The 898,361-nt window shown below is 74.3% G+C and carries 876 protein-coding genes, 6 tRNA genes, 1 other RNA gene, 8 pseudogenes, 6 riboswitches and 1 other annotated feature (2 of these 898 cut by a window edge); of the genes and pseudogenes, 406 read left to right on the top strand and 485 right to left on the bottom strand.

From position 1 onward, the window contains the following. On the top strand, nucleotides 1–1,247 hold the 3' portion of the coding sequence (locus tag MODMU_RS29475; protein WP_014740531.1) for a DNA/RNA non-specific endonuclease. The gene continues 634 nt to the left of window position 1, outside the view; only the last 1,247 of its 1,881 coding nucleotides appear in the window; its start codon lies off the left edge, out of view; it ends in the stop codon at nucleotides 1,245–1,247. 10 nt (nucleotides 1,248–1,257) lie between these two features. Here MODMU_RS29475 and MODMU_RS12070 read toward each other — a convergent pair whose 3' ends face one another. The 3 genes from MODMU_RS12070 to MODMU_RS12060 form a co-directional block, all read right to left on the bottom strand. After that, nucleotides 1,258–2,109, bottom strand: coding sequence for an AfsR/SARP family transcriptional regulator (locus tag MODMU_RS12070; protein WP_014740530.1), 852 nt, complete (start codon nucleotides 2,107–2,109; stop codon nucleotides 1,258–1,260). A gap of 139 nt (nucleotides 2,110–2,248) precedes the next feature. Next, on the bottom strand, nucleotides 2,249–3,985 hold the full coding sequence (locus MODMU_RS27030; protein WP_014740529.1) for a M20/M25/M40 family metallo-hydrolase: 1,737 nt from the start codon (nucleotides 3,983–3,985) through the stop codon (nucleotides 2,249–2,251). Between the two features lie 19 nt (nucleotides 3,986–4,004). Beyond that, complete coding sequence (locus tag MODMU_RS12060; protein WP_014740528.1) at nucleotides 4,005–6,104, bottom strand: M36 family metallopeptidase; 2,100 nt, start codon at nucleotides 6,102–6,104, stop codon at nucleotides 4,005–4,007. Between the two features lie 324 nt (nucleotides 6,105–6,428). Here MODMU_RS12060 and MODMU_RS12055 point away from each other — a divergent pair, with 324 nt between their 5' ends. Beyond that, entirely contained in the window at nucleotides 6,429–6,620 is a 192-nt protein-coding gene (locus tag MODMU_RS12055) for a hypothetical protein (RefSeq protein WP_014740527.1), read from the top strand. Nucleotides 6,621–6,672: 52 nt separating this feature from the next. Here MODMU_RS12055 and MODMU_RS12050 read toward each other — a convergent pair whose 3' ends face one another. Further along, nucleotides 6,673–9,357 carry a CHAT domain-containing protein gene (locus MODMU_RS12050; protein ID WP_014740526.1) on the bottom strand — a complete coding sequence of 895 codons (2,685 nt, stop codon included), beginning with the start codon at nucleotides 9,355–9,357 and terminating at the stop codon, nucleotides 6,673–6,675. A 119-nt stretch (nucleotides 9,358–9,476) separates the two neighbouring features. Here MODMU_RS12050 and MODMU_RS27025 point away from each other — a divergent pair, with 119 nt between their 5' ends. After that, nucleotides 9,477–10,826 (top strand): S8 family peptidase, encoded by a 1,350-nt coding sequence (locus MODMU_RS27025; protein WP_014740525.1) that lies wholly within the window; start codon nucleotides 9,477–9,479, stop codon nucleotides 10,824–10,826. Nucleotides 10,827–11,206: 380 nt separating this feature from the next. Next, nucleotides 11,207–12,862, top strand: a complete 1,656-nt coding sequence (locus MODMU_RS12040) for a peroxidase family protein (protein WP_166503471.1) — start codon at nucleotides 11,207–11,209, stop codon at nucleotides 12,860–12,862. A gap of 100 nt (nucleotides 12,863–12,962) precedes the next feature. On the opposite strand, the gene MODMU_RS12035 is transcribed toward MODMU_RS12040, so the two are convergent. Together MODMU_RS12035 and MODMU_RS12030 are read right to left on the bottom strand one after the other, a co-directional pair. Beyond that, on the bottom strand, nucleotides 12,963–13,592 hold the full coding sequence (locus MODMU_RS12035; RefSeq protein ID WP_014740523.1) for a LysE family translocator: 630 nt from the start codon (nucleotides 13,590–13,592) through the stop codon (nucleotides 12,963–12,965). Nucleotides 13,593–13,598: 6 nt separating this feature from the next. Further along, nucleotides 13,599–15,593: a cytochrome b5 domain-containing protein gene (locus MODMU_RS12030; protein WP_014740522.1), complete on the bottom strand. Its 1,995-nt coding sequence runs from the start codon at nucleotides 15,591–15,593 to the stop codon at nucleotides 13,599–13,601. Nucleotides 15,594–15,784: 191 nt separating this feature from the next. Here MODMU_RS12030 and MODMU_RS12025 point away from each other — a divergent pair, with 191 nt between their 5' ends. Next, nucleotides 15,785–16,360, top strand: coding sequence for an RNA polymerase sigma factor (locus tag MODMU_RS12025; protein WP_014740521.1), 576 nt, complete (start codon nucleotides 15,785–15,787; stop codon nucleotides 16,358–16,360). A 21-nt stretch (nucleotides 16,361–16,381) separates the two neighbouring features. Here the strand turns inward: MODMU_RS12025 and MODMU_RS27020 are convergent, their stop codons facing one another. Further along, nucleotides 16,382–16,834: a hypothetical protein gene (locus MODMU_RS27020; protein ID WP_014740520.1), complete on the bottom strand. Its 453-nt coding sequence runs from the start codon at nucleotides 16,832–16,834 to the stop codon at nucleotides 16,382–16,384. A 326-nt stretch (nucleotides 16,835–17,160) separates the two neighbouring features. On the opposite strand from MODMU_RS27020, the gene MODMU_RS12015 reads away from it, so the two are divergent. The 3 genes from MODMU_RS12015 to MODMU_RS12005 all read left to right on the top strand — a co-directional run bounded on the left by MODMU_RS12015 (nucleotide 17,161) and on the right by MODMU_RS12005 (nucleotide 19,565). After that, the gene (locus MODMU_RS12015; RefSeq protein ID WP_014740519.1) at nucleotides 17,161–17,355 is read left to right on the top strand and encodes a hypothetical protein; all 195 of its coding nucleotides are present in this window, start codon (nucleotides 17,161–17,163) and stop codon (nucleotides 17,353–17,355) included. A 150-nt stretch (nucleotides 17,356–17,505) separates the two neighbouring features. Then, nucleotides 17,506–17,982 carry a DoxX family protein gene (locus MODMU_RS12010; RefSeq protein ID WP_041795215.1) on the top strand — a complete coding sequence of 159 codons (477 nt, stop codon included), beginning with the start codon at nucleotides 17,506–17,508 and terminating at the stop codon, nucleotides 17,980–17,982. Nucleotides 17,983–18,152: 170 nt separating this feature from the next. After that, nucleotides 18,153–19,565 (top strand): sigma 54-interacting transcriptional regulator, encoded by a 1,413-nt coding sequence (locus tag MODMU_RS12005; RefSeq protein WP_014740517.1) that lies wholly within the window; start codon nucleotides 18,153–18,155, stop codon nucleotides 19,563–19,565. Here MODMU_RS12005 and MODMU_RS12000 read toward each other — a convergent pair. From MODMU_RS12000 to MODMU_RS29470, 9 genes are all read right to left on the bottom strand, one after another. Continuing rightward, a complete protein-coding gene (locus tag MODMU_RS12000; RefSeq protein ID WP_014740516.1) occupies nucleotides 19,529–20,152 on the bottom strand; it encodes a hypothetical protein in 624 nt (207 codons plus the stop codon). The two genes, MODMU_RS12005 and MODMU_RS12000, sit on opposite strands and share 37 nt — an antisense overlap. Next, nucleotides 20,149–21,714, bottom strand: a complete 1,566-nt coding sequence (locus MODMU_RS27015; protein WP_014740515.1) for a hypothetical protein — start codon at nucleotides 21,712–21,714, stop codon at nucleotides 20,149–20,151. The genes MODMU_RS12000 and MODMU_RS27015 overlap by 4 nt, the downstream gene beginning before the upstream one ends. A 30-nt stretch (nucleotides 21,715–21,744) precedes the next feature. Next, nucleotides 21,745–23,046: a hypothetical protein gene (locus MODMU_RS11990; RefSeq protein WP_166503470.1), complete on the bottom strand. Its 1,302-nt coding sequence runs from the start codon at nucleotides 23,044–23,046 to the stop codon at nucleotides 21,745–21,747. 8 nt (nucleotides 23,047–23,054) lie between these two features. Continuing rightward, nucleotides 23,055–24,074, bottom strand: a complete 1,020-nt coding sequence (locus tag MODMU_RS27010; RefSeq protein ID WP_014740513.1) for a hypothetical protein — start codon at nucleotides 24,072–24,074, stop codon at nucleotides 23,055–23,057. Nucleotides 24,075–24,082: 8 nt separating this feature from the next. Beyond that, entirely contained in the window at nucleotides 24,083–24,718 is a 636-nt protein-coding gene (locus MODMU_RS11980; protein ID WP_014740512.1) for a hypothetical protein, read from the bottom strand. Between the two features lie 108 nt (nucleotides 24,719–24,826). After that, the gene (locus MODMU_RS11975) at nucleotides 24,827–25,882 is read right to left on the bottom strand and encodes an RNA polymerase factor sigma-54 (RefSeq protein WP_166503469.1); all 1,056 of its coding nucleotides are present in this window, start codon (nucleotides 25,880–25,882) and stop codon (nucleotides 24,827–24,829) included. Nucleotides 25,883–26,242: 360 nt separating this feature from the next. Beyond that, complete coding sequence (locus MODMU_RS11970) at nucleotides 26,243–26,995, bottom strand: AfsR/SARP family transcriptional regulator (protein WP_014740510.1); 753 nt, start codon at nucleotides 26,993–26,995, stop codon at nucleotides 26,243–26,245. A 190-nt stretch (nucleotides 26,996–27,185) separates the two neighbouring features. Beyond that, nucleotides 27,186–27,389, bottom strand: coding sequence for a hypothetical protein (locus MODMU_RS11965; protein WP_166503468.1), 204 nt, complete (start codon nucleotides 27,387–27,389; stop codon nucleotides 27,186–27,188). A gap of 172 nt (nucleotides 27,390–27,561) precedes the next feature. Beyond that, on the bottom strand, nucleotides 27,562–28,059 hold the full coding sequence (locus tag MODMU_RS29470; RefSeq protein WP_231851838.1) for an AfsR/SARP family transcriptional regulator: 498 nt from the start codon (nucleotides 28,057–28,059) through the stop codon (nucleotides 27,562–27,564). Nucleotides 28,060–28,815: 756 nt separating this feature from the next. On the opposite strand from MODMU_RS29470, the gene MODMU_RS27680 reads away from it, so the two are divergent. Beyond that, a complete protein-coding gene (locus MODMU_RS27680) occupies nucleotides 28,816–29,676 on the top strand; it encodes a response regulator transcription factor (protein WP_231851837.1) in 861 nt (286 codons plus the stop codon). On the opposite strand, the gene MODMU_RS28490 is transcribed toward MODMU_RS27680, so the two are convergent. Then, nucleotides 29,559–30,719 carry a hypothetical protein gene (locus MODMU_RS28490; RefSeq protein ID WP_014740505.1) on the bottom strand — a complete coding sequence of 387 codons (1,161 nt, stop codon included), beginning with the start codon at nucleotides 30,717–30,719 and terminating at the stop codon, nucleotides 29,559–29,561. The two genes, MODMU_RS27680 and MODMU_RS28490, sit on opposite strands and share 118 nt — an antisense overlap. Nucleotides 30,720–30,805: 86 nt before the next feature. Further along, entirely contained in the window at nucleotides 30,806–31,498 is a 693-nt protein-coding gene (locus MODMU_RS11940) for a peptidoglycan-binding domain-containing protein (RefSeq protein WP_041795209.1), read from the bottom strand. A 314-nt stretch (nucleotides 31,499–31,812) separates the two neighbouring features. Here MODMU_RS11940 and MODMU_RS11935 point away from each other — a divergent pair, with 314 nt between their 5' ends. The 4 genes from MODMU_RS11935 to MODMU_RS11920 all read left to right on the top strand — a co-directional run bounded on the left by MODMU_RS11935 (nucleotide 31,813) and on the right by MODMU_RS11920 (nucleotide 34,710). Continuing rightward, complete coding sequence (locus MODMU_RS11935; RefSeq protein WP_014740502.1) at nucleotides 31,813–32,157, top strand: hypothetical protein; 345 nt, start codon at nucleotides 31,813–31,815, stop codon at nucleotides 32,155–32,157. Between the two features lie 153 nt (nucleotides 32,158–32,310). After that, nucleotides 32,311–33,252, top strand: coding sequence for a PAS domain S-box protein (locus tag MODMU_RS11930; RefSeq protein WP_014740501.1), 942 nt, complete (start codon nucleotides 32,311–32,313; stop codon nucleotides 33,250–33,252). A 151-nt stretch (nucleotides 33,253–33,403) separates the two neighbouring features. Beyond that, nucleotides 33,404–33,676 (top strand): hypothetical protein, encoded by a 273-nt coding sequence (locus MODMU_RS11925; protein ID WP_014740500.1) that lies wholly within the window; start codon nucleotides 33,404–33,406, stop codon nucleotides 33,674–33,676. A gap of 152 nt (nucleotides 33,677–33,828) precedes the next feature. Next, nucleotides 33,829–34,710: an alpha/beta fold hydrolase gene (locus MODMU_RS11920; RefSeq protein WP_014740499.1), complete on the top strand. Its 882-nt coding sequence runs from the start codon at nucleotides 33,829–33,831 to the stop codon at nucleotides 34,708–34,710. A gap of 13 nt (nucleotides 34,711–34,723) precedes the next feature. On the opposite strand, the gene MODMU_RS11915 is transcribed toward MODMU_RS11920, so the two are convergent. Continuing rightward, complete coding sequence (locus MODMU_RS11915) at nucleotides 34,724–35,524, bottom strand: alpha/beta fold hydrolase (RefSeq protein WP_014740498.1); 801 nt, start codon at nucleotides 35,522–35,524, stop codon at nucleotides 34,724–34,726. Between the two features lie 128 nt (nucleotides 35,525–35,652). Here MODMU_RS11915 and MODMU_RS11910 point away from each other — a divergent pair, with 128 nt between their 5' ends. Next, nucleotides 35,653–36,036: a VOC family protein gene (locus MODMU_RS11910; RefSeq protein WP_014740497.1), complete on the top strand. Its 384-nt coding sequence runs from the start codon at nucleotides 35,653–35,655 to the stop codon at nucleotides 36,034–36,036. 125 nt (nucleotides 36,037–36,161) lie between these two features. Then, on the top strand, nucleotides 36,162–37,589 hold the full coding sequence (locus tag MODMU_RS11905; RefSeq protein ID WP_051143976.1) for a DUF2252 domain-containing protein: 1,428 nt from the start codon (nucleotides 36,162–36,164) through the stop codon (nucleotides 37,587–37,589). A gap of 12 nt (nucleotides 37,590–37,601) precedes the next feature. Here MODMU_RS11905 and glgC read toward each other — a convergent pair whose 3' ends face one another. The 4 genes from glgC to MODMU_RS11885 form a co-directional block, all read right to left on the bottom strand. After that, nucleotides 37,602–38,834, bottom strand: coding sequence for a glucose-1-phosphate adenylyltransferase (glgC, locus tag MODMU_RS11900; protein WP_014740495.1), 1,233 nt, complete (start codon nucleotides 38,832–38,834; stop codon nucleotides 37,602–37,604). Nucleotides 38,835–38,897: 63 nt separating this feature from the next. Continuing rightward, nucleotides 38,898–39,854, bottom strand: coding sequence for a carbohydrate kinase family protein (locus MODMU_RS11895; RefSeq protein ID WP_014740494.1), 957 nt, complete (start codon nucleotides 39,852–39,854; stop codon nucleotides 38,898–38,900). A 60-nt stretch (nucleotides 39,855–39,914) separates the two neighbouring features. After that, complete coding sequence (gene fucP, locus MODMU_RS11890) at nucleotides 39,915–41,252, bottom strand: L-fucose:H+ symporter permease (RefSeq protein WP_014740493.1); 1,338 nt, start codon at nucleotides 41,250–41,252, stop codon at nucleotides 39,915–39,917. Between the two features lie 130 nt (nucleotides 41,253–41,382). Then, entirely contained in the window at nucleotides 41,383–41,685 is a 303-nt protein-coding gene (locus MODMU_RS11885; protein WP_014740492.1) for a putative quinol monooxygenase, read from the bottom strand. A gap of 163 nt (nucleotides 41,686–41,848) precedes the next feature. Between MODMU_RS11885 and MODMU_RS11880 the strand changes: the two genes are divergently transcribed. The 11 genes from MODMU_RS11880 (at nucleotide 41,849) to MODMU_RS11835 (ending at nucleotide 53,358) form a co-directional block, all read left to right on the top strand. Further along, on the top strand, nucleotides 41,849–42,310 hold the full coding sequence (locus tag MODMU_RS11880) for a hypothetical protein (protein ID WP_014740491.1): 462 nt from the start codon (nucleotides 41,849–41,851) through the stop codon (nucleotides 42,308–42,310). 150 nt (nucleotides 42,311–42,460) lie between these two features. Then, a complete protein-coding gene (locus MODMU_RS28895) occupies nucleotides 42,461–42,625 on the top strand; it encodes a hypothetical protein (protein WP_193375767.1) in 165 nt (54 codons plus the stop codon). A gap of 135 nt (nucleotides 42,626–42,760) precedes the next feature. Then, nucleotides 42,761–43,519: an alpha/beta fold hydrolase gene (locus MODMU_RS11875; protein WP_041795207.1), complete on the top strand. Its 759-nt coding sequence runs from the start codon at nucleotides 42,761–42,763 to the stop codon at nucleotides 43,517–43,519. Then, nucleotides 43,516–44,850, top strand: coding sequence for a cytochrome P450 (locus MODMU_RS11870; protein ID WP_014740489.1), 1,335 nt, complete (start codon nucleotides 43,516–43,518; stop codon nucleotides 44,848–44,850). Before MODMU_RS11875 ends, MODMU_RS11870 begins: the two co-directional genes overlap by 4 nt. A gap of 107 nt (nucleotides 44,851–44,957) precedes the next feature. Then, the gene (locus MODMU_RS11865; protein WP_014740488.1) at nucleotides 44,958–45,920 is read left to right on the top strand and encodes an MBL fold metallo-hydrolase; all 963 of its coding nucleotides are present in this window, start codon (nucleotides 44,958–44,960) and stop codon (nucleotides 45,918–45,920) included. A 7-nt stretch (nucleotides 45,921–45,927) separates the two neighbouring features. Continuing rightward, entirely contained in the window at nucleotides 45,928–47,517 is a 1,590-nt protein-coding gene (locus MODMU_RS11860) for an FAD-dependent monooxygenase (RefSeq protein WP_014740487.1), read from the top strand. A 57-nt stretch (nucleotides 47,518–47,574) separates the two neighbouring features. Beyond that, the gene (locus MODMU_RS11855; protein WP_014740486.1) at nucleotides 47,575–48,780 is read left to right on the top strand and encodes a homogentisate 1,2-dioxygenase; all 1,206 of its coding nucleotides are present in this window, start codon (nucleotides 47,575–47,577) and stop codon (nucleotides 48,778–48,780) included. 514 nt (nucleotides 48,781–49,294) lie between these two features. Then, nucleotides 49,295–49,615, top strand: a complete 321-nt coding sequence (locus tag MODMU_RS29070; RefSeq protein WP_014740485.1) for a hypothetical protein — start codon at nucleotides 49,295–49,297, stop codon at nucleotides 49,613–49,615. Beyond that, nucleotides 49,612–50,838, top strand: a complete 1,227-nt coding sequence (fahA, locus tag MODMU_RS11845; protein ID WP_014740484.1) for a fumarylacetoacetase — start codon at nucleotides 49,612–49,614, stop codon at nucleotides 50,836–50,838. The genes MODMU_RS29070 and fahA overlap by 4 nt, the downstream gene beginning before the upstream one ends. Next, nucleotides 50,835–51,524 (top strand): IclR family transcriptional regulator, encoded by a 690-nt coding sequence (locus MODMU_RS11840; protein WP_014740483.1) that lies wholly within the window; start codon nucleotides 50,835–50,837, stop codon nucleotides 51,522–51,524. Before fahA ends, MODMU_RS11840 begins: the two co-directional genes overlap by 4 nt. A 91-nt stretch (nucleotides 51,525–51,615) precedes the next feature. Beyond that, nucleotides 51,616–53,358, top strand: coding sequence for a PHA/PHB synthase family protein (locus tag MODMU_RS11835; RefSeq protein ID WP_197537405.1), 1,743 nt, complete (start codon nucleotides 51,616–51,618; stop codon nucleotides 53,356–53,358). A 4-nt stretch (nucleotides 53,359–53,362) separates the two neighbouring features. On the opposite strand, the gene MODMU_RS11830 is transcribed toward MODMU_RS11835, so the two are convergent. The 4 genes from MODMU_RS11830 to fabG (MODMU_RS11815) all read right to left on the bottom strand — a co-directional run bounded on the left by MODMU_RS11830 (nucleotide 53,363) and on the right by fabG (MODMU_RS11815) (nucleotide 62,617). Beyond that, nucleotides 53,363–54,208 carry an alpha/beta fold hydrolase gene (locus MODMU_RS11830; RefSeq protein ID WP_014740481.1) on the bottom strand — a complete coding sequence of 282 codons (846 nt, stop codon included), beginning with the start codon at nucleotides 54,206–54,208 and terminating at the stop codon, nucleotides 53,363–53,365. A gap of 11 nt (nucleotides 54,209–54,219) precedes the next feature. Next, the gene (locus MODMU_RS11825; RefSeq protein ID WP_014740480.1) at nucleotides 54,220–56,175 is read right to left on the bottom strand and encodes a 3-oxoacyl-ACP synthase III family protein; all 1,956 of its coding nucleotides are present in this window, start codon (nucleotides 56,173–56,175) and stop codon (nucleotides 54,220–54,222) included. A gap of 41 nt (nucleotides 56,176–56,216) precedes the next feature. Then, nucleotides 56,217–61,739 (bottom strand): ATP-binding protein, encoded by a 5,523-nt coding sequence (locus tag MODMU_RS11820; protein WP_014740479.1) that lies wholly within the window; start codon nucleotides 61,737–61,739, stop codon nucleotides 56,217–56,219. A gap of 62 nt (nucleotides 61,740–61,801) precedes the next feature. Beyond that, complete coding sequence (gene fabG, locus MODMU_RS11815) at nucleotides 61,802–62,617, bottom strand: 3-oxoacyl-ACP reductase FabG (protein ID WP_014740478.1); 816 nt, start codon at nucleotides 62,615–62,617, stop codon at nucleotides 61,802–61,804. A 264-nt stretch (nucleotides 62,618–62,881) separates the two neighbouring features. Between fabG (MODMU_RS11815) and MODMU_RS28475 the strand changes: the two genes are divergently transcribed. Both MODMU_RS28475 and MODMU_RS11810 read left to right on the top strand, forming a co-directional pair. After that, nucleotides 62,882–63,025 carry a hypothetical protein gene (locus MODMU_RS28475; RefSeq protein WP_014740477.1) on the top strand — a complete coding sequence of 48 codons (144 nt, stop codon included), beginning with the start codon at nucleotides 62,882–62,884 and terminating at the stop codon, nucleotides 63,023–63,025. 482 nt (nucleotides 63,026–63,507) lie between these two features. Further along, nucleotides 63,508–65,106: an MFS transporter gene (locus tag MODMU_RS11810; protein ID WP_014740476.1), complete on the top strand. Its 1,599-nt coding sequence runs from the start codon at nucleotides 63,508–63,510 to the stop codon at nucleotides 65,104–65,106. Nucleotides 65,107–65,175: 69 nt separating this feature from the next. On the opposite strand, the gene MODMU_RS11805 is transcribed toward MODMU_RS11810, so the two are convergent. Further along, nucleotides 65,176–65,538, bottom strand: a complete 363-nt coding sequence (locus MODMU_RS11805; protein WP_166503466.1) for a SpoIIAA family protein — start codon at nucleotides 65,536–65,538, stop codon at nucleotides 65,176–65,178. A 311-nt stretch (nucleotides 65,539–65,849) separates the two neighbouring features. Between MODMU_RS11805 and MODMU_RS11800 the strand changes: the two genes are divergently transcribed. Together MODMU_RS11800 and MODMU_RS11795 are read left to right on the top strand one after the other, a co-directional pair. Further along, complete coding sequence (locus tag MODMU_RS11800; protein WP_231851871.1) at nucleotides 65,850–67,034, top strand: LLM class flavin-dependent oxidoreductase; 1,185 nt, start codon at nucleotides 65,850–65,852, stop codon at nucleotides 67,032–67,034. Nucleotides 67,035–67,197: 163 nt separating this feature from the next. Next, on the top strand, nucleotides 67,198–67,548 hold the full coding sequence (locus tag MODMU_RS11795; protein ID WP_014740473.1) for a nuclear transport factor 2 family protein: 351 nt from the start codon (nucleotides 67,198–67,200) through the stop codon (nucleotides 67,546–67,548). 12 nt (nucleotides 67,549–67,560) lie between these two features. Here the strand turns inward: MODMU_RS11795 and MODMU_RS27670 are convergent. The 4 genes and pseudogenes from MODMU_RS27670 to MODMU_RS11780 all read right to left on the bottom strand — a co-directional run. After that, nucleotides 67,561–67,758 (bottom strand): annotated as a pseudogene (locus MODMU_RS27670) (ATP-binding protein); the annotation flags it as partial. Between the two features lie 141 nt (nucleotides 67,759–67,899). Then, entirely contained in the window at nucleotides 67,900–68,322 is a 423-nt protein-coding gene (locus MODMU_RS11790; protein WP_014740472.1) for a Fur family transcriptional regulator, read from the bottom strand. After that, a complete protein-coding gene (locus MODMU_RS11785) occupies nucleotides 68,319–68,723 on the bottom strand; it encodes an ArsR/SmtB family transcription factor (protein WP_014740471.1) in 405 nt (134 codons plus the stop codon). The genes MODMU_RS11790 and MODMU_RS11785 overlap by 4 nt, the downstream gene beginning before the upstream one ends. Nucleotides 68,724–68,768: 45 nt before the next feature. After that, complete coding sequence (locus tag MODMU_RS11780) at nucleotides 68,769–69,680, bottom strand: metal ABC transporter solute-binding protein, Zn/Mn family (RefSeq protein ID WP_014740470.1); 912 nt, start codon at nucleotides 69,678–69,680, stop codon at nucleotides 68,769–68,771. Between the two features lie 171 nt (nucleotides 69,681–69,851). Between MODMU_RS11780 and MODMU_RS11775 the strand changes: the two genes are divergently transcribed. Next, the gene (locus MODMU_RS11775; RefSeq protein WP_014740469.1) at nucleotides 69,852–70,571 is read left to right on the top strand and encodes a DUF2652 domain-containing protein; all 720 of its coding nucleotides are present in this window, start codon (nucleotides 69,852–69,854) and stop codon (nucleotides 70,569–70,571) included. A 52-nt stretch (nucleotides 70,572–70,623) separates the two neighbouring features. Next, nucleotides 70,624–72,309 (top strand): MFS transporter, encoded by a 1,686-nt coding sequence (locus MODMU_RS11770; RefSeq protein ID WP_166503465.1) that lies wholly within the window; start codon nucleotides 70,624–70,626, stop codon nucleotides 72,307–72,309. 6 nt (nucleotides 72,310–72,315) lie between these two features. Here MODMU_RS11770 and MODMU_RS11765 read toward each other — a convergent pair whose 3' ends face one another. Both MODMU_RS11765 and MODMU_RS11760 read right to left on the bottom strand, forming a co-directional pair. Next, a complete protein-coding gene (locus tag MODMU_RS11765; RefSeq protein ID WP_014740467.1) occupies nucleotides 72,316–72,906 on the bottom strand; it encodes a hypothetical protein in 591 nt (196 codons plus the stop codon). 331 nt (nucleotides 72,907–73,237) lie between these two features. Next, on the bottom strand, nucleotides 73,238–74,125 hold the full coding sequence (locus tag MODMU_RS11760) for a helix-turn-helix transcriptional regulator (protein WP_014740466.1): 888 nt from the start codon (nucleotides 74,123–74,125) through the stop codon (nucleotides 73,238–73,240). Between the two features lie 155 nt (nucleotides 74,126–74,280). Here MODMU_RS11760 and MODMU_RS11755 point away from each other — a divergent pair, with 155 nt between their 5' ends. Both MODMU_RS11755 and MODMU_RS11750 read left to right on the top strand, forming a co-directional pair. Further along, nucleotides 74,281–75,321, top strand: a complete 1,041-nt coding sequence (locus MODMU_RS11755; protein WP_014740465.1) for an NAD(P)-dependent alcohol dehydrogenase — start codon at nucleotides 74,281–74,283, stop codon at nucleotides 75,319–75,321. Continuing rightward, complete coding sequence (locus tag MODMU_RS11750) at nucleotides 75,318–76,556, top strand: MFS transporter (RefSeq protein ID WP_014740464.1); 1,239 nt, start codon at nucleotides 75,318–75,320, stop codon at nucleotides 76,554–76,556. Before MODMU_RS11755 ends, MODMU_RS11750 begins: the two co-directional genes overlap by 4 nt. On the opposite strand, the gene MODMU_RS11745 is transcribed toward MODMU_RS11750, so the two are convergent. Continuing rightward, nucleotides 76,531–77,418 (bottom strand): DUF4349 domain-containing protein, encoded by an 888-nt coding sequence (locus tag MODMU_RS11745; protein ID WP_014740463.1) that lies wholly within the window; start codon nucleotides 77,416–77,418, stop codon nucleotides 76,531–76,533. The two genes, MODMU_RS11750 and MODMU_RS11745, sit on opposite strands and share 26 nt — an antisense overlap. Nucleotides 77,419–77,683: 265 nt before the next feature. Here MODMU_RS11745 and MODMU_RS11740 point away from each other — a divergent pair, with 265 nt between their 5' ends. Together MODMU_RS11740 and MODMU_RS11735 are read left to right on the top strand one after the other, a co-directional pair. Continuing rightward, entirely contained in the window at nucleotides 77,684–79,813 is a 2,130-nt protein-coding gene (locus tag MODMU_RS11740) for an MMPL family transporter (RefSeq protein ID WP_014740462.1), read from the top strand. A 185-nt stretch (nucleotides 79,814–79,998) separates the two neighbouring features. Beyond that, entirely contained in the window at nucleotides 79,999–81,000 is a 1,002-nt protein-coding gene (locus MODMU_RS11735; RefSeq protein WP_166503464.1) for a biosynthetic peptidoglycan transglycosylase, read from the top strand. Nucleotides 81,001–81,016: 16 nt separating this feature from the next. On the opposite strand, the gene MODMU_RS11730 is transcribed toward MODMU_RS11735, so the two are convergent. Beyond that, on the bottom strand, nucleotides 81,017–81,850 hold the full coding sequence (locus MODMU_RS11730) for an ABC transporter permease (RefSeq protein WP_014740460.1): 834 nt from the start codon (nucleotides 81,848–81,850) through the stop codon (nucleotides 81,017–81,019). Further along, a complete protein-coding gene (locus MODMU_RS11725) occupies nucleotides 81,847–82,836 on the bottom strand; it encodes a daunorubicin resistance protein DrrA family ABC transporter ATP-binding protein (protein ID WP_014740459.1) in 990 nt (329 codons plus the stop codon). Before MODMU_RS11725 ends, MODMU_RS11730 begins: the two co-directional genes overlap by 4 nt. Nucleotides 82,837–83,079: 243 nt before the next feature. Between MODMU_RS11725 and MODMU_RS11720 the strand changes: the two genes are divergently transcribed. Beyond that, nucleotides 83,080–83,997 carry an NmrA family NAD(P)-binding protein gene (locus tag MODMU_RS11720; protein ID WP_014740458.1) on the top strand — a complete coding sequence of 306 codons (918 nt, stop codon included), beginning with the start codon at nucleotides 83,080–83,082 and terminating at the stop codon, nucleotides 83,995–83,997. Between the two features lie 3 nt (nucleotides 83,998–84,000). Beyond that, nucleotides 84,001–84,999: a YihY/virulence factor BrkB family protein gene (locus tag MODMU_RS11715; RefSeq protein WP_041795206.1), complete on the top strand. Its 999-nt coding sequence runs from the start codon at nucleotides 84,001–84,003 to the stop codon at nucleotides 84,997–84,999. Nucleotides 85,000–85,011: 12 nt separating this feature from the next. Here the strand turns inward: MODMU_RS11715 and MODMU_RS11710 are convergent, their stop codons facing one another. After that, nucleotides 85,012–86,040, bottom strand: coding sequence for a site-specific integrase (locus MODMU_RS11710; RefSeq protein ID WP_014740456.1), 1,029 nt, complete (start codon nucleotides 86,038–86,040; stop codon nucleotides 85,012–85,014). A 114-nt stretch (nucleotides 86,041–86,154) separates the two neighbouring features. Here MODMU_RS11710 and MODMU_RS27000 point away from each other — a divergent pair, with 114 nt between their 5' ends. The 11 genes from MODMU_RS27000 (at nucleotide 86,155) to MODMU_RS11660 (ending at nucleotide 95,022) form a co-directional block, all read left to right on the top strand. Further along, nucleotides 86,155–87,372, top strand: a complete 1,218-nt coding sequence (locus MODMU_RS27000) for a coiled-coil domain-containing protein (protein ID WP_014740455.1) — start codon at nucleotides 86,155–86,157, stop codon at nucleotides 87,370–87,372. A 64-nt stretch (nucleotides 87,373–87,436) separates the two neighbouring features. Further along, complete coding sequence (locus MODMU_RS11700) at nucleotides 87,437–87,928, top strand: hypothetical protein (RefSeq protein WP_014740454.1); 492 nt, start codon at nucleotides 87,437–87,439, stop codon at nucleotides 87,926–87,928. A gap of 213 nt (nucleotides 87,929–88,141) precedes the next feature. Further along, entirely contained in the window at nucleotides 88,142–89,269 is a 1,128-nt protein-coding gene (locus MODMU_RS11695; RefSeq protein WP_014740453.1) for an inorganic phosphate transporter, read from the top strand. A gap of 16 nt (nucleotides 89,270–89,285) precedes the next feature. Next, on the top strand, nucleotides 89,286–89,522 hold the full coding sequence (locus MODMU_RS11690) for a hypothetical protein (protein ID WP_014740452.1): 237 nt from the start codon (nucleotides 89,286–89,288) through the stop codon (nucleotides 89,520–89,522). A gap of 163 nt (nucleotides 89,523–89,685) precedes the next feature. After that, nucleotides 89,686–90,303, top strand: a complete 618-nt coding sequence (locus MODMU_RS26995) for a hypothetical protein (protein WP_014740450.1) — start codon at nucleotides 89,686–89,688, stop codon at nucleotides 90,301–90,303. 57 nt (nucleotides 90,304–90,360) lie between these two features. Then, nucleotides 90,361–90,981, top strand: coding sequence for an Rv1733c family protein (locus MODMU_RS11680; protein ID WP_014740449.1), 621 nt, complete (start codon nucleotides 90,361–90,363; stop codon nucleotides 90,979–90,981). Between the two features lie 91 nt (nucleotides 90,982–91,072). After that, nucleotides 91,073–91,270 (top strand): hypothetical protein, encoded by a 198-nt coding sequence (locus MODMU_RS11675; protein WP_014740448.1) that lies wholly within the window; start codon nucleotides 91,073–91,075, stop codon nucleotides 91,268–91,270. Nucleotides 91,271–91,378: 108 nt separating this feature from the next. Then, the gene (locus MODMU_RS11670; protein WP_014740447.1) at nucleotides 91,379–91,630 is read left to right on the top strand and encodes a hypothetical protein; all 252 of its coding nucleotides are present in this window, start codon (nucleotides 91,379–91,381) and stop codon (nucleotides 91,628–91,630) included. A gap of 53 nt (nucleotides 91,631–91,683) precedes the next feature. Next, nucleotides 91,684–92,457, top strand: a complete 774-nt coding sequence (locus MODMU_RS11665) for a hypothetical protein (RefSeq protein WP_051144168.1) — start codon at nucleotides 91,684–91,686, stop codon at nucleotides 92,455–92,457. Further along, nucleotides 92,457–94,253 (top strand): fumarate reductase/succinate dehydrogenase flavoprotein subunit, encoded by a 1,797-nt coding sequence (locus tag MODMU_RS26990; RefSeq protein ID WP_014740445.1) that lies wholly within the window; start codon nucleotides 92,457–92,459, stop codon nucleotides 94,251–94,253. Before MODMU_RS11665 ends, MODMU_RS26990 begins: the two co-directional genes overlap by 1 nt. 13 nt (nucleotides 94,254–94,266) lie before the next feature. Next, on the top strand, nucleotides 94,267–95,022 hold the full coding sequence (locus MODMU_RS11660) for a succinate dehydrogenase/fumarate reductase iron-sulfur subunit (RefSeq protein WP_014740444.1): 756 nt from the start codon (nucleotides 94,267–94,269) through the stop codon (nucleotides 95,020–95,022). 24 nt (nucleotides 95,023–95,046) lie between these two features. Here the strand turns inward: MODMU_RS11660 and sigE are convergent, their stop codons facing one another. Next, entirely contained in the window at nucleotides 95,047–95,628 is a 582-nt protein-coding gene (gene sigE, locus MODMU_RS11655) for an RNA polymerase sigma factor SigE (protein WP_041795205.1), read from the bottom strand. A 288-nt stretch (nucleotides 95,629–95,916) separates the two neighbouring features. On the opposite strand from sigE, the gene MODMU_RS11650 reads away from it, so the two are divergent. Both MODMU_RS11650 and MODMU_RS11645 read left to right on the top strand, forming a co-directional pair. Beyond that, nucleotides 95,917–97,260, top strand: a complete 1,344-nt coding sequence (locus MODMU_RS11650) for a diacylglycerol/lipid kinase family protein (RefSeq protein ID WP_014740442.1) — start codon at nucleotides 95,917–95,919, stop codon at nucleotides 97,258–97,260. A gap of 95 nt (nucleotides 97,261–97,355) precedes the next feature. Further along, nucleotides 97,356–97,874 carry a DUF6653 family protein gene (locus tag MODMU_RS11645; RefSeq protein WP_014740441.1) on the top strand — a complete coding sequence of 173 codons (519 nt, stop codon included), beginning with the start codon at nucleotides 97,356–97,358 and terminating at the stop codon, nucleotides 97,872–97,874. On the opposite strand, the gene MODMU_RS11640 is transcribed toward MODMU_RS11645, so the two are convergent. After that, a complete protein-coding gene (locus MODMU_RS11640; protein ID WP_014740440.1) occupies nucleotides 97,838–99,364 on the bottom strand; it encodes an APC family permease in 1,527 nt (508 codons plus the stop codon). The two genes, MODMU_RS11645 and MODMU_RS11640, sit on opposite strands and share 37 nt — an antisense overlap. A 224-nt stretch (nucleotides 99,365–99,588) precedes the next feature. Here MODMU_RS11640 and MODMU_RS11635 point away from each other — a divergent pair, with 224 nt between their 5' ends. Together MODMU_RS11635 and MODMU_RS11630 are read left to right on the top strand one after the other, a co-directional pair. After that, the gene (locus tag MODMU_RS11635) at nucleotides 99,589–100,323 is read left to right on the top strand and encodes a CDP-alcohol phosphatidyltransferase family protein (RefSeq protein ID WP_014740439.1); all 735 of its coding nucleotides are present in this window, start codon (nucleotides 99,589–99,591) and stop codon (nucleotides 100,321–100,323) included. Nucleotides 100,324–100,487: 164 nt separating this feature from the next. Beyond that, entirely contained in the window at nucleotides 100,488–103,253 is a 2,766-nt protein-coding gene (locus tag MODMU_RS11630) for an ATP-binding protein (RefSeq protein WP_014740438.1), read from the top strand. Between the two features lie 6 nt (nucleotides 103,254–103,259). On the opposite strand, the gene MODMU_RS11625 is transcribed toward MODMU_RS11630, so the two are convergent. From MODMU_RS11625 to MODMU_RS11605, 5 genes are all read right to left on the bottom strand, one after another. Next, complete coding sequence (locus MODMU_RS11625) at nucleotides 103,260–104,504, bottom strand: epoxide hydrolase family protein (RefSeq protein ID WP_014740437.1); 1,245 nt, start codon at nucleotides 104,502–104,504, stop codon at nucleotides 103,260–103,262. 45 nt (nucleotides 104,505–104,549) lie between these two features. Further along, nucleotides 104,550–105,464, bottom strand: coding sequence for a redoxin family protein (locus MODMU_RS11620; protein ID WP_014740436.1), 915 nt, complete (start codon nucleotides 105,462–105,464; stop codon nucleotides 104,550–104,552). A gap of 119 nt (nucleotides 105,465–105,583) precedes the next feature. Further along, nucleotides 105,584–106,528 carry a quinone oxidoreductase family protein gene (locus MODMU_RS11615; protein ID WP_014740435.1) on the bottom strand — a complete coding sequence of 315 codons (945 nt, stop codon included), beginning with the start codon at nucleotides 106,526–106,528 and terminating at the stop codon, nucleotides 105,584–105,586. A gap of 91 nt (nucleotides 106,529–106,619) precedes the next feature. Beyond that, nucleotides 106,620–107,420: a DUF899 family protein gene (locus tag MODMU_RS11610; protein WP_014740434.1), complete on the bottom strand. Its 801-nt coding sequence runs from the start codon at nucleotides 107,418–107,420 to the stop codon at nucleotides 106,620–106,622. Between the two features lie 77 nt (nucleotides 107,421–107,497). Beyond that, on the bottom strand, nucleotides 107,498–108,874 hold the full coding sequence (locus MODMU_RS11605; RefSeq protein WP_014740433.1) for an FAD-dependent oxidoreductase: 1,377 nt from the start codon (nucleotides 108,872–108,874) through the stop codon (nucleotides 107,498–107,500). A gap of 91 nt (nucleotides 108,875–108,965) precedes the next feature. Here MODMU_RS11605 and ppk2 point away from each other — a divergent pair, with 91 nt between their 5' ends. Then, nucleotides 108,966–109,802, top strand: coding sequence for a polyphosphate kinase 2 (gene ppk2, locus MODMU_RS11600; RefSeq protein WP_014740432.1), 837 nt, complete (start codon nucleotides 108,966–108,968; stop codon nucleotides 109,800–109,802). A gap of 9 nt (nucleotides 109,803–109,811) precedes the next feature. Here ppk2 and MODMU_RS11595 read toward each other — a convergent pair whose 3' ends face one another. After that, nucleotides 109,812–110,417 (bottom strand): adenylate kinase, encoded by a 606-nt coding sequence (locus tag MODMU_RS11595; RefSeq protein WP_014740431.1) that lies wholly within the window; start codon nucleotides 110,415–110,417, stop codon nucleotides 109,812–109,814. 247 nt (nucleotides 110,418–110,664) lie between these two features. On the opposite strand from MODMU_RS11595, the gene MODMU_RS11590 reads away from it, so the two are divergent. Beyond that, nucleotides 110,665–111,498, top strand: coding sequence for a class II glutamine amidotransferase (locus MODMU_RS11590; protein ID WP_014740430.1), 834 nt, complete (start codon nucleotides 110,665–110,667; stop codon nucleotides 111,496–111,498). A gap of 20 nt (nucleotides 111,499–111,518) precedes the next feature. Here the strand turns inward: MODMU_RS11590 and MODMU_RS11585 are convergent, their stop codons facing one another. The 3 genes from MODMU_RS11585 to MODMU_RS11575 form a co-directional block, all read right to left on the bottom strand. Beyond that, nucleotides 111,519–112,793, bottom strand: coding sequence for a tannase/feruloyl esterase family alpha/beta hydrolase (locus MODMU_RS11585; RefSeq protein ID WP_197537404.1), 1,275 nt, complete (start codon nucleotides 112,791–112,793; stop codon nucleotides 111,519–111,521). Between the two features lie 313 nt (nucleotides 112,794–113,106). Next, on the bottom strand, nucleotides 113,107–114,975 hold the full coding sequence (gene ggt, locus MODMU_RS11580) for a gamma-glutamyltransferase (RefSeq protein ID WP_014740428.1): 1,869 nt from the start codon (nucleotides 114,973–114,975) through the stop codon (nucleotides 113,107–113,109). A 103-nt stretch (nucleotides 114,976–115,078) separates the two neighbouring features. Then, nucleotides 115,079–115,894, bottom strand: coding sequence for a sulfite exporter TauE/SafE family protein (locus tag MODMU_RS11575; RefSeq protein WP_014740427.1), 816 nt, complete (start codon nucleotides 115,892–115,894; stop codon nucleotides 115,079–115,081). A gap of 133 nt (nucleotides 115,895–116,027) precedes the next feature. Here MODMU_RS11575 and MODMU_RS11570 point away from each other — a divergent pair, with 133 nt between their 5' ends. From MODMU_RS11570 to MODMU_RS11555, 4 genes are all read left to right on the top strand, one after another. Beyond that, the gene (locus tag MODMU_RS11570) at nucleotides 116,028–117,638 is read left to right on the top strand and encodes an alpha-amylase family glycosyl hydrolase (RefSeq protein WP_014740426.1); all 1,611 of its coding nucleotides are present in this window, start codon (nucleotides 116,028–116,030) and stop codon (nucleotides 117,636–117,638) included. 9 nt (nucleotides 117,639–117,647) lie between these two features. After that, nucleotides 117,648–119,117, top strand: a complete 1,470-nt coding sequence (locus MODMU_RS11565; RefSeq protein WP_041795201.1) for an MFS transporter — start codon at nucleotides 117,648–117,650, stop codon at nucleotides 119,115–119,117. Between the two features lie 51 nt (nucleotides 119,118–119,168). Beyond that, complete coding sequence (locus MODMU_RS11560; protein ID WP_014740424.1) at nucleotides 119,169–119,687, top strand: MarR family winged helix-turn-helix transcriptional regulator; 519 nt, start codon at nucleotides 119,169–119,171, stop codon at nucleotides 119,685–119,687. Between the two features lie 62 nt (nucleotides 119,688–119,749). Further along, a complete protein-coding gene (locus MODMU_RS11555) occupies nucleotides 119,750–120,241 on the top strand; it encodes a DUF5313 family protein (RefSeq protein ID WP_231851836.1) in 492 nt (163 codons plus the stop codon). 54 nt (nucleotides 120,242–120,295) lie between these two features. Here MODMU_RS11555 and MODMU_RS11550 read toward each other — a convergent pair whose 3' ends face one another. From MODMU_RS11550 to MODMU_RS11540, 3 genes are all read right to left on the bottom strand, one after another. Beyond that, a complete protein-coding gene (locus tag MODMU_RS11550; RefSeq protein ID WP_041795200.1) occupies nucleotides 120,296–121,519 on the bottom strand; it encodes a right-handed parallel beta-helix repeat-containing protein in 1,224 nt (407 codons plus the stop codon). 256 nt (nucleotides 121,520–121,775) lie between these two features. After that, nucleotides 121,776–126,308 (bottom strand): cation-translocating P-type ATPase, encoded by a 4,533-nt coding sequence (locus MODMU_RS11545; RefSeq protein WP_014740421.1) that lies wholly within the window; start codon nucleotides 126,306–126,308, stop codon nucleotides 121,776–121,778. Between the two features lie 97 nt (nucleotides 126,309–126,405). After that, a complete protein-coding gene (locus MODMU_RS11540; RefSeq protein WP_014740420.1) occupies nucleotides 126,406–127,323 on the bottom strand; it encodes a cyclase family protein in 918 nt (305 codons plus the stop codon). A 120-nt stretch (nucleotides 127,324–127,443) separates the two neighbouring features. Between MODMU_RS11540 and kce the strand changes: the two genes are divergently transcribed. From kce to MODMU_RS11455, 16 genes and pseudogenes are all read left to right on the top strand, one after another. Next, nucleotides 127,444–128,370, top strand: a complete 927-nt coding sequence (gene kce, locus MODMU_RS11535; protein ID WP_014740419.1) for a 3,5-dioxohexanoate:acetyl-CoA acetone transferase — start codon at nucleotides 127,444–127,446, stop codon at nucleotides 128,368–128,370. After that, entirely contained in the window at nucleotides 128,367–129,095 is a 729-nt protein-coding gene (locus MODMU_RS11530) for a GntR family transcriptional regulator (RefSeq protein ID WP_014740418.1), read from the top strand. Before kce ends, MODMU_RS11530 begins: the two co-directional genes overlap by 4 nt. 143 nt (nucleotides 129,096–129,238) lie before the next feature. Continuing rightward, entirely contained in the window at nucleotides 129,239–130,294 is a 1,056-nt protein-coding gene (locus MODMU_RS11525; RefSeq protein WP_014740417.1) for a zinc-dependent alcohol dehydrogenase, read from the top strand. A gap of 28 nt (nucleotides 130,295–130,322) precedes the next feature. Next, entirely contained in the window at nucleotides 130,323–131,177 is an 855-nt protein-coding gene (locus MODMU_RS11520) for an FAD binding domain-containing protein (RefSeq protein ID WP_014740416.1), read from the top strand. Continuing rightward, complete coding sequence (locus tag MODMU_RS11515; RefSeq protein ID WP_014740415.1) at nucleotides 131,174–131,686, top strand: (2Fe-2S)-binding protein; 513 nt, start codon at nucleotides 131,174–131,176, stop codon at nucleotides 131,684–131,686. Before MODMU_RS11520 ends, MODMU_RS11515 begins: the two co-directional genes overlap by 4 nt. Further along, nucleotides 131,683–134,010, top strand: a complete 2,328-nt coding sequence (locus MODMU_RS11510; protein ID WP_014740414.1) for a xanthine dehydrogenase family protein molybdopterin-binding subunit — start codon at nucleotides 131,683–131,685, stop codon at nucleotides 134,008–134,010. The genes MODMU_RS11515 and MODMU_RS11510 overlap by 4 nt, the downstream gene beginning before the upstream one ends. A gap of 65 nt (nucleotides 134,011–134,075) precedes the next feature. Next, entirely contained in the window at nucleotides 134,076–135,362 is a 1,287-nt protein-coding gene (locus MODMU_RS11505) for a Tm-1-like ATP-binding domain-containing protein (RefSeq protein WP_014740413.1), read from the top strand. A gap of 81 nt (nucleotides 135,363–135,443) precedes the next feature. After that, a complete protein-coding gene (locus tag MODMU_RS11500) occupies nucleotides 135,444–136,100 on the top strand; it encodes a histidine phosphatase family protein (protein ID WP_014740412.1) in 657 nt (218 codons plus the stop codon). 155 nt (nucleotides 136,101–136,255) lie between these two features. Beyond that, the gene (locus MODMU_RS11495; RefSeq protein WP_014740411.1) at nucleotides 136,256–137,128 is read left to right on the top strand and encodes an MBL fold metallo-hydrolase; all 873 of its coding nucleotides are present in this window, start codon (nucleotides 136,256–136,258) and stop codon (nucleotides 137,126–137,128) included. Between the two features lie 38 nt (nucleotides 137,129–137,166). Then, nucleotides 137,167–137,967: an SDR family NAD(P)-dependent oxidoreductase gene (locus MODMU_RS11490; protein WP_014740410.1), complete on the top strand. Its 801-nt coding sequence runs from the start codon at nucleotides 137,167–137,169 to the stop codon at nucleotides 137,965–137,967. Then, nucleotides 137,964–139,076 carry an NAD(P)-dependent alcohol dehydrogenase gene (locus MODMU_RS11485; RefSeq protein WP_014740409.1) on the top strand — a complete coding sequence of 371 codons (1,113 nt, stop codon included), beginning with the start codon at nucleotides 137,964–137,966 and terminating at the stop codon, nucleotides 139,074–139,076. The genes MODMU_RS11490 and MODMU_RS11485 overlap by 4 nt, the downstream gene beginning before the upstream one ends. Before the next feature lie 168 nt (nucleotides 139,077–139,244). Further along, entirely contained in the window at nucleotides 139,245–139,457 is a 213-nt protein-coding gene (locus tag MODMU_RS11480) for a hypothetical protein (protein ID WP_014740408.1), read from the top strand. Nucleotides 139,458–139,568: 111 nt separating this feature from the next. Continuing rightward, nucleotides 139,569–139,976: a hypothetical protein gene (locus MODMU_RS11475; RefSeq protein WP_014740407.1), complete on the top strand. Its 408-nt coding sequence runs from the start codon at nucleotides 139,569–139,571 to the stop codon at nucleotides 139,974–139,976. 215 nt (nucleotides 139,977–140,191) lie between these two features. Beyond that, a complete protein-coding gene (locus MODMU_RS11470; RefSeq protein ID WP_014740406.1) occupies nucleotides 140,192–140,416 on the top strand; it encodes a hypothetical protein in 225 nt (74 codons plus the stop codon). An 84-nt stretch (nucleotides 140,417–140,500) separates the two neighbouring features. Further along, nucleotides 140,501–141,707 (top strand): annotated as a pseudogene (locus MODMU_RS11465) (IS30 family transposase). Between the two features lie 1,283 nt (nucleotides 141,708–142,990). Further along, a complete protein-coding gene (locus MODMU_RS11455) occupies nucleotides 142,991–143,686 on the top strand; it encodes an alpha/beta fold hydrolase (protein ID WP_014740400.1) in 696 nt (231 codons plus the stop codon). A gap of 139 nt (nucleotides 143,687–143,825) precedes the next feature. Here the strand turns inward: MODMU_RS11455 and MODMU_RS26985 are convergent, their stop codons facing one another. The 9 genes from MODMU_RS26985 to MODMU_RS11405 all read right to left on the bottom strand — a co-directional run bounded on the left by MODMU_RS26985 (nucleotide 143,826) and on the right by MODMU_RS11405 (nucleotide 153,032). Beyond that, nucleotides 143,826–144,185: a hypothetical protein gene (locus MODMU_RS26985; RefSeq protein ID WP_014740399.1), complete on the bottom strand. Its 360-nt coding sequence runs from the start codon at nucleotides 144,183–144,185 to the stop codon at nucleotides 143,826–143,828. Nucleotides 144,186–145,586: 1,401 nt separating this feature from the next. Next, on the bottom strand, nucleotides 145,587–146,093 hold the full coding sequence (locus tag MODMU_RS11445) for a hypothetical protein (RefSeq protein WP_166503461.1): 507 nt from the start codon (nucleotides 146,091–146,093) through the stop codon (nucleotides 145,587–145,589). A 1,370-nt stretch (nucleotides 146,094–147,463) separates the two neighbouring features. Beyond that, a complete protein-coding gene (locus MODMU_RS11435) occupies nucleotides 147,464–148,072 on the bottom strand; it encodes a hypothetical protein (protein WP_041795195.1) in 609 nt (202 codons plus the stop codon). Beyond that, on the bottom strand, nucleotides 148,069–149,028 hold the full coding sequence (locus MODMU_RS11430; protein ID WP_014740394.1) for a hypothetical protein: 960 nt from the start codon (nucleotides 149,026–149,028) through the stop codon (nucleotides 148,069–148,071). Before MODMU_RS11430 ends, MODMU_RS11435 begins: the two co-directional genes overlap by 4 nt. Further along, the gene (locus MODMU_RS11425) at nucleotides 149,025–149,885 is read right to left on the bottom strand and encodes an ATP-binding cassette domain-containing protein (protein ID WP_014740393.1); all 861 of its coding nucleotides are present in this window, start codon (nucleotides 149,883–149,885) and stop codon (nucleotides 149,025–149,027) included. Before MODMU_RS11425 ends, MODMU_RS11430 begins: the two co-directional genes overlap by 4 nt. Then, on the bottom strand, nucleotides 149,882–150,733 hold the full coding sequence (locus MODMU_RS11420) for an anti-sigma factor family protein (protein ID WP_014740392.1): 852 nt from the start codon (nucleotides 150,731–150,733) through the stop codon (nucleotides 149,882–149,884). The genes MODMU_RS11425 and MODMU_RS11420 overlap by 4 nt, the downstream gene beginning before the upstream one ends. Beyond that, the gene (locus MODMU_RS11415) at nucleotides 150,730–151,275 is read right to left on the bottom strand and encodes an RNA polymerase sigma factor (protein ID WP_014740391.1); all 546 of its coding nucleotides are present in this window, start codon (nucleotides 151,273–151,275) and stop codon (nucleotides 150,730–150,732) included. The genes MODMU_RS11420 and MODMU_RS11415 overlap by 4 nt, the downstream gene beginning before the upstream one ends. A gap of 182 nt (nucleotides 151,276–151,457) precedes the next feature. After that, nucleotides 151,458–152,417 carry a response regulator gene (locus tag MODMU_RS26980; protein WP_083869720.1) on the bottom strand — a complete coding sequence of 320 codons (960 nt, stop codon included), beginning with the start codon at nucleotides 152,415–152,417 and terminating at the stop codon, nucleotides 151,458–151,460. A gap of 33 nt (nucleotides 152,418–152,450) precedes the next feature. Continuing rightward, on the bottom strand, nucleotides 152,451–153,032 hold the full coding sequence (locus tag MODMU_RS11405; protein WP_014740389.1) for a dihydrofolate reductase family protein: 582 nt from the start codon (nucleotides 153,030–153,032) through the stop codon (nucleotides 152,451–152,453). Nucleotides 153,033–153,145: 113 nt separating this feature from the next. Between MODMU_RS11405 and MODMU_RS11400 the strand changes: the two genes are divergently transcribed. Together MODMU_RS11400 and MODMU_RS11395 are read left to right on the top strand one after the other, a co-directional pair. Further along, on the top strand, nucleotides 153,146–153,769 hold the full coding sequence (locus MODMU_RS11400; protein ID WP_166503460.1) for a GrpB family protein: 624 nt from the start codon (nucleotides 153,146–153,148) through the stop codon (nucleotides 153,767–153,769). Between the two features lie 69 nt (nucleotides 153,770–153,838). Next, nucleotides 153,839–154,306, top strand: a complete 468-nt coding sequence (locus MODMU_RS11395) for a hypothetical protein (RefSeq protein ID WP_014740387.1) — start codon at nucleotides 153,839–153,841, stop codon at nucleotides 154,304–154,306. Between the two features lie 18 nt (nucleotides 154,307–154,324). On the opposite strand, the gene MODMU_RS11390 is transcribed toward MODMU_RS11395, so the two are convergent. From MODMU_RS11390 to MODMU_RS11365, 6 genes are all read right to left on the bottom strand, one after another. Further along, the gene (locus tag MODMU_RS11390) at nucleotides 154,325–155,440 is read right to left on the bottom strand and encodes a transaldolase family protein (RefSeq protein ID WP_014740386.1); all 1,116 of its coding nucleotides are present in this window, start codon (nucleotides 155,438–155,440) and stop codon (nucleotides 154,325–154,327) included. A gap of 78 nt (nucleotides 155,441–155,518) precedes the next feature. Continuing rightward, nucleotides 155,519–156,904: an ABC transporter substrate-binding protein gene (locus MODMU_RS11385; RefSeq protein ID WP_014740385.1), complete on the bottom strand. Its 1,386-nt coding sequence runs from the start codon at nucleotides 156,902–156,904 to the stop codon at nucleotides 155,519–155,521. A gap of 267 nt (nucleotides 156,905–157,171) precedes the next feature. Beyond that, a complete protein-coding gene (locus tag MODMU_RS11380) occupies nucleotides 157,172–158,662 on the bottom strand; it encodes a CoA-acylating methylmalonate-semialdehyde dehydrogenase (protein WP_014740384.1) in 1,491 nt (496 codons plus the stop codon). A gap of 65 nt (nucleotides 158,663–158,727) precedes the next feature. Next, complete coding sequence (locus tag MODMU_RS11375) at nucleotides 158,728–159,432, bottom strand: GntR family transcriptional regulator (protein WP_014740383.1); 705 nt, start codon at nucleotides 159,430–159,432, stop codon at nucleotides 158,728–158,730. 159 nt (nucleotides 159,433–159,591) lie between these two features. Then, a complete protein-coding gene (locus tag MODMU_RS11370) occupies nucleotides 159,592–160,419 on the bottom strand; it encodes a phosphoenolpyruvate hydrolase family protein (protein ID WP_014740382.1) in 828 nt (275 codons plus the stop codon). Next, the gene (locus MODMU_RS11365; protein ID WP_041795194.1) at nucleotides 160,416–161,627 is read right to left on the bottom strand and encodes a Tm-1-like ATP-binding domain-containing protein; all 1,212 of its coding nucleotides are present in this window, start codon (nucleotides 161,625–161,627) and stop codon (nucleotides 160,416–160,418) included. The genes MODMU_RS11370 and MODMU_RS11365 overlap by 4 nt, the downstream gene beginning before the upstream one ends. A 91-nt stretch (nucleotides 161,628–161,718) precedes the next feature. On the opposite strand from MODMU_RS11365, the gene MODMU_RS11360 reads away from it, so the two are divergent. Genes MODMU_RS11360 through MODMU_RS11345 form a run of 4 tightly spaced genes read left to right on the top strand, consistent with a single transcriptional unit; the run spans nucleotide 161,719 to nucleotide 165,260 of the window. Next, nucleotides 161,719–162,744, top strand: a complete 1,026-nt coding sequence (locus MODMU_RS11360; protein WP_166503459.1) for a branched-chain amino acid ABC transporter permease — start codon at nucleotides 161,719–161,721, stop codon at nucleotides 162,742–162,744. Nucleotides 162,745–162,752: 8 nt separating this feature from the next. After that, nucleotides 162,753–163,781 (top strand): branched-chain amino acid ABC transporter permease, encoded by a 1,029-nt coding sequence (locus MODMU_RS11355; protein WP_051143972.1) that lies wholly within the window; start codon nucleotides 162,753–162,755, stop codon nucleotides 163,779–163,781. After that, entirely contained in the window at nucleotides 163,778–164,542 is a 765-nt protein-coding gene (locus MODMU_RS11350; protein WP_014740379.1) for an ABC transporter ATP-binding protein, read from the top strand. The genes MODMU_RS11355 and MODMU_RS11350 overlap by 4 nt, the downstream gene beginning before the upstream one ends. Beyond that, complete coding sequence (locus MODMU_RS11345) at nucleotides 164,535–165,260, top strand: ABC transporter ATP-binding protein (RefSeq protein ID WP_041795192.1); 726 nt, start codon at nucleotides 164,535–164,537, stop codon at nucleotides 165,258–165,260. The genes MODMU_RS11350 and MODMU_RS11345 overlap by 8 nt, the downstream gene beginning before the upstream one ends. Here the strand turns inward: MODMU_RS11345 and MODMU_RS11340 are convergent. Next, a complete protein-coding gene (locus MODMU_RS11340; RefSeq protein WP_014740378.1) occupies nucleotides 165,230–165,928 on the bottom strand; it encodes a GntR family transcriptional regulator in 699 nt (232 codons plus the stop codon). The genes MODMU_RS11345 and MODMU_RS11340 overlap by 31 nt on opposite strands. Nucleotides 165,929–166,183: 255 nt before the next feature. Between MODMU_RS11340 and MODMU_RS11335 the strand changes: the two genes are divergently transcribed. The 5 genes from MODMU_RS11335 to MODMU_RS11315 are packed head-to-tail and all read left to right on the top strand — an operon-like array spanning nucleotide 166,184 to nucleotide 171,399. Beyond that, nucleotides 166,184–167,962, top strand: a complete 1,779-nt coding sequence (locus tag MODMU_RS11335; protein WP_014740377.1) for a PEP-utilizing enzyme — start codon at nucleotides 166,184–166,186, stop codon at nucleotides 167,960–167,962. Continuing rightward, nucleotides 167,962–168,831 carry a PEP/pyruvate-binding domain-containing protein gene (locus tag MODMU_RS11330; protein WP_014740376.1) on the top strand — a complete coding sequence of 290 codons (870 nt, stop codon included), beginning with the start codon at nucleotides 167,962–167,964 and terminating at the stop codon, nucleotides 168,829–168,831. The genes MODMU_RS11335 and MODMU_RS11330 overlap by 1 nt, the downstream gene beginning before the upstream one ends. Before the next feature lie 4 nt (nucleotides 168,832–168,835). Further along, complete coding sequence (locus MODMU_RS11325) at nucleotides 168,836–169,699, top strand: fumarylacetoacetate hydrolase family protein (RefSeq protein ID WP_014740375.1); 864 nt, start codon at nucleotides 168,836–168,838, stop codon at nucleotides 169,697–169,699. Nucleotide 169,700: 1 nt separating this feature from the next. After that, on the top strand, nucleotides 169,701–169,994 hold the full coding sequence (locus MODMU_RS11320) for a putative quinol monooxygenase (RefSeq protein ID WP_014740374.1): 294 nt from the start codon (nucleotides 169,701–169,703) through the stop codon (nucleotides 169,992–169,994). Further along, a complete protein-coding gene (locus MODMU_RS11315) occupies nucleotides 169,987–171,399 on the top strand; it encodes an NAD-dependent succinate-semialdehyde dehydrogenase (protein ID WP_014740373.1) in 1,413 nt (470 codons plus the stop codon). The genes MODMU_RS11320 and MODMU_RS11315 overlap by 8 nt, the downstream gene beginning before the upstream one ends. Here the strand turns inward: MODMU_RS11315 and MODMU_RS11310 are convergent. Continuing rightward, nucleotides 171,354–172,565 carry a cation:proton antiporter gene (locus tag MODMU_RS11310; protein WP_014740372.1) on the bottom strand — a complete coding sequence of 404 codons (1,212 nt, stop codon included), beginning with the start codon at nucleotides 172,563–172,565 and terminating at the stop codon, nucleotides 171,354–171,356. The genes MODMU_RS11315 and MODMU_RS11310 overlap by 46 nt on opposite strands. Nucleotides 172,566–172,716: 151 nt before the next feature. On the opposite strand from MODMU_RS11310, the gene MODMU_RS11305 reads away from it, so the two are divergent. Further along, nucleotides 172,717–173,358 carry a transmembrane-type terpene cyclase gene (locus MODMU_RS11305; RefSeq protein ID WP_014740371.1) on the top strand — a complete coding sequence of 214 codons (642 nt, stop codon included), beginning with the start codon at nucleotides 172,717–172,719 and terminating at the stop codon, nucleotides 173,356–173,358. Between the two features lie 16 nt (nucleotides 173,359–173,374). On the opposite strand, the gene MODMU_RS11300 is transcribed toward MODMU_RS11305, so the two are convergent. Continuing rightward, on the bottom strand, nucleotides 173,375–173,983 hold the full coding sequence (locus tag MODMU_RS11300; protein WP_014740370.1) for a TetR/AcrR family transcriptional regulator: 609 nt from the start codon (nucleotides 173,981–173,983) through the stop codon (nucleotides 173,375–173,377). 62 nt (nucleotides 173,984–174,045) lie between these two features. Here MODMU_RS11300 and MODMU_RS30030 point away from each other — a divergent pair, with 62 nt between their 5' ends. Continuing rightward, nucleotides 174,046–176,445 carry an MFS transporter gene (locus MODMU_RS30030; RefSeq protein ID WP_014740369.1) on the top strand — a complete coding sequence of 800 codons (2,400 nt, stop codon included), beginning with the start codon at nucleotides 174,046–174,048 and terminating at the stop codon, nucleotides 176,443–176,445. A gap of 19 nt (nucleotides 176,446–176,464) precedes the next feature. Here the strand turns inward: MODMU_RS30030 and MODMU_RS11290 are convergent, their stop codons facing one another. Then, nucleotides 176,465–177,058, bottom strand: coding sequence for a hypothetical protein (locus tag MODMU_RS11290; protein WP_014740368.1), 594 nt, complete (start codon nucleotides 177,056–177,058; stop codon nucleotides 176,465–176,467). 229 nt (nucleotides 177,059–177,287) lie between these two features. On the opposite strand from MODMU_RS11290, the gene MODMU_RS11285 reads away from it, so the two are divergent. From MODMU_RS11285 to MODMU_RS11260, 6 genes are read left to right on the top strand one after another with little or no spacing between them, the layout of a single operon-like run. Continuing rightward, nucleotides 177,288–177,815, top strand: coding sequence for a sigma-70 family RNA polymerase sigma factor (locus tag MODMU_RS11285; protein WP_014740367.1), 528 nt, complete (start codon nucleotides 177,288–177,290; stop codon nucleotides 177,813–177,815). Further along, nucleotides 177,799–178,893 (top strand): hypothetical protein, encoded by a 1,095-nt coding sequence (locus MODMU_RS11280; RefSeq protein ID WP_014740366.1) that lies wholly within the window; start codon nucleotides 177,799–177,801, stop codon nucleotides 178,891–178,893. Before MODMU_RS11285 ends, MODMU_RS11280 begins: the two co-directional genes overlap by 17 nt. Nucleotides 178,894–178,895: 2 nt before the next feature. Beyond that, nucleotides 178,896–179,897 (top strand): ABC transporter ATP-binding protein, encoded by a 1,002-nt coding sequence (locus tag MODMU_RS11275; RefSeq protein ID WP_014740365.1) that lies wholly within the window; start codon nucleotides 178,896–178,898, stop codon nucleotides 179,895–179,897. Next, nucleotides 179,894–180,748 (top strand): ABC transporter permease, encoded by an 855-nt coding sequence (locus MODMU_RS11270; protein WP_014740364.1) that lies wholly within the window; start codon nucleotides 179,894–179,896, stop codon nucleotides 180,746–180,748. The genes MODMU_RS11275 and MODMU_RS11270 overlap by 4 nt, the downstream gene beginning before the upstream one ends. A gap of 48 nt (nucleotides 180,749–180,796) precedes the next feature. Continuing rightward, nucleotides 180,797–181,381 (top strand): hypothetical protein, encoded by a 585-nt coding sequence (locus MODMU_RS11265; RefSeq protein WP_014740363.1) that lies wholly within the window; start codon nucleotides 180,797–180,799, stop codon nucleotides 181,379–181,381. Nucleotides 181,382–181,419: 38 nt separating this feature from the next. Further along, on the top strand, nucleotides 181,420–182,241 hold the full coding sequence (locus tag MODMU_RS11260; RefSeq protein ID WP_014740362.1) for an enoyl-CoA hydratase/isomerase family protein: 822 nt from the start codon (nucleotides 181,420–181,422) through the stop codon (nucleotides 182,239–182,241). A gap of 4 nt (nucleotides 182,242–182,245) precedes the next feature. Here MODMU_RS11260 and MODMU_RS11255 read toward each other — a convergent pair whose 3' ends face one another. The 3 genes from MODMU_RS11255 to MODMU_RS11245 are packed head-to-tail and all read right to left on the bottom strand — an operon-like array spanning nucleotide 182,246 to nucleotide 183,837. After that, nucleotides 182,246–182,623, bottom strand: a complete 378-nt coding sequence (locus MODMU_RS11255) for a DUF4267 domain-containing protein (RefSeq protein WP_014740361.1) — start codon at nucleotides 182,621–182,623, stop codon at nucleotides 182,246–182,248. A gap of 6 nt (nucleotides 182,624–182,629) precedes the next feature. Further along, on the bottom strand, nucleotides 182,630–183,202 hold the full coding sequence (locus MODMU_RS11250; protein ID WP_014740360.1) for a hypothetical protein: 573 nt from the start codon (nucleotides 183,200–183,202) through the stop codon (nucleotides 182,630–182,632). Further along, nucleotides 183,199–183,837, bottom strand: coding sequence for a class I SAM-dependent methyltransferase (locus MODMU_RS11245; RefSeq protein WP_014740359.1), 639 nt, complete (start codon nucleotides 183,835–183,837; stop codon nucleotides 183,199–183,201). The genes MODMU_RS11250 and MODMU_RS11245 overlap by 4 nt, the downstream gene beginning before the upstream one ends. A 90-nt stretch (nucleotides 183,838–183,927) precedes the next feature. Here MODMU_RS11245 and MODMU_RS26970 point away from each other — a divergent pair, with 90 nt between their 5' ends. Continuing rightward, nucleotides 183,928–184,896: a DUF6625 family protein gene (locus tag MODMU_RS26970; protein WP_051143971.1), complete on the top strand. Its 969-nt coding sequence runs from the start codon at nucleotides 183,928–183,930 to the stop codon at nucleotides 184,894–184,896. Further along, nucleotides 184,893–186,356: a protein adenylyltransferase SelO gene (locus MODMU_RS11235; RefSeq protein WP_014740357.1), complete on the top strand. Its 1,464-nt coding sequence runs from the start codon at nucleotides 184,893–184,895 to the stop codon at nucleotides 186,354–186,356. The genes MODMU_RS26970 and MODMU_RS11235 overlap by 4 nt, the downstream gene beginning before the upstream one ends. A gap of 3 nt (nucleotides 186,357–186,359) precedes the next feature. Here MODMU_RS11235 and MODMU_RS11230 read toward each other — a convergent pair whose 3' ends face one another. The 3 genes from MODMU_RS11230 to MODMU_RS11220 form a co-directional block, all read right to left on the bottom strand. Then, nucleotides 186,360–187,178 carry an alpha/beta hydrolase gene (locus tag MODMU_RS11230; protein ID WP_014740356.1) on the bottom strand — a complete coding sequence of 273 codons (819 nt, stop codon included), beginning with the start codon at nucleotides 187,176–187,178 and terminating at the stop codon, nucleotides 186,360–186,362. 25 nt (nucleotides 187,179–187,203) lie between these two features. After that, nucleotides 187,204–188,082 (bottom strand): LLM class flavin-dependent oxidoreductase, encoded by an 879-nt coding sequence (locus MODMU_RS11225; RefSeq protein WP_014740355.1) that lies wholly within the window; start codon nucleotides 188,080–188,082, stop codon nucleotides 187,204–187,206. Between the two features lie 81 nt (nucleotides 188,083–188,163). Beyond that, the gene (locus tag MODMU_RS11220) at nucleotides 188,164–189,432 is read right to left on the bottom strand and encodes an aldose epimerase family protein (RefSeq protein WP_014740354.1); all 1,269 of its coding nucleotides are present in this window, start codon (nucleotides 189,430–189,432) and stop codon (nucleotides 188,164–188,166) included. Between the two features lie 264 nt (nucleotides 189,433–189,696). Between MODMU_RS11220 and MODMU_RS11215 the strand changes: the two genes are divergently transcribed. Next, complete coding sequence (locus MODMU_RS11215) at nucleotides 189,697–190,584, top strand: sensor domain-containing diguanylate cyclase (RefSeq protein WP_014740353.1); 888 nt, start codon at nucleotides 189,697–189,699, stop codon at nucleotides 190,582–190,584. Between the two features lie 3 nt (nucleotides 190,585–190,587). On the opposite strand, the gene MODMU_RS11210 is transcribed toward MODMU_RS11215, so the two are convergent. Further along, nucleotides 190,588–191,415: an alpha/beta hydrolase gene (locus MODMU_RS11210; protein WP_014740352.1), complete on the bottom strand. Its 828-nt coding sequence runs from the start codon at nucleotides 191,413–191,415 to the stop codon at nucleotides 190,588–190,590. Between the two features lie 120 nt (nucleotides 191,416–191,535). On the opposite strand from MODMU_RS11210, the gene MODMU_RS11205 reads away from it, so the two are divergent. Genes MODMU_RS11205 through MODMU_RS11195 form a run of 3 tightly spaced genes read left to right on the top strand, consistent with a single transcriptional unit; the run spans nucleotide 191,536 to nucleotide 194,696 of the window. Next, complete coding sequence (locus tag MODMU_RS11205) at nucleotides 191,536–192,132, top strand: TetR/AcrR family transcriptional regulator (RefSeq protein WP_014740351.1); 597 nt, start codon at nucleotides 191,536–191,538, stop codon at nucleotides 192,130–192,132. A gap of 3 nt (nucleotides 192,133–192,135) precedes the next feature. Continuing rightward, the gene (locus tag MODMU_RS11200) at nucleotides 192,136–194,316 is read left to right on the top strand and encodes an MMPL family transporter (RefSeq protein WP_014740350.1); all 2,181 of its coding nucleotides are present in this window, start codon (nucleotides 192,136–192,138) and stop codon (nucleotides 194,314–194,316) included. Nucleotides 194,317–194,354: 38 nt separating this feature from the next. Further along, a complete protein-coding gene (locus MODMU_RS11195; RefSeq protein WP_014740349.1) occupies nucleotides 194,355–194,696 on the top strand; it encodes a hypothetical protein in 342 nt (113 codons plus the stop codon). Here MODMU_RS11195 and MODMU_RS11190 read toward each other — a convergent pair. Further along, nucleotides 194,660–195,901, bottom strand: a complete 1,242-nt coding sequence (locus MODMU_RS11190; protein WP_014740348.1) for an MFS transporter — start codon at nucleotides 195,899–195,901, stop codon at nucleotides 194,660–194,662. The genes MODMU_RS11195 and MODMU_RS11190 overlap by 37 nt on opposite strands. 84 nt (nucleotides 195,902–195,985) lie before the next feature. Beyond that, entirely contained in the window at nucleotides 195,986–196,948 is a 963-nt protein-coding gene (locus MODMU_RS11185) for a LysR family transcriptional regulator (RefSeq protein ID WP_014740347.1), read from the bottom strand. A gap of 106 nt (nucleotides 196,949–197,054) precedes the next feature. Here MODMU_RS11185 and MODMU_RS11180 point away from each other — a divergent pair, with 106 nt between their 5' ends. Genes MODMU_RS11180 through MODMU_RS11155 form a run of 6 tightly spaced genes read left to right on the top strand, consistent with a single transcriptional unit; the run spans nucleotide 197,055 to nucleotide 202,731 of the window. Beyond that, the gene (locus MODMU_RS11180) at nucleotides 197,055–198,050 is read left to right on the top strand and encodes a cyclase family protein (RefSeq protein ID WP_014740346.1); all 996 of its coding nucleotides are present in this window, start codon (nucleotides 197,055–197,057) and stop codon (nucleotides 198,048–198,050) included. Nucleotides 198,051–198,058: 8 nt separating this feature from the next. Continuing rightward, entirely contained in the window at nucleotides 198,059–199,189 is a 1,131-nt protein-coding gene (locus tag MODMU_RS11175) for an FAD-dependent oxidoreductase (RefSeq protein WP_014740345.1), read from the top strand. Between the two features lie 16 nt (nucleotides 199,190–199,205). Then, nucleotides 199,206–200,147: a VOC family protein gene (locus tag MODMU_RS11170; RefSeq protein ID WP_014740344.1), complete on the top strand. Its 942-nt coding sequence runs from the start codon at nucleotides 199,206–199,208 to the stop codon at nucleotides 200,145–200,147. Next, the gene (locus tag MODMU_RS11165) at nucleotides 200,147–201,121 is read left to right on the top strand and encodes a fumarylacetoacetate hydrolase family protein (RefSeq protein WP_014740343.1); all 975 of its coding nucleotides are present in this window, start codon (nucleotides 200,147–200,149) and stop codon (nucleotides 201,119–201,121) included. The genes MODMU_RS11170 and MODMU_RS11165 overlap by 1 nt, the downstream gene beginning before the upstream one ends. 27 nt (nucleotides 201,122–201,148) lie before the next feature. Next, nucleotides 201,149–202,327 (top strand): alpha/beta hydrolase family protein, encoded by a 1,179-nt coding sequence (locus tag MODMU_RS11160; RefSeq protein ID WP_014740342.1) that lies wholly within the window; start codon nucleotides 201,149–201,151, stop codon nucleotides 202,325–202,327. 8 nt (nucleotides 202,328–202,335) lie between these two features. Further along, nucleotides 202,336–202,731, top strand: a complete 396-nt coding sequence (locus tag MODMU_RS11155; protein ID WP_231851870.1) for a VOC family protein — start codon at nucleotides 202,336–202,338, stop codon at nucleotides 202,729–202,731. A 70-nt stretch (nucleotides 202,732–202,801) separates the two neighbouring features. On the opposite strand, the gene MODMU_RS26965 is transcribed toward MODMU_RS11155, so the two are convergent. The 3 genes from MODMU_RS26965 to ctaD form a co-directional block, all read right to left on the bottom strand. After that, nucleotides 202,802–205,048 (bottom strand): HNH endonuclease signature motif containing protein, encoded by a 2,247-nt coding sequence (locus tag MODMU_RS26965; protein ID WP_014740340.1) that lies wholly within the window; start codon nucleotides 205,046–205,048, stop codon nucleotides 202,802–202,804. A 75-nt stretch (nucleotides 205,049–205,123) separates the two neighbouring features. Then, nucleotides 205,124–205,381, bottom strand: a complete 258-nt coding sequence (locus MODMU_RS11145) for a hypothetical protein (RefSeq protein WP_014740339.1) — start codon at nucleotides 205,379–205,381, stop codon at nucleotides 205,124–205,126. Between the two features lie 61 nt (nucleotides 205,382–205,442). Beyond that, nucleotides 205,443–207,194, bottom strand: coding sequence for an aa3-type cytochrome oxidase subunit I (gene ctaD / locus MODMU_RS11140; RefSeq protein ID WP_014740338.1), 1,752 nt, complete (start codon nucleotides 207,192–207,194; stop codon nucleotides 205,443–205,445). A gap of 126 nt (nucleotides 207,195–207,320) precedes the next feature. Here ctaD and MODMU_RS11135 point away from each other — a divergent pair, with 126 nt between their 5' ends. The 3 genes from MODMU_RS11135 to MODMU_RS11125 all read left to right on the top strand — a co-directional run bounded on the left by MODMU_RS11135 (nucleotide 207,321) and on the right by MODMU_RS11125 (nucleotide 208,962). Then, entirely contained in the window at nucleotides 207,321–207,917 is a 597-nt protein-coding gene (locus MODMU_RS11135) for an O-methyltransferase (protein WP_014740337.1), read from the top strand. A 60-nt stretch (nucleotides 207,918–207,977) separates the two neighbouring features. Further along, nucleotides 207,978–208,415, top strand: coding sequence for a hypothetical protein (locus MODMU_RS11130; RefSeq protein WP_014740336.1), 438 nt, complete (start codon nucleotides 207,978–207,980; stop codon nucleotides 208,413–208,415). Between the two features lie 106 nt (nucleotides 208,416–208,521). Beyond that, on the top strand, nucleotides 208,522–208,962 hold the full coding sequence (locus MODMU_RS11125; RefSeq protein ID WP_014740335.1) for an ATP-binding protein: 441 nt from the start codon (nucleotides 208,522–208,524) through the stop codon (nucleotides 208,960–208,962). A 20-nt stretch (nucleotides 208,963–208,982) separates the two neighbouring features. Here the strand turns inward: MODMU_RS11125 and MODMU_RS11120 are convergent, their stop codons facing one another. Genes MODMU_RS11120 through MODMU_RS11100 form a run of 5 tightly spaced genes read right to left on the bottom strand, consistent with a single transcriptional unit; the run spans nucleotide 208,983 to nucleotide 213,694 of the window. Continuing rightward, nucleotides 208,983–209,681, bottom strand: coding sequence for a phosphatase PAP2 family protein (locus MODMU_RS11120; protein ID WP_014740334.1), 699 nt, complete (start codon nucleotides 209,679–209,681; stop codon nucleotides 208,983–208,985). Beyond that, complete coding sequence (locus tag MODMU_RS26960; protein WP_014740333.1) at nucleotides 209,681–210,307, bottom strand: phosphatase PAP2 family protein; 627 nt, start codon at nucleotides 210,305–210,307, stop codon at nucleotides 209,681–209,683. The genes MODMU_RS11120 and MODMU_RS26960 overlap by 1 nt, the downstream gene beginning before the upstream one ends. Next, nucleotides 210,304–211,401 carry a lysylphosphatidylglycerol synthase transmembrane domain-containing protein gene (locus tag MODMU_RS11110; protein ID WP_014740332.1) on the bottom strand — a complete coding sequence of 366 codons (1,098 nt, stop codon included), beginning with the start codon at nucleotides 211,399–211,401 and terminating at the stop codon, nucleotides 210,304–210,306. Before MODMU_RS11110 ends, MODMU_RS26960 begins: the two co-directional genes overlap by 4 nt. Next, nucleotides 211,398–212,000, bottom strand: coding sequence for a hypothetical protein (locus tag MODMU_RS11105; RefSeq protein WP_014740331.1), 603 nt, complete (start codon nucleotides 211,998–212,000; stop codon nucleotides 211,398–211,400). Before MODMU_RS11105 ends, MODMU_RS11110 begins: the two co-directional genes overlap by 4 nt. Continuing rightward, on the bottom strand, nucleotides 211,997–213,694 hold the full coding sequence (locus MODMU_RS11100; RefSeq protein ID WP_014740330.1) for a phosphatase PAP2 family protein: 1,698 nt from the start codon (nucleotides 213,692–213,694) through the stop codon (nucleotides 211,997–211,999). The genes MODMU_RS11105 and MODMU_RS11100 overlap by 4 nt, the downstream gene beginning before the upstream one ends. 136 nt (nucleotides 213,695–213,830) lie before the next feature. On the opposite strand from MODMU_RS11100, the gene MODMU_RS11095 reads away from it, so the two are divergent. Continuing rightward, on the top strand, nucleotides 213,831–214,745 hold the full coding sequence (locus tag MODMU_RS11095) for an ABC transporter substrate-binding protein (RefSeq protein WP_014740329.1): 915 nt from the start codon (nucleotides 213,831–213,833) through the stop codon (nucleotides 214,743–214,745). Nucleotides 214,746–214,754: 9 nt separating this feature from the next. Here MODMU_RS11095 and MODMU_RS11090 read toward each other — a convergent pair whose 3' ends face one another. Further along, nucleotides 214,755–215,219, bottom strand: coding sequence for a DNA-directed RNA polymerase subunit alpha C-terminal domain-containing protein (locus MODMU_RS11090; protein WP_014740328.1), 465 nt, complete (start codon nucleotides 215,217–215,219; stop codon nucleotides 214,755–214,757). Nucleotides 215,220–215,376: 157 nt separating this feature from the next. Here MODMU_RS11090 and MODMU_RS30025 point away from each other — a divergent pair, with 157 nt between their 5' ends. Further along, nucleotides 215,377–216,759: an ATP-binding protein gene (locus MODMU_RS30025; protein WP_014740327.1), complete on the top strand. Its 1,383-nt coding sequence runs from the start codon at nucleotides 215,377–215,379 to the stop codon at nucleotides 216,757–216,759. Nucleotides 216,760–216,771: 12 nt separating this feature from the next. Here the strand turns inward: MODMU_RS30025 and MODMU_RS11080 are convergent, their stop codons facing one another. Further along, complete coding sequence (locus MODMU_RS11080; RefSeq protein WP_014740326.1) at nucleotides 216,772–217,209, bottom strand: ester cyclase; 438 nt, start codon at nucleotides 217,207–217,209, stop codon at nucleotides 216,772–216,774. A 74-nt stretch (nucleotides 217,210–217,283) separates the two neighbouring features. Here MODMU_RS11080 and MODMU_RS11075 point away from each other — a divergent pair, with 74 nt between their 5' ends. Next, nucleotides 217,284–217,991 (top strand): class I SAM-dependent methyltransferase, encoded by a 708-nt coding sequence (locus MODMU_RS11075; RefSeq protein ID WP_014740325.1) that lies wholly within the window; start codon nucleotides 217,284–217,286, stop codon nucleotides 217,989–217,991. A gap of 77 nt (nucleotides 217,992–218,068) precedes the next feature. Next, nucleotides 218,069–218,464, top strand: a complete 396-nt coding sequence (locus tag MODMU_RS11070; protein ID WP_014740324.1) for a VOC family protein — start codon at nucleotides 218,069–218,071, stop codon at nucleotides 218,462–218,464. Nucleotides 218,465–218,473: 9 nt separating this feature from the next. Here the strand turns inward: MODMU_RS11070 and paaZ are convergent, their stop codons facing one another. Genes paaZ through paaK form a run of 3 tightly spaced genes read right to left on the bottom strand, consistent with a single transcriptional unit; the run spans nucleotide 218,474 to nucleotide 222,479 of the window. After that, nucleotides 218,474–220,522 (bottom strand): phenylacetic acid degradation bifunctional protein PaaZ, encoded by a 2,049-nt coding sequence (gene paaZ, locus MODMU_RS11065; protein WP_014740323.1) that lies wholly within the window; start codon nucleotides 220,520–220,522, stop codon nucleotides 218,474–218,476. Continuing rightward, nucleotides 220,519–221,145 carry a TetR/AcrR family transcriptional regulator gene (locus tag MODMU_RS11060; RefSeq protein WP_014740322.1) on the bottom strand — a complete coding sequence of 209 codons (627 nt, stop codon included), beginning with the start codon at nucleotides 221,143–221,145 and terminating at the stop codon, nucleotides 220,519–220,521. The genes paaZ and MODMU_RS11060 overlap by 4 nt, the downstream gene beginning before the upstream one ends. Then, the gene (gene paaK / locus MODMU_RS11055) at nucleotides 221,142–222,479 is read right to left on the bottom strand and encodes a phenylacetate--CoA ligase PaaK (RefSeq protein WP_014740321.1); all 1,338 of its coding nucleotides are present in this window, start codon (nucleotides 222,477–222,479) and stop codon (nucleotides 221,142–221,144) included. The genes MODMU_RS11060 and paaK overlap by 4 nt, the downstream gene beginning before the upstream one ends. Before the next feature lie 131 nt (nucleotides 222,480–222,610). Here paaK and paaA point away from each other — a divergent pair, with 131 nt between their 5' ends. The 7 genes from paaA (at nucleotide 222,611) to MODMU_RS11020 (ending at nucleotide 227,726) form a co-directional block, all read left to right on the top strand. After that, nucleotides 222,611–223,576, top strand: coding sequence for a 1,2-phenylacetyl-CoA epoxidase subunit PaaA (gene paaA, locus MODMU_RS11050; RefSeq protein WP_014740320.1), 966 nt, complete (start codon nucleotides 222,611–222,613; stop codon nucleotides 223,574–223,576). Further along, a complete protein-coding gene (paaB, locus tag MODMU_RS11045; protein ID WP_014740319.1) occupies nucleotides 223,573–223,938 on the top strand; it encodes a 1,2-phenylacetyl-CoA epoxidase subunit PaaB in 366 nt (121 codons plus the stop codon). Before paaA ends, paaB begins: the two co-directional genes overlap by 4 nt. Nucleotides 223,939–224,019: 81 nt before the next feature. After that, nucleotides 224,020–224,928 carry a 1,2-phenylacetyl-CoA epoxidase subunit PaaC gene (paaC, locus tag MODMU_RS11040; RefSeq protein WP_041795187.1) on the top strand — a complete coding sequence of 303 codons (909 nt, stop codon included), beginning with the start codon at nucleotides 224,020–224,022 and terminating at the stop codon, nucleotides 224,926–224,928. Nucleotides 224,929–224,933: 5 nt separating this feature from the next. After that, entirely contained in the window at nucleotides 224,934–225,428 is a 495-nt protein-coding gene (gene paaD, locus MODMU_RS11035; protein ID WP_231851835.1) for a 1,2-phenylacetyl-CoA epoxidase subunit PaaD, read from the top strand. Beyond that, the gene (gene paaE, locus MODMU_RS11030) at nucleotides 225,428–226,504 is read left to right on the top strand and encodes a 1,2-phenylacetyl-CoA epoxidase subunit PaaE (protein ID WP_014740316.1); all 1,077 of its coding nucleotides are present in this window, start codon (nucleotides 225,428–225,430) and stop codon (nucleotides 226,502–226,504) included. Before paaD ends, paaE begins: the two co-directional genes overlap by 1 nt. After that, nucleotides 226,501–226,893 (top strand): thioesterase family protein, encoded by a 393-nt coding sequence (locus MODMU_RS11025; protein WP_014740315.1) that lies wholly within the window; start codon nucleotides 226,501–226,503, stop codon nucleotides 226,891–226,893. The genes paaE and MODMU_RS11025 overlap by 4 nt, the downstream gene beginning before the upstream one ends. Further along, nucleotides 226,890–227,726 carry a helix-turn-helix domain-containing protein gene (locus tag MODMU_RS11020; RefSeq protein WP_014740314.1) on the top strand — a complete coding sequence of 279 codons (837 nt, stop codon included), beginning with the start codon at nucleotides 226,890–226,892 and terminating at the stop codon, nucleotides 227,724–227,726. Before MODMU_RS11025 ends, MODMU_RS11020 begins: the two co-directional genes overlap by 4 nt. A gap of 5 nt (nucleotides 227,727–227,731) precedes the next feature. On the opposite strand, the gene MODMU_RS28890 is transcribed toward MODMU_RS11020, so the two are convergent. Both MODMU_RS28890 and MODMU_RS11010 read right to left on the bottom strand, forming a co-directional pair. Then, a complete protein-coding gene (locus MODMU_RS28890; RefSeq protein ID WP_014740313.1) occupies nucleotides 227,732–228,181 on the bottom strand; it encodes a hypothetical protein in 450 nt (149 codons plus the stop codon). 125 nt (nucleotides 228,182–228,306) lie between these two features. Next, nucleotides 228,307–228,750, bottom strand: coding sequence for a cupin domain-containing protein (locus MODMU_RS11010; RefSeq protein WP_014740312.1), 444 nt, complete (start codon nucleotides 228,748–228,750; stop codon nucleotides 228,307–228,309). A gap of 216 nt (nucleotides 228,751–228,966) precedes the next feature. Between MODMU_RS11010 and MODMU_RS28465 the strand changes: the two genes are divergently transcribed. The 5 genes from MODMU_RS28465 to MODMU_RS10990 all read left to right on the top strand — a co-directional run bounded on the left by MODMU_RS28465 (nucleotide 228,967) and on the right by MODMU_RS10990 (nucleotide 235,556). Further along, nucleotides 228,967–229,110, top strand: coding sequence for a hypothetical protein (locus tag MODMU_RS28465; protein WP_166503454.1), 144 nt, complete (start codon nucleotides 228,967–228,969; stop codon nucleotides 229,108–229,110). Nucleotides 229,111–229,198: 88 nt separating this feature from the next. Beyond that, entirely contained in the window at nucleotides 229,199–230,500 is a 1,302-nt protein-coding gene (locus MODMU_RS11005) for a hydroxyacid-oxoacid transhydrogenase (protein ID WP_014740311.1), read from the top strand. Beyond that, nucleotides 230,497–233,316: an FAD-binding and (Fe-S)-binding domain-containing protein gene (locus MODMU_RS11000; RefSeq protein WP_014740310.1), complete on the top strand. Its 2,820-nt coding sequence runs from the start codon at nucleotides 230,497–230,499 to the stop codon at nucleotides 233,314–233,316. The genes MODMU_RS11005 and MODMU_RS11000 overlap by 4 nt, the downstream gene beginning before the upstream one ends. A 30-nt stretch (nucleotides 233,317–233,346) precedes the next feature. Beyond that, nucleotides 233,347–234,879: an ATP-dependent DNA ligase gene (locus tag MODMU_RS10995; RefSeq protein WP_014740309.1), complete on the top strand. Its 1,533-nt coding sequence runs from the start codon at nucleotides 233,347–233,349 to the stop codon at nucleotides 234,877–234,879. Between the two features lie 98 nt (nucleotides 234,880–234,977). Then, the gene (locus tag MODMU_RS10990; protein ID WP_231851834.1) at nucleotides 234,978–235,556 is read left to right on the top strand and encodes a dihydrofolate reductase family protein; all 579 of its coding nucleotides are present in this window, start codon (nucleotides 234,978–234,980) and stop codon (nucleotides 235,554–235,556) included. A 158-nt stretch (nucleotides 235,557–235,714) separates the two neighbouring features. On the opposite strand, the gene MODMU_RS26955 is transcribed toward MODMU_RS10990, so the two are convergent. From MODMU_RS26955 to MODMU_RS10970, 5 genes are all read right to left on the bottom strand, one after another. Next, nucleotides 235,715–236,455, bottom strand: coding sequence for an HNH endonuclease signature motif containing protein (locus tag MODMU_RS26955; RefSeq protein ID WP_014740307.1), 741 nt, complete (start codon nucleotides 236,453–236,455; stop codon nucleotides 235,715–235,717). Continuing rightward, a complete protein-coding gene (locus MODMU_RS26950) occupies nucleotides 236,452–237,342 on the bottom strand; it encodes a hypothetical protein (RefSeq protein WP_014740306.1) in 891 nt (296 codons plus the stop codon). Before MODMU_RS26950 ends, MODMU_RS26955 begins: the two co-directional genes overlap by 4 nt. 74 nt (nucleotides 237,343–237,416) lie before the next feature. Then, nucleotides 237,417–238,514 (bottom strand): lysylphosphatidylglycerol synthase transmembrane domain-containing protein, encoded by a 1,098-nt coding sequence (locus MODMU_RS10980; protein ID WP_014740305.1) that lies wholly within the window; start codon nucleotides 238,512–238,514, stop codon nucleotides 237,417–237,419. A gap of 44 nt (nucleotides 238,515–238,558) precedes the next feature. Next, nucleotides 238,559–239,587: an Atu2307/SP_0267 family LLM class monooxygenase gene (locus MODMU_RS10975; protein WP_014740304.1), complete on the bottom strand. Its 1,029-nt coding sequence runs from the start codon at nucleotides 239,585–239,587 to the stop codon at nucleotides 238,559–238,561. A 90-nt stretch (nucleotides 239,588–239,677) separates the two neighbouring features. Beyond that, nucleotides 239,678–240,256, bottom strand: a complete 579-nt coding sequence (locus MODMU_RS10970) for an acyl-CoA-like ligand-binding transcription factor (RefSeq protein ID WP_014740303.1) — start codon at nucleotides 240,254–240,256, stop codon at nucleotides 239,678–239,680. Between the two features lie 139 nt (nucleotides 240,257–240,395). Between MODMU_RS10970 and MODMU_RS10965 the strand changes: the two genes are divergently transcribed. Both MODMU_RS10965 and MODMU_RS10960 read left to right on the top strand, forming a co-directional pair. Beyond that, entirely contained in the window at nucleotides 240,396–241,223 is an 828-nt protein-coding gene (locus MODMU_RS10965) for a mycofactocin-coupled SDR family oxidoreductase (protein WP_014740302.1), read from the top strand. Between the two features lie 34 nt (nucleotides 241,224–241,257). After that, on the top strand, nucleotides 241,258–242,112 hold the full coding sequence (locus MODMU_RS10960) for a mycofactocin-coupled SDR family oxidoreductase (protein ID WP_014740301.1): 855 nt from the start codon (nucleotides 241,258–241,260) through the stop codon (nucleotides 242,110–242,112). Here MODMU_RS10960 and MODMU_RS10955 read toward each other — a convergent pair. Both MODMU_RS10955 and MODMU_RS10950 read right to left on the bottom strand, forming a co-directional pair. Then, on the bottom strand, nucleotides 242,090–242,722 hold the full coding sequence (locus MODMU_RS10955) for an SRPBCC family protein (protein ID WP_014740300.1): 633 nt from the start codon (nucleotides 242,720–242,722) through the stop codon (nucleotides 242,090–242,092). The two genes, MODMU_RS10960 and MODMU_RS10955, sit on opposite strands and share 23 nt — an antisense overlap. Continuing rightward, entirely contained in the window at nucleotides 242,719–243,096 is a 378-nt protein-coding gene (locus MODMU_RS10950) for an ArsR/SmtB family transcription factor (RefSeq protein WP_014740299.1), read from the bottom strand. Before MODMU_RS10950 ends, MODMU_RS10955 begins: the two co-directional genes overlap by 4 nt. Nucleotides 243,097–243,171: 75 nt before the next feature. Between MODMU_RS10950 and MODMU_RS10945 the strand changes: the two genes are divergently transcribed. Then, the gene (locus MODMU_RS10945) at nucleotides 243,172–244,443 is read left to right on the top strand and encodes a D-arabinono-1,4-lactone oxidase (protein ID WP_014740298.1); all 1,272 of its coding nucleotides are present in this window, start codon (nucleotides 243,172–243,174) and stop codon (nucleotides 244,441–244,443) included. Between the two features lie 6 nt (nucleotides 244,444–244,449). Here MODMU_RS10945 and MODMU_RS10940 read toward each other — a convergent pair whose 3' ends face one another. The 8 genes and pseudogenes from MODMU_RS10940 to MODMU_RS10905 form a co-directional block, all read right to left on the bottom strand. Continuing rightward, the gene (locus tag MODMU_RS10940) at nucleotides 244,450–246,105 is read right to left on the bottom strand and encodes a helix-turn-helix domain-containing protein (protein ID WP_014740297.1); all 1,656 of its coding nucleotides are present in this window, start codon (nucleotides 246,103–246,105) and stop codon (nucleotides 244,450–244,452) included. 47 nt (nucleotides 246,106–246,152) lie between these two features. Continuing rightward, complete coding sequence (locus MODMU_RS10935; protein ID WP_014740296.1) at nucleotides 246,153–246,977, bottom strand: class I SAM-dependent methyltransferase; 825 nt, start codon at nucleotides 246,975–246,977, stop codon at nucleotides 246,153–246,155. A gap of 113 nt (nucleotides 246,978–247,090) precedes the next feature. Then, complete coding sequence (locus MODMU_RS10930) at nucleotides 247,091–248,098, bottom strand: sugar phosphate isomerase/epimerase family protein (protein ID WP_014740295.1); 1,008 nt, start codon at nucleotides 248,096–248,098, stop codon at nucleotides 247,091–247,093. Further along, complete coding sequence (locus MODMU_RS10925) at nucleotides 248,098–249,282, bottom strand: Gfo/Idh/MocA family protein (RefSeq protein ID WP_014740294.1); 1,185 nt, start codon at nucleotides 249,280–249,282, stop codon at nucleotides 248,098–248,100. Before MODMU_RS10925 ends, MODMU_RS10930 begins: the two co-directional genes overlap by 1 nt. 59 nt (nucleotides 249,283–249,341) lie before the next feature. After that, nucleotides 249,342–250,403, bottom strand: coding sequence for a substrate-binding domain-containing protein (locus MODMU_RS10920; protein WP_014740293.1), 1,062 nt, complete (start codon nucleotides 250,401–250,403; stop codon nucleotides 249,342–249,344). 385 nt (nucleotides 250,404–250,788) lie between these two features. Beyond that, nucleotides 250,789–251,478, bottom strand: a pseudogene (locus MODMU_RS29450) (ABC transporter permease); the annotation flags it as partial. Nucleotides 251,479–251,723: 245 nt separating this feature from the next. Beyond that, entirely contained in the window at nucleotides 251,724–253,304 is a 1,581-nt protein-coding gene (locus MODMU_RS10910; protein WP_014740291.1) for a sugar ABC transporter ATP-binding protein, read from the bottom strand. Nucleotides 253,305–253,434: 130 nt separating this feature from the next. Then, complete coding sequence (locus MODMU_RS10905) at nucleotides 253,435–254,637, bottom strand: ROK family protein (protein WP_014740290.1); 1,203 nt, start codon at nucleotides 254,635–254,637, stop codon at nucleotides 253,435–253,437. A 132-nt stretch (nucleotides 254,638–254,769) separates the two neighbouring features. Between MODMU_RS10905 and pnuC the strand changes: the two genes are divergently transcribed. Together pnuC and MODMU_RS10895 are read left to right on the top strand one after the other, a co-directional pair. Then, nucleotides 254,770–255,444 carry a nicotinamide riboside transporter PnuC gene (gene pnuC / locus MODMU_RS10900; RefSeq protein ID WP_014740289.1) on the top strand — a complete coding sequence of 225 codons (675 nt, stop codon included), beginning with the start codon at nucleotides 254,770–254,772 and terminating at the stop codon, nucleotides 255,442–255,444. Nucleotides 255,445–255,481: 37 nt separating this feature from the next. Continuing rightward, nucleotides 255,482–256,576 (top strand): SDR family oxidoreductase, encoded by a 1,095-nt coding sequence (locus MODMU_RS10895; RefSeq protein ID WP_014740288.1) that lies wholly within the window; start codon nucleotides 255,482–255,484, stop codon nucleotides 256,574–256,576. A 27-nt stretch (nucleotides 256,577–256,603) separates the two neighbouring features. Here the strand turns inward: MODMU_RS10895 and MODMU_RS28885 are convergent, their stop codons facing one another. After that, on the bottom strand, nucleotides 256,604–257,194 hold the full coding sequence (locus tag MODMU_RS28885) for a TetR/AcrR family transcriptional regulator (RefSeq protein ID WP_041795179.1): 591 nt from the start codon (nucleotides 257,192–257,194) through the stop codon (nucleotides 256,604–256,606). Between the two features lie 171 nt (nucleotides 257,195–257,365). On the opposite strand from MODMU_RS28885, the gene MODMU_RS29065 reads away from it, so the two are divergent. From MODMU_RS29065 to ftsH, 4 genes are all read left to right on the top strand, one after another. Beyond that, entirely contained in the window at nucleotides 257,366–258,274 is a 909-nt protein-coding gene (locus MODMU_RS29065) for an MFS transporter (protein WP_014740286.1), read from the top strand. Continuing rightward, nucleotides 258,275–258,820, top strand: a complete 546-nt coding sequence (locus MODMU_RS29060) for an MFS transporter (RefSeq protein WP_014740285.1) — start codon at nucleotides 258,275–258,277, stop codon at nucleotides 258,818–258,820. A 62-nt stretch (nucleotides 258,821–258,882) separates the two neighbouring features. Continuing rightward, nucleotides 258,883–260,028, top strand: coding sequence for a CaiB/BaiF CoA transferase family protein (locus MODMU_RS10880; protein ID WP_014740284.1), 1,146 nt, complete (start codon nucleotides 258,883–258,885; stop codon nucleotides 260,026–260,028). 36 nt (nucleotides 260,029–260,064) lie between these two features. After that, nucleotides 260,065–261,972 (top strand): ATP-dependent zinc metalloprotease FtsH, encoded by a 1,908-nt coding sequence (ftsH, locus tag MODMU_RS10875; protein WP_014740283.1) that lies wholly within the window; start codon nucleotides 260,065–260,067, stop codon nucleotides 261,970–261,972. A 31-nt stretch (nucleotides 261,973–262,003) separates the two neighbouring features. Here the strand turns inward: ftsH and MODMU_RS10870 are convergent, their stop codons facing one another. From MODMU_RS10870 to MODMU_RS10860, 3 genes are all read right to left on the bottom strand, one after another. Continuing rightward, nucleotides 262,004–262,933, bottom strand: coding sequence for a hypothetical protein (locus MODMU_RS10870; RefSeq protein WP_014740282.1), 930 nt, complete (start codon nucleotides 262,931–262,933; stop codon nucleotides 262,004–262,006). A 131-nt stretch (nucleotides 262,934–263,064) separates the two neighbouring features. Then, a complete protein-coding gene (locus MODMU_RS10865) occupies nucleotides 263,065–264,876 on the bottom strand; it encodes a potassium channel family protein (protein ID WP_014740281.1) in 1,812 nt (603 codons plus the stop codon). Nucleotides 264,877–264,888: 12 nt separating this feature from the next. After that, nucleotides 264,889–265,275: a DUF6394 family protein gene (locus MODMU_RS10860; RefSeq protein ID WP_014740280.1), complete on the bottom strand. Its 387-nt coding sequence runs from the start codon at nucleotides 265,273–265,275 to the stop codon at nucleotides 264,889–264,891. Nucleotides 265,276–265,374: 99 nt separating this feature from the next. Between MODMU_RS10860 and MODMU_RS10855 the strand changes: the two genes are divergently transcribed. Beyond that, nucleotides 265,375–266,721 (top strand): M20 family metallopeptidase, encoded by a 1,347-nt coding sequence (locus tag MODMU_RS10855; protein WP_014740279.1) that lies wholly within the window; start codon nucleotides 265,375–265,377, stop codon nucleotides 266,719–266,721. Continuing rightward, a complete protein-coding gene (locus MODMU_RS10850) occupies nucleotides 266,718–268,022 on the top strand; it encodes a glucose-6-phosphate dehydrogenase (RefSeq protein WP_014740278.1) in 1,305 nt (434 codons plus the stop codon). The genes MODMU_RS10855 and MODMU_RS10850 overlap by 4 nt, the downstream gene beginning before the upstream one ends. A gap of 47 nt (nucleotides 268,023–268,069) precedes the next feature. On the opposite strand, the pseudogene mug reads toward MODMU_RS10850, so the two are convergent. Beyond that, nucleotides 268,070–268,489 (bottom strand): annotated as a pseudogene (gene mug, locus MODMU_RS29055) (G/U mismatch-specific DNA glycosylase); the annotation flags it as partial. A 90-nt stretch (nucleotides 268,490–268,579) separates the two neighbouring features. On the opposite strand from mug, the gene MODMU_RS10845 reads away from it, so the two are divergent. Continuing rightward, nucleotides 268,580–269,440, top strand: a complete 861-nt coding sequence (locus tag MODMU_RS10845) for an NAD-dependent epimerase/dehydratase family protein (RefSeq protein WP_014740276.1) — start codon at nucleotides 268,580–268,582, stop codon at nucleotides 269,438–269,440. Here MODMU_RS10845 and MODMU_RS10840 read toward each other — a convergent pair. Beyond that, entirely contained in the window at nucleotides 269,437–270,915 is a 1,479-nt protein-coding gene (locus MODMU_RS10840; RefSeq protein ID WP_014740275.1) for an AAA-type ATPase lid domain-containing protein, read from the bottom strand. The genes MODMU_RS10845 and MODMU_RS10840 overlap by 4 nt on opposite strands. Before the next feature lie 210 nt (nucleotides 270,916–271,125). Between MODMU_RS10840 and MODMU_RS10835 the strand changes: the two genes are divergently transcribed. Genes MODMU_RS10835 through MODMU_RS10825 form a run of 3 tightly spaced genes read left to right on the top strand, consistent with a single transcriptional unit; the run spans nucleotide 271,126 to nucleotide 273,955 of the window. Continuing rightward, nucleotides 271,126–272,172: an amidohydrolase family protein gene (locus MODMU_RS10835; RefSeq protein WP_014740274.1), complete on the top strand. Its 1,047-nt coding sequence runs from the start codon at nucleotides 271,126–271,128 to the stop codon at nucleotides 272,170–272,172. Continuing rightward, a complete protein-coding gene (locus MODMU_RS10830) occupies nucleotides 272,169–272,930 on the top strand; it encodes an iron-sulfur cluster assembly protein (RefSeq protein ID WP_014740273.1) in 762 nt (253 codons plus the stop codon). The genes MODMU_RS10835 and MODMU_RS10830 overlap by 4 nt, the downstream gene beginning before the upstream one ends. After that, nucleotides 272,927–273,955 carry an NAD(P)-dependent alcohol dehydrogenase gene (locus MODMU_RS10825; protein ID WP_014740272.1) on the top strand — a complete coding sequence of 343 codons (1,029 nt, stop codon included), beginning with the start codon at nucleotides 272,927–272,929 and terminating at the stop codon, nucleotides 273,953–273,955. The genes MODMU_RS10830 and MODMU_RS10825 overlap by 4 nt, the downstream gene beginning before the upstream one ends. A gap of 16 nt (nucleotides 273,956–273,971) precedes the next feature. Here MODMU_RS10825 and MODMU_RS10820 read toward each other — a convergent pair whose 3' ends face one another. Then, nucleotides 273,972–274,931 carry a Gfo/Idh/MocA family protein gene (locus MODMU_RS10820; protein ID WP_014740271.1) on the bottom strand — a complete coding sequence of 320 codons (960 nt, stop codon included), beginning with the start codon at nucleotides 274,929–274,931 and terminating at the stop codon, nucleotides 273,972–273,974. 200 nt (nucleotides 274,932–275,131) lie between these two features. Here MODMU_RS10820 and MODMU_RS10815 point away from each other — a divergent pair, with 200 nt between their 5' ends. Then, the gene (locus MODMU_RS10815; RefSeq protein WP_014740270.1) at nucleotides 275,132–276,391 is read left to right on the top strand and encodes a glycosyltransferase; all 1,260 of its coding nucleotides are present in this window, start codon (nucleotides 275,132–275,134) and stop codon (nucleotides 276,389–276,391) included. A gap of 12 nt (nucleotides 276,392–276,403) precedes the next feature. On the opposite strand, the gene MODMU_RS10810 is transcribed toward MODMU_RS10815, so the two are convergent. The 7 genes from MODMU_RS10810 to MODMU_RS10785 all read right to left on the bottom strand — a co-directional run bounded on the left by MODMU_RS10810 (nucleotide 276,404) and on the right by MODMU_RS10785 (nucleotide 280,939). Next, nucleotides 276,404–276,721 (bottom strand): hypothetical protein, encoded by a 318-nt coding sequence (locus MODMU_RS10810; protein ID WP_014740269.1) that lies wholly within the window; start codon nucleotides 276,719–276,721, stop codon nucleotides 276,404–276,406. A gap of 19 nt (nucleotides 276,722–276,740) precedes the next feature. Further along, nucleotides 276,741–276,917 carry a hypothetical protein gene (locus MODMU_RS28455; protein ID WP_166503451.1) on the bottom strand — a complete coding sequence of 59 codons (177 nt, stop codon included), beginning with the start codon at nucleotides 276,915–276,917 and terminating at the stop codon, nucleotides 276,741–276,743. A gap of 85 nt (nucleotides 276,918–277,002) precedes the next feature. Beyond that, complete coding sequence (locus MODMU_RS10805; protein ID WP_014740268.1) at nucleotides 277,003–277,239, bottom strand: hypothetical protein; 237 nt, start codon at nucleotides 277,237–277,239, stop codon at nucleotides 277,003–277,005. Between the two features lie 44 nt (nucleotides 277,240–277,283). Beyond that, nucleotides 277,284–278,480, bottom strand: a complete 1,197-nt coding sequence (locus MODMU_RS10800) for an AI-2E family transporter (protein WP_014740267.1) — start codon at nucleotides 278,478–278,480, stop codon at nucleotides 277,284–277,286. Between the two features lie 45 nt (nucleotides 278,481–278,525). Further along, nucleotides 278,526–279,110 carry a hypothetical protein gene (locus MODMU_RS10795; RefSeq protein ID WP_014740266.1) on the bottom strand — a complete coding sequence of 195 codons (585 nt, stop codon included), beginning with the start codon at nucleotides 279,108–279,110 and terminating at the stop codon, nucleotides 278,526–278,528. Nucleotides 279,111–279,121: 11 nt separating this feature from the next. Next, nucleotides 279,122–280,270 (bottom strand): zinc-dependent alcohol dehydrogenase, encoded by a 1,149-nt coding sequence (locus MODMU_RS10790; RefSeq protein WP_014740265.1) that lies wholly within the window; start codon nucleotides 280,268–280,270, stop codon nucleotides 279,122–279,124. Nucleotides 280,271–280,336: 66 nt separating this feature from the next. After that, a complete protein-coding gene (locus MODMU_RS10785; RefSeq protein ID WP_014740264.1) occupies nucleotides 280,337–280,939 on the bottom strand; it encodes a hypothetical protein in 603 nt (200 codons plus the stop codon). A gap of 166 nt (nucleotides 280,940–281,105) precedes the next feature. On the opposite strand from MODMU_RS10785, the gene MODMU_RS10780 reads away from it, so the two are divergent. After that, complete coding sequence (locus MODMU_RS10780) at nucleotides 281,106–282,485, top strand: cytochrome P450 (RefSeq protein WP_014740263.1); 1,380 nt, start codon at nucleotides 281,106–281,108, stop codon at nucleotides 282,483–282,485. Here MODMU_RS10780 and MODMU_RS10775 read toward each other — a convergent pair. The 4 genes from MODMU_RS10775 to MODMU_RS10760 form a co-directional block, all read right to left on the bottom strand. Next, nucleotides 282,431–282,826 carry a DUF6197 family protein gene (locus MODMU_RS10775; RefSeq protein WP_014740262.1) on the bottom strand — a complete coding sequence of 132 codons (396 nt, stop codon included), beginning with the start codon at nucleotides 282,824–282,826 and terminating at the stop codon, nucleotides 282,431–282,433. The two genes, MODMU_RS10780 and MODMU_RS10775, sit on opposite strands and share 55 nt — an antisense overlap. A 264-nt stretch (nucleotides 282,827–283,090) precedes the next feature. Further along, nucleotides 283,091–285,184, bottom strand: a complete 2,094-nt coding sequence (locus MODMU_RS10770) for a xanthine dehydrogenase family protein molybdopterin-binding subunit (RefSeq protein ID WP_014740261.1) — start codon at nucleotides 285,182–285,184, stop codon at nucleotides 283,091–283,093. Beyond that, nucleotides 285,181–286,194: an FAD binding domain-containing protein gene (locus MODMU_RS10765; RefSeq protein WP_014740260.1), complete on the bottom strand. Its 1,014-nt coding sequence runs from the start codon at nucleotides 286,192–286,194 to the stop codon at nucleotides 285,181–285,183. The genes MODMU_RS10770 and MODMU_RS10765 overlap by 4 nt, the downstream gene beginning before the upstream one ends. After that, nucleotides 286,191–286,700 carry a 2Fe-2S iron-sulfur cluster-binding protein gene (locus MODMU_RS10760; RefSeq protein WP_014740259.1) on the bottom strand — a complete coding sequence of 170 codons (510 nt, stop codon included), beginning with the start codon at nucleotides 286,698–286,700 and terminating at the stop codon, nucleotides 286,191–286,193. The genes MODMU_RS10765 and MODMU_RS10760 overlap by 4 nt, the downstream gene beginning before the upstream one ends. Before the next feature lie 182 nt (nucleotides 286,701–286,882). On the opposite strand from MODMU_RS10760, the gene MODMU_RS10755 reads away from it, so the two are divergent. From MODMU_RS10755 to MODMU_RS10745, 3 genes are read left to right on the top strand one after another with little or no spacing between them, the layout of a single operon-like run. Then, complete coding sequence (locus tag MODMU_RS10755; RefSeq protein ID WP_014740258.1) at nucleotides 286,883–287,908, top strand: 3-oxoacyl-ACP synthase III; 1,026 nt, start codon at nucleotides 286,883–286,885, stop codon at nucleotides 287,906–287,908. Continuing rightward, nucleotides 287,902–290,421: an alpha/beta fold hydrolase gene (locus MODMU_RS10750; RefSeq protein ID WP_014740257.1), complete on the top strand. Its 2,520-nt coding sequence runs from the start codon at nucleotides 287,902–287,904 to the stop codon at nucleotides 290,419–290,421. The genes MODMU_RS10755 and MODMU_RS10750 overlap by 7 nt, the downstream gene beginning before the upstream one ends. Continuing rightward, nucleotides 290,418–291,371, top strand: coding sequence for an NAD-dependent epimerase/dehydratase family protein (locus MODMU_RS10745; RefSeq protein ID WP_014740256.1), 954 nt, complete (start codon nucleotides 290,418–290,420; stop codon nucleotides 291,369–291,371). The genes MODMU_RS10750 and MODMU_RS10745 overlap by 4 nt, the downstream gene beginning before the upstream one ends. Nucleotides 291,372–291,374: 3 nt before the next feature. Here MODMU_RS10745 and MODMU_RS10740 read toward each other — a convergent pair whose 3' ends face one another. Then, a complete protein-coding gene (locus tag MODMU_RS10740; RefSeq protein ID WP_014740255.1) occupies nucleotides 291,375–292,136 on the bottom strand; it encodes a group II truncated hemoglobin in 762 nt (253 codons plus the stop codon). A 50-nt stretch (nucleotides 292,137–292,186) separates the two neighbouring features. Continuing rightward, on the bottom strand, nucleotides 292,187–293,182 hold the full coding sequence (locus MODMU_RS28450; RefSeq protein ID WP_041795175.1) for a hypothetical protein: 996 nt from the start codon (nucleotides 293,180–293,182) through the stop codon (nucleotides 292,187–292,189). Nucleotides 293,183–293,331: 149 nt separating this feature from the next. On the opposite strand from MODMU_RS28450, the gene MODMU_RS10730 reads away from it, so the two are divergent. Further along, the gene (locus tag MODMU_RS10730; protein WP_166503450.1) at nucleotides 293,332–294,144 is read left to right on the top strand and encodes a hypothetical protein; all 813 of its coding nucleotides are present in this window, start codon (nucleotides 293,332–293,334) and stop codon (nucleotides 294,142–294,144) included. Nucleotides 294,145–294,148: 4 nt separating this feature from the next. Here MODMU_RS10730 and MODMU_RS10725 read toward each other — a convergent pair whose 3' ends face one another. Next, nucleotides 294,149–294,535, bottom strand: coding sequence for a VOC family protein (locus tag MODMU_RS10725; protein WP_193375784.1), 387 nt, complete (start codon nucleotides 294,533–294,535; stop codon nucleotides 294,149–294,151). 77 nt (nucleotides 294,536–294,612) lie between these two features. On the opposite strand from MODMU_RS10725, the gene MODMU_RS10720 reads away from it, so the two are divergent. The 5 genes from MODMU_RS10720 to hutI all read left to right on the top strand — a co-directional run bounded on the left by MODMU_RS10720 (nucleotide 294,613) and on the right by hutI (nucleotide 302,327). Further along, entirely contained in the window at nucleotides 294,613–295,416 is an 804-nt protein-coding gene (locus tag MODMU_RS10720) for an IclR family transcriptional regulator (protein WP_014740251.1), read from the top strand. Between the two features lie 74 nt (nucleotides 295,417–295,490). Further along, a complete protein-coding gene (gene hutH, locus MODMU_RS10715) occupies nucleotides 295,491–297,029 on the top strand; it encodes a histidine ammonia-lyase (protein ID WP_014740250.1) in 1,539 nt (512 codons plus the stop codon). An 11-nt stretch (nucleotides 297,030–297,040) separates the two neighbouring features. Next, on the top strand, nucleotides 297,041–298,699 hold the full coding sequence (hutU, locus tag MODMU_RS10710; RefSeq protein WP_014740249.1) for a urocanate hydratase: 1,659 nt from the start codon (nucleotides 297,041–297,043) through the stop codon (nucleotides 298,697–298,699). Further along, entirely contained in the window at nucleotides 298,696–301,170 is a 2,475-nt protein-coding gene (locus MODMU_RS29050; protein ID WP_014740248.1) for a formimidoylglutamate deiminase, read from the top strand. Before hutU ends, MODMU_RS29050 begins: the two co-directional genes overlap by 4 nt. Beyond that, nucleotides 301,167–302,327, top strand: coding sequence for an imidazolonepropionase (hutI, locus tag MODMU_RS10700; protein WP_041795171.1), 1,161 nt, complete (start codon nucleotides 301,167–301,169; stop codon nucleotides 302,325–302,327). The genes MODMU_RS29050 and hutI overlap by 4 nt, the downstream gene beginning before the upstream one ends. 46 nt (nucleotides 302,328–302,373) lie before the next feature. On the opposite strand, the gene MODMU_RS10695 is transcribed toward hutI, so the two are convergent. The 5 genes and pseudogenes from MODMU_RS10695 to MODMU_RS10680 all read right to left on the bottom strand — a co-directional run bounded on the left by MODMU_RS10695 (nucleotide 302,374) and on the right by MODMU_RS10680 (nucleotide 304,536). Further along, complete coding sequence (locus MODMU_RS10695) at nucleotides 302,374–303,108, bottom strand: DUF72 domain-containing protein (RefSeq protein ID WP_014740246.1); 735 nt, start codon at nucleotides 303,106–303,108, stop codon at nucleotides 302,374–302,376. A gap of 7 nt (nucleotides 303,109–303,115) precedes the next feature. Continuing rightward, nucleotides 303,116–303,424 (bottom strand): cold-shock protein, encoded by a 309-nt coding sequence (locus MODMU_RS30305; RefSeq protein WP_166503449.1) that lies wholly within the window; start codon nucleotides 303,422–303,424, stop codon nucleotides 303,116–303,118. 25 nt (nucleotides 303,425–303,449) lie between these two features. After that, a pseudogene (locus MODMU_RS27630) lies at nucleotides 303,450–303,560 on the bottom strand (cold-shock protein); the annotation flags it as partial. Nucleotides 303,561–303,735: 175 nt separating this feature from the next. Then, nucleotides 303,736–303,924, bottom strand: a pseudogene (locus MODMU_RS27625) (cold-shock protein); the annotation flags it as partial. A 99-nt stretch (nucleotides 303,925–304,023) separates the two neighbouring features. After that, a complete protein-coding gene (locus MODMU_RS10680; protein WP_041796440.1) occupies nucleotides 304,024–304,536 on the bottom strand; it encodes an Lrp/AsnC family transcriptional regulator in 513 nt (170 codons plus the stop codon). Nucleotides 304,537–304,698: 162 nt separating this feature from the next. Between MODMU_RS10680 and hppD the strand changes: the two genes are divergently transcribed. Beyond that, entirely contained in the window at nucleotides 304,699–305,904 is a 1,206-nt protein-coding gene (gene hppD, locus MODMU_RS10675) for a 4-hydroxyphenylpyruvate dioxygenase (RefSeq protein WP_014740244.1), read from the top strand. 93 nt (nucleotides 305,905–305,997) lie between these two features. After that, the gene (locus tag MODMU_RS10670; protein ID WP_014740243.1) at nucleotides 305,998–306,162 is read left to right on the top strand and encodes a hypothetical protein; all 165 of its coding nucleotides are present in this window, start codon (nucleotides 305,998–306,000) and stop codon (nucleotides 306,160–306,162) included. Here the strand turns inward: MODMU_RS10670 and MODMU_RS10665 are convergent, their stop codons facing one another. The 3 genes from MODMU_RS10665 to MODMU_RS10655 are packed head-to-tail and all read right to left on the bottom strand — an operon-like array spanning nucleotide 306,163 to nucleotide 308,991. Then, entirely contained in the window at nucleotides 306,163–306,918 is a 756-nt protein-coding gene (locus MODMU_RS10665) for a nitrilase-related carbon-nitrogen hydrolase (RefSeq protein ID WP_014740242.1), read from the bottom strand. It lies immediately after the preceding gene. Next, nucleotides 306,915–308,126: a pyridoxal phosphate-dependent aminotransferase gene (locus MODMU_RS10660; protein ID WP_041795167.1), complete on the bottom strand. Its 1,212-nt coding sequence runs from the start codon at nucleotides 308,124–308,126 to the stop codon at nucleotides 306,915–306,917. The genes MODMU_RS10665 and MODMU_RS10660 overlap by 4 nt, the downstream gene beginning before the upstream one ends. Nucleotides 308,127–308,136: 10 nt before the next feature. Then, on the bottom strand, nucleotides 308,137–308,991 hold the full coding sequence (locus MODMU_RS10655; protein WP_014740240.1) for an SDR family oxidoreductase: 855 nt from the start codon (nucleotides 308,989–308,991) through the stop codon (nucleotides 308,137–308,139). Between the two features lie 57 nt (nucleotides 308,992–309,048). On the opposite strand from MODMU_RS10655, the gene MODMU_RS10650 reads away from it, so the two are divergent. After that, a complete protein-coding gene (locus MODMU_RS10650; RefSeq protein ID WP_014740239.1) occupies nucleotides 309,049–310,065 on the top strand; it encodes a PfkB family carbohydrate kinase in 1,017 nt (338 codons plus the stop codon). 5 nt (nucleotides 310,066–310,070) lie between these two features. On the opposite strand, the gene MODMU_RS10645 is transcribed toward MODMU_RS10650, so the two are convergent. Both MODMU_RS10645 and MODMU_RS10640 read right to left on the bottom strand, forming a co-directional pair. Next, nucleotides 310,071–310,976: an alpha/beta fold hydrolase gene (locus MODMU_RS10645; protein WP_051143969.1), complete on the bottom strand. Its 906-nt coding sequence runs from the start codon at nucleotides 310,974–310,976 to the stop codon at nucleotides 310,071–310,073. A 64-nt stretch (nucleotides 310,977–311,040) separates the two neighbouring features. Further along, nucleotides 311,041–311,811 carry an SDR family NAD(P)-dependent oxidoreductase gene (locus tag MODMU_RS10640; RefSeq protein WP_197537403.1) on the bottom strand — a complete coding sequence of 257 codons (771 nt, stop codon included), beginning with the start codon at nucleotides 311,809–311,811 and terminating at the stop codon, nucleotides 311,041–311,043. Nucleotides 311,812–311,941: 130 nt separating this feature from the next. Here MODMU_RS10640 and MODMU_RS10635 point away from each other — a divergent pair, with 130 nt between their 5' ends. From MODMU_RS10635 to MODMU_RS10610, 6 genes are all read left to right on the top strand, one after another. Next, complete coding sequence (locus tag MODMU_RS10635) at nucleotides 311,942–313,447, top strand: long-chain-fatty-acid--CoA ligase (protein ID WP_014740236.1); 1,506 nt, start codon at nucleotides 311,942–311,944, stop codon at nucleotides 313,445–313,447. Further along, on the top strand, nucleotides 313,444–313,794 hold the full coding sequence (locus tag MODMU_RS10630; protein ID WP_014740235.1) for a hypothetical protein: 351 nt from the start codon (nucleotides 313,444–313,446) through the stop codon (nucleotides 313,792–313,794). The genes MODMU_RS10635 and MODMU_RS10630 overlap by 4 nt, the downstream gene beginning before the upstream one ends. Further along, complete coding sequence (locus tag MODMU_RS10625) at nucleotides 313,787–314,872, top strand: alpha/beta fold hydrolase (RefSeq protein ID WP_014740234.1); 1,086 nt, start codon at nucleotides 313,787–313,789, stop codon at nucleotides 314,870–314,872. The genes MODMU_RS10630 and MODMU_RS10625 overlap by 8 nt, the downstream gene beginning before the upstream one ends. Continuing rightward, a complete protein-coding gene (locus MODMU_RS10620; protein ID WP_014740233.1) occupies nucleotides 314,869–315,414 on the top strand; it encodes a GNAT family N-acetyltransferase in 546 nt (181 codons plus the stop codon). Before MODMU_RS10625 ends, MODMU_RS10620 begins: the two co-directional genes overlap by 4 nt. Before the next feature lie 63 nt (nucleotides 315,415–315,477). Beyond that, on the top strand, nucleotides 315,478–316,068 hold the full coding sequence (locus tag MODMU_RS10615; protein ID WP_014740232.1) for a TetR/AcrR family transcriptional regulator: 591 nt from the start codon (nucleotides 315,478–315,480) through the stop codon (nucleotides 316,066–316,068). 71 nt (nucleotides 316,069–316,139) lie between these two features. Further along, entirely contained in the window at nucleotides 316,140–317,813 is a 1,674-nt protein-coding gene (locus MODMU_RS10610) for an MDR family MFS transporter (protein ID WP_014740231.1), read from the top strand. A gap of 2 nt (nucleotides 317,814–317,815) precedes the next feature. Here MODMU_RS10610 and MODMU_RS10605 read toward each other — a convergent pair whose 3' ends face one another. The 4 genes from MODMU_RS10605 to uidA form a co-directional block, all read right to left on the bottom strand. After that, nucleotides 317,816–318,592, bottom strand: coding sequence for an SGNH/GDSL hydrolase family protein (locus tag MODMU_RS10605; RefSeq protein ID WP_014740230.1), 777 nt, complete (start codon nucleotides 318,590–318,592; stop codon nucleotides 317,816–317,818). After that, nucleotides 318,589–320,817, bottom strand: a complete 2,229-nt coding sequence (locus tag MODMU_RS10600; protein ID WP_014740229.1) for a glycoside hydrolase family 3 C-terminal domain-containing protein — start codon at nucleotides 320,815–320,817, stop codon at nucleotides 318,589–318,591. The genes MODMU_RS10605 and MODMU_RS10600 overlap by 4 nt, the downstream gene beginning before the upstream one ends. 67 nt (nucleotides 320,818–320,884) lie before the next feature. Next, complete coding sequence (locus tag MODMU_RS10595) at nucleotides 320,885–321,466, bottom strand: DUF1349 domain-containing protein (RefSeq protein WP_014740228.1); 582 nt, start codon at nucleotides 321,464–321,466, stop codon at nucleotides 320,885–320,887. Further along, nucleotides 321,463–323,256, bottom strand: a complete 1,794-nt coding sequence (uidA, locus tag MODMU_RS10590) for a beta-glucuronidase (protein WP_014740227.1) — start codon at nucleotides 323,254–323,256, stop codon at nucleotides 321,463–321,465. The genes MODMU_RS10595 and uidA overlap by 4 nt, the downstream gene beginning before the upstream one ends. Nucleotides 323,257–323,333: 77 nt before the next feature. Here uidA and MODMU_RS10585 point away from each other — a divergent pair, with 77 nt between their 5' ends. Continuing rightward, a complete protein-coding gene (locus tag MODMU_RS10585) occupies nucleotides 323,334–324,422 on the top strand; it encodes a LacI family DNA-binding transcriptional regulator (protein ID WP_014740226.1) in 1,089 nt (362 codons plus the stop codon). Here MODMU_RS10585 and MODMU_RS10580 read toward each other — a convergent pair. Beyond that, nucleotides 324,323–325,588, bottom strand: coding sequence for a lactate racemase domain-containing protein (locus MODMU_RS10580; protein ID WP_014740225.1), 1,266 nt, complete (start codon nucleotides 325,586–325,588; stop codon nucleotides 324,323–324,325). The two genes, MODMU_RS10585 and MODMU_RS10580, sit on opposite strands and share 100 nt — an antisense overlap. A gap of 98 nt (nucleotides 325,589–325,686) precedes the next feature. On the opposite strand from MODMU_RS10580, the gene uxaC reads away from it, so the two are divergent. Both uxaC and MODMU_RS10570 read left to right on the top strand, forming a co-directional pair. Further along, nucleotides 325,687–327,099, top strand: coding sequence for a glucuronate isomerase (gene uxaC / locus MODMU_RS10575; RefSeq protein WP_014740224.1), 1,413 nt, complete (start codon nucleotides 325,687–325,689; stop codon nucleotides 327,097–327,099). Beyond that, nucleotides 327,096–328,334: a mannitol dehydrogenase family protein gene (locus MODMU_RS10570; RefSeq protein ID WP_014740223.1), complete on the top strand. Its 1,239-nt coding sequence runs from the start codon at nucleotides 327,096–327,098 to the stop codon at nucleotides 328,332–328,334. Before uxaC ends, MODMU_RS10570 begins: the two co-directional genes overlap by 4 nt. A gap of 14 nt (nucleotides 328,335–328,348) precedes the next feature. Here the strand turns inward: MODMU_RS10570 and MODMU_RS10565 are convergent, their stop codons facing one another. The 10 genes from MODMU_RS10565 to MODMU_RS10520 form a co-directional block, all read right to left on the bottom strand. Continuing rightward, entirely contained in the window at nucleotides 328,349–330,739 is a 2,391-nt protein-coding gene (locus MODMU_RS10565; RefSeq protein WP_014740221.1) for a glycoside hydrolase family 2 TIM barrel-domain containing protein, read from the bottom strand. A 191-nt stretch (nucleotides 330,740–330,930) separates the two neighbouring features. Next, complete coding sequence (locus tag MODMU_RS10560; RefSeq protein WP_014740220.1) at nucleotides 330,931–331,767, bottom strand: nucleoside hydrolase; 837 nt, start codon at nucleotides 331,765–331,767, stop codon at nucleotides 330,931–330,933. Further along, nucleotides 331,764–333,236: a glycoside hydrolase family 43 protein gene (locus MODMU_RS10555; protein WP_014740219.1), complete on the bottom strand. Its 1,473-nt coding sequence runs from the start codon at nucleotides 333,234–333,236 to the stop codon at nucleotides 331,764–331,766. Before MODMU_RS10555 ends, MODMU_RS10560 begins: the two co-directional genes overlap by 4 nt. Beyond that, complete coding sequence (locus tag MODMU_RS10550) at nucleotides 333,233–335,848, bottom strand: glycoside hydrolase family 78 protein (RefSeq protein ID WP_014740218.1); 2,616 nt, start codon at nucleotides 335,846–335,848, stop codon at nucleotides 333,233–333,235. Before MODMU_RS10550 ends, MODMU_RS10555 begins: the two co-directional genes overlap by 4 nt. Next, a complete protein-coding gene (locus tag MODMU_RS10545) occupies nucleotides 335,845–336,756 on the bottom strand; it encodes an alpha/beta hydrolase (RefSeq protein ID WP_014740217.1) in 912 nt (303 codons plus the stop codon). Before MODMU_RS10545 ends, MODMU_RS10550 begins: the two co-directional genes overlap by 4 nt. Beyond that, nucleotides 336,753–339,398, bottom strand: coding sequence for a family 78 glycoside hydrolase catalytic domain (locus tag MODMU_RS10540; RefSeq protein ID WP_014740216.1), 2,646 nt, complete (start codon nucleotides 339,396–339,398; stop codon nucleotides 336,753–336,755). Before MODMU_RS10540 ends, MODMU_RS10545 begins: the two co-directional genes overlap by 4 nt. Further along, complete coding sequence (locus MODMU_RS10535; protein WP_014740215.1) at nucleotides 339,395–340,414, bottom strand: ABC transporter ATP-binding protein; 1,020 nt, start codon at nucleotides 340,412–340,414, stop codon at nucleotides 339,395–339,397. Before MODMU_RS10535 ends, MODMU_RS10540 begins: the two co-directional genes overlap by 4 nt. Next, nucleotides 340,411–342,414 (bottom strand): dipeptide/oligopeptide/nickel ABC transporter permease/ATP-binding protein, encoded by a 2,004-nt coding sequence (locus MODMU_RS10530; RefSeq protein WP_014740214.1) that lies wholly within the window; start codon nucleotides 342,412–342,414, stop codon nucleotides 340,411–340,413. Before MODMU_RS10530 ends, MODMU_RS10535 begins: the two co-directional genes overlap by 4 nt. Beyond that, nucleotides 342,411–343,352 (bottom strand): ABC transporter permease, encoded by a 942-nt coding sequence (locus MODMU_RS10525; RefSeq protein WP_014740213.1) that lies wholly within the window; start codon nucleotides 343,350–343,352, stop codon nucleotides 342,411–342,413. Before MODMU_RS10525 ends, MODMU_RS10530 begins: the two co-directional genes overlap by 4 nt. An 88-nt stretch (nucleotides 343,353–343,440) precedes the next feature. Further along, nucleotides 343,441–345,024, bottom strand: coding sequence for an ABC transporter substrate-binding protein (locus MODMU_RS10520; RefSeq protein WP_014740212.1), 1,584 nt, complete (start codon nucleotides 345,022–345,024; stop codon nucleotides 343,441–343,443). A gap of 182 nt (nucleotides 345,025–345,206) precedes the next feature. On the opposite strand from MODMU_RS10520, the gene MODMU_RS10515 reads away from it, so the two are divergent. The 3 genes from MODMU_RS10515 (at nucleotide 345,207) to MODMU_RS10505 (ending at nucleotide 348,261) form a co-directional block, all read left to right on the top strand. Further along, nucleotides 345,207–346,010, top strand: a complete 804-nt coding sequence (locus MODMU_RS10515) for an IclR family transcriptional regulator (RefSeq protein WP_231851832.1) — start codon at nucleotides 345,207–345,209, stop codon at nucleotides 346,008–346,010. A gap of 101 nt (nucleotides 346,011–346,111) precedes the next feature. Beyond that, a complete protein-coding gene (locus MODMU_RS10510; RefSeq protein WP_014740210.1) occupies nucleotides 346,112–347,092 on the top strand; it encodes an alpha/beta hydrolase in 981 nt (326 codons plus the stop codon). Next, nucleotides 347,089–348,261, top strand: coding sequence for a glycoside hydrolase family 1 protein (locus MODMU_RS10505; RefSeq protein WP_014740209.1), 1,173 nt, complete (start codon nucleotides 347,089–347,091; stop codon nucleotides 348,259–348,261). Before MODMU_RS10510 ends, MODMU_RS10505 begins: the two co-directional genes overlap by 4 nt. A 13-nt stretch (nucleotides 348,262–348,274) precedes the next feature. Here MODMU_RS10505 and MODMU_RS10500 read toward each other — a convergent pair whose 3' ends face one another. Together MODMU_RS10500 and MODMU_RS10495 are read right to left on the bottom strand one after the other, a co-directional pair. Further along, nucleotides 348,275–349,627, bottom strand: a complete 1,353-nt coding sequence (locus MODMU_RS10500; RefSeq protein ID WP_014738960.1) for a transposase — start codon at nucleotides 349,625–349,627, stop codon at nucleotides 348,275–348,277. 80 nt (nucleotides 349,628–349,707) lie between these two features. Further along, nucleotides 349,708–350,718 (bottom strand): zinc-dependent alcohol dehydrogenase, encoded by a 1,011-nt coding sequence (locus MODMU_RS10495; protein ID WP_014740208.1) that lies wholly within the window; start codon nucleotides 350,716–350,718, stop codon nucleotides 349,708–349,710. Here MODMU_RS10495 and MODMU_RS10490 point away from each other — a divergent pair. Next, nucleotides 350,717–352,447, top strand: coding sequence for a dihydroxy-acid dehydratase (locus MODMU_RS10490; protein WP_231851831.1), 1,731 nt, complete (start codon nucleotides 350,717–350,719; stop codon nucleotides 352,445–352,447). The genes MODMU_RS10495 and MODMU_RS10490 overlap by 2 nt on opposite strands. A 1-nt stretch (nucleotide 352,448) precedes the next feature. Here MODMU_RS10490 and MODMU_RS26935 read toward each other — a convergent pair whose 3' ends face one another. Then, on the bottom strand, nucleotides 352,449–353,210 hold the full coding sequence (locus MODMU_RS26935; protein WP_014740206.1) for a dihydrodipicolinate synthase family protein: 762 nt from the start codon (nucleotides 353,208–353,210) through the stop codon (nucleotides 352,449–352,451). A gap of 133 nt (nucleotides 353,211–353,343) precedes the next feature. Here MODMU_RS26935 and MODMU_RS10480 point away from each other — a divergent pair, with 133 nt between their 5' ends. The 6 genes from MODMU_RS10480 to MODMU_RS10455 all read left to right on the top strand — a co-directional run bounded on the left by MODMU_RS10480 (nucleotide 353,344) and on the right by MODMU_RS10455 (nucleotide 360,001). Next, on the top strand, nucleotides 353,344–353,904 hold the full coding sequence (locus MODMU_RS10480) for a quercetin 2,3-dioxygenase (protein ID WP_014740205.1): 561 nt from the start codon (nucleotides 353,344–353,346) through the stop codon (nucleotides 353,902–353,904). A gap of 85 nt (nucleotides 353,905–353,989) precedes the next feature. Further along, nucleotides 353,990–354,901, top strand: a complete 912-nt coding sequence (locus MODMU_RS10475; protein ID WP_014740204.1) for an alpha/beta hydrolase — start codon at nucleotides 353,990–353,992, stop codon at nucleotides 354,899–354,901. Next, nucleotides 354,898–355,749: a fumarylacetoacetate hydrolase family protein gene (locus MODMU_RS10470; RefSeq protein ID WP_014740203.1), complete on the top strand. Its 852-nt coding sequence runs from the start codon at nucleotides 354,898–354,900 to the stop codon at nucleotides 355,747–355,749. Before MODMU_RS10475 ends, MODMU_RS10470 begins: the two co-directional genes overlap by 4 nt. Next, nucleotides 355,739–356,986 carry a DUF3500 domain-containing protein gene (locus MODMU_RS10465; RefSeq protein WP_041795164.1) on the top strand — a complete coding sequence of 416 codons (1,248 nt, stop codon included), beginning with the start codon at nucleotides 355,739–355,741 and terminating at the stop codon, nucleotides 356,984–356,986. The genes MODMU_RS10470 and MODMU_RS10465 overlap by 11 nt, the downstream gene beginning before the upstream one ends. 154 nt (nucleotides 356,987–357,140) lie before the next feature. After that, nucleotides 357,141–358,769 (top strand): FAD-dependent monooxygenase, encoded by a 1,629-nt coding sequence (locus tag MODMU_RS10460; RefSeq protein ID WP_014740201.1) that lies wholly within the window; start codon nucleotides 357,141–357,143, stop codon nucleotides 358,767–358,769. 161 nt (nucleotides 358,770–358,930) lie between these two features. Beyond that, complete coding sequence (locus MODMU_RS10455) at nucleotides 358,931–360,001, top strand: Gfo/Idh/MocA family protein (RefSeq protein ID WP_041795162.1); 1,071 nt, start codon at nucleotides 358,931–358,933, stop codon at nucleotides 359,999–360,001. Between the two features lie 3 nt (nucleotides 360,002–360,004). Here MODMU_RS10455 and MODMU_RS10450 read toward each other — a convergent pair whose 3' ends face one another. The 4 genes from MODMU_RS10450 to MODMU_RS10435 all read right to left on the bottom strand — a co-directional run bounded on the left by MODMU_RS10450 (nucleotide 360,005) and on the right by MODMU_RS10435 (nucleotide 363,590). Beyond that, on the bottom strand, nucleotides 360,005–360,355 hold the full coding sequence (locus tag MODMU_RS10450) for a VOC family protein (RefSeq protein ID WP_014740199.1): 351 nt from the start codon (nucleotides 360,353–360,355) through the stop codon (nucleotides 360,005–360,007). A gap of 93 nt (nucleotides 360,356–360,448) precedes the next feature. Further along, on the bottom strand, nucleotides 360,449–362,206 hold the full coding sequence (locus MODMU_RS10445; protein WP_014740198.1) for a carbohydrate-binding domain-containing protein: 1,758 nt from the start codon (nucleotides 362,204–362,206) through the stop codon (nucleotides 360,449–360,451). Beyond that, complete coding sequence (locus MODMU_RS10440) at nucleotides 362,203–362,997, bottom strand: polyphosphate polymerase domain-containing protein (protein WP_014740197.1); 795 nt, start codon at nucleotides 362,995–362,997, stop codon at nucleotides 362,203–362,205. The genes MODMU_RS10445 and MODMU_RS10440 overlap by 4 nt, the downstream gene beginning before the upstream one ends. Then, nucleotides 362,994–363,590 (bottom strand): DUF4956 domain-containing protein, encoded by a 597-nt coding sequence (locus MODMU_RS10435; RefSeq protein ID WP_014740196.1) that lies wholly within the window; start codon nucleotides 363,588–363,590, stop codon nucleotides 362,994–362,996. The genes MODMU_RS10440 and MODMU_RS10435 overlap by 4 nt, the downstream gene beginning before the upstream one ends. Nucleotides 363,591–363,759: 169 nt before the next feature. Between MODMU_RS10435 and MODMU_RS10430 the strand changes: the two genes are divergently transcribed. From MODMU_RS10430 to MODMU_RS10420, 3 genes are all read left to right on the top strand, one after another. Beyond that, nucleotides 363,760–364,191 (top strand): VOC family protein, encoded by a 432-nt coding sequence (locus MODMU_RS10430; RefSeq protein WP_014740195.1) that lies wholly within the window; start codon nucleotides 363,760–363,762, stop codon nucleotides 364,189–364,191. A 52-nt stretch (nucleotides 364,192–364,243) separates the two neighbouring features. Beyond that, nucleotides 364,244–365,884, top strand: a complete 1,641-nt coding sequence (locus MODMU_RS10425; RefSeq protein ID WP_014740194.1) for a Na+/H+ antiporter — start codon at nucleotides 364,244–364,246, stop codon at nucleotides 365,882–365,884. An 88-nt stretch (nucleotides 365,885–365,972) separates the two neighbouring features. Continuing rightward, a complete protein-coding gene (locus MODMU_RS10420) occupies nucleotides 365,973–366,185 on the top strand; it encodes a DUF1918 domain-containing protein (protein ID WP_193375766.1) in 213 nt (70 codons plus the stop codon). A 6-nt stretch (nucleotides 366,186–366,191) separates the two neighbouring features. On the opposite strand, the gene MODMU_RS10415 is transcribed toward MODMU_RS10420, so the two are convergent. Genes MODMU_RS10415 through MODMU_RS30020 form a run of 4 tightly spaced genes read right to left on the bottom strand, consistent with a single transcriptional unit; the run spans nucleotide 366,192 to nucleotide 371,078 of the window. Continuing rightward, nucleotides 366,192–366,671 carry a flavin reductase family protein gene (locus MODMU_RS10415; protein WP_014740192.1) on the bottom strand — a complete coding sequence of 160 codons (480 nt, stop codon included), beginning with the start codon at nucleotides 366,669–366,671 and terminating at the stop codon, nucleotides 366,192–366,194. After that, on the bottom strand, nucleotides 366,668–368,014 hold the full coding sequence (locus MODMU_RS10410) for an NtaA/DmoA family FMN-dependent monooxygenase (protein ID WP_014740191.1): 1,347 nt from the start codon (nucleotides 368,012–368,014) through the stop codon (nucleotides 366,668–366,670). Before MODMU_RS10410 ends, MODMU_RS10415 begins: the two co-directional genes overlap by 4 nt. 10 nt (nucleotides 368,015–368,024) lie before the next feature. Next, complete coding sequence (locus MODMU_RS10405) at nucleotides 368,025–369,179, bottom strand: LLM class flavin-dependent oxidoreductase (protein WP_014740190.1); 1,155 nt, start codon at nucleotides 369,177–369,179, stop codon at nucleotides 368,025–368,027. Nucleotides 369,180–369,197: 18 nt separating this feature from the next. Next, on the bottom strand, nucleotides 369,198–371,078 hold the full coding sequence (locus tag MODMU_RS30020) for an FAD/NAD(P)-binding protein (protein WP_014740189.1): 1,881 nt from the start codon (nucleotides 371,076–371,078) through the stop codon (nucleotides 369,198–369,200). 264 nt (nucleotides 371,079–371,342) lie between these two features. Continuing rightward, nucleotides 371,343–371,454: riboswitch (SAM riboswitch) on the top strand. A gap of 198 nt (nucleotides 371,455–371,652) precedes the next feature. On the opposite strand from MODMU_RS30020, the gene MODMU_RS10395 reads away from it, so the two are divergent. The 6 genes from MODMU_RS10395 (at nucleotide 371,653) to MODMU_RS10370 (ending at nucleotide 377,826) form a co-directional block, all read left to right on the top strand. Then, nucleotides 371,653–372,183, top strand: a complete 531-nt coding sequence (locus MODMU_RS10395) for a GNAT family N-acetyltransferase (protein ID WP_014740188.1) — start codon at nucleotides 371,653–371,655, stop codon at nucleotides 372,181–372,183. Next, on the top strand, nucleotides 372,180–373,139 hold the full coding sequence (locus MODMU_RS10390) for an amino acid ABC transporter permease (RefSeq protein ID WP_014740187.1): 960 nt from the start codon (nucleotides 372,180–372,182) through the stop codon (nucleotides 373,137–373,139). The genes MODMU_RS10395 and MODMU_RS10390 overlap by 4 nt, the downstream gene beginning before the upstream one ends. Further along, nucleotides 373,136–373,915 carry an amino acid ABC transporter ATP-binding protein gene (locus MODMU_RS10385; protein WP_014740186.1) on the top strand — a complete coding sequence of 260 codons (780 nt, stop codon included), beginning with the start codon at nucleotides 373,136–373,138 and terminating at the stop codon, nucleotides 373,913–373,915. Before MODMU_RS10390 ends, MODMU_RS10385 begins: the two co-directional genes overlap by 4 nt. 90 nt (nucleotides 373,916–374,005) lie before the next feature. Next, nucleotides 374,006–374,974 carry an ABC transporter substrate-binding protein gene (locus tag MODMU_RS10380; protein WP_014740185.1) on the top strand — a complete coding sequence of 323 codons (969 nt, stop codon included), beginning with the start codon at nucleotides 374,006–374,008 and terminating at the stop codon, nucleotides 374,972–374,974. Nucleotides 374,975–375,004: 30 nt separating this feature from the next. Next, entirely contained in the window at nucleotides 375,005–375,976 is a 972-nt protein-coding gene (locus MODMU_RS10375) for an ABC transporter substrate-binding protein (RefSeq protein ID WP_014740184.1), read from the top strand. A 152-nt stretch (nucleotides 375,977–376,128) separates the two neighbouring features. Next, entirely contained in the window at nucleotides 376,129–377,826 is a 1,698-nt protein-coding gene (locus tag MODMU_RS10370) for an HNH endonuclease signature motif containing protein (RefSeq protein ID WP_014740183.1), read from the top strand. 11 nt (nucleotides 377,827–377,837) lie between these two features. Here MODMU_RS10370 and MODMU_RS10365 read toward each other — a convergent pair whose 3' ends face one another. The 3 genes from MODMU_RS10365 to MODMU_RS10355 are packed head-to-tail and all read right to left on the bottom strand — an operon-like array spanning nucleotide 377,838 to nucleotide 380,123. Further along, the gene (locus tag MODMU_RS10365) at nucleotides 377,838–378,638 is read right to left on the bottom strand and encodes a DUF1684 domain-containing protein (protein ID WP_014740182.1); all 801 of its coding nucleotides are present in this window, start codon (nucleotides 378,636–378,638) and stop codon (nucleotides 377,838–377,840) included. 3 nt (nucleotides 378,639–378,641) lie between these two features. Beyond that, on the bottom strand, nucleotides 378,642–379,130 hold the full coding sequence (locus MODMU_RS10360; RefSeq protein WP_014740181.1) for a beta-class carbonic anhydrase: 489 nt from the start codon (nucleotides 379,128–379,130) through the stop codon (nucleotides 378,642–378,644). Nucleotides 379,131–379,160: 30 nt separating this feature from the next. Then, nucleotides 379,161–380,123, bottom strand: coding sequence for a sulfotransferase (locus MODMU_RS10355; protein WP_014740180.1), 963 nt, complete (start codon nucleotides 380,121–380,123; stop codon nucleotides 379,161–379,163). A gap of 44 nt (nucleotides 380,124–380,167) precedes the next feature. Here MODMU_RS10355 and MODMU_RS10350 point away from each other — a divergent pair, with 44 nt between their 5' ends. Next, entirely contained in the window at nucleotides 380,168–381,073 is a 906-nt protein-coding gene (locus MODMU_RS10350) for a glycoside hydrolase family protein (protein ID WP_166503446.1), read from the top strand. 5 nt (nucleotides 381,074–381,078) lie between these two features. Here MODMU_RS10350 and MODMU_RS10345 read toward each other — a convergent pair whose 3' ends face one another. Further along, the gene (locus MODMU_RS10345; protein ID WP_014740178.1) at nucleotides 381,079–382,440 is read right to left on the bottom strand and encodes an aminotransferase class V-fold PLP-dependent enzyme; all 1,362 of its coding nucleotides are present in this window, start codon (nucleotides 382,438–382,440) and stop codon (nucleotides 381,079–381,081) included. A gap of 34 nt (nucleotides 382,441–382,474) precedes the next feature. Further along, nucleotides 382,475–382,588: riboswitch (SAM riboswitch) on the bottom strand. A gap of 65 nt (nucleotides 382,589–382,653) precedes the next feature. Here MODMU_RS10345 and MODMU_RS10335 point away from each other — a divergent pair. Genes MODMU_RS10335 through MODMU_RS10320 form a run of 4 tightly spaced genes read left to right on the top strand, consistent with a single transcriptional unit; the run spans nucleotide 382,654 to nucleotide 384,854 of the window. Then, nucleotides 382,654–383,154 (top strand): NAD(P)H-dependent oxidoreductase, encoded by a 501-nt coding sequence (locus MODMU_RS10335; protein WP_014740177.1) that lies wholly within the window; start codon nucleotides 382,654–382,656, stop codon nucleotides 383,152–383,154. Between the two features lie 9 nt (nucleotides 383,155–383,163). After that, nucleotides 383,164–383,493 carry a putative quinol monooxygenase gene (locus MODMU_RS10330; protein ID WP_014740176.1) on the top strand — a complete coding sequence of 110 codons (330 nt, stop codon included), beginning with the start codon at nucleotides 383,164–383,166 and terminating at the stop codon, nucleotides 383,491–383,493. Nucleotides 383,494–383,526: 33 nt separating this feature from the next. After that, nucleotides 383,527–384,378, top strand: a complete 852-nt coding sequence (gene pdxY, locus MODMU_RS10325) for a pyridoxal kinase PdxY (protein ID WP_014740175.1) — start codon at nucleotides 383,527–383,529, stop codon at nucleotides 384,376–384,378. Between the two features lie 2 nt (nucleotides 384,379–384,380). Further along, complete coding sequence (locus tag MODMU_RS10320; RefSeq protein ID WP_014740174.1) at nucleotides 384,381–384,854, top strand: heme-degrading domain-containing protein; 474 nt, start codon at nucleotides 384,381–384,383, stop codon at nucleotides 384,852–384,854. A gap of 33 nt (nucleotides 384,855–384,887) precedes the next feature. On the opposite strand, the gene MODMU_RS30015 is transcribed toward MODMU_RS10320, so the two are convergent. Next, nucleotides 384,888–385,010 carry a hypothetical protein gene (locus MODMU_RS30015; RefSeq protein ID WP_014740173.1) on the bottom strand — a complete coding sequence of 41 codons (123 nt, stop codon included), beginning with the start codon at nucleotides 385,008–385,010 and terminating at the stop codon, nucleotides 384,888–384,890. 168 nt (nucleotides 385,011–385,178) lie between these two features. Here MODMU_RS30015 and MODMU_RS10315 point away from each other — a divergent pair, with 168 nt between their 5' ends. Genes MODMU_RS10315 through mgrA form a run of 4 tightly spaced genes read left to right on the top strand, consistent with a single transcriptional unit; the run spans nucleotide 385,179 to nucleotide 388,815 of the window. Then, on the top strand, nucleotides 385,179–385,367 hold the full coding sequence (locus MODMU_RS10315) for an RGCVC family protein (RefSeq protein WP_014740172.1): 189 nt from the start codon (nucleotides 385,179–385,181) through the stop codon (nucleotides 385,365–385,367). Nucleotides 385,368–385,395: 28 nt separating this feature from the next. Then, nucleotides 385,396–386,244, top strand: a complete 849-nt coding sequence (locus MODMU_RS10310; RefSeq protein ID WP_014740171.1) for a pentapeptide repeat-containing protein — start codon at nucleotides 385,396–385,398, stop codon at nucleotides 386,242–386,244. Nucleotides 386,245–386,264: 20 nt separating this feature from the next. Next, nucleotides 386,265–387,755 carry an amino acid permease gene (locus MODMU_RS10305; RefSeq protein ID WP_014740170.1) on the top strand — a complete coding sequence of 497 codons (1,491 nt, stop codon included), beginning with the start codon at nucleotides 386,265–386,267 and terminating at the stop codon, nucleotides 387,753–387,755. Between the two features lie 22 nt (nucleotides 387,756–387,777). After that, nucleotides 387,778–388,815, top strand: coding sequence for an L-glyceraldehyde 3-phosphate reductase (gene mgrA, locus MODMU_RS10300; RefSeq protein WP_014740169.1), 1,038 nt, complete (start codon nucleotides 387,778–387,780; stop codon nucleotides 388,813–388,815). 45 nt (nucleotides 388,816–388,860) lie between these two features. Here mgrA and MODMU_RS10295 read toward each other — a convergent pair whose 3' ends face one another. Further along, nucleotides 388,861–390,285, bottom strand: a complete 1,425-nt coding sequence (locus tag MODMU_RS10295; RefSeq protein WP_014740168.1) for an NADP-dependent succinic semialdehyde dehydrogenase — start codon at nucleotides 390,283–390,285, stop codon at nucleotides 388,861–388,863. A gap of 197 nt (nucleotides 390,286–390,482) precedes the next feature. On the opposite strand from MODMU_RS10295, the gene MODMU_RS10290 reads away from it, so the two are divergent. Further along, nucleotides 390,483–392,234 (top strand): alkaline phosphatase D family protein, encoded by a 1,752-nt coding sequence (locus MODMU_RS10290; RefSeq protein WP_041796414.1) that lies wholly within the window; start codon nucleotides 390,483–390,485, stop codon nucleotides 392,232–392,234. 7 nt (nucleotides 392,235–392,241) lie between these two features. Here MODMU_RS10290 and MODMU_RS10285 read toward each other — a convergent pair whose 3' ends face one another. Together MODMU_RS10285 and MODMU_RS10280 are read right to left on the bottom strand one after the other, a co-directional pair. After that, nucleotides 392,242–392,592, bottom strand: a complete 351-nt coding sequence (locus tag MODMU_RS10285) for a hypothetical protein (protein ID WP_014740166.1) — start codon at nucleotides 392,590–392,592, stop codon at nucleotides 392,242–392,244. A 62-nt stretch (nucleotides 392,593–392,654) separates the two neighbouring features. After that, complete coding sequence (locus MODMU_RS10280; RefSeq protein WP_014740165.1) at nucleotides 392,655–393,599, bottom strand: helix-turn-helix transcriptional regulator; 945 nt, start codon at nucleotides 393,597–393,599, stop codon at nucleotides 392,655–392,657. 106 nt (nucleotides 393,600–393,705) lie between these two features. Between MODMU_RS10280 and MODMU_RS10275 the strand changes: the two genes are divergently transcribed. Then, entirely contained in the window at nucleotides 393,706–394,122 is a 417-nt protein-coding gene (locus MODMU_RS10275; protein WP_014740164.1) for a VOC family protein, read from the top strand. Nucleotides 394,123–394,141: 19 nt separating this feature from the next. Here MODMU_RS10275 and MODMU_RS10270 read toward each other — a convergent pair whose 3' ends face one another. After that, nucleotides 394,142–394,456 carry a TFIIB-type zinc ribbon-containing protein gene (locus MODMU_RS10270; RefSeq protein ID WP_014740163.1) on the bottom strand — a complete coding sequence of 105 codons (315 nt, stop codon included), beginning with the start codon at nucleotides 394,454–394,456 and terminating at the stop codon, nucleotides 394,142–394,144. Nucleotides 394,457–394,534: 78 nt separating this feature from the next. Then, nucleotides 394,535–394,870 (bottom strand): hypothetical protein, encoded by a 336-nt coding sequence (locus tag MODMU_RS10265; protein ID WP_014740162.1) that lies wholly within the window; start codon nucleotides 394,868–394,870, stop codon nucleotides 394,535–394,537. A 102-nt stretch (nucleotides 394,871–394,972) separates the two neighbouring features. On the opposite strand from MODMU_RS10265, the gene MODMU_RS10260 reads away from it, so the two are divergent. Continuing rightward, on the top strand, nucleotides 394,973–396,082 hold the full coding sequence (locus MODMU_RS10260; RefSeq protein WP_014740161.1) for a DUF3616 domain-containing protein: 1,110 nt from the start codon (nucleotides 394,973–394,975) through the stop codon (nucleotides 396,080–396,082). Here the strand turns inward: MODMU_RS10260 and MODMU_RS10255 are convergent. Continuing rightward, nucleotides 396,065–396,979, bottom strand: coding sequence for a hypothetical protein (locus MODMU_RS10255; protein WP_231851830.1), 915 nt, complete (start codon nucleotides 396,977–396,979; stop codon nucleotides 396,065–396,067). The genes MODMU_RS10260 and MODMU_RS10255 overlap by 18 nt on opposite strands. Before the next feature lie 105 nt (nucleotides 396,980–397,084). Here MODMU_RS10255 and MODMU_RS10250 point away from each other — a divergent pair, with 105 nt between their 5' ends. After that, nucleotides 397,085–398,803 (top strand): amidase, encoded by a 1,719-nt coding sequence (locus MODMU_RS10250; RefSeq protein WP_051143966.1) that lies wholly within the window; start codon nucleotides 397,085–397,087, stop codon nucleotides 398,801–398,803. Nucleotides 398,804–398,840: 37 nt separating this feature from the next. On the opposite strand, the gene MODMU_RS10245 is transcribed toward MODMU_RS10250, so the two are convergent. Beyond that, nucleotides 398,841–399,674, bottom strand: a complete 834-nt coding sequence (locus MODMU_RS10245) for an HDOD domain-containing protein (protein ID WP_014740158.1) — start codon at nucleotides 399,672–399,674, stop codon at nucleotides 398,841–398,843. A 31-nt stretch (nucleotides 399,675–399,705) separates the two neighbouring features. Next, nucleotides 399,706–401,781 (bottom strand): putative bifunctional diguanylate cyclase/phosphodiesterase, encoded by a 2,076-nt coding sequence (locus tag MODMU_RS10240; RefSeq protein ID WP_231851829.1) that lies wholly within the window; start codon nucleotides 401,779–401,781, stop codon nucleotides 399,706–399,708. Between the two features lie 253 nt (nucleotides 401,782–402,034). Here MODMU_RS10240 and MODMU_RS10235 point away from each other — a divergent pair, with 253 nt between their 5' ends. Together MODMU_RS10235 and MODMU_RS10230 are read left to right on the top strand one after the other, a co-directional pair. Next, nucleotides 402,035–403,210 (top strand): acyl-CoA dehydrogenase family protein, encoded by a 1,176-nt coding sequence (locus MODMU_RS10235; RefSeq protein ID WP_014740156.1) that lies wholly within the window; start codon nucleotides 402,035–402,037, stop codon nucleotides 403,208–403,210. 7 nt (nucleotides 403,211–403,217) lie between these two features. After that, nucleotides 403,218–404,354, top strand: coding sequence for an acyl-CoA dehydrogenase family protein (locus MODMU_RS10230; RefSeq protein WP_014740155.1), 1,137 nt, complete (start codon nucleotides 403,218–403,220; stop codon nucleotides 404,352–404,354). A 22-nt stretch (nucleotides 404,355–404,376) separates the two neighbouring features. Here MODMU_RS10230 and MODMU_RS29045 read toward each other — a convergent pair whose 3' ends face one another. Then, nucleotides 404,377–405,024: a TIGR04222 domain-containing membrane protein gene (locus MODMU_RS29045; protein ID WP_014740154.1), complete on the bottom strand. Its 648-nt coding sequence runs from the start codon at nucleotides 405,022–405,024 to the stop codon at nucleotides 404,377–404,379. 120 nt (nucleotides 405,025–405,144) lie between these two features. On the opposite strand from MODMU_RS29045, the gene MODMU_RS10220 reads away from it, so the two are divergent. From MODMU_RS10220 to MODMU_RS10200, 5 genes are read left to right on the top strand one after another with little or no spacing between them, the layout of a single operon-like run. Then, the gene (locus MODMU_RS10220) at nucleotides 405,145–406,065 is read left to right on the top strand and encodes a helix-turn-helix domain-containing protein (RefSeq protein WP_014740153.1); all 921 of its coding nucleotides are present in this window, start codon (nucleotides 405,145–405,147) and stop codon (nucleotides 406,063–406,065) included. A gap of 43 nt (nucleotides 406,066–406,108) precedes the next feature. Next, nucleotides 406,109–407,251 carry an LLM class flavin-dependent oxidoreductase gene (locus MODMU_RS10215; protein WP_014740152.1) on the top strand — a complete coding sequence of 381 codons (1,143 nt, stop codon included), beginning with the start codon at nucleotides 406,109–406,111 and terminating at the stop codon, nucleotides 407,249–407,251. Then, nucleotides 407,248–407,874 (top strand): FMN reductase, encoded by a 627-nt coding sequence (locus MODMU_RS10210; RefSeq protein WP_014740151.1) that lies wholly within the window; start codon nucleotides 407,248–407,250, stop codon nucleotides 407,872–407,874. The genes MODMU_RS10215 and MODMU_RS10210 overlap by 4 nt, the downstream gene beginning before the upstream one ends. A gap of 22 nt (nucleotides 407,875–407,896) precedes the next feature. Beyond that, the gene (locus MODMU_RS10205) at nucleotides 407,897–408,745 is read left to right on the top strand and encodes an alpha/beta fold hydrolase (RefSeq protein ID WP_014740150.1); all 849 of its coding nucleotides are present in this window, start codon (nucleotides 407,897–407,899) and stop codon (nucleotides 408,743–408,745) included. Continuing rightward, on the top strand, nucleotides 408,742–409,641 hold the full coding sequence (locus tag MODMU_RS10200) for a maleylpyruvate isomerase N-terminal domain-containing protein (RefSeq protein ID WP_014740149.1): 900 nt from the start codon (nucleotides 408,742–408,744) through the stop codon (nucleotides 409,639–409,641). The genes MODMU_RS10205 and MODMU_RS10200 overlap by 4 nt, the downstream gene beginning before the upstream one ends. An 18-nt stretch (nucleotides 409,642–409,659) precedes the next feature. On the opposite strand, the gene MODMU_RS10195 is transcribed toward MODMU_RS10200, so the two are convergent. The 6 genes from MODMU_RS10195 to MODMU_RS10170 all read right to left on the bottom strand — a co-directional run bounded on the left by MODMU_RS10195 (nucleotide 409,660) and on the right by MODMU_RS10170 (nucleotide 414,651). Continuing rightward, nucleotides 409,660–410,799, bottom strand: coding sequence for a serine hydrolase domain-containing protein (locus tag MODMU_RS10195; RefSeq protein WP_014740148.1), 1,140 nt, complete (start codon nucleotides 410,797–410,799; stop codon nucleotides 409,660–409,662). Between the two features lie 68 nt (nucleotides 410,800–410,867). Further along, entirely contained in the window at nucleotides 410,868–411,467 is a 600-nt protein-coding gene (locus MODMU_RS10190) for a YceI family protein (protein ID WP_014740147.1), read from the bottom strand. Nucleotides 411,468–411,646: 179 nt separating this feature from the next. Next, nucleotides 411,647–412,384: an aggregation-promoting factor C-terminal-like domain-containing protein gene (locus MODMU_RS10185; RefSeq protein ID WP_014740146.1), complete on the bottom strand. Its 738-nt coding sequence runs from the start codon at nucleotides 412,382–412,384 to the stop codon at nucleotides 411,647–411,649. A gap of 189 nt (nucleotides 412,385–412,573) precedes the next feature. Then, nucleotides 412,574–412,724: riboswitch (cyclic di-AMP (ydaO/yuaA leader) on the bottom strand. Between the two features lie 209 nt (nucleotides 412,725–412,933). Beyond that, nucleotides 412,934–413,572 carry a class I SAM-dependent methyltransferase gene (locus MODMU_RS10180; protein ID WP_014740145.1) on the bottom strand — a complete coding sequence of 213 codons (639 nt, stop codon included), beginning with the start codon at nucleotides 413,570–413,572 and terminating at the stop codon, nucleotides 412,934–412,936. A gap of 1 nt (nucleotide 413,573) precedes the next feature. Beyond that, nucleotides 413,574–414,113, bottom strand: coding sequence for a universal stress protein (locus MODMU_RS10175; protein ID WP_014740144.1), 540 nt, complete (start codon nucleotides 414,111–414,113; stop codon nucleotides 413,574–413,576). A gap of 124 nt (nucleotides 414,114–414,237) precedes the next feature. Next, on the bottom strand, nucleotides 414,238–414,651 hold the full coding sequence (locus MODMU_RS10170; RefSeq protein WP_014740143.1) for a DUF5709 domain-containing protein: 414 nt from the start codon (nucleotides 414,649–414,651) through the stop codon (nucleotides 414,238–414,240). A 162-nt stretch (nucleotides 414,652–414,813) separates the two neighbouring features. Here MODMU_RS10170 and MODMU_RS10165 point away from each other — a divergent pair, with 162 nt between their 5' ends. The 4 genes from MODMU_RS10165 to MODMU_RS10155 all read left to right on the top strand — a co-directional run bounded on the left by MODMU_RS10165 (nucleotide 414,814) and on the right by MODMU_RS10155 (nucleotide 418,098). Beyond that, on the top strand, nucleotides 414,814–415,203 hold the full coding sequence (locus tag MODMU_RS10165) for a cupin domain-containing protein (protein ID WP_014740142.1): 390 nt from the start codon (nucleotides 414,814–414,816) through the stop codon (nucleotides 415,201–415,203). A 29-nt stretch (nucleotides 415,204–415,232) separates the two neighbouring features. Beyond that, nucleotides 415,233–416,144: a Dyp-type peroxidase gene (locus MODMU_RS10160; protein WP_014740141.1), complete on the top strand. Its 912-nt coding sequence runs from the start codon at nucleotides 415,233–415,235 to the stop codon at nucleotides 416,142–416,144. A gap of 3 nt (nucleotides 416,145–416,147) precedes the next feature. Next, nucleotides 416,148–416,297, top strand: coding sequence for a hypothetical protein (locus MODMU_RS28430; RefSeq protein ID WP_166503343.1), 150 nt, complete (start codon nucleotides 416,148–416,150; stop codon nucleotides 416,295–416,297). A gap of 64 nt (nucleotides 416,298–416,361) precedes the next feature. Further along, nucleotides 416,362–418,098, top strand: coding sequence for a pyruvate dehydrogenase (locus tag MODMU_RS10155; protein ID WP_014740140.1), 1,737 nt, complete (start codon nucleotides 416,362–416,364; stop codon nucleotides 418,096–418,098). 9 nt (nucleotides 418,099–418,107) lie between these two features. Here the strand turns inward: MODMU_RS10155 and MODMU_RS10150 are convergent, their stop codons facing one another. Together MODMU_RS10150 and MODMU_RS10145 are read right to left on the bottom strand one after the other, a co-directional pair. Beyond that, nucleotides 418,108–418,401: a hypothetical protein gene (locus tag MODMU_RS10150; protein ID WP_014740139.1), complete on the bottom strand. Its 294-nt coding sequence runs from the start codon at nucleotides 418,399–418,401 to the stop codon at nucleotides 418,108–418,110. A 51-nt stretch (nucleotides 418,402–418,452) separates the two neighbouring features. After that, nucleotides 418,453–419,196, bottom strand: coding sequence for an SDR family NAD(P)-dependent oxidoreductase (locus tag MODMU_RS10145; RefSeq protein ID WP_014740138.1), 744 nt, complete (start codon nucleotides 419,194–419,196; stop codon nucleotides 418,453–418,455). A 59-nt stretch (nucleotides 419,197–419,255) separates the two neighbouring features. On the opposite strand from MODMU_RS10145, the gene MODMU_RS10140 reads away from it, so the two are divergent. Further along, nucleotides 419,256–419,855, top strand: coding sequence for a hypothetical protein (locus tag MODMU_RS10140; protein WP_014740137.1), 600 nt, complete (start codon nucleotides 419,256–419,258; stop codon nucleotides 419,853–419,855). Nucleotides 419,856–419,912: 57 nt separating this feature from the next. Next, nucleotides 419,913–420,752 carry an HpcH/HpaI aldolase/citrate lyase family protein gene (locus MODMU_RS10135; RefSeq protein WP_014740136.1) on the top strand — a complete coding sequence of 280 codons (840 nt, stop codon included), beginning with the start codon at nucleotides 419,913–419,915 and terminating at the stop codon, nucleotides 420,750–420,752. Here the strand turns inward: MODMU_RS10135 and MODMU_RS10130 are convergent. Both MODMU_RS10130 and MODMU_RS10125 read right to left on the bottom strand, forming a co-directional pair. Next, the gene (locus MODMU_RS10130; RefSeq protein ID WP_014740135.1) at nucleotides 420,749–421,501 is read right to left on the bottom strand and encodes a putative protein N(5)-glutamine methyltransferase; all 753 of its coding nucleotides are present in this window, start codon (nucleotides 421,499–421,501) and stop codon (nucleotides 420,749–420,751) included. The genes MODMU_RS10135 and MODMU_RS10130 overlap by 4 nt on opposite strands. After that, nucleotides 421,498–422,310, bottom strand: coding sequence for a putative hydro-lyase (locus tag MODMU_RS10125; RefSeq protein ID WP_014740134.1), 813 nt, complete (start codon nucleotides 422,308–422,310; stop codon nucleotides 421,498–421,500). Before MODMU_RS10125 ends, MODMU_RS10130 begins: the two co-directional genes overlap by 4 nt. A 123-nt stretch (nucleotides 422,311–422,433) precedes the next feature. Between MODMU_RS10125 and MODMU_RS10120 the strand changes: the two genes are divergently transcribed. Genes MODMU_RS10120 through MODMU_RS10105 form a run of 4 tightly spaced genes read left to right on the top strand, consistent with a single transcriptional unit; the run spans nucleotide 422,434 to nucleotide 425,895 of the window. Next, the gene (locus MODMU_RS10120) at nucleotides 422,434–423,684 is read left to right on the top strand and encodes an NRAMP family divalent metal transporter (RefSeq protein WP_014740133.1); all 1,251 of its coding nucleotides are present in this window, start codon (nucleotides 422,434–422,436) and stop codon (nucleotides 423,682–423,684) included. Nucleotides 423,685–423,698: 14 nt separating this feature from the next. Further along, nucleotides 423,699–424,451, top strand: a complete 753-nt coding sequence (locus tag MODMU_RS10115) for a LamB/YcsF family protein (protein WP_166503445.1) — start codon at nucleotides 423,699–423,701, stop codon at nucleotides 424,449–424,451. Then, entirely contained in the window at nucleotides 424,451–425,059 is a 609-nt protein-coding gene (locus MODMU_RS10110; protein WP_014740131.1) for a 5-oxoprolinase subunit B family protein, read from the top strand. Before MODMU_RS10115 ends, MODMU_RS10110 begins: the two co-directional genes overlap by 1 nt. Then, nucleotides 425,056–425,895 carry a 5-oxoprolinase subunit C family protein gene (locus MODMU_RS10105; protein ID WP_014740130.1) on the top strand — a complete coding sequence of 280 codons (840 nt, stop codon included), beginning with the start codon at nucleotides 425,056–425,058 and terminating at the stop codon, nucleotides 425,893–425,895. The genes MODMU_RS10110 and MODMU_RS10105 overlap by 4 nt, the downstream gene beginning before the upstream one ends. Before the next feature lie 13 nt (nucleotides 425,896–425,908). Here the strand turns inward: MODMU_RS10105 and MODMU_RS10100 are convergent, their stop codons facing one another. From MODMU_RS10100 to MODMU_RS10090, 3 genes are read right to left on the bottom strand one after another with little or no spacing between them, the layout of a single operon-like run. Further along, nucleotides 425,909–426,346 carry a hypothetical protein gene (locus MODMU_RS10100; protein WP_014740129.1) on the bottom strand — a complete coding sequence of 146 codons (438 nt, stop codon included), beginning with the start codon at nucleotides 426,344–426,346 and terminating at the stop codon, nucleotides 425,909–425,911. After that, nucleotides 426,343–427,860 carry an APC family permease gene (locus MODMU_RS10095; RefSeq protein ID WP_014740128.1) on the bottom strand — a complete coding sequence of 506 codons (1,518 nt, stop codon included), beginning with the start codon at nucleotides 427,858–427,860 and terminating at the stop codon, nucleotides 426,343–426,345. Before MODMU_RS10095 ends, MODMU_RS10100 begins: the two co-directional genes overlap by 4 nt. Further along, nucleotides 427,857–429,893, bottom strand: a complete 2,037-nt coding sequence (locus MODMU_RS10090; protein WP_014740127.1) for a primary-amine oxidase — start codon at nucleotides 429,891–429,893, stop codon at nucleotides 427,857–427,859. The genes MODMU_RS10095 and MODMU_RS10090 overlap by 4 nt, the downstream gene beginning before the upstream one ends. A 112-nt stretch (nucleotides 429,894–430,005) precedes the next feature. Between MODMU_RS10090 and MODMU_RS10085 the strand changes: the two genes are divergently transcribed. Beyond that, nucleotides 430,006–430,689 carry a GntR family transcriptional regulator gene (locus MODMU_RS10085; RefSeq protein ID WP_014740126.1) on the top strand — a complete coding sequence of 228 codons (684 nt, stop codon included), beginning with the start codon at nucleotides 430,006–430,008 and terminating at the stop codon, nucleotides 430,687–430,689. 694 nt (nucleotides 430,690–431,383) lie between these two features. On the opposite strand, the gene MODMU_RS10080 is transcribed toward MODMU_RS10085, so the two are convergent. Further along, the gene (locus tag MODMU_RS10080) at nucleotides 431,384–432,733 is read right to left on the bottom strand and encodes an MFS transporter (RefSeq protein ID WP_051144160.1); all 1,350 of its coding nucleotides are present in this window, start codon (nucleotides 432,731–432,733) and stop codon (nucleotides 431,384–431,386) included. A gap of 58 nt (nucleotides 432,734–432,791) precedes the next feature. Then, on the bottom strand, nucleotides 432,792–434,099 hold the full coding sequence (locus MODMU_RS10075) for an alpha-amylase family protein (RefSeq protein WP_014740123.1): 1,308 nt from the start codon (nucleotides 434,097–434,099) through the stop codon (nucleotides 432,792–432,794). A gap of 110 nt (nucleotides 434,100–434,209) precedes the next feature. Here MODMU_RS10075 and MODMU_RS10070 point away from each other — a divergent pair, with 110 nt between their 5' ends. Continuing rightward, entirely contained in the window at nucleotides 434,210–435,643 is a 1,434-nt protein-coding gene (locus MODMU_RS10070; protein WP_231851828.1) for an MFS transporter, read from the top strand. Here the strand turns inward: MODMU_RS10070 and MODMU_RS10065 are convergent. The 4 genes from MODMU_RS10065 to MODMU_RS10050 all read right to left on the bottom strand — a co-directional run bounded on the left by MODMU_RS10065 (nucleotide 435,633) and on the right by MODMU_RS10050 (nucleotide 437,697). Then, a complete protein-coding gene (locus MODMU_RS10065) occupies nucleotides 435,633–436,022 on the bottom strand; it encodes an ankyrin repeat domain-containing protein (protein WP_014740121.1) in 390 nt (129 codons plus the stop codon). The genes MODMU_RS10070 and MODMU_RS10065 overlap by 11 nt on opposite strands. Before the next feature lie 44 nt (nucleotides 436,023–436,066). Next, nucleotides 436,067–436,819, bottom strand: coding sequence for a dienelactone hydrolase family protein (locus MODMU_RS10060; protein ID WP_014740120.1), 753 nt, complete (start codon nucleotides 436,817–436,819; stop codon nucleotides 436,067–436,069). A gap of 38 nt (nucleotides 436,820–436,857) precedes the next feature. Continuing rightward, complete coding sequence (locus MODMU_RS10055; protein ID WP_014740119.1) at nucleotides 436,858–437,406, bottom strand: hypothetical protein; 549 nt, start codon at nucleotides 437,404–437,406, stop codon at nucleotides 436,858–436,860. Between the two features lie 75 nt (nucleotides 437,407–437,481). Next, complete coding sequence (locus MODMU_RS10050) at nucleotides 437,482–437,697, bottom strand: hypothetical protein (RefSeq protein ID WP_014740118.1); 216 nt, start codon at nucleotides 437,695–437,697, stop codon at nucleotides 437,482–437,484. Nucleotides 437,698–437,771: 74 nt separating this feature from the next. Between MODMU_RS10050 and MODMU_RS10045 the strand changes: the two genes are divergently transcribed. Continuing rightward, nucleotides 437,772–439,316, top strand: coding sequence for a helix-turn-helix domain-containing protein (locus MODMU_RS10045; RefSeq protein ID WP_014740117.1), 1,545 nt, complete (start codon nucleotides 437,772–437,774; stop codon nucleotides 439,314–439,316). A 13-nt stretch (nucleotides 439,317–439,329) separates the two neighbouring features. Here the strand turns inward: MODMU_RS10045 and MODMU_RS10040 are convergent, their stop codons facing one another. The 3 genes from MODMU_RS10040 to MODMU_RS10030 form a co-directional block, all read right to left on the bottom strand. Continuing rightward, nucleotides 439,330–439,851, bottom strand: a complete 522-nt coding sequence (locus MODMU_RS10040; RefSeq protein ID WP_014740116.1) for a hypothetical protein — start codon at nucleotides 439,849–439,851, stop codon at nucleotides 439,330–439,332. Next, nucleotides 439,848–440,432 (bottom strand): RNA polymerase sigma factor, encoded by a 585-nt coding sequence (locus MODMU_RS10035; RefSeq protein ID WP_014740115.1) that lies wholly within the window; start codon nucleotides 440,430–440,432, stop codon nucleotides 439,848–439,850. The genes MODMU_RS10040 and MODMU_RS10035 overlap by 4 nt, the downstream gene beginning before the upstream one ends. Nucleotides 440,433–440,496: 64 nt before the next feature. Further along, entirely contained in the window at nucleotides 440,497–440,961 is a 465-nt protein-coding gene (locus MODMU_RS10030) for a PPOX class F420-dependent oxidoreductase (RefSeq protein ID WP_014740114.1), read from the bottom strand. Nucleotides 440,962–441,061: 100 nt separating this feature from the next. On the opposite strand from MODMU_RS10030, the gene MODMU_RS10025 reads away from it, so the two are divergent. Then, on the top strand, nucleotides 441,062–442,504 hold the full coding sequence (locus MODMU_RS10025) for an AI-2E family transporter (RefSeq protein WP_014740113.1): 1,443 nt from the start codon (nucleotides 441,062–441,064) through the stop codon (nucleotides 442,502–442,504). A gap of 31 nt (nucleotides 442,505–442,535) precedes the next feature. Then, a complete protein-coding gene (locus MODMU_RS10020) occupies nucleotides 442,536–443,486 on the top strand; it encodes a proteasome assembly chaperone family protein (protein WP_041796399.1) in 951 nt (316 codons plus the stop codon). 7 nt (nucleotides 443,487–443,493) lie between these two features. On the opposite strand, the gene MODMU_RS10015 is transcribed toward MODMU_RS10020, so the two are convergent. Further along, nucleotides 443,494–443,841, bottom strand: a complete 348-nt coding sequence (locus MODMU_RS10015; RefSeq protein ID WP_014740111.1) for a nuclear transport factor 2 family protein — start codon at nucleotides 443,839–443,841, stop codon at nucleotides 443,494–443,496. A 33-nt stretch (nucleotides 443,842–443,874) separates the two neighbouring features. Further along, nucleotides 443,875–444,171 carry a hypothetical protein gene (locus tag MODMU_RS10010; protein ID WP_014740110.1) on the bottom strand — a complete coding sequence of 99 codons (297 nt, stop codon included), beginning with the start codon at nucleotides 444,169–444,171 and terminating at the stop codon, nucleotides 443,875–443,877. 130 nt (nucleotides 444,172–444,301) lie between these two features. Here MODMU_RS10010 and MODMU_RS10005 point away from each other — a divergent pair, with 130 nt between their 5' ends. Next, nucleotides 444,302–445,549: a globin domain-containing protein gene (locus MODMU_RS10005; RefSeq protein WP_014740109.1), complete on the top strand. Its 1,248-nt coding sequence runs from the start codon at nucleotides 444,302–444,304 to the stop codon at nucleotides 445,547–445,549. An 84-nt stretch (nucleotides 445,550–445,633) separates the two neighbouring features. Here MODMU_RS10005 and MODMU_RS10000 read toward each other — a convergent pair whose 3' ends face one another. The 6 genes from MODMU_RS10000 to MODMU_RS09975 all read right to left on the bottom strand — a co-directional run bounded on the left by MODMU_RS10000 (nucleotide 445,634) and on the right by MODMU_RS09975 (nucleotide 452,009). Beyond that, a complete protein-coding gene (locus tag MODMU_RS10000) occupies nucleotides 445,634–447,298 on the bottom strand; it encodes a catalase (protein ID WP_014740108.1) in 1,665 nt (554 codons plus the stop codon). Beyond that, complete coding sequence (locus tag MODMU_RS09995; protein ID WP_014740107.1) at nucleotides 447,295–447,786, bottom strand: Fur family transcriptional regulator; 492 nt, start codon at nucleotides 447,784–447,786, stop codon at nucleotides 447,295–447,297. The genes MODMU_RS10000 and MODMU_RS09995 overlap by 4 nt, the downstream gene beginning before the upstream one ends. A 105-nt stretch (nucleotides 447,787–447,891) precedes the next feature. Beyond that, complete coding sequence (ligD, locus tag MODMU_RS09990) at nucleotides 447,892–448,806, bottom strand: non-homologous end-joining DNA ligase (protein WP_014740106.1); 915 nt, start codon at nucleotides 448,804–448,806, stop codon at nucleotides 447,892–447,894. After that, nucleotides 448,803–450,272, bottom strand: coding sequence for a non-homologous end-joining DNA ligase (gene ligD, locus MODMU_RS09985; protein WP_014740105.1), 1,470 nt, complete (start codon nucleotides 450,270–450,272; stop codon nucleotides 448,803–448,805). Before ligD (MODMU_RS09985) ends, ligD (MODMU_RS09990) begins: the two co-directional genes overlap by 4 nt. A 4-nt stretch (nucleotides 450,273–450,276) precedes the next feature. Next, nucleotides 450,277–451,272 (bottom strand): non-homologous end joining protein Ku, encoded by a 996-nt coding sequence (gene ku / locus MODMU_RS09980; protein ID WP_014740104.1) that lies wholly within the window; start codon nucleotides 451,270–451,272, stop codon nucleotides 450,277–450,279. A 173-nt stretch (nucleotides 451,273–451,445) separates the two neighbouring features. Next, a complete protein-coding gene (locus MODMU_RS09975; RefSeq protein ID WP_014740103.1) occupies nucleotides 451,446–452,009 on the bottom strand; it encodes a DUF1360 domain-containing protein in 564 nt (187 codons plus the stop codon). Nucleotides 452,010–452,188: 179 nt separating this feature from the next. Between MODMU_RS09975 and MODMU_RS09970 the strand changes: the two genes are divergently transcribed. Together MODMU_RS09970 and MODMU_RS09965 are read left to right on the top strand one after the other, a co-directional pair. Further along, nucleotides 452,189–452,713 (top strand): hypothetical protein, encoded by a 525-nt coding sequence (locus MODMU_RS09970; protein WP_014740102.1) that lies wholly within the window; start codon nucleotides 452,189–452,191, stop codon nucleotides 452,711–452,713. A gap of 211 nt (nucleotides 452,714–452,924) precedes the next feature. Next, nucleotides 452,925–453,323, top strand: coding sequence for an STAS domain-containing protein (locus MODMU_RS09965; protein WP_014740101.1), 399 nt, complete (start codon nucleotides 452,925–452,927; stop codon nucleotides 453,321–453,323). Between the two features lie 60 nt (nucleotides 453,324–453,383). Here MODMU_RS09965 and MODMU_RS09960 read toward each other — a convergent pair whose 3' ends face one another. Continuing rightward, nucleotides 453,384–454,391 (bottom strand): DNA topoisomerase IB, encoded by a 1,008-nt coding sequence (locus MODMU_RS09960; protein ID WP_041795154.1) that lies wholly within the window; start codon nucleotides 454,389–454,391, stop codon nucleotides 453,384–453,386. 251 nt (nucleotides 454,392–454,642) lie between these two features. Between MODMU_RS09960 and MODMU_RS09955 the strand changes: the two genes are divergently transcribed. Together MODMU_RS09955 and MODMU_RS09950 are read left to right on the top strand one after the other, a co-directional pair. After that, the gene (locus MODMU_RS09955) at nucleotides 454,643–455,143 is read left to right on the top strand and encodes an ATP-binding protein (protein ID WP_014740099.1); all 501 of its coding nucleotides are present in this window, start codon (nucleotides 454,643–454,645) and stop codon (nucleotides 455,141–455,143) included. Next, nucleotides 455,140–456,075: an RNA polymerase sigma factor SigF gene (locus MODMU_RS09950; RefSeq protein ID WP_014740098.1), complete on the top strand. Its 936-nt coding sequence runs from the start codon at nucleotides 455,140–455,142 to the stop codon at nucleotides 456,073–456,075. Before MODMU_RS09955 ends, MODMU_RS09950 begins: the two co-directional genes overlap by 4 nt. Nucleotides 456,076–456,125: 50 nt before the next feature. Here MODMU_RS09950 and MODMU_RS09945 read toward each other — a convergent pair whose 3' ends face one another. Then, the gene (locus MODMU_RS09945; protein ID WP_014740097.1) at nucleotides 456,126–457,361 is read right to left on the bottom strand and encodes an SPFH domain-containing protein; all 1,236 of its coding nucleotides are present in this window, start codon (nucleotides 457,359–457,361) and stop codon (nucleotides 456,126–456,128) included. Nucleotides 457,362–457,458: 97 nt separating this feature from the next. Next, on the bottom strand, nucleotides 457,459–457,890 hold the full coding sequence (locus tag MODMU_RS09940) for an NfeD family protein (RefSeq protein WP_014740096.1): 432 nt from the start codon (nucleotides 457,888–457,890) through the stop codon (nucleotides 457,459–457,461). Between the two features lie 79 nt (nucleotides 457,891–457,969). Between MODMU_RS09940 and MODMU_RS09935 the strand changes: the two genes are divergently transcribed. Further along, on the top strand, nucleotides 457,970–458,707 hold the full coding sequence (locus MODMU_RS09935) for a hypothetical protein (RefSeq protein WP_014740095.1): 738 nt from the start codon (nucleotides 457,970–457,972) through the stop codon (nucleotides 458,705–458,707). Here MODMU_RS09935 and MODMU_RS26925 read toward each other — a convergent pair. From MODMU_RS26925 to fabG (MODMU_RS09915), 4 genes are all read right to left on the bottom strand, one after another. Next, entirely contained in the window at nucleotides 458,704–459,177 is a 474-nt protein-coding gene (locus tag MODMU_RS26925; RefSeq protein WP_014740094.1) for a VOC family protein, read from the bottom strand. The genes MODMU_RS09935 and MODMU_RS26925 overlap by 4 nt on opposite strands. Before the next feature lie 168 nt (nucleotides 459,178–459,345). Then, nucleotides 459,346–460,509 carry a ferrochelatase gene (locus MODMU_RS09925; RefSeq protein ID WP_014740093.1) on the bottom strand — a complete coding sequence of 388 codons (1,164 nt, stop codon included), beginning with the start codon at nucleotides 460,507–460,509 and terminating at the stop codon, nucleotides 459,346–459,348. 7 nt (nucleotides 460,510–460,516) lie between these two features. Further along, entirely contained in the window at nucleotides 460,517–461,284 is a 768-nt protein-coding gene (fabI, locus tag MODMU_RS09920) for an enoyl-ACP reductase FabI (protein ID WP_014740092.1), read from the bottom strand. Between the two features lie 2 nt (nucleotides 461,285–461,286). Further along, entirely contained in the window at nucleotides 461,287–461,991 is a 705-nt protein-coding gene (fabG, locus tag MODMU_RS09915; protein ID WP_014740091.1) for a beta-ketoacyl-ACP reductase, read from the bottom strand. Between the two features lie 151 nt (nucleotides 461,992–462,142). Between fabG (MODMU_RS09915) and MODMU_RS09910 the strand changes: the two genes are divergently transcribed. The 5 genes from MODMU_RS09910 to MODMU_RS09890 all read left to right on the top strand — a co-directional run bounded on the left by MODMU_RS09910 (nucleotide 462,143) and on the right by MODMU_RS09890 (nucleotide 465,471). Next, entirely contained in the window at nucleotides 462,143–462,883 is a 741-nt protein-coding gene (locus tag MODMU_RS09910; protein WP_014740090.1) for a hypothetical protein, read from the top strand. A 157-nt stretch (nucleotides 462,884–463,040) separates the two neighbouring features. Then, nucleotides 463,041–463,553, top strand: coding sequence for an ATP-binding protein (locus MODMU_RS27615; protein ID WP_231851868.1), 513 nt, complete (start codon nucleotides 463,041–463,043; stop codon nucleotides 463,551–463,553). Between the two features lie 37 nt (nucleotides 463,554–463,590). Further along, on the top strand, nucleotides 463,591–464,031 hold the full coding sequence (locus MODMU_RS09900; RefSeq protein ID WP_014740088.1) for a fluoride efflux transporter FluC: 441 nt from the start codon (nucleotides 463,591–463,593) through the stop codon (nucleotides 464,029–464,031). Further along, on the top strand, nucleotides 464,028–464,396 hold the full coding sequence (locus MODMU_RS09895) for a fluoride efflux transporter FluC (RefSeq protein WP_014740087.1): 369 nt from the start codon (nucleotides 464,028–464,030) through the stop codon (nucleotides 464,394–464,396). The genes MODMU_RS09900 and MODMU_RS09895 overlap by 4 nt, the downstream gene beginning before the upstream one ends. A 73-nt stretch (nucleotides 464,397–464,469) precedes the next feature. Then, on the top strand, nucleotides 464,470–465,471 hold the full coding sequence (locus MODMU_RS09890; protein ID WP_014740086.1) for an SDR family oxidoreductase: 1,002 nt from the start codon (nucleotides 464,470–464,472) through the stop codon (nucleotides 465,469–465,471). Between the two features lie 5 nt (nucleotides 465,472–465,476). On the opposite strand, the gene MODMU_RS09885 is transcribed toward MODMU_RS09890, so the two are convergent. Next, nucleotides 465,477–465,800 carry a hypothetical protein gene (locus MODMU_RS09885; protein WP_014740085.1) on the bottom strand — a complete coding sequence of 108 codons (324 nt, stop codon included), beginning with the start codon at nucleotides 465,798–465,800 and terminating at the stop codon, nucleotides 465,477–465,479. A 779-nt stretch (nucleotides 465,801–466,579) separates the two neighbouring features. On the opposite strand from MODMU_RS09885, the gene MODMU_RS09875 reads away from it, so the two are divergent. Then, nucleotides 466,580–469,837 carry an ATP-binding protein gene (locus MODMU_RS09875; protein ID WP_014740084.1) on the top strand — a complete coding sequence of 1,086 codons (3,258 nt, stop codon included), beginning with the start codon at nucleotides 466,580–466,582 and terminating at the stop codon, nucleotides 469,835–469,837. Nucleotide 469,838: 1 nt separating this feature from the next. Here MODMU_RS09875 and MODMU_RS09870 read toward each other — a convergent pair whose 3' ends face one another. The 5 genes from MODMU_RS09870 to MODMU_RS09850 form a co-directional block, all read right to left on the bottom strand. Next, a complete protein-coding gene (locus tag MODMU_RS09870) occupies nucleotides 469,839–471,185 on the bottom strand; it encodes a sensor histidine kinase (protein ID WP_014740083.1) in 1,347 nt (448 codons plus the stop codon). After that, nucleotides 471,182–472,834 (bottom strand): FAD-dependent oxidoreductase, encoded by a 1,653-nt coding sequence (locus tag MODMU_RS09865; RefSeq protein WP_041795150.1) that lies wholly within the window; start codon nucleotides 472,832–472,834, stop codon nucleotides 471,182–471,184. The genes MODMU_RS09870 and MODMU_RS09865 overlap by 4 nt, the downstream gene beginning before the upstream one ends. Further along, complete coding sequence (locus tag MODMU_RS26920; protein WP_014740081.1) at nucleotides 472,803–475,502, bottom strand: ATP-binding protein; 2,700 nt, start codon at nucleotides 475,500–475,502, stop codon at nucleotides 472,803–472,805. Before MODMU_RS26920 ends, MODMU_RS09865 begins: the two co-directional genes overlap by 32 nt. Nucleotides 475,503–475,577: 75 nt before the next feature. Next, the gene (locus MODMU_RS09855) at nucleotides 475,578–476,321 is read right to left on the bottom strand and encodes a DUF5995 family protein (protein ID WP_014740080.1); all 744 of its coding nucleotides are present in this window, start codon (nucleotides 476,319–476,321) and stop codon (nucleotides 475,578–475,580) included. A 73-nt stretch (nucleotides 476,322–476,394) separates the two neighbouring features. Then, nucleotides 476,395–477,627, bottom strand: coding sequence for a PucR family transcriptional regulator (locus MODMU_RS09850; protein ID WP_041796385.1), 1,233 nt, complete (start codon nucleotides 477,625–477,627; stop codon nucleotides 476,395–476,397). A 108-nt stretch (nucleotides 477,628–477,735) separates the two neighbouring features. Here MODMU_RS09850 and MODMU_RS09845 point away from each other — a divergent pair, with 108 nt between their 5' ends. The 3 genes from MODMU_RS09845 to MODMU_RS09835 are packed head-to-tail and all read left to right on the top strand — an operon-like array spanning nucleotide 477,736 to nucleotide 481,021. Next, a complete protein-coding gene (locus tag MODMU_RS09845) occupies nucleotides 477,736–479,229 on the top strand; it encodes a flavin-containing monooxygenase (protein ID WP_014740078.1) in 1,494 nt (497 codons plus the stop codon). Then, a complete protein-coding gene (locus MODMU_RS09840; protein ID WP_014740077.1) occupies nucleotides 479,226–480,182 on the top strand; it encodes an alpha/beta fold hydrolase in 957 nt (318 codons plus the stop codon). The genes MODMU_RS09845 and MODMU_RS09840 overlap by 4 nt, the downstream gene beginning before the upstream one ends. Further along, on the top strand, nucleotides 480,179–481,021 hold the full coding sequence (locus MODMU_RS09835) for an SDR family NAD(P)-dependent oxidoreductase (RefSeq protein WP_014740076.1): 843 nt from the start codon (nucleotides 480,179–480,181) through the stop codon (nucleotides 481,019–481,021). Before MODMU_RS09840 ends, MODMU_RS09835 begins: the two co-directional genes overlap by 4 nt. Nucleotides 481,022–481,034: 13 nt before the next feature. Here MODMU_RS09835 and MODMU_RS30010 read toward each other — a convergent pair whose 3' ends face one another. The 3 genes from MODMU_RS30010 to MODMU_RS09815 form a co-directional block, all read right to left on the bottom strand. Then, nucleotides 481,035–482,195: a transglycosylase family protein gene (locus MODMU_RS30010; RefSeq protein WP_269454063.1), complete on the bottom strand. Its 1,161-nt coding sequence runs from the start codon at nucleotides 482,193–482,195 to the stop codon at nucleotides 481,035–481,037. Between the two features lie 208 nt (nucleotides 482,196–482,403). Then, nucleotides 482,404–483,636, bottom strand: coding sequence for a 3-deoxy-7-phosphoheptulonate synthase (locus MODMU_RS09820; RefSeq protein WP_083869711.1), 1,233 nt, complete (start codon nucleotides 483,634–483,636; stop codon nucleotides 482,404–482,406). 124 nt (nucleotides 483,637–483,760) lie between these two features. Beyond that, entirely contained in the window at nucleotides 483,761–484,531 is a 771-nt protein-coding gene (locus MODMU_RS09815; protein ID WP_014740073.1) for a DeoR/GlpR family DNA-binding transcription regulator, read from the bottom strand. A 60-nt stretch (nucleotides 484,532–484,591) separates the two neighbouring features. Here MODMU_RS09815 and MODMU_RS09810 point away from each other — a divergent pair, with 60 nt between their 5' ends. The 4 genes from MODMU_RS09810 (at nucleotide 484,592) to MODMU_RS26915 (ending at nucleotide 486,793) form a co-directional block, all read left to right on the top strand. After that, complete coding sequence (locus MODMU_RS09810) at nucleotides 484,592–484,984, top strand: hypothetical protein (protein WP_014740072.1); 393 nt, start codon at nucleotides 484,592–484,594, stop codon at nucleotides 484,982–484,984. Beyond that, nucleotides 484,981–485,676 (top strand): NUDIX domain-containing protein, encoded by a 696-nt coding sequence (locus MODMU_RS09805; RefSeq protein ID WP_014740071.1) that lies wholly within the window; start codon nucleotides 484,981–484,983, stop codon nucleotides 485,674–485,676. The genes MODMU_RS09810 and MODMU_RS09805 overlap by 4 nt, the downstream gene beginning before the upstream one ends. A 151-nt stretch (nucleotides 485,677–485,827) precedes the next feature. Continuing rightward, nucleotides 485,828–486,058: a hypothetical protein gene (locus MODMU_RS09800; protein ID WP_014740070.1), complete on the top strand. Its 231-nt coding sequence runs from the start codon at nucleotides 485,828–485,830 to the stop codon at nucleotides 486,056–486,058. 81 nt (nucleotides 486,059–486,139) lie between these two features. After that, entirely contained in the window at nucleotides 486,140–486,793 is a 654-nt protein-coding gene (locus MODMU_RS26915; protein ID WP_014740069.1) for an NRDE family protein, read from the top strand. A gap of 15 nt (nucleotides 486,794–486,808) precedes the next feature. On the opposite strand, the gene MODMU_RS09790 is transcribed toward MODMU_RS26915, so the two are convergent. Then, a complete protein-coding gene (locus MODMU_RS09790; RefSeq protein ID WP_041796372.1) occupies nucleotides 486,809–487,537 on the bottom strand; it encodes an ANTAR domain-containing protein in 729 nt (242 codons plus the stop codon). A gap of 312 nt (nucleotides 487,538–487,849) precedes the next feature. On the opposite strand from MODMU_RS09790, the gene MODMU_RS30300 reads away from it, so the two are divergent. From MODMU_RS30300 to MODMU_RS09740, 10 genes are all read left to right on the top strand, one after another. Next, nucleotides 487,850–488,197, top strand: a complete 348-nt coding sequence (locus MODMU_RS30300; protein WP_014740067.1) for a helix-turn-helix domain-containing protein — start codon at nucleotides 487,850–487,852, stop codon at nucleotides 488,195–488,197. 162 nt (nucleotides 488,198–488,359) lie between these two features. Then, nucleotides 488,360–488,767, top strand: coding sequence for a YciI family protein (locus MODMU_RS09780; RefSeq protein WP_014740066.1), 408 nt, complete (start codon nucleotides 488,360–488,362; stop codon nucleotides 488,765–488,767). After that, nucleotides 488,764–489,924, top strand: coding sequence for an RNA polymerase sigma factor (locus MODMU_RS09775; protein ID WP_014740065.1), 1,161 nt, complete (start codon nucleotides 488,764–488,766; stop codon nucleotides 489,922–489,924). Before MODMU_RS09780 ends, MODMU_RS09775 begins: the two co-directional genes overlap by 4 nt. Then, entirely contained in the window at nucleotides 489,917–490,978 is a 1,062-nt protein-coding gene (locus MODMU_RS09770; protein WP_014740064.1) for a DUF2332 domain-containing protein, read from the top strand. The genes MODMU_RS09775 and MODMU_RS09770 overlap by 8 nt, the downstream gene beginning before the upstream one ends. Nucleotides 490,979–491,029: 51 nt before the next feature. Beyond that, nucleotides 491,030–492,214, top strand: a complete 1,185-nt coding sequence (locus MODMU_RS26910; RefSeq protein WP_014740063.1) for an amidohydrolase family protein — start codon at nucleotides 491,030–491,032, stop codon at nucleotides 492,212–492,214. A gap of 52 nt (nucleotides 492,215–492,266) precedes the next feature. Next, entirely contained in the window at nucleotides 492,267–493,598 is a 1,332-nt protein-coding gene (locus MODMU_RS09760) for an amidase family protein (RefSeq protein ID WP_014740062.1), read from the top strand. A 25-nt stretch (nucleotides 493,599–493,623) separates the two neighbouring features. Next, nucleotides 493,624–494,652: an aldo/keto reductase gene (locus MODMU_RS09755; protein ID WP_014740061.1), complete on the top strand. Its 1,029-nt coding sequence runs from the start codon at nucleotides 493,624–493,626 to the stop codon at nucleotides 494,650–494,652. A gap of 297 nt (nucleotides 494,653–494,949) precedes the next feature. Continuing rightward, nucleotides 494,950–495,219 carry a hypothetical protein gene (locus MODMU_RS09750; RefSeq protein WP_014740060.1) on the top strand — a complete coding sequence of 90 codons (270 nt, stop codon included), beginning with the start codon at nucleotides 494,950–494,952 and terminating at the stop codon, nucleotides 495,217–495,219. A 98-nt stretch (nucleotides 495,220–495,317) separates the two neighbouring features. After that, nucleotides 495,318–495,827, top strand: a complete 510-nt coding sequence (locus MODMU_RS09745; protein WP_014740059.1) for a Rossmann-fold NAD(P)-binding domain-containing protein — start codon at nucleotides 495,318–495,320, stop codon at nucleotides 495,825–495,827. Nucleotides 495,828–495,889: 62 nt separating this feature from the next. Then, nucleotides 495,890–496,363, top strand: a complete 474-nt coding sequence (locus tag MODMU_RS09740) for a GNAT family N-acetyltransferase (RefSeq protein WP_014740058.1) — start codon at nucleotides 495,890–495,892, stop codon at nucleotides 496,361–496,363. A gap of 16 nt (nucleotides 496,364–496,379) precedes the next feature. On the opposite strand, the gene MODMU_RS09735 is transcribed toward MODMU_RS09740, so the two are convergent. Beyond that, on the bottom strand, nucleotides 496,380–496,742 hold the full coding sequence (locus MODMU_RS09735; RefSeq protein ID WP_014740057.1) for a DUF4267 domain-containing protein: 363 nt from the start codon (nucleotides 496,740–496,742) through the stop codon (nucleotides 496,380–496,382). Nucleotides 496,743–496,800: 58 nt separating this feature from the next. Here MODMU_RS09735 and MODMU_RS09730 point away from each other — a divergent pair, with 58 nt between their 5' ends. Further along, the gene (locus MODMU_RS09730; protein ID WP_041795147.1) at nucleotides 496,801–497,343 is read left to right on the top strand and encodes a TetR/AcrR family transcriptional regulator; all 543 of its coding nucleotides are present in this window, start codon (nucleotides 496,801–496,803) and stop codon (nucleotides 497,341–497,343) included. After that, nucleotides 497,340–497,816 carry a DUF1772 domain-containing protein gene (locus MODMU_RS09725; protein WP_014740055.1) on the top strand — a complete coding sequence of 159 codons (477 nt, stop codon included), beginning with the start codon at nucleotides 497,340–497,342 and terminating at the stop codon, nucleotides 497,814–497,816. The genes MODMU_RS09730 and MODMU_RS09725 overlap by 4 nt, the downstream gene beginning before the upstream one ends. A 45-nt stretch (nucleotides 497,817–497,861) precedes the next feature. Here MODMU_RS09725 and MODMU_RS09720 read toward each other — a convergent pair whose 3' ends face one another. After that, nucleotides 497,862–498,707, bottom strand: coding sequence for an SDR family oxidoreductase (locus MODMU_RS09720; protein ID WP_014740054.1), 846 nt, complete (start codon nucleotides 498,705–498,707; stop codon nucleotides 497,862–497,864). A gap of 158 nt (nucleotides 498,708–498,865) precedes the next feature. On the opposite strand from MODMU_RS09720, the gene MODMU_RS09715 reads away from it, so the two are divergent. Then, complete coding sequence (locus tag MODMU_RS09715) at nucleotides 498,866–499,741, top strand: helix-turn-helix domain-containing protein (RefSeq protein ID WP_014740053.1); 876 nt, start codon at nucleotides 498,866–498,868, stop codon at nucleotides 499,739–499,741. Between the two features lie 35 nt (nucleotides 499,742–499,776). Here the strand turns inward: MODMU_RS09715 and MODMU_RS09710 are convergent, their stop codons facing one another. After that, nucleotides 499,777–500,910: an ROK family protein gene (locus MODMU_RS09710; protein WP_014740052.1), complete on the bottom strand. Its 1,134-nt coding sequence runs from the start codon at nucleotides 500,908–500,910 to the stop codon at nucleotides 499,777–499,779. A gap of 46 nt (nucleotides 500,911–500,956) precedes the next feature. Here MODMU_RS09710 and MODMU_RS09705 point away from each other — a divergent pair, with 46 nt between their 5' ends. Both MODMU_RS09705 and MODMU_RS09700 read left to right on the top strand, forming a co-directional pair. Next, complete coding sequence (locus tag MODMU_RS09705; protein ID WP_014740051.1) at nucleotides 500,957–502,147, top strand: MFS transporter; 1,191 nt, start codon at nucleotides 500,957–500,959, stop codon at nucleotides 502,145–502,147. Nucleotides 502,148–502,268: 121 nt separating this feature from the next. Further along, complete coding sequence (locus MODMU_RS09700; protein WP_014740050.1) at nucleotides 502,269–505,016, top strand: AAA family ATPase; 2,748 nt, start codon at nucleotides 502,269–502,271, stop codon at nucleotides 505,014–505,016. A 12-nt stretch (nucleotides 505,017–505,028) separates the two neighbouring features. On the opposite strand, the gene MODMU_RS09695 is transcribed toward MODMU_RS09700, so the two are convergent. The 5 genes from MODMU_RS09695 to MODMU_RS09675 all read right to left on the bottom strand — a co-directional run bounded on the left by MODMU_RS09695 (nucleotide 505,029) and on the right by MODMU_RS09675 (nucleotide 509,103). Continuing rightward, nucleotides 505,029–505,400, bottom strand: coding sequence for a cupin domain-containing protein (locus MODMU_RS09695; RefSeq protein WP_014740049.1), 372 nt, complete (start codon nucleotides 505,398–505,400; stop codon nucleotides 505,029–505,031). 18 nt (nucleotides 505,401–505,418) lie between these two features. Next, nucleotides 505,419–506,192 carry an alpha/beta fold hydrolase gene (locus MODMU_RS09690; protein ID WP_014740048.1) on the bottom strand — a complete coding sequence of 258 codons (774 nt, stop codon included), beginning with the start codon at nucleotides 506,190–506,192 and terminating at the stop codon, nucleotides 505,419–505,421. Nucleotides 506,193–506,340: 148 nt separating this feature from the next. After that, nucleotides 506,341–507,222: an alpha/beta fold hydrolase gene (locus MODMU_RS09685; protein ID WP_014740047.1), complete on the bottom strand. Its 882-nt coding sequence runs from the start codon at nucleotides 507,220–507,222 to the stop codon at nucleotides 506,341–506,343. Between the two features lie 149 nt (nucleotides 507,223–507,371). Then, complete coding sequence (locus MODMU_RS09680) at nucleotides 507,372–507,944, bottom strand: hypothetical protein (protein WP_014740046.1); 573 nt, start codon at nucleotides 507,942–507,944, stop codon at nucleotides 507,372–507,374. Between the two features lie 19 nt (nucleotides 507,945–507,963). Beyond that, nucleotides 507,964–509,103, bottom strand: a complete 1,140-nt coding sequence (locus MODMU_RS09675; RefSeq protein WP_014740045.1) for a zinc-dependent alcohol dehydrogenase — start codon at nucleotides 509,101–509,103, stop codon at nucleotides 507,964–507,966. 317 nt (nucleotides 509,104–509,420) lie between these two features. Here MODMU_RS09675 and MODMU_RS09670 point away from each other — a divergent pair, with 317 nt between their 5' ends. The 3 genes from MODMU_RS09670 to MODMU_RS09660 all read left to right on the top strand — a co-directional run bounded on the left by MODMU_RS09670 (nucleotide 509,421) and on the right by MODMU_RS09660 (nucleotide 512,244). Then, nucleotides 509,421–509,639, top strand: coding sequence for a hypothetical protein (locus tag MODMU_RS09670; protein ID WP_014740044.1), 219 nt, complete (start codon nucleotides 509,421–509,423; stop codon nucleotides 509,637–509,639). A gap of 91 nt (nucleotides 509,640–509,730) precedes the next feature. Further along, a complete protein-coding gene (locus MODMU_RS09665) occupies nucleotides 509,731–511,083 on the top strand; it encodes a DUF2254 domain-containing protein (protein ID WP_014740043.1) in 1,353 nt (450 codons plus the stop codon). A 117-nt stretch (nucleotides 511,084–511,200) separates the two neighbouring features. Further along, a complete protein-coding gene (locus MODMU_RS09660) occupies nucleotides 511,201–512,244 on the top strand; it encodes a GAF domain-containing protein (protein WP_014740042.1) in 1,044 nt (347 codons plus the stop codon). A gap of 11 nt (nucleotides 512,245–512,255) precedes the next feature. Here MODMU_RS09660 and MODMU_RS09655 read toward each other — a convergent pair whose 3' ends face one another. The 6 genes from MODMU_RS09655 to MODMU_RS09630 all read right to left on the bottom strand — a co-directional run bounded on the left by MODMU_RS09655 (nucleotide 512,256) and on the right by MODMU_RS09630 (nucleotide 516,774). Beyond that, nucleotides 512,256–513,008, bottom strand: coding sequence for a DUF1345 domain-containing protein (locus tag MODMU_RS09655; RefSeq protein WP_197537402.1), 753 nt, complete (start codon nucleotides 513,006–513,008; stop codon nucleotides 512,256–512,258). After that, on the bottom strand, nucleotides 512,983–514,158 hold the full coding sequence (locus MODMU_RS09650) for a zinc-dependent alcohol dehydrogenase (protein WP_041795144.1): 1,176 nt from the start codon (nucleotides 514,156–514,158) through the stop codon (nucleotides 512,983–512,985). Before MODMU_RS09650 ends, MODMU_RS09655 begins: the two co-directional genes overlap by 26 nt. Continuing rightward, nucleotides 514,155–514,643 carry a hypothetical protein gene (locus tag MODMU_RS09645; RefSeq protein WP_014740039.1) on the bottom strand — a complete coding sequence of 163 codons (489 nt, stop codon included), beginning with the start codon at nucleotides 514,641–514,643 and terminating at the stop codon, nucleotides 514,155–514,157. Before MODMU_RS09645 ends, MODMU_RS09650 begins: the two co-directional genes overlap by 4 nt. Next, nucleotides 514,640–515,215, bottom strand: coding sequence for a type 1 glutamine amidotransferase domain-containing protein (locus MODMU_RS09640; protein WP_014740038.1), 576 nt, complete (start codon nucleotides 515,213–515,215; stop codon nucleotides 514,640–514,642). The genes MODMU_RS09645 and MODMU_RS09640 overlap by 4 nt, the downstream gene beginning before the upstream one ends. A gap of 1 nt (nucleotide 515,216) precedes the next feature. Beyond that, nucleotides 515,217–516,371, bottom strand: a complete 1,155-nt coding sequence (locus MODMU_RS09635; RefSeq protein WP_014740037.1) for a glutathione-independent formaldehyde dehydrogenase — start codon at nucleotides 516,369–516,371, stop codon at nucleotides 515,217–515,219. Between the two features lie 163 nt (nucleotides 516,372–516,534). After that, nucleotides 516,535–516,774 (bottom strand): hypothetical protein, encoded by a 240-nt coding sequence (locus MODMU_RS09630; RefSeq protein WP_014740036.1) that lies wholly within the window; start codon nucleotides 516,772–516,774, stop codon nucleotides 516,535–516,537. Nucleotides 516,775–516,930: 156 nt separating this feature from the next. On the opposite strand from MODMU_RS09630, the gene MODMU_RS09625 reads away from it, so the two are divergent. Continuing rightward, nucleotides 516,931–517,305, top strand: coding sequence for a DUF2267 domain-containing protein (locus tag MODMU_RS09625; RefSeq protein ID WP_014740035.1), 375 nt, complete (start codon nucleotides 516,931–516,933; stop codon nucleotides 517,303–517,305). Between the two features lie 319 nt (nucleotides 517,306–517,624). On the opposite strand, the gene MODMU_RS09620 is transcribed toward MODMU_RS09625, so the two are convergent. Next, nucleotides 517,625–518,239, bottom strand: coding sequence for a TetR/AcrR family transcriptional regulator (locus MODMU_RS09620; RefSeq protein ID WP_014740033.1), 615 nt, complete (start codon nucleotides 518,237–518,239; stop codon nucleotides 517,625–517,627). A 173-nt stretch (nucleotides 518,240–518,412) separates the two neighbouring features. Between MODMU_RS09620 and MODMU_RS09615 the strand changes: the two genes are divergently transcribed. Beyond that, the gene (locus MODMU_RS09615; RefSeq protein ID WP_014740032.1) at nucleotides 518,413–519,309 is read left to right on the top strand and encodes a LysR family transcriptional regulator; all 897 of its coding nucleotides are present in this window, start codon (nucleotides 518,413–518,415) and stop codon (nucleotides 519,307–519,309) included. Here the strand turns inward: MODMU_RS09615 and MODMU_RS26905 are convergent. Both MODMU_RS26905 and MODMU_RS26900 read right to left on the bottom strand, forming a co-directional pair. Further along, nucleotides 519,293–520,627 carry a sensor domain-containing phosphodiesterase gene (locus MODMU_RS26905; RefSeq protein ID WP_014740031.1) on the bottom strand — a complete coding sequence of 445 codons (1,335 nt, stop codon included), beginning with the start codon at nucleotides 520,625–520,627 and terminating at the stop codon, nucleotides 519,293–519,295. The two genes, MODMU_RS09615 and MODMU_RS26905, sit on opposite strands and share 17 nt — an antisense overlap. A gap of 133 nt (nucleotides 520,628–520,760) precedes the next feature. Then, nucleotides 520,761–521,711, bottom strand: a complete 951-nt coding sequence (locus MODMU_RS26900) for a LysR family transcriptional regulator (RefSeq protein WP_014740030.1) — start codon at nucleotides 521,709–521,711, stop codon at nucleotides 520,761–520,763. 237 nt (nucleotides 521,712–521,948) lie between these two features. On the opposite strand from MODMU_RS26900, the gene MODMU_RS09600 reads away from it, so the two are divergent. The 6 genes from MODMU_RS09600 to MODMU_RS09575 all read left to right on the top strand — a co-directional run bounded on the left by MODMU_RS09600 (nucleotide 521,949) and on the right by MODMU_RS09575 (nucleotide 526,999). Then, nucleotides 521,949–522,974 (top strand): helix-turn-helix transcriptional regulator, encoded by a 1,026-nt coding sequence (locus MODMU_RS09600; RefSeq protein ID WP_231851827.1) that lies wholly within the window; start codon nucleotides 521,949–521,951, stop codon nucleotides 522,972–522,974. Between the two features lie 79 nt (nucleotides 522,975–523,053). Next, a complete protein-coding gene (locus tag MODMU_RS09595; RefSeq protein WP_014740028.1) occupies nucleotides 523,054–523,815 on the top strand; it encodes a type 1 glutamine amidotransferase domain-containing protein in 762 nt (253 codons plus the stop codon). A gap of 108 nt (nucleotides 523,816–523,923) precedes the next feature. Continuing rightward, the gene (locus MODMU_RS09590; RefSeq protein WP_014740027.1) at nucleotides 523,924–524,757 is read left to right on the top strand and encodes an alpha/beta fold hydrolase; all 834 of its coding nucleotides are present in this window, start codon (nucleotides 523,924–523,926) and stop codon (nucleotides 524,755–524,757) included. Further along, on the top strand, nucleotides 524,750–525,382 hold the full coding sequence (locus MODMU_RS09585) for a TetR/AcrR family transcriptional regulator (RefSeq protein ID WP_083869706.1): 633 nt from the start codon (nucleotides 524,750–524,752) through the stop codon (nucleotides 525,380–525,382). Before MODMU_RS09590 ends, MODMU_RS09585 begins: the two co-directional genes overlap by 8 nt. After that, nucleotides 525,372–525,887, top strand: a complete 516-nt coding sequence (gene msrA, locus MODMU_RS09580; RefSeq protein ID WP_041795141.1) for a peptide-methionine (S)-S-oxide reductase MsrA — start codon at nucleotides 525,372–525,374, stop codon at nucleotides 525,885–525,887. The genes MODMU_RS09585 and msrA overlap by 11 nt, the downstream gene beginning before the upstream one ends. A gap of 194 nt (nucleotides 525,888–526,081) precedes the next feature. After that, nucleotides 526,082–526,999 (top strand): excinuclease ABC subunit UvrC, encoded by a 918-nt coding sequence (locus MODMU_RS09575; protein ID WP_014740024.1) that lies wholly within the window; start codon nucleotides 526,082–526,084, stop codon nucleotides 526,997–526,999. Here the strand turns inward: MODMU_RS09575 and MODMU_RS09570 are convergent. Continuing rightward, a complete protein-coding gene (locus tag MODMU_RS09570; RefSeq protein WP_014740023.1) occupies nucleotides 526,992–527,861 on the bottom strand; it encodes a helix-turn-helix domain-containing protein in 870 nt (289 codons plus the stop codon). The two genes, MODMU_RS09575 and MODMU_RS09570, sit on opposite strands and share 8 nt — an antisense overlap. A 135-nt stretch (nucleotides 527,862–527,996) precedes the next feature. On the opposite strand from MODMU_RS09570, the gene MODMU_RS09565 reads away from it, so the two are divergent. Then, nucleotides 527,997–528,977 (top strand): aldo/keto reductase, encoded by a 981-nt coding sequence (locus MODMU_RS09565; RefSeq protein ID WP_014740022.1) that lies wholly within the window; start codon nucleotides 527,997–527,999, stop codon nucleotides 528,975–528,977. A gap of 26 nt (nucleotides 528,978–529,003) precedes the next feature. On the opposite strand, the gene MODMU_RS09560 is transcribed toward MODMU_RS09565, so the two are convergent. Both MODMU_RS09560 and MODMU_RS09555 read right to left on the bottom strand, forming a co-directional pair. Next, nucleotides 529,004–529,660 (bottom strand): TetR/AcrR family transcriptional regulator, encoded by a 657-nt coding sequence (locus MODMU_RS09560; RefSeq protein WP_014740021.1) that lies wholly within the window; start codon nucleotides 529,658–529,660, stop codon nucleotides 529,004–529,006. A 29-nt stretch (nucleotides 529,661–529,689) separates the two neighbouring features. After that, on the bottom strand, nucleotides 529,690–530,745 hold the full coding sequence (locus tag MODMU_RS09555; protein ID WP_014740020.1) for a medium chain dehydrogenase/reductase family protein: 1,056 nt from the start codon (nucleotides 530,743–530,745) through the stop codon (nucleotides 529,690–529,692). A 216-nt stretch (nucleotides 530,746–530,961) separates the two neighbouring features. Between MODMU_RS09555 and MODMU_RS09550 the strand changes: the two genes are divergently transcribed. After that, entirely contained in the window at nucleotides 530,962–531,648 is a 687-nt protein-coding gene (locus tag MODMU_RS09550) for a DNA alkylation repair protein (RefSeq protein ID WP_014740019.1), read from the top strand. A gap of 226 nt (nucleotides 531,649–531,874) precedes the next feature. On the opposite strand, the gene MODMU_RS09545 is transcribed toward MODMU_RS09550, so the two are convergent. The 3 genes from MODMU_RS09545 to MODMU_RS09535 are packed head-to-tail and all read right to left on the bottom strand — an operon-like array spanning nucleotide 531,875 to nucleotide 534,244. After that, entirely contained in the window at nucleotides 531,875–532,282 is a 408-nt protein-coding gene (locus tag MODMU_RS09545; protein WP_014740018.1) for a (R)-mandelonitrile lyase, read from the bottom strand. Nucleotides 532,283–532,297: 15 nt separating this feature from the next. After that, nucleotides 532,298–533,320, bottom strand: coding sequence for a zinc-binding dehydrogenase (locus tag MODMU_RS09540; RefSeq protein ID WP_166503443.1), 1,023 nt, complete (start codon nucleotides 533,318–533,320; stop codon nucleotides 532,298–532,300). Nucleotides 533,321–533,359: 39 nt separating this feature from the next. After that, nucleotides 533,360–534,244, bottom strand: coding sequence for an aldo/keto reductase (locus MODMU_RS09535; protein WP_041795139.1), 885 nt, complete (start codon nucleotides 534,242–534,244; stop codon nucleotides 533,360–533,362). 230 nt (nucleotides 534,245–534,474) lie between these two features. Between MODMU_RS09535 and MODMU_RS09530 the strand changes: the two genes are divergently transcribed. After that, nucleotides 534,475–535,365 carry a helix-turn-helix transcriptional regulator gene (locus MODMU_RS09530; RefSeq protein WP_014740015.1) on the top strand — a complete coding sequence of 297 codons (891 nt, stop codon included), beginning with the start codon at nucleotides 534,475–534,477 and terminating at the stop codon, nucleotides 535,363–535,365. Nucleotides 535,366–535,396: 31 nt separating this feature from the next. Here MODMU_RS09530 and MODMU_RS09525 read toward each other — a convergent pair whose 3' ends face one another. The 4 genes from MODMU_RS09525 to MODMU_RS09510 form a co-directional block, all read right to left on the bottom strand. After that, a complete protein-coding gene (locus MODMU_RS09525) occupies nucleotides 535,397–536,152 on the bottom strand; it encodes an amino acid ABC transporter ATP-binding protein (protein ID WP_014740014.1) in 756 nt (251 codons plus the stop codon). Then, nucleotides 536,149–536,817 carry an amino acid ABC transporter permease gene (locus MODMU_RS09520; RefSeq protein WP_014740013.1) on the bottom strand — a complete coding sequence of 223 codons (669 nt, stop codon included), beginning with the start codon at nucleotides 536,815–536,817 and terminating at the stop codon, nucleotides 536,149–536,151. The genes MODMU_RS09525 and MODMU_RS09520 overlap by 4 nt, the downstream gene beginning before the upstream one ends. Continuing rightward, complete coding sequence (locus MODMU_RS09515) at nucleotides 536,814–537,581, bottom strand: amino acid ABC transporter substrate-binding protein (protein ID WP_197537400.1); 768 nt, start codon at nucleotides 537,579–537,581, stop codon at nucleotides 536,814–536,816. The genes MODMU_RS09520 and MODMU_RS09515 overlap by 4 nt, the downstream gene beginning before the upstream one ends. A gap of 194 nt (nucleotides 537,582–537,775) precedes the next feature. Then, nucleotides 537,776–538,588, bottom strand: a complete 813-nt coding sequence (locus MODMU_RS09510) for an alpha/beta fold hydrolase (RefSeq protein WP_014740011.1) — start codon at nucleotides 538,586–538,588, stop codon at nucleotides 537,776–537,778. A gap of 110 nt (nucleotides 538,589–538,698) precedes the next feature. On the opposite strand from MODMU_RS09510, the gene MODMU_RS09505 reads away from it, so the two are divergent. Both MODMU_RS09505 and MODMU_RS09500 read left to right on the top strand, forming a co-directional pair. Continuing rightward, complete coding sequence (locus MODMU_RS09505) at nucleotides 538,699–539,130, top strand: MarR family winged helix-turn-helix transcriptional regulator (RefSeq protein ID WP_014740010.1); 432 nt, start codon at nucleotides 538,699–538,701, stop codon at nucleotides 539,128–539,130. Between the two features lie 419 nt (nucleotides 539,131–539,549). Beyond that, nucleotides 539,550–540,302: a DinB family protein gene (locus MODMU_RS09500; protein WP_014740009.1), complete on the top strand. Its 753-nt coding sequence runs from the start codon at nucleotides 539,550–539,552 to the stop codon at nucleotides 540,300–540,302. A gap of 74 nt (nucleotides 540,303–540,376) precedes the next feature. Here MODMU_RS09500 and MODMU_RS09495 read toward each other — a convergent pair whose 3' ends face one another. Then, complete coding sequence (locus tag MODMU_RS09495; RefSeq protein WP_014740008.1) at nucleotides 540,377–540,925, bottom strand: hypothetical protein; 549 nt, start codon at nucleotides 540,923–540,925, stop codon at nucleotides 540,377–540,379. 104 nt (nucleotides 540,926–541,029) lie between these two features. After that, on the bottom strand, nucleotides 541,030–541,437 hold the full coding sequence (locus MODMU_RS09490; protein WP_014740007.1) for a RidA family protein: 408 nt from the start codon (nucleotides 541,435–541,437) through the stop codon (nucleotides 541,030–541,032). A 237-nt stretch (nucleotides 541,438–541,674) separates the two neighbouring features. Between MODMU_RS09490 and MODMU_RS09485 the strand changes: the two genes are divergently transcribed. Continuing rightward, nucleotides 541,675–544,413, top strand: a complete 2,739-nt coding sequence (locus tag MODMU_RS09485; RefSeq protein ID WP_014740006.1) for an ATP-binding protein — start codon at nucleotides 541,675–541,677, stop codon at nucleotides 544,411–544,413. 45 nt (nucleotides 544,414–544,458) lie between these two features. Here the strand turns inward: MODMU_RS09485 and MODMU_RS09480 are convergent, their stop codons facing one another. The 3 genes from MODMU_RS09480 to MODMU_RS09465 all read right to left on the bottom strand — a co-directional run bounded on the left by MODMU_RS09480 (nucleotide 544,459) and on the right by MODMU_RS09465 (nucleotide 546,290). Then, nucleotides 544,459–545,109 (bottom strand): NAD(P)H-binding protein, encoded by a 651-nt coding sequence (locus MODMU_RS09480; protein ID WP_014740005.1) that lies wholly within the window; start codon nucleotides 545,107–545,109, stop codon nucleotides 544,459–544,461. 666 nt (nucleotides 545,110–545,775) lie between these two features. Continuing rightward, nucleotides 545,776–546,018 carry a hypothetical protein gene (locus MODMU_RS09470; RefSeq protein WP_014740003.1) on the bottom strand — a complete coding sequence of 81 codons (243 nt, stop codon included), beginning with the start codon at nucleotides 546,016–546,018 and terminating at the stop codon, nucleotides 545,776–545,778. Then, on the bottom strand, nucleotides 546,015–546,290 hold the full coding sequence (locus MODMU_RS09465; RefSeq protein ID WP_041795134.1) for a hypothetical protein: 276 nt from the start codon (nucleotides 546,288–546,290) through the stop codon (nucleotides 546,015–546,017). The genes MODMU_RS09470 and MODMU_RS09465 overlap by 4 nt, the downstream gene beginning before the upstream one ends. 188 nt (nucleotides 546,291–546,478) lie before the next feature. Here MODMU_RS09465 and MODMU_RS09460 point away from each other — a divergent pair, with 188 nt between their 5' ends. Further along, nucleotides 546,479–547,609 carry a CDP-glycerol--glycerophosphate glycerophosphotransferase gene (locus MODMU_RS09460; protein ID WP_041795133.1) on the top strand — a complete coding sequence of 377 codons (1,131 nt, stop codon included), beginning with the start codon at nucleotides 546,479–546,481 and terminating at the stop codon, nucleotides 547,607–547,609. Beyond that, nucleotides 547,596–548,408 carry a phosphocholine cytidylyltransferase family protein gene (locus MODMU_RS09455; RefSeq protein ID WP_083869704.1) on the top strand — a complete coding sequence of 271 codons (813 nt, stop codon included), beginning with the start codon at nucleotides 547,596–547,598 and terminating at the stop codon, nucleotides 548,406–548,408. Before MODMU_RS09460 ends, MODMU_RS09455 begins: the two co-directional genes overlap by 14 nt. A gap of 45 nt (nucleotides 548,409–548,453) precedes the next feature. Here MODMU_RS09455 and MODMU_RS09450 read toward each other — a convergent pair whose 3' ends face one another. Beyond that, nucleotides 548,454–549,383, bottom strand: coding sequence for an LLM class F420-dependent oxidoreductase (locus tag MODMU_RS09450; protein ID WP_014740001.1), 930 nt, complete (start codon nucleotides 549,381–549,383; stop codon nucleotides 548,454–548,456). A 115-nt stretch (nucleotides 549,384–549,498) separates the two neighbouring features. Here MODMU_RS09450 and MODMU_RS26895 point away from each other — a divergent pair, with 115 nt between their 5' ends. From MODMU_RS26895 to MODMU_RS09435, 3 genes are all read left to right on the top strand, one after another. Then, complete coding sequence (locus tag MODMU_RS26895) at nucleotides 549,499–550,935, top strand: hypothetical protein (RefSeq protein ID WP_014740000.1); 1,437 nt, start codon at nucleotides 549,499–549,501, stop codon at nucleotides 550,933–550,935. A 100-nt stretch (nucleotides 550,936–551,035) separates the two neighbouring features. Then, nucleotides 551,036–552,025: a lipoyl synthase gene (lipA, locus tag MODMU_RS09440; protein WP_014739999.1), complete on the top strand. Its 990-nt coding sequence runs from the start codon at nucleotides 551,036–551,038 to the stop codon at nucleotides 552,023–552,025. 80 nt (nucleotides 552,026–552,105) lie between these two features. Beyond that, nucleotides 552,106–552,969, top strand: coding sequence for a DUF4191 domain-containing protein (locus MODMU_RS09435; RefSeq protein WP_041795132.1), 864 nt, complete (start codon nucleotides 552,106–552,108; stop codon nucleotides 552,967–552,969). A 25-nt stretch (nucleotides 552,970–552,994) separates the two neighbouring features. Here the strand turns inward: MODMU_RS09435 and MODMU_RS09430 are convergent, their stop codons facing one another. After that, complete coding sequence (locus MODMU_RS09430) at nucleotides 552,995–553,843, bottom strand: ABC-2 transporter permease (RefSeq protein WP_014739997.1); 849 nt, start codon at nucleotides 553,841–553,843, stop codon at nucleotides 552,995–552,997. Further along, nucleotides 553,840–554,772 carry an ABC transporter ATP-binding protein gene (locus tag MODMU_RS09425; RefSeq protein ID WP_014739996.1) on the bottom strand — a complete coding sequence of 311 codons (933 nt, stop codon included), beginning with the start codon at nucleotides 554,770–554,772 and terminating at the stop codon, nucleotides 553,840–553,842. Before MODMU_RS09425 ends, MODMU_RS09430 begins: the two co-directional genes overlap by 4 nt. A 134-nt stretch (nucleotides 554,773–554,906) precedes the next feature. Here MODMU_RS09425 and MODMU_RS09420 point away from each other — a divergent pair, with 134 nt between their 5' ends. Together MODMU_RS09420 and MODMU_RS09415 are read left to right on the top strand one after the other, a co-directional pair. Further along, a complete protein-coding gene (locus MODMU_RS09420; RefSeq protein ID WP_014739995.1) occupies nucleotides 554,907–556,061 on the top strand; it encodes a sensor histidine kinase in 1,155 nt (384 codons plus the stop codon). Continuing rightward, nucleotides 556,058–556,714, top strand: coding sequence for a response regulator transcription factor (locus tag MODMU_RS09415; protein ID WP_014739994.1), 657 nt, complete (start codon nucleotides 556,058–556,060; stop codon nucleotides 556,712–556,714). Before MODMU_RS09420 ends, MODMU_RS09415 begins: the two co-directional genes overlap by 4 nt. Here the strand turns inward: MODMU_RS09415 and MODMU_RS09410 are convergent. Further along, the gene (locus MODMU_RS09410) at nucleotides 556,711–557,133 is read right to left on the bottom strand and encodes an RDD family protein (protein ID WP_014739993.1); all 423 of its coding nucleotides are present in this window, start codon (nucleotides 557,131–557,133) and stop codon (nucleotides 556,711–556,713) included. The two genes, MODMU_RS09415 and MODMU_RS09410, sit on opposite strands and share 4 nt — an antisense overlap. A gap of 175 nt (nucleotides 557,134–557,308) precedes the next feature. Here MODMU_RS09410 and glnA (MODMU_RS09405) point away from each other — a divergent pair, with 175 nt between their 5' ends. After that, nucleotides 557,309–558,742 (top strand): type I glutamate--ammonia ligase, encoded by a 1,434-nt coding sequence (gene glnA, locus MODMU_RS09405; RefSeq protein ID WP_014739992.1) that lies wholly within the window; start codon nucleotides 557,309–557,311, stop codon nucleotides 558,740–558,742. Nucleotides 558,743–558,933: 191 nt separating this feature from the next. Here the strand turns inward: glnA (MODMU_RS09405) and MODMU_RS09400 are convergent, their stop codons facing one another. The 8 genes from MODMU_RS09400 to MODMU_RS09365 form a co-directional block, all read right to left on the bottom strand. Further along, nucleotides 558,934–559,590 carry a cation diffusion facilitator family transporter gene (locus MODMU_RS09400; RefSeq protein WP_014739991.1) on the bottom strand — a complete coding sequence of 219 codons (657 nt, stop codon included), beginning with the start codon at nucleotides 559,588–559,590 and terminating at the stop codon, nucleotides 558,934–558,936. Next, the gene (locus MODMU_RS09395) at nucleotides 559,587–559,976 is read right to left on the bottom strand and encodes an ArsR/SmtB family transcription factor (protein WP_014739990.1); all 390 of its coding nucleotides are present in this window, start codon (nucleotides 559,974–559,976) and stop codon (nucleotides 559,587–559,589) included. Before MODMU_RS09395 ends, MODMU_RS09400 begins: the two co-directional genes overlap by 4 nt. A 61-nt stretch (nucleotides 559,977–560,037) precedes the next feature. Then, nucleotides 560,038–561,813 (bottom strand): copper resistance CopC/CopD family protein, encoded by a 1,776-nt coding sequence (locus tag MODMU_RS09390; protein WP_014739989.1) that lies wholly within the window; start codon nucleotides 561,811–561,813, stop codon nucleotides 560,038–560,040. Next, nucleotides 561,810–562,553, bottom strand: a complete 744-nt coding sequence (locus tag MODMU_RS09385; protein ID WP_231851826.1) for a zf-HC2 domain-containing protein — start codon at nucleotides 562,551–562,553, stop codon at nucleotides 561,810–561,812. Before MODMU_RS09385 ends, MODMU_RS09390 begins: the two co-directional genes overlap by 4 nt. Further along, on the bottom strand, nucleotides 562,520–563,227 hold the full coding sequence (locus MODMU_RS09380; protein WP_166503442.1) for a DUF1775 domain-containing protein: 708 nt from the start codon (nucleotides 563,225–563,227) through the stop codon (nucleotides 562,520–562,522). The genes MODMU_RS09385 and MODMU_RS09380 overlap by 34 nt, the downstream gene beginning before the upstream one ends. Before the next feature lie 131 nt (nucleotides 563,228–563,358). Continuing rightward, nucleotides 563,359–563,694: a YnfA family protein gene (locus MODMU_RS09375; protein ID WP_014739986.1), complete on the bottom strand. Its 336-nt coding sequence runs from the start codon at nucleotides 563,692–563,694 to the stop codon at nucleotides 563,359–563,361. A 34-nt stretch (nucleotides 563,695–563,728) separates the two neighbouring features. Beyond that, nucleotides 563,729–564,454 (bottom strand): MerR family transcriptional regulator, encoded by a 726-nt coding sequence (locus tag MODMU_RS09370; RefSeq protein WP_166503441.1) that lies wholly within the window; start codon nucleotides 564,452–564,454, stop codon nucleotides 563,729–563,731. A 63-nt stretch (nucleotides 564,455–564,517) separates the two neighbouring features. Next, nucleotides 564,518–564,976, bottom strand: a complete 459-nt coding sequence (locus MODMU_RS09365; protein WP_231851825.1) for a PH domain-containing protein — start codon at nucleotides 564,974–564,976, stop codon at nucleotides 564,518–564,520. A 240-nt stretch (nucleotides 564,977–565,216) separates the two neighbouring features. Between MODMU_RS09365 and MODMU_RS09360 the strand changes: the two genes are divergently transcribed. From MODMU_RS09360 to MODMU_RS09330, 7 genes are all read left to right on the top strand, one after another. After that, nucleotides 565,217–565,861: a DsbA family protein gene (locus MODMU_RS09360; protein ID WP_014739983.1), complete on the top strand. Its 645-nt coding sequence runs from the start codon at nucleotides 565,217–565,219 to the stop codon at nucleotides 565,859–565,861. Next, entirely contained in the window at nucleotides 565,842–566,516 is a 675-nt protein-coding gene (locus tag MODMU_RS09355; protein WP_014739982.1) for a vitamin K epoxide reductase family protein, read from the top strand. The genes MODMU_RS09360 and MODMU_RS09355 overlap by 20 nt, the downstream gene beginning before the upstream one ends. A gap of 48 nt (nucleotides 566,517–566,564) precedes the next feature. Beyond that, a complete protein-coding gene (locus MODMU_RS09350) occupies nucleotides 566,565–567,395 on the top strand; it encodes a cytochrome c biogenesis CcdA family protein (protein ID WP_014739981.1) in 831 nt (276 codons plus the stop codon). Nucleotides 567,396–567,471: 76 nt separating this feature from the next. Beyond that, nucleotides 567,472–568,125 (top strand): SCO family protein, encoded by a 654-nt coding sequence (locus tag MODMU_RS09345; RefSeq protein ID WP_014739980.1) that lies wholly within the window; start codon nucleotides 567,472–567,474, stop codon nucleotides 568,123–568,125. A gap of 49 nt (nucleotides 568,126–568,174) precedes the next feature. Next, nucleotides 568,175–568,501 (top strand): ArsR/SmtB family transcription factor, encoded by a 327-nt coding sequence (locus MODMU_RS09340; RefSeq protein ID WP_041796329.1) that lies wholly within the window; start codon nucleotides 568,175–568,177, stop codon nucleotides 568,499–568,501. After that, complete coding sequence (locus MODMU_RS09335) at nucleotides 568,501–569,244, top strand: cation efflux transmembrane domain-containing protein (RefSeq protein ID WP_014739978.1); 744 nt, start codon at nucleotides 568,501–568,503, stop codon at nucleotides 569,242–569,244. Before MODMU_RS09340 ends, MODMU_RS09335 begins: the two co-directional genes overlap by 1 nt. Before the next feature lie 25 nt (nucleotides 569,245–569,269). Continuing rightward, nucleotides 569,270–570,199, top strand: coding sequence for a cation diffusion facilitator family transporter (locus MODMU_RS09330; RefSeq protein WP_014739977.1), 930 nt, complete (start codon nucleotides 569,270–569,272; stop codon nucleotides 570,197–570,199). A 15-nt stretch (nucleotides 570,200–570,214) separates the two neighbouring features. On the opposite strand, the gene MODMU_RS09325 is transcribed toward MODMU_RS09330, so the two are convergent. The 12 genes from MODMU_RS09325 to MODMU_RS09270 all read right to left on the bottom strand — a co-directional run bounded on the left by MODMU_RS09325 (nucleotide 570,215) and on the right by MODMU_RS09270 (nucleotide 580,692). Next, on the bottom strand, nucleotides 570,215–570,667 hold the full coding sequence (locus MODMU_RS09325) for a plastocyanin/azurin family copper-binding protein (protein WP_014739976.1): 453 nt from the start codon (nucleotides 570,665–570,667) through the stop codon (nucleotides 570,215–570,217). 63 nt (nucleotides 570,668–570,730) lie between these two features. After that, the gene (locus MODMU_RS09320; protein WP_014739975.1) at nucleotides 570,731–571,672 is read right to left on the bottom strand and encodes a M56 family metallopeptidase; all 942 of its coding nucleotides are present in this window, start codon (nucleotides 571,670–571,672) and stop codon (nucleotides 570,731–570,733) included. Next, entirely contained in the window at nucleotides 571,669–572,055 is a 387-nt protein-coding gene (locus MODMU_RS09315; RefSeq protein ID WP_014739974.1) for a BlaI/MecI/CopY family transcriptional regulator, read from the bottom strand. The genes MODMU_RS09320 and MODMU_RS09315 overlap by 4 nt, the downstream gene beginning before the upstream one ends. Before the next feature lie 153 nt (nucleotides 572,056–572,208). Next, entirely contained in the window at nucleotides 572,209–573,345 is a 1,137-nt protein-coding gene (locus tag MODMU_RS09310; protein ID WP_014739973.1) for a M23 family metallopeptidase, read from the bottom strand. Between the two features lie 99 nt (nucleotides 573,346–573,444). Further along, nucleotides 573,445–573,585: riboswitch (cyclic di-AMP (ydaO/yuaA leader) on the bottom strand. 93 nt (nucleotides 573,586–573,678) lie between these two features. Beyond that, entirely contained in the window at nucleotides 573,679–574,647 is a 969-nt protein-coding gene (ccsB, locus tag MODMU_RS09305; RefSeq protein WP_014739972.1) for a c-type cytochrome biogenesis protein CcsB, read from the bottom strand. After that, on the bottom strand, nucleotides 574,637–576,307 hold the full coding sequence (gene lnt / locus MODMU_RS09300; protein ID WP_014739971.1) for an apolipoprotein N-acyltransferase: 1,671 nt from the start codon (nucleotides 576,305–576,307) through the stop codon (nucleotides 574,637–574,639). The genes ccsB and lnt (MODMU_RS09300) overlap by 11 nt, the downstream gene beginning before the upstream one ends. Before the next feature lie 5 nt (nucleotides 576,308–576,312). After that, complete coding sequence (locus MODMU_RS09295) at nucleotides 576,313–577,233, bottom strand: cytochrome c oxidase assembly protein (RefSeq protein WP_231851824.1); 921 nt, start codon at nucleotides 577,231–577,233, stop codon at nucleotides 576,313–576,315. 193 nt (nucleotides 577,234–577,426) lie between these two features. Beyond that, nucleotides 577,427–578,134 (bottom strand): M23 family metallopeptidase, encoded by a 708-nt coding sequence (locus MODMU_RS09290; protein ID WP_014739969.1) that lies wholly within the window; start codon nucleotides 578,132–578,134, stop codon nucleotides 577,427–577,429. Between the two features lie 112 nt (nucleotides 578,135–578,246). Beyond that, entirely contained in the window at nucleotides 578,247–578,531 is a 285-nt protein-coding gene (locus MODMU_RS29430) for a hypothetical protein (protein ID WP_231851823.1), read from the bottom strand. 278 nt (nucleotides 578,532–578,809) lie between these two features. Next, the gene (locus tag MODMU_RS09280; RefSeq protein ID WP_014739967.1) at nucleotides 578,810–579,406 is read right to left on the bottom strand and encodes a TlpA family protein disulfide reductase; all 597 of its coding nucleotides are present in this window, start codon (nucleotides 579,404–579,406) and stop codon (nucleotides 578,810–578,812) included. 427 nt (nucleotides 579,407–579,833) lie between these two features. Further along, complete coding sequence (locus MODMU_RS09275) at nucleotides 579,834–580,277, bottom strand: MerR family transcriptional regulator (protein WP_014739966.1); 444 nt, start codon at nucleotides 580,275–580,277, stop codon at nucleotides 579,834–579,836. Between the two features lie 55 nt (nucleotides 580,278–580,332). Further along, nucleotides 580,333–580,692 carry an ArsR/SmtB family transcription factor gene (locus tag MODMU_RS09270; RefSeq protein ID WP_014739965.1) on the bottom strand — a complete coding sequence of 120 codons (360 nt, stop codon included), beginning with the start codon at nucleotides 580,690–580,692 and terminating at the stop codon, nucleotides 580,333–580,335. Between the two features lie 99 nt (nucleotides 580,693–580,791). Between MODMU_RS09270 and MODMU_RS09265 the strand changes: the two genes are divergently transcribed. The 3 genes from MODMU_RS09265 (at nucleotide 580,792) to MODMU_RS09255 (ending at nucleotide 583,871) form a co-directional block, all read left to right on the top strand. Then, nucleotides 580,792–582,210, top strand: a complete 1,419-nt coding sequence (locus MODMU_RS09265) for an FAD-dependent oxidoreductase (protein WP_014739964.1) — start codon at nucleotides 580,792–580,794, stop codon at nucleotides 582,208–582,210. Between the two features lie 74 nt (nucleotides 582,211–582,284). Continuing rightward, nucleotides 582,285–583,436 carry an MFS transporter gene (locus MODMU_RS09260; protein ID WP_014739963.1) on the top strand — a complete coding sequence of 384 codons (1,152 nt, stop codon included), beginning with the start codon at nucleotides 582,285–582,287 and terminating at the stop codon, nucleotides 583,434–583,436. A gap of 75 nt (nucleotides 583,437–583,511) precedes the next feature. Next, complete coding sequence (locus MODMU_RS09255) at nucleotides 583,512–583,871, top strand: DUF2703 domain-containing protein (protein ID WP_231851822.1); 360 nt, start codon at nucleotides 583,512–583,514, stop codon at nucleotides 583,869–583,871. A gap of 157 nt (nucleotides 583,872–584,028) precedes the next feature. Here MODMU_RS09255 and MODMU_RS09250 read toward each other — a convergent pair whose 3' ends face one another. Genes MODMU_RS09250 through arsB form a run of 5 tightly spaced genes read right to left on the bottom strand, consistent with a single transcriptional unit; the run spans nucleotide 584,029 to nucleotide 588,116 of the window. Continuing rightward, a complete protein-coding gene (locus MODMU_RS09250; protein ID WP_014739961.1) occupies nucleotides 584,029–584,484 on the bottom strand; it encodes an arsenate-mycothiol transferase ArsC in 456 nt (151 codons plus the stop codon). After that, on the bottom strand, nucleotides 584,481–584,903 hold the full coding sequence (locus tag MODMU_RS09245; protein WP_014739960.1) for an arsenate reductase ArsC: 423 nt from the start codon (nucleotides 584,901–584,903) through the stop codon (nucleotides 584,481–584,483). The genes MODMU_RS09250 and MODMU_RS09245 overlap by 4 nt, the downstream gene beginning before the upstream one ends. Beyond that, entirely contained in the window at nucleotides 584,900–586,342 is a 1,443-nt protein-coding gene (locus tag MODMU_RS09240) for an FAD-dependent oxidoreductase (RefSeq protein WP_014739959.1), read from the bottom strand. The genes MODMU_RS09245 and MODMU_RS09240 overlap by 4 nt, the downstream gene beginning before the upstream one ends. Beyond that, nucleotides 586,339–586,989, bottom strand: coding sequence for an arsenate-mycothiol transferase ArsC (locus MODMU_RS09235; protein ID WP_014739958.1), 651 nt, complete (start codon nucleotides 586,987–586,989; stop codon nucleotides 586,339–586,341). The genes MODMU_RS09240 and MODMU_RS09235 overlap by 4 nt, the downstream gene beginning before the upstream one ends. Continuing rightward, nucleotides 586,986–588,116 carry an ACR3 family arsenite efflux transporter gene (gene arsB / locus MODMU_RS09230; RefSeq protein WP_014739957.1) on the bottom strand — a complete coding sequence of 377 codons (1,131 nt, stop codon included), beginning with the start codon at nucleotides 588,114–588,116 and terminating at the stop codon, nucleotides 586,986–586,988. The genes MODMU_RS09235 and arsB overlap by 4 nt, the downstream gene beginning before the upstream one ends. Before the next feature lie 97 nt (nucleotides 588,117–588,213). On the opposite strand from arsB, the gene MODMU_RS09225 reads away from it, so the two are divergent. Next, on the top strand, nucleotides 588,214–588,609 hold the full coding sequence (locus MODMU_RS09225) for an ArsR/SmtB family transcription factor (protein WP_014739956.1): 396 nt from the start codon (nucleotides 588,214–588,216) through the stop codon (nucleotides 588,607–588,609). 372 nt (nucleotides 588,610–588,981) lie between these two features. Here MODMU_RS09225 and MODMU_RS09220 read toward each other — a convergent pair whose 3' ends face one another. From MODMU_RS09220 to MODMU_RS30000, 12 genes are all read right to left on the bottom strand, one after another. Next, complete coding sequence (locus tag MODMU_RS09220) at nucleotides 588,982–589,272, bottom strand: hypothetical protein (protein WP_014739954.1); 291 nt, start codon at nucleotides 589,270–589,272, stop codon at nucleotides 588,982–588,984. A 73-nt stretch (nucleotides 589,273–589,345) separates the two neighbouring features. Further along, a complete protein-coding gene (locus tag MODMU_RS09215) occupies nucleotides 589,346–590,593 on the bottom strand; it encodes an EAL domain-containing protein (RefSeq protein ID WP_014739953.1) in 1,248 nt (415 codons plus the stop codon). A 344-nt stretch (nucleotides 590,594–590,937) separates the two neighbouring features. Next, nucleotides 590,938–591,225: a phosphatase RsbU N-terminal domain-containing protein gene (locus MODMU_RS09210; protein ID WP_014739952.1), complete on the bottom strand. Its 288-nt coding sequence runs from the start codon at nucleotides 591,223–591,225 to the stop codon at nucleotides 590,938–590,940. Then, on the bottom strand, nucleotides 591,222–591,611 hold the full coding sequence (locus MODMU_RS09205; RefSeq protein ID WP_014739951.1) for an STAS domain-containing protein: 390 nt from the start codon (nucleotides 591,609–591,611) through the stop codon (nucleotides 591,222–591,224). Before MODMU_RS09205 ends, MODMU_RS09210 begins: the two co-directional genes overlap by 4 nt. Beyond that, nucleotides 591,608–592,507 carry an STAS domain-containing protein gene (locus MODMU_RS09200; protein ID WP_014739950.1) on the bottom strand — a complete coding sequence of 300 codons (900 nt, stop codon included), beginning with the start codon at nucleotides 592,505–592,507 and terminating at the stop codon, nucleotides 591,608–591,610. Before MODMU_RS09200 ends, MODMU_RS09205 begins: the two co-directional genes overlap by 4 nt. Beyond that, nucleotides 592,504–593,583, bottom strand: coding sequence for a sigma-70 family RNA polymerase sigma factor (locus MODMU_RS27605; protein WP_014739949.1), 1,080 nt, complete (start codon nucleotides 593,581–593,583; stop codon nucleotides 592,504–592,506). Before MODMU_RS27605 ends, MODMU_RS09200 begins: the two co-directional genes overlap by 4 nt. A gap of 63 nt (nucleotides 593,584–593,646) precedes the next feature. After that, nucleotides 593,647–593,901 carry a hypothetical protein gene (locus tag MODMU_RS09190; RefSeq protein WP_014739948.1) on the bottom strand — a complete coding sequence of 85 codons (255 nt, stop codon included), beginning with the start codon at nucleotides 593,899–593,901 and terminating at the stop codon, nucleotides 593,647–593,649. 107 nt (nucleotides 593,902–594,008) lie between these two features. After that, nucleotides 594,009–596,186 carry a glutamine synthetase III family protein gene (locus MODMU_RS09185; protein WP_014739947.1) on the bottom strand — a complete coding sequence of 726 codons (2,178 nt, stop codon included), beginning with the start codon at nucleotides 596,184–596,186 and terminating at the stop codon, nucleotides 594,009–594,011. A 127-nt stretch (nucleotides 596,187–596,313) separates the two neighbouring features. Then, nucleotides 596,314–596,664, bottom strand: coding sequence for a hypothetical protein (locus tag MODMU_RS09180; protein WP_014739946.1), 351 nt, complete (start codon nucleotides 596,662–596,664; stop codon nucleotides 596,314–596,316). Nucleotides 596,665–596,845: 181 nt separating this feature from the next. Then, nucleotides 596,846–597,733, bottom strand: coding sequence for a hypothetical protein (locus tag MODMU_RS09175; RefSeq protein WP_014739945.1), 888 nt, complete (start codon nucleotides 597,731–597,733; stop codon nucleotides 596,846–596,848). 236 nt (nucleotides 597,734–597,969) lie between these two features. After that, nucleotides 597,970–599,343, bottom strand: a complete 1,374-nt coding sequence (locus MODMU_RS09170; RefSeq protein WP_331437110.1) for an MFS transporter — start codon at nucleotides 599,341–599,343, stop codon at nucleotides 597,970–597,972. Nucleotides 599,344–599,361: 18 nt separating this feature from the next. Further along, nucleotides 599,362–599,484, bottom strand: a complete 123-nt coding sequence (locus tag MODMU_RS30000) for a hypothetical protein (RefSeq protein ID WP_014739943.1) — start codon at nucleotides 599,482–599,484, stop codon at nucleotides 599,362–599,364. Between the two features lie 163 nt (nucleotides 599,485–599,647). On the opposite strand from MODMU_RS30000, the gene MODMU_RS29995 reads away from it, so the two are divergent. Together MODMU_RS29995 and MODMU_RS09160 are read left to right on the top strand one after the other, a co-directional pair. Next, complete coding sequence (locus tag MODMU_RS29995; protein WP_014739942.1) at nucleotides 599,648–601,204, top strand: methyl-accepting chemotaxis protein; 1,557 nt, start codon at nucleotides 599,648–599,650, stop codon at nucleotides 601,202–601,204. A 119-nt stretch (nucleotides 601,205–601,323) separates the two neighbouring features. Next, nucleotides 601,324–602,343: an iron-containing redox enzyme family protein gene (locus MODMU_RS09160; protein ID WP_014739941.1), complete on the top strand. Its 1,020-nt coding sequence runs from the start codon at nucleotides 601,324–601,326 to the stop codon at nucleotides 602,341–602,343. Nucleotides 602,344–602,404: 61 nt separating this feature from the next. Here the strand turns inward: MODMU_RS09160 and MODMU_RS09155 are convergent, their stop codons facing one another. The 6 genes and pseudogenes from MODMU_RS09155 to glnA (MODMU_RS09130) form a co-directional block, all read right to left on the bottom strand. Further along, entirely contained in the window at nucleotides 602,405–603,676 is a 1,272-nt protein-coding gene (locus MODMU_RS09155; protein ID WP_014739940.1) for a choice-of-anchor I domain-containing protein, read from the bottom strand. 108 nt (nucleotides 603,677–603,784) lie between these two features. Next, nucleotides 603,785–604,108, bottom strand: coding sequence for a CDGSH iron-sulfur domain-containing protein (locus MODMU_RS09150; protein ID WP_014739939.1), 324 nt, complete (start codon nucleotides 604,106–604,108; stop codon nucleotides 603,785–603,787). A gap of 27 nt (nucleotides 604,109–604,135) precedes the next feature. Next, nucleotides 604,136–604,747, bottom strand: coding sequence for an FMN-binding negative transcriptional regulator (locus MODMU_RS09145; protein ID WP_014739938.1), 612 nt, complete (start codon nucleotides 604,745–604,747; stop codon nucleotides 604,136–604,138). A 3-nt stretch (nucleotides 604,748–604,750) separates the two neighbouring features. Further along, complete coding sequence (locus tag MODMU_RS09140; protein WP_014739937.1) at nucleotides 604,751–607,864, bottom strand: bifunctional [glutamine synthetase] adenylyltransferase/[glutamine synthetase]-adenylyl-L-tyrosine phosphorylase; 3,114 nt, start codon at nucleotides 607,862–607,864, stop codon at nucleotides 604,751–604,753. 262 nt (nucleotides 607,865–608,126) lie between these two features. Then, nucleotides 608,127–608,459, bottom strand: a pseudogene (locus tag MODMU_RS29415) (type 1 glutamine amidotransferase); the annotation flags it as partial. 209 nt (nucleotides 608,460–608,668) lie between these two features. Beyond that, nucleotides 608,669–610,018, bottom strand: a complete 1,350-nt coding sequence (glnA, locus tag MODMU_RS09130) for a type I glutamate--ammonia ligase (protein ID WP_231851821.1) — start codon at nucleotides 610,016–610,018, stop codon at nucleotides 608,669–608,671. 149 nt (nucleotides 610,019–610,167) lie between these two features. Here glnA (MODMU_RS09130) and MODMU_RS09125 point away from each other — a divergent pair, with 149 nt between their 5' ends. Further along, on the top strand, nucleotides 610,168–611,097 hold the full coding sequence (locus MODMU_RS09125) for a slipin family protein (RefSeq protein ID WP_014739934.1): 930 nt from the start codon (nucleotides 610,168–610,170) through the stop codon (nucleotides 611,095–611,097). A 61-nt stretch (nucleotides 611,098–611,158) separates the two neighbouring features. On the opposite strand, the gene MODMU_RS09120 is transcribed toward MODMU_RS09125, so the two are convergent. After that, a complete protein-coding gene (locus MODMU_RS09120) occupies nucleotides 611,159–612,358 on the bottom strand; it encodes a L,D-transpeptidase (protein WP_014739933.1) in 1,200 nt (399 codons plus the stop codon). A 131-nt stretch (nucleotides 612,359–612,489) separates the two neighbouring features. Between MODMU_RS09120 and MODMU_RS09115 the strand changes: the two genes are divergently transcribed. Both MODMU_RS09115 and panB read left to right on the top strand, forming a co-directional pair. After that, nucleotides 612,490–614,322 carry an NAD+ synthase gene (locus MODMU_RS09115; protein WP_014739932.1) on the top strand — a complete coding sequence of 611 codons (1,833 nt, stop codon included), beginning with the start codon at nucleotides 612,490–612,492 and terminating at the stop codon, nucleotides 614,320–614,322. Further along, complete coding sequence (panB, locus tag MODMU_RS09110) at nucleotides 614,319–615,149, top strand: 3-methyl-2-oxobutanoate hydroxymethyltransferase (protein WP_014739931.1); 831 nt, start codon at nucleotides 614,319–614,321, stop codon at nucleotides 615,147–615,149. The genes MODMU_RS09115 and panB overlap by 4 nt, the downstream gene beginning before the upstream one ends. A gap of 133 nt (nucleotides 615,150–615,282) precedes the next feature. On the opposite strand, the gene npdG is transcribed toward panB, so the two are convergent. Both npdG and MODMU_RS09100 read right to left on the bottom strand, forming a co-directional pair. Then, nucleotides 615,283–615,978, bottom strand: a complete 696-nt coding sequence (npdG, locus tag MODMU_RS09105; protein ID WP_041795124.1) for an NADPH-dependent F420 reductase — start codon at nucleotides 615,976–615,978, stop codon at nucleotides 615,283–615,285. Nucleotides 615,979–616,066: 88 nt separating this feature from the next. Further along, the gene (locus tag MODMU_RS09100; RefSeq protein ID WP_014739929.1) at nucleotides 616,067–616,255 is read right to left on the bottom strand and encodes a hypothetical protein; all 189 of its coding nucleotides are present in this window, start codon (nucleotides 616,253–616,255) and stop codon (nucleotides 616,067–616,069) included. 228 nt (nucleotides 616,256–616,483) lie between these two features. On the opposite strand from MODMU_RS09100, the gene MODMU_RS09095 reads away from it, so the two are divergent. Next, the gene (locus tag MODMU_RS09095) at nucleotides 616,484–617,599 is read left to right on the top strand and encodes a GGDEF domain-containing protein (RefSeq protein ID WP_014739928.1); all 1,116 of its coding nucleotides are present in this window, start codon (nucleotides 616,484–616,486) and stop codon (nucleotides 617,597–617,599) included. Nucleotides 617,600–617,644: 45 nt separating this feature from the next. Then, a complete protein-coding gene (locus tag MODMU_RS09090) occupies nucleotides 617,645–618,967 on the top strand; it encodes a M24 family metallopeptidase (RefSeq protein ID WP_014739927.1) in 1,323 nt (440 codons plus the stop codon). On the opposite strand, the gene MODMU_RS09085 is transcribed toward MODMU_RS09090, so the two are convergent. Genes MODMU_RS09085 through MODMU_RS09065 form a run of 5 tightly spaced genes read right to left on the bottom strand, consistent with a single transcriptional unit; the run spans nucleotide 618,945 to nucleotide 621,896 of the window. Further along, on the bottom strand, nucleotides 618,945–619,718 hold the full coding sequence (locus tag MODMU_RS09085; protein WP_014739926.1) for a potassium channel family protein: 774 nt from the start codon (nucleotides 619,716–619,718) through the stop codon (nucleotides 618,945–618,947). The genes MODMU_RS09090 and MODMU_RS09085 overlap by 23 nt on opposite strands. Before the next feature lie 18 nt (nucleotides 619,719–619,736). Then, entirely contained in the window at nucleotides 619,737–620,159 is a 423-nt protein-coding gene (locus tag MODMU_RS09080) for a ChaB family protein (protein ID WP_014739925.1), read from the bottom strand. A gap of 14 nt (nucleotides 620,160–620,173) precedes the next feature. Next, nucleotides 620,174–620,425, bottom strand: coding sequence for a hypothetical protein (locus MODMU_RS09075; protein WP_014739924.1), 252 nt, complete (start codon nucleotides 620,423–620,425; stop codon nucleotides 620,174–620,176). A gap of 38 nt (nucleotides 620,426–620,463) precedes the next feature. Beyond that, a complete protein-coding gene (locus tag MODMU_RS09070) occupies nucleotides 620,464–620,721 on the bottom strand; it encodes a DUF2795 domain-containing protein (RefSeq protein WP_014739923.1) in 258 nt (85 codons plus the stop codon). Nucleotides 620,722–620,768: 47 nt separating this feature from the next. Continuing rightward, nucleotides 620,769–621,896, bottom strand: coding sequence for a baeRF2 domain-containing protein (locus tag MODMU_RS09065; RefSeq protein WP_014739922.1), 1,128 nt, complete (start codon nucleotides 621,894–621,896; stop codon nucleotides 620,769–620,771). Nucleotides 621,897–622,060: 164 nt separating this feature from the next. Here MODMU_RS09065 and MODMU_RS09060 point away from each other — a divergent pair, with 164 nt between their 5' ends. Continuing rightward, a complete protein-coding gene (locus MODMU_RS09060) occupies nucleotides 622,061–622,405 on the top strand; it encodes a DUF8129 domain-containing protein (RefSeq protein WP_014739921.1) in 345 nt (114 codons plus the stop codon). Nucleotides 622,406–622,415: 10 nt separating this feature from the next. Here MODMU_RS09060 and MODMU_RS09055 read toward each other — a convergent pair whose 3' ends face one another. Beyond that, on the bottom strand, nucleotides 622,416–622,844 hold the full coding sequence (locus MODMU_RS09055; protein ID WP_014739920.1) for a YkvA family protein: 429 nt from the start codon (nucleotides 622,842–622,844) through the stop codon (nucleotides 622,416–622,418). 93 nt (nucleotides 622,845–622,937) lie between these two features. Here MODMU_RS09055 and MODMU_RS26885 point away from each other — a divergent pair, with 93 nt between their 5' ends. After that, nucleotides 622,938–625,232, top strand: coding sequence for a putative bifunctional diguanylate cyclase/phosphodiesterase (locus tag MODMU_RS26885; RefSeq protein WP_014739919.1), 2,295 nt, complete (start codon nucleotides 622,938–622,940; stop codon nucleotides 625,230–625,232). Between the two features lie 2 nt (nucleotides 625,233–625,234). On the opposite strand, the gene MODMU_RS09045 is transcribed toward MODMU_RS26885, so the two are convergent. Further along, nucleotides 625,235–626,410 carry an AI-2E family transporter gene (locus MODMU_RS09045; protein WP_014739918.1) on the bottom strand — a complete coding sequence of 392 codons (1,176 nt, stop codon included), beginning with the start codon at nucleotides 626,408–626,410 and terminating at the stop codon, nucleotides 625,235–625,237. Nucleotides 626,411–626,601: 191 nt separating this feature from the next. On the opposite strand from MODMU_RS09045, the gene MODMU_RS09040 reads away from it, so the two are divergent. Beyond that, nucleotides 626,602–626,808, top strand: coding sequence for a hypothetical protein (locus MODMU_RS09040; RefSeq protein WP_014739917.1), 207 nt, complete (start codon nucleotides 626,602–626,604; stop codon nucleotides 626,806–626,808). 28 nt (nucleotides 626,809–626,836) lie between these two features. Here the strand turns inward: MODMU_RS09040 and MODMU_RS09035 are convergent, their stop codons facing one another. Then, complete coding sequence (locus MODMU_RS09035) at nucleotides 626,837–628,978, bottom strand: molybdopterin-containing oxidoreductase family protein (RefSeq protein ID WP_014739916.1); 2,142 nt, start codon at nucleotides 628,976–628,978, stop codon at nucleotides 626,837–626,839. A 148-nt stretch (nucleotides 628,979–629,126) separates the two neighbouring features. Here MODMU_RS09035 and MODMU_RS09030 point away from each other — a divergent pair, with 148 nt between their 5' ends. After that, nucleotides 629,127–630,083: an AraC-like ligand-binding domain-containing protein gene (locus MODMU_RS09030; protein ID WP_014739915.1), complete on the top strand. Its 957-nt coding sequence runs from the start codon at nucleotides 629,127–629,129 to the stop codon at nucleotides 630,081–630,083. A 22-nt stretch (nucleotides 630,084–630,105) separates the two neighbouring features. On the opposite strand, the gene MODMU_RS09025 is transcribed toward MODMU_RS09030, so the two are convergent. Beyond that, a complete protein-coding gene (locus MODMU_RS09025) occupies nucleotides 630,106–631,026 on the bottom strand; it encodes an alpha/beta hydrolase (RefSeq protein ID WP_014739914.1) in 921 nt (306 codons plus the stop codon). Nucleotides 631,027–631,090: 64 nt separating this feature from the next. On the opposite strand from MODMU_RS09025, the gene MODMU_RS09020 reads away from it, so the two are divergent. After that, nucleotides 631,091–632,044 carry a proline iminopeptidase-family hydrolase gene (locus MODMU_RS09020; RefSeq protein WP_014739913.1) on the top strand — a complete coding sequence of 318 codons (954 nt, stop codon included), beginning with the start codon at nucleotides 631,091–631,093 and terminating at the stop codon, nucleotides 632,042–632,044. Nucleotides 632,045–632,055: 11 nt separating this feature from the next. Here MODMU_RS09020 and rnpB read toward each other — a convergent pair. From rnpB to MODMU_RS09010, 3 genes are all read right to left on the bottom strand, one after another. Further along, nucleotides 632,056–632,455, bottom strand: an RNA gene (gene rnpB / locus MODMU_RS27425) — RNase P RNA component class A. A gap of 24 nt (nucleotides 632,456–632,479) precedes the next feature. Beyond that, a complete protein-coding gene (locus MODMU_RS09015; RefSeq protein ID WP_014739912.1) occupies nucleotides 632,480–633,199 on the bottom strand; it encodes a PIG-L deacetylase family protein in 720 nt (239 codons plus the stop codon). Nucleotides 633,200–633,219: 20 nt separating this feature from the next. Next, nucleotides 633,220–634,752 (bottom strand): MFS transporter, encoded by a 1,533-nt coding sequence (locus MODMU_RS09010; RefSeq protein ID WP_014739911.1) that lies wholly within the window; start codon nucleotides 634,750–634,752, stop codon nucleotides 633,220–633,222. 89 nt (nucleotides 634,753–634,841) lie between these two features. Between MODMU_RS09010 and MODMU_RS09005 the strand changes: the two genes are divergently transcribed. Further along, nucleotides 634,842–635,849, top strand: a complete 1,008-nt coding sequence (locus MODMU_RS09005) for an Lrp/AsnC family transcriptional regulator (RefSeq protein WP_014739910.1) — start codon at nucleotides 634,842–634,844, stop codon at nucleotides 635,847–635,849. Nucleotides 635,850–635,851: 2 nt separating this feature from the next. On the opposite strand, the gene MODMU_RS09000 is transcribed toward MODMU_RS09005, so the two are convergent. Continuing rightward, a complete protein-coding gene (locus MODMU_RS09000; protein WP_231851820.1) occupies nucleotides 635,852–636,211 on the bottom strand; it encodes a DoxX family protein in 360 nt (119 codons plus the stop codon). Nucleotides 636,212–636,235: 24 nt separating this feature from the next. Here MODMU_RS09000 and MODMU_RS08995 point away from each other — a divergent pair, with 24 nt between their 5' ends. After that, nucleotides 636,236–636,991, top strand: a complete 756-nt coding sequence (locus tag MODMU_RS08995; protein WP_014739908.1) for a sulfite exporter TauE/SafE family protein — start codon at nucleotides 636,236–636,238, stop codon at nucleotides 636,989–636,991. Nucleotides 636,992–637,004: 13 nt separating this feature from the next. Then, on the top strand, nucleotides 637,005–638,243 hold the full coding sequence (locus tag MODMU_RS08990) for an SLC13 family permease (RefSeq protein ID WP_014739907.1): 1,239 nt from the start codon (nucleotides 637,005–637,007) through the stop codon (nucleotides 638,241–638,243). On the opposite strand, the gene nadA is transcribed toward MODMU_RS08990, so the two are convergent. The 10 genes from nadA to MODMU_RS08940 all read right to left on the bottom strand — a co-directional run bounded on the left by nadA (nucleotide 638,244) and on the right by MODMU_RS08940 (nucleotide 650,752). Beyond that, complete coding sequence (gene nadA / locus MODMU_RS08985; RefSeq protein ID WP_014739906.1) at nucleotides 638,244–639,254, bottom strand: quinolinate synthase NadA; 1,011 nt, start codon at nucleotides 639,252–639,254, stop codon at nucleotides 638,244–638,246. It lies immediately after the preceding gene. Nucleotides 639,255–639,321: 67 nt separating this feature from the next. Further along, nucleotides 639,322–640,431 (bottom strand): bifunctional RNase H/acid phosphatase, encoded by a 1,110-nt coding sequence (locus tag MODMU_RS08980; protein WP_014739905.1) that lies wholly within the window; start codon nucleotides 640,429–640,431, stop codon nucleotides 639,322–639,324. Further along, nucleotides 640,428–641,168, bottom strand: coding sequence for a zinc ribbon domain-containing protein (locus MODMU_RS08975; protein ID WP_014739904.1), 741 nt, complete (start codon nucleotides 641,166–641,168; stop codon nucleotides 640,428–640,430). Before MODMU_RS08975 ends, MODMU_RS08980 begins: the two co-directional genes overlap by 4 nt. Before the next feature lie 81 nt (nucleotides 641,169–641,249). Then, nucleotides 641,250–641,597 (bottom strand): hypothetical protein, encoded by a 348-nt coding sequence (locus MODMU_RS29410; RefSeq protein ID WP_014739903.1) that lies wholly within the window; start codon nucleotides 641,595–641,597, stop codon nucleotides 641,250–641,252. A 9-nt stretch (nucleotides 641,598–641,606) separates the two neighbouring features. Next, a complete protein-coding gene (gene mctP / locus MODMU_RS08965; RefSeq protein ID WP_014739902.1) occupies nucleotides 641,607–642,887 on the bottom strand; it encodes a monocarboxylate uptake permease MctP in 1,281 nt (426 codons plus the stop codon). Further along, on the bottom strand, nucleotides 642,884–643,186 hold the full coding sequence (locus MODMU_RS08960; protein ID WP_083869702.1) for a DUF3311 domain-containing protein: 303 nt from the start codon (nucleotides 643,184–643,186) through the stop codon (nucleotides 642,884–642,886). The genes mctP and MODMU_RS08960 overlap by 4 nt, the downstream gene beginning before the upstream one ends. 32 nt (nucleotides 643,187–643,218) lie before the next feature. Then, nucleotides 643,219–644,454 carry a Nif3-like dinuclear metal center hexameric protein gene (locus MODMU_RS08955; protein WP_231851819.1) on the bottom strand — a complete coding sequence of 412 codons (1,236 nt, stop codon included), beginning with the start codon at nucleotides 644,452–644,454 and terminating at the stop codon, nucleotides 643,219–643,221. A 217-nt stretch (nucleotides 644,455–644,671) separates the two neighbouring features. Beyond that, nucleotides 644,672–645,199 (bottom strand): GNAT family N-acetyltransferase, encoded by a 528-nt coding sequence (locus tag MODMU_RS08950; RefSeq protein WP_014739899.1) that lies wholly within the window; start codon nucleotides 645,197–645,199, stop codon nucleotides 644,672–644,674. Between the two features lie 195 nt (nucleotides 645,200–645,394). Beyond that, nucleotides 645,395–646,906, bottom strand: coding sequence for an HNH endonuclease signature motif containing protein (locus MODMU_RS08945; RefSeq protein WP_014739898.1), 1,512 nt, complete (start codon nucleotides 646,904–646,906; stop codon nucleotides 645,395–645,397). 81 nt (nucleotides 646,907–646,987) lie between these two features. Beyond that, entirely contained in the window at nucleotides 646,988–650,752 is a 3,765-nt protein-coding gene (locus tag MODMU_RS08940; RefSeq protein WP_014739897.1) for an ABC transporter ATP-binding protein, read from the bottom strand. A 104-nt stretch (nucleotides 650,753–650,856) separates the two neighbouring features. Here MODMU_RS08940 and MODMU_RS08935 point away from each other — a divergent pair, with 104 nt between their 5' ends. Both MODMU_RS08935 and MODMU_RS08930 read left to right on the top strand, forming a co-directional pair. Then, nucleotides 650,857–652,815, top strand: coding sequence for an FUSC family protein (locus MODMU_RS08935; protein WP_014739896.1), 1,959 nt, complete (start codon nucleotides 650,857–650,859; stop codon nucleotides 652,813–652,815). A 307-nt stretch (nucleotides 652,816–653,122) separates the two neighbouring features. Continuing rightward, nucleotides 653,123–653,800 carry an SPFH domain-containing protein gene (locus MODMU_RS08930; protein WP_014739895.1) on the top strand — a complete coding sequence of 226 codons (678 nt, stop codon included), beginning with the start codon at nucleotides 653,123–653,125 and terminating at the stop codon, nucleotides 653,798–653,800. A gap of 46 nt (nucleotides 653,801–653,846) precedes the next feature. On the opposite strand, the gene MODMU_RS08925 is transcribed toward MODMU_RS08930, so the two are convergent. Together MODMU_RS08925 and MODMU_RS26880 are read right to left on the bottom strand one after the other, a co-directional pair. After that, nucleotides 653,847–654,242, bottom strand: coding sequence for a rhodanese-like domain-containing protein (locus tag MODMU_RS08925; RefSeq protein WP_014739894.1), 396 nt, complete (start codon nucleotides 654,240–654,242; stop codon nucleotides 653,847–653,849). Nucleotides 654,243–654,300: 58 nt separating this feature from the next. After that, nucleotides 654,301–654,750, bottom strand: a complete 450-nt coding sequence (locus MODMU_RS26880; protein ID WP_014739893.1) for an aggregation-promoting factor C-terminal-like domain-containing protein — start codon at nucleotides 654,748–654,750, stop codon at nucleotides 654,301–654,303. A 318-nt stretch (nucleotides 654,751–655,068) separates the two neighbouring features. Next, nucleotides 655,069–655,214: riboswitch (cyclic di-AMP (ydaO/yuaA leader) on the bottom strand. 333 nt (nucleotides 655,215–655,547) lie between these two features. Here MODMU_RS26880 and MODMU_RS08915 point away from each other — a divergent pair. From MODMU_RS08915 to MODMU_RS08905, 4 genes are all read left to right on the top strand, one after another. Further along, nucleotides 655,548–655,937, top strand: a complete 390-nt coding sequence (locus MODMU_RS08915) for a hypothetical protein (protein ID WP_041795121.1) — start codon at nucleotides 655,548–655,550, stop codon at nucleotides 655,935–655,937. 111 nt (nucleotides 655,938–656,048) lie between these two features. Next, nucleotides 656,049–657,128 carry an NAD-dependent epimerase/dehydratase family protein gene (locus MODMU_RS08910; protein ID WP_014739891.1) on the top strand — a complete coding sequence of 360 codons (1,080 nt, stop codon included), beginning with the start codon at nucleotides 656,049–656,051 and terminating at the stop codon, nucleotides 657,126–657,128. A gap of 117 nt (nucleotides 657,129–657,245) precedes the next feature. Then, nucleotides 657,246–657,404, top strand: coding sequence for a hypothetical protein (locus tag MODMU_RS28425; protein ID WP_166503438.1), 159 nt, complete (start codon nucleotides 657,246–657,248; stop codon nucleotides 657,402–657,404). A gap of 209 nt (nucleotides 657,405–657,613) precedes the next feature. Beyond that, nucleotides 657,614–658,078, top strand: coding sequence for a DUF1579 family protein (locus MODMU_RS08905; RefSeq protein ID WP_041795120.1), 465 nt, complete (start codon nucleotides 657,614–657,616; stop codon nucleotides 658,076–658,078). 18 nt (nucleotides 658,079–658,096) lie between these two features. Here the strand turns inward: MODMU_RS08905 and MODMU_RS08900 are convergent. From MODMU_RS08900 to MODMU_RS08890, 3 genes are all read right to left on the bottom strand, one after another. Next, nucleotides 658,097–658,168: transfer RNA gene (locus MODMU_RS08900), tRNA-Val, on the bottom strand. 35 nt (nucleotides 658,169–658,203) lie between these two features. Beyond that, nucleotides 658,204–658,668 (bottom strand): peroxiredoxin, encoded by a 465-nt coding sequence (locus MODMU_RS08895; RefSeq protein ID WP_014739889.1) that lies wholly within the window; start codon nucleotides 658,666–658,668, stop codon nucleotides 658,204–658,206. Nucleotides 658,669–658,726: 58 nt separating this feature from the next. Continuing rightward, nucleotides 658,727–659,152 (bottom strand): DUF3052 domain-containing protein, encoded by a 426-nt coding sequence (locus MODMU_RS08890; protein WP_014739888.1) that lies wholly within the window; start codon nucleotides 659,150–659,152, stop codon nucleotides 658,727–658,729. A gap of 377 nt (nucleotides 659,153–659,529) precedes the next feature. Between MODMU_RS08890 and aceE the strand changes: the two genes are divergently transcribed. The 3 genes from aceE to MODMU_RS26875 all read left to right on the top strand — a co-directional run bounded on the left by aceE (nucleotide 659,530) and on the right by MODMU_RS26875 (nucleotide 663,576). Beyond that, nucleotides 659,530–662,343 carry a pyruvate dehydrogenase (acetyl-transferring), homodimeric type gene (gene aceE, locus MODMU_RS08885; RefSeq protein WP_014739887.1) on the top strand — a complete coding sequence of 938 codons (2,814 nt, stop codon included), beginning with the start codon at nucleotides 659,530–659,532 and terminating at the stop codon, nucleotides 662,341–662,343. Between the two features lie 220 nt (nucleotides 662,344–662,563). Beyond that, nucleotides 662,564–662,860 (top strand): type IV toxin-antitoxin system AbiEi family antitoxin domain-containing protein, encoded by a 297-nt coding sequence (locus tag MODMU_RS08880; protein ID WP_166503437.1) that lies wholly within the window; start codon nucleotides 662,564–662,566, stop codon nucleotides 662,858–662,860. Between the two features lie 173 nt (nucleotides 662,861–663,033). Next, entirely contained in the window at nucleotides 663,034–663,576 is a 543-nt protein-coding gene (locus MODMU_RS26875; RefSeq protein WP_051143960.1) for a hypothetical protein, read from the top strand. 117 nt (nucleotides 663,577–663,693) lie between these two features. On the opposite strand, the gene MODMU_RS08870 is transcribed toward MODMU_RS26875, so the two are convergent. Beyond that, nucleotides 663,694–664,905 carry a M20 metallopeptidase family protein gene (locus tag MODMU_RS08870; RefSeq protein WP_014739886.1) on the bottom strand — a complete coding sequence of 404 codons (1,212 nt, stop codon included), beginning with the start codon at nucleotides 664,903–664,905 and terminating at the stop codon, nucleotides 663,694–663,696. A gap of 59 nt (nucleotides 664,906–664,964) precedes the next feature. On the opposite strand from MODMU_RS08870, the gene MODMU_RS08865 reads away from it, so the two are divergent. Then, complete coding sequence (locus MODMU_RS08865) at nucleotides 664,965–665,579, top strand: maleylpyruvate isomerase N-terminal domain-containing protein (RefSeq protein WP_014739885.1); 615 nt, start codon at nucleotides 664,965–664,967, stop codon at nucleotides 665,577–665,579. Nucleotides 665,580–665,585: 6 nt separating this feature from the next. Here the strand turns inward: MODMU_RS08865 and MODMU_RS08860 are convergent, their stop codons facing one another. Together MODMU_RS08860 and MODMU_RS08855 are read right to left on the bottom strand one after the other, a co-directional pair. After that, nucleotides 665,586–666,110, bottom strand: a complete 525-nt coding sequence (locus MODMU_RS08860) for a pirin family protein (protein ID WP_014739884.1) — start codon at nucleotides 666,108–666,110, stop codon at nucleotides 665,586–665,588. Nucleotides 666,111–666,112: 2 nt separating this feature from the next. Continuing rightward, nucleotides 666,113–666,808: a phosphatase PAP2 family protein gene (locus tag MODMU_RS08855; RefSeq protein ID WP_014739883.1), complete on the bottom strand. Its 696-nt coding sequence runs from the start codon at nucleotides 666,806–666,808 to the stop codon at nucleotides 666,113–666,115. A gap of 44 nt (nucleotides 666,809–666,852) precedes the next feature. Here MODMU_RS08855 and MODMU_RS08850 point away from each other — a divergent pair, with 44 nt between their 5' ends. The 6 genes from MODMU_RS08850 to MODMU_RS08825 all read left to right on the top strand — a co-directional run bounded on the left by MODMU_RS08850 (nucleotide 666,853) and on the right by MODMU_RS08825 (nucleotide 673,462). Next, nucleotides 666,853–668,037: a PucR family transcriptional regulator gene (locus tag MODMU_RS08850; RefSeq protein ID WP_014739882.1), complete on the top strand. Its 1,185-nt coding sequence runs from the start codon at nucleotides 666,853–666,855 to the stop codon at nucleotides 668,035–668,037. A gap of 108 nt (nucleotides 668,038–668,145) precedes the next feature. Then, on the top strand, nucleotides 668,146–669,390 hold the full coding sequence (locus MODMU_RS08845; protein WP_331437107.1) for an acyltransferase domain-containing protein: 1,245 nt from the start codon (nucleotides 668,146–668,148) through the stop codon (nucleotides 669,388–669,390). Continuing rightward, entirely contained in the window at nucleotides 669,387–670,355 is a 969-nt protein-coding gene (locus MODMU_RS08840; protein WP_014739880.1) for a beta-ketoacyl-ACP synthase III, read from the top strand. The genes MODMU_RS08845 and MODMU_RS08840 overlap by 4 nt, the downstream gene beginning before the upstream one ends. A gap of 103 nt (nucleotides 670,356–670,458) precedes the next feature. Next, a complete protein-coding gene (locus MODMU_RS08835; RefSeq protein WP_014739879.1) occupies nucleotides 670,459–670,704 on the top strand; it encodes an acyl carrier protein in 246 nt (81 codons plus the stop codon). Between the two features lie 58 nt (nucleotides 670,705–670,762). Further along, nucleotides 670,763–672,001, top strand: a complete 1,239-nt coding sequence (locus MODMU_RS08830; protein WP_014739878.1) for a beta-ketoacyl-[acyl-carrier-protein] synthase family protein — start codon at nucleotides 670,763–670,765, stop codon at nucleotides 671,999–672,001. A 45-nt stretch (nucleotides 672,002–672,046) separates the two neighbouring features. Next, complete coding sequence (locus tag MODMU_RS08825; protein WP_014739877.1) at nucleotides 672,047–673,462, top strand: acyl-CoA carboxylase subunit beta; 1,416 nt, start codon at nucleotides 672,047–672,049, stop codon at nucleotides 673,460–673,462. Between the two features lie 143 nt (nucleotides 673,463–673,605). Here MODMU_RS08825 and MODMU_RS08820 read toward each other — a convergent pair whose 3' ends face one another. Continuing rightward, on the bottom strand, nucleotides 673,606–674,073 hold the full coding sequence (locus MODMU_RS08820; protein WP_231851861.1) for a DUF3145 domain-containing protein: 468 nt from the start codon (nucleotides 674,071–674,073) through the stop codon (nucleotides 673,606–673,608). A 342-nt stretch (nucleotides 674,074–674,415) separates the two neighbouring features. Between MODMU_RS08820 and MODMU_RS08815 the strand changes: the two genes are divergently transcribed. Beyond that, nucleotides 674,416–674,489: transfer RNA gene (locus tag MODMU_RS08815), tRNA-Ile, on the top strand. Between the two features lie 184 nt (nucleotides 674,490–674,673). After that, the gene (locus MODMU_RS08810) at nucleotides 674,674–675,474 is read left to right on the top strand and encodes a bestrophin-like domain (protein ID WP_014739875.1); all 801 of its coding nucleotides are present in this window, start codon (nucleotides 674,674–674,676) and stop codon (nucleotides 675,472–675,474) included. Nucleotides 675,475–675,553: 79 nt separating this feature from the next. On the opposite strand, the gene MODMU_RS08805 is transcribed toward MODMU_RS08810, so the two are convergent. The 5 genes from MODMU_RS08805 to MODMU_RS08785 form a co-directional block, all read right to left on the bottom strand. After that, on the bottom strand, nucleotides 675,554–675,817 hold the full coding sequence (locus tag MODMU_RS08805; protein WP_166503436.1) for an amphi-Trp domain-containing protein: 264 nt from the start codon (nucleotides 675,815–675,817) through the stop codon (nucleotides 675,554–675,556). A gap of 194 nt (nucleotides 675,818–676,011) precedes the next feature. Continuing rightward, nucleotides 676,012–676,764: a ParA family protein gene (locus tag MODMU_RS08800; protein ID WP_014739873.1), complete on the bottom strand. Its 753-nt coding sequence runs from the start codon at nucleotides 676,762–676,764 to the stop codon at nucleotides 676,012–676,014. Then, nucleotides 676,761–678,263: a CHAD domain-containing protein gene (locus MODMU_RS08795; RefSeq protein WP_014739872.1), complete on the bottom strand. Its 1,503-nt coding sequence runs from the start codon at nucleotides 678,261–678,263 to the stop codon at nucleotides 676,761–676,763. Before MODMU_RS08795 ends, MODMU_RS08800 begins: the two co-directional genes overlap by 4 nt. A gap of 89 nt (nucleotides 678,264–678,352) precedes the next feature. Continuing rightward, nucleotides 678,353–679,657 carry an MFS transporter gene (locus MODMU_RS08790; RefSeq protein WP_014739871.1) on the bottom strand — a complete coding sequence of 435 codons (1,305 nt, stop codon included), beginning with the start codon at nucleotides 679,655–679,657 and terminating at the stop codon, nucleotides 678,353–678,355. After that, complete coding sequence (locus MODMU_RS08785; protein WP_014739870.1) at nucleotides 679,654–680,223, bottom strand: winged helix-turn-helix domain-containing protein; 570 nt, start codon at nucleotides 680,221–680,223, stop codon at nucleotides 679,654–679,656. The genes MODMU_RS08790 and MODMU_RS08785 overlap by 4 nt, the downstream gene beginning before the upstream one ends. Nucleotides 680,224–680,362: 139 nt before the next feature. On the opposite strand from MODMU_RS08785, the gene MODMU_RS08780 reads away from it, so the two are divergent. From MODMU_RS08780 to chrA, 5 genes are read left to right on the top strand one after another with little or no spacing between them, the layout of a single operon-like run. Next, a complete protein-coding gene (locus tag MODMU_RS08780; RefSeq protein ID WP_014739869.1) occupies nucleotides 680,363–681,754 on the top strand; it encodes an RNB domain-containing ribonuclease in 1,392 nt (463 codons plus the stop codon). A 60-nt stretch (nucleotides 681,755–681,814) separates the two neighbouring features. Continuing rightward, nucleotides 681,815–682,324 (top strand): Chromate resistance protein ChrB, encoded by a 510-nt coding sequence (locus MODMU_RS08775; protein WP_014739868.1) that lies wholly within the window; start codon nucleotides 681,815–681,817, stop codon nucleotides 682,322–682,324. Beyond that, nucleotides 682,321–682,752 (top strand): chromate resistance protein ChrB domain-containing protein, encoded by a 432-nt coding sequence (locus MODMU_RS08770; protein WP_041795110.1) that lies wholly within the window; start codon nucleotides 682,321–682,323, stop codon nucleotides 682,750–682,752. The genes MODMU_RS08775 and MODMU_RS08770 overlap by 4 nt, the downstream gene beginning before the upstream one ends. Nucleotides 682,753–682,774: 22 nt before the next feature. Continuing rightward, complete coding sequence (locus tag MODMU_RS08765) at nucleotides 682,775–683,011, top strand: hypothetical protein (RefSeq protein ID WP_014739866.1); 237 nt, start codon at nucleotides 682,775–682,777, stop codon at nucleotides 683,009–683,011. After that, entirely contained in the window at nucleotides 683,008–684,381 is a 1,374-nt protein-coding gene (gene chrA / locus MODMU_RS08760; RefSeq protein ID WP_014739865.1) for a chromate efflux transporter, read from the top strand. The genes MODMU_RS08765 and chrA overlap by 4 nt, the downstream gene beginning before the upstream one ends. Before the next feature lie 10 nt (nucleotides 684,382–684,391). Here the strand turns inward: chrA and MODMU_RS08755 are convergent, their stop codons facing one another. Beyond that, entirely contained in the window at nucleotides 684,392–684,838 is a 447-nt protein-coding gene (locus tag MODMU_RS08755) for an iron chaperone (protein WP_014739864.1), read from the bottom strand. A gap of 299 nt (nucleotides 684,839–685,137) precedes the next feature. After that, nucleotides 685,138–685,297: riboswitch (cyclic di-AMP (ydaO/yuaA leader) on the top strand. 297 nt (nucleotides 685,298–685,594) lie between these two features. On the opposite strand from MODMU_RS08755, the gene MODMU_RS28875 reads away from it, so the two are divergent. The 5 genes from MODMU_RS28875 to MODMU_RS08735 all read left to right on the top strand — a co-directional run bounded on the left by MODMU_RS28875 (nucleotide 685,595) and on the right by MODMU_RS08735 (nucleotide 687,854). Then, entirely contained in the window at nucleotides 685,595–686,221 is a 627-nt protein-coding gene (locus tag MODMU_RS28875) for a VldE C-terminal domain-containing protein (RefSeq protein WP_014739862.1), read from the top strand. A gap of 82 nt (nucleotides 686,222–686,303) precedes the next feature. Beyond that, nucleotides 686,304–686,780, top strand: a complete 477-nt coding sequence (locus MODMU_RS08745; protein ID WP_014739861.1) for a DUF2505 domain-containing protein — start codon at nucleotides 686,304–686,306, stop codon at nucleotides 686,778–686,780. Between the two features lie 29 nt (nucleotides 686,781–686,809). Further along, nucleotides 686,810–687,001, top strand: a complete 192-nt coding sequence (locus tag MODMU_RS08740; RefSeq protein WP_014739860.1) for a hypothetical protein — start codon at nucleotides 686,810–686,812, stop codon at nucleotides 686,999–687,001. Between the two features lie 33 nt (nucleotides 687,002–687,034). Further along, complete coding sequence (locus MODMU_RS28415) at nucleotides 687,035–687,190, top strand: hypothetical protein (protein WP_014739859.1); 156 nt, start codon at nucleotides 687,035–687,037, stop codon at nucleotides 687,188–687,190. Nucleotides 687,191–687,335: 145 nt separating this feature from the next. Continuing rightward, nucleotides 687,336–687,854 (top strand): GAF domain-containing protein, encoded by a 519-nt coding sequence (locus tag MODMU_RS08735; RefSeq protein ID WP_014739858.1) that lies wholly within the window; start codon nucleotides 687,336–687,338, stop codon nucleotides 687,852–687,854. Here MODMU_RS08735 and MODMU_RS08730 read toward each other — a convergent pair. Further along, nucleotides 687,803–688,834: an ion channel gene (locus tag MODMU_RS08730; RefSeq protein WP_014739857.1), complete on the bottom strand. Its 1,032-nt coding sequence runs from the start codon at nucleotides 688,832–688,834 to the stop codon at nucleotides 687,803–687,805. The genes MODMU_RS08735 and MODMU_RS08730 overlap by 52 nt on opposite strands. A 119-nt stretch (nucleotides 688,835–688,953) precedes the next feature. Here MODMU_RS08730 and MODMU_RS08725 point away from each other — a divergent pair, with 119 nt between their 5' ends. Continuing rightward, nucleotides 688,954–690,126 (top strand): serine/threonine-protein kinase, encoded by a 1,173-nt coding sequence (locus MODMU_RS08725; RefSeq protein ID WP_231851818.1) that lies wholly within the window; start codon nucleotides 688,954–688,956, stop codon nucleotides 690,124–690,126. Nucleotides 690,127–690,272: 146 nt separating this feature from the next. Here the strand turns inward: MODMU_RS08725 and MODMU_RS08720 are convergent, their stop codons facing one another. Further along, entirely contained in the window at nucleotides 690,273–692,216 is a 1,944-nt protein-coding gene (locus tag MODMU_RS08720; RefSeq protein ID WP_166503435.1) for an AMP-binding protein, read from the bottom strand. Nucleotides 692,217–692,382: 166 nt separating this feature from the next. Here MODMU_RS08720 and MODMU_RS08715 point away from each other — a divergent pair, with 166 nt between their 5' ends. Together MODMU_RS08715 and MODMU_RS08710 are read left to right on the top strand one after the other, a co-directional pair. Continuing rightward, on the top strand, nucleotides 692,383–692,892 hold the full coding sequence (locus tag MODMU_RS08715; RefSeq protein ID WP_014739854.1) for a mycothiol transferase: 510 nt from the start codon (nucleotides 692,383–692,385) through the stop codon (nucleotides 692,890–692,892). Between the two features lie 41 nt (nucleotides 692,893–692,933). Beyond that, nucleotides 692,934–694,160 (top strand): acyl-CoA dehydrogenase family protein, encoded by a 1,227-nt coding sequence (locus tag MODMU_RS08710; protein WP_014739853.1) that lies wholly within the window; start codon nucleotides 692,934–692,936, stop codon nucleotides 694,158–694,160. Here MODMU_RS08710 and MODMU_RS26865 read toward each other — a convergent pair. Together MODMU_RS26865 and MODMU_RS26860 are read right to left on the bottom strand one after the other, a co-directional pair. Continuing rightward, nucleotides 694,096–694,941, bottom strand: coding sequence for a helix-turn-helix transcriptional regulator (locus tag MODMU_RS26865; protein WP_014739852.1), 846 nt, complete (start codon nucleotides 694,939–694,941; stop codon nucleotides 694,096–694,098). The genes MODMU_RS08710 and MODMU_RS26865 overlap by 65 nt on opposite strands. A 90-nt stretch (nucleotides 694,942–695,031) precedes the next feature. Further along, complete coding sequence (locus MODMU_RS26860) at nucleotides 695,032–695,826, bottom strand: helix-turn-helix transcriptional regulator (protein WP_166503434.1); 795 nt, start codon at nucleotides 695,824–695,826, stop codon at nucleotides 695,032–695,034. Nucleotides 695,827–695,995: 169 nt separating this feature from the next. Here MODMU_RS26860 and MODMU_RS08695 point away from each other — a divergent pair, with 169 nt between their 5' ends. Further along, a complete protein-coding gene (locus MODMU_RS08695) occupies nucleotides 695,996–696,205 on the top strand; it encodes a hypothetical protein (protein ID WP_014739850.1) in 210 nt (69 codons plus the stop codon). 9 nt (nucleotides 696,206–696,214) lie between these two features. On the opposite strand, the gene MODMU_RS08690 is transcribed toward MODMU_RS08695, so the two are convergent. Together MODMU_RS08690 and MODMU_RS08685 are read right to left on the bottom strand one after the other, a co-directional pair. Then, a complete protein-coding gene (locus MODMU_RS08690; RefSeq protein WP_014739849.1) occupies nucleotides 696,215–696,469 on the bottom strand; it encodes a hypothetical protein in 255 nt (84 codons plus the stop codon). 55 nt (nucleotides 696,470–696,524) lie between these two features. Beyond that, nucleotides 696,525–696,983 (bottom strand): MarR family winged helix-turn-helix transcriptional regulator, encoded by a 459-nt coding sequence (locus tag MODMU_RS08685; RefSeq protein ID WP_014739848.1) that lies wholly within the window; start codon nucleotides 696,981–696,983, stop codon nucleotides 696,525–696,527. Between MODMU_RS08685 and MODMU_RS08680 the strand changes: the two genes are divergently transcribed. The 3 genes from MODMU_RS08680 to MODMU_RS08670 all read left to right on the top strand — a co-directional run bounded on the left by MODMU_RS08680 (nucleotide 696,982) and on the right by MODMU_RS08670 (nucleotide 700,584). Then, complete coding sequence (locus MODMU_RS08680; protein ID WP_051144152.1) at nucleotides 696,982–698,049, top strand: ABC transporter substrate-binding protein; 1,068 nt, start codon at nucleotides 696,982–696,984, stop codon at nucleotides 698,047–698,049. The genes MODMU_RS08685 and MODMU_RS08680 overlap by 2 nt on opposite strands. 91 nt (nucleotides 698,050–698,140) lie before the next feature. Further along, nucleotides 698,141–699,565: an APC family permease gene (locus MODMU_RS08675; RefSeq protein WP_166503342.1), complete on the top strand. Its 1,425-nt coding sequence runs from the start codon at nucleotides 698,141–698,143 to the stop codon at nucleotides 699,563–699,565. After that, nucleotides 699,562–700,584, top strand: coding sequence for an acetamidase/formamidase family protein (locus MODMU_RS08670; RefSeq protein WP_014739845.1), 1,023 nt, complete (start codon nucleotides 699,562–699,564; stop codon nucleotides 700,582–700,584). The genes MODMU_RS08675 and MODMU_RS08670 overlap by 4 nt, the downstream gene beginning before the upstream one ends. Before the next feature lie 59 nt (nucleotides 700,585–700,643). On the opposite strand, the gene MODMU_RS08665 is transcribed toward MODMU_RS08670, so the two are convergent. Then, nucleotides 700,644–701,105, bottom strand: a complete 462-nt coding sequence (locus tag MODMU_RS08665) for a DUF4396 domain-containing protein (protein WP_014739844.1) — start codon at nucleotides 701,103–701,105, stop codon at nucleotides 700,644–700,646. A gap of 157 nt (nucleotides 701,106–701,262) precedes the next feature. Between MODMU_RS08665 and MODMU_RS08660 the strand changes: the two genes are divergently transcribed. Next, complete coding sequence (locus tag MODMU_RS08660) at nucleotides 701,263–702,894, top strand: glycoside hydrolase family 13 protein (RefSeq protein ID WP_041795108.1); 1,632 nt, start codon at nucleotides 701,263–701,265, stop codon at nucleotides 702,892–702,894. Between the two features lie 3 nt (nucleotides 702,895–702,897). Here the strand turns inward: MODMU_RS08660 and MODMU_RS08655 are convergent, their stop codons facing one another. After that, a complete protein-coding gene (locus MODMU_RS08655; protein WP_014739842.1) occupies nucleotides 702,898–703,497 on the bottom strand; it encodes a dihydrofolate reductase family protein in 600 nt (199 codons plus the stop codon). 168 nt (nucleotides 703,498–703,665) lie between these two features. On the opposite strand from MODMU_RS08655, the gene MODMU_RS08650 reads away from it, so the two are divergent. The 3 genes from MODMU_RS08650 (at nucleotide 703,666) to MODMU_RS08640 (ending at nucleotide 705,225) form a co-directional block, all read left to right on the top strand. Beyond that, nucleotides 703,666–703,869: a hypothetical protein gene (locus MODMU_RS08650; RefSeq protein WP_014739841.1), complete on the top strand. Its 204-nt coding sequence runs from the start codon at nucleotides 703,666–703,668 to the stop codon at nucleotides 703,867–703,869. Nucleotides 703,870–703,951: 82 nt separating this feature from the next. Then, nucleotides 703,952–704,548, top strand: a complete 597-nt coding sequence (locus MODMU_RS08645) for a maleylpyruvate isomerase family mycothiol-dependent enzyme (protein ID WP_014739840.1) — start codon at nucleotides 703,952–703,954, stop codon at nucleotides 704,546–704,548. Between the two features lie 110 nt (nucleotides 704,549–704,658). Then, on the top strand, nucleotides 704,659–705,225 hold the full coding sequence (locus tag MODMU_RS08640; RefSeq protein WP_014739839.1) for a methyltransferase family protein: 567 nt from the start codon (nucleotides 704,659–704,661) through the stop codon (nucleotides 705,223–705,225). Here the strand turns inward: MODMU_RS08640 and MODMU_RS08635 are convergent. Continuing rightward, entirely contained in the window at nucleotides 705,161–706,012 is an 852-nt protein-coding gene (locus tag MODMU_RS08635; protein ID WP_014739838.1) for a helix-turn-helix transcriptional regulator, read from the bottom strand. The two genes, MODMU_RS08640 and MODMU_RS08635, sit on opposite strands and share 65 nt — an antisense overlap. Before the next feature lie 101 nt (nucleotides 706,013–706,113). Between MODMU_RS08635 and MODMU_RS08630 the strand changes: the two genes are divergently transcribed. Further along, nucleotides 706,114–707,526: an MFS transporter gene (locus MODMU_RS08630; protein ID WP_014739837.1), complete on the top strand. Its 1,413-nt coding sequence runs from the start codon at nucleotides 706,114–706,116 to the stop codon at nucleotides 707,524–707,526. Nucleotides 707,527–707,541: 15 nt separating this feature from the next. Here the strand turns inward: MODMU_RS08630 and MODMU_RS08625 are convergent, their stop codons facing one another. The 4 genes from MODMU_RS08625 to MODMU_RS08610 all read right to left on the bottom strand — a co-directional run bounded on the left by MODMU_RS08625 (nucleotide 707,542) and on the right by MODMU_RS08610 (nucleotide 711,081). After that, nucleotides 707,542–708,273: a YoaK family protein gene (locus MODMU_RS08625; protein WP_014739836.1), complete on the bottom strand. Its 732-nt coding sequence runs from the start codon at nucleotides 708,271–708,273 to the stop codon at nucleotides 707,542–707,544. A 55-nt stretch (nucleotides 708,274–708,328) separates the two neighbouring features. Next, on the bottom strand, nucleotides 708,329–709,315 hold the full coding sequence (locus MODMU_RS08620) for an AAA family ATPase (RefSeq protein WP_014739835.1): 987 nt from the start codon (nucleotides 709,313–709,315) through the stop codon (nucleotides 708,329–708,331). Nucleotides 709,316–709,420: 105 nt separating this feature from the next. Next, nucleotides 709,421–710,176, bottom strand: coding sequence for an ABC transporter permease subunit (locus MODMU_RS08615; protein ID WP_014739834.1), 756 nt, complete (start codon nucleotides 710,174–710,176; stop codon nucleotides 709,421–709,423). Nucleotides 710,177–710,208: 32 nt separating this feature from the next. Continuing rightward, on the bottom strand, nucleotides 710,209–711,081 hold the full coding sequence (locus MODMU_RS08610) for an ABC transporter ATP-binding protein (protein ID WP_014739833.1): 873 nt from the start codon (nucleotides 711,079–711,081) through the stop codon (nucleotides 710,209–710,211). 190 nt (nucleotides 711,082–711,271) lie between these two features. Here MODMU_RS08610 and MODMU_RS08605 point away from each other — a divergent pair, with 190 nt between their 5' ends. From MODMU_RS08605 to MODMU_RS08575, 7 genes are all read left to right on the top strand, one after another. Then, the gene (locus tag MODMU_RS08605; protein WP_014739832.1) at nucleotides 711,272–712,417 is read left to right on the top strand and encodes a sensor histidine kinase; all 1,146 of its coding nucleotides are present in this window, start codon (nucleotides 711,272–711,274) and stop codon (nucleotides 712,415–712,417) included. Continuing rightward, nucleotides 712,414–713,076 (top strand): response regulator transcription factor, encoded by a 663-nt coding sequence (locus tag MODMU_RS08600; protein ID WP_014739831.1) that lies wholly within the window; start codon nucleotides 712,414–712,416, stop codon nucleotides 713,074–713,076. The genes MODMU_RS08605 and MODMU_RS08600 overlap by 4 nt, the downstream gene beginning before the upstream one ends. A gap of 48 nt (nucleotides 713,077–713,124) precedes the next feature. Next, nucleotides 713,125–714,453 (top strand): adenylate/guanylate cyclase domain-containing protein, encoded by a 1,329-nt coding sequence (locus MODMU_RS08595; protein ID WP_041796260.1) that lies wholly within the window; start codon nucleotides 713,125–713,127, stop codon nucleotides 714,451–714,453. A 58-nt stretch (nucleotides 714,454–714,511) separates the two neighbouring features. Beyond that, nucleotides 714,512–715,348, top strand: coding sequence for a class I SAM-dependent methyltransferase (locus MODMU_RS08590; protein ID WP_014739829.1), 837 nt, complete (start codon nucleotides 714,512–714,514; stop codon nucleotides 715,346–715,348). 105 nt (nucleotides 715,349–715,453) lie between these two features. Continuing rightward, nucleotides 715,454–716,068, top strand: coding sequence for an MBL fold metallo-hydrolase (locus MODMU_RS08585; protein WP_014739828.1), 615 nt, complete (start codon nucleotides 715,454–715,456; stop codon nucleotides 716,066–716,068). Between the two features lie 67 nt (nucleotides 716,069–716,135). Then, on the top strand, nucleotides 716,136–717,020 hold the full coding sequence (locus tag MODMU_RS08580; RefSeq protein WP_014739827.1) for an aldo/keto reductase: 885 nt from the start codon (nucleotides 716,136–716,138) through the stop codon (nucleotides 717,018–717,020). A gap of 263 nt (nucleotides 717,021–717,283) precedes the next feature. Then, the gene (locus MODMU_RS08575) at nucleotides 717,284–717,850 is read left to right on the top strand and encodes a hemerythrin domain-containing protein (protein WP_166503433.1); all 567 of its coding nucleotides are present in this window, start codon (nucleotides 717,284–717,286) and stop codon (nucleotides 717,848–717,850) included. Between the two features lie 107 nt (nucleotides 717,851–717,957). Here the strand turns inward: MODMU_RS08575 and MODMU_RS08570 are convergent. Further along, nucleotides 717,958–718,033, bottom strand: a tRNA-Asn gene (locus MODMU_RS08570). A gap of 133 nt (nucleotides 718,034–718,166) precedes the next feature. Between MODMU_RS08570 and MODMU_RS08565 the strand changes: the two genes are divergently transcribed. Then, a complete protein-coding gene (locus tag MODMU_RS08565) occupies nucleotides 718,167–718,379 on the top strand; it encodes a hypothetical protein (protein WP_014739825.1) in 213 nt (70 codons plus the stop codon). Nucleotides 718,380–718,396: 17 nt separating this feature from the next. Here MODMU_RS08565 and MODMU_RS08560 read toward each other — a convergent pair whose 3' ends face one another. From MODMU_RS08560 to era, 12 genes are all read right to left on the bottom strand, one after another. Continuing rightward, on the bottom strand, nucleotides 718,397–718,969 hold the full coding sequence (locus tag MODMU_RS08560) for a hypothetical protein (RefSeq protein WP_014739824.1): 573 nt from the start codon (nucleotides 718,967–718,969) through the stop codon (nucleotides 718,397–718,399). Beyond that, nucleotides 718,966–721,344, bottom strand: coding sequence for a DNA primase (gene dnaG / locus MODMU_RS08555; RefSeq protein WP_014739823.1), 2,379 nt, complete (start codon nucleotides 721,342–721,344; stop codon nucleotides 718,966–718,968). The genes MODMU_RS08560 and dnaG overlap by 4 nt, the downstream gene beginning before the upstream one ends. Further along, nucleotides 721,344–721,823: a hypothetical protein gene (locus MODMU_RS08550; RefSeq protein WP_014739822.1), complete on the bottom strand. Its 480-nt coding sequence runs from the start codon at nucleotides 721,821–721,823 to the stop codon at nucleotides 721,344–721,346. The genes dnaG and MODMU_RS08550 overlap by 1 nt, the downstream gene beginning before the upstream one ends. Nucleotides 721,824–721,840: 17 nt before the next feature. Continuing rightward, nucleotides 721,841–722,470, bottom strand: coding sequence for a YdcF family protein (locus MODMU_RS08545; RefSeq protein ID WP_231851817.1), 630 nt, complete (start codon nucleotides 722,468–722,470; stop codon nucleotides 721,841–721,843). A 57-nt stretch (nucleotides 722,471–722,527) separates the two neighbouring features. Continuing rightward, nucleotides 722,528–722,986: an Rv0361 family membrane protein gene (locus MODMU_RS08540; protein WP_014739820.1), complete on the bottom strand. Its 459-nt coding sequence runs from the start codon at nucleotides 722,984–722,986 to the stop codon at nucleotides 722,528–722,530. Next, nucleotides 722,983–724,140, bottom strand: a complete 1,158-nt coding sequence (dusB, locus tag MODMU_RS08535) for a tRNA dihydrouridine synthase DusB (protein WP_014739819.1) — start codon at nucleotides 724,138–724,140, stop codon at nucleotides 722,983–722,985. Before dusB ends, MODMU_RS08540 begins: the two co-directional genes overlap by 4 nt. Nucleotides 724,141–724,492: 352 nt before the next feature. Continuing rightward, on the bottom strand, nucleotides 724,493–725,908 hold the full coding sequence (locus MODMU_RS08530; protein ID WP_014739818.1) for a glycine--tRNA ligase: 1,416 nt from the start codon (nucleotides 725,906–725,908) through the stop codon (nucleotides 724,493–724,495). Nucleotides 725,909–725,951: 43 nt separating this feature from the next. Beyond that, nucleotides 725,952–726,215: a hypothetical protein gene (locus MODMU_RS08525; protein WP_014739817.1), complete on the bottom strand. Its 264-nt coding sequence runs from the start codon at nucleotides 726,213–726,215 to the stop codon at nucleotides 725,952–725,954. A 115-nt stretch (nucleotides 726,216–726,330) separates the two neighbouring features. Continuing rightward, a complete protein-coding gene (locus tag MODMU_RS08520; RefSeq protein WP_014739816.1) occupies nucleotides 726,331–726,606 on the bottom strand; it encodes an antibiotic biosynthesis monooxygenase family protein in 276 nt (91 codons plus the stop codon). Further along, nucleotides 726,606–727,370, bottom strand: coding sequence for an isoprenyl transferase (locus MODMU_RS08515; protein ID WP_014739815.1), 765 nt, complete (start codon nucleotides 727,368–727,370; stop codon nucleotides 726,606–726,608). The genes MODMU_RS08520 and MODMU_RS08515 overlap by 1 nt, the downstream gene beginning before the upstream one ends. Then, nucleotides 727,367–728,113 (bottom strand): DNA repair protein RecO, encoded by a 747-nt coding sequence (gene recO, locus MODMU_RS08510; RefSeq protein ID WP_014739814.1) that lies wholly within the window; start codon nucleotides 728,111–728,113, stop codon nucleotides 727,367–727,369. Before recO ends, MODMU_RS08515 begins: the two co-directional genes overlap by 4 nt. Before the next feature lie 4 nt (nucleotides 728,114–728,117). Next, nucleotides 728,118–729,035: a GTPase Era gene (era, locus tag MODMU_RS08505; protein ID WP_014739813.1), complete on the bottom strand. Its 918-nt coding sequence runs from the start codon at nucleotides 729,033–729,035 to the stop codon at nucleotides 728,118–728,120. An 85-nt stretch (nucleotides 729,036–729,120) separates the two neighbouring features. On the opposite strand from era, the gene MODMU_RS08500 reads away from it, so the two are divergent. Next, entirely contained in the window at nucleotides 729,121–729,411 is a 291-nt protein-coding gene (locus tag MODMU_RS08500; protein WP_014739812.1) for a DUF1540 domain-containing protein, read from the top strand. Nucleotides 729,412–729,424: 13 nt separating this feature from the next. Here MODMU_RS08500 and MODMU_RS08495 read toward each other — a convergent pair whose 3' ends face one another. After that, nucleotides 729,425–729,853 (bottom strand): hypothetical protein, encoded by a 429-nt coding sequence (locus tag MODMU_RS08495; RefSeq protein ID WP_014739811.1) that lies wholly within the window; start codon nucleotides 729,851–729,853, stop codon nucleotides 729,425–729,427. A gap of 68 nt (nucleotides 729,854–729,921) precedes the next feature. Between MODMU_RS08495 and MODMU_RS08490 the strand changes: the two genes are divergently transcribed. After that, nucleotides 729,922–730,521 carry a hypothetical protein gene (locus MODMU_RS08490; protein ID WP_014739810.1) on the top strand — a complete coding sequence of 200 codons (600 nt, stop codon included), beginning with the start codon at nucleotides 729,922–729,924 and terminating at the stop codon, nucleotides 730,519–730,521. On the opposite strand, the gene MODMU_RS08485 is transcribed toward MODMU_RS08490, so the two are convergent. The 7 genes from MODMU_RS08485 to MODMU_RS08455 form a co-directional block, all read right to left on the bottom strand. Further along, on the bottom strand, nucleotides 730,518–731,177 hold the full coding sequence (locus MODMU_RS08485; RefSeq protein WP_014739809.1) for a response regulator: 660 nt from the start codon (nucleotides 731,175–731,177) through the stop codon (nucleotides 730,518–730,520). The two genes, MODMU_RS08490 and MODMU_RS08485, sit on opposite strands and share 4 nt — an antisense overlap. After that, nucleotides 731,174–732,193 (bottom strand): sensor histidine kinase, encoded by a 1,020-nt coding sequence (locus MODMU_RS08480; RefSeq protein WP_014739808.1) that lies wholly within the window; start codon nucleotides 732,191–732,193, stop codon nucleotides 731,174–731,176. Before MODMU_RS08480 ends, MODMU_RS08485 begins: the two co-directional genes overlap by 4 nt. Before the next feature lie 139 nt (nucleotides 732,194–732,332). Further along, nucleotides 732,333–732,671 carry a hypothetical protein gene (locus tag MODMU_RS08475; RefSeq protein ID WP_014739807.1) on the bottom strand — a complete coding sequence of 113 codons (339 nt, stop codon included), beginning with the start codon at nucleotides 732,669–732,671 and terminating at the stop codon, nucleotides 732,333–732,335. 86 nt (nucleotides 732,672–732,757) lie between these two features. Beyond that, nucleotides 732,758–734,104 carry a hemolysin family protein gene (locus tag MODMU_RS08470; RefSeq protein ID WP_014739806.1) on the bottom strand — a complete coding sequence of 449 codons (1,347 nt, stop codon included), beginning with the start codon at nucleotides 734,102–734,104 and terminating at the stop codon, nucleotides 732,758–732,760. Further along, a complete protein-coding gene (gene ybeY / locus MODMU_RS08465) occupies nucleotides 734,101–734,598 on the bottom strand; it encodes an rRNA maturation RNase YbeY (protein WP_014739805.1) in 498 nt (165 codons plus the stop codon). The genes MODMU_RS08470 and ybeY overlap by 4 nt, the downstream gene beginning before the upstream one ends. Before the next feature lie 5 nt (nucleotides 734,599–734,603). Next, nucleotides 734,604–735,728, bottom strand: a complete 1,125-nt coding sequence (locus MODMU_RS08460) for a PhoH family protein (RefSeq protein ID WP_014739804.1) — start codon at nucleotides 735,726–735,728, stop codon at nucleotides 734,604–734,606. Nucleotides 735,729–735,823: 95 nt separating this feature from the next. Continuing rightward, nucleotides 735,824–736,195, bottom strand: coding sequence for a histidine triad nucleotide-binding protein (locus MODMU_RS08455; RefSeq protein ID WP_014739803.1), 372 nt, complete (start codon nucleotides 736,193–736,195; stop codon nucleotides 735,824–735,826). 154 nt (nucleotides 736,196–736,349) lie between these two features. On the opposite strand from MODMU_RS08455, the gene MODMU_RS29990 reads away from it, so the two are divergent. Next, nucleotides 736,350–737,909 carry a GAF domain-containing protein gene (locus MODMU_RS29990; protein ID WP_014739802.1) on the top strand — a complete coding sequence of 520 codons (1,560 nt, stop codon included), beginning with the start codon at nucleotides 736,350–736,352 and terminating at the stop codon, nucleotides 737,907–737,909. Between the two features lie 19 nt (nucleotides 737,910–737,928). On the opposite strand, the gene MODMU_RS08445 is transcribed toward MODMU_RS29990, so the two are convergent. Then, nucleotides 737,929–738,708: an SDR family NAD(P)-dependent oxidoreductase gene (locus MODMU_RS08445; RefSeq protein ID WP_014739801.1), complete on the bottom strand. Its 780-nt coding sequence runs from the start codon at nucleotides 738,706–738,708 to the stop codon at nucleotides 737,929–737,931. Between the two features lie 102 nt (nucleotides 738,709–738,810). On the opposite strand from MODMU_RS08445, the gene MODMU_RS08440 reads away from it, so the two are divergent. Next, on the top strand, nucleotides 738,811–739,653 hold the full coding sequence (locus MODMU_RS08440; protein WP_014739800.1) for a helix-turn-helix domain-containing protein: 843 nt from the start codon (nucleotides 738,811–738,813) through the stop codon (nucleotides 739,651–739,653). A gap of 114 nt (nucleotides 739,654–739,767) precedes the next feature. Here the strand turns inward: MODMU_RS08440 and MODMU_RS08435 are convergent, their stop codons facing one another. The 3 genes from MODMU_RS08435 to hrcA are packed head-to-tail and all read right to left on the bottom strand — an operon-like array spanning nucleotide 739,768 to nucleotide 742,703. Then, on the bottom strand, nucleotides 739,768–740,529 hold the full coding sequence (locus MODMU_RS08435) for a 16S rRNA (uracil(1498)-N(3))-methyltransferase (RefSeq protein WP_014739799.1): 762 nt from the start codon (nucleotides 740,527–740,529) through the stop codon (nucleotides 739,768–739,770). Next, a complete protein-coding gene (gene dnaJ / locus MODMU_RS08430) occupies nucleotides 740,526–741,665 on the bottom strand; it encodes a molecular chaperone DnaJ (protein WP_014739798.1) in 1,140 nt (379 codons plus the stop codon). The genes MODMU_RS08435 and dnaJ overlap by 4 nt, the downstream gene beginning before the upstream one ends. 15 nt (nucleotides 741,666–741,680) lie before the next feature. Next, nucleotides 741,681–742,703, bottom strand: coding sequence for a heat-inducible transcriptional repressor HrcA (hrcA, locus tag MODMU_RS08425; protein ID WP_014739797.1), 1,023 nt, complete (start codon nucleotides 742,701–742,703; stop codon nucleotides 741,681–741,683). A gap of 160 nt (nucleotides 742,704–742,863) precedes the next feature. On the opposite strand from hrcA, the gene MODMU_RS08420 reads away from it, so the two are divergent. Beyond that, complete coding sequence (locus MODMU_RS08420) at nucleotides 742,864–743,301, top strand: type II toxin-antitoxin system VapB family antitoxin (RefSeq protein ID WP_430699189.1); 438 nt, start codon at nucleotides 742,864–742,866, stop codon at nucleotides 743,299–743,301. A gap of 98 nt (nucleotides 743,302–743,399) precedes the next feature. Here the strand turns inward: MODMU_RS08420 and MODMU_RS08415 are convergent, their stop codons facing one another. The 4 genes from MODMU_RS08415 to MODMU_RS08400 form a co-directional block, all read right to left on the bottom strand. Further along, a complete protein-coding gene (locus MODMU_RS08415; protein ID WP_014739795.1) occupies nucleotides 743,400–744,008 on the bottom strand; it encodes a response regulator transcription factor in 609 nt (202 codons plus the stop codon). Next, a complete protein-coding gene (locus tag MODMU_RS08410; protein WP_014739794.1) occupies nucleotides 744,005–745,111 on the bottom strand; it encodes a sensor histidine kinase in 1,107 nt (368 codons plus the stop codon). The genes MODMU_RS08415 and MODMU_RS08410 overlap by 4 nt, the downstream gene beginning before the upstream one ends. An 83-nt stretch (nucleotides 745,112–745,194) precedes the next feature. Beyond that, nucleotides 745,195–745,941 (bottom strand): ABC transporter permease, encoded by a 747-nt coding sequence (locus MODMU_RS08405; RefSeq protein WP_014739793.1) that lies wholly within the window; start codon nucleotides 745,939–745,941, stop codon nucleotides 745,195–745,197. Then, nucleotides 745,938–746,840 (bottom strand): ABC transporter ATP-binding protein, encoded by a 903-nt coding sequence (locus MODMU_RS08400; protein ID WP_014739792.1) that lies wholly within the window; start codon nucleotides 746,838–746,840, stop codon nucleotides 745,938–745,940. The genes MODMU_RS08405 and MODMU_RS08400 overlap by 4 nt, the downstream gene beginning before the upstream one ends. Before the next feature lie 105 nt (nucleotides 746,841–746,945). On the opposite strand from MODMU_RS08400, the gene recQ reads away from it, so the two are divergent. Next, the gene (recQ, locus tag MODMU_RS08395) at nucleotides 746,946–748,784 is read left to right on the top strand and encodes a DNA helicase RecQ (protein WP_014739791.1); all 1,839 of its coding nucleotides are present in this window, start codon (nucleotides 746,946–746,948) and stop codon (nucleotides 748,782–748,784) included. A gap of 3 nt (nucleotides 748,785–748,787) precedes the next feature. Here recQ and hemW read toward each other — a convergent pair whose 3' ends face one another. Beyond that, nucleotides 748,788–750,032 (bottom strand): radical SAM family heme chaperone HemW, encoded by a 1,245-nt coding sequence (gene hemW / locus MODMU_RS08390; RefSeq protein WP_014739790.1) that lies wholly within the window; start codon nucleotides 750,030–750,032, stop codon nucleotides 748,788–748,790. Between the two features lie 50 nt (nucleotides 750,033–750,082). Here hemW and MODMU_RS08385 point away from each other — a divergent pair, with 50 nt between their 5' ends. Both MODMU_RS08385 and MODMU_RS28410 read left to right on the top strand, forming a co-directional pair. Continuing rightward, the gene (locus MODMU_RS08385; protein ID WP_014739789.1) at nucleotides 750,083–750,868 is read left to right on the top strand and encodes an enoyl-CoA hydratase-related protein; all 786 of its coding nucleotides are present in this window, start codon (nucleotides 750,083–750,085) and stop codon (nucleotides 750,866–750,868) included. 93 nt (nucleotides 750,869–750,961) lie between these two features. Further along, nucleotides 750,962–751,126 carry a hypothetical protein gene (locus MODMU_RS28410; RefSeq protein ID WP_014739788.1) on the top strand — a complete coding sequence of 55 codons (165 nt, stop codon included), beginning with the start codon at nucleotides 750,962–750,964 and terminating at the stop codon, nucleotides 751,124–751,126. A 3-nt stretch (nucleotides 751,127–751,129) separates the two neighbouring features. Here MODMU_RS28410 and selB read toward each other — a convergent pair whose 3' ends face one another. The 3 genes from selB to MODMU_RS28405 form a co-directional block, all read right to left on the bottom strand. After that, a complete protein-coding gene (selB, locus tag MODMU_RS08380; protein WP_041795107.1) occupies nucleotides 751,130–752,875 on the bottom strand; it encodes a selenocysteine-specific translation elongation factor in 1,746 nt (581 codons plus the stop codon). Next, complete coding sequence (selA, locus tag MODMU_RS08375; RefSeq protein WP_014739786.1) at nucleotides 752,866–754,176, bottom strand: L-seryl-tRNA(Sec) selenium transferase; 1,311 nt, start codon at nucleotides 754,174–754,176, stop codon at nucleotides 752,866–752,868. The genes selB and selA overlap by 10 nt, the downstream gene beginning before the upstream one ends. 65 nt (nucleotides 754,177–754,241) lie before the next feature. Beyond that, nucleotides 754,242–754,334: transfer RNA gene (locus tag MODMU_RS28405), tRNA-OTHER, on the bottom strand. 59 nt (nucleotides 754,335–754,393) lie between these two features. Between MODMU_RS28405 and selD the strand changes: the two genes are divergently transcribed. The 3 genes from selD to MODMU_RS08360 are packed head-to-tail and all read left to right on the top strand — an operon-like array spanning nucleotide 754,394 to nucleotide 756,739. Further along, nucleotides 754,394–755,401, top strand: a complete 1,008-nt coding sequence (gene selD / locus MODMU_RS08370) for a selenide, water dikinase SelD (RefSeq protein ID WP_014739785.1) — start codon at nucleotides 754,394–754,396, stop codon at nucleotides 755,399–755,401. A 47-nt stretch (nucleotides 755,402–755,448) separates the two neighbouring features. Then, nucleotides 755,449–756,414, top strand: coding sequence for a zinc-binding dehydrogenase (locus MODMU_RS08365; RefSeq protein ID WP_014739784.1), 966 nt, complete (start codon nucleotides 755,449–755,451; stop codon nucleotides 756,412–756,414). Nucleotides 756,415–756,430: 16 nt separating this feature from the next. Continuing rightward, nucleotides 756,431–756,739 (top strand): antibiotic biosynthesis monooxygenase family protein, encoded by a 309-nt coding sequence (locus MODMU_RS08360; protein ID WP_014739783.1) that lies wholly within the window; start codon nucleotides 756,431–756,433, stop codon nucleotides 756,737–756,739. A gap of 2 nt (nucleotides 756,740–756,741) precedes the next feature. On the opposite strand, the gene MODMU_RS08355 is transcribed toward MODMU_RS08360, so the two are convergent. Together MODMU_RS08355 and lepA are read right to left on the bottom strand one after the other, a co-directional pair. Next, nucleotides 756,742–757,395 (bottom strand): MOSC domain-containing protein, encoded by a 654-nt coding sequence (locus MODMU_RS08355; protein ID WP_014739782.1) that lies wholly within the window; start codon nucleotides 757,393–757,395, stop codon nucleotides 756,742–756,744. Further along, nucleotides 757,392–759,221 carry a translation elongation factor 4 gene (gene lepA / locus MODMU_RS08350; RefSeq protein WP_014739781.1) on the bottom strand — a complete coding sequence of 610 codons (1,830 nt, stop codon included), beginning with the start codon at nucleotides 759,219–759,221 and terminating at the stop codon, nucleotides 757,392–757,394. Before lepA ends, MODMU_RS08355 begins: the two co-directional genes overlap by 4 nt. Nucleotides 759,222–759,415: 194 nt before the next feature. Between lepA and rpsT the strand changes: the two genes are divergently transcribed. Continuing rightward, on the top strand, nucleotides 759,416–759,676 hold the full coding sequence (rpsT, locus tag MODMU_RS08345) for a 30S ribosomal protein S20 (protein WP_014739780.1): 261 nt from the start codon (nucleotides 759,416–759,418) through the stop codon (nucleotides 759,674–759,676). A 90-nt stretch (nucleotides 759,677–759,766) separates the two neighbouring features. After that, entirely contained in the window at nucleotides 759,767–760,360 is a 594-nt protein-coding gene (locus MODMU_RS08340; RefSeq protein ID WP_014739779.1) for an RBBP9/YdeN family alpha/beta hydrolase, read from the top strand. Between the two features lie 10 nt (nucleotides 760,361–760,370). Here the strand turns inward: MODMU_RS08340 and holA are convergent, their stop codons facing one another. The 21 genes from holA to ndk form a co-directional block, all read right to left on the bottom strand. Further along, a complete protein-coding gene (gene holA, locus MODMU_RS29395) occupies nucleotides 760,371–761,282 on the bottom strand; it encodes a DNA polymerase III subunit delta (protein WP_231851858.1) in 912 nt (303 codons plus the stop codon). Beyond that, complete coding sequence (locus MODMU_RS27595; protein WP_014739777.1) at nucleotides 761,218–763,854, bottom strand: ComEC/Rec2 family competence protein; 2,637 nt, start codon at nucleotides 763,852–763,854, stop codon at nucleotides 761,218–761,220. Before MODMU_RS27595 ends, holA begins: the two co-directional genes overlap by 65 nt. Nucleotide 763,855: 1 nt before the next feature. Next, nucleotides 763,856–764,719, bottom strand: coding sequence for a ComEA family DNA-binding protein (locus MODMU_RS08325; protein WP_231851816.1), 864 nt, complete (start codon nucleotides 764,717–764,719; stop codon nucleotides 763,856–763,858). Between the two features lie 174 nt (nucleotides 764,720–764,893). Beyond that, complete coding sequence (locus tag MODMU_RS08320) at nucleotides 764,894–765,823, bottom strand: DegV family protein (protein ID WP_014739775.1); 930 nt, start codon at nucleotides 765,821–765,823, stop codon at nucleotides 764,894–764,896. Beyond that, a complete protein-coding gene (locus MODMU_RS08315) occupies nucleotides 765,810–766,589 on the bottom strand; it encodes a histidine phosphatase family protein (RefSeq protein ID WP_014739774.1) in 780 nt (259 codons plus the stop codon). Before MODMU_RS08315 ends, MODMU_RS08320 begins: the two co-directional genes overlap by 14 nt. Continuing rightward, nucleotides 766,586–767,053 (bottom strand): ribosome silencing factor, encoded by a 468-nt coding sequence (gene rsfS / locus MODMU_RS08310; RefSeq protein WP_014739773.1) that lies wholly within the window; start codon nucleotides 767,051–767,053, stop codon nucleotides 766,586–766,588. Before rsfS ends, MODMU_RS08315 begins: the two co-directional genes overlap by 4 nt. Beyond that, on the bottom strand, nucleotides 767,050–767,817 hold the full coding sequence (nadD, locus tag MODMU_RS08305) for a nicotinate-nucleotide adenylyltransferase (protein WP_231851815.1): 768 nt from the start codon (nucleotides 767,815–767,817) through the stop codon (nucleotides 767,050–767,052). Before nadD ends, rsfS begins: the two co-directional genes overlap by 4 nt. A 305-nt stretch (nucleotides 767,818–768,122) precedes the next feature. Beyond that, nucleotides 768,123–769,562: a vWA domain-containing protein gene (locus MODMU_RS08300; RefSeq protein WP_014739769.1), complete on the bottom strand. Its 1,440-nt coding sequence runs from the start codon at nucleotides 769,560–769,562 to the stop codon at nucleotides 768,123–768,125. Then, complete coding sequence (locus MODMU_RS08295; RefSeq protein WP_014739768.1) at nucleotides 769,562–770,446, bottom strand: AAA family ATPase; 885 nt, start codon at nucleotides 770,444–770,446, stop codon at nucleotides 769,562–769,564. Before MODMU_RS08295 ends, MODMU_RS08300 begins: the two co-directional genes overlap by 1 nt. A gap of 29 nt (nucleotides 770,447–770,475) precedes the next feature. After that, entirely contained in the window at nucleotides 770,476–771,726 is a 1,251-nt protein-coding gene (locus MODMU_RS08290) for a glutamate-5-semialdehyde dehydrogenase (RefSeq protein WP_014739767.1), read from the bottom strand. A gap of 80 nt (nucleotides 771,727–771,806) precedes the next feature. After that, nucleotides 771,807–772,400 carry a GNAT family N-acetyltransferase gene (locus tag MODMU_RS08285; RefSeq protein ID WP_014739766.1) on the bottom strand — a complete coding sequence of 198 codons (594 nt, stop codon included), beginning with the start codon at nucleotides 772,398–772,400 and terminating at the stop codon, nucleotides 771,807–771,809. Next, the gene (gene def / locus MODMU_RS08280; RefSeq protein ID WP_014739765.1) at nucleotides 772,400–772,879 is read right to left on the bottom strand and encodes a peptide deformylase; all 480 of its coding nucleotides are present in this window, start codon (nucleotides 772,877–772,879) and stop codon (nucleotides 772,400–772,402) included. Before def ends, MODMU_RS08285 begins: the two co-directional genes overlap by 1 nt. A gap of 12 nt (nucleotides 772,880–772,891) precedes the next feature. After that, complete coding sequence (proB, locus tag MODMU_RS08275) at nucleotides 772,892–773,965, bottom strand: glutamate 5-kinase (protein WP_231851814.1); 1,074 nt, start codon at nucleotides 773,963–773,965, stop codon at nucleotides 772,892–772,894. Nucleotides 773,966–774,008: 43 nt separating this feature from the next. Next, complete coding sequence (gene obgE / locus MODMU_RS08270; protein ID WP_014739763.1) at nucleotides 774,009–775,499, bottom strand: GTPase ObgE; 1,491 nt, start codon at nucleotides 775,497–775,499, stop codon at nucleotides 774,009–774,011. A gap of 97 nt (nucleotides 775,500–775,596) precedes the next feature. Beyond that, nucleotides 775,597–775,872: a 50S ribosomal protein L27 gene (gene rpmA / locus MODMU_RS08265; protein ID WP_014739762.1), complete on the bottom strand. Its 276-nt coding sequence runs from the start codon at nucleotides 775,870–775,872 to the stop codon at nucleotides 775,597–775,599. Nucleotides 775,873–775,879: 7 nt separating this feature from the next. Continuing rightward, nucleotides 775,880–776,191 carry a 50S ribosomal protein L21 gene (gene rplU / locus MODMU_RS08260; RefSeq protein WP_041795104.1) on the bottom strand — a complete coding sequence of 104 codons (312 nt, stop codon included), beginning with the start codon at nucleotides 776,189–776,191 and terminating at the stop codon, nucleotides 775,880–775,882. A 178-nt stretch (nucleotides 776,192–776,369) separates the two neighbouring features. Next, nucleotides 776,370–776,627 carry a hypothetical protein gene (locus MODMU_RS29390; protein ID WP_231851812.1) on the bottom strand — a complete coding sequence of 86 codons (258 nt, stop codon included), beginning with the start codon at nucleotides 776,625–776,627 and terminating at the stop codon, nucleotides 776,370–776,372. Continuing rightward, nucleotides 776,624–779,482 carry an Rne/Rng family ribonuclease gene (locus MODMU_RS08255; RefSeq protein WP_051143956.1) on the bottom strand — a complete coding sequence of 953 codons (2,859 nt, stop codon included), beginning with the start codon at nucleotides 779,480–779,482 and terminating at the stop codon, nucleotides 776,624–776,626. The genes MODMU_RS29390 and MODMU_RS08255 overlap by 4 nt, the downstream gene beginning before the upstream one ends. 269 nt (nucleotides 779,483–779,751) lie before the next feature. Next, nucleotides 779,752–780,519, bottom strand: a complete 768-nt coding sequence (locus tag MODMU_RS26855; RefSeq protein ID WP_014739760.1) for a TIGR03936 family radical SAM-associated protein — start codon at nucleotides 780,517–780,519, stop codon at nucleotides 779,752–779,754. After that, nucleotides 780,519–782,444 (bottom strand): TIGR03960 family B12-binding radical SAM protein, encoded by a 1,926-nt coding sequence (locus MODMU_RS08250; protein ID WP_014739759.1) that lies wholly within the window; start codon nucleotides 782,442–782,444, stop codon nucleotides 780,519–780,521. The genes MODMU_RS26855 and MODMU_RS08250 overlap by 1 nt, the downstream gene beginning before the upstream one ends. A 51-nt stretch (nucleotides 782,445–782,495) precedes the next feature. Beyond that, nucleotides 782,496–782,918, bottom strand: coding sequence for a nucleoside-diphosphate kinase (gene ndk, locus MODMU_RS08245; RefSeq protein WP_014739758.1), 423 nt, complete (start codon nucleotides 782,916–782,918; stop codon nucleotides 782,496–782,498). Between the two features lie 72 nt (nucleotides 782,919–782,990). Between ndk and MODMU_RS08240 the strand changes: the two genes are divergently transcribed. After that, nucleotides 782,991–783,212, top strand: coding sequence for a helix-turn-helix domain-containing protein (locus MODMU_RS08240; RefSeq protein WP_014739757.1), 222 nt, complete (start codon nucleotides 782,991–782,993; stop codon nucleotides 783,210–783,212). Between the two features lies 1 nt (nucleotide 783,213). Next, complete coding sequence (locus tag MODMU_RS08235) at nucleotides 783,214–783,741, top strand: Clp protease N-terminal domain-containing protein (protein WP_014739756.1); 528 nt, start codon at nucleotides 783,214–783,216, stop codon at nucleotides 783,739–783,741. On the opposite strand, the gene MODMU_RS08230 is transcribed toward MODMU_RS08235, so the two are convergent. The 3 genes from MODMU_RS08230 to MODMU_RS08220 all read right to left on the bottom strand — a co-directional run bounded on the left by MODMU_RS08230 (nucleotide 783,738) and on the right by MODMU_RS08220 (nucleotide 785,884). Then, nucleotides 783,738–784,007, bottom strand: coding sequence for a hypothetical protein (locus tag MODMU_RS08230; protein WP_014739755.1), 270 nt, complete (start codon nucleotides 784,005–784,007; stop codon nucleotides 783,738–783,740). The two genes, MODMU_RS08235 and MODMU_RS08230, sit on opposite strands and share 4 nt — an antisense overlap. Nucleotides 784,008–784,121: 114 nt before the next feature. Further along, nucleotides 784,122–784,499 (bottom strand): DUF4233 domain-containing protein, encoded by a 378-nt coding sequence (locus MODMU_RS08225; RefSeq protein ID WP_014739754.1) that lies wholly within the window; start codon nucleotides 784,497–784,499, stop codon nucleotides 784,122–784,124. Then, nucleotides 784,496–785,884 (bottom strand): bifunctional folylpolyglutamate synthase/dihydrofolate synthase, encoded by a 1,389-nt coding sequence (locus MODMU_RS08220; RefSeq protein WP_014739753.1) that lies wholly within the window; start codon nucleotides 785,882–785,884, stop codon nucleotides 784,496–784,498. The genes MODMU_RS08225 and MODMU_RS08220 overlap by 4 nt, the downstream gene beginning before the upstream one ends. 19 nt (nucleotides 785,885–785,903) lie before the next feature. Here MODMU_RS08220 and valS point away from each other — a divergent pair, with 19 nt between their 5' ends. Beyond that, nucleotides 785,904–788,489: a valine--tRNA ligase gene (gene valS, locus MODMU_RS08215; protein WP_014739752.1), complete on the top strand. Its 2,586-nt coding sequence runs from the start codon at nucleotides 785,904–785,906 to the stop codon at nucleotides 788,487–788,489. Between the two features lie 113 nt (nucleotides 788,490–788,602). Further along, nucleotides 788,603–789,667, top strand: coding sequence for a DUF559 domain-containing protein (locus MODMU_RS08210; RefSeq protein WP_014739751.1), 1,065 nt, complete (start codon nucleotides 788,603–788,605; stop codon nucleotides 789,665–789,667). On the opposite strand, the gene clpX is transcribed toward MODMU_RS08210, so the two are convergent. The 6 genes from clpX to MODMU_RS08180 all read right to left on the bottom strand — a co-directional run bounded on the left by clpX (nucleotide 789,582) and on the right by MODMU_RS08180 (nucleotide 795,824). After that, nucleotides 789,582–790,856, bottom strand: a complete 1,275-nt coding sequence (gene clpX, locus MODMU_RS08205) for an ATP-dependent Clp protease ATP-binding subunit ClpX (protein WP_014739750.1) — start codon at nucleotides 790,854–790,856, stop codon at nucleotides 789,582–789,584. The genes MODMU_RS08210 and clpX overlap by 86 nt on opposite strands. Nucleotides 790,857–791,170: 314 nt before the next feature. Then, complete coding sequence (locus MODMU_RS08200) at nucleotides 791,171–791,803, bottom strand: ATP-dependent Clp protease proteolytic subunit (RefSeq protein ID WP_014739749.1); 633 nt, start codon at nucleotides 791,801–791,803, stop codon at nucleotides 791,171–791,173. Nucleotides 791,804–791,805: 2 nt separating this feature from the next. Then, nucleotides 791,806–792,453: an ATP-dependent Clp protease proteolytic subunit gene (locus MODMU_RS08195; RefSeq protein ID WP_014739748.1), complete on the bottom strand. Its 648-nt coding sequence runs from the start codon at nucleotides 792,451–792,453 to the stop codon at nucleotides 791,806–791,808. 285 nt (nucleotides 792,454–792,738) lie between these two features. After that, the gene (gene tig, locus MODMU_RS08190) at nucleotides 792,739–794,223 is read right to left on the bottom strand and encodes a trigger factor (protein WP_014739747.1); all 1,485 of its coding nucleotides are present in this window, start codon (nucleotides 794,221–794,223) and stop codon (nucleotides 792,739–792,741) included. Between the two features lie 91 nt (nucleotides 794,224–794,314). After that, a tRNA-Pro gene (locus MODMU_RS08185) sits at nucleotides 794,315–794,388 on the bottom strand. 14 nt (nucleotides 794,389–794,402) lie between these two features. Next, nucleotides 794,403–795,824: a pyridoxal phosphate-dependent decarboxylase family protein gene (locus tag MODMU_RS08180; RefSeq protein WP_014739746.1), complete on the bottom strand. Its 1,422-nt coding sequence runs from the start codon at nucleotides 795,822–795,824 to the stop codon at nucleotides 794,403–794,405. A 123-nt stretch (nucleotides 795,825–795,947) separates the two neighbouring features. On the opposite strand from MODMU_RS08180, the gene MODMU_RS08175 reads away from it, so the two are divergent. Further along, a tRNA-Gly gene (locus MODMU_RS08175) sits at nucleotides 795,948–796,021 on the top strand. A gap of 309 nt (nucleotides 796,022–796,330) precedes the next feature. On the opposite strand, the gene MODMU_RS08170 is transcribed toward MODMU_RS08175, so the two are convergent. From MODMU_RS08170 to MODMU_RS08160, 4 genes are all read right to left on the bottom strand, one after another. Further along, the gene (locus tag MODMU_RS08170; protein WP_041796231.1) at nucleotides 796,331–801,109 is read right to left on the bottom strand and encodes a DEAD/DEAH box helicase; all 4,779 of its coding nucleotides are present in this window, start codon (nucleotides 801,107–801,109) and stop codon (nucleotides 796,331–796,333) included. 621 nt (nucleotides 801,110–801,730) lie between these two features. Then, the gene (locus MODMU_RS08165) at nucleotides 801,731–802,231 is read right to left on the bottom strand and encodes a toll/interleukin-1 receptor domain-containing protein (RefSeq protein ID WP_014739744.1); all 501 of its coding nucleotides are present in this window, start codon (nucleotides 802,229–802,231) and stop codon (nucleotides 801,731–801,733) included. Between the two features lie 625 nt (nucleotides 802,232–802,856). Next, nucleotides 802,857–804,287, bottom strand: a complete 1,431-nt coding sequence (locus tag MODMU_RS28395; protein ID WP_014739743.1) for an argonaute/piwi family protein — start codon at nucleotides 804,285–804,287, stop codon at nucleotides 802,857–802,859. Further along, nucleotides 804,287–805,750 (bottom strand): DUF4365 domain-containing protein, encoded by a 1,464-nt coding sequence (locus tag MODMU_RS08160; RefSeq protein ID WP_014739742.1) that lies wholly within the window; start codon nucleotides 805,748–805,750, stop codon nucleotides 804,287–804,289. The genes MODMU_RS28395 and MODMU_RS08160 overlap by 1 nt, the downstream gene beginning before the upstream one ends. Before the next feature lie 529 nt (nucleotides 805,751–806,279). Between MODMU_RS08160 and mobF the strand changes: the two genes are divergently transcribed. Both mobF and MODMU_RS08150 read left to right on the top strand, forming a co-directional pair. Then, nucleotides 806,280–811,775 (top strand): MobF family relaxase, encoded by a 5,496-nt coding sequence (mobF, locus tag MODMU_RS08155; protein WP_041795102.1) that lies wholly within the window; start codon nucleotides 806,280–806,282, stop codon nucleotides 811,773–811,775. A gap of 610 nt (nucleotides 811,776–812,385) precedes the next feature. Continuing rightward, nucleotides 812,386–813,135, top strand: coding sequence for a GAF and ANTAR domain-containing protein (locus tag MODMU_RS08150; protein WP_014739739.1), 750 nt, complete (start codon nucleotides 812,386–812,388; stop codon nucleotides 813,133–813,135). Between the two features lie 203 nt (nucleotides 813,136–813,338). Here the strand turns inward: MODMU_RS08150 and MODMU_RS08145 are convergent, their stop codons facing one another. From MODMU_RS08145 to MODMU_RS08090, 12 genes are all read right to left on the bottom strand, one after another. Beyond that, entirely contained in the window at nucleotides 813,339–814,655 is a 1,317-nt protein-coding gene (locus tag MODMU_RS08145; RefSeq protein ID WP_014739738.1) for a hypothetical protein, read from the bottom strand. Between the two features lie 3 nt (nucleotides 814,656–814,658). Next, nucleotides 814,659–814,955, bottom strand: a complete 297-nt coding sequence (locus MODMU_RS08140; RefSeq protein ID WP_014739737.1) for a hypothetical protein — start codon at nucleotides 814,953–814,955, stop codon at nucleotides 814,659–814,661. Nucleotides 814,956–814,970: 15 nt separating this feature from the next. After that, complete coding sequence (locus MODMU_RS08135; protein WP_014739736.1) at nucleotides 814,971–815,528, bottom strand: hypothetical protein; 558 nt, start codon at nucleotides 815,526–815,528, stop codon at nucleotides 814,971–814,973. Continuing rightward, a complete protein-coding gene (locus MODMU_RS08130) occupies nucleotides 815,528–816,085 on the bottom strand; it encodes a hypothetical protein (RefSeq protein ID WP_041795099.1) in 558 nt (185 codons plus the stop codon). The genes MODMU_RS08135 and MODMU_RS08130 overlap by 1 nt, the downstream gene beginning before the upstream one ends. Further along, the gene (locus MODMU_RS08125; RefSeq protein ID WP_014739734.1) at nucleotides 816,082–817,992 is read right to left on the bottom strand and encodes a type IV secretory system conjugative DNA transfer family protein; all 1,911 of its coding nucleotides are present in this window, start codon (nucleotides 817,990–817,992) and stop codon (nucleotides 816,082–816,084) included. The genes MODMU_RS08130 and MODMU_RS08125 overlap by 4 nt, the downstream gene beginning before the upstream one ends. A 58-nt stretch (nucleotides 817,993–818,050) precedes the next feature. After that, on the bottom strand, nucleotides 818,051–819,136 hold the full coding sequence (locus MODMU_RS08120; RefSeq protein ID WP_231851811.1) for a M23 family metallopeptidase: 1,086 nt from the start codon (nucleotides 819,134–819,136) through the stop codon (nucleotides 818,051–818,053). Nucleotides 819,137–819,213: 77 nt separating this feature from the next. Continuing rightward, the gene (locus MODMU_RS08115; RefSeq protein ID WP_041795097.1) at nucleotides 819,214–820,722 is read right to left on the bottom strand and encodes an ATP-binding protein; all 1,509 of its coding nucleotides are present in this window, start codon (nucleotides 820,720–820,722) and stop codon (nucleotides 819,214–819,216) included. Further along, on the bottom strand, nucleotides 820,719–822,233 hold the full coding sequence (locus MODMU_RS08110) for an SCO6880 family protein (protein ID WP_041795096.1): 1,515 nt from the start codon (nucleotides 822,231–822,233) through the stop codon (nucleotides 820,719–820,721). The genes MODMU_RS08115 and MODMU_RS08110 overlap by 4 nt, the downstream gene beginning before the upstream one ends. After that, nucleotides 822,230–823,813, bottom strand: coding sequence for a hypothetical protein (locus MODMU_RS08105; RefSeq protein ID WP_014739730.1), 1,584 nt, complete (start codon nucleotides 823,811–823,813; stop codon nucleotides 822,230–822,232). The genes MODMU_RS08110 and MODMU_RS08105 overlap by 4 nt, the downstream gene beginning before the upstream one ends. Nucleotides 823,814–823,853: 40 nt before the next feature. Next, the gene (locus tag MODMU_RS08100) at nucleotides 823,854–824,591 is read right to left on the bottom strand and encodes a hypothetical protein (RefSeq protein WP_231851810.1); all 738 of its coding nucleotides are present in this window, start codon (nucleotides 824,589–824,591) and stop codon (nucleotides 823,854–823,856) included. Between the two features lie 71 nt (nucleotides 824,592–824,662). After that, nucleotides 824,663–825,010 carry a hypothetical protein gene (locus tag MODMU_RS08095; protein ID WP_014739728.1) on the bottom strand — a complete coding sequence of 116 codons (348 nt, stop codon included), beginning with the start codon at nucleotides 825,008–825,010 and terminating at the stop codon, nucleotides 824,663–824,665. A gap of 23 nt (nucleotides 825,011–825,033) precedes the next feature. Beyond that, a complete protein-coding gene (locus MODMU_RS08090) occupies nucleotides 825,034–825,660 on the bottom strand; it encodes a hypothetical protein (RefSeq protein WP_231851809.1) in 627 nt (208 codons plus the stop codon). A 27-nt stretch (nucleotides 825,661–825,687) separates the two neighbouring features. On the opposite strand from MODMU_RS08090, the gene MODMU_RS29385 reads away from it, so the two are divergent. Then, nucleotides 825,688–825,891, top strand: a complete 204-nt coding sequence (locus MODMU_RS29385) for a hypothetical protein (protein WP_231851808.1) — start codon at nucleotides 825,688–825,690, stop codon at nucleotides 825,889–825,891. A gap of 365 nt (nucleotides 825,892–826,256) precedes the next feature. Here MODMU_RS29385 and MODMU_RS08085 read toward each other — a convergent pair whose 3' ends face one another. From MODMU_RS08085 to MODMU_RS08020, 14 genes are all read right to left on the bottom strand, one after another. After that, on the bottom strand, nucleotides 826,257–826,517 hold the full coding sequence (locus tag MODMU_RS08085; protein WP_014739726.1) for a helix-turn-helix domain-containing protein: 261 nt from the start codon (nucleotides 826,515–826,517) through the stop codon (nucleotides 826,257–826,259). Between the two features lie 176 nt (nucleotides 826,518–826,693). Next, nucleotides 826,694–829,942 carry an AfsR/SARP family transcriptional regulator gene (locus MODMU_RS08080; protein ID WP_041795093.1) on the bottom strand — a complete coding sequence of 1,083 codons (3,249 nt, stop codon included), beginning with the start codon at nucleotides 829,940–829,942 and terminating at the stop codon, nucleotides 826,694–826,696. After that, nucleotides 829,939–830,256, bottom strand: coding sequence for a hypothetical protein (locus MODMU_RS08075; RefSeq protein ID WP_231851807.1), 318 nt, complete (start codon nucleotides 830,254–830,256; stop codon nucleotides 829,939–829,941). The genes MODMU_RS08080 and MODMU_RS08075 overlap by 4 nt, the downstream gene beginning before the upstream one ends. Before the next feature lie 119 nt (nucleotides 830,257–830,375). Then, nucleotides 830,376–830,771 (bottom strand): TadE/TadG family type IV pilus assembly protein, encoded by a 396-nt coding sequence (locus MODMU_RS08070; RefSeq protein ID WP_014739723.1) that lies wholly within the window; start codon nucleotides 830,769–830,771, stop codon nucleotides 830,376–830,378. 26 nt (nucleotides 830,772–830,797) lie between these two features. Then, entirely contained in the window at nucleotides 830,798–831,142 is a 345-nt protein-coding gene (locus tag MODMU_RS08065) for a TadE family protein (RefSeq protein ID WP_014739722.1), read from the bottom strand. A 127-nt stretch (nucleotides 831,143–831,269) separates the two neighbouring features. Then, entirely contained in the window at nucleotides 831,270–831,467 is a 198-nt protein-coding gene (locus MODMU_RS08060; protein WP_014739721.1) for a hypothetical protein, read from the bottom strand. A gap of 28 nt (nucleotides 831,468–831,495) precedes the next feature. Next, nucleotides 831,496–832,410 carry a type II secretion system F family protein gene (locus MODMU_RS08055; protein WP_014739720.1) on the bottom strand — a complete coding sequence of 305 codons (915 nt, stop codon included), beginning with the start codon at nucleotides 832,408–832,410 and terminating at the stop codon, nucleotides 831,496–831,498. Beyond that, the gene (locus MODMU_RS08050; protein WP_014739719.1) at nucleotides 832,407–833,306 is read right to left on the bottom strand and encodes a type II secretion system F family protein; all 900 of its coding nucleotides are present in this window, start codon (nucleotides 833,304–833,306) and stop codon (nucleotides 832,407–832,409) included. The genes MODMU_RS08055 and MODMU_RS08050 overlap by 4 nt, the downstream gene beginning before the upstream one ends. A gap of 5 nt (nucleotides 833,307–833,311) precedes the next feature. Then, entirely contained in the window at nucleotides 833,312–834,658 is a 1,347-nt protein-coding gene (locus tag MODMU_RS08045) for a TadA family conjugal transfer-associated ATPase (protein WP_231851806.1), read from the bottom strand. A gap of 64 nt (nucleotides 834,659–834,722) precedes the next feature. Continuing rightward, nucleotides 834,723–835,532, bottom strand: a complete 810-nt coding sequence (locus MODMU_RS08040; RefSeq protein ID WP_014739717.1) for a CpaE/TadZ family protein — start codon at nucleotides 835,530–835,532, stop codon at nucleotides 834,723–834,725. Between the two features lie 9 nt (nucleotides 835,533–835,541). Further along, nucleotides 835,542–836,096 (bottom strand): SAF domain-containing protein, encoded by a 555-nt coding sequence (locus tag MODMU_RS08035; protein WP_231851857.1) that lies wholly within the window; start codon nucleotides 836,094–836,096, stop codon nucleotides 835,542–835,544. Nucleotides 836,097–836,224: 128 nt separating this feature from the next. Next, nucleotides 836,225–836,770: a hypothetical protein gene (locus MODMU_RS29380; protein WP_231851805.1), complete on the bottom strand. Its 546-nt coding sequence runs from the start codon at nucleotides 836,768–836,770 to the stop codon at nucleotides 836,225–836,227. Between the two features lie 365 nt (nucleotides 836,771–837,135). Further along, nucleotides 837,136–837,543: a hypothetical protein gene (locus MODMU_RS08025; protein WP_231851804.1), complete on the bottom strand. Its 408-nt coding sequence runs from the start codon at nucleotides 837,541–837,543 to the stop codon at nucleotides 837,136–837,138. Between the two features lie 392 nt (nucleotides 837,544–837,935). Further along, a complete protein-coding gene (locus tag MODMU_RS08020) occupies nucleotides 837,936–838,388 on the bottom strand; it encodes a helix-turn-helix domain-containing protein (protein ID WP_014739713.1) in 453 nt (150 codons plus the stop codon). A gap of 419 nt (nucleotides 838,389–838,807) precedes the next feature. On the opposite strand from MODMU_RS08020, the gene MODMU_RS08015 reads away from it, so the two are divergent. The 3 genes and pseudogenes from MODMU_RS08015 to MODMU_RS26850 form a co-directional block, all read left to right on the top strand. After that, entirely contained in the window at nucleotides 838,808–839,029 is a 222-nt protein-coding gene (locus tag MODMU_RS08015; RefSeq protein ID WP_014739711.1) for an excisionase family DNA-binding protein, read from the top strand. Between the two features lie 337 nt (nucleotides 839,030–839,366). Continuing rightward, on the top strand, nucleotides 839,367–840,500 hold the full coding sequence (locus MODMU_RS08010) for a site-specific integrase (protein WP_014739710.1): 1,134 nt from the start codon (nucleotides 839,367–839,369) through the stop codon (nucleotides 840,498–840,500). A 1,258-nt stretch (nucleotides 840,501–841,758) separates the two neighbouring features. Then, nucleotides 841,759–841,962 (top strand): annotated as a pseudogene (locus MODMU_RS26850) (ATP-binding cassette domain-containing protein); the annotation flags it as partial. Nucleotides 841,963–841,996: 34 nt separating this feature from the next. Here the strand turns inward: MODMU_RS26850 and MODMU_RS26845 are convergent. After that, entirely contained in the window at nucleotides 841,997–842,290 is a 294-nt protein-coding gene (locus MODMU_RS26845) for a hypothetical protein (RefSeq protein ID WP_193375764.1), read from the bottom strand. A gap of 171 nt (nucleotides 842,291–842,461) precedes the next feature. On the opposite strand from MODMU_RS26845, the gene MODMU_RS08000 reads away from it, so the two are divergent. Both MODMU_RS08000 and efeU read left to right on the top strand, forming a co-directional pair. Beyond that, nucleotides 842,462–843,196, top strand: a complete 735-nt coding sequence (locus tag MODMU_RS08000; protein ID WP_231851802.1) for an ABC transporter permease subunit — start codon at nucleotides 842,462–842,464, stop codon at nucleotides 843,194–843,196. Nucleotides 843,197–843,788: 592 nt separating this feature from the next. Beyond that, a complete protein-coding gene (gene efeU, locus MODMU_RS07995; protein ID WP_014739704.1) occupies nucleotides 843,789–844,637 on the top strand; it encodes an iron uptake transporter permease EfeU in 849 nt (282 codons plus the stop codon). Nucleotides 844,638–844,961: 324 nt separating this feature from the next. Here the strand turns inward: efeU and lpdA are convergent, their stop codons facing one another. After that, nucleotides 844,962–846,329 carry a dihydrolipoyl dehydrogenase gene (lpdA, locus tag MODMU_RS07990; protein ID WP_014739702.1) on the bottom strand — a complete coding sequence of 456 codons (1,368 nt, stop codon included), beginning with the start codon at nucleotides 846,327–846,329 and terminating at the stop codon, nucleotides 844,962–844,964. 58 nt (nucleotides 846,330–846,387) lie between these two features. Beyond that, nucleotides 846,388–846,993 (bottom strand): cadmium resistance transporter, encoded by a 606-nt coding sequence (locus MODMU_RS07985; RefSeq protein WP_041796222.1) that lies wholly within the window; start codon nucleotides 846,991–846,993, stop codon nucleotides 846,388–846,390. Nucleotides 846,994–847,305: 312 nt separating this feature from the next. Between MODMU_RS07985 and MODMU_RS07980 the strand changes: the two genes are divergently transcribed. From MODMU_RS07980 to nadE, 6 genes are all read left to right on the top strand, one after another. Next, a complete protein-coding gene (locus tag MODMU_RS07980; protein WP_014739700.1) occupies nucleotides 847,306–847,923 on the top strand; it encodes a class I SAM-dependent methyltransferase in 618 nt (205 codons plus the stop codon). A 10-nt stretch (nucleotides 847,924–847,933) separates the two neighbouring features. Continuing rightward, nucleotides 847,934–849,367 carry a phenylacetate--CoA ligase family protein gene (locus MODMU_RS07975; protein ID WP_197537398.1) on the top strand — a complete coding sequence of 478 codons (1,434 nt, stop codon included), beginning with the start codon at nucleotides 847,934–847,936 and terminating at the stop codon, nucleotides 849,365–849,367. Nucleotides 849,368–849,424: 57 nt separating this feature from the next. Further along, entirely contained in the window at nucleotides 849,425–849,820 is a 396-nt protein-coding gene (locus tag MODMU_RS07970) for an ArsR/SmtB family transcription factor (RefSeq protein WP_041796216.1), read from the top strand. A gap of 104 nt (nucleotides 849,821–849,924) precedes the next feature. Further along, nucleotides 849,925–850,707, top strand: a complete 783-nt coding sequence (locus tag MODMU_RS07965) for an alpha/beta fold hydrolase (RefSeq protein WP_014739697.1) — start codon at nucleotides 849,925–849,927, stop codon at nucleotides 850,705–850,707. Nucleotides 850,708–850,765: 58 nt separating this feature from the next. After that, nucleotides 850,766–852,127, top strand: coding sequence for a hypothetical protein (locus MODMU_RS07960; protein ID WP_014739696.1), 1,362 nt, complete (start codon nucleotides 850,766–850,768; stop codon nucleotides 852,125–852,127). A 79-nt stretch (nucleotides 852,128–852,206) separates the two neighbouring features. Then, nucleotides 852,207–853,034 carry an NAD(+) synthase gene (nadE, locus tag MODMU_RS07955; RefSeq protein ID WP_014739695.1) on the top strand — a complete coding sequence of 276 codons (828 nt, stop codon included), beginning with the start codon at nucleotides 852,207–852,209 and terminating at the stop codon, nucleotides 853,032–853,034. A 20-nt stretch (nucleotides 853,035–853,054) separates the two neighbouring features. Here the strand turns inward: nadE and MODMU_RS07950 are convergent, their stop codons facing one another. The 3 genes from MODMU_RS07950 to MODMU_RS29375 form a co-directional block, all read right to left on the bottom strand. Next, a complete protein-coding gene (locus MODMU_RS07950) occupies nucleotides 853,055–853,534 on the bottom strand; it encodes a signal peptidase II (protein ID WP_231851800.1) in 480 nt (159 codons plus the stop codon). Between the two features lie 86 nt (nucleotides 853,535–853,620). Then, nucleotides 853,621–855,585: a heavy metal translocating P-type ATPase gene (locus MODMU_RS07945; protein WP_041795078.1), complete on the bottom strand. Its 1,965-nt coding sequence runs from the start codon at nucleotides 855,583–855,585 to the stop codon at nucleotides 853,621–853,623. Then, a complete protein-coding gene (locus MODMU_RS29375) occupies nucleotides 855,582–855,995 on the bottom strand; it encodes an ArsR/SmtB family transcription factor (protein ID WP_014739692.1) in 414 nt (137 codons plus the stop codon). The genes MODMU_RS07945 and MODMU_RS29375 overlap by 4 nt, the downstream gene beginning before the upstream one ends. A gap of 467 nt (nucleotides 855,996–856,462) precedes the next feature. On the opposite strand from MODMU_RS29375, the gene MODMU_RS07935 reads away from it, so the two are divergent. Next, nucleotides 856,463–856,864 carry a response regulator gene (locus MODMU_RS07935; protein ID WP_014739691.1) on the top strand — a complete coding sequence of 134 codons (402 nt, stop codon included), beginning with the start codon at nucleotides 856,463–856,465 and terminating at the stop codon, nucleotides 856,862–856,864. A 135-nt stretch (nucleotides 856,865–856,999) separates the two neighbouring features. Here MODMU_RS07935 and MODMU_RS07930 read toward each other — a convergent pair whose 3' ends face one another. Both MODMU_RS07930 and MODMU_RS07925 read right to left on the bottom strand, forming a co-directional pair. Further along, nucleotides 857,000–857,638, bottom strand: a complete 639-nt coding sequence (locus tag MODMU_RS07930) for a DUF305 domain-containing protein (protein ID WP_231851799.1) — start codon at nucleotides 857,636–857,638, stop codon at nucleotides 857,000–857,002. Between the two features lie 107 nt (nucleotides 857,639–857,745). Further along, nucleotides 857,746–858,273: a thioredoxin-like domain-containing protein gene (locus MODMU_RS07925; RefSeq protein ID WP_231851798.1), complete on the bottom strand. Its 528-nt coding sequence runs from the start codon at nucleotides 858,271–858,273 to the stop codon at nucleotides 857,746–857,748. A 736-nt stretch (nucleotides 858,274–859,009) separates the two neighbouring features. Between MODMU_RS07925 and resB the strand changes: the two genes are divergently transcribed. From resB to MODMU_RS07905, 4 genes are all read left to right on the top strand, one after another. Next, nucleotides 859,010–860,467, top strand: coding sequence for a cytochrome c biogenesis protein ResB (gene resB, locus MODMU_RS07920; RefSeq protein ID WP_231851797.1), 1,458 nt, complete (start codon nucleotides 859,010–859,012; stop codon nucleotides 860,465–860,467). Between the two features lie 446 nt (nucleotides 860,468–860,913). Then, nucleotides 860,914–861,405 (top strand): TlpA family protein disulfide reductase, encoded by a 492-nt coding sequence (locus MODMU_RS07915; protein ID WP_014739687.1) that lies wholly within the window; start codon nucleotides 860,914–860,916, stop codon nucleotides 861,403–861,405. Nucleotides 861,406–861,454: 49 nt separating this feature from the next. Beyond that, nucleotides 861,455–862,975: an apolipoprotein N-acyltransferase gene (gene lnt / locus MODMU_RS07910; RefSeq protein WP_231851796.1), complete on the top strand. Its 1,521-nt coding sequence runs from the start codon at nucleotides 861,455–861,457 to the stop codon at nucleotides 862,973–862,975. A gap of 404 nt (nucleotides 862,976–863,379) precedes the next feature. Further along, nucleotides 863,380–863,700, top strand: coding sequence for an ArsR/SmtB family transcription factor (locus tag MODMU_RS07905; protein ID WP_014739685.1), 321 nt, complete (start codon nucleotides 863,380–863,382; stop codon nucleotides 863,698–863,700). A 51-nt stretch (nucleotides 863,701–863,751) separates the two neighbouring features. Here MODMU_RS07905 and MODMU_RS07900 read toward each other — a convergent pair whose 3' ends face one another. Together MODMU_RS07900 and MODMU_RS29985 are read right to left on the bottom strand one after the other, a co-directional pair. Further along, nucleotides 863,752–864,717: a cation diffusion facilitator family transporter gene (locus MODMU_RS07900; protein WP_051143952.1), complete on the bottom strand. Its 966-nt coding sequence runs from the start codon at nucleotides 864,715–864,717 to the stop codon at nucleotides 863,752–863,754. Then, entirely contained in the window at nucleotides 864,714–865,148 is a 435-nt protein-coding gene (locus MODMU_RS29985) for an ArsR/SmtB family transcription factor (protein WP_014739683.1), read from the bottom strand. The genes MODMU_RS07900 and MODMU_RS29985 overlap by 4 nt, the downstream gene beginning before the upstream one ends. 191 nt (nucleotides 865,149–865,339) lie before the next feature. On the opposite strand from MODMU_RS29985, the gene MODMU_RS07890 reads away from it, so the two are divergent. From MODMU_RS07890 to MODMU_RS07880, 3 genes are all read left to right on the top strand, one after another. Continuing rightward, nucleotides 865,340–866,041, top strand: a complete 702-nt coding sequence (locus MODMU_RS07890; RefSeq protein ID WP_231851795.1) for a ZIP family metal transporter — start codon at nucleotides 865,340–865,342, stop codon at nucleotides 866,039–866,041. An 83-nt stretch (nucleotides 866,042–866,124) separates the two neighbouring features. Then, nucleotides 866,125–866,547: an ArsR/SmtB family transcription factor gene (locus MODMU_RS07885; RefSeq protein ID WP_014739681.1), complete on the top strand. Its 423-nt coding sequence runs from the start codon at nucleotides 866,125–866,127 to the stop codon at nucleotides 866,545–866,547. A gap of 1 nt (nucleotide 866,548) precedes the next feature. Beyond that, nucleotides 866,549–868,777 (top strand): heavy metal translocating P-type ATPase, encoded by a 2,229-nt coding sequence (locus MODMU_RS07880; protein WP_014739680.1) that lies wholly within the window; start codon nucleotides 866,549–866,551, stop codon nucleotides 868,775–868,777. Between the two features lie 170 nt (nucleotides 868,778–868,947). Here the strand turns inward: MODMU_RS07880 and MODMU_RS26840 are convergent, their stop codons facing one another. Further along, nucleotides 868,948–869,166, bottom strand: a complete 219-nt coding sequence (locus MODMU_RS26840; RefSeq protein ID WP_014739679.1) for a hypothetical protein — start codon at nucleotides 869,164–869,166, stop codon at nucleotides 868,948–868,950. A 41-nt stretch (nucleotides 869,167–869,207) separates the two neighbouring features. Between MODMU_RS26840 and MODMU_RS26835 the strand changes: the two genes are divergently transcribed. Together MODMU_RS26835 and MODMU_RS07870 are read left to right on the top strand one after the other, a co-directional pair. Next, a complete protein-coding gene (locus tag MODMU_RS26835; RefSeq protein ID WP_051143951.1) occupies nucleotides 869,208–869,438 on the top strand; it encodes a hypothetical protein in 231 nt (76 codons plus the stop codon). A 185-nt stretch (nucleotides 869,439–869,623) separates the two neighbouring features. Next, entirely contained in the window at nucleotides 869,624–870,325 is a 702-nt protein-coding gene (locus MODMU_RS07870) for a coiled-coil domain-containing protein (RefSeq protein ID WP_014739677.1), read from the top strand. Here MODMU_RS07870 and MODMU_RS07865 read toward each other — a convergent pair. Beyond that, nucleotides 870,268–871,517 (bottom strand): IS3 family transposase gene (locus MODMU_RS07865; protein ID WP_231851682.1). Its coding sequence is split into 2 segments (ribosomal slippage): nucleotides 870,268–871,238 and nucleotides 871,238–871,517, totalling 1,251 coding nucleotides; the frame shifts between segments, so codons are not numbered across the junction. The two genes, MODMU_RS07870 and MODMU_RS07865, sit on opposite strands and share 58 nt — an antisense overlap. Further along, nucleotides 871,111–871,239: a sequence feature (AL1L pseudoknot), on the bottom strand. Its footprint overlaps the gene before it by 129 nt. 167 nt (nucleotides 871,518–871,684) lie before the next feature. Between MODMU_RS07865 and MODMU_RS29365 the strand changes: the two genes are divergently transcribed. Further along, nucleotides 871,685–872,392, top strand: coding sequence for a M23 family metallopeptidase (locus MODMU_RS29365; RefSeq protein ID WP_014739675.1), 708 nt, complete (start codon nucleotides 871,685–871,687; stop codon nucleotides 872,390–872,392). Between the two features lie 444 nt (nucleotides 872,393–872,836). Here MODMU_RS29365 and MODMU_RS07850 read toward each other — a convergent pair whose 3' ends face one another. The 12 genes from MODMU_RS07850 to MODMU_RS07795 form a co-directional block, all read right to left on the bottom strand. After that, nucleotides 872,837–874,306, bottom strand: coding sequence for an NADH-quinone oxidoreductase subunit N (locus MODMU_RS07850; protein WP_231851794.1), 1,470 nt, complete (start codon nucleotides 874,304–874,306; stop codon nucleotides 872,837–872,839). Continuing rightward, nucleotides 874,303–875,925, bottom strand: a complete 1,623-nt coding sequence (locus MODMU_RS07845; protein WP_231851793.1) for a complex I subunit 4 family protein — start codon at nucleotides 875,923–875,925, stop codon at nucleotides 874,303–874,305. The genes MODMU_RS07850 and MODMU_RS07845 overlap by 4 nt, the downstream gene beginning before the upstream one ends. Beyond that, nucleotides 875,922–877,793: a proton-conducting transporter transmembrane domain-containing protein gene (locus tag MODMU_RS07840; protein WP_041795076.1), complete on the bottom strand. Its 1,872-nt coding sequence runs from the start codon at nucleotides 877,791–877,793 to the stop codon at nucleotides 875,922–875,924. Before MODMU_RS07840 ends, MODMU_RS07845 begins: the two co-directional genes overlap by 4 nt. Beyond that, nucleotides 877,790–878,107 carry an NADH-quinone oxidoreductase subunit NuoK gene (locus tag MODMU_RS07835; RefSeq protein WP_083869692.1) on the bottom strand — a complete coding sequence of 106 codons (318 nt, stop codon included), beginning with the start codon at nucleotides 878,105–878,107 and terminating at the stop codon, nucleotides 877,790–877,792. The genes MODMU_RS07840 and MODMU_RS07835 overlap by 4 nt, the downstream gene beginning before the upstream one ends. Beyond that, the gene (locus tag MODMU_RS07830) at nucleotides 878,104–878,685 is read right to left on the bottom strand and encodes an NADH-quinone oxidoreductase subunit J (protein WP_014739669.1); all 582 of its coding nucleotides are present in this window, start codon (nucleotides 878,683–878,685) and stop codon (nucleotides 878,104–878,106) included. Before MODMU_RS07830 ends, MODMU_RS07835 begins: the two co-directional genes overlap by 4 nt. A gap of 17 nt (nucleotides 878,686–878,702) precedes the next feature. Next, nucleotides 878,703–879,650 (bottom strand): NADH-quinone oxidoreductase subunit H, encoded by a 948-nt coding sequence (locus MODMU_RS07825; protein ID WP_041795075.1) that lies wholly within the window; start codon nucleotides 879,648–879,650, stop codon nucleotides 878,703–878,705. After that, nucleotides 879,643–880,809, bottom strand: a complete 1,167-nt coding sequence (locus MODMU_RS26825; protein ID WP_166503428.1) for a hypothetical protein — start codon at nucleotides 880,807–880,809, stop codon at nucleotides 879,643–879,645. The genes MODMU_RS07825 and MODMU_RS26825 overlap by 8 nt, the downstream gene beginning before the upstream one ends. Before the next feature lie 83 nt (nucleotides 880,810–880,892). Next, on the bottom strand, nucleotides 880,893–881,234 hold the full coding sequence (locus MODMU_RS07815) for an NADH-quinone oxidoreductase subunit A (RefSeq protein WP_014739666.1): 342 nt from the start codon (nucleotides 881,232–881,234) through the stop codon (nucleotides 880,893–880,895). Nucleotides 881,235–881,367: 133 nt separating this feature from the next. Further along, a complete protein-coding gene (locus tag MODMU_RS07810; RefSeq protein ID WP_014739665.1) occupies nucleotides 881,368–883,737 on the bottom strand; it encodes a heavy metal translocating P-type ATPase in 2,370 nt (789 codons plus the stop codon). A 49-nt stretch (nucleotides 883,738–883,786) separates the two neighbouring features. Further along, on the bottom strand, nucleotides 883,787–883,972 hold the full coding sequence (locus tag MODMU_RS07805; protein ID WP_014739664.1) for a hypothetical protein: 186 nt from the start codon (nucleotides 883,970–883,972) through the stop codon (nucleotides 883,787–883,789). Nucleotides 883,973–884,034: 62 nt separating this feature from the next. Next, a complete protein-coding gene (locus tag MODMU_RS07800; protein WP_014739663.1) occupies nucleotides 884,035–884,295 on the bottom strand; it encodes a heavy-metal-associated domain-containing protein in 261 nt (86 codons plus the stop codon). Nucleotides 884,296–884,384: 89 nt separating this feature from the next. Beyond that, nucleotides 884,385–884,690, bottom strand: coding sequence for a metal-sensitive transcriptional regulator (locus MODMU_RS07795; RefSeq protein WP_014739662.1), 306 nt, complete (start codon nucleotides 884,688–884,690; stop codon nucleotides 884,385–884,387). Nucleotides 884,691–884,950: 260 nt separating this feature from the next. On the opposite strand from MODMU_RS07795, the gene MODMU_RS07790 reads away from it, so the two are divergent. Further along, nucleotides 884,951–885,358 carry a four-helix bundle copper-binding protein gene (locus MODMU_RS07790; RefSeq protein ID WP_014739661.1) on the top strand — a complete coding sequence of 136 codons (408 nt, stop codon included), beginning with the start codon at nucleotides 884,951–884,953 and terminating at the stop codon, nucleotides 885,356–885,358. 71 nt (nucleotides 885,359–885,429) lie between these two features. Here MODMU_RS07790 and MODMU_RS07785 read toward each other — a convergent pair whose 3' ends face one another. From MODMU_RS07785 to MODMU_RS07775, 3 genes are all read right to left on the bottom strand, one after another. Beyond that, a complete protein-coding gene (locus MODMU_RS07785) occupies nucleotides 885,430–886,311 on the bottom strand; it encodes a F510_1955 family glycosylhydrolase (protein WP_231851792.1) in 882 nt (293 codons plus the stop codon). Nucleotides 886,312–886,491: 180 nt separating this feature from the next. Beyond that, nucleotides 886,492–887,115, bottom strand: a complete 624-nt coding sequence (locus MODMU_RS07780) for a DUF305 domain-containing protein (RefSeq protein WP_014739659.1) — start codon at nucleotides 887,113–887,115, stop codon at nucleotides 886,492–886,494. Between the two features lie 86 nt (nucleotides 887,116–887,201). Then, entirely contained in the window at nucleotides 887,202–887,669 is a 468-nt protein-coding gene (locus MODMU_RS07775) for a DUF6153 family protein (RefSeq protein WP_166503427.1), read from the bottom strand. Nucleotides 887,670–887,861: 192 nt separating this feature from the next. On the opposite strand from MODMU_RS07775, the gene MODMU_RS07770 reads away from it, so the two are divergent. The 3 genes from MODMU_RS07770 (at nucleotide 887,862) to MODMU_RS07760 (ending at nucleotide 889,970) form a co-directional block, all read left to right on the top strand. Continuing rightward, entirely contained in the window at nucleotides 887,862–888,272 is a 411-nt protein-coding gene (locus MODMU_RS07770; RefSeq protein WP_430699191.1) for a BlaI/MecI/CopY family transcriptional regulator, read from the top strand. Then, a complete protein-coding gene (locus tag MODMU_RS07765) occupies nucleotides 888,269–889,207 on the top strand; it encodes a M56 family metallopeptidase (RefSeq protein WP_041795072.1) in 939 nt (312 codons plus the stop codon). Before MODMU_RS07770 ends, MODMU_RS07765 begins: the two co-directional genes overlap by 4 nt. 223 nt (nucleotides 889,208–889,430) lie before the next feature. Beyond that, nucleotides 889,431–889,970 (top strand): hypothetical protein, encoded by a 540-nt coding sequence (locus MODMU_RS07760; protein ID WP_193375763.1) that lies wholly within the window; start codon nucleotides 889,431–889,433, stop codon nucleotides 889,968–889,970. 13 nt (nucleotides 889,971–889,983) lie between these two features. Here MODMU_RS07760 and MODMU_RS07755 read toward each other — a convergent pair whose 3' ends face one another. Next, the gene (locus MODMU_RS07755; RefSeq protein ID WP_014739654.1) at nucleotides 889,984–890,736 is read right to left on the bottom strand and encodes a cytochrome c biogenesis CcdA family protein; all 753 of its coding nucleotides are present in this window, start codon (nucleotides 890,734–890,736) and stop codon (nucleotides 889,984–889,986) included. 243 nt (nucleotides 890,737–890,979) lie between these two features. On the opposite strand from MODMU_RS07755, the gene MODMU_RS07750 reads away from it, so the two are divergent. Genes MODMU_RS07750 through MODMU_RS07715 form a run of 9 tightly spaced genes read left to right on the top strand, consistent with a single transcriptional unit; the run spans nucleotide 890,980 to nucleotide 897,464 of the window. Beyond that, nucleotides 890,980–891,603, top strand: a complete 624-nt coding sequence (locus MODMU_RS07750; protein WP_231851791.1) for an ABC transporter ATP-binding protein — start codon at nucleotides 890,980–890,982, stop codon at nucleotides 891,601–891,603. Further along, a complete protein-coding gene (locus tag MODMU_RS07745) occupies nucleotides 891,600–892,289 on the top strand; it encodes a heme exporter protein CcmB (RefSeq protein WP_014739652.1) in 690 nt (229 codons plus the stop codon). Before MODMU_RS07750 ends, MODMU_RS07745 begins: the two co-directional genes overlap by 4 nt. After that, nucleotides 892,286–893,020 (top strand): cytochrome c biogenesis protein CcsA, encoded by a 735-nt coding sequence (ccsA, locus tag MODMU_RS07740; RefSeq protein WP_014739651.1) that lies wholly within the window; start codon nucleotides 892,286–892,288, stop codon nucleotides 893,018–893,020. The genes MODMU_RS07745 and ccsA overlap by 4 nt, the downstream gene beginning before the upstream one ends. Then, nucleotides 893,013–893,135, top strand: coding sequence for a hypothetical protein (locus MODMU_RS29980; protein WP_269454062.1), 123 nt, complete (start codon nucleotides 893,013–893,015; stop codon nucleotides 893,133–893,135). The genes ccsA and MODMU_RS29980 overlap by 8 nt, the downstream gene beginning before the upstream one ends. Next, the gene (locus tag MODMU_RS07735; RefSeq protein ID WP_014739650.1) at nucleotides 893,132–893,563 is read left to right on the top strand and encodes a cytochrome c maturation protein CcmE; all 432 of its coding nucleotides are present in this window, start codon (nucleotides 893,132–893,134) and stop codon (nucleotides 893,561–893,563) included. Before MODMU_RS29980 ends, MODMU_RS07735 begins: the two co-directional genes overlap by 4 nt. Further along, nucleotides 893,560–895,545 (top strand): heme lyase CcmF/NrfE family subunit, encoded by a 1,986-nt coding sequence (locus MODMU_RS07730; RefSeq protein ID WP_041795070.1) that lies wholly within the window; start codon nucleotides 893,560–893,562, stop codon nucleotides 895,543–895,545. The genes MODMU_RS07735 and MODMU_RS07730 overlap by 4 nt, the downstream gene beginning before the upstream one ends. Beyond that, the gene (locus tag MODMU_RS07725; RefSeq protein ID WP_166503426.1) at nucleotides 895,538–896,017 is read left to right on the top strand and encodes a cytochrome c-type biogenesis protein; all 480 of its coding nucleotides are present in this window, start codon (nucleotides 895,538–895,540) and stop codon (nucleotides 896,015–896,017) included. Before MODMU_RS07730 ends, MODMU_RS07725 begins: the two co-directional genes overlap by 8 nt. Continuing rightward, on the top strand, nucleotides 896,014–896,832 hold the full coding sequence (locus MODMU_RS07720) for a tetratricopeptide repeat protein (RefSeq protein ID WP_041795068.1): 819 nt from the start codon (nucleotides 896,014–896,016) through the stop codon (nucleotides 896,830–896,832). The genes MODMU_RS07725 and MODMU_RS07720 overlap by 4 nt, the downstream gene beginning before the upstream one ends. 41 nt (nucleotides 896,833–896,873) lie before the next feature. Next, complete coding sequence (locus MODMU_RS07715) at nucleotides 896,874–897,464, top strand: TlpA family protein disulfide reductase (RefSeq protein WP_014739646.1); 591 nt, start codon at nucleotides 896,874–896,876, stop codon at nucleotides 897,462–897,464. Between the two features lie 7 nt (nucleotides 897,465–897,471). Here the strand turns inward: MODMU_RS07715 and MODMU_RS07710 are convergent, their stop codons facing one another. Continuing rightward, nucleotides 897,472–898,361: the 3' portion of a copper resistance D family protein gene (locus tag MODMU_RS07710; RefSeq protein WP_014739645.1), read on the bottom strand. The gene runs 187 nt beyond the window's last position; 890 of the gene's 1,077 nt are visible here — the last part of the coding sequence; its start codon lies beyond the right edge, outside the window — the gene reads right to left on this strand; the stop codon is at nucleotides 897,472–897,474.

Below are 898,361 nucleotides of genomic sequence, written 5' to 3'. Positions count from 1 at the left end.
GCATCGAGGACCGCGAGTTCGACCCCGCCACCATCGAGCTGGACGTGGTGCCGGACCAGTTGGGCGAACCCGAGCTGGGCGACACCGTCGTCAAGTCCGGGCGCACGACGGGTGTCACCCACGGCGTCGTGCGGCGGGTCGACACCATCGTCGAGCTCGACTACGGCGGCACCGTGGGCGTCCGGGCCATCGGCTGCTTCGAGATCGGGCCCGATCCCGATCAACCGGCGGCCGCCCTCCAGATCAGCCGCGGCGGCGATTCCGGTTCACTGTGGATGTTCACCCGGGCCGGCCGGACCCAGACGGTCGTGGCCGGTCTGCACTTCGGCGGGGAGAGCGACACCAGCCCCGACGACCACGCGCTGGCGTGTCTCCCGGCCTCGGTCTTCGAGAAGCTCGCGATCTCGCTCCGCCCCCCTACCGTGCAGGAGATCGAGGAGCCCGGCGGCTACGACAGGGACTTCCTCGGCGTGCGGATCGACGTCCCGGTGCCCGGCGCCTCCCTGCGCGACGACGTGGCCGCCACCGTCGACGGTCAGCAGGTCGTCCGGCACACCCACTTCTCCCTGCAGGTGCGGGCCTCACGGCGGTTCGCGTCCTGGGTGGCGTGGAACGTCGACGGGGGTGCCCTGAAGGAGCTGAGCCGCAAGGGCATCAAGTTCGTCAAGGACCCCCGGATACCCGAGGACCTCCAGGTCGGTGACGAGCTCTACTCGGACAACGACCTCGACCGGGGACACCTGGCCCGGCGCGCGGACCTGCTCTGGGGCAGCCTCCCGGTCGCGAAGAAGGCCAACACCGACTCCTTCTTCTTCACCAACATCACGCCGCAGATGGACGACTTCAACCAGAGCGCCCGCGCCGGTGTGTGGGGTCGGTTGGAGGACGCCGTCTTCGCCGACGTCGACGTGGAGGACCTGCGGATCAGCGTGTTCGGTGGGCCGGTCTTCCAGGACGACGACCGCGTCTACCGCGGGGTGCAGCTGCCGCGCGAGTACTGGAAGGTGCTCGTCTTCCGCGAGGGCGGGACGCTCCGCGCCCGCGCGTTCCTGCTGACCCAGGGCCTCGACCAGCTCGAGGCCCTGGAGCTCGACGAGTTCCGGGTCTTCCAGACCGCGGTACGCGAGCTCGAGGAGCGCACCGGACTGCGGTTCCCGGACGTCCTCAGGGACGCCGACACACTCACCGTGCCGGAGGCGCTGGATCGCCGGGCGCCGCTGGAGGGGACCGACGACATCCGCTGGTGATCGCGACCGCTCACTGCCGTCCCCGGGCGACGTGCCCGGACCTACCGCTGCCTGACGACACGTCCTGGGACCCGACGGTCCAGCCGGTGCGGTGGGCCGCCGACGCACCGCCGCTGGGCACCGACACCAGCGCGGGGACCCGCCGTGGACGGCGGATGCCCGCGACCAGGTCGTCCATCTGCGACGACGGGGCGACGCCCAGCTCGTCGAAGAGGTACCGACGGAAGGACTCGTAGGTGCGAAGGGCCTCCGCGACGTTGCCCTGCGCGAGCTGGATGCGCATGAGCGCTCGGCGGGCGGTCTCCCTGAGCGGTTCGGCCCGGACGGCGGCGTGCGCCGCCTGCAGCGCCTCCCCATGGCGCCCGACCGCGGTCAGCTTGTCGGCCAGGGCCTCCAGGGCGTGCAGGCGCAGCTGGCGCAGCCGGTCGCGCTCCAGCAGCACCCAGTCGTCGTACCAGCCCGGCAGGAGCTCCCCGGACAGGCCGACCTCGGCCAGCACGGACCGGTCGACGTCGACCCGCGGGTCGATCGAGGCGTGCGCCCACACGTCGAACTCCCGGACGTCGACCCGGACGGCGGGCGCCAGCGCGAGCACCCCGCCGGACACCTCGATGACCCCCGGCGCCATCTTCTGCAGCCGCCAGAGGGCCGAACGCAGACTGCCCTGGGCCTGGGACTCGGGGACCTCGGGCCACAGGAGGCCGGCGACGGCGGAGCGCGCCGGACGGTGGGACAGACCCAGGTGCGCGACCAGCCGCTGCACTCCCCTGGGCAGGTCGTCCGCCGCAGCGCGCGGGTGCGCACCGCTGACCTGGAGCCTGAACCCGCCCAGCAGGTCCAGTCGCGCCGTGGTGGAACCCATGTCACGCCCCCTCGACACCCTGGTCCGGAGCTGCACCCCGGGCCCTGCTCGTAGGAGCCCCGCTCGGGGACGGTGATACGTGCGGTGTCGACCGACGCCGGGACGTCCGGTCGGCCCGGGCGGTGGAGGGCGGGTGGACTCAGCGCTCGTCGAGGACCTGCGCGACGAAGGCGACGTTCATCCGCAGGATCTCCAGTGCCAGGTCGACGTCGCACGACTCCACGGTGTCGAGCTCGGTGTGCACCCTGGCATTGGCTCCGTCTGCCCCCTCGATGGTCAGGACGGTCGGGACACCCCGGTCGAGGAACGGCACGTGGTCGCTGTTGAACGGGGTGAGGCTCGTCTGGACGACGAGCGACGTGTGTGCAGCAGCCACCGCGGCCAGGGCGTCGATGACCTCCTGCGACACGGCCGCTCCCTCGAGCAGGACCGTCGGTGTGTCGGTGTTGCGCCCGGCGATCATGTCCATGTTCACCACGGCCCGGATGCGGGCGCGCTCGGCCGGGGAGAGCCCGGCGACGTAGTGACGGCTGCCGATCAGCCCCTGCTCCTCGCCGCCGAACAGGATCAGCCGCAGGTCGTGCCCGCCCGTGTGCCCGGCCAGTGCCCGCCCGATCGCCAGCACGCCGGCGGCACCGGAGGCGTTGTCGTCGGCGCCGGGCGCGGCCGCCGCCGGGCCGCCCCGCAGGTTCACCGAGTCGAGGTGGGCGGTGACGATCACGACGCCGCGCCCGTCCGCACCTCCTGGGCGGTCGGCGATGAGGTTCTGCGTCGTCCCGGCGCCCACCGGCAGCGTCTGCACCTGGGTGGCGTAACCGTGCGCCGCCAACTCGGTCCGCGCCCAGTCGACGGCGGCGAGGAACCCATCCCCCGTCGAGTGCCGGGTGCGGGAGCCGGCCAGGGTGCCCAGGTCGGCCGCGAAGGTCGCCCGCGAGAGAGCCGCGACCGGACCTCGGCGATCGACCGCGGGAGCCGCCCCCTGCCGCGGCCCGGCGGCGCGCTGCGCGAAGACCACGGCGTCGGTGGGCAGCGGACGGACGGCGTAGTGACCGTCCTCGGGTCGGTCGAGGAGCGCGCCGGCACCCGGTTCGAGAGCGACGACGAGGTAGCGCCCCTTGTCGACGACCACCGGCACCTCGGGGTGCTCCTCCTGGAACAGCCGACCGATCTGGATGACCAGCCGCAGGTGCTGCCGGTCCACGGTGCAGGGCACCGGTGGCGCCGCGCCGGCCGTGGCGACGAACTGCTGGACGCGAGCAGCGGGGCCAGTGACCACCAGGACCTCGCCGAGCATCGTCCACGCCAGGCCGGCGGCCGCGGCCGCCGCTCCTGCGTCACCGTCCGCGGCGACCACGACGACGGTCGCCACCTGGGCGCCCGCATCGCTGACGAACTCCCGCACCACCGGGACGAGGTCCGCGAGCGAGTCCACCTCGCCGTCCGTCTGACCCGGCCCGCGCAGGTGCGCGGCCGCCAGGCCGAGACGCCGGGCGGCCAGGACGTGACCGCGGTTCTCGGTCACGAAGAGCACGTCGGAGAACGCCAGCGCCGGATCGGCCTTCGTGACCGCCGCGCGGAACACCGCCTCGTCGGGCTTGAACGCGCCCACCTCGGTGGACAACGTCACCCGCTCGGCGACCGGCTCGAAGAACGGCCGGATGCCGAGGTGGTCGAGCAGCGCGTGGTACCGCTGCTGGATCTCCGGGACCTCCGACGGCTCGGTCGGCATGTCGAAGTCGGAGACCAGCCCGAGCAGCGCGGCCGCTCCGTTCCCGTCGCGGAGTGCGGAGATCGCCTCGAGCACCTCCCGGGCGCCCGGGAGGAGCACGTCCCCGTCCTCGAGGGTCTGGCCGAGGTCGAACAGGATCAGCTTCACGGCGTGCCTCTCCGATGGCTCAGGGGGTGGTGAAGTCCTCGACCACGCCGGCGAGGGACGTCGACGTCGAGGGCGGGGACACCGCGCCGACGCCCATGCCGCGCTTGGCGAACCCCTGCCAGACGACGGGCAGGTCACCGGGGTCGAGTGCGCTGACGGCGCTGAGGACCCCGTCGCGGGCCTGCGTGAAGGTCGGCATAGACGGCGTCAGCTTGAGGCCGCCGATGACGTACTCGAGCACGCGCCGCTCCGCCTCCGCGTGACCGTGCGCGACGACGAGGTCGACGAACACCTCCCACAGGGCTGCACACCAGACCTCGCCGGCGTTGTGCACCTCGCTGTTCGCGCCACCGGCGTCGGGGTTGCGCGACGGGCCGATCGGGAGGACGACGCCGTTGCTGATGTGCCGGAACGTCAGCGGGTTCTTGGACAGGTCGACCGAGTACGGGTACCGGCGGATCGAGAAGTAGTAGTTGTCGTCGAACGTGGGCGTCAGATCGGTCCAGCCGCCGACCGGGAAGACCCCGGACGTGAAGGGGTCGCTGGGCTGGGAGGTCATGCAGATGGCGAAGAAGTCGCCCCAGCCCTCCCCCATCGCCCCGCCCTGACGGTTGAGGAGCCCGGCGGCGTTCCCGACGAGGCGGTTGGTCACGTAGTGACCCATCTCGTGGAAGGTGATCAGGGCCTCGAAGTTGCTGGTGCGGGAGGGCCGCGGGGCGACGCCGCGGAACTCGAACATCTGCATGCGGGGGCTGGCGCCGTCCGCCGGTGTCTGCATGTTCGCGTTGTCGGTGCCGCTGAAGTCGTTGCCCTCGGCCAGGACCGGGTCCCCGCCGATCCCGCCCCGTCCGAGGTCGTCCCGCTGGGCGTTCCCGGCGGCCTCGTCGAACCCGGCCTCGTACCAGCGGTCGTGCAGCCAGTTCACGTGGAAGAACATGCCGACCACGCTCGACTGCAGGTTCGTCGGGTCGCTCGCCGGCTTCGTGTGGTCGTAGACGTGGTCGAAGGTGCGCGGCCCCGTCACGGTACCGAGGACGTCGCCGGGGCCGAGGCCGTCGGGCCCGGCCAGGTCCGCGTACGCCACGCAGTTGTTGCCGGCGGTGGTCGTCGCGTCCGCGGGGAGCCACGGGTCGCGGCCGTCGAGGCTCTCCACCGTGACCAGCCGCTGGTCGATGGTCGGGGCCTGGAACCCGTCGGGGATGCCGGTCGGGTGCGGCGAGCCGGGCGCCGGCCCGTCCTCCGGCCGGCAGACGGCATCACCGGTGTTGTGCACCCGGTACGTGAACGCCGCGTCCGCGCGGAGGTTCCGCCGGAACAGCACGTCGGGGGCGCCGACCGCGTCGACGACGTAGCTGAAGGCCGGGAGGGTCCTGATCCACAGCTCCAGGTAGAAGGCAGGGACGAACTGCCCCTGCCCGAGCGGGAACAGCACCTCCTTGACCCGCACGGGACGGTCGAACGGCGGCCGGGAGCCCGGTGCGGGCTCTTCGAACCGGTAGGTCCGGTAGCCCCCTGCCCTGTCCGCCTCCCCGTCCTCCTCGACGGCGAAGGACGCCGCGGGGTACTGCTGTCCCGTCAGGTCGAAGGCCGCGACGGCGACCGCCTCCTCGGCGGTGGTCCCGGCGGTCCGACGGGCACGGCCTGCCGTTGCCGCACCGGGGAAGAACTGGCCCGCCACGGAGACGACCTCGTTGGCGGGGGTGAGCGCGGCCGTGACGTCGGAGTTGAAGACCTCCACGCCGTCGACCCGTTGCACCAGGTGGGCGGTGCGCAGCCGGGACCCGCTCACCGACGCGATCTCGATGCCGGCCGCGTCCTGCGGCGAGAGGCCCCACAGATCGGCGCGCCCGGCGATGAACCGCTCGACCGCCTCTTCGGCCGATCCCTCCGCGCTCGGTGAGAGACGTGCGGACGGCGACAGGCCGGTGACCCGGTTGGGCAGACCGGTGGCCTCGTCGTAGTCGACCTGGAGGCCGCCGACGTCGGCGGCCAGCCGGCTCTGGCCGGCGGTCTCGGCGGTCTCGGCCGCCTCGCTCGCCGGCAGCGAGACACCGCGTGCGCGGCGAGCGCCGGTGTCGTAGAGCGCATGGAAGTCCTGCGGTACGTCGCGAGTGGTCATGCCGACTCCTGTCCGTGGTGTGGCGCGTGCGGGGCGATGGGCGACCTGGTGCGCTGCTGCGGACCGCCGTCCGGTCCCGGTACGTCGCACGGAGGCGCGACGGGTCCGGCCGTGTCCCGTTCCCCTCCGAAAGGTCGTCGACCGGCGTCACGGCGGCGTCACAGCTCGGCGGGACACAGGACGGAGACGGGGAACGCTGCAGCGTGGTCCTCGCCCGCGGTGTATCTGCCGGAGCGCGACCGCTCTCCTCCACAGGTCCGGCACGCACCGGGTCGTCCTGCGTCCCACCGGACGCACCGCCCCGCACACCCGATCGAGGCTGCCATGCACCACCAGCTCATCAGTGCCGATGCGGTCCTCCGCACGCTCAGCAGCCAGGAGAAGCGCCGCCACCTGACACTCCTGTCCGAGAGCATCTGGGACATCGAGGACCAGCTGGCACGGGCACGCGCAGCGCGGGCAGAACTGATGACGAGCCTGCAGTCCGACATCCGCTCCGGATCGACGGCCGGCTGACGAGCTCCCCGCACTGGTCTCGACGACCGCGGGTGGCCGGACGTCGACGGTCCTAACCCGCGCCGACGCAGATGAACGCCGCGGCGGCCGCCCACGACACGGTGTCCGCTGGGTCGAGCCCGCACTGGGCGGCCGCCAGCGCCTGGGCCGGCGGGTGCCCCGCCCGCAGCCCCTCGTGGTAGGCCCGCATGAGGGGCACGGTGGCGGCGTCGGGCACGGGCACGACCGGCGCGACCAGGGTGGCCGTGCCGCCTCCGAGCAGCGCGGCCGCGAAGCCGAGGGTCTCCTCACCGGCGACCACGGACGGCCGGCCGGTGTCGCACGCGGCGAGGACGACGTGGTGGGGGGCGCGGGTCAGGCGCTCGAGCTCGTAGACGGTCAACGGACCGTCGGCGAGCGTCACGGACGAGAACAGGGGGTTGTCCGACCGCACGTTCCCGTGCGCCGCCAGGTGCAGGAGGGCGGCACCGTCCACGCGGGCGGTCACCTCCGGGACGGTCGCGGCCCGCCCCGACAGCAGCGTGGAGCCCGGGTGGAGCTGCGCGACCGTGGCCGCCTCGGCCGCTGCCCCGGGGAGGCCGGGCCCGGCGACCACGACCACGGACGCCGGAGCAGCGGGCGGCGGGCGGGTGACCGCCTGGTGCCAGATCGTGGCCGAGGGGCTCACCGTGGTGGACCGGCCCCGGCACGACGGCAGCAGGGACCACGGGAGCGACTGCAGGGCTCCGATCGGCACCACGACCAACGGGCGATCACCCACCTCGCGCTGCAACGGGCGGAGCAGCAGGTCGTCGACGGCAGTGGCCGCGCGCCGCAGGACGGCCCCGGCGGCCGCCTCCCGACCGACCCGGTCCACCCGGCGCTCGGCCAGCCGGTGGAGCGCGAACGGCACGTGCGTCAGTGCCTGGGGGATGGCGTCCGCCGACCCCAGTGCGTGGAGGCGGACGCGCCCACCGGCCACCGTCACGGCGTGGACCTGCCCGTCCACCTCGACGTACTCGACCAGTGCCGCGTCGCCCAGGGGCGCGATCACCTCGGCCACGGACTGCCGCAGCCTCTGGGGCTGGTCGCCGGCCGCCGCGTTCAACGTCCGGCAGCGGTCCCGGACGCGGCGCTCCAGCAGGACCTGGCGCGCGACCAGGGCCTCGTCGGAGCCGCCCGCCGCACGGGTCTCCTCGATCTCGGCCATCGTCGAACGCAGGTCCGCCAGGTCACCGGCCAGCTCCTGGTTCTCCGGTGGCTGGGCGGGGCGGGTCAGCAACGCACTGGCGCGTCCCCGTTCCGCCCACCAGAGCACCCGCCGGGGATCCTGGTCCTCCAGCGCCATGCGCAGTCCCCACCGGGCCAGTGCGCCCCGCAGCAGGCTCACGTGCGCTCTCAGTTCGGTGGCTCCCAGGGTCGCCTGGTGGTCCTCGACGACCCGCAGCCCGGCCCGCAGGGCGGCGAGCGCGGCGCTCCGCCGCCCGTCGGCCCGGCGGAGGAGCGCCTCGGCCAGCCAGGCCCGGGCGCGGGCGTCCGCCCGGCCGGCGAGCCGCGCGCGGCTCGCCATCGACAGGTGCCGCGCCGCCGTCGCGCGCCGCCCCTGGTCGAGCGCGACCCGGCCCGCCAGGACCCGGGCCTCTAGGGCGGGGATCCTCCAGCCGACTGCCGCCAGCTCGTCGGCGACGTGCGCCGCACGGGTCGGGTCCACCCGGGTCAGGTCGGTCGCCACCTCGGCCTGCAGGCAGGCATACCGAGCCAGCGCCACCGAGCTCGTGCGGCGCAGTCGGCGGAAGCCCCGGACGGCCGCCGCGGCGCTCTCCCCCGCGGTGACGGTGTCTCCCTGGACCAGGGCGACCGTCGACAACAGCAGCTGCGCCTCGGGGAGGTGGACGTCGCGCTTCTGCTGCCGGTAGGCGTCCACGGCCGCCTGCGCGGTGGCCCGCGCCTCGGTCAGGAGCCGCACGGACAGCAACACCTCCGCGCGATCGACCAGCAACGACGGCTCGACCAGCCCGAGCCTCCGGTAGCGCGCGTCCGCGGCGTCGTAGTGCCGCAGCGAGGAGGGCACGTCGCCGCGGCAGGCCCTGACCCAGCCGAGGTTCTGCTCGGCGAAGGCGGCCAGGAGGTCCAGGTCGTGGTCGAGGCACAACCGGCGTGCGTCCAGCAGGTCCGCCTCGGCGGCGGCGAAGGCCCGGCGGCCGGTGTGGATCAGGCTGCGGTTGGACAGCGCGCGGGCGGCCCACTCCACCTCCCCGGCCTGCCGGAGGGCCGGCAGGACGCGGCGCAGCTCGTCGAGCGCGGCGTCGTCCCGGCCGAGCTCCTGCAGGATCGCGGCCGCCTGGACCCGCGCCCGGATCGCCTCCACCCCCTCCAGGTCCGGCAGCGCCGCCTCCATCTCGCGCAGCGCTCGGCCGGACTGCCCGCGCAGGACCAGCGCGGCGGCCAGGCTCATCCGCGCCTGGCCGACCGCAGACCGGGAGCCGGCCCGGCGGCCGGCCGCGACGGCGGCGCGGAGATGGGTGAGCGCGGCCTCGATCTCGCTGAGGTTCATCGCCGCGACGCCCAGGGCCCGCTCGACCTTGCTCACCACGTCCCACGCACCGCTGCGCCGGGCCGGTCCGAGGACCGACTCCCCCATCGCCCGCGCCTGCGTGGGCCGGAGCCGGGCCCACTGGAGCGCCTGGTCCGCCGCGGCCGCCAGGTCCGGCTCGAGGACGGGCGTGTGGTCCGTGGGGAGCTCACGGACGGGAGTCACACGACGACGGTCCGCCCCCGGCTTTCGGGAGTCAACGGGTCGGGGACCGCGGCCGGTCCGCCGGGCACCCACGGACCGCGACACTCACCGCACCCAGCGACCCATCGGATGGGGGACCCATGGACCCGGACGATCGCCAGGCGACGCCTGGCTCGGTGGAGAAGGGCAACCTCGTCGTCGCCTCCGAGCATGTCGGGTCCGTGCTCACTGCGCTGCACGAACTCGGCGTCTACTTCGCCCCCGTGGCGGACAGCGTGGACCTCGGCCTCACGCTCCTGGACGTCCCCGACGAGGTCCTGGCGGCGGAGAAGGTGGTCTCGCATCTCCGGGAGAAGGAGAGGCAGACCGACGCAGGAGGTCGGGCCGCGAAGGCCGCCGTGCAGCAGATCGAAGCCGCCGGCGCGACCGGCCTGGACGCTTTCCTGCGGGGGCTGCGCGCCGTCTTCGCCGGGCGCTACCAGGGGTGGACGCCCACGCTGGGCAAGAACCGGCTCCTCGGGAACGTGGAGGGCGGTGGTGGGCACATCTCGCACGCCGTGGCCGACCCCGCGGTGTCCGGCTGGAAGCCGGACCCGGAACTCCGCGGGACGGAGCCCGGTCTGGGCGTACGGGTCGGGGTGCTGGACACGTCGATCGGCCCTCAGTCCTGGCTCACCGGTGGCTGGGTCGGCCCGGCCGCGGACCGCCTGCAGCTGCAGCCCCCGTATCCGGCTCTGGCCGGGCACGGCACCTTCGTCACGGGGTTGGTGCTGCGCCAGGCACCCGGCTGCGTCGTCGAGTTCCGCCGGGTCCTGAGCGACCGCGACGGGACGGCCTCGTCGTGGGCGGTCGCCACGAAGATCGTGGAACTCGGTCGCGCCGGGGTGGACGTGCTCAACCTGTCGCTCGGCTGCTTCACCGAGGACGGCCAGCCGCCGCTGGTGCTCGCCACCGCGATCGACCGCCTGGACCCCGACATCGTCGTCGTGGCCGCCGCCGGCAACCACGGCAACGTCAACCACACTCGGATCGGCCCGCCTCCCGAGGACCATCCCGGCCCCCACCTGACCGTCGACGACGAACGCAGACCGAACTGGCCGGCGGCACTGGACGACGTCATCGCGGTCGGCGCCGCCCGGGACGACGGATCCCTCGCCCCGTTCACGCCGAGGGACGTCCCGTGGATGGACGTCGTGTCGAACGGAGTGGAGGTGTCGAGCACCTATCCGGAGAACGCCGTCGTGCCTCCGCCGGAGGGACAGCCGGACGCACGGTTCCAGGGCTTCGTCAGCTGGTCCGGCAGCTCCTTCGCCGCCGCGCTCGTCAGCGGGGCCATCGCCGCCCGGACGAAGCCGGGATCGGTGTCCGCGCGGCGCGCCTGGCAGCAGCTCCTCGAGGAGCATGCCCCCGCGACGGCCACGAAGGCGTCGGCGCCCGACCCGCCGTTCCTCCCACTCCTCGACGCTCCCGGTGGGCAGGTCGGGACGTAGACCGGGCCGATCCGGTAGGCGCCGTCAGAGACCCACCCGACCGGTGACCAGGACGACCGAACAGGTCCACCGGCGCAGCCTCTGCCGGTGGTCGGCCGGCGGTGATGGCGTGGGCAGTCCCCGCCCTCCCCCGCCATCGAGCGGGCGAGACCGGTGGCGGCCACGGCCCGGATCGGCCGCGCCACGGTGACGCGGCGGTGACGGCGGGTCCACACGATGTCTGTCACCAGGCACCACGCCACTGGGTGTGCGTCCCGCTCGCCCGTGAACACGGAGGTCCCTCAGTGACTCGGACATCGCAAGGCACGGAGGTCGGCGACCTGCCCGTCCCGCGCTCCGGAGAGGCGGAGGTGCCCCCGACCGCCTCGGAGCTGCCCCGCGTGCTGACCAACTTGCGGCACGGTGACCACGTCGCCGGGGACGACGTGAGCAGCGTCGATCCCACGAGCCGCGCCGAGGACAGCATCGAATGGGCGAGGGTCAAGCGGACCTCCACGCCGTTCCGGTACATGTTCGACGACCTGCAGGACATCTACCCCGAGGCGCACCTGCCGATCGAGCCCGCCGCGGCCGTCGTCGCGTCGCTGAAGGCGCTCGGCACGGCCATGGTCGAGCAGCCCGGGGACGCGGCCACCGCGGACTCGACCATCCCGCCGATCCTCACGTACTGGGGCCAGTTCGTCGACCACGACCTGACGGCCAACACCGACCGCAACGACGACGTCAGCATCACCGACCTGCCACTGGAACCGCTGCAGCCCGAGAAGGTGGAGCGCGACCTGCGCAACCTGCGCGAGCCCCGCCTCAACCTGGACTCGGTCTACGGCAACGGGCCTCAGTTCTCTGGGCAGCCCGACCAGGTCCCCTATGACGGGGACCGCCTGCGGATCGGCAGGACCACGGCCGCGCACCCGCCGGGCAACGTGGCCATCAAGGCCGACGACGCCCACGACCTGTACCGGGTCGCGCAGAAGGCGCAGATCGGTGACGGCCGCAACGACGAGAACCTCGTCATCGCCCAGCTGCACCTCAGCTTCCTGAAGTTCCACAACGCCGTCCTGGACTGGTTCGCCGCCAACCCGGACCACAAGGTCACCGGCGACGGGAGCTTCGCGCGGGCGCGGCAGCTGGTCGAGTGGCACTACCAGTGGATCACCGTCCACGACTTCCTCGAGCGGATCGCGGACAGCACCGTCGTGGACGACGTGCTCAACTCCGACGAGCACCTCTTCAAGGTGGACAAGGACACCCCGACCGACGAGGTGTTCATGCCGCTGGAGTTCTCGATCGCCGCCTACCGGTTCGGGCACAGCATGGTCCGCGGCGCGTACGACTGGAACGAGAACTTCGGCTTCCCGGGTGACCGGTCGCCCTCGTCGTCGTTCGCCCTGCTCTTCCGGTTCACCGGCAACGGCGGCTTCTTCGGCAACCCCACCCTGCCGGACAACTGGCCGGCGCAGTTCGAACGGCTCACCGGGTCAGCGGCGACGCCCCCCGGCGCGGTGGAGCCCACGCCGCCGCGATTCGCCCGCAAGATCGACACCCATCTCGCGCCGCCGCTGGCGGACCTGTCCAACGAGGGCAGCACCGAGACGGCCGACCGGATCAAGCGGATCCTCCGGCGGCTCGCCGTCCGCAACCTGCTCCGCGGATACCGCCTCGCGATCCCGACCGGCCAGGCGGTGGCCCGCTCGCTCGGCATCCCGCCGCTGACCAGGGCGCAGCTGCTCTCCGCGCAGGACGGCCAGGCACCGAGCCCGGTCGACGACGCCCTGGTCGACGGTGCGTTCCTCGAGTCCACGCCGCTGTGGTTCTACGTGCTCCGGGAGGCGGAGGTGATCGGCGACGGCGAACGCCTCGGCCCGGTCGGCAGCCGGATCGTGGCCGAGACGATCATCGGCCAGCTGCGCGCGGACCCGACGTCGTTCCTCAACCAGGGCTGGAACCCGACTCTGGGCGTCAGCACCGGCCCGGGCAGCGACGACGTCGTGGACTCCATCATCACGTTCCTCCGGTTCGCCGGCATGCACCCCTGATCGACCAGCGGTCGGACCGGCGCACCGCCGGGAGCAACCCATGCTCCCGGCGGTGCGCTGTCGCGCCGACTGCTCGTGCTGCTCCACAGGCTGACCGCGCCTACAGCGGCAGGGCGACCGAGGTGCCGACGCCGATCAGGGCGGCGCCCATGAGCCGCTGGCTCCACAGGACGACGGCCGGTCGGCGACACCAGCCGACCGCGGCCTGCGCGAGCCCGGTGAGGGCGGCGAACCAGACCATCGCCACCGCGACGTCGACGGAGCACAGCAGCATCGTGTACCCGAGGACGGGCTCACCGGCCGGGATGAACTGGGGCAGGACGGCCAGGTAGAAGACGCCGATCTTCGGGTTCAGCACGTCGCTGGCCAGCCCGGCGGCGAACGCCGCACCCGCTCCCCCGGACCGCCGGTGGGGCACCTCGCCACGGTCACCCGATGGCCGCCGTCCGGACGCCTGCGCGCGCAGGATCGCACCGCCCAGGACGACCAGGTACGCCGCACCGGCGATCCGCAGGCAGCCGTACACGCCCGGGGACCGCGAGACGACGGCGGCCAGGCCGACCGCGGCCGCGGCTCCCCACAACAGCGATCCGGCCGCGACTCCCAGGGCCGTCGCCGCCGCCAGCCTGGGGCCGCCACGCAGGCAGCTGCTCAGCACCAGCGCGTCATCGGGACCGGGGGTCACCGACAGGACCAGCGCCAACGCCGCGAACGCCCACAGCTGGTCCACGGGCCCTCACCGCCTGCATCGGGGCGTGGAGCACGTCGACTCCTCGAGGCACACGGCCACCGCACGACCGGCGACCCGGGACAGCTCCCGCGCGACGCGGTCTGCGTCCCCACCGGCCTCGCACCGGCGCACCCCGACGCAGAGCAGCCGTTTCACCGTGGCGACCCGGCGATCGAGGTCGTCCATGCGGTCGCGATAGCAGGTGGCGACGGGTGTGCCGGTCGGGCGTCGACCGGCCGGGGCCGCCGCCGCGCCGGTCAGCGGGAGGAGGAGCTCGACCGCCAGCTGGGGCAGGTACCCGTCCACGAACCGGTCGTGGGTGTCGGCCACCCGGTCGGTCTGGAAGGCGGACGCGCGCCGGCCGTCGGGGACGCACAGGTCGGTCCCGCGGCCCAGGCTCCGGTCCAGCCGGTAGGTGTTCTGCAGCTCGACGACCGCTCCGAGAGCCCGGACCCAGGCCGGGTACGCGCCACACGTCGTCGCCGGCCGGGTCAGGCGGCCGATCTCGGTGGACCGCAGCAGCCGTTCGACCCCCGGGCGGCCGACGTGCGCCCGCAGGAACGCATCGGACGCCTCGAGGCCGGCGTGCGCCTGCAGGACGGCCCGTCCACCGGGATGGTGCTGGAGCAGCCCGGTGACGTCGTGCACGCGCCCACCGATCGCCGTCCACCACCCGTGCCGGTCGTCGTTGTGCAGGGCCAGGTCGGCGACCGAGAGCTGCCGGCACCGGGCCGGCGCTGCTGGGCATGCCGGCCCCGCGGCGGGTGCGCGCGGCGGGACCGGCGGCCCGCCCCGGACGTCGGCCCGGCGCTCGGCCTGCGACTGCCTCAGCGCCGCGTCGACCTCGTCCCACGCGTGCTCGCGGGGGGAGCCGGCGAAGCCGCCGATCGTCACCGAACGGCCGACCGTGAACGCCACCGACAGGTAGCCGTACACCTTGCGGCGGTGCCGGCCCAGGAAGCCGTCGTCCCCCGCGTAGGCGGCGCGGACGGCCTCCCACGACGCGGTCAGGTCCGGTCGGCCGTGCGCCGCCACGTGGTCGGCGACGGACACCCGGTCGACCGCGTCGAGCAGGCTCCGCCAGTGCCGCGGGTAGCTCCGCCGGTGGAGCTCGATCTCGCGCCCCAGCTGGCTGGCGTGCGACGACCTGCCGAGGAACGAGTCCAGCAGGTTGACGACGGGCGAGGCGGTACCGCTCGGACCGAGGACACCGGGCCGCCACGGCACGGCGAACGGCGCGACGGTCTTGGCCCACACGACCGGGTCGACGTGCGTGGCGCTGTGCGGACGCGGGTCGATCGAGGACAACGACCTGCGGGTCGTCCTGAGGACGTCGGCGATGCCGTCCAGCGCTGCCCGCAACGCCTGCGGCTCGTCGGCCAGCACCGCGTCCTGGGCATCCGCGACCAGCGGGACGATCGGGGCGCAGCCGGCGAGGATCTCGAGCTGGCTCAGGTAGAAGACCTGCTCCTCCTGGTTGTCGACTGCCGGGACCAGCAGTCGGAGGTGGGGCAGCCGGAGAGGCGCAGCCGCACCGTCGCCCACGAGGCGCCAGTTGTGCACGATCAGGTCGAGGTAGGACAGGACCGGTTCCGGCGACCGCCCCAGCCGGTGTCGCACCTGTGCCCAGGGCCGGGCGACGCTGTCCGGCAGGTCGGTCCGCCCGTCCGGGGTGCCGTGCACCCAGGCGTGGCCGAGGACCCCCAGGACCGTGGCGGCTCGCTGCAGGTCCGCATCCGGCAGCGCGGCCGGACCGGCCGGGAGCACGGGCATCGCGTCGAGTGCGGCGCGCACCGCCAGGTCACGGTAGAGGGCCGGCAGCTGGGCGGTCAGCTCGTCCCAGGCCGCGTGGGGAGGAGCGAAGGACAGCCGTGGCGGCTGCAGCGGGACGAAGCCCCGGCTGGTCGACAGCGACCCCAGGTTGTCGTGCCCGAGTCGTGCGTTGGTCCGCTCCGCCTCGGCGATCACCTGCCGGGGCGTCGGGCCGCACAGCGGTGCCATCGCCGTCCCCTGTCCGGACCACGGGGTCCTGGAGTCCGCTGGGCCAGCAGGCGCACCTGCTGGGACCGTGGCCCGGGCGGACCGGTCGGTGGGGAGAGGCCGCGATCGGCTCGGTGATACGAGACCTGGCCGGGCCGGCGGCACTAGGCTGACCGGGCCGAGCACCGCCCGGTGGCCGAGGGGGTGACCGCTTGGACGGCGACGGGGACGACAGTCCGGTCGGGGAACTGGTCGCTGCCGCGCTGGCCGGTGACGTCCGGTGCTGGAACAGCCTCGTCCAGCGGTACACGCCCCTGCTGCTGTCCGTCGTCCGCCGGTTCCGGCTCGACGGCAGCGACGCCGAGGACGTCGTCCAGACGGTCTGGCTGAGGCTGGTCGAGCAGCTCGGCCGCATCCGCGAGGCCCAGGCGCTGCCCGGCTGGATCGTCACCACGGCCCGGCACGAGTGCCTGCACGTGCTCGACGGACGGCGTCGGGTCGCGCCCACGGACCTCGCCGACCAGGGCTGGCCGGACGGTGCCGGGGACCCGCCGGTCGACACCGACCTGCTGGCCGCCGAGCGGCACGAGGCACTGCTCGCGGCCCTGGCCGAGCTCCCCGAGCGGCAGCGGGCGCTGCTGCTGGTGCTGCTGCACGACCCCCCGCTGCCCTACGAGGAGGTCAGCCAGCGGCTCGGCATCCCGGTGGGGAGCATCGGCCCCACGCGCGCCCGTGCACTCGATCGCATCCGGTCCAACCCGACGATGCAGGCGCTGCTCCGGGCGTGAGCGATCCGCCCGGCCACCCGGCTACAGCCGGAACCACTCCGTGACCAGGGCCCCGGACGCCGTGTCGCAGCGCACCCGGACGAGGTCCCCGGGGGTGTGCTGGAGGGTGAAGCAGCCGAGCTCGTCGGCGTCCGTCCGCGCGAGCTCTCCCCCGCGCCCGACGAGGAGGATCAGCCCCGGCGTGGGCGGGACCAGCTGACCGACCAGGCCGCTCTCGGTCTGTTCCAGCTCGACCGACAGCTGCGCGGTGTGGAACTCGAGGATGCGGGGTGCCGTCGAGGTCCCCCGGACCAGGGTCGCCTCCGAGGTCGCAGCCTCCTCGGAGAGGACGGCGAGCTCCGCGTCGACGGTGCGCCACGAGAACGCGGCCTCCGCGGCAGCCGTCATGCCGGGGGTCGGTGTCCCGGCCTGCTGCACCGCCGCCCGCAGCTCGCCCAGCAACCGCTCGTCGTCGTCCCACGCTGCTGTCGTCATCGGGATCGCTCCTCCACCGGGCCGGCTGTCGTCCGCATCGTCCCCCTCCAGCTACCGCGGTGGCCAGGCGATGCCGCGGACCCACTTCCCGCTCGACGGACTCCGTGCACGGCGACCCGTCGCGCGCCCCACTGGGAGGAGGTGGCTGCGCGGCCGCAGATACCGGATCGGCGGGACTCCCTGTCCGCCGGGCGCTGCGCGCCCTCCCGGTGCTCCGGCCGCGGTACGGCTCGACCTCCCCGGTATCACCGGGGAGGTCGAGGACCTCCTGCCCACAGCACGCCCATGTCCCGCACCACGGTGCAGAACCGGCAGGAAAGACGGCGATGGACACCATGCACGACACGCTCGCCGAGGAGATCAACGTCGTCTTCTCCCAGGCCTGCATCGACCTCGCCCGCGCCCGGGTGCGGCACTCGGAGAAGGACACTGCGGAGAACCGGGCCGCCGTTGCACGCTGCCGCGCCGAGATCGACGAGGTGCTGGACTGGTACACCGCCTCCGGCGACCACCGGCCGTGACGAGCGCATCGCCGCGGAGCCCGTATCACGAGCTCCTCGAGGACCTCCTCCCTGGCACGACGCCGCTCCGGCGACGACCCGCGCGAACAGGAGATGGTCATGCCACCCACTCAGGAACTCCCGGCCGTCCGGACCCGGCCGTGGTCGCCGATGACACCGGACGGAGAGCCGGCCGGGCTGCGGTCGCGGGTCGACGACGTCCTGACGGGCATCTCGGCCGGGTGCGGGCGCTGCGGTCCGACCGCTCTGCGCCTCTCCCTGGCACTGGTGTTCGTGTGGTTCGGCGCCCTGAAGGTCACCGGTGACACGCCCGTCGAAGGGCTCATCGGCGCGACGCTGCCGTTCCTCAGCTCGGACGTCACCGTGCCCGTCCTCGGCCTGGTGGAGATCGGCCTCGGCCTCGCCGTGGCGGTCGGCAGGGCGCTCCCGGTCGTGCTCCTCGTCCTGGCGGGGCACCTCGCCGGGACGTTCCTGACCTTCGTGACCGCGCCCGGGCTCATGGTCACCGACGGCAACCCGCTGCTGCTGACCGCCGACGGCGAGTTCGTCCTGAAGAACCTGGTCCTGATCAGCGCGGCCCTCGTGCTCGTCGGGCGGGAGGCCCGCGGACCGCGGACCGTCGCCTGACCGACCGGCTCACGTCCCCGGAGGTGACGCTGTCGTGACGGGCTCCGGGCACGCTGGGTGTCGCGCACGGAGCAGTGGACGACAACGCCGTCCTCCGGGTTCGGCGACCGGCCGCGCTGCTGAGTGTCCCCGGGCGCCCGGCTCGTCCAGTCCAGGATCGGGGCTGACCGATGGCGTGGTTCACGGTCAGCGGCAGCCGCACCGGTGAGAGCGCGGTCCAGGACGTCGCCGCCGGTCTCCGCGACCGGGGTCTGCACGAGGGTCGACCCGTGTCCGCCGGCGAGCCGGGCGTCGTCCTCGTCGCCGGTGACCCCGCGCGCGCCGAGGACGTGGTGCACGCTGCCGCGTCCGGCGGCCGGGTCCTCGTCGCCCTGGGCGCCGGCGCCCGGGCCGATCCGTGGCGGCTGCTCGAGTGCGGTGCCGAGGACGTCGTCCCCCTTTCTTCCGAGGACGACGCCGACCACCTGCTCGCCCGGCTCGAGCGCTGGGCGGCCGTGGACGCGATCGTGGAGTCCGACGCGGTCCGGTCCGTGGCGCTGGGGTCCGCGCACCGCTGGAAGGCGGTGCTCCGCGAGGTCGTCGAGATGGCCCGGTTCACCACCTCCTCGATGCTGCTCACCGGCGAGACGGGGACCGGCAAGGAGGTGGTGGCCCGCCTGGTCCACGACCTCGACCCGCGCCCCCGGCGCCGTGAGCTCGTGCTCCTCGACTGCACCACCATCGTCCCGTCGCTGTCGGGCAGTGAGTTCTTCGGGCACGAGAAGGGGGCGTTCACCGGCGCCAGCGGCGCCCGGTCCGGTGCCTTCGGGATGGCCGACCACGGCACGCTGTTCCTCGACGAGGTCGGCGAGCTGCCCGCCGAGCTGCAGGCCGCGCTGCTGCGCGTCGTCCAGGAGGGCACCTACAAGCCGGTCGGCGGCAGCCAGTGGCAGCACACCTCCTTCCGTCTGCTGGCCGCGACGAACCGGGACCTGCGCGCCGAGTCCGACGCCGGGCGCTTCCGCCGCGACCTCTACTTCCGGCTGGCCGCCGTCACGGTCCGCCTCCCACCGCTGCGCGAGCGCCGGGAGGACGTCGTCCCGCTGTTCCACCACTTCCTGTCCCAGGCGCGACCGGGGCAGCAGCCGCTCGCGCTCGACCCCGCCGTGGTCGACCTGCTCCAGCGACGGCCCTACCCCGGGAACGTGCGCGACCTCAGCCAGCTGGCAGTGCGGGTGGGCACCCGGCACGTCGGTGACGGGCCGGTGAGCCCCGGGGACATCTCGCCCGACGACCGCCCTGGGCTTTCGGACGGCGCTGGGGCCCCCACGCAGGAAGCAGTGGCCGGTGGCCGAGACCCGGACACCTGGGACGAGCGACTGGAGCAGGCGATCCGGCTGTCGCTGCGAGCGGGCATCGGGATCAAGCAGCTGAAGTCGCTGGTGCCGGAGATCGCCACCGACATCGCGATGGCGGAGACCGACGGCCCGGCCGCCGCAGCCCGCATGCTCGGCATCAGCCGCCGCGCACTGGACTACCGGACGGCCGGGGGCGCGGCCGAGCCGGATCAGGCCGCGCGACCCGACGCGGCGTCCAACTCGTAGAAGAACTCCGCCAGTTCGTTGAAGTCGATGTCGGCGCCCCTCGCGCTGGCCGTCTTGACCTTCCCCTGACGGCCGGCGGGTACCTGGTGCTTCTTCAGGAACTCCTTCCGCAGCTGGTCCTCCAGCATCAACCCTGCTGCCGACGGCCCGGCGTGGCTCACCCACTGCCCGAAGGACTGCTCCTCGATGGGCTGTCGGTGGGCCAGCAGCCACCAGGTACCCAGGTCGTCCAGCCACTGCTTGCGGCCCCCCGGAGGGATCGACCCTCTGCGTTGTCCGGCAACCGGGATGTTGTCGTCCAGCGCCTTGTCGGTGGGCGCCAGGAGGTGAGCCGTGAGCCTGCTCGTCCCCGGTGCCGACGACGGCTCGTAGATGTAGGTCAGCAGGTAGACCGTGACGGCGGGGTGCCTCGTCTTCTTCTTCCGCCAGGTCTGGGTGAAGCCCTTCTTGTTCTTGTAGAGCTGTTCCAGACCGTCCCGGATGCCGTCCACGTCGTGCGGCTTGATCTCGACGTATCCCGGCCCCTTGTGCTTCGGGAAGGCGAGGGGGGAGATCGTCGGTGGCTCCAGCGGAGCGGTGACCGTCATCGCCGCCGGCTCCGTTCCGCCACCCGCCGGGCGAGCAGGTGACCGGGCTGCCGGGCGTCCGCTGCGACCGTGAGGTCCACCCCGGTCGCGGCCCGGTAGGCGTGGACGTAGCGCTGGATCTGGTTGCGCCACGTCCGCGCCCAGTTCCGGGCGCTGTCGGCGGTCACCGCGGTGCTGTTCCAGTTGCCCCAGCGGATCGTCAGGAGCAGCTGCTCACCCCGCACCGCGAGTTCGTGGAAGTGGGTCACGCTGGTCGGCGTCCATCCGGCGAGCGACTTCATCGTGTCGATGCGGTCCATCCACGGCTCCTCGTACGGGACCATCGGCTTGCCGCCCAGGAAGTCACGCACCTCGGGCTGGCTGGCCAGCCACTGCATGACGAGCATCTCCATGCGGGCCTGGGTGGGCAGGTCACCGAAGGAGTTGCTGGCGCCCTCGGCGAGGACCAGGTGCGTGTCGCGGAGCGCGTTGTACACCGGGAAGGCATCGGCGTTCACCGTCGTGTCGTCGTCCAGGGTGAAGAACACCAACGCCTCGTGCAGCAACGTGTGGAAGGACTCCAGGAACCGGCTGTTCGCCTCCACGAAGTAGCCGGGATCCGGGACCGCACGGCCCACCAGGACCAGTCCGTACTCGTACCGGTACTCGGCCGCGCGATGGCGCACGGTGAGCCGCGACGACTCGTCCTCCGCCCACGACCAGAGGAAGTGCCGCAGCGGCCGCAGCGGACTGAGGTCCAGACGAGCGAGCGGGTCCGGTCCGCTCGTCACGCGTCGGTTCTGGAACCGGGCGAGGATGTGGTTGAGCGTCTGGACCAGGCCGGCCTGCTCCTCCCAGTAGCTCCAGATCAGCTCGAGCGGGAACGGTTCGGCGAGCAGGTCGGGGTCGAGGTCCGAGCAGGGGTCGCCGCGCAGCGCATCGGGGAAGCGCTGCACGATGGTGTCCACGTAGGGCAGGAGCCCGTCCGCGGTCAGGTAGGCGCCGGCGACCCCACCCGGGTCGACGACCGGGCCGCGCACCTGCTCGAGGAACTCCCGGGTCGCCCGTACGAGCCGCTCGTAGGCATCGGCACCGAAGGGGCTGCCGGTCCTGGGACGGCAGACGATCGGGTCGACGAACGCCTTGTAGGCGGCGAAGGACCGGGCGGTCGTGGCCGTCAGCACCAGGGTTGACAGCACCTCGTCGGTGGTTGGGGTGGAGGCGGCGCGGTCCAGCCGGACCACCGTCGGCGGCACCGCCGGGGTGATCGGTGCCGGAGCGCTCGGGATGAACTGGAACCGCAGACTGGCCAGCACCGCATCGGCTCGAGCCGCCGAGGTCTCGGGGTCGCTGCCGGCCGCCTCGTGGACCCGGAACTCGTACATGCCCGCCGGCTTGCCCTCGAGGACGTCCAGGATGTCGACGTAGCGGTCCGGGCCCCTCCCCTTGAGGTTCCCGTGACCGATCTGCCTGCCGGCGTTGTCGTTGACCGTGTAGCGGAAGCCGCCGTCGCCCTCCAGGCCTCGCACCGAGACCTGGACCAGCGCGGACGTGACACTGCTGATTTCGATGGTGATGGGCATGGGAGTACCTCTCTCAGGACTGGTGGGCGGTCATGGGCGCGGGGACGGCGTCGGCAGCGCGTCTCGTTCGAGGACGTCGAGGCTGCCGCGCACCGCCCAGGCCGTGAGGACGTCGGAGAGCACCCGGCTCTCGTGGACCGGGTCGATCCGGCCCGTGGCCCTGGCCTGACCGAGGACGGCGAAGACGAGCGTGGGCGACTGCCGAGCCAGCACGCCGACGTCGTCCCCCCACGACGTGTGCAGTGCGATCAGCTGTTCCGGCCGCCGTTCCCCCACCGGCATCAGATCGGCGAGGCGGCGACCCCGCAGCGCCGCCGACCGGTGCGAGGCCATCAGCTCGGCCATCGCGGGCAGGCTCTCCTCCAGCCGGTCGATCTCCCGCCGGCGCTCCACCGGGAGGTCGCGCATCGGGTAGCAGGCACGCCACGCGTCGGCCAGCGCCGCCCACTGCGGATGCGGGTAGAGGGTGTCCCCGACACTGGCGCTCAGCAGGACCCGGACGTAGGGCATGGGGTGCGGGTCCTCGCCGGGGGGACGGAACACGAAGAAGCGCGGCAGGCTGACGACGGCCAGGAGGCCCAGCGTCGAGGCGATGCCGAGCTTGCCGACCGACCAGAAGTCGGCGACGCACTCCGAGACGGTGCGCTCCCAGCTGGCCCAGGGGGTGGCGCTCCGGTCCCGTCGGCCGCGCTCACGGATCTCCGCACGCAGCGACTCCACGAGCCCGAGCAGCGCCGCGCCCTGATGGCCGACCTCGTGGACGAGGGACGAGGCGATCCCGTGACCCACCATGCGCTCCCGCGGCACCCGCACGATGGCCACCGGATTCGGTCGGCCGCCGGGTAGTCGGGTACGGGCCCGCCGGATGGCAGCACCCGGCCCTCGCGTCAGGTAGCAGACGACCGGAGGCGGGTCGAACCAGCTCCCGGGCAGTTCCAGCGCCTCGGCAGCCAGGCGGTCGAGCCCCGACAACCACACCCCGGTCCCGCTCTCGCTGCGCTGGGTGATCACCTCGGCGAAGAGGTCGACCTGGGAGAGCACGTCGTTGAAGTGGATGCGGATCGCGACGAACCTGCGCTGCTGCTCGGCAGGGGGGACGTGCCGGCCCGGGCCGTGGAGCCAGCGGAGGAAGCCCTCCACCTCGTCGCGGAGGGTGGTCCGGCTCTCGTGGAGGAACCGTTCGATGCGCCGGTGCGCGCTGTAGGGCAGAGCGGCCGCGAGCACCATCGTCTCGGTGAGGACGAACGGCCGGTGCTGGCCCAGTCGGGTCAGCAGGGCGAGGGCCTCCTGGTCGATCAACCCCGTCGCCCACCGCGTGCCGTCCTCACCCACGACGTCCACTAGAACTCGAACCCGCTGAACTCGTCGGCTCCACCGTCGTCAGCGGGACCGGGCTCGGGACCGGGGTCGTCGTCCGCGGGACCGGGACCCCGGCCGGCGGCGTCCTCGGGCGGGGCACCGGCGCTCCGTGCGCCGGGCTCCCCGGCCCACCCCGCCCACGCGTCGCTGGGCTGCCACTGTCCCGGCGGCCACGGCGCCGGCGGCCACGGTGCGGGCAGCCACGGTGCGGGCTGCCACGGCGGTCGGGGCCGACGGCGCGGCTGATCGTCGTCCCCGGGTGCGGGACGACGTCGCGGTCGGCCGCCGTCGGACCCTGCGGGACGACGTCGCGGCTGACCGCGGTCCGATCCCGAGGGGCGGCGCCGTCCGGTGCCCGCCTGCGGTCCGGGACGCCCTGGTTGGCGTCGGTCACGGGACGACTGGGGACGTGGGCGCACGAGGCCAGGGGCGTGCTTGCGGGCCGCGGCGACGGCGGCCGCGCGGGCGACGGTCTTCGGCGGCACCTTCGGTGATGCCAGGCCGGCGGTGCGGCTGGTCGCCCTGCCGAACTGCACGAAGCGGTGGGCGGCTTCGAACTCGGCCTCGTCCTCGCTCATCATCTCGGCCTCCTCCACCTCCAGGAGCCCGCCGGCGAGCGAACCCAGCTTGCCGCCGAGCGCGGTGCCCACCCCGGGCAGCAGAGCGCTCCCGAGCGCCGCGCCCGCGACCGGGAGGACCGTCTTCGCGACGTTCTTCAGGACGCCGCCGACGGCCTTGCCGACGCCGGAGTTGAGGAACGTCCCGGCGCTCTTCATGAGCTTGCCGAGGAAGCGGTCGAGCTCGGCCTCGTTTCGGACGGCCAGCAGCTCGTTGGTGAGCTCGTACTCGAGCGCCTCCTCCTCGCCCTCCGTCTCGTACTCACCCTCCGTCTCGTACTCGGCCTCCTCCTCGTACTGCTCCGCCTCCCCCGCCAGCTCCCATTCCTGCAGCGGCGTCTCGCCGTTCTCGTACTCCGTCTCGTACGACCCGTACCTGGACATCTGGGCTCCTAGACGTTGTGCAGGACGATGGTGGAACCGCGCCGCACCCAGCGGCCGGTCGCGGCGCCGGGGCGGGGCCCGCCGCCGGAGCCGGGAGGCCGCAGGGCGCGGACCACCGGCGCGAGGCCGGGCAGCTGGTGCTGCGCGGCCACCGTGGCCGCATGGGCGGCGGCGGTCGTCGGGGGCACGGACGGCGGCGCGGCCTCGGCGATCTGGGCGGTCTCGTCGGCGAACCGGACGAAGGCCCGCGCGGCTTCGAGCTCGCGGTCCTCGGCGGACAGACCCTCGAGTTCCAGCCCCAGCTTGGCGCCGACCGAGGAGGCCAGCTGACCGCCGATCTGACCGCCGGTGCCCGGAGCGATGAAGTCGCCCACCGCACGCCCGATCTGGGGCAGCACCTGCTTGGCGGCACCCTTCAACAGGCCACCGACCGCCTTGCCGGCGTCCGAGCCGAGGAACGCCTTCCCGGCGCCGACGGCGGACGACAGCAGCTTGCCCAGGAAACGATCGAGTTCCTGCTCGCCGGCCAGTTCCAGGAACTCGCCGGCCAGCTCCATCTCCGTGGACTCGTACATCCCTCCCTCCGCCTCTCCCCACTCGTCCTCGCCGTCCATCTCGAAGAGCGCCCGGTCGATGTCGTGCATGACTCGTCCTCCCGCCAGTGGCTGTGCACTTCTCCATGCACGGAACGTGCCAGTCACGCGGTGGGCAGGACGGCCACGGGACGGAAGCGGCCTTCGTCGGGGTAGGGGTCAGGGAGAAGATCGCTTCGCACGGCCGGCAGCGGCGGTGTCGAGCAGGTGGCGGTACTTCGTCACCGTCCGCCGGGCGACGACGTGCCCGGCGACGCCCAACCGGGCCACGGCGTCGGCATCGCTGCGGGGCGGGTCCGGCGACGCGAGCATCCGGGCCAGGCAGTCGACGACCGCCACGGCCTTGCCGAAGAACGCGGCGAGCGGCAGGACGCCGCCGTCCGGCAGCGCGACGACGGCGCCCTGCACGGCGCGGCTCACCGTCGACGGGTGCACTCCCAGGGCGGCCGCGACGGCCGCGCGGGTCAACGGCCGGTGCGCGGCGCGGCCGTGCAGGACGAAGTCCCGCTGGGCGTGCACCACCGCAGTGGCCACCCTGCGCAGCGCACCGGCGCGTCGGTCGACGACGTCCAGCAGGGCCCGGGCGTCAGCGCACCGGTCGGCCAGCCACTCACCGCTGTCGCCTGCCAGCCGGAGCGCATCGAGCTCCGGATCGAGGCCCAGTCCGAGGTCGGCGCCGTCGAGCACGACCACCTCCAGGCCGTCTCCCCGGCGCCGGACGATGACGTCCGGAGGAGCCCCTACCGGGGCGGCCACTGCCCCGGTGGTCAGGACCGAGGGCCGCAGTCTCGCCCGCAGGAACGCCACCGCGTCGTCGACCGCCGAGGTGCTCACACCGAGGTCCCCGGCGATCTCGGCGTGGTCGCCCACGGCGACCCGGCCGAGGTGCCCGGCGACGATCGGGACGAGGAGAGCCGGTCCCCCGTTCGACGCGTGCCACCGGGCCTGGTCGAGGAGGCAGCTCCGGACGTCCGGAGCCGCGACTCCGGGCGGACCCGCGGCCCGCACCGCCCGGACCGCCTCCGCCCACTCGTCGGACGCCCGTGCGCCGGCCTCGACGGACGACGACGGTCCAGGCAGCAGGCCTCGCTCGTCCAACTGCGCCACCACGAGGTCGACCATCGGGGCGAGGGCCGGGCGGACCATCAGCCGCGCCTCCCGCCGCAGCTCCTCGATCTCGTCCTCGACCGCGACGGGTTCGTGTACCAGCGTCACCTGTCCCGCGCACCGCGGGCACCGGCCGAGCTGCAGGGTGCACGCACACCACCGGCATCGACGCGGTGTCCCCGCGACGAGCACCGGGTTCGCCGCCAGACGTGCGGCCACCAGGGAGTCGAGCTCAGCCTGGGTCAGGGTCAGGCTCGCCAACACCTGGACGGCCAGCGGGGACAGGAGCTGCCGGTGGGCGAACCCCTGTGCCATCTGGAGGCCCGGCGCGAGAGCGGCGGATGGTCCCACCACGACCGGAGTGTCCCGCCGCGACTCCGCGACGGACAACCCCGACCGCCACCATCCCGAGACCCGAGGGGGGCGCCGGCGTCGTGCTGCCGGGCCCCTGTACGGCGGGAGGCTCGATCAGTGGGGTGCGGCGCGTCCCGCCCACCGACCGCTGAGGCACACCTCGGACATCAACACCTCCATGTGCTCGGTCGGGGCGACTCCCAGTTCGTGGGCGACCAGGTCCCGGAAGCACCGGTACGCGCGTACCGCTTCGGCGAGGTTGCCCTCGGCGAGGTGCACCCGGACGAGCGCGCGGTGGGCGCTCTCCCGCAGCGGCTCGGCGCGCACCGCGGCACAGGCCGCCTGGACCGCTTCACCGTGGCGTCCTGCGCTCGCCAGCTTGTCCGCCAGCACCTCCAGGGCGTGCAGCCGCAACTGGCGGAGCCGCTCGCGTTCCAGCACCACCCAGTCGTCGTACCAACCGGGCAGCAGCTCGCCGGCGAGCGCCGACTCGGGTGCCGTCGCGCCATCGACGTCGGCGGTCGGGTCCAGGGTCCGCTGGGCCCACTCCGCGAACTCCCAGACGTCCACCCGTACGCCGGTGGCGAGCGCAAGAGCCCCGCCGGAGGCGTCCACCAGCCCGGGGGCGACCTTCTGCACGCGCCACAACGCCGACCTCAGGCTGCCGTGTGCGTGGTCCTCCGGCACCTCCGGCCACAGCTCACCCGCCACGGCCGCCCGGGTGGACCGGCCGCGCAGGCTCAGATGGGCGATCAGGCGCTGCGCGTGCCTCGGGAGGCCCTCGACGACCCGGTACGCGCCGCCACGACCGCGCTCGAGCGCGAAGCCATCGAGCAGTCCGACGCGGACTCCAGCGGAACCGTCCACGAGATGTCCCCCCGAGGGGCGCCCGACTGGTCGGCGACGAGACGCCGCAGGATGGGTCGCCAGTTCCGATACTGGCGAGTTCCGATCGCGGCGTCAATCACCTCCCGCACCGGCCGGACACGTCGGCTCCGACTCCACCCGCGCACGAGAGGCACCACGCCGGACAGCGACGACGGCGTCGGACCCGGGGTCAGTCCGTCGGGGTCCCGCGCCGGAGGTACTCGCCGAGCCAGTGACCGACCGCCTCCAGCACCTCGTCCGGCGTCGAGGCCACCGCGACCGTCCGCTCGCTCTCCGCGCCCGGGCCGACCGCCATCACGCGGGCCCGGAACTGGTCGGACCCCTCCTCGATCCACACGCGGAGGAGCAGTGCTGCGCTTCGGTCGTCGGCCACGGCCACCCTTCACTCCAGTCATCACGCAGCGTAGGGGCTGCGCAGGGGTCGACGTCCGTGTGCAGGGCATCGATCGTGGAGCTCATGGTCCCCGTGACAGTGCGTGAGCGCACTCCCTCGAACGGATGAGGGTCGACGTCGTCTGCCGGGTACGGGATCGGCTCGTCCGCGGTCAGGGCACGCGCACTGCGGACACCGTCGACCCCCACGGGACGGCGCCCGTGGGCACGGCCGCCACGGCCGAGGAGCAGCAGCGCGGTGGGATCCCCTGGACGAGCCGGGTCATCCGCGGAGTGGGGAGCACGCCCAGTTCGCTCTCCACCAGGCTCCGGAACAGCTCGTAGGCCCGGGCGGCCTCGGCCAGGTTCCCCTCGGCCAGGTGGACCCGCACGATGGTGCGGTGAGCGCTCTCCCGGAGCGGCTCGGCACGAACTGCTGCATAGGCGGCCTGGAGCGCCTCCCAGTGGCGGCCGTGGACGGCGAGCCTGGCTGCGGTCGCCTCCAGGGCGTGCAGCCGGAGCTGGTGCAACCGCTCACGTTCGACGAGCACCCAGTCGTCGTACCAGCCGGGGAGCAGGTCACCCCCGAGCGCGGCGGCCGGCACCGCGATCTCGGCGTCGTCTCCTGGCGGGGCGATCGCCCGCCGCGCCCAGGCGCTCAGCTCTCGCACGTCGACCCGCACGTCCTGGGACAGCCGGAGGACCTCGCCGCAGACCTCGATGACGCCCGGCGCAGCCTTGTGCAGTCGCCAGAGGGCCGACCGCAGGCTCCCGTGCGCACGGCACTCGGAGACGTCAGGCCACAGCCGGCCGGCTGTGGCCGTCCGGCCCGCTCTCCCGGACAGACACAGGTGTGCGACCAGCCGCTGCACGCCAGGTGGGAGGCCTCCGGTCGAACACCGGTCGACCCCCTGGACGTCGAGTCGGAAGCCGTCCAGCAGGGTGACCTGGGTGGGCGGTGCAGCATCCACGGAACTCGCCCTTCCCCTCTGGAAGGAGCAATGGCGGTGGGACGGCGACCGGGCGGACATCCCGGCCCGTGGCCGTCGGGGTCTCGGGACGACCGGCCGCGCTCGGTCGGCGGACGACCGACGTCCCGCGGAGGCCCGGCGATGCCCTGTACACCTGATCCGCCGGTGGTGCGTCAGCGTCTGTGCACGCAGGAGTTCGGCATGATCCCCCCAGACGTCGCGTGAGCTGCGAGAACACCAACCGTAGGCAGACCCGAGCCGCCGCGGAAGTACGCAGGAGTGCGTACCCGCGCCACGTCCTCCCAGGGCTCGACGACGCCCGTACGGAGCTCGGGTGTGCTGGGATCGGGACTCCCGGTGCCCTCAGCCGCGAACGCCTTCACCGCGGCGCAGCGGATGGTTACCGTGAGGTGGGTGGCGCGCGCTGTCACCTGTTCGACAGCCTGGTTGGAGCTCGTGGGGGACATCCTGACGAGCCCCGCCGGCACGCAGCCCTTCCCCCACGAGCGGGTGGCCGACCTCCTGCGCGAGTCCGTCCACGCCGCCTGCTGCTCGCGCCACGTCGTCGACCGGACGTGGGTCGACCACATCGCCGGCTGCTGGCCCGTCGCCCACCTGCCGGCAGCACCGCCGTCCGGACGCCACGTCGACGCGACGACGCACCCACTGCTGCGCTGGTACGCGACCACCCGCAGCTCAGCACCGCAGGTCCTCGGCCGGGTGCCCAGCGCCATCGCCCCGCCGCAGATGGTCGAGGAGTGGACGGCCTTCGCCCGTCCGTTCGGGATCACGCACCAGCTGGCCCTGCCGCTGGCGATGCGTGGTGGCATCGAGGCCTACGTCCTCAGCCGCCCCGACGACGACTACGCCGACGCCGACCTGGAGCTGGCCGGCCTGGTCCTCCCGGCGCTCGGTGCGCTCTTCCGCCAGCGGGCCGTGCTCGACGGCATCTCCGCGGCGCGGTACGACCCCGTGCGCAGCCTCGGCCTGACCGAGCGCGAGCTGGCCGTGCTCACGTTGCTCGGGGAAGGTCTCACTGCTGATGCGATGGCGCGCCGACTGCGGACCTCTCCCCGGACGGTGCACAAGCACCTCGAGCACCTCTACCGCAAGCTCGGCGTGCGCGACCGCCTCGTGGCGGTCCAGCGAGCTCGTGAGGCGGGCCTCCTGGCACCGCCTCCCGAGGGTGAGGAGCCACGTCACGGTCCCGCCCTCCAGGCGGTGAACAGTCTGCCGTCGTGCTCGAAGGTGAGGTCGGCCAGGTCCAGCGTGGGCGCGCCTCGGCGCGTGTCTCCGACGGCCAGGACGCCGACCTGACTGCCGTCCGGGAGAACGGCCCAGCCGATCCGGGCCTGGCTGCCGTCGACCGGGATCCTCGCCTCGTACACCCCGGCGGGTTCGGCGGCCACCGTGGCCGTGAACGGTGTGCTCGACGTGGGGGTCCGGAGTTCGCCGGAGATGGCGCCGTTCCCGAAGGCGCCCGTCAGGCTGGCCCCGCTCGGCGAGCTCAGCTGCAACCGGCCGTCGACGACGGAACCCGTCAACCAGGCCTCGAACTGCCGCCCGTCGCAGACGTAGGCCATGGCCCGGTCCGCGTCGATGACGATGGCCAGGCTGGCACCACCGTCCCGCGTCTCACCTCCGAAGACGCCCTGCGTCGCCGCTGCGGGTGGCGAGGGCGTGGCGGAGGTCGGGCCGGGCGACGGTGCCGGTGTGGGCGCCGGCACCTCCGACGCCGTCGGCGCAGCACCCGTGTCCTCGCCGCCCGGCTCGGCAGCCGCGCCCCGGAAGAGTCCCACGAAGGTGACAGCCAGCAGCAGCGCTGCCAGGACGACGACCGTCAGCTGCACCGCGGGCCCGTGCTCGCGGCGTCCGGCGGGCGACGTCGTCCCACCCTGCGCCTCGGGGACGAAGGGGATGCCGGCCAGGACGTCCCGGTACTCCTGGGCAGCCTCCTGCACGGGGAGCCCGCCGTACTCCAGCCGCGCCTGCAACCCGGCGAGCATCACCCCTGCCGCCTCAGCGGCGCCCACCCGCGCTCTCAGGTCACTCGTCTTCTCCAGGTGGGCCGACACGGCCGCCGTCATCGACACCACCAGCGCGGCGGAGCACAGCACCTGCCACACCGGCTGCGAGGCGTCGAGCGACAGCCCGTCCTGGACCCTCTCCGCGAAGGTGGGGCCGCCCAGGGCAGGGCCTGCCATCAGCGCGACGATGACGGCACTGCTGAGGATGCTCACGGTCGACAGCCGCCTGCTCACCGGGGCCTTCCTCCGGACGTAGGCCTCGATGCCGACCCGTCTGGCCCGGATGGTGTCGAGCAGTCCTGCTCGCGGGTCGGGTGTCTCCGTGGGTGCCACGGGTGGTCACCTGCCCTCGGTCACTCGTGGCCGGGGGTGGCCAGGCGTCACCGGCGCCACGGCCTGCGTCCCTCGTCGCAGCCGTCTCACAGGCCCAGGGCGCGCACCATCGCCGCGCGGGTGTCCGGACCGACGATGCCGTCGACGGCCACTCCCCGGGCGGACTGGAAGTCACGCGTGGCCTGCTCGGTCGCGGGTCCGAAGGCCTCGTCGACGGTGAGGGGCCTGCCCAGCGCCTGGACCAGCCGCCACTGCCAGGTGGCCACCGCCGCACCGCTGTCCCCCCGGCGCAGCAGCTGGGTGCCCGTTCCCGGTTCGGCGTGCACCACGTCGACGGCCACGCGGCTGGGTCCGGTGAGGATGAGGCTGCGCAGGCCGGTCCGGGCCGCCACACCGATCCCCCAGGTGAGCACGGCCTCGAAGTCCCCGGCATCCGCCACCTGGCGGAAGGCCGCGAAGCCGGTCAGGTCAGGCAGCGGACCGGTGAGGGTCGACGTCCCGTCGTCCCGGTGTGCCACGGCCGGACGGATGACGATCTCGACGACGGCGCGGCCGCGGAGCGGGACGGGATCGCCCGAGCCGTCCTGCAGCAGCTGGTCCACGTACTGGACCCGGACGCCCGGAGCGGGCCCCTCGAAGTCGAACACCAGACGGTCGAAGTCCTTGTTGCGGCCCGCCCGGACGCGGACGAGCCGGGCCTGGCCGATCGCCTCCTGCACGTCGATGACCGGGCCCGGCGTCAGGCTGGCCGACATCGCTTCCCCCACGAGTTGTGTCATGACCGGAGCCAACTCCAGGGACCGTCACAGGGCCGTCACCCCGAGGTCACCGTCGCCGCCACCGCCTCACCCACCGGTCCGCGGCAGGCCGGCGAGTACGGGCTCGGGATGCTGTCGGTGGGTGCGACCACGGAGATGGGCTTCGACGCGCTGGCCCTGCACCGGGACGGGGGTGGACCCTCGTGTCGGCACGAATGGTGGACCACCGTCATCACATCGGGAGCCGGGCGCAGTCGGGCAGCTCACCGGGGCTCGTGAACCGGCCGTCTCCCGACCTGTGCGGCACGTTCGACATGAGCTGAGAGGGGAGACCGATGGCGACCAACGGGCCTGATCCGGCCGAGTTCCTGGAGCGGGCGCAGCGGATGCTGCACGAGCTGTTCACCGATCTGCGGAGCAGTGACGACCCGTGGGGGGAGGTGACGCGTCGACTGGGCGAACGCCCCCAGACCCCGCAGGGTCACCGCGAGCCCAGCGCCGAGGAGCAGCGGGAGAACCTCACGTTCGCGCTGGCGACGCGGGCCGTCGAGGCACTCGAGGACCTCGCGCTCAACGTCGCGGCGATCCGCCAGCGCCTCGAGCGCGTGGACGCGCAGGCCTCCGACCGGCGGCCCGAGGGCGAGGGACGAGGCCCGGACGGAGCCGACACGGGGCACTGACTCCGGACCGCGGTGACATGGACGGCTCCTCTGCTGCCCGCAGGGCGCGGAGGTGCGGCGGGGAACGGGGTTGCGATTGCCTCAGACGGACGGCGGCGTCACGATCGTCTCGGGGAGGATCCCCGGCCCACTGATCCGGTCGGGTGGTGACGCGTGGCTCCGGACGAGGACCTCGCCTCCGGCGCGGTGCCGAGCAACTGGGCGGATGCCGACCGACTGCTCGACTCCCTGGGCCACGCGGTCATCGCCACGGACCTGGGCGGCTCCATCGTCCGGTGGAACGCCGCGGCCGAGCGGCTGTACGGCTGGACCGCCGAGGAGATCCTGGGCCGACACATCGCGGACGTGACCGTCTCCGAGGCCGGGAAGGAACACGGCGACGAGATCATGCGGGCGCTGCGCGAGGGCAGGCCGTGGTCCGGGAGCTTCAGCGTCGTCCGCAAGGACGGCTCGACCTTCTCCGCGCTCGTGACCGACGTCGGGGTGCGGACCGACGACGGTCGCCTGGCCGGCATCGTGGGGGTCTCCACGGACCTCGGCGATGCGCTCCGCCCACTGCTCGCCCGCTCGTCGGACGCGGTCCTGGTCACGTCGGGCAGCGGCACCGTCTCCTACGCCAGCCCCGCGTTCACCCGGTTGTTCGACTGGCCCGAGGAGAGGGTCCTCGGGATGCGCCTGTGGGACCTCGTGCACCCCGACGACCGGTCGGTCGTCATGCCACCGGCCGCCCGGGAGGGACGCCACGACTCCCCCGCTCTCGAGTGCCGCCTCCGCTGCTCGGACGACTCCTGGCGTTGGGTCGAGATGGTCGTCTCCGACCTGCTCGACGACCCCGCGGTCCGGGGCCGGATCTGCAACATCCGGGACGTCACCGAGCGACGGAGCGCGCAGGAGCGGCTGGCCGAGCTGAACGAGCAGCTGGAGACGGCCCTCACCTCGCGGGTCGTCATCGAGCAGGCCAAGGGCATGCTGGCCGAACGCCGCGGGATCTCCGTCGAGGAGGCGTTCCAGTCGCTCCGCAAGCACGCCCGGCACCACAACGCATCCCTGCAGGACGTGGCGACCGCGGTGGTCACGCTCGGTCTGTCCCCCTGAGCTCGAACTCACCCGGCGGGCTGGTCCGGCCCCGGCGGGGCAACTAGCCTTGTGTTCGGCCGCCCCGCGGCCCTCCGCTCCGGTCCCTGGCGGAACCCGGTCGCTCCGGTCCACGGCGACGCCACGCAGCACGTGCGAAGTGGATCGACCCATGCCGAGTCCCACCATCGTCCCGACCGCGGTCATCGACTCGCGGGTCCCCGCAGGAGTCGGCTCCCGCGCCGCTCCCTTCCCGGTCGCCCGGTCGATCGGCAGGAGGACCGGGGACCGTCGCTTCCACCTCGTCGACGGGGACGGCGCCTCGCTGTGCGAGGCGTTCACCCAGCAGCAGCTCGAACGGCTGGCCCTGAGCTGGGCCGAGGTCATGGCCGTCGCTCGATGCCGGGCGTGCGAGATGCTGGGCTCCCCGTCTGGACGACCCTGAACACCGGGGGCTGGAGTGCCCGGCCCCCTGGAGTGGCGGCCGGGGTCGACGGCCCCTGAGATGGACGGGTGCGCATCCCCCGTCGCTCTGCTCGCTCCGCACCCGCCGGGTCACCCGCGCCCGGGTCGCGGAGGGTACGCACCGACGACGGCGTGGACCTGCACGTCGAGGTCGACGGCACCTCGGACGCACCGCTGACCGTGCTGCTGACCCACGGCTTCACCGCGCGCCTGGGCGAGTGGGACGGCCAGCGGGCGGCGCTGCACGGACGGGCGCGGCTGGTCCTGTGGGACCACCGCGGCCACGGGCGGTCGGCCTGGGACCGCCGGCACAACGCGACGATCGACCGGACCGGCCGGGATCTCGGTGAGGTCCTGGACGCCACCACGCCGTCGGGCCCCGTCGTCCTGGCGGGGCACTCCCTGGGCGGCATGAGCGTGCTGGCGCTGGCCCGCCAGCGGCCGGAGCTGTTCGGCACCCGGGTCGTCGGCGCCTTCCTCCTCGCCACCTCCGCCGATGGGCTGGTCCCGGACGGCGTGGTCGGCCGGGCGTTCGAGCTGGCGCGGCGGCTCGGGCTGGTGGCTCTCTACCTCCGTTGGCTGCGGCTGATCGCCCCGCTCCTGGAGCGGTTCCGCCGGCGGGGCACCGCACTGGGCCGGTGGTACACCCGGCAGTACCTCTTCGGCCGTGACGACGCCGACCCGGCCACGGTGCGCTTGGTCCAGGACATGCTCGAGGAGACGCCGCTGCCGGTCACCACGGCCTTCTATGCGAGCATCCTCGACCACGACGAGACGGCGGCGCTCGAGGTGCTGAGGCGCGTGCCGGTCACGGTGGTGGTCGGCACCCACGACCGGCTCACCCCCGCCGTGCACAGCCGGCGGATCGCCGAGGTCCTCGGGTCCGGCGCCGAGCTGGTCGTCGTGCCCGGCGCGGGGCACAGCGTCAACCTCAGCCGACCCGAGGTCGTCGACAGCGCCTTCGAGACCCTGCTGGACCGGGTAGAGCAGCGGCTGCCGCGAGCCACGGGCTGAGCGGGGTCGACGGTCAGCGGTTCCGGTCCAGCCAGTCGACGAGCACCTCCGACACGTGGCCGGGCTGGTCGGTCATCAGCACGTGGTTTGCGTCCGGGACCACCACGAGCTCGGCGCCGGGGATGCGGCGGGCGATGATGCGGCCGTTCTCCGGCGGGACGAGCGCATCCAGCTCCCCGTGCACGACCAGCGTCGGTGCGGTGATGCCCGGCAGGCGGTCGTGGCCGTCCCACTGCGACGTCCCCATCACCTGCGCCAGGTTACCCCGGTTCGTGGCGGCGAGCGGCAACCGCACCGCCCAGTCCTCCTCGATGCGCTCGCGCGGCGTCCTCGGCGCGTAGTTGAACGGGATGGAGGCCTCCGCTGCCTCCTGGGGCGTCATCGGCCCGCGCTGCGTCAGCATCGCCATCGCCTGCGGGTTCAGAACGGCGTGCGGGATGCCCGGGTGGGTGGCGATCAGGCACAGCGAGCGCACCCGCTCCGGGGCGGTGTGCACGATCTCCTGCGCGATCAGGCCGCCCATCGAGATGCCGACGACGTGGGCGGTGTCCACGCCCGCCGCGTCCAGCACGGCCAGGCAGTCCGCCGCCATGGTCCCGACCGTGTACGGCGCCCCGGGGACGTCCCCGGTGCGGCCGGCACCCCGGTTGTCGACGCGGATGACCCGGTGGCCCTCGGCCAGCGCGGGCACCAGCCGGAACCACATCGCGGCCGGGTAGGCGAGCCCCATCACCAGCAGGACGGCGGGTGCGTCCTCCGGCCCGTCGGACTCCCATGCGATGCGGGCGGTGTCAGGACGCTCGATGACCGGCACGGGTCGCTCCCTCCGTCCTGACGGCCGATCCCCGGCGTCAGCCGTCGAGCAGCAGCGTCGCACGGGTGTGCCGCCTTCGCAGCGGTGATCAGCGACCACGGACGGCCGGCGGGTGGAAGATGCCGCGGATGGACGTGCTGAGCAGCCGCATCCTGCTGCGCCCGACGGACCCGGCCCGGTCACACGCGTTCTACGGCGACGTCCTCGGCCTGGCCGTCTCCCGGGAGTTCGGCCCGCCGGAGCACCGCGGCGTCGTCTACTTCCTCGGCAACGGCCTGCTCGAGGTCTCCGGTCGCGCCGAGCGGCCACCGGGCGGCCTCGCGCTCTGGCTCCAGGTGCGGGACGTCGCCCGGGAGCACGAGCGGCTGGCCGGCGCCGGGGTCACCGTGACCCGACCGCCCCGACGGGAGCCCTGGGGGCTGGTCGAGATGTGGATCGAGGACCCCGACGGCGTGCGGATCGCCGTGGTGCAGGTCCCCGAGGACCACCCGCTCCGCCGCGATCAGCGGTGATCCCGGCCGGGTTCCGATCACCGGCACGGCAGGAGCCCGCGCAGCGTCCGTTCCCGTCCTCCCCCGGCTCCGCGCCGACCGTGCCAGGATCGACGGCGAGCACACCGGGCTGCCGGGAGGTCACGATGACAGGCGTCCGCCCGCACGGCCCCGCCCCGACGGTGCTGGCCACCGTCGACGGCCAGGCCTACGGCTCCCTGCGCACGCCGGGCACCCCGCGCGCGGAGCGCTACGCCCTCGGCCGCAGCCTGCGCAAGCAGGTGCCCCGGTCGTCGCTGTCGGAGTGGAGCCCGCCGGACGACCGACGGGACGTGCTCGACCTGCTCGCGGAGTCGCACGAGGGCCGGATCAGCTGGCTGGTGCCGGTGCGGATCGGGCGGATGACCGCCTCGCCGTACGGGTTCCTGCGCGGCGCCGCCGTGGTGATGGCCGAGGACTTCGCCCGGTTGCCGGCCACCGGCATCACCCCGGTCATCTGCGGCGACGCCCACGTGGGCAACATCGGCTTCTACGGCTCCCCGGAGCAGGAGCTCGTGCTCGACCTCAACGACTTCGACGAGGCCCACCCGGGCAGCTGGGAGTGGGACCTGCGCCGCCTCGTCGCGAGCGTCTGGGTCGCCGGGCGGCAGAACTCCATGAGCGAGGACACCTGCGCCGACGCGGTGACCTCGTGCGTGGCCTCCTACCGCGAGCAGCTGTGGGAGCTGTCGGCTCAACCGCTGCTCTGGCGCTCGTTCCAGCGGCTCGACCTCGACCGGCTGCAGACGGCGGCGTCCGACGACGCGCTGCGCCAGGAGCTGGACCGGGCGGCGAGGAAGGCGCGGTCCCGGACGAGCGACCGGGCGCTCCCCCGCTTCACCGAGCAGCACCGGGGACGACGGCGCATCGTCGAGGAGCCGCCGCTGATCACCCGGGTGGGCGCCGCCGAGGCGGACGAGCTGGCCGAGGCCCTCGACGGCTACCTGGCGACGCTGGCCCCGCACTGGCGCCGGATCCTCGGCGGCTACACGATCATCGACATCGCCCACAAGGTGGTCGGCGTGGGCAGCGTGGGGCTGCGGGCCTACGTCGTCCTGTGCGAGGGGTCCGACCCCGAGGACGTGCTGTTCCTCCAGCTCAAGCAGGCCCGGCGTTCCGTCGTCGCCCCGTTCGTCCACGGCGACTCCGCCTGGCACGCCCACCAGGGCGAACGCGTGGTGGAGTACCAGCAGGCGCTGCAGACCGTGAGCGACCCGCTGCTCGGCTGGGCCACGGTGGGTGAGCGGCAGTACTACGTGCGCCAGTTCCGCAACATGAAGGGCAGCGTCGCGCTGGACGCCATCGACCCCCGGGCGCTGGCCGACTACGCGGGGATCTGCGGCCAGCTGCTGGCCAAGGGGCACGCGCGCACCAGCGGCGCCTCGATGATCGCCGGCTACCTGGGCAGGTCGGACAAGGTGGACCAGGCGCTCTGCGCCTTCGCCAGGGTGTACGCCGACCAGACCGAGCGGGACCACCAGCGCCTCGTCGACGCGGTGGCGCGGGGCGCCGTCCCGTGCGAACCCGGTGTGTGAGGGAGCCTGAGCTCAGGGCCGGACCTGGTGGCCCTTGCCGATGACCACGACCCCGTTGTCGGTGACGGTGTACCGCTCCCGGTCCCGGTCCAGGTCGACCCCGACCTTCGCGCCCTCGTGCACCACGACGTCCTTGTCCAGGATCGCGTTGCGCACGATGGCGTTCCGCCCGATCTGGACGCCGTGCATGAGCACCGAGGCGTCCACCTGCGCCCAGGAGTGCACGTGCGCGCCCGGGGACAGGACGGACCGGCTCACGGTGGCGCCCGACACGACCGAGCCGGGCGCCAGCAGGCACTCCATCGCGGTGCCCACGCGGCCGTGCGAGCCGTGCACGGTGCGGGCCGGGGGGAAGGTCTGGGGATCGGTGAAGATCGGCCAGTCCGGGTTGGCCAGGCTGAACTCGGGGTCGACGGAGATCAGGTCCATGTGCGCGTCGTAGAAGCTGTCCAGCGTCCCGACGTCGCGCCAGTACCCGCGCTCGGACTCACGCTGCCCCGGGACGTCGTTGTCCCGGAAGTCGTACACGGCCGCCTCGCCGCGTCCGACCAGCATCGGGACGATGCTGCCGCCCATGTCGTGCTTGCTGTCGGGGTCCTGGGCGTCCCGGGTCACCGCGTCGACGAGGACGCTGGTGGTGAACACGTAGTTGCCCATCGAGGCGAAGACCTCGTGCGGCGCGTCCGGCAGGCCCTGCGCGTCGGCCGGCTTCTCGCGGAACGCCGCGATCCTCCGACCGCCCGCGTCGACGTCGATCACCCCGAACTGGTCCGCCATGGCCAGCGGCTGGCGGATGGCCGCGACCGTCACCCCCGCGCCGGACTCGATGTGCTGGTCGAGCATCTGCTGCGGGTCCATCCGGTAGATGTTGTCCGCCCCGAACACCACGACGTACCCGGGCTGCTCGTCGTTGATGAGGTTCATGCTCTGGTGGACGGCGTCGGCGGACCCGGCGAACCACCGGGGGCCGAGCCGCTGCTGCGCGGGCACCGGCGCGACGTAGCCGCCCAGCAGCGTCGACAGCCGCCACGTCTTGCTGATGTGCCGGTCCAGCGAGTGGCTCTTGTACTGGGTCAGCACCACCAGCTTGCGGTGGCCGCCGTTGACCAGGTTGGACAGGACGAAGTCGATCATGCGGTACATGCCGCCGAACGGGACGGCCGGCTTGGCCCGGTCCTCGGTCAGCGGCATCAGCCGCTTGCCCTCGCCACCGGCCAGCACCATCGCGAGCACGTCAGTCGCCACGCGCGGGACCTCACCCTCCTGTGTGCGGCCGACCTCGGTGACCCGCCGGCCGGCGCTGCGCGGTCAGCCCGGGGTGGACTGCCGCGTCGACGGCCGGGCTGACCGGGCGGTCTCCACCTCCGCCCGGGTCGGCGGGTCGGCACCCGGACGCGAGCAGGTGATCGACGCGATCAGGCTGGCGTCGTCCAGGACGCTGATCAGGCTCGCCTCGTCGATGGCCGCGAGCGCGTCCCGCCGGGCGCCGCCGATGAGGTCGGCACGCCCCAGCCCGTCCAGCAGTCCCGCGGTGAAGGAGTCACCCGCACCGACGGTGTCGACGAGGTCGATCGGCGTGGCGGGGCGGTCCAGCTCCAGGCCGGCGGTGAGCGCGAGGACACCGTCGCCACCGCGGGTCACCACCACGAGCGGGGCGCCCAGGGCCAGCCAGTCCCTGGCCACGTCGACGTCCCGGCGGTCGGGGTGGAGCCAGCGCAGGTCCTCGTCGCTCACCTTGACCACGTCGGACAGGGACACCAGGTGCTCGATCCCGGGCCTGGCGTCCTCCGGCTGCCCCAGCAGGCCGGGGCGCACGTTGGGGTCGTAGGAGATGGTGACCCTGCCCCGCTCGCGCTCCCGTTCGAGCAGGTCCCGCACGTGGGCCGCGCCGGGCGCCAGGGCGGTGGCCAGCGAGCCGGTGTGCAGGCACCGCGTCTCGACCGGGAGGGGCGCCAGGTCACCGATGTCCCACTCGATGCGGAAGTCGTAGGCGGCGACCCCCGCGGCCAGGCTGGCCACGGCCAGGCTGGTCTTCGTGCCCGCGTCGGGCCCCCGGTCGACCCGGACGCCGCTCGCCGTCAGGTGCCCGGCGACCATCTCCCCGAGGGAGTCCCGCCCGAGGCTCGTGATCAGCGAGACCGGGTCACCGAGCCGGGCCAGACCCAGCGCGACGTTGGCCGGGCTCCCGCCCGGGTGCGCGACCAGCGTCCGGCTGCCGCGCTGCCCCACGAGGTCCACGAGCGCTTCCCCGACCACCACGAACATCCGCCTGCTCCTGTCGACGAGAAGGGTGTCGCCGGTACCCGGCGCCGGCGGGTGCGCCGGTCAGTGCGCCCCCTCGGCGACCAGCGGACCGCCGTGACGTGCGGACCGGAGGTCGAACAGGGCGTACGCCGCCACGACCGCGAGGCAGACCGCCGGCACCACGAAGCCGACGTTCGTGTCGGCCCGGTCCATCACCAGGCCCATGACCGGGGTCACCAGCGCGCCTCCCAGGATCGCCATGACCAGACCGGCGGCGCCGAACTTGGTGTCCGGACCCAGCCCCTGCAGCGCCACCCCGTAGATCGTCGGGAACATCAGCGACAGGCTCAGCGAGATGCCGACGACCGCGATGAGACCGAGCATGTTGGGCACGAACACGGCCACCAGGCAGAGCGCCACCCCCAGCCCCGCCATGGCCAGGAGCAGCTTCGTCGGCCGGAAGATCCCGAGCAGGTAGGTCATGAGGAAGCGGGCGACCAGGAAGAGGATCAGGCTCGCCTGCAGGTACCACCCCGAGTCGTCGGTGGAGACACCCGCGACGTCCTGGGCGTACTGGATGGTGAACGACCACGCGCAGACCTGGGCACCGACGTTGGCGAACTGCGCGAGCACCCCGAAGCGGTAGTGCCGGTTGTGCCAGAGGCGGCTCATCGCCCCGCCGGACGCCTGCTCCAACCCGAAGTGGGCGTGCTCGTCGGGTGTGTCGATCTTCCGGAAGGCGATGAGCAGCCAGATGAGGGCGAGCGCGGCGGCGATGCCGAGGTAGGGCCCGAGCACCAGGGACAGGTCCTGCTCCTGGGCACGTTCGAGCTCGGCCGCCGTCATGGAGGCCTTCTCGGTCTCCGTCGTGATGTTGGGCAGGATGAGCACGGCGCCCAGCAGGACGCCGATGTTCGCCCCCACCGGGTTGAACGCCTGGGCGAGGTTCAGCCGCTGGGTGGCGCTGATCTCGGGCCCCATCGCGATCACGAAGGGGTTGGCCGAGGTCTCCAGGATGGACAGCCCCGCAGCGAGCACGAACAGCGCGACGAGGAAGAACCCGTAGACGAGCAGTTGGCTCGCCGGGATGAACAGCAGACCGCCGAGCGTGGCCAGCCCCAGGCCGGTGAGCACCCCGGTCTTGTACCCGAACCGCCGGTTGATCAGGGCTGCGGGGATGGCCAGCGCGAAGTAGGCCCCGTAGTAGGCGAACTGCACCAGCGCTGACTGGAAGTTCGACATGGTGAAGATGTGCCGGAACACGCCCACGAGGACGTCGGTGAGGTTCGCGGCCGATCCCCAGGCGGCGAAGCAGGCCACCAGCAGGACGAACGGGACGGCGAAGCCCGGGTAGACCAGCCCCGCCTTGGCCGGGCCTCCGACGTTCGGTTGCTCCTGGAGCTGGGACGGTCGGGCCATGCGGTCCACCCCTCACCGAGGCGGTCGGGACGCGACTTGTGACGTGCGTCACAGTCGGTACCGGGAGACTAGCCCCCGCCGGGCCCCGATCCACCCGACCCGCACCCCGGCGCGGGGATCCGGGGAGCCGCTACCTCTCGTCCATCAGCCGCAGGTCCGACGGTTCGCGGAGCAGGTCCTCGAGGATGCGGTTGCCCTCGGTGTTGTAAGGCTGCTGCATGTGCTCGTCCCACGCAGCCTGCGACCGGAACATCTCCAGCATGACCCAGTTGTCCGGGTCGTCCCGCGGCTGCACCAGGTGCATGAAGACGCACCCCGGCTCGGTGAGCGTCTGCCGACGCATGGACTGCAGCTGCGCCTCGGCCTCGGCGAGCCGGTCCTTGCGCGGCTTGATGGTGACGACGAGGAAGAGCCCGCTCTCCGGTTCGGTCATGGGCGCGTTCCTACACCCGCGCCGGGGCCTGCGGCGGGGTGCCGGACGTCGTCGGGTCCGGCCGGGACCGACGGCTGCCGGCCCGGGCCGCAGCCCCGCTCACGGCCCCGGATCAGCGGTACGGTTCCGTCTCGCACGTCCGACCGTCGGTCCGGAGGACACCATGCACCGGTACCTCGTGGTGGCGAACCAGTCGCTCGACAGCGACGAGCTCATGGGCCTCGTCCGTGAGCGCGTGGCCGCCGGCCCCGCCGAGTTCCGGCTCGTCGTGCCGGCGACGCCGGTGAAGGACCTCGTGTCGAACGCCATGCCGGTCCCGATGCCGGTCATGGGTGGCTCGCCCACCCTGCCGGGCCCGCCGAAGGAGGCGCGGCGGCTGGCCCAGGCCAAGCTGGACAGCGCCCTGGCGAAGCTGACCGCTGCGGGGGTGCGCGCCGACGGCGTGGTGGGCGACCCCGATCCGCTGCGGGCCGTCGGGGACGCCGTGGCCGCCGGCGAGTTCGACGAGATCATCGTGTCGACGCTCCCGGCGCGGGTGTCCCGCTGGCTGCACCAGGACCTGCCCGGTCGCCTGGAGCACGAGTTCCACCTGCCGGTCACCCACGTGCTCGCCCGGGACGTGTGAGCCCGAACCGGTCCACGACCTCGGCTCCTGCCTGAGCTCTGCGGATCCGCCGCGGCGTGCGCGACCTCACGGCGGCGACCGGAACACCCCTCGCGCCTCCGTCGCTGCCCTCGGTGTCACTGATCGACCACACGGAGAAGAGGTGCCAGCATGCTGTCCCGTCTGACCACCCACCTCGTCGAGGCCACCCGCCGGAACCTCGACGCGTACCTGCCGAGCAGCCCCCTCACCGGGCTCGGCCAGGCCAGCGAACTGGCCGCGCAGCACCCGGCCTTCGCCACCGAGCGTGCCGCCCGGGAGCGCGTCGGAGCCTGAGCCACCGGCCCGCCCACCGGGCCGAGCGCCAGCGCAGCCAGCTCCCCCGACGACGCCGTCGCGGGGAGCTGTTCCGTCTGTGGCTGCGGTCGGCAGCAGCCTTGTCGGCTCCCCGGCGCCGCGCCAGACTGCGGCATGGTCAGCGCTCCCGTGGTGGTCGGTTCCGGCCCGGTCAAGGTCCTCGCCCTGCACGGCTGGTTCGGCTCCGCCACGGGCTGGGGGTCGTTGCCCGAGCTCGTGCACGAGGACCGGTACAGCTACCTGTTCCTGGACTACCGGGGCTACGGCGCACGGCGCGGTGAGACCGGTGAGTTCTCCCTCGCCGAGATCTCCGCCGACGCCCTGGCTGCCGTCGACTCCCTCGGCTGGTCGAGCTTCGCCGTGCTCGGGCACTCGATGGGCGGCAGCGCGATGCAGCGGGTGCTGCTCGACGCCGGGGACCGGGTGACCGGGCTGATCGGGGTCAGCCCCGTGCCGTCCACCGGCGTCCCCTTCGACGAGCAGGCGGGGCAGCTCTTCGGCGGCGCCGCGGCCGACCGCGGCAAGCGGTACGCGATCATCGACCTCACCACCGGCAACCGGCTCAGCCGCACGTGGGTGGACCGGATGGTGCAGTTCTCCCTCGACCAGTCCGACGAGACCGCCTTCGGCGCCTACCTGGACGCCTGGGCGGGGACGGACTTCTCCGCCGAGGTGCAGGGCCACCCCGTCCCGGTGCGGGTGGTCGTGGGCGAGCACGACCCGGCCCTGGGCGCTGCGGTGATGGAGCAGACGTTCCTGGCGCAGTACCCGAACGCCTCGCTGGAGGTGCTGCACAACGCCGGGCACTACGCCATGTACGAGACACCGGTCGCGCTGCTGACGACCGTCGAGAGCTTCCTCGACCAGCTGTGACCGCCACCGGGGCCCGCGCGGCCGACACCCTCGCCGTGGTGGACCCGGCGACCTACGAGAGCGGCCCCCCGCTGGCGGCCCTGCGCCGGCTGCGCGCCGAGGGTCCCGTCGTCTGGGTCGACGAGCCCGCGCTGCACGGCTTCCCCGCCGGCCCCGGCTTCTGGCTGGTGCTGCGGCACGCGGAGGTCGAGCACGTGCTCCGCGACCCGGCCACCTTCTCCTCGTGGCTGGGCGCCACCCAGGTCCGCGACGCGGCCGACCTGGACTGGGTGCGCCGGATGATGCTCAACATGGACCCGCCGGACCACTCCCGGCTGCGCCGGCTGCTGTCCCGGTCCTTCACCCCCCGCGCGGTGGCCGCCCTGACCGCCGCGATCGAGACGACGGCGACCGGCCTGGTGGACCGGATGCTCGACGGGGACGCCGAGGGGCGGTGCGACTTCGCCAAGGACGTCGCCGCGGACCTGCCGCTGGTCACCCTCGCTGACGTCCTGGGCGTGCCCGCGGAGGACCGCTGGCTGATGTTCGACTGGTCGAACCGGGTGATCGGCTGGCAGGACCCGGACTACGCGTCGTCGGCCGCCTTCGACGGCGGCGGCGGCACCGCGCTGGCCCACCGGGCGGTCGCGCTGCGCCCGGTGCCGGACGCCGCCGGCCGGATGCCCGACCCGCGCACCCGCGCCGGGATGCCCGACCTCTACAGCTACGCGCGCCTGCTGGCCGAGGAGAAGCGCCGGGCGCCGGGGCGGGACGTCATGTCGGTGCTGCTGGCCCAGACCGACGAGGACGGCGGCCGGGTCAGCGACGCGGAGTTCGAGAACATGTTCTGGCTCTTCGCGGTCGCCGGCAACGAGACGCTGCGCAACGGCCTGCCCGGCGGGCTGATCGCCCTGCTCACCCATCCGGCGGAGCTGGCCGCGGTCCGGGCCGACCCCGACCTGCTGCCCGGCGCGGTGGAGGAGATGCTGCGCTGGTGGACACCGGTCATGGTGTTCCGCCGGACGGCGACCCGGGACGTCGACCTGGCCGGTGCCCCGGTGCGGGCCGGGGACAAGGTGGTCGTCTCCTTCACCTCGGCCAACCGGGACGAGCGGGTGTTCCGCGATCCGGACCGCTTCGACGTGCGGCGGGAACCGAACCCGCAGCTCTCCTTCGGGCACGGCCCGCACTTCTGCCTCGGCGCCCAGCTGGCCCGGGTGCAGATGCGGGCGCTGTTCGGCGCCCTGCTCCGCCGCACCGGCACCCTCGAGCTCGACGGCCCACCGGCCCTGCTCCGGTCGAACTTCCAGCGCGGGGTGAAGCGGCTGCCGCTGCGCTGGACCGCCGCGTGAGGGCCACCGCTCGGCCGCTTGTGACGCACGCCACTCACCTCGTAGGCTCCATCGGTAAGTGAGCGAGGCGTTCGATATCCGAGCGCGCCATCGAGCCGGGAGCCCCCATGGCAGCCAAGCCCTTCGCCTCCTCCGCTGACCTCGGCGTCAAGGAGCAGACCCTCGAGGTCCTCGCCGACGGCGTGTACGCGCTCACCGCGGAGGGCGACCCGAACCTCGGCGCCATCGAGGGCGAGGACTTCCTCGTCTGCTTCGAGGCGCTGGCCACCCCGGTCGCCGCCCGGCGCTGGCTCGCGAAGCTGCGCGAGCACACCGACAAGCCGGTCCGCTACCTGGTGCTCAGCCACTACCACGCCGTCCGCGTGCTCGGCGCCAGCGCCTTCGACGCCGACGTCATCGTGAGCTCGGAGCAGACCAGGCACCTCATCGCCGAGCGCGGTCAGCAGGACTGGGAGAGCGAGTACGGCCGCATGCCGCGGCTGTTCGAGGAGCCCGAGTCCATCCCCGGGCTGACCTGGCCCACGCTGACCTTCCGCGACAGGCTGACCATCTCACTCGGCGGGGACCGGGGTGAGCTGGTCCTGGAGTTCCTCGGCCGCGGGCACACCGAGGGCGACATCGTCGCGTGGCTGCCGAAGCAGGAGATCCTGTTCGCCGGCGACCTGGTGGAGTCCCAGGCGGCCCTCTACACCGGCGACGCGTTCCACTTCGACTGGGCCGCCGGCACCCTGGACCGGGTCAAGGCCCTCGGCGCCCAGCAGCTCATCGGCGGCCGCGGGAAGATCGCCCGCGGGCGCGCGGAGGTGGACGCCGCGGTCGAGCAGACCCGCGACTTCCTGCTCACCATGCAGCGCACGGTCGGCGAGGCCCACCGCTCCGGCGGCACGCTGAAGGACGCCTTCACCGCCACCCACGCGGCCCTGGCCCCGCAGTACGGCTCGTGGCCGATCTTCGAGCACTGCCTGCCCTTCGACGTCCAGCGCATCTGGGACGAGCTCGACGGCATCGAGCGCCCGGTGATCTGGACCGCGGAGCGGGACCGCCAGGTCTGGGACGAGCTGCAGGGCTGACCCGGCGATGACCAGCACCGAGAGCCCGCCGCCGGTCGTCGTCATCGGCTGCGGCCCGGTCGGGCAGACCACCGCCCTGCTGCTGGCCCGGTGGGGCCTGCGGGTCGTCGTCCTCGACGGCCGGCCCGAGCGGGACCTGGTCGGCAGCAGGGCGATCTGCCAGCAGCGCGACGTCCTCGACGTCTGGGACTCCGTCGGCGTCGGCGCCGAGATCGCCCGCCGCGGCGTCACCTGGACCACCGCCCGCACCTTCCACCGCGACCACGAGCTGTTCAGCTTCGAATTCACCGACCGCGGCCGGTCCCCCTTCCCGCCGTTCGTCAACGTCTCCCAGTGCCTGACCGAGGAGCTGCTGGACGACGCGATCGCGGCCCAGCCGCTGATCGAGGTCCGCTGGGGCCACCAGGTCACCGGCATCGACCAGGACGAGGCAGGTGTCTCCGTCACCTGCGCCGACGGGACGACGGTCGACGGCAGCTGCGCGGTGGCCTGCGCCGGCCCGCGGGCCGACGTCGTCCGCAGCGCGCTGGGCCTGACCTTCGCGGGGCAGACCTTCGGCGACCAGTTCCTCATCTGCGACATCCGCACCGACCTGCCTGGCTGGGAGACCGAACGGCGGTTCTACTTCGACCCGGGGTGGAACCCCGGCCGGCAGGTGCTCATCCACCCCTGCCCCGACTCCACGTTCCGGATCGACTGGCAGGTCCCGCCGGACTTCGACCTGGCCGCCGAGGAGACCTCCGGCGGGCTGGACCGGCGGATCCGGCAGGTCATCGGCGAGCGGCCCTACGCGATCGTGTGGAAGTCGGTCTACCGGTTCCACTCCCGGGTCGTGGACCGGATGCGGGTCGGCCGGGTGCTCGTCGCCGGGGACGCCGCCCACCTGGTCGCGCCGTTCGGTGCCCGCGGGCTGAACTCCGGGGTGCTGGACGCGGAGAACGCCGCCTGGAAGCTCGCCTTCGTGCTCCGCGGCTGGGCACCGGAGGCGCTGCTGGACAGCTACTCCGACGAGCGGCACGCCGCGGCCGTGGAGAACCTCGACGTCACCGGCGCCACCATGCGCTTCCTGGTCCCGGGCACGCCGGAGGAGGCGCGGCACCGCCGTGAGGTGCTGGAACGGGCGGCGACCGACCCGGCCGCCCGGGCGCAGGTCGACTCCGGCCGGCTGGCCGAGCCCTTCTGGTACGTCGACTCCCCGCTCACCACCCCGGACGAGCGGCGCCCCTTCCCCGGCCGGCCCGCGCGCGGCGACGTCCCGGTGCCCGCCCCCGGCGTGCTGGTCCCGGACGTGCCGGTCACCGTGCCCGGCCGGCCGGACGTCGTCCGGCTCCGCCAGCTCGCCCGGCAGGGCGTGACCGTCCTCGTCGGGGACGACGCCGCACCGCCCGCGCCCCTGCCCGGCGATCTGCCGCTGGCAGTCCACCGGATCAGCGACCTGGACCCGTCGCCGACCCTGCGCGAGGCGCTCGGCGCCCGCCCCGACGAGATCTGGGTGCTCCGCCCCGACGCGCACGTCGCCGCCGTGCTCACCCGCCCCACCGACGTCGCCGCCGCAGTGGCCCGACTGCTCGCCCGACCTGTCCCCGTCCCTGCCTGACCCCCCTCCCCAGGTTTCGGCGCCGAGACCCGGAGATCACGAGAGGAAGGAACTCCGATGGCGTTCTACCGGCAGGTGGGCAGCGTCCCGCCCAAGCGGCACACCCAGCACCGCCGTCCCGACGGCGGGCTGTACGCCGAGGAGCTGATGGGCGAGGAGGGCTTCACCTCCGACTCCGCGCTGCTCTACCACCGCGGCATCCCCTCCGCGCTGGTCGACGCCCGGCCCTGGGAGCTCCCCGACCAGACGCTCACGCCCAACGCGCCGCTGGTGCCGCGGCACCTCAAGCTGCACGACCTGTTCCCGGGCGAGGAGCACAAGGCCGTCGACGCGGTGACCGGCCGCCGGCTGGTGCTGGGCAACGCCGACGTCCGGATCTCCTACGCCGTCTCGTCCCTGACCAGCCCCTACTACCGCAACGCCACCGGCGACGAGTGCGTCTACGTCGAGCGCGGCAGCGCGACCGTCGAGACGGTCTTCGGTGCCCTGGACGTCGGCCGGGGCGACTACGTGGTCATCCCGCGGGCCACCACGCACCGCTGGGTGCCCACCGGTGGCGAGCCGCTGCGCACCTACGCGATCGAGGCCAACTCGCACATCGCGCCGCCGAAGCGGTACCTGTCCCGGTACGGGCAGTTCCTGGAGCACGCGCCCTACTGCGAGCGGGACCTGCGCGCCCCCGCCGAACCGCTGACCGCCGAGGGCACCGACGTGGAGGTCTACGTCAAGCACCGCGGCAGCGGCCCGGGCGGGCTCACCGGCACGGTCCACGTGACCCCGGAGCACCCCTTCGACGTCGTCGGCTGGGACGGCTGCCTCTACCCCTACGCCTTCAACGTCGCCGACTACGAGCCGATCACCGGCCGGGTCCACCAACCCCCGCCGGTGCACCAGGTCTTCGAGGGCAGCGGCTTCGTCATCTGCAACTTCGTGCCCCGCAAGGTCGACTACCACCCCCTCGCCGTGCCGGTGCCCTACTACCACTCCAACGTCGACTCCGACGAGATCATGTTCTACGTCGACGGCGACTACGAGGCCCGCAAGGGCTCCGGCATCGGCAAGGGCTCGATCTCCGTCCACCCCGGCGGGCACTCCCACGGCCCGCAGCCCGGCGCGGTGGAGCGGTCCCTGGGGGCGGAGTCCTTCGACGAGCTGGCCGTCATGGTCGACACCTTCCGGCCGCTCGACCTCGGCGAGGGCGGTGTCGCGGTCGACGACGGCAGGTACGCCTGGTCCTGGTCGGGCCGGGGACCGTCGGCATGAGCGCGCTGTTCGAGGGGTGGTTCGACGACGCCGCGCTGTTCCCACCCGGCGACGCGCCGATGGCGGCTGCGGTGCCCGCCCACCGGGAGCTGCGGTCGCGGCTGGGCGGGCTGGTCGGCCCCTTCGTCGTCCCGGCCGCCCGGCTGGCGGAGCTGGCCGGGCACCTGGCCGACGGGGCCCCGCTCGGGATCTCGGTGATCGCCGGCGCCGCGGAGCTGCCGGCGGCGGTCGACCGGGTGACCGCCGACCCGCGGCTGACCCTCGCCGCGGTGGAGGTGCCGGTCGTGGCCGACGCCGCGGCGGCCCGGCAGCTGACCGGCGTGCTGGCCGGGGTCCTCCCTGCCGGCGTCCCGGCGGCCGTGGAGCTGCCCCGGACCCGCGCCCGGGACGACGTCCTGGACGTGCTCGCGGCCGCCGGGCTCCGCGCCAAGCTCCGCACCGGGGGCCTGCGCGCCGAGCTGTTCCCGGACCCCGCCGAGCTGGCCGGGCCCTGTCGGCGTGCGTCCGCCGGGCGGTGCCCGTCAAGTGCACCGCCGGGCTGCACTCCGCCGTCCGGCACACCGACCCGGCCACCGGCTTCCGGCACCACGGCTTCCTCAACCTGCTCGCCGCCTGCGACGCGCTCGCCGCCGGGGAGCCCGCCGCGTCGGCCGAGCGGTGGCTGGCCGAGGACGACGGCGCCGCGCTGGCCACCGCCGTCCGGACCTGGTCCCCGGACCGCGGCGCGCGGGCGCGGGCCGTGTTCCGCTCCTTCGGCACCTGCAGCGTCCTCGAGCCGGTCGAGGACCTGGTCGCGCTCGGCCTGCTCCCCGCCCCGGATCGGACCCCCGCGTGAGCTGGCCGGACCTCCCCGCCGGTACCGGCTTCGGGCTGGCCAACCTGCCCTACGGCGTCTTCTCCACGCCCGGGACGGCACCCCGCACCGGGGTCGCGGTCGGCGACTCCGTGCTCGACCTGGCCGCAGCGACCGGGGACCCGGTGCACGCCACCGGGTCGCTCAACGCGTTCATGGCCCAGGGCCCGGAGGCCTGGGCCGCGCTCCGGCAGCGGCTCCGGGCGTGGCTCACCGACGAGGCGCACCGCAGCGCGGTCGAGCCGCACCTGCTCCCCCGCCGCGACGTCTCGCTGCACCTGCCCGTCGAGGTCGCCGACTACGTGGACTTCTACAGCTCCCGGCACCACGCGGAGAACCTCGGCCGGATGTTCCGGCCGGACTCGCCACCGCTGACGCCGAACTGGCAGCACCTGCCGATCGGGTACCACGGTCGCGCCGGCACGGTGGCCGTCTCCGGCACCCCCGTCGTCCGCCCGTGCGGCCAGCGCAAGGCCCCGGCCGACGAGGCGCCCACCCTCGGGCCGTCGCAGCGGCTGGACATCGAGGCCGAGGTCGGTTTCCTGGTCGGGGTCGGCTCGGTGCTCGGCGCCAGGGTCCCGCTGGCCGACTTCAGCCAGCACGTGTTCGGCGTGTGCCTGGTCAACGACTGGTCCGCCCGGGACCTGCAGGCCTGGGAGTACGTCCCCCTGGGCCCCTTCCTCGGCAAGTCGTTCCTCACCTCGGTCTCCCCCTGGGTGGTGCCGCTCGCCGCGCTGGAGCACGCCCGGGTCCCCCCGCCGGCCCGCGACGTCCCGCTGCTGCCCTACCTGGACGACGCCGACGCCGGGCCCTGGGGACTGGACATCGCCCTCGAGGTGCGGCTCAACGGCGAGCTGCTCAGCTGCCCGCCGTTCCGGGAGATGTACTGGACGGCGGCCCAGCAGCTGGCGCACCTGACGGTCAACGGGGCCTCGCTGCGCACCGGCGACCTGTTCGCCTCCGGCACCGTCTCCGGACCGGGCGAGGACCAGCGCGGCTCCCTCATCGAGCTGTCCTGGGGCGGTCGAGAACCGATCACCCTCGCCGACGGCAGCACCCGCACCTTCCTGGAGGACGGCGACGTCGTCACGCTCACCGCCAGCGCTCCCGGCCCGGACGGCAGCCGGATCGCCCTCGGCGAGGTGACCGGCCGCGTCCAGCCGGCCCGCTGGACGGCGACCGACCGGCAGGAGGGACGGCGGTGACGGAGGAGGCCGCGGGAGCTCCGCAGTCGCAGACGCTGGACCGCGGGGTCCGCGTCCTCGAGCACCTCGCGTCGGCGGGCGTGCCGCAGCCGGTGGCCGAGATCGGCAGGGCCCTGGGACTGCACCGCTCCATCACCTACCGCCTGCTGCGCACGCTGGAGGACCACCAGCTGGTCGAGCGGGACCCGCTGGGCCACTACGGCCTGGGCCTCGGCATCGCGGTGCTGTCCCGGGGCGTGCGCACCGACCTCAACGCCGCCGCCCTCCCGCGGCTGACCGGACTGGCGACCGAGCTCGGCATGACCGCCTTCCTCGTGGTGCGCGCCGGGGACGAGGCCGTGACGATCACCAGCATCGAGCCGCAGGACACCCCGGCGCACGTCACCTACCGGCCGGGCACCCGGCACCCGGTCGACCGCGGGGCACCCGGTCTGGCCCTGCTCATGCCCGGGCCCCCGACCGCGGAGGACCGCGCGGCCCTCCGCGAGGCCCGGCGGACCGGCTGGGCCAGCTCGCACGGCGAGGTCATCCCGGGGATCCGGTCGATCGCCGCGCCGGTGCTCGGCCCGGACGGCGGCGCCCGCGCCGCCCTCGCCGTGGTCTTCGTCGACCAGCACGCCGACGCCGACCACATCGGGCAGGCCGTGACCTCGGCTGCCGGGAAGGTCGCCGCCGCCCTGCGGTGACGGGCGCGGCCACTCCCGGGGGGCCGTGACCTCGGCCTCCGGAGCGGCTACCGTCGGACCATCGAGTGACCCAGGTCACAAGGAGGCCGCCGTGACGAGCACGACGTCGACACCACGCGACACCCGGTCCGGGACGCCACGGCCCGCGGCCGGGCCGCCGGTGCCCGCGGACGAGTCCGAGGCGCTGGCCTCGGTCGAGAACGCCGAACCGGTCGGCGTCCCGTCCTCGCGCGGCATGGCCCGGGCGGTCCTCTCCACCCTCGCCCAGCCGGGCCCCCTCGCCCGGGAGGCCGGCCGCCTCGGGTGGAACGCGGTCCGCATCCTGCGCGGCACCGACGAGATCGCGCCCTCCCCCCGGGACAAGCGCTTCGCCGATCCGGCGTGGTCGACCAACCCCGCCTACCGCCGGCTGGCCCAGTCCTACCTCGCGATGACCGGGTCGGTGAACGCCCTCGTCGAGGCCTACGAGGCCCGGGGTGCCGACTGGCGCGAGGTGGAGCAGGCCCGCTTCGTCATCACCGCGTTCACCAGCGCGCTCGCGCCGACCAACACCCTGCTCGGCAACCCGGCCGCCGTGAAGCGGGCCTTCGACACCGGCGGGCGCAGCGTCCTGCGCGGCATGGGCCACCTGCTCTCCGACCTGCGGCACAACGGCGGCCTGCCCACCCAGACCGACCGCAGCGCCTTCACCGTCGGCACCGACCTGGGCATCTCCCCGGGCGCGGTCGTGCACCGCGACGAGGTCATCGAGCTGATCCAGTACACGCCGAGCACGGCGCACGTCCGGCAGCGGCCGGTGGTGATCGTCCCGCCCCCGATCGGCCGCTTCTACTTCCTGGACCTGCGTCCCGGGCGCAGCCTCGTGGAGTACGCGGTGAGCCGCGGCCTGCAGGTGTTCATGATCAGCTGGCGCAACCCGACCGAGGAGCAGGCGGACTGGGGCCTGGACACCTACGCCCAGCGCGTCGTCGACGCGGTCGGGGTGGCGTCGGAGATCACCGGCTCGCCGGACGTCACGACCCTCGGGCTGTGCGCCGGTGGTCAGGTGATGACGACGGCGCTGAACCACATGGCCGCGACCGGCGACGACCGGGTGCACGCCGCCGGCTACGCGGTCACGCTGCTGGACTTCGCCAACCGGGCGCCGCTCGGCGCCTTCTCCGGCCCCCGGCTGCTGGAGCTCGCCCGCCGCAACTCGCGCCGGCGCGGGGTCATCAGCGCCCGCGAGATGGGCGCGGTGTTCAGCTGGATGCGCCCCGACGACCTGATCTTCAACTACCTGGTCAACCAGTGGCTGATGGGCGAGGACCCGCCGGCGTTCGACATCCTGGCCTGGAACGCCGACGGCACCAACCTGCCGGCCCGGCTGCACGAGCAGTTCCTGGAGATCTTCGGGACCAACGCGCTGGTCCGGGCCGGGGCGATGCGCGTGCTGGGCAGCCCGGTGCACCTGAGCCGGATCACCGTGCCCACCTTCGTGACCGGGGCCCTGACCGACCACCTCACCCCCTGGGACGGCTGCTACCGGACGACCCAGCTGCTGTCCGGGCCGAGCACCTTCGTGCTCAGCTACAGCGGCCACATCCAGAGCCTGGTCAACCCGCCGGGCAACCCGAAGGCCCACTACTGGACCGGCGGCGAGCCGGGTCCGGACCCCCACGCGTGGCGCGCGTCCGCCGAGCGGCACACCGGCAGCTGGTGGGAGCCCTGGGCGGAGTGGATGCTCGAGCGGTCCGGTGACGAGGTCCCCGCACCGGCGGCCCGGGGCAGCGCGGACCACCCGCCGCTGGAGCCGGCCCCCGGCTCCTACGTCCGCGACCGCCGGCCGGCCTGACCGGTCACGAGGCGGGCACCATCCGTCGCAGCTCCGCGAGCAGCACCCCGGGGTGCTGCAGCGGCAGGAAGTGCGTGCCCGGCAGCTCCCGCAGCCGCGCCCCCGGCAGGCTCCCTGCCGCGCGGCGGACGTCGGCGACGTCGACCAGCGAGTCGTAGCGGCCCGCCACGAAGGTGACCGGGCCGCGCACCCGCGAGATGTCCAGCGGTGCGTGCTCGGCGATCGCCAGCGCCAGGTGGCGGAACCAGCGCCAGTCGTGGCGGGAGAACTCCTGCAGCACCGCACGCAGCGCGCCCGGGTGCGCCATCTCGCTGGCCGGCCCCCGCAGCGCGCCGGGCGACAGCAGCTCCGGCCACGGCGGCAGGCTCGCCGCGATCGGCGGCAGCATCGGGCCGATCGCGAGCAGGAGGGCACTGCTCCACCGGCCGACCGGGGCACGCAGCCGGCGGGGCACCCCGTAGGGGGCGAACATCGAGGAGAAGGAGCCGCCCGGCACGCCGGCGACCGCCAGCACGCCGAGCACCCGCGCCGGGTCCTCCAGGGCCAGCTCGAAGGCCACGTTGACCCCCAGCGACCAGCCGATGACGGTCGCGGCCGGCACGTCGAAGGCGTCGAGCACCGCGCGGGCGTCGTCGGCGTGGTCCTCGACGCGGACCCGCGCCGGGTCGGCCGGGCGCGCCGACCCGGTCAGGCCGCGGTAGGACCAGCTGAGCACCCGGTAGCCGCTGGACCGGCCGACGAGCCCCGGCCAGGCCGCCTCCGGGGCGCCCAGCCCGTTGCACAGCAGCACCGGCGGCCCGGTGCCGTCGTTGCACCAGGCGCGCAGCGCGGTGCCGTCCGCACCGCGCACCGTCCGGGTGCTCAGGTGAACGCCTCCCGCAGCTGCTCCGACGCCGGCCGGGGCTCGTCCGCCGCCGTGGCCGGCGCCTCCGCCGCGACGCCCGCGGCACGGGCGTCCCGGACGTCGACGACCGCCGGGTCGACCCGCATCACCGCGTAGCCGGCCACTGCCCCGGCACCGAAGCCCGGCGCGAACACCCGGACCGGGGTGGTGATCACGCCGTCCCGGACGGCGTCGTGGATGGCCAGCGGGATGCTCGCCGACGACGCGTTCCCCGTCGTCTCGATGTTGAAGTAGAGCTGGTCGGCGCGCAGCCCGGCCCGCTCGGCGAGCTGCAGCACCATCGTCTTGTTCGCCTGGTGCGGGACGATCAGGTCGATGCTGTCCAGCAGCGAGCCGGCCGCGCCGTCGGGGGCGGGCAGCGCCCCGATCTCCTCGATCATCTGCGCGAGGTAGCGGCCGGCCAGCGCCTTCACCTGCGGGCCGAAGACGGTGATGTTGTTGTCGAACTCGGGGTTGGGCCAGATGATCGAGTTCACCTCGCTCGCCGGGCCGCTGGCGTAGGTCTGCAGGTAGTCGAAGTCGCCGCCCTGTCCCTCGCCGGCCACGCCCACGATCATCGCGGCCGCGCCGTCGGCGAACAGCATCCGCGACGGGCGGACGTTGCCGATCTTGTCCGAGAACTTCTCGGCGCACACGACCAGGACCGGCCGCTCCACCTCCTGCAGCAGCCGCGCCGCCTCGGCCAGCCCGTAGGGCATCCCGGCGCAGGCGGCGACCAGGTCGTAGGCGGCGTGGGTCTGGTGGATGCCGAGCTGCCCGCAGATGTAGGTGGCCAGCGACGGGATCAGCCGGGAGCTGGTGCAGGTGCACACCACCACGCCGCCGATCTCCTCCGGCCCGCGCCCGGCCTTCTCCAGCGCCGCCTCCGCCGCCTGCAGCGCCAGCTCCTCCAGGCTCAGCGAGGTGTACCGGCGCTCCTCCACCCCGGTCTTCTCCTGGATCTCCGCGGCGCTCATCGGGGACCAGTTGTAGGCGGAGTTGCGCACCACGTCGTCGTTGGTGCACACCTGGTCGCCGTGCACGGCGACCAGGCACTCCAGCCGCGGCAGCACGGTGAACGCGCGGCGCACGTCCACCGGCGGGAACGGCCGGACCGGTGGCCGCGACTCCCGCGGGGCCGGCGCCTGCCGGGGCACGGCGCCGGTGGCCAGGCGGCGCAGGAACTCCCGCACCTCCCGGTCCCGGGGGTGGAAGGCGACCACGTAGTCGTCGTCGGAGATCTGGTCGGCCCGGGCCAGCTCCACCGCCGACCGGTCCCACGGGTACTGGTTGTGCAGCACCATCGCCCAGCGGTGCAGCGCCTCGAGCTCGGGCACGTCCTCCCGGCAGTCGAGGACGTCGTCGTACTCGTAGACCGGGTAGTCCGGGTCGTAGTGCGGCAGCCGGAAGGTGAGATTGGCCGGCTCCGCGAGGAACTCCGCCACCGTCGGCTTGACGGCCGGCAGCGTCGTCGCGTGGTTCCTGCGGTTGCCGAAGACGTCGAACAGGACGCCGAAGACCTGGTCCTCGACCTCGCCGTCCCACCGGGCCGGCAGCGTCGGGTAGGCCTGCTCGACGGCGGCGACCTTGGTCTCGCCGTCCTCCCAGGGCTCCAGCACGGGCAGGAAGACGTCGGAGCGGGTCCGCGGCAGGTCCGCCCACCGGGTCGGCCGCTTGTCGTACATGGTGATCGAGAAGCGGTTGGCCCAGAACAGGTTGAGCGCGATGTCCCGCATCAGGGCGTACCGGTCGTCGTAGCCCCCGGTGCGGATCCGCTCCAGGATGTCGGTCCCGCTCGGCGCCTTGGTCTCGAAGTCGCGGCGGATGACGGTGTCGAGCTGGTCCAGCGACTCCATCGTCGAGAAGTCCAGCTGCGGCATGACGCTCGAGGGGAAGACCAACCGACCGTGTCGGTTCAGCACGAAGGCGTTCACGGGGTTCCTCTCTGACGGTGCTGTCGTCGCGCAGACCCGGGTCAGCCTGCGCGCTGCATCCCCCGCTCGACGGCCGCGATGAGCCGCGGGCGCAGCTCGGCGGCGGGGACGATGTCGTGGACCGAGCCCATCCGGCGGGCCCGTCCGATGTCGTGGACCGCCTCGAACTCCGCGGCCACCTCGCCCAGCTTCTCCGACCGGACGCTGCCGCGGAGGGTCGCCAGCTCGACCCGCAGGGAGGCCGCCCCGGTGCCGTCGGCGGCGGCGACCGCGGCCTCCAGCTCGCGCACCCGCGGATCGGCGGCGGTGCGCTTGTCGACCTCGCGGGTGAAGACGACGGCGGCGGCAGGAGCGCCGCCCAGGACCGAGGCGTAGGAGCCCTCGACGGCGAGGACCTCCATGCCCTCGTTGAGCACGCCGGAGAACACCACGAACGCACCGCCGTGGTACCGGGAGACGACGCAGAACACGATCGGGCCGTCGAAGTTCGTGATCGCCCGGCCGATCTCCGCGCCGTACTCCAGCTGCAGCGCGCGCAGCGACTCCGGTGACCCGTCGAAGCCGGAGAGGTTGGCCAGCACGACCAGCGGCCGGTTCCCGCTGGCCGCGTTGATCGCCCGCGCGGTCTTCTTCGACGACCGCGGGAAGAGCGTGCCCGCCGTCCACTGGTCCGGGCCGTCGGCCGGACGGCTGCCGCGGCGCGCGACCGGCCGGGACTCGATCCCGATCAGCGCGACCGGGTGCCCACCCAGGTGGGCGTCGACGACGACGGACGTGTCGGCGTCGGCCATGCCGGCCCACCGCTCCAGGACGGCGTGGTCCTGGTCGGTGACCGCGCGCATCAGCGTGCGGATGTCGAACGGCTTCTTCCGCTCGGGGTTCGCGGTCGCCGAGAAGATGTCCCCGACCGTGGTGAAGTCGCTGGCCGGGTGCTCGTGCGGGAACGACCGGACGTCCCGGTCCCGCGGGTCACCGGTCCCCGCCGGCCGGGCCCAGCGCTCCCCCGGTGCCACGTAGGTGTGCTCGTAGTGCTGGAAGAGCAGCTCGCAGGCGGCGGTGAGGTTCGGCGCCCAGTACTGGGCCTGCCCGTTGGGGCCCATCACCCGGTCGTAGCCGCCGATGCCGAAGTTGTCCTCCGCCGACACCCCACCGGAGTAGTCCAGGGAGTGCTTGCCGGTGAGCACCATCGCGCTGTCCGGGGTCATGACCAGGATGCCCTTGGTGTGCATGAGCATGGTGGCCTCGGCGTTCCAGTACGGCTGCGCGCCCACGTTGATCCCGGCGACGACGACGTTGACCTCCCCGCCGGCCTGGGTGAACGTGATGATGCGGCGCAGCGCCCGGGAGACCCAGTCCATGTTCTCGGTGCCGCTGTCCATCGAGATGCGCGCCCCGGAGGACAGCGCGAACCACTCCACCGGGATGCCGCGCTGCTCGGCGAGGTCGAGGGCGGCGACGACCCGCGCGCACTCCGGCTCGGCGACGGTGCCCAGCGCCTTGGTCGGGTCACCGAATAGCACGACCCGGGTCATCCCCTCCGGGTGGCGTTCGGTGGGCGTGCTGACGACGCCGGCGATGATGCCGGCCGTGTTGCGCCCGGCCGGCCGGTCGACGGGTGCCAGCCGGCCCTGCTCGTCGAGGTCGTGCTCCACGAACGTGCCCCCGGGACCAGCCAGCAGCGGGGCGAGCTCGTAGGGGTAGATCGCGCCGCGGGCGCGCGAGCTCAGCACCTTCTCGGCGTAGTCGTCCAGGGTGCGCAGCGGCTCGGTCGGCCGGTCGGTCACCTCCATCCGGACACCGGTGCCCGGCCGGTAGGAGAAGCGCAGCGCCACCTCGCGCGGCGGACCACCCGCCTCGTCCTGCAGCCGGGCCAGCAGCACGATCTGGTCGACGCCGGAACCGACCGTCAGCGGCGCGGCCATCCGGGCGAACGTGGCCACCTCCGACAGCGGCACCTCGATCGACGGCCACGCGTACAGGTGGATCCGGTTGTGCTCCAGCGGGCGGCGCGCGCGTCGCTGCGCCTGCCCGCGGCGGAGCCCGTCGAGGCAGGAGGTCAGCAGCCGCTCGATGGTCGGGAAGCCCACGATCTCCCCGGCCTCGTCGCGGAGCGGGGTCAGGTCCCGCACCTCGGCCATGGCGATGAGGCGCTCGTCGTTCGGGTTGTCCCGGGCGACGACGTGCAGGAGGTAGGTGTCCTCGGCCGAGGGCAGGCGGCGCCCGTCGAAGTCCTTGAGCCGCCACAGGTGGAGCCGCTGCGCGGTCAGCGGGTGCATCCCGCGGATGATGCGCTCCTCGGCCAGGCCGTCGGGGGTCGGCCGGAAGGTGACCGCGTCGACGTCGCCGTCCGGCGTGGTCACGGTGACCGTCACCCGGCGGAGCGCCGGCAGCGGCGCCAGCTCGGCGACCAGCTGCTGCAGCTGCGCGGCCATCTCGTCGGGGTCGGCCGGGCGGTCCGGCCAGGACAGGTAGAGGTCCACCAGCAGGGTGTGCGGGTCGGCCACGCCGTCGGCCAGCCGGCGCACCTCGGCCAGCGCGGCGGGGAGGTCGGGCATCCGCACCATCAGGGCGAGCAGGTGCAGCCGGGTGCCCTGCAGGTCGTAGTCGGCGGTGACCGCGGAGTTCCCGCCGAGCACCGACGGCCGGACGTCCTGCAGGCTGCGGCTGCGGTAGTAGCGGCGGGTGAGGACCTCCACGATCGGGTCCGGCCTGCTCGTCGGACGGTCGAAGCGCTGGGCCAGCAGCCGGACCAGCGGCTCGGGGCTGGCGACCAGGGCCTCGATCCGGGCCACGTCGTCGCTGGCACGGTCGTCGCCGGCACGGCCGTCGCTGGTGCTCCCGGGCGCGTCGGCGGCGTCGAGCTCGGCCAGCAGCCGCTCCGCCTGGTCGAGCACCTCCTGCCGGGCCTGCAGGACCACCGGCTCCTCGAAGTGGCGGTACCGCACGGCCCGGGCCAGGTCACCGGCCGACGGGTAGCGCAGCTGCGTCGCCCCGACCAGCCGGTCGAGCACCTCGGCCACCTCCGACCGCGCGGCGTCCGACGCCGGGAGGACGGTGGTCAGCCAGCGGTCCAGCAGGGCCAGCACGGCGGGCAGCTGGTCGCCGGTGCGCTGCTGGGCCAGGAAGACCCGGTACACCGCGTCCTCGAGGACCGGTCCCGGCTCCAGGTCGTCGCCGACGCCGTAGTGCGCGAGCGCCCGGCACAGCCGCACCCGGAAGCTGTCCGGCAGGCCCTCGCGGTCGACGTCGAGCGAGTGCAGGTAGGCGTGGAAGTACTCGCGCGGGCTGTGGACCTGCTGGTCGGCCTCCTCCTCCTCGCTGGCGGGGCGGTTGCGGGACAGCTCGCACAGGTCGGCGAAGGTGGTGAGCACCGCGAGCTCGGCCTGCAGCAGCTCCGGGTCGTCGCCCGGGAGCTCGGACCGTGCGCTGCGGTAGCCCGCCACCAGGTCACCGGCGTGGCCCGCGCCGATGTCGTACCCGGTGATCAGCGACCGGAGCGCCGCCAGCAGCGACAGCGCCCGCTCCCGGGGCTCGCCCGCGGCCGGGCCGGCGCCCGCGGGGAGCTCGACCCGCTCGCCGGACACCTCCTCGACGTCGCCGCCGGCCCGGTCGACGGTGAGCAGCGGCGCGCCGGCGTCGACCTGGGCGTTGGCGGCGGCGCGCACCTCCCGCACCCGGCCGGCGAACGGCGCCCGGACCGCCGTCTCCATCTTCATGCTCTCCAGGACCAGCAGCGTCTGACCGGCCTGGACCTCCTGCCCGGCGGTGGCCCGCACCGCCACGACCACCGCGGGTGCCGGCGCCCGCACCACCCCGCCGACGTCGGTCGCGACCCGGTGGGTGACGCCGTCGACCTCGACGAGGGAGGACCCGGTGCCCTCGACCGCGACGACCGCGAACCGGTCCTCCCCCACCGACAGCCGGCTCTCCAGCCCGCTCAGCCGGTCCACGTCGACGTCGGCGGACCGGCCGTCGAGCTCGACCCGGTAGCGGTCGTGCCCCACCCTCGCCACACCCAGCCGGTAGGCCTGGCCCCGGTACCCCAGCTCCACGACCCGGCCCACCTCGTGCGGGGCCCGTGGCCGCCCGCCCCGCGCGGAGGCCAGGAAGGCGCTCCGCTCCCGGGCCTCCTCCGCGTCCGCGACGTCGATGGCCACCCGGACCAGGGCCACCCAGGCGTTGCCGGCGGTCTCGGCGCGGCTGCCCGCCCCCGTGCGGTCCAGCCAGCCGGTGTCGGCGGTCCCGCTCGCCACCTCGGGCCGGTCCAGCAGGTCGAGCAGGAAGGACTTGGTGGTCGTGCCCCCGCGCAGCACGACGGTGGTCTCCCGCAGCGCGCACCTGAGCCGGGCGAGCGCCTCGGGCCGGTCGCGGCCCCAGGCGATGACCTTGGCGATCATCGAGTCGTAGAGCGGCGGGATGACGTCGCCGACGCCGATCCCGGTGTCCACGCGGACCCCCGGGCCGGTCGGCAGCCGCATGAGCACGACCTGGCCGGGAGCCGGGGCGAAGCCCTGCTCGGCGTCCTCCGCGTTCAGCCGGGCCTCGATCGCGTGGCCGGACCGGGGGGGTGGGTCGCCCTCGAGCCGGCCGCCGGCCGCCACGTGCAGCTGCAGCTTGACGATGTCCAGGCCGGTGGTCTCCTCGGTGACGGGGTGCTCCACCTGCAGCCGGGTGTTCACCTCCAGGAAGGTGAACAGCTCCTCCTCCGGCTGGTAGAGGAACTCGACGGTGCCCGCACCGACGTAGCCGGCCGCCTTCACCAGGGCGACGGAGGACTCGCGCAGCGACCGGTCCTGCTCCGGACTCAGCGCGGGCGAGCTGGACTCCTCCAGGACCTTTTGGTTGCGCCGCTGCACCGAGCAGTCGCGGACCCCGGGCGCCCACACCGCGCCGTGCTGGTCGGCGATGATCTGCACCTCGACGTGCCGGCCGCCCTCCACCAGCCGCTCCATGAAGACGGTCGGGTCGCCGAAGGTGCGCCCGGCCTCCGCCTGGGTGCGGGTGAGCGCCTCCTCCAGCTCGCCCTCGGACCGGACGACCCGGATGCCCCGGCCGCCGCCGCCGCTCCGGGACTTGACGATGAGCGGGTAGCCGATGGCCGCCGCGTGCCGCCGCCCGTCCTCGAGGCCGGCCACCGGACCGCCGCTCCACGGCGCGACCGGCACCCCGGCCTGCTCCGCGAGCACCTTGGCCTCGATCTTGGCGCCGAGCAGCCGCATGGCCTCGGGCGGCGGCCCGATGAAGACGACGCCGAGCGAGGCGCACAGCTCGGCGAACGCCGGGTCCTCGGCGACGAAGCCCCAGCCCACCCAGGCAGCGTCGGCGCGGCTGGCGCGCAGGGCCCGGGCGAGCTCGTCGTGGTCGAGGTAGGGGTTGCCGGCCCCGGTCTCGCGCAGCAGCACGCCCTCGTCGGCGGCGCGGACGAACGTCGCCCGGCGTTCGGACTCGGTGTGCAGGGCGATGACGCGGGTGCGCGTGCCGTGCTCGGCGTTGAGCTCGCGGACGGCACGGGTCAGGCGCATGGCCGGCTCGCCCCGGTTGATCACGGCGATGCGGTCGAACACCCGGCACCCCTCCCTCTCGGTGGTCCCCCGTCCGTCGTCGACCGGGGGGCGTGCGGCCGGGCCTACATGTCCAGGCCGCCGTTGACCCCCCACACCTGGCCGGTGATGTAGGACGAGGCGTCGGCGGCCAGGAAGTGCACGACCCGGGCGACCTCGTCGGGCTGCCCGAGCCGGCCGAGCGGGATCTTCGCCCGCAACCCGGCGAGCACCTTGTCCGGTACGGCGTCCAGCATCTCGGTGGCGGTGTAGCCCGGCGTCACGGCGTTGACGGTGATGCCGATCCCGTCGCCGGCGCCCGAGCGCTGCAGCTGCATGGCCGCTTCCCGGGCGAGGGTCTTGGTGAGCCCGAACAGCCCCGACTTGGCCGAGGCGTAGTTGACCTGCCCGATCCCACCGGTCTCGCCGATGACCGACGAGATCATCACGATCCGCCCGCTGCCGCGTTCCAGCATGTGCACCAACGCGGCCTGCGACAGGTAGAAGGCCCCGGACAGGTTGACGTCGATCACCCGGCGCCAGTCGTCGTCGCCCATCTTGGCCACCGTCCGGTCGACGGTGATCCCGGCGTTGTTGACCAGGATGTCCAGCCGGCCGTGCTGGTCGATCACCTCGGCGACGCACCGGCGGCAGTCGTCCGCCGAGCCGATGTCCCCGCGGTGCAGCGACACCTTGCTGTCCGGGAAGGTGGCGGTGGTGTCCTGGGCGAACTTCTCGGCCGCCTCCTGGTTCCCGCTGTAGCCGGCTGCGACCTCCGCGCCCTGCGCGGCGAGGCTGCGGCAGATGGCCGCGCCGATCCCCCGGGTGCCCCCGGTCACGAAGGCCACCCGACCGAGCAGCTTGTCGCCGGTCCTGGCCGTTCTCTCGTGCGTCTGTGTCACCGGGTCCTCCTCGGCAGAGGGGCGCGCACGCCTCTCCAGGACCGGAGCCGGTGTCGTTCCGGACGCCGCCTGCTCCGGCATCGGGTAGCGGAAGCATCCTGCGGGACCGCCCGGCCTGCAACCGAGACGGCGCCGGATGCGAAGGGCTCGGACCCGCGGTCCGCGTTCGGAGTCCCGGGTCGAGCGGCCGTGGCCGACCCCCTGGTGCGGCCTGGCACGGGGGTGTAGTGAGGAGATCTGGCCTTTCGACGAGGGAGCGCTCCGATGTCCGACAAGTCGCCCCACGACAACCACTCCCCGAAGAAGTCGGGCAAGGCCGTCAAGGCCAAGCGCAGCGAACGCAAGGACGAGCAGCGAGCCGCCACGGAGATGGACCGGCTGATGCACCCCCGGCGGGCCACGCGCTGACCGACCGGCGCAGGGCCGGGTTCACCGCCGGTCGTTGCGGCGTCGGATGGTGATGATCCCGGCGACCACCAGCAGCAACGGGAGGACCAGGCCCCACATCAGCCAGCCGTTCATGGCCCGCCTCTCTCGGTCGTGTCGGAGAACGACGCCCCGACGCGCCTGTTCGTGACCGTCAGGCTGCACCGGACCTCCGCGCGCGGCGTCACCCGCAGAGGACGAGGACCGGGTGGGATGCGGAGTCCCGCTGCCCGGCGGTCCGGTGGGGAGCCGGCTGTGCCGCCGGTCGGCTGCACGTCGCACGGGCCCCGGTCGACGAGCGACGGGAGCGGGGCGCCGCCCGCTCAGCTCGGCGCCGGCCGTCCGGAACGGCGCGGCGACGGGCCCGCTGCCCATCCGCGCGGGGTGAGGCACGGCGGTGCCGCACCGACGAGGGTGCGGGGAGCAGCACGAGCACCTGCTCCGACGCCGCTGCGGGAGGTCCGGTGACCGACGAGGCGAACGACCCCGTTGCTGAACGGGCACCGCCCAGTTCGCGGCTGGCCCTGCTGCTGGCAGCAGCGATGTTCGTCCTCGTCGTCGACACGTCGCTGATGAACGTCTCGATCTCCGCCGTGGTCGACGATCTCGACACCACGGTCAGCGGCGTCCAGTCCGCGATCGCGCTCGAGGCGCTCGTCTCCGCCGCCTTCATCCTGATCAACAGCAAGGTCGCCGACCTCATCGGCCGCAAGCGGGCCTACGTGCTGGGACTGCTGGCCTACGCGGTCGGGGCGGCGGCGATGACCGTCGCCCAGGGTCTGACGGCGATCATCGTCTTCTGGGCGGTCGTGGGCGGGCTGGGCGCGTCGTTGCTGCTGCCGGCCATGCAGTCCCTGATCCACGGCAACTTCGACGGCGCCGCCCGGAAGAAGGCGTATGCCCTGGTCGGGGCGGCTGCCGCGATCGCCGCCGCCGTCGGGCCACTGCTCGGAGGGTTCGTCACGACGTACCTGTCGTGGCGGGTCGGGTTCCTGCTCGAGGTCGTCATCATCGCGGTGGTGCTCGCCAACATCGGCCTGGTGCGCGACGTCGCCTACACGGGTCCCCGTCAGATCGACCTCGTCGGCGCGGCGCTGTCCGTCGTCGGCATGGGCGGCGTCGTCCTGGGGATCCTGGTCTGGCAGGAGGGCGGCGAGGCGGTCGGGGCGCTCATCGTGGTCGGCGTCGTCGGGCTCGCCGGACTGGCGTACTGGCTGGTGCACCGCAAGCGCCAGGGGAAGCCGACGCTGATCGACCCGGACCTGTTCGGCTTCCCGCACTTCCGGCTCGGGTTCGTCCAGCAGATGCTCCAGCAGGTCACCCTGGGCGGCGCGATGATCGTGCTCCCGATCTTCTTGCAGATGACCCTCGAGTACAACGCGATGCAGGCGGGGCTGTCCCTCGCCCCGCTGTCGTTGAGCATGTTCGCGGTGGCGGTGCTCGCGGGCCGGATGGTGGGCAAGCGGCGCGCCAGCACCGTCGTCGGTGCCGGGTTCACCCTCACCACGGTCGGACTCCTGCTGGTCATCCCGATCGTCCCCCGGGCGGACTTCGGCTGGTGGCTCATCGGCCCGCTGGTGCTGGCGGGGTCCGGGCTGGGCCTGCTGGTGTCCCAGCTGAACAACTACACGCTGGCACCCATCCAGGAGGAGCGGGTCAGCGAGGCCGCCGGGGTCAACTCGGCCGCCGGGTCGTTCGGGTTGTCGTTCGGGCTGGCGGTCGCGGGCGGCATCATGCTGGCCGCGCTCTCCCTGGGCTTCACCTCGAGGACCGAGGCGAGCACCGTGCTCTCCCCCGGCCAGCAGGAGCAGATCGCCGAGGTCCTGGAGACCGACGCCCAGGTGATGAGCGACACCCGGCTGGACGCGGCGCTCGACGGCCAACCGGACGACGTCCGAGCGGAGGTCCTCCGCATCAACAGCGAGGCGCGGGACGTCTCACTCCGGGTCGCGTTGCTCGTGCCCGTCCTCGCCGGCCTGATCGGGGTGCTCAACTCCTTCCGGATGAGCCGCCTGCCGGACATCACCCCGGCCGCCCCGCGCGAGGGGACGACGCTCGGCTGACCGGCCGGCGTCGCCCGCTCGGCGACCGAGGACGGGAGGACGGGCCGGGTCCAGCTCCGCCGGCTACGCCTAGCCGCCGTCGGCTGCGGCCAGCCACTCCTTGGCGCGGGGCAACTGGGCGACCGGGTAACCCCGGAGCTGCCCGGGCACGAGCACGGACAGCACGCGCAGCGCGGGACGGAGCCAGTCCTCGTCGCTGACCACCGCGACCCGCTCGTAGGCGGAGGGATGGCGGACGGCGAACTGCATCTCCTCGGTCAGCGTGTCCCCCTCGTACTCCCCCATCTCGGCGCCGAGCAGGTACAGCAGCCGGATCTTGCGGCCCGCGGCGATCTCGCCGCGCAGCACAGGTTCGACGGCGTGCTCGAAGTCGTCGTCCTCGACCTTCCCGATCGCCTCGAACCCGACCGTGCCCGCGGGCATGTCCCTCATCCGCCTGAGCATCCCGACCCCTTCCGCGCGCGGGGCTCGGCACCCGCGCAGTGACTCGGCCGGCGGCCCGCGCCGAGGCCGTGGACACCCATTCACCCGCGGCGAACCGGCCGCCTCCTCATCTCCCCGGGGTGACCTCTCCGTGCCGCCGTCCCCCGGGTCCAGCGCTGCCGCGGCAGGCAGTCGCCGCGCAGTCGGCACCCCACTGTGATCCAGGTCATACTCTGCACCGACACCAGGACGCCGGACCACCGCGCCGGCTGCGGCGGTCCGGCTCACCGATGCGCCAGGAGGAGTCTCGCGTGGCCAAGATGCGCTTCGGGCTGTTCATGCCCCCGTTCAACAGCCCGCCCACCCAGAACCCCACGACCTCGCTGCAGCGCGACGTGGAGACCATCCAGCTGCTCGACCGGCTCGGCTACGACGAGGTCTGGGTCGGTGAGCACCACTCGGCCGCGACCGAGATCATCGCCGATCCGCTGACCTTCATCGCCCACGTCGGAGCGCTCACCCAGCACATCAAGCTGGGCACGGGTGTGGTGTCCATCCCGTACCACAACCCCCTCTGGATCGCCGATCGCGCGATCCTCGTCGACCACCTCATCCGCGGCCGCCTCATGCTCGGCGTCGGCCCGGGGTCGCTGCCCACCGACGCCGCGATGATCGGGCTCGAGCCCGACCAGCTGCGACCGGCGCTGGCGGAGGACCTCGACGTGCTCCTGCGCCTGCTCACCAGCGACGACCCGGTGTCGGTGACGACCGACCGGTACGAGCTGGTCGAGGCCCGCTGCCAGCTGGCCCCCTACCAGGACCCCTGCTTCGAGGTCGCCGTCGCCGCCACCGCCTCACCCACCGGGCCGCGGCTGGCCGGGAAGTACGGGCTCGGGATGCTGTCGGTGGGTGCGACCACGGAGATGGGCTTCGACGCGCTGGCCCTGCACTGGGACGTGTGGGAGGCGGAGGGAGCCGCGTCCGGACGTCCCGCCGACAGGTCCCGCTGGCGGCTGATGGGCCCGATGCACATCGCCGAGACCCGGGAGCAGGCCGTCGAGGACATCCGGTACGGGTTCGACGCCTTCGTCGAGTACACCCAGAAGACCCTCGCCCTGCCGCCGGTCCGCATCCCTGGCGACACCTTCGAGGAACGCCTCGCCTGGATCGACCAGACCGGATGGGGCGTGGTCGGCACCCCCGACGACGCGATCCGCCAGCTCCAGCGGCTGGTCGACCAGTCCAACGGCGGGTTCGGCTGCTTCATCCTGCTCCAGCACGACTGGGCCAACTGGCAGGCCACCCAGCGCAGCTTCGAGCTGTTCGCCCGCCACGTCGTGCCGGCCTTCCAGCCCTCGCAGAAGCGGCTGCTCGCGTCCGAGGCGTGGGCGCGCAGCAAGCACAGCGAGCTCGACGCCAAGAACGGCGCCGCCATCCAGGCCGCGACCGACCGGTACGCGCAGGAGAAGGCAGATCAGGAGCCCGCGGGCGCTGGCCGGTCCTGACCCGGCGAGCCGCTCGTTCACCGGGCGGGAGGACGACCGGGCACCCGTCCGGTCGCGCTTGTGACGGCCGGGACCGGCGGTCACGGTGGCCCGCAGCCCGCTGACCGACGTCCCTGGACGGCACACTGTCCGCCCACGACGTCGTCCCGGGAGGCACGCCGCCATGACCGCAGACCGCCAGGAGCTGCTGCGCTCGCTCTACGCGGCGTTCAACGCACGCGACATCGACACGGTGGTCGCGGCGATGTCGCCGGACGTCGACTGGCCCAACGGGTGGCAGGGCGGCCGGGTCGTCGGCCACGAGGCCGTCCGCCGGAACTGGGAGCGCCAGTGGGCCGAGATCCGGCCCACCGTCCGACCGACCGCCTTCTCCGAGCGCGAGGACGGGAGCCTCGAGGTGACGGTGCACCAGGTGGTCCGGGATCCGAGCGGCGCCCTCCTCGACAGGACCGACGTCCGCCACGTCTACGCGTTCGACGGGGACCTCGTGGGCCGCATGGACGTCGAGACGTGACGACTCGGCGCCGGTCGTCCGCAGCACCCGCAGTCCCAGCCCGGCCGCCGCGTCGGACACGTGCCGGAGGAGGGCGGACTTGCCGATCCCGGCCTCACCACGGACCAGGACGGCGGCACCGCGACGCCGGACGCCGTGCAGCAGCTGGTCGAGCGCGTCGATCTCCGCGTCCCGGCCGACGAGGCCGCTCCCGCTGAGGTCCGCGCCCATCTGCGCCCACCACCGTCCGCTCCGGCGCGGACGGTGCGGAGGGCGATCCGCGACGCCCGAGGAGACCGCCGCAATGTAGTGGGCCGGGGGCGCACGCGGGAGGACGGGGCGCTCCCGGCGACCGAGGTCAGCGGGTGGGGCTCAGCGCCGCCCGTCGGCCGAGGTGACCTCGGCTGCCTGACCCGACCGGTGGCACTCGGCGCAGGTGCCGAAGATCTCCAGGGTGTGCCGGACGTCGACGAAGCCGTGCTCGCCGGCCACCCGGTCGGCCCACCGCTCGACCGTCGGACCCTCGACCTCCTCGGTGCGACCGCAGCCGCGGCACACCAGGTGGTGGTGGTGGGTCGTGCTGCACCGGCGGTAGATCGCCTCGCCGTTGTCGGTGCGGATGGAGTCGAGCTCGCCGTCGTCGACCAGCGCCTGCACGGCCCGGTACACCGTCGACAGCCCGATCGTGTCCCCCGACGCCCGGAGCTTCGCGTGCACCTCCTGGGCGCTGTGGAAGCCGTCGAGGCCGTCGAACACGGCGTTGACGGCAGCGCGCTGGCGGGTGTTGCGGATCATCTCGTGGTCGTCCCCTCGTCCACTGGGCAGCCTGCGTCGTCCTGGTCGACGGACACCGGACCTGCTCCCTGCACCGAGTGCGCCGCGTGGTCGAGCGCATCGCGGACGATGTGCCCGACGTGCGGGTCGACCAGCGCGTAGTGCACCTCGCGGTGCCGCCGCTCCCCCACCACCAGCCCCGCGCCCCGCAGCACGCGGAGGTGCTGGGAGACCAGCGGCTGGGGCGCCTCCAGGGCGTCGACCAGCTGGTGGACGCACCGGCTGCCGTGCTCGACCAGCAGCGCCACGATCGACAGCCGCATCGGCGCCGCCAGGGCGGCCAGCAGGGAGCTCGCCGCCTGCACCGTCCCCGGGGCGACCCGTGCGGACGGACGCTGCTCCGGGGTCGCTGCGGCGGTCACCACATCAGGATAGGGCCATGTGAGAACCGTTGTCGCCGCACCGGATCAGGCGGACAGCGCCGCGGCGACGTCGTCGATGTTCCCCTGCATCCAGGAGACGTAGTCCGCACCGTCGGGCAGCGTCTCGGTGACCGGCACGACGGCCACGCCGGCGGCCTCCGCCGCGGCCAGGACCTGCTCGGTCTCCGCGCCGGTGGTCTGCCCGTTGTAGACCAGCGCCCGCACCTGACCGGAGCCGAAGAGGTCGAGGGTCTCCCGCAGCACCGCCGGGGCGACGTCGCCGCCCTCCTCGATGGCCTCGGAGAACTCCTCCGGGGTCCGGTTCTCCGCGCCGAGCGCGTCGAGCAGGTAGCCGGGCACCGGCTCGGTGATCGCCACGCCCGCGCCCCGGGTGGACGGCAGGGCCTCCTGCTCCCGGGTGACCAGACCCTGCAGCTGCTCGGCGAAGTCCGCGCCGTTGGCCTCGTAGGTGGCGGCGTTGCCCGGGTCGATGTCGCTGAGCTGCGACACGATCTCGGCGGAGACCTTCCCGACCGTCTCCAGGTCGTACCAGACGTGCTCGTTGAGCTCTTCGCCCGCCGCCTCGGCCTCGGCCTCGCGCCCGGACAGCTCGACGGAGTCCACGACCGGGGCGTCGGAGTCGCCGGAGGAGACCAGCGTGTCGACGAAGTCGTCGTAGCCGCCGCCGTTCTCCACGACCAGGTCGGCCTCGGAGACCGCCAGCTGGGTGCGCGCGCTGGCCTCGTAGGAGTGCGGGTCGGCCGACGGGTCGCTGATGATCGAGGTCACCTGCACGTCGTCCCCACCGATCGCGGAGACGATCGACCCGTAGACGTTGGTCGAGGTGACGACGGAGACGCCGTCCTCCGCTGCGGCGTCCGCGTCCGATCCGCAGGCGGCGAGCAGCAGCAGCGACGAGGCAGCGAGGGCGGCTGCGCCGGTCCGGGCGATGCGCATGCAGGCACTCTCTTCTCTGGAACGGGAACGATTACCAATACCGTAACGCCTGCCCGGCCTCCGGACGCCGGCGGGTCGGCTCGGCTCCCCGGAGCCGCCGGAGTCCGGTGAGTTGGTCCGACGCCGTCGACGACGACGCCACGGCCCTGCACAGCGCGTTACTGTCCGGCCATGGCCACCCAGCGGGCGCTGCTGCTGATCGCCGACATCGGCGGCTACACCGAGTACATGCAGTACCACCGCAGCATGCTCGGGCACGCGGAGGCGGCCACCCGGCGCCTGCTCGACAAGATCGTCGGTGCCGCGCGCGGCTTCGACCTGATTGAGATCGAGGGGGACGCTGCCTTCCTCTCCCGCGACGCCTCCGGGATGGACGGCGCGGCGACGCTCTCCGCCGTCACCGGTGCCGCCGTCGCCATGCACCGGGCGTTCCACACGCAGCGCCGGCTCGTCGAGCTCAACCTGTGCCCCTGCCAGAGCTGCACGCAGACCAGCGCGCTGAAGCTGAAGTTCGTCGCCCACGTCGGGGACGTCGCCACCCAGACCATCCGGCGCCGCAAGAAGCTGGTCGGCGTGGACGTCATCTACGTCCACCGGCTGCTCAAGAACGCGGTCACGGTGCCGGAGTACCTGCTCGTCTCCGACGACCTCTTCCGCAACGGTGGCAGCGCCTCCACCGAGCTGGTGGTGCACGAGATCGGGCAGGACCTCGACGACATCGGCCACGTGCAGACCTTCTACGTCGACGTCGAGGACATGGCCGCACCGCTCGCGCCCGCCCCGGCACCGTCGATGCTCGTGCGGCTCGGCGCCACCTTCGACATGGTCGGCCGGGGCCTCCCGCACGTCCTCCCCCACCGGCGCGCCCGGCCGCTCGCCCAGACCGGCTGAGCCGTGCCCGACGGGACCTCGGCCACGCGTTCCCGCTGTTAGCGTGCGCGCCGTGGGCGGCTCCTACCGCGAGGCGTGGGCGTCGGTCACCGGCAACCGCAACCTCCGGCTCGCCCAGCTGTCGTCGCTGTCGGCCTGGACCGGCGAGTTCCTGTTCCTCTCCGCGGTCACGGTCTACGCCTTCGACCAGGACGGCGCGGCCGGCGTGGGCCTCGTCGGGTTCCTCCGGGTGCTGCCGGCGACGGTCGCGCTGCCCTGGCTCGGCGCGCTGGCCGACCGGGTCTCGCGCCGGCTCCTGCTCGTGGTCGCGTGCGCGCTCCGCGCGGTCACCGCGGCGGGGGCGGCGGTCGCCGCCGACCAGCCCGCCGCGGTGTACACGCTGCTGACCCTCTCGACGGTCTGCCATGCCGCCTACCGGCCGGTCCTCGCCGCCCTCTTCCCGACGCTGTGCACCACCCCCGACGAGCTCACCGGGGTGAACGCCGTCCGGGCGATCCTCGACGGGGCGGCCGCGCTGGTCGGCCCGCTCGCCGCGGCCGTCCTGCTCGCCGCCTACGACCCCGCCGTCGCGTTCGCCGCGGTGGCGCTGCTCGCCGGTGCCGCCGGCGTGCTGGCCGCCGGGCTGCGGTACGAGTCGCCCCGCCCGGCCGCGGGCGACGGGCCGACCGGCCGGCTCGGCGTGGTCGCCGACGTGGTCGAGGGCGTGCGCGAGCTCCGCCGGCGGCCCCGGGCGCTGGAGGTGATCGTGCTGGGCGGCGCCCAGTGCCTGGTCCGCGGCGCGCTCACCGTGCTGGCGGTGGTGGTGGCCGTGGAGGTCACCGACCTGGGGCGCCCCGGCGTCGGCATCCTGTGGGCGGCGTTCGGGGTCGGCGGGTTCGCGGCGGCGATGGCGTCGATCGGCGCCGCCGGGAGCGCTCGGCTGGGCACGCTGTTCGGTGCCGGGGTCGCGCTGTGGGGCGCCCCGGTCGTCCTGGTCGGGCTGCTCACCGGCAGCCCCGTGGCGGTCGGCGCGTTCGTGGTCATCGGCGCGGCCAACGCACTGGTCGACGTCACCGGTTTCACCCTGCTGCAGCGGCTCGTCCCCGACCGGACCCTGGCCCGCGTGCTGGCCCTGACCGAGGCGGTGTTCTCCCTGACGGTGGCGCTGGGCTCGCTGGCGGTCCCGTTCGTCCTCTCCACGCTGGGCGCCACCTGGACGCTGGTCGTCACCGGCGGCATCCTGCCGGTGGCGGTGCTGGCGCGGTGGGCGGGGCTCCGGGCGATCGACGCCGACATCGGGGTGCGCAAGGACCGGATCGTGCTGCTGCGCCGGGTCGGCATGTTCCGCCTGCTGCCCGTCCCGGCCATCGAGAGCCTGGCGCAGCGACTGGGCAGGCGGGACGTGCCGGCGCTGACCGACGTGTTCGCCAAGGGCGACCCCGGTGACGCGTTCTACGTCATCGAGTCCGGTCGCGTCGCCGTCCTCGACGACGCCCGGGAGATCCGCCGGATGGGCCCCGGCGAGGCCTTCGGGGAGATCGCCCTGCTCCGGTCGGTCCCCCGGACGGCCACCGTGCGCGCCGTCGAGGACACCGCGCTCGCCACCCTCAGCGGGCCCGACTTCCTCGCGGCGGTCACCGGCTCCTCCGCCCCCTCCTCGGCCGCCGAGGCGGTGGTCAGCGACTACCTCACCCACGACGAGCAGCGGCACGCCGACCCCTCGCGGCCCGACCCCGACGGGGCGCCGGGTCCGCACTGAGCCCCATCAGCTCCCGGTGCGCACGAACTCGTCGCCGTCGAGGCGCCAGCGCACGGTGAGGGGCACCGAGGGGCCGCTGGCGTGGTTGTCGCCCGGCCCGTACGCCGTCATCGCCGCGACGATCTCGCCGTCGGCGACCGACAGCCCCGCCCGGTCGTACACCGGTGGCAGCAGCACGTTCTCCGGCATGGTGCGCGGGCTGGGGAGGGTGCCCAGCGGGCGGCCGCTCGCGGAGAAGACCTGGACCTCCTGCACGATGCCGTTGGACGGCTGCGGCGAGCAGTCGAGCAGGACGACGGCGTCGGGGGCACCGTCGCCGTCCACGTCGCCGTCGGCGGTGGCGGTGACCCGGACGTCGTAGTGGTCGTAGTGCGGGGGCCGGCTGGCGTCGGCGGGGACCCGGGCGACCCCGTCGACCACGGCCGCGCGGAAGCCGTCGGGGACGATGCCGTCGCAGGTCACCAGGTAGGTCCGGTCCAGCCAGTCGGGCTCGGCGACCGCCGGGGTGGGCGTCCCCGCCGTCTGCGCCGTGCCGGCGCACCCGGTCAGCAGCAGGCAGGCCAGCACGGCGGCCGCGCGGTACCGCGACGTGGACATCGGCGACCACCGCGCTCTCTCCGGACCGGGCGGACCGGGCTCCGCCCCGACCCGAGGGTCCCACCGCCGCCGGGGCTCGCCGTGCGCGTCGTGGGCGGCCCGCCGGCCGTGCCCAGCGAGCCGGTGCGTTGTCCGACGAGGCGACTGCGGACGGTGAGCAGCCGCCGACGGCGAGGTCACCGGTGCGTCCGCGGGTCCTCGGTGGGGTCGCGGTACGCCGGCGGGCAGCCGCCGTCCTCGGCACCCGCGCGCAGCTCCCTCGCCGTCACCGCGCGCCCCGGCGGCGGGCTCCACGTCGCCGTCACGCTGCCGGCCCACGCGGGGTGAGCGGTCAGAGGTGCTCGGTGGCGGTGGCCGTCACCTCGGGGGCGGTCGCCGCCCAGCTGGCCAGCAGCGCGAGCGCGTCCGCCGACGGCGACCCGGGTTCGGCGGTGTAGATGGTCAGCCGCAGGTCGGCCTGGCCCTCGGTGGGCAGGGCGAGGGTGCAGTAGGTCAGCCCCAGCGACCCGACCACGGGGTGGTGGAACTGCTTGACGCCCGCGTGGTGGATCCGGACGTCGTGCGCGGCCCAGCGGGTGCGGAACTCCTCGCTGACCGTCGACAGCTCGCCGACGAGCTCGCGCAGCTGCGTGTCGTGCGGGCGCCGGCCGGCCTCGGTGCGGAGCAGCGCGACGGTGATCTTCGCCGCGCCCTCCCAGTCGGGGTAGTAGTCGCGCGCCCGCGGGTCGAGGAACTGGAACCGGGCGAAGTTGGCCGGGCGCCGGGGGCCGTCGAACATCGGTGAGTGCAGCGCCCGGCCCAGGCTGTTGGCCGCGACGATGTCCAGCCGGCCGTTGGCGACGAACGCGGCGGACCCGGTCATCGAGTCCAGCATCCACTGCACGCGCGGCGGGAGGCCGGCCCTGCCACGCCGCTGCGGCGTGCGGGAGGGCCTCGTGGCCGCGGCGCGGGCCAGGTCGAACAGGTAGGTCCGCTCGGCGTCGTCCAGCTGCAGCGCCCGGGCGACGGCCTGCAGGACGTCCTCGGAGACGCCGCCGATGTGCCCCTTCTCCAGCCGCGTGTACCAGTCGGTGCTCACGCCGGCGAGGACGGCGACCTCCTCGCGGCGCAGCCCGGGGACCCGCCGCCGCCCCCCGCCGGGCAGCAGACCGGCCTGCTCCGGGGTGATCCGGGCACGCCGGGTGGCGAGGAAGTCACGGATGTCGGAGCGGTTGTCCACGCCTCCGAACGTACGGCGGCACCTCCGCGGAGGGAGGTCGAGCTTCTACCCCCCACAGACGCGACCTCCCGCGCTCGCGTCGGCCGGGGTTGTCTCGGGTGGTCAGCGGCCCGGCCGTCTGACCCACCCCCACACCGAGCGAGGAGCACTCCCCCATGCGCGTCCACGCCTACGCCGCCCCCGCGGCCGGCCAGCCCCTGGCCCCCACCACCATCGAGCGCCGGGACGTCGGCCCGACCGACGTCCTCATCGAGGTCGAGTTCGCCGGCATCTGCCACTCCGACATCCACACCGTCAACGGCGACTGGGGCCCGCAGCCCTTCCCGGTCGTGCCCGGCCACGAGATCGTCGGCGTCGTCGCCGAGGTCGGTACGGACGTGACCACCCACCGGGTGGGCGACCGGGTCGGGGTCGGCTGCATGGTCGACTCCTGCGGGCACTGCACGAACTGCCGCAACGGCGACGAGCAGTACTGCCTGAACGGCATGGTCGGCACCTACGCGAGCACCGACCGGGACGGGACGACGACCCAGGGCGGCTACTCCACGCACGTGGTGGTCGACGCCGGCTTCGTCCTCCGGGTGCCCGAGGGCATCGAGCCGGCCGCCGCCGCGCCGCTGCTGTGCGCCGGCATCACGACCTATTCGCCGCTGCGCCGCTGGGGCGCCGGACCGGGCAAGCGCGTCGCCGTCGTCGGCCTCGGCGGGCTCGGGCACATGGCCGTGAAGCTGGCGCACGCCATGGGCGCCGAGGTCACCGTGCTGTCGCAGTCGCTGAAGAAGCAGGAGGACGGCCTGCGGCTGGGAGCCGACGCCTACTTCGCCACCAGCGACCCGGACACGTTCACCGCGCTGGCCGGCCGGTTCGACCTGGTCGTGAACACCGTCAGCGCACCGATCGACGTCGACGCGTACCTGTCGCTGCTGGCCGTGGACGGCGCGCTGGTCAACGTCGGCGCCCCGGCCGAGCCGCTGAGCCTCAACGTGATGTCGCTGATCGGTGGCCGCCGCAGCTACGCCGGCTCGATGATCGGCGGCATCGCCGAGACCCAGGAGATGCTCGACTTCTGCGCCGAGCACAGCCTGGGCGCCGAGGTCGAGGTGATCGCCGCCCAGCAGGTCAACGAGGCCTACGAGCGGGTGCTGGCCTCCGACGTCCGCTACCGGTTCGTGATCGACGCCGCGACCCTGCGGTGACCGCGGGGCAGCTGACCTCGCGGCCGGCGCCGGTGGCGCCCGCGCGGCTCCCGTTCGTCGTCTACGTGCTCGCGGTCGGCACGTTCCTCATGCTGACCACCGAGTTCGTCGTCGCCGGTCTGCTGCCCGAGATCGCCGGCGACCTCGGCGTGGGCGTCGGCCGGGCCGGTCTGCTCATCACGGTGTTCGCGGTCGGCATGATCGTCGGCGCGCCGGCGATGGCGCTGCTGACCCGGCGGGTGCCGCGCCGGGTGACGCTGATGGCCGCCCTCGCGGTCTTCGCGGCCGGCCACGTGGTGGTCGCGCTGGGCTCCAGCTTCCCGCTGCTGCTGGGTGCCCGGTTCGTCACGGCGTGGGCCACCGGGGCCTTCTGGGCGGTGGCGTCGGTCGTCGCGACCCGCGCCGCCGGCCCGGCGGCCAGCTCCCGGGCGCTGGGCCTGGTCGGCGCCGGCGGCATGCTCGCCAACGTCGTCGGGGTGCCGCTGGGCGCCTTCGCCGGTCAGCTGTCGGGCTGGCGCGGTCCGTTCTGGGCACTGGCCGCGCTGGCGCTGGCCGCCATCCCGCTCATCGCCCGGCACGTCCGGCGCGAGCAGGAGGACCAGCAGCCGGTGCCGCTGCGGACGGAGCTGGCCGCGGTGCGGTCCCGGCGGCTCTGGCTGGTGCTGGCCGCCTGCGCCACCACCACCGGCGGCGTGCTGTCGGTCTACTCCTACGTCTCCCCGCTGCTCACCGACCGCGCCGGCATCGCCGCGGGCCTGGTCCCGCTGGTGCTGGTCGGCTTCGGTGCCGGCTCCCTGGTCGGCACCGTCGTCGGCGGGCGGCTGGGTGACGCGCACCCGCACGCGACGACCGTCGTCGTGGCGGCGGTGACCACGCTGGTGCTGCTGGCCCTCTGCCTGCTGTCGGGCCGCGCGGTGCCCGCGGTCGCGCTCGTCGGACTGCTCGGGCTGGTCGGGCTCAGCGCCAACCCGGTGCTGTCCGCGCTGGCCGTCCGCTCGGCCGGCGTCGCCCCCACGCTGGGGGTGGCGATGTCGGTGTCGGCGTACAACCTCGGCACCGCGGTCGGCTCCGGGACCGCCGGGGCGACCCTCGGCACCGGCCTCGGTGCGGTCGGCCCCGTGGTCGTCGGCACCGCCGTCGCGGCGCTCACCCTGGTCCCGACGACCGCTCTCGCCCTCGCCGGGCGACGCCGTTCCCCGGGACCTGCGCTCAGTCCTGCGCGGGCGCCGGGGTGACCGCCGCGGCCCGCCGCCGCACCCAGCCGAGGGGCAGCAGCACCGCGGCGGTCAGCACGGCGGCGAGCACCAGCCACGGCAGCACCACGCCCACGACGACGACCACCGCACCGAGGGCCACGACCAGCGCCCGCCACCCGGTGGCCAGCCCGTCCAGGAAGCCGTCCGGCCCGCCGGCCGGCGCGACCCCGTACGGCTGCAGGTGCACGCTGAGCGTCGACAGCTCCACCTGATCGGCCAGCAGCGCCCGCTGGGACTGCAGCGACTCCAGCTCCTGCTGCCGTTCGGCGAGGGCCGACTCGGCCGCGAGCAGCGCCTCGGTGGTGGCCGCGCCGTCCATCAGCGCCTGGAGACGTGCGACCGAGGTCCGCAGCGCCGAGATCCGCGCGTCCACGTCGACCGCGGTCGCGGTCACGTCGGAGCGGGAGACCGACACGTCCACCACGTCGCCGAGGTCCGCCAGGTCCGCCAGGAGCCCGGTCAGCGCTGCCGCCGGCACCCGCACCACCAGGTCCGCGGCCGGGTCACCGCCGCCGTCGTCCTCGGCGTCCCCGGACCCGGCGCGCTCGGTGCGCTCGTCGACCCGGCCCCCGGCGGCCTGCACCAGCTCGCTGACCCGCTGGGCGCCGTCGGCCGGGTCGTCGACGGTGAGCGACGCGGTCGCCGTCGTCACCACCTGCCGGTCGGGATCGGCGTCGACGGGGTCGGCCGGACCCGTCTCGGGACCTGCCGCGGGCACCGGCTCGGTGGCGACCACACCACCGCTGTCGGCGCCGCTCGACCCGGAGTCCGACGGACCGGAGCAGCCGGCCAGCACCGCGACGGCCAGCACCGCGACCGCTGTCCCTCGGGAGCGCCTCACAGGCGGCACGCTAGGACCAGCGCCGAGCCGCTGACCAGCGTCGATGCGTGATCGTGACGAGGGACGGCCCGGCCGGGAGGCGCTCTGCTCCTTCGTCACGTCCTGCCACCGGCCGTGTACGGGCAGCGGGCCCGCGCGGCGGCGCGTGAGAGCGCTCTACCGGTCCGGCGGTAAAGGCGGTGACGAGACCGCCCGGTCTCGCTAGCGTCGCCGCCGCACCCGCCGCCGTCCGGGTCCGCCGGCCTGGGACTCCTGAGAGGCCACCATGGGCAGATCGTTCGCCTCACGCGTCAGCCACCCCCGCCTGAAGTGGGTGATCCTGGTGTTCTGGCTGGTGGTGGCCGCGCTGTCGGCCCCGCTGGCCGGCGGGCTCACCGACGAGCAGGAGAACGACATCGCGGCGTGGCTGCCGGCGGACGCGGAGTCGACCCAGGCGCTGCAGCTGCAGACCGAGCTCGGCGCCGACCCCGACCTGATCCCGGCGGTCGTGGTCTACGAGCGCACCGGGGGCCTCACCGCTGCCGACGACGCCGCCATCGCCGAGGACGTCCAGGCGTTCGGTGAGCTGCCGGAGCTCGACGGCACCGTGGTCGGCCCCGTCCCCTCCGAGGACGGCGAGGCCGTGCAGCTGGTCGTGCCGCTCAACGTGGGCGCCGACGGCTGGGAGCAGATCGCACCGGTCGTCGACGGGATCCGCGCCGAGGCGTCGGACGGCCCCGACGGCCTGTCCGCGTACGTGACAGGTCCGGCCGGCAGCGCCGCCGACTCCGCGGAGGCCTTCGCGGGCATCGACGGCACCCTGCTGTTCGCCGCCCTCGGCGTGGTCATCGTCATCCTGCTGTTCACCTACCGCAGCCCGGTGCTCTGGGTGCTGCCGATCTTCTCGGCGGTCATCGCCCTGTTCACCTCGCAGGCCGTCATCTACCTGTTGGCCCGCTACGCCGACCTGACGGTCAACGCGCAGAGCGCGAGCATCCTCACGGTGCTGGTCGTCGGGGCCGGCACCGACTACGCGCTGCTCCTGGTCGCCCGCTACCGGGAGGAGCTGCGGCTGCACACCGACCGGCACGAGGCCATGACCGAGGCCGTGCACCGGGCCGGACCGGCGGTGCTGGCCAGCGGCAGCACCGTCGTGCTCGGCATGCTGTGCCTGGTCTTCGCGGAGATGAACTCGACCGCCGGGCTGGGGCCGGTCGCCGCGATCGGCGTCGCGGTCACCCTGGTGGTGCTGATGACCCTGCTGCCGGCGCTGCTGGTGATCTGCGGTCGCTGGGTGTTCTGGCCGGTGCGCCCGACGTTCGGCAGTGCCGAGCCGAGCGCGACCGGCATCTGGGCCCGCATCGGCGCCCGGATCCGGCCCCGGCCGCGGAGCACGTGGATCGTCACCAGCGGGCTGCTGCTGGCCGCCTGCGCGGGGGTGTTCCTGCTCTCCCCCAACGGCCTGACCCAGGCGGAGAGCTTCCGGGGCACGCCGGAGTCGATCGAGGGGGACGCGGTGGCCGCCCAGCACTTCCCGGCCGTCGCGGGCAACGCCGTGAACGTGGTGACCTCCGCCGCCTCGGCGGACGAGGTGGCCGCTGCCGTGGCCTCGACCGAGGGCATCGCCCAGACCGGTCAGCCGCAGGTCGTCGGCGACCAGGCGCTGGTCGAGGCGGCGCTGGCCGACCCGTTCGACAGCCCGGCCGCCTACGCCACCATCGAGCGGCTGCGGACCAACCTGGACGACGCCGGGGACGGCCAGGCGCTCGTCGGCGGGAACACCGCGCTGAACCTCGACGTCCAGGACGCCTCCCAGCGGGACAACCGGGTGGTCATCCCGCTGATCATGCTGGTCGTCCTGGTGGTGCTGGGCCTGCTGCTGCGGGCCGTGGTCGCCCCGGTGATCCTGATCGCCACGGTGGTGCTGTCCTACGGCGCGGCGCTGGGGCTGAGCGCGCTGGTCTTCCAGGCGACGATCGGGGTCACCGACACCGACAGCTCGTTCCCGCTGTTCGTCTTCGTGTTCCTCGTCGCCCTCGGCATCGACTACAACATCTTCCTGATGACCCGGGTGCGGGAGGAGGCGGTCGACCACGGCACCCGGCGGGCCGCGCTGATCGGCCTGGCGGCCACCGGCGGTGTGATCACCTCCGCCGGTCTGGTGCTCGCGGCGACCTTCGCGGTGCTCGGCACGCTGCCGCTGACGTTCCTGACCCAGCTGGGCATCGCCGTCGCCCTGGGGGTGCTGCTGGACACGGTCGTCGTGCGCTCGGTGCTGGTCACCGCCCTCACCCTCGACGTCGGCCGGCACATGTGGTGGCCCAGCGCGCTCGCGCGGCGTCCCGACGAGCCCGGCGTGCCGGCAGAGGAGGCCGCGCCGGTCCCGAGCGGATCCGGGGCGGCGACCCGGCGCTGAGGCCGGCGGGCACCGGACGAACCAGGTTCCGGCGCCGGAACCGGGCCGGGTTTCGGCGCCGAAACCCGAGAGGTGGGTCATCGCGGTCGGGCTGTGCCGTGACGCACGGCGTGGGAACGGCCCTTCCGCCGACCGCCTCGTAGCCTGGGGACCCGGTCCGTCGGTCCTCGGGAGGACAGCTCCGCATGCCCTTCGCGTCGCACCGTCGTCGCTCCCCCGACGACGTCCCGCCCGGGCAGCAGTGGACCGACCGGACGCCCACCCGGCGCATGTCGCGACCGGTGGCCGGCGATCAGGGCCCACCGGACGGCGATCCGGTCGCAGCACCCCCCGCGCCGGGCTCCGGGGCCGGGCCGTCGTCCCCACCCGGGGGCGTGCCGAGGCGGCGGCTGTTCCGCCGGGTCCTCCGGCTGCTGGTCGTCGCCTTCCTCGTGCAGGCCGCGGTCCTGCTGTCGCTGCGCTGGGTCGACCCGCCGACGACGGCGTTCCAGCTGGCCAACAGCGACGGGGCGGTCCAGCAGTCGGTGCCCGTCGAGCACGTGTCCCGCAACTTCCTCGCCGCCGTCATCGCGCACGAGGACCAGCCCCTCCCCTACCGGGACGGCGCCTTCACCTGGGACGAGCTGGTCGGCCGCGCCGAGGCGCACCTGCGCGGCGAGGAGGACCCGTCCGGGTCGACCATCCCGCAGCAGGTGGCCAAGAACCTGTTCCTCAACCAGGGGATGAGCGCCTGGCGCAAGGCGGTCGAGGCCGGTCTGGCGGCGGAGCTGGCGCTGGTGGTCGACGACCGCCGGATGCTCGAGCTGTACGTCAACCACGCGCAGCTCGGTCCGCGGATCTACGGCATCTGCTCGGCCAGCTGGTACTGGTTCGACACCCCGCCGTCCACGCTGACGGTCGACCAGGCCGTCCAGCTGGTCGGGCTGCTGCCCTCCCCGGGGCACGTGCAGCGGGCACCCGGCGGCGGCCTGGACTTCGAGGTGGACGACGGCCTCGGCTGGCTGTCGCGCTCGCACGTCCTCAACGCGCAGGCCCGGGTGCCCCGGCACATCGCCGAGAAGGGCTTCCAACCGGTCGAGGACGCCGGGGTCGAGGGCCTCGCCGAGGGCCAACCGGACACCGACGACGACTGCTCGGAGATGCCGGAGGAGGTCGCCGGGCTGATCGCCGCCGAGGGCGGTCGCTGACCGCCCAGCGCCGTGCTCAGCGGCTGCGGTAGAGCCGCGTGGTCAGCGGCAGGAACACCGCGGCCAGCCCCGCCGCCACCGCGAGGGAGACGACGATCGCGCCGCCGTCGGGCTCGCCGGCCATCAGCGACCGCGACGCGGTGGCCAGGACGGAGATCGGGTTGACGTCGACGAAGGCCTCCAGCGGGCCCGGCAGCGTGGCGGGGTCGACGAAGACGTTGGACAGGAACGTCAGCGGGAAGATCGCCATGAACCCGGCGTTCATCACCGCGTTCGGCGACCGCAGGAGCAGGCCGAGGACGCAGAAGACCCAGGACAACCCGAACGAGAAGACGACGACCAGCGCCAGCGCCGCGACCGCCCCGAGGACGCCGCCGTCGGGCCGGAAGCCCAGGGCGACGCCGACGACGATGATCACCGTGCCGGCGATGACGTAGCGGACGCTGTCGCCGAGCAGCGAGCCCAGCAGCGGCGCCGGCCGCCAGATCGGCAGCGTGCGGAAGCGGTCGACGACGCCCTTCGTCAGGTCGGTGTTGAGGCTGACCCCGGAGTAGACGGTGGTGAACAGCACCGACATGACCAGCAGGCCCGGCAGCGTGTAGTCCAGGTAGGCGCTGGTCGAGCCCGCGATCGCACCGCCGAACAGGTAGGTGAACATGAGCAGGAACATCACCGGCGTGACGGTGACGTCCAGCAGCTGCTCGGGCACGTGCTTGACCTTCAGCATGCCCCGCCAGCCGAAGGTGAGCGCGGCCGACAGCGGGCCGGGCCGGGGCGGGCGCGGGGTGGAGGAGATCGCCCGGCGGACCGCTGCGGTGTCCGCGGTGCCCGGCGCGGTCGTCGTCGTCATGACAGGTGCTCCTGCAGGTCGTCGGAGGGCTGGGACGTCTCCTCGGCCGCGTGGCCGGTGAGGGCGAGGAAGACCTCGTCGAGGCTGGGCTGCTGCAGCGAGAAGTGCGCCAGTGGGAAGCCCGCGCGGGAGAGCTCGGCGACGGCGACCGCCGCCCGTCCGGCGTCCGCGCCGGTGGCGGACAGGGCCGTGGGTTCCGGTTCCAGCACCACCGGGCCCACCGTCCGTTCCAGCAGCTCGGCCGCCTCGGCACGGCGGGCGGGGTCGAGCAGCCGCACGGACAGCGATCCGGTGCCGACCGAGGCCTTGAGGTCGGCGGGGGTGCCCTCGGCGATGACCCGGCCCCGGTCGATCACGGCGATGCCGTCGGCGAGCTGGTCGGCCTCCTCGAGGTACTGGGTGCAGAGCAGGATCGTCGTCCCCTCGGCCACCAGCGCCCGGGCGATCTCCCAGACCTGGTTGCGGGAGCGCGGGTCCAGCCCGGTGGTCGGCTCGTCCAGGAACATCAACTGCGGGGTGACCACGATGCTCGCGGCGATGTCGAGCCGGCGGCGCATGCCGCCCGAGAAGTGCTTGACCAGCCTGCCGGCCGCCTCGGCGATGTCGAAGGCCTCGAGCAGCTCGTCGGCGCGGTCCTTGGCGGCGGCACGGGAGAAGCCGAGGAGCCGGCCGAGCAGCCGGAGGTTCTCCCGGCCGGTGAGCTCCTCGTCGACCGAGGCGAGCTGGCCGGTCAGGCTGACCAGCTCGCGGACCGTCGCCGCCTCGGACACGACGTCGTGCCCCAGCACGCGGGCGCTGCCGGCATCGGGCGGGATGAGCGTGGCCAGCATCCGGATGGTCGTGGTCTTGCCCGCGCCGTTGGGCCCGAGCACCCCGTAGACGGATCCGGCCGGGACGGCGAGGTCCACCCCGGCGACGGCGCGGGTCTCACCGAAGGACTTCTCCAGCCCGCTGGCCTCGATCGCGAGCGTCGTCTGTGCGGTCATCTGCCTGCCACCTCGGGTCCGGGGACGAGTGCGTCTGCAGCTGTGACCCGGCCGCGGCCGGGGACTCATCGGACGCCGGTGATGCTCCTCCCCCCGGACGACGTCGGACCAGCACCAACCAGCCCCTCTTCCGGCGCCACGTCCGGCAGACTCCGGGCTCCGGTGACCGCCCGGCGGCCGGAGCCGGGCCACCCGACCGCACGGAGGGGCCGTCATGAGGCGCACGACCGCAGAGGTACCGGCATGACCCGCGTCCTGGTGACCGGGGTGCGCGCCAAGACCGGCCGCCCGCTGGCCGAGCTGCTCGTCGCCCGGTCGGGCGTCGAGGTGCTCGGCGGCAGCAGCGACCCGGCCACGGTGAGCACCGACGGCGTCCGGCCCACGGCGTTCTCGTGGGACGACACCTCCGGCTGGCCGGCGGCGACCGAGGGCGTCGACGCCGTCTACGTCGTCCGACCGGACCGCCCCGACGCCCCGGAGCTGATCGGTGCGCTGCTCGACGGGCTGCCGGAGCGGACCCACGTCGTCCTGCTGTCCGAGCAGGCCACCGACGCCCTCGCCCCCGACGACTGGGCGGTGCGCGCCGAGCAGGCGGTGCGCCGCAGCGGCCGCAGCTGGACGATGGTGCGGCCGAGCTGGTTCATGCAGGTGTTCACCGACCCGCGGTACTACCTGGACCAGGTCGCCGGCCGCGGCGAGCTGCCGTTCTCCAGCGGTGGCGCGAGCGTGGCCTGGATCGACGCCCGGGACATCGCCGCCGTGGCCGAGCACGCGCTGCTCGACCCGGGGCAGGCCGGTCAGGTGCACGAGCTGTCCGGGCCGGCGGCCCTCTCGCTGCCGCGCACCGCGGAGCTGCTGTCCGCCGCGACCGGGCACCCCGTGGCGCACCGGGAGGTGCCGATCGAGGACGTGCTGGCCGGCAGCGACGGCTTCGCGCGGGCGCTCACCGAGCTGACCTTCCGGCGGGTGCACGCCGGCAGCTTCGCCGTGGTGACCGACACCGTGGAGCGGGTGACCGGACGGCCGCCCCGGACGCTGGAGGCCTTCCTCGCCCCCGACAGGCCGACCCTCCAAGCGCGCCGCCTGACCCGCGCTCGCGCCGGCGGGGCGATCAGCCGACCGGCTGCGTGTTGCGGCTGCTCCCGACCGCGTATGGGATGAGCCATGGCGTGGGCTCGAGAGCACGGGCGCGCGGGGCGGGCAGCGGCGTCGCGACGACGTCCGCCGGCGAGCGAGGCCGACTCGCCGCGGCAGATCTCCGCCGCGGGCTGGCGGCACGTCCTCCGCCGGGTGCTGAGGCACGTGGCCAGCGACCGGCTCATGGTGCAGAGCGCGGGCGTGGCGTTCTTCGCGATCCTGTCCATCGCCCCGGTGCTGGTGACGGCGATCTCGGTCTACGGCGCGGTCACCACCCCCGAGCAGGCGCTCCAGCAGCTGTCCCGGGTGACCGGGATGCTGCCCACCGAGCTCCGGCCGATGGTGGCCGAGCAGCTCACCACGATCACCACCGCCTCCGGCCAGGTGCACACCCTCAGCGGGCTCACCGGGCTGGTGGTCGCGCTCTACACGGCGACGACCGCCATGACCTACCTGATCGACGGGCTGACCCTCGCCTACCACGAGACGGAGAGCCGCGGGTTCCTGCGCCGCACCGGCCTGGCGCTGCTGTTCGTCCTCGGTGGCGCGGTGGTCCTGGGCGCCCTGGTCACCCTCGCCGGCACGCTGTCCCGTGCCCTGTCCGGGGCCTCCGACCCGGTCCGCGCGGTCGCGACCGTCCTCGTGTGGCTCGGTCTCGCCGGCGTCATGACCTCGATGCTCGCCCTGCTGTACCGGTGGGGCCCGGACCGGGAGCAGGCCCGCTGGCGGTGGATCACCGGCGGCTCGGCGGTCGCGACCGTGCTGTGGCTGGCCACCACGGCCGGCTTCTTCGCCTACGTCGAGCGGCTGGGCAGCTACTCCTCGACGTACGGCGGTCTGGCCGGGGTGGCGATCAGCATGTTCTGGCTGTGGGTCACCGTCTTCCTGGTCATCGTGGGCGCCGCGGTCAACGCCGAGGCCGAGCGCGAGACGACCCGCGACTCGACGGTCGGCCCCGAGCAGCCGCTGGGCGAGCGCGGCGCGGTCGTCGCGGACAGCGCGCCGCCCTACCCGGGCGAGGTCTGAGCCCGCCGGGGCTCAGAGACCGAGCCGGCCGGACGCCGGAGCCGCCCAGCGGCTGCTGGCGTCGTAGCCGCGCAGCGTGGTCACCGACGCCCACCGGCCCGTCCGGGCCAGCTCCCGCTCGCTGACCCCGGCCTTGTAGCCCTCGGTCGCGAACGACCGCCGCAGGCTGTGCGGGCTCAGCCCGTCGAGCGGGACACCGGCGTGCTCGGCGGCCCGGCGGAGGACCAGCCGGACCGAGGACCGGGCCATCCGGGTCCGGCCGATCCGCGGCTGCGCGCCCCGCCCGACGCTGCGGAACAGCGGTCCGGTCGCCCCCTGCAGCCCGGCCGCCTCGACCCACGCCTGCAGGGCGCGCACCGGGCAGGTCTGCGCGCGCGTCCCAGGTGCCAGCGCCAGCACCTCGCCGGCGCCCTCCTGGTCGGTCTTCGACCAGCGGACGGTGACGTCGAGGCCGCCGTGCCCGGCCGGGGCCAGGTCGCCCACGTCCAGCCCGCAGGCGTCCGAGGCCCGCAGCCCGAGCGCGAAGGAGGTGAGGATCAGCGCCCGGTCGCGGGTCCCGGCCACGCCGTCCGGGAGGTCCTCGACCAGCGCCCGGACCGTCTGGGTGTCGATCGCCCGGGCCTTCTTCGGCCGGCGACCGCCGCGGGCCGCCGTGCGGCGGATGCCCCGCAGCACCTCGCGGGTGCCGGGGTGCTCGGTCGGGCTGGGGAGCCCGGCCTCCCGGTGCGCGTGCCCGATGCCGGACAGCCGCCGGGCGACGGTCCGCGGGCTGGCCCCGGCGTCGCTGAGCGCCGCGAGGTAGGCCGCCACCGCGGCGTCGGCCGCGGGCAGCGGGTCGAAGCCGCGCTGCCGGGCCCACGCCGACCACGCGCGGAAGTCCGCCTCGTAGGCCTTGCGCGTCGACTCGGCCTTCGCGGCGGTGAGGTAGCGCCCCACCGACTCGACGTCCCCAGGCAGCACGAGACCCCCGTCCCCCGGCCGGACGACCACCTCGCGCGGGACCCGAACGGCTCGCGCGACGTCGGGCTGGAAGGACTCCATAACAGTTGATTATGGAGCGTGCGGCTGGCTCCGCGCCTGCTCATCCCGATCAATGACGTTCGTTCGTTCGTTGTCGGTATGCACGAACGCACGAACGAGCGGAGGATCCCCGGCATGACCGCTGGCACGGCGATGTGCGCCTTCCCGAGCTGCGACCGGCCGGTGGCACCGCCTCCGCCGACCGGCGGCCGGTCCTCGTACTGCACCCGCCCGGACCACAACCGCACGACCGCCTTCGCCGCGCGCCGGGCCGAGGCCGCCGTCCGCTCCCCGACCGCGGCGGCGACGGGCAACGCCCCGGGTCACCGGCCACCGGCCGCCGAGACCCTCACCGAGGCAGCCGACCGGTTCCGTCACACCCTGCTGGCGATCGAGGAGCAGGTGACCCGCGCCCGGGAGGTGCTGACCCGGGCCGCGGACGCCGAGCTGCTGGAGGTCGAGCGGGCGGCGATCCGCACCGACGCCCGCCGCGAGATCGCCGAGGCCGAGCAGCGGGCGTCCCTCGCCGACCGGGTCCGGGCGGTCGCCGAGACGGCGACCCGGGAGGCGCTCGAGGCGGCGGCGCGGGCCGACGCCGACGCGGCCGCGGCCCGGGCGGAGGCCGCCACCGCCCGGGAGCAGCTGACCGCGGCCCGGGACCAGGCCGAGGCCGCCCGGGAGACCGCCGACGCCGCGGAGCGCGCGGCGCAGGAGGCACGCGCGGCCGCGGACGCGGCCGGCGCGGCCGCCCGCGAGGCCGAGGCGGCGCGGCAGGAGGCCGAGCGGCGGCGGGCCGCGGCGGTGGCCGACGCCGGGTCCGCGCGCGGCGAGGCGGCCCGGGCGGAGGAGGCCCGCGACCGCGCGCTGGCCGACGCCGCCACCGCGCAGGAGCGGGCGGCGGCGGCCGAGGCGGCCCGGGACCGGGCGCTGGAGACCGAACGCGCGGCCCGCGCGGAGACCGAGGACGCCCGGGCCGAGGCGGCCCGGGCGGCCGGCCGGGCCGAGCAGGCCGAGGCGGCGGTCCGGTTGGAGACCACGGCCGCGGCGGGCCGGGTCCGGGCAGCGGTGGCCCGGACCGCGGAGGCCACCGAGCGGGCACGGCTGCAGGAGGCCCGCGCCGAACGGGCCGAGCGCCAGGCCGAGGAGAGCCGTCGCGACCGGCTGCGGGCCGAGGAGGCCCGCGACCGCGCTGTCGCCGAGGCGGCAGCGGCCCGGGCCGACCTGGCCGCGGCGGCCCGCGCACGGCCGCGCCGGGACGAGGGCGGAGCGGTCGCGGACCCGCCACCGGTGGAGCACGACCCAGCCGGCCCGCCGCCAGCGGCGACCGACGGGACCGACGCCTCCCCCGGCTGAGGCACCGCGGATCCTCCTGCGCGGAGGATGCCGGACGGCCCGGTGGAGCGGACGGTCGTCGGCTGTGCGTGCCGCTCTCGAGGCCCACCTCGGCTCCCGCGCGGTCAGCCGGGTCGTCTACGGCGCGATCATCGGCCTCAGCCTGGTGGTCGCGCTGGACTCCGACCCGCCGTCCGCGCTGGTCATGGCGGTCTGGTTGCTGCTGTCCGGCGTCACGGTGGCACTGGCCGAGATCTACAGCGACGTCGTGGGCACCGAGACGAGCCAGCGGCACCGGGTCACGCGCGCGCAGCTGGCGCACCTGGTCGGCCAGGCGGGGGCGGTCGCGTTCGGCGTGGGGTTCTCCGCCGTCTTCTTCCTGGCGGCCGCGGTGGGGTGGCTCGAGCTCGCGACGGCGTTCACCCTCGCCACGTGGGGAGGGCTGGGGCTGATCGGCTGGTACGGCTACTGGGCCGCCCGGCTGGCCGGGGCGCCGCGGCCCCGCGCGGTGCTGCAGGCCGTCCTGGTCGCCGCCGTGGGCGGTGCGCTCATCGGGGTGAAGGTCCTGCTCCACTGACGAGCGGCGCGGTGCTGCGAGTGGTGCTCCCCACCTTGACGACCCTCAGCCCGCTCGCGCCCCGCCGACGCCGGTGAGCCGGCCATGGCAGGTGCGGTGGGTGGCGTGCGCCGTCCTCCTCGCAGGGTGAGGCGGCGCCGCCGGGAGGGCCGTCATCCTGCACCGGCGGGACCCGCACGGCGCCGGGTGTCGGCGGGCAGAGAGGCGCAGTCGATGGACGCATCGCTCATCGTCGTCGTGGTGGTCGTGACCGCGCTGGTCTTCGACTTCACGAACGGCTTCCACGACACGGCCAACGCCATGGCCACCTCCATCGCGACCGGTGCGTTCCGGCCCCGGACCGCCGTGACGATCGCCGCCTGCCTGAACGTGGTCGGGGCCTTCCTCTCGGTCCAGGTGGCCAACACCATCTCCGGCGGGCTGGTCGACGAGACGCTCATCGACCCGGTGGTGGTCTTCGCCGGGCTGGTCGGGGCCATCCTGTGGAACCTGGTGACCTGGTACCTCGGGTTGCCGTCCAGCTCGTCGCACGCGCTGTTCGGCGGTCTGATCGGCGCGACCTGGGTGGCCGGCGGCGTCGGCGCGATCGACTTCGACGCGGTGCTCAACAAGATCGTGCTCCCCGCCGTGCTGTCGCCTGTGGTCGCCGCGCTGATCGCCGTCGTCGTCACCTACCTGGCCTTCCGGATCTCCGCGCGGGCCGACCCGGGCACCGTGGACCGCGGGTTCACGGTCGCCCAGCGCGTCTCGGCGTCGATGGTCGCGCTCGCGCACGGCACCAACGACGCGCAGAAGACCATGGGCGTGATCACCTTGACCCTGATCACCTCGGGCATGCTCGCGCCCGGCTCGGGACCACCTTCGTGGGTCGTCCTGGCCGCCGGGCTGGCGATCGGGCTGGGCACCTACATGGGCGGCTGGCGGATCATCCGGACCCTCGGCAACCGGGTCAGCGACATCCACCTGGTGCAGGGCTTCACCGCCGAGACGACCAGCACCGCGGTCATCCTGTCCTCGACCCACCTCGGGCTGCCGCTGTCCACCACGCAGGTGTGCACCGGCTCGATCCTCGGCGCGGGTGCCGGACGGCGGCTGGCCTCGGTGCACTGGGGGATGGCCGGGCGGATCGCGCTGGCCTGGACCTTCACCCTGCCGTCCGCGGCCGTCGTGGGCGCCGGCGCCTCCTGGCTGGCCGCGACCGGCACGGCCGGCGTGGCCGTCGTCGCGCTGACCGGCATCACCCTGGCCGCCGGCCTCTACGCCGCGTCGCGGCGCGACGCGGTCAGCGCCACCAACGTCAACGACCGGCCGCTGCCGGCGGCCGTCGACGTCCCCGCCTGACCGGGAGGAGCCGACCGTGCAGATCGACTGGGGCACGCTGGCCGCCATCGCGGTGGTCGCGGCCGCCGCCGCGGTCACCGTCGTCCTGCTCGTCTCGTTCGCCGTCCTCGGGCTGTCCGACCCGGCCGGGCGGACCACCGGCGAACGGAGCGGGGACGGGCGGCCGCGGTGGGCGGGCACGGCCCTCGCCGTGGTGTGCCTGTCCGCCACCGGTCTCGTCGTCGCCTACGGGCTGTACCTGATCATCGCGTGAGCCCTGCGGTCGGCGGGAGACGACGGCGCCGCGCGGCTCATCCTGCTCGGGCGAGGTGGCAGCCGTCGGGGCAGGCGAGAGTCGGAGGACCGGTCCGGGGACCGCAGCGGGGGCTGCGGGCCGGGCCGGCCACCGTCGTCCACCACCGAGAGGCGGTCCCGCCGTGCAGCGCTCCGATGCCCGACCCGTCCCCGAGGGCCTCCCGCAGCTGCGGGTGGGCGCCCACCTGGCACCGGAGGACGGCGCCTGCCTGATGGAGTACGTCTCCGTCCTCGCCGGGAAGCCGTTCAACGACCACCCCTCCTGCACCGACCCCACGCTCGCCACCGTCGCACGCCTGGTGAACGACGCCTCCACCGAGGCCGGCCGGCCGCTGCTGGCCGCCTTCGCGCCGAGCCTGGCGGAGACGGGGTCCTCCCCCGACGCCCGCCGGACCGCTGCCGTCGTCCGCGCCACCGTGGCCGCCACCCAGGCCGCCACGGACACGGCCCGGGTGCGCCGGCTGCGGCGCGGTGCCGAGCGGAGGTACGACCTGGTGACCAGCGCCGGGACGCTGGCCGGCCTGGCCCGCCGGCTGGACGCACTGCACCGGTACGGGGCGGGCCGCCGTCGGCTGGAGCTGTCGGTCCTGGCGCTGCGCGAACTGCCGCAGGAGCAGCGGGACCCGGCCCTCCGGCACGCCCTGGCCGCGGCGCTCGCCGCTGCGCTGCCGCCTGCCGTGGACCCGGTCCCGGAGGCGGCGCCTCGTCCCGGGGTGCCGCACAGCAGCTCCTCGACGTAGCCGCCGGGACGGTGCCGCGCGACCGGGCAGCCGGTCCCACCCGTCCCAGGAACACCCGTGACCGGTCAGCCGAGCGAGGAGGTCGTCGTGCACCCGGACCACCGCGCCGGCACCGGTCCGGCCATCCGGAGGGCGGCACTGGGCCCCGGCCCGCTCCGGCGGGGGTCGGACCGCCTCGAGTTCCTCGCCCTGGTCCTGCTCGTGTGCGGTCTCCTGGCGGCGGCCCTGGTCGGCGTCGCCGCCGCGAGGGCGGGTCACGCGCAGGCGCGGGACCAGGCGGCGGCGGCCGCGGCCGAGCGGCAGCAGGTGCCCGCCCGGCTCGTGGACGAGGTGGCGGCGCCGGTCGGCGAGTCGTGGGACGGCAGGTTCCGGGAGCAGTGGACCGCCGTGTGGGCCGGCCCGGACGGTACCGAGCACCAGGGCACCGTGACCCTGGCCGCCGGCGCGCGGGCGGGCTCGTCGGTGCCCATCTGGATCGGTCGGGACGGCACCCGCGAGCCACCTCCGCTGAGCGCGGACGACGTCACCGGCCGGGCGGTCGGCCAGGGCCTCGGGGTCTTCGTCGGGCTCTCCGCGCTCCTGTGGGCCGCTCATGCCGGGACAGGGGTGCTGATCGAGCGGAGCCGGTCCCGTCGCTGGGAGGCCGAGTGGGCCAGCGTCGAGCCGTCGTGGAGATGATCGACGTCCTGGTCGCCCCGCCGGGCGGCGGGGGACGAGCACGGTGCGTGCCGCCCGGCACGTGCCCCGTCGACAGAGGGAGGAGGACGGCGTGATGCACCTCCGGGGGCACACCCACCGCTACGAGCGGAGGGAGGGCAGCGACACCCACGGCACCGACGCCTACGTGGCGTCGTGCACGTGCGGTGGGTGGGAGCACCACCGGTCGGTCGACCCGGGCAACCCGCTGGACCGGGCCGAGGTGGAGGACGCCTGGTTCGAGCACGCCAACCCCGGCGTCCAGCTCTAGGTGACGTGGGTCACAACTGCCGCGCCGGAGCCCCTTTCCCCGGCCCGGCGTCCGTGGTCGACTGCCTCCCACCATCTCGGCGGCGTCAGCAGCGACGTGGAGGCAGCGATGTCCCTGGAGCAGGACGTGGCAGCGGCTCGGCAGGCGCTCGACGCCTTCGAGCAGGCCTGTGCACCGGTCGGCAGGCACTTCGGCGACACCGTGGACGCCCGGCGGCTGAGGAGTGACCTCACCCGGGTGCGCGAGGACCTGACCCTGCTGTGCGGCGCCCGGCCGTACACGGCACGGGAGCCCTTCGCGGGCGTCTACGGCGACGGGGACGACGAGGGCTGGGGCGGGACCGGCCGCACGGGGCGGTGACCGCCACCGCCCCACGCGGGACCGGGGCCGTCTCCCCGGGCGCGGGGAACGGGATGGCCGCGCCCCGCCGCGCGGCCATCGCGGCACGCACCCTGCGCACCGACCGCTGGTGGCTGCAGCCCCTGGTCACCGCCGTCGCGCTGCTGCTGTTCATCGTCTACGCCACGTTCCGGGCGTTCCAGGACGCGCACTACTTCGCCGAGCCCTACATCTCGCCGTTCTACTCGCCGTGCCTGACGACGGCGTGCGAGGGCGACACCTTCCCCGAGCTGTTCACCGGGCCGGCCTGGATCTCCCCGGCGCTCTACATCCTGGTCTTCCCGCTGGGGATCCGGCTGACCTGCTACTACTACCGGAAGGCCTACTACCGGTCGTTCTGGTTGTCGCCGCCGGCCTGCGCGGTCGCCGAGCCGCACCGCCGCTACACCGGGGAGACCCGGCTGCCGCTGCTCGGCCAGAACGTCCACCGGTACGCGCTCTACGCCGCGCTGGTCATCAACGTGATCCTGTTCTACGACGTCGTCCTGGCGTTCCGGGACGAGACCGGAGCCTGGGGCCACATGGGCCTGGGCACGGTTGTCCTGCTGGTCAACGCCGTCCTGCTGGCGCTCTACTCGCTGTCCTGCCACTCCTGCCGGCACATCGTCGGCGGCCGGATCAACTCCTTCTCCCGGCACCCGCTGCGCTACCGGGCCTGGACGTCGATCTCGAAGCTGAACGCCCGGCACATGCAGTTCGCCTGGGCGTCGCTGTTCACCGTCGCCTTCGCCGACTTCTACGTCCTCCTGCTGGCCACCGGCACGATCTCCGACCCGAGGTTCTTCTGATGGAGCTCGAGAGGCACGAGTACGACGTCGTCGTCGTCGGCGCGGGGGGTGCCGGCCTGCGGGCGGCCATCGCCGCCTCCGAGAACGGCGCGCGCACCGCCGTCGTCTGCAAGTCGCTGCTCGGCAAGGCGCACACGGTGATGGCCGAGGGCGGCATCGCCGCGGCCATGGGCAACACCTGGCCCGAGGACAACTGGCGGGTGCACTTCCGGGACACCATGCGCGGCGGGAAGATGCTCAACCACTGGCGGATGGCGCAGCTGCACGCGCAGGAGGCGCCGGACCGGGTCCTCGAGCTCGAGGACTGGGGTGCGCTGTTCGACCGGACGCCGGACGGCCTGATCAGCCAGCGCGACTTCGGCGGCCACCGGTACGCCCGCCTGGCCCACGTCGGCGACCGGACCGGGCTGGAGCTGCTGCGCACCCTGCAGCAGCGCACCGTCGCCCTCGGCATCGACGTGTACATGGAGTGCACGGTCACCCGGCTGCTCCGCGACGACGAGACGGTCACCGGCGCGTTCGGGTACTGGCGCGAGTCCGGTCGGTTCGTCGTCTGGCAGGCGCCCTCGGTCGTGCTGGCCACCGGCGGCATCGGCAAGGCCTACAAGGTCACCTCGAACTCCTGGGAGTACACCGGCGACGGGCACTCCCTGGCGCTGCAGGCCGGCGCCTCGCTGGTGAACATGGAGTTCGTCCAGTTCCACCCGACCGGCATGGTGTGGCCGCCGTCGGTGCGCGGGCTGCTGGTCACCGAGAGCGTCCGCGGCGACGGCGGGATCCTGAGGAACTCCGCCGGCAACCGGTTCATGTTCGACTACATCCCCGACTACTTCCGCAAGGAGACCGCGGAGTCCGAGGAGGAGGCCGACCGCTGGTACACCGACAAGACGAACAACCGGCGCCCGCCTGAGCTGCTCCCCCGCGACGAGGTCGCCCGCGCCATCAACAGCGAGGTGAAGGCCGGCCGCGGGACCGAGCACGGCGGGGTGTGGCTGGACATCGCCTCGCGACGACCGGCCGAGTACATCCGGAAGCGGTTGCCCTCGATGTACCACCAGTTCAAGGAGCTGGCCGACGTCGACATCACCCGCGAGGCGATGGAGATCGGGCCCACCTGCCACTACGTGATGGGCGGGGTCGAGGTCGACCCGGACACCCAGGAGTCCCGGCTGCCCGGCCTCTTCGCCGCCGGGGAGGTGGCCGGCGGCATGCACGGCTCCAACCGGCTCGGCGGCAACTCGCTGTCGGACCTGCTGGTGTTCGGCCGCCGTGCCGGGCTCGCCGCCGCCGAGCACGCGGCGAAGCTGGCCGGCGCCCGCGTCGAGGTCGCCGAGGCGGCGCTGGCCGATGCGGCCGCCGCGGCGCTCGCGCCGTTCGACCGGGACGGCGGGGAGAACCCCTACGCCGTGCAGCAGGACCTGCAGTCGACGATGCACGACCTGGTCGGCATCATCCGCACCCGCGCGGAGATGGCGCAGGCGCTGGAGCGGATCGCCGTCCTGAAGGGACGAGTCGCGAACCTGTCCGTCGAGGGGCACCGGCAGTACAACCCCGGCTGGCACCTGGCCCTGGACCTGCCGCACCTGCTGCTGGTCAGCGAGTGCATCGCCCGCGCTGCACTCGAGCGCGAGGAGAGCCGGGGCGGCCACACCCGCGACGACTTCCCCGCTGCGGACGACGCCTGGGCACACCTCAACCTCGTCCTGGACCTGCCGGCCGATGCCGACGCGGTGCGGGTGACCCGGCAACCGCTGCCGCAGATGCCCGGCGACCTCGCCGAGCTCCTCGAGTCCTGACGGGGGCACGCACATGGGCTACGACGCGACGTTCCGGGTGTGGCGCGGCGACGCGTCCGGCGGGGACCTGCAGACGTTCACCGTGGAGGTGAACGAGGGCGAGGTGGTGCTGGACATCGTCCACCGGCTGCAGGCGACCCAGGCCGGCGACCTCGCCGTCCGCTGGAACTGCAAGGCCGGCAAGTGCGGGTCCTGCAGCGCCGAGGTAAACGGGCGGCCCCGGCTGATGTGCCTGACCCGGATGAGCACCTTCGCCGAGGACGAGCCGGTCACCCTCACCCCGCTGCGGACCTTCCCGGTCATCCGCGACCTCGTCACCGACGTGTCCTACAACTACGAGAAGGCCGCGCAGATCCCGGCGCTGGTCCCCCGGCCGCGGGAGGCCGACGGCAGCCACCGCATGCAGCAGGTCGACGTCGAGCGCTCGCAGGAGTTCCGCAAGTGCATCGAGTGCTGGCTCTGCCAGGACACCTGCCACGTCATCCGGGACCACGAGGAGAACAAGCGGAGCTTCGCGGGGCCCGGTTTCCTCATCCGGCTGGCCGAGCTCGACATGCACCCGCTGGACGTCGCCGACCGGCGTGACGCCGCGCAGGAGGAGTTCGGCCTGGGCTTGTGCAACATCACCAAGTGCTGCAGCGAGGTGTGCCCCGAGGGCATCCACCTCACCGACAACGGGATCATCCCGCTGAAGGAGCGGGTGGCCGACCGCCGGTACGACCCGCTGACCTGGCTGGGGTCCAAGATCGGGCGACGGCCGCGGTCCTGAGCTCCCGTCCTCGACCCGCAGCGGTCAGGCGGCTGCCGGCGTGCGGCCGGGGGCCAGGTGGGCCAGCGCCTCGCGCAGCTGCACCCGCCCGCGGTGGATCCGGCTGCGCACCGTGCCCAGCTTGATGCCCAACGTCGCCGAGATCTCCTCGTAGGTCAGACCCTCGATGTCGCACAGCACCACCGCCACCCGGAACTCCGGGGACAACGCGTCCAACGCCGCCTGCACCTGCGGGTCCAGGTGGGTGTCGGCGTACACCTGCTCCGGCGAGGGCGCCGCCCCCGGCAACCGCTCGGTGTCCTCGGGCAGCGCGTCGAACCGGATCCGCTGCCGGCGCCGCACCATGTCCAGGAACAGGTTCGTGGTGATCCGGTGCAACCAGCCCTCGAACGTGCCCGGGGAGAAGTCCGCCAGCGAGCGGAACACCCGCACGAACGTCTCCTGGGTCAGGTCCTCGGCGTCCTGCTGGTTGCCCGAGAGCCGGTAGGCCAGCCGGTAAACCCGCGCCGAGTGGTCCCGCACCACCTGCTCCCAGGTCGGCGCGACCCACGCCTCGTCGACGGCGGGGGTGACGGCGGGGGCGGTGGGACGGGCGGCAGCGGGCATGGCAGAGGCCTCCAACACGAAGTCGGCAGGTCTCCCCCGCCCGGCGAGCTGCCGGACCGGATGCGCCGGACCTGATGACAGGCCGTACTGACGACGCTCCGCGGAGGGGTACTCCCCTACGGCGACGATCATGCCCGACGATCGGTGCGTTGTCCAACGAGGTCCGCCGCGCCGTCCCCCGGTCCGGAGCCCTGTCCTCCCCGGCGGGCCGGGTGGACACTCGACGCTCCACGACGAGTGCGGCGGCACCTGGCCATCCGGTCAGGGCGCTGACCGAGGAGGTCGTCGATGTCCGCTGCACGCCGCCGGTCCCGGGTGCGCTGGCGCCGCACGACAGCCGCCGTCGCGCTCGCCGCCGCGGCGTGGGTGCTCGCGCTGGGGGTCACCGTGGCGGTCGACGACTTCCCGCGCGGCCTGCTCCTGCTGCTCTGCGCCGCCCTCGTCGCGGCCGGCGCGTGGGAGGGGGTCCTGCGCCGGGGCTGGGCGCGCCTGGCCGGCCTCGCCGTCGGCGGCGCCGCCCTGGCGGGCGGGGTCCTGGTGCTGGGCGACGAGGGCTACCGCCGCAGCCTGCTGCTGCTCGGCCTCGGCGCGCTGGTCTGGCACGCGGCCGCCCGGGCCGCCTTCCGGCCCGAGGTCGTCCTCCCCGCCGCGCCACGACCACGGCGACCGGTGCTCGTGGTGAACCCGCGGTCCGGCGGTGGCCGGGCGGGCCGAGCCGGGCTGGCCGCGGCCGCCCGGGAGCGGGGCATCGTCGTGGTCGAGCTGCGTCCTGGGGGCGATCTCGAGGCACTGGTCCGGGCGGCCGTCGACGCCGGCGCGGACGCTCTGGCCATGGCCGGCGGCGACGGGTCCCAGGCCGTGGTGGCCGCCCTCGCCGCCGAGGCCGACCTGCCCTACGCGTGCATCCCCGCCGGCACGCGCAACCACTTCGCCCTCGACCTCGGCGTGGACCGGGACGACGTGGTCGGCGCGCTCGACGCGTTCGTCGACGGCGGCGAGCGGCTGGTGGACCTGGCCGAGGTCAACGACCGGGTCTTCGTCAACAACGTCTCGCTGGGTGTCTACGCGGAGGCGGTGCAGCAGGAGGGCTACCGCGCCGCGAAGCTGCGGACGCTGCTGGACACGGTGGCGGCCTCGCAGGTCCCGGCGCGCGCCTCCCAGGACCTGCGCTGGACCACCCCGGGCGGTCGCACGCTGCGCGGCGCGGCGGTCCTGATGGTCGGCAACGACCAGTACCGGCTCGCCGGTGCCGCCGGCGCCGGCACCCGGCCGGCTGTCGACCAGGGCCTCCTCGGGGTGACCGTGCTCGACCCACCGGTCGGCGGGGCGCGGCGCCGGCGCCGGCCCTGGCGCCAGTGGGAGACCACCGACCTCCGGGTCGAGGCGACCCGTCCGGTGCCGGCGGGCATCGACGGGGAGGCCGCGCTGCTCACTCCTCCGCTGGTCTTCCGGACCCGGCCGGCAGCGTTGCGAGTGCGGATCGCGGCGCACCACCCCGCCGCCTCACCGTCGGCGATCGAGCCGGTCGGGGCGGTACCGGCGCTCCGTGCCCTGCTGCGCATCGCCGGCGGCGGCGATCCCCGGCAGGGGCGACCGCCGGTGCCCACCGCAGTCCGGCAGCCGGCCCGCTGACCCGGCGCGCGCGGACCCGTCGACGGCGTCGGCGGACAGCCGTAGCGTCGGGCTCCCACGGGGGTCAGGGAGTCGACGCCCGCTGGGAGTGCGCCATGACCGTGGACAGCAGGATGGCCAAGGCCTTCGGCCTCGAGGGCGAGAGCTGGCAGCGCCACGCCAACCCGTGGAGCGTGTACACCCGCATCCCGATCCCGGCCCTGCTCACCGGGGCGCTCTGGTCCCGCCACCGGCTCGGCTGGTGGTCGGCCGTGCCGGTGGGGCTGGTCTGCGCGTGGACCGTGGTCAACCCCCGGGCCTTCCCGCCGCCGCGCTCGCTGGACCACTGGGCGTCCCGGGGCGTGCTGGGCGAGACCGCGTGGGCGCGACGGGACGAGGTGCCCGTCCCGAGCAGGCACCGGGTGGCACCGAACGTGCTCGCCGGCCTCAGCGCCCTGGGCGTGCCCTTCATCGCGCGGGGGCTCCTCGTGCGGGACGGCTGGATGGTCCTGTTCGGGCTGGCGGTCGAGACGGCAGGCAAGACCTGGTTCATCGACCGGATGGCCCTCCTGTACGACGACGTCGCACCCGGCGGTCCTCAGGCGGCGTGGTCGGGCAGCACACCGGAGCGGTGACGCTGGCGGAGCAGGTAGTACGCCAGCCCGACCAGCGCGATCGCGCCGATGAAGACGAAGGCACCCCACTGCAGGTACCAGTGGTACGGCGCGGTGGCGTTGTAGACCTCGCGCCGGGGCCAGGCCAGGTTGAGCGCCATGCCGGCGCCCCACAGCACGGCCAGCACGTTGACCGGCAGCCCCCAGCGGCCCAGCGAGAAGTGCCGGGCGCCGTCCGGCTCGGGCTCCAGCGGCCAGCGACCGCGCAGCCGGCTGACCAGCATCGGCACCGTGACCAGCAGGTAGGCGAGGTAGATCATCACCACGGCGATGCTGGTGATGGTGGTGAAGATCTGCGGCTGGCGGATGTTCACCAGCAGGACGCTGATCGACAGCACGCCGATGAGGACGGCGGGGACCACCGGCGTCTTCCGCCGCGGGTCCACCCGGGCCAGCCGGGCCGCGAAGGGCAGGTTGTTGTCCCGGGCCATCGCGAACATCATCCGGATGGTGGCCGTGTGCACCGCCAGGCAGCAGACCGTGATGGCCACGACGATGCACACGAGGAACGCCTTGCCCAACCCGTTCCCGGCCGCCTGGAGCAGCACGTACTGCAGGCCGCCGGTGGCGGAGGAAAGCTGCGGGTCGTCGAGGTCGTCCACCGACATCAGGCCGAACAGCAGGATCAGCCCGCCCAGCACGAAGGACGCGGTCACCGCCCGGAGGACCGCCCGCGGCGCCGTGCGCCGGGCGTCGATCGTCTCCTCCCCCATCGAGCTGGCGGTGTCGAAGCCGTACATGACGTAGCCGGAGGCGAGCGCGGCGACCAGGAAGGCGCCGAGGTAGCCCAGCTGCTGGCCGTCGCCCCGGCCGGCGGTGTCGGTGAGCACCTCCTGCGGGCCGCGGGTGGCGTGCAGGGCGAGGATGACGATGATCAGCACGGCCGCGACCAGCTCGATGAAGACCCCGGTGCTGTTGATCCGGGCCATCAGCCGCACCCCGTAGGCGTTGACCAGGGTGGTGAACAGGATCAGCGCGCTGCCCAGCACGACCGCGTTGACCGCGACGTCGTAGGTGCCGGTGCCGTCCCCGACGACCTGGAAGCCCGACCACAGCTGCGGCAGGGTGATCTGGTAGGCCAGCACGGTCGCCGACAGCGTGACGATCGACGCGGTGAGCATCACCCAGCCGGCCATCCAGGCGGTGGTCCGGCTGCCCAGCCGCTTGGTCCAGTTGTAGAGCGACCCGGCGATCGGGTACCGCGCGGCCAGCTCGGCGAAGCACAGCGCCACCATCAGCTGGCCGGCGAACACCAGCGGCCACGACCAGACGTAGGCGGGGCCGCCCGCGCCGAAGCCGAAGTAGAACAGCTGGAAGGTGCCGGTCAGGATGGAGATGTAGCTGACCCCTGCAGCGAAGCTGGCGAACCTGCCGATCCGGCGGTCCAGCTCCTGCTTGTAGCCGAACTCGGCGAGGTGCTGGTCGCCGTCCTGCTCGATCGATGTGTCCACGGGCCGCCTGCGTCCGGAAGGAGGAGTCGGGTCACTCTGCCCCGCCCGCCCGGTCGCTGCCACTCGCGGGCTCCCGGAGGCCTCCCGACCGACACGTCCGGCCCCGCCATCGGGCCGACCGCACGTGGACGTGGAAAGGTCTGCGGTGCTCGACGCGGCAGCCGACCCGCGTCGGCAGCCCACGATCCCCGACCACAAGAGGCGGTTGGCCGCAGGTGTTCCCCTTGAGCCGGCGCCTGGCCGGCATGGCCGTGCACCTCTACACCGCGAGCGGTTCGGTGCTCGCGCTGCTCATCGTGCTGGCCGCGTTCGACGGGGACGCGATCACCGCGCTCTGGATCGGCCTGGCGGCGCTGGTCGTCGACGGCACCGACGGGATGCTCGCCCGCACCGCGCGGGTGAAGGAGACGATCCCCTGGTTCGACGGCGCCCGGCTCGACGACATCGTCGACTACCTGACCTACGTCTTCGCGCCGGTCGTCCTGCTCTGGACGACGGGTGCGCTGCCCGACGGCGCGCCGGGGTGGGTGCTGGCCGCGCTGCCGCTGCTCGCGTCGAGCTACCAGTTCTGCCGGGTGGACGCCAAGACCGACGACCACACGTTCCTGGGCTTCCCCAGCTACTGGAACGTGGTCGCCTTCTACGTCATCGTGCTCGACCTGGACCGCGTCACCGTCGCGACGATCCTGGTCGTCTGCTCGCTGCTGGTGTTCGTGCCCGTGCGCTACCTCTACCCGTCCCGCACGCAGGCGTTCCGCTCGCTCAGCCTGGTGCTCACCGCGGTGTGGATCGGCACCTACGCGCTGCTGCTGGTCGAGTACCCGTCGGTGAACCCGCTGGTGGTGGCGGTGTCCCTCGCCTACCTCGGCTACTACCTGGCGGTCAGCGGCTATCTCACGGTCGCGGCCAGGCGCCGCCAGACCCGGGCGGGCACCCCCCTGGACGCCAGCACGACCTGACCATCCAGGCCCCGCTCCGCGCGGGCCGCCGCCCCTGGACCCACCGTGCCACCGTCGTCCGGCCCCTTCCTGGCGGGCACCCTCCGGGTGTGCGATGGGCGGGCCGCGGCACGGGGGTCGGCGGCAGCAGCACGACCGCGCCTCCGACCCCAGGCGGTGAGCAGATGCCCCCTCCCGGCTCGTGGCTGGGCCTGGTGGGCCGGCGCGCCGAGTGCGAGGCGCTGCAGGAGCTGCTCGCGGCGGCCCGGTCCGGCCGCAGCCAGGTGCTGGTGCTGCGCGGCGAGCCGGGGATCGGGAAGACGGCCCTGCTGGACTTCCTGGTCGAGCGGGCGGCGGGGTTCCGGGTGACCCGGGCGGCCGGCGTGGAGTCGGAGATGGAGCTCCCCTTCGCCGGGCTGCACCAGCTCTGCGCCCCGCTGCTGGACCGGCTGGGCGCCCTGCCCGCCCCGCAGCAGCAGGCGCTCGGCACGGCGTTCGGTCTCCGGCCGGGGCCACCGCCGGACCGCTTCCTGGTCGGCCTGGCGGTGCTCACGCTGCTGTCGGAGGTGGCCGGCGACCGGCCCCTGGTCTGCGCGGTGGACGACGCCCAGTGGCTGGACCAGGCGTCGGCGCAGGCGCTGGGGTTCGTCGCCCGGCGGCTGGCCGCCGACCCCGTCGTGCTGGTGCTCGCCGCCCGGGACGGCGCGGCGGCCCCGCCGTTCCCCGGCCTGCCGAGCCGCACCCTGCCCGGGCTGCGGAGCGCGGACGCCGCGGTGCTGCTGGAGGCGGCGGTGACCGGCGCCCTCGACCCGCGGGTGCGGGACCGGATCGTGGCCGAGAGCCTGGGCAACCCGCTGGCCCTGCTCGAGCTGCCCCGGGGGCTCACGCCGGCGGAGCTGGCGTTCGGTGGCGACGGTGATGCAGCGGCCACGCTGCAGCACCGCCTGGAGCTGACCTTCCGGCACCGGCTGCAGGCGCTGCCGGCGCCGTCGCGGCAGCTGCTGCTGGTCGCCGCGGCCGAGCCGGTCGGCGACGTCCCGCTGCTCTGGCGCGCCGCCGGGCGGCTCGGCCTCGGGCCGGACGCGGTGTCCGCCGCCGAGGCCGCCGGGCTGGTCGAGCTGCGCGAGCGGGTCCGCTTCCGCCACCCGCTGGTCCGGTCCACGGTCTACCGCTCGGCCACCCCCGACGAGCGGCGGGTGGCCCACCGGGCGCTGGCCGAGGCCACCGACGCGCCCCTGGACCCCGACCGCCGCGCCTGGCACCGCGCGCACGCAGCCGTCGGCCCGGACGAGTCCGTCGCCGCCGAGCTCGAGCACTCGGCCGGCCGGGCCCTGTCCTCCGGCGGGCTGGCCGCGGCGGCCGCCCTGCTCGGCTGGTCGGCCGCGCTCACCCCGGACCCGGCGCAGCGGGTGCGGCGCTCGCTGGACGCGGCCGGCGCCTGCACCGCCGCCGGCGCGTTCGACGACGCCACCCGTGCCCTCGCCACGGCCCGGGTCGGGCCGCTCGGCGAGGCGGACCTGGCCCGGCTGGAGCTGCTCTGCGCGCAGCTGTCCTTCGCCCAGGACCGGGGCGGCGAGGCGCTGCCGCTGCTGCTGGCCGCCGCCCGGCGACTGGAGCCGGTCGACGCGGACCTGGCCCGGGCCACCTACCTGGACGCGCTGACCGCGGCGCTGTTCGCCGGCCGGCTGGCCTCCGGCCCGGGCGCCCGTCAGGTCGCGACGGCGGTGCGGGCGGCGCCGCCCGCGTCCGCGCCGGGCCGGGGCGACGCCCTGCTCGCGGGCCTCGCCGTGCTGTCCACCGACGGGTACGCCCCGGCGGTGCAGCCGTTGCGCCGGGCCGTCGCCGCCTTCGCCGGCGCGGACCTGACCATGGACGAGGCGCTCGGCTCCGCCTGGCTCGCCGCGGCCGCGGCCGCATCGCTGTGGGACGACGCCGAGTGGGACCTGCTGACCCGGCGGCACCTGCAGCTCGCCCGCGAGGCCGGTGCCCTCGCGGCCCTGCCGCTGGCCCTGGACACCCGCACGGTCGTGCACCTGTTCACCGGGGACCTGGCCGCGGCGGCGCAGCTGGTCCAGGAGTGCCGGTGGACCACCGAGGTCACCGGCAGCGGTCTGGTGCGCTACGGCGAGGTGGGCCTGCTCGCCGTCCGTGGCCGGGCGGACGAGGCGGAGCCGGTCATCCGCCGCTGCCTGGACGACGTCGTCGCCCGCGGCGAGGGCGTCGGGGTGGACCTGGCCCAGTGGGCCCGCGCCGTGCTGTGCAACGGCCTGGGCCGTTACGCCGAGGCGCTGCCCGCCGCCCAGGAGGCCGCCGCGGACCCGCTCGAGCTGGGGCCGCCGAAGTGGGCGCTGGCCGAGCTGGTGGAGGCCGGGGTGCGCAGCGGGGAGACCGCGGCCGCGGCCGCCGCCTCCGAGCAGCTCAGCGCGCTGGCGCAGGCCAGCGGCAGCGACTGGGCACTGGGCGTGGCGGCGAGCCGGGCGGCCCTGCTGCGCGAGGGGGCGGCGGCCGACGAGCTGCACCGCGAGGCGGTCGACCGCCTGGGCCGCACCGGGGTGCGGGTGGAGCTGGCCCGGGCCCAGCTGCTGCACGGCGAGTGGCTGCGGCGGGAGGGACGGCGGGTCGAGGCCCGCGCCCAGCTGCGGGCCGCGCACCGGGCGCTGTCGGAGATGGGCCTGGAGGCGTTCGCGGACCGCGCCCGGCACGAGCTGCTGGCCACCGGCGAGACCGTCCGCCGGCGCACGGCGCCGGCCCCGGCGACGCTCACCGCCCAGGAGGCGCACATCGCCAGGCTCGCGGCCCAGGGGCTGACCAACCCCGAGATCGGGGCGGCGCTGTTCGTGAGCCCCCGGACCGTCGAGTGGCACCTGCACAAGACCTTCACCAAGCTCGGGGTGCGCACCCGCCGGGAGCTGCGCGGGTCGCTGCCCGCGCTCCGCGCCGACGCCCCCTGAGGCGGCTCAGCGCAGCGGGGCGAACGCCGCCCGCAGCTCGCGGGCGAAGAGCTCTGGCTCCTCCCAGGCGGCGAAGTGCCCGCCCCGCTCGGCCTCGGAGAAGTAGCTCAGCGTCGGGTACGCCTTCTCCGCCCAGCTGCGCGGGGTCCGCCAGATCTCGCCGGGGAACGTGGTGAAGCCGACCGGGACCGGCACCTCCGCCGGCACCGCACCGGACGCGGCCGCCGCGGCGCGTGCGCCGTAGCTCTCCCAGTACGACCGGGCCGCCGAGGCCCCGGTGCCGGTGAGCCAGTACAGGGTGATGTTGTCCAGGACGTGGTCCCGGGTCAGGTTGCCGACCGGCTCCTCCTCGACGAAGGCGCGGGAGATCTTGAGGTAGGCGTCGGTGTCGTGGTCGAGCATCCAGGCGGCCAGGGCGACCGGGGAGTCCAGCAGCGCGTAGCCGATCGTCTGCGGCCGGGTGGACTGCTCGGTGAAGTAGCCGATGCCGGTCGTGCGGAACGTGGTGATCGCCTCGGCCGCCGCGCGTTCGGCGTCGGTGTCGGTCGGCTGCGGCGAGCCCAGCGCGCTGACCAGCAGGTTGGTGTGGATGCCGAGCAGGCCCTCGGGTGCCTGGCGGCCCATCGCGTCGGTGACGCCGGCCCCCACGTCCCCGCCCTGGGCGACGTAGCGGGTGTAGCCCAGGCGGCGCATCAGCTCCGCCCACGCCCGCCCGGTCCGGCCGACGTCCCAGCCGAGCTCGGTGGGCTCGCTGGAGAAGCCGTAGCCCGGCAGCGACGGGAGCACGAGGTGGAAGGCGTCCTCGGCGCGTCCGCCGTGGGCCGTCGGGTCGGTGAGCGGGCCGACGGAGTCCAGCATCTCGATGACCGAGCCCGGCCAGCCGTGGGTCATGACCAGCGGCAGGGCGTCCTCGTGCCGCGACCGGACGTGGACGACGTGCACGTCCACCCCGTCGATCTCGGTCAGGAACTGCGGCAGCGCGTTCAGCCGTGCCTGCACCCGGCCGAGGTCGTAGTCGTTCGCCCAGTAGCGCGCGAGCGCCTGCATCGTGGCCAGCTGGACCCCCTGGGAGCGGTCGGCCACCAGCTCGCGGGTCGGCCAGCGCGTCGCGGCGATGCGGCGGCGGAGCGCGGCGAGCTCCTCCTCGGGCACCTGGACCTGGAACGGCCGGACCGCGGTCGGGTCGGCCTCCCGGCGGGGCGTGGGCACGGTGCCGGTGCCGGTCGAGGTGGGTCGGGTGGGTGTGGACATCCTCATCCTCCTGGCGGTGTGAGCGGGACGGCCCCGGGACCGGGGTCAGCCGAACGTGAACACGTGGGCCCGTACGCCGGCCCCGGCGAAGGTGACGGTCAGCGTGCGGTCGCGGACCTCACCGTCCTGGCGGACCAGCTGGTACAGCCGGCCGCCGTCCAGGACGCCGTGGCCCTCGGCGTCGACGTCCACCCCGTGCGCGCCGCCGGGGACGTCGCCGTCCAGGAGCAGCTGGAAGGGGACCGGGTCCGGGCCGGCCGGGGAGAGCACGAGGTGGGCGTCGCGGGCGGAGAAGCGGAAGCTGATGCTGCCGCCGGGCTCGTCGAGCCGGACGTCCTCCGGCTCGGTCGTCCAGCGCCCGGTGAGGGACCAGTCGCCTCTGCGCAGCTCGCCCGGCGCGTGCGGCCCGCTGCCGCGCTCGGCGCCGAGGTAGGTCTCCGGTGTGCCCAGCTGGTCCCAGTCGGCGGCCGCCTCCACGCCCTCGCCCTCGACGGCGACCTCCGGGCGGTCGACGCCCAGCAGCTGCTGGAGCCGGCGCTCGACGTGCTCGTAGCGGCCCTCACCGACCTGGGAGTCGCGGACCACGCCGTCGGTGTCGACGAGGTAGAGCGCCGGCCACCAGTGGTTCTCGAAGGCCTGCCAGACCCGGTACCCGTTGTCGACGGCGACCGGGTGCTCGATCCCCCGCTCCTGCACCGCCCGGCGGACGAGGTCCAGGTCGTGCTCGAACGCGAACTCCGGCGTGTGCACGCCGATCACCACGAGCCCGTCGTCCCGGTAGGCCTGCGACCAGGCGCGGACCCACGGCTCGGTGCGCAGCCAGTTGATGCAGGTCAGCGTCCAGAAGTCGACCAGGACGACCTTCCCGCGCAGGCCGTCGGGGTCCAGCGGCCCGGAGTTGAGCCACGCGGTCGCCCCGTCGAGCGGGGGCAGGTGCCGGCGGCGGAACAGGGTGGTCACGGGCGCACCTCCACGGACGTGCTGCGGGTCCCCGCCACCAGCGGGGCAGGTCCCCGACCCTGGCGGTGACCGGCCCGCGATCGCGCCCGTGGAACTCCCTGGTCTCCCGGTGCCCGGGGTCAGGGCAGCAGGAGCAGCTTGCCGGTGGTGCGGCGGGCCTCCAGCTCCTCGTGGCCGCGGCGTGCCTCGGCGAGGGCGAGCCGGGTCCCGATCCGGACGTCGAGCCGGCCGGCGGCCACGGTCTCCAGCACCGCACCGGCCAGCGCGCGCAGCAGCTCCGGCGTGCGGGTGTAGGTGGCCAGTGTCGGCCGCTGCACGAACAGCGACCCGGCACCGGCCAGCCGGTGCAGCTCCAGCGGCGCGGGCTGCCCGCTCGCGGCGCCGTAGACGATCATCCGGCCGCCCGGTCGCAGCGCGGTCAGGCCCTCGTCGAACGTCGTCCGCCCGACGCCGTCGTAGACGACGGCCGCGCCCTCGCCGCCGGACAGCTCGCGGACCCGGCCGGCGAACCCCGTGTAGCCGACCACCACCTCGTCGGCCCCGGCGCCGCGGGCCAGCTCGGCCTTCGCCTCGGTGGAGGTCGTGGCGAGCACGTGGCCGCCGTGTGCCCGGACCAGCTGCGTGAGCAGCAGGCCGACCCCGCCGGCCGCGCTGTGCACCACCGCCCAGTCGCCCTCGGCGACGGGGTACGAATCGGTGACCAGGTACTGCGCGGTGCAGCCCTGCAGCATCGCGGCGGCGGCCACGTCGAGCTCCACACCGTCGGGCACCGGCACGAGCTTCGCCCGCGGCGCGGCCACCCGCTGCGCGTAGCTGCCGCGGACGTCCAGCCAGGCCACCCGCTCGCCGGTGCCGACGACGGTCCCCGCGCCCTCGACGCCGATCACCGCCGGCGGGTCGGCCGTGTAGGGCGGTCGCCCCTCGCGCTCGTAGACGTCCCGGAAGTTGACGCCCACGGCCGCCACGTCGACCAGCACCTCGCCGTCGCCGGGCTCGGGGTCGGGGACCTCGCGGAACGCGAGCACCTCCGGACCACCGGTGCGGTCGTAGACCACTGCCTGCACGTCGCCTCCCCGTCTCGCACCGTCGTCCGGGCAGCGTCTGCGCGCCGTCGCCCGTGGACCGAGCCTGGCACGGGGGCGACGCCGCCGCCCGTCAGTGCCCGCCCTGCCGGCCCAGGTCCGCCACCGGGGTCGCGCCGGGGCGGGTCCACTGCGGCACGGGCCGGGTGGTCGGACCCCACCGGCCGGCGCCGTCGGGGCCCGACCGCCAGTACCAGCAGATGGGCGCGCCGTGCCCGCCCACGGGCGCGCCGACCTCGGGTGCGGCCGGCCAGCCCTCCGGGTCGTCCTGCCACCCCTCGCGGCGGCCGTAGGGCGTCATGTCCAGCAGGCCGAGCGTCCCGTCGGCCGGCTCGTTGCCCCGGCCGGTGGTCTCGTAGGTGAGGAACACCCGATCGCCGTCGCGCAGGTAGCACTCGATGTGCCCCTCCACCGTGCCGATCGACTCCTCGGCGCCGCGCACGGAGAACCAGGGCTGGGTGTAGCCCATGAAGTCCCGGTAGGGCGCCACCTCCGCCCACCGGCCCGAGGTGAGGACGGCGAAGGAGACCCCGCGGGCCTGCAGGTACACGGTGTCCCGCAGGTGCCAGAGGTTGAAGGTGCAGCCCTCGCACTGCCCCTGGGGCGGCGCGCCGTCGAACCACATCGAGTGGTAGGCGACGAGCTCGTCCCGGCCGGCGAAGACCTCCCGGAACGGGACCGGGCCGTCGGCCCCGGTGACCTCCGCCGACCCGTCGACCTCCACCATCGGCAGCCGGCGGCGGGCCGCGGCGAGGGCGTCACCGGCGCGGGTGTGCGCCTTCTCCCGGACCAGCAGCTCGTCGCGGGCGGCCTGCCAGGTGGCGCGGTCGACGACGGGCGGCCGGCCGGTGGCAGGGGGGCTCGGGGTGGTCATGGCGTCCTCCGGGGGTCGGCGTCCTGCGACACCAGGACGGACCCGCGACCGGGCCGGAACTCATCGGCGGCCGCCTCTCACAGCTGCCGGGCGTCGGCCTCCACGGCCTCCAGCGCCTTGCGGGCGGTGATCAGGACCGGGTCCCACACCGGGGAGAAGGGCGGCGCGTAGGACAGGTCGAGGGAGAGGACCTCGTCGACGCCCATCTCGTTCCAGACGCAGATCGCCAGGGCGTCGATGCGCTTCGCGGACCCCTCCCGCCCGACGACCTGCGCGCCGAGCAACTGCCCGCTGCGCCGCTCGGCGATCATCTTGACCCGGATCGGGGCGGCGCCCGGGAAGTAGCCGGCCTTGGTGGTCGAGTCGACCGAGGCGGTGACGAACCGGTAGCCCGCCGCGGTGGCCTCCGCGCTGGACAGGCCGGTGCGGGCGACCTCCAGGTCGCAGACCTTGGTGATGGCGGTGCCGATGACGCCGGGGAAGGTCGCGTACCCGCCGCCGATGTTGATGCCGGCGACCCGGCCCTGCTTGTTGGCGTGGGTGCCCAGGGCCACCACCATCCGCTGGCCGGACAGCCGGTGCCGGGACTCCACGCAGTCCCCGGCGGCCCAGACGCCCGGCACCTGGGTGCGCATGCCGGCGTCCACGGCGACGCCGCCGGACGTGCCCAGCGGGATGCCGGCCTCCCGGGCCAGCCGCACGTCGGGCCGCACGCCCAGGCCGAGGACCACCAGGTCCGCCGGCAGCACCCGGCCGCTCGCCGTCCGCACGGCGCGGGCGCGTCCGTCGTCCCCGACGTCGATGGCCGACACCCCGTCGGAGAGCACCAGCTCGATCCCCTCCGCGCGCACGGCGTCGGCGACGAAGGCGCCGATGTCGGGGTCGAAGGTGCCGACCGGGGTGGCCGACCGGTCGACGACGGTGACGTCGAGACCGCGGACCCGGCACGCCTCGGCGATCTCCAGGCCGATGTAGCCCCCGCCCACCACGACGACCCGCTGCACGCCGCCCCCGTCGAGCTCCGCGCGCAGCGCGACGCCGTCGTCGAGCACCTGGACGCCGTAGACCCCGTCCGCGTCCATCCCCGGCACCGGCGGGCGCATCGGGACGCTGCCGGTCGCGTAGACCAGGTCGTCGTAGGGCTCGGTGCCCTCTCCCCCGCCGTCCAGCTCGCGCCAGGAGACGACCCGGCGGTCCAGGTCGATGCCCACCACCTCGGTGCGCATCCGGACGTCGATGCCCGCGGCGCGGTGCTGCTCCGGCGTCCGGGCGATCAGCGCGGCCTCGTCCTCCACCGTGCCGCTGATCCAGTACGGGATGCCGCAGGCCGAGTAGGACGTCGCCCGGCCGCGCTCGAACACCACCACGTCCAGGTCCGGCCGCCGCTTCTTGGCCTGCGACGCCGCACTGCCCCCTGCGGCGTCCCCGCCGATGACCACCACACGCCTGCCCACCGCCAGCACGCTAGGCCCCCCGGCGTCGCCCCGCGCAGGGACCGGGGCGGCAGGGGTTGTCACCGGACCGCCCCCGGACCACCCTGGCGCCATGACGGCTCCCGGCACCGGCTCCCCCTCGGTCGAAGAGGCCCCGCGGACGACCGGCAAGGTGGACAAGAAGGCCTACGAGCGGGAGATGGCCCGGCTGCAGGTCGAGCTGGTCAAGCAGCAGGAGTTCATCCGCGCCCGCGGGCTGCGGGTGGTGGTCGTCTTCGAGGGCCGCGACGCCGCCGGCAAGGGCGGGGCGATCCAGCGGATCACCGAGTCGCTGAACCCCCGGGCCGCGCGGGTGGTCGCGCTGCCGGCGCCCTCGGAGCGCGAGCGGGGGCAGTGGTACTTCCAGCGCTACGTGGCGCACCTGCCGACGAGCGGCGAGATGGTCCTGCTCGACCGCTCCTGGTACAACCGCGCCGGCGTCGAGCGGGTGATGGGCTTCTGCACCGACGAGGAGTACGCGGAGTTCCTGCGCGCGTGCCCGGAGTTCGAGCGGATGCTGGTGCGCAGTGGGATCACGCTGGTCAAGTACTGGTTCTCGGTCAGCGACACCGAGCAGGAGAAGCGCTTCCAGGCCCGCCTGCAGGACCCGACCAAGCGCTGGAAGCTCAGCCCGATGGACCTCGAGGCGCGCAACCGCTGGGTGGACTTCTCCCGGGCGAAGGACGCCATGTTCGCGGCCACCGACATCCCCGAGGCGCCGTGGTGGGTGGTCGAGGCCGACTCCAAGAAGCGCGCCCGGGTCAACGTCATCTCCCACCTGCTGGGTCAGGTGCCCTACGAGGACCTCACCCCGGAGGCACCCGATCTCCCGCCGCGGCCGCCCGTCGAGAGCGACTACGTCCGCCCGCCGAAGGAGTCCCAGCACGTCGTCCCCGACGTCGCCCCCTGACCTTCGCGGTCAGCCCGCGGCGGGGCCGGTCCCGCTGCCGAGCAGGCCGCGCTCGGCGAGGCGGCCGCGCAGGTCGTCCCGGATCTCGGCCACCGGGCGGTCGGCGTCGACCTCCATGAGCAGCCCGCGCTCGCGGTAGTGGTCGATGAGCGGTGCGGTGGCCTCCGCGTAGACGGTGAGCCGGTGCCGGACCACCTCCGGGGTGTCGTCGGCCCGGCCCTGGTCCGCCGCCCGCGCCAGGAGCCGGCTGACGAGCACCGGCTCCGGCGCGGTCAGGTACACGACCGCGTCGGCGCCGAGGTCCTCCTGCCGGCCGATCTCCTGGGCCCGCAGCGCCTGCGGCAGCGTGCGCGGGAACCCGTCGAGGAGGTACCCACCGGTGTTGCGGGCGGCGGCCACCACCACTGGCACGAGCAGGTCGAAGATCACGTCGTCGGGGACGAGCGCGCCGCGGCTGGTGTACCCGGCGAGGCGCCGGCCCAGGTCGGTGCCCCGGGCGATCTCGGCGCGCAGCAGGTCGCCGGAGGAGATGTGCGCGACCCCGGTCTCCTCGGTCAGCCACGCGCAGTGCGTGCCCTTCCCCGCCCCCGGCGGCGACAGCATGATCAACCTCATGGGCGCACTCCCCGGTGCCGGCACGGACGGGCGGACCTGCCGACCATAGTGAGCCACGCCACGGTCGGCATGCCCGGCCTGGTCTCACCCGCAACGGGTGAGCTCCGGTGGCCGGCGCCGGCGGACGCTGGCTGCACGGTCGTCCCGGTGCCGCCGACCTGGACGGCTGCGCGTCCCGCTGCGGCCGTCTGACCTGCCGGCCTCCCGCTGACGACGGTCAGCGGGCCCACGGCAGGGAGGAGACGTCATGTGTCGGTGGCTGGGGTACGTCGGCGCGCCGATCGAGCCGCGCGAGCTGCTCTACGACCCCGAGCGGTCGCTGATCGAGCAGAGCCGGCAGCACGCGCCGGGCATGCCGGTGCCCAACGGTGACGGCTTCGGGCTGGGCTGGTACGGCCGCCGTGAGGTGCCGGCCCTCTTCCACAGCGACGCCCCCGCGTGGGGCGACCGGAACCTGGCGACCCTGTCGGCCGAGGTCTGCACGCCGATGTTCCTCGCCCACGTGCGGGCGGCCACCGGCACCCCGGTGCAGGAGACGAACTGCCACCCGTTCGCCGCCGGCCGCTGGATGTTCGTGCACAACGGCTACGTCGCCGACCACGCCCGCCTCCGGCGGGACCTCGTGCTGGCCGTCCGCCCGGACCTGTTCGGCTCGATCCTCGGGACGACGGACTCGGAGGTGCTGTTCCTCCTGGCGATCACCTTCGGGCTGCTGGAGGACCCGCTGCCCGCGCTCGAGCGGATGGCCGGCTTCGTGGAGTCGGTCGCGGCCGCCTCCGGGGTGGCCGACCCGCTGCAGATGACCCTCGGCCTGACCGACGGCGCGCGCCTGCACGCCGTCCGCTACGCCAGCGGCGGTGAGCCGAACACGCTGTGGTCCAGCGCCGACGTGGAGACGCTGCGGCTGCTCTACCCGGAGCGGGAGCGGTTCGCGCACTTCTCCCCGGGGGCGCGGGTCGTCGTCTCCGAGCCCCTGGTCGCACTGCCCGGCGCCTGGCAGGAGGTGCCGGCCGGCTCGGCCTTGGTGGTGGCAGAGGACGGGGTCGAGCAGCTCCCGTTCGTGCCCCGTCCCCCCGGCTGAGCCGAGCCGGCCGGCTCCGCTCAGCCCAGCGAGCAGCTGTTCAGCAGCGCCGGGTCGGTCGCCCCGTTGCCGGGCGGCCTCGGCACGGTCGTGCTGGCCGGGGGCTGCTGACCGGTCTCCACCCAGCCGACGAGGGCGTCGAACGCCGTCCGGAAGCAGGGCAGCATCGGGCGCAGCTGCTGCGGGTCGAGGGCCATCAGGCTGTCGACGTGGTTGCCGCCCTCGATCCGGTAGTAGCGGTGCAGCCGGTCGCGGTGCCGCTCGGCGATCATCTGCGCGTAGACGTCGCTGTCGGTGCTGATCGGCAGCAGGGTGTCCAGCGTCCCGTGCAGCGTCAGCAGCGGCCGCTTGATCGCCCCGGTGAGGCTGATCCGGGCCAGGGCGTCGTGCACCGGGCGGTCCGGGTCGGCGAAGGCGCTGTCGTAGGCCGCGTCGCTCGGGCACGGCGCGACCAGCTCCGGCAGGGTCGCGCCGGCGCTCGCCCCCGGGCAGGTCGGGTCGTAGCCGGGGTCGAACTCCGCCCGGTAGACCTTCTGCGTCAGCCCCCAGTAGATGCTCTGGTGGTAGGGCCACAGCGCCTCGGACCCGCGGGCGAACCCGGCGGCGTACATGTCCTCGGCGTCGGCCAGGCCCAGGCTGTAGCGCACCGCCGTGGGCAGGTAGCTGAAGAGGTCCGGCCCGTCCGGGGTGAACAGCGTCCCCTCCCAGTCGACGCCGCCGTCGAAGAGGTCGGGCCGGTTCTCCAGCTGCCAGCGCACCAGGTAGCCGCCGTTGCTGATGCCGGCCATGTAGGTGCGGGTGGGCCGGTGGCCGAACCGCTCGCGGAGCGCGCCCTTCGCGGCCACCGCCAGCTGGGAGACCCGCTGGTGCCACTCGGCGACGGCGTCACCGGGCTGCTCCCCGTCGCGGTAGAAGTCGTTGCTGTTGTTGCCCTTGTCGGTGGCCGCGTAGGCGAAGCCCTGGGCCAGCACGAAGTCGGAGATCAGGAAGTCCGAGGAGTACTGCTTGCGCGTGCCCGGCGCGCCGGCCACCACCAGCCCGCCGTTCCAGTCGTCGGGGATGCGCAGCACGAACTGGCTGTCGTGGGACCAGCCGTGGGTGGTGTTGAACGTCGAGGTGTCCGGGAAGTACCCGTCGACCTGCAGCCCGGGGACGCCGGTCGGGTTCGTCGTGCCCGGCGCGTGCAGCGACACCCAGTCGGGCTGGTCGGTGTACCTGCCCGGCGCGGCGGTGAGCAGCCCGGCGGTGGTGAGGTCCGGCAGGCAGGCCGTCTCCGCGTGCTCGGCCCCGGGCACCCGCACGGTGTCCGACGCGGTGCAGGCCCGCGGCCCCGGCGCGGGCCCCCTCCCGCCGGGCCCGGCCTGCGCCGGTGCCGCCTGCAGCGCGACCGTCGCGGCGGTCAGGTGACGACCAACGTGGTGAGGGGCCTGCGCAACCGCATGGGGACTCCTTCGTCCGGGCAGCCTCGGGTCGGGTGCCCGCGGCGGTCGCCCACCGGCGGGCTCCTCCACCGTCGTCCGCGGCGCCCGGCGCGACAACGTGGCCCGGGCACCGGACGGCGGCGGGTCGTATGTGCCCCCGGCACAGCGACCTGTCCGGGCAGTACGGCTAGCCGCCCGTCCCCAGCCGGGGAACGAGCGCGCCGTCGCCGGCCCCGCCGGCCGCCAACTCGTGCACCACGCCGGCGCTGCCACCGCCCCGGCGCTCGGACTCCGCGGCGGCGAGCAGCAGGCCACCGGGCAGGAACTCGATCCCGGTCGCCGCACCGATCTCCGCGGTCGTGGTGAAGGAGTACCCCAGCGCCGTCAGCTCCGCGCCGTGGGCGTCGACGAAGGCAGGCTCGGCCTCCACCGCCGCGGTGTTCCGCAGCGAGGCGCGCGGGGCGGCGATGGCCTCGGCGAGGTCCAGGTGCCCGTCGACCCGGTTGAGCAGCGTCTGCAGCACCGTGGTGATGATCGTGCTGCCGCCCGGCGACCCCAGCGCCAGCACCGGCTCACCGTCGCGCAGCACGATCGTCGGCGACATGCTGCTGCGCGGACGCTTGCCAGGAGCCGGCAGGTTCGGCTCGGGGACGGTCGCGTCGCTCGGCGCGAAGGTGAAGTCGGTGAGCTCGTTGTTGAGCAGGAACCCGCGGCCGGGGACGGTGATCCCGCTGCCGCCGGTCTGCTCGATGGTCAACGTGTAGCTGGCGACGTTGCCGGCCGCGTCCGCGACGGTCAGGTGGGTCGTGTTCGGCCCCTCGGTCGCAGCGTCCGGGGTCGCGGCGTCCTCCGCGGGGCACGGGCCGTACTCGCCGTCCGGGTCACCGGCGGCGACCGGCGTGGCCAGGGCCCGGTCGGGGTCGATGGCACAGGCGCGCTCCGCGGCGAAGGCCGGGGACAGCAGCTCGGCCAGCGGCACCTGGACGTACGCCGGGTCACCGACGTAGGCGTTCCGGTCGGCGAACGCGAGCGCGCTGGCCGCCAGGTAGCGGTGCAGCGCCGGGACGGCGGGGAGGGTGCTCAGCGGGAACTGCTCCAGGATGCCGAGGGCCTCGCCCACGGTGGAGCCACCGCTGGAGGGCGGGGCCATCCCGTAGACCTCCAGGCCGCGGTAGTCCACCCTGGTCGGCTCGCGCAGCGGCGCGTCGTACCGCGCGAGGTCCTCCGCCGCCAGCAGACCCGGCCGCACCGGGTCGGCGCCCACGGCCATCGGCGGGTGCTGTGCGGTCCGCACCACGTCCGCGCCGATCTCACCGGTGTACAGCGCGCCGACGCCCTCCTCCGCCAGCAGGTCGTAGGTGCGCGCCAGGTCGGGGTTCCGGAACACCGAGCCGACCTCCGGGGGTGCGCCACCGGGCAGGAACAGCTCGGCGGAGGAGGCGAAGCGGGCCAACTTCTCCTGGTTGTCGGCGGTCTGCTGCTGGAACGTCCGGTCGACGACGAACCCCTCCGCGGCGAGCCGGGTCCCGCCCTCCAGCACCTCCGCCAGGGACAGGGTGCCGAACTCCGCCAGGGCACGCGCCCAGGTCAGCGGGGTGCCCGGGGTCCCGACGGACAGGCCGCTCTGGACCGCCTCCTGGAGGGGCAGGGGGTCCCCGGCTGCGTCGAGGAACGCGTCGGCGCCCATCGCCAGCGGTGCGGTCTCCCGGCCGTCGATCGTGGACACCGTGCGGCTGGCGGCGTCGTAGTACACGAAGAAGCCACCACCGCCGACCCCCGCGGAGTAGGGCTCGCTGACGCCGAGCGCGGCGGCTGCCGCCACCGCGGCGTCCGCGGCGTTGCCGCCCCGCGCCAGCACCTCCAGGCCGACCCGGGTGGCATCGGGGTCGACCGTCGCCACCGCGCCTCCCGTGCCGACGGCCAGCGGCTGCCGGTCGGCGACCGGGTCGGCGGCTGGCGGGGAGACGGCGGGTGGGGAGGCGGCTGCCGGGCTGCTGACCAGCAGGCCGGCCGCGAGACCGCCGAGGGCCAGGAGGGTGGACCGGCGACGCGGCATGGCTGCTCCTCGGGTGGTCAGCGGGTCAGCCCAGTGGACACCCTGGGAGTGAGCTGTGCCACCTCGGTGGAGGGGCTCAGCGCCCGTCGCGAGCAGTCCGACCTCAGCTGGCCGGGCGGATGTCCTCCACCCAGACGTCCCACCCCAGCCGCAGCAGCAGGGCGGTGACGACCACCAGGAAGGCGATCCGGACGAACCGGCTGCCCCGGGTGGTCGCCAGCCGTGCGCCGAGGTAGGCGCCGACCGTGTTCGCCGCACCGAGCAGGAGCCCCAGGCCCCAGAAGACGTAGCCGTGCGGGACGAAGAACACCAGCGCGCCGAGGTTGGTGGCGCAGTTGACGATCTTCGCCTTGGCGCTGGCCGCCAGGAAGTCGTAGCCCAGCAGCGAGACCATCGCGAACACGAGGAACGAGCCGGTGCCCGGTCCGAGGACGCCGTCGTAGAAGCCGATGACGGCACCGACCACCGCGGCGACGCCGTGGTGTCGGCGACCCGCGTGCCGCAGCGCCGTCACCTGCCCGATCGACGGACGCAGCAGGGTGAACGCACCGATGGCCACCAACGCCACCACGATCACCGGCTTGAACACCGAGGCCGGCAGGAGCGCCGCGATCGACGCGCCGAGGAAGCTCGTGACCAGCGCCAGGCCCGCCATCGGCAGGGCGGTCCGCAGGTCCGGGTGGACCCTCCGGTGGTACGTGACGGCGCTGGTGGTCGTCCCGAGGATCGACCCGAGCTTGTTGGTGGCCAGGGCCTCCACCGGGCTGAGCCCCGGCACGAGCAGCAGGGCCGGCAGCTGCACCAGACCCCCGCCGCCCACGACGGCGTCGACGAAGCCGGCGACCAGCCCGGCGAGCACGACCAGCAGCAGCGCCGTCGGGCTCAGCCCCTCGGGCAGGACGTCCAGGGACGTGGTCACCGCGGCACCCGCGCCCGCACGCCCGACTGCACCCCGACACCGTAGGAGGCGGCCACCGGCACCGCGCTGACACCTCCGGAGCCCTGTCGGCTCGGCAGCGCGGGAGGGCAGCGTCGTCCCTAGGGTGGGCCGCATGAGCTCGCCCCCGTGGTGGCAACGCGGCGTCGTCTACCAGGTCTACCCGCGGTCCTTCGCCGACGGGAACGGGGACGGCGTCGGCGACCTCCGCGGTCTGCGGGCGCGCCTGGACCACCTCAGCGACCTGCACGTGCAGGCGGTCTGGCTCTCCCCGGTCTTCACCTCCCCGATGGCCGACGCCGGCTACGACGTCGCGGACTTCTGCGACGTCGACCCGCTGTTCGGCACCCTCGCCGACCTGGACCAGGTGATCGCCGACTGCCACGCCCGGGACATCCGGGTGGTCCTCGACTGGGTGCCCAACCACACCTCCGACCAGCACCCGTGGTTCCGCGCCTCGCGGTCGAGCCGGGACGACCCGAGACGCGACTGGTACGTCTGGCGGGACGGCGCTCCGGACGGCGGCCCGCCCAACGACTGGCGGTCGGAGTTCGGCGCCGTCGGTCCGGCCTGGACCCGGGACGACCGGACGGGCCAGTGGTACCTGCACTCCTACACGCCGCAGCAGCCCGACCTGAACTGGGACGACCCGGAGGTCGAGGCCGCGATGCACGACGTCGTCCGGTTCTGGCTGGACCGCGGGGTCGACGGGCTGCGCATCGACGCGCTGCAGCGGCTGGGCAAGGACCCAGAGCTGGCGAGCAACGCGGGCTCCGAGCTGCGTCACGACCAGGACTGGCAGCCCGTCGCGCACGAGCGGCTGCGCGGGATCCGGCGGGTGGTCGACGAGTACCCGGACCGGATGATCGTCGGTGAGGTGTACCTGCTCGACCTGCGGCGAGTCGTCACCTACCTCAGCGGCGGCGACCAGCTCCACCTGGCCCACAACTTCGTCTTCCTGCACCTGCCCTGGGAGGCGGCCGCCTTCCGGTCGGTGATCGCACAGTTCCAGGCCCTCGCGGAGCCCGACACGTGGCCGGCGTGGTTCCTCGGCAACCACGACCACTCGCGGATCGCCACCCGGTACGACGACGGCGCCGGCGCGGGGCCGGTCCGGGCGCGCGCGGTCGCCCTGCTGCTGACCGCCCTGCGCGGCACGCCCTTCCTCTACCAGGGCGACGAGCTGGGCCTGCCGGACGCCGAGGTCCCGCCGGACCGGGTGGTCGACGTCGACGGCCGGGACCCCGAGCGCGCGCCCCTCCCCTGGCGGCCGCCCTCGGACGCCGGCGCCGGCGCCGGCTTCACGACCGGGACGCCGTGGCTGCCGCCGGTCCGGGACGCCGAGGAGCTGTGCGTGGAGCGCCAGGCCGCCGACCCCCGCTCGACGCTGTCCCTCGTCCGCCGGCTCGGCGCGCTGCGCGCCGGTTCGGAGACCCTGCAGAGCGGGGGCCAGCAGCTGCTGGACGCGGGCCCTGACGTCCTGGCGTGGCTGCGCACCCACGGGCCCGAGCGGCTGCTCGCGGCCGTCGACTTCGCCGCCGAGCCCCGCCCCCTGCGGGTGGACGGGCTCACCGACGACCTGTGCACCCTCCTGGTGTCGACGGACCCCGGGCGGGCCGCGCCCCCGGCGGCCGTGCCGCTGTCCTCGATCACCCTGCGGCCCGGTGAAGGCGTCCTGCTGCGCCTGCTCGGTCCGGCCGGGACGGCGGTCGCTGAGCACAACTGACCTCGGGGCGTGAACGGGGAGCAGGTCGCGCGGTCGTCGGGTGTCGGGTTCCGGTCCGAGCGGGGGCCCGTGCTGATCGGGGTGATGCTGTCCACCGCCGTGGTCGCCATCGACGCGACCGTGATCGCCACCGCCGTCCCGTCCGTGGTGGCCGACCTCGGCGGCTTCGCCGAGTTCCCCTGGCTGTTCTCGGTCTACCTGCTGGCCCAGGCGGTCACGGTGCCGGTCTACGGCAAGCTGGCCGACGTCTTCGGGCGCAAGCCGGTGATGCTGTTCGGCCTCGGGCTGTTCCTGCTCGGCTCGGTGCTCTGCGGCCTGGCCTGGGACATGGGCGCGCTGATCGCCTTCCGGGCGGTGCAGGGCCTGGGCGCCGGGGCGGTCCAGCCGATGTCGATGACGATCGTCGGCGACCTGTACTCGCTGGAGGAGCGGGCGAAGGTGCAGGGCTACATCGCCAGCGTCTGGGGCATCTCCTCCGTCGTCGGCCCCACGCTGGGCGGGGTCTTCTCCGAGTACGTCAGCTGGCGGTGGATCTTCTTCGTCAACGTCCCGCTGTGCCTCGTGGCGGCGGCGATGATCGGCCTGCGGTTCGCCGAGCGCGTCGACCGGCGCCGCCCGCAGATCGACTACGCCGGGGCCGGCGTGCTCACCGTCGCCCTCACGCTGCTGGTGCTCGGCCTGCTCGAGGGCGGCCAGGCCTGGGCGTGGGCGTCCCCGGCCGGTGTCGCCGTGCTGGGCGGCGGCGGCGTCCTGCTGGCGGTCTTCGTCGCGATCGAGCGCCGGGCGGCCGACCCGGTGGTCCCGCTGCGGCTGCTGCGGTCGCGGCTGCTGGTCGCGACCAGCCTGGTCTCCGCGTGCGTCGGCGCGGTCCTGCTCGGGCTCACCTCCTACGTGCCGACGTTCGTGCAGGACGTGCTGGGCACCGGCCCGCTGGTCGCCGGCTTCGCGCTGGCGGCGCTGACCCTGGGCTGGCCGCTGTCGGCCTCCCAGGCGGGCCGGCTGTACCTGCGGATCGGCATCCGCTCCACCGCGCTGGTCGGGGTCGTCGTCGTCCTGCTGGGTGCTGCGCTGCTGCTCCTGCTGGACGGGTCCTCCAGCGTGCTGCTGGTCGGCGGGACGACGTTCGTCATCGGCCTGGGCATGGGCTTCACCGCCGCGCCCACGCTGATCGCCGCGCAGTCGGCGGTCGCCTGGACCGAGCGCGGCGTGGTGACCGGGCTGAACATGTTCGCCCGCTCCGCCGGCAGCGCGGTCGGCATCGCCGTGTTCGGCGCGGTGGTCAACGCGACGCTGCGGGGGCAGGACGTGGGCAGCGACGGGGTGTCCCCGGCGGCGCTCACCACCGCGGTGCACCACGTCTTCCAGGGCACGGTGCTGCTGACCGTGGCGCTGCTCGCCGCCGTGCTCCTCATGCCGCGGGACCGGCGCCGCGCCCAGGCCCCAGCGGAGGAGCACTCCGACGAGGTCGCCGCGCGCTGAGCAGGTCCCTGCGGGCAGCTCGTGGCGGAGCCGCCGTCCTACGCTGGGGTGGTGACGACGCGCCGGACGGCTGAGCCGTCGCTCGAGTCCGGGGACCTGCTCGCCCTCGAGCGGCAGGTGTGCTTCGCCCTGTCGGTGGCCGCGCGCAACGTCGTCGCCGTCTACCGGCCGGTGCTGGAACCGCTCGGTCTCACCCACCCCCAGTACCTGGTGATGCTGGCCCTCTGGCAGCACGGCCCGTCGTCGGTCAAGGAGCTGTCGCAGCTCCTGCAGCTGGACCCGGGCACGCTCTCCCCGCTGCTCAAGCGGCTGGAGGCGGCCGGCCTGCTGCGCCGGGAGCGGGACCCGAGGGACCAGCGCAACCTCGCCGTGGCGCTGACCGACGCCGGCCGCGCCCTGCGCGACCGGGCGGAGCGCATCCCGGCCGGCATCGTCGAGCGGCTGGGGATGCCGGTCGAGGAGCTGGCGGCGCTGCAGTCGGCGCTGACCCGGGTCATCGCCGCCTCCCAGCAGGCACTGGCCGGTCCGGCGGACGACGCACCGGCCGGCCTGCCGGCGCGGGAGGCGTGACCTCGCCGACAGTTGGTGCCCCAACCGTTGGTACCCCATCCGTGCAGGCGCACCATGGGGGTGTGACCGCCCCCCGTCAGGAGCACACCGCCACCATGAGCCAGCCCACCGCGGAGCCCGGCACGCCGGCTGAGCCCGTCGTCCGCCCCGCGCCGCACCGCTGGCTCTGGTACGCCTTCGGCGGCCGGCTCCCGGCCCGGCACCGCAGCTGGGTGCTGTTCGACACCACGACCGACACCTGGTGGGCCCGGCACGTCGTGCGCAGCCTGGTCCAGATGGCCGTGCCGATCATCGCGGTGATGACGCTGGTCCCGGCGGACTGGGGGCTGCGGGCCGCCTGCGCCGGCGGCGGCGTGTTCCTGGCGATGATCTACTCGCTGGCCTACATGAACGAGACGGTGGAGCACCGGGTGGTCAAGGCCGGTTACCCCGCCGGCACGGCGCAGGCGATCCGCGACCGGGGCTCCTCCACCAAGCTGCAGGCGGAGACGGAGCGCAAGCGGGCCGCCGCAGCCAAGCGGGCCGCCCGCTACCGGGACCGCACCGGCCGCTGACCGCACGCACCGGCGGCCCGCCCCGGAGAAGGGCGGGCCGCCGGCTCGACGGCGTCAGCCGCCGCAGAGCGACGCTGGGATGCTCGTGGCGCAGGTGTTCCCGCGGATCGAGATGTCCCTGCCCACCGGGGGGAACTGGGCGTCCAGCGGCGGCGGCCAGCCGCGCAGCACGTCCAGCGTGTTGCCGGTGATGCCGTTCTTCCACACCCGCACCGCGGTGACCGGGCCCGGGTCGACGCCCAGCGGGTTGTTGAACGGCGGCAGCGTCAGCAGCGCGACCCCGGCGCTGGGGAACTGCAGGGTCGCCGGGTCCACGGCCGAGTTGTTGTCCCGGATCCGGTTGTCGTAGATGCCCACGTGGTCGGCGTTCACCACGGCCATGCCGGTCCCGGAGACCCGCAGCGCGGCCTGGACCTCACCGATGCCGGCGAGGCAGAACCGGTCGTTGCCCGAGGACTCGTTGGCCCGGATGGTCCAGTCGCCGCCCCGGACGTTGCGCGAGGCGTCCGGGATCTCGGTGGCCGCGTCGTCGAACACCAGGACGCCGACGCAGTTGCCGGACACGTAGTTGTGCCGCATCACGCCGACCCGCGATTCCCGGGCGAAGATGCCGATGTTGTACCCCTGGACGTCGTTGGCGACGATGTCGGCGTAGGCCTTCGCCGAGTCCGTGCTCCCGATGCCCGCCGTCCCGCTGTTCGGCTGGTCGGCGGTGCCGCGGTCGACGCCCTCCTCGATGTTGCGCAGGATCCGGCTGTGCGTCGAGTAGGCCGCGAGGATGCCGTACCGGTCGTGGCCGTACCCCTTCGTCTTCTCCACGCGGAAGCCGTCGGCGCCCCAGGCCGCGATCCCGTTGGCCGGGTGGTTCCAGGTCGACACCCCCGTCACCTCCACCGGGCCGGCGGGCTCGAGGAAGAACAGCCCGGAGACGTCGTCGGCGAAGGTGTCCGGGTCGCCCTCCGGGTCGGCGGTGTTCTGCGCCTCCCAGCACGGGGTCGCAGCCACCTCGGGCAGGTCCGCGGGCGTCGTCCAGTCCGGCCAGACGATCTTCGTGACGTCGCGGCCGGCGCCCTTGATCGTCAGGCCCTTCTGGTCGACGCAGACGGCCTCCTGGTAGGTGCCCGCCTGGATCTGGATCGTGTCGCCGGACTCCGCGGCGTCCACGACCTCCTGGATCGACTCCCCCGGGCTCACCACCCAGGTCTGGCCACCTCCCCCGCCGGCCCACGCGGCCGTGGCCGGCAGCGCGGTGAACAGCACGGCGGCGGACGTCGCCACCGCCAGCCGCCGCCCTCCCCTGCGGTGTCGCGTCGCTCTGGTCGTACTGGGCTGGTGCATTCGTCCTCCTCATCGAGGCGTGCTCGGAGACCGCCGGTGATGACGATGGGGAGGGTGTGACGGACCGGTCCAGTGACACGCCAGGGACGGCGCAGAGTCCATGCCGGGGTCGTGCGCCGACGTCCGACCTCGGTCGGGCGTGGATCCCGGTTGGTCGTTCCCGGGCCGGAACGTCCAGTTCCGCGGCCCGGGAGGCTCAGCCGGCCGCGCCCAGCCGGGCGACGAGGGCCGGGCCGACCTCGGCGGTCACCGTGCCGGCGGCGGCCCAGCCGAGCACGGTCAGCCAGGCCAGCGGGTCCAGCGGCGTGCAGCCGAAGAACTGGCTCAGCCCGGGGACCTGGACGACGGCGACCAGCACGGCGAGGGAGCCGGCGGCGGTCGCCAGCACGAGCGGGCTGCGGCGCCCGGACCACGCGGTCTGGCCCAGCTGGGTGCCGATGAGCGCGGCCAGGCCCATCGTGCTGGCCCGCCGGTACGGGCCGGTGAGCCGACCGGTCGCCCATGCCCCGGTCGCCCCGACGGTGGTCGCCGCCCCCCGCACCAGCACGCTGCGCCGGACGGCATCGGTGAACCCCCGCTGCGGGCCGGCCAGCAGGACCGGCGCCAGCGGGTGCCCGGCGAGCGGCCCCTCCGCCACCTCCGGGGTGACCGTCCGCGGCGTCGAGACGGCCACGGCGAGTGCCGGGAACATGTCGGTGAGCAGGTTGACCAGCAGCAGCTGCCGGGTCCCGAGCGGCGACCGGCCGCCGAGGACCGTCCCCAGCACCGTGAACGTGACCTCGCCGGCGTTGCCGCCCACCAGCACCGACACCGCCTCCCGGACCCGCGACCACATCGCCCGGCCCTCGGCGATGGCGTCGACCAGCCGGGTCAGGTCCTGGTCGGTCAGCACCAGGTCCGCGGCGGTGCGGGCGGCCGGGGACTCCGCGCCGGAGACCCCGACCCCGACGTCGGCCAGCCGGATCGCGGCGGCGTCGTTGACGCCGTCCCCCGTCATCGCCAGGGTGGCCCCGGCCCGGCGCAGGGCGGCGACCAGGGTGACCTTCTGCTCCGGGGAGAACCGCGCGAAGACGGCGGCGGTCCGCACCAGCTCGGCGCGCTCGGCCTCCGAGGCCCGGGCCAGCTGGGAACCGGTCACCACCCGGTCGGCGTCCGGGAGGCCGGCCTGCCCGGCGATCGCGGCGGCCGTCTCCGGGTGATCGCCGGTCGCGATGACCACCCGGACACCCGCGGCGCGCAGCTGCTCGACGGCCGCGACGGAGGACGCGCGCAGGGTGTCGGCGAGGCCGATCAGCCCGCGCAGGGTGAGGTCGTGCGCCGCGTCGTCGAGGTCCTCCGGCGCACCGTCCGCCGCACGGTCGGCGACCGCCAGGACCCGCAAGCCGTCGGACGCCAGCTCCTGCACCGCCTCCGGCGCGCCGTGGGGGTCGGCGCACCGGCGGAGGACCACCTCGGGGGCGCCCTTGACCACCAGACGGCCGTTCCGGACGACGGCGGAGAACCCGCGATCGGCGGCGAAGGGCAGGCCCGCCTGCGGGTCGCCGTCGGCAGCGAGCTCCCGCTCGGTCGCCGCGTCGACCACCGCCCGGTCGGTCTCGTGGGCCCGGTCGTCGCCGTCGGCGACCGCAGCGGCGGCCAGCCGGAGGACGTCGTCCTCCCCCGACTCCCCGAACGGGACGAGCCGGACCACGCTCAGCCGGTTCTCGGTCAGCGTCCCGGTCTTGTCGAAGCAGACCGTGTCCACCCGGCCGAGCGCCTCCAGCACCCGCGCGCTGCGCACCACCGCACCGCGCGCGGACAGCCGCCGGGCCGCCGCCTGCTGGGCCACGGTCGCCACCAGCGGCAGCCCCTCCGGCACCGCGGCCACCGCGATGGCCAGCCCGGAGCCGACGGCCTCGCGCAGCGGACGGCCCCACAGCACGCCGAGTGCGGTGACCACCGCGCCGCCGGCGAGGGTCAGCGGCAGCACCGCCCGGGTCAGCTCACCCAGCCGCGCCTGCACGCCGGCCGGCGGCGCCGCTCCACCCGCGGCACGTGAGGCACGGCCGGCCTGCGTCGCGGACCCGACCGCGACGACGACGGCCCGACCTCGGCCGGCGACGACCGTGGTGCCGTCGAAGAGCATGCAGGTGCGGTCCGCCACCTCGGCCCCGGGCGTGGCCCCCACCGACTTGCCCACCGCGAGCGACTCACCGGTCAGGTCGGACTCGTCCACCTCGAGGCCGGCCGCCTCCAGCAGCCGGGCGTCCGCGGCGAGCACGTCACCGGCCTCGACCTGGACCACGTCGCCGATCCGCAGCGCGGTCCCCGGCACGTCCTCCCGACCGCCGTCGGTCTCCCGGTGCACGGGCACGTCCTGCTCGAGCAGCAGCGACTCCAGCACCGTCTCGGCCCGCAGCCGCTGCAGGCCGCTGATGAGCGCGTTGCCGACCGTCACGCTGGCGACCAGCACGGCGTCCGTCGACTGCCCCAGCACCGCCGTCGCCGCCGCGCCGGTGGCGAGAACCGGGGTGAGCGGATCGGCGAGCTCGGCGGCGACCGTCCGGGCGAACCGGACCGGGACCCGGACCACCGGGAGCCCGGTCACCACCCGGACCGGGGCCGGCGCGGCCCGCCGCCGCGGCGGTCCGGAGGGCAGCTCCGACACCCGACGCAGGACGTCGTCGGGGTCGAGGGCGTGCCACGGCGTGTGCACCGACGGCGGAGGCGCCGGACGGCGGGCCACCCGGAACGCCGTCCCGGCGCCGTCGAGCATGCTCCAGAGGCACGCCGTCTTGCCGGGGGTGGTGGCCTTGCGCTGCCCACGGCGGGCGCTGCCGACGGCGGCCAGCAGGCCGCCGAGGACGTTGCCGGTGAGCGCGGTGCCGACCGAGCGCCGGCTGACCGCGCGCGCGGCGGTCGTCGCCGTGACGAGCCGGCAGGCCTCGGCCAGACCGGGCGGGGTGACCAGGTCCGCCCCCCACGCCGGGGACCGCCCGGCCAGGACCGGGGCCACGGCCACGTCACCGGCCAGCAGCGCCGGCCCGTCGGTGGCCGAGACGACGAGCACGCCGCAGCCGTCGGCCTGGAGGCGGCGCACGGTGTCCACGAGCGCCTCGTCCGCCGGTGGCACCTCGTCCGCCGCGCCGGCGATCTCCCGGCTCCCGACGTGGCGGGACAGGACGAGCCGGTGCCCGGCGTCCACGACCGCGCCGAGCAGGGCCTCCGCGTACGGGTCGAGCTCGGCGGCGACCGTGACCTCACCCAGCCGGCGCCGGCCCAGCAGCAGGGTGCGCACCGAGCCGCCGGGCGCGTCCGGCGACTCCCGCGGCGGCCCGAGGCGCGGGGCCGCGCCGTCGCTGGGGGGCGCACCGTCGCCGAGCAGCCGGGTGGCCGCGCTCCAGACCGCGGCGGCGTCCCAGCCCTCGGCCGACGCCCGGGCGTCGAGGACGGCCTGCGGCCCGGTGCACAGCGCCGCGCCGTCGACCACCACCGCGTCGACCCGGTCCAGCCGGCGGTACGCCGAGCCGTCCATCGGCAGCACGCCCCGGCGGCACATCAGGAGGTCGGTGACGGCGGCGAAGGACTCCCGGCCCAGGACCGCGGCCTTCGGCGTCAGCGCCTTGAGCAGGTCCGCGGACCGGCCGGGACGACGGGTCAGCGGGAGCAGTCCGACCGCACCGCCCAGGGCTGCGGGACCGAGCCGCGCGCGGTAGGCCTCGACCGGCCCCTGCGGCAGCCGGCCGGGGCGCTCGCCCGGCGGCTCGAGCGGGGTGGAGCTGTCCTCCTCCGGCTCGGCCCGGCAGAGCTCGGACTCGCGCCGCCGCCAGACCTGCCGCCGGGCGCGGACCTCCAGCGCCCGCTGGAGCGCGGCGGCCGCGTTGATCGCCGGGACCGAGGGGCTCTGCGTGCAGGCGTGCAGCAGCGCGCTGGACCCGGTGAAGACCAGATCCGTGCCGACCGCCCCGAGCCGGGCCTCCAGCGTGGCCTTCAGCCACTGCTGGGTGTCCAGGAACGCGATGACCAGCGTCGCGTGCCGGGTCAGCGGCGGGATCGGCAGCACCTTGCCGGCGAAGGCCACCCCGACCGCCGCGACGTCGACGGCGGCGTCGAGCAGCGCCGCCAGCAGCGGCTCCAGGTCCGCCGGGTGGTCCAGGCGCTGGGGGAACACCCGCGTGCCGCCACGGGACTGCTCGATCGCGGTGACGACGCCGACGACCTGGTCGACCGAGACCTGCCGTTCGTCGAACGCGACCAGCACCCGGCCGACGAGGTCGTTGACCGTCGCCCACTGGACGCCGTCCAGCCGCTCCAGGTGACGGCGCAGCGCCCGGCGGACCTCCGGCTGGTCCTCGGCGGGCGGCGCGGCGACCTCGACGTGCACGTGCCCGTGCTCGGCCCACACCCGCCGGGTGTGCCGGGCCGTCGGCGGTTCGAACATGCCCCGGGCGACGTCGGCGAGGTGCCGGACGTGGCCGTCGGGGATCGGGTCGGCCCCGGTGACGACGGTCCCGACGGCACGGGCCCTTTCGGGCGCGGCCTGCCGGGCGAGCGAGAGCGAGCCGCCCTCGACCGCCGCAGCACCGTCCGCGGCGGCCCGGGCGAGGTCCGTCGCCCGGCGGGCAGGCTCGCCGAGCAGCCCGGCGGTCAAGGCCACGGGCACGACGGCGACGCCCGCACCGGTGACGGCCAGGCGCGCCACGGTGCGGGCCGCGCTGCGCGCGACGCCCATCCGGCGGAGCGTGGCCATCGGCTCTCCCGCGACGACTGTGCTGCCGGACACTACGCCGCCCGGCGGCCCCGCCACACCCGTCCGCCCACGGGTGCGCGGCCGCGTCCCGGAGCGGTCAGATGACCGCGAGGGGGTCGAGCATCGAGCCGGTGGTGCCCTCGATCTTCAGCGGCAGCGCGATGAAGAGGAACTCGTGCACCCCGGCCCGGGAGATCTCCTCCAGGTAGATGGACTCGAACAGGTAGATGCCGTGCTCGATCAGCAGCAGCGTGTGCACCGGCTGCGGGTTGGCCGGGCTGCCGGGGTCGGGTGCCGGCTGCACCTCGAAGGTCTCGGTGTCGCTGCCGACGGCCACCACGCCCTGGTCCAGCAGCCACTGAGCAGCGCTGATGTCGGGGCCGGCCGTCACGTGCCGGGCCAGGCCCTCGGGGTCGGGCCACTGGCTGAGGTAGCCGGAGCGGATCAGCACGACGTCCCCGGCGCGCACCTCGATGCCCTGGGCCGCGGCCACCGCCTGCAGCTCCTCGGCGCCGACCGGCTCGTGCGCCGGCAGCGCCTCGATCCCGCGGTGGGCGGGCACGTCCAGCAGCACGCCGCGGGTGACGAAGTGCGGCAGCTTGGCGCCGTCGCCGCGCTTGGGCCCCCGGTCACCGAGGTGCTCGCGGGCGTTGCCGCCGCCGTACCAGTGGTCGTCCTCGCCGATCGTCATGTGCGCGAGCGCGTCGACGTGCGCGCCGCTGTGCGAGGTGCCGCTGACCACCTCGGCCATGTAGCCCAGGTTGACCTCGTTCCGCGGCCCCCACGGCTCCACGCCGTCACCGCGCAGGCCGTTCGGCGTCCGGGACATCGAGACCTGAAAGGGCGGGTGGGCGCCGAACAGCGGCATCCCGCTGTAGCGCGGGACCGACAGCGAGTAGGCGGTGCCGCGCGTCGGCAGCGCCAGGGCGGCCAGCAGGTCCTCGGGCCGCTGCCGGGCGGCCGGTCCGCGCTCCGGGTCCGCGGGCGCTGCGGTGGGTCCTGTCTCGGGGCTCATGCGGGCTCTCCTCGGTCGGTCAGCACGGTCGGACATCCAGGCCGGGCCACCTCGTGGTGGCCGGCGCCACAGCGGCACGCTACCCTCGATTATCGAGAGGACACACCGAGGGAGGCTCTCATGGCCAGGTCCGCGAAGTCGGCGATCATCACGTGCGCGCCCACCGGGGCGATCCACACCCCCACGATGTCCCCGGCGCTGCCGGTGACGCCGGAGGAGATCGCCGAGGCGGCCCTCGGCGCCGCCGCGGCCGGTGCGGCGATCGTCCACCTGCACGTGCGCGACCCGCAGGACGGCCACCCGGTGCAGGACCCGGGCCTGTTCAAGGAGGTCCTGGCGGTCGTCAAGGACCGCTCCGACGTGGTCATCAACCTGACCACCGGCGGCAGCCCGCACATGACCGTCGACGAGCGGATCGCCCCGGCCGTGCAGCTGGCCCCGGAGCTCGCCTCGCTGAACATGGGCTCGATGAACTTCGGGCTGTTCCCGATGCTCGACCGCTACCCCACCTTCAAGCACGAGTGGGAGCGGGAGCGGCTGGCCGACAAGGACGTCGTCTTCAAGAACACCTACGCCGACATCGAGCGGATCCTCAAGGTCTGCGGCGACCAGGGCACCCGCTTCGAGTTCGAGTGCTACGACACCGCCCACCTGTACAACCTGGCGAACATGCTCGACCGCGGCCTGGTGCGCCCGCCGCTGTTCGTGCAGACCGTCTTCGGCCTGCTCGGCGGCACCGGCGCGGACTTCGAGGACCTGGCGCACATGCACCGGACGGCGCACCGGCTGTTCGGCGAGGACTTCGAGTGGTCGGTGCTGGGCGCCGGCTCCGCGCAGATCCGGCTGGGGGCCATCGCGCTGTCCCTCGGCGGCAACGCCCGGGTCGGGCTGGAGGACTCGCTGTGGGACGGGCCGGGGAAGCTGGCCGAGTCCAACGCCGCCCAGGTCGAGCGGATCACCGCCATCGCCGGCCTGCTGCACCGGGAGATCGCCAGCCCGGCGGAGGCCCGCCGCCGTCTCGACCTGCGGGACTCCGGGTCCCGGTGACGGAGGCACGTGCGGTGCGCGAGGTCTCGGCCGGCGGCGACTTCGGCGGCGAGCTGCTCTCGGCGACGGTGAAGCGGCTGGTGCTCGACCGGATCGTCGGGGGCCACTACCGACCCGGTGAGCGGATCGTGGAGTTCAAGCTCGCCAAGGAGCTCGGGCTCAGCCAGTCCCCGGTGCGTGAGGCGCTGCGCGAGCTGGCCGCCGTCGGCATCGTCACGATCCACCCGCGCCGCGGGGCCCGGGTCCGGCTGCCCAGCGCCAAGGAGCTGGTCGACGTAAGCGTGGTGCGGTCCGAGGTCGACGCCCTCGCCGCCCGCCTGGCGGCCGGGCGGATCGCCGACGACACCCTGGACGCCCTCGAGGGGCTCGTCGCCGAGATGCTCGAGCGGCTGGAGGCCGAGGACTTCCCCGGCGTCACCGAGGCCGACGTCCGCTTCCACCAGCTGATCGCCGAGGCCTCGGAGAACCACGCCCTGCAGCGGGCCTTCGACCAGCTCGCGCCGTTCGCCCGCACCTTCATCACGCTGACCCTGCCCGGGGTCGACGTGCGCGGGATCGTGGCCGAGCACCGACCCATCCTCGACGCGCTGCGGGCCCGGGACGCCGAGCGCGCCGCGACCGCCGCGCGGGAGCACCAGCTGTCGGTCAGCGAACTGCTCCAGATGCACTTCCCCGCCGCCCTCGGCGACCCCGCCACCGGCCAGGACGGCGACACCGACGGCTGATCGTCGATTATCGAGAGGAACTTGACGCCCTCCGTGCACCGTCATAGATTTTCGATGATCGGTGAACCGGGTCACAGTCCTCCTGCGCGGCCGACGCCGCGCTCCCCGTCCACCAGCACTCCGACCCACCGGGAGACCACGACGTGACCGAGACGATGCAGGCCCTGGTGGTCCTGGAGCCCGACAAGCTCGAGATCCAGGAGAAGCCGGTCCCCGAGCCGGGCCCGCACGAGGTGCTCGCCCGGGTGCGGGCCACCTCCATCTGCGGCACCGACGCCCACCTGATCCACGGCCACTACCCCGGCTTCTGGCCGCCGGCCTTCCCGTTCACCCCCGGCCACGAGTGGGCCGGGGAGATCGTCGCCCTCGGGCCGGGCGCCGAGGCGTTCGGCTGGGCGGTCGGCGACCGGGTCGCCGGCACCAGCCACAACGCCTGCGGCGCCTGCCAGAAGTGCGTCGAGGGGCAGTACAACCTCTGCGAGAACTACGGCAAGCCCGGGCTGCACGCCCAGTACGGGCACAACGTGGCCGGCTGCGACGCCACCTACGCCGTGCACGACGTGAAGTGCATCTTCCGGCTCCCCGACGAGGTCTCCTTCGAGGAGGGCGCCGTGGTCGACCCGGCCAGCATCGCCCTGCACGTCGCCCGCCGCGGCAACATCAAGCCCGGCGACACCGTGGTGGTCACCGGTGCCGGCGCGATCGGCCTGCTCGCCGGCGACGCGGCCACCATCTGCGGCGCCGCCCGGGTGGTCGTCGTGGGCCGCGGGCACCGGCTGCAGAAGGCCGCGGCCATGGGGTTCCAGACCGTCGACACCGCCGACGGCGACCCGGTCGTCGCGGTCCGCGAGCTGACCGGCGGGCTCGGTGCGGACGTCGTCCTGGAGTGCGCCGGGGTGCCGGAGACGCTGACCTGGGCGATGGCGATGCTGCGCCGCGGCGGCCGCTGCGCCATGGTCGGCATCCCGACCGAGGACGTCGCCCTCCGCCTGCAGCCGCTCGTCCTCGACGAGCTCGAGCTGGTCGGCTCGCGCGCCTCGGCCGGCGAGATGCGCCGGGTGATGCCGTTCGTCGCCAACGGCCGGATGCGCGTCGGCGAGCTGATCACGCACCACTTCCCGCTGTCGGAGTACGCCGAGGCGCTCGCCGTCTTCGACGACCGCTCCAGCGGCGCCATCAAGATCATCATCAATCCCTGACCGGTCGTCCCCGGAAGGACGGGCAACGATGCCGAAGTACCACCGGCCGACCAACCGCGCCGACGCGCTCACCGCGCTCGTCGAGGGGGGTCCGCGGGCCCGCGCCCTCGTGGGCGGCACCGACCTGCTGGTCGGCCTGCGGCACCACCACGACACCGCCGACGTGCTCGTCGACCTCAAGGGCGTGACCGACCTCCCCGAACCGGTCGTCGTCACCGACGACGCGGTGCTGATCGGCCCCACGTACACGATGGGCGAGCTGGTCACCCACCCCGTCGTCGGCGGGTGGTTCCCGGCGCTGGTCGAGGCCGCGCTCACCGTCGGCTCGGTGGCGATCCGCAACCGGGCCAGCCTGATCGGCAACTCGTGCAACGCCTCCCCGGCCGCGGACACCGCTCCCCCGCTGCTGGTGCACGGCGCCCGGGTGACGATCTCGTCCCTGGACGGCGACCGGACGGCGACGCTGGACGAGTTCTTCCTCGGCCCGCGCCGCACGCTGTGCGGACCCGGCGAGCTGGTGACCCGGCTCGAGCTGCCCCGGCCCGCCCCGGGGTCCGGTTCCGCCTTCCGCCGGCTCACCCGGCGGCGCGGGGTGGACCTGGCGACGGTCAGCGTCGCCGCCGGCGTCGGCCCGGACGGCGCGCTGGTGGCCGCGATGGGCGCGGTCGGCCCCCGGCCGCTGCGCTCCGAGGTCCCCGGTCCGGTGGACCTCACCGACCCGGCCGCCCTCGACCGGGCGCTGGACCAGCTGGTGGCGGTCGCCACCCCGATCTCCGACGTGCGGGGCAGCCGGGAGTACCGGCTGGCCACGCTCCGAGTACTGACCAAGCGTGCGGTCCTCGCTGCGGCGGACCGCCGGGACCCCAGGGAGATGGCGTCGTGACCAGCACCGCCCGCGTGCCCGACCACCTCGACGACGACGCGCTGCAGACGGTCACGCTGACCGTCAACGGCAGCCAGCGCACCGTCGCCGTCCCCACCCACCGCACCCTGCTCGACGGCCTCCGCGAGGAGGTCGGGCTGCCCGGCACCAAGAGCTGTTGCGCCGAGGGCGAGTGCGGGGCGTGCACGGTGCTGCTCGACGGCAAGGCGGTGAACTCCTGCCTGGTGCTGTGCGTCGAGGCCGAGGGGCACGAGGTCACCACCGTCGAGGGGCTCTCCGCCGACGGGCTGACCGACCTGCAGGAGGAGTTCCTCGCCGCCGGGGCCGTGCAGTGCGGCTTCTGCATCCCCGGCCAGGTGGTGTCCGCGGAGTACCTGCTGCGCACCAACCCCTCCCCCGACGAGACGCAGATCCGCGAGGCGCTGTCGGGCAACCTGTGCCGCTGCGCCGGCTACCAGCGCATCGTCCGCGCGGTGCAGGCCACGGCGGCCCGGCGGAGCGAGCGGTGACCACGGCCCCGGAACGCGCCATCGAGCAGCGCGACGCGCTCGGCGAGCCGTCGGACCCCTACCCGCAGGGCCAGGTCGGCCGGCCGGTGCTCCGCTACGGCGGCGGCGACCGGACGTCGGGCGCCCAGCGCTTCGTCGCCGACCTGCGCTTCCCCGGCTCGCTGCAGGTCGCGCTGGTGTCGGTGCCGGTCGGCTGCGCCGAGGTCCTCGGGGTCGACACCACGGCCGCCCGGGCGATCCCGGGTGTCGTCGACGTGCTGACCGCCGCCGACCTGCCCTCCCCGATGCCGCGCTTCGGCGTCTCGCACACCGACCGGCCGGTGCTCGCCGACGGCCGGGTCAACTACCACGGGGAGCCGGTCGCGGCCGTCGTCGCGGAGACCCTGGACGCGGCCCAGGCCGCGGCCCGCGCCGTGCAGGTCGACTACCGGGAGCTGCCCGGGGTCTACACCCTGGACGACGCCCTGGCCCCCGGCGCGCACCTGGTCCAGGAGCCCGCGCTCCGCCCGGGGCACGCCCTCGCCGAGACCAACGTGCTGGAGGACGCGCACTACGCCTGGGGCGACCTGGCGGCCGAGGAGGCGCGCACCGAGGTGGTGGTCGAGGAGACCTACACCTTCCCGATGGTCACGCACTTCCCGATCGAACCGGGCGGCACCGTCGCCGTCCCGACCGACGCCGGCGGCATCGACGTCTACTCCCCCGTCCAGCACCCCTACCTGCTGCAGCGGACGATCGCCTCGGTGCTGGGCATGCCGCTCAACCAGGTGCGGGTGTTCGCCCCGGACCCCGGCGGCGGTTTCGGCGGCAAGCAGAACCCCAAGCTCGAGCCGCTGCTGGCCTTCCTGGCGCTGCGCACCCGGCGGACCTGCCGGCTGGTGCTCTCCCTCGAGGAGACCTTCCAGAGCATGCGCCGGGCCGGCTGCCGGATCGCCGCCCGCACCGGCTTCACCGCCGACGGCGCGCTCACCTTCCACTCCGTCGAGGCCGACTTCCTCATCGGCGCCTACGCCGACGTCGCCCCCCGCGTGATGGGCAAGGGCAGCTACGTCGCGGCCGGGCCGTACCGCATCCCCGGGGTGCGGATCGACGCCCGCGCGGTGATGACCAACACCACGCCCAGCACGGCGTTCCGCGGCTTCGGCAGCCCGCAGGTCTCCTGGGCGCTGGAGTCGCAGCTGGACGCCGGCGCCCGGCGGCTCGGCCTGGACGGGCTGGAGATCCGCCGCCGCAACCTGGTGGGCAAGGGCGAGGCGTTCGTGCGCGGCGAGTCGGCCGCGGCGGCCGACGGTGAGTGGCACCAGAGCCTGGAGAAGGCCGCCGAGCTGATCGGCTGGGGCACGCCGCTGCCGCCGGGCCGGGGCCGGGGCATCGCCGTGGGCATCAAGCCCGGGGCCACCTCCGGGCTCTCGCAGAGCCTGGTCCGGCTGCTGGCCGACGGCAGCGCGATCGTCTACGCCGGCACCTCGGACATGGGCCAGGGCGCCCGCACGCTGTGGCAGCAGATCGTCGCCGACGAGCTGGGTGCGCCGCTGGAGCAGGTCAGCGTGGTCAGCGGGGACACCGGCACCGTGCCGTTCGACCTGCAGACCTCGGCCAGCCGCTCCACGGTGTTCATGGGCTCGGCGGTGCTCGAGGCCTGCAAGGACGTGCGCCAGCGGGTGCTCGCGCTCTACGCCGAGTCCACCGGCGTCGCGGAGGAGGAGCTGGGCGAGCGGCCCGGGGTGCTGGTCACCCCGGACGGCGAGCTCCCGCTGCCCGAGGCGGCGCGGGTGGCCCTCGGGTCGCTGCGCGGTGAGTTCATCGGCCAGGGCACCCGGCGGCTGCGCGGCAAGAGCAAGCACCCGCTGGGTGGCGACGCGGCCTTCTACGAGTTCAACGCCACCGCGATCGAGGTCGAGGTCGACCGGGAGACCGGCGAGCTGCTGCTCACCCGGCACGTGACGGTCAGCGACGTGGGCACCGAGCTCAACCCGCTGCAGGTCGTCTCCCAGGACGAGGGTGCGGCGATCATGGGCCTGGGGCACAGCCAGATGGAGCAGCTGCTGCTCGACGAGCACGGCCGGATCCGCAACCTGGGTGCGCTGGACTACCGGATCCCCACCTTCAAGGACGTCCCGCTGGAGCTGGTCAGCGCCGCCGTGGAGAACCACGACGGCCCGGGCCCGTACGGCTCGAAGGGGATCAGCGAGGGCGCCCTGCTGTGCACCGCCGGCGCGCTCGGCGCGGCGGTCGCCGACGCCGCCGGGGTGGTCATCCGCGAGCTGCCGCTGACCCCCGAGCGGGTGTGGGCGGCGATCCAGGCGGCCGAGGCCGCGCAGTAGGACGCCGGTCCGCCAGGACCCGGCGCCAGCACCACCCTCCCGTTCCCCGTCACGAAGGAGTGACCATGTCCCGCAAGCCCGTCGTCTGCCTCGCCGGCACCCTGGACACCAAGGGCACCGAGTACGAGTACGTCCGCGACGCCCTGCTCGCCCAGGACGTCGACGTCCTGGTGGTCGACTGCGGTGTCCTCGGCGAGCCGTACTTCCCGCCGGACATCCCCGCCGCCGAGGTGGCCGCGCGAGCCGGCGTGCAGCTCGCCGACTTCGCCGCCGGCGTGGAGGGCGGGGCCGGGGGCCGCAACGTGGCCATCACGAAGATGAGCGAGGGGCTGCGGCAGGTCCTCGCCGAGCTGTGCGAGCAGGGCCGGATCGACGCCGTCCTCGGGCTCGGCGGCACCGGCGGCACCGACCTGCTGGGCGGTGCGCTGCAGAACCTCGGCATCGGCGTGCCCAAGCTGATCGTCAGCACCATGGCCTCGAACAACACCCGGCCCTACGTCGGGCACTCGGACATGATGATGATGAACGCCGTCACCGACATCGCCGGGCTCAACCGGATCTCCAAGCAGGTGCTGAGCAACGCCGCGCACGCGGCCGCCGGCCTGGCGCGGGGCTACGAGACCACCAAGTCGCAGGCCGAGGCCAGCAAGCCGCTGATCGCGATCTCGATGTTCGGGGTCACCACGCCGGGCGTCATGCGCATCCGCGAGCAGCTGGAGGAGAACGGCTTCGAGGTCGTCACCTTCCACGCGGTCGGCGAGGGCGCGGGGATGGAGCACCTGATCGACACCGGTGCCATCGACGGGCTCATCGACTACACGCTGCCGGAGATCATCAACCACTGGAACAAGGGCATCTTCGACCCGGGCATCGACCGCATGGAGGCGGCGATCCGCACCGGCATCCCGCTGGTCGTGGCCCCCGGCGCGGCCGAGTGCTTCAACTTCGGTGCCCGCGACACCATCCCGGCGGAGTTCGACACCGACGAGCGCAACATCATCATCCACAACCCCAACATCACCTCGCTGCTGGCCACCCCGGACGAGATGCGCCGGCTGGGCGCCTACATCGCCGACCACGTCAACCGCGCTCCCGGCCCGAAGGCCGTCGCCCTGCCCCTCGGCGGGCTGGACAACTACTTCAAGGCCGGCAGCCAGTGGCACGGCGTCGACGTGTCGCCCCTGCTGGACACGCTGCGGGAGGCGCTCGACCCGGCCGTCGAGGTGGTCGAGATGGACGCCAACATCAACGACACCGCGTTCGCCGACGCCGTCTACCAGCTGTTCGTCAAGCAGTGGGAGCAGCGCAAGGAGGCCGGCATCCCGGTCGCCAGCGTGACGACCGCCGGCTGACGCACCCCCTTCCCACCCGTACGCCGGGACGCCACCGCCGCGGTGGCGTCCCGGCGCGTTCTCCCGACCCGGAGGTCCCGCATGACCCAGCGCCTGTTCCTGCTCCGCCACGGTGAGGTCACCTCGCACCGCGGTGACGTCCCGGTGACCGAGAAGGGGCTGCAGACGGCCGAGCAGGTGGGCCGCCGGCTCGCCGCCCGCGCCGACGGCCCGATCCGGGTGATCAGCGGCGAGACCCGCCGCACCCGGGACACCGCCGCCGCCGTCGCCCGGGGCGCCCGCGAGGCCGGCGCCGAGGTGCTCGAGGACGGCGTGGCCTTCGCGCTCCGCAACCCCGACCTGTACCTCGCCGGCGTCCGCGTCGACATGGTCAGCAGCGAGGCCGCCTTCGCCGCCCAGATCCCGGGGTTCACCGAGGCCGACGTCGCCAAGGTGTCCTTCTTCGCCGAGTGGCTCACCGCCCCCGACCGCGTCGGCTGGTGGGTGCGGCACCCCGAGCCGCCCGGTGACGACGCCACCGCCGTGGCCGACCGGATCCGCACGTTCGCCGCCAGCCTCGCCGACCGGGACGACGCCACGGCCTTCACCGTCGCGGTCACCCACTCCCCCGTGCTGCGCGCCTGCGCCGTCGAGGTGACCGGTGGCGACATCGGGGAGCCGCGGTGGCTCGCCGGACTGGAGGCGGAGGTCTCCGCCGACCGCTCGGTGCGGCTCCAGCTGCTGCCCGAGGCGCCCTGACGCAGATGTGACCCGGGTCGCTCCGGTGGTTGACAGGCGAGGGATCGAGAATCGATTATGTGAGGACCGGTCAGCGCCGACCAGACGGTCCTCGTCGCGCCGGGTCCGTGGCGCCGGGGACGGCCCGGCCGCCGAGGCTCCAGGGAGGTCCCTTCGTGCAGCGCGTGACGCCCCACGTCTTCACGTCCACCGAGATCCGTGGCTGCAACCCCAGCTACGTCGTGACGTCGGCAGGGGTGGTCGTCATCGACACGCCGCAGCTGCCGACCAAGGCCGTGGCGATGCGCCGCCAGGCCGAGGAGCACGGCCCGATCCGGTACGTGGTCAACACCGAGCACCACGTCGACCACATCTTCGGCAACTACTGGTTCAAGGGCGCCGGTGAGGTGGTCCACCACCGCGGCGTCGCGGACAACTTCATGGTGCCGACGCCCGACCTGGACCCGTTCGCCTACGCGCTCGAGGCCATCCCGACCGACGACCCCGACGCGGCCGGCATCGTGCCGGACCGGGACACCTACTACGAGGACCCGAACGCCGGCGACCTGGTGTTCACCGGGGACCTGGAGATGAAGGTCGGCGACACGACCTTCCACCTGATCCACACCCCGGGCCACACCCCCGGGCAGGTCGCCGTCTACGTGCCCGAGCAGCGGGTCGTCTTCACCGGCGACACCGTCTTCTCCGAGTGCCAGACCTGGCTGATGACCAGCGACATCGACCAGTGGATCGGCGCCCTGGACGTGATCAGCAGCCTGGACGTCGACACGGTCGTCCCCGGCCACGGCCCGGTCACGACCCCGGCCTACCTGGCCACCCAGCGGTCGGTGCTGCTGGCGTGGACCAGCGCGGTCGCCGACGCGGTGGCCCAGGGCTGGTCGCGCGAGGAGACCGTCGCGCGGGTCGACTTCCGCGACCGGTTCGGCCCGGTCGACGTCGGCCAGGGCTACATGATGGACCACATCCAGACGCTCAACGCGGCCTCGCTGTGGGACAAGTACACCGCCAAGCGCGCACCCGTCCGCTGACGCACCCACTCCCCCACGGCCCGGAGGTCCCGCACGTCATGACCAGCCCCAGCACCGAGGAACTGCAGCGCTTCACCCTCCGCGACCGGGTCGCCGTCGTCGCCGGCGGCTCCGGCGGCGTCGGCGTCCGCACCTGCGCCGCGCTGGCCGCCGTCGGCGCCAAGGTGGCCGTCATCGGCCGCTCCGAGGAGCGGCTCGCCGAGGCCCGCAAGGCGGTGGAGGACGCCGGCAGCGAGGCCCTGGTGATCCCCGGCGACATGGCCGACAAGGCCGCCGCGGACGACGCGGTGCAGCAGACGCTGGACGCGTTCGGGCGGGTCGACGTCCTGGTCAACGGCATCGGCGGCGGGGCGGGCACGGCGCTGTACCCCGCGGAGGAGTACCCGCAGGCGGAGTGGGACCGGATCCTCGACCTGAACCTGACGACCGCGCTGCTGGTCTCGCAGGCCGCTGCCCGGGCGATGATCTCCGGCGGCCGCGGCGGCTCGGTGCTCAACGTCAGCTCGGTGCGCGGGCAGCTGGGGATCGACGCCGGCTACTCCGCCTACGTCGCCGCCAAGGGCGCGATGGACGCGCTCACCCGGCAGCACGCCACCGAGTGGGCCAAGCACGGCATCCGGGTCAACGCCATCTCCCCCACCTTCGTCCGGACCCCGCAGGCGGCGTCGCTGCTCGCCCAGCCCGGGTTCTACGACAACCTGGTGAGCCGCATCCCGCTGCGCCGGATCGCCGACCCCGACGACCTGGTCGGCGCGCTGCTGTTCTTCTGCTCCGACGCGTCCTCGTTCGTCACGGGCCAGGTGCTCACGCTGGACGGCGGCCTGACGGCGACCCAGTGACCGCCGCGACCTGCGCGGTGGTGCGGGAGCCGGGCGGCCCGTTCCGGCTCGAGCAGGTCGAGCTGTCCGGGCCGCGGCCCGACGAGGTCCTCGTCGAGGTCGTGGCCTCGGGCATGTGCCACACCGACCTCCTGGTGCGCGACTCGCGCCCGGACTCGCTGCCCGCCGTGCTGGGCCACGAGGGCGCCGGCGTCGTGCGTGAGGTCGGCAGCGAGGTCCGCGGCCTGGCCGCCGGGGACAAGGTGGTGCTGAGCTTCCCGTCGTGCGGGGCCTGCGTCCGCTGCCGGACCGGGCGCTCGGCGTACTGCGACAGCATCGCCGCGCTGAAGTTCCGCTGTGCCCGGCCGGACGGGTCGGTCGCCACCACGGACGCGCAGGGCTCGCCGGTCGGTGACCACTTCTTCGGGCAGTCGTCGTTCGGCACCCTCGCGGTCGCCTACGCCCGCAGCGTCGTGAAGCTCCCGGACGACGTCGACCTGACCATCGCCGGTCCGCTCGCCTGCGGGGTGCAGACCGGCGCCGGCACCGTGCTGGACGTGCTGCGGGTGCCGCCGGGGTCGTCCATCGCCGTGTTCGGGGCCGGCTCGGTGGGGCTGTGCGCGGTCATGGCGGCGAAGCTGTGCGGCGCCACGACGATCGTCGCGGTCAACCGGCGGGCCTCGCGGCTGGCGCTGGCCGCCGAGTTCGGCGCGACCCACCTGGTCAGCCCGCTGGACGCCGACCCGGTCGAGGCTGTCCGGGAGGCCACCGGCGGCCGGGGCGTCGACTTCGCGTTCGAGACCACCGGCGTGCCGGCCGTGCTGACCCAGGCGGTGCGGTCGCTGGACTCACTGGGCACCTGCGCCTACGTCGGCACGGCTGCGCCCGGTGAGCTGGGCGGCATCCCGATGCTCGAGGCGATGACGAAGGGGCTGACCGTGCGCGGGGTGCTGCAGGGCGACAGCACACCGAGCCGGACGATCCCGCGGCTGTGGGACCTGCACCAGCGCGGCCTGCTCCCCTACGACCGGCTGATCACCCACTACCGGCTCGACGAGATCAACCAGGCCGCCGCGGACACCGAGACCGGCGACGTCGTCAAGCCCGTCGTGCTCATGCCGACGGCCTGAGCCCACCGTTTCGGCAGCGCGTACTGCGGCTCGTCCCCGGTACTGCTAACGACTCCTCGGAAGGCGCCCTGAAGGCGGCTTCAGGGACGCTTGGGCTGGTGCGATTGCGCCTGTCCGCCGCATGATCACGAGCATGGTCGGGCAGCAAGCCGGAGGTTCTGAGGCAGCATGAGCGAGGACTACCAGTACAACCACCGCGCCCCGGCCATCATCTGTGCCGTCATAGCCGGCGGTCTCTTTGCGTTCTTCATCGTCACGTCGATCCTCTGGCGGGACCAGGGGGCGAACATCGGAGGAGGCGTCGCCGTCCTGGTGGGCATCCCCTTCGCCCTGATGGCGCGTCACTTCTGGACTAAGCCACCCCATGGGCCGCACGGGTAGAAGGGCACCACCGGAGGTGATGCGGTGTCTCCTAGTGGGCCGCTCAGGGCGACGTGGGCGTCAATCTCCGGGCGACTTCACGATCGCGACCGACATGCCGATGAAGCCTGTGTGAGCAACCCTCAGAGTTCAGGTCTCCGCGGCGACTGCGTCGCCGTCCTGGGCATCGGGCTGCTCTCCACGGCCGTGGCTGTGCTGGCACTGACCACCGCACGCGGCGTCGTCCAGGAGAACGCCATCACCTACTCCACTGAGTTCATCAGTGGTTGGTGGTGGCTGGCGTTTTTGCTCGCTCCGCTTCCAGCAGCCCTCGTGCGCCGCCGAATCGCAACAGCCACTGTCGCGGCGGTAGCGCTTGTACTGCCCCAGTTCATCGCAGCTGCGGTCTGCGTAGCCCGATATCGGGCCTCGGGCTGGAGCGACGGCCTTGAGGGCCTTAGTTACCTCCACCCAGTGCTTCTCCTTCTCGCAACTGGGGCCGCCTGCGGCCTCACGGCGGCAGTCAGCCGCCGCACCTGAGCACGGCGCTTCGTTCCAACGCGAGCTCGCACGTGTCCCTAAGTGGGCCGCTACGGGACAGCCGGCAGGCTCGGCGCGAGGGCGGATTCAGAAATACTCCGTGCCGAGGCTGATTTACGGTGGTCGCGTCTGGCCGAATGTCACAGACGCGTTGTGTAGATAACTGACGGCCAGCTTCCGCGACGGCGCACGATCGCCTCCGCTAGCGTCCGCCCATGCCCGCCAGCAAGCCCCTCCAGCGCACCATCGCCGTCACGTTCACCGGTACAACAGAACAGGCAAATCGGCTGATAGCGATCGTCAACGAAGCCGCGAAGCTTATCGATCCGTCTAGGCAGATTGCTTGCGATGGGTTCTGGCCTCACGCTCTCGAGCCGGGCGTGGTGGCCCTTGCAGCCAAGGACCGTCCGAAGGCGGTTGAGGTGACCGGCCTGCAGTAGACGTCCCCCGTCCCGCCGGGAGTCCCATAGTGGGCGGCGGACTCAGGCGGTCGTCGCAACACCCTTTCGGCGTGAGGTGTTGTGGTGGTTTCGGAATGGCGGCGGGTTCTGGATGAGCGGCAGGAGCGGTTCTGGGAGCTGGTGACGGCGGGATCGTCCTCTTCGCAGGCCTGTGAGGCTGTCGGCGTGGATCGGCGGCAGGGATATCGGTGGCGACGCGACTCGAGCGGTCGACCGCCGGCGGCACCGCGGGTGGTGTCGGCGAGATATCTGTCGCTGGAGGAACGGCTGCAGATCGCCGACCTGCACCTGGACGGCGCGTCGATGCGCGCGATCGCTGCCCGGCTCGGCCGCGCCCCGTCGACGATCAGTCGCGAGCTGGGCCGCAACGGGCCCGTGCCGGCGGCCGGACGGGCGAGGCGGGCGAATTACGCGCCGTACGCGGCGCACAAACGCGCCGGGCTGCGGGCGCGACGGCCCAAGCCGTTCAAGCTGGAGGACGCACGGCTGGCCCTGGCGGTCCAGGCCAAGCTGTGCCTGAAGTGGAGCCCGGCCCAGATCAGCGCGCACCTGGCCGGCGAGCACGGCGACGAGGCGGCGATGCGGGTGAGCCACGAGACCATCTATCAGGCGCTGTTCGTGCAGGGCCGCGGCCAGCTGCGCACCGAGCTGCACCGGCATCTGCGCACCGGTCGGGCCTGGCGCCGGCCCCACGGGTTCTCTAGCCCGACCACGGCGAAGATCTCCGGCATGGTGTCGATCAGCGAACGGCCGGCTGAAGCCGCCGACCGGGCGGTGCCCGGCCACTGGGAGGGCGACCTGATCCTGGGCCAGCACTGCCGGTCGGGGATCGCCACCCTGGTCGAACGCCACGACTCGCTTCTGCCTGCTGGTGCACCTGCCCGACGGGCACGGCGCCCAGACCGTCCGCGACCGGTTGGTCGCAGCGATCACGACCCTGCCCGAGCAGCTGCGTCGCTCATTGACCTGGGACCAGGGCACCGAGCTGGCTCAACACCAGGCCATCACGCTGGCTACTGACATGGCGATCTACTTCTGCGATCCGCACTCGCCCTGGCAACGCGGCAGCAACGAGAACACCAACGGCCTGCTGCGCCAATATTTTCCGAAGGGCACCGACCTCTCCGTTCACAGCGCTGAGGACCTCGAGGCCGTCGCTGCTGAACTCAATGGCAGACCCCGCCAGACCCTCGGGTTCATCACCCCAGCGCAAGCCATGCAGCGGCTACTGTCCGACCCCGAAAAGCCAGTCGTTGCGACGACCGCTTGAAACCGCCGGCTGCTCAGGGACAGCAACGCCCGTTCCGCCCAGAGGGTGGCTTTGGGGACATAGCCAGGCCCGCCATGACTGCGGGCGCGCCTGACAGTTGGGCTTATTGCGACCCGCGACGACGAGCGACAGTGATAGATATCGAGAACGCGAGGATGGCAATCACGCCGAGAGTGATGTACCACCATTCGACCCCAACAATCAATCCGGCCACGACCAAGAGCACGCCTACGATCGACCCCAACAAACTCGCGGCCCGACCCATCTTCCCGCCGCCCCCCTTTCCCATGCTCGATCTACCGCCAACCTTTGAGGGCGTCACTGCTGTCTAGCCAACGCCTTCTTGAACAAGCGCCAAGACCAGAAGGCAATGAGAAACACAACCAGGCCAGCAGTCGAATAAATCGCCCGGTCAGCCAAAGGCAGGCCGGTGTCGATCCAAGGTCCTATCGTCACGGCGAGTCCCAGGCATGTGGCCAGCAGGGACGCGCGATATCGTGTCCTGACCGAGGGATAGTTGGGATCTTCTCTCACCAAGTCGCTCTTCATTTTGTCGAACCAAGCGAATGCCACCGCGACCTCATAGCCTCCCTCCTGTCCAGCGCATCTCAGCCTTGCAACGGTCTTCCGGCGACTCGCTGCCCGTGTGCGTCAGTCGCCCGGCGTCTCGCCTCGCCGGACGGCCTCGTGATCTTGGTGGTTCGTCGCGTTGACCGCAAGGTCGCTGGCGCTGCGACGCCTACGTAGCGGGTTGCTTCCGAGTGGGCCGCTCAGGGTCACACGGAGGTCGCAGCGGAACCCCGTCACCAGCCGTCCGGCGGCTCATCTCGCCGGACCAAGAGGACGTACAGCGAAAAGACCGCGACCCAACAGAGCGGCCACATCACGACGAGCCACTCTGGGGTCTGTGATGCACCGATCCTCAGCCAGCCGACTACCCCTAGAGCCAGCACGCAGGTCAGCCAGGCAAGGGACAGACCGCGCTGATCCCGCCTGCTCCGACGAGCGAACTTGAGCCCCGGCCTCATACGCGCAGCTTGCATGCCACAAGAGGCTGGACACCACGCCCGTGTCAGGTCAGCACCTCGAAAGAGGGCCGTCCCTGAGCGGGCCGCTCGGGGACACCGATGCCGGTCTCGCCCGGAAGGCGGCCTATGGGACGGGTCAGCGCAGGTCTTCCTCGTACGGCATCAGCGGCGATCCCTGCGGGCGTCAAGCCGGGCCATCGAGACCAGGGCCCGTCCGCTCTGTTCTGCTGCGAGTGGGGGCATCACACTCGGGCTATGACGACCTTCGTACTCGTGCACGGCGGTTTCGTCGGGGGCTGGTACTGGAGTGAGGTCGCCGACCGGCTGAGGAGGGCCGGACATCGCGTCGAGGTGATAGAGCAGCTGCCAAGCGCGGGGACCGATCCGGCAGCACTAGGCGATCTAGCAGCCGACGCTGAGGCGGTGAAGCAGACCGTGGACCGCGTCGGGGAACCCGTCGTCCTGGTGGGTCATTCCGGTGGCGGGATGGCGATCACCGAGCTCGCCGATCATCCCGCGGTCGCCCACAGCGTCTACCTCGCCGCGTTCTGGCCGCAGCGGGGGCAGTCGGCGATGGAATTGCTCGGGGCGGGGCCGCCGCCGACATGGATGTCACCGCACGACGACGGAACGCTCAGGACCACCGACGATCTGGCGCTGCTCCGGCAGACGCTGTGCGCCGACGTCGACGAGCAGCGCGCCTACGCCAACCTGCGTCGGCTCCTGCCTCAGTCGATCTCCAGCGCAACCGCCCCCAGCACCGCGCCTGACCGTGGCCACCCCACGACCTACATCATCTGCGAGAAGGACCAGGCCATTCCCCCCGCCGCTCAAGAGCAGATGGCCGCTGCCGCCGACCACAAACGCCGGCTCCCGTCATCGCACCAGGCCATGACATCGATGCCCGACGCGCTCGCCGACATACTCGGTCAGATTCACGTACAACCCTAAGGCTGACGCCAGACTGCCGCCCCCGACGTTCGCCAACGCCTAGACAGGGGATGACCCGCCTGGCTGTTGACGGGCTATCCCATAGTGGGCCGCTCAGGGCGACTCGCCGCGGCGTCTCATGGGGCGGCCTAGGAGACAGCTAGGCCCTAGGCGTTCCGTCGAAGGAAGGCATTTTCGAAGGGCCCTCCTCGAAGTACTCGCCGTTATCTTCGCGGTCGGCGACGCTGGCTGCCCGGACCTCACCTGTCCAGCCGTCTCCACTGAGGAGGTAACTGCCGTCCGCCCCGAGGTGAATTCGAAGGCCAACGAACGATGTCGGCAGATTGATGGTCTTCGTGTCGGAGAACAGCACGTCGATCCGAAAGGAGTGCTGGCCGCCTTTCACGCTGCGAAGCAGCAAGAGCCCATGCCCGACGTCGTAGCGCCAAACTTGGAAGGCTCGCTCACTGTGAAAGGGCACCTGGTCGCCGAGGGACTCTGCTGGGACCGACTGAGACATGACCGCATCGTGCCTTGAGCCGCGCGAGCCCTCGGATGTCGACCTGCTGGAGCGTTGGGCAAGGTGACCCAGAGTGGGCCGCTATGGGGCGAGTAGCCGTACGGCCTGCGCATCCGCCGCAGCGGGAGACCACGGGTCACCAAGGTCGTCGACCAAAGTCAGCTCGAACTCACTCCACCCGAGGACGTGCACGACGGCCAGGCGAGCTTCGGCCTCGACTCGCAGCGGGCTAGGCGCTTCGGTCGAGAACGGCCCGTTGGGAGTCTCGATCACCGCGACCCAGCGATCGGGCGCAACAGGGAAAACCCCGACGTCGACTCGTTGCACAGCCGCATAGTGCCTGCTGGGCCGCCGGCACCAAGTGCCCGGTAGAGGGCCGCTCTGGGGCACCGGGCGGCATCAGGGACAGCGACACATCAGGCTCAGGACCAAGGCGGTGCGGCTTGTTTGCCGTCAACAAGACCGGTGGTGGCCTCGACAGGGCTGCTCGGATCACGTCCATGGAAGGTCCTGGCGGTTCGCTGTTGATGTTGATCGGCGCTGTCAGTTCGATCGGCAGGAAGTCGCCGATGAAGACGTTGACCACGCCCTGCGCCTCATAGACATCGATCGCGACGTCTAGAGCGTCGGATGTGCGGGGAGTGACCCGCAGCCGCAGGTAGTCCAAATCGTGTTCGGGTGTCTCCCGGTACTGCCGGAGCCGTTCACGGCTCTCCTCCAGGTGACCCGCTCCAGGCGGAGAGGGTTGCCAAGACCTCCGTGATCAACGCCTTGATGCCCTCGACGTCCACCGGCCCAGTTGATGGGAGTGCTGATCGCGACTGCCGCCACTCCGAAACCACCACAACACCTCGCGCTCACAGGGGTGTTGCGACGACCGCCTGAACGCGCCGGCCGCTTGGGGACACCATGCCCAACCCCTCGAAGCCCTGGCCGCAAAGCCGGGGACTGCCCCTATTCCGAAGACTCGCGTCCGCCTGGAGGAAGCGGAGCTAGCAGGTCGTGGCGCATGTCCAGTCGAGCGTGCTGGGTTTACGCATGCGCAGCGACTCCGCGCCCGTATCCAAGGGGAGTCGCCGCGTACCAAGCAGCTTAGAATTTCGGTGCAGAGGTGGCCCTAGTTCCACCCATCCGCTACATCTCCAGCGTCCCCGCAGCGTTCCTCAAGCTCGGCGTCGCGAAGTAGTTCGAAGGCAGCAAAACCGTCCTCTTTGAGGTCACCGATGGTCTCCCAGTAGTCCGTACAAACCTGCGGGGTCGGCTTGGGTCCTTGGAACGCATCGATCACGGCAGCTGCGCCTGCACCCCCACCCAGCGCAGTGGCAACCACAGCCAGCCCAGCCAGGAACGTCTTCCAGAGAGGAGTCTTCGGTTCCGGTGGTGGTTGCTTGTTCTTCGGGCTCACTGCTTGCGCTCGGCGAGGAAGTCGAGTCCCTCCGCCGATTTCCACACGAGCCACGCCGGGAGTGCAGACAAGGTTGCGCGCAACTGCTCGTCCAACTCTTCAGCTTCTTCCACTGACCCTTGCGCGAGCAGGCGGTCGCGGATCGTCATAAGGCCATGGATATTTGATTTAGCAGCAGCCGTAGGTTCCGCCGGATGCTCCGGGCCATTAACCGTTGCTTCAAATTGCAACAGGGTCAGGATGTCTCGAGCTTGCGCCTTCAACAGGTAGTCACGTCTTGCGTCGCTCTTCAGGCTCTGGCGCTGCGCTTCCCTGCTCTGGCCAACGGACTGCGACAGCGTCAGGGCAGCGGCGATCGCGCCCACCGCTACTGACACGACCGAGACGACTGCCTGCGTCGACCACTCGTCCGCCGCTCCAACAGCGGCCAAAACGACGACAACGATCGCAACCCCGCCCGCGACAGACGCGAGCGCGACTACCCGTAGCACTCGGTCCGTCATGCTCTCAGCCTAGAGCGAGTCTGCCCACCTAACACAGCCGCGAAGCCACGGGTGTCCCCAAGGTGTCCGGAGGCTGGCGGCCGGGCCTGCGGCCGTTTCCCGATCCCGGGGGTTCACCCCGGCGCGCTTCATGACGGCAAGCCTGCCAGGGCCAAGCCCCCACGCCGGGCAGCTGAGGCCGCGCCCTAAGTCTGCGGTTGTACTCAAGCTGCCCCATAGTGGGCCGCTCGGAGACACCGGTGGCTCGCCCGGAGGGCGGCTCCGGGGACGGAGCGAGTGCACGCGGACGCGGGCGACGCCGCGAGCTCCTGTCAGCGAGGGCCTCACGTGAGGCGCGACTGCTGCCAGCCAGGGGATGCTGGCCAGGTGCTCACGACCACGCGCGTCCGCTCCCTGGCCCGGCTCGCGACTGAACCGCCGCGAGCCGCGTTGGACGTCGCCGCCCTCGCGGCGGTGTGGCCGATGCTCACGACAGCGCGCCGCGGTGACGGCCACGCCGTGCTGGTGCTGCCGGGATGGTTGACCGGCGATGCCGCCACGATGCCTCTCCGCACCGCTCTGCGAGCTCTCGGACATGACGTGTCCGCGTGGAGCCTCGGCAGGAACCGCGGTCCCACCGGGCGGGTCGTAGAGGAACTGCGCTCGCGCCTTGACCGGTTGCACCGGAGCTCGGGACGGCGAGTCAGCCTGGTCGGGTGGAGTCTCGGGGGGCTGTACGCCCAGGAGTTGGCCAGGGCCGCGCCGGCCAGCGTCCGCGGAATCGTCACGCTGGGCAGCCCAGTGACGCGGCAGGCCCCGTGGATGCGGAGCGCCTCGGGCATGGTGGACCGCGGCCCTCGCCTACCCCGCGGGGTCGACGCCTTGCCTCGGCCCTGGGCCGAGCGCGGCTCACTTCGCGTGCCTGCGACGTCGGTGTACAGCCGGTCGGACGGCATCGTGCCGTGGTCGTCATGCAGGTACGAGTCCCGGGCTCGTCGGGAGAACGTAGAGGTTCGTGGTAGTCACCTGGGCCTCGGTTACAACCCTGCCGTGCCGTGGTTGCTGGCCGACCGGCTCGGGATGGCTGAGGGGTCCTGGAGAGCCTTCAAGCCGCCAGCCCCTCTCCGCCCGTTCTTCCCCCAAAGTCGATGAACGAGGGGAGATGGGTCGGCGGGTCCCATGGTGGGCCGCTCGAGGACACCAGAGCTGCACAAGCCCTGCTGACCCGCCGTGCCTCGACCGATCGGCCAAGCCGCTCAAGCCTCCGCGCAGCCGGACCCAGAACATGACATGTGGGCAAGGCACCCAGCCTGCGGGCCGACGGGTTCCTCAACCCTTCGGAGGCCGAGGCGGTCTCGGGACGGGCGCGGCAGCCACCCGATCGAAGGGACCTAGGTCCGGCGGGTAGCCGGGTCCCGGGTGACCCGGCTGAGCACGGCGACTGCGACGACCAGGGCCAGCGCGGTCCGCTCGGAAACCGAGTCCCAGGCAGCCACCTCGAGGACCTCCGGAGGCACGGTCGTGACCACGACCAGCCCACCCCCGGCGAGGACCGCAGCCGCAGCCACGGCGGGCAGGTCCGCCACCCTCCGGACAGCAGCACCGGACGCCAGGCCCAGCGCACCCGTGCCGGCCCACAGTCCCGCCAGGCCGGCGCCGGGGGTCGCTCCCGCCCACGCGGACCCGAGCGCGACCCCGACCGCCCCCAGCGCCGACAGCGGCACCACCAGCAGCACCCGCGCCAGCAGTCGGCGGCGCACCGTCACCGGGACGGCCTCGGTGACCGCGGCGGTCGCGTCGTCGGCCGCAGCGGCGCACCCGCAGGCCACCACGACGACAGCGAGCGGTGGCAGCAACCCGTCCGCCGGTGCGGGGAGGACGGGGAGCAGCAGGCTCAGGCCGGCGGCCAGGCCGACCGTCGTCAGCACCGTCGCCCAGGGGACGGTGGGCAGGCCGGCCGCCAGCAGCAACGGCCAGCCCGGGCCGTGCCCACCGCTCACACCGGTCCCAGCCACTGCCTCGCGCCCTCGTGGAGGAGCAGCTGGGTCACGATCCCCGCGACCGCCATTGCCACCCCGCCGAGGAGGATGGCCCGCGATCGGCTGTCCTGACCACTGCGGACCAGAGCGAGCCCGGCGAGGGCGAGCGCGATCCCCCCGACGGCGACCAGGTGCGCGGCGTACAGCCCGAGGTCCCTGTCGATCGCGACGTAGCTGGTGGCGAAGTCCCCTGGCGGGTAGATCGCGCTCCACCGGCCTTCCTCGCCCGGGGAGACCGCGGGGCCCAGGTCGGTCGCGGACGCCGCCGTCCGGGAGACGGCGAAGAACGCGAACGGTGCGCTGACCCAGAGCGCCGGGACGACGAAGGGCAGGGCGTAGCCCAGGAAGCCGACGACCGCGCCGAGCGTCCTGGACCGGACCACACGCGCGAAGGCGACACCGGCGACGAAGACGCAGCCGACCGCCAGCGGCCCACCGAGCGCCTCGACCGGGGTGGGCGCGAGCGTCGCCGTCCACGGGCCGGCCCCGATCGGCACGCCGTCGGTCCGGAGCAGCAGGACGAACCGGACCCCGGTGACCACGGCGGCGAGGAGCGCCGGGACGGCGGCGGCACCGAGCAGGCCGGCCGTCCGCTCCCACCGGCGCGCGGACGTCGTCCCGAAGAGCTCCTCCGTCGTCGTGGGACGTTCCCGCAGGGCTGCCCAGTCGGCCACGACGGACGCGGCCAGGGCGAGCGGGCCGAGGGCCAGGTCCAACCGGAAGCTGGGGTCCTCCGGTGCCGTCGCCGGCTCGGCCGTGCCGTCGAGGAGGGGCTGCCACGACAGCAGGGCGGTGACCACGGCGCCGAGCCACAGGAGCGGGCTGCGGGACGTGTAGCGCATCTCGAGGCGTGCCAGCCCGGCCACGGTGCGGGGCTCGACGGCCGTCGGGCGCGCGGTCGCCCCCGTCGTCGTCACGACCCGACCCCGTCCCGTGCCGAGCCGCCGGTGAGCAGGAGGTACCCGTGCTCGGGTCCCGCGTCGACGAGGGCGGCGCCCGGCGGTGGGTCGCCGACGTTGCGGTAGCGACCCTCCGGCGTCCGCCAGGTGACGGCGGCTCCGACGGCGGGCTCGGCGGCGTCCCAGACCCGGCCGCCGGCGAGCGCGGCGAGCTCGGCGGTCGGCCCGTCGAACCGCACGCGGCCGCGGTCCAGGACGACGACCCGGGGGCACAGTGCGGTGACGTCCTCGGTGAGGTGGGTGGAGAGCAGCACGGTCGTCTCGGGGGCGAGGCCGCCCAGGATCTCCCGGAAGCGCAGCCGCTGCTCGGGGTCCAGGCCGACGGTGGGCTCGTCGAGCACCAGGAGCCGCGGCCGGCCGAGCAGCGCCTGGGCCAGTCCGAGGCGCCGGCGCATGCCACCGGAGAGCGCGCGGATGCGCTGGTGCGCGCGGTCGCCCAGGCCGACCACGTCGAGCACCCGCCGCACCTCCTCGTGGCGGGCCCGGCGGTCGGTCATCTCCTTGAGCACGGCGACGTAGTCGACGAACGCGAACGCGGTGAAGGTGCGGTAGGTCGAGGGGTCCTGCGGCAGGTAGCCCAGGCTCCGGCGGATCTCCAGCCGGCCGGCGGGGTCGCCGGGGTCCTGGCCGAACACCCGGACGGTGCCGGAGTCCTGGCCGAGGGCGGTGCTCACGATCCGCAGCAGGGTGGTCTTCCCTGCCCCGTTGGGCCCCAGCAGACCGGTGACCCCGGGCCCGATGTCCACGGAGACGTCAGCGAGGGCCACGGAGGAGCGGAACCGCTTCCCCACCTCCCGCAGCGAGATCGTGGTCATGCCGTCCTCCTGTCCTCGAACGACGCCCGGCGGATGACGGCGACGGCGAGGGCGAGCGCCGCGACCAGCCCGAACGCCAGCTGACCGGCGGGCCGGAACAGGGCCGACTGGTCGAGGAGCTCCGCCACGGCTGGCGCGGCGCGCGGCGGCCGGAGCGTCAGCCACGAGGCGCTGAGCCACGCCAGCCCGAGGACGGCAGCGACGCGGCGGGTGCTCCAGCGGGCCGACAGCAGCAAGGTCGTGGCGCAGAGCGCGGCGGTGGGGGCCAGCCAGACGGTGGCGAGCCGGGCGTCGACCGGCAACGCTGCCGCCAGCACCGCGATCACCGGGAGCGTCGCCGTCACCACCGCTCCGGTGCGGAGCAGGAGCAGGCGGAACCGTGAGTAGGGCGTGGTCACGGCGACCTCGCCCACCAGGTCGTCGCTGCCGGCGTACGCCAGCGCGACCCCGGCCAGCGGTACCAGCGGCGCGGTGACGACGAACAGCAACGTCCCGTACCCCGTGCCACCCAGCTGGGCGGCGACGAGCGCGGTGACGAGCAGCAGCGCGCCGGCAGACCACCAGGCCCGCCGCATGACGGGTGCGGCGGCGACCAGCCGGACGACGTCGGGCCGCAGCCACCGCCCGAGCGCGCGTTCCACCGCCCCGGCGGGCTCCTCGTCGACGGCCGCGGCCACGGCGGCCCAGCTGCGTTCGTGCACCTGGGCTGGAGTGCGGTCGGCTGCCGCGACCTGCCCACGGCAGTCGGCGCACGTCATCAGGTGGGTCTCCACCGAGCTGGCGCGAGCCTCGTGCAGCCGGCCGCCGAGGTAGTGGTCGATCAGGACGGGTTCCAGGTGCCAGGTCATGTCCACGCCTCCCGGGTGAGGGCCTCGTGCAGTTGGGTGCGTGCGCGCGACATCCGGGTGCGCACCGTGCCGGCCGGCAGGCCGAGCAGCCGCCCCGCCTCGCGGCTGGTCAGGCCGTCGAGCACGCAGGCCCGGACGACGGCGCGCAGCTCCGGGGAGAGCCCGTCGACGGCGGCCGCGAGGTCCCCGTGCTCCACGCCCAGCAGGACGACGTCCTCGGCCGACGGGGCCGGCGGTGCCACCAGCAGCCGGAGGGGCAGCGGACGACGCGGGCGAACGGCGCTCAGGAGGCGACGGATTCCGATGCCCCAGAGCCAGGCCGGCACGTCGCCGGTGCCGCGGTAGCCCTTCGGATCGCGCCAGACGGCGAGGAACGTGTCCTGCAGGACCTCCTCGACCACCTCCCGGTCACTGCACCGCCGGGCCAGCCGCGCCCGGAGCCAGGACGCGTGCCGGTCGTAGAGCTCCCGCAGCGCCCCGCGGTCACGATCAGCCACCGCCCGCAGCAGCTCGCCGTCCGAGCGCGGCTCCGGGGTGCTCATGCTCTCCCTGTAGCTCTGGGTGCCCCGAGGTGTTCGCGGCACTCCCCCGTCCGCGGACGACCCGCCTCAGGAGCGTGGGTCCGGCAGCCGATCGGGCTCTGCCGCCGCTGTCCACCGGTGAGCCGCTCCGGGACCCGGTGTCGCTGTCTGCGGAGAGTTGCGCGTCGCGTCGGGATCGTCGTTCACAGGCAGTAGGGGCATTCCGTGCCCCTGCTGGCGACCGTGCGGAGGCAGCGGAGCAGCGCATGCCGACCGGCGTCCGTCGGCACGAGTGCGTCAGCGCCGGCGAGCGCGACGTCGAGCCGTGCCTCACCGCCGCTGCTCACCAGGACGATCCGTACCCCGGGATCAGCCGCCCGGAGAGCGCGTGTCGCGGCGAGGGCATCCTCAGCCGGCATCGACCGGTCCAGGCACACGATGTGCGGACGCAGGCGGGCAGCGGCCTCGACGACCTGCGAGCCGAGTCCGCACTCGCCGACGACGCTGATGTCGGCTTCACCGGCGAGCATCTCGGTCAGCCTCACCCGGGCCAACGGATGATCGTCGACGACGAGGACGCGGATGTCCGTCGAGGCGTTGCGGGAGTTCCGCGGCCGGACCGAGATCTGTTGACGGTGCAGTCGGGCGCCGACCTCTCGGACAGCAGCGGTGGCCAGCGCGGTGAGCCGGAGTGACCGTCCCTCCTCACGCAGGATGTCCGCCCACGTGTCGGCCACGAGACCGGCGGCCACCCGGAAGTCGCTCAGCCCGTAGGCCTCCGACGCTTCGACGACCGCGTCCTCCAGGAGGGAGGCCATCTGCTCGGCATCACCGAGCACGCCGGCAGGGTCTCGGATGACGGCGGAGATCCGGCCGCGTTCCAGCCGCAATCGGCAGCCACCCACGCAGTCGACCGCGATGGCGTCCCCGTCACGCCAGCTGACGGCCACGAGGCCGCCGCAGTTGGGGCAGTCCGCCCAGCTGACCCGCTCGCTTGCGTCCATCGTCTCGTTCTCCTGTGTGCAGGCTGCCCGACGGCGAAGTGGACGAACGGTAGCCCCACGGTGGACTCCAGAACGCCGGCGCCGAGCGCAGACCTGTTCCTCGACGGGCCGCATGGAGACGGACGGGCCGTTGAGGTCGGCCGTGCCTCGTCCCTCCACGGCTCCTGAGCCGAGCTTTCGAGCCGGCTCAGGTCAACGGCTGACTCGATAGCGCAGGTGGAGCACCCGGTTGCCCTGCAGCACCACGTCGGGGTCCTCCAACAGGTGCTGCGCGTCGACCGACCCGAAGTAGCGCTTGCCGGACCCGAGCACGACCGGCACGACGTCCATGCGCACCTCGTCGACCAGGCCCGCGGCGAGCGCCTGGCCACCGACGTCGCCCGCGGCGACCTCGACCACACGGTCGCCCGCGAGCTCCTGCGCCCTGGCCACGGCCGCCTCCACGCCGGCGACGAAGTGGAACGGCGCCTCGGGGTCCCAGCCCTCGGGCGCCGGCCGGTGCGTCACGACGACCACGTGGTCGATCCCGCTCGGGGGCGTCCCGTCCCAGCCGTCCGTCATGTCGAAGACGTGTCGGCCGGTGACGGTCACCCCGATCGAGTCCCAGTACGGCCGGGTGTGGTCGTAGGACGTCTGGGAGACCTTCAGTGCGCCGCTCCCGTCCAGCGGGACGTCACCGCTGGTCAACCAGTCGAACAGCGGTCCGGGCTGGTCGTCCTCGTCCGCGACGAACCCGTCCACCGACACCGAGCCGTACATGACCACCTTGCCCACGGCGCTCTCCTCCCCTTCGGGTGCGCCGAAGTTAGCGTGCCGTGACGGCATCTGCGGCCGACGAGGTCCTGGTCGGAGCAACCTGCGCGATCCCGCGATGGGACGCTCGACAGGTGGACGAGGAGCGCGCCGCCTACCTGGACAGGGTGCTGATCGGCGGTCGCGAGCCTGCCCAGATCTCGGTGGTGGACTACGACGCGCGGTGGCCCACGCGCTTCCGTGAGATCGCTGAGCGCCTCCGCCGAGCCCTGACGGGGGACGTCGTGGGCGTCGAGCACATCGGGTCCACCTCGGTGCCCGGTCTGGCCGCGAAGCCGATCATCGACGTGCTGCTCACCGTCGCCGACGTGGACGACGAGGCGGCGTACGTACCCGCGCTGGAGTCGGCGGGCTTCCTGCTCCGGGTGCGCGAGCCGGGGCACCGGATGGTGCGGACGCCCACCCGCGACGTCCACGTGCACGTGTACGAGCCCGGCCGGCAGGAGGTGCGGGACTACCTCGACCTGCGGGACTGGCTGCGCGTGGACGCGGCGGACCGCGAGCTCTACGCCGCGACGAAACGGACGCTGGCCGAGCAGCAGTGGGACGACATGAACGACTACGCCGACGCCAAGACCGAGCTCGTCCACGACGTCCTGACCCGAGCCCGGGCCTGGCGTGCAGGTGCCATCGCACCGCGCGCGAGCCGCCAGCCACCGGGAACCGTCGATCCCCCCGATGGCGCTTCGACGGCGTAGCCCGACGAGTTCCGCCGTCCGTGGCCGGCAGCTGACCTTAGAGGGGCCGGGCCTGCGAGCATCCCGGGGATGACGACACCGATCGGCGCGGAGGCGCAGCGACCCAACCCCGCACTCGCACCGCTGGCCCCGTTGCTCGGCGAGTGGCGCACGACCGGGACCCACCCGATGGTCCCGGGCACGACCTTCCACGGCCGCACCTCGTTCGCGTGGCACGAGGGCGGCGCCTTCGTGCTGATGCGCTCGGAGATCGACGAGCCGGAGGTCCCCAGCGCCGTGGCGGTGATCGGCTCGGACGACGCCGCCGGAACCGTCACGATGGTCTACTTCGACGAGCGCGAGGTCTCCCGCCGGTACACCGTCGAGGTCGGCGACGGCGAGGTGTCGTGGCACCGCGACGAGGCGGGGTTCGCCCAGCGCATGGTGCTCACCGTCGCCGGCAACGGCACCCGGCTCGACGCCCGGGGCACCATGTCCCGCGACGGCGGCCCGTGGGAGGACGACCTGCAGCTGACCTACGAGCGCCTGGGCTCGTAGGTCAGCTGATCAGACCCGCTACTTCTCCGGGTCCGGCAGCAGCACGTCGCGGACCAGCGCCTCCAGCTCGGCGTCCGCGGCCAGGAACTGGCGCAGCGTCTTGCGGGTGGCGCCGAAGTCCTGGAACTCGGCCGGCGTCATGCCGTCGGTGTCGTAGGCCCGCCGGAACTCCGGGAACCGCGTGTACAGCGTCTCCAGGACGTCAGCGGCCACCGGCTCGTCGATCCGGGAGAGCGGCTCGATCCCGCTGGCGTTGAGCCGGACCTGCCACTCGAACGGCGGCGAGATGACCACGTCGCCGCCGACGAGCTGGCTCCAGTGCATGTGGTTGCGGAAGGCCGCCGACAGCAGCCGGGTCCGGAAGCCGCGCTCCCCGAACACCTGGTACGCCCGCTTGAACACCGCGACACCGGCCCACTCCAGGACGCCGGGGTCGACGGTCACGACGTCCCGCTTGGCCACCGCCTTCAGCCAGTCGTCGAGGCGGCCGACCATGATCGTGCAGACCGGGCCCATCGCGCTGACGTCGTGACCCTCGGCCTCCCGCCGCTGCAGCCCCCGCTCGATCGCCTCGGCCACCGCGACCGCCTGCGGGACGGTGAAGGAGACGGTCGCGTTGATGCTGACGCCGCGGTAGGTGGCCTCCTCCATCGCCCGGATGCCGGTCTCGGTGGCCGGGATCTTCACGATGACGTTGGGGGCGAGCGCGTCGAAGGCGACCGACTGCGCGACCAGCGCGTCGGCGTCGCGGTAGAGCCGCGGGTCGGTCTGCACCGACAGCCGGCCGTTGCGCCCGCGGTGCTCGGCGAACGCGTCGGCCAGCAGCGCGGCCGCCTCGACCGAGAGCTCCTGCACCATCGCCCAACCGATGTCGGACTCCGACGCGGTCGGGTGCTCCTCGGCGTACGCCCGGATCCGCTGCCGCCAGCGGGGCAGGTCACTGCGCAGGGCGGCCAGGGCGATGACCGGGTTGCAGGTGGCGCCCACCGCCCCCCAGCCGATCGCGGCCGACAGCTCGGCGGGGGTCGCCGAGTCGTTCCACAGCCGGGTCGGGGTCTCCCGGGCCATCCGCAGGAGGGGCGGGACGGAGGCCCCGGTCTCGTCCGTCGTGTGCAGGTCAGCCAGCTCGGTCATCGTTCCTCCTGGGGGTGCACGTGCCCGTCGGCACGGTGCGCTGTGCGCGCACCGTGCCGACGGGGATGGGTCAGCCGGTCAGTCGTTCGCCCACGGCGGCGGGTTGCCGGTGGCCTTCTCCGGCTCGTCGCGGCTCGGGTCCGGCGAGTCCGGGCCGAACAGACCGCCGAAGGTCTGGTCGACGTCGTCGATCGTCGAGATCAGCTTGAACGTCAGCTCCCCGCCGTCCGAGACGATCTGGACGACGTAGTTCGGCTGCACCGAGTTGCGGTTCTCGTCCAGGGTGACCGCACCGCGCGGGAACGTCGGTGCCAGCGCGCCGAGGGCCTGCTGGAACGCGGCCGGGTCGTCGAGCGTGCCGCCGGTCTGCTCCAGCGCCTCGAGGATCGCCTGCATGCCGTCGTAGTAGAGCGCGGTGAACAGGCTCTGCGCGTCGACGTCCGGGAACTCCCCGGCGAACCCGTCGAGGTACTCCTGCCAGGCCGCCTCGTCACTGCCCACCGGCACCGGCGAGGCACCGACGAGCCCGTCGAGCTGGTCACCCACGGTGAAGGACGTCGGGTCCATGACGACCGCGCCGCCGAGCAGGAAGTCGCCGGGCTTCTTGCCGATCTGGATGAACGCCTTCTCCGCCGCGATGGTGTTCGTCCCACCGGTCAGCAGCAGCACGCCGTCGACGTCGCGGGGCAGCTGCGCCACCGGGGACGACCAGTCGGTCTGCGTGAGCGGCACCCAGCTGCGCGCCGTCACCTCACCGCCGAGCGAGGTGAACTCGCTGACGAAGCCGGCCGCCTGGGTGTACGGGAAGGAGTAGTCCTCGCCGAGGATGGCGACCTTGCGCCAGCCCTTCTCCTTGTAGGCGTAGGTGCCCAGACCGGCCAGCCACTGCGCGCCGTCCCCACCGAAGCGGAAGAAGTTGGGTGCCTTCACCTGCAGCGTCGTGGACTGCGCACCGGAGGTGCCGTTGACGAACGTGACGTCGGGCTGGCTCTTGGCGTACTCCGCGACGGCGACGCCCTCGTCACCGGACAGCGGGCCGAGCAGGATCTGCACGCCCACCTGCTCGACGAGGCGGCGCGCCTCGGCCACGGCCTTGTCCGGCGTGGCGTCCGAGCAGCCGTAGCTCACCGCGACCGGGGTGTCCCCGACGGTCGCACCGGTCACCTGGTCCTGCGGGTCGGTGCCGTCGGCCTTGCCGCCGGCCTCCTTGATCAGGGCGTACTTGGCGCCGGACAGCGACTGCGCCTCGAACGTGGCGAACGGACCGCCGCAGGTGGTCAGCACACCGATCTTGATGGCGCCCTCGGGGGCGTCGGCCGGCGCGGCGGCGGTCTCCGACCCGGTGTCGGCCGCATCATTGCCGCCCCCGCTGCTCCCGCCGCATGCGACGAGGCCGAGCACCGCGACGGTCGTGACCGCCGCGAGCCTCCCCGCTCCGCTCAGCCGGCTCCTGGAGTTCCTCATTGACTCTCCTGCTCCCTGGCTGGGGAACGGCAGGAGCCGCTCCCATCAACTCAACCGATAATCGATTGACGATCAACGCGGATGGTAGAGATCACATTTTGCGGCCGTCAAGGGGTCGCGGGCAGGCCGTTGCCGAAACGTCTCCGGAGGCCTGCCGACCCCTCCACGGAGCCCTGACCAGGGGCGGAACGCGCGCACGCCGAGGGACGGCGGGCCCAGGGGCCCGCCGTCGGTCGAACGGCGCAGGAGCGGTCGGGACGACCCGGGTCAGCGCGCCGTCGGCATGTCGAAGGAGGCGTCCCGCTCGAGCTCCGGCCACCGCTGGGTGACCACCTTCGCCCGCGTGTAGAACCGGACGCCGTCGGGCCCGTGCACGTGGTGCTCGCCGAACAGCGAGTTCTTCCAGCCGCCGAAGGAGTGGTAGGCCATCGGCACCGGCACCGGCACGTTGACCCCGATCATCCCAACCTTGACGCCGCGGGCGAACTTCCGCGCCGCGCCGCCGTGCGAGGTGAAGATGGCCGTGCCGTTGCCGTAGGGGTTGGCGTTGATGAGGTCGATGGCGTCGTCGACCGTGCCGGCGCGGAGCACCGCCAGCACCGGGCCGAAGATCTCCTCGCGGTAGACCTCCATGCCCGGGTCCACCTGGTCGACCAGCGTGGGTCCGACGAAGAAGCCCTTCTCGTGCCCGGGGACGACGAGGTCCCGGCCGTCGACGACGACCTTCGCCCCGCTCTCCTCCCCCGAGGTGATCAGGGAGACGATCCGGTCCCGGGAGGCCTGGGTGACCACCGGGCCCATGTCGCTGCCCGGCTCCCGGCCGGGCCCGACGCGGACCGCGCGGCTGCGCCGGTCCAAGACGTCGATGAGCTCGTCCCCCACCGAGCCGACGGCCACGGTCGCCGAGATGGCCATGCACCGCTCCCCCGCCGAGCCGTAGGCGGCGGCGGCCAGGTGGTCGGCGGCGAACTCGAGGTCGGCGTCGGGCAGCACGATGGCGTGGTTCTTCGCCCCGCCCAGGGCCTGCACGCGCTTGCCGGCCCGGGTGCCCCGCTCGTGCACGTACTGGGCGATCGGCGTGGACCCGACGAAGGAGACCGCGGCGACGTCGGGGTGGTCCAGCAGCCCGTCGACGGCGACCTTGTCCCCGTGCAGGACGTTGAAGACGCCGGCGGGCAGGCCGGCCTCGGCCCACATCTGCGCCAGCAGCACCGACGCCGACGGGTCCCGCTCGCTCGGCTTGAGCACGAAGGTGTTCCCGCAGGCGATCGCCACCGGGAACATCCACATCGGCACCATCGCCGGGAAGTTGAACGGCGTGATGCCGGCGACCACGCCCAGCGGCTGGCGGAAGCTGTAGCTGTCCACCCCGGTGGAGACCTGGTCGGAGTACTCGCCCTTGAGCAGCTGGGGGATGCCGCAGGCGAACTCGACGACCTCGAGGCCCCGCTGGACCTCACCGGCCGCGTCGGAGAGCACCTTGCCGTGCTCGTCGGTGATGGCGGCGGCGATCTCGTCCTTGCGCCGGTTCACGATCTCCCGGAAGGCGAACAGGATCCCGGTCCGCCGGGACAGCGAGGACTGCGACCACTCCTCGAACGCGGCCGCCGCGGCGGCCACCACCCGGTCCACGTCGGAGGACTCGGCGAGCAGGACCTCGGCCTGCTGCTCCCCGGTGGACGGGTCGAACACGGCGCCCGCGCGGGTCGAGTCCCCCCTCGTCTCCGCGCCGTCGATCCAGTGCTGGATGGTCCTCACGTGGTCTCCCTCGTCATCGGGGTGGGCCGGGCAGGGGTCTCTGCCCAGGTGGTGGGGCGGCCGGGTCAGGAGGTCCCGGTGGCCGGCTGCGCTGCGGAGTCCTGCTGCTCGGCGACGCCGGCCAGCGAGCCGGCCAGCCGTTCGCGCACCTGGTCGAAGTGGCGCTCGATCGCCGCCACGACCGCGTCGGCGTCCCGGCGGTGGATGCCCTCGAGGATCGGGTCGTGCAGACCGCAGGTCCACTGCGGGTCGGAGTTGGGTCCGACCAGGGTGATGTAGGTGCGCGACATCGGCTCCAGCGAGCGCCAGACGCGCAGCAGGGTGCTGTTGCCCGACAGGGACATGATCTTCTCGTGGAAGCTGGCGTCCACGATGGCCAGCGCGCGGCCGTCGGCGGCGTCGGCCACGCGGCGCATGTCTTCGCCGATCCGGGCGATCGCCGCGACGTCGTCGTCGGTCAGCCGGGCCACCGCCAGCCGCGCGCCCAGGACCTCGATCGCCGAGCGGACGACGTAGGCCTCGAGCAGCTCGGCGACGTCCAGCCGGCGCACCCGCGCCCCGCGGAACGGGGTGATCTCGACGATGCCCAGCGCCTCAAGGCCGCGCAGCGCCTCGCGGACGGGCGCCTGGCTGGTGCCGAGCTCCTTGGCCACGGCGGTCTCGACGATGCGCGAGTCGGGCGGGTACGACCCGTCGAGGATCGCCTCCAGCAGCCGCTCCTTGACCTGGTCGGCGAGCACGCTGCGGGTGAGGGCGTCGGGGCCGGACATGGCCACCTCCAGTTCTGGCGGGTCGAGGGGCGCACGTGCGCGCGCCCCCGCCCATGATCCCGGTGCCCCCGGGGTCACTCCGCCGGACACCGGGAGGTCCGCATCACCGTCTGGATCATCGATGATCGATGAGGAAGCTACGGTGACGCGGACCGCCCGTCAAGGAGCGGTGCGGACCTGCTTGAACCGCCGCATGTTCTCGGTGATCGCCACCTCGGTCGGCAGGCGCTCCATGCTGGAGGCGCCGAAGAAGCCGACCACCCCGCGGGTGCGCTCCAGGACGTACTGCGCGTCGTCCGGCTCGGCGATCGGCCCGCCGTGGCACAGCACGATGACGTCGGGGTTGATCGCCACCGCCGCGTCGTGCATCTCCTGGACCAGCGCCACGCAGTCGTCGAGCGTCCGCGCGGTCTGCGCCCCGATGCTGCCCTTCGTGGTCAGCCCCATGTGCGGGACCAGCACGTCGGCCCCGGCCCGGGTCATGGCCTCGGTGGAGGCGACGTCGAACACGTACGGCGCGGTGAGCAGCCCGCGCTCGGCGGCCAGGCCGATCATCTCGACCTCCTGCGCGTAGCTCATCCCGGTCTCCTCGAGGTTGGCCCGGAAGACCCCGTCGATGAGCCCGACCGTCGGGAAGTTCTGCACCCCGGCGAAGCCGGTGTCCTCGACCTGGCGCAGGAACCGGTCCATCAGCCGGAAGGGGTCGGTGCCGCAGACCCCGGCGAGCACCGGGGTCTCCCGGACCACCGGCAACACCTCCGCGGCCATGTCCAGCACGATCGCGTTGGCGTCGCCGTAGGGCATCAGTCCGGCGAGGGAGCCGCAGCCGGCCATCCGGTAGCGGCCGGAGTTGTAGATGATGATCAGGTCGGCGCCACCGGCCTCCGCGCACTTCGCGGACAGCCCGGTGCCCGCGCCGGCCCCGACGATCGTGCCGCCGGCCGCGCGGGTCTCCCGCAGCCGCTGCCGCGCCTGCTCACCGTTCATCGTGCGCCTCCCAGGAACTCGTCGAGCCGCGCCGCCATGGCCACGGCGAACGCGGGGTCGTTCACGTCCGTGTCGACCTCGTGCACCTCGACCGACGGCGCGAGCGTCTCGCGCAGCCCGGCCAGCAGCGCGGCGTCGGCCTCCGGGTCGGCGAACGGGCCACCCTCGCCGGAGATCGCCGAGACGCCCCGCAGCGGGACGAAGAGCGCGACCGGCCCGGTGGCCGCGCTGAGCTTGGCACCCACCCGGCGGCCGAGCTCGGCGCACTCCTCCAACGTGGTGCGCATCAGCGTGATGCTCGGGTTGTGCACGTAGAGCTGCCGGTCGGCGAACCGGTCGGGCACCGACGCGCGCGGGCCGAAGTTGACCATGTCCAGCGCACCGAGCGAGACGACCTGCGGCACGCCTGCCCGGCCGGCCGCCTCCAGCCGATGCGGCCCGGCCGACAGCACCCCGCCGACCAGGTCGTCGGCGAGCTCCGTCGTCGTCAGGTCCAGCACGCCGGTGACGAACCCGGACTCGACCAGGCTCTCCATGCTGCGCCCGCCGGTGCCGGTCGCGTGGAAGACGAGCACCTCGTAGCCGCGGCGCTCCAGCTCCTGCCGCGCGGTGGTGACCGCCGCGGTGGTGACGCCGAACATCGTCGCCGCGACGACCGGGCGGGACGAGTCCAGCTCGACCGGCGGCGCGCTGACCATGCCGGCCACCGCGGCCGCGGCGTTGGCGAGGATGCGCGCGGAGACCGAGTTGAGCCCGGCGACGTCGGTGACGGCCGGCATCATCGTCACGTCGCTGACGTCGACGTAGGCCGCGGTGTCGCCGGAGGCCATCGTGGAGACCACCAGCTTGGGCACCCCCACCGGCAGCGCCCGCATGGCCGCGGTCGCGATGGCGGTGTTGCCCGACCCGCCGGCGGCCAGCACCCCCTGGCAGCGGCCCTCGTCGAAGAGCCGGCGGACCACCAGCGGCGCGGCCGCGCACATGGCCGCCACGGCGGCCCCCCGGTCGGTCAGGTCGGCGAGGTCGAACCCGCCCGCGGCGGCCACCTCCTCCCGCGGCACGTCGGGCGAGGTGCGCGGCGGCCCCTGCGTGCCGACGTCCACCAGCAGGGTGGCGACGCCGGCCTGGTGCAGCCGTGCGCGCAGGAACGCGTACTCGTCGCCCTTGGTGTCCAGGGTGCCCACGAGGACGACGGTCGGAGGACTCACTTCAGCTCCTTGACGTGATCCAGGTCATGTGGTCACATGCCTAATCGATTATCGGTTCCCCCGCAAGGGCGCGAAGGGCTCGGTGCGTTGCATGGCCACACAGACGACAGCGGTGCGCCGCTCGGCACCCCGACCGCACCTCCCGGTGGCCGCGACCGCCGCGGTGGTGATCGGCGTCCTCGGACTCCTCGGGGTGCTGTGGCAGGCCTTCGAGAAGGGCCTGGGGAGCACGGGCAACGTCCCGACGTTCATCCTCATCACGCTCAACGGGCTCACCCTCGCCGGTCTGTACTTCATCAGCGCCAGCGGGCTGACGCTGATCTTCGGCCTGCTGCGGGTCACCAACCTGGCCCACGGCGCGCTGTTCCTGCTCGGCGGGTACGTGGCGCTGACCCTGGTGCAGGACGCCGGCATGTCCTGGTGGCTGGCCGCGGCGCTGGCGATGCTCGTCAGCGGCGGCGTCGGGCTGGTCATGCACCAGCTCTTCCTGCGCTGGAACCAGGGGCAGGACCTGCGCCAGGCGCTGATCACCATCGCGGTCTCGCTGATCCTGGCCGACCAGATGCTCGCCTACTTCGGGGCGACCCCGACGGCCATCGCGCCGCCGGAGTCCCTGGCCCAGCCGCTGCCCCTCGGTGTCTACGACCTCTCCTACCCGACCTTCCGCATCGCGATGCTGGTGGCCGCCCTGCTCGTGGGCGTGCTGTTCTGGCTGGTCTACACCCGCACCCGGGTGGGGATGGTGGTGCGCGCCGGCGTCGACGACACGCAGATGACCTCGGCGCTCGGGGTGAACGTCCAGCTGGTGTTCGCCGGCGCGTTCTTCGTCGGCTCCGCGCTGGCCGGCCTGGGCGGCGCCTTCGCCGGCACCGCGCTCTCGCTGGCGCCCGGCCAGGACCAGTCGTTCCTGGTCAGCGCCCTCGTCGTGGTCATCGTCGGCGGCATGGGCAGCCTCGGCGGCGCCGCCATCGGCGCCCTGCTGCTGGGCCTGGTCGACCAGTACGCCAGCGCGTACCTGCCGGCCGAGTACGCCAATCTCTCCGCCCTGCTCACCTTCGTGCTGCTCGCCGCGATCCTCGCGGTGCGGCCGACCGGACTCTTCGGGAAGGCGCGATGACCCGCGCGATGGACCGATGGCTGACCCTCGGCACCCGCGGCGTGCTCGCGGCCCTGCTCCTGCTGGTCGCCCTGGTACCGCTGCTGTTCTCCACCTTCGTCACCAGCCAGGTCGGCCTGACCTCGCTGTGGCTCGGGATCGTGGCGGTCAGCCTGACCTTCCTGTCCGGCTACGGCGGCATGGTGTCGCTGGCCCAGACGGCGCTGTTCGGCGTGGCCGGGCTGATCGCCGCCAAGCTCTCCGTCGAGGCGGGGTGGAACCCCTGGGCGGCCGCGCTGGCCGGGATCCTCGCCGCCACCGCCGTCGGCCTGCTCTTCGGCGCCGTGGCCAGCGGCAGCCAGGGCATCTACTTCCTGATCATCACCCTGGCGTTCGCCCAGGTGACGTACTTCTACTTCGCCGCAGTGCCCACCTTCGGGGCGCACGAGGGCATCAACGGCGTCCCGCCGCCGGACCTGATCGGCGACCCGGTGCAGGACCCGGCCCGGATGTACTACTTCCTGCTGGCCGTGTCGGTGCTGGTCTTCCTGGGCCTCCGGCACGTCTCCCGGACGGCGTTCGGGCTGGCGCTGCAGGGCGTCCGCGACGACCCGGTCCGGATGGCCGCGCTGGGCTACAACGTCCGGCTGCACCGCACGCTCGGCTTCACGCTCGCCGCACCGGTCGCCGGCGCCGCCGGGGTCCTCTCGGCGTGGTCGAACACCCGCATGTCGGCCGGCTCGATCTCGCTGGGCATAGCCATCCTGGTGCTCACCACCGCCGTCATCGGCGGGCTCAACCGGCTCGAGGGGGCCTGGGTCGGGGCGTTGCTCTACACGCTCTGCGACACCTACCTGCGCGGGTGGACCGACCGCTTCACCACCTGGCTGGGCGTGGTCTTCCTGGTCATCGTGCTGGTCTCCCCCGGCGGCGTGGTCGGCCTGCTCGGCAGCGCGGGCACCTGGATCCGCCGGCACCTGGCCGGTCCGCCGCCGGCGCCGACCGTCCCGAGCGCGCCCGCCGCCCCCGTCCCGGTGTCCTCGAGGAGCGCCCTGTGACCGACGCCGTCCACCCCGAGCCGGTGCTGCGCGTGCGGGGGGTGACCCGGCGCTTCGGCGGCGTGGTCGCCGTCCGCGACGTCGACCTGGACATCGCCCCCGGCGAGCGCCGGGCGGTGCTGGGCCCCAACGGCGCGGGCAAGTCCACGCTGTTCAACCTGATCGCCGGGGCGGACACCCCCACCTCGGGCAGCATCGAGCTGTTCGGCGCGGAGGCCACCCGGCTGGGTGCCCGGCAGCGCACCCGCGCCGGCCTGTCCCGGACGTTCCAGACCTCGCGGCTGCTCACCGGGCTCACCGTCGAGGACAACCTCTACCTGGCCGCCGTGGGCGTCGACGGCGGCCGGTTCCGGTTGCTGCGCAGCGCACGCGACCGGACGGCGCGGGAGCGCGCCCGCGCGACGGCGGCCAGCGTCGGCATGACCGACCGGCTGGACACCCTCGCCGGCGACCTGTCGCACGGGGAGCAGCGGCAGCTGGAGATCGGCCTGGCGCTGGTCGCCGAGCCGCGGATGCTGCTGCTGGACGAACCGGCGGCGGGGCTCTCCCGGTCCGAGCGGCAGCTGCTGACCGCGCTCCTGCTCTCCCTGGACCGGGACGTGACCCTGCTGCTGATCGAGCACGACATGGACGTGGCCCTGACCGTGGCCGAGCGGGTGACGATGATGCACGACGGGGTCGTGATCGTCGAGGGCACACCGGCCGAGATCCGGGCCGACCAGCGCGTCCACGACCTCTACCTGGGGAAGGCCCATGTCTGAGCAGGTGCTGGAGATCTCCGGCCTCGACGCCCACTACGGCAGCGCGCACGTGCTGCACGCGCTGTCGGCCTCCGTCGGGCAGCGCTCGACCGGCATCGTCGGCCGCAACGGCATGGGGAAGTCGACCCTGTGCAAGGCGATCATGGGCATCACGCCACCGCGCGCCCGCGGGTCGATCCGACTGGACGGCGAGGAGATCCTCGGCCGGCCGTCCTACGACATCTGCCGCCGGGGCATCGCCTACGTCCCGCAGGGCCGGCGGATCTTCCCCTCGCTGACCACCGACGAGCACCTGCGGATGCTCAGCCGCTCGCTCGTCGGCCGCGGGCAGTGGGACGTCGACGCCGTCTACGACCTGTACCCGCGGCTGGCCGAGCGGCGGAAGGTGAGCGCGGCGATGCTGTCCGGTGGCGAGCAGCAGATGCTCGCGATCGGCCGGGCGCTGCTGACCAACCCCAAGCTGCTGCTGATGGACGAGCCGTCGGAGGGGCTGGCGCCGACGATCGTGGAGCAGCTGACCGAGACCTGCCGGACGCTGGTCGCCGAGGGGCTCACCCTGCTGCTGGTCGAGCAGAACCTCGGCATGGCCACGGCGGTGGCCGACCGGCTGCTGGTGATGGTGCACGGCGAGGTCGCGCTGGAGACCACGTCGGCCGAGCTGCTCGCCGACCCCGACGCCCAGCGCCGCTACCTCGGGGTGGAGCCCTCCGTGGCGTGAGGGACCGCGACGGCGTCCCGGCGGAGGTGGGAGATGACCGAGGCGCCGAAGAACTCGATGTGGGCGCGCATCTCCCGGCCGAGGAAGTCGGGGTCGCGGAACTGCACGGCCTGCAGCACCGGCCGGTGCAGCTCCGCGATCGAGTGCAGGTCGGAGTGGCTCTTGAGCGCGCTGACCAGGCTGCGGGCCTCCACCCGCAGGGAGCGCCAGACGTCGAGCAGCACCTGGTTGCCGGCGGCCTCGACGATGACCTCGTGGAAGCGGGTGTCGTGGACCATCAGCGCGTGCAGGTCGCCGGCGTCGGCGGCCCGGCGCATGCCGGCCAGCTCCTCGGCCAGCAGCCCGAGCTGCTCGTCGGTGATCCGCGGCGCCGCCTCCCGGCCGGCGACCTCCTCCAGCGCCGCCCGCACCGGGTAGATCTGCACGAGCTCCTCGGTGCTCACCTCGCGCACCCGCGCGCCGCGGTGCGGCTGGCTCTCGACGAAGCGCATGGCCTCCAGGTCGCGCAGCGCCTCCCGGACCGGCGCCTGGCTCACGCCGAACTCCGCGGCCACCGCGCTCTCCACGATCCGCTCGCCCGGCCCGTACGTGCCGTCGAGGATCCGCTCGACGATGCGCTCCTTGATCTCCTCGCGGAGCAGGACGGGACGCTGCGGCGCCGATGCCATGCGGGCCCCTCTCATCGATCGCCGGCGCTGGGACGGCGCGCTCATCGATAGTGAGCCCTCCGGATCCGGACGCTGTCAAGCCGCTACCCCGCCCGGCCGGGGCCCGGCGAGCGTCCTGCGACCTGCGTCACCACAGAGGGTTGACGCGCGTCACACCCATCTGCTTGATTATCGATTGTTCGCCGCGCGGGCCGGCAACGGCCGCCGGTGACCGCGCCGGCACGGCACCAGACACCGACTCACGACGGAGTGGGCATGAGCGACGACAGCGTCGACGACACAGTCCTGGCGACCTTCCACGGGGACGACGACTTCCCGGTGCAGTGGGAGGAGGGCCAGCGCGAGCTCTTCTGGGTGCACGACGACCTGCACATCCCCAACCCGATCTCGCCCATGTACGCCGACATCGGCGGCTGGTGGCTCAAGTGCGACTACATGTTCCGGCGCTTCGGCACGCCGTTCGCCTCCGACTGGATCTCCAAGGTCGTCAACGGCTACGTGTACACCGCGGCCATCCCGGCGACCCCGGGGCTGTCGGCGGAGGCCTCGGAGTACGGCGCCCGGTACACCCCGCGGGTGCCGCTGGACGCCGGCGACCCGGCCGAGCTCGGCGCCTACATGGGCTGGACGCTGCCGTACTACGCCGAGCACTTCCTCGTCTGGTGGCGCGACCGGCTGCGCCCGGAGATGGAGCGCAACTTCGTCCGCTTCGACACCTACGAACACGACGCCGCCAGCCTGGTCGAGCTCGCGATCCTGCTCGAGGACGCGATCGACATGCACGACCGGCACTGGCAGATCCACTGGGTGCTCAACTTCGCCCAGTTCTCCTCCACCCTCGCGCTCAACGCCGCCGTCGCCGCCGCGAAGGGCGAGGGTGACCACTCCGCGCTGATGGGCCGGCTGCAGAGCTCGACGGAGAACCGCAACTGGGACTCCATCGAGGAGCTCTGGAAGATCAAGGAGCTGGTGGCGAAGGAGCAGGGCGAGGTCGCCCGGGCCTTCGAGAAGGCCACCGCCGGCGACGTGATCCGCGCCCTGGAGGGCACCGACGCCGGCCGAGCGTTCCTCGCCGAGCACATCGAGCCCTACCAGCAGACCTTCGGCTACAAGTCGATGTACGCCCACGAGTTCTCCTTCCGGACCTGGCGGGAGGACCCGGCGCCGATCGTCGAGGCGATCCGCGGCTACCTGGAGAGCGACTACGACTACCCCGCCGAGCTGCAGGCCGTCGCCGACGACCTGGCGAAGGCCAAGGCGGAGGTCTTCGAGGGCGTCGAGGAGGGCCCGGCGCGCGACGAGCTGGCCCGGGCGCTCGAGCTGAGCCTGCGGATGAACCCGCTGACCCCCGACCACCACTTCTACATCGACCAGGGCACCAACGCCCGGGTGCGGCTGGTGCTCGTGGCGATCGGCCGCAAGCTGGTCGAGGAGGGCCGGCTCGACGACGCCGAGGACGTCATGTACCTGAAGTACAACGAGCTGCGCCGGCTGATGGCCGGCAGCAACTCCTTCGACGCCCAGGAGCTCGTCGGCGACCGCCGGGACGCCCGCGAGGACGCCTACGAGGTGCGGCCGCGGGACTGGATCGGCACGGCCACCGAGTCCCAGGTCGGCTTCCCGTACTGGTCGCTGTGGGCGTTCCCGGAGAAGCTGAACCGGCCGGCGCCCTCGCACGACGCCGAGATCCCGGGCCTGCCCGCCTCGGCCGGCATCATCGAGGGCACCGCCCGCGTGGTGCTGTCGGCCGAGCAGTTCGGCGAGGTGCAGCGCGACGAGATCATCGTCTGCCGGATGACCAGCCCGTCCTGGGTCGTGCTGTTCACCAAGATCTCCGGCCTGGTCACCGACGCCGGCGGCATGGCCTCGCACCCCGCCGTCGTCTCCCGCGAGTTCGGCATCCCCGCCGTCGTCGGCACCTCCGACGCGACCCGCCGGATCAAGACCGGCGACCGCGTACGGGTCAACGGCTCCACCGGCCGCGTCGAGATCCTCAGCGACGTCCCGGCGCCGGCCCCGGTCGGTGCCCTCTGATGACCGCCACCCTCCCCACCCCGACCGAGGAGACCACCGTGCCGACGGATGCCCCGCTGGTGCTGCCGTTCGCCGACCCCCGCTGCCAGCAGGTGGAGCTCACCGGCGGCAAGGGCGCCAGCCTCGCCACCATGACCGCCGAGGGGCTGCCCGTCCCACCGGGGTTCGTCATCACCTCGGCGGCGTTCGAGGCCGCGGTCGACTCCGAGGCCCTGCGCGAGGCGATGCGGGCCAAGGACGTCGAGACCGCCCGGGCGCTCGTCGCGGCCGCACAGCCGCCGCGCGAGCTGATCGAGGCCGAGTACGCGAAGCTCACCGGGCTGGTCGCCGTCCGGTCCTCGGCGTGCGCCGAGGACTCGGCGGGTGCCAGCTACGCCGGCCAGCAGGAGACCTTCCTCAACACCGAGGGCCTCGAGGCGGTGCTGCACTACGTCGTCGAGTGCTGGCTGTCCTTCTTCACCGACCGCGCGGTGTTCTACCGGCAGGAGAAGGGCTCGCTGGAGGACGTCGCCATGGCCGTCGTCGTGCAGCAGATGGTGGACAGCCAGAAGTCCGGCGTCATGTTCACCGTCGACCCGGTGCACGGCCGCAAGGACCGGATGGTCGTCGAGGCGGCCCGCGGGCTCGGCGAGGCCGTCGTCTCCGGCGAGACCACCCCGGACAACTACACGCTCTCCCGCGCCGGTGACGTGAAGAGGTCCAAGATCGTCGACGCCGAGCGCGTGCTCAGCGACGCCGAGTGCGTCGCGCTGGCGCAGATGGGCTCCACGCTCGCCGGCCTGCACGGGCAGCCGCAGGACATCGAGTGGGCCTTCGACGCCGCCGGTGACCTGTACCTGCTGCAGTCCCGACCGATCACCACGATCTAGCCCGTTGAGGTTCGTCACCTACGAGCCGCCGGCCGGCCCCCCGCGCGTGGGCCGGCTGGACGGCGACACCGTCCTGGACGTCGGCTTCGACGGCGACATGGTCGCCTTCATCGAGGCCGGCGCCCCGACCGGCACCGAGCGGCCCGTGCCGGGCGCCCGGCTGCTCGCGCCGCTCGTCCCCCGCTCGTTCCGGGACTTCCTCGCCTTCGAGGGGCACCTGCTCAACGCCTACCGCAACCTGGGGCGGGAGGTCCCGGCCGAGTGGTACGAGGTGCCGGTCTTCTACCGCAGCATGGGGACGACGGTCACCGGCCCGGACACGGTGCTGCCGTGGCCCTCCTACAGCGCCCAGCTCGACCACGAGCTGGAGCTGGCCGTGGTGATCGGCCGGGCCGCCCGGGACGTGCCCGCCGAGGACTGGCTGGACGTCGTCTTCGGCTTCACGATCTGGAACGACATGTCCGCCCGCGACGTGCAGCGCCGCGAGCTGCCGGTCGGCATGGGCCCGGCCAAGGCCAAGGAGTGGGACGGGTCCAACGTGCTGGGCCCGTGCATCGTCACCCCCGACGAGGTCGACCTGGACACCCTCGAGCTCGAGGTCCGGGTCAACGGCGAGCGGTGGGGCGGTGACCGCGTCTCCGCCATGCACCACTCGTTCGGCGCGCTGGTCGCCTACGCGTCCCAGGACCAGACCCTGCTCCCCGGCGAGGTGCTCGGCTCGGGCACCGCCACCGGCGGGTCGGGGCTCGAGCTGGACCGCTGGATCCAGCCCGGGGACGTCATCGAGATGGAGGCCGGCCCGATCGGCGTCCTGCGCAACACAGTCGGCATACCCACTGCCCCACCCACGCAACGGAAGGACCACTGACATGGCGTTCGTCGTCGCAGCCACCTGGAAGGCCAAGCCCGGGGAGGCCGAGCGGGTCACCGAGGTGATCAGGAAGATGACCCCGCTGTCCCGCGCGGAGCCGGGCAACGTCTTCTACCAGGCCCAGGTCAACCCCGAGGACCCGGAGACGTTCTTCCTCTACGAGCAGTACACCGACGCGCAGGCCTACGAGGACCACAAGGCCACGCCGCACTTCCAGGAGAACGTGTTCGGTTACATCCTGGCGTACCTGGCCGAGCGCAGCGTGAAGACGTACGAAACGATCGATGCCTGAGGTCAGCACGGTCGACCCGTCGACCGGGCAGGTGCTGGCCACCTACCCGGCGGCGGACGTCGACGCCGTCCGCGCGGTGCTGGCCCCGGGGCAACCCCCCCAACCCGGCTGGGCGGCCCGCCCGGTCAACAAGCGCGACGAGCTGGTGAGCGCGGTCGGAGACCGGCTGCGGGAGGAGGCCGACGAGCTCGCCGCGCTGATGACGGCGGAGATGGGCAAGCCGATCGGCGAGGCCCGCGCCGAGGTGGCGAAGTCGGCCACCGCGTGCGAGTACTACGCCGAGCACGGGCCCGGCTTCCTCGCCCCGCAGCAGGTCGACACCGGCGCCGGTCAGCGCAGCTGGGTGGGTCATGAGCCGCTCGGCGTCGTCCTCGCCGTCATGCCGTGGAACTTCCCGTTCTGGCAGGTGCTGCGGTTCGCCGCGCCGACCCTGCTGGCCGGCAACACCGCCGTGCTCAAGCACTCCCCCAACGTCACCGGCTGCGCGCTGGCCATCGAGCGGGTGCTCCGCGACGCCGGCGTGCCCGAGGACGTGTTCCGCAGCATCGTCGTCGCCGAGGCCGAGGTGCCGGAGGTCAGCCGGGCGCTGATCGAGGACGACCGGGTCGCCGCGGTCAGCCTCACCGGCAGCGAGCGGGCCGGTGCGGCCGTCGCCGCGGCGGCCGGCCGGGCGGTGAAGAAGAGCCTGCTGGAGCTCGGCGGCTCCGACCCGTTCGTCGTGCTGGCCGACGCCGACGTGGAGCTCGCCGTGGCCGGCGCGGTGCGCAGCCGGTTCATCAACTCCGGCCAGAGCTGCCTGGCGGCCAAGCGCTTCGTGGTGCACCGGGACGTCGCCGAGGAGTTCACCGCCCGCTTCGCCGCGGCCGTGACCGCGCTGCGGGTCGGCGACCCGCGCGACGAGGCGACGGCGGTCGGCCCGCTGGCCCGCGCCGACCTGCGCGAGGGCCTGCTGCGGCAGGTGCGCACCTCGGTGGAGGCCGGCGCGACCGTGCTCACCGGCGGTGGCCCGCTGGAGGGCCCCGGCGCCTTCTTCGCACCGACCGTGCTGGCCGGCGTCACCCTGGACATGCCGGTGATGGCCGAGGAGACCTTCGGCCCGGTGGCGGCGGTGCTCGCGGTCGCCGACGACGACGAGGCGGTGCAGGCGGCGAACGCCACCCGGTACGGGCTGGGCGCCAGCGTGTGGAGCGCCGACCCCGAGCACGCGCTCGCGGTCGGCCGGCGGATCACCTCCGGCGCGCTGTTCGTCAACGCCGTGGTCGCCTCCGACCCGCGGCTGCCTTTCGGCGGGACCAAGCGCAGCGGCTACGGCCGTGAGCTGGGCGCGGCCGGGGCGCTGGAGTTCACCAACGCCCGGACCTACGTGGTGGGCGGCGGGGTGCCCACCGGACCGGCGACCGAGTGAGCCGCTGACCGCGGCGGCCGCCGGTCCAGGGCCACGGCCAGCGCGGGGAACAGCAGCACCGTCACCGCGCCGGCACCGACCAGGGCCGCGGCGTTCTCCGGCAGCATCGTGCCGCTGCGCAGACCGATCTCGGCCAGCGCCACCAGGACGGGCAGCGCCGTCGCGCCGACGAGTGCGACCTGGCCCCGCTGGCGCGCGGGGAGCACCCCGCGGTAGACCAGCAGGACCGGGCCGCCCCGGACGAGCAGCATCAGCACGAGGAACAGCAGCAGCCGCAGCGGGGCCTCCCCGATGGAGTGCAGGTCCAGGCCCATCCCCGAGTACACGAAGAACAGCGGGACGAAGAACCCGTAGCCGATGGCGTCGAGCTTCGACTCCAGCACCGGGTCGGCGTCCCCCACCCAACGCCGCAGCACCATGCCGGCGAGGAAGGCGCCGAGCACGGCGTCGAGGTGGAAGCGGTCGGTCACCGCGACCAGGGTGAGGAGCAGCAGGATCGTGCCGCGCAGGGTGATCTGTGCGGTCTCGCCCTGCCCCCTCCCGAGCACGCCGGCCAGCCGGCCGCCCCCGCTGACCCCGCGCCGCAGCCGGGCCAGGACGACGGCGAGCAGCCCCACCGCGGCCAGCGAGGCCAGTGCGGCGAGCCGGCCCTGGGTGCCCAGGAACACCGCGATCGCCAGCACCGGGAACAGCTCGCCGACCGCCCCCGTGGCCAGCAGGTGGCGGCCCAGCGGACCGCGCAGCAGCCCCTTGTCCCGCAGGACCGGGAGCAGGGTGCCCAGCGCCGTGGTGGTCAGCCCCAGGGACACCGGCAGGTACGCCTCGACGACCCCGGCGGCGTCCAGCGCGCCGACCACGCCGGCCGCCAGCAGCAGGGACACCCCCCAGGAGACCACCGCGCGCCGGCCGGCGTCCTCGCGCACCAGTCGCAGGTCGACCTCGTAGCCGGCGAGCAGGAACACGAAGCCCAGACCGACGTCGGCCAGCACCCGCACGTCGTGGGCTGCACCGATGGCCAGCACGTCCGGGCCGATGAGGATCCCGCCGGCCAGCAGCAGCACCACCTGGGGCACCGGGAGCCGCGGGAACAGGCCGACGACGAGGGCGGCGACCAGCGACACCCCGGCCACGGCGGCCAGGGTGTCGAGCGACACGACGTCGTCCACCCGGCCCTCCCGTCGGACTGAGGTGCTCGCGCGGCCGGCGCCGCTGGATTGTCGCGGCCGCTCCAGCCGGTGGGAAGGTGCTCCGCTGCGGGCGGACGGCTGCCACCCTGGGCGCTGTCCTGCAGCTGCGCACCGGCGCCCGGGAGGACCGATGACCACGTTCCTCACCGCACTCAGCGGCATCGCCTGGACCGTCGTCTACGTCGCGGCCATCCGCATCGGGTTCACGCAGCGGACGTACGCGCTGCCCGTGGCCGCCCTCGCGCTGAACCTCGCCTGGGAGTCGATCTACTCGGTCTGGGGGCTGGCCACCGAACCGGGCCTGCAGGCGTCGGTGAACCTGGCGTGGTTGCTGGCCGACCTCCTCATCGTGGCCACCTTCGTCCGGTACGGCCGCAGCGAGTTCCCGGGTCCCCTCCCCCGGAGCTGGTTCGTCGCGGGTTGTATCGGGCTCTTCGCCGCCGCCTACGCGGTGCAGTGGGCCTTCGTCGTCGAGTTCGGCTACGCGCAGGCCGCCCGGTACACCGCGTTCCTGCAGAACCTGCTGATGTCCGGGCTGTTCATCGCGATGTTCCTCGCGCGGCGGGGGCCACGGGGGCAGTCGATGACCATCGCGGTGGCGAAGTGCATCGGCACCGCCGCCCCCACGATCGTCTTCGGCATCGGCGAGCACTCGGCGTTCGTCCTGACGCTCGGTCTGCTCTGCCTCGTCCTCGACGTCGGTTACATCGGCCTCCTGGCGTGGTCGCGACGCCGTCCCGGTGCCCTGGTCACCGGCGCACGCCGTCCGTGACCGGGCCAGGCGCCGGTCAGCTCGCCGCGGCCCGGAGCAGGGCGCTGCCGGGGACGACGAGCCGGCGGACGTGCCGCTCGACGTCGTCCGGGCCGGGGTCGGGCGCACCGAAGTCGAGCGCGCCGATGGCGTAGAAGTCCGTGGTCGCGGTGACCGACTGCCAGCGCCAGGTCAGCTCGGCGGCGTCCAGATGCGGCAGCAGCGGGGCCAGGACGGCGCAGTACCGGCCGGCCATGGCGCGGATCGCGGCCGCGCCGTTGGCCTCCCACCGGGCCGGCGGCTGGTCGAAGATCCGGGTGAACACCCGGGCGGCGTACCGGCCCCGGCCCGCGCACCGGAGGGTCACGATCGGCCGCACCCAGCCGTCCACCAGCCCCTCGACGTCGGGGGCGTCGACCAGCGGCTGCAGGGACCGCTCCCGGTCGGCGACCACCTGGTCGACCACCCGGCGCTCCACCGCGGCGACGAGCGCTGCCTTGCCGCCGAAGTGGTAGCCGACCGCGGCGGCGTTGGCGACCCCGGCCAGCCGCAGCACGTCCCGCACCGAGGTGCCCGCCGGACCGTGCTGGGCCAGCAGCTCCTCCGCGGCGTCCAGCAGCCGGGAAGGGGTAGCGGTCTGCGTCACCGGACCTCCATGCTGGTGCCTGCCCTTGAGACGGGCGTATGAGACGAACGTCTGGAGTCAGCATGCCCCAGCGGACGACGCACCGGAGGCTCGGCGCGCTGCTGGCCGTGATGTGCGCAGCCCTGGCCCTGGTGATCGGCGCCGGCTCGTCGCTGGCGCTGGCCATGCCCGAGCTCGCCCGCTCGACCGGGGCCTCGCAGACCGAGCTGACCTGGGTGGTGAACGTCTACGCCCTGGTCTTCGCCGCGCTGCTGCTGCCGCTGGGCATCGCCGCGGACAAGTACGGCCGCCGCAGCGCGCTGCTGCTCGGGCTCGGCGTCTTCGCCGTGTGCAGCCTCGCCTCGGGGCTGGTCACCGACCCGACCCAGCTGATCGTGCTGCGGGCGCTGGCCGGGGCCGGGGCGGCGGCGGTCATGCCGGCGACCCTGTCGGTGCTGGTCGACGCCTACCCGCTGGAACGCCGGTCCTCGGCGATCGGGGTGTGGGCCGCGGTCTCCGGCGCGGGCGCGCTGCTCGGGCTGCTGATCGCCGGCGTGCTGCTGGAGTTCGCCTGGTGGGGCAGCGTCCAGATCGCCTTCGGGGTGCTGTCGGCCGTCGTCCTGGGGTTGTGCGTCGCGGTCGTCCCGCCGTCGGCGGACCCGCACCTGTCGCTGGACCCGGTCGGCGGCCTGCTGGCGCTGGTCGGCCTCGCCGGCGTGGTCTACGGGGTCATCGAGGGCCCCGAGCGCGGCTGGACCGACGGGCTCACCGTCACCGCGCTGGCCGGCGGGGTCGCGGTGCTGGTGGCGTTCGTGCTGGCCGAGCTGCGCAACCCGCACCCGATGCTGGACGTGCGGCTGTTCCGCTCCCCCGGGCTGTCGGCGGGCAGCGCCGTGGTCTTCCTGCAGTTCTTCGCCGCGTTCGGGCTGTTCTTCCTGGCCCCGCAGTGGCTGCAGTACGTGCACGGCCTCTCCCCGCTGCAGGCGGCGCTGTGGCTGGCACCGATGGCGCTGGGGATCGGCCCGACCGCCCAGGCCGCACCGGCGCTGCAGCGCCGCCTGGGCGCCCGGCCCGTCGCGGCGTGGGGCATGGCGCAGATGGCGGTGGGCCTCGCCCTGCTGGCCTGGCAGGCGGACGGCGGGGCGCCGCTGTGGCAGTTCGGGGTGGCGCTGTTCGTCTTCGGCATCGGCTTCGGGCTGGCGCTGACCCCGGGCACCACGCTCATCATCGACGGGCTCCCGGCCGACCGCCGCACCCTCGCCGCGGCGGTGAACGACGTGACCCGCGAGGTGGGCGGCGCGCTCGGTGGCGCGGTCGCGGCGAGCGTCCTGCTCACCGGCTACGGCGACCAGGTGCTCGGCGCGGTGTCCGGGCTGTCCGCCCCGGACGCCGTCCGGGCGGAGTCCGGCATCGCCCAGGCCCTCGGGGTGTCCGCCCGGCTGGGCCCCGAGGGCGCGGCCGTCGCCGCCGGCGCGCGGGACGCCTTCGCCACCGGCTACGCGACCGCGCTGCTCGTCGGCGCCGCCGTCCTGCTCACCGGCGCCGTGCTCTGCGCAGTGCTCAGCGCCCCGGCGGCCGCCGCCCGCCGCCGTGTCCTGGCGCGGCTGCGGACCGCGGCAGCAGGGCGCCCGGTCCAGGTGCCCTGGACCGTGCGCGTCGCGGTGACCGGCGTCCTGGCCCTCGGCGTCCTCGCCGGTGCGTGGCTGCTGCCGCAGGTGCTCCTCAGCCAGGACGACGACGGCGGCACCGCGACCGCCCTGGCGCAGGACCGGGCCGCCACGCGGACCAGCGACCCGGCGGACCTCCCGGCGCTGCCCGTCGAGGCCCCGGGGATGCTCTCCCGACTGCCCACCTCCCCGAGCCCCGAGGAGACGGTCCTGGCCGCGACCACCCCCGCCACCCCCCGCGACGAGGCCACCCCCCAGCGCCCGCCGACGGCGATCGCGCCCCCCGCGCCGCCCGCGCCCCCCGCGCCGACCACTGCAGCACCGAGCACGAGCGCCGCGCCGAGCACCAGCGCTGCCCCGAGCACCAGCGCCGCACCGAGCACCAGCACCGCGCCGAGCACGAGCGCAGCACCGACCACGAGCGCCGCCCCCAGCACCACCGCCGCGCCCACCACGAGCGCCGCTCCGACGACCAGCGCCGCTCCGACGACCAGCGCAGCCCCGAGCACCACCGCCGCACCCACCACGAGCGCCGCGCCGCCACCGCCGACGACCAGCGCGCCCCCGCCCAGCAGCAGCGCACCGCCCCCCGCGACGACGACCAGCGCTCCCCCACCGCCGCCCACGACGAGCGCACCCCCGACGACCAGCGCACCACCCACCACGACCAGCGCGCCGCCGCCCACCAGCAGCGAGCCCCCGCCGCCCAGCACCGAGCCCCCGCTGCCCAGCACCGAAGTCCCGGCGCCCAGCAGCGAGCCCCCGGCGACCACGACGCCGGCGAGCACGAGCCCGACCAGCGCGTCCCCGAGCTGAGGACGTGGCCGGGCTGCCGTCAGGAGGCGGCGCGTCCCGGCCGGCGGTCGGCCGGCTCCGCGCCCTGCGGCTCCCGGCCCATGAGCTCGGTGTAGGCGGCGGTGTGCAGCCGCAGCCCGAGGGCGGCCTCCTCGGCGTCCCGGGCGAGCAGGTCGTCGACGGCGGGCGCCTCGGCCGCGGCGTCGACGACCTCGGTCAGGTCGGCCAGCGTGGCCAGGTGCCGGTCGGCCCGGTCCAGGAGCTCCCGGGCGGCCGCCGTCGAGCCGACGAGCCGGCCCAGGGCGACGCGGAGCCGGCGCCCCTCGGCCTCCAGCCGGGGCAGCACGGTGGGCACGTCACCGAGGTGCGCGCCGGCCCGCTGCGCGAGGGCGACCCGCTCCCGGAGCAGCCGGTGGGCCCGGGACACCCGCAGCGCCCGGAGCGCGGCGGCCCGGTTCGGCGTGGCCCGCGGGCGGCACGCGCTGACCGCGAGCACGCCGTCGGTGACCAGGTCGGTGGCGGTGAGGACCAGCCGGCTGCGCAGCAGCCGGCGCAGCAGCAGCACCGCGGTGCCGACCAGGACCCCGGTGAGGAGGAGGCCGACGAGCGCGACGACGATCAGGAACTCGAGCATCCGGCGCTCCACGGGGTTCGGGGGTGGACCCCCGACTCTGCGCCCTCCCGGCGGCCGGATCAAGGTCGTCGGGGAGGACGGTGGACGCCGGGTGTCACATCCGGGACGGCGGCGGTGCTCTCTGGACATGGACCTGCAGCACGGACGGCCCGCGGCCGCGGCCGCGATGGAGCTGCCACGGCCCGGGTCGGTGACCGGACGTGCACCGGCGCGGGCGGGGAGGACGGTCGTGGCGGTGCGGGGTCGGGCGACGCAGGACGCCGTGCGGGCCGACCTGGCCGAGGTGTTCCGCCGCGACTACCAGCGGGTCGTCGGGGTGGCCGCCCGGGTGCTCGGCTCCCGGGACGAGGCCGAGGACGTCGCCCAGGAGGTCTTCCTGGCCTTCGGGCGGTCCGCCGTCCCGGCCGGTGAGGCGCCCGGCTGGCTGTCGGTCGCCGCGGCCCACACCGCGCTGAACCTCATCCGCTCGGGGCGCCGGCGCGCGTCCCGGGAGGAGACCGTCGCCGCGACCGCGGAGGTCGTCGCACCCGACGTCGCGGAGACCGTGCTGACCCGTGAGGACCGCAGCCGGGTGCGCGCCGCGCTCGCCGGGCTGCCCCGCACCCAGGCCGTGGCCCTCGTGCTGCGGCACAGCGGCCTGAGCTACGCCGAGGTGGCCGCGGCACTCGACCTGTCCCCCGGCAGCATCGGCACGACCGTCCGTCGTGCCGAGGCCGCCCTGCGCAAGGAGCTGATCCGTCATGCGTCATCCGACTGAGGGCGTGCTGCGCCGGCTGCTCGACGAGCCGGCCGGCGTCTCCGAGCCCGACCGGGCCCACGTCGCCGGCTGCCCGGTCTGCCTGGACGGCCTGGCCGCCGCCCGTCAGGACGCCGCCGTCGTCGACCGCGCCCTGCAGCCGGCCGGCCCGGCGACCGTCGACCTGCCCGCCGCCTGGCAGCGGCTGTCCGCCGCCCTCCCCGCGGCGACCCCCGACCGCTCCCCGGACCGGGCGCCCGCCCGCGCCCGGCGGGCCCGGGCGGTGCTCCGCCGTCCGGTCGTCGCCGCAGTGGCCTTCGCCGTGGTGCTGGCCGGCGCCGGCACCGCGGCCGCCAACGACTGGCTGCAGGTGTTCCGCACCGAGCAGGTGCAGCCGATCGGCCTGGACACCGCGGACCTGGTCGCCCTCCCCGACCTGAGCGCCTACGGCGACCTCGAGGTCACCGGCGGCGACGGCCCGCAGCAGGCCGCCGACGCGGCCGCCGCGGCGGCGCAGAGCGGGCTGGACGTCCCGGCGGTGGACACGCTGCCCCGCGGGGTCACCGGCGACCCCGAGTACCAGGTGGTCGGCGAGCTGAGCGCCACGTTCACCTTCGACGCCGACCGGGCCGCGCAGGCCACCGCCGCGAGCGGGGAGCCGGCGCCGCCGGCACCGGCCGGGCTCGACGGCAGCCAGGTCCGCCTGGTGGCCGGCCCCGGGGTCGCTGCGATCTGGGAGCAGTCCGCCGGGGTCCCGGCGCTCGTCGTGGGCCGGGCCGTGGCGCCGACCGCCTACAGCTCCGCCGGCGTCCCGTTCGAGACGATGCGGGACTACCTGCTCTCCCTGCCCGGGCTGCCGGACGACGTCGCGGCGCAGCTGCGCACCTTCGCCGCCGACGGGTCGACGCTGCCGCTGCCGGTGCCCGAGGACCGGGTCACCACCACCCCCGCCGAGGTCGACGGGGTGCCGGCCACCGTGCTGGAGACCCGGGACCAGGCGCTCGCCGCCGTGCTGTGGGTCTCCGACGGCGTGGTCACCGTCGTCGCCGGGTCGCTCGGACCGGACGAGGTGCTCGCGGTCGCCGAGGACCTCGGCTGACCGTGGCCACCGAACCCACGACCCTCGGCGAGGGCGACGTCCGCGCCGCAGCGGACCTGGTGGCCGGGCTGCCGCCGACGGCGGCGGTCTGGTGCACCGGGCTGCGCAAGCGGTACGGGCGGCACCAGGCCGTCGACGGGGTGTCCTTCCAGGTCGGCCGCGGCGAGGTGCTGGGGCTGCTCGGCCCGAACGGCGCCGGCAAGACGACCGTCATCAAGATGCTGCTGGGCCTGGTCCGCCCCGACGCCGGTGAGGTCATGCTGCTCGGGCGCCCGGCCGGTGACCCCCGCGCGCGGGTCCGGGTCGGCTACCTGCCCGAGCTGTTCCGCTACCAGCCGTGGCTGACCGCCACCGAGGTGCTGGCGCTGCACGTCCGGCTGGCCGGCCTCCGGGTGCCGGTGGCCGAGCAGCGGGAGTGCCTGGCGCTGGTGGGCCTGGCCGCGCACGCGGCCGAGCGCGCCGGTGACCGGGTGGGCGGGTTCTCCAAGGGCATGCAGCAGCGGCTGGGCCTCGCCGTCGCGCTCGTCGCCCGGCCGGAGTTCGTCGTCCTCGACGAGCCGACCAGCGCGCTGGACCCGCTGGGCCGGGTCGACGTCCGGGACCTGGTGCTCGCGCTCAAGGCCCGCGGGGTGGCGGTGCTGCTCAACTCGCACCTGATCGGGGAGGTCGAGCGGGTCTGCGACCGGGTGGTGATCCTGGACCGCGGCCGGGTCGCGGCCGCCGGCAGCCTCGCCGAGCTGCTCGGGCAGCGCGAGGTGCGGCTGGAGCTGACCGCGGTGCCGCCCGCGGCGCAGGACCGGCTGGCCGCCGCGGGGGTCGTCGACGCCGCCGGCGACTGGGTCACCGTCGCGCTGCCCGCCGACGACGACGGGACGGCGGTGCCCGACCTGGTCGCCGACCTGGTCGCGCTCGGCGTCCGGGTGCACGCGGTCGAGCCCGGGCGGATCAGCCTGGAGGAACGGCTGCTCGGCATCCTGCGCACCGGCGCCGAGGAGCCCCGGTGACCGCCCGGGTGGTGCTCACCATCGCCGGGCTCACGCTGCGGGAGGCCGCCCGGCGGCGGGTGCTGCGGGCGCTGGCGGTGCTCACCCTCGCCCTGCTCGGGCTCAGCGCCTGGGGGTTCTCCCGGCTCACCGCGACCAGCGACTTCGGCACGCTGACCAGCGGTGAGGCGCGGCTGGTCGCCTCCCAGCTGCTCAACCTGGTGATGTTCGGGCTCAGCCTGATCGCCGCGCTCGGCACGGCGTTCCTCGCCGGGCCGACGCTGTCCGGCGAGGTCGAGTCCGGCATCGCGCTGTCGGTGCTCGCCCGGCCGGTCCGCCGGTCGACGGTGCTGCTGGGCAAGTGGCTCGGGCTGGTCGCGTTCGGCGCCGGGTTCGTCGTGGTCGCCGGGCTGTCGCTGTGCCTCGTCGTCCGGCTGACCGTCGACTACTGGCCGCCGCAGCCGGCCGGCGCCCTGGCGCTGCTGGCCGCCCAGACGGTCGTGCTGCTCACGCTGGGGCTGCTGCTGTCCACCGTCATCTCGCCGATGGCCTCCGGCGTGGTCGCGGTGGGGCTGTTCGGGGCCACCTGGATCGCCGGCGTGGTCGGCGGCATCGGCGAGGCGCTGGGCAACGACGGGGTGGCCCGGGTGGGCACGATCTCCCGGGTGCTGCTGCCCACCGACGGGCTGTGGCGCGGGGCCATGCACGCCTTCCAGGACCCGTCGGTGCTGACCCAGCTGGGCCCGGCCTTCGACGGCTTCCCGTTCCTGAGCGAGGCCCCGCTCACCCCGGCCTACCTGGCCTGGGCCGCGCTGTGGACCGCCATGGTGTGGGGCCTGGCCGCGGTGGCCTTCCTCCGCCGCGACCTCTAGGGCGCGGCGGGGCGCGTGTGCGGCCGCCGGCGCGGGTAGCGCACCGGCATGAGCGGCAAGACGGCGGCGGACTACGCGGACGACTACACCGACCCGGAGCTGCGCGCCCGGCTCAAGGACGAGATCCGGGCCGGGGACCGGGGCGGCCGGCCCGGTCAGTGGAGCGCCCGGAAGAGCCAGCTGCTGACCCACGAGTACGAGGCGGCCGGCGGCGGTTACCGGCACGAGGGCGAGCGCACCGCGTCCCAGCAGCACCTCGCCGAGTGGACGAAGCAGGACTGGCACACCGCCGACGGCGGCACCGACGCCCGCGGCGACGGCGGCACGGAGCGCTACCTGCCCGACGCGGCCTGGCAGCTGCTGAGCGAGGAGGAGCAGCGGGCCACCGACCGCCAGAAGCGGCAGGGCGACACCCAGCACGTGCCCAACACCGCGGCGGCCCAGGAGGCGCGCCGCGCCGCCGAGCTGGTCGACGCCCCCGCGCCGGAGGCCCGCGAGAAGGTGCGGTCGATGCACGGGGAGGCGCAGCTCGACCGCGCCGAGCGGGCCGAGCGGGAGCTCGGGAAGGGGCGGAAGACCGTGCTGGCGGAGGTCGAGCGGCAGCGCGCGGCCGACGAGCAGGCCGACGGCTGAGGTCCTCGCCCGTCGTCCGGGAGGAGCAGGATGCCCAGATGACCAGTGACCGCTCCCCCGTCCGGCTCGAGCGCGACGGGGACGTCGCCGTGGTCGTGCTGGACCACCCGCCGCTCAACCTCTTCGACGAGGCGGTGTTCGCCGGGCTCGAGGACGTGGTGGCCCAGCTGGGTCGGCTGACCGGCCCGGGTGCGCCCGACCGGGCCCGCGCGGTGCTCGTCGAGGCCCGCGGGAAGGTGGTCTCCGGCGGGGTCGACGTCGCGCTGTTCGCCGACATCGCCGAGGGCGCGGACGCCGCCCAGCACGGCGCGGCGCTCTGGCGGCGGCTGCTGCGGATCACCCAGGCGGTCGAGGACCTGCCGGTCCCGACCGTGTTCGCCGCCCAGGGCCTCACCCTGACCGCGGCGTTCGAGCTCGCGCTGGCCTGCGACCTGCTGCTGGCCACCGAGCGGGCGTCCTTCGGCCTGGTGGAGCGGGTCGTCGGCCTCTCCCCCTCGATGGGCGGCCCGCAGCGGCTGGCCGAGCGCGCCGGCCCGGCGCGGGCCAAGGAGCTGGTCTACACCGGGAAGCGGTACCCGGCGGCCACCCTGGAGCGGTGGGACGTGGTCACCGAGGTGCTGCCCGAGGAGGGCTTCGCCGAGGCCGTCCGGAGCTACGTCCGCGACCTGGCCGCCGGCCCGACGCTGGCCCACGCGGTGACCAAGCGGCTGGTGACCACCGCCGTCCGGGACGGGGTGCGGGCCGCCGACGACCTCACCCCGGCGGTGTCCGGCGCGCTGTTCGCCACCGCCGACCTGCGCGGGGCGGTCGCGAGCTTCCTGCGGGACGGGCCGGGGAGGGCCACCTTCGACGGTCGCTGAGCGGTCAGCGCCGGTGCCAGCGCAGCGTGCCCACCGCCGTCGTGGCCAGCACGGCCAGCGAGAGGCCGGCGCTGCGCGGTGCGACGTCCCCGCCGCGGCGGGCCACCAGCACGGCGGCGGCGTCGAGCAGGGTGAGCAGCAGCGTCACCTCGGTGGTGCGGCGCGCCTGCGGCGTCGGGGTGGCCAGCAGCGCGGCGCCCATCGCGATGTTGCGGGCTGCGATCAGCCGGACCAGCAGCGGCAGCGCGCGGTCGGTCTGCGCCGCGGTGCCGTCGACCCCGAGGACGCCGGTGATCGCGCGGGGCGCGAACAGCGCCCCGGTGCCCAACCAGATCGACAGCGTCCCGATGCTCGTGCGGGTGTAGTCCCATTCGCCGGCCATGGCCGGTCACTGCCCGGCCGGGGCCGCGCTCAACCTGCCGCCGGCGGCGGTGAGGACCAGCACCAGGGCCAGGAACGGCAACGTCACCGCGCTGGCCACCAGGTCGCTGACGGTGGCGACGGTGAACGCCCCGACGCCGGGTGCGTCCAGCGGGCCGAGCACCCGGTGCAGGCCCAGGGCGGCGACCGAGGCCGGCACGGTCAGCAGCGCGGACACCGCCCCGCCGCAGACGACGCCGGCGAGCACCGCCGCCGGGGACGTGCGGACGGCGCGCCAGGCCAGACCCGTACCCCGGCGCAGCGCGCCGGCCGGCGCCGACCGCCCCGTCGCGGGCAGCTCGGCCAGCGCGCCGGTCACCCACAGCTGGGCGACCAGCGCGGTGGCGAACCCCAGCACGTCGACCGCGACGGCGGCCGCCACCCGCGGGTCGTCCCACACCAGCACCTGGCGCAGCACGTCGGGCACCGTGTTGACCAGGGTGGCCGCCAGCGAGGTCAGGAACGCCACCCGCGCGTGCCGGCGCAGCAGCTGCACCGCCGCACGCAGCACGCCGGGGACCGACCGCCCGGCGGCGCTCACGGCTTGGTCGCCACCAGGGCGGTCCAGCACCCCGCGAACCGGGTCTCCTGCCCGGTGACGGTGAGCCCGGCGGCGGAGCAGACGGCCGCGAGCCCGGCCGGGGTGGGCCGGTCGCCGTCGGTCGGGTGCCGGGAGACCGCGCGCAGCGGCCGGCTGTCCACGATCCGTGCGGTCATCTCGCAGGAGTACAGCCGCCCGCCGGGGCGCAGGACGCGCGCCGCCTCCCGGACGACGTCCCGCCAGGCCGGGGCGTGGTGCAGCACGTGGTAGCCGAACACCGCGTCGTAGGAGGCGTCCGCCGCGGTCAGCGCGGTCGCGTCACCGGCCTGCACCCCGACCCGGTCGCCGAGGTCGCGCACCGCCGTCGCGCAGGCCGCCACGCTCGCCGGGTGCAGCTCGACGCCCTCGACCCGGGCGGCGCCGAACAGCTCCACGGCGAGCCGGAGGCCGGTGCCGCGGCGGCCGGTGCCCAGCTCCAGGGCCTGGCCGCCGGCCACCGGGCCGCCCAGCCGGAGCAGCACCGGGGCCTCGAACCGCCGCTGCACCGCCGCGCGCGGGCGGGAGTCCACCCACAGCCGGTTGGCGTCGACGTAGGTCGGGGGCACGGTGGTCGGGCGCAGGGAGGGAGGGGGCACGACCGGGTGGTCCCCCCACCGGGGGCGGGCAAAACGGCCGCGCTGCCGGGCGGGTCCCGCGAGCGGCCGGCGGTCGCTACGGTCCGGCGGGTGGCCGGACCCTCGATCAGACTGGTCGTCCCCTACTTCGGGGCGCGGCCGTCGTACTTCCCGCTCGTCGTGCGCAGCATGGCGGCCAACCCCGACGTCGAGTGGCTGATGCTGACCGACGCGCCGGTGCCGGGGGCCTCGGCCAACCTGACCGTCCAGCGGTGGGAGCTGGCCGACCTGGTGGCGCGCTTCCAGCGGCACGTCGACGTCCCGCTGGCGGTCGAGGGCCCGTACAAGCTGTGCGACCTCCGGCCGGCGTTCGGCGAGGTCCTCGCCGACGAGCTGGCCGGCTGCGACTTCTGGGGGCACTGCGACCTCGACGTCGTGTTCGGCCGGATCCGCGACCACCTCCCACCCGAGGCCTTCTCCGCCGACAAGGTGCTCGTGCAGGGCAACTTCGCGCTCTACCGGAACACCCCCGCCGCCGCCGGCTGGTGGCGCCACGAGATCGACGGGGTCAGCCACCGCGACGTGCTGACCGACCCGGCGGCCCGGCACTTCGACGAGTGGGCGGGCATCTACCTCCTGCTGCGGGACCTGGGCGTGCCGATCTGGCAGGAGCAGACGATCTTCGACCTCTCCTTCGCGCGCTACCGGACCCGGGCGGAGCACCCGCCTGGGCGGGACCCCCGGCGCTACGCCTGGGAGGACGGTGAGGTCTGCGAGTACCGGCTCGAGCACGGGCAGGTCGTCCGGCGCACCGCGCTGCTGGTGCACCTGCAGAAGCGGGTGATGCGGGCGCCCTCGGCCGAGGTGCTCGCCGCGGACCGGTACTGGATCGACGCCAACGGCTTCGCCGTCCAGCGCGGGGTGTCGCCGTGGGCGGTCCGGGCCGCCCGGGTCCCGCGCGGCCCGGAGCTGGTCGGCCTCTACGTGCGCCGCGTGCAGCGGGCCGTCCGCCGCCGCGCGATGCGCCGGGCCCGCGAGCGGGCGCGGGGACGCGCGACGGCTCCTACCCTCGAGGGGTGACCGTCGCCCCGCACCTGAGCGTCCGCCTCGGCAACCGGTTCGCCCGCGAGCTCCCGGAGCTGACCGTCCCCTGGCAGGCCGACGAGGCCCCGGCGCCGCAGCTGCTGGTGCTCAACGAGCCGCTGGCCGGCGAGCTGGGCCTCGACCCGGCGCAGCTGCGCACCCCCGAGGGGGTCCGGCTGCTGCTGGGCAACGACGTCCCGGACGGCGCGACGCCGGTGGCCCAGGCCTACGCCGGGCACCAGTTCGGCGGGTTCGTCCCCCGCCTCGGCGACGGGCGCGCCCTGCTGCTCGGCGAGCTCGTCGACGCCGACGGCCGGCTCCGCGACCTGCACCTCAAGGGCTCCGGTCGCACCCCGTTCGCCCGCGGTGGCGACGGGCTGGCCGCGGTCGGGCCGATGCTGCGGGAGTACGTGGTCAGCGAGGCGATGCACGCCCTGGGCATCCCCACCACCCGCTCGCTCGCCGTGGTGGCGACCGGGCGCCCGGTGCGGCGGGAGACCCTGCTGCCCGGTGCGGTGCTCACCCGGGTCGCCAGCAGCCACCTGCGGGTCGGCAGCTTCCAGTACGCCCGGGCCACCGGGGACGTCGACCTGCTGCGCCGGCTGGCCGACCACGCCATCGCCCGGCACCACCCGGCCGCCGCCGATGCCGAGCGCCCGGCCCTGGCGCTGTTCGAGGCGGTGGTCACCGCCCAGGCCGAGCTGGTCGCCCGCTGGATGCTGGTCGGCTTCGTGCACGGCGTGATGAACACCGACAACATGACCATCTCCGGCGAGACCATCGACTTCGGCCCGTGCGCGTTCATGGAGGCCTACGACCCGGCGACGGTGTACAGCTCCATCGACACCGGCGGCCGCTACGCCTACGGCAACCAGCCGGTCGTGGCCGAGTGGGACCTCGCCCGGCTGGCCGAGGCGCTGCTGCCGCTGCTCGCCGACGAGCAGGAGCAGGCCGTCGAGCTCGCGGTGGCCGCCCTCGACGGGTTCCGCCCGCAGTACGGCGCGGCCTGGACGGCGGGCATGCGGGCCAAGCTCGGCCTGCCGGCGGGGCTGGACGACGGCGTCGTCGGCCCGCTGGTCGACGACCTGCTCACCCTGCTGCAGGCCGACCACGTCGACCTCACCTCGTTCTCCCGCGCCCTGGGCACGGCCGCCCGCGGCGACGCGGAGCCCGCGCGGCTGCTGTTCCTCGACCTCGCCGGCATCGACGGCTGGCTGGCCCGCTGGCGTGCCGTCGGCCCGGACGCCGAGGCGATGGACCGGGTCAACCCGGTCTACGTCCCGCGCAACCTGCTGGTCGAGGAGGCGCTCACCGCCGCGACGGCCGGCGACCTCGACCCGCTGCACCGGCTGCTGGACGCGGTGACCTCCCCGTACACCGAGCGCCCCGGCCTGGCCCGGTACGCCGCCCCCGCGCCGGGCGGCTCCGCCGCCTACCGGACCTTCTGCGGCACCTGAGGGTCAGCGACCCGTCAGCTCCGCCAGCTCGACGACCGCGGCCACGAGCGGGTCGCCGTCGGCCAGCACGGCGTCGTTGTGGTCCGCGCCGGGCACCTCGACCAGCCGGTGCAGCCGGCCGGCGGCGTCGGCGACCCGCCGGCTCTGCGCCGGGGGGACGATCGTGTCGCCGCTGCCGTAGACGACCGTCGTCGGCGCGGTCACCCCGGCGACCTGCTCCGCCACCGGGTACCGGTCCCGGAGCAGCGCCCGGACCGGCAGGAACGGGTAGTGCGCGCTGCCCACCGCCGCGAGGTCGACGAACGGCGAGCGGAGCACCAGGCCGGCCGGTGGGTGCTCGACGGCCAGCTCGGTGACCACGGCGCAGCCCAGGCTCTCGCCGAGGTAGAGCAGCCGGTCGGGGCGCACGCCGGCCTCGACCAGGGCGCTGCGGGCGGCGCGCACGTCGAGGGCGAGGCCCGCCTCGCTCGGGCTGCCCGGGTTGCCGCCGTAGCCGCGGTAGTCGAACAGCAGCACGCCCAGCCCGGCCGCCGACAGCGCCCGGGCCAGCGGTGCCCGCAGGGTGCGGGAGCCGCCGTTGCCGGGGGCGACCAGCACGGTCGCCGCGTCGGCGTGCGGGGCCGGCACCCACCAGGCACCCAGCCGGAGCCCGTCGTCGGTGGTCAGCCGGAGGTCGCGTGCGCCGGGCAGCGCGTCCGCGGCCGCCGGCACGGGACCGTCGTCCGGGAAGTAGACGAGGCGTCGCTGCACCGCCCAGAGCAGGCCCACGAGGACAGCCGACAGGACGAGGAGGACCACCGCCACCCGGGCCAGCTGCCGCACGGCCCCATCGTCCCGGGCGCGGGGCTCAGCCGCCGTGCGCCTGCGCCAGGAAGGGCAGCGCCGCCCGCGGCACCCCGCGGCCGTCGGGCCGCGGCCAGTGCACCCCGACCTCGTCGATGCCGGCCTCCGCCAGCCGGCCGACCGTGTCGGCGTACCGCTCGGCGCTCTCGAACGGCCAGGACGTCTCCAGCCCGAGCTGGGCGCTGCGCCGCAGCGCGGCCGGCTCCCGGCCCTCCTCGGCCAGCGCGTCGGTCAGCCGCGCGGACTGCTGGGCCACGGCGGCGAACCACTCCTCGGGTCCCACCTCCGCGCCGAAGGGGCCGTAGGTGACCCAGCGCTGGCCGTACCGGGCGGCCAGCCGGAGTGCCCGGGGCCCGGTGGCGGCGACGGTGAACGGCAGCCGGGGCTGCTGCACGCAGCCCGGGAGCTGGTGGGCGTCGACCGCGGTGTACCGCTCGCCGTGCACGGTCGTGACCGGCTCGCGGAGCAGCTGGTCCAGCAGGCCCAGCCACTCGGCGAAGCGGTCGGCGCGTTCCCGGCGGGACAGCGGCGGCTCCCCGAGCACCAGGGCGTCCGGGCCCTCGGTGCCCACGCCGACGCCCAGCTCCAGCCGGCCCCCGGTGAGCTGGTCGAGGGTCATCAGCTCCTTGGCGAAGGGGACCGGGTGCCGGAAGTTCGGCGAGGCGACCTGGGTGCCCAGCCGCACCCGGTCGGTCACCCCCGCCGCCGCGGCCAGCAGCGGGACGGCGCCGTACCAGGGCCGGTCGGCCAGCAGCGGCCAGGTGAGGTGGTCGTAGGTGGAGACCAGACGCACCCCGGCCTGCTCGGCCTCCTGCACCTCGGCGAGGAAGAGCGACACCGGGTGGCGGTCGGGCAGCACCAGCGCGGCCAGGGTGGGGGTCACCGGGCCATCCTGGCTCATGACCGAGGGGCCCCGGCCGTCGGGCGACGGTCGGGGCCCCTGGTCAGCAGGTCCTCCGGGAGGTCAGTCGGACAGGTCGAACACCGTGGTGCTGTCGTAGGTCTCCCCCGGGCGCAGCACGGTCGAGGGGAACTGCGGCTGGTTCGGGGAGTCCGGGAAGTGCTGGGTCTCCAGGGCCAGCCCGTCGCTCTGCCGGTACACCTGGCCGCCGGTCCCGACCAGCGTGCCGTCCAGGAAGTTGCCCGAGTAGAACTGGATGCCCGGCTCGGTGGTCTCGATCGACAGCGTCCGGCCGCTGTCCGGGTCGTGCAGCCGGGCCGCGGGCTCGAGCGCGTCCTCGCTGTCCGAGCCCTCCCGCGTCCCGTTGTCCACCCGGTCCAGCGCCCAGTTGTGGTCGTAGCCCTGGCCGTACAGCAGCTGCTGGTCGTCCTCCCGGATGCGCGCCCCGATCGCGGTCGGCTCGCGGAAGTCGAAGGGCGTGCCGGCGACCGGTGCGATCTCCCCGGTCGGGATCAGCTCCGCGTCGACCGGCGTGTAGCCGCTCGCGTTGAGCTGCAGCTCGTGGTCGTAGATGGTCCCCGACCCCTCGCCGGACAGGTTCCAGTAGGTGTGGTTGGTCAGGTTCACCACGGTCGGGGCGTCGGTCGTGGCCTCGTAGTGCACCGAGAGCCGCTCGTCGTCGTCGAGGGAGTAGGTGACGGTCGTGGTGAGCGTGCCGGGGAAGCCCTGGTCGCCGTCCGGGCTGACCAGCGTCAGCTCGAGGGCGGCCACGTCCTTGTCGCCGACCGGGGTGGCCGACCAGACCTTGGTGTCGAAGCCCGCCGTGCCGCCGTGCAGGGTGTTGTCGTTGTTGTTCTGCGGCAGCTGGTAGGTCTGGCCGTCCAGCTCGAACCTGCCGTTCGCGATCCGGTTGCCGTAGCGGCCGATGAGGGCGCCGAAGTAGGGGCCGGGGTTGTTGTTCTCGATGTAGCCGGCCAGGTCGGCGAACCCGAGGACGACGTTGTCCACCTCGCCGCGGGCGTCCGGGACCTCCAGCGACTGCACGATGCCGCCGTAGGTGAGCACCCGGACGGTCATGTCACCGTTGCTGAGCGTCCAGCGCTCCACCGCGGTCCCGTCGGGCGTGGTGCCGAAGGGCTCCACCGTCGTGCTCGCGTGGCCGCCGCCGGGGCCACCGCCCCAGTGGCCGTCGGTGGCCCCGGCGGGGGTGGCGGCGCTGCCGGCCAGCAGGCCGGCGCTGAGCGTGGCGACGAGCGGCCAGCGGCGCCGTCGTCTGCGGGGTGCGGCCGCGGCCGGCGGCAGGGCAGGGGGTGGTGCCAGACGTCCAGGCATGGGGGACTCCGTGTCCGTTGCGGTCCACCGGCGTCGTCGCGCGGTGGTCGGGGGCACGGCCGGTCCAGGGCGCCAGCAGGACCGGCAGGGTGTGCCCCCCGTGCAGTCCTAGAACGGACCCGACCGTAGGGAGGCCGTGAGAGCGGTGTCAATGGTGGTGCACAGCAACCGCACACGCTGCGCACAGAGGGCCAGCGGGACGTCACTCCAGGTGGCAGCCGAGCGCGGGTGATGGCGTCCGGGACCTGCGGTTAGGGTCGGGCGGTGATCCGGGCAGGCCGGGCCGAGCAGGAGCTGGCCGTGGAGGTGGTGCGCTCCACGCGCGCGCTGCTGTGCGTCGTCGACGGGGCGAACCGGCTGGTGCTGGTCAACCCGGCGATGGAGCAGTTCACCGGCCGGTCGGCCGACGAGCTCGTCGGCCGGCCCTTCTACGACGTCTACGTGGCGCCCGAGCACCGCGCGCTGGCCCTGGACGCGGTCGCCCGCTCCATGGCGACGGGCACCGCGTTCCCCCAGGAGGCCGACTGGCTGGCGGCGGGCGGGGTCCGCCGCCGGGTGTCGATGACCATCGACGTGCTGCACGACGACGCCGGCGCGCCGTGGGCGCTGGCCTGCCTGGGGCTCGACGTCACCGAGGAGCGCGAGCGCGAGGCGGCCCTGCGCCGGCGGGCGCACACCGACGTGCTCACCGGCCTGCCCAACCGCAGCGCCCTGTTCGACGCGCTCCACCAGCACCTCGACAGCGAGCGCGGCAGCGGCTGCGGGCTGCTGTTCTGCGACCTCGACGGGTTCAAGGCGGTCAACGACCGGCACGGGCACGCGGTGGGCGACCGGCTGCTGGCCGACGCGGCGGCCCGCCTGCAGTCGCTGGCCGGGCCGTCGGACCTGGTGGCCCGGCTGGGCGGTGACGAGTTCGTGGTCGTCTGCCCCGGCGGGGCGAGCGCGCGGCTGGGCATGCTCGCCGCGGAGGTCACCACCGCCTTCCGGCGCCCGTTCGCCAACCCGGCCGGCGAGCTCACCATCGGGGTGAGCATCGGCCACGCCGTGGGCGAGCCCGGGGAGGCACCGGACCGGCTGGTCGCCCGGGCCGACCACGCCATGTACGGCGCCAAGTCCCGGCGCCGGCGGCGCGACCCGCGCAGCCCCGGCTGACGCTCAGGCCCGGTGGGCGTCCAGCCAGGCGACCACGTCGTCGAACACCTGCTCCTGCTCGGGCTCGTTGTGCGGCTCGTGGAACAGCTCCGGGTAGACCGTGCGGGTGACGTCGGCCGAGCCGGCCGCGGCCGGGACCAGCTCGCTGCTCGCCGTCGGCACCAGCCGGTCGGCGCCGCCGTGGAGCACGAGCAGCGGCAGGGTCAGCGAGCTGAGCCGGGCCGGCATGGCCGTGGCCGCGGCCACCATCTCGGCGCCGGTGCGGGCGCGGACCTTCCCGGTGAAGGTGAGCGGGTCGGCGCGGTAGGCGGCCACCACCGCGGGGTCTCGGCTGATCGTCTCGGCGTCCAGCGTGAGCACGCCGAGGTGCGGCAGCAGCCGGGACAGCACCGGCGCCGCGACCCGGTGCGCCCGGGTGGCCGCGCCGGTGTCCAGCGCCGGGGCGGAGAGCACCGCGCCGCGGATCCGGTCGTCCGGGGTGCCGGTCAGGTACTGCAGGGCGATCAGCCCGCCGAGGCTGTGGCCGTAGACGAACAGCGGTGCGCCCGGGTGCCGCTCCGCCGCCAGCGTGACCAGCTCACCGACCCCCGCGACGGTGGCGGCCATGCTGCCGATGCCGCCGCGCACGCCGGGCGAGCGGCCGTGGCCGGGGTGGTCGACGGCGTAGCTGCTGTACCCGGCACGCTGCAGCCGCTCCGCGACGTGGCCGTAGCGCCCGCCGTGCTCGTGCAGCCCGTGCACCAGCACGACCACCCCGGCCGGGTCGTCGACAGTCCACCCGGCCCAGAACTGGCCCACGGGCAGCGTCCCCTCCGTCGTCGGCTCGCTCACCGCCCCAGTCTGCCGGTGACCTCCGGGACGGCGACCATCGACCGGTTGTGAGCAACGGCACCGACCGATCTGGTCGGGTCGCCGACCGGATCGGTCGGGAGCCGGGCTACCGTCGTCCTCGTGGCCCGCCCGTTCCGTCAGCAGATCGACGCGGGCATCCTCGACCGGGCGGCGGCCCTGTTCGCCCGGCACGGCTTCGAGCAGACCTCCGTGCAGGCGGTCGCCGACGCCGTCGGGCTGTCCAAGGCCGGCCTGCTGCACCACTTCCCCAGCAAGGACGCCCTGCACGAGGCCGTGCGCGCGCAGGTCGACACGCTGGGGGCCGGCGCGCTGGACCAGGTGCGCGACCTCCCGCCCGGCGCCGCGCGCGACCACCGGGCGATCGAGGTGCTCGTGGACACCGCGCTGGCGCACCCGGGCCTGGTCTCGTTCCTGCTCACGCCGGCGACCCAGGGGGTCGCGGTGGGCGAGGTGGACACCGACCCGGCGAGCTCCTGGGCCTTCGCCGCCTTCGACGTCGACCCGCGGACGGCGGAGCGGGAGCGCTGCGTCCGGGTCGCCGGCGCGCTGGTCGCCCTCGCCGTCCTCGCCCTCGGCGCCCGGCAGTCCGGCGAGGCCGCCGCCCTCCGGCCGCACATCATCGCCACCAGCTTCGACGCGCTCGGCCACCGGAGTCCCGGCGCTCCCCCGACCCGTTCCGACCAGGTGGAGGCCTGATCCATGGCTCTGTTGCTGTCCCGACTCGGGGCCTTCTCGGCCCGGCACCGCTGGGCCGTCGTGCTCGTCTGGCTGGCCGTGCTGGTCGGCGGCGGGGTCGGCGCGGCCACCCTGGCCGGCACCACCTCCAGCACCTTCTCCATCCCCGGTCAGGAGTCGACCACCGCGCTGCGGCTGATCGAGCAGGACTTCGGCGCCGGCGGTGACGGGGCCACCGCCCGGGTCGTCGTGCAGTCACCCGACGGCACGCCGCTGACGGGTGGGGAGAACGCGGCCGCCGTGCAGGGCCTGGTCACCGAGCTGGGCGGGCTGCCCGGCGTGGTGTCGGCGAGCGACCCGCTCGACCCGGCCGCCCCGGCGGTCAACGCCGACCAGACCACCGCCTACAGCACCGTCACCTACGACGCCCCGGTCGGCGGCGTCACCGTCGCCGAGCAGGACGCGCTGGTCGCCGCGGTCGACGACGTCCGCGGCAGCAGCGGGCTCACCGTCGAGATCGGCGGCGACGCGCTGAACGAGACCCCGTCGGTCGCCGGCGTCGGTGAGCTGGCCGGCGTCGTCGTCGCGCTGCTGGTGCTGGCCCTGACCTACGGCACGCTGGTCACCGCCGGCATGAACCTCCTGACCGCGGTCGTCGGGGTGGGCATCGGCGTCCTCGGGATCACCATCGCCACCGGCTTCCTGGACCTGTCCTCGACGACCTCCGCGCTGGCCGGGATGCTCGGCCTGGCCGTCGGCATCGACTACGGCCTGTTCATCGTCAGCCGGTTCCGGCAGGAGCTGCGCCGCGGCTCCGACGTGGGCACCGCGGTGTCGACCGCCGTCGGCACCGCCGGCTCGGCCGTGGTCACCGCGGGGCTGACCGTGGTCATCGCGCTGGTCGGGCTGGCCGTCGTCGGCATCCCGTTCCTGACCCAGATGGGCATCGCCGCGGCCGCGACCATCGTGGTGGCCGTGCTGGTCGCGCTCACGCTGGTGCCGGCCGTGCTCGGCCTGCTGGGCCGCCGCACCCTGCCCCGCAAGGAGCGCGCCGTTCGAGGCGTGACCCACCACGCGGCCGCCCGGCGCGGTTTCCTCGCCGGCTGGGTCACCACCGTCACCCGGCACCGGGTGCTCTCGCTGCTGCTGGCGGTCGTCGCCCTCGGCGCCGTCGCGGTGCCGTTCTTCTCGATGCGGACCACGCTGGTGCAGACCCAGCCCGAGGACAGCACCCAGGCCCGGGCCGAGCAGCTGCTCGCCGACGGCTTCGGCGAGGGCTTCAACGGCCCGCTCACCGTGCTGTTCCAGGGCGACGGCGCCGCCGAGGCCGCCACCGCGGCCAGCGGCCCGATCGCCGACCTCGCCGACGTGACCGCCGTCGCGCCGGCCATCCCCAACGCCGACGACAGCGCGGCACTGCTCACCGTCATCCCGGCGTCCGGGCCGACCAGCCAGGCCACCGAGCAGCTGGTGGCCGACCTGCGCGGCCAGCTGGCCGACCTCGACGGCGTGGACGCCTACGTCACCGGCTCCACCGCGGTCAGCGTCGACGTCTCCGAGTCCCTCGACGCGGCGCTGCCGGTGTACCTGGTGCTGGTCGTCGGGCTGGCGCTCGTGCTGCTGGTGCTGGTGTTCCGGTCGCTGCTGGTGCCGCTGGTCGGCGTGCTGGGCTTCCTGCTCACCATCGGCGCCTCGCTGGGGGCGACCGTCGCGGTGTTCCAGTGGGGCTGGCTGTCGGACCTGCTGGGCATCCCGAGCACCGGGCCGCTGATCAGCCTCACCCCGATCCTGGTGATCGGCATCCTGTTCGGGCTGGCGATGGACTACCAGATCTTCCTGGTCTCCCGGATGCACGAGGCGCACAGCCACGGCGCCTCGGCGATGGAGGCGATCCGCACCGGCTTCCGGCAGGCGGCCCCGGTCGTCGTCGCGGCGGCGCTGATCATGTTCGCCGTCTTCGCCGGGTTCTTCACCGGTGACGAGGCGACGATCAAGTCGATCGCGTTCGCCCTGGCCAGCGGCATCCTGTTCGACGCCTTCGTCGTCCGGATGGTGCTGGTGCCCGCCGCGCTCGCGCTGCTCGGCGAGCGGGCCTGGTGGCTGCCCCGCTGGCTGCGGTGGCTCCCCCGGCTCGACGTGGAGGGCGCCGCCCTGGAGCACGGGACCCCCGCCCGGACGACGGAGGACCCGGTCCCGGTCGGCTGACCCCGGCGCCCCGCGCGTGCGGGCGGCAGACTGCAGGCGTGACCTCGCCGCTGTCCGCCGGCTCCGCAGCGCGGGGCGTCGTCCGGCTGCTCAACACCTCGAACGGGCGGGCGCTCTGCCTGGCCGGCCAGGTCGACGAGGCCGTCGTCGCCGCCTTCGTGCAGCGCTACGGCCGCGAGCCGGCCCGGGTCGACCGGATCGAGGCCGGCTCGGTGACCTCGCTGTCCGAGCCGGCCCTCGACCTCGTGCTGGAGCACCTGGCCGCCGCCGAGCTCGCCGGCCGGCCCGTCATGGTGCTCCGCACACCGCTGGTCGAGCGGCTGCTGGCGACCGCCCGGGCGGCTCAGGCGCCGTGGGCGGGCGCCACGGCCCGGGCCTGACGCGAGGCCCGCACGACGCCCGCGGCGACGAGCGCCACGACGCCGAGCACCACGATCGCCGAGCCGAGCCCGCCGATCGCAGCGGAGAGCCCGAGCACCACCAGCGGGCAGACGAACTGGCCGAGGAAGACCGCGGCGGTCCACCAGCCGGTGCCCCGCCCGCGCTGCTCGAAGGTCAGCGACCCCAGCGCCCAGGTCAGCAGCGAGGGCAGCAGCAGGCCGTTGCCCAGACCGGTGACCACGGCGAACAGGACGATCACCGGGACGCTCGGCGCCAGACCCAGGCCGACCAACCCGATGCCGGACACCGCGAAGGCCAGCGGGACGGTGACCGCGGGCCCGCGGGCGGCGAGCCGGCTGAAGGAGGCGCCGCCGACCGCGGTGCCCAGCGAGGCGATCGCGCTCACCGCGCCGATGGCCCCGGTGGACTCCACGCCGACGTCGTCGAGCTTGAAGGAGAGCTCGACGATCAGCACGTAGAACACCAGGCCGCCGACCAGCGAGACCGCTACCGGGGCGGCCAGCCGGTGCCACGGCAGGGCCGGCAGGACGCCGGACGGCCGCTGCACCACCGGCTGCCAGATCAACCGCGCAGCGGCGACGGCCAGCGGCAGGCTGACCAGGTAGAGCCAGAACGGCGTCCGCCAGCTGTGCGAGCCGAGCGCCCCACCGAGGCCGAAGAACAGCGTCGCGGCGACCGTGGTGAACACGACCTGCAGGCCGAAGTAGCGCTCGCGCTGGGAGCCGTGGAAGTAGTCGGCGAGCAGCGTGGTGCAGCACGTCATGATCACGGCCTCGGTGAGGCCGACCAGCACCCGGCTGGCCACGATCAGCTGCAACGAGGGCAGCCACACCGGCGCGGTGCCGACGACGGCGTAGACGACCAGCGCGGCGACCAGCAGGCGCGTGCGGCCCACCCGGTCCAGCACCCGCCCGGCGAACGGCGCGGTCAGGCCGATGACCAGCGCCGGCGCGGTGAGCACGACCGGCGTCAGCGCCTCGACGCCGGCGGTGCCGGCGAAGGCGTCCTCGATGGCGGGGAGCACGGGTGCCAGCAGCACCGCCCCCAGCACCGCGAGGCAGCTGGCCAGCAGCAGCACCGCGGCCTGGGCGCGCCCGGCCGGGCGACCGGTCGCCGGGTCGACCGCGACCTCACCGGCCAGCGGCTCCTCGGCGAGCGGCTGGGGACTCACGACTTCCGACACGGGCGTCTCCGTTGACGAGGGCGCCGGTCCGGTGACCGGCATCACTGGAGCGGAAGTGTCAGCAGCAGGGGGGCGGAGCGGAAATCACTTCTCCTGAGGTGGGTCATCACCGAGGTCGATACCGGCCACCGCGGAGGTGCCCACCGCCAGCTCGGCCGCGCGCACGACGAGGTCGCGCAGCCAGCCGTGCTCCGGGTCGTCGTCGAACACCGGGTGCCACCACATCGCCTCGATCAGCGGGCCGACCTCGAACGGGCACGGCAGCGCCCGGACGCCGCTGTTCAGCGGGAGCAGGTCGATCAGCCGGCGCTGCAGCAGCGCGACCCGGTCGCTGCCGGCGATGAGCGCGGGCACGGTGAGGAAGTGCTCGTTCACCACCTGCACGTGGGGCTCGATGCCGAGCATCCGCATCTGCCGCGCCGCCGCGGTCGACGCCGTCTGCCCGTGGTAGGTCGCCACCCACGGCAGGGTCTCCAGGTGCTCGATGGTCAGGCCCTCGTCGACCAGCGGGTTGTCCGCGGAGAGCACGCAGACCCACTCGTCGCGGTAGAGGTCGCGGTGCGAGAGGTCGGTGATGAAGCCGCGCGGCAGCAGCATCACGTCGGCGGTCAGCAGCACCTGGTCGGCGCGCTCGACCATCGCCGGTGAGTGGGGGGTGAAGCGCAGCCGGGTGTGCGGCGCCTCCTCGGCCACCAGCTCGGCGATGGTGTCGCCGAGGATGGCGACCACGTAGTCGCTCACCAGCAGGGTGAACTCGCGGGTGGAGGAGCCGGGGTCGAACTCCGGCTGGGCGGTGAAGACCCGCTCCACCCCGGCCACCGCGATCCGGGCCAGCTCCTTGAGCTGGACCGCGAGCGGGGTCAGCCGGTACTCGTTGCCGACCCGGGTGAGCAGCTCGTCGCCGAAGTGCCGGCGCAGCCGGGCCAGGGACGCCGACAGCGCCGGCTGGGACAGCCCCATCTGCGCGGCGGCCCGGGTGACGCTGCGCTGCTGCAGCAGGGCGTCCAGGGAGACCAGCAGGTTCAGGTCCAGGCTGGCCAGGTTCACCGGCCCACCGTATCGACGACGGTGATGCCGGTCATCAGCCATTGCCTCTTCCCCCCTCGTCCGGAGTGGCCGACTGTGGTCCACGTCGCTTCGAGGAGGAACTGACGTGCCGCTGCAGGACGAGCTCGACCGCACCGACCCCGAGGGCGCCATCGCCGCCGCGGCGAAGCGCTGCTCCAACTGGGGCCGCTGGGGCGCCGACGACGTCCTCGGCACGCTGAACTTCCTCACCGAGGACAAGCGGGTCGAGGGCGCCCGGCTGGTCCGCCGCGGGGTGAGCTTCTCGCTGTCGCAGGCCTTCGACACCGACGGCCCGCAGAAGGGCTGGCGGCGGCGCACCAACCCGGTGCACACGATGACCGACACCGGCACCGACGCCGAGCGCGGCAACCAGGGCTTCCCGCACGGCATCGGCGGCGCTGATGACGTGATCGCGATGCCGCTGCAGTGCTCCACCCAGTGGGACGGCCTGGGCCACATCTTCGACCACGGCAACGCCTGGAACGGCCGCCGGGCCGGTGACGTCGTCACCAGCGAGGGCGACCTGGTCACCGGCATCCAGACCGCCGCCGCGCACATCACCGGCCGCGGCGTGCTGCTCGACGTCGGCCGGGCGATCGGCACCGACGGCGAGCTCCCCGACGGGTTCGCGATCACCGCCGAGCACCTCGAGGCGACCATCGCCGCGCAGGGCGGCTCGGCCCGGGTCGGCCGCGGCGACCTGCTGTGCGTGCGCACCGGCCGGCTGACCCGCGCCCGCCGCGACATCGCCGAGGGGCGCGGGTGGGGCGACTACGCCGGCGGGGCCTCCCCCGGGCTGTCGTTCACCACCGCCGACTGGCTGCACGGCAGCGAGATCGCCGGCATCGCCACCGACACCTGGGGCTTCGAGGTGCGGCCCAACGAGTTCGACGTCGCCTTCCAGCCGCTGCACCAGGTCGCCATCCCCAACATCGGCCTGTTCCTCGGCGAGATGTGGGACCTCGACGCCCTCGCCGCCGACTGCGCGGCCGACGGCGTCTGGGACTTCTTCCTCACCGCCGCCCCCCTGCCCGTGACCGGCGCCGTCGGCTCCCCGGTCAACCCGATCGCCGTCAAGTAGGAGTCGACATGCCCGCAGCGTCCTCAGTCCTGGTCGTCGGTGGTGGCCTGGCCGGCGCCGCCACCGCCATCCACCTCGCCGCCGGCGGCGTGGCCGTCGACCTGATCGAGATCAAGCCGGACGCCGCCGCGCTCGGCTCTGGCATCACCCTGCAGGGCAACGCCCTGCGGGAGTTGCGCAGCCTCGGCGTCTGGGAGCAGGCGCAGGCGGCCGGCTACCCGTTCGACGTCACCGGCATCCGGGCGCCCGACCCGAACGGGACCGTGGTCGCCGAGGTCCCGGACGCGAAGACCGGCGGCCCGGACCTGCCGGCAGCGATGGGCATGCCGCGGCCCGAGCTGGCCCGGATCCTGCTGGACCGGGCCACCGAGGTCGGTGTCAAGGTCCGGTTCGGCACGACGTTCACCGAGCTCACCCAGGACGACGACGGCGTCGACGTGACCTTCTCCGACGGCTCGACCGGGCGCTACGACGTCGTGGTCGGCGCCGACGGCATCCGGTCCTGGACCCGCCGGGCGCTGGGCATCAACCTGGAGACGCGCTCGGTCGGCATGGGCATCTGGCGCGCCTTCGGCCCCCGCCCGGCCAGCGTCACCCGCACCGACCTGTACTACGGCGGCCCGTCGTTCATCGCCGGCTACTGCCCCACCAGCGAGGACTCGCTCTACGCCTACATCGTCGAGCCGGCGCAGGACCGCAGCGGGCTGGGCCCCGACGAGCAGCTGGCCACCATGAAGCAGCTGTCGCAGGCCTACCACGGCCCGTGGGACGAGATCCGCGAGACGCTCACCGACCCGTCGCGGGTCAACTACACCTGGTTCGAGACCCACGTGCTCGAGGAGCCGTGGAACCGCGGCCGGGTCGTGCTGATCGGCGACGCCGCGCACACCTGCCCGCCGACCATCGCCCAGGGCGGGGCGATGGCCCTCGAGGACGCCGTCGTCCTGGCCGAGCTGCTGACCGAACGGCAGACGCTCGACCAGGAGCTGTGGAACGACTTCACCGCGCGCCGGTACCAGCGCGCGAAGACCGTCGTCGACGCGTCCAACCAGCTCGCCCAGTGGCAGATCGACCACGTCCAAGGCGACATCCCCGGCCTCATGAGGTCGATCGCCATGCTCACCAGCCAGCCCGCGTAGGAGACGAGGAACCACGATGACCCAGCAGCGCCTGATCACCCACCTGCGGCACGTCGACCTGGCCGTGCCCGACTTCGCCAAGCAGCTCGACTTCTACTCCGGCACCTGGGGCCTGAAGGCCGAGCACAGCGACTCGGGGCTGGCCTTCCTGGCCGCCGAGGGCTCGCCGGAGCAGTACGTCGTCCGGCTGCGCGAGGCGACCGACAAGCGGATCGACCTGATCTCCTTCGGTGCCGCCAACGCCGCCGACGTCGACACCCTCGCCGGGCAGCTGGCCGCCGACGGCGTGCAGCTGGTCGGCGAGCCGGACACCCTGCAGACCCCCGGCGGCGGCTACGGCTTCCGGTTCTTCGACAACGAGGGCCGCACCGTCGAGATCAGCTCCGACGTGGCCGTGCGCGAGCACCGGGCCATCGAGGAGGGCGAGTCGATCCCGGTCCGGCTCTCCCACGTCGTCATCAACTCGGCCGACCCCGAGGGCACCCGCGCCTTCTACGAGAAGCACCTGGCCTTCGCCCTGTCCGACACCCTGATGCACCCGCGGATGGGCGACATGATGTGGTTCATGCGGATCAACGCCTGGCACCACAGCATGGCGATCGCCCGCGGCCCGCACCCCTCGCTGCACCACGCGTCGTTCGAGCTGCGCGGCATCGACGAGTACATGCGCGGCACCGGGCGGCTGCTGCGGGCCGGCGTGGAGAAGATCTGGGGCCCGGGCCGCCACATGGCCGGCAACAACACCTTCAGCTACTTCCTGGACCCGCACGGCAACACCGTCGAGTACACGACCGAGCTCGACGTGCTGGACGAGGACACCTGGCACCCGCACGTCTACGACTTCAGCAACCCCGAGGTCTCCGACCAGTGGGGGACGGCGAACGCGATGAACGAGTTCGTCGCGCAGCGGTCCTTCAACGACCCGGACAAGGGCCTGTTCGTGGCCCCGCCGGTCTGATGCGGTTCGCCACCTACCGCCACGACGGGTCGACCCGGGCGGGCGTGGTCGACGGCGACGTCGTCCACGCTCTCCCGGCCGGGACGACGGTGCTGGACCTGGTGCGCGCGGGGTTGCCGGCCGCGGTCGAGGCGGGCACAGCAGCGCTCGCCGAGCCGGAGGTGCCGCTGGCCGACGTCACGCTGCTCCCCCCGCTGCAGGCGCCGACCGTGCGGGACTTCGTCGCCTTCGAGGAGCACGTCGAGGGCGTCCGGAAGGCGATCGACGGGGTCGCCGGGGTGCCACCGGAGTGGTACCAGGCGCCGACGTTCTACTTCACCAACCCGTACGCGCTCGTCGGCGCGCACGACGACGTCGCCGTCCCGCCGAACTCGCAGCGGTTCGACTTCGAGCTGGAGGTCGCGGTCGTCGTCGGGCGGGACGGCGCGTCGCTGAGCCCGGAGCAGGCCCGCGAGCACGTCTTCGGCTACACCGTGCTCAACGACTGGTCGGCGCGCGACCTGCAGGCCCGGGAGATGCGGGTCAGCCTCGGCCCGGCCAAGGGCAAGGACTCGGCCACCACGCTGGGGCCCTGGCTGGTGACCGCCGACGAGCTCGAGCCCTACCGGGACGACGAGGGGTTCCTGGCCCTGGACATGCGGGTGTCGGTCAACGGCACCGAGGTCGGCCAGGACCTGCTGTCGAACATGGGCTGGCCCTTCGAGGAGCTGATCAGCTACGCCTCGCGCGGCACCGAGGTGCGCGCCGGCGACGTGCTGGGCTCGGGGACCTCCGGCAACGGCGGCTGCCTGGCCGAGCTGTGGGGCACCCGCGGCGAGGCCGCTCCCCCGCCGCTGCAGCCGGGCGACGTCGTGGAGATGACCGTCGAGGGCATCGGCACGATCCGCAACCGCGTGGTCGCAGGTGTCGACCTGCCCCCGGTGGCGCCGGCCCGCGCCCGGCCGCGGACCCGCAAGCGCCCCGCCGCTTCCTGAACCACACCCCTGCGAGAGGAACCACCCGTGTTCGAGTACTTCCCCACCGGCCCCTACACCTGGAACCTCAGCGTCGTCGCGACGCTGAACTCCGGGGGGCTGATCGACGAGGTCGACCGCGCATGCCGGCCGATCAAGGAGGCGGCCAACGCCGGGGAGGACGCCGGGACGCCGGACTTCCTGCGGGCGTGGACCGCGCTCACCGACCAGCTGGTCGGCCAGGCCGAGGAGGCCGAGAAGGCCGGGCACGTCCGCACCGCCGGCCAGCTGTACTTCCGGGCCAGCAACTACCTGGCCCAGGCCGAGCGGATGCTGGCGCACTCCGACCCGAACCGGGTGCCGACCTACCGGCGGCTGCTGGAGCTGGCGCAGAAGGCGTTCGACCTGCACAGCCCGCGGGTCTCCCGGGTCGCCGTCCCCTACGAGGGGACCACGCTGCCGGCCTACTTCAGCCAGGCGCCGGCGACCGACGAGGGTCCGGCGCCGGTGGTCGTGCTGGTCAACGGGCTGGACTCCACCAAGGAGCACATGTACGCCTCCAACCACTGGGAGGAGCTCGCCGCCCGCGGCATCTCCTGCCTGATGCTGGACCAGCCCGGCACCGGCGAGGCGCTGCGGCTGCAGGGCCTGACCGCGCGGATCGACACCGAGGCCTGGGCCGGCGCGTGCGTGGACTGGCTGGAGACCCGCGAGGACGTCGACGCCTCTCGCATCGGGATCGTCGGCTGGTCGCTGGGCGGCTACTACGCGCCGCGCGCCGCCGCGTTCGAGAAGCGGTTCGCGCTGGTCGTGGCCTGGGGGGCCAACCACAACTGGGGCGCGGTGCAGCGCCGCCGCAAGGAGCGCGAGGGCGAGCGCCCGGTCCCGCACTACTGGAGCCACGTGCTGTGGGTGTGGGGTCACGAGGGCGACGAGAACGACCTCGACGGGTTCCTCGACTTCGCCGACGGGGTGCACCTGGACGGCGTGGTCGAGCAGATCACCGTGCCGTTCCTCATCGCGCACGGCGCCAACGACCGGCAGATCCCGCTGGAGTACGCGCACCGCTCCTACGACCAGGCGGTCAACAGCCCGAAGCGGCAGCTGCGGGTGTTCACCCCCGAGGAAGGCGCGACCGAGCACATCGGGCTGGACCACCTGCCCCACGTGAGCACGTTCATCGCCGACTGGGTGGCCGACACGTTCACCGAGCTGGCGAGGGGCTGACCGTGCGGATGCTCTTCGTCAACCTGCCGGTGCGCGACGTCGCGGCCGCGCGGTCGTTCTACGAGGCGCTCGGCTTCACCTTCCACCGGCTGGACTCCGACGAGGGGTCGGCGTCGATGGTCGTCGACGAGAGCATCGTCGTGCGCCTGCTCGCCCGCGACCGCTTCGCCGAGCTGGTCACCGGCGAGGTCGGTGACCCCGCGTCGGGTCCCACGGTGCTGCTGAGCCTCACGGCGGACACCCGCGAGGACGTGGACGACCTCGTGGCCCGGGCCCTCGGTTCCGGCGGCGGGCCCTGGCTGCCGCCGCGGGACACCGCCTCCGACCACACCGGCAGCTTCACCGACCCGGACGGTCACGTCTGGGAGATCCGGTGGATCGACCAGCTGCACGTCGTGAACTGACCGTCCTGCCAGCGTGACCGTGCCCTTCTGACCCTGCCCTCCTGACCCGCCGCCGGATCCCGCCGGCGGGTCAGGAGGGCGGTGGGCCTGTGGTCGCGACCAGGCCGGTGGGCGTGGTGACGGTCAGGGTGGCGTCCTCGGCCAGGTGGAAGGTCCAGTCCGGGGCCTGGTGCTTTCCCCGGTGGTCGGTGACGCAGAACCCGGCCAGGTTGCTGATCGAGGTGGGCCCGTCGGGGTACCGGATCCGGTGGTCGAGCTCCCCGGCGGCGACGAGGCGACGGCAGCCGGGGAACCGGCAGCGCCTGTCCCGGGCGCGGACGAACCGGTCGAGTGCCGCCCCGGGCCGGTACCCGTCGGTCGGGCCGGGCGCGCCCAGCCCCGGCCGACCGGTGAGGTCGTGCGCGCAGGCTGCCGGGTCGCGGCGGCAGGCGCTCCGCCCGCACTGCCCGGTGCGACGCAGCTCGGGCAGGTCGGTCAGCGACACCAGCGCACCGGTGAGCGCGTCGACCAGCGCGATCCGCGGCCGGTCGGCGAGCCCGCCACCGGCCGTCCGGGAGAGCAGCCCGGCCAGCGCCTGCCGGTCCGCCCGCGCCGCCGAGGCCAGCGCCTGCAGCGCGTCCCCGGCGGCGTCCACCCGACCCGCCGGGCCGGCCCGCCAGCCGACCTCGTCGGCGGCGTCCGCCCGCGCCGCCGTGCGCACCAGCCGCTCGGCGTGCGCCAGCGCCTGCCGTGCCTGGTACTGGGCCTGGGACGCGTCGTCCACCGCGCGATCGGCCGCCGCCCACCACCCGTCACCCACGCTCGCACCGCTGCTCGCCGGAGGCTCTAGGGGTCGGCTGTCCTCCCACGACGGCGGCGCCCAGGGTGACCCCGGCCGCGCGGACCCGCTCGGCCGACGGTCCTCGACCGGGTCCGGGTCGGTGATCAGGCCGCGCTCGAAGTCTGCCCACCAGCGCTGCTCCACTTCCCGGAGCGCCGCGTCCATGGCGACGAACAGGGCCACCTCGGCGGGGTCGGGAACGGGGTCGCCGTCGCAGAGGAGGACGGCGTCGGGGTCAGGGACGCCGTCGAGGCCAGAGGTGACGTCAGGGTCAGGGGTGCCGCCGGCGTCAGGGGTGCCGTCAGGAACGGGGACGGCGTCGGGGTCAGGGACGCCGCCGTAGTGAGAGATGCAGCCGAGGTCGTCGTGGTCGCCATCGGGGACGAAGTCGCGGACGGCGTCGGGGTCAGGGACGCCGCCAGGGTCGAGGACGACATCAGGGTCAGGGACGGGCTCAGGAGCGCCGCCGTGGTCACGGTGGACGTCCGCCGCCTCGGTGTCAGCGGGGACCGGGTCGGCGGTCGGGGTGCCGGCGAGCAGCCGCAGCAGTTGGCGTACCACCTCCGCCGGCACCACCTGCCCGTTGCACTCCCCCGGGGCGTCGCCGCCGAGCACGGTGCCCACCGCCGCGACCAGGGTCAGCGCGACCTGCACCGGGGGCCGGTCGCCCTCGCCCGGTCGGAGCACCAGGTCCATCAGGCAGTCGGCCATCTTCTGCCCGCGCGTCCGCGGCTCGGCGCCCGGCTCGTCCTGCACCGCGTCGGCGTAGGCACCCAGCGCGGCGTGCAGCGCCTGCCCCTCGGGGCCGGTCAGCAGCGCCGTCACCGCCGCCATCCCGTCCGCGCCGGCCCGCAGCTGCACGCCGCGGTTCTTCACCGCCTTCGCCAGCCGCTGCGCCGCGTCCCGCGCTCCCCGCCGGGCGATCACCCGCCGCGCCTTGTCGCGCAGCTGCGCCGGCGTGGTCAGCGTCCCGCCCGCGGCCCGGGCGGCCACCCAGTCCAGGACCTCCGCCTCGACCTCGGCCCGCAACGAGTCGTCGGCGATGTCGGCGACCAGGTCCAGCATCGGCCACATGTGCCCCACGTGCAGGCCGCCGGCCTCGAGCCCGGCCAGCACCCCCGGCAGCCGGGACACCAGCCGCAGCGAGCGCTCCAGCAGGTCCTCCGCCGACTGCTGCCCCAGCGCCAGCGCCACCTGCAGCTCCGAGGTGGCCCACTCGCTGACCGGCTGCAGCACCTCGGCCCGCGCCGCCCACCGCTCGGCGCTCATCGCCCCGGGCTCGCCCTGCCGGCGGTCCACCGACGCCGGCCGGGAGGCCGCGAACTCCGCCACCGCCCGAGCCCGTACCGCGGTCAACCGAGCGATCTCCCGGTCCGCGGCCTGCACCACCCCCAGCGGCCCGGCCGACACCGCCACCGCCGGGAGCACCGGCGATCCCGTCGACCGCTCGCGCACCGCAGGCGCACTGCGCTGCTGCACGGCGGTCGAGCTCGTCATGCGCTCGATCATACGTTCGAACGCCAGGTCACACAAGCCGAATCCCCAGGTCAACGCCGAGTGCCCAGCCGCCGTTCAGACCACGACCGCCAGCAGGACCGCGACGAACACCAGCCCCACCGCCCACCACAGCGGGTCGGTGGAGGACTCCGACGGCTCCTCGGCCGCCGCCGGGCCAGGAGCGCCCGCACGAACGGCGGGCGGCGGACCGACCGCCACGACCTCCGGCGGCAGGTCGCCCACCAGGTCCTCCTCCCAGAAGCGGAACAGCTCGACCTCGGCCAGGCCGCTGGGCAGGGACCAGTCGTCCCGATGGCGTCGACGGAGTCTCACGGGCTCCTCCTGTCCGTCGTCCCGCCCATCCCGGACGTGCCCGGGACGGTCAGGGGTCTCCTCAGGTGGGATCGGGGTCGTTGGCGCCGGCCCGGGCTCCCCCGGTCAGCCCGGCCTCCTGGGCGTAGGGCTCATGGCGCTTGCCGGCGTGCGCCTCGACCTGCAGCCGGTCCTTCAGGTGCGGGTAGTGCAGCTCGAACGCCGGGCGCTCGGAGCGGATTCGCGGGATCTCCAGGAAGTTGTGCCGCGGTGGCGGGGACGAGGTCGCCCACTCCAGCGAGTTGCCGTGGCCCCAGGGGTCGTCCCGCAGCGCCGGTGCGCCGTGCCGCCACGAGGTCACGGCGTTGTAGGTGAAGGGGATGACCGAGGCCCCGAGGACGAAGGACCCGATCGTGGAGACCGTGTGCATGGTGGTGAACCCGTCGGTGGCCAGGTAGTCGGCGTACCGCCGCGGCATGCCGTCGTTGCCCAGCCAGTGCTGGACGAGGAACGTGAGGTGGAAGCCGATGAAGGTCAGCCAGAAGTGCAGCTTCCCGAGCCGTTCGTCCATCATCCGGCCGCACAGCTTGGGGAACCAGAAGTAGAACCCGGCGAAGACCGAGAAGGTCACCGTGCCGAAGACGACGTAGTGGAAGTGCGCGACGACGAAGTAGCTGTCGTTGAGGTGCCAGTCCAGCGGCGGGCTGGCCAGCAGCACGCCGGTCAGGCCACCGAGCAGGAAGGTGATGAGGAAGCCCATCGAGAACAGCATCGGCGTCTCGAAGGTGATCCGACCGCGCCACATGGTGCCGATCCAGTTGAAGAACTTGATGCCGGTCGGGACGGCGATCAGGTACGTCATGAAGCTGAAGAACGGCAGCAGCACCGCGCCGGTGGCGAACATGTGGTGCGCCCACACCGCCGCGGACAGGGCGGCGATCGCGATCATCGCGAACACCATCCCCTTGTAGCCGAACAGCGGCTTGCGGCTGAACACCGGGATGACCTCGGAGATGATCCCGAAGAACGGCAACGCGATGATGTAGACCTCGGGATGGCCGAAGAACCAGAACAGGTGCTGCCACAGCATCGGCCCGCCGTTGGCCGCGGTGTAGACCTGCGCGCCCAGGTGCCGCTCGCTCAGCAGCGCCATCAGCGCCGCGGTCAGGATGGGGAACGCCAGCAGGACCAGGATGCTCGTGGTCAGGCAGCCCCAGGTGAACAGCGACATCCGGAACATGGTCATGCCCGGCGCCCGCAGGCAGACGATCGTGGTGATGAAGTTGACCGCGCCGAGGATGGTGCCCAGACCGCTGACGGCCAGTCCCGCGATCCACAGGTCACCGCCGGTGCCGGGGCTGTGCGCGCCGGTGGACAGCGGGACGTAGGCGTACCAGCCGAAGTCCGCGGCGCCCGCCGGGGTCGCGAACCCCGACAGGGCCAGCGAGGACCCGAAGAAGAACAGCCAGAACGAGAAGGCGTTCAGCCGCGGGAAGGCGACGTCCGGGGCCCCCAGCTGCAGCGGCATCACCAGGTTGCCGAAGGCGAAGAACATCGGCGTCGCGAAGAACAGCAGCATGATCGTGCCGTGCATGGTGACCAGCTGGTTGTACTGCTCGGGCGAGAGGAACTGCAGCTCCGGCCGGGCCAGCTCGGCGCGCATCAGCAGCGCCATCAGGCCACCGATGAAGAACCAGGCGAACGCCACCGCCGTGTACATCAGCCCGATGGTCTTGTGGTCGGTGGTCCGCAGCAGCGCGAGGAACCGCGAACCCCTCGCCGGTGGGGGGACGGAACCGGGCCGGCTGATGATCGGAGCGGGCGCGATCGTCATCGGGACTCCTGACCGCTGGCCGGCGCGCCGGCCCGGGGACTGGGTGCGACCAGCGTGCGACCCCGATGCCGCGGGCGCAATGCCCATGCGCACCACTCGAGGGGACCCGTGCGGTAGGACGGGGGCGTGCCCGAGAACTTCGACGAGGTCGCCCGCGCGCTGCACGACGACGGCGTCCGCCACGACGCCGACCAGCCGGACCGCCGGCTGCGGCGGCGCAACCTGGGGCCGGACGCCGCGGCGCTGCTCTCCGTCGTGTGCCGGGCCATGGGGGCTCGCTGGGTGGTCGAGGTCGGGACGTCGAACGGCTGCTCCACCCTCTGGCTGGCGCGCGCCGTGCACGACCAGGGCGGCACCGTGCTCAGCGTCGACGTCGACGGCGAGGCGCAGGGCGCGGCGGCGGCCACCCTCGACCGGGTCGGGCTCCGCGACCGGGTGCAGTTCCGCTGCGCCGACGGGGGTGCGGTCCTCCGCGGGCTGCCCGACGCCAGCCAGGACGTCGTCCTGCTGGACGCCGAGCGGTCGCTGTACCCGCGGTGGTGGCCGGACCCGGTCCGGGTCCTCCGGGTGGGCGGCCTGCTGGCCGTCGACAACGTGCTCTCGCACCCCGACGAGGTCGCCGACGTCCGCGACCGGATCGAGGCGGACCCGCAGCTGGAGTCCACCGTCGCCCGCACCGGGGCAGGTCTGCTCCTGGCCGTCCGGCGCGGGCCGGCAGGCTGACGACGCGGCTCATCCGACTCGGGCGATCCGCCGGCGCCCCGCCCGGCGCAGGGTGAGGGCATGCGACCCGCCCGGCTGATCGGCGTCCCGCTCCTGGTCTGCTGCGGCCTCCTCGCGGCCTGCTCCGACGACGACGGCAGCTCCGCCGGCGCGCCGTCCTCGAGCACGGCGGCGCCCGCGGTCTGCGGCTCGGTCGAGGACCTGCAGGCCTCGCTGGCGGCCTTCCCGGAGGTGCCGGTGACGGTCGAGGGGCTCGGCACCCTCCGGGAGGCCCTCGGTCAGGTCGCGTCCGAGGTGACCCAGGTGGTCGACGACGCGCGGTCGCAGTTCGAGACCCAGGCCGACGCCCTGACCGCGAGCCTGTCCGCCGTGCAGACGTCGGTCGAGTCCGCCGTCTCGGCACCGTCGGCGGCCTCGCTGGACGCCGTCGGCACCTCGGTCCGCGCCCTCGCCGACACCACCGCCGGTCTGGCCTCGGACGTGTCGTCGTCCTGCTGACCCCGACCGGACGTGCCGCCCTCCCCCGTCCGGGCGGGACGATGAGTGGCCGGGCGCGGAACGGGCACAGGGGGTGTGACGCCCACCGGACCACCGCAGGGAGCACATGAGCACCGACAGCTGGGCGCAGGACCCCCTCCCCGAGATCCGCGGGCCGGTCAGGACGACGTGGCAGTGGGAGATCTCCCGCCCGGCGGAGCTCACCGCTGCCCGGGTGCGGCTGCGGGCCGACCTCGCCGGTGGGGCGCTGCCCGAGGGAGCCGACCAGGACGACGTCGACCGGCTGCTGCTGGCCTTCGAGGAGCTGGCGTCCAACGGCGTCCGGCACAGCGGCGCCCCGGTCCGGGTCACGGTGACCGGGACGGCGACCGGCTGGCTGATCGACGTCAGCGACGCCCGGCCCGACCAGCCGCCCGTCCCGGCCGTCGACCGCGACCCCTCCCTCGGCGGGCTGGGCCTGCACCTCATCGCCCGGCTCTCCGCCCGGCACGGCTGGGCCGTGGTCGGCCGGCGCAAGCACGTCTGGGCCTGCCTGACCCTCGCCTGACCGGTCGGGTCCCGACCGGCTCAGCCCGGGCGTCCGCGGGCGCGCGGGCGCCGGGTCCGGCGAGCGCTGCCCCGGGCGACGGGCGGGCCGCCCTCGGTGCCGTGCCGGAAAGGGATCAGCAGCGCCGGCCAGCCGAGGGCGAGACCGGCGCCGAGCAGGCCGCCGGCCAGGGTGTCGGTGAGCCAGTGCGCCCGCAGGTACACCCGGGACAGCGCCATCACCACGGCGAACAGCACCGCGCGCACCTCCCAGCGCCAGCGCATCGGCCCCGGCGCGGCCACCACGAGCACCACCCCGACGGCGGTCACCGCACCGGCGATCGCGTGCCCCGACGGGAACGCGGCTCCCGAGGTCGCGATGAGGCCGTCCGGCGGCCGGGGACGGTCGACCCACGCCTTCACCGGGCCGATGAGCGCCTCGCTGCTGACCACCGCCAGGGCGAACGCCGTCAACCGGAGCCAGTGCCGCCGCCAGGCCAGCAGGACCAGCACGGCGATCCGCACCGGCCAGTTGACCCAGACGCTGCCCAACCAGGACATGCCGACCGCGACCACGGTGGTCGGGCGGTTCTCCACCGCGACCGCCCCCCGCCACACCGCGTCGTCCACGGCCTGCACGACCGGTGAGGTGACCGGCCAGACCACCAGGACGGTGACCAGGACGGCGCCGGCCAGCAGCGCACCGCTGACCACCAGGGCCCGCCGGGTGTCGACCAGCATCAGCGCGGGTGCCCGAGCAGCAGCCGGACCGCGCCGGCGACCGCGACCCCCAGGGCAGCGCCGCCGACGACGTCCAGCGGCAGGTGCGCGCCGACGTGCACGCGCGCCAGGCAGACCGCGACGACCAGCACGGTGCAGCCGATCCGGGCCGGGCGGCCCAGCCAGGGCCAGGCGACGACGAGCAGGCTGGTGACCACGGCGGCGTGCCCGGAGACGTAGCCGCGGCCCAGCGCCGCGGTCCCGCGGATGACGACGTCGGTGAGCAGACCGTCGGGCCGGCCGCGCGGCACCTCTCCCTTCACCACCTTGGCCAGCAGGTACACGCCGGCCCCGGCCAGCAGCAGCCCGGCCGCCAGCCGCCAGCGGCGGAACGCCGCCGCCACCGCGGCGGCGCAGGGCACGACGAGGACGTTGCCCAGCTGCATCACCGGCCAGACGAGCACGAACGGCAGGACCGTCGTCGCGTTCAGCGCCCGGAACACCGCCGTCTCGGCGGCGCTGACCGTGCCCGGGAGCACCGGCAGGGAGGCCAGCACCAGCAGCGCCGAGCCGCCGACGAGCAGCAGCACGTCCCGCGGCCGGCGGACGACCGCGGCGACCCGGCCGGTCCGCGCGGTGGTCGTCATGCCTGCTCGGGGACCAGGTCGGTGCGCGGCGCGGTGCCGGGCGCGCGCCGCCACGACTTGTTGCGCTGCCAGAAGACGTAGGTGAGCACCCCGAACGGGATGGGGAGGACGTAGGTCAGCACCCGGAAGACCAGCACCCCGGCGGCGACGGCCGGGCGGTCCCCACCGGCGGCGGCCAGCCCGCCGATCATCGCCACCTCGATCACCCCGAGACCACCGGGCGTGAACGGGACGGCGGTGAGCAGCCGCGCGAAGGCGAACACCGCCAGGGCCTCGGTCCAGGCGACCTGGTCGGCGCCGACCCCGCAGAACCGCAGCGCCAGCAGCAGCACCAGGAACAGCGACAGGTGGCTGACGACCGTGGCCAGGGTCAGCCAGTGCCAGCGGGCGTGCAGCAGCAGCACGGTCCGGTCGCGGAACTTGGTCAGCGCCAGGTCCCAGCCGTGCACCGGCGGCCGGTGCACCAGCCGCAGCAGCGCCGAGACCCAGCGGGCCAGCGCCACGCCCACCCGGGCCGCGCTCGCCCGGCTGCGCAGCACCAGCCACAGCCCGACCACCGCCGCGACGAGGCCGGTGACCCCGAGCAGCCCGGCCAGCACCCGGCCGGGCGTCGGCGGCGTGGTGAAGGCCACCAGCGCCAGCGCCACCACCGGCAGGCCCAGCTTGGCGAAGTTGTTCCACAGGCCCGAGGTCAGCAGCGACACCGACGTCCGGCTGCGCGAGAAGCCCCACGAGGTGTTCATCGCGTAGGTGAGCCCCATCGCCACGGCCGCACCCCCGACCAGCGTGTTCGCCACCGCGGTGGTCGTCTCGGTCGAGACCGTGGCCTGCCGCAGGGTCATCCCCGGCGTGGTGATGACCATCACGAACTGGTAGGTGGCCAGGTTCCACACCGTCGCCAGGAGCAGCAGGCCGATCTGGAGGGCGGTCATGTCCTGCACCGAGGCCCACACGTCGCTGAGGCTGGTGAACTGCGGGAGGAACCAGAAGACCATCGCCGCGACCAGCACGAGGGAGAACGCCGGGGCGAGCCAGCGCCGCCAGGCCGGTCGGCGGGGCCGCGCCGGGGGGCTCGCCTGCTCGAGTGTGGTCATGGCTGTCCGTCCCCTCTGCTGGGGTCGAGGTCGATCCGTCCGCCGCTGTCGGCGTGCACCTGGGTCTGGAGGTCCTCCCGGCTGACCACCCCGACGGCCTGGGAGGCGAGCGCCAGCGCCTCCCCGGGGCTGTCCCCGTCCAGCCGGAAGACGATGCTGAGGCAGCCGCCGCGGAACACGTAGTGCCGCTCTCCCGAGTAGGTCGGGCTGACCTGGCGGACCCGCTCCAGCCGGTGCATGTACTCCCGGTCGCTGGCGATCTCGGTGGCGCCGGCGGTGTCGCAGGACTCCTCGAGCCGGACCTCGATGGCCCGGGTGCCGTCCCGGTCGGAGTCCAGCCAGAACCGGGAGATGCCGTTGCGCACCTCCAGGTGCCGGAACTCCCAGCCGGAGGGCAGCGGCGAGAGGCACGGCGCCCAGGCCGCGGTCGGCACCGACTGGGCCATCAGGATGACGCCGTTGCCCGCACCACCGTCGCCGACCGGGCAGGCCGGTGGGCTGGTGATCGCGGCCGCCGGGTCCGCCGAGTCGCTGCCGCACCCGGTCAGGCAGCCGGCCGCCAGCAGGGCGAGCGCGGCGGCGGTCCCGGGCCGCTTCACAGCGGCGAGCGGAGCAGGTCGGAGGTCACACCGGCGCAGACCAGGGCCGCGAGCAGGGTCGCGAGGGTGAGCACGACCCGCCGCCAGCTCCAGCGCTGGATGCGCACCGAGGGCAGCTGGTACGGCAGCAGCGCCAGGAACGCGGTGTGCAGGTCGCGCCCCTGCTGGCGCAGCATCCGGCGGAGCTGGGAGGGCATGGTGAGCCCGCGGGTGGCCGCGAACGCCTCGGCGAGCTCCTCGTCGGTGAACTGCAGGCGGGCCCGCCGGTAGACCCGCTCGGCGTCGGTGCGCAGCCCCAGGACCAGCATCATGTTGGCCAGGTCGACCGCCTGCCGCCACGGGCTGGGGCGGACCTCCGCGAAGGCGGTGTCGATGACCACGAGCCTGCCGTCGCGGACCAGCAGGTTCGCCGGCTTGATGTCCCGGTGGGCGACGCCGATCTCCCACATCCGGCGGACGAGGGCGAGCCCCTGGTCGATGATCGCGTCGTCCACGTCGGCGTCGCCGACCTCCTGGGCGCCGGCCATGAACTCGGCGACCAGCAGGTACTCCCGCTCCGGGGTGATCTCCACGATGCCCAGCGGGCGCGGGGTGGGCAGCCCGGCATCGGTGAACAGGTGCATCACGTAGTCCTCGTACTGCACGAGCCGACGCACGCTGTGGAACGGCTGCTCGTCCTCCAACCGGCCGTAGAGCAGCGTGCGACCCAGCTTGTACCAGCGGTCGGAGTGCACGTGGGTCGCCGCGTACAGCTTCCCGAACACGCAGCTCTCGCCCTCCCCGGCGGCCTTGACGGTGATCCGCAGCGGTGTGGAGCCGCCGGAACCGGACAGGTTGAACGGCTCCACGGCGGTGGCCAGGAGCCCGAGCTGGTCCTCCAGGGCGCGGACGATCGCCTCACCGCGGGGTCCGGTGACGTCGAGGTGCGCCGGGCGACCGCGCCGGTAGCGCACCGGGTAGACGTCGTTGGGGGTGAGCAGCCGGAAGGCCGCCAGCGGCACGGCCACCCCGAGGATGACCCCGGCGGCGATGTCCGTCGGGTGGTCCTGGGCCAGGTAGAGGCGGGACAGGGCGGTGACCGCCAGCACCACGCAGACGACCCACTTGCCGATGGTGCGGTACCGGCCGGCCGGGACCAGGGAGTAGACGGCGTTGAGCAGCAACGTGGCCAGCACGGTGACCGGCAGCGACGGCATCGAGAAGCCCGTCCACGGACCGATGATCTCGACCTCGAAGGGCCGCGGGCGCTGCAGGGTGCCGGCCATCTCGGCACCCACCTGCACCACGATGATCCCGACGGCGATCACCACGAACAGGTGCCGCCACCGCCGGACGGCGATCAGCACCGCGAGGTTGCCCAGCCACAGGACGTAGATCGCGGTGGCCGAGGCCAGCACGCCGGCGACCTCGGCCACCCGGGTCAGCGCCGGCGAGCGGATCCGCTCGAAGGCCTGCAGGACCCGGGTGTCGGCCACGTCGAACCGGCCGACGCTGTCGGTCGCCCAGACGACCACCCAGGCGACGACGACCAGCCCGGACATGGCCAGCCACCACTTGCCCGAGGCGTTGAGGTGCCGGGGCAGCGGCGGCGGTTCACCCGAGGGACGACGCCGGCGCCGGACGCGGTGGATCGCCGGCGGGGCCTGCCCCGTGGGAGACACCGCGGTCGGCACTGCCTGGGGCAGCGAGGTCACGTCGGCTGATGCTCCACCTCCCGGGCGGCGACGGACATCCCCCTGTGCGCCCCAGGTGCCGCTAGCGTGGCCCCGTGCCGCGCCGCCGCGGCCCCACGCCGACGGTGGTGACGCTCCGGCAGGGAAGGCGGGCACTGTGCCACCTCGCCGCGCGCCGTCCGTCGTCCTCCTCGTCGTGCTGCTGCTCCTCGCAGCGAGCGCGTGCTCCGGCTCCGCGGACGACGGGGAGCGCCCCGGGGACACGGTCCGGTTCGCCTCCTACGACTTCAGCGAGAACGAGATCCTCGCCGCGGTCTACGCGGAGTCCGCCCGGCAGGCGGGCCTGCCGGTGTCGCTGCACCCCGGCGCCGGCACCCGTGAGGTCGTCGAGCCGGCGCTGGAGCAGGGGGTCGTCGACGTGGTCGTCGACTACCTGGGCACCGCGGTGCGCTTCGTCGACCCCAGCGGCGCGGCCGGCACCAGCACCCCCGAGCAGCTGCACGCCACGCTCAGCGCGCTGCTCGCACCGCGCGGCGTCACCGTGCTCGCCGCGGCAGCGGCCGAGGACCAGAACGGCTTCGCGGTCAGCCGGGCGTTCGCCACCGAGCACGGCGTGAGCCGGCTGTCCGAGCTCGAGCCGCTGGCCCCCGGGCTGGCCTTCGGCGGTCCGCCGGAGTGTCCGGAGCGTCCGCTCTGCCTGCCCGGTCTGCGAGAGGTCTACGGCCTCCGGTTCGGCAGCGTCGTGAACATGCCGTCCCGGGCCGCCACGGTCGAGGCCCTGGTCGCCGGGTCGATCCAGGTCGGGCTGCTGGAGACCACGGACGCCCGGCTGGGCGGCGGCGGGGCGCCGGTGGTGCTGCTCGCCGACGACCGGGCGCTGCAGCCGCACGAGAACGTCGTCCCGCTGGTGCGCACCGCCGCGCTCGAGCGGTGGGGAGACCGGCTGGCCGACGCCCTGGACGCGGTGAGCGCCCGGCTGACCACCGCCGACCTCAGCGGCCTGAACCGGGCCGTGGAGGTCGAGGGCCTGACCCCGCGGGCCGCCGCGGCCCGCTGGTGGGACGGCAGCTGACCGCCGGGGTCAGCCGCGGTCGCCGAGCAGCCGGTGCAGAAGGCGACCCGGCTGGCGCAGCGACCAGCAGGCCAGCCGGACGCCCAACCGCAGCAGGTCGCCGTACTCCGCCGGCCGCGGGCCGGTCGCGGGCGCAGCCGGCGGCGGCGTCGGCGGCGGAGTCGGCCCGGCGGTGAGCAGGTCGACGGCGGAGCGGCCGCGCGGGGCGCGCAGCGAGTCGAACGACGGGATCGCCGGCGCGTCCGGCGACTCCTCCTCGACGTCCGGCGCGGGCGCCCCGGGCAGCACGCGCCGGATCGCGGCGATCGTCCCCGGACCCAGGCCGGGGACGGCGGCGAGCTCCTCCCGGCTGAGCCGCGCGAGCCGGTCGACGTCGGTGATCCCCGCCCGGGTCAGCACGGTGACCGCCCGCGCCGGCAGCCCGAGCTCGCGGAGGCTGCGTGCGGGCTCGTCCCCCGGCGACCCGATCGGCATGGCCCCAACCTAGCGGCCGGCGCGCCGGCCGGCGGCACGGCACCACCCCGGACGGGGTGCACCGGAGCCCCCGCTGACCGCGTGCGGCGTGCTTCGATGCGCGCACCGTCGTCCGCGGAGGAGGAGCCATGTCCGTCCACCGTCCCGGGGCGACGTGATGGACCTCGACGAGCTCCGCCCGCTCGGGCTCTTCGCCGGCACCGGCGAGGACCAGCTGGCCGCGCTGGTCGCGGCGGGCACCGAGGTGCACGCCGGGGCCGGTGACGTCGTCTTCGCCGAGAACCGGCCCGCCGAGCACTGGTGGGTGCTCCTCGACGGCCGCATCGACCTGCTGCGGCACGTCGGGCACGAGGAGACCCGGCTCGGGGTCATGGACGTGCCGGGCCGCTGGGCGGGCGGGTTCCGGGCGTGGGACGAGCACGGCGTCTACCTCGCGACCGGCCGGGCCGCGACCGGCGCGCGCGTCCTGCGGGTGCCGGCCGAGGACCTGCACCGGGTCTGGGCCGACCGTTTCCCGCTGGGCCTCCACCTGGTCGAGGGGGTGTCCCGGTCGGCTCGCAACTACGAGTCGATGGCCCGGCAGCGCGAGGCGCTCGCGGCGTTGGGCACGCTGGCGGCCGGGCTCGCCCACGAGCTCAACAACCCGGCCGCCGCCGCGTCCCGGGCCGTCGACGCCCTCGGCGAGGCGCACGAGCAGATGCTGGACTCCCTCCGGTCGCTGGCCGCCGCGCCGGTGACCGCCGCGCAGTTCGCCGCGCTCGACTCGTTGCGGCAGGAGCTGGCCCCGGTCCCGCCCGGCGACCCGCTCAGCGCTGCCGACCGCGAGGACGCCCTGTCGGACTGGCTGACCGGCCACGGCGTGCGGCGGGACTGGGTGCTGGCGCCCGCTCTGGCCGCTGCGGGTGCCGACGAGCTCTGGTGCGAGCGCGCCGCCGAGGTGCTGGGCAGCGCCCGGCTCGAGCCCGGCCTGGAGTGGGTGGTGAGCACCCTCGCCGCGACCGCGTTGCTGGCGGAGGTGAAGGAGTCCACCCGCCGGATCTCCGACCTGGTCGCCGCGGCCCGGTCCTACTCGCAGCTGGACCGGGCGTCGATGCAGCAGACCGACGTGGCCGAGGGGCTGGAGAGCACGCTGGTGGTGCTCGCCCACCGCATCCCCGCCGGCGTCACCGTCGTCCGGGAGCACAGCGCTGCGGTGCCCCGCATCCCGGCGCTGGCCGCCGAGCTGAACCAGGTGTGGACCAACCTCGTCGACAACGCGCTCCACGCCCTGGGCGGCTCCGGCACGCTGCGGGTCTCGAGCCGGGTGGACGGCGGCGACGTGGTCGTGGAGATCGCGGACACCGGGGCCGGGATGTCCCCGGAGACCGCGCGGCACGCCTTCGACCCGTTCTTCACCACCAAGGGCGTCGGCGAGGGCACCGGCCTGGGCCTGGACATCTCCCGCCGGATCGTCGACCGGCACCGCGGTGACATCGGCATCGAGCTCCGGCCGGGCGAGACCGTGCTGCGGGTCCGGCTGCCGGTGGACGGCGCCCGCTGAGCCGGAGCCTGCTCAGCCCCCGCCCGTGGGGGACGCCACCCGGACGGCGCCGGTGCCGGCCAGGGCGCCGAGCTCGTCGGCGACCATCCAGGTGTCGCTGATCCGGCCGTCGGTGAGGGTCAGCACGTCGATCACCCGGAGCTCGACGACCCCGCCGGTGGCCGGCACCGGCCCGGCGGAGGTGGACAGCGTGCCGGTGTGCCGCCCGCGCAACCGGAACGCCACGGCGACCTGGTCACCGGCCTCGACGACGTGGACGACCTCCCGCTCGACCCGGTCGAGGGCGGTCTGCAGCGCCCGGGCGCGGACGACGAGGCCCGCGGCGGGCACCGGGGCGCCGTTGACGGTCACCGGGTCGGTGTAGAGCTCCCGGAACGCGGCCGCGGCGGCTCCGTCGTCCGGGAGCGGGTCGCTCCACAGCCGGAGCAACCGGTCGACGTCGAAGGCCACCGCCCCATGCTGCTCCGACGCGCAGGTGACCACCAGGCCCGTCGGCGCGGGCGGCGGCATGGGAACCTGTGCGGGTGACGCCGACTGTGCGCCCGACCATCCAGCGAACGGCCAGCGCCCGCGCCTACCGCGGCCACTCCGTGCACGCCGCACCGGGCGTCCACGAGTACGCGGTGACCCTGGTGCGGGCGGCGCTCCCGGACGGGGGCCGGGTCCTCGAGGTCGGTGCCGGCTGCGGCGCGCTGGCGCTCCGGCTCGGCGACGCCGGGTTCGACGTCGTCCCGACCGACCTCTTCCCGCCGCACGACTGGATCCACCGGCTCGACCTGGACCACCCCGAGTGGACCGAGGACACCGAGGGCCCGTTCGACCTGGTCGTCTCGGTCGAGACCCTGGAGCACGTGGAGAACCCGCGGCAGGTGCTGCGGTCGGTCCGGGCACTGCTCCGCCCCGGCGGCAGGCTGGTGGTGAGCACCCCCAACGTCACCCACCCGCACTCGCTGCTGAAGACGGTGCTGCGCGGCGCCCCGGTCTTCTTCGGCCCGACGCACTACTACGAGCCCGGGCACATCACCCTGCTGCCGGACTGGATGCTCACCGAGCACGTCCGCCAGGCCGGGTTCGACCAGATCGAGGTCCGGCGGGCGGGGAGCATGGACTACACCGGCCTGCGGCAGCGGGTGCACCGGGTCGAGCTGGCGGTGCTCCGCGCGCTCGGGCTGCGCCAGCGGGCCGACGACGGCGAGGGCGTCTGCACCTTCGTCACCGCCGTGGCCGCCTGACCCTTGCCACCCCTGCTGCCCCGGCCTAGCGTCGGTGCGTCCCATCCGTACGGGGGCATCCCCTTCAGGAGCTGACCATGCTGAGCACCAGCAGGGTCGAGGCCAACATCCCCGCAGCCGACCTCGGCAGGGCGCGGGCGTTCTACGCGGACAAGCTGGGGCTGACCCCCACCCGCGAGCTGGGCGGCGTCAACCTCGTCTACCGCACCGACGGGGGCACGACCTTCAACGTCTACGAGACCGCCTACGCCGGTCAGGCCGGGCACACCATCGCGCAGTGGCACGTCGACGACATCGAGGCCGAGGTCCACGACCTCGAGGCCAAGGGCGTCGAGTTCGAGGTCTACGCGGACATGCCCGGGGTGCGGTGGGACGGCGCGATCGCCTCGATGGAGGGGCTCGGCCGGGCGGCCTGGTTCAAGGACAGCGAGGGCAACATCCTGTGCGTCGACCAGGAGGAGACCGCCGGCTGAGGCCAGGGGTCAGCCGGCGGGGGGCCAGGTCTTCGCGACCATGGTGAGGACGTCGTAGGTGGCCACCGGCCGCCCGTCGCCGTCGACCACCACGGCGTCCCAGCGCACCTCGCCGTGGTCGGCGCCGCCGCGCGGGCTGATCTGCTTGCAGGTGAGCGTCACCGTCAGCTCCGCGCCGGGCTTGACCGGGGTGAGGAACCGCAGGCTGTCCACCCCGTAGTTCGCCAGCACCGGGCCCGGCTCGGGGTCGACGAACAGCCCGGCGGCCCAGGAGACGATGAGGTAGCCGTGCGCGACCCGGCCGCCGAACAGCGGGTTGGCCGCGGCCGCCGCCTCGTCCGTGTGGGCGTAGAAGGTGTCGCCGGTGAACTCGGCGAAGTGCTCGATGTCGGCGAGGGTGACCGCCCGCGGCCCGGCGGTCACCGAGTCCCCGATCCGCAGCTCGGCCAGCGACCTGCGGAACGGGTGCACGCCGTCGTCCCGCCGCTGCGCGCCGGTCACCCAGCGGCCGCCGATCGCGGTCAGCGCGTCCGGCGAGCCCTGCACGGCGGTGCGCTGCATGGCGTGCAGCACGCCGCGGATCCCGCCGAGCTCCTCGCCGCCGCCGGCCCGGCCGGGGCCGCCGTGCACCAGCACCGGCAGCGGTGACCCGTGGCCGGTGCTCTCCGCGGCGTCGTCCCGGTCGAGCACCAGCACCCGGCCGTGCGCGTGCGCGGCGCCGAGCACGAACTCCCGCGCGACGGCCGGGTCGTGGCTGACCAGCGAGGCGACCAGGCTGCCCTGGCCGCGGGCGGCGAGCTCCACCGCCTGCGCCACGCCGTCGTAGGGCAGCACCGTGCTCACCGGCCCGAACGCCTCGACGTCGTGCGGCTCGGCGGCGGACAGGTCGTCGCAGCGCAGCAGCAGCGGCGGCAGGAACGCGCCGCGCTCGGCGTCGGCACCGACGACGTCGACGCGCGCCGGGTCCCCGGACACCAGCGCAGCCACCCCGCGCAGCGCGGCGACCGAGCGCAGCACCTCCTCGCGCTGGCCGAGGCTGGCCAGCGCGCCCATCGTGACGCCGTCCGCGCCGGGTGCGCCGACGACCACCTCGGCCAGCCGGGCGCGGGTGGCCTCGACCACGTCGTCCACCAGCTCGCGGGGCACCAGCGCGCGGCGGACGGCGGTGCACCGCTGCCCGGCCTTGATGGTCATCTCCTCGACGAGCTGGTCGACGAACAGGCCGAACTCGGGGGTGTCCGGGGTGGCGTCCGGGCCGAGCACCGAGCAGTTGAGCGAGTCGGCCTCGGCGTTGAACCGCACCGAGTTCGCCACCACGGCCGGGGTGCTGCGCAGCGTGCGGGCGGTCGACGCCGACCCGGTGAACGCGACGAGGTCCTGGCCGCCCAGGAGGTCGAGCACGCCCGCGGCGCTGCCGGCCAGCAGCTGCACGCTTCCCTCGGGCAGCAGCCCGCTCGCCACGATCGACCGGACGACGGCCTCGGTGACGTAGGCGGTCTGGCTGGCCGGCTTCACGACGGTGGGCACGCCGGCCAGGAAGGTGGGCGCGAGCTTCTCCAGGAAGCCCCAGACCGGGAAGTTGAAGGCGTTGACCTGCACCGCCACCCCGCGCAGCGAGGTGTAGAGGTGCTGGCCGACGAACGTGCCGCCCCGGCCCAGCGGCTCGACGCCGCCGTCGAGCACCACCGTGTCGTCGGGGAGCTCGCGGCGGGCCTTGCTGGCGTAGGAGAGCAGCGTGCCGAAGCCGCCGTCGACGTCCACGGCGCTGTCCCGGTCGGTGGCCCCGGTGCGCCGGGACAGGGCGTCGAAGGCGTCCTTCTCCGCCATCAGCCGCAGGCCGAGCTGCTTGAGCAGGCCGGCGCGCTGGTGGAAGGTCAGCTCGCGCAGCGCCGGGCCGCCGACGGAGCGGGCGTGGTCGAGCATCGCGGCGACGTCCAGCCCGGTGCTGGAGACCCGGACGACGGTCTCGCCGGTGACCGCGTCGGCGATCGGCACGCCCTCGTCCGGGGCGGTGTACCAGCGTCCGGCGACGTAGCTGGGCAGCATCGGTGCGCTCATCGGAGGGCCTCTCGCGGGGAGGGTCGGGCGGCCGTGCGCAGGCCGCGGAAGGTGGTGGTGACGAGGGCGTCGGCCAGCGCGTCGGCGTCCAGCCCGCGGCCGGGCCGGTACCACTCGGTGAGCGAGTTGACGGTGCCGAACAGCAGCCGGCTGGTGACGGCGGGGTCGACGTCCGGGCGGACGTCGCCCTGCTCCTCCGCCGCGCGCACCAGGTCGGTGACGACCCGGTCGAACTCGCGGCGCCGCCGCAGGGCGTCGGTCTCCACCGGCGAGTTGCCGCGCACCCGCAGCAGCAGGGTGACGAACGGCAGCTGGGTGGTGAGCACCCGCACCGACCCGCGGACGACGTGCTCGAGCCGGTCGATCGCCGGGCCGGTGGTCGCGCCGGGCTCGTCCAGGACGGCGAACAGCCCGTCCAGCGCCCGGTCCAGGGCCAGCCGCAGCAGCTCGACCTTGCTCGGCACGTGGTGGTAGATCGCGGACTTGGTGACGCCGAGCCGGGTGGCCAGCTCGTCCATGCTGGTCGCCTCGAAGCCGCGCTCGTTGAACACCGCGACGGCGACGTCGAGCAGCGAGTCCAGCGAGTGCCCGGGGCGCCCCCGGCGCGCCGGGACGGTCGTCACCGCACCCGCCGGTCCGTGAGCCGCTGGAGCTTGCCGACCGAGCGGGCCAGCGTCTCCGGGTCCACGACGCGGACCTCGACGGAGGTGCCGACGGTGTCCTTGACCGCCGTCTCCACCTCGCGCGCGGCGACGTCGCGGCGCTCGGCCGGGCAGTCCGGGCGCGCCTCCACGTGCACCGTCAGGTGGTCCATCCGGCCGCGGCTGGTCAGCTCGAGGGAGAAGTGCGGCGACAGCCCCGGGGTGCGCAGCACGACCTCCTCGATCTGGGTCGGGAACAGGTTCACCCCGCGCAGGATGATCATGTCGTCGGTGCGGCCGGTGACCTTCTCCATCCGGCGCATGCCCGGCCGCGCGGTGCCCGGCAGCAGCCGGGTGAGGTCGCGGGTGCGGTACCGGACGACCGGCATGGCCTCCTTGGTGAGCGAGGTGAACACCAGCTCGCCCTGCTCCCCCTCGGGCAGCACCTCGCCGGTGGCCGGGTCGATCACCTCGGGGAGGAAGTGGTCCTCCCAGACGTGCAGCCCGTCCTTGCTCTCTCCGCACTCCTGCGCGATCCCCGGGCCCATCACCTCGGACAGGCCGTAGATGTCGACCGCCTCGATGTCCAGGCGCTCCTCCATCTCGGTGCGCATCTGCTCGGTCCACGGCTCGGCGCCGAAGATGCCGATCTGCAGGCTGGAGGACCGCGGGTCGATGCCCTGCTTCTCGAACTCGTCGATGACGGTGAGCATGTAGCTGGGCGTCACCATGATCACCCGCGGCTGGAAGTCGGTGATCAGCTGCACCTGACGCGGGGTCATGCCCCCCGACACCGGGATGACCGTGCAGCCCAGCGCCTCCGCGCCGTAGTGCGCACCGAGCCCGCCGGTGAACAAGCCGTAGCCGTAGGCGTTGTGCAGCTTGTCCCCCGCCCGGCCGCCGGCCGCCCGGATGGAGCGGGCCATGACCGCGGCCCAGGTGGCGATGTCGCGCTCGGTGTAGCCGACGACGGTGGGCCGGCCGGTCGTCCCGGACGAGGCGTGCACCCGGCGGACCTGGTCCTGCGGCACGGCGAACATCCCGAACGGGTAGTTCTCGCGCAGGTCGGCCTTGGCCGTGGTCGGGAAGCGGGCCAGGTCGGCCAGCTCGCGGCAGTCGTCGGGGTGGACGCCGGCGGCGTCGAAGGCCGCCCGGTAGTGCGGCACGTTGTCGTAGGCGTGCCGCAGCGTCCACCGCAGGCGCTCCAGCTGCAGGGCCCGCAGCTCGTCGACGCCCATCCGCTCGGCCGGGTCGAGCAGCGCCGGGTCGGGGGCCGCGCCGAGCCGGCGGGTGGTCTCGCTGGTCGCACGGGTCATCGCGGGGTCCCCTCAGGACTGCGCGCCGCGCGGATCGGCACCGGCGCTTGTGGACTGCGTTGTCCCGCGTCACACTATTACTGAACGCCCGGTCGGTAAATGCCCGATCCGAGAGCTCCCGAGGAGATGCGATGTCCGCGCCCGCACTGGACCGCCCGACCGACAGCCGCGACGCCGGCACCGCAGCACTCCAGGCGCAGTTCGACGCCACGATCGCCGCCGACCACCGGATCGAGCCGCGCGACTGGATGCCGGAGGCCTACCGCAAGGGCCTGGTCCGGCAGATCGCGCAGCACGCCCACTCCGAGATCATCGGCATGCAGCCCGAGGGCGACTGGCTGCTCGCCGCGCCCAGCCTGCGGCGCAAGGCGATCCTGCTGGCCAAGGTCCAGGACGAGGCCGGGCACGGCATGTACCTCTACGCCGCGGCGGAGACCCTCGGCGCCGACCGGGCCGACCTCACCGACAAGCTCATCGAGCGCAAGCAGAAGTACAGCTCGATCTTCAACTACCCGACGCTCACCTACGCCGACGTCGGCGTCATCGGCTGGCTCGTCGACGGCGCGGCCATCTGCAACCAGGTGCCGCTGTGCCGGTCCAGCTACGGGCCCTACGCCCGGGCGATGATCCGGGTCTGCAAGGAGGAGTCCTTCCACCAGCGGCAGGGCTACGAGCTGCTGATGACGATGATGCGCGGCACCGAGGCGCAGCGGGCGATGGTGCAGGACGCCGTCGACCGCTGGTGGTGGCCGTCGCTGATGATGTTCGGCCCGCCGGACGACGACAGCCCCAACTCGGCGCAGTCGATGGCGTGGGGCGTCAAGCGGCACAGCAACGACGAGCTGCGCCAGCGGTTCGTCGACATGACCGTGCCGCAGGCCGAGGTGCTCGGCGTGACGCTGCCCGACCCGGAGCTCGCGCTGGACCCGGAGACCGGCCGGTACCGCTTCGGCGCGATCGACTGGACCGAGTTCAAGCAGGTCCTCGCCGGCAACGGCCCGTGCAACGACGAGCGGATCGCCCGCCGGCGCGCCGCCCGCGACGACAACGCCTGGGTGACCGAGGCGGCCAGCGTCTACGCGGAGAAGCACGCGTGAGCGACGTGACCGCGGAGGGCGGGCACGGCGCCGTCCCGACCGGGCCGGAGATCCCGGTCGAGCCGAAGGCGTCGACCGCCCGCCGGGACTGGCCGCTCTACGAGGTGTTCGTCCGCGGCAAGCGCGGGCTCAACCACGTGCACGTCGGCTCGCTGCACGCCCCGGACGACGAGATGGCGGTGCACGCCGCCCGCGACGTCTACACCCGTCGCAACGAGGGCGTGAGCATCTGGGTGGTGAGGGCGGCGGACATCACCGCGTCCAGCCCGGACGAGAAGGACCCGATGTTCGCCCCCAGCGGGGACAAGGTCTACCGGCACCCGACGTTCTACGAGATCCCGGACGACGTCCCCCACATGTGAGCGGCGAAAGGACCCCCTCTCCCCCCACCACCTCGTACCTCGGCGGCGGGCCCCTGAGAGGGGGCCGAGAAAGGCACATCGATGCATGAAGAGACCGTGTACGACGCGCTGGACCACGCCCACGGGGGCGAGGGGCAGTGGGCGTTCGGCACCGGGTTCGACGAGCCGCTGGCCGGGGTGGACACCACCGTGCCCGACGGCCTCGACCCGGCCGACCTGGGCGCCTACTGCCTGATGCTCGGCGACGACGCGCTGGTGCTCTGCCAGCGGCTCACCCAGTGGGTGACCGCCGCCCCCGAGCTGGAGGAGGAGGTGGCGCTGGCCAACTGCGGGCTGGACCTGCTCGGCCAGGCCCGGCTGCTGCTGGCCCGGGCCGGCTCGGTCGGCGTCCTCGGCCGCTCCCGCGCGCTGGCCACCGACTCGATCCCGGACGAGGACGCGCTCGCCTACTTCCGGGACTCCGACGAGTTCCGCAACTGCCTGCTCGTCGAGGCCCCCAACGGCGACTTCGGGCAGACCGTCGTCCGGCTGCTGGCCGCCTCGACCTGGCGGCTGGCCGTGTTCTCCCGGCTGCGGGGGTCCCGGGACCCGGTGCTCGCCGCGATCGCCGCCAAGGGCGTGCCCGAGCTGACCTACCACCGCGACCACGCCGCCCGCTGGGTGCTGCGGCTCGGCGACGGCACCGCGGAGTCGCACCGCCGCGCCCAGGCCGGGGTCGACGCCGTCTGGCCGCTGCTGGCCGACCTGTTCACCGCCACCGACGTCGAGACCCGGCTGACCGCGGCCGGCGTGGCGGTGGACCCGGCCGACGTCCGCGACGAGGTGCGCGACGTGCTCACCCTGGTGCTCGAGCGCGCGACGCTGACCGTCCCCCCGTGGCCCGCCGGGCAGCCCAGCCGCGGCCGCCTCGGTCAGCACGGCCCGGAGCTGACCGCGCTGCTCGCCGACCTGCAGGGCCTGGCCCGCGAGCACCCGGCCGCCACGTGGTGACGGCGGTGCTGGCCGACGCGCGGGCGGTCGCCGCGACGGTCACCGACCCCGAGCTGCCGATGCTCACCCTCGCCGACCTCGGGGTGCTGCGGGACGTCCGCGCCGAGGGCGGCACCGTCGTCGTGGAGATCACCCCGACCTACTCCGGCTGCCCGGCCATGGGCGTCATGCGCGCCGACCTGGTGCACGCCCTGCACCGGGCCGGGTTCGCCGACGTCGACGTCCGCACCGTGCTCTCCCCCGCGTGGAGCACCGACTGGATCAGCGACGAGGGCCGCCGCAAGCTCGCCGCCGGCGGCATCGCGCCACCCGGCCGCGCCCCGGTGCGCACCGCCGGTCCGGTGCCGCTGCAGCTGGGGCCCTCCCGGCGGACGGCGAGCTGCCCGCAGTGCGGGTCGACCGACACCGAGGAGGTCAGCGAGTTCAGCGCCACCGCGTGCAAGGCGATGCGCCGCTGCCGGGCCTGCCTCGAGCCGTTCGAGCACGTGAAGGAGATCTGATGACGTCGGTGCAGCGCCGGAGGCCGCAGTTCCACCCGCTCCGGGTGGCCGAGGTCGAGCGGCTCACCGACGACGCGGTCGCGGTGACCTTCGACGTCCCGGCCGAGCTGGCCGCCGACTACGCCTTCGCACCCGGTCAGGCGCTCACCCTGCGCCGGGTCGACGGTGACCGGGACGAGCGGCGCTCGTACTCGATCTGCGCGCCGGTCGGCGCCGCCCCGCGGGTCGGCGTCCGGGAGGTGCCCGGCGGCTTCTTCTCCTCCTACCTGGTCCACGAGGTGCGGCCCGGCGACGAGATCGACGTGCTGCCGCCGTCGGGCACCTTCACCGCCGACCTGTCCACCCCGGCCGACCACGTGTTCGTCGTCGCCGGCTCCGGGGTCACCCCGGTGCTCTCGCTCGCCGCCACCGTGCTCCGCGACGGCGAGTCGACCGTCACCGTCTTCTACGGCAACCGGCGGACCAACACGGTGATGTTCGCCGACGAGCTCGCCGACCTGAAGGACCGCTACGGCACCCGGCTGCAGCTGGTGCACGTGCTCTCCCGCGAGCCGCGGGACGCCGAGCTGACCAGCGGCCGGCTCGACGGCGAGCGGCTGCGCACCCTGGTCGGCGCGTTCGTCGACGTCCCCGAGGTCGACCACTGGTGGCTGTGCGGGCCGCACGGCATGGTCACCGACGCCCGCGCCCTGCTCACCGAGCTCGGCGTGCCGGTCGAGCGGGTGCACCAGGAGCTGTTCTACGTCGACGACCTGCCGCCGGAGCCGGTGCGCGGCGACGACCAGACGGTCGAGGGCCCCAGCTCGCAGGTGACGATCGTGCTCGACGGCCGCTCCACGACCCTGACGCTGCCCCGCGGCGTGCCGGTGCTCGACTCGGCGCAGCAGGTGCGCAGCGACCTGCCCTTCGCCTGCAAGGGCGGGGTGTGCGGCACCTGCCGGGCCCGGGTCACCGGCGGCGAGGTGGAGATGCGCCGCAACTACGCCCTGGACCCCGGCGAGGTGGCGCGCGGCTACGTGCTCACCTGCCAGACCCTGCCGCTGACCGACGAGGTCACGGTCGACTTCGACGCGTGATCCCCGTGCCCGTCGGTGCGACGGCGGAGCTGGTGGTGGTGGTGACCCCGGAGATGACCGTCCGGTTCGGCGAGCTCGGGCCGGTGCACCCGGTGTACGCGACCTACCGCATGGCCGAGCACTTCGAGGAGGCCGGGCGGAAGCTGCTGCTCCGCTCCCTCGAGCCCGGCGAGGCGGCCATCGGGCGGTCGCTGTCGGTCGAGCACCTCGCGCCCGCCTGGGTCGGTGACATGGTCCAGGTCACCGCAGAGTGCGTGGAGCTGCGCGGCAACCGGCTGACCTGCGCGTGCCGGGCCGTCGCGGCGGACGGCCGCGAGCTGGGGCACGGCAGCACCGTGCAGGTCGTCCTGCCGCAGCAGGCCCTCGACGACCGGCTCCGGCGGCCGTGACCGGCGACGGCGCCACGCGCCGGTCGGACGAGGTCGAGCGCGCCCACCTCAAGGACCCGCGCGACGCCTCGCACACGATGTCCCGCTACCCCGTGGACGACGAGTTCGCCGGGCTGCTGCGGCGGTTCTGGATCCCGGTGTGGTCGGTGCCGCCGGGGCTCGAGGCGCCGCAGAAGGTGCTGCAGTACCCGGTGGCCCTGGTCGTGGTGTCCGCGGAGTACGCCCGCTTCTACGGCGTGGTGCCCGGGCTGTCCACGACCACGCTGACCGGCGAGGGCTGGGCGGTGGGGCTGATGTGCGAGCCGGCCGCCGGCTCCCTGATCGCCGGCGGGTCGATGGCCGCGTACACCGACCGGTTCGTCGACGTCGCCGAGGTGCTGGGCGACGAGGGGAGGCGGATGGTCGCCCGGGTCCGCGGGGCGATGGCGGCCGACCCGCGCTCGCCGGCTGCGCACCGGGCCGCGATGGACGCCGTCGGGGACGCGCTGCACCGGTTCCTGCCGATCGACGCCGAGGGCGAGCAGGTCAACGAGCTCGTCGCGTTCGTCGAGCAGCGGCCGGACGTGACCCGGGTGGCCCAGCTGTGCGCGGAGACCGGGCTGTCCGAGCGGAGCCTGCAGCGGCTCGTGCACCGCCGGCTGGGGCTGACCCCCAAGTGGCTGGTCCAGCGGCGCCGGCTGCAGGAGGCGGCCGAGCGGCTGCGCTCTCGCGGCACCACCCTGGCCGAGGTCGCCGCCGCGCTGGGCTACGCCGACCAGCCGCACTTCAGCCGCGACTTCGCCCGGGTCACCGGGATGACCCCGGGCGAGTTCGCCGCGCTGCACGGCCGCTGAGCCCGCTACGGTTCGACGCCGCGGCGACCGCGCTCCTGCTCGACCGCGTGCTCGCCCTGCCCGCCGACCGGCGGCTCGGGCACCGGGCCGCGGTGGCCGCGGCGGTGCACGACCCGCGCGGCGAGCTGGGCCGGGTGCCGGTGCTCCAGGTGCACGCGCCGGAGGACGGCGGTGACCCGCGGCACCGCGCGCCCGCCGCGCCGGCGGACCGACGCCAGACCGTGCCCCGCGGCCCGCCGGAGCCCCTCCACCCGCGCGGCCGTCGGCCGGGCGGTGGCCACGACCCGGCCGAGCCGGGCCGCGACCCCGGAGGGCACCGGCTCTGCCGGCGGTGGGGGCGGGCGCCGGCGGCGGACCCGCTCGCGTTCCCACCGGGACGTGGTGCTGCGGGCGAGGACGGCGACGCCCACCGACAGCACCACGAAGCAGACGACGACCCACAGCAGCGTCCACATGCGGCTGCACCTCTCGCGACGGCCGCGACCGGTCCCGGCACCCGGAGTTCCGCCCGACGACGTGCCGAAGGTCCCGCCGTCCGGGTCGGCGGACAACCCGACACCCCCGCGCCGCAGCCGAACCGTTATCCGGCCCCGGCGAGCCCAGCGCGACGCGCGGGCAGGACGCCTCCCCCGGTCAGGACGGCCAGCGGCCGGCCGACCTCGACGAGGTAGGTGGAGACGATCCGCCCGGTCCCCGGGCCGAGGTCGCGGGCGTTGTGCGGGGTGCCCGGCGGGATGAGGAACCCCTCGCCGGCGCGCACCGTCCGGGTCGGCTGCCCCTCGATCGACAGCTCCACGGTGCCGCCGACCAGGTACCCCACCTCCTCCCCCGGATGGGTGTGCCAGCCGGACTCCATCCCCCGTGGGAGCTCGGTGAGCACCTGCACGATTTCCCGCCCGGGGACCGACGACGGACCGCGCTGGACCTCGGTGCGGGTGAGCCGTGCGGCGAGGTCGTCGCCGACCCGCATGACCGGGGCGGCGGACACGACGGTGGACGTGCGGAGGCTGTCGGCGACGGCCATGGCGGACTCCTCGGGGGTGCTGGTGCGGGTGCCCCCGTGCGTCCGCGGTGGCAGCCATGGTGACCCTCGGGCGACCCGCCGGGAAGCGGTCGGCGCACCGCTGATCCGTGGCTCACAGCTGCTTGACGGACGCCGCCGCGAGGACGACAGTTTGATATACGAACTGACGGCGCCGGGAGGACGCCGCAGGGATCGTGCAGCAGCAGGGACACCGCCATGACCAGCCTCCGCACCGCCCTCGCCCGCCGGCACCAGCTCCGCTCCCTCCGCCGTGACGGACGCGCACTCGAGCGGGCCGTCGCCGGCGCGCCGACCGTCGAGTCGGCCCACGAGCTCGCCGCACTGGCCGCCCGGCGCTGACCCGGGGGCCGCGGCGCGGCCGGCCTGCGCACCGCGCTCCCCGGGGGAGCAGGATGGGCATCCCCCGTCTGCTCAGCGAGGAGAGGCGATGTCGCAGCCCACGTCCACGTTCCAGCCCGCGAACCCCGAGAGCGTCTTCACCTACGGCGCGCCCCACCTGAAGTTCGGGGTGGGCGCCGCCGACGAGATCGGCTACGACCTCAGCCAGACCGGCGCTCAGCGGGTCCTGGTCGTCACCGACCCCGGGGTGGCCGCCACCGGCTCCCCGCAGCGGGTCGCCGACCAGATGACGACCTTCGGCATCGAGGCGCACGTCTTCGACGGTGCGCACGTCGAGCCGACCGACGAGAGCCTCCAGCACGCCGTCGACTGGGCCCGGGAGAACGGCCCCTGGGACGCGATCGTCGCCGTCGGCGGCGGGTCGAGCATCGACACCGCCAAGGCGGTGAACCTGATGACGACCAACCCCGGCGAGCTGATGGACTACGTCAACAAGCCGGTCGGCGGCGGCCGGGCGCCGGCGAACCCGCTGCACCCGCTGGTCGCCGTCCCCACCACGACCGGCACCGGCGCGGAGAGCACCACCATCTGCGTGCTCGACGTGCTGTCGCTGAAGGTGAAGACGGGCATCAGCCACGCCCGGCTGCGGCCGACGCTGGCGGTCATCGACCCCTCGCTCACCCGCACCCAGCCGGCCGGGGTGACCGCGGCGGCCGGGATGGACATCCTGTGCCACGCGCTGGAGAGCTACACCGCGCGGCCGTACACGACCTACGAGCACAAGCGGCCGGAGGAGCGGGTGCCCTACTGCGGGGCCAACCCGATCGCGGACATGTGGTCGGAGAAGGCGATGAGCCTGCTCGCCAGCTCCTTCCGCCGGGCCGTGCAGCACGGCGAGGACGACGAGGCGCGCGCGGAGATGGCGATGGCGGCCACCTTCGCCGGGATGGGCTTCGGGAACGCCGGCGTGCACATCCCGCACGCCAACGCCTACCCGATCGCCGGCCGGGTGAAGGACTTCTCCCCCAAGGACTACCCCGACGACCACCCGATGATCCCGCACGGCATGTCGGTGGCGCTCACCGCGCCGGAGGCCTTCCGGTTCACCTTCGACGCCAGCCCCGAGCGGCACCGCCGCGCCGCGCAGCTGCTCGACCCGCGCGCGGAGGAGCCGGGCGACGCCGCGGAGTTCCTGCCGGGGGTGCTGATCGCGCTGATGCGGGACATCGACATCCCCGGCGGGATCGGCGCGGTCGGCTACGACGAGGGCGACATCGGCGACCTGGTGCAGGGCACGCTCAAGCAGCAGCGGCTGCTGGCGACCGCACCCAAGGACGTCACCGAGGACGACCTCGAGGGCATCTTCCGCCGGTCGATCCGCCTGTGGTGACCCGGACGGCCGGGCCGGACGCCGCACTGGTCGAGGGCCTGCGCCGCGCCGGGGTCACCGACGTCGACGACTCGGGCCTGGCCCGGGCGCTGTACTCCACCGACGCCTCGCTCTACCGGGTGCTGCCGCGGGCCGTGGTGCGCCCCCGGCACCCCGACGAGATCGTCGCGACGCTGGCGGTCTGCCGGGAGCTCGGGGTGCCGCTGACCGCGCGCGGCGCCGGGACGTCGATCGCGGGTAACGCGGTCGGTCCCGGCGTCGTGTTCGACACCAGCCGGTACCTGTCCCGGGTGCACGCGATCGACCCGGAGGCGCGGACGGCGGTGGTCGACCCGGGCGTGGTCCAGGCGTCGCTGCAGGCCGCCGCCCGGCCGCACGGGCTGCGGTTCGGCCCGGACCCGAGCACGCACAACCGCTGCACGATCGGCGGGATGATCGGCAACAACGCCTGCGGCTCGCGGGCGCTGGGCTACGGCCGGACGTCGGACAACGTGGCCGCCCTCGACGTCGTCACCGGCGCCGGCACCCGGCTGCGGCTGAACGGCAGCGGTGCGCTGCCGGCGGAGCTGCGGGCGCTGGTCGACGCGCACCTGGCGGTGCTCCGCACCGAGCTGGGCCGCTTCGGCCGGCAGGTGTCGGGCTATGCGCTGGAGCACCTGCTGCCCGAGCGCGGCAGCGACCTGGCCCGGGCGCTGGTGGGCAGCGAGGGGACCCTGGCGCTGACCCTGGGCGCCACGGTGCGGCTGGTGCCCGAGCCGGCGGTGCGCGCGCTCGTCGTCCTCGGGTACCCCTCGATGCCGGACGCGGCCGACGCCACGCCGCCGCTGCTGGCCTACTCGCCGACCGCGGTCGAGGGGCTGGACTCGCGGATCGTCCAGCGGCTGCGGGACGTCCCCGCCGCCGTCGTCCCCGACCTGCCGCGGGGCCAGGGCTGGCTGATCGTCGAGCTCACCGGCGACGACGCGGGCGAGGTCGCCGACCGCGCCCGGCGGATGGCCGCGGCGTCCGGCGCGGTCGACACCCTGGTGGTCAGCGACCCGGCGGAGGCGGCGGCGATCTGGCGGATCCGGGAGGACGGCGCCGGGCTGGCCGGCCGGACCAGCGACGGGCGGCCGGCGCACGCCGGCTGGGAGGACGCCGCCGTCCCGGTCGAGCAGCTCGGCGACTACCTGCGCGACTTCGAGGCGCTGCTGGTCGAGCACGGCCTGCAGGGGCTGCCGTACGGGCACTTCGGCGACGGCTGCGTGCACGTCCGGATCGACTTCCCGTTCGGCGCGCAGCACGAGGACGGCGGCCGGCCGCGGTACCGGGCGTTCATCACCGACGCCGCCCGGCTGGTGGCCCGGCACGGCGGGTCGGTGTCCGGCGAGCACGGCGACGGCCGGGCGCGCGGCGAGCTGCTGCCGCACATGTACTCCCCGGAGGTCCTCGCGCTGTTCGCCCGGGTCAAGGGCGTGCTGGACCCCGACGACCTGCTCAACCCCGGCGTGCTGGTGCGCCCGGCGCCGTTCGACGCCGACGTCCGGGTCGCCGAGGTCGCGCCGCGCCGGCAGCACCTCGCGCTGGCCTACCGGCACGACGGCGGGGACCTCACCGCCGCGGTGCACCGGTGCACCGGCGTCGGGAAGTGCCGCGCCGACCTGACCGACGCCGGCGCGGTGATGTGCCCCTCGTACCTGGCCACCCGGGAGGAGAAGGACTCCACCCGCGGCCGCGCCCGGGTGCTGCAGGAGATGCTGGCGCCCGGCGGGCCGGTGCACGACTGGCGCTCGCCCGAGGTGCACGAGTCGCTGGACCTCTGCCTGTCCTGCAAGGGCTGCTCCCGGGACTGCCCGACCGGGGTGGACATGGCCGCCTACAAGTCCGAGGTGCTGCACCAGTCCTACCGGCGCCGGCTGCGGCCGCGGCCGCACTACGCGCTGGGCCAGCTGCCGCGCTGGTCGGACCTGGCGGCCCGGGCGCCCCGGCTGGTCAACGCGGTGCTCGGCTCCCGGCCCGGCGGCGCGCTGGCCAAGTGGGCCGCCGGCGTCGACCAGCGCCGCGACCTGCCCGCCTTCGCGCCGCGCACCTTCTCCGCCGGCTGGACCTCGCGCCCGGACGACGGCCGGCCGGCGGTCGCGCTGTGGGTGGACTCGTTCACCGACCACTTCGCCCCCGAGGCCGCCGCGGCGACGGTGCAGGTGCTGGAGTCCGCGGGCTACCGGGTCGTGCTGCCGCCCGACGACACCTGCTGCGCGCTGACCTGGATCACCACCGGCCAGCTGGACGCAGCGCGGCGGATCCTGCGGCGGACGCTGACCACGCTGGCCGGCTACGCCGACGCGGGCATGCCGATCATCGGGGTGGAGCCGTCGTGCACCGCCGTCCTGCGCGGGGAGGCCGCCGAGCTCGTCGCGGACCCGGTGGCCGAGCGGGTCGCCCGGGCCACCCGCACGCTGGCCGAGCTGCTGACCGGGACCCCGGGCTGGGAGCCGCCGTCGCTGGCCGGGGTGGAGGTGGTGGCGCAGCCGCACTGCCACCACCACTCGGTGCTGGGCTGGAGCACCGACGAGCGACTGCTGCGCCGGGCCGGGGCGACGCTGACCCGGGTGGGCGGCTGCTGCGGGCTGGCCGGCAACTGGGGCGTGGAGCGCGGGCACCACGACGTGTCGGTGGCGATCGCCGAGCACGCGCTGCTGCCCGCCGTCCGGTCGGCCGGCCCGGACGCCGTGGTCCTCGCCGACGGCTTCTCCTGCCGGACCCAGCTCGACCAGCTGGCCGGGCGGCCGGCGCTGCACCTGGCGCAACTGCTGGCCGCGCCACCGCGCAGCGGCTGACCGCTCCGGCGCGGGTGCCACCATGGCGGCGTGCTCCTCGCCGACGTCCTCGCCGTGTCCGCCGCGGTCAGCGCCACCCGCTCCCGGACGGCGAAGGCGCAGGCCATCGCCGACCTGGTCCGCCGGGCCGGGGACGCGGAGGTCGAGCCGGTCACCGCGTGGCTGTCCGGTGAGCTCCGGCAGGGCCGGCTCGGGCTGGGCTGGCGGACGCTGTCCCGGCTGACCGGCGAGCCGGCGGCGGAGCCCTCGCTGACCGTCGGCGCGCTCGACGCGGCACTCGACGAGCTGGCGACCACCTCCGGGGCGGGGTCCGCGGCCCGCCGGGACGCGTTGGTCGGCGCGGTGCTGGCGGCGGCGACCGAGTCGGAGCAGCAGTTCCTCGTCCGGCTGCTCACCGGGGAGCTGCGGCAGGGCGCGCTGGAGGGCGTGGTGCTGGACGCGGTCGCGCTGGCGGCGGACGTGCCGGCGGCCGCGGTACGCCGGGCGTTCATGCTCTCCGGCCGGCTGCCGGAGACCGCGGCCACCGCGCTGACTGGCGGGGTCGCGGCGCTGGACGCCGTGCAGCTGCAGGTCGGCCGTCCGGTGCGGCCGATGCTGGCCAGCCCGGGCTCGTCGCTGGACGCCGCGCTCACCGACCTGGGCAGCGAGGTCACCGTCGAGTTCAAGCTGGACGGCGCCCGCATCCAGGTGCACCGGGACGGCGACGTCGTCCGGGTGTGGACGCGGACGCTGCGCGAGGTGACCGACGGGGTGCCGGAGCTGGTGGACCGCATCCGCGCGCTGCCCTGCGAGACCGCCGTCCTGGACGGCGAGACGCTGGCGCTGGACGACGACGGCCGGCCGCGGCCGTTCCAGGACACGATGAGCCGGTTCGGCAGCGACTCCGCCGACGCGGGTGTGCTGCTGTCACCGTTCCTCTTCGACGTGCTGCACCTGGACGGCCGCGACCTGCTCGACGAGCCGCTGGCCGTGCGGCTGGACGCGCTGGCCGGGCTGCTGGCCGACGACGCGCACGCGGCGCTGCGGATGCCCGGCGTGCGGCGGCCCACCGCCGAGCAGGCGGCCGGCGTGCTGGACGACGCGCTCACCGCCGGCCACGAGGGCGTCGTGGTCAAGGCGCTGGACGCGCCGTACGCGGCCGGGCGGCGGGGCAAGGCGTGGCAGAAGGTCAAGCCGGTGCACACCCTGGACCTGGTCGTGCTCGGCGCGGAGTGGGGGTACGGCCGGCGGTCGGGGAAGCTGTCGAACATCCACCTGGGCGCCCGCGACCCCGACGGCGGCGAGCCGGTGATGGTCGGCAAGACCTTCAAGGGGATGACCGACGAGCTGCTGGACTGGCAGACCGCGACCTTCCCCGACCTGGCCGCCGAGCAGCCGCCGTGGGGTGTGCTGCTGCGGCCGGAGCTGGTCGTGGAGATCGCGCTGGACGGCGCGCAGCGCAGCCCGCGCTACCCCGGCGGCGTGGCGCTGCGGTTCGCCCGGGTGCTGCGCTACCGCCCGGACAAGACCGCGGCCGAGGCGGACACGATCGACGCGGTACGCGCCCTGCTCGCCGGCGGCTGACGGACGGCCGCTGAGTTCCGCCGGCCCGGCGGGTCTCCACCTCGACAGCGGCGGCAGCACCCGCGACCGCCGGGACAGGAGGAGCCGTGGGCCAGGTCGTGTCATCAGCGTCGATGTCGCTGGACGGGTACGTCGCCCTGCCGGACGACACCCCCGGCCCGCTCTTCGACTGGTACGACGCCGGGGAGGTCGAGGTGCGGACCGCCCGCGACGACCTGACCTTCCACCTGACGCCGGAGAGCGCCGCGCACTGGGCGGCGTGGACGGGGTCGCTGGGGGCGATCGTCGTCGGTCGCCGGCTGTTCGACCTCACCGACGGGTGGCAGGGCCGGCACCCGCTGGGCGTGCCGGTCGTCGTGGTCACCCACCGGCCGCCGCAGGGCTGGGCACACGCCGGACCCTCGACCGAGTTCCGCGACGACGTGGTCGCCGGCCTGGCCCGAGCCCAGGAGCTCGCCGGTGCCGCGGTCGTCGGGGTCGCGGCCGGCACGATCGCCAGCCAGTGCCTCGACCTCGGCCTGCTGGACGAGGTGGCCGTCGACCTCGTCCCCGTCGTCCTCGGTGCCGGCCGCCCGTACTTCACCGGCATCGCGCACGGACCGGCGCTGCTCGGCGAGCCGACCACGACGGTGCACGGCGACCGCGTCACGCACCTGGTCTTCCCGGTCCGGCGCTGAGGCGCTGGAGCACGGCGGCTGGACATCCCGACAGGTCGACATGTCGCCACGTCGCCAGCTCGACAGGTCGCCACGTGGACAGGTCGCCTCCTCGACAGGTCGCCACGACGACAGGTCGCCTCCTCGACTGGTCGCCACGACGACAGGTCGCCATGTCGTCAGAACGGTGGTGGGTCGTCCGCCGGGTCCGGGGGTGGGCCGCCGACCGGGACCGGGACGAGTTCGCCGGGCAGCCGGAGGCCCGGTGGTCTCGTGGTGCGGGTGACCCCGGAGGGAGTGGTGACGGACAGGACCCCGTCGTCGGTCATGGTGAACCGCCAGCCCGGTGCGTGGGTCTTCAGCCGGTGGTGCCGGCGGCACAGCGAGCACAGGTTCTCGCAGGCGGTCTGCCCACCCTCGGCGTGCGGGTGGACGTGGTCGGCCTCGGTCCACCGTGCCGGACGGCGGCAGCCGGGGTGCCGGCAGGTGCGGTCCCGGGCCTTGACGAACCGCTGCTGCGCCGGCGTCGGCCGGTACCGGTCCACCGGCGGCGGCCGGTCCAGCACCGCGCAGCCACAGCTGGTCCCGGTGCCGTGCTGCGGGCAGCCGCGGCGGACCAGCGCCTCCAGCTCACCCCGGGTCACCGTCGCCCGCAGCGCCCCGCTCTCCGGGTCGGTCAGCGAGATGCCCAGGCTGCCGCCGGTCGGTGCCTGCAACCCGCCCGGGCAGAGGGCGTCGAGCTGTTCCAGCAGCTCCCGCAGCTGCCCGGCGGTGATCGGCGCGCCGTCCACCGTCGCGGTGTCGGAGTCGGTCAGGGGCGTGAACGGTCGCAGGTCGCCGCCGGTCGGCCGGGTGCCCTCACCGGCCGACCGGGTGCTCAGCCCCGGCAGCGGGGCGATGACCCTGCAGGTGCGCGTCACCGCTCCCGGCTCGTGTCCCAGGGGCGGAGGATCAGGTCGGCCATGATCTGCGCCCGCAGCTGACCGATCGGCCGGGTGTCCCCGTCGGCCTTGGCCATCCGCGCGTAGCCGTCCACCGCGTCCCGGCACGCCGCCGCCACCGGCATCGGCAGGTCCGCCACCAGCTGACCCATCCCGTCCGCGGTTGCCCTGGCCTGCACGTCCATGCACTGCTCGGCCTTGCGCCGCCGCCGGTCCGCCGCCGCGGCGTCCACCGCGATCAACGCCGCCGCCGTCCGCTCCGCCAACCGCACCGGCGTCTCCCCCGCCAGCGCCCACTGCAGCGCCTGCGCCTCCACCTCACCGACCACGGCCGGGTCCACCCGGCCACCGGCAGCGGTCGACTGCCCACCGAGGGCCTTGACGATCGCGTTCGCCCGCGGCGGGTCGATCAACCCATCGGCCAACGCCGCCCACGTCGCCGGCAGCTCCCCCACCAACGCCAGCGACCGCTCCACCAGCTTCGTCGCCGCCTGCGGGGACAGCCCGGCCACCACGGCCAGCTCATCGGCGAAGAACTCCGACACCTGCACGGGCACCATCCCCGGCGTCCAGCCCTCCACCCGGTGCCCCGGCTGGTCCGCATCCCGGTCCTGGGTGGCCGGGCGGCGGCGGGCGAAGTCGGAGACCAACGCCGCCTCGTAGGCCGCCAGCTGCGACCGCAGGTCCCCCACCACCGCCAGCTCCCGCGCCAGCCCGGCATCGTCGAAGCCGCTCGGGTCGAGCACCTCCGACAACCGCGAGCGGCGCCGGCTCACCCCCGCCGGCGCCGGGCCCCAGCGGTCGGGGTCTACCGGGCGGGCAGGCGCCACCGTCACCGCCACCCCGAACCCGCCGGTCTCGAACACACGCTCAAGCTACGGGAGGGGTACGACAGTTCCGGGGGCCATCGCGGCACCGACCTGCAGTTACTCGACGACTCCTAGGCCCTCGCGGCGTCGTCCGGGGTGCGGCGCCGGCCGGCGGGGGTGGCGACCAGGAAGAGCGCGCCGATGCCGACGAGCAGCCAGAGGCTGACCAGCCGGTAGACCAGCACCGCCGGCACGGCCTGGCTCGCGGGCAGCCCGGCGGCGACCAGCGCGGAGGCGAGCGCCGTCTCCACCACGCCGATCCCACCCGGCGTGAGCCGGGCCGAGGAGGCGAGGGCGCCGGCGGCCCAGGCGAGCAGCAGCCCCTGCCAGGGCACCGGCGCGCCGACGGCGACCAGGGCGAGCGCGAGCGTGGCGACGTCCAGCACCCAGTTGGCGAGCGCGTAGAAGCCGGCGGCGCTCCCGGCGAGCGGGCTCAGCCGGAACGAGCCGAGCGAGCTGAGCAGCTCGTCGACCCGCAGGCCGACCCGGTCGCTGCGCAGCGCCGGCACCCACCGGCCGAGCACCGCGGCGGCCCGGCTGACCCAGCGCACGACCACCGCGCGGGTCCGCGCGTGCCGGAGCACCAGCACCAGCCCGGCGACCGGGACGACCCCGGCCACCGTGGCGAGGAACGCGCCGAGCGCCCCGACCAGCGACCCGGTCACCGCGGAGCCGACGGCGAGCACGACCGCCAGCGACGCGGTCGCCGCGATCCCGGAGACCGCCAGCGCCCAGCCCACCAGCCCGGTGCTGTTGCCCAGCGCGTGCAGCCGGCGGTAGGTGTACGCGGCGCTGGCCGCGGCACCGGCCACCGGCACCGTCGCCGAGATCGTGTTGCCCGCGTAGATCGTGCTCGTGGCGCTGCCCAGCGGCGCCGACCCACCGCCGGCGCGCAGCAGCCCGCGCTGCTGCTCCACCAGGCACTGCATCGACAGCAGCTGCACGACCGCCGCCAGGAGCACCCACTTCCAGGCGACCCCGACCAGCCCGTCCCACCACTCGGCGATCCGGTGCCGGAAGACGACGACCAGCACCACGGCCACCAGGACCAGCAGCCCGCGCAGCAGCAGCCCCATGGGCCGCCGCCGTCCGGCGGGCTCGACCACCGGGCCCTCGTCCGGGGCGGACAGCTGCCCGGCCGGCAGCGGCTGTCCTTCCTCCGGGCTCACCGCCCCATGGTCCCTGTCGACCGCGCGCACCTGGTCGGCCGGGGTCAGCCGGCCGCAACCCGGGGCACGACCTCGGTGCCCAGCAGCTCGATGCCGCGCAGCAGGTCGGCGTGCGCCAGCCGCGGGTTGGTCATCTGCAGCGAGATCCGGTCCACCCCGCCGAGCTGCCCCGAGATCCGCACCAGCTTCTCGGCCACGGTGTCCGGGTCGCCCATGAAGAACGCGCCGTCCGGGCCGCTCGTCGCGTCGAACTGCGCGCGGGACGGCGGGGAGAAGCCGCGCTCGCGGGAGACCTTGGTGAACATCTCGTGCCAGCCGGGGTAGATGGTGTCCGCGGCCGCCTGGGTGCTCTCCGCGACGAAGCCGAACACGTGCAGGCCGACCTGGAGCGTCTCCGGGGCGTGCCCCGCCTGCGCGCCGGCCCGGCGGTACAGGTCGATCAGCGGGCCGAACTGGCGCGGCTCCCCACCGATGATGGCGACCATCAGCGGCAGCCCGAGCAGGCCGGCGCGGACGAAGGACTCCGGCGTCCCGCCGACGCCCACCCAGATCGGCAGCGGGTCCTGCAGCGGCCGCGGGTAGATGCCCTGGCCGGTGAGCGCGGGGCGGTGGCGCCCGGACCACGTCACCTCCTCCGAGTCCCGGATCTGCAGCAGCAGGTCGAGCTTCTCGGAGAAGAGCGAGTCGTAGTCGGCCAGCGACAGGCCGAACAGCGGGAACGCCTCGGTGAACGACCCGCGGCCGACGACCAGGTCGACCCGGCCGCGGGAGATCAGGTCGAGGGTGGCGAACTCCTGGAACACCCGCACCGGGTCGGCGGCGCTGAGCACGTTGACCGCGCTGCCCAGCCGGATGCGCGAGGTGCGGGCGGCCGCGGCGGCCAGGATGACCGCCGGTGCCGAGTCGTAGTACTCCGGCCGGTGGTGCTCGCCGATGCCGAAGGAGTACAGGCCCACCTCGTCGGCGAGGGCGATCTCCTCGAGCAGGTGGGCCATCCGCTCCTCGGGCCCGACCACGTGACCCGACGCGGGATCGGTCACCGCCGAGACGAAGCTGTCGACGCCGAGGTGCATGGGGTCCTCCCGGAGAGCTGAGCGGCGCCGACGGACGGTTCCGTCAAACGCTCAACCACCAGTGAACCAGACCGCTCGTGGAGCAGGCGCTCACCGCAGGGTGGGCTCCGGGGGCAGCAGCAGCCGCAGCATGCCGGTGAGCGCGTCTGCCAGGTCACCCCCCGGCTCGGAGATCCAGTGCTCGTGCGCCGCCAGGGTCGCCGCCAGGACCGCGTGCCCGACCGCGAGCGGGAACATCGGGTCGGCCGCCCGCAGCGTCCGCGCGAAGTCCGCCGCCGCCGACCGCCAGGCCGCGAAGACGACGGAGGCGTGCGCCTGCAGCGCCGGCACCGTCAGGATCAGCTGCGCCCGCTGCCGCGCCCACTCCTCCTCCCCGGCCGGCACCCGCAGCGCCGTGGTCACCGACCGGGTCACCACCTCCCGGTAGGTCAGCCCCGGCGCGGGGTCGGCCAGGCACTCCCGCAGCCGGGCCAGCTCCGCCGGGGAGTCGGCGAACAGCACGTCGGCCTTGGTCGCGAAGTAGCGGAAGAAGGTGCGCCGGCTGATCCCGGCCGCCGCGGCGACGTCCTCGATGCTGGTCTGCTCGAAGCCGCCGGCGACGAACAACCGCTGGGCCACCGCGGCCAGCTCGTGCGCGGTCGTGGCGGGCCGGCCGGCCGCCACGCTCACCGGTGCCGTCCCCCGCCGTCCCCATCCCCCGATCCTGCCCGACCGCACCGGCACAGATCCGCCCGCCGGCCCCCTTCCGCTTCTGGCACGGAGTGCCATAACGTGCGACGCACGTCACACCACACCGCTGGGAGGGCTCATGGGCCGGGTCGAGGGCAAGGTCGCGTTCATCACCGGAGCGGCGCGCGGGCAGGGGCGCAGCCACGCCGTCCGGCTGGCACAGGAGGGCGCCGACATCATCGCCGTCGACGTCTGCCGGCAGGTCGAGACGGTGCCCTACCCGACCGCGACGTCCGAGGACCTGGCCGAGACGGTGCGCCAGGTCGAGGCCCTGGATCGGCGGATCATCGCCACCGAGGCCGACGTCCGGGACCTCGCGGCGCTGCAGGCGGCGGTCGACGACGGCGTCGCCCAGCTCGGCAGGCTCGACATCGTGCTGGCCAACGCCGGCATCTCCACCCCCGCCTCCACGCTGGAGATGGACGAGGAGACCTGGTCGACGATGATCGACGTCAACCTGACCGGGCAGTGGAAGACGATCAAGGCGGCCGTGCCGCACGTCGTCGCCGGGGGCCGGGGCGGCTCGGTGGTCATCACCAGCTCGCTCGCGGCGATCTACGCGAACCCCAACACCGCGCACTACTCCGCGGCCAAGGCCGGGCTCGTGATGTTCGCCAAGGTGCTGGCCAAGGAGCTGGCACCGCACAGCATCCGGGTCAACACGATCCACCCGACGACGGTGGCCACGGACATGATCCTCAACGAGCCGACCTACCGGCTGTTCCGGCCGGACCTGGAGAACCCGACGCGCGCGGACTTCGAGGAGGCCGCGCTGACGCTGAACAAGCTGCCGGTACCCGCGATCGAGGCCGTCGACATCTCGAACGCCGTGCTCTACCTCGTCTCCGACGAGGGCCGCTACGTCACCGGGACGACGCACGTCGTCGACGCCGGCGGCCAGCTCTGACCCGTCCGTCCACACCACTGCAGAGGAGAACGTCATGGGACTGCTCGACGGCAAGGTCGCACTGATCACCGGCGGTGCCCGGGGGCAGGGGCGTGCGCACGCGCTGACCTCAGCGCGCGAGGGCGCCGACGTGGTGCTGGTCGACATCGCCGACCAGCTGGAGACCGTGCCCTACGCGATGGCCACGGCCGACGACCTGGCCGAGACCGTGCCCCAGGTCGAGGCGCTGGACCGGCGGGCGCTGGCGGTGACGGCCGACGTCCGCGACCAGGGCCAGCTCGACGAGGCGGTCAGCCGCGGGATCGCCGAGTTCGGGAAGATCGACATCCTCATCGCCAACGCCGGGATCTGGACCCAGGGCCCGTTCTGGGAGCTGTCCGAGCAGTCCTGGGACGAGATGATCGGGGTCAACCTCACCGGCGTCTGGAAGTCGGCGAAGGCGGTGGCGCCGCACATGATCGAGCGGCAGAGCGGGTCCATCGTGATCACCTCCTCGGTCAACGGCCTCGAGCCCGGGGCGAACTACGCCCACTACGTCGCCGCCAAGCACGGCGTCATCGGCCTGATGAAGAACATCGCCCTCGAGCTGGCCCCCCACGGGGTGCGCTGCAACTCGATCAACCCCGGGGCGATCAAGACGCCGATGACCGACCACCAGGGCGCCTGGGACATGTTCGCCGGCCACGAGGGCGGCACGGAGGCCGACCTCATCGAGGGCGGCTACCACTTCCACGCGCTCAAGGGCATGACGTTCATGCCGCCGCAGGTCATCGCGGACACCGCGCTCTACCTCAACTCCGACCTGGCCGCCGCGGTGACCGGCGTGACCATCCCGGTCGACGCCGGTCACATGCTGCTGACCGGGTTCAACCAGGCACCGGTCCGGTGACCTCCGGCCCGGGCGCGAACTGCGCCCGGGCCGCCTGCACGCCGGCGGCGACCTCGTCCGGGGTCGCCGTCGCGCCGATCGCCGCCACCCACGCGTCGATCGAGGCGGCGTTGTAGCGCTGCACCTCCCGCGTCCCCTCCCAGGCGACCGGGTCGCCGACCGGCTCGCCGCGCAGGAACAGCGCCAGCCCGAGGACGGCGACGTCCCAGCCGGGGCCCACGTACAGCGCCCCCGCGCCGCTGCCGGCGAAGGCGACCGGCACCGAGTGCTCCAGGTGCAGCTCGGTGGCCGCGCCGTCCGGGGTCAACCGCAGCCGCACGATGCTCTGCGGACCACCCCAGCTGACCGTGAAGCCGTGCGGCGGGTCGCACTCCTGCACCTCGCCGCCGGCGTTCCCCTCGACCTGGAAGGCCCCACCCACCCGGAGGTCACCGCTCACCGGCGCGAACCACCGGGCCAGCCGGTCGGGCTCGGTGACGGCGGACCAGACGTCGGCGACCGCCGCGTCGTACCGGCGGCGGACGCCCACCGCGATCTCCTCGGCATCGCCGCTCCCCCGCCGCTGCACGTCCCGGTGAGCTGCCACCAGCTCGTCGATGAGGTCCCTCATGTCTCCTCCTCCGTGTCGGCCGCGGGCACGGTGCCCGTGGTCGCTGCTCCCGACCGGGCACGCGCGCCCCGGGCGAGCTCGGTGGCCAGCGCGTCCAGGCGCTGGTCCCAGAACCGGCGGAAGCCGGTGAGCCAGGCGTCGATCTCCTGGAGCCCGGCCGCGTCGACGGCGTAGAGCCGCCGGGCGCCGTCGGCCCGCACCCGGGCGAAGCCGTTCTCCCGCAGCACCTTGAGGTGCTGGGAGGCGGCGGGCTGGGAGATGCCGAACTCGGCGTGCACCACGGCCGCGACCTGCCCCGCGGGCTGCTCGCCCTCGGCGAGCAGCTCCAGGATGCGGCGCCGGACCGGGTCGCCGAGGACGTCGAACGCGTGCACCTGCTCACCATATAAGCTGAGACTTATATGCGCAACCCCGTGCCGCCCTCCACGTGGCCTGAGGGAGACTGGGGCGTGATCGAGGTGCCCGTGGCGCTGTCCACGACGAACTGGGCCGGCAACTACACCTACTGGGCGAGGACGCTGCACCGCCCGCAGTCGCTGGAGCAGCTGCAGGAGGTGGTCTCCGCCGGGGCGCGGGTGAAGGTGCTCGGCTCCCGCCACTCCTTCACCGGCATCGTCGACTCGGCCGAGCTGGTGTCGCTGGAGGCGATGACCTCCCCGGACTCCGTCGTCGTCGCCCCCGACCGGCGGACGGTGACCGTGGACGCCGGCCTCACCTACGGCGAGGTGGCTGCGGCGCTCCAGCCCCACGGTCTGGCACTGCACAACCTCGCCTCGCTCCCGCACATCTCGGTGGCCGGTGCCGTGGCCACCGCCACCCACGGGTCCGGCGTGGGCAACGGGAACCTGGCGACCGCGGTCGCGGCCCTGGAGCTGGTCACCTCCGCCGGCGAGGTGGTGCGCGCCGCCCGCGGGGACGCCGACTTCGACGGCATGGTCGTCGGCCTGGGCGCGCTGGGCGCGGTCACCCGGGTCACCCTCGACGTCGAGCCGGCGTTCGAGGTCCGGCAGCAGGTCTTCGACCACCTGCCGTGGACGGCGCTGTTCGAGCACTTCGACGAGGTCGTGTCCTGCGGCTACAGCGTCAGCCTCTTCACGCTGTTCGGCGGCGACGTGGACATGGTCTGGGTGAAGTCGCGGACCGACGCAGCGGCCCCGCCCGAGGGCGAGCTGTTCGGTGCGGTGGCCGCCGACGGCGAGCGGCACCCCATCCCCGGGATCGACCCGAGCCCGACCACGCCGCAGCTGGGCAGCGCCGGGCCGTGGTCGGACCGGCTGCCGCACTTCCGGATGGGCTTCACGCCCAGCAACGGCGACGAGATCCAGTCCGAGTACCTGCTCCCCCGGGCGCACGCCGTCCCGGCGCTGGAGGCGCTGCGCGCGCTCGCCGACCGGATCCGGCCGCTGCTGCAGACCTGCGAGATCCGCACCGTCGCCGCCGACCGGCTCTGGCTCAGCACGGCGCACGAGCAGGACTCGGTCGCCCTGCACTTCACCTGGGTGCAGGCGCAGTCCGCGGTCGAGGAGCTGCTCGTCGACCTGGAGGCCGCCCTGCTCCCCCTGGGGGCGCGCCCGCACTGGGGCAAGGTCTTCCTGGCCGACGCCGGCACGCTGGCCCCCCGGTACCCCCGGCACGCCGACTTCGCCGACCTGGTGCAGCGGCTGGACCCCCGGCGCGCCTTCGGCAACGCGTGGCTGGAGCGGCACGTCCTCGGCGGCTGACCGCCCTCAACCGGGCAGCAGGCCGCCCGGCTGACGACGACGGACGGCGTGGGCGGCGGCCTCGGCGCGGTTGCGGGCGCCCAGCTTGGCCAGGATGTGGCTCACGTGGTGCCCGGCGGTCTTCTCGCTGATCACCAGGGTCCGGGCGATGCCGGCGTTGGACAGCCCCCGGGCGACCAGCGCGAGCACCTCCTCCTCCCGCGCGGACAGCTCGCCGGCGTCCCGCCGGTGCGCCGGGTCGCCGCACTCCCGGAGCACCGCCGCCGCGGCGTCGGCCGCCCGGCTGGCGCCGAGGTCGCGGAAGGCGGCCAGCGCCGCGGCCGCCTCGTCCCGGGCGGTGTCCCGGTCGTCGGGGGCCACCGCCCGGGCCAGCGCCAGCCGGGCCGCCGCCGCGTCGAACGGCATCTGCAGCCCGGTGAACCCGCGCAGCGCGCGGCGGGCCGGCTCCGCCGCCTCCCGGGGCCGCCCGGCCGCGAGCTCGACGGCCGCGTCGGCCAGCCGGGCGCGGGCGTCGAGCAGCCGGATGCCGGTGTCCGCGCCCAGCGCGGCGAGCTCGGCGGCCGCGGTCCGGGCGCCCGGCAGGTCGGCGAGGGCGAGCCGGGCGTGCACCAGCGGCGAGAGCAGCCCGCCGGTCGCCACCGCGTCGTCCGGCGCGGCGCGGAGCCCGCGCTCGAGCAGCGCGGCCGCCGGGCGGGGCCGTCCCTCGGCCAGCCGCAGCAGCGCCAGCGCGCGCAGCGTCGCCGGGTGCTCCTCCCGGCCGGCGAGCAGCTCCCCCGCCTCGGCCAGCCGCCCCTGCTGGACCCGCAGCTCGGCCAGCGAGGCGACCGTGGGGGCGCCCACCTGCGGCAGGTGCGGCGTGCGCACGGCCAGCGCCTCCTGCAGCGCCTGCTCCGCGTCGGCCCACCGGCCGTGGGCGATGAGCAGCTCGGCGTGGACCGTGCGGCAGGCGCCGAACAGCGGCGTGATCGCCGACGCCCGCGCGAACGCCTCGACGTGCGCGCACCACTCGGCCGCCCGGGTCCACTCCCCGGCCGACGCGCACCCCACGACCAGGTTGCAGTAGGCCTCGCCGAGGGTGTGCACGTCCTGCGCCCGGCCGGCGGTCGCCGCCGCCATGGCCTCCTCGAGCAGCCGCAGCCCGGCCTCCCGGTGGCCGGCCCGGACCTCTGCCCGGCCCAGCAGGCTGATCGCCAGCACCTCGAGGTCGGCGTCCCCGGTCACCCGGGCCACCTCCAGCGCCCGGGACGCCGCCGCGGTCTGGTCCCGCACCGTCGCCGCCTGCCGGGCGCGCTCGACGGCCACCCAGCCGTGACCGGCGCACAGCGGCACGTCGGCCATGACCCGCTCGGCCCGGGCCAGCCAGCCGCGGGCCACCGACCCGTGGCCGCCGAGCAGGTGCTGGTGGGCCACCCACACGGCCGCCCGCGCGGCCTCGCCGCAGCGGCCGGCCTGCACGTGGTCGGCGAAGGCCCGCTCGCGCAGCGCGATCGCCTCGGGGACCCGGCCGAGGAACCACTGGGCCTGGGCGAGCCCGTCCCGGGCGTCGGCGTCCCCGTCCTCGCCGAGGGCAGCGGCGTACGCCGAGCGGGCGGACTCCCAGTCCGCCCGCTCGAGCGCCTGCCTGCCGGTCCGCAGCTGCGCGGCCCCCTCGGGCCCCTGCACCGGCCGAGCCTCCCACGGAGGGGCCGCGCTGAGGACCCCTGGCGCGGTCAGCTCCGGGTGCCGACGGCGAGCAGGTACTCGCTGTCGAACCGGGCCTGCTCCGGCGTGCCGTGGTCGAACTCGTCGCACACGGCGTCCAGCGCGGCGTCGAACTCCGCCTCGCGGCCGTCCTTCACCGCGTTGGCCCGGGCCGCGATCGTCGGACCGTAGTGGGCCTTGAAGTGCTCGGCGTAGCCGTGCACCTGCGGGAACGCGGTGATGTCCAGCGCCTCCCGGCGCATCGTCGTCCACTCGACCCGGCCGCCGAACAGCCCGCGCAGGTGCTCCTCGCTGCCCCACAGCGGCGGCGGCTGGGCGCCGGGCGGAGGCGGCGGCGCGAAGGGCTTCATCGCGCGGAACAGCGCACCGACCATGCCCTCGGGCGTCCAGCAGAGCAGGCCGATCGTGCCGCCGGGCCGGCAGACCCGGACCAGCTCGTCGGCCGCCTCCTGGTGGTGCGGGGCGAACATGACGCCGATCGCGGACATCACGACGTCGAAGGACGCCGCCTCGAACGGCAGGTGCTCGGCGTCGGCCTCGGTCCACTCCAGCTGCAGCCCGGCCGCCTCGGCCCGCCGGCGGCCCTCGGCCAGCAGCTGCGGGGTGAGGTCGCTGGCGGTGACCCGGGCGCCCCGGGCCGCCGCGGGCAGCGACGCGTTCCCGGTGCCGGCGGCGACGTCGAGCACCCGGTCGCCGGCGGAGACGGCGCAGGCCTCCACCAGCCGGGGACCGAGCGGGGTCAGGAAGGTCTCGACCATCCGGGGGTAGTCCCCGGAGGCCCACATGGCGCGGTGGCGTGCCTTGAGCTCGGTGTCGGTGGTGGTGGCGGTCATCGGTTCCTCCTGGTCAGCGGGGTCTCGCTGCCCACGAGCGTGGCCGCCACCGTTCCCGGTGGCATCGGGCGAACTCCCCATCTCCCGCCTCGGCGGGAGACGGGGAGACCGGCTCAGTTGCCGCTGGAGAAGGCGGCGTCGAAGGCGGCCGCGGGCGGGTCGAAGGCCAGCCGGCGGACGAACTCCAGCGCCTCGGGCGCCCCGACCAGCCGGTCCATGCCGGCGTCCTCCCACTCCACCGAGATCGGCCCGGTGTAGCCGATGGTGTTCAGCATCCGGAAGCACGCCTCCCACGGGACGTCGCCGTGGCCGGTGGAGACGAAGTCCCAGCCGCGCCGCGGGTCGGCCCACGGCAGGTGGGAGCCCATCCGGCCGTTGCGGCCGTTGCCCACCTGCTTCTTCGCGTCCTTGCAGTCCACGTGGTAGATCCGGTCCTTGAAGTCCCAGATGAAGGAGACCGGGTCCAGGTCCTGCCAGACGAAGTGCGACGGGTCCCAGTTCAGCCCGAACGCCTCGCGGTGCCCGATCGCCTCCATGGTGCGGACCGTCGTCCAGTAGTCGTAGGCGATCTCGCTCGGGTGCACCTCGTGCGCGAACTTGACCCCGACCTCGTCGAAGACGTCCAGGATCGGGTTCCAGCGGGCGGCGAAGTCGGCGTAGCCGTCCTCGATCATCGAGTCGGGCACCGGCGGGAACATCGCCACGGTCTTCCAGATCTTGCTCCCGGTGAACCCGACGACGACGTCGACGCCCAGCGCGCGGGCGGCCCGGGCGGTGGCCTTCATCTCCTCCGCGGCCCGCTGCCGCACGCCCTCGGGGTCGCCGTCGCCCCAGACCCGGGCGTTGACCATGCCGCGGTGCCGCTCGTCGATCGGGTCGTCGCAGACGGCCTGGCCGTTGAGGTGGTTGGAGATGGCGTACACCGACAGCCCGTGCCGCTCCAGGATCCCCAGCCGCTCCTTGACGTAGGACTCGTCCTCGGCGGCCCGGACGACGTCGAGGTGGTCGCCCCAGCAGGCGATCTCCAGGCCGTCGTAGCCCCAGCCCGAGGCCAGCCGGCACACCTCCTCGAAGGGCAGGTCGGCCCACTGGCCGGTGAACAGGGTGACGGGGCGGGGCATCAGCTCTCTCCTTCGATCGGGGTCCAGGTGGAGCGGTCGGCGGCGCTGCGCTCGACCGCGTCGAGCACGCGCTGCACCTGCAGGCCGTCGGCGAAGGACGGCGTCGGCTGCTCACCGGCCGCCAGCGCCGCCACCAGGTCCACGACCTGGTGGGTGAAGCCGTGCTCGTAGCCCAGCCCGTGGCCGGCCGGCCACCACGCCCCGACGTAGGGGTGCTCGGGCTCGGTGACCACGATCCGCCGGAACCCGGCGGTCTCGGCCGGGTCGGCGCCGTCGTAGAAGTGCAGGACGTTCATGTCCTCGAAGTCGAAGGCCAGGCTGCCGGCCGACCCGTTGACCTCGATCCGGATGGCGTTCTTGCGGCCCAGCGCAAACCGGGTCGCCTCGAAGGTGGCCAGCGCGCCCTCGGTGAACCGGCCGAGGAACACCGCGGCGTCGTCGACGGTGACCTCGCCCATGCCCTCCCCGGCGACCCCGCCCAGCGTGCCGGTGCTCGCCGGCAGCGGGCGCTTCTTCACGAAGGTCTCCAGGAGGGCGCTGACCCCGGTGAGCCGCTGGCCGGTGATGAACTGGGTGAGGTCGACGATGTGCGCGCCGATGTCGCCCAGCGCGCCCGAGCCGGCCTTGTCCTTCTGCAGCCGCCACGACATCGGCGCGGCCGGGTCGGCGATCCAGTCCTGCAGGTACTGCGCGCGGACGTGCCGGATGGTGCCCAGCCGCCCGTCGGCGACCAGCTTGCGGGCCAGGGTGACCGCCGGGACCCGCCGGTAGGTGAAGCCGACCATCGCCCGCACTCCGGACGCCGCGGCCCGCTCGGCGGCCGCGGCCATCGCCTCGGCCTCGGCGACGGAGTTGGCCAGCGGCTTCTCGCACAGCACGTGCTTGCCCGCCTCGAGCGCGGCGATCGCGATCTCGGCGTGGGTGTCACCCGGGGTGCAGATGTCGACCAGGTCGACGTCGGTGCGCTCCAGGACGCGGTGCCAGTCGGTCTCGGTGCCCGCCCAGCCCAGCCGGTCGGCCGCGGCCGACAGGGCAGCGGGGTCCCGGCCGGCCAGCACGGTCAGCTCGGGGGTGAGCGGGAGGTCGAAGAAGCGCGGCGCGGTCCGCCACGCGTGGGAGTGGGCCACGCCCATGAAGGCGTAACCGATCATGCCGACGCGCAACGGCGGCGGGGTGGGGGTCATCGCAGGCTCCAGGAGACGACCGGGGGCGCCGACGGTCGTCGGCGCCCCCGGAGGTGCGGTCAGGACTCGAACGCGCTGTCGATGTACTGGTCGACGTTGTCCTTGGTGACGACCGGTGCGTTGAGCACGATCTGCTTCGGGATCTCCACCTCGACGAGGTCGGACATCGCCTTGTCCTGGGCCAGCAGGCGGGCCATCTTGACCCCGTCGGCGGCCTGGGTCGACGGGTAGATGACCGTGGCCTTCAGCACCGAGTCGTCGGCCTGGATGCTGCGCATGGCGTTGGCCGAACCCGCGCCGCCGACCATGATGAACTCGTCCCGGCCGGCGTTGTTGATCGCGGCCAGCACGCCGACGCCCTGGTCGTCGTCGTGGTTCCAGATGGCGTCGATCTTCGGCGCGGCCTGCAGCAGGTTGGAGGCCGCCTCCTCGCCGGACTCGACGGTGAACTCCGCCGCCACCCGGTTGCTGACCTTCAGCCCGCAGTCACCGAGCGCGTCGGCGAAGCCCTGGCTGCGCTCCTGGGTGAGCGGCAGGGAGTCGATGCCGGCGATCTCGGCGACGACGGCGTTCGGGGTGTCCGACAGCTGCGAGCAGATGTACGTGCCCGCCGAGACGCCCATGCCGTAGTTGTCACCGAGCACCGTGGAGCGGGCGGCGAACGGGCTGTCGAACTGGCGGTCGACGTTGATCACCGGGATGCCGGCGTCCATCGCCTTCAGCGCGACCGGGGTCAGCGCCGCACCGTCGAAGGGCAGCAGCACGATGGCGTCGACCCCGTCGTTGATGAAGGTCTCCACCTGGCTGATCTGGGTGCTGACGTCGTTGGTGCCCTCGGCGACCTGCAGGTCGACGTCGTCGTACTCCTCGGCCGCGGCCTTGGCGGCGTTGGTGATGCCGGCCATCCAGCCGTGGTCGGCCGCCGGCGCGGAGAAGCCGATGGTGACGGTGTCGCCGGAGTCGTCGTTGGAGCTGGCGGCGTTGCTGCTGCCGCCGTCGCCGGAGGAGGAGCTCTCCTCCGGGGAGTTGCTGGTGCAGCCGGCCACCATCGCCGTCGCCCCGACCAGGCAGACGGTGGTGGACAGCAGGCGCCGGAACGGGCGCTGCCGCGTTGCAGTCATCGTTCTCTCCTCGTGTCGAGCCGACCTGGGCAGTCCAGGCGGTGGGGCGGTGCTGGTGCTGCCCAGGCGGTCCGGGGACCGACTGGGGGTCGTGCTGGCCGCGCCGGGGGCACGGCCAGGTCAGAGGGTGGGGTCGCCGGCGCCGGGGCGGTTCCCGGCCGGCCCGCCGGGGACGGACGACCCGCCGGACACGGTGCCGGAGGGACCGCCGGTGGCCAAGGGGGCCCCCACCTGCGGTGCCGTCACCGCCCGGCGCGGCGTCCAGGGACCGGGGCTTCCGCATCCGGAAGCCGCCCGTGGCCAGCCGCTGCTGGAGCAGGACGGCGGCGACGATGATGACGCCGCGGGCCACCGCCTGCGCCGAGCTGGACAGGTTGTTCAGCGTGAAGACGTTGCCGAGCGTGGTGAAGATCAGCACGCCGAGCACGGTGCCGACGATGGTGCCGCGACCGCCGACGAGCAGCGTGCCGCCGATGACCACCGCGGCGATGGCGTCCAGCTCGTAGAGGTTGCCGTGGGTCGAGCTGCCGGTCGTGGTGCGCGCCATGATCATCACCGCGGCGATGCCGCAGGTGAACCCGGAGAGCACGTAGAGCCAGACGGTGTGCCGCTGCACCCGGATGCCGGCCAGCCGGGCCGCCTCCGCGTTGCCGCCGACGGCGAAGGTGCGCCGGCCGAACGTCGTGCGGTTCAGCAGCACCCAGCCGGCCACGGCGACCAGCGCGAACACGATGACCAGCGTCGGGATGCCGAGCACGTCACCGGAGAAGAACCGGATGAAGTCCTGGTCCTGGACGATCTGGGTGCGCCGGTTGGAGATGATCTCGGCCAGCCCGCGGGCCGCGGCCAGCATCGCCAGGGTGGCGATGAAGGCGACCAGCTTGCCGTAGGCGATCACCACGCCGTTGACCAGGCCGGCGATCGACCCCACCAGCAGCGCGGTGACCACCATGACGATCCAGTGCGTGTCCTCGGCCATCTGCTGGGTGGCCAGGGTGCTGGCCCACACCGAGGACAACGCCACCAGCGCGCCGACCGACAGGTCGATGCCGCCGCCGATGATCACGAAGGTCATCCCGACGCTCACCACACCGATGACGGCGGCCAGCCGCAGGATGGTCAGCACGTTGTCGACGTCGGCGAACCGGTCGCCCGCCGACACGACGCCGGCGATGCAGAGCAGCACCAGCGCGACGATCAGCCCGAGGTTGCGGCCCAGCGGCCCGGCGAGCAGGCCGCCGCCACCGCCCCCGCCCCCGCCCGCCCGGGGCGCGTCGGCGCCGGTCGTCGCGCCGGTCGGCGTCGTCGTGGTCGAGTGGCTCACGCTGCGTCTCCTTGTCCGGCGGCGGCGCCGTGCGCCGTGCCCTGCATCACGAGGTCGAGCACCCGGTGCTCGTCGAGCTCGTCGGCCGCGGCGGCCGCCACGACCGCGCCGTCGGCCACCACCAGCACCCGGTCGGCCAGCCCCAGCACCTCCGGGATCTCGCTGGAGACCACGACCACGGCCACGCCGCGGTCGGCCAGCGCCCGCACGAGCGCGTAGATCTCCGACCGCGCGCCGACGTCGACGCCGCGGGTCGGTTCGTCCAGCAGCAGCACCTTGCAGTCGCGGAGCAGCCAGCGCGCCAGCACGACCTTCTGCTGGTTGCCGCCGGACAGCGTGCGGACCTCGCGCTCGACGTCGACCGGCCGCAGGTCCAGCGACTCGGCCTGGTCGCGGGCGGCCTGCTTCTCCGCGCCGCCGGACAGGAACCCGCCGCGGGCGAACCGGCCCAGCGTGGACAGCGTGATGTTGCGGTAGATCGGCTCGCCGAGCAGCAGCCCCTGGCTCTTGCGCTCCTCGGGGGCCAGCCCGACCCCGGCGGAGACCGCGGCGGCCACGTCGCCGCCCCGCAGCTTCCGGCCGGCCACCCGGACCGTGCCGCCGGTGGCCTTGCGGGCGCCGTAGACGGTCTCCAGGATCTCCGACCGCCCGGAGCCCACCAGCCCGGCGAGGCCGAGGACCTCCCCGGGCCGGACGGTGAACGACACCCCGGTGAACTCGCCGGCCAGGTCCAGGTCGGTGACCTCGAGCAGCGGCTCGGCCTGCGGGTCGACCGCCGCGCCGCGGGGCGGGAAGACGTACTCGATCGTCCGGCCGGTCATCAGCGTGATGACCTCCCGGGTCGGGGTGTCGCGGACGGGCAGGCCGGTGGCCACCGTCCGGCCGTCCTTGAGCACGGTGATCCGGTCGCCGACCTGCCGGATCTCCTCCAGCCGGTGCGAGATGTAGACCACGGCGACGCCGCTGGCGGTGAGGTCGCGGATGACCTGGAAGAGGTGGTCGACCTCCTCGCTGTCCAGGACCGCGGACGGCTCGTCCATGACGATCAGCCGGGCGTCCTGGGACAGCGCGCGGGCCATGCTGACCATCTGCTGCGAGGCGGCCGACAGCGAGCCGACCTCGGCGGTGGGCCGGATCTCCGGGTGGCCCAGCCGGGCGAGCAGCTCGGCGGCGGCCCGGTTGGCCTGCGCCGGCCGGGTGATGCCCAGCCGGGAGCGCTCCCGGCCGAGGAAGACGTTGTCGGCGACGGTGAGCCCGGAGACCAGGTCGAGCTCCTGGTAGATGGTGGCGATGCCGCGGCTCATCGCGGCCTGCGGGTCGCCGAGGGTGACCGGTGCGCCGTCCCAGAGGATCTGGCCCTCGTCGGGCTGGTGGGCGCCGGCCAGCACCTTGATCAGCGTGGACTTGCCGGCACCGTTCTGACCGAGCAGGCAGTGCACCTCACCGGCGCGCACCTCGAGGTCGACGCCGTCCAGCGCCCGGACGCCGGGGAACTGCTTGACGATGCCGTGCATCTCCAGCAGCGGCGCGGACGTCGCCGGTGCGGGGTGCGCCCCGGCGGGGGTGCCGAGCGTCATGCCACCAGCTCCAGACTTTTGCTCAACACTGAACACAAGTACGTGCAGGCCGGACACTATGGCCGCGGTCACACGCCGGTCAAGGAGCAGCGCCCGCGTTACCGAACCGCAACCCGCGGACGGGTGAGGGTCAGCGGGCGGGGCGGGGACCCACGGCGGCCTGGGCCGGCAGCCGGGAGGCGGAGCTGACCGAGTCCTCGTCGAGGTAGCCCTCGATCGCCATCAGGGCGGCGCCGAGCCGGCCGGACATCTCCGGGGCCTCGCTCACCGTGATCTCCAGCTTGCGGGCGGCCAGCGGCAGCGAGCGGCCGTAGACCGCCTCGCGGATCCCGGCCAGCAGCGGGGCGCCGGCCTGGGCGACGCCGCCGGTCATCACGATCCGGTGCGGGTTGAAGAAGTTGACCAGGCTGGCCAGCACGGTGCCGATGGTCCGGCCGGCGTCGCGGACCAGCTCCAGCGTGGGCCCGTCGCCCTGCGCGGCGAGCTGGACCAGCTCCCGCGTCGAGGTGACCGGCAGCCCCGCCGCCTGCGCGTCGCGGAGCAGGGCGCCGCCGCCGGCGATGGCCTCCAGGCAGTTCTCGTTGCCGCACCGGCAGAGGACCGACCGCCCCGGCGGCAGCGGGACGGAGATGTGCCCGATGTCCCCGGCGCTGCCCTGGGCGCCGCGGTAGACCTGGCCGTCGACGATGATCCCGCAGCCGATGCCGGTGCCCACCTTGATCACCAGCACGTCCTCGACCGACCCGGCGACGCCCATCTCGCCCAGCGCCATGACGTTGACGTCGTTGTCGGCGAAGACCGGGCAGCCGTACCGGCCGAACGCGTCCGGGATCGGGTGGTCGTGCCAGCCCGGCATGATCGGCGGGTGCACGGGCCGGCCGGTCGACACCTCGACCGGCCCCGGCACGCCGACGCCGATGGCGCACACGTCGGCGGGGGTGAGCCCGGCCTCGGCGAGCACCTGCTGGGCCAGCCGGTCGACCTCGGCGAGCACCGCCCGGGGGCCGTCGGCGATGTCGATCGGGTGACCCACCGTGGCGAGCACCTCCGCGGACAGGTCGGTGACCGCGACGTCGACGCTGGTGACCCCGAGGTCGACGGCGAGCACGCAGCCGGCGCGGCTGTTGAACCGCAGCAGCGTGGGCGGCCGCCCGCCGGTGCTCCAGCCCCGCCCGCCCTCCTCCAGCAGGTTGGCCGCGATCAGCTGGTCGACCCGCGCGCTCACCGTGTTCCGCGAGGCGCCGGTGAGCGCCACGAGCTCCGCCCGGCTGCGCGCGCGGCCGGTGCGCACGTGGTGCAGCAGTGCGCTGGCGGAGGCGGAGGGGTGGACCACGGGGTCATGGTGGCACGCGGAGCGGTGACGGGGTGTCCGCGCGGCACTCCGCCCGGGGACGGCCCGCGGGAAGATCCCGGGCCGCTGCCGCGCTTGCGTCGTGCGTGCACGCCGACCTGCGGAGGAACTGAGATGGGCTGGCTGCTGGACGCGTCCGTGCACGTGCTGGGCGCCGACATCCTGTGGCGGGAGATCATCGGCAACGCGATCGGGCTGGCCAGCGCCGTCCTCGGCATGGGTCGGCGGACCGCGGCCTGGCCGGTCGGGATGGTCGCCAACGTGCTGCTGTTCACGGTGTTCCTGGGCGGGGTCTTCGCCACCCCGCAGGACACCGACCTGTACGGCCAGGCCGGCCGGCAGGTGCTGTTCTTCGCGGTGAGCGCCTACGGCTGGTGGCGTTGGCAGCGCAACCGGCGCACCGGCGCCGGCGCCCCCGCCGTCGTCCCCCGCTGGGCGACCGGCCGGGAACGGCTGGGCCTGCTGCTGGCCGCGGCAGCCGGGCTGCTCGTGGCCTGGTGGGCGCTGGGCCGGCTGGGCAGCTACGGGCCGCTGGCCGACGCCTGGATCTTCGTCGGCAGCGTGCTGGCCACTTACGGCATGGCCCGCGGGTACCTGGAGTTCTGGCTGGTCTGGGTGGCGGTCGACGCCGTCGGCGTGCCGCTGCTGCTGCGGGCCGGCTACTACCCCTCGGCCCTGCTCTACGTCGTCTACGGCGCCTTCTGCGTGTGGGGCTTCGCCACCTGGCTGCGGCTGCGCCGGTCGGTCGTGCCGCCGGTCGACGACCCGGCGCTGGAGTCGATCGGCTGAGCGGAACAGCACGGGCGCCGCGGGTGCTGCCCTCCCCGTGACCGAACAGCCCACCCCACCGCCCTCCCCCGACTCCTCCGCGCTCGTCGTCGGCGCCAGCGGCATCACCGGCACCGCGCTCGTCGACCGGCTCTCCGCCGGCGGGTGGGACGTCGCCGGCCTGTCCCGGCGTCCCGTCCCCGGGTCGCCGGCCCGGCACGTCGCCGCCGACCTGCGCTCGGCCGGTTCGCTGGCCGACGCGCTGCGCGCGGAGCGGCCCACCCACGTCTTCTTCTGCGCGTGGTCGCGGCAGCAGACCGAGGCGGAGAACATCGTGGTCAACCGGGCGATGGTCGCCGACCTGCTGGCCGCCCTGGCACCGGGCCGCAGCGTCGCGCACGTCGCCCTGGTCACCGGCCTGAAGCACTACCTCGGCCCGTTCGAGGCCTACGGGCAGGGCGACCTCCCGGACACCCCGTTCCTCGAGGACGCCGAGCGGCTGCCGGTGCCGAACTTCTACTACGACCAGGAGGACGCGCTGTGGGCCGGCGCCGCCGAGCTGGGCGCCACCTGGAGCGTGCACCGGTCGCACACGGTCATCGGCCACGCCGTCGGGAACGCGATGAACATGGGGCTGACGCTGGCCGTGCAGGCCGCGATCTGCCGGGCCACCGGCCGCCCCTTCGTCTTCCCGGGCTCGGAGACCCAGTGGAACGGGCTGGTGGACATGACCGACGCCGGGCTGCTCGCCGAGCACATGGTCTGGGCGGCCACCACCCCGGCCGCGGCGGACCAGGCGTTCAACGTGGTCAACGGCGACGTCTTCCGCTGGCGCCGGATGTGGCCGCGGCTCGCCGCCGCCCTCGGGGTCGAGCATGAGGGCTTCTCCGGCGCCCCGCGCCCGCTCGAGCAGCAGATGGCCGGGGCCGAGCCGGTGTGGGCGCGGATCGTCGCCGAGCACGGCCTGGCCGAGCCGGACCTGTCCCGGGTCGCCTCCTGGTGGCACACCGACTCCGACCTCGGCCGCGACGTCGAGGTGCTGGCGGACATGTCGCGGAGCCGGCTGGCCGGGTTCACCCGCTACGTGCGCACCGAGGACGCCTTCCTGCGGCTGTTCGACCGCTACCGGGCGGACGGCGTCATCCCCGGCTGAGCCGTCCCCGCGCGCCGGGTCAGCGGGTCAACGGGCGGCGAGGACCTCGTCCAGGTGCGCCAGCGGGTCGGGCGGTCCGCCGTCGACGACGTCGTCGAGCCAGGTGCGGAACGCCGCCACCGCCCGGGCCACCGCCAGCCGGGTCCGCCAGTCGGGCGGCCCGGCCGCGGCCCGGCGGGCGAGGAGCTCCTCGGCGAGCTCCCGCTCCCGTCCGGCCAGGTGCAGGGAGGGGTTCGACCGCACCGCCGCCGACGTCCTCGCCACCTGGAAGAACACCGCCAGCCGCTCGCCCTGCGCGAGCACGTACTCCCCCAGCTCGCGCAGCGAGCGGGTGAGCACCTCGGCGTCGTCCAGGTCGGCGGGGGCGGCGGCGATCGCCGCGGACACCCGCTCGGCCATCCGCCGGGCCGGCTCGGCCAGCAGGTCCTCCTTGGTCGGGAAGTACCGGAAGAACGTGCGGGGTGCGATCTCCGCCGCGGCGCAGACGTCGGCGACCGTCACCGCCTCGTAGCCGCGCTCGGCGAACAGCTGCAGCGCCACGTCGACGGTGGCGGCCCGGCTGTCCGCCCGCTTCCGCTCCCGCAGCCCCTCGGTGCCGCCCCCTGCCCGCTCGGTCACGGACGACCTCCTCAACTGGTTGGCGTGAGCAACGACACACCGGGGAAGTCCTGCTCCTGGCCGTCCACTCCGCCGCTGGTGTGCGACCGTACGACTCGTGGCAGTTTGTGCCACTTTGTCGCACCGCCCGTGCCCCGTCCGGGTAGGCCCTGAGTCTCCACGGGAGTCCCCTTGTCCCAGACCACCCACCCCGCCGCCGGCACAGGGACGCCCCCTGCGGACGCCGGCTGGCAGCCCCGGCAGGTCGCCGCGGTCGCCATCGTCGCCGTCTGCGGTGTCATCGTCGCGCTCACCCAGACCCTCCTGGTGCCGGTGCTCCCGGAGATCCAGCAGTCGCTGGGCAGCTCCACCAGCGGCACCCAGTGGCTGCTCACGGTGACCCTGCTGGTCGCCGCGGTCGCCGTCCCCGTCTTCGGCCGGCTCGGCGACCTGTACGGCAAGCGGCTGATGCTGATGGTCGCGGCCGCCGCCCTGCTGGTCGGCTCGCTGGTCTGCGCCTTCAGCGACTCGCTGGGCTGGCTGATCGTCGGCCGGGCCGTCTCCGGTGCCTCCGCGGCCGCGATCCCGCTGGGCATCAGCCTGATCGGCTCGGTGCTGCCGGCCCGGCGCGCCGGCACCGGCATCGCGCTGGTCAGCGCCACGCTGGGCATCGGCGGCGCCCTGGGACTGCCGCTGGCCGCGCTGGTGGCCGAGCACGCCGACTACCACGCGCTGTTCTGGATCTGCGTGGCCGGCGGCGTCATCGCCCTGGTCGGCATCCGGCTCGCGGTGGTCGAGCCGCCGCGGGTGGCCACCGGCCGGCTCGACCTCGGCGGCACGGCCCTGCTCGCCGCCGCGCTCGTCGCGCTGCTCCTCCCGCTGGCCCAGGCCACCACGTGGGGCTGGGGCGACCCGCGGACCCTTGGCCTGCTCGCCGCAGCGGTGGTCCTGCTCGTCGTCTTCGTGCTCGTCGAGCGCCGGACGGCGTCGCCGCTGGTCGACCTGGTCACCAACGCCCGCCCGGCGCTGCTGCTGACCAACGTCGCGTCGATCTGCGTCGGCTTCGCGCTGTTCGCCAGCCTGATCGGCACCGCCGCCTAAGTGCAGGCACCGCCCGCCTCCGGGTACGGCTTCGGCTCGTCGGTGCTGGCCAGCGGGATGGCGATGGCCCCCAGCGGCATCGCCATGCTGCTGCTGTCCCCGGTCTCGGCGGCGCTGTCCCGGCGCTTCGGGCCCAAGACAGCACTGGCCCTCGGCGCGGCGGTCATCGCGCTCGGGTTCCTCTCCCGGATCGTGTTCACCGGCTCGTACCTGCAGATCGTGATCGGGACGACGATCGCCGGGGCCGGCACCGGGATCGCCTACGCCGCGATGCCCAGCCTGGTGCTGCGCGGCGCCCCGGCGTCGGAGCTGGCCGCGGCCAACGGCCTCAACGCGCTGGCCCGCAGCGTCGGCAGCTCGCTGGCCAGCGCGATCGGCGGCACCATCCTGGCCGCCTCGACGATCACCCTGGGCGCCTACGCGCTGCCGTCGCTGACCGCCTACCGGGTGCTGTTCGCCGCCTGCGCCGGGGCGGCGGTGGTCGGTGCGCTGGTCGCGCTGGTCATCCCGACCGGGCGGCACGCCGAGGAGCCTGCGGCCGGCTGACCCCGTGCCCGCGGCGGGCCGGCGCTTGACGCCCGGCCCGTCGGTGCGGTCAGGTCCTCGGCATGACCACCGGACCCCTCGCCGGGCTGCGCGTCGTCGAGCTGACCGGCCTGGGGCCCGCCCCGTTCGCCGCGATGCTGCTGGCCGACCTCGGCGCCGACGTGCTGCGCATCGACCGCCCGGGTGCCCGGCCGTTCACCGGCTCGACCGAGCACGACCTGCTCGCCCGCGGCCGCCGGTCGGTGGCGGTGGACCTCAAGCACCCCGACGGCCCCGCGCTCGTCCGCACCCTCGCCGAGCGGGCCGACGTGCTGCTCGAGGGCTTCCGCCCCGGGGTGACCGAGCGGCTGGGCATCGGGCCCGAGGAGTGCCTGGCCCGCAACCCGCGGCTGGTCTACGGCCGGATGACCGGCTGGGGCCAGGAGGGCCCGCTGTCGGCGACGGCCGGGCACGACCTCGGGTACATCGCGGTCACCGGCGCGCTGCACGCGATCGGACGGGCCGGCGGCCCGCCGCAGGTCCCGCTCAACCTGGTCGGCGACTTCGGCGGCGGCGCGATGTACCTGGTGGTGGGGGTCCTCGCCGCCCTGCTCGAGGCCCGGGTCAGCGGCCGGGGGCAGGTCGTGGACGCGGCCATCGTCGACGGCACCGCGCACCTGGCCACCATGGTCGTCGGCATGCTCGGCGGCGGGCTGTGGCGGGACGAGCGGGGCGTCAACCTGCTCGACTCCGGCGTCCCCTGGTACGACGTGCACGAGACCGCCGACGGCCGGCACCTCGCGGTGGCCGCCCTCGAACCGCAGTTCTACGCCGAGCTGGTCGACCGGCTGGGGATCGCCGACGTCGCCCCCGACCGGGCCGGCGCCGACCCCGCGGTGCTGCGCGGGCTGATCGGGGACGCGGTCCGCCGGCGCACCCGCGACGAGTGGGTCGAGGTGTTCGCCGGCAGCGACGCCTGCGTCGCCCCGGTGCTGTCGTTCGCCGAGGCCCGCGAGCACCCCCACCTGGCCGCCCGGCAGACCTACGTCGAGCACCACGGCGTCGTCCAGCCGGCACCGGCGCCCCGGTTCTCCCGGACGCCGGCCGCGCTGGACCGCCCGCCCGCCCGCGCCGGCGAGCACACCCGGGAGGCCCTGGCCGACTGGGGCGTCGAGGACGTCGACGCCCTGCTCGCCACAGGGACGGTGGCTACCGTCGGGGAGCACTGATCAACAACGCCACACCCCGATGACGCAGGGACCGCGATGACCCCCACTGCACGCTCCGGCCCGCCCCAGGACCGCCCGGCCGCACCGGCACCGCCGCCCCCGCCGGGCTGGCGCCGCTGGCTGATCCCGATCGGCGTGGTCATCACCGCGGTGCTGCTGCTCCTCCCGCGGATGGGGTCCGCGCCGGAGCAGGTCGACTACGGGCAGCTGTCGCAGCAGGTGGCCGCGAAGCACGTCGACACGCTCGCCCTGACCGCCGACGGCGCCATCACGGGCACCTACCGGTCGGACTACCGCAGCGGGGACGAGTTCACCTCGCACTACCCCACCGGCGTCCAGGGCGTCGACGAGACGTTCCTGACCCAGGTCAAGGACCCGGCGTTCGTGCCGCACTTCTCCGCGACCGGCGCCACCGGGTCGCTGCTGGGCACGCTGCTGTCCTTCCTGCCGATCCTGCTGTTCGTCGGCTACTTCGTCTACATCGGGCGGATGGCCCGCCGCGGTGCGCTCGGCGGCGGGCTCGGTGCGATGGGCGTGGGGAGGTCGCGGGCCAAGGTGGTCGACGCCGACCGCCCGACCACGACCTTCGCCGACGTGGCCGGCTACGAGGGGGTCAAGCGCGACGTCACCGAGGTCGTGGACTTCCTGCGGTCGAACGAGAAGTACGCCGCCGCCGGGGCGATCGCCCCGCGCGGGGTCCTGATGGCCGGCCCGCCCGGCACCGGCAAGACGCTGCTGGCCCGCGCGGTGGCCGGCGAGGCGTCGGTGCCGTTCTTCTCCATCACCGGCTCGGGCTTCGTGGAGCTCTACGTCGGGGTCGGTGCCTCCCGGGTGCGCGACCTGTTCGCGGAGGCCCGCAAGCGCGCCCCGTCGATCATCTTCATCGACGAGATCGACGCGATCGGTCAGCGCCGCGGGGCCGGGCTGTCGGTCAACGACGAGCGCGAGCAGACGCTCAACCAGCTGCTCGCCGAGATGGACGGCTTCGACCCGGCCACCGGGGTCGTGGTGATGGCCGCGACCAACCGGCCGGAGACGCTGGACCCGGCGCTGCTGCGCCCCGGGCGGTTCGACCGCCAGGTCGTGGTGCCGCTGCCCACCCAGCCCGAGCGCGCCGCCATCCTGGCCGTGCACGCCGCCGGCAAGCACCTGCGCCCGGACGTCGACCTGCAGGCGACCGCCCGGGCCACCCCCGGGTTCTCGGGGGCGGACCTGGCGAACCTGATGAACGAGGCGGCGATCGTCGCCGTGCGCGACGACCGCAGCGAGGTCACCGCCGCCGACCTCGCCCAGGCCCGCGACCGGATCCTGCTCGGCCAGCGGCAGGGGTCGAACTTCCTGCCCGAGTCCGAGAAGCGCAACGTGGCCGTGCACGAGTCCGGGCACGCCCTGGTCGCGGCGCTCTCCCCCGCGGCCGACCCGGTCGACCGGGTCACCATCCTGCCCAGCGGCATGGCGCTCGGGGTGACCGAGCAGGTGCCCGAGGAGGAGCGCCACCTCTACTCGGCCGAGCACCTGACCACCAGCCTCGCGGTGCGGCTGGGTGGCCGGGCCGCCGAGCTCGTCGTGTTCGGCCAGGGCTCCACCGGCGCCTCCAACGACCTGGCCGGCGCCACCGACCTGGCGACCCGGATGGTCCGCGAGTTCGGGCTGTCGGCGGCCCTCGGGCCGGTGGGCTACGGCAGCGACTCCCCGCAGTACCTCGGCGGCGGGCCGTCGGGGAACCGGGTCTACAGCGAGGAGACCCAGCGGGTGATCGACACCGAGGTGGCCCGGCTGCTGCGCGAGGCCGAGGAGCAGGCGGTCGCCCTGCTCAGCCGGCACCGCGGTGCGCTGGACGCCCTGACCCGGCAGCTGCTGGACCACGAGACGGTGACCGGGGACGTCGTCCGCGCGATCGCCCGGGCCGGCGAACCGGCCGTCGCAGGCCGGCCGGAGGCCTGAGGCCCCCGGCCGTCCCGAGCCCGCGCGCGGGTCAGCCGGCCGGGGTGCGGTCCCGCGGCTGGGGGGCCACCACGTTGGGCAGGTCGGCCGGCATGCTCGCGGTCAGCGTCTGCAGCGCGTCCCCGATCCGCCCGGTGAGCAGCCGGAGCGACTCGGTGGCCCGGTCCCGCTGGGCGTGCAGCTGGTCGATCTCCCGCCGGGCCGCCGCGACCACCTCCGCCGCCGCCGCCATCTCCTGCTCCCGCTGCCGGCGGGCCTTCTCCTCGGCCGCCGCGCGGCCGGCGGCGGCCTCCTCCTCCAGCCGGTAGCGCTCCTGCACCGCCTCGGCGGCCAGCTGCTCCCGCTCCTCGAGCGCCGCGGCCCGCAGCCCCTCGGCCTCGGCCCGGGCGGCCGCCAGCGCGTCCGCCGCCTCGGCCCGGGCCGCCGCGGCGCGGTCCCGCTCGGCGGCCGCGGCGTCCTCGGCCTCGCGCGCGTGCTGCATCATCGCCGCCGACCAGGTGCGGGCGGCGGTCACCAGCCCGTCGGCCTCGGCGGCACCGGCGGCCCGGATCTCCGCGGCCTCGTCGTCGGCGAGCTGGAGGACCTGCGCCATCCGCTCGGACACCTGACCGGCCGCACGGCTCGCCTCCGAGCGGGACAGCTCCTGCCGGGCCCGGTCGAGCTCGACCGACACGGCGGCGAAGCGGGCCGCCATCTCGTCGGCGGACCGGCGCGCCGCCCGCAGCTCCCGCTCGGCCCAGGTGACGTAGCTGTCGACCTGGGAGCGCTCGTAGCCGCGCACGGCACCGCGGAAGACGGGCAGGAACTCCAGCACGCTGTCCAGGTCGCCCTTGAGGTTGGGCCGGCGCGGTTCGGGGACCGCGGAGGGGAGGTCGGAGCCGGCACCCGGCTCGATGGTCGCGGTGTCGGTCGTCGGGCTCTCGGGGGTCTCGGGGGTCTCGGGTCCAGCGGTCTGGGGCATGGGTCCTCCGCATCCGGTCCTGCCGGTGGGCGCCGTCCGTGGCGTACCGCCATGGTGGGGTCGGGCGGGGGCCGGGCCAACCGTCCACCGGAGCGCCGTGAGCGAAACGTGACCTGCCGGAACCTGCGGGCTCAGCGCGGCGCCGGCCGGTACCCGGTGAGCCGCCGCCACAGCCAGCCCGAGGGCACCCGGCGGCCGGTGACCAGGTAGGCCGGGACCGCGTCGACCATCAGCGTCTTCTCCAGCGCGCGGCGGGAGATCGGGCGCCCGGCGAGCAGCAGCTCGTCGTCGGCGCGCAGTACGAGGTCGTCGGCCGGGGCCAGCACGCTCTGCCCGTCGCGCAGCAGCAGCACCGGCACGGCCGGTAGCCGCTCCTCCCGGTCGTCGGGGCTGCGCAGCAGGTCGCCCAGCACGAGCGAGCCCTCCGCCAGCCACGGGCCCAGGGACGGCGCCTCGGTCGCGTTGAGCCGCACCTTGAACAGCGCACCGAGCCGGTCGCCGCACTCCCCGCGCAGCTGGTCGATCAGGCCGGCGGCCCACGCGTCGTCCTGGCCGGCCAGCTCGCGGACGAAGCGCCACAGCAGCGGTGTGCTCAGCCGGGCGTACACCTCGTGCGCGATGACCTCGGTCGGCACCAGCAGCGCGTCGACGTCCATCGCGGCGAACAGCGCCGCGCTGGTCGGCTGGTTCTGCCGGGCGGCGACGAACAGGTCGGGGTTCACCCGGCGGGCCGCGGCCACCAGCGACAGGTTGGTCGTGTCGTTGTCGGTGCCGGCCACGAAGCCCACGGCGCCCGGGAGGTCCGAGGCGGCCATCACCGCCGGGTCGGACTCGTCGCCGACGACGAGGTGCAGCAGCGGGTCCGGCGGCGGGTCCTCCCCCGGCTGCGGCTCGATGACGGTGACCTCCAGCCCCTCGGCGCGCAGGTCGGCGGCGAAGTGCTGGCCGAACCGGCCGTACCCGGCGACCACCCACCGGCCCGGTGCCGGTGCCGAGCGGCGCGGGGGCAGCTCCGCCCCCGGCCCGCTCTCCAGCCAGGTCATCAGCTGGTAGGCGGCCGGGGAGTGCAGCGCCAGCCGCAGGTGGTCGCCGAACCGGTCGAAGGGGTTGATCACCGTCGGGGAGCCGAACGCGCTCATCCGCTCGGCCACCACGGCCGAGGTGGTGCGGGTGACCACGGTGAGCTCGGGCCGCAGCAGGGCCGCGGTCATCGTGACGGCGAGGTTCGCCTCGTCGTCGTCGGTGAGGGCGAGCACCGCCTCGCAGCACGGGTGGGTCAGCCCCGCCACCTGCAGGTCGTGCGGGTTGCGGGCGTCGCCGGCCAGGCCCGGCACGTCGGCGCGGAGGGTGTCCAACTCGAGGGCGTCGATCCGGGCGTCCTGCAGGTCGACGACGGTGAACCGGCGGCCCAGCTCGTCGAAGGAGCGGCCGAGCAGCTCACCGGTCTGCCCGTAGCCCACGATGAGCAGGAACGGCTCGCGGAGCCGGGAGACCTTGCGGCTGAAGTGCTGCAGCGCCAGGGCCGCCCGGAACGCCCGGTCCTGCAGCAGGGTCAGCAGCGCGCTGATCGCGTACGCCCAGCCGATGACCGACAGGTAGATCGTCCCCGTCACCCACAGCCGCTGCGCTGCGGTGAACGGGTACGGCAGCTCGCCGAAGCCGATCGTCGTGGCGGTGTAGCTCATCACGTAGAACGAGTCGAAGATGCTCATCCGGTAGGGCCGGCCGGCGTCGTCGACCCCGGTGATCAGGCTCAGCCCCAGCACGCTGACCGCGAAGATGAGGACCAGCGTGATCAGCGGCGCGCGCATCCGCCGCAGCACCAGGAAGATCGGCGCCGAGGCCTGCACCCCGGACACCACCCCGGCGGGCACCGGCCGCTTGCCCGGCAGGTGCCGCTCGCCCATGGCCGGCCGGCGCCCGTCGCCGGAGGTGCTGGTCACCGCCGCCCGCCCTCAGGAACGGCGGAACGAGCTGGTCTCGATGACCAGCAGCACCAGCGACACGACGTTGGCGACCAGCGCCCCGCCGGACAGCGACACGATGCTGGCGGTCGCCCCCGCGGTGAGCCCCGCGCTGGAGACGTGCGCGGCGAAGACCCAGAACACCGTGGCGGCGATGAGCTGCAGGTCGGCGACCAGGCTGGTGGCCAGGTGCACCGCGCCGATCTGGGTGCGGTCACCGAACTTGAGCACCGTGGCGATCAGGTTGACCACGACCGCGGCGAACAGCTCGTACTCGTTGTGCAGCTCCGGGTCGGCGATGTCGCCGATGAAGAACCCGAAGTTCAGCGTGGCGGCGAGGGTCACGAAGAAGCCGAAGACGACCTTCTCGAGGTTCACCCGGCACCCCGGAGCCCGCGGTTGATCACCGTCGGACCCTAACGCCGGTGGGCCGGGGCGCGCCGTGCGGGAGACGCGGCGCCCCGGTAGACACGGGGGGTGACCGAGGACGCCGGCGACACCCGGACCCCCCTGCCCGCCGACCGGCACCACCTCGACCAGCTGCGGGCGGCGACCGAGCGGGCGGCGGCCACCGCCGAGCCGCTGTCCTCCCCGCACGCCGGCGCCCCGGCGGCGCTGCTCGACCGGGCCGAGCAGGCGGTGGAGGCGGCCGGGCCCGACCTGCTGGCGCTCAGCGCCGACCTGCACGCCCACCCCGAGGAGGGCTACGCCGAGCACCGGTCGGTGCGGGCGGTGGCCGAGCTGCTGGCCCGGCACGGGATCGACGCCGAGGTCGGCGTGCACGGCCTGGACACCGCGCTGCGGGCGCGTGCCGGCAGCGGGAGCCCGACCGTGGCGGTGCTCGCCGAGTACGACGCGCTGCCGGGCATCGGGCACGGCTGCGGGCACAACGTCATCTGCTCGGCCGCGGTGGGCGCCTTCCTCGGCCTGGCCGCCGTGCTGGCCGACGGCAGCGTCCCGGGCACGGCGCTGCTGCTCGGCACCCCGGCCGAGGAGGGCGGCGGCGGCAAGGAGCTGATGGCCCGGGACGGCGCCTTCGACGGGGTGGACGCGGTGGTGATGCTGCACCCGTTCTCCTACGACGCCGCGGTGCAGCCCTTCCTCGGCCGCCGCCAGCTCCGGGTCACCTACACCGGCATCGCCGCGCACGCCTCCGCCCAGCCGTTCATGGGCCGCAACGCCCTGGACGCGGTGGTGGCGATGTACCAGGGCGTCGCGATGCTGCGCCAGCACGTGCCGGACAGCGACCGGGTGCACGGGGTGATCACCGACGGCGGGCAGCGGCCCAACGTCGTCCCGGAGACCGCGAGCGCGCTGTACTACGTGCGCTCGGCGACGCCGGAGACGCTGGCCGACCTCAGCCGCCGGGTGGAGGCGATCGCGGTGGCCGCGGCGGCGATGACCGGCTGCGGGTACGAGCTGCACTGGGACGAGCTGCCGGCCTACCTGCCGATCCGGGCCAACCTCGAGCTCGCCGCGCGCTGGACCCGGCACCAGGCCCGGCGCGGGCGCACCGCGCTGCCGCCGGGGGTCACGCCGGCGTCGCTGGCCGGGTCGACGGACCTGGGCAACGTGAGCGTCCGGGTGCCCTCGATCCACCCGATGATCGCCATCGCCGGGCCGGACACCTCGATGCACACCACCGGCTTCGCCGCCGCGGCCGCCTCCCCGGCCGGGGACCGGGCGGTGCTCGACGGCGCGGTCGGGCTCGCGCTGACCGCGCTGGACGTGCTGGCCGACCCCGCGGTGCTGGCCGCCGCCCGGGCGGAGTTCGAGGCGGCCGGCGGCGTGCTGGACCTCGGCGCCGTGCTCGAGCACCCGTGATCAGCCGGCTGCTGCTGCTCGGCGCCGCCGGCGACCTGGCCGGCCGGTTCCTGCTCCCGTCGCTGGCCTGGCTGGAGGCGGCCGGTGCGCTGCCGGCGGACCTGCAGGTGGTGGCCGCCGGCGCGCAGGACGGCGACGACGCCGGCTTCCGCGCCTCGGTCGCCGCCCGCTGGGACACCGCGGCCCCCGACCTCCCGGCGGCGGCGCGGGCGGCGGCGCTGGCCCGGCTGCGGTACCGGCGGTTCGACGCCGACGACCCGGCCAGCGTGGCCGCGGCGGCCGGGGCCTTCACCGGGACCGGGCCGGTCGCGGCCTACCTGGCGCTGCCGCCGGCGCTGTTCCCGGCGACCCTGCGGGGGCTGGGGTCGGCCGGCCTGCCGCCGGGGAGCCGGGTCGCGGTGGAGAAGCCCTTCGGCGCCGACCTGGCCGGCGCCGTCGCGCTCAACGGCCTGCTCGCCGAGGTCAGCCGGGGGGACGAGCGGGCGGTGACCCGGGTCGACCACTTCCTGGCGATGCCGGCCGTCACCGGGCTGCTCGACCGGCGGGCGGCCGGCGAGCTGGGGCCGGCGGAGGACGGCCGGACCGTGGCCGGGGTGGAGGTCGTCTGGCAGGAGACGCTGGGGCTGGAGGGCCGGGCGGACTTCTACGACCGGACCGGCGCGGTGCGCGACGTGCTGCAGAACCACCTGCTGCAGGTCCTGGTCGCCCTGGCCCTCGAGCCGCCGGCGGCGGCGGCGGACCTACCCGCGGCGAGGTCGGCCGTGCTGCGGTCGCTGCGGCTGGCGTCCGCCGACCCCGCCGCCTGCACCCGCCGGGCCCGGTACACCGCGGGCACGCTGGCCGACGGCACCGCCGTGCCCGACTACGCCGACGAGGAGGGGGTCGCCCCGGCCCGGTGCACCGAGACCCACGCCGAGGTGGTGCTCGCCCTCGACGTCCCCCGCTGGGCCGGGACGAGGTTCGGGGTGCGCACCGGCAAGGCCGTGGGCACCGCCCGCAAGGGGGTGGCGGTGCGCTTCCGCGACGCCGACCGCGACCCGCTGTGGATCTCCCTGGAGCCCGCCGCCCAGGGCCCCGGCGCCGACGGGGCGCCCGGCGAGCTCGCCGCCTACCGCGCGGTGCTGACCGACGTGCTGACCGGCGGCTCGGCCACGTCGGTCGGGGCGGAGGAGGCCGAGCTGGCCTGGCGGGTGGTGGACCCGGCGCTAAAGGGGTGGGCGGCCGGCGCGGTGCCGCTGCTCGAGAACCGGGCCGGCTCGGCCGGCCCGCCGCCGCTGGACCCGGGCGCCCCGCGGGGCTGACGCAGCTGCCCGTAGAGCCGCGCCAGGTCGGGCAGCTGGTGGTGGGCGTTGAGCCCGCTGGGGTTGGGCGCGACCCAGGTCTCCGCGCCGCCGACCCGCTCCGGCTGCCGGCCCAGCACGGCCCGCGGGCGTCCGAAGGCCACCCGCCAGGCGGTGACGCCCAGGACGGCCAGCACCCGCGGCCGGAACCGGGCGACCAGCTCGGCGAGCTCGGCCGCGCCGGCCCGCAGCTCCTCCGCGGTCAGCTCGGCGGCGGTCCGGGTCGGCCGGGCGACGACGTTGGTGACCCCCAGCCCGAACTCCGGCAGCGTGGCGTCCTCGTCCGGGCGGAGCAGCCGCGGGGTGAGCCCGGCCCGGTGCAGCGCGGGCCAGAACCGGTTGCCCGGCCGGGCGAAGTGGTGGCCGCGCTCGGCCGAGAGCAGCGAGGGGTTGATGCCGCAGAAGAGCACGTCGAGGTCGGGGGCCACGACGTCGCGCAGCGGCTTCACGGGCTCGGCCACGGCACCCAGTGTCCCGGTCGGGGTGTGCGGCCGGCGCCGGCGGGGCAGTGGCCGGGCATGACGACAGTGGCGGTCACCGGCAGCAGCGGCAAGCTCGGCAGGGCGGTGGTCAGCGACCTGGTCGAGCACGGCTACGACGTCGTCGCGCTGGACCGGGCACCCAGCCCGCGCACCGACGTCGTCTCCTCCGTCGTCGACCTCACCGACTTCGGGCAGGCCGTCGAGGCGCTGAGCGGCATCGACGACCGGCACGACGGGGTGGACGCGCTGGTGCACCTGGCCGCCGTCCCGGCCCCCGGGCTGCTGCCCAACGCGGCGACGTTCGCCAACAACGCGACCGCGTCCTACAACGTCTACACCGCCGCGCTGCGGGCCGGCGTCCGGAAGGTCGTGTGGGCCTCCAGCGAGACCGTGCTCGGCCTGCCCTTCGACACCCCGCCGCCCTACGTGCCGGTCGACGAGGAGTACCCGCCGGCGCCGACCACCACGTACTCGCTGGTCAAGACGCTGGAGGAGGAGCTGGCGCGGCAGCTGTGCCGCTGGCACCCGGACCTGTCGATGACCGGGCTGCGGTTCAGCAACGTCATGTACCCCGAGGACTACGCCGCGTTCCCCGGCTACGACGCCGACCCGGCGGTGCGCCGGTGGAACCTGTGGGGCTACATCGACGCCCGGGACGGCGCGCAGGCGGTCCGGCTCGGGCTGGAGCACACCGCCCCGGGCGCGGACGTCTTCATCGTGGCCAACGCCGACACGGTGATGTCCCGGCCCAACGCCGAGCTGCTGGCCGCGGAGTTCCCGGGGGTGCCGCTGGCCCGCGAGGTCGGGCCGAACGAGACGCTGCTGTCGATCGACAAGGCGCGCCGGGTGCTCGGGTTCTCCCCGCAGCACTCGTGGCGCGACGAGGTCGGCGCCTAGGCCTGGTCCCGGCCGGGCACGCGCAGGCCGTACTGGGCGATCTTCCGGTAGAGCGTCGCCCGGGAGACGCCCAGCTCGGTGGCCGCCTGGGTCGCCGTGGTGCCCGGCCGGGTGAGGCAGCGCAGGATCTCGTCCCGCTCCAGCTGCTCGAGCCGGCTCAGCGACCGGGAGCCCGCGCTGAGCACCGCGGGCGGCAGGTGGTGGACGTCGACGACGTCGGTGCGGGCCACCGCCTCCCGGACGACGGCGCGCAGCTCCCGCACGTTCTCCGGCCAGGAGTGCGCGGCCAGCGCGCGCAGCGCCCGCGGGGTGAACGGCACGTCGCGGTGCCGGTGCTCGCGGGCGAAGGCCAGCGCCAGCGGCTCGACGTCCTCGGTGCGGTGCCGCAGCGCGGGCACCTCGACGACCGAGTCGACCAGCGCGGCCAGCGACGCCGGGACGGCGGCCAGCGACGGCGCGGTGAGCACCACCGGCCGCACCGGTCCGGCCGGCGCTGCGCCGAGCACCGCGGCCAGCTCGTCGGCGGCCCAGGCCGGGAGCACGTCGGCGCCGGAGACGACCACGCAGGTGTCGGGGCTGGTCAGCTCCGGTGCCCACAGCGCGAGCCAGGACTCGACGTCGGCGGCCTGCGGCGGGCGGGCGACCAGCACCCGCTCGCGCCGCCGTCCGCCGTGCCGGGCCAGGCTGGCCACCGCGGACTTGCCGGCCCCGGGCTCGCCCACGACCGCCAGCAGCCGACCGGCCGCCACCGCGTCGCGGGCCGCGGCCAGCGCGTCCGGCCACGCCCGGGAGTGGCACGGGTCGGCGCCGGGCAGCCGGTCGGCGAAGACGTGGAAGACCTCGCCGCGGGGCATCGGCCGTTCCGGGTGGCCGCCGGAGCGCACGTGCATGAGCGCGCTGGTGTTGCCCGCCGCCGACTGGGCCAGGGCCAGCAGCAGGTCGGAGGAGGCGTCGGACCAGGTGGTCATGTTGATGCTGCCGACCAGGTCCCCGGTGCGCGGGTCGAGCACCGGCACCGCGGCGCAGGTGTAGCGGCGCAGCGGCGCGACGAAGTGCTCCCCGGCCCGCACCAGCGACGGCACCCGGTCGGCCAGCGCCAGCCCGAGCCCGTTGGTGCCGGCGGTGCGCTCCCCGAAGTAGAACCCCGGCGCCAGGTGCACCCGGTCCAGCGAGGCGTCGATGGCCCGGTCACCGGACCAGCGGGCCAGCACCAGCCCCTCGGCGTCGGTGATCATCAGCCCGACCGGCTCGTCCGCGAGCGTGCCGTGCAGCCGGCCGAGCACCTCGGCGCCGCACTCGTAGAACAGCGAGTCGGTGCTCAGCGTCGGGCTGTAGACAGCCTCGACCGCCTCCGGTGAGACGCCGTACCGCTCGCTGCGCGCCCAGGACGCGCGCACGCGGGGGCGCGCCGCCGGCAGCGGCAGCCCGGCCGCCGGACGGGCCGCCGGGGTGGGCAGGGCAGGACGGTCGGCCACGGGACACCTCCTGACGCGCCGTTGCGTCGCGGCCGACTCTAGGCCCGGGCCGCGCTCCCCGACCATCGTCGGCGCCCTCCCCGCGGGTCCGGGGCCGGCGGGTGTCTCAAAGTGAGACACCCGGGACGGGGTCACCGCGGGCCCGCCGTCCTAGCGTCGGGTGTGACCCAGCTCGCAGCGGTGCGAGCCGGCCCCCCGAGGAGGTCCACTGTGTACAGCAAGGACGGCGAGGACTACTTCGTGGTCGACGCGCACATCGCGCTGTGGGACGCGCGACCGGAGAACCAGCGCAACGTGCACGGCAAGCAGTTCATCGACTGCTTCTACGACTACCACCGCAACCTCAGCCCCGAGGCCGAGGTGTGGCCCTACGAGGAGTACCTCTACCAGGGCGGCGAGCGGCTGATGCGGGACGTCTTCGCCGGCGGCATCGTCGACCACGCCATCTTCCAGCCGGCCGCCCTCGGCGAGTTCTACCACCGCGGCTTCGGGCAGACCGAGGAGGCCTGGGCGCTGACCCAGGCGCACCCGGACAAGCTCACCTACAACCACAACTTCGACCCGCGCAACGGCGAGGCGGGCCTGGACCAGCTGCGCGCCGACGCCGAGCGTTTCGGGCTCAAGGGCGTGAAGCTCTACACCGCCGAGTGGCACGGTGACTCCCGCGGCTACAAGCTCAGCGACCCGTGGACCTACAAGTACCTCGAGGTCTGCCGGGAGCTCGGCATCAAGAACATCCACGTGCACAAGGGCCCGACCATCCGGCCGCTGGACCGGGACGCCTTCGACGTGGCCGACGTCGACCACGCGGCGACCGACTTCACCGACCTGAACTTCGTCGTCGAGCACTGCGGGCTGCCCCGGCTGGAGGACTTCTGCTGGATCGCCACCCAGGAGCCCAACGTGCACGCCGGGCTCGCGGTGGCCATCCCGTTCATCCACACCCGGCCGCGCTACTTCGCCCAGATCATCGGCGAGCTCGTCTACTGGCTCGGCGAGGACCGGATCCAGTTCTCCAGCGACTACGCGCTGTGGACGCCGAAGTGGCTGGTCGAGCGGTTCGTGGACTTCCAGATCCCGGAGGACATGACCGAGTACGCGCCGCTGACCACCGCGGTGAAGAAGAAGGTGCTCGGGCTCAACGCGGCCAAGCTCTACGACATCCCGGTGCCGGAGCGGCTGCAGCTCCCCGACGCCGACGAGACGGCGACCGGCCCCCGCGAGCCGGGCAGCGCCGACCTGGCGATGGCCCGATGACGGCGATCCTCACCCCGCAGCTCACCGAGACCGACGTCCGGCGCGCGCTGGGCACCGTCGTCGACCCCGAGCTCGACGAGCCGATCACCGACCTCGGCTTCGTCCGATCGGTCGGGGTCTCCGCCGACGTGGTCGAGGTGCACCTGCGGCTGCCCACGTCGTTCTGCGCGCCGAACTTCGCCTGGCTGATGGTCTCCGACGCCCGGGACGCCGTCCGCGCGCTGCCCGGCGCCGGGCGGGTGGTCGTCGAGCTCGACGACCACCACGACTCCGACCTGATCAACGCCGGACTGGCGGCCGACGCCGGGTACCGCGGCACGTTCGGGCACGAGGCCGAGGACAGCCTCGACGAACTGCGGGCCACCTTCCAGCGCAAGGCGCACACCGCGGCCATGGAGCGGGCGCTCACCGCGTGGCTGCGGGCCCACCCCGACCGGCCGGAGACCGCCGCCGGCGACCTGCGGCTGGGCGACCTGGCCGACGACGCGACGACCGCGGCGCTGGTCGCCCGGCGGGCCGTCCTCGGACTGCCGGTGGACCCGGCGTCCCCGGTCCTGCTCGCCCCCGACGGCTCGCGGCCGGCGGCCGGCGCCGTCGCGCTCACCCTGCGGAAGGCCCGCTCGGTGCGCATCTCGGTCGACGGCAACGCGCACTTCTGCCGCGGCCTGCTGGGCACCCGCTACCCCGGCGCGGAGGCCGACCAGACCCCGCGCCCCTCCCCCGACCACCCGCTGCTCCCCCTGGAGGTCCTGCCGTGAAGGCCGTCCGCGTGCACGAGTACGGCAAGCCCCCGTCGATCGACGACGTCCCGGACCCGGAGCTGCAGGGCCCGCTCGACGTCCTGGTGCACGTCGACGCCGCCGGGGTGTGCCGGACCGACCTGCACATCATCGAGGGCCAGTGGGCCGAGGCCAGCGGCGTCGGGCTGCCCTACGTGATCGGCCACGAGAACGCCGGCACCGTCGTGGAGGTCGGCGACGCGGTGCGCAACGTGTCGGTCGGCGACAAGGTCATCCTGCACCCGCTGGTGACCTGCGGGCTGTGCCCGCCCTGCCGCCGCGGCGACGACGTGCACTGCGAGAACGGCGAGTTCCCCGGCATCAGCCGGGACGGCGGGATGGCCGAGCTGCTGCGCACCAACGCCCGGTCGGTGGTGAAGCTCGCCGAGGGGCTGCAGCCGGTGGACGTCGCGGCGCTGGCGGACGCCGGGCTCACCGCGCAGCACGCCGTCCGCAAGGCGGTGCCGCTGCTGCCGGCCACCGCCCGGGCGGTGGTGATCGGCGCGGGCGGCCTCGGGCACATCGGGCTGCAGTGCCTGCTGGCGATGACCCCGGCCGAGATCACCGTCGTCGACCGCTCGGCCGAGGCGCTGGCCAAGGCCGCCGAGCTCGGCGCGCACCGGACGGTCCAGGCCGGGGACGGCACGGTGGCGGAGGTGCTCGACGCGCTGGGCGGCACCGGCGCGGAGGTCGTCTTCGACTTCGTCGGCGAGCACGGCACCGAGGCCGAGGGCATCGCGATGACCCGGGACACCGGCTCGTACTACGTCATCGGCTACGGCGGCGCGGTGCAGGTGCCGACGCTGGAGATCATCAACCGGGAGATCAGCATCGTCGGCAACAAGGTCGGCTCCTACACCGACCTGCGCGAGCTGATGGCGCTGGCGGCCCGCGGCCTGGTCACGCTGTCGACGCGGACCTACCCGCTGACGTCGGCGCTGGAGGCGCTCGACGACCTCGACGGCGGCCGCCTCCCGGGCACCCGGGCGATCCTGGTCCCCTGACGGCGCGGGGCCGCGTTCACCCCGAGGCCACCCGGACCGGCGCGCCGGTCCGGGTGGCCTCGGTGACGGCCCAGGCCAGCCGGTGGGTGCGCAGCGCCTCCGCGACGTCCACCAGCCCCGGCGCGGCGGGCGCCCCGGTCAGCAGGTCGACGAAGGCGCGGTCGACGGTGTGGCGGGCGTCGACCGTGGGCTCGGTCCGCTCCTCGCCCCCCGGGGTGCGCACCCGCAGCTCGGTCTCGGTCAGCTGAACGGCCAGCCCGTCCGCCGCCACGTCCAGGCCGGCCGCGGTCAGCGAGGGCAGGACGCACGAGGTGCTCGCGGTGCCGACCGCCCCCGAGGCGAACCGCAGCACGGCGGCGGTCGCGTCGGGCACATCGCGCCCCTCCCGGCCCGACGGCGCCGCGCCGCCGACCACCTCGACCACCTCGCCGGCGAGCAGCCGCACCAGGTCCAGCACGTGGGTGGCCTGCTCGACGACCTGACCGCCGGAGCGGTCGGCGCGGCTCCACCACGCCGGGGGCGGCGTCGTCCCCCACCAGCGGACGTCGACCAGCCGCACCCGCGCGCCGGCCAGAGCCTGCCGGGCCGCGGCGACGGTGTCCAGGTGCCGCCAGTGGTAGCCGGTGGCGGTCGGCACCCCGGCGTCGGCGACGGCCGCCGCCACCCGCTCGGCGGTCGGCAGGTCGGCGGCCAGCGGCTTCTCCACGAAGAACGGCAGCCCCGCGCGCAGCACCGCCAGCTCCGGCTCGCCGTGCGCGAAGGGCGGCACGCACAGCCACACCGCGTCCGGTCGGCGGCCGAGCAGGGTGTCCAGGTCGGCCACCGCCGGCACGTCCAGCTCACCGGCCAGCGCCTCGCGGGGACCGGCCTCCGGGTCGCACACGCCGACCAGCTCGACGTCGTCGAAGCCGGCCAGGGTGCGGGCGTGCCGTGCACCCACGCCACCCGCGCCGACCAGCGCCACCCGCAGGCTCACCGCTGTCCACCTGCCGGCCACCCGGTGGCCGTCGCCTCGACCGTCGCCTCGCGCACGATGCTCCTCCCGGGGTCCTCGTCGGATGGACAGATCCTGCACCGTCGCCGATCCTGCTGCGAAGTCGGCCCGGATCGGTCACTGTGACCTGCACCACGGCCACGGGCAGCGGCGCGCAGCGCCGCACGAGGAGAGGACCTGCCATGCGTTCCACTGCCTCCACCTGGCAGGGCGGTCCCGCTCGGGCGGTCCCCGGCCCGCGCCGGCCCCGGCTGCGCATCCTGATGGACGCCGGCCCGTGGCTGCCGGTGCCACCCCGCGGGTACGGCGGCCTGGAGAACGTGGTCGCCACGCTCACCACCGAGCTGCGCCGGCGGGGCCACCAGGTCGTGCTCGGCACCGTGGGCGAGAGCCGGCTGCCCACCGACGGGCGGGTGCACGCCTTCGACCGGGCGCAGTTCGGCCGGCTGGCGCAGCCGTACGCCGACGCGGCCGGGGTGGCGGCCACGCACGCCCTCGCGGTGGTCGGGGAGGTCGCCCGGCAGGCGGCGCGCGGCACGCCGTTCGACCTGGTGCACAGCCACCTGCAGGTGCTCGGCCCGGCGCTGCTCGCCGCCCTGGGCCCGGGCGGCCCCCCGGCGCTGCACACCCTGCACTGGGACCTGCACCGCAACGAGGAGTTCTACGCCGCCTTCGACGGCGGCGGCCGGGTCTTCTTCGCCGGCGTCTCGGCGTCCCAGGTCGCCCGCGGGCCGGCGGCCCTGCAGCGGCAGACGCTCGGCGCGGTGCCGCTGGCGGTCCCCCTGCCGACGGAGCCGCCGCTGCCCCGGGCGGACCGGTCGCCGTACGTGCTGGTGCTCGCCCGGCTGTGCGCGGCCAAGGGCATCGACACCGCCATCAGCGCCTGCCGCGCCGCCGGGATCCCGCTGGTGCTCGCCGGCCCGGTCGGACCGCACGGGGACCGGGAGTCGCTCGAGGCGGCGCTCGCCGACCCGGCCGACCCCTCGCGCGAGCACCCCGACGTCCGGTGGTTCGCCGAGCACGTCGCCCCCGCGCTGGACGGCGACTCGGTGCGCTGGGTCGGTTCGGTGGCCGGGGCGGACAAGGAGGACCTGCTGCGCCGGGCCCGGGCGGTGCTCTGCCCGATCCGGTGGGCCGAGCCGGGGGGCACCGCGGTCTGCGAGGCGCTGGCCGCCGGGACGCCGGTGGTGGCCATGGCGCTGGGGTGCCTGCCCTCGCTGGTCGACCACGGGGTCACGGGCTTCCTGGCCGACGACGAGGCAGGGTTCACCGCGGCGCTGGCCCGGCTCGACGAGCTGGACCCGGAGACCTGCGCGGCCGAGGCCCGCCGCCGGTTCGCGCCGGCGGTCATGGCCGTCGGCTACGAGCGGCTCTACGCCGAGGTGCTGCGCCGGACGACGAGCGACGAGCGACGGCTGGCCCCGGCGGTGCCGGCCGGCTGAGCGGTCAGGGGGTCAGCCCGCCGGCGGCTGCACCCGGTCGACCCGGCGCTGCACCACCAGGGCGCGCTGCTGCCGGCGGCGGCGCTCGGCGACCGCCCGGCCGAGCCCGCGGGGGCGGCGCGGGTGGTGCGCCGCCTCGTCGGAGAGCTGCTGGGCGGCCAGCAGCACGGCGGACGGGCGGGCCGGGACGGCGGGGAGCGCGACCACCAGGAGGCGGTCGCCGCCACCGTCGGTCAGCGGCTCCGCCTCAAGGGGCAGGGCCGGACCGGCCGTCGTCGTCGGCACCGGCTCGGCGGTGCCGCTCACCACGGCGACGGGGACGCTCAGCACGGGCGGGTCTGCGAGGAGGTCACGGCTGCGGCAGCTCGCCGCCGGCGTCGGCGTCCGGGCCGGACGCGCCGACCGGACGGGCCACCAGCGGCGTGCGCTTGGGCACGTCGCGCGGGGTGGGCCGCCGGGGAGCCGACCCGGGCTCGCCGGGAGCCGCCGCCGGGGGGACGGGAGGACGTGCAGGGGTGGTGGCCATGGAGGACGCGCCGATCTCCCTCCGCCAGCGGAGGGGCTGAACGCCGAGCGGCGCCACGGACGACGCTACCCGGCCGAGTGCCCGTTCATCCCTCGACGGGCTGGTCCGGGTCGTGGGCCTCACCGAGTTCCGTCACAGCCACCACCAGGCTCGTCGGGTACAGCGCGATGGTCCCGCCCGGGTCGGCGACGGTGAGCCAGCCCGGCGGCCCGAACCGCACCACCCGGTCGACCAGCTCCACCACGGCCCCGGGCCGCTCGGGGTCGCGCAGCCGGACGGTGCCGGAGTAGAGGTGCCGGTCGTTGACGGTGGTGATGTCCATCGCGCCAGCCTCCTCCGGGCGACGTCGGCGTGCTGGTCCTCGGCTCAGGCCGACGAGGCGGCCTCCGGCGGGGGCTCCCCGGCCGGCGGCTCGGCGTCGGCGCCCGGTTCCTCCTCGACCAGCTCGTAGCCGTGCCCGTAGGTCTCCAGGACCGCCTGCACGGCGGCGACCACCGGGATGGACACCAGCGCGCCCATCGGCCCGAACAGGGCGGCGCCGGCGATGACCGCGCCGAAGGCCACGGCCGGGTGCACCGCGACGGTCATCGCGGTGATCCGCGGCGCCAGCAGGTAGTTCTCGACCTGCTGGTAGAGGGTGCCGAAGAGCACCACCCACAGGGCGTCGACGGGCTGGTCCGACAGCGCGATCAGCGCCGGCAGCGCGATCGCCAGGTAGGTGCCCACGGTGGGGATGAACTGGGACACGATCCCGGTCCAGATGGCCAGCGGCAGCCAGAAGGGGACGCCGATCGCCCACAGCAGCACCCCGGTCGCCGCGGCGTTGACCACCGCCAGCACCAGCCGGGACAGCAGGTAGCCGCCGGTCTTCTCCACCGCGATCTCCCACACCGTGGCGATGACCCGCTGGTGCTGCGGCGGGAACCAGGAGGAGACGACGGCCCGCATCCGCGGGCCCTCGGCCGACATGTAGAAGGCGAACAGCAGGAACGCCAGGACCTGGAACAGCAGGCCGACGAGCGAGGAGAGGATGCCGACCAGGCCGGGGGCGAGGTCCTGCACCAGCCCCTGGACCCGCTCGGAGGTCAGGTTCAGGGAGTCCACGACGTCCGCGGCCCGGACGTCGGTGTCGAAGGTCCGGTTGACCCACCGCACCACGTCGGTGACCGCGTCGGGCAGGACCGTCACCAGCTGGGCGAGCTGGTCGACCAGCAGCGCGCCGAAGACCGCCAGGAAGGCCACCGCGGCACCGACCAGGCCCAGCATCACCCCGCCGGTCGCCACCCCGCGCCGCAGGCCCCGGCGGACCAGCGCGTCCACGATCGGCTCGATGCCGACAGCGAACAGCCAGGCCAGGAAGAGCAGTCCGAGGAAGCCGCGGAGGTGGCCGAACAGCCACAGCCCGAGCTGGTACGCGGTGACCACGGCGAGCACCAGCAGCACGCCGCGCCGCAGCCACGGCGGTTCCTGCCGCGGCCAGCCCGCCGAGTCGGTGGGCGCCCGCTGCAGCACCTTGGGGACGACGGGGCTGGGCAGCGAGCGCGGGCGGCGCAGACCGGGCACCGTGCCACCGCCTCTCCCCGGCGCCCCCGCAGGGGGGCGGCCGGCTCAGCCGCGCAGTGCGCGCACCACCCGGCGCACGCCCAGCACCATTGCAGCACCGCCGAGCACCCACGGACCGCCCACGACCACCGGGTCGAGCACCTGGTGCCGCCGGTCGGAGCGTCCGCTGCGCGCCGCGCCGCCCGCGGTGAGCTCCGCCCGCACCCCGGTCTCGGTCACCGGGTCGTCCGGGTGCCCCGAGGCGAACGACCGCAGGTGGCTGCCCCAGGCGTCGACCCGGTCACCGGCGATCAGCAGCAGCCAGTGCGCGTTCCGGCCCTCGCTGAACCGCTCGTAGGCCAGCCGGCGGATCGCTCCGGAGAGCCCGTGCAGCGGCTGCGCGGTGCCGAACACCGGGGTGACGAAGGCGTGCTCGATCGAGCGCTCCCGGCCCTCCCCGCCGGGCTGCCGGTCGGGGAACTCCCAGTGGGCGCCGGTGTCGGCGGGGTACTGGAGCTTCGGGTACGAGGGCCGGTCGGTGGGGTCCAGGTCGGCGCCCCAGCCGGGGATCCGCGCCCGGAGCTCCTCCCGGCTCGGTGGCGGGGTGCGCTTGTCGCGGACGTAGGCGCTGGGGACGTCGGGGTGGGTCATGGCTGTCTCCCTCAGGACGCGCTGGGCAGGATCAGCGGCTTGATGCAGCCGTCCAGCTTGGCGGAGAACACGTGGTAGGCCTCGGCGATGTGCTCCAGCGGGAACCGGTGGGTGACCATCTCCCGCGGCGTGAGGTGGCCGTTGCGCACGTGCTCGAACATCCGCGGCCACTGCCGCTTCACCGGCGTCTGGTTCATCCGCAGGGTGAGGCCCTTGTTCATCGCGTCGCCGAACTTCACCGCGTTGGGGATCGGCCCGTAGGCGCCCACGACCGAGACGGTGCCGCCCTTGCGCACGCCGTCGATCGCCCAGTTCAGCGCGACCGGCGAGCCGCCCTGCAGCTTCAGCTTCGTGCCGGTGACGTGCATGAGCGCGTTGCCGTCGGCCTCGGCGCCGACGGCCTCGATGACGACGTCCGCGCCGAGGAAGTCGGTCTGCTTCTTCAGCTCCAGGACGACGTCGTCGAGCTCGTCGTAGTCGAGGGTCTCGGCGTGCGCCATGGTGCGGGCCTTCTCCAGCCGGTGCGGCAGGTGGTCGACGACGATGACCCTCCCGGCGCCCATCAGCCACGACGACTGCGCGGCGATCAGCCCGACCGGGCCGGCCCCGAGGACGACGACCGTGTCGCCCTCCGCGATCTCCCCGAGCTGCGCGCCGAAGTAGCCGGTGGCGGCGGCGTCGGTGAGCAGCACGGCGTCCTCGTCGTGCATCCAGTCCGGGATCTTCACCGGGCCGACGTCGGCGAAGGGCACCCGCACGTACTCGGCCTGCCCGCCGTCGTAGCCCCCGGTGGTGTGCGAGTAGCCGTAGATGCCGCCCACGGCGGTGGCGTTCGGGTTCACGTTGTGGCAGTTGGAGTAGAGCCCCCGGGCGCAGAACCAGCAGCTGCCGCAGAAGACGTTGAACGGCACCATCACCCTGTCACCGACGGCCAGGTTCTGCACCGAGGGCCCGACCTCGTCGACCACCCCGATGAACTCGTGGCCGAAGGTGTGCCCGATCCGGGTGTCCGGCATCATCCCGTGGTAGAGGTGCAGGTCAGAGCCGCAGATGGCGGCCAGCTGCACCTTCACGATCGCGTCGTTGGGGTGCTCGACCCGCGGCCTGTCCTTCTCCTCGACCCGCAGCTTGTACGGGCCGCGGTACGTCATCGCGCGCATGGGGACCTCCTGGGGCTCGCTCCGTCCGCTGGCCAGTTCCCCGGGTGCGGCTCGGGAAACCGCGGGTCAGGGCAGCTGCACGGTCGTGGTCACCCGCACCACCGAGGGCCACGGCGGCACCGAGCCGAAGCCGAAGGTGACCGGTGGCCGCACCGCGGTGAGCGCACCCAGCGGCTCGCCGTCCCAGCGGGCGTCGACGTCGACCAGGGCGTGCAGGTCCTGCACGCCGTACCACTCGGTGCGCCCGTTGCCGGCCGAGCCCTTCGTCCGCAGGCCGGTGACCCGGGCCGGCAGGTCCAGCAGGCCGACCCAGGCCGGGGTGCGGGCCAGCCGGGCCGGCACCGCGTGCAGCAGCCGGCCGAGCACCGGCCGCGGCCCGCTCCGGGTCTCCAGCCGCAGCGGCCCGGCCGCCACCGACCAGGTCCGGTCGTCGGGCCGGGCCACGGTCACCGGCACCACCTGCACCTCGTCGAAGCCGTACGTGGTCCCGACGAAGTCGGCGACCTCGCGGCTGGGCGCGAGCAGCACGCGGTGGCCGCCGGGCCGCTGCACCATCACGTCCGAGAACGGGCCGAGCGGCGACCGCGGCCAGTGCCCCAGCACCACGCGGGTGCCCGAGCGGGTGCCCAGCCCGAGGATCCAGCCGTCGAAGGTCAGCCGTGTGGTCACCGTCGACCTGTATCCGGGGGCCCGGGCGGTGAACCCGGACGGGGCGCTGTCACGGGTGGGGCGGAGGGGGTGCGCCGGGGCGTGGGCTGGGCGTGGCAGCCTTGATCACGGTCGTCGTGCTGGAGTACGAAGACAGCCTCGTCCTCGATCCCCCGGAAGGGGCCACGTGTTCGGCACCCCGGACCGGTCGCACCCCGTGCGCACCGACCCGACGGCCCACGGCCGCCGGCAGGGCCCTCGGGTGGCGCCCGCGGTGCGGGCCCGTGCCCGCGCGTTGGCCGGCCGCCTGATCACCCGGCGCATCCAGCGCAAGGGCATCGACCTGTCGGCGATGACCTTCATCCCGGAGCGCTCCAAGGTGCCGCTGCAGCGCACCGGCACCGACCCGGTGCCCAAACTGGCCCAGCTGCGCGCCACCGACCCGGTGCACCGGCTGAGGTTCCCCTTCGACTTCCGGGTGTACCTGGTCACCGGCCACGAGCAGGTGCGGGCCGTGCTCGCCGACCGGACCAACTACAGCAACGACATCCGGCACCTGCTGCCCGGCACCGGCCCGGGCACCGGGGAGGACGTCGGCGGCCTGGGCTTCACCGACCCGCCGGTGCACACCCGGCTGCGCAAGATCGTCACGCCGGAGTTCACGATGCGCCGGCTGGCCCGGCTCGAGCCGATGATCGAGCGGATCGTGGCCGAGCAGCTCGACGAGCTCGCCGCCGCCGGCCCGACCGCCGACCTCGCCCGGCTGCTGTCGTTCCCGGTGCCCTTCCAGACCATCTGCGCGCTGCTGGGCCTCGACCTCGACGACCGGCAGGCCTTCGCCCGGCTCGGGGTGCAGCGCTTCGACGCCACCGGCGGCGCGGCCGGGGCCTTCGGCGCGGTCTCCGAGCAGCGCGCGTTCCTCTTCGACGCGGTGGCCCGGCAGCGCAAGGAGCCCGGGCCCGGCCTGATCGGCCAGATCATCCGCGACGAGGGCGACCTGATCTCCGACCTCGACCTGGCCGGCCTCGCCGACGGCGTCTTCACCGGCGGCTACGAGACGACCGCCGGGATGATCTCGCTGTCGACGATGGTGCTGCTGCGCGACCCGGCGCACGCCGAGCTGGTGCGCAACGGCACCCGTGCCGACGTCGACCGCGTGGTCGAGGAGCTGCTCCGGTACCTCTCGGTGGTGCAGCTGGCCTTCCCCCGCTTCGTCAAGCACGACATGGAGCTCGCCGGGCAGCCGCTGCGCGCCGGTGACGTCGTCCTCGCCTCGCTCAGCGGGGCCAACCGGGACCCGGCCACCGCGGGCGCCGACCCGGACGCCTTCGACCCGGCCCGGGTGCCCACCAGCGGGCACCTGGCGTTCGGGCACGGCATCCACCGCTGCATCGGCGCCGAGCTGGCCCGGATGGAGCTGCGCATCGTGCTGCCCGCGCTGCTGCGCCGGTTCCCCGACCTGGCCCTGGCCGTCCCGGCCGAGCAGCTCGCCTTCCGGCCGCTGTCGTTCGTCTACGGCCTCGACGAGCTGCCGGTGAGGCTCAGGGCCGCCGACGCGGCGGCCTGACCCCGGCCGCCGAGCTGCAGCTCCCGGGTCAGCCGCCCGATCGCCGCGTCCAGCAACCCCCGGACCTCCTCCGGCGAGCGCCCGGCGGCGTCGTTCCACCGGGTCAGGTCCTGCACCTGGAGCATCCGGAGGGCGGGTCCGGGGCACCACCGGACGGGCCCGGGGTCGGTCGCCTGGTGCAGGGTGTGCCAGAGCAGGTCGAGGCTGCGCTGGGCCGGTTGCCCGCCGACGGCGGCCCGCCCGCCGGCGGCCACCACCACCGCGCCGACGAGGCAGGTCGCCCTCTGGACGCCGGGGTCCTGCCCGGCCCGGCGACGGGACGTGGCTGGAGCGCGGACCACGTGCCCTGCACCCAGCCCCGGGCCAGCAGGGCGCGGGCGGCGACCAGGACGTCGAGGACCCCGTGCAGCTCGGCCCGGGCCGCCGCCGCCCGGCCGGCGTCGGCGGCGGCCCGCCGGCGGTCCCGGGCGGCCCGCCGGTCGGGGCTGTCAAGGCGGACCGGCAGCACCGGGAGGGTGACGGTCATGACGGGTCCTCGTGGTCGCAGGGAGCTCCGTCCGCAACCGTAGGCCCGTGACCGGGCCTGCGGACGTCCCTCTGCCGCGTCAGTCCAGGCCCGGCAGGACCTTGTCCAGGGTGACCGGCAGCGACCTGACCCGGACGCCGGTGGCGTGGCGGACGGCGTTGACGACGGCCGCGGCGGTGCCGGTGATGCCGATCTCGCCGATGCCCTTGCTGCCCATCACGTTCACGTAGGGGTCGTGCTCGTCGAGCCAGTGCGCCTCGATCGAGCCGACGTCGGCGTTGACCGTGATGTGGTACTCGGCCAGGTCGTGGTTGGGGACCTGGCCGATCCGGGTGTCGAAGACGCTGTTCTCGTGCAGCGCCATGGACATGCCCATGGTCATCCCGCCGATCAGCTGCGACCGCGCCGTCCGCGGGTTGATGATCCGGCCGGCGGCGAAGACGCCGAGCAGCCGGGGCAGCCGGATCTCGCCGGTGTCGGCGTTGACCCGCACCTCGGCGAACTGGGCGCCGAACGCGTAGGCGGCGTGGTCCTCGTCGGTCGAGGCCTGGTCGACGTCCCCGGTGGCCTCGTCGCCGTCGTGCGGGTCGGTGCCGAACTTGCTGCGGAACTCCCGCGCGGCCACGGTGATCGCCGAGCCCCAGGTGTTGGTGCCCGACGAGCCGCCGGCCACCGAGGCGACCGGGTACCGGGTGTCGCCGATCCGGACCTCGACGTCGGCGACGTCCACGCCCAGCGCGTCGGCGGCGATCTGCGGCAGGACCGTCCAGGCGCCGGTGCCGAGGTCGGCGGCGCCGATCTCGACCGTGTAGCGACCGTTCGAGTGGCGCACGGCCGCCGTCGACGTCGCCTGCCGCATGGTCGGGTAGACCGACGACGCGACGCCGTACCCGACGTACCAGTCGCCCTCGCGGCGCCGGCCGGGCCCGCGGTCGGACCAGTCGAAGCGCTGCGCGCCCTCGCGCAGGCACTCCACGAGGTGCCGGCTCGACCACGGCTTCCCGGTCTCCGGGTCGACCTCGGGCTCGTTGACGATCCGCAGCTGCACCGGGTCCATGCCCAGCTCCTCGGCCAGCTCGTCGAGAGCCACCTCGGGGCCGAACATGCCGGGGCACTCGCCGGGCGCCCGCATCCAGGAGGGGATCGGCACGTCCAGCGCGGCCAGCCGGTGCGTCGTCCGCCGGTTGGGCGAGGCGTACATCATCCGGGTGGGCACCCCGGTCTGCTCCGCGAACTCCTTGATCCTCGAGGTCTGCTCGACGACGTCGATGGCGATCGCCTGCAGCCGGCCGGAGCGGTCGGCGGCCAGCTGCATCCGCTGGATCGTCGGGGTGCGGTACCCCACCAGGGAGAACATCTGCTGCCGGGTGAGCGCGTACTTCACCGGCCGGCCGGGCAGCGCCCGGGCGGCCATGGTGGCGAGCATGACGTTGGCGTGCGGGTTGCCCTTCGAGCCGAAGCCCCCGCCGACGTAGGGGCAGACGACCCGGACCTGCTCCTCCGCCAGGCCGAACACCTCGCTGACCGCGGCCCGGTCGGGGTGCACGCCCTGGGTGGAGTCCCAGAGGGTGAGCGGCACGTCGGCATCCGGCTCCCACAGCGCCGTGGTGGCGTGCGGCTCGATCGGGTTGTTGTGCAGCATCTGCGTCTCGTAGACGTGGTCGACCGTGACCGCGGCGGACCGCATCGCGGCGTCGACGTCGCCCTCGGCGGTGTCGGTCTCGAAGCCGGGGTTGACCTTCTCCGGCGCGTAGAGGTCGGTCCGGTCGGTGCGCAGCTCGCTGTCGTGCGGCTGCTCCGCGTAGGTCACGGTGATCGCGTCGGCGGCCTGCCGGGCCAGCTCGGACGTCTCGGCGACGACCATGCCGATCAGCTGGCCGCGGAACGCGACGTCCGGCGACTGCAGGACGGCGTACTCCTGGTCCTCGGTCGACGCGAGCCGCTCGGCGTTGAACGGTGTGAGGACGACCAGGACGCCGTCGAGCGCCTCGGCCGCGGCGGTGTCCATCGCCGTCACCCGGCCGCGGGCGATCGTCGCCTGGACGGGGTGGGCGAACGCCGGGTGCTCGACCGGGGTCTCGAAGGCGTAGGTCGCGGTGCCGCGGACCTTCTGCTCGCCGTCGCGGCGGACCAGCGCCTGGCCGATCGCGCGCGGCTCGAGGAGATCGGTCATGGCTGGGCCTCCGTGAGCTCGCGCAGGGTGGCGGCCACCGTGCGGGCGACCAGCGGGATCTTGAAGCCGTTGCCGCCGTCGGTGCCCGGCTGCGGCTGGGCGGCGGCGAGCTCGGCGTCCATCGCGGCGCGGACGGCGTCGGCGGTGAGCGGCCGGCCGCGGAGCAGCTCCTCGGCGCGGGTGGCCCGCCACGGCTTGTGGGCGACCCCGCCGAGGGCGATCCGGACGTCGTCCCCGCGGACCACGGCCGCGACGCTGACCAGCGCGAACGCGTACGAGGCCCGGTCGCGGACCTTGCGGTAGGCGCTCCGGGTGCCGGCCGGCAGCGGCGGCAGGTCGATGGCGGTGACCAGCTCGCCGTGCTCGAGGGTGGTGTCCCGGGACGGGTCGTCGCCGGGCAGCCGGTGCAGCTCGGTGAAGGGGATCGTGCGGGCGCCGGCCGGGCCGAGCACCTGCACCTGCGCGTCGAGCGCGGCCAGCGCCACCGCCATGTCGGAGGGGTGGGCGGCGATACAGGTCTCGGGCGCGGCCGGGTCGGGCAGGGCGGCGTCCACCCCGAGGACGGCGTGGTAGCGGGTGTAGCCGCCGACGGCGGAGCACCCCGAGCCGGGCTCGCGCTTGTTGCACGGCGTCGTGACGTCCTGGAAGTAGACGCAGCGGGTGCGCTGCAGCGGGTTGCCGCCGGTGGTGGCCATGTTGCGCAGCTGGCCGGTGGCGCCGGCGAGCAGCGCCTGGGCGAGCACCCGGTAGCGCTCGCGGACGCGGCGGTCGGCGGCGACCTCGCTGTTGGTCGAGGCGGCCCCCAGCCGCAGGCCGCCGTCGGGCAGGTCGGTGATCTCGCGCGAGGTGAGGGTGCGGACGTCGACGACCAGGTCGGGGGTCGCGATGCCGAGCTTGAGGTGGTCGACCAGGTTGGTGCCGCCGGCCAGGAAGACGGCGTTCGGCTCGGCCGCCACGTCCCGCACGGCCTCGGCGACGTCCCCGGGGTGCCCGTAGGCGAACGGCCTCACCGCGCGCCGCCGGCGTCCTGCACGGCCGGCGTGATGTTCGCGTACGCGCCGCAGCGGCACAGGTTGCCGCTCATCCGCTCGGACACCTCGGCGTCGGAGAGCTCGACGTCGCCGGTGAGGTCCTCGGTGACGTGGCTGGGCCAGCCGCGGTCGACCTCGGCCAGCACGCCCACCGCGGAGCAGACCTGGCCGGGCGTGCAGTAGCCGCACTGGAAGGCGTCCCGGTCGAGGAAGGCGCGCTGGACCGGGTGCAGCTCGCCGGCGGGGGCCAGGCCGTCGGCGGTGGTGACCTCCACGCCGTCATGGGCGACCGCCAGGGCCAGGCAGCTCAGCGAGCGCTCGCCGTCCAGCAGCACCGTGCAGGCCCCGCACTGGCCGTGGTCGCAGCCCTTCTTCGGGCTGGTGTTGCCCAGCCGCTCGCGCATCAGGTCGAGCAGCGTCGTGCGGGTGTCCACGGTCAGCCGGTGGGCCTCCCCGTCGACCCGCAGGGAGATCTCGGCGTCCATGGGCCACCGGGTTCCCGCGGGATCGGTGGTGCCAAACCCACCGTCGGCGCGCCCGGGTGACGTGACGGAGCCAACACGCAGGTGGACGGCGTGCGGCATACCGGTGGCCGAGCCGGGTACTGGCTGGCGGAGCAGGGCGGCGCACGTGGAAGAGTCGGCCCTCCCGACGACTGGACCCGCCCATGAGTGGCAATGCCACGCACCGTTTCCGCAACACCAGCATCCTGACCGTGCAGACGGCCGACGCCTCCCAGGTCGTCACCTCCGACGACCTCGACGACCAGCTGGTCGACACCTACCGCCGGGTCGGGCTGCGCCCGGGCCTGCTCGAGCGGCTGTGCGGCATCCGCGAGCGCCGGTGGTGGGCCGACGGCGTCACCTTCGTCGACGGCGCCGCGATGGCCGGCGCCAAGGCGATCAGCGAGAGCGGCGTCGACCCCACCGGCATCGGCGTCATGATCAACACCTCGGTGAGCCGGAAGTACCTCGAGCCCTCCACCGCCAGCGCCGTGCACGACGCCCTCGGCCTGCCCCGCTCGGCGCAGAACTTCGACGTCACCAACGCCTGCCTGGGCTTCATGAACGGCATGGAGCTCGCCGCGGCGATGATCGACTCCGGGCTGGTCGACCACGCGCTGATCGTCAACGGCGAGGACGCCCGGTCGGTCCAGGAGCGCACCATCGACCGGCTCAACCGCCCGGAGACGGTGGCCCGCGACGTGCTCTCCCAGTTCGCCACGCTCACCCTGGGCTGCGGCGCGGTCGCGATGGTGCTCGGCCGCACCGACCAGCACCCGGAGGGCCACCGGATGGTCGGCTCGGTCAGCCGGGCCGGCACCGAGCACCACGAGCTGTGCGTCGGTGACAACGACATGATGCGCACCGACCTCAAGGGCCTGCTCGACGCCGGGATCGGGCTCGGCGTGGACATGTGGACCGAGGCCGGCCAGGAGTTCGACTGGCACGGCGGCATGTCCCGCTACGTCATGCACCAGGTCTCGAAGGTGCACACCGCCGCGATGTGCGAGAAGTTCGGCATCGACGAGTCCCGGGTGCCCAAGACCTTCCCGACCCGGGGCAACCTGGGTCCGGCGTCGGTGCCGTTCACCCTGGCCACCGAGCAGGACGCGCTGGTCGACGGCGACCGGGTGCTGCTCATGGGCGTCGGCTCGGGCCTGAACACCGCCTGCCTCGAGATCGAATGGTGACCGCACCCCCCACCGTCCCGCCGGGCCTGCCCGGGCTCGACCCCGCCTGGTCGCGGCACCTGACCGTCGCCGACGCCACCGGCACCAAGCACGAGTGGCACCTGCTCGACAACGGGGTCCCCGAACCGGTCGGCACGCTGCTGTGCGTGCACGGCAACCCCACCTGGTCCTACCTGTGGCGCCGGCTGCTGGCCGCCGCACCCCCCGGCTGGCGGGTCATCGCCCCCGACCAGCTCGGCATGGGCTTCTCCGAACGGCTGACCGGCCCGCGCCCGCTGGCCCAGCGGATCGCCGACCTCGGCGACCTCACCGCGGCGCTCGGGGTCACCGGCCCGGTGGTCACCGTCGGGCACGACTGGGGCGGCGTCATCTCCCTGGGCTGGGCGCTGCAGCACCGCGACCAGCTGCGCGGCGTCGTGCTCGGCAACACCGCCGTCGCCATGCCCGAGGGCGACCTGGGCCCCGCCCTGATCCGGCTCGCGCACGCCCCGGGGGTGCGGGCCGCGGTCACCGTCGGCACCCCGGTCTTCGTCGGGGCGACCACGGCGCTGTCCCGGCCGCCGCTGCCCGCCGCCGTCCGCGACGCCTTCGCCGCGCCCTACGGCTCCCCGGCCCGACGGCGCTCGGTCGGCGACTTCGTGGCCGACATCCCCTTCTCCCCCGACCACCCGTCGCGGTCGGCGCAGGAGCAGGTCGCCGAGGGCATCCGCGACCTCGACGTCCCGGCGCTGCTGATGTGGGGGCCGCGCGACCCGGTGTTCGGCGAGCGCTACCTGGCCGACCTCCGGGAGCGGCTGCCGCAGGCCCAGCTGCACCGCTTCGAGGGCGCCTCGCACCTGATGCCCGAGGACGCGCCGCAGTACGCCGACGCGATCGCGCAGTGGGTCACCGACCTGGACGCCCCGGCCCAGCCGGCAGCTCCGGCGGAGCCGCCCACCGGGCACCTCTGGTCGGCGCTGACCGCCCGGGCCGACGACGACTCCCCCGCCGCCGTCGAGGTGGCGGGTGCCACGGTGAGCTGGGCGCAGCTGCACCGCCGGGTCGAGCGCCTGGCCGCCGGGCTGGCCGACGCCGGCGTCCGGCCCGGGCACCGGGTGGCGCTGCTCGTCGAGCCCTCGGCCGACCTCACCGCCTGCGTCTACGCCGTCTGGCGGGCCGGTGGCGTGATCGTCGTCGCGGACAAGGGCCTGGGGCTGGCCGGCATGCGCCGGGCGCTGCGCAGCGCCGGTGTCGACGCCGTCATCGGCAGCGCGCAGGGGCTGGCCGCTGCCCGGGTCATGCGGCTCCCCGGTCTGCGGATCACCACCGGCCGCGGGCTCGGTGCCCAGCACACGCTCGCCGGGCTGGAGGCCCGCGGCGCGACGGCGGCCGCGCCCCCGGTGGCCGCGGCCGACGCCGACTGCGCGGTGCTGTTCACCTCCGGGGCGACCGGGCCGGCCAAGGGCGTCGTCTACACCCACCGGCAGGCCCTCGCCCAGCTGGAGCTGGTGCGCAGCACCTACCGGCTGACCCCCGAGGACCGGCTGGTCGCCGCCTTCGCGCCGTTCGCGATCCTCGGGCCGGCGCTGGGCGTCGGCTCCGCGGTGCCCGACGTCGACGTGACCGCACCCGCGTCGCTCACCGCCGCCAAGCTGGCCGACGCCGCGGCCGCGGTCGGGGGCACGGTCGTGTTCGCCTCCCCGGCCGCGCTCCGCCGGGTGGCCGCCACCGCCACCGGGCTGACCGGGGAGCAGCGGACGGCGCTGGGCCGGGTGCGGCTGCTCATGTCGGCCGGCGCCCCGGTGCCGCTGCGGCTGCTGACCGAGCTGCGGGCGGTGCTGCCGGCCGCCGAGGCGCACACCCCGTACGGGATGACCGAGGCGCTGCCGGTCACCGACGTGACCGCCGAGGAGATCGCGGCCGCCGGGCCGGGCGACGGCGTCTGCGTCGGCCGGCCGCTGGCCGGGGTCGAGGTCCGGGTCAGCCCGCTGACCCCGCTCGGCGTCGCCGACGGCCCGCTGACCGCGGACCCGGGCACCACCGGCGAGGTGTGCGTGCGCGGCCCGCACGTCAAGGACCGCTACGACGCGCTGTGGATCACCGAGCGCGCCTCCTCCCGGGACGCCGGCTGGCACCGCACCGGCGACGTCGGCCACCTCGACGACGCCGGCCGGCTGTGGGTCGAGGGCCGGCTGCCGCACGTGGTCACCACCGCCGCGGGCGTGGTCACCCCGGTGGGCGTCGAGCAGCGGGTCGAGGCGCTGGACGCCGTGTCCGCCGCCGCCGTGGTCGGCGTCGGCCCGGCCGGGGCGCAGGTGGTCGTGGCGGTCGTCGTCCCGGCGACGGGCGGTCCGCGCCGGCTCGGGCTGGCCGGCCCGGAGCTGGCCGACGCGGTGCGCGCGGCCGCCGGCGCCGACGTCGCGGCGGTGCTGGTCACCCGGCGGCTGCCGGTGGACGTCCGGCATCAGTCCAAGGTCGACCGGCGGGCGGTGGCCGGGCAGGCGGCCCGGCTGCTGGCCGGCGCCCGCCGGTGAGGGTGCTGGTCACCGGCGCCAGCGGCATGCTGGGCCGGGCCACCGCGCGGGCGCTGGCCGAGCGCGGCGACGAGGTCACCGTGCTGCAGCGGCCACCCGCCGGGCTGGCCTGCCGCGAGGTGCTCGGCGACGTGGCCGACCCGGCGGTGGTCGGGGCCGCGGTCGCCGGGCAGGACGCCGTCCTGCACCTGGCCGCCAAGGTCGACGTGACCGGCCGCTGGGCCGAGTACGAGCGCGCGAACGTCACCGGCACCCGCACCGTGGTCGCCGCCTGCCAGCAGGCGGGGGTCCGCCGGCTGGTGCACGTCTCCTCCCCCTCGGTCGCGCACGGCGGGTCGGCGCTGGTCGGCGTGGGCGCCGGGCCCGCCGACCCGCAGCGGGCCCGCGGGCACTACGCGCGGTCCAAAGCGGTAGCCGAGACCGCGGCGCTGGCCGCCGACTCACCCGAGCTCGCGGTGCTGGTCGTCCGGCCGCACCTGGTCTGGGGCCCAGGTGACACCCAGCTCGTGGAGCGGGTGGTGGAGCGGGCCCGCGCCGGGCGGCTGCCGGTGATCGGCTCCGGGGCCGCGCTGATCGACACGACCTACGTGGACAACGCCGTCGACGCCCTGGTCGCCGCCGTCGACGTCCCGGCGCACGGCGAGGCGCTGGTGGTCTCCAACGGCGAGCCGCGGCCGGTGGCCGAGGTCATCGCCCGGCTGTGCCGGGCCGCCGGGGTCCCCGCGCCGCGCCGCCGGGTGCCCGTCGGTGTCGCCTGGGCGGCCGGGGCCGCGGTCGAGGCGGTCTGGGCCGCGACGCAGCGGCGGGACACCCCGCCGCTGACCCGCTTCCTCACCGGGCAGCTCTCGACCGCGCACTGGTTCGACCAGCGGCGCACCCGCGCGGTGCTGCGGTGGAGCCCCCGGGTCACGCTTGCCGAGGGCTTCGCCCGGCTGGCCGCGACGTACTGACCCTCAGCCGGTCCAGGGCGGGGCGACGCCCCAGCCCCAGCGCGGCACCGGCGCCGCCCGCACCACCGCGGCGCCGGGCTGGGAGTTGGTCTGCGCCAGCCGGGTGCCCCACTCGACGTAGCCGACGAACGCCGCCCGGAACTCCGGGTCGGCGGGCAGCCCGGCCTCGTCGAGGGAGTCCAGCAGCAGCGAGACCCAGCGACGGCGCTGCGGCTCGGTGATCGCCTTGCCCAGGTGGTGGCCGAGCATCGCCGGGTACCCGCCGCGCTCCCGGGTGTAGCGGTCCGGGCCGCCGAACACCTCGGCCAGCCACATCGCCACGTGCCGCGGGTGCTCGTCGTCCATGTGCGCGAACAGCGGGCCGACGAGGTCGTCGGCGAGGACGCGCCGGTAGAAGACCCGGGTCAGCCGTTCCAGCGCCGCCGTCCCGCCCGCCCAGTCGTGCAGCGTGGGCACCGCGCCGCCCGGGCCGCGCACCGCCGTGGCCTCGTAGTGCCGCATCTCCTCGATGTCGGGCACGTAGGGCCGGACGGCGGCGAGGAACTCGCCGAACAGGTCGCCGCCCCGGAAGCCCTCCAGGTGGTCCGCCGCCGAGGTCCAGGTGATCCGCAGCACCCAGCAGGCGGGTTCGTCGACGCTGCGGCTGAGCTCGTAGTCGACGCACTGCGGCGCCCGGGCCAGCACGCCCGCCGCCCGCGCGTAGTCGGTGGGGAACGCCGCCTGGCGCTCCTCGGGCACCCGGTACCGGATGTACTCGACGATCATGTCGGCTCCCGCCGTCGGTTCCCTGATTACAGCGTTACACGCTCGGGCGGTCAAGGTCCGCCGCCATGACGGACCATGGGGAGCGAACCGGCACCGGTGCCGGATCCGAACACCGCACCACCGAGCCGAGGAGGACGTGTGGACGACGTCCCCCGCCCGTCGGCCGACCGGCGGCCGGAGTTGCTGCGCACCGCGCTGCTGCTCACCGGCGACCGGGCCTCCGCCGAGGAGCTGGTCCAGCGTGCGCTCACCCGGGTCCGCGGCCGCTCCGGTGACCCGGGCTCCGCCGAGCTGGCCGCCCTGGTCCGGCTGGCCACCAGCCGGTGGGCGCGGCTCGGCCGCGCCGAGCAGGTGATCGAGGAGCTGCCCGACCCGTTCCGCCCGTCCGCCGCCCCGGATCCCGGGCCCGACCTGGCGCGGGCGCTGCGCGAGCTGCCCGCGCGCACCCGGGCCGTGGTGGTGCTGCGCTGGCACGGCCACCTGCCCGACGCCCGGATCGCCGAGCTGCTGCGCTGCCCGGTGCCCGAGGTGGCCGCCGAGGCCGCCCGCGGGCTGGCGCTGCTGGCCCCGGCGCTGCAGCCCAGCGCCTTCGAGCGGGCCGCCCCCGACGTCCCGGCGGAGCAGCGGCTGGCCGACCAGCTCGTCCGGCTCGCGCGCGCGCCCGGCTCGTGGCGGCTGGACGCGGACGCCGCCGTCGCCGACGTCCGGGCCCGCCGCGCCGGCGCCCGGCGGCGGCTGGCAGGTGCCGCGGTCGCCGTCCTGGCGGTGGTCGGCGTCGCCGTCCCGCTGGCCCGCTGGGCGCCCGACCCCGTGCCGACCACGGCGACCCCGTCGGCCACCCCCGTCGCCGCCCGGCCGACGCCGCCCGTGCCCGGCGTCCCGGTGCTGGCCGGGCCGACCCGGGGCTCGCTGGCCGGCGACCCGGTCTTCCTCGACGCGCTGCGCTCGGTCGGCTGGGGCGCGCAGGAGGCGCCGCCGCCGGCGGACCGCGAGGTGGTGTTCGCCGCCGACACCCCGCACGGCCGGGTCGCGCTGGTGGTCGGCACCGTCCTGGAGGACTTCCGCGGCGTGTGGCTGACCGGACCGGTCGGCGCGGCCGCCGCGGACCTGGTGCCGCACCTGCCCGTCCAGCTCGGCCGGGAACGGCCGCTGGCCCTGCTGCTCGGCGGCCCGGGCGACGCAGAGGCTCGTGGTCGTGGCCGCGCCCGGCGACGCGGTCGCGGTGTCCGACCGGCTGATGACCGGCCCGCGCGGCACGGTCGGCCGCACCTACACCCCGGTCGACGCCGCGGACGGGGTGGCCGTGGTGCCGGCCCGGACCACCACGGTCGGCTCCGCGGTCAGCGTCCGGGTCGAGCGGGGCGGCCGGGAGGTCTACCGCTCGGCCGCGGACTGGCTGGGCGGCGGCGCGGTGCAGCCCGCACCGGTGGCCGGGCTGGCCCTGCTCCGCCCGGGGACACCGCCGAGCGACGGGCACCTGGTGGACGCCGCGCTCCTCGACCTCGCCGTGCCGCTCGGGATCGAGCCGGCCGGGCTGCAGCCGGACCTGCTCTGGTCGGCCGAGGTGCCCCTGAGCCGCGGCACCGGACGGGTGGCGGTGCTGGTCGCGTACAGCCCCGGCGGGGCGCTGGTGGTGACCACCTGGGCCGGGGTGGACCGCGGCGCGGTCTCCTGCGGCGTGCAGACACCGCCCGGGGTCACCGACGTCGCCACCCTGACCGTCGCCCGGACCTGCGACGTCGCCCTCCCCGGCCTCGGCCAGACCGACGACGGCCGCTGGCTGGTGGTCACCGCTCCCCCGGCCGCCGCCTCGGCGCAGCTGCTGGGCGGCCGCGGTCAGGTGCTCGCGCCGCTCCCGCTGACCGCCGGCGGCACGGTGGTGCCGATGACCGACGGCGCCCGCTCGGTGCGCACCCTGGACGCGGCCGGCCGGCCGCTGGCCGAGACGCCGATCGCCCCGGTGCCCACCGCGCCGTTCGGCGACTTCGGGCCCGGCCCGGCCCGCTGAGGGCTCAGAAGGCCGGACCGGTGCGCCAGGGCATCTGCTGCAGGGTGAGCGTGTTGCCGTCCGGGTCCTCGAGCGCGGCGTACAGCACCCCACCGCCCACGTCGGTGACCTCCCCGACGTCGACCCCCCGGCCGACCAGCTCGGCCCGGGCCGCGGCGATGTCGGCCACGACCAGGTGCAGGCCGCGGACCGACCCGGGCGCCGCCTCGTAGGCGGCCAGGCCGGTGCCCAGGCCGATCGAGCAGGCCGAGCCCGGCGGGGTCAGCTGCACCACGCGCACCCCGTCGGCCGGGCGCACGTCGACGTCCACGACGAACCCCAGCTGCCCGGCGTAGAAGGCCACCGCCCGGTCGACGTCGGTGACCGGGACGGGTACCAGCTCCAGCTTCATCTCCACGGCGTGCTCCCCTGCATCGTGCGGCACCGCTCCGGCCGGGCCCGCGGGGTGCGAACACTAGGCTGCCGGCCGTGCCGGAGCCGGTGACCGACCAGCGCGGACCGCAGCGCGCCGGGGTGCCCGCCGCGGCCCAGGTGCTGGCGCTGCTGCAGGCGCTGGCCCGCCAGCCCGGCGCGGTGCCGGCCGCCGCCCTGGCCCGGGACCTCGGGCTCCCCCGGTCCACGACCTACGCGCTGCTCGCCGAGCTGGTCAACGCAAAATTCGTCGTCCACCTGCCCGAGGAGCGGCGCTACGGGCTGGGCGTGAGCGCCTTCGAGATCGGCAGCGCCTACTCCCGGCAGGAGCCGCTGGCCCGGCTGGCGCGCCCGGTGCTGGCCCGGCTGGTGGACGCGGTCGGCCACTCCGCGCACCTGGCCGTGCTGCACGGCCGGGAGGTGCTGTACGTCGTCGAGCAGCGCGCGCCGGGCCGCCCGCCGCTGGTCACCGACGTCGGGGTCCGGCTGCCCGCCCAGCTCACCGCCAGCGGCCGGGCGATGCTGGCCGACCTGCCGCCGGCCCAGGTCCGGGCGCTGTTCCCGGACGGGACGGCGTTCGTCGACCGGCACGGCTCCGGGCCGCGCCGGCTGTCCGAGCTGCGCCGGCTGCTGGCCGACGTCCGCCGGGCCGGGCACGCCGGCGAGGACGGCGAGGTCACCCCCGGCTTCGCGTCGGTGGCCGCCGCGGTGCACGACCACGCCGCCCGGCCGGCGGCCGCCGTCGCGGTCACCTTCCCGGCCGCGGACGTCGACGAGGGCGGCCGCGCCGAGCTGGCCCGCCGGGTGGGCCGGGCCGCCGCGGAGCTGACCCGGCGGATCAACGGCCACCCACCCGGCTGAAGTGTCCGGTATCCCGGACAGCAGTGGCCGTCCGGCTCTGGTGACCGGGTCCCCCGAGCGTGTGCGATGGGCGCATGGGCACCCCGCAGGTCGTCGTCGGCACCGGTCCGGTCTCCCCGGAGGACGTCGTCCGGGTGGCCCGGGACGGCTGGGGCGTCCGGCTGGCCGACGAGGCGCTGGCCGCGGTCGCCGCCAGCCGGGACGTCGTCGAGCGGCTGGCCGGGGACGACCGGCCGCACTATGGCGTCTCCACCGGCTTCGGCGCGCTGGCCACCCGGCACATCCCGGTCGCCCAGCGGGCGCAGCTGCAGCGCAGCCTGATCCGCTCGCACGCCGCCGGCTCCGGCCCGGAGGTCGAGCGCGAGGTGGTCCGCGCGCTGATGCTGCTGCGGCTGTCCACCCTGGCCACCGGCCGCACCGGCGTGCGGCCGGAGACCGCGTGCACCTACGCCGCGCTGCTGGACGCCGGCATCACCCCGGTCGTGCACGAGTACGGCTCGCTGGGCTGCTCCGGTGACCTGGCCCCGCTGTCGGCGGTCGCCCTGGCGGTGATGGGCGAGGGCACCGTGCGCGACGCGGCCCGGGTGCCGCGCCCGGCCGCCGACGCGCTCGCCGACGCCGGCGTCGTCCCGGTGCAGCTGGCCGAGAAGGAGGGACTGGCGCTGGTCAACGGCACCGACGGGATGCTCGGCATGCTGCTGCTGGCGCTGGCCGACCTGCGCCGGCTGCTGACCACCGCCGACGTCGCCGCCGCGATGAGCGTCGAGGCGCTGCTGGGCACCGACGCGGTGTTCGCCGCCGACCTGCAGGCGCTCCGGCCGCACCCGGGCCAGGCGGCCTCGGCGGCCAACCTGCGCGCGCTGCTGGCCGGCAGCGGGGTGATGGCCAGCCACCGCGGCCCGGAGTGCACCCGGGTGCAGGACGCCTACTCGCTGCGCTGCGCCCCGCAGGTGCACGGCGCCGCGCGGGACACCCTCGGCCACGCGGCCGCCGTCGCCGACCGCGAGCTCGCCGCCGCCGTCGACAACCCGGTGATCACCCTCGACGGCCGGGTGGAGTCCAACGGCAACTTCCACGGCGCCCCGGTCGGCTACGTGCTGGACTTCCTCGCCATCGCCGTCGCCGACGTGGCCGGCATGAGCGAGCGGCGCACCGACCGGTTCCTCGACGCCGCCCGCAGCCACGGCCTGCCGCCGTTCCTGGCGCACGACGCCGGCGTCGACTCCGGGCACATGATCGCCCAGTACACCGCCGCCGGGATCGTCAGCGAGCTCAAGCGGCTGGCGGTGCCGGCCAGCGTCGACTCGATCCCCTCCTCGGCGATGCAGGAGGACCACGTGTCGATGGGCTGGCACGCCGCCCGCAAGCTGCGCCGGGCGGTCGACGGGCTGACCCGGGTGCTCGCCATCGAGGTGCTCACCGCCGCCCGCGCGCTGGACCTGCGCGCGCCGCTCGCCCCGGCTGCGGCCACCGGCGCGGTGCGCGACCTGCTGCGGTCCGCCGGCGTCCCCGGCCCCGGACCCGACCGGCACCTGGCCCCGGAGATCGAGGCGGTGGTGGAGCTGGTCTCCACCGGCGCCGTGCTCACCGCCACCTCCCTGTCCCTCAGCTGAAGGAGCTCCTCATGGACGGCGCACGACCGGTCCGATCCCCCCGCGGGACGACGCTCACCGCCCGCAGCTGGCAGACCGAGGCGCCGCTGCGGATGCTGCAGAACAACCTCGACCCCGAGGTCGCCGAGCGCCCCGACGACCTGGTCGTCTACGGCGGCACCGGGCGGGCGGCGCGGGACTGGCGCAGCTTCGACGCGATGGTGCGCACGCTCACCGACCTGCGCGAGGACGAGACGATGCTCGTGCAGTCCGGGCGCCCGGTGGGCGTGCTGCGCACGCACGAGTGGGCGCCGCGGGTGCTGATCGCCAACTCCAACCTGGTCGGCGACTGGGCGACCTGGCCGGAGTTCCGCCGGCTGGAGCAGCTCGGGCTGACCATGTACGGCCAGATGACCGCCGGGTCGTGGATCTACATCGGCACCCAGGGCATCCTGCAGGGCACCTACGAGACCTTCGCCGCGGTCGCGGACAAGCGGTTCGGCGGCACGCTGGCCGGCACGCTGACGCTCACCGGTGGCTGCGGCGGCATGGGCGGCGCGCAGCCGCTCGCGGTCACCCTCAACGGCGGGGTGTGCCTGGTGGTCGACGTCGACGGGACGCGGCTGCGCCGCCGGGTCGAGCACCGGTACCTCGACGAGGTGGCCGACGACCTGGACGACGCCGTCCGCCGCTGCCTGGCCGCCAAGGCAGACCGGCGGGCGCTGTCGGTCGGGCTGGTCGGCAACGCGGCCACCGTGTTCCCCGAGCTGCTCCGCCGCAGGGTGGAGGTCGACGTCGTCACCGACCAGACGTCTGCGCACGACCCGCTGTCCTACCTGCCGGTCGGGGTCGATCCCGCCGACTGGCACGACTACGCGGCGGCCAAGCCGGAGGAGTTCACCGACCGGGCGCGGGAGTCGATGGCCCGGCACGTCGAGGCGATGGTCGGCTTCCTCGACGCCGGCGCCGAGGTGTTCGACTACGGCAACTCGATCCGCGACGAGGCCCGGCAGGGCGGGTACTCCCGCGCCTTCGCCTTCCCGGGGTTCGTGCCGGCCTACATCCGGCCGCTGTTCTGCGAGGGCAAGGGCCCGTTCCGCTGGGCGGCGCTGTCCGGCGACCCGGCCGACATCGCCGCCACCGACCGGGCGGTGCTCGAGCTGTTCCCGGACAACGACCGGCTGCAGCGCTGGATCCGGGCGGCGCAGGAGAAGGTCGCCTTCCAGGGACTGCCGGCGCGGATCTGCTGGCTCGGGCAGGGTGAGCGGGACGTCGCCGGGCTGCGGTTCAACGAGATGGTCGCCAGCGGCGAGCTCTCCGCGCCGGTGGTCATCGGTCGCGACCACCTGGACACCGGCTCGGTGGCCTCCCCGTACCGGGAGACCGAGGCGATGGCCGACGGCTCCGACGCGATCGCCGACTGGCCGCTGCTCAACGCGCTGGTGAACACCGCGTCGGGCGCCACCTGGGTGTCGATCCACCACGGTGGCGGGGTGGGCATCGGCCGGTCGCTGCACGCCGGGCAGGTGAGCGTCGCCGACGGGACGCCGCTGGCCGCGCAGAAGCTGGCCCGGGTGCTCAGCAACGACCCCGGCACCGGCGTGCTGCGGCACGTGGACGCCGGCTACGACCGCGCCGCCGAGGTCGCCGCCGAGCAGGGCATCCGGGTGCCGATGTCCGAGCTCCCGTGACCTTCACCGGGATGTGGGCGGAGCTGGCCGAGGTGGGGCGCGCGTCCACCGGCGGGTACCGGCGGTTCGCGTGGACCGGCACCGACGCCGTCCTGCGGGAATGGTTCACCGGGCAGGCTGCGGCCCGCGGGATGGACGTCGTCGGCGACCGGGCCGGGAACCTGTGGGCCTGGACGGCGGACCCGGACGCGCACGGGCCCGGGCTGGTGCTCGGCAGCCACCTGGACTCGGTGCCGGACGGCGGCGCGTTCGACGGCCCGCTCGGGGTGGTGTCCGCCTTCGCGGCGCTGGACCTGCTGCGCGCTGCTGGTCAGGCCCCGGCGCGCCCGCTGGGCATCGCGTGCTTCGGCGACGAGGAGGGCGCCCGCTTCGGCGTCGCGTGTGCGGGGTCCAAGCTGCTCACCGGGGCGCTGGACGCCGACCGGGCCCGCGCGCTGACCGACGCCGACGGCACGTCGATGGGCGAGGCGATGCGCGGCTCGCTGGACGTCGACGCCGTCGGCCGGGACGACGAGACGATCGCCCGGATCGGCACCTTCGTCGAGCTGCACGTCGAGCAGGGCCGGGCGCTGGTGGACACCGGCGCGGCGGTCGGGGTGGCCTCGTCGATCTGGTCGCACGGCCGCTGGCGGCTGGACCTGCGGGGCCGGGCCGACCACGCCGGCACCACCCGGATGGCCGACCGCGACGACCCGATGCTCGCCCTGGCCGCCGCCGTGCAGGAGGCGCGGGCGGCGGCCGAGCGGGCCGGCACGGTGGCCACCATCGGCAAGCTCGCCGTCGCCCCCAACGGGGTCAACGCGATCCCCTCGTCGGTGACCGCCTGGCTGGACGCCCGCGGCGACGAGGCCGACGTGCGGGCCGTGGTCGCCGAGGTCGGGGCCGCCGCCGGGTCACCCCGTCGAGGAGTCCTGGACCGGGCCGACCGTCTTCGACGCCGGGCTGCGGGACCGGCTGGCCGGCGCGCTCGGCACGGACGGCGTCCCGGCGCCGGTGCTGCCGACCGGCGCCGGCCACGACGCCGGCATCCTCGCCGCCGCCGGGGTGCCGACCGCGATGCTGTTCGTCCGCAACCCGACCGGGGTCTCGCACTCCCCCGCCGAACACGCCGAGGAGGCCGACTGCCTGGCCGGGGTCGCCGCGCTGGCGCGCGTGGTGCAGGAGCTGGCGTGAGCAGCTTCTGGTGCGCGTCCGCGTGGCTCGACGCACCGACCGACGGCGTGCGGGTGACGACGGCCGGGGGCGTCATCACCTCGGTCGAGGTCGCCGCCGCCCGGCCCGGGGACGAGCGGCTCGGCGGGCTGGTGCTCCCCGGTCTCGCCGACGCGCACTCGCACGCCTTCCACCGCGCGCTGCGCGGGCGCACCGGCGGGGAGGGCGGCAGCTTCTGGACCTGGCGGGAGCAGATGTACGCCGTCGCCGCCCGGCTGGACCCGGACTCGTACCTGGCGCTGGCCCGGGCCACCTACGCCGAGCTGGCGCTGGCCGGGGTGACCTGCGTCGGGGAGTTCTCCTACCTGCACCACCCGGCCGGCGGCGGGCGCTACGCCGACCCGAACGCGATGAGCGAGGCGCTGGTCCAGGCCGCGGCCGACGCCGGGGTGCGGCTCACCCTGCTCGACACCTGCTACCTCGCCGGCGGCCCGGACGGCGCCCCACTGCAGGGCGTGCAGCAGCGCTTCTCCGACGGGGACGCCGACGCCTGGGCCGCCCGGGTGGCCGCCCTGCCGGCGCGCGAGGGGCTGCGGATCGGCGCGGCGGTGCACTCGGCCCGCGCCGTCCCGGCCGACCAGCTGGCCACCGTGGCCGCCGCCGCGCAGGGCCGGCCGCTGCACGTGCACCTGTCCGAGCAGCCCGCGGAGAACGAGGCCGTGCTGGCCGCGACCAGCCGGACGCCGACCGCGCTGCTCGCCGAGCACGGCGTGCTGGGCCCGGACACCATCGCCGTGCACGCCGTCCACCTCACCGACGACGACGTCGCCACGCTGGCCGCCACGGGCACCGGGGTCTGCGCCTGCCCGAGCACGGAGGCCGACCTGGCCGACGGGATCGGCCCGTTCCGCCGGCTGGCCGACGCCGGGGTGCCGCTGTGCCTGGGCAGCGACCAGCACGTCCGCGGCGACCTGCTCGGGGAGGCGCAGGCGCTGGAGGCCGGGCAGCGGCTGGCCGGCGGTGAGCGCGGCTGCTTCCCGCCCGCGGCGCTGGTCACCGCGCTGACCTCGGCCGGTCACCGGGCGCTGGGCTGGCCGGACGCCGGGCGGATCGCCGTCGGGCAGCGGGCCGACCTGGTCGCCGTCCGGCGGGACTCGGTGCGCACCGCCGGCTGCGCGCCGGGCGAGCTGCCGCTGGTCGCCGCCGCCGCGGACGTGACCACCGTCGTCGTCGGCGGCCGGGTCGTGGTCGCCGAGGGCCGGCACGTGCTCGGCGACGTCGGCGCGCTGCTGGCCGCGGCGATCGGGGCGTTGCGGTGAGCACAGTGGTCACCGGGATCGGCGAGCTGGTCACCAACGACCCGGCGCTCGGGCCCGGGCCGCTGGGCACGCTGACCGACGCGGCGCTCGTCGTCGCCGACGGCGCCGTCGCCTGGGTGGGGCCGGCCGTGGCCGCACCGGACGCCGACCGGCGGGTCGACCTGGCCGGCCGCGCGGTGGTGCCCGGGTTCGTCGACAGCCACGCGCACCTTGTCTTCGCCGGCGACCGGGCCGCGGAGTTCTCGGCGCGGATGACCGGCGCCCGGTACGACGGCGGCGGCATCGCCTCCACCGTCGCGGCGACCCGGGCGGCGACCGACGCCCAGCTGCGGGCCCGGCTGCGGTCGCTGGTCGCGGAGATGCGCGCCCAGGGGACGACGACCGTCGAGGTCAAGAGCGGCTACGGGCTCACCGTCGCCGACGAGGCCCGCAGCCTGCGGCTGGCCGCGGAGGTCACCCCGGAGACGACGTTCCTCGGGGCGCACGTCGTCCCGCCGGGGGCCGACCGGGCCGGCTACCTGGCGCTGGTCACCGGCCCGATGCTCGCCGCCTGCACGCCGCACGCCCGGTGGGTCGACGTCTTCTGCGAGCCCGGGTCACCGCACGCCTTCGACGGCGACGAGGCCCGCGCGGTGCTGACCGCCGGCCGGGCCGCCGGGCTGGAGCTGCGGGTGCACGCCAACCAGCTCACCGCCGGGCCCGGCGTGCGGCTGGCGGTGGAGCTCGGCGCGGCCAGCGCCGACCACTGCACGCATTTGACCGCCGCCGACGTCGACGGGCTCGCCGGCGGGCGCACCGTGGCCACGCTGCTGCCCGGCGTCGAGTTCTCCACCCGGTCGCCCTACCCGGACGCCCGGCGGCTGCTGTCCGCCGGGGTGACCGTCGCGCTGGCCACCGACTGCAACCCGGGCAGCTGCTACACCTCGTCGATGGCGTTCTGCCTGGCCCTCGCCGTCCGGGAGATGGCGATGACCCCGGCCGAGGCGCTGTGGTCGGCGACCGCGGGCGGTGCGGCGGCCCTGCGGCGGACCGACGTCGGGCACCTGGGCGTCGGCGCCCGGGCCGACCTCGCCGTCGTCGACGCGCCGTCCTGGCTGCACCTGGCCTACCGCCCCGGCGTCCCGCTGGCGCGCACTCTGGAGCTGCCACAGGCATAGGAACCTTCACCCCCGGTTCCGGCCTCCCGACCGGGTGTATTGGTTCCTATGCCTGGGACGACAGCAGGGCGCGGAGCTCGTCGGCGTTGCGGACGGCGTGGCCGTAGCCGTCGTTGTTGAAGTAGACGTACACGTCCCGGCCGGACGCCGACCACTCGCGGACCCGGTCGGCCCACCAGCGCAGGTCGTCGGTCGGGTAGGAGCCGGCGTAGAGGTGGTCGCGGTCCGGGCCGTGCAGCCGCACGTAGACGAAGGGGGCCGTGGCCCGCAGCACGCACGGCAGGCCGGCGCCGCTCATCACGGTGTAGGCGGCGCCGTGCCGCTCGAGCAGGGCGTACACCGCCTCGGCGTGCCAGCTGGGGTGCCGGAACTCCACCGCCACCCGCATCCAGCCGGGCAGCAGGCCGAGGAACCAGTCCAGCCGGGCGTCGTCCCGGGCGTGCGCGGGGTGCAGCTGGACCAGCAGCACGGCGCGCCGGTCGCCGAGCTCGTGCCAGCAGGCGACCAGCCGGTCGACCCAGACCTCCGGGGCGTACAGCCGCTTGGCATGGGTCAGCCCCCGCGGCGCCTTGACCGACAGGCCGAAGCCCGGGGGCAGCCGGCGCCGCCAGCTCGCGAACGCCGCCGTCCGCGGCCAGCGGTAGAAGCTGGCGTTGAGCTCGACGGTGTCGAAGCGCCGCACGTAGTGCGCCAGCCGGTCCCGGGGCGGCGTGCCCGGGGGGTAGAGCACGCCGTCCCAGTGGTCGTAGCTCCAGCCGGAGGTCCCGACCGCGACCGTCACCCTCGGGTCAGAGCGGGTCGACCGAGTCGGCCTGCAGGCCCTTCTGGCCGGCGCTGGCGGTGTACTCGACCCGCTGGCCCTCGTCGAGGCTGCGGTAGCCGCCGCGGTCGGCGATCGCCGAGTAGTGCACGAACACGTCGTCGCCGCCGTCGTCGGGCTCGATGAACCCGAAGCCCTTCTCGGCGTTGAAGAAGCGCACGGTGCCCTGCCCGCCGCCGCCACCACCGCCGCCACCGCCGCGCGGGGCCCGGGGTGCCCGGTCCCGGTCGCGCGGGGCGCTCTGCCGGCGGTCGTCGCGGGCCGAAGACCGGCCCACCGCCGCCGCCCAGGGGCTGGACGTGGTCGGCCTGCATGCCGCGCTGGCCGGGGCTGGCGGAGTACTCGACCCGCTGGCCCTCGTCGAGGCTGCGGTACCCGCCGTCGTCGGCGATCGCGGAGAAGTGCACGAACACGTCGATGCCCCCCTAGTCGTTCTCGATGAGCAACGAAGCCCTTGGCGCCCTCGGAGACGCCCCCGGCGCCGTCGCAGCCGCCGCCCGGCGGGCGGGCCCGGCGGCGGTCGTCCCGGCGGGCCCGGTCGTCGCGGGCCGGCGCGCGCCCGCCACCGCCGCCCAGCGGCTGGACGGAGTCGGCCTGCAGCCCGCGGTCACCCGGGCTGGCGGTGAACTCGACCCGCTGCCCCTCGTCGAGGCTGCGGTAGCCCCCGTCGTCGGCGATCGCGGAGAAGTGCGCGAACACGTCCTGCCCGCCGTCGTCGGGCTCGATGAACCCGAACCCCTTCTCGGCGTTGAACCACTTGACCGTGCCCTGGGGCATCCTGCGACTCCTGCACATCTCGACGTCCTCGGCCCCGTGCCGGGGCCGATCGCCCCCATCCTCCCAGCCTCCCGCCGGTCCGTGCCGGGCGGCGGCGGATCACCCGCCGCGGTGCCCCGGGGCGCGGGCCGGGGGTGCCTCCTCGGAGGCCAGCAGCGGCAGCGTGCGCAGCGGCACCAGCTCCGACAGCGCGACCACGCTCGTCGACCGGACCACCGAGCCGGACCGGCCCAGCTGCAGCAGGGTCCGCTGCAGGTCGCCGTGCGACCGGGCCGCCACCCGGCACAGCACGTCGCCGGACCCGGTGGTCGCGTGCGCCTCCAGCACACCGGGCATCGCCGCCAGCTCCGCGGTCAGGTCCTCCAGCGCCCCCTGCGCGATCTCCAGCGTGACGAACGCCTGGACGCCGAAGCCGGCGGCGGCCAGGTCGACGTCCGGGCCGTAGCCGGTGACCACGCCGGTGTCCTCCAGCCGCTGCAGCCGGGCCTGCACGGTGCCGCGGGCCACGCCGAGCCGGCGGGACAGCTCCAGCGCCCCGGCCTTCGGGTGCTCGGTCAGCGCCCGGAGCAGCGCCAGGTCCAGGGTGTCCAGCCGCGCCCCGTCGGTCGTCATCGGGGCCTCCTGGGTGATCGCGGTCACAACTGGTCGATCTGCACAGTAATGGGGCGGGCCGACCGTGCGGGGTGTACCGGTTGCCCATCCCCTGCCCGGCTCGTTGCGCAGCAGGGAGCCGGTGCGGTGCGCTCTCCCCACCCCGACCCGAGGAGGCGCGCCGTGAGCATCGAGCAGACCCTCACCGACGACGAGAAGCTGGCCGAGCTGAGCCTGGAGCAGCTCCAGCAGCTGGTCGGACTCGTCGAGCACGACCCGTCGCGGGACCCCTTCCCGGTCAGCGGCTGGGACGCGCTGGTCTGGGTCGTCGGCAACGCCACCCAGGCCGCGCACTTCTTCCAGTCCGCCTACGGCATGCAGCTCGTCGCCTACTCCGGCCCGGAGACCGGCAACCGGGACCACCACGCCTACGTGCTCACCAGCGGCGCCGCGCGGTTCGTCGTCACCGGCGCCTACGACCCGGCCAGCCCGCTGGCCGACCACCACCGCCGGCACGGCGACGGCATCGCCGACATCGCGCTGAGCGTCCCGGACGTCGACGTCTGCATCGCGCACGCCCGGGCCGCCGGCGCGACCGTGCTCACCGAGCCGCACGACCTGACCGACGAGCACGGCACCGTGCGGCTGGCCGCGATCGCCACCTACGGCGACACCCGGCACACCCTGGTCGACCGGTCCCGGTACTCCGGCCCCTACCTGCCCGGCTTCGTCGCCCGGACGTCGTCCTTCGTGCCCCGCCCGGGTGCCCCCAAGCGGCTGTTCCAGGCCATCGACCACGTGGTGGGCAACGTCGAGCTCGGCGCGATGGACCGCTGGGTGGCCTTCTACCACCGGGTCATGGGGTTCACCGACATGGCCGAGTTCGTCGGCGAGGACATCGCCACCGACTACTCCGCGCTGATGAGCAAGGTGGTGTCCAACGGCAACCACCGGGTCAAGTTCCCGCTCAACGAGCCGGCCGTGGGCAAGAAGAAGTCGCAGATCGACGAGTACCTGGAGTACTACGGCGGCCCCGGCGCCCAGCACGTCGCGCTGGCCACCAACGACATCATCGGGACCGTCGACGCGCTGCGCGCCGAGGGCGTCGTCTTCCTCGCCACGCCGGACTCCTACTACTCCGACCCGGCGCTGCGGGCCCGGATCGGCGAGGTCCGGGTGCCGATCGAGGAGCTGCAGCAGCGCGGCATCCTCGTCGACCGGGACGAGGACGGCTACCTGCTGCAGATCTTCACCAAGCCCCTCGGCGACCGGCCGACGGTGTTCTTCGAGCTCATCGAGCGGCACGGCTCCCTGGGCTTCGGGATCGGCAACTTCAAGGCCCTGTTCCAGGCGATCGAGCGCGAGCAGGAGCTCCGCGGCAACTTCTGACGGCTGGCTGCCCGCTGACCCGGCTGGCAGGAAGACGCGGAGGACGCCGCTCCGGCCATGGACGCCGGGCGGCCGGACGGCCAGGCTCGGTGCATGACCGACCGGCTCGCCCGGCTGCTCCGGACGCAGGAGCAGCTCTGGGACCACTACCTGACCAGCTTCGGCACCTCCGGCCGCGGGGCCCGGGCCGCGCTGGGTGAACCGCCGCTGCGCTGGAGCGGCGGCCGGCTGCGCGGCCGGGTGCTGCCCGACCGCTGATCAGCTGCGCCGGTCCGCCAAGAAGCGGAACCGGTCGCGGGTGGCGGCCACCTCGGCGGGGTCGACGTCGGCCAGCACGATCGTCTCCACGCCCGAGGCGGTGGCCAGCAGCTCGCCCATCGGGCTGACGATCCGGCTGTCGCCGGCGTGCTCGGTGCCGTCGCCGGCGGTGCCCACCCGGTTGCCGCCGACCACGTACGCCTGGTTCTCGATGGCCCGGGCCTGCAGCAGCGTCGTCCAGTGGTGCCGGCGCGCGCTGGGCCAGTTCGCCGGCACCAGGAAGACGTCGGTGCCCGGGCCGGCCTGCCAGAACACGTCGGCGAAGCGCAGGTCGTAGCAGATGAACGGGGTGACCCGCAGATCGCCGACCTGCACCGTCACCGGCCCCTCACCGGAGCGGAAGCGGTCCCGCTCCGAGGCGAAGGGGTGCAGCTTGCGGTAGCGGTGGGCGGTGCCGTCGGGCCCGGCGAGGACGAAGGAGTTGTAGGGCAGCTCGCCGTCGGTGTCGATCTCCGGGCAGGTGCCGGCGACCCACACCCCGTGCTCCTCCGCCTGGGCGGCGAGGAACTGCGACGACGGTCCGCCCTCGGGCTCGCCGATGCCCGGGGTCATCGAGAACCCGGTGGAGAAGGTCTCGGTGAGCAGCACCAGCTCCGCGCCGGCGCCCACCGCCCGGGCCACCTGGGGGGCGAGCCGGTCGAAGTTGGCGTCCCGGTCCTCCCAGACGATGTCGTGCTGGACCGCGGCGATCCTCATCGCATCCTCCTCAACCGGGCCACGGCCTCGCCGAGGACCTCTTCCTGCTTGCAGAACGCGAACCGCACCAGGTGCCGGCCGAGCGCCGCGTGCTCCGGGGCGTAGAACACCTCGGTCGGGACGGCGACCACCCCCGCCCGCTCGGGCAGCGACCGGCAGAACGCCCACCCGTCGCCGTCGGGCTGCACCGGCCGGACGTCGACGGTCCCGAAGTAGGTGGCCTGCGGGCTGACCACCGGGAGCCCCGCCTCGGCCAGCCCGGTGACCAGCAGGTCGCGGTGCTGCTCCAGGTCGTGCGCGACGTGCCGGAAGTAGTCGTCGGGCAGCCGCAGCCCGGCCGCGATCGCCGGCTGGAAGGGGCCGCCGTTGACGTAGGTGAGGAACTGCTTGGCGGTGCGGACGGCGGCGACCAGCGGCGCCGGGCCGCAGACCCAGCCGATCTTCCAGCCGGTGGTGCTGAACGTCTTCCCGCCGCTGCTGACCACCAGCGTGCGCTCCCGCATCCCCGGCAGCGTGGCCGGCGAGACGTGCTCGGCGCCGCTGAAGACCAGGTGCTCGTAGACCTCGTCGGTGAGCACCAGCAGGTCGGCGTCCTGCGCGACCTCGGCCAGCAGCGCGAGCTCGGCGGCGGTGAGGACCTTGCCGGTGGGGTTGTGCGGGGTGTTGAGCAGCAGCAGCCGGGCCCGCGGGGTGACCGCCGCGCGCAGGTCGGCCTCGTCGAACGTCCAGGGCTCGCGGCTCACCTCGCCGGCGGCGACCACCGGCGGGCGGAGCCGCACCGGGCGGAGCACGCCGCCGGCCATGGCGACCGCGGCGGCGTAGCTGTCGTACATCGGCTCGAAGAGCACGACCTCGTCACCGGGCTCGAGCAGCGCGAGCAGCGCGGCGGTCAGCGCCTCGGTCGCCCCGGCGGTGACCAGCACCTCGTCGGCCGGGTCGTAGGTCAGCCCGCGGAAGCGCTGCTGGTGCTCGGCGACGGCGGTGCGCAGGTCGAGCTGGCCGGGGCCCGGCGGGTACTGGTCGTGCGCGGTCCCGATCGCCGCGCGGGCGACGTCGAGCACCTCGGGCGGACCGGGTTGGTCGGGGAAGCCCTGGCCCAGGTTGATCGAACCGGTGGCCACCGCCAGCGCGCTCATCTCGGCGAAGACCGTCGTCCCGAAGCCCTGCAGGCGGCTGGCCAGGTGCGGCGCGCGGGTCACGCCGCCCATCCTGCCGTGCTCACCGGGGCGGGGTCCTCAGCACCTCCGCGAGGGTCTGGGCGGGGTGACCGGTGAGGTCGGCGACGGCGGTGCTCACCGTCGCCATCTCGCCCGCGGCGATGGCGGTGTACGTGGAGACCCAGGCGTCCACCTGCCAGCGCGGCTCCCCGTACCCCGCGCGGGAGGCGTAGGCCTCCTCGAGGGTCTCCGCGGTGTAGCTCACCGGCCGCCCGCTGACCGCGGTGATCGTCTCGGCGACCTCGGCCAGGGTGAGCGCCGCCGGGCCGGTGAGGTCGTAGGTCGCCCCGGCGTGCGCGGCCGGGTCGCGGAGCACCGCCACGGCGACGTCGGCGACGTCGTCCTGGGCCACCGCGGCGACCCGGCCGTCCCCGGCCGGTCCGCGGATCACGCCGTCCTCGCCGGTGAGGAAGGGGAAGAAGTCGGCGTAGAGCGAGTCCCGCAGGAAGGTCGCCGGCAGCCCGCGGCTGCGGATGTGCTCCTCGGTGGCCCAGTGGTCGCGGGCCAGCGTGAAGGTCGCGTCCGGCGCGGCGCCGACGAAGGAGACGTAGACCAGGTGCTCGACCCCGGCGTCGGCTGCCGCGTCGACGAAGGTGCGGTGCTGGGCGAGCCGGTCGGGGTGCTCGGCCGCCGACACCATCAGCACGGTCGACAGCCCGGTGAGCGCCGCCCGCACCGCCGGCCCGTCGTCGTAGGACGCCGTCGCGACGCTGCAGCCGGGCAGCTGCGGCGCCCGGGCCGGATCGCGGACGACGAGGCGCTGCGGGACACCGGCCGCGGCGAGCCGACGGGCGATCCGGCCCCCGAGCCGCCCGGTCGACCCGGTGACGGCGAGGGCAGGGGGCGCGGAGGTCATGCACCGATCCTCGCCCATGGCGCGTCGCGCCGGTTGTGTTCCTGGCAGGCTCCCGGTGTGGTCTCCCCGACGTCGCACCGCAGCGCTCCCGCCGTCCTCACCGTGCTGGGCGAGCTGGTCGTCGACCTCATCCCCGACCGGTCGGCCGACGCGGGGCCGGAGGGCACCGCCCCGCGGTACGTCGCCCGGCCCGGCGGCAACGCGCTCAACGTCGCGGTGGCGGCCGGCCGGCTCGGTCAGCCGGTGCGGCTGATGGCGCGGTTCGGTCGCGGGCCGCTGGCGGGCAACCTGCGCCGGCACGCCGAGCTGTCCGGGGTCGACCTCTCCGGCGCGGTGGACTCCGGCGACCCGGTCAGCCTGGCCGTCGTCGGGCTGGCCGCGGACGGCTCCGCCGACTACGGGTTCCACGTCCTCGGCGCGGCCGACTGGCAGTGGACCGACGCCGAGCTCGCGGCCGGCTGGTCACCGGACTCCCGGGCGGTGCACGTCGGGTCGATCTCCAGCTGGACGGCGCCGGGCTGCGAGCCGATCGCGGCGCTGGTCGAGCGGCTGAGGGCCGGCGGCGACGCGCTGGTCAGCGTCGACCCCAACATCCGGCCGATGCTGGCCGAGGGGTTCGGCAACACCGCCGCCGACGTCCGCGCTCGGCTCGACCGGCTGGTCGCCGCCGCCGACGTGGTGAAGGTCAGCTCCGAGGACCTCGCCTGGCTGGAGCCGGGGACCACCGACCTCGACGACGCGGCCCGCCGCTGGGCCGAGCGGGGGCCGGCCGTGGTGCTGCTCACCGACGGCGGCGCGCCGCTGCGGGTGGTACCGTCCGGCGGCCAGGTGTGGAACGTGACCCCGCCGACCGTGCAGGTCGTGGACACCGTGGGCGCCGGCGACTCGCTGGCCGCCGGCTTCCTCTCCGGCCTGCTCCGCTCCGGCGTCACCGACCGCGCGGCGCTGGAGCAGCTCACCGACGACGCGCTCGACCCGATCGTGGCCGACGCCGCGCTGGTCGCCGCGCTGGCCTGCACCCGGGTCGGGGCCGACCCGCCCACCCGCGCCGAGCTGGACGCCGCCCGCGGCTGAGGTCGTCAGCCGGCCGCGGGCACCGGCGGCAGGTCGGCGAGCCAGCCGAGCACGACGCCGGCCAGCTCGTCGGGCACCTGCAGCTGCGGGGTGTGCCCGACGCCGGGCAGCTCGACGTAGCGCCAGCGGGGGTTGCGGGCGGCGACGTCCCGGGCGTTGGCCACCGGCACCAGCCGGTCCCGGTCGCCGTGCACCAGCAGCACCGGCACGCCGACGGCGGCCATCGCCTGCCGGTAGCGGCGCGGGTCGGCGAGCACCCGCAGCAGCGAGCGGGCCGCGGCCAGGAACGCCCGGTCCATGCCGAGGACGTCGCGCCGCTCCTCCAGCAGGGCGACCGAGCGGTCGACCAGCGGCGCGGGGACGGTGGCCGGGTCGACGCCGCAGAGCCGGAGCAGGTCGAGCACCTGGGTGCGCGCCCCGGCCCGCGTCCGCCGCGCCCGCAGGGCGTACTCCCCCAGCCCGGGCACCGCGTACGTGGCGAAGGTCAGCCCGACCAGCGGGTCGGGCCGCCGGAGCGGGCCGGGGACGGCGGGGTCGAGCAGCACCAGGGCGCGGACCAGGTGCGGCGCGGCGGCCGCGGTCAGGACCGAGATCATCCCGCCCATCGAGTTGCCCACCAGGACCACCGGGGTCCCGGCGACCTCGCGCAGGAAGCGGTCCAGCACCGCCACGTTGGCCTCGACGGTGGCCCGCCGGGTGCCGGGCTCGGTGCGGCCGAAGCCGGGCAGGTCCAGCGCCAGCACCCGGGCGTGCGGGGTGAGCAGCGGGGCGAACAGGTCCCAGTTCAGGTGCGAGCCGCCGAGCCCGTGCACCAGGACGACGGTCGGCCCGTCGGCGGCACCGCCGTGGTCGACGACGTGCACCGGCCCATCCAGGTCCACCGTCCGGCTGCTCCCGACCGGTCCCGTCATCGTCCAGCTCCCTCCGCCGCCCCCGCCGACCGGTGGGCTCGCGCGCCCAGTCTGCGGCGGCCGCTCAGCTGGTGAGCAGGCCGCCCTCGACCGGCAGGGTGGTGCCGGTGACGTAGCCGCCGGCGTCGCTGACCAGGAAGACCAGCGCCGCGGCCAGCTCCTCGGGATCGCCGGGCCGGTTCATCAGCACCCGGCCCATCTGCGACTCGAGGTAGCCCTCCGCGTAGGAGTCGGTCATCTCCGAGGCGAAGAACCCGGGGGCGAGGGCGTTGACCCGGATGCCCTTGCGGCCGGTCCACTGCTGGGCCAGGTCGCGGGTCAGGCCGATCAGCCCGGCCTTGCTGGCGGCGTAGGCGGCCTGCGGCAGCCCGGCCGTGGTCAGCCCCAGGATGCTGGAGATGTTGACGATGGAGCTGCCCGGCTGCATCACCCGGCCGCAGGCCTGGGCCATCCAGTAGCAGCCGTTGAGGTTGACGTCGATCACCGAGCGGAACTGCTCGGGCGTCTCCCGGGTGGCCGGGACGGCGGTGCCGACACCGGCGTTGTTCACCAGCACGTCGACCTTGCCGAACTCCGCCATGGCCGTGTCCACCAGCGCCTGGCAGTCCTCGGGCCGGGACACGTCCGTGCGGACGGTGACCGCGCGGCGGCCGGCCCGTTCGACGGCCTCCCGGGTGCCGGCCAGCCGGTCCTCGCGCCGGGCGGCGAGCACGACGTCGGCCCCGGCCTCGGCCAGGGTGCGGGCGAACACCGCCCCCAGCCCCGAGGACGCCCCGGTCACGATCGCCACGCGCCCGTCGAGGGAGAACATGTCCAGGATCCTGCGTTCGGCCACGGGCCAGCTCCTCCGCCGACGCGTCCGGCCCGCTGCCGGACGGCACCTGCGCACCGTATCCGGCCTGTGCGGTAGATCACTGCCCGAGCCGGGTAGGCGGGGGGCTGGTCCACGACGGGAGGGCTCGACGATGAGCAACCTGGCACAGCACCTGCTCGACACAGCGGAGCGGCACGGGGACCACCCCGCGCTGCGGATGGACGACGCGTCCCTGACCTACGCCGAGTTCCGCGACGCCGCCTCCCGGGTGGCCGCGGGGCTGCAGGCCCGCGGCGTCGAGCCCGGCGACCGGGTGGGCATGGTCCTGCCCAACGTGCTGTCGTTCCCGGTGGTGTTCTACGGGGCGCTGCTGGCCGGGGCGGTGGTGGTGCCGATGAACCCGCTGCTCAAGGCCCGGGAGATCGAGTACTACCTGACCGACTCCGGCGCCCGGCTGGTGGTGGCCGTCGAGCCCTCGGCGCAGCCGGCGGCCGAGGCGGCCGGCACCGTCGGCATCGAGGCGGTGACCGTCGGCGCCGCGCTGCCCGAGGAGCTGATGGGCCCGGCCGGCGAGGTCACCGCCCCGGTCGAGCGGGCCGACGGCGACACCGCGGTGATCCTGTACACCTCCGGCACCACCGGGAAGCCCAAGGGCGCGGAGCTGACCCACGCCGGGCTGACCAGCAACGCCCGCACCACCGAGGAGACCCTGCTCGAGGCCGGCCCGGACGACGTCATCATGGGCTGCCTGCCGCTGTTCCACGTCTTCGGGTTGACCTGCTCGCTCAACGCCGGGGTGATGGCGGGCTCCTGCCTGACGCTCATCCCCCGCTTCGACGGCAGCAAGGCGCTGTCGGTGGTCCAGCGCGACCGGGTGACCGTGTTCGAGGGCGTGCCGACGATGTTCTCCGCGATGCTGCACGCGCCCGACCGGGACGACCACGACGTGTCGAGCCTGCGGCTGTGCGTGTCCGGCGGGTCGGCCATGCCGGTGGAGGTGATGCGGTCGTTCGAGGAGACCTTCGGCTGCATCGTGCTGGAGGGCTACGGGCTCTCCGAGACCTCGCCGGTGGCCTCGTTCAACCACCCGCACGCCGAGCGCAAGCCGGGCACCATCGGCACGCCGATCCGCGGTGTGGAGCTGCGCCTGGTCGACGACGAGGGCAGGGACGTCGCCCCCGGGGAGGTCGGCGAGATCGCGATCCGCGGCGAGAACGTGATGAAGGGCTACTGGCAGCGCCCCGAGGACACCGCGCAGGCCATCCCCGACGGCTGGTTCCGCTCCGGTGACCTGGCCCGGGTCGACGAGGACGGCTACTACGCCATCGTCGACCGCAAGAAGGAGATGATCATCCGCGGCGGCTACAACGTCTACCCGCGGGAGATCGAGGAGGCGCTCTACGAGCACCCCGCGGTGGCCGAGGTCGCCTGCATCGGCATCGCCCACCCCGACCTCGGCGAGGAGGTCGCCGTGGCGGTCGCCCTGAAGCCGGGCGCCAGCGCCGACCCCGACGAGCTGCGCGAGTTCGTCAAGGCGCGGGTGGCGGCCTACAAGTACCCGCGGCACGTCTGGCTGGTCGACGCGCTGCCCAAGGGCCCGACCGGCAAGATCCTGCGCCGCGCGGTGGAGGTGCCCGCCGGGGTGGGCGCCCGGTGACGGACCCGCCGCTGTGGCGGCAGGCCTACGACGCCGCCGAGCGCCGGGTCACCCCGCACGCCGACCGGCTGGTCCGCACGCCGTCCTTCGCCGTCGGCGCCGCCGTGCTCCGGCGGGCCCAGGCGCTGGCGCGCAGCTCGGCCGAGGGCGTCACCGCCCGCGCCTGGCACCTGCTGAACCTGCCCGCCGGCAGCGACGTGAGCCGGCTGCGGACCCAGATCGGCGCGCTGGACCGGGAGGTCCGCCGGCTGACCGTGCAGCTGGAGCTCGAACGGCGCCGGCCCGCACCGCCCTCCCCCGCTGCCCCTGGTCCGGACGCCGAGGAGCCCCGTGCCGAGCGTGCCTGACCCCCAGGCGGTGCTGGACCGCGTCCGGCGCGACGTCGAGCGCAACGCCCTGCGGGCGCGCAACGGCATCCGGCTGGTCGCCGGGGACCGCCCGGGCGTCGGGCTGACCCCGAAGGACGTCGTCTGGCAGCGGGGCCGCACGCAGCTGTGGCACTACCGCAACGACGACGTCCGGCACTTCCCGCCGCTGCTGATCGTGTTCAGCCTGATCAGCCGCAGCTACATCCTGGACCTGACCCCGGGCAACAGCTTCGTGGAGCAGCTGCTGGCGGCGGGGTTCGACGTGTACCTGCTCGACTGGGGCGAGCCCGACGAGCGGGACGCGCACAACCAGCTCGAGGACTACGTCGACGACTACCTCCCGGCCGCCGTCGCCCGGCTGCTCGAGCGCTCCGGGACCGACGAGCTCACCGTGGTCGGCTACTGCTTCGGCGGGGACCTCGCGCTGCTGTACGCCGCGCACCACCCCGACGCCCCGGTGCGCAGTCTCACCGTCCTGGCCACCCCGGTCGACTTCCGGCACCTCGGCCCACTCGCCGACGTCTTCGCCTCCGGTGGGCTGGAGGTCGACGACGTGGTCGACAGCGCGGGCAACGTGCCCCCGCAGGTGGTCCGGCAGGGTTTCAAGGCGCTGACCCCCACCGCCGAGGTGACCCGGTACGTGACGCTGTGGGAGCGGCTCTGGAACGACGAGTACGTGGCCGCCTACCAGGCGATGACCGGTTGGTCGGACGACCACGTGCCCCTCCCCGGCGCCGCGGCCCGGCAGGCGGTGCAGATGCTGCTGCGGGACAACGGGATGCTCACCGACCGGCTCGTCGTGGGCGGGGACACCGTGCACCTGCGGGACGTGACACTGCCCTTCCTCACCGTCCGGGCCACCCGCGACCACATCGTGCCCACCGCCGCGACGGCCCCGCTCATCGACCTGGTCGGCTCGGCGGACAAGCACGAGCTGGCGCTGGACGCCGGGCACATGGGGCTGGTCGTCGGCCGGACGGCGGCCCGCACCACCGTGCCCACGATCATCGACTTCCTGCGCCGGCGCAGCGACGACGTCGGCCGGGCGCAGCGGTGACCGTCGTCCCGCTCTCGCCCGAGCACGGCGACGCCCTGGTGGCCTTCGCCCGCGACCTGCCCGAGGGCGACCGCACGTTCATCAAGGAGGACCTCGGCGACCCGGCCACCGTGCGCGGCTGGGCCACCGAGCCGTCCGGCGGCTGGCGCTGGGTGGCCGTCGCGGACGACGGCGCGGTGCGCGGCTACGTCGCGGTGCTGCCGCTGACCGGCTGGTCGGACCACGTCGGCGAGGTGCGCCTGGTGGTGGCGCCGGCGGCGCGAGGCACCGGCCTGGGCCGCGACCTGGCCCGGCACGCGCTGGTGCAGGCGGTCGGGGCGGGGCTGCGGAAGCTGGTCGTCGAGGTGGTGCCCGACCAGGGACCGGCGCTCGCGCTGTTCACCGGGCTGGGCTTCACCGGCGAGGCCCTGCTGCGCGACCAGATCCGCGGCCGGGACGGCGAGCTGCGCGACCTCATGGTGCTGGCCCACCACGTCGGCGACACCTGGTCGAGGATGACCGCGGTCGGGGTCGCCGATGCCCTCGACAGACCGACCGGCTGACCCGACGCGCCGTGCAGCGCGCGCATGTTTGCAGTTCCTGCACGTTTGGCCGACGATGAGCGCATGACGTCCGGGCTGCGCGAGCGCAAGAAGACCGCCACCCGGCTGGCGCTGCACGAGGCGGCGCTGCGGCTGGTGGCCGAGCGCGGGCTGGACCGGGTGTCGGTCGACGACATCGCCGCCCGGGCCGACGTCTCACCGCGCACGTTCTTCAACTACTTCGCCTCCAAGGACGACGCGGTCGTCGGCCTGGACCCGGCCTTCCCGGCGGAACAGGCGGCTGCGTTCACCGCGCGTCCGGCGGAGGAGTCCCCGGTCGAGGCGATGCGGGCGATCGCGCGGGCGGCGGCCACCCGGATGGCCGAGGACCCGCAGCTGTGGCCGCTGCGCCTGCAGGTCGTCGAGACCAACCCGACGCTGGTGGCCAAGCTCGCCGCGGCGTTCAGCGAGTCCGACCGGGCGCTGGCGACCGCCATCGCCGAGCGCACCGGCACCCGGGTGGACGCCGACGCCCTCCCGATGCTGCTGGCCGGCGTGGCGGGCGCGGCGATGCGCACCTCGCTGCACCGCTGGTCGGCCAGCGACTTCACCGCCTCCCTCCCAGGCCTCGTCGACGAGGCCTGGGACGCGGTCGCCGCCGGCCTGCCCGGCTGACGCACCCCCGGCTGACGCACCCCCGGCTCCGCGCACCCGCGGCGCCGTCGTACGACTGAGGAGCACCCCCCATGCAGGGCCCCACCGCCGACACCGGCGCACCCGTCATCGTGCTGACCCGGCGCCGGATCAACCTCATCTTCTCGGCGCTGCTCGCCGGGATGCTCATGGCGGCGCTGGACCAGACGATCGTCTCGACCGCCATGCCGACGATCGTCGGCGACCTCGGCGGCGTCTCGCACATGGCGTGGATGACCACCGCCTACCTGCTGGCGACCACCCTGGTCATGCCGGTCTACGGCAAGTTCGGCGACCTGTGGGGCCGCCGCAACCTGTTCCTGGTCGCGATCGGGCTGTTCACCCTGGCCAGCCTCGGAGCCGCGCTGGCGCCGTCCTTCGGGTGGCTGGTGGTCTGGCGCGGCGTGCAGGGCCTGGGCGGTGGCGGGCTGATGATCCTGTCCCAGGCGATCATCGCCGACATCGTCCCGGCCCGGGAGCGGGCGAAGTACATGGGCCCGATCGGTGCGCTGTTCGGGCTCTCCGCGGTGGCCGGTCCGCTGGTCGGCGGCTTCTTCACCGACTCCGCGGCGCTGGGCTGGCAGTGGTGCTTCTGGGTCAACGTGCCGGTCGGGCTGATCGCGTTCGGCATCGGCTGGACCACCCTCACCCTGCCGCGCAAGCGCAGCAGCACACCGCTGGACTACGCCGGCATCGTCGCGCTGTCGGCGACCACCACCTCGCTCGTCCTGTTCACCGACCTCGGCGGCAGCGACGGCTGGGGCGCGCCGCGGACGCTGCTGTTCGTCGCCGCGTTCGTCGTCTCGGTGGTGGCGTTCGTGCTGGTCGAGCGGCGCGCGGCCGAGCCGATCGTGCCGCTGTCGCTGTTCCGCAACCCGACCTTCGTCGTCGCCACGGCGCTGGGCATGGCGGTGGGCCTGGGCATGTTCGCAGCGATCGCGTTCATGCCGACCTACCTGCAGATGAGCTCCGGGCTGTCGGCGGCGAACTCCGGCCTGCTCATGCTGCCGATGACCGCCGGGATCATCCTCACCATCCAGGGCTCGGCCGGCTTCATCCAGCGGACCGGCCGGTACAAGGTGTTCACCGTCGCCGGGGTCGCGCTGATCCTGGCGGCGGTGCTGTGGCTGACCACGCTGGCCGGCGGCACCTCGCTGTGGACCGTCGGCGCGATGTTCTTCGTGCTCGGCGCGGGCCTGGGGCTGATCATGCAGAACGTCGTGCTGGCCGCCCAGAACGCGGTCCCGGCGGGGCAGATCGGGACCGCGACGTCGACGAACAACTACTTCCGCGAGGTCGGCGCCACCCTCGGCGTCGCGGTGTTCGGCACGCTGTTCACCAGCCGGCTGGCCGACAGCCTGACCTCGGCGCTGTCCGGCAACGCCGAGCAGGCGGTGCAGGCCGGCATCACCTCACCGGACACCCTGGTGCCCTCGGCCGTGCAGGCGGCCGGGGAGCCGCTGCGCACCGCGATCGTCGACGCCTACGCCGACGCCCTGGCACCGGTGTTCTGGTACCTGGTGCCGATCCTGGTGGTGGCGCTGCTGCTGGCGTTCGCGCTGCGCGAGGTCCCGCTGTCCGACGTGGCCGGCATGGTGGCCCGCGGCGAGGCGGTGGAGCGCGAGGAGGACCTGCCCGTCGTCCCGCCGGTCACCCTGGTCGCCGACCAGCCCGCCACCACGCTGGGGACGACGGACCGGGACGACGAGGCGTCGCTGCGGGCCTGACCTCAGCCGAGGTGGGCGACGAGGGCGTCGGCGACGGCGCGCATGCCGGCGGCGTTGGGGTGGTACGGCGCCACGCCGCCGGCCAGCAGGTCGCCGAACTCCCAGCCGGTGGCCCACGGGTCGGCGGAGCCGACGGCGTGGTCCCGGGAGAGCGCGGAGGCGGCCACCAGCTCGGCCCCGGTGTCCCGGGCCGCGGCCGCGGTCGCCTCCTCCAGCCGCCGGCCGATCCCGGCGCAGAGCACCCGGTGCTCCTCGCTCATCGGGAACGCCGGGGTGGCCTGCCCGGGCACCACGGTCAGGTAGTCGACCAGCACGACCCGGGCCTGCGGGGCCCGCTGCCGGACGGCGTCCACCAGCCCGGCCAGCCGGGCGGGCAGCGCGGCCAGCGCCGCGTCGACGGCCGACGGGTCGATCGGTGTCGCGAAGAACGCCCCGGCCGCCTCCGGCGCACCGGCCGGGTCGGCGCGGTAGGAGCAGCGCAGCAGGGTGAGCAGGTACTCGACGTCGTTGCCGCCGACGGTCAGCGTGACCAGGTCGGCGTCCGGCCCGAGCGCCTGCAGCTGGGGCGGCACGGTCCGGCCGGTCAGCAGCGCCTGCGGCCGGTCCAGCACGTCGGCGACGGCCGCGCCCCCGGAGGTGACGTCGACCAGGTCGTACCCCAGCCGCTCGGCGACGAGGGCCGGGTAGTTCCGACCCGACCGGCCGCAGCCGGCGTGCACGATCGGCTCGACCCCGGGGCCGGCAGCGAACGAGCTGCCCAGGGCGACGTAGCGGGTCACCGGGCGGCCCGCGCCGCCGCCATCAGCCGGTCGAGCTCGGCGGCGGGGACAGCCGACCCGAAGTCGGCGGCGAACCGGCGCATCGGCATCGACCCGATCATCTGCAGCATGCCCTCGTGCATCTCGGCGGCCCCGTCGGGCATGGCCGCCACGAAGCCCGCCAGCAGCTGCGGGCCGGCCACCGGGTGCGCGAACCACTCGGCGACCGAGGACTGCAGGGTCAGCTCCGGCACGAGGTCGTCACCGGCCAGCGTCACCGTGCGCTGGTCCAGGACGTCGGCGGCGCTGGCACCGATCTGCACCGAGTACTCCCCCGGCGCGACGACCCAGTCGTGCTCGCGGACGTCCCAGTAGGCGAAGGCCCGCCGGTCCAGCTCGAACGCCACCGTGGCCGACTCCCCGGCCGCCAGCGACACCTTGGTGAACGCCCGCAGCTCCCGGGCCGGGCGGCGGACCGGGCCGGCGGCGGTGGCGACGTAGACCTGGACGACGTGCCGGCCGGCGCGCTCCCCGGTGTTGGTCACCGTCACGGTGGCCGTCGCGCCGTCGGCGCCGCGGGTGCGGACCTGCAGGTCGGTGGTCGCGAACGAGGTGTAGCTCAGCCCGTGCCCGAACGGGTACCGCACCGGCTGCTCGGCGGTCTCGTAGTGCCGGTAGCCCACCATCACGCCCTCGCCGTAGCGGGCGTGCCCCTGCTCGCCGGGGAAGGTCAGGTAGCTGGGGGTGTCCTGCAGCCGGAGCGGGATGGTCTCGGCCAGCCGGCCCGACGGGTCGACCGCGCCGGTGAGCAGGTCGGCGAGCGCGCCGCCGCCGGCCTGGCCGAGCAGGAAGCCGGCCAGCACGGCGTCGACGTCGTCGTGCCAGCCCTCCAGCGAGACGACGCTGCCGGAGGAGAGGACGACGACGGTGCGCAGGCTGACCGCGGCCACCGCGCGGATGAGGTCGACCTGGCCGGCGGGCAGGTCCAGCGTCGTGCGGTCGAAGCCCTCGGACTCGTCGGCCTCGGCCAGCCCGGCGAACACCACGGTGACCTCGGCACCGCGGGCGGCGGCGACCGCCTCCTCGCGCAGCGCCGCCGCGTCCCCGGAGCCGTCGAGGGTGAAGCCCGGCGCGAAGGTCACCTCCACGGCGCCCTGCAGGGCGGTGAGCGCGTCGTCGACCCGGGTGGCGTTGACGTGCGAGCTGCCGCCGCCCTGGAAGCGCGGGGTGCGAGCGAACTCGCCCACCACCGTGATCCGGGTGCCGGCGGTCAGCGGCAGGGTGCCGCCGTCGTTCTTGAGCAGCACGGCGCAGCCGGCGGCGAGCTCCCGCGCCAGCGCGTGGTGGGCCTCGACGTCGAAGCCCGCGGTCGGCTCGGCGACGAGCCCGGCGAGGGCGGCCACCCGGCGGACGCTGCGGTCGACGACCGCCTCGTCGAGCACCCCGGCCCGGACCGCCTCGACGACCAGGGCGTTGCCGGCGCCGGAGTCACCGGGCATCTGCAGGTCCAGCCCCGCCTCGAGCGCGGCCACCCGGTCGTCGACCGCGCCCCAGTCGGAGACGACCGCGCCGCGGAAGCCCCACTCCTCGCGGAGCACCTCGGTCAGCAGCCACCGGTGCTGCGAGGCGTAGACGCCGTTGACCTTGTTGTAGGCGCACATGACCGTGGCCGGCCGCGACTCGGTGACCACCCGTTCGAAGGCGGGCAGGTAGACCTCCCGCAGCGTCCGCTCGTCGACGTCCGCGCTGACCTGCATGCGCTGGGTCTCCTGGTTGTTGGCCGCGAAGTGCTTCACCGACGCGCCGACGCCCTCGCCCTGCTGGCCGCGCACGTGGGCGGCGCCGAGCACCCCGGCCAGCAGCGGGTCCTCGGAGTAGTACTCGAAGTTCCGGCCGCACAGCGGCGACCGCTTGATGTTCACCCCGGGGCCCAGGACGACGGGGACGCCGATCGCCCGGGCCTCGACGCCGACCGCGGCGCCGATCCGCTCGGCCACCTCGGGGTCCCAGCTGGAGCCGACGGCGACCGCGGGCGGGAAGCAGGTGGCCGGGACGCTCTCCAGCAGCCCGATCTGGTCGAACTCGCCCTGCTGGCGGCGGACGCCGTGCGGCCCGTCGGTGAGCACGACCGACGACAGCCCGGCCTCGGCCACCGCGGGGGTCGACCAGAAGTCCTGGCCGGAGAGCAGCCGCACCTTCTGCTCGAGGGGCAGCGCGGTCGGGTCGGACGGGGTGGTCGCGGTCACCCCCCGATCCTGCCGACCGGCCTCCGGCGCCGTCCGGGGGCCTGCCATCCAGCGGGAGGCGGACCGGTCAGTGCAGTGCGGTGTCCGCCGGGCCGGTCGCCCAGCGGGTGAACCGGACGGTGAGACCGGACCGGGTGGGCGCGGCGCAGTACGGCCCGGCGAGCACGGTCGCCCCCGGCGGGAACGGCGCGAGCCGGACCAGGCGGGACGGCTCGTCGTCGACCCGGGCCCGCACGGTGACCGCGTCGCCGTCCCGGCTGGCCCGCACGGTGACCCGCCGGCCGGCCCAGTCCGGCACCGGTGCCACCGACCAGTCCGACCGGCCCAGGGTGACCACGGCGCCCAGCTGCGGGATCCCGTCGGAGAACTCGACGCCGCACTTCAGCCAGGTCTCCGCGTCGACCCGCAGCATCAGCCCGGCCTGGTCGAACTGCTGGTCGAAGCCCGCGTCGAAGGTGACCTCGACCGCGGCGTCGAGCGGGGCGAGCAGCGCGTGCGCGTCGTCGTGCACGAAGCCGTAGCTGGTGTGCCGCCAGGCGTCGCTGCCCTCGACGGCGGTGACCAGCAGGTCGGGCCCGTCCTCGACGGCCTCCGCCGGCGGCGTCGTCCAGCTGCCGGCGGACCAGGGCTGCACCACCGTGTCGGTCATCCCGGCACCGTAGGCCGCCCGGGTGGGTCCTCGCCGCGCCACCGGCGGCGGAGCAGCTGCGCCGCCGCCTTGGGTCGCCGGTCGCGGGTGAAGACCCCCTTGCGGTTGCCGTCGACCCGCCCGGTCCCCGGACCGGTGGCGAAGTCGGCGAAGGCCCACACGTGCTCACCCACGACCGCGTCGATGCGGTCGAAGACCCGGTGGGCCATCTCCAGCAGCTCGACCTGGTACTCCTCGCTCCACGGCATCGGCACCACCTGGTGCAGGCCGGCGACCGCGTCGGCGCCGTACTCGGTCACGATGATCGGCTTGCCCTCGGTCGCCCAGGCCTCCAGCTCGGCCTGCAGCGCGGCCTCGGCGGCGGCCAGGTCACCGGTGTGCCGGTACCAGCCGTAGTAGCGGTTGAGCATGACCACGTCGGCGTAGGCGTGCAGCCGGTCCCTGCCGTGCGGCGAGAACATCATGTTGGCGAACCCGACCGGCCGGCTGGGGTCCAGCTCCCGGGCGAGGGCGAACAGCGGCTCGAAGTGGGCGCAGGCCTCGTCGGTGTCGGACTCCGGCTCGTTGGCGATGCTCCACAGCACGACGCTGGGGTGGTTGCGGTCCCGCTCGACCAGCTCGCGGAGGGCCCGGGCGTGGGTCGCCTGACCGGCCTCCCCGATCGTGGCGGCGGAGAACGTGGGCTGCGCCGGCCGGCCGAGCGCGACCGCGGCCAGCCCCAGGTTCTGCCCGACCGCCGCGGTCTCGCTGATCACCACGATGCCGTGCCGGTCGGCGTGGTCGAGCACCTCCTCGGCGTGGGGGTAGTGCGCGGTGCGGAAGGAGTTGGCCCCGGTCCACGCCATCAGCGCGGCGTCGTGCACCAGGAAGACGTCGTCGTGGCCCTTCCCGCGGACCGGCAGGTCCTCGTGCTTGCCGAACCCGGTGAAGGAGAACGGCTCGCCGTTGATCAGGAACTGCGTGCCCCGCACCTCCACGGTGCGCACCCCGACCGGCAGCCGGTAGCTGTCGACGACGTCCGGGCCGTCGGTGAGCGCCAGCTCCAGCTCGTACAGGTGCCCCTCGCCCGGCCGCCAGGGGTGCACGTCGGCGACGGTGAGCACGCCCGTCGCGCCCTCGGCACGGGCCACCTCGGTGCCGTCGTCGTCGCGCAGCACCGCGCGGGTGCCCAGCCCCTCGGCGCCTCCCGCGCCGGTCCGGTACTCGACGGTGCCGGTCGTCCCGGTCAGGCCGGTGACCACCGTGACGTCGTCCAGGTGGGCGTGCGGGGTGCTGGACAGCCAGACCGAGCGGTGCAGGCCGGCGTAGTTGTAGAAGTCGTGGAAGTACACCTGCTTCCCGTCCTCGACGACGCCCGGCGGCACGGAGTCCCAGCTCAGCCGGTTGTCGACCACCACGGTCACCCGGACGGCCTCCCCCGGCCGGGCGTGCGCGGTGACGTCGGCCTCGAAGGGGGTGTAGCCGCCCTCGTGCCGGGCGACCTCCACGTCGCCCACCCAGACGACCGCCCGGTGCGTCGCCGCGTCGAAGCGGAGGACGACGCGCTGCCCGGCCCAGCCGCGGGGCACCCGCACGGTGGTCTGGTACCAGGCGTCGCCCACGTGGTCGCGCGCCTCGGCGTCGGCGAACACGTCGTCGTAGCTGGCCGGCACCGGCACCTCGCGGGCGTCGGCGAGGCGGCTCCGCCACCAGCCGGCACCCCGGCCCTCCCCGGCGGCGTCGAGCCGGAAGGCCCACAGCCCGTCGAGGCGCTTGGTCTCACGGGTCGGACCGTCCTGGGGGCGCAGCATGCAGGCAGTAGGGCACAGGCGGGGCGGGCGGGACAACCGGTTGCCATCACTTGCCGCGGGGCGGGCACACTGCGGCCGTGGACGGCGAACGGGCACGCGACGTCACCATCTACGACGTCGCGCGGGCGGCCGGGGTGGCGGCGTCGACGGTGTCCCGTACGTTCTCCCGGCCCGGCCGGGTGAACGCGGCCACCGCCGAGCGGGTGCGCCAGGTCGCCGACACCCTGGGCTACCGCACCAACCCGCTGGCCCGCGCGCTGTCGACCGCCCGCACGCACATGCTCGCGGTGCTGGTGTCCGACATCGGCAACCCGGTCTACGGCGAGATGGTCCGCGGCGTCCAGTCGGTGGCGACCCAGGCCGGGTACACGGTGCTGCTCGCCGACTCGCAGGAGTCCGACCGGACGGAGCGGGCGGCACTGGAGCGGGCGCTGCCCTCTGTCGACGGCATCGTGCTGGCCGGCTCACGGATGTCCGACGCCGCGATCCGGGTGATCGCCAAGCAGAAGCCGGTGGTGGTGCTGGGCCGGGCGGTGGTCGACGTGCCCAGCGTCGTCCCGGACAACGCCCGCGGTGCCCGCGAGGTCGCCGCGCACCTCGCCGGTCTCGGCCACTCCGCGCTCACCTACGTCGCCGGCCCGGCGGCGTCCTGGGCCGACGGCGTGCGCTGGCGTGCGCTGCTGGAGGCGGCCGAGGAGCTGCAGCTGCGGCTGCGCCGGACGGGCCCCTCCTCCCCCGACGTCGCCGGTGGGGTCCGCGCGGCCGCGGAGCTCCTGGCGCAGCCGACGTCGGCCGTCGTGGCCTACAACGACCAGCTGGCCATCGGCGTCGTCCGCGGGCTGCGCGGCCGCGGGGTCCGGGTGCCGGCCGACGTCAGCGTGGTCGGCTTCGACAACGTCGGGGCCGCCGAGCTGGTCACGCCGGGGCTCACCACGGTGGCCGCGCCGCTGCAGGCCGGCGGCGCTGCGGCGACCCGGGCACTGCTGGCCATGGTGCAGGGGGCGCCGGGGTCGACCGGCGCGCCGGTGGTGCTGCCGGTCCGGCTGGTGGTGCGCGGCTCGACGGCTCAGCGGAGCCGGAAGAGCACCTCGCCGGCGTCCCGGACGACGACGGTCTCCGCGTCCGCGGCCCAGGCCTCGACGTCGACCGACGCCGGGTCCAGGTAGTCCAGCGCCGCACCGCGGACGACGTCCTCGGGGATGCTGGTGGCCAGGGTGACCCGCACCCGGCAGCGCTCGCCGTGGACCGGGTCGTAGGTGCCCGCGCCGCGCAGGTGGGTGGAGTGCGCGAGCACGCCCCAGTGCAGGTGGCGATAGTCCTCCCACCGGGAGACGAACCAGTCGCGGCAGTGGTAGCCGATCTGCTCGATCTCGGGGTGCATCGCCGAGATCCGGGTGATGTGCGGGGCGTAGAGCACCACCTCGCCGCCGTCGGCGACCACCGGTTCGAGCTTGTAGAAGCCCTTGGCCGCGGTCCACATGTCGTCGTACTTCGCCGGGATGACCGCCAGCACCCGGCGCACCGGCGCGTCCAGGTACCGGACGTGCACCTCGGCCGACACCGCGGCGGCCGCGTCCCAGGCCGCGCGCGGCTCCCCGAGGGCGGCCGCGTGCAGCTGCCCGCTGCCCGAGCGCACCACGACGCACAGCGCGAGGGTCTCCGCGGGGATCAGCGCGGCCGCCTCGTCGATCAGCGCCCGCACCGGGGTGGTGCCGCGGGTGCCGATGATGCCGGCGCTGGTGATGAGCGCCCCCAGCCAGTGCGAGAGGTCGATGATCTCCTGGCCGGCGACCCCGGGGAAGAAGTACTTGTTGCCGCCCGAGAAGCCCACGACCTCGTGCGGGAAGACCGGGCCCACGACGAGCGCGACGTCGTGCTCGACGACGGCGCGGTTGAGCCGGACGTCGACGGCCTCCGCGAGCCGGCCCTCGGACAGCTCGGCCACCCGCTCGGCCGGGAGGACGCCGAGGGAGACGAACGTGCCCGGGTCGGCCCACTCGTGGTTCCGCACGGCCATGCCCGGATAGCGGACCGCCGGGTCGCCGCCCAGGTGCCGGGCCAGCTGTGAGTCGGTCATCGGCGCGTGGGTGCCCAGGGCGACGAGCGCGGTCAGCCGGCTCACCCGGCCGGCCAGCGCGCCGTGCACCGCGTCGAGCAGCAGCGGCAGCGGGCAGCTGCGGGTGGCGTCGGGGATCACCAGGCAGACGCTCCGGCCGTCCAGCGGCCGCGCCGCGAGCTGGTCTCGCACGAAGGCGGCGACCTCGTCGTCGGCGAGCAGCTCCGCCGGTCCGCCGAGGAAGGCGACGTGGTCCACGGTCCCGGGCACGCTCATGCGGCCACCCTCGACCGCGGTCGGCGTGCCCACAAGCGGCCCGGGCAACTCGTGGCAACCGATTGCCAGGCCGGGGTCAGCGCATCGAGCATCCGGCCATGGCAGAAGCGCTCGTCCTGCACCCCGACCGGCTGCTGCCGCCCGACCCGGGGGTCCGGGCGGTCACTCGTCGGCTCTACGACGCCGTCCGAGCGCTGCCGGTCCTCTCCCCGCACGGCCACGTCGACCCGCGGGTCCTCCTCGACGACGCGCCGTTCCCGGACCCGACGGCGCTGCTGATCACCCCCGACCACTACCTCACCCGGCTGCTGCACGCGTCCGGGGTGCCGCTGGCCGACCTGGGGGTGGGGCGCGCCGGCCTGACCGAAGCGGAGTCCCGCGCCGCGTGGCGGCTGCTCTGCGAGCACTGGCCGGCGTTCCGCGGCACGGCCTCGCGGTCCTGGCTGGAGGCCGAACTCAGTGAGGTCTTCGACGTCCGGCTGCGCCCGTCCGCCCGGACGGCCGACGCGGTGTACGACACGATCGCCGCCCGACTCGCCGAGGACGCCTACCGGCCACGGGCACTGTTCGAGCGCTTCGGCATCGAGGTGCTCGCCACCACCGACGACCCGTGCGACGACCTCGCGCCGCACGCTGCCCTGGCCGCGGACCCCACGTTCCCCGGCAGGGTGCTGCCCACCTTCCGCCCCGACCGGTACCTGGAGGCGGGCAGCCCGGACTGGCCGGCGCTGGTCGCCCGGCTCGGGGAGGTGTCCGGCTGCGACACCGGCAGCTACCGGGGCTGGGTCGCCGCCATGGAGCAGCGCCGGGCGCACTTCCGGGCGCACGGCGCCACCTCGGCCGACCACAGCCACGCCGACGTCGGCACCGAGCCGCTGGAGCCGGGCGTCGTCGAGCGCAGCTACGCCCGGGCGCTGGCCGGTACCGCCTCGGCCGCCGAGTGCACCGCCCTGCGCCGGCACATGTTGCTGGAGATGGCGCGGATGTCGGTCGAGGACGGCCTGGTCATGACCCTGCACCCCGGGGTGCGCCGCAACCACCACCGGCCCACGCTGCACGCCTCCGGCCCGGACACCGGGCACGACATCCCGCTGCGCGGGGACTTCACCGACCCGCTCCGGCCGCTGCTGGAGCGGTACGGCACCCACCCCGGACTGCACCTGGTGCTGTTCACGCTCGACGAGAGCGTGTTCTCCCGGGAGATCGCCCCGCTGGCCGGCTTCTACCCGTCGGTGTTCGTCGGCGCGCCCTGGTGGTTCCTCGACGCGCCGGCCGCGGTCCGGCGGTTCCGCGGCGCGGTGACCGAGACGGCCGGCTTCCGCCGCACCTCGGGCTTCGTCGACGACACCCGGGCGTTCTGCTCGATCCCGGCCCGGCACGACATGTCCCGCCGGCTGGACGCCGGGTACCTCGCCGGGCTGGTGGCCGAGCACGTGCTGGACGAGGACGAGGCGGTGGAGACGCTCGTCGACCTCGTCGCCGTCCGCCCCCGCGAGGTGTTCCGGCTGTGAGCTCCCTGCGCCGCGGCACGGCCGCTCCGCCGGTGCGCATGGTCCACCTCGGCCTGGGCAGCTTCTCCCGCGCGCACCAGGCCTGGTACACCGACCGGGCCGGTGACGACTGGGGCATCGCCGCGTTCACCGGCCGCCGACCCGACCTCGCCCGGGCGCTCGCTGCGCAGGACGGGCTGTACACGCTGGTCACCCGGGGCGCCGGCGGCGACGAGTTCTCCGTCGTCCGGTCGCTGGTCCGGGCGCACGCGGCCGACGAGCAGGACGCCTGGCTGCGGTACCTGGGCTCCCCCGACGTCCGGGTGGTCACCGTGACGGTCACCGAGGCCGGCTACGGCACGGCGGCGGACGGCGCCCCGGCGCGGCTGCTGGCCGGGCTGCGCGCCCGGCGGGCCGCCGACGCCGGCCCGGTCACCCTCGTGCCGTGCGACAACCTGCCGGGCAACGGCGCAGTGCTCGGCGCCGCGCTGCAGCACCTGATGGCGGAGACCGACCCCGCGATGGCGGACTGGCTCCGGGAGCAGGTGTCTGTCGCGACGACGGTGGTCGACCGCATCACCCCCGCGCCCACCGACGACGACCGGCGGGCCGTGCTGGCCGGCACCGGCGTCGACGACCGCTGCCCGGTCGCCACCGAGCCGTTCAGCGAGTGGGTGCTGGCCGGCGCGTTCCCCGGTGGCCGGCCCGCGTGGGAGACCGCCGGCGCCGTCCTGACGGCGGACGTGACGCCGTTCGAGGACCGCAAGCTGTGGCTGCTGAACGGCGCCCACTCGCTGCTGGCCTACGCCGGCCCGCTGCGCGGGTGGACGACCGTCGCCGAGGCGGTGACCGACCCGGTCTGCGCCGGCTGGGTGCAGGAGTGGTGGGACACCTGCGCGCCGCACCTGGACCTGCCCGTGGACGACGTCGCCCGCTACCGGGCAGCGCTGCTGGCGCGGTTCGCCGACCCGCGCATCCGGCACTCCCTGGCGCAGATCGCCGCGGACGGCTCGCAGAAGCTCCCGGTGCGCCTGCTCCCGGTGCTCCGCCGGGATGCGGGCGAGCGGCCGGCTGCCGCTGCCCGCCGTCCGGCTCCTCGCGGCCTGGCTGGTGCACCTCGTGTTTGGAGGCAGCACCCCGGTGCGGGACGTGCGGGCCGACGAGCTGCGACCGCTCGCCGGCTCGGTCCCGCGCGTGCTCGCGGCGCTGGACCCGGCCCTCGCCGACGACCGCGACCTGGCCGCCGCGGTCGCTGACTGCGTCGCCGAGCTCAGCGGGCGACCACGGTCAGCGTGACGTCGGCGCAGCCGGGCGCGGACGCCGTGACGGTGATCGTGCCCGCACCGGTCGGCCGGACGACGGCGAGCGCACGGCCGTCGAAGGTGGTGTGCACGTCGTCGAGGTAGGACTCCTCGGTCGCCGGCGCCGCCGAACCGAACCCGGCGAGCACGCCGGGCCCGGCGACGGTCACGGTGACCTCGCGGTCGACGCCCAGCGCCACGGTGCCGGCGGCGTCGGTGAGCGCGAGGTCGACGTACGCCAGGTCGGTGTCGTCGGCCCGCACGGCGTCCCGGTCGACGGCCGCCGTCAGCCGCACCGGCCCGTCGGCGGACCGGAGCGAGCACCGGCCGGTCTCCGCGCCGCCGCTGCGGGCGACCGCGGTCAGCTCGCCGGGTGCCCAGGGCACCGTGAACTCCGCCCGGAACCGGTGCGCCTCACCCGCCTTCGCGGTGCCGAGCGAGCGCCCGTCGAGCAGCAGCTCGACCTCGTCGGCGTCGCTGTAGACCTCGACGGTCACCGGCGTGCCCTCGGCGCCGGCGAACGCCCAGCTGCCCACCGAGTCGCTCCACGCCCACGGCGTCGCGACCGTCTCCCGCCCGGACCGCTCCGGCCGGACGACGGCGAGGTACGGGTCGCTGCGCAGGCCGAAGACGACCTCCCGGTAGAAGGAGGCGGGCCGGCGGTGCCCGGTGACGTCGATGTCCCCGCACCAGGCGAGCAGCCACGGGTAGGGGGCCCCGAACGCGCCGGCCGACGGGTCCTCGGCGTCCGCGGTCCGGCCGATCCCGGCCTCACCCAGGTAGTCCCAGCCGGTCCAGGTGAAGTCGCCGATAACGTGCGGGTGGTCCTGCACGAGCCGCCACAGCCGGTCGATCTCGTTCGCGAAGGTCTCGCTGCCCACCACGACGCGGTTCGGGAACGTCTCCCGGTCGGCCTCGTAGCGGGCGTCCATGTAGTTGAGCCCGGCGACGTCCAGGACGGCGAAGGACTCCGCGGTCCGCCGGCCGACCAGCTCGGAGGCGGCCAGCTCGCGCATGAACCCGCCCATGTCCGCGAGCATCGTGTTGATGCCGCCCTCGGCCTGGGCCGCGGCCTCGCCGATGACCGCCAGCATGCCGTTCACCCCGTTGGTGACCAGCCGGGACGGGTCGAGCCGGCGCACCTCCTCGGCCAGCCGCCGCGACCACAGCGCGCCGTGCGGGGTCGCCACCTCGGGGATCTCGTTGCCGATCGAGTACATCACCACGCTGGGGTGGTTGACGTCCTTGGCGACCATGGCCGCCACGTCGCACTGCCACCACTCCGGGAAGTCGAGCGCGGCGTCGAGGTCGGACTTGCTCTCGGTCCACATGTCGGTGAGCTCGTCCATCACCAGGACGCCGAGCCGGTCGCAGGCCTCGAGCAGCGCCCGGCTCATCGGGTTGTGCGCGCTGCGCAGCGCGTTGATCCCGGCCGCCTGCAGCAGCTCCACCCGGCGCTCGTCGGCGCGGTCGATCGTCGCCGCACCCAGGACGCCGTTGTCGGAGTGCAGGCACGCGCCGCGCAGCAGCACCGGCTCGCCGTTGACGCGCAGGCCGCGCACCGGGTCGACGGCGAGGGTGCGGATCCCGAAGGTCACCGTCTCGGCGTCGCCGTCGGCCAGCGTCACCGTCGCCGTGTGCAGCGCGGGTGCCCCCGGTCCCCACAGCGCCGGGTCGCGGACGACGAGCCGCTGGCGCACCACCGCCGGCTCCCCCGGTCGCACGGTCACCGGTGTCCGGTCGGCGGCGACCACGGCGCCGTCCGGCCCGCGCAGCTCGGTGACCGCCTCGGCGGTGGCCAGCCGCGGCCGGTCGTTGACGACCGTGGTGAGCACCTCCACGACGGCGAGGTCCCGGTCGGCGTCCACGGTGGTCACCCGGACGCCGTCCGGGGCGATGTGCAGCAGCGGGCCGACGACCAGGTGCACCGGCCGGGTGATGCCGCTGCCGGCGTACCAGCGGGAGTCCTGACCGGCGCGGCACACGACCCGCACCTCGTTCTCCTCGCCGTACCGCAGGTGGTCGTCCAGCGGCACGGCGAAGCCGGTGTAGCCCGACGCCCAGTGCGCTGCGAGGCTGCCGTTCACGTAGACCATCGCCCGCCGGTAGACGGCCTCGAACTCCAGCACCCAGCGCTGGTCGGCGGCGTCGGCCGGGACGGCGAAGGCCTTCCGGTACTCGTACACGCCGCCGGGGAAGTACCCCGGGCCGGCGCCGTGCGCGGCGTCCCGGGGCTCGGCGAGCGTGGCGTCGTGCGGCAGTGTGACGTCCTGCCACGGTGCCGCGGCGCCGACCATCTCGGCGAAGGAGTTGGCGTGCCGGCGGGTCTGCCAGCCGGCGGTGAACGGGGTGCGGCGCATGGCTGTCCTGTCATCGGGGTCATGAGGGGCAGCACGCGACGGACGGCGTCCTGGCTGGAGCGCCCCATGCCTCCGCGGGACCGGCCTCAGGGTGGTCGGCCGTCTGCTCGACCACCGCCGCTCCCGCGTGCTGTCGATGCTGGGGAACCGGCGTCACCGGGGCAACGGGCCTCCCATTGACCGGCAGCCGGTCAGCCGGCCGTCCGGCGCTCGTGCAGCCGGAGGCGGGCGAGCAGGTCGGCGACCAGCAGCCGGCCGTCGACGTCGGTGCAGACGCGGCGGGTCGCGGGCCCGGTCCAGGTGCTGGACGCGTCGTCGAGCGCGGTGACCAGCACGGGCGGGCTGTCGCCCAGCGGCCACACCTCGCCGAGCTCGACGAAGTCCGGCAGCGGCAGCGAGGTGAACCGCTGCCACAGCCAGGCGCCGACCCGGCCGGCGCCGCCCAGGTCGTGCTCCAGCTCCGCGACGGAGGCCGCGCAGCGGCGGTAGGTCTCCAGCGGGAACTGCCGCACCGCGAGCTCCGCCCGGCCCAGCACCTCCGCGGCGGCCTGCGGGTCGGTGTCCCGGTTGTACTCGGGCGCGTCCGGGTCCCCCTTCACGGCGACCCAGACCAGGGTGAGCCGGGCCGCGACGTCCGGCGCCTGCCGGAGGGCCTGGGCCACGTTGGTCAGCGGTCCGGCGCAGACCAGGAACAGCGGCAGCGGGTCGTCCCGCCGCGCCTCGGCGACGACGGCGTCCGCCGCCGCGGACGCGGTGTCACCCCCGCCGACCGGGACGTCGCAGCCGGCGGCCACCAGCGGCCGGTGCGGCCCGTCGACCAGGTCGACCAGCTCCTGGGCGAGCCGGGCCCCGGCGGCCGCGGTGCCCGCCGGCGGTCCGAACACCGGGCTGTTCGCCGACCCGGTCACCGCGACCACGCGGTTGGCCCGGCTGAGCAGGTGGTGCGCGAGCGCGACGAGCCCGTCCGGGTCGCCGGCCCAGTCGTTGTCGACCACCACCCGGCAGCGCTCGGCGATCCGCAGGGTCACGCGGCGTCCCCGCCGGAGTAGCGGAACGACCGGACGACGAGCGCGCCGGTCGAGCACCACACACCGGCGAGGCGTCCGGTCATCCCGCCGGCCACCTCGGTGGACACGTACCGGCCGTCGAGCCGGCCGAGCTCGGTGAAGGCGCCGTCCCGGACCACGCCGGCGACCAGCTGGTCGGGGCCGAGCGCCGTGGAGGAGAAGTGCCCCTGGTCCGGCACCGCCCGCAGCTCCAGCGCGACCTCCCCGGCCGGGACCTCGAGCTGACCGAGCACCGACCGCAGCGGGCCGACCTGGGCCACCGCCCGGACGACGCCGTCGGCGACCTCCAGGTCCAGGTGGTGCCGGGCGTCCATCCGCACCGACAGCCCGCCGACCCCCGCGCCCGCGTCGACGACCGCCTGCACCCGGCAGTGCAGGTGCTCCTGGCGCCGTCCGGCGAACGCCAGGTCGTCGCTCGCCGGGTCGCCGTCCACGGCCGTGAGACGCCAGCCGCGCTCCTCCCGCTCCAGCACCTCGCCGGGGAAGCGGCGCGGCGACACCCAGGACACCGGCAGCTCATCGCCGGCCAGCTCGTCCAGGGACACCGCGCCGCCGGGCGGGGTCAGCCAGTCGCCGATCCGCGGCCAGCCGTCCTCCCAGATCACCTCGGCGGCGAAGGTCTCCCGGCCCAGCACGTGGAACTGCGGGCTGGCGCCGCGCGGCCGGACGCCGTGGAAGACGATCGCCCAGCTGCCGTCGGGCCGCTGCACCAGGTCGGCGTGGCCGGTGTTCTGCACCGGCGACTCGACGCCCCGGTGGGTGAGCAGCGGGTTGTGCGGGCACGGCTCGAACGGGCCCTGCGGCGAGCGGCTGCGCGCGATCGTCACGGCGTGCCCGCGCTCGGTGCCGCCCTCGGCGATGAGCAGGTACCACCAGCCGCCGATGCGGTAGAGGTGCGGACCCTCCGGGAAGCGGCCGCCGGTGCCCTGCCAGACGTGCTGCCGCTCGGTGAGCGCCCGGCCGGTCGCCGGGTCGACGGCCTGCTGGACGAGGCCGGCCGGACCGCCCGCGCCGAAGCCGGCGTAGGTGACCAGCAGCGTGCCGTCGTCGTCCCAGGCCAGGTCCGGGTCGATGCCGCGGACCTCGGGCATCCGCACCGGCTCGGACCACTCGCCCAGCGGGTCCTCGGCGGTGGCCAGGGTCTGCCAGCCGCCGTCGGCGAGGTTGGTGGTGACCATCCAGAACCGGCCGTCGTGGTGGCGCAGCGTCGGCGCGGTGATGCCGCCCGAGCCGGGCGCCGCCGACACGTCCAGCTGCGCGGGCCGGGCCAGCACGTGCCCGACCTGCTCCCAGGAGCGCAGGTCGGTCGACCGGAACAGCGGCACGCCGGGGGCGTACTCGAAGCTCGAGACGACCATCCAGTAGGTGTCGCCGACCCGGCAGACGCTGGGGTCCGGGTGGAACCCGGGGACGACGGGCGTCGGCGTCACGAGTGCGCGTCCGGGTCGAAGAACAGCGCCGGCTTCTCCACCGGCGCAGGGACGGTGATCTCGCGGGTGAACGAGTGCCGGCCCGAGCCGACCTCGACCGGCGCGCCGCCGTCGGGCAGCACGACCTCCGCCGTGGTGCTCGGCGGGACCACGACGTCCAGGGCGAAGTCCGACCCGTCGACGGTCCAGGACACCGACGCGGGACCGTACGGCGTGTCGTGCGTCGCCGCCGCCGCGGTGATCCCCGGCCCGGGACGCGGGGCGACCCGCAGCCGCCGGTAGCCCGGCGCGGCCGGCGCCAGCCCGGCGACGGTGCGGTGCAGCCAGTCGGCCACCGCACCCAGCGCGTAGTGGTTGAACGACGTCATCTCGCCGGGGTTGATGGTCCCGTCGGGGAGCATGGAGTCCCAGCGCTCCCAGATGGTGGTCGCGCCCATGGTCACCGGGTAGAGCCACGACGGGTTCTCCCGCTGCAGCAGCAGCTCGTAGGCGGTGGGCAGCTCACCGGCGGAGGTCAGCGCGTCGGTCACCAGCGGCGTGCCGAGGAAGCCCGTGGCGATGTGGAACCCGTCCTTGAGGACCTGTTCGGCCAGCAGCGCGCCGGCGTGCTCCCGCTGCTCCGGGGTCAGCAGGTCGAACTCGAGCGCCAGCGCGTACGCCGTCTGCGAGGGGAAGGTGACCCGGCCGGTGGGCGTCACGTACTCGGCGCGGAACCGCTGCGCCGCCCGCTCGGCCAGGTCGGCGAAGCGGGTGCCGTCCCGGCCGAGGACCTCCGCGGCCTCCGCCACCGTGCGCGCCGAGCGGGCCAGGTAGGCGGTCGCGACGCACTGCCAGGGCGTGCGCGCCGCTGCCGGGTTGTCCGGCGGGGCGGCGGTGTCCAGCCAGTCGCCGAAGGAGAACCCGCCCTCCGGGAAGTCCAGGTCGGCCCCGGCGCGGGCGGCGAAGACGTCGATCCAGGCGGTCATCGACGCCCACTGGTCGGCGAGCAACCCGGCGTCCCCGGTCCGCTGGTACAGCACCCACGGGACGACGACGGCCGCGTCGCCCCACCCGACGTCGGCCTGCAGCGGGAAGGGCAGCAGCGGCAGGAACGGCACGTACATCGGCACGATGCCGTCGTGGTCCTCCAGCTGCTCGACGGCGAGGTCGGCCAGCCAGGACCGCAGCATGCCGGTGGTGTCGTAGAGGAACGAGGCGGTGGGCGCGAAGACCTGCAGGTCACCGGTCCAGCCCAGCCGCTCGTCGCGCTGCGGGCAGTCGGTGGGCAGGTCGAGGAAGTTGCCGCGCATGCCCCAGACGACGTTCTCGTGCAGCCGCTCGACGTCGGGGTCCGAGCAGCTGAACGTGCCGGTGCGGCGCAGGTCGGTGTGCAGCACGACGGCCTCGAGCGCGTCGGCGGTGAGCTCGCCGGGCCAGCCGCTGACCTCCGCGTACCGGAAGCCGTGGGAGGTGAACCGCGGCTCCCAGGTCCGCGGCCCGTTCCCGTCCAGGACGACGACGTCGGTCGCCCGCGCCGCCTTCAGCGGCCGGGTGCCCAGCTCGCCGTGCTCCAGGACCTCGGCGTGCCGGACGGTGATCTCGGTGCCGGCCGGGGCGTCGGGCAGCGCGAACCGGATCCGGCCGACCAGGTTCTGCCCGAAGTCGACCAGCGTCGCGCCCGACGGCGAGGTGCTGATCTCCCGGACGGGCACGGTCCCGGTCCGGCGCACCGGCGGACCGGTCGGCGCGACGAGCGTCCCGACGTCCAGCGACCCGGTCTCGACCGGCGCCCAGTCGCCGTCGTCGAAGGCGGGTGCCGACCAGCCGGGCAGCTCGCGGCGGGAGTCGAACGTCTCGCCGTTGTAGAGCCCGGCCCGGGTCAGCGGGCTCGGCGCCGACCGCCAGGACCCGTCGGTCGTGACGACGGTGCGGCTGCCGTCGGGGTGCTCGACCTCGAGCTGCACGAACGCGCCGGTGCGGTCGCCGTACCAGTCGCGCTTGCCGGTGAACCCGAGGAAGCCGGTGAACCACCCGTCGGCGAGGTGCACGCCGATCGCGTTGGCGCCCTCGCGCAGCAGGCCGGTGACGTCGTGGGTCTGGTACCGCAGCCGGTGCCGGTAGCTGGTCCAGCCGGGTGCCAGCACCTGGTCGCCGACGACGGCGCCGTTCAGCTCGGCCTCGTAGACGCCCTGCGCGGTGGCGTACAGCCGGGCCCGGACGACGGGCCGGTCGAGCACGAACTCCCGGCGCAGCAGCGCGGCCGGCTCACCCTCGCCGACGGGAACCGGCCGGACCAGGGTCGCCGTCCAGTCGGCCGGCTCCAGCAGCCCGGCCTCGACGACGACGTCCTCGCTCCAGGCGGAGGGCTCGGCCGCCCCGGTGCCCCAGACCCGGACCCGGACGCTGCGCCGCTCCCGGCTGGTCAGCGGCGGTGCACCCCACGGCACCAGCACCGACTCGTCGCTCGCGACGCGGCCGGACGACCAGTCGTCGACCTCCAGCTCGTAGGCCGTCTGGTGCCAGTCGGGCAGCTCGGTGCTCGTGACCCAGGACAGCCGGGGCCGGATGTCGCCGATGCCCAGCGGCTCGCGGTGGTGCTCGACGGTGACCGGCGCGACCGTCACGTCGCTCATGCCAGCGCCCGGGTCAGGTACTCGACGGTGAGCCGGACGAGCCCGTCGACGTCGTCGTGACCGTCGAAGATGTGCTCAGCCCCCTCCACCGGCACGAGCGTCGAGGACACACCGGCGGCGGTCAGCGCGGCGTGCAGCTGCTCGCTCTGCGCGTACGGGACCAGCCAGTCGGCGGTGCCGTGCACCAGCAGGAACGGCGGCGCGTCCGGGGTCACGTGGGTGACCGGGCTGGCGTCGGCGCGCGCGGCGCCCTCCAGCCCGCGGGTCAGGTGGTCCTCGGGCGGCGTGGCCATCTCCGGGGGCAGCTTGGCGGCGATGGACGGCGGCAGCGCCACCCGCGGCATGGTCTCCAGGTCGGCCGGGCCGTACCAGTCGACGACGACGTCGACCGTGCTGAACTCGCCGAGCACGCCGTGGGTGCCCTCCAGGTCCGGCCGGTGCGCGGTCAGCCCGACCAGCGCGGCGATGTGCGCCCCGGCGCTCTCGCCGGCGACGCCGATCCGCCCGGTGGAGATGCCGAGCTCGCCGGCGTGGGCCCGCAGGTAGCGGACGGCGGCCTTCGCGTCGTGCAGCTGGGCGGGGAACGGTGCCTCGAGGGCGTGCCGGTAGTCGATGGTGGCGACGGCGAGCCCGGCCTCGAGCAGCGCGTCGAACACCTGGTTCGGCTTCAGCGTCTCGGGCAGGTACCGGCGGTCACCGAACATGAACCCGCCGCCGTGCACCCACACGACCAGCGGCGGCGGGGTGGCGCTGTCGGGCACCCACAGGTCCAGCTGCAGCGGCCGGTACCCGACCGCGACGGCGTAGGTGATGCCCGAGAAGTGCCGGACCCCGTCGTCGCGCAGGATCGGCTCGGTGGGGGCGAGGAAGCGGGCGGGGCCGGCCCACTCGGGGGCTTCGGTGCTCATCGGGCGCTCTCCGTCGTCGTGAGGGTGTGCCGGCCGGGGCCGGCGGTGGTGGTGGTGCCGTCGGGCAGGACGACGGTCGCCTCGGTCCCGGCGGGGACGCGGACGTCGAGCTCGAACCGGTCGCCGTCCAGCCGCCAGGAGGACTCGATCCGGCCGTACGGCGACTCGTGCGCGGCCGCCGCGGAGGTCAGCCCGCCGCCGGGACGCGGCTGCACGCGGAACCGCCGGTACGCCGGGTCGACGAGCTCGATCCCCGCCGTGTACCGGTGCAGGAAGGAGATGACGGCGCCCTTGGAGTAGTGGTTGAGCGACTCGTGCGGCACGCCCTCGGCCGAGACGCCGTCCCAGCGTTCCCACACCGTGGTGGCGCCGCGGTCGACCATGGTCAGCCACGACGGCTCGGAGTCCTGCAGCAGCAGCTCGTAGGCCACGTCGAGGTGCCCGGTGTCGGCGAGCACCGGCAGCAGGTGGGGGGTGGCCAGGAAGCCGGTGCCCAGGTGGGTGTCGGCCTTGCGGACCAGCTCGACCAGCCGCTCGGCGACGGCCGGCCGCAGCTCGTCCGGCACCAGGTCGAAGGCGAGCGCCCGGACGTGGGCGGCCTGGGTGTCCGGGGTGAGGCCGCCGTCGGCGGCCAGGTACTCGGCCTGCCACGCGGCGCGGGCGTGCGCGCTCAGCTCGGCGTACCGCGTCGCGTCGTCGTCCCGGCCGAGGACCGCCGCGATCCGGGCCATCAGCCCGGCGCTGTGCGCCAGGTACGCCGTGGCCACGTCGCCCTTGTCGGCGGCGACGAACGCGCCGAAGTCGCCGATGTCGACGCCCGGCTCCAGCCACTCGCCCCAGTGGAAGCCGGTGTCCCACAGGAACTGCTCGTGCGCCGCCGGCTCGGGACGGGCCGCGGCCCGGCTCGGGTGCCGCTGGTCGCGGGCGGTCCACTCGGCCCGGTCCAGCCAGCCGACCATGGCCGGCCACAGCTCGGCGAGGACGTCGCTGTCGCCGTAGGCCCGGTACAGCTCCCACGGCACGATCACCACCGCGTCGCCCCAGCCGGCCGAGCCGTTGAGGAAGGCGACCGGGCCCTCCCGGCCCTCCGAGCGGGCGCTCGGGCTGATGTTGGCGATCGTCCCGTCCGGCCACTGGTCGGCGGCGACGTCGCGCAGCCACTTGGTGGAGAACCCGGCGACGTCGTACAGGAACGCAGCGGTGGGCACGAACAGCTGCCAGTCGCCGGTCCAGCCCGCCCGCTCGCGGTGCGGGCAGTCGGTCGGGACGTCGCAGGCGTTGTCCCGCAGGCTCCACACCGCGGCCTCGTGCAGCCGGTCGAGCCGCTCGTCGCTGCAGGAGAACCAGCCGGTGCGGGTCAGGTCGGTGTGCACCACCACGCCGCGGACGTCGTCCGGGGTGAGCCGGCCCGGGTGGCCCTCGATCCGCACGTACCGGAAGCCGTGCGTGGTGTGCCGCGGCTCGAAGACGTCGCCGGGCACGCCCGCGGACACCACCCGGTCGACCTGCCCGGCGGGCAGCGGCTCGGGCAGGAACGGCACGGCCGGGCGGAGGTGGTCGGTGGTGACGTCGCCGTCCGGGCCGAGCCACTCGCCGTGGGTGAGGGTCAGCGCGGTGTTCGCCGGGCCCAGGTCGGTCAGCCGCACCCAGCCGTTGACGTTCTGCCCCAGGTCGACCAGCTGCGCGCCGCCGGCCAGCCGGGTGACCGAGACCGGCACGATCTCCTCGACCCGGCGCACCGGCGGCGCGGGCGAGTCGACCAGGCCGGCGTAGCCGTGGTGCACCACCGTCACCGGGGCCCAGGAGCCGTCGTCGAAGCCGGCGGTGTCCCAGCCGCGGGGCAGCCGGCGCAGGTCGACCCGCTGGCCGGCGATCAGGTCGGCGGCCACGACGTGGCCCTCGGTGCTGCGCCAGTCCGGGCCGGTGCCGACGGTCGTGACCGAGCCGTCGTCGTGGGTCAGCTGGAGCTGGCCGAGGAAGGCCAGCCGGTCGCCCCACTGGTCGGCGGCCCGGACGATGCCGATCTGGCCGCGGAACCACCCGTCGGACAGCACGACGGACACGGTGTTGCGGCCGGGCCGGAGGGACCCGGTCACGTCGTGGGTCTGCACCTGCAGCCGGACGTCGTACTGGGTGAACCCGGGCGTGAGCTCGGCGTCCCCGGCCTGCTCGCCGTTGACGGCCGCCTCGTACAGCCCCTGCGCGGTGGCGTGCAGCCGGGCGGCGACGACCGGCCGGTCGACGTCGAACTCGTACCGCAGCAGCGCGGCCGGCCGCTCCCCCGGCGCGCCCGCCGGCATGACGCCCGGCTCGATCCAGGCTGCCTGCCAGTCCTCGGCCCACAGCAGGCCCGTCTCGAACCAGCCCGGCTGGGACGGCGGGCTCTCGCCCAGGTCGGTGCGGACCCGGACCTGCCACTCCACCCGCTGACCCGACGCCAGCGGCGGGCCGGCGTAGGGCACCAGCAGGCTCCGGTCGCCCGCCACCCAGCCGGTGTCCCAGCCGTTGTCCGCGGTCAGCCGGTATGCCTGCTGGGCGCGGGCCCCCTCGGGCAGCCGCCAGGACAGCCGCGGCGCGGTCGTCCGGATGCCGATCGCGGCGTCCAGGTGCTCGACCCGAAGGCCGGACGGTGCGCTGCTCATAGAGCGGGCACTCGCTCCGCGTGGTGGCAGGCGGTGAGGTTGTCGTCGATGAGCCGCAGCGGCGGGCGCTGCTCGGCGCACACGTCGGTGGCCAGCGGGCAGCGCGGCACGAACGGGCAGCCGGTCGCCGAGGCCGCGGCGGCACCGGCGGTGCCCATGCCCAGCGCCTCCCGCGCCGCCCGGCGGGCGGCCTGCTCGGCCGGCCGCGGCACCGGGGCCGCCGAGGTCAGCGCCACCGTGTACGGGTGCCGGGGCGCCTGGCTGACCGCCTCCACCGGGCCGGTCTCCATGATCTGCCCGCGGTAGAGCACCACCGTGCGCTGGGAGAGGAACCGGACCACGCCGAGGTCGTGGGCGATGAACAGGAACGACAGGCCGCGCTGGTCGCGCAGGTCGGCGAGCAGGTTGAGCACCTGCGCCTGGGTGGACAGGTCCAGCGCCGACACCGGCTCGTCGAGGACGACGACCTTGGGGTCGCAGACCAGCGCCCGGGCGATCGCGATCCGCTGCCGCTGACCACCGGAGAACTGCGACGGGTACCGGTCGACGGCCTCGCCGGGCAGCCCGACGGACTCCAGGCCGCGGCGCGCCTTCTGCCACGCGGTGTCGCCCTTGGTGCCCATGAGCGCGAGTGGCTCGACCAGCGTCTGACCGATCGTCCGGGCCGGGTTGAGCGAGGAGTACGGGTCCTGGAACACCACGCGCAGGTCGGCCACCTGCCGGCTGCGCTGCTTGAGCGACATCCGGGTGATGTCCTGGCCGTGCACCCGGACCGTGCCCGAGGTCGGCGGCTGCAGCCCGAGGACCGCCTTGCCGATCGTGGACTTGCCCGACCCGGACTCGCCGACCAGCCCGACGGTCTCGCCGGGGGCGATGTCGAAGCTGACACCGTCGATGGCGGGCGCGGTGCGCCGGGCCTTGCGGCCGGAGCCGTACCGGACGACGAGGTCGCGGACCTGCAGCGCCGGCGTCGGGGACAGGGTGGCGGCGGCGGTCGCGCCGGCGGGGGCGGTCATCGGGACACTCCAGCGGTCGGGGCGGGTGCGACGGCGGCGTCGGCCGGCGTCCCGGCGCCGACGGGCTCGGCGTCCCAGGTCGCCTGGGCGGAGGCGAGCTCGTCGACGCGGATGCAGAGCACCGAGCCGGAGCCGTGCGCGGGCAGGGCCGGGAACGGCGCGGTGCACTTCTCCTGGGCGAACTGGCAGCGGCTGGCGAACCGGCAGCCGGTCGGCCACGAGCCGGGCGGCGGGACGGTGCCGGGGATCGACGCCAGCCGCAGCGGCACCGGCTCCCCCTCGGGCACGTGCGGGTTCGCACCCAGCAGGGCCATCGTGTACGGGTGCGAGGGGTCGTCCAGGACGGCCGCCGCGGTGCCGGACTCGACGACCGCGCCGGCGTACATGACCGCGACGTCGTCGCAGATGTCGGCGACCACGCCCAGGTCGTGGCTGACGATGACCACCGACAGCCCGGTGTCCCGGACCAGCGCCCGCAGCAGGCTGAGGATCTCCGCCTGCACCGTGACGTCGAGGGCGGTGGTCGGCTCGTCGGCGATGAGCAGCTCCGGCTGGCCGGTCAGCGCCAGCGCGATGCACACCCGCTGGGCCATGCCGCCGGACAGCTGGTGCGGGTAGCTCTTCAGGACCCGCTCGGCGTCGACGATGCCGACGTTGCGCAGCAGCTCGGCGGCGATCGTGCGGGCCTCCCCGCGGCCGACGCCGCGGAACCGGCGGATCGGGCCGACCAGCTGGTAGGCGATGGAGAACATCGGGTCCAGCGCGACCATCGGCTCCTGGGAGATCATCGCGATCTCCCGGCCGCGGACGGCGGTGAGCTCCTTCTCCGACAGCCCCACGAGCTCGCGGCCCTGCCAGCGGATCGACCCGCCGGAGACCGAGACGCCGTCGGGCAGCAGGCCCATCAGCGAGCGGGCGGTCATCGTCTTGCCGCAGCCGGACTCACCGACCAGGCCGAGCACCCTGCCGCGGCGCAGCGCGAAGGAGACGCCGGTGACCAGCTGCGGGCCGTCGTCGACGGCGACCGACAGGTCGCGCACCTCCAGGACGGCGCCGGGGTCGGCCGGAGCGGTGTCCGCGGGCGCGACCGGGGTGCGCTTCCTCCGCCGGGCGACCGGCCTCTCTGCCTTGGCCTTGCCGGCGATCGCGTCGGCCAGCTCGTTGGCCGCCACCACGGTGAGCGCCAGCACCAGCCCGCTCGGCACCAGCAGCCACGGCGCGTCGAACAGGTGCCCGGAGGCGTCCTGGATCATGAAGCCCCAGGAGGGGTCCGGCTCGCCGGGGCCGAAGCCCAGGAACGCCAGGCCCGCGACGATGAGCAGGCCGATGCCGAACAGCTGCGCGGCCTGGACGGCGACCACGGTGGCCATCGAGGGCAGCACGTGCAGCAGGTTCACCCGCAGCGAGCCGAGCCCGTTGACCCGGGCGGCGTCGACGTACAGCCGCTGGCGCACCGACTGGGCGACGCCGAGCATCACCCGGTAGACCGCGGCGGAGATCAGCACACCCAGGATCGCCATCACCGGGTAGAGCTTGTTGCCGATGACGCCGATCACCGCGAGCAGCAGGATGGTGGCGGGCAGCGCCATCAGCACCTCGGTCGACCGGCTGGTGATCCGCTCGACCTTCCGGCCGCGCTCGGCGGCGAGCAGCGCGAGCGGCAGGCCGATGCCGAACGCGACCAGCAGCATCAGCGCCGAGGACAGCAGCGGCAGCGAGCCGGCCGTGAAGATCCGGGACAGCAGGTCGCGGCCCAGCGGGTCGGTGCCGAACCAGTGGTCGGCCGACGGCAGGGCCAGCCGGTTGGCCGTGTCCTGCTCGGTGACCTCGTACGGCCGCCACAGCGGGGCGGTGAGCGAGGCGACGACGATGAACACCAGCCAGGCGGCGCCGAAGACCCCGCCGGGACGGCGCAGGAAGCCGGGGACACCGCGCCGGTGGGCGGGCGGGACGGGCTCGGTGGCGACCTCGTCGGCCGCGTCCAGTGGCAAGACGCTCATGCGGTACGCACCTTCGGGTCCAGCGCCGCGACCACCAGGTCGAGCAGCAGGTTGACGACGACGACCACGACGGTCGCGATGATCACGACCCCGATCAGCGCCGGGAAGTCGTGGGAGGCGGCGGACTGCTGGCCGGCCTGGCCGAGGCCGGGCAGGGCGAACAGGTTCTCGATGATCACCGAGCCGCCGAAGAGCGCGATGAACTGGATGCCGAGCACCGAGACCACCGGCACGCTGCTGAAGCGCAGGGCGTGCACGTAGCGGATCCGCCACTCCGGCGTCCCCATGGCCCGCAGCGTGCGGATGTGCTCCTGCCCGAGCGCCTCGCGCATCCCGGCCGCCGCGGTGCGGGCGATGATCGCCGCCCCGCCGACGGCCAGGGTGAGCACCGGCAGGACCAGGCTGGTGGCCCAGGCGGTCGGGTCGGTGGAGAACGGCACGTACCCGGTGGCCGGCAGCAGCTGGAGCTGGATGGCCAGCAGGTAGACGACGATGACGCCCACCCAGAACGCCGGCAGCGAGAGCGCGACGCCGGCCCCGGTGGTGATCAGCTTGCCCAGCCGGCCGCCGCGGACCGCGGCGGTGACGCCGAGCAGGACGCCGACCACGGCGGACAGCAGCGTGGCGAACAGCGCGATCGACGCGGTGACCGGGAGGCGGTCGGCGAGGTCGGCCCCGATCGAGCGGCCGTCGATCAGCGACGTCCCCAGGTCGAGCCGGAACAGCTGGCCCAGGTAGTCGAAGAACTGCACGTAGAGCGGCCGGGTCCAGCCCAGCGCCTCGTTCTGCGCCGCGATCTCGGCGGCGGTGGCACCTGGCCCCGCCTTGACCGCACCGGGGGTGCCGTTCCCCGCGTGGACCAGCAGGAAGGTGATGAGCACGGCGGCGAGCACGGTGCCGACCGCCAGGGCCAGCCGCTTCGCGACGTAGGCGAGCATCTCGGGGTTCCTCGTCTGATGGGGGTTCGAGGGGCCGGGTCCGGCCGGTGGCCGCGGGGGTCACCCCGCGGCCACCGGCCGGCACGGGTCAGCTGGCGGGCTTGATCGACGAGAGCACGAAGTAGTTGTTCGTGCCGGCGAACGAGGGCGCGGCCACCTCGTCGGCGTTGTAGCCGAAGTAGGTGAAGTCCTCGTAGGCCGGGGCGACCCAGGCGTTCGCGGTGAGCGCGGTGTTCAGGTCGGTCAGCGCCTGCTCCTGGGCGTCACCGGTGGCACCGAGCGCCCCACCGAGCGCAGCCTCGATCTCCGGCTCCTTGGCACCCTGCGTGTTCAGGAAGCCGCCGTAGAGGACACCGGCCACGAAGCCGGCCGGCTGCGCGCCCGGGGCGAACGGGTTGAACAGGACCGGGTCGGTCTGCACCGCGGCGAACAGCTGGTCGGTGGAGGTGGCGGTGACGAAGTCCATCGTGATCCCGACCTCGGCCAGCTGGGCCTGGACGGCGACCTGGTCCTCGGTCGGCTGGCCGAGCACCGTGACGCCGAACTCGAAGCCGTCCGGGAGGCCCGCCTCGGCCAGCAGCGCCTTGGCCTTCGCCGGGTCGTAGCCGTACTCCTCGTCGAGGGCCGGGTCGAATCCGGCGGCGTCCTCGGGGAAGAACTGGGCCGTGGCCCGGGAACCCTCGTGCAGGTCGCTCACCAGCTTCTCGCGGTCGATCGCGTAGCCGATGGCCTGCCGGGCCTTCTCGTTGCCGAAGGCCGGGTTCGTCGCCCCGGTCTTGTCGAGGAAGTAGAAGCCCACGATGGTGCCGCCCTGGCTCACCGTCTTCTGCCGCGACTCGACCAGGTCGATCGTGCCCGGGTCGAGGATGCCGGCGACGTCGGCCTGACCGGAGACGACCGCGTTGGCCCGGGCCTGCGGGTCGACGATCACCTTGAAGGTGATCGTGTCGTAGGCCCAGTCGTCGGCGTTGCGGGCGTCGTCGCTCTTCTCGAAGGTGTACGAGCTCGCCCGCGTCGTCTCGTCGGTGTCCAGCGTGTACGGGCCCGAGCCGTCCGGCGTGGTCTCCAGCGAGGTGGGGTCGGCGACGCCGTCGGGGCCGACGATGACGCCGGCGGTGTCGACCAGGTTGTTCTCCGGTGCCGCCTGCGGCTTGGCCCAGGTGATGACGACGGTCTTCGGGTCGGGCGCCGCGACGTCGGTGATCTCCGACGCCTGGCCGGGCGCGAGCGAGCCGTAGGCCTCCAGGTCCGGGTCGCTGCGGCGGTCCAGGTTGGCCTTGACGATCGCGGAGTCCAGCGGCTTCCCGTCGGTGAACGTGACGCCGTCGACGAGGGTCAGCGTGGTCTGGGTGTTGTCGGCGTTGTTGGTGAAGTCGCTGACCAGGCTCGGCGTCACGGTGCCGTCGGGAGCGGTCACGAACAGCGCGTCGTACAGACCGCTGAAGAACTCGAACTGCCCCTGCGCGTACAGCAGCGGGTCGTAGCCGTTGGGCGCCGCGTCCGCGTCGAGGGCGATGGTCACGGTGTCGCTCTCGCTGGCGCTGGCGCCGCCGCTGCTCCCACCGCAGGCGGCGAGGGAGGTGAGCGCACCGGCGGCGAGGACGGCCACACCGGTCCGCATCATCGACGGGCGGCGCACCACGAGGGGCTGGCGAGTCCTGAACGGCTTCATACCGGTCTGGCTCCTTCGCTTCGTTACGGAGGGGTCACATCGGCCGGGGACTCGGCCGCGCCGGAGGTCCCGGCGTTGGCGTCGACCATGCGGGCGGCCCTCCCGTGACGTCAGGCACAATGCCGATCAATGGAAGACAACTGTGGTGTGCGCCTCATCGACGATCACCCGGAGGACCGCCCGTGACCGAGGACGAGCCCGCTGTCCGGGTGCGCGGCCGCCGCCCGCCGCAGGGAGAGCCGGTGGTCGACCGGGCGCTCGCGCTGCTCGGCGCCTTCGACGCCGGCCACCCGTACCTGAGCCTCAGCGAGCTGAGCCGGCGCAGCGGCATCCCGGCCAGCTCCGCGCTGCGCCTCGCCGGGCGGCTGCTGGAGTGGGGCGCCCTGGAGCGCGGCGCCGACGCCCGGTTCTCCATCGGGCTGCGGCTGTGGGAGGTCGCCTCGCTGACCCCGCGCGGGCACGGCCTGCGCCAGGTGGCGCTGCCGTTCATGGGCGACCTGGAGGAGGTCACCCGCCAGCACGTGCTGCTCGCCGTCCGCGAGGGCGAGGAGGCGCTGCTGGTGGAGCGGCTGTCCTCGCACGGCGCCGTCGCCGCGCTGTACCGGCCCGGCGGCCGGATGCCGCTGCACTCCACCGGGGTCGGGCTGGTGCTGCTGGCCTTCGCCGACTCCGCGTTCCAGGAGCAGGTGCTCGCCCAGCCGCTGATCCACCAGCCGGAGAAGGTCCCGGTCTCCCCCGCCGCGCTGCGCCGCACGCTGGCCGAGATCCGCCGGGAGGGCCTGGCCACCTTCCGCCGCGGCGCCCCCGGGCCGATCGTCTCGGTGGCCGCGCCGGTGCACGACGCGCAGGGCGCGGTGGTCGCGGCGCTGTCTGTCGTCGTCCCGGCGGAGAACGCCGAGCCCCGGCTGCTCGGCCCGGCGGTGCGCACGGCCGCCCGGGGCATCTCCCGCGGGCTGGGTGCCCGCCGGGCGCCGGGGTCGGTGTAGTCGACTCCTCTGCCATTGGGCGGCAGCGGTGGTGATCACGGTGAGCGGCGTCACGCATGCTCGCGGCGAGCTGACACCGCTGTCGACCACCGAGGAGCGCCGTGCCGATCCACCCTGCCATCGCGTCGAACTTCCACCTGCTCGAGGGCCTGACCTCCTTCGAGGCGGCGATGGCCGACCCGGACCAGCGCGCCCGGCTGGACGAGTTCATGTCGATCACCGGCGCCCCGCTACCGCCGCAGGTGCGGACCCGGGACGAGACGGTCGACGGCCCGCACGGCCCGGTCCCGGTGCGCGTCTACCTGCCCGACGGCGACGACGCCGACCGGCCGGGCCTGGTGTGGCTGCACGGCGGCGCGTTCCTCGGCGGCGACCTGGATATGCCCGAGGCCGACTGGACCGCCCGGCAGATGGCCGACCGCGCCGGGGCCGTGGTGGTGAGCGTCGACTACCGGCTCTGCCACGGCGGTGTGCACCACCCGGTGCCGCACGACGACGTCGTGGCCGCGTTCCGCTGGACCCGGGACAACGCCGACGCGCTCGGCATCGACCCGGCCCGGCTCTCGATCGGCGGCGCCAGCGCCGGCGGCAACCTCGCCATCGGCGTGGCACTCAAGCTGCGCGACGCCGACGGGCGGCCGCCGGCGGCGCTGCTGCCCATCTACCCGGTGGCGCACGCGGTGCTGCCCCCCGCGTCGGCCTCGCTGGCCGCCAAGATGGCCGAGGTCCCGGCGCTGCTGCGGTTCCTGCCGAAGGACACCGACTTCTTCAACACCAACTACCTGGGCGGGCCGCTGTCGTCGGCCGACGGCTACGCGTTCGGCGCGCTCGCCGTCCTCGACGGTCTCTGCCCGACGCTGGTGATCAACGCCGAGTACGACGACCTGCGCAGCTCCGGGGAGGCGTTCGTCGCGCAGCTCGCGCTTGCCGGCGTCGACGTCCGCCAGGTCACCGCGGTCGGCATGCTGCACGGCTTCCTCAACACCCGCCCGGACATCGGGCCGGTCGACTCTGCCCTGACCCTCATGGCCGACGTCGTCGCGACCGCGCGCATCCCCGAGACCCTGGAGGTCCCCGCATGACCACCTTCCCCGACGGTTTCCTCTGGGGCACGGCCACCGCCGCGCACCAGGTCGAGGGCGGCAACGTCAACAACGACCACTGGGAGATGGAGCACGCCCCGCACTCCCCGTTCGTCGAGTCCAGCGGCGACGCCTGCGACTCCTGGCACCGCTGGGAGGAGGACCTCGACCTGGTGGCCGGGGCCGGGCTGGACACCTACCGGTTCAGCCTGGAGTGGAGCCGGATCGAGCCCGAGGAGAGCGAGGTCTCCCGCGCAGCACTGGACCACTACCGGCGCATCGTCGACGGCTGCCGGGACCGCGGGCTCACCCCGATCGCCACCCTGGTGCACTTCACGATGCCGCGCTGGCTGATGCACGACGGCGGCTGGACGGGCCCGAAGACCGGCGACCGGATCGCCCGGTTCACCGAGCTGGCGCTGCCCGCCGTCCGCGACGCGGCGTACGTCGCCACGCTCAACGAGCCGAACCTGATGGCCGTCCAGCCGGTCATCGGCGGGATGGCCCGCCGCGGCGAGGAGATCAAGGGTCTGCCGGTGCCCGACCAGGCGGTCTCGGAGGCGCTGATCGGCCTGCACGGCCGCAGCATGGAGGTGCTCCGCGGCGCCGGGTCACCCCCGGCCGGGATGACGATCGTCGGGCTGGAGTACATCGACGAGGGCGGCGGCGCGGAGCACCTGGAGTCCGCGCGCACCGCGATGATGGACCAGTTCCTGCACGCCGCGGCGGGCGACGACTTCATCGGGCTGCAGATCTACACCGCGCAGCGGTTCGGTGCCGACGGGCTCATCGCCCCGCCGGCGGACCAGCAGACGCTGGCGCACGGCATGGAGCGCCGTCCCGAGGCGCTGGGCGCGGCTGTCCGGCACGCCGCCTCGGTGCTGCCGGACACCCCGTTGCTGGTCACCGAGAACGGGATCGCCACCGCCGACGACTCCGACCGCATCCGGTTCACCACCGACGCGCTGCGGGGGCTGGCCGCGGCGATCGCCGACGGCGCGGACGTGCGCGGCTACGTGCACTGGAGCCTGCTGGACAACTTCGAGTGGATGCTCGGCTTCGCCCCCACCTTCGGGCTGGTTGCGGTGGACCGCGGGACGTTCGTCCGGACGCCGAAGCCGAGCCTGGCCTGGCTGGGCGAGATCGCGAAGCGCAACGGGCTGGAGTGAGCCGTCGGTAGCGTCAAGCAGCGTTGAAGTTCAGCGTCTTGATGTTGAAGGCGATGGCGTTGGGTGGGCGTAGGGACTGGGTCAGTGTGGTCCACGCCGGGTGGTCGGTCATCTGGGCCAGCTTCACGGTCAGCAGGTCGCGTAGGCCTTCGATGGACCAGCGGCTGCCGCCGATGTCGGTGCGGGCGTTGAGTTCGCGCATGACCCGCTCGAGGACACCGGAGCCGAGTTCGGGTCCGCCGAGGTGGGCCAGGCGGGCGCGGAGTTCGGGGCGCAGGCAGGTGAAGACCTGGTCGCGGGCGCCGGCGAGCAGCTCACCGGCGGCGTGGTGGCCCTCGGCGGTGACACTCGCGGTGAAGGCGTCGTAGGCGGCCAGCGCCTGGGCGTGGGTGAGGCGTTCACGGGCGACCCGGTGCAGAAGGTCGGTCAGCTCGGTGCGCCTGGTGTTGGCCCAGGCTGCTGGTGCCTTGTCGGCGTAGAGGGCCCAGCGCAGTGCGCGGGGCAGGTGCCACCAGCAGCGCTGGATCGGCACGTCGGGCCACAGCGTCTGGGCCAGCGTGGTGATCGCCAGTTCACCGTCGACGACGACCATCGCCGGCGGGCGCAGGTCGCGGAGCTGGTCGGCCATCGCCGACCACGGTTGGCCCACGGTCAGCCCGAGCAGGGTCGTGGTGGCCCGCCGCCGCCGGCGCGGCCCGCCCCTCCCGGTCACGCCCAGGGCGATGTTGCCGTTGACGCCCAACCGGCGCCGCCCCGCACGCATCCCGGTGCCATCGAAGATGACCACCTGGGCACCGGCGGGCGCTCCGGGCACGTCCGGGCGCCCGACGCCATCGAGCAGCGGCGCCAGATCGGCCACCGCGGCATGCGCCCGCCCGGCCGAGCCCGGCAGCCCGAAGGAGGCGGCGACCGCACCGGCCCGGGCGAAGGACATCTGCGTGGCCAGCTCGGCCAGTTCCACCATCAGCCGGTCGGTGCGCCTCTTGCCCGACAGATCCAGCAGCAGGAGCAGTGGGGCGAACACCCGCCGGCAGGACCGGCAGCCGACGTTGGCCAGCCGGATCTCCACCACCCCCGCGGCGGTGCTGAACTTCCGCAGCCGGGTGCGCTTGCCCTTGCGCTCGAAGTCGCTCATCACCCCACACCCCGGGCAGCCGAACGGCGCCGGCAGCTCCCGCACCGGCAGCCACTTCCGGCCACACACCCGATCGATGAGCCTGTCCTGCAGCTCCTCCAACGCCGCAGCCAGGGCTGCCGCCGGCAGTTCCTCGCGCATCGCCACCGCCCATGCCTCCAGCTGCGACCAGCTCAGCGACCCACCGAGCTCAGGCAGCTCCGCGGTCAGGGCGAGAGTAGTGACCGGCATGTGATGACTCCTCGGAACCGAGAGCCATCACCTCAAGTCAAGATCCGAGAACTTCAACGCTGCCCCGTGCTACCGAGCCGTCAGGCCCGCGGGTCGACGTGGACCTTCGGGCCACGGCCCGCGGGCCGCTCCCCGGCGAGCACGGCACCCACCTGCTCGAGGCCCACGGTCGCCGCCACGAGCGGCCGCGGGTCCACCGCGCCGCCGGCGTAGGCGGCGATCGTGGCGTCCAGGCCCGGGGACCCGGACAGGACGCCGACGGCGGTGACGTCCTTGAGCAGCAGGGTCCGGGTGTCGACGGTGCTCGGCGTGCCGGCGATGCCGATGCAGACCACCCGCCCGCCCGGCTCTACGAGGTCCACCGCCAGCGCCGGTGAGCCGGGCGCGGTCGAGGCGTCGACGACGGCGTCGAGGGGCAGCGCCGGCCGGGTCCGGGCGGCGTCGAAGCCGAGCCCGCGGGCGAAGTCCAGGGAGGCGTCGGTGACGCCCAGCAGGTGGACCTCGACCCCGGCCGCGCGCAGGAACATCGCCGTCAGCAGGCCGATCGTCCCGGGGCCGATGACCAGGGCCCGGTCACCGGCCCCGACCTCCGCGGCGTGCGCCGCCCGCCAGGCGTTGCCGCCCGGCTCGACCAGCGCGCCGAGGACCGGGTCGACGGTGTCCGGGAGCTCCTTCACCGACCAGGCGGGCACGGCGAGCCGTTCGGCGAGCGCACCGGCCCGGCCGCCGCGGATGCCCACCTCCTGCCGGTCCTCGCACACGTGCTGCCGCCCCCGGCGGCAGCGCCGGCAGGTGCGGTCGCCCAGCATCGTGTCGCCCGTGACCCGACGGCCCAGCCAGGCCGGGTCGACGCCGGCGCCGACCTCGCGGACCCGGCCGGACCACTCGTGCCCGGGCCGCAGCGGGTACGAGGAGTGGCCGGTCTGCAGGTAGGACAGCTCCCCGGTGAACAGCTCGACGTCGGTGCCGCAGACCCCGGCGCGCTCCACCTCGACGACGACCTCGCCGGGCGTCGCCTCCGGGACGGGCACCTCGCGCACGGAGCACTCCCCCGGACCGGTGAGGACGACGGCTCGCATGGTCCCGGACATGAGGGACAGGATGTCGGCCGTGGCCCTCCGCAGCACGCAGTGGTACTCCGGCGACGTCCGCAACGCCTACATCCACCGGGCGTGGATGCGCCGCGGCGCACCGGACGACGCGTTCGACCGGCCGCAGATCGCCATCGCGAACACCGCCTCGGACCTCGTGCCGTGCAACCGGCACCTGACCGAGGTGGCCGCCGCGGTGCGCGACGGCGTCCACGCCGCCGGCGGTACGCCGCTGGAGCTGCCGGTGATGGGCCTCGGTGAGACGCAGGTCCGGCCGACGGCGATGCTGTGGCGCAACCTCGCCGCGATGCAGATGGAGGAGGCGTTCCGCGCCAACCCGGTCGACGGGCTGGTGCTGCTCGGCGGCTGCGACAAGACGATCCCCTCGCTGCTCATGGCCGCCGCGTCGGTCGACCTCCCCGCTGTCGTCGTCCCCGGCGGCCCGATGCTGACCGGCACCTTCCGCGGGGTGCCCCTGGGCTGCGGCACCGACGTGTTCCGGCTGTCGGAGGAGGTGCGGGCCGGCACGCTCTCGGCGGAGGACTTCACCCGCTCGGAGTCGGCGATGATCCGCAGCCGCGGCCACTGCAACACGATGGGCACCGCCTCGACGATGGCGCTGGTGGCCGAGGCCCTGGGCACCGTCGTCCCGGGGCTGGCCGGCACCCCGGCCGCCGACAGCCGGTTGCTGGAGGCCGCGCACGGCACCGGCCGGCTCGTCGTCGAGATGGTGGCCGCCGACCGCCGCCCGTCGACCTTCCTGACCCGGGCCTCGTTCGCCAACGCGATCGTGGCGCTGGCCGCGATCGGCGGCTCCACCAACGCCGTCGTCCACCTGCTGGCGATCGCCGGGCGGCTGGGCATCGACCTCACCCTCGACGACTTCGACCGGATCGGGTCCGGGGTGCCGGTGCTGGTGGACCTGCTGCCGGCCGGCCGGTTCCTCATGGAGGACCTGCACCGCGCGGGCGGTCTGCTCGCGGTGCTCGGCGAGGTGCGCGACCTGCTCGACCCCTCGGCGCTGACCGTCACCGGCCGGCCGCTCGTCGACCACCTGGACGACGCCCCGGTCTGGGACCCCGAGGTCATCCGGCCGCGCCGGGCGCCGCTGGTCGACCACGGCGGCATCGCCGTCCTCCGGGGCAACCTCGCCCCGGGCGGCGCGGTGGTGAAGCCGGCCGCCGCGTCACCGCACCTGATGCGGCACCGCGGCCGGGCGGTCGTCTTCGACTCGATCGAGGACTTCCACGCCCGCATCGACGACCCGGACCTCGACGTCGACGCCGACTCGGTGCTGGTGCTGCGCGGCTGCGGGCCCAGGGGCTACCCGGGCATGCCCGAAGTGGCCAACATGCCGCTGCCGCGGAAGCTGCTCGAGCAGGGGGTGCGGGACATGGTGCGCGTCTGCGACGGCCGGATGTCCGGCACCGCCTACGGCACCGTCGTCCTGCACGTGGCCCCGGAGGCCGCGGCCGGCGGCCCGCTCGCCCTGGTCCGGACCGGGGACGTGATCAGCCTGGACGTCGCGGCGCGCCGGATCGACGTCGAGGTGGACGACGCCGAGCTGGCCGCCCGCACCCCGAGCGAGGCCACGACCGCCGCCTTCGCCCGGCCCGCGCGGGGCTGGGAGCGGCTCTACGTCGACCACGTGCTGCAGGCCGACACCGGCGCCGACCTGGACTTCCTCCGCGGCTCCAGCGGGTCGCAGGTCAGCCGCGAATCACACTGACTCAGAGACCGACCCGGGTGACGACGGAGGTGCCGAAGCGCTCGGCGGCGGCGCGCTTGTAGCCGGCGGGGAAGTCGACGGCGGCCGCCCGGTCGGCTGCCTGGGCCCGCACCTGGGCGGCACCGTTCCCGGCGAACGCCGCGACGCAGTCCTCGGGGGCCGCGTTGGCCGCCGCCACCAGACCCCCGGCCGCACCGGTCGTCCCGCACAGGCCGAGCAGGCTGGTCGCACCGGTGTACAGGTCGCCGGGGAAGACCTCCCGCTCGTGCAGCATCCGGGCGGCGTCGCCGGAGGAGTCCTTCAGCCCGCTCACCGGCAGCTCGGGCAGCAGGTCGACGGGGATGCCGGGCTGCGACGCGCCCGGGAAGTGGTAGGCCAGCAGCGGACCGGTCGCCGCCTTGGCGATCGCCTCGTAGTACGGCCGCGGGTCGGCGACCCCGGGCGGGGACAGCGCGAGGACGGCGTCGGCGCCGGCGGCGAAGGCGCGCTCGGTCAGCTCCGCGGCCTGCCGCCCGGTCGGTGCACCGGTGCCCGCGAGCACGGGCACGTCGGCGGGCAGGCCGGCACGGACGGCGGTGATGAGCTCGTCGCGCTCGTCCGGGGTGAGCGTGGCCGCCTCCCCCGTCGTCCCGGCGACGAGGACGCAGCGCACGCCGAGCCCGGCCAGCCGCGCCGCGAGGTCGGCGGTGACCGGCGCGTCCAGGGTGCCGTCGGGGCGGAAGAGGGTGACCAGGGCGACGCCGACGCCGGTGAACAGGGGCATGCAGGCATCCTGCCCCTCCCCGGCGGCTCCGCGCCCGAGGATCGTTGCCGCTGAATGGCACAGCCCTGGGTGCTGGTGACCCCGGTCACCGAAGCTCGGACCAGTCAACGCCGACCCTCACCCGGGAGCAGCCATGAGCTTCGAGTACCTGATCGACCCCGCGAAGGGTCCGCAGTGGCAGGGCGTGCTGCCCGGCAAGCCGCAGCCCTACGTCCTCCGCCGCGGCGAGGGCGAGCACGCCAAGCTCTTCGGCGACGTGTTCACCGTGCTCCTCTCCGGCGACGAGACCGAGAACCAGTTCGGCATCATCACCAGCAGCTCCCCCGCCGGCGACGTCATCCCGACGCACTCGCACAACGCGACCCACGAGACGTTCTACGTGCTCGAGGGCAAGGTCCGGCTGTTCTTCGAGGACGGCGAGGGCGCCAAGCAGTCCCAGCTGCTCACGCCCGGCGACTTCGGCTACGTGCCGGCCGGCTTCGCGCACGCCTACCAGATCGTGGAGGACGCCCGGATGATGGGCACCCTCTCCGGCGGGTTCGAGCGGTTCTTCCAGCACATGGGCACGCCCACGGACTCGACGAGCCCTGACCAGCCGCCGTTCATCCCCGACTTCCCGCGCATGCAGGCGGCCGCGCAGCAGCACAACATGCAGTTCATGCGCGACTTCGAGTGGCCCGAGCCCACCGCCTGACCCGCGCTTCCCGCCACCCGTCCCCCGGGTTCGGCGCCGAACCCCGTGCAGGGTTCGGCGCCGAACCCGTGTCCTGAGGAGGACCGTGCCCGCCCCCGCCCTGCCGCTGCCCCCGCCTGCCCACGCCGCGCCGCTGCCGCCCGCCCGGACCGGCGCCGGCGGTGTCCGGGTGCTCACCGGCGTGCCGTACGCGGCGCTGCCCGGCGCGCGGCCGCTGGAGCTGGACCTGTACCTCCCGGCGGACACAGGCCCCGCGCCGGTCGTGGTGTTCCTGCACGGCGGCGGCTGGCGGCTGGGCAGCCGGCACACCGCCGGGCCCGCCTACCGGGACGCCGACCCGACCCCGTTCGAGCGGGTCGCGCAGGCCGGCGTCGCGGTGGCGAGCGTGGACTACCGGCTCTCCGGCGAGGCGATCTGGCCCGCCCAGCTGCACGACGCCAAGGCCGCCGTCCGCTGGCTGCGCTCCCGCGCGGCGGAGCTGGGTCTGGACGCCGACCGGATCGCCTCGTGGGGCGAGTCGGCCGGCGGGCACCTGGCCGAGCTGCTCGGCCTCACCCCGGACGACGCGGCGCTGGAGGGCGAGGTCGGCGTGACCGGCCCGTCGAGCCGGGTGGCCGCCGTCGCCGCCTGGTACGCCCCCAGCGACCTCGTCGGCTTCACCACCGACCTCGGCACCGACCCGACCGACCGCGGGACGCGGGAGGCGCAGCTGCTCGGCGCACCCGCGGCGGAGGTGCCCGACCGGGCAGCGCAGGCCAGCCCGGTCACCCACGCCTCCCCCGCCGCACCCCCCTTCCTGCTGCTGCACGGCCGGGCCGACCGGTTCGTCCCGTGCGTGCAGAGCGAGCGGCTCGCCGAGCGGTTGCCCGACGCCGAGCTGCACACCTACGACGGCGCCGACCACATGTGGCTCGGCGCCCCCGACGCGGCCACCGACGCGCTGGCCCGCACCGTCGCCTTCATGCGGCGGCACCTGATCGATGGGGACCCGGCATGAGGATCGTGGGCATCCGCCGCGAGGGCGGCCCGGTGGAGGTGGCCGCGCTGTCCGCGGACGGCGGACAGGTCACCGTGCTGGCCGGGCTGGCGGACTTCTGGGCGGACGCCGCCGGGCACCTGGCCGGCGAGGCGACCGGCGAGACCGTGGCCGCCGGCGACGTGGAGTTCGTGCCGCCGGTGCTGCCCGGCGCCCGGGTGATCTGCATCGGGCTGAACTACCTCAAGCACGTCGCCGAGGGCTCCTACGCCGCCGAGGGCGTCCCGCCGTACCCGACGCTGTTCGCCCGGTGGACCCAGTCGCTGACCGTGGACGGCGCTCCGGTGCCGGTGCCGGCCAACGAGGACGGGCTGGACTGGGAGGGCGAGGTGATGGTCTACGTCGGGCAGACCCTCCTCGACGCCACTCCGGAGCAGGCGCTGGCCGCCGTCGTCGGCTACTCGACCTTCAACGACCTCACCTCGCGGCGGGCGCAGAAGCTCACCTCGCAGTGGATCCTCGGCAAGAACGGGGACGACTCCGGGCCCCTCGGCCCGCTCGTGCCGGCCGCCGAGGTCGGCGACCTGCGCGACGGACTGCGGGTGCGGACCCGGGTCAACGGGGAGACGGTGCAGGACGGCACGACCGACCAGATGGTCTACACCGTCGGCGACACCCTCGCGCTGATCTCGCAGACGTTCACCCTGCGCCCCGGTGACCTGCTGGCCACCGGCACGCCGTCCGGCGTCGGCTACTCCCGCACCCCGCCGTGGCTGCTGCAGCCCGGCGACGTCGTCGAGGTCGAGGTCGACCGGCTCGGCGTGCTCCGCAACACCGTGGTGCCCAATGAGGCGCGCCATGAGCGGTGAGTTCCGGCAGTACCTCTTCTCGCACGACCACCCCCGGCTGGCCGAGGTCCGCGGCATGGACCCCTACGCGTACCGGGAGCACGCCCGCACCCCCGGCACCTTCACCGGCGGGCTGGTCGAGGGCTGGACTTCGCTGTACCTGTCCGAGTTCCGCGGGGTCACCTCCGACGGCGTGCTGCGCGAGGACCTGTACCCGCTCACCCCGGCCGAGCCCGGCGAGGAGGCGCCGGTGGCCGAGATGGTCGCGGCGGCGGAGGACCTCCTGGCCGCGCTGACCCCGGAGGACCGCGCCCGCGCCTGCTTCCCGGTCGACGCGCCGGAGTGGCAGACCTGGGCCAACCCGGAGTTCATGCAGTTCGACACCGGGCTGCGGTTGGAACTGCAGCCGCAGGAGGTCCGGGACAAGGCGCTCGCCCTGGTCGGGGCGTCGCTGTCGCCGGAGGGCTCCCGGCTGGTCACCGCGATGATGCAGATCAACGGCTTCCTCGGTGAGGTCGTCGACCTCGAGTCGGTCCTCAACGAGTGGTCCTACAACATCGCTGTCTACGGCACCCCCGACGAGCGCGCCCCCTGGGGCTGGCAGCTGTTCGGACACCACGCTGCGGTCAACTGCCTGGTCGTCGAGGGCCGGATGAGCGTGTCCCCGGTCTTCCTCGGCGCCGAGCCCGACGAGATCGACGCCGGCCCCCGCGCCGGGCTGCGCGACGTCTTCGCCGACCGGATCACCCTGGGCACCGACCTGATGGCCGCCCTCACCGACGAGCAACGCGCCGAGGCCACCGTGTACGCGCAGATGGTGGACCCGGCCATGCCCGCCGGCCGGGTGCACCCCGGCGACGAGCGGCACCTGGCCGGCGCATTCCAGGACAACCGGGTCATCCCGCTGGAGGGCGTCCGGGTCGCCGACCTGCCAGAGGCCGCGCAGCGAACGGCGCTGGCCATTGCGGAGGCCTTCGTGCGGCCGCTGCCCGAGGGGCCCCGCCGGGCCCGGCTTCGGGAGGTCGCCGCGCACCTGGACGAGACCTGGTTCTGCTGGATCGGCGGCTGGCAGCCCGGCGACGTCTTCTACTACCGCGTCCAGTCCCCGGTGCTCATCGCCGAGCTGGACCACCACTGCGGCGTCTTCCTCGACTACGACACCCCGCAGCCCTTCCACGTGCACACCGTGCTGCGCACCCCGCACGGCAACGACTACGGCCGGGCCTGGGTCCGGCAGTGGCAGGCCGGCCGGACCTGATCCCGGACGGGCCCGTCTCGCCCTGCCGGTCAATGGCATCGGGCTACGGCGACGTGACGCCCGCCACCGATGCTGGACCGGCGTCGCCGGCCCGGACGCCCGACGCCTCCCCCTCTCAGCCCACTGGGCACCGCAGCTCAGGACAGGAGACCCGATGACCGCCGTGCCTGCCTCCGTGCCGGTGCTGATCGTCGGCGGTGGGCCCAGCGGCCTGGCCGCCGCGATCGAGCTCGGCCGCCGCGGCATCGACGTGCTCGTCGTCGAGCCGCGCACCACGCTCGACCCGCTGCGCCCGCGCGCCAAGACGACCAGCGTGCGCACCATGGAGCACCTGCGCCGCTGGGGGCTTGCCGACCGGCTGCGCACTGCGGCGCCGCTGCCGGTCGCGCACGCGCAGGACGTCGTCTTCTGCACCGGGCTGTTCGGCCACGAGATCACCCGGTTCCCGGAGGCCTTCGGGCTGACGACGTCGCCGCGCGAGCTGTACGCCGAGGCCGGCCAGCAGGCCCCGCAGCCGCTGGTCGAGCAGGTGCTCCGGGACGCCGTCGCCGAGTTGCCCACGGTCACCACCCTGGTCGGCTGGCGGGCGGTGCAGGTCACCGACGGCCCGGACGCCGCGCAGGCCGTGCTGGAGGGTCCGGACGGCGAACGGCACGAGGTGCTGGCCGACTGGCTGCTCGGCTCCGACGGCAGCTCCGGGGTGAGCCGGCGCGCCGTCGGTGCGCGCTACGAGGGTTCCTCGGGCAGCCTGCCGAACCTGAGCGTCACCTTCCGGTCCGCGGACCTGGAGACCCGGGAGCTGTGCGCGCTCGGCGTGCACTACTGGGTCATCGGCGCCGAGCGCGGCGGGCTGATGGGCCGGCTGGACCTCGACGGCACCTGGTGGGCGATCGTCCAGGGCGTCGACGCCACCGCCGGGGACGTCGACCCGGTGGCGCTGGTGCGCGCCCTGGCCGGTGCCGACATCGACGTCGACGTGCTGGCCACCGACCCGTGGTCGGCCCGGATGCTGCTCGTGGACCGGTACCGCGGCCAGCGGGTGCTGCTGGTCGGCGACGCCGCGCACCTGAACCCGCCATGGGGCGGGCACGGGTTCAACACCTGCGTCGGCGACGCGGTCAACCTGGGCTGGAAGCTCGCCGCCGTGCTGCGGGGCTGGGCCCCCGAGGCGCTGCTGGACAGCTACGAGGCGGAGCGGCGGCCGGTCGCCGAGCGCACCATCGCCGCCGCCGGCGCCCAGGAGGCGTTCCTCGCGCCGTCCTTCGCCGCCGGGGACCTGGACGACGACGGGCGGCGCGGCGTGGAGCTGCGATCCGCCGTCGCCGCCGCGCTGGTGGTCAAGGACCCGGAGTTCCACAGCCTCGGCCTGGTGCTGGGCTACGACTACCCGGACTCGCCGCTCGTCGTCCCGTCGGGCGGGCCGCGGCCGGAGCCGATGGTGACCACCTACACCCCCTCGGCGCACCCCGGGGCGCGGCTGCCGCACACCTGGCTGCCCGACGGCCGCTCGGTCTACGACCTGCTGGGCGAGGAGTTCACCGTGCTGCAGCTCGGCCCGGACGCCGACCCCCGGCCGCTGGCCGAGGCCGCGGCCCGCGCCGACGTACCGCTGCAGGTCGTCGACCTCAGCGCGCACCCCCGGCTGCGCGAGCTGTGCGGCGCCGACCTGGTGCTCGTCCGCCCCGACCAGCACGTGGCCTGGCGTGGTGAGCACGTCGAGGACGCCGAGGCGCTGCTCGCCCAGGTCACCGGCGCCGCCCTCGCCACCGCCGTCCCGAACTGACGGCCCCACCGCCGAGAGCGCGCCTTTGGCGGGAGGTCCTGCCACTCGGCGATCGGGCGGCCGTACTTCGCCTCGATGGACGGGAAGTAGCTGGCCGGGCCCTTGGGTGCGTCGGTCACGCGGCGGATGCTGCCATGCCCGGCTCCCATAACGTGGGGCACGTGACCTCGCCGTTCATCGCCCGCCCCGAGCTCCTCGACGCCGACCCGCTGACCGCGACCGGGCGGCCCGTCCGGTGGGGCGTGGTGGCCACCGGCGCCATCGCCGCCACGGTGACCGCCGACCTGGCGCTGCTGCCCGACGCGGTGCTGCACGCGGTCAGCTCCCGGCGGGCCGACCGGGCCGCGGAGTTCGCCGAGCGGTTCGGTTTCGCCACCTCGTACTCCGACACCGACGAGCGGCTGGGCTACCAGGCGCTGTTCGCCGACCCCGACGTCGAGGCGGTCTACGTCGCCACGCCGCACGCCCAGCACGCCGAGGTGGTGGCCGCGGCGCTGCGGGCCGGCAAGGCGGTGCTCTGCGAGAAGCCGCTGACCATCAACGCCCGGGAGACGCAGCAGCTCGTCGACCTGGCCCGCGAGCACGACGTGTTCCTGATGGAGGCGGTCTGGACCCGGTTCCTGCCCTCCTTCCAGCGCGCCCTGGAGATCGCCACGTCCGGGGAGATCGGCACCGTGCAGTGGGTCGGCGCCGAGATCGGCTTCCGCGCCCGGCAGGACCCGGCCAGCCGGCTGTGGGGCCGGGCCGACGGTGGCGGCGCCCTGCTCGACCTCGCCGTGTACCCGCTGCTGTGGGCCTGGGGCACCCTCGGGCTGCCCGAGGCAGTGACGGCGCTGGGCACGCTGAACGCCGAGGGCGTCGACGCGCAGAATGCGCTGACCTTGATCTACGCCTCCGGCGCGCAGGCCCAGATCACCACCTCGCTGCTGGCCCGGTCGCCGAACACCGTGATCGTCGCCGGCAGCGAGGGCTGGGTCCGGGCGCAGGGGCCGGACGCCGTCTACCGGCCGACCCGGCTGGACGTCGAGGTGAGCAAGGGCGAGGTGCGCACCGAGGAGTTCGAGCTGGTCGGCTCCGGCTACGTGCACGAGCTGCGCGAGGTCACCCGCTGCCTGCAGCAGGGGCTCACCGAGAGCCCGGTCATGCCGCTGGAGCACTCGCTGGCCACCATGCGGCTGCTCGACGGCGTCCGCGCGCAGCTCGGCGTCGTCTACCCCAACGACGAGCGCTGACCCTCAGCCGGCGTGCCCGGCGATGTTGACCACCGTTCCGTCGGGGGCGCGGACGAAGAACCGCACGCCCCACGCCTCGGTCGTCAGCGGGTGCACGATCTCGTACCCGAGCTGCTGGGCCTCGGCGTAGGCGGCGTCGACGTCGTCGGTCTGCACCGACATGGCCGAGTCCTCCGGCGCCGTCGCGTCCCGGGTGACCAGCTGGACGCTCGCCCCGGTGTCGGGTGAGGTGAACCGGGCGACCCAGCCCAGCGAGAACTCCTCGGTGCTCAGCCCGAGGAAGCCGGTGTAGAAGCCCTTCGCCTCCTCGACGTCGGGGACGCCGAGGTTGGTCAGGACGCGGATCGGGCGCATGCGGTCTCCCCGGGTGCGGCTCGTGCTCTGCTCACCACGGTGAGCAGAGCACGAGCCACCGGAGGACCACCAGCGGTGCGGTCGCGGGGTGGCTCAGTTGTCGCCGGGGCGTCCGCCGCCCATCGGCCCGCCACCCATGCCGCCCATGCCCGAGCCGGCCGCCGCCTCGCCCGCGGTGGCGGTGCCGGCGTCGGCGCCGTCGACGGTCACCGTGTAGGTCTCCCCCGCGGTGACGTCGGCGGAGGAGAACACGACCGCCTGCGCGTCCTTGGTCACCACGGTGGAGCCGACGACGGTGCCGTCGGCGGCGACGAGCTGCACGGTGTCGCCGGCCGCAGCCGTCGAGGTCAGGACGGCGGAGACCCAGCCCTGCGTCGAGGAGCTGTCCGGGGAGACGAGCATCCCGGAGCTGCCGGTGGCCAGCAGCGTCCCGCCGGAGACCACGAAGGTGCCGTTCACGTCGAGCGCGCCGTTGCCGGCGTCGGTCGGTCCGCTCACCGTGACGGTGCCGCCGGTCATCGTGGCCGACCCGTTGGAGTCCAGCCCGTCGCCCCCGGAGTCGACGGTCAGCGTGCCGCCGCTGATGGTCAGCAGCACGTCCTGCGCGCCCTCGCCGCCGCCCTGCATGGCGCCGGAGCTCGTCGTCCCGTCGGACACGTTGACGCCGTCGTCGGAGGCGGTGACGTCGACGTCCCCACCGGCGACGGTCACCGCCGCGCTCTCCAGGCCCTCGTAGGAGCCGGTGACGGTGAGGGTGCCGCCGGCGATGGTGAGGTCGGTGTCGGCGTGCACGCCGTCGTCGCCGCTGGCCAGGGTCAGCGTGCCGTCGGTGATGCGCACCGCGCCGTCGCTGCCCACGGCGTCGTCGGCGGCGTCCACGTCGACCGTGCCGCCACCGACCACCACGCTGACGTCGCCCTTCAGGCCCTTGGCGGAGGCGTCGTCGGCCACGGTCTGCGCGCTGCCGCCGCCCGCGGTGACGTCGAGCGTGCCACCGCCGACGAGCACGTCGGTGACCGCCTGGACGCCGTCGCCACCGGCGGTGACGGTGACCGTGCCGCCGGCCAGGTACACGTAGCCTGCCGCCGCGTCCTCGGCGTCGTCGGCCTTGAGCCCGTCGCCGCCGGCGGTGACGGTGAGGGTGCCGTCCCGGACGACGAGCAGGTCCTTGCCGCGGATGCCGTCGTCCACCGCGTCGACGGTGATCGTGCCGGACTGGACGACCAGGGCGTCCTTGCCGGCGATGCCGTCGTTCGCGTTGCCGGTGACGGTCAGCGCGCCGGTGCCGGTGATCGTCAGGTCGGCGGCGCTGTACAGCGCGGCGTTGGGCTCCTCGTCGGCGGCGGCGTACTGCGCGGCGTCGGCGAGGGAGTTGCTCGACCCGTCGGCCAGCACGACCACCGCAGACTCCGCGCGCATCACCGCGAGCGCCGCGGTGGTGCCGGAGGTGATGTCGGCGCCGTCCAGGACGAGGGTCACCGCGCCGTCGGTGTCGACGACGACCTGGCCGGCCAGCGTGCCGCTGAGCACGTAGTTCCCGGCCGCGCCGATGGTGACCGTGCCGTCGGCGAGGGTGACACCCGCGGCGTCGGTGGAGTCGGCGGACAGGTCGACCGCGACCGCGTCCGCGGCGTCGTAGGCCGCGGCGTCCGGGTCGTCGGTGGCGGCCGCGTTCGCCGCCAGCGCGTCGGTGACGGTGGTGCCGACACTGCTGGCGACGGCGTCGGAGACGACGGCCGAGCTGTCCGCGGCGGCCGTGCTGGTGCCGGTGCTGCCCGACGCCGAGCACCCGGCGAGGACGGCGGCGAGGGCGACGGCAGAGAGGCCGTGCCGGAGCTTGGTGAGCTTCATGAGGCGGTGCGCTCCTGGGTGGTGTCGGTGGGGTGGAGGTCGAAGTGCCGGCTCAGCACCGGGTGCCACCGGTTGGCCGGGAGGTGCTGGTGCAGGGCGGCCAGCCCGGTGCCGTACTTGGACACCCGGGAGGGGCGGTGGCCGTGCCGCCAGAGCCACCGGTCGGCGGCGGACGGGGTGGAGCTGGACTTGGTCTCGACGACCGCCGTGCCGGCGAGGTCCAGCACCGGCCCACCGGGCACGACCCAGGTCAGGTCGGTGTCGACGGTGAGCCGGCTGGCGGAGGCGGGGAGGAAGAGCGTGGTGCGCTGGTACCGGGTGCCGAGCACCGGCTGCAGCCGCCCGGCGACGGCGTCGATCCCGGACCGGCCGAGGACGTCGTCGACGAACCGGCGGCGCTCGGGGTCCAGGCCGGGGGCGGCGCTGTCCTCGTCCGGCGTCCGCTCCTTCACCGTGCTGCCGCGGCTGCCGCGGGTCTTGACCTCGAGGTAGGCCTGGCCGGTGTCGAGGTAGCTGCGGCGGCGCACCTTGAAGCGCCGCCGCCGGCCCCGGGCGGCGAGGTGGTAGCTGGTCAGCTCGGGGGTGTCGAAGTACAGCGACCCGTAGCCGGAGTCCCGCTGCCCGCCGATCTCCAGCACCCGTGCCGCGCCGCCGAGGCCGGCCAGGACCTCCTCGGCGGTGCCGTGCGGGACCAGGTACTTGCGGTCGACGCGGGTCTGCAGCGCCGCCCGCTCGACCAGCTCGGCCAACCCGATCGGCTTGAGGTCCGCGGCGGTGCGCAGCGCCGTCACCGGACCACCGCGCCGAAGCGCGGGTCAGCGGCCGGAACGGCGGGGGTCGGCCGGTCCGCGGCCTGGTAGCGGACGTCGACCAGCGTCGTGTCGTTGACCAGGTCGACCCGCTGCACCGTCACCTGGTGCACCCGGGCGCCGAGCACACCCTCGAGGTGGGCGGTCAGCGCGGTCTCGTCGGTGAACGCGCGGTCCAGGAGCATCCCGTGCTGGCGGTACCGGCGCAGCAGCCGCGGGTGGCCGGCGACGTAGAGCACCGCGACGACCAGCGCCATCAGCGCCAGCGGCAGGGCCGGTCCTGTGCCGAGCCCGCCGAGCAGGCCGAGCGCGAGCGCGGAGAAGTAGTAGGCCACCTCGTGCTGGTCGAGCTCCGTCGAGCGCAGCCGGATGATCGACAGCACCCCGAACAGGCCCAGCCCGAGCCCCGCGCCGACCGTGCTGCCGGCCAGCACCGTGGCGACGGCGAGCACGCCGACGTTCACCGCCAGGTAGGCGACGACGAGGTCGCGGCGGCGGTGGCGCGGGAAGTAGACCCCGAACGTCAGCAGGCTGATCGCGACGAGGTCGGCGGCGGGCAGGAGGAACGGTGACATCGGCTTCCCAACGGTGGCGGTGAGGTGGACCGGCGACGACCGGGCCGGAGCCGTGCGGTGTCGCGCAGGTGCCACGGAACCGTCCGGCGCTGTCCCGGCACCGGACGTCCGCTGTGCCGTTCCTGTGCGCGATGCCCCTCGGGACGTGTCGCGGGTGTAGGACACCGGGATGACCACCAACCGCTCCGCGCCCTCGGCGACCGTCATCCCGGTGCTGACGTACCCGGACGTGCGGGCGGCCGTCGCCTGGCTGACCGACGCGTTCGGGTTCCGCGAGCGGGTGCGGATCGGCGAGGGGCACCGCGCCCAGCTGGCCGTCGGCGCCGACGGCGCGGTGATCGTCGCCGAGGCGAGCGGGGACCGGCGGCCACCGGTGGCCGGGCAGGTGACCTCCGAGCTCAAGATCCGGGTGGCCGACGTGGACGCCGTCTGCGCCCGCGCCCGCGCTCGGGGAGCCCGCGTGCTGCAGGAGCCGGTGGACCGGGAGTACGGCGAGCGCGAGTGCACGCTGGAGGACCCCGCCGGGCACCGCTGGGAGCTGACGCGCACGGTGCGGGACGTCGACCCCGAGGAGTGGGGTGGCCAGACCGTCGGCGGCTGACTTCACGTCCCGACGTCCCGGGGGCTGCCGGCCGGTCAGGGAGGATGGGGAGGTGAGCGCCGAGACGATGTTGCTGCTGGTCCTCGGCGCGGTGGCGGTGATCGTGGCCGTCCGGTGGGTCGCCGACCGGACCGGGCTGCCGGCCGCGGCGCTGCTCACCCTGGCCGGCATCGGCTACGCGCTGCTGCCCGGCCCCAACGTGACCCTGGACCCGCACCTGGTGCTGACCCTGGTGCTCCCGCCGCTGCTCTACAGCGCGGCGCTGGACTCCTCGCTGACCGCGATCCGCCGGAACCTGCGCACCGTGGTGAGCCTGTCGGTGCTGCTCGTGCTGGTCACCGCCGTGCTCATCGGCGTCGGCTTCGACCTGTTCGTCACCGGCGCCACGCTGGCCGCCGGCATCGCGCTCGGTGCGGCGGTGGCGCCGCCGGACCCGGTGGCCGCGCTGTCGGTCGGCCGCAAGGTGGGGCTCCCCCCGAAGCTGATCACCCTCATCCAGGGCGAGGGGCTGCTCAACGACGCGACCGCGCTGACGCTGCTCACCGTGGCGGTCACCGCGGCGCAGGGCGAGGGGTTCTCCACGCCCGCGGCGATCGGCGAGTTCGTGGTCGCTGCCGCCGGCGGGGTGGCCGCCGGGCTGGCCGTCGCGTTCGGCGTCCGGCCGCTGCGGAGGCTGCGCCGCGACCCGCTGTCGTCGAACGCGATCTCGCTGGCCACCCCGTTCGTCGCCTACCTGCTCGGCGAGGCGCTGCACGTCTCCGGGGTGCTCGCCGTCGTCGTCGCGGGCCTGGTCATCGGGCACAACACCCCGTACTGGACGTCGGGTGCCAGCCGGCTGCAGACCGACGCCGTGTGGCGGCTGGTCGACTTCCTGCTCGAGGGCATCGTCTTCCTGCTGATCGGCCAGCAGCTGCCGACCGTCATCCGCGGGTTGGGCCAGTACGAGACCTCGACCATCCTGACCGCCGCGGGCATCACCGTGGGCTGCGTGCTGCTGGTCCGGCCGCTGTGGATGCTGCTCACCGAGTCCCTCCCCCGGTCGATGCACAGCCGGCTGGGCGGCCAGGACCTCGACGGCGCGCGGTTCAGCGACCGGCTCAGCGTCCGCGAGATCGTCGTCCTCAGCTGGGCCGGGACCCGCGGCGTGATCAGCCTGGCCGCGATCTTCACCCTGCCGCTGGTCACCGACAGCGGGGCGCCCTTCCCCGACCGCGACCTGCTGCTGTTCTGCGCGTTCCTCGCCGTGCTGGTGACCCTGGTCGGGCAGGGCCTGACCTTCGCGCCGCTGGTCCGGGCGCTGGGCTGCCGGGCCGACCAGGCCGACGAGGCCCGGCTGCGCAACCAGGCCCGGATCGCCGCCGCCGAGGCCGGGCTCGCCCGGCTGGAGACCATGCAGTCCGAGGAGCACGACGACGTCGACGACCGCGCCATCGCGACGCTGCGGGCCCAGCTGACCCACCGGCTGGACCGCTACCGGCACCGGCTGGACGTGCTCGAGACCGCGGAGGGCGGCGACATCCCGCTGTCACCGACCTACGAGGCGGCGCTCCGGCTGCGCCGGGCGGTCATCGCCGCCCAGCGCGAGGAGCTGCTGCGCTGGCGGGACGCCGCACGGCTGCCCGACGAGGGGCTGCGGATCCTCGAGCGGGAGCTCGACCACGAGGAGGGCCTGCTGCCCTCCCGAGGTCGCTGAGCCGCCGCGCCCGGACCCCTGGACAGCCCCGGCAGGGGGGCCCAGCATCATCGGTGACCCTCCGTCGACGCTCCGGGGAGTGGTGGTCGTGCAGGCTCGGACCGGTGAGTGGCTGGTGGTGCACGGGCGGGTCACCGACCAGCCCGAACGGGTGGGCGAGATCGTCGAGGTGCCGCACGGCGACGGCTCCCCGCCCTACGTCGTCCGCTGGCTGGGCGAGGACCACACCTGCGTGGTCTTCCCGGGGCCGGACGCCGGTGTGGTGGCCGAGCGGCCGCCGCACGCGCACGTCCCCGGCTGAGCCGGCTCAGGCCACCTGGGCGTGGGTGCCGAAGGTGCGTGCGTGGTAGGTCAGCGGCGCCGCCTCGGTGGTCGCCGCCCGGTGCACCTCGCCGAGCACGATCACGTGGTCCCCGCCCTCGACCAGCCGGCTCACCGTGCAGGCCAGCCAGCCGGGGCTGCCGGTCAGCCGCGGGGCGCCGGCGTCCGCCACCCAGTCGACACCGGTGAACTTGTCGCTGCCCTTGCGGGCGAACGCCAGCGCGAGCGCCGCCTGGTCACTGGCCAGCACGTTGACCCCGAAGACGCTGCCGTGGTCGAGCCGGGCCAGCAGCTCCGACCCGCGGTCCAGGCTGACCAGCACCATCGGCGGGCTCATCGACAGCGAGGCGAACGCGCTCACCGTCGTCCCGTGCGGGTGCCCGTCGGTGAGGGTGGTGACGACCGAGACCGGGGTGGCGACCCCGGCCATCACGGCGCGGAAGTCCTCGGCGAGCGGGGCGGTCACGCGGCACCGCCGAGCGGGGGCAGGCCGAGGTTGTCGCGCAGCGTCGTCCCCGGGTACTCCGTGCGGTAGACCCCGCGTTCCTGCAGCACCGGGACGACGGAGTCCACCACCGGGTCCAGGCCGCCGGGGGTGATGTGCGGGACCAGGATGAAGCCGTCGCTGGCGTCGGACTGCACCAGGTCGATCATCTGCTCGGCGACGGTGGTCGGGCTGCCGATGAACGACTGCCGGCTGCTGGTCTCGATCATCAGCTCGCGGATCGACAGGCCCTTGGCGTCGGCCTGCTCGCGCCAGGCCCTGGCGACCGCCAGCGGGTCGCGGTTCATCCGCACGCTGGCCCGGCCCCGGGCCACGGTGTGCTCGCCGACCAGCGGGTCGACCTCGGGCAGCGGGCCGTCGGGGTCGTAGCCGGAGAGGTCCCGGTTCCAGACCTCCTCGAGCTTGCGCAGCGCCGTCTGCCCGGACACCTGCTGCCGGCGCACCTCGGCGGCGAGCTCGGCGGCCTCCGCGTCGGTCTCACCGATCACGAAGGTGGCGGCCGGGAGGATCAGCAGGTCTGCCGGGGTCCGGCCGTACTTCGCCAGCCGGCCCTTGACGTCGGCGTAGAAGGCCTGGCCGGCCTCCTTGGTGCCGTGCCGGCTGAAGATCGCGTCGGCCGCCGAGGCGGCGAACTCGCGGCCCTCCTCGGAGTCGCCGGCCTGGAAGACGACCGGCCGGCCCTGCGGGCTGCGCGGGACGTCGAAGCGGCCGGAGATGTCGAAGTGCGCGTCGGTGTGCGCGAAGGTGCCCGCGGCCGGGTCGGCGAGGAACACCCCGCTGGCCGGGTCGGCGACGACCTCGTCCCCCCGCCAGCTGTCCAGCAGCTCCTGCACGGTGGCCAGGAAGGTGCGGGCCCGCTCGTAGCGCTGGTCCTGGGCCAGGAAGCCGCCGCGGCGGAAGTTCTCCCCGGTGAACGCGTCCCAGGAGGTGACGACGTTCCAGGCCGCCCGGCCGCCGGACAGGTGGTCCAGCGAGGCGAACTGGCGGGCCACCTCGTAGGGCTCGTTGAACGTCGAGTTGATCGTGCCGGCCAGGCCGAGGTGCTCGGTGACCGCGGCCAGCGCCGCGAGCACGGTGAAGGTGTCCGGGCGGCCGACGACGTCCAGGTCGTAGATCGCGCCGTTCTGCTCGCGCAGCCGCAGCCCCTCGGCGAGGAACAGGAAGTCGAACTTCCCGCGCTCGGCGGCCTGGGCGAAGCGGACGAACGAGGAGAACTCGATGTGGCTGCCGGCGGCCGGGTCGCTCCACACGGTGGTGTTGTTGACGCCGGGGAAGTGCGCGGCGAGGTGGACCTGCTTGGTCATGACGGCGTCCTCAGGCGGTGGCGTAGCGGTTGGCGGGGCGCGGGAGCCCGAGCAGGCCGCGCAGGGTGGACGCCTCGTAGGCCGTCCGGAACAGGCCGCGGCGCTGCAGCTCGGGCACCAGGCCGGTGGTGACCTGCCGCAGGTCGTGCGGCAGGGTCGCCGGCCGGAGCCGGAACCCGGTCAGCCCGGCCTGCGCCCACTCGGTGAGCTGGTCGGCCAGCCCGGCCGGGGTCCCGACGTAGACGGCGGCATCGCTGCGGTACCCGGCCCTGGCGCGCTCGTCGAGCCGGTCGCGGCGGGCGCGGGCGGTCGCGGCGTCGTCGTCCAGGAACACGACCAGGTCGCCGAACACGTGCACGGTCTCCGCGGCCCGGCCGGCGGCGTCCTGGGCGGTGCGCACCAGGCCCAGGATGCGGCCGGCGTCGGCGGCGTCCGTCGGGGTGACGAACCCCAGGTCGGTGCTGCCGGCCACGAACTCGTACGGCAGCTGCTGGTGCGCCAGCGCCGCCACCACCGGCTGGCCCTGCGGCGGCCGGGGCGTGATCGAGGGGCCCTTCACCGAGAAGAACCGGCCCTCGAAGTCGATGTAGTGCAGCTTCTCCCGGTCGACGAACCGGCCGGTGGCGACGTCGCGGACCTCCGCGTCGTCCTCCCAGCTGTCCCAGAGCCGGCGGAGCACCTCGACCCAGTCGGCGGCCTCGGCGAACAGGTCGTCGGTGCCGAGGACCGCGCGGCGGCCGATGTGGGCGGCCTCGGCCGGGCTGCTGCTGACCTTGACCCGGACGCCGGCGCGGCCGGTGCTCACGTAGTCGAGGGTGGCGATCGCCTTGGACAGGTGGAACGGCTCGGTGTGGGTGGCGATCGCGGTCGGCACCAGCCCGATCGCCGACGTCAGCGGCGCGACCCGGGCGGCGACCTGGACGGCGTCCAGCCGGCCGCGCACCTGGTCGGTGCGCTCGTCCGGGCCCTGGCGGTCGGTGGACTGCAGGGACAGGCCGTCCTCGATGGTGACCAGGTCGAGCAGGCCGCGCTCGGCCTCCTGCACCAGGTCGACCCAGTACCGGGGGGTGAGCAGCTCGGTCGGGCGGGCGTCGGGCTCGCGCCACGCGGCGGGGTGCCAGCCGGCGCCGTCGAGGGCGACGGCGAGGTGGAAGGGGGTGCTCATCGGGGGGCTCCGGGGGGATCAGGCCGCGACGGCGACGGCGGCGCGGCCGGTGACGGCCTGCCACAGCCGGCGGGCGAGGGCGTCGTTCTGGCGGAAGAAGGGGGCGTTGGTGCGGGGACGGGCGAAGGCGGCCACCTGGGCGCCGGAGGTCCAGAAGCCGACCGCGAACAGCCGGTCCTGCGGCAGCCCGGTCGCGCTGACCACCCGCTGCTCGGCGTCGACGTGCAGCCGGCCGGTGCCGGTGCCGTCCGGCACGGTCTTCTCCGCGGCGACCCCGCGGGTGACCAGCGAGCTGACCAGCCGGTCCGGGGTCGCTGAGACCGCCGGCGCGGGCAGCCGGGCCTCGACCATCGCCCGGGCGGTGACCACGGAGTCGACCGAGGAGGACCGCGCGGTGAACACCCCGGTGCCCTCGTCGAGGTCGAAGCGGGTGTCCGCGCCCAGGAACCGGACCACGCCGGCCTCCGACAGCGCGAGCAGCTCGGCCAGCCGCGGCGCCGGCGGTCCGCTGGCCAGGTAGCTGAACAGGTTCATCCACCAGCCGGCGACGTCCTCGGCCTCCGACCGCGGCGTCAGCCGCCCGGCGGCGACCAGCCCGGCGATCGTGCCGTGGCAGAACAGCAGGGCGGTGAAGACGGCGGCGTCGGTGCTGTGCGCCGGGTCCGCCGAGCGGGTCAGGTCGGCCCGCACCAGCCCGCGCACCGCCTCCTGCAGCTCGGCGGCGGTACCGAACCGGGCCCCGGCCAGCGGCCGGTCCCGGGCCGCGAGGTCGAACCGGTCGGCCGGGTCGGGGACGGCGGCCGCGACCAGGGCGGTCAGGTCTCCCCCGGCCACGTACGCGTCGGCGAACTCGGCCCAGGGCAGCGCGGTGCGCTCGGGGTGGGCGCGGAACAGCTCGGTGTAGTGCGCCCAGCCGAGCTCGCGGGCGATCACCGGCGCCAGGTCGGCGCGCAGGTCGAGCTCCCGATCGGCGTCCAGCGCCTCGGGGGTGAAGAACCGCAGCGGCACCGGCGGCCCGGGCCAGACGTAGCCCAGCTTGGCCCGGTAGGGCACGCCGCGCCGGGACCCGACGTGCAGCACCGGCTCCTGGCCGGAGGGGAGGTAGCGCAGCCCGTCGCCCGCCGGCTCGAAGCGGCCGCCGCGTCCGCTGGTCAGCAGCACCATGAGGTCGATGAAGGCCAGCCCGGCGCCGCGGACGAGCACGTCCTCCCCCGGCGCGAGCCGGTCGAGGTCGAGGTCGGCGGTGTAGCCGGTCGGGAGGTAGCAGAGCCCCGCGCCGGCCGCGCGCTCGGCGACGGCGCGCTCGGCGGCGGTGGCGTGCGCGTCGAGGTGGCCCTGGGCGAGCACGGCCAGGTCGGCGGGGAGCACCCGACCGTCGGCGAGCTCCACGTCGACGCCCTCGGCGCGCACCCGGACGTCGACCACGGTGTCCTCGTGCAGGTGCACGTCGGCCCACGGGCGGGCCGCCGCGACCACCTCGGCCAGCACCCAGCCCAGGTAGGCGTTCACCAGCGGCCGGGACGGGAAGGACGTCGGCGTCACCGCCCGCGCTTCCTCACCCACCGGGTCGCCCTCGGGCAGGTGCCGGCCCACCGCCTCCACCCACTGCCACAGCGTGGTGCCCTCGCCCACCGGGCCGTCGACGGTCACCGACGCGTCGGGCAGCACCGTGACGTCGGCGGCCAGCGAGTTGGCCCAGAGCAGCGAGGGCTGGGCCGCGCGCCACACCCGGCCGCCGCCCGGCGGGTGCGGGTCGACGAGGTGCACCTGCAGGCGGCCGGGGCCGCTCAGCTCGGGCGCGCTGGCGACCAGCCGCTCGAGCAGGCCGATGGCGGTGGGGCCGGCGCCGACCACGGCGATCGACGGGCCGGCGGGGGTGTGCGGGGGTGCGGCGGGCATGCGGACTCCGGGGAGCGGAGGGTCAGGGACGCGGGGTTCCGACCGTGCGCTGACACTGCGCGCTCGCCGTGCGCAGGAGGTCGACGTGCCGGCGGCAGACCAGCGGGGTGCGGGGCACGTGCGTCTCCTTCCGGTGTCCGGGTGACTGGCGCAACCGCGTCCGGGGGGCGGGCTGTTCCCCTCCGGCGAGTGCAGAGGCTCACAATGTCTATCAAGTCGATCGTAATTGACGCGTCGCCGGGTGTGCCCCTATCGTCCCTGCCAGGTCCTGAGCGCCAGCGACAAGCCCCGGCTCGCTGGCCGGCAACCCTCCCTGCGACGGGGTGCCCCGGGTGACGACCTGGCCGTGCGCGTCCGCGCCCGGCAAGCAGAGGCCTCCCCTCCCGAGGGGACGAACGAGGAGCAGCACCCGTGGGACAGACCGGCATCCGTGCCGCCGCCACCGACCTGGTCGGCCGGCCGACCGTGGACCTGCTGCGCACCGACAGCGCGCTCTGTCGCTGACCCGCAGCCCTCCCGTCCCACCTCCGCGCGCCCTCGTCGGCGCGCGCCTCCGCACAGGAGCTCCTCCCGCATGTCCACGTCCCTGTCCCCGCACGCCCTCCAGGTGGTGCGCGTGCACCTCGACGACCCGCTGGCCGCGCCGCTGTTCGCCGACCTCGCCGTCGAGTACGACACCCGCTACGGCGACCTGTTCGGCGGCGCGTCCGAGGAGCTGACCCGCTACCCGGCCGCGGCGTTCCTGCCGCCGGACGGCGAGTTCCTGCTGCTGGTCGAGGACGGCGTCGCGGTCGCCGGCGGCGCGTTCATGCGGCACCCGTCGGGCGCCGCCGAGGTGAAGCGGATGTGGACCGCCGGGTCGCACCGCCGCCGCGGGCTGGCCCGCCGGGTGCTCGCGCTGCTCGAGCAGGGGGCCGCCGCGGCCGGTTACGCCCGGATGTACCTGACCACCGGACCGCGCCAGCCGGAAGCGCGCGACCTGTACCTCGCCGCCGGCTGGGCACCGCTGTTCGACCCGGCCGTCCCCCGCCCCACCGACACCGACGCGCTGCGCGCGCTGCCGGTCGAGCAGCGCCTCTACGCCTTCGAGAAGGACCTCCCGTGACCACGCTCGACACCCGGCCCGTCACCAGCTCGGGCACCCCCTACGACCAGCTGCGGGTGGTGCCGGCCCGGCACCCCGGCCGCTGGGTCGCGACCGCCGTCGTCGCCGTCCTGCTCGCGATGGTGGTCAACAGCCTGATCACGAACCCGCGGTGGGAGTGGGACGTCGTCGGCGCCTACCTCACCGAGGAGTCGATCGTCCGCGGCGTGCTCACCACGATCGAGCTGACCGCGATCACCGCGGTGCTCGGCTTCGCGCTGGGCACGGTGCTGGCGCTGATGCGGCTGAGCCGCTCGCCGCTGCTGCAGGCGGTGAGCTGGGGCTACACCTGGGTGTTCCGCTCGGTGCCGCTGATCCTCCAGCTGCTGCTCTGGTACAACCTCGCCTACCTCTACCAGCACCTGGACGTCGGCATCCCGTTCGGCCCGTCCTTCGCCAGCGTGCAGACCCTCTCGCTGATCGACAAGTTCGGCGCCGCGGTGCTCGGGCTGGGCCTGCACCAGGCCGCCTACTCGGCGGAGATCGTCCGGGCCGGCATCCTCTCGGTCGACCAGGGCCAGCACGAGGCGGCCGCGTCGCTGGGCATCCCGCGGCGCCGGCAGACCACCCGGATCGTGCTGCCGCAGGCGATGCGCACCATCGTGCCGACGGCGGTCAACGAGGTGATCGGCCTGTTCAAGGGCACCTCGATCGTCTACGTGCTGGCGCTGGGCGAGCTGTTCTACACGGTGAGCGTCATCTACGGCCGGACCCAGCGGGTGCTGCCGATGCTCGTCGTGGCCGCGATCTGGTACGTCGTGCTCACCACGGTGGTCACCGTCGTCCAGTACTACGTGGAACGGCACTACGCCCGGGGCGCGGTGCGCACGCTGCCGCCGACACCCCTGCAGCGGGTCCGCGCGGAGCTGACCGGCGTCCTGGCCCGCTTCGGCGCCGCGCGCGGAGCCACCCGATGACCGCCGTCGGGGTCGGTCCCGGCCGGGTCGAGGTGCACGGCGTGCACAAGTCCTACGCCGGCACCGAGGTGCTGCACGGCGTCGACCTGGTGGTCGAGCCGGGCACGGTGACCGTCGTCCTCGGCCCGTCGGGCTCGGGCAAGTCGACGCTGCTGCGCAGCATCAACCACCTGGAGAAGGTCGACCGCGGCTTCATCGCGCTGGACGGCGAGCTGGTGGGCTACCGCCGCAAGGGCGACAGGCTGCACGAGCTGCACGAGAAGGACGTGCTGCGGCAGCGCACCCGCTTCGGCTTCGTCTTCCAGTCGTTCAACCTGTTCCCGCACCTCACGGCGCTGGAGAACGTGGTCGAGGCGCCGGTGTCCGCCCAGGGCCGCGAGCGCCGCGAGGTGGAGGCCGAGGCCCGCGAGCTGCTGGCCCGGGTCGGGCTCGGCGACCGGGAGAAGGCCTACCCCCGGCAGCTGTCCGGCGGGCAGCAGCAGCGGGTCGCCATCGCCCGGGCGCTGGCCATGCGCCCCGCCGTCCTGCTGTTCGACGAGCCGACGTCGGCGCTGGACCCGGAGCTGGTCGGCGAGGTGCTCTCGGTGATCGAGGGCCTCGCGAGCACCGGCACCACGATGATCGTCGTCACCCACGAGATCGGCTTCGCCCGCCGGGTGGCCGACCAGGTCGTCTTCATGGACGACGGCCGGGTGGTCGAGCAGGGCCCGCCCGAGCAGGTGCTCGACGCCCCGCAGCACGACCGCACCCGCGCCTTCCTCGCGCGAGTCCTCTAGAAGCCCCACCCCCCACCGGTCTCGGACGGCGCACCTGCGCCGCCCGGCGATGGCGCGCGCCCGTGCGCCCCTCACAGGAGAAGGAACCCCATGACCGCACGTACCCGACGAGCCCCGCTCGTCGCCGTCCTGGCCGCTGTGTCCGCGCTGGCCCTCGGGGCGTGCACCAGCTCGACCGAGATCGAGAGCGCCGCGGCCGACGAGCCCGCCGGCGCCCTGGTGGTGGACACCGGCCCCGACCAGGACCGGGTGCACACCGAGCTGAACCAGGACGCCGTCGACCTGCTGCCGGCCGGCGCGTTCCCGGACGGGACGCTGCGGGTCTCGGTCACCCAGGGCGCCGTCCCGCTGGCCTTCTACGCCGACGACAACAGCACGGTGATCGGCAGCGAGACCGACATCGCCACGCTGGTCGCCGACGCCCTCGGGCTCGACCTGGAACTGGTCGTCAACGACTGGTCGAACTGGCCGCTGGCCACCCAGTCCGGCGAGGTCGACGCCACCATCTCCAACGTCACGGTGACCGAGGAGCGCAAGCAGCTGTTCGACTTCTCCTCCTACCGTGTCGACCAGCTCGGCTGGCTGGTCCAGGCCGGCAGCGACCTGGAGATCGACGAGGCGGCCGACATCGCCGGGCTCACCGTCGGGGTCTCCTCGGGCACCAACCAGGAGCAGATCCTGCTGGCCTGGGACCGAGAGAACACCGACGCCGGCCTCGAACCGGTGACGATCGACTACTACGAGTCCTACAACGACGCGGTCCTCGCCCTGCAGTCCGGGCGGCTGGACACCTACGTCGGCCCCAACGCGACCGCCGCCTACAGCGCGGCGACCAGCCCGGACGACGTCGCGGTCGCCGGCACGGTCAACGGCGGCTGGCCGGACACCGCGAACATCGCCGTCGCGACGGCCAAGGGCAACGGGCTGGCGGAGGCCTTCACCGCCGCGATCAACGGCGCCATCGCCGACGGCAGCTACGCCGAGGTCCTCGACCGCTGGGGCCTGGGCGCCGAGGCGGTCGACCAGTCACTGACCAACCCGCCCGGCCTCGGTTCCTGAGCCCCCCCAACCTGATCGAGAGGTACCCCCATGTCGCGCGCCCGCACCACCCTCGCCGTCCTGCCCGTGGCCGCCGCGCTGCTGCTGTCGGCGTGCAGCAGCTCCGCCGACATCGAGGCCGAGCAGCAGGCCGACACCGGTGCCGCCGGCGCCAGCCAGGCACTCGTCGTCGACACGAGCCCCGAGCAGGCCGACCGGGTCAGCACCGACGAGGACCCGGACGCCGCGGCGCTCGTCCCCGCCCCGATCGCCGCGGACGGCAAGCTGACCGTCGGCATCGTCGGCGCCGGCGACCCGCCGCTGGCCTTCCTCGCCGACGACAACAGCACCGTGGTCGGCAGCGAGGTCGACATCGCCTCGCTGGTCGCCGAGTCCCTGGGCCTGGAGCTCGACGTCCGCAACATCTCCTGGGAGCAGTGGCCGCTGTCGGTGCAGAGCGGTGACGTCGAGGCGGTGTTCAGCAACGTCGGCGTCAACGCCGAGCGGCTGCAGCTGTTCGACTTCGCCACCTACCGGCAGGGGATCATGGCGTTCACCGCCGCCCCGGACAGCGACCTGTCCATCGCCGAGGCGAAGGACGTCGCCGGCCTGACGCTCGCCGTCGGCTCGGGCACCAACCAGGAGCGGATCCTGCTCGACTGGAACAAGGCCAACGAGGCGGCCGGCCTGGAGCCCGCGACGCTGGACTACTACGCCAACGCCGCCGACGCGCTGCTGGCCATCAAGTCCGGCCGGGTCGACGCCTACCTGGGGCCGAACCCGAACGCGGTCTACCAGCAGAGCAAGGGCCAGGTGGCGGTCGTCGGCACGGTGAACGCCGGCTGGCCGAACACCACCTACGTCGCCGCCACCACGCTCAAGGGCAACGGGCTGGTCGACGCCGTCGAGGCCGGCCTGCAGCACGCATTCGACGACGGCAGCTACACCGAGACGCTCGAGCACTGGGGGCTCTCGGACGAGGCCGTCGACGCCCCGGTGGTCAACCCGCAGGTGGCGTCCTGACCGTCGGCGCTTGACCACGCACGTCCCGGCCCGTGCTGCCTCCCCTGGCGGCTCGGGCCGGGCGGCCGCCAGGCGTCGTGGGCCGTGACGAGTTGTCCACAGGGACTTATCTTCGCTGGTCAGACGCTTGCGCGACCGCTATCATCGAACACGTGTTCGACTACGTGTACGTCACCGAGCTGGGTCCCGGAGGGGTGTGCGAACCTCCCGAGGAGGGGGTCGAGGACGACGTCGTCCTGGACCAGGATGCCGTCCTCGACCCCGACGCAGCACCCGCCCCCACTGCGGGAGAGGGCTGGCCGGACGAGCTCTTCACCTCGCTGCGGGAGTCGCTGGGGGACGGCGGGCTGCTGCTCGACCTGCTGCGCGAGGAGCAGCGGGCGATCGGAGCGGCGGAGGCCATGCGCGCCCGCTGGCTCGTCGACTTCTGCCGGTCCCGCCCCTCCTCGAACGACCGCCCGGACGCCGAGATCGGCGCCGCAGCGGCTGCCACCCGCGCGGCTCGGCCGTCGATCATGGCCACCGTCAGCGAGTGGGCCGTCGACGAGGTCGCCACCGCCCTGTCCATCACCTCCCACAGGGCTCAGGCGTGGATGGTCCAGTCGCTGCAGCTGGTCGACCGGCTGCCCGCCACCCTCGACGCACTGGCCGCCGGGGAGCTCACCTGGGAGCACGCCGCCGCCCTGTGCCAGGTGGTCGCTCCCCTCGACGACGAGCACCGGGCCGAGGCGGAGGCGCTCGTGCTGGCCCGGCTCGGGCACAAGACCCCCACCCAGCTGCGCGCTGCCGCACACCGGGTGGTGCAACGACTCGACGGTCAGGCCATCAGCCGCCGGGTCGAGACCGCCCTGCGCGAGCGCGGCATCCAGCTGTACCCCACCGGCGACGGGCTGGGCACCCTGTCCCTGACCGACATGCCGCTGCCCGTGCTGCGCGCGGTGCAGGACGCGCTGCGGCAGTACGCCGACGCCGCGAAGGCACCCGGCGACCCCCGCACCCGGCAGCAGCGCATGGCCGACTGCCTCGTCGACCTGGTGCTGCGGCCCGGCGACCACGGGCTGGCCCCGGTGCAGGCGCAGCTGACCATCGTCGCCACGGTCCGCACGCTGCTCGGCGGTGACGACCCCGGTGAGATCGCCGGGGAGGTCGTACCTGCTGAGGCCGTCCGCGCCCTCGCCCGCGCGCTGGGTCTGCTGCCCACTCTGGCCGCAGGACCTGCCGAGGAAGCCGAGGCACCCGCCGACGCGGACGCCGCCGAGCCCGCCGAGCCGAGCGAGCCCACCGAGCCGAGCGAGGCAGCTCAGGCCCCAGAGGCCGTCGCGGCCGGGCTCACCGATCTGCTCGACGTCCGCACGCTCCGCGGCACCGCGTTGGCCCACCGGCCGCACGTCGCCGTGGTCGACGAGCTCACCGGCCAGCTGCTCGCGTTGACCGACGCCGCCGGGCTGCGCGCCGGCCAGGCGCTCGGTCCGCCGCCAGCCACCGACCGCTACACCCCCACCGACGCCCTGCGCCGGCACGTCCGGCTCCGCGATCGCCGCTGCCGGTTCCCCGGCTGCCGTCGTCCCGGGCGGGGCTGCGACCAGCACCACCTCACCCGCTGGCCGCTCGGCGACACCTCGGCGGAGAACCTCTGCTGCCTGTGCCGCCACCACCACCGGCTCGTGCACCAGGCGCCCGGCTGGCAGCTGCACGCTCTGGCCGACGGCGCCCTGCGGTTCACCACCCCCACCGGCCAGGTGCTCGTCACCCGACCGGCCGGCCTCACCGACGACGACCCGTCACCCGGACACGGCGACGGGCCGCCACCCGGGGTGGATCCCCCGGTCGACGACCCGCCGCCGTTCTGATGACTCCGCGGTCAGCCGACCGGCTTCTTCTCCCCCGCCTCGACCGCGACCGGCAGGTGGTTCCCCTCCGGCGGCAGCGGGCAGGTGGCGAACTCGGTGTAGGCGCACGGCAGGTTGGTGGCCCGGTTGAAGTCCAGGACCACGGTGCCGTCGGCCGCCGGGGCGTCGACCTTGAGCGACCGGTTGGCCGCGTAGGTGGTGACACCCGAGGTCTGGTCGGTGAAGAGCACGAACAGGCTGCCCTCGGTGGCACCGTTGAAGGCGGTCAGCGACAGCGCCTGCCCGTCGAGCTCGAACTCGATCCGCCCCGGGGCGTCGTAGACGTGCTGCAGGCCCTCGACGACCGCGCCCACGGTGGTCGGCCGCGGCTCGTCGAACGGGACGTAGGTGCCGGTGAGCTGCCAGCGCGGGTCGGGCTCGTAGGCCGGCGTGCCGGGGTAGGCGGCCAGCACCGGCGAGTCCGGGTGCCGCGGCCGGACGACGTCCGAGCCGCCGCGCCTGGCCACCTCGATCACCGCGTCCCCGGCGACCGGGCTCACCCCGCCGCGCTCGGGCAGCACGCCGAACGAGTGCTCACCGTGCACTGGCTGCCCGTCGACGAGGAGCGACTCGTCCTCGGCGAGCCGCACGACCACGCCGTCCGGGCCGGTCCACCACTCACCCGGCGCCCCGGGCACCCGCTGCGGCTCCGCGGTCAGCCAGTGCAGGCCGGTGATCGCGAGGAAGCCGTGCGGGTCGGCACGCACCGTCTCGTGGTGCTCGTGCCACGCCGCCCACTCCTGGGCGAACGTGTCGATGTCGAGGATCGTCATGGGTCAGGCCACCTCACTGAGCCGGCCGGTGGCGACGTCGAAGACGAAGCCCCGGACGCTGTCCTTGATCGGGATGTACGGGCTGTCCAGGATGCGCCTGCGGGAGGCACGGACGTCGTCCTCGAGGTCGGCGAACGCCTCCGAGTGCCACTCCGGCCGCTGCCCCACCTCGGCCTCGATGCCGGAGCGGAAGTCCTCGTCGCCGAAGGTCAGCATCCCGCAGTCGGTGTGGTGCACCAGCACGATCTCCGTGGTGCCCAGCAGCCGCTGGCTGATCGCCAGCGAGCGGATCTCGTCGGCGGTCACCACCCCGCCGGCGTTGCGGATCACGTGCGCGTCGCCCTCGGCGAGGCCGAGCGCGCGGTACACGTCCAGCCGGGCGTCCATGCAGGCCAGGACGGCGACGTGCCGCGCCGGCGGCAGCGGGAGCGGTCCGTCGAAGGTCTCGGCGTAGCGCGCGTTCGCCTCGAGCAGTTCGTCGGTCACGGTCATGCGGTCCTCTTCTCGGTGGGGTGGTGCGGATCAGGTGCGGGCCGCGCTGCGGGAGCGGAAGTCACCCCGCCCGGTGTCGCCCTTCCAGTCGGCGAAGGACTCACCGGTCAGCTCCTCCAGCAGCTCGATGTCCGGCAGCAGCGGGTCGAGGACCTCCCGCCGCACCTCCACCGGCAAGGTCGGCCGGGGCGCCCGGCCGGCGTGCAGCGCGGCGATCAGCGGCCGGCTGGCCTGCCGCCACACCTGCGGCGGGGCGAACGCGCCGAGCGCCGCTCCTGCGCGGGTGACCCGGGCGATCAGCCGGTACCGCGGAGTGTCGGCGACGAAGGGCTTGACGTTCTCCGGCGCCGCCGTGTGCGCCACCCCGGTCGCCACCCCGAGGAACTCGCCCACCCGGTCCAGCGTCTCCGCCGGGGTGTCCACCAGCTGCCGGTACCGGAGCACGAACACCTGCTCGGCAGGCACCAGGCGGCGCAGGTCGCGCAGCTGGGCGCCGTACGTGCCGAGCCCGCGGTAGTGCCAGAACGGCGCCCACCCCGCCGCGACCCGGCGCTCCTCGGCCCGCACCGCGGTCAGGAAGTCCGCCTCCGGCTCCAGCCCGTCGGCCCGCAGGTGCGCCCAGTTCGAGTACGCCCGGTCGACCGGGTCGCGGACCACCACGACCACCTTGACGTCCGGGACGTCGGCCACCAGCCGCCGCTGCGCCGCACGGTCGTAGAGGTAGAACGGCGTGCTCTCCCCGCGCACGGTGCCGGCAGGGGCGCCGGCGAACAGCGCGAGGTAGTCCGCGCGGCGCCAGACCCACTCCCGGGCGCTGTGCGCGTCGCCGGGGCCCCGCTGACCGCTGCGCGGCGGGGGCCGCCCGTCGGTCAGGTAGTACTTCGGCTCCTTCACCGGCGACAGGTACAGCCCCGGGTGGGTGGCCAGCGCGGCGTGCAGCGCGGTGGTCCCGGCCTTCGGCGCACCGGCGATGACGAACTGGGGCAGGCTCAACGGGGGTCCTCCGGCGGCGTCGGACGGGTGTGCAGACTGACCCGGTGCCCCTCCCCCAGCCGCCGCAGCCCGGTCCCTTCTGGTCCGAGGCGCAGGTGGTGCTCGAGCCGGAGGACCCGCGGCCGGGTTCCTGGGCCGGCGGGCCCTCCGCCCAGCTCGTCGACGGCGTCTTCTGGCTGGCCTACCGGCTGCGCCGTCCGGTCGGCGAGGGCCGCGGCTTCGCCAACGTGGTGGCCCGCTCCGACGACGGGGTCCGCTTCGAGCCGGTCGTCGCCGTGGGCAAGGACGCGTTCGGCGCGGAGTCGCTGGAGCGTCCCGCGCTGGTGCACACCCCCGACGGGCGCTGGCGGCTCTACGTCAGCTGCGCCACCCCGGGCACCAAGCACTGGCGGGTCGACCTGCTGGAGGCCGGCACGGTCGCCGGCCTGGCCACCGCCAGCCCGCGCACCGTCCTGCCCGGCAGCGCCGCGGCCGCGGTCAAGGACCCGGTGCTCCGGCACGACGGCGACCGCTGGCACCTGTGGGCGTCGGTGCACCCCCTCGACGACCCCGACGCCACCGACCGGATGACCACCGAGCACGCCACCAGCCCCGACGGTGTCGACTGGACCTGGCAGGGCACCGCGCTGGCCGGCACCCCGGGCAGCTGGGACGTCCGCGGCGTCCGGTTCGCCACCGTGGTGCTGGACGGCGACCGCAGCTGGGCGCTGTACGACGGCCGGGCCACGGCCGGGGAGAACTGGGAGGAGCGCACCGGTCTCGCGGTCCGGGACGGCGCGGGCTTCTTCACCGCCGACCCGGCCGGTCCGCTGCTGCAGAGCCCGCACCCGCCCGGCGGCCTGCGGTACGCCGACGTCGTCGCGCTGCCCGGCGGCGGTGCCCGCTGGTACTACGAGGCCACCCGCCCCGACGGCGCCCACGAGCTGCGCACGGTCCTGCTGCCGCACTGAGCTCCTCACCGCCGGGCCGGCGCGCACCCGGCGCCCCGGGCGGCGTCGCCGGGCAGCGGCCGCGGGTCGTCGACCGGCTGCCAGCGCCCGTCCACCGGCGCGTAGGCCACCCGCGGCCCCGCGGAGAGGAAGGCGTCCAGCGCGGCGAGCAGCCGGTCGACGTCGGCGAGCGTGCTGCCCACCCCGACGCTGGCCCGGAGCGCACCCTCGGGCACGCCCAGCCGGGCCAGCAGCGGGTGCGCGCAGAACCGCCCGTCGCGGACGCCGATGCCGTGCTCGGCGGACAGGTAGGCGGCCACCAGCCCCGGGTCGGCGCCGGCCACGGTGAACGAGACGACGCCGGTGGGGTCCGTGGAGTCGGCCCAGATCCGCAGCACCCGCACCCCGGGCAGCGCCCCGAGGCCGTCGACCAGCCGCTCGCGCAGCGCCCGCTCGTGCGCCGCGAGGTCCTCGGCGGCGAGGCCGGCCAGCGCGTCGCACGCCGCGGCCAGCGCGACGGCGCCGAGGACGTTGGGCGACCCGCCCTCGTGCCGGTGCGGTGCCGCGGCCCAGGAGGTCTCCTCCACCGACACCTGCTGCACCGCGCCCCCGCCGGCCAGGTACGCCGGCGCGGCGTCCAGCCAGTCCCGGCGGCCGACCAGCGCGCCCGAGCCGAACGGCGCGTAGGCCTTGTGCCCGGAGAAGGCGACGTAGTCCGCGCCGGAGCCGGCCAGCGAGAACCGGCGGTGCGGCACCAGCTGCGCCCCGTCGACGAGCACCCGGGCACCGGCCGCGTGCGCCAGCGCGACGACCTCGTCCAGCGGCAGCGACTCGCCGGTGACGTTGGAGGCACCGGTGACGGCGACCAGGGCGTACGGCGCCGCGGCGAGCGCGGCACCCAGGGCGCGCAGCGTCTCGACCACGCTGGCGGCGGTGGGCAGCACGGTCAGCGGGCCGCGGCGCTGCCACGGCAGCAGATCGGCGTGGTGCTCGCAGTCCAGGACCAGCACCGCCTCGCCGTCGGGCACGCACCCGGCGAGCAGGTTCAGCGCGTCGGTGGTGTGCCGGACGAGCACGCAGACGTCGTCGGTCCGGGCGCCGACGAAGCGCGCGACGGTCTCCCGGGCGTCCTCGTAGGCCGCCGTCGACACCTGCGAGAGGTACCCGGCGCCGCGGTGCACGCTGGCGTACAGCGGCAGCGCCTCGGCCACCCGGGCGGCGACGGACTCCAGCGCGCGGCTGCTGGCGGCGGAGTCCAGGTCGACGTAGCGGGTCGTGCCACCGGGCACCAGCGGCACCCGGGTGTCGGCGCCGACGACCGGCAGCAGCGGGACCTCGCCCGCGCACGCGGCGGCCGGGGCGGGCGGACAGAGCAGGGCAGCGGACATGGACGTGCTCCAGGGGGCCGGGGACCCGGGCACGGGTCCGCGCTTTGCGGCTGCGGGGCTGCAGCCGCCAGGTCGTCACCCGGGGCACCCCGTCGCGGAGGAGGGTTGCCGGCCAGCGAGCCGGGGCTTCGCGCTGGCGCTCATGACCTGCCGTGAGCCTGGCACGCAGGCCCTCATGCCGTCAAACCCGATCGACATGGTGTCATTTGAGCCGTGAGCACCATCGCCGTCGTCGGCAACCCCAAGCCCCGCTCGCGCACCCGGTCGGCCGCCGAGCTCGTCGTGGAGCGGCTGACCGGCGCCCCGCCGGACCGGGTCGTCGACGTCATCGACCTCGGCGCCGGCCTGCTCGGCTGGGGCGACCCGGCCGTCGCCGACGCGGTCACCGCGCTGCGCGAGGCCGAGGTCGCCGTCGTCGCCAGCCCGACCTACAAGGCCACCTACACCGGGCTGCTCAAGCTCTTCTTGGACCAGGTGGGCACCGGCGACCTGGCCGGGGTGGTCGCCGTCCCGCTGTTGCTCGGCGGCGGGCCCGGCCACGCGCTGGCACCGGACCTGCTGCTCAAGCCGGTGCTGGTCGAGCTGGGCGCCACCACCCCGACGCGGGGCCTGTACCTGCTCGACAAGGCCTGGGACTCCCCCGGCCCGCTCGACGAGTGGCTGGTCGCGGCCGGCCCGCAGGTGGCTGCGGCCCGCACAGCGCACCGACCCTAGGCTGGCCGGGTGATCCTCATCGTCGTGAAGTGGCCCGTCCGACCCGAGTTCGACGACCGGTGGCCCGAGCTCGTCCGCGAGTTCACCGAGGCCGTCCGGGCGGAGCCGGGCAACGTCTTCTTCGAGTGGTCCCGCAGTGTCGAGGAGCCGCACACCTGGGTGCTGGTGGAGGGCTTCGCCGACGCCGAGGCCGGCTCCGTGCACACCGCCTCCGAGCACTTCCGGAAGGCGATCGGCGAGATGCCGGACTGGGTCTCGGCGACCCCGTCGATCATGTACGTCGACTCCCCCGACCTCGCCGGCTGGGGCCCGATGGGCGAGGTCCAGCCCCGCGGCTGAGCCCCCGGGGCCGGGTGTGCGATCTTCCTCGGCATGGTGAACGTCCTGTCCATCCAGTCGCACGTGGCCTACGGGCACGCCGGCAACGCCTCGGCGGTCTTCCCGCTGCAGCGGCTGGGCGTCGAGGTGTGGCCGGTGCACACCGTGCAGTTCTCCAACCACACCGGCTACGGCGACTGGACCGGCCGGGTCTTCGACGGGCAGGCCGTCGAGGAGGTCGTCGCCGGGATCGAGGACCGCGGCGTGCTGGGCAGCTGCGACGCCGTCCTGTCCGGCTACCTGGGCTCGGCCGACATCGGCCACGCCGTCCTCGGCTCGGTCGCGAAGGTGCGCGCCGCCAACCCGGCCGCGGTGTGGTGCTGCGACCCGGTGATCGGCGACGTCGGCCGCGGGGTGTTCGTGCGGCCCGGCATCCCGGAGTTCCTGCGCGAGGTCGCCGTCCCCGCCGCGGACCTGGTGACGCCCAACCACTTCGAGCTGGACCTGCTCGCCGGGCAGCGCACCGGCTCCCTGGGCTCCGTGCAGGACGCCGTGGCCGCGGTGCAGGCGCTGGGCCCGCGGGTGGTGCTCACCACCTCGCTGGTCACCGACGACACCCCCGAGGACGCCGTCGACCTGCTCGCCTCCGAGGGCGGCCGGCACTTCCGGGTGCGGACCCCGCGGCTGGACGTGTCGGTCAACGGCGCCGGCGACGCGATCGCCGCGCTGTTCCTGGCGCACTGGCTGGCCACCCGCTCGGCCGGCGAGGCGCTCGGCCGGGCCGCCGCGTCGGTCTTCGGGCTGCTGCGGATGACGGCGGAGGCGGGGTCCCGCGAGATCCTGCTGGTCGCCGCCCAGGACGAGTACGTCACCCCCACCCGCACCTTCGACGTCACCGAGGTCTGACCATGAGCGACTTCCCCGCACTCGCCGAGCTCGCCGCCGAGGAGGCGGAGCTGCAGCTGACCCGGTTCACCAACGACGACGCGTGGGCCCTGGGCTCCGCGCTCGTCGCCCGCGGGCAGGCCGAGCAGCTGCCCATCGCCGTCGAGGTGTCCCGGAACTCCCACCAGCTCTTCCACGCCGCGCTGACCGGGGCGACCCCGGACAACGACCAGTGGATCGCCCGCAAGGCCCGCACGGTGCACCGGTTCGGGCACAGCTCGCTGGCCGTGGGCCAGCGCTTCCGGGAGATGGGGACGACGTTCGAGGAGGGGTCCGGGCTGGACCCGGAGCTGTACGCCGCGCACGGTGGCGGCTTCCCGCTGCTGGTCCGCGACGTCGGCCCGGTCGGCGTCGTCGTGGTGTCCGGGCTGCCGCAGGTGGAGGACCACCGGATGGTCGTCGCCGCCCTCCGCGACCTGGTCGCGCAGCAGGCCTGACCGTCCGGGCCCTCGCCGGGCCCGGACGGCAGGTCAGTGCTTGGTGGGGTGGGTCAGCTTCTCCATGCCGGAAGTGGTCTGCGCCGCCGCCTTCTTCTCGGCGCGCTTCTCCTTGATGCTCGACCCGGACTTCTTGGACGCGTTCTTGTCGACCATGACGACTCCCTCGTCCGGGGCTCCGAGGCCCCAGGGGCCGGACGCTACGCCGCGCCGGCCCGCAGCGGCGTAGCGTCGAGGTCACGGTCCGCACGCGCCCGTCCCGACGACCGTCGGCGACGGGGCCCTCTCCCCCCGCCGCGCCGTCGGCGGAGACAGGCCTCCGCCATGACCGCTCCCACGTACTCCCCCGGCACCGTTCCCGGCACCGCTCCCGCGCACGCCGTCGGCGCCGAGGAGCGGTGCCCCGCCTGCCCGCACCCGATGACCGCGCACGACCCGATCGGCGCCCGGTACTGCCTGGCCACCGCGGCCGCCGGCAGCGAGGGCCGCGGCTGCGTCTGCCGCGTCGGCTGAGCCCGGCGCCGGGGGGCAGACTGCCCAGGTGCCCCCCGACGAGCTGACCGCGGCCCGGCAGGACCTCACCGCCGACTGCGGTCGGTGCGTCGGGCTCTGCTGCGTCGTGCCGGCCTTCGCCGCCTCGGCCGACTTCGCGATCGACAAGCCCGCCGGCACCCCGTGCGTCAACCTGCTGCCGGACTCCCGGTGCGGGGTCCACGGCCAGCTCCGGGAACGCGGCTTCCCCGGCTGCGTGGTGTTCGACTGCCTCGGGGCCGGCCAGCGGGTCACCCAGGACGTCTTCGGCGGCGCCGACTGGCGCGACGACCCGGCGACGGCCTCGGCGATGTCCGCCGTCTTCCCGGTGATGCGGCAGCTGACCGAGCTGCTCTGGCACCTCCGCGAGGCGCGCACCCTCGTCGCCCCCGGCCCGCTGCGCGACGAGGTCGAGCAGCGGCTGGCCGCCGTCGAGGCGCTCGCCGCCGGCCGCGCCGACGAGCTGGCCGCGCTGGACGCCGGGGCCCACCGCCGCGAGGTGGGCGACCTGCTGGGCCGGGTGAGCGAGGCCGTCCGCCGGGACGTCCCCGGCCGGGCCCGTGACCGGCGCGGCGCCGACCTGGTCGGTGCCGCGCTGCGGGGCGCGGCCCTGCGCGGCGCCAGCCTGCGCGGGGCCTACCTGATCGGGGCGGACCTGCGCGGCGCCGACCTGCGCCGGGCCGACCTGCTCGGCGCCGACCTGCGGGCCGCCGACCTGCGCGGCGCGGACCTCACCGGCGCGCTCTTCCTCACCCAGCCGCAGCTCACCGCGGCCGTCGGCGATCCGTCGACGTCCCTCCCGGCCGCGCTCGAGCGGCCGGGGCACTGGGCTCCGGCCCCCGGCGCGCGGCGACGGTGATCTCGACCTAGCGTGTCCCGGTGCAGCTCTTCCGGACCAAGTCCCTCGAGGCCATCCAGTCCGACGTGGGCGGGGACGACGACACCGGCGGCGGGGACGTCGGCCACCTGCGCAAGCGGCTGACCGCCCGGCACCTGATCGGGTTCGGCATCGGCGTGGTGATCGGCACCGGCATCTTCACCCTGACCGGCATCCAGGCCCGGGACACCGCCGGCCCCGCCGTCGTCATCTCCTTCGCCATCGCCGGCGTGGTCGCCCTGCTGGCGGCGCTCTGCTACTCCGAGCTCGCCTCCAGCGTGCCGACGGCGGGCAGCGCCTACTCCTACGCCTACGCCACCGCCGGCGAGCTGCTGGCCTGGGTCATCGGCTGGGACCTGTTCCTGGAGTTCGCCTTCGGCGCCGCGGTGGTCGCCCGCGGCTGGTCGGCCTACATCGGCAACCTGCTGGACCTGCCGCCCTCGCTGTTCGGCGAGGACGCCACGGTCAACGTCGGTGCGGCGTTCATCGTCGTCGTGCTGACCGTGGTCGCCGTCCTGGGCATCAAGGAGTCGGCCCGGGTCACCAACGTGCTGGTGGTCGTCAAGGTCGCGATCTGCGTGTTCGTCGTCGTCGCCGGCATCTGGTTCGTCAAGGGCGCGAACCTCACCCCGTTCGTCCCGGCGGGCGAGCCGTCGGAGGGGGCCAGCGGGCTCACCCGGCCGCTCATCTCGGTGATCGCCGGGCTGGAGCCGGCCACCTTCGGCATCGGCGGGGTGCTCACCGCCGCCGCGGTCGTCTTCTTCGCCTACACCGGCTTCGAGGCGGTGGCGAACCTCTCGGAGGAGACCCGTAAGCCCTCCCGGGACATCCCGCTCGGGCTGCTCGGCACCCTCGGCGTGGCCACCGCGCTCTACATCGGCGTCGCGTTCGTCGTGGTCGGGATGGTCAAGTACACCGACATCGACGCCGGCGCCCCGATCGCAGACGCGTTCGACCAGGTCGGGCTGGGCTGGGCGTCGTCGCTGATCTCCATCGCCGCGGTCGCCGGCCTGACCTCGGTGATCCTCGTCGACCTGGTCACCGTCAGCCGGATCGGCTTCGCCATGGGCCGCGACGGCCTGCTCCCCCAGTCGATCGCCAAGGTCAGCCCGCGCACCGGCACCCCGGTGCGGATGACGCTGCTCTACGCGGCGCTCGTCCTGGTCACCGCCACCTTCGTCCCGCTGGAGAGCCTCGCCAACCTGGTCAGCATCGGCACCCTGTTCGCCTTCGTGCTGGTGTCGCTCGCCGTCCCGGTGCTGCGCCGCACCCGGCCGGACCTGCCGCGGGCGTTCAAGGTCCCGTTCTCCCCGGTCGTGCCGGTGCTGTCCGCCCTGGCCTGCCTGTACCTGATGCTGAACCTCGAGGTGGAGACCTGGCTGCGGTTCCTGGCCTGGATGGCCCTCGGCCTGCTGGTCTACGCCTTCTACGGCCACCGGCACTCCCGGCTGGGCAACGCCGACCGGGCGGAGGCCGCGGCCCGGGCCGACTGAGCCACCCGGCACGATCGGGGGCATGTCCTACCGCGCAGCCAGCACCCGCTACGACTCGATGCCCTACCGGCGCACCGGGCGCAGCGGTCTCGACCTCCCCGCCGTCAGCCTCGGCCTCTGGCACAACTTCGGCGACGACGTCCCCTTCGACCGCCAGCGCGAGGTCCTCCGCCGGGCCTTCGACCTGGGCGTGACGCACTTCGACCTGGCCAACAACTACGGCCCGCCCTACGGCTCGGCGGAGACCAACTTCGGCCGGCACCTGGCCGACGACTTCCGCGCCCACCGCGACGAGCTGGTGATCTCCTCGAAGGCCGGCTGGGACATGTGGCCCGGTCCCTACGGCCAGGGCGGGGGCGGGCGCAAGTACGTGCTGGCCAGCCTCGACCAGTCACTGCAGCGGATGGGGCTGGAGTACGTCGACGTCTTCTACAGCCACCGACCCGACCCGACCACGCCGCTCGAGGAGACGATGGGCGCGCTGCACACGGCGGTGCAGTCCGGCCGGGCGCTGTACGTGGGCATCTCGTCCTACTCCCCGGAGATGACGGCGGAGGCGGCGCGCATCCTCGCCGACCTGGGCACCCCGCTGCTGATCCACCAGCCGTCGTACTCGATGCTCAACCGCTGGATCGAGACCGAGGGCCTGCTGGACACCCTCGCCGAGGTCGGCGCCGGCTGCATCGCCTTCTCCCCGCTGGCCCAGGGGATGCTCACCGACAAGTACCTGGACGGGGTGCCGGAGGGCTCCCGCGCCACCCAGGGCAAGTCCCTGGACCAGGGCATGATCACCGAGGCCTACCTCACCCACGTGCGGGCGCTGGACGCGATCGCCCGGGACCGCGGGCAGAGCCTGGCCCAGCTCGCGCTCTCCTGGGCGCTGCGCGACCCGCGGGTCACCTCGGTGCTGGTGGGCGCCAGCAGCGTGCGGCAGCTGGAGCAGAACGTCGCCGCGACCGAGCGGCTGGACTTCACCGCCGACGAGCTGGCCGCCATCGACCAGCACGCGGTGGACGCCGGCATCGACCTGTGGAAGGGCGCCCGCGAGGGCACCCTCTGACCGCGACCGGAGGGGCCATGTCGGGCGACATGGCCCCTCCGGGAGTCACTCGGCGGCTGAGCCCGCCGTCGAGCCGGCCGTCTGCTCGCTGCTGGGTGCGCCGACCCACACCGTCTTGGCGTTCATGAAGGCCCGCATGCCGACCTCGGTGAGCTCGCGGCCGTAGCCGCTCTGCTTCACCCCGCCGAACGGCAGCTCCGGGTAGCTGGTGGTCATCCCGTTGATGAACGCCATCCCCGACTCGATGTCCCGGACGAACCGGGCGCGCTCGCCCTCGTCCTCGCTCCACAGGTTCGAGCCGAGCCCGTAGGGGTGGCTGTTGGCGATCTCGATCGCCTCCTCCAGGCTGTCGACGGTCCACAGCGCCGCCACCGGGCCGAACACCTCCTCGGCGTACAGCGACATCTCCGGCGTGATCCCGGTCAGCAGGGTCGGCTCGTAGAACCAGCCCGGCCGGTCGACCCGCTTCCCGCCGACGACGACGGTCGCGCCCTTGGCGACGGCGTCCTCGACGTAGTCGGCGACGTCCTGGACGCCGGACTCGGTGGCCAGCGGCCCGACCTGGGTGTCGGGGTCCATCGGGTCGCCCACCGTGAGCGCGCCGATCTTCTCGGCGAAGACCCGGGTGAACTCCTCGGCGACGTCGCGGTGCACGAAGAACCGCTTCGCGGAGATGCAGCTCTGCCCGTTGTTCTGGTTCCGCGAGGTCACCGCGACCCCGGCGGCGGCCTCGAGGTCGGCCGAGGGCATCACGATGAACGGGTCGCTGCCGCCGAGCTCCAGCACGGTGGGCTTGAGCGCGTCCCCGGCGATCGAAGCCACCGACTGCCCGGCCGGCGCGCTGCCGGTGAGCGTCGCGGCGACCACCCGGTCGTCGCGGAGCACCCGCTCGATGGTGCCGGAGCCGATGAGCAGGGTCTGGAAGACGTCGGCGGGGAAACCGGCCTTGCGGAACAGCTCCTCCATGTACAGCGCGGTCTGCGGCACGTTGCTGGCGTGCTTGAGCAGCCCGACGTTGCCCGCCATCAGCGCCGGCGCGGCGAACCGCATGGCCTGCCAGAGCGGGAAGTTCCACGGCATGACCGCCAGCACGACGCCCAGCGGCTGCCAGGTCACGTAGGCCTCGACCGCGTTGACCGCGTCGGCGTCCTTGCGCTCGGGCTCGAGGTAGGCCGGGCCGTGCTCGGCGTAGAAGCGCAGCGCCGTGACGCACTTGGTGGCCTCGGCCTTCGCCGCGACCAGCGTCTTGCCCATCTCGGTGGTCATCAGCTCGGCGACGGCGTCGACGTCGGCCTCCAGCGCGTCAGCGGCCGCCCGGAGCCAGCCGACCCGGTCCTCGACCGAGGTCAGCCGGTAGCTCGCGTAGGCGGTCGCGGCGCGGGCGATCTTCTCCTCGAGCGCCTCGTCGGACAGCGGCTCGTAGGTCTTCAGCGTCTCGCCGGTCGTGGGGTTGGTGGTGGCGATGGCCATGGGGGGTCTCCCGTCGTCGGACCGATCGCGGGTCGGGGCCGGACGGCGGCGCTCCCGGGGGCGCTCGGGCGGTCCGGCTCGGCTCGCCTGCCCTCCTCCCCTGCCCGCTGACCCGCTGGTGAAACGACCGGCCCGCGACGCCGGTTGTTCACCCGCAGCCCTGGTACCCGACGCTCAGCAGGGCCACAGTGCTCGCCATGGTCACGGAGACGTCGCTGTCCCGCCGGACGGTGCTCAAGGGCGGGGCCGCCGCTGCCGCCGCCCTGGCGCTCAGCTCGTTCACCCCCGAGCGCGTCCGGGCCGCCGTCGCCGAGACCGCCCGGTCCGGCGTCTTCGGCTTCGGCGTCGCCAGCGGCGACCCGACCGCCACCGAGGTGCTGCTGTGGACCCGGGTGACCCCGACCCCCGACGCGGTGCCCGGCAGCGGGGTCGGGCTCCCCACCGCGGTCGGCTGGGAGCTGGCCGCCGACGAGGGGTTCGCGCAGGTCGTGGCCTCGGGCACCACCACGACCGACGCCGGCCGCGATCACACGGTCAAGGTGGTGGTGAGCGGCCTGGACCCGTACACCCGCTGGTGGTACCGCTTCACCGCCGGCGGGGAGACCTCCCCGGTCGGCCGCACCCAGACCGCGCCGGACGAGCCGGGGATGACGCACGCGCTGCGGCTGGCGTTCGTCTCCTGCTCCAACTGGACCGGCGGGTACTTCACCGCCTACCGGGGCATCGCCGCGCGGGACGACCTGGACCTCGTCCTGCACCTGGGCGACTACCTGTACGAGTACGGCAACGGCGAGGACCGGTACGGCCCCGCGGCGCTGGCCGGGGTCCGCGACCACCAGCCGCCGGTCGAGGCGCTGAGCCTGGCCGACTACCGGGTGCGGCACGCGCTGTACAAGACCGACCCGGACCTGCAGGCCGCCCACCAGCGGCACCCGTGGACGGTGGTGTTCGACGACCACGAGACCGCCAATGACGCCTGGTCGGGTGGCGCGGAGGACCACGAGGACGCCGACGACCCCGACACGGCCGGCGTCCGCCCGGAGGGGGACTTCGCCGCCCGGCGGGCCGGCGCGCTGCAGGCCTACCGGGAGTGGATGCCGATCCGCGAGCCGGAGGGCTGGCAGCCGCAGCCGCACCAGGGGACGCAGTTCTTCCGCCGGTTCACCTTCGGCGACCTCGCCGAGCTGTCGGTGGTCGAGACCCGGCAGCACCGCAGCCAGCAGGTGCCCACGACGGTCGGCGGGGCGCTCAACCCGGCGCTGGCCGACCCGGCGCGGCACCTGGTCGAGCCGGAGCAGCGGGACTGGCTCACCCGGGGGCTCACCGGCGGCCGCACCAGCTGGCACCTCATCGGCAGCCAGACCCTCTTCGCCCGCGTGCTCGCCACCCCGGCGCCGGGGGTGCTCGCCGGCCAGGTCGCCAACAGCGACCCGTGGGACGGGTACCAGGCCGACCAGCAGGCCGTGCTCGCCGCCATGGCCGGCAGCACAGGTGCGGACCCGGTGGTGCTGACCGGCGACGTGCACTCCTCGTGGGCCAGCGAGCTGCCCACCGACCACGCGCGCTACCCGGTGGACCGGAACTCGGTCGGCGTGGAGTTCGTCTGCCCGTCGGTCACCAGCGACGGCCCCAAGGAGGCCCTGGGCGGCACCGCCGCGGCGGAGGCGGTCGCCGTCGCCGTCCCGGCCGCCAACCCCTGGGTCCGGTACCTGGACGGCATCGGCCACGGCTTCGTCGTCCTGGACGTGACCCCGGAGCGGGTGCAGGCCGACTGGTGGTTCATCCGCAGCGGCGGGGACAAGGGGCTTCTCCTCGACCCCCGGCTGGACCCGCAGGCGACCGTCGGACACGAGACCTCGCTGGTCACCCTGCGGGGCAGCCGGCAGGTCAGCGGCCCGGTGCCGCCGCTCGGTCCGCGGAGCGACTCCCCGCGCAGCGCCGCCCGCTGAGCCCTGCTCAGCCCCGCCGGGCGTCCAGCCGCTGCAGGAGCTCGTCGGCGGCCCGCTCGATCTCGGGGTGGTCGTTCTGGCTCGCCCGCTGCTTCGCGTGGACGAGCGCCGCGCGGTTGACGGACGAGAAGTCGCCGTAGGGGAAGCGGTAGCGCCCCTTGGTCCCCTCGCCCTTGTCGGGGTCGACCGCCAGGTGCCACGCGGCGTAGCCCTCCTGGCCCTCGCTGTCCCGCTCCTCGTTCTCCTCGGCGGCCGACGGTGCGGCCTCCGACCACTCCGTCGTGTCGTCGTACCGCCCCGCGTCGATGAGCTCCCGCGCGTGGGCGACACCGGCCTCGTTCACCTGGTAGCTGGGCATGCGGTCTCCCTACCCGCCTCACCAGGTCCGCCCACCCGGCCGCCGGAGTCCGACCGTAGGGGTCAGCGGCCGTGGCGCTCGACGAGCTCTGCGCCGATCCGAACCAGCTCGGCGCGCACCTCCTCCGGCGCGAGCACCTCGACCGCCCCGCCGAGGCCGGCCAGCTGCTCGGCGACCGACCGCACCGTGTGCGCGGCGACCCGCACCTCCCGCCGGCCGTCGTCCCGGACGGCGCCCGGCGTGCAGTGCCGGCCGAAGACGCCCTGCAGCACCGGGACCAGCCGGTCCGGTGCGAGCACCGTCGCCGCGACCGCGGAGCGCCGCCCCTCCAGCTCGGCCACCACCTCCTCCCAGACGGCCGCCAGCTGCAGGCCGGCCGGCCGGTCGGCGGGCTCGTCGGTGAGCTCCGCGGCCAGCACCCGGTCGACCCGGAAGGTGCGGCGGCCGGCCGGGGTGCCGGCGACCAGGTACCAGACGTCGTCCTTGTCGACCAGGCCCCACGGGTCGACGAGCCGGTCGGTGTGCGCGTGGCCACGGCCGCCGTAGCGCAGCCGGACCCGGCGCCGCCGGACGACGGCCCGCTGCAGCAGCTCGACCACCGGCGGCCGTTCCCGGCCGGCCGCACCCCACCCGGCCGGGTCCACCAGCACCGCCTCGGCGGCCGCCGGGGCCACGGCCCGGAACGGCCCCGGCAGCGCCCGCACCAGCTTGCGCAGCGCCGACCGGACCTCCGGCCCGCCGTCCGCCGCCGGGCCCAGGAGCAGGAACAGCGCGGCCGCCTCCGCCGCGGTCAGCCCGGTCAGGTCCGTGCGGGCTCCCCCCACCAGCGACCAGCCACCGCCCCGACCCGGCTGCGGGTAGACCGGGATGCCGGCCGCCGACAGCGCCTCCAGGTCGCGGCGGGCGGTGGCCACGGAGACCTCCACCTCGGTGGCGAGCTCCGCGGCGGTGACCCGGCCGCGGGCCTGCAGCACCAGCAGCTCCGCCACCAACCGGTCCGCCCGCATGCGGCCCAGGATGCCCGGCAAAGTGCTCAGGAGGTGAACACTTCCGCGGGGATCGTGGTCCGCACACCCCACCGGCGGCACCGCCGCCCGACGAGAGGACACCGCCGTGCTGCGAGAGCTGGCCACCGTCTCCTGCTACGCCACCGACCTGACCGCGGCCGAGCGCTGGTACACCGAGCTGCTGGGCATCGAGCCCTACTACCGGGTGCCCGGCTACGTCGAGTACCGGGTCGGCGAGAGCGAGGACGAGCTGGGCCTGATCGACGCCCGCTACCGCCCCGGCGGCCCCGCCGCCCCGGCCCCCACCGGTGCCGTCGTCTTCTGGGACGTCGACGACCTGCCGGCCGCGGTCGACCGGCTGGTCGCCCTCGGCGCGACCGTGCACGAGCCGCTGCGCGAGCACGGCGACGGCGAGGGGTTCGCCACGGCCTCGGTCGTCGACCCCTTCGGCAACGTCCTGGGCGTGATGAGCAACCCGCACCACCGCGCGCTGCGCGCCCGCCGGGCAGCCACCGCCGGCTGACCGGGCCGGCGGCGGGGGCTCAGCCGAAGAGCTCGCTGATCAACGACTTCTTCCTCGGCTTCTGCCCGTGCGAGCTGGAGCTGCTCCGCACCTGACCCAGCACCTCGCTGACGACGGCGCCCAACGAGGCCGCCGGCTGCTGCGGGTGCGCGGACGACGCCTGCGGGTGGGAGAACGGCTGCTGCTGCGAGGCCTGCCGCTGGGGCGGGGGCGTGGAGCCGTGCCAGGCGTCCTCCGCGTCGACCAGCCGCTCGAGCTCACCGCGGTCGAGGAAGATGCCACGGCAGTCCGCGCACTGGTCGACGTGGACGCCGTTGCGCTCGTAGGTGCGCATCGTCCCCTGACACTTCGGGCAGACCAGGTCCATCCCCGGCCAACGGGGCCGGGCGGCGGACGGTTCCCGCCGGCCCGGTCAGCCCGAGGTGCCGCGGCGGCGCCTCGGGGTGTGCTCCGGCGGCGCCAGCCGGAAGGCGAGTTCCTCCGTGGTCGGCGGCACCGGCCGTGGTCGGGGCGCGGTCGCCCGGACGCGCTCGGGCCGTCGCCGCGACGCCTCCTCACGGAGCTCGCGCGACCGGGACTGCGCCAGGTAGAGCGCTATGTCACCGGGTGTCGCCCGCGACCCGCGGGCGGCCACGTCGTGCCGCGCCTCCCACTCGCAGATGGCCTTCTCCTCCGCCGTCATCTCGTGGACGGCGCGGGCCGGGCGACCGCCTCGGCCCGCCGGGTCAGGGGTGGCGGAACTCGTCATGGCACTGTCCCTCCGGGAGCAGGTGTGCCGCTCCATGGTCACCCCGCAGGCCCCTGGACGGAAGTGCCGACGGGACGGGAACGCCGTGCCAGGGTGGTCGGCGTGAGCATCGAGCGCACCGTGCGGTTGTCGTTCTCGGCCGGGGCGCGGGCGTCGGGGACGCACACGAACCTGTCCGCCGTCCGCAGCGAGGGGCCGGTGCTCTGGGTCGCCGGTGACGAGACCGCGACGATCGAGCGGCTGGTCGCCGACGACCCCGAGCGGCCGGAGGTGTACGCCGACCAGGCCAGCACCCGGCTGGCCGACCTGGTGCGGCTGCCCGGGGAGGACGCCGACGAGGAGGCCGACGTCGAGGGGCTGGCCCGGCACGGCCCCTTCCTGTGGGCGGTCGGCTCGCACAGCCTGCGGCGCCGTCAGGTCAAGGCACGGCACAGCGGCGAGAAGGCGCTGCGGCGGCTGGCCCGGGTCACCGGTCAGGCCAACCGGCAGGTGCTGGTGCGGCTCCCGGTCGCCGAGGTCGACGGTCTGCCGACCCCCGTGCGCGAGGCCACCCTGGACGGCCGCACGCACCGGGCCGCGGTGTTCGGCACGCACGGCCGTGACCTGCGGGACCTCCTGGCCGACGACGAGCACCTGGCGCCGTTCCTGGCGATACCGGGGAAGGACAACGGCCTGGACGTCGAGGGGATCGCAGTGGCCGGCGACCGGGTGTTCCTGGGACTCCGGGGCCCGGTCCTGCGCGGCTGGGCCGTGGTGCTGGAGCTGCGCCCCGACGTCCACCCCGACGACCCGGCCCGGCTCGAGCTGGGCGCCCTCGAGGACGGCCGCCGGTACCGCAAGCACGTGCTGCGCCTGGCCGGTCTCGGCGTCCGGGATCTCTGCCCGCACGGCGAGGACCTGCTCGTGCTGGCCGGGCCCACGATGGACCTCGACGGCCCGGTGCACGTCTTCCGGTGGCACGGCGCGCTGACGGCCGACACCCCGCAGGTGGTGCGCGACGACCTGCTCAGCAGGGAAGTCGACCTGCCCTTCGGGGCGGGCGTCGACCACGCCGAGGGGATCGGGCTGCTCGACCCCGACCCGGCCGGCCCCCGGCTGCTGGTGGTCTACGACAGCCCGGCGCCGGAGCGGCTGCACGACCACGGGGTGGCTGCCGACGTCGTCCGGCTGCCGAGGACGATCAGGGACGCCGGCTCACAGCCCGGGACCTGAGGCGGCGATCGTGGCGCGGACCTCCGCGGCGGTGCGCGGCTCGACCGGCAGGTGCGCGAGCAGCGCCGGGACCTCCTCGGGCAGCAGACCCTCGGCGAGCAGCAGGTCCAGCAGCCGGTCGGCCTGGGCGGGCGGCACCGGCAGCAGGAGCCCCGAGCCGGCCAGCGCCGCCTCGGCGAGGAACAGCGCACCCGCCAGCTCGTCGGGCCGCCCGGGCTCGGCCGGCCGGGGCGGCGGTGGCGCGGCCGCCCGGGTCACCGCCTCGGCGGCCCGCACCAGCGACAGCGGCAGCCCCTCGGCCTCCACCTCGACCAGCGGCACGGCCCCGAGCGCGGCCAGCACCAGGTGCTCGGCGTCGATCCGCAGCGGCGCCTCCCACTCCCCGACCCGGACGACCTCGACCAGGTCGCTGCCGTCCTCCCCGAGCTCGTCGAGCAGCTCCGCCCACGCGGCCGCCCGGCTGTCCCGGGCGCGCTCGGCGGCCCGGACGCAGGTGTCCAGCACGAAGGGCTCGACCACCTCCCGGTCGAAGTGCTCGGCGACCAGCGAGCCGTCGGGGGTGACGGCGTTGAGCACGTCCTGGAAGGTCCCCGGGCGAGCGTCCCCCAGCTCCAGCCGGCCGTCCTCCTCCCCGCCGAGCGGCTGCCCGGTCGCGGCCCGCGCGCCGATGGTGAGGCCGGTGGGCACCACCCGGCCGCGCAGCCGGAGGTGGTGCGGCTGGTCGGAGAGGCCGACCGCCCAGGCGCAGGTCTCGGCGATCAGCTCGCCGGCGCGCTCCCGCAGCACCTCACGGGTGAGCAGGGCCATGGGGTCCGGGCCGAAGTCGCTGCCGAGCACCCCACCACGATCCCCCGCCGCGGCCGCGCCGTCCTGCCGGCCGGGCGAGGACTGCGTCACCCTGTGCTGCGGCTGTGCGGTTCCTCGGTGCTCACCCAGCGGGAGCCCAGCGACCGGCCTAGCGTGCACCCCACGCCGCAGCCGCACCGACCCCTTGAGAAGCCCATGCGCGTCGCCGTCCCCTCCCGATCCCTCCCCCGGAAGGCCGCGGTGACCGCCGCGCTCGCCGCGGCCCTGCTGGTCCCGGCGAGCACGGTCTCGGCCGCGCCGTCCCCGGGCACCGCGGCCGGGGCGCCCGACCGGGCCGGCTCCGGCACGCTGCCGCTGCGCGGGCTGGACCTCGACGCGCTGACCATCCCCGAGCTGCAGCAGCGGATGGACGCCGGCGAGCTGACGGCCGTCGCGCTCACCGAGGCCTACCTGGACCGGATCGAGGCGCTGAACGACGACCTGGGGGCCGTGCTGAGCGTCAACCCGGACGCCCTGGACGACGCCGCCGCCAGCGACCGGGCGCGGGGGCGGCACTCGGCGCGCAGCCCGCTCGAGGGCATCCCGGTGCTGCTCAAGGACAACGTGGACACCGAGCAGATGCCGACGACGGCGGGCTCCCGGGCCCTGCTGCACAGCGAGCCGGACGACGCCACGATCACCCGCCGGCTGCGCGAGGCCGGCGCCGTCGTCATCGGCAAGGCCAACCTCTCCGAGTGGGCCAACTTCCGCGGCTCGGCGTCGACCAGCGGGTGGAGCGGGGTCGGCGGGCAGACCGCGAGCCCCTACGTGCTGGACCGCAACCCGTGCGGTTCGTCGTCCGGGTCCGGTGCCGGGGTGGCCGCGTCGCTGGCGCAGGTCGCGATCGGCACCGAGACCGACGGCTCGATCGTCTGCCCGGCCGGGCAGAACGGGGTGGTCGGGCTCAAGCCGACGCTGGGGCTGGTCAGCCGGGACGGCATCGTGCCGATCTCCGCCGAGCAGGACACCGCCGGCCCGATGGCCCGGCACGCCGTCGACGCGGCGATCATGCTGGACGTCATCGCCGGCCGGGACGACGCCGACGCCGCGACCGCCGAGATCCCCGGTGAGCTCCCCGACTACGCCGACCTGGACCTCGACGCGCTGCAGGGCGCCCGGATCGGGGTCTGGACGCTGACCCCGGAGCAGGCCACCGCCGTCGACGACCAGACCGAGGCGGTCTTCGCGGCCGCGGTGAAGCAGGTGGAGGCGGCCGGGGCCACGGCGGTGCCGGTGCAGCTGGCCTACCAGGAGGAGATCGGCGCCGGGGAGACCCCGGCGCTGCTGGCCGAGTTCAAGCGCGACCTGAACGCCTACCTGGCGGCGACCCCTGGCGACCACCCCGCCGACCTGGCCGGGCTGATCGCGTTCAACGAGCAGGACCCGGTGGAGCTGGCCTACTTTGGCCAGGAGCTCTTCGAGCAGGCGCAGGCGGCGGCCGTGCCGGCCGACGACCCGGCCATCCAGGCGACCCGGGACCGGATCCGGCAGCTGGCCCGCGCCTCGATCGACGAGGTGCTGGCGCAGGGGGCCGGGCCCGAGGACGACCTGGACGCCGTCGTCGGGCTGACCAACACCCCGGCCTGGCAGACCCGGTACGAGTTCCTCGACGGCGAGGCCGACGCGTTCGTCTACAGCACCTCCGGTCCGGCGGCGGTGGCCGGCTACCCGAACGTGTCGGTGCCGGCCGGCTTCTCCGGTCCGCGCGAGACGCTGCCGGTGGGCGTGTCCTTCTTCGGCGGCCGCTGGTCGGACGCGCTGATGCTGGACATCGCCGCCGACTTCGAGGACCAGGCCGCGGCTCGTGAGGCACCGGGGTTCCTGCCCACCGTGGGCGCCGACCCGCAGCCGGAGAACCCCGAGCCGGGCACCTGATGGAGGACCCCCTCTCCGCCCGGAGAGGGGTCCTTCCTCAGCCGAGCAGGGCGGTGCGCAGCTCGTCGGCGTCCTGCCGGACCTGCTCCACCACACCGGCGACGTCCCGCTCGCGCAGGTGCCCGCCGCTGACCTCCTCGATGGGGAGCTCCTCGTGGTCGGGGTCGGTCAGCCGGCCGGCGAGCTCGAAGGCGCAGCGCAGCAGCGCACCCCCCGACGACGCGGGGTCGTCGACCTGGGCGAGCGGGAGCACCATCCCAACCGGGAAGGACCACTGCTCCAGCGCCACCGAGGTCAGCCGCAGCGCCGAGATGCCGTACCGCTGCACCTCGGCCGACCGCCGCCCGGCGAAGGACCGCTCGCGCTGCCACAGCCCGGCGTACCCGGTGGGGTCGTGGTGGTGCAGCAGCGCCACCCCCAGCTGGGCGAGCAGCCCGAGGCAGAGCGCGTCCTGCGGCCGCTCGGCGAAGCGCGGGGCGAGGGCGGAGGCGGCCAGCGCGACACCGGTGCTGACCTGCCAGAAGTCCTCGGGCAGCCGGGCCTCGTCGTCCAGGTCGGTCAGCGCGACCGTCGCCATGGTGCGGACGGTGCCGAAACCGACCACGGTGACCGCGAACTGCAGCGAGGTCACCCGGCCGCGCATGCCGTAGAACGCCGAGTTGGCCAGCTTGAGGACCCGGCCTGCCAGGGCGACGTCGGACGCCAGCACCTGGGACAGCTCCTTCGCGCTGACCTCCTCGGAGTTGGACAGCGAGACCAGGTGGGCGGCCACCGGCCGCTGGGCGGCCATGGTGTCGATGCTGGCCAGGACCCGCTCGAGGTCGAACAGGGGTGCCAGGGCCAGCGTGGGTGCCGGGGCGGCGAGGGTCACGTCGTCTCCAGGTCGTGGTGCGGGTGCGGGGTCACGGTCGGACCTCCGGAGCGTGCTGGGCGGCGAACCAGGCGGTGGCGTCGGCGCCGGACAGCGGGACGGCGAGGCTGAAGCCCTGCAGGAAGTCGGCGCCGAGCCCGGTGAGCTGCTCGGCCTGCGCCAGCGTCTCCACGCCCTCGGCGACGGTGCACAGGCCGAGGCTGCGGGCCAGCGCGATGACCGCCTCGGTGATCTCCGGGTGGCCGTCGGCCATCTCGGCGACGAACGAGCGGTCGACCTTGAGGCAGTCGACCGGCAGGTGCCGGAGGTAGGCCAGCGAGGAGTAGCCGGTGCCGAAGTCGTCGATGGAGATCTGCACGCCGAGGGCCCGCAGGTCCAGCAGCACCTGCCGGGCGGCGTCCGGGTCCTTCATCAGCGCCGACTCGGTCAGCTCGATCGACAGCCGGCAGGGCTGCAGCCCGTGCCGGCGCAGCGCGGAGGCGACGTGCCCGTGCAGCTCGGCGTCCAGCTGGAGCGCGGAGACGTTGACGTTGGCCCGCGCCGGGGCCGCTTCGCCCAGCTCCTGGTCCCAGGCGGCCAGCTGGCGGCAGGTCTCGTCCAGCACCAGCAGCCCGAGCCCGGAGACCAGCCCGCTCCGCTCGGCCAGCGGCACGAAGGTGGCCGGCGAGATGGCCCCGCGCCCGGGGTGCGCCCACCGGGCGAGGGACTCGACCGCCACCGCCGTGCCGTCCGCGGTGCTGAAGATGGGCTGGTAGGCGCAGGTGATCTCGCGCCGCTCGATCGCGTCGCGCAGCTCGGCGACCAGCCGCAGCTCGTCGTGCGCCTGCGCCCGGGCCTCGGAGTCCAGCACGGTGATCCGGCCCTTGCCCGCGGCCTTGGCCTGGTACATCGCGATGTCGCAGTCGCGGATGAGCTCCTCGGCCGCGGTGTGCTCGGCGGTCTGCACGGTGACGCCCACGCTCGCCGCCGGCCGGAGCTCGACCCCGCCCAGCGTCACCGGCAGGCGGAGCGCCGCGCCGATGCGCTCGGCCAGCGCGACCGCGCCCTGCTCGGTGAGGTCCTCGCAGACGACGACGAACTCGTCGCCGCCGAACCGGGCGACGAGGTCACCGGGGCGGACCGTGGCCTCCAGCCGGCGCGCCAGCTCCACCAGCAGCTGGTCACCGGCGGCGTGGCCGAGGGAGTCGTTGACCACCTTGAAGTTGTCCAGGTCCAGGAACACGCAGGCCAGCCGGCCGCCGCCGGGGCGGAAGCGGGCCGCCACGTGCTGGGCGAGCAGCGTGCGGTTGGGCAGCCCGGTGAGCGGGTCGTGCGCCGCCTGGTGGGCCAGCCGGGCCTCGAAGGCCAGCCGGTCGGTGATGTCCTCGATGGTGCCGACGAAGCCCGCGCCCACCCCGGGGGTGAACAGGTGGGAGAACCGGAGGACGGTGGTCCGCTCGGTGCCGTCGGCGCGGACGAGCCGGGCCTGGGTCTCGCCCTCGCCGTCGTCGGGGTCCCCGCCGAGGACACCGGCCGCCAGCTCCACCACGGCGTCCAGGTCGTCGGGGTGCACCGCGCCCATCCAGCCCGTGCCGAGCAGCTCCTCGGCCTGCAGCCCGACCAGCGCGCAGAAGGCGTCGTTCACGTGCGCCAGCCGCATGCCCTGCTCGGAGAGCAGCGTGGGCACCGGGGAACGCTCGGTGAGGGTGGAGAAGCGGCGCTCGTGGGCGTCGGCGGTCGCCCGCAGCGCCCGCTCGGTCGGGTTCGCCCGGGACGCCAGCCGGAGGGTCCACCGCCGTCCGCCGGGGACCGGTGTCGCCATGGCGGTGCACTCGACCAGCGCACCGGTGGCGCACCGCACCGGCAGGTCCATCCCGACCGCGCGCTCGCGGCGCAGCAGCAGCTTGAGCTGGGCGCCCTCCAGGGTCGGGAACAGCTGGGCCGCGGGCAGCCCGGCCAGGTCCTCCAGGGCGTAGCCGAGCAGGGTCCCCGCGCGGCCGTTGCTCCACTGCACGCGCGGCACGCCGGCGACCTGCTCGAGTACCAGGATCCCCATCGTGTCGCTGAGGGTGACGCCGTGGAACACCGCCGCCACGACCTCCGGAGGGACCAGGTGGACCTCTGCCACCGGTTGCCGTACCGCCACTCCGTGCCTCCGTCCCACGCCGGGCACGTCCGTGCGCCCTGCCCCCACCCTCGGCACCGGGCCGGTCGGGCTCCAGCCCCGCGGCCGAGGACCACCCCTTCGGGGCGGGTCCCGGGCGGCCCCGCGACACGCTGTGACCCCCGCCGCAGACCCGGAGTTACCCGGCGGTAGCCGATGTGGGATCTTCGAGGTCCGCACGTCGAGACGGCAGAGCTGCCGTCGGGAATGGGGCCCCATGCGCTTGCACCTGTCGCCGGAGGACGAGGCCTTCCGGGACGAGATGCGCACCTTCTTCACCACCCAGGTGCCGCAGTCCATCCGGGACGCGGTCGCCGCCCACCGGGAGCTGACCAAGGAGCAGTTCGTCGAGGCCCAGCGCGTGCTCAACGCCGCCGGGCTCGCCGTGCCGCACTGGCCGGTCGAGTGGGGCGGCCGGGACTGGACGCCGCTGCAGCGCCACATCTGGCGCGAGGAGATGCAGCTGGCCGCCGTCCCCGAGCCGCTGGCCTTCAACGCCAGCATGATCGGCCCGGTCATCGCCACCTTCGGCTCGCAGGAGCAGAAGGAGCGCTTCCTGCCGGCCACTGCGAACCTCGACATCTGGTGGTGCCAGGGCTTCTCCGAGCCCGACGCCGGCTCCGACCTGGCCTCGCTGCGCACCTCCGCCGTCCGGGACGGCGACGACTGGGTGGTCAACGGCCAGAAGACCTGGACGACGCTGGGCCAGTTCGCCGACTGGATCTTCTGCCTGGTGCGCACCGACCCGACCGCGGCGAAGAAGCAGCGCGGCATCTCGCTGCTGCTGTTCCCGATGGACTCCCCCGGCGTGACGCTGCGGCCGATCGAGCTGCTCGACGGTGGGTTCGAGGTCAACGAGGTCTTCTTCGAGGACGTCCGGGTGCCCGCGGAGAACCTGGTCGGCGAGGAGAACCACGGCTGGGACTACGCCAAGTTCCTGCTCGGCAACGAGCGGGTCGGCATCGCCCGGATCGGGTCCACCAAGCGGATGCTCACCGACGCCAAGGAGCACGCCCGCCGGATCACGGTCAACGGGGCCCCGCTGTCGGAGGACCCCTACCTGCGGGCCCGCATCGCCGAGGTCGAGAACGAGCTGCTCGCCCTGGAGCTCACCGCGCTGCGGGTGGTGGCCAACTCCGCCGGCGGCAAGCCGCACCCGGCGTCGTCGGTGCTGAAGCTGCGCGGCTCCGAGCTGCAGCAGGCCGCCACCGAGCTGCTGGTCGACATCGCCGGCCCGCTGTCGGTCGCCTCGTTCGCCGAGGAGGACTCCGACGTCCCCGAGTGGGCGCAGGTGGCCACCCCGTCCTACCTGAACTACCGGAAGGTCTCCATCTACGGGGGCTCGAACGAAGTGCAGCGCACCATCATCGCCGGCTCGATCCTGGGGTTGTGAGGTCACCGTGGAGTTCAGCTACGACGACGAGCAGAACGGTCTGCGCGAGGCGGTGAGCGGGCTGCTCGCCCGCGCGTACGCGGACAGCGAGCAGCGCCGGTCGGTGGTCGCCGGCGACCCCGGCTTCGACGAGAAGACCTGGAGCCGGCTGGCCGAGATGGGCGTCCTCGGGCTCCCGTTCGCCGAGTCCGACGGCGGCATGGGCGCCGGACCGGTCGAGGTGTCGATCGTCGCGGAGGAGATCGGCCGGGTGCTCGCGCCCGAGCCGTTCGTGGAGGCCGTCGTCCTCGCCGGTGGGCTGGTGTCGGACCTCGGCACCGACGCCCAGCGCGCCGAGGTGCTCGGGGCGCTCGCCGAGGGCTCGCTGGTGCCGGCGTTCGCGCACGCGGAGACCGGCACCCGGTGGGAGCCGTCGGCCCGCGCGGTCACCGCCACCCCCGACGGCGGCTCCTGGCGGCTGACCGGGGTGAAGGAGCCGGTGCCGAACGGCGCCCGCGCCGACGTCCTGGTGGTCAGCGCGGTCGTCGACGGCGGGACCCGGCTGTTCCTCGTGCAGGGCGACGCCGAGGGGCTCACCCGCTCGGGGCACCGCAACCACGACGGCACCCGCTCGGCCAAGGTGACCTTCGCCGGCACCCCGGCGGCCCCGCTCGGCGAGGGGACCGGCGACCAGACCGCCGCGATCGAGAAGGCGCTGGCCCGGGCCCGGGTGGCCTACGGCCACGAGGCGCTCGGCGCGATGGAGACGGCGCTGACCACGACCGCGGAGTACCTGCGGACCCGCAAGCAGTTCGGGGTCACGCTGAACAAGTTCCAGGCGCTGACCTTCCGGGCGGCCGACATGTACGTCTCGCTGGAGCTGGCCCGCAGCACCGTCATGTGGGCCACGCTCGTGGTCGACGCCGACGGCGACGTCGTCGCGGCCGCCGACCGGGTCCGGCTGCAGACCAGCCGGGCGTCGCGGCACATCGGCAAGGAGGCGATCCAGCTGCACGGCGGGATCGGCGTGACCGCCGAGTACTCGGTCGGCCACTACACCAGCCGGCTCACCGCGATCGACCACCTGCTCGGCGACGGCGACTGGGCGCTGGCCCGGCTCGCCGCCACCGTCGACCAGCACGAGACGGTCGACCCGCTCGGCTGACCGGAGGCGGGGCGGGGGCCGGTCAGCAGCCCCCGCCCCCACCGCCGTCCCCACCGCCGCAGCTCCCGCCACCGTCGCCACCCCAGCCGCCACCCCAGCCGCCACCCCAGCCCCCACCACCGCCGTCCCCGCCCCAGCCGGTGGCGCCGAGTGCTGTGCCGGGACGACGGACCCGCGGCGGGGTCACCGCTGCGAAGGCGTCCTGGTACCACGCCCGGTCGGCCAGCTGCCCGGGCCCGCCGAGGGCGACGGCGGCGAGCCCCGCCTGCGGGAGCGCGCGCCACTCGTCGAGCACCCGGCGGCCCGCCGCGGTGCGCAGGTGGGTGGGCCAGCCGACGGAGAGCCCGGCCAGCGGGTTGCGGCGGAGCAGCCCCGCGGCCACCAGCCGCTCGGCGACCGCGGTCAGCCGGGGGTCGGCCTGGGCACGGAACCGCAACGAGCCGATCGTGCGCCGCGGCAGCGACCCGGCGAGGTCGAGGACGGCCTGCTCGACCGGCCGGCCCGGCGCGCTGCCGACCGCGGAGAACCGGCCGGTGCCGTCGACCCGCAGCCGGCCCTGCTCCAGCAGGGCGACGACGGCGGTGTCGACCACCCGGGCCAGCCCGCCGACCAGCTGGGCGACGTCGTGGACGTCGCAGGTGGTGAGCAGGGGTGAGCGGGTTCCGGTCATCTCGTCCGTCCTCGGGTCGGCGGGCCTGGGTCCGCGGCCGCGTGCGCAGAAGGTCTCACCCCCACCCCCCGGAGCGACAGGGTGCTTGCAAGATTGCACGGCACCGGTCACCGTGGCGTCGTGGTCGACCGCGACACCCCCTCGGTCCGGGAACGCCGGCTGGCGCACGAGCTGCGGCAGCTGCGCACCGGCGCCCAGCTGCACGGCAAGGACGTCGCGGCCCGGCTGGGGTGGTCGGCGTCGAAGGTGAGCCGCATCGAGACCGGCCGGACCGGCATCGTCGAGGCCGACCTCGAGCGGCTGGTCAGCCTCTACCGGGTGCCCGACCAGCAGGCCGCCTACCTGCGCCGGCTCGCCCCCTCGGTCCGCCCGCGCGGCTGGTGGGACGCCTACGCCGAGACGCTCTCGGCCGGCTACGCCAACCTGATCCGGCTGGAGTCCGGCTCCCAGGCGCTGCGCTGCTACGGCGCGCTCGTGCCGCACGCGCTGCTGCAGACCCCCGACTACGCCCGGGAGGTCATCCTCGCCACCTGGGAGCGCCCGTCCACGGCCGAGGTCGAGCGGCGGGTGCAGGTGTGCCGCCGCCGGCAGGAGGTGCTGGACACCGAGCGGGCCGACGGCGGGCTGCGGCTGTCCGCCGTCGTGGACGAGTCGGTGCTGCGCCGGTGCGTCGTCCCCGGCGACCGGGCCCGGGACACCGCCGTCCGGCGCGGCCAGCTGGCGCGGCTGGTGGCGGTCGCCACCCGGCCCAACGTCACGCTGCAGGTGCTCCCCTTCGCCGCAGGCCTGCCGCCGGTGACCGCGGGCTCGTTCTCGGTGCTCGACTCCCCGGCCAGCGGGGCGCCGGACGTCGTCTACCTGGAGAACAAGACCCGGATCTCCTTCCTGGACACCGAGGCCGAGGTGCACCGCTACACCCGGGCGTTCGACATGGTCAGCGACATGGCGCTGGACCCGGCGGAGTCCCGGGCGCTCCTCGAGGAGGAGCTCGCCGCGCTGGGGGAACAACCGGGTGGCCCCCCGGGTTCCACCGGCCAGTAGTTGCACTCTCAACCAGTGCGGCTCAGACGAGAGGGAGCACGAGATGCAGTTCGGGATCTTCACCGTCGGCGACGTCACGCCCGACCCGACGACCGGTCGCACCCCGACCGAGGCCGAGCGGTTGAGGTCGCTGGTCACCATCGCGCTCAAGGCGGAGGAGGTCGGACTCGACGTCTTCGCGCAGGGCCAGCACCACAACCCGCCGTTCGTCGTCTCCTCCCCCACCACGACGCTGGGCTACATCGCCGCCAAGACCGAGAAGCTGGTCCTGTCGACGTCCACGACGCTGATCACCACCACCGACCCGGTGAAGATCGCCGAGGACTTCGCCACGCTGCAGCACGTGGCCGACGGCCGCGTCGACCTGATGATGGGCCGCGGCAACACCGGTCCGGTCTACCCGTGGTTCGGCAAGGACATCCGCGACGGCATCCCGCTGGCCGTGGAGAACTACCAGCTGCTGCGCCGGCTGTGGCGCGAGGACGTCGTGGACTGGTCCGGCCAGTTCCGCACCCCGCTGCAGGGCTTCACCTCGACGCCCCGCCCGCTGGACGGCGTCCCGCCGTTCGTCTGGCACGGCTCGATCCGCAGCCCGCAGATCGCCGAGCAGGCCGCGTACTACGGCGACGGCTTCTTCCACAACCACATCTTCTGGCCGGCCTCGCACACCCAGCAGATGGTCGAGTTCTACCGCCGCCGCTTCGAGCACTACGGCCACGGCAGCGCCGACCAGGCGATCGTCGGGCTGGGCGGCCAGGTGTTCATGCGGAAGAACTCCCAGGACGCCGTCCGTGAGTTCCGCCCGTACTTCGACAACGCCCCCGTCTACGGCCACGGCCCGTCGCTCGAGGAGTTCACCTCCCAGACGCCGCTGACCGTCGGCAGCCCGCAGCAGGTCATCGAGCGGACGCTGGGCTTCCGCGACTACGTCGGTGACTACCAGCGCCAGCTGTTCCTGATGGACCACGCCGGCCTGCCGCTGAAGACGGTGCTGGAGCAGCTGGACATCCTCGGTGAGGAGGTCGTGCCCGTGCTGCGCCGCGAGTTCGCCGCGCTCAAGCCGGCCCACGTGCCGGACGCCCCGACCCACGCCTCGCTGGTCGCCGCCGCCGGGGGCGCGCACGACACCACCGTGCACGCCGTCGACGACGTCACCGGCCAGACCGTCGAGGCGGCGGCGCTGTGACCACCCGGACGATGGCCGTGGTCAGCGCCGGGTTGAGCAACCCCAGCTCGACCCGGCTGCTGGCCGACCGGCTGGCCACCGCCGCGGTGGCGGCGCTGCGCGCCCGCGGGGACGACGCCACCGTCGAGGTCGTCGAGCTGCGGGACCACGCGCGGGGCCTGGTCGACGACCTGACGACCGGCTTCGCCGGCACCGAGCTGCAGGCCGCGATCGACACGGTCGTCGGCGCGGACGCGGTGATCGCCGTGACGCCGGTGTTCTCCGCCTCCTACAGCGGGCTGTTCAAGACGTTCTTCGACGTGCTGGACAAGGACGCGCTGATCGGCACCCCCGTGCTGCTCGGCGCCACCGCCGGGACGGCGCGGCACTCGCTGGCGGTGGAGTACGCGATGCGGCCGCTGTTCGCCTACCTGCGAGCGGTGCCGGTGCCCACCGGCGTCTTCGCGGCCAGCGAGGACTGGGCCGGCGGCGGCGACACCGCACTGGCCGACCGCGTCGAGCGGGCCGCCGGCGAGCTGGCCGACGTCCTCGCCGGTCGCGCCGGCCGGCCGGCCGCTCCCCGGCCGGCCGACCCGTTCGCCGACCCCACCACCTCCTTCGAGGAGCTGCTGAGGGGGCACTGACCCCATCGGGCAGGATCCGGGCATGCCCGCACCGCCGTGGTTCACCCAGGCCCTCGCCCAGGAACCGGAGCACCGGGACGTCGTCGTCGCCGGCGCCCGGGTCGCCCACCGGGTCTGGGGGCCGGTCGGCGCCCCGGGCGTCGTGCTGGTGCACGGCGGCGCCGCGCACTCCGGGTGGTGGGACCACGTCGCACCGCTGCTCACCGGGCACCGGGTGGTGGCGCTGGACCTCACCGGCCACGGCAGCAGCGACCGGCGGGACAGCTACGACCCGCACCTGTGGGCCCGCGAGGTGGTCGCCGTCGCCGCCGCGGCCGAGCTGGACCGGCCGGTCGTGGTCGGGCACAGCATGGGCGGCTGGGTCGCCGTCACCGTCGCCGCCGAGCACGCCGGCGACGTCTCCTCGGTGGTGGTCGTCGACTCGCCGCTCAACGACCAGCCCCCGGACGAGGAGCGGCTCCGCGAGCGCCGCCGCCCGCACCGGGTGTACCCCACCGCCGAGGAGGCGGTCGCCCGGTTCCGCACCCTCCCCCCGCAGGACGTCGTCCTGCCCTTCGTCCGCGACCACGTCGCCCGCGGGTCGCTGCGCGCGGTCGAGGGCGGCTGGTCCTGGGCGTTCGACCCGGACTTCTTCGGCGCCCGGCTGCGGCTGCGCGACCTGCTGCCCGGCGCGGGCGCGCCGCTGACCCTGCTGCGCTGCGAGCACGGGCTGGTGTCCGCGGCGATGGCCGAGGAGATGGCCGGGCTGGTCCGCGGCGGGATGCCCGTCGTCGAGCTGCCCGACGCCGGGCACCACCCGATGCTCGACCAGCCGCTGGCGCTGGTCGCCGCCCTGCGCACGCTGCTCGCGCTCCGGGCACCACGCCGGTGACCGGGCCGCACGGGCCGCACGGCATGGCCGACGCCGGGCGCGCGGAGGTCGGCGCGATGGTGCTCGGCGCCTGGGACGCCTTCCTGGACCAGGCGGCCGCGGTCGACCTGCAGCGGGCGACCCGGCTGCCCGGGTGGCGCGCGCAGGAGGTCTGCGTGCACCTGGGCGCCTGGCCCGACCGCGCGGCGCTGGCCGGCCTGGTCGCCGGTGCCCGGGCGGGGGGCACCGGGGAGCCCGGCGACCCCGACGCGTCCAACGCCCGGGTCACCGCCGCCCACCGGGACGCCGACCGGCCGGCCGTGCTCGCCGCGCTGCGGGCCGCACGGGAGGCGACCGAGCGCTACCTGGCCGACGAGCCGGTGGAGCTCGACACTGCACTGACGGTGTCCACCGTGGGCCGGCTGCCGATGCTCAGCGTGCTGCTCGGGCAGGCCTACGAGCTCGCCGTGCACGGGCTGGACCTGGTCTCCGCCGGCGCACCGGCCCCGCCGGCGCCGGTGCTGCAGTCGGGCATCGCGGCCCTCGCCGACGTCACCGGTGCGCTGGCCGCCGCCCAGGGCCTCACCGCCGGCGCCGCGCTCGCCACGCCGGACGGCGGCTGGGCCTTCGCCGCCGACCCGTCGGGCTGGACCGTGCGCCGGCTGGCCGCCGGGGAGGTGCCCGGCACGGCGGTGGAGGCGCCGGCCGACCTGCTGCTGGACGCCGCCTCCGGCCGGGTCAACCCGGTCGCGGCACTGGCCCGCCGCCGGCTGCGGGTGCACGAGCTGACCGGGCTGATGCAGCTCGCGCCGATCGTCCAGTCGGCGCCGGGCATCCCCGGCGGCCCCATCCTGCAGCTGGCCGCCCGGACGCTGGGCACCACCGGCGGGCTGCTGGGCCGGCTGCGCCGCGGCTGAGCCACCGGGCTCGGGGCATCAGAGACAGCGGTACAGCGCGCGCCAGAAGTCCGGGAGGAAGGTGTCCCCCGGGTAGGCGCCGCGCTGGGTCAGCAGCACGGCCACCAGGTCCCGCCCGGGGTCGACGTAGGCGGTGGTGCCGGTCCCGCCGTCCCAGCCCCAGCGGCCGGGCTGGTCCCACGGGTCGCCCGGCTCGACCTGGACGCCGACCTGCATGCCCCAGGACCGCCCCGGGCCGAGGAAGTCGGCGGCCTCGCGGCGTTGCGCGGCGGTCAGCGTGTCGGTGGTCATCGCCGCCACGGAGGCGGCGCCGAGCACCGGTCCGCCGCCGTCGGCCAGTGCGCAGAGGAAGGCGAGCACGTCCGGCGCGGTGGACACCAGCCCGCTGGCCAGCCCCTCGAACAGCGGCGGCCGGGCGGCCACCCCGTCGGCGGGGTCGAGCAGCTCCAGGCCGCCGTCGGCCGGGAGGTAGGCCGCTCCCAGCCGCCCGGGGTCGCAGGCCCAGAAGCCGGTCGAGCCGAGGCCGAGCGGGCCGGTGACCCGGGACTCCAGCAGCGCGTGCAGCGGCCGGCCGGACGCCCGGGCGAGCAGCACGGAGAGCGCGTCGGTGCTCAGGTGGTACAGCCAGCGGGTGCCGGGCTGGGCGACCAGCGGCAGCGCGCCGAGCCGGCGGGCGTACTCGTCGTGGTCCAGCTGCGGCGGGAGGGGGCCGGGGCCGATGCCCGCCTCGTCGACGGCCACGGCGATCGGCGAGGAGTCCCAGACCCCGCCGAAGCCGGGGGTGCTGCTGAGCAGGTGCCGCACGGTGATCGGGCGCTCGGCGGGCACGGTGTCGTCCAGCGCCGCGCCCGGGCTGCGCAGCACCCGCGGCTCGGCCAGCTCGGGCAGCCACCGGGCCACCGGGTCGTCGAGGCCCAGCACCCCGTCCTCGACGAGGGCCAGGGTCAGCGCGCCGGCGACGGGCTTGGACACCGACGCCAGCCGGAACAGCGAGTCCGGTCGCACCGGGTCGGTGCCGCCGAGGGTGAGGCAGCCGCCGGTGTGCACCTCGACCGCGCCGCGGAACCGCACCGCGGCGGCGAAGCCGGGCAGCCGGCCGTCCTGCACCCGCGCCTGCAGCATCGACCAGACGGTGACGAACCGGGACAGGTGCGGCATGCCAGCCTCCAGCGGCGACGGGGTCCGCAGTGCAGACCCCGGCGGCGCGGGGAACTCATCGGCCCCGGTCAGGACACCTTGATGGCCGAGACGTCGAACTCCACCTGGATGCGGTCGCTGACCAGCACGCCGCCGGTGTCCAGCACGGTGTTCCAGGTGAGGTCCCAGTCGCTGCGCTTGATCGCCAGCGCCCCCTCGAAGCCGACCCGGGTGTTGCCGAACGGGTCCAGCGCGGAGCCGGTGAGGGTGAAGTCGACCGAGACCGGCCGGGTCATGTCCTTGATGGTGAGGTCGCCGGTCACCCGGTACACGTCGTCGTCGACCTGCTCCACGCCGGTGGAGGTGAACAGCATCTGCGGGTACCGCTCGACGTCGAGGAAGTCCGGCGAGCGCAGGTGGCCGTCGCGGTCGGGCGTGCCGGTGTCGATGCTGGCGGTGTCGATCCGCAGCACCACGCTGCTGGCCGAGGGCTTCGCGGTGTCCAGGTGGGCGGTCCCGCTGAACTGGGTGAACGCCCCGCGGACGGTGGTCACCATCGCGTGCCGGGCGCGGATGCCGATGCGGGTGTGCGCCACGTCGACGGCGTAGTCGCCGGTCACGTCGGCCAGGGCGCTGGTGGCGGCGTCGAAGTCCGTCGTGGCGCCCTCGGGTGCGCGGTGTCTGCCCACGGGTCAGCGCTCCTCGTCTGGGTTGTCCACCAGGCAATCCTGCCCGATGCGGTCCCGCACGTCAGCGGGAGGTGCCCGCCGACCCGCGTGTCGGCGCCACCCGGACGCACCGGGGGCCCGGGTCCGCCAGGACCCGGGCCCCCGATGGAGGTGCGGTGGAGGTGCGGTGGAGCTGCGGCTCAGTACCAGCCGGTGGACTTCGAGTGCGACCACGCGCCGCACGGCGAGCCGTACCGCGAGTCGATGTAGATCAGCCCGGCGTCGATCTGCCGGTAGCCGTCCGAGGTCTTCGCGATCCCGGTGCTCTTCCAGGTCGAGTCGAGGAACTGCGGGATGCCGTAGGCGGTGCTGGAGGGGTTCTGCGCGTTGGGGTTCCAGCCGCTCTCCTTGCCCCACAGGCTCTCCAGGCAGGAGAACTCGCTGGCGTCCCCGCCGAGCTGGGCCAGCGCGTAGTCCTGGAAGGAACCGCGCGAGGCCGACCCCGAGCTGGCGGCGGCCGGCGCCCGGGTGGTGGCGGGAGCGGGCTTGGCGGCGGCGGCAGCGGCCTTCGCCTGCGCGGCGGCCTCGGCGTCGGCGGCGGCCTTGGCCTCGGCAGCGGCCTGGGCCTCGGCGGCGGCCTTCGCCTCCGCGGCGGCCTGGGCCTCGGCGGCGGCCTTCGCCTCGGCGGCGGCCTTGGCCTCGATCGCGGCCTGGTCGGCGGCGGCCTGGGACTGCGCGGCGGCGCTCTGCTGGGCCTCCCGCTCGCTGCGGCTGGCGGCCAGCTCACCCAGGCGCTCGCTGACGTCCTCGGTGGTGGACGTGGCGCCGGCGGCGGAGTCCTGCGCGCTCTCCTGCAGCTGGGCGGCGACGCTGATCGGCTCGTCGGCGCCGGCCACGGCGGCGGCGTCGGGCTGACCGGCGGCGAAGACGTTGACCATGACGCCGCCGGCGACGGCGACGGCGAGGAGGAACGCGGGGCGGCGCAGCCCGGCGGGGGCCGGCGGCGGCTCGCGCCCGTGGCGGCGAGCTCCGCGGTGGCCGGCTGGTCGGTGCCGACCTCGGTGAGCACCTCGGTGGGGGCAGACGTGTGCGGGGTGGGGCGACGGGACAGCAAGAAGGGGACTCCGGTGGTCTTCCGTGGCCGCCTACCGAGTTAGCTGACGGGTTCGGGCGGGAAGAAGCCCTACCCGACCCGGGCACGTGCCCAGGTCAGGATTCACCCCAGTGCTGCGGTGGGTCCCCGGCTCGCTGCGGTGAGCGACTCGGCGGCATCCGGCTCGGGCTCCCCGGCTGGGGACCTGACGTCCGACCGGACCCAGCCAACGTAGATGCCGTTACCCGCTCGTGACAATGCTGGGGCCCACATTTCGTAGTGATCTGTCCCGTCCGGCCACTACCAGTGGTGTGTGAGCGTGCTCAACGGGCAGGTGGGACAGGGGGGACGCGTGGGAATGTGAACGTGCCCACAGGCGCGCCACGGGCGGCACTCAGGGCAGCCGCCACACCGTCGTCCGCCGGGCCGGCCCGCCGTCGGCGTCGACGACGTCGTAGACCGCCTGCTCGACCAGGCCCTCACTGGGCACGTAGGCGCGCCCCGGGTCGCCGAGGAACACGCTCGCCCCACCCAGCCAGGCCGCGCCGAGGAACGGCAGCACCCGGCCGGTCATCTCGCGGTCGTAGCAGACGTCACCGGCCAGCACGACCTCGACGTCGGGGAGCTCGTCGGCCAGCACGTCCCCGACCACCTCGATGCCCGACACCCCGTTGAGCTCGGCGTTCAGCGCGACGGCGGTGTGCGAGTACGGGTCCACGTCGCTGGCCACCACCGCGCGGGCACCGGCCAGCAGCGCCGCCACCGCGACCAGCCCGCTGCCCGCCCCCAGGTCGAGCACCCGGCGGCCGGCGACGGTCCCGGGGTGGTCGAGCACGTAGCGGGCCAGCGCCTGCCCGCCGGGCCAGGCCGCGGCCCAGAACGGCGGGTCCAGCCCGGCGCCGCCGCCCTCGGTCTCCATCGCCTCCCACAGCCCGACGACGTCGTCGGCGACGTGCAGCTGCACCTCGGGGACGAGGGTCGGCCGGGCGACCCGGGTGTGCGCGCGCAGGAAGGCCGGGGGGACGGGCTGCACCTCAGTCCTTGCGGTCGCTGCGGACCACCGTGACCGGGCACGGCGCGTGGTGGGTGACCTGGTCGCTGACCGAGCCGAGCAGCAGGCCGGCGAAGCCGCCCCGCCCGCGGGCCCCGACGACCAGCACGTCGGCGCCGGCCGCCGCCTCGATCAGCGCGCGCACCGGCTGGGTGTGCACCACGTGGCAGGTGGCCCGGGCGGCCCGCTCGACGCCGAGCACCGCGGCGACGTCGGCCTCCAGGTCGGCCAGCACGGCCTTCTCGTAGTCGGTGACAGGCGGCACGTAGCCCGGCTCCCAGGTCGACGGCTGCGGGGCGGTGGCGATCCGCCACGCCCGCACCACGTGCAGCGGCCAGTCCGCCCGCTCGGCCAGCGCGGCGGCCCACTCCAGCGCCTCCTGCGCGCAGCCGGAGCCGTCGTGCCCGACCACCACACCGCCCTCGACCACCGCGCGCGTCGAGATCTCCGCGTCGTCGACCGGCTCGACCGCTGCCTCGTCGAGCTCCGCGGCGACCACCGCGTCCCGGGACTGCTCCGTCATCGCCGTCCTCCTGCCTCCGCCGCGCTCGCGCGCGGCCCCTCTGCCGGCCGGGGGGCCCGGTCCGGCCACAGCCTCCCCCACCGCCCCGAGGAACGGTCGGGCGCGTCGCCGCGTTCCGGCCGGGTCACTCCCGGACGACGTGGACGGCGGCCTCCTCGGCCGAGGCGCCGGCGCCGTCGATGCCCTCGTCCTCGGCGTACAGCTCGTCGTCGGTGTCGGAGAACCCGTCGCCCTCGTCGTCGGACAGCCGGCCGGCGCGCTCGTCGCCGACCTCGCCGTCGAGCAGCTCCCCGTCGGTGTCGGAGGCGTCACCGAGGCCGTCGCCGTCGTCGGCCGCACCCTCGGGCAGCTCGCGGGCGAGCCGGCCGTCGAGCCCCTCCCCCGCCTCCTCCTCCCGGTCGGTGGTGCCCCAGTCGTTGGACACCCAGGGCCGGTCGGCCGGCGAGTACCCGGCGGTGTCGTCGTCCACGTCGCCGGAGAGGGTGTCCGACACCGTCTCGAGGGTCTGCGGGTCGGTGCCGTCGTGCTCGCTGCGCATGGGGTTCCTCCGTCGTCCGGGGCGGTGTGCGGGAGGAGTCTGCGCCCCCGGCCCGCGCCGCCACCAGGGTCCTCGGATCGCGCCGCGGGCCGCTCTGCTCTTGACTGATCATGAGCCGGCACGCGCCGGCAGCAGAACGAGCGAGCGAGAGGAACGGCCGACATGGAGCACTTCACCATCGCCACCGTCGCCGAGGAGAGCGCCGACTTCCGTCGGGTGCTCTGGACCGGTGAGCACACCCAGCTGGTGATCATGACGATCCCGGTGGACGGCGAGATCGGCGAGGAGGTGCACGACGTCGACCAGATCCTGACCTTCGTCAGCGGCACCGGGAAGGCCAAGGTCGGCGGGCAGGAGAAGAACGTCGCGCAGGGCGACCTGGTCGTCGTCCCGGCGGGCAAGAAGCACAACTTCCTCAACACCGGCGTGAACCCGCTGGTGCTCTACACCGTCTACGGCCCGCCCGAGCACGCCGACAAGGCGGTGCACAAGACGAAGGAGGAGGCCGACGCCCTCGAGGAGGCCGGCAAGGACGAGCCGCCGACGGACTGACGCGCCGACCGCCTGAGAGGGTGTCGGGCGTGACGACGCAGCCCGGCATCCTCGCCCTCGGCACCCCTGAGCACTGCTACCTCGAGCTCGACCTGGAGCCCGGTCGCACCGCGGAGGACCTGGTCCGCGGGGTGGCCGGGCTCACCGGTCCGCTGTCGACGACGGGCGGGGTGAACGTCGTCGTCGGCTTCCGGCCCGAGCTCTGGGCCTCCGTCGCCCCGGACGACGCCCCCGCCGACGCCGCCGGGTTCACCGAGGACCTGATCGGCCCGGGGCGGTTCCGGATGCCGGCCACCCAGCACGACGCCTGGGTGTGGGTCGCCGGCGGCGACCGGACGGCGGTGTTCGACAACTCCCGCGCGGTGCTGGCCGCGCTGAAGGGCGTGGCCACCGTGGGCGCCGAGGTCACCGGGTGGCTGTACCGGCACCACCGCGACCTCACCGGGTTCATCGACGGCACCGAGAACCCCTCGCTGCTCACCGCCGCCGACGTGGCCGCCGTCCCGGCCGGGGAGCCGGGCGCGGGAGCGAGCGTCGTGCTCTACCAGCTCTGGCGGCACGACAGCGCGACCTGGGAGTCGCTCGGGATGGTCGGCCAGGAGATGAACATGGGCCGCACCAAGCCCGACAGCGTCGAGCTGCCCGAGGACGTCATGCTGCCCAGCGCGCACGTCGCCCGCACCACCGTCGAGGTCGACGGCGAGGAGAGGCAGATCTTCCGGCGCAACGTCGCCTACGGCGGCGTGACCGACCACGGGACGGCGTTCGTCGGCTTCGCCCGGGACCGCTGGCGGCTGCACGAGATGCTGCGCCGGATGGCCGGGGTGGCCGACGGGGTCCGCGACGGGCTGACCCACTACCTCACCCCGCTGACCGGCGCTTACTACACCTGCCCGTCGATCGACGCGCTCACCCGGTTCGCCCCGCCCGAGGAGGGTTGAGCCGTGGACCCGGCCGAGCGCGAGCCGGCCGAGCCGGAGGGCGGCGACCCGGCCTGCTGGCTGGACCAGGTCTGCCCCGCCTGCGGGCGGCTGTCCGAACGGCTGCCGTCCGGGCGGTGCGCCTCCTGCGGTGAGGCCCGGGACACGGACTGACCCATGTTCGACGGCGCCCCGGCGGGTAGGGGTGCAGCAGCCAACCACCTCCGGAGGAGCTCCCATGGCCCACCCCACCGTTGCCGCCCAGCTGGTCGAGATGCTGCGGGACGCCGGCGTCGAACGGATCTACGGGGTGGTGGGCGACAGCCTCAACCCGGTCGTGGACGCCGTCCGGCACACCGCCGGCATCGAGTGGGTGCACGTCAGCAACGAGGAGGGCGGCGCCTTCGCCGCCGCGGCCGAGGCGCAGGTGACCGGGAAGCTGGCCGTCTGCGCGGGGTCGTGCGGGCCGGGCAACACGCACCTGCTGCAGGGCCTGTTCGACGCGCACCGCAGCGGTGCGCCGGTGCTGGCCATCGCCTCGCACATCCAGTCCCAGGAGATCGGGATGGCGTTCTTCCAGGAGACGCACCCCGAGCGGATGTTCCAGGAGTGCTCGTACTGGTGCGAGGTGATGACGCCGAAGCAGATGCCGCACGCCCTGCGGGTGGCCGTCCAGACCGCCGTCGGCAAGCGCGGGGTGTCCGTCGTCGTGCTGCCCGGTGACCTGGCGGCCGAGGAGTCCGGCGGGCCCACGGTGCCGACCGCGATGGTGACCACGCCGTCGCCGGTGCGCCCGGCGGCCGGGCAGGTGCAGGCGCTGGCCGACGCGATCAACGCCGCGCGCACGGTGACGCTGTTCTGCGGGGCGGGCTGCGCGGGAGCGCACGACGAGGTGATGGAGCTGGCCGGGACGGTGCTCTCCCCCGTGGGCCACGCGCTCGGCGGCAAGGAGGTCATCCAGTACGACAACCCCTACGACGTCGGCATGAACGGCCTGCTCGGGTACGGCGCGGCGCACAAGGCCACCCACGAGGCCGACCTGCTGGTGCTGCTGGGCACCGACTTCCCGTACACCAACTTCCTGCCGCAGGCGCGGACGGCGCAGGTCGACGCGGACGCCTCGCACCTGGGCCGGCGCACCCCGCTGGAGGTGGCCGTGCACGGCGACGTCGGGGAGACGATCCGGGCGCTGCTGCCGCTGCTGGAGCGCAAGACCGACCGGACGTTCCTGGACGCGATGCTGCGCGACCACGCGCACGCGCTGGAGAAGGTCGTCGACGCCTACACCCGCAAGGTCGAGAAGATGCGGCCGATCCACCCGGAGTACGTGGCCGCGCAGCTCGACGAGCTCGCCGCCGACGACGCCGTGTTCACCGTGGACACCGGCATGTGCAACGTCTGGGCGGCGCGCTACCTGTCCCCCAACGGCCGGCGCCGGGTGATCGGCTCGTTCCGGCACGGCTCGATGGCCAACGCGCTGCCGCACGCGGTGGGCGCGCAGTTCGCCGACCGGGGCCGCCAGGTGGTGTCGATGAGCGGCGACGGCGGGTTGGCGATGCTGCTCGGGGAGCTGATCACCGTCCGGTTGCACCGGCTGCCGGTGAAGATCGTGCTGTTCAACAACGCGTCGCTGGGCATGGTGAAGCTGGAGATGATGGTCGACGGCATCCCCGACTTCGAGACCGACCACGAGCCCACCGACTTCGCCGCCATCGCCGCCGGCGTCGGGATCCCGTCCTACCGGGTGGAGGACCCGGCGCAGGTGCGGGAGACGCTGGTCCGCGGGCTCGCGGAGCCGGGGCCGGTGCTGATGGAGTTCGTCACCGACGCCAACGCGCTGTCCATCCCGCCGGCGATCACCGGGGAGCAGGTCCGCGGGTTCGCGACCACGGCGACGAAGATGGTGCTCGGCGGCGGGGTCGGGAAGATGGTCGACCTGGCCCGCGCCAACCTGCGGAACGTCCCCCGGCCCTGACCGGGGCGCTCAGGCCGCGGCGCTGCGCCGCCACTGGCTGCCGTACCACCCGGTCAGCAGGTCGCTGCGGACCTGCGCCGGGAGGGCGCCCCAGCGCAGCAGCGCGGCCCGGGCCGGCATCGCGCTGGCCGCGGCCAGCTGGCCGAGCTCGCGGACCCGTTCGGGCCGGGGGCCGGCGTGGCTGCGGTCGTGCAGCCCGGCAGCCAGGTGGGTCTCGTAGGCGGCGAGGATGTCGGCCTGGTGGGCCGAGTCGAACCACTGGGGGCTCCGCGGCGAGCTCGCACCGAGGTGATGACGGATCACGACCCGCTCATCGGCAGGACCCGGACCCGGCGTGACCACCCCCGCCCCTCGTCAGAGCCCGCCGGCCACCCGCAGCACGGCGCCGGTGCAGTAGGCGGCCTCCGGACCGAGCAGCCAGGCGATCGCCGGGGCGATCTCCTCCGGCTCGCCGGGCCGGCCCATCGGCACCCGGCCGGTGACCCGGTCCAGCCGCCCGGCGTCCCCGGCGCCGGCGTGGATGCCGGTGCGCACCAGCCCGGGCGCGACGGCGTTGACCCGGACCCCGTCGTCGGCCAGCTCCTTGGCCAGCCCGACGACGAGCGCGTCGACGCCGGCCTTGGCCGCCGCGTAGTGCACGTACTCGTGCGCCGAGCCCAGGGTCGCCGCGCTGGAGGACACCGCGACGATCGACCCGCCGGCACCGCCGCGCCGGCGGGACATCAGCTGCGCCGCGCGCCGGGCGCACAGCACGACGCCGAGCAGGTTGACGTCCAGCACCTGCCGGACGACGTCCACCGGGGTGTCGGCCAGGTCGCCCAGGTGCGCCGTGACGCCGGCGTTGGCCACCAGCCCGGTCACCACCCCCAGCTCCCCGGCCGCGGCGAAGAGCGCGTCGACCTCGTCGGGGTCGGTCACGTCGGCCCGGACGGCGACCGCCCGCACGCCGCGCGCCTCGGCGTCGGCCACCACGGCCGCGGCCTCGGCGGCGCCGGTGCGGTGGCCGACGACCACGTCGTGGCCGCGGTCGGCGAGGGCGCGGACGGTGGCGGCACCGATCCCCCGGCTGCCGCCGGTGACCAGGGTGAGAGGGGGCACGGGGTGATCCTGGGGCCGGGTCCCGCGGACTGTCACACCCGCCCGGCAGACTCTGCGTCGTGGCCCACCCCTCCGAAGCCGTCGTCCGGCGGCTGCACCCGCTGCTCGTCGAGGTGCGGGACGCACTGCTCCGCGGGCTGGCCGTCAGCCGGGCGATCCACGCCACCCACGACTGGCAGCCCACCGCCGACCGCCACCTCGACCACCAGCTGGTACGCCGGGAGGCGATGGAGCGGCTGCGGCCCTACGCCGAGCACGTCGACCACCCGTTCGGCACCCAGCTCGAGCTGCTCGAACCCGGCAACGACAACCTCGGCCTGCCGATGAGCGGCCTCATCCTGCGCACGCCCACCGAGGTGCTGCGGGTGTGGCACTCCGAGGACGGCGAGCTGCCGGCCGCCGACACCCACGGGCTGCGCGACTTCTACTCCCAGTCGCCCACCGCCCAGCTGCGGCTCCAGCTGGCCCTCGACGCCGTCCCGGGCGACCCGGCCCGCCGCGAGCACCTCGCCCTGCTGTGGGCCGACTCCCGGGCTCCCGGCCGCGACCCGGAGCTGGTCCGCTTCGACCTGGTCCGGCCGCGCGGCTCCAGCGGGCGGCGGGTCGACGTCGACTGGCACGTCGGCCTGCTCGACCGGCTGCGCAGCACCGCCGCCTGACCGCCCGGGGCCACCCCGCGCGCCGTCCGCGGGAGCCCGGTCAGCAGAATGGCCCGCGTGGTGCACAGAGGCAGGCAGGTAGACCCAGGGATCGCTCGCTCGTGGCTGCTGGTCAACGGCGCGCGACCGGAGCTGTTCGACGGCGCGCACGAGTCGCGGGCCGACCAGGTCGTGCTCGACATCGAGGACGCGGTGGACCCGGCGCGCAAGCCGGCCTCCCGCGCCGACGTGGTCGAGTACCTCAGCAGCGGCGACAAGCGCGCCTGGGTCCGGATCAACGACCGGTCGACCGAGTTCTGGTCCGACGACGTCGACGCCCTCAAGGGGCTGCCCGGGCTGGCCGGGGTCATGCTCGCCAAGACCGAGGCCGCCGAGCACGTCACCGAGACCGCCGACCGGCTCGGCGGCGCGACGCCGGTGCTCGCCCTGGTCGAGTCCGCGCTGGGCATCGAGGAGGCGGTGCGGATCGCGTCCGCGCGCGGCGCCTTCCGGCTCGCGTTCGGCAGCGGTGACTACCGCCGCGACACCGGCACCAGCGCCGACGACCTGGCGATGGCCTACCCGCGCTCGCGGCTGGTGATCGCCAGCCGGGTCGGCGGTCTGCCCGGCCCGATCGACGGCCCCACGGTGAGCGCCAGCCACCCGGTGCTGCGCGAGCAGTCGGCGCTGACGGTCTCCCTCGGCCTCACCGGCAAGCTCTGCCTGCAGCTGGACCAGCTGCCGGTCATCAACGAGGTCATCAGCCCGGCCCCCTCCGACGTGGCCTGGGCCCGGGACTTCCTGGCCGACTTCGACGCCCGCGGGCAGGTCATCCGGGACGGCAGCGACCTGCCGCGCCTCGGCCGGGCCCGCAAGATCGAGAAGCTGGCCACCGCCTTCGGCGTCGAGCCCAGCTAGCCGGCGGGGACCTGGCCGACCACCACGGTGCCGGCCAGGTCCTCGTCGGTGACCACCCGCGCGGTCAGCCCTGCCCGGGTCACCGCGGCCAGCGTCCCGGGCGCCTGCCCGCGGCTGGTCTCGATCAACAGCGCCCCACCGGGCGCGAGCCACTCCGGTGCGCCCGCGGCCACCCGGCGTTGCACGTCCAGCCCGTCGTCCCCGCCGTCCAGCGCGGCCCGGGCCTCGTGGTCGCGGGCCTCCGGCGGCATCAGCGCGATCGCCCCGGTCGGCACGTAGGGCGCGTTCGCGACCAGCACGTCGACCCGGCCGCGCAGCGCGGCGGGCAGCGCGTCGTACAGGTCCCCCTCGTGCACCGAGCCCGCGCCGTTGCGCCGGGCGCAGGCCACCGCCGCCGGGTCGACGTCGGCGGCGTGCAGGTCGACCGCGCCGACGGCGGCCGCGACGGCGACGCCCACCGCGCCGGTGCCGCAGCACAGGTCCAGCACGACCGACCCCGGCCGTGCCAGCGCCACCGCCTCGCGCACCAGCACCCGGGTGCGCTGCCGGGGCACGAACACCCCGGGCGCGACGGCGAACCGCAGACCGCAGAACTCCGCCCAGCCCAGCACCTGCTCCAGCGGCTCCCCGGCGACCCGGCGGGCGACCAGTGCCTCCAGGTCACCGCCCGCCTCGAGCATCAGCGCCGCCTCGTCCTCGGCGAACACGCAGCCGGCGGCCCGCAGCCGGGCGACGACGGCCGCGCTCACAGCTGCCGGTAGGCGGCGTCCGGGACGTCGGTGACGAACATGTGCCCCGGCGCGTGGGTGAGGGCGAAGGGCGGGCGGGAGGCCATCAGCGCCGCCTGGGGCGTGACCCCGCAGGCCCAGAACACCGGCACGTCACCCTCCGCGCACTCGACCGGGTCGCCGAAGTCGGGCCGGGCGAGGTCGGCGATGCCCAGGGCCGACGGCGACCCGACGTGCACCGGCGCGCCGTGCACCTGCGGCATCCGGGCGGTGACCTGCACCGCCGTCGCGACCAGCTCCGCGGGCACCGGTCGCATCGAGACGACGAGCGGCCCGGACAGCCGCCCGGCCGGCCGGCAGGCCCGGTTCGTGCGGTACATCGACACGTTCCGGCCCTGCTCGACGTTGCGCACCGGCACGCCGGCGTCCAGCAGTGCGTTCTCGAAGCTGAAGCTGCAGCCGATGAGGAAGGCGACCAGGTCGTCGGTCCACAGGTCGGTGACGTCGGTCGGCTCGTCGACCAGTTCCCCGTCCCGCCAGACCCGGTACCGCGGCAGGTCGGTGCGCAGGTCGGCGCCGGCCGCCAGCACGGTGCCGACCGACCCCGGGTCGGTGACGTCCAGCAGCGGCACCGGCTGCGGGTTCCGCTGGCCGAACAGCAGCATGTCCCAGGCCCAGTCCCGCGGGAGGACGACGAGGTTGGCCTGGGTGAAGCCCGGCGCCTCGCCGGAGCTGGGCACCGCGAGACCGGCCCGGTAGCGCGCCCGGGCGTCGGCGGGCGTGCGGCGGGCGACCGGGTCGGTGCCGGTGGCGGCAGCGGTGGTGGTCATCGGAGACCTCCTCGGGTGCGGGAGCTCGAATTGCCGGAGGGCCTGGCCGACCCTACGGTCGTTCACCACCAGGACACAGCGCAGTTCCCGGATCCGCTCACCGCAGGAACCCTGGAGCGCCCCATGTCGCACACCCCGGAGCAGCACGGCACCGACACCGCGACCGCACCGCCGGGTGGCCGGCTGGCCGCGAGCACCCGCTCCACCCTCCTCGGGGCGATGTTCCTGATGGCCACCTCGGCCATCGGACCGGGGTTCATCACCCAGACGACCGCGTTCACCGTCCAGCTGGGCGCCGCGTTCGCCTTCGCGATCCTCATCTCGATCCTCATCGACATCGCCCTGCAGCTGAACGTCTGGCGGGTCATCGGCGTCAGCGGTCGGCGGGCCCAGGAGCTGGGCAACCTCGTCGCCCCCGGCCTGGGCTGGGTGATGGCCGGGTTCCTGCTGATCGGCGGGCTGGTGTTCAACATCGGCAACGTGAGCGGGGCCGGCCTGGGCACCGACGCGATGTTCGGTCTGGACCCGAAGATCGGCGGCGCGATCTCGGCGCTGATCGCCATCGGGATCTTCCTGAGCAAGCGTGCCGGGGTGGCCGTCGACCGGATCGTCGTCGTCCTGGGCCTGGTGATGATCGCGCTGACCGCCTACGTCGCGGTGACGTCCGGCCCGCCGGTCGGGCAGGCGTTGCGGAACGTCGTCCTGCCCGAGGAGGTCGACTTCCTGGCGATCACCACGCTGGTCGGCGGCACGATCGGCGGGTACATCGTCTACGCCGGCGCGCACCGGCTGCTCGACTCCGGCGTCGCCGGGCCGGAGCACGTCCGGGACATCACCCGCGGCTCGGTCACCGGCATCCTCATCACCGCGGTCATGCGGATCCTCCTCTTCCTGGCGATCCTCGGCGTGGTGACCGGCGGCGCGGCACTCGACCCGGACAACCAGGCCGCCTCGGCCTTCGGCCAGGCCGCCGGCGAGGTGGGGCTCCGGGTGTTCGGCGTCGTGCTCTGGGCGGCAGCGATCACCAGCGTCATCGGTGCCTCGTACACGACCGTCTCCTTCGTCACCTCCCGGACCCGCACCAGCGACCGCACCCGCACGCTGCTGGTCGTCGGCTTCATCGCGGTGACCACGCTGGCCTTCCTGCTCATCGGCACCGCGCCGGCGACCCTGCTGGTCTTCGCCGGTGCCTTCAACGGCCTGCTGCTGCCGATCGGGATCGCCGTCCTGCTGTGGGTGGCCACCCGGCGCACCGACCTGCTGCGCGGCTACCGCTACCCCCGCTGGCTGCTGGGGATCGGCTGGGTCGCCTGGCTGGTGACGCTCTACCTGGCGGTGAACTCGGTCCGCCCGGTGATCGATCTCTTCTCGTGACGCAGGCTGCGCGGGTGGACCTCAACTCCGACCTCGGCGAGGGCTTCGGCCAGTGGACCCTCGGGGACGACGACGCGCTGCTCGGCGTGGTCACCAGCGCCAACGTGGCCTGCGGCTTCCACGCCGGCGACGCCCCGACCATGCGGCGGGTGTGCGCCCGGGCGGTCGCGTCCGGCGTGGCCATCGGCGCGCAGGTCGGCTACCGCGACCTGCCCGGCTTCGGTCGCCGGTTCATCGACGTCGAGCCGGAGGCGCTCACCGCGGACGTCGTCTACCAGCTCGGCGCGCTGGAGGGCTTCGCCCGGATCGCCGGCGACCGGGTGCGCTACGTCAAGCCGCACGGCGCCCTCTACAACGCGATCGTGCACCACGAGGAGCAGGCCGCCGCCGTGGTCGCGGCGGTCGTCGCCTACGACCGGACGCTGCCGGTGCTGGGGCTGCCGGGCTCGGCCTGGCTCCGGCTGGCCGCCGAGGCCGGGCTCACCGTGGTCCACGAGGCCTTCGCCGACCGGGCGTACACCCCCGAGGGCACGCTGGTCTCCCGCCGGCTGTCCGGCGCCGTGCTGCACGACCCCGCGGAGATCGCCGCGCGGTGCGTGGCGATGGCCGCCGGCGAGCCGATCCGGGACGTCGAGGGCGGCGAGCTGACCCTCCAGCCGGGCTCGATCTGCGTGCACGGCGACACCCCCGGCGCGGTGGAGATCGCCCGGCAGGTGCGGCAGGCGCTCACCGCCGCGGGGGTCGAGCTGGCCCCCTTCGCCGGCTGATGCGGCTCCTCCCCAGCGGCAGCGCCGCCCTGCTCGTCGAGCTGGACTCCCTCGACGACGTCCTCGCGCTCTACGCCGCCCTCGGCGACGCGCCCCCCGCCGGCGTCGTGGACGTCGTCCCGGCGGCCCGGACCGTGCTGCTGGTGACCGACCCGGCGCGCACCACCCTGGACGCGGTGGCCGCCGCGGTGCGGACGACGACCCCGCGACCGGGTGCGCAGCGGTCCGGGGACACCGTCGAGCTGCCGGTGCACTACGACGGCACCGACCTCGGCGACGCCGCCGAGCTGCTGGGGCTGACCCCGGACCAGCTGGTGGAGCGGCACACCGGCCGGGAGTGGACGGTCGCCTTCTGCGGCTTCGCGCCCGGCTTCGGCTACCTGACCCAGGACGGCGGCGGGTGGGACGTGCCGCGCCGGTCCACCCCGCGGACCCGGGTCCCGCCGGGGTCGGTGGCGCTGGCCGGGGAGTTCAGCGGGGTCTACCCGCGCGAGTCCCCCGGCGGCTGGCAGCTCATCGGCCGCACCGACGTCGCCGTGTTCGACCTGTCCCGGGACCCGGCCGCGCTGCTCCGCCCCGGCACCCGGGTGCGGTTCACGCCGGCATGAGGTCGCTCACCGTGCTGGCCACCGGGCCGCTCACCACCGTCCAGGACGAGGGCCGCCCGGGCCAGGGCGCGCTCGGCATCGGCCGGTCCGGCGCCTGCGACCGGGCCGCCGCGGCGCTGGCGAACCGGCTGGTCGGCAACCCCCCGGACGCAGCGGTGCTCGAGGTGACGTTCGGCGGGCTGGCCGTCCGCGCAGAGTCCGACCTGCTGGTGGTCAGCACCGGGGCCCGCTGCCCCGGTGCGCCGCACGCCGCGCCGGCGGTGCTCCGCCGCGGTGCGGAGCTGCGGCTCGGGGCCCCGGCAAGCGGGCTGCGCAGCTACCTCGCCGTCCGCGGCGGCATCTCCGTCCCGCCGGTGCTCGGCTCCCGCGCCACCGACGTCCTCTCCGGGCTGGGCCCGCCCGTCGTCGCGGCCGGCGACGTGCTGCCGGTCGGCGAGCCGACCGACCCGCCTCCCGGCGTCGACCTGGCCCCGGTCGCCGACCCACCCGGCGGCGAGGTGACCGTCGGCGTGCTGCCCGGCCCCCGCGCCGACTGGTTCGGTGCCGCCGGCTGGTCGGGGCTGGTCGGGCAGCCGTGGACGGTCAGCAGCGACAGCAACCGGGTCGGCCTGCGGCTGGACGGCGTGCCGCTCGACCGGTTGCGCACCGGCGAGCTGCCCAGCGAGGGCATGGTGCGCGGCGCGCTGCAGGTGCCGCCGGCCGGCACCCCGGTGCTCTTCCTCGCCGACCACCCGGTCACCGGCGGCTACCCGGTCATCGGCTACGTGGCCGACGCCGACGTCGACCGGTGCGCCCAGCTCCGCCCCGGCCAGGAGCTGCGCTTCCGCGCCCGCTGACCACCCGACCCGGTCAGCCCGCCCGCACCCCGACCGGGTCGACCTGGGGCAGCCTGCCGCTGACCAGCACCGCAACGGCGACCGCCACCTGGAGTGCGGCCAGCAGCAGCCCGCCCCACATGCCCAGCCCCGCGCCGGCGGAGGCCGGGTGGTGCGCGCCGGCCAGGTGCTCGGAGCGACCCGACGCGGCGCTGAGCAGCAGGAGGTGCAGGAAGAGCATGCCGCCGTACATGACCGCGGTCGCCCGCCAGACGCCCCGCGTCGGACGCCGCCACAGCGCCCGGACGCACGGCAGGCAGGCCACCGCCATGGCGGCGAACACCGCCCGCTCGGCCGGGCCGCCGTGGCCGGCGGAGGTGGCCGTCGCCACGTGCACCGCGACGCAGAGCGCGCGACGACGGCCGCCACCCTCACCCGGGGCCACGACCCGGGCGGCCCCGCCGGTGCTCACGTCCGGTCGACCGTCGGCGCGGTCTCGGCGGGGTCGGCCGCGGCCGGCGGGGGGACCCGGTGCCCGTCGAGGTGGTGCGGGTGCGGCGCGACCGGCTCCTCCTCGGTGCTGCCGACCTCGGCCAGCACCTCGGGCCGACGGGACCGCACCAGGAAGTACCAGCCCATCCCCAGCGCCAGCACGACGGCGAAGATCGGCAGCAGCAGGTTCAGCGGGTACTCGGGCACCGGGATGACGTTCTTGTAGAAGACGTAGAGCAGCGCAGCCACGACGACGACCGACAGCGCCGTCGACGCCGGGTTGCCCTCACCGCGGCGCCGCAGGAAGAACGGCAGCGCAACCGCCATGAGCAGGTAGCCCACCATGTACCCGAAGGTGCCCACCGTGCCCACGTAGGCGTACACGTCGAACGGTCCGCGGCCGCCGATCATCAGCACCACCGGCACCAGGGCGACGACCGGCGCGAGGACGCCGATCGCCACGTGCGGCGTCTTGTACGTGCGGTGCGCCCGGCCGAGGGCCGCGGGCAGCACGTCCTCCTCGCCCATCGTGTACAGCACCCGGGACGCCGCGTTGATGCTGGCGATCGTCACCGCGAAGAACGACGCGGCCACCCCCAGGTCGACGATCCAGACGATGCTGCTCAGCCCGTACCGCTCGGCCAGGTCGCTGACCGGCGCCGCGCTGCTGGTGAACGCCTCGACGCTGCCGAAGCCCAGCACCGAGGCGATGGAGGCGAAGACGTACAGCAGGCCGACCAGCACCGCGCTGCCGATCACGGCCCGGGGGATGCTCCGGTGCGGGTTCTTGGCCTCGGCTCCCAGGCTCGCCGCGCTCTCGAACCCGACGAAGCCCAGCACCGCCAGCACGATCCCGTAGGTCACGCCGTCGAAGCTGACGCCGGACAGGTCGAACAGCGACGGCGCCGAGCTGTCCCCGCCCTTGGCCACGACGACGACGAACACCAGCAGCACCGCGGCGACCGAGACGATCTCCAGGACCAGGCCCACCCGGGTGGAGATCCGGATGCCGATGACCGCGAAGGCCGCTGCGGCTACGGCGGCGAGCGCCGTCATGACGATGTAGGCGGTCTGCGACGTCATCCCCGGCAGCCCCACCCGGTCGAGCAGGCTGCCGAGGAAGGGGCCGATGAGCGTCGCGCCGAGCATGGCGATGCAGGTGTAGCCGATGACCAGGCTCCACCCGGTGGCGAACGCCCCGGTGGGCCCGAGGCCCCGGGCGACGTAGCTGTACAGCGAGCCCGAGGAGGCGAACCGCCGGGCGAACTGGGCGACGCACAGCCCGACCAGGACGACGACGACCGTCGCCGCCACGTAGGACAGCCAGGCCCCGGGCCCGGCGAACAGCACGATCAGCACCGGCCCGGTCGCCATGACCGCGCTCGGGGCGATGCCGGCGACCGACTGGGCCATCACCTCCAGCTGGCTCATCGACTCGTGCGCCAGCCCGGAGTCGGAGTGCACCGCCGGGCTGCCCTCCGCCGAGTGGCTCACTCGGCCACCTGCTCCCGCGCGCTCTGCCCGACCGTCTCGCCCGGGGCCGTGTCGTGGCAGGACGCGTCCGCGTCGCCCTCGGCGTGGCAGGCCGGCGTCGAGCGCGGCATGTCCAGCGCCGGGTTGCCGTCGAAGAAGCCGACCGGCTTGAGGTGGAAGCCGATCGTGCTCACCGGCATGACCGGCCAGTCCTCGGGACGCACGATGTGGTGCGCGCCGAAGGAGTACCAGACGACGACGTCGGTGTCCTCCAGCGACCGGTCGGCCTTGACGAACTCGGGGAGCCCGCCGGGCCGCTGGCTCTGGTTGGGGTAGTCACCGGCGGCGAACAGCTCGCCGGGGGTGTTCCGGGTGACCCACAGGTGCTTGTAGGCGAACTGCGCCCGGTCGTAGGCCTGGGAGCCCTCCTGCTGCATCGGCAGCACGTTGTCCCCCGGCATCAGCTTGTAGCCGACCGGCTGGCCGAGCTCGTTGACCGACGACGGGTTGACGACCTGCCAGGTGCGGGCGGCGAACGGGTCGATCAGCCGCTGGGCCTCGCTCTCCCGGGCCAGCAGGGTCTTCTGCGTGACCCAGGCGTTCCCGTACGGGTTGTCCTCGCCCGGGGGCAGCGGCACCGAGTCGACCTCGTAGACCGAGTTGCCCTCGCCGTCGACCTGCATGTCCAGCCGCACGTTGAAGAAGTGCTGGTGGTGCGGGCCGTACAGGCCGGGGGCCACCAGGTTGCCGAAGCGCGGCTGCTCGCCAGGGGCGACCGCCCCGGTGGAGATGACGCCGGTGAGCTTCACCTCGAACTGGATGGTGCCGTCGGTGTACAGGTACCAGAAGAAGCCGTACTCGTAGTTGCCGACGGTGGCGAAGCAGGAGACCACCAGCCGGCGGGAGCGGCGGACCTCCATCTTCTCGGTGCGGAAGTCGGTGTGCTTCCAGCCGACGCCGAAGTCCTCCTCGTGCATGCAGATGGCGTTGGGGATGGTGACCGGCTGGCCGTCCTGGTCGTTGGCGACGGCGTCGAAGTAGTGGATCTCCCCCAGGCAGTCGCAGCCCAGCTGCAGCGGGTTGAGCAGCAGGCCGACCCCGTACTCCCCCTCGTCGAACACGTTCTTGATCCGGTGGGTCGGTGCCGGGTCGGCGTAGGGGATGTACATCTCCGACAGCGAGGCGCGGTACAGCACCGGGCGCACCCGGCCGCGGTCCTCGTAGCCGACCTGGTGCAGCACGAGCCCCTCCCGCGGGCTGTACCCGACCTGGAGCCGCCACTTCTGCCAGCTCACCGCGTGCCCGTCGACGGTGAAGCTGGGCCCCTCGGGCTGGGTGATCTCGATCGGCCGGACGTCGTCGCGGACGGCGGTGTGCGCCGGCCGGTTGTCGTCGTCGACCATCAGCTCCGGCATGTAGTTGCCGGCCTTCGGCGGCAGCGGCACCACACCGTGGTCGCGGACGTCGACGACCTCCATGAGGTCGAGGTCGACCAGCACGATGAGCCCCTCGACCGGCCGGGCGTAGCCGTTGTCGTCCGCGCGGGACCGGACGAAGGTCAGCGGCCGGATCAGCCGGCGGCCCAACGGGTCCTCGATGTCGTAGCCGGCGGCCCAGGGGTCGATCATGGCCAGCGAGAAGTCGGTGACCCCCCGCTTGCGCATCGCCTCCTGCCAGCGGGGGTCGGCCCGGGTGATCTCCTCGGTGGCGAAGAACTCCTCGAGCATCACGCCGGGCTGCACGCCCTCGACGACCCGCCACGAGGTGACCACGCCGGAGGCCAGCGACACCACCGTCTCGATCGTCTGCTGGGCGTCCCGGTCGTAGAGGACGGCGAACGCGGACCGCTCCGGGGCCGCCGACTCCCCGCGCTGCCAGCCGAGGACCTCGGACTTCGTCGGCTCCTGCAGGGTCACCGAGACGAACCGGACCCGCGGGCCGAGGTCGCGCTGGTCGCGCAGGACGGCCGACGCGCGGCTGATCTCGTCGGCGCTCAGCGGCGCCAGCGGCGCGCTGCTCGTCGTCGTCTCGACGTCTGGGAACTGGACTGCCACGGGGGCCTCCTCGAGAGAGTGCCGAACCGGCGTGTCTCGGGCTCGGTGAGCGGGACCGTATACCGTGTACGAGCAGCCTCCAAGGTCTAGAAGTGATCGGCATCACACTGCTATGAAGGGCGATCCGGTGGTCCTGCGCCGCATCCACGCCAGTTCGCTCGCCGACCTCGCCTACGAACGGCTGACCGACGCGCTGCTCTCCGGCGACCTCGCCCCCGGCGACCGACTGGTGCAGGACGTCCTCGCCCTGCGGCTCGGGATCAGCCGGACACCGGTGCGGGAGGCCCTGCAGCGGATGGAGCGCGAGGGCACCATCCGCGCCGGCGAGGGGCGGGGCTACGTCGTCCCGGACCTGACCAGCACGGACATCGGCCACCTCTACGAGGTCCGCGAGGCCGTGGAGGGGCAGGCCGCGCGGCTGGTCGCCGCCCGGGCCGTCGCGTCCGTCGACGAGATCGAGGCCACGCTGCGCCGGCTGTCCGCCGGTGCCGGGTCGAGCGGGCCGGACGTCTTCCGGGCCAACCGGCTCGCCCACCGGGCGGTCGTCGAGGCGTCGGGGAACCCGTTCCTGCTCGAGCTGTTCGACGACCTCTGGGGCCGCAGCGTGACGATGCAGGCCTGGGGCGACTACTTCACCTCGGTGCACGCCGACATCGACCTGGTGACCGACCACGCCGACGTGCTGGCCGCGCTGCGCAGTGGCGACCCCGACCGGGCGGCAGCGGTGATGGTCGAGCACGTGCGGGGCGGCCTGTCGCGGCACCGGGACCACCCGCCGGACCCCGCCCTCGGCTGAGAACGCTGGGGAAGACTGCTCCGGTGACCGGCGACGGGGAGCTGCACGAGCTGGGCCGGACCTCCGGCGCCCACGGCGAGGTGGTGCTGCGCCGCCGCGGCGCGATCACCGAGCTGGTGGTCGACGGCGTCTTCGCCATGGACGACGTCGACACCTCCACCGAGCGGGCGCTGGCCACCGAGGCGCTGCGCCGCTGCCCCGGGGCGGGGCTGCGGGTGCTCTGCGGGTGCTCGTCGGCGGGCTCGGGCTGGGCTTGGACGCGGCGACCGTGCTCGCCGACCGCGGGTCGCCGCGGTCGACGTCGCCGAGCTGCAGCCGGCGCTGGTCCGCTGGGCCGCCTGCCCGGGCTGCCGCAGCTGCCCGCCGGGCGGCTGCGGCTGTGCGGCTGTACGTCGGGGACGTCGCGGACACCCTGCCGGCTCCCCGCTGGGACGCGGTGCTGCTGGACGTCGACAACGGCCCGGCGTTCCTGGTGCACGAGTCCAACGCCGGCCTCTACACCGGGGCCGGGCTGGCCGCGGCGCTGGCGGCGCTGCGGCCCGGTGGGGTGCTGGCGATCTGGTCCAGCGACCCCGCGCCGGAGCTGTGCGGCGGCTGGCCGCCCTGCCCGCGCCGCCGACGTCGAGCACCTGGGGCTGCCCGTGCAGCGCGACGGCCGACGCTTCGACTACGCGGTCGTGCTCGCGCGGTCCGCTCAGTCGCCGGCCGACGACCGCACGGGGTAGGCGGACCCGCCGCGCAGCCGGGCCCGGGCGGCGACGAGCAGCGGCACCATGACGATGCCGTCGCGGGCGAACCGGGCGCGCAGCTGGCGGCGGTGGACGACGACGCCGGCCAGGCCGATCGCCCAGAAGACGTACTGCACCGAGAACGCCGCCCGGAACGCGCCCAGCGAGTAGTCCGTCGAGCTGCCCGGGGTCATCGCGTCCAGCACGAAGCCGATCGCCAGCACGGTGCACAGCGAGGCGACGAAGCCACCGACGTTCACCACGCCGCTGGCGCTGCCGGAGCGCTCGACCGGGTTCTCGGTGCGCGCGTAGTCGAAGCCGATCATCGAGCCGGGGCCGTTGGTGCCGAGCACCAGGACCAGCACCACGAGCAGCCACAGCGGTGCCCGGCCCGGCCAGAGCAGCACCACCGTCCAGGTCGCGGCGGTGACGCCGAGGATGCCGAACACCAGGTTGGAGCGGCGCAGCGGCCAGCGTGCGACCAGCTGGCCCAGCAGCGGGCCGAAGCCCATCCCGACCAGCACCAGCAGGCTGAGCAGGGACGCCGCGGCGCCGGCGGAGAGGCCCTCCCCGATGGTGAGGAACGGGTAGCCCCACAGCAGGGCGAACACCGTGCCGGAGAACTGGGTGACCAGGTGGGTGGCCAGCCCGATCCGGGTGCCCGGCTCCCGCCAGGCGGCGAGCAGGTTGCGCCGGACCACCGCCATCCCGGACGGGGGGACGGTCACCGTGCCGGGCGGGGCGTCGCGCAGCGCCACCAGCACCAGCACCGCCACCAGCACGCCGACCGCGGCGGCGCCGACGAAGGTCGGCGTCCAGCCCGCGGAGTGCAGCAGCCGCACCAGCGGGTAGGCGGCCACGATCTGCCCGAACTGGCCGAGGATGCCGGTCAGCTGGGTGATCACCGGGACGGTGCGGCCGGGGAACCACAGCGGCACCAGCCGGAGCACGCTGATGAACGTCATCGCGTCGCCGGCGCCGACCAGCACCCGGGCGAGGACCGCGGTGGGCACGTCGGTGGCCAGCGCGAGCACGAGCTGACCGGCGGCCATGGTCAGCGCCCCGGCGATGATCACCCGGCGGGAGCCGAACCGGTCCAGGGCCACGCCGACCGGCACCTGCAACGCGGCGTAGACCCCCAGCTGCAGCACCAGGAACAGCGAGATCGCCGACGCGCCGGCGGAGAACCGCTCCTGCGCCTCGAGCCCGGCGACGCCCAGCGAGGCGCGGTGGAAGATGGCGACGGCGTAGGCGAGCAGACCGACCAGCCAGATCGCGTAGGCGCGCGAGGACGTCGTCCCGGTCGGTGGGGTCACGTGCAGGGACGACGCCGCCACGCCGTCCCGCCATTCCCGGCGGCGGCTGTGCGGTTGCTCACCCGTCCAGGACGGCCCAGCCGTGCGCCGCCAGCTCGACGGAGTCCCCGCGCACCGTGCCGGCGCCGGCGAGCACCGCCCCCGCGCCGGGCGCCGGCAGCCGCGCCGCGGTGTCGGCCAGGTTCAGCGCCACGACCAGCCGCTGGCCGTCGGCGGCCACCGCGTAGCTCAGCTGCCGGTTGTCCCGGTGCAGCGGCGTCGTCCGGGCGCGGTGCAGCCACCGGTGCCGGCGGCGCAGGCCGATCAGCTCCTCGTGCAGCCGGTAGGTGGGCCAGCCGTACGGCGCCAGGCCGGCCGGGGTGTCCGGGAACGCCGGCCGGACGGCGTCGTCCCCACCGGCCCGGTCCTCCTTGACCCCGGTGAAGGCCTGCTCGTCCCCGGCGTAGACCGACGGCGTGCCCCCGACGGTGAACAGCACGGCGAGCGCGTGCGGCAGGTGCCGGACGTCGGTGAGCCGGCTGGCGATCCGGGTGACGTCGTGGTTGCCGACGAACGTCAGCGGCACGAACGCGTCCAGGAACCCGTCGTGCCGGCCCAGCGCGTGCGCCAGCTCGTGCAGGTTGCCGTCGTTCAGCGAGCTCCAGACCGCCTTCCACAGCTCGTACTGGGTGACCGCGTCCATGCCGGAGTCGGCGACCACCCGGGCGTAGTCGCCGTGGATCACCTCGCCCACGACGTAGGCGTCGGGGTGCCGGGCCCGCACCCGGGGCAGCACGGTCGCCCAGAACGACGTCGGGACGGCGTAGGCGGCGTCCAGCCGCCAGCCGTCGGCGCCGCGGTCCAGCCAGCCGGTCATCACCCCGGTGACCCAGTCCGCGACCGCCGGGGCGGAGTGGTCCAGCGCCACCAGCTGTCCGTGGCCCTCGAAGGTGTCGTACTCCGGCTCGGCGTCCGGCCCGTGCGGCCAGCGCAGCCGGAACCAGTCCGCCGTCGGGGCCGCCGGGCCCTGCTCCAGGACGGCGCGGAAGGCCGGGTGCTCCCGGCCCACGTGGTTGAAGACGCCGTCCAGCAGCACCCGCAGGCCCCGGTCGTGCGCGGCGGCGACCAGGGCGTCGAAGTCCGCGTCGTCACCCAGCCGCGGGTCGATCCGCGCGTGGTCGACGGTGTCGTAGCCGTGGGTGCTCGAGGCGAACACCGGGCCCAGCGCGAGCCCGTTGGCGCCGAGCTCGACGGCGTAGTCCAGCCACGCGGTGAGCCGGTCCAGCCGGTGGGTCACCGTCCCGTCGGCCGGCGCCTGCCGCTCTGCGCCGACGAAGCCGAGCGGGTAGACGTGCCACCACACCGCGTCCTGCACCCAGTCCGGCATCGCCGTCCTCTCCCCTGGTGTCGCCCTGACGTCGTGCACGCTACGGAGGTCGCCACTGGACGGAAGACGGGCCCCGGGTGCGGGGCCTCCCGCAGCTACCGTCGGAGCGCGTGAGCACCTCGGGGACCCCTGCACCACCCGCGGCCCGCCCCGGCCTGGTGCCGGTGCTGGTCTACCTGGCGATGCTGGTCGCGGTCATCAGCAGCCTGGGCGCCCCGCTGATCCCGGCGATCGCCGCGGCCAACGACGTCTCGGTCACCAGCGCCCAGTGGGCGCTGACGGTCACCCTGGTCGTCGGCGCGGTCGCGACCCCGGTGGTCGGCCGGCTCGGCGACGGCCGGCACCGGCGCGCCGTGGTGCTGGTCGTGCTCTCCGTCGTGCTGCTGGGCAGCGTGCTCGCCGCGCTGCCGCTCGGCCTGGGCTGGCTGGTCGCCGGCCGAGGGCTGCAGGGCCTGGGGCTGGCCATCACCCCGCTGGCCATCGCGACCGCCCGCACCGCGCTGGCCGGCGAGCGGTCCCGGTCCACGGTCGCCGCGCTGTCAGTGACCGTCGCGGCCGGGGTCGGGCTGGGCTACCCGCTCACCGGCGCGATCGCCGAGTTCGGCGGGGTGCACACCGCGTTCTGGTTCGGCGCGGGCGCCAGCGCGCTGGCCATCGTCGCCGCGGCGCTGGTCTACCCGGCGTCGCCGCAGGTCCCGCCGCAGCGGCTGGACGTCGCGGGCGCGCTGCTGCTGGGCACCGGCCTGGCCTCCGGGCTGCTGGCGCTCGGCGAGGCGGAGACGTGGGGCTGGACCTCACCGGCGGTGCTCGGGCTCGCCGTCGTGGCGGTGGTGACCCTGGTCGCCTGGGCGGTGTGGCAGCTGCGGGCACCGGCGCCGCTGGTCGACCTGCGGCTGGCGCGCGGCCGCACCGCGGCCACCGCGCACGGCGCGGCGCTGCTGGTCGGGCTGGCCAACTACCTGCTGCTGTCCTCGGTGCCCCGGCTCGCCCAGACGCCGACGTCCACCGGTTACGGGTTCGGGACGTCGATCGTCGTCGCCGGGCTGGTCCTGCTGCCGTTCTCGGTCGCCAGCTTCCTGGCCAGCCGGCTCGCCCGGACCCTGGAGCGGGCCGTCGGGAGGCGCTGGGTGCTGCCCGCGGGGGCGGTGCTGCTCGGCACCGGCGAGGTGCTGTTCGCCTTCGTCCGCACCGACCTGTGGCAGGTGTTCGCCGCCATGGCCGTCGCCGGGCTCGGGGTGGGCACGGTGTTCGCCGCCCTGCCCGCGCTGATCGTCTCCGCCGTCCCGGCCGGCGAGACCGGCAGCGCGATGAGCCTCAACCAGGTGCTGCGCTACATCGGGTTCGCCGTCGGCAGCGCGCTGGGCGCCACCGTGCTGGAGGCCGCGACCGACCCCGGGGCGGAGTTCCCGGACAGCTCCGGCTACACCGCCATCGGGCTGGTCGGGCTGGGCGCCTGCGTCCTCCTCGCGGCGCTCACCGCCGCCCTGCCCGCCCCCGGGCGGGTGCCGGAGCCCGCCGGGCGGACCGCACCGGTCAGCCGTTGAGCAGCGCGGACATCTCCGGCAGGTCGAAGAACTCCGCGGTCGCCCGCGCGCTGGGGGAACCGGCGTCCGGGTCGGCGCCGGCGGCGAGGAGAGCGCGCACCGCGCCGGCCGACTGCTTGAAGACCGCCGCCGCCAGGGGGCTCTGCCCCCGGTCGTTGATCCGCGAGTGGTCCGCGCCGCGCTCCAGCAGCGCCGCGACGGTGTCCACGTGCCCGCGGTACGCGGCCAGGATGAGCAGGGTGTCGCCCTTGTCGTTGGTCAGGTTGGCCGGCACCCCGGCGTCCAGGTAGGCGGTCAGCTGCTCGGTGTCGCCCTCCCGCGCGAGGTCGAAGACCTTCGCGGCCAGCGCGATGACACCCGGGTCGATCGGTTCGCTCACGCTGCCGACCCTAGGTGGCCGGCAGCGGAGGCGGACCGGGGCCCTCAGCCCGCGGCGACCCGGTCGGTGAGGGCGAGCACGTGCCGCCACGCGTCGTCGCAGGCCTCGGCCCACTCACCGAAGGCGCGGTCGAAGAAGGAGTGCGGCGCCCCCTCGTAGACCACGTCGTCGACGTCGGCACCCGCGGCGCGCATGGTCGCGGCGAGGGCGCGCTGGTCCTCCACCGGCGTGGCCGCGTCCGCCCCGGCGATGATCATCACGACCGGCCGGCGGGCGGCGTCGGCCGCCTCGCCCACCATGCTGGGCTTGCCGTAGAAGCCGGCGCTGCCGGCCAGGTCGAGCTCGGCGGCGGACTGCCGCCAGGCGTGGCTGCCGCCGAAGCAGAACCCGACGGTGACGACCGGCAAGGTGGCCTCGGTCCGGCTGCGCAGGTACGCGATGCCCGCGGCGGTGTCGGCGTCCACCCCGGCCGGGGTGGTCTGCGGGATGTGGCTCTGCCAGTCGAAGTCCTCGCCGCGGGTACCGCCCTCCGCGACGCCGGCGGTGCGCCCGAAGTAGTCGACGGCGACCGCGGGGAGCCCCGCTTCGGCGAACCGCTCGGCCAGCGCCACGTAGTAGGGGTGCAGGCCGCGGATGTCGGGCAGGATCACCACGCCGGCGCGCGGCCGCGCGGCCGGGGCGGCGTAGGCGGCGGAGAACTCGGTGCCGTCGGCGGCGGTGAGGGTGAGCGTGCCGCGCTCGGCCACGTCCCCGGAGCGGGGCGGGGCGGGCGGGCGGCTGTCGTGGTCGTGGCACATGCCCGGAGTTCTACCTGCGGGCCGGGAGCCTCGCGCGGTCAGGCCTCGTCGACGTCGGCCAGCACGCCCGGATCGCCGCCGAAGATCGTGGCGGCCACCTGGCGCCGCGCCTCGGTGAGCCAGTGGAACTGCCGGTTGGCCTGGTCGATCAGCGAGTCGAGGAGGACCTTGTCGATCCGCGGGTCGACCTCCGCGGCGATCCGAAGGGTCTCGAAGCCGCTGCGCTTGCCGCGGACGGCGGAGGCCAGGAACTCGAACTCGACCAGCGAGCTGAGCGGCGAGCGGCTGAGCACGTGCCCGTTGAGCTTGAGCCGGCTGGCCTTCTCCGCGACCCACACGGCCACCTGCTTGTACTGCCGCACCGGCAGGTCCAGCGACCGCGCGGTGGCGGTCAGGTCGCTCTTCTCCTGGCGCAGCTCGTCGAGCAGCTGGCGCAGGCCGTCCTCGTGGGCGCTGCCCCGGTGCGCGCCGATCATCCGGGTGACGAGCTCGATGCCGCCGGCCGCCGACGCGATGTGGTCGTTGACGTAGACGGCGAGCAGGTCGGGATGGGCGACGGCGCCGGTGGGCGCCGGGGTCTCGGACACGGGTTCTCCTCGCAGCAGGTACCGGGTCGGCCTGCCCATCCTGCCGGGTGATCATCCCGGCGGCACCCGCGGCCGTCACCGGCGGTTGCGCCGGCTCCAGCTGCTCCACGAGTTGTCGCTGCTGAACGGGTTCGTCGCCTCGACGTCCCGCCGGGAGTCCCGGACGTCCCGCCACACGTCGGCGTGGTGGAGCACCCGGGAGCCGCGGCGGCGGACCGCGCGGTCCATCCGCCAGGCGGCCAGCAGCAGCGTGCCGAGAGCGGCGAGCACGACGAGCCAGAACCAGGTCACGCCGCATGGTGGCGCGCCGACACCCGGCACCACCAGACCGTCCGCATCTCATGTGTGAGATATGGTGCCCGCCGATGACGCTCACCGATGACACCACCGGCCAGTCGCTCCGCCAGATCGGCGCCCTGGTCCGCGACGCCCGCCGGCACCACGGCCTCACCCAGTCCCAGCTCGCCGACCGGCTGGGCACCAGCCAGAGCGCGATCGCCCGGATCGAGCAGGGCAACCAGAACCTGACGCTGGAGCTGCTCGGCCGGTTGTCGGCCGCGCTGGAGAGCGAGCTGATCACCGTCGGCCGGACCGGCCCCACCCACCTGCGGGTCACCGGCGGTACCCCGCTGCACGGCAGCGTGACGGTGAAGTCGTCGAAGAACGCCGCGGTGGCCCTGCTGTGCGCCTCGCTGCTCAACCGCGGCCGGACGACGCTGCGCAACGTCTCCCGGATCGTCGAGGTCGACCGGATCCTGGACGTGCTGACCTCGATCGGCGTCCAGGCGACCTGGGACGGCGCCGGCCGCGACCTGACGATCGTCGTCCCGGAGCGGCTGGACCTGTCCGCGATCGACGCCGACGCGGCCCGCCGGACCCGCAGCATCATCATGTTCCTCGGGCCGCTGCTGCACCGGGCCGAGGAGTTCCAGCTGCCCTACGCCGGCGGCTGCGACCTGGGCACGCGCACCGTGCAGCCGCACATGATCGCGCTGCGGCCCTTCGGCCTGGACGTCGAGGCGCACGCCGGCGAGTACCACGCCACCGTCACCCGCCGCCCGGGCAGCGACCGCACGATCGTGCTGACCGAGCGCGGCGACACCGTCACCGAGAACGCGCTGCTGGCCGCCGCCCGGCACGAGGGCACGACCACCATCCGCAACGCCAGCCCGAACTACATGGTCCAGGACCTCTGCCTCTACCTGGAGAAGCTCGGCGTGGGCATCACCGGCTTCGGGACGACGACGCTGGTGGTCACCGGCCGCCCGGTGCTGGACGCCGACGTCGACCACACCATCAGTGAGGACCCGGTGGAGGCGATGAGCCTGCTGACCGCCGGCATCGTCACCGGCTCGGAGCTCACCGTGCGGCGGGCGCCGATCGAGTTCCTGGAGATCGAGCTGGCCATCCTGGCCGAGATGGGGCTGCGGTTCGACCTCTCGCCGGAGTACGCCGCCGACAACGGCCGCACCCGGCTGGTCGACGTCACCATCCACCCCTCGCAGCTGCGGGCGCCCATCGACAAGGTGCACCCGATGCCCTTCCCGGGGCTCAACATCGACAACCTGCCCTTCTTCGCGGTCATCGCCGCCACCGCGACCGGCGAGACGGTGATCCACGACTGGGTCTACGACAACCGGGCGATCCACCTGTCCGACCTGACCCGGCTGGGCGCCGACGTCCGGCTGCTCGACCCGCACCGGGTGCTGGTCTCCGGGCCGACCCGCTGGTCGGGCGCGGAGATCGTCTGCCCGCCCGCGCTGCGCCCGGCGGTCTGCATCCTGCTGGCCATGCTGGCCGCCAAGGGCACGTCGGTGCTGCGCAACGTGGACATCATCGCCCGCGGCTACGAGCAGCTCTACGAACGCCTGGTCGAGATGGGCGCCCAGATCGAGGTCTTCACCGACTAGCGGAGGAGCCTCGTCAGCTGCGGAGCAGGACGGCGACGCCGACACAGGCGAGGGCCCACAGGCCGCTGGCCAGCGTGCCGATGATGAAGCGCTCCGAGGCGACCGGGGCCTTCAGCTCGTTGAACCGCCCGAGGCCCTTCACCGCGATCAGGACCGCGAGCCCCTCGGCGAACCCGGCGAGCACCGTCGCGGCGATGGCGGTGCGCTCCAGGACGCCGATCCAGGTGCCGCCGCGCAGCACCTCCGGGTCCGACGCCCGGCGGCGGGACGGCCCCCGGTCGGGGTCGGCGGCGCGGAGCACCGCGGTCGCGACCGGGCCCCCGCCGAGGGCCGCGGCGGCCACCGCGAGCAGCACCCCGACGGCCTGCACCTGCTCCCCCACCCGGCCGGTCCGCCAGGCCAGCGCGCCGGCGACGCCGAGCACCACCACCAGCAGCCCGGCGCTGAGCGCGCTGCGCCGGGTGTCGCTGCGCGGGGTCAGGCCGGCACCGGCGACGGCGAGCACGCCGAGCAGCACCAGCACGGCGATGGTCATCCGACCGCCCGCGCCAGCAGCCGGGCCGCGGCCGGGCGCAGGTCGCGCTCGACCTCCCACAGCCCGGCGGCCAGCCGCTGCCCGACCGCCTGCCGGGAGATGCCGAGCTCCGTGGCGGCCTCGGCCTGGGTGCGGCCGGCCTCGACCAGGCCGATCGCCTCCCAGGCCTGGTCGCTGCGCCGCTCGACCAGCGCGGCGAGGGCGGTGAGCACGGCCTGCGCGTCGGCGGCCGGCTCGACGGCCGCGCCCCGGACGGCGACCCGGACCGGGCGCCGCTTGGCCGCCTCGACCGCGCTGCGGGCCGCGATGAAGGCCGCCCCGGCGCCCGCGCGGGTGCTGCCGGGCAGCGGGGTCTGCACCGGCCCGGCGCCGATCCCGACGCTCCAGCCACCGTCGCGGACCAGCCGGCGGACCACGTCGACGACCACCGCGGGGTCGTCGAGCACGCCCTGGAACTCGTCACCGGCGGTGCGCTCGAACCGGAGCACGGTGGGCACCCCCGACAGCGCGCTCAGCACCCCGGGCACCCGGTCGGCGCTGCGCCTGCTCCCCCGCTGGTCCACGGTCAGCACGAACGGCATTCCGCAAGTCCAGCACCTTGCAGGGGCAAAAGCAAGCCTGCAGACTTGGCAAGCACCGGCGGGGTCAGGAGCCGGCGAGCTCGGGCGGGAAGCCGCCGGTGGCGACCGGGCCCCAGCGCTCGATGGTCACCCGCAGCAGCGACTTGCCCTGCCGCGCCATGGCGGCGCGGTACTCCGCCCAGTCCGGGTGCTCGCCGCTGATCGCGCGGTAGTAGTCGACCAGCGGCTCGAGGGCCTCGGGGAGGTCGAGCACCTCGGCCTGCCCGTCGACCTGCACCCAGGGCCCGTCGAAGTCGTCGGAGAGCACGCAGAGCGACACCTGCGGGTCGCGCCGCGCGTTGACCGCCTTGGCGCGCTGCGGGTAGGTGGAGACCACCACCCGGCCCTGCTCGTCGACGCCGCAGGAGACCGGGGACAGCTGCGCCGAGCCGTCGCTGCGGCGGGTGAGCAGCAGGGCCTTGTGCCGGGGACGGAGGAAGGCGAGCAGCTCGTCGCGCTCGACCCGGTCGGCGGTGGCGGTCCTTGGCATGGGGTGAACCTACGACCCGGGTCCGACAGCGGCCGGTCGGAGATCACGCCACGGTCGCGGTGGACCGGTGCGCTGGCCCGCTGTGTGTTGGGATCAACGCATGTCCGCCGACCGTTCCGCCGAGCCGCTCACGGCCGCCGACCGCCCGACGGCCGGGGCCTCTCCGACGGCCGACGCCCCGCCCGCCGCCCCCTCCCCGACGACCGGGGCCAGCGGCGCGACGTCCGTCGGCCCCGACGACACCCGCCCGACCGACGAGAGCGAGAACGTCGGCACCCGGGCACCCGTCCCGGGTCCCCAGCGCTCCCAGCGCATGGCGGCGGCCACCCGCAGCGTCGCGATCGCCTCGGCCCAGCTGATCCTGATCGTGATCGCCCTGGTGATCCTCGGCTACGTCTTCGGCAAGCTGTGGGTCGTCCTGCTCCCCGTCGTCCTCGGGCTGCTGTTCACCACCGTGCTGTGGCCGGCCACCCGGTTCCTCCGCAAGCACCACTGGCCCCCGGCGCTGGCGTCGGCGACGGTGCTGCTGGTCTTCCTCGCCGCGATCGGCGGCATCATCGCGGTGATCGCGCCGCAGGTCGTCGGCCAGGTCGAGGAGCTCGCCGACGGCGTGACCGGCGGCCTGCAGCAGGTCCAGGAGTACCTGGCCGGTCCGCCGTTCAACCTGGGCGACGAGCAGGTCGGCAACGCCGTCGACTCGGTGATCAACACTGTGCAGAGCAACGCCCAGAACATCGCCGGCTACGCGGTCACCACCGCGACCACGATCGGCAACGCGCTGGTCAACCTGGTCCTGGCGCTGGTGCTGGCCTTCTTCTTCCTCAAGGACGGCCCCAAGTGGACGCCGTGGCTGGCCGCCCAGACCGGGCCGCGGGCCGCGCCGCACGTGGCCGCGCTCTCCGGCAAGGCCTGGACGACGCTGTCGGAGTTCATCCGCCAGCAGGCGCTGGTCGGCTTCGTCGACGCGTTCTTCATCGGGCTCGGGCTGCTCGTCTTCGACGTGCCGCTGGTGCTGCCGCTGGCGGTGCTGACCTTCTTCGGCGCGTTCATCCCGATCATCGGTGCGTTCGTCGCCGGCGCGTTCGCCGTGCTCATCGCGCTGGTGAGCAACGGGGTCACGACGGCGATCTGGATCCTGGTCATCGTGCTGCTGGTGCAGCAGCTCGAGGGCAACGTCCTGCAGCCGATCATCCAGGGGCGCGGCCTGAACCTGCACGCGGCGGTGGTCATCCTCGCGGTGACCGCCGGCAGCAGCCTGGCCGGCATCATCGGCGCCTTCCTCTCGGTGCCGGTCGCGGCGCTGATCGCGGTGGCCTACCGGTACGGCCGCGACCAGCTCGACGGCCTCACGCCGGAGGTCGGCCCGGACGGCACCACCCACCAGCTCACCGGGGACTCCTCCGGCGCCCAGCTGGTGCGCCGGCCCGCGGAGGCCGAGCCGCCGGTGAACCCCGAGTCCGAGGACGCCACCCCGGCCGAGGTCGCGGCCGGCGGTCGCGGGCTGCTCGGGAATGCCCGGCGCCGGCTGCGGCTTCACCGGTGAGAAGACCCTGATCCCCTGGGAGGACCGAGCCGTGCCGCAGCGACCGGAGGATCTCGTCGAGGTGCTCCCCGACGCCGAGCCGCTCCTCGCCCGCGAGGCGGCGGTCTCGTCGCCCGAGGAGCGCGCCGGGCTGGTCCTCGTCCACGACCTGGCCGGTGAGTTCGACGCCGCCCACGCCGGCGCCCTGGCCGGCGCGCACCTGCTCGACGCCCTGCCGGCGACGCTGATCGCCCGGTTCGACGTCGACGCGCTGGTCGACTACCGCGGGCACCGCCCCCGGATGGTGTTCAGCGGCGACCGGTACGAGTCGGTGGTCGCCCCCGAGATCGGGCTGTGGGCGCTGGAGGACGACGGCGGCACCCCGTTCCTGCTGCTGCACGGCGCCGAGCCGGACTTCGCCTGGGAGCGGTTCATCGCCGCGGTCCAGCAGCTCGTCGACCGGCTGGGGGTGACCTCGGTGGTGGCCCTGCACGCGATCCCCATGCCGGTGCCGCACACCCGGCCGGTCACCGTCACCGCGCACGCCACGCGCCGCCAGCTCATCGAGTCCTACCCGGTCTACTGGGGCGAGATGCGCATCCCCGGCAGCGTGGGCGCGCTGCTCGAGCTGCGGCTCGGCGAGGCCGGGGTGGACGCCCTCGGAGTCGCCGCGCACGTGCCGCACTACCTGGCCCAGGCCACCTACCCGGCCGCCTCGCTCACCCTGCTGGAGCACCTGGAGACGCTGACCGGGCTGCACGTGCCGACCGAGACGTTGCGCGAGGCCGCCGAGGCCAACCGCACCGAGGTCGACGAGCAGATCGGCCGGTCCAGCGAGAACACCGCCGTCGTCGCCGCGCTGGAGGAGCAGTTCGACTCCTTCACCGCCGCCCGCGACGACACCGGCCTGCTCGGCTTCGGCGGGGAGATGCCCAGCGGCGAGGAGCTCGGGGCGCAGATCGAGCAGTTCCTGGCCGAGCAGGACGGCGACCGGCCCGAGTAACGCGCCCTCAGACGCTCTGCGGGTCGCCGACGTCCATCCGGCGGACCCCCGAGCCGTCGACGGTGTAGGTGTGCAGGACGAACGCGTGGCTGAGCAGGTCGCCGTCGGAGTCCCGGACGACCTGCTCGACCAGCACCTCGACCCGGCCGTCGGGCAGCTCCCGCACCCGGCGGGGCGTCACGGCCAGGTCGACCACCTCCCACTGGCCCAGCCAGTAGGCCCGGACGGCGTCGGCACCGACCACCCGGGTGCCGTGCATCGCGTCGGGCCAGTCCACGTCGGGGGCGAGCTGGGCCACGACGGCGTCGATGTCGCGGCTGGTGAAGGCCTCGTACAGGGCGGCGATCCGGTCCACGGCGGGACCGTACCGAGCCGGCGGACGGGTCGGTCAGCCGAGCAGCTCGCGCGCGACGGCGAGCGCGTGCGGGTCCACCGGCGGCCGTGCCGCGGCCCGCAGCCAGCCCGCGAGCGGGCCGGCGACCGCCGGGGACAGCGTGCGGATCCACTCCGCGGTCCGGGCCCGCGCCTCGGCCACGTGCTCCGAGCCGCCGTCGACGTGCACGGCGACCACCTCCGGGCGTGAGGCGAGCAGCCCGCGGACGGTCCAGCGGCCGCCGGTCGTGCGGGCGGCGAGCTCCTCCAGCCGGTCGGCGGCGGTGAGCAGCAGCTGCACGTCCGGGTCCACGGGCCCCAGTGTCGAGGCTGCCGGGGGCCCGGCGGGACTGCCGTCGTCCGCGCGCTGGGTGAGACGCTGGTCACCCTGTCCGGTCGAGCCGGGCGGGGAACGGAACAGTCGACCTCCGGAGGAGCGACCCATGCTGTCCGATCGATCACGTCCGGTCATCGAGGCCACCCTGCCCGTCGTCGGCGACAACATCGAGGAGATCGCCCGACGCTTCTACGCCCACCTGTTCGACGCCCACCCGGAGCTGCTGGACGGCACCTTCAACCGGGGCAACCAGGCCGAGGGCACCCAGCAGGTGGCGCTGGCCGGCTCCGTCGCGGTGTTCGCCAACGGGCTGCTGGAGAGCCCCGAGCAGGTCCCCGAGCACCTGCTGGCCCGGATCGCGCACAAGCACGCCTCGCTGGGGATCACCCCGGCCCAGTACGAGGTCGTGCACGAGCACCTCTTCTGGGCCATCGTCGACGTGCTGGGCGACGCGGTGACCCCGGCCGTGGCCGAGGCCTGGGACGAGGTCTACTGGCTGATGGCCTACGCGCTGATCAACATGGAGCGCGGGCTGTACAGCTCCCGCGGGGTCCGGCCGGAGACGGTCTGGCGGGAGTGGGAGGTCATCCAGAAGCTCGCCGAGACCGACGACGTCACCACCTTCCGGGTCCGGCGCACCGACGACCGGCTGGTGAAGACGTCGCTGCCGGGCCAGTACGTCACGGTGAAGGTGCAGCTGCCCGACGGCGTGCACCAGCCGCGGCAGTACAGCCTCACCCGCGCCGACGACGGCGAGCACCGGCAGTTCTCCGTCAAGCGGGTCCGCGGCGGCGACCGGCCCGACGGTGAGGTCTCCACCCTGCTGTGCGACCGGGTGCAGGTGGGTGACGTGCTGACCCTGTCGCTGCCCTTCGGCGACGTCGTGCTCGACGACTCCGGTCGCCCGGTGGTGTTCGCCAGCGCCGGGATCGGCATCACCCCGATGGCCGGCATGCTCTCGCACCTCACCGCGGCTCGCTCCCGGCTGCCGATCACCCTGCTGCACGCCGACGTGGACGAGGCGTCCTTCGCGCTCCGGGACCAGGTCTTCGGTGACGTCTCCCGGTTGCCGCACTCCACCATGCACGTCTGGTACGAGCGCGGGGCGCGCACCGGGCTGCCGGTCGACGGGGTGCACGCCGGGACGATGGACCTCGACGACGTCGCCCTGCCCGAGGGGGCGGCGTTCTACCTCTGCGGTCCGCTGCCGTTCATGCGCTCGGTGCGCAACGCCCTGCTGGAGCGGGGCGTGCCGGCCCGCGACATCCAGTACGAGGTCTTCGGCCCCGACCTGTGGCAGGCCGACCTGGCGACCGAGCCCGCGCCGGACGCGCACCGGGTGCCCGCCCGCTGACACCCCGGACAGCACTGCGGGCCGCGACCGGAGTCCGGTCGCGGCCCGCAGCGGGTGTCGCGGTGGGGCTTCAGCCCCGCTGGCTCACTGAGCCAGGACGACGTGCTCGTTCGGCACGCAGTGCGTCATGACCAGGCCGGTGACGTCACGCGGGCCGTTCTTGCCCAGGTTGGCCGCGCGCTGCAGCTCCGCCTCGGTGAGCGTCTGGGTCTGCAGCGGAGACAACCCCCGGACGTCGTCGGCGCTGATGCCCAGGCCCTCGCCGACCCGCTGGCCGAGCTCGTCCTCGACCATGAAGAGGTGCCACATCATCCGCTCCTGGATGGGCCGGTCGCACTGCGACAGGTTGCCGATCAGGTTGGCGACGAGGTCGTCTTTCTCCCACTGCTCCGACAGCAGGTACCGCTGGCCGGCCTGCGTGTAGTCGTCGGTGCGCGGGATCCGCTTGCGGGTGAGCCGGCCGGTGATCTCCGGGCCCTGCTCGTCGTGCGTCGGGTACTGCGCCTCACGCAGGCCGCCGGTGATCGAGGGCTCGTAATTCACGTGCGGGTTGGTGCCCTCGGCGCGGTCCACGCCGTAGGCCATCTGCCCGTCGCGCTGGTTGGTGGCCACCCGGGTCCGGGGGGCGTTCACCGGCAGCTGCAGGTAGTTCGGCCCCACCCGGTAGCGCTGGGTGTCGGAGTAGGAGAACGTCCGGCCGACCAGCATCTTGTCGTCGGAGAAGTCCAGGCCGTCGACCAGCACACCGGTGCCGAAGGCGATCTGCTCGCTCTCGGTGAAGAAGTCCACCGGCGTGCGGTTCAGGGTCAGCGTGCCGACCTTGCGCAGCGGGAACTCGTTCTCCGGCCACACCTTGGTGTCGTCCAGCGGGTCGAAGTCCAGCTCGGGGTGCTCGTGGTCGTCCATCAGCTGGACGTGCAGGTCCCAGCTGGGGAAGTCGCCGCGCTCGATGGCCTCGTAGAGGTCCTTGGTGTGCACGCCGAGCTCACGGCCCTGGGCGACCGCGGCGTCCGCGTCGGTCCAGGACTTCAGCCCCTGCTTGGGCAGCCAGTGGTACTTGACCAGCTGGGACTCGCCCTGGGCGTTGACCCACTTGTAGGTGTTCACGCCGAAGCCCTGCATGAACCGGTAGCTCGCCGGCAGGCCGCGGGGGCTGAGGACCAGCGTCATCATGTGCAGCGCCTCGGGCGTCTGCGACCAGAAGTCGAAGACCCGGTTGGCGACCTGGCGCTCGAAGGTCACCGGGTCGGGCTTCTGCGAGTGGATGAAGTCGGGGAACTTGATGGCGTCCCGGATGAAGAAGACACCCAGGTTGTTGCCGACGAGGTCCCAGTTGCCGTCCTCGGTGTAGAACTTCACCGCGAAGCCGCGCGGGTCGCGGGCGGCCTCGGAGGAGTCCCGGCCACCGGCGACGGTGGAGAAGCGCAGGGCGACCGGGGTCTCCTTGCCCTTCTCCTGGAACAGCTTGGCGCGGGTGTACTTCGCGACCGGCTCGTCGCCGACGGTGCCGTCGGCCACGAAGACACCGAAGGCGGTGGCGCCGCGGGCGTGCACGACGCGCTCGGGGATCCGCTCCCGGTCGAAGTGGCTGATCTTCTCGAGGAACTGGTAGTTCTCCAGCGTGGCGGGGCCACGGGCACCCACGGTGCGCTGGTTCTGGTTGTCGTAGACCGGGTGGCCCTGACGGTTGGTCAGGACCGGCCGGTCGGCCTCACTGGCCGCCGGTCCCTGCGATGCGACGTCGGTCATGCGCGAACTCCTCCTCGGATCGAACTGCTGGTACTGCCTGTTCCGTACCCGTGCTGCCTGCGCGCGACGGCCCCTGACCGCTGGCAGTCCGCGCAGAGCCCCCAGAAGACGACCTCCGCCTCGTCGACGGCGAACCCCGCCGCGTCCGAGGGGGCCAGGCACGGGGCCGCCCCCACGACGCAGTCGACGTCGGCGACCAGCCCGCACTCCCGGCAGACCAGGTGGTGGTGGTTGTCGCCGACCCGCAGCTCGTACAGCGCCGGCCCACCGGCCGGCTCGATGCGGCGGGCGAGCCCGCCACCGACCAGCGCCTTGAGCACGCCGTAGACCGCCTGCGGCGAGATCGACGGGTGCACGACGCGGGCGGCGGTGGCGATGGTCTCGGCGTCGACGTGGGGGTGCTCGGCGAGGACCCCCAGCACGGACAACCGGGGCCGCGTGACACGGAGCCCCGCCGTCCTCAGCTGCTCGTCCCAGGCCGTCTCCATCACCGACGACTCAACCCCGTTGTCTTGACTCAGTCAAATCAACAGCCGGTGACGTCCCAGCGTCTGGGACGCGAGCGCCGAGCGACCACCGAAGGCGGGAGCAGGTCAGGCGGGGAGGTCGGCGCGCCGGCGGGCGGCGACGTCGAAGAGGTCGCCGTGCTCCTCGACCCGGGCCAGGACGTCGTCGGTGCGGAACCGGACCTGCTCGGCGTCCCCGCCGTCGCGCAGCGCGTCGACCTCGGCCCACCGCAGCGGGGTCGAGACCGTGGCGAACGGGCGGGCGCGCAGCGAGTACGGGGCGACGGTCGTCTTCGCGGTGTTGTTCTGGCTCCAATCGACCAGCACCTTGCCCGGCCGCAGCGCCTTCTCCATCCGCCAGACGACCTTGTCGGGGGTCTCCCGGGAGAGCTGCTGCGCCAGCTGCTTGGCGTACCGGCTGGGGTGCTCCTTGTCGGCACAGCGGATCGGCGCGTAGACCTGCAGCCCCTTCGAGCCCGACGTCTTCACCACCGGGTCCAGCCCGTCGGCGACCAGCTGGTCGCGCAGCCGGTGCGCCACCCGGGCGCAGTCGACGACGTCGGTGCCCGGGCCGGGGTCCAGGTCGAGGACCAGCAGGTCCGGCAGCTGGGCCGTGCCCTCGTCGTCCACCTGCCACTGCGGCACGTGCACCTCCAGCGCGGCCAGGTTCGCCGACCAGACCAGGTCCGGGACGGCGGTCAGCAGCACCATGTCCAGCGTCTCCCGGCCCCGCGACGAGCCGGGCGTCGGGACGGTCACCGAGGCCACCCAGTCCGGGGCGTGCCGGGCGCTGTTCTTCTCGAAGAACGCCTGGCCGTCGACCCCGTTCGGCCACCGGGTGAAGGTGACCGGCCGGTGCGCGACGTGCGGCAGCAGCACCGGCGCGATCCGCACGTAGTAGTCGATGACCTGCGCCTTGGTGAACGACACCTCCGGGAACAGCACCTTGTCCAGGTTGGAGACCTCCAGCTGCCGGCCCTCGATGTGCACCCGCTGCCTCACGGCTCCACCACCACGTCGGCGGCTGCGACGTCGTCGCGCAGGCCGCGCCAGGCCGGGTGCCGCAGCCGGCCCTCCCGGGTCCACTCCCCGTACCGGACCTCGCCGACCAGCAGCGGCTCGACCCACCGCGCGTCACGGGTGACCTCGCGGGGCAGCGCGTCGGCGAACGGCGGGGTGGCCCGCGGGGTGAGCAGCGGCGCGAGGTCGGCGAGCGCCCTGGCCGTGAAGCCGGTGCCGACGTGGCCGGCGAACACCAGCCGCCCGGTGTCGTCGTGCACCCCGACCAGCAGCGAACCGATCCCGCCGGCCCGCCGGCCCTCGCCGGGCCGCCAGCCGCCGACGACCACCGACTGGGTGCGCAGGTTCTTCACCTTCCGCCAGTCCGGGCCCCGGCCGCCGGGCCGGTAGACCGAGTCCAGCCGCTTGGCGACGACGCCCTCCAGCCCGTTCTCCAGGCTCGCCGCCTGGACCTGCTCCCCGTTCCCGCGGAACCACGGCGTGGTGACCCACCGGTCGGAGGCCAGCCCCAGCGCGTCCAGCCGCTCGCGCCGCTCGGTGTACGGCAGCCCGAGCAGGTTCTCGCCGTCCAGTGCGAGCAGGTCGAACACCAGGTAGGTGACCGGTGCGGCCGCCGCCATCCTGGCCACCTCGGGCCCGGTGCGGTGCATCCGGCCCTGCAGCAGCCCGAAGTCCGGGCGACCGCGGCCGTCCAGCGCGACCACCTCGCCGTCGACCACCGCGTCGTGCCCGGACAGCACCTCGGGCAGCCGGTGCAGCTCGGGGTAGGTGGCGGTGACGTCGTTGCCGCTGCGGGCCCGCAGCCGCACCCGTCCGCCGCGCACGTGCGCGAGCGCCCGGACGCCGTCCCACTTGAACTCGTAGCCCCAGCGCGGGTCGTCGGCCCGGGGCAGCTCGCCGATGGCGGCGAGCATCGGGGTCAGGTCCTCCGGCACGCCGGCCGCGACCGGCGCGTCGACCACCGGGTCGGCGTCGAGCTTGCGCACGTTCCAGGTGCCGTCGGGCAGCCGGAACACCACGTAGCGGCCGCTCAGCCGCCGCCCGTCGAAGGACACGGTGACGTGGTCGTCGGCCCACTTCTCCGTCGCGTAGCGGCCGGCGTCCCAGATGCTCACCTGGCCGCCGCCGTACTCGCCGGCGGTGATGGTGCCGGCGAAGGAGGCGTACTCCAGCGGGTGGTCCTCGGTGGGGACGGCGAGCCGGTTCACCCCCGGCTCGGTCGGCGGGCCCTTGGGCACCGCCCAGCTCTTCAGCACGCCGTCGCGCTCGAGCCGCAGGTCCCAGTGCACCCGCTGCCCGGTGCGGCCGCGGGGTGTGTGGTGCTCCTGGACGACGAAGGTGTCGTCGTCGCCCACCGGCAGCGGCTGGTCCGCGGCCGGGACGGGCTCGGCGGTGCGCGCCGGGTCGCGCTTGGCCCGGTAGGTGGCCAGCGGGTCGGGAGGCGCCACGGGGTCAGGCGGTCTTGCGGGCCCGGGACGCGCGCTTGGCCGGCTTGGCCGGCTCGTCGTCGGCCTTCTCGGCTGCGGCCTTCTTCGGCGCGGCCTTCTTCGCCGGCGCCTTCTTCGCGGCGGTGGTGGACTTCCGCGCCGGCTTGCGCGCGGGGGTCTCCTCAGCCGGGGAGTCGTCGGAGCTGTCGTCGTCGCTGTCGTCGGAGCTGCTCGCCGCGGGCGCGTTGCCGCCGGCCCGCTCGACGCTGCGCCGCAGCGCGCTCATCAGGTCGACCACCGCGCCGCCGCCGTCGTCGGCCGCGTCCGGGGCCTGCTGCACCTCGCCACCGGACTGCTTGGCCTCCAGCAGCTGCTGCATCGCCTCGCGGTAGTCGTCGGTGAACGCGGAGGGGTCGAAGTCGCCCGCCATCGTCGAGATCAGCGACTCGGCCATGGCCAGCTCGGCCGGCTTGACCGGCACGTCCTCGTCGAGGAAGCCGAAGCCGGGCCGGCGGATCTCGTCGGGCCACCGCATGGTGTGCAGCACCAGGACGCCGTCGCGCACCCGCAGCGCGGCCAGCGACTCCCGCTGCCGGATGGCGATCTTGGTGATCGCGACCTGGCCGGCGTTCTCCAGCGCGGTGCGGAGCAGCACGTACGGGCGGGTGGCCACCCCGTCGGGCTCGAGGTAGTACGTCTTCTCGAAGTGGATCGGGTCGATCTGCTCCTGGTCGACGAACTGGAGCACCTCGATCTCGTGCGTGGTGCCCAGCGGCAGCTGGTCGAAGTCCTCGTCGGTGAGCACGACGAGCTGGCCGTCGGGCAGCTCGTAGCCCTTGGCGATGTCGTTGTACTCGACCTCTTCGCCGTCGACCGAGCAGACGCGCTTGTACTTCACCCGGCCACCGTCGGTGGCGTGCACCTGGTGGAACCGGATGTCGTGGTCCTCAGTCGCGGAGTAGAGCTTCACCGCGATGCTGACCAGCCCGAAGGAGACTGCGCCACGCCAGATCGACCGCACGCTCTACCTCCAGGCCCGGTGTCCTGCGACACACGTCTCGACAAGATCGCAGGATAGGCGCTCAGGGCGCGTCGTGGCAGCGCGAGATCAGCACTCTGCGTGGTCGTCCACCCGGACGGGTGACCGGGCGGCCCGTGCGGCGCCGGGCCGCCCGGGCACGCAGCGTGACCGGATCAGTCCTCGTCGCCCCCGCCGGCCATCGCCTTCTGCTGCAGGGCGTCGTAGGCGAACTGCCCCACGTCGGCCGCCGCCACCATGGTCATGGTCAGCGCGGCGAGCCGGGTCGCGCCCGGCACCGTGGCGTAGCCGAACACCAGCGCCGTCGCCGTCCACTGGGCCAGGCAGAACGGGCAGGTCACCAGCTCACCGATCGCGTGCTTGACGCCGCCGTGCACCCGGATCTCCTCGGCGACCTCCGCCTCCCCGGACTGGCCCCGGAAGGTGGTGAACGGCGCGCGCAGCGGGCTGGCCACCGGGTCCTTGGCGATGGTGCGGGCGATCCGGAACGTCGCGACGGTGAGCAGCACGGCGTCGCCCAGCGGGATCCGGGTCGGCAGCTCCTTGCCGGCGGCCCGCACGGCCGCCGCGCCCGCCGTGGTGAGCGTGAGGTAGGTGCCCATCGCACCGAGCAGCCCACCCAGGGGCCGGTCCTCGCCGTGCGAGTACTCCTCCTTCTGGGTGCGCGCCCAGCGTCGCACCGGTGCGCCGATGCGCGTGACCTCGTCTGCAATCGCCATGCCCGCCCGCTACCCCCGCGCGGCGGTGGCCATGCCGCCGGCGTGCGGGACCGGCGTCACGCATGGGGCCGGGGCTGGCGGGTAGGGCGGTCGCACGACGCCGGTCGCCCGACCGGCTCCCCCCGTCCACCGGACGGCGAGCGTGCGCGCACCGCGGCACGCAGAACGGAGGCACCACCATGACCGAGTCCGACCAGGCCGCCCGCGACTCCGCGCTGAACGACGCGGAGTTCCCCGACGACGAGCGCGGCCTCACCGGGACGACGGACGCCGACACCTCCGGCACCGACCCGGAGGGCCAGACCGCCCGGGACGTCTCCTACGAGGACGACGGCGTCCCGGACATCGCCGACGACGACCACCCGACCGAGGCCGGCGCCGAGGACCCCGAGTTCGCCCCGGTGCCCGGCGAGCGGGCCGGCGCCACCGCCGACTTCGGCACGACGGCGTTCGAGCAGGCCGAGGGCGAGTCGCTGTCGGGCCGGCTGGACCGCGAGGTGCCCGACACCGGGGTGGACACCGCCGACGACGTCCGCGCGGCGGAGAGCCACGAGCGCACCGTCCCGCAGCTGAGCCAGGACGGCGTCTCCGAGCAGGCCGACTCCTTCACCGACAGCGTCACCGACGACGTCACCGCCGCCGCCGACGACCCCACCGGCGGCGAGGGCCCCGAGGAGCGGGCCGTGCACCTCACCGACGGCTGACCCGGGCCGGGCACCGGAGTGGTGCCCCCCGTACGGCGCGACTAGGTTGAGCGCCACGGTTGAGCAGCCAGCCGTGGTCTGCCCAGGTGCTGGGCAGGCGTCCGGAACACCCCGCGTGTCCCGGGCCGCATCGGACCGGCTGGTGTACCGCAGTACATTGGCCGGGCGAAGCGTGCCCGTCGGGCATCGCCGCTGAGAGGAGCTGCAGTCCGTGACCTCATCCGACTCGCCCGCCGAGGGCTCGCGCGACGTGTCGGCCCCGGCTGACTCGAACGAAGCGCCCTTCGACGACGTCATCACGCTGTCGACGTCCACCGACGACGACGGCACGGTGACCGTGACGGTCGTCGGCGAGGTCGACACCTTCACCGCCCCGGTCCTGCGGGCGTCCCTGGACACCCAGCTCGAGCAGCAGCCGACCGCGCTGGTCATCGACCTGTGCGGCGTGCAGTTCCTCGGTTCGGCCGGCCTGGCCGTCCTGGTGGAGACCCAGAAGTCGGCGCGCTCCCGCGACGTCGGGCTGCGGCTGGTGGCCAACACCCGCGCCGTGACCCGCCCGCTGGAGGTCACCGGCCTCATCGACCTCTTCACGATCGCCGAGAAGGCGTAGCAGCACCGCTCCACGACCGACGACGGGCGCCCCTCCTCCGGGAGGGGCGCCCGTCGTCGTTCAGGCGCTGAGCAGGCTGCAGACGCCGGCCTCGAGAGTGCGCTGCGCCGTCCGGTCGTCCGGCGCCTGCGAGGCCTCGGCCAGCGCGTCGGCGATCGTCTCGCCGTGCTCGTAGCGGTCGACCACCCGCGGGTCGACGTAGCTGGCCTTGCAGACCGCCGGGGTGTTGCCCAGCTGCTCGGAGACCTTCACGTAGGCCTGCCGGACCACCTTGCCGCGCGCCGTCCGGCTCCGCGGCGGCGGCTCCTCGGCCAGCGTGGCGGCCATCATCACCGTCGCCGTCCAGGTGCGGAAGTCCTTGGCGGTGATCTCCGCGCCGCTGATCTCCTTGAGGTAGGCGTTGATCTCGTCGCTGGTGACGTCGTGCCAGCTGCCGTCCTCGAGCCGGTAGCCGAGCAGCTCCTCACCCTCGTCCGCCGGGCGCTTGAGCAGCTCACGGACGACCACTGCCGTCGGCTTGTCGATCAGCTCGAGCTCCCGCTCGATGCCGCCCTTGGCGGTGTAGTGGAAGAAGACCCGCTCGCCGCGCACCTCGACGTGGTCCCGGCGCAGCGTGGCCAGCCCGAAGGTGCCGTTGTCCTCGGCGTACTGCTCGCTGCCGACCCGGAACGCGCCCAGGTCCAGCAGCCGCACGCCGCAGGCGAGCACCCGGTTGCGGTTGAGCCCCCGGCTGTTCAGCGCGTCGAGCACGGCGTCGCGGACGTCGGGCAGCTGGTGGCTGATCTCCAGCACCCGCTCGTGCTTGGCGGCGTCGCGCTTGACCCGCCACTCGTCGTGGTAGCGGTACTGCCGCCGGCCGGCCGCGTCGGTGCCGACCGCCTGGATGTGCCCGTTGGGCCAGGGGCAGATCCACACGTCCTTCCAGGCCGGCGGGATGGCCAGGCTCTTGAGCCGGTCCAGCCGGTCGTCCTTGATCAGCACGCCGTCGGAGTCGAAGTAGGCGAACCCCCGCCCGGCCCGGCGTCGGGTCCAGCCGCGGGCGTGCACGTCACTACGGCGCAGTCTCACGCCGTTGGGATGGGCACGACCGGGTCGGCTCAAACCCGTCAGGGTGACCCGTCATCCGCAGGAGGAGGGACCCGCAGCGGTGCGGGGGCGGGGATCCCGGCCGGGCGGACTACCGTCAGGGGTCCCGGGCACCACCCGGTCCCTCCGCACGACCGGGCGCTCACGCGCCGGACGGACGTGCGGTGGGTGCGCTGAGATGGACAGCCACGCTCCCGCACGGGACGTGCGGACGACGAAGGAGCGGACGACGCATGGTCGACACGACGGACGCCGAGGCCCCCGCCGGCGAACGGCGCGCCGAGCGCCTGGAACTGAAGGTCCCGACCTCGCCGACGCAGCTCCCTGCGGTGCGGGCGATGGCCGGTGACCTCGCGATGCGGATGGACTTCGACCTCGACGCGGTCGAGGACCTCCGGCTGGCCGTCGACGAGGCCTGCGCCACGCTGGCCTCCGTCGCGCTGGACGGCTCCCCGCTGACCGTGGTGTTCGAGGCCAGCCGCGAGGGGCTGCGCATCGACGCGTGGGTGCCCACCTCGGCCGGCGTCGACGTGCCGCGCGACGGCTTCGGCTGGGCCGTGCTGCAGACGCTGGTGGACAGCGTCGAGGCCGGCCCGAGCGACCAGGCCACGGTCGCGGCGGGGAACGGCTCGGACACCCCGGTCGCCGGCATCGCCCTGGTCAAGAAGCTCCGCCGGTACAGCTCGGCCGACCTGCTCACCGAGCCCGGCGCAGACGTCTCGGTCGCCCGGTGACCCCGTCGGCTGCCACGGACTCGCCGGCCGCCGACGACGCCGCCGTGCACGCGTCCGGCAACCCCGTCCCGCGGTTCCCCGCCGACGAGCCCACCGCCCCCCTGACGGCGGTCACCGCCGACGACGCGGTGGCGCCGGAGAAGGTGGCGGACACCCCCGTCCCGGTCTCGGAGAACCGCAGCCGGGCCGAGCGGACCGCGCCGCTGTTCCTCGAGCTGTCCACCCTGGAGAAGGGCGACCCGCGCCGGGAGCGGCTGCGGGAGATCCTGGTCGAGGAGCACCTGCCGCTGGTCCGGCACTTCGCCCGCCGGTTCAGCAACCGTGGCGAGCCCTTCGACGACCTGCTGCAGGTCGGCACGCTCGGGCTGATCGCGGCGATCGACCGCTTCGACCCGACCCGCGGGGTGGAGTTCCTCTCCTTCGCCGTCCCCACGATCACCGGGGAGATCAAGCGGCACTTCCGCGACCAGGGCTGGTCGGTCCGGGTGCCGCGGCGGCTGCAGGAGCTGCACCTCTCGCTGAACGCGGCGGTCAGCGAGCTGTCCCAGAAGAACGGGCACGCCCCGACCCCGTCGGAGCTCGCCGAGCACCTGGGCATCCCGCGGGCGGAGGTCCTGGAGGGGCTGGCGGTGGCCAACGCCTACCGCAGCAGCTCGCTGGACGAGCGGCTGTCCGGCGAGGAGGACTCCCCCACCCTGGCCGCGACGCTGGGCGAGGAGGACGCCGCGCTCGAGGGCGTGGAGTACCGCGAGTCGCTGCAGCCGCTGCTGGCCACCATCCCGGCCCGGGAGCGCCGCATCCTCATCCTGCGGTTCTTCGGCAACATGACCCAGTCGCAGATCGCCGCGGACATCGGCATCTCGCAGATGCACGTCTCCCGGCTGCTCAGCCAGACCCTCGCGAAGCTCCGCGAAGGGCTGCTGAAGGACTAGGCGTCGAACGCCAGTGGCCCAGGACCGGCTCGGTCCTGGGCCACTGGCGTTCACTGCTGGTCGGGCTCCTGCGGGGCGCCGATCTGCGGCGGGGTGCTGCGGACCTCCTCGGTCGCCTGCGACAGCGACGGGCGGGGCGGGGCGGCGCTGGGCAGGCTCGGCTCCACGCCGATGCTGGACAGCGAGATCTTCGCCTCGGGCTGTTCGGCCGCCGGCGGCAGGTTCGAGTCGAACCAGCTGCTGGTGTCCAGCGACTGTGCCGGTGCCGCCGCGGCAGCCGCGGGCGCGCCGTTGCCGGCGGTCCCGTTCCCGCCGGCGGGCGCGTCGACGTCCAGCCAGGACCGCTGCTCGCCGTCCGAGCCGCCCAGCCGGGACAGCCCCTCCAGCGCCTTGCTGAACTCGCTGGGGACGATCCACATCTTGTTGGCGTCGCCCTGCGCGATCTTCGGCAGCGTCTGCAGGTACTGGTAGGCCAGCAGGCCCTGGTCGGGCTTGCCGTCGTGGATGGCCTGGAACACCGTCTCGATCGACTTGGCCTGGCCCTGCGCCTGCAGGAACAGCGCCGCCCGCTCACCCTCGGCGCGCAGGATCCGGCTCTGCCGCTCGGCCTCGGCCTCCAGGATCGCCGCCTGCTTCTTGCCCTCGGCCGACAGGATTGCGGAGGCCTTCTGCCCCTCGGCGGTGGTGATCGCCGACTGCCGCTGACCCTCGGCGGTGAGGATGACCGCGCGCTTGTCGCGGTCGGCGCGCATCTGCTTCTCCATCGAGTCCTGGATGGAGGGCGGCGGGTCGATCGCCTTGATCTCCACCCGGGCCACCCGCAGCCCCCACGGGCCGGTGGTGCCGTCGAGCACCTCGCGCAGCTGGGAGTTGATGCCGTCCCGGCCGGTCAGCGCGCCCTCGAGGTTCAGCCCGCCGACGACGTTGCGCAGCGTCGTGGTGGTCAGCTGCTCCATGCCGGTGATGTAGTTGGCGATCCCATAGACGGCCAGCCGCGGGTCGGTGACCTGGAAGTACACGACCGTGTCGATGCCCACCTGCAGGTTGTCGGCGGTGATCACCGGCTGCGGCGGGAACGAGATCACCTGCTCGCGCAGGTCGATGGTGGCGCGGACCCGGTCCACGAACGGGACGAGCAGGGCCAGGCCGGGTGAGAGCGTGCGGCTGTACCGGCCGAGCCGCTCGACGACCTTCGCCTGGGCCTGCGGGACGATCGTCACGCTCTTGGCGAGGACGACGACCACGAACAACGCGATCACGATGAGCGCGATCAGTGCGGGTTCCACGGTGCTCCGTTCCTGGGAGGTGGTGCGTGCAACGATCCTGCACCGTCCGAGACGTCGGGGGCGCCGGTTCGGTTCCCCGGCTCACCCCGACGCGTGGTCAGCAGTGGCCGACGTAGGCGATCGGCCCCTCGATCTGCACGATCCGCACCTCGTCACCGACCTCGAAGACCTCGTCGTCCAGCTGGGTCCGCGCCGTCCACACGTCGTGCCCCATCCGGATGAGCCCGGACTCGTTGTCCACCCGCTGGCTCACCACCGCCGTCCGGCCGACGTACACGGCGACGCCGTCGATCTGCTCGGGGGTGCGGTCGACCAGGTGCCGCTTGGCGACCGGCCGGACGACGACCAGCAGCGCCGCCGAGACGACGACGAACGCCAGCAGCTGGATCGGGACGCTGTCGGTCAGGAACGCCGCGCTCATGCCGCCCAGCGCACCCCCGGCGAACATCAGCAGCACCAGGTCCAGGCTGGCCATCTCGCCGGCGGCGAACAGGCCTGCGGCGATCAACCAGAGCAACCAGGCAGCCACGCTTCGCAGTCTGGCACGCGCCGGCCGACCGGCGGTGCCCTCGCGGGCGAGTGGCGCGGGGGTCGTAGCCTCGGCAGTCGTGCACGACATCGCCGCCGGCCGGGTCGCCGTCTGGGCCACCGCCTGGCTCTCCGGCCGGGCCTCCTACGACGCCGCCCTCGACGCCCTGCTGGGCGACACCGCCCACCGGGTGGTCGGGCTCCCCGGCACCGACGAGGCCGTCCCGCTCGGCTGGGCGCTGAGCGCGCTGCGCGGCCTCGGCGAGCGGCGGCTGCGGCTGGTGCTGCCGGTGCCCGGGGACACCCGCGGCATCCCGGCCCTCCCGGCGCTGGTGGCGGCGGCGCTCGAGTCCGGCCAGGCCGCGGTCGGTGAGCGGGTCGCGCTGGTGCCCGAGGACCTCGGCCCGGAGGCCGTCTCCTGGACGGCGGTCGACCTGGCGGCCGCCCCGCCGGTCCCGCCCGCGGTCGAGGGCAACCTGCGGGCGGTCTCCGGGGAGCTCGACCTCGCCGTCGGCGACGCGGCCCGCACCCTGGTGGCGCTGGACCTGGCCCGGTGGAACCCCGAGGTGCCCGCGCTGCTGGCCGGGCTGGCCCGGACCGTCCGCGCGCCGGGGCTGCCCGCCGACCACGAGCCGCTGGCGCTGTCGGTGCTGGGCCGGGCGCAGCGGCTGTCCCAGGTCCTCGACCTGGCGATGGCCGATGCCCCCGGCGCGGCCGTCACCCACGCCCAGGCGGCGGCCCGCGACGACGCGCTGCGCCCGCTCGCCGACGCCGTCCGGCACGCCACGGTCGCCGCCTACAACTGGGTCCCGCGCTAGGTCCGACCGCTCCTGGCGACCGCCTGGTCGGGCGAGTCCAGCCCGAACGCGGCGGCGGCCGCCGGTGACATCACGAAGAGCTCGAGCGGGAACCGGTCCGGACCCCGCACGTTCAGGTGCCAGCCCGAGTCGGTCGGCACCACCCCGGAGTTCGGGACGTCGTGGGCGTCCAGGCGGTCGGCCCAGGCCTGCAGCGCCCCGGTGTCCAGCACGGCCAGCGCCAGGTGGTCCAGGCCGGTGTGCCGCTCGTCGAACACCCCACGGGCCGCACCGCCGTGGTCGGTCAGCCCGAAGCCCAGCCGCGCCTCGCGGTGGACGACGAAGCACAGCCCCGGCATCCGGGTGGTGACCTCGAACCCCATCACCCGGGTCCAGAAGTCCACCGCCGCGTCCAGGTCGGCGACGCTGAGGCCGACGTGGCTGATCCCCGCCACGGGCGGGAGGTCAGGGCTGCTGGTGGGCTCGCTCATGGCCGCTCCTCGGGCACGGGCGAGCCGGGGTGGTCCGCCCCGGTCCGGCGATCCTCCTCGTCGCCGTCCTGGCGCACCAGCCCCCGGAGCTGCGTCGATCATCGGCGAACGGTCGGGCCCGACGGCGTGCCGGGCGACCGTTCGCCGATGGTCAACCGGCTGGAGGGGTCAGGGCCGCGCGGGGCGCTGGACGAAGCAGCAGCTCGCCGGGCAGTTGGTGCCCAGGCGCGGCTCGCCGCCGGCCCGCCGCTCCTCCAGCAGCTCGCGCAGCGTGGTGACGAACGCCGGGTGGGTGCCGGCCGTCCCGGCGCGGACGAAGGCCAGCCCGAGCTCGCCGGCGGTCTCCTCGGCCTCGTTGTCCAGGTCCCAGATGACCTCGAGGTGGTCGCTGATGAACCCGACCGGGAAGACGACGACCGCCTTCTCCCCCGCCTCGGCCAGCGCCCGGAGGTGGTCGTTGACGTCGGGCTCCAGCCACGGCACCGACGGCGGCCCGCTGCGGCTCTGCCAGACCAGGTCGAAGGGACGCCCCGGCGCGGCGGCGTCCACGGCGAGCTGCGCGGCGCGCATGAGCTCGGCCTCGTAGGCACCGCCCTGCGGCCCGGCGACGGCGGCCATCGCGTCCGGGATGCTGTGCGCGGTGGCGACCAGCCGCGCGGTGTCCCGCAGGTCGGCGGGCAGCGCGGCGATCGCGGTGGCCAGCGCCTCGGCGTTGGCCTGCACGAACCCGGGGGCGTCGAAGTAGTGCGGCAGCTTCTCCGCGGTGGGTCCGGCCGGCGCCGCGGGGTCCAGCTCCAGCGCGATGCGCGCCCGGGCGACGTCCTCGTGGTACTGCCGGCAGCCGGAGAACGAGGCGTACGCCGAGGTCGCGAGCACGTAGGCGTGCTCGACGCCGTCCTCGGCCATCTGCCGCCAGGCGTCCTCGACGTAGGGCGCCCAGTTGCGGTTGCCCCAGTACACCGGCATGGCGGTGCCGGCCGCGGCGAGCTCGGCCTCGAGGGCGGCGACCAGCGCCTTGTTCTGGTCGTTGATCGGGCTCACCCCACCGAAGTGGTGGTAGTGCTCGGCGACGGCCTCGAGCCGCTCCCGCGGGATGCCGCGGCCGCGGGTGACGTTCTCCAGGAACGGCATCACGTCGTCGTGGCCCTCGGGGCCGCCGAAGCCGAGCACCAGCAGCGCCTCCCGGCGGCCGGCCGGCGCCGGCGCCGCCGACGGCTCGACGCCGCCGTTGTTGCGGACGGCGAGCGAGGGGTCCTGGTCCGGCTGCTGGTCGGGAGGGGTGAGGGAGGCGCCCGCGGGCAGCAGGTGCCGGGGGCGCGCGAGGTCGGTCACCAGACCGTCATACCCCCACGGCGTGGAAGCCGCCGTCGACGTGCACGATCTCACCGGTCGTGGCGGGGAACCAGTCCGACAGCAGGGCGGCGACGGCCTTGCCGGCGGGCTCGGTGTCGGTGACCGACCAGCCCAGCGGGGCACGCCCCTCCCAGGCCTCCTCGAACTGGGAGCTGCCCGGGATCGACTTCATCGCCATGGTGCGCAGCGGGCCGGCGGCGACGAGGTTGACCCGCACGCCCTCCGGGCCGAGCTCGCGGGCCAGGTAGCGGGAGGTCGACTCCAGCGCCGCCTTGGCCGCGCCCATCCAGCCGTAGACCGGCCAGGCCACGGTGGCGTCGAAGGTGAGGCCGACCACCGAGGCGGTGTCGCCGAACAGCGGCCGGCAGGCCTGGGTGAGCGAGGCCAGCGACCAGGTGGACACCTGGAACGCGGTGGCCGCGTGCTCCCAGGCGACCTCGGTGAACCCGTCGCCCATCGCCTCCTGCGGGGCGAAGCCGATCGAGTGGACGACGCCGTCGAGACCGTCGACGTGCTCGCGCAGCCGGTCGGCCAGCGTCGACAGGTGCTCGGTGTTCGTCACGTCCAGCTCGACCACCGCCGCCTCCTGCGGCAGCCGCTTGGCGATCCGCTGGCACAGCGACAGGGCGCGGCCGAAGTTGGACAGCACGACGGTGGCGCCCTGCTCCTGCGCGATCCGCGCCACCGAGAACGCGATCGACTGCTCGGTCAGCACGCCCGCGACCAGGATCTTCTTGCCCTCGAGAATGCCCATCGTCAGTGCCCCATCCCCAGTCCGCCGTCGACCGGGACGACCGCCCCGGTGATGTACCCCGCCTGCTCGCCCGCCAGGAAACGGACGACGCCGGCGATCTCGTCTGCCTCGGCGAGGCGGCCCAGCGGCACCTGCGCGAGGATCTCCTGCTGCCGCTTCTCCGGCAGCTCCGCGGTCATGTCCGTGGACACGAACCCGGGCGCCACCACGTTGGCGGTGATGCCGCGGCTGCCCAGCTCCCGGGCGATCGAGCGGGCGAGCCCGACCAGCCCGGACTTGCTCGCCGCGTAGTTGACCTGGCCGGCCGAGCCCAGCAGCCCGACCACCGAGCTGATGAAGACCATCCGGCCGGACCGGGCGCGGACCATCTTCGGTGCCGCCCGCTTGGCGACCCGGTAGGCGGCGGTGAGGTTGGCGTCGATGACGTCGGTGAACGCGTCCTCGCCCATCCGCAGCAGCAGCCCGTCGCGGGTGATGCCGGCGTTGCTCACCAGCACCTCGACCGGGCCCTGGTGCTCCTCGACCTCGGTGAACGCCCGGTCGACGGCGGCGGCGTCGGTGACGTCGCACTCCACCCCGAACAGCCCCTCCGGGGCACCGCTGCCGCGGTGGGTCACCGCGACCGAGTCGCCGGCCTCCGCGAAGGAGCGGGCGATCGCCAGCCCGATCCCGCGGTTCCCGCCGGTCACCAGCACCGACCTGCCCACCGTGCCCACCCCATCGCCGCCGGCCTGTCCCGTCCGGGTGAACCTATCCGGTGGGCGCAGGTCACACCCGGGCGAGCCCGGCCCTCCGGCCCTTCTCCTGCTGCCCGCGGCTGGATACCGTCGGCGCTCCGAGGGGCGGGGAGGCCGGTGCGTGGACGCTCTGCTGCCCTTCTTCAGCGGCCGCCGGGCCGTGGTGGCCTGGCTGGTGGCCGCGTACCTGGTCACCTTCCTGGTGACCCGGTTCGTCACCCGGGCGATCCGGGCCGGCCGGGGGCCGTTCCACGACGCCAGCGTCGGCGGCGTGCACCTGCACCACGAGGTCTACGGGATATTCCTGCTGCTCGGGACGGGCACCGCCGAGTTCACCTACCGCCCCGCCGGGACGGGGCTGTACGTGCTCGCCGCGCTGTTCGGGGTCGGCGCCGCGCTGACCCTCGACGAGTTCGCGCTGTGGCTGCACCTGGACGACGTCTACTGGTCCACCGAGGGGCGCAGCTCCGTCGACGCCGTGCTGCTGGCGCTGGTGGTCGGCACGCTGCTGCTGCTGGGGGCCAACCCCTTCGACACCGACCGGGCAGGCGGTGAGGTCGCGGTGGCCGTCACCGTCCTGGTCGACGTGGCCCTCGCGCTGGTCAGCATCCTCAAGGGCCGGGTCGTGGCCGGGGTGGTGGGGGTGTTCGTGCCGGTGGTGGCGCTGGTCACCGCGCTGCGGCTGGCCCGGCCGACCTCGCCCTGGGCCCGCCGCCGGTACCCGGCCGGGTCCGAGCGGGCGCGCCGGTCCCGGGAGCGCTTCCCGGCCGGGCGCCGCACCCGGTGGGACGCACTGGTCGACCTCTTCGCCCCGGGCACCGACCCGGCGACCCCGCGCGGCACCGCGCGGGCCGCCGGCTGAGGGCGCCGGTAGCCTCCTGGACCGCACGCGGCCGGGTCGGGCGCAGCCGATCACGTCCGGGCCTCCACCCGCCGATGGAGACAGCGGGGCCGAGCGCCGGGCGGTGGGCACGACCCCTCGCCGAGCGCCGCCAGGACGGGGAGGGCAGTTGACCGACGTGATGTGGGGGAACCGACCCCCGCCCGCACTCGAGGGCGGGGCGTCCCTCGTCGGCCGGTGGACCCCGGGGTCCGCGGCCGAGCTGACCCGGTCCCGGCGCTCGCTGGCCACCGCGCTGGCCACCGAGCAGGCGGCCGGGACCGTCGCCGGAGGTGCGGTCGAGCGGCTGCTGCTGGTGTTCGAGGAGGTCGGCTCCAACGCGCTGCGGCACGGTGGCGGGCCGGTGGAGATCACGCTGACCCGGACCCCGACGCACTGGCTGCTGGAGGTGAGCGACGCCGCCCCCGACGTCGGGCCCGCCCCCGCCGTCGACCGGGACGCCGCGCTCGGGGGGCTCGGGCTGTACGTGGTGGCCCGGGTCTGCGGCGCGCACGGCTGGTTCAGCGACGGCGTCCGCAAGACCGTCTGGGCGCGGGTCGACCACACCCGCGCCGAGGCGCCGGCGGAGGTGGTCGACGCGCTGCCCAAGCCGCGGCTGGCGGCGACCAGGCGGCACCAGCCCTGCCGGTGACCGGCCGCCTCCACCTCCGGAGGAGAGACTGGGCGCGATGACCGACGAACCGGACCTGCGGCCGGCCCCGGCGGTGCGTCCGGCGCACTCCCGGCCGCTGCTGGTCCTGGCGGTCGCGGCAGGTGGCCTCCTGGGCACGCCGGTGCGGTACGCCGTCGGCCGGTGGCTGCCCACCCCGGCGGAGGGCTGGCCGACCGCGACCTTCCTGGTCAACGTCGCCGGCGCCTTCCTGCTCGGGCTGCTGCTGGAGGCCCTGGCCCGCCGGGGGCCCGACGTCGGCAGGCGGCGCGCGCTGCGGCTGTTCGCCGGCACCGGCTTCTGCGGTGCCCTGACCACCTACAGCACCCTGGCGGTCGAGGTCGACCTGCTGGCCGACGCCGACCGGTGGACGACGGCGCTCGGGTACGGGGTGGCCAGCGTGGTCGCCGGCCTGGCTGCCGCCGCGGCCGGCATCGCCGTCGCCGGGCGCACCCGGTGACCGCCCTGTGGGTGGCGTTGGCCGGCAGCGCCGGGGCGCTGGCCCGGTTCGGCCTGGACGGCGCCGTCCGGCACCGCTGGCCGACGACCTTCCCCTGGGCCACCCTGCTGGTCAACGGAACCGGGTCGCTGCTGCTCGGCGTCGTCGTCGGCCTGGTGCTCTTCCGCGGGGAGCCCGACGCGCTGCGCACCGTGGTCGGGACCGGCTTCTGCGGCGGCTACACCACCTTCAGCACCACCTCGGTCGAGACGGTCCGGCTGCTGCAGGCCGGCCGGCGCCGGCAGGCGGCCGGCAACGCCGTCGGCACCCTGCTGCTGACCGTGCTCGCCGGGGGCGCCGGGCTGGCGATCGCCCGGCTCGGCTGACCACCTGCTGCTGCGCCGGACGGGCAACACCCGCATGCTCGGGGCACCCCGCCCGACCCTGCTGAGGAGACCCATGCCCAAGACCGTCGTCGTCACCGGTGCCAGCGGGGGGATCGGCCGCGCCACCGCCGTCGCGTTCGCCCGCCGCGGCGACCGGGTGGCCCTGCTCGCCCGGGGCGAGCAGGGGCTGGCCGCCGCCGCGGAGGAGGTCCGCGCCGCGGGCGGCACCCCGCTGGTGGTGCCGGTGGACGTCGCCGACGCCGAGGCCGTGGACGCGGCGGCCGACCGGGTGGAGCGCGAGCTCGGCGAGATCGACGTCTGGGTCAACGTCGCCTTCACCGCGGTCTTCGCCCCGTTCCCCGAGATCACCCCGGCGGAGTACCGGCGGGTGACCGAGGTGACCTACCTGGGCTTCGTGCACGGCACCATGGCGGCGCTGGCCCGGATGCGGCCGCGGAACCGGGGCGTGGTCGTGCAGACCGGCTCGGCGCTGGGGCGGCGCGGCATCCCGCTGCAGAGCGCCTACTGCGGCGCCAAGCACGCGGTGAAGGGCTTCACCGAGGCGGTGCACACCGAGCTGCGCGCGGAGCGGAGCGGCGTCCGGATCACCCGGGTCGACCTGCCCGGGGTGAACACCCCGCAGTTCGACTGGGTGCTCAACAAGATGCCGAAGCGGCCGCAGCCGGTCGCGCCGATCTACGCCCCGGAGCTGATGGGCGCCTGCCTGGTGCACGCCAGCGAGCACCCGCGGCGGGCCTGGTGGATCGGGCTGCCGACCGTCTACACCGTGCTGGGCAGCGAGGTGTGGCCGCAGTTCATGGACTGGTACCTGGCCCGCACCGGCATCGACGGCCAGCTCACCGCGGCCGACGCCACCGCCGACGACCCGGTGAACCTGTGGGAGCCCGCGGACGGCCCCGACGGGCGGGACTTCGGCGCCGAGGGGCGGTTCGGTGACCAGCAGTGGACCTGGGACGCGCAGATCTGGGCCGGCCGGCACCACGGCGCGCTGGCCGCCCTCGGTGCCGGCGTGCTGGCCGGGTCGACCGCGCTGGTCCGGCGGCGCCGCCGCTGAGCCGGTCAGTCCGGCGGCGTCCGGCAGGTGGTCACCGCGAAGGTCTCCAGCTGCGTCCGGACGTCGTCGGCGGGGGTGAGCACGAGCGGCCGGGGCGCGGCGTCCCCCAGCGCGAGGACCAGCCCGATCAGCCCGGTCCGGTAGCTCTCGCCCAGCGCGTGGACGTCGCAGCGGGCCGGCACCATGTCGACCTGCAGCACCACGGGCTGCTCGACCAGGGTGGGCAGCGGGCCCACCGCGGTGATGTCGTAGACGGTGTTCGACCCGGTGCCGGTCACCCGGACCGGGTCGGACCCGGTGAGCCGGCGCAGCTCGATCGACACCCGCATGGCCGGCCCCCGACCGGTCGCGACCGGGCTCCGCCGCGACCACGGTGATGCCGGCCTGGTCGCGCAGCGCCTGCTCCGCGCAGTCCGCCTCGTGCAGCCGCTGCACCAGGCCGTCGTCGGCCAGCGGCACCTCCACCGTCCGCTGGGCCCCGGTCGCGTCGCGCAGCCGCAGCGCGGCGACCGGGGCGCCCGCCGGCACGGTGCAGTCGGCCGGGCCCATGGTCACCGGGAGGTCCAGCCCGGGTGCCGGGACGAGCACGGTGCCGGCGACGTCCGCGGGCCCGGTGGTGAGCCCCGGCGCGCGCAGCTCCAGGCCCTCGACGACCAGCCCGGCCTCCGCCGCGACCAGCCGGACCTCCAGCCGGCGGCGCTCGACGTCCCGGCGGAACTGCAGCAGCCGACCGGTCACCTCCGCCTGCGGCTCCGCCGCGACCGCGGCCGGCTCGGGCGCTGTCGGGGCGGCGGGCGCGGCCGGGCCGCAGGACACCGTCGGGAGGCAGCCGAGCACGAGGCAGGTCAGCACGCCGGCCACCCGCGACCGGGACCTGCGGACCGGCCCGGCGGGCATCGGGGCTCCCCTCGTCCTGGCGCTCCAGCGTGCGGGGCGGCAGCCGGGCGCACAAGGGGCGACCGGGTGCTCGGAACCGCCGAGAACGGCGGCCGCCCGGCCTAGGCTGCCGGGGAGGAACGCGACAGCGAGGCGGACCGACGATGAGCCAGCGACCCCGGTGCAGCGACCGGCCCGGCGGAGCCGTGGGACGGCGCCCGGGCGGGCGGCCGTGACCGACCTCGCGCTCTCCGCCGAGGTCCGGCTGGAGCGCCTGCTGGACCGGCTGCTGCGCTCGGCGGAGACCCTGCTGGCGGCCGGCGAGCTGGAGCTGGCCCGCTCCACCGCGGAGGAGGTCCGCGCCGTCGACCCGGACAACCCGCGCGCCGCGGCGGTGCTGCGCCGGGTGTCGGTGCGCCAGCTCGGCCCCTCCGGCGAGCGGGTGCTGATGACCCTGCTCTTCTCCGACCTGGTCGGCTCCACGATGCTGTCCGAGCAGGTGGAGCCCGAGCAGCTCCGCGACCTGTTCGCCTTCTACCGGGCGGCGGCCCGGGCGGCCGTCGACCGGTACAGCGGTTACGTCATGCAGTACACCGGCGACGGCATCCTGGCCGGGTTCGGGCACCCCACCACCCACGAGGACGACGCCCGCCGGGCGGTGCTCGCCGCGCTGGACCTCGTGGTGACGATGCGCGACGCCCGGCCCGAGCTGGACCGCCGCTTCGGGGTGGCCCCCGAGCTGCGGGTGGGCATCCACACCGGCCGGCTGGTGGTCACCGACCTGAGCGGGGACGACGGCGTCGCCGAGCGCGACTCGATCGTCGGGCTGGTGCCCAACCTGGCCGCCCGGGTCCAGCAGGCGGCCGACCCGGGCATGGTGGTGATCAGCGACGTCACCCAGCAGCTGGTCGACGCCGACTTCGTCATGCGCTCCCTGGGCGAGCGGCACCTGAAGGGGATCAGCCGGCCGGTGGAGGTCTTCGCCGTGGAGCGGCCCCGGTACGCCGCGGCCCGGTTCGAGGCCGAGCGCTACCGGCAGGCCGGCCTCGTCGGGCGGGACGGGCCGCGGGACCGGCTGCTCGCGGCGTGGGACGGGGTCCGGGAGACGACCGGCCCGGCCGCCACCGGCACCTTCCTCCTGGTCGGCGAGGCCGGCATCGGCAAGTCCCGGCTGGTGGCCGAGGTCCTCGACCGGGTGGAGGCCAGCGGCGGCCGGGTGCTCGGCGCGGCCTGCCTGCCCTACCACGCCAACGTCTCGCTCTGGCCGGTCACGCAGCTGCTCGAGCGCGAGGTCGGCCCGGTGGCCGACGACGCCGGGCGGCTGCCTGCCCTCGTGGCCCACCTCGACCAGCTGGGCGTGGACCCGGCCCGCGCGGTGCCCTTCCTCGGCCCCCTGCTCGGGATCCCGCCGACACCCGAGCACCCCGCACCCGCGCTGGACCCCACCGCGCTGCTCGACGAGACCCTGGACCGGCTCGTCGAGTGGGTCAGCGCCCGGACCGCCCGGCCGCCGTACCTGGTCGCCGTCGAGGACCTGCACTGGGCCGACCCCTCCACCCTGGAGCTGCTGGGCCGGCTGGTCGCCCGGCGGCTGCCCGGCGTGCTGCTGGTGACCACCGGCCGCGAGGACGCGGTGGTGCCCTGGCGGGACGCCGTGGAGGTGCTGCAGCTGCGCCGGCTGGACGAGGCCGCCGCGACCCGGCTGGTGGAGAACCTCACGGCCGGGCGGGGCCTGAGCGCGGACCAGCGGGCCTCGATCATCGCGCATGCCGAGGGCATCCCGCTCTTCGTCGAGGAGCTGACCCGGTCCAGCCTCGACGAGCACCGCACCGACCCGATGCCGCTGCGCCTGCAGGAGCTGTTCACCTGGCGGCTCAAGGCGCCGGGCATCGACCTCCGGGTGGTCCAGGTGGCCGCCACGGTGGGGCCGACCTTCGACGCGGCGACGGTCGCGGCGGTGGTCGAGGACCGCGACGTCGTCGCCGAGCAGCTCGGGCTGCTGGCCGAGCAGGGGATCGTCGAGCCGGCCGGCCCGGCGGTGGCCAGCTACCGCTTCCGGCACGCCCTGATGCGCGACGCCGCCTACGAGACCCAGGTGCTCGACGTGCGCCGGCAGACGCACGCCCGGGTCGCCGACGCCCTGTCCGCGGCCGGCGCCGAGCCGGCCCTGGTCGCCCAGCACCTGGACCTCGCCGGGGAGGCCGAGCGCGCCGCGGCGCTCTACCTCGTCGCCGGCCAGGCGCAGCATGCCCGCGGCGCCCACACCGAGGCCACGAAGTTGCTCTCCCGTGCCGTGGACCTGCTCGCGGACCTGCCCGCCTCGGAGAACCGCGATCTCAGCGAGCTCTCCGCCCGGCTGCTGCGGGGGCTCAGCGTCAGCTCCATGCACGGCTACGCCGCCCCGATGGTGCAGTCCGACCACCGGCGCGCCGAGGAGCTCGCCGCCCGGCTCGGCCGGCCCGAGGTGCTGCCGGCGCTCATCGCGCTGTGGGGCTACCGGCTCACCAGCGGCGACCTGTTCACGGCCCGGGGCGTGATCGAGCGGCTCAGCGCCATGGTGCAGGAGGCGCCGTTCTCCGGGTTCAGGCCGGAGGTGGCGTCCTGCGCCGGCTTCCTCGACCTGCACCAGGGCCGGCTGCTGTCCGCGCCGGCGCACCTGCACGCCGCGCTGGCCGGGTTCGCCGCCCGCCCACCGGACCTGACGGTCTCCCCGGTCTGGCCGCTGCCCAACGACCCGGTGGCGGGCTCGGCCATCGCGCTGGCGTGCGTCAGCGCCGCCCGGGGGGAGCTGGGTGAGGCGGCCCGCTGGGAGGCCGAGGCTCTCCGCCGGGCCCGGGCGCTCGCGCCGCCGCTCGGGCCCTCCAGCCTCGCGTTCGTCCAGGTGTACGCCGCCTGGATCCGGCGGTTCCTCGGCGACGACGACGGCGCGCGGCGGCTCGGCGCCGAGGTCGTCGCCCTCGGCCGGGAGCACGGCTCGACCTACTGGACGACGCTCGGGATGGTCTACCAGGGCGCGCCCGAGCCCGGCGGCGTCCCGGACCGCGCCTTCGTCGAGCAGGTCGTCGGCACGCTGCGGCTGATGGGGCAGGAGGCCTTCACCGCCTCGCACCTGATCTACCTGGCCCGGCTGGACGAGGCGGCCGGGGAGGTCGGGCGGGCCGCGCAGCACATCGCCGACGGGATCGCCGCGGTCCGCTCGGCCGGCGAGTTCCTGCACCTGCCCGGGCTGCTCCGGCTCAGGGCCGGGTACGCGCTGGCGCTGGGGGAACCGCCCGGGCAGCCGGTGGCCGACCTGCGCGAGGCGGTGCGGCTGGCGGTCGAGCAGGGCTCCCGGGTGACCCGGCTGCGGGCCGCCGTGGAGCTCGCCCGGGTCCCCGGTGCGGACCGCCCGGCCGACTGGCGCACGGTGCTGGCCGAGGCGCGGGCGGACCTGCCCTCCGCCTTCACCTCCGCCGAGACCGCCGAGGCCGACGCGCTGCTGGGGACCTGACTCAGCGCCGCCGGGGCAGCACCACCCGGGCCGTCGTGACGCCGTCGGCGGAGGTCAGGGTGAGCCGGCCGTGGTGCTTCTGCGCCACCACCGACAGCGAGGTCGCCAGCCCCAGCCCGGTGCCCTCGCCGACCGGCTTGGTGGTGAAGAACGGGTCGAAGACCCGGGCCAGCACCTCCGGCGGCACGGTCGGCCCGGTGTCGGCCACCTCGACCACCACCACGTCCTCCTCCCCGCGGGTGCGCACGGTGACCGTGCCGCCGGGCTCCACCGCGGCCAGCGCGTTGTCCAGCAGGTTCGTCCACACCAGCGCCAGGTCGGCGGCCCAGCCCTGGACCACCTGCGGGGCCGGGTCGAGGTCGCGGACCAGCCGCACCCCGGCGGGCACCTTGTGCCGGAGCAGCACCAGCGCCTGCTCCAGGCTGGCGTGCACGTCGACGTCGGTCATCGACTCGTCGGCGGAGTAGGCCAGCGGCCGCACCCCCGACACGATCCGGGACAGCTGGTCGGCGCCGGCGGAGACTTCGTCGAGGAGCGCGGCGACCTCCGCGGCGCGGGCGGTGCCGTGCACGGCCGGTCCCCGCTCCGCCGGGGGCAGCGCGTCCAGCGCCGTCCGGAGCGCGGCCGGGTCGATGCCCAGCCGCACCAGCCGCCCGGCGGCGTCCCAGCCGCGGTCCACCCCGGCGGCGGAGAGGACGCCGGCGAGCGCCTGCTCGGCGTCCGCGCGCAGCAGCGGGTCCTCCGGCGCCGGCACCCCGCCGACCAGCCGCCCCAGCGGGCCCCCGGCACCTCCGGTCTCCGCCAGCAGCGACCGCAGCCGGGAGGCACCGCGCTGCACCGCGCTCGCCGGGTTGTTCAGCTCGTGCAGCAGGCCGGCCGACAGCGCGCCGAGCGCGGCCATCCGCTCGTGCTGGCGCACCAGCCCCTCCTCCACGTCCAGCCGGCGGGTGGCGGCCAGCAGCAGCGCCCGGGCCGACTGCGGGTGGGTGAGCAGCCGGTCCAGCGCCTCGGCGCCGATCCGCTGGACCCGGGCGCGGGTGCGGGCGCGGGCGGTCGCGGACCGGGGTCGGCGGTGCGCGATGCCCAGCTCGCCGAGCAGGTCGCCGGCGGCGCACACGTTGAGCAGCACCCGCGCGCCCCCGACGTCCCGGCTCACCTCCAGCTCGCCGTCCAGGACGACGTACATCGCCTCCGGCGGGTCGCCCTCGGCCATCAGCACCTCCCCGGACGCCAGCTCCACGGTGCTGCTGGCCCCGACCAGGGCGTGCAGGTCGGCCTCGGGCAGCTCGGCGAACAGCCGGGAGCCCCGCAGCGCCGCGGTGACGTCGCGGTCCGGGGCCAGCGTCACCGGGTGCTCAACCGCTGGTGGGCGAAGCGGACCGCCATCGCCCCCTCCCCCACCGCCGAGGCGATCCGGGTGCCGGACCCGTGCCGGACGTCGCCGGCGGCGAAGACCCCGGGCACGGAGGTCTCCAGCGGCAGCGGCGGGACCTCCAGCGGCCAGTCCGGCGGCTTGGTGCCGGCGCCGGTCCACAGGTCGGTGCCGGTGAGCAGGAACCCGCGCTCGTCGCGCCGGACGACGCCGTCGAGCCAGCTGGTCCGCGGCGCCTGGCCGATGAAGACGAACAACGCGTCCGCCGGCGTCTCCCGCTCCTCGGTGCCGGAGCGGAGCCGCAGGCCCTCCAGCCGCCGGGTGCCGAGCGCGCCGGCCACCTCCGTCCGGTACTCGACGGTGATCTTCTCCGACGCGGCCAGCCGGTCGACCAGGTAGCGGGACATGGTGCTCTCCAGGTCCGCGCCGCGGATGAGCACGGTCACCGAGGCGGCGAACTGGGAGAGGAACAGCGCGGCCTGCCCGGCCGAGTTGCCGCCGCCCACCACGAACACCCGGTCGCCCTGGTGGTCCACGCCCTCGGCCCGGCCCGCGCCGTAGTAGACGCCGACCCCGGTGAGGCCGGCGGCCCCGGGGACGTCGAGCGTGCGGTAGTTGACGCCGGTGGCGACCAGCAGGGTCGAGGCGCTGACCTCGCTGCCGTCCTGCAGCGCGACCACCGTGTACGGGTCGGCCCGGCGCACCCCGACCACCTCCGCGGGCACCAGCAGCTCCGCGCCGAAGCGGATGGCCTGCTCGCGGGCCCGCATCGTCAGGTCCGCGCCGGACAGCCCCACCGGGAAGCCCAGGTAGTTCTCGATCCGGCTGGAGGTGCCGGCCTGCCCGCCGGGAGCGCTGCACTCCACCACCAGCGTCGACAGGCCCTCCGAGGCGCCGTAGACGGCGGCGGCCAGCCCGGCCGGCCCGGCGCCCACCACGACCAGGTCGTAGCCGGGCCGCTCGGCGCGGGCCCGCAGCCCGATCCGGGCCCCCACCTGCTGCAGGTCGGGCTGCACGAGCACCTCGCCGTCGTCGAGCACCAGTACCGGCAGCGCGCCGGCGTCGAGCTGGGCCACGTCGAGCAGCTCCCGGGCCTGGGCGTCGGTCTCCACGTCCAGCCAGTGGTAGGGCACCAGGTTCCGGGCCAGGAACTCGCGGACGGCGTGGCTGGCCTGCGACCACCGGTCGCCGATCACCCGCAGGTTCGCCACCGGGGGCGGCGGTCGCCAGGTCTGCAGCAGGTCGTCCAGCACCGGGTACAGCCGGTCCTCCGGGGGGTCCCACGGCTTGAGCAGGTAGTGCTGGACGTCGGCGTCGTTGATCGCCCGGATCGCGGCGTCGGTGTCGGCGTAGGCGGTGAGCAGCACCCGGCGGGCGTCCGGGTGCAGCTTGCGCGCGGCCGCGAGCAGCTCCACCCCGCTCATCCCGGGCATCCGCTGGTCGACCAGGAGCAGCGCCACCGGGTCCTCGCGCAGCCGCAGCCGGCGCAGCAGGTCCAGGCCCTGCTCCCCGGAGGACGCCGTGTAGACCTGGTAGCGCTCCGCGTAGCGGGCCCGCAGGTCCCGCTCCACGGCGGTCAGGACCGGTCCGTCGTCATCGACGGCGATCAGCGCCGGCTTGGTCATGGTGCCTCCTCCACGATCGGTGGGACTGCCGGGCGACGGGACGGCCGTCGACCGGGGACGGGGAACGGGCAGCCAGCTCCTCGGCGGCACCCAGCGCGGCCAGGCCGGCGTCCAGCGCGGCCCAGGGGCCGGCGGCCGCGCCGGCGGCCCGCTCCCGCGGCTCGTCGTCGGCGTCCAGGGCGGCGTGCACGGCGGCGGTCAGCCGGTCCAGCGCGGGGCGGAGCAGCGGATCGCCGACCAGGCCCAGGGCGGCCCGGGCGGCGTCCGCGGCCCCGGCCAGCCGGGCGGCCGCCCGGGGCACCCCCCGGGCCAGCACCAGGGCGGCGAGACCGTCCAGGCAGGTGACGACCCCCACGGCGTCACGCTGCTGCTGGTGCAGCTCCGCCGCCTCGGTGCACCGGTCGCGGGCGGTCACCAGGTCGCCGGCGAGCACCGCGTCGACCGCGAGCCGGTCGAGCACGGCGGCGACCAGCAGCGGGTCACCGGCGCGGCGGGCCGCCTCCAGCGCCTCCCGGTGGGTCCGGGCCGCGGCGGGGTCACCGGCGGCGGCCGCGGCGTCGGCTGCCGACCCCAAGGCGTAGGCCTGCGACCAGGCGTCGCCGGTGCGCCCGAGCGCCGCCACGGCCTCGGCGAGCAGGCCGGGCAGCGCGGGGTCGCCCGGTGCCCGGGTGCCGGCCAGGGCGACCAGGCCGTGCCCGAGCAGCCACGGGTCGGCCCGCTCCCGGGCCCCGGCGACGACGGCGGCCAGCAGCGGGGCCGCCCCGGCGGCCCGGCCGCGCAGCACCCGGGTCTGCCCGCAGGCCCAGGCCAGCCGCGCCCCGGCGTCCGGGTCGAGGGCCGCGACCGACGGCAGCCCGGCCGTCTCCTCGGCGATCTCCGCCAGCGGCACGACCAGGCCGCGCGACCACCACCAGCGGGCCAGCGGTGCGGCGGTCGCGACCACCAGGTCGGCGCGATCGTGCCGGACCGCCCAGCGCAGGGAGGTGAGCAGGTCGGCGGTCTCGGCCTCCAGCCGGGCCTGCCAGCGGGCGCGCTCGGGACCCAGCAGCCCGACGCCCGCCGCGGGCGCCACCGCGGCGAGGTGCTCGGCGAGCCGCTGCCGCGTCCGGGCCTCCTCGCCGCGCTCCCGCAGCTGCTCCTCGGCGAAGGCCCGCACCAGCGCCGGCGGGCGGAACCGCGGCTCGCCCTCGCCGGTGTCGGCGGCGGTCAGCATGCTGTGCGCGACCAGCGCCGACAGGCCCTCCAGCACGTCGAGGTCGCCGTCGACCGCGCCGATGTGCTCGGCGGTGTCCAGCGTGCAGCCGCCGGTGCACAGCGAGAGCCGGGCCAGCAGCGCCCGGTCGGCGTCGCCGAGCAGGTCGTGGCTCCAGGCGATCGTCGTCCGGAGGGTGCGCTGCCGGTCCGGGGCGTCGACGTCCGGGTCGCGCAGCTCCAGCGCCTGGTCCAGCGCGGCGGTCAGCCGGCGCACCAGCAGCGCGGGCGGCAGCGTCCGCACCCGGGCGGCGGCCAGCTCCACGGCGAGCGGCAGCCCCTCCAGCCGGCGGACGACCTCGGCCACCGCCGCGGCGTTCGCCGCCGTCACCGCGAACGCGGGGTCGGCGCGCTGGGCGCGGGCGGTGAACAGCTGCACGGCGGGCACCGCCGCCAGCACCTCCGGCCGGGTCTCCCCCGCAGCCGGGACGGCGAGCGGGCCGAGCGGCACGTCGTGCTCGCCGCGCAGCCCCAGCAGGCTGCGGCTGGTCACCAGCAGCTGGGTGCCGCCGCACCGGCTCAGCAGGTGCCAGAGGTCCGGGGCGGCGGCGAGCACCTGCTCGGCGTTGTCGACGACCAGCAGCGCCCGCCGGGCGGCCAGCCGCTCGACCACGAGCTCCAGCACCGGCCCCTCGGCCGGGACGCCGATCGCCGCCGCGACCAGGCTCGGGACGGCGGCCGGGTCCCGCGCCGCGGCCAGGTCCACCCACCAGACGTCGTCCCGCTCGCCGACCAGCTCCTCGGCCGCGGCCAGCGCCAGCCGCGTCTTGCCGGTGCCGCCGGGGCCGGTGAGCGTCACCAGCCGCACGGCCGGGTCGCGCAGCAGCCCGAGCACCACCGCCCGTTCGTCGGTGCGGTCGACCAGGGGGGCCACCGGGGTGGGCAGCCGGCCGGGTGCCGGCGCCGGCGGGGCGCGCCCGGCGCTGAACCGCTCCGACAGCAGGACGGCCAGGTCGTCGGAGACGAGCTCGCGCAGCTGCGCCGGGTCGTCGTAGGCGGTGGTGGACACCCCGCCCTCGGCCTGCACCCGGTCGATGAGCGCGCCGAGCCGGGGGTCGCGGGCCGGCGCGGACCGCCGCACATAGACCAGCCGGGGCATGCCGGCGGAGAGCTCGTACTCGTCCTCGAGGCCGGAGACCGCCATGCCGGGCGCCACCCACCCGTAGGACTCCCCGTAGACGCCCACGAAGACGTCGCTCTGCGCCAGGTAGGCGCGGTACAGCGCCCGCGGTGGGTGCGCGCGGGCGCCGAGCTCGAACAGCACGGGGATCAGCCGCAACCCGGTGACGGCGTCACGGACCGCCTGCCGCTCCTCGGCCAGCTCGACCAGGGTGGAGGAGATGAAGACCCGCAGCCGCTGGTCGGGCGTGGGGATCGACCGCGCGCCGTCGACAGCGCCGGGCGGCGGTCGCTCCACCGGCCCACCTCCCGGGGGAGCAGCGGCGTGGTCGCCGCCGAGCATGGCGCACCAGGGGGCAGCCGCGCCAGGGGCTCAGCCGGTGGGGAGCTGGACGCCGAAGCCGCGCACGGCCAGGCGGAGCAGCACCGGGCCGGGGCGGAGCAGGTCGGCGACCCGGGCGTCGCTGAGCCGGCTCAGCTCGCCCAGCCGGCGCCGGTACTCCCAGTCCCCGGCCAGCCGCGCCTGGTGCAGCACGGTGGTGTTGGCCCACACCTTCCGCCGGGACTCCCGCAGGAAGGTCCGGGTGGCGAGGTGGTTCACCGGCGTGAGCAGGCGGTCCAGCAGGGTGCGCGGGTCACCGGCCCGCTGCAGCTCGACGTCCTCGGTGGCCACGCGGGAGGCGAGGACGGCGTCGATCCGCTCGTGGTCGCGCCGGCGGCGGTCCAGCGCGCCGGGGTCGGCGAACTCCTCGGTGGGGATGACCCGGACCAGCGACTGCGGCAGGTCGAAGTTGATGTGCGCGTTGACCCCGAGCAGCACGTGCGCCTCGGGCCGCAGCGCGGGCGAGGCGCCGAACGCCCGCCGCCACGGGGCCGGGGCGGTGGCCGGGTCCCGGTGGTGGGCCTCCAGCGCGTCGAGGTAGAGGCCGGCGAAGTCCACGTCCCAGGTCTCCACCCAGGCCGGGTCCTCGAACAGCCCGTCGCCCAGCGCCGTGGCGACCGCCCGGGTGATCCGCAGGTAGGTGCCGAGGAAGAACCGGCCCGGGTCGCCGTCGGCCTCCAGCGGGGTGAGCAGCGCGACCATGCGCGCGATGAGGTCGTCCACGGTCTCGCCCACGCAGGCCCCCTCCGACCGGTGCTGGGGGGAAGAGTCCCGCGGCGGCCACGTCGCCGTCCAGCGCCGACCTTGTTCAGCCGGCCCTCCCGCGCCAGCGCAGCACCTCCAGGGCGGCGGCGACGGCCAGCACGTCGTCGGCCAGCGGCCGCGGGAGCAGCTCGTCGGCCCGGGCCAGCCGGCGGAGCACGGTGTTGCGGTGGGTGTAGAGCCGCTGCGCCGTCCGGGTGGCGTTGCCCAGCTCGCGCACGTAGGTCAGCACCATCAGCTGCGTCTCGGGGTCGGCGCCCAGCAGGCCGCCGAGGGTGTCGGCGAGGAACTCGTCGGCCCGGGTGGGCTGGCTGGTCAGCAGCGCGACGAGCTGCACGTCCTCGTGCCGGGCGACCTGCTGCGGCGAGGTGAGCCGGGCGAGCATCTGCTGGGTGGTCGCGGCGTCCAGGTGGCTGCGCCGGAAGCCGTCGACGTCGGTGCCCGGCCGGCCGATGGCCACCCGGACGTCGGGGGCGGTGGACAGCCCCGCGGCCACCGCGTCGACCTCGGGCGCCCGGCCGACCGGCAGCCACACCCACAGCGCGGTCGCGCCGGCCACCACGGTCAGCCGCCGCGCGGCGCCGCTGGCCCGCATGGTCGCCTCCGCGGCGGCCTCCAGCTGCTCGGACACCCCGGGCCCCGACCCGCCCCACACGATCACCGCGGTGTGCGGCCCGGTGAGCCCGTAGCCGAGCTGGGCCTCGGCCCGGGCCCGGCCCAGCGGCGCCCCCTCCAGCAGCAGCGAGACCGCGGCCCGCCGTTCCGCGTGCGCTCCGCGGGTCAGCTCGGCCCGCTCGGCGGACATCCGCGCCGAGACCGCGGCGACCGTGTCGTCGATGAAGGTGGTGATCGACAGCGCCGAGACGTCCAGCAGCTCGCGCAGCTCACCGGGGTCCTCGGTCAGCCGGAAGCAGATCTCCATCCACCGCCGCCAGGCCACCCCCTGCGCCGTGCGGTAGGCGTCCAGGCCGCTGTGGTCCAGCCCGCGCCGCACCAGGTCGCGGGAGGCCTCCAGCACCTCCGGCCCGAGGTCCACCGGCACCCGCTCACCGGGTCGCTGCACGTTGGCCGCCGCCCAGTGCAGCAGGTTGGCCAGGTTCGCCCGCCGGGTCGCCTCGGCCAGCACCGGGTCCTCGGCGACCGGGCGCATCCCTGCACCGCTCAGCGACGCCCGGTGCAGCTCGGCCACCCAGTCCGCCCGCGGGTCCAGGGCGATCTCGGCCCCGCGCCGGAACAGCTCGCGCACGGTCGCCGAGGGACTGGGCCAGTCGCGCGTCACCGGGTCATCGTGCACCACGACGGCCCCACCGAGGTGCACACCGTGCTGGCACGGGGTGGCGGGGGTCACGCACAGTGGGAGCCAGTCGTCCCTCAGGCTGGAGCACCCATGACCTCCTCGACCCCGGTCGAGCACCTCGACGTCCTCGTCGTCGGAGCCGGCATCTCCGGCATCGGCGCCGCGTACTACCTGCAGCGCGACCACCCGCAGCGCAGCTTCGCGCTGCTGGAGGCGCGCGCGGCCACCGGGGGCACGTGGGACCTGTTCCGCTACCCCGGCATCCGGTCGGACTCGGACCTGCACACCTTCGGCTACGAGTTCGCGCCGTGGCGGGACCCGCGGTCGATCGCCGGGGCCGACCGGATCCTGGACTACCTGCGCACGACCGCCGCCGAGCACGGCATCGACCGGCACGTCCGGTTCCACTCGAAGGTCGTCGCCGCCTCCTGGTCGTCGGCGGAGGCGCGCTGGACCGTCGAGGTCGAGCACACCGACACCGGCGAGCGGACGGCGCTCACCTGCAGCTGGCTGTTCTGCGCCGGTGGCTACTACCGCTACGACGAGGGCTTCACCCCGCACTTCGAGGGCCGCGAGCGCTTCGCCGGGCCGATCGTGCACCCGCAGCACTGGCCGGCGGACCTGGACACCACCGGCAAGCGGGTCGTGGTCATCGGCAGCGGCGCCACCGCGGTCACCCTGGTGCCCGCGCTGGCGGAGACCGCCGGGCACGTCACCATGCTGCAGCGGACGCCGAGCTACGTGCTGCCGGTGCCGGCCGAGGACAAGCTGGCCAACCGGCTGCGGAAGGTGCTCGGCGAGGAGCGCGCGTACCCGATCGTGCGGCGCAAGAACATCGCCAAGGGCCGGCTGGTCTGGCGGTTCTGCCAGAAGCACCCGGAGCGGGCCCGGGCGCTGATCCGCTGGGTCAACACCAAGCACCTGCCCGAGGGCTATCCGGTCGACGAGCACTTCAAGCCGCCGTACGGGCCCTGGGACCAGCGGCTGTGCGCCGTCCCGGACGGCGACCTGTTCCGCGCCATCCGGGAGGGGACGGCGGAGGTCGTCACCGACCGGATCGCCACCTTCACCGAGCAGGGCGTGCTGCTGGAGTCCGGCCGCGAGCTGGCCGCCGACGTCATCGTGACCGCCACCGGGCTGAACGTGCAGGCCTTCGGCGGCATCGGGCTGACCGTGGACGGCGCCGAGGTGCGGCTGCCCGAGACGGTCGCCTACAAGGGCGTGATGCTGTCCGGCGTGCCCAACCTCGCCTACGCGATCGGCTACACCAACAGCTCCTGGACGCTGAAGGTCGGGCTGCTCTGCGAGCACTTCTGCCGGCTGCTCACCCACATGGACGAGCACGGGTACGACGCCGTCCGGCCCGAGCTCGCCGACCCGGGCATGCCCACCCGCCCGCTGCTGGACTTCGGCGCGGGCTACGTCCGGCGCGCCGTCGACCAGCTGCCCCGGCAGGGGGACCGGGCGCCCTGGCTGACCTCGATGGACTACCGCACCGACGTCGGGCTGCTGCGGGCCGGCAACGTCGTCGACCCCGAGCTGCACTTCTCCCGCGCCGCCGTCCGGGCGGGGGTCGGCGCGTGACCGCCCCGACCCCCGACCCGGTGCTCGCCGAGGACGCCGCCGGCGACCGGTTCGTCGACCTGCCGGCCGGGCCGCGGCTGTGCTTCCGCACCGAGGGGCCCGACGCCGGCGTGCCGCTGCTGCTGATCGCCGGGCTGGGCATCGACCTCACGTCCTGGCCGCAGCGGATGGTCGACGGCTTCGTCGGGCGCGGCTTCCGGGTGGTCCGGTTCGACAACCGGGACATCGGCCGGTCGACCCGGATCGCCACCCCGCCGCCGGGCCGGCTGCGCCAGCTGCTCGCCCGGCCGCGGCCGGACGCCTACGACCTCGCCGACATGGCCGCCGACACCGTCGGGCTGCTCGACTCCCTGGGGATCGACCGGGTGCACCTGGTCGGGATGTCGATGGGCGGGATGATCGCGCAGACCGTCGCCGCCCGGCACCCCGCCCGGGTCGCCAGCCTCACCTCGATCTTCTCCACCACCGGGGACCGGCGGGTCGGGCAGCCGGCCCGGTCCACCCTGGCCCGGCTGGCCCGGGGCCCGGCCCGGACGGTCGAGGAGTCGGTGGAGCGGCACCTCGGGATGCTCCGGCACATCGGCTCGCCGACCGCGCTGCCCGACGACGACCTCGAGCGCGCGTGGGCCGTCGGGCTCTGGGAGCGCAGCGGCGGCGTCGCCGCCCGGGCCGGGGTGCCGCGGCAGATCAGCGCCATCCAGGCCTCCGGCGACCGCACCGCCGAGCTGCGGCGGATCACCGCGCCGACCCTCGTCGTCCACGGCTCGACCGACCGGATGGTGCACCCGACCGGCGGCCGGGCCACCGCCGACGCCGTCCCCGGTGCCCGGCACGTGGAGATCCCCGAGCTGGGCCACCACCTGGCGCCGGGCGTCGTCGACCAGCTGGTCGAGCTCAGCACCGACCTCGCCCGCAGCGCGGGCGCCCCCCTCCCGGCAGGAGATGCCCGATGAGCAGCGTCACCGGCAAGGTCGCCGTCGTCACCGGCGCCGGGTCCGGCATCGGCCGGCAGCTGGCCCTCGAGCTGGCCCGGCGCGGTGCCCGGCTGGCGGTGTCCGACGTCGACGAGGCCGGCCTGGCCGCGACCGCCGACCGGGCCCGGGCGCTGGGCGCCGAGGTGCTTGCCGCGCGGCTGGACGTCGCCGACCGGGCCGCCGTGCTGGCCCACGCGGCCGCAGTGGCCGATCACTTCGGCGTCGTCCACCAGGTCTACAACAACGCCGGGGTCGCCGGCGGCGGCACGGTGCTCGACAGCGACTGGGAGGACTACGACCGGATCCTCGGCATCAACCTCTTCGGCGTCCTGCACGGCACGAAGGCCTTCCTCCCGTACCTGGTCGCCTCCGGCGACGGGCACGTGGTCAACATCTCCAGCCTGAACGGGATCATGGCGCAGGCGTCGATCAACGCCTACAGCGCCAGCAAGTTCGCCGTCCGCGGGTTCACCGAGGCGCTGCGCAGCGAGATGCTGCAGGCCGGGCACCCGGTGCAGGTCACCGTGGTGCACCCGGGCGGGGTGAAGACCAACATCGCGACGGCGGCGATCGAGCGGGACCGGGAGCGCGGCGTGCTCACCCCGGAGGACGAGCGGCGGGCGCGGCTCTACAACGACAAGCTGCTGCGGATGCCACCGGAGCAGGCGGCGCGGACCATCGTGGCCGGCGTGGAGGCCGGCCGGCCGCGCATCCTGGTCGGCAACGACGCCAAGGTCGTCGACCTGCTGGTCCGGCTGCTCCCCCGCGCCTACCCGCGGCTGGCCGTGGCGTTCCAGCGGCGGGCGCAGCGGGCCTGAGCCGCCGGGCCGGTCACAGGCCCTTGCCGCAGGTGGGCCAGGCCCCCTTGCCCTGGGCCGCGAGCACCTTCTCCGCGACGGCGATCTGCTCGGCCTTGCTGGCCAGGTCCGCGCGGGCGGCGTAGGCCGCACCGCCATAGGCGAGCCAGGTCGACTGGCCGAACTGCAGGCCGCCGTAGTAGCCGTTGCCGGTGTTGATGCTCCAGTTGCCGCCGGACTCGCAGGCGGCGACGGCGTCCCAGTCGTGCGCGGCGGGTGCAGGGGCCGGCGCGGGCGCGGGGGCCGGTGCGGGGCTGGGCGTCGGCTTCGCCGGGGTCGGCCGGGCCGCGCTCGTCGGCGCCGGGGCGCTGGACGAGGGCGCGGCCGGGGTCTCGGCCGCCGAGGCCTCCGCCGCAGCCTGCGCGGCAGCGGCCTGCGCGGCCGCCTCCTGCTGCGCGGCCTCGTCAGCGGCGGTGCGCTGCTCCTGCAGGCTCACCAGGGTGGTCCGCGCCCGGTCGAGCTCGGTCTGGACGGTGGCCTGCTCGGCGGCGGAGGCGTCGGCCTGCCGGCGGGCGTCGGCCTCGAGCTGCTCGGCCGCGGCGAGGTCGGCGGCGGCCCGGTCCTCGAGCTCGGCCGCCTCGGTGAGCGTGTCCCGCGCCGCCGCCGAGGCGTCGTCGGCCTGCTGCTGGACGACGGTGAGCCGGTCCACGACGTCGGCCCGCCCCTGACCGACGGCGTCGAGCGGCGCGGCCCGCTCGAGCAGCTGGTCCAGCCCGCCCGACGTGACCAGCGCCTGCAGCCCCGGGGAGGTGCTGCCGTCCTTGTAGCTGCTCCGGGCGAAGGCGGCGACGTCGGCGCGGGCGCCGGTCAGCTGCTGCTGCGCCTGCCGGGTCGCGGCCTGGGCGGCCTCGGCGGCCGCCTGGGCGCGCTGGTGCGCGGCGAGGTCCTGGTCGTACGCCGCCCGGGCCGCGGTGGCGGAGGCGTGCGCGGAGGTCACCGCCTGCTCGGCGGCACCGGCCCGGGCCAGCAGCTCGCCGACCTCGGTCGCGGCGGCGTCCGCTGCCTGCTGCGCCGCGCTGAGCTCACCGTCGGTGGGCGCCTGCGGCGCCGCTGACGCCGACCCGGGGGCCGTGCCGACCGCGAGGGCCACGGCGACCGCGAGGCCGGCGGTGCGGCCGGCCAGCCGGCGGCGCACGGCCGCACTCGTCCCTGCTCCCTGGTGCACTGGTCGCCCTCTCCCCCGTGTGCCCGGCCCCCCTGCGGGGTCCGCCGCACGTCCCGGCGCTGACCGGATCGGCACGAACGCCCGGTCGCTCGAGCGTCCGGCGCGCGGACCCCTCCCTCCGGGTGACCCGCCCCTGCACCGTAGGTGCCGGCCGGTGCGGTCGCCCCGGCCGGGGGTGTCAGCCGCGGCGGCGGGCCCGGACGGCCTCGGCCAGCTCGGCGAGCAGCAGCTCCGTCGTCCCGGGGTCGACGCAGGCGTCGGTGACGCTCAGGCCGTACTCCAGCCGCTCCGGGTGCCGGCGGTCCAGGTCCTGCCGGCCGGCGACGAGGTTGCTCTCCACCATGACGCCGCGGATGGCCTGCTCGCCGCCCGCGATCTGCCCGGCCAGGTCGGCGACGACGTCGGCCTGCCGCCGGTGGTCCTTCTGGCTGTTGCCGTGCGAGGCGTCGACGACGAGGACCTCGGGCAGCCCCCGGGCCGCCAGCCGCCGCTTGGTGTCGGCGACGTGCGCCGCGGAGTAGTTCGGGCCGTCCTTGTCCCCGCGCAGGATGACGTGGCCGGTGTCGTTGCCCGTCGTCGACAGCTGGGCGCTGACCCCGTGGTGGTCGACGCCGAGGAACTCGTGCGGCGCCCGGGCGGTGAGCACCGCCGAGATGGCGGCCTCGATGCTGCCCTCGGGGGAGTTCTTGAACCCGACGACGGAGGAGAAGCCGGAGACCCGCTCGCGGGCCGTCTGGTCGGTGACGTTGCGCGCGCCGACGCCGTTGTAGGTGACCAGCCCGTTGACGTACTGCGGGGTGAGCGCGTTCAGCGGCTCGGCGGCCACCGGGACGCCGAGGTCGGTGATCTGGCACATCAGCAGCCGGGTGGCGACCAGCCCGACGCTGATCCGGCTGGACCCGTCGAGGAAGGGGTCATAGGCGAAGCCCTTCCAGTCGACCTCGGTGCGCGGCTTCTCGGTGTAGGTCCGCATCACGAGCTCGAGGTCGGCGCCGTGCCGCTCCCGCATCCGGGCGATGAACCCGGCGTACTCCACGGCGGCGGCCGGGTCGTGGATCGAGCACGGGCCGGCGATGACGGCCAGCCGGTCGTCCCGCCCGGTGACGATGTCGCCGACCGCGCGCCGCCCGTCGCGGGTCGTCGCCGCGGACCGGGCCGACAGCGGGACGACGGTCGCCACCGCCGCCGGGGTGACCACGACGCTCGAGCCGGTGATCCGGGCGTTGACCAGGTCGGAGAGGTCGACGTCGTCGACCGGCTCGACGCCCAGCCGCTGCGCGACCCCGGGCAGCAGCGCCGCCAGCGTCGCGTCGATCTGCCCGTTCACCTGCGTCTGGACCTCCAGCAGCTGGTCGGCGATGCGCGCCGCGACGTCCAGGACCCGGTCAGCCGGAATGGGAGCCTCCTCCATCGTCACCACCGCCCCCGCCTGCGACGGGGACGCGGACCCGCCGGGTCCGCCTCGACGGGGCCGCAGCACTCGCGCGGTCCCCCGTCGTGGAGAGCCAACCACAGCCGGGCGGGCGACCCGTCGGTCAACCCGGGTCGGCAGCCGCCTGGACGACCGGCACCCCGAGCTGCACCAGCCGGGCCACCACCTCGTGCGAGGGCGGGGCGTCGGTGACGATGCCGGCGACGTCGGCCAGCGGCAGCACGGTGAACGGCGAGGCCGCGCCGATCTTCTCGCTGCTGGCCAGCACGTAGGTGTCGGCGGCCCGCCGGGCGAGGGCGCGCTTCATGGCCGCCTCGTCGGCGTCCCCGGTGGTCAGCCCGCTGTCCGGGTGGACGCCGGTGACGCCCAGCAGGAACAGGTCGGCGTTGACCCCCGCCGCGGCCTCGACGGCGGCAGCCCCGCAGGTGACGGCGGAGTGCTTGAACAGCCGGCCGCCCAGCACGTAGACCTCCACGCCGGGGTGGTCCACCAGCGCGGCGGCGACGGTGGGGCTGTGCGTGACGACCGTCGCGACCAGGTCGCGCGGCAGCGCCGCCACGACGGCGAGCGCGGTGGTGCCGCCGTCGAGCAGGACGGTGCTCCCCGGTGCGATCAGCTGCACGGCCGCCGCAGCCACCCGCGCCTTGCTGTCCACGGCGACCCCGCGCCGGGTCGCGTAGTCCGCGACCGCGGGCGAGGCGGGGACGGCCCCGCCGTAGACGCGCTGGCACAGCCCGGCGGCGGCCAGCTCCCGCAGGTCGCGGCGGACGCTGTCCTCGCTCAGCCCCAGCTCGGCGGCGACGTCCTTGGCGATGAGCCGGCCGTCGCGGTGCAACCGGGTGAGCAGCAGCTCCCTGCGCTCGGGGACGAGCACGTCGGTCTCCTCTGCACGGTCCTTCACGTTGATGCCGGTTTGAGCGTACTCTCCCCCGCCATGACCACCACCGTGCAGCAGTCATTGCTCATCCTCATCGCGGGCCCGTACCGGTCGGGCACGGGCGGCGACCCCGCTCTCATGGCCGCCAACCTGGCCCGTCTCGAGCAGGCGGCCTGGCCGCTGTTCCGCGCCGGGCACCTCCCGGTGATCGGCGAGTGGGTCGCCCTGCCGGTCCTGCGCAGCGCCGGGGCGGACGTCGGCGACCCGCTGGCGGAGCAGGTGCTGTACCCGGCGGCCGAGCGCCTGCTGGCCCGCTGCGACGCGGTCCTCCGGCTGCCGGGCGAGTCGACCGGCGCCGACCACGACGTCGCGATCGCGCGGCAGCGCGGCCTGCCGGTGTACTCCCGCGTCGAGGACGTCCCCGCCGTCGCGGTCGGGGACGCAGCGTGACCGCGCCGGCCGCTCTCCGGCCGCCGGTGCCCGGTGTGGACGTCCCCGACGCGCGGGGCCGGACCGGCCTCGACCGGGCCGGGCGGGACCTGACCGGCAACCCGGACGTCCGCGTCCGGGACGTCGAGCTGCTGGCGGCCGGGTGGCACGTGCTGCGGCGCACCACCCTGGAGGTCCGCCGCAGCGACGGGAGCTGGCAGACCCAGCAGCGGGAGACCTACGACCGCGGCAACGGCGCCACCGTGCTGCTCTACGACCCGGACCGGCGCACCGTGCTGCTCGCCCGGCAGTTCCGCTACCCCGTGTACGTCAACGGCCACCCCGACGGGCTGCTGCTGGAGACCGCCGCCGGGCTGCTGGACGACGACGACCCGGCCACCGCGATCCGCCGCGAGGCCGCGGAGGAGCTCGGGGTGGTGGTCGGCGAGCTGCAGGAGGTGTTCCAGGTCTGGATGAGCCCCGGCTCGGTGACCGAGCGCCTGCACTTCTTCGCCGCGCCGTACTCGCCGCGTACGCGGGCCGCCCAAGGCGGGGGGCTGGCGGAGGAGGGCGAGGACATCGAGGTGTGCGAGCTGGCCTTCGACGACGCGCTCGCCGGGACCACCGACGGGCGCGTCGTCGACGCCAAGACGGTCATGCTGCTGCAGTGGGCGGCGCTGTCCGGGCCCTTCGCCGCCGCCCGCCGGGACTGAGCCGCACCCGAGTCCGACAGATTTCGAATCGATACCGTCTCGTTCACGGAGAGCGAGGACGCGCCAGCCCGTGGTTGACGTCCGGGTGCGCGCCCGCTTGCGTGGGCGTACCGGGCGCTGACGAGAGGCGTCCCGACGCCGGGGAGTGCGCATGCCGATCTGGACGGTGGGGACCACGAAGGGCCAGGACGAGCGGGTCGAGGCCGACCTGCTGACGACGGAGGGCGGCGCGCTGCTCGCCCTGTCCGACGAGGGGCTGCTGCTGCGGGCCTGGGCGCCGGGCCAGTGGCGCACGGTCGGCCACGTCACCGGCCGGGACGCCCACCCCGCCGGCACCGCGCACACCTCCGCCCCGGTGGTGGTCGGGCTGCCCCGCCGCTGACCGGGCTCCACCCCGGGGCGGCCGAGGCCGCAGGATGGGCCCGTGTGCACCGTGGTGGTCCGCTGGTCCGCAGGAGACCCCGTGCGGGTCCTGGCGCTGCGGGACGAGCTGACCAGCCGCCCGTTCGACGACCCGGGGCGGTGGTGGCCGGAGTTCCCGGACGCCGTCGGCGGCCGCGACCGGGTGGCCGGCGGCACCTGGTGCGCCACCGACGTCCCGAGCGGGGCCACGGCACTGGTCCTCAACCGGCCCCAGGGGCGGGCGGCCGCGCCGGGTGCTCCCAGCCGCGGGGTCCTGCCGCTGCTCGCGGCCACGCACGGGGTGGACTGGCGGGCGCACGTGCGCGTCGACGGGATGGCCGCCTTCCTGCTCGTCCTGGCCACGCCCGAGCGGCTGGTCACCTGGGACGTCGACGGCGACGTGGTGCAGGAGGTGGCGCACGACCCCGGCACGGTCATGGTCACCTCGGGTGGCCCTGAGGACCGCAAGGCCGAGCGGCACCTCGCCGCGTTCCGGGCCGCCGACCACCCCGCCGGCTGGCGCGCCCTGCTGCAGGACGGGCCGCCGTCCGACGACCCCGGCGCCCTGGTCGTGCGGCACGAGCGGGACGGCCAGGTGTTCGCCACCGTCTTCGGCGAGCTGCTGGAGGCGGCACCCGGACGGCTCCGGCTCTCCTCCAGCCGCGAGCCGTGGACGGGTGGCCCGTGGACCGACGCCACGTTCGCCAGCGGCTGACCAGCCGGCGCGCGGTCACCGGGTGCCGAGGTCCGGGGACAGCTCGTCGACCCGGACCTCGTGGCCGACCACCCGCACCGCGAGCTCGTCGAGGGAGGAACCCTCGGCGTAGGCGTGCGCGCGGAGCAGGGCCAGCGCGTCCGGGCTGGACAGCCCCAGACCGGAGTTCACGAAGCCCATCGCCTGCCAGACCCGGGACCGCCGTCCCGCGGCCGGGGTGTCCAGCCAGGCCGGCCCGTCGGGCTGCTCCCCACCGCGCCCCCCGGCCAGCAGCGCCGCGGCGACCTCCGCGGCGACGACCCGGGCGTCGAGCAGGCTGACCCCGGCGACGGCGTGCGGGGGGACGAGGTAGAGGTCGAGCGCACCGATGGAACGCAGCCGGCCGCCCAGGGGCAGCGAGACGGTGCCGCGCACCGTGGTCCGCGCCAGCAGGGCGTCGTGGAAGGCGGGCCACCGGGACCGGAGGGTCGGCTCGTCGGCGACGACGGTCTCGCCGGAGGCGTGGGAGCTGAGGCAGGGGCCGTCGCCGAGGGTGAACTGCAGGCGCTCCGCCTCCCCCGAGACCGGGTCGCTGGCGCCGAGCGGGAGCCGCCGGCCGCCGGAGAAGAAGAGGCCGATCCCGGCGCCGTCGACCGGCAGCACCTGCGCGCACGCGTGCGCGAGCCGCTCGGGCAGCAGCTCCACGCCGGGCAGGTCGGCCCCGGCAGCGGTCAGGGCGTCGTGGAAGTCCACGATGAGGGTCACGGAGCTCCCACGGCAGAGGCCGGCGCGGACGCGCGGCAGCGGGCCGGTCGGGCTCTCCGGCACCTCCTCATTGTCCCGCACACCGGGCACGGAAACCCCGTTCCGTCGCACGCGCCTCGCGCGCCCCACGGACTCGCGCGCGGCGCACGGTCAACATCTGACGAAGCGGACCAGTTCGTCTCGTCCCTCGATGTGGTCGCGCGGACCGACGTCATTCCGTTACCGTCTGTCTCAACACGGACGCGCACCGTTGCCGGCGACGAGCTGGCCCCGCACCCCGCATCCCCGTGGACCGCCACCGAGAGGAACGACGTGTCCCTGCCCCAGCGCTCCCCCGCTCCGGCCCTCCCCCGCCAGGCCACCTACGGCCAGCGTCCCTACACCCGGCCTGCCGTGCCCGGCGCCGGCCCGATGGGCCAGCGCCCCGTGGGCCCGCGCCCGATGCCGGCCGGTCCGGTCGTGCAGCGGCCCGCGCCGCGCCCGGCCGTCTCCTTCCTGACCGTGGCCGAGGTCGCCGCGATCATGCGGGTGTCGAAGATGACCGTGTACCGCCTCGTGCACGGCGGCGAGATGGCCGCCGTCCGCGTCGGCCGCTCCTTCCGCGTCCCCGAGACGGCGGTCCGCGAGTACCTGGCCGACGCCCGCACCGACGTCGCCTGACGCGGGGCTCGACTCGCAGCACAGGCACAGCCAGAGGGCCCGCCGACCACGGGGTCGGCGGGCCCTCGGGCGTCCGCAGGCCGGTCGTGTCGAGAACCGCGGACCGGTTCCGTCCCCGGGGTGCAGCGACCACGATGGGTCGCCACACCGAGGAGGACCACGATGGCCAAGTACCTGCTGCTCAAGCACTACCGCGGCGCGCCGGCAGCCGTGAACGACGTGCGGATGGACCAGTGGACGCCGGAGGAGGTCTCGGCGCACGTCCAGTACATGCACGACTTCGCCGCGAAGCTCGAGGAGAGCGGTGAGTTCGTCGACGGCCAGGCGCTGTCCGACCAGGGCATGTGGGTCCGGTACGACGGCGAGGGCCGACCGCCGGTCACCGACGGGCCGTTCGCCGAGACCAAGGACCTGATCGCCGGCTGGATGGTGATCGACGTCGACAGCGAGCAGCGCGCCGTCGAGCTGGCCGGGGAGCTGTCGGCCGCCCCCGGCTCGGGCGGGCAGCCGATCCACGAGTGGCTCGAGGTGCGCCCCTTCCTGACCGAGGCGCCGATGATCACGGAGTGAGCGCCCCGGTGGACGCCGTCCTGCTCCGGAGCCTGACGCCGGGGGTGCTCGGGGTCCTCGTCCGCCGCGGAGCCGACTTCGCGGCGGCCGAGGACGCCGTGCAGGACGCGCTGGTCGAGGCGCTCCGCGTCTGGCCGGCCGACCCGCCCCGCGACCCGAAGGGCTGGCTGGTCACCGTCGCCTGGCGCCGGTTCCTGGACGCGACCCGGGCGGAGGTCGCCCGCCGCCGGCGGGAGGACGTCGTCCAGGTCGAGCCGGCGCCCGGCCCCGTCCCGGCGGTGGACGACACGCTCCAGCTGTACTTCCTCTGCGCGCACCCCTCGCTGACCCCGTCGTCCGCGGTCGCGCTCACGCTGCGCGCGGTCGGCGGGCTGACCACCCGCCAGATCGCCCGGGCCTACCTGGTGCCCGAGGCGACCATGGCGCAGCGGATCAGCCGGGCCAAGCGCACCGTCTCCGACGTGCGCTTCGACGCCCCCGGCGACGTCGCCACCGTGCTGCGCGTCCTCTACCTGGTCTTCAACGAGGGCTACTCCGGCGACGTCGACCTCGTCGCCGAGGCGATCCGGCTGACCCGGCAGCTGGCCACCGCGGTCGACCACCCCGAGGCGGGCGGGCTGCTGGCCCTCATGCTGCTCACCTCCGCCCGGCGGGCCGCCCGGACCGCGCCGGACGGCCGCCTGATGCCGCTGGCGCAGCAGGACCGCAGCCGGTGGGACACCGCAGCGATCGCCGAGGGCGTGGCGGTGCTGCAGGCCGCCCTGGCCAGGGACCGGCTGGGCGAGTTTCAGGCCCAGGCGGCGATCGCCGCCCTGCACGCCGACGCGCGGACCGCCGCGGAGACCGACTGGGTGCAGGTCGTCGAGTGGTACGACGAGCTGGTGCGGCTCACCGGCAGTCCCGTCGTCCGGCTCAACCGCGCGGTGGCGGTGGGCGAGGCCGACGGGCCCCGCGCCGGCCTGGCCGCGCTCGCGGAGCTGGACGCCGGGCTGCCGCGGTACACCGCCGTCGCGGCGTACCTGCACGAGCGCGACGGCGACCTGGCGACCGCGGCCCGGCTGTACGCCGAGGCCGCGCACCGGGCACCGGACCTCGCCGAGCGGGACCACCTGACCCGCCAGGCCGCCCGGCTCAACACCCACCGCGCCGGTGGCTGACCCCCGGACGACGGCCGAGGTGTTCCGCCGGTTCGGCGAGGTCGAGGCCGCGCGGTCGCCGCTGCAGGCACGGGTCGCGGTGGCGCTGAGCAGATCGGACGACGCGCTGCGGGCGCTGGCGGCGGTGCCGGCCCGCAGGCGGCAGCCGGCGGTGGTCCTCGCCGCGCTGCACGACCTCGCCCTGGCCGGGCACGCCCCGGCCCTCGCCGCCGCGTACGCCGCCGGGGACGGCGACGCCGCCGCGGACGCGGCGGTCGACACGCTGCGGCGGGTGCCCGCGGCGGTGGCCGCCCTGGCCGTCCGCCGGCGGACCCGGCCCGACGAGACCGGGCACGCCCCGGTGCTGGCCCCGGCCGTCGCGGAGGCGGCCCGCCGGGTGGGCGCGGACGCGGTCGGGCTGGTCTCCGTCGGTTGCGGAGCCGGGTTCGACCTGGACGCCGGCCGGGTGGGCGTCACCTACAGCGACGGGCGGACGCTGGGCGACGCCTTGTCCCCGGTGCAGCTGACCGCCACCCGCGTGGGGGACCGGCCCGCCCCGACCCGCGCGGTGCCCCCGGTCGTCGCCCGGGTCGGCATCGACCGCGAACCGCTCGACGTCAGCGACCCCGACGACGTCCGGTGGCTGCGCGCCTGCCTGGCGCCGGACCGGCCGGAGATGGCTGCCCGGCTCGACGCCGAGCTGGCCCTGGCCGCGGCGGACCCGCCGCTGCTGCTGCGCGGCGACGCCGTCGCGCTGCTGCCCGAGGCCGTCGCCGCGGTGCCCGCCGACGCGCTGCCGGTCGTCACCTCCACCTGGGCGCTCTCCCGCCTCCCGCCCGCGGGACGGCTGCGGCTGCTGCACCGGCTGCAGGAGGTGGCCGCCGACCGGCCGGTGGCCTGGGTGGCCGTCGAGGGGGTCGGGGTCGCGCCGGAGGTCCCCACGCTCGGGGACAGACCTGCCTCGGGCCACAGCACCATCGGCCTGGTGGTCCTCGACGGGTCGGCCGTGCGCGCCGAGGCCCTGGGCCGCTGCTGGTCGCGGGGCCGGCTGCTGTCCTGGCTGGCCGCCCCCTGACCTGGGCGTCGACGCCGGGCGGCACCCGACCGGCCGTGCCAGGCTCGGCGCATGGCGACGACGGTGTACCGGGGAGCAGCGCTGGCCGACGGGACCGGACCCGAGCTCGTCCGGGACGTCAGCGTCCAGGTCGAGGACGACCGGGTCCGCTGGATCGGCCCGGCCGACGACGAGCCGGACCCCGGGCCCGACGCCGAGGTGGTCGACTGCTCGGGCGCCGTGGTCGTCCCGGGCCTGGTCGACAGCCACAGCCACCTGACCATGCCGGGCGGGGCGCACTGGGTCGACCGCGGCTTCGACCCGCCCGTGCGGCTGGTCGCGGTGGCCGAGGACAACGCCCGGCTGCTGCGGTCCGCCGGGGTCCGGTGGGCCCGGGACGTCGGCTCCCCGACGGGCACCGACCCCGTCGACGGCCGGGTCCGAGGCCTGGCGCTCGGGGTGCGCGACCGGTGGGCGGGCCACCGCGAGTACCCCTACGTGCGGGCGGCCGGCACCTGGATCTCCCAGCGGGGGTCGCTGCCCGGCGGGCTGGCGGTGGAGGTGACCGACGGGGACGCGCTGCTCGCTGCGGCCCTGGCGCAGCTGGACGACGGCGCGGACCTGGTCAAGCTCTACCTCGACGGTCCGGACGCGGACACCTCGCCGTTCACCGTCGACGAGGTGCGCCGCGTCGTGGCGGCCGCGGCCGAGCGGGGCGCCCGGGTCGCCGCCCACTCCAGCTCCCTGCCGGGCGCCCGGGCGGGGGCCGAGGCGGGGGTGGCCTCGCTGGAGCACGGCTTCACCCTGGACGCCGACGTCGCCGGGCTGATGGCCGCCCACGGGGTGGCGCTGGTGTCGACGCTCAGCGTGCTGGAGTCGTGGCGGACCTTCTCCCGGACGACGACGCTCCCCCGGTTCGCCGGCGAGGAGAGCGAGGCGCAGATCGCCGAGCGGCGCGAGCGGGCGCACGAGAGCGTGCGGCTGGCGGCCAGGGCCGGTGTCCTGATCGCCTCCGGCACCGACTTCGGGGGTGGCTCGACCCGGGCCAACCAGCTCGCGTGGGAGGTGGAGTGCCTGGTGGAGGCCGCGCTGGAGCCCTGGCAGGCGCTCGCGGCCGCCACCCGCAACGGCGGGCAGCTGCTGGGCGAACCGGAGGCGGGCGTCCTCCGGGTGGGCGGCCCCGCCGACCTCGTGCTGGTGCACGGCGACCCGCTGTCCGACCCTGCGGCGCTCTGGCGGGTCTGGCAGGTCAGCTGAGCCCTCCCGGCGGGAGGCACGTGCCACGATGCCGTCCGTGCAGCCTCCCGGAGTGGACCAGGTACGCCAGCGGATCGCCTCCTCCTCGGCGGCGGAGGTGGTCGCCGCGAGCACCCGGGCGGCCCGCGACGCCGCCGACCTCGGCGCCTTCCTCTCGGTCGCCGACGCACCGGAGCCCGGCACCGGCCCGCTCGCCGGCGTCCCGCTCGCGGTCAAGGACAACCTGGACACCGTCGACCTGCCCACCACCGGCGGGACCCCGGCCCTCCGCGGCTCCCGGCCGGGCCGTGACCAGCACGCGGTGGCGCAGCTGCGCGCGGCCGGCGCTGCGGTGATCGGCAAGACCAACCTGCACGAGCTGGCGCTGGGCATCACCAGCAACAACGCCGCCTTCGGCCCGGTGCGCAACCCGCACGACCGCAGCCGCTCGGCCGGCGGCTCCTCGGGCGGGTCCGCCGTCGCCGTCGCGACCGGGGTCGTGCCCCTGGCGCTGGGCACCGACACCGGCGGGTCGCTGCGGGTGCCGGCAGCGCACTGCGGGGTGGTGGGCTGGCGCCCGACGGTCGGCCGCTGGGGCACCGGCCGCACGGTGCCCATCTCCCGCACCCGGGACACCGCCGGGGTGCTCGCGACCTCGGTGGCCGACGTGGCGCTCGTCGACGCGCTCGTCACCGGCGAGGCCGCTCCGGCGCCGCCGTCGGGCCGGCCGCTGCGGCTGGGGGTGCCGCGCGAGGGGTTCTACGACGACCTGCACCCCGAGGTCGCCGCCTGCACCGAGCGGGCGCTGGAGCAGCTGGCCGCCGCCGGCGTCGAGCTGGTCGAGGTGCGGGTCGCGGACGCCCACGCGCTGGACGCCGAGTGCGGCTTCCCGATCGTCTTCGCCGAGCTGGCCCAGGACCTGCCCGCCTACCTGGCGACGCTGCCCGGACCGGAGCGCGGGCTCACCCTGGCCGACGTGCTGGCCCAGGTGGCCTCACCCGACGTCCGCGGCGCGCTCGAGGCCGCGGCGAGCGGGACCTTCACCGCGGCGGTGCACGCGCAGGCGCTGGCCACCCGGGAGCGGCTGCGCGCCGCCTACGCCGCCGCCCTGCGGCCCGCCGGGGCCGACCCGCTGGACGCCCTCGTGTACCCGACGGTGCCGCTGCCCGCGCCGCCGCTGGGCGACGACGACACGACCGAGCTCAACGGCCGGCAGGTGCCGGTCTTCCTGACCACCATCCGCAACACCGGTCCCGGCTCGACCGCGGGGATGCCGGCCCTCTCCCTGCCCGCCGGGACGACCCGCGCCGGCCTGCCCGTCGGCCTCTCCCTCGAGGCCCTGCCGGGCGGGGACGTCGCCCTGCTGGCGACCGCCCGCCGGGTGGAGACCGCGCTGGGGCGCTGACCCGCCGGGCTGCGATCATCACCGGGTGATCACCGACGACCGGACCGACCGCGCCTGGACCCCCGCCGCCGACCGCTACACGGCGACGGACTACCGGCGGGCCGGCCGCAGCGGGCTGCTGCTGCCGCCGATCTCCCTCGGGCTGTGGCAGAACTTCGGCGCCGACCGGCCGCTGGCCACCCCGCGGGCGATCCTGCGGCGGGCCTTCGACCTCGGGGTCACCCACATCGACCTGGCCAACAACTACGGCCCGCCCTACGGCGCGGCCGAGACCACCTTCGGTGCGGTGCTCGCCAGCGACCTGCGCCCCTACCGGGACGAGCTGCTGATCTCCACCAAGGCCGGCTACGACATGTGGCCCGGCCCCTACGGCGACGGCGGCTCCCGCAAGTACCTGGTGGCCAGCCTGGACCAGTCGCTGCGCCGCACCGGCCTGGACTACGTCGACGTCTTCTACTCCCACCGCCGGGACCCCGACACCCCGCTGGAGGAGACGATGGGCGCGCTGGACGCCGTCGTCCGGGCCGGGAAGGCGCTGTACGTCGGCATCTCCAACTACTCCCCCGCCGACACCGCCCGCGCCGCCGAGCTGCTGGCCGAGCTCGGCACCCCGCTGACGATGCACCAGCCCCGCTACTCGATCTTCGACCGGCACGTGGAGGCCGGCGTCCTCGACGCCGCCGCCACCGCCGGGGCCGGGGTCGCCGTCTTCTCCCCGCTCGCCCAGGGCCGGCTCACCGACCGCTACCTGAACGGGGTCCCCGAGGGCTCGCGGGCCACCCGCAGCGCCTACCTGTCCACCGACGACGTCACCGAGGACCTGGTCGCCCGGGCCCGGGCGCTGGACGAGATCGCCGGCGCACGCGGGCAGACCCTGGCCCAGCTGGCGCTGCGCTGGGTGCTCCGCGACCCGCGGGTCACCACCGCGATCATCGGCGCCAGCTCGGTCGCCCAGCTGGAGGCCAACATGCAGGCGCTCAGCGGCCCCGACCTCACCGCCGAGGAGGTGGCCGCCGTCGAGCCGTGGGCCGCCCCCTCCGGCAGCACCCTCTGAGCTGGTCGTGCCCGTCCGCGGTCACCCCGTCGTCCGCCCGGGCAGTCACCGGCGCGCTGCCCGGCGCAGTCGTCGTCCCTGACGGGCCCTGAGGCCCGGCGCGCTCGCGGGCCGCTCCCGGGCCGGGTCCGGCGTAAGGTGCGGGGTGCACGTGCACGTGGAGCAGCCGGCGTGCGTTCCCGGGGCCTCAGGTCGGGGTCCCTGCCGCGGTCACCCCCCCCCGGTGCCAGACGACCGGAGTTGGGCCATGCCGAGAACACCCCGTCCGAGCAGCGTCAGAGTCGTCGAGGTCGCACGGTGACCCCCGACGGGCGGCGCCGGCAGCTGGACGCGGCCCGGGTGCGGGTCGAGCTCACGCTGCCGGAGCTGTGGGTCCGGTACGCGGCGCTGACCGGCACCGGGGACGTGCTCGACCTCGACGGCTTCCTGCACGGGCTGACGCAGCTGGAGCCCGGGCAGCAGGACGTGCTCGCCCAGGCCCTCAACGAGGCGTTGGAGGACGAGTACCGGGCGCACCTCATCCCGGTGACCCACCCCCCGCTCGCCGCCGCCCCCGCGTGGCCGTGATCGTCCCCGGGCCGGCCGGCGCGCCTCAGCCGGCGCGCTGACCTGCGGCCTGTCGTCGGCGCAGGCTCGTCAGCAGCACCTCCCCGACGAGCGCGGCGGTGCCACCGGCGACGAGCGGAGCGCTCGCATCGACCCGGTCGACCAGCAGCCCGCCGACGACCGCGCCGCCCTACCTGGCGCCCTACTTCGCGGCCAAGGCGGCCGAGGACTCCCTGGCGGTCAGCTACGCCGCCGAGCTGGCCCGCTTCGGGATCGAGACCACCATCGTGGTGCCCGGGTCGTTCACCACCGGGACCAACCACTCCGCCCACGCCGGTCACGCGGCCGACGAGGCGGTGGCGGCCGCCTACGAGGGCCGGTACGCGGGCCTCATGGAGCAGGTCGGGGCACGGCTGGCGGAGCTGTCCCCGCCCGACGCCGACCCGACGGAGGTCGCCCGGCAGATCGTGGCGGCGGTGGACGCGCCGCGGGGCAGCCGGCCCTACCGGGTGCACATCGACCCGGCCGGTGACGGCGCCGAGGAGGTCTACGACGTCGGCGACCGGGTGCGGCGGGAGTTCTACGACCGCATCGGCCTGGTGGACCTGCTCACCCCGCGCACCGGCTGACCACCAGGCCCACCCCGCTCCGGCGGGGTGGGCCTGTCGGTCGGGGCCCCTACGGTGCCGGCATGGGCATCACGCTGCGTTCGCTCGAGGACGCCGACCTCGACCAGCTCCACGCGTGGGAGAGCGATCCCCGGGCTGTCGCGATGGCCGCCTTCACCCGGGCCGATCCCGCCGACCGGTCGTCGTTCGACGCGCACTACGCGCGCAACCGGAACGACCCGGACGTGACCATGCGGGCCGTCGACGACGACCACGGCCTGGCCGGGATGATCGCCAGCTTCACCGTGGCCGGCGACCGGGAGCTCACCTACTGGGTCGACCCGGCGCGGTGGGGCCGTGGGGTCGCCTCGGCCGCGCTGGCTGCGTTCCTGCAGGTCGAGCCGCTGCGACCGCTGTTCGCGCGGGTCGCGGAGCACAACGTCGGCTCGGCCGCGGTGCTGGTCCGGGCCGGCTTCGTCCACGTCGACTCGGAGGTCTCCCATGCCGCCGGTCTGGGTCGTGACGTCGTCGAGCACGTCTACCGGCTCGACGCCTGACCCGGCCCCACCCGGCTCAGCCCAGCGCCAGGACCAGGCCGGCGGCGACGAGGAGGGCAGCGGTGAGCCCGTGCACGCCCAGCGCGGTGGAGAGCCTGCCGCCGTGGGTGAGCACGATGACGGCGTCCGCGACCGGCGTGAGGGCCACGGCGACCAGGAACCAGCCCAGCGCCTCGCGTCCGGCGGCCGCCCAGACCACCAGCAGGAGCACCCCGGAGGTGATGTCGCGGACGCCCTTGGCCGCGGTCATGGCGCCGAGCCGGTCGGGGGCGACACCGAAGCCGATCATCGCCGCCCGCGGCGCGAGCAGGAAGCGGGCGCCGAGGCCGATGATGCCGACGCAGGCGGCGACGGCGATGACGAGTGCGGTGGTCTGCACGGCAGGGCCCTCTCGAGGATTGGCTATCAACGTTATATAACGATGCTAGCCTCTGTCCATGTCCCCCCGACCCGCTCCCGACCTGGCCTCCCGGCGCGACCAGGTCGTCCGCACCGCCCGGGAGGTGGCGGAGGCCGACGGCTGGGCCGCCGTGACGATGCGCCGCCTCGCGACGGAGCTCGGCGTCACCCAGCCGGTGCTCTACTCGGCCTTCGCCGGCCGCCAGGCGCTCGTCGACGCGGTGGCGCTGCAGGGCTTCGACGACATCGCTGCGGCGCTCGAGGCCGTCGAGGTCTCCCCGCTGCCGCGGATGCGTGCCTACCTCGACTTCGCGGCCGCCCACCCCCGCGTCTACGAGGCGATGTTCTCGCTGCCCTCAGGGCTGCCCTTCGCGACCGACGACACCCCCGAACCGCTCCGGCGCGCCTTCGCGGCCGTCCACGACGCCTTCCCCGACGCGGACGGCACCCGGGCGGAGGTCGCCTGGTCGGTCCTGCACGGCCTGGCCACCCTCCAGGCGGGCGGTCGGCTGCGCGCCGGCGAGGCCCCGGCGCGGCTCGACCTGGCGCACCGCATGCTCACCGACGGGGGGACCCGGTGATCCGCACGCTGGTCGAGGTCCTGGCCGTCCTGGCGATCACCGCGAACGGCGTCGTCCACGGCACCGACGTCTTCAGCGCGATCGTCCTGCGTCCCGCCGTCGCCGCGGTCGACGACCGCACCCTCACCCAGCTGCTCGGCCACGTCCACCGGATCGCCGACCGCCGCTTCCCGGTGATCGGCGCCGTCGGCCTGGTCGCCGCCCTGGCGACGACCGTGCTCGCCACCGCGGACGGGCGCGGGGTCAGCGCCGCGGCCGGGGCGTTGGCGGTCCTCGCCCTGGTGGTGTGGCTGGTGGTCTACGCCCGGGTCAGCAAGCCGGTGAACGCCGTCCTGACCGCTGCGGCGCTCGCCGACCGGGTGCCGGACGACGCCCGCGCGCTGCAGGCCCGCTGGGACTCCGTGATCGCCGCCCGGGTGGCGCTGCAGGTCACCGCCCTCGTCGCCCTCTGCGTCGCACTCGCCGCGGCCTGACCCCCGCCCGGCCCCGCGGTGGCCGGGTCGGGGGTGGGCCGGGGATCAGGCGCCGAACTGCCAGCGGCCGGCGCGCAGGGCGGCGATCACGCCGCCGTCGATCAGCAGGTCGGTGCCGGTGATGAACCCGGCGTCGGGGCCCAGCAGGAAGGCGGCCGCGGTGGCCACCTCGTCGGCCGTGCCGACCCGGCCGGCCGCGGAGACCTCGATCATCTCCCGGTAGCCCTCGGCACCCGGGCCGGACATCTCGTCGCGGGCCAGCGGGGTGAGGATGATGCCCGGGCTCAGGCAGTTCACCCGGGCGCCGCGGTCGCCCCAGGTGACGGCGGCGGCCTGCACGCGCAGGTGGTTGGCCTGCTTGGCGATCGCGTAGGCCGCACCCGAGTTCGGCACCGCGTCGGGGGCCAGGGCCGGCAGCGCCAGCAGCTCCTCGACCGGGGTGAACGCGAGCGCGTGGGCGGTCTCGGGGTCCAGCGGCGCAGGCATGTGGCCGGCCATGCTGGAGATGTGCACGCTGGCGCCGCCGGGGGCGATCACCTTGCCGAACTCCTCCAGGACGACGGCGGTGCCGTAGAGGTCGACGGCCAGGACCGCCTCGGCCGGAGCCTGCACCGGGGAGACGCCGGCGGTGCTGATGACCTGGACGACGTCGCCGAGGCCGGCGGCGGCCTGGGCCAGAGCCCGCACCGACGCGGCGTCGGAGACGTCGACGCGCTGGGTGGTGACGGTGTGGCCGGCGTCCTCCAGCGCGGTCCTCGCGTCCTGCAGGTTGGTCTCGCTGAAGTCGGCGAGCAGCAGGTGCTTTCCGGCGCCGGTGCGGCGGGCGATGGCCTGCCCGATGCTCCCGGCGCCGATGACGACCTGGACGGCGGTGGTCGAGGGGGTGCTCATGGTCCTTCTCGCTCTCGATCTGGCAGGGGTGCGCACGGGGTGACGCTGACGGCGACGACGTCGAGACAACCCCGGCTCCCGCGGGCGTGGGAGGACCTGCTGTGCGGTGTACTGGCAGGGCACCCCACCCGGGTCCCGCCCGGCCTACCGTCGGATCCGTGGACGCGGACCAGCTGCGCGCCGAGGTGCGCGACCTCCTCCTCACCCGCCGCGGCCGGATCACCCCCGCGGAGGCGGGACTGCCGGTCTACGGCGGCCTGCGCCGGGTGTCCGGCCTGCGCCGCGAGGAGCTCGCCATGCTCGCCGGGCTGAGCGTCGAGTACTACTCCCGGTTGGAGCGCGGCAACCTCCGCGGCGTCTCCGACAGCGTCCTCGAGGCGCTGGCCCGGGCGCTCCGGCTGAGCGAGGCCGAGCGCGGCCACCTCTACGACCTGGCCCGGGCCGCCAACGCCTCCGCGGGTGGGCGGCGCGCTGCGGTGCCGCAGCAGGTCCGGCCCGGCGTGCAGCGCATCCTCGACGCGATGACCGCGCCGGCGCTGGTCAGCAACGCCCGGATGGACTACCTCGCGGCCAACCGGGCCGGCCGCGCGCTGTACGCGCCGCTGTTCGACTCCCCGGTCGGGGTCAACGCCGCCCGCTTCCTGCTGCTCGACCCGCGCGGCGCCGAGTTCTACCCCGACTGGGACTCCGCGGTCGACGACGTCGTCGCGCTGCTGCGCACCCAGAGCGCCCGGACGCCGTGGGACAAGGTCGTCACCGACCTCATCGGCGAGCTGTCCGCCCGCAGCGAGACCTTCCGCACCCGGTGGGCCCGCCACGACGTGCGCCTGCACCTGACCGGGACCAAGCGGCTGCGCCACCCCGTCGTGGGCGACCTCGACCTGCGGTTCGAGACGATGGAGCTGCCCGCCGACCCGGGCCTCGCGCTGCTGGTCTACACCGCCGAGCCCGCGTCGGCGACCGAGCAGGCACTGACCTTCCTCACCAGCTGGGCAGCGACCCAGGACCAGCCGGCACCCGACCGCGCGCGCTGACCCGCGGCACGGTCGACGGCCCGGGGTCGGGAGGATCAGCGGGAGAGCCGCTCCAGCCAGCGGTCCCAGACCTGCTCGGCGGCGCCGACGAGCGGGCCGGCGTCGCCGAGGCCGGCGGGCACGACCGGGGGCGGGTCCAGCCGGCGGATCCGCATCAGCCCGTCGTGGCACGCCCCGGCCAGGTCATCCGGGGCCGCGGCGAGCAGGTCAGCGGCGCCGCCGCCCAGCGTGACGACCTCCGGATCGAGGGCGTTGACCAGGCCGGCGATGCCGCGCCCGAGCGCAGCCGCCGTGGTGGCCACCGCAGCGCGGGCGGACCCGTCCCCGGCGGCGGCCCGGGCGACGACCTGCCGCGCGTACCCCGCCGGGTGCCCCGGGGCCGGTTCACCCAGCAGCCGGGCGAGCGCACCGCCGTCGACGGCGGTGCCCCAGCAGCCGTGGGCCCCGCAGGGGCAGCGCACCGCCGGGTCCCCCAGCGGCAGGTGCCCGAACTCCCCGGCCGTCCCGCGCGCCCCGCCGACGAGCCGGCCGCCGTCGACGAGCGCCCCGCCGAGCCCGGCGTCGACGAGCAGATGCAGCGAGGACCGGGCGCCGGCCGCCGCCCCCCGCCGCTGCTCAGCCACCGCGGCCAGCGTCGCGTCGTTGTCCGCCACGACCAGCGGCCCCTCCGGGTCGAGCACCGCCAGGTCGACGTCGGTCCAGCCCAGCCCGACCGCGTCGAGGTACCGCCCGTCCAGCACGACACCGGGCGCGGAGACGCCGAGGCCCAGGACCCGGTCGCCGAGTCGTGCCCGCAGCCGACCGACGGCGTCCCGGAGCGCGCCGAGCACCACCGGGGCGGGTGCCGCGCCGTGCTGGCCGGTCAGGGTGCCGATCGAGACGCCGCCGAGCTCGACGGCGTCCACCCGCCACGACGCGTGCGAGATCGCCGCCGCCAGCACGACCGGGCCCTCCGGGTGGGCGGTCAGCTGCCGGGTCGGGCGGCCCCGTCCGCCGGCCGGCGCGGGCGCCCCCTCGGCGAGCAGCCGTTCGGCGACCAGCCGGCCGACCACCTCGGTGGCCCCGCCCGAGCCGATGCCCAGCAGCCGGCTGGCGTCGGCGCGGCTCAGCCCCGGCTGCCGGTGGGCCGCGGCGAGCATGGCGACCGCGCGCTCGGGCAGCGCTCCCATCGGCTCCTCCTCTGCAAAAGCTCCACTCCGGAGTTTAATGAGTCCCGTGACCACGCCCACCGCGTCCGCCACGACCGCTCCCCCGCACGGAGGACGACGCGTCGCCGCGGCGCTCGCGGTCCTCACCGCGGCCACCTTCGCCGCCGTCACCGCCGAGACGCTGCCGGTGGGGCTGCTGTCGATGATCGCCCGCGACCTCGGCACGACCGAGTCCCGGGTCGGGCTGCTCGTCTCCGCCTACGCCGTCGTGGTCGCGGTGGCCTCCCTGCCGCTCACCGCCCTGCTCAGCCGCTGGCCCCGGCGGCGCGCGCTGACCGTGCTGCTGGGCGCCTACGCGGTGGGCAACGCCGTCTTCGCCGCCACTGACAGCTACGCCGTGGCCGTGGCCGCCCGCCTGCTCGCCGGGCTGGCGCACGCCGGGTTCTTCTCCGTCGCCATCGGCGCCGCGGTCAGCCTGGTCCCCCGGGACCGGGCCGGGCGGGTCACCGCCTGGGTCTTCGGCGGGGTGACGCTCGCCTTCACCCTCGGCGTGCCGGCCGGCACCGCACTGGGGACGGCGGTCGGCTGGCGCTGGGCGTTCGCCGGGATCGCCGCCGTCCTGCTGCTGCTGGCCGGCAGCGCAGCCGCACTGCTTCCGGCCTCGGCGCCACCGGCCGCGGCCGACCCGGCGCCGGTGCGCCAGGTGCTGCGCCGCCGCCCGGTGCTCCTGGTCGTCGCCATCAGCGTGGTGCTCACGCTCGGGCACTACACCGCGTTCACCTACGTGTCCCCCGTCCTGAGCGCGGCGGGCGTCGGCACGGGCTCGATCAGCCTGGTGCTGCTCGGCTACGGGGCCGCCGGCGCGCTCGGCCTGGCGCTCGCCGGTGCGCTGGCCGACCGGTTCCCGCGACCGGCGCTCGCCGGTGCGGTGCTGGTCGTCGTGCTCGCGCTCGGCGCGATCGGTGCGTCGGGCACGTCCGTCGTCGTGACGGTGGTGGCCACGGTGGTCTGGGGGGTGGCCTTCGGCGCCCAGCCGACGCTGTTGCAGACGGCTGCCCGCCGGGCGGCACCGGATGCCGGGGACGCCACCCCCGGGATCACCAACGCCACGACCAACATCGGCATCGCCGGAGGTGGGCTGCTCGGCGGCCGGGCCCTGCTCCTCGCCGACCCACCGGCGCTCGCCCTCACCGGCGCGGCGCTGGCCGCCCTCGCGCTCGTCCTGGTCCTGCTGTCGGCACGACCTGCCAGCGGCTGAGCCGGCCGATCGGTCGCGGGACGCAACCGACCGGCCCGGCGGAGCACCACCGGCGCTAGATTCGCCCCGCCCGGTCGTGGGGAGGTCCGATGGCCGTCGATCACCCGTTCCGCCAGCCGTCGTGACGCTCGAGGGCCGGGACGCCGAGCTCGAGGTCCTCACCGCGCTGGTGCGGGGGCTGCCCGAGCGCGGTCAGGCGCTCGTGCTCCTCGGGGAGGCCGGCGCCGGCAAGACCGCGCTGCTGGTCGCGGCCACCCGGACCGGGCCGGCGGAGCTCCTCGTGCTGGCGGCGAGCGGGGTGGAGTTCGAGGCGGACCTCCCCTACGCAGCGCTCAGCCAGCTGGTCCTCCCGCTGGTCGACGCGCTGGGCGCGCTCGGCAGACCCCACCGGCAGGCACTGCGGACGGCGCTCGGGCTCGAGGACGGCCCCTCCCCGACCGCGGGCGCCGTGGCCGGTGCGGCCCTGGCCCTGCTCACCGAGGCCAGCAGGTCCCGGCCGGTGCTGGTCACGGTCGACGACCTGCAGTGGGTGGACCGGCTGAGCGCGGCGGTCCTCGGCTTCGTCGCCCGCCGGGTGGGCCCGCTGCGGATCGGTCTGGTCGCCACGCTGCGCACCGGCACGTCCACCGCCTTCGAGCGCTCGGACCTCACCGAGCTCGAGATCCGGCCGCTCCCCCCGGACGCCGCCACCCGGGTCCTGGCCGCGCGCTTCCCCGGGCTCACCCGTGCCCAGACGGCGCGGTTCGTCCACGAGGCGCGGGGCAACGCCCTGGCGCTGCTCGAGCTGCCCACGGCGCCGTCCGGTGGGACCGGGGACGGCCCGACGTCGGGCTCGGTCAGCCGGCGGGTGCAGCACCTGTTCGCCTCCCGCGTCAGCGGCCTGCCCCCGCGCTCGCGGCAGGTGCTCCTCCTGACGGCCCTGTCGGGCACCGGGCACCTCCAGGTGCTGCACGCCGCCGCCGGGCCACCGGTGCTCGCCGACCTCGCCCCGGCCGAGCGCGCCGACCTGGTCTACGTCGACGACCGGGTGCGCCGGGTCGGCTTCTGCCACCCGCTGGCCGGGGCCGCGGTCGTCGCCCTGTCCACGGCCGAGGAGCGGCACGCCGCCCACCGGGCGCTGGCCGCGGCGGTGGACGGGGACGTGGTCCGCCGGGCCGTGCACCTGGCCGGGGCGAGCATCGAGCCGGACGAGGACGTCGCGACCGCACTCGACGAGGCAGCCGGGCTCCACCTGCGGCGCGGGGACCCGAACGGTGCCGTGGAGGCGCTGGTCCGCGCCGCGCAGCTCAGCCCCTCGCCGCGGGACCGCCGCCGGCGCCTCGCCGAGGCCGCCTACCTGGGTGCCGACGTGACCGGCGACCTCGACGGCGCCCTGGCGCTGCTGGAGCAGGCGCGCTCGGGGGCGGTCGAGCTGCCGCAGTCGTTGGCCGCCGCGCTCGCCGCGTCCTACGTGCTGCTCAACGGCGACTGCGACATCGACGCCGCGCACGGCTTGCTGGCCGGCGCGCTCGCGGCGGTCGGCGGCGACCTCGACGCGACCGACGGCGACCTGGCGGACGTCCTGCACAGCCTCCTGCTCGTGTGCTGGACCGGCGGGCGGGCGGAGCTGTGGCGCAGCTTCGACGCCGCGGTCGCCCGGCTGCGCCCCGGCGCCCCGCCACTGCTGGCGCTGTGCGCCGGCACGTTCGCCGACCCGGCGCACCGCGCCGCACCGCTGCTCTCCGCGCTCGCAGGGGCGATCAGGGAGCTCCACGACGAGCGGGACCCGGTGCTCATCACCCGGGTCGGGCTGGCGAGCGTCTACGTCGACCGGATCGAGGACTGCCGGCCCGCTCTCGACCGCGTCGTCGAGGACGGCCGCTCCGGCGGCGCCGTCGCCCTGGCCATGCACGCGCTGACGACGTTGAGCAACGACGACTGGCACCACGGTCGCTGGGACCGCGTGCTCGCGCAGACGTCCGAGGGCGTCCAGCTGGCGGAGCGGCACGGGTACCACCGCTACTCGTGGATCCTGGGCAGCTACCTGGCGGCCCTGGTGGGGACGGTCCGCGGGGACCTCGAGCGCAGCCGGGTCGCCGCCGACGAGCTGCACGACTGGGCGCAGACCCGGGGCGCGGGCGTCGCCGCCGTCTTCGCCGCACACCTGCGCTGCCTGGCGGCGCTGTCCACCGGCGACGTCGAGGAGGCCTACCAGCAGGCCTGCGCCGTCTCCCCCGCCGGCGACCTGCCGCCGCACGTGCCGCACGCGCTGTGGGTGGCGCTGGACCTGGTCGAGGCCGCCGAGCGCAGCGGTCACCACGCCGCGGCCCGGGCGCACGTCGACGCGCTCCTGGCCCTCGACGTCGCGGGGCTGTCCTCCCGGCTGGCCCTGGTGGTGGGCACGGCGGCCGGCGTGGTGGCGCCCGAGGCGGAGTACCGGGCACTGTTCGAGTCGGCCCTCGCCGGCGACGAGTCGCCCCGGTGGTGCTTCGACCACGCACGCTCGCGGCTGCTCTTCGGTGAGCGGCTGCAGCGGTCCCGGGCGTCGAAGCTGGCCCGGACCCACCTGTCCGCCGCCGCCGAGCTGTTCGCCGACCTCGGCGCCGTCCCGTGGCGGGAGCGCGCCGAGCGGGAGCTCCGCGCCACGGGCGAGCACCACGTCCGGCAGCACCGGGCCGACCCGGGCGCGCTCACGGCGCAGGAGCTGCAGATCGCGATGCTGGCCGCCGAGGGGAAGACCAACAAGGAGATCGGCCGGCTGCTCTACGTCTCGCCGAGGACCGTCGGGGCCCACCTGTACAGCCTGTTCCCGCGGCTCGGCATCACCTCGCGTGCCGCGCTCCGCGACGCCCTCACCGCGATGGGGCACGCCCCTGCGCCACCGCGGTGACGGCGGCCGCGGTCAGCCGGTGAGGGTCGCCAGCGGCTGCCCGATCTCGACGATGTAGGTCGACAGCATCCGACCCGTCCCGGGACCCAGGTCCCGCGCGTTGTGCGGCCTGCGCGGGGGGATGAGGAAGCCGTCGCCGGCGTGCAGGACCACCGTGTCGGCGTCCTGGACCCGCATCTCGACCGTCCCGGCGACGATGTACCCCACCTCCTCGCCGGGGTGGGTGTGCCAGCCGGACTCGACGCCGACCGGGATCTCGGTGAGGACCTGCACGATCTCCCGCCCGGGGATCGAGGAGGGCCCGCGCTGCACCTCGGTGCGCCGCAGCGTGGTGGCGAGCTCGTCGGTCGGGTGCACCGCGGCGGGCGCCGCGTCGGTGGCCATGGCCGTGCCTCCCGGGCCTCAGACGCCCGCGGCGGCCGGCGCTGCCGCGCCCTGGGAGAGGGCGCTCAGCGCCTGCACGATCACGTCGGCGACGACCTGGGGTCGGGCGATGAAGAGCACGTGCGAGCCCTCGGTCTCGGTGATGACGGCGCCGGCCCGCTGCGCCATCCGGCGGACGACGTCGGCGCCCGCGGCGGTGTCGCCGGTGGACACCACCGCCCAGGACGGCAGCGTCTTCCACGCCGGCGGGCCGTTCGGCTCGACGAAGCCCAGCGAGGAGACGGGGCGCTGGGTGGCGGCCATGTCCGCGGCCTGCTCCTCGGTGAGGTCCGCGGCGAAGACCTGGTGGAACCTCGCCGGGTCGATGGAGAACTCGGCCACCGTCTCCCCGCCCTGCCCGGTCGGGTACTGCCGCTCGACGAGCGCGGTGTCCAGCACGCTGTCGGTGGAGCCGGCCTCCACCTCGATGAGCTTCTCGCCCTCGTCCGGGGCGAACGCGGAGACGTACACCAGCCCGACGACGTTGCCCGCCCTCGCGGCGGCGTTGGTGATGATCGCCCCGCCGTAGGAGTGGCCGACGGCCAGCACCGGGCCGGGGAGCTGCGCCAGCGCGCTGGCCACGTAGGCGGAGTCCTCGGCGATGCCGCGCAGCGGGTTGGAGACCGCCACCGCATCGATCCCGGCAGCCCGCAGGAGGTCGATCACCCCCACCCACCCGGAGCTGTCGGCGAAGGCGCCGTGGACCAGCGCGACGGTGGGGGTGGTGGGGGCGACGACGTTCGCGTCGGTCATGACGGGCTCCTCGGGAGCGCTCGGGGACGGTCAGCCGGCCGGGACGGCGCGCCGGTCGGCGGTGGGCCGACGTGCACCGGGTCGCCCGGGTGTCCGTCGCAGGAGACGCTCCTCGCGCGCTCCGGACGGTGCATCGGTCATGTGACTGTCAGCGGTGGAAGGCGCGCAGCGCGGCCAGGGTCTCCGCGGGCCGTTCCTCGACCATGAAGTGACCGCTGTCGATCGCCTGACCGGTGACGTCGTCCGCCCAGTCCCGCCACACCGCCAACGGGTCGTACCACGCGGCGAGCGCGCCGCGGCCGGCCCACAGCACCTGCAACGGGCTGGTGATCCGCCGGCCCGCCGCCCGGTCCTCGTCGTCGAGCTGCCGGTCGCAGGTCGCGCCGGCCCGGTAGTCCTCGCAGATCGCGTGCACGACGCCCGGGTCGCGGACGCACCGCGCGTAGTCGGCCACCGCCTCGGCGTCGAAGCCGCGGAGGATGCCGCCGAACTCGGCGTCGAAGAAGAAGTGCTCGGGGTCGTGGCCGATGATCGTCTCCGGGATCGGCTCCGCCAGCGCCAGGAAGGCCCAGTGCCAGTAGCCGAGGGCGAACCGGTCGTCGGCGCGCGACCACACCTCGCCCGTCGGGATCACGTCCATCACGGTGAGCCGGCGCACCGCGTCGGGTGAGTCCAGCGCCATCCGGTAGGCCGCACGGCCGCCCCGGTCGTGGCCGACGACGTCGAAGCTGTCGAACCCCAGCTGGCGCATCAGCGCCACGCCGTCGGCGGCCATCGCGCGCTTGCCGTACGACTCGTGCGACGGCACGGTCGGCGGCTTCGAGCTGTCGCCGTAGCCGCGCAGGTCCGGGGCGACCACGGTGGCGTCCTGCGCCAGGTCGGCCGCGATCCCGGCCCACATCAGGTGGGTCTCCGGGTAGCCGTGCAGCAGGAGCAGCGGCGGCCCGGAGCCGCCCACCCGCACCCGGAGGGACACCTCGCCCACCGTGACCTGCGAGAGCTCGTACCCGTCGAACCCGCCGCCGGTCACCGGCGGACCGCTCGCGGGAGGCTCCTCGGGTGTGCTGCGGGCATCGGGGCTCCCTCGTCCTGGCGGCAGCGATCGGTGCGATCGTGCCCCGCCGGCCGGGTCGCCGCATCGGTCAGATGACCGGCCCGATGTCGGAGGCCCGCAGCGGTTCAGGACTGCAGGGCCCTGACCACCCTCCGGACGCCGGCGTACACCAGCCAGGCTGCCGCGACCCACGGTCCGGCCACGATCACCGGGTCGAGCAGCTGGTGCTTGAGGTCCGTGCGGTGCTGCCCGACCCGCGACCGCAGTCCGTGGCGGGTGAACTCGGCCTTGACCCCGGTCTCGGTGATCGGGTTGTCCGGGCGCAGGGTCAGGAGCGACCGCAGGTGGTGCTCCCACGCGTCGACCCGGTCGGCGAACAGGAGCAGCAGCCAGTGCGCCGAGCGTCCCTCGCTGTAGCGGTAGGCGTGCCGGCGGATGGCCCCCGGGACGCCGGTCGGCGGCTGGGCGGTGCCGAAGACCGGGGTCAGCATCCCGTGCTCGGGCGAGCGCTCCCGCGGGTACCTCTCCGGTTGCCGCTCGGGGAACTCCCAGTGCGCACCGGTCAGGTCCTCCTGCAACTGCAGTTTCGGCACCGACGGGCGGTCCTTGGGGTCGAGGTCGACGCCCCAGCCCGGGATGCGCCTCCGCAGCTCCTCGGGCGACTCCGCGATCGGCGGCTTCTGCGGGGTGTAGGTCATCTCCGGGTCTCCCTGGTGCTCACGCCGCGGTCGGGACGACGAGGGGCTTGATGATGCCGTCGAGCTTGGCCGAGAACATGTGGTAGCCCTCGGCGATGTGCTCCAGCGGGACGCGGTGGGTGGCCAGCTCGCTGGGCCGGAGGTGGCCGTTGCGCACGTGCTCGAACAGCCGGGGCCACTGCCGCTTGACCGGGCACTGGTTGGTGTGGATCGTCAGCCCCTTGTTCATCGCGTCGCCGAACTTGACGGCGCTGAACAACGGGCCGTAGGCGCCCATCACCGAGATCGTCGCGCCCTTGCGGACCGAGTCGATCGCCCAGTTCAGCGCGACCGGCGAGCCGCCCTGCAGCTTGAGCTTGGCGGAGGTGACGTGCTGGAGGAAGTCGCCGTCGGCCTCGGCGCCCACGCACTCGATGGCCACGTCGGCGCCGAGGAAGTCGGTGGTCTTCTTCATCTCGAGCACGATGTCGGCGTACTCGGTGAAGTTGTACGTCTCGGCCTGGGCGAACGTGCGCGCCTTCTCCAGCCGGTGGTCCAGGTGGTCGATGACGATGACCCGGCCGGCCCCCATCAGCCAGGCCGACCGCGCCGCCACCAGCCCGACGGGCCCGGCGCCGAAGACGACGACGACGTCGCCCTGGACGATGTCGCCCAGCTGCGCCCCGAAGTAGCCGGTCGCCGTCATGTCGGTGAGCAGCACCGCGTCCTCGTCGGCCATCCAGTCCGGGATCTTGGCGGGGCCGACGTCGGCGAAGGGCACCCGCACGTACTCCGCCTGCCCGCCGTCGTAGCCGCCGGTGGTGTGCGAGTAGCCGTAGATGCCGCCCACCGCCGTGGCGTTGGGGTTGACGTTGTGGCAGTTGGAGTAGAGCCCCCGGGCGCAGTACCAGCAGGTGCCGCAGAAGATGTTGAACGGCACCATCACCCGGTCGCCGACGGCCAGGTTGCGCACCGAGGACCCGACCTCGTCGACCACCCCGATGAACTCGTGGCCGAAGGTGTGCCCGATCCGGGTGTCCGGCATCATCCCGTGGTAGAGGTGCAGGTCGGAGCCGCAGATCGCGGCCAGCTGCACCTTCACGATCGCGTCGTTGGGGTGCTCGATCGCCGGCCGTTCCTTCTCCTCGACCCTGACCTTGTAGGGCCCCCGGTACACCATCGCTCGCACGGGATCGCCTCCTGGGGCGCGGGCCCCGGGTGGCAGGAGTGCACCGCGGAGCGCCCGGCCGGCGGCTGCTCACCGGGCCTCTCACCCTGCACCGGCCGAGCTCCCGTGCACATCGGCAGATCTGCCGATCCTCGAGGTGCCCCCCGTCCGGGCCGCGGCGGGGCGCCCGCGCTCGCACATCGGCAGGTCTGCCGATGGTCCGCGCTGGCGGCGTCGGCCAGGTTGGGGGAACCGGACGGGGCAGGACGCGTCCGGCCCGCGCAGCCGTGTCGGGAGCACAGGCACCGGACGAGCCGGATGGAGGAGTCGTGAGCGAGTCAGAGCTGGAGGAGACCGGGACCGGGGAGGCCGCCGAGCGCATCGGTCAGGCGCCGACGACCACGGACGTCACCGACCCGGAACGGTCGTCCCGCAACACCGCTGCGGGGTCGGGTTCGGAACCGGGCGAGGGCCCCGTCCAGCCCGACGCCGACGAGGGCGTGGACCCCTCGGCGAGCATCGAGCCCCACAACGAGGGGCTGGTCTGACCGCGAGGGCGAGCCCCGGGCTCGACGTCCCGCTCACGCGCCTCCCGCAGCCGGCGCACGACCCGCCGGCCTCAGCCCAGGAGGAACCCCGATGCCCCTGACCCGCTTCGTGCACGCCGTGCGGAGCAGCCTCTGGCTGGTCCCCCTGCTGTGCGTCCTGGCCGGCGTGCTGGTCGTCCTGTGCACGCTCTGGCTCGACCGCCGCTCGGGCTACACCCTGGTACCGCTGAGCGTGACGGGGACGCCCAGCGACGCGCAGACGACCCTGTCGGTGTTCGCCACCGCGATGGCCTCGCTGACCAGCCTCGTGCTGACCGTGACGCTGGTGGTGGTGCAGCTGGCGATGGGGCAGTTCTCCCCGCGGATCGTGGGCGCGCTGCTCTCCGACCGGTTCAGCCAGCTGGCGATCGGCCTGTTCGGGGCGACGTTCGTCGTCGCCGTGCTCACCCTCCGGGAGATCCGGGGCTCGGACACCGGCACCGTCCCCGGCGTCTCGATGCTGCTGAGCCACCTGCTGATGGCCGCCAGCCTGGTGACGCTGGTCCTCTTCGTGCACCACTCCGGGCAGACCATGCGAGCCAGCGGTCTGATCGACCTGGTCGGCGACCGGACCCGCGACCTCATCACGTCGTCCTCCTCCGCATCGCCCGGACCGGCGACCGGCCCGGACGCCGACGGGAACGTGGTCCCCGCGCGCGAGCCGGGGAACATCGTCCGGGTCGACCGTGCCGGGCTGGTCGCCGCCGCGCGCCGCGCCGACTGCGTCCTCGAACTGGTCCCCGTCGTCGGCGACTTCGTGCCCGGTGGGGCGCCGCTGTTCCGCGTGCACCCCGGGCCCGGGCAGGCGCAGGACGTCGCCGGCCCGGTGTCGCTGTTGCGGGCCGAGGACATCGCGCGGCTGGTCCTCGTGGGGCCCGAGCGCGTGCACGCGGAGGACCCCTCCTACGGCCTGCGGAAGCTGGTCGACATCGCGGAACGGTCCATCGCCCAGCCGTTCGACGACCCGACGACGACCCTGCAGTCGCTGCACCGGCTGCACGACCTGCTCCGCCAGCTCGCCGTGCGCCCCCTGCCCCCGGGCGAGCACCGGGACCCCGACGGCGTGGTGCGGCTGGTCGAGCGGACGCTGTCCTGGGAGGGCTACGTGCGGCTCGCCTTCGACGAGATCCGGCTGGCCGGCACGACCTCGCCGCAGGTGACCCGCCGGCTGTGCGCGGCCCTGCACGACCTCAAGGGCGTCGCCCCGCCCGACCGGCAGGCGCCGCTCGACCGCCAGCTCCGGCTGCTGACCGCCGCCGTCCACCGGGCGTACGACGACGAGGAGGACGTCACCGCCGCACTGACGCCCGATGCCGAGGGCATCGGGTCCGGAGCCGACGTCACCACCGCCGTGCGGCTGGGCACGAGCGCAGGGGTCCGGCTCGGCGCGCGCGTCCCGGGGTGACGGGCCGGCGCACCGGCCCCGGCCCGGCGCACCCGCGAGATCGGTCGGGCTGCCGATGGGCCGGTACCTCGACGTCGGCACGATGAGGAGGGTCAACGCGCGGATCCGGGAGGCGCGATGGAGGACGGCGACGAGGCGCTGGTGCGCCTGCAGGAGGAGCTGGTCGACGTCGGCACGACGACGGCGGGCCTGGACCAGCGCGCCGAGGCGGTCCTCGAGGCGCTGGGCCGGGTCCTGCCCTTCGACTCGGGGTGGCTCGCGGTCCGCGACCCCGAGCGGCGCCGGCACGTCCCGCTGGCCACCACGGGTCCGGCCGGGCCGCTGCGCCGCTACTTCGCCTCCCCGGGGGCGGACGCCGAGGTCGAGCACCTCGGGCTCGACCGGGCCCGGTGCCCGGTGCTGGCCAGTGAGCTGCCGGTGCCCCTCCCCGAGGTCCGCGCCTGGGGCGAGCACCTGCTGCCGGCCGGGTTCCGCGGCGGCGTCGCCGCCCCGCTGTTCGCCTCGACCGGCCGGCACGTGGGGTTCCTGAGCCTCCTCACCGAGGACCCCACGCGGCCCAGCCCGGCCGACCGGCGGGTCCTCGCCGCCGTCACCGGGGTCATCGCCGACGACCTGGACCGGACGCGGGAGATCGCCACGATCGCCGGGCTCGTCGGGACCGCCACGGCGGGCGTGGTGCTCACCCGCGGCGGGGACACCGTCCCCCTGCCCGGGCTGCCGGACGACCGCCTGCTGGCCGCCGGCTCACCGGTCCTGGCGGTGGCCGGCCACGAGCTGTCCGCCGGTGGCCGCTCCACCGCCTTCCTCGCGCCGGTGGCCGACCCGGACGGAGGAGGGCTGGCCCGGGTCACCGCACTGGACTGCGCCCTGCCCGAGCTCGACCACCTGTCGGCCGCCGTGCTGCTGTCCGCCCCCGGGGACCTGCGCGGTCTCACCCCGCTCGACCTCCGGCTGCTGGGGCACCTGGCGGCGGGCACCACGGAGGTCGCCGCGCTCGCCGCGGCCCTCGGACTCGAGCGGCACACCACGACCGAGGCCCTCCGCCGGGCCGAGGTCGCCCTCGACGCCCCCGGTGTCACCGCCGCCGCCACGCGGGCGCTGCGCACCGGGCTGCGCATCCCCCCGGCGCTGAGCTGCCCGGCACGGACCGGGCGCCGGTAGCGCCCGGGCGCCTACCCCTGCTGCCCCAGGTTGGTGACGAGGTTGACGGCCACCGCGATGACCACGGTCCCGAACAGGAAGGACAGCAGCGCGTGCCCGAGGGCGACCTTGCGGATCGAGGTGTCCACGAGCTGGGTGTCCGGCACCGCGAAGCTCATCCCGACGGTGAACGCGACGTAGGCGAAGTCGCTGTAGGCGGGCGGTTCCTCCTGGCCGAAGTCGATCCCACCGTCGCCCCCCGAGTAGTACCGGCGGGCGTACTTGAGGGCGAACACCGTGTTGACCAGCGCCCACGACAGGATCACCACCAGGACGCCGAGCACCACGGTGGCGACGCCGACGGCGTCCTGCGCGCTGGACCGGACGAGCGCCTCGGCGACGGCGGCCAGGCTGACCACCGCCGCGCCCAGCACGGCTGCATCCGTGACGTGGGTCCGCCCCTCCTCCTCGGCCAGCCGCTTGGTCGCCTCCCAGTCGCGCGGCCAGCTGATCCGCCACACCCAGGTCAGCAGGCCGCCGGCCGCGACCGTCCAGCCGACGAGCACCGAGACCTCGGGGACACCGGCGACGACGGGCACCCCGGCCGCGAGGACGCCGCCGACCAGGCAGACGAGCAGGCGGCGCCACGACAGGATCGTCGGGCGCCGGCCCGCCTCCACCGCCGTCCCGGCCGGGGCCACGCTCACCCGGGAGCCCCGCAGCGCCACGGCGCCGGGCCGGCCCGGCGCCGTCGGTGCCTCACGTGCCGGGACGGAACACGGCACGCACGCACCCGTCCTCCTTCTCCTTGAACATCCGGTAGCCCTTGGGCCCGTCGTCGAGCGGCATGACGTGGGTGGCGAGGTGCTCGGTGCGCACCTCGTCCCGGCTCATCAGGTCGAGGATCTCCGGGACGTAGCGGTGCCCGTGCTGCTGGGCGCCGCGCAGGGTGAGCGCCTTGTTCATCACCGCCCCCATCGGGAACTTGTCGATCAGGCCGCCGAACACCCCGAGGGCGAACACCGTGCCGCCCTTGCGGCAGGCGTAGATGGCCTCCCGGAGGGCGGTCGGCCGGTCCGACTGCAGCCGCAGCTGCTGCTTGACCTGGTCGTAGAGGTACTGCGGGCCGGAGCTGTGCGCCTCCATGCCCACCGCCTCGATGCACACGTCCGGTCCGCGCCCGCCGGACATCTCCCGCAGCTCGGCGGGGACGTCCACCTCCTCGTAGTCCAGGGTCTCCGCCCCGATGTGCTGCCGCACCTGCTGCAGCCGGTTGTCGTACCGGTCGATGACGACGACCCGCTCGGCGCCCATGAGCATCGCCTTGCGCGCGGCCATCTGCCCGACACCGCCGGCGCCCCACACCGCGACGACGTCACCGGCCTTCACCTCCGCCTGGTGCGCCCCGGTCCAGCCGGTGGGAGCCGCGTCGGAGGCGAACAGCGCACGCTCGTCGGAGACGCCGTCGGGGATGGTGAACGCCCCCTGGTCGGCGTAGGGCACGCGCATGTAGGGGGCGTGGCTGCCGGCGTAGCCGCCCAGCGCGTGGGAGTACCCGTAGCAACCGCCGATCCCCTGACCCCACAGCGCCTCGGTGATCCCCGGGTTGGGGTTGCCGTTGTCGCACAGGGAGTACAGCTCGTTCTTGCAGTACCAGCACTGCCCGCAGCTGGTGAAGGAGACCACCACGACCCGGTCGCCCACCCGGTGCTTCGTGACGTTCTTGCCGACCTCGGCCACCCTGCCCATGAACTCGTGGCCGAGCACGTCACCGGCGCGCATCGCGGGGATGTAGCCGCCGAGCAGGTGCAGGTCCGAGCCGCAGGTCACCGACAGGCCGACCTCGAGGATGATGTCGTGGTCGTTGAGGATCTTCGGCTCCGGGACGTCCTCCACCCCGACCTCGTTGACGCCCCGCCAGGTCACCGCCTTCACAGCACTCCCCCCTCGGGCGCCCGCTTCGTGGCCGCCTCCAGCGCCGCGCCGGCCGGCGTGGCGTTCCGCTTGCCGTGCGGGGCCGGGTCGACCGCCAGCACCTCGCCCACCTCGATCAGCTGCTTGGCCTCGCGCAGCGCGGACCGCAGGTCGGCCTGCGGATCGCTGCCGGTCAGCCGCGCCGGGGCGGATGCGCTCCCCGAGGAGCGCTGGACCAGCCGCGCGGCCAGCTCGGTGCCCTTGCCGCCCGGCGCCGGACGGACCCGTGTCTCGATGCGGTCGCCGTACGCGGCCAGCGGCGCCGGCAGCGAGCGGGGGTCGATCTCCGTCGGCTCGCGGTAGACGCTCACCACCAGCCAGCCGGACGCCGGGGCCTTCACCGGACCTGCGCCGTTCCCGTGCTCGAAGACCGAGCGGACCTGGCGGACGACCGTGCCGCCCGCCCGGGCGGCCAGCGAGGCCACGCTCCCCAGCGCGCTGGTCACGAGCCACCGCCCACGCCGGCGGTCTGCGGGGTGCGGGCGAACTCCTGCACGATCCGCGCGCAGAAGGCCGGCAGGTCCTCGGGTGACCGGCTGGTGGTGATGTTGCCGTCGGTGACGACCTCCTCGTCGACCACCTCCGCCCCGGCGTTGCGCAGGTCGGTGCGCACGCTCGGCCACGACGTCAGCCGGCGGCCGCGGGCGACGTCGGCCTCGACGAAGTTCCAGGGGCCGTGGCAGATCGACGCGACCGGTTTCCCCGACTGCACGAAGTCCCGGACGAACGCCACGGCGGCCGGCTCCATCCGCAGCTTGTCCGGGTTGACCGTGCCGCCGGGCAGGAGCAGCGCGTCGTAGTCGTCGACCGATGCCGCCCCGACGAGCCGGTCCACCCCGAAGGTGCCGGCGTCCTCGAGGTCGTGGTCGCGGGCCTGGATCTCCCCGCTCGTGATCGACACGACATCGGTGCGGGCGCCGGCGTCGTCCAGCGCCCGGCGCGGCTGCTCCAGCTCCACCCGCTCCACGCCGTCGGCCGCGAGGATCGCGACCCGCCGTCCGTTCAGTTCGCCGGCCATGTCAGCTCCCCGCCATCGCCGGGTGGAGGACGACCTTGGTCCAGCCCTCGTCCCGCTTGTCGAAGTGCTCGTAGGCCTCCGGCGCCCGCTCGAGGGGCAGCTCGTGGCTCACGATGAACGACGGCTCGGCCTTGCCCGCGGCGATGAGGTCGCGCAGCTGCCGGTTGTACTTCTTGACCGGGGCCTGGCCGCTGCCGATGTGCTGGCCCTTGAACCAGAACATGCCGTAGTCGAAGGCGAGCTTGCCCTGCTTCGCCAGCTCGTCGCTGGCCCCGGGGTCCTGGGGCACGAAGACGCCGACGTTGCCGATCTTCCCGGTGAAGCGCACCGAGGCGACCAGCCGGTTCATCGTCAGGTTGGCCTGCTCCTGCCCGTCGGGCTCGTGCGCCTGGTAGCCGACGCACTCGCAGCCGTTGTCCGCGCCGAGCCCCATCGTCTGGTCGAGGACGGCCTGCACCGGGTCGACCTTCGAGTCGTCGATCGCGATCGCGCCGATCGACTCGGCCAGCCGCAGCCGGTCGGGGTGCCGGTCGACGACCATCACCTTGCTGGCCCCGCGGATGGTCGCCGACAGCGCGGCCATCAGCCCCACCGGACCGGCGCCGTAGATGACCGTCTGGTCGCCCGGCTTGACGCCGGCCAGCTCGGTGGCGTGGTAGCCGGTCGGGAAGATGTCGGCGAGCATCACGTAGTCGGTCTGGCGCTGCTCGGCGTCCTCACCCAGCCGCAGGCAGTTGAAGTCACCCCAGGGCACGCGCAGCAGCTCGGCCTGGCCCCCGCCGTACGGACCCATGTCGGCGAAGCCGTACGCGGCGCCGGCCCACTCCTTCTTCGGCTGCGCGGTCAGGCAGTAGTTCGTGAGCTGCTGCTCGCAGTTCTTGCAGTGCCCGCAGGCGATGTTGAACGGCAGGACGACGTACTCCCCCACCTGCACCTTGTCGACCCCGTCCCCGACCTCGATCACCTGGCCCAGGTTCTCGTGCCCGAACCAGCGGCCGGGCTCGAAGTCGGTCCGGCCCTCGTACATGTGCAGGTCCGAGCCGCAGATGTTCGCCGAGGTGATCCGCACCAGCACGTCGGTCGGCCGCTCGATCCGTGCGTCCGGTACGTCCTTGACGCTGACCTGGCGCGGCCCCTCGTACACGACTGCCTTCATGCTGCCTCCCTGGTCACGGGTCTGCCCCACGGCCCGTGCTCGGGCTGGGAGCCTGATTGCACCCGCGGGGCGCGGACGCCGGTATCGGCAGACATGCCGATACGACGTGGGCGGACGGTGCAGGCAGGTGCCGGGACCAGCCCTCGTCGTGGGAACAGGACCGTCAGGTGCGCGGCGCCAGCTCGTAGACGGGTCCCAGGTCGGTCGCGCCGGTGTCAGGCACCTCGTGCAGCACCTTCGGCTCGGTGTGCAGCAGCCGGTGCACGGCGGACCGGGTGCGCTCCAGGTCCAGGCCGGTGCGGCGGGCGAGGTCCTGCAGGTGCGGCGCGGCGGCGTCGTCCTCCAGCTCGGCCACGGCCCGGTACACCGTGGCGTCGTCCCCGCTGAGGTCCTCCACCCGCATGACGTCCTCCTCACGTCCGGGCACCACCGGTGCGCGGCACCGGGGGCCGATGGTCCTCCGGCGGACGTGCCGCCGACATCGGCAGGTCTCCGGATGGACGCCGTCGCGCCGGCTGCGGCAGCGTCGGACCGGACCGGCGCACAGAAGGAGGGGACCGTGCAGTACGACGAGTTCATCACCTCGGTCGGGGCCCGCGGGGTGCCCCGCGAGGAGGCCGACACGCTCACCCACGCCACGCTGCGGGTGCTGGCCGAGCGGCTCACCGGTGGGGAGGCCCACGACCTCAGGGCGCAGCTGCCCGGAGAGCTGCAGGCCGACCTCATCCCGCCGACGCCGGAGGCGGAACCCTTCGGCCCGGCGGAGTTCGCGCAGCGGGTCGCCCGCCAGGCGAAGACCGAGGAGGCCGACGCCCGGCAGGGCATGGTCGCCGTCCTGGCCACGACGCAGGACGCCGTCGAGCCGGGCGAGTTCGACGACGTGCTCGCCCAGCTGGGCCGGGAGTACGCGGAGCTGATCGGGTCCGCACGGTAGCCGGAGCGGGCGGCCGGGGGCGTGCCATCGGCGCGGTCGATGCCGACCAGCGGGACCGCGTGATGGTCGGGGAGCCCGAGCTGCCCGAGCCTGGTACCGGACACCGGGAGGGGGTTCGGTGGGTGCACACGTGACGTGGGAGACCTGTCCCGGCTGCGGGCGGCCGGCCGCCCTCGGCTGGCTCGACGGTGATCCCGTCCAGTTCGACTGCCCCCGGGGCTGCCGGCTGCCCCCGGACCTCATCTCCGCGATGTTCGGACGACGGCGTCCCGTGCGCCGGTCCGTGCGGTAGGTCCCGCACCCGGCCGCGCGGCGGTCGTCAGGGGTGACCGCGGTCCCGGAGGAGCGGCAGCACCACGTCGTCCACCACGTCGGCGACGAGGGCCTCGTCGATGTGCGCGCCGTGCAGCAGCCACCGCTGGACGAGGATCGCCGCGCCGGCCTCGCCGGCGACGGACGACGCGGCATCCGGGCAGATCTCGCCGCGCCGCACCGCCCGGTCGAAGACCTGCCGGAAGGCGTCGCCCCACTGGGCCACCGGTCCGGCGTGGTAGGCCGCCGCCAGCACCGGGTCGTCGTGCACCGCGCTGAGCAGGGCCCGGTTGGCGCGCCCGGCCGGACCGTTGAAGTGGGCGGCGGCCGAGCCGAGCAGCGCGACCAGGTCGGTCCGCAGTGAACCGGTGTCCGCCAGGTCCAGGGTGCCCTCGATGGACCCCTCGGTGTAGCTCACCAGCAGGTCGGTCTTGCTGGACCACCGCCGGTAGATGGCGGCCTTGCCCACGCCTGCGGCGAGGGCCACCTCGTCCATGGTGAAGCCGCTGTGGCCCAGCCGGGCGAGCACGTCGACGACGGCCGCGGTGATCGCCTGGTCCTTGGCGCGGTCCAGCGGGCGGCGGCCGGGCCCGCCCGCCCGGCCGCGCACGGGTGACGCCATGACCCGACTGTAGGTCCGGGGGTCGGACACGGAACCCGCCAGTTCCGTTCCGGTTGCCTACCGTCCGCCGTGCCCCACGCCTGCCGGACACCTCCCCCGGGCGCCACCGGACGTCGATGAGGACGGATGAGGACGCTGCCGAGGACCTGCCCCTGCCACCGGGTCGGGCTGCCGTGGAGCTGAGGCAGCTCGAGTACTTCCTGGCCGTCGTCGAGGAGGGGTCGTTCACCGCCGCGGCGGCCCGCCTGTACATGGTCCAGTCGAGCCTCTCGGCGTCGCTGCTGTCCCTGGAGCGCGAGCTCGGCACCGAGCTCTTCATCCGCGGCCGCCGGGGCACCGACCTGACCGACGCCGGACGGGCCCTCCTCGAACCCGCGCGCGCCGCCCTCGCCGACACCGGACGTGCCCGCGACGCCGTCGCCGAGGTCCGGGGCCTGCTGCGCGGCTCGGTCCGCATCGCCGCCATGGCCGTCCCCCGCGTCGTCGACGTCGTGGAGACCATCCGCCGGTTCCAGTCGGAGCACCCGGGCGTCGACGTGCACGTCCTCCCCGTCGGCGCGGCGGGGGTGGTGGACCTCGTGGCCGACGGCCAGGTGGACTTCGCCATCGGGCCACGGACGCCGCGCATCGGGCCCGCTCTCCGCTTCACCCCGCTGGTCAGCACCCCGCTGACGCTCGTGTGCCCCGCCGGCCACCGGCTCGCCGGGGTGCGGGAGCTGACCCCGGCGGACGTCCTGGCGGAACCGGTCATCGACCTGGCCCGCGGCTGGTGGACGCGGGCCCTGTTCGACACCTGGCTGCAGGAGGAGCAGCAGCGCCGGGTCCGCCTCGAGATCAACGACTGGCTGTCGTTGCTGAGCATGGTCCAGCGCGGCATGGGCGTCTCCTACGGGCCCGACGCCTGCATCGACCGCGACGTGTTCCGCGGGGTGGCGACGGCCAGGCTCGCCGGCGCCCCGCAGTGGGAGCTCGGGGTGATCACCCGGGACGACACCCTCCGCGGCGCCGCGGGTCGCGCCTTCCTCGCCGCCTACCTCGACCAGTGCCGGCCGGTCACGAGCGTGCGCTGAGCAACCCCGCAGCACCCCGCCGCAGCCGCGCCGGACCGTCCCAGTCGCGCCACCGGCGCCAGTCGCGCTCGTCGGTGCTCGGTGGGTCGAGGAGGTACCCCTGCCCGGCATCGACCCCGAGGCCCAGCACGACCGCCAGCTCCGCGGGCCGCTCGATCCCCTCGGCCACGACGACGCCGCGCACCTCACGGGCGAACGCCACGACGGCCCCCGCGAGGGCCTGCCGGGCCGGGTCGCCGTCGATGCCGCTGATCAGGCTGCTGTCGAGCTTGATGACGTCCGGGGCGAGCCGGAGGATGTGCCGGAACGTCGCGTAGCCGGCGCCGGCGTCGTCCACCGCGAGGCGCAGCCCGCTGTCCCGCAGCGGCTGCAGGACAGCGGCGAGCCCGTCGTAGTCCTCCACGGCGGAGTGCTCGGTGAGCTCCACGACGATCCGGGCGAGCGGGACGGGTGCCTCCCGCAGCACGTCGGGGAGACCGGGCCACAGCAGCGTCTCCGGGGAGAGGTTCACGGCCACGTACGCGTCCTCGGGCAGCGCCGTGGCCGCCCGCAGGGCGCGCCGGACGGCGTGCACCTCCAGGTCGATCCCCAGCCCGGCCCGCGCCGCGTCGGCGAACCAGTCCTGGGTGGTGCGCTCGTCGTCGGGCACGGTGAACCGGGCCAGCGCCTCGGCCCCGAGCAGGCGTCCGTCGACCAGCGAGACGATCGGCTGGAACGCCGTCCGCACCGCGTCGCCGGCGAGCACCTGGAGCACCGCGGCGGACGTCGCGGTGGTCTCGGGAGGTGGGCCGTCCCAGTCCCGGTGGGACGCGCCGAGCAGCCCGCTGAACCGCCCCAGGCCGTCGACCTGCGGCACAGCCGTGCTGCGCAGCCACACCGGCGTCCCGTCCCGGGTGACGCAGCGGAACGGACGGCGCCGCCAGCCGGAGCCGCTGGCCAGCAGGTCGGCCAGCAGCGCGTGCTCGTCGGGGTGCGCGACGTCGAAGAGCGAGAGCGCCCCCCGCTCCTGCGGGGCGTACCCGAGCAGCTCCAGGCACTGCGGGCTGGCGTGCGTGAACCGGCCGGTCGCGTCGCACTCCCAGACGACCTCCTCGCCGACCTCGTCGCGCGCGGTCGAGCGCCCGCCCGGAGCGGCACCGGACCGGGCGGACCGGCCGATCGCCCACGCCGCGGCGCCGATCGCGATCAGCGCCGCGTCGCGAGCCGCCGCCACGTGCCCGCCCACGAGGCCCAGGTGGTCCCCGGCGTAGACCAGCGAGCACGCGGCACCGACCGCGAGGCCCAGGACACCGCCACGGGTGAGGTGCTGGTCGCGCACGGGGCCCTCCGATCCGCACGGTGCTCCCCCGGTCGGGAGCACCCGCCCCGTTTGTCGACGCAACACGCCCGCGGGTTGATCGCACGTTCCCGGTGGTCGCCATCGACGGAGGCGATGGGTCAGTGGGTGGGCCTCACCCCATGACCCGCACCGCCCCCGGAGGACGACGCGGGGCGGTGACGAGGACCCCCGGGTCGTCGACCGACCGGACCAGGTGGTCGACCAGGCGCCGGACGGCGGGCCGGGCCGGCGGGCGCCAGACGACCTCCAGGTCGAGGACCAGCGGCGGGTCGAGCGGCAGCACGACGATGCCGCCGACGTCCATCTGCTCGGCGACCCCGAGGATCCCCGGCGCGATTCCTCCCCCGGCTGCCACCGCCCGCAGCATCGCCTCGGGGCTGTTGATCAGGTCCGGCTCGATGACGACCTGCCCCTGCTGCGCCCCGCCCGGCAGCAGGTGGTCCACGGTGCGCTGCCACACACCGGCGAAGGGGGACCACGGGAACATCACCGTGGACTCGCTCCCGAGCTCGGCGACCGGGACGTCGGGGCGGGCGGCGAGCCGGTGCCCCGCGGGCAGGACGATCCCCAGCAGCACCGAGCCGAGGACGAGACCGTCGAGGTCCCGGTGCTCCGGCGGCCGGTTCCAGACGACCGCGGCATCGGCGCGCCCCTGCCGGACGGCCTCGACGGCGTCGTCCCCGGGGCTGGACGTGACCGTGACCGCGGCGCCGGGGACGGCGGAGCCGATGTGCCGGAGCGGGCCGTCGAGCACCCGCTCCGCCATGGTGCAGACCCGCAGCGTCACGGTCTCGCGGTGGCCCGGCCCCGCCGACTGCACGTCCCGGCGTGCCCGGTCGACCTCGGCCAGGATGACCCGGGCCCGGTCGGCCAGGACGAGCCCGGCCGCCGTCAGCTCGGCGCCGCGCGGGGTGCGCTCGAACAGCGTCACCCGCAGGTCCCGCTCCAGCGCACGGATCTGCTGGGAGAGCGAGGGGGCCGCGATGTGCAACCGGCGCGCGGCAGCGGAGAACCGCCGCTCCTCGGCGACGGCGACGAAGTACCTGAGCTGGCGCAGCTCCACGAGGCAGGCTACCGCCGGTGGCGGGGACCAGGCTGCCGGGCACGTGAGGCCGGGACTCACAGGTCAGTGGTTTTCGGTCACGGGTCCCGCGAGCGGACGGTGGGCGTCAGACGGTATGACTGTCCTGTCGGTGCCTCCCACGGCCGGTCGAGCAGCCGGTTCGGGCGTGGCCGGGCCGGCCCGCTCCCGCGGTGACCTGGGAGGGCAGTGATGCGCCCGCACCGCGACGGTGAGCTGATGCTCGCTGAGGCCGCCGCCTCGGCAGGGAGCACGTTCGAGCGCGGGCGGGCCATGCTCGAGGTCCTCCGCCGGGTGGTCCCGTTCGACGGGGCCTTCCTCGCGTTCACCGATCCGCCGGCCCACCGCTACCACCTCATGGTGACCGCCGACCTGGACGCAACGACCGTGGAGTTCCTCGCCGGCCCGCAGGTGGCGCGGGACATCGAGATCACCGGCACCGACCGGGCCCGTCCACCGCTGGGCCCGTCGGACCTGCCCTACCCGGCCGAGGACCTCCCGACCTGGGCCGAGTGCCTCATCCCGGCCGGCCTGCGGGAGGGGCTGGGCGTCGCCCTGTTCGCACCCGGGGGGCGGCACGTCGGCCATCTCGCGGTGCTGACCGGGAGCCGGCAGCCACCGTCCCCGGCCCTCCGCCGCCGGGTCGCGCGGGTCGCGCCGGTGTTCGCGCACGGCATCGACCCGATGCGCTCGCTGCTCACCGCGACCCACCTGGTCCGAGGGGCCACGGCCGGGGTGGTGCTCTGCGCGGACGGCGGCTGCCAGCCCCTGCCGGGCCTGGCGACGGACGAGCTGCTCACCACCGGGTCACCCGTGCTCGCCGCCGCCCGGGAACGGATCTGCGACGGGGAGGTCTGCGCGTCGTTCCTGTGGCCGGTGGGTGGTCCGCACGCACCCGACGGGCACGTGCGGGTCACCGTCCTGTCCGCGCCGGAGGACTCGCCGCCGGGGCTGACCGCCGTGGCCCTGCTGTCGCCGGCGACCCACCTGCGCGGGCTGACCCCGCGGGAGCTGGAGGTGCTGGGCCTCCTGGTCGAGGGGTGCTCCAACGTCGAGATCGCCCGCTCGCTCGTGGTGGCCCCGCGGACCGTGGCAGCCCACCTCGAGCACGTCCTCGGCAAGCTCGAGGCCCCGACCAGGACCCTCGCGGCGGTCCGCGCCGAACGGGAGGGCCTGTACGTCCCCGCCCAGGTCCGCCGCCGGGTGGCCGTCGCCGGACGGCGGCCGCGTGAGGCGTCGGCGTGACGACCGGCTCGTGTCCGGCGGTCAGGTGCGGGTACCCCGCTCGTGCTGAGCAGTCAGCACCGGACGACAGGAGGACGACATGCCCACCAGACGCCGGCTGAAGGGCCGCAGGATCGCCGTCCTGGCGGCCGACGGGTTCGAGAAGGTCGAGCTCGTCGTCCCGGTGCGCGCCCTGGAGGCGGCCGGTGCCCGGGTCGATGTCGTGTCCCTGCGGCGGGGACGGATCCGCGGGGTGAACCTGCACATGCCCGCCAGCCGAGTCCGCGTGGACGCGACGGTCGACGACGCCGATCCCGGCGACTACGACGGCCTGCTGCTCCCCGGCGGGTTCATCAACCCCGACCTGCTCCGGCAGTCGGCCCCGGCCCGGGCGTTCGTCAGCGCGTTCGCCGCCCGTGGGAAGCCGATCGCCACCCTCTGCCACGGGCCGTGGGTGCTCGCCTCGGCGGGGCTCGTGGACGGGCGGACCCTCACCTCCTGGCCCGGGATCCGCGACGACCTGGTCAACGCCGGTGCCACCTGGCTGGACCAGGAGCTCGTCCGGGACGGGAACCTGACCACGAGCCGAGGGCCCCAGGACATGGCCGCCTTCGTGCCCGGGATGCTCGACACCTTCGCCGGGACGTCGCCGGAGCCAGTGACGGCGGCACCCACCCGCGCCTCCGACGGGCAGCGTGACGCACCCGTCGGCTGGGCGATCGCCGCGCTGCGGTGGTCGCCGAAGCCGTCGGCCGCCGCCCTGGTGGGCATCGGCCTGACCGCTGCCGTTCAGCGCGCCCTGCGTGCCCCGGCCCCGCGGAGCCGGAGGACGCGTCGTGGCGGGCTGGGACTCCTCCGGTAGTCGCTGCTCGCACGGCTCGCCCACCGGTCTGTTGACATCCTGGCTAATGGTGATAGCTTTGAGCTAACGCAGTAAGCCATTGCTGCCGACGGATGCCTGGAGGCAGCCATGACCGAGTTCCTGACCATCGACGGCGGGACCCTCGCCTACGACCTCACCGGCGCGGCCGGCCCGCTCGTGGTGCTGGCGCACGGCATGGGCGACAGCCGGCAGGCCTACCGCTTCCTCACCCCCGTCCTGGTCGACGCCGGCTACCGCGTCGCCGCGGTCGACCTGCGCGGCTGCGGGGAGTCCAGCGCCGAGTGGCCGTCCTACTCGCGCACCGACATCGCCGGTGACCTGCTCGCCCTGGTGCGCCACCTGGGCGGCCCGGCCGTGCTGGTCGGTCACTCCATCGCGGGCGGGGCGGTCACCATCGCCGCGGCGACCGCCCCGGAGCTGGTCACCGCGGTGGTGGAGATCGCGCCGTTCACCCGCAAGCAGTCGCTGCGCATCGGCGACCTGCGGGTGGCCTCCTTCCGCCGCGGCATGCGCCACCTGCTCGGCATGAACCTGCTCGGCAGCAGCACGCAGTGGGCGAAGTACCTCGACGTCGCCTACCCCGGGACCAAGCCGGCCGACTGGGACACCCGGCTGGCCCAGGTCACCACGATGCTCGCCGAGCCGGGCCGGATGAAGGCCCTGCAGGCGATGGGCAGGACCACTCCGGTCGACGCCGGGGAGCAGCTGGGCAACGTCCGCTGCCCGGTGCTGGTGCTGCAGGGCAGCGCCGACCCCGACTGGGCCGCGCCGCGCGCCGAGGGTGAGGCCATCGTCGCCGACCTGCCCGCCGGGCTGGGCCGCCTGGAGATGATCGACGGTGCCGGCCACTACCCGCACGTCCAGTTCCCCGCCGCGGTGGCCGCCGCGGTGCTGACCTTCCTGGCCGGCGTCCGTGCCTAGGGCCGGCCTGGGCACGGCCGCGGTCGTCGCGGCCGGCGCGGACCTCGCCGACGAGGTCGGCTTCCCCGCCCTCACCATGGGCCAGCTGGCCGAGCGGGTCGGGGTGCGGACGCCCTCGCTGTACAAGCACGTCGCCAGCCAGGACGACCTCAACCGCCGGATCGCGGCCCTCGCGATGGACGAGGCCGGCGCGGCGATCGGCGCGGCCGTCCAGGGCCGCGCCGGGCGCGACGCCCTGCAGGCCGCAGCCCGTGCGCTGCGCGACTTCGTCGTGGCCCACCCCGGCCGGTACGCCGCCACCATCGGCCTCGAGCCCACCGGCCCGGACGACCCGATCGCCCTGGCCGCGGCACGGTCGATGGAGCCCTTCGCCGCCGTGCTGCGCGGCTACGCCATCGACCCGGCCGACATGACCCACGCCCTGCGCGCGCTGCGCAGCGCCTTCCACGGCTTCGCCACCATCGAGGCCGGCGGCGGCTTCCAGTGGTCCACCGGCACCGAGGAGAGCTTCGAGTGGCTGGTCGACCTCGTCGACCGCGGCCTGCGCACCCGGGAGGAAACACCGGACGGGGTCGCGGTGTTCACCGGTCGTGCTGGACAAGAAGGAGGCACACGTGACCACTGAGACCGCGATCCTCGCCGGCGGCTGCTTCTGGGGCGCCCAGGAGCTGCTGCGCAAGCGCCCGGGGGTCCTCGCCACCCGGGTCGGCTACTCCGGCGGCGACACACCCAACGCCACGTACCGCAACCACGGTGACCACGCCGAGGCGGTCGAGATCGTCTTCGACCCCGAGGTGATCTCCTACCGGGAACTGCTGGAGTTCTTCTTCCAGATCCACGACCCGTCGACGAAGGACCGGCAGGGCAACGACCTGGGCCGCAGCTACCGCTCGGCGATCTACTTCACCAGCGACGAGCAGCGGCTCGTCGCGCTCGACACGATCGCCGACGTCGACGCCTCGGGCATCTGGCCGGGCAACGTCGTCACCGAGGTGGCACCGGCCGGCCCGTTCTGGGAGGCCGAGGAGGAGCACCAGGACTACCTGCAGAAGATCCCCTTCGGCTACACCTGCCACTACGTGCGACCCGACTGGGTGCTCCCGCGGCGCGAGGCGCAGACCACCCGGTGACCTGACGGCCCGATCGGCGCCCCGGACGAACCAGCCGGGGCGCCCGTCGGTGCGACGACGTGGAGGGGGACGTCCCTGCGGGGGCGTCCCCCTCGTCGTCTCCCCGATCCGGCCCCGGACGTGACCGGTGGGACACCTGGGGAGCGTGGGGCGCGGCGCCACCACCGGCGCTCCTGCCGTGCGCACGATGGGGCATGCCCGCCCGCCCGGACGCCGTCGCCGCCCTGCCGGCCGCTCCGGGCGTGTACCGCTTCCGGGACGCCGGCGGCCGGGTGCTGTACGTCGGGCGGGCCGTCGCGCTGCGCCGCCGGGTCAGCTCCTACTGGGGCGACCTGCGGGACCGCCGCCACCTGCGGCGGATGGTGCAGCGGGTCGCCCGGATCGAGGCGCTGGTCTGCGACTCCGCGCACGAGGCGGCCTGGGCCGAGCGCAACCTGCTGGAGCGGTCGCTGCCCCCGTGGAACCGGATCGTCGGCGGCCTGGAGGTGCCCGTCAGCATCCGCCTGGACGCCTCGCCGGAGGCGCCACGGCTGGGCCTGGGCTCCCCGCACCGGACGGCACCGGGTGTCCGCTGCTTCGGGCCCTACCTCGGCGCCGGCAAGGTGCGGCTGGCCCTGTCCGGGCTGGAACGGCTGTACCCGATCGGCCACGCCGGCCCGACCCGCACCGCCGGCGAGCGCGAGCTGGCGCGGGCGCGCGGCGGGCACGGCACCCCCGTCGCACAGCTGGCCGGTGCCGTGGCGTCCGTGCTGGACCGCGAGCCGGCGGCGGTCGCCGCCGCGCTGGCGGCGCTGACCGCCCGGCGCGACGCCGCGGCCGGGGCGCAGGCATACGAGGCCGCCGCCCGGCTCCAGCAGGAGATCGAGGCGGTCGAGTGGGTGGTCGCGCCGCAGCGGGTCACCGCGCCCGGCGGGGAGGGCGACCAGGACGTCACCGCCTGGGGCGACGACGTCCTGGTCCGGCTGCGGATCCGGGACGGCCGGCTGCACGCCTGGGAGCAGGAGACCTGCTCCCGGTCGGCGCCCGGCACCCGGGCGCCCGAGGGGTGGGTGCCCTTCCTGCGCCGCAACGCCGACCTGGCCGCCCGGCTGGCGGCGCTGCCCGTCAGCTGACCCCCGACGCCGCGCGCCAGCTGGCCAGCAGCTGGACGGCGTCGTGCGCGGGCGACCCCGGTCGCGGCGTGAAGACCGTGAGCGTGTGGTCCGCCGCTGCGTCGACGAGCAGGTTCTCGTAGGGCAGGGCCAGCTCGCCGACGACGGGATGGGCGAACACCTTGACGCCGGCGTTGTGCGCCCGGACGTCGTTCCTCGCCCAGCGGGTGCGGAAGGCGGCGCTGCGGGTGGACAGCTGCCCGATCAGCTCCAGCATCGCCCGGTCGTCGGGGTGGCGGCCGGCCTCGATGCGCAGCAGCGCGACGGTGTCGTCGGCGATCCGTTCCCAGTGCGGGAACAGCTGGCGGGCCCGGAACTCGTCCAGGAAGAGGAAGCGGGCGCTGTTGGCCGGGCCCTCCAGGTCGAACACCGGCGCGTAGAGCGCCCGGCCGAGGGCGTTGGCGGCCAGCACGTCCAGCCGGGCGTTCTGCACGACGGCCGGCAGGGTCGCCAGGGCGTCGAGCAGCACCTGGACGCCCTCGCTGACGGTCCCGGCGACCGGACGCCGACGGCGCTTGCGCATCTCGGGGGTGAGCTCGGCCAGCAGCCGGTCCAGGTGCGTGCGCTCGTCCTCGCCCAGCCGGAGGGCCAGCGCGACGCCGTCCACCACGCCGGCCGAGGGCCCGGCTGCCTGGCCGCGCTCGAGCCGCACGTAGTACTCGACGCTGATCCCGGCGAGCATGGCGACCTCCTCCCGGCGCAGGCCGGCGACCCGGCGCCGGGACGCGACGACGGCCAGCCCGGCCTCCTGCGGGGAGACCCGTGCCCGCCGGGTGACGAGGAAGGCCCGGAGGGCTGCGCGGGCGGCGTCCGTGTCGGCCATGCACCCGAGGCTAGGGCCGCCTGCCGGCCGGAGAGAGTCACTGCCGGTACCCCCTCTCGACAGGGGCTGCCTGCTCCCGCCGGCCCGGGGCAGGGTCGGGGTGACCACCGACCGACCCCCACAGCAGGAGCTGACATGCGCAACGCACACCTGGGCGCCCTGGAGGTGTCCCGGATCGGCCTCGGCGCGATGACCATGGCCGGCACCTACACCTCCGGCGGCGGGCTGGACGACGCCGAGTCGATCGCGACCATCCACCGCGCCCTCGAGCTCGGCGTCACCCACATCGACACCGCCGAGGTCTACGGCCCGTACCACTCCGAGGAGCTCGTCGGGCGGGCTCTCGCCGGCCGGCGGGACTCCGTCGTCGTCGCCACCAAGTTCGGCCTGGTCTCGCACGCCGACGGCCGGGTGGGCACCCCGGACAGCAGCCCGGCCAACATCGCCGCCGCCGTCGAGGGCTCACTGCGCCGGCTGGGCACCGACCACATCGACCTGTACTACCAGCACCGGGTCGACCCGGGCACCCCGATCGAGGACACGGTGGGCGCCCTGGCCGAGCTCGTCGCCGCCGGCAAGGTGCGGCACATCGGGCTGTCCGAGGCCGCCCCGGCGACCATCCGCCGGGCGCACGCGGTGCACCCGGTCACCGCCCTGCAGACCGAGTACTCGCTGTGGGCCCGTCAGCCCGAGGTCGAGCTGCTCCCCCTGCTCCGCGAGCTGGGCATCGGGTTCGTGCCCTACTCCCCGCTCGGGCACGGCTTCCTCACCGGCGCGCTCCGCTCCCCCGCCGACATCCCGGACGACGACTGGCGGAAGACCAACCCGCGCTTCGTGGGCGAGGCGTTCGCGGCCAACCTGCGGCTGGTCGAGGAGGTGCGGGCGGTCGGGGCGGAGGTCGGGGCCACGCCGGCCCAGGTCGCGCTGGCCTGGCTGCTGGCCCAGGGCGGGGACATCGCCCCGATCCCCGGCACCCGGCGGGTGGCCCGGGTCGAGGAGAACACCGCCGCCGACGACGTCGTCCTCACCGCCGACCAGCTCGCCCGCCTCGACGCCCTGACCCCCGCGACCGGGGCCCGGCACGACGACGCCAACATGGCCACCATCGACCGCTGACACCCGTCGTCGACCTGCCCGACCCGTCAGGACCCCGGGTCCAGGTGAGCAAGTGCGTCGACGAGCCGCCGGTCCACGTCGGCGGGCCAGGGGAAGGCGGCGGTGACCGCCCGCTGGTGGGCGAGGCCGTGCAGGCCGACCCACAGGGCGATGGCATCGGCAGCTGCGTCGTCGCTGGTCGAGCGGCCCGCGGCGACGCAGGCCCGCAGTGCGCTCGACAGGACGGCGAGGGCGTCCTGTCCCAGGTCGGTGACCTGGGCGGGGGTCACGCTGGCCCGCTCCAGCGCCTCGCCGGCGTTCCACAGGCCACCGAACATCACCCGGTAGCGCTGCGGCCGGCCGGCGGCGAAGTCCGAGTACGCCGCGCAGACCGCCCGCAGGTGCGCGACCGGGTCCGGTGACGGGGGCGGGTCGACGGCGTGCAGCGCCTCCCCCAGCTCGGCGAACGCCTCCTGCACGACGGCCAGCAGGACCTGCTGCCGGTCGGCGAAGTGGGCGTAGATGGCAGGCGCGGTGATCCCCGCCCGCCGGGCGACGGCCCGCAGGGTGACCGACTGCTCGGTGCCGGTCTCGTCCAGCAGCTCGGCGGCCGCCGCGACGATCTCGGCGCGCAGCCGGCCGCCCTGCCCTCGGCGGTTCTGCTCCCGCGCGCCGGGCCCGCCGGGATCGGTGGTCGCGCTCACCGGACGCAGGCTACGACCTGCCGCCCGGGTCACGGCACCAGCACCACCTTGCCGACGATGGTGCGCGACTCGGCCAGCTCGACCGCGGCCCGGATCTCGGTCAGCGGAATCCGGGCGGCGATCTGCGGGCGCAGCACCCCGTCGGCGAGCAGGGTGAGCACCGCGGTGAGGTCCTGGCGCAGCCGGGCGCGGAACCGGCGCGGGCGGAGCAGGTGCCCACCCCAGACGTCGAAGAAGCCGGCCCGTCGTCCGTTGGGCACCAGGTCCAGCCAGGCCAGCCGGGCGAGCAGGGCCACGAACGCCGGGATCATCGGTCCGGAGTCCTTGAGCATGGCGTAGCTGACCAGCGTCCCGCCGGTGGCCAGCAGGGACCACGAGCGGGTGATGCTCGGACCCCCGATGTGGTCGAAGACCGCGTCCACCCCCTCGGGGGCGAGCTCGCGCACCCGCGCGGCCAGGTCCGGGTCGCCGTAGTCGACCGGCAGCGCACCGAGCTCGCGCAGCGCCGCGTGGTGCCGGGGGGACGCCGTCCCGATGACCCGCACCCCGGCGTGCACCGCGAGCTGGACCAGGGTGGTGCCCACCCCACCGTTGGCGCCGTGCACCAGGATCGTCTGGCCGGCGCGCACCTGCGCCCGGCGGTGCAGCATCTGGTGGGCGGTGAGCCCGCTGACGACGAGGGTCTCCACCTCTCCGGCTTCCAGGTCGGCCGGGACAGGGACCACGTCGACGGCCTCGAGCAGGGCGTGGGTGGCCCAGCCACGGGTCTTGGTCATCGCCGCGACCCGCTGGCCGACCAGTGCGGCACCGGCCCCCGGTCCTGCCCCCGTCACCGTGCCGACCAGGTCGTAGCCCGGCACGAACGGGAACTTCGGCTGGCCGGGGTAGCGGCCCAGGCGCATGGCGTGCTCGGCGTAGGAGATGCCGCTGGCCTCCACCGCCACCACGACCTGCCCGCGCGACGGCGCCGGCAGCGTGCGCTGGCGCAGCTGGAACCCCTCGGGCCCGACGATGCCGGGGAGCACGACCTCGGTGATCGTGGTCCCCGTGGCCGGGACGGCCGCTGTCATGGCGCTGCGGGTCATGGTGGCTCCTGGGTGCGGGTGGGCCTCGATATGGCTTTACACCCGTAAAGCTAAAGCATGGCTAAACGGTTGTAAATAGAAGAGGCCGCTCCAGGTGGGCCTCGACGTGACGATGCGGCGGCTGCACCATGAGGCGCGCGTCCGTCGACGTCGGCGGACGCCTCCCGGTGGAGTCGGAGCGCCGGGCTCGGTGCACGCCGCACGAAGGGGACGTGGATGGCGCAGGCGATGCAGGTCGAGACGTCGATGGCCGAGGTGATGGCCGAGCTGGCCGCACTCGACGACCCCGCCGTCCGTGAGGTGAACGCCCGTCACGGTGACGACCACGGCGTGAACCTCGGCAGGCTGCGCGAGCTCGCCAAGCGCCTCAAGACCCAGCAGGACCTCGCCCGGCAGCTGTGGGCGACCGGCGACAGCGCCGCCCGCCTGCTCGCACTGCTGGTCTGCCGCCCGAAGGCGTTCTCCCGGGACGAGCTGGACACCATGCTGCACGAGGCCCGCACGCCGAAGGTGCAGGACTGGCTGGTCAACTACGTGGTGAAGAAGAACGGCCACGCCGAGGAGCTGCGGGTGGCCTGGTCCGCCGACCCCGACCCGGCGGTCGCCAGCGCCGGGTGGGCGCTGACCACCGAACGGGTGGCGAAGCGGCCCGACGGGCTCGACCTCCCCGGCCTCCTCGACGTCATCGAGACGCAGCTGGCCGACGCCCCGGACCGCCTGCAGTGGGCGATGAACCACTGCCTCGCGCAGATCGGCATCGAGCACCCCGAGCAGCGCGCCCGGGCCATCGACATCGGCGAGCGGCTGCACGTGCTCGAGGACTACCCGACGCCCCCCGGCTGCACGTCGCCCTTCGCACCGGTGTGGATCGCCGAGATGGTGCGCCGCCAGCAACCGGCGTGACGACCCGCGCTGCCTACGCGTCTCCGCGAGCCGCCGGGAAGGCCGCCGGGTCCCCGCCACTCCGCGGTGACGCCGGCTGCCGCCCGCGGCCACGGGCACCCGGCGGCGGGCGGCCTGGTCATGATCGGCGTCGACGAGTTCACCGGCTGAGCCCCCGCGGCGGAGCCGTCGGCCACCGGGGCGCCGTGCACCCAGGTGGCCGACGGCGCGGCGGGTCGTCGTCGGATCAGGCGGGCGCCTGTCCGTACTCGGCGTCCGTGACGTGCTCGGCCCACTCGGTCTCCGGGCCGTCCTGCCCCTCGGCGAGGCCGTCCCAGATGGCCAGGTGCGTCATGAACTGCTGCGGGGCGGCGCCGTGCCAGTGCCACTCCCCCGGCGGGCACCACACGGTGTCGCCCGGGCGGATCGTCACGACCCCGCCGTCCCGGGTGCCGGTCAGGCCGACCCCCTCGGTGACGTGCAGCGTCTGGCCGTTGGCGTGCCGGTGCCACGCGGTGCGGGCCCCGGGGGCGAAGTGCACGGCGTTGACCTTGCCCCGGGACTCGGTACCCGGCGCGATGACGTCGAAGTGGACGACGCCGGTGAACCACTCGGCCGGTCCCGCGACCGACGGCTGCCTGGTGAGGATCTCCATGTCAGTGCCTTCCTGTCAGGGACGGACGAGGACCTTGAGCGCGGTGCGCTCGTCCATGGCGGTGTAGCCGGCCGGGGTGTCGTCCAGGGCCACGGTGCGGTCGAACACCCGGCCCGGCTCGATGCGCCCCTCGAGCACGTCGGGCAGCAGCTCCTCGATGTGCGCGCGTTGCGCGCCCGGGCCGCCGGCCAGGCGGACGTTGCGGCCGAAGAGGCTGCCGAAGCCGATCGGCGCCTCCTCGTACTGCGGGACGCCGACCCGGCTGATGACGCCGCCGGCGCGCACGGTCCCGACGGCCTGGTCATAGGCCGGCCGGTGCCCGACGCACTCCAGGACGGCGTGCGTGCCGCGGCCGCCGGTGAGCTCCAGCACCCTCGCGATGCCCTCATCGGCCCGCTCGGCGACGACGTCGGTGGCGCCGAACTCGCGCCCCAGGTCGGTGCGCGCCCGGTGGCGGCCCATGAGGATGATCTGCTCGGCGCCCAGCCGCTTGGCGGACAGCACCGCCAGCAGCCCCACCGCGCCGTCCCCGATGACCGTCACGGAGCTCCCGGCCGAGACCTGGCCCATGACGGCCGCGTGATACCCGGTGATGAGGACGTCGGACAGCGTCAGCAGCGAGGGCAGCAGGGCGGAGTCCTCGCCGACCGGCGCCACCACGAGCGTGCCGTCGGCCTGCGGCACCCGCACGGCCTCGGCCTGCGCGGTGGAGAAGAAGCCGCCGTGCAGGCAGGAGGTGGTCAGTCCCTCCCGGCAGAACTCGCAGGTGCCGTCGAAGTACGCGAACGGGGCGATGACCAGGTCACCGGGCTTCACCTTCACGACGTCCGAGCCGACCTCCTCGACGACGCCGACGAACTCGTGGCCCATCGGCGTCCCCTGCTCCGAGGCGGGCATGGAGTGGTAGGGGTGGAGGTCGCTGCCGCAGACGCAGGCCCGCACCACCCGGACGACCGCGTCGGTGGGGAGCTCGATCGCCGGGTCGGGCAGCTGCTCCACCCGGACGTCGCCGGCGCCGTACATGACTGTTGCTCGCACGATCTCGTGCCTTCCTGTGGGTCTCTCGCGTGGGGGTGGTCAGGCTTCGGGGATCTCGAGGCCGAAGGTCTCGCGGGTGATGTCGGCCGGATCCGGGCCGCCGCGGACCCCGGTGTCCAGCGCGTCGATCGCGGCGAGCTGGTCGCCGGTCAGCTGGAAGTCGAGGACATCGAGGTTCTCGGCGATGCGCGACGGGGTGACCGACTTCGGGATCACCTGGCGGCCCTGCTGGACGTGCCAGCGGAGCATCACCTGCGCGAGCGTCCTGCCGTGGGCCGCGGCGATCGCCCCGATGGTGGGGTCGGCCAGGGTGCTGCCGTGCGAGCCGTCGCGGTAGAAGGTGATGCCGCCGATCGGCGACCACGCCTGGGACAGGATCCCGTGCTCGGCGTCGGCCGCCAGCAGCTCGGGCTGCCGGAAGTAGGGGTGCACCTCGATCTGGTTCACCGCCGGGACGACCGAGGTCTCGGCCAGCAGCCGGGTCAGGTGGTCGGGCATGAAGTTGCTGACGCCGATCGCGCGCACCCGGCCGTCGGCCAGCAGCTGCTCCAGCGCCCGGTAGGCGTCCAGGGTCAGCTCGAACTCCGTCGGCAGCGGCTGGTGCAGGATCAGCAGGTCGATCTGGTCGATGCCCAGCTTGCCGGCGCTCTTGTCGAAGGCGTGCAGCGTGGTGTCGTAGCCGTAGTCGGTGACCCAGACCTTCGTCTCGACGAACACCTCGGACCGGTCGAGGCCGGAGCGCCGGACGGCCTCGCCGACCTCGCGCTCGTTGCCGTAGGCGGCTGCGGTGTCGATGTGCCGGTAGCCGACCTCGAGCGCGGTCTGCACGGCCGCGACGGTCTCGTCGGGCGGTGTCTGGAAGACCCCGAAGCCGACCGCGGGGATCTCGACGCCGTTGTTCAGGGTGAAGGCGGAGCTGCTCATGGACTCCATGCTCGGCGCCGTTCCGGCCGGCTGGCAGTGGCTGTCGAACAGGGCACTGCCAGTACCTCCCTCGGCGCTCACGCGCTCACCCGGGCGTCCGGCCGGTCGACGGCGGCACCGTTCCGCCGGTGGACGCCTCTGGTCGGCTGCGCGTCCGCGCCAGGAGTGACGGTCGTCCCGGGTACTGGCAGTGCCTCCCACCAGCACCGGCGGCTGCCTACCGTGGATCCGTGAGCAGCACCGACCTGAGCGCGGAGATCCGCGACTTCCTGAGCACCCGACGGGCGCGGATCACCCCGGAGCAGGCCGGGCTGCCGGCCTACGGCGGCAACCGCCGGGTCAAGGGCCTGCGCCGCGAGGAGGTGGCGCTGCTCGCCGGCGTCTCGGTGGACTACTACGTCCGGATGGAGCGCGGCAGCCTTGCCGGCGCCTCGGAGAGCGTGCTCAACTCCCTGGCCGGGGCGCTGCGGCTGGACGAGGCCGAACGCACCCACCTCTTCTCCCTCGCCCGGGCGAGCGGCCACTCCACCACCCCCCGGAAGCGGCCCGCGACCACCGTCCGGCCCGCCGTCCAGCACGTGCTCGACGCCATGACCGACGCACCGGCGTGGGTGCGCAACGGCCGGCACGACATCGTGGCGATGAACCAGTTGGCGCGGGCGCTGTACTCACCGGTGCTCGCCGACCCCCGCCGTCCGGCCAACACCACCCGGTTCGTCTACCTGGACCCCGCCGCGCGGGACTTCTTCGTCGACTACGACCGGATCGCCAACGACGCCGCGGCGATGCTCCGGCTGGAGGCCGGCCGGAACCCGCACGACAAGGCGCTGATCGAGCTGGTCGGCAAGCTGTCCACCCGCTCGGAGCTGTTCCGCCAGCGCTGGGCGTCCCACGACGTGACGTTCCACCGCAGCGGGCAGAAGCGGCTGCGCCACCCCGAGGTCGGGCAGCTGGACCTGGACTTCGAGGGCATGGAGCTCAGCTCGTCACCGGGCCTGCAGCTCAACGTCTACTCGGCTCCTCCGGGCACGCCCACCGCCGACGCACTGAGGCTGCTCGCCTCCTGGGCGGCCTCGCAGGACGACCTGGCCACCGAGGCCGTCAGCACGTCCAGCAGCTGACCGGCTCCCGGTCGGCTGGTGCGGCCCGTGGCTACAGGGGGTCGAGCAGCCGCTGCAGGAACTGCCGGGTGCGGGCCTCGCGCGGCTCCACGAGCACCTCGGACGGCGGGCCCTGCTCCACCACCACGCCGCCGTCGAGGAACAGCACCTGGTCGGCCACCTGGCGGGCGAACCGCATCTCGTGGGTGACCACGACCATCGTCCAGCCGTCGGCGGCCAGCGACTGCATCACCCGCAGCACCTCGCCGACCAGCTCGGGGTCGAGGGCGCTGGTCGGCTCGTCGAACAGCACCACCTGCGGCCGGGTGGCCAGTGCGCGGGCGATGCCGACGCGCTGCTGCTGCCCGCCGGACAGCTGCACCGGGTAGGAATCGGCCTTGTCCGCGAGGCCCACGCGGGCCAGCAGCTCCCGGGCCTCCTCCTGCGCCTGAGCGCGCGGCCGGCCCTGGGCGAACACCGGCCCGGAGGTCACGTTGTCCAGCACGGTGAGGTGCGGGAAGAGGTTGTGCGACTGGAACACCATGCCGCTCTGCCCGCGCAGCCGGGACACCGCGCGGGTGTCGGGCCGGGTCGACCAGTCCAGCTCGACATCGCCGACCCGCACCGTGCCGGACTCCGGCGTCTCCAGCCCGTTGAGGCTGCGCAGCACCGTCGTCTTGCCCGAGCCCGACGGCCCGATGAGGCAGGTGACCGACCCGGCCGGCACCGCGACGTCGATGCCGCGCAGCACCCGGTTCTCCCCGAAGGACTTGACCAGCCCGCGGGCCTCCAGCAGCGGGGCGGTCATGCGGCCACGTACCGGGACAGCCGGGTCTCCAGGCGGGTCTGCCCGAAGGAGAGCACGAGGCACACCATCCAGTAGTAGACGGCGGCGACGCCGTAGAGGGTGAAGAACTCGAAGCTCTGTCCGGCGATCACCTGGGCCTCGCGCAGCAGCTCCGTGACCAGGACGACCGAGACGAGCGAGGTGTCCTTGACCAGCGAGATGAGGGTGTTGCTCAACGGCGGGACAGCGATGCGGGACGCCTGCGGCAGGACCACCCGGCGCAGCGTCGTGACCCGGCCCATCCCGACGGTCATCGCCGCCTCCCACTGCCCGCGCGGCACCGCGAGGATCGCCCCCCGGATGGCCTCGGAGGCGTAGCCCCCGACGTTGAGCGACAGCGCGATGATCGCGCTGGGCCACGGGTCGAGGGTGACGCCGAACGAGGGCAGCCCGTAGAAGACGATGAACAGCTGGAGCAGCAGCGGCGTGCCGCGGATGACCGAGACGTAGAACCGGGCGAGCCCCGACACCAGCCGGTTGCCCGACAGGCGCATCAGCGCGACCAGCAGGGCGATGGCCAGCCCCAGCGCGAAGCTCACCGCGGTCAGCGGCAGCGTGCCCCGCAGCAGCCCCTGGAAGAGCGGGCCGAGGCTGCTGCGGACGAGGTCCCAGTCGATCGCGTTCACTCCCCGCTGACGTCCTCGCCGAAGTACTTCTCCGAGATCTCGGCCAGCGTGCCGTCGGCACGCAGCGTCTCCAGGGCGCCGTCCACCTGGGTCTGCAGGTCGGCGCTGTCCTTGCGGAAGGCGAACGCCGACTCGCTCGGGTCGTCGATCTCGGCGGCGATCTTCACGTCCTGGTCACCGGTCGACTTCTGGTACTCCAGGAAGGCCAGGCTGTCGTTGATCGTGACGTCGACGCGCGACTGCTTGAGCAGGGTGATGGCCTGGGTGAAGCCCTCGACGGCCTCGATCTGCGCGCCGGCGTCGGTGGCGACCTGCGCGAAGTTGCTGGTGGTCGACTGCGCGCTGCGCTTGCCCGCGACGTCGGCCAGCGAGGTGATGCTCGTGTCGTCGGCCCGCGTGATGACGACGCCGTTCGAGACGGTGTACGGCGTGGAGAACAGGTACTTCGCCTGGCGCTCGGGGTTGACGCCGATCTGGTTGGCGATGACGTCGTACCGGTCGGCCTCGAGGCCGGCGAAGATCGCGTCGAACTGCGTCTCGCTGAACTCCACGTCCATGCCCAGCTCGTCGCCGACGGCCTGGGCCACCTCGACGTCGTAGCCGGTGAGCTCGTTGCTGTCCGGGTCGTGGAAGGAGAACGGCGCGTAGGTGCCCTCGGTCGCGACGCGCAGCACGTCGTCCGAGCCGCCGGCGCTGCCGCCCGCGTCGTCGGAGTCGCCGCCGCAGGAGGTCAGCAGCAGGGCGGCGGTGAGGGCAACGGTCACGGACAGGCGCGTGCGCACGGTGGGCTCCGGGTTCATCGGTTCAGGTCTTCGGGGTCCGGCAGGAGTTCCCGCCGCCTGGGGAACCGGTCTGGCACGCACGAGCATTCCGCCGGGTGTCCGGACGCACAACACGACCGCCCGGACCCCACCGTCCCGGGTCCGGTCGCTGCGGCTGTCGGTCGCCTACGACCTCGTCACGCGGACGGCCGGGACGCGGCATGCGCGTCGGCGACGTCCCACACGACGTCGATCAGGGCGTCGGGGGCCTCGATCTGGGGCAGGTGCCCCGCACCGGGCAGCAGGACGAACGTCGCGCCGGGCACCGCGGCGGCGTAGGCCCGACCGAAGTCGGGATCGCCGATGCGGTCGGCCTCGCCCCAGACGACGGCGACGGGTGCCGTGACGGTGCCGAGCCGGGCGGCCAGGGTCGGGTCGGTCATCGAGACACCGCCGTACACCTGGAGAGCGACGCGGTTCCCGGCCAGGGCCGCGCGGACCTCCGGGGGCAGCGCGGCCGGGTCGACGCCGTAGCGGGCGGGGTCGGCGTAGGACCGCTGGGCGACCTCGGCCGGGGTGAGGGCGAAGAAGTCGGCGACCGGGTGGCCGGGGACCTCGATGCCCACGGCGTCGACCAGCACGTAGCTGCTGACCCGCGCCGACCCGAGCACCGCCATCTCCGCGGCGACCCAGCCGCCGATGGAGTTGCCGACGACCGTGACGTCCCGCAGGTCCAGGGCGTCGAGCAGGGCGACGTAGACGGCCGCCAGGCCGCGGATGCTGTCCAGCTCGGCCAGCCGGGGAGTACCCGCGAAGCCCGGGTGGACCGGGGTGAGCACGCGTGCCGGCCGCGCCCCGGCGAGCCGCTCCGCCCACGGCGTCACGGTCAACGGGCCGCCCCCGCCGTGCAGCAGCAGGACGGGGTGGCCCGCACCCTGCTCGGAGAGCGAGACGTCCACGGTCGTGTCGCCTGCGGCGAGGGCGACGGTGAGGCGGTGGGTGCTGGTCATGCGGGCTCCTCGATCGGTACGGGGCTGACGGCGTCCTCGCTGGGGCCGCGGTCGTGATAATACAAGGAACCTTGTACAAGGTCCCTTGCCCAGTGGCATAGGCTGCTGGCATGGGCATCTCGCTGCAGGACGTCGGCCTGGCCGTGAAGCGCCTGCAGTGGCGCCACCACCGCGAGGCCAACAGGCGCCTGGCCGCCCTCGGGCTCTCGCTCGTCCAGTGGGACGTGCTCCGCCACCTGCACGCGAACCCGGACGCCTCCGTGCACGAACTCGCCGTGCTGACCTTCCAGACCGACCAGTCCATGGGCGAGCTGGCCAGGCGGATGGTCGAGCGGGACCTGCTGGAACGCGTCGCCGGCCCCGGTCGCAAGGTCCAGCACCGGCTCACCGCCACCGGCGACCGCGTCCGCACCGAAGGGGCCGCGATCGTCGACGGCGTGCTCGAGGAGTCGCTCGGCGGGCTCTCCGAGACGGAGCTGGCGACGCTGCACTCGTTGCTGGTCCGTGCTGCGGAAGGGAGCACCGCGGCCGAGCAGTCCTGAGAACTGCCGCGCAGAAACCGCCTGGACGGGCCGGCGAGGAGGTGGATCCCAGCGGCCGCCGATGTGGCGCGGGGCGCCGGACGACGAGACGCTGCTCGACCTCGCGGAGCCGACCGCCGTGGAGCTGGCGTCGAGCGCCTGGGAGCACCCCGTCGGCCCGGACGGGTACGTGTTCGAGCTCGGCGGGAAGGTCTTCCTGCTCACCACGGCCGCAGCCACTTTCCCGTGCGCGTCGGCCGGCCACGGCCGCCGTCCGGCCCCGGACCGACGCCTTCCGGCCGCCCCGAGCCCCAGCTGCGTTGGTTCCTGCGAGACTGGCCCAGCTCACCTCCTGGCCAGGGGCCGACTCGGAGTCCCGTGGCGCTCGACCAGTGGGTGGTCGACGAACCGGCACGAACGGAGCCCGACGAGGAGAGGTCATGGCGACGTCCGGCCGATCGGAGGACCTGAAGGGCGCAGAGTTCGTCAAAGCCGACCTGCGGGGGGCCCGATTCGTCGGGTGCGACCTGTCGGCTGCTGTCATGCGCGGGGTCACGGTGGACAGCGCAGACATCGACGCGCCCTGGCTCACCGGCGGCGATGGCGTGCTGATCGTCAACGGCGTGGACGTCGCGCCCTTCGTCGAGGCCGAACTGAACCGTCGCTTCCCCGGACGCGGCCAGCGGCGGGCCGAGGACCCGGGCGACCTGCGTGCGGCATGGGCCGCGCTCGAGAGCACGTGGGCCGCCACGCTGGAGCGCGTCGGCGCGATGCCACCCGGCACGGTCGACGTCTCCGTCGACGGTGAGTGGTCGTTCTCGCAGACGCTGCGTCACCTGGTCCTGGCCACCGATGCCTGGCTGGGCCGGGCGGTGCTGGGCATCGACGAGCCGTTCAGCCCGATCGGCCAGACGAGCGGCGGTGAGGACGGGCTCGACACGTCGATGTTCACTCCGGGCACCCCTCCGTACGAGGAGGTCGTGGACGTCCGGGCCACTCGTCTGGCGATGGTGCGGGACTTCCTCGCGACCGTCACCCCCGGCGACCTGGCGGCGCAGCATGCGAATCCGTGGAGCCCGGCGTACCCGGAGACCACCCTCAGCTGCGTGCACGTGATCCTCGAGGAGGAGTGGGAGCACCACCGCTACGCCGTGCGCGACCTCGACCTGATCGAGGCCAGGGCGAGCGGATGACCCGCCCGCTCGGTCAGGTCACCTGCGGGTGGCCACGGGAGCGCCGCCCCCACTGCCGTCCCGGCCGGCGTCCCTCACCCGGCCTCGGTGGACCGTCGCTCCGCCGTGTCCGCCGCCTCGTCATCGGCGCGGTCGAAGGAGTACATGACGAACGTCGCCGTGCTGGTGAAGGCGGCGACGAGCGCGATCAGCAGCGACGGGACGAATGCCGACGGACGCGGCAGCCACCCGCCGGCGGCCCACGGCAGGGCGACCAGCAGGAGGACCAGGACGGTCGTCGCGATCTCGTTCACGGTGACGGACGGCGACATGTGCGTCGCCCCCTTGGCCGTGATCCGGCGGGAGGTGTCGACGGTCGCCGCGACGAGCGCCGTGCCCAGCAGTGCGAAGGACGCCGCCGCCCACCGGGGCCCCACTCCAGCGACCACGAGCGGCACGAACAGCGGGAGGCTGTAGGCCGCGAAGACCCACCGGGCGCCGGACCGCATGTAGCGGTCTGCGGCCGCGCCGGTCCCGCGCTCGTGGTGCCGCGAGGAGTCGAGGTAGAAGAACACCCCGAGGGTGAACGTGCCCAGCAGGGTCGCGGAGATCCCGGCCAGGCTGAGCAGGAAGGCATCCGACACGTCTCCCACCTCATCGACCCCTTCCGCGGCAGCGACGGCAACCGGTGCATCGACGGCGGTGAGCCCCGTGTTGGACCCAGCCGCACGAGATCGGTCCCGGGCGATCAGGTCAGGACGGCGGTGGCCTCGATCTCGACGAGGAGGTCGGGCGTCCACAGGGCCTGGACGCCGATGACGGTGATGGGTGGCAACGGGGAGGTGAAGCCGTCGGACTCCTGAGCGCGCGAGGTCCCCGCCAGCAGCTCGCTCGCCATCCCAGGCGTCCAGCCGACGACGTAGAAGGTCAGTCGTGCGACGTCCCGGACGTCGCCTCCTGCGCCTCTGACCCCCGTGGCGACGTTCTGCAGCGCGGAGTGGACCTGACCCGTGAGGTCTGCCGAGGTCGGTTCGCCCGCAGGGGTCACTGCCGCCTGCCCGGCGAGCAGGAGGAGGAGCGAACCCGCCGCCAGGGCGACGGGCGCGTACTCGGTCTGCTGGAGCAGGCCGTCGGGGTGGTTGAGGTGCACGGTCATCTGGGCGTCCTTCGTCGTCGTGGCGCCACCATCGCAGCGCAGACGGCACCTTCGCGTCGGTGGAAGCCACGTAGCCGTTTGCCGTGGTGACCGTGGGACGGCCGGCTCGCCGCGCCGTCCGGATCCCGGGCACGTGGAGAGCTGGCTGGTCATCGCGGTGCGCACGGGCGCAGACCGCCTAGGCTGACGGCCACGAGCACGGGCGGACCCGGACGAGGAGCGGACCTGGCAGACCTCGTGGGCCGGCACGCGGAGCGCGCGGCAGCCGACCAGCTCCTCGCCAGCGCCCGCGCCGGTCGCAGCGGAGCGCTCGTGGTCCGCGGCGAGGCGGGCATCGGGAAGACGGCGCTGCTGGAGCACGTCCGTCGGACCGCCCTGTCGTCGGACTTCCGGGTGCGGCGCTCGGTCGGGGTGGAGTCGGAGACGCAGTTCGCGTTCTCGGGCCTGCACCAGCTGTGCGCGCCGCTGCTGGACCACCTGGATGCGCTGCCGGCCCCGCAGCAGGCCGCCCTCGGCGTCGCGTTCGGGCTGCGTGGCGGTCCTGCACCGGACCGGTTCCTGGTCGGGCTGGCAGCTCTCAACGTGCTCGCGGAGGTCGCCGAGGAGGCCCCGCTGCTGTGCCTTGTCGACGACGGGCAGTGGCTGGACCAGGCGTCCGCGCAGGTCCTGGCGTTCGTGGCGCGGCGGGTGGCGGCCGAACGGGTGGCGCTGGTGTTCGCCCTGCGCGACCCCACGGGGAGCGACGTCGACCCGTTCGCCGGGTTGCCCGAGCTGCGCCTGGACGGGCTCACCGAGGCGGACGCGCGGACGCTGCTGGCCGCGGAGGTGCCCACTCCGCTGGACGACGACGTCTGCGATCGGATCGTCGCCGAGGCACGCGGCAATCCCCTGGCACTGCTGGAACTGCCCCGAGGCGCGCAGCCTTCGCAGCTGGCCGGCGGGTTCGAGCTACCGGACGTGCTGAGCGTCCCGCGGCGCATCGAGGACGTCTACCAGCGCCGCTCGGGCAGCCTGCCGGTGGAGACGCAGCTGCTGCTCCTGGTCGCTGCGGCGGAGCCGACCGGCGACCCGGCGCTGCTGTGGCGCGCCGCCGATCACCTGGGGGTCGACCGCGAGACGGCCGCACCCGCGGAGGCCGCCGGTCTGGTGGAGATCGGCACCCGGGTGCGGTTCCGTCATCCCCTGGTGCGCTCGGCGGTCTACCGGGCGGCCACCCCGCCGGACCGCCGTCGCGCGCACGGTGCGCTGGCCGCCGCGACCGATCCGCAGGTCGATCCCGACCGCCGCGCCTGGCACCGCGCGCAGGCCCTCTCGGGCACCGACGAGGAGGTCGCCGCCGAGCTGGAGCTCTCGGCCGACCGGGCCCGCGCCCGCGGCGGGTCGGCCGCTGCAGGCGCGTTCCTGCAGCGGGCGGCCGAGCTGACCCCCGAGCCCGCCCGCCGTGCCGGGCGGGCGCTGGAGGCTGCGCAGGTCAAGCACCAGGCCGGCGCGTCCGAGGCCGCCCTCGAGCTGCTGACCGTGGCTGCGGCCGGACCGCTGGACGCCCGGCAACGCGCCCGCCTGCAGCTGCTGCGCGCCCGGGTCGACTTCCAGCTGACGCGTGCCGACGGCGTGTCCGGGATGCTGCTGGACGCCGCCGCGGCTCTCGCGCCGCTGGACGCCGCGCTGGCCCGGGAGACGTACCTGCACGCGCTCGACGCGGCGCTGGTGATCGGCGGCTCGGGCCGCAGCCGCAGCGTGCTCGATGTCGCAACGGCCGCTCGCGCCGCACCCGCACCGCCGGGACCGGCAGGGACGGTGGACCTCCTGCTCGACGGGCTGGTCGCGACGTACACCCGGGGGTACGGGTCGGGCGTGCCCGGACTCCGCCGGGCGCTGGAGGCATTCCGGAGCCAGGAGACCGCAGGGCCCGGCCGGTACGGGGACGACAGCTGGCTCTGGCTGGCCAGCCGCACCGCAGTGGGGCTCTACGACGACGAGCTGGCCCTCGTGCTGGTCGACCGCCACGTCCGGCTCACCCGCGAGGCGGGCGCGCTGTCCGCGCTGCCTGCCGCACTCACCGCCCTGTCCGTCACCCTGCTGCTCGCCGGCGAGCTCACCCACGCCGCCGAGCTGGCAGCCGAGAGCACCGCGATCACCCGGGTGACCGGAGCGCGCCCCCTGCGCAACGCCCAGCTCGTCCTGGCCGCGTGGTGCGGCCGTGGAGCCGAGACCCGGCAGCTGCACGCGTCCACCGTCCAGGCGGCCGGCGGATCCGCGGACGGCGCCGAGGTCACGATCGCGCAGTACGCGCTGGCGGTGCTCCACAACGGCCTGGGCGACCACCCGGCGGCTGAGGAGGCCGCGGCACTGGCGTCCGCCTCCTCCGAGCTGGCGAACAGCAACCTGGCCCTCCCCGAGCTGGTCGAGGCGGCCGTCCGCTCCGGCCGGCCGGAGCGCGCGGCCGCTGCAGTGGAGCAGCTCGGCACGCGGGCCCGCGCCAGCGGCACCCCGTGGGCGCTCGGGCTGGAAGCGCGGTCGCGCGCCATGATCAGCGCAGGGCCGGTCGCCGAGGAGCACTACCGCGAGGCCATCGAGCAGCTCCGGGGCTGCCGGATCGCCACCCACCTCGCCCGCACGCACCTCGTCTACGGCGAGTGGCTGCGCCGGGAGGGCCGTCGCCAGGACGCCCGTGACCAGCTGCGGACCGCTCACGCGATGCTCTCGGAGATGGGCGCGGAGGCCTTCGCCGCCCGCGCCGCCCGCGAGCTGCGCGCCACCGGCGAGCACCCGCGCACCCGGACCGCTCGGCCGACCGATGCGCTCACCGCCCAGGAGCTCCACATCGCGCGGCTGGTGGCCACCGGCGCCACGTCCCGGGAGGTCGGTGCGCAGTTGTTCCTGAGCCCGCGCACCATCGAGGCCCACCTGCGCAACATCTTCCGGAAGGCGGGCATCACCTCCCGCCGGCAGCTCAGGGAGCTGCAGCTCCCCTGACCGGACAGGCCGGTGCCGCCCAACGGTCCGTCCAGCGCGTCGATCTCATCGGATGCGCGCCCGTACGGCGAGCGCCGTCGGGGTCTCGCCCGCGTTGAGCTCGAGGACCTGCCGGCGGATCCGGGGTTCGTGCAGGAGCTCGGCCAGGGTGGCGGCGACGTCCTCGCGCGGGATCTCGTCGTGCGGCTGGGCGGGGCCGAGGGCGACCCGTCCGGTACCGGGGCGGTCGACGAGCATCGAGGGCCGGAGGACCAGCCAGTCGAGGTCACTCAGGCTGACCGCGACATCGGTGAGCTTCTTCACCGCGAAGTAGTGCTCGTGGTCGTCGTCGAGGTGCAGCTCGCGGCCGGCTTCGGGCAGCACGGAGACCAGCACGAACCGGGTCACGCCGGCGCGACCGGCGGCCTCGAGCGTCCGCACCACACCCTCGCCGTCGACGGCATCCGTGACCGCCCGGCTCCCGCCGTTCGAGCCTGCGCTGTACACCACCGCGTCGAACCCGCTGAGCAGAGGCACCAGTTGATCGGCGGTCATGACCCCGATGTCACCGACGCGCGCCTCGATGTGCCGCGACGCGAGGGCGGCGCGCTGGTCGTCCCGGCGAACGAGTCCCGAGACGACGTCTCCACGGCCGGTCAGCTCCTCTGCCAGCAGTCCGCCGACCGCGCCGCTGATCCCGATGACGAACACCTTCACGGTGCTCCTCCTCGTTGCCGGGGATGCGCGGGGGCGCCCGCGTCGATGGGGTGAGCAGTCCGGGATCACTCCCCGAACCAGGTGGCCGCGGCCATCCCGACGGGGATGGAGCAGAAGCCTCCGTAGAACGCGAGGGCCCACCTGAGCGATCTCACGGACGCTGCGCAGCGGACCGCGCGACGGCCGACCACGGTCGGGATCTCGCTGCCGGACACCGCCCGTGGCCGCGCCTCGCACTCCACGGGCTGTTCCACTCGGCTGGTCGTGTTCATGCCCATCAGGCTCGCGTCGACGGCGGCACGTTCGCGTCGGTAGGAAACCCGTAGGTCCGCTGCTGGTCGCTACGGATGCCTCACGCAGGTGCCCCAGCACCGGGGGGATCCGACTCCCGTCCCGGACCCTCGTCCGGTACGGGACGAACCCGGCTGAGCCTCCACTGGGACACGGTCGGGTCGTTCGCGGACCCCGTCACGTCGACGTGGTCGGGCGGCGGCCGCCCGAGCGGACGGATGGCGGTCTGCCTCACCGTCCTCGCCTCGGTCGCACGGGGACGACGCCGCGCGAGCTGGCCCTCGGGCAGTCGGCGGACCCACCGCCCGGGATCCTGGGAGTCCGCGGCGAGCTGCCGGGCCGCCGTGACCGACGCCGACTCGGGGCCGGGTGCGCTCACCTGGTGGCGGTCGAGACGCTGATGGCCGCGGCGGCGCTGGAGGCGGCGATCCCCGCCGCGGTCCGTGCCACTCCAGTGTCGACCGCCGCGGCGCCCCACTGGCCGCGTTCCAGCTCCTGCGCCCGCGTTGCCGTGTGGTGCAGGGTCCCGGCGCTCTGCACCGAGGCGCCGTCGTCGTCCATCAGCAGCAGCACCAGGTCGTCGACGAGCAGCAGGTCCTGCCCGCTCGGACCGGTCACCGGCGTGGCTCCCAGCGGAAGAACCTCGCGGCGAGCGCGACCGAGACGACGACCCAGCCGAAGGTCGGGAGCAGCAGCAGCAGCGAGTCGGCCACGGGAACGCCGCCGTTCCAGGCGTCGATCACCAGCTCGGTGGCCGAGCCGCCGGGCAGCAGCCGCTTCAGCCAGGAGAGGCTCTCCGTCCCGGCGATGCCGATCCAGCTCGCCGTGGGCTGACCGTGACCTCGTGGACACCTGAGGTCGGTACCGTTCCGCCTGGCGGGCAGCTGCACGGCCGTGCTCCCGACGCCGGGACGCACCGCTCGAGCCGACGACCCCACCGCGTCGCCCGGCTGCCTGCACGACCCGCACCGCCCCCTGACCCAGCACCTCGACCGCTCCCTGGAGGAGGCCCGATGCCCCATCGTCCCTGCCGTCCCGCTCCTCCGGCCCGGCGGCCCGCGCCCGCGCGGACCCCGAGGTGACGGCGGTCGTCTGGAGCAGCTTCTCCGGCCGGTACTCGGACAGCCCGCGCGCGATCTTCGAGGCGCTGCAGGACAGGGGCGAGGAGTTCTCCCACACCTGGCTGGTCCGCGAGGACCGGCGCGGCGACTTCCCGGCGGGCGTGGCGACCGCGGTGTACGGCAGCCCGGCGGGCCGGGCGGCCCTCGAGGCGGCCGACGTCGTCGTGGCCAACAACGGCATCTCGCTGGACTGGGACAAGTCACCGGGGACGACGTACCTGCAGACCTGGCACGGCACGCCCCTGAAGCGGATGCACCGCGACGTCAGCGCCCCGACCGGCGGCCTGCTGACCGCGCTGGACCGGGACGTCGCCCGCTGGGACCACCTGCTGTCCCCGAACGCGGCCAGCACGCCCCGGCTGCGCAGCGCCTTCGGCTACACCGGGCCGGTGCACGAGACGGGCTACCCGCGCAACGACGTGCTCAGCGCCCCCGACCGCGACCGGGTCCGCGCGGCGGTCCGGGCGCGGCTCGGGATCGCCGACGGGGAGACGGCCGTGCTGTACACCCCGACCTGGCGGGACGACCTGGTGATGACCGAGGGCCGGCCCGACCACGCCTTCCCGGCGGACTTCGACGACCTCGTCGGTGGTCTGCCGGCCGACCACGTGCTGCTGCTCCGGCTGCACACGATGGTCGCCGACCGGTTGGCGCTGCCCAGCGGTCGGGTGGTCGACGTCTCCGACGAGCCCGACGTCGGCGTGCTCTACCTCGCCGCCGACGTCCTGCTCACCGACTACAGCTCCACCATGTTCGACTTCGCGGTGACCGGGCGCCCCGTCCTGCACTTCACCTACGACATCGAGCACTACCGCGACGACCTGCGGGGCTTCTACGTCGACCTGGCCTCGATCGCGCCCGGCCCGCTGCTGAGCACCGGCGCGGAGGTCCTGGCCGCCCTGGCCGACCTCGCCCGGGGACACGGGCAGGACCCCGTTCGTTACCAGCGGTTCCAGCAGACGTTCTGCTCGCTGGAGGACGGCCACGCCACCGACCGGGTCGTCGCCCGCTTCTTCCCGCCGGCCACCGCCGGCGGGCCCACCCCTGCACCGCAGATCCACCGAGGAGTTGAGCATGCGCACAACTGAGCCGATCAGGACCGCCGCCCGTGACCGTCAGACGTGCGCCGTCGAACTCACCCCCCGGGCGCACCCGGCACCGCAGGTGGTGATCCTGGCCGCCGGGATGGGCACCCGGCTGGGCCGGTCGCTGCCCAAGCCGCTGACCCAGCTGATGGACGGCCGCAGCATCATGCAGCAGCAGCTGGACGGCGTCCGCGAGGTCTTCGGCCCGGCCACCCGGGTCACCGCGGTGGTCGGCTACCGCAGCAAGCGGATCATGCGTGCGCAGCCGGACCTGCTGTTCGCCTTCAACCCGGAGTTCGAGCGCACCAACACCTCCAAGAGCCTGTGGCGGGCGCTGCGCACCTCCCCGCCCGGTGGCGTGCTCTGGCTCAACGGCGACGTCGTGTTCGACGCGGCCGTGCTGGACCAGACGCTCGAGCTGGTGGCCGCCGACCAGAGCTTCGTCTGCGTCGACACCTCCACCGTGGCCGAGGAGGAGGTGAAGTACACCCTCGACGAGGAGGGGTACGTCGCCGAGCTGTCCAAGACCGTCGTCGGCGGGCTCGGCGAGGCCGTGGGCATCAACTACGTGTCCGCGGCCGACAAGCCGGTGCTGGTCGAGCACCTCGCCGCCTGCGCGGACAGCGACTACTTCGAGCGGGCCATGGAGACCGCGATCCAGCAGGCCGGCGTGCGCTTCCGCCCGCTGGACATCTCCCGGTTCTCCGCCGTGGAGGTGGACTTCGAGAGCGACCTCGCGCGCGCCAACACCTGGCTGAGCTCGCGCTCGGTGCTCGAGCCGATGGACGCCGAGTTCGGCTGAGCCGGACGCCGGGTGCCGTGCTGACGCGGCACCCGGCCCCCGGGGTCAGCGCAGCTGCGGGGCGACCTCGGCGGCCACCAGGTCCAGGTGGTCGAGGTCGGCCAGGTCGAGCACCTGCAGGTACACCCGGCTGGCGCCGGCCTCCGCGTAGCGGCCCAGGGTGTCCACCGCCTGCGCCGGCGTGCCGGCGACGCCGTTGCGGCGCAGCTCGTCGACGTCCCGGCCGATCGCCGCGGCCCGGCGCCGGAGCTCGGCGTCGTCCCGCCCCACGCACAGCACCAGCGCCGAGCTGAACACCAGCCCGGCCGGGTCGCGGCCGACCTCCCCGCAGGCCTCGCGCACCCCGGCGAACAGCCGTGCGTTGTCCTCCGCGGAGGCGAAGGGCACGTTGAACTCCGCGGCGTACCGGGCGGCCAACCGGGGCGTGCGCCGCCGGCCGCTGCCGCCGACCAGCACCGGGACGCCGCCGGGCTGCACCGGCTTGGGCAGCGCCGGTGAGCCGCTGAGCTGGTAGTGCGTGCCGGCGAAGTCGAACGTCTCCCCCACCGGGGTGCGCCACAGCCCGGTGATCACCGCCAGCTGCTCCTCGTAGCGGTCGAAACGCTCGCCGAGCTCGGGGAACGGGATGCCGTAGGCGCTGTGCTCCTCGGCGAACCAGCCGGAGCCGATGCCGAGCTCGACCCGGCCGCCGCTCATCTGGTCGACCTGCGCCACCGTGATGGCCAGCGGTCCGGGCAGCCGGAAGGTGGCCGCGGTCATCAGCGTGCCGAGCCGGATGCGGCTGGTCTCCCGGGCGAGCCCGGCCAGCGTCACCCAGGCGTCGGTCGGGCCGGGCAGCCCGTCCCCGCCCATGGTCAGGTAGTGGTCGGAGCGGAAGAAGGCGTCGAAGCCGGTCTCCTCGGTGCGCCGGGCGACCGCGAGCAGGTCGTCGTAGGTGGCGCCCATCTGGGGCTCGGTGAAGATCCGTAGCTGCACCGCCCGAACCTAGCCAGCGACCGGCCCCGCCGCCGCGGGGGATTCCGGCTTGGGGGTGTGCCCGGGAGGCGATGCGGGCAGGATGATCGCGACGCGATCAACCGGAGGTGCTGGAGTGTTCCGCAGGAAGAGCCGGAAAGAAGTCATCGGCGCCGAGTTGCAGGAGGGCTTCGCCCACATCGGCGCAGCGGTCTCCGAGGCGCGCAAGGCGACGGCGGAGCAGTGGGGTCCGCAGGTCGCCGCCGCCGCCAAGGCCGCGCAGCAGACGTACGCCGCCGACGTCGCCCCGCGGGTGGAGGCGGCGGTCGCCGCGATCGCACCGCAGCTCGACGCCGCACGGGAGGTCCTGGTGCCGCGCCTGGACGCCGCGCGCGACACCCTGGTCCCGCGGATCGAGGCGGCCCAGAAGAGCCTCGCGCCGCGGATCGAGGCCGCGCAGAAGGCCTACGGGTCCGACGTCGCCCCCCGGTTGGAGGCGGCCACCAAGGCCGCCCGCGCCAACCTGGAGACCGCCGTCGCCGCGGCCGCCCCGCGGATCGAGGCGGCCCGGGAGGCCGCCGGCCCGGCACTGGACGCCGCCCGGGCCAACCTCGCCGCCCAGGTGGCGGCGACCGCCCCGCGGATCACCGCGGCCCGCGAGGCCGCCGGTCCCCGGATCAGCGCGGCCCGCGATGCGGCCGGCCCGGCGCTGGACAGCGCGCGGGCCAACCTCGCCGCCCAGGTCGAGGCCGCCCGCGCCCAGCTCGACTCCCGCAGCGCGGACCTCGCCGCGACCGCGGCGACGCTGGGCGCGGCCACCGCCAAGCAGACCGACAAGGTCCGCAAGGACGCCGCCGCCGCGGCGGAGGCCGCGCGGGTGCAGGCTGCCGTCCGGGTCGCCGCCCTCAAGGCCGCCGCCGACGCGACCACCAGCGCGGCGGGTAAGAAGGCGGAGAAGCTCAGCAAGAAGGCCGACAAGCTGGCCGTGAAGGCAGCCAAGCGGCGCGCGGAGATGGAGAAGGCGACCGCCAAGGCCCGCAAGCAGGCCGCCAAGCGCACCGCGACGGCCCTGACCTCGGTCAAGCGCAGCGTGGGCATCGAGAAGCAGCCCCCGCGCCGCTGGCCGTGGGTGGTGGCCGCGCTGGCCGCGGTCGCCGCCGGCGTCGTCGTCCTGATCCGCCGCAACGCCCCCGAGGACCAGTGGATGCCCGCGCCGACCGGCGACGGCCCCGTGCCCAGCTACCGAGAGGACCCCGTGCCCAGTTCCCCGAGCACCCCCGCAGGCGGATCCGAGAGCCCCGAGGCCCAGGGCAAGACGGTGTCCACGTCGACGACCGCTCCCTCGGACTCCGGTCCGGTCGAGGGCGGCATCGGCGCGCTCGAGGCCGAGCCGGCCTCCGGCCCCGGCGAGCCCAGCAACCAGGACCGCCCGACCACCGCGACCGGCACCACCAACGACCCGGACAGCCCGGTCGCCACGGCCGCGCCGGACAGCTTCACCGAGGCCCCCGGCAGCGCCGGCAACTCGGCGCCCAGCCGGGGCACCCGCCCCGACGAGGACTCCGCGGGCTGACACCTGCACGACCCGACACGGGGGCTCCGCCGATCCGGCGGGGCCCCCGTGTCGCGTCCGCGGCCCGGGCCCGGTGATCGCCGGGAGTACCGTGCTGGGCATGAGCCTGGGCATGGAGGAGGTACCCGCGGAGACCCCGACGGCGTCCTCCAGGATCGAGCCGGCCGGTCGCAAGATGCTGCGCCTGGAGGTCCGCAACAGCCAGACACCCATCGAGCGCAAGCCCGAGTGGATCAAGACGAAGCTGAAGACGGGGCCGGAGTACACCGAGCTCAAGTCGCTGGTGAAGCGCGAGGGGCTGCACACGGTCTGCGAGGAGGCCGGCTGCCCCAACATCTACGAGTGCTGGGAGGACCGCGAGGCCACCTTCCTCATCGGCGGTGACCAGTGCACCCGGCGGTGTGACTTCTGCCAGATCGACACCGGCAAGCCCGCCGACTTCGACGCCGACGAGCCGCGCCGGGTCGCCGAGAGCGTGGTCTCGATGGGCCTGCGCTACGCCACCATCACCGGGGTCGCCCGCGACGACCTGCCCGACGGCGGCGCCTGGCTGTACGCCGAGACGGTCCGGCAGATCCACCAGCAGATCCCCGGCTGCGGTGTCGAGCTGCTCATCCCCGACTTCAACGCCGAGCCCGACCAGCTGGCCGAGGTCTTCTCCTCCCGCCCCGAGGTGCTGGCGCACAACGTCGAGACCGTGCCGCGGATCTTCAAGCGGATCCGCCCCGGCTTCCGGTTCGAGCGCTCGCTGTCGGTGATCACCGCCGCCCGCGAGGCCGGCCTGGTGACCAAGTCCAACCTGATCCTGGGCATGGGCGAGGAGCCGCACGAGGTCGTGGAGGCCATGCAGGCGCTGCACGACGCCGGCTGCGACCTGCTCACGATCACCCAGTACCTGCGGCCCAGCGTCCGGCACCACCCGGTGGTCCGGTGGGTCAAGCCCGACGAGTTCGTCGGCTTCCAGGCGCAGGCCGAGGAGATGGGCTTCGCCGGCGTGCTGGCGGGCCCGCTGGTGCGCAGCTCCTACCGCGCCGGCCGGCTCTACCAGCAGGCCGCCGAGCGCCGCGGGCTGGCGATCACCACCGCCTGAGCCCGGCCCCGGTGCAGGGACCCGCACCGCGCGGAGCGTGGTGTGGGGGGCAGCGGGGTCCTTCTTCTATCCTGGGTGGCATGGCACGCAGCAGGTCCACCGACACCTCCGCTCCCTCCGGCAAGGCCGGGCGGGGCCCGGCCAGCGGGCCGCCCGGACGCGGGAGCAAGGGCGCGACGGCGGTGGGTGCCGGCGCGACGGCCGCGAAGACCGGCCGCACCCGCAAGGCCAAGGTCGGCAAGGACGGCCAGCCGAAGGTGTCGCGGCTGACCAAGATGAAGAACCAGGCCGGCATGATCGGCCAGGCGTACAAGATGACCTACCGGAACGACCCCAAGCTGCCCTGGGTGATGCTCATCGCCTTCGTGGTGGTGGCCGCGGTCGTCGAGCTCATCGGCATCCTGCTCAGCTCGCCGTTCCTCTTCCTGCCCATCGCCATCCTGCTGGGCCTGCTGGCCGCGCTGATCGTCTTCGGCCGCCGGGCGCAGAGCACCGCGTACCGGCAGGTCGAGGGCCAGCCCGGGGCGGCCAGCTGGGTGCTGGAGGGCATGCGCGGCGACTGGCGGGTCACCTCGGGCGCTGCGGGCAACCGTGAGCTGGACGCCGTCCACCGGGTGCTCGGCCGGCCCGGCATCGTGCTGGTCGGCGAGGGCAACCCGCAGCGGGTGCGGAGCCTGGTCGCCCAGGAGAAGCGGCGGATCGCCAAGGTCGTCGGCGACACCCCGATCTACGACGTCACGGTCGGCGACGGCGAGGGGCAGGTCCCGCTCAAGAAGCTGAGCGCGCACGTGATGAAGCTCCCGCGCAACCTCTCCGGCGCCGAGGTCAACTCCCTCGGCAAGCGGATGGCCGCCCTCGGCGGCGCCCGGATGCCGGTGCCCGGCGGTCCGCTGCCCGGCGGCAAGCAGATGTCGGTCAGCCAGCGCCAGGTCCGCCGGCGGTAGCCGATCGGCCCCTGCCGGGGGCCGATCAGGCCACGTCCCGGCGGCGCATCAGCACCAGCCCGCCCGCGGCGAACAGCACCAGCCAGCCGAGCAGGAACGCGGCGGCCGTCCCGCCGGACAGGACGGTCTGCACACCCGGCGCGCGGTCGCCCCCCGCACCGTCCAGCGCTCCGACGAGCGACCCCGCGGCCGTGCCGGGCAGGTGGTCGGTGACCACCGCGAGCCCGCCGACCAGGTCGGCCACCCCGCGCAGCAGGTTCTCCACCACCAGCGCCCACACCAGGCCCAGCCCCACGGCGAGCGCCGGGCTGCGGGTCAGCACCCCGATCAGGACGCCGGCGGCGCACCACATGCCCAGCACCAGGACGCCGGCACCCGCGCCCTGCGCGAGCGCGCCGATCGAGGGCAGGTCCACCGGCTGGTCCTCCACCGCGGCCAGCACGCTGGCCACCCCGAGGTCGAGGGCGAAGGTGGCCAGCACGAGCCCGACCACTGTCAGCGCCAGGACGACGAGGGTGCCGCCGAACGCGGTGCCCCGACCGGGTCCCTGGGTGAGCACCGTCTTCCAGCTGCCCCAGCCGAACCCGCTGCCGGTCGCCAGCGCACCCAGGATGAGCACGATCGCCCCGCCGAACAGCGGGGTCCCCTGCACCGCGGCCGCCGGCACCGCGTCCGGCAGCAGCCCGGCCAGCAGCTCGGCGCGGGGCACCCGGTCGGCGGGCCCGGAGGCGTCGCCGGTGCGGTAGGCGATGTAGTTGAAGACGTAGACGAAGGCCAGGTCCAGGGCGAACCAGACGCCGATCAGCACCCAGGTCGCCGGCCAGCGGCGCAGCCGGAGCAGCTCGGCGCGGGTGCTCGCCAGCAGCCCGCTCACCGCGCGCTCCCGGCGGGCTGCGTCATCGGCGCCCCGGTCATCGCCAGGAACACCTCCTCCAGCGACCTCTCCACGGTCCTCGCCTCCAGCACGTCCACACCGGCCCCCACCAGCTCCCGGGTCAGCTGCGGGATCAGCTCGGGCCCGGCGTGCACCCGCAGCGCGTCGTCCCCGCCGCCGTGCACCACCTCGACGGCGTCGTCCCCGCTGACCCGCATCGCGACGGCGAGGGCGAGGTCGAGCGGCCGGGCGCGCAGCAGGACCGCCGTCGCCCCGCGGAGCTCGGCGACGGTGCCCTCGGCCAGCAACCGGCCCCCGGCGATGACGCCCACCCGGTCGCAGACCTCCTGCACCTCGGCGAGGAGGTGGCTGGACAGCACGACCGTCTGGCCGCCGGCGGCGACGTCGACCAGCAGCGCGCGCATGTCGGCCATCCCGGCCGGGTCCAGGCCGTTGGTCGGCTCGTCGAGCACCAGCAGGTCGGGGTCGCCGAGCAGCGCCGCGGCGACGCCCAGGCGCTGCTTCATGCCGAGGGAGTAGCGGCTGTACCGGTCGCCGCCGCGGCTGCGCAGGTCCACCCGGTCCAGGACGGCGTCGACGCCCCGGTCGTCCAGCCGCTGGTAACGGGCCATCACCCGCAGGTTGTCCCGGCCCGACAGGTAGGGGTAGAAGCCGGGGCCCTCGACCAGGGCACCCACCCGGGCGACGACCGGGGGGCTCCCCGGTGCGTCGCCCAGCACGACCGCCCGGCCGCTGGTGGGCCGGACCAGGCCCAGGACCATCCGGAGGGTGGTCGTCTTCCCCGCGCCGTTGGGACCGAGGAAGCCGTACACCTCTCCCCGCCGCACGGTCAGGCTGACGGAGTCGACCGCCAGCCGGTCGCCGTAGCGCTTGCTGAGTGCGTCGGTGCGCACGATGGTGTCGGTCATGCCGGCCAGCCTCGGGGCCGCCGGCCGTCGCCCGCATCCGCCGTCGGGCGGCTCCCGGCCTACGCAGGACTGCGTAGGCCGATGACGTCGGGACGACGACGCCGGCCGGGGTCCTGCGGTCCTATCGTCGCCCGGTGACCGTCCCCGCCGCCCCGGTCCGGCGCCGGCTGCCCGGCGACTGGTGGTGGGACGTCGGTCCCGCCGCGGTGCTGCTCCTGCTGTGCTGGGTGGGCACCGGCGCGGCCGCCCGCAACCAGGGGCTGCCCCAACCGGGGGTCTCGGCCTACGCCCTGGCCGGTGTCGCCGCGGTCTCGCTGCTGCTCCGCCGCCGGTTCCCGCTGGTCACGCTGGCCGTGTGCGGCGCGGCGATCAGCGCCTACCTGCTGCTGGGGAACCCCTTCGGACCGGTCCTGTTCACCGGGCCGGTCGCGGCGTACGCGGTGGCGACCCGGGTGCCGTGGCGCACGGCAGCGGTCGCCGGCGCGGTGTTCGTGCTGGTCACCGCCCTCCCCCACGCGCTGGACAGCGACGCCGGCGGCTGGGTGCCGCGGCTGGCCTGGGTGGTCGGCTGGGCCGCCGTGGTCGCCGCGCCCCCCGCGATCGGCGCCGCGCTGCTGGCCCGCCGCAGCGCGGAGGCGGGAGTGCGCGCCGAGCAGGCCCGGCGGGCGGTCTCCGAGGAGCGGCTGGCGATCGCCCGCGAGGTGCACGACGGCGTCGGGCACGGGCTCGCGGTCATCGCGCTGCAGTCCGGGGTGGCGCTGCACGTGCTGGACCGGGACCCGGCCCGGGCCCGCGAGCTGCTCACCGCCATCCAGGCCACCAGCCGGGAGTCGCTGGACGGGCTGCGCGCCGAGCTGCTTCGCTTCCGCGACCCCGCCGCCCCGGCCGGGTCACCCGCGCTGCGGCCCACCCCCGGGCTGGCCGACCTGCCGGCCCTGCTCGACCGGATGCGCGCCGGCGGGCTGGTGCTGCACGCCCGGCTCGACGACTGCCCCGGCGTACCCGCCGAGGTCGGCGCCGCCGCCCACCGGATCGTGCAGGAGGCGCTGACCAACGTGCTCCGGCACGCCGGCGGCACCCCGGCCTGGGTGACCGTGCGGTGCACCGAGGGCCACCTGCTCGTCGAGGTGCGCGACCACGGTCCCGGGCCGGCCGGCGGCGCCCCCGCCGGGCTGGGCATCCCCGGGATGCGGGAACGCGCCGCCGCGGTCGGCGGCCGGCTGGAGACCGGGGTGGAGGACGGCTTCGTGGTGCGGGCCGAGCTGCCGATCCGGGAGCGCACCCCGTGATCCGGGTGGCCGTGGTCGACGACCAGCCGCTGGTCCGGATGGGCCTGCGGGCGCTGCTGGAGACCGAGGAGGACACCGAGCTGGTCGGGGAGGCGGCCGACGGCCGGGCCGGGCTCGCCCTGGTGCGGGCCACGCTGCCCGACGTCGTCCTGATGGACGTGCGGATGCCCGAGCTGGACGGCCTGGAGGCGCTCCGCCTGATCGCCGCGGACCCGGCGCTGGCCGGCGTCCGGGTCATCGTGCTGACCACCTTCGAGCTCGACGAGTACGTCTTCGCCGCGCTCACCGCCGGGGCGAGCGGCTTCGTGCTCAAGGACGGCGAACCGGCCGAGCTGCTCCGCGCCGTCCGGGTGGTCGCCGAGGGCGGGTCGCTGCTCTCCCCCACCGTGACCCGCCGGGTGATCGAGCACTTCGCCGCCGGTCCGGCCCGCCGCACCGCCCCGCGCGCCGGGGTGGCCGACCTGACCGAGCGCGAGCGGGAGGTCGTCGCCTGGGTGGCCACCGGCCGCTCCAACGACGAGATCGCGGCGGCGCTGGTGGTGAGCCCGGCGACGGTCCGCACGCACGTCAGCCGGGCGATGCTCAAGCTGCGCGCCCGGGACCGCGCCCAGCTGGTGGTCTTCGCGATCGAGTCCGGCCTGCAGGTCGACTAACGGTCGAGGACGACGGCCGTGTCGGTGAGCCGGTCGTGCAGCCCGCGGCCGTCGGAGTCGACGACCAGTGCTGGGAGCAGCAGCACCAGCAGGCCGGTGCGGACGACGGCACGCCACAGCGCCAGCCGCTGCTCCGGGTGGGGGTGGGCCAGCCGGAGGCCGAGCAGCCGCATGCCCGGCGTCTGGCCGGCGAGCACCAGGAAGACCACCGTCATCACACCGAAGGTCAGCAGGCTCCACAGCCGGGGCGCCTCGGGGGCGGTGAAGACCGCCGCGACCAGACCCGAGACCACCGCGTCGATCAGGTACTGCCCGACCCGGCGGCCGAACGGGGCCAGCGACCCCGGCCCGGTGGCGGGCAGCCCCAGTGCGGCGCCGCGGGCGCGTCCCTGAGAGGGTGAGACGTCGTCCCTGGTCACCCCGCCAGCCTATGTCGTCCCCCGCGGCAGCCGGCCCGGTTCCCGGGGGTGACGACCGTCGCCCCCGGACGACACGCCGAGGGCGGTGTTACCGCGACGAAACACCGGAGACACCCCGGAGCAACCCCCCGCTCGTAACTTCCTCTCGAGCTGGCCGTCCATTCCCGGAGGATCGATGTTCAACAGTCCCGACGAGGTCACCGCGTACATCCGCGACAACGACGTGAAGTTCGTCGACGTCCGGTTCTGCGACCTCCCCGGCGTCATGCAGCACTTCACCATCCCGGCGGATACCTTCGGCCCGGACACCTTCGCCGACGGCCTGGGCTTCGACGGTTCGTCGATCCGCGGCTTCCAGGCGATCAACGAGTCCGACATGCTGCTGCTGCCCGACGCGAGCAGCGCGTACCTGGACCCGTTCCGCATCCACAAGACGCTGAACATCAACTTCTTCATCCACGACCCGATCACGCGTGAGGCCTACAGCCGCGACCCGCGCAACGTGGCGAAGAAGGCCGAGGCCTACCTCGCGAGCTCCGGCATCGCCGACACCGCGTACTTCGGCCCCGAGGCCGAGTTCTACGTGTTCGACTCGGTGCGGCACAACACCTCGATCAACGAGGGCTACTACCACATCGACGCGGTCGAGGGTTCCTGGAACTCCGGCTCGCTGACCGGCGAGAACGGCGGCCCGAACCTCGGGTACAAGACCCGGCCCAAGGGCGGGTACTTCCCGGTCGAGCCCTACGACCACCAGAGCGACCTGCGCTCGACGATGATGGTGAACCTGGCCAGCGCCGGGCTCGAGCTGGAGCGCGGCCACCACGAGGTGGGCACCGGCGGCCAGGCCGAGATCAACTACAAGTTCGACACGCTGCTGCGGTCGGCCGACAGCCTGATGCTGTTCAAGTACATCATCAAGAACACCGCCTGGGCGCACGGCAAGAGCGCGACGTTCATGCCGAAGCCGCTCTACGGCGACAACGGCTCGGGCATGCACTGCCACCAGAGCCTGTGGAAGGACGGCGAGCCGCTCTTCCACGCGGAGACCGGGTACGCCGGCCTGTCCGACACCGCGCGGCACTACATCGGCGGGCTGCTCACCCACGCGCCGTCGCTGCTGGCCTTCACCAACCCGACGGTCAACAGCTACCACCGCCTGGTGCCCGGCTACGAGGCCCCGATCAACCTGGTCTACTCGGCCCGCAACCGCTCGGCCTGCTGCCGCATCCCGATCTCCGGCGACAACCCCAAGGCCAAGCGCATCGAGTTCCGCGTGCCCGACCCGTCGGCCAACCCCTACCTCGCCTTCTCGGCGATGATGATGGCCGGCCTCGACGGCATCAAGAACAAGATCGAGCCGCCGGCCCCGGTCGACAAGGACCTCTACGAGCTGCCGCCCGAGGAGGCCCTCGGCATCGAGAAGGTGCCGGCGTCGCTGGACGCCGTCCTCGACCGGCTCGAGGTCGACCACGACTACCTGCTCGACGGTGGCGTGTTCACCCCGGACCTGATCGAGACCTGGATCGAGTACAAGCGGGCCAACGAGATCGACCCGATCCGGCTGCGCCCGCACCCGCACGAGTTCGCGATGTACTACGACATCTGATCGCAGTCGGCGGGCTGACCTGCGGTCGTGCCGCAGGTCAGCCCGCTCGGTCCGCAACGGGTCCGCACGTGCCGTCGCCACAGCAGCGACGGCAGGTGCGGACTCGTCGCTGTCTGGCCACAATGCCGCCCAGCCAGGACGCCAGGTGATGGCGTGCTGCAGCCATGACGGCCACTCACGAGTCGACGGACTCAGTCATCGTCGTCGTCGTCCTCGACCAGCTCACCTTCCCATGCCTCACGACCCTCGTGGACAGCGAAGGCGGCGATGACGAAGCCGGCGACGGGGTCGAGCCAGGTCCAGCCGACCAGCGCGTACAGCCCGAGGCCGATCAGGGTCGAGATGCTCAGCAGGACGCAGATCCGCGTCTCGGCAGCGTCCGCCAGGATCAGCGGGTCACCCCCCAGCGCCATGCCGACGCGCTTCTTCGCGCGAGCGAGCAACGGCATGATCACGATCGAAGCGATCAGCAGGATGATGCCGACGGTCGAGGAGTCCGGCTCTTCTCCGCCGATCAGGCTGCGGACGCCTTCGACGATCACGTAGGCGGCCAGGACGAAGAACGTGAGGGCGACCGCCTTCAGCGTGCGCCGCTCCTTGGCCTCGTCCGCCTCGCCGTTGCGCAGGCGGGCGGCCAACCGCAGTCCGACCAGGACCGAGGCTGCCGACTCGATCCCCGAGTCGAGGCCGAAGCCGATCAGCGACACCAGGCCGGCGAGGATGCCGACCGTGATGGCGATGGCACCTTCGGCGATGTTGTAGACGACGGTGAACTGCGCCAGCCGGAGCCCGCGCTTGGTGAGCCGCTCGGTCGCTGCGGCATCAGGGGCGAGGGACCGCTCGCTCATGCGTCCTGACCCCCCGCACGGCTGGCCGCACCGTAGGTCGGGCAGAGGTCGACGGCGTCCCCGGTGACCGTGAGCAGCCGCTCAGCCACTGCGAGGAGCTCGAGGAGCTCCTCGCGGTGGCTGAGCGTGAACAGAGACGCGCGACCGACGGGCCGCGACTCCACCAGCCCACAGTCCCGGAGGCAGGCCAGGTGCTTGGAGATTGTCGACTGGGCCAGCCCGAGGTGCGTCGTCAGGTCGACGACCCGGTGCTCTCCCAGTGTGAGATGCCGGAGGATCGCCAGGCGAGTGGGGTCCGAGAGGCTGTGGAAGAGCGAGGACGCCGAAGAGAGACCCGACGCCTCGGACAGAGGGTCTCTCGGTGGCACGGTCAGTTGAATCGCCATACGGCGATGATAGCGCCCGCGGGCGTGCCGCCGTCCTCCCCATCACGTCTCGACCAACGGCTCAGCGCACCTCGAAGTCCGTCGCCGCAGTCGTGGCGGTGAACTCGTCGAGTCGCACCGTGACGGTCAGCGTCCAGGTCCCCCTCGTGGGGATGGACATCCCCTCGCTGACCGAGTGCCCGGGACCAGCAGGCTGCAGGTCCACCGGCAGCGGGCCGATCTCCTGCGCCGCAGAGGTCAGCGACACCCGGAGGTCCTGGGCCTGGCTGAGTCGTCCCGCCTCATCGAAGAGGTAGAGGTCCAGGGTGTTGACGCCGGTCGTCGCCGGGGCGATGGCCAGCTGGACCTGTCCGAGCCCTGCCGAGCCGCCGGCGTCCTGCAGCGGGAGCGTGACGCTGACGGGCTGCGCGGCCGATGCCTTGGCGGGTGGCGTTCCGACGAGGACGGCGGACAGCGCCAGGACGACCGCCACCAGCGCCGCCTCGATGAGGACGGACCGGCGCAGGGCGCGCTGCTGCGCGGCGGACGGCGGGAGTCGGTCATCCGGTGCGGCAGGCGCCCGGTCGGAGCCGGCCGGCGGCCGCACCCCGACGGTCGCAGCTGCCAGCGCGAGCTCCTTGGTGAGGGAGGGCACCGGGCCGTGGTGACGGAGCACCCAGGCACGCGACGAGGCCGCCACTGCGAGCAGGACGAGGACCAGCGCGACCTTCCCGATCAGGACCCAGCCGTAGGCCGTGCTCACCAACGCAGACGGCGCCCCGACCTCGCGAACGGACTGGAGGACGCCTGTGGCGATGAGCGCCACCACAGCGGCCATGGCGACCCGGGAGAACCTCGTCACGGCCGTCGCCTGAGCCAGGTACGGGACGTCTGAACGGAGGGCGCCGGCGAGGAGTCCGACGAGCCCGCCCGCCCAGACCGCCATCGCGGCGACGTGCACCGACGCGACCGTGACAGCCAGCCAGGGAACCGGCCCGGCCGCGGGGTGCCCGACGGCGGCGAAGGTGACCACCATCCCCACGGCTACGAGCGCTCCGACAGCGACGACGCCGCGGCGAGGCGACCGCCCTCCGCGCCAGGCCGACGTCACCAGCACGGCCATGAGGGCGGCGAGTGCCGTCCGTACCTGCACCACCCGGCCGAAGGTCGATGACGCGGTCGCCGAGAGCAGATCCGGGTCCGCGACCGACCCCAGCCCTCTGCCGGCCGCGTACGCCCCCTGGAGCGCGAAGGTGCTCAGCCCGGCGCCGACAACGCCGAGCAGCCCGATGACGGTGAGCCGGCGCATGGCCGGATCGCTCCAACCGCCCTGCCAGCCGACGGAGAGGAACACCGGGATGCCGATGCCGAGCGCCACGCCTGCGAAACCCAGCCACCGAGCCGCGACGAGAGCGATGGCCACGGACCGACCGCCCTGCCCCGCGACGTCGACATCGGTCGCCGGCACCAACTCTCCTTGGCCGACGACGAAGGCGTAGGCGCCTGCGATGGGGTGCGAGTCGGCGGACAGCACGCGGTAGGTCACCACGTAGCTCGCCTCGGGGAGGTCGGCCGCGAGAGGGATCCGGACCTCCGCGCCGGTCACCGAGGGCGTTCCGGTGTCCACGCGTGCTCCATCGGCGCCCAGCACGCGGGCGTAGCCCGCGTCGAGGGACACCTCCTCCGTGAAGGCGAGCGTGACCTCGTTCGGAGCCTCGGTCAGACGCGCACCGTCGCCGGGCGTCGTCGTGGCCAGCGCCGCATGCGCGGACGCGGGCGGGGCCGTGGCGACGTCCAGGAGGACGGCCATGACGGCCATGAAGCCCAGGGCGAGGACGGTGGTGACCACCCGCCTCATGCGCGCGACCTCCCGGCCAGCAGCGGACGCCAGCTGCCCGGAGAGCGGCCCTGCCACGCCAGCACGCTGACCGCTGCGACGCCTGCCAGCACCAGCAGGTGGCCGGCGGCACGTTCGACGTGCACCATCCCGGCAGTCAGGTCGGACACGGTGAGGACGGTCAGCAGCAGCGTGAACGCAGCCAAGAAGGGGAGAGCTCCGGCCGCGAGCCGAGGCGCGGCCGCCACTGCGAGGAACGACACGGCCACGGCCAGACCCCACGCACCCGTCTCGTGAGCCACGTGCGTCGGCGCGCTCATGACCCCGGTGCCGGTGGTCAACGACGGCACTGCCAGCGCGGCCTGGCCGACCCCCACGGCCAGCAACGTCAGTCGCAGGGCGAGATCGCCGAGCCGAACCCGGACCTGGCGGGCCGCCGCGGGGCCGGGGTCCGGCAGGGCCGTCAGGACGGCGAACGTGACGTCGGGGATCGCCTCGGCGACCGTCAGCCGGGTCCGGCGCGTGACCTGCTGCGCCTGCTCCTGCCAGTGCCGGCAGCCCGGGCAGGCCGCGAGGTGACGCACCATCACGGTCTCCGCCAGTCCCGACGCCTCTCCGTCCAGCTGCGCGGAGATGGCCTCGCGGACGGGCCAGCAAGCGTCGTCGCGCCGATCGTCCATGGGGAACTCCCGGGTTCGTCCTACGTCGCGGTCGGTGAGGCGGTCGATCAGGAGCCGGCGGACCGTCGGCGTCGCAGCCACAGGGTCACGCCTGCGAGCGCCGCGATCACCAGGATCGCACCGATCACGAGGCCGGTGGACGACGACTCGTCATCCGTGGAGGCGGCCGGTTGGGGATCCGCGGTCGTCGAGTCGCCCGGAGTCGCGGCGGGAGTCGAGCTGGGGACGGCGGATGCGGGAGCGTCGGGCGTCGCCGGAGCGGCGGGCGTCGCCGGGGCGGCTGCCGGCGCCACGGTGATCGCGGGGGCCGGGTTCTCCGGATCGGGATTGCTCGACGTGGGCAGTTCGATCCAGGCGTTCTCGGAGCCGTCGGAGTACCTGACGAGCGTCTTGAAGGGCAGCTCAGCGCCGGTGTCTGCCGGGAGCTGGGTGATCGTGATGCCGAACTCGGCGTCGACACCGGTGGCGATCGCCGGGCCGGCGACCTCATAACCGTCCGCGGTGGGTGAGAGGACCCACCCGTCCGGCCCGGAGGTCAGCGACACCGACGACGGGGCGAGGCCCGCCGGCAGTTGCGTCTTGACCCCGGTGATGCCGGCGGTCGACGACTCCGCCTCGACCGTGAAGGCGACGGCAACAGGCCCGGCCCCGGCCTGGGCCGCCTCGGCAACAGCCTCGACGTGGGCGCTGGCCGCGGTGGCCGTCAGCAGGAGGGTCGCGGCTGCGGTGAGGGGGATGACCGTCGATCGGCGCACGGTGCGAGGGTGGAAGCGCATCATGGACTCTCAGTCGTCAGCGGCAGCCAGCTGGTTCCGGGTCTACGACACTTCTTCGTAGGCAGCGCAGTCGCTGCCCCGCTGGCCACGGGTCACGGCCGTGGCCAGGGTCAGCCCGACCGTGGGACGTACATGATGACGGCGACGCCGACGAGGCAGATCAGGGCACCGATCACGTCGGCCCGGTCGGGGCGGTATCCATCCGCGGCCATGCCCCAGGCCAGGGAACCAGCGACGAACACCCCGCCATAGGCAGCGAGGATGCGACCGAACTCGGCATCCGGCTGCAGTGTGGCGACGAACCCGTAGACGCCCAGGGCGATGACGCCCATGCCGATCCAGAGCCAGCCGCGGTGTTCGCGCACCCCCTGCCAGACGAGCCATGCGCCACCGATCTCGAAGAGTGCGGCGACGACGAACAGGCCGATGGACCGCGCGACGAGCATGGAGATCCGTTCTCTGCGGTGAGGGGTGGTCCGGTCAGTGGAGGACGAGGAGGTCGACCAACTGCTGCCCCTCGGGCGGCGCCGTGACCTCGAGTCGCAGACCGGAGGCATCCAGCTGCAGCCGGAAGGTGAGGAAGGGGCAGCACCGCTGCTCCTCCCGGACCAGCGCCAGGGTCTCCTCCGCCGCCTCGCTGGGGAGGTCGACGGCGTAGCCGCCGGCGACAGCGCCGCGCGGCGAGGTCGCGAGCAACCGACGCCACGCATCGGTGCGGGCTTCGTGCGCGGACCCGGTGAGCGAGCAGGCCAGCGCCGGTTGCGGGGCCGAGGCCGCGGCGTCGCTGCCGGAACCGGTCGGGTCACCGAGGAAGGAACACCCGCTGTCACACGCGGAGCTCCGGGCAGGGAGCGCGTCGAGGTGCGCGAGCGCAGCACCCAGGTGACGTTCGAAGCACGCCAGCTCCCGACGCCGGGCTGAGGCGTGAGCCAGCCGAGCGGCCAACCGAGGACGCAACTGGGCGCGGACGTCCCGGCAGGCGCCGCCCTCCCACACCGACAGCACCTCTCGGATCTCGGCCAACGGGAGACCGAGGTGCTTGGCGGTGCCGATGAAGGCCAGACGGTCGACAGCTGCCGGGCCGTAGGACCGGTACCCCGCCGCTGTCCGGGCAGCCGGGAGCAGCCCCTCCTGCTCGTAGAAGCGCAGCGTCGTGGCCGGCACACCGCTGAGCGCGGCCAACTGCGAGACGCGCATCCCCTCCATGGCCCGGGACCGTAGACCTTCGACACGACTCGAAGGTCAAGGCAGCGACGGGCCCGGCGACCGTCAGCCGGGCGGGTAGAGCAGGTCCTCGCGCGGCTCGGCGTGCGCGGCCTGGTGCGCGGCCAGCAGCGAGCGCAGCCCGCGGACCGCCGCCACGGTCCGCTCCCCGTCGGCCGCTTGGAGGGCCAGCACGGCGAGTTCATCGCCGTTGCGCAGGAGCAGGGTCGCCCAGGAGGACGTGGTCTCGAAGCGGACGGCCTTGACCCGGGCCCAGGGCAGGTCCTCCCCGGTCGCGATGTTGCGCACCCGGACACCGTGCTCGTCGGCGTCGACCCGGGGGCGGCCCAGGATCAGCACCGCACCGGCGGCGATGAGACCCAGCCCGAAGATCGCCACCTGGTCCACCGGCCCGAAGGCGACGACTCCGACGGACGACGACGGCAGCCGGAGGGCGACCACGGTCGTGGCGGCCAGCAGACCGAGTGCTGCCGCGGCGACGAGCACCCGCAGGCGCCTCGGCACCGCAGACACCGTCACCGACCTCGGGACGTCGGATGTCTTGTCGGCCTGCATCGCTCTCCAGTCGTGTCGTCCCGAGCTCGGGAAGGGGAACGGCGTCAACGGCGGCGGTGACCGCTCGCCCCCGACCTCGTGGTTGACGCCGAGCAACCGACCCGTGCCCTGTAGCGTTTCCTACGACAGACGATAGTAGGCGAGGCGCACCGTCTCCTCAGCCCTGCCGCCGATCCACCGAGGAGCCAGATGAGCGCGAACCTGAAGATCTCAGCCGCTCTGGTCGCCGTGTTCGTGGTCGGGCTCGCGGTCTTCGGCGTCGTACGCAGCCAGGGCGGGGACGACGGGCCTGCTGCGGCGGAGGCCGCCGTCGTCCGGGAGGACAGCCACCGCCTGTCCACCGCGGAGGACGGACGGGTCACCCTGGTCGAGTTCCTGGACTTCGAGTGCGAGAGCTGCCTGGCCGCCTACCCCTTCGTCGAAGAGCTCCGCCGGGTCTACGACGGACGGGTCACCTTCGTCGCGCGGTACTTCCCGATGCCCGGGCACCGGAACGCCGAGAACGCCGCCGTCGCCGTCGAGGCCGCCGCCGAGCAGGGCCGGTTCGAGGACATGTACGACCGGATGTACGAGACGCAGTCCGAGTGGGGCGAGAGCCAGGACTCGCAGGCGGCGGTCTTCCGCGGTCTCGCGGAGGAGCTGGGCCTGGACATGGCCGCGTTCGACGCCGCCGTGGACGACCCGGACACGCTGGAGCGGGTGCTCCGCGACCGCGAGGACGGCATCGCGCTCGGCGTGGAGGGCACGCCGACGTTCTTCCTCAACGGCGAGAAGCTGACGGTCGACACGACCGACGAGTTCATCGAGCAGCTCGATGCAGCCCTCGCTGGCTGAGCGCGCCCGCGACCCGGCGGCCGCGACCGGACCGGAACTCCCGGACCGGACCACGCATTCGGGTGGCCTGTCCGATCGCGGCCTCGCCTGGCTGTTGCTCATCGGCGGTCTCGTGGGCCTGGCGGCGTCGTTCGTGCTGGCCGTGGAGAAGTATGCACTGCTCGCCGACCCCACCTACGTGCCGACCTGCAGCCTCAATCCCGTGCTCAGTTGCGGGTCGGTGATGGCGAGCGCCCAGGCGGAGGCCTTCGGCTTCCCGAACCCGCTGCTGGGCGTCGCCGGCTTCCCCGTCGTCGCCGGCGTGGGGGCCGCGCTGCTGGCCGGCGCTCGTGCGGCACCGTGGTTCTGGGGTGGCCTCCAGGTCGGCGTCACCGCCGGCGCCGTGTTCGTGCACTGGCTGATCGTCAACAGCCTGTACAGCATCGGCGCTCTCTGCCCCTACTGCATGGCCGTCTGGGCAGTGACCATCCCGATCTGCTGGTACGTCACGCTGCACAACCTCGACCGGGTGGCGGCGCGACTGCCCCGACGCCTCGCCGTCGCAGTGGCAGCGGCGAAGCGGTTCCACGGCGTGGTCCTCACCGCCTGGTTCCTGCTCATCGCCGTCGCCGTGCTCGAGGAGTTCTGGCTGTACTGGAGCACCTTCCTTGGCTGAGCTGGACACCGGCCGCCGATCGGGGACACGAGAACGGACGGAGGCATCATGAGCGGCCTCGGGCAGACCTTCGCCGACATCGTCAGCGACGGCTCGCTCCTCCTGGCAGCCGCCGTGGCAGCGCTCGCAGGCCTGCTCAGCTTCGCCTCGCCGTGCGTGCTGCCGCTCGTGCCGGGCTACCTCGCCTACGTCGCCGGTCTGACCGGCGCCGCCGGCGGCCAGCATGCACAGGAGAACGAGCCCACCGCCACCAGCAGTGCGGTCGCGACAGCCGTCAGGAGGCAGTCCGCCGAGCGCCGGCGCGTGGTCGTCGGCGCACTGCTGTTCGTCCTGGGCTTCACGGCCGTCTTCGTGTCCTTCGGAGCGCTCTTCGGCGGGCTCGGCCGCCTGCTGCTCGAGTGGGCTCCGCTGCTCACCCGGGTCATGGGCGTGATCACCATCGTGATGGGCCTGGCGTTCCTCGGTGCCCTGCCCTGGCTGCAGCGTGAGCGCCGGATCACGCGACGGCCACCGGCCGGCCTCGCCGGCGCCCCCGTGCTCGGCGTCGTGTTCGGACTGGGCTGGACCCCCTGCCTCGGGCCGACCCTCTCCGCCGTGAACAGCCTGGCCTACACCGAGGCATCTGCCGGACGCGGCGCCGCGCTCGGCCTCGCCTACTGCATCGGGCTGGGTGTTCCGTTCCTGCTCGTGGCCCTGGGAGCCCGCCGAGCACTCTCCCTGTCCGCCTTCGCCCGGCGTCATGCCCGCACGGTGATGCGCATCGGCGGCCTGCTGCTGGTGGCGCTCGGGCTGCTGCTGGTCACCGGCGCATGGGAGGGGATCATGGTGTGGCTGCGGTCCTGGCTGGCGGCGACCGGGCTCGGTACGACATCGATCTGAGCACTGCCCAGGACTGAGGGCGCACGTCTCCGACTGCCGGGCAGGCGCGGCCACGACGACGACCTAGACTACTAACGTGCTCAGGCGGACGCTCACCCACAGGATCGCCACGACACTGGTGTGCGCCGGGATGGCCGTGCCACTCGTGGCGTGCGGTGGGGGTGACACCCAGGCGCACGACGAGCACCCCGCCTCGGTGTCCTCCTCCGCGGACGACGGCCCGTACGCCGGCCGGGAGCTCGCCGAACCGAAGGCCCGACCGGCGTTCACGCTGACCGACCAGACGGGCAGTGCGTTCGACTTCGCGGCGAGGACCGCCGGCCAGCCGACCCTGCTGTTCTTCGGGTACGCCAACTGCCCCGACGTCTGCCCCACGACCATGGCGGACGTCGCGATCGCACTGCGCTCCACCCCCGCCGACGTCGCCGCCCGCACCCAGGTCGTGTTCGTGACCACCGATCCCGCTCGGGACACCGCGGACTTCCTCGGCGAGTACCTGGCCCGGTTCGACGAAGGGCTGCCCAACCGCTTCATCGGCCTGACCGGCACACAGACCGAGGTCGAAGCGGCCCAGACAGCGGCCGGCGTGCCGCTGGCAGAGAACGACGGGACGATGCACGCCACGAGCCTCTACCTGTTCGGCAACGACGACCTGGCGCGCGTCGTCTTCTCCGCGGGCGACACCTCCGGTGAGATCGCACAGGACCTCGAGGCCATCGCGGCAGCATGACGGTTCAGTATCGCCTGAATACAGCGCCTTGTGTACCATCTCCGCCGTGATGCCCGTCCTGCACGCCGAGGTCCTCGCGCGCTTCGGCCACGCCCTGTCCGACCCGACGCGCACCCGCCTCCTGCTGGCGCTGCGCGACGGACCTGGATACCCCTCCGAGCTGGCCGAACTGCTCGACGTGACGCGGCAGAACCTCTCCAACCACCTGGCCTGCCTGCGCGGGTGTGGACTCGTGGTGGCGGTACCTGAGGGACGACGGTCCCGGTACGAGCTCGCCGATCCCCGCCTGGCGCACGCGCTGGGCGACCTGCTGGGCGTCGTCCTCGCCGTCGACCCCACCGCCTGCCCTGCCGTCGAGGACGAGGACTGCTGCTGATGGCCGCCGAACCGCTCCGGCTGTCCACCAGCCGCCCGACGACCGCTCCTCGTGACGATCGCAGGGCAGTCCTCGCCCGCCGCATCCGGTGGTTCGTGGCCGCCACGATCACCTACAACGTCATCGAGGCCGTCGTCGCGCTCACCGCCGGGACGAAGGCGTCGTCCTCCGCGCTGATCGGCTTCGGCCTGGACTCCGTCATCGAGGTGTCGTCCGCTGCGGCTGTGGCGTGGCAGTTCGCCGGCCGCGATCCCGAGGCGCGTGAGCGGATCGCGCTGAAGGTGATCGGCGGGTCGTTCTTCGCCCTGGCCCTGTTCGTGACCGTGGACGCGGTCCGGTCGCTGCTGGGGTCGGGAGAGGCGGAGCACTCCTCGGTCGGGCTCGTCCTGGCGGCGGTGAGCCTGGCCGTCATGCCGGGCCTGTCCTACGCACAGCGTCGAGCGGGCCGAGAGCTCGGGTCGGCCTCGGCGGTGGCGGACTCCAAGCAGACCCTGCTGTGCACCTACCTGTCCGCCGTCCTGCTCGTCGGTCTGGCGTTGAACAGCCTCTTCGGCTGGTCGTGGGCCGACCCCATCGCCGCCCTCGTGATCGCTGCCGTCGCCGTGAAGGAGGGCCGCGAGGCCTGGGCGGGGGACGACTGCTGCTCCCCCGCTTCCGCTCTGCGGCTGGCTGCCGACGACACGGATGCGTGCGGTTGCGCGCCCGGCTGCACGTGCTGCGGCTCGTCCGAGCCCGCCTCATGACCCACCAGACGACAGGAGTTCCTCGGTGAGCGGCGGACACGACCACGGCGCGGGGGCGGCTGCTGGCAGCCCCGACCACCGCCGGCGGCTGGCGATCGTCCTGGCCATCACGACCACCGTGCTGGTGGTCGAGGTCGTCGGCGCCATCGTGTCGGGCAGCCTGGCGCTGCTCGCCGATGCCGGGCACATGCTCACCGACGCGGCCGGACTGACCATCGCGCTGATCGCCGCCAATCTGGCGCTGCGCCCCGCGACGCCGAAGCGCACGTGGGGCTACCGCCGAGCCGAGGTGCTGGGCGCCACCCTCCAAGCGGCGGTGCTGCTCGGCGTCGGGCTGTACGTCTTCATCGAGGGGATCCGTCGGCTGTTCGAGCCTCCGGAGGTCGGCTCGACAGCCATGATCGTGTTCGGCGTCATCGGCCTCGTCGGCAATGCGGTGTCGATCGCGGTGCTCACCAGGGGCCGCGGGAGCAACGTCAACATGCGGGCGGCGTTCCTGGAGGTGGTCAACGACGCCCTGGGCTCGGTCGCGGTGCTGCTGGCTGCGCTGATCATCGCCCTCACCGGGTGGCTGCAGGCGGACGCGGTGGTGTCCCTGCTGATTGCGCTCCTGATCGTGCCCCGCACGCTGAAACTGCTCCGCGAGACGGTGTCGGTGCTGTTGGAGAGCACTCCCCCGGGGCTGGACCTGGACGAGGTGCGGGAGCACCTGCTCGGCCAGCCCCACGTGCTGGACGTCCACGACCTGCACGCCTCCCAGATCACCAGCGAGCTGCCGGTGCTCACCGCACACGTCGTGGTCGACGAGGCATGCTTCCAGGACGGGCACGCTCCCCGCGTCCTCGACCAGCTGCAGTCCTGCCTGGCCGACCACTTCCCGGTCAGTGTGGAGCACTCCACGATCCAGCTCGAGCCCCGGACGCACGCCGGGCACGAGCACCCCGCCCACCAGTGAGCAGCAGGCGACCGATCACCCGGCGGTGACGGTCATCGTCCCGATCTGGCCCAGCGCGACGTGGAAGGAGCACTCGTACTGGTAGTCGCCGGGTCGCTCGGCGGTGAAGTCGAAGGTCTCGCTGTCGCCGGGTGCCAGGATCGGGATCTGCTCGGCGATGTCCACCGGCCCCTTGCCAGGAGTGAACCGGATGTTGTGCGTCAGCTGCTCCGCGTTGCTGGTGAGCGTCAACCGCACCTGACCCGGCGCGACGGTGAAGCTGTCCGGGACGAAGACGTAATCGTCGCCGACGAGGACCGTCAGCTGCTGGACGCCGTCCGGGCCCATGGTCACCGTCCCCGGGGCGGCCTCGTCGTCGGCTGCCTCGCCTCCGCCGTCGGGATCGTCGCCGCAGGCAGCAAGAGCGACCGCGGCCAACCCGGCCAGCCCGCCGGCCAGCACCGTCCGCCGGGTGATCTGCGCGTGCACCGGGGCAGCGTACCCACCGCTACTGACGGACTTCGTATCGACCTGGGCGCCGCTGGCTGACCGTCAGATGTTGCAGAGGTCGCTGAGTGCCGCCGCCAGCATGGGCAGACCGGCGATCAGCCCGGGGGTGAGCAGGACTCCCCACAGACCCCCGGCGAGCATCCGGTGCCGCCACGGGTCCATCGGCGCCGCCGGCTGGAGCAGGCGCCCGACACGGAGGACAGCCCCCTCCTGCGCCATGGCCATGGCCGTTGCCGGTGCGCGCATCTCGACCAGGCTGACGATTGCCGAGGCGACGCTGACCCGGTCGACGCGGGCGGCTGCCGCGTCGTCGGCGAGCAGTTCGATCAGCTGGCGGGTCTGCATCGACGCGGCTCGGAACAGCCGCAGGCGCGGGAACGCCCGCACCAGCGCCTGCGACAACGTCACGGCCAGGCTGTGGCGCGCCCTCAGGTGCGCCGCCTCGTGTGCGAGCACTCCCTGCAACTCGTCATCGGACAAGGCAGCCAGGGCGCCCGTCGTCACCACGATGCACGACGTGCGCCCGGGAACGCAGAAGGCCGCCGGGGCCGAGGCGTCCATGACCAGTACGCCCAGCTGGGGATGCGGCTCGGTCACCATGTCGATCGACCGGCGCAGCTCCCGGCGGCGCCGCCACCCTGAGACGAGCTCCCGGGCGACGCAGCACAGCACCCACAGCGGTACGAGGCCGGCGAGCACGGTCCCGACCAGGGCACCGGGGAGGAACTCGGCCGAGCCGTAGGCGGTGGCGATGCTCGCTGCGCAGGCATGGAAGACCGCGCCGAGGTCGCCGGCGAGTGTGGTGACCGGGATCAACAGGGTCACACCGGCCAGCACGAACGCCGCGACGGCGCTGACGGTCAGCGCCTGCCAGGCGAGGATGGCCAACCGAGGTGCCTGCGTCGTCCATCCTGCCCTCGCCAGTCGCGGCCCTGCGACGAGGATCGCGACGCCGGTGACGGTGAGCGCGAGCCCGGCGGTCACGCCCGGCCGCCCGGCGCCGACCGTCGCTCGTTGCGAGCGGCGTCCACGGCAGTGCGGAGTTGCGCGACGGCGTCGGGCTGCAGGTCTGCGACGAAGTGCATGAGCACCTCCTGCTGGTCCCCGGACTCGGCGAGGACGTCCTGCAGCAGGGCTGCGGCGTGCTCGGCGCGGGTGCGGACCGGGCGGTACAGCCAGGCCCGACCGGACATCTCGCGGGTCAGCTGCCCCTTCCTGTGCAGGTTGTCCATCACCGTCATGACGGTCGTGTAGGCGAGGTTCCGCGAGGAGTTCAGCGCCCCGAGCACGTCCCGCACCGTCGCCGGCTCACCGCGACGCCACAGCTCCGCCATGATCGCCGCCTCCAGCTCACCGAACGGGCGCACGCTCCCACCTCTCCTGGCCGTCTCTCCGAGACGCCCCTACCGACGGCGAGGTGCTCGCCGTCCAGCTCCACCCGGTCCCGTCCGACAGCCTAGGAGCACGGGCCATCACCGGCCGCGGACGCCGGACGAGCGGGCGGGCCGTGTCCGACCGGCTCATCCGGAGCAGGCTCCACCCAGGGAGATGCCGCGGGCCGCCAGCCACGGTGCCGGGTCGGTGCGGTTCACGTACAACCCGCCGGTGTGCACCTCGACGTGGACGTGCGGGCCGGTGGACTGGCCGCGGTTCCCGACCTCGGCGATCTGCTCACCGGCGGCGACGCGCTGACCGGCGGAGACGAACGCCTGGTTGATGTGGCCGTAGAGGCTGATGGTCCCGTCCGCGTGCTGGATGTAGACCGCCAGCCCGAAGCCGTTCGCCGGGCCGGCCTGCAGGACCACACCGGCGTCGGGTGCGTAGATGGGTGTGCCGATGGGAGCTGCGATGTCGACGCCGTTGTGGTTGGTCCCCCAACGGCTGCCGAAGCACGAGGTGACGCGTCCGGCTGCCAGCGACTCGGTGCCGGCTGCCGAGGCAGCGGCCACGGCCTGCTGCCGCTTCTGGACCATGGCGTCGGCGTCGGCGTTGCCGCGGACGGTCAGGAGCTGCACCTGCGCGGCTCGGAGCTGCGCCTCCAACGCGACCTTCTCGGTCTCAGTGGAGTCGTACGCGACCTGCGCCTGGGCGAGTTGCGCCTGCGCGTCGACCGCGGCCCGGTCGGCCGCCTGGGCGGCGACGTCGCGGGCGGCGAGCGCGTCGCGGGCGGCCTGGTCCGCGCGCTGCACCTGCGCCTCGGCGTTCCGCAGGGCCTCGAGTCGCTGGGCCTGGTCGTCTCCGACGAGGTGGAGCATGGCCGCGCGCTCGAGGAGGTCCTCGGGACTGCGAGCTCCCAGGAGGGTCACCGCGCCACCCAGAGCGTCGGCACCCATGTAGCTCTCCCGTCCCAGCTCGGCGACGTCGTCCCGGGTCGCGACGGTGGCCGCCTGGGCGGTGGCCAGCTCAGCTGCGGTGCCGGCGGCTGCGGTCTGCGCCGCCGTCAGCTCCTCCGCAGCCACGCGCGACGCCTCGCCGGCCGCCTCGGCCGTGACGGTCAGGCGCTGCAGCTCCAGTTCGGCAGCGGCGAGCAGCCCCTCGACGCGAGCGACTTCTGCGCCCGCCGCATCGACGGTCGACTGGGCGGCAGCCGGCCCGGCGCCGTTGTCACCGGGGGCCGCGGAGGCGGGGGCCGACGCGAGTGTCAGGTGCAGGGTCAAGGCCGCGCCGACAGCGACGGGAGCCCAGCGGGCGAGGGTTCGGCGAGGCCTGGGTGGGGAGGTGGTCCGGTGGTGCAGGGTCGCCAAGGCGACGGTTCTCCGTTCTTCCTGACTGCCTACCGGGTTAGCTGACGGGTTCGGACGGGAAGCTGCCCTACCTGCGTGTGCAGGATTCACCCCGAGGGACGTGGGTCCCCGGTCCGCCTCGGCGATGCCTCAGCGGTTCGGCGTGCCCACCGGGGGTCCTCTGCGCGAGGAGCGGGGCCCTGGTGAACCGGGTAGAGACGCTACTACGAAGCCGCATAGTTTGTCACGGTCCGGTAACGAAGCCCGTCAGGAGACGCCGCCGTAGGAGTGCAGCCCGGTGGACACCAGGTTCACGAACAGCAGGTTGAACACGAGGGTGGCCAGGGCGACCAGGTTGGTCCACGCGGCCGGACGACCACGCCATCCGGAGGTGTTCCGGGCGTGCAGGTACGCGGCGTACAACGCCCAGGAGATGAACGCCCAGGTCTCCTTGGGGTCCCAGCCCCAGAAGCGCCCCCAGGCGCTCTCGGCCCAGATGGCGCCGGCGATCACGGCGAAGGTCCAGATCGGGAAGCCGAACACCGCCGTCCGGTGGGCCACCCGGTCCAGGGCCGCTGCGCTGGGGAGCCTGTCGGCCAAGCCGGTCGGATCGGCGCCGGAGATGGCTGAGCGCTCCCGGTGGGCGGCGACCAGGTAGAGGGCGCTGGCGACCCCGCTCACGATGAAGACGCCGAAGGAGACGATCGCGGCGGACACGTGCACCGCCAGCCAGTTCGAGCGCAGCGCGGCGACGAGCGGCCCCGACTCGGCGTACAGGTAGAGGCCGATCAGGACCAGCGCGATGACCGTCGGCCCGAGGACGAAGACGCCGATCCGCCGCAGACCCGGCACCCGGATCACCAGGACCAGGTAGACGAGCACCCCGACCAGCACCGCTGCGGTGGCGAACTCGTACATGTTGCCCCACGGGACCCGCCCCGCAGCCGCGCTGCGCGCGAGGAGGACCCCTGTCTGAGCCAGCGCCCCGACGCCGGTCAGGAGGACTCCCAGCTGGCCCCACCGGGCGCTCGGGGTCTTCTCGGTGGGCGTGTCGTCCGGCGGGAGGCTCGTCGCACCCGGGGCGCCGGCATGGACTGCGGCCCTCTGCGGTGGGTTGCGGGTGGCTGACCGACCGAACGCCAGTTCGGCGCAGAACCCGATGGCCGCGGCGCCGTACACGGCGATCGCCACGCCGAACAACGTGTCGGACAGCTCGGCGAACGTCTCAGGAGTCATGCGGACCTTCCTCGTCGGTGACGTGCTCGGGATGGGTGGGAGCCCGCCGGGGTCGACGGTGGTGGAGGAGCGCGGCGAGGAGCGCAGCACCGGCCAGCCCGGAGAGGCCCCACTCGGGCAGGGCACCCAACCGGGTCGCCACCGTGGTCTGGGTGCGCTGGGCCACCGCCCCGACGAAGACGTGGGGCTCGAACAACTCGGACCGGTCGATGACCGTCCCGTCCGGCGCGACGACTGCGGAGATGCCGCTGGTCGCCGCCACGATGACCGTGCGCCCGTGCTCGATGGCCCGCAGCCGGCTCATGGCCAGCTGCTGCTCGCTCTCCGCGGTGTACCCGAAGGTGGCGTTGTTGGTCTGGACGACGAGGACGGAGGCTCCGCCGTCCACGACCTCGGACACCAGTGCGTCGTAGGCGACCTCGAAGCAGATGACGTCCCCGAGGCGCACTCCCCCGGCATCGAGGACGCCGGACTCCGTGCCGGGCAGGAAGTCGCGGCGCAGCAGGTCGACCTGGTCGCTGAACAGCCGGAAGAAGGAACGGGCGGGCATGTACTCGCCGAAGGGCACCGGGTGCCGCTTGGCGTAGCGCTCACCCGGGCCGGTGACCGGGTCCCAGACGATGCCCGCGTTGGTCAGGTAGCGCCCCGGCCCGTCCAGGACCGCACCGATGAGGATCGGTGCGCCGATCGCCCGGGCGGCACGGTCGATGGCCGCTGACGCGTCCGGGTTCTGGTACGGGTCGATGTCCGACGAGTTCTCCGGCCAGATGACGACATCCGGTTGGGGGCTCTCACCGCGACTGACCCGGTCCGCCAGCAGCAGGGTCTGCCGCACGTGGTTGTCCAGGACGGCCCTCCGCTGGGCGTTGAAGTCCAGCCCGGAACGGGGGACGTCGCCCTGGACCACAGCGATGGTGCTCAGCTCCCCACCAGCGGACAGCTGGTCCCCGGGCAACGGCAGCCATGCCAGCCCGCCGAACGCAGGGACAGCGACCACGCCAGCGAGCGCGAGGAGACCTCGCCGCCTCACCTGGCGTCGTGCGACCCGCCGGCTGTGGTGGACCGCCCCCATGACCGGCACCGCGAGCAGCGTCCCGGTGAACGCCACGGCGAAGGTGACCAGCGGGACCCCGCCGTACGCGGCGAAGGAGGCATACGGGCCGTCGGCCTGGCTGAACCCCAGGCGCCCCCACGGGAAGCCTCCGAACGGCACGCGCGAGCGCAGGGCCTCCTGCGCCACCCACAGCGCGGCTGACCACGCCGGGGCAGCGGGGAGCCGGCTCAGCACCGCGGTTCCCGCTCCCATGGCCGCGTAGAAGGCCGCCTGCGCCAACGACAGTGCGAGCCAGGGCAGGTCGCCGACGAACACCCCGGTCCAGGTGAGCAGCGGCAGGAAGAACGCCGAGCCCATCACCATGCCGAGGGCGGCGCCGGCGCGCGCTGAGCGGCCCTGGCACGCGAGCAGCAACACCAGCGGCCCGACAGCAGCCAGCGGCCAGAACCCGAAGGGCGGGAAGGCCAGCCAGAGGGCCAGTCCTCCGGCGACGGCGAGTGGGACGGCGGCCGCCGGCCGGCTCAGCAGTCGACGGGCTGCGCCGCCGGGGCGCGTGCGGGCGGGCGCGACGACCGCGCGACCGACCGTGGGCAGGGAGGACGTCATCGGCGTCAGCGCACGGTCCGGCGCTGACCCTCGGCCAACCTCGCGAGCTCGGCGTTGTACGCCGCGAGATCGACCTCGGCCCGCCGGTCCCCCGCTCGCGCGCGACGCTCGTCCGAGCGCACCCACTGCTGGAAGACGATCGCCACGGCGATGATCGTGGGCAGCTCACCGAAGCCCCAGACGATGTTGCCCGCGGCCAGTTGATCGGTCATGACGTCGACACCCCAGTCGGCGGGGGCGTGGCGGAATGCCTGGACCAACGGGGTGCTGGCCATCATCACCGCGACGGCGAAGAAGGCGTGCAGAGGACCTGGCACGACCAGCTCGAGCAGGCGCATCGGTGCGGAGACCCGGTGCGGCCAGGGGTCCAGGCCGAAGGCCCCGCCGAACGCGAGCAGGCCCGTGAACAGGAAGAACGTCAGCATCAGCAGGCTGCCCGCCCAGTGGCGCATGAGCAGGTCGAACGCGGGGGTGAAGTAGAACCCGTAGAGGCTGCCGACGAAGAGGGTGGTCGAGACGACCGGGTGGGCCAGCACCGCGGCGGTCCGGCTGCGCATGACCAGGACCAGCAGCCTCCGCCAGACGGCTCCCCGTCCTCGGCGTGGGAGCGTCCGGATCGCCAGGCTGACCGGCGCACCGAGCATGATCAGCATCGACGACAGGACGGCGAGGACCATCTTCTGCAGCATGTGGATGGAGAAGAGCATCATCCCGTAGCCCATGACCTGGGTGGCCGTGACCAGCAGGACGCTCACGATGCCGAGGGTGAAGGCGACCGTCCGGTGGCGTGGCCATCGCACACCCCGGCGACCGAGCGCCCGGACTCCGCGCAGATAGGCGACCAGGGCGACCAGGGCCAGCGCAGGGAAGAATGAGGTGACGTCGACCTGCGGCGTGAACAGCGTCAGCAGGGTCGGTGGGTCCACGGGCATCCGCATGCCGCCCATGTCCGGGTCCACCAGGCGCCCCCCACTCCGTCCGGAGGGCTCGGCCGCCTCTCCACCCGCCTTGTCCTAAAACGCATAGTAGGCGACGTGCCGGGTGATCGGGTTCGACGGTGCGGACCGAGCCCTCGAGGGTCCGGGCCGGACCATGTCCCGCCGAGGCCACGGCGCCGGGTCAGACGTCCACGCCGCGTTCGGCGAGCCAGTTCCGCGGGTCCACCCGCCGGCCGTCGAGCCCGCCCTCGAACACCTCGAAGTGCAGATGGGGACCCGTCGACTGCCCGCGACTGCCCACCAGTGCGATGGTGTCACCGGCAGCCACGTAATCACCCTCCTCGACGAGGATCTTCTCCATGTGCCCGTAGACGGTCACGTCCCCGTTGTCGTGGAGGATGTAGACCGCGAGCCCGAAGCCACTGGCCGAGCCGGCCCGGAGCACCACCCCATCGGCTGCGGCGTACTCGGGTGTCAGCATCGGAGCAGCGATGTCCAGGCCGTAGTGGGTCGTCCCCCAGCGGGCGCCGTAGGAGCTCGTCAGGCGACCGTTCAGCGGCAGGACCGCCTTCGGGCGAGCCGCCTCCTCCCGGGCTGCGCGACTGGCGGCCAGCTGGCCCAGCCGCGCAGCGACCTCGACGTCGTTGATCTGCGGCCGGGCATCGGGTTCAGCCAGGACGTCGACGACAGGGCCGTCGTACGGGGCGACTGCGGGCTGTTCGTGAGCGTGGGCCACCGCCGAGGTCAACCCGTAGCCACCCTCCCAGAGGCCTGCGACGAGGCCGCCCATCGTCAGGGCGACCAGCAGCAGCGCCCCTCGACGGTGCGCCGGAGGACCGAGACGTGGACGTCGCACCCGCGCTGCGCCGCCGCGCGCCTGCCGCTCCATCCACCCTCCCCGACTCGTCACTGTCAGCGGTGTCGAGGTTACGAGAAGTCAGCCTGTCGCCTAAGGAGGTTAGTAGCCGGCGTGTCCGCCGTTGCCCGGAGGAGAAGCCCGGTCAGCCCGGTGGGTCCTCGGCGTCGCCGGTCACCTGCTCGGCCTGGTGGACGTGATCGGCGACCTTGGCGAGTTCCGACTCGACCGTCTCCTGGGCCACCGTGCGAATGCCCTTGCGCTGGCGTCGGCGCTGGAACAGGCCACCGGTCAGCGGCTCGTGCGTGAGCGTGACGGCGACGTCCGTGCTCCCGTCCGGTGCATCCGCCAACTCGACGGTCGTCACCCACACCTCAGGAGTCAGTTCCAGACGCGTGGCCACCCGGTGCTCGGGCTCCCACTCGACCACGCGCCCGCGGGGAGCCCCGCCAGGTGGTCGCTGACCGTCGAGGCGTCCAGGGACGCAGACGAACTCGGTGCCGCGCTTCGTCGAGGCGCCGTCCACCACGTACGACACATCGCAGACGGCGCAGTACGGCCGCAGGACCGCGAGCGCCCGCCAGACGCGTGCACGCGAGAAGGGCACCCGACGCTCCCCCCGGGCGACCGTCAGCCAGCCCGGGGTCCCGTCGGTCTGCGCCCGTGGACCCGCCGGGCCGCGGCCGGGCCTGCGACTGTCCGGCACGGTCATCCGGGCACCCTCTCGGCCAGCAGCTGATCCAGCCCCGTGCGCAGGTCTTCCTCGGACACGGTGGCGATGTAGACCGCCGCGACCCGGTTCGATCGGTCGAGCAGGATCGTGGTCGGGACGACGTTGGCCGGGAAGCCGCGGAAGGCCAGAGCAACCTCCCCCCGTGGGTCGAACATCGACGGGTAGTCGACGCCGACGGAGTCCATGAAGGCCTGTGCGAGTTGCCGCTGGTCCTTGACGTCGACGCCCAGGAACTGGACGCCCTCGTCCCCGACGTCGGCGTAGACGGTCTGGAACTCGGGCATCTCCAGCCGGCAGGGCGCGCACCACGACCCCCAGAAGTTGAGGACGACGATGTCACCTGCCAGCGCGGTCGACTCGAACGTCGACTCGTCGAGGAGTTCGCCGGAGAAGGCGGGGGCCGTCTGGCGTTCGCCCTCCGGGATGACCTGACCGAGCGGCGTGCTGCCGGCGAAGTCGAACTCGCCGTCAGCCACCGCGGTCCCCGGGTCGTTCGAGCAGCCGGTCAGGCCGCTCAGGCCCAGCAGACCGAACACCACCAGGGCACGCCTGCGCGTGAGGTCGATGCTCACCCGTCTGACCTCCGACGGGGGCTCAGCAGCACGCGACGCCTGCGTCGTCGCCGTCCGAACGGTGGCCAGACCGTCACATGCCCTCCCTTGCCCGGTGCGCCGACCGCATCACCGGCCTCGCGAGAGACACCACTACGAATGAGCTTAGGAGGAACTGGCTCATCGCGAGAGCTCGGGGCTCGCTTCAGTCGCAGCGCGTCCCGGCAACTCGGGCGACTCGACCCCCTCACGCGAGCGACCTCTGCCGGCTGCCGAGCTTCGACCGCTGCTCGGCGCCATGGTCCGATCCGACCGGCAGGGACGGCCACCCCTGCCCGGTCGGTCACCGCACCGAGGATGGCCGTCCTCGACACGGAGTCGGAGCTGCTCGTTCAGCAGCAACCGCTGCTGCAGTCGCAGTCGGTGCAGTCGGGATCGCAGTCGCAGGTCAGCTCGAGCATGAACAGTCACCCCCCTCCCCGTCGGGTGGGCACCACGTGCCGGGGGTCGGGTCGGGGCACTCGGCCTGGGGCAGCGCAGCGGCCATGGCGGCCATCTCCGCGCGCAAGGCGGTGAGCTGGGCGATCTGGGCGTCGACGTCGTCCAGTCGCCTGCGGAGCAGCTCCCCCGCCGGCTCGCACGGGCACTGCCCGGTGTCCCGGACGGCGAGGAGGTGGCCGATGTCCACCAGCCGCAGCCCCAGCCGCTGCGCGCCCTGGATGAACTGCAGCCGGTCGACAGCCCCAGGTTCGTAGTCCCGGTAGCCCCCGGCCGTGCGCCGTGGCGCGGGCAGCAGCCCGATGCGCTCGTAGTAGCGGACCGTGTCCGTCGGTACGCCGGCAGCCCGGGCCAGCTCCGCGATCCGCAGTCCTCGCTCGGCCGTCGTGGTCATGACGACCACCCTGCACCTTGGACCCGGGTCCAAGGTCAAGCGTCAGCCTGGCAGGTCAGGAGCAGCAGGCGTCGGCGCCCTCGGGGGTGAGCGCAGCGATCGTGGCGAGGGTCTTGACCGGACCGGCGAGCGCCTCGCAGCACAGGGCGTAGACGTTGCTGCGGCCCCGGGGGGTGATGGTCACCAGCCCCTGCTCGCGGAGCGGCGCCAGGTGGTGGCTGACCAGCGTCTGGCTCATGCCGGCGGCTTCGGTGAGCTCGCGCACGGTGCGCGGCCCCTCGGCCAGCAGCAGGACCAGGTGCAGCCGGTTGGGGTCCGACAACGCCTTCAGTTGCGGGGCGAGCAGCCGAGCGCGGTCAGCGGGTGAGGTCAGCTCGTCGACGTCGAGCAGTCGCACGTCCAGGTCCTGGCGCATGCGGACATCATGCCATGCATTCGTTGCTGTCAACAGCGTTCGTTGTTAACGTGCGTCGACGTTGGACGATGCACCGACGAGCGAGGACGTGAGGACGACATGAGCGCGTACACGACGAACGACCTGCCTGTCGTGGTGATCGGCGCCGGCCCGGTGGGGCTGGCGGCCGCGGCCCACCTGCTCGAGCGCGGGCTGGAGCCGCTGGTGCTGGAGGCCGGCGACCAGCCGGGCGCCGCCGTGCGCGCGTGGGGTCACGTGCGCCTGTTCTCGCCGTGGGAGTACGACGTCGATGCGGCTGCCGCACGCCTCCTCGCGCCGACCGGCTGGACCTCCCCCGACCCCACGCAGCTGCCGACGGGAGCCGAGCTGGTCGAGCAGTACCTCGCTCCGCTGGCCGCCACTCCGCAACTGGCCGATCGCATCCGCACCGGCACCCGGGTGGTCGCGGTGTCGCGCGTCGGGGTGGACAAGACCCGTTCCGTGGGCCGGGAGGGGCGGGCCTACCTGGTGCGCACGGTCACCGACGGTCGCGTCACCGACCTGACCGCGGCGGCGGTCATCGACGCCTCGGGCACGTGGGAGCAGCCCAACCCGCTGGGCGCAGCGGGGCTACCGGCCGTCGGCGAGGAGCAGGCCGCCGGGTGGCTGGTCGGCCCGCTGCCCGACGTGCTCGGTCGCGACCGTGCCCGGTTCGCCGGGAAGCACACCCTGGTGGTCGGCATGGGCCACTCCGCTGCCAACACCCTCCTGGCGCTGGTCGAGCTCCAGCGAGCCGAACCGGGCACGCAAGTCACCTGGGCCATCCGCGGCCGCTCCCCCGCTCGCCTCTACGGTGGCGGCGACTCCGACGGGCTGCCCGCCCGGGGGCTGCTCGGCTCCTCGCTCAAGGCCGCCGTCCGGTCCGGCGCAGTCACCCTGCTCCGCGAGGTGACGATCACCGGGCTCACTCCCCCGGCCGACGGCGCCGGACAGCTGCACGTGGTCGGCGCCGGCCGGGACGGCGTCGCGGTCGACCTGCACGTGGACGCTGTGGCCGCGGCGACCGGGTTCCGCCCCGACCTGGGCATGCTCCGAGAGCTCCGGCTCGACCTGGACCCCGGCGTCGAGGCCCCGGCCCGGCTGGCGCCGCTGATCGACCCCAACTTCCACTCCTGCGGCACCGTCCCGCCGCACGGCCACCGCGACCTGGCCCACCCCGACGAGGGCTTCTACCTGGTCGGCATGAAGTCCTACGGTCGCGCCCCGACGTTCCTGCTGGCCACCGGCTACGAGCAGGTCCGCTCGATCGCCGCAGCACTGGCCGGGGACACCGAGGCCGCCGACTCCGTGCAGCTGCACCTGCCGAGCACGGGGGTCTGCAGCACCGACCTGGGTGCCCGGGAAGCCGCGGAGACCTCCGGCGTCGGTTTCTCCACCGGCAGCGAGCACGGGTACTCGGCGGAAGAGCCTGAGGCGGCCAGCTGCTGCGGCTCGGCACCGCAGCCGGTGACCATCGGGGCTCCCGCGTCGAACTGTTGACCGGCCGACCGACTGACGCGCCGGCCACGACCAGCGCTCCCGGGGCGGACGGAGTCCAGCGTCCGCCCCGCCGCGTGCTGGCGACCCTGTGCGTCACCGAGGTCGTCAGCTGGGGTGCTCTCTACTACGCCTTTCCGGTCGCGCTCGCCTCGATCACAGCCGACACCGGCTGGTCGGCGTCGGCGACCACGGCGGCGTTCTCCGGCGGGCTGGTGGTCTCGGCGCTGGCCGGGATCCCGGTCGGGCGGTGGCTGGACCGGGCGGGCCCCCGGCGGGTGATGACCGCCGGCTCACTGCTCGCCGCGCCCTCGGCTGCGGCGATCGGGCTGGCGCCGAGCCTGGCGTGGTTCGTCGTCGCCTGGCTGGTCGCCGGGGTGGCCATGGCCGCGGTCTTCTACCAGGCCGGATTCGCCGCGCTCACGCGCTGGTACGGGCCCGCCCGGGTCCGGGCGCTCACCACGCTGACCCTGGTGGCGGGGCTGGCGAGCACGATCTTCGCCCCGCTGACCAGCCTGCTGCTCGACCACCTGAGCTGGCGGGCCACCTACCTGGTGCTGGCCGGCGTCCTGGCCGTGGTGACGGTCCCGCTGCACGCCTTCGCCCTGACGCCTGCGTGGACCCCGGCGCCGGAGCGCCAGCACCGCGATGGCGTCCCGGCCTCGGTGCGGTCGATCGTGTCCAGCCCCGGGTTCCTGCTGCTGTCCGGGGCGCTCACGCTCACCGCCTTCGGCATGTACGCCGCCAGCCTCACGCTCATCCCGCTGCTCACCGGGCGCGGCATGTCTGCATCCCTCGCCGCCACCACCCTGGGACTGCTCGGAGCCGGCCAGCTGCTCGGCCGGATCGGCTACGCCCCGCTGACCGCCCACACCACCCCGACGGCCCGGACAGTGACGATCGTGGTCGCGTCCGCGCTGTCCATCGGCCTGCTCGCCGCCGTTCCCGGACCGGCCGTCCTGCTGGTTGTGCTGGCCGTCTTCGCCGGCGCGGTACGTGGCACGAGCACGCTGCTGCAGGCGACCGTCGTCGCCGACCGGTGGGGCAGCGTCCGGTACGGGACCTTGTCCGGCTGGTTCGCTGCTCCCATCACTGGAGCGGCCGCGCTCGCCCCGTGGGCGGGCACCGCGCTGGCCGAGGCCGTCGGCAGCTACCCGGCGACGTTCGCTGGGCTCGCCGCGCTCGTCACCACTGCCGCAGTACTTGCAGCGTTCAGCTTCCGCTCGTAGAGGACGCGGGAGCGCAACCACAGGCATGCCTGGCTCGGTTCCAGCTGCTTGGCCAGAAGGCCGCGATCCGACAACATGGCCAGCCACCGCTTTCAGAGAACAGACAGCGCCACCGGCGTCGGGAGAGACACGACCATGGACGTCGCCCTTGTGTACTTCGATGAGTGCCCGAACTGGCGGACCGTCGACGCTCGCCTCCGCGATGCGCTGGCCCTGGCTGGGCGAAGTGCCGTCACCGTGCGATACCAGGAGATCGAGACACTGGAGCAAGCCGAGGCCGAGCAGTTTCGGGGCTCCCCGACGGTGTTGGTCGACGGTCGAGATCCGTTCCTGGACCGTGATCGCCCGATCGGCCTGTCCTGCCGGGTCTACTGGACCCCTGACGGATCAGCCGGGGCACCGAGCACCGAGCAGTTGACGGAGGTCCTGCGATGAGACTCATCAGCGGCCGCCGATCCGCGTCCACGTCTCACACATGTGGTTGCTGCGGGCGGGAGCTCCCGGAGACCGCTCTTCACGAACTCGGCGGCACTCCGGGTGTGTACATCTGCCGCCGATGCGGGTTGTGGGCGGCGACTCGGATCGGCCGGCACTAGCGGCGGCTGGGCGTCCCAGTCTCTTTATCCGGCGTGCCTGAGTCGCCGACGAGCTCGTCGGCCAGCACCTTCACCCGTGTGGCGATGTCGTCGCGGACCAGCCGCATCCGGTCCATGCCCTGGATGCCACGCGCTGACGGTTCGTCGGTGTCCCAGGTCTGGAAGCGGGTGCCCTCGACCGGGTCCACCTCGGCCTCCAAGCCGAGGACCACGACGACGTCCACCGCACGCACCAGCTGCTCGGTGATCTGCTTGGGCCGCTCGCCGGAGATGTTGATGCCGAGCTCGGCGAGGGACTGGGCGGACTGCTCGTTGACCGCGTCGCTGGGTGCGGTGCCGGCGGAGTGGACGTCGACGGCGTTCCCGACCAGATCACGCATCAGCCCGGCGGCCATCTGGGACTTGCCGGCGTTGTGCACGCAGACGAACAGGACGCTGGGCGTGCCCGTCACGAGGTGGTGCTGACGCCGGGCGCCTGCAGCTCGGCGAGCAGCCCGCGGATGCGGCCCTCGATCTCGTCGCGGATGGGGCGGACGGAGTCCACGCCCTTGCCGGCCGGGTCCTCGAGCGCCCAGTCCAGGTACCGCTTGCCGGGGAAGATCGGGCAGGCGTCGCCGCAGCCCATGGTGATGACGACGTCGGAGGCCTCGACCGCGTCGGTGGTGAGCACCTTCGGCCGCTGGTCGGAGATGTCGATGCCGACCTCGGCCATCGCCGCGACCGCGGCCGGGTTGACCTGGTCGCCGGGGATCGAGCCGGCGGAGCGGACCTCGACGGCGTCGCCGGCCAGGTGCCGGAGCCAGCCGGCGGCCATCTGGGAGCGGCCGGCGTTGTGCACGCAGACGAACAGCACGCTGGGGCGGTCACTCACGGGGTCTTCTCCTTGATCAGGGGGTCGGTTCGGCTGGGAACCGACGGTAGGGCGTCGATGCTGGGCGGTCGGTGTTCGCGGCTCCAGGCCTGGGCGGCCATCTGGACCGCGTCCCAGGGTGAACCCAGCGGTGGGGTGTAGGCCAGGTCGAGGTCGGCGATGCCCTCGACGGTCATGGCATGGAACAGCGCCGTGGCGAAGACGTCGGCCCGCTTGGCGATCTCGCTGCCCAGCCGGCCGACCAGTTGCGCTCCGAGCAGGCGGCCGGTGTCGGCGTCGGCGGTGACCCGGATCGTGATCGGCTGGGCGCCGGGGTAGTACGCCTTGTGGTCGTTGGGGCTGGTCTGGGTGGTGACCGGCCGGAACCCGGCGGCGACCGCCTCGTGCTCGAGCAGGCCGGTGCGGGCCGCGACGAGGTCGAAGACCTTGACCACCTGGGTGCCCACACTGCCGGCGAAGCGGGCGTGCCCGCCGACGGCGTTGGCGCCGGCGACCCGCCCCTGCTTGTGCGCGGTGGTGCCCAGCGGCAGGTAGGTGAGGCCCATCAGCCGGTGGTGGGTGATGACGCAGTCCCCCGCGGCCCACACGTGGGGCAGTCCGGTCGCCATCGTCTCGTCGACGACGACCGCCCCGCCGGCGCCGGTGGTCGCCCCTGCCCCGACCAGCAGCGCCACGTCGGGGCGGACCCCGGCGACGATGACGACCACGTCGAAGGACCGGCTCAGTCCGCCACCGGTTGCCGCGATCTGGCCGTCTGCGGTGCGGGCCAGGGCGGTGACGGACGTGCCGGTGAGCACCTCGACGCCGTGTGCCTCCATCTCAGCCCGGACCAGGGAGCCGAGCTCGGCATCCACAGTGGCCAGGACCTCTGCCGGGCGCTGGGCGATGGTGGTGGCGACACCGCGGGCCACCAGCGCCTCGGACATCTCCACCCCGATGTAGCCGGCACCCACGATCAGCGCCGAACCGACGGAGCGGCCAGTCAGGCTGGCCATCAGGGCGTGGGTGTCGTCGATGGTGTGCAGCAGGTGCACGCCCTCGGCCGGGCCGAGACCGTCGGGACCACCGACGCCGGCGATGGCCGGGACCGCTGGGTGCGCTCCGGTGCCCACGACCAGCTCGTCGTAGGCCAACAGCTCCTCGGTGCCATCAGGATCGGTCACCGCCACCCGCTGGCCTGCGACGTCGATCGCCGTGGCCCGGGTGTTGACCCGCAGGGTCAGCCCGGCCGCCTCGAGGTCGGCGTAGGTGCGATGGGCGAGCGACTGCCAGGGCGCCACTTCGCCGGAGACGTAGTACGGGATGCCGCAGATCGAGTAGTTGGGGTAGGCGTCAGCCACCACGACGGTGACCTCAGCGGTCGGGTCGAGCTCGCGGGCGCGCAGACCGGCGGAGATGCCGGCGTCGCTGCCGCCGATGATGACCAGGCTCCGACTCATGCGCCGAGCTCGGAGAGGAGCCCCCGCACACGGGTCTCGATGTCCGAGGCGATCGCGTCGACGGCAGCGGGGTCCTGGCCGGCGGGGTCGGTGACGCTCCAGTCCAGGTACCGCTTACCGGGGTAGACCGGGCAGGCGTCGCCGCAGCCCATCGTTATGACCACGTCGGCAGCCTGGACGACGTCGTCGGTCAATGGCTTGGGGAAGGCGTCCGTCACCTTCATGCCGCGGGCGGCCAGCACCTCGAGGACGACCGGGTCGACCTCGTCGGCGGGCATGGACCCGGCGGAGCGCACGTGGACGCGCCCCTCAGAGAAGTGCTCGACCATGGCCGCGGCCATCTGAGAGCGCCCGGCGTTCTGCACGCAGATGAACAGCACCTCGGGGGCTTCCTTGACCAGCGCTCCCTTGGCCTGCGCCAGGGCGGTGAGCCGCTCGGTGGCGAACCGGCAGGTCAGCACGGGCAGGTGGGCCTTGACCTTGGCGGTACGACCGAGTGCCGTGTAGGACTCGAAGACCATCCGCTCGACGGTCTCCGGGCTCACCATCCCGGTGAATCGGGCCGACAGGTCCTCGACGTGGCGCCGGAGCACCAGATCGGGGTCCAGCAGCCCCGGGAAGCCAGCGGTGCGCTCGGTCTGGGTCATCGTGATGCTCCCTTGTCGATGCGGGCCGGAACGGTCGGGTCACCGGGGAACCAGCGCCGGGCGGCCCAGAGCGAGACGTAGACGAGCGCGACGAGGACCGGGACCTCGATCAGCGGGCCCACCACGCCGGCCAGCGCCTGGCCCGAGGTGACCCCGAAGGTGCCGATCGCGACGGCGATGGCCAGCTCGAAGTTGTTGCCTGCGGCGGTGAACGCCAGGGTCGCGGTCTTGGCGTAGCCCAGCCGCAGCCGCATGCCCAGCAGGAACGACCCGCCGAACATCAGGGCGAAGTAGGCCAGCAGCGGCAGCGCGATGCGGACGACGTCCCAGGGCTGCGAGGTGATCGCGTCGCCCTGCAGCGCGAAGAGCATGACGATGGTGAAGAGCAGGCCGTACAGCGCGACGGGGCCGATCTTCGGCAGGAAGCTGCCCTCGTACCAGTCGCGGCCCTTGGTGCGCTCCCCGATCGTGCGGGTGAGGAAGCCGGCGAGCAGCGGGATGCCCAGGAACACCAGCACCGACAGCACGATGGCCCAGACGCTGAACTCCGCCGAGGTCGTCGACAACCCGAGCCAGCCGGGCAGCACCTGCAGGTAGAACCAGCCGAGCGCGGCGAAGGCGAGGATCTGGAAGACCGAGTTGATCGCCACCAGGACAGCGGCCGCCTCCCGATCGCCGCAGGACAGGTCGTTCCAGATGAGCACCATGGCGATGCAGCGCGCGAGCCCGACGATGATCAGGCCGGTGCGGTACTCCGCCTGGTCAGGCAGCAGCAGCCAGGCGAGGGCGAACATCAGCGCCGGGCCGACCAGCCAGTTCAGTACCAGCGAGGCGATCAGCAGCTTCCGGTCACCGGTCACCCGGTCCAGCTCGGAGTACCGGACCTTCGCGAGCACCGGGTACATCATCAGCAGCAGCCCGACGGCGATCGGCAAGCTGACGTCGCCGATCTTGACTGCGTCCAGCGCGTCGTCCAGGCCGGGGACGAGCCGGCCCAGCAGCAGTCCGGCGGCCATGGCGGCGACGATCCAGACCGGCAGGAACCGGTCCAGCGTGGACAGCCGAGCAAGGACCGGGGTGTCCAGGTCCGTGTTCGATCGGGGGCTCTCGGCGACGGTGTCGCTCATCAGCAGGTGGCGCCCTTCGGGTCAAGCAATCGACGTCGGTCGATGTCACCCTGTCTGAGGTATCGACACAAGTCAATGAACGCCGCATGATGACCCGGTGAGCACCGAGTCGTTGGCCTATCCGTCGTCGGTGGACGGCGCCTGCTGCGCCCCGCTCGTCCGCCAGGCCCTCACCGCGGACGAGGCGACCGACCTCGCTCGCACGCTGAAGGCGATCGCGGACCCAGCTCGGCTCAGGCTCCTCTCGCTGGTCGCAGCCCACGAGAACGGCGAAGCGTGCGTCTGCGATCTCACCGAACCACTCGGCCTCTCCCAGCCGACGGTGTCCCACCACCTCAAGGTGCTCGTCGACGCGGGGCTGTTGAGTCGTGACAAGCGGGGCGTCTGGGCGTACTTCGCTCTCGTACCCGGGGCGCTCGACTCATTGGCGGCCGTGCTCAGCACCGCCGGCGGTGCGACGGGGAGCAGCGCGACGTTGTCGTCCTCATGCTGAGGCGCAACGTCGGCAGGACGGTGAAGTTCGGACGTAGGCAGGGCCGTCGCGTACACCCCGGTCCGGCATCCTCGGCCGCTGAGACGACCAGCATCCTGGCGCGGGCCGCACAGGCCGTCAGTCCCCATCCAGTCCCCGAGACGCTCAACTGGCGCCGTCCACAACCACTGTTGCTCAAGCGTGGAACCGCAGGTCAACCGCCGGAGCCGCGGTTGGCCAACCATGACAGGAGGCCAGGGGCGAGTTCGCGATGTACTACGACATCTGATCGCCAGGGCCTCACCCAGCCCTGAGCTACACGTGACACCGCCCCCGCCAGGAGTTCCTGGCGGGGGCGGTCTCATGTCCGGGCCGGTGTGGGCCCGGCCTTACTCACGGCCGGAATCGCACCGGCAGGTCCTGGGTCGTTTCGGCGGTGCAGTCGACGGGGGCCGGCAGGTTTTCGGCGATGACGGCCGCGGAGACGCCGCAGACGTTGGCGGCGACACCGATCGGGACCTGGACGGCGACCTCGTTGTTGGTCAGGACGTCCGTGATGTTCACGTTGACCAGCCCGCCGGCGAAGATGGGTGGCTGGGCACTCGCCGGGGCGGACAGGGCGACGCCTCCGATGCCGAGGGCGGCGACGCTGGCCAGGGTGGCGGCGGTTCGACGGATCTGCATCTCGTGTCTCCTTCGTCAGGCCCGCGGGGGGCTGTACGTATGACACGCCCCCACCCCCGCGGCATGACGCGGATCACACAGCGAGCTCGCGCCTGGCCATGAACCCCGGCACCTCGTCCGCCGGCGTCCGGGCCACCGGGATGGCCGGCGCCGCGGCGACCGGCGGGTCGACCGGAGCCGGCCGGCCGAAGAACCAGCCCTGCCCGAGGTCGACGCCCAGGTCCCGGAGGACCACCGCCTCGGCCGCGGTCTCGACGCCCTCCGCGACCACGGTCGCCCCGCCGCCGTGGCCGAACTCGACGAGGGAGCCGACCAGCCTGGTCAGCACCGGGTCGGTGTCGACCCCGGAGACGATGCTGCGGTCCATCTTCAGCACGTCCGGCGCGGTCACCACGATGTGCCGCAGCGAGGAGAACCCGGCGCCGACGTCGTCGATGGCCAGCCGCATCCCGCGGGCGCGGAACGGGGCCAGCGCCGCGGCCAGGGCGTCGTAGTCCTCCACCTGGTCGTGCTCGGACAGCTCGAGCAGCACCCGCTCCAGCGGCAGCCGCTCCATCAGCGCGGCGAACTCGGGCAGCAGCAGCGTGGCCGGTGAGATGTTCATGGCCACGTAGCCCTCGACCGCGGTCAGGTGCTCGGCCGCCCGGTCCAGCGCGACCAGCTCGAGCTCGTGCCCGAGGCCCACGCTGTGCGCCTCGGCGAAGCAGACGTCCGGCGCCTTGCCCCACGCCGCCGGGAACCGGCTCAGCGCCTCGGACCCGACGCGGACCCCGGTCGCCAGGTCGACGATGGGCTGCAGGACGACGAGCGGGCCGCCCCCGGCGAGGACCGGTTCGAGGCGGCCCAGCAGCTCCCGACGGCGCTCCTGCTCGCGCACGCCGGGTTCGATGATCACCGCGGCGGCGGACGCCAGCACGGTCATCAGCGACTTGTCCCGCTTGGTGAGCCCCTTGTCCGTGGTGAGCCCGGCGGCGCAGAAGGTGCCGTAGAGCTCGCCGTCGCTGAGCACGACGGGGACCGACACGTAGCTGCGGATCCTCGGCAGCCGGGCGGCGGGCAGCGCCATCGCCTTCGGGTGCTGCCGGACGTCGGGGATCACCGCGGGCAGGTCGCCGTCCAGGATGGCCTGGCAGAAGGAGGTCTCCTGGCGCTGCTGGTTGCCCTCCTGGAACAGGAACGGCACGGAGGACTCGACGACCTCCAGGTGCTGCGTCGTGCCGTCCAGCCGGCTCAGGAACGCCACCGACAGCTGCAGCGACTCCTTCGCCGTCCGCAGCAGCTCGGCGACCTGCTGGTCGGCGTCCGAACGTCGTCTCTTCACGTGCCCTCCGTCGTCCTCGGTCCTGTCCCATCGACCGGTCGGGGCAGCAGCTGGAGCACCTCACCCGAAGGGGTGCCGCACGGAGGACGCACGGCGTACCGGTGCATGACGCGGGCCGGGCGCCGCCGGCCGCGGCGGATCCCCTGGTCGGACCGCGGGCCGGCCGCGTCATCCCGGGCACCCGGCGGCGTCTTCAGGGGTGCACGACGAGAGACCAGCCGTCACGGCCCCCGGAATCCCCGGCCCGCGGTGGCGGAGGGCGGCCCCTGACCCCGGTCGCCCCTCGGCTGCCACGTGCCCCCTGACCAGCTCGGGGGCACGTGGCCCCGAGCCCGTCGGCTGCCTCAGCCGTCGGTGCGGAATCCCCGCTGCACCATGTCGTAGCTGGACAGCACCTCGAGCAGGAAGTCCGAGGCCGCAGCGGCCACCGCGGGCACCTCGTCGGCCGGGGTGTCCTGCAGGACCTCGATCAGAACGTCGTGGTGCACCTGCACCAGCTGCAGCAGGCCCAGCCCGGCCTCCAGCCCGGCCCGCCCGATCTCGTACGCGGCGTGCAGGGCCCCCTCCTCGTGCCGGGCCAGGTAGCGCAGGAACGCGGCCCGGTAGTTGCGCCGGACCCCCTCGTCGGTCACCGTCGCCCGGCCGGGGACCCGGCCACCCGGTCGCCGAGCAGGGCCAGGCCCTCCTCCAGGTCGAGGGCGGTCTCCAGCACCCCGGTGCGCAGCCCCAGCCGGACCATGGCGATGGCGACGTCCGGCTGGATGCCGACGACGACCGTCGCCGCCCCCCGCAACCGCGCCATGTCACCGATGTCGCGCAGCGTGCTGGTGGCGAAGGAGTCGAGCACGTCGAGGGCTGCGACGTCGATGACCACCCCGCGGGCCCGGTCCCGCCCGATCATGGTGATCAGGTCCTCCTGGAACCGGAGCAGCTGGGAGTCGTCGAGAGCCGTGTGGATCGAGGCGATGAGGAAGGCACCCTGCCGGAGGATGGAGAAGAGCCGGGGCCCTGCGGTCATGGCCCGGCCGCCTCGCTGTCCCGGGTGACGATGTAGCCCAGCAGCCGCTCCGCCTCCTCGAGACCTCCCTGCAGGTCGCCGATGGTGTCCATCCTGCTCAGGTCCACGCCGATCATGACCAGCGTCTGGGCGATCTCCGGCGAGAGCCCGGTGATGATCACGCTGGCCCCCATGAGCCGGGACGCGTCGACCGTCTGCACCAGGTGGTTGGCCACGGCCTCGTCGACGTCGGGCACCCCGGTGATGTCGATGACCACCACCTTCGCCCGGTGCGCCCGGATCCCGGTGAGCAGCTGCTCGGTCAGCTGCCGGGCCCGCTCCCGGTCGAGCACCCCGATGATCGGCAGGATCAGCAGCCGCTCGCGCACCCGGAGCACCGGCGTCGACAGCTCCCGGATGGAGTCCTGCTGCTGCCGGATGACCCGTTCCCGCTCGTCGACGAAGCTGCCCGCGACGGTGTTGGCGATCCGGTTGGCGGCCGGCTCGTAGGCGTCGAGCACCCGGTTGAGCAGCGGCAGGTCCCGTTGGTACTTCTCGAACAGCGACCGGGCGAGCACGTCGCGCAGCAGCAGCACGATGCCGACGACCTCGTCGGTCTCGACCCCCCGGGGGATGATCCGCTCGGACAGGTCGCGCGCGTAGTGCTGGAGCGCCTCGACGCTGCCGGTCTCCAGCACCTCGACGTAGTTGTCGTAGACCGAGGTCGTCTCCGCGGCCACCTCCTGGTTGGTCATGGCCTGGAGCAGGTGCGCCTGGTGGATCCGGGCGACCCACTCCTGGCGCAGCCGGTTCCGGTGCTCGCGCAGGTGCGCGACGAGCTGGGGCAGGAGGCTCTCCTCGTCCGGTGACGCACCCCCGACCTGCCCGCCGGCGATCCGGTCGTCCTCGGTGCTCATACGTCCTCCCGCCACTTGGTCATCGTCACCGTCGTGCCGCGCCCCGCCTCGGAGGCCACGGCGAACTCGTCCATCAGCCGGCGGGCACCGGGCAGCCCGAGACCCAGCCCGCGGTAGGTGCTGTAGCCGTCGCGCAGCGCCTGCTGCACGTCGGGGATGCCGGGGCCGGAATCCCGCGCGGTGATCCTTATCCCCCGGCGCGGGGAGTCCAGCAGTTCCACCAGCACCTCGCCGGCGTCGGCGAAGCGCACGATGTTGCGCACGATCTCGGAGACCGCCGTCGCGATCTCGGTGAGGTCGGTGGCCGGGAACCCGAGCCGGGCGGCCAGCTCGCGCGCTGCCTGCCGCGCCGCCACCACGTCGGCATCCACCCGGACGGCGACCCGGATCTCGTCGTCCCGGCTCCGCCCCCGACCCATCAGCGGCTCGCTGAGCCGGGCGCACAGCTCGCACTCCAGGAGGTGGCGGGCCGCGTCCACCTCGCGCTGCCGCCGACGATCACCGCTGGAGAGGGCGAGCAGCACCGGGCGGCACCGTTCGGTCGGCGGCTCGACCCGGTCCGCGGCGAGCAGGTACTCGACACGCAAACGGGCCCGGGTGCGGTTGAGCTGCGCGGCCACCGCACCAGCGGTGGACCCCAGCTCGGCGGCGAGCGAGTGGGTGTCCTGGCCGGAGACCTCGTGCGCCAGGAGGGTGGCGCGCTCTCGCTCGGACAACCGGGTGAGCGCCTCGGCCATCGCCGTACGGTCCTCCTGCGCGAGCACGTCCTCGTCCGGCAGCTGCGGTGGGTGCAGGTCGACGACCCGGTGCTGGTTCCGCCGCTGCCGGTCCTGGTCGCGCCACATGGTGGCGACCACGTTCCGGGCGGTGACGATCGCGTACGGCTCGACCATGCCCGGCTCGATCCGCGGGACGGCCGCGAGCACCCGGGCCAGGGTCTCCTGCACCAGGTCGTCGGCGGTCGACCGGTCCGGCACCCGGGCGCCGACGACCCGCCGGACGATCGGGATCAGCGCCGCGACGTCGAGGGAGCCGTGGCGCTCCGAGGAGGTGCCAGCGGGCTCGGGGGCCGGCATGGGGGCACGCTACAACCGGCATGGGCCTCACCCGCCCTTGGTCTGCACGGCTCCGGTCCCGGGTCAGCCAGCGGCGGGCCGGCCAGGCACCAGCAGACCAGCACGCAGGAGCTCAGCCGTCTGCCGGCGCGCGGTCGCGCGCTCGCGGAGGACCCCCGCGTACGCCGCATTGGCCGTGCGGCTCGCCCGCCGGTCCAGCACGGCCGCGGTCTCCATCAGCACGGCGACCCGGCGGAGGTGGTCCATGTGCGCGCGGCGCCCGGCGAGCACGCCGTCCTCCGGGCAGCCGCCCCGGTCGTGGAACACGTCGTCGATCACGAACGCCACCTCTCGTCGGGCAGGCCGATCGCCTGCACCGGTGACGACGCACCCGGACCCTGCGCATGACGCGGGACCGGGTCACATGACCCGGTCCCGCGGCGCGCTCACAGGACGAAGAGCATCTCCTGGTAGGTGGGCAGCGGCCACAGGTCGTCGGCGACGACGCCCTCGAGCGCGTCCGCGGCTGCCCGGACCGCGGCCATCGCCGGGAGCAGCGCGTCCTGGGCGTGCCTCGCCTCCTCCAGCGCCGACGTCCCGGCGTCCCCGGCCAGGGCGGTGCGCAGCGCGGACAGCGCGGTGCGCAGCTCCGCCAGCGGCACGCTGACCTCGGCCAGCACCGACAGGTCCGGGTCCACCCCGGCCGCCTTGAGCGCAGCGAGGTTCTGCGCCACCTCGGTCTGGTGCCGCACCGCCGCCGGCAGCACCGACGTCGTCCCGATCTCGAGGGTCAGCCGGGCCTCCACGCCGACGCTCAGCGCGTAGTGCTCCAGGCCGATCTCGTAGCGGCTGTGCATCTCCCGGTGGCTGAACACCTCGTAGGTGCTGAACAGCTCCATCGCCGACTCGCTGATCAGCTCGGGCAGCGCGTCCAAGGTGGTACGCAGGTCAGGCAGCCCGCGGGCGGCGGCCTCGACCTGCCAGTCCTCGGAGTAGCCGTCCCCGTTGAACACGACGGCGCCGTGGTCGGTGATGATCTCCTCGAGCAGCTTCTGCACCGCGGCGTTGAACTCCGTGCCCGCCGCCACCGCCGTCTCCAGCTCCGTGGCGATGTGGTCCAGCGCCTCGGCCATGATCGTGTTGAGCGTGACCATCGGCCCGGCCACCGACTGCATGGACCCGGGCGCGCGGAACTCGAACCGGTTGCCGGTGAACGCGAACGGGCTGGTCCGGTTGCGGTCACCGGGGTCGGTCGGCAGCACGGGGAGGGTGTCGACGCCGATCATCAGCGTCCCCTTCTCCTTCGACGACGTCGCCCCGCCCTTGGCGACCTGGTCGAAGACGTCGGCCAGCTGGTCACCCAGGAAGATCGAGATGATCGCCGGAGGCGCCTCGTTGGCGCCGAGCCGGTGGTCGTTGCTGGCCGAGGCGACCGAGGCCCGCAGCAGCCCGCCGTACCTGTGCACCGCACGGATGACCGCCGCGCAGAACACCAGGAACTGGGCGTTCTCGTGCGGGGTGTCGCCCGGGAGCAGCAGGTTGCCCTCGGTGGCGTTGCCGAGGGAGAAGTTGACGTGCTTGCCCGACCCGTTGATGCCCTCGAACGGCTTCTCGTGGAAAAGGCACTCCATGCCGTGCTTCTGGGCGATCCGCTTGAACGTCGTCATCAGCAGCTGCTGGTGGTCGGCGGCCACGTTGGCGCGCTCGAACATCGGGGCGATCTCGAACTGACCCGGCGCGACCTCGTTGTGCCGGGTCTTGGCGGGGATGCCGAGCTTGAACAGCTCCCGCTCGGTGTCGAGCATGTAGCCCAGCACGCGCTCGGGGATGGCCCCGAAGTAGTGGTCGTCGAACTCCTGGCCCTTGGGCGGCTTCGCGCCGAACAGCGTCCGGCCGGCGTTGAGCAGGTCCGGCCGGCCGAGGAAGAAGTGCCGGTCGACCAGGAAGTACTCCTGCTCGGCGCCGCAGTAGGAGACGACCGCGTCGGGGGTGGCGTGCCCGAACAGCCGCAGCACCCGCTCGGCGTGCCGGGCCATCGACTGCTGGGAGCGCAGCAGCGGCGTCTTGTGGTCCAGCGCGTCACCGTTCATCGAGACGAAGACGGTGGGGATGCACAGGGTGTTTCCGTTCGGGCTCTCCAGCACGTACGCCGGGCTGGTGACGTCCCAGCCGGTGTAGCCGCGCGCCTCGAAGGTGTTGCGCAACCCCCCGCTCGGGAAGCTGGACGCGTCCGGCTCGCCCTGGGTGAGGGTCTTGCCGGCGAACTCGGCCAGCGCCGACCCGTCGCCGGCCGGCTCCAGGAAGCTGTCGTGCTTCTCCGCGGTCAGCCCGGTCAGCGGGTAGAAGACGTGGGCGTAGTGCGTGGCGCCCTTCTCCATGGCCCAGTCCTTCATCGCCGAGGCGACCGCATCGGCGACGAGCGGGTCCAGCGGTGCCGCGTGGTCGATGGTCGCGATGACGGACCGGTAGACCGACTTCGGCAACCGCTTCTGCATCACGGCCTTGCTGAAGACGTTCGCGCCGAAGACCTCCCCGGGCGTCTCCCCCGCGGTGAAGCTGACGGCCGGCGGGACGTAGGCCTCGACGTCCTTGATGGCCTGCAGACGGACGGCGTTCCCGCTCACGGCGGCTCCCTCGGACGGCGGTGCGTGCCGGGGACCGGACGGCACCCGCCGCCCGAAGCTAGGGAGGCCGCGCACCGGTCGTGTTTCCGGACCGTGAACACTGCGTCCTGCGCCCGGGGGCACCGCCTCAGGCGGCGTCGTCCTGCGGCAGCTCGAGGTCGAGGGCGAGCATCGCCTCGTTGGTGTGCAGGCTGAGCAGCCAGGGCCCGGCGACCTCCCCGACCGGCACGCCCGTCTGCTCCGCGACGGTGCGCAGCTGTGCGGCCAGCAGCCGCCGGGCGGCCTGGTAGACCTGGGCGCCGGAGACCGCCACCTGGAGCTCGTCGAGCCACAGCCGGCCGTCCGGCAGCACCCGCACGTCGGGTCGGGCGCCCCAGCCGAGGTCGGCGGCGGCGCTGCCCACCAGTGAGATCGCCGCGCGCAGCTCCGTCACCTGGCGGCTGCGCCGGCTGCTTCCCTCGTGTGCCTCGATCGCCATCTGGTCCTCCTCCGCGCCGTGCCCGGGTCGTCCGTGCGGCACAGCGTGGCGGGCCGGCGGCGGCAGCAGGCGCAGGCAGCGGGTCGGGTGTGCTGCCGGTGGCCTGGCGGGACGGGTGGGGCCAACCGTCGCCCGCCCGACCCGCCCCCGCCCGGTCACCGCAACAGCACGTCCGGCACCGTCAGGGGCGGCGGCTCAGCTCCCGCACCGGCTGGGTGCTCCCGGAGCGGGCCCGCTGCGCGGGGATGAACGGCCGGGTCGCGACCGGTGCGGCGACCGGGAGCGGCGCGGCCGGGGTGGGCACCGGGTCGGGTCGCAGCCAGACCGGCTCGTAGCCCGTCCGGCGCTGGAAGTAGCGGGTGCCGGCGGTGGTCAGCAGCATCGACCCCCGCACGGTCAGCATGCTGACCTCCTGCGCGATCAGCTCGGTGACCACGTGGGTGTGCAGCGGGTAGCGGAGGGTCTGGCCGTCGGGCACGGTCTGCAGCGTGCGCAGCCCGGCCCAGCTGCCGTCGACCACGACCTCGCACACGGCCACCGGGTCCCCGGCGGCGTCGTGGCTGACGGCGAACAGCGGCACCACGCCGGGCAGCGCCCGCGGGCCGGTCAGCAGCGCCAGCGGCCCACCGCGGCGCCGGCCGATGTGCTCCGCGCTGCGCTCCACCTCCGCCAGGGACAGGTCGGTGGTGCAGGTCACCCCGTCGGCCGTGGCGCGGTTGAGGTTGGTGCGCAGCGCCTGCCGCGGGCGTCCGCGCAGGTACTCGGCGCGGGACGCCGGCAGCCGGAGGAGCCCCACCGGGACCCGGTCGACCGGCAGCCGGCGACCGGCGCCGAACCACCCGCGCAGCTCCTCCCCCGCCGGCGTGGCGGAGAAGGTGGCGGTCTCCCGCGGCACCGACCGCAGCAGCTCCAGCAGAGCGGCCGGTCCCGTGCGGGACGCCGCGGCGCGCCAGGTCGACGCCCGGTCCGGGGCGTGCCGGACGGCGGCCAGGTAGCCGGCTGCGGTCTCGATCGCGGGGTCGCAGGCCCAGTCCGACGAGGAGCGGGACGGCGCGGCGGAGGGGGGCATGTGCGTCCTCGGGAGCTGGGGCGGGCGGGTGGGCGGGGCCCGGCCCGCGCGGACGCTGCAGGCGCTTCAGGCCCGCGCGTCCTCCGGTGCTGGAGACCGCGGGCAGTAAAGCAGCGGAACCGTTCCGCTCTGTGACGACACGCACAGGTGGGACGGCTGTGCCCGCCGGCCACCGCTGGACACGGAAACGGCCCCCGACCTGCGAGGTCGGGGGCCGTCCGGGGACCGGTGCGGCGTCAGCGCGGGCGCGCCGCGCCCTCCGCCCGGGTGCTGGGGCGCCGGGGCGCGGCGTTGCGGGCGGCCAGCGGCGTGGCGACGTCCTCCAACGACTTGCCCTCGGCGCTGACGCCCAGGAACGCCGCCACCAGACCGCCGACGGCCATGACGCCGGCGCCGAGCAGGTAGCCGTAGAACAGCGGCCCGCGGCTCTCGCCCTCACCGATCAGCGCGCCGTAGATGACCGGGCCCAGCGCGCCGAAGCACTGCGCGAGGGCGAAGAAGACCGCGATCGCCTTGGCCCGGACCTCCTGCGGGAAGATCTCGCTGACCGTCAGGTAGGCCGAGCTGGCACCGGCGGAGGCGAAGTAGAAGATGATGCACCAGGCGATCGTCTGGGTCAGGGCGTTGAGCACGTCGGCCTGGAACAGGAAGGCTGTGATCGCCAGCAGCACGCCGGACAGGATGTAGGTGCCGGCGATCATCTTCTTGCGGCCGACCGTGTCGAACAGGTGCCCCAGGGTCAGCGGCCCGGCCAGGTTGCCGACCGCGAACGCGATGAGGAACAGCGGCGCCTGGCTGGAGTCGACGTCGTAGAAGTTGCCCAGCACCAGCGTGTAGGTGAAGAAGATCGCGTTGTACAGGAACGACTGCGTGATCATCAGCGTCGCGCCGTAGACAGCCCGGCTCGGGTACTCCCGGAACAGCACGCGGGCCAGCGCGAAGTAGCCGATGTTCTCGGCCGGCTTGAGCCCGATCGCCCGGTCGTCGTCGACCCGGGGCAGCTGCCGGCCGCCCTGCTCGACCTCGTGCTCGATGAGGGTGATCGTCTCCTCGGCCTCTGCCTCGTGGCCGTGCATGACCTGCCAGCGCGGGCTCTCCGGCAGGTGGCGGCGGACGAAGATGATGACCAGGCCGAGCACCGGGCCGAGCAGGAACGCGATCCGCCAGCTCCAGCCCGGGTCCAGCTGGTTGAGGAAGATGTAGGTGCCGAGCGTGCCGATGATCGCGCCGGCCCAGTACGTGCCGTTGACGGCGATGTCGACCCGGCCGCGGTACTTGGCCGGGATCAGCTCGTCGATCGCGGAGTTGATCGCGGCGTACTCCCCGCCGATGCCCATGCCGCTGATGAAGCGGGTCAGGTAGAGGAAGCCGATCCAGAAGGCGCTGTTGCCCAGCGTGAAGGCGGTGAGCCCGCTGCCGATCAGGTAGACGGCGAGGGTGATCACGAACAGCTTCTTGCGGCCCAGCTTGTCCGACAGCCGGCCGAAGAACAGCGCGCCGACCATCTCGCCGAGCAGGTACACCGTGGCGATCAGCCCGGCCGCCGTGGAGGACAGCGCGAGGGTGTCGTCCTCGGTCAGCGTGTCGACGACCGCGCTGGCGACGGTGATCTCCAGACCGTCGAGGATTCAGGCCACACCGAGGGCGATGACCATGCGGGTGTGGAACGGAGACCAGGGCAGCCGGTCGATCCGTGCCGGGATGAGGCTGCGGATGCTGCCGGGCGCCTGTGCCGCGGGAGCAGTCGTCATGGGGGTCCTCCTGTACGAGCGGGACCAGCGACTACCCGGCTGAAAGCACTTGACGCATGCAACCACATGTTCGTCCCGGCTCAACCCGGGCGCCGGACTGCCGATGAGGATCAGGAACGGTCACGTCCGCGCTGGCGGGTCGGGCCGGTGAGGGAGGACACGGATGAGGCGGCGCAGCAGCAGCCAGGCAGCGGAGACCCTGACGCCCGCACAGATGCCCCGCGACGTCGAGGCCGTCGAGGCGGTCATCGACCAGCTCGACCGGGGCATCGCCAACGAGTCGCACGGCCACCTGGTCATCAGCGAGACGCTCGTCCGCGAGCTCCAGCTCGGCTACTGCGCGGTCTGGCTGCCCGGCACGGACGGCTCCTTCCGCCTGCACGGCCAGTACGGCCCGTTGGCCGGCGCGGTCGCCGCGGGTGCCGGTGGGCAGGTGACCCGGATGACGTCGGCCGACGGGTACGGGGGCGAGGCCATCCGCAACCGGAAGGCGGTCGTGCTCGACCTGGGCAGCGACGCCCGCGCCTGCCTGCGGTGGACCGGCGCGCTGGCGGCGGGTGCGACCAGCGGCTGCGTCCTGCCGTTGGTCGAGGACGGCCGGGTGACCGCGGTCTACGAGTACTTCACCGCCGGCGAGCTGCCGTTCTTCGGCGCCCGGAAGGGCAAGTGGGACTCCCTCGGCCGGCTGCTCAGCCACGCCCGCCGGGCCGCGGTGCAGCGCACCCAGCTGCAGGAGACGCTGGACGACCGGGTGGCGGTGACCACGGTGGTGGCCGGCGTCGGTGCGGCCGGCACCCAGCAGACCGCCCTGCGGACGGCGCTGGACACGGTGCGCGAGGCGTTCGGCTGGGCCTACGGCTCCTACTGGGCGCTGGACGAGGCGGCCGGGGTGCTGCGGTTCCAGCAGGAGTCCGGCTCGGCCGGGGAGGAGTTCCGCACGGTCACCCTGGCCGCGTCCTTCGCCGAGGGCGTGGGCCTGTCCGGGCGGGCGTGGCGGGCCCGAGACCTGTTCTTCGTCCGCGACATCGGGGAGATGACCGACTGCGTGCGCGCCCCCGCCGCCCAGCGCGCGGGGGTCCGGTCCGGCGTCTGCTTCCCGCTCGTCGTCGGCGGGAAGGTGATCGGCACGATGGACTTCTTCGTCACCGAGACCATCGAGCTGTCCGAGTCCCGGGCCTCGGCGCTGCGCAACGTGCAGCAGCTGGTGTCCCAGCGGCTGGACGTGCTGCGCCGCACCGAGGAGTCGGCGGCCAACGCCCGGGAGCTGCTGGACACCGTGTCCCGGCTGCGGGAGGCCGCCGGGGACGCCGGCCGGGTCGCGGAGTCCGCGGTCGTGCAGGCCACGACGATGACCGGTGAGGTCGAGGCACTGGACGAGGCGTCGGCGGCGGTCGGGGAGGTCATCCGGATCATCTCCGGCATCGCCGACCAGACCAACCTGCTGGCCCTCAACGCCACCATCGAGGCCGCCCGCGCCGGCGAGCTGGGCAAGGGCTTCGCGGTGGTCGCCAGCGAGGTCAAGGACCTGGCGCGGGAGACGGCGAAGGCCACCCAGCGGGTGTCGGACCAGATCGCCGGCATCCAGGCCAGCAGCAAGGCGGTGGCCTCCGGCATCCACACCACCGGGGAGATCATCGGCCAGCTGGACGCCGTCCAGGCACGGATGGGCGAGGTGCTGGAGGAGCAGGCCCGGATGGCCTCCGCGTTCGAGCGCGCCTGACGGGGCGCCGCCCCGCCGGAACGGGAGGGGCGGCGTCCGGTCGTGCGCCACGGGATGGCGCACGAGGTCACCCGGCCGGGGACGTTCCGGAGGCCCCGTTCCGGGGCATGATCGCGGTCATGCAGCTTCCCAGGCCCCGGGGCCCGCTCAGCGCCGGACTGTGCACCGACCTCGCCGCCGGCGACTCGATCTCCCCCGGCACGGTCGCCGCGGCCGAGGCGCTCCTCGCCGCCACCACCGACCCGCTGACCGACGACGACCTGCAGCTGAGCCTGGCGATCTGCTACGAGCTGCACTACCGGGGCTTCGACGGCGTCGCGGACAGCTGGGAGTGGGACCCCGAGCTGCTGCGGCTGCGCGCCCTGCTGGAGCAGCGGCACACCGCCGCGCTCCGGGCCCTGGTCGGCGACGTCGAGGCCACCGACGCCCCGGTCGACCAGCAGCTGGCCGCCCTCATCGCCGCCGACGACGGCCCGTCGCTGTCCCGCCACCTGGCCCGGAACGGCACGCTCGAGCAGTGGCGGGAGTACCTGGCGCTGCGGTCGGTCTACCACCTCAAGGAGGGCGACCCGCACACCTGGGCGATCCCGCGGCTGGGCGGCCGGGCCAAGGCCGCGATGGTCGAGATCCAGGCCGACGAGTACGGCGGCGGCTCCCCCGAGCGCATGCACAGCCAGCTGTTCGCCGGGATGATGCGCGACCTGGGGCTGGACACCGGCTACGGCGCGCTGTGGGACGACGCACCGGCGGTCGCCTTCACCTCGGTCAACACGATGTCGCTGTTCGGTCTGCACCGGTCGCTGCGCGGCGCCTGCCTCGGGCACCTGGCCGCGGTCGAGATGACCTCCTCCGAGCCCAGCCGCCGCTACTCCTCGGGGCTGCGCCGGCTCGGGTTCGGCGACACCACCACCGTCTTCTACGACGAGCACGTCGAGGCCGACGCCGTCCACGAGCAGATCGCCTCGGTGGACATGTGCGGGTCCCTGGTCGCCGAGAGCCCGGCGCTGCTGTCCGACGTCCTGTTCGGCGCGGCCTGCTCGCTGGCCCTCGACGGGCTGACCGCCGTCCACCTGCTCGGCGCCTGGGAGGCCGGCCGGTCCGGCCTCCGCACCGCGGACGAGGAGCCGGTCGCCGCCTGACGAGGAGCCCCCGTGCCGCACCGGTCCGCGAGGACGCGGCAGCGCGCACGGGAGCACCCGGTCAGCGGAGCCCGAACACCGACAGCGTGCCGTCGTCCTCGTTGCGGGTCAGGAAGAGCCCGCGCGACTCGATGGCCAGCAGCCCCTCCGGGGCGTCCCCGGTGGGCAGCACCTGCAGCAGCCGCGGTGCGGTGTCCCGCGCCAGGTCGTAGACGAGCACGGCGTCACCTCGCTCGGAGCCGATGAACGCGTAGTCGGTGCCGTGCACGCGGGCGACCTCGGCCCCCTCGAACTCCGCACCCTTGTCGTCGCTGCGCCCGTCGGGGTAGCGCCCCGCCGCCGCCAGCGCCTGCTCGGCGGACCCACCGCTGGTCCAGCGGACCTCGCCGGCGGTGCTGAAGACGGTCCAGCCCCGGCCACCGCTCGGCTCGGCGGCCAGGTCGCCCTCGTCGGCGGTGAGCAGGTCGCCGGAGGCGGTCCACTGCACGGCGTCCGGCTCGCGCGGCGCGGTCAGCTCGTCGTCGAAGGTCACCGTGCCGTCGTCGGCGGTGTCCGCGTCGGACCGGGTGACGGTCCCCGCCGAGAAGGAGCCGACCACGCGCTGCTCCCGGAGGTCGACCAGCGCGACGGCGTTGTTCTCCTGGAGCGTCACGGCCGCGACGTCCCGCCGGTCCACGTCGACGAACTCCGGTTCCGGGTCCGCTGCGTACGCGGCTCCGGGGAGCCCGGTGAGCTCCACCCGGTCGGCCGTCCAGTCCGCCACCGCACCGCGCAGGTCCAGGACCGACAGGAACCCGGCGGGCAGCTGCGGCAGCCCGCCCTCGACCCCACCGACGAGCAGCTCGTCCCGCTGGTCCTCCACGGCCACGGCGGCGTACCGACCGCTGGGGCCGATGTCGACGGAGTCGGGCTGGCCGCCCAGGTCGATGGTCCGGACGACGGTCCGCCGGGCCAGGTCGACCACCGCCAGGTGCCCCGAGGGCCTGGTCAGGTCGGTCGTGCTGTCGACGGCGACCAGTGCGTAGCGGCCGCTGGGCGTGACCGCCACGGACGTCGGCGAGCCGCCGACGTCCACGGTGCCCACCTGGCGCGGCGCGGACGGGGTGGCGAGGTCGACCAGGCCGACGCGGCCGAGCTGGGAGTCGGTGTAGACCACGGTCCGACCGTCCGGCGTGGCGGAGAGGATCTCGGCGACCTCACCGTCGACCGCGACGGTGGCCAGCGGCTGGAAGGTCCGCGACGGCGCGGCCGAGGCCGGTCCGGCGGCGGCGACCAGGGCGAGCGCGCCCAGGGACAGGACGGCGGTGACGGGGCGGAGCGGACGACGGGGCACGGGTCACCTCGGGGGTCGGGGACGGGGTCCCCGACACCCTCCGACCGCCGGGCCAGCAGCAGGTGGCCGGGCGGCCAACGCGGCATGACCTGCGGCGGGCGGGTGGGGTCAGCCCGGGCGCCGCGCAGGCGCCTCGTCGAAGAGCTGGGCGGCGGGCCGGGGGCGGGAGGGGGCACTGCCGGCGTGGAAGCCGGCGCGCTTGTGGGTCCCGTCGCAGAACGGCTTGATGCCGGACTTCCCGCACCGGCAGAGCGCGACCGTCTTCCGGCCGGGGTCGATCTCCTGGCCCTCGGTGTCGACCAGCCGGAAGTCACCGCGGACGATCAGCGGGCCGTCCCGGTAGGGCGTGATGGTGGCGGTCGGCTCGTCGGCCGGCGGCAGTTCACGCGCCACCGCGTCGGTCACGTCGTCGGCGGGGAGGTCCGGGGTCACGTTCCCATCCTCCCCCGCCGCGGCCGGTCAGCTCCGGCGGGCCGCCTGCACCGCGGCCGCGGTGGCGGTCTCGCGGTCGGCGGTGAGCCCGGTGACGACGCCGTCGACGTCGGCGGCCGGGCGGTTCTGCGACAGCTTCCACTTGGCCTCGACCCGGCTGATCCGCACCTCGACGCCGACGATGGCCCGCAGCTGCCCGGCGACGAACCGGGCCGGCGCGTCGGTGACCGCCCACGGCTCGGCCCGGCCCGCCTCGTGCGCCGCGGTGAGCCGGGTGACGTGGTCGGCCAGCCAGTCGGCGTCCTCGTGCAGCACCAGCTCGCCGTGCACGTGCGCCAGCACGTAGTCCCAGGTCGGCACCACCCGGCCGTGCTCGGCCTTGCTGGCGTACCAGGACGGCGACACGTAGGCGTCCGGCCCGCGGACGATGACCAGCACCTCCCCCACGGTGTCCCGCCACTGGGTGTTCGTGCGCGCGAGGTGCCCGGTCAGGGCGTTCGCCTGCGGGTCGTGCAGCATCGGCAGCGTGGTGGCGGTGAGCCCTGCCGGCGTGCTGCTGACCAGGTCGACGGCTCCCGGCGCGGCCAGCAGCTGGGCCAGGGCGTCGTCGGGGGCGGCGAAGTGCGCGGGGACGTACACGGGTCAGTCCTCCTCGGTCCGGCCGTAGAACACCCGCTCGACGACCGTGCGGGCGTGCCGGGTGATCCGCCGGTAGTCGTCGAGGAACTGGCCGGGGTCGGTGTCCGGGCCGTAGCCGCAGGCCCGGGCGACGCCGTTCAGCTCGAGGCCCTGCCGGGGCAGCTGGTCACCGGGGCGGCCGCGGACCAGGAAGACGGCGTTGCGCGCCCGGCTGGCCAGCTCCCAGGCCGACCGCAGCGCGGTGACCTGCTCGCCGTCGAGCAGCCCGGCGGTCCCGAGCGCCTCCAGCGCCTCGATCGTGGGGGTGACCTGCAGGTCCGGGTGCCCGGCGGCGTGCTGCAGCTGCAGCAGCTGGACGGTCCACTCGACGTCGGCCAGCCCCCCGCGGCCGAGCTTGGTGTGGGTGGCCGGGTCGGCACCGCGCGGCAGCCGCTCGCTGTCGACCCGCGCCTTGATCCGGCGGATCTCGGCGACCTGGTCGGTGGTCAGCCCGGCAGCCGGGTAGCGGAGCGGGTCGACCAGGGCGAGGAAGTCCCGGCCCAGCTGCTCGTCCCCGGCCACCGGCTCGGCGCGCAGCAGCGCCTGCACCTCCCAGGTGGAGACCCAGCGCTGGTAGTACTCGGCGAAGGCCGACAGACTGCGGGACAGCGCGCCCTGCCGACCCTCCGGGCGCAGGTCGGCGTCGACCTCGAAGGCCGGGTCCGGGGCCGGCTCGCCGAGCAGCCGGCGCAGCGTGTGGGCGACGGCGTTGGCCACCGGCGCCGCGCGGGACTCGTCGGCGCCCGCCCGCGCCCGGTGCACGAAGAGCACGTCGGCGTCCGAGCCGTAGCCCATCTCGGCCCCGCCCAGCCGGCCCATCCCGATCACCGCCAGGTCGACCGGGACGTCGGCCGCGGCCACCCCCGCGTCGGCGGCCCAGCTGCGCACCGCGGCGTCCAGCCCGGCCCGCAGGGTGGCCACCGCGACGTCGTGCAGCGCCCGGCCGACCTGGCGGACGTCGAGCCGGCCGAGCAGGTCGGCGCAGGCGATCCGCAGCAGCTCCTGGCGGCGCAGCGAGCGGAGCACCTGGACGCCGGCCGGGGCGTCCCCGGCGCGGGCCACCGCCTGCCGCCAGGCCGAGGTCAGCGCGTCCACGCCCCGCGGCTCGAGCTGCGCGTCGTCGGCCAGGATGCGCATCGCCTCGGGCGTGCGGGTCAGCAACCCGGCGACGTACTGGCTGGAGCCCAGCAGCACGGCCAGCCGCTCGGCGGCCTGCCCCTCGTCGCGCAGCAGCCGCAGGAACCACTGGTCCTTGCCGAGGGCCTCGCTGACCCGGCGGTAGGCCAGCAGCCCGGCGTCCGGGTCGGCGCACCCGGCGAAGGTCTGCAGCAGCACCGGCAGCAGGTAGCGCTGCATCGACGCCGAGCGGCTCAGCCCGCCGGTGAGTGCGGTCATGTGCCGCAGCGCGCCGTCCGGGTCGGCGAACCCTAGCGCCCGCAGCCACTGCCCGGCCGCCTTGGGCCCCAGCGCCAGCTGCTCGCCGGGGACCTTGGCCACAGAGGACAGCAGCGGCCGGTAGAAGAGCTTCTCGTGCAGCCGGCGTACCACCCGGGTGTGCAGGGCCAGCTCGGCGCGCAGCACGGCGACCGAGTCACCGCGGTCGTCGGGCTTGTAGCCCAGCGACCGGGCCAGCCAACGCAGCTGGTCCTCGGCGACCGGCAGCAGGTGGGTGCGCCGCAGCCGCAGCAGCTGCAGCCGGTGCTCCACGGTGCGCAGGAAGCGGTAGGAGGCGACCAGCGTCGCGGCGTCGTCCCGGCTGATGTAGCCACCGGCCCCCAGGGCGATCAGCGCCGGGATGGTGCCGCCGGCCCGCAGCGAGACGTCGGCGCGGCCGTGCACGAGCTGCAGCAGCTGGACGCTGAACTCGACGTCCCGCAGCCCGCCGCGGCCCAGCTTCAGCTCCCGGTCGACCTGGGCGGCGGGGATGTTGGCCTCCACCCGCCGGCGCATGGCCTGGACCTCGCCGACGAAGCCGGTCCGGTCGCCGGCCTTCCACACCATCGGCCACAGCGCGTCGACGTACTCCCGGCCCAGGGCCGGGTCCCCGGCCACCGGGCGCATCTTGAGCAGCGCCTGGAACTCCCAGGTGCTCGCCCACTTCTCGTAGTAGGCGCGCATCCCGGACAGGCTGCGCACCAGCACGCCGGCCTTGCCCTCGGGGCGCAGCGCGGCGTCGACCTCCCAGGCGGCCTGCCCGCAGATCCGCATCAGCGAGCCGGCGACCCGGGTGGCGCTGGCCAGCGCGGCCGCGTCGTCGTCCCCCGCGTCCACCGGCTCGGCGACGAAGACGACGTCGACGTCGCTGACGTAGTTGAGCTCCCGGCCGCCGGTCTTGCCCAGCGCGACGACCGCCAGCCGGCAGGCCGCGGCGTCGGCGGGCTGCTCGGCGACGGCGAGCGCCAGGCCCGCGGTCAGCACCGCGCCGGCGATGTCGGCCAGCTCGGCGGCCACCTCGTCGGCGGGCAGCCCGTCACCGAGGTCGCGGCCGGCCACCGACAGCACCGCCCGCAGGTAGGCGTGCTTGAGCTCGCGGACCCGCGCCGGGTCGGGGTCCGGTGCGGCGGTGCCCAGCCGCACGCCCCAGGGCGGGTCGTCGGGGTCCGCGCCGACGGCGAAGAGCATCTGCTGCTCCAGCTCGTGCGGGCTGGGCCGGCCCGCGCCGCGCTCGTCGGTGTCCAGCACCACCCAGTCGGCGGGGTGGGCGGCCAGGTGGTCGGCGAGGCCGGCGGACGCCCCGAGGACGGCGAGCAGCCGGGAGCGCAGCGCGCCCGAGCCGCGCAGCCGGGCCAGCAGGCCGGCGGCCAGCTCGCGGGCGGGGTCGGTGGCGTCCAGCGCCTCGACCAGCCGGGCCAGCGAGCGGAGCGCGAGGTCCGGGTCGCCGGTGCGGGCCAGCGCGGACACCACCGGCCCGGCCTCGGGGTCGGCCGGCTCGTTGCGCTCGAGGTCCCAGAGACCGAGCGTGGGGTCGGCCAGCAGCCGGGCGGCCCGGGCGCCGTCCTCGAAGCCGAAGCGGACCAGCCGGACGACGGCCCGGCGCGGGACCTCGTCGTCGGTGGCCGGGCCGGGCGCAATCGCCATCGGGCGCCGCGGGTCGCGTCGCTCCGCCGGCCGGCCCGGCCCGCACCAGCTCGGCGAACCGGCCGGCGAACGGAGCCCAGACCTCGGCCAGGTCGGGCTGGACGGCAGCCGCCCGGGCGCAGATGGTGTCGACGTCCAGGCCGCTGGCGGCCACCCCGACGGCGTCGGACTCGGCCCACTGCCGGATCAGCGGCTCGTCGGGCTCGATGTGGAACTGCAGCCCGTAGACGTGCTCGCCGACCCGGTAGGCCTGGTTCTGGTAGCGCGGGTTGCTGGCCAGCAGCGTCGCGCCGGGCGGGAGCCGGTCGATCTCGTCGTGGTGCCACTCGAGCACGTCGGGCGAGAGCGGCAGCGGGCCGAACAGCGGGTCGGCGTCCGCGGCGTCCCGCTTGGCCACCAGGGTGGCGCCGACCTCCGGGCCGTCCGCGCCGACCCGGGTGCCGCCGCCGGCGACCTGGGCCAGCAGCTGGGCGCCCAGGCAGACCGCCAGCGTCGGGACGTCGGCGGCCACCGCCTGGGCCAGCAGGTGCCGCACCCCGACCAGCTCCGGGGCGACGTCCTCGGGGTCGGTCGAGGACTGCGGACCGCCCAGCACGAGCAGCCCGTCGACACCGGTCAGGTCCGCCGGCAGCGGCTCACCGCTGGACACCCGCCGCTCGTCGAGCTCCAGCCCGGCGTCGGTCAGCCACTCGCCGAGACGGGTGGGCGGGTCGGTGTCGGACGGGACGACGACGAGCAGACGGGCCACGCGAACCACCCTATCCGCGCGCCGGCCCCTGGCTTTCGGTACCGAGAGCCAGGGGGCTACAGGCCCGGGAGGTAGCGCTTGAGCTCGAACGGGGTCACGTTCTGCCGGTAGGAGTTGAACTCCTCCCACTTGTTGCGCAGGAAGAAGTCGAACACGTGCTCGCCGAGGGTCTCGGCGACCAGCTCGCTGCCCTGCATCGCGGTCAGCGCCTCGCCCAGCGACACCGGCAGGTCCTGGTAGCCGGCGGCCCGCCGCTCGGTGTCGGTGAGCGACCAGACGTCGTCCTCGGCCTCCGGCGGGAGCTCGTAGCCCTTCTCGATGCCGCGCAGCCCAGCGGAGAGCAGCACCGCGAAGGTGAGGTAGGGGTTGCACGCCGAGTCCGGCGAGCGGACCTCGACCCGCGCGGAGTTGCCCTTGTTCGGCTTGTACGAGGGCAGCCGGACCAGCGCCGAGCGGTTGGCCCGGCCCCAGGTCGCCGCGGTCGGCGCCTCCGTGCCGGCCAGCAGCCGCCGGTAGGAGTTGACGGTCTGGTTGGTGACCGCGGTGACCTCGCGGGCGTGGGTGAGCAGGCCGGCGATGAACTGCTTGCCGGTCGTGGACAGCCGCATCGGGTCCGCGGGGTCGTGGAAGGCGTTGCGGTCGCCCTCGAACAGCGACAGGTGGGTGTGCATCGCCGAGCCGGCCAGCTCGGTGAACGGCTTGGGCATGAACGTGGCGTGCACGCCCTGGGCGAGCGCGACCTCCCGGACGACGTGCCGCAGCGTCATGATGTTGTCCGCCATCGACAGGGCGTCGGCGTAGCGCAGGTCGATCTCCTGCTGGCCGGGCGCGACCTCGTGGTGGCTGAACTCCACCGAGATGCCCATCGCCTCGAGCGCGAAGACCGCCTCCCGGCGGAAGTCGTGGGCCACGTTGTGCGTGGACAGGTCGAAGTAGCCCCCGGTGTCCGCCGGCTCGGGCGGGCTGCCGTCGCTGGGCAGGTCCTTGAGCAGGAAGAACTCGATCTCGGGGTGGGTGTAGAAGGTGAAGCCCATGTCGGCGGCCTTGGCCAGCGCGCGGCGCAGCACGTGCCGCGGGTCGGCCCAGGCCGGCGAGCCGTCGGGCAGCGTGATGTCGCAGAACATCCGCGCGGTGTCGCTGGCCTGCCCGCGCGAGGCCGGCATGACCTGGAAGGTGCCGGGGTCGGGCTTGGCGAGCATGTCGGACTCGTAGACGCGGGCGAAGCCCTCGATCGCCGAGCCGTCGAAGCCGATGCCCTCCGCGAAGGCGGCCTCGATCTCGGCCGGGGCCACCGCGACGGCCTTCAGGTAGCCCGAGACGTCGGTGAACCACAGCCGCACGAAGCGGATGTCGCGCTCCTCCAGGGTGCGCAGGACGAACTCCTGCTGGCGGTCCATGCTGGCCATCGTCGTCTCCGGGCGTGTCGGCGGTGTTACGCCCCCCACCCTGCCTGGTGCAGGTGGACGGCAGGTGGATCGGGGGCGTGTCGCCGACGTCGTGCACTCCCCTGCCCCTGGCAGACGACCGCCGCTCGACACCCTGCTGGGGACCTATGATGTGCGAGCCATCACGAGGGCGGCGCAACGGGCGCTACCTGCCCGTCCGGCTGTCCGCCCCGCTGGCGGAGGGCGAGATGGACGTCGTGCTGGTGGTCCTCGCGGTCGTGGTCCTGGCGCTGCTCGCGCTCGTCGGCGCGAGCGTCCGGGTGATCAGCCAGTTCGAGCGGGGCATCGTCCTGCGGTTCGGCAGGGTCCGGGGCGAACCCCGTGGGCCGGGCCTGACGCTGATCGCCCCGGTCGCCGACCGGCTGCACAAGGTGAGCATGCAGATCGTCACCATGCCGGTCCCCGCCCAGGAGGGCATCACCCGGGACAACGTCACGGTCAAGGTGGACGCCGTCGTGTACTTCCGGGTGTTCGACCCGATGCGGGTGGTCGTCGACGTGCAGAACTACGAGGCCGCGATCGCGCAGGTGGCCCAGGCCTCGCTGCGGTCGATCATCGGCAAGAGCGACCTCGACGACCTGCTCTCCAACCGCGAGCGGCTCAACCAGGGGCTGGAGCTCATGATCGACAACCCGGCCCTCGACTGGGGCGTGCACATCGACCGGGTGGACATCAAGGACGTCGCCCTGCCCGAGTCGATGAAGCGGTCGATGTCCCGGCAGGCCGAGGCCGAGCGGGAGAGGCGCTCGCGGGTGATCACCGCGGAGGGCGAGCTGCAGGCGTCGGAGAAGCTGGCGCAGGCCGCCGCGGTGATGACGGCGCAGCCGGCCGCCCTGCAGCTGCGCCTGCTGCAGACGGTGGTCGAGGTGGCCGCGGAGAAGAACTCGACGCTGGTGCTGCCCTTCCCGGTCGAGCTCCTCCGCTTCCTCGAGCGGTCCACTCCGGCGGAGGCCCCGGCACACCGTGCCGGGAGCGTCCCGCAGCCGGGTACCGGCTTCCTGGACGCGCAGGCCGGCACGACGGTGGCCACCGGACGCTGACCCTCTCGGACGCCGTCCCGGCCGTGCCCGTCAGGCGCGGGGACGGGCCGCCGGTGCCGGGTCAGGCGGCGGGGGTGGCCAGCGCGGACCCTGCCTGCCAGTCGGCCCAGCTGGCGTTCCAGTCGCCGAAGCCGTCCCACACCTGCAGCGCCGGGCCGGCGCCGGCGACCTCGACCACGTCGCCGCGGCCGAAGTTCTCGTAGAACCAGCCGGCGTCGGCGGTGGAGACGTTCAGGCAGCCGTGCGAGACGTTGCGCCGGCCCTGGTCGCGGACCGACCAGGGCGCCGCGTGCACGAAGATGCCCGAGTTGGACAGCCGGGAGGCGTACTCGACGTCGGTGCGGTAGCCGCCCGGGGCGTCGATCTGGACGCCGTAGGTGGACGAGTCCATCGTGTAGTGCCGCGACTGCCCCATCACCACGTAGGTGCCGGTGGGGGTCTGGTTGGCCCGGTTGCCCAGCGACGTGGGCATCGTCCGCACCAGCTGGTCGTCGACGTAGAGCCGCAGCTGCAGCTCCGCGGCGTCGACCACGGCGACCTTCTCCGGCCCGACGTCGAACTCGACGTGCTCGCTCTGCTGGCCGTGCACGCCGTCGCCGACGTCCAGGCCGTAGACGTCGACGTCCACCGCGACGTGGGTGTGCGCCGGCCAGTACTGCTCGGGCCGGTAGTGCACGGTCCGGTCCGACAGCCACGACCACGAGCCGGTGACCGCCGGCGTGCTGGTGACCCGCAACTGCCGCTCGACGGCCGCCCGGTCGGTCACGTCCTCGTCGAAGGTCACCGAGATCGGCTGGCCGACCCCCACCGAGCCGCCCTCGGGGTACACCGTGGGCAGGGTGAGCGTGCGCGGGCGCACGGTGCTGATCGTGCCGGTCGCCTGCGCGGGCGTGCCGGCGCCGACGGCGGAGGCCGTGACGGTGTAGCTGGTGTCGTAGCCGAGGTCGGCCGCGGCGGTCCACGTCGTGCCGTCGGCGTCGAGGCCGCCGGGCAGGACGACGCCGTCCTCGTCGGTGACCGTGACCGCGGTGAGCTCCCCGTGGCCGGCGTTGACGCGCAGCGGGGTCACCGGGTCGACGTCCACGGCGCCCAGCGGCGGGTCGGTGCTGATCACCACCGGCTCGGCCGGGGCCGGCGCCGGCTGCGCGCTCGTCGTCCCCGCCGGTGCGGCCTGCACGGGGTCGGCCGCAGCGGCGCGGCAGCCGGGCAGGGCGAGCACCAGCAGCGCCGTGAGGACGGCGGTGGCGCGGGATCCGGACAAGACGCTCCCCGGGAGCTGAGGCGGACGACATCGACCGTATCGGCAGGTCCGGCGCCCGCTGTGACGGTCGCCACCGTCCCGCCGGGTGCCCTGGATGGCCGCGCCGAGCGACGGACGACCAGACTGGAGGGGTGACTGCACCGGTACAGCTGCGCGTCGCGCTCGCCCAGGTCGACACCCGGGTCGGCGACCTGGCAGGCAACGCGGACCTCGTCGTCGAGTGGACCCGGAGGGCCGCCGGGGAGGACGCCTCCCTCGTCGTCTTCCCGGAGATGACGCTCACCGGCTACCCGGCCGAGGACCTCGTGCTGCGGGAGTCCTTCGCCCGGGCCAGCGAGGTCGCGCTGGTCGACCTCGCGGCGCGGCTGGCCGCCGAGGGTCTCGGGGAGACCGCGGTGGTCGTCGGCTACCTCGCGCACACCGAGGGCAGCGGGCCGGCCCCGGTGGACCGCGCGCCCACCGACGCCGACGACACCCCCGGCGACGCCAACCCGCGCCGGGGCGCACCGCGCAACGCCGCCGCGCTGCTGCACGGCGGCGAGGTGGTGGCCCGCTACTACAAGCGCCACCTGCCCAACTACGGCGTCTTCGACGAGGCCCGCTACTTCGTGCCCGGCACCGAGCTGCCGATCGTCCGGCTGCACGGCGTCGACATTGCGCTGACCATCTGCGAGGACCTGTGGGTCGAGGGCGGCCCGTGCGGGTGCGCCGGCGAGGCCGGGGTGGACCTGGTCGTCTCCCCCAACGCCTCCCCCTACGAGCGCGCCAAGGACGACAGCCGGCTCCCGCTGGTGCGCCGCCGGGCGGCCGAGGCGCACGCGCCGGTCGTCTACTGCAACCAGGTGGGCGGCCAGGACGAGCTGGTCTTCGACGGCGACTCGCTCGTGGTCGGCGCCGACGGGGAGCTGCTGGCCCGGGCACCGCAGTTCGTGGAGCACCTGCTCACCGTCGACCTGGCGCTGGACGTCGCCGCGGTCACCGACCGGCGGGAGGGCCGGATCGGCCCGATGACCGTGACCCGCCACCTGGTCTCCGACGCCCCGGTCGCGCCGTTCGAGCCCCGGCCGGGCACCGTCGCCGAGCCGCTGAGCGACCTCGAGGAGGTCTGGCGGGCGCTGGTGCTGGGCCTGCGGGACTTCATCGACAAGAACGGCATGCCCTCGGTCGTGCTCGGCATGTCCGGCGGCATCGACTCCGCGCTGGTGGCCGCGCTCGCCGTCGACGCGCTCGGCCCGGACCGGGTGGTCGGCGTCGGGCTGCCGTCGCGGTGGTCCAGCGAGCACTCGCTGTCCGACGCGGCGGACTCCGCGCAGCGGCTGGGCATGCACTACTCCGTCGTCCCGATCGCGCCGATGGTCGAGGCGTACGAGAAGTCGGTGGAGCTGTCCGGGGTGGCCGCCGAGAACCTGCAGGCCCGGGTGCGCGGCACGCTGCTGATGGGGCTGTCCAACCAGCACGGGCACCTGCTGCTGGCCACCAGCAACAAGAGCGAGGTCGCGGTCGGCTACTCGACCCTCTACGGCGACGCGGCCGGCGGGTTCGCCCCGATCAAGGACGTGCTCAAGACGCTGGTCTGGGACCTGGCCCGCTGGCGCAACGGGTACGCCCGCGACCGCGGCGAGGTGGAGCCGATCCCGCAGAACTCGATCGACAAGCCGCCGTCGGCGGAGCTGGCGCCCGGGCAGCAGGACAGCGACTCGCTGCCCTGCTACGAGGAGCTGGACGCGGTCATCACCGACTACGTCGACCGCGACCTCGGGATGGCCGAGCTGCTCGAGCGCGGTCACGACCCGGAGGTCGTGGCCCGGGTGCTCCGGCTGGTCGACATCGCCGAGTTCAAGCGCCGCCAGTCCGCGCCCGGCACCAAGATCTCGCTGAAGGCGTTCGGCCGGGACCGGCGGCTGCCGGTCACCAACCGCTGGCGGGAGAGCCTGCCCAGCGTCCGCGAAGGAGCAGCGCAGTGACCGAGTCGGTGCTCTACGGCGGGAGTTCCACCGCCCGGGTGCGGGTGCACCACCTGCAGCAGGCCAAGGAGCGCGGCGAGCGGTGGGCGATGCTCACCGCCTACGACACCTACGCCGCAGCCGTGTTCGAGGAGGCCGGCATCCCGGTGATGCTGGTGGGCGACTCGGCCGGCAACGTCGTCCTCGGCCACACCTCGACGGTGCCGGTGACGGTCGAGGACATGCTGCTGCTGACCAAGGCGGTCACCCGGTCGACCTCGCGGTCGCTGATCGTCGCCGACCTGCCCTTCGGCAGCTACGAGTCCGGCCCGCAGCAGGCCTTCGACACCGCGGTGCGGATGATGAAGGAGGGCGGCGCGCAGGCGGTCAAGCTCGAGGGCGGGGTGCGGGTCGCGCCGCAGATCGAGCTGCTCGTGTCCTCCGGCATCCCGGTGATGGCGCACATCGGCTTCACCCCGCAGAGCGAGCACGCGCTGGGCGGGTTCCGGGTGCAGGGCCGCGGGGCCGGCGCCGAGCAGCTGCTGGCCGACGCCCACGCCGCCCAGGACGCCGGCGCCTTCGCCGTGGTGCTGGAGATGGTGCCCGCCGGGATCGCCGGTCAGGTGACGAAGGAGCTGGCCATCCCGACGATCGGCATCGGCGCCGGCGCCGACTGCGACGCCCAGGTGCTGGTCTGGCCGGACATGGCCGGGCTCAACGGCGGCCGGGTGCCGAAGTTCGTGAAGAAGTACGCCGACCTCCGAGGCGAGCTGCTGCGCGCGGCCCAGGAGTACGCCACCGAGGTCCGCGACGGCTCATTCCCAGGCAGAGAACACAGCTTCGACTGAGCACGTCGCGACCGTGAGGTCGCTGTCCGTACCCGGTGCGGCGGCCGGAGGCTGCCCGCCGGGAACGGACGAAGCGGCTCAGCGCTGGTCGGGACGGCTCCTGGCCGCGGGGCGGCGCGTCAGGGTCGCCATGTCACACGTCGGTGATGCGGATGCCGGCGTGGGCCTTGTAGCGGCGGTTGACCGAGACGAGGTTGATGGTGAGCGCCTCGACCTGCCGCGCGTTGCGCAGCCGCCCGGCGTAGACCCCGCGCATGCCCGGCAGGCGCCCGGCCAGCGCCTGCACCAGGTCGGTGGCCTCGCGGGTGTCGCCGACGACCATGACGTCGCCGTCCAGGGTCGGCTGGGAGAGGTCCTCCAGCGTCACCGCGGACAGGTGGTGGAACCCGCCGACGACGGAGCTGTCCGGCAGCAGCACGGCCGCCTGCTGGCAGACGCTGCCCTCGGGGACGTCGAGCACGTAGGCCCCCAGCTCGTCCCAGCCCATCGGCACCACGCAGTCGACGACGACCTTGCCGGCCAGCGGCGTGGCCAGCTCGGCCAGGGTCTCGGCGTGCCCGGCGTAGGGGACGGCGATGATCACCACGTCGGCCGCGCCGGCGACGTCGACGTTGGACCCGCCGCGCACCGACACCTCGACCCCACCCGCGGCCGCCGCGGCCCGGCCGGCCACCTCCTGGGCGACCTCCTCCGCGCGCTGAGCGTCCCGGGAACCGAGCAGGACCCGCTGGCCGGCCGCGGCCAGCCGGACCGCCAGCCCGCGGCCCTGCGGTCCGGTGCCCCCGAGCACGCCGACGACGAGGTCCTCCACCGCACGTCCGTCCGTCACGAGCCCTCCCGTCCCCGCGGGCGGCCCGGCCGGTCGCCCCTGCCGAGGATCATGCCCCGGCGGGCCCGGTGCGGCTGACCCGGTCGGTTCAGCGGTCGCCCTCGTTCCAGGCGCGGTCCTCGGCGTCGGCCTGCTCGTTGCGCTCGGCGACCTTGTCCAGCGCGTGCTCGGCCTCCGACCGGGTGGCGAAGGGGCCGAGCCGGTGGCGCTCGGCGCAGCCGTCCCTGGTCTCGACGGTGTGGTGCTTCAGACAGAAGAAGAAGGGGCCCTCGTCCAACGTCGTCTCCTCTCGGGAACTGCTCCGGCCTGCAGCCTCCCACCCCGCTCCGGGTGGGTGCCCGGCCGCCCGGGCCGGGAACGATCCGGACGAGTTCCGGAAACAAGAGTGCTCGATGGGGTTCTGCACAGGGTGCGCGTAGGGCATCCTGCTGCCATGTCGGGGGACACACGGCTGAGACCACGGCTGGGAACGCGGCACCGGAGAACCGTCCGCGACGTCCTCGACGTGCGCCGGGACGGGGCCCCGGAACTCCCGGACGTCGGCTCGGAGAACCGGCTGGCCGCCTTCTGCCTGGCCGGACTGCTGGGCGTCGGGGCGGTGCTGGGGTTGCTGAACCTCGTCATCGACGGGGCCGTGCGTGCCGGGCCCACCCGGCCGGTGTACGTGGCCGCCATGGTCCTGCTGCTGACCCTGGGGCTGGTCGTCCTGGTGCGTCGGCGGGTCACCGCAGCCGCCACGGCAGCCATCGTCGTCACCGGTGACCTCGTCTACGTCGTCCTGGCCGAGTCGGTCACGGACCCGTTGCGCTACGCCTCACCGCTGATGCTGCTGCTGTGCTGCGTCGCGGCCGCCTGGTTCCTCGGACCGAGGATGCTCGCCCTGCACATGGTCCTGGTGGTGGGCGCCTGCGGGGCCGCCCTGAGCCGGAGCTTCCCCGACACCGCGGGCCTGGTCCTGCAGGTGACGGTCGCCGCCGCCGTCCTGGACCTGATGACCCTGGTCGTCTTCCTGCTCCGCCGCCGGGTGCAGCGGCTGCTGGTGCACACCGTGGCGCTGTCCTCCACCGACCCGCTCACCGGGCTGGCGAACCGCCGCTCCCTGGTCGAGTCCGCGCCGCGGATCTGGAAGCAGGCTCGACGCGACGGCCAGCGGGTGGCCGCGCTGGTGCTCGACCTGGACCACTTCAAGCGGCTCAACGACGCCTTCGGCCACGCCGCGGGTGACGACGTGCTCCGCTGCGTCTCGGCCGCGTTGTCGGCGACCGTCCGCCCGGCCGACGTGCTGGCCCGCACCGGCGGCGAGGAGCTGGTCGTGCTGGGGCTGGTCGCCGACCACAGCGAGGCGCGGCACCTGGCCGAGCGGTTGCGGTCGGCCGTGGCGGCCAGCGGCTCGGAGGAGCACCGCCGGGTCACCGTCTCCATCGGGGTGGCGCTCACCCGCCCCGGCGACGGCGAGGACCCCGCGGACGGCCTGTGGCGGCTCATCGACCGGGCCGACGCGGCGATGTACCAGGCGAAGCAGGACGGCCGGGACCAGGTGGCGCTGGCGACCGCGGCCGTCGTCCCGGCGCCGCGGGTCCCCGGCGAGCCCGCGCCGCGGGCGGCCAGCGGGCGGCCCTGACCGCTCGGCGGTGCGCCGGTCGTCCGGGTCTGGTCTCCTACCCGCATGCCCGCTCCCGTCGACCGGACCCTCCCGGATCCCACCCGCACCGTGCCCCTGCCCCTGCGTGCGCAGGCCGACGTCCGGGACCGCTGGCTGACCCAGCGCCTGCTCGACGTGCTGCCCGGGCTGATGGACCGCGCCGGCATCGACCTGTGGATCGTGCTGGGCCGCGAGTACAACGAGGACCCGGTGCTGGCCACGATGCTGCCGGCGACCTGGCTGTCGGCCCGGCGGCGCACCGTCCTGCTCTTCCACCGCAGCGACGACGGCGTCACCGCCGCGGCCGTCTCCCGCTACCCGGTCGGCCAGTTCCTCCCCGCCTGGGAGCCCGACGAGACGCCCGGGACGACCGCCGAGCAGTCGCAGTGGGCCGCGTTGCGCCGGTTCGTCGACCAGGCCGCGCCGCGCACCATCGGGGTCGACTCCTCCCCGGTGTTCGCGCACGCCGACGGTCTGTCGCACACCGAGCACGGGCTGCTGGTGCAGGCGCTGGGCCCGCACGCGGACAAGCTGGTGTCGGCCGAGCAGCTCGCCGTCGGCTGGCTGGAGACCCGGCTGCCCGAGGAGATCGCGGCGATGCACGCGATGAACCGCCTCGTGCACCAGGTGATCGACGAGGCCTACTCCCCCGCGGTCATCACCGTCGGGGAGACCACCGCCCTGGACGTCGCCTGGTGGATCCGGCAGCGGTTCGCCGACCTCGGCGTCGACGGCTGGTTCCAGCCGACCGTCGACCTGCAGCGCGCCGGGTCCCTGCTGGCCGACGAGCGCGGCACCCCCGTGCCGAGCGTCCCGTTCGACGCGGTCATCGAGCCCGGCGACCTGGTCCACTGCGACGTCGGGCTGTCGACCCTGGGCCTGATGACCGACACCCAGCGCAACGGGTACGTGCTGCGCCCGGGGGAGACTGGGGCCCCGGCCGGCCTGGTGGCCGCGATGGCCGCCGGCAACCGGATGCAGGACCTCACCACCGCCGCCCTGCAGCCGGGGTGCACCGGGGACGAGGTGCTGGCCGCCGCCCGGGCCGCGGCCGCGGCCGAGGGCCTGGACGGCGACATCTACTCCCACCCGGTGGGCGTGCACGGCCACGGCGCCGGGCCGGCGATCGGCATGTGGGACCAGCAGGACGGCGTGCCGGGCGCGGGCTCGGCGCCGGTGCGCACCGACACGGTGTGGGCGCTGGAGCTGTGCGTGCGGGTGCCGGTGCCCGAGTGGGGCGGTCAGCTGGTGCGGATGGGGCTCGAGCAGGGCATCGCACTCACCGGGCGCGGTGTGGAGTACCTCGACCAGCGGCAGACCGGGTTCATCCTGATCCCGTCGTCCTGAGCGGCTGCGCGCCGAGCTCGTCGCGGTCGGCGAGCTCGGCGCGCAGCCGGCGCACCTCGTCGGCCAGCTCGCGCACCTCGACCAGCAGGGCGGCGTCGTCCGCGTCGTCCTGCGCCTGGGCGGCCTCGGCGACCCGGCCGACGAACCAGGACGCGACGGCGGCGGTGACGACGCCGAGCAGGGCGATGCCGCTGACCATGAGCAGCACCGCGACCAGCCGGCCGTCGCCGGTGACCGGGTACTCGTCGCCGTAGCCGACGGTGGTGATGGTCGTCAGCGCCCACCAGACGGCGTCGCCGTAGCTGGTGATCGAGGCGCCCGGCGCGCCGCGCTCGGCGTCGTAGACGGCCAGCGAGGCCATGAAGACGACGAGGGACGCGGTCAGCGTGACGTAGGCGGCGACCCGGCCGTGCAGGCTGGTGGTCAGCCGCCGGTCGAGCACCCGGGCGACCCGGACCAGGCTGAGGACCCGCAGCGGGCGCAGCAGCGGCAGCAGCACGGCCAGGCCGTCGACCCAGTTCTGCCGCACGAACCGCCACCGGTGGTCGGCCAGCGCCAGGCGCAGCACGTAGTCGCCCAGGAACACCGGCCAGGCCACCACGGTGACCACCCGCAGGGTGACCAGCAGCGGGTGCGGCAGGTCGGGGCGCAGCACGCCCCAGGCGTAGGACGCCACGAACAGCAGTGCCAGCAGGACCAGCGGCCACTGGCTGAGCTCCTCGTACCGTCGGCGCAGGGCGTCCTTGCTCACCGCGTCAGTCTGGCCGGGTCACGTCCGGCGGGCCGCAGCGGTCTCCTTGTCGTTGGCCTTCCGGACGGCCTCGACGAGCTCGTCCTTGGTCATCGACGAGCGGCCGTGCACGTCCAGCCGCCGGGCGAGGTCCATCAGGTGCTCCTTGGTGGCGTTCGCGTCCACCCCGCCGTACGTCTCGCGGTCGGTGTCGGCGCCGCCCTCGGCCTGCGGGTCGCTCGGGCCCTTGTGGTCCTTCGGCTCCCAGTGGTCGCCGACCTTCTCGTGGGTGTGCTTGACCGCCGCCCACGCCACCTGGTTGGCCCGCTGCTCGTCGCCGTAGGACTCGGCTGCCGAGTCGTGCGCCTTCGCGAACGTGCGCTGCGCCTTCTCGTCGGAGCGCTGCAGGGTGCTCGGGATCTCGTCGGTCCGCGCGTCGCCGCTCTTCGTCGTCTTGGGCACGGGAACTCCTCCGCTCAGGGCAGGTCGGCGGTCTCCGCCGACTGCCGGTGGGCCCCCTGCGCGTCGTCGGGGTCGGCGTGCACGGTGCGCTCCTCGGACTCGGCGAGGATCACCGCGGCCTGCACCTTGGGGTCGAGCCCGCCGTTCGTGGGGGCGGAATCGCCCTCCACGGCCTGCTCCTCGGGGAGCAGGTGTGCGCGGGTCTCGACGTTCTCCTCGCTGACGTTGGCGATCGCCTCGGGGGACGGGTCCTTCATGCTGGGCATGCCCTGCCCTTACCCCGCTCCCCCGAGACGACTCACGCTCAAAAGCGCTGCTGCTCGGTGCCCAGGCCGAGGGCCTGGGCGACCTCCTGCACGTTGGTGAACTCGGTGCCGGCCGGCAGCCGGCGCAGCTGGGCGAGCACGGCGTCGGAGGCGTTGCCCTCCTGGGCCTTACCGACCAGCGTCTCCCGGTCGGCCGGCCACACCTCCTTGCCCAGGGCCTCGGCGAGGGCGGCGCGGCGCTCGACGTCCGCCGGGTCGGTGCCCGGGGAGGTGGCGGGCTGGTGGGGGTCGGTCATGGGTGGTGCTCCGTTCTGTCAGGCGGCCGGGTGGGGCCCGCCGGTGGTCAGCTGGGGGTGGAGTCGTCGGTGTAGCGGAGGACGGCGGCGACCGGTATGTCGCCGGGCATCGCCGACCGGGGCACGACGACGACGCCGGCGTTGCTGCCGACGGCGGCCCGCAGCAGGGCGCGCTCGACCGGTACCCGGGCCGCGTCGGTGACCCCGAGCGCCGCCATGTCCTCGGTGCTCACGCCGATCTCGAGCGGGGAGGTGCCGACGAGCAGCTGCTCGTCGTCCTGCTCCTCGGCCAGCACCAGCGTCTCGACCTGCGCCTTGCGCAGCGCCTCCACGACCAGCGCCGTGCCGGTGACCGCCAGGCCGTGCGCCGAGGCGGCGCTGACCTGCTCGACCACCTGCGCCTGCTCGGCGGCGTCGTTCTCGGCGACGAGCTCCTCGACCCGCTGGTCGATGACCGACCGGTCGGCGCCCTCGGCCCGGCCGCCCTCGTCCATGTCGACCAGCACGGCCTTGATCCTCGGCGTGGCCCGGTCGGCGACGATCTGCCGCGCCCGGACGTCACCGGCGAGCAGCACGAACCGGGCGCCGGAGAACTGCACCAGGGCGTCGACCTCGTCGATCACCTGCTGCATGTTGTGGATCCACACGTTCTCGGCCGTGTGCTGGTAGCGGTGGTGCGCCCAGCCACCGACCTGCACCTTCCGCATCAGGTGCCGCTCGCCCTCGACGGACTTCTGCTCGGCGGGCAGGCCCGGTGCGATCGCGACGGTGATGTCCGCGCCCACCCGGTCGGCGACGATGACGACGTGCGGGATGCGGCCGGGCAGCGCGCGGAGCACGCTCACCAGGTCCGGCATCGGCGACCACTCGGCGGTCTCGGTCCGCGGTGCGTCGGCCAGCGGCGCGTCGAACAGCACCGTCCCGTCGGGCCCCGCGACGACGGCCCGGCCGCGGTAGGTGCCGGCCTCACCGCCCTCGTTGCCCTCGAGCAGCCGGCCGCGCACCGCCGCCACGACGGGCTCGGGCGCGCCCTGCTCGGCGAGCCGGTCGGCGAGGGCACGGACCCGCAGGTCGAGCTCGGTGTCGGCGTTCTCGGTGATGTGCGTGACGTCGGCACACACGGTGGCGAACGGGCCGGGGTGGTCGGTCACAGACCCCAGGAAGGTCACGTCCATGGGACGGGGGGCTCCTTCGGTGCGTGCGGCAGGGGCCGGTGCTGGGCCCCGCGTGGTTCCTCGGTCCGGCTACCCACCGACCCCCGGCTCACACCCGGTGTGTCAGCGCCGACCGACCGGGTAGGCGGACCCGGACCTGTTCCCACGACCGAGGAGGAGCCGGGATGTCCGAGCGCACCGATCTCCCGCTGCCCGACTACGACCACCTGCCCGTGGGGAGCCTGACCTCACGCATCCGCACGCTGGACGCCGACGGTCTCCAGACGGTGCTGGCCTACGAGAAGTCCCACGCCAACCGGGTGCAGGTGGTCTCCGCGATGACCCACCGGCTCGACGACCTGAAGGCCGGCGCCCAGCCCTCGGGCGGCGACCCGGCGGCTGCCCAGCCCGAGCACGCCCCGGCTGCGGCCGGCGGTCCGGAGGTCTCCGAGGCGACGTCCGGTCCGCCGGTGAACCCGCCCTCGCACGGCGACCCGACCAACCCGGCCCAGCCGCGCTCCGGCAGCTGAGCCCCCGGGATCAGCCGCGGTCCGGCGTCCCCACCTCCGGGGACGCCGGGCCGCCGAGCAGCCGCACCACGATCCGCCGGTCGCCCGGCCACGCCTCGAGCAGCACCTCTCGGGGCACCCGCCGCGCGGCGTAGCGCAGCGCCAGCGCGACGACGACGACGTCGTCCAGCGGCCCGATCACCGGGAGGAACTCCGGGATCAGGTCGATCGGCGAGAGCACCCACAGCCCGGCGACGACCAGCACCACCCGCACCCCGCGGGGCACCGCCGGGTGCCGGCGCAACCGGCGCACCGTGGTGACGCAGGCGGGCAGGAACCTGGCCAGCTCCTTGGCGGTGCCCTCCGGGAGCCGGCGGGCGAGCACCACGAGCAGCACCCAGCTGAGCACCAGGGCGGCCGCGCCGACACCCAGCGCGGTCAGCCAGCGGGTGAGGTCCACCCACCCATCGTCGCAGCCGGCCGGCCCGCGCCCCAAAGGGTGAATGGCGCACAACCGACTACACCGGCCGTCACCGACGGCCGATGAAGCCCCATGCCAGAGACGCAGCGAGCGCTGCTGCTCCCCGGAGCCCCGGGGTGGGCGCTCGCCGTGCCCGCGGTCGCGCTCTGCGCCGCACCGAGCGGCCTGACGGCCTGGACGACCTCGGGCACGCCGCCCACGGGTGCCGGTCTCCTCCTCGTCGCGGCCGTCCAGCTCGCGCTCACCGCGGTGCTCTGCTGGCGGGTGCGCCGGGTGCGGCACGAGCGCGCGCTGTGGACCCGGCTGGCCGTGGCCGGCCTGATCGGCGCGGTGGCGGTGGCGGCCAGCGGCGTCCTCCTGCTGCTGCCGGTGCCCGCGGCCGTGGTGCCGCTGCCGGTGACGTGGGCACCGCTGCTCGCCTTCCCGTTCGCCTACGGCGGCCTGGTCCGCTGGAACCGCTACAGCACCAGCCTGGCCGACCCCAACGACGTGCTCAACGGCTCGGCCGCCGTGCTGGCCGTGGTCGCCCTGCTCAACGTGGTGGTCGACCGGAGCGGCTCCGAGCTGGCCGGGCTGCCCTGGTGGCGGCTGCAGCCGCTGCTCGCCCAGGACGCCACGCTGTTCGTCATCGCCGGCACCGCCTTCTCGATGGTGTTCCTCGGCGCGATGGGGCGCGACCCGCGCACCTGGCTCGTCGTCGGGGCGTTCACCGTCCAGCTGGCCGGCGCGGCGTCCACCACCCTCGCCGGCGGGGACCCGGTCGTCTGGGCCGGGGCGGCGGGAGCAGTGAGCGCCGCGTGCCTGGGCCTGGCCGCGGTGTGGTCACCCCCGCACTCCACGCCCCAGCCGGCCGACCCCACCGCGTCCACGGTCGGCGCCTTCGTCGTCATCATCGCCTCCACCTCGATCCTGGTGACCGGTGCGGTGAGCGACTCGGCCACCGGGCTGGCGACCTGGTGCGCGGCGGTCGCCGCCACCGGCTCCAGCGTGCGGCTGCTGGTCAACGTCCGGGAGCTGGCCCAGCTCGCGGTGAGCCGTCGCGAGGCGCTCACCGACGAGCTGACCGGCCTGGCCAACCGCCGCGCGGTGCTGCGCCGCGTGGAGGAGCTCTGCGACGACCACGAGCCCGTCGTGGTGGCCCTGCTCGACCTGGACAAGTTCAAGGAGGTCAACGACGGCCTCGGCCACTCCGCCGGCGACGACCTGCTGCGGCTGGTCGCCGCGCGGCTGGTGCCGGTGCTCGCCCCGGTCGACGTGCTGGGCCGGCTGGGCGGCGACGAGTTCGCCGTGGTCGCCCGGGTCCCCGCCGGCAGCTCCCCCGCCGACCACGCCGTCCGCCTCGGCTCGGCCGTCGGCCAGCAGCTCACCGAGCCGTTCCAGGTGGGCGGGTTGTCCCTGCACGTGTCGGTCAGCGTCGGGCTGACCCACGCGGACGGCGCGGCCGGCGGCGCCGGCGACGGCCAGGCGATGCGCGCGCTGCTGCTCCGCCAGGCCGACGCCGCGATGTACGACGCCAAGCGGTCAGGGACCCGGGTCGTCGTCTACGACGGCAGCCGGCACGTCGACAGCAGCGGCCACCTGGCCCTGGTCGAGGAGATGCGGCACGGCCTGGCGACCGGCCAGTTCGTGCTGCACCACCAGCCGCAGGTGGACATCGCGACCGGCCGGACGCTCGGCGTCGAGGCCCTGGTCCGCTGGGTCCACCCCAGCCGCGGCCTGCTCACCCCCGCCGACTTCCTGCTGCAGGCCGAGGTGCACGGCCTGATGGGGCTGCTCACCGACACGGTGCTCCGCCAGGCCGTCGCCCAGGCCGCCGCCTGGCGCGCGGCCGGGCTGGACCTGCGGGTGTCGGTGAACCTGTCGGCGAGCAACCTGCTCGACACCGAGCTGCCGCAGCGGGTCGCGGACCTGCTCCGCGCCGCCGGCGTCCCGCCGTCGGCCATCGTGCTGGAGGTGACCGAGAGCGTGCTGCTCAGCGACCCCGAGCGCAGCCTCGCCGTGGTCGCGGCGCTGGCCGCCCTGGGCACCACCGTCAGCATCGACGACTTCGGCACCGGCTACGCCTCGCTGACCTACCTGCGCGAGCTGCCCGTCGCCGAGCTGAAGCTGGACCGCTCCTTCACCGCGGACCTGCTCACCGACGCCCGGGCGGCGGCCATCATCGCCAGCACCATCGGCCTGGCCCACCAGCTGGGCCTGCGGGTGGTCGCCGAGGGCGTGGAGGACCGCGCCACGCTGCGCGACCTGCGGCAGCTCGGCTGCGACGAGAGCCAGGGCTACCTGCACTCCCGTCCGCTGCCGGCGGCCGAGCTGGAGGCCTGGCTGGCCACCCAGCGGGTCGACGCGCGGCCGGCCCTGCTCGGCTGAGGTCAGCGCCGGGCGGCCGGCTCGACCACCGAGGCGCCCGACGGCGTGCCGTCGTCGGCGCGCTCGTGCGGCGCGAGCGCCGGGTCGCGGTCCTCCCCGACCGTCGGCTCGTCCTTGAGCCGACCGCGCCGGTGGTCCCAGACGTCGCGGGCGATGACCTGGATGATGCTGGCCACCGGGATGGCCAGCAGCGCACCGAGCACGCCGACCAGCTCGACGCCGACCAGGATCGCGACGATGACCGTCAGCGGGTTGACCTTGACGGTGCGGGCGAAGACCAGCGGCTGCAGCAGGTGGTTCTCCAGCTGCTGGTACAGCAGGAAGAAGACCAGCACGGCGATGCCGGCCGGGACCGAGTGCAGGAACCCGGCCAGCACCGCGACGACCCCGCCGATGGTGGCGCCGACGAGCGGGATGAGGTCGGCGATGCCGACGAAGAGCGCGATCAGCCCGGCGAACGGGACGCCGGCGATCAGCAGCACCACGTAGGTCAGCACCCCGCAGACGACGCTGATCAGCAGGTTCCCCGACAGGTAGCCGGTGACGGACCTGGCGCAGTCGGTGGCCACCCGGCGGATCCGGGTGCTGGTGGCCGGGGCGAACAGGGCCAGCGTGCCGTCGACGATCTTCGGGCCCTCCAGCACCATGAGGTAGGCCAGCACGATCACGGTGACCAGGCCGGTGACCCCGGTAGCGATGCCGCCCAGCACGCCGGCGGCCGGCGTGGTCAGACCGCTGGCGAAGTCGCTGATCCTCTGCTGGTTGTCCTGCACCCACTGCAGGGCGTTGGTCCGCTCCAGCAGGTCCCCGACCGGGCCGCGGCCGTTGCGGGCGTCGTCGACCAGGCCGGGCAGCTGGCCGGCCACCTTGGTGCCCTCCTGCGCCAGCGGGACGGCGAAGGCGGTGATCAGCGCGGCGAAGAGGACGAACGCGACCAGGACGACCAGCAGCGTGGCCAGCGACCTGCGCTTGCCGCGGAAGACCGTGCGCTGCACCCACCCGACGACCGGGGCGAGCGCGACGGCGAAGAACGCACCGACCACGCACCAGGTGAGGACCTGGCGGGTCTCCAGGACGACGTACAGCAGCAGCGCCGTCGTCAGCAGGAGGCCGATGGTGGCCAGGATGGTGCGGGTGGGCACCGGGGGCTGGACCCGGGGCGCGGGGAGGGAGCTCACCAGCCCGTTGTTCCCGCGCGGGTTTACGCGGTGAACGCAACCATCTCCCGTCGCGCGCCGGCCGTGACGGTCCGGCGCACGGGAGGGGTGCGTGGCCCTGCGGGGGCTGCTGTGACCGGCGGGACGAGGTTTCCGCGACACGGCGACCCGGCGCGCTCGGCCGGGTTGGACGTCCTGCCTACCGTCCGTCCATGCCCGAGAACCGACTCCCCCCGGTCCCGAACGCCACCGCGCGGCTGCACCAGCTCAAGCTCATCGCCGCCGCCCGGGTCAGCGCCGCCCGCACCACGTCGCGGCAGCAGGTCACCGACATCGTCCGCGTCACCGTGGACAACGAGGTCGACACCAGCACCTTCAAGGCCATCGTCGCCGACGTCGCACCCGACTCCCTCCGCTGACCCCCTGCCCAGGTCGGGCAGCGTCCGCTCAGGCGGGCGCGATCTCGACCCGTGAGTCCGAGAACGTCGGGGCGTTGCCCAGGTCGGCGAAGGCCACCGGGTTGACCGCGTTGACCGTCGACCGGCCCGGGGCGTTCTTGAGCCACGCGCCCATCGGGGAGAGGACGACCCCGGGAGCGATGTCGGAGCTGACCTCCGCGCGAGCGGTGTACCGGCCCCGGTCGTTGAACACCTGCACGTACTGACCGGTGGTGATCCCCCGCGGCTCGGCGTCCCGGGGGTGGACGACGACGGTCTGCTCGCCCTGCACCCGCCGCTGCCGGGGCTGGTCGCCTGCGCTGGAGTTGAGGAAGGCGTGCGACTTGGGCGAGATGAGGCTGAGCGGGTAGCCCGAGTCCGTGGTCTCCCGCGGCGGGACGTAGTGCGGCAGCGGGTCCACCACGCCTCCGGGCTGGAAGCCCTCGTAGCCCTGCCGGAACAGCGGCACCACGAAGTTCCCGGCGGCCTCGGCGACCGAGGACCAGAACTCCGTCTTGCCCGACGGTGTCGGGAAACCACCCTCGGCGTGCGGAGCGAACTCGTCCGGGCCGGGGAGGTTCAGCCGCGCCCAGCCGGACTCCCGCAGCGAGTCGAGAGTGATCCCCTGCATCGCCGGCGCCGACCAGTCGAACGCCTCGGCGAGCATGTCCTCGTCGGACCGGGTGAAGCAGGGGTCGGAGAGGCCCATGCGCGCGGCGAGGCGGCGGAAGAGCTCGGTGTTGGACACCGCCTCGCCCAGCGGTGCGATGGCCGGGGTGTTGAGCGAGACGTAGAAGTGGCCCCAGCTGAACATGATGTCGTGCTGCTCGAGCTGGGTGGTCGCGGGCAGGACGATGTCGGCGTAGCGCGCGGTGTCGGTCAGGAAGTGGTCGCTGACCACGGTGAACAGGTCGTCCCGGGACAGCCCGGCGACCAGCTCGTCCTGGTCGGGGCACACGACCAGCGGGTTGGAGTTGTAGACCATCAGCGCGTTGATCGGCGGGTCGAGCTGCATGCCGCCCGTCAGCGCCTGCCCCAGCTGGTACTGGTTGACCACCCGGGTGCCCGGGGTGGCCAGCTCGGGGTGCATCAGCGCACCCCAGTTCACCGGGAAGGCCCACAACGGCAGCTGCAGCAGGCCGCCACCGACCTTCCGCCAGGCGCCCACCAGGGCCGGCAGGCAGGCGATCGACCGGACGGTCTGCCCGCCCCCGGCGTGCCGCTCGATGGCCACCCCGATCCGGATCATCGACGGCTCGGAGGTGGCGTACTCGCGGGCGAGCGTGCGGATGTCCTCGGCAGGGATCCCGGTCTCGCCCTCGGCCCACTCCGGCGTGTGCTGCTGCACCCGCTCGACCAGCTCGGCGTAGCCGACCGTGTGGTCGCGGACGTAGGCCTCGTCCGTCAGGCCCTCGGTGATGATCACGTGCATCATGGCCAGCGCGAGCGCGCCGTCGGTGCCGGGCCGGATGGGGATGTGCCAGTCGGCCCGCTTGGCCGTCCGGTGCCGCATCGGGTCGATCACCACGACCTTCGCGCCGCGCCGCTGGGCCTCGGCGACGAACGGCCACAGGTGCAGGTTCGTCGAGACCATGTTGCAGGCCCAGATGATGATGTAGCGGGAGTGCACCAGGCTCTCCGGGTCGACGCCCGCGGTGGCACCGATGGTCATCGTGTACGCCGTGCACGCACCCGAGTCGCAGTACGTGCGCTCGGCGATCGTCGCCCCGAGGGCGTTGAAGAACGGGTCGCCGACGTTGAGCCCGTTGAGGATCCCCTGGGTGCCCAGGTAGCTCACCGGCATGACCGACTCGGCGCCGTGCTCGGCGATGGTCGCCCGGAACCGGCCGGCGATCTCGTCCAGCGCCTCGTCCCAGGTGATCCGCTGGAACTCACCGCTGCCCTTGGGCCCGGTGCGGCGCATCGGGTGCAGCAGCCGGTCGGCGCTGTAGACCTTGTCCTGGTAGTCGTTCACCTTGACGCACAGGCCGCCCTGGGTGAACGGGTGCGCGGGGTCGCCGCGGACCCCGACGGCCCGGCCGTCCTCGACCGTCACCAGCATCGCGCAGGTGTCCGGGCAGTCGTGGGCGCACGCAGCCCGGACCGTCGAGGTGGACACGTCGGTCACGGAGATGTCGTCCAGCGCCGTCATCGCCCCAGCCTCCAACCGGAGGGGCCCGCGCGGTTGGCCCTGGGCGACCGACGTCTTGTCCCTGGGGGACATCCGGTCGCAGTCGTTGACCCACGGGGACCATCGGCCTTCTACTCTGCCCACGGTCCTGCGCGAGACGAGGTGTGCCATGGGTCAGCCCGCCACGACCGACCGGCTGGACGTCTGGCAGGACATCATCCGGGAGAACTTCGTGGCCCTCGACATCGTGGCCGACCGGCGGGCCTCGTTCCGCGGGCGGGTCCGGTCCACCGAGCTCGGCCACCTGCACGTCGCGTCGGTGCGGTCGGGCCCGCAGAGCTGCACCCGCACCCCCCAGCTGGCCAGAGCGGACGACGCCGAGTACCTGCAGGTCGGCCTGCTCACCCGCGGCGCCGCGGTGGTCCAGCAGGACGACCGGGAGGCGGTGCTCACCCCGGGCGACTTCGCCGTCTACGAGACCGACCGCGCCTTCTGCTGGCGGTTGCAGCAGGACTGGGAGCTGCTCGTCCTCACCTGGCCGCGCGACTGCGTCCCGCTCGGCGGACCGGCGTCCCGGGCACTGACCGCACGCCGCCTGCGCGGCGGCGACGGGCTGGGCGCCATCGTCGGACGGATGCTGCGCGACCTCGTGGTCTCGCCCCCCGCGCTGAGCGTCGAGGGGGAGGTCCGCCTCGGCGCCGAGGTGCTGGACCTCGTGACCACCGTGGCCCAGGAGGAGGTGCGCCCGTCCGCTCCGCCGCGATCTGCGGACGACCTGCTGCGACGGATCGACGACCACATCCTGCAGCGGCTCGGCGACCCCGACCTGACCCCCACCGGCATCGCCGCCGCGCACTTCATCTCCACCCGGCACCTGCACCGGCTGTTCGCCCTGCGGCAGAGCACCGTGTCCCGGCACGTCCAGCACCTGCGCCTGGAACGTGCCCGGCTGGAGCTCCGGCACCCCACCTGCCGGGACAGGTCGATCACGGACATCGCGTGGCGGTGGGGGTTCGCGGACCTCGCCACGTTCAGCCGGGCGTTCCGCGCCGCGTACGGCACGACACCGAGCCGCTACCGGACGGCGGACCGGCACCCTGCAGCCGCCCCCTCGCGCAGCCGCTGACCGGCCGGTGACCGAGGCGCGGTCACGTGCCGGCTGGCCCACCGCCGACGAGTCGGTCGACGAGCCAGGCATCCCGACCGGCCAGCGCGGCCCGCGCCATGCCGGTCGGGTGGCCGGTGAAGCCGTGCGGCGACTCCGGGTAGACGCGGACGTCGACCGGGACCCCGGCCGCGGACAGCCGGGCCGCCATGACCAGGTTGTCCTCGAGCAGCACGTCCCGGGCCCCGACCACGAGCAGGGCGGGCGGCAGGCCCCGCAGGTCGCCGAAGACGGGTGACACGTCGGGCAGGGTGCGGTCGGCCAGGTGGCCGACGTAGGCCTGCAGGAACCACTCGTCGGCGATCAGCCGGCCCGCGGGGGTCGTGCCGCTGAGGTCGTAGGTGCCGAACTGCAGGACGGCGCCGGCGAACGACCCGGCCAGCCCCCTGTCCCGGAGCCGGAGCAGCGTGGTCACGGCCAACGTGGCGCCGGCCGAGCTGCCGCCGATCGCCAGCCGGGTCGTGCCGAACCGGACGGCGGCCTGCTCGACCAGCCAGAGCGCGGCGGCCTCGCAGTCGTCGGGGGCCGCCGGCCACGGGTCCTCGGGCGCGAGCCGGTGCTCGACCCCGACCACGGCGATCCCGAGCGACTCGGCGAGGGCTGCGTTGCGGGTGTCCCCCGCCGCTGAGGGCCCGAGGGAGAACCCCCCGCCGGGGACGTCGAGGTACACCCCGCACGCCTCCGTGCCCGTCGGCAGGGAGATCCGCAGCCGGGGTCCGCCGACGAGCTGCTCGACCGTGGTGCCCGGGGTGGGTGGCGGAGGACCCTGCTGGGCGCGGACCGCCCGGAGCTCGTCCAGGGAATCCGGCCCCCGCCGCTCCCCCCGCGCCGCGTAGAACGCCCGGCTCTCCGGCACGTGCGCGTCCAGCCCCGGCGGGACCAACCCGCTCAGCCCGACGTCCACACGCCCTCCTCGTCCGCTCCCGGGATCACCGCGTCAGCCGCCGGGGAGCGGGTAGGGGTGCGGCATGACCAGCACACCGTCCTACTTCGACACCTCCGGCTGGGACCCCGCGACGGTCGTCTCCGGGGGCTCCCGCATGGTGCCGGTCGAGACGCCCAGCGGCACCTCCCGGGTCTGGACGAAGCGGGTCGGCACCAACCCGGACCTCAAGGTGCTGCTGCTGCACGGCGGCCCGGGCGCCACCGACGAGCTGTACGAGTGCTTCGACACCTGGTTCCCCGGGGCCGGCGTCGAGTACTACTACTACGACCAGCTGGGCTCGTTCCGCAGCGACCGCCCCGACGACCCGTCGCTGTGGACGCTCGAGCGGTTCGTCGACGAGGTCGAGCAGGTGCGGCAGGCGCTCGGCCTGGACAGCAGCAACTTCGTGCTCCTCGGGCAGTCCTGGGGCGGCATGCTGGCGATGGAGTACGCCGTCCACCACCAGCAGCACCTCAAGGGCCTGGTCATCTCCAACATGATGAGCAGCGCGCGGCAGTACAACGACTACGCCGAGCGCGTGCTGATGCCGGCGATGGACCCCGACGTCCTGGCGGAGATCAAGCGGTTCGAGGCCGAGGGCCGGACGGACGACCCGCGGTACGAGGCCCTGCTGATGGAGCACCACTACGTGCTGCACGTGTGCCGGATGCCGCAGGACGAGTGGCCCGACCCGGTCATCCGGTCGCTGGCGCACATCAACCCCGACATCTACGTGCCGATGCAAGGCCCGAGCGAGCTGGGCCTGTCCGGGACGTTGGAGAGCTGGGACCGCTCGGCCGACCTGGCGGGCATCGACGTCCCGGCGCTGGTGATCGGCGCGACGCACGACACGATGGACCCCGAGCACATGCGGTGGATGGCCGACCAGCTGCCGCGGGGCCGGTACCTGCACTGCCCGGACGGCAGCCACCTGGCGCAGTTCGACGACCCGCAGCACTACTTCCCCGGGCTGCTGGACTTCCTGCGCTCGCTGTGACCGGGGGGCGACGGACGAGTCGGCCTGTACGCCGGGTTCTGTCCCCGGGTGCCTCACGGCCTCCCGATGAGCGGCCATCCATCTAGGCCTGCCGTTGCCGGCAGGCTCGAGCGGTCCACCCGCAGGCTCGGGCGGGCAGCCCTCGAACGCCTGCGCAGGACGGCGGCGAGCCGCCGTCCCTCTCGACCTTGCTCCGGGTGGGGTTTACCGAGCCACACCGGTCACCCGGTGTGCGGTGGTCTCTTACACCGCCGTTTCACCCTTACCAGTGCACGCACTGGCGGTCTGTTCTCTGTGGCACTGTCCCGCGGGTCACCCCGGGTCGCTGTTGGCGACCACCCTGCCCTGTGGAGCCCGGACGTTCCTCGGCGGCGGGGTCTCCCCCGCCGACGCGACCGCCCAGCCGACTCGTCCGTCGTGGTGGCAGCGTAGCGCTCAGCCCCAGAACAGCCGGAACCCGACTCGGCGCCGGTCGTCCTCGGTCAGCGTCGACATGTCGATGACCTGCCGCGCCTGCTCCTCGACCGGCACCTCGGACAGCAGCTCGAGGTACCGGCGGTGCTCGCTCAGCGAGCGCACGGCCGCGTCGACCTGCGACGCGACGTCCACCTCGTGCGGCGGGTCGGACATGTCCTGCACCGCGATGTAGGTGACGCCCGTCCACCGCGGCTCGGTGAGGTCCGTGAAGATCCACTCGTTCGCCGCATCGGCCACGGCGTCGACCACGCACTGGCCGAGGGCGCGGTGGTCGGCGGAGTTCACGTACGCTGGCGACACCCCCGGCGGTGTCCACGTCGCGCCGAAGTACCCGGTGACGACGAGCTCCGGGCGGTGCCGCCGGATCGCCGCGGCGAGGTCGCGCCGCAGGTCCGGGCCCGCGACGAGGACGCCGTCCCGGTGGTCGAGGAAGTCGACCTCGGTCACGCCGACGACGGCGGCCGACCGCCGTTCCTCCTCCTCGCGCAGCGGTCCGGCGACGTCCGGCGGCACCCCCTCCATCCCCGCCTCGCCGCGGGTGGCCAGGACGTAGTGCACGTCCTTGCCGGCCGCCGTCCACACCGCCACCGCCGCCGCGATGCCGTACTCGATGTCGTCGGGGTGCGCGGCGACGACGAGGGCGCGCTGCCAGTCGTCGGGGAACGGGGAGGAGGCCATGGCGGGGAGTCTGCCGGGACTCAGCGCGCCGCGGCAGCCTCCTGCGGCTGGTCCGCCGACGGTCCGGCCTGGTGACCGGTGCTGGGGGCGCCGGCGCGCACCAGCCAGAACACCAGCAGCCCGCCCACGATCGCCGCCGCGGCGCAGACCAGGAACACGTCGCGCAGCCCGCCGGCGTAGGCGCTGCCCAGCAGGTCGGCGAGGCCGGCCCGCTGCTCGGCGGGTGCCGAGCCGATGAGCTGGCCGGCCTGGCCGGCGGTCAGCGCCGACGCGGTGCCCGCCGGGTCCGGCGAGCCGCCGTCCCGCAGCACGGCGGTCGCCTGGGCGGTGAAGACGCTGCCCAGCACCGCCACGCCGAGGGCGAAGCCGAGCTGGCGGGCGGTGTTGACCGCACCGGAGGCCATGCCGCTGCGCTCCCGCGGGACCGTCGCCAGCGCGGCGGAGGCCAGCGTCGGGTTGGCCACCCCGACCCCGACGCCGAGGACGGCGAGCCCGGGCACGAGCACCGTCCAGGAGGAGTCGGCGTCGACCAGCGCCAGCAGCAGCGAGCCGACGCCGATGACCATCAGCCCGCCGCCGACCACCCACCGCGGCGCCATCGTCTGCAGGAACCGGCCGGCGAGGGCGGCGACGACGAAGCTGCAGGCGGACAGCGGGATGAAGACCAGCCCGCCCTGCAGCGGCGAGAGCCCGAGCACCGACTGCAGCCACAGCGAGGTGTAGAGGCTGGCGGAGAACGCCGCCGCGTTCAGCAGCAGCGCGCCGAGCATGATCCCGGTGAAGGAGCGGTTGGCGAACAGCGAGACGTCGAGCATCGGGGCCCGCCGGCGGCGCTCCACCAGCACCCACACCGCCAGGACGACCAGGCCGGCGACCAGCGACCCCCAGGCGACCGGCGCGCCCCAGCCGTCCACGGCGGCGCGGACCAGGCCGAAGACCACCCCGCCGGCGCCGAGGGTGAACAGCGCGATGCCCGGCACGTCGGGCCGGGGGGCGCCCGGCTGGCGGGCCTCCTGCACGGCGACCAGCGTCACGACGACGGCGAGGACGCTGATCGGCAGGTTGACGAAGAAGATCCACCGCCAGGAGAGCTCGGTGAGCGCACCGCCCAGGATCGGGCCCAGCGCAGCGGCGGCACCGACCACGGCGCCCCAGATCCCGAAGGCGGTGCCGCGGTCACGCCCCTCGTAGCTGGTGTTGATCAGCGCGATGGTGGTGGCCAGCATCGCCGCGCCGCCGATCCCCTGCACTGCCCGCGCCACGATGAGCAGCTCGGCGTTCGGGGCCAGCCCGCAGGCGAGCGAGGCGACCGCGAACAGCAGCAACCCGGCGAGGTAGAGCTTGCGGCGGCCGTACAGGTCGGCGAGCGACCCGGCGCCCAGCACCAGCGCGGACAGCGCCAGCGCGTAGACGTCGACCACCCACTGCAGCTGGTCGAACGACGTGCCCAGGTCCAGCGCCATGTCGGGCAGGGCGACGTTCACGATCGTGACGTCGATGAGGAGCATGAACGTGCCGGTGCAGATCGCGACCAGCGGCAACCACTTGCGCATGCGCCCACTGTGCAACGACCCAGCGACAGGAGTGACGCCAGGACGGCCCTGGTGACGGGATCCTCCACCGGAGGGCACCATGGTGCAGGATGCTGACCGTGCTCGACGCCGTGGACCGCCAGATCGTGCACGCCATGCAGGTCGACGGCCGGGCACCGTTCAGCCGGGTGGCGACCGTGCTGGGGGTCTCCGAGCAGACCGTGGCCCGCCGCTGGCGGCGGCTGCGCGCCGACGGCGTCGTCCGGGTGCTGGGGCTCACCACGCCGGAGGCGACCGAGCCCAGCTGGCACATCCGGATGCGGGTGCAGCCGGCCGCGGCCGGGGCCGTCGCCGACGCCCTGGCCCGGCGGCCCGACGTCTCCTGGGTGAGCCTGACCGCGGGTGGCGCGGAGATCACCTGCTCGACCCGGCCGCGCACCCCCCGCCAGCGCGACGCGCTCCTGCTCGACCGGTTGCCGCGCACCGTGCAGGTCATCGACCTGGCCGCCTTCTCGGTGCTGCACGCCTACGTCGGCGGCGTCTACGAGTGGACCGGCTTCGAGGACCCGCTCACCGACGAGCAGATCGCCGCGCTCAGCCACGACTCCGCGCGGGTCGGCGCCACCCCGGTGGCCCTGGACCCGGAGGACGACCTGCTCTTCGCCGCGCTCGCCACCGACGGCCGGCTGAGCTACGCCGAGCTCGCCGGCGTGACCGGCTGGTCGGAGAGCCGGGTGGCGCGGCGGGTCGAGGCCCTCCGCTCGGCCGGGGCGCTGTACTTCGACCTGGAGATCGCCTCCGAGCTGCTCGGGCACCCGGTCAGCGCGCTGCTCTGGCTCGGCGTCGCACCGGCCGACATCGCGCACGTGGGCGAGTCGCTGGCCCGGGAGCCGGAGACCGCCTTCACCGCGGTGGTGACCGGCCCGGCCAACCTGATGGTGGCGGTGACCTGCCGGGACACCGCGCACCTGTACCGGTTCCTCACCGACCGGGTGGGTGCCCTGCCGGTGCGCAGCCTGGAGACCTCCACCGTGCTGCGCCGGGTCAAGCAGGCCGGCAGCCTGATGGACGGCCCGCGGCTCACCGACCCCGAGCCGCCGCCGGTCCGCGGCCGCTAGGGCTACCGCCCGCGGGCGACCCGCAGCGCGGCCTGCAGCATGGGCAGCTGGAACGGGATCCGCGCGGCGGCGACGGCGAGCTTCCCGGGCTCGTGGCGGAAGACCCGGAGGGTCTGGGCGTGCGCGGGCAGCACCCCGAGCAGCACCGCCACCGCGGCCCAGCCCCCGATCCGGCGGGTGGCCGGGACGGCGACCAGCGCGGCGGTGGCCAGCTCGGCCACGCCGCTGCCGGTGACCCAGGGGCGGGCGCGGCCGAGCTCCGGCGGGATCATCCAGTCGTAGGCCTGCGGGCGGACCAGGTGGAAGACCCCCGTCCCGGTCATCCCCGCCGCGATGGCCAGCGCTCGCACGTCCCTCGGCACGGTCACACCGTAGGCTCGGCGGTCGTGTCCGCTGTCGACCTCCTCATCGCCGCCGGGGTGGCGCTCCTCGCCGGCGGGATCAACTCGATCGCCGGCGGCGGGTCGCTGATCCTCTTCCCCGTCCTGGTCGGGCTGGGCCTGGGCACGGTGGCGGCGAACGTCACCAACTCCGTCGCCCAGTGGCCCGGCTACGTCGGCGGGGTGCTCGGCTTCCGCAGCGAGTACGCCGGCCAGCGCGCGCGGCTCGTCCGGTTCTCCGTCGTCGCGGTGCTCGGCGGCACCCTCGGGTCGGTCCTGCTGCTCACCACCCCCAGCGAGGCGTTCGACACCGTCGTCCCGGTGCTGGTGTTCCTGGCCAGCGTCCTGCTGGCCTTCCAGCCGCTGATCACCAAGCGGCTCAAGCGGCGGGAGGACGGCGGCCGGACCGGCGACCCGGCCTGGCTGTACGTGGCGCTCTTCCTGGCCACCGTCTACGGCGGCTACTTCGGCGGCGCGCTGGGCGTGATCCTGGTCGGCGTCCTGGGGCTGGGCCTGGGGCGGCTGAAGCTGGCCAACGCGATGAAGAGCGCGATCTCGCTGGTCACCGCCTCGGTGACGGTGGTCGTCTTCGGCATCTGGGGCCCGGTGGAGTGGGCCTACGTCGCCGTCTGCGCGCCCGCGGCGCTGCTCGGTGGCTTCCTCGGCGCGAAGGTCGCCACCCGGATCCCCAGCACGCCGCTGCGGGTGCTGATCGTCGTCTTCGGCATCGCGGTGTCGGTCTACCTGTTCCTCCGCGGCTGACCGGCCGGGAGACGTGCCCGACCTGCTCGCCCTGCTGCTGGCCGCCGTCCTGCTGGCGGCGACCCTGGCCGCGGCGGCCGCCGACTCGCCCCGGCTGCCGCCGGCCGCCGTCGCCGTCCCCGGTGCGCTGCTGCTGGTCCTGCTCGGGGCGGTGAGCTGGCAGGACACGGCGGACACCGTCCGAGAGGTGGCGCCGACCGTCGCGTTCCTGGTCGTGGTGCTGCTGCTGGCCGAGCTCGCCGACCGGGAGGGGCTGTTCACCTGGTCCGCAGCGCTGACCGCCCGGCAGGCGGGCAGCTCGGCGACCCGGTTGCTCACCCGGGTGACGGTGCTGGCCGCGGTGGTCACCGCGGTGCTCAGCCTGGACGCCACGGTCGTGCTGCTGACCCCGGTGGTGGTCGCGACGGCGCTGCGGATGCGGGTGCCGGTGCGGCCGCACGGCTACGCGGTCGGGCACCTGGCCAACTCGGCGTCGCTGCTGCTGCCGGTGTCCAACCTGACCAACCTGCTCGCCGTGGCGGCCACCGGGTTGTCGTTCGTGCACTTCGCCGGGCTGATGGTGCTGCCCCAGCTGGCCACCGTGGCGCTGGAGTACCTGGTGCTGCGCTGGCTCTTCCGCCGGGACCTGCGCGGGGTGGTCGACGTCCCGGTGCACGAGGTCCCGGGCACGCCCGTGCTGGCCCTGGTCGTGGTGGGCGCCACCGTGCTGGGCTTCGGCGTCGCCTCGCTGGTGGGCGTGGCGCCGGTCTGGCCGGCCGCCGCCGGGGTGCTGGTGCTCGGCGTCCGGCAGCTGGCCACCCGCCGGACGACGCTGCGCGAGCAGCTGGTCGCGGCGAACCTGCCGTTCGGGCTGTTCGTCGTCGGCCTCGCGGTGCTGGTGCTGGTGCTGCAGCTGCACGGCCTGGAGACGCTGCTGCACGCCGTGCTCCCCGACGGCAGCGGGCTGCTCGCCCTCCTCGCGGTCGCCGGCATCTCGGCGCTGCTGGCCAACCTGGTGAACAACCTGCCGGCCACGCTGGCGCTGGTCCCGGTGGCCGCGGCCGGCGGCGTGCCGACCGTGCTGGCCATGCTGATCGGGGTCAACCTCGGGCCGAACCTGACCTACGCCGGGTCGCTGGCCAACCTGCTGTGGCGGCGGGTGCTCGGCGAGCACGCCCCCGGCACCGCCCGCTTCAGCGCCGTCGGCCTGGCGACCGTCCCGCTGACCGTGATCGCCGCGACCACCGCGCTGTGGGCCGCGCTGCTGGTCTAGTCACTCCCCGCCGCGGCCGGGCTCACCGATCGCGATCATCGCCTCCACGGCGCGGCGGGCCCGGGCGGCGGTCTGCGGGTCGACGTCCACCGCTCCCTCGCCGGTGCGCAGCGTGGCCAGCAGCTTCGCCGGCGTGATCATCTTCATGTAGCGGCAGGAGGCGCGGGCGTTCATCGGGATGAACTCGGTGCCGCTGTTGAGCGAGCGGAGCTGGTGCAGGATGCCGATCTCGGTGGCGACCAGCACCTGCGGCGCCCGGGTCGCCGCCGCGGCCTCGACCATCCCGCCGGTGGAGAGCACCCGGGTGCGGTCGGCGGGCAGGTCGCCGTGGCTGACCAGGTCCAGCACCGAGGTGGTGCACCCGCACTCCGGGTGGACCAGGATCTCCGCACCGGGGTGGTCGGCGACCTGTGCCCGGACGTCGGCTGGGCTGATCCCGGCGTGCACGTGGCACTCCCCCGCCCAGATGGAGATGTTCTGCCGCCCGGTGACCCGCTTGACGTGCGCGCCGAGGAACTGGTCGGGGCAGAACAGGATCTCGCGGTCGGCGGGGATCGACCGGATCACGTCGGCGGCGTTGGACGAGGTGCAGCAGATGTCGGTCTCCGCCTTCACCGCGGCGGTGGTGTTGACGTAGCTGACGACCACCGCGCCCGGGTGCTCGGCCTTCCACTCGCGCAGCTGCTCGGCGGTGATGCTGTCGGCCAGGGAGCACCCGGCCGCGTGGTCGGGCAGCAGCACGGTCTTGTCCGGCGACAGGATCTTCGCGGTCTCGGCCATGAAGTGGACGCCGCAGAAGACGATCTCCCGGGCGTCGGTCTCGGCCGCGACCCGGGACAGGTAGAGGGAGTCGCCGGTGAAGTGGGCGACGTCCTGGATCTCGGGGACCTGGTAGTTGTGCGCCAGGACGACGGCGCCGCGCTCGTCGGCCAGCCGGCGGACCTCGGCGGCCCAGGCGTCGTACTCCAGGTCGGACATGGTGCGGTCGCCGGCAGCGGTGGTGGCGGTCACGGGCTCTCCTCAGGAGGGCGGTCGGTACTGGGAGAACGGCTGGGGACGCCGACGGCTTCCCGGAGCCTCAGCCCAGGTGCGAGGTGTCGTTGACCAGCCGGACGCTGGTGCGGCCGTCGGAGGACCAGGTGACCGTCGACAGCGACGCGGCCTCCAGGAACACCCGGTGCACGATGCCGTCGCCGGCGCCGAGCCCGGCAGCCAGCAGCAGCTTGATCGGCGTGACGTGGCTGACCACGAGCACCGTCTTCCCGGCGTGCCGGTCCAGCACCCGGGCCCGGGCCCGGGCGACCCGGGTGGAGACGTCGGCGATCGACTCGCCCCCGGGCGGCCGGACGTCGAGCGCCCCGGACCAGCGGCGGAAGGCCAGCGGGCTCTTCTCCTGCGCCTCGGCGGCGGTCAGGCCCTCCCAGGAGCCGAAGTCCAGCTCCCTCAGGTCGCGGTCGACCTCGACCGGGACACCGAGCACCGCGGCGGCGGCCTCGGCGGTCTGCCGGGTGCGCTGCAGCGGCGAGGCGACGATGACGTCGATGCCCCGGCCGGCCAGGTGCTGGGCGGCGGCCGCGGCGTCGGCCCGGCCGAGCTCGGACAGCGGCAGGTCGCTGCTGCCGCTGAACCGGCGCTCCGGGGTGTGCTCGGTGCGCCCGTGCCGCAGCAGGAACGTCGTGGTGACGACGACCGGCGCCGGCTCGGTGGCCGGCTGCGTCTCGTCCTCGAGGACGACGGGCTCCGCGGCGAGGTCCCGGCGGACCGGCTTGCCGTCCATGGCGCTGTTGGCGAGGGCGTCCGCGGCGCCGTTCTGCGCCCGCGGCACCCAGGTGTAGCGGACCGCGCCCAGCTGCCGGGCGATGTCCCGGGCCTGGACGGCCAGCTTCTTCATGTCCGGGTGCTTGATCTGCCAGCGACCCGACATCTGCTCCACGACGAGCTTGGAGTCCATCCGCACCTCGACGCTCGCCGTCGGGTCGAGGTCGAGGGCCGCCTGCAGACCGGCGACCAGCCCGCCGTACTCGGCGACGTTGTTGGTGGCCCGGCCGACGGACTCGGCCCGCTCGGCGAGCAGCCGCCCGGTCTCGGCGTCGCGCACCAGCGCGCCGTAGCCGGCCGGACCCGGGTTGCCCCGCGACCCGCCGTCCGCCTCGACGATCAGCCGCCTGCCCGCAGACGCCCCGCTCACAGCCCGGACTCGGCGTTGCGGACCAGGATCCGGCCGCAGTTCTCGCAGCGCAGCACGGTGTGCGGGTCGGCGTTGCGGTAGGTGGCCAGCTCGGTGCCGTAGAACTCGATCCGGCAGCCCTCGCAGCGGCCGGCGCGCAGGTGCGCGGCACCGGTGCTGCCGGTCTGCTGGGCGACCCGGTCGTAGAGCTTGAGCAGGTCGGCCGGGACGGTGCCGGCGATCTCGGCGCGGGTGGCCTGGTGCCGGGAGGTGGCGTCGGCGATGTCGGCGAGCGCGGCGTCCCGCTGCTGCTCGGCGCGCTCCTGGTCGGCCTGCGCCCCGGCGAGCCCGCCCTGCGCCGTGGCCAGCGCGGCGTCGGCGGTCTCCCGGCGCTCCATCAGCTCGAGCACCTGGTCCTCCAGGTCGCCCTGGCGGCGGTTGAGGGACTCCAGCTCGTGCTGCAGCCCGGTGATCTCCTTGGGCGTCGCGCCGCCGGAGTCGATCCGGGACTGGTCCCGGGCCGCGCGCTGGCGCACGGTGTCGACGTCGCCCTCCAGCCGCTTCTGCTCGCGGTCGAGGTCGCGCACCTCGGTCTCGGCCCGGACGACGTCGTCGGACAGGGTCCGCTGCGCCTCCTGGGCCGCGTCGACGGCGGCGAGCTCGGGGAGGGTGCGCGCGCGGTGGGCGAGTTGCGCGAGGGCGACGTCCTCCGCGGCGAGGGCCAGCAGCTTCTGCTGGTCGAAGTGGTCAGCCTGCACGCGGCCAACCTACCCGCGCGCCGAGCTGCCCCGGGGACGCCACCGGGCCCGGCCCGCGGGTGGGCGGGCCGGGCCCGGTGGTCAGTGCCGTGCCGAGGGCGTGGACCCCGGCGGCGGGCCGCTCAGCGGCTCGTCCGACAGGGGGTCGGGCAGGTCCCGGAACGTGGGGTCCTCCCGCTCGGCGGTGTAGTCGGCCTCCGCCGTCCTGTCGACGCCGTCGGCCACCTTCATCGCCCGGAGCACCGCGGTGACCACGACCGCCACCACGAGGTTGACCAGCAGCGCGATCAGCCCGGCGTAGACGGTCACCTTCGTGTCGAGGCCGAAGTTGCTCAGCGCGTAGGACGACCCCCCGAAGTGGGCCCGGGCGACGGTGCCGTCGGGGTTGAGCTTCGGGATGTCGTAGACCATCGCCAGCGCGACGGCCATGCCCGCGACTCAGCCCGCGATCAGCCCCCCGCGGTGCAGCCACCGGGTGTAGAGGCCCAGCGCGACCGACGGCATCGTCTGCAGGATGATCACGCCGCCGATCAGCTGCAGGTCGATGGAGAACTGCGGGTTCAGGAACAGGATGGCCGCGACCGCACCCAGCTTGACCACCAGCGAGGCGAGCTTGGCGACCTGGGCCTCCTGCCGCGGGGTGGCGTCCTTCTTCAGGAACTCCTTGTAGATGTTGCGGGTGAACAGGTTCGCCGCGGCGATCGACATGATGGCCGCCGGGACCAGCGCGCCGACGCCGATGGCGGCGAACGCGATGCCGGCGAACCAGCTCGGGAACATCTCCTGGAACAGCACCGGGACGATGGTGTTGCCGTCGGTGCCGATCGGCGTGACGCCGGCCGCGATGGCCATGAAGCCCAGCAGGGCGATCAGGCCCAGGGCCAGGCTGTAGATCGGCAGCAGGCTCATGTTGCGCTTGAGCACGTCCCGGTTGCTGGCGGCCAGCACCCCGGTGATCGAGTGCGGGTACAGGAACAGCGCCAGTGCGGACCCCAGGGCGAGCGTGGCGTACCCGAGCTGCCCGGTGGCCGGCAGGATCACGCCCGAGCCCGCGGAGAACTTCTCCTCCGCCGCACCGAAGATCGCGTCCCAGCCGCCGAGCTTGGACGGGATCACGATGACCGCGACGATGATCGTCAGGTAGATCAGCGCGTCCTTGACGAACGCGATCAACGCCGGCGCCCGCAGGCCGGAGTTGTAGGTGTAGATCGCCAGGATGATGAAGGCGACGATCAGCGGGAGCTCGCCCTCGACCCCCATCGCCTTGAGGATCGCCTCGATGCCGACCAGCTGCAGGGCGATGTAGGGCATCGTCGCGACGATCCCGGTGATGGCGACCAGCAGCGCCATCGTCGGGGAGTCGAACCGGGACCGGACGAAGTCGGCGGGCGTCACGAAGCCGCGCACGTGGCTGACCGACCACAGCCGGATGACGACCAGGAACACGAGCGGGTAGATCACGACGGTGTACGGGACGGCGAAGAAGCCGGCCGCGCCCGCACCGAACATCAGCGCCGGGACGGCGACGAAGGTGTACGCCGTGTAGAGGTCGCCGCCGAGCAGGAACCAGGTGACCCAGGTGCCGAAGCTGCGGCCGCCCAGGCCCCACTCGTCCAGGTGCATGAGGTTCTCGGCCCGCCGCCACCGGGACGCGGCGAAGCCGAGCACGGTGACCAGCAGGAAGACGGCGATGACGATCGTCAGCTCCACGACGTTCACGGTCGACTCCCCCCGTCGCGGCCGGACTCGTCACGGGCGATGGCGTCCCGGGCAGCCTGCTGCTCGCCGGGGCTGCGGCGTGTCATGCGGTAGACGATCGAGGTGGTGAGCACCCCGAGGACGACGAACGCCAGCTGGAGCCAGTAGAAGGTGGGCCAGCCGAACAGCGTCGGCTCGACCTTGTTGTACAGCGGCACGAGCAGCGGCACGACGATCGGCACGACCAGCAGCCAGTTCCACGGGCTGCGGTCGCTGCGTCGCGGCGCCACCCCTGCTGGTGGTGCGTCTGCGCTGGACACGGTCTCCTCCTCCCCGGAGGAGACCTCCGGGCTCAGTCGGCCGAGTGCTCGGCCGAGTGCAGTCGCTTGCTCTCGGTGCCGGTGGCGCCGGGACCCCCGACCCGCCAGGTCCACGGGTCGGTGGGCCGGGCGGAGACCTGCACGTGGACCCGTGCACCGAGATCGCGGTGCAGCAGGTCGGCGGCGCAGGACAACCAGGGGAACTCGGACGCGAAGTGTGCCACGTCACAGAAGGCCGGTCCGGCCACCTCGGTGGCCTCGGACACGGCGTGGTGCTTGAGGTCGCTGGTGACGAACACGTCGGCGCCCGCGGCGGTCGCCGCCCCGAGCATCGAGGCGCCGCTGCCACCGCAGACGGCCACGGTGCGCACGATCCGCTCGAGGTCACCGGCGATCCGCACGCCACCAGGGGTGCCGGGCAGCGTCGTGGCCACCCGCTCGGCGAATTCTCGCAGGGTCACCGGACGGGCCAGGTCACCCACCCGGCCGAGGCCGGCGCGGCTGGCGGTCGCGGAGTTCTCGAAGAAGGCGTAGCCCGGCTCGTCGTAGGGGTGCAGGTCGAGCAGGGCGCCGAGCACCTCGGCCCGGCGGGCCCGGGGCACCACCATCTCCAGCCGGATCTCCGGGACCCGCTCGACCTGCCCGTGCCGGCCGATGGCCGGGTGCGTCCCGACGCCGGGGATGAAGGTGCCGGTGCCGGTGGTCTGCCACACGCAGCGGGTGTAGTCGCCGATGACGCCCGCGCCGGCGGCGGAGAGCGCGTCGACCAGCTGGTCGCTGACGCCCACCGGGACGAACACCACGAGGGTGTCGGTCTCCGGCGCGGCCAGGGACTCCAGTGGCCGGACCTCGTCGAGGCCGAGGACGGCGGCGAGCGCGTCGTTGACGCCGTGGTCGGGCGCCCGGTCGGCGTTGGTGTGCGCGACGAAGAGGGCGACGCCGGCGCGGATCAGCCGGTGCACCAGCCGGCCCTTGGGGTCGTCGGCGGGCACGCCGTGCACCGGGGTGAGCAGCAGCGGGTGGTGGGTGACCAGCAGGTCGACGCCGGCCTCGATCGCCTCGTCGACCACCGCGGCGGTGGGGTCGACGGCGAACATGACCGAGCGGACCGGCTCGGCGGGGTCGCCGCAGACCAGGCCGACGGCGTCCCAGTCCTCCGCGAGGGCCGGGTCGTAGCGGGCGTCGAGCGCCGCGAGGACCTCGCCCAGCGCGAGCCCGGGGAGGGGCAGCTCCCGCACGGTCGCGTCCTCGTGCATGGGGAGAGCCACGAGTTCGGACTGTAGGTCAGCTCTCCGGGACCGGCCTGTTGTGCGCGACTGAACTGCCGGCGAGCCGGTCAGCAGGTGTCCGGCGGCCTCCGGGACGACGGTGCTCATGCTCCGGTCTTCGTGCGTGACCGCGTGGCCGGATGTGTGGTCACCTGCTCGCTGCGTCGGGTCCGGGGTCAGCTCGGCGGCGGAGCTCACGAGGCGCAGGTCGTTCCGGTCATGGCCTCCCGGTGCCCGCGCGGAGCGCCGGGCTAACCGAGCGTGACATCACGGTCCGGGGGCCGTGCCGGTCGAGGCCGAGGGCCTTCTCGTGCTCGCGGAGCGCCCGCAGACCCGGTGTCGGCTGGTCGACGGACCGCCAGCCGTGCCGTTCGTAGAAGGGCGCGTTCCACGGGACGTCGGCGTACGTGATCAGTGTCACCCGGTCGGCACCGTGCTCCTGGGCCGCCTGCACGGTGGCTGCCAGCAGCGCGGCACCCGTCCCCCGCCGGCTCCAGGCCGGGTCCACCGACAGCTGCTCCAGGTGGACCGCCCCGTCGACCAGCTCGAGGACGGCGAAGCCCCGGACCGGCCGCCCGGCGACCAGGACCCGCCAGGAACGCCCCCGCTCCGCCGCGGACGGCGGGGGCGGGAGGTCGGTGATGCCCAGCGGCACGAACAGCTCGTCGGCAGCCCGCTCGACCGCGGCCAACTCGGTCAGGTCTGCCGCATCCGCGGTTCGGACCTTGATGCCCCGTTCCAGCACGAGGAGACGTTGACACAGACGACCCGGCAGACGCGCTCGCTCCCCACGACGCATGACCGGGATCGCACTCCACTCATCGCTGCCCGGACCGGGCGGGCTGCCGATCGCCGGCCCGGCGGTCAGCACCGCGACACGGCGGCTCCACAGCCGTCGCCCGACTACGGACCTCGCGCGGCGACACGTGCCCACCAGCCATCAGAACGGCGGCGGGTCGTTGTCGGGCGGTGGCTCAGGTTTCGGTGCTGGTGGTGGTCGCATGCCCGGTGGTCGGGTGGTGCGGGTGACGCCCGACGGGGTGGTCACGGTGAGCACCCCGTCGTCGGTCATCGCGAACCGCCAGCCCGGTGCGAAGGTCTTCAGGCGGTGGTGGGAGCGGCACAGGCAGCAGAGGTTGGCGCAGTCGGTGGCGCCGCCGCAGGCGGCGGGGATCACGTGGTCGAGGTCGGCCCAGCCGACGCGTTGGCCGCAGTTGGGGAACCGGCAGCGCCGGTCCCGGGTGGTGACGAAGGCTCGCTGGCGATCGGTGGGTTCGTAGGCCTCGGTCTCCGGCGGCGGGCCGGTCACGGAGCAGTTGCAAGCCGTGTCCGGTTCGGCGATCGCGTCACCGTCGCTGACCGGAGCCGCGGTGCTGGTCGTGTCCTCGGCGGGGTGCTGCGGGCAGCCCCGGCGGGCCAGCCGGGTGAGTTCGGCGGGGGTGAGGGTGGCCAGCAGCTCCCCGTCCCGGCCGGTGATGGCGAAGCTGAGGGTCCCGCCCTCAGGCGTCGTGAGGCCGAGCGAGCCGATCCGGGCCAGCAGCTCGCGGACGTGGGCGGCGGTGATCGGCAGCCCGTTCACCTCACCCGGCGCGTTGCTCCTCCCGGCCAACCCGTCGAGGTCGGCGGTGATGGTGAAGTTCGCGCTCACCGGCGGCAGAGCGTTGTCGCCCGGGCGGCGGATGAGCATTGACAGCACGTGCGCCCGCAGCGCCCCGATTCGCCGCGGGTCGCCGTCGGCTTTGAGCATCTTGGCGAGCTGGTCGACGATGTCGTAGCACTCGATGGCCTCCTCGGCCGGCAGGTCGGCGGCCAGCGTCGCCCGCCCGTCGCTCGCGGAGGGGTACAGGTGCACGTCGGCGGTCTTCTCCGCCTCCTTCCGGCGCTCCTCGGTGGCGGCGGCGTCCAGCTGCACCATCAGCTCGGTGGCCCGGGCCTTGAGCCGGGTCACCGCCAGGTCGGTGGCCTCGGGCAGCAGCGCCGCCTCCACCTGACCAGCCACCTCGGCACTGGTGTGCTGCAGCACCTCGGCCAGCTGCGCGGCCCGCCGCTCGTCCAGCTCCCCGGCCGCCAGCGCGGCGAAGGTCTGCGGCAGCTTCGTCAGCCAGGTGTGCGCCCGGGCATACCGGTGCGCCGCCGTGCCGCGGCCCACGTTCAGCACCGCCGACAGCTCCGCGGTGAAGAACTCACTCGTCCCGCCGTAGCCCTCATCCACCGCCCAACCAGGCCGGCGGGCACCCGGCGTCCCGGGCGCAGGGTCGTCGGTGGCTGGGCGGGCCGCGGCCATGGACATGATCAGCTCGGCCTCGTAGGCGGCGATCCGGGCCTGCTGCTGCGCCCGCTGCAGCTCGACAGCCCGCTCCTCATCCGACAGCCACGATGCCGGCGGCCGGGGCCGGGTGACCGGGTGCTCCCACACCAGGTCCACCAGCACCTGCACCCCGGCCCCCGTCATGCACCCAACCTACGGACGGGGTACGACAGTTTCCGGTGCCATCGACGACCTGACCTGCGGATCTCGTCGAACGGGCGTTCGTCAGTCCATCAGCGGGTCGGCGTCCTCGTCGGCGGTGAACGCCGCCCACAACGCGGCGTAGGCGCCACCGGCGGCCAGCAGCTCGGCGTGCGGCCCGACCTCGACCACCCGGCCGTGCGCCAGCACCGCGACCCGGTCGGCCCGCGCCGCGGTGGTCAGCCGGTGCGCCACCACGAGCGTCGTCCGGCGGCGGGCCACGGCGTCGGCCGCGCGGGTGACGGCGGCCTCGGTGGCCAGGTCCAGCGACGCCGTCGCCTCGTCGAACAGCAGGATGTCGGGGTCGACCAGCTCGGCGCGGGCCAGCGCGAGCAGCTGCCGTTGCCCAGCCGAGAGCGCCCGCCCCCGCTCCCCCACCCGGGTCCGGTAACCGAGCGGCAGCCCGGCGACCATGTCGTGCGCACCGACTGCCCGCGCCGCCGCCTCGACCTCGGCGTCGGTGGCCTCGGGCCGGCCGTAGGCGATGGCGTCGCGCACCGTGCCGGCGAACAGGTACGCCTCCTGCGGCACGACCCCCAGCCGGTGCCGGTACTGCAGCAGGTCGACCGAGCGCAGGTCGGCGCCGTCGACGCAGACCGCCCCGGACGTCGGGTCGTAGAACCGCGCCACCAGCTTGACCACCGTCGACTTCCCGGCCCCTGTCTCCCCCACCAGCGCGACCGTCTCCCCGGGCGCGACGGTGAGTGAGACGTCACGCAGCGCCGGGGTCGGGGCACCGTGGTAGGCGAAGGTCACGTCCGCCAGCCGGACCTCGCCGCGCAGCCGGCCCACCGGCCGGGGGTCGGCGGCGGCTGGGGTCGACTCCGGCGTCCGGAGCAGGTCGCGGAGCCGGCGCAGCCCGACCGAGGCCTGCTGGTAGCTGTCGAACACCTGCGACAGCTGCTGCACCGGGGAGAAGAAGGTGTCCACGTACAGCACGAAGGCGATCAGCACGCCGGCGGTGATCGAGCCCGAGGTGAGCCGCGAAGCCCCGACGGCGAGCACCGCGGCCGCGGCGACCTCGGACAGGAACTCGACGAACGGGAAGTAGATCGAGATGTAGCGCTGCGCCCGCAGCCGGACGTCGCGGTACCGGCGGGCGTACCCCTGGAAGACGGCGGTCGAGTGCTCGGTGCGGTTGAACGCCTGGGTCACCCGCACCCCGGCGACGTCCTCCTGCAGCCGGGCGTTGACCGCGCTGACGCGCTCCCGCGCCTCGGTGTAGGCCGGCACCGAGCGGGAGCGGAACCAGACCGTGGCCACGGCGAGCACCGGCAGGGTCGCCACCAGGACCAGGGCCAGCTCGCCGTCGAACAGGAAGAGCGCGACCAGCACCCCGACCAGCGTGAGCACGCTGACCACCGCCGTCGTCAGCCCGGTCTGCAGGAACGCCGACAGCGCGTCGACGTCCGTCGTCATCCGGGTCATGATCCGGCCGCCGAGCTCGCGCTCGTAGTAGTCCAGCCCCAGCCGCTGCAGCTGGGCGAAGGTCTTCACCCGCAGCGTGTAGAGCAGCCGCTCCCCCGTGCGGCCGGTCAGCCAGGACGACGCGCGGGCCACCGCGAAGTCGGCCAGGACGACGGCCAGCGCGATGCCGGCGATGCCGAGCAGGTAGGACAGCGAGCGCTGGGCGATGCCGTCGTCGACGCCCTGGCGCACCAGGGCGGGGATGGCCAGCTGCGCCGCGGTGTCCGCCGCCACCAGGACCAGCGCTGCGCCCAGCGGCCAGCGGAAGGGCCGGATCAGCCGCCACAGCGTGAAGGCCCGGTCGGCGGCGCGGGCCCGCTCGGCGGGCACGTCGGGCTCCTCGTCCGCCGGGGGCAGCCGGTCGACCAGCGCCCGCAGCGCCGCCGTCGGCGCCGCCGCCGCCATCACCGCACCCCGCCCGCAGATGGAGGCGGCAGCGGCCCGGGAGGGGCCGGCGTCCTCCGCCTCGTCGGGCTCGGCCTCCGGCCAGGCCGCCGGCGTGGTGCCGCTGGCCGGCGGCTCCTCCTCCACCGGCGGCAGCTCGGCGTCGGCACCGGACAGCAGCAGCCGGTACAGCGGCGAGCGCGCCTCCAGCTCCGCCGCGGTGCCGACGTCGACCACCTGGCCGGCGTCCAGGACGGCGACCCGGTCGGCCAGCGCCAGCGTCGACCGGCGGTGCGCCACCAGCAGCGTCGTCCGGCCGACCACCTCCGAGCGCAGGGCCTCGTGGATCCGCGCCTCCACGGCCGCGTCGACGGCGGATGTGGCGTCGTCGAGGACCAGGACCCGCGGGTCGACCAGCAGCGCGCGGGCCAGCGCCACCCGCTGCCGCTGCCCGCCGGACAGGGTCAGCCCCTGCTCGCCGACCACGGTGTCGTACCCGTCGGGCAGCTCGCTGATGAAGCCGTCGGCCTGGGCGGCCCGGGCCGCGGCGCGCACCTCGTCGTCCGAGGCGTCGGGACGGCCGAAGGCGATGTTGGACCGGACGGTGTCGGAGAACAGGAAGCTGTCCTCGAAGACGACGCCCAGCGCCGCGCGCAGCTGGTGGGTGTCCAGGTCGCGGACGTCGCTGCCGCCGATCCGCACCGCCCCGGCGGAGACGTCGTAGAAGCGGGGCAGCAGGTTGACCACGCTGGACTTGCCGGACCCCGCGGTGCCGATCAGCGCCAGGGTCTCCCCCGGCTCGACCCGCAGCGAGACCCCGCTGAGCACCGGCCGGTCGACGTCGTGGGCGAAGGTGACGTCGTCCAGCTCGACGGTCAGCGGTCCCTCGGGGAGCGCCCCGGTGCCCGACACCAGCGCCGGGCGCGCGTCGATGACCTCGAGCACCCGCTCGACGCCGGCCCGGGCCTGCTGCCCGATGGTGAGCACGGCGGCCAGCTGGCGCACCGGCGACACCAGCACGGCCAGGTAGGTCGCGAAGGCCAGGAACGTGCCGAGGGTGATCGACCCGCGCAGCGCGAGCCAGCCGCCGAGCGCGAGCACCCCGACCTGGCCCAGGGCCGGGATCGCCTGCAGCAGCGGGTTGTACCGGGAGGTGTATCGGACCACCCGCATCCGGGCGCCGAACAGCCGCCGGGCGCCCTCGTCGACCCGGTCCAGCTCGCGGTCCTCCTGGCCGAAGCCCTTGACCACGCGGACACCGGTGACCGCCGCCTCGACGTCGCCGGCGACCGCCCCCGCCTGCTGCTGCGCCGCCCAGTTGGCCGGGAACAGGTCCCGCCGGGACCGCAGGCCCAGCCACCACAGCGCCGGGCCGACCGCCAGCGCGACCACGGTGAGCAGCGGCGACAGCCAGGCCATCACCCCGAGCGAGACGACGAACAGCAGCGCGTTGCCGGTCAGGTTGGGCAGGAACGCCAGCAGCCCCTGCACCAGGGTCACGTCGCTGATCGCCCGGCTGACCGTCTGCCCGGTCTGCAGCCTGTCCTGCCCCGGCCCGTCGAGCCGGGAGAGCGCGGCGGCCAGGTCGTTGCGCAGGTCGAACTGGACGTCGAGGGACAGCCGGCCGGCCAGGTACCGACGGACGAACCCGGCGGCGAAGCGCAGCGCGCCGGCCAGCACGAGCGCGACGACGAACGGCGTGACGTCGGCCGCCCGGCCCGCCCCCGAGGCGTCGACCACCCGGTCGACGACCGCCCGGGTCAGCAGCGGCGCGACCGCGGCGATCACCGAGCCGGCGAGCGCGGCGGCGAACGCGCCGAACAGGTCCCCGCGGTGGCGCAGGCAGTAGCCGACCAGCCGCTTGAACCACCCGCCCTCCGGAGGCGGGGCCGCGGGGCGACCGCGGGTGCCGACAGGCTGCTGCTGGGTGGCCGTCACGAGGTGCCCGCCGTCCCGCGGGGGACGACGGGGAGGCGCGGCACGCCGTCCAGTGTGCGACGCCCGGCCCGGCCGTGCCGCCGACGGGGTGGAAAGCTCCGGCCGTGGCGGATCGGGGGTTGCGGGCACCGGCCTGGCTGGAGGAGCTGGTCCGCACCAGCCGTCCCGAGGTGCCCTGGCGGGACGTCGTCCGGTTCGCGGTCGTCATCCCGGCCCCGCTCGCCGCCGCGCTGGCCGTCGGCGGCCTCGGCGGCTCCGCCCTGGGCGCGGGCGTCTTCGCCACGATGGGGTCGCTGGCCGCGACGCTGGCGCCGCAGTCCGGCCCGCTGCGCGCCCGGATGCGCCGGGTGGCCGCGGCGTCGCTGCTCGGCGGGCTCGGCCTCGTCGTCGGCCACGGGCTGACCGGCGGCGGGTGGCTGCCGGTCGTGCTGATCGCGGTCGTGTCCGCGGTGTCGGCGCTGATGAGCTCGATCAGCGCGGCGTACTCGCTGGGGGCGCTGCAGCTGCTGGTCTACACCGCGATCTCCTCCGGGCTGACCACCCCGCTGCCGGCCAGCGCCGAGGTCGGCGCCTTCCTCGCCGGCGCGGCCTGGGGTGCCCTCGCCGTCCTCGTCCAGTCCCGCGCCGAACCGCTGGACCCCGACCGGGCCTCGGTCGCCGCCGTGTTCACGAAGGTGGCCGACCTGCTGGAGGCCATCGGGACCGACCGCACCGAGGACGCCCGCCGGGCGCTCGCCACCGCGCTCAACGAGGGCTACGACCGGGTGATCCACACCCGCAGCCGCTCGGCCGGGCGCAGCCGGGAGCTGGCCGAGCTGGCCGGGGTGCTCAACTCCGCGGCGCCGCTGGTGGAGGCCGCCGTGGCCAGCGCCCGCGGCGGGGTGGCGGCCGACTCGCGGGACGTCGGCGCGGCCCGAGCGCTGGCGACCGCGGTCACCCAGCGCAGCCCGGTGCTCGGCGAGCGGCCGGCCCGGGTGGAGGAGGGGCCCGCGCCGCGGCGGGCGGTGCGGCACGGGATCCGGCTGGTCTGGAACGTCGTCGGCGACCCGGAGGAGCGGGCGCAGGCGGCGGTCGAGCGGACCGAGCTGGACTGGCGGCTGCGGCTGCACGACCTGCAGGACAGGACCGTGGGCAACGCCGACTCCCGCGCGTTCGTCGTCCGGCTGACGCTGTGCATGACCGTCGCCGAGGTGGCCCGCCAGCTGCTGCCCATCGAGCGGCCCTACTGGGTGCTGCTGACCGTGGCGATCGTGCTCAAGCCCGACTACGGGTCGGTGTTCACCCGGGCGGTGCAGCGGGGCGCGGGCACGCTGCTCGGCGTCCTGATCGGCTCGCTGCTGCTCACCTTCCTGTCCCGGGACGCCTGGGTGCTGCTCCCCCTGGCCGTCGCCGCCGGCGCGCTGCCGTGGGCGCGCAACGGCAACTTCGGGTTGTTCTCGGTCTTCCAGACCCCGCTGATCATCCTGCTGCTCGACCTGGCCACCCCCAGCGGTGCGCAGCTGGTCGGCGCCCGGCTGGTGGACACGCTGATCGGCTGCGGGATCGTGCTCGTGTTCGGCTACCTGCTCTGGCCGCAGACCTGGCGCGCACCGCTGGACGACGCCCTGCGCGGGGCGGCGCTGGCGCTGGACCGGTTCATCGAGGCGGCGTTCACCGAGGGCCCGGTGGAGACCCGCCGCGCCCGGCGGGCCAGCTACCGGGCGCTGACCGAGCTGCAGACGCAGCTGCAGCGGCGGCTGGCCGAGCCGCCGCCGATCAGCACCCGGGCGGCGGCGTGGTGGCCGGTGATCGTGCAGCTGGAGCGGACGTCGGACGCCGTCACCGAGGCGGTCATCGCGATGCGCTCGGGCGAGCCGGTGCCCGAGCCGGGGCAGGTCGCCGTCCTCCGCAAGGCCGTCCGGCAGCTGGAGGAGGACCTGCGCGAGCACCGGGTGCCCGACGACGCCGAGATCGACGCCGAGGGGGTGCTGGCGCCGGTCGCCCGGGAGGTCGACGCCGCCCGCCGGCTGGTGCGGGAGACCACCCCCGGACGCCGGGTCGGCGTCCGCGGCGCCGACGACTGAGCCGGGAAAACCGCTGGCCAGGCCGGCGGTCGGACGCCTACCGTTCCTCCTCGCCCGGGGTCAGCAGCCGGACGGCATCGCCGTCGCAGGTCCTGCGTCTCGGCTCCGGGCGTGCCGTTGGTGGCAGGCGTCTCAGGAACGCTCCGGGTTCGAGTCCCGAAGCCGTCCGGCGCACGGTCGTCGCGGCGTCGGTGACCTGTGGCTCGGAGCGCGCACCGCGCACCGTGCCCCTCACCGCCGCCTGACCCTGCGCCGGCCGGTCCCGCCTGGGCGGCAGCCGGTCGAGGAGGACGAGAGGAGGTGGGGCGTGCGCATCGTCGCCACGGAGTGGGAGCGGGTCCTGGTCTACCGGGACGGCCGCTTCGTCGAGGTGCTCGAGCCGGGCCGGCACCGGCGGGCCCGGCGGCGGCAGCGGTTCGTCCGCGTCGCCGTCCGCCCGCGGCTGCTCGTCGTCCCGGGCCAGGAGGTGCTCACCGCCGACGGGCTGACCGTGCGGGTGAGCCTGCTCGCGACCTGCCGGACGGTCGACCCGCGGCGCTGGCACGAGGCGGTCGAGGACGCGGACGGCTTCGTCTACGCAGCGTTGCAGGTGGCGCTGCGCGAGGCGGTCGCCGGGCGCACGCTCGACGAGCTGCTCACCGACCGGCAGTCGCTCCCGGCCGCGTTGCGCGAGCCGGTGGCGGTGCGGGCGGCGGGCGTCGGGGTCGCCGTCGAGGACGTCGCCGTACGGGACGTGATGGTGCCGGCGGAGCTGCGGCGGGCCGCTGCCGCGGTGGCCTCGGCGCGGGCGCAGGGCCAGGCGGCCCTGGAACGGGCGCGGTCAGAGGTGGCGGCCACCCGGGCGCTGGCGAACGCGGCGCGGATGGTCGTCGAGCAGCCGGGGCTGCTGCAGCTGCGGACGCTGCAGGCGGTCGAGGCCGGCGGCGCGACGGTCGTGCTGACCACCGGTCCGACCGCCGACCTCGGCATCCGCCCGGCCGGCTGAGCGCCGACGGGTCGCCTTCCACGGAGGGCGGCCCGCCGGTGCGCGGTCACTCGCGGACGTCCGCGGGTCCGCCGGACATCGGCAGGCCCGCGGCGAGCCAGGCCTCGACGCCGCCGGCCAGGTCCGTCGCGCGGTGCAGCCCGACCGCCCGCAGGGACGCGGCCGCCAGGCTGGAGCTGTAGCCGTGCCGGCACACCACGACCACCTCGAGGTCGGGACCGGTCGCCTCCGGGATGCGCCACGGCGAGGTGGGGTCCAGCCGCCACTCGAGCACGGTCCGGTCGATGACCAGCGCGCCCGGGAACTCCCCCTGGGCGCGCCGGTGCAACTCGGTGCGGGTGTCCACCACGAGCGCGCCGCGGGCCACCGCGGCCCGGAGCCCGGCGGGATCTAGCCGGGTCACGCCGGTCCTGCTGGCGGCCAGCACGTCGTCGATGCCCACCGCCGCAGCGTGCCCGACGGGGGGTGCGGAGGTCGCCGCACCCCCCGTCGTCAGTCGCTCAGTACCACTTGCGCGACTGCCAGAAGGACCAGGCCTTGCACGGGGTGCCGTAGCGCTTCTGGATGTAGATCAGACCCGCGTCGATCTGCCGGTACGGGTCCGAGGTCTTGGCGATCCCGGTCCCGGCCCAGGTGGAGTTGAGGAACTGCGCGATGCCGTAGGCGGTGCTCGAGGGGTTCTGCGCCTTGGGGTTCCAGCCGCTCTCGCGCTGCCAGAGCTGGTTCAGGCAGGCGGACTGGGTGGTGTTCCCGCCGAGCTTGCCCAGCGCGTACGCCTGGTAGGCCTGCACGCCGGGCGCCGCCTGCGCCGCCGACTGACCGGCGAAGGCGAGGCCGACGCAGAGCGCCAGGACGACGGCGACCCGGTGCAGCGCGTGCCGGCCGGGGCCCCGGGACGGCGACGTCGCGTCGGCTGCCGGGCGGTCGAGCTGGGATGGGGCGTGGGACATGGTGGTGCTCCTCGTCGGTGAGGTGCGGCGCCGTCCTCGGGACGGCAGCCGGCATCGACCTGCGCGGTCGACTGGGACACGGGCGCCGGGGCCAGGCCGGGGCTGGACCTGGTGCAGCCACCCGTGGTGGGGGTACGGCCGACCCGGGCGTGCGGCACCGGCGGGCGGCAGGTCCCTGCCGTCCGGTGCGGTGACGCCCGGGAGCGGGCGACGTGCAGCGCCGTCCCGGCCAGCTGCGGGGACGGACGTGCGACGCCCGGCTGCGGAGTCGCCCGCCTACGCGGCGAGGACCCGCGGGGGCACGTCTGGAGTGGTTCTCCGTTCTCCCATGGCCGCCTACCAGGTCAGCTGACGGGTTCGGGCGGGGAGAGCCCTACCCACCCCCGAGCGGAGCTCGGCGGCGGGATTCACCCCACAGTGCGGTGGGTCCCCGGCTCGCAGGTGCGATTCGGCGGCATCCGGCGCGGGCTCCCCGGATGAGGAGAGAGGACCCGGCCGGACGCCGAAAAGTTAAGGAACTGGGCGGTTCCGCACAAATCGGGAGCACAGAATCGGAGAGAGTTGCTGGTCGCCACGCGGGTCGGCTGGTAACCCGGGCGTGTCGCCGGCGCGCCACCGGACCTGGTCGCCGGACGGGTCAGACGCGCCCGGGATCTGGGCCCCGTCTTGACGGCGTGTCGCGCGTCGGCCCACTCTGGACGAGACCCGCTCCGGTGGGTCCTCCGCGCCAGCCGTCACCGGCGACTGGCCACTCCTCGACCGCCCACCGAGCAGGAGCGGACCGCCGCGATGACCACGTGCGCCCTGAGGCCCTCCCCGCCCACGTCCCCGGACGGCAGGGCGGCGTCATGGCGGTGACCTCCCCCGCGCCACCTCGGCTGGACGAGGCCTGGGTGAGCCGCGAGGTGCACCGGGCCCGCGCCCTGCTCATCATGGCGGCGGTGCACGGACAGCTGGTCCGGTACGGCGAGCTGAGCCCGTTCGGCCACCTGCACTGGTACGACCGGCACGTCCTCGGCGGGGTCTTCGACCTCTGCCAGCTCAACGGCGAGCCCGACCTCACCGCGATCCTCGCGCCCGCCGGCCAGCCGTCGGAGGACGCGGTGGAGGCCGAGCGGGTCTTCGCCTACTGGCGCGAGGCCCGGCCGGTGCGACGGTCGCAGCGCCGGGGCGGTGCTCCGGTCTGACGCATCGGGCGGCGGCGCGGGTGACCCGGCGTCTCCCGGGTACCCGACGTCCATGAGCACCGGGATGCACGCCCGACGCAGGCACGAGCCCACCCTCCCGGCGGCACGGCGGTGAGCCCGGGCCGCGGCAAGCAGATGGCCGGCCCCCGCGGCCTGGCCGCCGAGGACGAGCAGGGAGCCGGCGACCACAGGCCGACCGAGCTGACCGTCGCCGTCACCGGTCCGACCGGCACGTTCGGGTCCGGGCTGGTGCCGCTGCTGCAGGCCGACGACCGGGTCACCCGGGTCGTCGGGATCGCGCGGCGCCCCTTCGACCCGGCCGAGCGGGGCTGGACGAAGATGGACTACCGGCGGGGCGACGTCCGCGACCCGGACTCGCTGCGGGAGGCCTTCGACGGCGTCGACGTCGTGGTCCACCTGGCGTTCCTGATCACCGGCACCGCCGGCCGTGAGGCCACCCGCGCGATCAACGTCGAGGGCACGCTCAACGTCTTCCGCGCGGCCGCTGCCGCGGGCGCCTCCCGCTTCGTGCACGCCTCGTCCGTCGCCGCCTACGGCTTCCACCGGGACAACCCGGTGGGCATGACCGAGGACTGGCCGGTGCGCCCGGCGGCGCGGCTGTTCTACGCGCAGGAGAAGGCCGAGCTCGAGCAGCGGCTCGCGGAGGAGGCGTCGGCCCACCCCGACCTGGCGCTGTTCCTGCTGCGGCCGTCGCTGGTGGTCGGGCCGCACTCGCTGGGCGGCAAGGACCTGCTGCCCGGCCGGCTCGCCCCGCTGGGCCGGTTGCTGGCGGACGCGGCCAACCGGCGGCTGCCGGTCCCGCTCCCGGTCGTGGTGGCCGACCTGCCGCTGCAGGCGGTACACGAGGACGACGTCGGCCAGGCCCTGATGCGCTGCGTGCTCGGCTCCGGGCCGCCGGGGGCCTACAACATCGCCGGTGACGGGGTGCTGAGCACGGCCGACGTGGCCCGGGAGTACGGCGCCATCCCGCTGCCGGTGCCGGGTGGACCGGCCCGGCTGACCGCACGGGCGGTCTCCCGGCTGCCGTTCCTGCCCGCCGCCGCCGAGTGGGTGGAGGCCGCGAGCCACCCGGCGATCATGGACACCACCAAGGCCAAGGAGCAGCTGGGGTGGCGCCCGCGCTACTCCGGGCGGGAGGCGCTGCGCTCGATGCTCGACCGCACCGGCTGAGCCTCGGCAGGTGCGACCGGCCGCATGGGTCGGTGAGGTGTTCCCGCTGCTCCGCCCGGGGTAGGGCCAGCGCCTTGCCGTCCGGACCGGGCGGCAGCCTGCGACGAGGAGGTCGGCATGGCCGGGAAGAGCAGCAAGGGCAGCGACACGGCGAAGAAGGCGAACGCAAAGGCGGAGAAGGAGGGGAAGAAGAACCCCCGGAAGAGCTCGGCCGCCCAGAGCGAGCTCGGCAAGAAGGGCGGGAAGAAGGGCGGCAAGAAGAAGAGCAAGTCCTGACCGGCGGCGGGCGGGTCGGCGCACGTCAGGCAACGGCCGGTCCGTTCCCGACCAGGCCTGCGGCTCGCCCGCCTCGTCCGGCTCGAGCAGGAGCTCGTCAGTGCCGTGGGCATGCGTGGGCCGCGCTTCGCCGCGCAGCGATGAGATCCGGTCATTCCACGCGTCCCAGCTGGCGACCACCCCACGCTCCGCCTGACGGGACCACCGCGATGACTGACACCGACGACGCCAGTGGGCCGCGCGCCCCGCAGCCCCACCCGATGCTCCGCGCGCTCGACGTGCTGGAGGGGACGTGGCGGCTCGAGGGCCACGACCTCGACGGCAGCTCGCCGTTCACCGGCACGGTGACCCGGCGCTGGCTCCCCGGCGGCCACTTCCTCGTGCAGACGATGCAGATGGACGGCGACGAGCAGGAGGGAGCCGAGTACATCGGCTACGACCACGCCCAGCAGACGCTGCGCTCGATGTTCTTCAGCAACGAGGGGCCGGGCCCCTTCTGCTCCTTCGCGCTGGAGTACGTCTGGCAGATCGAGGGCGACGAGCTCACCATCTGGCACGGCGAGAAGGGCTCCCCGGCACGGTTCACCGGCACCATCGACCGGGACGCCGGCACCATCGACGGGCAGTGGGAGTGGCCCGGCGGCGGCTACCGGGCCCTGTCGACACGCATCTGACGGGGCCTGCCGGGGTCGTGGGCGCGGAGGGTGTCGAACCCCCGACCACTCGCTTGTAAGGCGAGCGCTCTACCGCTGAGCTACGCGCCCGTGCGACCGGGGCGACGGGCCCCGGCCACCGGAGACTAGGCGGCCGCGAGCTGGCGGACCGCGTCCTTCCAGCCGGTCTGCTCCCGGGCGTCACCGGGCTGGTTGACCTCGGCGAAGGCGACCTTCCCCTCGGCGTCGACGAGGAAGGTCCCGCGCACGGCCATGCCGGCCTTGTCGTTGAACACGCCGTAGGCCTGGGCGGTGGCGCCGTGCGGCCAGAAGTCCGACAGCAGCGAGAACTCGAAGCCCTCCTGCGCCTTGAACGCCTTCAGGCTGAACACCGGGTCGGTGGAGATCGCGACCACCTGCACGCCGGCCTCGGTGTAGGTGGCCAGCTCGTCGCGCAGCTGGCACAGCTCACCGGTGCAGATGCCGGAGAAGGCGAACGGGTAGAAGACCACCAGGACCGGGGCCCCACGCAGCTCGGCGAGGGAGACGACCTGTCGGTCCTGGTCGGGGAGGCTGAACTCGGGCGCGGTGTCGCCGACGGAGATGCTCATGCGCCGATGGTGCCGCACCTGCCCGCAGCAGGTCCCGCCGCCCCCGCGGGGTCCCCGTTCAGCGGCGGGAGCGGGCGGCCTTCGGGGTGACGAGCCGGATGCCGGACCAGTCCTTGGCCGCGGAGATGCTCGACGTCTGCTGCAGCCCCGCGGTGGGCGCGGCCTCGGTGACGTCACCGGGCTCGACGTGACCGGGGCGCCCGGACTTGGGCACCAGCAGCCAGACGACGCCGTCCTCGGCCAGCGAGGCGATGGAGTCGACGAGGGCGTCGATCAGGTCGCCGTCCTCCTCGCGCCACCAGAGCAGGACGACGTCGGCCACCTCGTCGGAGTCCTCATCGACCATGTCGCCGCCGGCCAGCTCGACGACGGAGTCGCGCAGGTCCTCGTCGGCGTCCTCGTCCCAGCCGAGCTCCTGCACGACCATCCCCGGCTTGATCCCCAGCCGGGCAGCCATGCTGGTGCTCCCCGAGTCGACGCTCATCCCTGCTCGTCCTCCGTGTGCTCGACGACCCGGTGCGTGCCGGGTGCTGTGGTGTGCGGTGTCCGGTGCCCCGTCGCGGTGTGCTGCGGGGCGGTGTTCTGGGAGGGATCGTGCCCTGTCCCGGGCCGTCGTGCCTGGCCGGGACCCCTCATCGGCCCACACCGACCCCCTCCGCACCGGTGCTGAGAGGCCGCCGGGTCGTCGTCCCCCCACCCGGGGGTGCGCCGCTCCGGGGCCACCGTTGGAGCGGAGCGTAGGGCATCACCGGGCAGGCGCAAGGCCCGAAGACGGGTCTCCGGCCGCGCCGTCGTCCCGTCGACGGGCCCTCCAGCGGGGCACACGTGACGCCGACCGCTCCGACAGGAGACGATGGGGGCATGAGCGCACCGCAGCAGTCGGACGGAGACCCCGCCCGCATCGCAGGAACCCCTCGCGCGGTCATCACCGACGGGCGGTCCAGCCAACTCCCGGACACCGACCCCGACGAGACGCAGGAGTGGCTGGACTCGCTGGACGCGGTCGTCGACCACGCCGGCCGTGGTCGCGCGCGCTACCTGATGCTCCGCATGATCGAGCGCAGTCGTGAGCAGCAGGTCGGCGTCCCCGCCCTGCGCAGCACCGACTACATCAACACCATCCCGCCGGAGCGGGAGCCGTGGTTCCCCGGCGACGAGGACGTCGAGCGGCGGATCCGCGCCTACATCCGCTGGAACGCCGCGATCATGGTCCACCGCGCGCAGCGGCCGGGGATCGGCGTCGGCGGCCACATCTCCTCCTACGCGTCGTCCGCGTCGCTCTACGAGGTGGGCTTCAACCACTTCTTCAAGGGCAAGGACCACCCCAGCGGTGGCGACCAGATCTACTTCCAGGGCCACGCCTCCCCCGGCGTCTACGCCCGCGCCTACCTCGAGGGCCGGCTCGACGAGAACCAGCTCGACGGGTTCCGCCAGGAGGTCAGCCACCCCGGGGGCGGGCTGTCCTCCTACCCGCACCCGCGGCTGATGCCGGACTTCTGGGAGTTCCCCACCGTCTCGATGGGACTCGGCCCGATGAACGCGATCTACCAGGCGCGGTTCAACCGCTACCTGCACGACCGCGGCATCGCCGACACCTCCGACCAGCACGTGTGGGCGTTCCTCGGCGACGGCGAGACCGACGAGCCCGAGTCGCTCGGCCCGATCGGCCTGGCCGCGCGGGAGGAGCTGGACAACCTCACCTTCGTCATCAACTGCAACCTGCAGCGCCTCGACGGGCCGGTCCGCGGCAACGGCAAGATCATCCAGGAGCTGGAGTCGGTCTTCCGCGGCGCGGGCTGGAACGTCATCAAGGTGGTCTGGGGCCGCGGCTGGGACAAGCTGCTGGCCGCCGACCGCGACGGCGCGCTGGTCAACCTGATGAACACCACGCCGGACGGCGACTACCAGACCTACAAGGCCGAGGACGGCGCCTACGTCCGCGAGCACTTCTTCGGCCGGGACCCGCGCACCCGCAAGCTGGTCGAGGGCCTCAGCGACAAGGAGGTCTGGGACCTGCAGCGCGGCGGGCACGACTACCGCAAGGTCTACGCCGCCTACAAGGCCGCGATGGAGCACAAGGGCCAGCCGACGGTCATCCTGGCCAAGACCATCAAGGGCTGGACGCTGGGCAGCCACTTCGAGGGCCGCAACTCCACCCACCAGATGAAGAAGCTGACGGCGGAGGACCTCGCCAACTTCCGTGACCGGCTCTACCTGCCGATCCCGGACGAGCAGCTGGACAAGACCCTGCCGCCCTATTACAAGCCGGCCGAGGACTCCGACGAGATGCAGTACATGCTCGAGCGGCGTCGTCAGCTCGGTGGGGCGGTACCCCGGCGCCGGCACACCGCGGCCCCGCTCAAGGCACCCGACGACAAGGCCTTCGAGGTCGTCCGCCGGGGCTCGGGCAAGCAGGAGGTCGCCACCACGATGGCGTTCGTCCGGCTGCTCAAGGAGCTCATCAAGGACCCCGAGCTCGGCCCCCGCTTCGTCCCGGTCATCCCCGACGAGGCCCGCACCTTCGGGCTGGACTCGCTGTTCCCGACGAAGAAGATCTACAACCCGCACGGCCAGAACTACACGTCGGTCGACCGCGAGCTGATGCTGGCCTACAAGGAGTCCACGACCGGGCAGATCCTGCACGAGGGGATCAACGAGGCCGGCTCCTCGGCGTCGTTCATCGCCGCCGGCACGTCGTACGCGACGCACGGCGAGGCCATGATCCCGATCTACATCTTCTACTCGATGTTCGGGTTCCAGCGCACCGGCGACGAGTTCTGGGGCGCCGGCGACCAGATGACCCGCGGCTTCCTGCTCGGCGCCACCGCCGGGCGGACCACCCTCAACGGCGAGGGCCTGCAGCACGAGGACGGGCACTCGCTGCTGCTGGCGGAGACCAACCCGGCCGTCGTCTCCTACGACCCGGCGTTCTCCTACGAGCTCGGGCACATCGTCAAGGACGCGCTGCGCCGCATGTACGGCGAGGACCCGGGCGCTCCGCTGGGCGGGCACCGCGACCCGAACGTCATGTACTACCTGACGGTCTACAACGAGCCCTACGCCCAGCCGGCCGAGCCCGAGGGCCTCGACGTCACCGGTCTGCTCGCCGGCATGTACCGGTACGCCGAGGGCCCCCAGGTCGGCGAGGGCAAGAAGGCGCAGGTGCTCGCGTCCGGTGTCGCGGTGCCGTGGGCGCTGCGGGCCCAGCAGCTGCTGTCCGACGACTGGGGGGTGTCGGCCGACGTCTGGTCGGTCACCTCGTGGAACGAGCTGCGCCGCGAGGCGGTCGCCGCCGACGAGTGGAACCTGCTCAACCCGGCCGAAGAGCCCAAGGTCCCCTACGTCACCCAGCAGCTGGCCGACGCCCCCGGCCCGGTCGTCGCGGTGTCGGACTGGATGAAGGCGGTGCCGGACCTGCTGGCGCCGTTCGTCCCGGGCGGCATGGTCTCCCTGGGCACCGACGGGTTCGGCTTGTCCGACACCCGCCCGGCGCTGCGGCGGCACTTCCGGGTGGACGCCGAGTCGATCGTCGTCCGCACGCTGGCCGCGCTGGCCACCCGCGGCGAGATCGAGCGGGACGTCGTCCGGCAGGCCGTCGAGAAGTACCAGATCGGCGATGTGCAGGCGGCTCCGGAGGACACCACCACCACCCCGGAGCAGCAGCCCGAGGCCTGACGCCCGCGCGGCACTTCGATCAGGTCACCTGATCACCGACCGTCCCCCCGCACCGACGTTGGCGCGGGGGGACGGTCATTGGTGCGGTAGGACGACACCCTGTGGACGCCGAGGCTCCCCCGCACGGCGCTATGGACGAGATGGTCCCCAGCTCCAACTGTCGTCCACAGGTTGCGCGCCGCTCTTCCGCGCACCCCGCTGTCGTGGCGACGGTGGGGTGGTGGAGCCCTCGCTGCGCAACGCCATGACCCGCTTCGGCGGCGTCTTCGCCACCGCTGATGCGCTGGCCGCAGGCGTCGGCAAGAAGGAGATCGGACCCCTGGTGCGCTCGGGGGCGTGGCACCGCATCCGGTACGGGGTCTACACGACCGGGGAGGTCTGGCGCTCGCACGAGCGTGAAGGGCGCATCCACCGACTCGAGTGCGCAGCCGTCCTGCGCCGGCTCGAGCGGGACTCGGTGGTCGTCAGCCACGGTTCAGCGGCGCGCCTGCACGAGCTCGTCCTCCCCGCACCCTGACCCCCGAGGTCCGACTGACCGATCCTGAGCAGTTCCGTGTCGGACGTGACTACCGGATCAGCGCTGCGACGATCGCACCTCCTGATGCCGTACACCGAGAAGGACTGCCGCTCACCACCGTCAGCCGCACGCTGGCCGATGTCGGACGCGAGTGGGAACTCCTCGACGCCGTCGTGGCGCTGGACGACGCGCTCGCCGACGACCGGACGACGCTGCGAGAGCTGACGGCCGCCACGCTGGCCCAGACGCACTGGGTGGGCTGCGGTGCCGCCGCCCGCGCCATCTCCCTGGCTCGGCTGGGTGCCCACTCCCCGCACGAGACACGGACGCGGCTGGCACTGATCGAGGCGGGGCTGCCCGAGCCCTTGCTCCAGCAGGCGGTCTTCCTCGGTTCCCGACTGGTCGCCGTGCTCGACATGTACTGGCCCGACCACGGCGTCTTCGCTGAGTGCGACGGCATGGTTAAGTACACCGACCCGTGGCGGGGTCGCTCGCCAGCGGACGCGCTCCGGGAGGAGAAGCGCCGGCAGGACGACCTGCTCGACCTCGACCTGCGGGGAGTCCGCATCACCCCCGACGACGTCCGCCTGCGCCTCCACGAGAAGGTCGAGCGACTGCGCAGCCTGTTCGACCGTGGCCCCACTTCGCCCCCGCGCTACCGGACGGAGCTGTTCAACGACGGCCTCCGGATCACCCCGAGAGCTGCCGCCGGCTGATCCAGCCTCCCGACTTCCCGTCCTCCCGCAGCAATGGCCGTCCTCCCGCACCCGCGTTGGTGCGGGAGGACGGGCAGTGATCAGGTGACCTGATCACTGCCCGCGCACCAGCCCGCGTCAGGCGAGGGCCTGCAGGGCCATCTGGGCGTACATGGCCACGCCGTTCGGCAGCGCGTCCTCGTCGAAGCGGACGAGGTTGGAGTGGTTGCCCGGCGCGGTGCCCGGGTCCAGCTCCGGCGGGCAGGCGCCGAGGAACGCCATCGCGCCGGGCACCCGCTCGAGTACGTAGGAGAAGTCCTCGGCGCCCATCAGCGGCACCGGCATGACCGCGCTGTTCTCCGGGCCGAGCAGCGCGGCGGCCGTCGCGGTCACCTGGGCGGCGACGTCGGCGTCGTTCACGGTCACCGGGTAGCCCTCGACGTGCACGAACTCCGCCGTCATGTCGTGCGCGAGCGCCACGTGCTCACCGACCCGCTGCACCGAGGCCAGGACGTCGGCCCGCCGCTCCGCGGAGAGGGTGCGGATCGTGCCGTGCACCAGCGCGGTCTCCGGGATGACGTTGTCGGTCCGGCCGGCCTCCAGGTGCCCCACGGTGACCACGGCCGGGTCGAAGACGTCGACGCGGCGGGTGACCATCGACTGCAGCGCCAGGATGATCTCGGCGGCCACCGGCACCGGGTTGGCGGACAGGTGCGGGGTCGAGGCGTGCCCACCCCGGCCGTGCACGGTGACCGTCCACTGGTCCGCCGAGGCCATCATCGGGCCGGGCCGGACGTTGATCGTCCCGCTGCGCCACATCGTGGAGACGTGCAGCGCGAACGCGCCGCTGACCGGCGCCTCCGGGACGACGTCGAGCAGCCCCTCGTCCAGCATGAACCGGGCACCGTGGTGGCCCTCCTCCCCCGGCTGCACCATGAACGCTACCTGGCCGGCGAGGGCGTCGCGGCGCTCGCTGAGCAGCCGGGCGGCGCCGAGCAGCATCGCGACGTGGGTGTCGTGCCCACAGGCGTGCATCACGCCGGGCACCTCGGAGGCGAAGTCCAGGCCGGTGTCCTCCTGCACCGGCAGGGCGTCCATGTCGCCGCGGAGCAGGTAGGTCGGGCCGGGGCGGGCGCCGCGGAGCACGCCGACCACCGAGCTGATGCTGGTGCCGGTGCTCACCTCGATCGGCAGGTCGGCGAGGGCCTCGAGCACGATCGCCTGCGTCTTCGGCAGCTGCAGGCCGATCTCGGGCTGCCGGTGCAGGCGACGGCGGAGGTCGACGGTGCGGGCGGCGTCGGCGCGGGCGGCGGCGAGCAGGTCAGCGGCTGCGGTGGTGTCTGCGGGCATGCCGCCCAGTCTGTAGCAACGCTCAGGATCCGGGGAGGCCGAGCCGCTAGTCTCCGGCCATGGTGGCGAGCTGGCCCGAGGCCCGGACGGCGTTCACCGACGCCGCGGGGTGGTTCGTGCGCACGGTCGCGCTGGTGGACGACCGGTGGGCCGAGCCCGGCCTGGGCGAGTGGGACGTCCGCGCCCTGGTCGGCCACACCAGCCGGGCGCTGCTGACCGTCGAGAGCTACCTCGCCCGTCCGGCCGCCACCGTCGAGGTCGGCTCTGCCGCCGGCTACTTCTCCGCCGTCCGCGGGGCCGGCGACCCCGCCGCCGTGGCGGCGCGCGGGCGGGACGCCGGGGCGGCCCTCGGACCCGAGCCGGACGCGGCGGTGGCCGAGCTCGCCGAGCGGGTGCTGGCGCTGGTCGGCACCCGGGACGGCAGCGAGCTGCTCACCACGATCGCCGGCGGCATGCGGCTGGTGGACTACCTGCCGACCCGGACGTTCGAGCTGGTGGTGCACACGCTGGACCTGGCCCGGGCGCTGGCGGCCCCGCTGGACGTCCCCGCCCGCCCGGCGGCGCAGGCCCTCGCGCTGGTCGCCGACCTCGCGGTCACCAGCGGGCGGGCCGGTGACCTGCTGCTGCTCGCCACCGGCCGCCCCGGACCCGCCTCGGGCTTCTCCGTCCTCTGACCCGGCTCAGCGCGCCCAGGCCGGCCGCGCGGCGTCCAGCTGCCACACGCAGACGGAGGCCCCGGGGGCGACCGGCCCCTCGCCGACCGCGGTGGTGACGTCGCCGTCCCGGACGACGACCCGCAGCCCGGGTGGGACGTCCGGCCCCGCCGCCCCGGTCCACAGCCGGGCGTCGGCGCGGCCGAGGTCCACCCAGCCGGCCGGCCGGAGCAGGACGTCGTGCGCGGGCTGGCCGGCGGGGTCGGCCGACCGCAGGTAGGTCTGCAGGACGTGCGCTCCCCCGGCCCCGGCCACCTCGTCGTGCTCGAGGCCGCGGCCGGCCCGCAGCACCGCGACGTCACCCGGCCCGAGCACCGCCTCCCGCCCCCAGGCGTGCCGCAGCGAGCCGGACAGCACGACCGCCACGACGTCCACGGCGGCGTGCGCGTGCCGCCCGTACCCGGCGCCCGGCCCGAGCCGGTCGTCGGCCAGCCGCAACAACGGCCCCAGCGACCCGTCGTCCGGGGCGAGCAGCACGTGCGAGTCGAGCATCGTCAGATCTCCCTCGGGCGGAGTGCGGCACGGTGCCCGGGCAGGGCACCGACGAGCAGCGCGACGAGCAGCGTCCACCCCAGGCCCAGGGCCCAACCGCCCAGCACGTCGGACAGGTAGTGCACGCCCAGCCAGATCCGGGTGAGCCCGACCAGCAGCACGAGGGCCGCGCCGACGGCGAGCCAGGCCCGCCGGGCGGGCGGCTCGAGCAGCGGCCAGGCCAGGACCAGCAGGATCGTCACCAGCGCGGCGATCCCCGAGGCGTGGCCGCTGGGGTAGCCGAAGGACGCGTAGCCGGCCCCGCCGTCGGCGAACTGCGGTCGCAGCCGGCCCACGGCGTCCTTGAGCAGGGTGGTCAGCGGGCTGATCCCGGCGGCGGCGACGAAGACCCAGGCCGCGGTCCACCCGGCGCGGCGCAGCACCAGCCAGGCCAGGACGGGCAGCAGCACGACCGCGCGGCTGGCCGACAGCCCGGGCGCGGTGGCGACCTGCAGCACCAGCTCCAGCCACCGGGACCGGCCGTCGCCGGCGTAGAGCGCGTCGGACACCGCGCGGTCGGCGTCCAGCAGCGGGTCGAGGCCGGCGAGCACCGCCCAGGCCAGCAGCGCGACCACGACCGCGGACCCGCCCACCGCCAGCCAGGCCGGGACGACGGAGGCCACACGGCTGCGGGTCTGACCCGGAAGGGCGGTCTGCACCGCTCCACGATCCCCGACGGCGCGCGCCGTGACACGCTGGCCTCGTGCAGGCAGCAGCGCGCGGGGCCACCCAGCCGTCGGAGGCGACGCTGCGCCGGCTCGAGCGGGCCTCCGGCGCCCTGGCCACCCAGGCCGTGGCGCGGATGGACGAGGAGCTCTCCTGGTTCCGCGCCATGCCGGCCGCGCAGCGCTCCTGGGTCACCATCGTCGCCCAGGCCGGCATCGCCTCGCTGGTCGAGTGGTGCCGCAACCCGGGGCGCCCGCCCCGGCTGACCGGCGAGGTGTTCGGCGCCGCGCCGCGCGAGCTCATGCACGCCGTCCCGCTCCGGCGCTCGGTCGACCTCATCAAGGTCACCGTCGAGGTGGTCGAGGACCGGGTCGAGCAGGTCGCCGAGCCCGGGGACGTCGACCGGCTGCGGCTGACCGTGCTGCAGTTCAGCCGGGAGATCGCCTTCGCCGTCGCGCACGTCTACGCCAGCTACGCCGAGAACCGCGGCGCGTGGGACGCCCGGCTGGAGGCGCTCGTCGTCGACGCGCTGGTGCGCGGCGACCGCGCCGAGGAGCTGCCCGGCCGGGCCGCCGCGCTGGGCTGGGCGGAGACCGAGCCGGTGGTGGTCGTCGTCGGGTCGGCGCCTCCGGGCGAGCACGACTCGAGCACCGTCGTCCGCCGGGCCGCCCGCTCGATGGGCTGCGAGGTGCTGGTCGGGGTGCACGCCGACGAGCTGGTCGTCGTCCTCGGCGGCGGGCCGGACCTCACCGCGGCCACCTCCCGGGTCTGCCGGGAGTTCGGCGCCGGCCCGGTCGTCGTCGGCCCGCGGGTCGACTCGCTGGCGCACGCCGGGGAGTCGGCCTCCGCCGCGCTGGCCGGCCTGCACGCCGCCGCCGCCTGGCCGGACGCGCCGCGCCCGGTGTCCGCCGACGATCTGCTGCCCGAGCGCGCCCTGGACGGCGACCCGCTGGCCCGCGCCGCGCTGGCCGAGCAGGTGGCCGCGCCGCTGCAGTCCGCGGGCCCGGAGCTGCTGGAGACGGTGCGCACCGTGCTGGGCAACGGCGGCAACCTGGAGGCCACCGCGCGGGCGCTGTTCGTGCACACCAACACCGTCCGGTACCGGCTCAAGCGGGCGGCGGAGTTGACCGGGTGCTCGGCCACCGACCCCCGCGGGGCGTGGACCCTGCAGCTCGCGCTGGCCCTCGGTCAGCTGGAGGGCCAGCGCTCGCTCTGGCACTGACGCAGCACCCCGCTGTTGTGGTCTCCGCCACCGACACGCGGTCCCAGCTCGACTTGCCGGGCTCCCTTTTGGAGGGATCCTCCAAGAACACCCCCGTGTTGTTCGTGGGTGACGGCATCCCGCGCAGGCCCCTCCGCCTGGCACGGTGAGCAGGTGCTTGCCGTTCTCGCCCCCGGACAGGGTGCCCAGAAGCCCGGGATGCTGACCGAGTGGCTCGACCTCCCCGGCGCCGAGTCGTTCTTCCGCTGGGCCGGTGCGATCGCCGACGCCGACCTGCTGGAGCTCGGCACGACGGGGACTTCAGAAGCTATCGTCGACACGGCGGTCACCCAGCCGCTCGTGGTGGCGATGAGCCTGTTCATCGCCCGCGAGCTCGGCGGGATGCCCGGTCCGGTGGTGCACACGCCCCAGGCCGGCCGCGACGTCGTCATCACCGGGCACAGCGTCGGCGAGCTCACCGCCGCCGCGCTGGCCGGCGTGCTGTCGGTCGAGGCGGCGATCGCGCTGACCGCCGTCCGCGGCCGGGCGATGGCCCGGGCCTGCTCCCAGACGCCGACCGGCATGTCCGCCGTCATCGGCGGCGACCCCGACGAGGTGCTCGCCGTCATCGAGCGGCACGGTCTCGTCCCGGCCAACCGCAACGGCGGCGGGCAGGTCGTGGCCGCCGGCGCCCTGGAGGCGCTGGACGCCCTCAAGGCCGACCCGCCGGCCAAGGCGCGGATCGTCCCGCTGTCGGTCGCCGGCGCCTTCCACACCGCCTACATGTCCTCGGCCCGCGAGGAGCTCGAGGGCCTGGTCGGCGGCCTGCGCCCGGCCGACCCCAGCCGGCTGCTGCTGTCCAACGCCGACGGTGCCGCCGTCGTCGACGGCGCGGAGGTCGTGTCCCGGCTGGTCAGCCAGGTCACCAGCCCGGTGCGCTTCGACGCCTGCCTGGCCACCCTGCGCGACCTCGGCGTCACCGCCGTCCTGGAGCTCCCCCCGGCCGGCGCGCTCGCCGGGCTGGCGAAGCGGGAGTGGAAGGGCACCGGCATCGAGGTGCTGGCGCTCAGCGGCCCGGCCGACCTCGACCGGGCGCGCGAGCTGATCGCCGCCGAGCGGGGCCGCGCGGAGGGCGAGCACGCCCCCGACTGGCGGGTCGTCGTCTCCCCGGTCCGCGGCACGGTCAGCCCCGCCGAGGTGCCCGAGGGCACCCACCTGCCCGCCGGCTCACCGCTCGGCTGCGTCCGCAGCCGCCGCGAGGAGGTCAAGGTCTCGGCCGGCTACGACGGCGTCCTCGCCGAGTGGCTGGTCCAGGACGGCGACCTCGTCGACGCCGGCGACCCCATCGCCCGTCTCTACCCGGAGGTCTCGTGACCAGCATCAAGACGCGGCCGGGCTCGCCCGGCGCGCAGATCCTCGGCCTCGGGGCCTACCGGCCGCGCCGGCGGGTGACCAACGACGAGCTGGCCCAGACGATGGACACCAACGACGAGTGGATCCAGACCCGGGTCGGCATCGCCGAGCGCCGCTGGGCGTCGGAGGACGAGACCCTGGTCGAGATGGCCTGCGCCGCCGGCGGCAAGGCGCTGGCGGCGAGCGGGCTGGCCCCCGACGAGGTCGACCTGGTGATCCTGGCCAGCGCGAGCCTGCGCGCGCCCATCCCCGGCATCGGGCCGCAGGTCGCGCACCGGCTGGGCATCCCCCGCCCCGGTGCCTTCGACCTCAACGCCGGGTGCGCCGGGTTCTGCTACGCCCTCGGCATGGCCTCGGACGCCATCCGCACCGGCGACGCGCGGAACGTGCTCGTGGTCGGGGTCGAGCGGCTGACCGACGTCACCGACATGACCGACCGGACCACCGCGGTGATCTTCGCCGACGGTGCCGGCGCGGCCGTCCTCGGGCCCGCCGACGAGCCGGGCATCGGCCCGGTGGCGTGGGGCAGCGACGGCGACCAGTACACCGCCATCGAGATCGCCGCCGGGCGCTCGACGATGACCATGGCCGGCCAGGCGGTCTACCGCTGGGCGACGACCAAGCTCACCGAGACGCTCACCGAGGCGATGGACAAGGCCGGCGTCACCGCCGCCGACATCGACGTCTTCGCCCCGCACCAGGCCAACCTGCGGATCATCGAGTCGATGGTCAAGAAGCTCGGCTTCGGCGAGGACACCGTCGTCGCCCGCGACATCGTGCAGTCCGGCAACACCTCGGCCGCCTCCGTGCCGCTGGCGCTCACCGCGCTGCTGGAGTCCGGCCAGGCCAAGTCCGGCGACCTGGCCCTGGTGCTCGGCTACGGCGCGGGGCTCACCTTCGCCGGCCAGGTGCTGCGGCTGCCATGACCCGCCTGCCCTGACCCCCACAGCTGCCGGGACACCAGTCCCGGACGACGGCGGCGGACCGCTCCCCGGTCCGGCGTCACCAACTCCGTAGAGAGGACCCCGCGTGCCCAGCACCGCAGACATCCAGGCCGGCCTCGGCGAGATCCTGGAGGAGGTGGCCGGCGTGACCCCCGCCGACGCCACCCCCGAGAAGTCCTTCACCGACGACCTCGACGTCGACTCGCTGTCGATGGTCGAGATCGCCACCGCCGTCGAGGACAAGTTCGGCGTCGCCATCCCCGACGACGAGCTGGCCAACATCAAGACGGTCGGCGACGCGATCAGCTTCATCGAGAAGAACCAGGGCTGATCCAGCCCTCCCCCGCACCATCCCGGCCGTCCGGCCAGCCAGTCCCAGAGGAGAGACCATGAGCACGCCCACCGACGTCGTCGTCACCGGGCTCGGTGCCACCACGCCCCTCGGTGGTGACGTCGCCACCACCTGGGAGTCGCTGCTGGCCGGCCGGTCCGGGGTCAGCCGGATCACCGACGACTGGGCCAAGGACTTCCCCGCCCAGCTCGTCGCCCGGCTCACCGACGAGCCCGCCGACCAGCTCGACCGGGTCCGCGTCCGCCGGCTGGACCGCAGCCAGCAGGTCGCGGTCGTGGCCGCCGAGGAGGCCTGGAAGGACGCCGACGGCGCCGGGTCGGGCATCGACCCGCTGCGGCTCGCCGTCGTCTTCGGCACCGGCATCGGTGGCGCACTGACCCTGCTCGGCCAGGACGACGTCCTGGAGACCAAGGGTCCCAAGCGCGTCTCCCCCTTCACCATCCCGATGCTCATGCCCAACGGGCCGGCCGCCGCCGTCGGTCTGGCCATCGGCGCCCGCGCCGGGGTGCACGCCCCGGTGAGCGCCTGCGCCTCCGGCGCCGAGGCGATCCGGTGGGGGCTGGACCTGCTCCGCTTCAACCGGGCCGACATGGTCGTCGTCGGCGGCACCGAGGCCTGCGTGCACCCGCTGCCGATGGCCGGCTTCGCCGCGATGCGCGCCATGAGCACCCGCAACGACGAGCCCGAGCGCGCCTCGCGGCCGTTCGACAAGGGCCGGGACGGCTTCATCCTCGGCGAGGGCGCTGCCGCCCTGGTGCTCGAGCGCGCCGACGCGGCCGCCGCCCGGGGCGCCACCGTCTACGCCCGGCTGGCCGGCGCCGGCGCGACCTCCGACGGTTACGACCTGGTCGCGCCGCACCCGGAGGGCGAGGGGGCGGCCCGGGCCATCGGCGCCGCGATCCGCGACGCCGGGCTGACCCCGGCCGACATCGGGCACGTCAACGCGCACGCCACGTCGACGCCGCTGGGTGACCTCGCCGAGGCCACCGCCATCCGGGACGCGATCGGCGAGCACCCGCTGGTCACCGCCACCAAGAGCCAGACCGGCCACCTGCTCGGCGCGGCCGGCGCGCTGGAGTCGGTGTTCACCATCCTCGCGCTGCGCGACCAGGTCGTGCCGGCGACGGCCAACCTGGAGGACCCGGACGACGGGGCCGCCATCCAGGCGCTGGACATCGTCCGCCGCGAGGCGCGCAAGGCCACCTTCTCCGCCGCGCTGAACGACTCGTTCGGCTTCGGCGGCCACAACATGGCCCTGGTGTTCACGACGGCATGAGCGCCGCTGCTCCTGACACCCGGATCGTCCCCTGAGGAGCTGCTCATGACCGCTGTCACCGCCGCACCACCGCCCGCCGCGACGATCGACCCGCGGGACCCCGAGGACCGGCTCACCCGGTTCTTCGACGCCGGGTCGATGCAGACCCTCGCCCCCCGGGACACCTCCGGGGTCCTGGCGGCGCGCGGCACGGTGGCCGGTTCGCCGGCGATCGCCTACTGCACCGATGCCACGATCATGGGCGGGGCGATGGGCGTCGACGGCTGCCGGCACATCGTCGACGCGATCGACGCCGCGCTGCGGGAGCGGGTGCCGGTCGTCGGCATCTGGCACTCCGGCGGGGCCCGGCTGGCCGAGGGCGTCACGGCGCTGCACGCGGTCGGCGAGGTGTTCGCCGCGATGGTGCGGGCGTCGGGCCGGGTGCCGCAGGTCTCCGTGGTGCTCGGTGCGGCCGCGGGCGGCGCGGCCTACGGCCCGGCGCTCACCGACCTGGTGATCATGGGCCCGGCCGGGCGGGTCTTCGTGACCGGCCCGGACGTCGTCCGCTCGGTCACCGGCGAGGTCGTCGACCAGGAGCAGCTCGGCGGCCCGGACACCCACGGCCGGCGCTCCGGTGTCGTGCACGTGGTCACCGACACCGAGACCGAGGCGCTGGAGACGGCCCGGACGGCGGTCGACCTGCTCGCCGCGCAGGGCAGCTTCGCCCCGGCGGAGGACGGGGCCGCCGTCGACCTGATGGCGCTGCTCCCCGAGCAGCGCAACCGCGCCTACGACGTGAAGCCGGTGGTCGCCGCGCTGCTCGACGGGCCGGGCCTGGAGCTGCACCCGCGGTTCGCGCCGAACATCATCACCACGCTGGGCCGGCTGGCCGGCCGCACCGTCGGGGTGATCGCCAACAACCCGCTCCGGCTCGGTGGCTGCCTGGACTCCGCGTCGGCGGAGAAGGCGGCCCGGTTCGTGCGGATGTGCGATGCGTTCGGCGTGCCGCTGGTCGTGCTGGTCGACGTCCCCGGCTACCTGCCCGGCGTCGGCCAGGAGTGGGACGGCGTGGTGCGCCGCGGGGCGAAGCTGCTGCACGCCTTCGCCGAGGCGGTCGTGCCGCGGGTGACCCTGGTGACCCGCAAGTCCTACGGCGGCGCCTACATCGCGATGAACGCCCGCTCGCTGGGCGCCACCGCGGTGTTCGCCTGGCCGGGCGCCGAGGTGGCCGTGATGGGCGCGAAGGCCGCGGTCGGGATCCTGCACCGCAAGAAGCTCGCCGCGGCCCAGCCCGGGGAGCGGGAGGCGCTGCACGCGCAGCTCGCCGCCGAGCACGAGCGGATCGCCGGTGGGGTCAACCGGGCGCGGGAGATCGGCGTCGTGGACGACGTGGTCGCCCCGGCGGAGACCAAGCGCCGGCTGGTGGCCGCCCTGGCCGAGGCGCCCTCCGGCCGCGGGGCCCACGGCAACATCCCGCTCTGAGCACGGACGACGACGGCCCGGCACCCCTGTGGGTGCCGGGCCGTTCGTCGTCTTCGGGGTCCGCGCCCCTTCGACCGTTCCCCGGCCCCGCTGCAGGGGCCCGCGCCGAGCTCGCGAGGCGTGGGGGGCAGCGGGGTCCTTGTTCAGACGACCTGGTGCAGCCAGGTGACCTGGGTGCCGTCGCCGGCGTGGCGGTAGGCCTCGAGGTCGGCGTCCCAGGCGGCGCCGAGGAGGTCGTCGACGCCGTGCCGGAAGGCCTCGACGGAGTTCGCCGTGGCGGCGAGGTGGCGCAGCTGCTGCTCGTTGACGATCAGGTCGCCGTTGGCGCTGATCGAGGAGCGGTGCACGCCGTAGCCGGGCACGTAGGACATGCGCTCGCCGTCGTTGCCGTGGCTGGCCTCCTCGGTGACCTCGAAGCGCAGCATCGGCCACTGCTTGAGGGCAGCGACGAGCTTGGCCCCGGTACCGGGTGCACCCGTCCAGGCGACCTCGGCACGGTAGGACCCGTGAGTCACGGGCTGCTCACCCCATGCCAAGGAGACCGGCGTGCCGACCACGCGCTCGAGCGCCCATTCGACATGCTGGCAGAGAGCCTTCGGGCACGCGTGCACGAAGACGACACCCTGGGCTGACCGTCGCTGCACGGTGCACCTCCATCGACTCGACTGACTCCGTCTTCCCCAACGGACCTGTCTCGCGATGAACTGCAGTCGTACCCCGGCGGCTCTCAGAGCGACCGGGGACAGTTTGCCGGATCGTGACCTTCGTGCGCCAGTGCTGAGTGGTGACGATGAGACGCCCGGGGCCGGAGAGGTCCACCGTGGCGATCATCAGGGCAGGTCAGCGCGATCTTGCCGGCGACACGTGGACAGAACTGACCGGGATCGTCCACCGGTCGCGCGGGCGGGGGCTCCCCACCAGGGCGGCTGCCCGCAACGCTAGCGTGACGCCCTGGGGCGGTAGCTCAGCCGGTCAGAGCATGGGACTCATAATCCCTGGGTCGTGGGTTCGAGCCCCACCCGCCCCACCGGTCGGACCTGGTGCCACCGACCCCGGCGCGGTCCTCACCACCGCCGTTCCACCCGGGGCCGGGTGACCGCGCGGCGATCGTGGTGCGGCACGTGGTCCTCCGTCCAGGGTGATCCGCGGCCGCGGTCGGGTCCCTACCGTCCCCGGTTGCGGTGACCGGACGGAGCGGAGGAACCCCTGACGTGGTCTTCTTCGGGCTGAACGGGTGGGTGCTCGCCGTGCTCCTGGCCGGCGTCATGCTGGGCGCGACGGTCGCAGGGCTGCTCGCCGGACGGGCGATGAGCGCGCGCTCGGAGGGTTTCCGCGAGCCGTTCGGTGTCCTGCAGGCAGCCCTCATCGGCTTCATGGGGCTGGTGCTCGCGTTCGGCCTCAGTCTGGCCGTCGGGCGTTACGAGTCCAGGCGGGCGCACGTCGTCGACGAGGCGAACGCCATCGGGACGACGTACCTCCGGGCGCAGACCCTGATGGAGCCGGAGCGGACGGAGTCGCTGCGCCTGCTCCGGGCCTACACCGAGACGAGCATCGTCATCGGTGAGACGGTCCCGGGCGGCCCGGCCCAGGACCGCGCCGTCGCCGAGAGCGAGCGGCAGCAACGGATCCTGTGGTCACTCGCCGGACGCGCTCTGGACCGGGCGCCCGAGGCGAGCGCCCCGCGCCTCTACGTCGAGACCCTCAACGAGACGATCGACGCCCAGTCCACGCGCGTCTACGGCCTCACCAACCGGGTCCCCACCGCAGTGCTGGTGGTGGAGATCGTGCTGGCCGCCGTCGCACTCGCCGTCCTCGCCCTGCACGTCGCCACGCTGGGCCGCGGCGTGCTCGCGGTGCTGCTCGCGGCCCTGCTGGTGGTCCTGCTCCTGCAGGTCACGTTCGACCTCGACCGCCCGACCCGCGGCCTGATCGAGGTGCCGACGACGCCGCTCGTCGACGTCGCCTCCTCCATGTCCGCACCGCCGGCGGCCGAGGCACCCTCCGGTCCCTGAGGTCCACCGACCGCCCCGTCACCGCCGGGTCCTCGGCACGTGACACGCCGCCCGTTTCGGCCGCTCGTGAGGGTCCGGGTCAGGAGCCCTTCTCGCCGGTCGTCCTCGCGGGCTTCCGCGCGGTCGACCACTTCAGCTCGATCTCCAGTTCCACGGTGTCCCCGTCGACCTCGACCTCGGCCTCGAACCGGATGTCGTCCGGGACCCCCAGCTCCACCGTGCTCTCCGCCAGGCGGAAGTGCACGGTCCCCGCGCCGCTCAACTCCTTCCCGAGGTCGGCCATCCACTGCGCCAGCTCGGAACGGGTGATCCCGCTCTTGTGCTCGACCTTGACATCGGACATCCGCTTCTCCGTCCAGACCTGCTCGACGACCGGACACGGGTCCGCCTCCGCCACGCCGCCGCGACCGGCAGGCGCAGCGGCCACGGAGCCGTCCGCCGGTGAACGCGACGAGCGTCCCGCCGGCGCGGACGGCCCACCTCATGCGCGAGTGATGACGTGCGGCCGCGCGGACGGACACCGCGACCCGCCGGGCGTCAGCCGACGTCGTCCAGGCGCGACCGGACCCGTGCCCAGAGCGCCTCGTAGGCAGCCGTCGCGGAGCTGGCCGGCGCGAACACCGGGACCGGTGCACGCTCCTCGGCCATCTGCTCGACCACCACCCGGCTCGGGATCGCCTCGGGCACGACGGACGCGTGGTCCTGGGGCAGCCGTTCGGCGAACTCGCGGTGGGCCTTCTTGCGGCTGTCGACCATCGACAGGAAGCCCATCACCTGCGGCTTCCGCCCCGGCATCGTGTCGACGAAGTCGATGAGCTGGTCGTAGGTGCGCACCGAGAGCCTGGCGGGGACCAGCGGGACGAGCAGCACGTCGCAGGCGTGGACGACGTTCTCCGACACCAGGGACACGCTCGGCGGGCAGTCCAGGACGACCAGGTCGTAGTCCTTCGCCAGGGGCGCGAGCAGGCGGCGGACCCGGTCGGTGGGGCGCTTCGTGGAGTCCAGGTCCAGGTCGAGGTTGCGGTAGCTGAAGTCGGCCGGCATCAGGTCCAGCCGGTCGAAGTCGGTCCCCTTGATCCCGTCGTCCACCGAGCGCTTGCCCGTGAGCAGGGCGTGACCGCCGCCCTTCACCTTGGGCTTGACCCGGAACACGTACGTGGCCGAGCCCTGCGGGTCGAGGTCCCAGAGCAGGGTCCGCAGACCGTCGCGGGCCGCGAACCAGGCGAGGTTGACCGCGGCCGACGTCTTGCCGACGCCTCCCTTGATGTTGTAGGCGGCCAGGACCTTCACCGCGCCGACCTCGTGGAGAACCGCTCGAACACGGTGGCGAACCGCGCCCGGGCCGTGTCCTGGTCCTCCTGCAGCCGGGCGGCGATCTCCCCCATCGCGAAGACGGTCCGGACGGGGGCGCCGTCACCGGACACCAGGTCGGTGCCGAGGGCGTACAGCGCCTCGCGCTGGGCCTCGCTGTCCTGGAACGTCCCGAGCACGTCCTGCACGGCCTTCAACTCCTTCACGGCGACGCGGGCGTCGGCCGGGTCCGTCGGTGGGGGGAGGACCTCCAGCAGGTAGCGCAGCTCCTTGACCCGCTTGCGCAGGTCGTGCAGGTCCTCGGCGGGCGATGCGTCCGTGATTCGCGAGCCGTGGCGGAGCACCCGCCGATGGGCGCGATCGAGCCGTTCCACGAGCACCTCGGCCGCGACCGCCCCGGCGCGGGGCTGCCCGTCCCAGGTCGCCAGCTCCAGCAGTGCCGCCCGCCACCGGGAGCGGAACTCCTCGAACCGCGGCGACCGGAGGCCGGCCACGAGCCGGAGGCGCTCGTCCGCGCGGAGTGCGGTCAGGTGGCGCACCAGCGGTGCCACGTCCTCGCACCGCCCGCCGGCCAGCCCCGCGGTCAGGGACGGGAGCTGCTGGAGGAGGACGTCGAGGTCGCGCGACGGCGTGGTGAGGTCGCCGAGCAGCTTCAACTCCGGTGTCGCCCACGCGACCAGGGCGGGCGGCAGGACGTCGCCGAGCAGCTTGACCGCCGAGCGGCTGCGCCGCACCGCGACCCGGAGGTCGTGCAGGAACTCGGTGTCGACGTCGTCGACCGTGCCGTCCACCGCGGCCTCCAGCTCGCCGAGGAACGACAGCAGCACCCTGGCCACCGCCACGGGAGCGGGGAGCCCGGGCTCCAGCACGGCCCTCGGGGGCGGTGCGGGATCGACCGCCGCGGCGCGCAACGCCGCCGGGTAGCGCGACGGGGTGTCGGGGACCAGCCCCGCCCGCTGCGCGATCCGGGCGGCGCACTCCCCCGCCGCGTCGTACCCCCGCAGGGGGACCAACCACAGCCCTCCGGGCAGCTCGCCGCGGCCGGCGGCGAGGGTGGCCGGACGGTCGTGGACCAGCCGCACCACGGTCTTGCCCTCGGCGTCCAGCAGCCTGCCGGTGGCGGAGGTCCCCGATGCCTCGACCACCGGGAGGAGGGCGCGCACCCCGAGGACCGGCTCGAGGTGCGGGCGCAGGTCGTCGGGGAGGTCGGCCGACAGACGCGGCCAGCCGCGGGCGTCGGGCCCGGCCGGGACGGTCGCACCGTCGGGCAGCCCGAGCTCCAGCGTCCACGCGCCGCCGTCCGGGCCCTCGACGGCGGTCAGCGACATCCCGCGGTGGAACAGCCGCAGGTCGATGCTGTCCAGCCACATCCGGCGGGTGGCGACCGGGCGGTCCACGGCCACCGTGAACTCGGCCGCCAACGCCACGAGGGCAGCCTGGACCGGGCCGACCCAGAGCTGGCCGCCCACGCCACTCATCGGCGTTCCTCCGTCCACCGACCTCGGTCGGGTGTCGCGCAGTCTGTCGGTCGCGCCCGGGCACCGGGGTGAGGCGCGCCCGTCAGCCGTCATCCCACCGGACCGGAGACGCCCGGCTCCTCATCCGGAGCGTGCGAGATCGGGCGGGCGGTCCGCGGCAGCAGCACGAGGGCGAGGAGGGCCGCGGCGGCGTAGCAGCCGGCCTGGAGCTCCATCAGCGGGAGCGTGCCGACGACGTCCTGGAGCACGCCGCCGGCCAGGATGCCGACCGCCTGGCCGAGGGCCTGCCCGAGACCCAGCGCCGCGAAGACGCTGCCGAGTTGCCCGCCGGGGGCTGCCCGCTGCAGCAGGCTGGTCAGGCCGGCACCCATGAGGACGGCGGGCGCGCCGATCACGCCGAAGAGGACGGCGTACAGCGGCAGGGCGTGGGTGAGGAACGAGACGTTCCAGGTGACCGCCGTGACCGCGGCGAAGGCGAGGACGCCGACGAGGGTGAGCCGCAGGACGTCGAGCCGCGCGCCCAGCACGCCCAGCGCCGCACCGGCGGCGATCGCACCGACCGCCTGCACGCCGCGCAGCACACCGACGTCGGCCTCGTCGCCGCCGAGGACGTCGGTCACGAAGAAGACGAACAGCACCAGGAAGAGCCCCTGGGCGACGGCGGCGAGGACGACGATCGCGATCGGGACACCGGTGGCCGGGTCGCGCAGCGCGCGCAGCACACCGCCGCCCCGCCGCGCCGTGACGTCGCCGGCGCCCTCCGTGCGTCGCGCCGCCCGCTGCCCCGGCAGGGACGCGACGAAGGCGGCGGCCACCAGGTAGGTCGCGATGTCGGCGGCAGCGACACCCCCGAGACCGGCGAACGCCAGCAGCACGCCGCCGAGCGGACCGCCGACGATGCGGCCCAGGTCGTTGTTGAGACCGACGAGGGCGTTGGCGGACACGATCCGCTCCGGGCCCACGAGCGTCGGCAGCACGGCGTTCTTGGCCGGTTCGAAGACCGTCGCGAACGTCGCCTGGGCGACGATGACGCCGTAGACCACCGGCAGGTCGGACCGGTCGTGCACCGCGAGCAGCGGCAGCAGCGACCCGGCCTGGGCCAGCAGCGCCGCGACCATGACCCCCCGGCCCGGGAGGCGGTCGACCAGCCGGCCCACCAGCGGTGCGAGCAGGACCGGGGGTGCGAGCTCGAGCAGGAAGGCGATCGAGGTGCCGAACGCGGAGCCGGTGAGCTGCAGCACCACCAGCGGGAGCGCGATGAACATCAGCCAGTCGCCGGCGTCGGAGACGACGCCCGCGATCCACAGCCGGCGGAAGGCGGGCACGGCCATCGCCGACCCGCCCCGCAGGCGGTCGGTCCCCTTCGCGGTCTCCGTGCCGGCCCCGGCGCTCACGACCGCGAGCCGAAGGGGAGCCGGGGGAACGCCGTGATCGCCAGGTGGACGTGCTCTGCGTCGGCCGGGGCGTCGGTGCGGGTGGGCTGGAGGTAGGGCCGCACGATCTCGTCGATGCGCCGGACCACGTCGGCGAGCTCGTCGGGTGCCAGCGCGAGGCCGTAGGTCGCGTGCGCGTCGACCTCGAGCCAGCGCTCCGGGACGTCGTCGCGGCCGCGCAGGTACTCGCGCGCCAGGTGGTGGTCCAGCTCCACCGAGGCCGCGAGCATCCGGGCGACACCTGCCTCCCCGTCCGGGTCGTCGGCGCCCACGGAGAACCCGGTGAGGGTGGTCCGCCACGGGCGGGACCGGCCGTCACCCGACTCGTCGGGCTCGACCAGGCCGTGCGCGGCGAGCACGCGCAGGTGGTAACTGCAGTTCGACGGGGTGTCCCCGACGGCACGCGCGCACTGGGAGGCGGTGGCCGGGCCGGCCGACATGAGGTAGCCGAGCACGTCCAGCCGCACCGGGTGCGCCAGCGCGTCGAGCACGGCGGGATCGGTCAGCCTGGGGCGGTTCTCCGGCACGATGACCCCCTGATCTGAAACGGCCTTTCAGATCATGACCCCGCCTGGCCCGATCTGCAAGACGCTTTCAGGTCCGGGCCCCGGACGGCGATCCGGTCCGGCCGCCGCGCGCGGTCGCGGCCTGTGCCAGGGTCACGCCGTGGCTCGCGTGCTGAAGGTGTCCGGACCGCTCGACTTCGCCGCGGTCCGGGAGGAGGCCGGGGTCCCCGACGAGTTCCCGGCGGCCGTGCTGGCCGAGGCCGACCAGGTGGCCGCCGATCCGCCGCTGCCCGAGCACGACGCGACCGACCTGCCGCTGGTGACCATCGACCCGCCCGGCGCCCGTGACCTCGACCAGGCCGTGCACCTGACCCGCACCGCCGGGGGCTACCGGGTGTCCTACGCGATCGCCGACGTCGGGGCCTTCGTCGCCCTGGGCGGCGCGCTCGACGCCGAGGCCCGCCGCCGCGGCCAGACCGTCTACTGCCCCGACGGCCGGACGCCGCTGCACCCGCCGCAGCTGTCCGAGGGCGCAGCCAGCCTGCTGCCCGGCCAGCTCCGCCCGGCCGCGCTGTGGACGATCGACCTGGACGCCGACGCGGAGGTCACCGCCGTCGACCTGCGCCGCGCCCGGGTCCGCAGCCGCGCCCAGCTGGACTACGCGTCGGTGGGCCAGCAGGTGCCGCCGGAGCTGGAGCTGCTGCCCGAGATCGGCCGGCTGCTGGAGGCGCGCGCCCGGGAGCGCGGCGCGATCGAGCTCGGCACGCCGTCCCAGGAGGTCGAGCCCGGCCCGGACGGCGGCTGGACGGTCGTGTTCCGCGGCCAGTCCGACGTCGAGGGCTGGAACGCGCAGATCTCGCTGCTCACCGGGCGGTGCGCGGCCCGGCTGATGCTCGACGGCGGGGTCGGGGTGCTGCGCACGCTGCCGCCGGCCGACCCGGGCGCGGTCGAGGCGCTCCGCCGTCTGGCGCCCGGGCTCGGCGTCGACTGGCCGGCCGGCGCCGGGCCCGGTGAGGTCATCGCCGGCCTGGACCCGGCACAGCCCCGGCACGCCACCTTCCTGGACGCCGCCGCCTCCCTGCTGCGCGGCGCGGCCTACACCGCCTTCGCCGGCCCGACGCCCGCCCAGCCCGGGCACGGCGGCGTCGGCGCCCCCTACGCGCACGTGACCGCGCCGCTGCGCCGGCTGGTCGACCGGTTCGGCACCGAGGTCTGCCTGGCGCTGGCCGCGGGCCAGCGGCCTGGAGCCGACCTGCTCGCCGCACTGCCGGAGCTGCCCGGGCTGATGGCCGCCTCCGACCGGCGCACGCACGAGGTCGACCGTGCCGTCATCGACCTGGTCGAGGCCACCCTGCTGGCCGACCGGACCGGTGAGGTCTTCGACGCCGTCGTGCTCGACGCGGAGGACAGGCGGTCCACCGTGGTGCTCACCGACCTGGCCGTGCAGGCCCGCTGCGACGGCCGGCTGACCCCGGGCGAGCGGGTCCGGGTCCGGCTGACCACGGCCGACCCGGCCACCCGCACCGTCCGGTTCGCCGCCGCCGGGGGCTGACCGACCGCGGCTCGCCCTCACCGCTGGACGACGCCGGTGCAACCGTGGTTGCATCGCCCCGTGCCGACGACGGAGGCCTCCCCGGGCGAGTGGGTGCTGCTGTCCTACCGGCTGCCCCGCGAGCCCTCGGGTCCGCGGACGACGCTGTGGCGGCGGCTGAGGCGCCTGGGCGTCGCCCAGCTCTCCGACGGGCTGGTGGCCCTGCCCGCCGACGCCCGCACCCGCGAGCAGCTGGAGTGGCTCGCCGATGACGTCCTGGCCTCGGCGGGCACCGCCGACCTCTGGCTGGCCCGCCCGGCGACCCTCGCCCAGGAGCGGGAGCTGGCGGCCGGGATGGCGGCCACCCGGGCGGAGGAGTACCGCGAGCTGACCGGCGCCTGCCGGCTGGCGATGACGGCGGACCGGCAGCAGCGCACCCGGGCGCTGCGCCGGTTGCGCGGCGACTGGCGGGCCATCGACCGCCGCGACTTCTTCCCCCCGCCGGAGCGCGAGCTCGCCGCGGCCGCCCTCCGCGAGCTGGCCGCGGCCGCTGCCGCCGACGAGGCGCCGGTCGCCGGGGGAACGCCGTGAGGTGGGCGACCCGGGCCGGGGTGCACATCGACCGCGCCGCCTGCGCCTGGCTCATCCGGCGGGCGGTCGACCCGGACGCGGAGTTCGTGTTCGTCGGCGACCTGGCCGAGGTGCCGGCCGACGCCACGCCCTTCGACATGCGCGGGGTCGACCTCGGGCACCACGGGGGCGACTGCACCTTCGAGACCATCCTGCGCCGGCACCAGCTCACCGACCCGGTCCTGTGGAAGATCGCCGAGATCGTGCACGAGGCCGACCTCGACGACGCGCGCTTCGACGCACCCGAGGCCCCCGGCCTGGACGTCGTCCTGCGCGGGCTGTCGATGACCGGCAGCGACGAGCGCACCCTCGCCGTCTCCGGCCCGGTCTTCGACGCGCTCTACGAGTTCCACCGCCGCCGCCTGCTGCTCGGCCGCGAACCGGCATGACCCGACCCCCTGGAGGCCCGTCATGAGCACCCCCGGCTCCCCCGTCACCGTGCACGTCGTCCGCGGCCGGACGCGCGCCCTCTGCCAGGTCGTCGGCGGCCTCGTCCTCGGCCTCGGGCTGGCCGCGGCGGTCGGGCTGGACCCGGGGCTGCTGTTCGCCGGCTACACCGCCTGCCTCGGCACCCTGCTGCTGTGCCTGGGGCTGCTGCTGCCCGAGGAGCCCCAGGACCCCGCGCTGCGACCGTCGAGGAACCCGTGACCGACCAGCCGCCGGTGCAGACCACGGTGCCGTTCGGCGCCGCGGTGCGCACCTGGTTCGGCATCTCGCTGCAGACCTTCGGCGGCCCGGCCGGCCAGATCGCGGTCATGCAGCGCGCCCTGGTCGACGAGCGGCGCTGGATCGGCCAGCGCCGGTTCCTGCACGCGCTGAACTACTGCACCCTGCTGCCCGGCCCGGAGGCGCAGCAGCTGGCCACCTACGTCGGGTGGCTGCTGCACGGCACCGCCGGCGGGCTCGTCGCGGGCGGCCTGTTCGTGCTCCCCGGCGTGGTCGCGCTGCTGGCGCTGTCCGCCGTCTACGTCGCCTTCGGCACCACCACGGCGATCACCGCGGTCTTCACCGGTCTGGCCGCGGCGGTGCTGGCGATCGTCGTCCAGGCGGTGATCCGGGTGGCCGGGCGCGCGCTGGCCAGCCGGGCGCTCGTCGTCCTGGCGGTGGCCTCGTTCCTCGCCCTGGCGGTGTTCGGCGTCCCGTTCCCGGTGGTCGTCGCTCTCGCCGGGGTCGCCGGCTGGGCACTCGGCCGGTGGCGACCGGCCGCGCTGCCCCAGAAGGTGGCCGCCGACGGCGCGGACGCCGGTCCGCCGCCGGTGATCTCCGACGACGTGCTGCACCACGAGGCCCCCACCGCGCGCCGCACCGTGCGGGTGCTGCTCGTCGGGCTGGTCGCCTGGGGCCTGCCGATCGCGGCCGTCGGCGTGCTGACCGGTGCGCACAGCGTGTTCACCGAGCAGGCGCTCTTCTTCTCCGGCGCCGCGGTGGTCACCTTCGGCGGCGCCTACGCCGTGCTCGCCTACGTCGCGCAGCAGGCCGTGGCCGTCTACGGCTGGCTGTCCCCCGGCGAGATGGTCCGCGGCCTGGCGCTGGCCGAGACGACGCCCGGGCCGCTGGTCATGGTGGTCCAGTTCGTCGCCTTCCTCGGCGCCTACCGGGCACCCGGCGACCTGGACCCCTGGGTTGCCGCGGTGCTGGCCTCGCTGCTGGTCACCTGGGTGACCTTCGTGCCGAGCTTCCTGTTCGTGCTGCTCGGCGCCCCGTACATGGAGCAGCTGCGCGGCAACCGGTCGCTGTCGGCGGCGCTCACCGGGATCACCGCCGCCGTGGTCGGCGTCATCGCGAACCTGGGCGTGTACTTCGCGGTGCACACGCTGTTCTCCGGCGTCGTCGAGGTCGACCGCGGTCCGCTGTCGCTCGAGCTGCCCGACCTGACCACCCTGCGGCCGGTGCCGCTCGTCATCGCCGCGGTCGCCGCGGTGCTGCTCTTCCGGCTGCGGTGGTCGGTGCTGCGGACGCTCGGCGTCGCCGCGCTGCTCGGCCTGGTCGCCGGCCTCGTGGGGCTGCCGGTCGGCTGACCGGCCCGCCTCACGACACCGCGGCGCGCACCAGCTCGGCGACCCTGGCCTCCACCTCGGGCGTCCACCGGGTGAGGGCGAACGACACCGCCCACATGTCGCCGTCGTCGAGGTGTGCCGGGTCCTGGAACTCCATCGTCGTGTAGCGCTGGCCGAACTTGCCGGCGTTCTTCACCGCGACGACGACCTTGCCCTCGGCGTTGGTGTAGGCCGGCATGCCGTACCAGGTCTTGGGCAGCAGGTCCGGGGCGGCGGCGCTGACGGTCACGTGCACGCGCTCGGCGAGGGCGCGGTCCTCCGGGGTCATCTTCGCGATGGCGTCCAGGAGCGCCTGCAGCCCGTCGGCCTTCTTGGCGCCGCCCTTCTCCGCCCGGAGCTCCTCCGCGCGCGCCTTCATCGCGGCCCGCTCGTCGGCGCTGAAGCCTCCTGCCCCGGTCGTGCTGGTCTGTGCGGTCATCCTCGGCACCCCTCTCGCATCCGTGGGCTCCGCCCTCACGTGGAGCCGGTCGAGGAGAGGCTAGGACCGGCGATCGCGCCGGAGCTTCTCGATTCCTGACGGATCGGCTACGGGGCGACACCTCCCGTCCCTCCGCGCGTTGACGGCTCGCGGCCCCGTGACCAGTCCGTTACCACATCGCCCCGGCGCGGCGACGGCGCAGGACCTGCCACGACCGCGCCCTCGCGTTGTCGTGGATGTACAGCGGGCCCTACGGTCTGGGCGTCCGGTCGGTCGTCACCTCCCCTCCCGGGGACCCTGACCGGATGCCGCCGAGTCCCGTCCGCCACCGCGGCGGGAGCCGGGGACCCACCGAACCCGGGGTGAGTCCCGCCCGTCGAGCCTGAGCTCGAGGGGCGGGTAGGGCGTCTCCCCGCCCGAACCCGTCAGCTGACCCGGTAGGCGGCCACGGGAGAACGGAGAGCCCACCACATGGTGCGCTCACGGGCCTGTCCAGTGCCCGCGAGCACCCGTCGCGCACGACACCGCGACGCCTCGCCGCGCACCTGAGCCGGCGCAGCCACCGCACCCGTCCCGGGGTCTCCCCGCGTCGAGCCGGACCGCCCGGACCTGACCAGGTCCGCGGGCTCTCCGGTGGGTGCCGCACGCCCGGCTGCTGAACCGGCCGTCCACCCGGACACCTGACCGACGCACCCGCCACACCGAGGTCGTACCGATGACGGACGGCCCGTGGCCCTCCCCGAGGAGTTGCTCCCCATGCACGTGGACCGCCAGCACACCGTCCTGCCGCACGACCGTGACCTGCGCACCGGCCTCCGCCCCCGGGTGCTCCGCGGAGCGGCCGTCTGCGCGTTCTCCCTCGCGTTCGGCCTCGCGGGCCAGTCGGTCGCCCAGGCCGACGACCCCTGGGACCGTTCGGGCGGTCAGAGCCAGGGGAACTGGGGCGACCGGGGTGCCGCTCCCGCACCGGCTCCCGCCCCCGCGCCGGCTGCTGCGCCCGCGCCCGCGCCGGCGGCAGCTCCGGCCGGCGACCTGACCGGCAAGCCGACCGGCACCTCGACCGCGTACAGCGCCTGGGCGCCCCACGTCCGCCCGGTGGTCGCTGAGGTCGTCGCCGGGTTCGGGGTCTCCACCGTCTACACCCGACCCGGTCACTCCCCGACCCAGCAGCTCGCCGCCGACTTCATGGTCTACAGCGACGGGGCCAAGGGCAACGCCGTCGCCCAGTACGTGATCGACAACGCCGCCCGCATGAAGGTCGACTACGTCATCTACAAGCAGCGGATCTTCATGATCGGCGGCTCCGGCTGGAAGGCCATGGAGGACCGCGGATCGCCCACCGCCAACCACATGGACCACGTCCACGTCAGCTTCAACCCCTGATCCACGGGTGACCGGCGCCGGAGGCGATCCCGGGATCGCCTCCGGCGCCGCGCTCGCGACGCGCGCCAGCGAGGATGACGGCGTGGCCATCGACTTCTCCGCGTCCTACCCCGCCCCGCCGGACGCCGTCCTCGCCCTGCTCACCGACGAGGCCTTCCTCCGCGACCGGGCCGCGGCGCTCGGCGGGCAGGCCGAGGAGGTGACCGTGACCGGGCAGGTCAGCACCGTCCGCCTCGCCGCGCCCACCGCCGGCATCCCCACGGTCTTCGCCCGGTTCGTCGGCTCGTCGGTCGCCGTCGTCGAGCGCACCACCTGGACGCCGGACGGCGCCGGGCACCGCGGCGCGCTGGACGTGCGGGCCGAGGTCTTCGGCCGGACGGTCCAGGTCACCGGCGAGCGGCTGCTGACCCCGGCCGCCGACGGCACCCGCTCGACCGTCACCGGGACGGCGCGCGTCGACGCACCGCTGATCGGGCGGCAGGCCGAGGGCGCGGTCAGCGAGCTCGTCGCGGTGGTGCTGCGCCGGGAGGACGAGCTGCTCCGCCGCCGGCTGGGCTGACCGTCGGCACCGGCTGCGACGATCACGGCATGGTCGCCTTCTTCGTCCCCCGGGCCAGCGACGACGAGCAGGCCGAACGGCTCTACGACGCCCTGGCCGAGTTCGCCGGCTGCGAGCCGGCCGCCCCCGCCGACCGGGTGCGGGCCATCGACTTCACCCACGACGGCGCCCAGTGGCGGGCGGAGGTCGGCGAGGAGCTGCGCGGCCGCCGGACGACCTAGCAGCTGCGCCGCGGCGAGCTGCTCGAGCACACCGTGGAGCTGACCTCCACCTCCCGGGTGCTGGCCATCTACCCCGGCACCCCGTTCACCGTGGTCACCGACGCCCAGCCGATCACCGGCGCCACCTCGGAGTGGGCCAACCCGTTCACCGCCGAGCCGGACGCCGTCACGCCCTTCGACCGGAGGTGACCCCTCGGCCGGCCCCCTCACACCCGTCACACGCAAGGCCACGGCACGTGAGGAACCGGCTACGCACCGGGCGGAACGCGGGAGTACCGGATCTCAAGCGTTCCACCCCGTTGACGCGGCGGAACGACACGCCTGTGATCAGTGCATGGCCACGCTCCTGGTCGACGACGTCGTCCCCTTCGAAGACTGGCCGTCCGCCGCCCGCGCCTCACTGGCCTTCCTGCACCGCACCGTCGGGCTCGACGTCTGGGTGGTGACCGAGGTCCGCGAGCCGCTGCAGGTGGTGCTGCACTCCCACCCCTCGGAGGTCCTGCCGCCGGGGAGCTCCATCTCCTGGGACCGCAGCTTCTGCCACTCCATGGTCAGCGGGGAGGGTCCACGGGTCGCCACCGTCGCCGCCGCGACCCCGGCCTACCGGGACCTGGAGACCGGGCTGCCGCACAAGGTCGCCGCCTACATCGGCGTCCCGTTGGTCACCCGCGAGGGGACCCTGTTCGGCACGCTGTGCGGCCTGTCGGTGCGCGCCCAGCCGCGCACCCTGGTCCGCTTCCTCCCGGTGGTGGAGATGACCGCCCGGATGCTCAGCACCATGCTTCCCGCGGACGCGGCGGCTCAGCGGGACGCGACCAGCCCGGCGTCGGCGATCCGCGTGCGGGCGACGTAGTACAGCGTCGTCCCCGCGGGGAGGGGGGTGTCCCAGGCCGGGCTGACCTGGAGGCCCCCGGCCGTGCGGACGGCGAGCGCGGTGGCCCCGAACGTGCGCCCGAGGTGCTGCTGGCACTCCCCGAACGTGCCGAACCCGTGCCCGGCGGGCAGCCGGACCGAGTAGGTGTTGCCGCCGCCCCCGGTGCTCATCAGGTCGCTGTAGACCTCGGTGATGCCCGGGTCGAGCGCCTCCTCGGTGATCAGGGAGGGCATGTGCCACTGCACGCAGGCGATCCCCGGGTTCACGTAGCGCAGGTTGTCCCGCCGGCCCAGGTCGCGCAGCGCCGCCACCGTGTGCACGCCCGGGTTGGCGTGCTCGACGGCGACGGCGATCGCCAGGGTCTCGTTGTCGTCCCGACCGTCGACCACCACCGTCCGGGCCCGGCCGACGCACGCCCGGTCCATGACGTCGGCGTGGGCGAGGTCGCCGCGGACGAAGGAGACGACCGGGTCCTCGGGCACCGGGTTCTCCGGGACGTCGTCCCAGGCGCACAGCGCGATGGGGGTGGCGTTCTCCGCGTGCAGCTCGGTCAGCATCCGCTCGGTCCGCCCCGGCACGTACCCCAGGACGACGACGTGGTCGGTCAGTCGCAGTGCACCCACACCCCTCCGGCGACGCCCGCGGGCCGACTGGAGGTAGTCGGCGAGCCGGGTGAACAGCAGTGTCAGCGTCACGATCCCGCCGACGATCACGTAGGTGCCCACCACGTGGCCCGCGGCCGACACCGGGAAGAAGTCCCCGTAGCCCACCGTCGCGGCGGTGACCACGAAGTACCACCAGTAGTTGGCCGGCTCGGCGATCGGGCTGCCGGTCGGCTCCACCAGCGCCATCGCCAGCCAGCTGGTCAGGAAGACGAGCACGATGACCACCAACGGCAGCCGCCAGCCGTGCAGCCGGCTGCCCACCAGGCGGGCCAGCCGGGAGAGGATGAAGAACACGGGCCTCCTGCCGGGACGGACGCCCGGGCAACCTACCGCCCGGTGGCGGGGACCGGGCATGCTGAGACCGCCGCAGGCCCTGTGCTTGCGCGCGGCCGGGCCAGGGAAGGACCACTCCCGTGATCGATCGACAGGCAGAGGCACGAGTGGTCGGCGGGCGGTACGAGATCGCCGGCGAGCTCGGCCGCGGTGGCATGGGCGTCGTGTGGCTCGCCAACGACCGCGTGCTGCAGCGCGAGGTCGCGCTCAAGGAGGTCAGCTACCCGGTCTACCTCGACGACGCCGAGCGGGCGGTCCTGCGCGAGCGGACGTTCCGCGAGGCCCGCGCCGCCGCACGGCTGGAGGACCCGCACGTCGTCGCCATCCACGACGTCGTGGAGGAGGACGGCCGCCCCTGGCTGGTGATGGAGCACGTCCGGTCGCGCAGCCTGCAGCGCGTCCTGGAGGAGGACGGGCCGCTCTCCCCCGCCGCGGTCGCCCGGATCGGCCTCGACGTGCTGTCCGCCATCGAGGTCGCGCACGCCGCCGGCGTCCTGCACCGCGACGTCAAGCCCGGCAACGTGCTGGTCGACGACGCGGGCCACGCCTGCCTCACCGACTTCGGCATCGCCACCACCACCGAGGACTCCGCCCTCACCACCGACGGCGCGGTGCTCGGCTCCCCCGCCTACATGGCCCCCGAGCGCGCCCACGGCGAGGCGCCCACCCCCGCGGTCGACCTGTGGTCGCTGGGCGCGACGCTGTACGCCGCCGTCGAGGGGCGCAGCCCGTTCGACCGGGACACCCCGATGGCCACCCTGCTGGCCGTGGTCGGCGAGGAGCCCGCACCGATGATCGCGGCCGGACCGCTGGAACCGGTGCTGCGCGGGCTGCTGACCAAGGACCCCGCCGCCCGGACGACGGCGGCCGGGGCCCGCGAGCAGCTGGCCGCGGTGGCCGCCGGGCCGCAGGACCCGGCACCCGGCCGCCCCCGCCCGCGGCTGGGCATCCGCAGCCCCGCCGGCGGGGACGTCGTCCGCTTCGACCTCGCCGACCTGCTCTCGCTGGCGTCGTCGTCCAAGGCCGTGCTCAGCACCGCCGTCCGGGACGCCCGCGATCAGGTGAAGGAGGCCAGCGAGCGCCGGCACGAGCCCCCGCTGCCCCGGCGGGAGCGGCGGGCGGCGGCCAAGCAGCGCCGGTTCCGCTTCAAGCGCCGCTGGGTCGTCGTCCCGATGGTGCTGCTGGTGCTGGTCGTCGTCCTGGTGGTGGCCACGATCGCCCTGCTGGTGACCGGCGTGATCACCCTGTACTGACCCGCCGGGTGCGGCAGGCTGGACCCGTGACGACACCGACGGACGACGAGCCGCAGCCCCGCGACATCGCGCTCGAGCAGGCCACCCCCGAGCAGGTCGAGGAGCTCGAGGCGGCCAGCGACGACGGCGGGACGGACTGACCGGGGTCAGCGGGTCCGCAGCCGCCGGACCACGGCCTGGACCAGCGCCATCACGCCGGCCCCGGCCACGAACGCCAGCGCGACGGGCGCGTCCGGCCGCGCGCGCTGGCTCGCCGGCGGCGGGAGCTCGCTGCGGCGGCGGTCCACGGCGGCGGCGAAGTCCTTGACCGTGGGGTGCTCCATGAGCAGCTCCGCCGACAGCTCCCGGCCCGGCACGCCCAGCTCCTCGGCGAGGGCCGCCAGCAGCGCCTCGGCGGCCAGCGAGTCACCGCCGAGCTCGAAGAAGTCGTCGTCCATGCCGACGGTGTCCAGCTCGAGCACCCGCGCGACCAGGCCGGAGACCACGCGCTCCCAGTCCGACCGCGGGGTGGTCGCCGACAGGGCCAGCCCGGGCGCCGGCGGCAGCGCGGCGCGGTCCAGCTTGCCCCGCTCGGTGCGCGGCAGCGCGGGCAGCAGGACGACCTCCTGCGGGATCATGAAGGTGGGCAGCGCCTCCCCCACCACCCGCCGGACGGTGGCCGCGTCGAGCCGCGGCGTCGCCGGCACCACGTAGGCGACCAGGTGCACCCGGCCGGTCGTGGGCGCCGCGACCCCCACGACCACCGCCTCGGTGATGTCGGGGTGCGCGAAGAGGACCGCGTCGATCTCCCCGGGCTCGACCAGGTGCCCGCGGACCTTGACGCTGTGGTCGGTCCGGCCGAGCAGGCGCATGCACCCGTCCTCGGCGATCGTCGCGGTGTCGCTGGTCAGGTACGACCGGACGCCGTCGACCCCGTCGGTGTAGACCGCGTCGGTGAGCTCCCGCTCGCCCCAGTAGCCGCGGGACAGCCACCTCGAGGAGACGACGAGCCGGCCGGTGCCCTGGTCGTGCAGCGCACCGTCGGCGCCCTGGACCTGCAGCCGGAGCCCGGCGACGGGCCAGCCGACCGGGGTCGCCCCGCTGGGGGCGGGGTCCTCCGGGCGGAGGATGAACTCGGCGATGAGCCCGGTCTCGGTGGAGCCGTAGCGGTTGCGGATCTCGCACGCCGGGCCGACGACCGAGCGGATCGCCGCGAGCTCGCTGCCGTGCACGGTCTCCCCGGCCATGGTGACCATGGCCAGGGTGTCCAGCGTCCGGCCGGGCGGCAGCGTGGAGACCAGGCCGCGCAGGATGGCGGGGCTGGCCAGGAAGACGGTGGCGCCCACCTCGTCCAGCCAGCCGGGGAGCTCGGTGATCGACCGGGTGCGCGGGTCGAACAGCCGCTGGGTGGCGCCGACGACCAGCCCGGCGAGCGCGCCGCGCAGACCGGCGTCGAAGCCGAGCGGCAGCAGGTTGGCCACCACGTCGCCGGCCGCGTAGCAGCCGGTGGCGACGGAGTTGGTCCACGCGTCGTGCAGCAGCCCCCGGGAGTCGGAGAACACGCCCTTGGGGCGTCCGGTGGACCCGGACGTGAAGACGACCGCCACCGGGTCGGCCGGCCCGGTGGGGGCCGAGCGCAGCGACGCGGCGGCCTGCTCCGGGCAGGGGTGCGCCGGCGGGACGGCGTCCTCGGGCACCAGCACGGTCGGGCAGACCTCGGTGGCCACCTCGGCGCCCTCGGCGTCGGCGACGCAGACCTCGGCGCCGGCGGCCTCGACGTAGTGGCGCAGCCGGGCGACCGGCGTCGTCGGGTCGAGCACCAGGACCGGCTGGCCGGCCGCGATCACACCCACCACGGCGACGACGGCGGCGACCCCGGGTCGCCGCAGGACGGCGACCGGTGCGCCGGGCTCGGCGGCCCCGGCCACCGCGGCCCGGACGACCTCCGCCGCGTCGAGCAGCTCGCCGTAGCGGAGCACCCGCCGGGCGTCGGCCAGCGCCACGACCTCCGGCTGCGCGAGGGCGACGTCGACCAGCCGGTCGATCAGCCGCCCGTCGGCATCGCTCTCCGCGAGCGGGGCCAGGCCGCTGGCAGTTGTCCGGTACGCCACGTCACCTCCCGTGCCCTGGTTCCCGCCCGACATGCGCTCGCCGGTGTACACGTTCGGGTACATGTTGAGCGCAACAACTTACCCGCCACCGGTCATCCGGCGACACCGGCGGCTCACACGACCGGGTGGCGGTTGACGCCGTGCGGTCGACGGGTAGCGGCCCGGCATGGAGAGCCGGGACCTGTTGCTGACCGCCTTCGACAACGTCGAGGAGTCCGTCCGAGGAGCCCTCGACGGGGTCGACCCTGCACTGCTCACCGTACGACTGGACCCGGACGCGAACACCATCGCCTGGCTCGTCTGGCACCTGACCCGGGTCCAGGACGACCACGTCGCCGAGGTGGCCGGGGTCGAGCAGGCCTACACCGACGCCGGCTGGGCCGACCGGTTCGCGCTGCCCTTCCCGCCCAGCGCGCACGGGTACGGCTTCTCCAGCGCGGACGTCGGCCGGACCGACATCACCGACCCGCAGCTGCTCGTGGACTACCACGCCGACGTGCACCGGCGGACCGCGGAGTTCCTCCGGACCCTGTCGGCGGCGGACCTCGACCGGGTGGTGGACGAGCGGTGGGACCCGCCGGTTACCCTCGGCGTCCGGCTGCTCAGCGTGATCGGCGACGACCTGCAGCACGCTGGGCAGGCCGCCCTGCTCCGGGGCCTGCTCGAGCGGCGCTGAGCACACGGCGCGGCAGGTGACCCGCAGGTAGCTTCGGGGTCGTGAGCAACGCTGCTACCGCGGACTTCTACGCCCTCGAGGACCTGCTGGAGCCCGCGGAGATCGAGGTGCGCGACCGCGTCCGCGACTTCTGCGAGCGCGAGGTCACCCCGATCATCAACGACTACTGGGAGCGGGCCGAGTTCCCGGCGGAGCTCATCCCGAAGATGGCCGAGCTCGGCATCGCCGGGGGCACCGTGGAGGGCTACGGCTCCCCCGGCATGAGCGCCGTGGCCGCCGGTCTGGTCGCCGCCGAGTGGGCGCGGGCCGACGGCAGCCTGGGCACCTTCTACGGGGTGCACAGCTTCCTGGCGATGCAGTCGATCGCGCTGCTCGGTGACGAGGAGCAGCGCCAGCGCTGGCTGCCGGAGATGGCCCGGATGGAGAAGATCGGCGCGTTCGGCCTCACCGAGCCCGAGCACGGGTCGGACGCCGTCGCGCTGTCCACCTCCGCCCGGCGGGACGGCGACGAGTACGTGCTCAACGGCGCGAAGAAGTGGATCGGCAACGGCACCATCGCCGACCTGGTGCTCATCTGGGCCCGCGGCGAGGACGGCAACGTCGGCGGCTACGTCGTCCCGAAGGGGTCGATCGGCTGGACGGCGACCCGGATGACCGGCAAGACGGCGCTGCGCGCGGTGTGGCAGGCCGAGATCACGCTCGAGGACGTCCGGGTCCCGGCGGAGAACAAGCTGGCCAACTGCCACTCGTTCAAGGACGTCTCGGTCGTGCTGGACCGCACCCGGTACACCGTCGCCTGGCGCGCGCTGGGCATCGCCGAGGCGGCCTACGACCTGGCGCTGCAGCACACCCTGCAGCGCGAGCAGTTCGGCCAGCCGATCGCCGGCTACCAGCTGGTGCAGGAGAAGCTGGCCCGGATGCTGGCCGAGATCACCAGCATGCGGCTGCTGTCCTGGCGGCTGTCGAAGCTGGCCGACGAGGGCCGGATGACCGCGGCGATGGCCTCGATGGCCAAGATGAACAACTGCAAGAAGGCCCGGGCCATCGTCGCCGACGCCCGCGACCTCTTCGGTGGCGACGGCATCCTGCTCGAGCACCACATCGCCCGGCACCACGCCGACATCGAGGCCATCTACACCTTCGAGGGCACCGACCACGTGCAGGCGCTCATCGTCGGCCGGGAGATCACCGGCATCTCGGCGATCACCGGCCGCCGGTCGGCCCGGCCCGTTGAGAAGGCGGCCGGGGAGCCCCCGCAGTCGATCTAGGGCCCCGCGGCGTCCGGAGGTGGGCCGGGGCGTGCGGCAGGGCGATGGCCGCGGCGGCCGGGATGCTGTGCACGCCCAGCCGCTCCCGCACGTGCTCCATGTGCTTGCGCACCGTGCCGACGGAGATGAACAGCTGCGTAGCGATCTCGGCGTACGGCAACCCGCCGGCCGCCAGGGCCAGCACCTCCCACTCCCGTGGCGTCAGCTTCGGGACGCCAGCGCGTCGGCGCTCGGCGTCCAGCCATACCTCCTGCAGGTGCGGCCGCAGCAGCATCGCGACTTGCCGGTCCCGCTCGGTGAACGGCGGACCGGCGGTCCGCATGAAGTTCACCCGACGGGCCTCGCCGGGGGCCGCCGGAAGGGAGACGATCATGCCCCAACGCACGGGTTGCACGAGCTCGGCGAGCGGGCCGGCCCGCCAGTCCCGGTCGGTGGCGTAGAAGTCCCCGGTGTGGATCACGCTGCGCGTGTTCCCGGTGAGCTGCGGCCACGAGCACCAGGAGCCCCACCACACTCGCCAGAACGGGTCGTCCGGCGGGCTCGGGTCGGGGCGCTCTAGGCCGAGGTGGACGCCCCCCGGCTCGACGCCTTGCATGAGCAGGGTGTGCCGGGCCCGCGGCGCGTGGTGCTGGTAGCTCACCTCGTGGTCGCAGGGCACCAGCTCCTGCAGACCCTCCAGCAGCGCCCACGGCATCGCCGGGCCGGGGTCGTCCTGCCGCGAGTCCTCCAGCACCTGGACCAGGTCCTTGACGTCTGCGGCGTACAGCTCGCTGGTTGTCACGGCACCTCCCCGGTGCAGGAGCTTCCTCGTCGACGGTAGGGCGGCGGCGGGAGCGGCGGAACACCCCTGAGCCGGGGAGCCGCCGTCCCGTCAGCCCGGCACCCGCGGCCGGGGCACCCGCAGGTGTGCCGGGGCGTGCGGCATCGCCCTGGCCGCCGCGGCGGGGATGCTGTGCACGCCGAGCCGCTCGCGGACGTGCTCCATGTGCTTGCGCACGGTGCCCACGGAAATGAACAGCCGCTCGGCGACGCGGGCGTAAGGCATCCCGGCCGCGGCCAGCGCCAGCACCTCCCATTCCCGTGCGGTGAGCTGCGGGACGCCGGCCCGGCGCCGCTCGGCGTCCAGCCAGATCTCCTGCAGGTGGGGGCGCAGCAGCATCGCGATCTGCCGTTCCCGCTCGGTGAAGTCCGGACCTGACCCTCGCAAGAAGGCGACTCGTCTGGCCTCCCCAGGTGCGGCGGGCAGTGACACCAGCATCGCGCGCCGGATCTGGGGCAGCGTCTCGCTGATCGGATCGGCCAACCAGTCCTGCTCGGTCGGGTAGAAGTCCCGCGTGCAGATGACGCTGCGCAGGTCCCCGGTCCGCTGTGGCCACGAGGTCGGCCCCTGCCACCAGTACTGCCAGAACGGGTCGTCGGGCCCGTCCCCCTCGTCCGGCGCGGGCCCGGCGTGCACCCCGTCGAGCCCGGCCGTCTGGATGCAGAGCGTGCGGCGGGCCTGGTGGTCGTGGTGCTGGTAGGTGACGTCCGAGTCGCACGGGACGACCCGCAGCAGTCCGTCCAGCAGCGCCCAGGGCATCGCCTCGCCGGCAGCGTCCTCGCGCGCCTCGTCGAGCACCCGCACCAGGGCCTCGACGTCCGCCGCGTACAGCTCGCTGGTCGACACCACCCCTCCTCCGACCGACGGGGTCGACGGTAGGCCGGAGCGACGCCCGCCGGAATACGCCTGAGTGCGTATACCGCGCGGCCGGCGAGGTGCGGAATCTGGTGCTGCCCCGGTCAGCTCGGACCGGGAGCCCCCAGCGGGCCGCACCCGCGGCCGGGAAGGACCTCCGATGTCCGCGATCACCCACGTCCCGGGAGCCGGCTGGGCCGGCGCCCACCGCGCCATGGCGCTCGTCGTGGCGATGCTCCTGGTGGCGGTCGCCGTCGCCCTGACCGTCGTCCTGTTGAGCCGCGACACGACGTCCGCCGTGCCGGGCTTCCCCGACCTGCCCGCCTACGAGGACACCTGCGCGAGCGCGACGGTCGGCACCGCCTGCTGAGCGCCCGGGTCAGCCGGCGTGGCGGAGGGCCGGGGCGGTGCGCTGCCGGCACTCCGCGCAGGCGGAGCGCCCCGCGCCCACCCGGTCCCAGCTCTGGGTGCCCCAGATCTGCACGATCGCCCCGCAAACGGCCAGCTCGACCTCGCCGTCGAGCTCGTCGGCCGGGCGGTGCGCCTCGACCGCGTGCCACGACGTGGCCTGGTCGGCCGGCTGGGCCCACGACCGGCGATCGGGACGGGAGAAACCGACGGCGTACGCGCTCACGCCCCAGGTGTGCCCCGGGTCACATGATCTCAACCATCCTGCCCGCCGGAGCAGGTCAGCCGTCGGCGGGCCCGGCCTCGTCGACGAACCCGGCCAGCGCCGCCAGCAGCGCCCCGACCCGGTCGGCACCCAGCGACCGGGCCAGCGCCGCCTCCTGCGCCGAGACCAGCCCCTCCCACCGCGCCAGCCGGGTGCGGCCGAGCGCCGAGGCGTGCACGACCACCCGGCGCCGGTCGTCGGGATCGGGCAGCCGGTAGGCGAGGGCCGAGTCCACCAGCCCGTCGACCACCCGGGTGGCCGTGGGCGCGGGCAGGTGCAGCGCGCCCGCCAGCTGGCCCATCGTCCGCCCCGGCGCCGCGGCCAGCAGGCGCAGCACGCGGTAGCCCTCCAGCGTGCCGCCGTCCTCGGCGAGCGCCGCGGCCACCGCCCGGGAGACCCGCCGCGAGGTGGCAGTGAGCAGTTCGACCAGGTCCGGCCGCACCGAGGCGGCGGTGTCCACCTCCGGCCCCGGCATGCGGCTGACCATACTCAACACCGTGCGCGGCGAGCCGGCTCTGCTGCGGGACCCGTGGGACGTCCTGGTCTCCGGTCCCGCGCCCGACGCCGTCCGGATCGGGCTGGCCGTGCCGCTGTCCGGGCCGCTCGCGATGACCGCCCCCTCGGCCCTGGACCTCGCCGCACTGGCCGCCGAGGAGTGCACCGAGGCCGGCGGGGTCGGCGGCCGGCGGGTCGAACTGGTCGCCGTCGACGCCGGACGCGCGCCCGAGGTCGCCGCCGCCGAGGCGGTCGGCCTGCGGGAGGCCGGCGTCTTCGACAGCCTGGTCGGCTTCCACACCAGCGACGTGCACCGGACCCTCGCCCGGGCCTGGGCCGGCCGGGGCACCTACGTTTTCACCCCGCCGCACGAGGGTGGCCGCAGCCTGCCTGGCGTGCGGCGCACCGGGCACGGCCCGCACACCCAGCACGCCGCGGCGCTGTCCTGGCTGGTCACCCACCGGCGGGCGACCCGCTGGGTGCTGCTGGGCACCGACTACGTCTGGCCGCGCGCGGTGCACCGGGCCGCGCGGGCGACCCTGACCAGCCTCGGTGCGCAGGTCGTCGGCGAGGCGCTGGTGCCCTTCGGCCCCGGTGACCCCGGGCCGCTGCTCGACCTCGTCGTCCGCGGCCGGGCCGACGCCGTCCTGCTCAGCCTGGTCGGCCGGGACCTGGCGCTGTTCCACCGGGAGTTCGCCCGGGCCGGCCTGGACCGCCGGGTGGTGCGGCTGTCCGGCGCGCTGGAGGAGAACGGCCTCTACGCCCTGGGTGGAGATGCCACCGGCGAGCTCTACGCCACGATGCCGTCCTTCGCAGCCTCGCCGGCCTCGGCCGACGAACGCCAGCTGGCGTTGCAGGAGCGGCATGCCCGGCGGGCGGGTGTGGACGCTCCGGTGGTCTGCGCCTACGCCCGGGGTCTCTACGACGGCGTCCGGCTGGCCGGCGCGCTACTCGCCGGCCACGGCCGCAGCGGGCCGACCGGCACTCCCCCGCCCCGGCTGGCCCGGGCCGAGGGGCTCACGTTCACCGAGCTGGCGGCCGGCTGACCGGACAGCGGCAGAACAGTTTCCGATCGGAAACACTTTGGTCCTACTCTCCTCCCGTCCGGCCGAGGGCCGGCTTGGAAGAGGAGTCGTCGTGACCGATCCACGCACCACCCACCCTGCACCGGCGGCCACCGCCGGAGAAGGCGCTCCCGGCGTGGAGGCCTTCGGGTACCACCAGGAGCTCAAGCGCTCGCTGAGCTTCACCGACCTGCTGGTCTACGGCCTGGTCTTCATGGTCCCGATCGCGCCGTTCGGCATCTTCGGCAGCGTCTTCCAGGCCTCGGGCGGGATGATCGCGCTGGCCTACGCCGTCGGCGGGCTGGCCATGGCGTTCACCGCGGCCTCCTACTCGCAGATGTCCCGGGCCTTCCCGATGGCCGGCTCGGTGTACACCTACGCCGGTCGCGGCATCGCCCAGCCGGTCGGGTTCCTGGCCGGCTGGATGATCCTGCTGGACTACGTGCTGGTCCCCGGCCTGCTCTACCTGATCGCCGCGGTCGCCATGAACGCGATCGTCAGCGGCATCCCGGTGTGGGTGTGGCTGGTCGGCTTCGTCGTCCTCAACACCGTCGTCAACTACCTCGGCATCGAGTTCACCGCGCGGGTCAACCGGATCATGCTGATCGGCGAGCTGATCGTGCTGGCGGTGTTCCTGCTCATCGGCGTAATCGCGCTGGCCCGCGGCGAGGGCAACGGCCTCGGCGCGCTGACCCCGATCTACAACAGCGACACGTTCTCCCTCAGCCTGGTGTTCGGCGCCGTCTCGATCGCGGTGCTGAGCTTCCTCGGGTTCGACGGCATCTCGACCCTCGCCGAGGAGAACCGCGACTCCGCGCGCTCGATCGGCAAGTCGATGATCGCCGCGCTGGCGCTGGCCGGGACGTTGTTCATCGTGCAGACCTGGATCGCGGCGCTGCTCGTGCCGAACCCGGACACCCTCATCTCCGAGGGCGACGCCGGCGGCACCGCGTTCTACGACGCCGCCGAGGCGGCCAGCGGGCACTGGCTGTACGTGGTGACCGCGGTGGCCACCGCGATCGCCTGGGGCTTCGCCAACTCGCTCGTCGCCCAGGCCGCCACCTCCCGGCTGCTGTTCGCGATGGCCCGCGACCGGCAGCTGCCGTCGTTCCTGGCGAAGGTGCACCCGACCCGGCGGGTGCCGGTCAACGCCACGCTGCTGGTGGCCGCGGTCAGCCTGGTGCTGGGCATCTACATGAGCCAGCGCGACGACGGCATCACCCTGCTGTCCACGCTGGTCAACTTCGGTGCGCTGTCGGCGTTCCTGGTGCTGCACGTGGCCGTCGTCGTGCACTTCGTGGTGCGGCAGAAGAGCCGGGACTGGTGGCGGCACCTCGCCGTCCCGGTGATCGGGTTCGCGATCCTCTTCTACGTCGTCATCAACGCGAAGGTCGCGGCGCAGATGCTCGGCTTCGTGTGGCTGGGCATCGGCGTCGTCGTGCTGGTCTTCCTGCTGGCCACCGGCCGCAGGCCGGTGCTGGCGGAGGAGGGGAAGTGACCGCCCAGCTGGAGGTCGTCTCCCTCGACCCGGCGCCCGACCAGCTCCGCTACGTCTTCGGCGGCGGCGAGCCGCTGCTGTGGGTCCGCCCCGGCACGGTGGTCGAGCTGACCACCGAGGACTGCTTCGGCGGCCGGGTGCGCTCGGTCGACGACCTGCCCAGCCGGGTCTGCGAGTTCCCCTACCTCAACCCGGTCACCGGGCCGGTGCACGTCGAGGGCGCCGAGCCCGGCGACACCCTGGCGGTGCACGTCGTCGACATCGCCCCGGCCCGGGACTGGGCGGTCTCCACGACGTTCCCGCACTTCGGGGCGCTGACCGCCACGCACGAGACGGCGATGCTGCACGACCCCCTCGAGGAGGTCGTCTGGGTTTACGAGGTCGACCGGGAACGGGGCACCTGCCTGTTCCGGCCGCGCCGCGGCGGGCCGGAGGTGGAGCTGCCGCTGGACCCGATGCACGGCACGCTCGGCGTCGCCCCGGCCGCCGGCCAGGTGTTCATGTCGATCACCCCGGCCGCGCACGGCGGCAACATGGACACCCCCGAGCTGCGCGCGGGCACCACCGTCTACCTCGGCGTCAACGTGCCCGGCGCGCAGCTGTCCCTGGGCGACGGGCACTGCCGGCAGGGCGAGGGCGAGGTGTGCGGCACCGCGGTCGAGGCGGCCATGCGCACGGTCGTCGTCGTCGAGCTCATCAAGGGCGGCGCGCCGGCGTGGCCGCGGCTGGAGAGCGACGAGTTCCTGATGTCCACCGGCTCGGTGCGCCCGCTGGAGGACGCCTACCGGGTCAGCCAGCGCGACCTGGTCGGCTGGGCGGCCGAGCTGACCGGCTGGGACACCCTCGACGCCTACCAGCTGGTCAGCCAGGCCGGGCTCGCGCCGGCCGGCAACGTGGTGGACACCAACTACACGATGGTGGCCAAGCTGGCGAAGCGGTACCTGCCCGGCGCGGCCGCCTTCGACGGCGTCCACGCCCGGCTCCGGGACACCGCCGCCGCCTACCTCGCCCAGCGCTGACCGACGGCCCGGGCCCGCCACGGCGGGCCCGGGCCGCCGGGCTGATCCCGGCGCCCGGCTCAGTGGTGGTGCGCGTGGACGACGGCGTGCCCGCGGCCACGGCTCATCAGCCAGCGGTTGACCGGGACGGTGAGCACGAAGGCCACCGCGAGCGACCCGGCCAGCGACAGCCAGAACAGCGCGCTGCTGAGCCCGGCCTCCATCGCGCCGGGCACCGACAGCATCACGGCGTTGTCGATGACCTCCATGACGGTGATCGAGACGGTGTCGGCGGCGAGGGCCACGCCCAGGGCCTGCCGGAACGGCAGCCCGGCGCGCAGGACCGCGCGCATGGTGAGCGCGTAGCCGAAGACGAAGGCCAGCGCGACGGCCAGGGCCACGGTGCCGGCGTCGGGCAGGCCCAGCGCCGTCCCGATGACCATCCCGAGGACCTCACCGATGGCGCAGCCGGTGAGGCAGTGCAGCGTGGCCTGCCGGGCCGCCGCCCAGCTGACCGAGGTCAGTTCCCTGGTGTGTTCCATGCCGCCTTGATACCCCCCGGGGGTATGTGACGCAAGGGGCTGCCGCGGCGGGTGGCCACGCGAGTCGGCCGAGCATGGCGAGATCCGCCAGGTTCTCGGCGATTCTCTGGTGACCTGGTTCACAGCCGACGCACCGAGGACTGCCGATGCTCTGTCCATGGCATCCCGGCTCGCAACGGTGCGGACCCCGGCGGAGCACTCCCTCGCGTCGGGGCAGGCCCCGGCCGACTGGTGGCGGACCGCCGTGGTCTACCAGGTCTACCTGCGCTCCTTCGCCGACAGCAACGGTGACGGGATCGGCGACCTCGCCGGTCTCCGCTCCCGGCTGCCCTACCTGTCCTGGCTCGGGGTCGACGCGCTGTGGATCAACCCGCACTACCCCTCGGGCGGCGCGGACGGCGGCTACGACATCGTCGACTACCGGGCGGTGGACCCCGACTACGGCGACGTGGCCGACCTCGAGGCCGTCGTCGCCGACGCCCGGCAGCTCGGCCTGCGGGTGATCCTCGACGTCGTCCCGAACCACACCTCCGACCGGCACCCCTGGTTCCAGACGGCGCTCGCCGACCCGGACTCCGCGGAGGCCGCCCGCTACCACTTCGCGCCGCCCTCGGACGAGCCGCCGAACAACTGGCAGTCGCTCTTCGGCGGGCCGGCCTGGTCCCGCACGCCGGACGGCCGCTGGTACCTGCACCTGTTCGCGCCCGAGCAGCCCGACCTGAACTGGCGGGACCCGGCTGTGGCCGCCGACTTCGACCGCACCCTGCGGTTCTGGCTGGACCGCGGCGTGAGCGGCTTCCGGGTCGACGTCGCCTACGGGTTGTTCAAGGACGCCGAGCTGCGGGACAACCCGGGCAGCTACTCCCCCACCCTGTTCGGGCACGGGCCGGAGCAGGCGATGACCTGGAACCAGCCCGAGGTGCACGACGTGTGGCGGCGCTGGCGGTCGATCTGCGACGAGTACCCGGACACGATGCTGGTCGGTGAGGTCTGCCTGGCCGACCTGGAGCAGGTGGCGCTGTACTCGCGGCCCGACGAGATGCACCAGTCCTTCTCCTTCCGGCTGCTCAAGTCGCGGTGGTCCGTGGAGGCCTTCGCCGACGGCGTGCAGACCGCGCTCGACGCCTTCGGCCGGGTCGGCGCCCCGGTCTCCTGGGTGCTGGGCAACCACGACAAGGACCGGCAGGTGAGCCGGTTCGGCGGCGGCGCCCTGGGCACCTCCCGGGCCCGCGCGGCCGCGCTGATGATGCTGGCGCTGCCGGGCTCGCCGTACCTGTACGCCGGCGACGAGCTAGGGCTGCCGCAGGCCGTCGTCCCGGACGAGGCGAAGCTCGACCCGATCTTCTGGCGCAGCGGCGGCGCGCGGGCCGGCCGGGACGGCTGCCGGGTGCCGATGCCGTGGAACGACTCGGCCGGCGTCGGCTTCTCCCCCGACGGCGCGGCGCAGCCGTGGCTGCCGATCCCGGCGGAGTGGGAGGGGTTCGCCGTCTCCCGGCAGACCCGGGACGGCGGCTCGATGCTGACCCTCTACCGGCGGGCGCTCGCGCTGCGCGCGGCCCACCCGGCGCTCGGTTCCGGCGACGCGACCGTCGAGACGCAGGGTGACGTGCTGACCGTGCGCAGCACCGGGGACGACGAGACAGTGCGCTGCGTGGTGAACATGGGCACCGGGACCGTGCTGGTGCCCAACCCGGGCTCGGTGCTGCTGGCCTCCTCCACGCACGTCAAGGCCTCGGCCGCCACCGTGGCGCTGCCGCCGGACACCGCCGTCTGGCTCGTCGAGGACTGACCCTCAGCGCGCCACGGGGAACACCAGGTGGGTGACCCGGTCGCCCTGCACGCAGGTCACCGGGTCCCCGAGCGGCACGTCGTCCTGGGCGAGCTCGCCGAAGAACGGCCGGCCCCGGCCCATGACGACCGGGACCAGGTCGACGGCGACCTCGTCGAGCAGCCCCAGCTCCAGGCACTGCCGGGCGATGGTCCCGGCCGTGACCGCGACGACCCGGTCGCCGGCGATCTCCCGTGCCCGCGCGACGGCCGACCCGACGCCGTCGGTGACGAAGGAGAAGGGCGCGTCCGGGTGGGCGTCGACCCACTCGGTGGGGACGGAGTGGGTCACCACCACGACCGGCACGTCCATGGTGTGCCGCCCGCCCCACCCGTCGGTGAAGTCGAACAACGTCCGGCCGCACACGAGCGCACCGAGGTCGGAGGTCCACCGGCGCCAGTACTCGGCGCTGGCCTGGCCGAGGTGCAGGGTGATGCCCGGTGACGCGGTCGGGATCTCCACGTCCCCGTTCTGCAGCCAGTCGAACAACCGCCCGATGCTGTTGTCGTCCTTGGCGATGTAGCCGTCCAGCGACATCGACGCCGACGCGATGACCTTGCTCATCGGATCCTCCCTCGGTCCCGACCCCGTGCAGGGCCTCGCCAGGAGGACGGGCCCGGTCGCGGGAAGTCGTCGGTCCGGGCGTGACCGGTACGCCTTCAGTCGACCGGTCCTGCTGCCGATGTGGCGGGTGACCGTGTCGACACCGCCACGGACGACGAGGATGGGGTCATGGACTACTTGCGCCGGCTGCAGTACGAGCGGCCCTGGCTGTACTGGGTGCTGTTCGCGGTGGCCCTCTGGCTGGCCTTCCGCCTGGTGCTCCTCGTGGCGGCGCTGCTGCTCGGGCCGTTCGGGCTGCCGGGCTGGGTGCCGCTGGTCGTCGTCGTGGGTGTGCTCGTGCTGATCGCCCGCCGCCAGCAGCGGACGTACTAGCGCGTCGCGGCCCGATGAGTCCGGGTCCTGGCGGCCGTCCTCACCGGTAGCGTGCGCTGTCCGCGACGAGAGGACCTCCACCGTGACCGACCTGCAGTCCTGGGTGGCACCGACGTTCGACGGCCTGGCCGACCTGCTCGGGTCCGCGCCCGACCAGACCTGGGACGCGCCGTCGCTGTGCGCGGGGTGGCAGGTCCGGCACGTGGTCGCCCACGTGACGATGCCGGCCCGGCTGACCCCGGAGCAGTTCGGCGCGGAGATGGCGGCGGCCCGCGGGGACTTCGGCGTCCTGTCCGACACCGTGGCCGCCCGCGACGGGTCGCTGACGGTCGCCGACCACCTGGCCGCGCTGCGCTCCCCCGTGCTGCACGCCTGGCAGCCGCCCGGTGGTGGCGCGGTCGGCGCGCTCACCCACGCCGTCATCCACTCCCTCGACGTCACCGTCGCGCTCGACCGGCCGCCGGTCGCGCCGGCGGAAGCGGTCACCGCGGTGCTCGACCAGCTCACCGGGGCCCGCGGCGCCTGGTTCGGCATCGACCTGACCGGCGTCCGGCTCGAGGCCGCCGACGGTGGCTGGAGCTGGGGCGAGGGGGACGTCGTCCGTGCCGACCGCGGTCAGCTCGTCGCCCTCCTCAGCGGCCGCACCCTGCCCGACGGCCGGGACCTGCCCCGCGGCTGACCTCCCCGCCGGTCGTCGTCCGTCCGGCACGTCCGCGCGTGCTCCGGGGCCTGGTTCGTACCCCGGGAGCGTCCTACGCTCGTCCTGCCGGACCCCGGATCGAGGCGGTCATGACCAGGACCTCAGCCGCACTGGGCAGCCTCGGCTGGCTGCTGCTCGCACCCGGGACCGTCTGCGGCCTGGTGCCCCTGCTGATCACCGGCTGGGACCGGCCCGGTGACCAGGCGGCGTGGCTCGACGTCCTCGGCTGGTCGCTCGTCCTGCCCGGTGCCGCGGTGCTCGGCCACGCCTTCGTCGCCTTCGCCTGGCACGGGCGCGGGACGCCCGCCCCGTCGGCGCCGACCGAGCAGCTGGTCGTCGAGGGTGCTTACCGCTTCGTGCGGAACCCCATGTACCTCGCGGTCTTCGCGCTCCTCCTGGGGCAGGCGCTCCTCTTCGCCAGCGGAGGCCTGCTCGTCTACCTGGTCGTCGTCGGCATCACGACGGACGTCTTCGTCCGCGGCTACGAGGAGCCCACGCTGCGGGAGACCTTCGGCCCGGCGTACGAGGAGTTCTCCGCCGAGGTGCCGCGCTGGATGCCGCGCCGAACCCCCTGGCGAGGAGCCTCCCGGGTCACACCGCGCGGAGCCGCTGGGCGGCGTCGTGGTGGACCAGCTGGTGCAGCCGAGCACGGGTGACGTCGTCCCGGGGCGTGTAGACCATCATCCGCGCACCGCCGGGCAGCTCACCGGTGCTGAACCGCTGCAGCTGCAGGTGCAGGTCGCCGACCGGGCTGCGGAAGTCCTTGGCCGGAAGACCGCGGTCCACGACGTCGTGGCGCCGCCACAGCACCTCGAACTCCGGCGAGGCCTCGCGCAGCCGCCGCACCAGCTCGGTCCACAGCGGGTCGTCGAGGTGGTCGGCCAGGCCGGCCCGCATGGTGCCGACCATGTGCGCAGCAGCCTCGGGTCGGCGGCCGATGCAGATGTCGCGCCAGTGCGGATGGGTGAAGAACAACCAGAGCTGGTTGCGCTCCCCCGGGTCGAGCGAGTCGAGGTCGCCGGCCAGTGCGTTGAAGGCCCGGTTGTAGGCGAGCATCTCGTAGCGGGGCGAGAGCACCACCGCCGGGAACGGATCGAGCTGGTCGAGGATCAGCTGACCGGCCTCGCCCACGCCGCTGCACGGCGATGCCGGGGCGACGACCGTGACGCCGGCCAGCTGGAAGAGGTGCCACCGCTCCTGGGAGTCCATCCGCAGGGTGCGGGCGATGGCCTCGAGCACCTGCACCGAGGCGTTGATGTCGCGGCCCTGCTCGAGCCAGGTGTACCAGGTGACCCCGACCCCGGCGAGCAGCGCGACCTCCTCCCGGCGCAGGCCCGGCGTGCGGCGACGGCCACCGCTGGGCAGCCCCACGTCGTCCGGGGTCAGCCGCTCCCGGCGGGTGCGCAGGAAGTCGGCGAGCTCGGTGCGCCGGGAGGTGGTCACGCCTCATGGTGACCGCTGCCGCGCCCGTCATCCAGGGTGTGCGGGTACCAGGATCACCAGGCTCTCACCACCAGCATCCGGCACGCCGCACGCTGCCTCCCATGAGCTCCGATCTCTCCTCCCCCGCGGTCGCCGCCGCACCAGCGGCCGAGCACCGCCGGATGCACCCGATCGCCCTCCTCGCGACGCTGGCCGCGGCCGTCGTCCCGGTCATGTCGGTGTTCAGCGTCAACGTCGCGCTGCGCCAGATCGGCACCGAGCTGGGCGCCTCGGCGGGCACGCTGCAGCTGGTGGTGGCCGCCTACGGCGTCGTCTACGCCGCGCTGGTCGTCATCGGGGGCCGGCTCGGCGACTCGTTCGGCCGCAAGCGGATGCTGCTGGTCGGCCTGGGCATGTTCGCCGTCACCAGCCTGCTGTGCGCGGTGGCCCAGACGCCCGGCCAGCTGGTCGCCGCCCGGTTCCTGCAGGGCCTGTCGGCCGCCGCGCTCTCCCCGCAGGTGCTGGCGAGCATCCACGCCAACTCCGAGGGGCACCACCGCACCCGGGCGCTGGGGTGGTTCGCCGCCACCGCCGGGCTGTCCACCTCGCTGGCGTTCCTGGTCGGCGGCAGCCTGGCCGGATCCGACCTCGGCTGGCGCTCGGTGTTCTGGATCAACACCCCGGTCGCGCTGCTGGTGATGATCGGCGTCGTCCGCTACCTGCCGGAGACCAAGGCACCCGCACGGACGTCGCTGGACTGGGTCGGGGCCGTGCTGCTGGGCGCCACCATGACGCTGCTGATCTTCCCGCTGACCGAGGGCCGCGCCACCGGCTGGCCGCTGTGGACCTGGGTCTGCCTGGTCGCCGCGCCGGTGGCCCTGGCCGCGCTCGTCTGGTGGCAGGTGCGGCTGCAGCGCCGCGGCGGGCTGCCCCTGCTGCCGCCGGAGCTGTTCGCCTTCCGCACGGTGCGGATCGGCCTGCTGGTCGCGGCGCCGGTGTTCGTCACGTTCGGCGGCTTCATGTTCGTGTACGCGTTCATGGCCGGCAGCCACGGGCTCTCGCCGCTGCGCATCGGGTTGAGCCTGCTGCCGATGTCGCTGGGCTTCCTCGGCGCCTCGCTCGCCACCGGGCGGCTGATGGCCCGGTTCGGGGTGGGCGTGCTCGCCGCCGGTGGCGCGCTGACCGCCGGCGGCCTCGTCTGGGTCGGGCTGGTCGTCGACGGGTTCGCCGCGACGGAGGTCTACTCGGCGTGGCGCGTGGCGGCCCCGATGGTGGTGGTCGGCGTCGGCATGGCCCTGCTCTGGTCGCCGCTGATGGGCGTGATCCTCAGCCAGGTGCACGGCCACCTGGCCGGCCTCGGCGGTGGGCTGCTGCTGACCGTGATGCAGGCGAGCCTGGGCTTCGGCTCGGCGGTGGTGGGCTCGGTCTACTTCGGGCTGCGCGCCGACCACGCCTTCCAGTGGACGGCGTTCGTCCTGGCCGCGGTGATGGTCGTGGTCCTCCCGCTCACCCAGCTGCTGCGGCCCCGCACCTGAGCAGGGCGGCTCGGGTCACGGGGCGTGCCAGCCCGCCGTGCCCCGAGCCGCCCGGGAGATCCCGACGAGGACGACGGCCACCGGGACGCACGCCACGGCCAGGGCGGTCGCCGGTCCGGGGCCGAACACCAGCAGCGTGCCCACCACGGCGCCGCCGAGCATCGCGACCACAGCGGCGAGACGCCGCAGTGCGGTGCGGTAGTCCTTCGTGCGGACGTCGGCGGCGATGCCGGTGAGCGTCATGGTCAGCACCGTCGTCGTCAGGTCCGGGACCGCCAGCGCGCGCACCGCCGCGTTCTGCAGCCCGAGGGCGATCGCGGCGCACCCCACGACGACGTCCACCCGCACCGCGCCGTACGGCTGGTCGCCGAGGGCCAGGACGACCGTGCCGGCGACCAGGAGGACCAGCTCCGCGGCGACCGCGTCGCGCAGCAGCACGCCGCGGTGCTGCCGGTGGCGGGTGACCAGCAGGCCGCCGACCGCGGCGCCGGCGAGGAAGCCCACCAGCGCGACCACCGACGCCTGGAGGGAGAAGCCCGGCGCACCACCGAGGGCGAAGCCGATGAACACCACGTTGCCGGTCATGTTGGCCACGAAGACCCGGCCCAGCGCCAGGATGCTGACCGCGTCCACCAGACCGGTGAAGACGGTGAGCACCAGCAGCAGCGCCGGGAGGGGCCCGTGCCGCGGGTGGCTCAGGTAGTCGGCGTACCACCGCCGTCGGACTCGGTCCTGGACGTCGGGCACGGCTGGCTCCTACGGGTCGTGTCCATCAGTGCCGTCCCGCGGGGAGTCGAGCCCCTCAGGTGGACTGCTCGCCCAGCGCGCGGGCGGCCTCGGCGATGTCGCTCGCGGTGAGGGTCGAGACGTCGGCCCGGTCCAGGGCGTCGACGCTGCGGCCCTCGCCGCGGGTCAGCCGCAGCGCCTGGCGGTTGAGCGCCTGCTCGAACAGGGTGCGGACGAAGCGCGCGTTGCCCGACTCCTGGTCCGACGTCAGCCCTCGGAGGGTGCGGCGGAGCGTCACCTCGGCGCCGGGCTCCAGCACGTACTCGTGCTGGGCCACGACGCCGGAGAAGATGGCCTCGAGCTCGTCGGTCGAGTAGTCGGGGAACCTGATCTCGCGGGCGAACCGCGAGCGGAGGCCCGGGTTGGAGGCCAGGAACGCCTCCATCAGCCGGGGGTAGCCGGCCACGATCACCACGAGGCGGTGGCGGTGGTCCTCCATGCGCTTGAGCAGGACCTCGATCGCCTCGGGCCCGAAGTCCAGCCGGCCGTCGCCCTCCGGGGACAGCGAGTAGGCCTCGTCGATGAACAGGACGCCGTCGAGCGCCCGGCGGACCACGCGGTCGGTCTTGATCGCGGTCGCACCGACGTACTGCCCGACCAGGGCCGCCCGGTCGACCTCCACCAGGTGGCCCTTCTGCAGCAGGCCGACCGCCCGGTACATCTCGGCCAGCAGCCGCGCCACCGTGGTCTTGCCCGTGCCCGGGTTCCCGAGGAACACCAGGTGCTGGGACGTCGCCGCCTCGGGCAGGCCGTGCGCCTTGCGGCGGGCCTGCACCTGCAGGAAGGCGACGAGCGCCTGGACCTGCTCCTTCACCACCTCCAGCCCGATGAGCCCGTCGAGCTCCGCCTCGATCACCGGGAGCGGCCGGGCCGGCCCGGGGCGGCCGCCGAAGAGGTCGCTCATCAGGTCGTCGACGCCGCGCAGACCGGGCCGGGGCAGCTGGTCGCCCAGCCGACCGACGGTCTCGCGGAGGTCGTCCAGCGGCCTGCGGTTGGACGCCATGCCAGGAGCGTAGGCGCGGCGGGGACGACGGGCTCGTCATGTGGACGTGCCGAGCGCCCTCTCGACCGGATCGAGAAGGCGCTCGGCGCGGAGGGGTCCCGGCGGCTACTGGACCGCGCGGCGGCGGGTCATCGCCGCGCCGGCGACCAGGGCGACCGCCACCCAGACGACCAGGACGGTGACCGCGTGCGCCTGGTCGTCGGCCTGCGCCAGGTCGAGCACCGCGTTGCCCGGGTCGACGTCGTCGGCCAGCGCCGGCTGGAACGTCTGCAGCAGCGGCAGGACGCCGAGGTTGAGCAGGTAGACGCCGGTCAGCGCGCCCGGGGTGTTGCCGAGCGCCGCGCCGACCCCGGCGCCGATGAGCGCGAACACCGCACCGGCGATGCCCACCACGAGCAGCGCCCGCCCGACGCCGTCGAACGGCACCGACGGCCCGAACAGCGCCAGCACCCCGGTCGCCAGCGCCGCGGCGACCGCCGCCACGACGGCCCCGACCGCGGCCACCGCCAGGGCCTTGGCCACCAGGACGCGGGACCGGCGGGGCTCGAGCAGGTAGGTGGTCTGCACGCTGCCGTGGGTCCACTCACCAGCCGTGGACAGCACCCCGAGCGCGAGCAGGACCAGCACCGACAGCATGCCGGTCACCACCACGGGGCCGGTCGGTGAGCTGAGCGGCCCGGCGGAGGAGGCGACCGCCACCGACATCGCGGCGGGGGCGAGCAGCGCCGCGGCGGCGACCAGCGCGACGCCGGACCGGGTGGACAGCGACTTGCGGACCTCCAACCCGACCTGGGCGGGCAGCGAGGCGCTCGACCGGCGGGCGACGACGGGACGGGAGGTGGGGAGGACGGCGGTGGTCATGGGGATCTCCGAGGGTGGGGGTGGGGAGGAGCTCAGGCGGCGGTGAGGGAGAAGAAGACGTCCTCCAGGCCGCGCTGCAGCGGCCGGAGGTCGGTGAGCGCGTGACCGCCGGCGGCCGCGACGGCCCCGACGTCGGCCGGCGAGGCACCGGAGACGACCAGCGCACCGTCGGCTCCGTGCGCCACCGCGAAGCCCGCGGCGGAAAGCGCGCCGGCGAGGGCGCCGGCGTCCGCGGCGCGGACGGAGACGCCGTCGGTGCCCAGCAGCGAGGCCACCGGCCCGTCGGCCACGATCCGGCCGCCGCCGATGACCAGCAGCCGGTCGACGGTGTGCTCGACCTCGCCGAGCAGGTGGCTGGACAGCAGCACCGTGCCGCCCCGGGCGGCGTGGTCGCGCAGCAGGGAGCGCATCCAGCGGATGCCCTCCGGGTCCAGCCCGTTGGCCGGCTCGTCGAACACCAGCACCGGCGGGTCGGCCAGCAGTGCGGCGGCGATGCCCAGCCGCTGCCGCATGCCGAGGGAGTAGCCCTTGATCCGCCGGTGCCCGGCCGACGTCAGGTCGACCAGCTCGAGGACCTCGTCGACCCGGGCGGCGGGCACACCGAGCGCGTCCGCGATCAGCCGCAGGTGGGTGCGGCCGGTCCGGCCGGGGTGGACGGCGGCGGCGTCCAGCAGCGTGCCCATCACGGCGCCCGGGTTGGGCAGGGCCGCGTAGGGCCGCCCGTCCACCAGGGCCGAGCCGGACGTGGGCGGCACCAGACCGGCGAGCATGCGCATCGTCGTCGTCTTCCCGGCGCCGTTGGGCCCGAGGAACCCGGTCACCGTGCCGGGCTCGAGGGCGAACGAGACGTCGTCGACGACGGTGCGCCCGCCGTACTGCTTGGTCAGTCCGCTGACTGTGATCATGAGGTCCTCCGCGGCTCGACCGGCCTCTCCGGTCGCTGGGGAGACCCTGTCGCGGAGGGGGCGGCGGCCGCGTCGCCCGGAGGACCAGACATCCGGTCGCACATCGGTGGGCGGCTGTCATCCGAAGGTCGATCGGTGTCGAGCCGATCGGCCGACCCGGGTGGCGCCGCGGCCGACATACGCTCCGCGCATGGGGCTCCGGGCGCGCATCTGGCCGGGTCTCCGCACGCGCGGGGTGGTGCTCGAGGTCGCCATCGCGGTGCTGAGCACGGGAGCGGTCAGCGCGGGCGCCGCGACGGGCGACCGCGGGCCGGTGTCGGTGGCCGTGTTCGCCGCGCTGACCGCCGTCACCTTCCTCCTGCTGCTCACGTTGCGCCGTCGGGCCCCGTTCCTGCCGTTCCTGCTCAGCGCCGTCCTGTCGGTGCTCTCCCCGGCGATCAACGGCGCCCTGACGCCGCTGTCCTACGCGGTGGGCCGGTACGACGGGCGCTGGCCGGTCCGGTGCGTCGCGGCGGTGGCCGGGACGGTCGTGGTCGCCCAGCCGTGGGCCGGCGGCGAGGCCGGTGAGCAGGTCAGCCGGTGGCTCGGCGGCGCGGTGCTGGTGCTGCTGCCCGGCGCGGTCGGGGTGTACGTGCGCACCCGCGCCCTGCTGCTGGCTGCGCTGCGCGACCGTGCCGAGAAGGCGGAGGCCGAGCGCGAGCTGCTGGCCCGCGACGCCGTCCTCACCGAGCGGACCCGCATCGCCCGGGAGATGCACGACGCCGTCGGCCACCGGGTGAGCCTCATGGTCCTGCAGGCCGGTGCCATCGAGATGGCCGCAGCCGACCAGGACCGCGTCCAGCAGCTGGCCGGGCAGGTGCAGACGGCCGGCCGGCAGGCGCTCGACGAGCTGCGCCAGATGGTCGGCGTCCTGCGCGCCGAGGACGGCGACGAGGCCGCGCCGCTGGGCCCGCAGCCGGGGGTGGCCGACCTGCCGACGCTGGTCGCCCAGTCCCGGGACGCCGGGATGGTGGTGGAGCTGACCGGCCCGCCCGAGGGTGCCGCCGCCGTCGACCCGGTCGCCGACCGGGCGGCGTACCGGATCGTCCAGGAGTCGCTGACGAACGCCGGCAAGCACGCCCCCGGTGCGGCGGTGCGGGTGTGCGTCGAGCGGCGGCAGGGCGAGCTGGTCGTCCGCGTCACCAACGGTCCCCCGCCCGCGCCGGCGGACGGCGCGCCGAGCGGCGGCTACGGATTGGTGGGGTTGGGTGAGCGGGTGCGCACCCTGGGCGGCCGGCTGACCACCGGCCCACGACTGGACGGCGGGTTCGAGGTCGAGGCGGTGCTGCCGACGTGAGCGCGATCCGGGTGCTGCTGGTCGACGACGAGGAGCTCGTGCGGTTCGGCCTGCGGACGGTGCTCGAGTCCGTCGGCGGGTTCGAGGTCGTCGGCGAGGCGGGGGACGGCGCGGCAGGGGTCGCGGCCGCCCGCGAGCTGCGCCCGGACGTCGTGCTGACCGACATCCGGATGCCGGGGATGGACGGGCTGGCCGCGACGCGCGCGATCCTCGCGCTGCCCGACCCGCCGCAGGTCGCCGTCCTGACGACCTTCCACGTCGACGAGTACGTGTACGCGGCCCTGGCGGCGGGCGCCGCCGGCTTCCTGCTCAAGGACACCCCGCCGCGGGAGATCGCCTCGGCGGTGCGGGCGGTCGCCGACGGCACGGCCACCCTCTCCCCCGCCGTCACCGCCACGCTGATCGACTCCTACGTCGACCGTCGAGCCGCCCCGCGCCGGGCTGCGGCGCTGCAGCGGGTGGCGACCCTGTCCGACCGCGAGCAGGAGGTGCTGCGGCTGCTCGGCACGGGTGAGTCGAACGCCGACCTCGCCCGGCGGCTGATCGTGAGCGAGGCGACGGTGAAGACCTACGTCTCCCGGCTGCTCACCAAGCTCGACCTGACCAACCGCACCCAGGCGGCGATCCTCGCCCACGAGGCGGGTCTGCTGGAGGGCTGAACGGTGCTTGTCGGTCCGGACGGGGCCGAGCACAGTGGAGCCGTGACGATGCCGACGACCCGCTACGCGCGGAGCGGCGGCGTCAACATCGCCTACCAGGTGGTCGGCACGGGGCCGTTCGACCTCCTCTGGGTGCCCGGCTGGGTCTCCAACCTCGAGATGAGCTGGGAGGTCCCGGAGTACGCGCGGTTCCTCACCCGGCTGGCCTCGTTCTCCCGGCTGATCCTGTTCGACAAGCGCGGCACGGGGCTCTCCGACGCGGTCCCGATCGAGAACCTGCCGGACCTCGACCAGCGGATGGACGACGTCCGGGCGGTCCTGGAGGCGGCCGGCTCGACGACCGCGGCGATCCTCGGCGCCTCCGAGGGCGGCAACCTCAGCATCCTGTTCGCCGCCACCTACCCCGAGCGCGTCCGCGCCCTGGTCCTGGCGGCGACCTTCGTCAAGCGCGTCTGGAGCCCCGACTACCCCTGGGCGCCGACGCCGGAGGAGCGCGAGCAGGAGCGCGTGATGCTGGAGCGGGAGTGGTCCGGTGACATGGGGCTGGCCGACCTCGCGCCCGGTGCGGTCGGTGACCCGGCGTTGATGCGCCGGATCGCGACGTTCTTCCGCCGCAGAGCGAGCCCCGGCGCCGCGGTGGCGCTCAACCGGATGAACACCGAGATCGACACGCGCTCGCTGCTGCCGGCGCTCACCGCGCCGACGTTGGTGCTCTGCCGGCGGGACGACCACGGGGTGAGCGCCGAGGAGTCGCGCTGGATCGCCGACCAGATCCCGCACGCCCGGTACGTCGAGCTGCCGGGCGACGACCACCTGCCCTGGCTGGGCGACGTGGACGGGCTGCTCGACGAGGTCGAGGTCTTCCTGACCGGGGTCCGCCGCGGGCCGGACCCGGACCGCAGGCTCGCCACCGTGCTGTTCACCGACATCGTCGGCTCCACGGAGAAGGCGGCTGAGCTCGGCGACCGGGCCTGGCACGAGCTGCTGGAGAAGCACAACGCCGTGGTCCGGCGGGAGCTGGACCGCTTCGGGGGCCTGGAGGTCGACACGGCAGGAGACGGCTTCTTCGCGACGTTCGACGGTCCGGCACGGGCGGTGCGCTGCGCCTGCGCGGTCGCCGAGGCGGTGCGCGCACTGGGGCTCGCCACGCGCGCCGGGGTGCACACCGGCGAGGTCGAGCTGGTCGACGGCACGGTGCGCGGCATCGCCGTCCACATCGGCGCGCGCATCGCGGCCGAGGCCGGCCCCGGGGAGGTGCTCACGTCCAGCACGGTGAAGGACCTGGTGGCGGGCTCCGGGCTCCGGTTCCGGGAGCGGGGTGCCGCGCAGCTGAAGGGCGTCCCCGGTACGTGGCAGAATTACCTCGTGGAGCCGTGACGGAGCCCGCGCACCGGAGGGGTGACGTGGCTGCCCGGCCGGGCCAGCATGGACCGGCATGGACGACGACGCTGTCGACCCCGCCTCCGAGTACGTCCTCGGCTCGACCGATCCGGAGATGGCCCGGCTGGCCGCCATCTCCCGGGTGTACGGCCCGCTGACCGGCGCCTGGCTGGACGCCGCCGGGGTGCGGCCCGGGATGCGGGTGGCCGACCTGGGGTGCGGCCCCGGCGACGTCGCACTTGCTGCCGCGCGGCGGGTCGGGCCGACCGGCTCGGTGGTGGGGGTGGACGACGCCGTCCGACCGCTCGAGCGGGCCCGCCGCCGGGCGGCGGACGAGCAGCTGGCGACGGTCACCTTCGAGCAGGGCGACGTGCTCAACTGGGCGCCGGCCGAGCCGCTGGACGCCATCGTCGGCCGGTTCATCCTGATGCACCTGCCCGACCCGGTCGCCGCGGTCGTTCGAGCCGCGGAGCTGGTGCGGCCGGGCGGGATCGTCGCCTTCGCCGACGTCGCGCTGACCACCCGCGGCGCGCTGCCGGAGCTGCCCCTGCTGACGGCGTACCTCGGGTGGCTCCTCGAGACGTTGCGGCGGGCCGGCCGGCCGGTCGACATGGCCCTGCGGCTGGCCGCGGTCTTCGCCGCGGCTGGGCTGCCCGACCCGGTGCTCACCTCCGCCGCCCCGGCCGAGCGGGGCGGCGACGCCGTCGGCTGGTCGATCGTCGCCGGCGACCTCACGAGCCTGCTGCCGGTGATCGAGCGGACCGGCGTCGCGACGGCAGCCGAGATCGGGCCCGACACCTTCGAGCAGCGGTTGCGGGCGCAGGCGGCCGCGCAGGACGCGGTGCTGCTGAACCCGCTCGTCGTCGGCGCCTCCGCGCGCGTGCGCCGATGAGTTCTCTGCAGCTCCGCAGTCGTAGCGCTGAGAACCGCCCATCGACGTCCAGGGGAACGAGGGAGCATGGCCACACCAGTGCAGGGTGAGGAAGCGACACGCGGGATGCCGACCCCGACCATCACGCCGGTCCTCGTGGCGCACCTGGTCGCCGAGGGCGAGCTGATGCCGGTCTACGTGCACGTCATCGACCACCCGGACGGGCGGGTGCTCGTCGACACCGGCATGACCGAGCTGCACCCGGCGGGGGCGGACCTGGACCCGCGGCTGGTCCCGCTGAGCGAGCAGGCCGACTTCGACCTGGCTGGCATCGACCTCGTCGTCAACACGCACCTGCACTTCGACCACTGCGGCGGCAACCACCTGTTCGCCGGCAAGCCCGTCTACGTGCAGCGCCGCGAGCTCGACGACGCGCGCAGCCTGGAGGACTACACGATCCGCGCGTGGGTCGAGGCGCCTGGCGTGCAGTACGTGCCGGTCGACGGCGAGCACGAGCTGCTGCCGGGGGTCCGGCTGGTCCCGGCGCCCGGCCACACGGCGGGCTCGCAGGTGGTCGTCGTCGAGACAGGCGGGCGGCCCGCCGTCATCGGCGGTGACATGGCGGTCTGGTTCGGCGAGCTCGACGAGCCGCGCGACGAGGGCCAGCGGCTGGTGCGCGCGATGGAGCCCGAGCTGGTCTGGCTGTCGCACACCGACGAGCCATGGCGGCCGCCGGCCTGAGCCCAGCGTCCGGGGGGTACTGGTGGTCACTGTCGTGGCCCGGGAGGGCGCGCCTAACGTCGAGCGCATGGAGATGATCACGCTCAACAACGGCGTCCAGCTGCCGCCGATCGGCTTCGGGGTCTTCCAGAGCTCGCCCGAGGAGACGACGGCGGCGGTGCGTACCGCGCTCGAGGTCGGCTACCGGCACATCGACACCGCGGCCGCCTACGGCAACGAGCGGCAGGTGGGCGAGGGCATCCGCGCCTCCGGCGTCGACCGGCACGAGATCGTGGTGGAGACCAAGATCTGGGTCTCGGACTACGGGTACGACCAGACGCTGCACGCCTTCGAGAAGGCCACCCGCAAGCTCGGGTTCGACACGATCGACGTGCTGATCCTCCACCAGCCGGCGCCGGACCGGTTCGAGAAGACCATCGCGGCCTACCAGGCGCTCGAGCAGCTGCACCGGGACGGGAGGGTGCGGGCCATCGGGGTCAGCAACTTCATGCCGCACCACCTCGCGACCCTGCTCGACCGCACCGAGATCGTCCCGGCGCTGAACCAGATCGAGCTGCACCCGTACTTCCAGCAGCGCGACGTGCAGGCCGCGGACGCCGAGCACGGCATCCACGACCAGTCCTGGTCGCCGATCGGCGGCATCACCTTCTACCCGGGCTTCGGGGACGAACGGCGGAGCGTCCTGGACGACGAGACCATCGGCACCGTCGCCGCGGCGCACGACCGGACGCCGGCCCAGGTGATGCTGCGCTGGCACGTCCAGCACGGCCGCAACGCCATCCCGAAGTCGACGAACCCGGCGCGCATCGCCGAGAACCTCGCGGTGTTCGACTTCGAGCTGACGCCGGACGAGATGGCCAGGATCGACGCCCTGGACACCGGCCGCCGCGGCGGCCCGGACCCCGACGGTGCCGACACCTCGCGGTTCGAGCGGGTCATCCCGGAGGACTGACCGCGATGGACCTCACGGCGCAGATCCGCGACTTCCTGACCACCCGCCGCGCCCGGCTCACGCCCGCCGACGTCGGGCTGCCCGACTACGGCGGATGACGGCAGGTCGCGGGTCTGCGCCGCGAGGAGGTGGCGTCGCTGGCCAGCGTGGCGCCGGTGTCGTGGAGCGTCGTCCGGCGCGGCTGGTACGACAGCGTGTGCCAGGGGTAGGAAGAGCGTGGAGCAAGAGGCGCTCCGCTGGTAGGCGCACGGATGTGGGACGAGATGACCACGAGCACCGGCGACCAGGACGTCGTCGACATCCTCACCACCGACCACCACGAGGTCATGGACCTGATCGGCCAGATCCCCGGGGCTGATCCTGGGCAGCGCCGGGACCTGGCCGACACCGTGATCGCCGAGCTGATGCGGCACTCGGTGGCCGAGGAGATGTACGTGTACCCGGCCATGAAGGACCACTTGCCGGACGGCGAGAGCAGGGTCCAGCACGACGTCGAGGAGCACCAGGAGCTCGTCGAGATGATGAAGGAACTGGAGGACGTCGACTCGGCGGACCCGAAGTTCCTGCAGACCCTCGGCCGCCTGGAGACGGTGCTGCGCGACCACGTCTCCGACGAGGAGCGCGACCAGTTCCCGTTGCTGCGCGCTCACCTGAGCCGGGAGCAACTGGTGGAAATCGGCGGCAAGGTCGAGGCCGCGAAGAAGGCCGCCCCGACTCGCCCACACCCGTCAGCCCCGCACAGCGAGCTGTTCCACAAGACGCTCGGACCGGGGGTCGGCCTCGTCGACCGGCTGCGCGACAAGCTGACAGGCCGGCCGAACAAGGCCTGACCGGCGCGCCGGCTGGCGCGCGTCTCGCGTCGATCGGCCGAGGGCGCGAGCCGACTTGGACAGAGAAGAGGCTCTGACTGGCGTACCCGCCGGTCAGAGCCTCTGTGTGGCTCCCTCGATAGGACTTGAACCTATAACCCTGCGATTAACAGTCGCATGCTCTGCCAATTGAGCTACGAGGGAACGACGGGTGGTGGCCCGTTCGCTCATCCAGATTACCTCACCCACGGCGGGCCATGCAGGTGGGGGGCACTCGGCGGGTCGGATGTCGGACAGCCCGGTAGCGTGATCATTCCCCGAACCCAGGAGGTCCCTCGTGGCCAAGCTGTCCTTCATCGCCGGCTTCGGCGCCGGCTACGTCCTCGGCGCGAAGGCCGGTCGCGAGCGCTACGAGCAGATCCGCCGCGCCTACCACCACGCCAAGGACGACCCGCGCCTGCAGAGCGCCGCCGGCATGGCCCAGGCCCGCGCCGACGCCGCCGTCAGCTCCGTCAAGAACCGCATCGGGAACGAGACCGGCAGCCGCTGACCCCCGACCCCACCTGCTCAGCGGGTGGGGTCGTCAGCCGCGACTGCGGCGGCCAGCCGCTCCCGCGCAAGGTCGCGGGCGACCGGGTCGTCACGGTCCGCGTCGTCGTCGAACACCACGGTCCACTCCCGGGCCGCCTGACCGGGCACCCGCCGCGCCACCAGCAGCACCGCACCACCACTCGGCAGCGGGTGCCGCTGGCTGGTGACCACCGTCTGGTCCACCCGCTTCTTCAGCACCGCCGGGAGCTCCCCCGCCTCGCGCAGCACGTGCCGCTGCGGCGCCAGCCGCGCCTGGACGCCCGGCTCGACCTCCGTCAGCGGCGTCACGACGAACGTGCCGCCGCTTCCGGCGGCGTTCCAGCGGGCGCTGCCGATCTCGTGCCACGGCAGCACCGGCACCTCGGCGGCGGCGCTCAGGTCCAGCCCGGCCGGGACGACGCGCAGCCCGCGCGACGTCGCCACGGTCCAGCCGCCGTCGACCCGCTCGCCCCAGGCGAGCACCCGCTCGTCGGCGTCCGCAGAGACCACCGCGCGCACCGCCTCCGGTGGCCGGGCGAACCGGGCGCGGACCCGCTCGACGAGGCTCACAGCCCGCCGGCCGCCCGCGCCCGCAGCGACCGGGCCAGCTGCTCCAGGTCGATGAGCTTCTTGAACGCCCGCATGTACTCGTCCTGCGCCTCGACCGGGTTGGTGCGCTGCAGCTTGCCCTTCACCGCCACCACCTCGCGGTCGGTGGCCATCAGCTGCAGCCGGGCCATCAGCGCGTTGACGTAACCGGGGTCGTTCTCCCCGACGCTGTGCATCGGCTCGACCGCCAGCGCGGTCAGCATCCCCTTCGCAGAGTCCCGGTCGACGTGCGCCGAGACCTCCTCCAGCCAGGCCGGCCCGGACGTCGTCGCCCCGGCCGCTCCCCCGGCGCCGGCGACCCCGGCCGCCACTGCCGCGTAGTCCGGGTCGGTGTACGCACTCGGCGCCACGGCGTCGAAGTCAGGTCCGGCGATCTCCGGGCACTGGAGCGCTGCCTTGACCGCCTCCCGTTCGACCTCACGGGCTGCGTCCTCCGGGGAGCGCTGCGCGGCGCGCGGGCGGGACCGCGGGCGCTGCTCGCCGCCGCTGTCGCCGGCCAGCTGGCGCACCCGGGCGACGACGTCCGTCTCGTCGGGCAGGCCGAGCAGGCCGGCCAGCCGGCGGGCGTAGGCGGGGCGGAGCGCGTGGTCCTTGATCTGGGCCAGCAGCGGCGCCGTCTTGTCCAGCGCGGCGACCCGGCCCTCGACGGTGTCCAGGTCGTAGCCGTCCAGCGTCGTCCGCAGCACGAACTCGATCAGCGGCGTCCGGCGGGCGATGAGGTCGCGGACGGCGGCGTCGCCGTGCGCCTGGCGCAGCTCGCAGGGGTCGCGCCCCTCCTGCTCGACCGCGACGAAGGTCTGCGCGACGAAGCGCTGGTCCTCCTTGAAGGACTTCATCGCCGCCGCCTGCCCGGCCGCGTCGCCGTCGAAGGTGTAGATCACCTCACCGCGGAACTCGTCCTGGTCCATCAGCAGCCGGCGCAGCACGTTGATGTGCTCGGCGCCGAACGCGGTGCCGCAGGAGGCGACCGCGGTGGTCACGCCGGCCACGTGGCAGGCCATCACGTCGGTGTAGCCCTCGACGACGACCGCCTGGTGGCTGCGGGCGATGTCCCGCTTGGCCCGCTCCACGCCGTAGAGGACGGTGCTCTTCTTGTACAGCGGCGTCTCAGGGGTGTTCAGGTACTTGGGGCCCTGGTCGTCGTCCATGAGCTTGCGCGCCCCGAACCCGATGACGTCGCCGGTGAGGTCGCGGATCGGCCACAGCAGCCGGCGGTGGAACCGGTCGATGAGGGTGCCCCGGGAGGACTCCTTGGCCAGCCCGCCGGTGACCAGCTCCTCCTGGGTGTAGCCCAATCCGCGCAGGTGCCGGGTCAGGGTGTCCCAGCCGCCGGGGGCGTAGCCGCAGCCGAAGTCCAGCGCCACCTGCCGGTCAAAGCCGCGCTCGGCGAGGAACGTCCGCGCCGGCGCGGCCTCCGGGGTCATCAGCTGGGCGGCGTAGAAGTCCGCGGCGGCGGTGTTGGCCGCGACCAGCCGAGCCCGCTGCCCGGCCTGCGCCCGGTTCGGGCCGGCGGTGGCGCGACCGCCGTCGTCCTCGTACTGCAGCTGCACGCCGGTGCGACCGGCGAGCAGCTCGACCGCCTCGGTGAAGGACAGGTGGTCGATCTTCTGGATGAAGGCGATGACGTCGCCGCCTTCCCCACAACCGAAGCAGTTGCCGGTGAGCAGGTCGTCCTCGAGCGTGAAGGCGTGGGTCCCTGGCACCTCCGCGCAGAAGACCTCTTCGACCCGGTCGCTCCACTCCACCGACTGCACGACCCAGTCGAGGTCGCCGCCGACCGTCCCACGTGCAGGGACGTCCATCCGGCCTCCGCCTGCGGCTGCGCCGGCAGCGACGAGCTCGCGGGCTGCTGGCAACGAGTGCGACAGCCGGTCGCCGGGCTGGAGGTCCTTGGTCAGCTTCTCGCGGCGGTGCTGCCGGAGGGCCCCGGACGGCACGAACCAGCGGTGCTCGTCGGTCGCGTGGACGACCTTGGTCCGGCCGTTGCGGGTGAGCGTCATGCGCATCAGCCGCTGCACGCCGTAGCTCTTGAACGGAGCCTCGACCCAGCCGCCGTCCCCGTTGAGGACGCGCACCGTCTTACCGGCCAGCTCCCGGATCGGGATGGTCCCGTCTTCGGTGAGCACGCCGGTCTCACCCGCGAGGCAGTGGAACAGGTTTCGCGACGGGGTGACGTTGAAGGACGGCGACTTCTCGTCGTGGAACGGGCACAGCCCCTTGAGGCTGCCGCCGCCGGCGCGCTTGAGCTGCAGGTGCTCGCCGATGATCTCGTCGATCTTGGCCCGCTCGCGGACCGTCGCGATGTCCGCGGCGCGGATCCGCCCCCGGCCGGCCATCAGACGGCCGCCGCGGCCGCGGCCCAGCGCCGGCCGAGGACGAGCTCGACCCACAGCAGGAAGACCGCGTGGTCCAGTGACAGGTCCGGGCTCGCGGTGAGCGTCGGCCGTGGGCTCCAGGACCCGGTCGTGCCGCTCCCCGCCAGCTGCCGGCCGCCGACGGCGTACCGGTGCGTGCCCTTCCAGCGCGACGCCGACGTCACGTCCACCGCGACGCCGTCCAGCTCCACCGCCCAGGTGCCGTTCCAGTAGGACGTCTGCCGCGCCCGCAGCCGGACGGCGTCCTCGGGGTCGACGGCCCACCGGCCGGTCAGCTCACGGCCGGCCTTACCGAAGGCCCACGACCGCTCCCCCACCTCGGCCGTGGCCGCCTCCTTCCAGTTCGAGGCGTGCAACGTCGCGACGACGGCACCGTCGGAGAGCACCGGCACGGCGCCCTTCCCGGTGCCGTGCGACCCGCTCTTGCCCAGCTCCAGCACGATGTCCTTCCTCAGCCTCAGCCGATGCCCGGGGCGCCGGCGACGCTCTCGCCGGTCACGCGGTAGAGCAGGTAGGCAGCCGTCTCCCGCAGGATGTAGCGGAACTGCGTGGTGCGCGTCTGCACCGCGGGGCCCTGCCGGGTGGGCGAGCTGCGGGCGTCCATGCCGGCGTCCTCGGCCATCCGCTCGGCGCGCATCGCGTGCCAGGGGTCGGTGACCAGGACGGCGGTGTCCCAGCCGCGGTCGTCGAACTGCGTGCCCACCGCCCGCATGCTCTCCAGGGTGTCCGCGCCCTCCTGGACCGCCAGCAGCGCGTCGTCCGGGACCCCGGCGTCGGCCAGGTACTCCCGGCCCGCCTCGGCCTCGGAGAACTGGTCGCCGGTGGCCTTGCCCCCGACGGTGACGATCACCGGCGCGACACCCTCCTCGTACAGCTCCAGCGCGTGCTCGAGCCGGGCCTCGAAGATCGACGACGGGACGCCGTTGTACTGCGCCGACCCGAGCACCACGATCGCGTCGGAGCCGGGCCGGGAGTCCTGCCGCGCCGTCCACCAGATGGCCAGGGCCGTGGCGCCGGTCATGAGCAGGACCGCGGCCACCGCTGCCCCGATCACCCGGCCGACCAGCCGCCCCGCCCCCACTGCCACGCGTCATGGGTACCACGCGGTGCCGACGCCGGTGCGACGCCTGGGGACGGCGAGCCGTCAGCCCCCCGCGCTGGTGCCACAGACCTTGGTGCCGCCCTCCGGGACGACGGTGAGCTCGGTCGTCGTGCTGGTCCCGCCGTCGTCCCAGCGGACCTGGACGTAGCGCACCGGCCCGTCGTCAATGCGCTCGCCGCGGGAGCCGGTGACGGTCGGGGTGCCGGGCTGCAGGTAGTCCCCGGCGAGCTGCTCAGGGGTGATCCGGAGTCGCTCGGAGTCGCAGACCAGCCCGTAGGCGGTCTCGGTGTCACCGGCGGCCAGCGACTTGGTGAACACCTCGGCCACCTCCTCGGCCTGCTCGGCGGCGGTGCCCTTGAACAGCACCATGCCGCCGACCATGAGGACGGCGATGAGCACCGTGGCGCTGAGCAGCGCGATCAGCGTGCCGTTGCGGTTCCGCGGGGTGCCGGTGTGCAGCGGCATCGGGTCGTCGTCGTAGAGGAACGGGCCCTGCGTCATCCGCCACCTACCAGCATCTCCGCACCCGCAGGGGGTCGCGGGTCGTCGCGGTCGGCCAGCCAGCCCTCGGGCAGCGCGACCGGTCGCGGTGGGCTGGTCCGCCCGCGCGGGGCGCCCAGCACGGCCTCCGGGTAGGGCTGGTCGGGGACGCCGTCCAGCAGCTCGGCGAGCTCGTCCAGGCCGGACACCATGGCCAGCGCCCGCCGCACGTCCGAGCCCACGGAGAAGCCCTTGAGGTACCAGGCGACGTGCTTGCGGAAGTCGGTGCAGCCGTGGACCTCGCCCTGGTCGGCGGCCAGCAGGGTGGCGTGCCGGTGCATGATCGCGGCGACCTCGCGGAAGCTGGGCAGCGTGCGGCGGGCGGACCCGGCGAAGGCGGCGGCGAGGTCGCCGAACAGCCACGGCCGGCCCAGGCAGCCCCGGCCGACGACGACGCCCGCGCAGCCGGTCTCGGCCACCATCCGCAGCGCGTCGTCGGCCTCCCACAGGTCGCCGTTGCCGAGGACCGGGATGTCGACGGTCTCGACCAACCGCGCGATGGGCGCCCAGTCGGCGGTACCGCTGTAGAGCTGGTCGGCGGTGCGGCCGTGCAGCGTGATGGCGGCGGCGCCCTCGTCCTGGGCGATCCGGCCGGCGTCGAGGTAGGTGACGTGCTCGGCGTCGATGCCGATCCGGGTCTTCACCGTCACCGGGACGTCGCGGGCGGCGCCGACCGCCGCGCGGACGATGTCCCGGAACAGCACCCGGCGCCACGGCAGCGCGGAGCCACCGCCCTTGCGGGTCACTTTGGGCACCGGGCAGCCGAAGTTGAGGTCGATGTGCGCCGGGCGGGTGCCGGCGACCTGCTCGTCGACCAGCATCTCCACCGCGCGCCCGACCGTGGCCGGGTCGACGCCGTAGAGCTGCACGCTGAACGCGTCGGCCTCGCCGGGGGCGGCCTGCACCATCTGCAGGGTTTTGGCGTTGCGCTCGACCAGCGCCCGGGTGGTGATCATCTCGCAGACGTACAGGCCGGCGCCGAACTCCCGGCACAGCGTGCGGAACGCCGGGTTCGTGATGCCGGCCATCGGCGCGAGGACGACGGCCGGGTCGACGGTCAGCCCGCCGAGCTGCAGCGGCGGCAGCGCCGTCGCGCGCTCGAGGGTGCTGGTCACGAGCCCAGCGTAGGCGGCCCGGCTGTGCGACCGGGCTCACGCCGCCGAGCCGCGGCCGTCCTCACCCGGCTGGGGCCGGATGGGGCGACGTCCGGCCGGTGCGCACGCGGCTGGACCCCGTCGGATGCGGGTCGACCCGGCAGCGGGCGGGACGCACCGGGCCTTCGGGAGTCACCACGCTCCGACCCTGCACTGGTCCCTACGACGCACACCGTCGTCCGGACGGTCGACCTCGGCGCCAACCTCGTCGACGGCACGGTTCGGATCCTGGACACCGCCGCGCTGTTGAGGACGTCGACGACGCTCGTGCTCTGCTCACCGTGGTGAGCAGCGCACAAGCGGCCGGGGTGGCTCAGCAGCCGGGGAGGCGGGCGGCGAGGTAGGAGACGACCTGGCCCAGCCCGATGCGCTCCTGCGACATCGAGTCCCGCTCCCGCACGGTGACCGCGTCGTCGGTGAGGGTGTCGAAGTCGACGGTCAGGCAGAACGGCGTGCCGACCTCGTCCTGCCGGCGGTAGCGGCGGCCGATCGCACCGGCGTCGTCGAAGTCGACGTTCCAGTTCTTCCGCAGCTCCGCGGCCAGGTCGCGGGCCTTGGGCGAGAGGTCGGCGTTGCGGGACAGCGGCAGGACGGCGGCCTTCACCGGCGCCAGCCGCGGGTCCAGCTTGAGCACCGTGCGGGTGTCGACGCCGCCCTTGGCGTTGGGGGCCTCGTCCTCGGTGTAGGCCTCGACCAGGAACGCCATCAGCGAGCGGGTCAGCCCGGCCGCGGGCTCGATGACGTACGGCGTCCACCGCTCGTTGGTGGCCTGGTCGAAGTAGGACAGGTCGGTGCCGGAGTGCTCCGAGTGGGTCTTCAGGTCGAAGTCGGTGCGGTTGGCGATGCCCTCGAGCTCGCCCCATTCCGAGCCCTGGAAGCCGAACCGGTACTCGATGTCGACGGTGCGCGTCGAGTAGTGGGAGAGCTTCTCCTTCGGGTGCTCGAAGTGCCGCAGGTTCGAGGGGTCGATGCCCAGGTCGGTGTACCAGCGGGTGCGCTCGTCGATCCAGTACTGGTGCCACTCCTCGTCCGTGCCGGGCTGGACGAAGAACTCCATCTCCATCTGCTCGAACTCACGCGTCCGGAAGATGAAGTTGCCGGGGGTGATCTCGTTGCGGAAGGACTTGCCGATCTGGCCGATGCCGAACGGGGGCTTCTTCCGGGAGGCGCCCATCACGTTGGCGAAGCTGACGAAGATGCCCTGGGCGGTCTCCGGGCGCAGGTAGTGCAGCCCGGACTCGTCCTCGACCGGGCCGAGGTAGGTCTTCAGCATCATGTTGAAGTCCCGCGGCTCGGTCCAGGAACCGGTGACCCCGCAGTTGGGGCAGGTGATGTCGGCCAGGCCGTTGGCCGGCGCCCGGCCCTTCTTCTCCTCGTAGGCCTCCTCGAGGTGGTCGGCGCGGAACCGCTTGTGGCAGTTCTGGCACTCGGTCAGCGGGTCGGTGAAGACCCCGACGTGGCCCGAGGCGACCCACACCTGCCGCGGCAGGATGACCGAGGAGTCCAGGCCGACGACGTCGTCCCGGCTCTGCACGACCGTGCGCCACCACTGCTTCTTGATGTTCTCCTTGAGCTCGACGCCCAGCGGGCCGTAGTCCCAGGCCGATCGGGTGCCGCCGTAGATCTCACCGGACGGGAAGACGAACCCCCGGCGCTTGCAGAGGTTGACCACCTTGTCCAGGCGGGCCGGGTCGGCGGTGCGGGTGGGGGCGGGGGTCTCGCTGGGCACGGAGGCTCCATCCGGCTGGCGGTCGGTGGGTGACCCCTTGACGTTAGTCGCCGGGTCGGCCGGGCTCTGCAGCGTCCTCACCCGGCCCGCGGTCCGCGGCCAGCCGGCGGCCGGCGGCGACGACCGCCAGCGCCAGCAGCGGCAGGCCGAAGACGGCGAGGAAGCCGCGGCCGGACTCGTGCCCGCTCACCAGCAGGGCCAGCATGGTGACGGCGGCGAGCGCACCGGCGCCGAGCGTGCCCCAGACGAGCACGTCGACGTCGGCGGGGCGGGCCGGCGCCGGGTCGCTGTGGTGCAGGTCGGTCATCGCGACCTCCGGGGCTCGGGCGCGGGGTGTCCAGGATGGCCCGCGGGCCGCCCGACCGGGCGCAGCCGGGCCACCGGTCTCGCGGGGCGTCACGCTCCGCAGGGGCGGGGTGCGGTCAGTCGGTGAGGAAGGTGCCGGGCTCGTCGAGGGCGTACGCCCACACCGGCCCTCCGGCCAGCTTCACCTCGTACGCCGACAGCGCCCGGCGGTAGGCCCCGACGCCGTCCCAGCGGGTGCACAGCGCGAAGAGCTCCGGGTCGTCGGCGGCTCGGCCGAGCTCGCCGTCCCGGAAGCCCGGTCGCGCCCGCAGCGCCGCGAGCAGCTCGCCGGTGGCGGCGGTCAGCGCCGGGACGTCGGCGGCCGGGACGCGCAGCCGGGTGACGGCGAACATCAGGCGCTGCCGAACCGGCGCTGCCGGCTGGCGTACTCCTCGCAGGCCTGCCACAGCTGCCGGCGGTCGAAGTCCGGCCAGAGAGTGTCCAGGAAGACCAGCTCGGCGTAGGCGGACTGCCAGAGCAGGAAGTTGCTGGTCCGGTTCTCCCCGGAGCTGCGCACGAACAGGTCGACGTCGGGCATGTCCGGCTCGTCGAGGAACCGGGCGACGGTCTCCTCGTCGACCTTGTCGGGCTTGAGCCGCCCGGCGGCCACCTCGCGGGCGATCGCCGCGGCCGCGTCGGCGATCTCGGCCCGGCCGCCGTAGTTCACGCACATGGTGAGGGTGAGGACGTCGTTGTCCTTCGTGAGCTCCTCGGCGACCTCGAGCTCCTTGATCACGCTGCGCCAGAGCCTCGGACGGCGGCCGGCCCAGCGCACCCGCACCCCGAGCTCGTGCATCTCGTCGCGGCGGCGGCGGATGACGTCGCGGTTGAAGCCCATCAGGAAGCGGACCTCCTCGGGGCTGCGCCGCCAGTTCTCGGTGGAGAACGCGTAGGCGCTGATCGCCCCGATGCCCAGCTCGATCGCGCCCTCGACGCAGTCGAACAGCGACGCCTCGCCCGCCTCGTGCCCGGCGGTGCGCGGCAGCCCGCGCTGCTTCGCCCAGCGGCCGTTGCCGTCCATCACGATCGCGACGTGGTGCGGCACCTTGTCGGCCGGGATCGGCGGCGGGGTGGCCCCCGACGGGTGCGGGTTCGGCGCCTTGACCTCGCGCCTCATGCGCGGTCCACCAGCGGCAGCGACCGCAGCCCGCGCTCCAGGTGCCACTGCAGCAGGGCCGCGACCAGGCCGCTGCCCTCCCGGCGGTTGATCGCCAGGCTGGCCTCGGCGTGCGCCCAGTCGCCGGACAACAGCGCCTCCATGAGCTCGATGGTGACCGGGCTCGGCATCGCCGAGCCGGTGGGCCGGCAGGACGGGCACACCGTGCCCCCGGCCGGGACGGAGAAGTGCCGGTGCGGGCCGGCCTCGCCGCAGCGCGCGCAGTCGCCGAGCGCCGGTTCCCAGCCGGCCACCGACATCGCCCGCAGCAGGAACGCGTCGAGCACCAGCGGCGCCGGCTTCTGCCCCTCGGCCAGCGTGCGGAGCGCGCCGATGACCAGCAGGAACATCCGCAGCGACGGTTCCTTCTCCTCCGCCGTCAGCCGGTCGGCGGTCTCCAGCACGGCGGTGCCGGCGGTGTAGGCGCGGTAGTCGCCGACCACGGCGGGCCCGTAGGCGCGGATCGACTCGGCCTGGCTGACGATGTCCAGGTTCCGCCCGGTGTAGAGCTGCAGGTCGACGTGGCTGAACGGCTCGAGCCGCGCCCCGAACTTGCTCTTGGTCCGGCGCACGCCCTTGGCCACCGCGCGCACCTTGCCGGTGCGCCGGGTCAGCACGGTGACGATCCGGTCGGCCTCACCGAGCTTCTGGGTGCGCAGGACGACGCCCTCGTCCCGGTACAGCGCCTGCGGTGTCGTGCTCATCGCGTCAGTACCCGAGCCGGTTGAGCTTCTTCGGGTCGTCCTGCCACTCGCCCAGCACCGTGACGTGCAGGTCCAGGTGCACCCGGCCGCCCAGCAGCGTCTCCATGCCCACCCGGGCCTCGCTGCCGATCGCCTTGATCGTCGAGCCGCCCTTGCCCAGCAGCATCGGCTTCTGGCTGGCGCGCTCGACGTGCAGCAGCGCGTGCACCTCGGTGAACACGGCCTCGGCGTCGCGTGGGTCGGGCTTGCGGACGATCTCCTCGATGCTGACGGCGAGGGAGTGCGGGACCTCCTGGCGGACCTTCTCCAGCGCGGCCTCGCGGACCAGCTCGGCGAGCTGCCGCTCGACGTCCTCGTCGGTGGTCCGCTCCTCCGGGTACAGCGGCGGCCCCTCGGGCAGCAGCCCGATCAGCAGGTCCTCCAGCAGGCCGACCTGGTCACCGGAGACCGCGCTGACCGGCACGACCTCCCGGGCCTCGACCAGCTGGCTGGCCGCCACCAGCTGCTCGGTGATCGCCTTCTTGCTCGCCGTGTCGGTCTTGGTGACCACCACGACGATCGGCGTGGAGACCGACTTGAGCTGGCGGGCGATGAACGCGTCGCCGGAGCCGACCGGCTGGTCGGCGGGGATGCAGAAGACGATGACGTCGACGTCGGCCAGCGTGTCGCGGACGACGTCGTTGAGCCGCTGCCCCAGCAGGCTCTTGGGCTTGTGCAGCCCGGGGGTGTCGACCAGCACCAGCTGGCCGGCCGGGCGGTGCACCACCCCGCGGATGGCGTGCCGGGTGGTCTGGGGGCGGTTGCTGACGATGCCGACCTTTTCCCCCACCAGGGCGTTCGTCAGCGTGGTCTTGCCGGCGTTGGGCCGGCCGACCAGGCAGGCGAAGCCGCTGCGGTACGGCGGCGGATCGGAGGGGGTCACGCCGTCCAGTCTCCCACCCGGTACCGACGACCCGGACCTCCTCGTCGCACCTGGCCCCCGCGAGGGTCTGGTGCCACCCTTGTGCATGACCACCACCCAGGACATGCCGCAGGTCCACGACTGCACCGTGGACTCCTGCTCCTACAACGCCGACCACGGCTGCCACGCCGGGGCGATCACCATCGGCGGGGACCACGCCCACTGCGGCACATTCGTCGAGATCTCCTTCCGCGCCGGGCTCGAGCGCACCGGCGTGGTGGGTGCCTGCCACCGCTCGGAGTGCGTGCACAACGACGCCCTCGAGTGCACCGCGGCCTCCGTGCAGGTCGGCTCGGCCGCCGACGCGGCCGACTGCCTCACCTACCGCCCCCGCTGAACCAGGGCGTCACTCAGGACGCGAGCAGCTCCAGCAGCCGCGGGTCGGGCACCTGCTCCACGGAGAGGGTGCCGGTGCGGAGGGCGGAGTCGGCCGTGCCGAGCGCGGCGACCGGGTCGTCGTCGTCCACCAGCACCGCGCTGCCGGCCGCCGCGACCGGGCGCAGCGCGGCGAGCACCCGCCGCCGGTCCGGGGCACGGAGCCCGGCGGTGAGCCGGTCGACCAGCACCACGGGTGCGGCCTGCGCCAGGGCCGCCTCGACGGCGCCCAGCCGGGCCGGCACGTCGTCGCCCGCCTCGGCGCGCACCGTGAGCACGGTGAGCGCGCCATGGCCGTCCGCGCAGCGGGCGCTGCCCGGGTCGAGGGCGGCGAGCACGGCGGCACGCTCCGCCGGCGGTCCCAGCAGCACGGTCACCCCGCCGACCGGCAGTCGCAGTCCCATGAGGCGAGGCTAACCTTCCTCCCGGAGCGCTGTCGACCGGGCCGGAGCCGCTCTGGGACGATGACGGCATGGCTGCCCGGTCCCGACGCGAGAACGGCGAGCCCCTGGTGGTCCGGGCGGCGATCGACCGGGAGCGGCACATCACCCAGGTGACCAGTTACGGCTACCTCGCCCGGCGCGGCCCCAAGCGGCACGTCACGGTCACCCCGCGCCCGCTGCGGTACTGGCAGTACGACCCGGCACGGCCCTGGGTGCTGGGCGTGACCGTGCTCGCGGTCGTGGTCTGGCTGGCCTTCCTGGGCTGGCGCGACGGCGGGGCCGCGGCCGCCGGCGAGGCGCCGCTGGCGATCGGGCTGGCGGTCGTCGTCCTGCTCGGCGCGACCGGCCGGTTCACCATCGGCGACCACGCCGTCTCCACCGACATCGCCGGGCTGCGGCAGGTGTCGTCCTTCGGCGTGGTCCCGCTCGTCCTGGTCTCCGAGGTGGTCGAGGGGCGCGCCCCGGAGGGCTGGCCGACGCCGAAGGCGCGCGGCGGCTGGTGGCCCGGGCGGCGCCGGGTCAGCGTGCGGCACCTGGACGACGACGGGCTCACCGACAAGGCGTTCACCGTGTGGGTGCGCGACCCGGCCGCGGTGGCCGACGCGCTCGGCCGGCCGCTGCCCCGCTAGTCCTCGCCCAGCCCCGGGGTCAGCAGCCGGGCGCGGGTGGCCCGGCGGACGGCGTCCAGCCGGGACGTCGACCCGAGCTTGTTGTTGATGTTGGACAGGTGCCGCTTCACCGTCCCCTCGCTGATCTGCAGCTCGGTCGCGATCGCCTGGTTGGACCGGGCCCGGGAGACCAGGGTGAGCACCTCGAGCTCGCGGGCGGACAGCACCGAGGCGCCCGAGGCCGCCAGCCCGGCGAGCCCGCCGCGGGAGACCGACAGGGTCACCATGTCCGACGCCGCCTCGGTGCTGGCCCGGATCGCCGCGACCAGCTCGTGGTGCCCGATCGTCTTGATCAGGTAGGCGGAGGCGCCGCGCAGCAGCAGCTGGCGGGCCAGCGTCGTGTTCTCGTGCATGGTCAGCACGACGATCCGGGTGGAGGGCGAGGCGCTGCGGATCTCCACCAGCGAGGTGAGCACCGACTGCCCGGGCATCTCCACGTCGAGCAGCACGACGTCCGGCCGGTGCTGGCGGGTCAGCCGGACGGCCTCCTCGCCGTCGCCTCCCTCGGCGACCACCTCGATGCCCTCGTGCACGGCCAGCAGCGCGCCGAGGCTCTCCCGGAACAGCCGGTGGTCGTCGACCAGGACCACCCGCAGCGGCGGCAGCGCGCCGGTCACGACGCCAGCGGCACGGTCAGCGCCAGCCGGACCCCACCGGGCCCGGCCTGCAGCAGCACGTTCCCGCCCAGGCCCTCGGCGCGTTCCTGCATCGACGCGAGGCCGACGGTGCGGCTGCGGTCGACCGCGGCCGGGTCGAACCCCGCGCCGTCGTCGGCCACCGTCGCCCGCAGCCGCCCCTCGGTCACCTCGACGTCCACGTCGAGCCGGGTGGCGCCGGCGGCGTGCAGCAGCGAGTTGCGGACCGCTTCCCGGATGATCAGGTAGCTCTCCTCCTTCACGTGGGCGGGCAGCGCGTGGTCCTCGGCGGCGGTGAGGGTGACCTCGCGACCGGACGGGACGGCGAAGTCCAGGTACTCCTGCAGCGCCTGGCCCAGGCTGCGCGACCCGACGACGTCGCGCAGCCGGGTGGCCATCCCGCGCACCTCATTGAGGGTGTCCAGCAGCACCTGGCGGGTGCTGCGCAGCCGGCCGACGTCCGGGGTCCGGCCGCTGGCGATCAGGTGCAGGGCCAGGTCGACGCCCTGCATCGCTGCGCCGATGCCGTGGCTGGTGGAGTCGTGCAGGTCGCGGGCCACCCGCCGGCGCTCGTCCCGGTTGGCGTCGGAGAGCCGGGCCAGCAGGACGTCGACGTAGGACACCGCGGCCGGCAGCACGAGGGTGTCGATGACCTCGTGCAGCACCACGGCGACCTGCTCGGCGGGCAGGTCCGGGTGGGCGGCGGCCAGCGGCGACAGCGCCGTGCGGAACAGCAGCCCGGCCGCGCGCAGCGACTCGGCCGGGTGCACCCCGGTGCGGGCCCGGGTCGCCCCGACGTCCGGGCCGGCCGGGGCGGACGGCATCGGCCCCCCGCGCAGGCGGGCGTGCGCGACGCGCAGCACGGCGGCGGCCCGGCCGCCGAGCTCGGTGCGGACGGCGTCGTCGGCGGCGAGCCGGGGGGCGACCTCGGCCACCCGGGCGACGAACGAGGCGACGACGGCGGCGTCGACCGCCGCGTCCCGGTCGTCGCTGGTCATCCCGGCAGGCCCGTCAGCATCGCCGGCCCCTCCCGGGACCCGCCGCGAGCCCGCGAGGGGTGGGGAGGAGGGGGTCCTTCTGCATGGGCGCACCATAAGGGAACGAGCTCGTCCCCCGCGCCCGAGCGAGCCCGTTCCGTCAGGCGGTGGTGCGGAGGACGCCGTCGGGGCCGGCGAGCAGCACCGGCGCCGCGGGCGTCAGGTCGTGCACCGCGGCCAGCCCGGCCGGCTCCACCTCATCGGCGCTGGTCACCACGGCCGCGGCCTCCAGGCCCTGCACCCCGCTGGACACCGCGGCCGCGACCGCGGCCTGCAGCGCCGACAGCTGCAGCGAGGCGAGCGAGACCGTCGCCGCCAGGTAGGTGCGGCCGTCGGTGTCGCGCACCGCGGCGCCCTCGGCGGCACCGGTCCGGCCGCGCGCCGAGCGGGCCAGGGTGATCAGCTTGGCGTCCTCGGGGTCCAGCTCTGCGGCGGTCACCAGAGGAGTCTCCCGTCCGTCGGTCCGGCCCTCCCGCAGGGGCCCGCCGCGAGCGTGTGAGCGGTGGGGGGCGGGAGGGTCCTTCCTCAGCCTTCCACGGCGACGTGCTCACGCTCCCGGGCGGGCTGGTCGGCGGCGACCTCGTCGTCGGTGCGCGGCTCGGCCACCCGGCAGACCAGGATCGTGTCGATCTGGTTGCGCCGGCCGCCGGTGCTCTCGGCGACCAGCCGGAGCCCGCCGACCACGGCCTCGGAGCCCTCGATCGGCACCACGCCCAGCTCGCGGGCGAGCAGCCCGCCGACGGTCTCGACGCCGTCGTCCTCGGGCAGCTCGACCTTGAACAGGTCGGCGAGGTCCTCGACAGGCAGCCGGGCGGTGATCCGCACCGAGCCGTCGGGCAGCTCCTCGACCGGGGGGCGCTGCACGGCGTCGTGCTCGTCGGCGATCTCGCCGACGATCTCCTCGAGGATGTCCTCGATGGTGACCAGCCCGGCGAAGCCGCCGTACTCGTCGACGACGACGGCCATGTGGGTGCGCGAGGCCTGCATCTCGCGGAGCAGCTCGTCGACCGGCTTGGACTCCGGCACGAACGAGGCCGGGCGCATCAGCTCCTCGATCCGCGGCTCGCTGGCCCGGGAGTCCGAGGAGCCCTGCGAGCGGCGCACCAGGTCCTTGAGGAAGACGACGCCGATGATGTCGTCGACGTTCTCGCCGATCACCGGCAGCCGGCTGAAGCCGCTGCGCAGGCACAGCGCGAGCGCCTGCCGCAGGGTCTTGCCGCGCTCGATCCAGACCACGTCGGGCCGCGGCACCATGACCTCGCGGGCGATCGTGTCCCCGAGCTCGAAGACGCCGTGGATCATGTTCCGCTCGCCGGCCTCGACGACGCCGCGCTCCTCGGCCATGTCGACCAGCTCGCGCAGCTCGACCTCGCTGCTGAACGGGCCGTCGCGGTAGCCGCGCCCGGGGGTGATCGCGTTGCCGACCAGGATGAGCAGCGTCGCGATCGGCCCGAGCACCCGGCCCAGCAGCCGGATCAGCGGCGCCGCCGCCATGGCGACCGAGTAGGCGTGCTGGCGGCCCAGGGTGCGCGGGCCGACACCGATGAGCACGTAGCTGACCACGGTCATGACCGCGATCGCGGTGAGCGCGGCGACGGACAGCCCGTCGACGAGCCGGTAGACGACCAGCGCGACCAGCACGGTCGCCGCGGTCTCGCAGGCGATCCGGAGCAGCAGCAGCAACGCGACGTGCCGCGCGCGCTCCTCCATGACGACGGCCAGCGCCCCGGCGCGCTTGGCCCCGTCGCGGCGGAGCTCGTCGACGCGCGCCTTGCTCAGCCGCTGCAGCGCGGCGTCGAGCATGGCGAAGACACCGGCGACGAGCACCAGGGCGACGGCGATCACCAGCAGGACGATCGCGGTCGCGCTCATCGCGTCCCCGGCTCCACGGGTTCGCCGGTCACCGGTTCCCTCGGCACGGAGCGGAAGCCCTCGAGCAGCTGGGACTGCAGGCCGAACATCTCCTTCTCCTCGTCGGGCTCCATGTGGTCGTAGCCGAGCAGGTGGAGCACGCCGTGGGTGGCGAGCAGGAGGAGCTCGTCGGCCATCGAGTGGCCGGCGGCGCGGGCCTGGCGGACCGCGACGGCCGGGCAGAGCACCACGTCGCCGAGCAGCGCCGGACCGGGGTCCGGGTCGTCGGGGCGGGCGGTGTCCAGCTCGTCCATCGGGAAGGCCAGCACGTCGGTCGGGCCCTTCTCGCCCATCCACCGCTCGTGCAGGCTGGCCATGTAGTCGACGTCCACGCAGAGCACGGAGAGCTCGGCCAGCGGGCTGACGTCCAGGGAGTCCAGCACGTACCGGCAGACGCCGGCCAGCGCCTGCTCGTCGACGGCGATCTCGGACTCGTTGGCGACCTCGACGGGCACGCCGCTCAGCTCCCCTGCTGCCGGGTGGACCGGGCGGGCCGGCTGGCCCGCGCCGGGCCGGTGGCGGCCGGCTGCCGGGTGGCGTCGAAGCGCTCGTAGGCGTCGACGATGTCCCCGACCAGCCGGTGCCGGACCACGTCGGTGCTGGTCAGCGTGCTGAAGTGCACGTCGTCGATGCCGTCGAGGATCTCCCGGACGATCCGCAGACCGCTCTGCGCGCCACCGGGCAGGTCGACCTGGGTGACGTCGCCGGTGACGACCATCTTCGAGCCGAAGCCGAGCCGGGTGAGGAACATCTTCATCTGCTCGGCGGTGGTGTTCTGCGCCTCGTCGAGGATGACGAACGCGTCGTTGAGCGTGCGGCCGCGCATGTAGGCCAGCGGGGCGACCTCGATGGTGCCCGCCGCCATCAGCCGCGGGATCGACTCGGGGTCGACCATGTCGTGCAGCGCGTCGTAGAGCGGGCGCAGGTACGGATCGATCTTGTCCGACAGCGAGCCGGGCAGGAAGCCCAGCCGCTCGCCGGCCTCGACCGCCGGCCGGGTCAGGATGATCCGGTTGACCTGCTTGGTCTGCAGCGCCTGCACGGCCTTGGCCATCGCGAGGTAGGTCTTGCCGGTGCCCGCCGGGCCGATGCCGAACACGACGCTGTTCTTGTCGATGGCGTCGACGTAGCGCTTCTGGTTCAGCGTCTTGGGCCGGATGGTGCGGCCCCGGCGGCTGATGATGTCCAGACTGAGGACGTCGGCCGGGCGCTCGGAGCCGCCGGCCTTCAGCATCGCCACGACACGGCGCACCGAGTCCGGGCGCAGCGCCTGACCGGTGGCGAGCAGCGCGATCAGCTCGTCGAAGACCCGGACGGCGAAGGCGTTGTCGGCCGGCTGCCCGGTGATCGCGATCTCGTTGCCGCGGACGTGCACGTCGGCGGCGAGCTCGCTCTCGACCAGACGGAGCAGCTCGTCGGACTGGCCCAGGAGGGCGACCATCGAGACGCTGTCCGGGACGGTGAGGGAGGTGCGGACAGCGGGCGGCGCGTCCGGGGTGCCGGCTCCCGCGGCGCGCGCGGAGAGCTCACGCTGCGTGGCCGCGCCGGGGGCGGCGGGGGCGGCGTCTGGTGCGGTGTCGGGCAAGTACGCTCGACCCTGCCTTCCTGCGACGGGGCTGTGACCCGAGCCAGTCTACGCGCGCCCGGCCGCCCGCGGCCCGGCTCGACGCAGCGTGACGTTCAGCCCGGCGGCCAGCCCAGCCCGCGCCCGCCCAGCACGTGCAGGTGGACGTGGTGCACCGTCTGCCCGGCCTGCGGCCCGGTGTTCGCCACCAGCCGGTAGCCCGGTTCCGCGCCGCCGTCGGCGACCAGCCCCTCCTGCAGCGCGACGGCGTGCGCGGCGGCGACCAGCTCGCCGGTGAGCCCGGGGTCGGCGGCGGTCAGCGCGCCGAGCGTGGCGTGGTGCTCGCGCGGGACCACCAGCACGTGCGTGGGCGCCTGCGGGTTGATGTCGCGGAAGGCGAGCGTGCGGTCGGTCTCCCGGACGACGTCCGGCGCGATCTCCCCCGCGACCATGCGGCAGAACAGGCAGTCGCTCGGCGGCTCGCTCATGCCGTCGACCCTAGGCGGTGCCGGTCAACGAGACGAGACAGTACGTCTGGTCGTGCGCAACCCGGTTGGTTCGACTTCACCGCCGTGATCACCGCGCCGAGGACTGCACCGGACGCGTCGACACCGCCGGCGGAGTCCCGAGCAGAGGACCGACATGCGCATCGCCGCGTTCCGCCAGAAGGCCCCCGACCACACCGCCGAGCTCGCCGAGGCCCGCTCCGACGTCACCGCCGTCACCCGTGTGCTGACCGCCCTCGACCGGGCCACCGACGCCGCGTCGGTCGCCCGCGCCGCCCTGGACACCGTGCGGGAGGCCTTCGGCTGGGCCTACGGCTCGTACTGGACCATCGCGCCGGAGGACGGCCGGCTGCACTTCGCCGTCGAGTCCGGCGACGCCGGGCAGGAGTTCCGGCAGGTCACCCTGGCCGCCTCCTTCGCGCAGGGGGTGGGGCTGTCCGGGCGCGCCTGGCGGGCCCGCGACCTGGTGTTCGTGCCCGACCTCGGCGAGCTCACCGACTGCGTCCGCGCACCCGCGGCGCAGCGGGCCGGGGTCCGCAGCGGCATCTGCTTCCCGGTGGTCCGCGACGGCGCCGTCGTCGGCACCATGGACTTCTTCGCCACCGAGACGCTGAGCCCCTCGGCCGAGCGGCTCGCCGCCCTCCGCGCCGTCGGGCTGCTGGTCTCCCAGGCCTTCGCCCGGGTCGCCGGGGCCCAGGACCAGGACCGCGCCTCCGGCGACCTCGCCGCGGTCAACAGCCTGCTCCGCGACCTGGCGCAGGCGCGGACGGTCGACGAGGCGATCAGGACCGCGCTGGAGACCATCCGCCGGGAGTTCGACTGGCACTACGGCTCCTGGTGGGCCCTCGACGACGCCTCGGCCACCCTGCGGCTGTCCCAGGCGTCCGGTGACCTCGGTGCGGAGTTCGCGTCGATCAGCCGCGGCGCGGGCTTCGCCCGGGGCGTCGGCGTCGCCGGGCGCACCTGGGCCGCCGGGGACCTGGTGTTCGTCGAGGACCTCGGCCAGGTGCACGACTGCGTGCGGGCGCCGGCCGCCCGCGCGGCCGGGGTGCGGTCCGGGGTCTGCCTGCCCATCACGGTCGACGGCCGGGTGGTCGGCACGATGGACTTCTTCGCCACCCGCACGCTGGTGCTCGCCGCCAGCCGCCGCGACGCGCTGCACAACACCGCCTTCCTGATCAGCCAGACCATGCAGCGGATCGCGGCCACCGAGCGGATCGCCGTGGCCGGGCGGGAGATGGTCGCCTCCATCGACGAGGTGGCGCGCAACGTCGCCGAGGCCACCCGGGTCGCCGGTGAGGGCCAGCAGGTCGCCGGCCGGGCCGGCGGGTACGCCGCTGGGCTCGGCCGCTCCAGCGCGGAGATCGACAAGGTGGTCAAGGTGATCACCGGCATCGCCGAGCAGACCAACCTGCTCGCGCTCAACGCCACGATCGAGGCGGCCCGCGCCGGCGAGGCGGGAAAGGGCTTCGCCGTCGTCGCCGGCGAGGTCAAGGAGCTGGCCCGGGAGACCGCCCGGGCCACCGACGAGGTCAGCAGCCGGGTGGCGGCGATCCAGGGCGACGTCCAGGACGTCGTCGGGGCGCTGGCCTCCATCCGGGACATCGTGGAGCGGATCAACGAGACCCAGCACATGATCGGCGGCGTGCTCACCGAGCAGGCTGCGGTCACCCGCAGCATCGTCGAGGTGGCCTGACCACCCGCCCGGCGACCGGTCAGGCCGGCCGGGTGGCCGAGATGCCGCCGTCCACGGACAACGTGGTGCCGTGCACCATCGCCGCGTCGTCGGAGACCAGGTAGAGCACGCCGCGGGCCACGTCGTCGGGCCGGACGACGACGCCGGCCGGGGTCGCCGCCGCCATCGCGTCCAGCACGGCGCCGGCGGCCTCGTTGCCCGGGGTCAGGGTCACGCCGGGGGCCACGGTGTTGACCCGCACGCCGCGCGGCCCGTACTCCGCCGCCCAGCTGCGGGTCAGCTGCTCGTCGGCGGCCTTGGTCGCGGTGTACATCGCGCCGAACGGGCTGCCCACCCGCGCCATCCACGAGCCGACGGTCACGATCGCCCCGGAGCCGCGGGCGGCCATGGCTGGGGCGATCGCGGCGACGAGGACGTGCGGGGCCCGGACGTTCACCGCCAGCAGCGCGTCCAGGTCGGCGTCGGCGAGGTCCTCGGTGGCGCCGACCGGGTAGATGCCGGCGTTGTTGACCAGGACGTCGACGCGGCCGCCCAGCGCCTCGGTCGCCGCGGCGGCGAAGGCGCGCAGCTGGGCGTGGCTGCCGCCGAGGTCGGCCGGGACGGACGTCGCCCGGCCACCGGCGGCGGTGATCCCGGCGACCACCGCGGCGGCCCGGTCGGCGTCCCGGCCGCTCACGACGACGTGCGCCCCCTCGGCGGCGAGGACGCGGGCGGTGGCGGCGCCGATGCCGCTGGTCGAGCCGGTGACGATCGCGGTGCGCCCGGCCAGCCGGCCGGACAGGGTGCTGGGAGAGGTCATGGACACAGGAGGCACCCCGCCGACCGGCCGGGGCCAGGCCCGGCTCAGCCTGGGCACGGCAGGACCAGGCAGGACCCCGCGTCGTGCTCCTACCGTGGGCGGGTGCCCCGAGACCGCGCCGCCCTCGGTACGTTCCTGCGCTCCCGGCGCGACGGCCTGACCCCGGCGCAGGCCGGGATGGCGGCGTTCCCCGGTCCGCGGCGGGTGCCGGGGCTGCGCAAGGAGGAGCTCGCCGTGCTGGCCGGGCTCAGCCCGGACTACTACTCCCGGCTCGAGCAGGGCCGGCAGGCCAACGTGTCCGACGAGGTGCTGGACGCGCTCGCCGGCGCGCTGCGGCTGGACGACGTCGAGCACGCCCACCTGCGCGACCTGGCCGCCCCCACCCGCCGCCGGGTCGCGGCCGCGGGGCTGCCGCAGCAGGCCGACCCGGGGCTGCTGCGGCTGATGGCCACGCTGGACCACGTGCCGGTGCTGCTGCTCGGCCAGCGGGGCGACGTGCTGGCCAGCAACGCGCTGCTGTCCGCCGTGCTCGGCAGCCCGTTCGGCCCGGGCAGCTCGCTGCTGCGCTGGCTCTTCCTGGACCCCGGCGCCCGGGAGCGGGTCGTCAACTGGGCCGACTTCGCCGCCGCCTCGGTCGGCGCGCTCCGCCGGGACGCCGCCCGGCACCCCGACGACCGCCGGCTCCGGGCCCTGATCGACGAGCTGCGCGCCGCCGACGCCGACGTCGACCGGTGGTGGGCCGACCACGGGGTCCGCGACTACGCCTCGGTGCCCAAGCGCATCCAGCACCCGGTCGCCGGGCCGCTGTCCTTCGACATCGAGGTCGTCGCCGCGCCGCACGACCCCGACCAGCGGCTGGTCGTCTACACCGCGCCGCCCGGCTCGCCGACCGCGCGGACGCTGCCGCTGCTGGCCAGCTGGGACGTACCGGCCCCCACCCGCTGATGGCGTCGCGTCAGCGCGGCGCTGAGGTGACCGCGGGGCCGAGTGGGCAGTACTGGTCGTCCGCGCCGGCGCGTACGCGCGGTCCAGCGACCACGACTGCTCACTCGGCGACCCTCACCGCCAGCGGGTGCGGGCGGCCAGTGCGGCCAGCGCCGCGGCGCCGGCGGTCGACGTGCGGAGCACCTCGGCGCCCAGCCGGACCGACTGGGCGCCGGCGGCGCGGAAGGCCACGACCTCGCCGTCGGTGAGCCCGCCCTCGGGTCCGACGATGACGGCGATCGTGCCGGTGGCCGGGATGTCGACCGCGGCGAACGGCTGGCGGGCCTGCTCGTGCAGCACCAGCGCCAGGTCGACGTCGGCGAGCATCCCGATCACCTGGCGGGTGCTCATCGGCTCGGTCACCTCGGGCACCCGCGGACGGCGGGCCTGCTTGCTCGCCGCGCGGGCGGCGGAGCGCCACTTGGCCAGCCCCTTGTCCACCCGGTCCTCGCGCCACCGGGTCACGCAGCGGGCCGCGGTCCACGGCACCACCCGGTCGACGCCGAGCTCGGTGGCCAGGTCGACGGCCAGCGGCCCGCGGTCGCCCTTGGGCAGCGCCTGGACCAGCACGAACTCCGGCGACGGCGGCGGGACGTCGTGCCGGGCCAGCACGTGGACCTGCAGCGTCGCGTGCTCGGCGCCGAGCACCGAGCCCTCGACCACCAGGCCGCGGCCGTCGGCGACCCGCACCCGCTCACCGACGGTCAGCCGCAGCACGTCGACGGCGTGCCGGCCCTCGGCGCCGTCGACAGTGAGGACGTCACCGGCCGGCACCTCGTCGAGCAGGAACAGCGGCGCACCGTCGGCCTGCAGCGTGCCGGCCGGGGTCTCGCTCATCGGCCGTTGAACGCGTCGCGCACCCGGGAGAACAGCCCGCCGGTGTTGGCGCCGGTGCCCTCGGTGAGGTCCTCGCCGCGCAGCGCGGCCAGCTCGCGGAGCAGCTCGGACTGGCGGTCGTCGAGCCGGGTCGGTGTCGTGACGTCGAGGTGGACGAGCAGGTTGCCCCGCCCGGTCCCGCGCAGCCGCGGCGCGCCATGGGCACGGAGGGTGAGCACGTTGCCCGACTGGGTGCCCGGCTTGATGGTGAGGTCCTCGTGGCCCTCGAGCGTCTCCAGCTTCAGCGTGGTGCCCAGCGCGGCGGCGGTCATCGGCAGCGTGACCCGGCAGTGCAGGTCCTCGCCGTCGCGGGTGAAGACGTCGTGCGGGCGCTCGTGGACCTCGACGTACAGGTCGCCGGCCGGGCCGCCGCCGGGGCCGACCTCGCCGTAGCCGGCCAGCCGGATCCGCATGCCGTCCTCGACCCCGGCCGGGATCTTGACCGGGATGGTGCGGCGGGACCGGACCCGGCCGTCACCGGCGCACTGCGGGCAGGGGTTCGGGATGACCTGGCCGGTGGCCTGGCAGGTCGGGCAGGGCCGGCTGGCGATGACCTGGCCGAGGAACGAGCGCTGCACGCTCTGCACCTCGCCGCGGCCGTTGCAGGTCGAGCAGGTGGTCGGGTGGGTGCCGGGCGCGGTGCCGGCCCCGGTGCAGACGTCGCACAGCACCGCGGTGTCCACGGTGATCTCGGTCGTCGTCCCGAAGACCGTCTCATCGAGGTCGAGGTCGACCCGGATGAGCGCGTCCTCGCCCTCGCGGGTGCGGCTGCGCGGCCCGCGGGCCCCGCCGGCACCCCCGAAGAAGGCGTCCATGATGTCGCCGAGACCGCCGAAGCCCGCGCCGGCGCCGAACGGGCTGCCGGCACCGCCGCGCCCGGTCTCGTACGGGTCGCCGCCGAGGTCGATGATCCGGCGCTTCTCCGGGTCGGTCAGCGCCTCGTAGGCACGGCTGACCTGCTGGAACTGCTCTTTCGCCCCCTCGTCGGGGTTGACGTCGGGGTGCAGGTCGCGCGCCATCTTGCGGTAGGCGCGCTTGATGTCGGCGTCACTGGCCCCGGGCTGCAGGCCCAGCACGCCGTAGTAGTCGGTTGCCATCGAGCGTTCTCGTCCTCAGCTCTCGGCCAGCAACTGGCCGACGTAGCGCGCCACGGCTCGTACCGCGGCGATGTTGCCTGCGTAGTCCATCCGGGTGGGGCCGACGACGCCGAGGCCGCCGAGGGCCTGGTCCCCCGACCCGTACCCCACGGAGACGAACGAGGCACCGGTGAGCGCCTCGTGCTCGTTCTCCTCGCCGATGCTCACGGTCACCGTGCTCGGTCCCACCTCGGCCATCAACCGCAGGACCACGACCTGTTCTTCCAACGCCTCGAGCAACGGCCGGACGGTCTGCGGGAAGTCCAGCGCGCTGCCGCGGGCGAGGTTCGCCGTCCCGCCGATGACCAGCCGGTCCTCCGAGGGCTCGACCAGGGTCTCCAGCAGGGTGGCGCTGACCCCGGCGACCAGCGCGCGCAGGTGCGGCGGCGCGTTGTCGACCAGGTCGCCGACGGTGTCGCTGGCCTCGCCGAGCTTCGCGCCGGCGAAGGCGGCGTTGAGCAGCGAGCGCAGCTCGGCCACGGTCTCCGCGTCGGTCTCGACCGGGACCTCGACGACCCGCTGCTCGACCCGGCCGGTGTCGGTGATCAGCACCATCAGCAGCCGGTGCGGCGCCAGCGGCACCAGCTCCAGGTGCCGGACGGCGCTGCGCGACAGCGTCGGGTACTGGACGACGGCGACCTGGCGGGTCAGCTGCGCGAGCAGCCGGACGCTGCGGCCCAGCACGTCGTGCAGGTCGACCGCGCCGTCGAGGAAGCGCTCGATGGCCTTGCGCTCGGCGACCGACAGCGGCTTGACCGCCGACAGCCGGTCGACGAAGAAGCGGTAGCCCTTGTCGGTGGGCACCCGGCCGGCGCTGGTGTGCGGCTGGGTGATGTACCCCTCCTCCTCCAGCACCGCCATGTCGTTGCGGATCGTGGCCGGAGAGACCCCCAGGTCGTAGCGGGCCGCCAGCGCCTTGCTCCCCACCGGGTCGTTGGTGGAGACGTAGTCCTGGACGATCGCCCGCAGCACCCGCAGGCGCCGGTCGTCGTGCGCCACGGCTGACACCTCCCGTACCGGTTCGACGAGCCCGTTCCTGGCACTCAGGTGGACCGAGTGCCAGCATACGACCGGCGGCTCCGGCCGTCCTCCGGCTCGCGGGACGGGGCGCGCGGATGGGATCGATCCCGGGCTCCCCGCCGTCGCAGGCCGTCGAGGAATGACACTAGGGTGGTTCGAGTCGACGGGCCCCGGGCAGCCGGGGGCCGGTGAGCCGGGAGGACCAGCCCTGATCTTCAAGGCGGTGCGGGACGGCCGGCCGTACCCCGACCACGGCTTCTCCACCCGCGACTGGGCGATGATCCCGCCCCGGCAGATCCGGCTGGACACCCTCACCACCACCAAGCGCGAGCTGGCCCTGGACGCGCTGCTGGCCGACGACTCGACCTTCTACGGCGACCTCTTCCCGCACGCGGTGCAGTGGCACGGCGAGACCTACCTCGAGGACGGCGTGCACCGGGCGCTGCGGGCCGCGCTGCAGCAGCGCAACGTCATCCACGTGCGGGTGCTCGACCTCGACGCGCTCATGCCGGACGGCGCCGGCACCGCCCAGGCCCCGCACAACGCCGGCTTACACACTCGACCGACGCGGTCGTGAGGAGTGGGGCCCGGAGGGTCCCGCGACCGAGCGACGAAGCGGCTCATCGCGAGTCGGGGACGACTCCTGGCCGCGGTGCGATCCGGAGGATCGCGATGTCACAGCCAGCCCTTGTCCTGGGCCACCCGTGCTGCCTCGACCCGGGTGCGCGCCCCGGTCTTGCCGATCGCCGAGGACAGGTAGTTCCGCACCGTCCCCTCCGACAGGAACAGCCGGCCGGCGATGTCGGCGACGGTGGCCCCGTCCGCCGCCGCCCGCAGCACGTCGGCCTCGCGCGCCGACAGCGGCGTCGCGCCCAGCGCCAGCGCCGCCGCGGCCAGGTCCCGGTCGATCACCCGCTCGCCGGCCACCACCGCCCGGATGGCCCGGGCCAGCTCGGCCACCGGGGAGTCCTTGACCAGGAAGCCCGCCGCGCCCACCTCCATCGCCCGGCGGAGGAACCCCGGCCGGCCGAAGGTGGTCAGCACGACGGCCCGGACGCCGGGCAGCTCGGCGGCGAGCTCGCGGGCCGCCTCCAGCCCGTCCTTACCGGGCATCTCGATGTCCAGCAGCGCGACGTCCGGCCGGTGCTCGCGGGCGGCGGCCAGCACCAGGTCGCCCCGGCCCACCTCGGCCACCACCTCGATGTCGTCCTCGAGGTCCAGCAGCGCCCGCAGCGCCCCGCGCACCAGCGTCTGGTCCTCGGCCAGGAGCACCCGGATGGTCACGCGGTCACCGCCGCGGGCAGCAGCGGCACCTCGGCGCGCACCCGGTAGCCGCCGCCGTCCACGGGCCCGGCCGCCAGCTCCCCGCCCAGGGCGGCCACCCGCTCCCGCAGCCCGGCGAGCCCCGCCCCGGAGCCGCCCAGCACGGTGAGCCGCTCCCCGGTGCCGGCTCCGTCGTCGGTGACGGTGAGCACCGCCCGGACGCCGTCCTCGGTGAGCTCGACGGTCACCCGGGCGGCGCCGCTGTGCCGCAGCACGTTCGTCGTCGCCTCCCGCACCACCCAGCCCAGCGCGGCGTCGACCCCGCCGGGGAGCACCGGCACCACGTCGGGCAGCCGGACGGCGACCCCGGCCCCGGTGAGCGCGGCGCGGGCCTCGGCGAGCGCCTGCGCGCAGCTGACCTGCCGGTACCCGCTCACCGCGTCCCGCACCTCGGCCAGCGCCCGGCGGGCGGCCTCCTCCACGTCGGCCATCTCCTGCCGCGCCCGCGGCGGGTCGACCTCGGCCAGCCGGCGGGCCAGCTCGCTCTTCAGCGCGATCAGCGACAGCGAGTGGCCCAGCAGGTCGTGCAGGTCGCGGGCGAAGCGCATCCGCTCCTCCGCGACCGCGCTGCGGGCGAGCTCCTCGCGGGCCTCCTGCAGCTCCCGGTTGACCGTCATCAGGTAGCCGGTGCCGCTGATGCCGAAGGCGGTGAGCAGGCAGATGGGCGGCAGGAACAGCAGGCCGGAGTCCTCGTCGGCGAGGATGACGACCAGGCAGAGCAGGGCCGCGGCGACCACCGCGGGCCACACCCACCGCCACGGCAGGGCGGCGGCGGCCGCGGCGGAGACGTAGATCATCAGGCCCGACCAGTCGGCGCCGAAGCCGACGGCGAGGGCGGCGGCGAGCCCGACCATCACCACGAAGTCCGCCCGCAGCGCCCGCGGCCGGCCCAGCTGCCCGATCGCCCGCAGGTAGACCAGGGTGAAGGCGAGCAGCCCGACCGCACCCACCCACCGGGCCGCCGCCGGCCGGTCGGTGGTGACCAGGTCGCTGATCGGGAAGTACTGGAACAGCAGCCACGGCAGCGCCCAGATCGCCTGCCCCCACCAGCTCGACCGGTCCACCTGCCGGACGCTAGCGCCCTTCGGCCCCGCTGCATGGAGCCCGCCGCGAGCCTGCGACTGGTGGGGGGCGGTGGGGTCCTCCATCAGCCGGCGACCGCGTGCAGCGGGCGCCGCCGGGCGACCCCCACCGCGGCGGCGGAGAAGACGGCGGCGAAGGCCACCAGCACCAGCACCGCCTGCGCCGAGGGCGCGCTGCCCCCGACGACGTCCCGGCCCAGCTGCGCGTACCAGTACGAGGGCATCGCGTGCGCCAGCGCGACCAGCCCGCCGGGCAGGATCTCGACCGGCCACCAGAGGCCGCCGAGCGCCGCCAGCGCCGTCCCGAGGATGCCGATGGCCGCGCCCGCCGCCTGGGAGTCCAGCGCCACGCCGAGCCCGATGCCGAGCGCCACGAAGACGACCGAGCCAGCCCACAGGACGCCGACGAGGGCCAGCCAGCTGCCCAGCGGCAGCTCGACGCCGTTGACGAACCGGCCGACCAGGGCGACGACCACCAGGCTGGGCAGCACGAGCAGGGCGCCCACGACCACGTCGACGGCGAGGGCGGTGCCCGGCGGGACCGGGAGGACGCGCAGCTGGCGCAGCCAACCGGTGGAGCGGTCGAAGGCCAGCCGGATGGTCGCGCCCAGGGCCGCGCCGATGGCCCCGTAGGCCATCATCGAGACCATGTAGAGCTGCCCGTAGTCGGCCTGGCCGCCGTCGGCGGTGGCCTGGGCGCCGAAGACCTGGGTGAACAGGATCGTGAACAGCGCCGGCAGCACGATGGTGAAGAAGACGTACTGCCGGTTGCGGCCCACCCGGCGGAGCTGGAACAGCAGCAGGTCGGTCATCGGTGGGCTCCGTCCGGTGCGGTGGTGAGGTGCAGGAACGCCTGCTCGAGGGTGGCGCCGCGGACCTCGAGCCCGGGCAGGGCGTCCCGGTCGGCGAGCAGGGCGCGCAGCGTGGCCTCGGCGTCGGAGGTGGCCAGCTCGACGAGCTCACCGACCCCGGCCACGGAGGTCACGCCGGGCAGGTCGGCGAGCCCGTCCCGCGGACCGGGACAGCGGAAGCGCACGGTGCGCCCGGCGATCCGCGACTTGACCGCCGCGGCCGACCCGTCGGCGAGCACCCGCCCGCCATCGATCACCACGACCCGGTCGGCGACCGCGTCGGCCTCGTCGAGGTGGTGGGTGGCGAAGACGACGGTGTGGCCCCGGTCGGCCAGCCCGCGCATCGTCGTCCAGAACGCCTGGCGTCCCTCGACGTCCATGGCCGGGGTGGGCTCGTCGAGCACGAGCAGCGGCGGCGCCCCGGCCAGGGCGAGGGCGAGCAGCACCCGCTGCCGTTGACCGCCGGAGAGGGCGTCGACCTCGCGGCCCAGCAGCCCCTCGATGCCGGCGGTGGCCAGCAGGTCCGCCAGCGGCCAGGGGTCGGCGTAGCGGCCGCGGACCAGGGTCAGCACCTCCCCGACCCGGCTCTCGCCGGGCAGGCCGCCGTGCTGCAGCATCGCCCCGACCCCGCCGGCGCGGACGGCGTCGGCCGGTGCCCGCCCCAGCAGCCGCACCTGACCGGCGGCGGGCCGGAACAGCCCGAGCGCGGCGTTGACGACGGAGGACTTCCCGGCGCCGTTGGAGCCGAGCAGGGCGACGGTCTGACCGGCCGGGATGCGCAGGTCGAGGGCGTCGACGGCGAGGGTGCCGCCGTAGCGGACGGTCAGTCCCGCGACGTCGAGGGCGGGGGTGTCGGGCATGCGGCCACCCTGCCGAGCCGGGCCTGCCGGGCGGTAGTGCGGGACGTCGTCCACAGCACCTGACGGATGTCAGACGGGCGGCCCCTGCCCGCCTACCCTCGCGGTGTGGACGTCACCGAGGCCCCCGTGGACCCCGCGCTCGAGGTGCTGGAGCGGGTGTTCGGCTACGACGCCTTCCGCGGCCCGCAGCGCGAGGTGGTCGACCACGTCGTCGCCGGCGGGGACGCCCTGGTGCTGATGCCCACCGGTGGTGGCAAGTCGCTGTGCTACCAGGTACCGGCGCTGCTGCGCGAGGGCGTGGGGGTCGTCGTCTCCCCGCTGATCGCGCTGATGCAGGACCAGGTCGACGCGCTGCGGAACCTGGGCGTGCGGGCCGGGTTCCTCAACTCCAGCCAGGCCCGCGAGGAGCGCCGGGCGGTCGAGGAGGCGTTCCTGGCCGGGGAGCTGGACCTGCTCTACGTCGCTCCGGAGTCGCTGGGCGGGGGCTCCTCGCCCACCGCGCGGCTGCTGGAGCGCGGCCGGATCGCGCTGTTCGCCATCGACGAGGCGCACTGCGTCGCGCAGTGGGGGCACGACTTCCGGCCCGACTACCTGGCGCTGTCGATGCTGCACGAGCGCTGGCCCGACGTGCCGCGGATCGCGCTGACCGCGACCGCCACCCGGGCGACGCACACCGAGATCAGCACCCGGCTGCAGCTCGACGACGCCCTGCACGTGGTCGCCGGCTTCGACCGGCCGAACATCCAGTACCGGATCGCGCCGAAGGACTCCCCGCAGAAGCAGCTGCTGGACCTGCTCCGCACCGAGCACCCCGGCGACGCCGGCATCGTGTACTGCCTGTCCCGGGCCTCGGTGGAGAAGACGGCGGAGTTCCTGGTCGGCCAGGGCATCCCCGCGCTGCCGTACCACGCGGGGCTGGACCAGCAGGTCCGCGCGCGGAACCAGGCCCGGTTCCTGCGCGAGGACGGCCTGGTGATGGTGGCGACCATCGCGTTCGGCATGGGCATCGACAAGCCCGACGTCCGCTTCGTCGCCCACCTGGACCTGCCGAAGTCGGTGGAGGGCTACTACCAGGAGACCGGCCGGGCCGGCCGCGACGGCCAGCCCGCCACCGCGTGGCTGGCCTACGGGCTCGCCGACGTCGTCCAGCAGCGCAAGATGATCCAGACCTCGGACGGCGACGCCGCGCACCGCCGGGTGCTGTCGGCGCAGCTCGACGCGATGCTGGCGCTGTGCGAGACCGTCGACTGCCGGCGGGTACGGCTGCTGGCCCACTTCGGGCAGGAGAGCTCGCCCTGCGGCAACTGCGACACCTGCCTGACCCCGCCGGAGTCCTGGGACGCGACCATCCCGGCGCAGAAGCTGCTGTCGACGGTGCTGCGGCTGCAGCGGGAGCGCGGGCAGTCCTTCGGGGCCGGCCAGTCGATCGACATCCTGCTGGGCAGGCGCACCGAGAAGGTCGCCCAGCACTCCCACGACGAGCTGACCGTCTTCGGCATCGGCACCGACCTGACCGAGGGGCAGTGGCGCGGCGTCGCCCGGCAGCTGCTGGCCCAGGGGCTGCTCGCGGTGCAGGGCGAGTACGCCACGCTGGCGCTCAGCGAGGCCAGCGGCCCGGTGCTGCGCCGGGAGCAGACGGTGCTGATGCGCCGCGACCCCGACCGCCCGGCGCGCTCCGGCCGGTCGGCGCGCAAGGACCGGGCGACCGCCGCACCCGAGCTGCCCGCCGCGGCCGCCGGTGCCTTCGAGCGGCTGCGGGCCTGGCGTGCCGCGACCGCCAAGGAGCAGGGCGTCCCGGCCTACGTGGTCTTCCACGACGCGACGTTGCGGCAGATCGCCACCGAGGAGCCGGCCACCCTGGCGGCCCTGGGCACCGTCAGCGGCGTCGGCGCGGCCAAGCTGGAGCGCTACGGCGAGTCACTGCTGGCGGCCCTGCACGCCTGAGCGCTAGTCCGTGAGGTCGCGGACGACGGCGTCGGCGAGCAGCCGGCCGCGGTCGGTGAGGACGGCGAGCCCGGCCTCGTGCGGACCGGCCTCCAGCAGCCCCCGCACGACGGACTCCGCGGCCCGCGCCCGCCCCGCCGCCGACAGCGCGGTCAGCGGCAGCCCGTCGCGCAGCCGCAGGCCGAGCATCACCCGCTCGAGCGCCCGGTCGTCGGCGCTCAGCAGCTCGGTGTCGGCGGCCGGGTGCAGCCCGGCGGCGAGCCGGTCGGCGTAGGCGGCGGGGTGCTTGACGTTCCACCAGCGCAGCCCGCCGACGTGCGAGTGCGCGCCCGGCCCGATGCCCCACCAGTTGGCGTTGGCCCAGTACAGCTCGTTGTGCCGGCAGCGGGCGGCCCGGTCGCGGGCCCAGTTGGACACCTCGTACCAGCCCAGCCCGGCGCTCCCGAACGCCCGGTCGGCCATCTCGTAGCGGTCGGCCAGCACGTCGTCGTCCGGCATCGGGAGCTCGCCGCGGGCAACCCGGCGGGCCAGCCGGGTGCCCTGCTCGACGATCAGCGCGTAGGCGCTGACGTGGTCGACCGGGGCTGCCAGCACGGCGTCCAGCGAGGCCTGCCAGTCGGCGTCGGTCTCCCCCGGGGCGCCGTAGATCAGGTCCAGGTTGACGTGCTCGAAGCCGGCGGCGCGGGCCTCGGCGGCGGCCTGCACCGCGCGGCCGGGGGTGTGCCGGCGGTCCAGCACGGCGAGCACGTGCTCGGCGGCGGACTGCATGCCCAGGCTGATCCGGGTGAACCCGCCGGCCCGCAGCACGGCCAGCGACTCCGGGGTCACCGACTCCGGGTTGGCCTCCGTGGTCACCTCGACGTCGGGCGCGACCGGGAACAGCTCGCGGACGGCGTCCAGCACGGCCACCAGGTCGTGCGCCGGGAGCAGGGTCGGGGTCCCGCCGCCGACGAACACCGTCTGCACCGCCGGCCGGTCCGGTCCGAGCACCTCGGCGGCCAGCCGCAGCTCGGCGATCGCGGTGCCGGCGTACTCGCTGCGGTTGGCGCCCGGGCCCAGCTCGTCGGAGGTGTAGGTGTTGAAGTCGCAGTAGCCGCAGCGGGTGGCGCAGAACGGCACGTGCACGTACAGGCCGAAGGGCGTCGTCCGCAGACCGTCCCGGGCTGCCGCCGGCAGCATCGAGGGGTCGGCCGGGAGCGCAGGGGTCTGGCCGAGGAGTGGCAGGGTCTGGGGCGTCGTGGCTGTCATCGCTGCTCCCAGTGTGACCGCCCCCGGCAACCGACCGGCACCATGTCGGGGTGACCTCCGCGACCACCGGTGACCGCGTCCTGCACGTCGAGGTGTCGGCGGGGGTGGCCCGGCTGACCCTGGACTCCCCCGCGAACCGCAACGCGCTGTCCCGGGCGATGCGCGCGCAGCTCCGGCAGGCGCTGACCGACGCCTTCGCCGACGACGACGTCCGGGTGGTGGTGCTCGACCACACCGGGCGGGTCTTCTGCTCCGGCATGGACCTCTCCGAGGCCACCGGCGGGGGCGCCGCCGACCAGGGGGTCAACGAGCTGCCCGAACTGCTGCAGCTGGTGTGGTCGGCGCCGAAGCCGGTGCTCGCCGCGGTGCGCGGGCCGGCCCGCGCCGGCGGCGTCGGCCTGGCCGCCGCGTGCGACGTCGTGGTGGCCGGCGCGAGCGCCACGTTCGCCTTCACCGAGGTCCGGATCGGCGTCGTCCCGGCCGTCATCTCGGCGGTCTGCCGGCCGCGGATGCTGCCGCACGTCGTGCACCGGCTGATGCTCACCGGCGAGGTCTTCGACGCCGGCACCGCGGCGGCCGGCGGGCTGGTCGACCTGGCCGTCGCCGACGACGAGGTCGACGCCACCGTCACCGCCCAGGTGACCGCGCTAGCGGCCGGGGCGCCGGCCGCCCTGGCCGAGACCAAGCGGCTGCTGCGCTCGGGCACCGACCTGGGCGGCCAGTTCCCCGCGCTGCTCGACCTGTCGGCCCGGTTCTTCGCCAGCGAGGAGGGCCAGGAGGGCATCGCGGCGTTCCGCGAGAAGCGCCCGGCCCGCTGGGTCCCGACGGGGACCTGACGACGCTCGTGCTCTGCTGCCTCCCAGGCAGCAGAGCACGAGCACCGCCGGGGTACTTGTCGGTCTCCGGTACCGGCGGTCATCCTCGGGCCCATGAGCGAGGTCGAGCAGGACCCGCGGGCCCGGTTCCGGGAGCTGCCCGATCCGGTGCGGCCGGAGGACCTGGTGGAGACCCGGCCCGCCGATCCGCCGCTGGTCGTCGAGACGCCGGCGGACGGTGAGCGGCGGCAGCTGGCCGCCGGCGGTGGACCGGTCTAGGGGTCAGCGCAGCCGGCGGGTGTTGTCCGGCAGCCGGACGGTGATGCCGCGCGCGTCGAGCCACTCGGCCAGCGGGACGGCGACCCGGCGGGTGGTCCCCCACGCCTGCCGGGCCTCGCTCAGCGTGAACGGCGAGGGCAGCCCGGCCAGCCGGGCACGCGCCACCTCGGCCACCCCGGGCGCCAGGTAGACGCCGTCGGCGATCCGCACCAGCTGCTCCGCGCGCACCGCGGCGGCCAGCTCGCGCGTCCCGAGCCCGGCGGCGACGAGGTCACCCGCCTCCGGCGCGGCGAACGGCTCGGCGGCGAGGCGGGCCCGGATCCCGTCCACGGCGCGCTGCACCGCCGCCGGCAGCCCGGGGTCGGCGGCGACCACCCGCCCCTCGCGCAGCTCCAGCGGCGCCCGGACGACGGCGGGCACCAGCTCGACGTCGGGCAGCTCCAGCGCCGAGCGCAGCACCGCCAGCGGCGGACCGGGCTCGAGCGGACGCAGCTGCCGGTAGCGGGCCACCACCTGCGGCACCCGGGCCGCCAGCTCGTCGGCGAGACCCGGGGCGACGAGCCAGGGCCCGACCGTCGTCGTCCCGGCGGGCACCGGCCAGCCCATGGCCACGAAGTCGGCGCGCCGGACGAACCGGCGCCGGGCCAGGTCGGCGGCCGCGCCCTCGGCGCCGGCGGGCTGCTCGGCGAGCTCGGCGGCCCGCGACCGGGCCGCCCCCCGCCGGCGCAGCTCCGGCGGGTCGACGTCCCGCACGTCCGCGCCCAGCACCCGGCGCACGCCCGGGTCGCGCAGCAGCAGCCGGTCGCCGACCCGCAGCGGCAGCTCGTGCGCCAGCCGGAGCCGCACCGCCGTCCCGTCCAGCGGCCGCACCCGGGCCGCCACCGTCGCCGAGCCGATGTGCACCACCGCCTCGGCGGGCAGCGTCCCCTCGACCGGCGCGACGAGGGTGACGTCGAGGTCGGCGGTGCGGCGGAACGCGTCCGGGGTCAGCAGCGCGTCGCCGCGGGAGATCTCCTCGACCGCGACGCCGCGCAGGTTCAGCGCCACCCGGGCGGTGGCCACCGCCGTCTCCACCGGCGCCCCGAGCGACTGCAGCCCGCGGACGGTCACGGTCCGGCCGCCCAGGTCCAGCCGGTCCCCCGCCGTCAGGGTGCCGGCGGCGAGGGTGCCGGTGACCACGGTCCCGGCGCCGCGGATCGTGAACGCCCTGTCGACCCACAGCCGCACCGGCGCGGCCGGGTCGGGTGCCGGCAGCCCGGCCAGCACCCGCTCCAGTGCCGCGGTCAGCTCGGGCAGCCCGGCGCCCGTCCGGGCGCTCACCGCGACGGCGGGCAGCCGCCCCAGCGAGGTGCCGGCCAGCCGCTCCCGGGCGTCGGCGAGCACCGGGGCAGGGTCGGCGAGGTCGGCCTTGGTCACGGCGAGCAGCCCGGCCCGGACGCCGAGGGCGTCGAGCACGGCGACGTGCTCGGCGGTCTGCGCCGACCAGCCGTCGTCGGCCGCGACGACGACCAGCGCGGTCGGCACCGAGCCGACGCCGGCCAGCATGTTGCCGATGAACCGCTCGTGACCGGGGACGTCGACGACGGCGACCCGTCGGCCCGAGGGCAGCGTCGTCCAGGCGAACCCGAGGTCGATGGTGAGGCCGCGGCGGCGCTCCTCCTCCCACCGGTCGGGCTCCATCCCGGTGAGCGCCCGCACCAGCGCGGACTTGCCGTGGTCGACGTGCCCCGCCGTCGCGATCACGTCCACCGGCGGGCCACCTCCTCGACGGCGCGCACCAGGTCGGCGTCGTCGGCGGGCGCGAGGCTGCGCAGGTCGAGCAGCGTCCGGTCGTCGTCGACGTACCCGACCACCGGCCGGGCCCCCAGCCGCAGCGGCTCGGCGAAGCGGACGTCGAGCGCCACGGCGACGCTGGGCAGCTCGAACTCCGGCGCCCCACCGCCACCGACCCGCGCGGTCGAGTCGACCACCGTGGCCGGGACGCCAGCCGCCTGCAGGGCGGCCGCGACCTGCCCGGCCCGGGCCCGCAGCTCCGCCGGGTCGGCGTCGAGCATCCGCCGGACCGGGGGCAGCGGCCCGCGCAGCGTCGCCTCGAGCGCGGCCAGGGTCGTCTTGTCCACCCGCAGCGCCCGGTACAGCGGGTGCCGCCGGAGCCGCTGGACCAGGTCGGCCCGGCCCAGCACGATCCCGGCCTGCGGCCCGCCGAGCAGCTTGTCCCCGCTGCACAGCGCCAGGTCCGCGCCGGCGGCCAGGGTGGTCTGCAGGTCCGGCTCGTCGGGCAGCAGCGGGTGCGGGCGGAGCAGGCCGCTGCCCACGTCGGCGACCAGCGGCACCCCCGTCCCGGCCAGCGCCGGAGCGAGCTCGGCGACCTCGGCGGCCCGGGTGAAGCCGCGGACGACGAAGTTCGAGGGGTGCACCTTGAGCACCGCGCCGGTGTCCGGGCCGAGGGCGTCGGTGTAGTCGGCGACGGAGACCCGGTTCGTCGTCCCCACCTCGCGCAGCCGCGCGCCGGTGCTGGCGAGCAGGTCGGGGATCCGGAACCCGTCGCCGATCTCGACCAGCTCGCCGCGCGCGATGACCAGCTCCCCGCCCAGCGCGGTGGCCACCAGCGCCAGCGCGGCGGCGCAGTTGTTGACCACCAGGGCCGCCCCGGCCGCCGGAACGGCGTCCAGCAGCGCGGTCAGCGCACCCTCGCCGCGGAGGCCGCGGCGTCCGGTGCCCAGGTCCAGCTCCACGTCGGTGGTGCCGCTGGCGGCGACCACCGCGTCCACGGCGGCGGCCGACAGCGGCGCCCGGCCCAGGTTGGTGTGCACCAGCACGCCGGTGGCGTTGAGCACCGGGCGCAGGCTGCTCGCCGTGCCGGGCAGCGCGGCCAGCACCGCCGGCACCACGTCGGCGGCGGCCAGCCCGCCGTCCCGGACCCGCTGCTGGGCGGCCTGCACGGCGGTCTTCACCAGGTCGCGGCCCAGCCGTGCCACCGCCGCGGCCACCGGCGGCTCGGCCAGCACGGCGTCGGTGCGCGGAACCGAGCGGCGGGGGTCTCCGGTCATGACCGGGCCAGCGTAGGTCGCCGGTGCGGAGCCGACCCCAGGGGCGGGCCCCGCACCGGCCGGAGCGGAGGCGGACGGGAATCGAACCCGCCTGACCGAGGTGCTCGGTCACGTCGGCTTTAGAGGCCGCGGGGGCCACCAGACACCCTGACGCCTCCGCCGCCGAGCCTAGGGCCGGCCCCCGGCGGCCGCTGCGCGGGCGGCTTAGATTCGGTGCGTGACCGCCCTCGCCTCCCCCGTCCGGCTCACCCAGTTCGCCCACGGCGGCGGGTGCGCCTGCAAGATCCCGCCCGGTGAGCTGGAGGCCGTCGTGGCCGGCCTGACCCACACCGGACCGACCGACCCGGCGGCCGAGCTCGTCGTCGGGCTGGACGACGGGGACGACGCGGCCGTGGTGCGGCTGGCCGGCGGTCAGGGGCTGGTGCTCACCACCGACTTCTTCACCCCCGTGGTCGACGACGCGTACACGTTCGGCCGGATCGCCGCGGCGAACGCGCTGTCCGACGTCTACGCCATGGGCGGCACCCCGGTCGTGGCGGTGAACCTGCTCGGCTGGCCGCGCGACGTGCTGCCGATGGAGCTGGCCGCCGAGGTGCTCCGCGGCGGGCTCGAGGTGGCCCAGTCCGCCGGCTGCCACGTCGGCGGTGGGCACTCCATCGACTCCCCGGAGCCCACCTACGGGATGGCCGTCACCGGGCTGGTCGACCCCGAGCGGCTGATCCGCAACGACGCGGCGACCGCCGGGACCCCGATCTCGCTGACCAAGGCGCTCGGCGTCGGCACGCTGAACAACCGGATGAAGGCCACCGGCGAGGTGTCGGCCGAGGCCGTGGACTCGATGAGCCGGCTGAACGCGGCCGCCTCGGTCGCCGCCGTCGCCGCGGGCGTGGGGGCCGGGACCGACGTCACCGGGTTCGGCCTGCTCGGGCACCTGTACAAGATGGCCCGGGCCAGCGGGGTGACCGCGGTCGTCGAGGCCGCTGCGGTGCCCTACCTGGCGGGCGCCCGGCAGTCGGTCACCGACGGCTACGTGTCCGGTGGCACCCGGCGGAACCTGGCCTGGGTCACGCCGTTCACCGACCTGTCCGCGGTCGACGAGGTCGAGGCGCTGCTGCTGGCCGACGCGCAGACCTCCGGCGGGCTGCTGCTCGGCGGGGAGGTGCCCGGCGCGCCGGTGATCGGTGAGTTCGTCGCCGAGCAGGAGTTCGCCGTCGTCGTCCGGTGAGGGTGACCGGCGTCGCACCCGGCCGCCGGCTCCGTTAGCTTGCAGGGGTGCTCGCCGCCTTCGTCTCCGCGCCCGCCCCGAAGGACCCGCTCTCCGCCCTGGAGGTGGGCGACCGGCCCGGGCCCGAGGTGCCCGATGGCTGGACGACGGTGCAGGTCAAGGCCGTCTCGCTGAACCACCACGACCTGTTCAGCCTGCAGGGGATCGGGCTGCCGGCCGAGCGGATGCCGATGGTGCTGGGCACCGACGCCGCCGGGCTGGACGAGGACGGCAACGAGGTCGTGGTGCACGGCGTCGTCTCCACCCCGGGCTGGACCGGTGACGAGACGCTGGACCCGAAGCGCTCGCTGTTCTCCGAGCTGCACCAGGGCACGATGGCCGAGCAGGTCGCCGTCCCCCGCCGGAACCTGCTGCCCAAGCCGGCCGAGCTCTCCTTCGCCGAGGCCGCCTGCCTGCCCACCGCGTGGCTGACCGCCTACCGGATGCTCTTCGTCCGGTCCGGGCTGCGGCCCGGGTCGACGATCCTGGTGCAGGGCGCCAGCGGCGGGGTGGCGACCGCGCTGATCCGGCTCGGCAGCGTGGCGGGCTACCGGGTCTGGGTGACCGGCCGCAGCGAGGAGAAGCGCACCGCGGCGCTCGCGCTCGGCGCCGACCAGGTCTTCGAGACCGGTGCCCGGCTGCCCGAGCGGGTCGACGGCGTCATGGAGACCGTCGGTGAGGCCACCTGGAGCCACAGCATCAAGTCGCTGAAGCCCGGCGGCGTCGTCGTCACCTGCGGCGCGACGACCGGCTTCAACCCCGGCGCGGAGCTCAACCGGGTCTTCTTCACCCAGCTGTCGGTGATCGGTTCGACGATGGGCACCCGCGAGGAGCTCGACGACCTCATCCGGATGTGCCGGATCACCGGCGTCCGCCCGCAGATCGACGTCGAGGTGCCGCTGGCCGAAGCCCGGGAGGGCTTCGAGCGGATGCTCGAGGGCCGCACGGCCGGGAAGATCGTGTTCACGCTCTGACGCGGGAGGTGCCGAGGTGATCGCCAGGACCTGGCGGGGGTGGGTGCGCAGCGCCGACACGGCCGACTACGTCCGCTACGTCGAGGAGACGGGCATGGCGCACTACCGCCGCACGCCCGGCAACCTCGCCGCGCACCTGCTGACCCACGACCTGCCCGACGGCCGCACCGAGGTGCTGACCTTCAGCCTCTGGACGTCGGAGGACGCCGTGCGCGCCTTCGCCGGGGACGACGTCACGGCCGCCGTCTACTACCCCGAGGACGACCGCTGGCTCGTCGACCGGGAGTCCACCGTCACCCACTACGAGGTGCACGACCCGGCCTGAGCTCAGGCCGGGGTGGCCAGCCGCTCGATCCTCGCGGCGATCTTCGGCTGGTCCTTGACCGGCAGGAAGTGCAGCGCGGGGGCGAGCTCGGGCAGCCGGGACCGCTCGGTCATGGCGATCCGGAACGCCGTCTCGACGGTGATCCCGTGGTCGGGGCGGGAGACGACGTCGACGTCGTCGCCGGCACCGACGTCGCCGGTCTCCAGCACCCGCAGGTAGGCACCGGTGGCGCCGTGCGCGGCGAACCGCTTGACCAGGTCCGGGACGCCCCAGAACCGGGCGAAGTTGGCGCACGGGGTGCGCCAGGCGGTGACCTCCAGCAGCGCCGACCCGACCAGCCAGCGCTCGCCGAGGACGGCGGTGCGCAGGTCCAGGCCGCTGGTGCGGAGGTTCTCCCCGAACCGGCCCGGCGGCAGCTCCCGGTCCAGCTCGGCGGCCCACCAGTCGGCGTCCTCCTGGGCGTAGGCGTAGACCGCCTGGCCCTCACCGCCGTGGTGCTTCTTGTTGACCTGGACGTCGCCGTCGAGGCCGAGCGGCTCGACCGCGACCCGGCCGGTGACCGGCAACTTGCGAATGCCCGACCGGTTCGGCCGCTTGTCCGGCAGCGGAAGCAGGTCGCTGCCGGAGACGCAGACCGCCTCGAGCCGGCCCCTCACTTCTTCGCGGCAGTCGACTCGTTGGTGGAGAGCGCGGCGACGAACGCCTCCTGGGGGACCTCGACGCGGCCGACCATCTTCATCCGCTTCTTGCCCTCCTTCTGCTTCTCCAGCAGCTTCCGCTTGCGGGTGATGTCACCGCCGTAGCACTTGGCGAGCACGTCCTTGCGGATGGCGCGGACCGTCTCCCGGGCGATCACCCGGGAGCCGACGGCGGCCTGGATCGGCACCTCGAACTGCTGGCGCGGGATGAGCTCGCGGAGCTTGCCGGCCATCAGGACGCCGTAGCTGTAGGCCTTGTCGGTGTGCACGATCGCCGAGAAGGCGTCGACCGCCTCGCCCTGCAGCAGGATGTCGACCTTCACCAGCTTGGACTCCTGCTCGCCGGCCTCGGCGTAGTCCAGGCTCGCGTAGCCGCGGGTGCGGGACTTCAGCGCGTCGAAGAAGTCGAAGATGATCTCGCCCAGCGGCAGCGTGTACCGCAGCTCGACCCGGGTCTCGGACAGGTAGTCCATGCCGGTCAGCGAGCCGCGGCGGCTCTGGCAGAGCTCCATGATCGCGCCGGTGTAGTCGCTGGGGGCGATGATCGTGGCGTTGACGATCGGCTCGAAGACCTTGTCGATCTTCCCGGCCGGCCAGTCGCTGGGGTTGGTGACGACGACCTCGGACCGGTCCTCCATCACCACCCGGTACACGACGTTGGGCGCGGTGGAGATGAGGCTGAGCCCGCTCTCCCGCTCCAGCCGCTCCCGGACGATCTCCAGGTGCAGCAGGCCGAGGAAGCCGACGCGGAAGCCGAACCCCAGCGCGGCGGAGGTCTCCGGCTCGTAGACCAGCGCGGCGTCGTTGAGCAGCAGCTTGTCCAGCGACTCGCGCAGCAGCTGGTACTCGCTGCCGTCGATCGGGTAGAGGCCGGAGTAGACCATCGGCTTGGGGTCGCTGTAGCCGCCGATCGGCTCGGTGGCCGCGCGGTGCTGCAGGGTGACGGTGTCGCCGACGCGGGACTGGCGGACGTCCTTCACGCCGGTGATGAAGTAGCCGACCTCGCCGACCCCGAGCCCCTCGACCGGCTTGGGCTCCGGGGAGATGACGCCGATCTCCAGCAGCTCGTGGACCGCGCCGGTGGACATCATCTTGATCCGCTCGCGGCCGCTGATCCGGCCGTCGACCACGCGGACGTAGGTGATGACCCCGCGGTAGATGTCGTAGACCGAGTCGAAGATCATCGCCCGGGCGGGGCCGTCGGCGTCGCCGACCGGCGCCGGGATCTTGGCCACGATGGTGTCGAGCAGGTCGGCGACGCCCTCGCCGGTCTTGCCGCTGACCCGCAGCACGTCGCCGGGGTCGCAGCCGATGATGTTGGCGATCTCCGCGGCGTACTTCTCCGGCTGCGCGGCCGGCAGGTCGATCTTGTTGAGCACCGGGATGATCGTGAGGTCGTTCTCGATCGCCAGGTAGAGGTTGGCCAGCGTCTGCGCCTCGATGCCCTGCGCGGCGTCGACCAGCAGCACCGCGCCCTCGCAGGCGGCCAGCGACCGGGACACCTCGTAGGTGAAGTCGACGTGGCCGGGGGTGTCGATCATGTCCAGGACGAACTCGTCGTCGCCGACCGTCCACGGCAGGCGCACGTTCTGCGCCTTGATGGTGATGCCGCGCTCGCGCTCGATGTCCATCCGGTCGAGGTACTGGGCACGCATCTGGCGGCCCTCGACGATCCCGGTCACCTCGAGCATCCGGTCGGCCAGCGTCGACTTGCCGTGGTCGATGTGGGCGATGATGCAGAAGTTCCGGATCCGGGCGGGATCGGTGGATGCAGGTGTCGTCACAGTGCCGCCATCGTCCCACGCCGCGGGCCCGCGTCCAGCGATCGGCCGGGACGCGGCGCCGCTGCCCGGGTCCGCCCAGCGCGCGGTTGGGCCGTCGGCGCGGTGCTGGTATCTTGTGAGACCGGTCCGCAGGCGCCTCGCTGTGCCGTGGACGCACTGTCAGACATCCTCCTCCGAACACTCGAGGCTCACGCGTGGCGAACATCAAGTCCCAGATCAAGCGGATCAAGACCAACGAGATCGCGCGCCAGCGCAACGTCGCGGTCAAGTCCGCCCTGAAGACGTCGGTCCGGCGTTTCCGCACGGCCGCCGACGCCGGGGACAAGGAGGCGGCCACGACCGCGCTCCAGGTCGCCAGCAAGGCGCTGGACAAGGCCGCCAGCAAGGGCGTCATCCACAAGAACCAGGCGGCGAACCGCAAGTCGGCGCTGGCCAAGAAGGTCGCCGGCCTCTGAGGCCGAGCCCCCGCTCGTCGACGAGCCCCTCTCCCGTCCCGGGAGGGGGGCTCGTCGCTGTCCCGGCCCCCGCGTGTTCCAGGAGGACCCGTGCCGACTCCCGACCGCCGCTTCCTGGTGCTGCACGGCTGGCAGAACCGGCGCCCGGTCGGGCACTGGCAGTGGCAGCTGACCGAGGCGCTGCGTGCCGATGGGGAGACCGCGCTCTACCCGCAGTTCCCCGCACCCGACCAGCCGTCGCTGGCCTCGTGGACCGAGCTGCTGCGGGCCGAGCTGGCCCAGCTCGGCGGCGGTGAGCGGGTCGTGGTCGCGCACTCGCTCGGGTGCTGGCTGTGGCTCGCGGTGGCCGGCAGCCTGACCCCGGAGGAGCGCGTCGACCGGGTGCTGCTGGTCGCCCCGCCGTCGGCGGAGGTGCTGACCGGGTACCCCGAGGTCGCGGAGTTCGCCCTCGTGCCGCAGGACCGGCACGCGCTGGCCCGGGCGGCGGGCAGCACCCGGCTGGCCGCGGCCGACGACGACCCGTACTGCCCCGGCGGCGCGGCCGCCGCCTTCGCCGCGCTCGGGCTGGACACCGACGTGCTGCCCGGCGCCGCCCACCTCGACCTGGACGCCGGCTACGGGCGGTGGCCCGCTGTGGAGGCCTGGTGCCGGGACCCGGCGACCCGGCTGACGCCGCGGAGCTGAGCCGGCCCGGTCAGCGACCCGAGCGGAGCCGTTCCCCGCGACCGGCCGCGCCGGCGGCGCGGATCGCCACGATCCGGCGGACGGCCCGTTCCAGCGCGTAGTCCGCGCTGGCGGCGGCGCCCTTGACGTCGGCGTTGAGCTCGGCGGCCACCCCGATCGCCTGCTGCAGGGCGTCGATGGTCCAGCCGCGCGCCTGGCTCTGCGCCTTCTTGACCTTCCACGGCGGCAGCTTGAGCTGGCGGGCGAGGTCGCCGGTGTTGGTGGTGTTGAGCGAGGCGACCCGGGCCGCGGTGCGCACCCCGTCGGCGAGCGCATCGGCGATGAGCACGTGCGCGACCCCGCGGTCCAGCGCCCAGCGCAGCATCTCGATCGACCCGGCCGAGTCCCCGACCAGCACCCGCTCGGCGACGGTGAAGCCGGTGACCTCGGCCTGCCCGCGGTGGAACCGGGCGACCGCGTCGGCGTCGACGACCCCGCCGAAGTCCGAGACCAGCTGACTCGCCGCCGCGGAGAGGTTGCGCAGGTCGTTGCCGACCGCCTCGAGCAGCGCGGTGGCCGCATCCGGGGTGATCCGGCCGCCGGCGTGCCGGACCTCGTTGCGCACGAAGGCGATCCGCTCCCCCGCCGAGCTGATCTTGGGGCAGTCGTCGACCGCCGCCCCGGCCGCCCGGAACGCCTTGAGCAGCGCCTCGTTGCGCTTGCCGCCGTTGTGCACGACGACCAGCGTGAGCTCCGGGTCGGGGTCCTTGGTGTAGCTGATGAGCTGGTCGGCCAGGGCGCCGGCGGCCTCGTGCACCCCGGTGACGACGACCAGCCGGTGGCCGCCGAACAGCGAGGGTGCGAGCACCTCGGCCAGGTCACCGATCGGGAGGCCGGCCGCGGCCAGCTCGTGCTCCTCGCTGTCGGCGTGCTGCTCGCGCACCGCGGCCCGGACCGCGGACACGGCGCGGGCCCGGAGCAGCTCCTCCTCGCCGGCCACGATGCGCAGCCGCGACGTCGGTGCGGGCGGTGCTGCTGCGCTGGGTGCCACGGGGCCATGCTGCCACGCGGTGCCGACGGGACCGGGCCGCCGCGGGACCGGCCGGCGTTCCCGCGGGAACGCCGGGCGCACCGGCCGCGGTCGCCCGCTGGACCACGTCCGGACCCCGGACCGCGACGCCCCACTCCCCGGCCCGGCCGACCACCGCGACGTCGCCGTCCCGGTCGGTGCGGTAGGTGCGCATGCCGTCGGCGGCCAGCAGGTCCAGCAACCGGTCGGCGGGGTGGCCGTAGCTGTTGTCCGCACCGACCGACACCAGCGCGACCACCGCCCCGCTGGCGGCGAGGAAACCCGGGTCGGCGTCGGCACTGCCGTGGTGCGGCACCTTCAGCACGTCGGCCGACAGGTCGGTGCCGGCGGTCACCAGGCGCGCCTCCGCCTCGGCTCCCAGGTCTCCGGTGAGCAGCACCCGCAGGCCGCGCACGGTCACCCGCGCCACCATGCTCAGGTCGTTCGGCTCCGCACCGGCGACCGCCCGGGCCGGGTCGGGGGCCAGCACCTCGACCGCGGCCGCGCCCACGGTCCGCCGCTCCCCGGGGGCCAGCACGACGTGCCGGGCACCGGCGGCCGCGACCACCCGCTCGAGCGCCGGCACCCGCTCGTCGGTCGGGGTCAGCGCGCCGGTCGCCACCTCGTCGACCTGCCGGCCGGCCAGCGCCCCGGCCAGCCCGGCGACGTGGTCGGCGTCCAGGTGCGAGAGCAGCACCAGCGGCAACCGCTGCACCCCGAGCCGGTCCAGGCAGCCGGCGACGAGGGCGCCGTCCGGTCCGGCGTCGACGAGCACCGCCTCCCCCGGCCCGGTCGGCACCACCAGCGCGTCTCCCTGCCCCACGTCGCAGGCGACGACCACGGTGTCCGCCAGCGGCCAGCCCCGGTTCACCTGGCGCAGCGGCCAGCCCAGCAGCAGCGCGCCGACCAGCGCGGCCAGCGCCACCCACCGCAGCCGCGGCCAGCGCAGCAGGGCCCACGCGGCGCCGCCGATCAGCGCGGCGAGCAGCACGGCCCCCGGGGCACCGCCAGCCCAGCCGGTGGCGCCGTCGGGCACCGCGGCGGCCTGCTCGGCGACGAGCACCAGCCAGCGCACCGGCCAGCCGGCGAGCCAGCTGAGCGCGTCCGCACCCGCGGGGAGGACCGGCGACACCAGCGCCGCCAGCAGGCCGAGCACGGTCGCCGGTGCCACCGCCGGCGCGGCCAGCAGGTTGGCCGGCAGCGAGACGACGCTCACCACCCCGGACAGTGCCGCGACCAGGGGTGCGGTGACCAGCCCGGCGGCGGCGCTGACCGCCACGGCGTCGGCGACCGGGCGCGGGAACCGGTGCCCGCGCAGCGCCCGCGACCAGGACGGCGCCAGCAGCACGATGCCGGCGGTGGCGGCCACGGACAGCGCGAAGCCGGCGTCGGTGGCCAGCGCCGGCTCCACCAGGAGCAGCAGCACCACCGAGGCGGCCAGCGCCGGCACCGCCGCCCGGGGGCGTCCCGAGGCCAGCGCGAGCAGCGCGACCCCGCCCATCACCGCGGCGCGCAGCACGCTGGCACCCGGCCGGGCGAGCACCACGAACCCGACGACGGCGAGCACACCGACGGCGGCCTGGACCCGCCGGTCGGCCCCGCGCGCCCGCAGCGGCCACAGCACCAGGGCGACGACGATCGCGACGTTGGCCCCGGAGACCGCGGTCAGGTGGGACAGCCCGGCCCGCCGGAACTCGGCGGTCAACGCCGGGTCCATGCCGCTGGTGTCGCCGACGACCAGCCCGGGCAGCAGCCCCGCCGGGCGTCCCGGCAGGGTGCGCTCGGCCGACCGGGCGAGGCCGGCCCGCAGGGCACCCGCGGCGGTCTGCACCGCGCCGGGGCCGGCGAGGCGGCTCGGCGCCGACCGCGCCGACAGGACGGCCAGCACGTCGTCCCCCGGCTCGGCCGCGCGGACGGCGACCCGCAGCCGCACCGACTGGCCGGGCAGCAGCCCGGTCCACTGGTCCGCCGGCCCGAAGACGAGCACCGGGTCGCCGCCGGTCCGGTGGCCGTCGACCTCGGTGGCGGTGGCCGGGACCAGCACCCGGGGCTCCCCTGCCCCGGTGAGCGGCCGGGGGTCGTCGTCCAGCTCGACGACGACCGGCACGACCGCCGCCCGGGCCGCGAGCCCCGGCAGCGGTGAGGCGGTGCGCGCCTCGGCCCGGACGGCGGCGACCGCGCCGACCACGGTGAGCGCCGCCAGGCAGCCGACGGCCACGGCACCGGCAGGTCCGGACCGGCCCCGGGCCGTCCGGAGCAGGAGGAGACCTGCCGCCACGGCGGCGCCGGCCGCGACGGCGAGCGACGGCCCGGCCGGCAGCCCGCGCGCCGCGAGCGTGCCTGCCCACACCGTCCCCGCCGGGGGCACCAGCCGCAGGTCGACCCAGGACCACCGCTCCCGGCTCCGGACCCGCCGCACCGGGGGCCCGGACCGCGGGGCGGTCACCTCAGACCCGCACCCGGTCGGTGAGGTCGGCGAGGACCGCCGGCCCGATGCCGCTGACGTCGTCCAGCTGGTCGACGCTGGTGAAGGGACCGTTGGTGCTGCGGTGGTCGACGATCCGCTGGGCGAGGACGGGGCCGATGCCGGGCAGGGCGTCCAGGTCGGCCGCCGTGGCGGAGTTGAGGTCCAGCCGCGCGCCGACGGTGGCCGCGCCGGGCACGGTGGCGCCCGGTGCTCCCCCGGCCGGGGCTGCGGCTCCGGGGACCCCGACCGCGATCTGCTGGCCGTCACCCAGCACGGCCGCCGCGTTGACCGCCGCCGGGTCGGCCCCGGGCAGCAGCCCACCGGCAGCGGCCAGGGCGTCGGCCACCCGCGCCCCCGCCGGCAGTGTCACCAGCCCGGGAGAGCCGACCTGCCCGACCACGGAGACGACGACGGCGGCCTGCGTCCCGGAGGGCTCCGGGGTGTCCGACGCCGGTGCCGGGGCGGTCGTCGGCGCCGCCGTCGCCGTCGCCGTCGCCGCTGCCGTCGAGGCGGCCGGGACCTGGTCCACCACCGGCCGGTCGAGCCACGTCCAGCCGAGGACGGCGAGCGCGGCGAGGACGGCGGCGGCCCACAGCGCCCACGCGCCCGGCCGGCCGGGGTCCAGCCGGGCGGTCCGACCGGGAGCGCGGTGCCGGCCCAGCGAGGCCGGCAGCGCGACGTCGGGCTCGTCGGCGTCATCCGGGTCGTCGTCCGGGTCGTCGTCCGGGTCGTCGTCCGGCTCCTCGTCGGCCGGCGGCGGCCCGCCGGTCAGGTCGTCGTCGGGCACCCAGCCCCGGGTCCGCTCGCCCTCCGCCAGCAGCGCACGCAACCTCGCACGGATCACGTCACCGTCGTCACGACTGCGGGCCCGGTTCAGCACCCGGCGGACGTTAGGAGCGCCGCGGGCCGGTCGGCCAGGCTCCCGGCGGGGTTGTGGACGACGGCACCGGCTGTGGACGACCGGCAGCCGCCGCGGTGGGTCCGGGGTCAGGGTGACGGCATGGCCGCCCCTCCCGCCTCAGTCCTCGCCGGGTCCGCGTCCGGCGTCGTCGGGCGGCGGCGGGGCCGGCTCCGCCCGGGGCGTGGGGTCGATGACCACCCCGACCGCGCCCGGCCCGACGTGCGCACCCACGGCAGCGCCGAGCTCGCTGACGTGCAGCTCCCGCAGCCCGGGCAGCCGGGCGGTGAGCTGCTCGGCGAGCCGCTGCGCGCGGTCCGCGGCGGCGAGGTGGTGCACCGCCGCGGAGACCGGCCGGTCACCGGCCACGTCGACGGCCCGCTGCACGAGCCGGTTCAGCGCCCGACCCGACGTCCGCACCCGCTCGAGCGGCACCACCTGGCCGTCGACGACGTGCAGCACCGGCTTCACGGCCAGGGCGCTGCCCAGCAGGGCCGCGGCCGCGCCGATCCGGCCGCCCCGGCGCAGGTGCTCAAGGGTGTCGACGACGAAGAACGTGCGGGTGGCGGCCGCGGTGTCCCGGGCGGCGTCGGCGGCCTCCTCCGCGGTGCTCCCGGCGGTTGCGGCGCGAGCGGCGGCGAGCACCGCGAAGCCGGTCCCCATCGCCGCCGAGCGGGAGTCCAGCACCGTGACCAGGTGCTCCCCCACCTGGCCGGCCGCCACGCGGGCGGCGTCCCAGGTGCCGGAGAGCTCCTTGGACAGGTGCACCGAGACGATCCGGGTGGCGCCGCGGTCGAGCAGCCGGCGGTAGACGGCGACGAAGTCACCGGGCGTCGGCCGGGAGGTCGAGACGTGCCCGCCCCGGGTGCCCAGCGACCGCGCCACCTCCGCCGAGCTGACCTCGCTGCCCTCCCGCCCGGACCGGCCGGCGAGGACGACGTAGAGCGGCACGACCTCGATGCGGTAGCGGTCCACCACGTCCGCCGGGAGGTAGGCGGTGGAGTCGGTGACGACCGCGACGGCCGGGTGCGCCGGGTCAGCCGGCGGCATCGGCGTCCTCGACCGGGGCCGGCGGCGCCTCCTCCGGCGTGGCACCGGACCGGGGTGCGTCGGGCACGTCGGTGGCCGACGGTCCCGGGAACGAGCCGCGGTCGCTCGCCGGGCGGCGGCCGCCCTCCAGCTGCCCGGCGGCGGGCACGTACAGGTTGTGCCGCATCAGCCGCCACCCGGAGGCCTGGAACGCCAGCTCGCTCCAGTGGCAGTTCCCCAGCGGCCCGAAGATCCGCTTGTGCTCCAGCCCGAGCCCGAGCAGCGCCTCGACCAGCCGGCCGGCCGTGCCACCGTGGGTCACCAGCACCGCCGTGGCCGCCCTCGGCAGGTCCGCGACGGCGGCCAGCGCCCGCGCGGCCACCTCGGCCTGCGCCTCGCCGCCGCGTCCGGGCACCGGGCGCCCGGCCAGCCAGTCCTCGTACTGCCCGGGGTGGCGCTCGGCGACCTCGTCGCGGGTCAGGCCCTCCCAGCTGCCCAGGCCGTGCTCCCGCAGCCGCTCGTCGACGTGCACCGGCACACCGAGCAGCGGCGCCAGCGCGCCGGCGGTGTCGACCGCCCGCTGCAGGTCGCTGGAGACCAGCACGACGTCCTGGTCGTGCAGCACGGCGGCCAGGTGCGGGGCGGTCCGCGCCGCCTGCGCCCGGCCCTCGTCGTCCAGCGGCGGGTCGAGCTGCCCCTGGAAGCGCCCGTGGGCGTTCCACTCGGTGCGCCCGTGCCGCCACACGAGGAGCCGGCGGACCGGCGGGGCCAGGGGGCCCGCGGTCACCGGTCGGTCTCGCCCGGTCCCGCGTCCACCGCGGCGTCGGCGGTGCGGTCGTCGTCGGACGCGTCGTCGGAGCTCGGGGCGGGAGCGGAGGCGGCGGGCGGTGCGTCCCGGTCGGTGAACGGGATGACCGGGCAGTCCTTCCACAACCGCTCGAGGGCGTAGTAGGCGCGCTCCTCGGTGTGCTGGACGTGCACCACGACGTCGACGAAGTCCAGCAGCACCCAGCGCCCCTCGGCGACGCCCTCGCGGCGCACCGGCTTGACGCCGTGCTCGCGGAGGCTCTCCTCGACGGCGTCGACGATGGACTGGACCTGGCGCTCGTTCGGCGCCGAGGTCAGCACGAAGGCGTCGGTGATCGCCAGTCGGTCGCTGACGTCGAGGATCGAGACGTCGGTGGCGAGCTTGTCGGCTGCGGCCTGCGCTGCGATCAGCGCGGTCTCACGTGCCTCGGCCGAGGCGGTCATCGGGGGATCTCCTGCAGGTCGGGGGACGTGGTGTCCCCGGGGGCTGGGTCGTCGGGCAGCGACGGCCGGGTCGGGGCGGGGGTCGCGGAGTCCTCGGCGGCGGAGGCGCCGGTGGCGCGGGGGGCGCCGAGCAACCGGAGGCCGGTGCCGGGGAGCACCTCACCGGGGCGGGACGGCCCGCCGCGGTAGAGCCCGCGCTTCTCGATGTACTGCACCACGCCGTCGGGGACCAGGTACCAGACGGGCATCCCGCGGCGGACCCGGTCCCGGCAGTCGGTGGAGCTGATCGCCAGCGCCGGCACCTCGACGAGGCTGACCGCACCGGGCGGGAGGTCGCCGTCGGCGAGCTGGTAGCCCGGCCGGGTGACGCCGACGAAGTGGGCGAGCTGGAACAGCTTGTCGGTCTCCCGCCAGCTCACGATCTGGGCGAGCGCGTCGGCGCCGGTGATGAAGAACAGCTCGGCGTCGGGGTGCTGCCGCTGGAGGTCGGTGAGCGTGTCGATGGTGTACGTCGGGCCGCCGCGGTCGACGTCGACCCGGCTCACCGAGAACCGCGGGTTGGAGGCGGTCGCGATCACGGTCATCAGGTAGCGGTCCTCGGCCGGGCTCACCCCGCGGTCGGACTTCTGCCACGGTGCGCCGGTCGGGACGAACACCACCTCGTCGAGCCCGAACAGCCCGGCGACCTCGCTCGCCGCCACCAGGTGACCGTGGTGGACGGGGTCGAACGTGCCACCCATCACCCCGAGCCGACGTCCTGCCACCGGTCGAGCCTAGCCCGGTTGCCGCTGGAGCCGGTCGGCGGACCGATCGGCTCCAGCGGGCCGGGCACCCGGGGCAGGGTGCCGGGCGGCCGCAGCGGCGTCCGTCCGGCGACCGGCTCCCCCGTGCAGCCGGTCGCCGGCAGCACCCCGCGGGCCGACCCGGGGCCGGCGCCGCGGGTCGGTGCGCTGCCGTCCCGCCCGGGACAACGGGACGATGCCGTCCCGGTCACGGGTCCGCCGGGAGGATCTACGGTGGCATCGATCCCATCGGCGTGTCGCCCTGGGCACGCCGGTCGTTGCCGGGGTCAGAGGGTGGTGACGAAGTCCGCGAGCTGGGCGGCGGTGCGCACCTCGACCATCGGGATGACCTCGCGGTAGCGGTCGGCGGCGGAGTCGCCGCTCCCCCACAGCCGTCGCGGCTCGGGGTTGAGCCAGTGCGCCGACCGCGACCGCCGGACCAGGTCGGCCAGGGTGGGCAGGCCGGGCTGGCGGTAGTTGGTGCGCCCGTCGCCGAGCACCAGCAGCGACGTCTTCGGTCCGACGGCCCCGGGCCACCGCTCCGCGAAGACCTCTAGGGCGTTGCCGTAGTCGCTGTGCCCGTCGAAGCCGACGACGTCGGCCTCCCGGCCGATCCGGGCGATCGCGTCGACGACGTCGGCGCCCGGGGTGAAGAACCGGGTGACCTCGTCGGTCGAGTCGACGAACGCGAACGCCCGCACGCCGCTGAAGTGCTCCCGCAACGCCTGGGCGAGCATCAGCGTGAAGTGGCTGAACCCGGCGACCGAGCCGCTGACGTCGCACAGCACGACCAGCTCCGGCTTGTGCACCACCCGGGGCCGGTGGTGGGTCACCAGCGGCATGCCACCGGTGGCCAGCGAGGCCCGCACGGTCCGCCGGAAGTCCAGCCGCCCCTCCCGGCCCAGCCGCCGGCGGGCGGAGAGCTTGGCCGCCAGCCGGCGGGCCAGCGGCGCGACGGTCCGGCGCAGCTCGGCGAGGTCGGACTGCTGGGCGCGGAGGAAGTCGACCTGGTCGGCCAGCGGCCGGACGGCGTTGCGGGCGACCTTGTCCCGCCCCTTCTCCGCGGCGGTCCGGCGGCGCACCTCGGCCTCGACCGCGGTCCGGAACGCGGCGATCCGCTCCCTCGCGGTCTGCCGGGCCACCTGCTCGGCCAGCCCACCGCGGTCGGCGTCGCCGAGCAGCCCGGCCAGCAGCTGGGCGACCAGGGTGTCCGGCGACAGCGCCCGCAGCACGCGGTAGCTGAAGAACGACTGCCCCGACGGCGAGGGCGCCCCGGCGCCCAGCTGGTCCACGGCGAGCCGGGCGAACCGGCGCAGCGCCTCCGGGTCGCCCTCGGTGAGCAGCCGCAGCAGCTCGGCGCGCATCGCCTCGGTCAGCGCGCCCGGGTCGCCCACCGGCAGCGGGCCGTCCGCGGCGTCGCCGTCCTCGGCCTGGTCGTCGGACGCCTCGTCGCCCTCGGGCAGCGGCCGGTCGGTCAGCGGCCACCACAGGTCGAACAGCACGTCGAAGGCCGGCCGCTGCGCGGCCCGCCGGAGCAGCACCGCGGCCAGGCCGTGCCGCAGCTGCTCCCGGTCGAGCAGGTCGACGACGGTGAGCACCTCGGCGGCGTCCACCGCCTGGCTGATCCCGACCGGGACCCCGGCCTCGCGGACCGCGCGGACGAAGCCGTCCAGGTGCCCGGCGAGCCCCCCGGGCTCCACCGCGGTGGGCGGTACCGGCGCGGACATCAGTTCAGCCGGAGCTCGGCGGCGGCCCGCACCTGGTCGCTGGCGTGCTTGAGCACGACGCCGAGCGTCGAGCGCATCGCCGACTCGTCCAGCGTGTCCAGCCCGAGCGCCAGCAGCGTCTGCGCCCAGTCCAGCGTCTCGGAGATCGACGGCGCCTTCTTCAGCTCCAGCGCCCGCAGCGCCCGCACGGTCCGCACCAGCTGGTCGGCCAGCGCCGGCGCGAGCTCGGGCACCCGGGACAGCACGATCTCCCGCTCCCGCTCCGCACTCGGGTAGTCCAGCGCCAGGTACAGGCAGCGCCGCTTGAGCGCCTCGGACAGCTCGCGGGTGGCGTTGGAGGTCAGCACCACCATCGGCCGGCGGACGGCGGTGATCGTGCCCAGCTCCGGGATGGTCACCTGGAAGTCGCTGAGCACCTCCAGCAGCAGCCCCTCGACCTCGACGTCGGCCTTGTCGGTCTCGTCGATGAGCAGCACGGTCGGCTCGGTGCGCCGGATGGCGGTCAGCAGCGGCCGGGCGAGCAGGAACTCCTCACCGAAGACGTCGTCGTGGACGGTGTCCCAGTCCGCGCCCCCGGAACCGGCCGCGGAGATCCGCAGCAGCTGCTTCTTGTAGTTCCACTCGTACAGCGCCCGGGCCTCGTCCAGCCCCTCGTAGCACTGCAGCCGGATCAGCTCCGCGCCGGTGGCCGTGGCCATCGCCTTGGCCAGCTCGGTCTTGCCCACCCCGGCCGGGCCCTCGACGAGCAGCGGCTTGCCCAGCCGGTCGGCGAGGAAGACCGTCGTCGCGATCTGGTGGTCGGGCAGGTACCCCGCGGCCGACAGCCGCGTCGTCACGTCCGCCACGTCGGCGAACTGGGCGGCGTGGGTGGGCGTGCGGGACATGCGGCTCCTTCGGGGGACGGCGGCCGGCGTCAGCGGGTGTGGCCGCTGCCGGTGACGACGTAGGTGGTGGAGGTGAGCTCCGGCAGCCCGAGCGGCCCCCGGGCGTGCAGCTTCTGGGTGGAGATGCCGATCTCGGCACCGAAGCCGAACTCGCCGCCGTCGGTGAACCGGGTGGAGGCGTTGACCAGCACGGCGGCGGCGTCGACCCCGGCGGTGAAGTCGGCGATCGCGCGGGCGGAGTCGGCGACGATGGCCTCGGAGTGCCCGCTGCCCCACCGGCTGATGTGGTCCAGCGCGCCGGGGAGGTCGTCGACCACCCGCACCGCCATGTCCAGCGACAGGTACTCGGTCGCCCAGTCCTCGTCCGTCGCCGGCAGCACCCCGTCGTGGGCGGCGCGGGCGGCGTCGTCGCCGTGCAACGTCACGCCGGCCTCGGCGAGCGCGGTGAGCAGCCGCGGCAGGAACGCGACGTCGCGGTGCACGAGCAGCGTCTCGGCGGAGTTGCAGACGCTCACCCGGTGGGTCTTGGAGTTCAGGACGATCGCCTCGGCCATCGCCGGGTCGGCCGAGGCGTCGACGTAGACGTGGCAGTTGCCGACGCCGGTCTCGATCACCGGCACCCGCGACTCGGTGACCACCCGCTGGATCAGCGAGGCGCCGCCGCGCGGGATGACCACGTCGACCAGGCCGCGGGCGTTCAGCAGCTCCCCCACCGACGCCCGGTCGGCCGGCAGCAGCGCGACCGACCCGGCCGGCAGCCCGGCCTTCTCCGCGGCCTCGGTGAGGACGGCGACCAGGGCGGTGTTCGTGCGGTGCGCGGAGGCCGACCCGCGCAGCAGCGCCGCGTTGCCGCTCTTGAGGCACAGCCCCGCCGCGTCCACGGTCACGTTCGGCCGGGCCTCGTAGACGATGCCCACGACGCCCAGCGGCACCCGGACCTGGCGCAGCTGCAGGCCGTTGGCCAGCGTCGACCCGCGGACGACGTCGCCCACCGGGTCGGGCAGGGCGACCAGCTGGCGCAGCGCGTCGGCGACCCCGGACACCCGCGCCGGGGTCAGCCGCAGCCGGTCGAGCACCGACTCCGGCGTCCCGTCGGCGGCAGCCGCCTCGACGTCGGCGGCGTTGGCGGCCAGCACCTCGTCGGCTCGTTCGAGCAGCGCCTCCGCCATCGCCACGAGCGCGGCGTCCTTGGTCTCGGTGGGCAGGGTGCGCAGCACGCGGGCGGCCTCGCGGGCGCGCGCGGCGGCGGCCCCGATCAGCGGGAAGTCGTCGGCGGACACGCCCCGAGGTTACGCGGGCGCCGGCCTAGGCATAGGTACCAATACCGGCGTCCTGGCGCCGGGAACGCAGGTATTGGTACCTATGCCTGGTGGCGGGCGAGGCGGTGGCGCAGCCGGTTGCGGACGGCGGGCCACTCCGCGTCGGTGATCGAGAAGACGACGGTGTCCCGCAGCGAGCCGTCGGGCTGGCGTCGGTGGTTGCGCAGCACGCCGTCCTGCTTGGCGCCGAGCGCGGCGATCGCCGTGCGCGACTGGGTGTTGTGCCAGTGGGTGCGGAACTCGACCGCCAGGCAGCCGAGCACCTCGAAGGCGTGCCCGAGCAGCAGCAGCTTGCTCTCGGTGTTGACCCCGCTGCGCTGGGCCGAGGCCGCCGTCCAGGTGTAGCCGATCTCCAGCCGCGGGGTCTCGACGTCGACGTTGCAGTAGGTGGTCGCCCCGACCACGGCGCCGGTGTCGTTGCGGCGCACGGTGAACGGCAGCATCGCGCCGGCGTCCTGCAGGGCGAGCCGCGCGTCGACGTCGGCGGCCATGCCCTCGCGGGTGGGCACGGAGGTGTACCAGAGCTCCCAGAGCCGGCCGTCGGCGGCGGCGGTGGCCAGGGCGCTCACGTGCTCGCGGCGCAGCGGCTCCAGCGTGACGACGTCCCCGGCCAGCGTGACCGGCTCGAACGCCATCAGGCGCGCAGGGCGCGGAGCACCCGCTTGCGGGTCTCGCCGGTCAGCCGGTCGACGAACAGCTTGCCGTCCAGGTGGTCGACCTCGTGCTGCAGGCAGCGCGCCAGCAGCCCGCTGCCCTCGATCCGCAGCGGCTCGCCGTGGACGTCGAGGCCCTCGGCGGCGCAGTGCATCGCCCGCACGGTCGGCGCGTAGAGGCCGGGGATGGACAGGCAGCCCTCGTCGTCGTCCTGGGTCTCCTCGGAGCGCTCGGTGATCACCGGGTTCACCAGGTGCCCGATGACGCCGTCGACGTTGTAGGAGAAGACCCGCAGGCCGACCCCGATCTGCGTCGCGGCGAGCCCGGCCCGGCCGGGGTGGTCGACGGTCTCCTCGAGGTCGCGCACCAGGGCGGCCAGGTCCTTGCCGAACTCCCGGACCGGGTCGGCCGGGGTGCGCAGGACGGGGTCACCGAGTTCGCGGATCGGACGAACAGTCACGGGTCCAGTCTCTCAGCCCGCGAAACGGCGGCTGACCAGCACCATCTCGTCGCGGTGCACGACCTCGCGCCGGTGCTCGGGGTCCAGGTCCGCGGTCTTGCGGCCGAGCAGGGCCGGCAGCTCCCGGGCGTCGTAGGCGACCAGGCCGCGGGCGACGACCACGCCGTCCGGGCCGACCAGCTCCACCGGGTCGTCGGCGAGGAAGTCCCCGGTCGAGCCGGTGACGCCGGCGGCCAGCAGCGAGGCGTGCCGCTCGCGCACCGCACGGACCGCGCCCTCGTCGAGCAGCACCCGGCCGCGCGGGCGGCTGGCGTAGCGCAGCCAGAACTGCCGGGCGGAGGGACGGCGTCCGCGGGCGGCGAACAGCGTGCCCACCCGCTCGCCGGCCAGCGCGGCCGCCGCCTGCGGGGTGGAGGCGACGACCACGGGCACCCCGGCGCCGGACGCGATCAGCGCCGCCTCGACCTTGGTGGCCATGCCGCCGGTGCCGACGCCGTTGCGGCTGGCCGAGCCGAGCGCGACCGCGGCGAGGTCCTCGGGGCCGCGGACGGTGTCGATCAGCTGCGCCGGGCCGGTGCGCGGGTCGCCGTCGTAGACGCCGTCGACGTCGGAGAGCAGGACCAGGGCGTCGGCCACGGCCACGTGGGCCACCAGCGCGGCCAGCCGGTCGTTGTCGCCGAACCGGATCTCCTCGGTGGCGACCGTGTCGTTCTCGTTGACGATCGGCAGCACGCCCAGCGCCAGCAGCCGCTCGATGGTCTGCGAGGCGTTGCGGTAGTGGCTGCGCCGGGTCAGGTCGTCGGCGGTCAGCAGCACCTGCCCGACGGTGACCCCGTGCGCGGCGAAGGCGTCGGCGTAGGTCTGCACCAGCCGCAGCTGCCCGACGCTGGCCGCGGCCTGCGCGGTGGCGAGGTCCCGGGGCCGGCCGGTCAGCGACAGCGGCGCCAGGCCGGCGGCGATCGCACCGGAGCTGACCAGCACGACCTGCCGGCCGGCGGCCCGCAGCGCGCCGAGGACGTCGACCAGCGCGCGCAGCCGGTCGACGTCCAGCCCGCCGGGCAGCGTCGTCAGCGACGAGGAGCCCACCTTGACCACCACCCGGGGGCGGCGGCGACGTCTGCCCGCGTGCTCACCGGTCGGCGTCGTCCTCGAGCAGCCGGGTGTCGATCCAGCCGTCCTCGTCGGCCAGCTCGTGCGGCAGCCGGCGGGCCTTCTTGGCCGCCAGCCGGTCCTCGGCGCGGGGCCGGGTGTTGGTCTCCAGCCGCACGTCGGTGCCGCGGCCGCCCAGGCCCGCGGTCTCCTCGACGGTGAGCGTGCCGGCCGGCAGCGTCGGCTCCCAGTCGAAGGTGACGTCGCCGACGGTGATCGCGTCGCCGGGGACGGCGCCGGCCTTGGCCAGCCCCTCCTCCACGCCGAGCCGGTTGAGCCGGTCGGCGAGGTAGCCGACGGCCTCGTCGTTGGAGAAGTCGGTCTGCCGGATCCAGCGCTCGGGCCGCTTGCCGCGGACCAGCCAGCCGTCGGTGCGCGGGTCGGGCTCGACGGTGAAGCCGCCGTCGTCGACGGCGCGCGGGGTCAGGGTGATCCGCACCGGCTCGACCTCGGGCAGCGAGGCCCGGTACTGCTCGACCTCGCGGGCCAGCGCGAAGCCCAGGGCGTCGAGGCCCTCGTGGGTGGCGACGCTGATCGGGAAGACCTGCAGGCCGCGCTGCTCCAGCGTGGTGCGGACCAGGTCGACCAGCTCGCGGGCGTCCGGGACGTCGATCTTGTTCAGCACGGCGATCTTCAGCCGGCCGACCAGGTCGAGCTCGTCGCCGCCGTACTCGCGCAGCTCGTGCTCGAGCGCGTCGATGTCGCTCTCCGGGTCGCGCCCGGGCTCCATGGTGGCCATGTCGACCACGTGCACCAGGACGGCGCAGCGCTCGACGTGCCGGAGGAACTGCAGGCCCAGTCCCTTGCCGGTGGAGGCGCCGGGGATGAGCCCGGGGACGTCGGCCATCGTGTAGGTGACGTCGCCGGCGCGGACCACGCCCAGCTGCGGCACCAGGGTGGTGAAGGGGTAGTCGGCGATCTTCGGCCGGGCCGCGGACATCGCCGCGACCAGCGAGGACTTGCCGGCCGACGGGTACCCGACCAGGCCGACGTCGGCGATGCTCTTGAGCTCCAGGACGACGTCGACGGCCTCGCCGGGCTCGCCCAGCAGCGCGAAGCCGGGGGCCTTGCGCCGGGAGTTGGCCAGCGCGGCGTTGCCGAGCCCGCCCTTGCCGCCGTGCGCGATGACCACCCGGGTGCCGGCGCCCATCAGGTCGGCGACCTGCTCGCCGTCGATGGTGACCACGGTGCCCGGCGGGACCCGGAGCACGCGGTCCTCACCGCGCCCGCCGTTCTTGTAGTCGCCGGCGGCCTGCTTGCCGTTGGCGGCCTTCTGGTGCGGCGAGTGGTGGAAGTCCAGCAGCGTGTGGACGTTCGGGTCGACCTCGAGGACGACGTCCCCGCCGTCCCCGCCGTTGCCCCCGTCGGGGCCGCCGAGCGGCTTGAACTTCTCGCGGTGGACGGAACTGACCCCGTGGGCCCCGTTCCCTGCGGCCACGTGGACCGTCACACGGTCGACGAAAGCGGCCATGGTCGCCGCCTCTCTGCACTACGGCCGGACTGGGTGAATGGAAACGGGGTGGCGGCGCCAGATCGGCGCCGCCACCCCGTGAGAACTGCTGGTGGTGCTACGCGGAGACGGTCTCGCGCGCCGGGACGGCGGCGATGGTGACCTCGCGGCGCCCACGGCGGAACCCGAAGGTCACCGCACCCGGGACCAGCGCGAACAGCGTGTCGTCCTTGCCGCGGCCGACACCCAGGCCGGGGTGGAAGTGGGTGCCGCGCTGGCGGACGATGATCTCGCCGGCCTTGACGACCTGGCCACCGAAGCGCTTCACGCCGAGGCGCTGGGCGTTCGAGTCGCGGCCGTTGCGGGACGACGATGCGCCCTTCTTGTGTGCCATGTCGTCGTCAGCCCTTCGTGATGTCGCGGACCACGACGCTGGTCAGGGGCTGACGGTGCCCCTGCCGCTTGTGGTAGCCCGTCTTGTTCTTGAACTTGTGGATGTGGATCTTCGGGCCCTTGCCGTGCTCGACGATCTCGCCGGTCACGGTCACGCCCGCGAGCGCCTGCGCATCGGTCGTGACGGTGTCGCCGTCGACCAGCAGGATGGCAGGGAGGGTGACGGTGTCACCGGCCACCCCGCTCAAGCGGTTGACGGTGAACGTGTCACCGACACCCACCTTGTGCTGCGTTCCACCGGCCTTGACGACTGCGTACACCACTGACTCCTCGATCGGTTCTCTTCAGGTCCAGCACTGTGTCCTGCGCGCACCGGGCGGGCCGAGTGCTGGACGGGCTGCCGGCCGACGGATCCACCTTGAGGCGGCCTGTCGTCCCGCGGCAACCCGACCAGCGTACCCGAGCCGGGGACGCCGGGTCGAACGTGGGCGGGACCCCTCAGGTAGGGGGGCCGGCAGGGCGGGACGCCGCCCGGCGGCGGCGCGGTCGGGCCACCGGCGGGGCGTCCTCGGCCACCGGCTCGGCGACCGCCTGCGGCGCGACCACCACCGCCGGCGGGGCCTCGGCCACCGGCTCCGCCGTGGTCTCCTCGACCGGGGCGGCGGCAGGGCTCTCCGGGGCGCCGGTGAGCGCCGCGGCGAGCACCGTGTCGGGCGTCGGCTCCTCCGCGACCACCGGCGACTCGACGTCCGTCACCTCGACGTCCGGCACCTCGACCGGCTCCGCCGCGACGACCTCGTCGGCGGTCTCCTCGACGGGAGCCTCCTCGGCAGGAGCCTCGTCGACAGGGGCCTCCGCGACGGGAGCCTGGTCGGTGTCCTCGGTGTCGCCCGCCGCGGCGAGCACGGCGGCGTCCTCGGCCGCGCGGGCCTCACCGGACTGGCCGCGACCGCGGCGTCCCGGCTGCGCCGGCCACCGCGGCCCTCGCCGGTGCCCTGCTCGGCGGGCTCGGCCGCCTCGGCGTCCACCGGCTGCTCGGCCGGGGTCTCGACGGTCTCCGCGACCTCGTGGCGCGGCTGGTCGCCGCGCCCACCGGAGTCCTTGGCCGGGCCCTGGTCGCGGTTGCGGCCGCCGCCGGGGTGCCCGCCGTTCCCGTTGCCGCCGGAGCGCTTCTTGTCCTCGACCGGGTCCAGGTGCACCAGCACGCCGCGACCGCGGCAGTGCTCGCAGGGCTCGGAGAAGACCTCGAGCAGGCCCTGGCCGACCCGCTTGCGGGTCATCTGCACCAGGCCCAGCGAGGTGACCTCGGCGACCTGGTGCTTGGTCCGGTCCCGGCCCAGACACTCGGTGAGCCGCCGCAGCACGAGGTCGCGGTTGCTCTCCAGGACCATGTCGATGAAGTCGATGACGATGATCCCGCCGATGTCGCGCAGCCGGAGCTGGCGGACGATCTCCTCGGCGGCCTCGATGTTGTTGCGGGTGACGGTCTGCTCGAGGTTGCCCCCGGAGCCGACGAACTTGCCGGTGTTGACGTCGACGACGGTCATCGCCTCGGTGCGGTCGATCACCAGCGAGCCACCGGAGGGCAGCCAGACCTTGCGGTCCAGGGCCTTCATCAGCTGCTCGTCGATCCGCAGGTCGCGGAAGACGTCGCCGGTGCCGGCGTAGCGCTGCAGCCGCTCGGACAGCTCCGGGGAGACGTGCGCGACGTAGGCCTCAACGGTGTCCCAGGCGTCGTCGCCCTGGACGACGAGCCGCTTGAAGTCCTCGTTGAAGACGTCGCGGATCACCCGGATCGCCAGGTCGGGCTCGCCGTAGAGCAGCGTGGGAGCGTTGCTGGTGGAGGCGGCCTTGGTCTGGATGACCTCCCACTGCGCCTGCAGCCGGGCCACGTCGCGGGTGAGCTCCTCCTCCGAGGCGCCCTCCGCGGCGGTCCGGATGATCACACCGGCGTCGTCCGGGACGATCTTCTTGAGGATGTCCTTGAGCCGGGTGCGCTCCTTGTCCGGGAGCTTGCGGCTGATGCCGGTCATCGAGCCGCCGGGCACGTAGACCAGGAAGCGGCCGGGCAGGTTGACCTGCTGGGTGAGCCGGGCGCCCTTGTGCCCGATCGGGTCCTTGGTCACCTGGACCAGGACCTTGTCCCCGCTCTTCAGCGCGGTCTCGATCGAGCGCTGCTTGCCGGACAGGCCGGCGGCGTCCCAGTTGACCTCACCGGCGTAGAGGACGGCGTTGCGGCCCTTGCCGATGTCGACGAAGGCGGCCTCCATGCTGGGCAGCACGTTCTGCACCCGGCCGAGGTAGACGTTGCCGGCGAACGAGGTCGCCTGCGTCTGGGTCACGTAGTGCTCGACCAGCACGTCGTCCTCGAGGACGGCGATCTGGGTGCGCTCGCCCTGCTGGCGGATGACCATGGCGCGGTCGACGGCCTCGCGGCGGGCCAGGAACTCCGACTCGGACAGGATCGGGGCGCGGCGGCGGCCACCGTCCCGGCCCTCGCGGCGCCGCTGGCGCTTGGCCTCCAGCCGGGTGGACCCGGCGACCCCGCGGACGTCGTCGTCGCTGGAGGTCCGGCCGTTGCGGCCGGCGCGCTCCGGGCGGTCGTCGTCGTCGGTGGTCTCGTCCGCGGCGCTCTCGCCGCTGCTGCCGCGGCGGCGGCGACGCCGGCGGCGGCGGGTGCTGGAGCCCTGACCGGCCTCGGCGCCCTCGTCGTCGCTGTCCTCGTCGCTGTCGGCGTCGGAGCCGTCCTCGGACTCCTCGTCGGTGTCCGCGGTGCCGGCGACCGGCGCCTCGGTGTCCTCGTCGGTGTCGTCCCCGGCGTCGCCGGAGTCCTCGCTGCGGCCCCGGCCGCGGCCGCGGCGCCCGCGGCGGCGGCGGCGGCTGCCGGAGCTGCCGCCGTCCTCGTCGTCGCGGTCGTCGGTGTCGTCGGCGTCGGTGAGGTCGCGGTCGTCGACCTCGGCCACATCGGCGACGTCGGCCACGTCGGCGTCCTCGACCGGCTCGGCCACGGCCTCCTCGGCGGGACGGCGGCGGCTGCGGCCGCGGCCGCGCGGCCGGGCCGGCTCGGTCTCGCGGTCGTCGACCTCGGCGGTGGCCTCGGCGGGCTCCTCCGGCTCGGCCGGGGACTCCGCGGGGCGACGGCTGCGCCGGCGCGGCGGGGGCGCGGCGTCGGGCTCGGGGGCCACGAAGGTGATGAACGCGGGGGCCGGCGGGGCGACCGGGGCCGGAGCCGGCTCCACCGGGTCCGGGTCGGCCGACAGCGACGGCCGGGTGGCCCGGCGGCGGGGCCGGGCGGTGACGGTGGTCGGCTCCGGGGAGCTGAACTGGGCGCCGAAGCGGGGCAGCCCCGGCTCCGACTCGGGCGCCGGGGTGCGGTCGTCGACCGGGTTGCGCTCCGGCACGAGCGGGCCCCCGGCAGCGAGGAGCGCGGCGGCGGCCTCGGCGGCGCCGTCGGTCTCCTCCTCGTCGTCCTCGGGCAGCACGGCGCCGGTGGGTTCGGCGGGCGGGTCGGCGGGGGTCTGCTCGAGCCCGCCGGTCTCGGGTGCGGGCGACTGCTCGGGAGCCGGGGCCCCGTCGGTCGCGGGGGTGTCGTCGTCGGTGCGGTCGGCCACTGAGGGCTCGCCTCCTGTGCGTCCCCGGGCGCCGGTCGTCTCCGACAGGCGGCCGCGCAGGGACGCGGGTCAGGCGGGTCGGGCGGGCCGCGAGGTGCGACGGCGCCCTTCTCGCGAAGTCTGGGTCCGCGCCCCGGCCGGTGCGGCTGGGGCCCGGTGGTGCAGCGTGCGGAACGCGGGTGGTGCGGGGCGGGCAAGATCGGGGTGGTACGGCGCGTCACGGCTGGCAGACGTGTCGCGGACGACGCCCGGCGTCCGGCTCCGCCGGTTCAGACCTGCGCGCGCTCCTCCTGGCAGCAGGAGCGCACCGCACGATCGGGTCCCAGCGGATCGGCGACCTCACCGCTGTCGTCGAGCCGGCCCTGCGCCTCACGCACGGCCCGGATGGGCAACGGCGGGCGCAGGTCGGCGACGGCAGCCAGAGCGGCCATCACGTCATCCGGTCGGACGGTCGGCGTGAGCTGCCGTACGACCACGTGCAGTATGGCACAACCTGCCTCCACGGCCACCGCCGCGCGGACGACGGCGGCCCGCGCATCGACGTCCCGGGTGCCGTTCTTGGTGCGCTTGGTGACCATCACCGCCTCGCGTGAAAGCAGCTCCCGGACGGCGGCCGACAGCTCGTCGGCGTCCACCCCGGGCAGGTCGATCCGCCAGCGGGTGGCGTCCAGCCGGTCGGCCAGCGACCCGCTGCCCTCGACCGCCTCGACGCACTCCAGGACGTCGATCCCCGGCGGCAGCGAGGCGTCCAGCGCGGCGCGCACCTGCTCGGGGTCGCGCCGGGCGGACAGCCCGATCTCGAAGTACTCCGCCTCCGAGGCCGCGCCGGTCGGCGCCGCCCCCATGTAGGAGATCTTCGGGTGCGGGCTGAAACCGGCGGAGAAGGCCATCGGCACCTGGGCCCGGCGCAGCGCGCGCTCCAGGGCCCGGGCCAGGTCGCGGTGCGAGGCGAACCGCAGCGGGCCGCGCTTGGTGTAGCGCAGCCGCAGCTTCTGCACGGTCGGCGGCGGCGGGGGCCCGTCGGGCTGCCGGGCCATCAGCGGACCACGATGAGCGGGAGAAGGCTCCGGCCGGTGGGGCCGATCTGGATCTCGGTGCCCATGGTCGGGCAGACGCCGCAGTCGTAGCAGCCGGTCCACCGGCAGTCCCCGACCTCGTCCTCGGAGATCGCGTCCTGCCAGTCCTCCCAGAGCCATTCCTTGTCCAGCCCGGAGTCCAGGTGGTCCCAGGGCAGCACCTCGTGCTCGGTCCGCTCCCGGGTGGTGTACCAGTCCAGGTCCAGCCCGAAGGCGCCGAGCTCCTCGGTCGCGGCGGTCCGCCACCGGTCGTAGGAGAAGTGCTCGCTCCAGCCGTCGAAGTGGCCGCCGTCGCGCCACACCCGCTCGATGACCTTCCCGACGCGGCGGTCGCCGCGGGAGAGCAGGCCCTCGATCACGCCGGGCTTGCCGTCGTGGTAGCGCAGCCCGATGGAGCGGCCGATCCGCCGGTCGCTGTTGATCGCCTCGCGCAGGATCCGCAGCCGGTGGTCGATCGTCTCGGCGCTGGCCTGCGCGGCCCACTGGAACGGGGTGTGCGGCTTGGGCACGAAGCCACCGATGGAGACGGTGCAGCGGATGTCCTTGGTGCCGCTGGCCTCCCGGCCGGCCCGGATGACCTCGACCGCCAGCTCGGCGATCTCCAGCACGTCCGCGTCGGTCTCGGTGGGCAGACCGCACATGAAGTAGAGCTTCACCTGCCGCCAGCCGTTGGCGTAGGCGGTGGTGACCGTGCGGACCAGGTCCTCCTTGGACACGGTCTTGTTGATCACCCGCCGGATGCGCTCGCTGCCGCCCTCGGGGGCGAAGGTCAGCCCGGAGCGGCGGCCGTTGCGGGACAGCTCGTTGGCCAGCGTGACGTTGAAGGCGTCGACCCGGGTGCTGGGCAGGCTCAGCCCGGTGTTCGTGCCCTCGTACCGGTCGGCCAGCTCCTTGGCCAGCTGGCCGATCTCGGAGTGGTCGGCGCTGGACAGCGACAGCAGCCCGACCTCTTCGTAGCCGGTCGCCTTGAGGCCGGCGTCGACCATGGAGCCGATGCCGGTGATGGTCCGCTCGCGCACCGGGCGGGTGATCATCCCGGCCTGGCAGAACCGGCAGCCGCGGGTGCAGCCGCGGAAGATCTCCACGCTCATCCGCTCGTGCACGCTCTCCGCGAGCGGTACCAGCGGCTGCTTGGGGTAGGGCCACTCGTCCAGGTCCATCACCGTGCGCTTGCCGACCCGCGCCGGGACGTCGTCCCGGGTGCGCAGCACCTCGGCGATCGTCCCGTCGGCGGCGTAGCTGACGGCGTAGAAGCGCGGGACGTAGACGCCGTCGACCCGGGCCAGCCGGGCGAGCAGCTCGACCCGCCCGCCGGGGCGGCCCTCGGCCTTCCACGCGGCGACGACGTCGGTGATGTCACCGACGACCTGCTCGCCGTCACCGAGGACGGCGCAGTCGACGAAGTCGGCGACCGGCTCGGGGTTGAACGCGGCGTGCCCACCGGCCACCACGACCGGGTGGGTCTCGTCGCGGTCGACCGCGTGCAGCGGGACGCCGGCGAGGTCGAGGGCCTCGAGCAGGTTGGTGTAGCCGAGCTCGGTGGCGAAGCTGACGCCCAGCAGGTCGAACGCGCGCACCGGGCGGTGCGCGTCGACGGTGAACTGGCCGACACCGTGCTCACGCATCAGCCCGGCGAGGTCGGGCCAGACGGCGTAGGTGCGCTCGGCCAGGGCGTCCGGGCGCTCGTTGAGCACCTCGTAGAGGATCATGAGGCCCTGGTTGGGCAGGCCCACCTCGTAGGCGTCGGGGTACATCAGCGCCCAGTGCACGGGGACGTCGTCCCACGGCTTCACCTGGGCGTTGAGCTCACCGCCCACGTACTGGATGGGCTTCTGCACCTGGGCGAGCAACGGCTCGAGCTGGGGGTAGAGCGAGTCCACAGTCATGACCGGTCCAGGGTAGACGGCGGGACCCCGGTGCAGGGCCCCGCCGTCGGACTAGCCGAGGCCGGGGAAGAAGAGCGCGATCTCGCGGGCGGCGGACTCGGGCGAGTCCGAGCCGTGCACGATGTTGTTCTGCACCTCGAGGGCGAAGTCGCCGCGGATGGTGCCGGGGGCGGCCTTCACCGGGTCGGTGGCGCCGGCCAGCGCGCGGAACGCCTCGATGGCGCGCGGGCCCTCGACGACCAGGGCGAGCAGCGGGCCGCTGGTGATGAACTCGACCAGCGAGCCGAAGAACGGGCGCTCGCGGTGCTCGCCGTAGTGCTCCTCGGCGACCTCGACGGTCAGGGTGCGCAGCTCGGCGGCGACCAGGCGGAGGCCCTTGGCCTCGAGCCGGGCGACGACCTGGCCGACGAGGCCGCGGGCGACGCCGTCGGGCTTGACCAGGACGAGGGAGCGTTCAGCGGTGGGTGCAGACACGGCGGGGAGCGTACGGGACCCCCGTCGTCAACATGAGTTGACAGGAGGACGGCGTCAACCTACGTTGACGGCATGGCATCCCCCACCGACGTCACCACCGCCGCCGCGGCCGACGACCCGGACACCGGGCTGCGCGCCATCCGGGCGCTGCGCGACCTGGCCGACCGGCTCGAGGTGCTCCAGGTGTCCAACGCCCGGGGCCGCGGCTGGTCCTGGCAGCAGATCGCCGACGCGCTCGGCGTGAGCAAGCAGGCCGTCCACAAGAAGCACGCCACCTCGAGAAGGGACCGCTGACGTGTTCGAGCGCTTCACCGACGAGGCACGCCGCGCCGTCGTCCTCGCCCAGGAGGAGGCCCGGGAGCTCCGGGCCGAGCGGGTCGACCCGGTCCACCTGCTGCTGGCGCTGACCCGCGACCCCAGCCGGGGCGGGACGGCGCTGCGGGCGGCCGGGGTCGACCACGACCGGCTCGCGCCCGTGGCGGCCGCGGTCGGCGACCCGCTGGACCCCGCCGCCCTCGCCGCCCTCGGGGTCGACCTGGCCCAGGTGCGCGCCTCGGCCGAGGCGGTCTTCGGCGCCGGCGCCCTCGACCGGGGCCGCCGGCCGACCGGCGGGCACCTCCCCTTCGCCGACGGCAGCAAGCGGGCGCTGCAGGAGTCGCTGCGGGCGGCCCTGCGGCGCAAGGAGCGCCGACTGGACAGCGGGCACGTGCTGCTCGGCGTCCTGGCGGTGGGCGACCCGACGGTCACCCGGGTCCTCGCCCAACTGGGCACCGACGCCGGCTCGCTGCAGGAACGGGCCGGCGGGGAGCCCGAGGTGGCCTAGCGGTGGGACAGGTCCAGCCGCGCCATGTGCCGCCACAGCTCCTGGTCGCGGTCGCTGAGGCCGTTCCAGCAGTCGTAGCTGCTGCGCTGGTGCAGCTCGCGGGCGTGCCGCTCGACCAGGTCGTCGTGGAGCTGGTAGCGGACCCGGTGGGCGTACTCGGCGATCGTGTAGCCGATCGACCCGACCTTCTCGTCGGCCGCGACGGCGCCGCCGGCCCTCCTGGCGGGCTCGTGCTTCCGCGCGCAGCAACGGCTGTGGTCGGCCATGGTGCTCCCCCTGCCTCCGGTGACTGCCTGCCACAGGCGAGTCACACAACGTGTGGGGCTCAGGGTGCACCGAGGCCGCCCCCGCCGCGCCCCCCGTGCGGGTGAACCTGGGGCTCAGCCGGCGGGCGGCGCCGGCGGCGGGCCGAACGGGCTGCCCAGCAGGTCCTTACGGACCTGCAGCAGGTAGGCCCAGATCAGCACGAAGACCCCGCCGACCAGCCACATCGCCGAGCCGAGGAAGCCGGTGAGCAGCAGCGGCACCTGCAGCACGGTGCCGACCACCAGCCCCTGCGGGCGGCGCTGCACACCGCTGGCCAGGATGAGCAGCACGGCCAGCACGATGAGCACGGTCAGCCGGAAGCCGGTCAGCCCGTCGCCGCTCTGCGCGATGCCGCGCGGCACGAACAGCACGGCGATCCCCTCCAGCAGCAGGATCGCCGCCGCCGCGCCGCCCAGCGCCCGCCCGGCCCGGACCGGGTCCGGTGCCGTCACGAGCGGGTGCCGGACAGCAGGGTCCGGGCCTCCCCCGCGGTGATCACGCTGCCGGTGACCAGCACGCCGGACCCGCCCAGGGCGTCGTCCGGGCCGGCCTCGGCCAGCTCGATGGCCGCCTCGACGGCGTCGGAGAGCCGCGGGTGGACGCTGACCCGGTCGGCACCGAAGACGTCGACCGCCAGGGCGCCGAGCTCGTCGGCCGGGATCGACCGCGGCGAGCTGTTCTGGGTGACCACCAGCTCGGCGCACAGCCCCTCGAGCTCGGCGAGCATCCCGCTGACGTCCTTGCCCTGCACGCAGGCCACGACGCCGACGAGCCGGGTGAAGTCGAAGGACTCGCGCACCGCCGCCACCGTCACGGCCATGCCGGCCGGGTTGTGCGCGGCGTCGACGAGCACCGCCGGCGAGCTGCGCACCCGCTCCAGCCGCCCCGGCGAGCGCACGGCGGCGAAGGACTCCCGGACGACGTCCTGCGCGACCGGCCCGGTGGCCGACCCCGCCCCCAGGAACGCCTCCACCGCGGCCAGCGCCACCGCCGCGTTCTGCGCCTGGTGGGCGCCGAACAACGGCAGGAACACCTCGTCGTACTCCCCGCCCAGCCCCTGCAGCCGGACCTGCTGGCCGCCGACGGCGACCCGGCGCTCCAGCACGCCGAACTCGGTGCCCTCGCGGGCCACCGTCGCGTCGACCTCGATGGCCCGGCGCACCAGCGCCTCCAGCGCGCCGGGCGGCTGGTGGGCGAGCACCGCGACGACGTCGACGCCGGGCAGGCCCTCCTCGGTCGGCGGCGCGGGCTTGATGATCCCGGACTTCTCGGTGGCGATGCTGGCGACGTCGGGGCCGAGGTACTCGGCGTGGTCCAGCGACACCGGGGTGACCACGGCGACCCGGGCGTCGGCGACGTTGGTCGCGTCCCAGGTGCCGCCCATGCCGACCTCGATGACCGCGACGTCGACCGGGGCCTCGGCGAAGGCGGCGTAGGCCATCGTCACCATCACCTCGAAGAACGACATCGGCACGTCGCTGCCGGCGTCGACCAGCTGCACGTAGGGCGCGACGTCGTCGAAGACCTCGACGAACCGGTCGGCCGGCAGCGGCTCGCCGTCGAGCACGATCCGCTCGCGCAGCTCCTCCAGGTGCGGGCTGGTGAAGCGGCCGACGCGCAGGCCGAAGCCGCGCAGCAGCTCGTCGATCATCCGCGCCGTCGTCGTCTTGCCGTTGGTGCCGGTCACCTGGACGACGGGGAACGCGCGCTGCGGCGAGCCGAGCAGGTCGACGAGCGCGGAGATGCGGGTCAGGGACGGTTCCAGCCGGTTCTCCGGCCACCGCGACAGGAGCGCCTGCTCGACCCTGGCCAGGTCACGGGAAAGGGAGGTGCTCACCGCTCCTAGGATGCCAGTCATGGCAGCCGACACCTCAGCCCTGGAGAGCACGGCCCCGGGAGTCGGGGCCGTCGTACCCGAGAAGCCCACCCTCGACGGCCTCGAGGACAAGTGGGTCACCCGCTGGGCCGAGGGCGACACCTACGCCTTCGACCGGGCCGCCGCGCTCGCCGCCCCGCGCTCGGAGACCTACGCGATCGACACCCCGCCGCCCACGGCGAGCGGGTCGCTGCACGTCGGCCACGTGTTCAGCTACACCCACACCGACATCGTCGCCCGCTACCAGCGGATGCGCGGCAAGCACGTCTTCTACCCGATGGGCTGGGACGACAACGGCCTGCCGACCGAGCGCCGGGTGCAGAACTTCTACGGCGTCCGCTGCGACCCCTCGCTCCCCTACGACGAGGGCTTCCAGCCCCCGGAGAAGCCGGGCAAGGACCAGCTGCCGATCTCCCGGCGCAACTTCGTCGAGCTGTGCGAGCGGCTGACCGCCGTCGACGAGGCGGAGTTCGAGAAGCTCTGGCGCCGGGTCGGCCTCTCGGTCGACTGGTCGGGGGTCTACCGGACGATCTCGGAGACCTCCCGCGCCACCGCGCAGCGGATGTTCCTGCACAACCTGGCCCGCGGCGAGGCCTACGCCCAGGAGGCGCCGACCCTCTGGGACGTCACCTTCCGCACGGCGGTCGCCCAGGCCGAGCTGGAGGACCGGGAGCGCCCCGGGGCCTACCACCGGATCGCCTTCGCCGGCCCCGAGGGCCCGGTGTTCATCGAGACCACCCGGCCGGAGCTGCTGCCGGCCTGCGTCGCCCTGGTCGCGCACCCCGACGACGAGCGGTACCAGCCGCTGTTCGGGAAGACCGTCCGGACGCCGCTGTTCGGCGTCGAGGTCCCCGTGGTCGCGCACCGGCTGGCCGAGCCGGACAAGGGCTCGGGCATCGCGATGATCTGCACCTTCGGCGACCTCAACGACGTCACCTGGTGGCGGGAGCTGCAGCTGCCGACCCGCGCCGTCATCGGCTGGGACGGCCGCTTCGTCGCCGAGCCGCCGGCCGACGTGCCCGCCGACGTCTACGCCGAGCTGGCCGGCAAGACCTCCTTCAGCGCGCAGGCCCGCATCGTGGAGCTGCTGCGCGAGTCCGGCGACCTGGTCGGCGACCCCAAGCCGATCACCCACCCGGTGAAGTTCTTCGAGAAGGGCGAGCGCCCGCTGGAGATCGTCACCACCCGGCAGTGGTACATCCGCAACGGCGGCCGGGACGCCGACCTGCGCGCGGCGCTCGTCGAGCGCGGCCGGGAGATCCAGTGGGTGCCCGAGCACATGCGGCACCGCTACGAGAACTGGGTCGAGGGCCTCAACGGCGACTGGCTGGTCAGCCGCCAGCGGTTCTTCGGCGTCCCCTTCCCGGTCTGGTACCGCCTGGACGCCGAGGGCGAGCCGGACTACTCCGCGCCGCTGCTGGCGCCGGAGTCGGCGCTGCCGGTCGACCCGTCCTCCGACGTCCCGGAGGGCTTCGAGGAGTCCCAGCGCGGCGTGCCCGGCGGGTTCATCGCCGACCCCGACGTCATGGACACCTGGGCCACCTCCTCGCTGTCGCCGCAGGTGGCCTCGGGCTGGGACACCGACCCCGAGCTGTTCGCGCACGTCTTCCCGATGGACCAGCGGCCCCAGGCGCACGACATCATCCGGACCTGGCTGTTCTCCACCGTCGTCCGGGCGCACTTCGAGCACGGCACCGTGCCCTGGACCCACGCCACCATCTCCGGCTTCGTGGTCGACCCCGACCGCAAGAAGATGAGCAAGTCCAAGGGCAACGCGACCACGCCGATCGACGTGCTGGAGCGCTACGGCACCGACGCGGTGCGCTGGCGGGCGGCCGGCGCCCGACCGGGGGCGGACTCCCCCTTCGACGAGGCGCAGATGAAGGTCGGCCGCCGGCTGGCCATCAAGCTGCTCAACGTCGGCAAGTTCGTGCTGGGCCTGGGCGCCTCGGCCGCGCTGACGGCCGACGCGGTCACCGAGCCGATCGACGCCGGGCTGCTCAGCTCCCTGGCGGCCGTCGTCGACGAGGCGACCGCCGCGATGGACGCCTACAACTACACCCGGGCCCTCGAGGTCACCGAGGCGTTCTTCTGGTCGTTCTGCGACGACTACGTGGAGCTGGTGAAGACCCGCGCCTACGCCTCCGACGACGGGGCCCGCTCGGCCCAGGCGACGCTGGCGCTGGCGCTGTCGGTGCAGCTGCGGCTGCTCGCGCCGGTGCTGCCGTTCGTCACCGAGGAGGTCTGGTCGTGGTGGCAGAGCGGCTCGGTGCACCGGGCGCTGTGGCCGACCGCGACCGAGCTGCCGACCGGTGGTGACCGGGCGGTGCCCGCGGTGGCCGCCGAGGCGCTGGCCGCGGTCCGCAAGGCCAAGTCCGAGGCCAAGCAGTCGATGCGGGCCGACGTCGCCTCGGCCGTGGTGACCGCCCCGGAGGCGCAGGTGGCGCTGGTCGAGGCCGCCCGCCGCGACCTCACCGCGGCCGGCCGGATCGAGTCGCTCACCGTGGTCGCCGGCGACGGCCCGCTGACCGTCGACGTCGTCCTCGCCGAGACCCCCGACGCCTGACCGTCGGACCCCAGCGGCCCAGAACCCCACCGGTTCTGGGCCGCTGAGGTCCACAACTCCAGCCGTCCACAGGGGGCCAGCGGCGGAGGCCGCCGATCCGGCAGCCTGCCGTCGTGCACGCCCTCCCTCCTCTGCTGCCCGCCGGTGTCGGCCGTCGGGACGACCTGGCCCTGGCGACCAGCTCGACCAGCGTCAACCGGTGGCTCAGCTCCGGTGCGCTCGTGCTGGTGCACCCCGGCGTGGTGGCCCTGCCCGACCGGATCGACGACTGGCAGGTGCGGGCCAGCGCAGCCACCCTCTGGACGCGAGCGCCGCTCAGCCACCTGTCCGCGCTCACCGCCGCCGGCCTCCTGACGGCGGCACCGCCTGGTCCGGTGCACGTGACCGTGCCGGCCGACCGGTGGCCGCGCGGGGCAGCCGGCGTCGTCGCCCACCGCACCACCCGGCCGATCGGGCGCACGGAGGGGACCTCCACCCCGCGGCTGCCCGTGGCCCGGAGCCTGGTGGACGCCTGGGGCTGGGCCCACGCCCCGCGGACGAACCCCCGTGCCGGTGCCGAGCGACCGCTGGTCCGGCAGCTGGTGATCGACGCCGTTCGCCGGCGTGACGTCTCCGTGCCGCAGGTGCGGGAGCAGTCGGACGGGCAGCCGGTGCACGCGGGCCGGGCCGCGTTGGGTGCCCTGCTCGACCTGGTCGAGGCAGGCTGCCAGAGCGAACTGGAGATCTTCGGGGTCACCCACGTGCTGCACATCCCCGGCATCCCCGCGCCCGTGCAGCAGCACCGCGTGTTCCTGCCCGACGGCCGGTACGTCGACCTCGACGCCGCCTACGTCGGCGCGAGGGTCGGCGTCGAGCTGGACGGGCACCGGTACCACAGCAGCCGGGAGGACCGGGAGCGGGACATGCGCAAGGACACCGCGCTGGCCACGCTCGGGTGGATCTCGCTGCGCTACAGCTACCGCCGGCTGACCGGTGAGCCGTCAGCGTGCCGACGCGAGATCGAGGCCGTGGTCCGCGGTCGTCTGGACCGCCGAACGCCAGTGGCCCGGAACCTCGAGGGTTCCGGGCCACTGGCGTACGAAGGTCAGCCGATCACGCCGACTTCTCGCGGGGGGCGCGGGCGGGCTTGCGCGGGACGATCGTCGGGTTCACGTGCTGCAGGACGACGTCCTGGGTGATGACCACGGTGGCGACGTCCTCGCGGCTGGGGATGTCGTACATGACCGACTGCAGGACCTCCTCCATGATCGCCCGGAGCCCGCGGGCACCGGTGCCGCGCAGGATGGCCTGGTCGGCGATCGACTCCAGCGCGTCGTCGGTGAACTCGAGCTCCACCCCGTCGAGCTCGAACAGCCGGCGGTACTGGCGCACCAGGGCGTTCTTCGGCTCGGTGAGGATGTTGATCAGTGCCTCGCGGTCCAGCTTCTGCACGCTGGTGATCACCGGCAGCCGGCCGATGAACTCGGGGATCATCCCGAACTTCAGCAGGTCCTCGGGCATGACCTGGGCGAAGGCGTTGGCCTCCTCGATCTCGGCCTTGCCGCGGACCTCGGCGCCGAAGCCGATGCCCTGCTTGCCGGTGCGGGCCTCGATCACCTGGTCCAGGCCGGCGAAGGCGCCACCCACGATGAACAGCACGTTGGTGGTGTCGATCTGGATGAACTCCTGGTGCGGGTGCTTGCGACCGCCCTGCGGCGGCACCGAGGCCGTCGTCCCCTCGAGGATCTTCAGCAGCGCCTGCTGCACGCCCTCGCCGGAGACGTCCCGGGTGATCGACGGGTTCTCGCTCTTGCGGGCGATCTTGTCGACCTCGTCGATGTAGATGATCCCGGTCTCGGCGCGCTTGACGTCGTAGTCCGCGGCCTGGATCAGCTTCAGCAGGATGTTCTCGACGTCCTCACCGACGTACCCGGCCTCGGTCAGCGCGGTGGCGTCGGCGATGGCGAAGGGCACGTTCAGCATCCGGGCGAGGGTCTGGGCCAGGTGCGTCTTGCCGCACCCGGTCGGGCCCATCAGCAGGATGTTGGACTTGGCGAGCTCGACACCCTCGTCCCGGCTGCCGCGCTCACCGCCGGCCTGGATCCGCTTGTAGTGGTTGTAGACCGCGACCGCGAGGGTGCGCTTGGCCTGGTCCTGGCCGATGACGTACTGCTCGAGGAAGTCGTGGATCTCCTTGGGCTTCGGCAGCTCGTCGAACTTGAGGTCCGACGACTCCGAGAGCTCCTCCTCGATGATCTCGTTGCAGAGGTCGATGCACTCATCGCAGATGTACACCCCAGGGCCCGCGATGAGCTTCTTGACCTGCTTCTGGCTCTTGCCGCAGAACGAGCACTTGAGCAGGTCGCCGCTCTCACCGATACGTGCCACCTGGCTGACCTCCACCTCGAGTGGGACGGCTGAGCCGTTGCCCCTGGTACGTGCCTTGTCGTTGCCCTCGTCGACGCCCTCGGACCCGGCGTCCCCTGCGTCCCTGCGGTCTGACCGGGGAGTCGGGCGTCCTCCGAACCTACCCGGCCGGACCGACGTTCCCGGGAACTGACGCACCCGGTTCGCCCGGCTCGCAACACCTGCCTCGCACCTCCCCCGTGACCCGGCGGAGGCTCGCGCCGACCGCCGGACGGGTTGGGAGAACGGTACGGGCCGGGGGCCCGGAATGCGCCCCCGGCCGCACCGTCACTGCATCAGGCAGCCGGGAGCGCGTTGAGCTTCCGGCTGGCGATGACCTGGTCGACGATCCCGTAGTCCTTGGCCTCCTGGGCCGTGAGGATCTTGTCCCGGTCGATGTCCTTGCGGACCTGCTCCTGGGTCTGGCCGGTGTGCCGGGCCAGGATGGCCTCCATCAGCGTGCGCACCCGCTCGATCTCCCGGGCGTGGATCTCCAGGTCGGTGACCTGGCCACCCGCCTCACCGGAGGGCTGGTGGATGAGCACCCGGGAGTAGGGCAGCGCGAGCCGCTTGCCCGGGGTCCCGGCCGCGAGCAGGACGGCGGCCGCGGAGGCGGCCTGGCCCATGCAGACGGTCTGGATGTCGGGACGGACGAACATCATCGTGTCGTAGATCGCCGTGAGCGCGGTGAACGAGCCACCGGGCGAGTTGATGTACATGGTGATGTCGCGGTCGGGGTCGTTGGACTCCAGCGTGATGAGCTGCGCCATCACGTCGTTGGCCGACGCGTCGTCGACCTGCACCCCGAGGAAGATGATGCGCTCCTCGAAGAGCTTGTTGTACGGGTTGGACTCCTTCATGCCGTAGCTCGTGCGCTCCACGAAGGAGGGCAGGATGTAGCGGCTGGAGGGCATCTGGAAGTCGCTCATGGTCACTTCTCCGGTCCGTCGGTGACCGGGTTGTCGGTCTCGGTCATGGTGTCGGCGCGGGTCACGACGTGGTCGACGAAGCCGTACTCGAGGGCCTCCTGCGCGGTGAACCAGCGGTCGCGGTCGGAGTCCTCGTTGATCCGCTCCGCGGTCTGCCCGGTGTGCAGCGCCTGGAGGCGGTTGAGCTCCTGCTTGGTGCTGCGGAACAGCTCGGCCTGGATCGCGATGTCGGAGGCGGTGCCGCCGACGCCGGCCGAGGGCTGGTGCATCAGGATCCGCGTGTGCGGCAGCGAGTACCGCTTGCCCTTGGTGCCCGCGGTGAGCAGGAACTGGCCCATCGAGGCGGCCAGGCCCATCGCGTAGGTGGCGACGTCGCAGTCGATGAACTGCATCGTGTCGTAGATCGCCATGCCCGCGGTGACCGAGCCACCGGGCGAGTTGATGTACAGGTGGATGTCGCGCTTGGGGTCCTCGGCGGACAGCAGCAGCATCTGCGCGGCCAGCTGGTTGGCGATCACGTCGTCGACCTGGCTGCCGAGGAAGATGATCCGCTCACGCAGGAGCCGCTCGTAGACCGAGTCGTTGAGGTTCATCATCGAGCCGCCGCCGCGCATCATCGGCGCGCCGGGGGTGATCAGTGGGGTGCTCACGGGTGCGGTGACCTCCGTAGGACTGCGGTGCAGTCGGTCTCGTGGAACGGGTTGGCCGGTGGTCGGGGGGTGTGTGCCGACGCCGCGGACGGCCTCTGGCTGCTGGTCGTCAGTGCGGCCTCGGGGATCGCTTCGTCGTCACGTCGACCCTAACGCGCACCCCCGACGGCTTCCTCCCGGTCGGGGCCGGTGTTCGCCGTGGGCGCAGCGGCGCGGACCCCGGGGACGACAGCGCCGCCCGCACCCCAGCAGGGGTACGGGCGGCGCGGTGGTGCCTCGGGGCCGTCAGGCCTTGGCGGTGCTGCCCTCGGCGTCGTCGACGGCGGCCTCGGCGTCGGTCACGACGGTGTCGGTGGCACCACCCTCGGCCTCGTTGTCGGCGTCGTCGTCGGCGACGTCACCGCCGGCGACCTCCTCCGGGACGTCGTCGCCGGCCGCGGCGACGGTGCGCGGGCGCAGCGCCTCCAGGTCGACGACGTTGCCCGACGCGTCGGTGATCGTGGTCTCGTCGAGCAGCTGCGCGAGGGCCTTGGTGCGGCGGACGTCGGCGACGAAGTCGGCGATGTTGTTGCCCTGCTGCAGCTGCTGCGCGTACTGCTCGGGGCTGACCCGGTTGCGCTGGGCCTGCGCCATGATCTGCGCGGAGAGGTCCTCGTTGTCGACGGTCACCTCACGGGCGTCGGCGATCGAGTCGAGGATGAACTGGGTCTTGACCGCCTTCTCGACGTTCTCCCGCAGCTCGGCGTCGTAGGCCTCGCGGCCGCCCTCGATCCCGGCGGCGGTGAAGTAGGCGTCCCAGTCCATGCCGGCCTGCTGGAGCTCGCGCTCCATGGCCTGACCGCGCCAGGCGAGCTCCTGCTCGACCATGTTCTCCGGCACCGGCACCTCGATGACCTCGATGAGGTGCTCGACCAGCTTGTCGCGGGCCTCGGCGCCCTGCTGCAGCACCTTGGTGCGGGACAGCCGGGTGCGGACGTCCTCGCGCAGCTCGGCCAGCGTGTCGAACTCGCTGGCGATGGAGGCGAACTCGTCGTCCAGCTCGGGGAGCTCCTTGGCCTTGACCGAGCGCACGGTGACGGTGACGTCGGCCAGCTCGCCGGCGTCGTCACCGGACAGCAGCGCGGTCTGGAAGGTGGCGCTCTCGTCGGCGGACAGACCGGTGACGGCCTCGTCGAGGCCGGCCATCAGGCCGCCCGAGCCGACCTCGTAGGACATGCCGGTGGTGCTGCCGTCCTCGAGGACCTCGCCGTTGAGCGTGGCCTCCAGGTCGATGGAGACGTAGTCGCCCTCGGCGGCGGCGCGCTCGACCCCGGTCAGGGTGGCGAAGCGCTCGCGCATGACCGACACCTGCGCGTCGATCTCCTCGTCGGTGACCTCGACGTCGTCGACGGTGACCGCGAGGGAGTCCAGCGGGGGCAGCTCGAGGGTGGGGGCGACGTCGACCTCGGCGGTGAAGGCGAGGGCCTCGCCGTCGTCGATCCGGGTCACCTCGACCTCGGGCTGGCTGATCACCCGGACCTGGTTCTCCCGGATCGCCTCGGAGTAGACCTCGGGGACGGCGTGCTGGACGACCTGCTCGAGGACGACGGGGCGGCCGATGCGCTGGTCGAGGACGCGGTTGGGGACCTTGCCGGGGCGGAAGCCGGGGACGCGGACCTGCTTGCCCAGCTCCTTGTAGACCTCACCGAAGGCGTGGTCCAGGTCGCTCCACGGCACCTCGATCGCGAGCCGGACCCGGGTCGGGCCCAGGTTCTCGATGGTGCTCTTCACTGTGCAGCGCTCCTCTGGAAGGGGGACGGACGACGGGCGCGACGCACACGGCATCGCAGCTCGCCACGAGTCTAGAGATGTCGGTCGTGTGTCGGGGTGGCGGGATTTGAACCCACGGCCCCCCGCTCCCAAAGCGGGTGCGCTACCAAGCTGCGCCACACCCCGTGGCCGCTGCGAGTCTAGGGGGCGGGCGGCGTCCCCGTGCCGCGACGTCGGCCGTCGACCGCGGCCACGGCCCGGCGCACCGCGTCGACGGACGCCTCGACGTCGGCCGCGTCGGTCGACCAGTTGCTCACCGAGACCCGGAGCACGGCCCGGCCGGCCCACCGGGAGCCCGACATCCACACCGTCCCGTCGGAGATCACCGCAGCGGTGACCGCCGCGGTGCGCTCGTCGCTGCCGAAGCTGACGCAGACCTGGGTGTAGACGACGTCGTTGAGGACCGCCGCGCCGTCCAGGCCGGCCAGGCCCCGGGCCAGCGCCTGCGCGTGCTCGACCAGCCGGTCGACGAGCGCGGCCACGCCCGCCTGACCCAGCGACCGCAGCGCCGCCCAGACCGGCACGCCCCGGGCCCGCCGGGACATCTCCACCGTCACGTCGACCGGGTCGGTGACGTCGCTGCTCAGCAGGTAGCTGGTCCGGACGCCCAGCGCGGCGCGCATCAGCGCCGGGTCGCGCACGACGGCGACGCCGCAGTCGTAGGGCACGTTGAGCGTCTTGTGCGCGTCGGTGGCCCACGAGTCGGCCCGGTCCAGCCCGCCGACGAGGTGCGCCAGCGCGGGTGAGGCCGCGGCCCACAGGCCGAACGCCCCGTCGACGTGCACCCAGGCGCCGTGCCGGTGCGCGAGGTCGGCGGCGTCCCCGAGCGGGTCGAACGCACCCGAGTGCAGGTTGCCCGCCTGCAGGCAGACGATCGTGGGGGTGCCGGCGGGCGCGCCGTCGAGGGCGCGGGCCAGGGCGTCGGTCCGCAGCCGCCCCTGGTCGTCGACGGCGACCTGCTCCGGCCGGCCCAGCCCCAGGTAGCGCAGCGCCAGGTCCACCGAGACGTGGCTGTCCGCACCGACGAGCACCCGGACCCGCGGGCCGCCGGCCAGCCCCTCCTCCTCCACGGCCCACCCGGCGCCGGTCAGCACCGCGTGCCGGCCGGCGGCCAGGCACGACGTGTTCGCCGTCGTCGCACCGGTGGAGAAGCCGACCGCGCTGCCGGCCGGCAGGCCGAGCAGGTGCACCAGCCACTCCCCCGCGGCCTCCTCGACGCCGGCGACGCCTGGGGTGGCCGCGCGCATGCCGGTGTTCTGGTCCCAGCTGCTGACCAGCCAGTCCGCGCCCAGCGACGCCGGGAGCACCCCGCCCATGACCCAGCCGAAGAACCGGCCGGAGTTGATCGCCATCAGCCCCGGCTCGGCGAGGGCGGCGAGCTCGTCGACGACCTGGGCCGCGCCGGCCGGCGGCTGGCTCAGCAGCTCGAGGGCGCGGGCCCGGACCTCGTCCGCGGTCGCGGCCGGGGGCACCCGCCGGTCGGGCAGCTCGTGCAGCCAGGACCGGGCGTGCTCGGCCGCGGCCCGCAGCGCCTCGTCGTACGCGTCGGCCGCGGCACCCATGGGGCGCAGCCTGGCACGGGCCGCTCCGGCGTGGAGGGGTTGCGCCCGCGGCGTCGACCGGTGCCGGCGGCAGCGGGAGGCGACCGGTTAGGCTGCCCGGGAGCAGGACGCGTGCGTCCCTCCGCGGGTGTAGCTCAATGGTAGAGCCCCAGCCTTCCAAGCTGGCCATGCCGGTTCGATCCCGGTCACCCGCTCCACGCACTGACCAGCAGATTTGCTCGTCTGTGCAGCTCAGCGCGGCGTTGGGGCCGCTCCCGTGCCTTATGGGTGCTGACCCCTGCTGCCCCCTGACGACCGGCTTTGGCCGGTGCTTAAGGCACGCGAAAGGCACGCCGAAGGCACGGCCCGGCCGCGGATGACCTCGACATCGTGCAGCTTCCGGGCACGGGCCGCCGGCCCAACAGCGACGACGGGTACGGGCGGCCAGGTGTCATCTCGTGGCTGGCCTGTGCCCGCATCGGGAGCGACCGGCGCACCGCGGTCGCGGCCTGGCCGTCCCGTGTCGTTCACCCGCCGTGGCGGACATCAAGCGGGGGCAGCGAGTCCACCACCGTGATCGTCTCCAAGGAAACCCTGACGATGCGTGCTAGCAGGTCAACGATGTAGCGCGCATCGCCCACTTCGCGGGACCAGTCGTTGGGGTCGTTCACGATGCCCGACGCCTTGTCGGTCTTCACCCAGTAACGGTCAATGATCCACTCGATGGCCGAGCGGCTGCCCAGCGTGTACCGGTACGCCTCTTCCGGGATGCCGCGCAGGGTGATCCGGTCGTTGAACTGGATCACCGACCGGTCGTGTCGCAGCCCCGCAGCCTTCTGCTCCGCGGTCGGCTTGCCGAAGGTCATCTTCTTGTCTCCGACGGCGAAGAACCTGTAGTCCGCCTCGCCACCGGGACCGGAGAGGTCAAGCCCCTCCAGCGGGTGCGGCTCGACGGTCTCGTAGCCCAGGTGCAGCGCGGCCAGCTGCTTACCTGCGTCGGCGAAGGCACGGAAGTCCTTGGCGAACGGGACGCGCGGCAGCATCTTCTTCAGGTCCGCGGCGTAGGTCTCCCGGTACTCCGGCGAGTGCAGCAGTCCGTAGACGTAGTGAAAGATGTCGTCCTTGCTGATCGACTCCCCGGGGTAGGCCGCGGTGAACGTGGCCAGCGCCTCATCGGTGATGTTGTCGATCCGCCGGTAACCGTCGATCACCTCTCCATCGTTTACGTCGAACATCCCCGTGTCGTCGACCTTCTCGTACCGCCAGCGCGCGAAGAACTGCATGGTGTCGACGACGTGCTGGTTCGGCTCAAGGTCAACCATGAGCGGTGTGAACGGAGCATGAGAAGAGACACCGGTCACCACAACACCGAAGTTCGCTGCGGTGGACGTAGGAAAGGTTCGCGGGACGATCCCAGGTCGATGCGCCCACCGAATGTCCGGATAGCGAAACGTTCGCTCGAAAGGGCGGTACAGCGCGGTCACCGGTTTGCCGGAGTCGAACAGGATTGATTCCCTGCGCTGCAGACGGGCCGACAAGGATGACGACCATTTGATGAGGCGAAGGTCATTCGTCGGTTCTCCGGCCAACGCCTTAGCGTAGGTATCCGCCGCAACCTGCATGTGTTGCGACAGCCGTTGCTGGCTCGAGTTGTAGACCCAAGCATCTCGATTGCTCTGCAGACCAGGGCCGTAGGTTCCAAATATCGAGGCCTCGGCCGCTGAGGAGAACGGTAGGAACGCACCGAAGTCGTCGGCGCGCTGGCTCAACCAGTCCCCGTGGTCGTTCGGCACGATTGCAAGGTGCGACAAGCCCGCGAAAGTCCGCGCTTCCGCGACCCGCGCCAGCTTCGCCTCGCGAGTCAGGTAGTCGCCGACGTCGGTGTACTGAACAGTGGCTGGGCCAGTGGTTCTGGACTTCTTGACCAGCACAGTGATGGCCACCGTGGCTCGACTCCCTCCGCCGAAGACCTTTCCACCCTCGCGACGGGACTGCTCCCCAGCGGTGCGCTGATTGCCGCGCAGGTTGAACACGTAAATAGCGGAGAACTCCTCGGCGAGCGTCTTGCGCATCCCATCCGCGGTGTTCGAGTCGAGAAAACCGCCGTTGGTTACAAAAGCCACGATGCCGCGATCCTGGATGCGGAGGGTGGCCCACTTGATGGCGCGGATGTACGAGTCGTACAGCGAGTTCTTGTTAGTGGCCGTCGACCGGGCGGCGTAGGTGTCGCGGATGGCGGCATCCAGGGTCGGGTACTTTTCGTTGGCGTTGTCGTCGTTGGCGCTGTCCTGACCCGACGAGTAGGGCGGGTTCCCGACGATGACCTGAATGGGAAGCCGCTTCTGCCGCTCCAGCCGCTCGTTGTTCTCCGGCATGACGTCGATGTCTTGCTGATCGTCGTCTTCCCACGACTGAAAGCTGTCGGTGAGGACCAGGCCGGGGAACGGAGTCGGGGTCCCCTCCAACTCCTCGTACGTCGTCTCGATGTTGGCCGCCGCGATGTAGTAGGCGAGCAGCAGGATCTCGTTGGCGTGCAGCTCGTTGGCGTACTTGCGGGCCAGGTCGTGCGGCTCAATCAGCCCGCTCTGCAGCAGCCGGACCAGGAAGGTGCCGGTGCCGGTGAACGGGTCGAGCACGTGCACGCCCTCGTCGGTCAGCCCCTCGCCGAACTCCGCGCGCAGCACCTCGTCGGCCGAGCGCAGGATGAAGTCGACGATCTCCACCGGGGTGTAGACGATGCCAAGTTTCGCGACCGTCTTCGGGAACGCGGTGGCGAAGAACTTGTCGTAGAGCTCAACCAGCACCCGCTGCTTGCCAGTCGCGTTGTCCACCCCGGCCACCCGCTTGCGTACGGTGTCGTAGAAACCCTCGAGCGTCTCGTTCTCCGCGCCCACAGCGTGCGCATCGAGCACCGCCAGCATGTTCTCCATCGTCCGAGCCACCGGGTTGCCGGCCAGGAAGCTGGAGTGGGCGAACAGCGCCTCGAACACCGGCCGGGTGATGAGGTGCTGGGCCAGCATGTCGATCGCGGCGTCCTCGGTGATCGAATCGTTCAGGTTCCCGCGCAGGCCCGCGACGAAGTGCTCGAACTCGTCGGCCGCCGGCCCAGGCGTGGCGAGCAGCCCCTTGATCCGGGTGACGTGCGCAGCGGCGATATCGGCGATGTCCTTCGCCCAGGTCTCCCAATACCTGCGCTCGCCGACCTTGGCGACGATCCGCGCGTACATCGCGTCGCGGAACTCGTCGGCCGGGAACTCCATGAGCAGCTGCTCGGTGGACTTCTGGGTCGGCTGGTCTGGATCGGGGACTGTCACGCCGTCGCCGTCCGTGGGATCGGTAATCGTGACGATCTCGATCTTGTCCGGCTTGTGCTTGTTCAGCTCGATCTGGTTCACCATCGCGTGGAACCGGTCGTCGTGGCTGCGCAGCGCCTGCAGCACCTGCCAGACGACCTTGTATCGCTCGTTGTCCCGCAGCGCCTCCTCCGGGGCGATGCCGCTGGGCACCACCACCGGCAGCACGATGTAGCCGAGCTCCTTGCCCGGCGCCTTACGCATTACCCGGCCGACCGACTGCACGACGTCGACCTGCGAGCCCCGCGGCGTCAGGAAAAGGACCGCATCCAGCGCCGGTACGTCCACGCCCTCGGACAGGCACCGGGCGTTGGTGAGCACCCGGCACACCCCGGTGGTGTGCGACTCCTTCAGCCAGGCCAGATGGGCGTTGCGCTCGTGTACGCCCATCGTGCCGTCCACGTGGGCGGCCTGGACGCGCAGCCTCGGCCGATCCTCTGGGGCATCGATCTGCGCCCGGTCAGCCAGGTCCGGGAACGCCGCGGCCGCCGCCTTGGACGCCTTGATGTGCTGTGCGAAGGCCACGGCGGTCCGCATTGGCACTTTATCGGCCGGCGCCTCACCATCGGTAGCCACCGGCCCGAAGTGCTTCGCCAGGCCGTTCCAGCAGCCGATCAGCTTCGCCGCCTGGTCGAGCTGAATCTCGCCGGAGTTGGCCATGGCCTGTTGGAAGTTCTCCGCGACGTACTTCTCGTCGACAGCCAGTACCAGCACCTTGTAGTCGGTGAGCAGGTCGGCCTCCACCGCCTGGCCGAAGCCAAGCCGGTGCAGCTCCGGGCCGAAGACGCCTTCGTCGCCCATGTCGGCGAGGACCGCGTCGGCGTCGGTCGCCTTGCGCCTGACCTCCTCGCCGAACACGCGCGGGGTCGCGGTCATGTACAGCCGCTTGGCTGCCTTCAGGGCGTCGGCGTCGTGGATGCGGACGAACGCCGACTCGTCCTTGTCCGCAAGGGTGACGCCGGTGGTGCGGTGCGCCTCGTCGCAGACGACCAGGTCGAAGGCGGGCAGGCCGAGCTCCTGTGCCCGGGTGACCACGTCGATCGACTGGTAGGTCGAGAACACCACCCGCATGCGCCCGTCGCCGTTCGCGCTCGCCTCGAACCGGCTCAGCAGTGTCTGCGGGTCGGTCGAGGCAGGCTCAGTCAGGTCGATCGGCAGCTGGTCGGCGTCGTCGGACGGCGCTCGGCGCCCCACTCGGACGTCGGAACAGACCGCGAGCGCACGGATGTCGACCTCCGCATTGGCCATCCACTCCCGCAGGCTCTGGCTAAGCAGCTGAATGCTCGGCACCAGGAACAGCACCGTCCCGCCGGCGCCGACCAGCTCCTCCGCGATCCGCAGGCTGGTGAAGGTCTTCCCGGTGCCGCACGCCATCACCAGCTGGCCCCGGTCGCGCTCGGCGAGCCCGGCGCGGACGTCGTCCAGCGCCTCCTGCTGGTGCGGGCGCAGCGCCTTCTTGCCCGTCGGAACGACAATCTCCGGCGTCGTCCAGGAGAACTGGTCCCAGTCGATGGCGGCGTCGGCGAGGTACCCGATGTCGACGCGCTGGGCCACTCCCCCGGCCAGCGTCTCCTCGGCGTTGACCGACCACCCGGCCGCGGTATCGAACACAATCCGCCTGGTGAACTGCGAGGAGGCCGAGGCGGAGACGAACGAGTCGATGTCGGCCTTGGCGACCGTGCGACCCGGTGCGTAGAACTTGCACTGGATCGCGGTGAGCCCGCCGTCGTCGGCGTTCGCCGCAACCAGGTCGATGCCGGTGTCCGGCCGGCCGGCGCGCTCGGGCCAGTCCGACCACAGCCAGACGTCGGAGAACCGCGACTTCCACTCGGGGTCGGAGGTCAGGTAGGCCCTGATGAGCCGCTCGAACTTGCTGCCCTTGTCCCGCTCGTCCAGCGATTCGCTGCGCAGCCGGTCCAAGACAGTGTGGATGGTCCCCGTCACGCTTCGCATCTTGCCCGACAGAGCGTCGAGACTGGGTTGCCCCGCCCGGACGCCCCTCGGAGGGCCCAAGATCGACTGGCCCCCCGCCCACCGGCGTTGGCCTACGGTCGACGACCACCTCGTCCAACCCGTCATGTGAGGCGCTGCAACACGTGGTGCTGGGCTACTTGACGTGTCTACCGCGATCGGCCGGCGCTCGATGACGGCCTACGGCCGCGACTTGATCAGAGGGGCTGCCGGCTCGAACTCCCGACCCCGACACTGCCAGGCCGTGATGATCGCGTTCGTGGCGGTTCGCCGCCGTCCGGTGGGCGCCTGGCTTGGAACTCTGGACTCCTACAAACGTCTGCGTCCGACGACGAACTGCGCCAGCTGCAACCAGAACGGCAACCACGCCGGCGCCGGAGATCGCGACGTCGAGCGGCAGCCCGGTGCGGTCGACGAGCAGGTGGTACTTGATGCCGCGTTGACCCGGTCAGTTCACGCCCCTGTTCGCCCGGACGCTGACACTGTCGAGGCTGGCCCGTCACCTCGCCGGTCGCCGGGCAGTGGTCAACACGCACCAGCCCCGCACCCCTGTTGCCAGGTGCGGGGCTGGTGCGTCTTGGGGCGTGCGCGGGCCAGCGTGCTTCAGAGGGCGGGCAGGGCAGCGGCTGCCGCAGCGAGCTTGGCGGCGACGTCGTCGAGCGAGGACTCCTTGGTGCTGAGACCGGCGTGCGAGGCGAGCATGGGGCTGATGTCCAAGAGCTGCTCGTAGGTGACCCCGTGCGTGACCGGGATGACGCGCTTGCTGTTCAGGAGCACGGCCAGTTCCTTCTCGGCGATGCCCTCCTTCTCGATGCTCTTGAGAAGCGCAGGCGTCACCAACACGATTCCGATGCGGGAGTTGCGGAGCCCCTTGTCAATTTCGCGGATCATCAGGGATCCGAGGGGGAGGTCTTCCTCGCTGAACCACACCGTCGCACCGTTGGTCTTCAGGAGGCCATGAAGCTCGGCGGCGCTGCCCTGCCGGTCGTCCCAGGCGTGGCACAGGAAGAGGTCACGACGGTCCGGGTTGACCCGGGCCTGCTCCACCGCCTTCTCGGCGTAGGGCTCGACCGTTCGCCACTCTGTGGGGGTGTACGAGACCATCCGGCCTGCCCTGGTCCGACGCGAGCCCCCACCAGACGACACGCCGGACGAGCTGCCGTAGGACGGATACGCCGAGTAGGACGGCCGAGAGTAGGTGGAGTAGGACGAGCGGTAAGACCTCCCACCCCTACACGCTGGGCAGTTCGCCGCCCCACTCGCGGTGCGGTGCCCTTCACGCGGAGCCGTGCATTGAGCCATATGGGTGTTCTCCTTCGCCCGGGTGACCCCCGGCATGGTGGAGAGCGACACATGTTGCTAGCGTTCGGCGATCTACCCCACGTAGACGCACCCCGGTTCGCGGCCCCCGGCCATACGGACCGGGGTGTGACGTATCTCCGGGGTGAATCTTGACATGCCATGTGGACAACTCCGGGGGCCTGACCGGCGTGTCCCGTCCGCCGAACGGTGAATTCGCAGGTCAGCGGCTCGCAATCTGATACCCCAAAAGAAGACAAGCGCACCCGCATGGGTGGTCGGGAGCCCGCTGCCTCCTCGGCCTCCACGCCGACCTACATCACGGATGTAGGGCCGCTGGGAACGTGCCTGGTCGCTACCTGACTGTACCTAGGCCGGGTGGCGGCCGCGGAGGCCCGCCACGGCCAACACGGGTCGGAACGGTGCGCCTTCACATGTAATAGGCATAACTGCCGATAACCGGAGCCTCCGGCTCAACAAAACGAAGAACGTTCCCCACTTGAGCGCTAGTGCGGAGAGTGATCGGATCACGCGCGTCTAGTTGGGTGCGGTTCCAGTTCATCTTGGTCAGAGCAAGAATCTCCTCGCCGATGACCTCGAGCGGACGTTCCGAGTCGGCGACTCGGAGGCCTAATGGCGCTGGGATGAAAGGACCCGGATACGCGCCATAGAAGGGGACTGTTCCCACACTGTAGAGAACCCCGTGGTCCCTGCTCAACTCTAGAAGTGTTCCTCGAAGTGGTGGGTTGTTAGCTCCGGCGCGGAAGAGGCGGGTGCTTTCACTTCGACTAACCCACACCAAGTCCAAGGTATCAAGATACACCTGGTCGGCAATGGCACGGAATCCCTCGGTTTCAGCGCGGTCGAAGCTGCTGGTCTTATGTAGCACGCACCGGGCAGGCAAGGTCTTATGTTCCCTCCTGAACGCCTGCAGCGCCGACTGAAGAAGATCAGAGGCGTCTTCAGAGCGCAGGTGGGGTTGCAGATCGTCCTTGCCCAGGGCTGCGACCCCACCGCGGACGACTACGCCATCTCCACGCTGGTTGAAGACCTGAGCGACTGCGGTCTCCAGGTTGTCTCCCGAAGTATTCCGGAAGAAGCCGACCCCAACGAAACACGTACTCAAATCAGCCGACTGCCGCCTCAGTCGCCATGGCACACCGCCCGCCTTATAATAGAGCGCTGTATGAAGGTTCCAGGCGCGCGTGGCTTCGTCTTGGACACTCCGCCCACCGTGCGCAGCCTTCGCGCCTGTGATCGGCGACTTGGAAGCGTCGCCCCACGTAGTCCGCTTGATCACCTGAATCGGCCGTCCGAAAGTCATGGCACGCGCCTTGAGGAGATCGCGAAAGTTCACCTCGCCTGATTGCCGGACCTGCCCCTCGGGCGGCTCCGGCAAGTCAGGGCGACAGCATATTATAACGTTGCACCAATTATCCTCCACCAGCGCATGGATCTGCTCGAGATACAGTTCAACCGCTTGACTCGCTGCGTCCGCTGGAGTCAGGTCCTGCAGTCGCTCCAGGTCGCGCAATCGGATGTGATTAACGGCTCGATCCTGGAAGGAAAGCGTGCTATAGAACGCCGCACCTTCGGAGAAGCCTGGGAACGAGGGAAACAAGTTCAGCATTCGTTCTGCTTTGCCGGATGGCGCGTCGATCGAAGTTCGACATCGATCCAGCCACGCAAGCAGTCCCGCCGTGTCACTTGGCAGCCCTACGACGCCTACTCGGATCTCCTGCGGCGCGCCGGCGGTGAGTCTGTCTGCAGGTCCATAGGCGGCAATACCGAAACGAGGATCTATGTGCCGGGCTCCGGCCCCAAATTCCAGCTCAGGCTCAGCAAGAACGCGGAGCCTCATCACAACAGCGTCCAGTCGCCGTCGTCCGTTGCTCCACTTCCGTCTGCGGCCTCCCAGACTGGTTCGACGTCGGCTTCCTCAGACACCTCGGCACTTGAACGCGGCCGGCCCCTCCAGCCGCTGTCGTCGATACCGAACTCCGCTTCGAACTCGCGGAGGTCACCAAAGGTGAGGGTGCGCTCGGGGTCCCCGATTCGCCGCTTGTCCCCTCTTATGTAGGAGGCCCACATCCGAACGCTGCCTTCAACCGCAGCGGCTTTCTCGAGCCTGCGGATACCGGCCAGATTGTCGGCTGCGTACAGAGAGTCGCGGCGTCCATCGCTTGTGAAGACGTATGTCGGATCGAGCTGCGCGTACCAGGTGTCACCATCATGGACGTAGCCAAGCCGCAGCGCTGAATGTCTGTAGTACGCCACGCGAGACGGGTCCTTCTTATTGGGGTAGCCCTTGAACACGACCCTCTCGCGGGCCTTACCTGGCAGTGTCCTGGGGCGTAGGTCGCGCGTCGCCTTGAAGTAGATGAGCTTCTTCTTGCCGTGCCAGGCCAGCTCGTGATGTAGGTCATCCAACAGCGATCGCGTCAACAACTGCGCACACAAGCGCTGAACTTGGCTGTCCTCATTACCCAGCCACTCCTCCGCTGGCCGACTTTCAGCCGCGCCTGACAGAAACGGCTCCCATCCCGGCTCGGCAAAGTCGCCGAATGAATACGATTGCCCACCGTGCACTATCCAGTCAGAGCGCCTTACTCCCGACTTTCGTAGGGCGGGCCCCAACTGGTCCAGACGTGTCTCGTTAAGCGGCACACTGAAGATCCGTGCTGGTGTGGCTTCGAGAGGTAGCAAGTTGCTGATGATCGTCTCGCCGCGAGGCGCTAAGCCTAGATAGATGCCGCTTCCGGCCGGCGCAGCCAAGCGAGCGATGGCTTCGGCCGCTTCGGAGTTGTAAGCCTGAGCGCCCTTGTCGAAGACAACCCGTCGGCTCTTCTGGCGTGCCGGATCATCGAACCAGGCGTTGATGTGTACCCACCACGCCTCCTGGCTGCGCGGATGGGAGCAAATCAGGATTACTGGAGCATTGCCGCCGAGCCAGTACTCCAGGTCACGGGCATCCACGATGTAGTGGAAGGACCCATCAGTCTCTCCGGGGAACGGCTGATCGCTGGCCTTGCTCTGAACCATCACGACCAGATTGCGCACCTCGCCGGTTGCCCGGTCGCGCAGTTCGATCTCGCCGTCGATCCCCGCGTCTGTCTGGCGCTGATGCCAGACATGACCCATCTCCGCCGTCCGCAGGGCGATGAGTGCGATGCCGGCCTCACCGATCACATGCGAGCTGCTGATCCGCTTGCCCCCGCTCGCGCGCCGCATAGGGCAGTTGTACAGGTGCGGACTGACAGGCCCGCATACAGACGCGAACGCCGGCAAGGCGATGGCTGGGACGGCAGCCGCGGACTCGATCATGCCGACGCCGCTCGGCAGTTGAGGTCTGGGATGCCGGTGAATGCCTTGGTCACGTCGCACCGTCATCGGCGGAGCACCACCGCGGTGGTCGCCCTGGGCATGCAGCTGCCTCCGGAACGCGATAGTCGGCCCACCCAGGAGCCGATGTCGACCACGGCTGCTGACTCGAGCGCCCCGTCTGACAACCCCAGCGCGGGGCCACCGTCGTCCTCCCGTGGACACCTGCTCCGGGCCTCAGCACGTCCTTCAGGCTCCGCCGGCTCTACAAGATCAAGTCCGTCACACGTCTTGCATTCCGGCCGAGCAGGCAGCCCCCGCCGGCGCTCGGTTGGACAGGGGCCGACGGCGTTGTCCGGTGTTGGCCTGAGGGGTTCGTGATCGATCCATTCGTCGTTGCGCCCCAGGGATCAGCGTCGCGGACCCCATCTACGCGAGCGACGCGGCTCCCTCCCGGAGTTCCGCGGCACCGAGCTACTGGAGAAGTGCGGCAGCCGTAGCGGAGTCCGCCTTCCTACGGTCCGCGACCGTGATGACCCTGCACAAGCTGACTGCCGGGGACGGCTACACGTACCTAACGCGGCAGGTGGCAGCGTTCGACGCGACGGAGCGGGGGCACGCCGGGCTGGGTGACTACTACTCCCAGCGCGGCGAGTGTCCCGGTAGGTGGACCGGCAACGGCCCGGCCGGGCTCGGCCGAGTGAGCGCCGGGCAGCCCGTCACCGAAGAGCAGATGAAGGCGCTGTTCGGGGAGGGGCGGCATCCCGACGCCGCTCGGCTCGAGAAACAGGCCCTGACCCGGGGACAGACGCCGCAGGAGGCGCGGGCGGCGGGAGACCTGGGGCGGGCCTTCTACGTCTTCAGTCCTCAAGCCGACGGCTTCCGAGCCCGCTGCGCGGACGAGTTCGCCGCCTTCAACACTGCCCGCGGACAGCCGGCGACCGCCCCGATCCCAGACGGCGACCGCGCGCGAATCCGCAGCGACCTCGCCCGGGCCATGTTCGCCGAAACCAATGGCCGCTCGCCGCGCGATGCCCGCGAGCTGTCGGGGTTCCTCGCCCGGGTCTCACGGCCGGCAACGACGGCGGTGGCCGGCTACGACCTCACCTTCTCCCCCGTCAAGTCGGTCTCGGCGTTGTGGGCGCTGGCACCGCGGGAGGTGGCCAAACAGGTCGAGGCCGCCCACGCCGCCGCAGTCGCCGACACCTTTGCCTGGTTGGAAGCCAACGCGTCCTTCACCCGGCTGGGCACCGACGGGGTGCGGCAGGTGGAGACCACCGGGTTAATTGCCGCGGTGTTCACCCACCGCGACTCCCGCGCGGGCGATCCCGATCTGCACAGCCACGTGGCGGTGAGCAACAAGGTGCAGACCCGCGATGGGCACTGGCGGGCGCTGGACGGGCGAGTGCTGCACAAGGCCGCCGTCGCCGCCTCCGAGCGCTACGACACCCGACTGGAGGCCCACCTGGTCACTCGCCTGGGTGTCCGGTTCACCGATCGCCCCGGTTCCACCCCGGGACGGCGGACGGTGCGCGAGATCGCCGGCATGGAGGAGGGACTCCTGACGGCGTGGTCGTCGCGGCGTCGGGACATCGACGCCCGTCGAGCTGTGTTGGCCGGCGACTTCCAGCGCGACCACGGCCGGCCGCCCACAGCGGTGGAGGCGATCGCGCTGGCGCAGCAGGCCACGCTGGAGACCCGCGGCCCCAAGCACGAGCCGCGCTCCCTCGCCGAGCAGCGGGCCACCTGGCGGCGGGAGGCGGTCGCCGTCCTCGGCGGGCCCGACCGGATCACCCGGATGCTCGGTCGCGTACTGGGCGCGCGCGGGTCCCCGCGCCCGGGGCTCACCGAGACCTGGGTCCGGTCGGCCGCCGTCCGGGTGCTGGACACCGTCTCGGAGGCGCGGGCCACCTGGCAGATCTGGCACGTGCGCGCCGAGGCCGAGCGGGTGGTGCGGGCCGCCGCCCTGGCACCGGACGTCGTGGACGTCGCGGTCACCCGGGTCACCGAGGGGGTGCTCTCCCCCGCTCTGTCCGTTCCGCTTGGTGAGTCGGATCCGGTGGTCGAGCCAGCGGAGCTGCGCCGCTCGGACGGGGCCAGCGTCTACACCGTCGCCGGTGCCCGGCTCTACACCAGCCAGGCGGTGCTGGACGCCGAGGCGCTGCTCCTGGGAGCCGCCGGCTGCAGCGACGGACGGCGTGCCGATCCGGCCACGGTGGAGCTGGCGCTGCTTGAAGCCACCGCCAACGGCGCCGAGCTCAATCCCGGCCAGGCGCAGCTGGTGCGCGAGCTGGCCGTCAGCGGCGCCCGGGTGCAACTGGCCCTCGCCCCGGCCGGAGCGGGCAAGACGACCGCGCTGGCGACCCTGGCTCGCGCCTGGACCGCCGGCGGTGGCACGGTGCTCGGCCTGGCGCCGTCGGCCGTGGCCACCGCCGGGCTGCGCGACTCCCTGAGATCTCCGTGTGACACGCTTGCCAAGCTCATCTGGTGCCTCGACGCCGGGCAGGCACCCGACTGGATGGCCGGCATCGGGCCGACCACGCTGGTGGTCGTCGACGAGGCCGGCATGGCCGGCACCCGCGAGCTGGCACGCGCCGTCGCGCACATCCTGGGGCGCGGCGGATCGGTGCGGCTGGTCGGCGACCACCAACAGCTGACCTCGGTCGCCGCCGGAGGCGTGCTGGCCGAGATCGCCGCCACCCACGGCGCGGTCACCCTGACCCAGTTGGTGCGCTTCACCGACCCGGCCGAGGCCGCGGCCACCGTCGCCGTCCGGGACGGCGACACCCTCGGGCTGGGCTTCTACCTCGACTCCGGCCGGGTGCACGTCGGGGACCTGGCCGCCTGCGCTGAGCAGGCCTACGCCGCCTGGGCCGCCGACTCCGCCCGCGGCATGGACGCACTGCTGCTGGCCGCCACCCGGGACCTGGTCACACAGCTGAATCAGCGGGCGCGGGCCGACCGCCTGGCAGGCGCCACCTCCTCCCCGGGTGCAGAGGTCGAGCTGGCCGACGGCACCCGCGCCGGGCCTGGAGACCCGGTCATCACCCGCGCCAACAACCGGCGACTACCGATCACCGCCACCGAGTGGGTGAAGAACGGTGATCGCTTCACCGTCCGCGCCATCGGCCGGGACGGCGCCCTCGACGTCGTCCACACCGGCACCGGGCGGCGGACCACCCTGCCGGCGGGCTACGTCGCCGAGCACGTGCAGCTCGGGTACGCGACCACGGTGCACGGCGCCCAGGGCGCCACCGCCGACGTCTGCCACACCGTGTTCACGGGCGGCGAGTCCCGGCAGCTGCTCTACGTCGCGCTCTCCCGCGGGCGCGCCGCCAACCACCTGTACCTGGCCACCGTCGGCGACGGCGACCCGCACAGCATCGTCACCCCCGCCGCCGTGTCACCGCCCACCGCCACCGACCTGCTGGCCGGCATGCTGGCCCGCGACGGCGCCCAGACCTCCGCGGCCGGCGCCCGCCGGGCGCTGGCCGACCCAGCCGAGCAACTGCACTCCGTTGCCACCCGGTACGCCGACGCGCTACGCGTCGCCGCCGATCACCGCCTGGGTGCAGCGACCGCAGAAGAACTGGAGAACGCCGCCGAGCGTCTGCACCCAGGGCTGACCAGCGCGCCGGCGTGGCCGGCGCTGCGCGGACACCTGGCGCTGCTCGCACTCACCGGCGCCGACTCTGTCGCCGCCCTGAAGACGACGGTCGAAGCGCGCGAACTGGAGACGGCGAACGATCCCGCTGCCGTCCTCGACGACCGGCTGGCCGCTCTCGGTTCGGCCGGCCCGCTGCCGTGGCTGCCCGGCATGCCGGCCGCCCTGGCCGACGATCCGCAGTGGGGTCCCTACCTCGCCGCCCGCGCGAACCACGTCGCGGCCCGCGCGGCACGGGTTGCCTCCGCCGCCACCGAGATGACCGCGGCCACCGCACCGACCTGGGCTCAGCGCCTGCTTGACCCGGACCATGAGGCACTGCGGGCCGACCTCGCCGTCTGGCGCGCAGCACTCGCCGTTCCCGACAGCGACCGGCGCCCCACCGGACCGCGCCGGCGGCCGGCTGCGGAACGCCGATCCCAGGCGCAACTGGACGAGGCGGTGACCGCCACCGGTCCCGTCCGGGACAGCTCGGTGTGGGCGACGCTGGCCGACGGCATCGACCCCCGCATCCGACGCGACGGGCACTGGCCGGTCCTTGGCGACCGACTGGCCGCCGCCGACCGCGCCGGTCTCGATGCCGCCGGCATGCTCGTCGCCGTCGCCACACAGCGCCCCCTGCCCGATGACCTGCCCGCTGCGGCCCTGTGGTGGCGGCTGTCGCCCCACGTCGCTCCAGCCACCGTTCTTGCGGCCCCGGGCGCGACTGGACCGCGCCCGGACTGGTGCGCCACCCTGCTGAGCCGGCTCCCCGATGAGCAGGCTCCGCGTGTGCTGGCCGACCCCGCGTGGCCGGCGCTGGTCGCCGCGGTCACCACCGGCATCCGCACCGGCTGGCCCTCCGCCGACCTGCTCACCGCCGCCTTCGCCGGGCTGCCCCCCGCGGTGGCCGGCGACGCGACTGGGTTGGCCGAGGCGCTGGCCTTCCGGATCGCTGCCCTCACCGACCCAGCCCCCGTGCACCATCCCGAACCGCTGCAGGCCGATCTGCAGCCACCCGACGACGCGCATCTGCTGCCGCCCGCGCCCGCCCCCACGACCGCCACCGACCCGGCGGAGGTAGCACCGGGCTACGAGGACGCGCCGTTCGACCCCGACTACGACACCCCTCCCCCGGCGTCGCCGCCGCGATATCGCACGCACGGCCCGTTCACCCTCACCGGCGGGGTCGAGGCCACCGACGACGCGGACTACTTGCTCGAGCAGCACTTCTGGGCCACCGCCGTCGTCGGCCGCGATCGGCTCATCGAGCTAAACACTCAGGCCGCCGCCTTCTTCACCGACCACTACTCCGACGCCTGGGTCGCGAGCTACCTGCGCGATCGGTTGGGCACCGACCTCACCGCCGATCCTCCCTTCACCCCCGGCCACGCTCCCGCCGGCTGGACGACGCTCGTGGATCACCTGCGTGGCCTCGGCGCCACCGATACCGAAATGGTCGCCGCGGGCCTCGCCCAGCGCGCCCGCACCGGCGCGCTGATCGACCGGTTCCGCGACCGGCTCACCTTTCCCATCCACGACGCCGACGGGGTGATCGTCGGCTTCATCGCCCGCCGCAACCCCACCGCAGCCGACGACGAACGCGCCGGACCCAAGTACCTCAACAGCCCGGGCACCGACCTGTACCGCAAGGGCGAGCACCTGTTCGGCCTCCACGAGGCCCGGTCCGGGCTCGTCGCCGGAGCCACCCCGGCTCTCGTCGAGGGACCGCTGGATGCCATCGCCCTCACCCTGGCCGGCGCCGGCCAGACCGTCGGCGTTGCGACCCTCGGCACCGCCCTCACCGACCAGCAAGCAGACCTCCTCGGCCGCTACATCGGCACCAACGGTTCCGGCATCCTCGTGGCCACCGACAACGACCTGGCCGGTCAGCAGGCCGCCGAGCGCATCTACTGGCAGCTCACCAGCCGTGGGGACGCCCCGCGCCGCCTCGCCCTACCCGACGGGCTCGATCCCGCCGACCTTCTCCACCGCGACGGCGCCACGGGTCTGCGGACAGCCATCGACTCCTCACGCAGCCTCGCCGACACCCTTCTCGACGCCCGCGTGACGCTGGCTTCGCGAGACAGGAGCGACTCGGACATCCATGCGGCACTGCGCGAGGCCGGTGCGATTATCGTTGCCCTGCCACCCAGCCGGTGGCTGGCGTACATCGATCGGGTCACCGAAGCACTTGGCGTGCCACCCGGCACCGTCCACAGGGCAGTGCTCGACGCCGACTCGAACTCCTCAGCGCCTCGCACGAGCACGGCTGGTCCGCGACGGACGCCCCGCTCAATGCCTCCAACCGAGGATTCTCTTCGGGCGACTCATCCGGGGCAGGCCACGCAAAGGACCTCGCCTCACCTGCATCCTTCTCGGTGAGGCTTCCTGTCCGGTGACGGCGGACGAGGTCTAAGGCCTGTACCTGAGGGCGGCCTTGGGACATCCGGTCAGTCTGTCCCGCGCCGGGCTTCGTGGAGGCACTCAGCCCCGACGTGATCTTGCCGGACCACGTTAGCTCTTCGTCGCAGACTGCTGTCTCATGACGGGGAAACTCAGATTCTCCTGAGGGCTGGGCAACACCAAGGGACACGCCACCTGTCGCGGTTCTGATCGACGCCAAGGGCCAGCGGTTGTTCGGCACGCCGCTCAGACCCGCGTCGGTCGACCCCGGCCTCAGCCGGGACACTGCGGTCGGCGCGGACGACCTGCACCCACCGCAGTAGCAGAAGTGCGCTTGGTGATGCGGTCCCGATGCTGGCCACCGAAGCGGGGGCTCCCGTGCTTCAAGGCGCTGTCCGGTGTCCCTCAACGGCCTACTTGGGGACGTCGCCAGGGCCCAGAGGGCGGCCCACGCGAGTAGCGTCACGTGAGTCGTCGGATGGCTCGGCGTCCATGGCCCGCCACGCAGGTGGCGTCTCATGCACGACCCTCAGATCGAGGGCCGCGGCCGAGGCCACCCACCTTCGGTATAAGTAGACCGGAGGCCGTCGTGGCCACTGACCAGACCTCCTTGGCGATTCGCGCCGTCCAGGCGCTGGAACGCCTCAGCTCGCTGTCCCTGCGCCAGGTGTCGATGGACGACCTGCTGCAGACCATCGCGGACCTAACCAAGACCGTGATGCCGGGCAACCCCGAGGCGTCGGTGACGCTGCTGGTCAAGAAGCACCCGACCACGGTGGCCTCCACCGGCCAACTGGCCACCGACCTGGACGAGGCGCAGTACGAGCGCGGTCACGGCCCGTGCCTGCATGCAGCCCGCACCGGTGTGCTGGCCGAGATCGCCGACATGCGCACCGACAGCCGCTGGCCGGACTACACGCCCCGGGCCGCCGAGCGCGGTGCCCTGAGCTCCCTGTCAGTGCCGCTGGCCATCGACGAGGACGCGCAGCTCACCGGCGCTATCAACATTTACGCCCGCGAGCCGAACGCCTTTGACGAGGCCAGTCGCACGGCGGCCACCCGCTTCGGCCCCTACGCCGCAGTCGCCGCCGGCGACCTGCACGCCTACCAGGGCGCCCGGGACAGGGCCGACAACCTGCAAGCAGCCCTAGTGACCCGGGGTGTGATCGACCAGGCCAAGGGCATCCTGATGGACCGCCACAAGCTGACCGCAGACCAGGCGTTCCAGGTCCTGGCCCAGATGTCGATGAGGGCAAACAGGAAGCTGCACGCGGTCGCCGACGAGCTGGTGCACACCGGAGTCCTGCCCTCGGGGACGTGGTTGCCTGCGGGCCGCTGACGTCGTCCACCACCCACCGAGTCGCCCGGATCCGGAGGCACCCGGAGACTGATGAGTAGTCGCAACGGCCTCTGCGGGAGCCGTCGCGGTCAGGCCCTGCCGCTCCAGAAACAGGGGGCGGCGGGGCTGCCCTCCCAACGTCCCTGAAGCCGCCGTCACGGACAGGTCGGAGGCCCCGTTCCCCGTCACCGCATAGGGATGGGCTACCGGGACGGTGGGATCTGCCGCGGCCCGTGAAACACTCGGATTCCCATTCTGTCGCGATCGACGGCGTGGGCACGACTGAGCAGACGCTCGGCCTCGCCCGGCACCTTTGCTCCCCGGTCGCGCCGGTCGGTTCGGTGCCGTTGCGCCACTGGCTCGGTCCCGGAGGCGCGGTGCAGCGCGTCGGTCAGTCCGGTCGAGAGGTCAGCGGCCCGACCGACGACATTCCGCAGTCGGTTGAGGTCGGCGCCGCTGGCCCGCACGTGTCTTCCGGCGATCACCGCCTGGATGCGGTCCTCGGGCATGGCCTCCATGCGTGGCAGGTCGCGGGCGTTCGCGAACAGCTGACCAGTGCGGGACCACCGCTCGACCGCCATGGTGAGCCGGTCGGCGAGGACCGGCATGTGCCCCGCGACCTGCTGGACCGCAGCTGCCACGTCCGCGGACGTCTGCTGGCCGTGCTGCTCCCCTATGTCGGCGGGCGAGCCGACCTCGGTGCGCAGGGCGCGGACGAGCGCCTGCGACGACGAGACGACGCCTCTGCGGTCGCCGGGCTCTCTTTGGCGTCCGTCGTGGAAGACCATGCTGGCGCGACCGGCAAGTTGCCAGGCGAGCCCGGCGACCAGCAGCGGTCCGGCGTCCCTTCCGGTCATGCCCGCCGCGACCGCGGCGTAGCGACTGGTGAGCTCGGCGGCGGCGACGGCGGCACGGAAGTCCCGCAGTGTCAGGTCGTCGGCTCGCTGTGCACGGTCGAGCGCAGCCAGGAGACCAGCGACGGCGTCCAGGACGGTCACCTCCGCCTCTCCGGAGGGCGGCCCTGGCAGCGGGACCAGGCGGTCGAGCCCCACGGAAGCCGCGGCGGTGGGCGGATCGGCCTGCGCGTCATGCTCGATGGTGGCGGCTGAATGGCGGACGACGTCCAGCTCCGGAGCGGCCGCCTCCGGCAGCAGCCGGCGACCGAGCCGTGCGCAGTGGTCGGCGACCTCGGCTACCTCGACCGTTGCCGCCCAGCGGTGGGAGCGGCCCATGACGGACCTGTCGCGGCCGATGAGGTCGGCGGCGGCGCCAGCGAGGTCAGTGAGCGGCCCGCCGCTGTGCGGCCACAGCCGGCCGGCGGTGGCGACAGCGGCTGCGAGTGCGGTGGCGTTGCGCTGCCGATAGCTGTCGCCGAGGGTGAGCCCGTCTTCGGCCACCCCGGACAGCGCCCGGCCCAGGTGGGCCAGTGCTCCGCTGACGTCCTCGATGGTCGCCGCTGCGGGGCGGATACTTGCTCGGTCGCTGAGGTCGCCGAGCAGCTGCCGCAGGGTAGTGGCCACCCTTCAGCCCAGCCGTCGCAGGGCGTGGCGGGCGGCGCGCGCGGCGTCGAGGACAGGTGTGCTGGCGAAGGTGCGCTCGTCGAGGAGGCCAAGGGCGCCCATCGCTGCGCGGATGCTGGCGGCGGGGTCGCCGTCGATCAGTGGGACCGGTTGGGTGCGTCCGCCGGCGAGCTCGAGGAGTTCTGCGGCGTAGAGGCATTCCAGGGCGATGTCGGCAGGTACCTGCTCCCGGTCGGCGCCGACGGCGTCGAGCAGGGAGGCGGCGTAGCCGAGCGGGTCGCTGACCGTGTCGACGGTCATGAGGCACGTCCTTTCTCACGGGTTGGTCCTGTCGAGGCTTGCGTCGCGGCGGTCGGCGGCGGGGGCGTCGCGGGACATCTGTGGAGGACCGACCGGGCTGTGCGCGTTGGAGGAGCGGTGCTCGTTGGCGCCGCGCGCGGGAAGGGCGGCGGCGCAGTCGTCGAGCAGCCGCCAGTGCAGCTCGCGGGCGGGGTGCCGGGCGGGCAGCGGAGTGGCTGCGGCCAGCGCGGGCAGCCAGGCGGCCACGTCGTAGCCGGCCGTCGCGGCGCGGGCGAGCGCGGCGGCCAGCGGCAGCCAGTCCGGGCCGTCAACGAGGCGGGCGTCGATGCGGGCCACGAGCTGCCGCCAGGCCGGGTCGGTGGCCGCGTCGTCGCCGTCCTCGGGTTCGCTCTCCAGGTCAGCGGCGATCTCCAGGATGCGCGTGGCGATCGCCCTGCGGCCCTCGGCGGTCCCGGCGTCACACCAGGCAGCCAGCAGGTCAGGGGTGTGCCGGACCATCCAGGCGCGGCTGATCCGCACGCCGGCGAGCAGCGACACCCAGTCGCCGCGGTCGGACGGTACGGCGCTGGGCATCACTGGCCTTCTGCCGCTTGGGGGCGGTGGCCGGTCGGGGTGACACTCAGGTCGCGGTCGAACAGCGCGTGCCGCGCTGTGGTCGCCTGCGGGCTGGTGTACTCGGCGGCCCAGGAGCGGGCCGGCCAGTCGGTGTGCCGGCCGGGTGGACAGCCGATGCCGAGCCGCTCGGCCAGGCGGGCGTGGAAGGCGGGCAGCGCGTAGCGGTGCCACTCCTCCAGCGCGTGCGGAGCCGCCGCGTCGCCAGCGGTCGCGCGCAGGCACGCCAGGACCGCGAGTTCGTGCACGAGGTGCGGATGGGCGGGCCAGCAGGAGGGGATGGCCTGCGCGGTCTGCCAAGCGTAGCTGCGGTTGAGCCAGGCGGCGACGTCGTCCAGCCACGGCCACAGCCGGGTGCGCACGTGAGCCGAGCAGGTCGCCGGCTCCCAGGGCCGGTCCAGCAGCCGCAGGCCGGCGGGTTCGAGGCCCGCCTCCTCGGCCTGCCGGAGCTGCTCGAAGGCCCGGCGGATCTCCCGCGGCGGCGGCGGGAAAGGCACGGCCACGTGGGAGGCGGTCATCGAAGGCCCCGCTCGACCGGGGTGAGACCCGCGCGGGCGGCCGCGGCGTGCGCGCGACCGGTGCGCTCGACCATGCTGGCGGTGTGCCCGCGGGCGGCGGCGACGCGGTCGCGGGCCGAGGCCTGCGCGGCCAGCAGCTTCGCGCCGCGGCGACCGGTGAGGCAGCGGGTGAGCCCGGCGATCAGCGGTGGGGCGTTCTCCGCGACCACGATGGCCCGGCCGGGCGGCAGCTGGCGGATCTCGTCCGGGCGTAGCACGGGCACGGTCTCGCCGTGGGTAGATCGGGACCATCCGGTGCCCCGGTAGCTGTAGGAGGTGCGCCGGACCCGGGTGCTGCCCAGCAGCTCGGAGAGTTCGCGGTAAAAGCCGCCGTCCTTGCCGCCACCGAAGGCGACGAGCACGTTGGTGAGCCCGAACAGGGCGCGGGCCTCGTCCTCGCCGTAGATCAGCACCAGCTGCCGCCACGCCTGCGCGGCGTAGAGGAAGCTGACCCCGAGGGCCCGGTCGTTGGCCATCCGGGTGCGCAGAGTGGGCAGCGGCGCGGTGGACGGCAGCTCGTCCAGGCAGGCCAGCAACGGCGGGCACAGCCGTCCGGTCGGCGCGTCGCCGGCCAGCTGCAGGGCGGTGTCGAGGACGTGCTCGGCCAGGGCGGTCATCAGCGGGGCCGCCGAGGCGTAGGGATCCTCGCGGCCGAGCAGGTAGACGGTGCCGCCGGCGGCGATCAGCGCGGCAATGTCGGTGGCCGGCCGGCCGGGCGCAGGAGTGCACCGGCGGCGGATGTCGGTCTGAAAGAACAGGGTCAGCGCCTGCTGCACCGTGGTGGCGGTGTTCCCAGCGGTACGCGGGTCGCCGTGCAGAGCACCGTGCAGCAGCCCGTCCCAGAACGGCGCGGCGTGCGGATGGGCGCGCAGCACGTCGGCCGGCTGGGTCGCCGCCTGCGGGTGGGCGGCCCACTCCAGGACGTCCTCGATGGTGCGGCCGGTCAGCGCGGCGGCGTGCAGGTAGCCCTGGAGCACCTTGGCCGCTTCGAAGGCGTAGAAGCGGGCCGCAGAGTCGGTGGTGCCGCCGGTGACCGCGCCGGGAACGGTGCCGGCGGTGAAGGCCTTGGCGCGGCGCTCGGCCGTCATGGGATCCACGCAGCCGGCGACGGGGTCCCACACCAGCTCCGGCAGTCCAGGAACCGCTCCGAAAGGGTCGAGCACGGCGACCGGGCGGTCGCCGGCGGCGCGGGCGTCGAGGGTGAGCAGCAGGTCCTCGGCCTTGGTCAGAGTGACCAGCGCCGCGCCGGGCGCGTCGAGCAGCGCAGGGGCGAGCAGGTCGAGGGTCTTGCCGGACCCCTGCGGGCCGTAGACGCCGGTCGTGCGGTCGAAGGGCACCCACAGTTGCCCGGCGGCGGGGACTGCGGCGTGGCCCAGCCGCCATGCCACGTCCGTGTGCACGACCCGGCGAGGCCTGCGCCGGCGAGCCGAGGTCAGGTCGGGACGGACGACGGGTCCGGCCCGGCGCAGCCGACCGCTGCCGAGCACGTCGGCGACCTGGCTGCGGGTGGCCATTCCCGACCGCCCGGTCAGCCATCGGTGAACGGCCCAGGCGGCTCCCCCGCTGGCGGTTAGGAAGAGTGCGAGGCACCCGGCGATGGCGGTGTACACAGCCACCGGCGGTGGTAGCGCCGCCGTCTGCGCAACGTCCAGCCCGGCGGTGGGCTCGGCGGTGAGCAGGCCGCCGACTGAGGCGACCAGGGCGGCCGACCCCTGCGGCCACACCCAGCCGCCGCCGGCCAGGAGTGCCGCGGCTGCGCGGCCGGCGGGCAGCAGGAGCGCCCCGGCCGTGAACCACACCAGGGCGGCGGCGAGCGGGATCTCCCAGCTGGCGGGGCCGACGTCGGGCTGCGACCGGCCGACGTTCATCGCCGACCGCCTGCGTTCGCGTGGTGCATGGCTTCTCCTTCGTTGAAGTCCAGGCGGCTCATCCGGCATCGAGGGCGCGCAGGTCGACGCCGCGGTCGGCCAGCCACGGGACCGGGTCGACCGGCGCGCCGTCCTGGCGGACCTCGAAGTGCAGGTGGACACCGGTGCTGTTGCCGGTCGAGCCCTGGAAGCCGACCAGCGTTCCGGCGGCTACGTGCTGGCCTGCGGTGACCGTGTACGCGGAGAGGTGCCCGTAGCGGGTGGTCACCCCGTTGCCGTGGCCGAGATCTACGAGGTTGCCGTAGCCGGCCAGGCTCAGGCTGCCGTCGCGGTCGCAGTAGTCGCTGGTGCACTCGGCTCGAAGCACGGTGCCGTCGGCGGCGGCGTAGACGGGCGTGTTGCGGGGGCCGGCGATGTCCACGCCTGCGTGCAGCGTTCCCCCGCGGGACCCGTAGCCGGAGGTGACCGTGCCGGCGGTGGGCCGGATCCACGCCCCGGCGGCCACCGGCAACCCCGGGCAGACGGCGGGCGCTGCGCCGGCGGGGGCGGCTGCGGCCTGGGCGGTCGGCCAGAGCATGGCGGTCAGCTCCTGGGCGAGCGGCGCCCAGCGGGCGTAGGCGCCGCCGGCGGCGGAGACCTGCACGGCCTGGGCCGCCTGCGTGAGCGCGATGGTCTGCCAGTTGGGCACCTCGACCAGCCGGGCGTAGAAGGCCTCGGCGGCGTAGACGGGGTCCATCAGCTCGGCGACGGTGCCCCAGCCGGCGAGCCAGCGCTGCTGGAAGGTGTTGACGCTGTCGTGGTCGGAGCCGCGCCCGTCGTGCGGGTACTGCAGGCTGGTAGCGGTCACCGCGGCCTGCTCGCCGGTGAGTTCGAGGCTGCTGCCGTCGTTGGCCAGCATCCGGATGCGGGACTCCTGGTAGGCCGTGGCCAGCGCCACCGTGGCTGCGTACGCATCGAGCCCCCGCGCGGCGGCGACGTCGGCGATGGTCTGCGCGTGGCCCATCTGGACGGCGTCCAGCTCGATGCCGGCGACGGTGGCGCCGGTGCCGCCGATCGAGCAGCCCGACGATGCAGTCGGCGTCGACGCCTCGTGAGCACCGATGACCGCGAGGGGGATCAGCAGCACCGTGAGCCCTGCGAACACCGGGAGGGCGCAAGGAGCGGCGGCCCGCCACAGCCACGCCCGCGCGTACGAGTGCGCCACGCGCGCCGCCGTCCCGCTCACGTCGGGCCTCCGGCGGCGAGTGCCTCGTTGGTGTAGGTCAGCCGCACCTCCGGCCCGGTGAGGACGGTCTGCACCTTGAACGCCCGGTCCCCGACCAGCCACAGCGCCCGGCCCTTGCCGGCGACCGCCCAGCCGGTGACCAGCCGCTGGGCGGTCGGCGCCAGGCCGAGCAGGCTGCCCAGCTCGTCGCCGACGGCCTGGTCCTGGCCGTGCAGCACCTTGACGTCGCACAGGTGCAGCAGGTCGCGGGCGATGGCGACCGCCTGGGACGTGGCGTCGCCGGCGGTGAGCATGTCCGACGGCTTGTGGGCCAGCAGGATCTGCACGTCGGCGTCGCGGCGGGACAGCCGCAGGTTGGCGTCCAGGCTCTTCATCGCCTCGGCGCCCAGGCGCATCTGCCGCCACGTCTCGTCGCGGACGACGATGCGCAGGTCACCCGGGTCGGCGATCTCTCGCATCGCCTGGCCCCATGAGTTGAGGCACGTCAGCGCGATGCCGACGGCCTGGTCACCGAGCGGCTCGAGGCGGGACAGCGAGAGCGACTGGATCGGGGCGCGCCAGTCGACGTCGATCGACGTGTGGTCGTCGAACAGCCCGGCCAGGGAGCCCTTGACCAGGGAGCCGAGCGCGTCGCGCAGGGTTCGGGTGGCGTCGAGGAAGTGCCGCCGGTCGGCGTAGCGGCAGCCGCGGACCAGCTCCGGCGGAGGCTCGTCCAAGGTCTGCCAGAGCTGCGGGATGGTGGGCTCGGTCAGCCGGGTGGTTCCGCTGCGGTACCCCGTGAGCATGCGCAGCGCCTCACCGACGGCGGTCTCCTCCACCGGGCCGAACGGCACCGACTGGGAGGCGACCAGTCCACGGAGCAGCACGAGCCACCGGGCGAAGACGAGCGCCTCGCGGCGGCGGACCTCGGACGTGTCGAGCCGCTCCCAACCGTGCCCGAGGGGGCCGAAGGCCAGCGGGTTCACCCGGGCGGGAAGGCCGTGGCCGATGACGAACGGCTCGACGCCGAGCGCACGGCACAACGGCTCGTACTCGTCCTTGGTGTCGCCAAGGATCAGGGTGCGATAGCCATAGGCGAGCATGCGCAGCGCGAAGGCCTTGACCGTGGCTGACTTGCCGCGGCCGGGCTTGCCGAAGACGACGACATTCGGATTGGTGACCGGGATGTCGTCGTCGGTGACCCAGCCGACGGGGTCGCAGTAGAACGCTCCGCCCGACAGCAGGTCGAGTCCCATCTGCGCGCCGGTGGGTGGCAGACCGGAGGTGGCGATCAGCGGCCACACCACCGGCGTCTGCTCCGAGGTCATTCGCCACACCGACAGCGGGGCGAGCGCCGCTGCCCGACCCCGGCCGCGCCCGCGGATTCCGCGGCGGGGCACCAGCTGGGTGAACGGGCTCCGGTCGCGCGGTGCTGCATTCGCCGGAGGCTGCGGAGGCAGCCGGTGGCCGAAGTCGTCGAGCAGGACGGCGACGTCCCGACCCCGGCGGGTCCCGCGGCCGCTCACCGTCGGCTCCGGCGGTCGGGCAGCCCGACGCCGAGGGGTACCGCGGCGGCGGCGAAGCCGGAGTCCTGCGCCAGGTCCAGCCGCAGCGGTACGTAGCCGGCAGCGCGGATGGACGCATCCAGTCGCCGGCCGTGCTCGGCCACCGGCCACGTCGCGGGGACCGTGACGCAGGCGGCGACGGCGGGGCGGACCAGGGCTCGCCCGGCCGCGAGCTTCTCGTCCGCCGCGCCGATCCGCTCGGTGTCGCGCCGTTGCCGGGCCCGCTGCCGGAAGCCCATCCGGGCGCGCAGCTCGTTGCCGGTGGTGGCACTCATCTCCTCCCGGCCGACCAGGCGGGTGGCCCGGTCCAGCGGCATCGGGGCCAGGAAGACGGTCAGGCAACGCCGCTCCCCCGCCACCGTCGGCACCAGCACCGGGGCCAGCGCGCCGAGCACCGCTCCCGAGTCGGGAAACAGGACGGTGTCGGTCACCGACGCCCACGCGTCGTGCGCGTAGTGCCGTACCTCGGCCCGGGCCTGGCTGGGGCCGGCGGCAGCCATCGGCACCCCGGTCGTCAGCTGGGCGCCGTCGGCGGCGGCCAGGTCGGCGGCGATGAGCTGGCCGCGCTCACCCGGGGCGAAGCCGGTGCGGACCGCGGCGGCGAGGGCAGCGGAGTCCAGCCAGGTGACCGCGGTGCAGCCGACCGCTCCGCGGAGCGCCGCCTCCACCTCGGCCATCACCCCGTGCAGGACCCGGGCGCGGCCGTCCACACCCCCACCGGACTCCCGCGCGGCCCGGCTCATCCGCGCCTCGCCGACGACGACGGTGACGAAGGCCTCGGTGCGCACCGCGGCCGGGGTGAGGGTCGCCCCGAGCAGCGCGTTGATCCGGGTGGCCAGGGGTGCGGCGTCCGCGCGGGTGTGGGCTCGTTCCCAGGCCGCACGCTCGGTGCCGTCGTCGGGCACGGTACGCACCTGCAGGGCCAGGACGTCGACCAGCTCGGTACGGGCAGCGAGTTCGCACAGCTCGGCCAGGCCGGCGCCCATCCGGTTGCGCTCGTCGGGTTCGGCCAGGCCGATCCCGGGATGATCGATCGACGCCACGGCCGCCCACGTCCGGGCCGCGCAGTTCTGCACGATCACCGGGCGGCTGAACAGCTGACCGAAGGGCGGCCCGTCGTGGGTGCGGATGCCGGCCAGGACGCCCGGCAGATCCGCCTCGGCCGGGTTCTCGGCCGTGCCTGACGCGGCCCGGGAGCCGAACACCGTCCATCCCATGAGTGCTCCCATCGTGTGCAGGAGGAGATCGACCAGCCAGCGGCCGGCCGAGCGCCCCCGGACCGGCACGAGCAGCACCGCGGCCAGCAGCGCCCACACCGGCAGCCACAGGACGAACAAGCTCCAGGCCTGGGCGTTGAGGGCGAGCAGCGCCGGGACCCCGGCGAGGGTGACCAGGGCCAGTTGGGCGCCGGTCATCCCGAGGAACCAGCCCGAGACGTCCTTGGCGTAGTCGCCGTATCGGGCGGCGCTCACCGCGCACCGCCGTCGCCGAGTCCGTCGTCGGTTCGCGTGATCCGCGGATCGGTCTCGTCGGGTTGGCCGAGTTCGTTGCCGTCGACATGCTGCGCCGGCCAGGCCATGGCGACAGGGCCGTTGCCTCCGTCGGTCCCGTGCAGACCGGACGTCGAGCCGCCGAGCGAGCGGGAGCCGTCTGCCCGGCCGGGCGGCCGCCCGAGCCGGGACGGCCGTCCGGCCCCCGCGCCCCCACGACCGCCTGCATGCGTCCCGTTCGGTACCGGCTGCCCGTAGTAGGGCGCAGAGTGGCCGACGCCGGCGCCGGAGAGCACGTCGGCGGCCGAGGCAGCTACGCCGGCCGCCAGCCGGCCGGCGGTGGAGGTACCGGCCGTCAGTGCCCGGAGCGCTCCGGCGAAGCGGCCGCTGGTCGCCGCGTCCGCCGTCGACTCGCCCTGGGCGCGGTCACCGGCCAGCTGCGCCGCGGCTCCCGAGGCGGCCACGCCGCCCGAGGCTGCGGCCACTGCGGCGCCGGCGGCCCGGCCACGTCCGCCGCCGAGGTTGCTCAGTGCACCCACGGCCCCGCCCGAGGCGGCCAAAGAGGAGCGCAGCGCGGCCCCACTCGAGGTGCCTGGATCGACGAAGGCCAGCAGCCGGAACAGCGCCAGCGGACAGATCGCGCCGAGCAGGATCAGCAGGCAGCCGACCACCGCCATGCCGATCGCGGCCTCGGTGCTGGTCTCCTCGGCCCCGGTGACGATCCCCTCGGTGATGGTCACTCCCACGCCCAGCACGAGCACGGCGACCGGGGCGACCAGCAGCGCGGCCAGGAACCAGCGCAGGCTGCGCCAGAACCAGGTGCTCGAGGACTGCGCCAGCAGGCCGCCGGCCGAGATCGCCGAGGTCGCGGCCAGCACGATCAGCGCTGCCTCGCGCACCAGCATCACCAGCAGGTAGCCGACGCTGGCGGGCACCAGCAGGAAGATCGAACTGACCCCGAGCACGGTGGCGACCGTGCCGTCGACCAGGTCGCGGCTCACGCTGATCGACGGGTCGAACGCGGCCATCGTGTCGATGCCCAGCAGGCTGTGCAGCAGGGCGGTGGTCAGTCCGGAGACGCCGGTGACCAGCAGCGCCGACACGCCGACGTAGCCGGCCCACACCAGCCCGAACTCCACCAGCCCGATCAACAGCCGGCCCAGGGTCTGCCCGTCCCGGCGCACCGCCGCGGCCCCGAGCTGCACGAGCGCCATCAGCGCCGCGACGGTGGCGCCGATCCCGAAGGTCACCGGATAGATCCCGGCCAGCGGGCCATCGGCGGACAGGTCCGGGGTGGCGAGTGCGTCGATCACCGAGAACGCCAGGCCGAGCAGCCACAACCCGGCCTCCCAGAGCGACAGCATGGCGCTGGTCCACACGTCGGCGGCCACCGCGCCGGCTGCCTCGCCGATGACACAGAACGGGTTGATCGGCAGGCACGGCAGCGAGGCATGGTCCGCCGCCGGAGCTGCGGGGAACGCCACGACCGTCGAGTCAGCCGAGGCCGGAGCCGCCGTCGCCAGCCAGCCCACCACCGCAAGCATCAGGACGACAACCAGCATCAGCGGACGCGGCGATCGGCCGCCTCGATCGAGCTGTGGCCTAGCCATGACGCAGGTCCCGCCAGCCGGCGTCGATCGCCGCGTCGGTACCCGGCCAGACCGACGGAGCCGGCGCAGGCTCCGCACCTGCTCCGATCACCCACCGGTCCCCGGCCCAGGCCATCCGCTGGCAGTCGGCGATCGCGATCCGCGACGTCTCCTCCACCGTGACGGTGAACTCGAAGTTCACGCAGACCACCGCGAAGTCCTCGCCGACCGTGCCCTTGATCAGTCCCATGACCGGGCGGACCACGAAGGCCAGCTCCGGTGACCCGGCACCGGACAGCCCCGCCGCTGACAACAGGCTGGCCATGCCATGCGCCCCGGACCAGGTCTGCGGGGTGGGGCCACCTCTCGCGGCCCACTCGGCGATCATCTGCCGCACGCCGTCCATCGAGCCGGTCTGCATCGCGGTCACGTCGATCGCCGCTAGCTGCGCCAGCGCGCCTTCCGGCGTGCGCGGAAAGCCGGTGGGCACTTCGGCCGGGCCGACGGCGGTGGCCGAGGGCACCTCGAGAACGCCCGCGGCCCGGTTCGACAGCGGGCCGGGCAGCGCGGCGTCCGGGTCGGCGGTCGGCATCGGCGCGGCGGCAAGCGCGTCCTGCTGCGACATGCCCGTAGCCGGAGCGGCCGCCTGTGGCGCGGTGTCCGCGCCGTCCCGCTGGTCCCCGGGCAGTGCCCCGACGACCGCAAGCACCAGTCCGGTCAGCACCGCCAGCGCCACGAGCGCGCTGACCACGATCAGTACGAGGAGACGGGCCGGTCCCCACGTCGACGTCTCCCCCACCGGGCGTTCTGCACGGCGGCGCATCAGGTGCACCCGCTGCCGGTGATCGAGTCGAGGATCGTCAAGATCACCGTGTAGGTGATGGCCACCATCACCACGACCGCGACGCCCATAGCGCCGTACCGGGACGCGTGTGGATGAGAGAAGATCCGCCCGACCAGGATCGATCCGAGAGACGCGACCGCGCCGATGCCGATCAGCGCCAGCACGCCCCACTTCATCCAGGCGGTGACGTCGTCGGCGAAGCCCTGCATCCCCGGCGGTGCCGCGGGGCAGACCGCCGCGGCGATCTCCGGAGCTGCGGTCGCCGGTCCGCTGCTCAGCACCACCAGCCCGGCGAGGACGACCAGGACGGTCGACGCCGCCCGCACCGCCGCAGTTCCTTGCCTGACCGTCATCGGGTCGCCCCGGCCCGCACTGCCCGGCGCCGGTGCCGAGGTGGCGCCGGCGGGGCCACGAGCGCGGCCAGCGCCCGGCCGGCGGCGGCCACCGGTTTCGGTAGCCGGTCCCCGGTCAGCCCGGTGGTCTGCAGGCGCCGGCAGAACGGCACCGGGACCACCTGGCCCTTCGACCGCGCCTCACCGAGCCGCGGACCGCAGTTGGCCTCGACCAGCCGTGGCCACCGCGCGGGGCCCACCGCCGCGACTTCCGCCTCCCCGCTGACGGCTGCCAGGACCTGCTCGGTCTGCCGGATAGCTGGGATCGTGACCCGGGTGACGACCACCAGAGAGCAGTCGACGAGCGACCTCGGCGAGTCGAGCAGCGCAGAGGTCGTCGACCAACCTGGGTCCACCACCACCGTGGTGTCCGCGTCAGCTTCCGGGAGCGGTGGGAGCGCTCCGTCGGCGGGGCCCCGAGCGAGCCGGATGACGTCGAGTCGACCGCGGCGACCGCACCGCCACCCGGCGCCGTCGGTGCCCAGTTCGATGGTCGGGGCCGCCGCCAGCCCCGACCGGGCCGGCTCGGAGTAGTCGACCAGCTGCACCCGCCGGTTCTCCGCCAGCCCCTCAGCCAGCGCCAACGCAACGGTGGAAGCACCGGCCCCGGCGTGACCGGCCACAACCAGGATGACACGGCCGCCGACGCCCGCTCGCGTCCACGGGACGCGCGAGTGATCCGGTTGGCCGGCACGGCGGCGGACCGCGGCCCCGAAAGCCTGGTCTTCCTGCGCGAGAACGTCGTCGGTGACGTCGTCGAAGAGCCCCGCGCGGATCGCCACGACGGCCGCGCGCATGGCGCGCACGGTCATTGACCGTGCCTCGTGAGGATCCGTGGAGCTGGAGGGCGACGTCGCCGCCGACGGCGCACCACGGCTCATCTGGCCGCGCCTCGACTCCTGACTCGGGGCTGTGGTCTGCATGCACCGACCGTGTGGCCGGGGCCTCTAGTAGTCCTCCAGTCGGCTACTGCACAGCGGTTCTCGACCGATATCGGGTGTGTGCCGGCGCGGCCAGCGATGACTAAGGGCGCGCATCGGCGGGGGTTACTGGAGGATCACCGGAGGACGGATGCGGCGCCCCGAGGGATGCTGCGCGCTGTTCCGATACCGCTCAAGAACCGCGCTGATGCATCGACCGGTCCTGGCGAGAGCGTCGAGGCGCGGATTTCGTCCTCGAGTCATCCCCCGGCGTCATCGGTCTGCCGTGGAGCGCCGACGGCACGCCGCGGCACCTGGTGCTTGTCGAGCACGCGGCGGACCGCGGTCGGGGAACGGTCGATCAGGTCGGCGATCTGCCGCAGCGAACGGCCGGCGGCGTACTGGGCCAGGACGAACGCCTCCAGCTGCGCCTGCAGCCTCTGGCTGGGCACGGTGCCGGTGCGGGCGGTTCCGGCGAACGCGGGCAGCGGGCGCAGCTGTGGCCGCGGCGGATAGGGCATCGCTGGATCAGGGCCGGGCCGGCCAGGCGATCAGCGCTCCCAGCCGGACGTGGGCGTATTCCCCTTGACCGGCCGGAGCGCAGTGATCGTGGATGCCGGCAAGGTACGCCAGCGCGGCGCGCACCAGGCCAAGTTCGAGTGCGACGCTCCCCGGTCGTGGGGTACGTGCGGCGGCCTCATGACGCGCGGTCGAGGAACTGCCGGCGGGCGCGGTTGATGGTCTCCGCCGTGCTCATGGGCAGGTCCATCTCGTCCTCACCGTCGTGGACAGCCACGATGCGCCCGACGTAGGTCTCGGCCTCGGCACGGTGACCCTGGTGAAAGGCCACCCACATCGCGTCGAGCAGGGCCTGCTCATCGTCGGGCGCGACGAGCAGGGCGGTGGCGGAGGCGGTGCCTGCGGCGGCCAGGTCGCCACCGGGGAGGGCTGTGGAGACAACCTGGTGGGCGACGTCGCAGACGGCTGCGGTGAGCGTCAGGTCCAAGCCGTCCAACCACTCATAACCGGCCGGACGCTGCGCGAACGGCGGGCCGGACACCAGCCGCAGAGCGGCCAGCAAGTCGGGCAGGCCGCCGTCGCCGCGCACCGCGGCCCGGGCGCGCAGCTGGCGGAACAGGTCGGCGTCGATGAGCACGCCGGTCAGCATGTAGCGGCCGCGGTGACCGGAGCTGAGGTGCTTTTGCCCGGTGGTGGGGTCGGTGCCCAGCCATGCGCGAGCGCCGGCGGCGACCCGGTGCACGTAGGCGCGGGCGCTCACGGGGTCGGTCCTGCCGCCGCGGGCCGGCTGCAGCGCGGTGGCGGCCTCGTCAGCGGTGGCTCCGTGCGGGCGGGTGGCGAGGTAGGCGACCGTCTCCTCGTAGCGGCGCCGCAACCCGGACCTGGCGACGGCCGCCTCATCACCGTGCGCATGCAGTGCGACCGGTCCGAGCAGGGTCAGCCGCGGCCGGGCGCAGTCCGGCGACCACCAGTCGGCCAGATCGCGGTCGAGTTGGTTGAGGTCGTCCTCGATCTCGCTGCGCACGTCGGCCGGCACTGCAAACCCCGGCACGTCGGAAGCACCGCTGGTCGTCCACGATGTCCGCGCCCCCGTCGGACTGCCGGTCGGTGTGGGTGGCGTCGAGTCGCGGACCGCCTCGGTAGTGGAGCCCCGTCGGAGCAGTGGCGGCTGGGCGGAGGTCGGTGGCGCAGCGGTGTCCGGACCGGTCAGGTCGCCGTGGAGCGCGCCGGCGGCGTCGGTGTGCACCTGCCAGGGGCGGTCGCCGTCGGCGACGGGGATCGGGGCGTCCTCGGAGTCGCGCTCGAAGGCCAGCAGCGTGGCGATGTCACGGGCCTGCTGGGCGGTCAGCACTGGCGCCGGCAGCCGCAGCCCGAGCGCCGGGACGAGCAGCGACCCGTCGTCGGTCAGCGTGAGCAGCCACGCGTCGCTGACCTGCTCCGGCTCGGCGCCGAGCACGAGTGCGACCGCGGCGCGCCGCTCCCGCGTTCGCAGAGCAGCGGCGGCCTCGGCCAGTTCGCCGACCTGATCCGGCGGATGTGGGACGAGGACGACCTGCGGCATCCAGCCGTCCCCGGCTCCGGCCCGCAGCCGCCCGTCCAGCACGTCGTCACTGTCGGACTCGGCGGCTTCCGCCAGGCCGAGGTGCAGGCCGGGGTCGGTTGCGCCGTCGACCGGGTGGACCCGCCCGGGGGCGAGGTCGACCAGTTCGTCACCAAAGCCGGCGGGCGTGACGGTGAGCAGGTCCGACCAGCCGTTGACGGCCAGTTCGGCGGCCAGGTGCCGGACGAAGTTCTCGCGGCGGTCGGGCGGTCCGGTCACGTGCACCGCCCCGAGACGTTCCAGGTCCAGCAGCCAGCGGCCTGCGGTGTCGGTGTCGGTGTCGGTGCCGATGGTGACCAGAGTCGGGTACGGCGCCAAGCGGGTGCGGGCCACCTGGGGGTCGACACCGGTGTCCTGGTCGAGCCGCGCCGACCACCGGAGACCGGTGTCGTCGGCGATCCACGGTGCCGGCGGAGGTCGGTCGGCCGGAGCGTGCAGCCGCAGCTCGAGCTGGCCGCCGTGGAGTCGGGCGGCGACGACGTCGGGGAGTCGCGCGTCCGGATCGGCGGACACCTGGACGGCGAGGCCGCGCAGCGCCAGGTCGAGCGCGGCGTAGTCGGCCGTGCCCTTGTCGGCCGCCGATGCCAGGACCGTCTGTATGGCCGACTGGGTCGTCGGAAGGGGGGCCAGCCTCCGGCCGGGACGCCGGCGGCGCAGGCGCTGGCGGCGATGCGCCAGCCACGCCGCGCCCACGCCCGCAGCGAGCATTGCCCCGCTGCCGGCGAGAACGGACGCCATCTCCGCCGGGAACTGGTCGGCGTCGGCATCGAGGCTGTCGGTGTCGGCTGCCGACTGCTCCGGGTCCTCGGGTGGACTCTCCGCTGCCGGCGAGGCGTCCGGGGTCGGCGATGGCTCGGCCGGCACGGGGAGCTCGTCCTCGTCCAACGGAGGTGGCGGCGGCGCTTCCTCGGCTGGTGGTCCGGGAGCGGCTGGCGGACCGGCGTCGGCGGCTGCCGGGTCGGCCGGGGGGAGGTCGAGGACCTGCCCGGGGCGGATCAGGTCGGGGTCGCTGAATCCGCCGCCCCCGGGCAGCGGTTCGCCGGCGTTGAGGTCGAATATCGGCTGCCAACTGTCCAGGCCGTGCTGCGCAGCGATGTCTGCGAGGGTGTCACCGGGGCGCACCGTCACCTCCCCGGCGATTGATCCGGCCTCGGCGAGGGTGGCGTCGGGCGGGAGGACCAGGATCCAGCCGGGGCGGACGAGCGCCGGATCGGTCAGGACAGCGCCGTCGGGCTGGGGTCGGCCGCGGTTGAGCTCGAGGATCTCCTCGAACCGCGTCCAGTCCCCAAGGGAACGGGCGGCGATACGGCCGAGGGTGTCGCGCGGCTGCACCGTGTACGTGGGGCCGTTCGCGGCAGGCTCGGCTGGCTCGGTATCCGGTACGGAAGAAGGAATCGGTGGCGGTTCGTCGGTCGGCTGCTCAGCGACCACGGGTGGTCCGGCGAGCGCCGGGGCGGCGAGCAGAGGCGCGCCCCCGACGCCGACGACGGCGGCAACGAGTAGGCCGGCCAGCTGCTGGGATGCCGCCAAGCCGGGCAGCCGCAGGGGTGGGAGACCGCGCAACTGGGCGGCGAGCTCGACGGCCACCGACAGGGCGAACACCGCCCACGCGGCCCAGCCGATCACCACGAGCAGGCCCAGGAAGAGACCACCGTTGTCCGGCCCACTCAACGCGTCCGTGACCTGCTCCCATGAGGAAAGCGCTGTCGGCAGGTAGGCCGCGCCAAGCTCCCAGAGCGCGAACGGGACGCCAGCGACCGCAGCAACGAGGACGAGCAATGCGAGCAGTCGGCGCAGCACATCGAGCGCCCGCGGCGTAGTGGTCATGGCTCCGCTCCTACGTCCTGGTCGCTGATGAGGTCGGCGGTCCCGGAGCCCTCCACGGTCATGGTCTGAATGCCGATGAGGCCGAGGAAGCTGGTCGGCTCGGTGATCGTCGTGGTCACCGTCAGGGAGTCGCCGTCCACAACCGTCACCGCGCCGTGCACGCCATTGCGGTCGAGGTAGTCCCGCGCGGCGGCGACCGCGGCGGCCGGATCGACCCGGACATCTCCCGCGAGAGCGGCGGAGACGTCGAGGGCTTGGCCGCCGGCGCGGGCGGCTTCGTCGGCGATGGCGTCGGCGCGCTGGGTGGCGGCCACCTTGGCGCCACCGTCGACGGCCAGGCCGATGATCAACAGCAGGCCGGGGACAAGGACGGCGAGGAAGACGCCAAGCGCCCCGCGCTCGGCGTCTTGGCCTCGGAGGCGCTGTCGGGGGTTCATCGTTCGCGGTAGGCGTCGACGGGGCTGGTGAAGATCGCATCCACGGTCACCGAACCGGGCAGACCGGGTGCCAGAAGGTCGGCCATGTCGACGACACACGTGATCGACACAGTGACGTCGCCCGACTGGCCGGGCGGTGCTTGGAAGCCGGCGGTGTCGACATCGATCGTGGTGCGCTCGCACCCCAGGTCTTGAGCGGTCAGAGAGCGCTTCGCCTGCGCGGTGGCCGAGGCCGTCGCCGTGGCGGGATCGCCGGACAGGGAGGCTTCCCGGGCGGCCGCGCGAGCAGCCTCGGCGACGGCGCCCTCGGCGACCTGGGTCCGTCCGGCGACGACGGCGAAAGACAGCAGCAGGAGCAGCGCCGGGGCCAGCAGCGCCAACTCGACCGACACCGCCCCCCGCTCCCCGACCCGGCCGTTCATGGCGTCGGCCGTTCCACGGGGCCGACGGCGCTCTGGGTGACCGCCCAGCCGGAAAGGCCGGGGAAGAGACTGAGCGAAGTGCCGGTCACGGTCACCTCGATGCTGGTCGGTGAGGCGGCCACGGTCACGTCCCGGCCGGTGAGCAGGTCGGAGGCGGTCTGGTCGAGGAAGTCCTCGGCCGCCGTCCCGGCGCGGGCGGTCGAGGCAGGCTGTACCCGGCCCTCCCGGGCGCCTTCCTGCGCAGCGCCGAGAGCGATTGAGCGGGCGTGGAACCACAAGGCCACCTGGATCAGCGTCATGACCAGCAAGAGCACAACGGGGAACGTGACCGCCAGCTCCACCGACGCCGCGCCGCGCTCCCCGGACAGCCGTCGACCCGCCACGCCGCTGGCCCGGCGGCCAGAGACATGGCCGAGCCGGGACCACGGTGTGAGGCCGCGTGGGCTGGCGGAGCGGACCACGGACTGGCTACTGGATCGAGCTCGAGCGGGAGGTGACCGCGTTGGCGATAACCGCGACCAGCGCGACGGCGATGCCGATCAGCGCCACCGTGATGATCACCTGCTCCACCGACAGCGAGCCGCGTTCCGGCTCGTCGCGCAGGTCGTGAAGCCGCTTGCGCAGCGCCGCGCCGAGGGCGGTCAAGGTGGTGAGCAGCGGCATCATCGGACTCTCCTTCTCAGGGGCATGGCAGTCAGGTGGCCATCAGTCGGGCCAGAGCGGGATAGAGGAACAGCAACAGGAAGGCGATCGACAGCAACGCAACCGGGGCGGTGAGCTTCTCGCTGGCGGTGTTGGCCGCGGCCTCCTCCTCGGCCAGCAGCTGCACCCGCAGGGACTGGGCGCGAGCCCGCAGCGTCGGGGCGATCGACGCACCCTCGACGGCTGCGACCGCGGCGATGTCGGCGACGTCGGCCAGCTCACCGACCCCGGTGTCGGCGGCCAGCCGGCGCAGCCCGTCCCACGGCGGCTCCCCGGCCAGCCGGGCGGCGACCAGCGCGTCGGTGATCCGGGCGAATACCCACCCGTTGCCGAGTGCGGCGGCTCGTTCCAGGGCGATGGTGGGGCCCTCGCTGGCGTCACGGCGCAGGCTGACCAGGTCCAGATACGAGCACAGCGCCCGGCGCATCTGTGAGCGCGCCTCAGCGGCCTGATCACGCACGACGAGATCGACGACGAAGAAGAGGACCAGGGCCAGCGCCAGCGATCCGGCCACTGGGATCACTACTGGCAGGCGGACGCCGGCCAGCCCGAGCACGGCGGTGAGCAGCGGCACGAAGGCCGCGCCGAACGCTGCCAGGCCCACCTTGCGCGCGGCGTAGCCCTCCGGCGTCCAGCCGATCAACGCCAGAGCCTGTCCCGGCGCTCGCCGACCCGCCGCCGGCAACCGGGCGGCGGCCCAGATACCGGCGCGGCCGGCCGCCCGCGCCCACCAGTCACTCGCCGCCGGAACCGGCTTGGCCAGCGTGGGTGCGGCGCGCCCATCCAGGCGGACCAGCGCGTCGGCCAACCGCGGCTGTTCGACCACCAGGGCGGCGCGCAGCAGCAGAAACACGCCGAGCCCGACGACCGCACCGAAGCCGATCAGCAACGCCTGGGGGCCGCTCATCGGACCGGCACCTCCTCCGGGTCGAGTTCGGTCCGTCGGCTGCCATCGCGATCGACCAGGAAGCGGGTCGAGGGCACGGCTACGGTGAGCCGGCGCATCCACAGCAGGCAGCCGACGATCAGCGCGCAGATGGCCGCCAGCACCAGCTGACCCATCCCGGTGCCGTAGGGCGCCAGGTAGTCGCCGTTCAGGGCCGCCAGCCCGGCCGCCGCAACGGTGATCAGCAACAGCCAGCGGGCATTCGCGCGAGGTTTGGCGCGGTCGGCCTCGACCTTGCGGCGCATGGTGACCTCTTCGCTGAGGCTGCCCGCCAGCTCGGTCAGCACTCGCGCCAGTCCCGGCCCACGCAGCTCCGCACCCAGCAGCAGGGCGCCGACGACCAGGTCCCCAGCGGCGTCGTCGAGATCGTCGGCGAAGGCGAGCAGCGCCCGGTCCGTCGGCCAGCGCGCCTGCAGCCGCGCCGTCAGGGTGACCACCTCCACCTGAATCGGCTCGGGTGCGGTACGGGCCGAGCGCATCAGCGTCTGCTCCAGCCCACCGCCCGCAGCCAGGATGTCGGAGGTGCGGCGCACCCACTCCTGCAGCGCCTCGAGCCGCTCCACCGCGGCGTTGCCGGCGGAGAACTGCGCCAGCAGCCAGGGCACCCCGACGACCGCCAGCCCGACCAGCACCCCGCCGACCGGCCAGCCCGAAACCATCCACGCCGCGGCCGCCGCCACGCCACCGACCACCCACAGCCTTCGCTGACGCCGCGCCGCCGGGCGGTCCACCGGGGCCGTCGGACGCGGCCTGCCACGCTTGGGCCGAGCCGGCGGCTTCGGGCTGGTGAGCGCGTGGGTAAACAGCAGCAGGCCGGCGACCAAGAACGCTCCGCACACGCCGGCCAGCAGCCCCACGCCGTTCACCGTGGCCCTCCGACCGTGCTGGCCCACGGTCCCTGGCCGACTCGCAGCCAGTCGGGATCGAAGCCAACCCGCACGTAGTCCGCCAAGTCCACCGGATCATGCTCGGGCACCGCTCGCCCGTCGGGTCCCGGAGCGAAAACCTCGGTGACCGCCGGGCGTCCGCCCTCGCCGATGCCGTTGCACTCGACGACCTGGCTGACGAACCGCTGCCGCTCACCGCCGATCCACCGCTCGTCCACAGTGGTGATGTGCACGACCAGGTCGATCGCCGACGCACATGACCGGTACGCGTGCTCCGGGGTGACCGCAGCGCGGCCGCGCATGCACAGATTGGCCAGCCGCTCGAACGCGTGGTGTGCCGAGCGGGCGTGCAGTGTGCAGCACGAACCGCCCTCGCCGGCCTCCATCACCTCGATCAGCGGCCAAGCCTCCTCGCCACGGACCTCTCCCAGCCACACCCGGCTGACGTTCATCACCAACGCCTGCTCCACCAGCTCCGTCAGCGTCACCTCGCCGAGGCGGCGGCCGTCCGGGCCGCGCTCCCCGGAGCCCTCCCGGGCCTCGAACGGCACCACCCGCGGATGCCGATCGGGCAGCTCGTGCAGCAGCAGCTCGAAGTGCTTCTCGATCGTGGCCAGGTTCTCGCTCACCGGCAGCTCGTTTGCCAACGCTCGCAGCAGCAGCGTCTTGCCCGCACCCTGCGCGCCGGTGACCACGATGTTCTTCCGGGCTCGCACTGCTGCCCGTAGGAACTCCGCCAGCGGCCGCTCGATCGCCCGCAGCTCCACCATGTCGTCGAGGTCGACGTCGCGGATCCGGTGCCGCCGGATCACCAACTGCGGACGCGGCACGGTCTCGATCACCGCCGCCAGTCGAGACCCGTCCGGCAGCCGCATGGTCAGCAGCGGACTGGCCGTGGTCAGCGTCCGCTCCGAGCGGCCCAGCCGGGCGGCGATGTGCTGTAGCTGACGCACCAGGTCCTCGTCCGAGTCCGCAATCGGATCGACCCGGACGTCGCGGCCGTCGGAATAGCCGACCCACACGTTGTCGTGCCCGTGCGCCTCGATGTTCTCCACCAGCGGGTCGTCCAAGTAGGGCTGCAGCCGACCCAGCCCGAATTGGGCTGCGAAGACCGCCTCGGCGATCGCCTGTTCGTCTTCCGGGGTGGGCACCGCTTGGCCGGCGCGCATCCGTTCGCGCACCAGCTCGTCGATGCCGTCCTGGACAAGAGTGCGGGCCAGCTCCTGCTGCGCCACCGTGCTGAGTGCCGGGCTGCGCTTGAGCTCTTCGGCCAGCGCCGCCGCTGTCGACTCGTGCAGCCGGCGGACAAGCGTCCAGTCCACCGAGATCGGTGATCCGTCGGGTCCTCGAGGCACGGCCACGGCGCGGAGGAGGTGGGTGGTGGGGTCAGCGGACACGGCTGCCCCCGATCGTGGTCGCCGGCGCAGGCACGGGCGCCGGCGGTGGCGGTGGCGCCAACCGGGTTTCGTGCGCCGCGGCGAACTCCACCAAGCGGGTTGCGACCGTCCGCGCAGCCCGCAGCAGCGCTGACTGGGTGAACAGCCGACCGGCCGGCGCACCATCACTGAGCACCGACCCCGCCTTGGCATCGCGCGGCAGCGAACCGATGACCTGAACACCTAGCGCCTCGCCGATCTCCCGCTCGCCGTACGGCTCACCCGGCCCGACTACCAGCATGGCCACCATGCCGACGTGGCCGTCTTCTCCGCGGAGCTCGGCGATCGCCTGCGTCGCCGCGTGCATGGCACGCAGGGTCGAGCCGGTGACCAGGACCACGGCGGCAGCCCGCCGGACGACGGCGACCGGGAAGTGCTCGGCGCGCAACCGACCGCAGTCGGCGATCACGTCGATAGCGCCGTCCTCCACCGACGCCAACGAGGCAGCCAGTCGGTCCCAGTTCACATGTCGGGCGCCGGCAGGGTCGGCCAAGCCGGGCAGGAGTCGCGCCCGCCTCTCGGGGTCGAGCCACAGCAGCTGGCTGTCGAGATGTCGGGCCAAACCGCCACGCCGCGCCGCGAGCTCCAGGTCGGCCAGCCCGCCGGCGGACAACTCCCCTCGGCCGTATCCCGTCAGCACGTCCCCGCCGGCGGGGTCCAATTCGGCAAGGACCACCGGCCGCGGCCAGGACAGCGCCAGCGCCAGGCCGCTGGTGGTCACCCCGGGCGCGCCCTTGGCCGAGCACAGCGCGATCAACACGGCAGCCGCCTACTCGCCGGCGACCACGACGATGGCGACCAGGCCTGCAGCGGCGCGAGCGGCGACGTCCGGCCCGTCGGCCGCGGCAACGAGCACGTCGACCACTCGGAGACCGTCTGTTCCCGGCGGACCTGTCTGCACCACGGTCGCGTCCACCACGCCTGGAGCGCCTCCCTCGGCCGCAACTGGAGCGCTGCCTGCGGCCACGGGCACCAGGAGGACGTCATCGCCGGGCCGCAGGGCGGTTGTCGGCAGCTGCACCGTCGACACCCCGACGCCGACCAGTTGCTGGCCAGTGGCCGGGAGGCGCTGATCGGTCAGCGCGTCGCGGGTGAGCAGCGAACCCGGCGTCAGGGTGGTCGCCGCCACCATGCCGATCACTTGGTCGCGGTCACCGTACGGAATGGGATGCAACGCCGGATCCGGTGAAATTCTCGCTTCCACCAGGTCGGCAGCGGTGATCGCCTGGCCCCAGGGCACCTCCCGGGCGAGTGCGATCACCGGAGACGTCTGACCCAACGACGTCGCCAGGTAGGTTGCCCCCAGCGCTCCGAGGACCACCATGGTCACCGCGAGCGCCAGCAGGGCCGGACGGCGCCGGCGACGCGGCGGCGGCAACACCGGCGCCCGCGGCAGCCCGTTGCCCGCTGGGGAGGGAGGCGCCGCGCCGGTCGTCGGCGGCTGAGTGCGAGTCATCGACTGCCCCCGTCCTGGTTGAGGACGTGCAGTTCACCGACGAACAACTCTGACGACGAGGACAGTTCCAGCGTCTCTGTTCCCGACAGCCCCCCGCCGGACCAGGTGACCGTCCACGTACTCGTTGCGGTGATCGGCCACGAGCCCCCGCCGGGCACGTGCCGGCTCGACGCCTGCGCATAGACATGGCCGCAGTCCGGAGACTTTCCCTCCGCCCCCGGCGAGTACGGCGTCCCGGCGCCACAGGTCACCATCGTGCCATCCCCCATGTCCCAGACGATGCGGCTGACCTCGCCTACCGCAGCGACCGTGACGCCACCGGCCGAGACGGACTGCCGCGTCGGCCCGAGGAACTCCTCGCCGCGCTCGGTCCACATCCATACAGGCAGGCCGACCAAGCCACTGGTGGAACCCGGGGGCGGCGCCAGCCGGATCTCCGGTGCTCGCATCACGAGCGACGCGATTGCCTGCTTCGCCAGCGCGCGCGGGTCCACGGGCGGCCCCGCAGGCGGGGCGGAGTTGTTTGTGACGAAGATCAGCATTGTGGTCAGTCCGGACCTGTCGGGTCGCGGGCACACCTGCACGTACATCACTCCGTCGGCCGGAGAACGTCCGTCCCACACCGCACTGGTCGGCGCCGGCTGCGGCTGGGCCACGGAGTAGGTGCACGGGCTCGGGCTCGGGCTCGGCACAGAGTCGCCTCCGCCGGTGTTCCGACCCCCACCAAGGTTGTCACCGCCGACTATGGAGTCCGCGTCCGCATCCTGACCGGGAGAAGTCGCTTCGACCAGGCAGATGCCGGTCTGCGCATCCTGCTTGGCGCACGCGACGGGTGCTGCCATAGCCCTGCCCAACCCGCCAGGGGCCGCGAGCATCACGGCCGCCAGCAGGACCACGCCGCCCGCCCTCAGCATGGCCGGTCCGTCAGCGGGTCCAGCTGGTTGACCAGCCACGGGGATCCAGGTTCGGCCTCGTAGCGCGTCACGGTGATGTCCCAGCCGTACCGCAGGGGAGTCCCCGGTGGCACGACCTCGCCGGTCTCCACCTTCACCACCCGCGTGCTCTGACTGTCGTAGCAGCCCGTGATCCTCACGGTCGGCCCTTCGGGAGCCGCCAGATCGACGTCGGTGACCTCCAACTCGACTGCAGTGTCGCCTTCCTGACGGAGACCGATCGTTGCGTAATCCCGCACCGCCGTGACGGCGAGCAGAGCGGCGGGGTCGCCTGACAACCGCCGGATCTGCGGCTCCCAGTCCCTGGCGCCTGGGTCCTTCTTGGCCGCGTCGGTCACGCGCAGCATCTCGTTGACGACCATGGTCGCGGTCTCTGCCGCCTCCTCCTCGGGAGTCGGCGCGCTGCTCGTCACAGGGACGGACGGAGTCCGCGACGACGAAGACGTGACCGCGCTCGGTGAGGAGTCCGGACTGGCGTCGCCGTCCGCGCAGCCGGAGAGGGCCAGCAACACCAGGGGTATGCCGGCCGTCCACCGCCGCCTGGTCATCGCGACTGCCCTCGCCGGGGCAGCAGGCCACATTGCAGCGCGAGCATGACCCGAGAGCGGTTGCGCTGCGAGCCTCAAGGGCACGCTGGCCGATGTCGCGTTCGACTCGGTCGTGCGGGCCATGGGCACCTCCCGGGCGGTGGGTGGGGGAAATTACCACCAAGATCGCCCTTCAGAGCAAGCCTTTCCCCCCGTAATTCTCCTGTTCAGCCGCCGAAAGACGCCAAGGCCGCGTGGTTGCTACGGGAACGGCGGACGGCCGCCTCCACGCGGGCGACGTCCATGCCGAGGACTTCGGCGACGGCGGCGATCACCTTGGCGGAGTCATCCACACCGGGGCGACCGTCCTCCAGGCGCACGTACGTCATGACGGACAGACCCGGAGCAGTCACCTGGTTCGTGGCGAAGCCGGCAGCTAGGCGGAGGGCCGCCAAGGGCGGGTCCCCTGCATCGACGTCGAGCAGGTACAACGGGTCGACGCCCAGCGCGGATGCCAGCCGCGGCACGAAGCGGGGTCGCGGACGCTCGAGACCCGTCTCCCACACCCGGACACGCGCCGGGCCGGAGAGCCCCAACTTCGTGGCCAACTCTTCTCTCGTCAGCCCCACGGCCTCACGGGCAGCCTGCAAGCGGTCGCCTCGAAGCAGTGGCCGCGCCATGGCAGCTCTCCCCCACATGACCCGTTTGGTGGACACCCGCCCGTGGCGCTGAACCCTAGCGCCCGCGTGGCTGCCTCGGACTCCCAACGCTCGTGCTGCGCGGCGCGCAGCGACGTCATCCCGCAGCCCGGGAAGCTCCCTCCGCCCATGGGCCCTGGAGACCAACTGGAGGATGGCGTGCTGGGCGATGCCGACGGCCACGACACTGCTGCCAGCACCGCTTGTGTTGTCACGGCCTATCGATCGATCCCGATGCCCAGACGGGAGAGAAACCGGAACATCGCGCGCCAGGCTTCATGCATGAAATCCGCAACCGATGACCAAGCACGGCGTCCTCGATGGCTCTCCGGTTCCATCCCGGCCTTCGACACCGACCGCCCCGTTCGCGGACGCCCTGTTCGCCCGCAGGTCGGTACCTGATGTCCGTGACGACGTCGGAACGAGTGGCGCCAACCGAACGGAACGACCCCCTGCTGACAGTCGTCGAGGCGGGGGACTACCTGGGCACCGGAGAACGCTTCATCCGCCGGCTGATCGCTCAACGGCGAATCACCTACGTCAAGCTCGGCAAGTACGTCAGGCTCCAGCGCTCAACGCTCGACGCATTCATCGAGGCCGGACGTGTCACGAGTGAGGAGTAGGCGACCCCCGGCATGCAGGCAACGACCGTTGTAGCGCGACTAGGGGAAGCGGAAGACCGCGGCGTTACTCATCCCCGCTAGGCCACATGTACGCCGTCCCTTTGTCCTCCGTCAGCGACGACATGACACGAGGTCTGCGGCGATACGACCGAGCTCATGCGAAGCCAAGTACTGACGCTCCCAGCTTCCTTGATCAGTCGATCACTGCACATCGACCTGAGGAAGTCAAGACCTCCGCTGAAGCAGTGGAGTGCAAGAGCTGATCGACGCCGAGGCGCCGACACCTCCCCGCGGTCACGCGACGCTCCCCTCGGCTGTAAGACACGGAGAGGTCGTCATGAGTCGAAGAGGCTGGGGCACGGTCCGCAAGCTTTCCTCTGGCCGCTACCAAGCCCGCTATCCGGATGGCTCGGGGACCCAAGTCTCGGCGCCGTCCACATTCGCCACCAAAGCTGAGGCCGATAGGTGGCTCGCAAGAGCGCAGACCGAGATGGACTCGGGCCGATGGGCCAACCCGAAGGCGGGCAAGGAGACGCTCAAGGGCTACGCCGAGCGGTGGGTCGAGACTCGCCTAGTCCGGGGCCGGCCGCTGGCCCCTCGCACCGCGGAGCTCTACCGGGCACAGCTCAAGAACCACATCATCCCGGCTTTGGGAGCGACACAACTTCGCCAACTGGAGACGTCGGCCGTCCGGGCCTGGTACGGCAAGCTCAGCGGTCCGGGAGGGCCAGGCCAGGTCACGGCGGCCAAGTGCTACCGACTGCTGCGTGCCATCTGCACCACGGCCGTGGACGACAACCTCATCGGCCGGAACCCATGCGCCATCCGCGGGGCGGGGCAGGAACGGTCCAGCGAGCGACCGATGTTCAGCCTTGCTCAAGTCCAGGCGCTAGTCGATGCCGTCGAGGATCGGTGGCGAGCGCTCATCCTCCTGGCCGCCTGGACGGGCCTCCGCATCGGTGAGCTTTCAGCACTGCGCCGAGAGCATCTCGACCTAAAGGCGGGAACCGTAAGCGTGAAGAGCGCCGTCGTCGATGTGATCGGACAGGGGCGTTCCTACGGTCCGCCGAAGTCGGTCGCTGGTCGCCGAGCTGTGGCGATCCCGCCGCACATCATCGGCGACCTCGAGCACCACCTCGCGATGTACGCCCAGGCCGGTGCCCAGGGACTGGTCTTCGTGGGGCCGAAGGGCGGGCCCATCCGGCGCAACAACTTTTCCTCACGGGTGTGGGCACCAGCTGCGGAGGCAGCCGGGCTCCCGGCCGGCTCTCACCTGCACGACCTGCGGGGTTGGGGCGCCACCATCGCCGCGCGGCATGGAGCCACCACCAGGGAGTTGATGCACCGGCTCGGGCACGCCTCGCCCGCCGCAGCGTTGCGCTATCAGCGCGCAGAGCAAGAGCGAGATGCCGCTCTCGCCGCCTCCATGAGCGCGGCACTGAGGCAATCGGAAGGCATGGCCCCGTCGTAACCGGCGTTGATCAGCGGAGACACCGCTCGGCAGAACCACCCTTCCCGAGCTGACCGTGCGGGTCGGATTCGCGTCACCTGCTCCACCGCGGTGTGGCAGGAACCGTTCACAGTGTCCCGCGAAGTTGCCTTACACCCACGGAGTGCGCCAAGAACCTCCGCGTCAGGCGACGCTGGCCGCCGCGATAGCCAGCACGAATCGCGGCCGAGGTAGTTGTGGTCCTGCTGGTGCAGTACCAGCTCCACGATCCGCCCGTCCCGGGGATGCCAGACCTGTCCGGGGACTGGAGACGTCGACTGTGCAAAGGCTCAGGTGCCCGGTCAGCTCGACGACGCGGTGCTCGCCGAGGCTCAGGTGGCGCAGTATCGCCAGGCGCGTCGGGTCAGACAAGCTGTGGAACAGGAAGGCCGCTGGCGACGGACCATGAGTTTCGACCTGAGGGAGCGTCGAGGGCAACACCCTCCGAAGTGGAGTAGCGCAGTTGGGATTCTCTGGACTGCGACGACGATCACAACTGCACCCGTAGGTCCCCGCGCACGAGCGCCCGGTCGCGAACAGTCACGCGGTGTCCGCGGTCGCCGATCGCCGCACTGCGACGTTGTATGACAGCGGTTCGGTCGACACGCGCTTGCTGGCGTCCCGCTGACCGCCAGGCGCAGGTTCGCGCACTTGCCGGTTCTTCCCGGTGGCTTCGCTGGCCGGGACAGTGGCAACTATGGGTCCCCGGCCAGGTTCCCTGTGACGGTCACGATCGCGGGCTTGGCTTCTCCTCGGGACTCGACCGGGCGGGCTGGTCGTCGAGGGCCTGGTCGTGGTTTTGGGCGGCCGGTGAGGTCCCGCCTGCCCGCTCCAGCGCCGTGAAGGCGGCCGCGAGGCCCGCTGTCCTGGGAGCAAGCGAACGATCAGGCTGATGAGACCGAGAAGCGCGTCGCTCGCCGATCGTGATGGATGGCGGCCGTGGACGGCAAGACGGCCGACGGGCAGATCAAGGTCCCACCAGTCGGTCGGCGCCGCCGCAAAGCGAGCGACCGAGCCCAAGATGACAGGAGTCGACTCGTGGCCCACCCGATGTAGCAGACCCAACCTGCGTCGGAGTGGGTGCGACCTGGGTCGTGGCCGGGTCGTGGCCGGGTCGTGCCTGAGGTCGCAGCCGCAAGCGCGCCGCGGGCCGGAAGCCCCCCCACCTCCGGGGGGAATCGGCGCGCCACGCCCGGTGCAGCGGTCGACAGCGCTCGGCGGGCGGGGGCACAGTCCCGCCATGCAGCCAGTACAGGAGACCGGTGGGCCCGGTGACGAGGTCGTGGTGCTGGACGGGCTCACCAAGCGCTACGGGAGCCGCACCGTCGTCGACGACCTGTCCCTCACCGTCCGTCGCGGGGAGGTGTACGGCTTCCTCGGCCCCAACGGCGCCGGCAAGACGACGACCCTGCGGGCCCTGCTCGGGCTGATCCGGCCGACCAGCCGTAATAACTTCGTATAGCATACATTATACGAAGTTATACGAGGTCGAACGCGCCGAGCAGCGGAGCGGCGACGTTGACGACCAGGTTCTCGATCGCCAGCACCCAGACCAGCCCCAGCCCGATCGGCAGCGCGGTGCTGCGCAGCGCCCGTCCCCAGCAGCATCCCCAGCGCGCCCCACGTGGCGGCGATGAGCAGCCCGCCGCCGAACCCGCGCAGCAGCTGCCCGGCCCCGGGCCAGTCGACGGTCGCCGAGGCGCCGGCCGCGATCCGCCCAGCTCGACCAGGGCGGTGAGCAGGAAGCTCAGCAGCACGGTCGCGGCCAGCACCACCAGCAGCGCCAGCAGCTGACCGGCGAGGACCGTCAGCCGGCGGGGCCCTGGGCGAGCAGCGTCTTGAGCGTGCCCCAGCCGTACTCGCTGCCGGCCAGCAGCGCGCCGAGGGTGAGCAGCAGGGCCCCGCCGAACAGCGGCAGCCCGGACATCGTATAACTTCGTATAATGTATGCTATACGAAGTTATTACGCGGCTCCTCCTACGAGGGGCAGCCCGCCCGAGGCGCTGCTGGCGAGCACGCTGCCCGACCGGCTGGTGGAGAACACGCTGTCCGGGCTGCCGCTGTTCGGCGGGGCCCTGCTGCTCACCCTCGGCGCGCTGCTGGCCGGCAGCGAGTACGGCTGGGGCACGCTCAAGACGCTGCTCGCCCAGGGCCCCCGCCGGCTGACGGTCCTCGCCGGTCAGCTGCTGGCGCTGCTGGTGGTGCTGGCCGCGACCGTGCTGCTGAGCTTCCTGCTCACCGCCCTGGTGAGCTGGGCGATCGCGGCCGGCGCCTCGGCGACCGTCGACTGGCCCGGGGCCGGGCAGCTGCTGCGCGGGTTCGGCGGCGGGCTGCTCATCGCCGCCACGTGGGGCGCGCTGGGGATGCTGCTGGGGACGGCGCTGCGCAGCACCGCGCTGCCGATCGGGCTGGGGCTGGTCTGGGTGCTGGCGATCGAGAACCTGGTCGTCAACGTCGCCGCTCCGCTGCTCGGCGCGTTCGACGCGGCGCAGGCCGCGCTGCCCGGGGTCAACGCCGGGTCGCTGGTGGCCGCGCTGGCCGGGGACCACGCGGAGCTGCGCACCCCGGGTGTCGCGGCGATCGTCGACGGCGGTCAGGCGGCGTGGGTGCTGGCCGGCTTCCTCGTCGTCTTCACCGCGCTGACCGGTCTGCTCCTCACCCGCCGCGACGTCACGTAGCGGGAGGGGTGACGTAGCGGGGAGGACCCTCCCCGCTACGCCGCCGGCGAGTGGTCGCGGTTGAGCAGGATGGCCAGCTGGGTGCGGGTGCGGACGTCGAGGCGGCGCATCACCGCGGTCAGGTCGCTCCGGGCCATCACCGGGAGCCTGTCTTGTCACACGCCCTCGAGCGCTGTTCGCGGTTGACATATCTAGGCCAGGCAGTGCCAGTCGCGGCGGGGTACTGCGCCAGGCTCGTCCGCCGCCCATGAACACGAGCTGACTAGTTACGACGACCATGGCGCTGACCGTCAGGTTCCAGCCGTCCGGAGTCGCCGGTGCAGTTGGGAAGGGCGGGCGCAGCCAGAGGGCCGAAATGACAGCGAGCTCGAGCGGCAGATCGCCGGTTGGGCCGCAGGGGTGAGGTTGGCGCGAGAGGGACCGTAACGGGTGAGGAGCTCAAGCGTGCTGAGTTGGCCCTCTCCCGGGCGCCCTCCCACACCGCCCGACGGAGTCAGAGGCAACGCCTGTGTCGAAGGGCCGCTGGCGAACCCCGCGTTGGCGACGTGGTGAGGTAAGGCTAGCTTCATATGCCTCGACCTAGGGAGCCCCCGTGTTCGCCAACTACCTGATCGGTCTGCGTGAGGGCCTTGAGGCCGCGCTGGTGGTGAGCATCCTCGTGGCCTATCTGGTCAAGGCCGGGCGCCGAGATCGACTCGCTCCCGTGTGGACCGGCGTTCTCGCGGCCGTGCTGTTGAGCTTGGCATTCGGCGCCCTGCTGACCTTCACCTCCAGCGTTCTCAGCTTCCAGGCGCAGGAGGCCTTCGGCGGCATCCTCTCGATCGTCGCCGTCGGCTTCGTCACCTGGATGGTGTTCTGGATGCGGCGCACCGCCCGGTCGCTGTCCGCGGAACTGCATGGCCGGATGCAGGCCGCGCTGGCAATGGGCACAGGGTCGTTGGTTGTGACCGCATTCCTCGCGGTCGGCCGCGAGGGCCTGGAGACGGCCCTTTTCATTTGGTCGACGGTCCAGGCCACCGGCCAGAACACCCAGCCTGTGATCGGCGCAGCGCTCGGTCTGCTCACCGCCCTGCTGCTGGGCTACCTGTTCTACAAGGGCGCGCTGCGGATCAACCTCGCCACGTTCTTCCGCTGGACCGGGTCCCTGCTCGTCGTCGTTGCGGCCGGCGTGCTGTCCTATGGCGTGTACGACTTGCAGGAAGCTGGCCTCCTGCCGGGACAGAACACCCTGGCGTTCGACGTCTCCACCACGGTGCCGCCGGACAGCTGGTACGGCACCCTGCTCCGGGGCACCCTCAACTTCACCCCGACCACCAGCTGGCTGCAGGCGATCGCTTGGTCGATCTACATCGTGCCGGTCCTCATCCTCTTCCTCCGCCCGCAGCGGACCGCGGCAGCACCTCCCGTGACGCCGTCCAGTGCTGCCTCGCCCGCCCGCTGACCCGGCCGCGACTGCTCCAGCTGATCGGCGGTCCGATGATCTAACGGCCGCCGCGGGAACAATTCGCCGCCCGCACGGGTGACTGACATCGCGGACAGCGGCCCAAGGCGGCGCTCTCGGCGAGCCAGATTGCGGAGAACATCAACGCCGTCGCGACGGCCACCACATCCACGACCCGCGCGATGACCGAGGCGCAGAGCGCCATCGACGAGGTCGCCCGCATGGCGACCTCACTCCACAGTTCGGTCGCAAAGTTCCGCTATTGAGTGACCGCCGGGTTGCCACGCGCGGGCCCGCATCACGTAAGGCGCTGAGGGCGCGCCGTCAGTCGTGCGCATGCAAGGGCTTGCCTGCGAGAGCCAAGGCGGCTTCACCGATGGCGTCGTTCTGCGTGGGGTGGGCGTGCACGAGGCGGGCGACGTCGTCGGGATAGGCCTCCCAGTTGACCATCATCTGGCCCTCGCCGATGAGCTCGCCGACCCGAGCGCCGAGCATGTGGACACCGACGATGGGGCCGTCCGTCTCCCGCACCAATTTGATGAAGCCGGCGGTCTGCAGCATCTGACTCTTCGCGTTGCCGGCCAGGTTGTACTCGGTGATCTCGACGCGGTCGGCGCCGTACTGCTCCCGGGCCTGCGCCTCGGTGAGTCCCACCGATCCGATCTGGGGCTCGCAGTAGGTGACGCGTAGGATGCCGGACTCGATGATCGGTGCCGGATTCTGGCCGGCGATCTGTTCGGCGACAAAGATGCCGTGCTGGAAGCCGCGGTGCGCCAACTGCAGGCCGGGCACGATGTCGCCGATGGCGTACACGTTGTCGACGCCGGTGTGCAGCCGCTCGTCGGTGAGGACGAAGCCGCGGTCCATCGGGATGCCGTTCTCCGCGTAGCCCAGGTCGGCGGTGGCCGGCCCGCGACCGATGGCCACCAGCAGCAGATCCGCCTCGAGGGTCTTCCCGTCCTGGGTGGTGACCACAACGCCCTTGTCGGACTGGGTCGCGCCAGCGAACATCGTGCTGGTGTGGAAGGCGATCTTCCGCTTGCGGAACGCGCGTTCCAGGCCCTTGGACAGGGCCTCGTCCTCACTGGGCACCAGGCGGGGCAAGCCCTCGACGATGGTCACGTCGGCGCCCAGCGACTTCCAGACCGAGGCGAACTCGACGCCAATCACGCCGCCGCCGAGGACGATCACGCTGGCGGGCACGCGGTCCAGTTCGAGCGCCTGCTCAGAGGTGATGATGCGCCCGCCGATCTCCAGGCCCGGCAGCGACCTCGGATAGGACCCGGAGGCCAGCACGACGTTGGCCCCCCGGTACTGAGTGCCGTCGACCTCGACGGTGTCCGGGGCGACGAGCCGTCCCCAGCCGCCGATCAGGTCGACCTTGCGAGACGACACGAGGCCCTGCAGCCCCTTGTGCAGGCGGCCGACGACGGAGTCCTTGAACGCATGCACGGCGGCCATGTCGATGCTGCCGAAGGTGCTGAGCACGCCGAACGTGCCGCTCTCCCGGATGGTGTCGGCCACCTCCGCCGAGTGCAGCAACGCCTTGGTCGGGATGCATCCGCGGTGAAGGCAGGTGCCGCCCAGCTTGTCGCCCTCGATCAGGGCGACCGTCATGCCGAGCTGCGCGCCGCGCAACGCTGCAGCATATCCGGCGCTACCTCCGCCGAGGACGACGAGGTCGTAGTCCACAGTTCCCCTCCAGTGCACGTCGATGAGCAGTCTTCCCGGCCGTCGAGGTCGACGAGGCCTAGAGGCCGAACGCGCCGCCCTCGACGAGGATGGCAATGCCCAGGCCGATGAGGACGATCGGGAACAGGATGTGCTCCCAGCGCTCCAGCACCTCGGCGATCGGCTTGCGCGTGGCGACGAAGCGCGCCGCGGCGACCAACACGGCCACCAGGGCGAGGAACACGATCGAGTAGGCGATGATGCCTGCCGTGCCGACGGTGGCGAAGACCGGCACGTACACGCCGATGTTGTCTCCCCCGTTGGCGAAGGTGACCGCGGCGATGGTGAGCACGCTGAGCGACTTGCCGCTGACCTTGCCCTCGTCGTCATCGTCGTCGTCATCGCTGCGCCAGACCCGCCAGGCCGCGAGCAGGCCGAGGACCAGCGGGATGAGCCCGAAGTACGGAATCGCCTCCTCGGGCAGGAAGCTGCGCGCGCCCAGGGCAACGAGCACCGCCGCGGCCAGGATGGCGCCGAAACCGATGTATTGGCCGGCGAGGATCTTGGTGGTGGTGCCCCGCTGGCCGGCGCCCCGCGCGTAGAACAGCGACAGCACGATGATGTCGTCGATGTTGGTGACCATGAACAGGCCGATGGCCTGCAGGGTCCAGGTGAGGATCTCCATGACTGCCTTCTGGTCGAGTACCGGCATCGGACGGCCGGCTGAGCGCTGGGTGTCATCCCGTCTACGCCACAATGCCCTAGCATCGTTTCTTGGCGATGCTAGCACCTCCAGACGCTATTGGGCGCGGACGACTGCCGATCGTGTGTGTGCCCTGCGACATCCTCGCTAGAGCCGTGACCGGGATGGCTACTTGCAGTTGAGGTGGGCGGCGGCGAGTGGGCCAGGCTGTCGCTCTGCTGGACATGCACCGTCGCTGCTGCTATTCATCGATCGTAGACGATGCCGATGAGCCCAGGCGATGGAGTGATCCGCATGCTCATGAACCGCGTGGAGACGATCCTGGTGAACAGCGGCGCCCGGCGGGCGCTGCAGCGGTGGTACGAGACCCCGGCACTCCTCCGGCTGGGCGGGCAGCTGGCACCCGAGGCGCGAGCACTCGAGCTGGGCTGCGGCGCGGGCTACGGCACCGAGCTCATCCTCGAGCGGTTCGGTGCCGACCGCGTTGACGCAGTCGACCTCGATCCCGAGATGGTCGACCGGGCGCGGCGCCGGCTGGCCCGGCACAGCAAGCGAGTCCGGCTCGCCACCGGGGATGTCACCGACTTGCGACGCACGCTCGACGCAGCCGACGGCAGCTACGACGCGGTGTTCGACTTCGGGATCCTGCACCACGTCGAGGACTGGCAGGCGGCAGTCCGCGACGTCGCGCGAGTGCTGCGCCTTGGAGGCCGCTTCTACTTCGACGAGGTCACCGCCGACGCGCTGGCCACCCGCGGGTACCGATGGCTCTTCGACCACCCCACGCAGAACCGATTTACCGCTGCCGAGTTCGTCGCCGAGCTCGAGCGGCAGGGCCTTGCCGTCGGCCGACGATGGCGGACCCGGATACGTGGCCACTATGTCCTCGGCGTGGCCGACCGGGTCGCCTGAGGCGGCAATGATGCGTCCCCCGCTCTCCCCGCGACGCACCGCAGCCAGGAACACGTCGGCGGACCCGCACGTCCTGCCCGCGCTGCTGGACGCAAGGCGCACCTACCGCGCGGGGCCGGCTGCGGTCGCCGAGCGCCAGCGCGCGCGGCTGGCCGATCTGATCGCGTTCACACGCACGCGGTCGCCCTTCTACCGGCAGCTGTACGCCGGGCTGCCGGAACGCATCGAGGACCCGTCGTTGCTGCCGGTGACGACCAAGCGCGAACTGATGGCGCGGTTCGACGAGATCGTCACCGATCATCGGGTAACTCGTCAGGCGGTGGAGGCGTTCGTTGCCGACAGCACGCTGATCGGGCAGCCCTTTCTGAACGCCAACACCGTGGCGACTACCTCGGGCACCACGGGGATCCGCGGGATGTTCCTCATCGATCAGCAGGCCTTGGTGGTGGCAACCGCGATGGCCGGCCGCATGCTGGCGAGCTGGCTGCGGCCACGGGACGTGTTCCGCATCGTCGCCGGCCGCGGCCGCACGGCGATGGTGAGCGCAACCGGCGGGCACTTCGCCTCGGTCGCCGCAGCGGCCCGGCTGCGCAACACCCGTCGCGGCGCCCGGACGGTGCGGCTGTTTTCCGTGCAGACCCCTCTGACCCAGCTCGTCGCGGAGCTCAACTCCTTCCGCCCGGCCCTGCTCGCGCCCTACGCCAGCACCGCCGTTCTGCTGGCCAGCGAACAGCAGGCCGGGCGGCTGCACATCAATCCTGTGTTGGTGACCCTCTCCGCCGAGGGGCTCGCCCCCGACGAACGGCGGAGGATCGCCGACGCGTTCGGAGCGACCGTGGGCAACTCGTATGCCGCAACCGAATGCCCCTTCCTCAGCTTCAGCTGTCGACAGGGTTGGCTGCACGTCAACAGCGACTGGGCCATCCTCGAGCCGGTCGACGCCGATCACCGGCCGGTTCCGCCCGGGCGGCAGTCCCACACGGTGCTACTGACCAACCTGGCCAACCGGGTGCAGCCGATCCTGCGCTACGACCTCGGCGACAGCGTGCTTACCCGATCTGATCCCTGCGCGTGCGGCAATCCGCTGCCGGCGATCCAGGTACAGGGCCGCGCGGCCGACGTCCTCACCCTTCCGGATGCGCACGGCTCACCGGTGACCATCACGCCGCTGACCCTGTCCGCCCTGCTCGACCGGATCCCCGGCGTCGAGCTGGCCCAGATCGCGCAGACCGCTCCGACCGCGCTCAGCGTGCGTCTCCGGCCGGCAGCCGGCGCCGACCGCGAACAGGTATGGCGCAGCCTCGCAACGGAGATCGACAGACTGCTGCGCGCGCACGGACTCGACGTCGCCCTGCACCTCGACGGGGCGCCACCGCAGCCGACGGGCGGCGGCAAGTACCGGCTGGTCCAGCCGCTGCGGTCGACCGAGGTCACTGAGAGCTGAGGCGGCGGGCGCACGTTGCCGCGATCCGCGCGCGCGACCTATCATCGTCCCGTGACGATGAGAGTGCAGGTCCAGGAGTCGGTCGAGACCGGCCCCGCGGTCAACGAGGCGCGGGCTCTGTCGCCGGCCGCCTCGCTGTTCCACAGCCTCTCCGATCCGGCTCGGCTGGCGATCCTGCGCCACCTCGCCGCAGGCGAACACCGGGTCGTGGACCTCACGGCACACTTGGGCCTGGCCCAGTCGACCGTGTCCGCGCACCTCGCCTGCCTCCGCGACTGCGGATTGGTGACGTCCCGGCCGCAGGGCCGCGCGTCGATGTTCTCCCTGGCGACCGAACCGAACCTGATGGAGCTCCTCGGGGCAGCCGAGCGGCTCCTGGCCGAGACCGGCGACGCCGTCGACCTGTGTCCCACTTACGGCTCCACCGCCCGGCGCCGGCCTCGGGCGGAGTGACCGTGCTGCCCGCCGGCGCGCTGATCCGGACCGGAACGGACCGGCCGATCCCCGCGGCGACACACCACGGCGACGCCTCCGTGAGCGCGGGGTAGGAGCGGCTCGTGCCGACTCCCCCCTCGCTGCCTGCCGAGATGCTGCTTCGGTACACCGACCTGCCCGAGGGCCGCGTCCGCACGCGGGTGCTCGGCCATCGGCGCCCGAACGTCCCGCCGGTCGTGGTCGTGCAGGGCATGGCTGTCTCCGACTACCTGCTGCCGGCCTGTGCCGCCCTCGGCGAGTGGACCGAGGTGCACCTGCTCGATCTGCCCGGATACGCCGGCAGCGGCGAGCCGACGCACCACCTCGATGTCCGGGGCTACGGAGGAACGGTCGCGCACTGGCTGGAGGCTGCAGAACTCGACCGCGCCGTGGTCGTGGGCCACTCGAGCGGCACCCAGGTGGCGGCGTGGACCGGCGTGCTGTGCCCCCAGCGAGTCGCCGCCGTCGGCCTGGCGAGCCCGACCATCGACCCGATGGCGCGGTCCCTCCCGAGGTTGCTGTTCCGCTGGCGCCTGGACGCCCGTGCGCCGTCACCGGGTCTGGAGGCCAACCACATCCCGGAGTGGAAGCGTGCGGGGCCGGGCGGGATCGGTCACCTGCTCAGGGTGCACCTCGCCGATCATCTGGAGGATCAGGTCGGGCGCCTGCCCATGCCGATGCTCGCCATCCGGGCGGCGGACGACCGGCTCAGCCGCGAGAGCTGGGTGCGCGACCTCGCCCGGCGAGCACCGGACGGCGACCACGTGAGCGTTACCGGCGCGCACGCCTTCGTCTGGCTCGATCCCTCCGCGTGGTCCGAGCCGCTGCGTCGGCTCGCCGACCGAGCCGGCTCCGCGCTCCCATGATCGCGAGCGCCCAACGGGACAGCGCCGGCCTCCCCCCTGCCGGGCACGGGGGTCGAAAGTGAGGGACCTGCCGGCGGAGAAAGCCGTCGCGTCCTTCGACTCGGCCAGCGCGCTGCTCACCGCCCTGGCACGAGCACTCCAGGGACAGGACTTCCCGCACCTGGGCCAGTCCCGGCTCAAGGTTCCCCTCGTCCGCGCCGGCGCCCTCCTTCCCCTCCCCCTGCGCCGTCGGGTGTACGCGAAGGCGAGCGGCCGGGAGGGCGTTCCCCCAGAGCATCTGGGCCGGATCGACCTCGAGCGGGTCGCCGCCTGGATCACCGACCACTACCCCGCCCGGCGCTATCCGGGGGTGCTGCTCGGCTCCTCCAACGGCGCGCTGTCCCATCTCGCCGCCGCCGCCGGCGTGCCCTGGCTACCGCAGACCTTGCTGGTGCCGGTGCGACGTCCCGGGGTGGACCCCCGGGACGTCGGCTCCGCGCTCGAGTTCGGGGCCCGGCACGCGCCGGCGCTGCTGGATCGCAATCCGACCATCGAGTTGCACCACATGCACGACCCGAACCAGGACGCGCTCAGCGCCTCCCAGATGGCGTACTTCCGCATCAAGTGGCACACGCTGCCCCGGGCGTACGAGCGCCTCCTCGGCGAACGGCTCGAGCCCGGCGCGCCCATCATCGTCGTGCGCGACCGGTCATCGTGGCCTGTGACGCGCCTGGGACCGCGGCACGTGTTCCAGTACGGGGCGCACGGCGGCATGACCGCCGCGGACTATGCGGCCGAACCCGGCGCCCCGCCCACCGACGACGTCGCTGCGGAGGCCGAATGGGGGTTCGCCGACGCGCTCGGAGACGACGCCCACACCCGGGCGATCCGCACCGGGCACCCCGTGGTCGACGTGCGCTACGACCACCCGCAGGCCCCCGCGGCCGGAGTCGCTGACACCTTCCGCGCCTGGCTGCAGCAGCGCGGCGAGCCCGCGCAGCGGCTGCTGGTGAGTTCCTTCATCGTCCACGACCCCTGGCGGACGATCACCACCGCGTCGGTACCGTTCTGGACGTTCTTCCCGGTGCGCCGGGCGGCGCAGGACCTCGCGAACTACCTCGACCGCGCACCCTACGACGACGTCGACATCCTCCTGTTCAGCAACGGCGTCCCGTCCCGCGGCCAGGTCGATGCCCCATCGTGGGAACTCCTCGCCCAGCGCGCACGGCGACGCGGACGCCTGCTCGGCGTGGACGCCGACGCCTTCCCAGCAGACTTCGCCGCCTTCGCCCGCTACGGCCCCGCCCTCCGATCACTGCCCCCGGCCACCGTCCCGTGGTCGCCGATGAGCGTGGCCGACGTGCTGGCCGGCCTCGACGCCGCCCCTCGGATCTCGCTGACACGTCCGGATCGGAGCCCCCCTTCCGACCCGCAGGCGTGAGAATCCTCCACTGCGCCCGGGCCGGACTGATCGCTGCTCCATGTCGTCTCGACCGACCACGCCTGAAAGGGATCACCCCATGACCGATGGCGCCCGGGAAGTACAGCGACGCATAGCCCAGGAACTCGGTGTGCTGGCCGACTTCGACCCAGCCCAGGAGGCGGACCGCCGCAGCCAGTTCCTGGCAGACCTGCTGGCCGCCAGCGGCCTCCGCACGCTGGTGCTCGGCATCAGCGGCGGCGTGGACTCCGCGACGGTGGGCATGCTCTGCCGCCTCGCGGTGCGACGTCGCCCCCCGGGGGCTGCCGCACTGGTGGCGGTGCGCCTGCCCTACGGACGACAGCACGACGAGGCCGACTGCGGAGAGGTCCTCGACGCCATCGAGCCCGACCACCTGTTCACCGTCGACATCCGCCCGGCCAGCGATGCCGCCCTGGCCGGGCTGACCGCGGCGGGGCTCCGCTTCCCCTCCGCCGACAGAGCGGACCACGCGCTGGGCAACATCAAGGCGCGCCAGCGGATGGTCGCCCAGTACGGCATCGCCGCCGCGCTCGACGGACTGGTGATCGGCACTGACCACGCCGCCGAAGCCGTCACCGGCTTCTTCACCAAGTTCGGCGACGGAGGAGTCGACGCCAACCCGCTCGCCGGACTGACCAAGCGCCGGGTGCGAAGTCTCGCCCAACACCTGGGCGTGCCCGAACGCATCGTCACCAAGACCCCGACCGCGGACCTGGAGTCCCTGCGCCCACAGCTGCCCGACGAGGAAGTCCTCGGCCTCCGCTACGAGGAGATCGACGACTTCCTGGAGGGCCGTCCCGTCCGCCCCGAGACCGAAGCGGCGATCATCCACCACTACACCGCGACGGCGCACAAGCGCACCGGGCCGATCACGCCGCCGCGCTGACGCGGCGGATCAGCAGCGCGTCACACATCTCCCCGGCCGGAGGGGGAAGACGCATCCCTCGGAGGCGAGGCCTCAGCGGCGTCTGAGCGGTCGGACCGCTTCTGCGCCGCGTCGCCCCGCCAGGCCGTCACGGCGAGCAACAGTGCGCCGGTGACGATCGCGGTGTCGGCGAGGTTGAACGTCGGCCACCAGCCGGTGTGCAGGTAGTCGGTGACCACGCCGTCCGCGGCGCGGTCGGCGAGGTTGGCCACCGCGCCGCCCAGGACGAGGGCCAGCGCGGCGAGCTGGGCTCGGCCGCCGTGCCGTGCCGCGCGCCAGGCGAACGCCGCCACCGCCGCGGTGATCGTGGCGGTGACGGCGATGACCAGCCAGGCCGGGGCCTCGGCGCCGACGGAGAACGCCACACCCGGGTTGTAGCCCAGCCGCAGGTCTACCGGCCCGAGCTCCACCCCGGTCGCCGACAGGTCCTGCTGCGCCCAGGCCTTCGCGGCGAGATCCACCGCCGCAACTGCTGCCGCGGCCGCCGCCACCCACAGTCGCCGACGGGCCGGCCGGACCCGCCCGGGACCGGAGCCCCCGGCCCCCGTCACCGGACGGCGCCGGTCAACTCGACCGGCGCCGGCGCCGGCGCGGCGGACACCGAGGCCAGCGGCTTGGTCCGGCCGGCGCGCACGCCGTTGGCGATGACGAAGACCTCGGCGACCTCGTGCACGAGCACGACGGCGGCCAGGCCGAGGACGCCGAACAGCGCCAGCGGCATCAGACCGATCACGATCGCCAGGGACAGCGCGACGTTCTGCAGCATGATCCGGCGGGCCCGGCGGGCGTGGCCGAAGGCCTGCGGAAGGTGCCGCAGGTCCTCGCCCATGAGCGCGACGTCGGCGGTCTCGATGGCCACGTCGGTGCCCATCGCGCCCATCGCGATGCCCAAGTCGGCGGTGGCGAGCGCCGGGGCGTCGTTGACGCCGTCACCGACCATCGCGGTGCGCCGCTGACCACGCAGCTCGGCCACCAGGCGCGCCTTGTCCTCCGGGCGCAGCTCCGCGTGCACCTGCTCGATGCCCGCCTCCCGGGCCAGGGCGGTGGCGGTGGCGGAGTTGTCGCCGGTCAGCATGGCCACGGTGTAGCCGTCGCGGCGCAGCTGAGCGACCACCTCCGCCGCCTCCGGGCGCAGCTCGTCGCGCACCGCGACCGCGCCGACGAGCTGCCCGTCGACCTCGATCAGCACCGCGGTCGCGCCGGCGTGCTGCATCCGCTGCACGTCGCCGGCGAGCACGCCGGCCTTGATCCAGCCGGGACGGCCCAGCCGCGCCGGGCGGCCGCCTACCCGTCCGACCAGCCCGGCCCCGACGACGGCCTCCACGTCGTCGGCCGGTGTGACGCCGGGAACCGCGGCCAGGATCGCCCGGGCGAGGGGGTGCTCGCTGCGGGCCTCGAGCGCCGCGGCGACGTCCAGCACTTGCTCGCGAGTGGTCCCCGGGACGGTGGCGACCTCCACCACGGCCGGCCGGTTGCGGGTCAGCGTGCCGGTCTTGTCCAGCGCGACACCGCGGATCGCGCCGAGTGCCTCCAGGGCGGCGCCGCCCTTGACCAGTACGCCCAGGCGGCTCGCGGCGCCGACTGCGGCGACGACGGTGACCGGCACGGAGATGGCCAGCGCGCAGGGAGAGGCTGCGACGAGCACGACGAGGGCACGCTCGATCCAGACGAGGGGGTCACCGAACAGGCTGCCGATCGCGGCGATGACCGCGGCAGCGATCATCACGCCGGGCACCAGCGGCTTGGCGATCCGGTCGGCGAGGCGCTGGGCCTCGCCCTTGCGGGACTGCTCGGCCTCCACGATCCGCACGATGCGGGCGAGCGAGTTGTCCTCGGCGGTCGTGGTGACCCGCACCTCGAGCACGCCGGTGCCGTTGATCGATCCGGCGAAGACCTCGTCGCCCGGCCCGGCCTCCACCGGCACCGATTCGCCGGTGATCGCCGAGACATCCAGGGCGGTGCGCCCGCTGCCGATGACGCCGTCGGTGGCGATCCGCTCGCCGGGCTTGACCACCATGACGTCGCCGACGCGCAGCTCGGCGGGGGCCACGACCTGCTCGACACCACTGCGACGCACAGTCGCCTGCTCCGGCACCAGCGAGAGCAGCGCCCGTAGCCCGCGGCGGGTCTTGGCCAGCGAGTACTCCTCCAGGCCCTCGCTGATCGAGTACAGGAAGGCCAGCATCGCGGCCTCGCCGACCTCGCCGAGCAGCACCGCCCCGACGGCGGCGATCGTCATCAGCGTGCCGACGCCGATCTTGCCCTTCGCCAGCCGGCGCAGCGTGGACGGGACAAAGGTCCAGGCGCCGACCGCCAGCGCGGCCACCTCGAGGCCGAGCTGCAGGCCGGGACGGTCGGCGCCCCCGGCAATCAGGCCGGCGACGAGCAGCACCCCGGCGACGGCAGCTGCCTGCAGTTCGCGCACCTGCCACAGCCGTTCGGCCTCGTGCTCCTCGGCCTCCTTGCCGGCAGGGGTGGTCTCGTCGTCGCTGCAGCCACAGGCGTCGCTCATCGGGTGCTCTCCTCGTCGTGGGTGGTCTCGGCTGTGGTGACGGGTCGGAGCTCCGGTCGGGTGCCGCCGAAGCCGGCGCAGAGAACGACCGCGTTGCCGGTGACGGCCAGCAGCCTCTCCGCGGCGCCGCGCAGGTTCAACAGCTCAGGGTCGGTCAGGAAGTACACCGCAGCGCGGCCCCGGGAGCGGAAGTCGACTAAGCCGCAGTCCCGCAGGCAGGCCAGGTGCGCCGACACCGTGGGCTGCGCCAGGCCGAGCTCCGCGACAAGATCGACCACCCGGGCGTCGCCCTCAGCGAGGCGCCGCAGCAACGCGAGGCGGGCGCAGTCACCCAGGCCGTGGAACAACGCGTCCGCCGGCGCCAGGGCCGCTGGCGAGGCGGCTCCCGTCGGCACGTCGGTGATCGTCACACGGCGATGATAACGCGTACGGTCGGTAGCATTATGGAGGTGACGCCACCCGCCGTCGTCTGCAGGCGCCCCCGAAACGGCCGCCCTGCCCCTATCAACCTGCTCGGCCGTGCAACCCAGAGGCGGACGAGCTCGGCGCTCCGGGGCCGGCAACGCCACCGGGTGGAACGATTGCCCATGCTGGATAACAGTCCAGGAGCATCCGCGGTCTCCTGCTGGCTCAGCTCCCCTCGGTCCCGCTCCTGCCGTTCGCACTCGTCCTGGCGGACAGATGGCGCCATCCCCGCGGGCGCAACCTTTCATCAGCCGGCGCGGAACGTCTCTTGTTTGTACTTCGGATGGTGCGTGACTCCCCAGGCACCGGGCCCTCAAGTGAAAGCTGACACCAACCCCCGCGTTTACGACGATGCTTAATAGCACCTTGACCGGCGGGCTTCCCGACAGCCCGCGTGGGAAGGGCCGCAACGATGATTCGTGTGCTGGTCGTTGACGACCACCAGACAGTGCGCGCCGCCGTTCTGCAGTTGCTCGCGTCAACTGACGGGTTGTCTGTGGTGGGTGAGGCTCGCGACGGGCGCCAGGCCCTGGAACTCGCCGAACTTGTCGCCCCCGACGTCGTGCTCATGGATCTCACGATGCCGAACATGTCCGGGATCGAGGCCACCCGTCGGCTCACCGGTGAACATCCAGAGGCGCGCGTCTTGATCTTCAGCGCCGCGGTGGGTCGCGACGTGGTGCGGGCTGCGCGAGAGGCAGGTGCGGTGGGTTTTCTTCCCAAGGGGAGTCGAGAGGCAAAGCTCATTCGAGCGATCCGCGAGGTCGGCGCGGGTCGGTCAGCCTGGCCGACCTGGGTGAAGCACGTCCGGTAGGCGGGTCGAATGCGCGAGCAGCAGGCGGCCCGCCGGCTGGAGCCCTTCGGGGCTGCCGGTGCCGGTGCCGGCTCAAGAGCGATGTCAGCCGACGTGGACCGGTGCGCTCAGGTCCGTAGACGCCCATGTCAGGTGTCAGGGCGCGCTCAGCGGAGTGCCGCCCCGAGCGGTGAGCATGTCGGTCATCGTCCCGACCTCTGCGGTCTGGGTCTCAGCGATGGTCCGAGCCAGGTTCGCAAGAGCGGATTGCGAGGCGTTGGCGGCCGCGTCCTCGGCCATGTCCTTGGCGCCCTGGTGGTGGCGGATCATGAGCCGGAGGAACTGGACGTCGAACGCCGACCCGCTCAACCCACGCAGCTCAGCGACCTCGTCCTCCGTCGCCATGCCCGGCATGAGGCTGCCGGTCACTCCAGAACCGGCCTCCATGGATGACATGTCATCGCCGGCAGCGCCGTCCATCCAGGCCATGGACTGACCGCCGGAGATGCTCAGTTCCCAGAGCGTCAGCCAGCCCTGCATCCGGCCAACTTGGTTTGTCTGGGTTGAGGAGATGTCTAAGGCCAGTTGCCGCACCTCCGGGTCCTGGCTACGTTCGGCGGCCAGGTTGGCCATCTCCACGCCCTGGAGATGGTGGGCGGACATGTCGCGGGCGAAGCCTGCGTCCACGGAATCGGTCGACGGCTGGTCGTCTGCTCCAATGCCCAACACGACAGCCAGCCCCCCACCAATCACCAGCAGCCCCAGCGCGACGACCGCTACCAGGCCGACCGTCAACCAGCGCCATCCCGCGGGCCGCACCGATGGGCTTCCTGGCGGCTGGCCGGCGCTCCTCACCGCGGGCCCCGGAGGGAGTCGGTGTAGTGGCTGGTCACGGCGCCCACTCACCCACCGGCGCGGCTGGCATCGCCGGCCACGAGCGGCGTGCTGATGAACGCGGGGTTCTCGCAGGTCGCTCCGGGTTCGGGGGTGATCTCCGGGTTGAGAGTGAGGAAGTCGGCGGCCCGCTGGAGCCGCGGGTCGGTGGCCGCCTCCGCGGTCAACTGGTTGTTCCACGACTGCAGGCTGATCTGGGCCCCGAGCCCCGGGCGAGGGGACAGCATCCGCCCCGACGTGCCGTCGACGAGCTCGCTCAGCGTGGCAATGTCGTCCTCGCTCACCCGCCCGGGGTCGTAGGTGATCCACACCGCGCCGTGCTCGAGTGAGTGGACGGCGTTCTCGTTGCGGATGTCGACGGAGTAGACGGTTCCGGTGCAGTCGGCCCACTCGCCGTCATGGTCCCCTCCCACCGGGGGCGACTCCGGGTAGTCGACCGGGGTTGCCACGTGCCCCTGACCGTTGGGGTAGTCGTAGGCCTGCATCCCGGCGATCTGCTCCGCCGAGGTGACCTTGTCGGCGTCAGCCCGGTTCACCGTGACAACGGCGTACCCGATGACAGCGACCGCGAAGACCACCACGGCGAGCGCGGCGGCAATGAGCCCCCAGGGCCGAGGGGGCCGGGCGACGACGTGCCCCGGCGGCCGGGTCCGCCGACCCCCCGCGCCGCTCGCGCGCCCAGCCGGCCGCGGTCCCGCCTTGGCCGCCGAGGCCCGGCTCGACCCGGCAGAGACCCCGCCTTCCTTGTCGCTCATGCGGTCGTTGGCCACAGGTCTCCTCGGACGTGGGTGCGAAACAGGCCGACCGTTCTACTAAGACCCATAGTGTAAATCGGCCTTGTGCGCCTGCCGGACCCCGGCAGTGGGCGGCCTGCGGCGGAATCAGCAGCAGCCTCATCCTGCGCGGACGACCGCTGCAGTCAGGGCGGAGCACGAGGACCGCACTGCCCGCCTACTACTAGGGCGCCTCGTAGCCTGTCGGACGGCGGCCGCACCGGCCTTCGATCGACCACGCCGCTTGTTCCTGTCCACCAACGACCCGGGGGCCGGCAAGGAGCAGACCGGCTGGAGGAGCCACCGTGAGCACGCACACGAGCGTCCGGCCGTGTCCACCGGGACCGGTTCGCGGCCCGGCCAGAGGAGCAACGTTGTGACCGACCTGCGAACAAGCCCGGCAGCGACCCCAGCCTTGCCGCCTCGGGACTCCCTGCCGCACCGATCCGGACGGTGGCTGCTGCGTCGCTGGCGGTGGCTGACGAGCATGCGGACGGCGGTGGTGCTGCTGTTCCTGCTGGCCCTGGCGGCTGTGCCCGGCTCACTGTTCCCGCAGCGGTCGCTCAGTCCGAGTTCGGTGGCCCAGTTCTTCCGGGACAACCCCACGCTGGCCCCGGTTCTCGACCAGCTGGGCATGTTCGAGGTCTTTGCCAGCCCCTGGTTCGCAGCGGTCTACCTCCTGCTGTTCATCTCGCTGATCGGGTGCCTGGTGCCGCGCTGTAGGGAGCACCTGCGGGCCGCGCGGGCCGAGCCCCCACCCGTGCCGCGCCATCTGCACCGGCTCCCGGTCAACAGCACCGACCAGGTGTCGCTACCCCCCGGCACCATGGCCGACCGAGTCGAGGCGGACCTGCGATCGGCGCGCTTCCGCGTGGCCCGTCGCAGTACCGACGCCGGAGTGGAGATCTCGGCCGAACGCGGCCGGATCAAGGAGACCGGCAACCTCGTCTTCCATGCCTCCCTCCTGGCGCTCCTGGTTGCGCTGGCCGGCGGAAAGATGTGGGGATACGAAGGCAGCATCCTGGTCACTGAGGGCGACGGTTTCTGCAATTCCTTCCAGCAGTACGACCAGTACACCGCCGGGCCACTGGTCGACCAAGGCACCCTGACACCACTGTGCTTCGACCTGGTGGACTTCCGTGCCACCTATGAACTGAACGGCACTCCGGCCTCCTTCACCGCCGACATCGGCGTGCAGGCCGAACCAGGAGCGCCTCAGACGCAGACGACGATCGGGGTCAACGACCCGTTCCGCTCCGACGGTGACCGGCTGTACGTCACCGGGCACGGCTTCACCCCACTGTTCACGGTGACGATGCCGGACGGTCAGGTCTTCGCTGAGATCTCAGCGCCGTTCCTGCCCCGAGACAGCGCCACCTTCGCCAGTGAGGGCGTGGTGAAGCTCCCCGACGTCGGCGACGGCCCCGGTGACGACTTCGCCCTCGAGGGCTTCTTCGCACCCACCGGCGTGGTCCAAGGCGGCGTTCTGACCTCGGTCGACGCGCGACCGCTCAACCCACAGGTGGCCATCATCGGCTACCGCGGCTACCTGGGCTTGGACAGCGGCCGGCCGCAGCCGGTCTTCAGCCTGGACCAGAGACAGATCGACGTGGGTGCGCTCAACGCGGTCGGCGAGGCCAACCTGGGTATCGGGCAGAGCGCGACACTCGAGGACGGCACCGTCGTGCGTTTCGACGGGTTCCAGGAGTTCGCGGCCTTGCAGGTCTCCTACGATCCGGGGCAGGTCGCCGTCCTCATCAGCTCGATCACCATGCTGCTGGGGCTTCTGGCCACACTGATGGTGCGGGGAACGCATCTTCGCCCGGATCACCGGCACGTCCGTGCCGGGCTCCGGCGAGGAACGGTCCACGACGGTGTCGCTGGCGGGACTCGCCAGGGGCGGGAGTGGCGACGTGCACGAACGACTCCACGGACTCTCCGCCGGCCTGCTCGATGAAGGCCAGCCGAGGCAAGACAGCGATGATCGACCCGCCAGGCGGTCCAGGACGTACCGGGCTCACGTCGGCGGGCCGATCGACCAGGAGTCGAGAAACCGGCTTCGAGTGACGCTCCCCCGCTCGACACGTGATGACCGCTCTGCCGGGGGTCGCGACCGTTCCTGAAGGGGCGTCGCGGGAGAGGGTGACCGATGGGGAGCTGTACGAGGGTCCGTGCGCACGCTCGTCGGTTACCGGCACATTCGTTCGGTCCGGCTTCGTAGGCTGAGTCGTGCCCCGTCCCCCACTGCACTGCACCGGGCCAGCCCTGGCCGCCCGGATGAGTCCGGCGCGGCCGCACCGGACTTGGCTCCGCCGTTCAACCGCCGCAGTCATCGCCGCAGTCACCCTGAGTGGGTGTGGGGCCGGCTCGGCGACCTCGTCCGGGGACGCCGACACCGCTCGAGTGGCCGTCCCCGCCGGCGTGGCCGACTGCGAGGTCTTCACTGCCGACGGTGCCACGGGTAGCGGCGGGGCGGGTCTGCCGGCACTGCGCCTGCCCTGCCTCGTGGGCGGCCAGGACGTGACGCTGCAGGACCTCGGCGGCCGACCGGTCCTGCTGAACCTGTGGGCGAGCTGGTGTGCTCCCTGCCGCGAGGAGATGCCGCTGTTGCAGGCGGCGTACGAGCGCTACGGCGACCGGGTCGGGTTCCTGGGGGTCAACACGCAGGACACCCGCCCGGCCGCGGTCTCACTGCTGACCGACCTCGGGGTGACCTACGCGCAGGTCATCGACGAGGACAAGGCACTGCTGACTGACCTGGCTGCTCCCGGACTGCCGGTCACGCTCGCCGTGGCCGCCGACGGCCGCATCATTGACCGGCAGATCGGGGCGGTGTCTGCTGCTCGGCTCGAGGAACTCACGTCCCGGCTGGTAGCCGATGCCGCCGCGCCATGACCGGACGGAGGTGACGGCCTCGACGACTGCCGGGCCGCGGAACGTGCCGGTGACGGCTCGCCGTGGGCGTGATCGGTGGCTGCCCGGCTGGCCGCGCTTGCTCTCCGGGCTGGCGGCCGGCGGTCTGCTGGCGGGGAGCATGCCACCGCGCTCGGCGTGGTACCTCGCACCGGTCGGCGTTGCCGCCCTCACCTGGGCGTTGCTCGGCCTCCGGTGGCAGCAGCGGCTGATCTTGGGCGCAGTGGCCGGCGTGGGCTTCTTCGCGCCGACCCTGTCCTGGCTCACCAGCTTCCACCCTGCCGGCTTCGCCGCCGTCCTCGTGCTCGAGGTCGCGCTGTTCGCCGCGGCGATGTTGCTGGTCGATCCCGGACGGGGGCGTTGGTGGACGGTTCCGGTGGCGCTGGTCGCACTGGAGGCCGTGCGCGCCCGATTCCCCTTCGGAGGGTTTCCCCTGCCGGGGATCGCCCTGGGACAGCTCGACAGCCCCTTCGTCACGGCTGCCCCCCTCGGGGGCTCCCTCCTCGTCGTCGGGCTGACCGCTGCTGCCGGAGCGGCGGTGACCGGGCTGGCCGCGGCCCACCGGCGGATCCGCGCAGTCCTGCTGGTCGCGGCAGTGGCAGCAGTCAGCGCCGGCGGTGTCGCCCTCGCCCAGCCGAGCGGCGGACCGGCCAGCCAGCTGCGGACCGCCGTGGTGCAGGGCGGCGGCCCGCGCGGGATCCCCGCCGTCGAGGCCGACGAGCAGGAGGTGACCGAGCGGCTGTTCGACGTCAGCGAGGACCTGCCGGCCGGCCTGGACCTCGTCCTGTGGCCGGAGAGCAGCATCGGGGTGACCGGAGCAGTGGCCGAGACCGGCGAGGCCGACCGGGTCGCGGCGCTCGCTCGGCGCACCCGCGCCACCGTCGTCGCCGGGGTCACCGAGTCCGGGGAGACGAGCTTCCGGAATGCCGCGGTGGCGTGGGGACCGGACGGCCGCATCGTGGACCGCTACGAGAAGGTCCACCGGGTGCCGTTCGGGGAGTACATCCCGGCCCGTGGCCTCTTCGAACGGGTCTCCGACATGACGGCGCTCGTCCCCCGGGACGCCGTTCCCGGTCGCGACCCGGGGCTGCTGGAGACGCCCGCGGGGCGGCTGGGTGTGGTCATCTCCTACGAGGTCTTCTTCTCCGACCGGGCCCGTGCCGCCGTCACCGCCGGCGGCCAGGTTCTGCTGGTACCGACCAACGCTGCCTCGTACATCACCGAGGAGGTGCCAGCGACCGAGGTGGCGGCCGCCCGGATGCGGGCCCAGGAGCTGGACCGCGCCGTCATGCAGGCCGCGCCCACCGGCTACACCGCGATCGTGCTGCCTGACGGCACCATCGCCGGGCAGGGCTTGCTCAGCACGCCCGAGCTCCTCACAGCCACGGTTCCTCTCCGCACCGGTCTTACCCCCTACGCCCGAACCGGCGACCTCCCGGTTCTGCTTGCTGTCGCGCTAACCCTCATCGCTGGGCCGGCCATCCGCGTCCTGCAGGGGAGACACCGGGCGGCCAACGGTGAGCATGGACGTGGAGCGGGCACCCTCGGATGAATCCGACTCTCCCGGTGACCGGCGCTGCACCGTCCTGCGGCATGCGTCGGTCACGCTGGGGACGCGCCACCATCGCAGGCTTGCGGGCGGACTCCCGACCGCACAGGCTCCTCTGCCACATGCGCGCGTACCACGGTCGTAGCTGTCGACGGCGCCTCAGGGCGTGCGGACCCGTCGCATGCGACCGAGGAAACCGTGGGGGTCCATCACGACAGGCCCGGGGGGCTGGATGTCATCGGCAGCGGAACTCGCGGTAGCGAGCATGATCTGTCGGCGAGAGCCGGCGAAGGTCGACCGTTCAGGGATTCGGAAGCCGCCGCCTGCACAGACCTGTGCCGGGCTGCCGGCCTGACATCGTCAACCCTCGCTGCTCACCGAGCAGACATCAGCAAGGAGTAGGCATCGTGGGACAAGCGGCGGCGCTCGCTCGGTTGGGTCGTGCACTGGCCGACCCGACCCGGGTCCAGTTGCTGATGGCTCTCCGCGATGCACCGGGCTACCCGGCCGAGTTGGCCGAGCGGCTGGAGATCACTCGGCAGAATCTTTCCAACCACCTGGCGGTGCTGCGCAGCAGCGGTCTGGTCATTGTCGCGCCCGAGGGCCGCCGGTCGCGTTACCGACTAGCAGTCCCCGCGGCGGCCGACGTCCTGGCAGCGTTGCTGGACACCCTGCTCAACGTGGAAGCCAGTCGGGGATCGTCGCCCAGCAGCCGTTCGGACCCGTGACCTTCAGGCGGGGACGCCCGGGCGTCCCCGCCGGTGCCCGCTCGGCAAAGATCAAAAGCCCGCCGGTTGCTCGATGTGCTCCTCCGGCTCCAACTGGATGGTCGGGTGGGTGACGCCGTACTCCTCCATGAGGATGTGGCGCGTCTGGTCGAGGACGCCGTGCCAGTCGACGTCGGCATCGTTCACCACGATGTGCACGGTCGCAGCCTCCATGCCGCTGGTCAGCGTCCAGATGTGCAGGTCGTGGACCTCCTTGACCCCGGGCACGCCGGCCAGTTCCCTGGTCGCGGCGTCAACGTCTACGCCGGGTGGGGCGACCTCCATCAGGATGCGCAGGGCCTGGCGCATCAGCTGCCACGTGCGCGGCAGGATGAACAGCCCGATCAGCACCGCAACGATCGCGTCGATGTAGCGGAACCCGGTCACGGTGATCACGATCGCGCTGATGATCACGCCGATGGAGCCGAGCATATCGGAGAACACCTCGAGGTAGGCGCCCTTGAGGTTGAGGCTCTCCTTCGACCCGGCCATGAGCAGCCGGAAGGAGATGATGTTGACGATCAGGCCGACACTGGCGACGACGAGCATCGGGACCCCGAGGACCTCCGGGGGGTCCATGAAGCGCTGCACCGCCTCGTAGAGGACGTAGAACGCGACGCCGAAGAGCAGCAGTCCGTTGATGACGGCGGCCAGCACCTCCAGCCGGTAGGTGCCATAGGTCCGCCCGCCGGTAGCCGGGCGCTTGGCCAGCTGGATCGCCGCCAGCGCCAGTCCGAGGCCGAGGACGTCGGTGCCCATGTGCGCCGCGTCGCTGATCAGCGCCAGCGAGCCGCTGACGATGCCGCCGACGACCTCCACCAGTGCGTAGGTGGCGGTCAGCCCGAAGGCGATCGCGAGCGGCTTCTGGTGCTCCGCTCCCGCGCTGCCGATCCGCGGCCCGTGGGCATGCCCGTCGCCGCTGCCGTGATCGTGCCCGTCGTCGTGGGCGTGATCTGCGGCGTCGTCCTCGCGGCTCATCGTGCGCCTTCCTCGGTGGGGACGGTGCCCAGCGGGATGGCGTGGGCGTGGTGGGTGAGGGCCAGGTCCAGCAGCATCCGGACGTGGGCATCGGCCAGCCGGTAGAAGGCCCGTCGTCCACTGCGGCGCACCGCCACAACCCGGTGCGCGCGCAGCAGGCGAAGAGCGTGCGACACCCCGGACTCGCTCTGCCCGCAGGCCACCGCGAGATCGCAGACGCACATCTCGCCGTGGAGCAACACCATCAGCAGTCGCAGCCGGCTGGCGTCGGCGAGCAGCCCGAAGGTGGCTCCCAACTGCTCGACCGCCTCGGGGTCGGGCAGTTCGGCCCGAACGGCCTCGACCCGGTCGGTGTCGTGTTCATGGACGTGACTGCTGCCGCCCGGATGGAGACCTTCCCGCGCGGCGGCTGCATCTGAACGACTGCTCATATGTCGAGGGTAGCGGTGGATCGGGCGGAGTCACCAGCCAGAGGCTGCGAACAACCAAGGCATCCCCGGCCCGAACGGTCGTCCGGGGATCCAGCGGGCTGGACCCTCCGTTCGTCCGCCGGGCGCACCGGCCGGCGACGCGGCATGGTCCGGGAGTGGAAAGTGGACCTCTGCAACAAGCCGGCTTCCTGGTGCTGTTCCCGGTGCTGGCCACGGTCGCCGGCGCCGTACTGGCGGTCCTGCGCCCGCCCGGCCCGCGGGCAACCAGTGCCATCCAGCACTTCGCCGCCGGCGTGGTGCTCGCTGCTGTCGCCGGCGAGGTGCTTCCCGATCTGCGCGAGCGTGGCGGCTACGGCATCACTGTCCTGGGCTTCGCCGCCGGGGTGGCACTGCTGCTGCTCGTGCAGCGCTTCGAGCCCGCGGCCGAGCCGGAACCCGGCGAAGGCGACCGCGCGGCGTTCCCCATCGGCCTCGTCGTCGTCGTCGGCATCGACCTGCTCGTGGACGGTCTGCTCGTCGGGGTCGGCGTGACGCTCGGACAAGGCGCTGGACTGGTCCTCACTGTCGCTCTCACCCTGGAGGTCCTCTTCCTCGGGCTGGCCGTCACCTCTCAGCTCACTCGGGCCGGGGTGAGTCCAGGGCGCGCGGCGGCGACCACGTCAGCCCTCTCCCTGGGGGTGGCGGTCGGCGCGGTGGCCGGAGCCGTACTGCTCGACGGGGCATCGGACCAGGCGCAGGCGTTGGTCCTGGCGTTCGCGGCCGCGGCGCTCCTGTGGCTGGTCGTCGAGGAACTGCTGGTGGAAGCGCACGAGGGCAGCAGGGAGACCGCACTGCTCACGACGATGTTCTTCGTGGGCTTCATCGCCCTCTACGGCCTGGAGACCCTCACCTGACACAACACATTCCAATGTTCGTTGTTGCGTTGTAGGGTTCTGGCAACGGCGCTCCCCGTGCGCCCACCGAGGAGAGCCGACCTGTGAGTGCTGAGCAGTGCGAGCTGTTGTGTCTGGACCTGCAGCACGCCGAAGAGGTGCGCGCGGGCCTGCCGGAACTGGACGTGGCGCAACTGCGCGCCGCACGCTTCAAGGCGCTGGGGGATCCGGTGCGGCTGCGGATCGCCGCCGCCCTGCAGACGGGTGAGGAACTCTGCGGCTGCGACCTGGCCTGGATCTGCGGCTGCAGCCAGAACCTGGTGTCCCACCACGTGCGCGTTCTTCGCTCGGCCGGGTTGGCCGCCTCCCGCCGGGACGGCAAGCTGGTCATGTACCGCCTCACCGACACCGGCCACCGGCTGCTCACCGCCGCCGACATCGACGCCGCGGCGACCACGAGCTCCTCCGGCGACATCCTTCCTGACGGCAGCCGCCACGGCGGCACCGTCGACCTGCAGGAGGCCTGACATGTCCGATCTGTGCTGCGGTGGAGACGACGACCGCCGCCCGGCGGCCCGACCGGCGGCCCGACCGGCGGAGAAGCCGGGCCGGATCACCACCACGATCCCGATCGAGCTGACGCCGACGTCCGCTGTCGCCGGCGGAGCGGTCGCGGCGGACGGTTGCGGCGACGACTGCGCTTGCTGCACGCCCGCCGCCGCCACCCCGCGGACGCCGTCCGCCGTCGGTGATGGCTGCGGCGATCCCACCTGCTCGACCCCGGCCCCGGCGGGGGACGGTGAGGAGGAGCCGACCGCGTTGTGGCGGTCGCGGTCCGCGCAGCTGGCCGCGCTGGCGGGGGTGCTGTGGCTGGCCTCGCAGCTGCTCGACTGGCTGACCGCGGGCGGCGTCGCCTCGACGGTCTCCACGGTGCTGGCCGGCGGCGCGGTGCTGGCCGGCGGTGCGACGTTCGTACCGGGCACGCTACGGGCGCTGCGGCGCGGCAAGATCGGCGTCGGCACGCTGATGACCGTCGCCATGGTGGGCGCGATCGCGCTCGGGGCGGTCGGCGAGGCCGCGATGCTGGCCTTCCTGTTCTCCCTGGCCGAGGCGCTGGAGGACTACGCCGTGGCCCGCACCCGGCGCGGGCTGCGGGCGCTGCTGGACCTGGTGCCCGCACGAGCGACGGTGCTGCGCGGTGGGGCCGAGGTGGAGATCGACCCCGCGGAGCTGGTTCTCGGCGACGTGCTGGTGGTCAAGCCCGGTGAGCGGCTGGCCACCGACGGGCGGGTGCAGGCAGGGCTCTCCTCGCTGGACACCTCGGCGGTGACCGGGGAGTCGGTGCCGGTGGAGGTCGGCCCGGGGAACGAGGTGTTCGCCGCATCGGTGAACGGTGGCGGCGCACTGGAGGTCGTGGTCACCGCCCGGGTGGCGGAGAACTCCCTGGCCCGGGTCGTGCACATCGTCGAGGAGGCCCAGGAGCGCAAGGGCGCCGCCCAGCGGCTGGCCGCCCGCATCGCCCGCCCATTGGTCCCCGCGGTGTTCATCGCCGCCGCGCTGATCGCCGTCCTCGGCAGCATCCTGGGCGACGCGCAGCTGTGGATCGAGCGGGCGCTGGTCGTGCTGGTGGCCGCCTCGCCGTGCGCGTTCGCGATCGCGGTGCCGGTCACCGTGGTCGCCGCGATCGGTGCCGGCACCCGCGCCGGTGTGCTGATCAAGGGCGGGGCGGCGCTGGAGTCCCTCGGCGGGGTGCGCGTCCTGGCGCTGGACAAGACCGGCACGCTGACCCGCAACCGGCCCGCCGTGGTCGCCATCGAAGCCGCCCCCGGAGGCGACGAGGGCCGGGTGCTCGCCGTGGCCGCCGCACTCGAGGCGCGCAGCGAGCACCCGCTGGCCGGCGCTGTGCTGGCGGCCTGGCCGGCCGACCAGCCGCCGGTCGAACCCGCCGCCGACACCCAGGCCCTGGTCGGCCATGGTGTCACCGGCCTGGTCGCCGGGCAGCCTGCCCGGCTGGGCAAGCCCGGCTTCATCCATGCCGGCCCGCTGGCCGCGGTCGTGACCGCCCACCAGGAGGCCGGCGCCACCGTGGTGCTCGTCGAGGCCGGCGGGCAGCTGCTGGGCGCGCTGGCAATCCGCGACGAGCTGCGACCGGAGGCCGCCGAGGCCGTCGCCGCGCTGCACCGCATGGGCATCAGCACGAGCATGCTGACCGGCGACAACCCGCGCACCGCCGCCCACCTGGCCACCGCCGCAGGCATCGACCAGGTGCACGCCGAGCTGCGCCCGGAGGACAAAGCCACTCTCATCGAGCAGCTGAGCCGCCGCGGCAAGGTCGCGATGGTCGGCGACGGCATCAACGACGCCCCGGCTCTGGCCACCGCCGACGTCGGCATCGCGATGGGCGCGATGGGCACCGACGTGGCCATCGAGACCGCCGACGTCGCGCTGATGGGCGAGGACCTGCGCCAACTCCCCCGCACCCTCGCCCACGCCCGTCGTGCCCGGCGGATCATGCTGCAGAGTCTGCTGCTGTCCGGGGCGATCCTGGTCGTGCTCATCCCGCTGGCCGCCTTCGGCGTCCTCGGCCTGGGCACCGTCATCGTCACCCACGAACTGGCCGAGGTCCTCGTCATCGCCAACGGCGTCCGCGCCGGCCGACTACGCGTTCCTCAGCAGACGACCGCGCCCACCCCGCCGCTGCACGACACCCAGCGTGAGTATGCCGCCGCCCTCCCAGGCGGCAGCAGCGACCGCTGACCCGCGCACCGGCCATGCCGGGGCCGGTTCGCTCGGGTTGTCTCGTACACGCGATGGCCCGCCGCCCGGCCAGACCTCTCGTCGCGGGCAGATTGACCGACGTGCTCGGACATGCCCGCGGCGACTGGGCAGCCGTCGACCGTCGTACCGGCAGGCCACCGGCTCCTGAGTCAGTCTGGAGCGGGAGGAACGCGCAGCCCGACTGGGGCGACGTCCACGAGCCGGTGGAATGCGTCCTCGGACGGCAGGCTGCCCGCTGCACTGAGGGCGTGCAGGCAGAAGCGCGTCGGCTGGTCCGGCACGACGTCGTCCCGGAGCTGGCCCACGTCGGCGGCCTGGGTCAGCACGTCCCGGAACGGGTCGACCAGTTGCCGCTGCGCGCGGGTCACGTGCTCACCCCGATGCAGCAGGGCGCCAGTTCCGCATTTCCATGACGCTCACGGTGGTAGGCGATGAGCGCGTAGCCCACGACGACGACTGCCAGCCGCTGCTGGGCATCGCCGGGCTGGTTTCGGAGGGTGCGTGTGCGGCTGGCAGCGGCACCGACGGCGGCGGCCAGGAGCAGCAGAACCCCGCCGAGATGGAGCACGGCTCAGATGCCGACGGTGTCGGCCAGCAGTCCCTTTCCATTGCCCTTGGACGTGAATTGGGTCTCCCCTGAAGCCCAGATCCAATGGCCCGTACCCGCCCCGTACGCCATTTGTGTTGAATGTCGTTTGCGGCGCCAACCAGCGGGCTCGCACCTTTCCCCATCGTGGAATGGCTCGCTCAAGGAAGTCCCACGGGCTGCCGTTCGTACTACTGCGGGTAGTAGCAGTAGTGACGAACAGCGACTCGAGGAGAGACATGTACCGGTGGGCCGGACGCCGCCGCACGACGCACGAGGTCACTCATGTGACCGCGACGAACGAGCGTGACATCAGCGCCGAGCATCCCGCAGAGGTTCCGTCCTCTCTTGGCGCCACCCGCCGTTACTGCAGCGGCAGGAACGGCGCTGCAGTAACGGCCGTTGCCGCACTGATTGCTGTCTTCGTGGGCGTCCTCCCTGGCCAGGCGCTCGCCGCGCCGACCAACCCGAGCGACGGCGACATCGCGTCAGCTCAGACCGCTCAGCAGGCGGCAGCCGATGAGGTGGGCCGGATCGCCGCCCTCGTCGCCTCCGCTGAGTCCGATCTGCAGCGCGTCACCGCACAGGCCGAAGCGGCCAATGACGCATACCTGATCGCACAGGGGCAACTGGAAGAGGCCCAGCAGGCGGCCGCTGGAACAGCAGCGGCACTGCAGGCTGCCAACGACGCGGTCAGCGTGGCCCAGGCGGACGTGGCCACGCTCGGGCGCGAGAACTACATGCGCGGTGGATCCATCCGCGGCGTGGCCGCCTTGCTCAGCGCCGAAGGACCCTCGCAACTCATGGAGCAGGCGGCCACACTCGGGCTGTTGGGCGACCAGCGGGCCGCCGTTCTCGACCAGCTGGATGTCCCGCCCCGGGTTCAGTGGAGGCTCGGAACTGACGCGGCGACGGTAGTCGCCGCGGTGTTGTGCCGGTAGAAGTCGTCTTCGTGCTCGGCCGGCGGGACCAGCCCGATCTCACCGTGCAGCCGTCGGTGGTTGAACCAGTCGATGTACTCGGCGACGGCGATCTCGAGGTCGTCGATGCCCTTCCAGGGCCCGCGGTTGCGGACCAGCTCGGCCTTGAAGAGGGAGTTGAACGCCTCGGCCAGGGCGTTGTCGTAGGAGTCGCCGGTGGAGCCGACGGAGGCGACCGCGCCGGCCTCGGCGAGGCGCTGGGTGTAGCGCACGGCGACGTACTGGACGCCCTTGTCCGAGTGGTGGACCAGCCCGGTCACGTCGTGGCCGGCGCGCCGGCGGGTCCAGATGCCCATCTCCAGGGCGTCCAGGGCGAGGTCGGTGCGCAGCGAGCGGGACAGCTGCCAGCCGACCACCCGGCGGGAGAACACGTCGATGACGAAGGCGGCGTAGACCCAGCCGGAGAAGGTCCGGCAGTAGGTGATGTCGGCGACCCACAGCTGGTCCGGGCCGGTCGCGGTGAACGCCCGTTCCACCAGGTCCGGGCGGGTGTCCGGGGCCGCGCCGGGCACGGTGGTGCGCGGGCCTTTCGCCCGCGTGATGCCGCGCAGGCCGGCGGCGCGCATCAGCCGTTCGACGGTGCAGCGGGCCACCGGGTGGCCCTGCCGGCGCACTTCGGCATGCACCTTGCGGGCGCCATAGACCCCGTAGTTGTCGGCATGCACCTGCTCGATGACCTCGGTGGTTGCTGCGTCGGTGACCGATCGCGCCGACGGCGGGCGGGTGCGGTGTGCGTAGTAGGTGCTCGGGGCGATCTTCGCGCCGGCCTCGGTGAGGACCGCGCAGATCGGCTCGACCCCGTGTTCGAGCTTGTGCTGATCGATGTAGGCGACGATCAGCGGGAGGGGCGGTCGAGCTCCGCCGCGAAGAAAGCCGACGCGCTCTTCAAGATCGCATTCGCTCGACGAAGCTCGCGGACCTCACGCTCGAGCTCGGCCAGCCGGGTGGCGTCATCGGTCGTGGTGCCCGGTCGGTGGCCCTCGTCGATCTCGGCCTGGATCACCCAGTTGCGCAGCGTCTCGGCGTTGATGCCCAACTGCGCGCCGATCCGCTTCAACGCCCCGGTCCGGGTCGCCGGGTCACGCCGCGCCTCGACCGCCAGCCGGGTCGCCCGCTCACGCAGCTCGTCGGGGTACTTCCTCGGTGCCGCCATGACTCTCATCCTCACGTGGATTGAGAGCCTCCATCAGACCCGGGGCGGGATAGGAGATCGCCCAGACACGGCAGGCCGACGCGGACTCCCAGGCCCGGGCGGCAGTCGCCGACAGGGACGAGGCTGCCCAGGAGACCGCTCGGGCCAAGGCCACCGCAGACGCGCAGGTGGGCACGTTCCAGGCTGCGGTGCAGTCGGTGAGCGCACAGAGGGCCAGGTACGAGAAGCAGTTGCAGGACGCCCAGGTGAACCTGCTGTCCCTGCAGGGGCAGCGGAACGCCTATCAGGCGTGGGAGAACCAGCAGGCTCAGCAGCAGGCAGCGGAGGCGGCACAGGCGGCTGCGTCCGCCAAGGCAACAGCTCAGGCGGCCGCACGAGCTCGCGCGGCGGCCGAGCAGCCCGCCTCGGCCACGCCGATCGACGGCACGTCCAGTCAGGTGACGTCGGCGAAGCCGGCGACGCGCAGCGGCGGTGGCGGTGTTGCGCCGACAAGCGGTCGGTTCACCACCTGCTTCGAGGTGCGCTGGGGCACCATGCACAACGCCGTCGACATCGCGGCTCCGATGGGCACTCCCATCTACGCCCCCGCGTCAGGCCGGGTCGTGCGCGCCGGAACGGCTACCGGCTACGGATTGGCCGTGTACATCCAGCACGACGACGGATCCGTCACGGTGTACGGACACATCAACGACTACTTCGTCAGCGTGGGCCAGCGCGTGTCAGCCGGTGAGGTCATCGCCGAGGTCGGCAACCGCGGCCAGTCCACCGGGCCGCATCTGCACTTCCAGGTCAACACCAACGGCATGTACGCCGGCGCCACCGACCCGATCCCGTGGCTGGCTGCCCGAGGCGTGGACATGGGCGGTCGCTGCTGATCACCAGCCCGTCCCCGCCGATCCGCGCTGACCGGCTCCCTGACCTCACACACCGCTGACTCCGGCGCCTGACCGCCGCCGCACTTCGGGCCCCCGGCGTGCACTGGGCACGTCCTGGGGGCTGTTCGGCCACTACTGGGTTCTGGTCAAGCTGCTGCTGCCGCTCGTCGCCACGGCCGTCCTCCTGCCGAAGACCCCGACGATCGCCTCGCAGGCGGACGCCGCGGGGACAGCCGGCGACCCGCGCGCGCTGCCCGACACGCTGGCCCACTCCATCGGCGGTCTGCTGATCCTGCTCGTGCTCACCGTCCTGTCGGTGTACAAGCCGCGAGGTCTGAACCGGTACGGGTGGCGGAGACAGCAGAGCCTGCGGATCAGTGAGCGGGAGGAGCGTGCGGCGGTGGCCTCCTAGTCAGACCGGTGGCGTGGGCCCGCGCACTCGACTCATCCGGGCAGGACGACGGCGAGCCACAGACCCGACCCCACGCCGAGCAGCACGGAGGCGATGGCCGCCACGTGCAACGTGGCGACAGGAGCCGTGCGAACTGCACCCCCGACCGTCACAGTCGTAGCACTGCCGTCCGTGCCTCCGCCGGCCGGCGCCTCCCGGGCCACCGCCGCCGGCGCTATCCAGCGCAGGTAGTAGAAGAGGCTGGCGACGGTGTTGACAGCGGCCAGCACGACCAGCCAGGCGAGCCCGCCGTCCCAGGTGGCGGTGAAGACCGCCAGCTTGCCGACGAAGACCGCCGTGGGCGGGGTTCCGACGAGGCCGAGCAGGCACACGACGAGGCTGACGACGACCCACCGGTTCCGGCCGGCGGCCGCAGCCCAGTCGGAAATCGACCGGGCCTCGGGAAAGGCCGCCACGGCCGCGAACGCGCCGAGGTTGGTGATCGCGTAGCCGGTGAGGTAGATGGCCAGCGCCGGAGTGGCCAGGTCGGTGCGACCGGCGACGGCGACCACCATGAACAGGTAGCCGACCTGGCTCACGGTGGAGTACGCCAGCAGTCGGGAAACGTCGGTCTGGTTGAAGGCAGCCAGGTTGCCCAGGGTCATGCTCAGCGCGGCGATCACCGCCACCAGCAGTGGCACGTCCAGCGAGACCCCGGCGAACGGCTCGGCGAGCAGCCGGAATGCTGCCGCGACGGCGCCGATCTTCGGGATGGTGGTGATGTAGGCGGCCATCGCCGGGGTGGTTCCCGCCGTGACGTCTGGCACCCAGAAGTGCACCGGGACGGCGCCTGCCTTGAAGCCGACGCCGGCGAGGACGCCGATGACGCCCATCGCCAGCAGCGCGGCCGGGGCCCCCGGGAGCAGCGTGGCGAGATCCGGGTAACCGGTGGTGCCGGTGGCCAGCACGAGGGACGTGACCCCGACCATCATCAGCACGCCGACGAAGGCCCCCATGAGGTAGTACTTCAGCGTGGCCTCGGTGCCCGACGCGTCCTTGGCGAACCCGGCGAGGGCGTAGAGCGGGATGCTCGCCAGTAGGTAGGCGGCGACCAGGAGCAGCAGGTCGCCACTGGCCGCGAGCGCGATGGTGCCCAGCGCGCCGAGGAGCATGAGGACGTAGGCCTCGGTCTCCCGAGGGTGTCCCGCGAGCGAGGACGACGCCAGGACGACGGCCACCGCGGCCGACAGCGCGACGACGATCCGGACGATCCCGGTGGTGCCGTCGATGACCCAGGTCTCCTCGAACACCCGCCGGGGCGGGTCGCCGAGAACTGCGGCCGCGGCGGCCGCGCTCGCCAGGCAGGCGGCGATGACCACGGCCCGGACCCGCCGCTGCCGGTGCTGCGGGGTCCACAGGCCCAGCAGCAGGCCGCCGACCGCGCCCAGGAGCAGCAGCAGCTCGGGAAGGAGCGTCAGCGCCTCCTCCCCCGCGCCGGTCATGCCGCCCATCGGGGCGTTCATCGGGACACCAGTTGCGCCACCGCCGCGGCGGCCGGCTCGATGACGTCCAGGAGCGCCCGCGGGAACAGCCCCAGCAGTACTGCGAGCACGAGGAGCGGGACGACGGCCGCGAGTTCGGTCCGGTGCATGTCGCGCATGCCGGTGGTCGTGTGGGGCCGCACCGCGGTCGCCGTCGCGCCGTCCTCCGTCGGCCGGGAGGACAGCGCCACATCCCCGGCATCGTCGTCCGGACTGCAGTCCTCCCCGACCGGCGGGACGGCGGTGGGGCCGGTGAGCAGGCGCTGCAGCGCCACGAGGAACAGCCCGGCGGTGACCAGGATGCCCGTCACGGCCAGGACGGTGGCAACCGGCGCCGCCTGCAGTGCCCCGGTGAAGATCTGGAACTCGGCGATGAAGCTGGCGAATCCCGGCAGGCCCAGGGAGCCGAAGGCAGCCACCGCGAGCAAGGCTGCGAACACCGGCGCCGGCCGGGCGAGCCCGCCCCAGCGGTCGAAGGCGTAGGTCCGCCCGCGGGACCACAGCACCCCGCTGAGCAGGAAAAGTGCGCCGGTCAGCAGGCCGTGGCTGACCATCTGGTAGAGCGCGCCGACCGTGGCGATGGTCCGGGCCTCCTCGTCCGCCTGCCCGACCAGGCCTGCGGCCCCGAGCCCGAGGAGGACGTAGCCCATGTGGTTGACCGAGGTGTAGGCGATCATGCGTTTCACGTCGGTCTGCGCGAGGGCGACGAAGGCTCCCCACAGGACGCTGATGACCCCGACCACCACCACGACCATGGCCCACCGCTGCCAGGCGTCGGGCAGGATCGGCATCGCGATGCGGACGAAGCCGTAGGTGCCGAGCTTCAGCAGGATCCCGGCCAGGATGGCCGAACCTGCGGCCGGTGCGTCGGTGTGCGCGTCGGGCAGCCAGGTGTGGAACGGGAACAGCGGTGTCTTGACCGCCAGGCCGAGCCCGATCGCGAGCAGCACGAGGCCGCCGGCCAGCGGGGAGTCGGTCAGCGGCGGGTTCCGCGCGAGCGCGACCATGTCGAAGGTCCGCTCTTCGCTGCCGAGGAAGAGCCCGATGAAGCCGATCAGCAGCGCGAGGGATCCGACGAAGGTGTAGAGGAAGAACTTCAGGGCGCTGCGCCGAGGGTTGCCGTGCCCCCAGCCGGCGATGACGAAGTACATCCCGACGATGGTCAGGTCGAAGAAGACGAAGAACAGGATGAGGTCCAGCGCCGCGAACGTGCCCAGGCAGGCCGTCTGCAGGAAGAGGAACAGCGCGGCCTGCGTGCGCGGCCGGTCCGGCTCGCGCAGCGACCAGACGGCACAGGCCAGGAACAGCACACCCGTCAACGCCAGCAGCGGGAGAGACAGCCCGTCGACGCCGATGTGGTACCCGGCGTCCACCGTCGGGATCCACTGGAGGTCCACGTCGTAGGCGAGGTTCCCGACCACACCGGTGGCACCCTGCCCCGGGTCGTACCGCCACCACATCCAGGCCACCAGAGCCAGGTCGGCGGCCGAGGCCGCGATCCACACCCCGATGGCCGCGCGGCCGGCCAGCGCCGGAACCGCCAGCAGCAGGACGGCAGCAGCGAGCGGGAGCAGGACGACGACGGTGAGCAGCACGGTCACCTCACGATCAGGAGGAAGGCGAGCAGCACGCCGAGGCCGGCGACCGCCTGGACGTAGTACTGGTGCAGCAGCCCGGTCTGCGGACGGCGGGCGGCCGCACCTGCCCGCCGGAAGGCGCGGGCGGTGCTGCGGACGGCGCCGTCGATCACGCCGGTGTCGGCCCGCGCGGAGGCGGCAGCGGCCCGGGTGACCGCCCGTGCGACGCCCCGCACCGCGCCGTCGATGACGCGGTCGTCCAGGGCAGCGGCAACCCGGGCCACCGCCAGCGCCGGCGCCGGGGACAGCAGTCGCCGCAGCCCGACCCAGGTCCCGAGCGGGCCCCCTTCGAGAGCCCGGACCACACCGGGCCGCGCCCGGACCACGACGACCGAGACCACGAACGCGGCCACCGCGAGGACCCCACCCAGCAGGAGGCCGCCCGGGTCCACCGGTTGCGCCTCGACGCCGAGCACGTTCTCCAGCGCACCGGCCACCGCGGGCACGGCCAGCGCCCCGAGCCCGGCGGCCGCGATCGCGAACACGACAGCGGTGGCGGTGGCCGGCACCGGGACGCGTCGGGTGCCGGGCTCCTCGTCGTCCAGCGGCTCGTCGCCCGTGGGCGCGGCGAGGACAATCGCGATGATCTTGGCGGCGTACACCGCCGAGAGCACCGCGGCGGCGAGGCCAACCGTGCGCAGCGCTCCGCTGTCGGCCCCGGCGAGGATGCCCTCCTTGGTCGCCCACAGGGACAGCGGGGGAATCCCGGCCAGCGCCAGCGCAGCCACGGCGGCCGCGGCGCCGATCCCCGGATAGCGCCGCGCCGCGCCACGCAGCCCGGGCAGCTGCTTGGTGCCCAGCGCCGTCAGCCACGACCCGGCGGCGACGAAGAGACCGGCCTTGACCGCGGCGTGGGCGACCAGCTGTCCCGTCCCACCTGCGGTCGCACCGATCCCGGCCGCGAGGACGACGAACCCGATCTGGGCGGCGGTGCTGGCGGCGAGGAGCTGCTTGAGGTCCCGCTGCGCCACGGCGACCGCGCCGAGCACGAGCGCGGTGAGCGCGCCCACCCAGGCGGCGGAGGTGGCCGCCCAGTCAGTGGCCGCGAGCAGGGGTTGCGTGCGCAGGAGCAGATATCCGCCGGCCGCGACCATGGTCGCCGAATGGAGCAGGGCACTCACCGGACTCGGCCCGGACATGGCGCCGGAGATCCACGCGGAGAAGGGCAGCTGCGCGGACTTGCCCAGCGCCGCGACCAGCACGCCGGCTGCGGCCAGGTCGAGCCAACCGCCATCAGCGGTTGCAAGGTCGTCCAGGACCAGTCCGCCCGTCCCCGCGAGCACGGCACCGGCCGCGACGTAGAGCCCGAGGTCGCCGGCGCGCGTGGTGAGGAACGCCCGGGTCCCGTCGTTCAGCTTGCCCGGGTCCTGCCACCGGTACCCGATCAGCGCGTACGAGGTCGCGCCCATCACCTCCCACGCCAGCAGCAGCGCCGGGAACGTGGTCGCGGTGACCGTGGCCAGCATCGCCGCGATGAAGAGCAGGAAGTAGCCGAAGAAGCGGGCACGCGCCGCCTCCGGTGACAGGTCGACGACGGCGAACACGGTCGTCAACAGCGCCACGGCCGCGACCAGGACCACGAGGACTGCGGACAGCCCGTCGACGGCCAGCCCGAGCTCGCCGCCCCGCACGATCCCCAGGAACGGCGCCGACAGCGTGGGGCGGGCCCCGGCGACCACCACCGACAGCGCGAGTGCACCGACGGTGGCGAGCACGGCGGCCGGCCCGGCGACGCGATCGGCGCGCCGGCCCGTCACCAGCAAGAGGACTCCGAGCGCGGCCGGCAGGAGGACCAGGGCGCCAAGCGCCGTCGCTCCCAGGAACCCGCTCATCCGCGCAGATCCGTGGCCATGTCGACCATGTCGACCTGCCGCGCCCGGTAGATGGCCACCGTCACGGCGAAGCCCATCGCCATCTCCACCGCCATGACGACCAGGGCCACGACGACGAGCATCTGCGCGTCCGGCAGCTCCGGGGCCAGGAAGTACCAGGCCGCTCCCCCGGCCAGCAGGACGCCGTTGAGGACCAGCTCGAGGCCCATCATCACCATCACGATCGACTGCTGGGACAGCGCCCCGAACAGCCCGACTCCGATCAGGCCGGCGGCGACGGTGAGCACGATCTGCAGCACCAGTTCGGCGGTCACCGCGGCAGCCCGCCAGGAATCGGGTCGTCCGGCCGCTTCGCGGCGAGGTCCGCGCCGAAGCGGTCGTAGCGCCCGCGCGCGGTGGCGAGCACCGTGCCGGCGAGGATGGTCGCGAACAGCCCGAGGCCGATCACCAGCATGACCAGCATGTGGCTGCCCATGATCGCCTCGCCGAGCTGACGGGTGCTGTCCTCCGGCCGCTCGGTACGCCCGATCGGCCAGTCCACCGTCCAGATCCCCACGACCAGGACGACGAAGGCGCTGGCACCGACGGCGGCCGAGCCGCGGGCGTTGTGCACCATCGTCATCGGCATCAGGCCGGCCGGGTTCATCATGAACATGATCATGAAGACGGCCATGATGGCCATCTCGATCGTCATCATCAGCGCCGTCACCACGGCGAGGTAGACCAGGTCGAAGGCCAGCAGGATGCCGGCGACGGCGAGGAACGAGGCAAGCAGGGCGAAGGTGGCCCGGGCCATGGAGTCGACCACGAAGACCGCGATCCCCGCGGCCACCGACAGCACCCCCAGCGCGACCACGGCCGCGACGGTCCAGCCCGACAGTTCGGTCAGCACGTCGGTCCTCCTCCCGATCAGACGGTGTAGAAGCCGGACAGCAGCAGCACCGCCACCACCAGGGCCTGCACCAGCGTCACCGGGACCAGCACCGTCCAGGCCACCTCGACCACCCGATCGGGACGCAGCACCGGCAACCGGCGGCCCGCCCAGACCAGGGCGACGACGACGGCGACCGTCTTCAGCAGCTGCCACACCGGGTCGGGCAGCCACGGCCCGGACCCGCCGCGGAGGAACAGCGCCACCGCCATGGCCGCCGTGGCGCCGAGAAAGATCGCCCGGCCTGCCTCCACGAGCATCCGGTCGACGCCGGAGAGCTCCGAGGTGACGCCGCCGGCGATGTCGGCTCCGGTCGGTGCACCGAACGGCCCCCAGAACGCGAAGGCCGCGGCGCTGGCGAGGAACACCACGAACGCGACCGGCATGGACACGACGAACCACAGGCCGGCCTGCGCCGACAGGATGTCCGCCGTCCGCAGGGAGCCCGCCCCCACCCCCACCGCGATCAGGGAGAACATCAGCGGCAGCTCGTACGCCAGGCCCTGCGCGAGGAACCGGTAGCCCCCGGTCAGCGCGTGGACCGCATTCGGGCCCCAGCCGACCAGCCAGACGGCCGCCCACAACAGCGCCTCCATGGCGTTGAACCACACGAGGTCCGCACTGCTCGACCACAGCGTCCGGCCACCGATCGGGACGACCGCCAGAGACAGGACCGCCAGCACCGGCACAGCAGCAATGCCCAACCGCCACAACAGCGGGTCCGGCGCGAGCGTCGTCCGCCGCTGCTCGGTCAGAAGACGGACGCTGGAGCGCACCGGATCGAGAACCGCCGGCACTCCCCCGCCCGTGAGCACGAGCCGGTCCACCGCCGCCACCAGCCACCCCAGCCCGAGAGCCGCGCCGGTGACGAACAGGGCCGACGGCACCACCCCCCAGGCCGCCGCCGCGGTGTCCGTCTCAGGCACGGGCTTCTTCCGGCTCCGTGCGGGCTGCCGACCGGTCGAGTGCGACGCTGGCGACGATCAGCCGCGCGGTCCCCAGCTCGGTGCCCTCCAGCACCGCGGCGACCTCGTCCAGCGACGTCGGCGACGTCGGCGACGTCGGCGCTTCCACGTCGCCGCCCGAGGCCACGTCGCACCATCTGCGTACGCGGTCGAGGGCGTCGCCGCCCGCTGCGCGACCGAGTGCGGAGTGCAGCTGTCCCGCGCCGCGGACGCTCCAGGCCAGCGCCCGCGAGCGACGCACGCGCCGGGCCACGCGCTCGGCCCGGCGCCGGGCCGTCGCGAGCTCGCTCCGGTCCGTGGAGGCGAGACCATCCCGGGCGCACCGGGCATCGCGTGCGGCGGTCGGCCACCCGGCGACGACGAGCAGCGAGGCGAGCTGACCGAGCGCCGCCCGTTGCGGATGCACCTCCCCCGGAGGGAAGCCCCTGCCGTCACTCGCGTCCACCCAGGACAGACGCGCACCGGTCAGGACGTCGCCCTGGAGGTCAGCCCGCAGGAGGAGGCCTGTGGGCCATCCCGGAAGGACGGGTCCGATCGACACCCGAAGGACGTCCAGTGCCAGCCCGTCCCGATCCGGTGCAGTCTGCGCCATCGGCAGTCCGGCGACGTCGCCGCCGTGATGCATGTGATGACCCGCAGACCCCCCACCACCCATGGCGGCGTGCTCCATGCCCTCGCGACCCGAGTGGTCCATGCCCACGTGACCAGAGTGCTCCATCCCCGCCATGCCAACGTGGTCCATGCCCTCGTCACCCGAGTGGTCCATGCCCGCCATGCCGGCGGGGTCCATGGCCTCGTGGTCCGGGTGTTCCATGCCCTCGTGACCGGAGTCGTCCATGCCTCCCGCCGGGTGAGCGGCACCGCCGCGAGCCGGAAGAACGCCATCGACATGCTCTTCGGGCGCCGCGGCGCCGAGCGCGCGAACCGTCTCCTCCAGCCGGTGGTGCAGGTCGGTGGCGGCGCGAAGGTCGACCCGGCGCCGGGGCTGAGCAACCTGGGACCACAGGACGTCGATGGCCGCGGCCAGCTCGGGACCCGGCGTGCCGAGCACCAGGAGAACGTCGGTGTCGGCCGGCGACATCGCCTGCGGCCATCCCCGGCGGTCGAGCTCTGCCTCCACCGCCCACCTGAGCCCGACGGTGCCCGGCGCATCGACGATGAGGACGCGGGGTCGGGCCAGGGCCCACGCCTGGAGTCGGCGACTCAGGTCCATCGCAGGGCGCCTTCCCGCCAGACGTAGACCACGCCGACGAGCAGGACGGCCAGGAAGCCGAACATCTCGACGACGGCCCCGACACCCATGTCGGCGAGCACCACGGCCCACGGGTACATGAAGATCATCTCCATGTCGAAGGCCAGGAAGAGAATGGTGATCGCGTACCAGCGCGCGTGGTAGCGGGAGGCCGCATGCTGCTGCGGCAGCATGCCCGACTCGAAGGGCATGACGTCGGTCGCGAGGCGGGCGACGGACATCAAGGACGACGCACCGTAGAGAGTGGCCACGAGGGCGCCGACCAGACCGAACAGGGACAGGACGGCGAGCACGGCCACTCCTCTTCTCGTGACGACCGGTCTACTCCCGGCTGAACAGCATGTCTTGTCCGCACACCCGCACGGACGTGCCTCACGCTAGGACCTGAGGCCGCCACTCACCGCCCCGAGGCCGGGACGGAAGCCGTCAGCCCTCGGCGCTCGTGCCTACCAGCGCACCGGGGACGCGGGTGCCGTCCGGACGGTGACCGGCACCCGCTCCTCCGTCGGTCCGGTTCGAGGCGAGGGCCTTGAACCGGCGCAGCCGCAGGCTGTTGGAGACGACGAACACCGACGAGAACGCCATCGCAGCTCCGGCCAGCAAGGGGTTGAGCAGCCCGGCTGCGGCGAGCGGCAGCGCCGCGACGTTGTAGGCGAAGGCCCAGAAGAGGTTGCCCTTGATCGTGCTCAGGGTCTTCCGGGACAGCCGGATGGCGTCGGCCGCGGCCCGCAGGTCGCCACGGACCAGCGTCAGGTCACTCGCTTCGATCGCCGCGTCGGTTCCGGTGCCCATGGCGAGACCGAGGTCGGCCTGGGCGAGCGCGGCGGCGTCGTTCACGCCGTCACCAACCATCGCGACGACCTTGCCCTCACCCTGGAGCCGCTTGACCACGTCGACCTTGTCCTGCGGCAGCACCTCGGCGATGACCTCGGTGATGCCCACCTGAGCGGCCACCGACCGGGCCACGGTCTCGTTGTCGCCGGTCAGCAGCACCGGCGTGAGACCGAGGTCGCGCAGCTGGCGGATGGCCTCGGCCGACGTCTCCTTGATCACGTCGGCCACGACGAGGACGCCGCGCGCCGCGCCGTCCCAGCCGGCCACGACGGCCGTCCTGCCCTCCGCCTCTGCGGCGGCCTTGGCTCGCTCGATGTCGGCGGGCAACTGCTGCGACCACTCGGCGAACAGCCGGGACCGGCCGACGATCACGGCGTGACCGTCGACGATCCCCTGGACGCCGAGGCCTTCGACGTTCGTGAAGCCCTCCACCGCGGGGAGGGCGCCGGTGCGCTCGGTGGCCCCCTTGGCGATCGCCTGCGCGATGGGGTGCTCCGAGGCGTCCTCGAGCGCACCGGCCAGCCGCAGCATCCGGTCGGCGTCCTCACCGGACGCTGGGACGACGTCGAGCAGGGTCATCCGGCCGGTGGTCACGGTGCCGGTCTTGTCCAGGACGACGGTGTCGACCTTGCGGGTGGACTCCAGGACCTCCGGGCCCTTGATGATGATGCCGAGCTGCGCGCCGCGGCCGGTGCCGACCATCAGCGCGGTCGGGGTGGCCAACCCCAGGGCGCACGGGCAGGCGATGATCAGGACGGCGACCGTGGCGGTGAACGCGGCCGTGATTCCCGCGCCGGTGCCGAGCCAGAAGCCGAGGGTGGCGACGGCCAGGGCGATGACGACGGGCACGAAGATGCCCGACACCCTGTCGGCGAGCCGCTGGACCTCGGCCTTGCCGTTCTGGGCCTCCTCCACCAGCCGCGCCATCTGCGCCAGCTGGGTGTCGGAGCCGATGCGGGTCGCCCGCACCACGATGCGGCCGCCGGCGTTCACGGTGGCGCCGACCACGCTGTCCCCGGGCCCGACCTCCACCGGGACCGACTCGCCGGTGAGCATCGAGGCGTCGACGGCCGAGGAGCCCTCGGTGATCACGCCGTCGGTGGCGATCTTCTCCCCCGGGCGGGCGACGAACAGGTCACCGACGGCCAGCCGGTCGACGCCGATCCGCTCCTCGCGCCCGCCGCGCAGGACGGAGACCTCCTTGGCACCCAGTTCCAGCAGCGCCCGCAGCGCCGCCCCGGCGCGCCGCTTGGAGCGTGCCTCGAAGTACCGGCCGGCGAGGATCGCCGTGGTGACCCCGGCGGCGACCTCGAGATAGATGTTCGCCGCGCCGTCGGTCGCGCTGATCGTCAGCTCGAACGGGTGCGTCATGCCCGGCAGGCCGGCCGTGCCGAAGAAGAGGGCATACAGCGACCACCCGAAGGCGGCCAGGGTGCCCATCGAGATGAGCGTGTCCATGGTGGAGGCGCCGTGACGCAGGTTCGTCCACGCGGCCCGGTGGAAGGGAAAGGCCCCCCAGACCACCACGGGGGCCGCAAGCGTCAGTGACAGCCACTGCCAGTAGGTGAACTGCAGCGCCGGGATCATCGCCATCGCGATGACCGGCACCGTCAGCGCGGTGGAGACCAGGAGGCGCTGGCGCAGCAGGGCGACGGGATCCCGTCCGTCGGGCTCCTCGCCTTCCGCACCGGTCGTCTCCGGGCGCGGCGGCTCGGGCAGCCGGGCGGTGTAACCGGCCTTCTCCACAGCCGCCACCAGGTCATCGGGCGTGACGCCGTCGGCGAAGGTCACCCTGGCCTTCTCGGTGGCGTAGTTGACCGTGGCGGTGACGCCGTCGAGCTTGTTGAGCCGCTTCTCGATCCGCATGGCGCACGAGGCGCAGGTCATGCCGCCGATCGCGAGCTCGACCTGGTCCCCGCCGGCCGGGGCCGGCGATGTCGTGCTGTTCGTCGCGGAGCTCACTGGTTCTCCCTGTCAGAAATTGCTGTGGTGCGTCGGCGGGGACACCCGGTCAGCTGCCGGTGCCGCCGTTCATGTCCATGCCGTCGTGGCCGGCGTCCGACGCCGGTGCCGGCGACTCGGTCTGGCCTGCCGTCGGCCCGACGGGGCCCACGGCGCTGCCGATACCGAACGCCGCGGCGAAGGCGACAGCGAGGCCGACCACATAGGCCCCGACCTTGGCAGCAGTGCTGTTCACGTCTGCTCCTCTGGGCTCGCGGTGCCAGGACGGCGGTCCGGGTGTCCCGGACCGCCGGTCCGTCACTTGCAGCCGCACCCGCAGCCAGACGAAGTCGCCGACGCGGGTTGCTCGACCGGCGCCGCGACCTCGTAGCCGGCCTCCTCGACAGCGGCCCGCACGGCGGCGTCGTCGATGTCGGCATCGCCGGTGACGGTGAGGCCGCCGCTGGCCAGGTCGACGTCGACGCCCGTGACGCCGGGCACCGAGGTCACCTCCTCGGTCACGGAGTTGACGCAGTGCCCGCAGGTCATGCCGACGACGGTGTAGGTGGTGGTGCTCATCACGGTGTTCCTCTCAGATCTTGTCGTTCTTGCGCTTGTCTCGTAGTCCGGACCGGTTGGGTCCCGCTGGTCCTCGACGACGCAGTGGCTCAAGAGCGGACGAGACGGGCGATGGCCTCGGAGGCCTCGCGCAGCTTCTGCTCAGCCTCCGACCCACCCGCTGCGGCCGCCTCGACCACACAGTGGCTCATGTGCTCGTCGAGCAGACCCAGAGCGACGGACTGCAGCGCCTTCGTCATGGCCGAGACCTGGGTGAGGATGTCGATGCAGTACTTCTCGTCCTCCACCATCCGCTGCAGACCGCGGGCCTGGCCCTCGATGCGACGAAGCCGCTTGAGGTAGTCGTCCTTGCGATGGATGTAGCCGTGCGGACTTGCTGCCTCTGTGGTGCTCATGTCACCCCCTCACATCCCCGACCATGGACCAATACCGGGTAGGGGTATCGGATGCCGCCACGTTACGACAGCTCATCGGCGGTTGCAACTCCCCCGCGCTCGCCGGCTTGGTGGTAGCTGGCGGGGCCGACGGCCGTGCTGACGGTTGTCCCGTCAACACGGAGGGACCGTTATCCGTGCGGGTGTGCGGGTAGGCGACCGATGCCGGCGCCTTCCGGTGGTGTCTGCCGCCCGCGTCGGCGTGGAGAGGAGCGACCGTCATGAGCGTTGCCGGCCGGATGCTGGAGGCCTACCCGAAGGATCTCGGCGGGGTCGACCGCCAGAAGCTGCAGGAATGCATCGAAGCGTGCGTCGAGTGCGCCCAGGCCTGCACGGCCTGCGCCGACGCCTGTCTCAGTGAGGAGATGGTGGCCGAGCTGGCGACATGCATCCGTACCAACCTCGACTGCGCCGATGTCTGCGACGCGACGGCCCGGGTGTTGTCCCGGCACACCGGTTACGACGCCAACCTCACACGCGCGGTGTTGGAGGCATGCGCCGCCGCCTGCAAGACCTGCGGCGACGAATGCACTCAGCATGCGGAGATGCACGAACACTGCCGGGTGTGCGCCGAGTCGTGCCGGCGCTGCGAAGCGGCCTGCCGGGAGCTGCTCAGCTCCCTCGGCTGAGGAGGCCGCGTGACTCGCCCTGCATGCCGCTCGGCGCGTCACGCGGTACCCGTCTGCCGGTCACCGCGTGCTCAGTTCTCGAGCAGGACGTCGAAGCTGCCGCCACTGTCCATGGACTCGAGAAGGGCATCTGTCGTGACGACGACGACTCGGGTTCCGGCATCCGTGACACTGACGTCGACCGCCTGCGGCGCCGAGTCCAGCTGTGGCCCCTCCTGCCAGTTCATGCCGCTGTCCGCGCTCATCCAGACCTGACCGGCCGGGTCGACGCCCGCGACAGTCGCCCCGTCCGGGGCCCAGTCCACCACTTGAAGGAGCGGTGCGCCGTCGACTTCGGACCACGAACTGCCGGCGTCGGAGGACCGCAGCAGTCCCTGCTGCGTGGTAGCCAGAGCTTGCTGACCGTCTGGGGACGCGGCCAGCGCGGCGGGCTCGAACGGGATCGCCACCTCCGCCCATTCCTCGCCGCTCGTGCTCCGCCAGAGTGCACCGTCGTAGGCGAGGACACCTGCCTGGCTCACGGTGAGTGCGTGGAAGTCGGACTCCCCCTGACGGGAGACCGGCCGCCAGGTCCTGCCACCGTCGGTCGTCTCGATCAGCCCAGCCGGCTCGGGGAGGTCCACGCCGGAGCCAGGATGTCCGGACGCGAGGTACTTGCCAGGGCCGGCGACGGCGAAGCCCATGAGGTCGATGACCGGGCCCACCCGGGTCGACTTCCCGTCCTCCTCCACTTGGAAGAGGCCGTCATGCGTCGCCAGGAGAAGCGTCCCGTCACCGGGGTCGATCCCGACGCCGTGGATGTGCGCGGACGGCAGCGCTCCGGCCGGCGCCCCGCTCGCCGCCCCTGCAGGGGTACCGGGGTCCGCGGAACTACATCCGGCGAGCACTCCGGCAGCGGCCAGGCAGGCGAGCACCCGCGAGCGGTGGCGCATCGGTGAGCGGCTGTCAGGCACAGGTGTGAACTCCCAGTCAGTGGCAGGCCGCCGCGACCGACGCCAAATCATCAATTCGTCGCACGGCGGACATGGCGAACAGCGATGCGTGCCCGTGGCATCGACCCCCGAGGGTCGATGCCGAGCAGGGCGGCTGGGTGGCGCTGCAGACTGCGCCTACAACGCCACCCAGCCCAGTTCTCAGCCGCCGAGTTCGGTCAGCATCGTCTGCATCTCGTCGATCTCGGCGCTCTGCGACTCGACGATCTGCTCGGCGAGCGCGATGGCGTCGGCGTTCTGACCATCAGCGATCTCGGTCTTCGCCATGTCGACCGCGCCACGGTGGTGCTCGGTCATCATCTCCAGCCACATGCGGTCGAACTCCGCGCCGGTGGCCGCCTCGAGGCCCGACATGTCCATGTTCATGCCGCCCATGCCGCCGTCCATGTCCATGCCCCCGGACTCATCGGCGGAGGTCGGCTGACCCCAGTCCTCGAGCCAGCCGGTCATCGTCTGGATCTCGGGATCCTGGGCGGCCTCGATCCGGTCGGCCAGGTCCAGCACGCGCGGGTCCTGGGCGCGACCATCGGCCATCTGGGCCATCTCGAGCGCCCCTTCGTGGTGGACGATCATTCCCTGGGCGAAGGTCACGTCGGCGTCGTTGAACTCCGCCGACTGGCTGGCCGAGCTTGCGGCGCTCTGACTGGCCGAGCTTGCGGCGTTCGTGTCACTCGTGTCCGAACCGCCGGAGCAGCCGGTCAGGACGACGGCGCCGGCGATGAGTCCGCCAGCGAGGCGGACGAGTCGAGCGTTGGTGCTGGTCACTGCATGTCTCCTGTCAGGAAAGGGTTCTTGGGCGTGCCGTCTGACCCCATCCAGCGCAGGAGCTGATGGGGTCCGGAGCGGTCGGCCTAGATCCGCAGGAGACAAAGAGCGGACAGGTCAGGTGGTCGAGGGAGCCTGGACCACCCGCTGAACAGGCTGCGAAGGGAGGCGATGCCCCGAAGAACCGGAGCCGCCACGATCCCGATGAGGCTCGCGGCGGCGAGCAGGACCAGCCCGCTGTACATGATCGCCAGACACAGCGACCCGAGGTGTGCTGCCACGCCGTGGCTCGGGCCCGGCTGGCCGGCCATGACCGTCGTCCCGAGCTGGGAGTCGGCCTGCTGGAGCCGAACGTCCGCGGCCATCGATCCGGAGAGCGACCCGGCGTCGAGGGGATCCTCGGTGCCGTGCTGAGCGACCGCCACCTCGGCGTGCCGGAGGCCCGCATCCGCAGCGATGTACTGGGCTCCGTGCATGGAGAAGATGGCCGCCAACAGCACCAGGACCCACAGTCGTCGTATCGGCATGGCCACCACCCCCTCTCGAGACTTCACCGTACTACGCCAGGTAGTACGAGTCCCCCGAGCAGTGGGAGCATCGGCGGGAGCACATCCCGACGGCAGGCCCCCGACTCGAGTGGTCGCTGGCTCACTCCCAGGGAGTGACTCGACGTGGGAGCGACCGTCGCTGCCGTAGGCTCCCGCAGCCAGCGGCGAGAGCAACCTGGGCAGGCGACGCCGCCCCATGTGGAGCACGAAGAACAGGTCGGGGTCCGGAAGACGAGAGGAGGGGTGGTGCCACATCTCGGCAAGCTCGAGTCCGCCGTGATGGACGTCCTGTGGTCCTCCGCCAGCTCGCTGACCGTGCGTGACGTGCTCGAACGGATGCCTGCGCAGCGCAACCTGGCGTACACGACCGTCATGACGGTGCTCAGCAACCTCCACCGCAAGGCGATGGTCGATCGAGAGCCCGCCGGCAAGGCCTACAGCTACCGCCCGGCGCTGACTCGCCAGGGAGCGGCGGCCGCGGCACTTCGCGAGGTCCTCGACGCGTCGGGCGACCCTCGGTCGGTGCTGCTGCACTTCGCCGAGACCGCCACTGAAGAGGAGTCCACGGTCCTGCGTGATGCCCTCGCCCGGCGCCCCCCGAAGCCATGACCGGAGCCATGGCCCTTCTCCTCGGCATCGCGGTCGTGGGGCTGTTCGGGCACCGTCCCCTGCTGTGGCTCGCTGACCGGCGGCTCGACCCCACGATCCTGCTGACCGGATGGCTTCTCTCCACGGTGGGGCTGATCGTGTCGACGGTCGCCACCATCAGCCTGTTCGCCCTGCCCGCCGACGAACACCCGGCATCAGGGATCTTCCGTCTGGCGGGCGGATGCTGGACGGCCCTCTCCTCAGGTTCTCTCCCGGGGTGGCGGGAAGGCCTCGCCTCCCTCGGCGTCATCGGCGCGGCGACGATCCTCCTGCGGATCGGCTGGGCGGTCACCGCCCGTCGTCGGCGTAGCCGGAAGACGGCTCCACACGTGGAACAGCTCCGCCTGCTGGCTGCCGGCGCGCCGTCGGGCGACCCACTGTGGGTGCGCGACGACCGGCCACTTGCCATGTCTATCGGCGGGCGTCCCGGCGTCATCGTCATGAGCGACTCCCTTCGCCACCACCTGACGCCCGGGGCGCTGGCAGCCACGCTGGAACACGAGCGGGCACATCTGCGCGGACGACACCACCTGCTCGTCGCGATCGTGGAGACCCTCGCTGCCGCGCTTCCGTTGAGCCCGTTGCTGCGCGCCGCACCAGCCGCCCTGGAAGACCTCATCGAACTCGCCGCCGACGCTCAGGCCGCGCGCCGCTGCGGGCCGGCCGCGGTTCAGGAGGCACTGTCTCGTCTCACCGGACAACCCACGCCTGCGGTCGGGCTGGCCATGGCCAGCCGTCTCACCCAGGCCAGGCTGAGGCGGCTGTCGACCGGGAGCGTCGGCGCGACGCGCGCGATGCGTGTTGCCGGGTGCACAGCGGTCGGGGTCGCCGCGCTGTCGCTCCCCGCCGCCGCAGGTTGGCTGGCGCTCAATGTGGTCGGCTGCGTGGTCGCCTGACCAGTGCGCTTCTCCTATGATGCGTAGTAGGCCCGCGGGACCGGTGCGGCGCCGCAGCGATCGCCCTCAACTCATCCCGATGAACATGCACCGCCAGGGCCAAGCGGAGGACATCCATGACGAGCACCTCAGGGTCCGCGCCGTGACAGTGTCCGCACGTCCCCGGAGCGGCCTCCCGGCTCAGTGGCCCCCCAGACGCATCGCTGCCGCTGCGCTCGCGGCCATGGTCTTCGCGCTGGCCGTCGGCGTGCCGACCGGGCTCGTTCCCACACCGCTCTACACCCGGATGACAGCCGTTCTCTGGTGGAACTACGTGGTGTGGGGCGTGACCGCCGCGCTCGGCGGACTGGTCGTCGCCACCTACGTCCGTCGGCCGCACGACCGGGCGCCCCGCAATGGTGCAGCGGCAGCCTCGGGCGGCGGGCTGCTCACCGCCTTCGCCGTCGGCTGCCCGGTCTGCAACAAGTTGGTGGTCGCGACGTTGGGGGTGTCCGGCGCGATGACCCTTTGGGCCCCGCTGCAGCCGGTCCTCGCCGTCCTGTCGATCATCACACTGGGATGGGCACTTCGACGACGACTGCGGAACGAGTACGCCTGTTCGGCGAGCGCCGACGGGTGGAAGCGCGAGCCGACGCCCGACGGCTCGGCGACCCACCCCGTTCCGGCCGATGGATCCTCCGAGGTCCCGACGAGGTGGACGCTCGTGGCCACCCCTGCTCCGCCCCGCCCGACAGAGACGCCGCCATCCTCGACTCGGTGCTGACCCCACTCGCTGCTCAGATCGGGGGCCATCCGAGTCGGGCGTAGAAGGCGAGCATCCGGCTCATCAGCACGGTCCAGCCGCCGGTCATCATGGCGACGCCCATCCCGACCAGCAGGATCCCCCCGGCGACCTCGATCCGCCGGGAGTGGCGCCGCAGCCAGCCGAGCCGGCCGCCGCCGCGGGCCATTCCCCTGGCCAGCAGCAGGAACGGCAGTCCGAGCCCGAGCGAGTAGGCGAGGAGCAGCAAGGCCCCGCGCCCGACGGTGGCCGTACCGGCGGCCGTCGTCAGGATGGAGGCCAGAACCGGGCCGACGCAGGGCGTCCAGCCGAAGGCGAAGGCAGCCCCCAGCGGCAGGGCACCCCCGGGTCCGGGCTGCCACCGGCGAAGGTCGGTGCGGAACTCTCGGTGCAGGAACGGCAGCCGTAGCGGGCCAGCCGTCGCCAAGCCCATCAGCACGACGAAGGCGCCACCGACGAGGTTGATCGCCTGCAGGTTCCGCACCAGCAGGAAGCCCAGCGCCGAGGACGTGGCGCCCAGGGTGGTGAACACCGCCGCGAAGCCGATCAGGAACAGCAGCGATCCCACGAGCACCCGCCGCCGCGCGGGGGCGGCCAGCGGCCCGCCGCCCACCGTCGCCGGACCCGGATTCCCGGACAGCCCGGAGACGTAGGAGATGAAGCCGGGGAGGAGGGGAAGCGTGCACGGGGAGGTGAACGACACGACGCCGGCGACCAGCGCCAGCGACATCAGGGCGAAGAGCTCCATCCCACCTCCCCCACATCCGGCGTGTGCCGTGACGCCGGCAGCCGGATCCCGCTCCGGCTCACCTACTAAGTACGGTAGGGGATGCGGCCCGTCCCCCGTCCCCTGCCTCGGCCGTCAGAGAGCTGGATCGTGCCTGAGCCCCGAGCGCCCCTCATCTTGCGAAGTGGCGATCCGTCGTCCGGCGGGTCGCCGTCCGCCGTCGCGCATCTGGCCGGGCTGTCGGTCACGGTGCAGCGGACACCGGTGCTCCGCGACCTGACGATGACCGTGACGCCCGGCGAAGCCGTGGGTCTGGTCGGGGCCAACGGCTCGGGCAAGAGCACCCTCCTGCGGATCCTGGCCACGCTGCTTCCCCCGCTCGGGGGTGCGGGCTGGGTCCTCGGCGCCCGGCTCGGTACCCGCGACGTCGAGGGAATCCGCCCCGGCATCGCGCTGGTCGGCCACACCCCGGCGCTCTACCCCCGCCTCACCCTTGGCGAGAACCTGGCCTTCTACTGCCGGCTCACCGGCCGCGACGTCGATGCCGCCGAGGCAGCGCTGGCAATTGTGGGACTGGGCCGCGCGGCCGACCGCACCGCGGACCGCTGCTCGCACGGGATGCTCCGCCGGGCAGAGCTGGCGAGGGTCCTGATCACCTCCCCCCACCTGCTCCTCCTCGACGAGGCCCATGCCGGCCTGGACCGCGCGTCCGCCGGGCTCGTGGAGGTCGTCGTCGACGCGGTACGGGCCCGTGGCGGTGGCGCGGTCGTCGTATCGCACGAACGGGACCGGCTTGCCGGGACCGTGGACCGGATCGTCGAGATCGAGAACGGGACGCTGCGTGCCACCGATCGGTCCGCAGCCGCCGTGAACGAGGTGCGCCGGTGATCTCTCCACGAACCGAGGCGCCGCATCCCCTCCAGCAGGCCCTCGAGCTGGCCCGGAAGGACCTGCGGCTGGAGGCGCGTGCCGGCGAGGCGCTGCTGGTGACTGCCCCCTTCGGGGCGGTCGCGCTGCTGCTGGTTCCCCTGGCCGTCGGCACCGATGTGCCGATGCTGCGTTCGGTCGGGTCCGGCATGTACTGGGTCGTCGTCCTGCTCTTCGGCGTGCTGATCACGCTCCGGCAGAGCGCCGTGGATGCGCCGCCGCAGGTCGAGCTGCTCCGGCTCACCGGCATCCATCCGGCCGTCCAACTGCTCGGGCGTGCGGGGGCCAACGCCGTCCTCCTGCTCGCCTTCGAGCTGGCCGTGTTGCCGGTGGCGGTCATCGTCTACGACCCGCCGCTGGACAACTGGCCGTGGCTGGTGCCGGTCCTGCCGCTGGTCGCCATCGGCCTCGCGGTCCTCGGCACCCTGGCCGGCGCCCTGACCCAGGGCCTGGCCGGCCGCACGACGCTGGGCCCGCTCCTCGTCGTCCCGCTCGCTCTTCCGCTCCTGCTCGCGGCCACCCAGACCGCCGAGGCCACGCGTTACGGCAGGCCCCCCTGGAACTGGCTCGCGCTGCTGACACTGGTCGACCTCGTCGCCGCCCTTGCCGTCGTCCTGTCCGCCCGATCCCTCGAGGAGGGCTCGTGAGATCGCTCTCGCGACACCTGACCCCGGTGGCCGTCCTGGCCATGGCCGCCGGTCTGGCCGCGGCGCTCACCGCGCCACCGGACCAGTTGCAGGGCGACCTGCAGCGGCTGATGTACGTGCACGTCCCCGCCGCATGGCTGGCCTACCTCAGCTTCGCGATCACCTTCGGCGCGAGCGTCGGCTGGCTGTGGAAGCGGACGGCTCGGCTGGACCGGTTGGCGGCGGCCAGCGCGGAGGTCGGCGTCTTCTTCACCGGCCTCACCATCGTGCTGGGATCGGTGTGGGGGAAGCCGGTGTGGGGCGTGTGGTGGACCTGGGACCCCCGCCTGGTGACGACGGCGCTGATGTTCTTCGTCTACCTGGGTTACCTGGCGCTGCGCCGGGCCACGCTCGACCCCACCGTGCGAGCCCGACGCGCCGCCGTCTTCGGCGTCCTGGCCTTCGCGCAGGTACCCGTCGTCCACATGTCGGTGATCTGGTGGCGCGCGCTGCACCAGCCGCCCACGGTGCTCAAGCCCGGTGACCCGAGCATCGACCACTGGATGCTCGCCGTCCTGATGCTCAACGTCCTCGCGTTCACGGCGGTCTACGCCGTCCTGCTCCGGTCCCGCATCCGGCTGGCAGCCGACGAGGAGGGTCTCGCGGCCGCCCAGGATGCCGCCACGGCCGACCTGGCCGGGGCCGCCGTGATGGCTCCCGACTACGGAAGGAAGGCTGGGCCTGGTGTCTGAGTGGGCGTGGGTGGCTCTCGGCTTCAGCATCACCTACGGAGCCATGGGCGGGTATCTGCTGACGTTGCGCCACCGCGCCGCAGCCGTCCGCCGCAGCCTCGGGAAGCTGCAGTGAGGCGCTACCGGCTCGCCGCGCTGGCCGTGCTCGGCGTGGCCGTCGTCCTCCTCGGCGTCCTGTTCGTCGGCAACATCAACGGCAACCTCGTGTACTTCCTGACGCCAGATGAGGCGCTGGCGCAGAAGGCGGACTTCGCCGACGACCGCCGCCTTCAGATCGGTGGCCTGGTCCAGGAGGACAGCGTCGAGTCGGCCCCCGACGGTCTTCGCTTCGTCGTGGTCTCGGGCACCGAACCCGGAGCCGCGGCGGTGCCGGTGGCGTACGAGGGTTCCCCCGCCCAGCTCTTCCGGCCGGGGATCGGGGTCGTCCTGGAAGGATCGTGGAACGGCGGCACCTTCGATGCCGACACCATGATCGTCAAGCACGACGAGAACTACCGGGCACCGGACGCCGACCCGGCACCTGCCGCCGAGAACGCCCCATGACCCCGATCCTCGCGGCCGCCGGCTGGACCGGGGCGGCTCTCGGTGCAGCGTCGTCGCTGGTGCTGGCCGTTCTCGGGCTGCGCGCCCAGCGACGTCCGGAGTCCGTCGACCGCGGTCATCTGAAGGCGGCCGTGCAGTGCCTGGTGGGTGGCGCCGTGCTGGCCATGGCGGCGCTGGAGGTCGCGCTGCTGACCGACGACTTCGGCATCACCTACGTCGCCGAGAACCACTCCCGCGCCACGAACGTGCTGTACAGCATCACCGGGGCCTGGTCGGCGCTGGAGGGCAGCATCGTCCTCTGGGCCCTGATCCTGGCGGGCTACACCGCCGTCGTACTCCGGCAGGTCCGCAGCACCGACGACCGGCTCGGAACGGGTGCGCTGGCCGTCATGGGCCTGGTCGGGGTCTTCTTCTTCGGCCTCGTGGCGACCGTCGCCAACCCCTTCCGCCAGGAGACCGTCCCCCCGGTCGACGGCGCCGGCGGCAACCCGCTGCTGCAGGACCACGTGATGGTGGCCTTCCACCCGCCGATGCTCTACCTCGGCTACGTGGGCTTCACGGTGCCCTTCGCGTTCGCGATGTCGGCGCTGCTGCTCAAGCAGGGAGGCGTCGACTGGCTGCGCCGCACCCGGCGGGCCAACCTCGTCGCCTGGACCTCGCTCACGGCGGGGCTGGTCCTCGGCGCGTGGTGGTCCTACGAGGTGTTGGGCTGGGGCGGCTACTGGGCCTGGGACCCGGTGGAGAACGCGGCACTCATCCCCTGGCTCGTCGCGACGGCCTTCATCCACTCCGCGGTCGTCCAGGTCAAGCGCGGCATGCTGCAGGCCTGGAACTTCGTCTTGGTGCTGGCCACCTTCTCCTTGACCATCCTGGGCACCTTCCTCACCCGCTCCTCGGTGGTCGTCTCCGTGCACAGCTTCTCGCAGTCGCCGATCGGCCCGGCACTGCTGGGCTTCTTCGTGCTGGTGCTGGTCGTGGGATTCACGCTGTTCGCCCTGCGCGGCGAGCGGATCGCCTCGATGTCCCGCCCGGAGTCCCTGCTCAGCCGCGAGGGTGCGTTCCTGGTGAACAACCTCCTCCTGAGCCTGTTCGCCTTCGTGGTGCTGCTGGGCACGGTGTACCCGATCCTGGTCGAGGCGATCACCGGCAGCCAGGTCTCGGTCGGCCGGCCCTTCTTCGACCGGATGGCCGTGCCGCTGTCCTTTGCCCTCCTGCTGGCCATGGGGGCGGGCCCGTTCATGCCCTATCGCAGGGCCACCGGGGCGCTCCTGTGGAACCGGCTGCGGATCCCGTTGCTCGCCGGCAGCGCCGCGGGCGCGGCCGTGGTGGTGGCCGGCGTCCGTTCCGCCGGCGTGGTCGCCGTGGTGCTCCTCGCGGTCACCATCGCCGCGGCCACCGTCCGGCAGTTCGTCGTCACCGTGCCCAGCGCCACGCCGCGAGCGGCGCTCAACCTGCTCCGCGGTCAGCGCGCCTACTGGGGCGGCCAGCTGGCCCACCTCGGCGTGTCAGTGGTCGCCGTGGCCATCGCCGTCTCCGGTGGCCTGGCGACCCGGGCCTCGGCGAACCTCGAGCAGGGGAAGCCACTCGAATTCGGTGGCTACTCGGTCACCTTCGAGAAGACGGAGGAGCACCGCGAGGCCGATCGGCTGATCACCGACGCGCACCTGGTCTTCCGCACCGGTGACCGGGTCGACTTCGTCGCCACCCCACGGCTGACCGCGTTCGACAACCAGCCGCAGGCGATCGGCGCACCGTCGGTGTGGACCCGGCCCGGCGGCGACATCTACGTGGCGCTGTCGAACCTGGAATCGCAGTCGGTGGCGGTCAACCTGTACGAGTACCCGCTCATGTCCTGGTTGTGGGCCGGTGGCGTGCTCATGGCCGCCGGTGGGGTGTGGGCGCTGGGGGGACGTCGTCGCCGTCCCGCAGCGACGACGCCGCCCCCGGTGAGCGACCCGGTGGAGGGGGTCGGACGTGCCTGACCGGGTCCGGCGGGTGGGCGTGCTGGGCGCGATCATCGTGCTCCTCGGCGTGGCCGTGGCCGGCCTGGTGTTCGGGACCGGCCGGCCCACCGACCGGGCGTACGAGCTCGAGCAGCGACTGCGCTGCCCGGTCTGCAAGTCGGTGTCCATCGCCGAGTCCATGTCGGACACGGCCGTGGCCATGCGCGCCACCGTCAGCGAGCAGATCGAGGCCGGGCGCTCCGACCAGGAGATCGTCGCGTATTTCACCGAGCGCTACGGCGACTGGATCCTCCTCGACCCGCCGGCGGGCGGTGACACGCTGCCGCTGTGGTTGATCCCGCTGGGGGTCGCGGCGGTCGCGGTCGTGCTGGTCCTCACCCGCCGACGACCCGCCGACGAGCAGGGGCAGCTGAGCGACGCCGACCGGGAGCGGGTCGCCGAGGCAGTTGCCGGCATGCGCGCCACCGCCGACGAGGAGGACCGGCTGTGACGGTCGACCGGTTGCGCCTGGAACAGGAGCGGGACCAGGCGTTGCGCGATCTCCTCGACCTGGAGCGGCAGGTCGGCGACGGTGAGCTTCCCGCCGACGTCGCCGACGGCTTGCGGCAGACGTACGAGCGGACGGCGGCCACGGCACTCGCCGTGCTGGCCGCACCGACGCCCGACGGGGAGGGCGCCACCTCGGTGACCGACCGGTCGTCCGGGCGGGGGCGGTGGGCGGCGTACGGCCTCGCCGTCGCCGTCGCGCTGTTCGCCGCGGTCGTGCTGCTCCCGGTCTATCTCGGCGAGCGGCCGACCGGCGGGACTGTGACCGGTAACGAGGCCCTGGGCTCGGTCGCGCCCGGCACGGGTCAGGACGCCGCCCCGCGGGACCTGTCCACCGTCACCAACGAGGAGATGGAGGACGTCGTCGCGCAGAATCCCGACGTGCTCGACATGCGCCTGGCGCTGGCTCATCGCTACCTCGACGACGGCGACTACCTCGCCGCCGCCCGCCATTACCTGGTCGCGTTGGATCGCGAGCCCCGCAACGTCGAGGCGCAGTCACACTACGGATGGCTGCTGATGCAGGCCGGGGAGCCGGATCAGGCCATCGAGTACGTCGACCGGGCACTCGCGCAGGACCCGCGGGCGGTGGAGGCGCTCTGGTTCAAGGCCAACATCGCGCTCTACGGCCTGTCCGATCCCGCCGGCGCGCTCACCGTGCTCGAGCAGCTCCAGCAGCGGACCGACATCGAGCCGGGGACCCGGAGTCAGGTGGAGACCCTGATCGCCGAGGCCCGCGCCCAGGGCGGCAACGGATGACCCCGCCCCCGCTCCTCCACCGCCGAGGTTCCTGGCGGACGGTGCGGCTCGTGGCCCTGGCCGTCGTCGCTCTGGTGATCGGTGTGGCGGCCGTACTGGGCAGCCGCATCCAGCAGGACCCGACCCTGGTGGACAGCCCGCTGATCGGCCGGGCCGCCCCGGATCTCACCCTGCCCGACCTCGAGGGGTCGGGTGCCGTGTCCCTGTCCGACCTGCGCGGTCAGGTCGTCGTCGTCAACTTCTGGGCCTCCTGGTGCGTGCCCTGCCGCAACGAGCACCCGGTCCTCGTCGCCGCCAACGACGCCTACAAGGACGCCGGGGTCACCTTCGTCGGAGTCGACTTCCAGGACCGGCAGGAATCCGCCGTGGCGTTCCTCGACGAGCTGGGCCGCGGTGAGGGATATCGGTACGTCACGGACCCCGGCTCTCGGGCGGCCCTCGAGTTCGGCGTCTACGGGGTGCCGGAGACGTTCTTCATCGACCGCACCGGAACGATCGTCGCCAAGATCACCGGCGAGTCGGACAGCGGGCTGCTGGCCGAGGTGCTGGATGCGATTCTCGCCGGCCGCGAGCCCCGCTCGCGGACAGGGGGCACGGTCCAACCGGGCCCCGGGCAGGACCCGATCGGGTGAGCGCCGGTCAGCGGGCGAGCAGTGCGGGTTGGCTCATCTCGCTCTCGGCCGGCGCGTGGACGGGCGCAGGCGTCCGGGACAACCCCACGGCCAGCCCGAAGGTGATCGCGAACACGAGGAGCTCGACCGCCGCGATGCGCCGGAAGGCGCCGGCCTGCCCGGACGCGAGCGCCGGAAGGGTCCGGCGGCGGTGCCACCACCCCACGCCGACGAGGGCCGCGAAGCCGGCGATCTTGAGCAGGACGACCCTGCCGTATGCCGTCTGCAGCCACTGACCGGGATCCTCCAGGTCCGCCGCGGCCGTCAGGAGCCCGCTGCCGCCGACGACCAGGACCAGGAGCGGCGCTGCGCGGCTGTAGCGGCGCACCGCGGTGACGAGGTCCCGAGAGGACAGCCGGGTAAGCAGCAGGGCCGCCAACGTTCCGGACCACACCAGTGCGGCGAGGACGTGGAGCACCATGCCGGTGGCCGCGATGGCGACCGGCACGCCCGTGCCGTCGGCTTCCGCGTACTCCGCGACCGCGGGCGGCACGACGGCCAGCAGGGCGAGAACGAGGAGCACGCGCGCTCCGGCGGTGGTCAGCACCACGCGGCTGCCGACGGCCACGACCGCTGCCAGGGCGGCGGTGGCGGCCTGGGCCGCACCGAACGGAGTGTCCCGGACGAAGGCCACCAGCGCGAGGAACGAGACCTGCGAGAGGTCGGTGTTGAGGAACTCCACCAGGAGGCCCGGCAGCAGGAGAACCGCGGACGCGCCCCACGCCACCGCCGGCCAGGTCGCCCGGAGCAGCCAGCGGTAGCCCGCCGGGGCGAGGACCCCTCGCTCGGTCAGCAGGACGGCCGCGGCCACCAGGCAACCCACCGTCGCCGCGGCGGCCAGGTCCCCTGCCAACCGAG

Source organism: Modestobacter italicus (assembly GCF_000306785.1).
GTDB lineage: Bacteria > Actinomycetota > Actinomycetes > Mycobacteriales > Geodermatophilaceae > Modestobacter > Modestobacter italicus.
The sequence above is the reverse complement of the archived record's forward strand: the minus strand, read 5'-3'. Positions and strand labels throughout refer to the sequence as shown.

What these genes read in the sequence shown, in the direction of transcription:
- MODMU_RS08620 (WP_014739835.1), bottom strand. Translation starts at nt 709,315, where the DNA reads ATGGCGTCCAACCGCAGGCCGCTGGACGACCTCCGCGAGACCGTCGGT.
- MODMU_RS11120 (WP_014740334.1), bottom strand. Translation starts at nt 209,681, where the DNA reads ATGCTGGTCGACACCCGGCGGGCCCTGGTGGTCAGCGGTGCGCTGCTG.
- MODMU_RS11875 (WP_041795207.1), top strand. Translation starts at nt 42,761, where the DNA reads ATGGTCAGCGCTCCCGTGGTGGTCGGTTCCGGCCCGGTCAAGGTCCTC.
- MODMU_RS09590 (WP_014740027.1), top strand. Translation starts at nt 523,924, where the DNA reads ATGACCGAGTTCCTGACCATCGACGGCGGGACCCTCGCCTACGACCTC.
- MODMU_RS11590 (WP_014740430.1), top strand. Translation starts at nt 110,665, where the DNA reads ATGTGTCGGTGGCTGGGGTACGTCGGCGCGCCGATCGAGCCGCGCGAG.
- MODMU_RS07945 (WP_041795078.1), bottom strand. Translation starts at nt 855,585, where the DNA reads ATGAGCGACGCCTGTGGCTGCAGCGACGACGAGACCACCCCTGCCGGC.
- pdxY (WP_014740175.1), top strand. Translation starts at nt 383,527, where the DNA reads ATGGTGAACGTCCTGTCCATCCAGTCGCACGTGGCCTACGGGCACGCC.
- MODMU_RS10545 (WP_014740217.1), bottom strand. Translation starts at nt 336,756, where the DNA reads ATGAGCACCGAAGCCCCCGAGTGGGCCGGCCCCGCCCGCTTCCTCGCC.
- MODMU_RS10935 (WP_014740296.1), bottom strand. Translation starts at nt 246,977, where the DNA reads ATGACCGCCACCACCACCGACACCGAGCTCAAGGCACGCCACCGCGCC.
- MODMU_RS09720 (WP_014740054.1), bottom strand. Translation starts at nt 498,707, where the DNA reads ATGAGCACCCCCTCGACCACCGCCGTCCAGGTCGTCATCGGCGCCGGG.
- MODMU_RS10410 (WP_014740191.1), bottom strand. Translation starts at nt 368,014, where the DNA reads ATGACCAAGCAGGTCCACCTCGCCGCGCACTTCCCCGGCGTCAACAAC.
- MODMU_RS11765 (WP_014740467.1), bottom strand. Translation starts at nt 72,906, where the DNA reads ATGTCCACGTCGCGGTACCGCGCGGCCGCCGTGCTGGCCTGCCTGCTG.
- MODMU_RS11130 (WP_014740336.1), top strand. Translation starts at nt 207,978, where the DNA reads ATGCGACCCGCCCGGCTGATCGGCGTCCCGCTCCTGGTCTGCTGCGGC.
- MODMU_RS10740 (WP_014740255.1), bottom strand. Translation starts at nt 292,136, where the DNA reads ATGATCGTCGAGTACATCCGGTACCGGGTGCCCGAGGAGCGCCAGGCG.
- MODMU_RS08445 (WP_014739801.1), bottom strand. Translation starts at nt 738,708, where the DNA reads ATGACCTCTCCCAGCACCCTGTCCGGCCGGCTGGCCGGGCGCACCGCG.
- MODMU_RS29410 (WP_014739903.1), bottom strand. Translation starts at nt 641,597, where the DNA reads ATGGCCGTCGCGCTGGCGATGGTCTACGACATCCCGAAGCTCAACCCC.
- MODMU_RS08805 (WP_166503436.1), bottom strand. Translation starts at nt 675,817, where the DNA reads ATGTCCGATGTCAAGGTCGAGCACAAGAGCGGGATCACCCGTTCCGAG.
- MODMU_RS08230 (WP_014739755.1), bottom strand. Translation starts at nt 784,007, where the DNA reads ATGGCCGACCACAGCCGTTGCTGCGCGCGGAAGCACGAGCCCGCCAGG.
- MODMU_RS08295 (WP_014739768.1), bottom strand. Translation starts at nt 770,446, where the DNA reads ATGTCCCGCACGCCCACCCACGCCGCCCAGTTCGCCGACGTGGCGGAC.
- MODMU_RS26885 (WP_014739919.1), top strand. Translation starts at nt 622,938, where the DNA reads ATGCCAGAGACGCAGCGAGCGCTGCTGCTCCCCGGAGCCCCGGGGTGG.
- recO (WP_014739814.1), bottom strand. Translation starts at nt 728,113, where the DNA reads ATGAGCACGACACCGCAGGCGCTGTACCGGGACGAGGGCGTCGTCCTG.
- MODMU_RS10250 (WP_051143966.1), top strand. Translation starts at nt 397,085, where the DNA reads ATGCGCGTCGCCGTCCCCTCCCGATCCCTCCCCCGGAAGGCCGCGGTG.
- MODMU_RS10290 (WP_041796414.1), top strand. Translation starts at nt 390,483, where the DNA reads ATGGTCACGGAGACGTCGCTGTCCCGCCGGACGGTGCTCAAGGGCGGG.
- MODMU_RS09550 (WP_014740019.1), top strand. Translation starts at nt 530,962, where the DNA reads ATGGCGCAGGCGATGCAGGTCGAGACGTCGATGGCCGAGGTGATGGCC.
- MODMU_RS09680 (WP_014740046.1), bottom strand. Translation starts at nt 507,944, where the DNA reads ATGACCTACACCCCGCAGAAGCCGCCGATCGCGGAGTCGCCCGAGGAG.
- MODMU_RS10380 (WP_014740185.1), top strand. Translation starts at nt 374,006, where the DNA reads ATGACCGCACGTACCCGACGAGCCCCGCTCGTCGCCGTCCTGGCCGCT.
- MODMU_RS10760 (WP_014740259.1), bottom strand. Translation starts at nt 286,700, where the DNA reads ATGGACGCCGAGATCTCCCTGCGGGTCGACGGGGAGGCCCACCGGCTG.
- MODMU_RS11645 (WP_014740441.1), top strand. Translation starts at nt 97,356, where the DNA reads ATGACCGTGGACAGCAGGATGGCCAAGGCCTTCGGCCTCGAGGGCGAG.
- MODMU_RS07840 (WP_041795076.1), bottom strand. Translation starts at nt 877,793, where the DNA reads ATGAGCGGGTTCCTGGGAGCGACGGCGCTTGGCGCCCTGGTCCTCCTG.
- MODMU_RS10025 (WP_014740113.1), top strand. Translation starts at nt 441,062, where the DNA reads ATGTCCGCCGACCGTTCCGCCGAGCCGCTCACGGCCGCCGACCGCCCG.
- MODMU_RS09370 (WP_166503441.1), bottom strand. Translation starts at nt 564,454, where the DNA reads ATGGAGGGGATGCGCGTCTCGCAGTTGGCCGCGCTCAGCGGTGTGCCG.
- MODMU_RS10770 (WP_014740261.1), bottom strand. Translation starts at nt 285,184, where the DNA reads ATGACCGATCTCCTCGAGCCGCGCGCGATCGGCCAGGCGCTGGTCCGC.
- MODMU_RS11935 (WP_014740502.1), top strand. Translation starts at nt 31,813, where the DNA reads ATGGCGACCAACGGGCCTGATCCGGCCGAGTTCCTGGAGCGGGCGCAG.
- MODMU_RS09630 (WP_014740036.1), bottom strand. Translation starts at nt 516,774, where the DNA reads ATGCGGGTGGAGGACCTCAGCGGGGACGACGCCACGGTGTACCGGGCC.
- MODMU_RS10955 (WP_014740300.1), bottom strand. Translation starts at nt 242,722, where the DNA reads ATGAGGGACCTCATCGACGAGCTGGTGGCAGCTCACCGGGACGTGCAG.
- MODMU_RS11490 (WP_014740410.1), top strand. Translation starts at nt 137,167, where the DNA reads ATGACCAGCCCCAGCACCGAGGAACTGCAGCGCTTCACCCTCCGCGAC.
- kce (WP_014740419.1), top strand. Translation starts at nt 127,444, where the DNA reads ATGGCCAGGTCCGCGAAGTCGGCGATCATCACGTGCGCGCCCACCGGG.
- MODMU_RS08010 (WP_014739710.1), top strand. Translation starts at nt 839,367, where the DNA reads ATGAGTCGAAGAGGCTGGGGCACGGTCCGCAAGCTTTCCTCTGGCCGC.
- MODMU_RS07800 (WP_014739663.1), bottom strand. Translation starts at nt 884,295, where the DNA reads ATGAGCACCACCACCTACACCGTCGTCGGCATGACCTGCGGGCACTGC.
- MODMU_RS08180 (WP_014739746.1), bottom strand. Translation starts at nt 795,824, where the DNA reads ATGGGTGCCGCGGCCGACGCGTACGACGAGGCGCTGCGGGCCGCGGCC.
- MODMU_RS10360 (WP_014740181.1), bottom strand. Translation starts at nt 379,130, where the DNA reads ATGACCGTGACCGACGAACTGCTCGAGGCGAACGCGCGCTACGCCGAG.
- MODMU_RS11255 (WP_014740361.1), bottom strand. Translation starts at nt 182,623, where the DNA reads ATGGCCGGCGAATGGGACTACACCCGCACGAGCATCGGGACGCTGTCG.
- MODMU_RS10565 (WP_014740221.1), bottom strand. Translation starts at nt 330,739, where the DNA reads ATGCGCCGCACCCCGTTCACCGCCGGCTGGCAGACCCGCCGGCACGCC.
- MODMU_RS10580 (WP_014740225.1), bottom strand. Translation starts at nt 325,588, where the DNA reads ATGAGCGTGCCCGGGACCGTGGACCACGTCGCCTTCCTCGGCGGACCG.
- dnaG (WP_014739823.1), bottom strand. Translation starts at nt 721,344, where the DNA reads ATGGCCGGCCGGGGGCGGATCCGCGCCGCGGACATCGCGACGGTCCGC.
- MODMU_RS08035 (WP_231851857.1), bottom strand. Translation starts at nt 836,096, where the DNA reads ATGGTGGTCCTCGGAGCGCTGGGGGCAACCTACCTGGCGACGTCGTTG.
- MODMU_RS10490 (WP_231851831.1), top strand. Translation starts at nt 350,717, where the DNA reads ATGAGGGACAGGATGTCGGCCGTGGCCCTCCGCAGCACGCAGTGGTAC.
- MODMU_RS10535 (WP_014740215.1), bottom strand. Translation starts at nt 340,414, where the DNA reads ATGACCGCCCCCGCCGGCGCGACCGCCGCCGCCACCCTGTCCCCGACG.
- MODMU_RS26835 (WP_051143951.1), top strand. Translation starts at nt 869,208, where the DNA reads ATGACGCTCACGGTGGTAGGCGATGAGCGCGTAGCCCACGACGACGAC.
- MODMU_RS10520 (WP_014740212.1), bottom strand. Translation starts at nt 345,024, where the DNA reads ATGAAGCCGTTCAGGACTCGCCAGCCCCTCGTGGTGCGCCGCCCGTCG.
- MODMU_RS26935 (WP_014740206.1), bottom strand. Translation starts at nt 353,210, where the DNA reads ATGCCCCTGTTCACCGGCGTCGGCGTCGCCCTGGTCACCCTCTTCCGC.
- MODMU_RS07790 (WP_014739661.1), top strand. Translation starts at nt 884,951, where the DNA reads ATGAGCGTTGCCGGCCGGATGCTGGAGGCCTACCCGAAGGATCTCGGC.
- MODMU_RS09005 (WP_014739910.1), top strand. Translation starts at nt 634,842, where the DNA reads ATGCTGACCGTGCTCGACGCCGTGGACCGCCAGATCGTGCACGCCATG.
- MODMU_RS11940 (WP_041795209.1), bottom strand. Translation starts at nt 31,498, where the DNA reads ATGACACAACTCGTGGGGGAAGCGATGTCGGCCAGCCTGACGCCGGGC.
- MODMU_RS11175 (WP_014740345.1), top strand. Translation starts at nt 198,059, where the DNA reads ATGCCCGCAGCGTCCTCAGTCCTGGTCGTCGGTGGTGGCCTGGCCGGC.
- MODMU_RS12010 (WP_041795215.1), top strand. Translation starts at nt 17,506, where the DNA reads ATGACACCGGACGGAGAGCCGGCCGGGCTGCGGTCGCGGGTCGACGAC.
- MODMU_RS09900 (WP_014740088.1), top strand. Translation starts at nt 463,591, where the DNA reads ATGACCGACGAACCGGACCTGCGGCCGGCCCCGGCGGTGCGTCCGGCG.
- MODMU_RS10035 (WP_014740115.1), bottom strand. Translation starts at nt 440,432, where the DNA reads ATGCCGTTCGTGCTGACCGTGGACCAGCGGGGGAGCAGGCGCAGCGCC.
- MODMU_RS11390 (WP_014740386.1), bottom strand. Translation starts at nt 155,440, where the DNA reads ATGACCGAGCTGGCTGACCTGCACACGACGGACGAGACCGGGGCCTCC.
- MODMU_RS29990 (WP_014739802.1), top strand. Translation starts at nt 736,350, where the DNA reads ATGCGCATCGCCGCGTTCCGCCAGAAGGCCCCCGACCACACCGCCGAG.
- MODMU_RS10645 (WP_051143969.1), bottom strand. Translation starts at nt 310,976, where the DNA reads ATGACGGGACCGGTCGGGAGCAGCCGGACGGTGGACCTGGATGGGCCG.
- MODMU_RS10395 (WP_014740188.1), top strand. Translation starts at nt 371,653, where the DNA reads ATGTCCACGTCCCTGTCCCCGCACGCCCTCCAGGTGGTGCGCGTGCAC.
- MODMU_RS26855 (WP_014739760.1), bottom strand. Translation starts at nt 780,519, where the DNA reads ATGGCCCGGCAGCCCGACGGGCCCCCGCCGCCGCCGACCGTGCAGAAG.
- MODMU_RS08795 (WP_014739872.1), bottom strand. Translation starts at nt 678,263, where the DNA reads ATGAGTGGCGTGGGCGGCCAGCTCTGGGTCGGCCCGGTCCAGGCTGCC.
- MODMU_RS11280 (WP_014740366.1), top strand. Translation starts at nt 177,799, where the DNA reads ATGCGTCATCCGACTGAGGGCGTGCTGCGCCGGCTGCTCGACGAGCCG.
- MODMU_RS08520 (WP_014739816.1), bottom strand. Translation starts at nt 726,606, where the DNA reads ATGTTCGCCGTCACCCGGCTGCGCGTCCCGGCCGCCGACGTCCCGGCG.
- MODMU_RS11980 (WP_014740512.1), bottom strand. Translation starts at nt 24,718, where the DNA reads ATGCACGACATCGACCGGGCGCTCTTCGAGATGGACGGCGAGGACGAG.
- MODMU_RS10655 (WP_014740240.1), bottom strand. Translation starts at nt 308,991, where the DNA reads ATGACCTCCGCGCCCCCTGCCCTCGCCGTCACCGGGTCGACCGGGCGG.
- MODMU_RS09020 (WP_014739913.1), top strand. Translation starts at nt 631,091, where the DNA reads ATGACCAGCACACCGTCCTACTTCGACACCTCCGGCTGGGACCCCGCG.
- MODMU_RS11155 (WP_231851870.1), top strand. Translation starts at nt 202,336, where the DNA reads ATGCTCTTCGTCAACCTGCCGGTGCGCGACGTCGCGGCCGCGCGGTCG.
- MODMU_RS11355 (WP_051143972.1), top strand. Translation starts at nt 162,753, where the DNA reads ATGGACCGATGGCTGACCCTCGGCACCCGCGGCGTGCTCGCGGCCCTG.
- MODMU_RS29985 (WP_014739683.1), bottom strand. Translation starts at nt 865,148, where the DNA reads ATGAGCAGTCGTTCAGATGCAGCCGCCGCGCGGGAAGGTCTCCATCCG.
- MODMU_RS11545 (WP_014740421.1), bottom strand. Translation starts at nt 126,308, where the DNA reads ATGGCCACGCTCCGCCGGATGGGCGTCGCGCGCAGCGCGGCCCGCACC.
- MODMU_RS09570 (WP_014740023.1), bottom strand. Translation starts at nt 527,861, where the DNA reads ATGGCCGACACGGACGCCGCCCGCGCAGCCCTCCGGGCCTTCCTCGTC.
- MODMU_RS08580 (WP_014739827.1), top strand. Translation starts at nt 716,136, where the DNA reads ATGGAGATGATCACGCTCAACAACGGCGTCCAGCTGCCGCCGATCGGC.
- MODMU_RS07900 (WP_051143952.1), bottom strand. Translation starts at nt 864,717, where the DNA reads ATGAGCCGCGAGGACGACGCCGCAGATCACGCCCACGACGACGGGCAC.
- MODMU_RS08285 (WP_014739766.1), bottom strand. Translation starts at nt 772,400, where the DNA reads ATGGCGTTCGAGCCGGTCACGCTGGCCGGGGACGTCGTCACGCTGGAG.
- glnA (WP_231851821.1), bottom strand. Translation starts at nt 610,018, where the DNA reads ATGGCCAGCATGGACCGCCAGCAGGAGTTCGTCCTGCGCACCCTGGAG.
- MODMU_RS10790 (WP_014740265.1), bottom strand. Translation starts at nt 280,270, where the DNA reads ATGCGCGCGATGACGTACCGCGGCCCGTACAAGCTGCGGGTCGAGGAG.
- MODMU_RS08585 (WP_014739828.1), top strand. Translation starts at nt 715,454, where the DNA reads ATGCCGACCCCGACCATCACGCCGGTCCTCGTGGCGCACCTGGTCGCC.
- rsfS (WP_014739773.1), bottom strand. Translation starts at nt 767,053, where the DNA reads ATGACCGCCTCGGCCGAGGCACGTGAGACCGCGCTGATCGCAGCGCAG.
- MODMU_RS11220 (WP_014740354.1), bottom strand. Translation starts at nt 189,432, where the DNA reads ATGCCTGGACGTCTGGCACCACCCCCTGCCCTGCCGCCGGCCGCGGCC.
- ppk2 (WP_014740432.1), top strand. Translation starts at nt 108,966, where the DNA reads ATGACGGCTCCCGGCACCGGCTCCCCCTCGGTCGAAGAGGCCCCGCGG.
- MODMU_RS11290 (WP_014740368.1), bottom strand. Translation starts at nt 177,058, where the DNA reads ATGCTCGAGTTCCTGATCGTCGTCGCGCTCGTCGGCCTCCTCCTCACC.
- MODMU_RS10530 (WP_014740214.1), bottom strand. Translation starts at nt 342,414, where the DNA reads ATGAGCGTCTTGCCACTGGACGCGGCCGACGAGGTCGCCACCGAGCCC.
- MODMU_RS09545 (WP_014740018.1), bottom strand. Translation starts at nt 532,282, where the DNA reads ATGGAGATCCTCACCAGGCAGCCGTCGGTCGCGGGACCGGCCGAGTGG.
- rpmA (WP_014739762.1), bottom strand. Translation starts at nt 775,872, where the DNA reads ATGGCACACAAGAAGGGCGCATCGTCGTCCCGCAACGGCCGCGACTCG.
- MODMU_RS09665 (WP_014740043.1), top strand. Translation starts at nt 509,731, where the DNA reads ATGCCCCTGACCCGCTTCGTGCACGCCGTGCGGAGCAGCCTCTGGCTG.
- MODMU_RS10845 (WP_014740276.1), top strand. Translation starts at nt 268,580, where the DNA reads ATGACGACAGTGGCGGTCACCGGCAGCAGCGGCAAGCTCGGCAGGGCG.
- MODMU_RS08480 (WP_014739808.1), bottom strand. Translation starts at nt 732,193, where the DNA reads ATGACCAGCGACGACCGGGACGCGGCGGTCGACGCCGCCGTCGTCGCC.
- MODMU_RS09035 (WP_014739916.1), bottom strand. Translation starts at nt 628,978, where the DNA reads ATGACGGCGCTGGACGACATCTCCGTGACCGACGTGTCCACCTCGACG.
- MODMU_RS26960 (WP_014740333.1), bottom strand. Translation starts at nt 210,307, where the DNA reads ATGACGACCACCGCGCGGACCGGCCGGGTCGCCGCGGTCGTCCGCCGG.
- MODMU_RS10045 (WP_014740117.1), top strand. Translation starts at nt 437,772, where the DNA reads ATGACGCTCACCGATGACACCACCGGCCAGTCGCTCCGCCAGATCGGC.
- MODMU_RS10005 (WP_014740109.1), top strand. Translation starts at nt 444,302, where the DNA reads ATGCTGTCCGATCGATCACGTCCGGTCATCGAGGCCACCCTGCCCGTC.
- MODMU_RS08300 (WP_014739769.1), bottom strand. Translation starts at nt 769,562, where the DNA reads ATGTCCGCGCCGGTACCGCCCACCGCGGTGGAGCCCGGGGGGCTCGCC.
- MODMU_RS10120 (WP_014740133.1), top strand. Translation starts at nt 422,434, where the DNA reads ATGTCGCACACCCCGGAGCAGCACGGCACCGACACCGCGACCGCACCG.
- MODMU_RS07975 (WP_197537398.1), top strand. Translation starts at nt 847,934, where the DNA reads ATGCGTCCCCCGCTCTCCCCGCGACGCACCGCAGCCAGGAACACGTCG.
- MODMU_RS11720 (WP_014740458.1), top strand. Translation starts at nt 83,080, where the DNA reads ATGACCCGCGTCCTGGTGACCGGGGTGCGCGCCAAGACCGGCCGCCCG.
- MODMU_RS11500 (WP_014740412.1), top strand. Translation starts at nt 135,444, where the DNA reads ATGACCCAGCGCCTGTTCCTGCTCCGCCACGGTGAGGTCACCTCGCAC.
- MODMU_RS11455 (WP_014740400.1), top strand. Translation starts at nt 142,991, where the DNA reads ATGACGACCTTCGTACTCGTGCACGGCGGTTTCGTCGGGGGCTGGTAC.
- MODMU_RS10975 (WP_014740304.1), bottom strand. Translation starts at nt 239,587, where the DNA reads ATGCACCTCGGCGTCGACAGCTTCGTCTCGGCGGTGACCGATCCCGCG.
- MODMU_RS10815 (WP_014740270.1), top strand. Translation starts at nt 275,132, where the DNA reads ATGCGTTCCACTGCCTCCACCTGGCAGGGCGGTCCCGCTCGGGCGGTC.
- MODMU_RS08240 (WP_014739757.1), top strand. Translation starts at nt 782,991, where the DNA reads ATGGCATCCCCCACCGACGTCACCACCGCCGCCGCGGCCGACGACCCG.
- MODMU_RS11665 (WP_051144168.1), top strand. Translation starts at nt 91,684, where the DNA reads ATGGCCGCGCCCCGCCGCGCGGCCATCGCGGCACGCACCCTGCGCACC.
- MODMU_RS10670 (WP_014740243.1), top strand. Translation starts at nt 305,998, where the DNA reads ATGACCGACCGGCTCGCCCGGCTGCTCCGGACGCAGGAGCAGCTCTGG.
- MODMU_RS08655 (WP_014739842.1), bottom strand. Translation starts at nt 703,497, where the DNA reads ATGAGCAAGGTCATCGCGTCGGCGTCGATGTCGCTGGACGGCTACATC.
- MODMU_RS10375 (WP_014740184.1), top strand. Translation starts at nt 375,005, where the DNA reads ATGTCGCGCGCCCGCACCACCCTCGCCGTCCTGCCCGTGGCCGCCGCG.
- MODMU_RS09265 (WP_014739964.1), top strand. Translation starts at nt 580,792, where the DNA reads ATGAGCGCGTACACGACGAACGACCTGCCTGTCGTGGTGATCGGCGCC.
- MODMU_RS08470 (WP_014739806.1), bottom strand. Translation starts at nt 734,104, where the DNA reads ATGAGCGCGACCGCGATCGTCCTGCTGGTGATCGCCGTCGCCCTGGTG.
- MODMU_RS08085 (WP_014739726.1), bottom strand. Translation starts at nt 826,517, where the DNA reads ATGCCCTATCCGCCGCGGCCACAGCTGCGCCCGCTGCCCGCGTTCGCC.
- MODMU_RS27020 (WP_014740520.1), bottom strand. Translation starts at nt 16,834, where the DNA reads ATGACGACAGCAGCGTGGGACGACGACGAGCGGTTGCTGGGCGAGCTG.
- MODMU_RS09490 (WP_014740007.1), bottom strand. Translation starts at nt 541,437, where the DNA reads ATGACCGTGCACCTCAACCACCCCGACGGCCTGCTCCAGCAGACCGAG.
- MODMU_RS10660 (WP_041795167.1), bottom strand. Translation starts at nt 308,126, where the DNA reads ATGGGCGGCGTGACCCGCGCGCCGCACCTGGCCAGCCGCCTGCAGGGC.
- MODMU_RS08020 (WP_014739713.1), bottom strand. Translation starts at nt 838,388, where the DNA reads ATGGCGCGGCCACTGCTTCGAGGCGACCGCTTGCAGGCTGCCCGTGAG.
- MODMU_RS09695 (WP_014740049.1), bottom strand. Translation starts at nt 505,400, where the DNA reads ATGGCCACCGACGCGGCGCCCGCCGCGGTGCACCCGACCGACGAGCTC.
- ctaD (WP_014740338.1), bottom strand. Translation starts at nt 207,194, where the DNA reads ATGACGATCGCGCCCGCTCCGATCATCAGCCGGCCCGGTTCCGTCCCC.
- MODMU_RS07970 (WP_041796216.1), top strand. Translation starts at nt 849,425, where the DNA reads ATGAGAGTGCAGGTCCAGGAGTCGGTCGAGACCGGCCCCGCGGTCAAC.
- MODMU_RS09015 (WP_014739912.1), bottom strand. Translation starts at nt 633,199, where the DNA reads ATGGCCTCCTCCCCGTTCCCCGACGACTGGCAGCGCGCCCTCGTCGTC.
- MODMU_RS11795 (WP_014740473.1), top strand. Translation starts at nt 67,198, where the DNA reads ATGACCGCAGACCGCCAGGAGCTGCTGCGCTCGCTCTACGCGGCGTTC.
- MODMU_RS11165 (WP_014740343.1), top strand. Translation starts at nt 200,147, where the DNA reads ATGCGGTTCGCCACCTACCGCCACGACGGGTCGACCCGGGCGGGCGTG.
- MODMU_RS09600 (WP_231851827.1), top strand. Translation starts at nt 521,949, where the DNA reads ATGCTCGCTGAGGCCGCCGCCTCGGCAGGGAGCACGTTCGAGCGCGGG.
- MODMU_RS08630 (WP_014739837.1), top strand. Translation starts at nt 706,114, where the DNA reads ATGAGCTCCGATCTCTCCTCCCCCGCGGTCGCCGCCGCACCAGCGGCC.
- MODMU_RS29380 (WP_231851805.1), bottom strand. Translation starts at nt 836,770, where the DNA reads ATGCTGATCTTCGTCACAAACAACTCCGCCCCGCCTGCGGGGCCGCCC.
- MODMU_RS10925 (WP_014740294.1), bottom strand. Translation starts at nt 249,282, where the DNA reads ATGACCCCCACCCCGCCGCCGTTGCGCGTCGGCATGATCGGTTACGCC.
- MODMU_RS08905 (WP_041795120.1), top strand. Translation starts at nt 657,614, where the DNA reads ATGACTGACACCGACGACGCCAGTGGGCCGCGCGCCCCGCAGCCCCAC.
- MODMU_RS09400 (WP_014739991.1), bottom strand. Translation starts at nt 559,590, where the DNA reads ATGAGCGAGCGGTCCCTCGCCCCTGATGCCGCAGCGACCGAGCGGCTC.
- MODMU_RS10385 (WP_014740186.1), top strand. Translation starts at nt 373,136, where the DNA reads ATGACCGCCGTCGGGGTCGGTCCCGGCCGGGTCGAGGTGCACGGCGTG.
- MODMU_RS09290 (WP_014739969.1), bottom strand. Translation starts at nt 578,134, where the DNA reads ATGGAGCGGCAGGCGCGCGGCGGCGCAGCGCGGGTGCGACGTCCACGT.
- MODMU_RS11540 (WP_014740420.1), bottom strand. Translation starts at nt 127,323, where the DNA reads ATGAGCCCCGAGACAGGACCCACCGCAGCGCCCGCGGACCCGGAGCGC.
- MODMU_RS30020 (WP_014740189.1), bottom strand. Translation starts at nt 371,078, where the DNA reads ATGCCCGCCGCACCCCCGCACACCCCCGCCGGCCCGTCGATCGCCGTG.
- MODMU_RS11385 (WP_014740385.1), bottom strand. Translation starts at nt 156,904, where the DNA reads ATGAGGAACTCCAGGAGCCGGCTGAGCGGAGCGGGGAGGCTCGCGGCG.
- MODMU_RS10830 (WP_014740273.1), top strand. Translation starts at nt 272,169, where the DNA reads ATGACGGCGATCCTCACCCCGCAGCTCACCGAGACCGACGTCCGGCGC.
- MODMU_RS10725 (WP_193375784.1), bottom strand. Translation starts at nt 294,535, where the DNA reads ATGAAGCTGGAGCTGGTACCCGTCCCGGTCACCGACGTCGACCGGGCG.
- MODMU_RS09375 (WP_014739986.1), bottom strand. Translation starts at nt 563,694, where the DNA reads ATGCTCGTCGCGCGGTCCATCGGCCTGTTCGTCGTCGCCGCACTCTTC.
- MODMU_RS10755 (WP_014740258.1), top strand. Translation starts at nt 286,883, where the DNA reads ATGAGTGGCAATGCCACGCACCGTTTCCGCAACACCAGCATCCTGACC.
- MODMU_RS10285 (WP_014740166.1), bottom strand. Translation starts at nt 392,592, where the DNA reads ATGCCCAGCTACCAGGTGAACGAGGCCGGTGTCGCCCACGCGCGGGAG.
- MODMU_RS08665 (WP_014739844.1), bottom strand. Translation starts at nt 701,105, where the DNA reads ATGGAACACACCAGGGAACTGACCTCGGTCAGCTGGGCGGCGGCCCGG.
- MODMU_RS09125 (WP_014739934.1), top strand. Translation starts at nt 610,168, where the DNA reads ATGTGCGAGCCATCACGAGGGCGGCGCAACGGGCGCTACCTGCCCGTC.
- MODMU_RS07870 (WP_014739677.1), top strand. Translation starts at nt 869,624, where the DNA reads ATGTACCGGTGGGCCGGACGCCGCCGCACGACGCACGAGGTCACTCAT.
- MODMU_RS12030 (WP_014740522.1), bottom strand. Translation starts at nt 15,593, where the DNA reads ATGGCACCGCTGTGCGGCCCGACGCCCCGGCAGGTGATCGCCGAGGCG.
- MODMU_RS09620 (WP_014740033.1), bottom strand. Translation starts at nt 518,239, where the DNA reads ATGGCGTCACCCGTGCGCGGCCGGGCGGGCGGGCCCGGCCGCCGCCCG.
- MODMU_RS08165 (WP_014739744.1), bottom strand. Translation starts at nt 802,231, where the DNA reads ATGGTCTCGTACACCCCCACAGAGTGGCGAACGGTCGAGCCCTACGCC.
- MODMU_RS11260 (WP_014740362.1), top strand. Translation starts at nt 181,420, where the DNA reads ATGACCAGTGACCGCTCCCCCGTCCGGCTCGAGCGCGACGGGGACGTC.
- MODMU_RS10610 (WP_014740231.1), top strand. Translation starts at nt 316,140, where the DNA reads ATGCAGGGCCCCACCGCCGACACCGGCGCACCCGTCATCGTGCTGACC.
- MODMU_RS12005 (WP_014740517.1), top strand. Translation starts at nt 18,153, where the DNA reads ATGGCGTGGTTCACGGTCAGCGGCAGCCGCACCGGTGAGAGCGCGGTC.
- MODMU_RS10235 (WP_014740156.1), top strand. Translation starts at nt 402,035, where the DNA reads ATGCGCTTGCACCTGTCGCCGGAGGACGAGGCCTTCCGGGACGAGATG.
- MODMU_RS26985 (WP_014740399.1), bottom strand. Translation starts at nt 144,185, where the DNA reads ATGTCTCAGTCGGTCCCAGCAGAGTCCCTCGGCGACCAGGTGCCCTTT.
- MODMU_RS09800 (WP_014740070.1), top strand. Translation starts at nt 485,828, where the DNA reads ATGCCGATCTGGACGGTGGGGACCACGAAGGGCCAGGACGAGCGGGTC.
- MODMU_RS11925 (WP_014740500.1), top strand. Translation starts at nt 33,404, where the DNA reads ATGCCGAGTCCCACCATCGTCCCGACCGCGGTCATCGACTCGCGGGTC.
- MODMU_RS28465 (WP_166503454.1), top strand. Translation starts at nt 228,967, where the DNA reads ATGACCAGCCTCCGCACCGCCCTCGCCCGCCGGCACCAGCTCCGCTCC.
- MODMU_RS12000 (WP_014740516.1), bottom strand. Translation starts at nt 20,152, where the DNA reads ATGACGGTCACCGCTCCGCTGGAGCCACCGACGATCTCCCCCCTCGCC.
- MODMU_RS10295 (WP_014740168.1), bottom strand. Translation starts at nt 390,285, where the DNA reads ATGGCCATCGCCACCACCAACCCCACGACCGGCGAGACGCTGAAGACC.
- MODMU_RS29045 (WP_014740154.1), bottom strand. Translation starts at nt 405,024, where the DNA reads ATGACCGGAACCCGCTCACCCCTGCTCACCACCTGCGACGTCCACGAC.
- MODMU_RS09730 (WP_041795147.1), top strand. Translation starts at nt 496,801, where the DNA reads ATGTCCCCCCGACCCGCTCCCGACCTGGCCTCCCGGCGCGACCAGGTC.
- MODMU_RS11415 (WP_014740391.1), bottom strand. Translation starts at nt 151,275, where the DNA reads ATGAGCACCCCGGAGCCGCGCTCGGACGGCGAGCTGCTGCGGGCGGTG.
- MODMU_RS07880 (WP_014739680.1), top strand. Translation starts at nt 866,549, where the DNA reads ATGTCCGATCTGTGCTGCGGTGGAGACGACGACCGCCGCCCGGCGGCC.
- MODMU_RS10170 (WP_014740143.1), bottom strand. Translation starts at nt 414,651, where the DNA reads ATGCGCAGCGAGCACGACGGCACCGACCCGCAGACCCTCGAGACGGTG.
- MODMU_RS08540 (WP_014739820.1), bottom strand. Translation starts at nt 722,986, where the DNA reads ATGACGCAGGGCCCGTTCCTCTACGACGACGACCCGATGCCGCTGCAC.
- MODMU_RS10270 (WP_014740163.1), bottom strand. Translation starts at nt 394,456, where the DNA reads ATGCGCACCTACGAGCGCAACGGCGTCCACGTCGACCAGTGCGCGGAC.
- MODMU_RS08735 (WP_014739858.1), top strand. Translation starts at nt 687,336, where the DNA reads ATGGCCACGCTCCTGGTCGACGACGTCGTCCCCTTCGAAGACTGGCCG.
- MODMU_RS09535 (WP_041795139.1), bottom strand. Translation starts at nt 534,244, where the DNA reads ATGAGCAGCTCCGCCTTCACCCTGAACAACGGCGTCGAGATCCCCGCG.
- MODMU_RS09360 (WP_014739983.1), top strand. Translation starts at nt 565,217, where the DNA reads ATGAGCGCGAACCTGAAGATCTCAGCCGCTCTGGTCGCCGTGTTCGTG.
- glnA (WP_014739992.1), top strand. Translation starts at nt 557,309, where the DNA reads ATGTTCAACAGTCCCGACGAGGTCACCGCGTACATCCGCGACAACGAC.
- MODMU_RS10125 (WP_014740134.1), bottom strand. Translation starts at nt 422,310, where the DNA reads ATGACCACCACCGCTGCCGCCACCGGCACCGACCCGGTCGCCCGCCGC.
- MODMU_RS08640 (WP_014739839.1), top strand. Translation starts at nt 704,659, where the DNA reads ATGACCAGGACCTCAGCCGCACTGGGCAGCCTCGGCTGGCTGCTGCTC.
- MODMU_RS28455 (WP_166503451.1), bottom strand. Translation starts at nt 276,917, where the DNA reads ATGGCCACCACCCCTGCACGTCCTCCCGTCCCCCCGGCGGCGGCTCCC.
- MODMU_RS08130 (WP_041795099.1), bottom strand. Translation starts at nt 816,085, where the DNA reads ATGACCGCCTCCCACGTGGCCGTGCCTTTCCCGCCGCCGCCGCGGGAG.
- MODMU_RS11375 (WP_014740383.1), bottom strand. Translation starts at nt 159,432, where the DNA reads ATGTCCGGCCCCGACGCCCTCACCCGCAGCGTGCTCGCCGACCAGGTC.
- MODMU_RS10175 (WP_014740144.1), bottom strand. Translation starts at nt 414,113, where the DNA reads ATGACGGAGCAGTCCCGGGACGCGGTGGTCGCCGCGGAGCTCGACGAG.
- MODMU_RS30000 (WP_014739943.1), bottom strand. Translation starts at nt 599,484, where the DNA reads ATGACGACTGCTCCCGCGGCACAGGCGCCCGGCAGCATCCGCAGCCTC.
- MODMU_RS09885 (WP_014740085.1), bottom strand. Translation starts at nt 465,800, where the DNA reads ATGCGGGTGTCGATCGAGCTGCGCCGGCTCACCGGGTCCGACCCGGTC.
- MODMU_RS09675 (WP_014740045.1), bottom strand. Translation starts at nt 509,103, where the DNA reads ATGGTGTACCGGGGGCCCTACAAGGTCAGGGTCGAGGAGAAGGAACGG.
- MODMU_RS08590 (WP_014739829.1), top strand. Translation starts at nt 714,512, where the DNA reads ATGGACGACGACGCTGTCGACCCCGCCTCCGAGTACGTCCTCGGCTCG.
- MODMU_RS09690 (WP_014740048.1), bottom strand. Translation starts at nt 506,192, where the DNA reads ATGACCGACGCGAACGTCGTCGCCCCCACCACCCCCACCGTCGCGCTG.
- MODMU_RS10910 (WP_014740291.1), bottom strand. Translation starts at nt 253,304, where the DNA reads ATGACGCTCGGCACCCCCGCCGGGGCGCACCCCGCACCGGCGACGTCC.
- MODMU_RS10450 (WP_014740199.1), bottom strand. Translation starts at nt 360,355, where the DNA reads ATGCGCCCGATCCGCGTCCTGACCAACCTCGGCGTCCCCGACGTCGAG.
- MODMU_RS09810 (WP_014740072.1), top strand. Translation starts at nt 484,592, where the DNA reads ATGACCACCACCGTGCAGCAGTCATTGCTCATCCTCATCGCGGGCCCG.
- MODMU_RS08945 (WP_014739898.1), bottom strand. Translation starts at nt 646,906, where the DNA reads ATGACGGGGGCCGGGGTGCAGGTGCTGGTGGACCTGGTGTGGGAGCAC.
- MODMU_RS09335 (WP_014739978.1), top strand. Translation starts at nt 568,501, where the DNA reads ATGGCCGCCGAACCGCTCCGGCTGTCCACCAGCCGCCCGACGACCGCT.
- MODMU_RS27605 (WP_014739949.1), bottom strand. Translation starts at nt 593,583, where the DNA reads ATGCCGGCCCCCGAGCCCGCTGGCACCTCCTCGGAGCGCCACGGCTCC.
- MODMU_RS10460 (WP_014740201.1), top strand. Translation starts at nt 357,141, where the DNA reads ATGACCGCCGTGCCTGCCTCCGTGCCGGTGCTGATCGTCGGCGGTGGG.
- MODMU_RS27025 (WP_014740525.1), top strand. Translation starts at nt 9,477, where the DNA reads ATGGACCCGGACGATCGCCAGGCGACGCCTGGCTCGGTGGAGAAGGGC.
- MODMU_RS09565 (WP_014740022.1), top strand. Translation starts at nt 527,997, where the DNA reads ATGCGCAACGCACACCTGGGCGCCCTGGAGGTGTCCCGGATCGGCCTC.
- MODMU_RS08135 (WP_014739736.1), bottom strand. Translation starts at nt 815,528, where the DNA reads ATGCCCAGCGCCGTACCGTCCGACCGCGGCGACTGGGTGTCGCTGCTC.
- MODMU_RS11200 (WP_014740350.1), top strand. Translation starts at nt 192,136, where the DNA reads ATGGCTCTGTTGCTGTCCCGACTCGGGGCCTTCTCGGCCCGGCACCGC.
- MODMU_RS10500 (WP_014738960.1), bottom strand. Translation starts at nt 349,627, where the DNA reads ATGCCGGTCACTACTCTCGCCCTGACCGCGGAGCTGCCTGAGCTCGGT.
- MODMU_RS09845 (WP_014740078.1), top strand. Translation starts at nt 477,736, where the DNA reads ATGACCTCCTCGACCCCGGTCGAGCACCTCGACGTCCTCGTCGTCGGA.
- MODMU_RS08685 (WP_014739848.1), bottom strand. Translation starts at nt 696,983, where the DNA reads ATGCCGGGGCCGGAGGTGGACACCGCCGCCTCGGTGCGGCCGGACCTG.
- MODMU_RS10365 (WP_014740182.1), bottom strand. Translation starts at nt 378,638, where the DNA reads ATGACGATCCTCGACATCGACACGTTCGCCCAGGAGTGGGCGGCGTGG.
- MODMU_RS08405 (WP_014739793.1), bottom strand. Translation starts at nt 745,941, where the DNA reads ATGACCGACCTGCTGCTGTTCCAGCTCCGCCGGGTGGGCCGCAACCGG.
- MODMU_RS10930 (WP_014740295.1), bottom strand. Translation starts at nt 248,098, where the DNA reads ATGCCCCGCCCCGTCACCCTGTTCACCGGCCAGTGGGCCGACCTGCCC.
- MODMU_RS11070 (WP_014740324.1), top strand. Translation starts at nt 218,069, where the DNA reads ATGCTGAGCACCAGCAGGGTCGAGGCCAACATCCCCGCAGCCGACCTC.
- MODMU_RS09595 (WP_014740028.1), top strand. Translation starts at nt 523,054, where the DNA reads ATGCCCACCAGACGCCGGCTGAAGGGCCGCAGGATCGCCGTCCTGGCG.
- MODMU_RS12055 (WP_014740527.1), top strand. Translation starts at nt 6,429, where the DNA reads ATGCACCACCAGCTCATCAGTGCCGATGCGGTCCTCCGCACGCTCAGC.
- MODMU_RS11360 (WP_166503459.1), top strand. Translation starts at nt 161,719, where the DNA reads ATGGCCACACAGACGACAGCGGTGCGCCGCTCGGCACCCCGACCGCAC.
- MODMU_RS10205 (WP_014740150.1), top strand. Translation starts at nt 407,897, where the DNA reads ATGCCCGCACCGCCGTGGTTCACCCAGGCCCTCGCCCAGGAACCGGAG.
- MODMU_RS09395 (WP_014739990.1), bottom strand. Translation starts at nt 559,976, where the DNA reads ATGGCGATTCAACTGACCGTGCCACCGAGAGACCCTCTGTCCGAGGCG.
- MODMU_RS08825 (WP_014739877.1), top strand. Translation starts at nt 672,047, where the DNA reads ATGACCGCTGTCACCGCCGCACCACCGCCCGCCGCGACGATCGACCCG.
- MODMU_RS10185 (WP_014740146.1), bottom strand. Translation starts at nt 412,384, where the DNA reads ATGGTCAACGTCTTCGCCGCCGGTCAGCCCGACGCCGCCGCCGTGGCC.
- MODMU_RS09835 (WP_014740076.1), top strand. Translation starts at nt 480,179, where the DNA reads ATGAGCAGCGTCACCGGCAAGGTCGCCGTCGTCACCGGCGCCGGGTCC.
- MODMU_RS10480 (WP_014740205.1), top strand. Translation starts at nt 353,344, where the DNA reads ATGAGCTTCGAGTACCTGATCGACCCCGCGAAGGGTCCGCAGTGGCAG.
- MODMU_RS11505 (WP_014740413.1), top strand. Translation starts at nt 134,076, where the DNA reads ATGTCCCGCAAGCCCGTCGTCTGCCTCGCCGGCACCCTGGACACCAAG.
- MODMU_RS09200 (WP_014739950.1), bottom strand. Translation starts at nt 592,507, where the DNA reads ATGAGCACCGAGGACGACCGGATCGCCGGCGGGCAGGTCGGGGGTGCG.
- MODMU_RS10550 (WP_014740218.1), bottom strand. Translation starts at nt 335,848, where the DNA reads ATGAGCGACGTGACGGTCGCGCCGGTCACCGTCGAGCACCACCGCGAG.
- MODMU_RS26910 (WP_014740063.1), top strand. Translation starts at nt 491,030, where the DNA reads ATGGCGACGACGGTGTACCGGGGAGCAGCGCTGGCCGACGGGACCGGA.
- MODMU_RS30015 (WP_014740173.1), bottom strand. Translation starts at nt 385,010, where the DNA reads ATGGTCGACAAGAACGCGTCCAAGAAGTCCGGGTCGAGCATCAAGGAG.
- MODMU_RS09390 (WP_014739989.1), bottom strand. Translation starts at nt 561,813, where the DNA reads ATGAGGCGGGTGGTCACCACCGTCCTCGCCCTGGGCTTCATGGCCGTC.
- MODMU_RS10280 (WP_014740165.1), bottom strand. Translation starts at nt 393,599, where the DNA reads ATGCGGGCGGACCGGTTGGTGGCGGAGCTGCTGGTGCTGCAGGCCCGC.
- MODMU_RS10030 (WP_014740114.1), bottom strand. Translation starts at nt 440,961, where the DNA reads ATGCCAAGGACCGCCACCGCCGACCGGGTCGAGCGCGACGAGCTGCTC.
- MODMU_RS09820 (WP_083869711.1), bottom strand. Translation starts at nt 483,636, where the DNA reads ATGGAGGAGGCTCCCATTCCGGCTGACCGGGTCCTGGACGTCGCGGCG.
- MODMU_RS10920 (WP_014740293.1), bottom strand. Translation starts at nt 250,403, where the DNA reads ATGACTGCAACGCGGCAGCGCCCGTTCCGGCGCCTGCTGTCCACCACC.
- MODMU_RS11800 (WP_231851871.1), top strand. Translation starts at nt 65,850, where the DNA reads ATGCGCTTCGGGCTGTTCATGCCCCCGTTCAACAGCCCGCCCACCCAG.
- MODMU_RS11335 (WP_014740377.1), top strand. Translation starts at nt 166,184, where the DNA reads ATGAGCGACGACAGCGTCGACGACACAGTCCTGGCGACCTTCCACGGG.
- arsB (WP_014739957.1), bottom strand. Translation starts at nt 588,116, where the DNA reads ATGAGCGACACCGTCGCCGAGAGCCCCCGATCGAACACGGACCTGGAC.
- MODMU_RS10870 (WP_014740282.1), bottom strand. Translation starts at nt 262,933, where the DNA reads ATGCCCCAGACCGCTGGACCCGAGACCCCCGAGACCCCCGAGAGCCCG.
- MODMU_RS07850 (WP_231851794.1), bottom strand. Translation starts at nt 874,306, where the DNA reads ATGAACGCCCCGATGGGCGGCATGACCGGCGCGGGGGAGGAGGCGCTG.
- MODMU_RS11670 (WP_014740447.1), top strand. Translation starts at nt 91,379, where the DNA reads ATGTCCCTGGAGCAGGACGTGGCAGCGGCTCGGCAGGCGCTCGACGCC.
- dnaJ (WP_014739798.1), bottom strand. Translation starts at nt 741,665, where the DNA reads ATGGCAACCGACTACTACGGCGTGCTGGGCCTGCAGCCCGGGGCCAGT.
- MODMU_RS08680 (WP_051144152.1), top strand. Translation starts at nt 696,982, where the DNA reads ATGCGGCTGACCATACTCAACACCGTGCGCGGCGAGCCGGCTCTGCTG.
- MODMU_RS10805 (WP_014740268.1), bottom strand. Translation starts at nt 277,239, where the DNA reads ATGGACATCACCACCGTCAACGACCGGCACCTCTACTCCGGCACCGTC.
- MODMU_RS28475 (WP_014740477.1), top strand. Translation starts at nt 62,882, where the DNA reads ATGTCCGACAAGTCGCCCCACGACAACCACTCCCCGAAGAAGTCGGGC.
- MODMU_RS09635 (WP_014740037.1), bottom strand. Translation starts at nt 516,371, where the DNA reads ATGAAGGCAGTCGTGTACGAGGGGCCGCGCCAGGTCAGCGTCAAGGAC.
- MODMU_RS09640 (WP_014740038.1), bottom strand. Translation starts at nt 515,215, where the DNA reads ATGGCCGGCGAACTGAACGGACGGCGGGTCGCGATCCTCGCGGCCGAC.
- MODMU_RS10525 (WP_014740213.1), bottom strand. Translation starts at nt 343,352, where the DNA reads ATGCTCGCCTACGTCGCGAAGCGGCTGGCCCTGGCGGTCGGCACCGTG.
- lipA (WP_014739999.1), top strand. Translation starts at nt 551,036, where the DNA reads ATGAGCCTGGGCATGGAGGAGGTACCCGCGGAGACCCCGACGGCGTCC.
- MODMU_RS09275 (WP_014739966.1), bottom strand. Translation starts at nt 580,277, where the DNA reads ATGACCACGACGGCCGAGCGAGGACTGCGGATCGCGGAGCTGGCCCGG.
- MODMU_RS11730 (WP_014740460.1), bottom strand. Translation starts at nt 81,850, where the DNA reads ATGACGACGACGACCGCGCCGGGCACCGCGGACACCGCAGCGGTCCGC.
- MODMU_RS08695 (WP_014739850.1), top strand. Translation starts at nt 695,996, where the DNA reads ATGTCCGCGATCACCCACGTCCCGGGAGCCGGCTGGGCCGGCGCCCAC.
- MODMU_RS11395 (WP_014740387.1), top strand. Translation starts at nt 153,839, where the DNA reads ATGACGACACCGATCGGCGCGGAGGCGCAGCGACCCAACCCCGCACTC.
- MODMU_RS09865 (WP_041795150.1), bottom strand. Translation starts at nt 472,834, where the DNA reads ATGACCAAGCCGGCGCTGATCGCCGTCGATGACGACGGACCGGTCCTG.
- MODMU_RS09500 (WP_014740009.1), top strand. Translation starts at nt 539,550, where the DNA reads ATGGCGACGTCCGGCCGATCGGAGGACCTGAAGGGCGCAGAGTTCGTC.
- MODMU_RS09040 (WP_014739917.1), top strand. Translation starts at nt 626,602, where the DNA reads ATGCCCGAGAACCGACTCCCCCCGGTCCCGAACGCCACCGCGCGGCTG.
- MODMU_RS08490 (WP_014739810.1), top strand. Translation starts at nt 729,922, where the DNA reads ATGGCTGCCCGGTCCCGACGCGAGAACGGCGAGCCCCTGGTGGTCCGG.
- MODMU_RS09060 (WP_014739921.1), top strand. Translation starts at nt 622,061, where the DNA reads ATGTCCGAGCGCACCGATCTCCCGCTGCCCGACTACGACCACCTGCCC.
- MODMU_RS11595 (WP_014740431.1), bottom strand. Translation starts at nt 110,417, where the DNA reads ATGAGGTTGATCATGCTGTCGCCGCCGGGGGCGGGGAAGGGCACGCAC.
- MODMU_RS08605 (WP_014739832.1), top strand. Translation starts at nt 711,272, where the DNA reads ATGGGGCTCCGGGCGCGCATCTGGCCGGGTCTCCGCACGCGCGGGGTG.
- MODMU_RS08740 (WP_014739860.1), top strand. Translation starts at nt 686,810, where the DNA reads ATGGTCGCCTTCTTCGTCCCCCGGGCCAGCGACGACGAGCAGGCCGAA.
- MODMU_RS11265 (WP_014740363.1), top strand. Translation starts at nt 180,797, where the DNA reads ATGAGCGGCAAGACGGCGGCGGACTACGCGGACGACTACACCGACCCG.
- MODMU_RS09505 (WP_014740010.1), top strand. Translation starts at nt 538,699, where the DNA reads ATGGGCATCTCGCTGCAGGACGTCGGCCTGGCCGTGAAGCGCCTGCAG.
- MODMU_RS11865 (WP_014740488.1), top strand. Translation starts at nt 44,958, where the DNA reads ATGGCAGCCAAGCCCTTCGCCTCCTCCGCTGACCTCGGCGTCAAGGAG.
- MODMU_RS09235 (WP_014739958.1), bottom strand. Translation starts at nt 586,989, where the DNA reads ATGACCCAGACCGAGCGCACCGCTGGCTTCCCGGGGCTGCTGGACCCC.
- MODMU_RS10495 (WP_014740208.1), bottom strand. Translation starts at nt 350,718, where the DNA reads ATGTCCGGGACCATGCGAGCCGTCGTCCTCACCGGTCCGGGGGAGTGC.
- MODMU_RS10195 (WP_014740148.1), bottom strand. Translation starts at nt 410,799, where the DNA reads ATGCCGCACCTGTCCCGGTTCGTCACCGTCTGGTCGATGCTGCAGGCG.
- paaZ (WP_014740323.1), bottom strand. Translation starts at nt 220,522, where the DNA reads ATGAGCGCACCGATGCTGCCCAGCTACGTCGCCGGACGCTGGTACACC.
- MODMU_RS09710 (WP_014740052.1), bottom strand. Translation starts at nt 500,910, where the DNA reads ATGGGAGCGCTGCCCGAGCGCGCGGTCGCCATGCTCGCCGCGGCCCAC.
- MODMU_RS11170 (WP_014740344.1), top strand. Translation starts at nt 199,206, where the DNA reads ATGACCCAGCAGCGCCTGATCACCCACCTGCGGCACGTCGACCTGGCC.
- MODMU_RS11570 (WP_014740426.1), top strand. Translation starts at nt 116,028, where the DNA reads ATGAGCTCGCCCCCGTGGTGGCAACGCGGCGTCGTCTACCAGGTCTAC.
- MODMU_RS11735 (WP_166503464.1), top strand. Translation starts at nt 79,999, where the DNA reads ATGCCCTTCGCGTCGCACCGTCGTCGCTCCCCCGACGACGTCCCGCCC.
- MODMU_RS10665 (WP_014740242.1), bottom strand. Translation starts at nt 306,918, where the DNA reads ATGAGGATCGCCGCGGTCCAGCACGACATCGTCTGGGAGGACCGGGAC.
- MODMU_RS08420 (WP_430699189.1), top strand. Translation starts at nt 742,864, where the DNA reads ATGACACTAGGGTGGTTCGAGTCGACGGGCCCCGGGCAGCCGGGGGCC.
- MODMU_RS09175 (WP_014739945.1), bottom strand. Translation starts at nt 597,733, where the DNA reads ATGCCCCCCTCCGCCGCGCCGTCCCGCTCCTCGTCGGACTGGGCCTGC.
- MODMU_RS10435 (WP_014740196.1), bottom strand. Translation starts at nt 363,590, where the DNA reads ATGTCACCGTTCCTCCTGCCCGCCGCCGACCTCGTCGCGATCAGCCTG.
- MODMU_RS30030 (WP_014740369.1), top strand. Translation starts at nt 174,046, where the DNA reads ATGCCCCAGCGGACGACGCACCGGAGGCTCGGCGCGCTGCTGGCCGTG.
- MODMU_RS09255 (WP_231851822.1), top strand. Translation starts at nt 583,512, where the DNA reads ATGGCCAGCCACCGCTTTCAGAGAACAGACAGCGCCACCGGCGTCGGG.
- MODMU_RS09660 (WP_014740042.1), top strand. Translation starts at nt 511,201, where the DNA reads ATGGAGGACGGCGACGAGGCGCTGGTGCGCCTGCAGGAGGAGCTGGTC.
- MODMU_RS10965 (WP_014740302.1), top strand. Translation starts at nt 240,396, where the DNA reads ATGGGCCGGGTCGAGGGCAAGGTCGCGTTCATCACCGGAGCGGCGCGC.
- MODMU_RS09435 (WP_041795132.1), top strand. Translation starts at nt 552,106, where the DNA reads ATGGCACGCAGCAGGTCCACCGACACCTCCGCTCCCTCCGGCAAGGCC.
- MODMU_RS08895 (WP_014739889.1), bottom strand. Translation starts at nt 658,668, where the DNA reads ATGAGCATCTCCGTCGGCGACACCGCGCCCGAGTTCAGCCTCCCCGAC.
- MODMU_RS07795 (WP_014739662.1), bottom strand. Translation starts at nt 884,690, where the DNA reads ATGAGCACCACAGAGGCAGCAAGTCCGCACGGCTACATCCATCGCAAG.
- MODMU_RS26965 (WP_014740340.1), bottom strand. Translation starts at nt 205,048, where the DNA reads ATGACGAGCTCGACCGCCGTGCAGCAGCGCAGTGCGCCTGCGGTGCGC.
- MODMU_RS10215 (WP_014740152.1), top strand. Translation starts at nt 406,109, where the DNA reads ATGCAGTTCGGGATCTTCACCGTCGGCGACGTCACGCCCGACCCGACG.
- MODMU_RS11005 (WP_014740311.1), top strand. Translation starts at nt 229,199, where the DNA reads ATGTCGCAGCCCACGTCCACGTTCCAGCCCGCGAACCCCGAGAGCGTC.
- MODMU_RS09455 (WP_083869704.1), top strand. Translation starts at nt 547,596, where the DNA reads ATGCGCACAACTGAGCCGATCAGGACCGCCGCCCGTGACCGTCAGACG.
- MODMU_RS09065 (WP_014739922.1), bottom strand. Translation starts at nt 621,896, where the DNA reads ATGGACGTGACCTTCCTGGGGTCTGTGACCGACCACCCCGGCCCGTTC.
- mgrA (WP_014740169.1), top strand. Translation starts at nt 387,778, where the DNA reads ATGTCCTACCGCGCAGCCAGCACCCGCTACGACTCGATGCCCTACCGG.
- MODMU_RS11010 (WP_014740312.1), bottom strand. Translation starts at nt 228,750, where the DNA reads ATGGCCGTCGCCGACAGCCTCCGCACGTCCACCGTCGTGTCCGCCGCC.
- MODMU_RS09525 (WP_014740014.1), bottom strand. Translation starts at nt 536,152, where the DNA reads ATGACCGCCCCGCTGCTGGAGGCCCGCGGGCTGGTCAAGTCCTTCGGG.
- MODMU_RS08525 (WP_014739817.1), bottom strand. Translation starts at nt 726,215, where the DNA reads ATGACCGACCTGCACCACAGCGACCCGGCGCCGGCCCGCCCCGCCGAC.
- MODMU_RS08890 (WP_014739888.1), bottom strand. Translation starts at nt 659,152, where the DNA reads ATGAGCGTCGACTCGGGGAGCACCAGCATGGCTGCCCGGCTGGGGATC.
- MODMU_RS08200 (WP_014739749.1), bottom strand. Translation starts at nt 791,803, where the DNA reads ATGAGCGACTTCCAGATGCCCTCCAGCCGCTACATCCTGCCCTCCTTC.
- MODMU_RS10085 (WP_014740126.1), top strand. Translation starts at nt 430,006, where the DNA reads ATGAAGGGCGATCCGGTGGTCCTGCGCCGCATCCACGCCAGTTCGCTC.
- MODMU_RS09970 (WP_014740102.1), top strand. Translation starts at nt 452,189, where the DNA reads ATGACCGAGTCCGACCAGGCCGCCCGCGACTCCGCGCTGAACGACGCG.
- MODMU_RS11370 (WP_014740382.1), bottom strand. Translation starts at nt 160,419, where the DNA reads ATGAACGGTGAGCAGGCGCGGCAGCGGCTGCGGGAGACCCGCGCGGCC.
- MODMU_RS09975 (WP_014740103.1), bottom strand. Translation starts at nt 452,009, where the DNA reads ATGGCGATTGCAGACGAGGTCACGCGCATCGGCGCACCGGTGCGACGC.
- MODMU_RS08660 (WP_041795108.1), top strand. Translation starts at nt 701,263, where the DNA reads ATGGCATCCCGGCTCGCAACGGTGCGGACCCCGGCGGAGCACTCCCTC.
- MODMU_RS11315 (WP_014740373.1), top strand. Translation starts at nt 169,987, where the DNA reads ATGCCTGAGGTCAGCACGGTCGACCCGTCGACCGGGCAGGTGCTGGCC.
- MODMU_RS10265 (WP_014740162.1), bottom strand. Translation starts at nt 394,870, where the DNA reads ATGACGAGTTCCGCCACCCCTGACCCGGCGGGCCGAGGCGGTCGCCCG.
- hutH (WP_014740250.1), top strand. Translation starts at nt 295,491, where the DNA reads ATGGGCACCCCGCAGGTCGTCGTCGGCACCGGTCCGGTCTCCCCGGAG.
- MODMU_RS08765 (WP_014739866.1), top strand. Translation starts at nt 682,775, where the DNA reads ATGAGCACCCCCGGCTCCCCCGTCACCGTGCACGTCGTCCGCGGCCGG.
- MODMU_RS11660 (WP_014740444.1), top strand. Translation starts at nt 94,267, where the DNA reads ATGGGCTACGACGCGACGTTCCGGGTGTGGCGCGGCGACGCGTCCGGC.
- MODMU_RS07935 (WP_014739691.1), top strand. Translation starts at nt 856,463, where the DNA reads ATGATTCGTGTGCTGGTCGTTGACGACCACCAGACAGTGCGCGCCGCC.
- MODMU_RS11320 (WP_014740374.1), top strand. Translation starts at nt 169,701, where the DNA reads ATGGCGTTCGTCGTCGCAGCCACCTGGAAGGCCAAGCCCGGGGAGGCC.
- MODMU_RS10320 (WP_014740174.1), top strand. Translation starts at nt 384,381, where the DNA reads ATGAGCGACTTCCCCGCACTCGCCGAGCTCGCCGCCGAGGAGGCGGAG.
- MODMU_RS07765 (WP_041795072.1), top strand. Translation starts at nt 888,269, where the DNA reads ATGACCGGAGCCATGGCCCTTCTCCTCGGCATCGCGGTCGTGGGGCTG.
- MODMU_RS10105 (WP_014740130.1), top strand. Translation starts at nt 425,056, where the DNA reads ATGAGGTCGCTCACCGTGCTGGCCACCGGGCCGCTCACCACCGTCCAG.
- MODMU_RS08715 (WP_014739854.1), top strand. Translation starts at nt 692,383, where the DNA reads ATGGAGAGCCGGGACCTGTTGCTGACCGCCTTCGACAACGTCGAGGAG.
- MODMU_RS10540 (WP_014740216.1), bottom strand. Translation starts at nt 339,398, where the DNA reads ATGAGCAGCGCACCGTCCGGCCTTCGGGTCGAGCACCTGGACGCCGCG.
- MODMU_RS09160 (WP_014739941.1), top strand. Translation starts at nt 601,324, where the DNA reads ATGCAGCTTCCCAGGCCCCGGGGCCCGCTCAGCGCCGGACTGTGCACC.
- MODMU_RS11625 (WP_014740437.1), bottom strand. Translation starts at nt 104,504, where the DNA reads ATGTCCACACCCACCCGACCCACCTCGACCGGCACCGGCACCGTGCCC.
- MODMU_RS09340 (WP_041796329.1), top strand. Translation starts at nt 568,175, where the DNA reads ATGCCCGTCCTGCACGCCGAGGTCCTCGCGCGCTTCGGCCACGCCCTG.
- MODMU_RS11425 (WP_014740393.1), bottom strand. Translation starts at nt 149,885, where the DNA reads ATGACCACGATCTCGCTGCGGGAGGTGGGGAAGCGGTTCCGCTCCTCC.
- MODMU_RS09510 (WP_014740011.1), bottom strand. Translation starts at nt 538,588, where the DNA reads ATGACCAGCACCCACCGCCTCACCGTCGCCCTCGCCGCAGGCGACACG.
- MODMU_RS10960 (WP_014740301.1), top strand. Translation starts at nt 241,258, where the DNA reads ATGGGACTGCTCGACGGCAAGGTCGCACTGATCACCGGCGGTGCCCGG.
- MODMU_RS08125 (WP_014739734.1), bottom strand. Translation starts at nt 817,992, where the DNA reads ATGAACGTCGGCCGGTCGCAGCCCGACGTCGGCCCCGCCAGCTGGGAG.
- MODMU_RS11695 (WP_014740453.1), top strand. Translation starts at nt 88,142, where the DNA reads ATGGACGCATCGCTCATCGTCGTCGTGGTGGTCGTGACCGCGCTGGTC.
- MODMU_RS10635 (WP_014740236.1), top strand. Translation starts at nt 311,942, where the DNA reads ATGAGCAACCTGGCACAGCACCTGCTCGACACAGCGGAGCGGCACGGG.
- MODMU_RS08250 (WP_014739759.1), bottom strand. Translation starts at nt 782,444, where the DNA reads ATGACTGTGGACTCGCTCTACCCCCAGCTCGAGCCGTTGCTCGCCCAG.
- MODMU_RS07760 (WP_193375763.1), top strand. Translation starts at nt 889,431, where the DNA reads ATGGTCTTCGCGCTGGCCGTCGGCGTGCCGACCGGGCTCGTTCCCACA.
- MODMU_RS07730 (WP_041795070.1), top strand. Translation starts at nt 893,560, where the DNA reads ATGACCCCGATCCTCGCGGCCGCCGGCTGGACCGGGGCGGCTCTCGGT.
- MODMU_RS09890 (WP_014740086.1), top strand. Translation starts at nt 464,470, where the DNA reads ATGCCCAAGACCGTCGTCGTCACCGGTGCCAGCGGGGGGATCGGCCGC.
- MODMU_RS27000 (WP_014740455.1), top strand. Translation starts at nt 86,155, where the DNA reads ATGACCGCTGGCACGGCGATGTGCGCCTTCCCGAGCTGCGACCGGCCG.
- MODMU_RS08870 (WP_014739886.1), bottom strand. Translation starts at nt 664,905, where the DNA reads ATGCCCGCAGACACCACCGCAGCCGCTGACCTGCTCGCCGCCGCCCGC.
- MODMU_RS10075 (WP_014740123.1), bottom strand. Translation starts at nt 434,099, where the DNA reads ATGCCGGACTGGGTGCAGGACGCGGTGTGGTGGCACGTCTACCCGCTC.
- MODMU_RS10165 (WP_014740142.1), top strand. Translation starts at nt 414,814, where the DNA reads ATGGAGCACTTCACCATCGCCACCGTCGCCGAGGAGAGCGCCGACTTC.
- MODMU_RS28395 (WP_014739743.1), bottom strand. Translation starts at nt 804,287, where the DNA reads ATGAGGCTCCGCGTTCTTGCTGAGCCTGAGCTGGAATTTGGGGCCGGA.
- MODMU_RS10110 (WP_014740131.1), top strand. Translation starts at nt 424,451, where the DNA reads ATGCGGCTCCTCCCCAGCGGCAGCGCCGCCCTGCTCGTCGAGCTGGAC.
- MODMU_RS10445 (WP_014740198.1), bottom strand. Translation starts at nt 362,206, where the DNA reads ATGAAGCTCACCAAGCTCCGGCACGGCCTCTCTGCCGTCGCCCTCGCC.
- MODMU_RS10470 (WP_014740203.1), top strand. Translation starts at nt 354,898, where the DNA reads ATGAGGATCGTGGGCATCCGCCGCGAGGGCGGCCCGGTGGAGGTGGCC.
- MODMU_RS11790 (WP_014740472.1), bottom strand. Translation starts at nt 68,322, where the DNA reads ATGATCCGCAACACCCGCCAGCGCGCTGCCGTCAACGCCGTGTTCGAC.
- MODMU_RS11715 (WP_041795206.1), top strand. Translation starts at nt 84,001, where the DNA reads ATGGCGTGGGCTCGAGAGCACGGGCGCGCGGGGCGGGCAGCGGCGTCG.
- MODMU_RS11305 (WP_014740371.1), top strand. Translation starts at nt 172,717, where the DNA reads ATGACCACGTTCCTCACCGCACTCAGCGGCATCGCCTGGACCGTCGTC.
- MODMU_RS09780 (WP_014740066.1), top strand. Translation starts at nt 488,360, where the DNA reads ATGGCCAAGTACCTGCTGCTCAAGCACTACCGCGGCGCGCCGGCAGCC.
- MODMU_RS10795 (WP_014740266.1), bottom strand. Translation starts at nt 279,110, where the DNA reads ATGACCCACCCCGACGTCCCCAGCGCCTACGTCCGCGACAAGCGCACC.
- MODMU_RS12015 (WP_014740519.1), top strand. Translation starts at nt 17,161, where the DNA reads ATGGACACCATGCACGACACGCTCGCCGAGGAGATCAACGTCGTCTTC.
- MODMU_RS08080 (WP_041795093.1), bottom strand. Translation starts at nt 829,942, where the DNA reads ATGACCACTACGCCGCGGGCGCTCGATGTGCTGCGCCGACTGCTCGCA.
- MODMU_RS11480 (WP_014740408.1), top strand. Translation starts at nt 139,245, where the DNA reads ATGAGCGAGGACTACCAGTACAACCACCGCGCCCCGGCCATCATCTGT.
- aceE (WP_014739887.1), top strand. Translation starts at nt 659,530, where the DNA reads ATGAGCGCACCGCAGCAGTCGGACGGAGACCCCGCCCGCATCGCAGGA.
- MODMU_RS08830 (WP_014739878.1), top strand. Translation starts at nt 670,763, where the DNA reads ATGAGCACGCCCACCGACGTCGTCGTCACCGGGCTCGGTGCCACCACG.
- MODMU_RS08105 (WP_014739730.1), bottom strand. Translation starts at nt 823,813, where the DNA reads ATGCTGGTTGTCGTCCTGATGCTTGCGGTGGTGGGCTGGCTGGCGACG.
- MODMU_RS08610 (WP_014739833.1), bottom strand. Translation starts at nt 711,081, where the DNA reads ATGATCACAGTCAGCGGACTGACCAAGCAGTACGGCGGGCGCACCGTC.
- uidA (WP_014740227.1), bottom strand. Translation starts at nt 323,256, where the DNA reads ATGCTGCGCCCCCAGGACGGTCCGACCCGTGAGACCAAGCGCCTCGAC.
- MODMU_RS12060 (WP_014740528.1), bottom strand. Translation starts at nt 6,104, where the DNA reads ATGACCACTCGCGACGTACCGCAGGACTTCCATGCGCTCTACGACACC.
- MODMU_RS26925 (WP_014740094.1), bottom strand. Translation starts at nt 459,177, where the DNA reads ATGAGCGAGCCCACCAGCAGCCCTGACCTCCCGCCCGTGGCGGGGATC.
- MODMU_RS11330 (WP_014740376.1), top strand. Translation starts at nt 167,962, where the DNA reads ATGACCGCCACCCTCCCCACCCCGACCGAGGAGACCACCGTGCCGACG.
- MODMU_RS09555 (WP_014740020.1), bottom strand. Translation starts at nt 530,745, where the DNA reads ATGACCCGCAGCGCCATGACAGCGGCCGTCCCGGCCACGGGGACCACG.
- hutU (WP_014740249.1), top strand. Translation starts at nt 297,041, where the DNA reads ATGGACGGCGCACGACCGGTCCGATCCCCCCGCGGGACGACGCTCACC.
- MODMU_RS08575 (WP_166503433.1), top strand. Translation starts at nt 717,284, where the DNA reads ATGACCACGAGCACCGGCGACCAGGACGTCGTCGACATCCTCACCACC.
- paaA (WP_014740320.1), top strand. Translation starts at nt 222,611, where the DNA reads ATGTCCGCGCCCGCACTGGACCGCCCGACCGACAGCCGCGACGCCGGC.
- MODMU_RS11775 (WP_014740469.1), top strand. Translation starts at nt 69,852, where the DNA reads ATGGCCACCCAGCGGGCGCTGCTGCTGATCGCCGACATCGGCGGCTAC.
- MODMU_RS09220 (WP_014739954.1), bottom strand. Translation starts at nt 589,272, where the DNA reads ATGCAGATCCGTCGAACCGCCGCCACCCTGGCCAGCGTCGCCGCCCTC.
- MODMU_RS10465 (WP_041795164.1), top strand. Translation starts at nt 355,739, where the DNA reads ATGAGCGGTGAGTTCCGGCAGTACCTCTTCTCGCACGACCACCCCCGG.
- MODMU_RS08320 (WP_014739775.1), bottom strand. Translation starts at nt 765,823, where the DNA reads ATGCCGCCGGCTGACCCGGCGCACCCGGCCGTCGCGGTCGTCACCGAC.
- MODMU_RS08160 (WP_014739742.1), bottom strand. Translation starts at nt 805,750, where the DNA reads ATGATCGAGTCCGCGGCTGCCGTCCCAGCCATCGCCTTGCCGGCGTTC.
- MODMU_RS09270 (WP_014739965.1), bottom strand. Translation starts at nt 580,692, where the DNA reads ATGCGCCAGGACCTGGACGTGCGACTGCTCGACGTCGACGAGCTGACC.
- paaE (WP_014740316.1), top strand. Translation starts at nt 225,428, where the DNA reads ATGACGTCGGTGCAGCGCCGGAGGCCGCAGTTCCACCCGCTCCGGGTG.
- MODMU_RS11610 (WP_014740434.1), bottom strand. Translation starts at nt 107,420, where the DNA reads ATGACCACCCCGAGCCCCCCTGCCACCGGCCGGCCGCCCGTCGTCGAC.
- MODMU_RS11860 (WP_014740487.1), top strand. Translation starts at nt 45,928, where the DNA reads ATGACCAGCACCGAGAGCCCGCCGCCGGTCGTCGTCATCGGCTGCGGC.
- MODMU_RS11880 (WP_014740491.1), top strand. Translation starts at nt 41,849, where the DNA reads ATGCACCGGTACCTCGTGGTGGCGAACCAGTCGCTCGACAGCGACGAG.
- MODMU_RS09575 (WP_014740024.1), top strand. Translation starts at nt 526,082, where the DNA reads ATGCCCGCCCGCCCGGACGCCGTCGCCGCCCTGCCGGCCGCTCCGGGC.
- MODMU_RS27010 (WP_014740513.1), bottom strand. Translation starts at nt 24,074, where the DNA reads ATGTCCAGGTACGGGTCGTACGAGACGGAGTACGAGAACGGCGAGACG.
- MODMU_RS08860 (WP_014739884.1), bottom strand. Translation starts at nt 666,110, where the DNA reads ATGCTCGACTCGCACGTGCTGCTCGCCCCGGACGACGGGTCGCTGGGG.
- hemW (WP_014739790.1), bottom strand. Translation starts at nt 750,032, where the DNA reads ATGACAGCCACGACGCCCCAGACCCTGCCACTCCTCGGCCAGACCCCT.
- MODMU_RS08170 (WP_041796231.1), bottom strand. Translation starts at nt 801,109, where the DNA reads ATGCGAAGCGTGACGGGGACCATCCACACTGTCTTGGACCGGCTGCGC.
- MODMU_RS10405 (WP_014740190.1), bottom strand. Translation starts at nt 369,179, where the DNA reads ATGAGCACCCCCTTCCACCTCGCCGTCGCCCTCGACGGCGCCGGCTGG.
- MODMU_RS10430 (WP_014740195.1), top strand. Translation starts at nt 363,760, where the DNA reads ATGACCACCAACCGCTCCGCGCCCTCGGCGACCGTCATCCCGGTGCTG.
- MODMU_RS28895 (WP_193375767.1), top strand. Translation starts at nt 42,461, where the DNA reads ATGCTGTCCCGTCTGACCACCCACCTCGTCGAGGCCACCCGCCGGAAC.
- MODMU_RS11445 (WP_166503461.1), bottom strand. Translation starts at nt 146,093, where the DNA reads ATGACGGACCGAGTGCTACGGGTAGTCGCGCTCGCGTCTGTCGCGGGC.
- MODMU_RS09180 (WP_014739946.1), bottom strand. Translation starts at nt 596,664, where the DNA reads ATGGCGATCGAGGCACACGAGGGAAGCAGCCGGCGCAGCCGCCAGGTG.
- MODMU_RS08615 (WP_014739834.1), bottom strand. Translation starts at nt 710,176, where the DNA reads ATGACCACCGCCGTCCTCCCCACCTCCCGTCCCGTCGTCGCCCGCCGG.
- MODMU_RS11885 (WP_014740492.1), bottom strand. Translation starts at nt 41,685, where the DNA reads ATGACCGAACCGGAGAGCGGGCTCTTCCTCGTCGTCACCATCAAGCCG.
- MODMU_RS29995 (WP_014739942.1), top strand. Translation starts at nt 599,648, where the DNA reads ATGAGGCGGCGCAGCAGCAGCCAGGCAGCGGAGACCCTGACGCCCGCA.
- MODMU_RS28425 (WP_166503438.1), top strand. Translation starts at nt 657,246, where the DNA reads ATGGCCGGGAAGAGCAGCAAGGGCAGCGACACGGCGAAGAAGGCGAAC.
- MODMU_RS10680 (WP_041796440.1), bottom strand. Translation starts at nt 304,536, where the DNA reads ATGACGACCGACGGGGCGCGGCTGGACACCCTGGACCTGGCGCTGCTC.
- MODMU_RS07755 (WP_014739654.1), bottom strand. Translation starts at nt 890,736, where the DNA reads ATGGAGCTCTTCGCCCTGATGTCGCTGGCGCTGGTCGCCGGCGTCGTG.
- MODMU_RS11895 (WP_014740494.1), bottom strand. Translation starts at nt 39,854, where the DNA reads ATGTTCGTGGTGGTCGGGGAAGCGCTCGTGGACCTCGTGGGGCAGCGC.
- MODMU_RS09090 (WP_014739927.1), top strand. Translation starts at nt 617,645, where the DNA reads ATGCCCGCTCCCGTCGACCGGACCCTCCCGGATCCCACCCGCACCGTG.
- MODMU_RS08435 (WP_014739799.1), bottom strand. Translation starts at nt 740,529, where the DNA reads ATGAGCGAGACCCCGGCCGGCACGCTGCAGGCCGACGGTGCGCCGCTG.
- MODMU_RS09140 (WP_014739937.1), bottom strand. Translation starts at nt 607,864, where the DNA reads ATGGCGATTGCGCCCGGCCCGGCCACCGACGACGAGGTCCCGCGCCGG.
- MODMU_RS09355 (WP_014739982.1), top strand. Translation starts at nt 565,842, where the DNA reads ATGCAGCCCTCGCTGGCTGAGCGCGCCCGCGACCCGGCGGCCGCGACC.
- MODMU_RS10155 (WP_014740140.1), top strand. Translation starts at nt 416,362, where the DNA reads ATGGCCCACCCCACCGTTGCCGCCCAGCTGGTCGAGATGCTGCGGGAC.
- MODMU_RS09240 (WP_014739959.1), bottom strand. Translation starts at nt 586,342, where the DNA reads ATGAGTCGGAGCCTGGTCATCATCGGCGGCAGCGACGCCGGCATCTCC.
- MODMU_RS10505 (WP_014740209.1), top strand. Translation starts at nt 347,089, where the DNA reads ATGACCACCTTCCCCGACGGTTTCCTCTGGGGCACGGCCACCGCCGCG.
- MODMU_RS08865 (WP_014739885.1), top strand. Translation starts at nt 664,965, where the DNA reads ATGGTGGCGAGCTGGCCCGAGGCCCGGACGGCGTTCACCGACGCCGCG.
- MODMU_RS11345 (WP_041795192.1), top strand. Translation starts at nt 164,535, where the DNA reads ATGTCTGAGCAGGTGCTGGAGATCTCCGGCCTCGACGCCCACTACGGC.
- MODMU_RS10750 (WP_014740257.1), top strand. Translation starts at nt 287,902, where the DNA reads ATGGTGACCGCACCCCCCACCGTCCCGCCGGGCCTGCCCGGGCTCGAC.
- MODMU_RS11110 (WP_014740332.1), bottom strand. Translation starts at nt 211,401, where the DNA reads ATGACCACACTCGAGCAGGCGAGCCCCCCGGCGCGGCCCCGCCGACCG.
- nadE (WP_014739695.1), top strand. Translation starts at nt 852,207, where the DNA reads ATGACCGATGGCGCCCGGGAAGTACAGCGACGCATAGCCCAGGAACTC.
- MODMU_RS10615 (WP_014740232.1), top strand. Translation starts at nt 315,478, where the DNA reads ATGACGTCCGGGCTGCGCGAGCGCAAGAAGACCGCCACCCGGCTGGCG.
- MODMU_RS11630 (WP_014740438.1), top strand. Translation starts at nt 100,488, where the DNA reads ATGCCCCCTCCCGGCTCGTGGCTGGGCCTGGTGGGCCGGCGCGCCGAG.
- obgE (WP_014739763.1), bottom strand. Translation starts at nt 775,499, where the DNA reads ATGGCCGCTTTCGTCGACCGTGTGACGGTCCACGTGGCCGCAGGGAAC.
- MODMU_RS11125 (WP_014740335.1), top strand. Translation starts at nt 208,522, where the DNA reads ATGAGCACCGACAGCTGGGCGCAGGACCCCCTCCCCGAGATCCGCGGG.
- valS (WP_014739752.1), top strand. Translation starts at nt 785,904, where the DNA reads ATGGCAGCCGACACCTCAGCCCTGGAGAGCACGGCCCCGGGAGTCGGG.
- MODMU_RS11420 (WP_014740392.1), bottom strand. Translation starts at nt 150,733, where the DNA reads ATGACCTGGCACCTGGAACCCGTCCTGATCGACCACTACCTCGGCGGC.
- MODMU_RS07985 (WP_041796222.1), bottom strand. Translation starts at nt 846,993, where the DNA reads ATGGAGATCCTCACCTGGACCCTGCAGGCCATCGGCCTGTTCATGGTC.
- MODMU_RS11805 (WP_166503466.1), bottom strand. Translation starts at nt 65,538, where the DNA reads ATGAGGGACATGCCCGCGGGCACGGTCGGGTTCGAGGCGATCGGGAAG.
- MODMU_RS11340 (WP_014740378.1), bottom strand. Translation starts at nt 165,928, where the DNA reads ATGGCATCGGCGCCGCAGCGTCCCGTCCTGCTCCGCGAGGAGATCAAG.
- MODMU_RS08515 (WP_014739815.1), bottom strand. Translation starts at nt 727,370, where the DNA reads ATGAGGCGCGAGGTCAAGGCGCCGAACCCGCACCCGTCGGGGGCCACC.
- MODMU_RS08000 (WP_231851802.1), top strand. Translation starts at nt 842,462, where the DNA reads ATGTATGCTATACGAAGTTATTACGCGGCTCCTCCTACGAGGGGCAGC.
- MODMU_RS09205 (WP_014739951.1), bottom strand. Translation starts at nt 591,611, where the DNA reads ATGACCGCAGGGCCCCGGCTCTTCTCCATCCTCCGGCAGGGTGCCTTC.
- MODMU_RS11910 (WP_014740497.1), top strand. Translation starts at nt 35,653, where the DNA reads ATGGACGTGCTGAGCAGCCGCATCCTGCTGCGCCCGACGGACCCGGCC.
- MODMU_RS27015 (WP_014740515.1), bottom strand. Translation starts at nt 21,714, where the DNA reads ATGCCCATCACCATCGAAATCAGCAGTGTCACGTCCGCGCTGGTCCAG.
- MODMU_RS11520 (WP_014740416.1), top strand. Translation starts at nt 130,323, where the DNA reads ATGCCGAAGTACCACCGGCCGACCAACCGCGCCGACGCGCTCACCGCG.
- paaC (WP_041795187.1), top strand. Translation starts at nt 224,020, where the DNA reads ATGCATGAAGAGACCGTGTACGACGCGCTGGACCACGCCCACGGGGGC.
- MODMU_RS10040 (WP_014740116.1), bottom strand. Translation starts at nt 439,851, where the DNA reads ATGACCATCGCCGTGCTGGTGCTGCTCGGCGTGCTCGCCGTCGCCGGT.
- MODMU_RS11855 (WP_014740486.1), top strand. Translation starts at nt 47,575, where the DNA reads ATGGCGTTCTACCGGCAGGTGGGCAGCGTCCCGCCCAAGCGGCACACC.
- MODMU_RS28875 (WP_014739862.1), top strand. Translation starts at nt 685,595, where the DNA reads ATGCACGTGGACCGCCAGCACACCGTCCTGCCGCACGACCGTGACCTG.
- MODMU_RS11650 (WP_014740442.1), top strand. Translation starts at nt 95,917, where the DNA reads ATGTCCGCTGCACGCCGCCGGTCCCGGGTGCGCTGGCGCCGCACGACA.
- ftsH (WP_014740283.1), top strand. Translation starts at nt 260,065, where the DNA reads ATGACCCCCACTGCACGCTCCGGCCCGCCCCAGGACCGCCCGGCCGCA.
- MODMU_RS28890 (WP_014740313.1), bottom strand. Translation starts at nt 228,181, where the DNA reads ATGTGGACGCTGCTGTGGGTCGTCGTCTGCTTCGTGGTGCTGTCGGTG.
- paaK (WP_014740321.1), bottom strand. Translation starts at nt 222,479, where the DNA reads ATGACCCGTGCGACCAGCGAGACCACCCGCCGGCTCGGCGCGGCCCCC.
- MODMU_RS30025 (WP_014740327.1), top strand. Translation starts at nt 215,377, where the DNA reads ATGGACCTCGACGAGCTCCGCCCGCTCGGGCTCTTCGCCGGCACCGGC.
- MODMU_RS09350 (WP_014739981.1), top strand. Translation starts at nt 566,565, where the DNA reads ATGAGCGGCCTCGGGCAGACCTTCGCCGACATCGTCAGCGACGGCTCG.
- MODMU_RS08455 (WP_014739803.1), bottom strand. Translation starts at nt 736,195, where the DNA reads ATGAGCGAGCCGCCGAGCGACTGCCTGTTCTGCCGCATGGTCGCGGGG.
- lnt (WP_014739971.1), bottom strand. Translation starts at nt 576,307, where the DNA reads ATGACGTCCTCCCTGCCCACGGTCGGTCGCGCGGTCGTCGCGCCCGCC.
- MODMU_RS08055 (WP_014739720.1), bottom strand. Translation starts at nt 832,410, where the DNA reads ATGAGCGGCCCCCAGGCGTTGCTGATCGGCTTCGGTGCGGTCGTCGGG.
- ccsB (WP_014739972.1), bottom strand. Translation starts at nt 574,647, where the DNA reads ATGACTCCTGAGACGTTCGCCGAGCTGTCCGACACGTTGTTCGGCGTG.
- MODMU_RS10000 (WP_014740108.1), bottom strand. Translation starts at nt 447,298, where the DNA reads ATGACCGACGTCGCATCGCAGGGACCGGCGGCCAGTGAGGCCGACCGG.
- MODMU_RS11780 (WP_014740470.1), bottom strand. Translation starts at nt 69,680, where the DNA reads ATGCGCATCGCCCGGACCGGCGCAGCCGCCCTCGCTGCCTCGTCGCTG.
- MODMU_RS28410 (WP_014739788.1), top strand. Translation starts at nt 750,962, where the DNA reads ATGAGCGAGGTCGAGCAGGACCCGCGGGCCCGGTTCCGGGAGCTGCCC.
- MODMU_RS09955 (WP_014740099.1), top strand. Translation starts at nt 454,643, where the DNA reads ATGGTCGACACGACGGACGCCGAGGCCCCCGCCGGCGAACGGCGCGCC.
- MODMU_RS10345 (WP_014740178.1), bottom strand. Translation starts at nt 382,440, where the DNA reads ATGTCCGCTGCCCTGCTCTGTCCGCCCGCCCCGGCCGCCGCGTGCGCG.
- MODMU_RS08025 (WP_231851804.1), bottom strand. Translation starts at nt 837,543, where the DNA reads ATGGTCGTCAACGAGATGCTGCGCGTGACCGACGCGGCCAAGAAGGAC.
- MODMU_RS08495 (WP_014739811.1), bottom strand. Translation starts at nt 729,853, where the DNA reads ATGGGACTGCGACTGCCGGTCGGCGGGGTGACCGTGCTGCTGGGACCG.
- MODMU_RS09010 (WP_014739911.1), bottom strand. Translation starts at nt 634,752, where the DNA reads ATGCGCAAGTGGTTGCCGCTGGTCGCGATCTGCACCGGCACGTTCATG.
- MODMU_RS09070 (WP_014739923.1), bottom strand. Translation starts at nt 620,721, where the DNA reads ATGACCGACCCCCACCAGCCCGCCACCTCCCCGGGCACCGACCCGGCG.
- MODMU_RS09425 (WP_014739996.1), bottom strand. Translation starts at nt 554,772, where the DNA reads ATGACCGACACCATCGTGCGCACCGACGCACTCAGCAAGCGCTACGGC.
- MODMU_RS11090 (WP_014740328.1), bottom strand. Translation starts at nt 215,219, where the DNA reads ATGCCGATCGGGTCGCCGGGGGACGAGCCCGCACGCAGCCTCCGCGAG.
- MODMU_RS09995 (WP_014740107.1), bottom strand. Translation starts at nt 447,786, where the DNA reads ATGGAGACGGCCTGGGACGAGCAGCTGAGGACGGCGGGGCTCCGTGTC.
- ggt (WP_014740428.1), bottom strand. Translation starts at nt 114,975, where the DNA reads ATGCCGCGTCGCCGGTCCACCCTCCTGGCCCTCGGCGGTCTCGCGGCC.
- MODMU_RS11740 (WP_014740462.1), top strand. Translation starts at nt 77,684, where the DNA reads ATGGGCAGATCGTTCGCCTCACGCGTCAGCCACCCCCGCCTGAAGTGG.
- MODMU_RS07980 (WP_014739700.1), top strand. Translation starts at nt 847,306, where the DNA reads ATGCTCATGAACCGCGTGGAGACGATCCTGGTGAACAGCGGCGCCCGG.
- MODMU_RS08060 (WP_014739721.1), bottom strand. Translation starts at nt 831,467, where the DNA reads ATGATGCCGCTGCTCACCACCTTGACCGCCCTCGGCGCGGCGCTGCGC.
- MODMU_RS10595 (WP_014740228.1), bottom strand. Translation starts at nt 321,466, where the DNA reads ATGACCGACACGGTGGTGCAGCCCTGGTCCGCCGGCAGCTGGACGACG.
- uxaC (WP_014740224.1), top strand. Translation starts at nt 325,687, where the DNA reads ATGGCAGAAGCGCTCGTCCTGCACCCCGACCGGCTGCTGCCGCCCGAC.
- MODMU_RS09075 (WP_014739924.1), bottom strand. Translation starts at nt 620,425, where the DNA reads ATGCCCAGCATGAAGGACCCGTCCCCCGAGGCGATCGCCAACGTCAGC.
- MODMU_RS11725 (WP_014740459.1), bottom strand. Translation starts at nt 82,836, where the DNA reads ATGACCGCACAGACGACGCTCGCGATCGAGGCCAGCGGGCTGGAGAAG.
- MODMU_RS26990 (WP_014740445.1), top strand. Translation starts at nt 92,457, where the DNA reads ATGGAGCTCGAGAGGCACGAGTACGACGTCGTCGTCGTCGGCGCGGGG.
- MODMU_RS12070 (WP_014740530.1), bottom strand. Translation starts at nt 2,109, where the DNA reads ATGGGTTCCACCACGGCGCGACTGGACCTGCTGGGCGGGTTCAGGCTC.
- MODMU_RS08500 (WP_014739812.1), top strand. Translation starts at nt 729,121, where the DNA reads ATGACCACCACCCAGGACATGCCGCAGGTCCACGACTGCACCGTGGAC.
- MODMU_RS09030 (WP_014739915.1), top strand. Translation starts at nt 629,127, where the DNA reads ATGGGTCAGCCCGCCACGACCGACCGGCTGGACGTCTGGCAGGACATC.
- fabI (WP_014740092.1), bottom strand. Translation starts at nt 461,284, where the DNA reads ATGGGCATTCTCGAGGGCAAGAAGATCCTGGTCGCGGGCGTGCTGACC.
- sigE (WP_041795205.1), bottom strand. Translation starts at nt 95,628, where the DNA reads ATGCCCGCTGCCGCCCGTCCCACCGCCCCCGCCGTCACCCCCGCCGTC.
- MODMU_RS08755 (WP_014739864.1), bottom strand. Translation starts at nt 684,838, where the DNA reads ATGACCGCACAGACCAGCACGACCGGGGCAGGAGGCTTCAGCGCCGAC.
- MODMU_RS10315 (WP_014740172.1), top strand. Translation starts at nt 385,179, where the DNA reads ATGACCGCTCCCACGTACTCCCCCGGCACCGTTCCCGGCACCGCTCCC.
- pnuC (WP_014740289.1), top strand. Translation starts at nt 254,770, where the DNA reads ATGGGCTGGCTGCTGGACGCGTCCGTGCACGTGCTGGGCGCCGACATC.
- MODMU_RS08400 (WP_014739792.1), bottom strand. Translation starts at nt 746,840, where the DNA reads ATGCCCGACACCCCCGCCCTCGACGTCGCGGGACTGACCGTCCGCTAC.
- MODMU_RS11710 (WP_014740456.1), bottom strand. Translation starts at nt 86,040, where the DNA reads ATGGAGTCCTTCCAGCCCGACGTCGCGCGAGCCGTTCGGGTCCCGCGC.
- fucP (WP_014740493.1), bottom strand. Translation starts at nt 41,252, where the DNA reads ATGGCCCGACCGTCCCAGCTCCAGGAGCAACCGAACGTCGGAGGCCCG.
- MODMU_RS08140 (WP_014739737.1), bottom strand. Translation starts at nt 814,955, where the DNA reads ATGACCGTCGACACGGTCAGCGACCCGCTCGGCTACGCCGCCTCCCTG.
- selA (WP_014739786.1), bottom strand. Translation starts at nt 754,176, where the DNA reads ATGACCGGAGACCCCCGCCGCTCGGTTCCGCGCACCGACGCCGTGCTG.
- MODMU_RS10060 (WP_014740120.1), bottom strand. Translation starts at nt 436,819, where the DNA reads ATGTGCCACGACCACGACAGCCGCCCGCCCGCCCCGCCCCGCTCCGGG.
- MODMU_RS11755 (WP_014740465.1), top strand. Translation starts at nt 74,281, where the DNA reads ATGCGCGTCCACGCCTACGCCGCCCCCGCGGCCGGCCAGCCCCTGGCC.
- MODMU_RS09740 (WP_014740058.1), top strand. Translation starts at nt 495,890, where the DNA reads ATGGGCATCACGCTGCGTTCGCTCGAGGACGCCGACCTCGACCAGCTC.
- MODMU_RS08595 (WP_041796260.1), top strand. Translation starts at nt 713,125, where the DNA reads ATGCCGACGACCCGCTACGCGCGGAGCGGCGGCGTCAACATCGCCTAC.
- MODMU_RS08650 (WP_014739841.1), top strand. Translation starts at nt 703,666, where the DNA reads ATGGACTACTTGCGCCGGCTGCAGTACGAGCGGCCCTGGCTGTACTGG.
- mobF (WP_041795102.1), top strand. Translation starts at nt 806,280, where the DNA reads ATGACCCTGCACAAGCTGACTGCCGGGGACGGCTACACGTACCTAACG.
- MODMU_RS10880 (WP_014740284.1), top strand. Translation starts at nt 258,883, where the DNA reads ATGACCACCGGACCCCTCGCCGGGCTGCGCGTCGTCGAGCTGACCGGC.
- MODMU_RS08015 (WP_014739711.1), top strand. Translation starts at nt 838,808, where the DNA reads ATGTCCGTGACGACGTCGGAACGAGTGGCGCCAACCGAACGGAACGAC.
- MODMU_RS11905 (WP_051143976.1), top strand. Translation starts at nt 36,162, where the DNA reads ATGACAGGCGTCCGCCCGCACGGCCCCGCCCCGACGGTGCTGGCCACC.
- MODMU_RS11470 (WP_014740406.1), top strand. Translation starts at nt 140,192, where the DNA reads ATGCCCGCCAGCAAGCCCCTCCAGCGCACCATCGCCGTCACGTTCACC.
- MODMU_RS26880 (WP_014739893.1), bottom strand. Translation starts at nt 654,750, where the DNA reads ATGTCCCACGCCCCATCCCAGCTCGACCGCCCGGCAGCCGACGCGACG.